Annotated in this window: 794 protein-coding genes, 16 tRNA genes, 3 rRNA genes, 1 other RNA gene, 8 pseudogenes and 2 riboswitches (2 of these 824 cut by a window edge); of the genes and pseudogenes, 475 read left to right on the forward strand and 347 right to left on the reverse strand. The window is 60.9% G+C overall.

Features of this window, described 5'->3' with window-relative positions:
* From petA to AB4N80_RS10865, 5 genes are all read left to right on the forward strand, one after another.
* Positions 1–309 carry the 3' portion of a ubiquinol-cytochrome c reductase iron-sulfur subunit gene (gene petA / locus AB4N80_RS10845; protein WP_008060255.1) on the forward strand. Its footprint begins 285 nt before the window's first position, so 309 of the gene's 594 nt are visible here — the last part of the coding sequence; its start codon lies beyond the left edge, outside the window; its stop codon occupies positions 307–309.
* Entirely contained in the window at positions 309–1,520 is a 1,212-nt protein-coding gene (locus AB4N80_RS10850; RefSeq protein ID WP_030138561.1) for a cytochrome b, read from the forward strand. The genes petA and AB4N80_RS10850 overlap by 1 nt, the downstream gene beginning before the upstream one ends.
* Positions 1,520–2,302 carry a cytochrome c1 gene (locus tag AB4N80_RS10855; RefSeq protein WP_122567017.1) on the forward strand — a complete coding sequence of 261 codons (783 nt, stop codon included), beginning with the start codon at positions 1,520–1,522 and terminating at the stop codon, positions 2,300–2,302. Before AB4N80_RS10850 ends, AB4N80_RS10855 begins: the two co-directional genes overlap by 1 nt.
* Before the next feature lie 151 nt (positions 2,303–2,453).
* Positions 2,454–3,071, forward strand: coding sequence for a glutathione S-transferase N-terminal domain-containing protein (locus tag AB4N80_RS10860; RefSeq protein WP_003178195.1), 618 nt, complete (start codon positions 2,454–2,456; stop codon positions 3,069–3,071).
* Positions 3,072–3,087: 16 nt separating this feature from the next.
* On the forward strand, positions 3,088–3,501 hold the full coding sequence (locus AB4N80_RS10865; RefSeq protein ID WP_122567016.1) for a ClpXP protease specificity-enhancing factor: 414 nt from the start codon (positions 3,088–3,090) through the stop codon (positions 3,499–3,501).
* A 1,491-nt stretch (positions 3,502–4,992) separates the two neighbouring features.
* Here AB4N80_RS10865 and AB4N80_RS10870 read toward each other — a convergent pair.
* The 4 genes from AB4N80_RS10870 to AB4N80_RS10885 all read right to left on the reverse strand — a co-directional run bounded on the left by AB4N80_RS10870 (position 4,993) and on the right by AB4N80_RS10885 (position 8,437).
* On the reverse strand, positions 4,993–5,571 hold the full coding sequence (locus tag AB4N80_RS10870; RefSeq protein ID WP_003178201.1) for a BON domain-containing protein: 579 nt from the start codon (positions 5,569–5,571) through the stop codon (positions 4,993–4,995).
* Positions 5,568–6,161 carry a phosphoheptose isomerase gene (locus tag AB4N80_RS10875; protein WP_007928463.1) on the reverse strand — a complete coding sequence of 198 codons (594 nt, stop codon included), beginning with the start codon at positions 6,159–6,161 and terminating at the stop codon, positions 5,568–5,570. Before AB4N80_RS10875 ends, AB4N80_RS10870 begins: the two co-directional genes overlap by 4 nt.
* A gap of 102 nt (positions 6,162–6,263) precedes the next feature.
* Positions 6,264–6,626 carry a YraN family protein gene (locus AB4N80_RS10880; protein WP_122567014.1) on the reverse strand — a complete coding sequence of 121 codons (363 nt, stop codon included), beginning with the start codon at positions 6,624–6,626 and terminating at the stop codon, positions 6,264–6,266.
* Positions 6,626–8,437: a penicillin-binding protein activator gene (locus AB4N80_RS10885; protein ID WP_460081940.1), complete on the reverse strand. Its 1,812-nt coding sequence runs from the start codon at positions 8,435–8,437 to the stop codon at positions 6,626–6,628. Before AB4N80_RS10885 ends, AB4N80_RS10880 begins: the two co-directional genes overlap by 1 nt.
* 286 nt (positions 8,438–8,723) lie before the next feature.
* Here AB4N80_RS10885 and rsmI point away from each other — a divergent pair, with 286 nt between their 5' ends.
* The 18 genes from rsmI (at position 8,724) to lpxC (ending at position 28,167) form a co-directional block, all read left to right on the forward strand.
* Positions 8,724–9,596, forward strand: a complete 873-nt coding sequence (gene rsmI, locus AB4N80_RS10890) for a 16S rRNA (cytidine(1402)-2'-O)-methyltransferase (protein ID WP_460081943.1) — start codon at positions 8,724–8,726, stop codon at positions 9,594–9,596.
* Between the two features lie 74 nt (positions 9,597–9,670).
* Positions 9,671–10,023, forward strand: an RNA gene (gene rnpB / locus AB4N80_RS10895) — RNase P RNA component class A.
* Between the two features lie 308 nt (positions 10,024–10,331).
* Complete coding sequence (gene mraZ / locus AB4N80_RS10900; protein WP_003205355.1) at positions 10,332–10,787, forward strand: division/cell wall cluster transcriptional repressor MraZ; 456 nt, start codon at positions 10,332–10,334, stop codon at positions 10,785–10,787.
* Entirely contained in the window at positions 10,784–11,731 is a 948-nt protein-coding gene (gene rsmH, locus AB4N80_RS10905; protein WP_163006791.1) for a 16S rRNA (cytosine(1402)-N(4))-methyltransferase RsmH, read from the forward strand. The genes mraZ and rsmH overlap by 4 nt, the downstream gene beginning before the upstream one ends.
* Positions 11,728–12,021, forward strand: coding sequence for a cell division protein FtsL (ftsL, locus tag AB4N80_RS10910; RefSeq protein WP_122567011.1), 294 nt, complete (start codon positions 11,728–11,730; stop codon positions 12,019–12,021). The genes rsmH and ftsL overlap by 4 nt, the downstream gene beginning before the upstream one ends.
* Entirely contained in the window at positions 12,021–13,760 is a 1,740-nt protein-coding gene (locus AB4N80_RS10915) for a peptidoglycan D,D-transpeptidase FtsI family protein (protein ID WP_163006792.1), read from the forward strand. The genes ftsL and AB4N80_RS10915 overlap by 1 nt, the downstream gene beginning before the upstream one ends.
* The gene (locus tag AB4N80_RS10920; protein ID WP_122567009.1) at positions 13,760–15,223 is read left to right on the forward strand and encodes a UDP-N-acetylmuramoyl-L-alanyl-D-glutamate--2,6-diaminopimelate ligase; all 1,464 of its coding nucleotides are present in this window, start codon (positions 13,760–13,762) and stop codon (positions 15,221–15,223) included. Before AB4N80_RS10915 ends, AB4N80_RS10920 begins: the two co-directional genes overlap by 1 nt.
* Positions 15,216–16,583 carry a UDP-N-acetylmuramoyl-tripeptide--D-alanyl-D-alanine ligase gene (locus tag AB4N80_RS10925; protein ID WP_460081949.1) on the forward strand — a complete coding sequence of 456 codons (1,368 nt, stop codon included), beginning with the start codon at positions 15,216–15,218 and terminating at the stop codon, positions 16,581–16,583. Before AB4N80_RS10920 ends, AB4N80_RS10925 begins: the two co-directional genes overlap by 8 nt.
* Positions 16,583–17,665 (forward strand): phospho-N-acetylmuramoyl-pentapeptide-transferase, encoded by a 1,083-nt coding sequence (mraY, locus tag AB4N80_RS10930; protein WP_053124966.1) that lies wholly within the window; start codon positions 16,583–16,585, stop codon positions 17,663–17,665. The genes AB4N80_RS10925 and mraY overlap by 1 nt, the downstream gene beginning before the upstream one ends.
* A 5-nt stretch (positions 17,666–17,670) precedes the next feature.
* Positions 17,671–19,017 (forward strand): UDP-N-acetylmuramoyl-L-alanine--D-glutamate ligase, encoded by a 1,347-nt coding sequence (gene murD, locus AB4N80_RS10935; RefSeq protein ID WP_460081954.1) that lies wholly within the window; start codon positions 17,671–17,673, stop codon positions 19,015–19,017.
* Positions 19,014–20,231: a putative lipid II flippase FtsW gene (gene ftsW / locus AB4N80_RS10940; protein WP_122567006.1), complete on the forward strand. Its 1,218-nt coding sequence runs from the start codon at positions 19,014–19,016 to the stop codon at positions 20,229–20,231. The genes murD and ftsW overlap by 4 nt, the downstream gene beginning before the upstream one ends.
* Positions 20,221–21,291 carry an undecaprenyldiphospho-muramoylpentapeptide beta-N-acetylglucosaminyltransferase gene (gene murG / locus AB4N80_RS10945; protein ID WP_122567005.1) on the forward strand — a complete coding sequence of 357 codons (1,071 nt, stop codon included), beginning with the start codon at positions 20,221–20,223 and terminating at the stop codon, positions 21,289–21,291. Before ftsW ends, murG begins: the two co-directional genes overlap by 11 nt.
* Positions 21,284–22,744 carry a UDP-N-acetylmuramate--L-alanine ligase gene (gene murC, locus AB4N80_RS10950; RefSeq protein ID WP_460081959.1) on the forward strand — a complete coding sequence of 487 codons (1,461 nt, stop codon included), beginning with the start codon at positions 21,284–21,286 and terminating at the stop codon, positions 22,742–22,744. Before murG ends, murC begins: the two co-directional genes overlap by 8 nt.
* Positions 22,741–23,706 (forward strand): D-alanine--D-alanine ligase, encoded by a 966-nt coding sequence (locus AB4N80_RS10955; RefSeq protein ID WP_122567003.1) that lies wholly within the window; start codon positions 22,741–22,743, stop codon positions 23,704–23,706. Before murC ends, AB4N80_RS10955 begins: the two co-directional genes overlap by 4 nt.
* Before the next feature lie 3 nt (positions 23,707–23,709).
* Positions 23,710–24,576, forward strand: coding sequence for a cell division protein FtsQ/DivIB (locus tag AB4N80_RS10960; RefSeq protein WP_030139675.1), 867 nt, complete (start codon positions 23,710–23,712; stop codon positions 24,574–24,576).
* 15 nt (positions 24,577–24,591) lie between these two features.
* A complete protein-coding gene (gene ftsA / locus AB4N80_RS10965; protein ID WP_003205342.1) occupies positions 24,592–25,851 on the forward strand; it encodes a cell division protein FtsA in 1,260 nt (419 codons plus the stop codon).
* 98 nt (positions 25,852–25,949) lie between these two features.
* On the forward strand, positions 25,950–27,143 hold the full coding sequence (ftsZ, locus tag AB4N80_RS10970; RefSeq protein ID WP_003205341.1) for a cell division protein FtsZ: 1,194 nt from the start codon (positions 25,950–25,952) through the stop codon (positions 27,141–27,143).
* 112 nt (positions 27,144–27,255) lie between these two features.
* On the forward strand, positions 27,256–28,167 hold the full coding sequence (gene lpxC, locus AB4N80_RS10975; RefSeq protein ID WP_003178240.1) for a UDP-3-O-acyl-N-acetylglucosamine deacetylase: 912 nt from the start codon (positions 27,256–27,258) through the stop codon (positions 28,165–28,167).
* A gap of 954 nt (positions 28,168–29,121) precedes the next feature.
* Here lpxC and AB4N80_RS10980 read toward each other — a convergent pair.
* From AB4N80_RS10980 to AB4N80_RS11000, 5 genes are all read right to left on the reverse strand, one after another.
* The gene (locus AB4N80_RS10980; protein ID WP_122566553.1) at positions 29,122–30,618 is read right to left on the reverse strand and encodes a sensor domain-containing diguanylate cyclase; all 1,497 of its coding nucleotides are present in this window, start codon (positions 30,616–30,618) and stop codon (positions 29,122–29,124) included.
* Between the two features lie 259 nt (positions 30,619–30,877).
* The gene (locus AB4N80_RS10985; protein WP_122566552.1) at positions 30,878–32,245 is read right to left on the reverse strand and encodes a heavy metal sensor histidine kinase; all 1,368 of its coding nucleotides are present in this window, start codon (positions 32,243–32,245) and stop codon (positions 30,878–30,880) included.
* Positions 32,232–32,915: a heavy metal response regulator transcription factor gene (locus AB4N80_RS10990; RefSeq protein ID WP_025215389.1), complete on the reverse strand. Its 684-nt coding sequence runs from the start codon at positions 32,913–32,915 to the stop codon at positions 32,232–32,234. The genes AB4N80_RS10985 and AB4N80_RS10990 overlap by 14 nt, the downstream gene beginning before the upstream one ends.
* Before the next feature lie 9 nt (positions 32,916–32,924).
* Positions 32,925–36,041 carry a multidrug efflux RND transporter permease subunit gene (locus AB4N80_RS10995; RefSeq protein ID WP_305491058.1) on the reverse strand — a complete coding sequence of 1,039 codons (3,117 nt, stop codon included), beginning with the start codon at positions 36,039–36,041 and terminating at the stop codon, positions 32,925–32,927.
* Positions 36,038–37,195 (reverse strand): efflux RND transporter periplasmic adaptor subunit, encoded by a 1,158-nt coding sequence (locus AB4N80_RS11000; RefSeq protein ID WP_122566550.1) that lies wholly within the window; start codon positions 37,193–37,195, stop codon positions 36,038–36,040. Before AB4N80_RS11000 ends, AB4N80_RS10995 begins: the two co-directional genes overlap by 4 nt.
* A gap of 341 nt (positions 37,196–37,536) precedes the next feature.
* Between AB4N80_RS11000 and AB4N80_RS11005 the strand changes: the two genes are divergently transcribed.
* A complete protein-coding gene (locus tag AB4N80_RS11005; RefSeq protein ID WP_122566549.1) occupies positions 37,537–37,794 on the forward strand; it encodes a hypothetical protein in 258 nt (85 codons plus the stop codon).
* 27 nt (positions 37,795–37,821) lie between these two features.
* Here the strand turns inward: AB4N80_RS11005 and AB4N80_RS11010 are convergent, their stop codons facing one another.
* Positions 37,822–38,790 (reverse strand): LysR family transcriptional regulator, encoded by a 969-nt coding sequence (locus tag AB4N80_RS11010; RefSeq protein WP_060740766.1) that lies wholly within the window; start codon positions 38,788–38,790, stop codon positions 37,822–37,824.
* Between the two features lie 324 nt (positions 38,791–39,114).
* On the opposite strand from AB4N80_RS11010, the pseudogene AB4N80_RS11015 reads away from it, so the two are divergent.
* The 4 genes and pseudogenes from AB4N80_RS11015 to AB4N80_RS11030 form a co-directional block, all read left to right on the forward strand.
* Positions 39,115–40,566: pseudogene (locus AB4N80_RS11015) on the forward strand (efflux transporter outer membrane subunit); the annotation flags it as partial.
* Between the two features lie 158 nt (positions 40,567–40,724).
* Positions 40,725–42,929, forward strand: coding sequence for an FUSC family protein (locus tag AB4N80_RS11020; protein WP_354336293.1), 2,205 nt, complete (start codon positions 40,725–40,727; stop codon positions 42,927–42,929).
* Positions 42,919–43,119, forward strand: a complete 201-nt coding sequence (locus AB4N80_RS11025; RefSeq protein ID WP_003205331.1) for a DUF1656 domain-containing protein — start codon at positions 42,919–42,921, stop codon at positions 43,117–43,119. The genes AB4N80_RS11020 and AB4N80_RS11025 overlap by 11 nt, the downstream gene beginning before the upstream one ends.
* 10 nt (positions 43,120–43,129) lie before the next feature.
* Positions 43,130–43,993 (forward strand): efflux RND transporter periplasmic adaptor subunit, encoded by an 864-nt coding sequence (locus AB4N80_RS11030; protein WP_460081973.1) that lies wholly within the window; start codon positions 43,130–43,132, stop codon positions 43,991–43,993.
* 326 nt (positions 43,994–44,319) lie between these two features.
* On the opposite strand, the gene AB4N80_RS11035 is transcribed toward AB4N80_RS11030, so the two are convergent.
* From AB4N80_RS11035 to AB4N80_RS11100, 14 genes are all read right to left on the reverse strand, one after another.
* A complete protein-coding gene (locus AB4N80_RS11035; RefSeq protein WP_305468355.1) occupies positions 44,320–45,144 on the reverse strand; it encodes an SDR family oxidoreductase in 825 nt (274 codons plus the stop codon).
* 38 nt (positions 45,145–45,182) lie between these two features.
* Positions 45,183–45,647 (reverse strand): multidrug transporter, encoded by a 465-nt coding sequence (locus AB4N80_RS11040; protein WP_122566546.1) that lies wholly within the window; start codon positions 45,645–45,647, stop codon positions 45,183–45,185.
* A 182-nt stretch (positions 45,648–45,829) separates the two neighbouring features.
* A complete protein-coding gene (locus AB4N80_RS11045; RefSeq protein ID WP_122566545.1) occupies positions 45,830–47,281 on the reverse strand; it encodes a mannose-1-phosphate guanylyltransferase/mannose-6-phosphate isomerase in 1,452 nt (483 codons plus the stop codon).
* Positions 47,282–47,498: 217 nt separating this feature from the next.
* Positions 47,499–48,164: an alginate O-acetyltransferase AlgF gene (locus AB4N80_RS11050; protein ID WP_122566544.1), complete on the reverse strand. Its 666-nt coding sequence runs from the start codon at positions 48,162–48,164 to the stop codon at positions 47,499–47,501.
* Positions 48,165–48,178: 14 nt separating this feature from the next.
* Positions 48,179–49,354 (reverse strand): alginate O-acetyltransferase, encoded by a 1,176-nt coding sequence (locus AB4N80_RS11055; protein ID WP_305468352.1) that lies wholly within the window; start codon positions 49,352–49,354, stop codon positions 48,179–48,181.
* Between the two features lie 11 nt (positions 49,355–49,365).
* Positions 49,366–50,931, reverse strand: a complete 1,566-nt coding sequence (locus tag AB4N80_RS11060; RefSeq protein WP_122566542.1) for an MBOAT family O-acyltransferase — start codon at positions 50,929–50,931, stop codon at positions 49,366–49,368.
* Between the two features lie 219 nt (positions 50,932–51,150).
* The gene (locus tag AB4N80_RS11065) at positions 51,151–52,287 is read right to left on the reverse strand and encodes a mannuronate-specific alginate lyase (protein ID WP_122566541.1); all 1,137 of its coding nucleotides are present in this window, start codon (positions 52,285–52,287) and stop codon (positions 51,151–51,153) included.
* A gap of 11 nt (positions 52,288–52,298) precedes the next feature.
* Entirely contained in the window at positions 52,299–53,750 is a 1,452-nt protein-coding gene (locus AB4N80_RS11070; protein ID WP_122566540.1) for an alginate O-acetyltransferase, read from the reverse strand.
* An 11-nt stretch (positions 53,751–53,761) separates the two neighbouring features.
* A complete protein-coding gene (algG, locus tag AB4N80_RS11075; protein ID WP_305468349.1) occupies positions 53,762–55,351 on the reverse strand; it encodes a mannuronan 5-epimerase AlgG in 1,590 nt (529 codons plus the stop codon).
* A gap of 26 nt (positions 55,352–55,377) precedes the next feature.
* The gene (locus AB4N80_RS11080) at positions 55,378–56,868 is read right to left on the reverse strand and encodes an alginate export family protein (protein WP_122566554.1); all 1,491 of its coding nucleotides are present in this window, start codon (positions 56,866–56,868) and stop codon (positions 55,378–55,380) included.
* Positions 56,869–56,873: 5 nt separating this feature from the next.
* Positions 56,874–58,385 carry an alginate biosynthesis TPR repeat lipoprotein AlgK gene (algK, locus tag AB4N80_RS11085; RefSeq protein ID WP_122566538.1) on the reverse strand — a complete coding sequence of 504 codons (1,512 nt, stop codon included), beginning with the start codon at positions 58,383–58,385 and terminating at the stop codon, positions 56,874–56,876.
* 9 nt (positions 58,386–58,394) lie between these two features.
* Positions 58,395–59,564 carry an alginate biosynthesis protein Alg44 gene (locus AB4N80_RS11090; protein WP_122566537.1) on the reverse strand — a complete coding sequence of 390 codons (1,170 nt, stop codon included), beginning with the start codon at positions 59,562–59,564 and terminating at the stop codon, positions 58,395–58,397.
* Between the two features lie 35 nt (positions 59,565–59,599).
* Positions 59,600–61,081, reverse strand: a complete 1,482-nt coding sequence (alg8, locus tag AB4N80_RS11095; protein ID WP_436278738.1) for a mannuronan synthase — start codon at positions 61,079–61,081, stop codon at positions 59,600–59,602.
* A 100-nt stretch (positions 61,082–61,181) separates the two neighbouring features.
* Positions 61,182–62,498, reverse strand: a complete 1,317-nt coding sequence (locus AB4N80_RS11100) for a nucleotide sugar dehydrogenase (protein ID WP_122566535.1) — start codon at positions 62,496–62,498, stop codon at positions 61,182–61,184.
* 472 nt (positions 62,499–62,970) lie between these two features.
* Between AB4N80_RS11100 and AB4N80_RS11105 the strand changes: the two genes are divergently transcribed.
* Positions 62,971–63,225: a hypothetical protein gene (locus AB4N80_RS11105; RefSeq protein ID WP_163006757.1), complete on the forward strand. Its 255-nt coding sequence runs from the start codon at positions 62,971–62,973 to the stop codon at positions 63,223–63,225.
* An 84-nt stretch (positions 63,226–63,309) separates the two neighbouring features.
* Here the strand turns inward: AB4N80_RS11105 and yaaA are convergent, their stop codons facing one another.
* On the reverse strand, positions 63,310–64,089 hold the full coding sequence (gene yaaA, locus AB4N80_RS11110) for a peroxide stress protein YaaA (RefSeq protein ID WP_122566534.1): 780 nt from the start codon (positions 64,087–64,089) through the stop codon (positions 63,310–63,312).
* 308 nt (positions 64,090–64,397) lie between these two features.
* On the opposite strand from yaaA, the gene AB4N80_RS11115 reads away from it, so the two are divergent.
* The 6 genes from AB4N80_RS11115 (at position 64,398) to AB4N80_RS11140 (ending at position 69,709) form a co-directional block, all read left to right on the forward strand.
* Positions 64,398–65,522 carry a polysaccharide deacetylase family protein gene (locus AB4N80_RS11115; RefSeq protein ID WP_122566533.1) on the forward strand — a complete coding sequence of 375 codons (1,125 nt, stop codon included), beginning with the start codon at positions 64,398–64,400 and terminating at the stop codon, positions 65,520–65,522.
* Between the two features lie 336 nt (positions 65,523–65,858).
* Positions 65,859–67,253, forward strand: a complete 1,395-nt coding sequence (locus tag AB4N80_RS11120; RefSeq protein ID WP_122566532.1) for a PhoH family protein — start codon at positions 65,859–65,861, stop codon at positions 67,251–67,253.
* A 261-nt stretch (positions 67,254–67,514) separates the two neighbouring features.
* Positions 67,515–67,988, forward strand: coding sequence for a cyclic pyranopterin monophosphate synthase MoaC (moaC, locus tag AB4N80_RS11125; RefSeq protein WP_058542774.1), 474 nt, complete (start codon positions 67,515–67,517; stop codon positions 67,986–67,988).
* Positions 67,985–68,227, forward strand: a complete 243-nt coding sequence (gene moaD / locus AB4N80_RS11130; protein WP_122566531.1) for a molybdopterin converting factor subunit 1 — start codon at positions 67,985–67,987, stop codon at positions 68,225–68,227. Before moaC ends, moaD begins: the two co-directional genes overlap by 4 nt.
* A gap of 3 nt (positions 68,228–68,230) precedes the next feature.
* Positions 68,231–68,683: a molybdopterin synthase catalytic subunit MoaE gene (gene moaE, locus AB4N80_RS11135; RefSeq protein WP_122566530.1), complete on the forward strand. Its 453-nt coding sequence runs from the start codon at positions 68,231–68,233 to the stop codon at positions 68,681–68,683.
* 249 nt (positions 68,684–68,932) lie between these two features.
* Entirely contained in the window at positions 68,933–69,709 is a 777-nt protein-coding gene (locus AB4N80_RS11140; RefSeq protein WP_305468340.1) for an ABC transporter substrate-binding protein, read from the forward strand.
* Positions 69,710–69,831: 122 nt separating this feature from the next.
* Here the strand turns inward: AB4N80_RS11140 and AB4N80_RS11145 are convergent, their stop codons facing one another.
* From AB4N80_RS11145 to AB4N80_RS11165, 5 genes are all read right to left on the reverse strand, one after another.
* Positions 69,832–70,458 carry a helix-turn-helix transcriptional regulator gene (locus AB4N80_RS11145; protein WP_122566528.1) on the reverse strand — a complete coding sequence of 209 codons (627 nt, stop codon included), beginning with the start codon at positions 70,456–70,458 and terminating at the stop codon, positions 69,832–69,834.
* An 87-nt stretch (positions 70,459–70,545) separates the two neighbouring features.
* Positions 70,546–71,673: an NAD(P)/FAD-dependent oxidoreductase gene (locus AB4N80_RS11150; RefSeq protein WP_122566527.1), complete on the reverse strand. Its 1,128-nt coding sequence runs from the start codon at positions 71,671–71,673 to the stop codon at positions 70,546–70,548.
* Positions 71,674–71,821: 148 nt separating this feature from the next.
* Positions 71,822–72,769, reverse strand: a complete 948-nt coding sequence (locus tag AB4N80_RS11155) for an ornithine cyclodeaminase family protein (protein WP_122567185.1) — start codon at positions 72,767–72,769, stop codon at positions 71,822–71,824.
* A 123-nt stretch (positions 72,770–72,892) separates the two neighbouring features.
* A complete protein-coding gene (gene rhlB / locus AB4N80_RS11160; RefSeq protein ID WP_122567184.1) occupies positions 72,893–74,356 on the reverse strand; it encodes an ATP-dependent RNA helicase RhlB in 1,464 nt (487 codons plus the stop codon).
* 98 nt (positions 74,357–74,454) lie between these two features.
* A complete protein-coding gene (locus AB4N80_RS11165; RefSeq protein WP_122567183.1) occupies positions 74,455–75,111 on the reverse strand; it encodes an alpha/beta hydrolase in 657 nt (218 codons plus the stop codon).
* 472 nt (positions 75,112–75,583) lie between these two features.
* On the opposite strand from AB4N80_RS11165, the gene AB4N80_RS11170 reads away from it, so the two are divergent.
* The 4 genes from AB4N80_RS11170 (at position 75,584) to AB4N80_RS11185 (ending at position 79,746) form a co-directional block, all read left to right on the forward strand.
* The gene (locus tag AB4N80_RS11170) at positions 75,584–76,615 is read left to right on the forward strand and encodes an amino acid ABC transporter substrate-binding protein (protein WP_122567182.1); all 1,032 of its coding nucleotides are present in this window, start codon (positions 75,584–75,586) and stop codon (positions 76,613–76,615) included.
* 65 nt (positions 76,616–76,680) lie between these two features.
* On the forward strand, positions 76,681–77,862 hold the full coding sequence (locus AB4N80_RS11175; RefSeq protein WP_122567181.1) for an amino acid ABC transporter permease: 1,182 nt from the start codon (positions 76,681–76,683) through the stop codon (positions 77,860–77,862).
* Positions 77,863–77,872: 10 nt separating this feature from the next.
* Positions 77,873–78,970 (forward strand): amino acid ABC transporter permease, encoded by a 1,098-nt coding sequence (locus AB4N80_RS11180; protein WP_122567180.1) that lies wholly within the window; start codon positions 77,873–77,875, stop codon positions 78,968–78,970.
* Positions 78,971–78,981: 11 nt separating this feature from the next.
* Entirely contained in the window at positions 78,982–79,746 is a 765-nt protein-coding gene (locus AB4N80_RS11185; RefSeq protein WP_003178331.1) for an amino acid ABC transporter ATP-binding protein, read from the forward strand.
* Between the two features lie 61 nt (positions 79,747–79,807).
* Here AB4N80_RS11185 and AB4N80_RS11190 read toward each other — a convergent pair whose 3' ends face one another.
* On the reverse strand, positions 79,808–80,290 hold the full coding sequence (locus AB4N80_RS11190; RefSeq protein ID WP_122567179.1) for a type II TA system antitoxin MqsA family protein: 483 nt from the start codon (positions 80,288–80,290) through the stop codon (positions 79,808–79,810).
* A complete protein-coding gene (locus AB4N80_RS11195) occupies positions 80,287–80,598 on the reverse strand; it encodes a type II toxin-antitoxin system MqsR family toxin (protein WP_122567178.1) in 312 nt (103 codons plus the stop codon). Before AB4N80_RS11195 ends, AB4N80_RS11190 begins: the two co-directional genes overlap by 4 nt.
* A gap of 156 nt (positions 80,599–80,754) precedes the next feature.
* On the opposite strand from AB4N80_RS11195, the gene AB4N80_RS11200 reads away from it, so the two are divergent.
* The 5 genes from AB4N80_RS11200 (at position 80,755) to AB4N80_RS11220 (ending at position 84,669) form a co-directional block, all read left to right on the forward strand.
* On the forward strand, positions 80,755–81,414 hold the full coding sequence (locus AB4N80_RS11200) for a FadR/GntR family transcriptional regulator (RefSeq protein ID WP_122567177.1): 660 nt from the start codon (positions 80,755–80,757) through the stop codon (positions 81,412–81,414).
* Entirely contained in the window at positions 81,404–82,732 is a 1,329-nt protein-coding gene (locus AB4N80_RS11205; protein WP_460082002.1) for a CynX/NimT family MFS transporter, read from the forward strand. The genes AB4N80_RS11200 and AB4N80_RS11205 overlap by 11 nt, the downstream gene beginning before the upstream one ends.
* A gap of 87 nt (positions 82,733–82,819) precedes the next feature.
* Positions 82,820–83,290: a nuclear transport factor 2 family protein gene (locus AB4N80_RS11210; protein ID WP_122567175.1), complete on the forward strand. Its 471-nt coding sequence runs from the start codon at positions 82,820–82,822 to the stop codon at positions 83,288–83,290.
* 40 nt (positions 83,291–83,330) lie between these two features.
* Complete coding sequence (locus tag AB4N80_RS11215) at positions 83,331–83,654, forward strand: GIY-YIG nuclease family protein (RefSeq protein ID WP_305491050.1); 324 nt, start codon at positions 83,331–83,333, stop codon at positions 83,652–83,654.
* Between the two features lie 79 nt (positions 83,655–83,733).
* Positions 83,734–84,669, forward strand: a complete 936-nt coding sequence (locus AB4N80_RS11220) for a glutathione S-transferase family protein (protein ID WP_122567173.1) — start codon at positions 83,734–83,736, stop codon at positions 84,667–84,669.
* A gap of 212 nt (positions 84,670–84,881) precedes the next feature.
* Here the strand turns inward: AB4N80_RS11220 and yejK are convergent, their stop codons facing one another.
* Complete coding sequence (gene yejK / locus AB4N80_RS11225) at positions 84,882–85,886, reverse strand: nucleoid-associated protein YejK (RefSeq protein ID WP_024777637.1); 1,005 nt, start codon at positions 85,884–85,886, stop codon at positions 84,882–84,884.
* A 396-nt stretch (positions 85,887–86,282) separates the two neighbouring features.
* Between yejK and AB4N80_RS11230 the strand changes: the two genes are divergently transcribed.
* Positions 86,283–86,564, forward strand: coding sequence for an HU family DNA-binding protein (locus AB4N80_RS11230; protein WP_122567171.1), 282 nt, complete (start codon positions 86,283–86,285; stop codon positions 86,562–86,564).
* Between the two features lie 188 nt (positions 86,565–86,752).
* Here the strand turns inward: AB4N80_RS11230 and rlmF are convergent, their stop codons facing one another.
* The 5 genes from rlmF to AB4N80_RS11255 all read right to left on the reverse strand — a co-directional run bounded on the left by rlmF (position 86,753) and on the right by AB4N80_RS11255 (position 93,467).
* Positions 86,753–87,775: a 23S rRNA (adenine(1618)-N(6))-methyltransferase RlmF gene (gene rlmF, locus AB4N80_RS11235; protein ID WP_122567170.1), complete on the reverse strand. Its 1,023-nt coding sequence runs from the start codon at positions 87,773–87,775 to the stop codon at positions 86,753–86,755.
* Positions 87,776–88,030: 255 nt separating this feature from the next.
* Positions 88,031–90,877 carry a valine--tRNA ligase gene (locus tag AB4N80_RS11240; RefSeq protein ID WP_460082008.1) on the reverse strand — a complete coding sequence of 949 codons (2,847 nt, stop codon included), beginning with the start codon at positions 90,875–90,877 and terminating at the stop codon, positions 88,031–88,033.
* 236 nt (positions 90,878–91,113) lie between these two features.
* Entirely contained in the window at positions 91,114–91,479 is a 366-nt protein-coding gene (locus AB4N80_RS11245) for a DNA polymerase III subunit chi (RefSeq protein ID WP_122567168.1), read from the reverse strand.
* An 8-nt stretch (positions 91,480–91,487) separates the two neighbouring features.
* Positions 91,488–91,916, reverse strand: a complete 429-nt coding sequence (locus AB4N80_RS11250) for a DNA polymerase III subunit chi (protein WP_354336299.1) — start codon at positions 91,914–91,916, stop codon at positions 91,488–91,490.
* Between the two features lie 60 nt (positions 91,917–91,976).
* Positions 91,977–93,467, reverse strand: a complete 1,491-nt coding sequence (locus tag AB4N80_RS11255) for a leucyl aminopeptidase (protein ID WP_305482220.1) — start codon at positions 93,465–93,467, stop codon at positions 91,977–91,979.
* A 312-nt stretch (positions 93,468–93,779) separates the two neighbouring features.
* Between AB4N80_RS11255 and lptF the strand changes: the two genes are divergently transcribed.
* From lptF to pdxJ, 8 genes are all read left to right on the forward strand, one after another.
* Entirely contained in the window at positions 93,780–94,901 is a 1,122-nt protein-coding gene (lptF, locus tag AB4N80_RS11260; protein WP_122567165.1) for an LPS export ABC transporter permease LptF, read from the forward strand.
* Positions 94,894–95,955 carry an LPS export ABC transporter permease LptG gene (lptG, locus tag AB4N80_RS11265; protein WP_460082013.1) on the forward strand — a complete coding sequence of 354 codons (1,062 nt, stop codon included), beginning with the start codon at positions 94,894–94,896 and terminating at the stop codon, positions 95,953–95,955. The genes lptF and lptG overlap by 8 nt, the downstream gene beginning before the upstream one ends.
* 249 nt (positions 95,956–96,204) lie before the next feature.
* Complete coding sequence (gene lepA / locus AB4N80_RS11270; protein WP_122567163.1) at positions 96,205–98,004, forward strand: translation elongation factor 4; 1,800 nt, start codon at positions 96,205–96,207, stop codon at positions 98,002–98,004.
* A 5-nt stretch (positions 98,005–98,009) separates the two neighbouring features.
* Positions 98,010–98,864, forward strand: coding sequence for a signal peptidase I (lepB, locus tag AB4N80_RS11275; protein WP_122567162.1), 855 nt, complete (start codon positions 98,010–98,012; stop codon positions 98,862–98,864).
* Positions 98,865–99,047: 183 nt separating this feature from the next.
* Positions 99,048–99,737 carry a ribonuclease III gene (rnc, locus tag AB4N80_RS11280; protein ID WP_122567161.1) on the forward strand — a complete coding sequence of 230 codons (690 nt, stop codon included), beginning with the start codon at positions 99,048–99,050 and terminating at the stop codon, positions 99,735–99,737.
* Positions 99,730–100,632 carry a GTPase Era gene (gene era / locus AB4N80_RS11285; RefSeq protein WP_072345611.1) on the forward strand — a complete coding sequence of 301 codons (903 nt, stop codon included), beginning with the start codon at positions 99,730–99,732 and terminating at the stop codon, positions 100,630–100,632. Before rnc ends, era begins: the two co-directional genes overlap by 8 nt.
* A 167-nt stretch (positions 100,633–100,799) precedes the next feature.
* The gene (recO, locus tag AB4N80_RS11290) at positions 100,800–101,489 is read left to right on the forward strand and encodes a DNA repair protein RecO (protein ID WP_122567160.1); all 690 of its coding nucleotides are present in this window, start codon (positions 100,800–100,802) and stop codon (positions 101,487–101,489) included.
* A gap of 49 nt (positions 101,490–101,538) precedes the next feature.
* On the forward strand, positions 101,539–102,282 hold the full coding sequence (gene pdxJ / locus AB4N80_RS11295) for a pyridoxine 5'-phosphate synthase (protein ID WP_122567159.1): 744 nt from the start codon (positions 101,539–101,541) through the stop codon (positions 102,280–102,282).
* A 164-nt stretch (positions 102,283–102,446) separates the two neighbouring features.
* Here pdxJ and mltF read toward each other — a convergent pair whose 3' ends face one another.
* Positions 102,447–103,907: a membrane-bound lytic murein transglycosylase MltF gene (gene mltF, locus AB4N80_RS11300; RefSeq protein ID WP_305468317.1), complete on the reverse strand. Its 1,461-nt coding sequence runs from the start codon at positions 103,905–103,907 to the stop codon at positions 102,447–102,449.
* 288 nt (positions 103,908–104,195) lie between these two features.
* Here mltF and purL point away from each other — a divergent pair, with 288 nt between their 5' ends.
* Positions 104,196–108,092, forward strand: a complete 3,897-nt coding sequence (gene purL / locus AB4N80_RS11305; protein ID WP_122567157.1) for a phosphoribosylformylglycinamidine synthase — start codon at positions 104,196–104,198, stop codon at positions 108,090–108,092.
* Between the two features lie 4 nt (positions 108,093–108,096).
* Complete coding sequence (locus AB4N80_RS11310; protein ID WP_122567156.1) at positions 108,097–108,408, forward strand: YqfO family protein; 312 nt, start codon at positions 108,097–108,099, stop codon at positions 108,406–108,408.
* 344 nt (positions 108,409–108,752) lie between these two features.
* Here AB4N80_RS11310 and nagE read toward each other — a convergent pair whose 3' ends face one another.
* From nagE to AB4N80_RS11335, 5 genes are read right to left on the reverse strand one after another with little or no spacing between them, the layout of a single operon-like run.
* Positions 108,753–110,468, reverse strand: coding sequence for an N-acetylglucosamine-specific PTS transporter subunit IIBC (gene nagE / locus AB4N80_RS11315; RefSeq protein ID WP_122567155.1), 1,716 nt, complete (start codon positions 110,466–110,468; stop codon positions 108,753–108,755).
* Between the two features lie 33 nt (positions 110,469–110,501).
* On the reverse strand, positions 110,502–113,015 hold the full coding sequence (gene ptsP / locus AB4N80_RS11320; protein ID WP_305482226.1) for a phosphoenolpyruvate--protein phosphotransferase: 2,514 nt from the start codon (positions 113,013–113,015) through the stop codon (positions 110,502–110,504).
* A 54-nt stretch (positions 113,016–113,069) separates the two neighbouring features.
* Positions 113,070–114,092, reverse strand: coding sequence for an SIS domain-containing protein (locus AB4N80_RS11325; RefSeq protein WP_460082025.1), 1,023 nt, complete (start codon positions 114,090–114,092; stop codon positions 113,070–113,072).
* Positions 114,073–115,179 carry an N-acetylglucosamine-6-phosphate deacetylase gene (gene nagA, locus AB4N80_RS11330; protein ID WP_122567152.1) on the reverse strand — a complete coding sequence of 369 codons (1,107 nt, stop codon included), beginning with the start codon at positions 115,177–115,179 and terminating at the stop codon, positions 114,073–114,075. The genes AB4N80_RS11325 and nagA overlap by 20 nt, the downstream gene beginning before the upstream one ends.
* A gap of 17 nt (positions 115,180–115,196) precedes the next feature.
* Positions 115,197–115,928, reverse strand: coding sequence for a GntR family transcriptional regulator (locus tag AB4N80_RS11335; RefSeq protein ID WP_053124812.1), 732 nt, complete (start codon positions 115,926–115,928; stop codon positions 115,197–115,199).
* Between the two features lie 1,708 nt (positions 115,929–117,636).
* Here AB4N80_RS11335 and AB4N80_RS11340 point away from each other — a divergent pair.
* Together AB4N80_RS11340 and AB4N80_RS11345 are read left to right on the forward strand one after the other, a co-directional pair.
* Positions 117,637–118,119: a hypothetical protein gene (locus tag AB4N80_RS11340; RefSeq protein WP_354336306.1), complete on the forward strand. Its 483-nt coding sequence runs from the start codon at positions 117,637–117,639 to the stop codon at positions 118,117–118,119.
* A 242-nt stretch (positions 118,120–118,361) separates the two neighbouring features.
* The gene (locus AB4N80_RS11345; protein ID WP_122567149.1) at positions 118,362–118,718 is read left to right on the forward strand and encodes a DUF6124 family protein; all 357 of its coding nucleotides are present in this window, start codon (positions 118,362–118,364) and stop codon (positions 118,716–118,718) included.
* 248 nt (positions 118,719–118,966) lie between these two features.
* Here the strand turns inward: AB4N80_RS11345 and AB4N80_RS11350 are convergent, their stop codons facing one another.
* From AB4N80_RS11350 to AB4N80_RS11360, 3 genes are all read right to left on the reverse strand, one after another.
* Positions 118,967–119,758 carry a scabin-related ADP-ribosyltransferase gene (locus tag AB4N80_RS11350; RefSeq protein ID WP_436278739.1) on the reverse strand — a complete coding sequence of 264 codons (792 nt, stop codon included), beginning with the start codon at positions 119,756–119,758 and terminating at the stop codon, positions 118,967–118,969.
* Between the two features lie 641 nt (positions 119,759–120,399).
* Positions 120,400–120,906, reverse strand: a complete 507-nt coding sequence (locus AB4N80_RS11355) for a L,D-transpeptidase family protein (RefSeq protein ID WP_053124801.1) — start codon at positions 120,904–120,906, stop codon at positions 120,400–120,402.
* Between the two features lie 41 nt (positions 120,907–120,947).
* Positions 120,948–121,499 (reverse strand): NUDIX hydrolase, encoded by a 552-nt coding sequence (locus AB4N80_RS11360; RefSeq protein ID WP_122567147.1) that lies wholly within the window; start codon positions 121,497–121,499, stop codon positions 120,948–120,950.
* Between the two features lie 146 nt (positions 121,500–121,645).
* Between AB4N80_RS11360 and AB4N80_RS11365 the strand changes: the two genes are divergently transcribed.
* The 3 genes from AB4N80_RS11365 to AB4N80_RS11375 are packed head-to-tail and all read left to right on the forward strand — an operon-like array spanning position 121,646 to position 122,991.
* On the forward strand, positions 121,646–122,245 hold the full coding sequence (locus AB4N80_RS11365) for a CoA pyrophosphatase (RefSeq protein WP_122567146.1): 600 nt from the start codon (positions 121,646–121,648) through the stop codon (positions 122,243–122,245).
* A gap of 15 nt (positions 122,246–122,260) precedes the next feature.
* The gene (locus AB4N80_RS11370) at positions 122,261–122,785 is read left to right on the forward strand and encodes a gamma carbonic anhydrase family protein (protein WP_060740825.1); all 525 of its coding nucleotides are present in this window, start codon (positions 122,261–122,263) and stop codon (positions 122,783–122,785) included.
* Positions 122,782–122,991 (forward strand): DUF1289 domain-containing protein, encoded by a 210-nt coding sequence (locus tag AB4N80_RS11375; RefSeq protein ID WP_018603343.1) that lies wholly within the window; start codon positions 122,782–122,784, stop codon positions 122,989–122,991. The genes AB4N80_RS11370 and AB4N80_RS11375 overlap by 4 nt, the downstream gene beginning before the upstream one ends.
* A 209-nt stretch (positions 122,992–123,200) precedes the next feature.
* Here the strand turns inward: AB4N80_RS11375 and AB4N80_RS11380 are convergent, their stop codons facing one another.
* Together AB4N80_RS11380 and AB4N80_RS11385 are read right to left on the reverse strand one after the other, a co-directional pair.
* The gene (locus AB4N80_RS11380; protein ID WP_122567145.1) at positions 123,201–123,854 is read right to left on the reverse strand and encodes a Pr6Pr family membrane protein; all 654 of its coding nucleotides are present in this window, start codon (positions 123,852–123,854) and stop codon (positions 123,201–123,203) included.
* A 6-nt stretch (positions 123,855–123,860) separates the two neighbouring features.
* Positions 123,861–124,091, reverse strand: a complete 231-nt coding sequence (locus AB4N80_RS11385) for a VF530 family protein (RefSeq protein ID WP_003205228.1) — start codon at positions 124,089–124,091, stop codon at positions 123,861–123,863.
* A gap of 498 nt (positions 124,092–124,589) precedes the next feature.
* Here AB4N80_RS11385 and AB4N80_RS11390 point away from each other — a divergent pair, with 498 nt between their 5' ends.
* Positions 124,590–127,004, forward strand: coding sequence for a glucose/quinate/shikimate family membrane-bound PQQ-dependent dehydrogenase (locus AB4N80_RS11390; protein ID WP_305468307.1), 2,415 nt, complete (start codon positions 124,590–124,592; stop codon positions 127,002–127,004).
* Between the two features lie 195 nt (positions 127,005–127,199).
* On the opposite strand, the gene purT is transcribed toward AB4N80_RS11390, so the two are convergent.
* From purT to AB4N80_RS11410, 4 genes are all read right to left on the reverse strand, one after another.
* On the reverse strand, positions 127,200–128,381 hold the full coding sequence (gene purT / locus AB4N80_RS11395) for a formate-dependent phosphoribosylglycinamide formyltransferase (protein ID WP_460082037.1): 1,182 nt from the start codon (positions 128,379–128,381) through the stop codon (positions 127,200–127,202).
* A 90-nt stretch (positions 128,382–128,471) separates the two neighbouring features.
* Complete coding sequence (locus tag AB4N80_RS11400; RefSeq protein WP_305468304.1) at positions 128,472–128,939, reverse strand: preQ0 transporter; 468 nt, start codon at positions 128,937–128,939, stop codon at positions 128,472–128,474.
* A 240-nt stretch (positions 128,940–129,179) separates the two neighbouring features.
* Positions 129,180–129,965: a siderophore-interacting protein gene (locus AB4N80_RS11405; protein WP_460082040.1), complete on the reverse strand. Its 786-nt coding sequence runs from the start codon at positions 129,963–129,965 to the stop codon at positions 129,180–129,182.
* Positions 129,962–130,540 (reverse strand): helix-turn-helix transcriptional regulator, encoded by a 579-nt coding sequence (locus AB4N80_RS11410; RefSeq protein ID WP_305468302.1) that lies wholly within the window; start codon positions 130,538–130,540, stop codon positions 129,962–129,964. Before AB4N80_RS11410 ends, AB4N80_RS11405 begins: the two co-directional genes overlap by 4 nt.
* Before the next feature lie 427 nt (positions 130,541–130,967).
* Between AB4N80_RS11410 and AB4N80_RS11415 the strand changes: the two genes are divergently transcribed.
* The 7 genes from AB4N80_RS11415 to AB4N80_RS11445 all read left to right on the forward strand — a co-directional run bounded on the left by AB4N80_RS11415 (position 130,968) and on the right by AB4N80_RS11445 (position 139,399).
* Positions 130,968–131,453, forward strand: coding sequence for a CS1 type fimbrial major subunit (locus tag AB4N80_RS11415; RefSeq protein WP_305482232.1), 486 nt, complete (start codon positions 130,968–130,970; stop codon positions 131,451–131,453).
* Between the two features lie 125 nt (positions 131,454–131,578).
* The gene (locus AB4N80_RS11420; protein ID WP_460082045.1) at positions 131,579–134,110 is read left to right on the forward strand and encodes a CS1-pili formation C-terminal domain-containing protein; all 2,532 of its coding nucleotides are present in this window, start codon (positions 131,579–131,581) and stop codon (positions 134,108–134,110) included.
* Positions 134,111–134,220: 110 nt separating this feature from the next.
* Positions 134,221–135,459 carry a hypothetical protein gene (locus tag AB4N80_RS11425; RefSeq protein WP_460082048.1) on the forward strand — a complete coding sequence of 413 codons (1,239 nt, stop codon included), beginning with the start codon at positions 134,221–134,223 and terminating at the stop codon, positions 135,457–135,459.
* Between the two features lie 60 nt (positions 135,460–135,519).
* Positions 135,520–136,752: a hypothetical protein gene (locus AB4N80_RS11430; RefSeq protein ID WP_460083058.1), complete on the forward strand. Its 1,233-nt coding sequence runs from the start codon at positions 135,520–135,522 to the stop codon at positions 136,750–136,752.
* A 47-nt stretch (positions 136,753–136,799) separates the two neighbouring features.
* Entirely contained in the window at positions 136,800–138,053 is a 1,254-nt protein-coding gene (locus AB4N80_RS11435) for a hypothetical protein (protein ID WP_305468296.1), read from the forward strand.
* Positions 138,054–138,113: 60 nt separating this feature from the next.
* Positions 138,114–138,857 (forward strand): molecular chaperone, encoded by a 744-nt coding sequence (locus AB4N80_RS11440; RefSeq protein WP_122567135.1) that lies wholly within the window; start codon positions 138,114–138,116, stop codon positions 138,855–138,857.
* Between the two features lie 59 nt (positions 138,858–138,916).
* On the forward strand, positions 138,917–139,399 hold the full coding sequence (locus tag AB4N80_RS11445) for a CS1 type fimbrial major subunit (protein WP_122567191.1): 483 nt from the start codon (positions 138,917–138,919) through the stop codon (positions 139,397–139,399).
* A gap of 225 nt (positions 139,400–139,624) precedes the next feature.
* Here the strand turns inward: AB4N80_RS11445 and AB4N80_RS11450 are convergent, their stop codons facing one another.
* Complete coding sequence (locus AB4N80_RS11450) at positions 139,625–142,732, reverse strand: transglycosylase domain-containing protein (RefSeq protein WP_305468294.1); 3,108 nt, start codon at positions 142,730–142,732, stop codon at positions 139,625–139,627.
* Positions 142,733–143,189: 457 nt separating this feature from the next.
* On the opposite strand from AB4N80_RS11450, the gene AB4N80_RS11455 reads away from it, so the two are divergent.
* The 5 genes from AB4N80_RS11455 to AB4N80_RS11475 all read left to right on the forward strand — a co-directional run bounded on the left by AB4N80_RS11455 (position 143,190) and on the right by AB4N80_RS11475 (position 148,800).
* Positions 143,190–143,648, forward strand: a complete 459-nt coding sequence (locus AB4N80_RS11455) for an REP-associated tyrosine transposase (RefSeq protein WP_354336317.1) — start codon at positions 143,190–143,192, stop codon at positions 143,646–143,648.
* A gap of 612 nt (positions 143,649–144,260) precedes the next feature.
* Positions 144,261–145,682, forward strand: coding sequence for an amino acid permease (locus AB4N80_RS11460; protein WP_305482236.1), 1,422 nt, complete (start codon positions 144,261–144,263; stop codon positions 145,680–145,682).
* Positions 145,683–145,848: 166 nt separating this feature from the next.
* On the forward strand, positions 145,849–146,223 hold the full coding sequence (locus AB4N80_RS11465; RefSeq protein WP_122567130.1) for a GtrA family protein: 375 nt from the start codon (positions 145,849–145,851) through the stop codon (positions 146,221–146,223).
* A complete protein-coding gene (locus AB4N80_RS11470) occupies positions 146,220–147,170 on the forward strand; it encodes a glycosyltransferase family 2 protein (RefSeq protein WP_122567129.1) in 951 nt (316 codons plus the stop codon). Before AB4N80_RS11465 ends, AB4N80_RS11470 begins: the two co-directional genes overlap by 4 nt.
* Before the next feature lie 103 nt (positions 147,171–147,273).
* Positions 147,274–148,800 (forward strand): glucosyltransferase domain-containing protein, encoded by a 1,527-nt coding sequence (locus AB4N80_RS11475; RefSeq protein WP_122567128.1) that lies wholly within the window; start codon positions 147,274–147,276, stop codon positions 148,798–148,800.
* A 70-nt stretch (positions 148,801–148,870) separates the two neighbouring features.
* On the opposite strand, the gene AB4N80_RS11480 is transcribed toward AB4N80_RS11475, so the two are convergent.
* From AB4N80_RS11480 to AB4N80_RS11505, 6 genes are all read right to left on the reverse strand, one after another.
* Positions 148,871–150,490: an FMN-binding glutamate synthase family protein gene (locus AB4N80_RS11480; RefSeq protein ID WP_122567127.1), complete on the reverse strand. Its 1,620-nt coding sequence runs from the start codon at positions 150,488–150,490 to the stop codon at positions 148,871–148,873.
* 223 nt (positions 150,491–150,713) lie between these two features.
* Entirely contained in the window at positions 150,714–152,120 is a 1,407-nt protein-coding gene (locus AB4N80_RS11485; protein WP_122567126.1) for an ATP-binding protein, read from the reverse strand.
* Complete coding sequence (locus tag AB4N80_RS11490) at positions 152,117–153,919, reverse strand: DAHL domain-containing protein (RefSeq protein WP_305468291.1); 1,803 nt, start codon at positions 153,917–153,919, stop codon at positions 152,117–152,119. Before AB4N80_RS11490 ends, AB4N80_RS11485 begins: the two co-directional genes overlap by 4 nt.
* On the reverse strand, positions 153,916–154,875 hold the full coding sequence (locus AB4N80_RS11495; protein ID WP_460082057.1) for a cytochrome-c peroxidase: 960 nt from the start codon (positions 154,873–154,875) through the stop codon (positions 153,916–153,918). The genes AB4N80_RS11490 and AB4N80_RS11495 overlap by 4 nt, the downstream gene beginning before the upstream one ends.
* A 42-nt stretch (positions 154,876–154,917) precedes the next feature.
* On the reverse strand, positions 154,918–156,792 hold the full coding sequence (locus tag AB4N80_RS11500) for a two-component system response regulator (protein WP_305482240.1): 1,875 nt from the start codon (positions 156,790–156,792) through the stop codon (positions 154,918–154,920).
* Positions 156,789–159,080, reverse strand: a complete 2,292-nt coding sequence (locus AB4N80_RS11505; RefSeq protein WP_460082062.1) for a GGDEF/EAL domain-containing response regulator — start codon at positions 159,078–159,080, stop codon at positions 156,789–156,791. Before AB4N80_RS11505 ends, AB4N80_RS11500 begins: the two co-directional genes overlap by 4 nt.
* A 228-nt stretch (positions 159,081–159,308) precedes the next feature.
* Between AB4N80_RS11505 and AB4N80_RS11510 the strand changes: the two genes are divergently transcribed.
* The 4 genes from AB4N80_RS11510 to AB4N80_RS11525 all read left to right on the forward strand — a co-directional run bounded on the left by AB4N80_RS11510 (position 159,309) and on the right by AB4N80_RS11525 (position 162,465).
* Positions 159,309–160,676 (forward strand): response regulator c-di-GMP phosphodiesterase, NosR family, encoded by a 1,368-nt coding sequence (locus AB4N80_RS11510; RefSeq protein WP_122567121.1) that lies wholly within the window; start codon positions 159,309–159,311, stop codon positions 160,674–160,676.
* 215 nt (positions 160,677–160,891) lie between these two features.
* Positions 160,892–161,308 (forward strand): NUDIX hydrolase, encoded by a 417-nt coding sequence (locus AB4N80_RS11515; protein WP_122567119.1) that lies wholly within the window; start codon positions 160,892–160,894, stop codon positions 161,306–161,308.
* Positions 161,309–161,332: 24 nt separating this feature from the next.
* Positions 161,333–161,971, forward strand: coding sequence for a LysE family translocator (locus AB4N80_RS11520; RefSeq protein WP_053124734.1), 639 nt, complete (start codon positions 161,333–161,335; stop codon positions 161,969–161,971).
* Positions 161,968–162,465 (forward strand): GNAT family N-acetyltransferase, encoded by a 498-nt coding sequence (locus AB4N80_RS11525; protein WP_122567118.1) that lies wholly within the window; start codon positions 161,968–161,970, stop codon positions 162,463–162,465. The genes AB4N80_RS11520 and AB4N80_RS11525 overlap by 4 nt, the downstream gene beginning before the upstream one ends.
* A 105-nt stretch (positions 162,466–162,570) precedes the next feature.
* On the opposite strand, the gene metR is transcribed toward AB4N80_RS11525, so the two are convergent.
* The gene (gene metR / locus AB4N80_RS11530; RefSeq protein ID WP_122567117.1) at positions 162,571–163,488 is read right to left on the reverse strand and encodes a transcriptional regulator MetR; all 918 of its coding nucleotides are present in this window, start codon (positions 163,486–163,488) and stop codon (positions 162,571–162,573) included.
* A 109-nt stretch (positions 163,489–163,597) separates the two neighbouring features.
* Between metR and metE the strand changes: the two genes are divergently transcribed.
* Positions 163,598–165,910 (forward strand): 5-methyltetrahydropteroyltriglutamate--homocysteine S-methyltransferase, encoded by a 2,313-nt coding sequence (gene metE, locus AB4N80_RS11535; protein ID WP_122567116.1) that lies wholly within the window; start codon positions 163,598–163,600, stop codon positions 165,908–165,910.
* Positions 165,911–166,165: 255 nt separating this feature from the next.
* On the forward strand, positions 166,166–167,185 hold the full coding sequence (locus tag AB4N80_RS11540; RefSeq protein ID WP_122567115.1) for an alpha/beta fold hydrolase: 1,020 nt from the start codon (positions 166,166–166,168) through the stop codon (positions 167,183–167,185).
* A 153-nt stretch (positions 167,186–167,338) separates the two neighbouring features.
* Here the strand turns inward: AB4N80_RS11540 and AB4N80_RS11545 are convergent, their stop codons facing one another.
* Positions 167,339–168,220 carry a LysR substrate-binding domain-containing protein gene (locus AB4N80_RS11545; protein WP_122567190.1) on the reverse strand — a complete coding sequence of 294 codons (882 nt, stop codon included), beginning with the start codon at positions 168,218–168,220 and terminating at the stop codon, positions 167,339–167,341.
* Between the two features lie 146 nt (positions 168,221–168,366).
* Between AB4N80_RS11545 and AB4N80_RS11550 the strand changes: the two genes are divergently transcribed.
* Positions 168,367–169,998 carry a 5-guanidino-2-oxopentanoate decarboxylase gene (locus tag AB4N80_RS11550; RefSeq protein ID WP_460083062.1) on the forward strand — a complete coding sequence of 544 codons (1,632 nt, stop codon included), beginning with the start codon at positions 168,367–168,369 and terminating at the stop codon, positions 169,996–169,998.
* A 141-nt stretch (positions 169,999–170,139) separates the two neighbouring features.
* Here the strand turns inward: AB4N80_RS11550 and AB4N80_RS11555 are convergent, their stop codons facing one another.
* Positions 170,140–171,069 (reverse strand): AraC family transcriptional regulator, encoded by a 930-nt coding sequence (locus AB4N80_RS11555; protein WP_305468277.1) that lies wholly within the window; start codon positions 171,067–171,069, stop codon positions 170,140–170,142.
* A gap of 327 nt (positions 171,070–171,396) precedes the next feature.
* On the opposite strand from AB4N80_RS11555, the gene AB4N80_RS11560 reads away from it, so the two are divergent.
* Both AB4N80_RS11560 and AB4N80_RS11565 read left to right on the forward strand, forming a co-directional pair.
* The gene (locus tag AB4N80_RS11560; RefSeq protein WP_122567112.1) at positions 171,397–171,750 is read left to right on the forward strand and encodes a putative quinol monooxygenase; all 354 of its coding nucleotides are present in this window, start codon (positions 171,397–171,399) and stop codon (positions 171,748–171,750) included.
* A gap of 43 nt (positions 171,751–171,793) precedes the next feature.
* Positions 171,794–172,024: a hypothetical protein gene (locus AB4N80_RS11565; protein WP_305471269.1), complete on the forward strand. Its 231-nt coding sequence runs from the start codon at positions 171,794–171,796 to the stop codon at positions 172,022–172,024.
* Between the two features lie 172 nt (positions 172,025–172,196).
* Here the strand turns inward: AB4N80_RS11565 and AB4N80_RS11570 are convergent, their stop codons facing one another.
* From AB4N80_RS11570 to AB4N80_RS11595, 6 genes are all read right to left on the reverse strand, one after another.
* A complete protein-coding gene (locus AB4N80_RS11570; protein WP_122567111.1) occupies positions 172,197–172,817 on the reverse strand; it encodes a flavin reductase family protein in 621 nt (206 codons plus the stop codon).
* A 290-nt stretch (positions 172,818–173,107) separates the two neighbouring features.
* Positions 173,108–173,611: a heme utilization protein gene (locus AB4N80_RS11575; RefSeq protein ID WP_122567110.1), complete on the reverse strand. Its 504-nt coding sequence runs from the start codon at positions 173,609–173,611 to the stop codon at positions 173,108–173,110.
* 300 nt (positions 173,612–173,911) lie between these two features.
* On the reverse strand, positions 173,912–175,231 hold the full coding sequence (locus tag AB4N80_RS11580; RefSeq protein ID WP_122567109.1) for an MFS transporter: 1,320 nt from the start codon (positions 175,229–175,231) through the stop codon (positions 173,912–173,914).
* 419 nt (positions 175,232–175,650) lie between these two features.
* Positions 175,651–176,976: a sigma-54-dependent transcriptional regulator gene (locus tag AB4N80_RS11585; RefSeq protein ID WP_305482246.1), complete on the reverse strand. Its 1,326-nt coding sequence runs from the start codon at positions 176,974–176,976 to the stop codon at positions 175,651–175,653.
* Positions 176,969–178,735 (reverse strand): sensor histidine kinase, encoded by a 1,767-nt coding sequence (locus tag AB4N80_RS11590; RefSeq protein ID WP_305468272.1) that lies wholly within the window; start codon positions 178,733–178,735, stop codon positions 176,969–176,971. Before AB4N80_RS11590 ends, AB4N80_RS11585 begins: the two co-directional genes overlap by 8 nt.
* A 502-nt stretch (positions 178,736–179,237) precedes the next feature.
* Positions 179,238–180,761, reverse strand: coding sequence for a fumarate hydratase (locus AB4N80_RS11595; protein ID WP_003178511.1), 1,524 nt, complete (start codon positions 180,759–180,761; stop codon positions 179,238–179,240).
* A 469-nt stretch (positions 180,762–181,230) separates the two neighbouring features.
* Between AB4N80_RS11595 and AB4N80_RS11600 the strand changes: the two genes are divergently transcribed.
* The 3 genes and pseudogenes from AB4N80_RS11600 to AB4N80_RS11610 form a co-directional block, all read left to right on the forward strand.
* A complete protein-coding gene (locus AB4N80_RS11600) occupies positions 181,231–182,337 on the forward strand; it encodes a GGDEF domain-containing protein (RefSeq protein ID WP_122567187.1) in 1,107 nt (368 codons plus the stop codon).
* Positions 182,330–183,265, forward strand: a complete 936-nt coding sequence (locus AB4N80_RS11605) for an iron-sulfur-binding ferredoxin reductase (RefSeq protein ID WP_122567106.1) — start codon at positions 182,330–182,332, stop codon at positions 183,263–183,265. The genes AB4N80_RS11600 and AB4N80_RS11605 overlap by 8 nt, the downstream gene beginning before the upstream one ends.
* 86 nt (positions 183,266–183,351) lie before the next feature.
* Positions 183,352–183,552: pseudogene (locus AB4N80_RS11610) on the forward strand (enoyl-CoA hydratase); the annotation flags it as partial.
* Positions 183,553–183,993: 441 nt separating this feature from the next.
* Here AB4N80_RS11610 and pyk (AB4N80_RS11615) read toward each other — a convergent pair.
* On the reverse strand, positions 183,994–185,445 hold the full coding sequence (gene pyk / locus AB4N80_RS11615) for a pyruvate kinase (RefSeq protein WP_122567104.1): 1,452 nt from the start codon (positions 185,443–185,445) through the stop codon (positions 183,994–183,996).
* Positions 185,446–185,790: 345 nt separating this feature from the next.
* Between pyk (AB4N80_RS11615) and AB4N80_RS11620 the strand changes: the two genes are divergently transcribed.
* Both AB4N80_RS11620 and AB4N80_RS11625 read left to right on the forward strand, forming a co-directional pair.
* Entirely contained in the window at positions 185,791–186,162 is a 372-nt protein-coding gene (locus AB4N80_RS11620; protein WP_122567103.1) for a tetratricopeptide repeat protein, read from the forward strand.
* A 280-nt stretch (positions 186,163–186,442) separates the two neighbouring features.
* Positions 186,443–186,802 (forward strand): PilZ domain-containing protein, encoded by a 360-nt coding sequence (locus AB4N80_RS11625; protein WP_122567102.1) that lies wholly within the window; start codon positions 186,443–186,445, stop codon positions 186,800–186,802.
* Positions 186,803–186,952: 150 nt separating this feature from the next.
* Here AB4N80_RS11625 and AB4N80_RS11630 read toward each other — a convergent pair whose 3' ends face one another.
* From AB4N80_RS11630 to AB4N80_RS11660, 7 genes are all read right to left on the reverse strand, one after another.
* Positions 186,953–187,300, reverse strand: a complete 348-nt coding sequence (locus AB4N80_RS11630) for a DUF6124 family protein (protein WP_305468267.1) — start codon at positions 187,298–187,300, stop codon at positions 186,953–186,955.
* A gap of 343 nt (positions 187,301–187,643) precedes the next feature.
* Positions 187,644–188,975, reverse strand: a complete 1,332-nt coding sequence (locus tag AB4N80_RS11635) for a DUF58 domain-containing protein (protein WP_122567099.1) — start codon at positions 188,973–188,975, stop codon at positions 187,644–187,646.
* 169 nt (positions 188,976–189,144) lie between these two features.
* Positions 189,145–190,149 (reverse strand): AAA family ATPase, encoded by a 1,005-nt coding sequence (locus tag AB4N80_RS11640; protein ID WP_092332372.1) that lies wholly within the window; start codon positions 190,147–190,149, stop codon positions 189,145–189,147.
* Positions 190,146–191,309, reverse strand: a complete 1,164-nt coding sequence (locus AB4N80_RS11645; RefSeq protein WP_460082083.1) for a DUF4350 domain-containing protein — start codon at positions 191,307–191,309, stop codon at positions 190,146–190,148. The genes AB4N80_RS11640 and AB4N80_RS11645 overlap by 4 nt, the downstream gene beginning before the upstream one ends.
* On the reverse strand, positions 191,306–192,847 hold the full coding sequence (locus tag AB4N80_RS11650; protein ID WP_460082086.1) for a DUF4129 domain-containing protein: 1,542 nt from the start codon (positions 192,845–192,847) through the stop codon (positions 191,306–191,308). The genes AB4N80_RS11645 and AB4N80_RS11650 overlap by 4 nt, the downstream gene beginning before the upstream one ends.
* Positions 192,834–193,808 carry a stage II sporulation protein M gene (locus AB4N80_RS11655; protein ID WP_305491015.1) on the reverse strand — a complete coding sequence of 325 codons (975 nt, stop codon included), beginning with the start codon at positions 193,806–193,808 and terminating at the stop codon, positions 192,834–192,836. The genes AB4N80_RS11650 and AB4N80_RS11655 overlap by 14 nt, the downstream gene beginning before the upstream one ends.
* Entirely contained in the window at positions 193,805–194,530 is a 726-nt protein-coding gene (locus tag AB4N80_RS11660) for an RDD family protein (RefSeq protein WP_122567096.1), read from the reverse strand. Before AB4N80_RS11660 ends, AB4N80_RS11655 begins: the two co-directional genes overlap by 4 nt.
* Before the next feature lie 785 nt (positions 194,531–195,315).
* Between AB4N80_RS11660 and sbcB the strand changes: the two genes are divergently transcribed.
* Positions 195,316–196,752: an exodeoxyribonuclease I gene (sbcB, locus tag AB4N80_RS11665; RefSeq protein WP_122569404.1), complete on the forward strand. Its 1,437-nt coding sequence runs from the start codon at positions 195,316–195,318 to the stop codon at positions 196,750–196,752.
* An 81-nt stretch (positions 196,753–196,833) separates the two neighbouring features.
* Here sbcB and mvaT read toward each other — a convergent pair whose 3' ends face one another.
* Positions 196,834–197,211 (reverse strand): histone-like nucleoid-structuring protein MvaT, encoded by a 378-nt coding sequence (gene mvaT, locus AB4N80_RS11670; RefSeq protein WP_003205091.1) that lies wholly within the window; start codon positions 197,209–197,211, stop codon positions 196,834–196,836.
* Positions 197,212–197,516: 305 nt separating this feature from the next.
* Between mvaT and purU the strand changes: the two genes are divergently transcribed.
* Positions 197,517–198,365 (forward strand): formyltetrahydrofolate deformylase, encoded by an 849-nt coding sequence (gene purU, locus AB4N80_RS11675; protein ID WP_122569403.1) that lies wholly within the window; start codon positions 197,517–197,519, stop codon positions 198,363–198,365.
* A 231-nt stretch (positions 198,366–198,596) separates the two neighbouring features.
* A complete protein-coding gene (locus tag AB4N80_RS11680; protein ID WP_163006898.1) occupies positions 198,597–198,770 on the forward strand; it encodes a hypothetical protein in 174 nt (57 codons plus the stop codon).
* Between the two features lie 4 nt (positions 198,771–198,774).
* Here AB4N80_RS11680 and AB4N80_RS11685 read toward each other — a convergent pair whose 3' ends face one another.
* The 3 genes from AB4N80_RS11685 to AB4N80_RS11695 form a co-directional block, all read right to left on the reverse strand.
* Positions 198,775–199,770 carry a lysylphosphatidylglycerol synthase transmembrane domain-containing protein gene (locus AB4N80_RS11685; protein WP_122569402.1) on the reverse strand — a complete coding sequence of 332 codons (996 nt, stop codon included), beginning with the start codon at positions 199,768–199,770 and terminating at the stop codon, positions 198,775–198,777.
* A complete protein-coding gene (locus tag AB4N80_RS11690; protein WP_122569407.1) occupies positions 199,767–200,531 on the reverse strand; it encodes a DUF2334 domain-containing protein in 765 nt (254 codons plus the stop codon). Before AB4N80_RS11690 ends, AB4N80_RS11685 begins: the two co-directional genes overlap by 4 nt.
* Before the next feature lie 179 nt (positions 200,532–200,710).
* Complete coding sequence (locus tag AB4N80_RS11695) at positions 200,711–201,802, reverse strand: glycosyltransferase family 4 protein (RefSeq protein WP_122569401.1); 1,092 nt, start codon at positions 201,800–201,802, stop codon at positions 200,711–200,713.
* Between the two features lie 328 nt (positions 201,803–202,130).
* On the opposite strand from AB4N80_RS11695, the gene AB4N80_RS11700 reads away from it, so the two are divergent.
* On the forward strand, positions 202,131–203,621 hold the full coding sequence (locus AB4N80_RS11700; protein WP_122569400.1) for a helicase HerA-like domain-containing protein: 1,491 nt from the start codon (positions 202,131–202,133) through the stop codon (positions 203,619–203,621).
* 272 nt (positions 203,622–203,893) lie between these two features.
* Here AB4N80_RS11700 and AB4N80_RS11705 read toward each other — a convergent pair whose 3' ends face one another.
* Entirely contained in the window at positions 203,894–204,349 is a 456-nt protein-coding gene (locus AB4N80_RS11705; RefSeq protein ID WP_064107032.1) for a DUF721 domain-containing protein, read from the reverse strand.
* Between the two features lie 307 nt (positions 204,350–204,656).
* On the opposite strand from AB4N80_RS11705, the gene secA reads away from it, so the two are divergent.
* The 4 genes from secA to AB4N80_RS11725 all read left to right on the forward strand — a co-directional run bounded on the left by secA (position 204,657) and on the right by AB4N80_RS11725 (position 210,467).
* On the forward strand, positions 204,657–207,392 hold the full coding sequence (gene secA / locus AB4N80_RS11710) for a preprotein translocase subunit SecA (RefSeq protein ID WP_122569399.1): 2,736 nt from the start codon (positions 204,657–204,659) through the stop codon (positions 207,390–207,392).
* Between the two features lie 123 nt (positions 207,393–207,515).
* Positions 207,516–208,733 (forward strand): bifunctional glutamate N-acetyltransferase/amino-acid acetyltransferase ArgJ, encoded by a 1,218-nt coding sequence (gene argJ, locus AB4N80_RS11715; protein ID WP_122569398.1) that lies wholly within the window; start codon positions 207,516–207,518, stop codon positions 208,731–208,733.
* A gap of 160 nt (positions 208,734–208,893) precedes the next feature.
* A complete protein-coding gene (locus tag AB4N80_RS11720) occupies positions 208,894–209,526 on the forward strand; it encodes a glutathione S-transferase family protein (RefSeq protein ID WP_122569397.1) in 633 nt (210 codons plus the stop codon).
* Complete coding sequence (locus AB4N80_RS11725; RefSeq protein ID WP_122569396.1) at positions 209,523–210,467, forward strand: Nudix family hydrolase; 945 nt, start codon at positions 209,523–209,525, stop codon at positions 210,465–210,467. Before AB4N80_RS11720 ends, AB4N80_RS11725 begins: the two co-directional genes overlap by 4 nt.
* 123 nt (positions 210,468–210,590) lie before the next feature.
* Here AB4N80_RS11725 and AB4N80_RS11730 read toward each other — a convergent pair whose 3' ends face one another.
* The 3 genes from AB4N80_RS11730 to AB4N80_RS11740 are packed head-to-tail and all read right to left on the reverse strand — an operon-like array spanning position 210,591 to position 214,176.
* Positions 210,591–211,172, reverse strand: coding sequence for a cob(I)yrinic acid a,c-diamide adenosyltransferase (locus tag AB4N80_RS11730; protein ID WP_122569395.1), 582 nt, complete (start codon positions 211,170–211,172; stop codon positions 210,591–210,593).
* Between the two features lie 2 nt (positions 211,173–211,174).
* Entirely contained in the window at positions 211,175–213,211 is a 2,037-nt protein-coding gene (locus AB4N80_RS11735) for an ATP-binding protein (RefSeq protein ID WP_354336340.1), read from the reverse strand.
* Positions 213,212–213,258: 47 nt separating this feature from the next.
* Complete coding sequence (locus tag AB4N80_RS11740; RefSeq protein WP_460082101.1) at positions 213,259–214,176, reverse strand: putative 2-dehydropantoate 2-reductase; 918 nt, start codon at positions 214,174–214,176, stop codon at positions 213,259–213,261.
* A 142-nt stretch (positions 214,177–214,318) separates the two neighbouring features.
* On the opposite strand from AB4N80_RS11740, the gene AB4N80_RS11745 reads away from it, so the two are divergent.
* Together AB4N80_RS11745 and AB4N80_RS11750 are read left to right on the forward strand one after the other, a co-directional pair.
* On the forward strand, positions 214,319–214,804 hold the full coding sequence (locus AB4N80_RS11745; RefSeq protein ID WP_003205057.1) for a YajQ family cyclic di-GMP-binding protein: 486 nt from the start codon (positions 214,319–214,321) through the stop codon (positions 214,802–214,804).
* Between the two features lie 145 nt (positions 214,805–214,949).
* Complete coding sequence (locus AB4N80_RS11750) at positions 214,950–215,792, forward strand: mechanosensitive ion channel family protein (RefSeq protein ID WP_305491011.1); 843 nt, start codon at positions 214,950–214,952, stop codon at positions 215,790–215,792.
* A 165-nt stretch (positions 215,793–215,957) separates the two neighbouring features.
* On the opposite strand, the gene AB4N80_RS11755 is transcribed toward AB4N80_RS11750, so the two are convergent.
* A complete protein-coding gene (locus AB4N80_RS11755) occupies positions 215,958–217,211 on the reverse strand; it encodes an OprD family porin (protein ID WP_460082105.1) in 1,254 nt (417 codons plus the stop codon).
* Positions 217,212–218,095: 884 nt separating this feature from the next.
* Here AB4N80_RS11755 and AB4N80_RS11760 point away from each other — a divergent pair.
* Both AB4N80_RS11760 and AB4N80_RS11765 read left to right on the forward strand, forming a co-directional pair.
* Positions 218,096–218,521 (forward strand): HIT domain-containing protein, encoded by a 426-nt coding sequence (locus tag AB4N80_RS11760; protein ID WP_186706359.1) that lies wholly within the window; start codon positions 218,096–218,098, stop codon positions 218,519–218,521.
* 3 nt (positions 218,522–218,524) lie between these two features.
* Positions 218,525–218,731, forward strand: coding sequence for a SlyX family protein (locus AB4N80_RS11765; RefSeq protein WP_025215235.1), 207 nt, complete (start codon positions 218,525–218,527; stop codon positions 218,729–218,731).
* A gap of 77 nt (positions 218,732–218,808) precedes the next feature.
* Here the strand turns inward: AB4N80_RS11765 and AB4N80_RS11770 are convergent, their stop codons facing one another.
* A complete protein-coding gene (locus AB4N80_RS11770; RefSeq protein WP_122569389.1) occupies positions 218,809–219,414 on the reverse strand; it encodes a cold-shock protein in 606 nt (201 codons plus the stop codon).
* A gap of 395 nt (positions 219,415–219,809) precedes the next feature.
* On the opposite strand from AB4N80_RS11770, the gene AB4N80_RS11775 reads away from it, so the two are divergent.
* The 18 genes from AB4N80_RS11775 (at position 219,810) to AB4N80_RS11860 (ending at position 233,672) form a co-directional block, all read left to right on the forward strand.
* Positions 219,810–220,280 carry a Dps family protein gene (locus tag AB4N80_RS11775; RefSeq protein ID WP_122569388.1) on the forward strand — a complete coding sequence of 157 codons (471 nt, stop codon included), beginning with the start codon at positions 219,810–219,812 and terminating at the stop codon, positions 220,278–220,280.
* Between the two features lie 206 nt (positions 220,281–220,486).
* Complete coding sequence (locus AB4N80_RS11780) at positions 220,487–220,828, forward strand: ribbon-helix-helix domain-containing protein (protein ID WP_122569387.1); 342 nt, start codon at positions 220,487–220,489, stop codon at positions 220,826–220,828.
* A gap of 259 nt (positions 220,829–221,087) precedes the next feature.
* Complete coding sequence (locus AB4N80_RS11785) at positions 221,088–221,309, forward strand: FmdB family zinc ribbon protein (RefSeq protein WP_003178589.1); 222 nt, start codon at positions 221,088–221,090, stop codon at positions 221,307–221,309.
* A 75-nt stretch (positions 221,310–221,384) separates the two neighbouring features.
* Positions 221,385–223,160, forward strand: coding sequence for an aspartate--tRNA ligase (gene aspS, locus AB4N80_RS11790; protein WP_122569386.1), 1,776 nt, complete (start codon positions 221,385–221,387; stop codon positions 223,158–223,160).
* A 120-nt stretch (positions 223,161–223,280) separates the two neighbouring features.
* On the forward strand, positions 223,281–224,027 hold the full coding sequence (locus AB4N80_RS11795; protein ID WP_018614256.1) for a YebC/PmpR family DNA-binding transcriptional regulator: 747 nt from the start codon (positions 223,281–223,283) through the stop codon (positions 224,025–224,027).
* Between the two features lie 162 nt (positions 224,028–224,189).
* Positions 224,190–224,714, forward strand: a complete 525-nt coding sequence (gene ruvC / locus AB4N80_RS11800; protein ID WP_014339919.1) for a crossover junction endodeoxyribonuclease RuvC — start codon at positions 224,190–224,192, stop codon at positions 224,712–224,714.
* Between the two features lie 114 nt (positions 224,715–224,828).
* Positions 224,829–225,437, forward strand: a complete 609-nt coding sequence (ruvA, locus tag AB4N80_RS11805; RefSeq protein ID WP_053124616.1) for a Holliday junction branch migration protein RuvA — start codon at positions 224,829–224,831, stop codon at positions 225,435–225,437.
* Positions 225,438–226,499: a Holliday junction branch migration DNA helicase RuvB gene (gene ruvB, locus AB4N80_RS11810; RefSeq protein ID WP_003178599.1), complete on the forward strand. Its 1,062-nt coding sequence runs from the start codon at positions 225,438–225,440 to the stop codon at positions 226,497–226,499.
* 127 nt (positions 226,500–226,626) lie between these two features.
* Entirely contained in the window at positions 226,627–227,094 is a 468-nt protein-coding gene (ybgC, locus tag AB4N80_RS11815; RefSeq protein WP_003205037.1) for a tol-pal system-associated acyl-CoA thioesterase, read from the forward strand.
* Positions 227,084–227,779: a protein TolQ gene (gene tolQ, locus AB4N80_RS11820; protein WP_014339916.1), complete on the forward strand. Its 696-nt coding sequence runs from the start codon at positions 227,084–227,086 to the stop codon at positions 227,777–227,779. The genes ybgC and tolQ overlap by 11 nt, the downstream gene beginning before the upstream one ends.
* A gap of 23 nt (positions 227,780–227,802) precedes the next feature.
* On the forward strand, positions 227,803–228,255 hold the full coding sequence (gene tolR / locus AB4N80_RS11825) for a protein TolR (RefSeq protein WP_161798348.1): 453 nt from the start codon (positions 227,803–227,805) through the stop codon (positions 228,253–228,255).
* Positions 228,255–229,334, forward strand: a complete 1,080-nt coding sequence (gene tolA / locus AB4N80_RS11830; RefSeq protein WP_122569385.1) for a cell envelope integrity protein TolA — start codon at positions 228,255–228,257, stop codon at positions 229,332–229,334. The genes tolR and tolA overlap by 1 nt, the downstream gene beginning before the upstream one ends.
* The gene (tolB, locus tag AB4N80_RS11835) at positions 229,331–230,632 is read left to right on the forward strand and encodes a Tol-Pal system beta propeller repeat protein TolB (protein ID WP_063324614.1); all 1,302 of its coding nucleotides are present in this window, start codon (positions 229,331–229,333) and stop codon (positions 230,630–230,632) included. Before tolA ends, tolB begins: the two co-directional genes overlap by 4 nt.
* Before the next feature lie 52 nt (positions 230,633–230,684).
* Complete coding sequence (gene pal / locus AB4N80_RS11840; RefSeq protein ID WP_003205029.1) at positions 230,685–231,182, forward strand: peptidoglycan-associated lipoprotein Pal; 498 nt, start codon at positions 230,685–230,687, stop codon at positions 231,180–231,182.
* 6 nt (positions 231,183–231,188) lie between these two features.
* A complete protein-coding gene (gene ybgF / locus AB4N80_RS11845; protein ID WP_122569384.1) occupies positions 231,189–232,025 on the forward strand; it encodes a tol-pal system protein YbgF in 837 nt (278 codons plus the stop codon).
* Positions 232,026–232,191: 166 nt separating this feature from the next.
* Positions 232,192–232,839 (forward strand): 7-carboxy-7-deazaguanine synthase QueE, encoded by a 648-nt coding sequence (gene queE / locus AB4N80_RS11850; RefSeq protein WP_122569383.1) that lies wholly within the window; start codon positions 232,192–232,194, stop codon positions 232,837–232,839.
* A gap of 19 nt (positions 232,840–232,858) precedes the next feature.
* Positions 232,859–233,533, forward strand: a complete 675-nt coding sequence (queC, locus tag AB4N80_RS11855) for a 7-cyano-7-deazaguanine synthase QueC (protein ID WP_163006903.1) — start codon at positions 232,859–232,861, stop codon at positions 233,531–233,533.
* Between the two features lie 63 nt (positions 233,534–233,596).
* Positions 233,597–233,672, forward strand: a tRNA-Lys gene (locus AB4N80_RS11860).
* A 94-nt stretch (positions 233,673–233,766) separates the two neighbouring features.
* Here AB4N80_RS11860 and AB4N80_RS11865 read toward each other — a convergent pair.
* From AB4N80_RS11865 to AB4N80_RS11890, 6 genes are all read right to left on the reverse strand, one after another.
* The gene (locus AB4N80_RS11865; protein ID WP_305468230.1) at positions 233,767–234,702 is read right to left on the reverse strand and encodes a LysR family transcriptional regulator; all 936 of its coding nucleotides are present in this window, start codon (positions 234,700–234,702) and stop codon (positions 233,767–233,769) included.
* Positions 234,703–234,819: 117 nt separating this feature from the next.
* Positions 234,820–236,007 carry a cyanate transporter gene (locus AB4N80_RS11870; protein WP_460082119.1) on the reverse strand — a complete coding sequence of 396 codons (1,188 nt, stop codon included), beginning with the start codon at positions 236,005–236,007 and terminating at the stop codon, positions 234,820–234,822.
* A gap of 249 nt (positions 236,008–236,256) precedes the next feature.
* Positions 236,257–237,171 carry a copper homeostasis membrane protein CopD gene (gene copD, locus AB4N80_RS11875; protein ID WP_305491007.1) on the reverse strand — a complete coding sequence of 305 codons (915 nt, stop codon included), beginning with the start codon at positions 237,169–237,171 and terminating at the stop codon, positions 236,257–236,259.
* A gap of 4 nt (positions 237,172–237,175) precedes the next feature.
* Positions 237,176–237,553, reverse strand: a complete 378-nt coding sequence (gene copC, locus AB4N80_RS11880; protein WP_122569378.1) for a copper homeostasis periplasmic binding protein CopC — start codon at positions 237,551–237,553, stop codon at positions 237,176–237,178.
* A gap of 42 nt (positions 237,554–237,595) precedes the next feature.
* Positions 237,596–238,489: a copper resistance protein B gene (locus AB4N80_RS11885; RefSeq protein WP_460082124.1), complete on the reverse strand. Its 894-nt coding sequence runs from the start codon at positions 238,487–238,489 to the stop codon at positions 237,596–237,598.
* 10 nt (positions 238,490–238,499) lie between these two features.
* Entirely contained in the window at positions 238,500–240,275 is a 1,776-nt protein-coding gene (locus AB4N80_RS11890) for a copper resistance system multicopper oxidase (protein WP_460082127.1), read from the reverse strand.
* A 437-nt stretch (positions 240,276–240,712) separates the two neighbouring features.
* On the opposite strand from AB4N80_RS11890, the gene nadA reads away from it, so the two are divergent.
* Positions 240,713–241,771: a quinolinate synthase NadA gene (nadA, locus tag AB4N80_RS11895; protein WP_122569375.1), complete on the forward strand. Its 1,059-nt coding sequence runs from the start codon at positions 240,713–240,715 to the stop codon at positions 241,769–241,771.
* Positions 241,772–241,957: 186 nt separating this feature from the next.
* Here nadA and AB4N80_RS11900 read toward each other — a convergent pair whose 3' ends face one another.
* The 8 genes from AB4N80_RS11900 to AB4N80_RS11935 form a co-directional block, all read right to left on the reverse strand.
* The gene (locus AB4N80_RS11900; protein WP_053124591.1) at positions 241,958–242,446 is read right to left on the reverse strand and encodes an RDD family protein; all 489 of its coding nucleotides are present in this window, start codon (positions 242,444–242,446) and stop codon (positions 241,958–241,960) included.
* 94 nt (positions 242,447–242,540) lie between these two features.
* Positions 242,541–242,753 (reverse strand): cold-shock protein, encoded by a 213-nt coding sequence (locus tag AB4N80_RS11905; protein WP_003175786.1) that lies wholly within the window; start codon positions 242,751–242,753, stop codon positions 242,541–242,543.
* 395 nt (positions 242,754–243,148) lie between these two features.
* A complete protein-coding gene (gene gcvT / locus AB4N80_RS11910; RefSeq protein ID WP_460082131.1) occupies positions 243,149–244,273 on the reverse strand; it encodes a glycine cleavage system aminomethyltransferase GcvT in 1,125 nt (374 codons plus the stop codon).
* Between the two features lie 31 nt (positions 244,274–244,304).
* On the reverse strand, positions 244,305–245,681 hold the full coding sequence (locus tag AB4N80_RS11915; protein WP_122569373.1) for an L-serine ammonia-lyase: 1,377 nt from the start codon (positions 245,679–245,681) through the stop codon (positions 244,305–244,307).
* A 236-nt stretch (positions 245,682–245,917) separates the two neighbouring features.
* Positions 245,918–248,767, reverse strand: a complete 2,850-nt coding sequence (gene gcvP / locus AB4N80_RS11920) for an aminomethyl-transferring glycine dehydrogenase (protein ID WP_460082135.1) — start codon at positions 248,765–248,767, stop codon at positions 245,918–245,920.
* A gap of 10 nt (positions 248,768–248,777) precedes the next feature.
* A complete protein-coding gene (gene gcvH / locus AB4N80_RS11925) occupies positions 248,778–249,161 on the reverse strand; it encodes a glycine cleavage system protein GcvH (protein ID WP_122569371.1) in 384 nt (127 codons plus the stop codon).
* Positions 249,162–249,585: 424 nt separating this feature from the next.
* A complete protein-coding gene (locus AB4N80_RS11930; RefSeq protein WP_122569370.1) occupies positions 249,586–251,094 on the reverse strand; it encodes a sigma-54-dependent transcriptional regulator in 1,509 nt (502 codons plus the stop codon).
* Between the two features lie 211 nt (positions 251,095–251,305).
* The gene (locus AB4N80_RS11935) at positions 251,306–252,211 is read right to left on the reverse strand and encodes a LysR family transcriptional regulator (protein ID WP_305468223.1); all 906 of its coding nucleotides are present in this window, start codon (positions 252,209–252,211) and stop codon (positions 251,306–251,308) included.
* A 114-nt stretch (positions 252,212–252,325) separates the two neighbouring features.
* Between AB4N80_RS11935 and AB4N80_RS11940 the strand changes: the two genes are divergently transcribed.
* Together AB4N80_RS11940 and AB4N80_RS11945 are read left to right on the forward strand one after the other, a co-directional pair.
* Positions 252,326–253,204 (forward strand): MBL fold metallo-hydrolase, encoded by an 879-nt coding sequence (locus tag AB4N80_RS11940; protein WP_122569367.1) that lies wholly within the window; start codon positions 252,326–252,328, stop codon positions 253,202–253,204.
* Positions 253,205–253,397: 193 nt separating this feature from the next.
* A complete protein-coding gene (locus AB4N80_RS11945) occupies positions 253,398–254,012 on the forward strand; it encodes an NAD(P)-dependent oxidoreductase (RefSeq protein ID WP_122569366.1) in 615 nt (204 codons plus the stop codon).
* Between the two features lie 132 nt (positions 254,013–254,144).
* Here AB4N80_RS11945 and AB4N80_RS11950 read toward each other — a convergent pair whose 3' ends face one another.
* From AB4N80_RS11950 to AB4N80_RS12000, 11 genes are all read right to left on the reverse strand, one after another.
* Positions 254,145–254,474 (reverse strand): GlpM family protein, encoded by a 330-nt coding sequence (locus AB4N80_RS11950; protein WP_354336446.1) that lies wholly within the window; start codon positions 254,472–254,474, stop codon positions 254,145–254,147.
* A gap of 24 nt (positions 254,475–254,498) precedes the next feature.
* Entirely contained in the window at positions 254,499–255,779 is a 1,281-nt protein-coding gene (gene aauR / locus AB4N80_RS11955; RefSeq protein ID WP_240998552.1) for a two-component response regulator AauR, read from the reverse strand.
* 44 nt (positions 255,780–255,823) lie between these two features.
* Complete coding sequence (gene aauS, locus AB4N80_RS11960) at positions 255,824–257,725, reverse strand: two-component sensor histidine kinase AauS (RefSeq protein ID WP_122569363.1); 1,902 nt, start codon at positions 257,723–257,725, stop codon at positions 255,824–255,826.
* Positions 257,726–257,884: 159 nt separating this feature from the next.
* Positions 257,885–258,619 carry an amino acid ABC transporter ATP-binding protein gene (locus tag AB4N80_RS11965; protein ID WP_003204983.1) on the reverse strand — a complete coding sequence of 245 codons (735 nt, stop codon included), beginning with the start codon at positions 258,617–258,619 and terminating at the stop codon, positions 257,885–257,887.
* Positions 258,616–259,287: an amino acid ABC transporter permease gene (locus AB4N80_RS11970; protein ID WP_122569362.1), complete on the reverse strand. Its 672-nt coding sequence runs from the start codon at positions 259,285–259,287 to the stop codon at positions 258,616–258,618. Before AB4N80_RS11970 ends, AB4N80_RS11965 begins: the two co-directional genes overlap by 4 nt.
* On the reverse strand, positions 259,287–260,033 hold the full coding sequence (locus tag AB4N80_RS11975) for an amino acid ABC transporter permease (RefSeq protein WP_122569361.1): 747 nt from the start codon (positions 260,031–260,033) through the stop codon (positions 259,287–259,289). The genes AB4N80_RS11970 and AB4N80_RS11975 overlap by 1 nt, the downstream gene beginning before the upstream one ends.
* A gap of 190 nt (positions 260,034–260,223) precedes the next feature.
* Positions 260,224–261,138: a glutamate/aspartate ABC transporter substrate-binding protein gene (locus tag AB4N80_RS11980; protein ID WP_122569360.1), complete on the reverse strand. Its 915-nt coding sequence runs from the start codon at positions 261,136–261,138 to the stop codon at positions 260,224–260,226.
* A 444-nt stretch (positions 261,139–261,582) separates the two neighbouring features.
* Positions 261,583–263,121 carry a glycerol-3-phosphate dehydrogenase gene (glpD, locus tag AB4N80_RS11985; RefSeq protein ID WP_354336349.1) on the reverse strand — a complete coding sequence of 513 codons (1,539 nt, stop codon included), beginning with the start codon at positions 263,119–263,121 and terminating at the stop codon, positions 261,583–261,585.
* Between the two features lie 312 nt (positions 263,122–263,433).
* Positions 263,434–264,189, reverse strand: a complete 756-nt coding sequence (locus tag AB4N80_RS11990; RefSeq protein ID WP_003204973.1) for a DeoR/GlpR family transcriptional regulator — start codon at positions 264,187–264,189, stop codon at positions 263,434–263,436.
* A gap of 85 nt (positions 264,190–264,274) precedes the next feature.
* The gene (glpK, locus tag AB4N80_RS11995; RefSeq protein WP_122569358.1) at positions 264,275–265,780 is read right to left on the reverse strand and encodes a glycerol kinase GlpK; all 1,506 of its coding nucleotides are present in this window, start codon (positions 265,778–265,780) and stop codon (positions 264,275–264,277) included.
* A 92-nt stretch (positions 265,781–265,872) separates the two neighbouring features.
* Complete coding sequence (locus AB4N80_RS12000; protein WP_122569357.1) at positions 265,873–266,724, reverse strand: MIP/aquaporin family protein; 852 nt, start codon at positions 266,722–266,724, stop codon at positions 265,873–265,875.
* 321 nt (positions 266,725–267,045) lie between these two features.
* Here AB4N80_RS12000 and ybaK point away from each other — a divergent pair, with 321 nt between their 5' ends.
* Both ybaK and AB4N80_RS12010 read left to right on the forward strand, forming a co-directional pair.
* On the forward strand, positions 267,046–267,516 hold the full coding sequence (ybaK, locus tag AB4N80_RS12005) for a Cys-tRNA(Pro) deacylase (RefSeq protein WP_122569356.1): 471 nt from the start codon (positions 267,046–267,048) through the stop codon (positions 267,514–267,516).
* A gap of 171 nt (positions 267,517–267,687) precedes the next feature.
* Complete coding sequence (locus tag AB4N80_RS12010; RefSeq protein ID WP_122569355.1) at positions 267,688–268,476, forward strand: PhzF family phenazine biosynthesis protein; 789 nt, start codon at positions 267,688–267,690, stop codon at positions 268,474–268,476.
* A 106-nt stretch (positions 268,477–268,582) separates the two neighbouring features.
* On the opposite strand, the gene AB4N80_RS12015 is transcribed toward AB4N80_RS12010, so the two are convergent.
* On the reverse strand, positions 268,583–269,692 hold the full coding sequence (locus AB4N80_RS12015) for an ABC transporter ATP-binding protein (RefSeq protein ID WP_122569354.1): 1,110 nt from the start codon (positions 269,690–269,692) through the stop codon (positions 268,583–268,585).
* Complete coding sequence (gene argF, locus AB4N80_RS12020; protein ID WP_122569353.1) at positions 269,689–270,609, reverse strand: ornithine carbamoyltransferase; 921 nt, start codon at positions 270,607–270,609, stop codon at positions 269,689–269,691. The genes AB4N80_RS12015 and argF overlap by 4 nt, the downstream gene beginning before the upstream one ends.
* A 402-nt stretch (positions 270,610–271,011) precedes the next feature.
* On the opposite strand from argF, the gene AB4N80_RS12025 reads away from it, so the two are divergent.
* From AB4N80_RS12025 to grxD, 3 genes are all read left to right on the forward strand, one after another.
* Entirely contained in the window at positions 271,012–271,299 is a 288-nt protein-coding gene (locus tag AB4N80_RS12025) for a hypothetical protein (RefSeq protein ID WP_122569352.1), read from the forward strand.
* Positions 271,300–271,430: 131 nt separating this feature from the next.
* On the forward strand, positions 271,431–273,539 hold the full coding sequence (locus tag AB4N80_RS12030) for a molybdopterin oxidoreductase family protein (protein ID WP_460082148.1): 2,109 nt from the start codon (positions 271,431–271,433) through the stop codon (positions 273,537–273,539).
* 89 nt (positions 273,540–273,628) lie between these two features.
* Entirely contained in the window at positions 273,629–273,970 is a 342-nt protein-coding gene (grxD, locus tag AB4N80_RS12035; RefSeq protein ID WP_003204956.1) for a Grx4 family monothiol glutaredoxin, read from the forward strand.
* Positions 273,971–274,200: 230 nt separating this feature from the next.
* On the opposite strand, the gene bfr is transcribed toward grxD, so the two are convergent.
* Both bfr and AB4N80_RS12045 read right to left on the reverse strand, forming a co-directional pair.
* Complete coding sequence (gene bfr, locus AB4N80_RS12040; RefSeq protein ID WP_122569350.1) at positions 274,201–274,674, reverse strand: bacterioferritin; 474 nt, start codon at positions 274,672–274,674, stop codon at positions 274,201–274,203.
* Positions 274,675–274,872: 198 nt separating this feature from the next.
* Positions 274,873–275,091, reverse strand: a complete 219-nt coding sequence (locus AB4N80_RS12045; RefSeq protein ID WP_003178704.1) for a bacterioferritin-associated ferredoxin — start codon at positions 275,089–275,091, stop codon at positions 274,873–274,875.
* Between the two features lie 314 nt (positions 275,092–275,405).
* Here AB4N80_RS12045 and AB4N80_RS12050 point away from each other — a divergent pair, with 314 nt between their 5' ends.
* Positions 275,406–276,008, forward strand: coding sequence for a peroxiredoxin (locus tag AB4N80_RS12050; RefSeq protein ID WP_122569349.1), 603 nt, complete (start codon positions 275,406–275,408; stop codon positions 276,006–276,008).
* A gap of 224 nt (positions 276,009–276,232) precedes the next feature.
* Here AB4N80_RS12050 and rnt read toward each other — a convergent pair whose 3' ends face one another.
* Together rnt and pyrC are read right to left on the reverse strand one after the other, a co-directional pair.
* Positions 276,233–276,910: a ribonuclease T gene (gene rnt, locus AB4N80_RS12055; protein ID WP_003204947.1), complete on the reverse strand. Its 678-nt coding sequence runs from the start codon at positions 276,908–276,910 to the stop codon at positions 276,233–276,235.
* Positions 276,907–277,953 (reverse strand): dihydroorotase, encoded by a 1,047-nt coding sequence (gene pyrC, locus AB4N80_RS12060; RefSeq protein WP_122569347.1) that lies wholly within the window; start codon positions 277,951–277,953, stop codon positions 276,907–276,909. Before pyrC ends, rnt begins: the two co-directional genes overlap by 4 nt.
* Before the next feature lie 192 nt (positions 277,954–278,145).
* Here pyrC and AB4N80_RS12065 point away from each other — a divergent pair, with 192 nt between their 5' ends.
* Both AB4N80_RS12065 and AB4N80_RS12070 read left to right on the forward strand, forming a co-directional pair.
* Entirely contained in the window at positions 278,146–279,126 is a 981-nt protein-coding gene (locus tag AB4N80_RS12065; RefSeq protein ID WP_122569346.1) for a flagellar protein MotY, read from the forward strand.
* 127 nt (positions 279,127–279,253) lie between these two features.
* Positions 279,254–280,471 (forward strand): argininosuccinate synthase, encoded by a 1,218-nt coding sequence (locus tag AB4N80_RS12070; RefSeq protein WP_003204943.1) that lies wholly within the window; start codon positions 279,254–279,256, stop codon positions 280,469–280,471.
* Positions 280,472–280,751: 280 nt separating this feature from the next.
* Here the strand turns inward: AB4N80_RS12070 and AB4N80_RS12075 are convergent.
* Positions 280,752–281,042, reverse strand: a pseudogene (locus AB4N80_RS12075) (hypothetical protein); the annotation flags it as partial.
* Between the two features lie 467 nt (positions 281,043–281,509).
* On the opposite strand from AB4N80_RS12075, the gene AB4N80_RS12080 reads away from it, so the two are divergent.
* Positions 281,510–282,136, forward strand: coding sequence for a response regulator transcription factor (locus tag AB4N80_RS12080; protein WP_053124532.1), 627 nt, complete (start codon positions 281,510–281,512; stop codon positions 282,134–282,136).
* A gap of 54 nt (positions 282,137–282,190) precedes the next feature.
* Here the strand turns inward: AB4N80_RS12080 and AB4N80_RS12085 are convergent, their stop codons facing one another.
* The 8 genes from AB4N80_RS12085 to metG form a co-directional block, all read right to left on the reverse strand.
* Positions 282,191–282,373 carry a PA3496 family putative envelope integrity protein gene (locus AB4N80_RS12085; RefSeq protein ID WP_003204937.1) on the reverse strand — a complete coding sequence of 61 codons (183 nt, stop codon included), beginning with the start codon at positions 282,371–282,373 and terminating at the stop codon, positions 282,191–282,193.
* Positions 282,374–282,480: 107 nt separating this feature from the next.
* A complete protein-coding gene (gene nth, locus AB4N80_RS12090; protein WP_460082156.1) occupies positions 282,481–283,119 on the reverse strand; it encodes an endonuclease III in 639 nt (212 codons plus the stop codon).
* Positions 283,116–283,649 (reverse strand): Rnf-Nqr domain containing protein, encoded by a 534-nt coding sequence (locus AB4N80_RS12095; RefSeq protein WP_354336356.1) that lies wholly within the window; start codon positions 283,647–283,649, stop codon positions 283,116–283,118. The genes nth and AB4N80_RS12095 overlap by 4 nt, the downstream gene beginning before the upstream one ends.
* Positions 283,642–284,253, reverse strand: a complete 612-nt coding sequence (locus AB4N80_RS12100) for an RnfABCDGE type electron transport complex subunit G (protein WP_305490995.1) — start codon at positions 284,251–284,253, stop codon at positions 283,642–283,644. Before AB4N80_RS12100 ends, AB4N80_RS12095 begins: the two co-directional genes overlap by 8 nt.
* On the reverse strand, positions 284,250–285,230 hold the full coding sequence (locus tag AB4N80_RS12105) for an RnfABCDGE type electron transport complex subunit D (RefSeq protein ID WP_122569342.1): 981 nt from the start codon (positions 285,228–285,230) through the stop codon (positions 284,250–284,252). Before AB4N80_RS12105 ends, AB4N80_RS12100 begins: the two co-directional genes overlap by 4 nt.
* Positions 285,217–286,236, reverse strand: coding sequence for an electron transport complex subunit RsxB (rsxB, locus tag AB4N80_RS12110; RefSeq protein ID WP_354336357.1), 1,020 nt, complete (start codon positions 286,234–286,236; stop codon positions 285,217–285,219). Before rsxB ends, AB4N80_RS12105 begins: the two co-directional genes overlap by 14 nt.
* Positions 286,233–286,805 carry an Rnf-Nqr domain containing protein gene (locus tag AB4N80_RS12115; protein WP_122569340.1) on the reverse strand — a complete coding sequence of 191 codons (573 nt, stop codon included), beginning with the start codon at positions 286,803–286,805 and terminating at the stop codon, positions 286,233–286,235. The genes rsxB and AB4N80_RS12115 overlap by 4 nt, the downstream gene beginning before the upstream one ends.
* A gap of 130 nt (positions 286,806–286,935) precedes the next feature.
* Positions 286,936–288,981: a methionine--tRNA ligase gene (metG, locus tag AB4N80_RS12120; protein WP_354336359.1), complete on the reverse strand. Its 2,046-nt coding sequence runs from the start codon at positions 288,979–288,981 to the stop codon at positions 286,936–286,938.
* A 330-nt stretch (positions 288,982–289,311) separates the two neighbouring features.
* On the opposite strand from metG, the gene apbC reads away from it, so the two are divergent.
* Positions 289,312–290,406 carry an iron-sulfur cluster carrier protein ApbC gene (gene apbC, locus AB4N80_RS12125; RefSeq protein ID WP_122569337.1) on the forward strand — a complete coding sequence of 365 codons (1,095 nt, stop codon included), beginning with the start codon at positions 289,312–289,314 and terminating at the stop codon, positions 290,404–290,406.
* A 155-nt stretch (positions 290,407–290,561) separates the two neighbouring features.
* On the opposite strand, the gene AB4N80_RS12130 is transcribed toward apbC, so the two are convergent.
* Positions 290,562–291,320: an SDR family oxidoreductase gene (locus AB4N80_RS12130; protein WP_122569336.1), complete on the reverse strand. Its 759-nt coding sequence runs from the start codon at positions 291,318–291,320 to the stop codon at positions 290,562–290,564.
* A gap of 164 nt (positions 291,321–291,484) precedes the next feature.
* Between AB4N80_RS12130 and AB4N80_RS12135 the strand changes: the two genes are divergently transcribed.
* The 4 genes from AB4N80_RS12135 to groL all read left to right on the forward strand — a co-directional run bounded on the left by AB4N80_RS12135 (position 291,485) and on the right by groL (position 294,990).
* The gene (locus AB4N80_RS12135) at positions 291,485–292,216 is read left to right on the forward strand and encodes a HugZ family pyridoxamine 5'-phosphate oxidase (RefSeq protein ID WP_122569335.1); all 732 of its coding nucleotides are present in this window, start codon (positions 291,485–291,487) and stop codon (positions 292,214–292,216) included.
* 66 nt (positions 292,217–292,282) lie between these two features.
* Positions 292,283–292,759: an FxsA family protein gene (locus AB4N80_RS12140; RefSeq protein WP_305468200.1), complete on the forward strand. Its 477-nt coding sequence runs from the start codon at positions 292,283–292,285 to the stop codon at positions 292,757–292,759.
* Between the two features lie 244 nt (positions 292,760–293,003).
* The gene (locus AB4N80_RS12145; RefSeq protein ID WP_024619193.1) at positions 293,004–293,297 is read left to right on the forward strand and encodes a co-chaperone GroES; all 294 of its coding nucleotides are present in this window, start codon (positions 293,004–293,006) and stop codon (positions 293,295–293,297) included.
* Positions 293,298–293,346: 49 nt separating this feature from the next.
* The gene (gene groL / locus AB4N80_RS12150; protein ID WP_053124505.1) at positions 293,347–294,990 is read left to right on the forward strand and encodes a chaperonin GroEL; all 1,644 of its coding nucleotides are present in this window, start codon (positions 293,347–293,349) and stop codon (positions 294,988–294,990) included.
* Positions 294,991–295,201: 211 nt separating this feature from the next.
* Here the strand turns inward: groL and AB4N80_RS12155 are convergent, their stop codons facing one another.
* Positions 295,202–295,945 (reverse strand): phosphatase PAP2 family protein, encoded by a 744-nt coding sequence (locus AB4N80_RS12155; RefSeq protein ID WP_460082165.1) that lies wholly within the window; start codon positions 295,943–295,945, stop codon positions 295,202–295,204.
* A gap of 329 nt (positions 295,946–296,274) precedes the next feature.
* Between AB4N80_RS12155 and colR the strand changes: the two genes are divergently transcribed.
* The 5 genes from colR (at position 296,275) to AB4N80_RS12180 (ending at position 299,953) form a co-directional block, all read left to right on the forward strand.
* The gene (gene colR, locus AB4N80_RS12160) at positions 296,275–296,958 is read left to right on the forward strand and encodes a two-component system response regulator ColR (RefSeq protein ID WP_024779529.1); all 684 of its coding nucleotides are present in this window, start codon (positions 296,275–296,277) and stop codon (positions 296,956–296,958) included.
* Positions 296,948–298,225, forward strand: a complete 1,278-nt coding sequence (locus AB4N80_RS12165; RefSeq protein ID WP_122569332.1) for a sensor histidine kinase — start codon at positions 296,948–296,950, stop codon at positions 298,223–298,225. The genes colR and AB4N80_RS12165 overlap by 11 nt, the downstream gene beginning before the upstream one ends.
* 114 nt (positions 298,226–298,339) lie before the next feature.
* A complete protein-coding gene (locus AB4N80_RS12170; RefSeq protein WP_122569331.1) occupies positions 298,340–299,008 on the forward strand; it encodes a class I SAM-dependent methyltransferase in 669 nt (222 codons plus the stop codon).
* 4 nt (positions 299,009–299,012) lie between these two features.
* Positions 299,013–299,723 (forward strand): lipopolysaccharide kinase InaA family protein, encoded by a 711-nt coding sequence (locus AB4N80_RS12175; RefSeq protein WP_122569330.1) that lies wholly within the window; start codon positions 299,013–299,015, stop codon positions 299,721–299,723.
* A gap of 2 nt (positions 299,724–299,725) precedes the next feature.
* Entirely contained in the window at positions 299,726–299,953 is a 228-nt protein-coding gene (locus AB4N80_RS12180) for a hypothetical protein (protein WP_122569329.1), read from the forward strand.
* Positions 299,954–300,162: 209 nt separating this feature from the next.
* On the opposite strand, the gene AB4N80_RS12185 is transcribed toward AB4N80_RS12180, so the two are convergent.
* From AB4N80_RS12185 to AB4N80_RS12235, 11 genes are all read right to left on the reverse strand, one after another.
* On the reverse strand, positions 300,163–303,189 hold the full coding sequence (locus tag AB4N80_RS12185; protein WP_122569328.1) for a multidrug efflux RND transporter permease subunit: 3,027 nt from the start codon (positions 303,187–303,189) through the stop codon (positions 300,163–300,165).
* Positions 303,190–303,202: 13 nt separating this feature from the next.
* On the reverse strand, positions 303,203–304,351 hold the full coding sequence (locus tag AB4N80_RS12190; protein WP_122569327.1) for an efflux RND transporter periplasmic adaptor subunit: 1,149 nt from the start codon (positions 304,349–304,351) through the stop codon (positions 303,203–303,205).
* 155 nt (positions 304,352–304,506) lie between these two features.
* A complete protein-coding gene (locus AB4N80_RS12195; protein WP_122569326.1) occupies positions 304,507–305,604 on the reverse strand; it encodes a DUF1513 domain-containing protein in 1,098 nt (365 codons plus the stop codon).
* A gap of 2 nt (positions 305,605–305,606) precedes the next feature.
* Complete coding sequence (locus AB4N80_RS12200; protein WP_122569325.1) at positions 305,607–306,671, reverse strand: imelysin family protein; 1,065 nt, start codon at positions 306,669–306,671, stop codon at positions 305,607–305,609.
* A 28-nt stretch (positions 306,672–306,699) separates the two neighbouring features.
* Positions 306,700–308,127 carry a di-heme oxidoreductase family protein gene (locus AB4N80_RS12205; protein WP_460082174.1) on the reverse strand — a complete coding sequence of 476 codons (1,428 nt, stop codon included), beginning with the start codon at positions 308,125–308,127 and terminating at the stop codon, positions 306,700–306,702.
* A 270-nt stretch (positions 308,128–308,397) separates the two neighbouring features.
* Positions 308,398–309,726 carry a sensor histidine kinase gene (locus AB4N80_RS12210; RefSeq protein ID WP_122569323.1) on the reverse strand — a complete coding sequence of 443 codons (1,329 nt, stop codon included), beginning with the start codon at positions 309,724–309,726 and terminating at the stop codon, positions 308,398–308,400.
* Between the two features lie 66 nt (positions 309,727–309,792).
* The gene (locus AB4N80_RS12215; RefSeq protein ID WP_122569322.1) at positions 309,793–310,230 is read right to left on the reverse strand and encodes a Spy/CpxP family protein refolding chaperone; all 438 of its coding nucleotides are present in this window, start codon (positions 310,228–310,230) and stop codon (positions 309,793–309,795) included.
* A gap of 252 nt (positions 310,231–310,482) precedes the next feature.
* Complete coding sequence (locus tag AB4N80_RS12220) at positions 310,483–311,160, reverse strand: response regulator transcription factor (protein WP_122569321.1); 678 nt, start codon at positions 311,158–311,160, stop codon at positions 310,483–310,485.
* A 7-nt stretch (positions 311,161–311,167) separates the two neighbouring features.
* On the reverse strand, positions 311,168–311,578 hold the full coding sequence (locus AB4N80_RS12225; RefSeq protein ID WP_460082180.1) for a translation initiation factor 2: 411 nt from the start codon (positions 311,576–311,578) through the stop codon (positions 311,168–311,170).
* A gap of 107 nt (positions 311,579–311,685) precedes the next feature.
* On the reverse strand, positions 311,686–311,985 hold the full coding sequence (locus AB4N80_RS12230) for a YciI family protein (RefSeq protein ID WP_122569319.1): 300 nt from the start codon (positions 311,983–311,985) through the stop codon (positions 311,686–311,688).
* A 1-nt stretch (position 311,986) separates the two neighbouring features.
* The gene (locus AB4N80_RS12235) at positions 311,987–312,583 is read right to left on the reverse strand and encodes a septation protein A (protein ID WP_003204874.1); all 597 of its coding nucleotides are present in this window, start codon (positions 312,581–312,583) and stop codon (positions 311,987–311,989) included.
* An 87-nt stretch (positions 312,584–312,670) separates the two neighbouring features.
* Here AB4N80_RS12235 and AB4N80_RS12240 point away from each other — a divergent pair, with 87 nt between their 5' ends.
* The 5 genes from AB4N80_RS12240 (at position 312,671) to rluB (ending at position 317,604) form a co-directional block, all read left to right on the forward strand.
* Positions 312,671–313,534 (forward strand): PHP domain-containing protein, encoded by an 864-nt coding sequence (locus tag AB4N80_RS12240; RefSeq protein ID WP_122569318.1) that lies wholly within the window; start codon positions 312,671–312,673, stop codon positions 313,532–313,534.
* Between the two features lie 13 nt (positions 313,535–313,547).
* Complete coding sequence (locus tag AB4N80_RS12245) at positions 313,548–314,177, forward strand: L-threonylcarbamoyladenylate synthase (protein ID WP_053124883.1); 630 nt, start codon at positions 313,548–313,550, stop codon at positions 314,175–314,177.
* A gap of 132 nt (positions 314,178–314,309) precedes the next feature.
* The gene (locus AB4N80_RS12250) at positions 314,310–315,008 is read left to right on the forward strand and encodes a segregation and condensation protein A (protein WP_163006901.1); all 699 of its coding nucleotides are present in this window, start codon (positions 314,310–314,312) and stop codon (positions 315,006–315,008) included.
* An 11-nt stretch (positions 315,009–315,019) separates the two neighbouring features.
* Entirely contained in the window at positions 315,020–316,033 is a 1,014-nt protein-coding gene (gene scpB, locus AB4N80_RS12255; RefSeq protein ID WP_460082185.1) for an SMC-Scp complex subunit ScpB, read from the forward strand.
* A 335-nt stretch (positions 316,034–316,368) separates the two neighbouring features.
* Positions 316,369–317,604, forward strand: a complete 1,236-nt coding sequence (rluB, locus tag AB4N80_RS12260) for a 23S rRNA pseudouridine(2605) synthase RluB (RefSeq protein ID WP_305468188.1) — start codon at positions 316,369–316,371, stop codon at positions 317,602–317,604.
* Positions 317,605–317,837: 233 nt separating this feature from the next.
* Here rluB and AB4N80_RS12265 read toward each other — a convergent pair whose 3' ends face one another.
* Entirely contained in the window at positions 317,838–318,803 is a 966-nt protein-coding gene (locus AB4N80_RS12265) for a M29 family metallopeptidase (protein WP_305482265.1), read from the reverse strand.
* A gap of 90 nt (positions 318,804–318,893) precedes the next feature.
* Positions 318,894–319,031 (reverse strand): hypothetical protein, encoded by a 138-nt coding sequence (locus AB4N80_RS12270; protein ID WP_003178782.1) that lies wholly within the window; start codon positions 319,029–319,031, stop codon positions 318,894–318,896.
* Positions 319,032–319,678: 647 nt separating this feature from the next.
* Here AB4N80_RS12270 and AB4N80_RS12275 point away from each other — a divergent pair.
* A complete protein-coding gene (locus AB4N80_RS12275) occupies positions 319,679–321,100 on the forward strand; it encodes an amino acid permease (RefSeq protein ID WP_122569313.1) in 1,422 nt (473 codons plus the stop codon).
* Between the two features lie 209 nt (positions 321,101–321,309).
* On the forward strand, positions 321,310–321,723 hold the full coding sequence (arfB, locus tag AB4N80_RS12280; protein ID WP_045156713.1) for an alternative ribosome rescue aminoacyl-tRNA hydrolase ArfB: 414 nt from the start codon (positions 321,310–321,312) through the stop codon (positions 321,721–321,723).
* On the opposite strand, the gene AB4N80_RS12285 is transcribed toward arfB, so the two are convergent.
* The 3 genes from AB4N80_RS12285 to AB4N80_RS12295 all read right to left on the reverse strand — a co-directional run bounded on the left by AB4N80_RS12285 (position 321,720) and on the right by AB4N80_RS12295 (position 323,433).
* Positions 321,720–322,919 (reverse strand): MFS transporter, encoded by a 1,200-nt coding sequence (locus tag AB4N80_RS12285; RefSeq protein WP_354336370.1) that lies wholly within the window; start codon positions 322,917–322,919, stop codon positions 321,720–321,722. The genes arfB and AB4N80_RS12285 overlap by 4 nt on opposite strands.
* 102 nt (positions 322,920–323,021) lie before the next feature.
* Positions 323,022–323,252 (reverse strand): hypothetical protein, encoded by a 231-nt coding sequence (locus AB4N80_RS12290; RefSeq protein ID WP_354336372.1) that lies wholly within the window; start codon positions 323,250–323,252, stop codon positions 323,022–323,024.
* 37 nt (positions 323,253–323,289) lie between these two features.
* On the reverse strand, positions 323,290–323,433 hold the full coding sequence (locus AB4N80_RS12295) for a hypothetical protein (RefSeq protein WP_305468182.1): 144 nt from the start codon (positions 323,431–323,433) through the stop codon (positions 323,290–323,292).
* 288 nt (positions 323,434–323,721) lie between these two features.
* On the opposite strand from AB4N80_RS12295, the pseudogene AB4N80_RS12300 reads away from it, so the two are divergent.
* A pseudogene (locus AB4N80_RS12300) lies at positions 323,722–325,346 on the forward strand (methyl-accepting chemotaxis protein).
* Between the two features lie 203 nt (positions 325,347–325,549).
* Here AB4N80_RS12300 and AB4N80_RS12305 read toward each other — a convergent pair.
* The 3 genes from AB4N80_RS12305 to AB4N80_RS12315 form a co-directional block, all read right to left on the reverse strand.
* The gene (locus AB4N80_RS12305) at positions 325,550–326,572 is read right to left on the reverse strand and encodes a transporter (protein WP_122569310.1); all 1,023 of its coding nucleotides are present in this window, start codon (positions 326,570–326,572) and stop codon (positions 325,550–325,552) included.
* A 183-nt stretch (positions 326,573–326,755) separates the two neighbouring features.
* Complete coding sequence (locus AB4N80_RS12310; protein WP_122569309.1) at positions 326,756–327,061, reverse strand: PepSY domain-containing protein; 306 nt, start codon at positions 327,059–327,061, stop codon at positions 326,756–326,758.
* A gap of 122 nt (positions 327,062–327,183) precedes the next feature.
* Positions 327,184–328,311, reverse strand: coding sequence for a glycerophosphodiester phosphodiesterase (locus AB4N80_RS12315; protein ID WP_122569308.1), 1,128 nt, complete (start codon positions 328,309–328,311; stop codon positions 327,184–327,186).
* A 236-nt stretch (positions 328,312–328,547) separates the two neighbouring features.
* On the opposite strand from AB4N80_RS12315, the gene AB4N80_RS12320 reads away from it, so the two are divergent.
* A complete protein-coding gene (locus tag AB4N80_RS12320) occupies positions 328,548–328,874 on the forward strand; it encodes a DUF2025 family protein (RefSeq protein ID WP_122569307.1) in 327 nt (108 codons plus the stop codon).
* A gap of 407 nt (positions 328,875–329,281) precedes the next feature.
* On the opposite strand, the gene AB4N80_RS12325 is transcribed toward AB4N80_RS12320, so the two are convergent.
* A complete protein-coding gene (locus AB4N80_RS12325) occupies positions 329,282–329,596 on the reverse strand; it encodes an antibiotic biosynthesis monooxygenase family protein (RefSeq protein WP_354336374.1) in 315 nt (104 codons plus the stop codon).
* Positions 329,593–330,303 carry a CTP synthase C-terminal region-related (seleno)protein gene (locus AB4N80_RS12330; protein WP_122569305.1) on the reverse strand — a complete coding sequence of 237 codons (711 nt, stop codon included), beginning with the start codon at positions 330,301–330,303 and terminating at the stop codon, positions 329,593–329,595. The genes AB4N80_RS12325 and AB4N80_RS12330 overlap by 4 nt, the downstream gene beginning before the upstream one ends.
* A gap of 14 nt (positions 330,304–330,317) precedes the next feature.
* Between AB4N80_RS12330 and AB4N80_RS12335 the strand changes: the two genes are divergently transcribed.
* Entirely contained in the window at positions 330,318–331,265 is a 948-nt protein-coding gene (locus AB4N80_RS12335) for a LysR family transcriptional regulator (RefSeq protein ID WP_122569304.1), read from the forward strand.
* A gap of 3 nt (positions 331,266–331,268) precedes the next feature.
* Here the strand turns inward: AB4N80_RS12335 and AB4N80_RS12340 are convergent, their stop codons facing one another.
* On the reverse strand, positions 331,269–331,877 hold the full coding sequence (locus tag AB4N80_RS12340) for a TetR/AcrR family transcriptional regulator (protein WP_122569303.1): 609 nt from the start codon (positions 331,875–331,877) through the stop codon (positions 331,269–331,271).
* A 189-nt stretch (positions 331,878–332,066) separates the two neighbouring features.
* Between AB4N80_RS12340 and AB4N80_RS12345 the strand changes: the two genes are divergently transcribed.
* A complete protein-coding gene (locus AB4N80_RS12345; protein WP_122569302.1) occupies positions 332,067–333,125 on the forward strand; it encodes an MBL fold metallo-hydrolase in 1,059 nt (352 codons plus the stop codon).
* A 15-nt stretch (positions 333,126–333,140) separates the two neighbouring features.
* On the opposite strand, the gene AB4N80_RS12350 is transcribed toward AB4N80_RS12345, so the two are convergent.
* Both AB4N80_RS12350 and AB4N80_RS12355 read right to left on the reverse strand, forming a co-directional pair.
* A complete protein-coding gene (locus AB4N80_RS12350) occupies positions 333,141–333,458 on the reverse strand; it encodes a helix-turn-helix domain-containing protein (RefSeq protein ID WP_003204826.1) in 318 nt (105 codons plus the stop codon).
* Positions 333,459–333,541: 83 nt separating this feature from the next.
* Positions 333,542–334,318 carry an AraC family transcriptional regulator gene (locus AB4N80_RS12355; RefSeq protein ID WP_305468173.1) on the reverse strand — a complete coding sequence of 259 codons (777 nt, stop codon included), beginning with the start codon at positions 334,316–334,318 and terminating at the stop codon, positions 333,542–333,544.
* A gap of 112 nt (positions 334,319–334,430) precedes the next feature.
* Between AB4N80_RS12355 and AB4N80_RS12360 the strand changes: the two genes are divergently transcribed.
* A complete protein-coding gene (locus AB4N80_RS12360; protein WP_460082199.1) occupies positions 334,431–335,246 on the forward strand; it encodes a sulfite exporter TauE/SafE family protein in 816 nt (271 codons plus the stop codon).
* Between the two features lie 6 nt (positions 335,247–335,252).
* Here the strand turns inward: AB4N80_RS12360 and AB4N80_RS12365 are convergent, their stop codons facing one another.
* On the reverse strand, positions 335,253–336,242 hold the full coding sequence (locus tag AB4N80_RS12365) for a hypothetical protein (RefSeq protein WP_122569299.1): 990 nt from the start codon (positions 336,240–336,242) through the stop codon (positions 335,253–335,255).
* A gap of 317 nt (positions 336,243–336,559) precedes the next feature.
* On the opposite strand from AB4N80_RS12365, the gene AB4N80_RS12370 reads away from it, so the two are divergent.
* Positions 336,560–336,991, forward strand: coding sequence for a helix-turn-helix domain-containing protein (locus AB4N80_RS12370; RefSeq protein WP_460082203.1), 432 nt, complete (start codon positions 336,560–336,562; stop codon positions 336,989–336,991).
* Positions 336,984–337,229 (forward strand): type II toxin-antitoxin system Phd/YefM family antitoxin, encoded by a 246-nt coding sequence (locus AB4N80_RS12375; RefSeq protein ID WP_122569297.1) that lies wholly within the window; start codon positions 336,984–336,986, stop codon positions 337,227–337,229. The genes AB4N80_RS12370 and AB4N80_RS12375 overlap by 8 nt, the downstream gene beginning before the upstream one ends.
* Here AB4N80_RS12375 and AB4N80_RS12380 read toward each other — a convergent pair.
* The 5 genes and pseudogenes from AB4N80_RS12380 to AB4N80_RS12400 form a co-directional block, all read right to left on the reverse strand.
* A complete protein-coding gene (locus tag AB4N80_RS12380) occupies positions 337,201–337,443 on the reverse strand; it encodes a DNA-binding protein (protein ID WP_240998551.1) in 243 nt (80 codons plus the stop codon). The genes AB4N80_RS12375 and AB4N80_RS12380 overlap by 29 nt on opposite strands.
* Positions 337,440–337,973, reverse strand: coding sequence for an HNH endonuclease (locus tag AB4N80_RS12385; protein ID WP_122569295.1), 534 nt, complete (start codon positions 337,971–337,973; stop codon positions 337,440–337,442). The genes AB4N80_RS12380 and AB4N80_RS12385 overlap by 4 nt, the downstream gene beginning before the upstream one ends.
* A 109-nt stretch (positions 337,974–338,082) precedes the next feature.
* A pseudogene (locus tag AB4N80_RS12390) lies at positions 338,083–338,616 on the reverse strand (BRO-N domain-containing protein).
* 392 nt (positions 338,617–339,008) lie between these two features.
* The gene (locus AB4N80_RS12395) at positions 339,009–340,259 is read right to left on the reverse strand and encodes a ribonucleotide-diphosphate reductase subunit beta (RefSeq protein ID WP_122569294.1); all 1,251 of its coding nucleotides are present in this window, start codon (positions 340,257–340,259) and stop codon (positions 339,009–339,011) included.
* 489 nt (positions 340,260–340,748) lie between these two features.
* Entirely contained in the window at positions 340,749–341,012 is a 264-nt protein-coding gene (locus AB4N80_RS12400) for a DUF2790 domain-containing protein (RefSeq protein ID WP_122569293.1), read from the reverse strand.
* 582 nt (positions 341,013–341,594) lie between these two features.
* Between AB4N80_RS12400 and acs the strand changes: the two genes are divergently transcribed.
* From acs to astE, 13 genes are all read left to right on the forward strand, one after another.
* A complete protein-coding gene (gene acs, locus AB4N80_RS12405; protein ID WP_122569292.1) occupies positions 341,595–343,550 on the forward strand; it encodes an acetate--CoA ligase in 1,956 nt (651 codons plus the stop codon).
* A gap of 685 nt (positions 343,551–344,235) precedes the next feature.
* Entirely contained in the window at positions 344,236–345,009 is a 774-nt protein-coding gene (locus tag AB4N80_RS12410; protein WP_122569291.1) for an ABC transporter substrate-binding protein, read from the forward strand.
* A 90-nt stretch (positions 345,010–345,099) separates the two neighbouring features.
* On the forward strand, positions 345,100–345,789 hold the full coding sequence (locus AB4N80_RS12415) for an ABC transporter permease (protein WP_014339811.1): 690 nt from the start codon (positions 345,100–345,102) through the stop codon (positions 345,787–345,789).
* Positions 345,786–346,484 carry an ABC transporter permease gene (locus tag AB4N80_RS12420; RefSeq protein WP_122569290.1) on the forward strand — a complete coding sequence of 233 codons (699 nt, stop codon included), beginning with the start codon at positions 345,786–345,788 and terminating at the stop codon, positions 346,482–346,484. Before AB4N80_RS12415 ends, AB4N80_RS12420 begins: the two co-directional genes overlap by 4 nt.
* A 56-nt stretch (positions 346,485–346,540) precedes the next feature.
* Positions 346,541–347,305 (forward strand): ABC transporter ATP-binding protein, encoded by a 765-nt coding sequence (locus AB4N80_RS12425; protein ID WP_053124413.1) that lies wholly within the window; start codon positions 346,541–346,543, stop codon positions 347,303–347,305.
* A 113-nt stretch (positions 347,306–347,418) separates the two neighbouring features.
* Positions 347,419–348,399, forward strand: coding sequence for a GlxA family transcriptional regulator (locus AB4N80_RS12430; protein WP_122569289.1), 981 nt, complete (start codon positions 347,419–347,421; stop codon positions 348,397–348,399).
* Positions 348,400–348,798: 399 nt separating this feature from the next.
* The gene (locus tag AB4N80_RS12435) at positions 348,799–350,019 is read left to right on the forward strand and encodes an aspartate aminotransferase family protein (protein WP_305468160.1); all 1,221 of its coding nucleotides are present in this window, start codon (positions 348,799–348,801) and stop codon (positions 350,017–350,019) included.
* 233 nt (positions 350,020–350,252) lie between these two features.
* Positions 350,253–351,272 (forward strand): arginine/ornithine succinyltransferase subunit alpha, encoded by a 1,020-nt coding sequence (aruF, locus tag AB4N80_RS12440; RefSeq protein WP_003178851.1) that lies wholly within the window; start codon positions 350,253–350,255, stop codon positions 351,270–351,272.
* A 54-nt stretch (positions 351,273–351,326) separates the two neighbouring features.
* Complete coding sequence (gene astA / locus AB4N80_RS12445; RefSeq protein ID WP_122569287.1) at positions 351,327–352,352, forward strand: arginine N-succinyltransferase; 1,026 nt, start codon at positions 351,327–351,329, stop codon at positions 352,350–352,352.
* On the forward strand, positions 352,349–353,818 hold the full coding sequence (astD, locus tag AB4N80_RS12450; protein ID WP_163006897.1) for a succinylglutamate-semialdehyde dehydrogenase: 1,470 nt from the start codon (positions 352,349–352,351) through the stop codon (positions 353,816–353,818). Before astA ends, astD begins: the two co-directional genes overlap by 4 nt.
* Positions 353,819–354,002: 184 nt before the next feature.
* Entirely contained in the window at positions 354,003–355,349 is a 1,347-nt protein-coding gene (gene astB / locus AB4N80_RS12455; RefSeq protein ID WP_122569285.1) for an N-succinylarginine dihydrolase, read from the forward strand.
* A gap of 69 nt (positions 355,350–355,418) precedes the next feature.
* Complete coding sequence (locus AB4N80_RS12460) at positions 355,419–355,706, forward strand: hypothetical protein (protein WP_003178862.1); 288 nt, start codon at positions 355,419–355,421, stop codon at positions 355,704–355,706.
* A gap of 12 nt (positions 355,707–355,718) precedes the next feature.
* A complete protein-coding gene (gene astE, locus AB4N80_RS12465) occupies positions 355,719–356,726 on the forward strand; it encodes a succinylglutamate desuccinylase (RefSeq protein WP_122569284.1) in 1,008 nt (335 codons plus the stop codon).
* A 123-nt stretch (positions 356,727–356,849) separates the two neighbouring features.
* Here the strand turns inward: astE and AB4N80_RS12470 are convergent, their stop codons facing one another.
* Entirely contained in the window at positions 356,850–357,359 is a 510-nt protein-coding gene (locus AB4N80_RS12470; RefSeq protein WP_122569283.1) for a 6,7-dimethyl-8-ribityllumazine synthase, read from the reverse strand.
* A 100-nt stretch (positions 357,360–357,459) separates the two neighbouring features.
* A riboswitch (FMN riboswitch) is annotated at positions 357,460–357,627 on the reverse strand.
* 267 nt (positions 357,628–357,894) lie between these two features.
* On the opposite strand from AB4N80_RS12470, the gene ltaE reads away from it, so the two are divergent.
* From ltaE to AB4N80_RS12505, 7 genes are all read left to right on the forward strand, one after another.
* Positions 357,895–358,899 carry a low-specificity L-threonine aldolase gene (ltaE, locus tag AB4N80_RS12475; protein ID WP_122569282.1) on the forward strand — a complete coding sequence of 335 codons (1,005 nt, stop codon included), beginning with the start codon at positions 357,895–357,897 and terminating at the stop codon, positions 358,897–358,899.
* Positions 358,900–359,045: 146 nt separating this feature from the next.
* Positions 359,046–361,667 carry an alanine--tRNA ligase gene (gene alaS, locus AB4N80_RS12480; RefSeq protein WP_460082217.1) on the forward strand — a complete coding sequence of 874 codons (2,622 nt, stop codon included), beginning with the start codon at positions 359,046–359,048 and terminating at the stop codon, positions 361,665–361,667.
* Between the two features lie 90 nt (positions 361,668–361,757).
* Positions 361,758–362,999, forward strand: a complete 1,242-nt coding sequence (locus AB4N80_RS12485; RefSeq protein WP_122569280.1) for an aspartate kinase — start codon at positions 361,758–361,760, stop codon at positions 362,997–362,999.
* 184 nt (positions 363,000–363,183) lie between these two features.
* Positions 363,184–363,372, forward strand: a complete 189-nt coding sequence (csrA, locus tag AB4N80_RS12490; RefSeq protein WP_003178872.1) for a carbon storage regulator CsrA — start codon at positions 363,184–363,186, stop codon at positions 363,370–363,372.
* Between the two features lie 62 nt (positions 363,373–363,434).
* Positions 363,435–363,525, forward strand: a tRNA-Ser gene (locus AB4N80_RS12495).
* A gap of 108 nt (positions 363,526–363,633) precedes the next feature.
* Positions 363,634–363,710 (forward strand) — tRNA-Arg (locus tag AB4N80_RS12500).
* Between the two features lie 72 nt (positions 363,711–363,782).
* Positions 363,783–363,859, forward strand: a tRNA-Arg gene (locus tag AB4N80_RS12505).
* Between the two features lie 40 nt (positions 363,860–363,899).
* On the opposite strand, the gene AB4N80_RS12510 is transcribed toward AB4N80_RS12505, so the two are convergent.
* Complete coding sequence (locus tag AB4N80_RS12510; protein WP_354336386.1) at positions 363,900–364,403, reverse strand: cell envelope protein SmpA; 504 nt, start codon at positions 364,401–364,403, stop codon at positions 363,900–363,902.
* Positions 364,404–364,725: 322 nt separating this feature from the next.
* Between AB4N80_RS12510 and mgtE the strand changes: the two genes are divergently transcribed.
* Complete coding sequence (gene mgtE / locus AB4N80_RS12515; protein ID WP_092441895.1) at positions 364,726–366,168, forward strand: magnesium transporter; 1,443 nt, start codon at positions 364,726–364,728, stop codon at positions 366,166–366,168.
* A 588-nt stretch (positions 366,169–366,756) separates the two neighbouring features.
* Here mgtE and AB4N80_RS12520 read toward each other — a convergent pair.
* The 3 genes from AB4N80_RS12520 to AB4N80_RS12530 all read right to left on the reverse strand — a co-directional run bounded on the left by AB4N80_RS12520 (position 366,757) and on the right by AB4N80_RS12530 (position 368,734).
* Positions 366,757–367,365 (reverse strand): LysE family translocator, encoded by a 609-nt coding sequence (locus AB4N80_RS12520; protein WP_354336387.1) that lies wholly within the window; start codon positions 367,363–367,365, stop codon positions 366,757–366,759.
* A 77-nt stretch (positions 367,366–367,442) separates the two neighbouring features.
* Entirely contained in the window at positions 367,443–368,252 is an 810-nt protein-coding gene (locus AB4N80_RS12525; RefSeq protein WP_354336388.1) for an AraC family transcriptional regulator, read from the reverse strand.
* A 155-nt stretch (positions 368,253–368,407) separates the two neighbouring features.
* The gene (locus tag AB4N80_RS12530; protein ID WP_122569275.1) at positions 368,408–368,734 is read right to left on the reverse strand and encodes an Arc family DNA-binding protein; all 327 of its coding nucleotides are present in this window, start codon (positions 368,732–368,734) and stop codon (positions 368,408–368,410) included.
* A gap of 527 nt (positions 368,735–369,261) precedes the next feature.
* Here AB4N80_RS12530 and AB4N80_RS12535 point away from each other — a divergent pair.
* From AB4N80_RS12535 to AB4N80_RS12625, 19 genes are all read left to right on the forward strand, one after another.
* Positions 369,262–369,338 (forward strand) — tRNA-Arg (locus AB4N80_RS12535).
* A 457-nt stretch (positions 369,339–369,795) separates the two neighbouring features.
* On the forward strand, positions 369,796–371,457 hold the full coding sequence (locus AB4N80_RS12540; RefSeq protein WP_305468146.1) for a ShlB/FhaC/HecB family hemolysin secretion/activation protein: 1,662 nt from the start codon (positions 369,796–369,798) through the stop codon (positions 371,455–371,457).
* A 9-nt stretch (positions 371,458–371,466) separates the two neighbouring features.
* A complete protein-coding gene (locus AB4N80_RS12545; protein WP_460082225.1) occupies positions 371,467–371,985 on the forward strand; it encodes a toxin-activating lysine-acyltransferase in 519 nt (172 codons plus the stop codon).
* Between the two features lie 45 nt (positions 371,986–372,030).
* The gene (locus AB4N80_RS12550; protein ID WP_460082229.1) at positions 372,031–381,273 is read left to right on the forward strand and encodes a two-partner secretion domain-containing protein; all 9,243 of its coding nucleotides are present in this window, start codon (positions 372,031–372,033) and stop codon (positions 381,271–381,273) included.
* A gap of 308 nt (positions 381,274–381,581) precedes the next feature.
* On the forward strand, positions 381,582–382,256 hold the full coding sequence (locus AB4N80_RS12555; protein WP_122569406.1) for a hypothetical protein: 675 nt from the start codon (positions 381,582–381,584) through the stop codon (positions 382,254–382,256).
* Between the two features lie 57 nt (positions 382,257–382,313).
* Positions 382,314–382,676 carry a cytidine deaminase-like fold-containing protein gene (locus tag AB4N80_RS12560; protein WP_205929680.1) on the forward strand — a complete coding sequence of 121 codons (363 nt, stop codon included), beginning with the start codon at positions 382,314–382,316 and terminating at the stop codon, positions 382,674–382,676.
* Positions 382,676–383,074, forward strand: coding sequence for a DUF6911 family protein (locus AB4N80_RS12565; protein WP_163006896.1), 399 nt, complete (start codon positions 382,676–382,678; stop codon positions 383,072–383,074). Before AB4N80_RS12560 ends, AB4N80_RS12565 begins: the two co-directional genes overlap by 1 nt.
* A gap of 155 nt (positions 383,075–383,229) precedes the next feature.
* A complete protein-coding gene (locus AB4N80_RS12570; RefSeq protein WP_122569271.1) occupies positions 383,230–383,562 on the forward strand; it encodes a hypothetical protein in 333 nt (110 codons plus the stop codon).
* Between the two features lie 163 nt (positions 383,563–383,725).
* Positions 383,726–384,277 carry a DUF6990 domain-containing protein gene (locus tag AB4N80_RS12575; RefSeq protein WP_122569270.1) on the forward strand — a complete coding sequence of 184 codons (552 nt, stop codon included), beginning with the start codon at positions 383,726–383,728 and terminating at the stop codon, positions 384,275–384,277.
* 10 nt (positions 384,278–384,287) lie between these two features.
* Complete coding sequence (locus AB4N80_RS12580; RefSeq protein WP_460082233.1) at positions 384,288–385,001, forward strand: hypothetical protein; 714 nt, start codon at positions 384,288–384,290, stop codon at positions 384,999–385,001.
* A 90-nt stretch (positions 385,002–385,091) separates the two neighbouring features.
* Positions 385,092–385,538, forward strand: a complete 447-nt coding sequence (locus tag AB4N80_RS12585) for a hypothetical protein (RefSeq protein ID WP_460082235.1) — start codon at positions 385,092–385,094, stop codon at positions 385,536–385,538.
* Between the two features lie 69 nt (positions 385,539–385,607).
* Positions 385,608–385,964: a hypothetical protein gene (locus AB4N80_RS12590; protein ID WP_460082237.1), complete on the forward strand. Its 357-nt coding sequence runs from the start codon at positions 385,608–385,610 to the stop codon at positions 385,962–385,964.
* A gap of 69 nt (positions 385,965–386,033) precedes the next feature.
* Positions 386,034–386,669 (forward strand): hypothetical protein, encoded by a 636-nt coding sequence (locus tag AB4N80_RS12595; protein WP_460082240.1) that lies wholly within the window; start codon positions 386,034–386,036, stop codon positions 386,667–386,669.
* A 29-nt stretch (positions 386,670–386,698) separates the two neighbouring features.
* Positions 386,699–387,313 carry a GAD-like domain-containing protein gene (locus tag AB4N80_RS12600; protein ID WP_460082244.1) on the forward strand — a complete coding sequence of 205 codons (615 nt, stop codon included), beginning with the start codon at positions 386,699–386,701 and terminating at the stop codon, positions 387,311–387,313.
* A gap of 52 nt (positions 387,314–387,365) precedes the next feature.
* On the forward strand, positions 387,366–388,235 hold the full coding sequence (locus tag AB4N80_RS12605; RefSeq protein WP_305490968.1) for a hypothetical protein: 870 nt from the start codon (positions 387,366–387,368) through the stop codon (positions 388,233–388,235).
* Positions 388,236–388,738: 503 nt separating this feature from the next.
* The gene (locus AB4N80_RS12610) at positions 388,739–390,346 is read left to right on the forward strand and encodes a response regulator (protein ID WP_122569266.1); all 1,608 of its coding nucleotides are present in this window, start codon (positions 388,739–388,741) and stop codon (positions 390,344–390,346) included.
* Positions 390,339–391,031, forward strand: coding sequence for a sensor histidine kinase (locus AB4N80_RS12615; protein ID WP_092205395.1), 693 nt, complete (start codon positions 390,339–390,341; stop codon positions 391,029–391,031). Before AB4N80_RS12610 ends, AB4N80_RS12615 begins: the two co-directional genes overlap by 8 nt.
* A 339-nt stretch (positions 391,032–391,370) precedes the next feature.
* A complete protein-coding gene (locus tag AB4N80_RS12620; protein ID WP_354336447.1) occupies positions 391,371–392,612 on the forward strand; it encodes a glutamine synthetase family protein in 1,242 nt (413 codons plus the stop codon).
* Positions 392,613–392,682: 70 nt separating this feature from the next.
* On the forward strand, positions 392,683–394,044 hold the full coding sequence (locus AB4N80_RS12625) for an MFS transporter (protein WP_122569264.1): 1,362 nt from the start codon (positions 392,683–392,685) through the stop codon (positions 394,042–394,044).
* A gap of 62 nt (positions 394,045–394,106) precedes the next feature.
* On the opposite strand, the gene AB4N80_RS12630 is transcribed toward AB4N80_RS12625, so the two are convergent.
* The 4 genes from AB4N80_RS12630 to flgA form a co-directional block, all read right to left on the reverse strand.
* Positions 394,107–394,853 carry a flagellar brake protein gene (locus tag AB4N80_RS12630; protein WP_122569263.1) on the reverse strand — a complete coding sequence of 249 codons (747 nt, stop codon included), beginning with the start codon at positions 394,851–394,853 and terminating at the stop codon, positions 394,107–394,109.
* A 92-nt stretch (positions 394,854–394,945) separates the two neighbouring features.
* Positions 394,946–395,413: a flagella synthesis protein FlgN gene (locus AB4N80_RS12635; RefSeq protein ID WP_305490967.1), complete on the reverse strand. Its 468-nt coding sequence runs from the start codon at positions 395,411–395,413 to the stop codon at positions 394,946–394,948.
* Between the two features lie 47 nt (positions 395,414–395,460).
* Entirely contained in the window at positions 395,461–395,778 is a 318-nt protein-coding gene (flgM, locus tag AB4N80_RS12640) for a flagellar biosynthesis anti-sigma factor FlgM (protein WP_122569261.1), read from the reverse strand.
* Positions 395,779–395,950: 172 nt separating this feature from the next.
* Positions 395,951–396,715, reverse strand: a complete 765-nt coding sequence (gene flgA, locus AB4N80_RS12645) for a flagellar basal body P-ring formation chaperone FlgA (RefSeq protein ID WP_122569260.1) — start codon at positions 396,713–396,715, stop codon at positions 395,951–395,953.
* Between the two features lie 78 nt (positions 396,716–396,793).
* Here flgA and AB4N80_RS12650 point away from each other — a divergent pair, with 78 nt between their 5' ends.
* The 6 genes from AB4N80_RS12650 (at position 396,794) to flgE (ending at position 401,910) form a co-directional block, all read left to right on the forward strand.
* The gene (locus AB4N80_RS12650) at positions 396,794–397,720 is read left to right on the forward strand and encodes a chemotaxis protein CheV (RefSeq protein ID WP_003204737.1); all 927 of its coding nucleotides are present in this window, start codon (positions 396,794–396,796) and stop codon (positions 397,718–397,720) included.
* Between the two features lie 59 nt (positions 397,721–397,779).
* A complete protein-coding gene (gene cheR / locus AB4N80_RS12655; RefSeq protein ID WP_063324730.1) occupies positions 397,780–398,607 on the forward strand; it encodes a protein-glutamate O-methyltransferase CheR in 828 nt (275 codons plus the stop codon).
* Positions 398,608–398,963: 356 nt separating this feature from the next.
* On the forward strand, positions 398,964–399,371 hold the full coding sequence (gene flgB / locus AB4N80_RS12660) for a flagellar basal body rod protein FlgB (protein WP_122569259.1): 408 nt from the start codon (positions 398,964–398,966) through the stop codon (positions 399,369–399,371).
* Between the two features lie 3 nt (positions 399,372–399,374).
* Positions 399,375–399,818: a flagellar basal body rod protein FlgC gene (flgC, locus tag AB4N80_RS12665; RefSeq protein ID WP_060741038.1), complete on the forward strand. Its 444-nt coding sequence runs from the start codon at positions 399,375–399,377 to the stop codon at positions 399,816–399,818.
* Positions 399,819–399,833: 15 nt separating this feature from the next.
* Positions 399,834–400,556 (forward strand): flagellar hook assembly protein FlgD, encoded by a 723-nt coding sequence (gene flgD, locus AB4N80_RS12670; protein ID WP_460082253.1) that lies wholly within the window; start codon positions 399,834–399,836, stop codon positions 400,554–400,556.
* A gap of 28 nt (positions 400,557–400,584) precedes the next feature.
* Entirely contained in the window at positions 400,585–401,910 is a 1,326-nt protein-coding gene (gene flgE / locus AB4N80_RS12675) for a flagellar hook protein FlgE (protein WP_122569257.1), read from the forward strand.
* Positions 401,911–402,176: 266 nt separating this feature from the next.
* Here the strand turns inward: flgE and AB4N80_RS12680 are convergent, their stop codons facing one another.
* Positions 402,177–405,068, reverse strand: coding sequence for a ribonucleoside-diphosphate reductase subunit alpha (locus tag AB4N80_RS12680; protein ID WP_460082257.1), 2,892 nt, complete (start codon positions 405,066–405,068; stop codon positions 402,177–402,179).
* Positions 405,069–405,932: 864 nt separating this feature from the next.
* On the opposite strand from AB4N80_RS12680, the gene AB4N80_RS12685 reads away from it, so the two are divergent.
* On the forward strand, positions 405,933–406,655 hold the full coding sequence (locus AB4N80_RS12685; protein ID WP_460082260.1) for a response regulator: 723 nt from the start codon (positions 405,933–405,935) through the stop codon (positions 406,653–406,655).
* A complete protein-coding gene (locus AB4N80_RS12690; protein ID WP_460082263.1) occupies positions 406,652–408,262 on the forward strand; it encodes an ATP-binding protein in 1,611 nt (536 codons plus the stop codon). Before AB4N80_RS12685 ends, AB4N80_RS12690 begins: the two co-directional genes overlap by 4 nt.
* A 132-nt stretch (positions 408,263–408,394) precedes the next feature.
* On the opposite strand, the gene AB4N80_RS12695 is transcribed toward AB4N80_RS12690, so the two are convergent.
* Both AB4N80_RS12695 and AB4N80_RS12700 read right to left on the reverse strand, forming a co-directional pair.
* Positions 408,395–409,120 (reverse strand): 4'-phosphopantetheinyl transferase family protein, encoded by a 726-nt coding sequence (locus AB4N80_RS12695; protein WP_460082266.1) that lies wholly within the window; start codon positions 409,118–409,120, stop codon positions 408,395–408,397.
* 199 nt (positions 409,121–409,319) lie between these two features.
* On the reverse strand, positions 409,320–410,108 hold the full coding sequence (locus AB4N80_RS12700) for a dienelactone hydrolase family protein (protein ID WP_305468117.1): 789 nt from the start codon (positions 410,106–410,108) through the stop codon (positions 409,320–409,322).
* A 144-nt stretch (positions 410,109–410,252) separates the two neighbouring features.
* Here AB4N80_RS12700 and AB4N80_RS12705 point away from each other — a divergent pair, with 144 nt between their 5' ends.
* From AB4N80_RS12705 to AB4N80_RS12715, 3 genes are all read left to right on the forward strand, one after another.
* Positions 410,253–410,852, forward strand: coding sequence for an outer membrane beta-barrel protein (locus AB4N80_RS12705; protein ID WP_122569250.1), 600 nt, complete (start codon positions 410,253–410,255; stop codon positions 410,850–410,852).
* A 104-nt stretch (positions 410,853–410,956) separates the two neighbouring features.
* The gene (locus tag AB4N80_RS12710) at positions 410,957–411,634 is read left to right on the forward strand and encodes a response regulator (RefSeq protein ID WP_014339772.1); all 678 of its coding nucleotides are present in this window, start codon (positions 410,957–410,959) and stop codon (positions 411,632–411,634) included.
* On the forward strand, positions 411,631–412,977 hold the full coding sequence (locus AB4N80_RS12715; RefSeq protein ID WP_122569249.1) for an ATP-binding protein: 1,347 nt from the start codon (positions 411,631–411,633) through the stop codon (positions 412,975–412,977). The genes AB4N80_RS12710 and AB4N80_RS12715 overlap by 4 nt, the downstream gene beginning before the upstream one ends.
* A 131-nt stretch (positions 412,978–413,108) precedes the next feature.
* Here AB4N80_RS12715 and AB4N80_RS12720 read toward each other — a convergent pair whose 3' ends face one another.
* The gene (locus AB4N80_RS12720) at positions 413,109–414,107 is read right to left on the reverse strand and encodes an AraC family transcriptional regulator (protein WP_460082271.1); all 999 of its coding nucleotides are present in this window, start codon (positions 414,105–414,107) and stop codon (positions 413,109–413,111) included.
* Between the two features lie 332 nt (positions 414,108–414,439).
* Between AB4N80_RS12720 and AB4N80_RS12725 the strand changes: the two genes are divergently transcribed.
* Both AB4N80_RS12725 and AB4N80_RS12730 read left to right on the forward strand, forming a co-directional pair.
* On the forward strand, positions 414,440–415,792 hold the full coding sequence (locus tag AB4N80_RS12725; RefSeq protein ID WP_122569247.1) for a dicarboxylate/amino acid:cation symporter: 1,353 nt from the start codon (positions 414,440–414,442) through the stop codon (positions 415,790–415,792).
* A gap of 327 nt (positions 415,793–416,119) precedes the next feature.
* Positions 416,120–417,301 (forward strand): CaiB/BaiF CoA transferase family protein, encoded by a 1,182-nt coding sequence (locus AB4N80_RS12730; protein ID WP_122569246.1) that lies wholly within the window; start codon positions 416,120–416,122, stop codon positions 417,299–417,301.
* 121 nt (positions 417,302–417,422) lie between these two features.
* On the opposite strand, the gene AB4N80_RS12735 is transcribed toward AB4N80_RS12730, so the two are convergent.
* Positions 417,423–417,917 (reverse strand): SprT family zinc-dependent metalloprotease, encoded by a 495-nt coding sequence (locus AB4N80_RS12735; protein ID WP_460082276.1) that lies wholly within the window; start codon positions 417,915–417,917, stop codon positions 417,423–417,425.
* 148 nt (positions 417,918–418,065) lie between these two features.
* Positions 418,066–418,668 (reverse strand): Yip1 family protein, encoded by a 603-nt coding sequence (locus AB4N80_RS12740; protein ID WP_039591896.1) that lies wholly within the window; start codon positions 418,666–418,668, stop codon positions 418,066–418,068.
* A 415-nt stretch (positions 418,669–419,083) separates the two neighbouring features.
* On the opposite strand from AB4N80_RS12740, the gene ttcA reads away from it, so the two are divergent.
* Both ttcA and AB4N80_RS12750 read left to right on the forward strand, forming a co-directional pair.
* The gene (gene ttcA, locus AB4N80_RS12745) at positions 419,084–419,908 is read left to right on the forward strand and encodes a tRNA 2-thiocytidine(32) synthetase TtcA (protein WP_003204698.1); all 825 of its coding nucleotides are present in this window, start codon (positions 419,084–419,086) and stop codon (positions 419,906–419,908) included.
* 64 nt (positions 419,909–419,972) lie between these two features.
* Positions 419,973–420,647, forward strand: a complete 675-nt coding sequence (locus AB4N80_RS12750; protein ID WP_460082279.1) for a DNA-3-methyladenine glycosylase I — start codon at positions 419,973–419,975, stop codon at positions 420,645–420,647.
* Positions 420,648–420,745: 98 nt separating this feature from the next.
* Here AB4N80_RS12750 and AB4N80_RS12755 read toward each other — a convergent pair whose 3' ends face one another.
* From AB4N80_RS12755 to arsC, 3 genes are read right to left on the reverse strand one after another with little or no spacing between them, the layout of a single operon-like run.
* On the reverse strand, positions 420,746–421,171 hold the full coding sequence (locus tag AB4N80_RS12755) for a DUF2069 domain-containing protein (RefSeq protein WP_460082282.1): 426 nt from the start codon (positions 421,169–421,171) through the stop codon (positions 420,746–420,748).
* Positions 421,164–421,769, reverse strand: coding sequence for an NAD(P)H:quinone oxidoreductase (gene wrbA, locus AB4N80_RS12760; RefSeq protein WP_014339762.1), 606 nt, complete (start codon positions 421,767–421,769; stop codon positions 421,164–421,166). The genes AB4N80_RS12755 and wrbA overlap by 8 nt, the downstream gene beginning before the upstream one ends.
* Positions 421,766–422,119: an arsenate reductase (glutaredoxin) gene (gene arsC / locus AB4N80_RS12765; RefSeq protein WP_460082285.1), complete on the reverse strand. Its 354-nt coding sequence runs from the start codon at positions 422,117–422,119 to the stop codon at positions 421,766–421,768. Before arsC ends, wrbA begins: the two co-directional genes overlap by 4 nt.
* Positions 422,120–422,233: 114 nt before the next feature.
* Between arsC and AB4N80_RS12770 the strand changes: the two genes are divergently transcribed.
* On the forward strand, positions 422,234–422,701 hold the full coding sequence (locus AB4N80_RS12770) for a TlpA disulfide reductase family protein (RefSeq protein ID WP_460082288.1): 468 nt from the start codon (positions 422,234–422,236) through the stop codon (positions 422,699–422,701).
* A 201-nt stretch (positions 422,702–422,902) separates the two neighbouring features.
* On the opposite strand, the gene AB4N80_RS12775 is transcribed toward AB4N80_RS12770, so the two are convergent.
* The 4 genes from AB4N80_RS12775 to AB4N80_RS12790 all read right to left on the reverse strand — a co-directional run bounded on the left by AB4N80_RS12775 (position 422,903) and on the right by AB4N80_RS12790 (position 427,872).
* Positions 422,903–423,307 carry an META domain-containing protein gene (locus tag AB4N80_RS12775; protein WP_060741057.1) on the reverse strand — a complete coding sequence of 135 codons (405 nt, stop codon included), beginning with the start codon at positions 423,305–423,307 and terminating at the stop codon, positions 422,903–422,905.
* Positions 423,307–423,741, reverse strand: a complete 435-nt coding sequence (locus tag AB4N80_RS12780) for a hypothetical protein (RefSeq protein ID WP_122569240.1) — start codon at positions 423,739–423,741, stop codon at positions 423,307–423,309. The genes AB4N80_RS12775 and AB4N80_RS12780 overlap by 1 nt, the downstream gene beginning before the upstream one ends.
* A gap of 209 nt (positions 423,742–423,950) precedes the next feature.
* Complete coding sequence (locus AB4N80_RS12785) at positions 423,951–424,940, reverse strand: 2-hydroxyacid dehydrogenase (RefSeq protein ID WP_122569239.1); 990 nt, start codon at positions 424,938–424,940, stop codon at positions 423,951–423,953.
* 181 nt (positions 424,941–425,121) lie between these two features.
* On the reverse strand, positions 425,122–427,872 hold the full coding sequence (locus AB4N80_RS12790) for a response regulator (protein ID WP_122569238.1): 2,751 nt from the start codon (positions 427,870–427,872) through the stop codon (positions 425,122–425,124).
* 1,701 nt (positions 427,873–429,573) lie between these two features.
* On the opposite strand from AB4N80_RS12790, the gene cysM reads away from it, so the two are divergent.
* From cysM to AB4N80_RS12815, 5 genes are all read left to right on the forward strand, one after another.
* Positions 429,574–430,476, forward strand: a complete 903-nt coding sequence (cysM, locus tag AB4N80_RS12795) for a cysteine synthase CysM (RefSeq protein ID WP_460082294.1) — start codon at positions 429,574–429,576, stop codon at positions 430,474–430,476.
* Complete coding sequence (rlmD, locus tag AB4N80_RS12800) at positions 430,476–431,846, forward strand: 23S rRNA (uracil(1939)-C(5))-methyltransferase RlmD (protein ID WP_122569235.1); 1,371 nt, start codon at positions 430,476–430,478, stop codon at positions 431,844–431,846. Before cysM ends, rlmD begins: the two co-directional genes overlap by 1 nt.
* Positions 431,847–431,946: 100 nt before the next feature.
* Positions 431,947–434,193 carry a GTP diphosphokinase gene (gene relA, locus AB4N80_RS12805; RefSeq protein WP_122569234.1) on the forward strand — a complete coding sequence of 749 codons (2,247 nt, stop codon included), beginning with the start codon at positions 431,947–431,949 and terminating at the stop codon, positions 434,191–434,193.
* Positions 434,194–434,411: 218 nt separating this feature from the next.
* A complete protein-coding gene (gene mazG, locus AB4N80_RS12810) occupies positions 434,412–435,245 on the forward strand; it encodes a nucleoside triphosphate pyrophosphohydrolase (protein WP_122569233.1) in 834 nt (277 codons plus the stop codon).
* 26 nt (positions 435,246–435,271) lie between these two features.
* A complete protein-coding gene (locus AB4N80_RS12815) occupies positions 435,272–435,811 on the forward strand; it encodes a DUF2058 domain-containing protein (RefSeq protein WP_053124301.1) in 540 nt (179 codons plus the stop codon).
* A gap of 148 nt (positions 435,812–435,959) precedes the next feature.
* Here the strand turns inward: AB4N80_RS12815 and AB4N80_RS12820 are convergent, their stop codons facing one another.
* The 4 genes from AB4N80_RS12820 to purM all read right to left on the reverse strand — a co-directional run bounded on the left by AB4N80_RS12820 (position 435,960) and on the right by purM (position 438,970).
* Positions 435,960–436,154, reverse strand: coding sequence for a hypothetical protein (locus tag AB4N80_RS12820; protein ID WP_025215049.1), 195 nt, complete (start codon positions 436,152–436,154; stop codon positions 435,960–435,962).
* A 385-nt stretch (positions 436,155–436,539) separates the two neighbouring features.
* Positions 436,540–437,253, reverse strand: a complete 714-nt coding sequence (locus AB4N80_RS12825; RefSeq protein ID WP_122569231.1) for a DUF3108 domain-containing protein — start codon at positions 437,251–437,253, stop codon at positions 436,540–436,542.
* A gap of 8 nt (positions 437,254–437,261) precedes the next feature.
* Positions 437,262–437,912, reverse strand: coding sequence for a phosphoribosylglycinamide formyltransferase (gene purN, locus AB4N80_RS12830; protein ID WP_122569230.1), 651 nt, complete (start codon positions 437,910–437,912; stop codon positions 437,262–437,264).
* Positions 437,912–438,970: a phosphoribosylformylglycinamidine cyclo-ligase gene (gene purM / locus AB4N80_RS12835; protein WP_003204658.1), complete on the reverse strand. Its 1,059-nt coding sequence runs from the start codon at positions 438,968–438,970 to the stop codon at positions 437,912–437,914. The genes purN and purM overlap by 1 nt, the downstream gene beginning before the upstream one ends.
* 365 nt (positions 438,971–439,335) lie before the next feature.
* On the opposite strand from purM, the gene AB4N80_RS12840 reads away from it, so the two are divergent.
* From AB4N80_RS12840 to AB4N80_RS12860, 5 genes are all read left to right on the forward strand, one after another.
* Positions 439,336–440,394, forward strand: a complete 1,059-nt coding sequence (locus AB4N80_RS12840) for a DUF2066 domain-containing protein (protein WP_305468101.1) — start codon at positions 439,336–439,338, stop codon at positions 440,392–440,394.
* A 32-nt stretch (positions 440,395–440,426) separates the two neighbouring features.
* Positions 440,427–441,500: an AI-2E family transporter gene (locus tag AB4N80_RS12845; protein WP_122569227.1), complete on the forward strand. Its 1,074-nt coding sequence runs from the start codon at positions 440,427–440,429 to the stop codon at positions 441,498–441,500.
* A gap of 169 nt (positions 441,501–441,669) precedes the next feature.
* A complete protein-coding gene (gene hda, locus AB4N80_RS12850) occupies positions 441,670–442,374 on the forward strand; it encodes a DnaA regulatory inactivator Hda (RefSeq protein ID WP_003178999.1) in 705 nt (234 codons plus the stop codon).
* Between the two features lie 214 nt (positions 442,375–442,588).
* A complete protein-coding gene (locus tag AB4N80_RS12855; protein WP_072411813.1) occupies positions 442,589–443,215 on the forward strand; it encodes a C40 family peptidase in 627 nt (208 codons plus the stop codon).
* A 165-nt stretch (positions 443,216–443,380) separates the two neighbouring features.
* The gene (locus AB4N80_RS12860) at positions 443,381–443,917 is read left to right on the forward strand and encodes a C40 family peptidase (RefSeq protein ID WP_460082304.1); all 537 of its coding nucleotides are present in this window, start codon (positions 443,381–443,383) and stop codon (positions 443,915–443,917) included.
* Positions 443,918–444,053: 136 nt separating this feature from the next.
* Here the strand turns inward: AB4N80_RS12860 and AB4N80_RS12865 are convergent, their stop codons facing one another.
* Positions 444,054–445,364 carry a PQQ-dependent sugar dehydrogenase gene (locus tag AB4N80_RS12865; protein ID WP_460082307.1) on the reverse strand — a complete coding sequence of 437 codons (1,311 nt, stop codon included), beginning with the start codon at positions 445,362–445,364 and terminating at the stop codon, positions 444,054–444,056.
* Between the two features lie 194 nt (positions 445,365–445,558).
* Positions 445,559–446,143: a hypothetical protein gene (locus AB4N80_RS12870; protein ID WP_122569224.1), complete on the reverse strand. Its 585-nt coding sequence runs from the start codon at positions 446,141–446,143 to the stop codon at positions 445,559–445,561.
* A gap of 158 nt (positions 446,144–446,301) precedes the next feature.
* Positions 446,302–446,510: riboswitch (cobalamin riboswitch) on the forward strand.
* 78 nt (positions 446,511–446,588) lie between these two features.
* On the opposite strand from AB4N80_RS12870, the gene cobO reads away from it, so the two are divergent.
* From cobO to AB4N80_RS12935, 13 genes are all read left to right on the forward strand, one after another.
* Positions 446,589–447,215 carry a cob(I)yrinic acid a,c-diamide adenosyltransferase gene (gene cobO, locus AB4N80_RS12875; protein ID WP_122569223.1) on the forward strand — a complete coding sequence of 209 codons (627 nt, stop codon included), beginning with the start codon at positions 446,589–446,591 and terminating at the stop codon, positions 447,213–447,215.
* Entirely contained in the window at positions 447,212–448,612 is a 1,401-nt protein-coding gene (locus tag AB4N80_RS12880) for a cobyrinate a,c-diamide synthase (protein WP_122569222.1), read from the forward strand. The genes cobO and AB4N80_RS12880 overlap by 4 nt, the downstream gene beginning before the upstream one ends.
* Complete coding sequence (gene bluB, locus AB4N80_RS12885) at positions 448,609–449,259, forward strand: 5,6-dimethylbenzimidazole synthase (RefSeq protein WP_122569221.1); 651 nt, start codon at positions 448,609–448,611, stop codon at positions 449,257–449,259. The genes AB4N80_RS12880 and bluB overlap by 4 nt, the downstream gene beginning before the upstream one ends.
* Positions 449,256–450,164 carry an adenosylcobinamide-phosphate synthase CbiB gene (cbiB, locus tag AB4N80_RS12890; RefSeq protein ID WP_460082312.1) on the forward strand — a complete coding sequence of 303 codons (909 nt, stop codon included), beginning with the start codon at positions 449,256–449,258 and terminating at the stop codon, positions 450,162–450,164. Before bluB ends, cbiB begins: the two co-directional genes overlap by 4 nt.
* Positions 450,157–451,149, forward strand: a complete 993-nt coding sequence (gene cobD, locus AB4N80_RS12895) for a threonine-phosphate decarboxylase CobD (protein ID WP_122569219.1) — start codon at positions 450,157–450,159, stop codon at positions 451,147–451,149. The genes cbiB and cobD overlap by 8 nt, the downstream gene beginning before the upstream one ends.
* Complete coding sequence (locus AB4N80_RS12900) at positions 451,146–452,597, forward strand: cobyric acid synthase (RefSeq protein ID WP_460082315.1); 1,452 nt, start codon at positions 451,146–451,148, stop codon at positions 452,595–452,597. The genes cobD and AB4N80_RS12900 overlap by 4 nt, the downstream gene beginning before the upstream one ends.
* Positions 452,598–453,325: 728 nt before the next feature.
* Positions 453,326–453,847, forward strand: coding sequence for a bifunctional adenosylcobinamide kinase/adenosylcobinamide-phosphate guanylyltransferase (gene cobU, locus AB4N80_RS12905; protein WP_122569217.1), 522 nt, complete (start codon positions 453,326–453,328; stop codon positions 453,845–453,847).
* Positions 453,844–454,899: a nicotinate-nucleotide--dimethylbenzimidazole phosphoribosyltransferase gene (gene cobT, locus AB4N80_RS12910; protein WP_122569216.1), complete on the forward strand. Its 1,056-nt coding sequence runs from the start codon at positions 453,844–453,846 to the stop codon at positions 454,897–454,899. Before cobU ends, cobT begins: the two co-directional genes overlap by 4 nt.
* The gene (gene cobC, locus AB4N80_RS12915) at positions 454,896–455,471 is read left to right on the forward strand and encodes an alpha-ribazole phosphatase family protein (protein ID WP_122569215.1); all 576 of its coding nucleotides are present in this window, start codon (positions 454,896–454,898) and stop codon (positions 455,469–455,471) included. The genes cobT and cobC overlap by 4 nt, the downstream gene beginning before the upstream one ends.
* 2 nt (positions 455,472–455,473) lie before the next feature.
* Positions 455,474–456,211 carry an adenosylcobinamide-GDP ribazoletransferase gene (locus AB4N80_RS12920; protein ID WP_460082319.1) on the forward strand — a complete coding sequence of 246 codons (738 nt, stop codon included), beginning with the start codon at positions 455,474–455,476 and terminating at the stop codon, positions 456,209–456,211.
* A 184-nt stretch (positions 456,212–456,395) separates the two neighbouring features.
* A complete protein-coding gene (locus AB4N80_RS12925) occupies positions 456,396–458,408 on the forward strand; it encodes a hypothetical protein (protein ID WP_460082322.1) in 2,013 nt (670 codons plus the stop codon).
* A 229-nt stretch (positions 458,409–458,637) separates the two neighbouring features.
* The gene (locus AB4N80_RS12930; RefSeq protein WP_460082325.1) at positions 458,638–460,848 is read left to right on the forward strand and encodes an autotransporter outer membrane beta-barrel domain-containing protein; all 2,211 of its coding nucleotides are present in this window, start codon (positions 458,638–458,640) and stop codon (positions 460,846–460,848) included.
* Between the two features lie 105 nt (positions 460,849–460,953).
* A protein-coding gene (locus tag AB4N80_RS12935) for an IS3 family transposase (protein ID WP_460090493.1) occupies positions 460,954–462,176 on the forward strand; the annotation gives its coding sequence in 2 pieces (ribosomal slippage) (positions 460,954–461,305 and positions 461,305–462,176; 1,224 coding nt in all).
* A 138-nt stretch (positions 462,177–462,314) separates the two neighbouring features.
* Here the strand turns inward: AB4N80_RS12935 and AB4N80_RS12940 are convergent.
* The 4 genes from AB4N80_RS12940 to AB4N80_RS12955 form a co-directional block, all read right to left on the reverse strand.
* Positions 462,315–463,391, reverse strand: coding sequence for a fimbrial protein (locus tag AB4N80_RS12940; RefSeq protein WP_354336429.1), 1,077 nt, complete (start codon positions 463,389–463,391; stop codon positions 462,315–462,317).
* 56 nt (positions 463,392–463,447) lie between these two features.
* Positions 463,448–465,949 carry a fimbria/pilus outer membrane usher protein gene (locus tag AB4N80_RS12945; RefSeq protein WP_460082337.1) on the reverse strand — a complete coding sequence of 834 codons (2,502 nt, stop codon included), beginning with the start codon at positions 465,947–465,949 and terminating at the stop codon, positions 463,448–463,450.
* 31 nt (positions 465,950–465,980) lie between these two features.
* Complete coding sequence (locus AB4N80_RS12950; RefSeq protein WP_460082340.1) at positions 465,981–466,733, reverse strand: fimbrial biogenesis chaperone; 753 nt, start codon at positions 466,731–466,733, stop codon at positions 465,981–465,983.
* Positions 466,734–466,815: 82 nt separating this feature from the next.
* The gene (locus AB4N80_RS12955) at positions 466,816–467,367 is read right to left on the reverse strand and encodes a fimbrial protein (RefSeq protein WP_460082343.1); all 552 of its coding nucleotides are present in this window, start codon (positions 467,365–467,367) and stop codon (positions 466,816–466,818) included.
* A gap of 396 nt (positions 467,368–467,763) precedes the next feature.
* Here AB4N80_RS12955 and AB4N80_RS12960 point away from each other — a divergent pair, with 396 nt between their 5' ends.
* Entirely contained in the window at positions 467,764–469,230 is a 1,467-nt protein-coding gene (locus tag AB4N80_RS12960) for a hypothetical protein (protein ID WP_460082346.1), read from the forward strand.
* Between the two features lie 233 nt (positions 469,231–469,463).
* Here the strand turns inward: AB4N80_RS12960 and AB4N80_RS12965 are convergent, their stop codons facing one another.
* Both AB4N80_RS12965 and AB4N80_RS12970 read right to left on the reverse strand, forming a co-directional pair.
* A complete protein-coding gene (locus tag AB4N80_RS12965; RefSeq protein WP_460096106.1) occupies positions 469,464–474,401 on the reverse strand; it encodes an RHS repeat domain-containing protein in 4,938 nt (1,645 codons plus the stop codon).
* A 57-nt stretch (positions 474,402–474,458) separates the two neighbouring features.
* Positions 474,459–475,028 (reverse strand): hypothetical protein, encoded by a 570-nt coding sequence (locus AB4N80_RS12970; protein WP_122569205.1) that lies wholly within the window; start codon positions 475,026–475,028, stop codon positions 474,459–474,461.
* Positions 475,029–475,189: 161 nt separating this feature from the next.
* Here AB4N80_RS12970 and AB4N80_RS12975 point away from each other — a divergent pair, with 161 nt between their 5' ends.
* The 5 genes from AB4N80_RS12975 to AB4N80_RS12995 all read left to right on the forward strand — a co-directional run bounded on the left by AB4N80_RS12975 (position 475,190) and on the right by AB4N80_RS12995 (position 490,246).
* On the forward strand, positions 475,190–476,704 hold the full coding sequence (locus AB4N80_RS12975) for a hypothetical protein (protein ID WP_122569204.1): 1,515 nt from the start codon (positions 475,190–475,192) through the stop codon (positions 476,702–476,704).
* A gap of 40 nt (positions 476,705–476,744) precedes the next feature.
* Complete coding sequence (locus AB4N80_RS12980) at positions 476,745–479,429, forward strand: hypothetical protein (protein WP_460082351.1); 2,685 nt, start codon at positions 476,745–476,747, stop codon at positions 479,427–479,429.
* A 167-nt stretch (positions 479,430–479,596) separates the two neighbouring features.
* Positions 479,597–482,002, forward strand: a complete 2,406-nt coding sequence (locus AB4N80_RS12985; RefSeq protein WP_460082354.1) for a hypothetical protein — start codon at positions 479,597–479,599, stop codon at positions 482,000–482,002.
* Positions 482,003–482,083: 81 nt separating this feature from the next.
* Complete coding sequence (locus AB4N80_RS12990; RefSeq protein ID WP_460082356.1) at positions 482,084–485,473, forward strand: hypothetical protein; 3,390 nt, start codon at positions 482,084–482,086, stop codon at positions 485,471–485,473.
* 75 nt (positions 485,474–485,548) lie between these two features.
* Positions 485,549–490,246 carry an RHS repeat domain-containing protein gene (locus AB4N80_RS12995; RefSeq protein WP_460082359.1) on the forward strand — a complete coding sequence of 1,566 codons (4,698 nt, stop codon included), beginning with the start codon at positions 485,549–485,551 and terminating at the stop codon, positions 490,244–490,246.
* Positions 490,247–490,320: 74 nt separating this feature from the next.
* Here the strand turns inward: AB4N80_RS12995 and AB4N80_RS13000 are convergent, their stop codons facing one another.
* The 3 genes from AB4N80_RS13000 to AB4N80_RS13010 all read right to left on the reverse strand — a co-directional run bounded on the left by AB4N80_RS13000 (position 490,321) and on the right by AB4N80_RS13010 (position 492,578).
* Positions 490,321–490,446: a hypothetical protein gene (locus AB4N80_RS13000; RefSeq protein ID WP_277343045.1), complete on the reverse strand. Its 126-nt coding sequence runs from the start codon at positions 490,444–490,446 to the stop codon at positions 490,321–490,323.
* 871 nt (positions 490,447–491,317) lie between these two features.
* A complete protein-coding gene (locus AB4N80_RS13005; protein ID WP_240998548.1) occupies positions 491,318–492,229 on the reverse strand; it encodes an RHS repeat-associated core domain-containing protein in 912 nt (303 codons plus the stop codon).
* Between the two features lie 40 nt (positions 492,230–492,269).
* The gene (locus AB4N80_RS13010; protein ID WP_122569198.1) at positions 492,270–492,578 is read right to left on the reverse strand and encodes a LuxR family transcriptional regulator; all 309 of its coding nucleotides are present in this window, start codon (positions 492,576–492,578) and stop codon (positions 492,270–492,272) included.
* 492 nt (positions 492,579–493,070) lie between these two features.
* Here AB4N80_RS13010 and AB4N80_RS13015 point away from each other — a divergent pair, with 492 nt between their 5' ends.
* From AB4N80_RS13015 to AB4N80_RS13025, 3 genes are all read left to right on the forward strand, one after another.
* Positions 493,071–493,475, forward strand: coding sequence for a MarR family winged helix-turn-helix transcriptional regulator (locus AB4N80_RS13015; RefSeq protein WP_072348667.1), 405 nt, complete (start codon positions 493,071–493,073; stop codon positions 493,473–493,475).
* A 52-nt stretch (positions 493,476–493,527) separates the two neighbouring features.
* Positions 493,528–494,736 carry an MFS transporter gene (locus AB4N80_RS13020; RefSeq protein WP_460082363.1) on the forward strand — a complete coding sequence of 403 codons (1,209 nt, stop codon included), beginning with the start codon at positions 493,528–493,530 and terminating at the stop codon, positions 494,734–494,736.
* A 182-nt stretch (positions 494,737–494,918) separates the two neighbouring features.
* Entirely contained in the window at positions 494,919–495,470 is a 552-nt protein-coding gene (locus AB4N80_RS13025; protein WP_122569196.1) for a glutathione peroxidase, read from the forward strand.
* 89 nt (positions 495,471–495,559) lie between these two features.
* On the opposite strand, the gene AB4N80_RS13030 is transcribed toward AB4N80_RS13025, so the two are convergent.
* The 3 genes from AB4N80_RS13030 to AB4N80_RS13040 form a co-directional block, all read right to left on the reverse strand.
* Positions 495,560–496,834, reverse strand: coding sequence for an OmpP1/FadL family transporter (locus tag AB4N80_RS13030; protein ID WP_122569195.1), 1,275 nt, complete (start codon positions 496,832–496,834; stop codon positions 495,560–495,562).
* A gap of 144 nt (positions 496,835–496,978) precedes the next feature.
* Positions 496,979–497,461, reverse strand: a complete 483-nt coding sequence (locus AB4N80_RS13035) for a hypothetical protein (protein ID WP_122569194.1) — start codon at positions 497,459–497,461, stop codon at positions 496,979–496,981.
* 275 nt (positions 497,462–497,736) lie between these two features.
* Positions 497,737–497,961 (reverse strand): hypothetical protein, encoded by a 225-nt coding sequence (locus AB4N80_RS13040; protein ID WP_003204606.1) that lies wholly within the window; start codon positions 497,959–497,961, stop codon positions 497,737–497,739.
* A 1,092-nt stretch (positions 497,962–499,053) separates the two neighbouring features.
* Here AB4N80_RS13040 and AB4N80_RS13045 point away from each other — a divergent pair.
* Together AB4N80_RS13045 and AB4N80_RS13050 are read left to right on the forward strand one after the other, a co-directional pair.
* Positions 499,054–499,377 (forward strand): SEL1-like repeat protein, encoded by a 324-nt coding sequence (locus tag AB4N80_RS13045; RefSeq protein ID WP_122569193.1) that lies wholly within the window; start codon positions 499,054–499,056, stop codon positions 499,375–499,377.
* A gap of 188 nt (positions 499,378–499,565) precedes the next feature.
* Positions 499,566–500,954 (forward strand): DNA recombination protein RmuC, encoded by a 1,389-nt coding sequence (locus tag AB4N80_RS13050; protein WP_163006899.1) that lies wholly within the window; start codon positions 499,566–499,568, stop codon positions 500,952–500,954.
* Positions 500,955–501,100: 146 nt separating this feature from the next.
* On the opposite strand, the gene AB4N80_RS13055 is transcribed toward AB4N80_RS13050, so the two are convergent.
* Complete coding sequence (locus tag AB4N80_RS13055; protein ID WP_122569191.1) at positions 501,101–504,571, reverse strand: hybrid sensor histidine kinase/response regulator; 3,471 nt, start codon at positions 504,569–504,571, stop codon at positions 501,101–501,103.
* Positions 504,572–504,904: 333 nt separating this feature from the next.
* Entirely contained in the window at positions 504,905–505,444 is a 540-nt protein-coding gene (locus AB4N80_RS13060) for a TetR/AcrR family transcriptional regulator (protein ID WP_122569190.1), read from the reverse strand.
* Between the two features lie 103 nt (positions 505,445–505,547).
* On the opposite strand from AB4N80_RS13060, the gene AB4N80_RS13065 reads away from it, so the two are divergent.
* The 4 genes from AB4N80_RS13065 to AB4N80_RS13080 all read left to right on the forward strand — a co-directional run bounded on the left by AB4N80_RS13065 (position 505,548) and on the right by AB4N80_RS13080 (position 510,326).
* Positions 505,548–506,738: an MFS transporter gene (locus AB4N80_RS13065; protein WP_122569189.1), complete on the forward strand. Its 1,191-nt coding sequence runs from the start codon at positions 505,548–505,550 to the stop codon at positions 506,736–506,738.
* 69 nt (positions 506,739–506,807) lie between these two features.
* Complete coding sequence (locus AB4N80_RS13070) at positions 506,808–507,119, forward strand: cupin domain-containing protein (RefSeq protein ID WP_122569188.1); 312 nt, start codon at positions 506,808–506,810, stop codon at positions 507,117–507,119.
* A gap of 103 nt (positions 507,120–507,222) precedes the next feature.
* Entirely contained in the window at positions 507,223–508,371 is a 1,149-nt protein-coding gene (locus AB4N80_RS13075) for a TDT family transporter (protein ID WP_122569187.1), read from the forward strand.
* 80 nt (positions 508,372–508,451) lie between these two features.
* A complete protein-coding gene (locus tag AB4N80_RS13080) occupies positions 508,452–510,326 on the forward strand; it encodes an MFS transporter (RefSeq protein WP_122569186.1) in 1,875 nt (624 codons plus the stop codon).
* A gap of 148 nt (positions 510,327–510,474) precedes the next feature.
* Here the strand turns inward: AB4N80_RS13080 and sugE are convergent, their stop codons facing one another.
* The 3 genes from sugE to rdgC all read right to left on the reverse strand — a co-directional run bounded on the left by sugE (position 510,475) and on the right by rdgC (position 512,938).
* A complete protein-coding gene (sugE, locus tag AB4N80_RS13085) occupies positions 510,475–510,789 on the reverse strand; it encodes a quaternary ammonium compound efflux SMR transporter SugE (RefSeq protein ID WP_123346156.1) in 315 nt (104 codons plus the stop codon).
* A gap of 118 nt (positions 510,790–510,907) precedes the next feature.
* Positions 510,908–511,873, reverse strand: a complete 966-nt coding sequence (locus AB4N80_RS13090; protein ID WP_305468053.1) for a bile acid:sodium symporter family protein — start codon at positions 511,871–511,873, stop codon at positions 510,908–510,910.
* A 144-nt stretch (positions 511,874–512,017) separates the two neighbouring features.
* Positions 512,018–512,938 carry a recombination-associated protein RdgC gene (gene rdgC / locus AB4N80_RS13095; protein WP_014339706.1) on the reverse strand — a complete coding sequence of 307 codons (921 nt, stop codon included), beginning with the start codon at positions 512,936–512,938 and terminating at the stop codon, positions 512,018–512,020.
* Between the two features lie 160 nt (positions 512,939–513,098).
* On the opposite strand from rdgC, the gene AB4N80_RS13100 reads away from it, so the two are divergent.
* The 4 genes from AB4N80_RS13100 to AB4N80_RS13115 all read left to right on the forward strand — a co-directional run bounded on the left by AB4N80_RS13100 (position 513,099) and on the right by AB4N80_RS13115 (position 513,614).
* Positions 513,099–513,174: transfer RNA gene (locus tag AB4N80_RS13100), tRNA-Val, on the forward strand.
* Between the two features lie 19 nt (positions 513,175–513,193).
* Positions 513,194–513,270: transfer RNA gene (locus AB4N80_RS13105), tRNA-Asp, on the forward strand.
* A gap of 174 nt (positions 513,271–513,444) precedes the next feature.
* Positions 513,445–513,520 (forward strand) — tRNA-Val (locus tag AB4N80_RS13110).
* 17 nt (positions 513,521–513,537) lie between these two features.
* Positions 513,538–513,614: transfer RNA gene (locus tag AB4N80_RS13115), tRNA-Asp, on the forward strand.
* Positions 513,615–513,867: 253 nt separating this feature from the next.
* On the opposite strand, the gene AB4N80_RS13120 is transcribed toward AB4N80_RS13115, so the two are convergent.
* Positions 513,868–515,004: a catalase family protein gene (locus tag AB4N80_RS13120; RefSeq protein WP_460082374.1), complete on the reverse strand. Its 1,137-nt coding sequence runs from the start codon at positions 515,002–515,004 to the stop codon at positions 513,868–513,870.
* A 31-nt stretch (positions 515,005–515,035) separates the two neighbouring features.
* Positions 515,036–516,841: a di-heme-cytochrome C peroxidase gene (locus AB4N80_RS13125; protein WP_460082377.1), complete on the reverse strand. Its 1,806-nt coding sequence runs from the start codon at positions 516,839–516,841 to the stop codon at positions 515,036–515,038.
* A 269-nt stretch (positions 516,842–517,110) separates the two neighbouring features.
* Here AB4N80_RS13125 and AB4N80_RS13130 point away from each other — a divergent pair, with 269 nt between their 5' ends.
* The 7 genes from AB4N80_RS13130 to AB4N80_RS13160 all read left to right on the forward strand — a co-directional run bounded on the left by AB4N80_RS13130 (position 517,111) and on the right by AB4N80_RS13160 (position 525,186).
* Positions 517,111–517,824 (forward strand): FKBP-type peptidyl-prolyl cis-trans isomerase, encoded by a 714-nt coding sequence (locus AB4N80_RS13130; RefSeq protein WP_030142016.1) that lies wholly within the window; start codon positions 517,111–517,113, stop codon positions 517,822–517,824.
* Between the two features lie 293 nt (positions 517,825–518,117).
* Positions 518,118–518,573: a YkvA family protein gene (locus AB4N80_RS13135; protein WP_122569181.1), complete on the forward strand. Its 456-nt coding sequence runs from the start codon at positions 518,118–518,120 to the stop codon at positions 518,571–518,573.
* Positions 518,574–518,675: 102 nt separating this feature from the next.
* On the forward strand, positions 518,676–519,017 hold the full coding sequence (locus tag AB4N80_RS13140) for a helix-turn-helix domain-containing protein (protein WP_460082381.1): 342 nt from the start codon (positions 518,676–518,678) through the stop codon (positions 519,015–519,017).
* A complete protein-coding gene (locus tag AB4N80_RS13145) occupies positions 519,014–519,385 on the forward strand; it encodes a hypothetical protein (RefSeq protein ID WP_003179080.1) in 372 nt (123 codons plus the stop codon). The genes AB4N80_RS13140 and AB4N80_RS13145 overlap by 4 nt, the downstream gene beginning before the upstream one ends.
* Positions 519,386–519,787, forward strand: a complete 402-nt coding sequence (locus AB4N80_RS13150) for an SEL1-like repeat protein (protein ID WP_122569180.1) — start codon at positions 519,386–519,388, stop codon at positions 519,785–519,787.
* Between the two features lie 186 nt (positions 519,788–519,973).
* Positions 519,974–524,770, forward strand: coding sequence for an RHS repeat-associated core domain-containing protein (locus tag AB4N80_RS13155; protein WP_460090488.1), 4,797 nt, complete (start codon positions 519,974–519,976; stop codon positions 524,768–524,770).
* Positions 524,770–525,186, forward strand: coding sequence for a hypothetical protein (locus AB4N80_RS13160; protein ID WP_240998477.1), 417 nt, complete (start codon positions 524,770–524,772; stop codon positions 525,184–525,186). Before AB4N80_RS13155 ends, AB4N80_RS13160 begins: the two co-directional genes overlap by 1 nt.
* Positions 525,187–525,391: 205 nt before the next feature.
* On the opposite strand, the gene AB4N80_RS13165 is transcribed toward AB4N80_RS13160, so the two are convergent.
* Both AB4N80_RS13165 and AB4N80_RS13170 read right to left on the reverse strand, forming a co-directional pair.
* Complete coding sequence (locus tag AB4N80_RS13165) at positions 525,392–527,179, reverse strand: bifunctional diguanylate cyclase/phosphodiesterase (protein WP_122566958.1); 1,788 nt, start codon at positions 527,177–527,179, stop codon at positions 525,392–525,394.
* Positions 527,180–527,297: 118 nt separating this feature from the next.
* Positions 527,298–529,376 carry a carboxy terminal-processing peptidase gene (locus tag AB4N80_RS13170; protein ID WP_163006778.1) on the reverse strand — a complete coding sequence of 693 codons (2,079 nt, stop codon included), beginning with the start codon at positions 529,374–529,376 and terminating at the stop codon, positions 527,298–527,300.
* A gap of 139 nt (positions 529,377–529,515) precedes the next feature.
* On the opposite strand from AB4N80_RS13170, the gene AB4N80_RS13175 reads away from it, so the two are divergent.
* From AB4N80_RS13175 to AB4N80_RS13185, 3 genes are all read left to right on the forward strand, one after another.
* Positions 529,516–530,478, forward strand: a complete 963-nt coding sequence (locus AB4N80_RS13175; protein ID WP_122566960.1) for a zinc-binding dehydrogenase — start codon at positions 529,516–529,518, stop codon at positions 530,476–530,478.
* A 431-nt stretch (positions 530,479–530,909) separates the two neighbouring features.
* Positions 530,910–531,545 carry a DUF1326 domain-containing protein gene (locus AB4N80_RS13180; protein WP_122566961.1) on the forward strand — a complete coding sequence of 212 codons (636 nt, stop codon included), beginning with the start codon at positions 530,910–530,912 and terminating at the stop codon, positions 531,543–531,545.
* 2 nt (positions 531,546–531,547) lie between these two features.
* Positions 531,548–532,336: a DUF2182 domain-containing protein gene (locus tag AB4N80_RS13185; RefSeq protein WP_122566962.1), complete on the forward strand. Its 789-nt coding sequence runs from the start codon at positions 531,548–531,550 to the stop codon at positions 532,334–532,336.
* Positions 532,337–532,487: 151 nt separating this feature from the next.
* On the opposite strand, the gene AB4N80_RS13190 is transcribed toward AB4N80_RS13185, so the two are convergent.
* From AB4N80_RS13190 to AB4N80_RS13215, 6 genes are all read right to left on the reverse strand, one after another.
* Positions 532,488–533,141, reverse strand: a complete 654-nt coding sequence (locus tag AB4N80_RS13190) for an HAD family hydrolase (RefSeq protein WP_122566963.1) — start codon at positions 533,139–533,141, stop codon at positions 532,488–532,490.
* 46 nt (positions 533,142–533,187) lie between these two features.
* Positions 533,188–534,177: an ABC transporter ATP-binding protein gene (locus AB4N80_RS13195; RefSeq protein WP_122566964.1), complete on the reverse strand. Its 990-nt coding sequence runs from the start codon at positions 534,175–534,177 to the stop codon at positions 533,188–533,190.
* Positions 534,174–534,974, reverse strand: a complete 801-nt coding sequence (locus AB4N80_RS13200; RefSeq protein WP_060741108.1) for an ABC transporter permease — start codon at positions 534,972–534,974, stop codon at positions 534,174–534,176. Before AB4N80_RS13200 ends, AB4N80_RS13195 begins: the two co-directional genes overlap by 4 nt.
* A complete protein-coding gene (locus tag AB4N80_RS13205) occupies positions 534,961–535,797 on the reverse strand; it encodes an ABC transporter permease (RefSeq protein ID WP_163006779.1) in 837 nt (278 codons plus the stop codon). Before AB4N80_RS13205 ends, AB4N80_RS13200 begins: the two co-directional genes overlap by 14 nt.
* 5 nt (positions 535,798–535,802) lie before the next feature.
* Positions 535,803–536,609, reverse strand: a complete 807-nt coding sequence (locus tag AB4N80_RS13210; RefSeq protein WP_305468040.1) for an alkaline phosphatase family protein — start codon at positions 536,607–536,609, stop codon at positions 535,803–535,805.
* 214 nt (positions 536,610–536,823) lie between these two features.
* Positions 536,824–537,891 carry an ABC transporter substrate-binding protein gene (locus AB4N80_RS13215; RefSeq protein ID WP_122566968.1) on the reverse strand — a complete coding sequence of 356 codons (1,068 nt, stop codon included), beginning with the start codon at positions 537,889–537,891 and terminating at the stop codon, positions 536,824–536,826.
* A gap of 349 nt (positions 537,892–538,240) precedes the next feature.
* Between AB4N80_RS13215 and AB4N80_RS13220 the strand changes: the two genes are divergently transcribed.
* Positions 538,241–538,969 (forward strand): UTRA domain-containing protein, encoded by a 729-nt coding sequence (locus AB4N80_RS13220; RefSeq protein ID WP_122566969.1) that lies wholly within the window; start codon positions 538,241–538,243, stop codon positions 538,967–538,969.
* Between the two features lie 7 nt (positions 538,970–538,976).
* Here AB4N80_RS13220 and AB4N80_RS13225 read toward each other — a convergent pair whose 3' ends face one another.
* The 6 genes from AB4N80_RS13225 to minC all read right to left on the reverse strand — a co-directional run bounded on the left by AB4N80_RS13225 (position 538,977) and on the right by minC (position 543,631).
* Positions 538,977–539,159, reverse strand: a complete 183-nt coding sequence (locus AB4N80_RS13225; protein WP_122566970.1) for a hypothetical protein — start codon at positions 539,157–539,159, stop codon at positions 538,977–538,979.
* Between the two features lie 150 nt (positions 539,160–539,309).
* Positions 539,310–540,599, reverse strand: a complete 1,290-nt coding sequence (locus tag AB4N80_RS13230) for a M18 family aminopeptidase (protein ID WP_460082393.1) — start codon at positions 540,597–540,599, stop codon at positions 539,310–539,312.
* Between the two features lie 286 nt (positions 540,600–540,885).
* Complete coding sequence (locus AB4N80_RS13235; RefSeq protein ID WP_018612476.1) at positions 540,886–541,521, reverse strand: RluA family pseudouridine synthase; 636 nt, start codon at positions 541,519–541,521, stop codon at positions 540,886–540,888.
* A gap of 105 nt (positions 541,522–541,626) precedes the next feature.
* Positions 541,627–541,881 carry a cell division topological specificity factor MinE gene (gene minE, locus AB4N80_RS13240; RefSeq protein ID WP_003179111.1) on the reverse strand — a complete coding sequence of 85 codons (255 nt, stop codon included), beginning with the start codon at positions 541,879–541,881 and terminating at the stop codon, positions 541,627–541,629.
* Positions 541,881–542,693 (reverse strand): septum site-determining protein MinD, encoded by an 813-nt coding sequence (gene minD, locus AB4N80_RS13245; protein WP_003179114.1) that lies wholly within the window; start codon positions 542,691–542,693, stop codon positions 541,881–541,883. Before minD ends, minE begins: the two co-directional genes overlap by 1 nt.
* A gap of 200 nt (positions 542,694–542,893) precedes the next feature.
* Complete coding sequence (gene minC / locus AB4N80_RS13250) at positions 542,894–543,631, reverse strand: septum site-determining protein MinC (RefSeq protein ID WP_122566972.1); 738 nt, start codon at positions 543,629–543,631, stop codon at positions 542,894–542,896.
* Positions 543,632–543,749: 118 nt separating this feature from the next.
* Here minC and AB4N80_RS13255 point away from each other — a divergent pair, with 118 nt between their 5' ends.
* Both AB4N80_RS13255 and AB4N80_RS13260 read left to right on the forward strand, forming a co-directional pair.
* A complete protein-coding gene (locus tag AB4N80_RS13255) occupies positions 543,750–544,682 on the forward strand; it encodes a lipid A biosynthesis lauroyl acyltransferase (protein ID WP_122566973.1) in 933 nt (310 codons plus the stop codon).
* 36 nt (positions 544,683–544,718) lie between these two features.
* Entirely contained in the window at positions 544,719–545,873 is a 1,155-nt protein-coding gene (locus AB4N80_RS13260; protein WP_460082398.1) for a patatin-like phospholipase family protein, read from the forward strand.
* A 352-nt stretch (positions 545,874–546,225) separates the two neighbouring features.
* Here AB4N80_RS13260 and AB4N80_RS13265 read toward each other — a convergent pair whose 3' ends face one another.
* The 6 genes from AB4N80_RS13265 to puuE form a co-directional block, all read right to left on the reverse strand.
* A complete protein-coding gene (locus tag AB4N80_RS13265; protein WP_122566975.1) occupies positions 546,226–547,011 on the reverse strand; it encodes an outer membrane protein OmpK in 786 nt (261 codons plus the stop codon).
* A 499-nt stretch (positions 547,012–547,510) separates the two neighbouring features.
* Positions 547,511–548,812, reverse strand: coding sequence for a urate hydroxylase PuuD (locus AB4N80_RS13270; protein ID WP_122566976.1), 1,302 nt, complete (start codon positions 548,810–548,812; stop codon positions 547,511–547,513).
* Between the two features lie 51 nt (positions 548,813–548,863).
* Positions 548,864–549,367 carry an ureidoglycolate lyase gene (locus AB4N80_RS13275; RefSeq protein WP_122566977.1) on the reverse strand — a complete coding sequence of 168 codons (504 nt, stop codon included), beginning with the start codon at positions 549,365–549,367 and terminating at the stop codon, positions 548,864–548,866.
* 121 nt (positions 549,368–549,488) lie between these two features.
* Entirely contained in the window at positions 549,489–550,484 is a 996-nt protein-coding gene (gene alc / locus AB4N80_RS13280) for an allantoicase (RefSeq protein WP_122566978.1), read from the reverse strand.
* A gap of 67 nt (positions 550,485–550,551) precedes the next feature.
* A complete protein-coding gene (gene uraD / locus AB4N80_RS13285) occupies positions 550,552–551,067 on the reverse strand; it encodes a 2-oxo-4-hydroxy-4-carboxy-5-ureidoimidazoline decarboxylase (protein WP_122566979.1) in 516 nt (171 codons plus the stop codon).
* Positions 551,064–552,005 carry an allantoinase PuuE gene (gene puuE / locus AB4N80_RS13290; RefSeq protein ID WP_460082403.1) on the reverse strand — a complete coding sequence of 314 codons (942 nt, stop codon included), beginning with the start codon at positions 552,003–552,005 and terminating at the stop codon, positions 551,064–551,066. Before puuE ends, uraD begins: the two co-directional genes overlap by 4 nt.
* A 413-nt stretch (positions 552,006–552,418) precedes the next feature.
* On the opposite strand from puuE, the gene uraH reads away from it, so the two are divergent.
* Positions 552,419–552,772, forward strand: coding sequence for a hydroxyisourate hydrolase (uraH, locus tag AB4N80_RS13295; RefSeq protein WP_122566981.1), 354 nt, complete (start codon positions 552,419–552,421; stop codon positions 552,770–552,772).
* Positions 552,773–552,866: 94 nt separating this feature from the next.
* On the opposite strand, the gene AB4N80_RS13300 is transcribed toward uraH, so the two are convergent.
* The 5 genes from AB4N80_RS13300 to AB4N80_RS13320 form a co-directional block, all read right to left on the reverse strand.
* The gene (locus AB4N80_RS13300; RefSeq protein WP_354339699.1) at positions 552,867–554,225 is read right to left on the reverse strand and encodes a hypothetical protein; all 1,359 of its coding nucleotides are present in this window, start codon (positions 554,223–554,225) and stop codon (positions 552,867–552,869) included.
* 385 nt (positions 554,226–554,610) lie between these two features.
* Positions 554,611–558,336 carry a calcium-binding protein gene (locus AB4N80_RS13305; RefSeq protein WP_460090484.1) on the reverse strand — a complete coding sequence of 1,242 codons (3,726 nt, stop codon included), beginning with the start codon at positions 558,334–558,336 and terminating at the stop codon, positions 554,611–554,613.
* Between the two features lie 124 nt (positions 558,337–558,460).
* Positions 558,461–559,090 (reverse strand): LysE family translocator, encoded by a 630-nt coding sequence (locus AB4N80_RS13310; protein WP_122566983.1) that lies wholly within the window; start codon positions 559,088–559,090, stop codon positions 558,461–558,463.
* A 62-nt stretch (positions 559,091–559,152) separates the two neighbouring features.
* Positions 559,153–560,502, reverse strand: a complete 1,350-nt coding sequence (locus AB4N80_RS13315) for an NCS2 family permease (protein WP_122566984.1) — start codon at positions 560,500–560,502, stop codon at positions 559,153–559,155.
* A 333-nt stretch (positions 560,503–560,835) separates the two neighbouring features.
* Positions 560,836–561,273 (reverse strand): MarR family winged helix-turn-helix transcriptional regulator, encoded by a 438-nt coding sequence (locus AB4N80_RS13320; protein WP_354339701.1) that lies wholly within the window; start codon positions 561,271–561,273, stop codon positions 560,836–560,838.
* Between the two features lie 81 nt (positions 561,274–561,354).
* On the opposite strand from AB4N80_RS13320, the gene AB4N80_RS13325 reads away from it, so the two are divergent.
* Positions 561,355–562,521, forward strand: a complete 1,167-nt coding sequence (locus AB4N80_RS13325; RefSeq protein WP_122566986.1) for an aminotransferase-like domain-containing protein — start codon at positions 561,355–561,357, stop codon at positions 562,519–562,521.
* Positions 562,522–562,674: 153 nt separating this feature from the next.
* On the opposite strand, the gene AB4N80_RS13330 is transcribed toward AB4N80_RS13325, so the two are convergent.
* From AB4N80_RS13330 to AB4N80_RS13350, 5 genes are all read right to left on the reverse strand, one after another.
* Positions 562,675–563,046: a glutathione S-transferase N-terminal domain-containing protein gene (locus tag AB4N80_RS13330; RefSeq protein ID WP_305471260.1), complete on the reverse strand. Its 372-nt coding sequence runs from the start codon at positions 563,044–563,046 to the stop codon at positions 562,675–562,677.
* Between the two features lie 104 nt (positions 563,047–563,150).
* Positions 563,151–563,696: a GTP cyclohydrolase I FolE gene (gene folE, locus AB4N80_RS13335; protein WP_003204506.1), complete on the reverse strand. Its 546-nt coding sequence runs from the start codon at positions 563,694–563,696 to the stop codon at positions 563,151–563,153.
* A gap of 82 nt (positions 563,697–563,778) precedes the next feature.
* Positions 563,779–564,336 carry a Smr/MutS family protein gene (locus AB4N80_RS13340; protein ID WP_003204497.1) on the reverse strand — a complete coding sequence of 186 codons (558 nt, stop codon included), beginning with the start codon at positions 564,334–564,336 and terminating at the stop codon, positions 563,779–563,781.
* Positions 564,337–564,409: 73 nt separating this feature from the next.
* Complete coding sequence (locus AB4N80_RS13345) at positions 564,410–564,730, reverse strand: hypothetical protein (protein ID WP_460082413.1); 321 nt, start codon at positions 564,728–564,730, stop codon at positions 564,410–564,412.
* Between the two features lie 130 nt (positions 564,731–564,860).
* Positions 564,861–565,451: a cysteine hydrolase family protein gene (locus AB4N80_RS13350; protein WP_122566987.1), complete on the reverse strand. Its 591-nt coding sequence runs from the start codon at positions 565,449–565,451 to the stop codon at positions 564,861–564,863.
* 254 nt (positions 565,452–565,705) lie between these two features.
* On the opposite strand from AB4N80_RS13350, the gene prmB reads away from it, so the two are divergent.
* Positions 565,706–566,614: a 50S ribosomal protein L3 N(5)-glutamine methyltransferase gene (prmB, locus tag AB4N80_RS13355; protein ID WP_122566988.1), complete on the forward strand. Its 909-nt coding sequence runs from the start codon at positions 565,706–565,708 to the stop codon at positions 566,612–566,614.
* Positions 566,615–566,855: 241 nt separating this feature from the next.
* Here prmB and AB4N80_RS13360 read toward each other — a convergent pair whose 3' ends face one another.
* Both AB4N80_RS13360 and AB4N80_RS13365 read right to left on the reverse strand, forming a co-directional pair.
* Complete coding sequence (locus tag AB4N80_RS13360) at positions 566,856–567,644, reverse strand: hypothetical protein (protein ID WP_122566989.1); 789 nt, start codon at positions 567,642–567,644, stop codon at positions 566,856–566,858.
* Between the two features lie 109 nt (positions 567,645–567,753).
* Entirely contained in the window at positions 567,754–568,719 is a 966-nt protein-coding gene (locus AB4N80_RS13365) for an alpha/beta hydrolase (RefSeq protein WP_122566990.1), read from the reverse strand.
* A 143-nt stretch (positions 568,720–568,862) separates the two neighbouring features.
* Here AB4N80_RS13365 and aroC point away from each other — a divergent pair, with 143 nt between their 5' ends.
* The 5 genes from aroC (at position 568,863) to AB4N80_RS13390 (ending at position 573,606) form a co-directional block, all read left to right on the forward strand.
* Positions 568,863–569,954, forward strand: a complete 1,092-nt coding sequence (gene aroC / locus AB4N80_RS13370; protein WP_354339703.1) for a chorismate synthase — start codon at positions 568,863–568,865, stop codon at positions 569,952–569,954.
* Positions 569,955–569,988: 34 nt separating this feature from the next.
* Entirely contained in the window at positions 569,989–571,134 is a 1,146-nt protein-coding gene (locus AB4N80_RS13375; protein WP_122566992.1) for an MFS transporter, read from the forward strand.
* A gap of 34 nt (positions 571,135–571,168) precedes the next feature.
* Positions 571,169–571,702, forward strand: a complete 534-nt coding sequence (locus AB4N80_RS13380; RefSeq protein WP_305482325.1) for a 1,2-dihydroxy-3-keto-5-methylthiopentene dioxygenase — start codon at positions 571,169–571,171, stop codon at positions 571,700–571,702.
* Between the two features lie 206 nt (positions 571,703–571,908).
* Positions 571,909–573,084 carry an integrase core domain-containing protein gene (locus tag AB4N80_RS13385; RefSeq protein WP_122567194.1) on the forward strand — a complete coding sequence of 392 codons (1,176 nt, stop codon included), beginning with the start codon at positions 571,909–571,911 and terminating at the stop codon, positions 573,082–573,084.
* Between the two features lie 285 nt (positions 573,085–573,369).
* Positions 573,370–573,606: a hypothetical protein gene (locus AB4N80_RS13390; RefSeq protein ID WP_460083225.1), complete on the forward strand. Its 237-nt coding sequence runs from the start codon at positions 573,370–573,372 to the stop codon at positions 573,604–573,606.
* A 142-nt stretch (positions 573,607–573,748) separates the two neighbouring features.
* Here the strand turns inward: AB4N80_RS13390 and AB4N80_RS13395 are convergent, their stop codons facing one another.
* Positions 573,749–574,027, reverse strand: coding sequence for a DUF3509 domain-containing protein (locus AB4N80_RS13395; RefSeq protein WP_003204481.1), 279 nt, complete (start codon positions 574,025–574,027; stop codon positions 573,749–573,751).
* Positions 574,028–574,383: 356 nt separating this feature from the next.
* Here AB4N80_RS13395 and AB4N80_RS13400 point away from each other — a divergent pair, with 356 nt between their 5' ends.
* From AB4N80_RS13400 to AB4N80_RS13415, 4 genes are all read left to right on the forward strand, one after another.
* Positions 574,384–576,210 (forward strand): long-chain-acyl-CoA synthetase, encoded by a 1,827-nt coding sequence (locus AB4N80_RS13400; protein ID WP_460082420.1) that lies wholly within the window; start codon positions 574,384–574,386, stop codon positions 576,208–576,210.
* 94 nt (positions 576,211–576,304) lie between these two features.
* Positions 576,305–576,823 (forward strand): ankyrin repeat domain-containing protein, encoded by a 519-nt coding sequence (locus AB4N80_RS13405; RefSeq protein ID WP_122565981.1) that lies wholly within the window; start codon positions 576,305–576,307, stop codon positions 576,821–576,823.
* A 192-nt stretch (positions 576,824–577,015) separates the two neighbouring features.
* On the forward strand, positions 577,016–577,546 hold the full coding sequence (locus AB4N80_RS13410; RefSeq protein WP_122565979.1) for a hypothetical protein: 531 nt from the start codon (positions 577,016–577,018) through the stop codon (positions 577,544–577,546).
* A gap of 71 nt (positions 577,547–577,617) precedes the next feature.
* The gene (locus AB4N80_RS13415; RefSeq protein ID WP_003204476.1) at positions 577,618–577,809 is read left to right on the forward strand and encodes a PLDc N-terminal domain-containing protein; all 192 of its coding nucleotides are present in this window, start codon (positions 577,618–577,620) and stop codon (positions 577,807–577,809) included.
* Positions 577,810–577,870: 61 nt separating this feature from the next.
* Here the strand turns inward: AB4N80_RS13415 and AB4N80_RS13420 are convergent, their stop codons facing one another.
* The 9 genes from AB4N80_RS13420 to gcl form a co-directional block, all read right to left on the reverse strand.
* Positions 577,871–579,058, reverse strand: a complete 1,188-nt coding sequence (locus AB4N80_RS13420; protein ID WP_122565978.1) for an MFS transporter — start codon at positions 579,056–579,058, stop codon at positions 577,871–577,873.
* A 251-nt stretch (positions 579,059–579,309) separates the two neighbouring features.
* Positions 579,310–580,308, reverse strand: coding sequence for a sulfate ABC transporter substrate-binding protein (locus AB4N80_RS13425; protein ID WP_122565977.1), 999 nt, complete (start codon positions 580,306–580,308; stop codon positions 579,310–579,312).
* Between the two features lie 93 nt (positions 580,309–580,401).
* Complete coding sequence (locus tag AB4N80_RS13430; RefSeq protein WP_122565976.1) at positions 580,402–581,223, reverse strand: ion transporter; 822 nt, start codon at positions 581,221–581,223, stop codon at positions 580,402–580,404.
* Positions 581,224–581,243: 20 nt separating this feature from the next.
* Positions 581,244–582,143 (reverse strand): urea transporter, encoded by a 900-nt coding sequence (locus AB4N80_RS13435; protein WP_354339173.1) that lies wholly within the window; start codon positions 582,141–582,143, stop codon positions 581,244–581,246.
* Positions 582,144–582,265: 122 nt separating this feature from the next.
* Positions 582,266–583,681: a pyruvate kinase gene (gene pyk / locus AB4N80_RS13440; protein WP_460082425.1), complete on the reverse strand. Its 1,416-nt coding sequence runs from the start codon at positions 583,679–583,681 to the stop codon at positions 582,266–582,268.
* The gene (locus AB4N80_RS13445; RefSeq protein WP_305467933.1) at positions 583,671–584,951 is read right to left on the reverse strand and encodes a glycerate kinase type-2 family protein; all 1,281 of its coding nucleotides are present in this window, start codon (positions 584,949–584,951) and stop codon (positions 583,671–583,673) included. Before AB4N80_RS13445 ends, pyk (AB4N80_RS13440) begins: the two co-directional genes overlap by 11 nt.
* A 148-nt stretch (positions 584,952–585,099) precedes the next feature.
* Positions 585,100–585,990 carry a 2-hydroxy-3-oxopropionate reductase gene (locus AB4N80_RS13450; RefSeq protein WP_354339175.1) on the reverse strand — a complete coding sequence of 297 codons (891 nt, stop codon included), beginning with the start codon at positions 585,988–585,990 and terminating at the stop codon, positions 585,100–585,102.
* A 159-nt stretch (positions 585,991–586,149) separates the two neighbouring features.
* Positions 586,150–586,932, reverse strand: coding sequence for a hydroxypyruvate isomerase (gene hyi / locus AB4N80_RS13455; protein ID WP_060741148.1), 783 nt, complete (start codon positions 586,930–586,932; stop codon positions 586,150–586,152).
* A gap of 136 nt (positions 586,933–587,068) precedes the next feature.
* A complete protein-coding gene (gcl, locus tag AB4N80_RS13460) occupies positions 587,069–588,844 on the reverse strand; it encodes a glyoxylate carboligase (RefSeq protein WP_460082430.1) in 1,776 nt (591 codons plus the stop codon).
* A 268-nt stretch (positions 588,845–589,112) separates the two neighbouring features.
* On the opposite strand from gcl, the gene AB4N80_RS13465 reads away from it, so the two are divergent.
* Positions 589,113–589,553: a GlcG/HbpS family heme-binding protein gene (locus AB4N80_RS13465; protein ID WP_305490919.1), complete on the forward strand. Its 441-nt coding sequence runs from the start codon at positions 589,113–589,115 to the stop codon at positions 589,551–589,553.
* Positions 589,554–589,765: 212 nt separating this feature from the next.
* Positions 589,766–590,224 carry an REP-associated tyrosine transposase gene (locus AB4N80_RS13470; RefSeq protein WP_460082432.1) on the forward strand — a complete coding sequence of 153 codons (459 nt, stop codon included), beginning with the start codon at positions 589,766–589,768 and terminating at the stop codon, positions 590,222–590,224.
* 126 nt (positions 590,225–590,350) lie between these two features.
* Here the strand turns inward: AB4N80_RS13470 and AB4N80_RS13475 are convergent, their stop codons facing one another.
* Positions 590,351–590,956, reverse strand: coding sequence for a TetR/AcrR family transcriptional regulator (locus tag AB4N80_RS13475; protein ID WP_014339596.1), 606 nt, complete (start codon positions 590,954–590,956; stop codon positions 590,351–590,353).
* 290 nt (positions 590,957–591,246) lie between these two features.
* On the opposite strand from AB4N80_RS13475, the gene AB4N80_RS13480 reads away from it, so the two are divergent.
* The 3 genes from AB4N80_RS13480 (at position 591,247) to AB4N80_RS13490 (ending at position 594,401) form a co-directional block, all read left to right on the forward strand.
* Positions 591,247–592,161, forward strand: coding sequence for a DUF808 domain-containing protein (locus AB4N80_RS13480; RefSeq protein WP_122565967.1), 915 nt, complete (start codon positions 591,247–591,249; stop codon positions 592,159–592,161).
* 67 nt (positions 592,162–592,228) lie between these two features.
* Positions 592,229–593,371 carry an acyltransferase family protein gene (locus AB4N80_RS13485; protein WP_122565966.1) on the forward strand — a complete coding sequence of 381 codons (1,143 nt, stop codon included), beginning with the start codon at positions 592,229–592,231 and terminating at the stop codon, positions 593,369–593,371.
* Positions 593,372–593,435: 64 nt separating this feature from the next.
* Complete coding sequence (locus AB4N80_RS13490; protein WP_122565965.1) at positions 593,436–594,401, forward strand: hypothetical protein; 966 nt, start codon at positions 593,436–593,438, stop codon at positions 594,399–594,401.
* Between the two features lie 175 nt (positions 594,402–594,576).
* Here AB4N80_RS13490 and AB4N80_RS13495 read toward each other — a convergent pair whose 3' ends face one another.
* Positions 594,577–595,365: an MlaA family lipoprotein gene (locus tag AB4N80_RS13495; RefSeq protein ID WP_460082438.1), complete on the reverse strand. Its 789-nt coding sequence runs from the start codon at positions 595,363–595,365 to the stop codon at positions 594,577–594,579.
* Entirely contained in the window at positions 595,358–596,656 is a 1,299-nt protein-coding gene (locus tag AB4N80_RS13500) for a serine/threonine protein kinase (RefSeq protein WP_122565964.1), read from the reverse strand. Before AB4N80_RS13500 ends, AB4N80_RS13495 begins: the two co-directional genes overlap by 8 nt.
* A 425-nt stretch (positions 596,657–597,081) precedes the next feature.
* Between AB4N80_RS13500 and AB4N80_RS13505 the strand changes: the two genes are divergently transcribed.
* The 3 genes from AB4N80_RS13505 to AB4N80_RS13515 all read left to right on the forward strand — a co-directional run bounded on the left by AB4N80_RS13505 (position 597,082) and on the right by AB4N80_RS13515 (position 600,222).
* The gene (locus AB4N80_RS13505; protein ID WP_122565963.1) at positions 597,082–597,936 is read left to right on the forward strand and encodes a glycine betaine ABC transporter substrate-binding protein; all 855 of its coding nucleotides are present in this window, start codon (positions 597,082–597,084) and stop codon (positions 597,934–597,936) included.
* A 319-nt stretch (positions 597,937–598,255) separates the two neighbouring features.
* On the forward strand, positions 598,256–598,567 hold the full coding sequence (locus AB4N80_RS13510; RefSeq protein ID WP_122565961.1) for a DUF485 domain-containing protein: 312 nt from the start codon (positions 598,256–598,258) through the stop codon (positions 598,565–598,567).
* A complete protein-coding gene (locus AB4N80_RS13515; protein WP_122565960.1) occupies positions 598,564–600,222 on the forward strand; it encodes a cation acetate symporter in 1,659 nt (552 codons plus the stop codon). The genes AB4N80_RS13510 and AB4N80_RS13515 overlap by 4 nt, the downstream gene beginning before the upstream one ends.
* Before the next feature lie 331 nt (positions 600,223–600,553).
* Here the strand turns inward: AB4N80_RS13515 and gltA are convergent, their stop codons facing one another.
* Positions 600,554–601,843 carry a citrate synthase gene (gltA, locus tag AB4N80_RS13520; RefSeq protein ID WP_003204440.1) on the reverse strand — a complete coding sequence of 430 codons (1,290 nt, stop codon included), beginning with the start codon at positions 601,841–601,843 and terminating at the stop codon, positions 600,554–600,556.
* Positions 601,844–602,208: 365 nt separating this feature from the next.
* Here gltA and sdhC point away from each other — a divergent pair, with 365 nt between their 5' ends.
* The 11 genes from sdhC (at position 602,209) to AB4N80_RS13575 (ending at position 616,394) form a co-directional block, all read left to right on the forward strand.
* Positions 602,209–602,583 carry a succinate dehydrogenase, cytochrome b556 subunit gene (sdhC, locus tag AB4N80_RS13525; RefSeq protein ID WP_003179220.1) on the forward strand — a complete coding sequence of 125 codons (375 nt, stop codon included), beginning with the start codon at positions 602,209–602,211 and terminating at the stop codon, positions 602,581–602,583.
* Positions 602,577–602,945 carry a succinate dehydrogenase, hydrophobic membrane anchor protein gene (gene sdhD / locus AB4N80_RS13530; RefSeq protein ID WP_030138327.1) on the forward strand — a complete coding sequence of 123 codons (369 nt, stop codon included), beginning with the start codon at positions 602,577–602,579 and terminating at the stop codon, positions 602,943–602,945. The genes sdhC and sdhD overlap by 7 nt, the downstream gene beginning before the upstream one ends.
* A 3-nt stretch (positions 602,946–602,948) precedes the next feature.
* Positions 602,949–604,721 (forward strand): succinate dehydrogenase flavoprotein subunit, encoded by a 1,773-nt coding sequence (gene sdhA, locus AB4N80_RS13535; RefSeq protein ID WP_053123969.1) that lies wholly within the window; start codon positions 602,949–602,951, stop codon positions 604,719–604,721.
* Positions 604,722–604,732: 11 nt separating this feature from the next.
* Entirely contained in the window at positions 604,733–605,437 is a 705-nt protein-coding gene (locus AB4N80_RS13540; protein WP_122565958.1) for a succinate dehydrogenase iron-sulfur subunit, read from the forward strand.
* Positions 605,438–605,698: 261 nt separating this feature from the next.
* A complete protein-coding gene (locus AB4N80_RS13545) occupies positions 605,699–608,530 on the forward strand; it encodes a 2-oxoglutarate dehydrogenase E1 component (protein WP_122565957.1) in 2,832 nt (943 codons plus the stop codon).
* Positions 608,531–608,574: 44 nt separating this feature from the next.
* A complete protein-coding gene (gene odhB, locus AB4N80_RS13550) occupies positions 608,575–609,798 on the forward strand; it encodes a 2-oxoglutarate dehydrogenase complex dihydrolipoyllysine-residue succinyltransferase (protein WP_122565956.1) in 1,224 nt (407 codons plus the stop codon).
* 111 nt (positions 609,799–609,909) lie between these two features.
* Positions 609,910–611,346 carry a dihydrolipoyl dehydrogenase gene (gene lpdA / locus AB4N80_RS13555; RefSeq protein WP_122565955.1) on the forward strand — a complete coding sequence of 479 codons (1,437 nt, stop codon included), beginning with the start codon at positions 609,910–609,912 and terminating at the stop codon, positions 611,344–611,346.
* A gap of 196 nt (positions 611,347–611,542) precedes the next feature.
* Positions 611,543–612,709, forward strand: a complete 1,167-nt coding sequence (gene sucC / locus AB4N80_RS13560) for an ADP-forming succinate--CoA ligase subunit beta (protein WP_003179235.1) — start codon at positions 611,543–611,545, stop codon at positions 612,707–612,709.
* Positions 612,709–613,593 (forward strand): succinate--CoA ligase subunit alpha, encoded by an 885-nt coding sequence (gene sucD / locus AB4N80_RS13565; RefSeq protein ID WP_014339581.1) that lies wholly within the window; start codon positions 612,709–612,711, stop codon positions 613,591–613,593. The genes sucC and sucD overlap by 1 nt, the downstream gene beginning before the upstream one ends.
* A 480-nt stretch (positions 613,594–614,073) precedes the next feature.
* Entirely contained in the window at positions 614,074–615,387 is a 1,314-nt protein-coding gene (gene brnQ, locus AB4N80_RS13570) for a branched-chain amino acid transport system II carrier protein (protein ID WP_122565954.1), read from the forward strand.
* A gap of 269 nt (positions 615,388–615,656) precedes the next feature.
* Positions 615,657–616,394: a DUF599 domain-containing protein gene (locus AB4N80_RS13575; protein WP_305467923.1), complete on the forward strand. Its 738-nt coding sequence runs from the start codon at positions 615,657–615,659 to the stop codon at positions 616,392–616,394.
* Positions 616,395–616,463: 69 nt separating this feature from the next.
* Here the strand turns inward: AB4N80_RS13575 and AB4N80_RS13580 are convergent, their stop codons facing one another.
* Entirely contained in the window at positions 616,464–616,715 is a 252-nt protein-coding gene (locus AB4N80_RS13580) for a hypothetical protein (RefSeq protein WP_122565952.1), read from the reverse strand.
* Positions 616,716–616,872: 157 nt separating this feature from the next.
* Between AB4N80_RS13580 and AB4N80_RS13585 the strand changes: the two genes are divergently transcribed.
* The 4 genes from AB4N80_RS13585 (at position 616,873) to AB4N80_RS13600 (ending at position 620,671) form a co-directional block, all read left to right on the forward strand.
* Positions 616,873–617,349, forward strand: coding sequence for a PaaI family thioesterase (locus tag AB4N80_RS13585; protein WP_122565987.1), 477 nt, complete (start codon positions 616,873–616,875; stop codon positions 617,347–617,349).
* Complete coding sequence (locus tag AB4N80_RS13590; protein WP_122565951.1) at positions 617,346–617,807, forward strand: PaaI family thioesterase; 462 nt, start codon at positions 617,346–617,348, stop codon at positions 617,805–617,807. The genes AB4N80_RS13585 and AB4N80_RS13590 overlap by 4 nt, the downstream gene beginning before the upstream one ends.
* Positions 617,808–617,894: 87 nt before the next feature.
* On the forward strand, positions 617,895–619,799 hold the full coding sequence (gene htpG / locus AB4N80_RS13595; RefSeq protein WP_060743152.1) for a molecular chaperone HtpG: 1,905 nt from the start codon (positions 617,895–617,897) through the stop codon (positions 619,797–619,799).
* A 143-nt stretch (positions 619,800–619,942) separates the two neighbouring features.
* Complete coding sequence (locus AB4N80_RS13600; RefSeq protein ID WP_122565950.1) at positions 619,943–620,671, forward strand: dienelactone hydrolase family protein; 729 nt, start codon at positions 619,943–619,945, stop codon at positions 620,669–620,671.
* Positions 620,672–620,825: 154 nt separating this feature from the next.
* Here AB4N80_RS13600 and AB4N80_RS13605 read toward each other — a convergent pair whose 3' ends face one another.
* Positions 620,826–621,686: a pirin family protein gene (locus AB4N80_RS13605; RefSeq protein ID WP_122565949.1), complete on the reverse strand. Its 861-nt coding sequence runs from the start codon at positions 621,684–621,686 to the stop codon at positions 620,826–620,828.
* Between the two features lie 126 nt (positions 621,687–621,812).
* Here AB4N80_RS13605 and AB4N80_RS13610 point away from each other — a divergent pair, with 126 nt between their 5' ends.
* Together AB4N80_RS13610 and AB4N80_RS13615 are read left to right on the forward strand one after the other, a co-directional pair.
* Positions 621,813–622,829 (forward strand): amidohydrolase family protein, encoded by a 1,017-nt coding sequence (locus AB4N80_RS13610; protein WP_122565948.1) that lies wholly within the window; start codon positions 621,813–621,815, stop codon positions 622,827–622,829.
* A gap of 133 nt (positions 622,830–622,962) precedes the next feature.
* Positions 622,963–623,427: a DUF3859 domain-containing protein gene (locus tag AB4N80_RS13615; protein WP_018610122.1), complete on the forward strand. Its 465-nt coding sequence runs from the start codon at positions 622,963–622,965 to the stop codon at positions 623,425–623,427.
* A gap of 194 nt (positions 623,428–623,621) precedes the next feature.
* Here AB4N80_RS13615 and fabB read toward each other — a convergent pair whose 3' ends face one another.
* The 5 genes from fabB to AB4N80_RS13640 form a co-directional block, all read right to left on the reverse strand.
* Entirely contained in the window at positions 623,622–624,842 is a 1,221-nt protein-coding gene (fabB, locus tag AB4N80_RS13620) for a beta-ketoacyl-ACP synthase I (RefSeq protein ID WP_122565947.1), read from the reverse strand.
* A gap of 11 nt (positions 624,843–624,853) precedes the next feature.
* The gene (gene fabA, locus AB4N80_RS13625) at positions 624,854–625,369 is read right to left on the reverse strand and encodes a 3-hydroxyacyl-[acyl-carrier-protein] dehydratase FabA (RefSeq protein ID WP_003204400.1); all 516 of its coding nucleotides are present in this window, start codon (positions 625,367–625,369) and stop codon (positions 624,854–624,856) included.
* 248 nt (positions 625,370–625,617) lie between these two features.
* The gene (locus tag AB4N80_RS13630) at positions 625,618–627,531 is read right to left on the reverse strand and encodes an ATP-binding protein (protein WP_305467917.1); all 1,914 of its coding nucleotides are present in this window, start codon (positions 627,529–627,531) and stop codon (positions 625,618–625,620) included.
* A complete protein-coding gene (locus tag AB4N80_RS13635) occupies positions 627,528–628,460 on the reverse strand; it encodes an ABC transporter substrate-binding protein (RefSeq protein WP_122565945.1) in 933 nt (310 codons plus the stop codon). Before AB4N80_RS13635 ends, AB4N80_RS13630 begins: the two co-directional genes overlap by 4 nt.
* Positions 628,461–630,584 carry a TonB-dependent receptor plug domain-containing protein gene (locus AB4N80_RS13640; protein WP_460082459.1) on the reverse strand — a complete coding sequence of 708 codons (2,124 nt, stop codon included), beginning with the start codon at positions 630,582–630,584 and terminating at the stop codon, positions 628,461–628,463. It abuts the gene before it with no gap.
* A 199-nt stretch (positions 630,585–630,783) separates the two neighbouring features.
* Between AB4N80_RS13640 and AB4N80_RS13645 the strand changes: the two genes are divergently transcribed.
* The 9 genes from AB4N80_RS13645 (at position 630,784) to pyrF (ending at position 638,082) form a co-directional block, all read left to right on the forward strand.
* Positions 630,784–631,809 carry an NAD(P)H-dependent glycerol-3-phosphate dehydrogenase gene (locus tag AB4N80_RS13645; protein WP_122565943.1) on the forward strand — a complete coding sequence of 342 codons (1,026 nt, stop codon included), beginning with the start codon at positions 630,784–630,786 and terminating at the stop codon, positions 631,807–631,809.
* 30 nt (positions 631,810–631,839) lie between these two features.
* Positions 631,840–632,187: a DUF4389 domain-containing protein gene (locus AB4N80_RS13650; RefSeq protein ID WP_053123936.1), complete on the forward strand. Its 348-nt coding sequence runs from the start codon at positions 631,840–631,842 to the stop codon at positions 632,185–632,187.
* Positions 632,184–632,636 (forward strand): phosphohistidine phosphatase SixA, encoded by a 453-nt coding sequence (gene sixA / locus AB4N80_RS13655; protein ID WP_460082463.1) that lies wholly within the window; start codon positions 632,184–632,186, stop codon positions 632,634–632,636. The genes AB4N80_RS13650 and sixA overlap by 4 nt, the downstream gene beginning before the upstream one ends.
* Positions 632,637–632,690: 54 nt before the next feature.
* On the forward strand, positions 632,691–633,134 hold the full coding sequence (locus AB4N80_RS13660) for a hotdog fold thioesterase (protein WP_122565941.1): 444 nt from the start codon (positions 632,691–632,693) through the stop codon (positions 633,132–633,134).
* 272 nt (positions 633,135–633,406) lie between these two features.
* On the forward strand, positions 633,407–634,201 hold the full coding sequence (locus AB4N80_RS13665; protein WP_122565940.1) for an alpha/beta fold hydrolase: 795 nt from the start codon (positions 633,407–633,409) through the stop codon (positions 634,199–634,201).
* On the forward strand, positions 634,198–635,049 hold the full coding sequence (locus tag AB4N80_RS13670; RefSeq protein WP_460082468.1) for an alpha/beta hydrolase: 852 nt from the start codon (positions 634,198–634,200) through the stop codon (positions 635,047–635,049). Before AB4N80_RS13665 ends, AB4N80_RS13670 begins: the two co-directional genes overlap by 4 nt.
* 129 nt (positions 635,050–635,178) lie before the next feature.
* Positions 635,179–635,997 (forward strand): DUF4892 domain-containing protein, encoded by an 819-nt coding sequence (locus AB4N80_RS13675; RefSeq protein WP_122565938.1) that lies wholly within the window; start codon positions 635,179–635,181, stop codon positions 635,995–635,997.
* Between the two features lie 63 nt (positions 635,998–636,060).
* Entirely contained in the window at positions 636,061–637,098 is a 1,038-nt protein-coding gene (locus AB4N80_RS13680) for an AI-2E family transporter (protein WP_122565937.1), read from the forward strand.
* 285 nt (positions 637,099–637,383) lie between these two features.
* A complete protein-coding gene (gene pyrF / locus AB4N80_RS13685) occupies positions 637,384–638,082 on the forward strand; it encodes an orotidine-5'-phosphate decarboxylase (RefSeq protein ID WP_163006712.1) in 699 nt (232 codons plus the stop codon).
* 172 nt (positions 638,083–638,254) lie between these two features.
* Here the strand turns inward: pyrF and AB4N80_RS13690 are convergent, their stop codons facing one another.
* Positions 638,255–639,259, reverse strand: coding sequence for an NADP-dependent oxidoreductase (locus tag AB4N80_RS13690; RefSeq protein ID WP_122565935.1), 1,005 nt, complete (start codon positions 639,257–639,259; stop codon positions 638,255–638,257).
* 224 nt (positions 639,260–639,483) lie between these two features.
* Here AB4N80_RS13690 and AB4N80_RS13695 point away from each other — a divergent pair, with 224 nt between their 5' ends.
* From AB4N80_RS13695 to AB4N80_RS13710, 4 genes and pseudogenes are all read left to right on the forward strand, one after another.
* On the forward strand, positions 639,484–640,245 hold the full coding sequence (locus AB4N80_RS13695; protein ID WP_122565934.1) for an SDR family oxidoreductase: 762 nt from the start codon (positions 639,484–639,486) through the stop codon (positions 640,243–640,245).
* A 206-nt stretch (positions 640,246–640,451) separates the two neighbouring features.
* On the forward strand, positions 640,452–641,840 hold the full coding sequence (locus tag AB4N80_RS13700; RefSeq protein ID WP_122565933.1) for an aminotransferase-like domain-containing protein: 1,389 nt from the start codon (positions 640,452–640,454) through the stop codon (positions 641,838–641,840).
* Positions 641,841–642,832: 992 nt separating this feature from the next.
* Positions 642,833–643,009, forward strand: a pseudogene (locus tag AB4N80_RS13705) (HAMP domain-containing protein); the annotation flags it as partial.
* Between the two features lie 204 nt (positions 643,010–643,213).
* The gene (locus tag AB4N80_RS13710; RefSeq protein WP_420480621.1) at positions 643,214–643,918 is read left to right on the forward strand and encodes a methyl-accepting chemotaxis protein; all 705 of its coding nucleotides are present in this window, start codon (positions 643,214–643,216) and stop codon (positions 643,916–643,918) included.
* Between the two features lie 193 nt (positions 643,919–644,111).
* Here AB4N80_RS13710 and AB4N80_RS13715 read toward each other — a convergent pair whose 3' ends face one another.
* On the reverse strand, positions 644,112–644,870 hold the full coding sequence (locus tag AB4N80_RS13715) for a hypothetical protein (protein ID WP_122565931.1): 759 nt from the start codon (positions 644,868–644,870) through the stop codon (positions 644,112–644,114).
* 373 nt (positions 644,871–645,243) lie between these two features.
* Between AB4N80_RS13715 and AB4N80_RS13720 the strand changes: the two genes are divergently transcribed.
* The 5 genes from AB4N80_RS13720 to AB4N80_RS13740 all read left to right on the forward strand — a co-directional run bounded on the left by AB4N80_RS13720 (position 645,244) and on the right by AB4N80_RS13740 (position 646,527).
* Positions 645,244–645,319, forward strand: a tRNA-Glu gene (locus tag AB4N80_RS13720).
* Positions 645,320–645,321: 2 nt separating this feature from the next.
* A tRNA-Gly gene (locus AB4N80_RS13725) sits at positions 645,322–645,397 on the forward strand.
* 105 nt (positions 645,398–645,502) lie between these two features.
* A tRNA-Glu gene (locus AB4N80_RS13730) sits at positions 645,503–645,578 on the forward strand.
* A 3-nt stretch (positions 645,579–645,581) separates the two neighbouring features.
* Positions 645,582–645,657 (forward strand) — tRNA-Gly (locus tag AB4N80_RS13735).
* A gap of 237 nt (positions 645,658–645,894) precedes the next feature.
* Positions 645,895–646,527, forward strand: coding sequence for a LysE family translocator (locus AB4N80_RS13740; RefSeq protein ID WP_072406398.1), 633 nt, complete (start codon positions 645,895–645,897; stop codon positions 646,525–646,527).
* Between the two features lie 21 nt (positions 646,528–646,548).
* Here AB4N80_RS13740 and AB4N80_RS13745 read toward each other — a convergent pair whose 3' ends face one another.
* The 4 genes from AB4N80_RS13745 to AB4N80_RS13760 all read right to left on the reverse strand — a co-directional run bounded on the left by AB4N80_RS13745 (position 646,549) and on the right by AB4N80_RS13760 (position 651,306).
* Positions 646,549–647,805: an aminotransferase-like domain-containing protein gene (locus tag AB4N80_RS13745; protein WP_460082477.1), complete on the reverse strand. Its 1,257-nt coding sequence runs from the start codon at positions 647,803–647,805 to the stop codon at positions 646,549–646,551.
* A gap of 58 nt (positions 647,806–647,863) precedes the next feature.
* Positions 647,864–649,009, reverse strand: a complete 1,146-nt coding sequence (locus AB4N80_RS13750) for a trans-sulfuration enzyme family protein (RefSeq protein ID WP_305467903.1) — start codon at positions 649,007–649,009, stop codon at positions 647,864–647,866.
* Positions 649,006–650,490: an AmmeMemoRadiSam system radical SAM enzyme gene (gene amrS, locus AB4N80_RS13755; protein WP_460082481.1), complete on the reverse strand. Its 1,485-nt coding sequence runs from the start codon at positions 650,488–650,490 to the stop codon at positions 649,006–649,008. The genes AB4N80_RS13750 and amrS overlap by 4 nt, the downstream gene beginning before the upstream one ends.
* Positions 650,491–650,592: 102 nt before the next feature.
* On the reverse strand, positions 650,593–651,306 hold the full coding sequence (locus tag AB4N80_RS13760; RefSeq protein ID WP_122565928.1) for a YczE/YyaS/YitT family protein: 714 nt from the start codon (positions 651,304–651,306) through the stop codon (positions 650,593–650,595).
* Positions 651,307–651,504: 198 nt separating this feature from the next.
* Between AB4N80_RS13760 and AB4N80_RS13765 the strand changes: the two genes are divergently transcribed.
* A complete protein-coding gene (locus AB4N80_RS13765) occupies positions 651,505–651,936 on the forward strand; it encodes an Lrp/AsnC family transcriptional regulator (RefSeq protein ID WP_122565927.1) in 432 nt (143 codons plus the stop codon).
* A gap of 19 nt (positions 651,937–651,955) precedes the next feature.
* Here the strand turns inward: AB4N80_RS13765 and AB4N80_RS13770 are convergent, their stop codons facing one another.
* Positions 651,956–652,825: a helix-turn-helix domain-containing protein gene (locus AB4N80_RS13770; RefSeq protein WP_122565926.1), complete on the reverse strand. Its 870-nt coding sequence runs from the start codon at positions 652,823–652,825 to the stop codon at positions 651,956–651,958.
* Between the two features lie 300 nt (positions 652,826–653,125).
* On the opposite strand from AB4N80_RS13770, the gene AB4N80_RS13775 reads away from it, so the two are divergent.
* From AB4N80_RS13775 to AB4N80_RS13830, 12 genes are all read left to right on the forward strand, one after another.
* Positions 653,126–653,320, forward strand: a complete 195-nt coding sequence (locus tag AB4N80_RS13775; protein ID WP_008070254.1) for a Flp family type IVb pilin — start codon at positions 653,126–653,128, stop codon at positions 653,318–653,320.
* Positions 653,321–653,473: 153 nt separating this feature from the next.
* Positions 653,474–653,668 (forward strand): Flp family type IVb pilin, encoded by a 195-nt coding sequence (locus AB4N80_RS13780; RefSeq protein ID WP_122565925.1) that lies wholly within the window; start codon positions 653,474–653,476, stop codon positions 653,666–653,668.
* 28 nt (positions 653,669–653,696) lie between these two features.
* The gene (locus tag AB4N80_RS13785) at positions 653,697–654,227 is read left to right on the forward strand and encodes an A24 family peptidase (RefSeq protein WP_460082488.1); all 531 of its coding nucleotides are present in this window, start codon (positions 653,697–653,699) and stop codon (positions 654,225–654,227) included.
* A 2-nt stretch (positions 654,228–654,229) separates the two neighbouring features.
* The gene (locus AB4N80_RS13790) at positions 654,230–655,558 is read left to right on the forward strand and encodes a P-loop NTPase family protein (protein WP_122565923.1); all 1,329 of its coding nucleotides are present in this window, start codon (positions 654,230–654,232) and stop codon (positions 655,556–655,558) included.
* A 15-nt stretch (positions 655,559–655,573) separates the two neighbouring features.
* Positions 655,574–656,389 (forward strand): Flp pilus assembly protein CpaB, encoded by an 816-nt coding sequence (gene cpaB / locus AB4N80_RS13795; RefSeq protein WP_354339196.1) that lies wholly within the window; start codon positions 655,574–655,576, stop codon positions 656,387–656,389.
* 71 nt (positions 656,390–656,460) lie between these two features.
* Positions 656,461–657,777 (forward strand): TadE/TadG family type IV pilus assembly protein, encoded by a 1,317-nt coding sequence (locus AB4N80_RS13800; protein ID WP_354339198.1) that lies wholly within the window; start codon positions 656,461–656,463, stop codon positions 657,775–657,777.
* An 8-nt stretch (positions 657,778–657,785) separates the two neighbouring features.
* Entirely contained in the window at positions 657,786–658,265 is a 480-nt protein-coding gene (locus AB4N80_RS13805) for a TadE/TadG family type IV pilus assembly protein (RefSeq protein WP_305482340.1), read from the forward strand.
* Positions 658,265–658,759 (forward strand): TadE family protein, encoded by a 495-nt coding sequence (locus AB4N80_RS13810; RefSeq protein WP_122565919.1) that lies wholly within the window; start codon positions 658,265–658,267, stop codon positions 658,757–658,759. The genes AB4N80_RS13805 and AB4N80_RS13810 overlap by 1 nt, the downstream gene beginning before the upstream one ends.
* Entirely contained in the window at positions 658,753–659,973 is a 1,221-nt protein-coding gene (locus tag AB4N80_RS13815) for an AAA family ATPase (protein ID WP_122565918.1), read from the forward strand. The genes AB4N80_RS13810 and AB4N80_RS13815 overlap by 7 nt, the downstream gene beginning before the upstream one ends.
* A 3-nt stretch (positions 659,974–659,976) precedes the next feature.
* Positions 659,977–661,419, forward strand: coding sequence for a CpaF family protein (locus AB4N80_RS13820; protein WP_122565917.1), 1,443 nt, complete (start codon positions 659,977–659,979; stop codon positions 661,417–661,419).
* Complete coding sequence (locus tag AB4N80_RS13825) at positions 661,416–662,402, forward strand: type II secretion system F family protein (protein ID WP_122565916.1); 987 nt, start codon at positions 661,416–661,418, stop codon at positions 662,400–662,402. Before AB4N80_RS13820 ends, AB4N80_RS13825 begins: the two co-directional genes overlap by 4 nt.
* A gap of 27 nt (positions 662,403–662,429) precedes the next feature.
* Positions 662,430–663,395, forward strand: coding sequence for a type II secretion system F family protein (locus AB4N80_RS13830; protein ID WP_460082499.1), 966 nt, complete (start codon positions 662,430–662,432; stop codon positions 663,393–663,395).
* 634 nt (positions 663,396–664,029) lie between these two features.
* Here the strand turns inward: AB4N80_RS13830 and AB4N80_RS13835 are convergent.
* From AB4N80_RS13835 to AB4N80_RS13850, 4 genes are all read right to left on the reverse strand, one after another.
* Positions 664,030–664,299 (reverse strand): DUF3613 domain-containing protein, encoded by a 270-nt coding sequence (locus tag AB4N80_RS13835; RefSeq protein WP_122565911.1) that lies wholly within the window; start codon positions 664,297–664,299, stop codon positions 664,030–664,032.
* A 22-nt stretch (positions 664,300–664,321) separates the two neighbouring features.
* The gene (locus tag AB4N80_RS13840) at positions 664,322–665,035 is read right to left on the reverse strand and encodes a tetratricopeptide repeat protein (RefSeq protein ID WP_122565984.1); all 714 of its coding nucleotides are present in this window, start codon (positions 665,033–665,035) and stop codon (positions 664,322–664,324) included.
* Between the two features lie 56 nt (positions 665,036–665,091).
* Positions 665,092–666,315 carry a type II and III secretion system protein family protein gene (locus tag AB4N80_RS13845; protein ID WP_305467895.1) on the reverse strand — a complete coding sequence of 408 codons (1,224 nt, stop codon included), beginning with the start codon at positions 666,313–666,315 and terminating at the stop codon, positions 665,092–665,094.
* A 546-nt stretch (positions 666,316–666,861) separates the two neighbouring features.
* Positions 666,862–667,488 (reverse strand): alanyl-tRNA editing protein, encoded by a 627-nt coding sequence (locus AB4N80_RS13850; protein ID WP_122565909.1) that lies wholly within the window; start codon positions 667,486–667,488, stop codon positions 666,862–666,864.
* 90 nt (positions 667,489–667,578) lie between these two features.
* Here AB4N80_RS13850 and AB4N80_RS13855 point away from each other — a divergent pair, with 90 nt between their 5' ends.
* A complete protein-coding gene (locus AB4N80_RS13855) occupies positions 667,579–668,577 on the forward strand; it encodes a LysR family transcriptional regulator (protein WP_460082505.1) in 999 nt (332 codons plus the stop codon).
* Between the two features lie 187 nt (positions 668,578–668,764).
* Here AB4N80_RS13855 and AB4N80_RS13860 read toward each other — a convergent pair whose 3' ends face one another.
* Both AB4N80_RS13860 and AB4N80_RS13865 read right to left on the reverse strand, forming a co-directional pair.
* The gene (locus AB4N80_RS13860) at positions 668,765–669,172 is read right to left on the reverse strand and encodes a PA2817 family protein (protein ID WP_003179340.1); all 408 of its coding nucleotides are present in this window, start codon (positions 669,170–669,172) and stop codon (positions 668,765–668,767) included.
* 89 nt (positions 669,173–669,261) lie between these two features.
* Positions 669,262–671,709 (reverse strand): acyl-CoA dehydrogenase, encoded by a 2,448-nt coding sequence (locus AB4N80_RS13865; RefSeq protein WP_460082509.1) that lies wholly within the window; start codon positions 671,707–671,709, stop codon positions 669,262–669,264.
* Positions 671,710–672,145: 436 nt separating this feature from the next.
* Here AB4N80_RS13865 and AB4N80_RS13870 point away from each other — a divergent pair, with 436 nt between their 5' ends.
* The 4 genes from AB4N80_RS13870 (at position 672,146) to AB4N80_RS13885 (ending at position 675,323) form a co-directional block, all read left to right on the forward strand.
* Positions 672,146–672,805, forward strand: coding sequence for a transglutaminase-like domain-containing protein (locus AB4N80_RS13870; protein ID WP_122565906.1), 660 nt, complete (start codon positions 672,146–672,148; stop codon positions 672,803–672,805).
* Between the two features lie 44 nt (positions 672,806–672,849).
* Positions 672,850–673,473, forward strand: a complete 624-nt coding sequence (locus tag AB4N80_RS13875) for a glutathione S-transferase family protein (protein ID WP_305482344.1) — start codon at positions 672,850–672,852, stop codon at positions 673,471–673,473.
* Between the two features lie 135 nt (positions 673,474–673,608).
* Complete coding sequence (locus AB4N80_RS13880) at positions 673,609–674,541, forward strand: ABC transporter ATP-binding protein (RefSeq protein ID WP_122565905.1); 933 nt, start codon at positions 673,609–673,611, stop codon at positions 674,539–674,541.
* A 2-nt stretch (positions 674,542–674,543) separates the two neighbouring features.
* On the forward strand, positions 674,544–675,323 hold the full coding sequence (locus AB4N80_RS13885) for an ABC transporter permease (protein ID WP_041476072.1): 780 nt from the start codon (positions 674,544–674,546) through the stop codon (positions 675,321–675,323).
* A gap of 178 nt (positions 675,324–675,501) precedes the next feature.
* On the opposite strand, the gene AB4N80_RS13890 is transcribed toward AB4N80_RS13885, so the two are convergent.
* On the reverse strand, positions 675,502–676,017 hold the full coding sequence (locus AB4N80_RS13890; protein WP_122565904.1) for a DUF2062 domain-containing protein: 516 nt from the start codon (positions 676,015–676,017) through the stop codon (positions 675,502–675,504).
* Positions 676,018–676,161: 144 nt separating this feature from the next.
* Here AB4N80_RS13890 and AB4N80_RS13895 point away from each other — a divergent pair, with 144 nt between their 5' ends.
* From AB4N80_RS13895 to AB4N80_RS13950, 12 genes are all read left to right on the forward strand, one after another.
* Positions 676,162–678,408, forward strand: a complete 2,247-nt coding sequence (locus AB4N80_RS13895; RefSeq protein WP_460082518.1) for a DNA internalization-related competence protein ComEC/Rec2 — start codon at positions 676,162–676,164, stop codon at positions 678,406–678,408.
* Positions 678,409–678,503: 95 nt separating this feature from the next.
* Positions 678,504–679,139, forward strand: a complete 636-nt coding sequence (locus tag AB4N80_RS13900; RefSeq protein ID WP_025214875.1) for a MotA/TolQ/ExbB proton channel family protein — start codon at positions 678,504–678,506, stop codon at positions 679,137–679,139.
* Positions 679,136–679,564: an ExbD/TolR family protein gene (locus tag AB4N80_RS13905; protein WP_053123850.1), complete on the forward strand. Its 429-nt coding sequence runs from the start codon at positions 679,136–679,138 to the stop codon at positions 679,562–679,564. The genes AB4N80_RS13900 and AB4N80_RS13905 overlap by 4 nt, the downstream gene beginning before the upstream one ends.
* Positions 679,564–680,574, forward strand: a complete 1,011-nt coding sequence (gene lpxK, locus AB4N80_RS13910) for a tetraacyldisaccharide 4'-kinase (RefSeq protein WP_122565902.1) — start codon at positions 679,564–679,566, stop codon at positions 680,572–680,574. The genes AB4N80_RS13905 and lpxK overlap by 1 nt, the downstream gene beginning before the upstream one ends.
* 23 nt (positions 680,575–680,597) lie before the next feature.
* Positions 680,598–680,783, forward strand: a complete 186-nt coding sequence (locus tag AB4N80_RS13915) for a Trm112 family protein (RefSeq protein WP_003179363.1) — start codon at positions 680,598–680,600, stop codon at positions 680,781–680,783.
* Positions 680,780–681,544 carry a 3-deoxy-manno-octulosonate cytidylyltransferase gene (gene kdsB / locus AB4N80_RS13920; RefSeq protein WP_122565901.1) on the forward strand — a complete coding sequence of 255 codons (765 nt, stop codon included), beginning with the start codon at positions 680,780–680,782 and terminating at the stop codon, positions 681,542–681,544. The genes AB4N80_RS13915 and kdsB overlap by 4 nt, the downstream gene beginning before the upstream one ends.
* On the forward strand, positions 681,544–682,008 hold the full coding sequence (locus AB4N80_RS13925; protein ID WP_460082525.1) for a low molecular weight protein-tyrosine-phosphatase: 465 nt from the start codon (positions 681,544–681,546) through the stop codon (positions 682,006–682,008). The genes kdsB and AB4N80_RS13925 overlap by 1 nt, the downstream gene beginning before the upstream one ends.
* Positions 682,005–683,024 carry a UDP-N-acetylmuramate dehydrogenase gene (gene murB / locus AB4N80_RS13930; RefSeq protein WP_460082529.1) on the forward strand — a complete coding sequence of 340 codons (1,020 nt, stop codon included), beginning with the start codon at positions 682,005–682,007 and terminating at the stop codon, positions 683,022–683,024. The genes AB4N80_RS13925 and murB overlap by 4 nt, the downstream gene beginning before the upstream one ends.
* A gap of 265 nt (positions 683,025–683,289) precedes the next feature.
* Entirely contained in the window at positions 683,290–683,760 is a 471-nt protein-coding gene (locus AB4N80_RS13935; RefSeq protein ID WP_122565898.1) for a (2Fe-2S)-binding protein, read from the forward strand.
* On the forward strand, positions 683,757–686,072 hold the full coding sequence (locus AB4N80_RS13940; RefSeq protein ID WP_305490894.1) for a xanthine dehydrogenase family protein molybdopterin-binding subunit: 2,316 nt from the start codon (positions 683,757–683,759) through the stop codon (positions 686,070–686,072). Before AB4N80_RS13935 ends, AB4N80_RS13940 begins: the two co-directional genes overlap by 4 nt.
* Positions 686,072–687,043 carry an XdhC family protein gene (locus AB4N80_RS13945; protein WP_122565896.1) on the forward strand — a complete coding sequence of 324 codons (972 nt, stop codon included), beginning with the start codon at positions 686,072–686,074 and terminating at the stop codon, positions 687,041–687,043. Before AB4N80_RS13940 ends, AB4N80_RS13945 begins: the two co-directional genes overlap by 1 nt.
* Before the next feature lie 20 nt (positions 687,044–687,063).
* A complete protein-coding gene (locus AB4N80_RS13950) occupies positions 687,064–687,654 on the forward strand; it encodes a nucleotidyltransferase family protein (protein ID WP_460082535.1) in 591 nt (196 codons plus the stop codon).
* A gap of 226 nt (positions 687,655–687,880) precedes the next feature.
* Here AB4N80_RS13950 and rne read toward each other — a convergent pair whose 3' ends face one another.
* Positions 687,881–691,075, reverse strand: coding sequence for a ribonuclease E (gene rne, locus AB4N80_RS13955; RefSeq protein ID WP_436278776.1), 3,195 nt, complete (start codon positions 691,073–691,075; stop codon positions 687,881–687,883).
* A 699-nt stretch (positions 691,076–691,774) separates the two neighbouring features.
* On the opposite strand from rne, the gene rluC reads away from it, so the two are divergent.
* Genes rluC through AB4N80_RS13970 form a run of 3 tightly spaced genes read left to right on the forward strand, consistent with a single transcriptional unit; the run spans position 691,775 to position 694,393 of the window.
* Entirely contained in the window at positions 691,775–692,731 is a 957-nt protein-coding gene (gene rluC / locus AB4N80_RS13960; RefSeq protein ID WP_060743156.1) for a 23S rRNA pseudouridine(955/2504/2580) synthase RluC, read from the forward strand.
* Complete coding sequence (locus tag AB4N80_RS13965) at positions 692,721–693,383, forward strand: HAD-IIIA family hydrolase (protein WP_122565893.1); 663 nt, start codon at positions 692,721–692,723, stop codon at positions 693,381–693,383. Before rluC ends, AB4N80_RS13965 begins: the two co-directional genes overlap by 11 nt.
* Positions 693,384–693,403: 20 nt before the next feature.
* Positions 693,404–694,393, forward strand: coding sequence for a S49 family peptidase (locus tag AB4N80_RS13970; RefSeq protein ID WP_460082540.1), 990 nt, complete (start codon positions 693,404–693,406; stop codon positions 694,391–694,393).
* A gap of 182 nt (positions 694,394–694,575) precedes the next feature.
* Here AB4N80_RS13970 and AB4N80_RS13975 read toward each other — a convergent pair whose 3' ends face one another.
* Positions 694,576–695,154 (reverse strand): Maf family protein, encoded by a 579-nt coding sequence (locus tag AB4N80_RS13975; protein WP_122565891.1) that lies wholly within the window; start codon positions 695,152–695,154, stop codon positions 694,576–694,578.
* A 105-nt stretch (positions 695,155–695,259) separates the two neighbouring features.
* Here AB4N80_RS13975 and AB4N80_RS13980 point away from each other — a divergent pair, with 105 nt between their 5' ends.
* From AB4N80_RS13980 to araH, 23 genes are all read left to right on the forward strand, one after another.
* Positions 695,260–695,787: a YceD family protein gene (locus AB4N80_RS13980; protein ID WP_003204262.1), complete on the forward strand. Its 528-nt coding sequence runs from the start codon at positions 695,260–695,262 to the stop codon at positions 695,785–695,787.
* A gap of 13 nt (positions 695,788–695,800) precedes the next feature.
* Positions 695,801–695,983, forward strand: coding sequence for a 50S ribosomal protein L32 (gene rpmF / locus AB4N80_RS13985; RefSeq protein ID WP_003179396.1), 183 nt, complete (start codon positions 695,801–695,803; stop codon positions 695,981–695,983).
* Positions 695,984–695,987: 4 nt separating this feature from the next.
* Positions 695,988–696,998 carry a phosphate acyltransferase PlsX gene (plsX, locus tag AB4N80_RS13990; protein WP_460082545.1) on the forward strand — a complete coding sequence of 337 codons (1,011 nt, stop codon included), beginning with the start codon at positions 695,988–695,990 and terminating at the stop codon, positions 696,996–696,998.
* Between the two features lie 123 nt (positions 696,999–697,121).
* Positions 697,122–698,060 carry an ACP S-malonyltransferase gene (fabD, locus tag AB4N80_RS13995; protein ID WP_354339220.1) on the forward strand — a complete coding sequence of 313 codons (939 nt, stop codon included), beginning with the start codon at positions 697,122–697,124 and terminating at the stop codon, positions 698,058–698,060.
* Between the two features lie 15 nt (positions 698,061–698,075).
* The gene (fabG, locus tag AB4N80_RS14000) at positions 698,076–698,819 is read left to right on the forward strand and encodes a 3-oxoacyl-ACP reductase FabG (RefSeq protein WP_092168510.1); all 744 of its coding nucleotides are present in this window, start codon (positions 698,076–698,078) and stop codon (positions 698,817–698,819) included.
* A gap of 191 nt (positions 698,820–699,010) precedes the next feature.
* Positions 699,011–699,247, forward strand: coding sequence for an acyl carrier protein (acpP, locus tag AB4N80_RS14005; protein WP_003175607.1), 237 nt, complete (start codon positions 699,011–699,013; stop codon positions 699,245–699,247).
* 108 nt (positions 699,248–699,355) lie between these two features.
* Positions 699,356–700,600 (forward strand): beta-ketoacyl-ACP synthase II, encoded by a 1,245-nt coding sequence (gene fabF / locus AB4N80_RS14010; RefSeq protein WP_122565888.1) that lies wholly within the window; start codon positions 699,356–699,358, stop codon positions 700,598–700,600.
* Positions 700,600–701,415, forward strand: coding sequence for an aminodeoxychorismate lyase (gene pabC / locus AB4N80_RS14015; RefSeq protein WP_305467875.1), 816 nt, complete (start codon positions 700,600–700,602; stop codon positions 701,413–701,415). Before fabF ends, pabC begins: the two co-directional genes overlap by 1 nt.
* Positions 701,416–701,418: 3 nt before the next feature.
* Positions 701,419–702,540, forward strand: coding sequence for an endolytic transglycosylase MltG (gene mltG / locus AB4N80_RS14020; protein ID WP_122565886.1), 1,122 nt, complete (start codon positions 701,419–701,421; stop codon positions 702,538–702,540).
* A 20-nt stretch (positions 702,541–702,560) separates the two neighbouring features.
* Complete coding sequence (gene tmk, locus AB4N80_RS14025) at positions 702,561–703,193, forward strand: dTMP kinase (protein WP_060743157.1); 633 nt, start codon at positions 702,561–702,563, stop codon at positions 703,191–703,193.
* Positions 703,186–704,172 (forward strand): DNA polymerase III subunit delta', encoded by a 987-nt coding sequence (locus AB4N80_RS14030; protein ID WP_122565885.1) that lies wholly within the window; start codon positions 703,186–703,188, stop codon positions 704,170–704,172. The genes tmk and AB4N80_RS14030 overlap by 8 nt, the downstream gene beginning before the upstream one ends.
* A 42-nt stretch (positions 704,173–704,214) precedes the next feature.
* Positions 704,215–704,571, forward strand: a complete 357-nt coding sequence (locus tag AB4N80_RS14035; RefSeq protein WP_122565884.1) for a PilZ domain-containing protein — start codon at positions 704,215–704,217, stop codon at positions 704,569–704,571.
* Positions 704,572–704,582: 11 nt separating this feature from the next.
* The gene (locus AB4N80_RS14040; protein WP_122565883.1) at positions 704,583–705,377 is read left to right on the forward strand and encodes a TatD family hydrolase; all 795 of its coding nucleotides are present in this window, start codon (positions 704,583–704,585) and stop codon (positions 705,375–705,377) included.
* A 384-nt stretch (positions 705,378–705,761) separates the two neighbouring features.
* Positions 705,762–706,400, forward strand: coding sequence for a TetR/AcrR family transcriptional regulator (locus tag AB4N80_RS14045; protein ID WP_122565882.1), 639 nt, complete (start codon positions 705,762–705,764; stop codon positions 706,398–706,400).
* 157 nt (positions 706,401–706,557) lie between these two features.
* On the forward strand, positions 706,558–707,526 hold the full coding sequence (locus tag AB4N80_RS14050; protein WP_122565881.1) for a GTP 3',8-cyclase MoaA: 969 nt from the start codon (positions 706,558–706,560) through the stop codon (positions 707,524–707,526).
* 187 nt (positions 707,527–707,713) lie between these two features.
* A complete protein-coding gene (locus AB4N80_RS14055; RefSeq protein WP_122565880.1) occupies positions 707,714–708,319 on the forward strand; it encodes a DUF4823 domain-containing protein in 606 nt (201 codons plus the stop codon).
* Between the two features lie 15 nt (positions 708,320–708,334).
* Positions 708,335–708,895 carry a DUF1285 domain-containing protein gene (locus AB4N80_RS14060; RefSeq protein ID WP_122565879.1) on the forward strand — a complete coding sequence of 187 codons (561 nt, stop codon included), beginning with the start codon at positions 708,335–708,337 and terminating at the stop codon, positions 708,893–708,895.
* Positions 708,896–709,183: 288 nt separating this feature from the next.
* Entirely contained in the window at positions 709,184–709,930 is a 747-nt protein-coding gene (locus AB4N80_RS14065) for a FadR/GntR family transcriptional regulator (protein WP_003204233.1), read from the forward strand.
* On the forward strand, positions 709,927–710,802 hold the full coding sequence (locus tag AB4N80_RS14070; protein WP_305467868.1) for an SMP-30/gluconolactonase/LRE family protein: 876 nt from the start codon (positions 709,927–709,929) through the stop codon (positions 710,800–710,802). The genes AB4N80_RS14065 and AB4N80_RS14070 overlap by 4 nt, the downstream gene beginning before the upstream one ends.
* A gap of 236 nt (positions 710,803–711,038) precedes the next feature.
* Positions 711,039–711,857, forward strand: coding sequence for an SDR family oxidoreductase (locus AB4N80_RS14075; protein ID WP_053186253.1), 819 nt, complete (start codon positions 711,039–711,041; stop codon positions 711,855–711,857).
* 174 nt (positions 711,858–712,031) lie between these two features.
* Entirely contained in the window at positions 712,032–713,036 is a 1,005-nt protein-coding gene (locus AB4N80_RS14080) for a substrate-binding domain-containing protein (RefSeq protein WP_122565877.1), read from the forward strand.
* A gap of 75 nt (positions 713,037–713,111) precedes the next feature.
* Positions 713,112–714,656: an L-arabinose ABC transporter ATP-binding protein AraG gene (gene araG, locus AB4N80_RS14085; RefSeq protein WP_122565876.1), complete on the forward strand. Its 1,545-nt coding sequence runs from the start codon at positions 713,112–713,114 to the stop codon at positions 714,654–714,656.
* A 10-nt stretch (positions 714,657–714,666) separates the two neighbouring features.
* Positions 714,667–715,635 carry an L-arabinose ABC transporter permease AraH gene (araH, locus tag AB4N80_RS14090; protein ID WP_025214842.1) on the forward strand — a complete coding sequence of 323 codons (969 nt, stop codon included), beginning with the start codon at positions 714,667–714,669 and terminating at the stop codon, positions 715,633–715,635.
* Positions 715,636–715,784: 149 nt separating this feature from the next.
* Here araH and AB4N80_RS14095 read toward each other — a convergent pair whose 3' ends face one another.
* Together AB4N80_RS14095 and AB4N80_RS14100 are read right to left on the reverse strand one after the other, a co-directional pair.
* The gene (locus AB4N80_RS14095; RefSeq protein ID WP_122566327.1) at positions 715,785–716,165 is read right to left on the reverse strand and encodes a Rho termination factor N-terminal domain-containing protein; all 381 of its coding nucleotides are present in this window, start codon (positions 716,163–716,165) and stop codon (positions 715,785–715,787) included.
* 32 nt (positions 716,166–716,197) lie between these two features.
* Positions 716,198–716,548: a hypothetical protein gene (locus AB4N80_RS14100; RefSeq protein WP_122566326.1), complete on the reverse strand. Its 351-nt coding sequence runs from the start codon at positions 716,546–716,548 to the stop codon at positions 716,198–716,200.
* A gap of 189 nt (positions 716,549–716,737) precedes the next feature.
* Here AB4N80_RS14100 and AB4N80_RS14105 point away from each other — a divergent pair, with 189 nt between their 5' ends.
* Positions 716,738–717,220, forward strand: a complete 483-nt coding sequence (locus AB4N80_RS14105; RefSeq protein WP_014339485.1) for a GNAT family N-acetyltransferase — start codon at positions 716,738–716,740, stop codon at positions 717,218–717,220.
* 3 nt (positions 717,221–717,223) lie between these two features.
* Here the strand turns inward: AB4N80_RS14105 and AB4N80_RS14110 are convergent, their stop codons facing one another.
* Positions 717,224–717,856 (reverse strand): glutathione S-transferase family protein, encoded by a 633-nt coding sequence (locus tag AB4N80_RS14110; protein ID WP_122566325.1) that lies wholly within the window; start codon positions 717,854–717,856, stop codon positions 717,224–717,226.
* A 188-nt stretch (positions 717,857–718,044) separates the two neighbouring features.
* Between AB4N80_RS14110 and AB4N80_RS14115 the strand changes: the two genes are divergently transcribed.
* The 5 genes from AB4N80_RS14115 to AB4N80_RS14135 all read left to right on the forward strand — a co-directional run bounded on the left by AB4N80_RS14115 (position 718,045) and on the right by AB4N80_RS14135 (position 723,273).
* On the forward strand, positions 718,045–719,025 hold the full coding sequence (locus tag AB4N80_RS14115; protein ID WP_122566324.1) for a 2-dehydro-3-deoxygalactonokinase: 981 nt from the start codon (positions 718,045–718,047) through the stop codon (positions 719,023–719,025).
* A gap of 19 nt (positions 719,026–719,044) precedes the next feature.
* A complete protein-coding gene (locus AB4N80_RS14120) occupies positions 719,045–719,665 on the forward strand; it encodes a 2-dehydro-3-deoxy-6-phosphogalactonate aldolase (RefSeq protein ID WP_122566323.1) in 621 nt (206 codons plus the stop codon).
* A gap of 49 nt (positions 719,666–719,714) precedes the next feature.
* Positions 719,715–720,863 (forward strand): galactonate dehydratase, encoded by a 1,149-nt coding sequence (gene dgoD / locus AB4N80_RS14125; RefSeq protein WP_003179439.1) that lies wholly within the window; start codon positions 719,715–719,717, stop codon positions 720,861–720,863.
* Between the two features lie 236 nt (positions 720,864–721,099).
* Positions 721,100–722,410: an MFS transporter gene (locus tag AB4N80_RS14130; protein ID WP_305467861.1), complete on the forward strand. Its 1,311-nt coding sequence runs from the start codon at positions 721,100–721,102 to the stop codon at positions 722,408–722,410.
* Positions 722,411–722,469: 59 nt separating this feature from the next.
* Entirely contained in the window at positions 722,470–723,273 is an 804-nt protein-coding gene (locus AB4N80_RS14135) for an IclR family transcriptional regulator (RefSeq protein ID WP_058544290.1), read from the forward strand.
* 6 nt (positions 723,274–723,279) lie between these two features.
* On the opposite strand, the gene AB4N80_RS14140 is transcribed toward AB4N80_RS14135, so the two are convergent.
* Entirely contained in the window at positions 723,280–724,332 is a 1,053-nt protein-coding gene (locus tag AB4N80_RS14140; RefSeq protein ID WP_122566321.1) for an NAD(P)-dependent alcohol dehydrogenase, read from the reverse strand.
* A gap of 179 nt (positions 724,333–724,511) precedes the next feature.
* Between AB4N80_RS14140 and AB4N80_RS14145 the strand changes: the two genes are divergently transcribed.
* Positions 724,512–725,402, forward strand: coding sequence for an AraC family transcriptional regulator (locus AB4N80_RS14145; protein ID WP_122566320.1), 891 nt, complete (start codon positions 724,512–724,514; stop codon positions 725,400–725,402).
* Positions 725,403–725,584: 182 nt separating this feature from the next.
* Here AB4N80_RS14145 and AB4N80_RS14150 read toward each other — a convergent pair whose 3' ends face one another.
* On the reverse strand, positions 725,585–727,249 hold the full coding sequence (locus AB4N80_RS14150; protein ID WP_122566319.1) for an electron transfer flavoprotein-ubiquinone oxidoreductase: 1,665 nt from the start codon (positions 727,247–727,249) through the stop codon (positions 725,585–725,587).
* 543 nt (positions 727,250–727,792) lie between these two features.
* Between AB4N80_RS14150 and AB4N80_RS14155 the strand changes: the two genes are divergently transcribed.
* From AB4N80_RS14155 to AB4N80_RS14220, 14 genes and pseudogenes are all read left to right on the forward strand, one after another.
* Complete coding sequence (locus tag AB4N80_RS14155) at positions 727,793–728,542, forward strand: electron transfer flavoprotein subunit beta/FixA family protein (RefSeq protein WP_028620627.1); 750 nt, start codon at positions 727,793–727,795, stop codon at positions 728,540–728,542.
* Between the two features lie 2 nt (positions 728,543–728,544).
* Complete coding sequence (locus AB4N80_RS14160; protein ID WP_460082569.1) at positions 728,545–729,474, forward strand: electron transfer flavoprotein subunit alpha/FixB family protein; 930 nt, start codon at positions 728,545–728,547, stop codon at positions 729,472–729,474.
* Between the two features lie 91 nt (positions 729,475–729,565).
* Entirely contained in the window at positions 729,566–730,390 is an 825-nt protein-coding gene (locus AB4N80_RS14165) for a type 2 periplasmic-binding domain-containing protein (protein ID WP_122568633.1), read from the forward strand.
* A 9-nt stretch (positions 730,391–730,399) separates the two neighbouring features.
* Positions 730,400–730,759, forward strand: a complete 360-nt coding sequence (locus AB4N80_RS14170) for a DUF4398 domain-containing protein (protein WP_003204190.1) — start codon at positions 730,400–730,402, stop codon at positions 730,757–730,759.
* The gene (locus tag AB4N80_RS14175; protein WP_122568634.1) at positions 730,756–731,565 is read left to right on the forward strand and encodes an OmpA family protein; all 810 of its coding nucleotides are present in this window, start codon (positions 730,756–730,758) and stop codon (positions 731,563–731,565) included. Before AB4N80_RS14170 ends, AB4N80_RS14175 begins: the two co-directional genes overlap by 4 nt.
* 200 nt (positions 731,566–731,765) lie before the next feature.
* Positions 731,766–733,208 (forward strand): aminotransferase-like domain-containing protein, encoded by a 1,443-nt coding sequence (locus AB4N80_RS14180; RefSeq protein ID WP_122568635.1) that lies wholly within the window; start codon positions 731,766–731,768, stop codon positions 733,206–733,208.
* An 85-nt stretch (positions 733,209–733,293) separates the two neighbouring features.
* Positions 733,294–733,772 (forward strand): annotated as a pseudogene (locus AB4N80_RS14185) (translation initiation factor 2).
* Between the two features lie 148 nt (positions 733,773–733,920).
* Entirely contained in the window at positions 733,921–734,175 is a 255-nt protein-coding gene (locus tag AB4N80_RS14190) for a YkgJ family cysteine cluster protein (RefSeq protein ID WP_122568637.1), read from the forward strand.
* 45 nt (positions 734,176–734,220) lie between these two features.
* Positions 734,221–734,829: an START domain-containing protein gene (locus tag AB4N80_RS14195; protein WP_305490885.1), complete on the forward strand. Its 609-nt coding sequence runs from the start codon at positions 734,221–734,223 to the stop codon at positions 734,827–734,829.
* A gap of 139 nt (positions 734,830–734,968) precedes the next feature.
* Complete coding sequence (locus AB4N80_RS14200; protein ID WP_122568639.1) at positions 734,969–735,205, forward strand: hypothetical protein; 237 nt, start codon at positions 734,969–734,971, stop codon at positions 735,203–735,205.
* 202 nt (positions 735,206–735,407) lie between these two features.
* Positions 735,408–735,749 (forward strand): ribonuclease E inhibitor RraB, encoded by a 342-nt coding sequence (locus tag AB4N80_RS14205; RefSeq protein ID WP_003179463.1) that lies wholly within the window; start codon positions 735,408–735,410, stop codon positions 735,747–735,749.
* A gap of 450 nt (positions 735,750–736,199) precedes the next feature.
* Positions 736,200–737,609: a circularly permuted type 2 ATP-grasp protein gene (locus AB4N80_RS14210; protein ID WP_122568640.1), complete on the forward strand. Its 1,410-nt coding sequence runs from the start codon at positions 736,200–736,202 to the stop codon at positions 737,607–737,609.
* Positions 737,610–737,618: 9 nt separating this feature from the next.
* The gene (locus AB4N80_RS14215) at positions 737,619–738,569 is read left to right on the forward strand and encodes an alpha-E domain-containing protein (RefSeq protein WP_122568641.1); all 951 of its coding nucleotides are present in this window, start codon (positions 737,619–737,621) and stop codon (positions 738,567–738,569) included.
* A complete protein-coding gene (locus AB4N80_RS14220; RefSeq protein ID WP_122568642.1) occupies positions 738,566–739,369 on the forward strand; it encodes a transglutaminase-like domain-containing protein in 804 nt (267 codons plus the stop codon). Before AB4N80_RS14215 ends, AB4N80_RS14220 begins: the two co-directional genes overlap by 4 nt.
* A 164-nt stretch (positions 739,370–739,533) precedes the next feature.
* On the opposite strand, the gene AB4N80_RS14225 is transcribed toward AB4N80_RS14220, so the two are convergent.
* Positions 739,534–740,346: a c-type cytochrome gene (locus AB4N80_RS14225; protein WP_460082578.1), complete on the reverse strand. Its 813-nt coding sequence runs from the start codon at positions 740,344–740,346 to the stop codon at positions 739,534–739,536.
* Positions 740,347–740,956: 610 nt separating this feature from the next.
* Between AB4N80_RS14225 and AB4N80_RS14230 the strand changes: the two genes are divergently transcribed.
* The 3 genes from AB4N80_RS14230 to AB4N80_RS14240 all read left to right on the forward strand — a co-directional run bounded on the left by AB4N80_RS14230 (position 740,957) and on the right by AB4N80_RS14240 (position 745,156).
* Entirely contained in the window at positions 740,957–742,162 is a 1,206-nt protein-coding gene (locus AB4N80_RS14230) for an acetyl-CoA C-acetyltransferase (protein ID WP_460082581.1), read from the forward strand.
* A 26-nt stretch (positions 742,163–742,188) separates the two neighbouring features.
* Positions 742,189–744,333, forward strand: coding sequence for a 3-hydroxyacyl-CoA dehydrogenase NAD-binding domain-containing protein (locus AB4N80_RS14235; RefSeq protein WP_460082583.1), 2,145 nt, complete (start codon positions 742,189–742,191; stop codon positions 744,331–744,333).
* Between the two features lie 88 nt (positions 744,334–744,421).
* Entirely contained in the window at positions 744,422–745,156 is a 735-nt protein-coding gene (locus AB4N80_RS14240; protein ID WP_122568646.1) for an amidotransferase, read from the forward strand.
* A gap of 193 nt (positions 745,157–745,349) precedes the next feature.
* Here AB4N80_RS14240 and AB4N80_RS14245 read toward each other — a convergent pair whose 3' ends face one another.
* From AB4N80_RS14245 to AB4N80_RS14255, 3 genes are all read right to left on the reverse strand, one after another.
* Complete coding sequence (locus tag AB4N80_RS14245) at positions 745,350–746,321, reverse strand: magnesium and cobalt transport protein CorA (protein ID WP_122568648.1); 972 nt, start codon at positions 746,319–746,321, stop codon at positions 745,350–745,352.
* 135 nt (positions 746,322–746,456) lie between these two features.
* Positions 746,457–747,179, reverse strand: coding sequence for a 1-acylglycerol-3-phosphate O-acyltransferase (locus tag AB4N80_RS14250; RefSeq protein ID WP_122568649.1), 723 nt, complete (start codon positions 747,177–747,179; stop codon positions 746,457–746,459).
* A gap of 366 nt (positions 747,180–747,545) precedes the next feature.
* Positions 747,546–748,235 (reverse strand): crotonase/enoyl-CoA hydratase family protein, encoded by a 690-nt coding sequence (locus tag AB4N80_RS14255; RefSeq protein ID WP_122568650.1) that lies wholly within the window; start codon positions 748,233–748,235, stop codon positions 747,546–747,548.
* A gap of 308 nt (positions 748,236–748,543) precedes the next feature.
* Here AB4N80_RS14255 and AB4N80_RS14260 point away from each other — a divergent pair.
* Both AB4N80_RS14260 and AB4N80_RS14265 read left to right on the forward strand, forming a co-directional pair.
* Positions 748,544–748,633 (forward strand) — tRNA-Ser (locus AB4N80_RS14260).
* A gap of 338 nt (positions 748,634–748,971) precedes the next feature.
* Entirely contained in the window at positions 748,972–749,460 is a 489-nt protein-coding gene (locus tag AB4N80_RS14265; RefSeq protein WP_122568651.1) for a nuclear transport factor 2 family protein, read from the forward strand.
* A gap of 6 nt (positions 749,461–749,466) precedes the next feature.
* On the opposite strand, the gene AB4N80_RS14270 is transcribed toward AB4N80_RS14265, so the two are convergent.
* A complete protein-coding gene (locus AB4N80_RS14270; RefSeq protein ID WP_460090479.1) occupies positions 749,467–750,282 on the reverse strand; it encodes a DUF1206 domain-containing protein in 816 nt (271 codons plus the stop codon).
* A gap of 209 nt (positions 750,283–750,491) precedes the next feature.
* Here AB4N80_RS14270 and AB4N80_RS14275 point away from each other — a divergent pair, with 209 nt between their 5' ends.
* On the forward strand, positions 750,492–750,719 hold the full coding sequence (locus AB4N80_RS14275; RefSeq protein WP_122568653.1) for a zinc ribbon domain-containing protein: 228 nt from the start codon (positions 750,492–750,494) through the stop codon (positions 750,717–750,719).
* Between the two features lie 18 nt (positions 750,720–750,737).
* Here the strand turns inward: AB4N80_RS14275 and AB4N80_RS14280 are convergent, their stop codons facing one another.
* Positions 750,738–751,211, reverse strand: a complete 474-nt coding sequence (locus tag AB4N80_RS14280; RefSeq protein WP_354339633.1) for a GNAT family N-acetyltransferase — start codon at positions 751,209–751,211, stop codon at positions 750,738–750,740.
* A gap of 74 nt (positions 751,212–751,285) precedes the next feature.
* The gene (locus AB4N80_RS14285; RefSeq protein ID WP_122568654.1) at positions 751,286–752,221 is read right to left on the reverse strand and encodes a helix-turn-helix transcriptional regulator; all 936 of its coding nucleotides are present in this window, start codon (positions 752,219–752,221) and stop codon (positions 751,286–751,288) included.
* Between the two features lie 564 nt (positions 752,222–752,785).
* On the opposite strand from AB4N80_RS14285, the gene AB4N80_RS14290 reads away from it, so the two are divergent.
* The 4 genes from AB4N80_RS14290 to AB4N80_RS14305 all read left to right on the forward strand — a co-directional run bounded on the left by AB4N80_RS14290 (position 752,786) and on the right by AB4N80_RS14305 (position 756,756).
* Complete coding sequence (locus tag AB4N80_RS14290; protein WP_460082592.1) at positions 752,786–754,117, forward strand: MFS transporter; 1,332 nt, start codon at positions 752,786–752,788, stop codon at positions 754,115–754,117.
* Positions 754,118–754,219: 102 nt separating this feature from the next.
* Positions 754,220–754,918, forward strand: coding sequence for a fumarylacetoacetate hydrolase family protein (locus AB4N80_RS14295; RefSeq protein WP_460082596.1), 699 nt, complete (start codon positions 754,220–754,222; stop codon positions 754,916–754,918).
* Positions 754,919–754,939: 21 nt separating this feature from the next.
* A complete protein-coding gene (locus AB4N80_RS14300) occupies positions 754,940–755,698 on the forward strand; it encodes an SDR family oxidoreductase (RefSeq protein ID WP_122568657.1) in 759 nt (252 codons plus the stop codon).
* Between the two features lie 101 nt (positions 755,699–755,799).
* Complete coding sequence (locus AB4N80_RS14305; protein WP_460082600.1) at positions 755,800–756,756, forward strand: 2-hydroxyacid dehydrogenase; 957 nt, start codon at positions 755,800–755,802, stop codon at positions 756,754–756,756.
* A gap of 44 nt (positions 756,757–756,800) precedes the next feature.
* Here AB4N80_RS14305 and AB4N80_RS14310 read toward each other — a convergent pair whose 3' ends face one another.
* Positions 756,801–757,151, reverse strand: a complete 351-nt coding sequence (locus AB4N80_RS14310) for a DUF7079 family protein (RefSeq protein WP_305467827.1) — start codon at positions 757,149–757,151, stop codon at positions 756,801–756,803.
* A gap of 156 nt (positions 757,152–757,307) precedes the next feature.
* Between AB4N80_RS14310 and AB4N80_RS14315 the strand changes: the two genes are divergently transcribed.
* Together AB4N80_RS14315 and AB4N80_RS14320 are read left to right on the forward strand one after the other, a co-directional pair.
* Positions 757,308–757,640: a type II toxin-antitoxin system HigB family toxin gene (locus tag AB4N80_RS14315; RefSeq protein WP_122568660.1), complete on the forward strand. Its 333-nt coding sequence runs from the start codon at positions 757,308–757,310 to the stop codon at positions 757,638–757,640.
* A complete protein-coding gene (locus AB4N80_RS14320) occupies positions 757,637–758,278 on the forward strand; it encodes a helix-turn-helix domain-containing protein (protein ID WP_122568661.1) in 642 nt (213 codons plus the stop codon). Before AB4N80_RS14315 ends, AB4N80_RS14320 begins: the two co-directional genes overlap by 4 nt.
* Before the next feature lie 16 nt (positions 758,279–758,294).
* On the opposite strand, the gene AB4N80_RS14325 is transcribed toward AB4N80_RS14320, so the two are convergent.
* Positions 758,295–759,260, reverse strand: a complete 966-nt coding sequence (locus tag AB4N80_RS14325) for a DMT family transporter (RefSeq protein WP_122568685.1) — start codon at positions 759,258–759,260, stop codon at positions 758,295–758,297.
* A 253-nt stretch (positions 759,261–759,513) separates the two neighbouring features.
* Here AB4N80_RS14325 and AB4N80_RS14330 point away from each other — a divergent pair, with 253 nt between their 5' ends.
* Positions 759,514–760,056 carry a GNAT family N-acetyltransferase gene (locus AB4N80_RS14330; protein ID WP_122568662.1) on the forward strand — a complete coding sequence of 181 codons (543 nt, stop codon included), beginning with the start codon at positions 759,514–759,516 and terminating at the stop codon, positions 760,054–760,056.
* Between the two features lie 3 nt (positions 760,057–760,059).
* On the opposite strand, the gene AB4N80_RS14335 is transcribed toward AB4N80_RS14330, so the two are convergent.
* Complete coding sequence (locus AB4N80_RS14335) at positions 760,060–761,109, reverse strand: PDZ domain-containing protein (protein ID WP_163006856.1); 1,050 nt, start codon at positions 761,107–761,109, stop codon at positions 760,060–760,062.
* Positions 761,110–761,354: 245 nt separating this feature from the next.
* On the opposite strand from AB4N80_RS14335, the gene AB4N80_RS14340 reads away from it, so the two are divergent.
* Positions 761,355–762,518: a PDZ domain-containing protein gene (locus AB4N80_RS14340; RefSeq protein WP_305467819.1), complete on the forward strand. Its 1,164-nt coding sequence runs from the start codon at positions 761,355–761,357 to the stop codon at positions 762,516–762,518.
* Between the two features lie 23 nt (positions 762,519–762,541).
* Here the strand turns inward: AB4N80_RS14340 and AB4N80_RS14345 are convergent, their stop codons facing one another.
* Positions 762,542–762,883 (reverse strand): DUF2834 domain-containing protein, encoded by a 342-nt coding sequence (locus tag AB4N80_RS14345; protein WP_460082608.1) that lies wholly within the window; start codon positions 762,881–762,883, stop codon positions 762,542–762,544.
* A gap of 117 nt (positions 762,884–763,000) precedes the next feature.
* Here AB4N80_RS14345 and AB4N80_RS14350 point away from each other — a divergent pair, with 117 nt between their 5' ends.
* The 3 genes from AB4N80_RS14350 (at position 763,001) to AB4N80_RS14360 (ending at position 765,249) form a co-directional block, all read left to right on the forward strand.
* Positions 763,001–763,813 carry a helix-turn-helix domain-containing protein gene (locus tag AB4N80_RS14350; protein WP_305490872.1) on the forward strand — a complete coding sequence of 271 codons (813 nt, stop codon included), beginning with the start codon at positions 763,001–763,003 and terminating at the stop codon, positions 763,811–763,813.
* 112 nt (positions 763,814–763,925) lie between these two features.
* Complete coding sequence (gene dapF, locus AB4N80_RS14355) at positions 763,926–764,729, forward strand: diaminopimelate epimerase (RefSeq protein WP_460082611.1); 804 nt, start codon at positions 763,926–763,928, stop codon at positions 764,727–764,729.
* Positions 764,730–764,802: 73 nt separating this feature from the next.
* Complete coding sequence (locus AB4N80_RS14360) at positions 764,803–765,249, forward strand: NUDIX hydrolase (protein WP_122568667.1); 447 nt, start codon at positions 764,803–764,805, stop codon at positions 765,247–765,249.
* A 16-nt stretch (positions 765,250–765,265) separates the two neighbouring features.
* Here AB4N80_RS14360 and AB4N80_RS14365 read toward each other — a convergent pair whose 3' ends face one another.
* On the reverse strand, positions 765,266–765,823 hold the full coding sequence (locus AB4N80_RS14365) for a nucleotidyltransferase family protein (RefSeq protein ID WP_122568668.1): 558 nt from the start codon (positions 765,821–765,823) through the stop codon (positions 765,266–765,268).
* Positions 765,824–765,940: 117 nt separating this feature from the next.
* On the opposite strand from AB4N80_RS14365, the gene AB4N80_RS14370 reads away from it, so the two are divergent.
* From AB4N80_RS14370 to AB4N80_RS14385, 4 genes are all read left to right on the forward strand, one after another.
* A complete protein-coding gene (locus AB4N80_RS14370) occupies positions 765,941–767,038 on the forward strand; it encodes a sterol desaturase family protein (protein ID WP_122568669.1) in 1,098 nt (365 codons plus the stop codon).
* A complete protein-coding gene (locus AB4N80_RS14375) occupies positions 767,035–767,850 on the forward strand; it encodes a suppressor of fused domain protein (RefSeq protein WP_122568670.1) in 816 nt (271 codons plus the stop codon). The genes AB4N80_RS14370 and AB4N80_RS14375 overlap by 4 nt, the downstream gene beginning before the upstream one ends.
* Before the next feature lie 98 nt (positions 767,851–767,948).
* Positions 767,949–768,386 (forward strand): T6SS immunity protein Tdi1 domain-containing protein, encoded by a 438-nt coding sequence (locus AB4N80_RS14380; protein ID WP_122568671.1) that lies wholly within the window; start codon positions 767,949–767,951, stop codon positions 768,384–768,386.
* A gap of 573 nt (positions 768,387–768,959) precedes the next feature.
* Positions 768,960–769,367, forward strand: a complete 408-nt coding sequence (locus tag AB4N80_RS14385; RefSeq protein ID WP_460082618.1) for an SMI1/KNR4 family protein — start codon at positions 768,960–768,962, stop codon at positions 769,365–769,367.
* A gap of 143 nt (positions 769,368–769,510) precedes the next feature.
* On the opposite strand, the gene AB4N80_RS14390 is transcribed toward AB4N80_RS14385, so the two are convergent.
* Positions 769,511–769,966, reverse strand: coding sequence for an N-acetyltransferase family protein (locus tag AB4N80_RS14390; protein WP_460082621.1), 456 nt, complete (start codon positions 769,964–769,966; stop codon positions 769,511–769,513).
* Positions 769,967–770,178: 212 nt separating this feature from the next.
* Here AB4N80_RS14390 and AB4N80_RS14395 point away from each other — a divergent pair, with 212 nt between their 5' ends.
* The 4 genes from AB4N80_RS14395 (at position 770,179) to AB4N80_RS14410 (ending at position 772,455) form a co-directional block, all read left to right on the forward strand.
* Positions 770,179–770,793 (forward strand): alpha/beta fold hydrolase, encoded by a 615-nt coding sequence (locus AB4N80_RS14395; protein WP_460082624.1) that lies wholly within the window; start codon positions 770,179–770,181, stop codon positions 770,791–770,793.
* A 90-nt stretch (positions 770,794–770,883) separates the two neighbouring features.
* Positions 770,884–771,507 carry an SMI1/KNR4 family protein gene (locus AB4N80_RS14400; RefSeq protein WP_460082627.1) on the forward strand — a complete coding sequence of 208 codons (624 nt, stop codon included), beginning with the start codon at positions 770,884–770,886 and terminating at the stop codon, positions 771,505–771,507.
* Positions 771,508–771,636: 129 nt separating this feature from the next.
* Complete coding sequence (locus tag AB4N80_RS14405) at positions 771,637–772,068, forward strand: hypothetical protein (protein ID WP_122568676.1); 432 nt, start codon at positions 771,637–771,639, stop codon at positions 772,066–772,068.
* A gap of 117 nt (positions 772,069–772,185) precedes the next feature.
* Positions 772,186–772,455: a hypothetical protein gene (locus AB4N80_RS14410; protein ID WP_163006858.1), complete on the forward strand. Its 270-nt coding sequence runs from the start codon at positions 772,186–772,188 to the stop codon at positions 772,453–772,455.
* 29 nt (positions 772,456–772,484) lie between these two features.
* Here the strand turns inward: AB4N80_RS14410 and AB4N80_RS14415 are convergent, their stop codons facing one another.
* From AB4N80_RS14415 to AB4N80_RS14430, 4 genes are all read right to left on the reverse strand, one after another.
* The gene (locus tag AB4N80_RS14415; RefSeq protein ID WP_305490865.1) at positions 772,485–773,111 is read right to left on the reverse strand and encodes an HD domain-containing protein; all 627 of its coding nucleotides are present in this window, start codon (positions 773,109–773,111) and stop codon (positions 772,485–772,487) included.
* Positions 773,104–773,685 (reverse strand): P-loop NTPase family protein, encoded by a 582-nt coding sequence (locus tag AB4N80_RS14420; protein WP_122568678.1) that lies wholly within the window; start codon positions 773,683–773,685, stop codon positions 773,104–773,106. The genes AB4N80_RS14415 and AB4N80_RS14420 overlap by 8 nt, the downstream gene beginning before the upstream one ends.
* 49 nt (positions 773,686–773,734) lie before the next feature.
* Complete coding sequence (locus AB4N80_RS14425; protein ID WP_460082632.1) at positions 773,735–774,793, reverse strand: alpha/beta hydrolase family protein; 1,059 nt, start codon at positions 774,791–774,793, stop codon at positions 773,735–773,737.
* Positions 774,794–774,892: 99 nt separating this feature from the next.
* Positions 774,893–775,570 carry a phytanoyl-CoA dioxygenase family protein gene (locus AB4N80_RS14430; protein ID WP_460082635.1) on the reverse strand — a complete coding sequence of 226 codons (678 nt, stop codon included), beginning with the start codon at positions 775,568–775,570 and terminating at the stop codon, positions 774,893–774,895.
* 151 nt (positions 775,571–775,721) lie between these two features.
* On the opposite strand from AB4N80_RS14430, the gene AB4N80_RS14435 reads away from it, so the two are divergent.
* Positions 775,722–776,345, forward strand: a complete 624-nt coding sequence (locus AB4N80_RS14435; protein WP_122568681.1) for a hypothetical protein — start codon at positions 775,722–775,724, stop codon at positions 776,343–776,345.
* A gap of 292 nt (positions 776,346–776,637) precedes the next feature.
* On the opposite strand, the gene AB4N80_RS14440 is transcribed toward AB4N80_RS14435, so the two are convergent.
* From AB4N80_RS14440 to AB4N80_RS14450, 3 genes are all read right to left on the reverse strand, one after another.
* Positions 776,638–777,378, reverse strand: a complete 741-nt coding sequence (locus tag AB4N80_RS14440; RefSeq protein ID WP_460082640.1) for a Fic family protein — start codon at positions 777,376–777,378, stop codon at positions 776,638–776,640.
* Positions 777,375–777,635, reverse strand: coding sequence for a hypothetical protein (locus AB4N80_RS14445; RefSeq protein WP_122568683.1), 261 nt, complete (start codon positions 777,633–777,635; stop codon positions 777,375–777,377). The genes AB4N80_RS14440 and AB4N80_RS14445 overlap by 4 nt, the downstream gene beginning before the upstream one ends.
* Before the next feature lie 271 nt (positions 777,636–777,906).
* Positions 777,907–778,185, reverse strand: a complete 279-nt coding sequence (locus AB4N80_RS14450) for a short-chain dehydrogenase (RefSeq protein WP_212801254.1) — start codon at positions 778,183–778,185, stop codon at positions 777,907–777,909.
* 553 nt (positions 778,186–778,738) lie between these two features.
* On the opposite strand from AB4N80_RS14450, the gene AB4N80_RS14455 reads away from it, so the two are divergent.
* The 7 genes from AB4N80_RS14455 to AB4N80_RS14485 all read left to right on the forward strand — a co-directional run bounded on the left by AB4N80_RS14455 (position 778,739) and on the right by AB4N80_RS14485 (position 784,778).
* Positions 778,739–780,928, forward strand: a complete 2,190-nt coding sequence (locus AB4N80_RS14455) for a GAF domain-containing hybrid sensor histidine kinase/response regulator (protein ID WP_460082645.1) — start codon at positions 778,739–778,741, stop codon at positions 780,926–780,928.
* 90 nt (positions 780,929–781,018) lie between these two features.
* Positions 781,019–781,270 carry a hypothetical protein gene (locus tag AB4N80_RS14460; RefSeq protein ID WP_240998530.1) on the forward strand — a complete coding sequence of 84 codons (252 nt, stop codon included), beginning with the start codon at positions 781,019–781,021 and terminating at the stop codon, positions 781,268–781,270.
* A 381-nt stretch (positions 781,271–781,651) separates the two neighbouring features.
* Positions 781,652–782,068 carry a glycine zipper domain-containing protein gene (locus AB4N80_RS14465; RefSeq protein WP_072406201.1) on the forward strand — a complete coding sequence of 139 codons (417 nt, stop codon included), beginning with the start codon at positions 781,652–781,654 and terminating at the stop codon, positions 782,066–782,068.
* Positions 782,069–782,918: 850 nt separating this feature from the next.
* The gene (locus AB4N80_RS14470) at positions 782,919–783,092 is read left to right on the forward strand and encodes a hypothetical protein (RefSeq protein ID WP_163006860.1); all 174 of its coding nucleotides are present in this window, start codon (positions 782,919–782,921) and stop codon (positions 783,090–783,092) included.
* A gap of 69 nt (positions 783,093–783,161) precedes the next feature.
* Entirely contained in the window at positions 783,162–783,365 is a 204-nt protein-coding gene (locus AB4N80_RS14475; protein ID WP_060741340.1) for a hypothetical protein, read from the forward strand.
* An 88-nt stretch (positions 783,366–783,453) separates the two neighbouring features.
* Positions 783,454–783,828, forward strand: a complete 375-nt coding sequence (locus AB4N80_RS14480) for a hypothetical protein (RefSeq protein ID WP_122568717.1) — start codon at positions 783,454–783,456, stop codon at positions 783,826–783,828.
* A gap of 254 nt (positions 783,829–784,082) precedes the next feature.
* On the forward strand, positions 784,083–784,778 hold the full coding sequence (locus AB4N80_RS14485) for an HAD-IA family hydrolase (RefSeq protein ID WP_060741342.1): 696 nt from the start codon (positions 784,083–784,085) through the stop codon (positions 784,776–784,778).
* A 62-nt stretch (positions 784,779–784,840) separates the two neighbouring features.
* Here AB4N80_RS14485 and AB4N80_RS14490 read toward each other — a convergent pair whose 3' ends face one another.
* Positions 784,841–785,587, reverse strand: a complete 747-nt coding sequence (locus AB4N80_RS14490) for a 3-oxoacyl-ACP reductase family protein (protein WP_305482369.1) — start codon at positions 785,585–785,587, stop codon at positions 784,841–784,843.
* A 125-nt stretch (positions 785,588–785,712) separates the two neighbouring features.
* Here AB4N80_RS14490 and AB4N80_RS14495 point away from each other — a divergent pair, with 125 nt between their 5' ends.
* Positions 785,713–786,636, forward strand: coding sequence for a LysR family transcriptional regulator (locus tag AB4N80_RS14495; RefSeq protein ID WP_460082652.1), 924 nt, complete (start codon positions 785,713–785,715; stop codon positions 786,634–786,636).
* A 146-nt stretch (positions 786,637–786,782) separates the two neighbouring features.
* On the opposite strand, the gene AB4N80_RS14500 is transcribed toward AB4N80_RS14495, so the two are convergent.
* The 3 genes from AB4N80_RS14500 to AB4N80_RS14510 form a co-directional block, all read right to left on the reverse strand.
* Positions 786,783–787,511: an aspartate/glutamate racemase family protein gene (locus AB4N80_RS14500; protein ID WP_122568714.1), complete on the reverse strand. Its 729-nt coding sequence runs from the start codon at positions 787,509–787,511 to the stop codon at positions 786,783–786,785.
* 60 nt (positions 787,512–787,571) lie between these two features.
* On the reverse strand, positions 787,572–789,101 hold the full coding sequence (locus tag AB4N80_RS14505; protein WP_460082655.1) for an NCS1 family nucleobase:cation symporter-1: 1,530 nt from the start codon (positions 789,099–789,101) through the stop codon (positions 787,572–787,574).
* A 452-nt stretch (positions 789,102–789,553) separates the two neighbouring features.
* A complete protein-coding gene (locus AB4N80_RS14510) occupies positions 789,554–790,297 on the reverse strand; it encodes a phosphoadenylyl-sulfate reductase (RefSeq protein ID WP_013693959.1) in 744 nt (247 codons plus the stop codon).
* 173 nt (positions 790,298–790,470) lie between these two features.
* On the opposite strand from AB4N80_RS14510, the gene thrH reads away from it, so the two are divergent.
* Positions 790,471–791,088: a bifunctional phosphoserine phosphatase/homoserine phosphotransferase ThrH gene (gene thrH, locus AB4N80_RS14515; RefSeq protein ID WP_046065797.1), complete on the forward strand. Its 618-nt coding sequence runs from the start codon at positions 790,471–790,473 to the stop codon at positions 791,086–791,088.
* A gap of 167 nt (positions 791,089–791,255) precedes the next feature.
* Here thrH and pabB read toward each other — a convergent pair whose 3' ends face one another.
* The 4 genes from pabB to rloA form a co-directional block, all read right to left on the reverse strand.
* Positions 791,256–792,599 carry an aminodeoxychorismate synthase component I gene (gene pabB, locus AB4N80_RS14520; RefSeq protein ID WP_354339708.1) on the reverse strand — a complete coding sequence of 448 codons (1,344 nt, stop codon included), beginning with the start codon at positions 792,597–792,599 and terminating at the stop codon, positions 791,256–791,258.
* Between the two features lie 286 nt (positions 792,600–792,885).
* Positions 792,886–793,872: an alpha-L-glutamate ligase-like protein gene (locus AB4N80_RS14525; protein WP_122568711.1), complete on the reverse strand. Its 987-nt coding sequence runs from the start codon at positions 793,870–793,872 to the stop codon at positions 792,886–792,888.
* On the reverse strand, positions 793,872–795,404 hold the full coding sequence (rloB, locus tag AB4N80_RS14530; RefSeq protein ID WP_060741350.1) for an osmotic stress tolerance membrane protein RloB: 1,533 nt from the start codon (positions 795,402–795,404) through the stop codon (positions 793,872–793,874). The genes AB4N80_RS14525 and rloB overlap by 1 nt, the downstream gene beginning before the upstream one ends.
* Positions 795,405–795,409: 5 nt before the next feature.
* Positions 795,410–795,946: a retropepsin-like aspartic peptidase RloA gene (gene rloA, locus AB4N80_RS14535; RefSeq protein WP_305467789.1), complete on the reverse strand. Its 537-nt coding sequence runs from the start codon at positions 795,944–795,946 to the stop codon at positions 795,410–795,412.
* Positions 795,947–796,229: 283 nt separating this feature from the next.
* Here rloA and AB4N80_RS14540 point away from each other — a divergent pair, with 283 nt between their 5' ends.
* The 5 genes from AB4N80_RS14540 (at position 796,230) to prpF (ending at position 803,134) form a co-directional block, all read left to right on the forward strand.
* Positions 796,230–796,943 (forward strand): GntR family transcriptional regulator, encoded by a 714-nt coding sequence (locus tag AB4N80_RS14540; protein ID WP_003204063.1) that lies wholly within the window; start codon positions 796,230–796,232, stop codon positions 796,941–796,943.
* Complete coding sequence (prpB, locus tag AB4N80_RS14545) at positions 796,940–797,830, forward strand: methylisocitrate lyase (RefSeq protein ID WP_122568709.1); 891 nt, start codon at positions 796,940–796,942, stop codon at positions 797,828–797,830. The genes AB4N80_RS14540 and prpB overlap by 4 nt, the downstream gene beginning before the upstream one ends.
* 136 nt (positions 797,831–797,966) lie before the next feature.
* The gene (prpC, locus tag AB4N80_RS14550) at positions 797,967–799,094 is read left to right on the forward strand and encodes a bifunctional 2-methylcitrate synthase/citrate synthase (RefSeq protein ID WP_122568708.1); all 1,128 of its coding nucleotides are present in this window, start codon (positions 797,967–797,969) and stop codon (positions 799,092–799,094) included.
* A gap of 201 nt (positions 799,095–799,295) precedes the next feature.
* Positions 799,296–801,887 carry a Fe/S-dependent 2-methylisocitrate dehydratase AcnD gene (gene acnD, locus AB4N80_RS14555; RefSeq protein WP_305490859.1) on the forward strand — a complete coding sequence of 864 codons (2,592 nt, stop codon included), beginning with the start codon at positions 799,296–799,298 and terminating at the stop codon, positions 801,885–801,887.
* Between the two features lie 53 nt (positions 801,888–801,940).
* Entirely contained in the window at positions 801,941–803,134 is a 1,194-nt protein-coding gene (gene prpF / locus AB4N80_RS14560) for a 2-methylaconitate cis-trans isomerase PrpF (RefSeq protein WP_122568706.1), read from the forward strand.
* A 246-nt stretch (positions 803,135–803,380) separates the two neighbouring features.
* On the opposite strand, the gene AB4N80_RS14565 is transcribed toward prpF, so the two are convergent.
* The 10 genes from AB4N80_RS14565 to soxR form a co-directional block, all read right to left on the reverse strand.
* Positions 803,381–804,274, reverse strand: a complete 894-nt coding sequence (locus AB4N80_RS14565) for a metal ABC transporter solute-binding protein, Zn/Mn family (protein ID WP_460082665.1) — start codon at positions 804,272–804,274, stop codon at positions 803,381–803,383.
* Positions 804,275–805,174 carry a metal ABC transporter permease gene (locus AB4N80_RS14570; RefSeq protein WP_122568704.1) on the reverse strand — a complete coding sequence of 300 codons (900 nt, stop codon included), beginning with the start codon at positions 805,172–805,174 and terminating at the stop codon, positions 804,275–804,277.
* Complete coding sequence (locus tag AB4N80_RS14575; RefSeq protein ID WP_305467785.1) at positions 805,174–805,926, reverse strand: metal ABC transporter ATP-binding protein; 753 nt, start codon at positions 805,924–805,926, stop codon at positions 805,174–805,176. The genes AB4N80_RS14570 and AB4N80_RS14575 overlap by 1 nt, the downstream gene beginning before the upstream one ends.
* Entirely contained in the window at positions 805,923–806,852 is a 930-nt protein-coding gene (locus AB4N80_RS14580; protein WP_122568702.1) for a metal ABC transporter substrate-binding protein, read from the reverse strand. The genes AB4N80_RS14575 and AB4N80_RS14580 overlap by 4 nt, the downstream gene beginning before the upstream one ends.
* Before the next feature lie 35 nt (positions 806,853–806,887).
* Positions 806,888–807,463 (reverse strand): DUF6162 family protein, encoded by a 576-nt coding sequence (locus tag AB4N80_RS14585; protein ID WP_122568701.1) that lies wholly within the window; start codon positions 807,461–807,463, stop codon positions 806,888–806,890.
* Positions 807,460–807,786, reverse strand: a complete 327-nt coding sequence (locus AB4N80_RS14590) for a hypothetical protein (protein WP_060741359.1) — start codon at positions 807,784–807,786, stop codon at positions 807,460–807,462. Before AB4N80_RS14590 ends, AB4N80_RS14585 begins: the two co-directional genes overlap by 4 nt.
* Entirely contained in the window at positions 807,783–808,325 is a 543-nt protein-coding gene (locus AB4N80_RS14595; protein ID WP_122568700.1) for a thiamine pyrophosphate-binding protein, read from the reverse strand. The genes AB4N80_RS14590 and AB4N80_RS14595 overlap by 4 nt, the downstream gene beginning before the upstream one ends.
* A complete protein-coding gene (locus AB4N80_RS14600; RefSeq protein WP_122568699.1) occupies positions 808,322–809,536 on the reverse strand; it encodes a PepSY-associated TM helix domain-containing protein in 1,215 nt (404 codons plus the stop codon). Before AB4N80_RS14600 ends, AB4N80_RS14595 begins: the two co-directional genes overlap by 4 nt.
* A 219-nt stretch (positions 809,537–809,755) precedes the next feature.
* Positions 809,756–810,214: a VOC family protein gene (locus AB4N80_RS14605; protein WP_109756506.1), complete on the reverse strand. Its 459-nt coding sequence runs from the start codon at positions 810,212–810,214 to the stop codon at positions 809,756–809,758.
* Positions 810,215–810,317: 103 nt separating this feature from the next.
* Positions 810,318–810,770 carry a redox-sensitive transcriptional activator SoxR gene (soxR, locus tag AB4N80_RS14610; RefSeq protein WP_122568698.1) on the reverse strand — a complete coding sequence of 151 codons (453 nt, stop codon included), beginning with the start codon at positions 810,768–810,770 and terminating at the stop codon, positions 810,318–810,320.
* Positions 810,771–810,866: 96 nt separating this feature from the next.
* On the opposite strand from soxR, the gene AB4N80_RS14615 reads away from it, so the two are divergent.
* The 5 genes from AB4N80_RS14615 (at position 810,867) to AB4N80_RS14635 (ending at position 815,513) form a co-directional block, all read left to right on the forward strand.
* Complete coding sequence (locus tag AB4N80_RS14615) at positions 810,867–811,232, forward strand: antibiotic biosynthesis monooxygenase (protein WP_122568697.1); 366 nt, start codon at positions 810,867–810,869, stop codon at positions 811,230–811,232.
* Positions 811,233–811,348: 116 nt separating this feature from the next.
* The gene (locus AB4N80_RS14620; protein WP_122568696.1) at positions 811,349–811,615 is read left to right on the forward strand and encodes a hypothetical protein; all 267 of its coding nucleotides are present in this window, start codon (positions 811,349–811,351) and stop codon (positions 811,613–811,615) included.
* A 103-nt stretch (positions 811,616–811,718) separates the two neighbouring features.
* Positions 811,719–812,333, forward strand: a complete 615-nt coding sequence (locus AB4N80_RS14625) for a LysE family translocator (protein ID WP_122568695.1) — start codon at positions 811,719–811,721, stop codon at positions 812,331–812,333.
* A gap of 159 nt (positions 812,334–812,492) precedes the next feature.
* Positions 812,493–813,659, forward strand: a complete 1,167-nt coding sequence (locus AB4N80_RS14630) for a cysteine desulfurase family protein (RefSeq protein ID WP_460082675.1) — start codon at positions 812,493–812,495, stop codon at positions 813,657–813,659.
* Positions 813,660–813,704: 45 nt separating this feature from the next.
* Positions 813,705–815,513, forward strand: a complete 1,809-nt coding sequence (locus AB4N80_RS14635) for an aminopeptidase P family protein (protein ID WP_460082677.1) — start codon at positions 813,705–813,707, stop codon at positions 815,511–815,513.
* 9 nt (positions 815,514–815,522) lie between these two features.
* On the opposite strand, the gene AB4N80_RS14640 is transcribed toward AB4N80_RS14635, so the two are convergent.
* Together AB4N80_RS14640 and AB4N80_RS14645 are read right to left on the reverse strand one after the other, a co-directional pair.
* Positions 815,523–816,113, reverse strand: coding sequence for a 2-hydroxychromene-2-carboxylate isomerase (locus AB4N80_RS14640; protein ID WP_122568692.1), 591 nt, complete (start codon positions 816,111–816,113; stop codon positions 815,523–815,525).
* 34 nt (positions 816,114–816,147) lie between these two features.
* On the reverse strand, positions 816,148–816,876 hold the full coding sequence (locus AB4N80_RS14645) for an SDR family oxidoreductase (RefSeq protein WP_122568691.1): 729 nt from the start codon (positions 816,874–816,876) through the stop codon (positions 816,148–816,150).
* A gap of 89 nt (positions 816,877–816,965) precedes the next feature.
* Here AB4N80_RS14645 and AB4N80_RS14650 point away from each other — a divergent pair, with 89 nt between their 5' ends.
* Positions 816,966–817,535, forward strand: a complete 570-nt coding sequence (locus AB4N80_RS14650; RefSeq protein ID WP_122568690.1) for a TetR/AcrR family transcriptional regulator — start codon at positions 816,966–816,968, stop codon at positions 817,533–817,535.
* Between the two features lie 6 nt (positions 817,536–817,541).
* Here AB4N80_RS14650 and AB4N80_RS14655 read toward each other — a convergent pair whose 3' ends face one another.
* Both AB4N80_RS14655 and rhtA read right to left on the reverse strand, forming a co-directional pair.
* A complete protein-coding gene (locus AB4N80_RS14655) occupies positions 817,542–817,823 on the reverse strand; it encodes a hypothetical protein (RefSeq protein WP_122568689.1) in 282 nt (93 codons plus the stop codon).
* A 168-nt stretch (positions 817,824–817,991) separates the two neighbouring features.
* Positions 817,992–818,882 carry a threonine/homoserine exporter RhtA gene (gene rhtA, locus AB4N80_RS14660; protein WP_122568688.1) on the reverse strand — a complete coding sequence of 297 codons (891 nt, stop codon included), beginning with the start codon at positions 818,880–818,882 and terminating at the stop codon, positions 817,992–817,994.
* Positions 818,883–819,552: 670 nt separating this feature from the next.
* On the opposite strand from rhtA, the gene AB4N80_RS14665 reads away from it, so the two are divergent.
* The 5 genes from AB4N80_RS14665 to rrf all read left to right on the forward strand — a co-directional run bounded on the left by AB4N80_RS14665 (position 819,553) and on the right by rrf (position 824,778).
* A 16S ribosomal RNA gene (locus tag AB4N80_RS14665) occupies positions 819,553–821,089 on the forward strand.
* Between the two features lie 122 nt (positions 821,090–821,211).
* Positions 821,212–821,288: transfer RNA gene (locus tag AB4N80_RS14670), tRNA-Ile, on the forward strand.
* Between the two features lie 10 nt (positions 821,289–821,298).
* Positions 821,299–821,374: transfer RNA gene (locus AB4N80_RS14675), tRNA-Ala, on the forward strand.
* A 241-nt stretch (positions 821,375–821,615) separates the two neighbouring features.
* Positions 821,616–824,507, forward strand: a 23S ribosomal RNA gene (locus AB4N80_RS14680).
* A gap of 155 nt (positions 824,508–824,662) precedes the next feature.
* A 5S ribosomal RNA gene (rrf, locus tag AB4N80_RS14685) occupies positions 824,663–824,778 on the forward strand.
* Together the 16S, 23S and 5S rRNA genes with 2 tRNA genes alongside form the textbook arrangement of a ribosomal RNA operon.
* 115 nt (positions 824,779–824,893) lie before the next feature.
* Here the strand turns inward: rrf and AB4N80_RS14690 are convergent.
* The gene (locus AB4N80_RS14690) at positions 824,894–825,295 is read right to left on the reverse strand and encodes a lysozyme inhibitor LprI family protein (protein ID WP_122569483.1); all 402 of its coding nucleotides are present in this window, start codon (positions 825,293–825,295) and stop codon (positions 824,894–824,896) included.
* Positions 825,296–825,448: 153 nt separating this feature from the next.
* On the opposite strand from AB4N80_RS14690, the gene AB4N80_RS14695 reads away from it, so the two are divergent.
* Entirely contained in the window at positions 825,449–825,907 is a 459-nt protein-coding gene (locus AB4N80_RS14695; RefSeq protein WP_092174088.1) for an SRPBCC family protein, read from the forward strand.
* Between the two features lie 482 nt (positions 825,908–826,389).
* Here the strand turns inward: AB4N80_RS14695 and AB4N80_RS14700 are convergent, their stop codons facing one another.
* Complete coding sequence (locus AB4N80_RS14700; RefSeq protein WP_122569484.1) at positions 826,390–827,337, reverse strand: AraC family transcriptional regulator; 948 nt, start codon at positions 827,335–827,337, stop codon at positions 826,390–826,392.
* 202 nt (positions 827,338–827,539) lie between these two features.
* Here AB4N80_RS14700 and AB4N80_RS14705 point away from each other — a divergent pair, with 202 nt between their 5' ends.
* Positions 827,540–828,277 (forward strand): SDR family oxidoreductase, encoded by a 738-nt coding sequence (locus AB4N80_RS14705; RefSeq protein WP_122569485.1) that lies wholly within the window; start codon positions 827,540–827,542, stop codon positions 828,275–828,277.
* Positions 828,278–828,502: 225 nt separating this feature from the next.
* Here the strand turns inward: AB4N80_RS14705 and inhA are convergent, their stop codons facing one another.
* The gene (gene inhA / locus AB4N80_RS14710) at positions 828,503–829,189 is read right to left on the reverse strand and encodes an isonitrile hydratase (RefSeq protein WP_305481913.1); all 687 of its coding nucleotides are present in this window, start codon (positions 829,187–829,189) and stop codon (positions 828,503–828,505) included.
* A gap of 104 nt (positions 829,190–829,293) precedes the next feature.
* Here inhA and AB4N80_RS14715 point away from each other — a divergent pair, with 104 nt between their 5' ends.
* The gene (locus AB4N80_RS14715; protein ID WP_354338560.1) at positions 829,294–830,286 is read left to right on the forward strand and encodes a GlxA family transcriptional regulator; all 993 of its coding nucleotides are present in this window, start codon (positions 829,294–829,296) and stop codon (positions 830,284–830,286) included.
* Here AB4N80_RS14715 and AB4N80_RS14720 read toward each other — a convergent pair.
* Together AB4N80_RS14720 and AB4N80_RS14725 are read right to left on the reverse strand one after the other, a co-directional pair.
* On the reverse strand, positions 830,255–831,157 hold the full coding sequence (locus AB4N80_RS14720; protein ID WP_122569488.1) for an alpha/beta fold hydrolase: 903 nt from the start codon (positions 831,155–831,157) through the stop codon (positions 830,255–830,257). The genes AB4N80_RS14715 and AB4N80_RS14720 overlap by 32 nt on opposite strands.
* Positions 831,158–831,185: 28 nt before the next feature.
* Positions 831,186–831,563, reverse strand: coding sequence for a hypothetical protein (locus AB4N80_RS14725; protein ID WP_122569489.1), 378 nt, complete (start codon positions 831,561–831,563; stop codon positions 831,186–831,188).
* Between the two features lie 602 nt (positions 831,564–832,165).
* Between AB4N80_RS14725 and AB4N80_RS14730 the strand changes: the two genes are divergently transcribed.
* A complete protein-coding gene (locus AB4N80_RS14730) occupies positions 832,166–832,531 on the forward strand; it encodes a DUF6124 family protein (protein WP_122569490.1) in 366 nt (121 codons plus the stop codon).
* 176 nt (positions 832,532–832,707) lie between these two features.
* Here the strand turns inward: AB4N80_RS14730 and AB4N80_RS14735 are convergent, their stop codons facing one another.
* The 4 genes from AB4N80_RS14735 to tam all read right to left on the reverse strand — a co-directional run bounded on the left by AB4N80_RS14735 (position 832,708) and on the right by tam (position 837,564).
* A complete protein-coding gene (locus AB4N80_RS14735; RefSeq protein WP_122569491.1) occupies positions 832,708–834,531 on the reverse strand; it encodes a glycoside hydrolase family 15 protein in 1,824 nt (607 codons plus the stop codon).
* A complete protein-coding gene (locus AB4N80_RS14740; RefSeq protein WP_122569492.1) occupies positions 834,524–835,324 on the reverse strand; it encodes a glucose 1-dehydrogenase in 801 nt (266 codons plus the stop codon). The genes AB4N80_RS14735 and AB4N80_RS14740 overlap by 8 nt, the downstream gene beginning before the upstream one ends.
* 242 nt (positions 835,325–835,566) lie before the next feature.
* On the reverse strand, positions 835,567–836,700 hold the full coding sequence (locus tag AB4N80_RS14745; protein ID WP_305467769.1) for a cupin-like domain-containing protein: 1,134 nt from the start codon (positions 836,698–836,700) through the stop codon (positions 835,567–835,569).
* 93 nt (positions 836,701–836,793) lie between these two features.
* Positions 836,794–837,564 (reverse strand): trans-aconitate 2-methyltransferase, encoded by a 771-nt coding sequence (gene tam / locus AB4N80_RS14750; RefSeq protein WP_305467768.1) that lies wholly within the window; start codon positions 837,562–837,564, stop codon positions 836,794–836,796.
* Between the two features lie 202 nt (positions 837,565–837,766).
* Here tam and AB4N80_RS14755 point away from each other — a divergent pair, with 202 nt between their 5' ends.
* The 5 genes and pseudogenes from AB4N80_RS14755 to AB4N80_RS14775 all read left to right on the forward strand — a co-directional run bounded on the left by AB4N80_RS14755 (position 837,767) and on the right by AB4N80_RS14775 (position 876,209).
* Positions 837,767–838,549, forward strand: a complete 783-nt coding sequence (locus AB4N80_RS14755) for a thioesterase II family protein (protein ID WP_460082694.1) — start codon at positions 837,767–837,769, stop codon at positions 838,547–838,549.
* A gap of 197 nt (positions 838,550–838,746) precedes the next feature.
* On the forward strand, positions 838,747–851,334 hold the full coding sequence (locus AB4N80_RS14760; RefSeq protein ID WP_460090474.1) for a non-ribosomal peptide synthase/polyketide synthase: 12,588 nt from the start codon (positions 838,747–838,749) through the stop codon (positions 851,332–851,334).
* Positions 851,335–862,421 (forward strand): annotated as a pseudogene (locus AB4N80_RS14765) (amino acid adenylation domain-containing protein).
* Positions 862,421–874,942: a non-ribosomal peptide synthase/polyketide synthase gene (locus AB4N80_RS14770; protein WP_460090472.1), complete on the forward strand. Its 12,522-nt coding sequence runs from the start codon at positions 862,421–862,423 to the stop codon at positions 874,940–874,942. The pseudogene AB4N80_RS14765 and the gene AB4N80_RS14770 overlap by 1 nt, the downstream one beginning before the upstream one ends.
* A gap of 304 nt (positions 874,943–875,246) precedes the next feature.
* A complete protein-coding gene (locus tag AB4N80_RS14775) occupies positions 875,247–876,209 on the forward strand; it encodes an alpha/beta hydrolase (protein ID WP_122569499.1) in 963 nt (320 codons plus the stop codon).
* 224 nt (positions 876,210–876,433) lie between these two features.
* Here AB4N80_RS14775 and AB4N80_RS14780 read toward each other — a convergent pair whose 3' ends face one another.
* From AB4N80_RS14780 to pvdM, 5 genes are all read right to left on the reverse strand, one after another.
* Entirely contained in the window at positions 876,434–878,869 is a 2,436-nt protein-coding gene (locus tag AB4N80_RS14780) for a TonB-dependent siderophore receptor (protein ID WP_460082705.1), read from the reverse strand.
* A 104-nt stretch (positions 878,870–878,973) separates the two neighbouring features.
* Positions 878,974–880,623 (reverse strand): cyclic peptide export ABC transporter, encoded by a 1,650-nt coding sequence (locus AB4N80_RS14785; RefSeq protein ID WP_460082708.1) that lies wholly within the window; start codon positions 880,621–880,623, stop codon positions 878,974–878,976.
* Positions 880,624–880,898: 275 nt separating this feature from the next.
* Positions 880,899–881,774 carry a dihydropyoverdine dehydrogenase gene (gene pvdO / locus AB4N80_RS14790; protein WP_122569502.1) on the reverse strand — a complete coding sequence of 292 codons (876 nt, stop codon included), beginning with the start codon at positions 881,772–881,774 and terminating at the stop codon, positions 880,899–880,901.
* A 24-nt stretch (positions 881,775–881,798) separates the two neighbouring features.
* Positions 881,799–883,079 carry a pyoverdine-tailoring periplasmic protein PvdN gene (pvdN, locus tag AB4N80_RS14795; protein ID WP_354338574.1) on the reverse strand — a complete coding sequence of 427 codons (1,281 nt, stop codon included), beginning with the start codon at positions 883,077–883,079 and terminating at the stop codon, positions 881,799–881,801.
* The gene (gene pvdM, locus AB4N80_RS14800) at positions 883,076–884,446 is read right to left on the reverse strand and encodes a pyoverdine-tailoring dipeptidase-like protein PvdM (RefSeq protein ID WP_460082713.1); all 1,371 of its coding nucleotides are present in this window, start codon (positions 884,444–884,446) and stop codon (positions 883,076–883,078) included. Before pvdM ends, pvdN begins: the two co-directional genes overlap by 4 nt.
* 336 nt (positions 884,447–884,782) lie before the next feature.
* On the opposite strand from pvdM, the gene pvdP reads away from it, so the two are divergent.
* Positions 884,783–886,399 (forward strand): pyoverdine maturation tyrosinase PvdP, encoded by a 1,617-nt coding sequence (gene pvdP, locus AB4N80_RS14805; protein WP_460082716.1) that lies wholly within the window; start codon positions 884,783–884,785, stop codon positions 886,397–886,399.
* A gap of 207 nt (positions 886,400–886,606) precedes the next feature.
* Here pvdP and AB4N80_RS14810 read toward each other — a convergent pair whose 3' ends face one another.
* From AB4N80_RS14810 to AB4N80_RS14825, 4 genes are all read right to left on the reverse strand, one after another.
* Entirely contained in the window at positions 886,607–886,933 is a 327-nt protein-coding gene (locus tag AB4N80_RS14810; protein WP_305481898.1) for a DUF6124 family protein, read from the reverse strand.
* Positions 886,934–887,451: 518 nt separating this feature from the next.
* Positions 887,452–888,846 carry an efflux transporter outer membrane subunit gene (locus AB4N80_RS14815; RefSeq protein WP_460090469.1) on the reverse strand — a complete coding sequence of 465 codons (1,395 nt, stop codon included), beginning with the start codon at positions 888,844–888,846 and terminating at the stop codon, positions 887,452–887,454.
* Between the two features lie 10 nt (positions 888,847–888,856).
* Positions 888,857–890,827, reverse strand: a complete 1,971-nt coding sequence (locus tag AB4N80_RS14820; protein WP_460082722.1) for a MacB family efflux pump subunit — start codon at positions 890,825–890,827, stop codon at positions 888,857–888,859.
* Positions 890,828–891,979: an efflux RND transporter periplasmic adaptor subunit gene (locus AB4N80_RS14825; RefSeq protein ID WP_122569509.1), complete on the reverse strand. Its 1,152-nt coding sequence runs from the start codon at positions 891,977–891,979 to the stop codon at positions 890,828–890,830.
* 501 nt (positions 891,980–892,480) lie between these two features.
* On the opposite strand from AB4N80_RS14825, the gene AB4N80_RS14830 reads away from it, so the two are divergent.
* The 11 genes from AB4N80_RS14830 (at position 892,481) to AB4N80_RS14880 (ending at position 907,172) form a co-directional block, all read left to right on the forward strand.
* Positions 892,481–892,963 (forward strand): sigma-70 family RNA polymerase sigma factor, encoded by a 483-nt coding sequence (locus AB4N80_RS14830; protein WP_122569510.1) that lies wholly within the window; start codon positions 892,481–892,483, stop codon positions 892,961–892,963.
* 146 nt (positions 892,964–893,109) lie between these two features.
* On the forward strand, positions 893,110–894,444 hold the full coding sequence (locus tag AB4N80_RS14835) for a SidA/IucD/PvdA family monooxygenase (protein ID WP_122569511.1): 1,335 nt from the start codon (positions 893,110–893,112) through the stop codon (positions 894,442–894,444).
* A 342-nt stretch (positions 894,445–894,786) separates the two neighbouring features.
* A complete protein-coding gene (locus AB4N80_RS14840) occupies positions 894,787–898,005 on the forward strand; it encodes a transporter substrate-binding domain-containing protein (protein ID WP_460083077.1) in 3,219 nt (1,072 codons plus the stop codon).
* 252 nt (positions 898,006–898,257) lie between these two features.
* Positions 898,258–898,692, forward strand: a complete 435-nt coding sequence (locus tag AB4N80_RS14845) for a PleD family two-component system response regulator (protein ID WP_122569512.1) — start codon at positions 898,258–898,260, stop codon at positions 898,690–898,692.
* A 114-nt stretch (positions 898,693–898,806) separates the two neighbouring features.
* Positions 898,807–899,421: a response regulator transcription factor gene (locus AB4N80_RS14850; protein ID WP_122569529.1), complete on the forward strand. Its 615-nt coding sequence runs from the start codon at positions 898,807–898,809 to the stop codon at positions 899,419–899,421.
* A gap of 228 nt (positions 899,422–899,649) precedes the next feature.
* Positions 899,650–900,516 (forward strand): pirin family protein, encoded by an 867-nt coding sequence (locus AB4N80_RS14855; protein ID WP_122569513.1) that lies wholly within the window; start codon positions 899,650–899,652, stop codon positions 900,514–900,516.
* A 206-nt stretch (positions 900,517–900,722) separates the two neighbouring features.
* On the forward strand, positions 900,723–902,165 hold the full coding sequence (locus AB4N80_RS14860) for a mechanosensitive ion channel family protein (protein WP_122569514.1): 1,443 nt from the start codon (positions 900,723–900,725) through the stop codon (positions 902,163–902,165).
* A 269-nt stretch (positions 902,166–902,434) separates the two neighbouring features.
* Positions 902,435–902,875, forward strand: coding sequence for a carboxymuconolactone decarboxylase family protein (locus AB4N80_RS14865; protein ID WP_053123536.1), 441 nt, complete (start codon positions 902,435–902,437; stop codon positions 902,873–902,875).
* A gap of 227 nt (positions 902,876–903,102) precedes the next feature.
* Positions 903,103–903,603, forward strand: coding sequence for a sigma-70 family RNA polymerase sigma factor (locus AB4N80_RS14870; RefSeq protein WP_060741413.1), 501 nt, complete (start codon positions 903,103–903,105; stop codon positions 903,601–903,603).
* A gap of 37 nt (positions 903,604–903,640) precedes the next feature.
* On the forward strand, positions 903,641–904,624 hold the full coding sequence (locus AB4N80_RS14875; protein WP_122569515.1) for a FecR family protein: 984 nt from the start codon (positions 903,641–903,643) through the stop codon (positions 904,622–904,624).
* 97 nt (positions 904,625–904,721) lie between these two features.
* Complete coding sequence (locus AB4N80_RS14880; protein WP_460082730.1) at positions 904,722–907,172, forward strand: TonB-dependent siderophore receptor; 2,451 nt, start codon at positions 904,722–904,724, stop codon at positions 907,170–907,172.
* A gap of 214 nt (positions 907,173–907,386) precedes the next feature.
* Here AB4N80_RS14880 and AB4N80_RS14885 read toward each other — a convergent pair whose 3' ends face one another.
* Positions 907,387–908,538, reverse strand: coding sequence for an MFS transporter (locus AB4N80_RS14885; protein ID WP_122569517.1), 1,152 nt, complete (start codon positions 908,536–908,538; stop codon positions 907,387–907,389).
* A gap of 169 nt (positions 908,539–908,707) precedes the next feature.
* Between AB4N80_RS14885 and AB4N80_RS14890 the strand changes: the two genes are divergently transcribed.
* Complete coding sequence (locus tag AB4N80_RS14890; RefSeq protein ID WP_460082734.1) at positions 908,708–909,700, forward strand: diaminopimelate epimerase; 993 nt, start codon at positions 908,708–908,710, stop codon at positions 909,698–909,700.
* Positions 909,701–909,907: 207 nt separating this feature from the next.
* On the opposite strand, the gene codA is transcribed toward AB4N80_RS14890, so the two are convergent.
* The 5 genes from codA to AB4N80_RS14915 form a co-directional block, all read right to left on the reverse strand.
* Positions 909,908–911,155, reverse strand: a complete 1,248-nt coding sequence (codA, locus tag AB4N80_RS14895) for a cytosine deaminase (protein WP_122569519.1) — start codon at positions 911,153–911,155, stop codon at positions 909,908–909,910.
* 12 nt (positions 911,156–911,167) lie between these two features.
* Positions 911,168–912,439, reverse strand: a complete 1,272-nt coding sequence (gene codB, locus AB4N80_RS14900; protein WP_122569520.1) for a cytosine permease — start codon at positions 912,437–912,439, stop codon at positions 911,168–911,170.
* A 188-nt stretch (positions 912,440–912,627) separates the two neighbouring features.
* Positions 912,628–913,458: an alpha/beta fold hydrolase gene (locus AB4N80_RS14905; protein ID WP_122569521.1), complete on the reverse strand. Its 831-nt coding sequence runs from the start codon at positions 913,456–913,458 to the stop codon at positions 912,628–912,630.
* Positions 913,459–913,663: 205 nt separating this feature from the next.
* Positions 913,664–914,020 (reverse strand): 6-carboxytetrahydropterin synthase QueD, encoded by a 357-nt coding sequence (gene queD / locus AB4N80_RS14910; RefSeq protein WP_003203918.1) that lies wholly within the window; start codon positions 914,018–914,020, stop codon positions 913,664–913,666.
* Between the two features lie 83 nt (positions 914,021–914,103).
* Positions 914,104–915,183, reverse strand: coding sequence for a patatin-like phospholipase family protein (locus tag AB4N80_RS14915; RefSeq protein ID WP_122569522.1), 1,080 nt, complete (start codon positions 915,181–915,183; stop codon positions 914,104–914,106).
* A gap of 228 nt (positions 915,184–915,411) precedes the next feature.
* On the opposite strand from AB4N80_RS14915, the gene AB4N80_RS14920 reads away from it, so the two are divergent.
* From AB4N80_RS14920 to AB4N80_RS14945, 6 genes are all read left to right on the forward strand, one after another.
* Positions 915,412–915,720, forward strand: a complete 309-nt coding sequence (locus AB4N80_RS14920) for a PepSY domain-containing protein (RefSeq protein ID WP_205929687.1) — start codon at positions 915,412–915,414, stop codon at positions 915,718–915,720.
* A complete protein-coding gene (locus AB4N80_RS14925) occupies positions 915,720–916,031 on the forward strand; it encodes a PepSY domain-containing protein (protein ID WP_122569523.1) in 312 nt (103 codons plus the stop codon). The genes AB4N80_RS14920 and AB4N80_RS14925 overlap by 1 nt, the downstream gene beginning before the upstream one ends.
* Positions 916,031–916,699 (forward strand): response regulator transcription factor, encoded by a 669-nt coding sequence (locus AB4N80_RS14930; protein ID WP_053123507.1) that lies wholly within the window; start codon positions 916,031–916,033, stop codon positions 916,697–916,699. The genes AB4N80_RS14925 and AB4N80_RS14930 overlap by 1 nt, the downstream gene beginning before the upstream one ends.
* Positions 916,696–918,009 (forward strand): sensor histidine kinase, encoded by a 1,314-nt coding sequence (locus tag AB4N80_RS14935; RefSeq protein WP_122569524.1) that lies wholly within the window; start codon positions 916,696–916,698, stop codon positions 918,007–918,009. The genes AB4N80_RS14930 and AB4N80_RS14935 overlap by 4 nt, the downstream gene beginning before the upstream one ends.
* A gap of 260 nt (positions 918,010–918,269) precedes the next feature.
* Entirely contained in the window at positions 918,270–919,586 is a 1,317-nt protein-coding gene (locus tag AB4N80_RS14940) for a Na+/H+ antiporter family protein (protein WP_163006918.1), read from the forward strand.
* Between the two features lie 226 nt (positions 919,587–919,812).
* Positions 919,813–921,492 (forward strand): methyl-accepting chemotaxis protein, encoded by a 1,680-nt coding sequence (locus tag AB4N80_RS14945; RefSeq protein ID WP_122569526.1) that lies wholly within the window; start codon positions 919,813–919,815, stop codon positions 921,490–921,492.
* Between the two features lie 278 nt (positions 921,493–921,770).
* Here the strand turns inward: AB4N80_RS14945 and trhP are convergent, their stop codons facing one another.
* A protein-coding gene (gene trhP, locus AB4N80_RS14950; protein ID WP_305471239.1) for a prephenate-dependent tRNA uridine(34) hydroxylase TrhP crosses the window boundary here: on the reverse strand, positions 921,771–922,746 show its 3' portion. The gene runs 350 nt beyond the window's last position; only the last 976 of its 1,326 coding nucleotides appear in the window; its start codon lies off the right edge, out of view; its stop codon occupies positions 921,771–921,773.

A 922,746-nucleotide genomic window follows, 5' to 3' on the forward strand; every position in this document is an offset into this window, starting at 1 on the left:
ACCTCCAAGAACTCGACGCAACCGACCTATGTCGATCCGGAAACCCGTTCGATCAAGCCTGAGGTCCTGCTGCTGATCGGTATTTGCACGCACCTGGGTTGCTCGCCAACGTTCCGCCCTGAAGTGGCCCCTGCCGATCTGGGCAAGGATTGGGTCGGTGGTTATTTCTGCCCTTGCCACGGCTCCCACTACGACCTGGCCGGTCGCGTCTACAAGTCGCAACCTGCACCTCTGAACCTGCCAGTTCCCCCGCATTCCTATGAGACCGATGACATCATTGTCGTTGGCGTCGATACGGAGAAAGCGTGATGAGCAAACTAATGGATTGGGTTGATGCGCGCTTTCCCGCGACCAAAATGTGGGAAGACCATCTCAGCAAGTACTACGCTCCGAAAAACTTCAACTTCTTCTACTTTTTTGGTTCCCTGGCACTGCTCGTTCTGGTCAACCAGATCGTCACCGGTGTCTGGCTGACCATGAGCTACACCCCGTCGGCGGAAGAAGCGTTTGCCTCCGTCGAATACATCATGCGCGACGTCGAGTACGGCTCGATCCTGCGTCTGCTGCACTCCACCGGCGCTTCGGCGTTCTTCATCGTGGTCTACCTGCACATGTTCCGTGGCTTGCTCTACGGTTCGTACCAGAAGCCGCGTGAGCTGGTGTGGGTCTTCGGCATGCTGATCTACCTGGCGCTGATGGCAGAGGCCTTCATGGGTTACTTGCTGCCGTGGGGCCAGATGTCCTACTGGGGCGCCCAGGTGATCATCTCGCTGTTCGGTGCGATCCCGGTCATCGGTGACGACCTGACCCAGTGGATCCGTGGTGACTACCTGATCTCGGGCATCACCCTGAACCGCTTCTTCGCCCTGCACGTGGTCGCCCTGCCGATCGTGATCCTTGGTCTGGTGGTGCTGCACATCCTCGCGCTGCACGAAGTCGGCTCGAACAACCCGGATGGCGTGGACATCAAGAAACACAAGGACGAGAACGGCGTACCGCTGGATGGCATCGCCTTCCACCCGTACTACACCGTGAAAGACATCGTCGGCGTGGTGGTCTTCCTGTTCATCTTCTGCTCCATCGTGTTCTTCTTCCCGGAAATGGGCGGTTATTTCCTCGAGAAGCCGAACTTCGAACAGGCGAACGCGTTCAAGACCCCTGAGCACATTGCCCCGGTCTGGTACTTCACGCCGTTCTACGCGATTCTGCGAGCGATTCCGGACAAGCTATTGGGCGTTATTGCCATGGGCGCGGCCATCGCCGTGCTGTTCGTCCTGCCGTGGCTGGACCGCAGCCCCGTCAAGTCGATGCGCTACAAAGGCTGGCTGAGCAAGATCTGGCTCGTGGTGTTCTGCATCTCGTTCGTGATCCTGGGCGTGCTGGGCGTACTGGCACCGACACCGGGGCGTACGCTGCTGTCGCAGGTTTGCACCTTCCTGTACTTCGCCTACTTCATTCTGATGCCGTTCTACACCAGGCTCGAGAAGACCAAACCGGTTCCGGAAAGGGTGACTGGCTGATGAAAAAGCTATTTTCTGTACTGATTCTTGCTGCTTTGCCCGTACTGTCCTTTGCGTCCACGTCGAGTGGGCCGGAACTGGAAAAGGTCGACATCGACGTTTCCGACAAAGCGGCCATGCAGGACGGCGCACGTACGTTCGCCAACTACTGCATGGGTTGCCACAGTGCCAAGTTCCAGCGCTACGAGCGCGTTGCCGATGACCTGGGCATCCCCCACGAGCTGATGCTCGAGAAGCTGGTGTTCACCGGTGCCAAACTGGGCGATCACATGACCATCGGCATGCAGCCTGCGGACGCCAAGACCTGGTTCGGCGCCGCGCCGCCGGACCTGACCCTGGTGGCCCGTGTGCGTGGCACCGACTGGCTTTACGGTTACCTGCGTTCGTTCTACGAAGACCCTGCACGTCCTTGGGGTGTGAACAACAAGGTCTTCCCGAACGTCGGCATGCCTAACGTTCTGGTCGGCCTCCAGGGGCGTCAGGTGGTAGGCTGCAAACAGGTTCAGATCGTTGAAGACGGCAAAAAGCAATTCGACCCGCTGACAGGCTCCGCTTTGACCCATGAAGCCTGCGACCAGCTGACCGTATTGCCGAACACCGGCAGCCTGACCCCGGAGCAGTTCGATGAGAAGGTCAAGAACCTGGTGACCTTCCTGGCCTATTCGGCCAACCCGGTGAAGCTGGAGCATCAGCGCATCGGTACCTATGTATTGCTGTACCTGGCGTTCTTCTTCGTATTCGCTTACCTGCTCAAGCGTGAATACTGGAAAGACGTGCATTGATAAAGCTGTAAGCCATTGCTGTTAATCGTGCGCGCCCAAGGGCGTCTCTAGATATGTAACGAACCTGGCCCGCCAGGTGTTACGGGAGACGCCCTCTGGGCGCGCTCGTTTTTCCGTTTTTCGATAATTTCAACAAGCGAGGAGGATCGCCATGGGCGTGACCAATCGGTTGGCCTGTTACTCCGACCCCGCCGACCACTATTCCCACCGGGTACGTATCGTACTGGCAGAGAAGGGTGTCAGCGCCGAGATCATTTACGTCGAAGCGGGTCGTCAGCCGCCGAAGCTGATCGAAGTGAACCCTTACGGTAGCCTGCCCACACTGGTCGATCGTGACCTGGCGTTGTGGGAGTCGACCGTGGTGATGGAATACCTGGATGAGCGTTATCCGCATCCACCTTTACTGCCGGTTTATCCTGTCGCGCGTGCCAACAGCCGTTTGCTGATCCATCGCATCCAGCGTGACTGGTGCGGGTTGGTGGATCTGATCCTGGATTCCCGGACCAAGGAGCCGGCGCGGGTCGTGGCGCGCAAGGAGTTGCGTGAAAGCCTGACGGGCGTATCGCCGCTGTTCGTCGACAAACCGTTTTTCCTCAGTGAGGAACAAAGTCTGGTGGATTGCTGCCTATTGCCCATACTCTGGCGTTTGCCGATTCTGGGTATCGAACTGCCGCGGCCTGCCAAGCCGCTGCTTGATTATATGGAGCGCCAATTTGCGCGTGAGGCATTCCAGGCGAGTCTGTCTGGCGTCGAACGCGACATGCGCTAAGGCTTAGGGAGCCGCTATGAACTCCAGTCGACCTTATCTGGTCCGCGCGCTCTATGAGTGGATTGTGGACAATGATTGCACCCCGCACATGCTGGTCAACGCCGAGTTTCCGTCGGTGCAGGTGCCGCAGGGTTTTGCCAATGATGGGCAGATTGTTTTGAACGTGTCGCCAGCCGCTGTGCGTCACCTGCATATGGATAATGACGCCGTCAGCTTTGAAGGGCGTTTCGGTGGTGTGCCACACACCCTGTACGTGCCTGTTGCTGCGATTCTGGGGATTTATGCCCGGGAGAATGGCCAGGGTATGGTGTTTGAGCTGGAAACGCCGTTGGACGGTGAAGAAGAGTTCGAGCCGGATGATGACCTGCCGCCACCGGATGACGAGCCGCCGCGTCCTAGCGGGCGGCCGAGTTTGAAAGTGGTGAAGTAGCGGGTTGTGCTAAAGGCCATCCGGTCATGGGCTGGGTGAAAGCCTGGCAGCTTGGTTAGGAAAATGCCTGTGTCGTGAGATACGGGCATTTTTTTTTGTGGTGTCATGGTTTGTGTGTATATCCGTTGCTGCGGTAACGGCGGCTTAGGGTTCCGCCCTTACGGCGGGTCACTTTTGAAGAGCGCAAAAGTAACCAAAACGCTACATGCCCCACCACTTGGTGCCTCGCTTAGGCTCGGCATGCCCTCACTCCGGCATTGCTCCGTGGGCCCGCCGCGAAGGGCCATCCATGGCCCAGCGCGGCTATCCCGGCATCCATGCCGGGATGCCCACTCCACAATGCCTGCGTTCGGCCATCGTGGTTAACGGGGCGTCCGAGATCAACGTCCACCGCGAGGCGGCCTTATAGCCGACCTGGCTCTTGATGGGGACCGCGTTTCCCCTGTGGGAGCGGGCTTGCTCGCGATGAGGCCAGCAAGCCCAGCATCCATGTGACTGAACCACCGCCATCGCGAGCCAGCTCGCTCCCACATTCGATCTTCAGTGAGCACAAAATTCATGTCCAAACACAGACCCCCTGTGGGAGCGAGCTTGCTCGCGATGAGGCCAGCAAGCCCAGCATCCATGTGACTGACCCACCGCCATCGCGAGCAAGCTCGCTCCCACATTCGATCTTCAGTGGGCACAAAATTCATATCCAAACACAGCCCCCCTGTGGGAGCGAGCTTGCTCGCGATGAGGCCGGCAAGCCCAGCATCCATGTGACTGAACCACCGCCATCGCGAGCCAGCTCGCTCCCACATTCGATCTTCAGTGGGCACAAAATTCATATCCAAACACAGCCCCCCTGTGGGAGCGAGCTTGCTCGCGATGAGGCCTGCAGCTCAACATCCATGTGATCGAACCACCGCCATCGCGAGCAAGCTCGCTCCCACATTCGATCTTCAGTGGGCACAAAATTCATGTCCAAACACAGACCCCCTGTGGGAGCGAGCTTGCTCGCGATGAGGCCGGCAAGCCCAACATCCTTGTGACTGAACCACCACCGTCGCGAGTAGGCTCGCTCCCACACTCATTCCTGCGGCAGAAACGCGATCCGACCAAGAACCAGGTCGGCTATCAGGCCGCCTCGCGGTGGACGTTGATCTCGGGCGCCCCGTTAACCACGATGGCCGAACGCAGGCATTGTGGAGTGGGCATCCCGGCATGGATGCCGGGATAGCCGCGCTGGGCCATGGATGGCCCTTCGCGGCGGGCCCACGGAGCAATGCCGGAGTGAGGGCACACTGAGCCTAGGCGAGGTGCCAAGTGGTGGGGCAGAAGCGTTTTGGTTACTTTTGCGCTTCTCAAAAGTGACCCGCCGTAAGGGCGGAACCCTAAGCCGCCGTTACCGCAGCAACGGATATACACGCCGACACCAAAAAACGAAGCCAAAAAAAACGGCGCTTTCCATCTCTGAAGAAGCGCCGTTTTTCTTGGATAACTGAAGTATCAGTCAATGTACTCAAACAACTTGACGATTTTCTGCACCCCGGACACACCCTGCACCAAATTAGTCGCCTGCGCGGCCTCTTTCTTGGTCAACAACCCCAGCAAATAGACAATGCCATTCTCGGTCACAACCTTGATGCGCGAACCAGGAATGCTGGCGTCGGTGAGCATCTGGGTCTTGATCTTGGTGGTCAGCCAGGCGTCATTCTGGCGCGCCAGCAGCGAGGAAGGTTGCAGGACCTGCAGTTCGTTGTGCACGGTCTTGACCCGTTGCACGGCGCTGGCTTCCTGCTCGGCCTTGGCCTTGAGGTCGGCACGCGGGGTCTGGCCGGCCAACAGCACGACACCGTTGAAGCTGGTAACGACGATGTGCGAGTTGTTGTCCAGGTCCGGGTCGGCCTTGGCGATGTTCACGCCGACCTTGGTTTCAATCAGGGAGTCGTCGATCTTGCTGCCGAAGGTGCGGGTGCCGCGGTCGTCTTCAATCGGCTTTTCCCGGCTGGCGTTAACCACCGATGTGCAGCCGCTGATGCCGAGGCATAGGGTCAGGGCCAGAAGGCCTAGGCGATTAGGGGTCATTCTTCACTCCCGAACAGTTGGCTGTCGATCAAGTCGCAAAGGCAGTGGATCGCCAGCAGGTGGACTTCCTGGATACGTGCGGTGACATTGGCCGGTACGCGGATCTCGACGTCTTCGGGCAATAGCAGTGATGCCATGCCACCGCCGTCACGACCGGTCAATGCTACGACAATCATTTCGCGATCATGTGCGGCCTGGATCGCTTGAATAATATTGGCCGAGTTGCCGCTGGTGGAAATCGCCAGCAGCACATCGCCGGGTTGGCCCAGGGCGCGGATCTGTTTGGAGAAGACTTCGTTGTAGCTGTAGTCGTTGGCAATCGAGGTGATCGTCGAGCTGTCGGTGGTCAGGGCGATCGCCGGCAGGCTCGGGCGTTCACGCTCGAAGCGGTTGAGCAGTTCCGAGGAGAAGTGCTGGGCGTCGCCGGCCGAGCCACCATTGCCGCACGAAAGCATCTTGCCCTCGTTGAGCAAGGCGTTGACCATCACTTGGCTGGCTTGCTCGATGTGCGGTGCAAGTACGTCCATCGCCTGTTGCTTGGTGTCGATACTGGCCTGAAAAAGCTGGCGAATTCGCGATTGCATGTCCATCTGTGTGACCTTAAGTAGCGCGGCTTATGGGCACAAACATGTGCGGCGCGCAAAGCAAAGAGCAAAAGAGTTAGGTGAAGGTGTCCGGCTCGGCATGGGCGCTCAACTGTCGAAGGCGTTCTGCAGCCAGTTCAACTGGGCGGCGTCGCTGTCGATGGCAACCACGTCGAAGCGGCAGGGATAATCGGCCCAGCGAGATTCGCGTTGCAGGAAATACTGCGCGGCGAACACCAGCTTCCGGCGCTTGCGCTCGTCAATGCTGTCGAGCGCGCCACCCCATTGGGTATTTTTTCTGTAGCGGACTTCGACGAATACTACTGTATCGCCGTCAAGCATGACCAGATCAAGCTCGCCGCGTTTGCACAACCAGTTCTGCGCCACCAGCCGCAGGCCGTGTTGCTGGAGATGCGCGAGGGCCTGGCCCTCGGCATCCCGTCCGCTTTGCTGGCGTGATCGGTCAGGCATCAGCGCTGGGTGTCCGGCAGGCGCTGCACTTGGCCGTTGACGAACTCGGCCCATGGCAGTTGACGCTGTACTCGCTGGGTGGGAGACACGGCCAGGCTGCCCGACAGGCCTTCGATGCGACTGTCCGGCAACGTCTTGAGCTGGCCCAGGCGTGGTGCCAAGCGATAGGCGTCCGCGCCCATCGCGTACAACCGACCCAGGCTCCCAGCCGCCTGGGGCCACTGCGCGGTGACCTGCTTGCGCAACGGGTCATTGGCGTCGAGCAGCCACGGGGTCTCGCAGAAGCGGATACCGCTCATGTCGTTGTACTGGTTCTGGTCGCCGCTGGCGCTGAACACCGAAGACGTCGCGTAGACCGGCACGTCGCCGGCGTATTGGAAGTTCAGGGTCGGCTTGATCTGCTGGGCCTGCTGCGGTGTCGAGGCCAGGAAGATGAACTCGATGTCCTGGCGACGGGACGGCTGTGCCGCGACTGTGGTGCCAACGGTGCTTTGCAGACTCTTGGCGCGACCTTCGCTCTGGCGCAACTGGAACATGTCGGCGATCTGCTGGGCCAGTTGGACCGGCTGGTCGACCCGTTCGATGGCGACGATGGTGCCGCCGTTGGCCTGCCAGTCCTGGCTGAAGGCCTTCAGTACACGATCGCCCCATTCGCCCTTCGGCACCATGGCAGCTGCGCGGTGCAGGCCATCGGCGCGGGCGCGACGGGACACTTCACGGGCTTCATCCTCAGGTGCCAGGCCGAACTGGAACAGTTGCGGTGGCCCTTGTTCGCCTTCGCTGTAATTCAGCGCCAGGGTGGTGATCGGCAATTGCGGGCGGGTGCTGATCTGCTTGACCAGGGGTTTTTCCAGCGGGCCGATGACCAGTTGCACGCCGTCGGCCTGGGCCTTGCGATAGAGCTCGTCCATGGAGGTCAGGCTGGCGCTGTCGTAAAACTGGATGCTTGGCGGCGTCTGCCCGGCCTGCTGGGCCTGGTAGTGCGCGGCCATGAAACCCTCACGCAAGGCCTTGGCAACCGCGGCCAACTGGCCACTCTGTGGCAGCAGCAGGGCGATCTTGCTCAGTGGCTGGCTGGCCAGCTCCTTGAGTTTGACCAGGGGCGTCGGCAGTTGCAGGGCGGCGGGGTGTTTCGGGTTCTGTTCGCGCCAGTGGTCGATGGCTGCCTGCTGCTGTTCCAGGGTGCCGGCGGTCTTGACGGCCTGGGCCAGGCTCAGCCAGCCCCCGAGGTCATCGTTGGAGGCTGGCTGCAACTGATCGGTGGGCAGGGAGGCGATCAGCGACCAGATGGCTTCGTGGTTTTTCGCCGCGGCGTCGTTCTCCAGCAGAGGCGCGATGAAGATGCGCTCCTTGGCGGCGGCCAGGGTCTGGCCATCGGCCTCGAGGGCGCGGGCGCGAACGGTGCCGGTGCGGACCTGCTGCTCCACCGGCATTTCGCTCAGGTGTTGCAGGCTTGGGTGGCTCAGGGCGGTCAGGGCGGCCTTGGGCTGGTTGCGGGTCATTGCCAGTTCAGCCGACAGCGTGCTGGCGAAAATCTGCTGGCCAGGCTTGAGTTGTTCCATCGGCACTTGTTGCAGGATTTGTGCGGACTGGCCGGCATTGCCCTGGCGGTAGGCCAGATCTGCGGCGCTCAGGCGCAGCAGGGCGGCTTTTTCCGGGGTTTTGCTTTGGGTGGCCTGTTCGAGCAGCTGCTCGATACTGGCATCTGGGGTTCGTGGAAGTTCGCCAAGGCTGGACGAGGGCGAGCTGGCGCAGGCCGCCAGGAGGGCAGCGAGGCAGAGGGCGGAGAGCAGCCGCAGGCAAGCGATCATGTAAGTGTTCCTGATACGAGATCAAATTAGCGTCGAATTGTACCCAAGCACTGGCCGGGGCGCGATGTTAGTGGCGTGAATCGATCAATTTAGGTATTTCAAAGAGTGCGGCGCAGCACAAAAGGCGAGGTATTGACCCTTTGTGGCGAGGGAGCAAGCTCCCTCGCCACAAGGGCTTGTGCACCTTCCAGCGAGCAACATTGCCTCGGGTTGCCCGCTACCGCGAACAGCCGAGACCGCCGCTACACGCTACAATGGCGGTTTTTACGATCATGAGGTGCGCGTTTTGACTGCTCCAGGTGCTTTGAATTCCGCTGCCGGCTCGCTTTATGTGGTGGCGACGCCCATCGGCAACCTGGACGATATCAGTGCTCGGGCGCTGAAAATCCTGCAGGAGGTGGCGCTGATCGCGGCTGAAGACACCCGCCACTCCCAGCGCCTGCTGCAACATTTCGGCATCTCCACGCCGTTGGCGGCCTGTCATGAACACAATGAGCGAGACGAAGGCAGTCGTTTCATTACCCGGTTGTTGGCAGGCGATAACGTCGCGCTGATTTCCGATGCGGGTACGCCGTTGATTTCCGACCCTGGCTACCACCTGGTGCGCCAGGCCCGGGCGGCTGGTATCAACGTGGTGCCGGTGCCGGGGGCTTGCGCGTTGATCGCGGCGCTGTCGGCGGCAGGCCTGCCGTCGGACCGTTTCATCTTCGAAGGCTTTCTGCCGGCCAAGGCGGTGGGGCGGCGGGCACGCTTGGAAGCTATAAAGGAAGAGCCGCGCACGTTGATCTTCTATGAGGCACCGCACCGCATCCTGGAATGCCTGCAAGACATGGAGCTGGTGTTCGGCCCCGAGCGTCAGGCGCTGCTGGCCCGGGAGTTGACCAAGACCTTTGAAACCCTCAAGGGCCTGCCGTTGGCAGAGTTGCGCGGCTTCGTCGAAAGCGACAGCAACCAGCAGCGCGGCGAGTGCGTCGTGCTGGTGGCGGGTTGGACACCGCCGCAAAGCGAGGATGCCGTCAGCAGCGAGGCGATGCGCGTCCTGAACCTGTTGCTCGAGGAGATGCCCCTCAAGCGCGCCGCGGCCCTTGCGGCGCAGATCACTGGCGAGCGCAAGAATGTGCTGTATCAGGTCGCACTGGAAAAACAGAAAGACCAGTGAAACCGGGACACGGTACTGGCCCGGGGCTTTTAGCGCTTGTTCTTCAAGCGCTCTACCGTTAACCTTCGCGGCGGAGAGTCGATCGGACAGTCGCTGCCCTCTATGAGAATTAGGGGGGGAGGAAAGTCCGGGCTCCATAGGGCGAAGTGCCAGGTAATGCCTGGGAGGCGTGAGCCTACGGAAAGTGCCACAGAAAATAACCGCCTAAGCGTTTCGGCGCCGGTAAGGGTGAAAAGGTGCGGTAAGAGCGCACCGCACGGCTGGCAACAGTTCGTGGCTAGGTAAACCCCACTTGGAGCAAGACCAAATAGGGTCCCAAGGCGTGGCCCGCGCTGGGACCGGGTAGGTTGCTAAAGATGTCCAGTGATGGCCATCGTAGACGAATGACTGTTCAAGACAGAACCCGGCTTACAGATCGACTCTCCACCTTTTCCCTTCCTGCCGGAATCACTGGCAGACGCAGTTCCTAATACCAAAAAAATCTTACTCTTAACAAATCACTTTAACTTGTGCGCGCAGTCCCCTGTGCTGCTTCAGGTTGAGGCGACTTTTCCTACGTCAGATTCTTGTTACCCCTCCTGAAACGCTCCTAAATCTCCGATCTATAAGGCTTTTCCTTCATTACGCGCCTTGACGGTGCGGTGGGCGCATTCCTATAGTGTGCGCAAGTGGCGGAAAGTGGCATGAAGTGGGTTTTTTTGAAGGTAAAACGCCAAAAAGTGGAGAAACGCTGACGTGTTTCGCGGAGCTAACGCTATCAGTCTCGATGCAAAAGGCCGGCTCGCCATGCCCAGCCGGTATCGTGACGAGCTCGTTTCGCGAAGTTCGGGGCAGTTAATCGTCACGATCGACGCCGTTGACCCATGTTTGTGTGTTTACCCTCTGGATGAGTGGGAAATCATCGAAACCAAACTGCGCGCACTGCCTTCGCTGCGTGAAGAAAACCGCCGTCTGCAACGCTTGCTGATTGGTAATGCCGTCGACCTCGAACTCGATGGCAGTGGTCGTTTCCTGGTGCCACCGCGCCTGCGCGAGTACGCCAAGCTGGACAAGCGCGCGATGCTGGTGGGCCAACTGAACAAGTTCCAACTGTGGGACGAAGATGCCTGGAATGCGGTTTCTGCCGCTGACCTCGCTGCTATTCAACAACCGGGCGCCATGCCTGATGAACTGCGTGATTTGATCCTGTGACTATTGATAGCGGCTTCAACCACATCACCGTACTGCTTGACGAGGCCGTCGAGGCTCTCGCCGTACGTCCTGATGGCTGCTATCTGGACGGCACGTTCGGGCGTGGCGGGCACAGCCGGTTGATCCTCAGCCAGCTCGGTCCGGGCGGCCGCTTGCTGGGGTTCGACAAGGATCCTCAAGCGATTGCCACCGGGCAAGCGCTGGCGGCCGAAGACGGCCGCTTTGTCGTTGTGCAGCGCAGCTTTGCCGAGCTGGGTGCGGAAGTCGCCGAGCGTGGCCTGGCCGGCAAGGTCAGTGGCGTGCTGCTCGACCTGGGCGTGTCTTCGCCGCAACTGGACGACCCGGAGCGCGGCTTCAGTTTTCTCAATGACGGCCCGCTGGACATGCGCATGGATCCGTCCCGTGGGATCAGCGCCGCCGAATTCGTCAACACCGCCCCGGTGGAAGAAATCGCCCGTGTCTTCAAGGAATACGGTGAAGAGCGTTTCTCCGGCCGCATGGCCCGCGCCGTGGTCGAGCGCCGCGACATCAAGCCTTTCGAGCGCACCGGCGACCTGGCCGAGGTGCTGAAGGTTGCCAATCCGGCCTGGGAAAAGGGCAAGAACCCGGCGACCCGGGCTTTCCAGGGCTTGCGCATCCACGTCAATAACGAACTGGGCGATCTGGAAGTGGGTCTCGAGGCGGCGCTGGAAGCGCTGGAGATCGGCGGTCGCCTGGTGGTGATCAGCTTCCATTCCCTGGAAGACCGCATCGTCAAACTGTTCATGCGCAAGCTCACCAAGGGTGAAGCCGATAACCTGCCGCGCAACCTGCCGGTGCGTTTCGAAGCCTTCGTGCCGAAAATCAAGATCCATGGCAAAGCGCAGTTCGCGTCCGACGCCGAACTCAAGGCTAACCCTCGCGCCCGTAGCGCCGTCATGCGTGTCGCGGAGAAGTTGCGGTGAGCAAGCTCTTCGCCAAGCCCCTGCCCGGCGGCAGCTTTTTCATGCTGTTGCTGTTTATCGGCGTGCTCGTGTCGGCCATCGCCGTTTCCTATAGCGCGCACTGGAACCGGCAGTTGCTCAATAATCTTTACAGCGAGCTGAGCGTGCGTGACAAGGCGCAGGCCGAGTGGGGCCGGTTGATCCTGGAGCAAAGCACCTGGACCGCCCATAGCCGTATCGAAGTCTTGGCCACCGAACAGTTGAAAATGCGCATTCCCGGCGCCGCCGAAGTGCAGATGGTGACGCCATGATGAAACTCGAAGGGGCGCTGTTCCCGTGGCGGTTTCGTCTAGTCCTGGGCTTGCTCGGGCTCATGGTGGCGGCGATTTCTTGGCGCATCATCGACCTGCAGGTCGTCGACCGTGACTTCCTCAAGGAACAGGGCGATGCCCGCAGTGTGCGTCATATTCCGATCCCGGCTCACCGTGGCCTGATCACCGACCGCAATGGCGAACCCCTGGCCGTGAGCACCCCGGTGACCACCTTGTGGGCCAACGCCAAGGAAATGCAGCAGGCCAAGGAAAAGTGGCCGGCGCTGGCCGCCGCCCTCGGGCAGGATCCCAAGGCCCTGGCCGAACGCCTCGAAGCCCAGGCCAACAAGGAGTTCATTTATCTGGTGCGCGGCTTGACGCCCGAGCAGGGCCAGAGCGTGCTCGACTTGAAAGTGCCCGGTGTCTACGGCATCGAAGAGTTCCGGCGTTTCTACCCGGCCGGTGAAGTCACCGCCCACATGGTCGGGTTCACCGACATCGATGATCGAGGGCGCGAGGGTGTCGAACTGGCCTATGACGAATGGCTCGCCGGGGTCGCCGGCAAGCGACAGGTCATCAAGGACCGGCGCGGCCGGCTGATCAAGGATGTCCAAGTCACCAAAAACGCCAAGGCCGGCAAGCCCTTGGCGTTGTCCATTGACCTGCGCCTGCAATACCTGGCCAACCGCGAGCTGCGCAATGCCATCGTCGAGAACGGTGCCAAGGCCGGCAGCCTGGTGATCATGGACGTGAAGACCGGCGAGATCCTGGCGATGGTCAATCAGCCGACCTACAACCCGAACAACCGTCGCAACCTGCAACCGGCGATGATGCGCAACCGCGCGATGATCGACGTGTTCGAGCCGGGTTCGACCATGAAGGCCGTGTCCATGGCCGCCGCCCTGGAAACCGGGCGCTGGAAGCCGAGCGACACCGTCGAGGTGTACCCAGGCACCCTGCAGATCGGCAAGTACACCATCCGCGACGTGTCCAAGACCGAAGGCCCGGTGCTCGACCTGACCGGCATCCTGATCAACTCCAGTAACGTCGGCATGAGCAAGATCGCCTTCGATATCGGCGGGGAAACGATCTATCGGCTGGCCCAGAAAATCGGCCTCGGTCAGGACACAGGCCTGGGCTTCCCGGGCGAGCGTGTTGGCAACCTGCCGAACTACCGTGACTGGCGCAAGGCTGAAACCGCCACGTTGTCCTACGGCTACGGTGTTTCCGTGACCGCGATCCAGTTGGTCCACGCGTTTTCCGCGTTGGCGAACAACGGGCGCATGGCGCCGCTGACCCTGATCAAGACCGACAAGGCGCCGCAGACCACCCAGGTGATCCCGGAAAACGTCGCCAAGACCATGCAGGGCATGCTGCAACAGGTGATCGAGGCGCCGCGCGGTGTCTATCGCGCCCAGGTGCCGGCCTACCACGTGGCAGGAAAATCGGGTACAGCCCGTAAAACCTCCGTGGGCACCAAAGGCTACGCCGAGAACTCCTACCGCTCGCTGTTTGCCGGCTTCGGCCCGATGAGCGACCCGCGCTACGCCATCGTCGTGGTCATCGACGAACCGAGCAAGGCGGGCTACTTCGGTGGCCTGGTCTCGGCGCCGGTGTTCAGCAAAGTGATGTCCGGCACCCTGCGCCTGATGAACATTACCCCGGATAACCTGCCGCCGACCCAGCAGGCCAATACCGCACCGGTCATTCCCTTGAAAGCCGAAGGAGGGCGTGGCTGATGTCCCTGAGCCTGAACAAGATTTTTGCCCACGCCGGTCACGATCTGCTGATTCGCGAATTGGCCCTGGACAGCCGTAATGTACGTGCTGGGGACTTGTTCCTGGCGGTGCCGGGCGCCCGTGTCGATGGTCGCGACCATATCGCCGACGCCCTGAAGCGTGGCGCGGCCGCCGTGGCTTATGAAGTGCAAGGCGCCACCGTGCTGCCAATCACTGACGTGCCATTGATTCCGGTCAAGGGCTTGGCGGCGCAGCTGTCGGACATCGCCGGGCGTTTTTATGGCGACCCGAGCCGCCACCTGAACCTGGTGGGCGTGACGGGCACCAACGGCAAGACCAGCGTGACCCAACTAGTGGCCCAGGCCTTGGACCTGCTCGGCCAGCATTGCGGCATTGTCGGCACCTTGGGCAACGGTTTTCATGGTGCGCTGGAAAGCGGCCTGCACACCACGCCGAACCCGATTGCCGTGCAAGCGACCCTGGCGGACCTGAAAAAGGCCGGTGCCAAGGCCGTTGCGATGGAAGTTTCGTCCCATGGCCTGGACCAGGGCCGAGTGACGGCGCTGGCATTCGATGTGGCGGTGTTGACCAACCTGTCCCGGGACCACCTGGATTACCACGGCACCATGCAGGCCTACGGCGAAGCCAAGGCCAAGCTGTTTGCCTGGAATGACTTGAAGTGCCGGGTCATCAACCTCGATGACGAATTCGGTCGGCAGCTGGCCGCCGACAAGCGCGAGTCCCGGTTGATCACCTATAGCCTGGAAGATGCCAGCGCCTACCTTTATATACGTCAGGCGCAGTTCGACGACGAAGGTGTGCGCGCCACGCTGGTCACGCCCCAGGGCGAGCACCATGTGCGCAGTACCTTGCTGGGTCGCTTCAACCTGAGCAACGTATTGGCGGCCATCGGCGCCTTGCTCGGCCTGGACTATGCGCTGGACGAAATTCTCAAGGTGTTGCCAAAACTGGAAGGGCCAGCCGGGCGCATGCAGCGCCTGGGCGGTGGTGCCCAACCGTTGGTGGTGGTCGATTACGCCCATACCCCCGACGCGTTGGAAAAAGTCCTCACGGCCCTGCGTCCTCATGCCAAGGGCAAGTTGCTGTGCCTGTTCGGCTGCGGTGGCGATCGCGACCGCGGCAAGCGCCCGCTGATGGCCGAAGTGGTCGAGCGCTTGGCAGACGGCGTGCTGGTCACCGACGACAACCCGCGCAGCGAAGACCCGCTGCGGATTTTCGACGACATCCGCGCCGGTTTTACCGCTGTGGATAACGTCACCTTCGTCGCCGGACGCGGCGAGGCCATTGCCCAGTTGATCGCCAGCGCTTCGGCGGACGATGTCATCGTCCTGGCCGGCAAGGGCCATGAGGATTATCAGGAAATCAACGGCGAACGCCATGCGTTTTCCGACCTGGTGGAAGCCGATCACGCCCTGACCGCGTGGGAGGTGGCCCATGCTTAAGGCCCTGAAACTCAGCGAACTGACCAACGCCCTGAATGCACGCCTCATCGGTACGGACGCCAGCTTCGACGGTGTCAGCATCGACAGCCGGGCGATCGCGCCGGGGCAATTGTTCGTCGCCCTGACCGGGCCGCGTTTCGATGGTCACGATTACTTGAACGAGGTCGCGGGCAAAGGTGCGGTCGCGGCCCTGGTCGAGCGGGAAGTGGGCAACAGTACGTTGCCGCAATTGCTTGTCAACGACACTCGGCAGGCCCTGGGCCAGCTCGGTGCGTTGAACCGTGCGGCGTATGGCAACCCGGTCGCGGCCATCACCGGCTCCAGCGGCAAGACCACGGTCAAGGAAATGCTTGCCAGCATCCTGCGCACCCGTGGTCCGGTGCTGGCGACCCGTGGCAACCTGAACAATGACCTTGGCGTACCGCTGACCTTGCTGGAACTGGCGCCGGAACACAGCGCCGCCGTTATTGAATTGGGGGCTTCGCGCCTCGGCGAGATCGCCTACACCGTGGCCATGACCAAGCCTCATGTGGCGGTGCTCAATAACGCCGGGACCGCCCATGTCGGCGAGTTCGGTGGCCCGGAAAAAATCGTCGAGGCCAAGGGCGAGATCATCGAGGGGCTGGATGCCAATGGCGTCGCCGTGTTGAATCTCGACGACAAGGCTTTCGAAATCTGGAAGACCCGGGCGGGGGGGCGCAAGGTGCTGACCTTTGCCCTGAGCAACCTCGCCGCGAATTTCTACGCCAGCGACCTGGACCGTGATGCCCGTGGTTGCCCGGCCTTCAACCTGCACAGCCCCGACGGCGCCGAGCGGGTCCAATTGAACCTGCTGGGCACCCATAACGTTGCCAACGCCCTGGCCGCCGCGGCTGCCGCCCATGCCCTGGGCGTGTCGCTGCCGGGCATCGTCGCCGGGTTGAACGCCGTGCAGCCGGTCAAGGGTCGCTCCGTCGCGCAACTGGCCAGCAACGGCATGCGCGTGATCGACGACACCTACAACGCCAACCCGTCGTCCATGTGCGCGGCCGTGGACATCCTCGCCGGTTTCTCCGGCCGTACCGTGCTGGTGCTGGGGGATATCGGTGAACTGGGCGAATGGGCGCAACAGGGCCATCACGACGTCGGAGCCTATGCACGCGGCAAGGTCGATGCACTGTATGCGGTTGGTCCAATGATGGCCCATGCGGTCGCCGCGTTTGGCGACCACGCACGGCATTTCACCACCCAGGCCGAACTGATCCAGGCCCTGGGCGCCGAGCAGGACCCGAACACCACCTTATTGATCAAGGGTTCACGCAGCGCAGCGATGGAAAACATCGTCGCGGCCCTGTGCGGCACCGCCATGGAGAAACATTAATGCTGCTGCTGCTAGCGGAGTACCTGCAACAGTTCCACAAAGGCTTCGCGGTCTTCCAGTACCTGACCCTGCGCGGGATCCTGGGTGTGCTGACCGCGTTGTCGTTGTCGCTGTTCCTGGGCCCGTGGATGATCCGCACTTTGCAGAACCTGCAAATCGGCCAGTCGGTCCGTAACGACGGCCCGCAATCGCACCTGTCCAAATCCGGTACGCCGACCATGGGCGGCGCGCTGATCCTGTCGTCCATCGGCATCAGCACCTTGCTCTGGGCTGACCTGGCGAACCGCTACGTCTGGGTCGTGCTGTTGGTGACCCTGTTCTTCGGCGCCATCGGCTGGGTCGACGACTACCGTAAGGTCATCGAGAAGAACTCCCGTGGGCTGCCAAGCCGCTGGAAGTATTTCTGGCAGTCGGTGTTCGGCCTCGGCGCGGCGATCTTCCTTTATATGACCGCTGCCTCGCCGGTGGAGACCACCCTGATCCTGCCGATGCTCAAGGACTACAGCATCCCGCTGGGCGCAGGTTTCATCGTGCTGACCTACCTAGTGATCGTCGGTTCGAGCAACGCGGTCAACCTCACCGACGGCCTCGACGGCCTAGCGATCATGCCGACGGTCATGGTCGGCGGCGCGCTGGGGATCTTCTGCTACCTGTCGGGTAACGTGAAATTTGCCGAATACCTGCTGATCCCGTATGTGCCGGGGGCGGGCGAGTTGATCGTGTTCTGCGGTGCGCTGATCGGTGCCGGCCTGGGCTTCCTGTGGTTCAACACCTACCCGGCGCAAGTCTTCATGGGCGACGTCGGCGCGCTGGCGCTGGGCGCGGCCCTGGGCACCATCGCCGTCATCGTTCGCCAGGAAATCGTCCTGTTCATCATGGGCGGTGTGTTCGTGATGGAGACCCTGTCAGTCGTCATTCAGGTTGCTTCCTTTAAATTGACCGGCCGCCGCGTATTCCGCATGGCGCCGATCCACCACCACTTTGAACTCAAGGGCTGGCCCGAGCCGCGTGTGATCGTCCGTTTCTGGATCATCACCGTGATTCTGGTGCTGATCGGCCTTGCCACCCTGAAGCTGAGGTAGAACGAGTGTCCCTGATCGCTTCTGACCACTTCCGCATCGTTGTCGGCCTCGGCAAGAGCGGCATGTCCCTGGTTCGCTTCCTGGCGAACCGGGGCGTGTCGTTTGCCGTGGCCGATACGCGGGAAAATCCGCCTGAGCTGGCCACGCTGCGCCGTGACTATCCCCAGGTGGACGTGCGTTGTGGCGAGCTGGACGTCGAGTTCCTGTGCCGCGCCGATGAGCTCTACGTGAGCCCCGGCCTGGCCCTGGCGACTCCGGCCCTGCAGGCTGCCGCGGCCCGTGGCGTGAAACTGTCCGGTGACATCGAGCTGTTCGCGCGTAACGCCAAGGCGCCGATCATTGCCATCAGCGGCTCCAACGCCAAGAGCACTGTCACCACCCTGGTGGGCGAGATGGCCGCGGCGGCCGGCAAGCGCGTCGCCGTGGGGGGCAACCTCGGCACCCCGGCGCTGGACCTGCTCAGCGACGACGTCGAGCTGTACGTGATGGAACTGTCGAGCTTCCAGCTGGAAACCACCGACCACCTGGGCGCCGAAGTGGCCACCGTGCTCAACATCAGCGAAGACCACATGGACCGCTACAGCGGCCTGCCGGCGTATCACCTGGCCAAGCACCGGATCTTCCGTGGCGCGCGGCAAGTGGTGTTCAACCGCCAGGATGCGTTGACCCGTCCGTTGCTGGGCGAGGGCATGCCGTGCTGGTCCTTCGGCCTGGGCGTGCCGGATTTCAAAGGCTTCGGCTTGCGCGAAGAGAATGGCGAGAAATACCTGGCCTTCGAATTCCAGAACCTGATGCCGGTGCGTGAACTGAAGGTTCGTGGCGCCCATAACCAGGCCAATGCCCTGGCCGCGTTGGCCCTGGGCCATGCGGTCGGCCTGCCGTTCGACGCCATGCTGTCGGCCCTGCGCACGTTTGCCGGTCTTGAGCACCGCTGCCAGTGGGTGCGCGACCTCGATGGCGTGGCCTGGTACAACGACTCCAAGGCCACCAACGTCGGTGCCGCGCTGGCGGCCATCGAAGGGCTGGGGGCGGATATCGAAGGCAAGCTTGTGCTGATCGCCGGCGGCGACGGCAAGGGCGCCGACTTCAAAGATCTGCGCGACCCCGTGGCGGCCAACTGCCGTGCCGTGGTGCTGATGGGCCGCGACCGCGAATTGATTGCCCAGGCCCTCGGCGATGCCGTGCCGCTGGTTCGCGTCGGTTCGCTGGACGAGGCGGTGCAGCAGTGCCGCGCCCTCGCGCAACCGGGCGATGCGGTGCTGTTGTCACCGGCCTGCGCCAGTTTCGACATGTTCAAGAACTATGAAGAGCGAGGGCAGTTGTTCGCCCGGGCCGCGGAGGACTTGGCATGAGCCTGATGAATATCATCAAGCCGTACCCGTCGCCGCTGATCACCGGCCGCGGCATCGACCTGGATTTCCCGATGCTCGCCGGTTGCCTGGCCTTGCTGGGCCTGGGCCTGGTGATGATTACCTCCGCGTCGTCGGAAGTGGCCGCCGTGCAGTCGGGCAACACGCTTTACCACATGATCCGCCACCTCATTTACCTGGTGATCGGCCTGGGCGCGTGCATCGTCACCATGATGGTGCCGATCGCCACCTGGCAACGCCTGGGCTGGCTGATGCTGCTCGGTGCCTTTGGCCTGTTGGTGATGGTGCTGGTGCCGGGAATCGGCCGCGAGGTCAACGGTTCCATGCGCTGGATCGGCTTCAGTTTCTTCAACGTCCAGCCTTCGGAGATCGCCAAGGTCTTCGTGGTGATCTACCTCGCCGGTTACCTGGTGCGTCGCCAGAAGGAAGTGCGTGAGAGCTGGATGGGTTTCTTCAAGCCGTTCATCGTGTTGCTGCCGATGGCGGGCCTGCTGCTGATGGAGCCGGACTTCGGCGCCACGGTGGTGATGATGGGCGCGGCGGCGGCGATGCTGTTCCTGGGCGGCGTCGGGCTTTTCCGGTTCACCCTGATGGTGGCGCTGGCGGTCGGCGCGGTGACGGTGCTGGTACAGGCGCAACCGTATCGGATGGCGCGCCTGATCACCTTTACCGACCCGTGGGCCGACCAGTTCGGTTCCGGCTATCAGTTGACCCAGGCCCTGATCGCCTTCGGCCGCGGCGAATGGCTGGGCGTCGGCCTGGGCAACAGCGTGCAGAAACAGTTCTACCTGCCGGAAGCCCATACCGACTTCGTGTTCTCGGTCTTGGCCGAAGAACTGGGCGTGGTGGGTTCCCTGTGCACCGTTGCCCTGTTCGTGTTCGTCTGCGTGCGCGGCATGTACATCGGCTTGTGGGCCGAAAAGGCCAAGCAGTTTTTCGCCGCCTACGTGGCGTATGGCTTGTCGTTCCTGTGGATCGGCCAGTTCCTGATCAACATCGGCGTGAACGTCGGCCTGTTGCCGACCAAGGGTCTGACGCTGCCGTTCCTCAGTTATGGCGGCAGCTCCCTGGTGATCTGCTGCGCCTGTCTCGGCCTGTTGCTGCGCATCGAATGGGAGAGTCGAACCCACCTGGGCAGCGAAGAGATGGAATTCCAGGAGAGCGACTTCGCCGAGGAGCCGACTCATGGGCGCTAACGTGCTGATCATGGCCGGCGGTACCGGCGGGCACGTGTTCCCGGCGCTGGCTTGTGCCCGGGAATTCCAGGCGCGCGGCTACACCGTGCACTGGCTGGGGACGCCGCGGGGCATCGAGAACGAACTGGTGCCGGGTGCGGGCCTGGAGCTGCACCGGATCGACGCCAGCGGCCTGCGGGGCAAGGGCAAGTTGTCGTTGCTCAAGGCGCCGTTGATGCTGCTCAAATCGGTCTGGCAGGCGCGGGCGATCATCCGTCGGTTGCGCCCGGTGTGCGTGGTCGGGTTCGGTGGTTATGTGACCGGCCCTGGCGGTATTGCGGCGAAATTGGCCGGTGTGCCGGTGATCGTCCACGAGCAGAACGCCGTGGCCGGTACCGCCAATCGGTTACTGGTGCCGTTGGCCGCCCGGGTCTGTGAAGCTTTTCCCGACACCTTTACCCTGTCGGGCAGCCGCCGCACCACCGGTAACCCGGTGCGTACCGAGCTGTTCCTCGAAACACCGCGCCCGGCCCTGGCCGGACGCAAAGCGCGTTTGCTGGTCCTGGGCGGAAGCCTGGGAGCAGAACCGTTGAATAAATTGCTGCCCGAAGCCCTGTCGCAGGTCGCCCCCGAACTGCGCCCGGAAGTGTTTCACCAGGCCGGCAAGCACCACGATGAAGTGACCGCCGAGCGCTACCGCGCCGCCGGCGTCGAGGCGCAAGTGCAGCCTTTCATCAAAGACATGGCCCAAGCCTATGGCTGGGCCGACCTGGTGGTCTGCCGCGCAGGCGCGCTGACCATCAGTGAACTGGCTGCCGCCGGTCTGCCCTCGATGCTGGTGCCTTTGCCCCACGCCATCGACGATCACCAGACCCGTAACGCCGATTATTTGGCCCGTGAAGGCGCTGCCTTCCTGATGCCGCAAAGAACGACTGGCGCCGCGGATCTTGCCGCCCGCCTGACAGAGGTTTTGATGCAGCCGCAACGACTTGAAGACATGGCCCGCGCCGCACGCCGCCTGGCCAAACCCGATGCCACGGCCCAAGTGGTCGATACCTGCCTGGAGGTGGCTCATGGTTGAGAATCGCAAAGCCATGCCGCAACCGGAAATGCGCCGTATCCGCCGCATCCACTTCGTCGGTATCGGCGGCGTGGGTATGTGCGGGATCGCCGAGGTGTTGCTGAACCTGGGTTACCAGGTCTCGGGTTCCGACCTGAAGGCTTCCCCGGTCACCGAGCGCCTGGAGTCCTTCGGTGCGCAGATATTTATCGGCCACCGTGCCGAAAACGCTGCCGATGCCGACGTGCTGGTGGTTTCCAGCGCCGTTAACACCTCCAACCCGGAAGTCGCCACCGCCCTGGAGCGCCGTATTCCCGTGGTGCCACGGGCCGAGATGCTCGCCGAGCTGATGCGCTATCGCCACGGCATCGCCGTTGCCGGTACCCACGGCAAGACCACCACCACCAGCCTGATCGCTTCGGTGTTCGCTGCCGGTGGCCTGGACCCGACCTTCGTGATCGGCGGTCGTCTGAATGCCGCGGGCACCAATGCCCAGCTGGGCACCAGCCGCTACCTGATCGCCGAAGCCGACGAGAGCGATGCGAGCTTCCTGCACCTGCAACCGCTGGTGGCCGTGGTGACCAACATCGACGCCGACCACATGGCGACCTACGACGGTGACTTCAACAAACTGAAGAAAACCTTCGTCGAGTTCCTGCACAACCTGCCGTTCTACGGTCTGGCGGTGGTGTGCCTGGACGACCCGGTGGTGCGTGAAATCCTGCCGCTGATCAAGCGTCCGACCGTGACCTACGGCTTTGGCGAAGACGCCGACGTGCGCGCCATCAACGTGCGCCAGCAGGGCATGCAGACGTTCTTCACTGTGTTGCGCCCTGATCGCGAGCCGTTGGACGTGTCGGTGAACATGCCCGGCAACCACAACGTGCTCAATGCCTTGGCCACCATCTGCATCGCCACCGACGAAGGTGTCAGCGATGAAGCCATCGTCCAGGGCCTGTCTGGGTTCCAGGGTGTGGGCCGACGCTTCCAGGTCTACGGCGAACTGCCGGTGGACGGCGGCAACGTGATGCTGGTGGACGACTACGGCCATCACCCGACCGAAGTCGCGGCGGTGATCAAGGCCGTGCGCGGTGGCTGGCCGGAGCGGCGCCTGGTGATGGTCTACCAGCCGCACCGCTATAGCCGCACCCGCGACCTGTATGACGATTTCGTCCAAGTGTTGGCCGACGCCAACGTGCTGCTGCTGATGGAAGTCTACCCGGCCGGTGAAGAACCGATCCCGGGGGCCGACAGCCGCCAGCTGTGCCACAGCATTCGTCAACGCGGCCAGTTGGACCCGATCTACATCGAACGCGGCGTGGACCTCGCGCCGTTGGTCAAGCCGCTGCTGCGCGCCGGCGACATCCTGCTGTGCCAGGGTGCCGGTGACATCGGTGGCCTGGCCCCGAAACTGTTGAATAGTCCGTTATTCGCCGGAGCAATCGTGGCCTCCAGCGAGGGGAAACTGAAATGACTGCTGCCTACGCCAACCTGGTTTCGACCCTCGATCCGAAAGCCTTCGGCCGCGTGGCCGTGCTGTTCGGTGGCAAGAGCGCCGAGCGCGAGGTGTCCCTCAAGTCCGGCAATGCCGTGCTGCAAGCCTTGCAAAGCGCCGGCGTCGACGCCTTCGGCATCGACGTGGGCGACGATTTCCTGCAGCGCCTGCTGAGCGAAAAGATCGACCGCGCGTTCATCATCCTCCACGGCCGTGGCGGTGAAGACGGCAGCATGCAAGGCCTGCTCGAATGCCTGGGGATTCCCTACACCGGCAGCGGCATCCTGGCATCCGCCCTGGCGATGGACAAGCTGCGCACCAAGCAGGTCTGGCACAGCCTTGGCATTCCGACGCCGCGTCACGCCGTGCTGGCGTCCGAGGCCGATTGTATTTCGGCGGCCACGGAACTGGGCTTCCCTTTGATCGTCAAACCGGCCCATGAAGGTTCAAGTATCGGCATGGCGAAAGTGACTTCGCTGCCTGAGTTGACCGCGGCATGGAAAGACGCCAGTTCCTACGATTCGCAAGTGTTGGTCGAACAATGGATCACCGGTCCCGAGTTCACCATCGCCACCCTGCGTGACCAGGTGTTGCCCCCGATTGCGCTGGGCACGCCCCACACGTTCTACGACTACGACGCCAAGTACATCGCCAACGATACCCAGTACCGCATTCCCTGCGGGCTGGACGCTGCCAAGGAAAAAGAACTGATGGACCTCACGGCCAAGGCCTGTGAGGCGCTGGGTATCGCCGGTTGGGGCCGGGCAGACGTGATGCAGGACGCCGATGGGCAGTTCTGGTTCCTGGAAGTCAATACCGCCCCTGGCATGACCGATCACAGCCTGGTGCCCATGGCGGCCCGTGCCGCCGGTCTGGATTTCCAGCAACTGGTGCTGTCGATCCTGGCCGCCAGTGTCGGCCATCAAGAGCCAAGAGGTTAAGCCATGCAAGGCGCATCGCTTCGTCATCAGCCATCCGCACCCGGTCGCAAGCCGGTGCCGCGGGGTGCCAGCCGAATGGTGGCCAAAGAGCCGATGTCGGCGCGCTTGCCGAAAGCCAATTTTGGTTTTCTCAAGAGCCTGTTCTGGCCGGTGCTGCTGGTGGCGTTGGGGTTCGGCACTTATGAAGGCGCGCAGCGGTTGCTGCCTTATGCCGACCGGCCGATCGCCCGGATCAACGTCCAGGGCGACCTGAGCTACATCAGCCAGCAGGCGGTGCAGCAACGGATCGCCCCGTTCGTCGCGTCGAGCTTTTTCACCATCGACCTGGCGGGCATGCGCACGGAGCTGGAGCAGATGCCCTGGATCGCTCACGCCGAAGTCCGGCGGGTGTGGCCCGACCAGGTGTCGATACGCCTGGAAGAACAACTGCCGGTGGCCCGTTGGGGCGACGAGTCGCTGTTGAACAACCAGGGCCAGGCGTTTACGCCGCGAGAACTGGCCAACTATGAACATTTGCCACAACTGTTCGGTCCACAGCGGGCCCAGCAGCAAGTGATGCAGCAGTACCAGGTGTTGAGCCAGATGTTGCGGCCGTTGGGCTTCTCCATCGCGCGCCTGGAATTGCGTGAGCGCGGCAGTTGGTTCCTGACCACTGGCGCGGGCAGCTCGGGGCCGGGCATCGAGCTGTTGCTCGGGCGCGGCAACCTGGTGGAAAAGATGCGCCGCTTCATCGCCATCTATGACAAGACGCTCAAAGAACAGATTACGAACATTGCGCGCATCGATCTGCGCTACGCCAACGGCCTGGCTGTTGGCTGGCGGGAACCTGTAGCGCCGACGACGGCCGTACCCGCCGTCGCGAAGAATTAAGAAGAGGCAGGACCCATGGCAAACGTGCAAAGCGGGAAAATGATCGTCGGTCTCGATATCGGCACTTCCAAGGTGGTGGCGCTGGTAGGCGAAGTCGCGGACGACGGCACGCTGGTCATCGTCGGGATCGGTACACACCCGTCCCGCGGCTTGAAAAAAGGCGTGGTGGTGAACATCGAGTCCACGGTGCAATCGATCCAGCGCGCCATCGAAGAGGCGCAGCTGATGGCCGGTTGCCGGATTCACTCGGCGTTCGTCGGCGTGGCGGGCAATCACATCCGCAGTTTGAACTCCCACGGCATCGTGGCGATCCGTGATCGCGAAGTCAGCTCCGCCGACCTGGAGCGCGTCCTCGACGCGGCCCAGGCCGTGGCGATCCCGGCCGACCAGCGTGTGCTGCACACCCTGCCACAGGATTACGTGATCGATAACCAGGAAGGCGTGCGTGAGCCCCTGGGCATGTCCGGCGTGCGCCTGGAAGCCAAGGTCCACGTGGTGACCTGTGCGGTGAACGCCGCGCAGAACATCGAGAAGTGCGTGCGCCGCTGCGGTCTGGAAATCGACGACATCATCCTCGAGCAACTGGCCTCGGCCTACTCGGTGCTGACCGACGACGAGAAAGAACTGGGCGTGTGCCTGGTAGACATCGGCGGCGGTACCACCGACATCGCGATCTTCACTGAAGGCGCGATCCGCCACACGGCGGTGATCCCGATTGCCGGTGACCAGGTGACCAACGACATCGCCATGGCGTTGCGCACCCCGACCCAGTACGCCGAGGAAATCAAGATCCGTTACGCCTGTGCCCTGGCGAAGCTGGCCGGTGCCGGTGAAACCATCAAGGTGCCGAGCGTCGGCGACCGTCCACCGCGCGAACTGTCGCGCCAGGCCCTGGCCGAAGTGGTCGAGCCGCGCTACGACGAACTGTTCACGCTGATCCAGGCCGAGCTGCGTCGCAGTGGCTACGAAGACCTGATCCCGGCCGGCATCGTGCTGACGGGCGGTACGTCGAAGATGGAAGGCGCGGTCGAGCTGGCCGAAGAGATTTTCCACATGCCGGTGCGCCTGGGCGTGCCCCATGGCGTCAAGGGCCTGGATGACGTGGTCCGCAACCCGATCTATTCCACCGGCGTAGGCCTGTTGATGTACGGCCTGCAGAAACAGTCCGACGGGATCTCGTTTTCGGGGATTGGCAGCCGCGACAGCTACAGCAGCGACGAGCCGAAGGCACCGCTGTTCGAGCGGCTCCAGGCTTGGGTCAAAGGCAACTTCTAAACAGTTTCAAAGCTTCACGCGGCAGGTTTCAGGCTTGGCGCTGGAAGACGCAGCAAACGCAGTAGGCGAAAAAACTAGAGAATGAAAGGAGAGGGAAAATGTTCGAACTCGTAGACAACATCCCCGCTAGCCCGGTTATCAAAGTAATCGGTGTCGGCGGTGGCGGCGGCAACGCTGTCAACCACATGGTCAAGAGCAACATTGAAGGCGTTGAATTCATCTGCGCCAACACTGATGCCCAGGCGCTGAAATCCATCGGCGCGCGGACCATCCTGCAATTGGGCACTGGCGTAACCAAAGGCCTGGGCGCCGGCGCCAACCCGGAAGTCGGTCGTCAGGCCGCTCTCGAAGACCGTGAGCGCATTGCTGAAGTCCTGCAAGGCACCAACATGGTGTTCATCACCACGGGCATGGGCGGCGGTACCGGTACCGGTGCGGCGCCAATCATTGCCGAAGTGGCCAAGGAAATGGGGATCCTCACCGTTGCGGTGGTGACTCGTCCGTTCCCGTTCGAAGGCCGCAAGCGTATGCAGATCGCCGACGAAGGTATCCGTCTGCTGTCTGAAAGCGTTGACTCGTTGATCACCATTCCTAACGAGAAGCTGCTGACCATCCTGGGTAAAGACGCAAGCCTGCTGTCGGCTTTCGCCAAGGCTGACGATGTACTGGCCGGTGCCGTTCGCGGTATCTCCGACATCATCAAGCGTCCGGGCATGATCAACGTCGACTTTGCCGACGTACGGACTGTCATGAGCGAAATGGGCATGGCGATGATGGGCACTGGCTGCGCCAGCGGTCCGAACCGTGCACGCGAGGCCACCGAAGCGGCCATCCGCAACCCGTTGCTCGAAGACGTGAACCTGCAAGGTGCACGCGGCATCCTGGTGAACATCACCGCCGGTCCTGACCTGTCCCTGGGTGAGTACTCCGACGTGGGTAGCATCATCGAAGCCTTCGCTTCCGAGCACGCGATGGTCAAGGTCGGTACCGTTATCGATCCGGACATGCGCGACGAGTTGCACGTGACCGTGGTTGCCACGGGCCTGGGCGCGAAAATCGAGAAGCCTGTGAAGGTCATCGACAACACCGTTCACACTTCCATGGCTTCGCAACCGCAACAACAAGTGGCTTCGCGTCAGGAAGCGCCTGCGGTGAACTACCGTGACCTGGACCGTCCGACCGTCATGCGCAACCAGGCCCAGGCCGGTACTGCGACTGCCGCGAAGATGAATCCGCAAGACGATCTGGATTACTTGGACATCCCGGCTTTCCTGCGTCGTCAGGCCGATTGATGAAATGTATCAGGGGGATACGGGTGATTGGTGTTCAGCAAAGGTCTGGTCTGCTATCATCGCCAGCCTTTGTTGATACCAGTTCGCAATTTGCGCTGAAGCGGCCCATGCCATGATTAAACAACGCACCCTGAAGAATATTATCCGTGCCACAGGTGTCGGCTTGCACTCCGGCGAGAAGGTCTACCTGACCCTCAAGCCCGCGCCTATCGATACCGGCATTGTGTTTTGTCGTGCCGACCTCGACCCTGTGGTGCAGATTCCTGCTCGCGCGGAAAACGTTGGTGAAACCACTATGTCGACCACACTGGTCAACGGTGACACCAAAGTGGATACGGTGGAGCATTTGCTCTCGGCCATGGCTGGCCTGGGCATCGATAACGCCTACGTCGAGCTCTCCGCGTCCGAAGTCCCGATCATGGATGGCAGTGCCGGACCCTTCGTATTCCTGATTCAATCGGCTGGCCTGGAAGAGCAGGACGCAGCCAAGAAGTTCATCCGCATCCTGCGGGAAGTGACAGTGGAAGACGGCGACAAGCGCGCCACTTTCGTCCCTTTCGAAGGTTTCAAGGTGAGCTTCGAGATCGATTTCGATCACCCGGTTTTCCGTGACCGCACCCAGAGTGCAAGCGTGGATTTTTCCAGCACTTCGTTCGTAAAAGAAGTCAGCCGCGCCCGTACCTTTGGTTTCATGAGTGATATCGAGTACCTGCGCAAGCACAACCTCGCACTCGGCGGCAGTGTTGAAAATGCGATCGTGGTCGATTCCGATGGTGTATTGAACGAAGACGGTCTTCGTTATGAAGACGAATTCGTCAAGCACAAGATCCTCGATGCAATCGGCGACCTCTACCTGCTGGGCAATAGCCTGATTGGTGAGTTCAAGGGCTTCAAGTCCGGCCACGCACTGAACAACCAGCTGCTGCGCAAGTTGATTGAGCAGAAAGATGCTTGGGAAGTCGTGACGTTCGAAGACGCCAGCACCGCACCAATCTCTTACATGCGCCCTGTTGCGGCTGTGTAAGCAAAAAACCTCTCTAGTTTTTTAAGGGCTGCCTTTGGGTGGCCTTTTTTTATGGGTGCTTGGTTGGTGTGTATATCCGTTTTTTGCGTAACGGCGGCTTATGGTTCCGCTCTTACAGCGGGTCACTTTCGAAAAGCCCGGAAGCCGGCCCAGTCAAAAGTAACCAAAGCGCTTTTGCCCCACCACTCGGCACCTCGCCTAGGCTCGGTGTGCCCTCACTCCGGCATTGCTCCGTGGGCCCGCCGCGAAGGGCCATCCATGGCCCAGCGCGGCTATCCCGGCATCCATGCCGGGATGCCCACTCCACAATGCCTGCGTTCGGCCATCGTGGTTAACGGGGCGTCCGAGATCAACGTCCACCGCGAGGCGGCCTTATAGCCGACCTGATTCTTGATGAGGACCGCGTTTCTCCTGTGGGAGCGAGCTTGCTCGCGATGAGGCCGGCAAGCCCAACATCCCTGTGACTGAACCACCGCCATCGCGAGCAAGCTCGCTCCCACATTTCGATATTCAACAGCCACGAAATTTAAGTCCAACACAAAACCACTGTGGGAGCGAGCTTGCTCGCGATGAGGCCAGCAAGCCCAACACCCTGTGACTAAACCACCGCCATCGCGAGCAAGCTCGCTCCCACATTTCGATATTCAACAGCCACGAAATTTAAGTCCAACACAAAACCACTGTGGGAGCGAGCTTGCTCGCGAAAAGGCCGCCACATCCAACATCACCGCAAACTGACACTCCGCCTTCGCGGCGGCCCACGGAGCAATGCCTTCGTTCAGGCATGCCGAGCCTAGGCGAGGCACCAAGTGGTGGGGCAGAAGTGTTTTGGTTACTTTTGACTGGGCCGGCTTCCGGGCTCTTCAAAAGTGACCCGCCGTAAGGGCGGACCCTAAGTGGCCGTTACCGCAGAAACGGATATACACAGAGCGCCCTACAGCAACAAGACGGGCATCACATCGCACAAACCACCCGATTGCGCCCGCTGGCCTTGGCCTGGTACAGCGCCTTGTCCGCAGCGAACAAGAGTTGTTTGAGTTCGCTGTACGGTCCCTGAGTCCAAGTAGCGATGCCAATACTCACCGTCATGGGCGCTCCCCCCTCCGACATCGGTGGCAGTTGTTCAACCGCGTCGCGAATATGCTGGGCCATGGTGAAGGCGCCAGCGGTGGTGGTCTCCGGCAGCACCACCGAGAACTCTTCACCGCCATAGCGCGCCGCCAGGTCGGCGGGACGGCGGACATGTTGGCCGATCAATTGCGCCAAGGTGCGCAGGGCCTCGTCACCCTGTTGATGACCATGACGATCGTTGAACGCCTTGAAGTGATCGGCATCGATCATCAGCACAGACAACGGTTGGCCCGAACGTTGGGCACGTAGCCATTCCTGTTGCAATGTCTCGTCCAGTGTTCGTCGGTTGGCCAGGCCTGTGAGAGCGTCGACGGACGCCAGTTGGGCCAATTCCCGTTCAGCTCTGTAGCGGCGGCGCAATTCGCGGCGCAGCAGCCAGGTGAGCCAGAGCAAACCGATGCACAGCGCACCGGTGGCGCCGCTGACCAACAATGCCGTGCGTTGCCAGGAGGCAAAAACCTCCCGGGTCGAGAGGGCTACCACGACAATCAGCGGTAAGTCGCCTACCTGGGAAAAGGTGTACAGGCGCGTTTTTTGATCTTGGCCAGATACGCTGGTGAAGCTGCCGTTGCCTTCGCGCAGGATTCGTACGAAGTTCGGTCGGTTGCTGAAGTCCCTGCCTATCATATCGTCAGCCAAGGGCGGCTCTTGGGCCAATAGAATGCCTTTGCTGCTGACCAGATTAACCGTCCCGCCATGTCCGATGTTCAGGCTTTTGAATAATTGGTTGAAGTAGTTCAACCGCATCGCTGCCTCGGCGACGCCCATGAACTCGCCCCGTTCGTCGCTCAGTCGATAGCTGAAGCTGATGCGCCAATCGTGGGTGGCACTCCTGGAACGGAACGGACGACTGATCATCATGCCCGGGCTCGGGTCCTGGACATGAGACTGGAAATATTCCCGGTCGGCGTAATTGCCTTTGCGCGGTTCGACCGAGGCGGAGTCGGCGATCACATCGCCGTGCTTGTCCAGAAGCAGGATGTCGCCTTTGTAGGGAACGGCGGTGGCGCGGTCGAACAGCGCCAGATGGCGAATCGCCGGCGAAACGTCTTTCAGGTCGTCGCGTTTAGCGGCGGCGGCCAAACCTTGTAGCGACAGATCGTAGAGCTCCACGTTACGCAGCACATCGGCGTCAATCAGTTGCACGATATTGGTCGCCGCACGTGTCGCTGCCTGTTGTGCGGCGGCATGTTCGCGGATCAACAGGAACGTCACGATGCTTAGGATGGCAATGACAACCAGCGAGCTGGCCAGTACGAGTACCCGTTCCGAACGTATCGAAGGCGGGGTGTTGCCGGGTGTCGCACTGCGCGCGCTCATGGTTCCGATGTCTGCATTGTCATGTGGCTGGGATCCGTCCCCAAGGATTGCAAACCGGCAATGCACCAGATGCTGGCCTTTTGCTGATTGTGCTTGGATCAATGAGTGCGGGCAATCAGTGTTTGCGCAATAACCCGGTAATTGATGAAAGCCCGGGTCGCGTTCGGACGGTCTTCCGATTTTGCTACAGCTGCCTTTCGCCCAGCATTCATTGGCCAGGAAAGACCTGATGACTCGTACAAACTTAGGGGGAGGGGCGTCAGGCGGGCAAGCGGATCCCGAACGTGTTGGCGCCCTGGTCGCTGTGTACAAACACATCGCCACCATGCATCAGTGCGATGGCCTTGACGATGGCCAGCCCCAGTCCGTGGTTGGCGCCACTGTTGCTGCGCGAGGCATCGACGCGATAGAAGCGTTCGAACAGGCGTGGCAGGTGCTCGCCGGCAATCGGTTCGCCGGGGTTGGTGACGGCGAGGCTGATCTGCTCGCCAAGGGTTTCGATGCGCACGTCGATGACTTGCCCGGGCGCGGTGTGTTGTACGGCATTGCTCAACAGGTTGATCAGTGCCCGCCGCAGGTGGGCGATCTCGATGTTGGCCTGGGCGTCGCCGCAGACTCGGACCTGGACCTGGGCATCTTCCAGGATGAAGTCCAGGTAATCGAGGGTGGTCGCCACTTCGCCGGCCAGGGAGGTGCTGGTCAACTTGGTGGCCTTGCTGCCCTGGTCGGCGCTGGCCAGGAACAGCATGTCGTTGATGATCGAGCGCAGCCGCTCCAACTCCTCGAGATTCGATTGCAACACCTCGAAGTAGTGTTCGGCCGAGCGTCCACGGGTCAGCGCCACCTGGGTCTGGCCGATCAGGTTGGTCAGGGGCGAGCGTAATTCATGGGCGACGTCGGCGTTGAACGACTCCAGCCGCGAGTAAGCCTGTTCGACCCGGTCCAGGGTGGCGTTGAAGGAACTGACGAACTGGCTCAGCTCCGGCGGCAAGGGCGACAGTTGCAAGCGCCCGGACAGGCGGGGCGGGGCCAGGCGCCGGGCTTCATCGGACAGCTTGATCAGCGGCTTGAGACCGATGCGCGCGACCCAGTAGCCCAGCAACGAAGCCAGAAACACGCCGACAATCGCCAGGCTCACCAGCGCCACCAACAGGCGATGCTGGGTCTGGTAGAAGGTCTCGGTGTCGATGCCGATCATGAAGCGTAGTGGCGGGCGTTGGTCCTTGGCCGGGAACTGGCTCACCAGCACCTTCATCGGGTAGTGCCGATGGGGCAACGTCAGGTCGCGTTTACCCAGCGGGCCTTGGGCAAAAGCGCGGATCTGTGCATCGGGATTGCCATATTCAAAGCGCGGGTCGTCGCTGACGATCCAGAAATGGATGCGCTTGTCTTCCTCGCCGAGCAGACGCAGCTTGTTGTTGATCTTCACCCAGTGTTCAGGCGTGCCGTAGCGGCCGACGGTGGACTCCAGGACACTGTAGCGGGCATCGAGCTCGGCTTCGGGCAACAGGCCCAGGCCCTTGGCGACCTGTTGGTACAAAGCGCCCCCGATCAACAGGAACACCAGCGCCGCCACCAGTGTGAACATGCCGCTCAGGCGCAAGGCGATGCTGTCAGGGAAGGTCATCACTGCGACTCTCCAGCACATATCCCATGCCACGAATGGTGTGCAGCAACTTCTGTTCGAATGGCCCGTCGAGCTTGGCCCGCAAGCGTTTGATCGCCACTTCCACCACGTTGGCGTCACTGTCGAAGTTGATGTCCCAGACCATTTCGGCAATGGCGGTTTTCGAGAGGATTTCACCCTGGCGGCGGGCCAGGACGCTGAGCAGGGAGAACTCCTTGGCGGTCAGGTCCAGGCGCTGGCCGGCGCGGGTGGCTTTGCGGCTGATCAGGTCGATCCACAGGTCAGCGATGCTCACCTGCACCGGTTCATGGCCGCCGCTGCGACGAGTCAGGGCTTGCAGGCGGGCCACCAGTTCGAGGAAGGAGAAGGGCTTGCCCAGGTAGTCATCGGCGCCGTCGCGCAAGCCCTTGATGCGGTCCTCGACCCGTTCCCGGGCGGTGAGCATGATCACCGGGGTCTGCTTGCGGGCGCGCAGGGCGCGGAGCACGCCGAAGCCGTCCAGGCCCGGCAGCATCACGTCGAGCACGATCACCGCATAGTCGGTTTCCAGGGCCAGGTGCAGCCCCTCGATGCCGTCCGGCGCCACGTCCACGGTGTAGCCTTGTTCGGTCAAGCCGCGGTGCAGGTAGTCCGCGGTTTTTTCTTCGTCTTCGATGATCAGAACGCGCATGGCCCCGCCTCAGTGGTCTGTGCTCGCCAGCGCCGTCGTTGGCGCCGATCCTGGCTGATGGGCGGGTCGATGGAACACTCGCTCGAGCCACAAGTATATGACCGGTGTGGTGAACAGCGTCAGCGCCTGGCTCACCAACAGGCCGCCCACCACCGCGATGCCCAGGGGCTGGCGCAGTTCCGCGCCGGGGCCATAGCCGAGCATCAGCGGCAGGGCACCGAGCAGCGCCGCCAGGGTGGTCATCATGATCGGACGGAAACGTGTCAGGCACGCCTGGAAAATCGCCTCCTGGGGGGCCAGCCCTTGGTTGCGCTGGGCATCGAGGGCGAAGTCGATCATCAGGATGCCGTTCTTCTTGACGATCCCGATCAGCAGCACCAGCCCGATCAGCGCCATGATCGAAAAATCCTGACCCAGCAGCCAGAGCATGATCAGCGCGCCGAGGCCGGCCGAGGGCAGGGTGGAGATGATCGTCAACGGGTGCACGAAACTCTCGTAGAGCACGCCGAGGATGATGTACACGGCCACCAGCGCGGCGAGGATCAGCCACGGCTGGCTCGCCAGCGAGCTTTGAAAGGCCTGGGCCGCGCCCTGGAAATTACCGGTGATGGCGGCCGGCATGCCGATTTCGTTCTTCGCCTGGTCGAGCAGGCGCACCGCGTCCCCCAGGGCCACGCCGGGCGCGAGGTTGAACGACAGGTTGGCGGCCGGGAACATGCCGTCGTGGGCAATCGACAGCGGGCCGTTGCTGGGCGCATCGAAGCGGGCCAGGGCCGAGAGCGGCACCATTTCCCCACTCAGGGGCGAACGCAGGTAAAAATATGCCAGGCTCTCGGCTTTGCCCCGTTGCGCGGTGTCGAGTTCCAGGATCACGTTGTACTGGTTGGTCTCGGTCTGGAACTCATTGATCTGCCGCTGGCCGAAGGCATCGTACAGGGCCTGGTCGACATCGGTGGCGGTGAGGCCGAAGCGCGCCGCCGCGCTGCGGTCGATGTTGATGTGGGTGATGCTGCCACCCAGTTGCAGGTCGTTGGAGATGTCACGGAATGCCGGGTTGCCGCGCAGCTTGTCGGTGAGTTTTTGTGTCCAGGCGTTGAGGCTCGGCCCGTCGTTGCTCTTGAGCACGTATTGATACTGGGCGCGGCTGGGGCCGGAGCTGAGGTTGATGTCCTGCCCAGCCCTGAGGTACAGCACCACGCCAGGGATTTTCAGCAGCTTGGGGCGGATTCGGTCGATGAACCCGCTGGCCGAGACATCCCGCTCGCCCCGAGGCTTGAGGGCGATCCAGAAGCGGCCGTTGGCGATGGTCTGGTTGTTGCCCGAGACACCGACGGAATGGGAGAAGGTCTGCACCGCAGGGTCGGCAGCGACGATGTCGGCCAGGGCCTTGTGCTTGGCCACCATGTCCGGGAACGACACATCGGCGGCGGCTTCGCTGGTGCCCAGCACCAGGCCGGTGTCCTGTACCGGGAAGAAGCCCTTGGGAATGAACACATAGCCCACCACCGCCAGTGCCAGGGTCAGGCCGAACACGCCGATCATCAGCTTTTGATGGGCCAGGGCCCGACGCAGACCGCGTTCATACCCACCCAGCAGGCGTTCGCCGAACCCTGGCGCGCCGTGGGCAGGGTGCACCGGGGCGCGCATGAACAGCGCGGCCAGGGTCGGTGCCAACGTGAGGGACACCACCACCGAGATCAGGATGGTCGACGTGGCGGTCAGGGCAAACTCCTTGAACAGGCGCCCGACCACGCCGCCCATGAACAGCAGCGGAATGAACGCGGCGATCAGCGAGAAGCTGATGGAAACGACGGTAAAGCCGATTTCGCCGGCCCCCTTGATCGCCGCCTCGCGCATGCCGTCGCCGGCCTCCAGGTGCCGGTGGATGTTCTCCACCACCACAATCGCATCGTCCACCACGAACCCCACCGAGATGACGATGGCCACCAGGGTCAGGTTGTTCAGGCTGAACCCCATCACGTACATCAGGGCGAAACTGGCGGTCAGCGACACCCCCAGCACCGCCGAGACGATCAGGGTCGCCGAGAGCTGGCGCAGGAACAGCGCCATCACCGCCACCACCAACAGCACCGCGATCAGCAAGGTGATTTCCACTTCGTGCAGCGAGGCGCGGATGGTCTGGGTGCGGTCGATCAACACCTTGACCTGCACCGCGGCGGGCAACATGGCTTGCAGGGTGGGCAGGGCCGCCTGGATGCGGTCGACGGTCTCGACGATATTGGCCCCCGGTTGCCGGAAGATCACCAGGTTGACCCCGGGCTCGTTGTCGGACCAGGCCTGGACGTAGGCGTTTTCCGAGCCGTTGACCACCTTGGCGATGTCCTTGAGATGAACCGGTGCCCCGTCCTTATAGGACACGATCAGCTCGCCGTACTCTGCGGGTTTGAACAACTGGTCGTTGGTGGACAGGGTGGAAATGCTCGACTCACCGTACAAGGCGCCCTTGGCCAGGTTCAGGCTGGCCTGTTGGAGCGTCAGGCGAATGTCCGCCAGGGTCAGGCCGATGGCAGCGAGCCGGTCGGCCGAGGCCTGGACCCGGATCGCCGGACGTTGCTGGCCGGTGATGTAGATTTGCCCTACGCCATCGATCTGGCTGATCTGACGGGAGAGCAGGGTTTCGACGTAGTCGCTCAGTTCGGTGCTGGGCATCAGGCTGGAGCTGATGCTGAGGATCAGCACCGGGCTGTCGGCGGGGTTGACCTTGCGCCAGGTGGGCAGGTTCGGCATGTCGTTGGGCAGTTTGCCGGCGGCGGTGTTGATCGCCGCCTGCACTTCCTGGGCGGCGGTGTCGATGCTTTTATCGAGGCTGAATTGCAGGATCAGGTTGGTCGAGCCCAGGGCGCTGCTGGAGGTCATCTGGGTGATGCCGGGAATGGCACTGAATTGCACTTCCAGCGGCGTCGCCACCGACGACGCCATGGTTTCGGGGCTGGCCCCGGGCAACTGGGCGTTGACCTGGATGGTCGGGAATTCCGCCTCCGGCAACGGCGCGACGGGCAGGCGGGGAAACGCGATCACTCCCAGCAGTACCAGGGCAAACGTCAGCAGTACCGTGGCGATGGGGTGGTCGATGCACCATGCCGAAACCGAGCCGCGGCCCTTCATGGCTGGGGCTCCGCGGTCTTGGCCAGGGCGGGCGGATCACTGAGCACCTGGATATGGCTGCCCGGCTTGAGCCGTGACTGGCCGTCGCTCACCAACTGATCGCCGGCGTTCACTCCCTTGATGATGTGCAGGTCGCTGTCCTGGTAAACCATCACCACCGGCACGCTCTCGACCTTGTCGTCCTTGATCCGGTACACGAAGTGTTGCTCCAGGCCGCGCTGGACCACGGTGGGCGGTACCACCAGGGCGTCCTTGTCGACGGCGGTCTGGATCTTCAGCGTCACCAGTTGCCCCGGCCACAACCGTTGCGCGGCGTTGTTGAATTCGGCCTTGGCCCGCAGGGTGCCGGTGTTGGCGTTGATCTGGTTGTCGATGAGGCTCAGGCGCCCCTCGCCGAGCAGCTCCCCGGGGGCGCCATCGGCGCCGATATAGGCCTTGACCAAGGCTTGCTCGGGGGCGGCGATCAACCGTTGCAAGGTGGGTAGCATTTGCTGGGGTAGGGAGAACTCCACGGCGATCGGATCAATCTGGGTCACCGTGAACAGGCCTTCGGCGTCGCTGGTACGCAGGAAGTTGCCTTCGTCCACGTTGCGAATGCCGACGCGACCGCTCACTGGGGAACGGATCTGGGTGTAGGACAGTTGCACCTGGGCCGAGTCGATGGCCGCCTGGTTGCCCTGGGCGGTCGCCTTGAGCTGGTTGACCAGCGCCTGTTGCTGGTCGTAGGTCTGCTTCGAAACGCCGTCATCGACGCTCAGCAATTTGTAGCGCTTGAGATTGACCTGGGCCACCGCCAGTTGCGCCTGGCTCTCGCCAAGCTGGGCCCGGGCCTGGTCGAGGCTGGCGCGGATCGAGCGGTCGTCGATGGTCGCCAACAGGTCACCCTTCTTCACCAGTTGCCCTTCCTTGACCAGCAGGCGGGTAAGGATGCCGTCGATCTGCGGCCGGATCACCACGCTGTGCAGCGAGAGCACCGTGCCGATGCCGCTGGCGAAGCGCGGTACATCCTTTTGCATCACGCTGATGGCCCGTACCGGAACGGCGGCGGGAGCGCCGGGCTTGGCGGTGACGGGCTTGAGCACAAACCAGAGGGCGAGGGCCGCCAGGGCGATCAACAGCACGACAAGCAGGACAGTTTTCTTCTGGATGCGCATGGATATGAAGGGCCGGTTCGGGACGCAGGAGTTGGAGCTTTCTTATATAGCGTTGCGAGCCGGTCAGGAAGGTGACGGCTAACTGACAGGCTTGTCAGTTTTGTCCCGGTTTGCTGTCGGATGAATGCAGATGCCGGATGAAACGGCCAGCGCGCGGTGATATCGGGCAGGTATACTGCCGCCTTTCGCGGCTCGCCTACGGAGCCCGACATACTGAATTGTGGCGAGGGAGCTTGCTCCCGCTTGAGTGCGAAGCGCTCACAGGGATGGGCTGCTTCGCAGCCCAGCGGGAGCAAGCTCCCTCGCCACGGGTTGTTGTCCTACTCAGGTGAATAATTCAAATGACTTCCTCAATACCATCGCCTGCGGACGAACGTTCGCAAGGCGAATCGTCTGGCCAAACGGACAGCGATGTTTCCAGCAGTGAGGACGTCAAGGCGGCGATCCCTGCTTTCAAATTCCCGTTCAAACCCGGTGAACTGGCTGCGGCCAAGGGCGCCGGGCAACAGCCGTGGTACAAGAATGGCGCGAAGAATGGCCATACCAAGACCCCGGGCGCGGCGCCTCCCGGCACGCGGCGTTCCATGGGCAAGCGCTGAATTCATTCTTCAAGCACGGGGACGACTTCAGCTCGTGACCCGTGCGCCTGCCAGGCTGCCACTCAATTCGTAAGCCGTCAGTTCAGCCTGGTGCGCCGCGAGGATTTCCGGCAACGAGCCGCGCAGGTATTCGACCCAGGTCTTGATCTTCGCATCCAGGTATTGGCGCGATGGATAGATGGCGTAGAGGTTCAGTTCCTGGGAGCGGTAGTTGGGCATGACCCGCACCAGCGTGCCGTTGCGCAAGCCTTCGATGGCGGCGTACACCGGCAATACCCCCACGCCCATGCCGCTGGTGATCGCGGTTTTCATCGCATCGGCGGAGTTCACCAGGAACGGTGAGCTGTTGATGGTGACCATCTCTTGGCCTTCCGGGCCGTCGAACACCCATTTTTCCAGCGGGATGACCGGGCTGACCAGGCGCAGGCAGGCGTGGTTGAGCAGGTCGCTGGGTTTTTGCGGGCAGCCGCTGGCTTTCACGTAGGCGGGCGACGCACAGACGATGCTGTAGGTGATCCCCAGACGCTGGGAGACGAAGCCCGAATCCGGCAGCTCGCTGGCGAGCACGATGGAGACGTCGTAGCCCTCGTCCAGGATGTCCGGCACCCGGTTGGCCAGGGTCAGGTCGAAGGTTACATCCGGATGCGTCTTGCGGTAGCGGGCGATGGCGTCGATCACGAAATGCTGGCCGATGCCGGTCATGGTGTGGACCTTCAACTGCCCGGCCGGGCGCGCATGGGCGTCGCTGGCCTCGGCTTCCGCTTCTTCGACGTAAGCCAGGATCTGCTCGCAACGCAGCAAGTAGCGTTTACCCGCCTCGGTCAGGGCAATACGGCGGGTGGTGCGATTGAGCAGGCGGGTTTGCAGATGGGCTTCCAGGTTGGAAACCGCACGCGAGACATTGGCTGTGGTGGTATCCAGTTGTACGGCGGCGGCGGTGAAACTGCCGGCTTCGGCCACACAGCTGAACGCGCGCATGTTTTGCAAGGTGTCCATGGAGGGCTCTCTTGGGAGGTGGCAAATTGTGACATGAAGTTACAGAGATGCGGGACCCGACTAATGGATTATCGCGTTAACGGTAACAAAGATTCGCAGAAAGGTCGGCTTATCGCGGTCGGGGGCGATGCCTAGTATTGCCGCCAAAGCAGGAGCGGGCCTTGGCGGACACTTGTGGGAGCGAGCTTGCTCGCGATGAGGCCGTCACATTCAACATTTGAGGTGAGTGTCCGGACGCCATCGCGAGCAAGCTCGCTCCCACAGGTTTGCGTTAACAGGCAGCCATCCTCGTCGTCATGCCCCCCTCTCAGGAATTTTGCGCAAGTGCCGCGTTGCATCAGCAGAGAGCTGAAGACTCTCAGTGTTTGGGTTCTGACATTAACCATCAGTGGTTGCATCGGCACAGGAGGGATTGGGCCGCAAAGCCAGGTATTACCGGACAACCAATTGGCTACCGATGCGGCCATCCGCGAGGCCGCCCGCGACGCCCACTGGCCCACCCGCCAGTGGTGGCAAGCCTATGGCGATCGGCAACTGGATCGCTGGATCGACCTGGCCGTGCACGACAGCCCGAGCCTGACCATGGCCGCTGCCCGGGTGCGCCAGGCCAAGGCCATGGCCGGCATCGCCGAGGCCGCCGAGTCGTTGCAGATCAATGGTCAGGCGTCACTCAAGCGCCATAACTGGCCCTCCGATCAGTTCTACGGGCCGGGCGAGCTGGCCGACACCACGACTTGGGACAACAATGCTTCCCTGGGTTTGAGTTATGCCCTGGACCTGTGGGGCCGTGAGCGCAATGCCAGTGAACGGGCGGTTGACCTGGCCCACGTCAGCGTCGCTGAAGCGCGACAGGCGCAGCTAGAACTGCAGAACAACATCGTGCGCGCCTACATTCAGTTTTCGCTGCACTACGCCCAGCGCGATATCGTCGCCGCGACCCTGCGCCAACAAACGCAGATTCTCGACCTGGCGCAAAAGCGCCTGGACGGTGGCATCGGCACTCATTTCGAAGTCAGCCAGGCCCAGGCGCCACTGCCCGAAACCCATCGCCAACTCGACGTCCTGGACGAAGCCATCGCCTTGAGCCGCAATCAGTTGGCGGCCCTGGCCGGCAAGGGACCAGGAGCGGGCGCGCAGTTGCAACGACCCACCCTGGCCCTCGGCGCGTCCTTGAAGTTGCCGTCGGCCTTGCCTGCCGAGCTGCTTGGCCAGCGTCCGGATGTGGTGGCCGGGCGTTGGCAAGTGGCGGCCCAGGCCCGGGGCATCGATGTGGCCCGGGCCGGTTTTTATCCCAACGTCGATCTGGTGGGGAGCCTCGGCTACATGGCCACCGGTGGCGGGACGCTGGAGTTTCTGACCGGCAAGAAGCTCACCTACAACGTCGGGCCGGCGATCACGTTGCCGATCTTCGACGGCGGGCGCCTGCGTGCGCAGTTGGGCGAGGCGGCCGCCGGGTATGACATCGCCGTGGCGCACTACAACCAGACACTGGTGAATGCCCTCAAGGGTATTTCCGACCAGTTGATCCGTCGCCAGTCCATGGACAAACAGCAGGCCTTCGCCGCCGAATCGGTGGCCGCCGCCCAGCGTACCTACGACATCGCGATGGTGGCGTTCCAGCGTGGGCTCACCGACTACCTCAACGTGCTCAATGCCCAAAGCCTGCTGTTCAAGCAGCAACAGGTGCAGCAGCAGGTGCAAGCCGCCCGGCTGAGTGCCCATGCTGACCTGGTGACGGCGTTGGGTGGTGGGTTGGAGGCTGGGAGCGATACCCCTGACGTGAGCTATGCCCCGTGGCGAGGGGAGCTTGCTGTGGGAGCAAAGCTTGCTCGCGACCGGGGCGACTCGATTTCTGGAAGACCACATTGCCCTCGTCGCGGGCAAGCCTTGCTCCCACAGCAAGCTCCCTCGCCACGATGCTGAGTCGTTCTATTGTGATGTCTTTGTTCGCCTCCGCACGCTGGCTCCATCGCCTCGAATGGCGCCGAGGTTTCTTCGACTGGGCCCGCAGCGACGGGGTGACCTGGGTCTACATCTTCAAGGTGCTGTTCGCCGCGTTCCTGACCTTGTGGCTGGCGATGCGCTTGGAATTGCCACAGCCGCGCACGGCCATGATCACCGTGTTCATCGTCATGCAGCCCCAGAGCGGGCAGGTGTTCGCCAAGAGTTTCTATCGTTTGCTCGGCACCTTGGCCGGCTCGGCGGTGATGGTGGCGTTGATCGCCTTGTTTGCCCAGAACACCGAGCCGTTTCTCGCTTGCCTGGCGATCTGGGTTGGTCTCTGTTCGGCGGGGGCGGCGCGTTATCGCAACTTCCGCGCTTATGGTTTCGTGCTGGCCGGCTACACCGCGGCGATGATCGGCCTGCCGGCCCTGGCCCATCCGGAAGGCGCATTCATGGCGGCGGTCTGGCGGGTGCTGGAGATTTCCCTGGGGATTCTCTGCGCCACCCTGATCAGCGCCGCGATCCTGCCGCAAACCGCCAGTGCCGCCATGCGAAACGCCTTGTACCAGCGCTTTGGGGTATTTGCCCTGTTCGTCACCGATGGCCTGCGTGGGCGCAGCCAGCGGGAGGCCTTCGAAGCGCGCAACGTGGGTTTCATTGCCGAGGCGGTGGGCCTGGAAAGCCTGCGCAGCGTGACCGTGTTCGAAGACCCACACATGCGTCGGCGCAACGGCCGGCTCAGTCGCTTGAACAGCGAGTTCATGGGCATCACCACCCGTTTCAACGCCTTGCACCAGTTGCTCGAGCGCTTGCGCGGCAGCGCGGCGGATCATGTGGTCAACGCCATCAAGCCTGGTTTGCAAACCCTGGCCGAACTGCTCGACGGGTTCAGTGGCCGCGCCCTGACCGACGCCGATGCGGCCCGTCTGGCGGCGGTGCTGGCCGAGTACAAAGCCGACTTGCCAGCCCAGGTGCGCCGGCTGCGGGCGTCGTTCCAGGAAACGGCGCCCACTGACGGACAGCAGTTGGATTTCCATACCGCCTACGAGTTGCTTTATCGCTTCGTCGAAGACCTGCACGGCTACGCCCAGACCCACGCTTCCCTGGCCGAGCATCGCCACGAACGCGAGCGCTGGGATGAACCGTTCGTACCACAGACCAACTGGCTGGCCGCCACGGCATCGGGGGTTCGCGCCGCCTTCATCCTGTTGGTGCTGGGCAGCTACTGGGTCGCCACGGCCTGGCCGAGCGGCGCGACCATGACGATGATCGCCGCCGCCACCGTGGGCTTGTCGGCCGCGACGCCGAACCCTAAGCGCATGGCCTTCCAGATGGCCTGCGGCACGTTGTTCGGGGCGTTGATCGGCTTCGTCGAGATGTTCTTCATTTTCCCGTTGATCGACGGTTTCGCGCTGCTGTGTGTGATGCTCGCGCCGGTGATCATGCTGGGTTCATTCCTCAGCTCGCGACCCCAATACGCCGGGGTTGGGCTGGGGCTGCTGATCTTTTTCTGCACCGGCTCGGTGCCGGACAACCTGACGCTCTACAACCCCTACGCCTTCATCAACGACTACATCGCGATGATCCTCGGCATGCTGGTGTGCGCCGCGGCCGGGGCGATCATCCTGCCGCCCAACAGCCGCTGGTTGTGGCGCCGGCTGGAACAGGACCTGCGCGAGCAAGTGGTGTTCGCCATCAGTGGCAAGCTCAAGGGCTTGGCCTCGGGTTTCGAAAGCCGTACCCGCGACTTGCTGCATCAGGCCTACGGGTTGGCGGCGGGGCAGCCGCGGGTGCAACGGGACTTGCTGCGCTGGATGTTCGTGGTGCTGGAAGTCGGTCACGCGATTATCGAATTGCGCAAGGAACAGGCAATCTTGCCGGTGCATCCTGCGTATGCCGAAAGCCAGTCATGGCGCCAGGCGATTCGGGTGATGGGGCGGGCGCTGGTGCGGCTGTTCCGCCAACCGAGCCCGAGCAATCTTGAGCGTGCGCTGGTGGCGGTGGACCACGCCATCGGCCGCGTGCAGGCCACCGACGAACCCTTCGCCCCGCATTTCGACACCTCGGCCCTGCGTCGGGTGAAAAGCTACCTGCATTTCATCCGCACCTCGCTACTGGACCCGCAATCGCCCTTGGCCGGCTATGCCATGCCCCATGCCACACCGCTTTCCCAGGAACCTGAACATGCCCCGTGAGATCGCCTTCCATGGCGTGTACATGCCCACCATGACCCTGATGTTTTTCATCGCCGCCGGCCTGGCCTGGGCCTTGGACCGCTTCCTGTCGGGGTTGGACCTGTACCGCTTCTTCTGGCACCCGGCGTTGTTGCGCCTGAGTCTGTTTACCTGTCTGTTCGGCGCGCTGGCGCTGACGGTCTACCGTTGAGATCGATGCGATGAAAAAGTTTTTCAGCCTGCTGGCGACGCTGTTGGTACTGGCCCTGGCGTTGTGGATCGGCCGTACGCTGTGGGTCCACTACATGAACACGCCGTGGACCCGCGATGGCCGGGTGCGGGCCGACATCATCAATGTGGCCGCCGATGTCAGCGGCGAGGTGGTCGAGGTGCCGGTGCGCGACAACCAATCGGTGAAAAAAGGCGACCTGCTGATGCGCATCGATCCTGAGCATTACCGCATCGCGGTCAAACAGGCTCGCTCCCTGGTGGCGTCGCGCAAGGCCACTTGGGAAATGCGCAAGGTCAACGCCCATCGCCGCGCCGACCTGGCCAGCCTGGTGATCTCCCGGGAGAACCGCGACGACGCCAGCAACATCGCCGACTCGGCCCTGGCCGACTACCAGCAGGCCCAGGCACAACTGGAAGCCGCCGAGCTGAACCTGTCGCGCACCGAGGTTCGCGCGGCGGTGGATGGCTACGTCACCAACCTCAATGTGCATCGTGGCGACTATGCGCGCATCGGCGAGGCGAAGATGGCGGTGGTGGATATGAATTCGTTCTGGGTCTATGGCTTCTTCGAAGAGACCAAACTGCCCAAGGTGCGGGTCGGTGATTCGGCGCAGTTGCAGTTGATGAGCGGTGAGACGCTCAAGGGCCATGTGGAAAGCATTTCCCGAGGCATCTACGACCGCGACAACCCCGAAAGCCGCGAACTGATCGCCGACGTGAACCCGACCTTCAACTGGGTTCGCCTGGCCCAGCGGGTGCCGGTGCGGATTCATCTCGATGAAGTGCCGGAGGGTGTGCTGCTGGCGGCGGGGATGACCTGTACAGTGGTGCTAGAACCCCACGACCAACGCTGAGATCACTGGCTACTGATGGGGGATGGAGATTTGATGCACACCACAAATCCCCTGTGGGAGCGGGCTTGCTCGCGAAAGCGGTGGTTCAGCTTGCACTGAGGTTGGCTGTGCCGGCGCCTTCGCGAGCGAGCCCGCTCCCACACTGGATCTTCGCTGGGCATGAATGCTGTGTTCACCCCAAGTCCCCGTGGGAGCGAGCTTGCTCGCGATAGCGGTGGTTCAGCCGAATCGAGGGTGGCTGACGCGCCGTCATCGCGAGCAAGCTCGCTCCCACAGGAATTGAAGTTCAGCCACTCCACAACAGCACAAAGCCAAATTCGCGACGACTACAGCGATTTCCCCAAGCCAAACCGCTTCATCAACCCCTTCTCCAGCAACCCTTTGGGCAGCCAGCCGGCCATCAAGGGCAGTGACCGGCTGCCATTGCCCAGGCGCAGCAGGCGGGGTGGCTTGGGTTGTTGAACCGCCTTGAGCAGCGCGGCGGCGAATTCGTGGGTGGGGGTCGGGTTGTCCTGGGAGGCCTTGGCCCGGGCGCGGATACCATCGCGCAGGGGCCACCAGGGCGATTGCTCGCTGATCAATTGCTCGGCTTCATGGCCGGCATTCTTGGCGAAGCTGGAGGCAATCGCGCCGGGCTGGACCTCCATCACGCGGATGCCGAACGGCGCCAGTTCCATGCGCAAGGCATCGCTCAGGGCATGCACCGCGGCCTTCGAGGCGCAATAAGCGCCGGCAAATGGCGTGACCAGCACCCCGGACACGCTGCCGATGTTCACCACCAATCCCCTGGCCCGACGCAACACCGGGAACAGCGCCCGGGTGACACCGACGATGGCGAACACGTTGGTTTCGAACTGCCGCTGCATGGCCGGCACGCCGCCGTCCAGCAGCGGGCCCATGGCGCCGTAGCCGGCATTGTTGACTAGCACATCCAGGCCGCCGTGCTGCTGGTTGATCCGCTCACCCAGTTGTTCCAGGGCCTGGCCATCGTTGACGTCCAGTTGCACGGCGGTGAACCCGGCCGCGCCGAGTGTCGCCACGTCCTCAGCCTTGCGCGCCGTGGCCCAGACCTGATAACCCGCAGCCTTGAAGGCGTCGGCGAGGGCGCGGCCAATGCCGCTGGAACATCCGGTAATCAACGCAACAGGCATGACGCGTTCCTTGGGTAAAAAAATTGGGGGGAGGGCAATCAGTTGGAAAAACTCCCGTGCAATCGCTCGGCGCGAAACTCCAGGGTCTGCGGGCGATAACCCGGGCGCAGGGGCGGCAGCGGCAGGCAGTCTTGCCAGTCGGCGCCGGCCTGCAATTCGCCGGGACCACGGTAGCGCGGTGCGTCGTAGGGGGTGTCGGCCAGGTTGATGGTATCGCCGGGCGCATAGGCCGCGACCCGCCACTGCAGTTCGATCAGCGGCACGTCATTGGTGTTTTTTATGGTCAGCGACAGCGGCCGGTCGGCGGGGCATTGTCCGGGGGCATAGCTGATGCGCAATTCCAGGCGCTCCAACTGCCGGGTCTCGCGGTTTTCCTGCCAGAGCACCCACGCGGCGACCAGTCCCAGCCCGATGAACGCAGCCAGGGAGACCGGCAAGGCCTTGGCCGGGTAGCGCAACAGCAGGATGAGCCAGGTGATGACCAGCAAGACGCCGATAAGCATGGTGGAAACCTCCGTTACCGTAGGCACATCCTACCGAAGGCAGCGGGCAATGTTGAAGCAATGATGCCTGCCCAGCGTCCACTTGAAAAAAAAGCCCCCACCCAACCCACTGCGGATAGGGGACGCAGTGGGTTGGATGGGGGCTTCTTGTACGGCTGATCCTTACTGATCGTAGCCGATCATCATTGGGCGATGGTTTTCACCGAGACGCCGCGTTCGATCGGGGTGGAGCGACCGTAGATGTCTTCGAAACGCTCGATGTCATCTTCGCCCAGGTAGCTGCCGGACTGCACTTCGATGATTTCCAGCGGGATCTTGCCCGGGTTGCGCAGACGGTGGACCGACGCGATCGGGATGTAGGTCGACTGGTTTTCGCAGAGCAGGAACACGTTTTCGTCGCAGGTCACTTCGGCAGTGCCACTGACCACGATCCAGTGTTCGGCGCGGTGGTGGTGCATCTGCAGCGACAGGCACGCGCCTGGCTTGACCGAGATGTGCTTGACCTGGAAACGACCGCCCATGTCCACCGAGTCATAGGAACCCCACGGACGATAGACCTCGCAGTGGTTCTGGGTCTCGGTGCGGCCCTGTGCGTTGAGGGTGTTGACCATCTGCTTGACGCCTTGGACCTTGTCCTTGTGGGCGATCATCATGGCGTCCTTGGTTTCGACCACCACGATGTTGTCCAGGCCGATCACCGACACCAGCTTGCCGTTGCCGTGGATCATGCAGTTGCGGCTGTCCTGGACGACTACGTCGCCCTTGGTGACGTTGCCGTTGGCGTCCTTGGCATTGACTTCCCACAGCGACGACCAGCAGCCGACATCGCTCCAACCGGCCGACAGTGGGACCACACAGGCGCGCTGGGTCTTTTCCATCACCGCGTAGTCGATGGAGTTGTCCGGGCAGCAGGCGAAGGTGGCTTCGTCGAAGGTAATGGTGTCGGCCGTCTGCTCACTGCGCTCCAGGGTCAGCAGGCAGGTGTCGTAGATGTCCGGATCGTGCTTTTTCAGCTCTTCGAGGAAACGGCTGGCGCGGAACAGGAACATGCCGCTGTTCCAGAAGTAGCCGCCGGCCTCGACGAACTCGGTGGCACGCTTGACGTCGGGTTTTTCGACGAAGTGCGAGACGCGGCTCACGCCTTCGGGCAGCAATGCATCGTTGGTCGACTTGATGTAGCCATAGCCGGTTTCCGGTTTGGTGGCCGGTACGCCGAACAGCACCATCTCGCCACGCTCGGCGGCCACGGTGGCCAGGGCCAGGGCGCGTTGCAGGGCTTTCTGGTCTTCCAGCACGTGGTCGGCCGGCAGCACCAGCATCAGCTCGTCGCGGCCTTCGTTGACCAGCATCATCGCGGTCAGCGCCACGGCCGGCGCGGTGTTGCGCCCGAACGGTTCCATCAGGATGCGCTGGGCTTCGAGCTTACGGTTGGTCAACTGCTCGTTGACGATGAAGCGGTGGTCTTTGTTGCAGACCACGATCGGCGTGTCCATGCCTTCGAACACCAGGCGCTCGAGGGTCTGCTGGAACAGGGTGTGTTCACCGGTCAGGGCCAGGAACTGTTTAGGGAATTGCTTGCGCGAAAGCGGCCAAAGACGTGAGCCACTACCACCTGACAAGATCACCGGAATCATGTTTGTTACTCCTTGAAGCGAAATGGTTGTTAGAGCTACTGCGTTCTGTCGTTTCACTCTCTTGTTGTTGTTCCGTACCCGAATGACACCCCGATTCAGGGTGGGAGCGGGCTTGCTCGCGAAAGTGGTGCTTCAGCCAACATCAATGTTGAATGTGAGACCGTATTCGCGAGCAAGCCCGCTCCCACAGGGGTACAGCGTCAATCAGGTGAATTCATCAGCGGGTCGACACAGGGCGTTTCACCCACACTGGCGACAGGCTGCTGCCAGAACCGGTGACGTACAGCACGGCCGCTTCGCCGCGCTCCAGGGCCACGGGCTTGAGGTCGCCGACTTTCTTGTCGCCTTCGAACAGGGCCAGGGACACTTTCACCGGGTTGATCTCACGTTCGCCACGGCCCTTGGCGGCCACGTTAGGCACCACTTCGGTCTTGCCGTCGGCGGTCTTGAGGGTCAGTGCCTTGTCGCTGAGGTTCTGGACGCGGACCAGGGACTTCTGCTTGTTCTTGAACGGCGGTTCTTCGATCAGTTGAGGCTGGCCGGCGGCGTTGTTGACCAGGGTGTAATAGTGATCGGAGGCCAGTTTCACCGGCACGGTCTGGCTGCCGACCTTGGCGCTGTAGTCGCCACCGGGCATGAAGCTGAAGTCGCTGCTGGCCAGGGGGGCTACGTCGCTGATGTTGGTGCTGCCGACGGTGGCGCTGACTTCGGCGTTGGCGGCGTTATAGACCCGCACGAAGCTCGAGCCTTTTGGCGCGACCGGGCCGTACAGGGCCGAGTCACCGGCAAAGGCGGACAGGGAAAGGGCGCTCATGCTGGCGACGAGGGCAACGGCCTTGAAGGAGCGAGCAGCGAGACGGCGAGGAGTAGTGTTGAAAGTCATGGTGGACCTCTCTTTCAGTTTTGCGCCCGGTCGGGCGTCTCGGATGGGGTGTTGGCGGCGACATTCTGTTGGCGAGCGCCGGCTTGCTTGAGCTCTGCGACCCACTGTGGGTCGGCGTCGCCGATTTCGTTGTTCACGGGCAGATAGCGTTCAGGGAACTCCCAGATCAGCACCTGTGGCGGGCTGTTCTTGAAGGCATCGCTCTTGAGGTAGCTGAGCATTGGCAGAATCGGGCCGTGGCCGTCTTCGGCGTAGTTCACGACGTCGCTGTGCAGGGCTTGCTTGAGTGCACCGACGAAGTTCCAGTTAGGGTTGGCGCTGTAGCTGGTGCCGATCAGGGCCACGGGCACCTGGGCATCGGCGAACAGCGCGTCGTCGCCGGCCGGCTGGTCGTCGGCTTCGCGAGTGTTGCGCTTGACCAGCGGTTCCTGGGCTGGCATCAGGTTTTCGAACAGCGGATCCAGCGGCAGAAACTGGCGCAGGTCGCCCTTGTGGGTGATTTTTTCCGCAGGTTCGGTGACGAAGCGCTGCGGCTCACCGTTGAGCGGCGTGCGTTCGGCAATGGCCTTGGCCAGGTTCTCGGCAGCGACCTGGGCACCTTCCGGGGTCCAGTGGGTGTCGGTGCGCAGGAACACTTGCTGGCCGCTTTGCTTGGCCTGTTGCATCGGGCCGAGCAGGTCGGGCGCGAGGATCTTGTCGGCCGCCACGCGAGCATGGAAATCCTGGTAGAGGTTGGTGTGAATGCTCGATGGCTTCACTTCGCCCAGGTGCTCGGGGTACAGCCGCGCCTTGGCCGGCACGATCGCCATGACCAGGGTGATGCCTTGTTCCTTGAGCTTCTGGCGCACGCCTTCGACCAGGGCGTAGTTACCTTGCAGGTTCAGCTCTTCGTTGACGATCGGGTTGAACTCTTCGTCGCTGTACAGCCACTGGTCGCGGCCCAGGACCACGCCTTTGCGGCCCTCGTTGAACAGCTTGTAGTCCAGCGCGGCCCAGATGTTGGTGCCCAGGCGCTTGATCGGGAACTCTTCATCGTAGTGCGTTTCCACGGCCTTGGCCCAGCGCCCGTTGAGCACGGTCGCGTCGGGGTTGGTGCTGAAGCCTAGGAAGCTGCGCATCGACCAGATACCCAGCGCTGTCAGGATCAGCATGAACAGTGCGATGTAAAAGATGCGTAATGAGCGGGTCATGTTCAGATCCCTCAGAACTGGAAGTAAAGGAACGGCGAGAAGCTTTGCGCCGAGAGTTTGAGAATCGAGGCGATGAACAGCAGCAGCACCAGGGTGCGCATCACGTAGCGTGACCAGTCCACGGTCCAGTAGGCCGGTTGCACCTGGGCTTCGACGCCAACGGTGTAGCCAGGTTCATGAATGTTCGTCGGATTTTCGCCCGGCGCGGCTTTGATCAGACCCGGTTGTGCAGTGGCCGGACCATCGGCCTCGGTAGTCACTTCAGGCTTGGTCTTGACTGGCGGACGGTTGGTGTAGAAGTCCCGCAGGCCGAAGAAGGCGAGGGTGGCGTAGGCTACCGCCAGCGTGGCGATCTGCAGGCCGGTGAGGTTGGCGCGGGTCAGTTCCGACAGCGACCAGTCGCCGAAGCTGAACATGGCGCTGTACATGCGACCGGCCACGTGCAGGTTCTCGGCGCGGAAAATCACCCAGCCCATCACCACCAGCAGGAAGGTCAGTGCCCAGCGGATCGGGTTGATGCTGCGTGGGTTGGTGTCGATACCCACCGCTTTTTCGATGGCCAGCCACATGCCGTGCCAGGCACCCCAGATCACGTAGGTGATGTTCGCGCCGTGCCACAGACCACCGAGCAGCATGGTCAGGAACAGATTGCGATAGGTCATCAGCGTGCCTTTGCGGTTACCGCCCAGGGTGATGTAGAGGTAGTCACGCAGCCAGGTCGACAAGCTGATGTGCCAGCGGCGCCAGAACTCGGTGATCGACTGGCTGATGTAGGGCTGCTTGAAGTTTTCCATGAAACGGAAACCCATCATCAGGCCCAGGCCGATGGCCATGTCGCTGTAGCCGGAGAAGTCGAAGTACAGCTGCGCGGTGTAGGCCAGGGCGCCGAGCCAGGCATCGCCCGTGGTCGGGTTCTGCAAGGCGAAGCAATGGTCGGCTACCACCGCCAGGGTGTCGGCGATGAACACTTTCTTGATGAAACCCTGCATGAAGCGGGTGCAGCCTTCGGAGAATTTGTCCAGCGTGTGGGTGCGGTTGTTGAACTGGTCGGCCAGGTCGCGGAAACGCAACACGGGGCCTGCGATCAGGTGCGGGAAAATGGCCACGAACGCTGCGAAGTCGATCAGGTTGCGGGTCGCCGGGGTGTCACCGCGATAGACGTCGATGATGTAGCTGATGGACTCGAAGATGTAGAACGAAATCCCGATCGGCAACAGCACGTGGGTCAGGATGAACGGGTTGAGACCGAAGCCGGTGATGATGGCGTTGAGGCTGTCCACGCCGAAGTTGGCGTACTTGAAATAGCCCAGGATGGCCAAGTCCACGCCCACGCCGAGCAACAGCCAGCGCTGGGCCGGTTTGGTGCGCACACCGGCGGCCCCGACTTTCAGGCCGATCCAGTAGTTCCACAGGGTCACGCCGGCGAACAGCGCGAGGAAGTCCACCCGCCACCAGGCATAGAACACGTAGCTGGCGATGAGCAGCAGCAGGTTGCGATAGCGTTGCCCGCTCAAGTAGTACAAGCCGAGAAAGATCGGCAGGAACAGGAACAGGAACACGTTGGATGAAAATACCATCCCGATCTCTCCATGTTGAATCAACAGTCAAGGGCCAGAGCCCCCCCAAACCCCCCCGTGAAAACCGGGGGGCTATTGCATTCGAAACAGACCACATTCCCTGTGGGAGCGAGCTTGCTCGCGATGACGGAGTGTCAGTCGACATCCATGGTGAATGTCAGACCGCAATCGCGAGCAAGCTCGCTCCCACAGGTTTCCTGCCAGGCAGGAGATGTGGTGTCAGCTTCCTTTTTCGCCTTTCTCCCGCGACGGGTCATACACCCGGGTCAAGTCCCCGCCGAGGCGGAAGGTCTTGAAGGGTTGCATTTCATGCTTGCGCTCCAGCACATCCTCGGAGCAGGTGTAGAGGCTGCAGAACGGTTCGAGCCAGGCGAATTTCGAATCGACCTTGAGGTCCTTCATGTCCTGCTCGTCGCCATTTTTCTCTTCGAAGATCTCCGGGTCTTTCACCCCGGCCAGCACCCGGTCACCCAGTCGCTTGAGGGCACCGTTGTTTTCCTGGCGCAGGTCCACACCGTTGACCTGGGCGAAACTGGCGATCATCGCCAGTGGCGGCAGGGCGTAGTTGTGGTAGGACAGGGCGCGTTGCTTGCGCTTGAGTTCGTTGGGCAGGAAACCGTCGGCATCGACCTGGTTGACGCCGACCTTGTATTCCTTGACGGCCCAGTCGAACAGGTCGCGGCGGTTGGTTGCCACGGAGGTGGCCATTACCGACCAGGCGGCCCAGTAGGAATGGTTGTTGGTCTTGTCCAGCGGCAGGTTGTCCCAGTCGCTGACCACTTGATCGGCCATCCGGCTGAACCAGCCTTCGATCAGTTGCGCCTGTTCCGGGTGATTGGCCAATGGACGGGATTCGGAGAACTTCAAGCGCACATAGGCCGAAGCCATGCTGCCCAGCGCCCATTTGCGCATGGATTTGCCGGTGTGGTTGAAGTCCTTGGACATCAGCGCATCGGCCTGGGCCCAGGCGGTCAGCCAGTTCAGCGTGCATTCCAGTTGCTCGGGGCGGCCGTCACGCATGAACTGCATGACTTGCTTGCTGACGCCACGTTCGATCTTGGTGATGTCGGCGGTGCTGTCGCGGAACGCCTTTTCCGATTGTACGTTCAATGTCGCGCGGGCCTTGTCGGAGCCCTCGTACTTACTGCGAAATTGCAGGGAACCGGTGTAGGGCGTCGGCGTGGCGTCGCAACCTTTGGCGGCGTCGCCGGTCTTGACCTTTTCGATCGGTGCGAAGTAGCCCTGGGGCGGGCGCAGCGGGGCCGCCGCCTGCGTGGCCCCGGCGAACAGCGCCAGGGTCAGCAGGGAGGGCGCCAGCAGCGTTTTCAACGTTCGGGTGCGCGTGGTACTGGTCATGAGACGAGACCTCATTGTCCGATTTGAGCCGTTTGTTGCCCGGCTTGCGGAGATGCGTTGCGTTTGCAGACTTTCGCTTCGATTTGCAGCGGCTCTTTACCGGCTTCAGGACCCTGGACTTCAACGGCTAGCAGGTTTTGCGAAGCCCAGTCCTCGTCGGTGCGCAATTGGAAGGCGAAACGTCCGTCGGTGTCGGAGGTATCCGGTTTTTCGATCTTGATATCCTCGTGGCGCCCATTCATGTACCAGAGGGTGGCTTGCAAGGTTTTCACCGACGTGTCGGTGAAGCGGATGTCGACCTGGTGACTGCCATTACGCAGATCCATGTTCTTGGTATTGACCATCAATTCGTTCTTGCCCGGCTTGAGCGCGGTCTTGCTGCTCATGAGTGCCGGCTTGCCTTCGCAACCGTTGTTGTCCAGCAGCGCCATCATCTGGCGGTAGATGGTTTCCTGGTCCAGGCGATACAGCGGGGAGAATTCCCAGATGAGAATTTTCGGCGGGTTCTTTTGGAACTCTTCGCTGCCCAGGTACTGGATCATCGCGCCTTCCAGGCCACCGCCAGGGAAGGCGACGTTGAGGATGTCGGCGCCGATGGCTTCCTGCAGGAAACCGGCAAAGTTGTAGTTCTTGCCGCTGTGACTGGTGCCCACGAGGGTGATCTGCGGGTTGCCGGAATCGCTGAACAGGTCGCCGTCGCCGGCCTCGCCCTTGGGTTCGGTGGTGAACTGGTCCATGTACTGGATCGCATAGCTGGTGCCGCACAGTTGCCCGGCCATGTTGTGCAGGGTGCCGGTCTTGCCCATGCGGCCGGACTTCTTGGTCTCGAATTCACGCTTGGGAATGTCGGCGAAAGCCGGAATCTGCTTGACCTTCTCGGCGACGATCTTGGCCGTGCGCTGGGCGCCGTATGGGGTCCAGTGCTGGTCGCCACGGAAATAGAAATCGTGGGCCGGCAGGGTCTCGGGCAGGTTTTCGTTGGTCAGCGGCGACAGGTCCGGCACCACATAACCCATCTGGGCGAAACGGCCGAGCATGGATTTGTAGTTGGTCAGGGCCTTGTCAAAATTGAAGCTGGCCTTCTCCTGCGGATTGAGCTTGTTGCGGTTCACCAGGCCCCGGGTCGGCTGGTAGACAAGCACCAGCTCGACGCCTTTTGCCTTGAACGCATCGTGCAACTGCTGCATGCGCTTGTAGCCGGCCGGGGTGGTGTTGAATTCGGTGCGCAGGTCTTCCTGGGTCCGGAACAGCCAGTCGCCCTGAGCCTGCACCAGCGTAGTGAAGTTCTGCTGGTAGCGCGTGGTGTAGTTCTTCGCGTCATGGGCCGCCGGGCACAGGTTGCAGCACGGTTCGGCGGTGAAGCTCGGCGCCTTGATTTCATCGGCGCGTGCGCCGCTTGCAGCGGCGAGAATGCCGGCAGTCAGCGCGGACAGGCCCAGGAGTTTGATCATCTGTGGGTTCATAAAGGTCATCCTCAGTCCCGCAATTCGGTCTGGCGTTCGACAGGGTCGATCAGCACGGCTTTCTGCTGGCGCACCAGCAGGTCGAGAATTTCATCCTGGCGCTCGCCGAGGATTCCCGAGAAGCTGATGCCGCTGGATTTGGTCGGCGCGAGCATGGACACGCGGTACAGCTCAACGCTCAATGGTGAGTCGATGGACAACGGGCCACTGCCATTGGCGGCCAGTTCGCCACCGACCACGATCAGCGAGACCTGGGCGTCGAACGGGTCGAGCTTGATGTCCCGGTCGGTGTCGGACAGGTCCTTGATGTGACCGTAGAGACCGGTCAGGCCGTTGGCCATGGACACGTTTTCGTAGAGGCGGATGTTCACGCTGTTACGAATCCGGATGCCGTGGCGGCGGTTGCTGATCACTTTGTTGCCCCACAGCAGGTTGTCACCACTCTCGTAAAGCGTGATGCCGTCGGTGTGGTTCTTGTAGATCTCGTTGTAGGCGATCAGGTTGTTTACGCTGTTACGGTCGATCACCAGGCCCGAGAGTTTGTTGTCGTAGCTGCGGTTGTTGAAAATGAAGCTGTCGTTGACCTCACGGGAAATAATGATCCCGTGCTTCTTCTTGGTCCCGTAGACGGTGTTGTCGGCAATGATCAGCCGATGGGAACGGTCGTGGGGGTCGATGCCGTAGACGATGTTGTCTTTGTAGGTATTGCCCTTGACCACGAAATCGTTGGTTTCGTAGCAGTAGAAGCCGTACCACATGTCCGAGAACTCGGAACCGATGATCCAGCCGGTCGGTTCCGGGCGCTTGAGGACCTTGGCCATGTTCGGCGTGTACTGGGAAATACTCACCCCGTACGACTTACTGTTGGCGTAGCCGAAACTCGCCATCTTGGTATTGACGATGTAAGTCTCGGTGCCGCCCCAGGACAGCAGGAACGGACGGAACTCCTTGGGCGAACGGAACGTGGCGGGGCCGTTGTCCTTTTCACGCCAGCCGGTGACCTTGGTGTCGCGGATGAACATCCGGCCATCGTTGACCAGGAATGAGCCGCCCTCCTGGGACAGGCGCAATTCCTGGGTCTGCTTGTCGATTTCCAGGATGCCCTTCTGGCCGACCACGATCGGAATCTTCGCCAGGTACACACCTGGCGAAGTTTCGATGACGTACTTAGGGACTTTCTTGGCCAGGTCCTTGAGGTTCATGTAACCGTCGTCAAGGAAGACGGCCTGAGGGATGCCACGCTGGCGCACCACCCACTCGGCCATCTTGTTGTCGCCGCCGATGAAGTCCTTCAAGGCATTTTCCTGCATCATCCGGCGCACGCTGATCTTGCCGGGCTTGCTGCGCACGATCTTGGCCGCGACGGCTTCGGCGGTATAGCCTTTGAGGTCGGGCAGGGTCGGCGCGGCCAGCTCCAGCGGTGCGGTCGGCGCGCTGCTGACGGTGTAGGTCCTGGCTTGTTGCAGTTCCTTGACCACGTTGCCCGGCTTGACCACCGGTTCAACGTTGGCGAACGCCGGCGAGCCGGTCAGCAGCATCGCTGCGACCAACAGGCTGATCGAACCTTTCATCGCCTGGCTGTTCCTGAGGTAGCGGTTCATATCGGGCACTCCCATGGCCATTCGCATCAGAAGCGCCAGATCACGTCGACAAAGGCGCGATGCATGTACGAATCGACCTCTTTGCCGTAGGCGTCGCCTGGCTTGAACACGCCGCCACGAAAGCGCACCAGCGCCGACGGCTCATCTATGGACTGACTCAGCGCGGCCGGCAGCAGGCCTTGCTTGAAGTACTTGGTGACGACCAAGTCGACTTCCTGGCCAAGGTCCTTGTTACCGTCGCGCAGTGGCAGGGACGAGGTGGACAGGATTGCGCCGGTCACGTCGTCGGTGTTGTTTTCCACGGCGTTGATGCCGTTGCTGCCCACCGGCTTGTTGCCGTCCACGCGCCAAAACTTGTGGTACACAAGGCTGGCGTCGTATTCGTCACGCAGCTGCCAGGAACCGAACAGGCTGGCGCTCTGGGTGTTGGCCATTTCGCCACGGAACGCTTCGCCGAAGCGGTGCACGCGCGAGCGGGTACCCGTGAAGTTCGAGCGGTTGCTTTGCAGGCCGTTCTGTTCGTAGTCCTCGCTGGCGCGGGCATAGGCCGCACCGACTTGCCATTGCGGGTCCAGACGCAGGCGGATACCCAGGTCAGTGGCCCAGCCGTCCACGTCATCGCTGTGCTTGGCTTCTGTTGGGCGCGTGCCGTCGGCGTTGAGCGGATTGACGGTGTCACGGTCGCCGGTCATGCCGGTGAGGCTGGCCCAGTAGTTGACTGTGTTGGTGTTGCGCCAGTTGTAGGCGTCGCTGTTGGCTTCCAGGCCCAGCCAGGTCAAGTCACCGTTCTCGGTCTTGTCCAGGGTATCGGTGGCTTCGCCCGGGGTCGGGTAATCGAGGCTGCCATTGTCATGGGAATGGTGGGCGCGGATACCGGCCCACTGGCCTGGCATCCACTGGTAGCCCACGTCGCCATAGACGTGCAGGCGGTCCTTGTCCTTGGGGGACAATTCCTTGAGGTCGGTGCGGTATTCGCTGAAGCGTTCGGCCACGCCGAGGTTGGCTCGCAGCAAGGTGGTGTCGAAGGTCCAGTTCAGGGCTTCGATGTTGGTGTCGCGCCATTGGCCGTCGTCATTGCGCAGGCGCTGGCGACCGAACTTCAACTGCTCGCCCGGGTAGGGGGTCAGGCCGCGGTAGCCGATCCAGAACTCGCGCATGGCCAGGTAGCTTTTCTTGGCTTCGCGATCGCCGCTGTCGGTTTCTTGGGTGGCGCCGTCGGATTGTTGCAGGGTGTCGGTTTCGATGATGTCGCTGGACGTCACGGCCTGGGCCATGGCGTAGGCGCTCCAGGCGCCGCTTTCGCTTTCACCGTAGACCCACGGACGCAGGTCCAGGCCGACACCGTTAACGTCGCCACCGCTCTGGGTGCCGAGGTCGCGGTCGTCTTCGGACTGGCCGGTGATCTTCACTTCCAGGCCGAAGTTCTTGGTGTCAGTCAGGGCCGCCAGGCTCGGGCTGGACCACAACAGGGCAAACGACAGGCCAATACCAGCCTGTACAAAAGGATTGAGCTTCAAAAGCTTCATAGAGGTTCCTCGCCGTCATCTTCTTTTAGGGCTTGCAGTTCCAGCGTATCGGGGCTCATTGCGCCGCGAATGGCCTGCTCTTGTTGTAGCAGGCGTTGCGCTTGTGCAAGTTGCTGCGGCGGTAATTGTGCTTCGAGGGTTTGGGCAAGCTCGATGGCTTGCGGGGTGTTCTGCGCCTTGGCCAACTGGCTGAACACATAAGCATTGACCGGGTTGGGCTTGGTGCCCTTGCCCTGGGAGAACAGCTGGGCAATGGCGAAGTCGGCGCTGTTCTGGCCGTTGCGGGCGGCCTTGAGCAGGTGGTCCAGGGCTTTTTGCGAGTACACCTGGCCCAGGTAACCGCGGCGATAGATCTGGCCGAGGTAGTAATCGGCGGCTACTTCGCGGCCAACGGCTTTCTGGAAATGCGCCTCGGCGGCCTTGGCATCGGCCGGGACCCACTTGCCTTCGTAGTAAAGCTTGCCCAGCAACAGCTCGGCGCGCGACTGGTCGGCGGCGCGGCCGTTTTCCAGGTATTGCATCATCTTGTCGACGTCACCCAGTTCCGGGAAGTCGTAGAGCAGTTGCGCCAGGCTGACCCAGGCAGCGGGGTAGCCGGGGGCGATGCCTTCGAGCAACGACTGGGCGGTCTTTTCGTCGGTCTTGCCCAGGCTGGCATCGGCCAGGACACGGGCGACGCTGTCCACGCGCTGGGCGGACACGACGCCACGGGCGTGACCGTCCTGCATCTGCTTGAGCAATTGGGCCTGTTGTTCCGGCTGGCCGCGTTTCTGATAGACCGTGGCCAGTTCGACGTAGCAGATGTCCGTGGTCGCCAGCGCGGCCTTGCAGACCTTCTCGACTTCATCCAGGTGCTGGTCGTAGGTGCCCTGGGTGCGGTAGAGCAGAATCTGCGCCAGGCCCGCTTCCGGGTAGCCGGCGCTGCGCCATTGGCTGATCTGCTGCTGGGCGTTGACGTTCGGGAAGCTGTGGGGATATTGCAGGTACAGCATTGCCAGCGGGATCAGGGTGTTGCCTTCGCCATTGGCGAAGGCTTTCTTCAACAGGCCTTCGGCTTCGTGTTTTTCCGCTTCGGTGGAACCGGGCTTGGCCACCAGCAGGCGACCCAGGCGCGCCTGGGCCCGTGGCGAGATATCGGCCGCAGCGCGGTAAGTCGCCTCGGCTTTTTTCATCTGCTCGGGGTCGCGGCTGTCCACCTGGATGTCGGCCAGGCCGACCTGGGCCTCGCTGTAGCCCAGGTCGGCCAGTTGCTGGTAGTTCTGCTGCGCCAACGCCGTGTCGCCGCGCTTGAGGGCTTCGTTGGCCAGGCGCTGGTCGGGCAGGCCTGCGCAACCGCTGAGGCCGATCGCCAGCGCCAGTGCACACAATGCATACCCCGTGTGGGAGCGAGCTTGCTCGCGAAGCAGGCCGCTCGGTGTACCAGACAGACCGCGTCGATCCCATCGCGAGCAAGCTCGCTCCCACAGGGAATGCGGTGCATTGTTGTTTTGTGGAGTGATCACGGGCATATCCTCGACTTAAATACCGACGGCCATGGCTTTGTCGATCAGCCAGTTCAGGTTCGGGCCACGGTCGCTGGTGACTTCTACCGGACGGCCGGCGAGCGAGCTGTCCAGGGGTTCGTCAGGCTGGATCAGCACACGGATATCGGAGGACAGGTCGGCACTTTTCAGGCTGGTGCTGCTGACGATCTTGCCGGTACGGGTGGTGTCTTCGCCGGCGACCTGGAAGCTGACCGGCGTGCCTGGGCGCACGTCGCCGAACTGGCGATAGGAGAAGCGCGCTTCGACGTTGGCTTCGGTGCCCCGTGGAACCAGTTGGAAGATCACGTCACCCTTGCTGGCGTATTGTCCGTTGGCGACCAGTTGCTGGGACACGATGCAGTCGCATGGGGAGGTCAGGGTGCCGGTCATCTGCTTGCCGAACAGCTCCTCGACCTTGGCCGGCTGCAACTGGTTGTCGTCCAGGTGACCCTTGAGCACATCGAGCATGCTGGTGCTGAAGGTCGCCAGCGGAGCGCCCTTGGCGGCAACGCCATCGGCTTTGACCAGGCTCTGCACGGTGCCGTCGCGCGGCATGGTGATGGCCATGCCCGGTACGTTCACCAGGCCTGCCTGGGCGTGGCTGACGAAGTACATGCCGTACACCGACTTGAAGATGAAACCGAACGCCGCCAGGCCAACGATGAAGATCCCCAGGCTGAAGGTCACGGCGCGCAGGCGACCGAAGGCACTCATGCCACCGTTTTCGTCTTTCTGCTTGCGAGCCTTGGTGAAGTTGTCGCGTTGCAGGGTCGCCAGCACGTCGCCGACACCGACGATGTCGCCGGCCAGGTGCGAGGTGATGATGTGACGCAGGGTCGAGATGTCACGTGGCTCCAGGTTCTGGAACTGGCAACCGGTGCGGCCGGTCTGGCGGTCGTAGGAACGGATCTGCAATTCCACGTCCATGGCCAGGCCAAGGTTGTCGATCACGAACTGCAGGCGAGCCTTGTAGGTCTCGCCAACCTTGAGCGGCAGTTGGCCGGCGTTGAAGCACAGCCCACCGGCGGACAGGTCCAGGACCTTGACTTCCATGGGCGTGCGGTCGGGACCGAAGAAGCGCAGCTTGGCCGGGATTTTGACCCGGGCGTGTTGGCGCTGGGCTTCGGATTCATGCACTACGTTGACATTCACGGCGGTGTTCATAGGGGCGATTTCCTGGTTAATTCATTCAAGTCCGGTCAGACCATCGTCAGCAGCACGGCGACAAAAATGCTGCCGGCGGAGAAGGTCATGGTCCGAGACGACCAAGTGTTGAACCAACGTTGAAAGCTGGCGAGATCACGGGTCAGGTGGGTGGGCTGGCGAGTCCAGGACTGTTGGTCGAGGCGGAAGAACACGTAGATCTTCACCAGGGCACCGACGATCTGGTTGTAATAGAGGATCGCCGGGTAGGCAGGGCCGATCCGGTGTCCGGAGCACGACAGCAGCAGGGTCAGCAGGAACCGGGTGATGCCGATCCACAGCAGGTACACCAAGATGAACGCGGTGCCGTACTTGAAGCTGGCGATCAGTGCCACGGTCAGGCCAAGCAGCGAGGTCCACATCGACACCCGCTGGTCGAACAGCACCACCGAGGTGAACAGGCCCAGACGGCGCATGCCCAGGCCCAGTGCCCGGGAGTTCTGCCGCAGGTTGTTGCCGTACCAGCGAAACATCAGCTTGCGGCTGGCCTTGATGAAGCTCTTCTCCGGCGGATGCTCGACGGTGTTGATCGCCGCATCGGGCACGTAGAACGTGTCGTAGCCCAGGCGCATCAGGCTGAACCAGCTCGACTTGTCATCGCCGGTCAGGAACTTGAAGCGACCCAGGCGCCAGTGTTGCAGCGAGTCGCTTTCCACGTCGGCGATGAAGTCCGGGTTGGTGACCACGGTGGCGCGGAACACCGACATCCGCCCGGTCATGGTCAGCACGCGCTTGGACAAGGCCATGGAGCACATGTTGATGTGACGCTGGGCGAAGCGCAGCTTGTGCCACTCGCTCATGATGTAGCCGCCGCGCACTTCGCAGAACTCGTTGGTGGTCAGGCCGCCGACATTGCCGAACAGCTGGAACCACGGCACGGTCTTGCGCACGACGCCTTCGGCGAGCACGGTGTCGCCATCGATCACGGCGACCACGGCGCGATCGTCCGGCAGGTGGCGGGAGATGGCGCGGAAGCCGTAGGCCAAGCCGTCACGCTTGCCGGTGCCTGGGATACGCACGAAGTCCAGCTTGACCCGTTCTGGCGGGTTCATGCGGGCCCAGAGGCTCTTGACCAACAGTTCGTCGGACATTTCCACGATGGAGCAGACCACGGTGGTGGGCAGCTCGCAGTCGATGGCCTCGCGGATCACCGAGCCATACACTTGTGCAGTGGTCAGCGCGTCGATCCGAAAGCTGGTGACCATCAGGTACACGTGGGACGGATCCGCCGCCTTGCCCAGCTTGCGGACCTTGCGGCGCAGGTGTGGGTAGACGATGTACAGGAAGATCATGCCGCGCACGAAATGCGTTGCTCCCATGGAGTAACGCCAGATGCCCACGGCGCCGATCAGGAAAATGAAGTCCTTGGATTCGGAGTCGAACGTGGACGTGGGCAGCGCCATGGCGATGCCCATCAATAAACTCAAGTAAAACAGCCAACCGGCGGCCTGAAGCAGGCCGTGCTTTAGCCTGTGCATAATCTGCATCCGTCTCTATCTCGGGCGGGCCTTGTGGGCGGCCCGATGGGTTAAGGCAGGCGAAAGGCCGGCCGAGGCATGCCCCGGCCGGCAAACAGACTTACCAGCAGATGCCTTCGGTCCGGCCACTCGGGTTGGAGGCCTTGGACATGAAGCCGACCAGGTCGATGACCTGCTTGCCTTCCGGTACGTTTTCGGTCAGCGCGCGGAACTTCTCGTCGCGGTTACCCAGGATGATGATGTCGGAGCTGTCGATCACCGAGTCGAAGTCGGCGTTGAGCAAGGACGAGACGTGAGGAATCTTCGACTCGATGTAATCCTTGTTCGCACCGTGGACGCGGGCGTATTCGACGTTGCTGTCGTAGATCTTCAGGTCGAAACCCTTGCCGATCAGCATTTCCGCCAGTTCCACCAGCGGGCTTTCACGCAGGTCGTCGGTGCCGGCCTTGAAGCTCAGACCCAGCAGGGCGACTTTGCGCTTGTCGTGGCTGGAAACGATGTCGAAGGCGTTCTGCACCTGGGACTCGTTGCTGCGCATCAGCGAGTTGAGCAGCGGCGCTTGCACGTCCAGGGCGCCGGCGCGGTAGGTCAGGGCGCGAACGTCCTTGGGCAGGCAGGAACCGCCGAAAGCGAAGCCTGGGCGCATGTAGTACTGGGACAGGTTCAGGGTCTTGTCCTGGCAGACCACGTCCATCACTTCACGACCATCGACACCGACGGCCTTGGCGATGTTGCCGATCTCGTTGGCGAAGGTCACCTTGGTGGCGTGCCACACGTTGCAGGTGTACTTGATCATCTCGGCGACGGCGATGTCCTTGCGGATGATCGGCGCGTCGAGCTCTTCGTACAGCGACTGCAGAACGTCACCGGAGGCGGTGTCGAACTCACCGATAACGGTCATTGGCGGCTGGTCGTAGTCTTTGATCGCGGTGCTTTCGCGCAGGAACTCAGGGTTCACCGCGACACCGAAATCGACGCCGGCTTTCTTGCCGGAGCAGTCTTCCAGGATCGGGATGACAACGTTTGCCACGGTACCCGGCAACACGGTGCTGCGTACGACGATGGTGTGGCGGGTGGTCTTGTCACGCAGGACAAAACCGATCTCGCGGCACACGGCCTCGATGTAGTTCAGTTCCAGGTCGCCGTTCTTTTTGCTCGGTGTACCGACGCAAATCATCGACAAGTCAGTATCGCGAATGGCTTCGGCGAAGTTGGTAGTACCGCGCAGTCGACCTGTTTGAATGCCTTGCGCCAATAGCTCGCCAAGACCCGGTTCAACGATGGGCGATTTGCCGGCGTTGATCATGTCGATTTTGTCTTTGGCGACATCTACGCCAACTACGTCATGGCCCCGTGCAGACAGGCAACCGGCACATACTGCACCGACGTAACCCAAACCAAATATGCTAATGCGCATCGCATTTCCCTCTGTTTTTCACGCCATTAAATGGCCGGAGTTAATAGTGTTCAGCGGTCATAGTGCACTCGGAAGTGTGGAATGCAGGCGCCACAATGCCGTGTGCAGGCATACTAAGTTCCGAGTGTCTAAATAAATGCACTCAAGTTGTGCGCAATGTGGCCTAGTTGTTATGACCTGCCCTGTTATGCAGCCAGTCCTCGTTATCGGGAACGCTCGTGCAAAGGTCCTTCACTTCCGACTCCTGGCAAAAAGCCCACAAAATCAGAAGCTTGTGTGCTCGGGTGAGCACGTTATAGGGGCGCAGCCTTGGCCTTGTAGGGGATAGTAATGGTGCGTTATCTCCTGTCCTTTATAAGATGGATCCAAATAGGCGACCGTTTCGCTAAATTGCCATGACAACTTGGTTACTTGGATCGACGGCCTATGTAAGTCTTCTCTTACACGCTCCGTGAGAATCGTTACGGGTGGTATGAGCCGTGCAATTTCACATAGTTCCGATCCGCTCATCGCGATTTTCGAAATTTTTCGAAATATTATCGAAGATGGCACTGCCCTCAATATGATGGCACTTGCCGTTTCATCCTTTATTAATGGGGAGTTAGGAGGGGGGGATAGTTTTGTGCCACTACCGATAAAAATTTTTGGTGCCACTACGCAAAAAACTGACGAGTGTCGAGTGAAAGAAAAGTTAGCGGGGGAGTGGGCCGATTTATTGGCGTCATGAAACTGGCGAAACAGGTGGGGAACTAAGATGACAGATCGGGGCTTGATCGAAGCCCCTGATCAGAGAGCGATATAAGGTTATGCCTTATTCGGGAGCGTGATCGCGCAAGAACACCAGTTTGTCCTGGCTCGACTGTTGTGCGTTGAAGCAGTAGCCCTGCACATCGAATTGGCGGAGTGCCGCAGGGTCGTTGATGCGTTCTTCAATGACGAAGCGACTCATCAGGCCCCGGGCTTTTTTGGCGTAGAAGCTGATGATCTTGTACTGGCCATTTTTCAAGTCGCGGAATTCGGTATCGATGACGCGCGCTTTCAATGCGCTGCGCTTGACCGCCGAAAAGTACTCATTGGACGCCAGGTTCAGCAGTACGTCGTCGCCTTGTTCGGCCAGGGCTTCGTTCAGCCATTCGCTGATGCGTGTGCCCCAGAAGGCATACAGGTCCTTGCCCCGGGCATTGGCCAGCTTCGTGCCCATCTCCAGGCGATAGGGCTGCATCAGGTCCAATGGCCGCAGCAGGCCGTAAAGACCGGAGAGCATGCGCAAGTGTTGCTGGGCATAGTCGAAATCGGCTTCGCCAAAGCTTTGCGCATCCAGGCCCGTGTACACATCGCCCTTGAAGGCCAGCAGCGCCTGCTTGGCGTTGGCCGGGGTGAACGCCGGCGTCCAGCTGCCGAATCGCGCGGCATTGAGGCCGCCGATCTTGTCGGAGACGTGCATCAACTCGCTGATCTGTGCCGGCGAGAGTTCGCGCAGCTGTTCGATCAGTTCCTGGGAATGATCCAGGTACTGCGGCTGGGTAAAACGCGCGGTAGCCGGCGGTGTTTCGTAGTCGAGGGTCTTGGCGGGGGAAATCACCATCAGCATGCAATCGTCTCCTTGAAGGTGCGGCGATTCTAGGGGGTTGTCCGGGTGGACTCCAGCTATTGGGGTGATAGGTGATGGATGGGCGAGTATTGACGGGCATTTTTGGTAAGGGAGGTGTGGGAGCAAAGTCTGTGGGAGCAAAGCTTGCTCGCGATGAACGATGGCGCAGTCTTGCAGATGGACCGTGTCGCCTGCATCGCGAGCAAGCTTTGCTCCCACAGGACTGCTCCCCAAGTCCGCTGATCACAAGGGGATTACACCAGGATCGGCTATGATGCCGCGCGGGTTTCGTTATGGAGACATCCCTTTTGCGTATCGCCCTTCTGTTATTGGCCTGGTTGTTGAGCCTGGGCGCCAGTGCCGCGCCCAACGACGTCGCCACCCTGGACCGCAGCACCTGGCCGGAACAACTCACCAGCCCGACGCTGTTCGATGTGGCCTCGCGGGCCGAGATCCTGATGTTCGCCCGGGGGTTGCTGGACGTCGATGCCATGGACGAAATCGCGCTCAAGCAGTACCTGGGGCTGCGCACGGTCAATATGGCCGCGATTGATGCCCTACGCGCACGGCTGTGGCAGCGGCTGTTGACCAACTACAACTTTGCCCAGCGCAGTTGCGATCAGGATGCGTCCTTCTGTTATCTGGTCGAGGACATGGCGACCCTGCGCGAAGAGGCCCGCAGGTTCCATCTGGATGACAATTCCTACTACATCAAGTGGGCGGCACCGAGCCAGATCTTTCATACCCAATACCGCGATGAACTACTGCGTAAAGCCGCGCTTTTTCCGCAAACCAGCAGTGAAATCGCCCGTTTCGGTGATTACGAGCGCAACGGCGAGGACATGAACGACCGGCTGTTCCTGCTGACCTTCGACAGCGCTGCCAACGTTGTGCCGGACAACACCTCGTGGCTGACCGACTACCTGCGCAAGGCGAACATGAACGGCACCTTCTTCGTGCTGGGCAAGGACATCCAGGCGCGACTGGAAGAGCGCTCGGCCAACAGTCTTCAGATGTTGTATGCCGGACAGTGCGTGGGTGTGCAGGGCTGGGAGTTTCGTTCCCACAGCCATTGGCAGGACTGGCAAGACTCGGTCCGGCGCAGTGTCGAGCTGGTCAAGGGCAAGCTGCCCGAGAATTATGTGCCGCTGTTCCGCCCGCCCCAAGGCCAGCGTCGTGGCGATGCCGAAGGGTTTTTCCGGCAGCAGGGCTTGCAGGTGGCGTTGTGGGATATCGACCCCCAGGACAGCGGCAATCGGCTCAAGCCTGAGCAAAGCGCCCAGCGTGTGCTGACCCTGATGCTGTTGTGGCGCCACGGGGTGATCAATTTCAACGCCAAGCAGGATGGGGTGAAAACGGCGGTGCCCTGGCTCATGGCGCAGACGGCGCAGAGCGGGATCGGTTGGGCTGACTGTCAGGAGGCGTTTCGCTGAAACCGGCAAAGGCCCGGAAACATTGGGGAAGGAGGAAAAACCGGGACACATTCATGACAACCGGACTTCCGACTTTAACGGTGCAATGGCGGTACGCCAAGGGTTATTCGTCACTCTGAAAAATAAACTTCAAAAAAGCGTCAAAGTGCTTTTTCCTGTCATGGTTTTTGGAGTATCAAGAAGTCAGACCGCCGAAACCTGCAACACAGGTGGCGTCTTCCAAGACCCAGATTGTGTGCAGTTCACCTGAATCCTCGCGGGTGAATTCGGTGGCTACCTCGAGGCGCAGCACTGTCAAGGTATTGCGTCGAATGGCCCCCACATAGGTGACCGAGTATGGATGACCACGGACGTAGCCTTTCCTCCAACCAGCCAATCCTCTATGTACTCGATACCAACGTATTGATCCACGATCCAAACGCGCTCCTGAACTTCGAAGAACACCACGTTGCCATCCCGATGACCGTGCTTGAGGAGCTGGACAAGCTCAAGAGCGGACACCACAGCGTTGCGGCCGAATGCCGGCAGGCGATCCGTCTGATCGACAAGACCTTGGGTGATGCCTCCCCGGAAGACGTTGAACTCGGCGTGCCGATCCAGCGCGGCAAGAGTGGTCCCAAGGGCCTGCTTTCGATCCTGATGAGCAAGCGCACCGAACCCAATCTGGTGCTGCCTGAACACCTGAACGACAACATCATCATCAACCAGTTGATCGACCTGCACGCGCGCAACAAGGACCAGGCCGTGGTGTTGGTGACCAAAGACATCAACATGCGCCTCAAGGCCCGCGCCTGCGGGATCGCGGCGGAGGACTACAGCACCGACCAACTGGTCGACGACGTTTCGCTGTTGCCCAACGGCTACCACACCATGACCGGCTCATTCTGGGACCGTGTGAGCAAGGTCGAGACCCGCCAGGACCATGGTCGCACCTGGCACCAGGTGCAACTGATCGACAACCTGCCGGCCGTGCACATCAACGAGTTCATCATCGACGAACAAGGCTTCGTCGGCTGGATCAAGGAAATCCATGTCGACAAACTGCTGATCCTCGACCTGCACCAGGAACCGCTGCTGCACCAGGAAGCCTGGGGCCTCAAGCCTCGTGACATCTACCAGAGCCTGGCCCTGTTCGCCTTGCTCGACCCCGATATCCACCTGGTCAACCTGTCCGGGGCCGCCGGTTCCGGTAAGACCATCCTGGCCCTGGCCGCCGCCATCGAGCAGACCATGGTCAGCAAACGCTACCGGCGTATCATCGCCACCCGCAGCGTGCAGGGCCTGGACCAGGAAATCGGTTTCCTGCCCGGCACCGAGGCGGAAAAAATGGAGCCGTGGCTGGGGGCGATCACCGATAACCTCGAAGCCTTGCACATGGATGACGAAAGCACCCATGGCAGCGTCGACTACATCCTGAGCAAAGTGCCGTTGCAGTTCAAATCCCTTAACTACATTCGCGGGCGCAGCTTCCAGCAGAGCCTGATCCTGATCGACGAATGCCAGAACCTGACCCCGCACCAGATGAAAACCATCATCACCCGTGCCGGTGCCGGTTCCAAAGTGGTGTGCCTGGGTAACCTGGCGCAGATCGACACCCCTTACCTGTCCGCGACCAGCTCCGGGCTGACCTACCTGACCGAACGTTTCAAGGACTTCCCCAACGGGGTCCACATCACCCTGCAGGGCGTACCGCGCTCGATCCTGGCCGAATACGCCGAATCGCATCTGTAACTGACCATCACAACCGGGCGACCTCAAGGTCGCCCGGTTTTTGGTGCCCGATAAATAACCCCCTGTGGGAGCGAGCTTGCTCGCGATAGCGGTGTGTCAGCCAAATATTTTTATCTGATACACCGCGATCGCGAGCAAGCTCGCTCCCACAGGGTTTTTGCGGTGACTTCCGAATCCAGGGCGCAAGTGGGTGCGACAATCAGCCCTGCCGGAATCTGACCCACAGGTTTACAATCGACACTCCCGATCAGGAGTAACCCTGTGCTGACTCATCTCGATTCCCAAGGTCGCGCCAATATGGTCGACGTGACCGACAAGGCCGTGACCTTCCGTGAAGCCACGGCCGAGGCCTTTGTGCGCATGCTGCCCGACACGCTGCAGATGATCGTCAGCGGCGGTCATCCCAAGGGCGATGTGTTCGCCGTCGCGCGCATTGCCGGCATCCAGGCTGCCAAGAAAACCAGTGACCTGATTCCGCTCTGCCACCCGCTGCTGCTCACCGGCGTCAAGGTCGAGCTCAACGCCGAAGGCGAGGATCGGGTGCGCATCGTCGCCCGCTGCAAACTGTCGGGGCAGACCGGCGTGGAAATGGAAGCTCTCACCGCCGCCAGCGTCGCCGCGCTGACCATTTATGACATGTGCAAGGCCGTCGACCGTGGCATGACCATCGAAGGCGTGCGAGTGCTGGAGAAACTCGGCGGCAAGAGCGGCCATTTCCAGGCGGATGCGTCATGAAGATTACCGTGAAGTTCTTTGCCCGTTACCGTGAAGCGCTTGGCGTGGATTCGCTCAAGGTAGAAGGTGATTTCGCCACAGTCGACGATGTGCGCGCACTGCTCGCCCAGCGGGACGGTGCCGAAGTGCTGAAGGAGCAAAACCTGATGTGCGCGCGCAACGAAGACCTGTGCCAGCTCGACGAACCGTTGGCGGACGGTGATGAAGTCGCGTTCTTCCCCACCGTGACCGGAGGCTGAACCATGGCGATTCGTGTGCAGGTCGAACCGTTCGACGCAGGGGGCGAAGTCAATGCGATGCACGCGGCCAATGTCGGCGTGGGGGCGGTGGTGAGCTTTGTCGGCTACGTGCGTGATTTCAATGACGGCCTCGATGTGTCCGGGATGTTCCTGGAACATTACCCGGGCATGACCGAAAAAGCCCTGGGCAAGATCGCCACCGAGGCCGAGCAGCGCTGGCCGCTGCTCAAGCTGGAGGTGCTGCACCGTATCGGCGCGCTGGAACCGGGCGAGCCGATTGTCTTCGTCGCGGCCGCCAGTGCCCATCGCCAGGCGGCGTTCGACGCCTGCGCCTTTGTCATGGACTACCTCAAGACCCGTGCGCCGTTCTGGAAAAAGGAAAACACCGTCGACGGCCCGCGCTGGGTTGAAGGGCGGGACAGTGATCATGCGGCGGCGGATCGCTGGAAGCAGTAGGCAGCCTCTTTGTTATTGGCGGCTGTCAGTCCGCCATCGCGAGCAAGCTCGCTCCCACACTGGATCTTTGTTGTACCCGGATCCCCTGTGGGAGCGAGCTTGCTCGCGATAAGGCCATCAACCTCCCATCACATTCCCCTGCCTACCGATTGACGATATGTACATTAAAGTCCAGTATGGATTTATAAGTACAAATCAGCTGCGCCCACCTTTCTCTGCCAAACCAACAACAACCCGCGAGAGAACATCATGAGCAAATTCCCCCTCATCACCGGCCTGGCCTTGAGTCTGTTGGCCTCCAGCAGCCTGTTCGCCGCAGAGAAAATCCTGCGCATCGGCATCGAAGCGGCTTATCCGCCGTTTGCTTCCAAGACTTCGGAAGGGAAGATCGAAGGGTTCGACTACGACATCGGCAATGCCCTGTGCGCGCAGATGCAGGTCAAGTGCGAATGGATCGAGAGTGAGTTCGACGGGCTGATCCCCTCGCTGAAGGTGAAGAAGATCGACCTGGCGTTGTCGTCCATGACCATCACCGAAGAACGCAAGAAGTCGGTGGATTTCACCCACAAGTACTACTTCACCTCATCGCGCCTAGTCATGAAGGAAGGAGCGGTGGTCGATGACCAGTACGCCAGCCTCAAGGGCAAGACCGTGGGCGTGCAGCGAGCCACCACCACTGACCGCTACGCCACTGAAGTGCTCGAACCCAAGGGTGTGATCGTCAAGCGCTACAGCAACAACGAAGAAATCTACATGGACCTGGCGTCCGGTCGCCTGGACGCGATTTTCGCCGACACCATCCCGCTGGAAGACTTCCTGTCGATGCCTCGCGGTAAGGGCTATGCGTTTGTCGGCCCCGAGCTTAAGGACCCGAAATATGTGGGTGAGGGCGCTGGTATTGCGGTGCGCAAAGGCAATACCCAATTGGTGGCGGACTTGAACAAGGCCATCGATGGGATTCGGGCCAATGGGGAGTATCAGAAGATCCAGGCCAAGTATTTCAAGTCAGATATCTACGGCGACTGATACATCGCCTTCGCGAGCAAGCTCGCTCCCACATTGGATCTCATAGAACACAAATAGTGTGTTCTACACGGATCCCCTGTGGGAGCGAGCTTGCTCGCGATGAGGCCAGGCAACCCAAAACCTCAGCCCTTCAGTTCCTTCAAATGCTTGTACACCGTCGCCCGCCCCATGTTCAGCACATTGGCCACATAGTTGGACGCGCTCTTGCCCTTGAACGCGCCTTCGGCATGCAGCGCCAGCACCAACTCGCGTTTGTGGTCGCGGGTCAACAGGTTCAGGCTCAGCTGGCGTTCGCGCATCCAGGCGTGCAGGAAGGTGTTGATTCGCTCCTGCCAGTCATCGCGAAACAGTGAATCCGGCTGGGGAATCAATTTGCCCGGCGACAGGAACAGATCCAACGCGGCCTTGGCATTTTCGAACAACGAAATATTCAAGTTGATGCACAGCACCGCCAGCGGATGACCGTTGGCGTCGCGCAGCACGCTGCTGAGGCTGCGAATCTTCTGTCCGTCCCAGTTCAGTTTTTCGTACGGCCCGATGTTCCGTTCGCTGACGTCCTCACTGAGCATGTCTTCCAGGGACGAGTCATCGCCAATCTCGCGCTTGGACAGGTTATTGGCGATGTAGTCGACTTTCTGGCTGCGCAGGTCGTGCAGCACCACTTCGGCGTGGGGGTAGAACAGCGTGGCGATAGCGTCGGCGATGGTGCGGAAGTTTTCCAGCGCAGGATCGGGTGGCGAAGCGGTCATGACAGGGCTCCAGGCAGCGTCAGCGCCCCGTGGAACAGGGGCGCGGGGAGTGTGCCGCAATCGTGGCGATGCGTCACCTCGGTTGGCTCACCCCAGGCGCTTGGGGGAGAGCATGGCGCTGCTCAGGCCGAAACGGGCCAGGGCCTCGGGCAGCGGTTCGCCACGCACCAGCGCCGCGCTGGCCTGGCCCATGGCCGGTGACGTCTGGATGCCGTAGCCGCCCTGGGCCGCGACCCAGAACAGCCCGGCCACCTGTGGATCGAAACCGGACAGCAGATCACCGTCGTGGACGAAACTGCGCAATCCGGCCCAAGTGCGGGTCGGGCGGCGGATAGTCAGGGTGGTGGCTTCTTCGATCTGGTAGATGCCCATGGCGATGTCCAGTTCTTCCGGCTGCACGTCGTGGGGTTCCACCGGGTCGGCGTTGGCCGGCGAGCCGAGGAACATGCCGGCGTCGGGCTTCATGTAGAAGGATTCGTCCAGGCTCACCAGCATTGGCCAGTCATGGATATCCACGCCCTCGGGGCCAGCAAAAATGAACGCCGCACGCCGTTTGGGTTGCAGGCCCAGTTTCCGGGCACCGGCCATTTCGGCAATGTGATCGGCCCAGGCACCGGCCGCATTGATCACGATGGGGGCGGTGAAGGTCTGGTTGGCAGTCTTCACCTGCCAAAGTCCCTGGTCGTCGCGGCTCAGGCCTAGCACTTCGCTGTCGGTGTGCACATCGCCGCCGCTGCGACGGATGCCGCGCAAGTAGCCCTGGTGCAGCGCATCGGTGTCGATGTCGCAGGCCGTCGGGTCATAGATCGCCCCGTGGACCTTGTCCCGCCGCAGGATCGGCAGCCGCACACAGGCTTCGTCGGCGCTGAGCAGTTGCATCTGCGGCACCGTGGCCTTGGCGCTCAGGTACTGATTGTTCAGCTCGGCCGGGTCGCCGGTGAAGTCCACGGTCATTTCGCCCCGTGGACTCAACAACGGGTGCTCGCAGAAACCGGCTGGCGGGGCGTCGAAAAAATCCCGGCTGGCCTGGGTCAGCGCCCGCACCTGCGGGGTGCCGTAGGCGGCACTGTACAGCGCCGCCGAGCGTCCGGTGGAGTGGTAGGCCGGATGGGATTCGCGCTCGAGCACAATCACCCGGCCGTGGGGTGACAGCCAGTAACCGGTGGAAGCACCGGCAATGCCGCCGCCGATGATGATGAAGTCTGCTTGTGTCATGAATTCTCCTGCGGAGCATGTGCTCGGGAACTCGAAGCCCCCTGTGGGAGCGAGCTTGCTCGCGATGGCGGTGGATCAGTCACTCTCAATATCGACTGTCAGGCCACCATCGCGAGCAAGCTCGCTCCCACAAGAGAATCGGGGGATGTCAGTTGTGAAGTCGATACAGGGCATTCGCCAGCGCAACATCCTCCAGCCCCAGGCCGATGGAGCGGAAGAACACATGGCGTTGGTAGTCGGGACGCGCCACGTGTTCGCTGAGCAATTCAGGCAAGTCACCGACGATGCGCGACGCCTCCCAGCCGTGCTGTTCGCTGGCGATGAGCATTTCACCGGCCGAGCCCGAGGTGGTCTGACGATAGTCGCAGAACACGTCCATGTCGTTGAGGCGCTGGGGCGGTATTTCGTGGGCACGTGGGGCGTTGGTGCTGATGGAAGTGATCAGTGCCGGTTTGCCCAGGGTCTGCGGGTCAAAGACGGCGTTGGCGGACGAGGTGCAGAGCATCACCACGTCGGCATCGTGCAGCGCCGCTTCAAGGCTGTCGGCGATTTGCAGGCGAGGGTCCAGGTCGGTGATGGAGGCAAGTTCTTGTGCCGACTTGGCCTTCAGGCCTGGCGAATAGAGGCTGATAGCTTGCCAGTCCCGCAGGTCCTTGACGTAGTGCACGTGCGCCCGGGCCACCGCGCCGCTGCCGATGACCGCCAGGCGCCTGGCGTTGTCCGGTGCAAGGGCATCGACGGCGACGGCGGTGGTCGCGGCGGTACGGGCAGTGGTCAGCTCGGCGGCATCGCACAGCAGCAGCGGCTGGCCGGTCTGCATCGACATCAGCAAGGTCCAGGCGGTCACTAATGGGCCTTGCTCGCGCACGATATAGGGCGAGGTCTTGACCCCGTAGACCTGGTCTTCGGCCAGCACGCCCAAGTAGTTGATGAAGTCCCCGGCGCCTTGGGGAAACGCCACCCATTGCTGGGGCGGCTGCACCGCTTGCCCGGCTGCGAGATCACGGAACAGCTTGCGCAGGATGTGCGGCACGTCGATTTGTCCAAGCAGTTCGCGGGCCTGGGCTTGGGTCATCACAAAGGGCGTGTTGGGCATGGAGGCTCCGGGTGCTTAATAAACTAATTTGTCCATTATGGACTTTTAGTTTTGTTGAGCAATATCCCGGGGCAAAAAAGAGCGCAGCCGGTCCTGGCTGCGCTTTTTGCTCTGTGGCGACGGTTAAGGGCGCTTGCGCTCGACCGGTCGCAACAGGTGGGTCGGAGGCATTTCACAACTGATCTTGCGACCCAGCAACGCCTCGATCGACGGCAGCTGGTAGGAGTCATCTTCACCGGCGAAGCTGATCGAAACCCCAGCGGCCCCGGCACGACCCGTACGGCCGATACGGTGCACGTAGTCGTCCGGGACTTCCGGCAGGGTGAAGTTGATCACGTGGCTGATGCCGTCGATGTGGATACCACGACCGGCCACGTCGGTGGCAACCAGCACGCGGATCTTGCCCTCGCGGAAACCTTCGAGGGTCTTGATGCGCTTGTGCTGGGGCACGTCGCCCGAAAGCTGGGCGGCGTTGACGCCATCGCGTACCAGGCGTTCTTCGATGCGCCGCACTTCGTCCTTGCGGTTGGCGAACACCATCACGCGCTCCCAACCGTTGTCGTTGACCAGGTTGTAGAGCAGCTTGTATTTGTCGGCACCGGCGACTGCGTAGATGTGTTGCTCGACGTTTTCGCTGGCGACGTTCTCGGCTTCGATCTCGACGATGGCCGGGTCGGTGGTCCACTGCTTCGCCAGGTTCATCACGTCTTCGGTGAAGGTGGCGGAGAACAGCAGGGTCTGGCGTTCGCTTTTCGGTGGGGTCTGGCGAATGATCTGGCGCACTTGCGGAATGAAGCCCATGTCGAGCATGCGGTCGGCTTCGTCCAGCACCATCACTTCGACCATATCCAAGTGCACGTCGCCGCGCTGGTTGAAATCCAGCAGGCGGCCCGGCGTGGCGACCAGGATATCGCAATGGCGGGCTTCGAGGTGCTTGAGCTGCTTGTCGAAATCCATGCCACCCACGAACGTCATGACGTTCAGGCCGGTGTACTTGGTCAGGTCGGCGGCGTCCTTGGCGATCTGCACCACCAGCTCGCGGGTCGGCGCGATGATCAGCGCCCGCGGTTCGCCCATGTAGCGTTCCTTGGGCGGTGGTGTCTGCAGCAATTGGGTGATGATGGAGATCAGGAACGCGGCGGTCTTGCCGGTGCCGGTCTGGGCGCGACCGATGGCGTCTTTGCCGGCGAGGGTGTAGCCCAGCACCTGCGCCTGGATCGGCGTGCAATATGGGAAACCCAGGTCCTGGATGGCATGCATCAGTTCCGGGGCGAGCTTGAAGTCGTGGAAGCGCGTCTTGCCTTCCTGGGGTTCTACGGCGAAGTCCTCGAGTTTCCAGGCGACGACCGGCGGTTTCGGTGCGCGTTCGCGGCGCGGCCGGGGGGCTTCGTTGCGTGGTGTCTCGGGCTCGGGGGGCGTAACAGGCTGGGCGACGGGTTCTTGTTTCGCCTGTGCAACGGGGGCCGCCCGGCGCGGTTGTTGCGCATCGGTACGGCTCGGGCCGTGGGTCGGCGCAGGGGAGCCAGGCGCGAGTTGCTCGGCCTCGCTTTTACCGAACATCTTCTTGAGTGCTTTGAGCACGGTCATCTCATCGATTGGTTAAGGAATGTACGCCGGCCAGTGTAATGCAAGAAACGGGCGCGGCGTAGTGGGATCGTCAAAGGACCGGCGTGGCGATTGGCCGCTTAGCGCAACCGTTCGGCCAGCCAGGTGCCGATGTCGTGAATCTCCTCGGGTAACACTTCGTGGCCCATTGGGTATTCCTGCCATGTCACGGTGACACCATGCTGCTTTAAATACTCTTTTGCGGTCCGGCCCATGGGATTGAGTACCACTTCGTCGTATTGGCCGTGCAGCGCCAGCACCGGAATGCGTTGCTGGCTGGCCGACAGTTGCAGTTCATCGCTGAACGTCGGTGCATAAGTAGACAGCGCGATCACGCCGCCCAGTGGCCCCTGCCATTTCACGAAGGCAGTGTGATAAACCACCGCGCCACCTTGGGAGAAACCGGCGAGGAAAATCCGCGAGGCGTCTATTCCGCTGGCTCGCTGGGTTTCGATCAGGCCAATGACCCGTTGCGCCGAGGCTTCGAGTTGCTGCTCGTCAATGGCCCGCGCCGGGCTCAAGGCACGGATGTCGTACCAACTGGGCATCTCATAGCCGCCGTTGATCGTTACTGGCTGGGTGGGGGCCTGGGGTAGAACGAAACGGGTCTGGGTCAACGTTCGCTGCAATATTTCGGCGACCGGCATGAAATCATAACGATCTGCACCCAGGCCGTGGAGCCAGATAACGCACGCATCAACAGTGCCGCTGGGCTCGAGAATCAAGGGGTCGGTCATGGTTGTGCTCCAAATCTGTGCGGGTGCGCTCAATCAGTGCGTGATTACAGTGCGCTCCCGGTGCCTCAGTTAATTAGATGTCGCAAAGTTGAAAGTTTTTGTCTTGACGTGTTTTACATGGCCCAAGCGCAGCGGTCTGGTACGGGCTTTGCTATGGGGTAGCTGAGTGATGATTCTTGCGCTGCGCGGTAACACTATCAGTTAGACGCGCCGCATGGGATATCAGAAATCCGGTGATGAATGTTCGCCAATAGCCGCTACGGGCTTCGCGAACGTGAAGGGCTACAGCCCGTTCGGCCGTTTGGTGAGAGATGGGCATGACCACTGTTTACGGACATCCTCATTATTAGACTCATAGCGAAGGTCCAGACGTCGGTTGACCCTAAAAAAAGCCAACAAGGGTCGGCAATGCCCCATAAGGGTGCGACAGGGCTCGAGCTCCGACACAACAAGAGCAAAACTGGAGGTTTGAATGAAGTTACTGAAATCCACCCTGGCAGTCGTGACTGCAGCAGCAGTACTCGGCGTCAGTGGGTTCGCTCAGGCGGGTGCAACCCTGGATGCCGTACAGAAGAAAGGTTTTGTGCAGTGTGGTGTGAGTGATGGCCTGCCGGGTTTCTCGGTGCCTGATTCCACCGGCAAGATTCAGGGTATCGACGCCGACTTCTGTCGCGCCGTGGCCGCTGCCGTATTCGGCGATGCGACCAAGGTCAAATTCAGCCAATTGAATGCCAAGGAGCGTTTCACCGCGCTGCAGTCCGGCGAAATCGACATCCTGTCACGCAACACCACCATGACCAGCTCCCGTGATGCCGGCATGGGCTTGGTGTTCCCAGGCTTCATTACCTACTACGACGGCATCGGCTTCCTGGTCAACAACAAGTTGGGCGTCAAAAGCGCCAAGGAACTGGACGGCGCAACCATCTGCATCCAGGCCGGTACCACCACCGAACTGAACGTCTCCGACTACTTCCGCGGCAATGGCCTGAAGTACACCCCCATCACTTTCGACACTTCCGATGAAAGCGCCAAGTCGCTGGAATCCGGTCGCTGCGATGTGCTGACCTCCGACAAGTCCCAGCTGTTCGCCCAGCGCAGCAAGCTGGCTTCGCCGAAGGACTACGTGGTTCTGCCAGAAACCATTTCCAAGGAGCCACTGGGCCCGGTCGTGCGTAATGGCGACGAAGAGTGGTCGAAAATAGTGCGCTGGACTGGCAATGCCATGCTCAACGCTGAAGAAGCCGGCATCACTTCGAAAAACGTCGAAGCCGAAGCCAAGTCCACCAAGAACCCGGACGTCGCCCGTATGCTCGGCGCTGACGGTGAATACGGCAAGGACCTGAAGCTGCCGAAAGACTGGGTCGTGCAGATCGTCAAGCAAGTTGGCAACTACGGTGAAGTGTTCGAGCGCAACCTCGGCAAGGGTACTCCGCTGGAAATCGATCGCGGCCTGAACGCTCTGTGGAACGCTGGCGGCATTCAATACGCACCACCAGTGCGCTGATGGTTCTATCACCCGGTGGGCCAACCACCGGGTGATGTTCTGTTCCATTCCTTGCGGGGCACTTCATGCAAAATTCAATCGGCGCACCTAAGCAGAGGCTCAGCCTCAGCGATCCACGAGTGCGTGCGTGGGTATTTCAGATCGTCACCATCGTGGCGGTTATTTCGTTGGGCTGGTTTCTGTTCGATAACACGCAGACCAACCTCGAGCACCGGGGCATCACTTCCGGTTTCAGCTTCCTGGAGCGCAGTGCCGGTTTTGGCATCGCTCAAACCCTGATCGACTACACCGAAGCGGACAGCTATGCCCGCGTCTTTGTCATCGGGTTGCTCAACACACTGCTGGTGACGTTCATCGGCGTGATCCTGGCAACGATCCTCGGTTTCATCGTCGGCGTGGCCCGACTGTCGAAAAACTGGATCATCGCCAAAGTAGCGACGGTGTATGTGGAAGTTTTCCGCAACATCCCGCCGCTGCTACAGATCCTGTTCTGGTATTTCGCGGTGTTCCTGACCATGCCGGGGCCGCGCAACAGCCATAACTTCGGCGACACCTTCTTTGTCAGCAGCCGCGGCCTCAACATGCCGGCGGCGCTGGTGGCGGAAGGGTTCTGGCCGTTCGTGGCCAGTGTCGTGCTGGCGATTGTCGCCATCGTGCTGATGACCCGCTGGGCCAACAAGCGCTTCGAAGCGACCGGCGAGCCGTTCCATAAGTTCTGGGTGGGCCTGGCGCTATTCCTGGTAATCCCAGCGTTGTGCACGCTGATCTTCGGTGCTCCCGTGCATTGGGAAATGCCGGAGCTCAAGGGTTTCAACTTTGTCGGTGGCTGGGTACTGATTCCGGAATTGCTGGCCTTGACCCTGGCGCTGACGGTGTATACCGCGGCGTTCATCGCCGAGATCGTGCGTTCGGGCATCAAGTCGGTCAGCCATGGCCAGACCGAGGCGGCTCACTCGCTGGGTCTGCGCAACGGTCCGACCCTGCGCAAGGTGATCATCCCGCAAGCCCTGCGCGTGATCATCCCGCCGTTGACCAGCCAATACCTGAACCTGGCGAAGAACTCCTCCCTGGCAGCCGGTATCGGTTACCCGGAAATGGTTTCGCTGTTTGCCGGCACGGTGTTGAACCAGACCGGCCAGGCCATCGAGGTGATCGCGATCACCATGAGTGTGTACCTGGCGATCAGTATCAGCATTTCCTTGCTGATGAACTGGTACAACAAGCGCATTGCGCTGATCGAGCGGTGAGGAAAAGCGCATGACATCCCATACTTTCAAACCTGATATGCCGCCGCCGAGCAAAGTGTTCGGGCCGATGGCATGGATGCGCGCGAACATGTTCTCCAGCTGGCTCAATACGCTGCTGACGCTGTTCGCGTTCTACCTGATTTACCTCGTGGTCCCGCCGATCCTCAGTTGGGCTATCCTCGATGCCAATTGGGTCGGCACCACCCAGGCCGACTGCACCAAGGAAGGCGCCTGCTGGGTGTTCATCCAGCAGCGTTTCGGCCAGTTCATGTACGGCTATTACCCGACGGATCTGCGCTGGCGCGTAGATCTGACCGTGTGGCTGGCCGTGCTCGGTGTCGCGCCGCTGTTCATCTCGCGCTTCCCGCGCAAGGCGATCTACGGCCTGAGCTTCCTGGTGCTGTACCCGATCATTGCCTGGTGCCTGTTGCACGGTGGGGTGTTCGGTCTGGCCACGGTGGCAACCAGCCAATGGGGCGGCCTGATGCTGACCCTGGTGATCGCCACTGTCGGTATCGCCGGCGCGTTGCCACTGGGCATCGTCCTGGCCCTGGGCCGGCGCTCGAACATGCCGGCGATTCGCGTGGTCTGCGTGACCTTCATCGAGTTCTGGCGCGGTGTGCCGTTGATCACGGTGCTGTTCATGTCGTCGGTGATGCTGCCGCTGTTCCTGCCCGAAGGCATGAATTTCGACAAGCTGCTGCGGGCATTGATCGGGGTGATCCTGTTCCAGTCGGCCTACGTGGCCGAAGTGGTGCGCGGCGGCCTGCAAGCCATTCCCAAGGGCCAGTACGAAGCGGCCGCGGCGATGGGCCTGGGGTACTGGCGCAGCATGGGCCTGGTGATTCTGCCGCAAGCCTTGAAGATGGTCATCCCGGGTATCGTCAACACCTTCATTGCGTTGTTCAAGGACACGAGCCTGGTGATCATCATCGGCTTGTTCGACCTGCTCAACAGTGTGAAACAAGCTGCCGCCGACCCGAAATGGCTGGGCATGGCCACTGAAGGCTATGTGTTCGCCGCCCTGGTGTTCTGGATTTTCTGTTTTGGTATGTCCCGCTATTCCATGCATTTGGAACGCAAGCTGGACACTGGCCACAAGCGTTAGGAGCGTAGTTTATGAGTGAAGCGATCAAACAGCCTGTGAGCCCTGAAGGCATTATTCAGATGCAGGGCGTCAACAAGTGGTACGGCCAGTTCCACGTGTTGAAAGACATCAACCTGAACGTCAAGCAGGGCGAGCGTATCGTGCTGTGCGGCCCTTCGGGCTCCGGCAAGTCCACCACCATCCGCTGCCTCAACCGTCTGGAAGAGCACCAGCAGGGTCGCATCGTGGTCGACGGCGTGGAACTGACCAACGACCTCAAGCAGATCGAAGCGATCCGCCGTGAAGTTGGCATGGTGTTCCAGCATTTCAACCTGTTCCCGCACCTGACCATCCTGCAGAACTGCACCCTGGCGCCGATGTGGGTACGCAAGATGCCCAAGCGCAAGGCCGAGGAAATCGCCATGCACTACCTGGAGCGCGTACGCATTCCAGAGCAGGCGCACAAATACCCGGGCCAGCTCTCCGGCGGTCAGCAACAGCGTGTGGCCATCGCCCGTGCCCTGTGCATGAAACCGAAAATCATGCTGTTCGACGAGCCGACTTCGGCCCTCGACCCGGAAATGGTGAAAGAGGTACTGGACACCATGATCGGCCTGGCCGAAGACGGCATGACCATGCTCTGCGTGACCCACGAAATGGGCTTCGCCCGCACTGTGGCCAACCGCGTGATCTTCATGGACAAGGGGGAAATCGTCGAACAGGCCGCGCCGAACGACTTCTTCGACAACCCGCAGAACGACCGCACCAAGCTGTTCCTGAGCCAGATCCTGCATTGATCCCTTAGGCAATGAAATAAGCCCGGACTTGTCCGGGTTTATTTTTTGCTGCTTCGGCTGCTCAGGAAGCCGTGAGGGTTTCGTGCTCCTTGTGCACCGTCGTCTTGAATCCTCTCAAGTCCGCGCCTTCAGCCAGGGCTTGCGCATCTGCAAGCAAATGCGGGTAGCGATCAAGCAGGCGCATCAGCAGCATCAACGCTTTTGGTGGCAATACCTCACCGCGCTCATAGCGGGAAAACGCGTTGTGCCCGCCACCTGACAACAGCGCCACCGCTTCTTTTTGGGAGAGATGCAGTTTGCGACGGATGCGTTTCATTTCTTCGCCAATCATCTTCCTGGCGGCGATGACCAGTTCATCCCCTGCGTTCGTGTGACGATCCGAACAACCGGGGTCGAGTTCGACCTCGCCGCACATTTGGCATTCCCAGCCAGACAAGTCATCGATCCGACGTTCCAGTCCCTTGACGCGCAGGGTTTCTGCGCGGCCTTCGAAATGCGACATGCCCTGCGGAGCGCCACAGCTGAAGCACTGTTGAGCTTTCATGGGGTTTTCTCCTTGAATGAGATCACCGGTGGGCCTCCGCTTGGGCGGTAGGTCACCTTGATGTAAATTTCCAGACCCTGTGAGTGGGTGTGGTAGACGTCGTGCCAGACCCGATGGTCGTCGTAGGTCGTTACGGACTTGTAGAACTGCTGGCGCTGAAGTCCACACGCAACCTCCAACATGTCCGAAACTGTCAAGCCCAGCGTCCCGGCGGTTTTTGTCGCGGTGGTGGTGAATGCCTTTCCTCCCAGCCGCTTGATATCCGCCTTGATCACGCCCAGGTCGTAATGGGGTGTGCTCTTGTTCATAAGGCCCTGTTCCAAAATTACCCTCAAAGGGTAATTTTGACCAATCAATAATTTAGTTTCTTTTCCCTCCCATTGACCTAGGCGGTTGCCGTCCTACGCGAAGCTGACTAACATGTCAGAAAATTCATCCTATGATTGGATGAAAAGGCGAGTCCCATGTCAGCTATTTCCCCATTAATAAAACGCTCCCTGGTCGATCAAGCTCTGGAGCAATTGCGCCAGCGCATCAGCGATGGTGTGTGGTCCGTCGGCCAGCGCCTGCCCACCGAGCCGGAGTTGGTGGCGGAGTTGGGGATCAGCCGCAACACGGTGCGCGAAGCGATGCGCGTGCTGGCCTTTTCCGGGCTGATCGAGATCCGCCAGGGCGACGGCAGCTACGTGCGGGCGGTGGTCGATCCGCTGGATACCCTCAAGGTGCTGTCGCGCTGTTCGCTGGAACAGGCCCGGGAAACCCGGCACATCCTGGAAGTCGAGGCCATTGGCCTGGCGGCGCTGCGGCGAACCGATGAGGATTTGCTTGCCTTGCGCCGGGCGCTGCAAGCCAGTAGCGAGCATTACCACGGCGACCTGGAGCACTACATCGCCTGCGACCTGGTGTTCCACCGCCTGCTGGTAGACGCCGCGCACAACCCTGCGCTGAGCGAGCTCTATCGCTACTTTTCCAGCGTCATCGGCGCACAATTGCGCCAGAGCCTCAGCATCATTCCCCGCCATCAACATGTGTTCGACCTGCACGTCGAAATTCTCGAAGCCGTCGAACGCCAAGACCCGGAGCAGGCCAAGACCCTCTGCCGGCAGTTGATCAATGAACCCTGAATCCGAGCTTTCCATGTCCCGCGATCTGCTTGACCCTGCTACCTCGACGGCGTCCAAACGCGCCGCCGAACTCGAAGAACTGTTGATCGACGCCGAGGCCGACGATGAACAGGCCCAGCAGCGCCATCCCTTGGTGCGCCGGCCTTGGTTGTTGCTGCTCGGGCTGATCCTGGTGGCGTTGAACCTGCGTCCGGCGTTGTCGAGCATGGCGCCGTTGCTCAGCGAAGTGTCAAAAAGCCTTGGCCTGTCGGCTGCCCAGGCCGGTTTGCTGACCACGTTGCCTGTGCTTTGCCTGGGCCTGTTCGCACCGCTGGCGCCGGTGCTGGCGCGGCGCTTCGGGGCCGAGCGCGTGGTGCTGGGGATCTTGCTGACACTGGCGGGGGGGATTGTCCTGCGCAGTGCGTTCGGTCAGGTCGGGCTGTTCGCCGGCAGTATCCTGGCCGGTGCGAGCATCGGCGTGATCGGCGTGCTGCTGCCGGGCATCGTCAAGCGCGACTTCGCCAAACAGGCCGGCGCCATGACCGGTGTCTACACCATGGCGCTGTGCCTGGGCGCGGCGATGGCGGCCGGGGCAACGGTGCCGTTGAGCGAGCACTTTGGCCACGACTGGGCCTTGGGCCTGGGGTTCTGGGTGGTTCCGGCGCTGCTGGCTGCGGTGTTCTGGTTGCCGCAAGTGGGCGAGAAACACGGCGCCCATCAGGTGGCGTACCGGGTCCGTGGCTTGCTGCGTGATCCCCTGGCCTGGCAAGTGACCTTGTACATGGGGTTGCAATCGTCCCTGGCCTACATCGTGTTCGGTTGGCTGCCCTCGATCCTGATTGGGCGTGGCCTGACCCCGACCCAGGCCGGGCTCGTGCTGTCCGGCTCGGTCATCGTGCAGTTGATCAGCTCCCTCGCCGCGCCCTGGCTGGCAACGCGTGGCAAGGACCAGCGCCTGGCTATCGTGATCGTCATGGTCATGACCCTGGGCGGGTTGTTCGGTTGCCTCTACGCACCCATCGACGGCTTGTGGGGCTGGGCGATCCTGCTGGGCTTGGGGCAGGGCGCGACCTTCAGCCTGGCGCTCACGCTGATCGTGTTGCGTTCGCGGGATGCCCATGTGGCCGCCAACCTGTCCAGCATGGCCCAGGGTTTTGGTTATACGCTGGCGTCGCTGGGGCCCTTCGCGGTGGGCGTGGTCCACGACTTGACCGGCGGCTGGAATGCCTTGGGCTGGATCTTCGGCCTGATTGGCCTGGGAGCGATCATCGCAGGCATCGGCGCAGGCCGGGCGTTATATGTCGGAGTCAGCAGCGAAAGAGTCACTGACCGTAGTTGATATCATTTTCATGGCGAATGACGATAGTCTTCCCGGCGGCGGCAGATTATCGTGCAGGCCTACTGAAACGTTTTTCGGAGCCGGTCCATGAGTGATGCCCACAACGCCTTGATCACCCGTTTTTATCAGGCTTTCCAGCGCCTGGACGCCGAGGCCATGAGCGCCTGCTACACCGACGACGTGGTGTTCAGCGATCCGGCGTTTGGCGAGTTGCGCGGGCGCGATGCCGGCGACATGTGGCGCATGTTGACGACCCGGGCCAAGGACTTTTCCCTGACCTTCGATAACGTGCGCAGCGACGAGCGTACCGGCGAGGCGCATTGGGTAGCGACCTACCTGTTCAGCCAGACCGGCAACATCGTGATCAACGACATCCAGGCGCGCTTCGTTTTTCGCGATGGCAAGATCTGCGAGCACCGTGACAGCTTTGATCTGTGGCGCTGGTCCCGCCAGGCGTTGGGCACCAAGGGCCTGCTGTTGGGGTGGACGCCGCTGGTGCGCAACGCCGTCAGGGCCCAGGCGCTCAAGGGGCTGCGGGCGTTCCAGGCCAGTCGCTGATAAGATCGCGGCTTGTCTTTGTCCACCTGTTGAACCTCTTGTGACGACCGCCGACCTCTCTCCCGATCTGCCTGTACAAGGCCCCGCCGAAGCGGACAAACCCTGGTTCGTCTACCTGGTGCGGGCTGCCAATGGCTCGCTGTACTGCGGCATCAGTGATGACCCGGTACGACGCTTCGCCAAGCACCAAAGCGGCAAGGGCGCGCGCTTCTTCCTGTCCAGCCCGGCCGTGGCCCTGGTGTATACCGAGGCTTGTCGCGACAAAGGCGAGGCCCTGCGTCAGGAGCGGCTGATCAAAAAGCTCAAGAAAAGCGCCAAGGAATGCCTGGTGGCCAGTGGGCTGTCGCTTTATCAGCCTGGCTGATAGGCCTTTATCAGGCCGGTAGGCTGGCCCGGTCAGGCGCGCTAAGCTGCAAAGCTTCATTCCTGCAGTGGCGAATCTCATGTCAGAGCTGATTCTTCATCATTACCCAACGTCTCCTTTCGCGGAAAAAGCCCGACTGTTGCTGGGCTTCAAAGGCCTGTCCTGGCGTTCGGTGAGCATTCCGCCAATGATGCCCAAGCCTGACCTGACGGCACTGACGGGCGGCTATCGCAAGACCCCGGTATTGCAGATTGGCGCGGACATCTATTGCGATACGTCGTTGATGGCCCGCCGGCTGGAGCAGGAAAAAGCCTCGCCGGCACTGTTCCCCGAAGGCCGGGAAATGCTGGCCGCGTCCTTTGCCGCCTGGGCCGATTCGGTGGTGTTCCAGCATGCCGTGAGCCTGGTGTTCCAGCCGGAGTCGGTGGCGGTGCGGTTCGCCAAGCTATCGCCTGAAGCCATCAAGGCGTTCGTCAGCGACCGCGCCGGGTTGTTCAGTGGCGGCACGACTACGCGTTTGGCCGCAGAGCAGGCCAAGCACCAGTGGCCGACGATCATGGCGCGTCTCGAGCAACAGCTGCAGCGCGAGGAGGGCGATTTCCTGTTGGGTGATCCATCGATTGCCGACTTCGCCATGGCCCATCCGCTTTGGTTCCTCAAGGCCACGCCGGTGACTTCGCCGCTGGTGGACACGTATCCGGCGGTATCGGCATGGCTGGCGCGGGTGCTGGGCTTTGGCCATGGTGCATCGAGCCAGATGAGTTCCGAAGAGGCCTTGGAGGTTGCCCGCAACGCGACACCGGCAGCGCTGCCGAATGAGGCATTCGATGAACCGAATGGGTTCACGGCAGGGCAGTCGGTGACCATCGCCGCGACGGACTATGGCGTTGATCCGGTGGCTGGGGAGTTGGTGTTTGCGGGTAGCGAGGAGTTGATTCTGCGTCGTGAAGACGAACGTGGCGGGGTGGTGCATGTGCACTTTCCGCGGTTTGGCTTCCGGATCGAGGCCCGATGAACAACGGATGATCCTGGGGGAGCAAGCTTGCTCGCGATGGCGCCAGATCAGTCGATATTGATGTTGAATGTTAGTCCGCTATCGCGAGCAAGCTCGCTCCCACAGGAGGGTATGTCGTTCAGCGGATCTGCGTTTGCCGCCAATTACTGTGGGAGCGAGCTTGCTCGCGATGAGGCGCCCTCGAACCTATATCTTCAGCACCCCGCCGAGCATCAGTTGCGGCGCTTGAGCTGATCAGTCAGCGACGTCGGCAAGCCCTTGATGATCAACGTACCGGCTTCCTCGTCATACTCGATCTTGGAGCCCAGCAAGTGCGCTTCGAAGCTGATGGACAAGCCTTCGGCGCGGCCGGTGAAGCGACGGAATTGGTTGAGGGTACGTTTATCCGCCGGGATTTCCGGGGACAACCCGTAGTCCTTGTTGCGGATGTGGTCGTAGAAGGCTTTCGGGCGATCTTCGTCGATCAGCTCGGACAGTTCTTCCAGGCCCATGGGCTCGCCGAGCTTGGCCTGGCTGCTGGCGTAGTCCACCAGGGTCTTGGTCTTTTCCCGGGCATCGTCTTCCGGCAGGTCTTCGCTTTCGACGAAGTCACTGAAGGCCTTGAGCAGGGTGCGGGTCTCACCGGGGCCGTCGACGCCTTCCTGGCAGCCGATGAAGTCGCGGAAGTACTCCGAGACCTTCTTGCCGTTCTTGCCCTTGATGAACGAGATGTACTGCCTGGACTGCTTGTTGTTCTGCCATTCCGACACGTTGATCCGAGCCGCCAGGTGCAATTGGCCCAGGTCCAGGTGGCGGGACGGTGTCACGTCCAGTTCATCGGTCACCGCCACACCTTCGCTGTGGTGCAGCAGGGCGATGGCCAGGTAGTCGGTCATGCCCTGCTGGTAATGCGCGAACAACACGTGGCCGCCCACCGACAGGTTGGACTCTTCCATCAGCTTTTGCAGGTGTTCCACCGCCACGCGACTGAACGCGGTGAAATCCTTGCCGCCGTCCAGGTACTCCTTCAGCCAGCCGCTGAACGGATGCGCCCCGGACTCGGCATGGAAAAAGCCCCAGGCCTTGCCTTGCTTGGCGTTATAGCTTTCGTTGAGGTCGGCGAGCATGTTCTCGATGGCCGTGGACTCTGCCAGTTCGGAGTCGCGGGCATGGAGCACAGCAGGGGTGCCGTCGGGTTTTTTGTCGATCAGGTGGACGATGCAATGACGGATCGGCATGGATTTCTCGGCTGATGAAAGAGAGGAGGGCGCGCTCCCCGAAAAAGGGCCCAGTGTACCGCAATCACTGGTTTTGGAACCCCGCAAAGGCCCTTTCAGACCCGTCCGACCGCCTATATGCATTTTTTTAACGTTTTAGCGCAAGAAAGCTGACCAAATGGGTAGCTAGAGGCGGATATTTCAGAGGCGTTGTGCTAGTTTTGCCCGGTCTTACGCGAAGTCACTGCGTTAAGCGTGCATTCAGCATCTGTCAGGTCGAACCAAACCCGGTTTTCGGCATCTATTACCCCGATCCGTCGTGGTGATTGCCGAGGGTGTCTGATCCACAGGGATCGGGCTCGATGGCTGACACTGCACTCTGCAATCCATATGAATTTGATAGGGAAGGAACACTACATGGCTCTTACTAAAGACCAACTGATCGGCGATTTGGCTGAAGCTGTAGACGCACCAAAAGCTACCGTGCGTGCGCTGCTGGACCAACTGGGCCAAATCGTGGCTGATCAGCTGGAAAATGGCGGCGAAATCACTCTGCCAGGTGTTGGCAAGCTGAAAGTCACCGAGCGTCCTGCCCGTACCGGCCGTAACCCTTCGACTGGCGCTGCCATCGAAATCGCTGCCAAGAAAGTGATCAAGCTGGTTGTGGCCAAAGGCCTGACCGACGCGGTCAACAAGTAAGACCGCTGTAAAAAAACCGTGCCTCGGAGCGATCCGGGCACGGTTTTTTATTGCCTTGGAAAAAGTGGCCCTGTGGCGAGGGGATTTTGTGGGAGCAAGGCTTGCCCGCGACACAGGCGATGCGATCTTTCTGAAACCGAGTCGCTTTCATCGCGGGCAAGCCTTGCTCCCACTGGCCGTGCTCCCACTCAGCCCTTGCGAACCCAACGCGACTGGCGCCACGCCTGCTGCTGTGCCTCGGACTGAAAGGTCCAGGCCACGAATCGACTCTGCTTCTGGCCCTGGGACATCTCTACCACCTGGCTGTGCAGCGCCCCGGCCTTTTTCAGTGCGGCCTGAATCGCCGGCAGATTCGATGCCTTCGACACCAGGGTGCTGAACCACAGCACTTGCCCGGCCACCTGCGCGCTTTCGCCGATCAGTTGCGTCACGAACCGGGCTTCCCCACCCTCGCACCACAACTCTGCGGCCTGACCGCCAAAATTCAGCACCGGCAGCTTGCGCTTCGGGTCGGCCTTGCCCAGCGCCCGCCACTTGCGCTGGCTGCCCTTGGTGGCTTCCTCCAGGGAGGCGTGGAACGGTGGATTGCACATCGTCAGGTCGAACCGTTCGCCGTCTTCCAGCAGACCCAACAGGATCTGTTTGCGGTTGGCTTGCTGGCGCAACTGAATGGCTTTGTTCAGGCCATTGGCTTGGACGATGGCCTTGGCCGAGGCGATGGCGGTCGGGTCGATCTCGGAGCCGAGGAAGTGCCAGCGGTAGTCGCTGTAGCCGATCAGCGGATAGACGCAGTTGGCACCCGTGCCGATGTCCAGCACCTTGACGGCCGCCCCGCGGGGGATTTCACCGTCGTTGTGGCGGGCGAGCAAATCGGCGAGGAAGTGCACATAGTCCGCACGACCTGGCACCGGCGGGCACAGATAATCGGCCGGGATATCCCAGTGGGCGATGCCGTAAAAGGATTTGAGCAGCGCCCGATTGAACACCCGCACGGCTTCGGGGCTGGCAAAGTCGATGCTTTCCTTGCCGTAGGGGTTGATGATCACGAACTTGGCCAATTCAGGCGTGGACTTGATCAACGCGGGGAAGTCATAGCGGCCCTGGTGACGGTTACGCGGGTGCAGGCTGGCCTTCTCCCGCGGCGCCACGGGTTTGGCCTCGGCGGGCTTGGGCTTCTGGCGGGCAGGTTTTGGGGAGCGAGGGGCAGTCATGGGCGGGTCGATTCGGGGAGGGTTCAAAAAGTGGCGGGTATTGTCCCACATCCAGCCCGGTCTTGATGACTGCGCGGTTTAAATGTGGGAGCGGGCTTGCTCGCGAAAGCGGTGTGTCAGTTAACGAATAAGCTATCTGAAACACCGCTTTCGCGAGCAAGCCCGCTCCCACAAGGGACCTTCATTGTTTGGAAAAAAGTGTCAGGCATAAAAAAGGAGGTCCATCAGGACCTCCCTTTCCATTGCGAACCGCCGTTACAGGCTGGAGATCCGCCCATGCTGCTCGGCCAGCTTACCCAGGGCCTGTTCGGCCTCGGCCAGTTTGGCCCGTTCCTTCTCGATGACTTCGGCCGGCGCCTTGTCGACGAAGCCGGCGTTGGACAGCTTGCCGCCGACCCGCTGCACTTCACCCTTCAGACGCAGGATTTCCTTGTCCAGGCGCGCCAGTTCGGCGGCCTTGTCGATCAGGCCGGCCATCGGCACCAGCACTTCCATCTCGCCGACCAGGGCGGTGGCCGACAGGGGGGCTTCTTCGCCGGCGGCCAGCACCGTCACCGATTCGAGCTTCGCCAGCTTCTTGAGCAGCGCTTCGTTTTCGTTGAGGCGGCGCAGGTCTTCGGCGCTGGCATTCTTCAGGAACAGGGTCAGCGGCTTGCCCGGGCCGATGTTCATTTCGGCGCGGATGTTGCGCAGGCCCAGCATGAAGGTCTTGAGCCATTCGATGTCGTCCTCGGCCGCCGGATCGATGCGGGTCTCGTTGGCCACCGGCCACGGTTGCAGCATGATCGTCTTGCCTTGGATGCCCGCCAGCGGTGCGATGCGCTGCCAGATTTCCTCGGTGATGAACGGCATGAACGGATGCGCCAGGCGCAGGGCCACTTCCAGCACGCGTACCAGAGTGCGACGGGTGCCGCGCTGGCGCTCGACCGGTGCGTTTTCGTCCCACAGCACAGGCTTGGACAGTTCCAGGTACCAGTCGCAGTACTGGTTCCAGATGAACTCGTACAAGGCTTGTGCCGCCAGGTCGAAACGGAACTGATCGAGCTGGCGGGTCACTTCGGCTTCGGTGCGCTGCAACTGGGAAATGATCCAGCGATCGGCCAGGGTCAGCTCATAGGCCTCGCCGTTCTGGCCGCAGTCTTCGCCTTTATCCAGCACGTAGCGCGCGGCGTTCCAGATCTTGTTGCAGAAGTTGCGGTAGCCTTCGACGCGGCCCATGTCGAACTTGATGTCGCGACCGGTAGACGCCAGCGAGCAGAAGGTGAAACGCAGGGCATCGGTGCCGTAGCTGGCGATGCCCTCGGCGAATTCTTCGCGGGTGGCCTTCTCGATCTTCTTCGCCAGTTTCGGCTGCATCAGGCCGGAGGTGCGTTTCTGTACCAGGGTTTCCAGGTCGATGCCGTCGATGATGTCCAGCGGGTCGAGGACGTTGCCCTTGGACTTGGACATCTTCTGGCCCTGGCCGTCGCGCACCAGACCGTGGACGTAGACCGTCTTGAATGGTACTTGCGGCGTACCGTCTTCGTTTTTCATCAAGTGCATGGTCATCATGATCATCCGGGCGACCCAGAAGAAAATGATGTCGAAGCCGGTGACCAGCACGTCGGTGGAGTGGAATTTCTTCAGGAACTCGGTCTGCTGCGGCCAGCCCAGGGTCGAGAAGGTCCACAGGCCCGAGCTGAACCAGGTGTCGAGGACGTCGTTGTCCTGAGCCAGGGCCACGTCCGGATCGAGGTTGTGCTTGGCGCGGACTTCGGCTTCATCGCGGCCGACATAGACCTTGCCCGACTCGTCGTACCAGGCCGGAATGCGATGACCCCACCACAGCTGACGGCTGATGCACCAATCCTGGATGTCGCGCATCCACGAGAAATACATGTTCTCGTATTGCTTGGGCACGAACTGGATGCGGCCGTCTTCCACGGCGGCAATCGCCGGCTCGGCCAGCGGTTTGGTGGACACGTACCACTGGTCGGTCAGCCACGGCTCGATGATGGTGCCGGAGCGGTCGCCTTTCGGGACTTTCAGGGCGTGATCGTCGACGCTGACCAGCAGGCCGGCGGCTTCGAACGCCGCGACGATCTGCTTGCGCGCTTCGAAGCGGTCCAGGCCGGCGTATTCGGCCGGGATCTGGCCGTCGACGCTTTCGTTCAGCGTGCCATCGAGGTTGAACGCCTGGGCGGCCGGCAAGACATTGGCGTTCTTGTCGAAGATGTTCAGCAGCGGCAGGTTGTGGCGCTTGCCAACTTCGTAGTCGTTGAAATCGTGGGCCGGGGTGATTTTCACACAGCCGGTGCCGAATTCCGGGTCGCAGTAGTCATCGCCGATGATCGGGATGCGCCGGCCAACCAGAGGCAGTTCGACGAACTTGCCGATCAGCGCCTGGTAGCGCTCATCGTTCGGGTTCACCGCGACGGCGGAGTCACCCAGCATGGTTTCCGGACGCGTGGTGGCAACGATCAGGTAATCCTTGCCTTCGGCGGTCTTGGCACCGTCGGCCAGGGGGTACTTCAAGTTCCACAGAAAACCTTTCTCGTCGTGGTTCTCCACTTCGAGGTCGGAAATGGCCGTGTGCAACTTGGTGTCCCAGTTGACCAGGCGCTTGCCGCGATAGATCAGGCCGTCTTCATGCAGGCGCACGAAGGCTTCCTTCACCGCTTCCGAAAGCCCGTCATCCATGGTGAAGCGCTCGCGGCTCCAGTCCACGGACGAGCCGAGGCGACGGATCTGGCGGCTGATGTTGCCACCGGATTCGTCTTTCCATTCCCAGACTTTCTCGAGGAATTTCTCGCGACCCAGGTCATGGCGATTCTGGCCTTGGGCTTCGAGGCGGCGTTCCACCAGCATCTGCGTGGCGATACCGGCGTGGTCGGTGCCCGGCTGCCACAAGGTGTTGCGACCTTGCATGCGACGGAAACGGATCAAGGCGTCCATGATCGCGTTGTTGAAACCGTGGCCCATGTGCAGGCTGCCGGTGACGTTCGGCGGCGGGATCATGATGGTGTAGGAATCGCCCGCGCCTTGCGGAGCGAAATAATTCTCGGACTCCCAGGTGTTGTACCAGGAAGTTTCAATGGCGTGCGGCTGGTAGGTCTTATCCATGCGCGGCGGGACCCTATTGGCATTTATTCAGGAAAAGCCGGGAAGTATAGCGGGCGGGGCTGGTGCAAGCCACAAGCTGCGAGCGGCTAGTCGGGCATATGTGTGGGTACTGTGAACCTGTGGGAGCGAGCTTGCTCGCGATAGCGGTGGTTCAGCCTGCACCGATATTGGATGTGCCGGCCCCATCGCGAGCAAGCTCGCTCCCACAGGAAGTGCATTCAGTCAGGCGTCCAGTGTTATTCGTACTGGCTCAACAACCGCTCCATCCGCGCATCCAGCCGGCGCTTGATCTCGGTTTCGATGTGTGGGGCGAAGTCGTCGATGACGTCTTGCAGGATCAACTGCGCCGCAGCACGCAATTCACTGTCCAGGTGCAGCAGGGCGTCGGGGCCTTTGGCTTCGGCCTTGGCGGCAGGTTCGGGTTCCGGCTGGCCGTTGATCGGATCGAACAGCAGGGGAATCTGCTCGTCATGCACCGGCTCGTGCACGACCGTGTCGGTCAGCAGCGGCGGTTGCAGGTTGTCGTCGCCGAGCAGTTGGCGGATCGACTCGAGGTCATCCAGCAGGTGCGTGGGCTTTTGTGGCGATTTTGGAGTGTCCATCGTAGGGCTCAGAGTCGCTGTAAACGGTGGTCTTGCAGAGGATAGCCCTGTTCGCGGTAGAAACGGAAACTCTCCCGCGCGGCTTGTCGGATGGCCGGGTCTTCCACCACCACTTCCGCCACGCGGGCGAAGCGCTGGGCAAAGGCAGGTACTTTCAGGTCGAGGTTGACCAGCAGGTCCTGGTGCTGACCGCAGTCATCCCCCAGCCCCAGCACGATCAGCCCCTCGGGTTCGCTTTCGGCCGGGCCGTGGGGCACGAAGCTCTCGCCCTTGAACGCCCACAGGCGTGCGTCCAGGTCATCGCGCTGGGCGGCATCGCTGCAATGCAGGTAGATGCGGTGCCCCATGCGCCAGGCCTTATCGGTGAGCTTGCAGGCGAAATCCAGCCGCGCCGACGGATCGGCGCTGGGCAGGATATAGAAATCGACTTTGGTCATTGCGGTTCCTGAGCCGTCGATGACGCCACCCGAGGGCGACGCCAACGACGGTCATTGGTATCAGGCCTTGGCGCGGTCCAGCAGGTACTGGGTCAGCAGGGGGACCGGACGACCGGTGGCGCCCTTGTCCTTGCCGCCGCTGGTCCAGGCCGTGCCGGCGATGTCCAGGTGCGCCCAGTTCAGGTTCTTGGTGAAGCGCGACAGGAAGCACGCCGCGGTGATGGTCCCGGCTTTCGGGCCGCCGATGTTGGCGATGTCGGCGAACGGGCTGTCCAGTTGTTCCTGGTACTCGTCGAACAGTGGCAACTGCCAGGCGCGGTCGTCGGCTTGCTGACCGGCGCTGAGCAGCTGGTCGATCAGTTCGTCGTTGTTGCCCAAAAGGCCCGAGGTGTGGGCACCGAGGGCGACGACGCAGGCGCCGGTCAGGGTCGCGATGTCGATCACCGCTTGCGGCTTGAAGCGCTCGGAGTAGGTGAGGGCGTCACACAGCACCAGGCGGCCTTCGGCGTCGGTGTTGAGGATTTCCACGGTCTGGCCGCTCATGGTGGTGACGATGTCGCCCGGACGCGAGGCCGTGCCGCTGGGCATGTTCTCGGCGCAGGCCAGGATGCACACCAGGTTGATCGGCAGTTGCAGTTCGAGCACTGCGCGCAGGGTGCCGAACACGCTCGCGGCGCCGCCCATGTCGTACTTCATTTCATCCATGCCGGCGCCTGGCTTGAGGCTGATGCCGCCAGTGTCGAAGGTAATGCCCTTGCCGACCAGTGCGTAGGGCTTCTCGGACTTCTTGCCGCCGTTGTACTGCATGACGATCAGGCGTGGCGGCTGGGCGCTGCCCTGGCCGACGGAGTAGAACGAGCCCATGCCCAGGTCCTTGATCTTCTTCTCGTCGAAGACTTCGACCTTCAGGCCCTTGAATTCTTTGCCTAACGCCTTGGCCTGTTCGCCGAGGAAAGTCGGGTGGCAGATGTTCGGTGGCAGGTTGCCCAGGTCGCGAGTGAAAGCCATGCCATTGGCGATTGCGGTGGCGTGGGTCACGGCGCGTTGGACTTCAGCCTGGGCGGCCTTGATGGTCAGCAGGGTGACTTTTTTCAGGGCGCGGGGTTCGGCTTTCTGGCTCTTGAACTGGTCGAACTGGTATTCGCCGTCCACCAGGGTTTCGGCCAGCAGGCGGTTCTTGCCGTAGCTGTCGCGGCCCTTGACCACCAACTCGTCCAACGCCAGGACGGCATCAGTGCCGCCCAGGCTCTTGAGAGTACCCAGCACGCCGGCAATGATTTTACGGAACGGACGGTCACCCAGTTCGGCGTCCTTGCCTACGCCTACCAGCAGCACGCGATCGGCCTTGAGGTTGGGCAAGCTGTGCAGCAACAGGCTCTGGCCGACCTTGCCGGCCAGGTCGCCGCGCTTGAGCACGGCGCTGATGGCACCGCCGCTCAGGCTGTCGAGCTGGGTGGCGACGACGCCGAGCTTGCGGTTTTCACCGACGGCAACCACCAGCGTGGCGGTTTTCAACGTTTCTGGGCTGACGCTTTTTACAACCAGTTCCATGTCCGGATCCCTGAGTGAATGGTCAAGAGGCCAGGCGCCGAAGAAACAGTGGCGCGCTGAACAGCTGTCTTCTATATAGAGAACGCCGGTACGTGCCGGCGACAAAGGCCGCAGTTTGAACCCCGGTGACCGAGCCTGACAACCCTCGACGGCGCTAACTTTTGGCTTTAAGCACCGGTTTAAAGCGTGCGAAGTGACAGGCGCCTCCAATCACAGGATAATGCGGCTCTTTTTTTGGCGGCTCGCTGCGTGAGCTGGCTCGATACGTTTCTTGTTTGGCCGCCTTAGCCTGACAATCCTGGAGTGTCTGGTTTGATCGTCTTTCGTTATCTATCCCGCGAAGTCCTGTTGACCCTGAGCGCAGTGAGCGCTGTGCTGCTGGTCATCATCATGAGCGGACGCTTCATCAAATACCTTGCCCAGGCGGCCTCCGGCGCCCTGGATCCGGGCTCCCTGTTCCTGATCATGGGGTTCCGCCTGCCGGGCTTCTTGCAGTTGATCTTGCCGCTGGGGTTGTTCCTCGGCATTTTGCTGGCTTATGGGCGCTTGTACCTGGACAGCGAAATGACCGTGCTGTCGGCCACCGGCATGAGCCAGCAACGCCTGTTTCGCATGACCCTGTTCCCGGCCACACTGGTGGCGCTGGTGGTGGCCTGGCTGAGCCTGAGCCTGTCGCCCCAGGGCGCCAACCAGTTCCAACTGCTGATCAACCAGCAGGACGCCATGACCGAATTCGACACCCTGGTGCCAGGGCGTTTCCAGGCCCTGCGCGACGGCACGCGGGTGACCTACACCGAACAGCTCTCGGATGACCGGATCGACCTGGGTGGCGTCTTCATTACGCAAAAGAACTTGTCTTCGGACACCAAGAAGGACCGTGGCATTTCCGTGCTGGTGGCCGAGAAGGGGCGGCAGGAAATCAGCCCCGAAGGCAACCGCTACCTGATCCTGGAAAACGGCTATCGCTACGACGGCAAGCCGGGGCAGGCCGATTACCGGGCCATCAAGTACGACACCTATGGCGTGCTGCTGCCCAAGCCCGAAGTCAGCGAGGAAGTTACCGACCGCGACGCCATGTCTACCGCCAGCCTGCTGGGCAACAAAGACATTCGTGCCCGCACCGAGCTGCAATGGCGCCTGTCGTTGCCGCTGCTGGTGTTCATCGTGACCCTCATGGCGGTGCCGCTGTCGCGGGTCAACCCGCGCCAGGGCCGCTTCCTCAAGCTGCTGCCGGCGATTCTCCTGTATATGGCTTACCTGACCATCCTGATTTCCGCTCGCGGCGCCTTGGAGAAGGGCAAGATTCCGCCAACACTGGGCTTGTGGTGGGTGCATGGCATCTTCCTGGCCATCGGCCTGGGGCTGCTCTATTGGGAGCCACTGCGCCTGAAGCTGGCCAGCCGTCGCGGCGCGTTGGAGGTGGCCCGTGGTTAAACTCGACCGCTACATCGGCAGCAGCGTGTTCATGGCGATCCTCGCGGTGTTGGGGATCATCCTTGGCCTGGCGACCCTGTTTGCCTTCATCGATGAAATGAGCGACGTCAGCGACACCTACACGCTGGCGGACGTGGCGAGCTACGTGCTGCTGACCGCGCCTCGGCGCCTGTACGACATGCTGCCGATGGCGGCGCTGATCGGCTGCTTGATCGGCCTGGGTAGCCTGGCCAGCAACAGCGAGCTGACCATCATGCGCGCCGCCGGCGTGTCCATTGGTCGGATCGTCTGGGCGGTGATGAAGCCGATGCTGGTGTTGATGCTGGTGGGTGTGTTGATCGGCGAATACATTGCCCCGGCCACCGAAAACACCGCCCAGGCCAACCGTTCTCTGGCCCAGGGCGGCGGTGATGCGCAAAGCGCCAAGCACGGCCTGTGGCATCGCCAGGGCGACGAGTTCATCCACATCAACTCGGTCCAGCCCAATGGCATTCTCTATGGCGTGACCCGCTATCGTTTCGACGAGCAGCGGCACATGCTGTCGTCGAGCTTCGCCAAGCGTGCCAAATTCGACGAGGATCACTGGCAGTTGAGTGATGTCACCACCACCCTGTTCCATGACAAGCGCACCGAAGTGGTCGCCGCCCCGCAAGAGCGTTGGGATGTGTCGATCAGCCCGCAGCTGCTCAGCACCGTGGTGATGGCGCCGGAGTCGCTGTCGATTACCGGTTTGTGGGGCTATATCCACTACCTGGCGGACCAGGGCCTGAACAATGGCCGCTACTGGCTGGCTTTTTGGGTCAAGGTGTTGCAACCGCTGGTCACCGCCGCCCTGGTGTTGATGGCGATTTCCTTCATTTTCGGCCCGCTGCGTTCGGTAACCCTCGGCCAGCGGGTGTTTACCGGCGTGCTGGTGGGCTTCACCTTCCGTATCGCCCAGGATCTGCTGGGGCCGTCGAGCCTGGTGTTCGGTTTCTCACCGCTGTTCGCGGTGCTGGTGCCGGCCGGTATCTGCGCGTTGGCCGGGCTCTGGCTGTTGCGCCGGGCGGGTTGATCGACCCTGTAGGAGCTGGCGAAGCCTGCGATCTTTTGATCTTGATCTTTCGCTCCCGATTCAATTGGCAGTGGAAAGATCGCAGCCTCGCTTCGCTCGACAGCTCCTACAATCGCAGTCCAGCGGGGATAAATCCCCTCGCCACAAGTGCCCATCGACAGGCGAACGTGACGCTTGCGCGGTGTATCAGGTACAATTCCCGGCTATTTTTCGGCGGGCCATGCCTGCAGCCTTTTTGAGTGTTGATCCGTGAGTGATTTGAGTCATATCCGCAATTTCTCCATCATCGCCCACATTGACCATGGCAAGTCGACGCTGGCTGATCGCTTCATCCAGATGTGCGGCGGCCTGGCCGAGCGTGAAATGGAAGCCCAGGTCCTGGACTCCATGGACCTCGAGCGTGAGCGCGGGATCACCATCAAGGCCCACAGCGTTACCCTCTACTACAAGGCCCGCGACGGCGTTACCTATCAGCTGAACTTCATCGATACCCCGGGCCACGTCGACTTCACCTATGAAGTCAGCCGGTCGCTGGCGGCCTGTGAAGGTGCGTTGCTGGTGGTCGATGCCGGCCAGGGCGTCGAGGCCCAGTCGGTTGCCAACTGCTACACGGCCATCGAGCAGGGCCTGGAAGTCATGCCGGTGCTGAACAAGATCGACCTGCCCCAGGCCGATCCGGACCGCGTGAAGGAAGAAATCGAGAAAATCATCGGCATCGACGCCACCGACGCGGTCACCTGCAGCGCCAAGACCGGCCTGGGCGTGGATGAAGTGCTCGAACGCCTGGTGCATACCATTCCCGCGCCAACCGGCAACATCGAAGATCCGCTGCAAGCGTTGATCATCGACTCCTGGTTCGACAACTACCTGGGCGTGGTCTCCCTGGTTCGCGTGCGCCACGGCCGCGTGAAGAAGGGCGACAAGATCCTGGTCAAGTCCACCGGCAAGATCCACCTGGTGGACAGTGTCGGTGTCTTCAACCCGAAACACACCGCCACCGTCGACCTGAAGGCCGGTGAAGTGGGCTTCATCATCGCCGGCATCAAGGACATCCACGGGGCGCCGGTCGGTGACACCCTGACCTTGAGCTCCACCCCCGACGTCGATGTGCTGCCTGGTTTCAAACGCATTCAGCCGCAGGTCTATGCCGGTCTGTTCCCAGTCAGCTCCGACGACTTCGAGGATTTCCGCGAAGCCCTGCAAAAGCTGACCCTGAACGACTCATCCCTGCAATACACCCCGGAAAGCTCCGACGCCCTGGGCTTCGGCTTTCGTTGCGGGTTCCTGGGCATGTTGCACATGGAGATCATCCAGGAGCGCCTGGAGCGCGAGTATGACCTGGACCTGATCACCACGGCGCCGACGGTTATTTTCGAGCTGCTGCTCAAGAACGGCGAAACCATCTACGTCGACAACCCGTCCAAGCTACCGGACCTGTCGGCCATCGAAGACATGCGCGAGCCGATCGTGCGGGCCAACATCCTTGTGCCTCAAGAGCACCTGGGTAACGTCATTACCCTGTGCATCGAGAAGCGCGGCGTGCAGCACGACATGCTGTTCCTCGGCACGCAGGTCCAGGTGACCTACGACCTGCCGATGAACGAAGTGGTGCTGGACTTCTTCGACCGTCTCAAATCCACCAGTCGCGGCTATGCTTCGCTGGACTATCATTTCGATCGTTACCAATCGGCTAATCTGGTGAAGCTGGATGTGCTGATCAACGGTGAGAAAGTCGATGCCCTGGCATTGATCGTGCACCGTGACAACGCGCACTACAAAGGTCGTGCATTGACCGAGAAGATGAAGGAACTGATTCCGCGGCAGATGTTCGATGTGGCAATCCAGGCCGCCATTGGCGGGCAGATTGTGGCGCGTACAACCGTCAAGGCGCTCAGAAAGAACGTATTGGCCAAATGCTACGGCGGCGACGTCAGCCGTAAGCGCAAGCTGTTGGAAAAGCAGAAGGCCGGTAAAAAACGCATGAAGCAGGTCGGTAACGTGGAAATTCCACAGGAAGCCTTCCTTGCGGTGCTCAGGTTGGATAGTTAGGTCCTATGTCGCTAAATTTCCCGCTGTTGCTGGTTATCGCCGTGTTTGTCTGCGGTCTGTTGGCGTTGCTTGATCTGTTGTTCCTGGCGCCTCGGCGCCGGGCGGCCATCGCCTCTTATCAGGGCAGCGTCAGCCAGCCTGATGGTGTGGTGATCGAAAAGCTCAACAAGGAACCGCTGCTGGTCGAATACGGCAAGTCGTTCTTCCCGGTGCTGTTCATCGTGCTGGTGCTGCGTTCGTTCCTGGTGGAACCGTTCCAGATCCCGTCCGGTTCGATGAAGCCGACCCTGGACGTGGGCGATTTCATCCTGGTGAACAAGTTCTCCTACGGGATCCGCCTGCCGGTGATCGACAAGAAAGTCATCGAGGTGGGTGACCCGCAACGCGGCGATGTCATGGTGTTCCGCTTCCCGAGCGATCCGAACGTCAACTACATCAAGCGCGTGGTCGGCCTGCCGGGCGACACGATCCGCTACACCGCCGACAAGCGTCTGTTCGTCAATGGCGAATCAGTCGCTGAGCAGTTGCTCGGCTCCGAGCCGGGTACGCTGGGCAGTGCCGAACTCTACCGGGAAAAACTCGGCGAGGCCGAACACCTGATCCGCAAGGAAATGAGCCGCTACCGCGCCACGCCGGACCGTTCCTGGACCGTGCCGGCGGGGCACTATTTCATGATGGGCGACAACCGCGACAACTCCAACGACAGCCGTTACTGGGATGATCCGAACATTCCCAAGGACATGCTGGGCATGGTCCCGGACCGGAACATCGTCGGCAAGGCCTTTGCAGTCTGGATGAGCTGGCCGGAACCCAAACTCAGTCACCTGCCGAATTTCTCGCGGGTTGGCCTGATCAAGTAATCACACACGGCGCTGTTGAACACAGCGCCGAATGCTTTTCTGGAGCCTTACAAGGTTGCCCGGGGGCATGAAGCCAACGATAGTCAGGACGTCATTTTTGAACACAGCGTTAATTGTCCCAAGCCAATGGTGCCTTGCCACCATGGCGGTGGAATCCAGCCACGAACTCAGCGTGGGTAAACCGTGAGCGTTTCTCTAAGCCGTCTCGAGCGTCAGCTCGGCTACACCTTCAAGGACCCGGACCTGATGCTCCTGGCCCTCACTCACCGCAGTTTTGCCGGGCGCAACAACGAACGCCTGGAATTCCTCGGTGATGCCATCCTTAACTTCGTGGCCGGTGAGGCGCTGTTCGAGCGCTTCCCGCTGGCCCGCGAAGGCCAGTTGTCGCGTTTGCGCGCGCGATTGGTAAAAGGTGAGACCCTGGCCGTACTGGCCCGTGGTTTCGACCTGGGCGAATACCTGCGACTGGGCTCCGGAGAACTGAAAAGCGGCGGTTTCCGTCGTGAGTCGATCCTGGCCGATGCCCTGGAAGCGTTGATTGGCGCGATCTATCTGGATTCAGGCATGGAAATGGCGCGCGAACGCGTGCTGGCCTGGCTGACTTCCGAGATCGACAGCCTGACGTTGGTGGACACCAACAAGGACCCGAAGACCCGTTTGCAGGAATTCCTGCAATCGCGCAGTTGCGATCTGCCGCGCTACGAAGTCGTGGATATCCAGGGTGAGCCGCATTGCCGTACCTTCTTCGTCGAATGCGAAGTCGTCCTATTGAATGAAAAAAGCCGGGGCCAAGGTGTGAGTCGTCGTATTGCCGAACAGGTAGCGGCCGCCGCAGCACTGATTGCCCTGGGCGTGGAGAATGGCAATGACTGATACAACCGTCACCCGCTGCGGCTATGTCGCCATTGTCGGTCGGCCGAACGTGGGCAAGTCCACGCTGCTGAACCACATCTTGGGCCAGAAGCTGGCGATCACCTCGCGCAAGCCCCAGACCACCCGTCACAACATGCTCGGCATCAAGACCGAAGGCGCCGTGCAGGCGATCTACGTCGACACCCCGGGCATGCACAAGGGCGGCGAAAAGGCCCTGAACCGCTACATGAACAAGACTGCCTCGGCGGCGTTGAAAGACGTCGACGTGGTGATCTTCGTGGTCGACCGCACCAAATGGACCGAAGAAGACCAGATGGTCCTCGAACGCGTCCAGTACGTGACCGGCCCCTTGATCGTGGCGCTGAACAAGACCGATCGCATTGAAGACAAGGCCGAGCTGATGCCGCACCTGTCCTGGTTGCAGGAACAGTTGCCCAATGCCCAGATCATCCCGATCTCTGCCCAGCACGGCCATAACCTCGACGCGCTGGAGCGGGTGATTGCCGAACATCTGCCGGAAAACGATCATTTCTTCCCTGAAGACCAGATCACCGACCGCAGCAGCCGTTTCCTTGCCGCCGAGCTGGTGCGCGAGAAAATCATGCGCCAGATGGGCGCCGAGCTGCCGTACCAGATCACCGTCGAGATCGAAGAGTTCAAGCAACAGGGCAAGACCCTGCATATTCATGCGCTGATCCTCGTCGAACGTGACGGCCAGAAGAAAATCATCATTGGCGACAAGGGTGAGCGCATCAAGCGCATCGGCACCGAGGCGCGCAAGGACATGGAGTTGCTGTTCGATTCCAAGATCATGCTCAACCTGTGGGTCAAGGTGAAGGGCGGCTGGTCCGATGATGAGCGGGCGTTGCGTTCGTTGGGTTACGGCGACCTGTAACTCGTCCAGCGGCACACCACCGACCTTGTGGGAGCGGGCTTGCTCGCGAAGGCGATGTGTCAGTTAACGATTATGTTGACTGATACACCGCCTTCGCGAGCAAGCCCGCTCCCACATTGGTTTTATGTTGTTTATAAATTGTGCTCGGCCCGTGAGACTTCGTTTCCATGTCCCCCACCCAACCCATCGCCCAACCCGCCTACGTCCTCCACAGCCGCGCCTACCGCGAAAGCAGCGCCCTGGTGGACTTCCTCACGCCCCAAGGGCGGTTGCGGGCGGTGTTGCGGGGCGCGCGGGGCAAGGCGGGGACACTGGCGCGACCGTTCGTGCCGCTGGAAGTCGAGTTCCGCGGCCGGGGCGAGTTGAAGAACGTCGGGCGCATGGAAAGCAACGGCGTTGCCGCCTGGCTCAACGGCGAGGCGTTGTTCAGCGGCTTGTACCTCAATGAACTGCTGATCCGCCTGCTGCCCGCCGAAGACCCTCATCCGGCCGTCTTCGACCACTACGCCGCCACGCTGCTGGCCCTGGCCGAAGGCCGTCCCCTGGAGCCGCTGCTGCGTTCGTTCGAATGGCGGCTGCTGGATGACCTGGGCTATGGCTTCGCCCTGAACACCGACCTGCACGGTGAACCCATCGCCGCCGACGGCCTCTACCGCTTGCAAGTGGATGCCGGCCTGGAGCGGGTCTACCTGCTGCAACCGGGGTTGTTCAACGGCGCCGAGCTGCTGGCCATGGCCGAGGCCGACTGGAGCGCTCCGGGCGCCTTGTCGGCAGCCAAGCGCCTGATGCGCCAGGCCCTGGCCGTACATCTGGGCGGTCGGCCCCTGGTCAGTCGCGAGCTGTTTCGCAAGCCCTGATCAACCCGTATGCTGTGGGCCGACTATTCGTCCCTTCAGGAGCCTTTTCGTGAGCACCAGCAATCGCATTCTTCTCGGCGTGAACATCGACCATGTCGCCACCCTGCGCCAGGCCCGCGGTACGCGTTACCCGGATCCAGTCAAGGCCGCACTGGACGCGGAAGAAGCGGGGGCCGACGGCATCACCGTGCACCTGCGTGAAGACCGTCGCCACATCCAGGAGCGCGACGTGCTGCTGCTCAAGGACGTGCTGCAAACCCGCATGAACTTCGAAATGGGCGTGACCGAAGAAATGATGGCGTTCGCCGAGCTCATCCGCCCGGCGCACATCTGCCTGGTGCCGGAAACGCGCCAGGAACTGACCACCGAAGGCGGCCTCGACGTGGCAGGGCAGGAGTCGCGGATCAGCCTGGCGGTGGAACGCTTGTCGAAGATCGGCGCTGAAGTGTCGCTGTTCATCGATGCCGACGAACGGCAGATCGAAGCGTCCAAGCGGGTCGGTGCCCCGGCCATCGAACTGCACACCGGTCGTTACGCCGATGCTCAAACCCCTACGGACGTGGCCGATGAGTTGCAGCGGGTCGCCGATAGCGTCGCCTTTGGCCTGGCCCAGGGCTTGATCGTCAATGCCGGCCACGGCCTGCACTATCACAACGTCCAAGCCATCGCGGCCATCAAGGGCATCAACGAGCTGAACATCGGCCACGCGCTGGTGGCCCATGCGTTGTTCGTCGGGTTCAAGTCGGCGGTGGCGGAAATGAAAGCGCTGATCCTGACTGCCGCCAAGTCCTGAGTCCATCACCTCATCCTGTAGGAGCAGCCTGTGGGAGCAAAGCTTGCTCGCGATAACGGTTTGACTGTCAGTCCGCTATCGCGAGGAAGCTTTGCTCCCACAGGCACCACATTAAGGAGTGTTTGTTCCCACAGGTCACCCCCAGATTAAGGGGGGCATGGCCATCAGAGCTGCGGGGTTTCCTGGCTCGGCTTGCTCTTGTCGACACCCGGCACATGCAGGTTGCCCTCGGCCACTTGGTCGCCTTCGAGTTGCGGCTGCGTCACCCAGGTCAGGATGTCGTAGTAGCGACGGATGTTCGCCACGAAATGCACCGGCTCGCCGCCCCGGGCGTAGCCGTAGCGGGTCTTGCTGTACCACTGTTTCTGGGACAGGCGCGGCAGGATTTTCTTCACATCCAGCCACTTGTTCGGGTTGAGCCCTTCCTTGGCCGCCAGTTTGCGGGCGTCGTCCAAGTGGCCGCTGCCGACGTTATAGGCGGCGAGGGCGAACCAGGTGCGGTCGGGCTCCTCGATGCTCTCGTCCAACTGCTCCTTCATGTAGGCCAGGTACTTGGCGCCGCCCATGATGCTTTGCTTCGGATCCAGGCGGTTGGACACGCCCATGGCCTGGGCGGTGTTCTGGGTCAGCATCATCAGGCCACGCACGCCGGTCTTGGACGTGACCGTCGGTTGCCACAGCGATTCCTGGTAGCCGATCGCCGCCAGCAGGCGCCAGTCAACTTTCTCTTTCTTGGCGTAGGCCTTGAAATGTTGTTCGTATTTGGGCAGGCGTTGCTGCAAGTGTTGGGCGAACGTGGTGGCGCCCATGTAGCCGAGGACGTCAACGTGCCCGTAATAACGGTCTTTTAACCGCTGCAGGGTGCCGTTTTTCTGCACCTTCTCCAGGTAGCTGTTGATCTCGTTGAGCAGGCTGTTGTCCTCGCCGGGGGCCACCGCCCAGCTCTGGCTGCGGGCATCGCCCAGGTCAAAGGCCACGCGCACGTTGGGGAAGTACACCTGGTTCATCGCCACTTCGTTGGAATCCACCAGGGTCAGGTCGATCTGGCCCTCGTCGACCATGCGCAGCAGGTCGACCACTTCAACCGCGTCGGACTCTTCGTATTCGATGCCAGGGTATTGCTGCTTCAACTGCGCCAGTTGTTCGGCGTGGGTGCTGCCCTTGAGCACCATGATCTTCTTGCCCGCCAGGGCGGCCGCGTCGGTGGGGCGTGACTGGCCGTTGCGGTAGATGATCTGCGGGGTGACTTCCAGGTAGGAGCGGGAAAAGCGCACCTGCTTCTTGCGCGGTTCGCTGCTGACCAGGCCTGCGGCCGCCAATACCGGACCGTTGGGCTTGCCGATCTGGCTGAACAGGTCATCGAGGTTGTCGGCGGTCTCGATCTTGAGCTCCACACCCAAATCGTCGGCGAAGCGCTTCACCAGCTCGTATTCGAAGCCGGTCTCACCATTGCGATCCTGGAAGTAGGTGGCGGGGCTGTTTCGGGTAACCACCCGCAGCACGCCATCCTCCTTTACGCGCTCCAGTGTGTTGGGTTTCTCAACACAACCACTGAGCACCAGGAAGAGTCCGGTTGCGATCAGCCATTTGGCATATCGCGGACGCAAAGCCGTTGGGGAAAACATCTGCGCAGTATACGCAAACGGCCCCTACCGCCATATCTCGACAGCAAAAGGCCAGTCTGCTAGCGGTTGCAAAACATGTCCGCAACACCGGCCGGCCGGCGTGCGGCGGGCTTTGCGTCGCTGAAAAATATCTCTGCGCGAACCTTGGCACGGGTGTCCAGTATCGCTGAATGCGCAAAGACCGACATTCGGCCAGCACCGTGCGTGCCGTTTCGGGTGCCGTTGCCGGCGGTTTAGGCTAGAATGCACGGCCTCAAAGCACACCCCCTTCCCGAGGCTGTCCCGAAGATGTTGATCCTGCGCGGCGCTCCTGCCCTTTCTGCCTTTCGCCACAGCAAACTCCTTGAGCAACTGAGCCAGAAGGTTCCGGCTGTCAGCGGCTTGTATGCTGAATTCGCTCACTTCGCCGAAGTCACCGGCGGTTTGACCGGCGACGAACAGCAGGTGCTCGCGCGCCTTCTGAAGTACGGCCCCAGTGTTCCTGTCCAGGAGCCGGCCGGTCGCCTGTTCCTGGTATTACCGCGTTTCGGCACCATTTCGCCATGGTCGAGCAAGGCCAGTGACATCGCCCGCAACTGCGGCCTGGCGAAAATCCAGCGCCTGGAGCGCGGCATTGCCTTTTATGTGGCCGGTGAGTTCAGCGAGGCCGAGGCCCAGTTGATCGCCGAAGGCCTGCATGACCGCATGACCCAAGTCGTGCTGGGCAATCTGGAGCAGGCCGCCGGTCTGTTCAGCCACGCCGAACCCAAGCCGTTGACTGCCATCGACGTACTGGGCGGCGGTCGTGCCGCGCTGGAAAAAGCCAACGCCGAATTGGGCCTGGCCCTGGCCGAAGACGAGATCGATTACCTGGTCAACGCCTTCCAGGGCTTGAAGCGCAACCCCCACGACATCGAACTGATGATGTTCGCCCAGGCCAACTCCGAGCACTGCCGGCACAAGATCTTCAACGCCAGTTGGGACATTGACGGCCAGAGCCAGGAAAAAAGCCTGTTCGGCATGATCAAGAACACCTATCAGATGCACAACGAAGGTGTGCTGTCGGCCTACAAGGACAACGCCGCGGTGATCGTCGGCAACGTTGCCGGGCGTTTCTACCCGAACCCTGAGACCCGCCAGTACGGTGCGGTCCAGGAGCCGGTGCACATCCTGATGAAGGTCGAGACCCACAACCACCCGACCGCCATTGCGCCGTTCCCGGGCGCGTCCACCGGTTCCGGTGGCGAGATCCGCGACGAAGGCGCCACCGGGCGTGGTGCCAAGCCCAAGGCCGGCCTGACTGGCTTTACCGTGTCGAACCTGCAGATCCCGGGCTTCGAACAGCCGTGGGAAAAGCCCTACGGCAAGCCTGAGCGCATCGTCAACGCCCTCGACATCATGATCGAAGGTCCCCTGGGCGGTGCGGCGTTCAACAACGAATTCGGTCGTCCGGCCCTGACCGGCTACTTCCGTACCTTCGAACAGTCCATCACCACCCCCCGTGGTGAAGAAGTTCGTGGTTACCACAAGCCGATCATGCTCGCGGGCGGCATGGGCAACATCCGCGCCGAACACGTGCAGAAAGGCGAGATCCTGGTCGGCTCCAAGCTGATCGTCCTCGGCGGCCCGGCCATGTTGATCGGCCTGGGTGGCGGCGCCGCTTCTTCCATGGCCACCGGCACCAGCTCGGCGGATCTGGATTTCGCCTCGGTCCAGCGGGAAAACCCGGAAATGGAACGCCGTTGCCAGGAAGTCATCGACCGTTGCTGGCAGTTGGGTGAACACAACCCTATCAGCTTCATCCACGACGTCGGCGCGGGTGGCCTGTCCAACGCCTTCCCGGAACTGGTCAACGACGGTGGCCGTGGTGGTCGCTTCGAACTGCGCAACATTCCGAACGACGAGCCGGGCATGGCCCCGCACGAAATCTGGAGCAACGAATCCCAGGAGCGTTACGTCCTGGCGGTCGGCCCGGCTGACTTCGAGCGCTTCCAGGCCATTTGCGAACGTGAACGCTGCCCGTTCGCCGTGGTCGGTGAAGCCACCGCCGAGCCGCAACTGACCGTGACCGACAGCCACTTCGGCAACAGCCCGGTGGACATGCCGCTGGAAGTGCTGCTGGGCAAGGCCCCGCGCATGCACCGTTCGGCGGTTCGCGAAGCCGAGCTGGGCGATGATTTCGACCCGTCGACGCTCGACGTCGCTGATTCTATCGAACGCGTACTGCACCACCCGGCCGTGGCGAGCAAAAGTTTCCTGATCACCATTGGCGACCGCACCATCACCGGCCTTGTGGCCCGTGACCAGATGGTCGGCCCATGGCAGGTGCCGGTGGCCGACGTGGCCGTGACCGCCACCAGCTTCGACGTCTACACCGGCGAAGCCATGGCGATGGGCGAGCGCACGCCGCTGGCACTGCTGGACGCTCCGGCGTCGGGCCGCATGGCGATCGGCGAGACCCTGACCAATATCGCAGCCTCGCGCATCGGCAAGATCTCCGACATCAAGCTGTCGGCCAACTGGATGTCCGCCGCCGGCCACCCGGGTGAAGATGCCCGCCTGTACGACACCGTCAAGGCTGTCGGCATGGAGCTGTGCCCTGAGCTGGGCATCACCATTCCGGTGGGCAAGGACTCCATGTCCATGGCCACGCGCTGGAACGACGAAGGCGTGGACAAGAGCGTGACCTCGCCGCTGTCGCTGATCGTGACCGGTTTCGCCCCGGTCACCGACATCCGCCAGACCCTGACCCCGCAACTGCGCATGGACAAGGGCACTACCGATCTGATCCTGATCGACCTGGGCCGTGGCCAGAACCGCATGGGCGCCTCGATCCTGGCCCAGGTGCATGGCAAGCTCGGCTCGCAAGCACCGGACGTCGATGATGCTGAAGACCTGAAAGCGTTCTTCGCCGTGATCCAGGGCCTCAATGCCGACGGTCACCTGCTGGCTTACCACGACCGTTCCGACGGCGGTTTGCTGACCACCGTGGTGGAAATGGCCTTTGCCGGCCACTGCGGCCTGAGCCTGACCCTCGACAGCGTCGCCGAGTCCAAAGCCGAGATCCCGGCCATCCTGTTCAACGAAGAACTGGGTGCAGTGATCCAGGTTCGCCAGGACGCCACCCCGGACATCCTCGCCCAGTTCAGCGCCGCCGGCCTGGCCGATTGCGTCTCGGTGATCGGCCAGCCGATCAACAACGCCCACATCAACATCACCTTCAATGGTGACACCGTCTTCGAAGGCCAGCGCCGCCTGTTGCAGCGCCAGTGGGCGGAAACCAGCTACCAGATCCAGCGCCTGCGCGACAACGCCGAGTGCGCCGAGCAGGAATTCGACGCGCTGCTGGAAGAAGACAACCCGGGCCTGAGCGCCAAGCTCAGCTACGACGTCAACGAAAACGTGGCCGCGCCCTACATCAAGAAAGGCATTCGCCCACAAGTGGCGGTCCTGCGCGAGCAGGGCGTCAACGGTCAGGTGGAAATGGCGGCGGCGTTCGACCGCGCCGGTTTCAACGCGATCGACGTGCACATGAGCGACATCCTCGCCGGTCGTGTCGACCTGAACGACTTCAAGGGCATGGTTGCCTGCGGCGGTTTCTCCTACGGCGACGTGCTGGGTGCCGGTGAAGGCTGGGCCAAGTCGGCGCTGTTCAACAGCCGCGCCCGCGATGCGTTCCAAGGGTTCTTCGAGCGTAACGACAGCTTCACCCTCGGCGTGTGCAACGGTTGCCAGATGATGTCCAACCTGCACGAGCTGATTCCGGGTAGCGAGTTCTGGCCGCACTTCGTGCGTAACCGTTCCGAGCAGTTCGAAGCCCGCGTGGCGATGGTCCAGGTGCAGGAGTCGAACTCGATCTTCCTGCAGGGCATGGCCGGTTCGCGCATGCCGATCGCCATCGCCCACGGTGAAGGCCACGCGGAATTCGAAAGTGAAGAAGCCTTGCTCGAAGCCGACCTGTCCGGTTGTGTGTCGCTGCGTTTCGTCGACAACCACGGCAAGGTCACCGAAACCTACCCGGCCAACCCGAACGGCTCGCCACGCGGGATCACCGGCCTGACCAGCCGCGACGGCCGCGTCACGATCATGATGCCGCACCCGGAACGTGTGTTCCGCGCGGTGCAGAACTCGTGGCGTTCGGACGACTGGAACGAAGACGCGCCATGGATGCGCATGTTCCGCAACGCCCGCGTCTGGGTGAACTAAGGCGGTGTACAAGCTCTGCTTTTTCGTCCCGGCCAGCCATGTGGACGAGGTCAAGAGCGCTGTGTTCGCCGCCGGTGGCGGGCGAATTGGCGACTATGACCACTGCGCCTGGCAAGTGTTGGGCCTGGGCCAGTTTCGCCCGTTGGACGGCAGCCAGCCGTTCATTGGCGAGGCGGGGCAGGTCGAGCAGGTCGAGGAATGGAAAGTGGAGCTTGTCGTGGCCGACGAGTTGATCCGCCCCGTGGTGGAGGCGCTGAAACAGAGCCATCCCTACGAGACACCGGCGTATGAAGTGTGGCGGTTGGAGGATTTCTGATCCCCTGGCGCCTGAATGAAAAACCCGCTGATTGATTCAGCGGGTTTTTTATTGTTGTGGCGAGGGGATTTATCCCCGCTGGGCTGCGAAGCAGCCCCAAAACAACCAAACGCAATTTGCCTGACATACCGAGGTGCTTGGTTTAGGGCAGCTGCGCAGCCCAGCGGGGATAAATCCCCTCGCCACAGGGGGTGGGCTGTCAGAAGTGTTGGGTGTGTGCCGGCCTCATCGCGAGCAAGCTCGCTCCCACAGTGGGTTTGTGTTGTTCACAAAACAAGTGATCGACACCGAACCCTGTGGGAGCGAGCTTGCTCGCGATGGCGGACTATCAAGTAGCGGAAGATCTAGGCTTTGACATCTGCCTTACGACTCAGCACCGCCGCCTCCAACGCCCGCCACAACCCCGGCGCTTTCTCCCCCAACAACAAGTGCCACACACCATCTTCCAGCGAGCTGACACCCTGGCAACCCAGCGCCTTGAGCTGGCTTTCCGACAATCCCTTGCCATCGGCCAACTGCACCCGCAAACGGCTCATCGCCACGCAATCGAGCTGCACCACATTCGCGCCACCGCCCAGGGCCGCGAGCCATTGCTGCGCTTCGGCTTCAGAGACGACGGTCGGTAGGGCAGGCTCAGCCACGGCGGCCACGGGCGCGTTGGTTGGCCGTTCGGAAGAGGGCAACGCCAAGCGGATTTCGTCGGCGATGCTGTCGGCCATCGGCCCCACCACCACCTGCAGGCTGCCGCCATTGCCGGGGCGGACCACGGCCATGGCGCCGAGGGCCTTGAGCTGGGCGTCGGACGCTTTGTTGCGATCCACCAGGTCCAGTCGCAGGCGCGTGGTGCAGGCGCCGAGGGTGATCAGGTTGTCAGCGCCGCCCAAGGCCTGGATGTAGGCAGCGGCGCGCTGGTTTTCGGCGATGGCCGGTTTGTCGCCCGCCGGCACCTCTTCACGCCCCGGCGTCTTCAGGTCGAAGCGACGGATGCAGAAGTCGAACACCAGGTAATAGATCGCTGCGTAGGCCAGGCCCACCGGGACGACCAACCAGCCGTTGGTGGATTTTCCCCAGCCCAGGACCATGTCGATAAAGCCCCCGGAGAAGGTAAAACCCAGGTGAATGCCCAGCAGATTGGTCACTGCCATCGACAGGCCGGTGAGCAGCGCGTGGACCAGGTACAACAGCGGCGCAAGGAACATGAAGGCGAATTCGATCGGTTCGGTGACACCGGTCAGAAACGAGGTCAGCGCCATGGACAGCAGAATCCCGCCCATGACTTTGCGGCGCTGGGGCAGGGCGTTGCGGTACATCGCCAGGCACGCGGCGGGCAGGCCGAAGAGCATCACCGGGAACATGCCGGTCATGAACTGGCCGCCCTTGGGGTCGCCGGCGAAATAACGGGTCAGGTCACCGGTGACCACCGCGCCGGTGGTCGGGTCGGTAAAGCTGCCGAAGATGAACCAGGCCATGTTGTTGAGGATGTGGTGCAAGCCGGTGACGATCAGCAATCGATTGAATACGCCGAAGACGAACGCGCCGAAACTGCCGCTGGCCATCAGCAGCTCGCCGAAGCTGTTGATGCCGTGCTGGATCGGCGGCCAGACCAGGCCGAACACCAGGCCAAGGCCCACGGCGCTGAAACCGGTGACAATCGGCACGAAGCGCCGGCCGCCAAAGAACGCCAGGTACTCCGGTAGCTTGATGTCCTTGAAGCGGTTGTACAGCGCACCGGCCAACAGGCCGCTGATGATCCCGGCGAGCATGCCCATGTTGATGGTCGCGTCGAGCACCTTCAGCGTCGCGATCATGACCAGGTAGCCGATGGCCCCGGCCAGCCCCGCCGTGCCGTTGTTGTCCCGGGCGAAACCCACGGCGATGCCAATGGCGAAGATCATCGGCAGGTTGGCGAAAATCGCTCCGCCGGCGTCGTGGATGATCGCGATATTCAACAGGTCCGTGTCACCCAGGCGCAGCAGCAGGCCGGCGATCGGCAGGATCGCGATAGGCAACATCAGCGCCCGGCCAAGGCGTTGCAGACCTTCAATGAAATGCTGGTACATGGCGTCTCTCCTTTTATTGTTGTTCGACGGGGCTCAGCCCAGGGGCCAGTGTTGATGACAGGCCTGGCGCACGGCGGCGGCACTGGCCAGGTTCAGCAATTCGGCGCTCAGGCACGCGCACTTGACGGTGTCGAGCTGGCGCACGCGCGCCTTGATCTCGCCAATCTGGGGCGGGCTGACCGACAGCTCGCGCACCCCCAGGCCCACCAGCACTGGCGTCGCCAAGGGATCGGAGGCCAGGGCTCCACATACCCCGACCCAGCGCCCGTGCTTCGCCGCGCCGGCGCAGGTCTGGGCGATCAGCCGCAACAGCGCCGGGTGCAGGGCATCGACCCGGGCGGCGAGACCTGCATGGTCGCGGTCCATGGCGAGGGTGTACTGGGACAGGTCGTTGGTGCCGATGGACAGGAAGTCCGCGTGCTCGGCCAGTTGTTCGGCCAGCAGGGCGGCGGCGGGTACTTCGATCATCACCCCCAATTGCGGGCGTTCGCTGAGGCCGAGTTCGGCGCCCAAGGCATCGAGCCGCTGGCGGATGTGCAGCAGTTCGTCGACCTCGGTGACCATTGGCAACAAGATCCGGCAGCGCTGCAGCGGGCGGATTTGCAACAGGGCCCGCAGTTGTTGATCCAGCAGTTCCGGGCGCACCTGGGCCAGGCGAATGCCTCGCAGGCCGAGCACCGGGTTGGCTTCAGCCGGCAGCGGCAGGTAGTCCAGTTGTTTGTCGCCGCCGACGTCGATGGTGCGGATGATCACCGGCCTGTCGCCCATGGCATCGAGCACGGCCTGATAGGCCTGGCGTTGCTCTTCTTCGTCGGGGGCGGTGTGGCGGTCGACGAAGAGGAATTCGGTTCGCAACAAGCCAACGCCATCGGCGCCGTTGGCGAAGGCCAGATTGGCTTCGGCGCTGGAGGCTACGTTGGCGGCGACTTCAACCTCCACCCCATCGACGGTTCGCGCCGGCGTGTGGGCGAGGGTCTGTTGCTGGGTGCGCAGGGCTGCGCGTCGGGTCTGTGCTTGCTGCACCTGCGCCAGGCGCTCGGCGGTTGGCTTGAGTTCGAGGCGGCCACCGTCAGCGTCCAGCACCACCGATTGCCCCGGCGCCAGTGCAAGCAGTGCCTCGCCCAACGCCACCAGGCAGGGCAGGCCTTTGCCACGGGCGAGGATCGCCACGTGGGACGTCGCGCCGCCCTCGGCCATGCACACACCGGCCACGCCCTGGGCACTGAGTTGCAACAGGTCCGACGGGGTCAGCTCCTGCGCGACAACAATGGCGCCCGTCGGTACGTCGAATTGCCAGGCTTCCCCCAACAGCACCCGCAGGACCCGCTGGCGCAAGTCGTGCAGATCATTGGCGCGCTCGGCCAGCAGCGTGCTTTGCAGTTGCCGCAGCACTTGGCACTGCACGTCGATGGAGCGACTCCAGGCGTGGGGCGCGGCGCAACCTTGCTCGATCGACAGGTCAGCGGCGTCCAGCAGGACCGGGTCTTCCAGCAACGCCAGGTGGGCACTGAAGATCGCTTGCTCATCGACGTGACGTCGGGCCTTGGCGTTTTCCAGGGTCAACTGGATCTCGCGACTGACGTGCGCCAAGGCATCGCGCAGCCGTTGCCGTTGTTCGGTGACGTCGTGACCCCCGCCATCCTCGGGCAACTGAATGCCTTGCAAGCGAACCAGCGGTCCGCTCACCAGGCCGGGCGCGGCGCATACGCCGAGCAGCACACCGTCTTCGGCGCTACGGCTGGGTGCCTTGGCCGGCGGCGCTTCGGCGTGGGCCTCTTCGGCCAGGGCGGTGGACAGGGTGGTCAGCAGCGCTTGCAACGCCGCTTCGGCATCGCTGCCACGGCAACTGACGTGCACTTCGGCCTGTTCGGTGATCGCCAGGCCCATCATGCCCATCACACTGTCGCAGGACGCCGATCGACCGCTGAAGTGCAGGTGCGAGCGACTCTTGAAGCCTTGGGCGGTCTGGCGAACCAAGGCCGCCGGCCGCGCGTGCAGGCCGCCTCGATGGGCGATACGGACCTGGCCGAACACTTCAATGCCGATGTCCGGCTCATCGTCGCGTGTTTCACCCGGTGTCTTGGCGACGATGTGCAGCAATGGCTCGCCGACCTTGACCCCTTTGAGGGTAATGGGCCGAGCCAGGAAGTGCTCGCCATTGGTGATGATCAGCAGGCTGACCAGGCTTTTGCAGCGCTGCGCCACGCTGTCCAGGTCATAACGCAGCAGCGCCTGGCCGTTGCTGACCCGCGTGCCTTCCTTGACCAGCATGGAAAACCCGTCGCCCTGCAACTCGACGGTGTCCAGCCCCAGGTGCAGGAGCAGTTCGGCGCCGTTGTCGGCCCGCAAGGTCACGGCGTGGCCGGTGCGAGCGACGTGGATCACTTCGCCGTCACAGGGGGCGTAGAGGGTGTCGTTCAGCGGATCGATGGCGATCCCGTCGCCCATGGCGCCGCTGGCGAACACCGCGTCCGGGACGTTGGCGAGGGTGAGCACCGGCCCGCTGAGCGGGGCGCTGAGGGTCAGCTCTTTATTGTTGTTGGACATGGGCTCGCTCTCTTCGAAATCTCATTGGCCTTCTATTAAAAGAAAGCCGTCGGTTCAGTGGGTCCGGGTGACCTTGCTCAAGTGCCGTGGCTGGTCCGGGTCCAGGCCTCGGGCCTCGGCCAGGCTGGCGGCCATCCGGTAAAAACTCTGGATCGCCAGGATCGGGTCCAGGGCCGGGTGTTCGGCGCGGACCAGCGTCAGGTCACGCTCGGCGATGTCATCGGGCGCGGCCAGCAGCACCCGAGCGCCGCGCTGGCGCATGTCGGCGGCCAGGCTCAACACGCCGGCCTGCTCGGCACCGCGGGGGGCGAACACCAGCAGCGGGTAATGCTCGTCGATCAACGCCATCGGTCCGTGGCGGACCTCGGCGCTGCTGAAGGCTTCGGCCTGGATCGCCGAGGTCTCCTTGAATTTGAGCGCCGCTTCCTGAGCGATGGCGAACCCGGCGCCACGGCCGATGACCATCAAGCGCTGACAGTCGCGCAGGGCTTCGACCGCGGCGCTCCAATCCTGGCTCGCGGCATCGCGCAGGCCTGCGGGCAGCGCGGTGCCGGCTTCAAGCAACTCGGCATCGTCTTTCCAATGGGCTACCAGGCGCGCGCTGGCGCTGAGGGTGGCGATGAAGCTCTTGGTGGCGGCGACACTGCTTTCGATGCCGGCGCACAAGGGCACGCTGAATTCACAGGCTGCCTCCAGCGGAGAATCCTCTGCGTTGACCATCGCCACACTCAACGCGCCACGCTTGCGCAACAGACGCAGGCTGTTCACCAGGTCCGGGCTTTGCCCCGATTGGGAGAACGCGAACGCCACCTGGCCGCTGACCTTCAGCGGCGCCTGTTGCATGGTCACGACCGACATCGGCAATGAGGCCACCGGCAAACCCAGTTGTTGCATGGTCAGGTAGGCGAAGTAGCTGGCGGCGTGGTCGGAGCTGCCACGGGCCACGGTCATCGCCACTTGCGGCGGCTGACGGCGCAGGCGCCCGGCAATTTCCTGCAGGGCCGGGTCCAATCGCTGCAATTGGCGCTCGACGGCGTCGCACGAGCTCAGGGCCTCTTCAAGCATTTTGGAAGTCAATGGCTTCTCCTTCGACCATCACGTCGGTCAGGTTCAGGGCTCGGTCAAGGCGCACACAGTCGGCCCAGGCGCCGGGTTGCAGGCGTCCGCGCTCGGGCAGGCCGAGGTAGTCGGCGGGGAATTGCGACAGGCGTTGCGAGGCTTCGTCGAGGGGCAGGCCGATTTTCACCAGGTTGCGCAGGGCTTGGTCCATGGTCAGGGTGCTGCCGGCCAGCGTTCCGTCGGCCAGGCGCACCCCGCCCAGGCATTTGGTGACGGTGTGGCTGCCCAGCTTGTATTCGCCGTCGGGCATGCCGGCGGCGGCGGTGGAGTCGGTGACGCAATACAGGCACGGGATCGAACGCAAGGCCACGCGCATGGCCCCGGGGTGCACGTGCAGCAGATCCGGGATCAGCTCGGCATATTGCGCATGGGCCAGCGCCGCGCCGACGATGCCCGGTTCGCGGTGATGCAGCGGGCTCATGGCGTTATACAAATGGGTGAAACTGCTGGCTCCGGCGGCGAGTGCCGCGACGCCTTCTTCATAACTGCCCAGGGTATGGCCGATCTGCATGCGCACGCCCCGGGCGCTGAGGGTGCGAATCAAAGCGTCGTGGCCGGCGATCTCCGGCGCGATGGTGATTACCCGGATCGGTGCCAGGCCCAGGTAGGTCTCCACTTCGGCCATCAACGCGGTGTGGGCGAAGTTCGGTTGGGCGCCGAGTTTGCCGGGGTTGATATAGGGACCTTCCAAATGCACCCCCAACACGCGTGCGCTGCCGCTGGGCCGCTGTTCGCAAAACTCACCGAGGGCCTTGAGCACGCTGGCGATTTCTTCGCTCGGCGCGGTCATGGTGGTGGCGAGCAGCGCCGTGGTGCCGAAGCGCACATGGGTGCGGGCAATGGTTTCGAACGCCGGCGCGCCTTCCATGATGTCCTTGCCGCCACCGCCGTGCACATGCAGGTCGATGAAGCCGGGCAGCAGGTAGGGCAGGTCGTTGCTCGTCGGGTCGCAGGGTTGGCCGTCGATGGACACGACCTTGCCGTGTTCATGGACCAGGCGGCCGCGTATCCAGCCGTTGGCGGTGAGGATGTTGTCTTCGGACATTGGGATTCTCTGATCGTCTAGCGCCGCAACTCTGCGACAAAGTCGTAGTAGTCGTTGCGGCAATAGGTATCGGTGACTTCGATGGGCGTGTTGTCTTCCAGGTAGCCGACCCGGGTCATCAGCAGCATCGCGGTGCCGGGGGCGATGCCCACCAGGGCGGCGAACTCGTCCGAGGCGTTGATGGCCTGGATGTGTTGCAGGGCGCGTACCACCGGTTTGCCGATGCCGTCGAGGAATTCATACAGCGAATCGCCTACCGCCTGTGGCTTGGGAATGATCGAGGCGGGCAGGGTGCTCATCTCGATGGCCATGACCGTGTCGTCGGCCTTGCGCAGCCGTTTGAGCCGGGCGACTTTGTCCGTGGGCGACAGGCCCAGGCGAATCAGTTCTTCGTGGGTTGGCGGGGTGATTTCTCTCTCCAGCCATTGGGAGCCGGGCACGAAGCCTTTGAGGCGGAGCATTTCGCTGAAGCCGCTGAGGCGCGAGAGCGGTTGTTCGAGGCGCGGGGTGATGAACGTTCCCGAGCCTTGGTTGCGGCGGATCAGGCCTTGTTCGAACAGCACTTCCAGCGCTTTGCGGGCGGTGACCCGGGAAATGCCCAGTTGCTCGCTCAGGCTGCGTTCGGACGGCATCGCTTGCTCGGCTTTCCACTGGCCGGCGTGGATGGCGGCTTCCAGGTTGCGGGCCAGTTGCAGGTAGAGCGGGGTGGGTTGGGTGTCGTCGGGGCGCAGGGTCAGGATGTTGTTCATTTGTTTGTCCGATGCGGTTTTTGTGGGCGTTGTCGCTCGGTGATTGGGGTGGAAGCTAATACCACTTGAATACCATGTCAACGGTGCTTTTTTGGGGTTGGCTAGTGTTTTATGGGGGTTTCTAAGGGTTGTTTTTTAAGTGGTATTAGGGTGGTGGAGGTGGGGTGTTGAATTACAGCGTTTTTAGAGGTCAGTGGTATGCATGGGGCGGGGGTTTGAAATTTGATATTTATTTTTAGTAGTTTGTTTTTTGGGCGGTGTGTATATCCGTTTCTTCGGTAATGGCCACTTAGGGTTCCGCCCTGACGGCGGGTCACTTTCGAAAAGCCCGGAAGCCGGCCCAGTCGAAAGTAACCAAAGCGCTTCTGCCCCACCACTTGGCACCTCGCTTAGGCTCGGTGTGCCCTCACTCCGGCATTGCTCCGTGGGCCCGCCGCGAAGGGCCATCCATGGCCCAGCGCGGCTAACCCGGCATCCATGCCGGGATGCCCACTGCGCAATGCCTGCGTTCGGCCAGCGTGGTTAACGGGGCGCTGAGATCAACGTCCACCCCACCACGAGGCGGCCTGATAGCCGACCTGGCTCACCCAGTCGTACACCCGTCAGATCTGTGGGAGCAAAGCTTGCTCGCGAGGCGGCCTGACAGCCGACCTGGCTCTCCCAGTCGTACTCCGATTCCCCTGTGGGAGCGGGCTTGCTCGCGAAGGCGGCATAACAGCCAACGAGGATGTTGAATGTACTGGCCTCTTCGCGAGCAAGCCCGCTCCCACAAGGTGTTTGCGGCGTATATGAGTGTTGTGGCGGCTGAAAATCCAATGTGGGAGCGAGCTTGCTCGCGATGGCGGTGGTTCAGTCACATGGATATTGGGTTTGCTGGCCTCATCGCGAGCAAGCTCGCTCCCACAAAGGGTCTGTGTTGGACATAGAGGCTGTGTCCGCTGAGGACTGAATGTGGGAGCGAGCCTGCTCGCGAAAAATCGGAAGACGAATAAAAATACCAATGAACACAGTGAGCCCCCTGTGGCGAGGGGATTTATCCCCGCTGGGGCGCGAAGCGGCCCCAAACCGGACAACCCGGTTGCATCAGGCAAATTGAGTGACCTGCCCAGGGGGCTGCTGCGCAGCCCAACGGGGATAAATCCCCTCGCCACAGGACCGTGGATAGCTTGATGCAATAAGTGCCGGCCTCATCGCGAGCAGGCTCGCTCCCACAGGAGAAACGCGGATCCACCCAGAACCAGGTCGGCTATCAGGCCGCCTCGTGGTGGGGTGGACGTTGATCTCAGCGCCCCGTTAACCACGCTGGCCGAACGCAGGCATTGCGGAGTGGGCATCCCGGCATGGATGCCGGGATAGCCGCGCTGGGCCATGGATGGCCCTTCGCGGCGGGCCCACGGAGCAATGCCGGAGTGAGGGCACACCGAGCCTAAGCGAGGTGCCGAGTGGTGGGGCAGAAGCGCTTTGGTTACTTTCGACTGGGCCGGCTTCCGGGCTTTTCGAAAGTGACCCGCCGTCAGGGCGGAACCTTAAGTAGCCGTTACCGCAGCAATGGATATGTACTCAATCCCATCCAAAAAAGCCTATCTGAAATTTGTGCGAAACATCCCTGATCAGATGGATGGTCTGTCAGACGCACCGAAGTTTCCGACAAGTTTCCCAGGTTGTCTCTCGGAAGCGGCGGCTTCAACCTTTGGATAGTGTTGTCGATATGCCTGCTTTCAATTATCAGGGAATACAAATGGAGATAGCTGTGAACAGCCGGGGCCTTCTGTTTGCTCTCGAGACCTTGGTCAAAAGCCCACTGAACCAAGCAGATGATGCTGCACTTGTGAGCGCAGCGAGCGCTGTCTGGTACTCCAACTCGGACTTGATAAGTACAACCCAGGCTTTTCTGAGCCAGAGCACTGATGAAATCGAGGTTCGTCGTGCAGGTTATTTACTCGAACGATTCACCTGTTTTCCATGCGTAACGGATAGCCGTGTGTCGGAAGTCTTTAAGGCTCTTGAGCTGTTCTTGCGTTCGGCGCCCAAGCAAGAAATTACTCCTCAGGCTGCTGTTGCGCTTCGCAAACGCCGTGATGAACTTGCTCTCTCTTGGGGACTGAATGAAGGTCTTGGCTTGAAGGTGCAAACCCTCTTGCCTTTTCAAACTCGGCATTATGAGGCTGAGCAGCGCGCAGCGTTTGTGTAAACCCAAATGTCATCCTCGAAAACCGGCTTAGGCCGGTTTTTTGTTGTGTGAATCATCATCTCTTGGTCTGTCAGACGCCTCGAAGTTTCCGACATGTTTTTAAGGTTGTCCCTAGGAAGTGAGGGCTCTAGCCTTTGGGTGTCGCTGCCAATTCAGCGACCGGGTTTGACCGTCCGAAAAAATCAAGGGGCAACAGGCCCGGACGTTTTGTCCTGGGCTCCATTAGATGAAAGGAGCTTCCATTGAAAAATGATTCTGATACTCCCAAACCCGCTTCCACCTTCCCCTACGGCGACTACGCCCCCGACAAGCTGAAAGAAGCCGCCGACCGCGCGATGGACCATTACCTCAAACCCGACGACAGCGAACCAGAACCCAAACCCTCTGTGCAGTTGTTCACCGTATCGGACAGCGTTGACACCGAAGCCCTGCTAGCCAACCTCAGCGAAACCCTGGCCTCGGCCAATGCGATGCTCAACGACCTGGCATTTGGCCTGGAAGGTTCGCGACGGCATGTGGCTTTAGGCGTGTCACAGATGATCGAGCTGGGGACATTGTTGGCGAACAAGGCCTTGGACCGGGTTGAGCTTCGGACTTGATGCCATAAGTGCCGCCCCCATCGCGAGCAAGCTCGCTCCCACAAGGGACTGGTGTCGACCACAAATCCTGTGGTCCACACACCCCCCTGTGGGAGCGAGCTTGCTCGCGATAAATCGAAAGACGAACACAAAAAAACCGGCAGAACACCGATCCTGTGGCGAAGGAGCAAGCTCCCTCGCCACAATGGTTCACACGAGCCTTGAGTAAACAGCATCAACCAACCTGACTGCACCGCGAGGCTGGAAAACTATTGGTGGATGTTTTCGCGCCGGCAAACTTCTTTCTCTATGCCAATGCACTCGACCGGTTCACTCACGCCTTTCTCGAAACGCCGGGCGTTCATCAACAAGCCTCCCTTGATACCGCCGATGAACGCGAAGGCGCCTTCACGGGAACCCGCGTTACGTACCGACAAATCCACCGCCACGCTGTTGGGCCTGACTTCATAGACCCAGCCGCCGTTCGAGGCTTCCTGGGTGGCCCAGAGCTTGGCTTCGCTATAGTCGCGAAATGCCACAACGATCGATTGCGCCAGATGATCCTCCTGATACATCGCGAATCTCAAGTTCGGTGGCAAAGAGTTCAAGCCCCGTAACCCGTTGGTAAGCGCATCCGCGCCCTGCACGGGGTTGACCTTCGTAGAGCCGACGGCCCAAAGGGATTCCTGGGACTTTACCCATGCCAAACCCTCTCGAGGCGTCAGCCGGTTCCAGTCGATGGCCATCACCGCGACCTCCCGCATCGTCTCGTGGCCGGTGGGCTCCCGGTAGTTTGGGTTCGTCCTGCAATCGGCAAGATTGTGTGCCTTGCAGGCCTGCTTGATAAAGTGCGCCTTTACCCCGCCCGGGTAGCTGATTTCCTCCTCACCGGGAAAGGGCCCCCCCGATTGCACCTGATCGATTCCGTGGGGGGCCCTGAACTCGTACACCCACTCGCTGGCGTAGTGCTGGGCGATCAGTTGATTGCGGGTTGCGCTGCTGAACACCGTCCCTGCGCTTCCGCTCGCGTGGGTGATCCAGTCGTACCCCCATTGCTCCACGGGAGTGCCATCGGCTTTGGGCAACAGCCCCTGGGTGAAGGCACTGAGGCCCTGACCCGTCGTATCGCCCCGGTAGAGCGTGTCCATGTCGGTACGCCAGCGCAACCAGGGCGTGGTCTTGCGGATATCCACGCTCGAATCCGCCGCGACCTGAAGCCAGGCGGTATACCACGGCTCCTCTTTTCCATCGGCTCCCCACGCGTCTGCGCCCGGTTGCCACATACCTGCGAACACCACTGCCGCGACAGCAGTTACCCGTATGAAGTTGTTATGGGTTGTCATGATTTGATGCCTTATCTGAACGGTGAAACCCGTCGAATCACATACGTCATGACTGCCTATGCATCGACGTGACACATCTCACTTTGGATTCTGCGGGGCGTCGAGCCACCGCATCAGTTCTAAGGGTAAATCAAGGCGGGGGGAGGGGCTTGCGTTGCGGTGCCTGGACTTGTAACAAAAGCTGATCGACACCGTTCCCTGTGGCGAGGGAGCTTGCTCCCGCTGGGCTGCGAAGCGGCCCTGAGATCTGACAAATGCGGTGTGTCAGGCAGATTGAGTGGCCTGCCTTGGGGTTGCTGCGCAACCCAGCGGGAGCAAGCTCCCTCGCCACAGAAGCGCCTCGCCGCAAGACAATAGCGTTACGGCCGAATCTCGATCATCGTCCCATCGGGCACCAGGTTCCAGACTTCGCGCATGTCCACGTTGCGCATGGCGATGCAGCCGTCGGTCCAGTCCAGCGTATGGAACAACTGCTCAGGGTTCTCTTCCGAATCCGGCGTGCCATGGATCATGATCATGCCCCCTGGCTCCACACCTTCGCGGCGGGCGCGGGCGGCGTCGCTGATGTTGGGGTAGGAAATGTGCATCGACAGGTAGAAGCGGTCGCTGGTCTTGCGCCAGTCCAGCCAATAAAAACCTTCGGGGGTACGCTTGTCGCCTTCTATCAGCTTGGGGCCTTTTTTGGCGCCCTTGCCCAGGGAGATGCGATAGGTCTTGAGCGGCTTGCCGTCGTTGATCAATTGCAATTGATGGGCGGACTTGAGCACCAGCACTTTTTCGATGACCTTGCCGTTGTAGGTACCCACGGCGGCGGCCTGGGACACAGCGGTGAACGACAAGCAGAACAGGACAAGCAACCAGCGCATTGAAACGGTATCCCTAGAGGTGTCGCGGCTATATTGATTTTTTATGTATTGGCAGGCTGAGCCAGTGGCGGGATCGATTCGCAACGCACAGGGTAGTCCTCGCTGCGTCGGTCCGCGTAGAAATATTCCAGGGTGCGGCCCACCGTACGGAAAGCCAGCTCGTCCCAGGGAATGTCCGCTTCTTCGAACAACTTCACTTCCAGGCTCTCGGGCCCGGCGGCGAAATCCTCGTCCACCAGTTCGGCGCGGAAGAATACATGTACCTGGCTGATGTGCGGTACGTCAATCAGCGTATAGATGCTCAAGTTTCGCACCCGGGCGCAGGCCTCTTCGGCGGTTTCGCGCACGGCGGCCTGTTCGATGGTCTCGCCGTTCTCCATGAAGCCCGCCGGCAGGGTCCAGTAACCGCGCCGCGGCTCGATGGCGCGCCGGCACAGCAGGACTTTGCTGCCCCAGGTCGGTACGCAACCGGCCACGATGTTGGGGTTCTGGTAATGGATGGCGTGGCACGTGTCGCAGACAAAGCGCAGGCGCGAGTCGCCTTCGGGTATGCGCTGGGTCACCGGGTTACCGCACTGGCTGCAGAATTTCATGCTTGGGTTCCTGAATGCTGCGCCTATCTTGGCGTGCGCGGGCCGGTGTCGGCAAGTTGTCGTTTCGCGACACGACGCGGTGCGGGGGTTGGGCCGCTTGAACGATTGGTGCATGATGCAAGGTAGCGAATAAATCGAGAAGTCTCATGCTGGACGAGCTACTGCATCGAGTAAGCAACCATACCCCGCACGATCTGCAGACCGACCAACGTTTCCCTGAAGCCGCGGTGCTGGTGCCGATCACCCGCAGCGATGAACCGGAGCTGGTACTGACCCTGCGCGCCAGTGGGCTCTCGACCCATGGCGGCGAAGTGGCGTTTCCCGGCGGGCGTCGCGACCCGGAAGATCCGGACCTGATCTTCACCGCCCTGCGCGAAGCCGAGGAAGAAATCGGCCTGCCGCCCGGCCTGGTGGAAGTGATCGGCCCCCTCAGCCCGTTGATCTCGCTCCATGGCATCAAGGTCACGCCGTATGTCGGGGTGATTCCGGACTACGTCGAATACCAGGCCAACGATGCCGAGATCGCGGCGGTGTTCAGCGTGCCGCTGGAGTTTTTCCGCAAGGATCCGCGCGAACACACCCACCGGATCGATTACCAGGGCCGCAGTTGGTACGTGCCCAGCTATCGTTTCGAGGGGTACAAGATCTGGGGGCTGACGGCGATCATGATCGTCGAGTTGGTCAACCTGCTGTACGACGCCGGCATCGACTTGCACACGCCGCCCAAAAGCTACATCAATACCTGATACCCGAGGATCCTAATGAAATATCGCCTGGGCGATGCCCGTGTCGAAACCCACCCACAGAGCTGGGTCGCGCCCAACGCCACGCTGGTGGGCAAGGTCCGCCTCGAAGAGGGTGCCAATGTCTGGTTCAACGCCGTGCTGCGCGGCGACAACGAACTGATCCTGATCGGCAAGGACAGCAATGTGCAGGACGGCACGGTGATGCACACCGACATGGGGTATCCACTGACCATCGGCACTGGCGTGACCATCGGCCACAACGCCATGCTCCATGGCTGTACGGTGGGCGATTACAGCCTCATCGGCATCAACGCGGTGATCCTCAACGGCGCGAAGATCGGCAAGCACTGCATCATCGGCGCCAACGCGCTGATCGGTGAAAACAAGGAGATTCCCGACGGCTCGCTGGTGATGGGCTCCCCCGGCAAGGTGGTGCGTGAATTGACCGAAGCCCAGAAGAACATGCTCGTGGCCAGCGCGGCGCACTATGTGCACAATTCCCAGCGCTATGCCCGCGACCTGGCCGAGCAGGAACCATGAGCGCCCCTGAACGGCCGGTGCCTTCGCCCTGCGTGAACATCTGCGCGCTGGATGATGACGACATCTGCACCGGCTGCCAGCGCACCGTGGCGGAAATCACCCGGTGGAGTCGGATGGACAACGAGGAGCGGCGCGGGGTTTTGGCGCTGTGTCATGAACGGGCCAAGGCCAGTGGGCTGGTGTGGATGTTGCCGGCTAGGCGGTGATGTCCACTTGTGAACACAAACCCTGTGTCCCACATATCTGTGGGACACCTATCTGTGGGAGCAAAGCTTGCTCGCGATGCAGGCCACTCGATTTCTGAGAGACCGCATCGTCCTTATCGCGGGCAAGCCTTGCTCCCACAGAAGCCTTGCTCCCACAGGTTCGGCTCACACAGGTTCGGCTCACACAGCTATATGCTCTGCATAGGCCTCTATTTCAAAGATGCCCACCGATCCACCCCCACCACCCCCAACGCAATCCCGACAAACCCCACCAATATCCCCCCAGCATTGATGAAAACCTGTGGATAACCCAGGCTCGCCACATCAATAAAAGGGTAGGGGTAGGCCGCCAGTAAATCTCCCCGCAGCAAAACATAGGCGAAATAGGCCAAGGGATAAACCATCCACAGCCCGATGTGGCCCAGGCGCAAACTGCCTTTGGGCACCCACCGCCACCAATAGGCGATGTACAGCAAGGGCACCACGTCATGCAGTAATTCGTCGGCCACGAACTGCCAGCCTTCGGGTTGCCAGAGGTGGCGCAGCAGCAGGTTGTAGGCCAGGCTGACCAGGGCGATGCTCACTGCGACGCCGCTGCGTACGCTGGGCTGCAGGAACCAGCGGCGGGCCGGGGATGGGCGAGGGGTCAGTTCCCAGGTCAGGACCACCGCCACCCACAGGTTGGTCAGCACCGTGAAGAAACTGAAGAAACTCACCAACCCGCCCAGCAGGCTCGCGCCCAGCTCCCAACGACCCAGCAGGATCAGATACAACTGGATGCTCAACCCCGCCCAAGCCAGCAGCGCCGTCACCGACACGAAGCGCTGGCGCAGGGTGAGGCGAGGACCTCTATCAATTCCCACGGCGGCTCAGACCGGCCGTTTGGTGCGCATCAACTTGATGTACAGGCGCTCGACCTTCTCCCGCGCCCAAGGCGTCTTGCGCAAGAAGGTCAGGCTCGACTTGATGCTCGGGTCGCTTTTGAAGCAGCGGATATCGATGCGTTCAGCCAGGCCCGACCATTCATAGTGCTGCACGAGGGCGTTGAGGATCTGTTCCAGCGTCACGCCGTGCAGCGGGTTGTTGTTGGGTTCGGTCATGGGAGGCCTTCGCGCGAAAAAGGGTAAAGCCGCGCACCTTAGCCGAGGTGCTCTTGTGGTGGAAGCATAGCCTTCATCGTGGGGCTCTAGAGCCAGGCGCACTGTTACCGAATCCGAGATGATCCATGTCAACAAAAGCCCTTTCTCTATTGAGATCAGGACATTATCCTTGCGCCGCCTGCTGAAACGCTTCTTCTGTTGTGCTGAAGCCTCTGCGTCCAGCTCATTCCTGTTGAAAAGATCTGATGAATGCTCAATGTCCTGCCCTGAAAGACAGCGCTGTCTCGGTGACCACCTGTGGGAGCGAGCTTGCTCGCGATAGCCATCGCACATTCAACATTGAAGCCGACTGACACGCCGCCATCGCGAGCAAGCTCGCTCCCACAAGGGATCGCGGCAGCCAATTTGCCTTTTTCAACTGAACCATGCCCCCTCAAGATCGTCATCTACAGTGACTACTTGCGCGGGACTCCTTAAAACGTCACGGAGAATCACACTATGAGCACTGAGGGTGCTTTGAGTCGAAGCCGTCTGCTACCGAGCCTGCTCGGCATTCTGCTTCTATTGATGGGCCTGGCCCTGCTGGCCGGGGGAGTCAAGCTGAGCACGCTTGGCGGCTCGCTGTATTACCTGCTGGCCGGTATCGGCCTGGCGCTGACCGGCGTGCTGCTGATCATGGCCCGTCGCGCGGCGCTGGGCCTGTACGCACTGGTGCTGTTCGCCAGCACCGTATGGGCACTGTGGGAAGTGGGCCTGGACTGGTGGCAACTGGTGCCGCGCCTGGCGATGCTGTTTGCCCTGGGCATCGTCATGTTGCTGCCGTGGTTCCGCCGCCCACTGTTGACCGCCGATGCCTCGACCATGGGTACCCGCGCATTGGGCGCCGCCGTGGTCATCGCCGGTATCGCCGCGCTCGCCAGCCAGTTCACCAACCCGGGTGAGATCAAGGGTCAACTGGACCGCGACAGCGTGCCGGGCATGACCAACACCGCACCGGCCATGCCGGATGGCGACTGGAACTCCTACGGGCGCAGCGCCCACGGCGACCGCTATTCGCCGCTGGCGCAGATCACCCCCGAGAACGTCAGCAAGCTGAAGCAAGCCTGGACCTATCGCACCGGCGACCTGCCAGGGCCGAACGACCCGGGTGAAACCACTGCGGAAAACACCCCGCTGAAGGTCAACGGCATGCTTTACGTGTGCACGCCTCACAGCCAGGTGATTGCCCTGGAGCCTGAAACTGGCAAGGAAATCTGGCGTTTCGATCCGAAGCTTTCCACGCAAAAAGCGGAAAACTTCAAGGGTTGGGCCCACATGACCTGCCGTGGCGTGACCTACCACGATGACGCCGTGTACGCCTCCGCCGAGCAGAGCCCCACCGGCACCGCCAGCACCACGCCGGCCAGCACCGTGTGCCCACGACGGATCTTCCTGCCGACCGCCGACACCCGTCTGATCGCCCTCAACGCCGACACCGGCAAGATGTGCGAAGACTTTGGCGACAAGGGCCAGGTCGACCTGACCGCCAACATCGGCGGCTTCACGGCCGGCGGCTACTACTCCACCTCGCCACCGGCGGTCACCCAGAACCTGGTGGTGATCGGCGGCCACGTCACCGATAACGTTTCCACCGACGAACCCAGCGGTGTGATCCGCGCCTACGACGTGCACACCGGCAAGCTGGTGTGGAACTGGGACAGCGGCAACCCGGACGACACCACGCCGATTGCCGAAGGCCAGACCTACACCCGCAACTCGCCGAATATGTGGTCCATGTTCAGCGTCGATGAAAAACTCGGCATGCTCTACCTGCCGATGGGCAACCAGACCCCTGACCAGTTCGGTGGCTTTCGGACCCCGGAATCGGAAAAGTACGCCGCCGGCCTGACCGCCCTGGACATTGCCACCGGCAAGGTGCGCTGGTACTTCCAGTTCACCCACCACGACCTGTGGGACATGGACGTTGGTGGTCAACCGACCCTGATGGACCTGAAGACCGCTGACGGCGTGAAACCGGCGGTACTGGCGTCGACCAAGCAGGGCAGCATCTACGTGCTGGACCGTAGCAATGGTCAGCCGATCGTGCCGATCAAGGAAATCCCGGTGCCGCAAGGCGCGGTGGAAGGCGATCACACCTCGCCGACCCAACCGATGTCCGACCTGAACTTCGTGCCGCCGGTCCTCGAGGAACGCGACATGTGGGGCGTGACCCCGTTCGACCAGATGCTGTGCCGGATCGACTTCAAGTCGTTGCGCTATGACGGCATGTTCACCCCGCCGTCGCTGCAAGGCTCGATCGTCTACCCGGGCAACTTCGGCGTATTCGACTGGGGCGGCATTTCGGTGGACCCGGTGCGCCAGATCGCCTTCGTCAACCCGAGCTACATGGCGTTCAAGTCAAAACTGGTGCCAGCGGCGGAAGTGGCCGGCGGCCCGGGTCGCAAGAGCGAAACCGAAGGCGTGCAGCCAAACAAAGGCGCGCCGTATGGCGTAATCCTCGAAGCGCTGCTTTCGCCCATGGGCCTGCCTTGCCAGGCACCTGCGTGGGGTTATGTCGCGGCCGTGGACTTGACCAACAACAAGACCCTGTGGAAGCACAAGAACGGCACCGTGCGTGACAGCTCGCCGGTACCGATCCCGCTGAGCATGGGTGTTCCGAGCTTGGGTGGCCCCTTCACCACCGCCAGTGGCCTGGCGTTCCTCAGCGGCACGCTGGACCAGTACCTGCGCGCCTACGACGTGAAAAACGGCAAGCAACTGTGGGAAGGCCGCCTGCCCGCCGGCGCCCAAACCACGCCGATGACCTACACCGGCAAGGACGGCAAGCAATACGTGCTGGTCGTTGCGGGCGGTCATGGTTCCCTGGGGACCCAGCAGGGTGATTATGTGATTGCCTACAAACTGCCGGATTAAGCAAAACCGGCGCTCATGAAAAAGGCGACACCCTTGCGGGTGTCGCCTTTTTCTTTAGCCCGATGTCACCCCAAGTTGACTGTGGGAGCAAAGCTTGCTCGCGATGCTGGCGCCCTGGTCTTCAGGTGGACCGTGTTATCGTTCATCGCGGGCAAGCCTTGCTCCCACAGATCACCATGAGGCAAGCGATACTGCTTACAACTCGATCTTCACCGCCTGGGAAGCCCGGGTCGCCTTGGCGCGGGCCGTTTCGATGGACTCATCGCGAGCCAGGGCCACGCCCAGGCGGCGCTGGCCGTTGACTTCCGGTTTGCCGAACAGGCGCAGGGCGGTGTCTGGTTCGCTCAGGGCCGCGCCCAGGTTGGCGAACGCGGTCTGGATCGACTGGCCTTCCACCAGGATCACCGCCGACGCCGACGGGCCGAACTGGCGGATCAGTGGGATCGGCAGGCCGAGAATGGCGCGGGCGTGCAAGGCGAACTGCGACAGGTCCTGGGAAATCAGCGTCACCAGGCCAGTGTCATGGGGGCGCGGCGAGACTTCGCTGAACCACACCTGGTCACCCTTGATGAACAGCTCGACGCCAAACAGGCCGCGACCACCCAAGGCCTCGGTCACCGCCTTGGCCACGCGCTCGGATTCGGCCAGGGCTTTCGGGCTCATGGCCTGGGGCTGCCAGGATTCCTGATAGTCGCCTTTTTCCTGACGGTGGCCGACCGGAGCGCAGAAGGTGGTGCCGCCCACGTGACGCACGGTGAGCAAGGTGATTTCGTAGTCGAAATCGATGAATCCTTCGATGATCACCCGGCCCTTGCCGGCGCGGCCACCTTCCTGGGCGTAGTCCCAGGCTTTCTGCACGTCATCGGCACTGCGCAGCAGGCTCTGGCCCTTGCCCGAGGAACTCATCACCGGCTTGACCACGCACGGGAAGCCCAGGGTCTCGACGGCCTTGCGGTAGTCGTCCACGGTGTCGGCGAAGAAGTACGGCGATGTGGGCAGGCCCAGTTCTTCGGCGGCCAGGCGCCGGATGCCTTCGCGGTTCATGGTCAATTGCGCGGCGCGGGCGGTAGGGATCACGGTGAAGCCTTCGGCTTCCAGTTCCACCAGGGTGGCGGTGGCGATGGCTTCGATTTCCGGCACGATGAAGTGCGGCTTCTCGGCTTCGATCACCGCACGCAGGGCGGCGCCGTCGAGCATGTTGATCACATGGCTGCGGTGGGCCACTTGCATGGCCGGCGCGTTGGCGTAGCGATCCACGGCAATCACTTCGACGCCCAGGCGCTGCAGTTCGATTACCACTTCCTTGCCCAGCTCGCCGCTGCCACACAACAAAACGCGGGTCGCGGTGGGCGACAATGGGGTTCCGATACGGGTCATCTGAAGGTCCTCAAACAGGAGCGGATCATCGGGGCGCGCGCCGGGCGAGCTTCCCATGGGGAGAAAGCGCGGCATTTTACATGAACCGCGTCAGCCGGCGACGGCCTGTTTGCGTAGACGCCAGGCCATGATCAGCCAGACGGCGGTCACCCCGGCGAATTTCGAGAGCAGGGCGGTGATCACCACGGCGGGCGTCAGGGCATCGATCAGACCGAAGAAGATGAACGTGTCCAGGGGAATGCTCAAGGCCGAACTGATCCACAACCGGTCATGGAGCGGACGCTTGGTGATCGTGAACACCAGCCAGTCGACGCACTCGGACACCGCGAACGCCGTGGCGCTGGCCAGGGCGATGGTCGGGTCCGAGGTGACATAGGACAACACCAGCGCCACCAGCATCGCCACGATGGCGCCATGGCCGAAACGGGTCTGCACCATGTCCCGCAGGATAAACACCAGCCCGCCCCAGGCCGACCAGATGATGTCCAGGTGCGGCGCGGCGGAAAACGCGAAGTTGATCAGCACGACGCTGCTGATGTAGGCGAGCAGGAAAAGCATGGGAAGGAGTACCTGGTGGAAGGTTGATCAAGACATTAAAGGACAGCGATGGCCCTGTGGGAGCAAAGCTTGCTCGCGAAACAGGCGACTCGATTTCTGAGAGACCGCATCGTCCTCATCGCGGGCAAGCCTTGCTCCCACAGAAGCCTTGCCCCCAGAAACCATGCTCCCAGAAGCCTTGCTCTCAAGAGGGTTGTGTTCAGTCAGTGGGTGAAGGGTACTTCAGCCACCGCCCGTCCCTCAATCTTCCTCGCTGCCCTCCAGCTTCCAATACCCCACCGCCTTCACAAAGTCCTGGTCCAACCCTTTCTCCTCCAGCAACACTTTGCGAATCTGCCGCGACACTTTGCTCTCGGTCGCGACCCAGGTGTACAGCTTGCCGCCGGGCATTTCCAGCTGTTGCACGGTTCGCAGCAGGTTGTCCTGGCGGCCTTCGCGCAACACCCAGATCACCTGCACCTGTGCCGGGCTTTGGAGCACTTGCTGCTCGGCGCCGTTTTCCACTTCCACCACCACCAGGGCCCGGCGGTTGGGCGCCAGGCCTTCGAGGCGGCGGGCGATGGCGGGCAGGGCGGTTTCGTCGCCGATCAACAGGTAGCTGTCGAAGATATCCGGCACGATCATCGAGCCCCGGGGCCCGGCGATGTTGAGGTATTGCCCTGGTGCCGCCTGGGCCGCCCAGGTCGCGGCCGGGCCGTCGCCGTGGAGCACGAAATCGATGTCCATCTCCAGGGTGTCCAGGTCATAGCGGCGCGGGGTGTAGTCGCGCATCTCGGGCATCGGGCCCTGGGCCTTACCGGCGCTAGGGCTGAAGTTTTCCAGGGCGGCCTGTTCCTCGGCGTTCTGCGGGAACAGCAATTTCACGTGGTCGTCGGTGCCCAGGCTGACGAACCCGGCCAGCTCCGGCCCGCCGACGGTGATGCGGCGCATGCGCGGGGTCAGGTCCTCGACCCGCAGCACTTGCAGGCGACGGCGTTTGATCTCGTGGCTGACACGGTGAATGGTGTTTGGATCGACTTCGGTCATTGGCTTGACTCCGAGACAGAGGGACGGTCGGGGCCGTCGACGATGGCTTTGGCGGTGGCGTCGAGCAGGTCGCGCACCCGCCGGATTTCTTCCGGGCTCCAGTGGCCATGGTGCTTTTGCAGGGCATGGCGCAGGTTATACACCGCTTCATGGATTTCCGGGGGACGATCATGGCCGCGCAACGTGCGCTTGCTGATTTCAATGCGCGTACGCACCTCATCCAGCGCCACGGCCTGGTCCTCAAGAGATAGACGTCCGGCATCGGTCACGCTGTAGCACTTTTTTCCGTCTTCGACGCCGCAACTGATCATGGCGTTCATTTCCAGGAAGGTCAGTGTCGGGTAGATCACACCGGGGCTGGGGCTGTAGGCGCCCTCGAACATGTGCTCGATCCGACGGATCAGGTCATAGCCATGGCACGGCTGTTCGGCAATCAGCGCCAGCAACAACACTTTCAAATCACCGGCGGCGAAGACCCGCGGCGCCCGGCTGCCACGCGAGCCTGTCGGGCGTCGTTCGAAACCGTCGTGTTCGCGTTTGGAGGAAGAATCGGAATGAGAATAAAGGGCGTTCATATGCTGTCTCCGTTCTGCATATAGATAGCAATCAGATATACCTTGAATAAAAGATATATCTTTTGATTTAATGATTTTTCGCAAACTAAGATATATCTTGTTTTTTGCGGCGGGTTACTTGGTTTCAGGAAGTGACCTTACATGAATGCCCAATGTATGCGGGGTGCGGCCGCATACATTTGTAATGATAAAAATGTTGTAGGCTTAAAATGTGGGCTGTTTCTTACAGCCAAACTTATGTTTTATCAAAAATTGCGTATTTTTCGCTCTTTCGTATGCCCGATTTACTACAAGCCTATAGGAAATTGCCTGCTTTTTTTTAGTTAAAGAGCGCCGATCATGCACGGCGTTGGAGGGACGGGCCAAGTTGCGCTTGGTCTGCCATTTCAACCTTTTCTCTTTATTGCTAAGAACAGGTGTTAACAACATGCTCAAACAACTCGTATCCGGTACTGCCCTGGTCGCCGCTGCCCTGGGTTCTTCGCTGGCATTCGCTGACGATGATGCACGCTCCTCCATCCACATCACCGCGAACATCCCGACCCAGCAGTTCCATGTGCAGCCGCGCAACCCGGACTTCGGTAAAGATGAAACCATGAGCTACAACACGGTCAGCGGCACCTTGACTTCGTTGCGCCAGACCTATGACGTGAAGAACACCGAAGGCTCGGTAAACGCTTACATCGAAGGCGGCCCGGCCGCGCTGTACAACGGCAGCAACTCCATCGCCCTGACCACTGCCTTCAACGGCGTCGTCCTGACCGCCACGCCGCAGGAAGTGGTGGACGATGCCACCTCCACCCCAGGCACCCAGGCTGACATGACCATCGTCGCGGCCACGCCCCTGGCTACCCAGAACGGCCTGTACACCGCCGACATGACCGTCGTCTTCGACGCCGTGCCGCGCCCGTAAGGCCATTCGCTGCCCGGTGAGTTTCACCTCGCCCACGGGCATCGCCGCAGGCCGGCCGGTTCTCCCCAGCCGGTCGGCCTGTACCTGAAACGCCCCGATAGCTCGCTGAATATGAGAGTCCGTTGATGTTTCCGATGACACCCATCGCAGGTGCGCTCGCGCTATTTTTGTGCGCGACAGCATTGGCCGCGCCAACCGCCCCCGGTACCACGCCAAGAAGCCTGTTGTCCCAGGCCAAGGGTCTGCCGGCGGAGTTTGAAGCCCACTTCTTCGATGTGCCACTCGCGGTTCGTATTGAACTCAATCAACAGTATCTCGGTGAGGCCATGGTGGTCTTGACGCGGGATGATCGTATTACCTTGTTGGAATTCACCGACACGCAAGACAGCACGATAAAAGCCGTCGATCGCGAACAATGGGAACAACGCCTCAAGCAGGGACAAGCATTGGGCGCGTGTGAAACCAACTGCACGGGCGGGTTGCTGGCCGTGCACTACAGCCTCGAGAATTCATTAGTGTCGATCCTGACCCAGGATGTCGAGCGCGCAACTGAAATCAAGCGTTTCTACGATCAACCGGAAGGCGGCAGCCTCGGTCTGATCTTCAATAACCAACTCAATATCAACGGTGGCCAGAAACAGGACACCGGTGGGCGGTATGGCCTCAATGCCAGTTCCAGCGTGGGCAACTGGAGCCAGTCCCTGGACCTTCAGCTCTCGCGTCTCGGCGGGCCGGACGACAAGCTCTACCACGCCGTCCATGAGCTCTACACCCAACGGGAAATGGAAGGCAATTTCTTGCGCCTGGGTTACTTCACGCCCAGTTCCGATGGCTTGAATCGCCAGATCCGTTCGTTCGGCGCCAACCCGGACACCGCGCTGGGGGTAATGTACGGCAGCTCCGACAGCCTGCTGGTCGACAATCCCAAACCCAGCGTCTACCCCATTTATGTCACCGCCAGCCGCCAGGCCTCGGTGGAGATTTACCGCAGCGGCCTGCTGATCAACACCCAGGCCGTCAGCGCCGGCTTGCAGAGCCTGGACACCCGCCCGTTGCCCGGCGGTATCTATGAAGTGGAAGTACGGCTGATCGAAGACGGGCAAACCACCGCCACCAGCCAGGAGCTGGTCTACAAGCCGAACAATTGGAACAGTACCGAGGACCGCTGGCGCTACAACCTGTTCGCCGGTCGCGAAACCCGGCTGTGGAGCAACTGGGACGACCAGCCCTCGGGTTTCAACACCGCGGGGCTCGGCGTCAACTACCTGCTGCACCCACGGGTGATCCTCGGAGCGTCCACGCGCCAGGTGCAAGACAAACTGCAAGTGGGCACCTCGATCGATTGGACGCTCGCCAGCAGCACCAGCCTGTACGCCAACGTCTACCAGACCCAGCAGTACGGCACCGGCATGGACTTGCAAGGCCTGTACAGCTACGGCCATGGCAGCATCGTCGCCAGTCACAACCGCAGTTGGCTCGACACCCGCAACACCTACGAGACCTTGCCGGATGGCACCCGTATCCGCCAGCGCAACGTCTACGTCGGCCAGACCAGCAATTCATCGCTGTCGGTCAATCATCGCTTGAGCAACAAGAACTCCATCAACGGCCGGTTGGCCTACAGCGAAGGCAATGTCCAGGGCACCGGCCTGGACCTGGGTTGGACCCAGCGCACCACGCTGGGTGGCAGCGATGCCAACTGGCGCCTCTCGGTGTTCGACCGCCCTGGCACCTCGAGTACCAACGACCGGCGCAATCGCGGCGTAGACCTGAGCCTCAGCGTCGCCCTGGGCGGGCCCGGCGAGTACTGGTCGGGCAGCATCGGCACCCGCACTTCTCGCGAAGGCACGCGGGACAACAATGCCTCGCTGTCCTATCGCCGCGACCTGCAGGACCACGTATTGCAAAGCGTCTCCGCCACGGCCCTGGCCGACACCTATGGCGTGGGCCTGTCCGGCATCGCCAGTTTCATGACCGAGTCGATGTACGGCGATGGCTTCATCCAGCGTTCGTCCTACAACGACAACCTCACCGGCGGCTTGAACCTGAGCAGCACGGTGGCGGTGGGCGGGCAGAAAGCCGCCTTCACCGGCGTGCCCCAGGGGCGCGGCGCCGGCATGATCGTCGACGTGGAAACCGACCTGGACGACATCATCCTGCGCGCCGACGACTTGACCGGCGGCAGCACCACCTTGCACCCGGGCCGCAACTTCGTGCCGATCACCGCCTACAAGAACAGCATGGTGACCTTCGACTTCGATGGCGTGCACCCACCGGCGGCGAGCATCGAGCCATCTCGCAGCCGTTACCACCTGAACAAGGGCGGCGTGGATTACCGCAAGGTCAGCGTGATGAAAACCGTGACCGTGCTCGGCCGCTTGCTGGACGAACAGGGGGAGCCGCTCAAGGGCCATCACGTGATCAACCACGCCAGCCGCGGCATCAGCGAGGTGGACGGGTTCTTCTCCATGGAGATGAATGCCGGCTCCCCAACCTTGGAAGTGCGCTACGGCAACGAGTTGTTCTGCCGCTTTCGCCTCGACCCGGACAGCTCGGCCCGCGAAGGCGATGTGTTGATGATCGGTGACTTGCGCTGCACGCCGGACACCCTGGCCGATACGACGCTGGCCGAGGCCGGGACGAAGCAGCGGTCATGACCGTGGGAGCAACGCTTGTTCCTGAGACTGTGGAAGCAAGCCTTGCTCCCACAGGTGAATGCCTCACCACCTATTTGCTGTGATTTGTCTTGATGTATGAGGTTGTATAAATGAAACCCTTATCGGTTGCAGTGCGCAGCGTGGTCTCGGTGTTGCTGTTTGCGTGTGTGCCTGTGGCCAATGCCGTGAGCCAGAACATCACCGCTGTCTTCAGGCCAGACCCATCAAAACCCAACGAGAATATCTTTACCAACACCACTCCACAAAGTGGTTACTGCTCGACGCATCCAACGCACTGCGGAACGATGTTCAGCATCCGGCTGCCTTTATCCTTCAATTCGACCAGTCCTATCCAGCCATATCATGAAGAACCTCGGCACGGTGCGATGTTTAAAGTGCCCGCCGATTGGCGAACGGTATGGGTCACCCATGCCAGTACGGGCGAGACGGAAAGCGTTGAAGTTCGTTGGTCCGGTATCGGCTCGCAATATCGACTCTCTGATAGCGCTGTCAACCTAGTCGGTGGGGGGATGAGCGATGTAGTGGCTCATTCATTGTTATGGCGCACTAGCTGGTCTTTTGCCCCTCGGCCTTGTACGAGCACGGGTTATGGGGATCTTACCGCCAGCACCTATAATTTTTTTTGGAGAACTCCGGAAGAAAATTCATGCGCCAAGATGGCCTATTATCTTGTTCCTGGAATGAGTTATGCCTATCTGGATTTTGGCTACGAGCTGCGCACACCTAATCCCTTGAAAATGTCGTCTGGACGATACACGGGTTCGTTAACGTATAGCGTCGGACCGGGACAGGACATTGACATGGGCGATGTCATGCTTCCCAACGATTCGGCCCTAACCCTCGACTTCGAGCTCACTGTCGAACACACCCTCAAAGTCGAAGTCCCCCCCGGCGGCAACCGCGTCGAACTGGTGCCCAACGAAGGCTGGCAAGCCTGGCTCAACAGCGGCCGCAAACCCACACGACTGTTCCGCGACCAGCGCTTCCATATCTCCGCTTCTTCGCGTTTCAAGATGGCCCTCGAATGCCAGCACGTCAGCGGCAACACCTGTGCGATCTCTGAAACCGGTACCGGCCATACCGTGCCGGTGGACGTCAGCGTGACCCTGCCCGACGGCCTGACGGACGCCGCCGGGCAACCGGTCAACCGCCGCCGGTTGCTGCGCGATGGCAGTGGCACCGAGCTGTTCCAGCCGGGTCTGTACGTCGATCGGCGCTCGGGAGCGCTGCATTTCGAGGTCGGCCAGGGCAGCGTCGAAGCGATGCTCGACAACGGCGCCACCACCTACTCCGGCGATGTGACGGTGATCTGGGATTCACAAGTTTAAAAAGGATGGCTCGGTCGGTCCGAGCCAAAGGTGAGGGAAGGGTAGATGAAGCAGTTACCAATGGCAGTGCAAGGCATGGTATCGGTGATGGTGTTGGCCTGTGTATCGACGGCTCATGCCGTAAACAAGGATGTCAGCGCCATATTCAGGCCCGATCCCTCGAAGCCCAATGAAAACACCTTTCTCAATACCACCCCGGTTTCGGGTTATTGCGCGTTGTATCCGGCGGTCTGCGACAGGGAAAAAATGTTCAGTCTCCAAGTGCCCATTGTCTTCGAATCGACCGGGCCCATTCAGGCCAATCATGGGGATTCGCGGCAAGGGGCGATGTTCGATGTGCCTGCCACATGGCGTCTGGCGCAGGTGACCCACACCGATACGGGCGAAACCGAGATCGTTCAAGTCCGCATATCCGGCGTCGGTTCGCGCTACCAACTGCCTGTCAGCGTCATCGACCTGGTCGGTGGCGGCGTGGATCTCACAACTGCTCATAACCGGTTATGGAGCGGCTCCAGTTTCAGGTACGCGCCTTCGCCCTGTCAGTCCACCAATTTTGGGACGATGAACCACCTGATCTATAACTTCTTCTGGAAGACCCCCGTCGAAGGCGTGTGCGCGAAGAGGGCCAGCTACTTGATCCCCAGCATGTCCTACCGCTTCTTGGACTTCGCCTACGAACTGCGCACACCCAACCCCTTGAAGATGTCGTCCGGTCAATACCGGGGCTCGGTGAGCTATGGCGTTGGGCCGGGGCAGGACTTCGACATGGGTGACGTCATGCTCCCCAATGATTCGGTGATCACCCTCAATTTCAAACTCGACGTCGAGCACACCCTCAAGGTGGAAGTGCCCCCTGGCGGTAACCGCGTCGAACTGGTGCCCCCGGAAGGCTGGCAAGCCTGGCTCAACAGCGGGCGCAAACCGACGCGGCTGTTCCGCGACCAGCGCTTCCATATCTCGGCCTCGTCACGTTTCAAGATGGGCCTTGAGTGCCAACACATCAGCGGCAACACCTGCGCGATCGCCGAAACCGGCACCGGCCACGCCGTGCCGGTGGACGTCAGCGTGACCCTGCCCGAGGGCTTGACGGACGGCGCCGGGCAACCGGTCAACCGCCGTCGCCTGCTACGCGATGGCAGTGGCACCGAGTTGTTCCAGCCGGGTTTTTATGTGGATCGCAGGTTAGGGGCGCTGCATTTCGAAGTGGGCCAGGGCAGCGTCGAGCAGATGCTGGACACCGGCGCCAAGGCCTACAGCGGCAATGTCACGGTGATATGGGATTCGGAAGTTTAGACAGGCTGGCTCGGCCTGTTCCGAGCCGATTTGATGGTGGGAGATAGATGAAATATTTACCGGTGAACATGCGCAGCGTGGTTGGGGCATTGTTGATTGCGTGCGTTCCTGCGGCCAATGCCTTGAACCAGGACATCAGCGCGCTGTTCAGGCCCGATGCGTCCAAGCCTCAGGAGAACACATTCCTTAATACCACACCGGTCAGTGGCTACTGTGCACAGTATCCGGAGCAGTGCGCTAACAAGAAAATGTTCAGCATTCGATTGCCGATCACCTTCAATTCGATCAGTCCTATTCAGGCGGGTCATGAAGACGTTCGGAAGGGGGCGATGTTTAAGGTACCTGCCAATTGGCGTACGGCACATATTGTCCATGCCAGCACGGGCGAAACGGAAGTCGTGGAAGTGCGCATGACGGGTATAGGTTCGCACTATCGACTCCCTGTCAATGTGGTCGACCTGGTAGAGGGAGATGTGACGGTCGTACTTGCTCATCACCGGCTATGGGGCAGTTATGGCGACGGTTGGGTGGTTGCTCCCCGGCCCTGTGAAAACGGCGGTAATCAGCCCTATGGCAACAATTGGTACGGTTTTTTTTGGAAGACGCCAGTGGAAAGCGTGTGCTCCAAAAGAGCCCGCTATTACATCCCCAGCATGGCTTATTCCCACTTGGACTTTGCCTACGAACTGCGCACCCCCAATCCACTGAAAATGTCATCTGGCCAATATACGGGGTCGCTGACCTATAGCATCGGACCGGGGCAGGACATCGACATGGGCGACATCATGCTTCCCAACGATTCCGCGCTCACCCTCAATTTCAAACTCGACGTCGAGCACACCCTCAAAGTCGAAGTGCCTCCCGGTGGCAACCGCGTCGAACTGGTGCCCCAGGAAGGCTGGCAAGTCTGGTTGAACAGCGGTCGCAAACCCACGCGGCTGTTCCGCGACCAGCGCTTTCATATCTCCGCTTCCTCGCGTTTCAAGATGGCCCTCGAGTGCCAGCAAATCAGCGGCAACACCTGCGCGATCTCTGAAACCGCCACCGGCCACGCCGTGCCGGTGGACGTCAGCGTGACCCTGCCCGACGGCTTGACGGATGGCGCCGGGCAACCGGTCAACCGCCGTCGGCTGCTGCGCGACGGCAGTGGCACCGAGCTGTTCCGGCCGGGTTTATACGTCGATCGGCGCTTGGGAATGCTGCATTTCGAGGTGGGCCAGAGCAGTGTCGAGCAGATGCTGGACAGTGGCGCCAAAGCCTATAGCGGCAACGTCACGGTGATCTGGGATTCGGAAGTCTGAGTGGCCGGCTGGCCGGCAACATTCAATGAGTTGTGTTTACTGCATGAGGTTGGAAAAGCGATGAAACATCTATTGGCATGGGTTGGGTTCTGTCTGTTTTGCGGTGTGGCCCAGGCTGGGCCGCAGATTGGTGTAGGGGTGGTGTACGACTACCTCGACGGCGACAAAAGCACCTATATGAAACGGGTGTTCAACGGCGGCACGTCCACGGCGTTCGTCAAGGTCAACATCCTGGAAATCATCTACAACGAGGACGGCAGCTACCAGGAAGTGCCGCTGCAGAACCAGGCCAGCGCCCAGGCCAAGGACGGGTTGATGGCCAGCCCGGCGCGGCTGATCGTGCCGGCCAACGGGGTGCAGGGTACGCGCTTGCTGTTCATGGGCAACCGCGACAAGGAGCGCTACTTCCGGGTGCGTTTCGTGCCGGTGGTGCCCGAAGCCGAAGACGAGTTCGCCATCAGCGCCGAAGAGCGCGAGCAATATAAAAAGGACCGCGTGGCGGCGGGGGTCAAGGTGTTGGCGGGCTACGGCACGGTGTTTTTCGTGCGGCCAAAGAACACCCGTTACGAGACCGTGATCGACGACAGCGCCAGCCGCTACCAGTTGCGCAATAACGGCAACACGGTGGTGGTGATCGATGAGTTCAAGGACTGCGTGGCGCTGAAAGAGAACGACTGCAAGCCGACCACCAAGCATCACGTCAAGAGCGGTCAGAGCTTTTCGTTCGACAAGGAAGCGGGGCGGCAATACCGCTTCACCCTTGTCGAAGGCAATCAGAAAAAAAACGTCGAGATCAAAGGTTGATGGCCGCCGTCGCCGAACCGTCGTTGACGCCAGAGGTAATCAAAATGTTCAAGACCAAAATATTCAAGACATTGATACGCCCCCTCGCATTGAGCGCCCTGACGTTGCCCTGGGCCACCGCCTGGGGCGCGGTGGAGCGGGAAACGTTCGAAGTCTACGTGACCATCCCGACGGTCGACTTCTACGTGTTGCCCCTCGACCCGCAATTGGTCCAGCGCGAACAGCGCTTGCCCTTCAGCACCATCACCAACGAACTCAGCCCACTGCGGGCGACCTACGAGGTGAAGAACAGCAACGGTTCTATCGGCGCACGCCTGGGGGAAGAGGCGTACTTGTCCAATGGCCGTGAGCGTATTGACTTGCGGGTGACGTTCAACAACGTCGTATTGACCCTGGATTCGGCCCAGGTGGTCTCGGCCACCGAAGCCCGGCCCGGGCGCCAGGTGCCGCTCGTCATCGCTGCCATCAAGCCCGATGACGAGTACAAGCCTGGCGACTACTACGGCACGGTGCACATGGTGTTCGACGCGACTGCGCCGTAGGGCTGCCGACCGCCCCATGCAGGTTCGATCGAGGCGCGTTCGACACTGAATTACCTGTGGGAGCGAGCTTGCTCGCGATAGCGGTAGACCAGCCACCATTGATGTTGCCTGACCTGACCCTATCGCGAGCAAGCTCGCTCCCACAATGGGCTGTGCCCGGCCAGCCGAACGAGCCAAACTCAAGTGTCTGGGACAAGATCGCAGCCTCGCTTCGCTCGACAGCTCCTACTGCTCCGCCACCAACGGCTTGCACTGGGTATGAGTCCCCGGCTGCAAGTAGGGCGAGAGAAACGGTGCCATGCCCTTGAGCACCTGCACCGGCAAGGCCGAGGTGAATTTGAAGTTCTGCGCCGATGCCCCCGGAACGTAGGCGGTGAGGGTGCCGAAATGGCTGTCGCCGATGTAGAACACGAAAGTGGCGGTACGGTTGATCGATTTGGAACTGATCACTCGCCCACCGGAGCCGACCGCTTCGATGCGGTTGTCGCCGGTGCCGGTCTTGCCGCCCATGGCCAGCGGCGTCCCGTCGGCCAACTTGAAACTGCCGGCCACGCGTTTCGCGGTGCCGGCATCCACTACCTGGGACAGTGCACCGCGCAGAGCCTGGGCGACTTCCACCGGCATCACGCGCTTGCCGCTTTCCGGGTCGTTGACCAGGCGTGTTTCGTAGGGCGTATTGACGGCAAAATCCAAACTGTCGACGCGCAAGGCCGGTTGCCGGATGCCGTCGTTGAGAATGGTACCCACCAGGACCGCCAACGCGGCGGGGCGGTCGCCGGAGCTGCCGATGGCGGTGGCCAGCGACGGCACCAGGTGGTCGAATGGATAGCCGACCTGCTGCCAGCGCTGGTGAATATCCAGGAAGGCTTCGATCTCCAGCATCGTGCGGATGCGACTGTCGCGGGCGCTCTTGTGCCGGCTCTTGAACAGCCAGCTGTAGACTTCCTGGCGCTCGAACTGACTGGCCTTGACGATCTGGCTGAACTTGGCGTCGGGGTGGTTCAGCAAGTAACCCATCAACCACAAGTCCAGTGGGTGGACCTTGGCGATGAAACCCTGGTCCGGCAGGTCATAGGCGCCGGGGCCATAGCTTTGATAGAGCCGTTCGAGACGTTCGTCGGTGAGTTTTTCGGCGCTCTTGGCCGACTTCAAATGCGCACGCACGAAGCGGTTGAAATTTTCCTGGCTGTCGTTGGGAAAGAAATAGCGGTGCACGGCGGCCAGGCGGATCGCCGTGGGGCGCATGCTGTCGAGAAAGGTTTCGAGGCGCTGGCTGGTGTCCTTTTTCTGGTACTTCTTCCAGAACCTGAGCAGGAACGAAGTGCCTTCGCGGTCGGCGAACTGGGCCAGGTATTCCTGGCGGCGCGGGTCCTTGTCGTCCTTGAGCAGTTCGGAACTGTTGTTGGGGCCGGCGTAGGTGGCGTAGCGCACCAGGTCGCGCATCAGGCGGATGAATGGCAGGTTGATGGATTCTCGCAAAGAGTCGCGCAGGGTGGGCATGCGACCGTCGTCTTCCTTGCGGAAGTTGTGGAAGGTGTGCAGCCCGCCGCCAGTAAAGAACGCCTCGCCGGGGCTGGCTGAATACGTCCGGTCCAGCGCGGCCTCGAGCATCTTCGGCAGACTGCGGTCGGTGTTCTGGATCAGGTAGTCGACGGCCCAGCGGGACAGGCGGTCCTGCTCGGCGACTTCGGTTTTCTTCAGCGCCGCCGGGGACTGCTGGGCATAACGCTCGTGCAGTTCGGCAATGATCTGCAGGTAGGTGGTGAGCACGCGCAACTTGGCGGTGGAGCCCAGTTCCAGCTTGCTGCCTTCGTTGATGTCGAAGGGCTGGTCGGTGCTGTCGGTCTGCACGCGCACGCGGGAGCCATCGGGGGTCAGTTCCATCAGGGTGAAGCTGTAGCGCACCTGGGTGGTGCTGGTGGGGGTCAGCAGGCGTTCTCCCATCAGGCCGATCTCGGTCGCGAAGGCCGGGTCGGCCAGGCGCTTGAGGTAGTCGGTGGCCTGGGCCTGCAAGTCGCTTTGCAAGGTGCTGGTGGCGGAGAGGTCGAGGCGATCGAGGTCGTACAGCGGGCGGTTGAGCAGGGCGGCGAGGCGACTGCGGGCGGCGCTGATGCCTTTGTTGGTTTCGTTGGGCTGGACGGTCGGGTCCTGGACCCAGTCGCGATAGCTGACCTTGCTCGCCAGGGCCGCCTCGGCCAACGCCGCGTCGATCACGCCGTTTTGCCTCAGCAACCGGATGTGGCTGTCGGTCAGGTTCGCCAGTTCATCGCGACCCTTGGTCAGGTAATGAGAGGGGCGGCGTTGAGCGATCATCAACGACAGCATTTCCCGCAGGGCCAGGCCTTTTTCCGCCAGGCTCTTAGGGTCGGTGGCGGTGCTGGCCAAGCGTTCATTGGCCCGATTGAAGTCGGCGCCATACCAGACCCGCAAGCCTTCGGCCATGCCGTGGACTTCACCATGCCCCGGCACGGCGGAGAGCGGCACGCTGTTGAGGTAGTCGCGCACCACCCGCTGCCGTGCCTCGAGGGTTTGCGGGCCGGCCTGATAGGCGCGCACGCTGGCGGAAATCATCTGGCGGATTTTCTCCGCGCCGGACACGGTCAGGCCCTCAGGCGAGTGACGGTACTTCTCCAGTTGCGTCGCCAAGGTGCTGCCCCCGGCGGATTGCCCCGGCAGGCTCAGCAGCTTGGCGACTTGCGACCAGGCCGCCATGCCGAAGCGCGGCCAGTCCACGGCCGGGTTGGCCAAGGGTTGCTTGGGGTCGAGCAGAAAACGGTTCTCGATGAACAACAGGCTCTGCACCACCAAGGGCGGGATCGCTTCGAAGTTCGCATACAGCTGCTGCGGGTACTTGAACTGATAGACCGGCGCGGCGCGGCAGTCGGTGATGGTCAGCCCGGCCTGGATCTTTTCCGCGTAGGGCACGAACAGGCCTTTTTCGACGTAGCCCATCAACGCCGGCGAAAACCGCGCCTGGGCCTGGATCACGTAGTCGCGCTTGAGCAGGCGCGGCAGGAACTCCCCCAGCGCGCTGTAGCCCAGGCGCCGGTCGAACGGGCCGGCGCCAGGGTAGACGATGGCATCGCTGGGCCCCGGCTGCACCGAATAGCTCAGGGACGCGGCGTACTTGCTGAGCTCCCGGGCCTGAAACCGAGACGTGCGCATTTCCTTGGCCACCGCCAAGCCGACCACCACGACGATAATCAGCAGCAACAACCAGAATGCCCGCCAGCCATGCCGTGCGCGGCGTTTTTTTTGAGGTAAAGGCGCTTCTTCCATACGTTCAGTCGGGACCATAGGTTCATTCGAATCGGTTTGCCACAAAGCGCCCATAGTCGACTGATCCATTAAGCAGATTGATCGGACTTGCTTGAAGCTTAGACGGTGGTTGGCGTGGGGGGAGGGGAAATTATGGGCACCGGTCTGTCATGACCAGAGGCATTGCTTTGTGTCTCCCTGTCTGGACAAGGAAACAGGGTTTCCCTGTGGTCAGGGGATCTATCTGTGGAGAAGGAGTTATTTGTGGTGGTGGGATTACCTGTGGCGAGGGGATTTATCCCCGTTGGGCTGCGCAGCAGCCCCAATGCAGGCAACTCAATTGTCCAGACATATCGGTTTGCAGTATGGGGGGCTGCTGCGCAGCCCAGCGGGGATAAATCCCCTCGCCACAGATAAATTCCTCTCATCATAGGGATTACTCAAGTTTCGGAAATTTCGCTCAGCCTTCGCAGCGTCGATAAAACAGCGGTGTGGCTAAGCTGCATTCAAACCCCTTCATAGGAAGCAAGGAATGCATCCACACCCCAATTCCCATCGCTTGCGTCGAGGCCGTTATTCAGAGCCAGGACGAGCCTATCTGGTAACTGCTGTTGTTCATCAGCGGCGAACGGTTTTTTCCGACTGGAAAATTGGACGGCTACTGGTCGCTGAATTCAAACGTGCTCATGATTCCGGTCAGGTGAACTCTTTGGCCTGGGTGGTGATGCCGGATCACTTCCATTGGTTGCTGCAAATCCTCGATGGTCATTTGAGTCGTGTCATCGGCGCCACCAAAGCTCGCTGCACCCATCAGGTCAATAGCATGATCGGAGCCTCTGGTCCGCTTTGGCAAAGCGGCTTTCATGACCGCGCGATTCGTGACAATGAAGAGCTGCGGCCCAGCGCCGACTACATCATTGCCAATCCGATTCGGGCGGGGTTGGCGGAATGTATTGGCGACTACCCTCTCTGGGACGCCGCATGGCTTTGAAGCGCCTCATGCTCCCTGTTTGGACAAGGAAACTTGGTTCTCCTGTGGCCAGGGGATCTATCTGTGGGGAGGGGAGTTATTTGTGCTGATGGGATTTACCTGTGGTGGTGGGATTTATCCCCGCTGGGCTGCGTAGCAGCCCCCAAACTGCGCCCGATATGTCTGGACAATTGAGTTGTCTGCATTGGGGCTGCTGCGCAGCCCAACGAGGATAAATCCCCTCGCCACAGATAAATCACTCCCCCAAATTAACTCCTCGCCACAGGGTTTTAGTGTCTGAAAACCTTGCCCTAGAGCCCTCGCTCCATGCCAAAACATGACGCTGCACCATCGTTGTGCAATACTCGGCGGCGTTTTCCGAATGACCTGGTTCCCAGACAACACCTCTCAAAAACCCGATCATGGCTGAGGTTTATCCCTGAATTTTCCAGGTTTACAGTGAAACTCTCTATTCCTGGCTTTTTATACTGCACGACCCGCTGATCCTGAGGTTGTCGTTCCACAGGACGGTCTGTCCACAAGACAGACCCGGTTTCGGCAAGGCGGCAGGCTTACCGGCCTGTGGCTTTGGACACTCGGTGGCTAATCCAATAACAAGACGAGGTTATCCCTATGCCTGTCGGCAATCATCTGCCCCATGGCGAGACCGCCCAGAGTGGTCCGCTCAAACGTGAACTCGGTGAGCGGCATATCCGCCTGATGGCGCTCGGCGCCTGCATCGGTGTCGGGCTGTTCCTCGGTTCGGCCAAGGCCATCGAAATGGCCGGTCCGGCGATCATGCTGTCCTACATCATTGGCGGCCTGGCGATCCTGGTGATCATGCGCGCCCTCGGTGAAATGGCCGTGCACAACCCGGTGGCTGGTTCGTTCAGCCGCTATGCCCAGGACTATCTCGGCCCACTGGCAGGCTTCCTGACCGGTTGGAACTACTGGTTCCTATGGCTGGTGACCTGCGTGGCGGAAATCACCGCCGTTGCCGTGTACATGGGCATCTGGTTCCCCGACGTGCCCCGCTGGATCTGGGCCCTGGCCGCGCTGGTCAGCATGGGCTCGATCAACCTGATCGCGGTGAAGGCCTTCGGCGAATTCGAATTCTGGTTCGCCCTGATCAAGATCGTCACCATCATCGCCATGGTCATCGGCGGCGTCGGCATCATCGCCTTTGGCTTCGGCAACGACGGTGTAGCCCTGGGCATTTCCAACCTCTGGGCCCATGGCGGCTTCATGCCCAACGGCGTGTCCGGCGTGTTGATGTCCCTGCAAATGGTCATGTTCGCCTACCTGGGCGTGGAGATGATCGGCCTGACCGCCGGAGAGGCGAAGAACCCGCAGAAAACCATCCCCAACGCCATCGGCTCGGTGTTCTGGCGGATCCTGCTGTTCTACGTCGGCGCGCTCTTCGTGATCCTGTCGATCTACCCATGGAACGAGATCGGCACCCAGGGCAGCCCGTTCGTGATGACCTTCGAGCGCCTGGGCATCAAGACCGCCGCCGGCATCATCAACTTCGTGGTGATCACCGCCGCGTTGTCGTCCTGCAACGGCGGGATCTTCAGCACCGGGCGGATGCTCTATAGCCTGGCGCAGAACGGCCAGGCCCCGTCCGGTTTCGCCAAGACCTCCAACAACGGCGTACCACGCCGCGCGCTGCTGCTGTCCATCGCCGCGTTGCTGCTGGGCGTGCTGCTCAATTACCTGGTGCCGGAGAAAGTCTTCGTCTGGGTGACGTCCATCGCCACCTTCGGCGCGATCTGGACTTGGGTGATGATCCTGTTGGCCCAGCTCAAATTCCGTAAAAGCCTCAGTGCTTCAGAGCGTGCGGCGTTGAAATACCGCATGTGGCTGTACCCGGTCAGCTCGTACCTGGCGTTGGCATTCCTGGTGCTGGTGGTGGGGTTGATGGCGTACTTCCCCGATACGCGTGTGGCGTTGTATGTGGGCCCTGCGTTCCTGGTGTTGCTGACGGTGTTGTTCTACACCTTCAAGTTGCAACCGACGGGTGATGTGCAGGGTTCGGTACGTTCAGCTTCGTAAGTGGACGGCGATGAAAACAGAGCCCCGGTCGGATGATCGGGGCTCTTTTTTTGTTGAGTCTCTGGCAACGAACTACGGCGCACCTGTTAGTTCTTACAGTAGACCGGGTACAGACAGAACCCTAGAGTAAGTACCGCCTGAAGCACCGACCTGCTCGGGAGTATGTATGAAAGCGATATGGAAAAGTTTTCTCAGCTACTCACTGGTGGGACTGGCCAATACGCTGATCCATTGGCAGATATTTTTTGTGCTACGAGTGGCTGTCGGTCTCAATCAGGCAACGAGTAATTTCACGGCCTTTTGCGTGGCTGCCTCGTTCTCCTTTTATGTCAACGCGCTTTACACCTTCGAGGCTAAACTCTCGGTAACGAGCTATGTGTTTTTCCTCTGTGTCATGGGCGTGCTCAGTTTTATCGTCGGTCACGTTGGGGACCGCTGGCACCTTCAGGGTCTGCTGACCGTAGCGGCATTCTCGCTGTTGAGTCTGGTGTTCGGCTTTCTGTTTTCCTGGTCTGTAGTGTTTCGCGGACGTCGTCCATGAATATTTCGCTGATTGTTCCTGTGTACAACGAAGAGCAGGCCATCGGCTTGTTTTACAAAAGTGTCCGCCAGCATCCGCAGCTCAGGGATCATTGCGTCGAGATCGTATTCATCAACGATGGCAGCCTCGACCAGACCGCCACCCTGGCCCGTGATATTGCGTTGGCTGACAACCTGGTCCTGTTGATCAGCTTTTCCCGAAATTTTGGCAAGGAACCAGCGTTGTTTGCCGGAGTCGAGTATGCCAGCGGCGATGTGGTTATTCCTATGGATGTGGACCTGCAAGATCCCATTGAGGTTATTCCGAGACTTATCGCCGAATGGGAAAAGGGCGCCGAGGTGGTGCTGGCAAAGCGTCGCGATCGTTCATCCGACAGTTATCTCAAGCGGGGGTGCGCTGCACTGTTCTATCGCCTGCTCGATCAGATTGCCTACCCTCATATCGAACGCAACGTGGGCGATTTTCGCCTGATGGATCGCAAGGTCGTGGAAGTCATCAAGACCCTCCCCGAGTATCAGCTATTCATGAAAGGCGTGTTGTCGTGGGCCGGTTTCAACACCGTCATCATCGAATACGACCGCGCGAGTCGCGCCGCTGGCAACAGTAAGTTCAACGTTTGGAAGTTGTGGAACCTGGCGCTCGAAGGCATCACGTCGTTCAGTACCGTGCCGTTGCGGTTGTGGACTTATGTGGGGAGTTGCATCTCGCTGATTTCGCTGGCGTATGCCGTCTACATGGTCCTGGACAAGTTGTTCTTCGGAAATGATGTACCCGGCTATCCTTCGTTGATAACCGCGATTCTATTTCTGGGCGGTGTGCAACTGATCGGCATAGGGGTATTGGGTGAATACATCGGGCGGATTTATCTGGAAACCAAGCACCGGCCGCGGTATGTCATCAAGGAGATGATCCGGGGAGGTCGGCTCAAGCCCCGGGATGAATCATGACGCAGTTGCTCCGTGTGGACAAAGCCAGCTGTTGACCTGTAATTCTTGATCGTAGGGGGGCAGCGAGTGATCAATCGACCGCAACGATCATGGGAGCGATGAAATGAGAATCAGCGATCTTGTCTATCGCGAACTCAATCGCCAACAGATCGCGCTATTTTTTTTATCAGCAAGCTTGCTGTACGTCCTGCCGTTGATCCTCGCTGATTTTCGCTATATCGACGATAACTGGCGGACGCTGGAAGCGGGTACTGCTTGGACTGACCAAGGACGTTGGTTCAGTGAATTGTTGTATCAAACGTTGTCCTTCACCAGCGCCGCGCCGGACATTTTTCCGCTGCCTTTGTTGCTCGCCGTGTTGGCTATGTCCCTGGCTTTGACTCGCCTGACCTTTTATTACTTTCCTCAGCCGACACTGGCGTGCTGCCTGGTTACGTTGCCCCTCTGGTACAACCCCTTCCTGTTGCAGAACCTGTCGTATCAATACGATGGTCCGGGTATGGCGCTGAGTCTGGTCGCTGTTATTTACGCAATTACCTTTCAGGGTGCATCGCGAATTCGTCAGTGGTGGGTGCCAACGGCGTTGTTGGTGCTGGCATTCGGGCTCTATCAGATCAGCTTCAATGTGTTTCTGGGCCTGTGTTGCCTAGAACTGCTCAGGGCGGCATACAAACGGGAGCCATGCCTACAGTGGCTGCAAATGTTGGGTTGGAAGCTGACTCAGCTTGGCTTGGCGATGCTGATTTACTTCGCCGCCGCCGTCATGCTCATGAGAACGGAGCGGACTGCATTATTGAATTGGAAAGCCGATCCGCTTCTGCAGATCAGCATCAATATTGGACGGGTGGTGGAGAAGGTGGCGCTGTTGTTTCACGGCGGATACACCTGGATATTCTCCGTTCTGGTCCTGTGTGCGCTGATCGGTTTCGTACGATTGACCTGCAGGGTGTGCGTGCGTGAACGGCAACGTTGGAAAAGTGTGGTGATGCTGCTGGGTTGTTTGCTGACGCTGCCCTTATTGGTCCTGTTGGTACCTGGCATCACGCTGTTTTTCCGCGACTTCAATGAAGGTGCTCGCACCCTGATGGGTTTCGGGGTGCTGTTGATGCTGCTGTTTTATCTTGCTTATCTGGCCCTTGCGCCGATTCATCGTCGACTGCCGCTGCTGCTGGTCATTCCGCTTTTGGCAACGCTTTCGCTGTCCTTCGCTTATGGCCGAGTGCTGACCTTACAAAAATCCTTCGCCAATGGAGCGCTTTACAGTCTGGGGTATGACATCACTTCGCACCGGGCACTGTACGAAGCCAAGCGGATTTACATATCCGTCACTTATTCTGACTCTTGGTTGGCAAGCGCTTGCGGCTCGTTCAAACAGCTGCCGGTTCTGCATTATCTGCTCAACATCGACTACTTTATGCTTTCGAAAAACTTGCCGTTAATGGGCATCACCAACGTGGCGGTCGAACGTGAGCGGCGTAATGCGACCCACGTCGGCTATCTAGGATATGTGCCCGTCGTGGACAATCAGTATTACCGGATTTATCTACTGGGCGACTATGGTTTCATCGTTATGAAAGAGCCCGCGCGGATCAATCGCAGCACTGTTAACTGCCGCGATTTGGCTCATTAATATTGGGAAAGTTTCTCTACCGTTGGCGTTGAAATTCCATAGCGTCGAAAACGGTTTGCTGCGGGATTATTCATGCCGCCACCACCTCCCGCGGCTCAAAACTGTCCGCCCGCGCCATCTGCCACATCCGCGAATAAAACGCCCCGTTGACCTCACCCGTCAGCAATTCCCCCGGCTTCAAAAACACATGCAACTGAGAGAACAACTTGACCTCGGTGGCCGACATACGCCGTACCAGATGCTTGGGCTGCAATTGCGAAGGGTGTTCAAGCCCGGCGGCGGCGAGCATTTCGGCCAGGGCCTTGAGGGTGTTGCGGTGGAAGTTGTAGACCCGCTGGGCCTTGTCCGGGACGACCAGGGCGCGCTGGCGCAGGGTGTCCTGGGTGGCGACGCCGGTGGGGCATTTGTTGGTGTGGCAGCTTTGGGATTGGATGCAGCCGATGGCGAACATGAAGCCACGCGCGGCGTTGGCCCAGTCGGCGCCGATGGCCAGGACGCTGGCGATGTCGAAGGCGCTGACGATCTTGCCACTGGCGCCGAGCTTGATCTTGTCCCGCAAGTTCAGGCCCACCAGGGTGTTATGCACGAACAGCAGGCCCTCGCGCAGCGGCACGCCGATGTGATCGGTGAACTCCACTGGCGCGGCGCCCGTGCCGCCTTCCTTGCCGTCGACCACGATGAAGTCGGGCAGGATCCCGGTTTCCAGCATGGCCTTGGCAATGCCCATGAATTCCCACGGATGACCCAAGCAGAACTTGAAGCCCACCGGTTTGCCGCCGGACAGCTCACGCAGTTGCTGGACGAACCGCATCAGTTCGATCGGCGTGGAAAACGCGCTGTGGCGTGACGGCGAAACACAATCCTCGCCCATGAGGATGCCACGGGTTTCGGCGATTTCCCGGGTGACCTTGTGCTTGGGCAGGATGCCGCCGTGGCCGGGTTTGGCGCCCTGGCTCATCTTGATTTCGATCATCCGCACCTGCGGGTTCTGGGCCTGGGCGGCGAAACGTTCGGGGTCGAAGCGCCCGTCGCTTGTACGACAGCCAAAATAGCCGCTGCCCAGCTCCCAGGTCAGGTCACCACCGTGTTCGCGATGGTAGGGGCTGATGCTGCCTTCACCGGTGTCGTGGGCGAAGTTGCCCAGCTTGGCCCCCTGGTTCAACGCCCGGATGGCGTTGGCGCTCAGGGAGCCGAAGCTCATGGCCGAGATGTTGAACACCGACGCGGAGTACGGCTGTGTGCACTGCGGGCCGCCGACCGTCACCCGAAAACCGCTGGGGTCGCTCAGTGGGGCCGGGCGCATGGAATGGCCGATGAATTCGAAGCCGGTCTGGTAGACGTCGATCAAGGTGCCGAACGGTTTGTCGGCGCTTTCGTTCTTGGCCCGGGAATACACCAGCGAGCGTTGGGCCCGGGAGAAGGGCAGGGCATCGCTGTCGGATTCGAGCAGGTACTGGCGGATCTCCGGGCGGATGCCTTCGACCAGGTAGCGGATATTGCCCAGTATCGGGTAGTTGCGCCGTACGGCGTGGCGGCTTTGCAGCAAGTCGAACAACCCCAGCAGGCTCAACAGCCCGGTCACCAGCGCAATCGGCCAGAGCCAGTCGTGTTGCAGAAACGGCAGGCTGGCGAGGGTGAAAATGACACAGCCGGCGAAGAAGGCGTAGCGGCTCAGCAGAGACAGGCTCATACGGTTTCCTTGGGGGGAGCGATTGGCGAGGCGACGTAGGCATTCTGCGCTGGCAGCGAAACGGCGGGCAACCCTATGGCGAGGGGATTGTTATGGGAGCAAGGCTGTGGGAGCAAAGCTTGCTCGCGATACAGGCGCCTCGGTTTCTGAAGTACCGAGTCGTCCCCATCGCGGGCAAGCCTTGCTCCCACAGCTTCTACAGTGTTCTCACCCCAGGTGTGGCTCAGCTCGCCTGCTTCATCTGCCGCACCGGTAATTCCACGCGGAAGGTGGTGCCGACGCCGACTTCGCTGCGTACGGTGATCTCGCCGTTGTGTTTTTTCACGATGCCGTAGGACAACGACAGCCCGAGCCCCGTGCCCTGGCCGATGGGTTTGGTGGTGAAGAACGGGTCGAAGATTTTCTGCAGGGTTTCGGGGGGGATGCCCGAGCCGTTGTCCGCTACTTCGATCCAGACGGTTTCATCACCGACCCCGTTGCGCAGGGTGATGGTGCCGCGTTCGGGGCCGATGGCCTGGGCGGCGTTGACGATCAGGTTCATGATCACCTGGTTGATCTGCGACGGCAGGCATTCCACCTCCGGCAACGGTGTGTATTCCTTGACCACGTCGGCCTTGTATTTGATTTCATTGGCGACGATGTTCAACGTCGAATCCATGCCCTGCTGCAAATTGGCCATCTGCCATTCCTGGCTGGAGTCAACGCGGGAGAAGTCCTTCAGGTCCTTGACGATCTGCCCGACACGGCCGATGCCATCCTTGGATTCCTTGATCAGCAAGGGGATGTCCTCGACCAGGAAATCCAGCTCCACCTGTTCGCGCAGTTTTCTCAAGTTCACCACCAGCTCCGGTGAGGCGATGGCCTCTTCGGCGCTGCCGTAGGCGCTGAGCATTTCCTGGAGCTTGCCGAAGTAGCCATCCAACGCCCCCAGGTTGGAAGAAATGAAACCGATCGGGTTGTTGATTTCGTGGGCCACCCCGGCCGCCAGCTGGCCCAGCGAGGCGAGCTTTTCCGATTGCACCAACTGGGTTTCCAGCATCTTGCGTTCGTCGATCTCCATTTGCAGCAGCTCGCTGGCCTGTCTGAACGCCTGGGTGCGTTGTTCCACCAGGTCTTCGAGCTTGTTCATTTTCAACTGCGCCCGAGAAGTCATTTCCCATTTGGTGGTCAGGGTGTTGGCCATCTGCTGGACTTCGATGTTGTCGAACGGCTTCTTCAGGATCAGCAGGCGATCGTGGCCGTTCAGGCGGTCGAGCAGTTCATCCCAGGAATAATCCGAGTAGGCGGTACAAACCACCACTTGTAACTGCGGGTCGCGCTTCCAGAGTTCTTCGATGGTCTTGGCGCCGTCCCAGCCTTCGGGCATGCGCATGTCGACAAAGGCCAGGGCATAGGGACGCTCCTTCGCCGCGGCCTCCAGCAATTTGTTCAAGCCTTCTTGCCCACCGTAGGCCGAGTCGAGCTCGAACACGGTGGCGGCAGGTTTCGGCGCTTCGCCGAACAAGGCGCTTTCCATGTCCTGCAAGTCCGTGTTGCTCTCATCCTCCGGGGTGAGGATCTTGCGGAAATCTTCATGAATGGCGGGTGTATCGTCGATCAACAGGATGCGGCGGTTACTCATGCTGTTCATGGTTCACCTTCTGCAAGTTTCAGGGGCACCTGCAATTGGAATGTCGCCCCTTTGCCTGGCCCCTCACTGTGGGCGGTGAGGTGGCCGTTCATTTCGATGGCCGCCAGTGCGCAGCTGTGCAGGCCAAAGCCGTGGCCTTCCTTACGCGTGGTAAACCCATGGGCGAAGATGCGCGTCATGTTTTCCTCCGCGATGCCTTCGCCTTCGTCCTTGACGCTGATTTGCAGGGTCTCGCCATCGACGACGGCGGCCTTGAGGGTCATGTTCCGCGCATGGTTGGACACCCCGGCCATGGCGTATTTGGCATTGCTGATCAGGTTGATCAGGATCAACAGCAAGCGGTGCTTGTCGCCCATGATCCGCGGCACGTCGCCGTATTCCTTGATCACCGTAACATGATGGCGGGTCAGGGCGCCGGAGTTCATGCGCAGCGCGTCTTCGAGCAGCTCGCTGACCACCAGGGGTTCCAGCAGGCTGTTGGCCCCGGCATAGGACTGTTGGGTGGAGACGATGTCCTTGATGTGGTCCACGCTCTTGCTCAACTGGGCCAATTCATCTGTCAGGCCCTGCTGCTCCGAGGCGATGGCCTCGACCAGTTGGTTGAGGTAGCCGGGCAGCAGCTTGCCTTTGGGGTCCTCGGTGAGGAAGTGCCCGAGGTCATCGGTGTGTTCGTTGATCAATTGCATCGCCTTGCCCAGCCCCAGGGCCTTGCTGCTGCGCAGTTTTCGGCTGACCAGGTCGGCGGAGATGTTCACGCTGTTGAGCACGTTGCCGACGTTGTGCAACACGTTGGTGGCGATTTCCGCCATGCCAGCCTGGCGGGCGGTGTCCATCAACTCGCTCTGGGTGTCCTTGAGTTGACGGGTACGTTCCTCGACCCGTTGTTCCAGCTCATCGTTGGCGGTTTGCAGGGCGTTGTTGACCCGCTTGATCTCGGCGAAGCTGCGTATCAGCCGGATCGCCAGCCAGATCAGGATCAGCACCAGGAACGTGGCGAACACCAGCAGGTAAACGTGGTTGCGCTCGTACTGGGCGGCGGCTTTTGCCTGGTCTTTCTCGAGCAACTGGGTGATGGTGTCCAGGCGATCGGCCAAGGGAATCGCTTCGATCCCCAGTAATAATTCATTGACCCGTGGCTGTTCGCGCAAGATCACCCCGATGTGTCTGCGCAACACTTCGACGGAGTTGAGCAGCCCCTCGGGCAGGCGTTCCTTGTTGACCTCCAACTGGTTCAGACCCAGCAGCACTTCAGCTGCTCTTTCAGGGGAGCTGAGCTGAGCGAACTCCATGCTGCTGAGCAACAGGTCGTAGGTGTCGATGGCAACGTTCTGCAACTCCAGTTTGTACGTATCAGGCAGCCGGGCGAACTGGGCCTGGATGTCGTCCTCGCCGGTGGGCAGGAAGGCCAGGGAATTGCGCAACACGGCGTTATGGGATTTGAACTGTTCTATCAGACGGGTTTTTTCCTTGACCAATTTGAGGTATTCGGCGCGCTGGGCTTCCCAGAGTGATGGCCCGTGGCGCTCCGGTTCCGATTCGATGGCGTCCAGGCGCTGCCACAAACGTGCCATCTCGTGCAGGGGCGAGACCAGCGGGTCGTAGTTGTGGGTCAGGGCGATTCGCGACTTGAGGACTTCGTTGTCCCAGATAGCGTCCTGTTGCTTGAGCAGGCGGATCAGGTCCCGGGACTCGATGTACGAAGCGGCCTGCCGGGCGCCCGAATTGACGTACATGAACAACAGGATGCCCGCCAGCAAGAGGCCGATGAAGGCCAGGCCGAGGCGACGGAGGACTGTCATAGGGGTTTGCCCTCCCACTCACCGGTCAGGGTCTTGAGGAATTCGACGATCAGCTCGGTATCGTTCTTCAGGGGCTCACGGCCCAACTGGTACTTGAACATCACCTCCACCGCGCGTTCCAGGGTTGGCGCCGACCCGTCATGGAAATACGGGGCGGTAATGGCTACGTTGCGCAGGCTCGGCACCTTGAAAACCTGGCGATCGTTTTCATCGCCGGTGATGTTGAAGCGTCCTTCGTCGGCCCGGTTGGGGTTGCCCCGGTCGCCGATGTAGTCGCCCATGACGCCGAATTTCTGGAACATGTTGCCGCCCATGTTCACGCCCTGGTGGCAAGCGATACAGCCGTACTCCTTGAAGCGCTGGTAACCGAACTTCTCCCGAGGCGTGAGGATGTCGGTATTGCCCAGCAGGTATTGGTCGAAACGCGAGTTGGGCGTCTGCAAGGTGCGCTCGTAGTCGGCCAGTGCGCCCTGGATATTGGGCTTGGTCACGCCATCGGGGTAGGCGTCCTTGAAGTCCTTGGCGTAGCCGGGGTCATCGGCGATGCGCTTGACCACCGCCTCCCAGGTGCTGCCCATTTCCACCGGGCTGGTCACGACCTCGTGGACCTGTTCTTCCAGCGTATCGACGCGGCCATCCCAGAACTGGTGGAAGTTCAGGCTGGCGTTGAACACCGTCGGCGTATTGACTTCCACCGGTTTGCCGTCGAAGCCTAAGGAAAACGGCTTGTCGTCGGCGCCGCCCTTGTCCAGGCGATGGCAACTGGCACAGGACAGGGTGTTGTTGACCGACAGCCGCGGGTCATTGAACAGCCGCAGTCCCAACTGAACGCGCTTGGGGTCCAGGGCCGGCACCGGTGGCAGGGGCTTGAGGGGTTCGTCCAGGGGTTCGGCGTGAGCGGTCACGCTTGCTCCCACGAGCAGGCCGAGAGCCAGAATCAGTCCATGTAACGCCATGGGATGTTTTCCTTGAAGCTTTGGTTGAGGACACTCAGGTGTTCACGAAAACGGGTTCTGGCGTTTTTCCCACTCGGTCATCCAATCGGCAAAGGCCTGCGGTTCGACGGCCTTGCTGAAGTAATAACCCTGGACCTCCTCGCATTGGTGCTTCTTGAGAAACTCAAGCTGCTCAAGGGTTTCCACCCCTTCGGCGATGATGTGCAGGTTCAGGCTCTTGCCCAGGCTGATGATGGTGCTCACCAGCTTGGCGTCATTGCTGTCGATGCTCAGGTCACCGACGAACGACTGATCGATCTTCAGCACATCCACCGGAAATTTCTGCAAGTAGCTCAGGCTCGAATAACCCGTGCCGAAATCGTCGATGGCCAGGCGTATCCCCTGTTGCTTGATGGCCTTGAGGATGGCGACCGTGGTATCGATGTTCTGCATCAGTACGCTTTCGGTGATCTCCAGTTCTAACTGTGTCGGGTCCAGACCGGTTTCCTTGAGGGTGCGGGCGATGCCTTCGACGAAGCCGCGCTGGCGAAAATCGATGGCCGAGATGTTCACCGACAGGTACAGCGGCCGCATGCCCTGGGCTTGCCAGCGGCAGGCCTGCTGGCAGGCTTCCTGAAGCACCCATTGGCTCAGTGGAACGATCAGGCCACTGTCCTCGGCCACCGGGATGAAGTCCGATGGGTAGACCAGGCCATGTTCGGGCCTGTTCCAGCGCACCAACGCCTCGACACCGACCACCTTGCCGCTCTTGAGGTCGAGCTTGGGTTGGTAATGCAGCACGAATTCCTTGCGCTGCAGGGCCAGGCGCAGGCCCGATTCGATGGTCTGTTGCTGCCGTGCCCGGCGGTTCATGTCCTCGGTGAAGAAACGGTAGTCGTTGGGACCGGTCTCCTTGACGTTGCGCATCGCCGTCTCGGCTTTCTTGATCAGGGCCACGGCGTCGAAACCGTCGGTTGGGTACACGCTGATGCCCAGGCTCGCGGTGACGCTCAGGTCATGGCCGTCGATGGGCTGGGGGGTGCTGATGGCCGCCAGCAGTTTTTCGGCCACGCCTTTGGTTTGCTGTGCCTCGACGATGTCCCCCGCGATCACCACGAATTCATCGGAACCGTAGCGAAACACCGAATCGGATTCACGCACCACGGTCGCCAACGCTCGGGCCACGCGCTTGAGCATTTCGTCGCCGACCGGATGGCCCAGTGCGTTATTGACGCGCTTGAAGCGGTCCAGGCCGATGAACATCACCGCCAGTTGCCGGTCATGCCGACGGCACTGGGCCATGGCCTGGGTCAGGCGATCGCCGAGCAACATGCTGTTGGGCAGCTCGGTGAGTACGTCGTATTGCAGCAGGTGGGACACTTTGAGCAATTCCTGGACGCGCTCTTCGATCGTGCGTTCCAGGCTACGCATTTTTCTCGCCGCGTCCTGGGCCAGTTGCCATTTCCAGGTCATGGCGCTGGCCATCTGGCGGATTTCCAGGGTGTCGAAGGGCTTCTTGAGGATCAGCAGTTGATCGTCGAACTCGATCCGTTCGGACATGGTTTCCCAGGAATAATCCGAGAAGGCCGTGCACAGGGCGATTTGCAGGCGCGGATCGGCTTTCCACAGTTGCTCGATGGTTTGCAGGCCATCCCAGCCCGGTGGCATGCGCATGTCGGCGAACACCAGCGCATAGGGCTGGCCTTCGGCCTGGGCGCGCTTGACCAGTTCCAGCGCCTCCTCGCCCTGGTAGGCCGAGTCGATCTGGAATTGCAGCCGGTTGACCTGTGGAGTGCCGAACAGCAGGCTTTCGGTGTCGTCCAGCGAGTCATCGCCGCCGCCGCTGGGGCTGAGGATCTTGCGAAAGTCCTGGTGAATCGCCGGCGTGTCGTCTACCACCAGGATCCGCCGGTTGGCAGGTACCGACATGGGGTTCATGGATTGCTCTCCGATAGCTGGCTCGCCGGCCGGGTCCAATGGTCTGTCGCGGGAATGATGGCGCCGGCCTTGAGCAGTTCGGCGGCCTGGCCACTGTCGACCACGGTGCTGAAGTAATGCCCCTGGGCCTGCATCGCCCCGCCGCTGGACATCAGCGTGGTGCGTTGTTCCTGGGTCTCGACGCCCTCGGCAATGATCCCGATGCCCACGTCCCGGGCGAAGTTGATGATCGCCCGCAACGTCGTGGCGTTCTCGGGGTCGTCGTTGGCGCTGTCGAGAAAGCGCTGAGCGAGCTTGAGGTGGTTGACCCGGTAGGTCTTGAGGTAATCGAACGAGGAGTACTCGGTGCCGAAGTCATCGATGGCGATCTGCACGCCCAATTCGCAGAGGCGCGGCAGCACGTCGTTGTGGGTCCACTTGGTCTGGGCCAGGGTCGCTTCGGTGACGTCGAAACGCAGGTCCCAGGGCGCCAGTTCCCAGCGCGCGGTGGTGCGCAGCACGTCGTAGATCAGTTCCGGGCCGGTCTTGAGTTGGGTCAGGGACAGGTCGATGGCGATCACCGGCGGCGCCATGCCCTGGTCGCGCCACTGGCGCATTTGTTGGCAGGCCTGGTCCAGCACCCAATGCCCCAGGCCAATGATGATCCCGGTCTTCTCGGCCGCCGGCATGAAGGCCTCCGGTTCCAGCCAGCCCCGTTCGGGGTGGTTCCAGCGCACTTGCACGCCCATGCCGAGGATCTTGCCGGAGCCGAGGTCGACTTCCGGCAGGTAGTGCAGGTGCAGTTCGTGGTTTTCGATGGCTTGGCGCAGGTCGTTGGCCAGGGCGACCCGGTCGGTGACTTCCTGGTTAATTTCCTCGTTATGGAAGTGATACTGGTTGCGACCCTTTTCCTTGGAGCGGTACAGGGCCATGTCGGATTGCGCCATCAGGCTGTCGGCACTCAGGCTTTGCGGGGTGTACAGGGCGATGCCGATGCTCACCGAGATCCGCACGTCGTTGCCGTCCAGGGAATACGGCGCCACCAGCGCATCACGGATCTTGCCCGCCAGCGCGGCGCAGTGGGTCGCTTCATGGACGTCCAGTTGCAGCAGGGCGAATTCGTCGCCGCCCAGGCGCGCCACCACGTCGTTTTCCCGGGTACAGGCCTTGATGCGGGTGGCGACTTCCTGCAACAGCAGGTCGCCGATGGGATGGCCCAAGGTGTCGTTGATGCGTTTGAAGTGGTCCAGGTCCAGGTAGAACATGGCAAACGGTGCTGCCCCCCGACGAGCGGCGGCGAAAGCCTGGTGGAGGCGCTCGATCATGGTGGCGCGGTTGGCCAGCCCGGTCAGGCCATCAGTGCGGGCCAGCAGGGCGATCTTCTCTTCGGCCAGCTTGCGCTCGGTGATGTCGAGGATGATGCCTTCTACCTCCAACAACAGGCCCTGTTCGTTGCGCACCGGGATGTAGCGGTTCTCTACCCAGCGGAACGTGTCGTCGCCGGTGCGCATGCGGAACTCGATGGACGCCCCCGCAGTGTCGCGGTCGAGGACGCGGACCATGGCCTCGTGGACCTTATCTTGGTCGTCGGGGTGAATCAGGGTTTGCGCCCAGTCCGGCGAGTCGATCAGGTGCGCCGCGACATGGCCGAACTTGGTGATGTTGTGGGAGATGTACATCAGTGGGAACGGCGGCTCGCCCCGCAGGCGATAGAGGATGGTCGGGCTGTTCTGCACGATGATGTTGGCGTCGGCCAACTCGCGGGTGCGTTCCTCGACCGCCCGTTCGAGCATGTCCATTTTCAGCGCCGCGTCCTCGGTCATCTGCCATTTGACGGTCAAGGCGCTGGCCATCTGGCGGATCTCGATGGCATCGAAGGGTTTTTTCAGGATGAGCAGGCGGTCGCCCAGTTCCAGGCGCTCGGAAATATCCTCCCAGGAATAATCCGAATAAGCGGTGCACAGGGCCACCTGCAGCTTGGGGTCGGCGCGCCACAGCCGTTCGATGGTTTCCAAGCCGTCCCAGCCGGGCGGCATACGCATGTCGATGAACGCCATGGCGAAGGGCTGCCCCTGGGCCAGCGCCGTTTCGACCTTGTTCAGGGCTTCCATGCCCTGGAACGCCGAATCGAGCACGAAACTCATGCTCGAGACGGCCACCGGCGCGCCGAACAGGGCCTCTTCGGCGCTGCTCAGGTTATCTGCGGCGTTCATCTGGGGGCTGAGGATCTTGCGAAAATCCTCATGGATGGTCGGGGTGTCGTCGACGATCAGGATCCGCCGATTGGTTTTATCCAAAGGCAGGCTCATGGCCGTGCACCACTTTGATGCTGACTATAGAACCCTGGAAACATCTGATATCCCTTTCTCTGGCATGAGTATTCGGCCTGTACATGGCCCTTCATGGGGTAGAGCATAGTCGTCTCATCGCGATGCGCTCGGTCACTGATGGCAAATGTGTCTAAATTTTCGCAATCTACTAGCCTGTATTTTGGGGCTAAGGTAGAACGGTTGTCGTGAATCAGGAGGGGGTTTCAAATGGAAGATCAAACGCCGGACGTTCCGGTAAAGAAGCCGACGGTGCTGCTGGTCGATGACGAAGAGTCGATTCTCAATAGCCTGCGTCGGCTGTTGCGCAGCCAGCCGTATGAAATCCTGCTGGCCGACAGTGGCGCCAAGGCCCTGGAAATCCTCAAGGAGCGGCCGGTCGACCTGGTGATGACCGATGCGCGCATGCCGAACATGGACGGTGCCACGTTGCTGGCCGAGATCCGCAAGTTGTATCCATCGACCTTGCGCATCCTGCTCACCGGTTATGCCGATGTGGACATGATGACCAAGGCCATCAACGAGGGGCAGCTCTATCGCTACCTCAGCAAGCCCTGGAACGATGAAGAACTGGTGCAGGCCTTGCGCCAGGCCCTGGCCCACCAGCATTCCGAAAGCGAGCGCCAGCGCCTCGAAGCGCTGAACCGCGAGCAGAACCAACAACTCAAGACCCTGAACGCCACCCTGGAAAAACGCGTGGCGTCGCGCACCTCCGAGCTGCAGCAGACCGCCGACATGCTCGACCTGGCCTATGACGAGCTCAAGCGCAGTTATGTGACCAGCACCGAGGTATTTTCGCTGATCGCCAACCTGCGCCTGCCCAAGGCCAAGCAGACCAACCGGCAGATCATCGAGTTGATCAGGGTCTACAGCCGGCTGCATTTCCTTGATGAGTCCACCGACCGCGACCTGACCATGGCCGCGGCGCTCTACAACATCGGCAAGCTGAGTTGGACCGACAACATGATGGTCACGCCCGCCGACATGCTGCACCACACTGAGCTCGAACTGTACCGAGCCTATCCGAAGCAGAGCGAATCGCTGCTGATGACCCTGGACCCGATGAAGGATGCGGCGCGGATCATCCGCCATCACCAGGAACGTTGGGACGGCAGCGGTTTCCCCGAGCACCTCAAGGGCGAGGCCATTCCGTTTGGCTCGCGGCTGTTGAAACTGGCGGTGGACTTCATCGAGCTGCAGCGCGGGTTGATTCTGGAGCGGCAGATGAACAGCGACGAAGCGCTGGTCTACATCCGCAAGTACGCCGGCAAGTTGTACGACCCGAATATGATCGAGGATTTCATCAAGGCCTGCGGTGAATACCTGGAAGACGTGACCTTGTCGGATCCGACGGTGAAGGTCATGAACACCCGGGAACTGGCGGCCGGCATGATCCTGGCGCGCAACCTCAACGCCGACAACGGCATGTTGCTGCTCAACGCCGGCAAGATCCTGAGCGGTCCGCTGGTGGAAAAGCTCATCGCCTTCGAGTCGATGGAAGGGGCGCGGTACAGCGTGTTCGTCAAGATCCCCGAAGAGGAGGCCGACCCTTCGGCGCCGAAGCCGATGTTGGGGTGACCGGGCTCTGACAAACAACGCAAATTCCCTGTGGGAGCGAGCTTGCTCGCGATAGCGGAGTATCAGTCAATGATGTTTTGACTGACATACCGCTATCGCGAGCAAGCTCGCTCCCACAGGGGGCTGTGTTGGTTTTGAGGTCGCGCCAGGCTTTGCTGTCGCCGCTGCGGTCTGTAATCTCCCCGCCATTTCCCCGGCCAAGGCTTTTATCCCTCATGACCACTTCCCTCATCCGCATCGCCGCCGCCCTGTTGCTCGGGCCGGACGGGCAAACCCTGCTGGTGCGCAAGCGCGGCACCCGAGCCTTCATGCAACCGGGCGGCAAGATCGAGGCCCATGAACAACCGGTGCAGGCGCTGGCCCGCGAGCTGGAAGAAGAGCTTGGGTTGCGGATCGACCCGACCCAGGCCCGCCACCTGGGCGTGTTCAGCGCGCCGGCGGCCAACGAACCGGGGTTTACCGTGCAGGCCGAGGTGTTCTTGCTGAGCATCGACGCCCCGGTTTCGCCGGCGGCCGAAATCGAAGAGGTGCGTTGGATCGACCCGGCCGGCGACAGCGATCTGGTGCTGGCACCGTTGACAGGCGAGGTCATCCTGCCGTTTTATCGAGCGACACTGCTCGCTACCTGCTGATTCACGCCTCAAGGACTGACGCCCATGATTCCATTGCCGGACCTGTTGATTTTCGCCGCCGCCGCGTTGTTGATGGTCCTGACGCCCGGCCCGAACATGATCTACCTGATCTCCCGTTCGATCTGCCAGGGCCGCAAGGCCGGCGTCACGTCGCTGTTGGGCGTGGTGGCGGGGTTCTTCGTGCACATGTTTGCCGCCGCTGCGGGGCTGACGGCGGTGTTCCTGGCGGTGCCCATGGCCTATGAGGTGTTGAAGTGGGCCGGCGCGCTGTACCTGTTGTGGCTGGCCTGGCAGGCCGTGAAACCGGGCGCGCGTTCGCCCTTCGAGGCCCAGCAATTGCCGGCGGATTCGACGCGCAAGCTGATCACCATGGGCTTTCTCACCAGTGCGCTGAATCCCAAGATCGCGGTGTTCTATCTGTCGGTGTTCCCGCAATTCATCAGCCCGGAGCACGGTTCGCTGTTCACCCAGAGCATCATCCTCGGGCTGACCCAGATCAGCGTCAGTTTCAGCGTCAACCTGCTGATCGCCCTGTTCGCCGCCGGCATTGCCTCGTGGTTTGTCCACAACCCGAGCTGGCTGGCGGTGCAGCGCTACTTCATGGGGTTTGTCCTCGGTGCCCTGGCGCTGCGCCTGATGCTTGAGCAACGGCGTTCGGCGTGAACATTCGACGCCTGCGGGCCAGCGATGCCCAGGTGTATCGCGAGCTGATGCTCCAGGCGTACGCCTTGCATCCCCAGGCCTTCACCTCCAGCGTCAGCGAGCGGGAGAAATTGCCCATCAACTGGTGGGAGGCACGTCTGGGCAGCCGACTCGATGTGCTGCTGGGGGCGTTTGTCGAGCAAGAACTGGTCGGCATCGTCGGCCTGGCCCTGGAACCCCGGGAAAAAGCCCGGCACAAGGCGCTGCTGTTCGGCATGTACGTCGCCGACGCACATCGTCATCGGGGCCTCGGCCACCAACTGGTACAGGCCGCCCTCGACGAAGCCCGGCGCCACACCTTCCTGCGCTTGGTGCAACTGACCGTCACCGCCGGCAACGATCCGGCGCTCAAGCTCTACCAGCGCTGCGGCTTCGTCCTCTACGGCCTCGAACCGATGGCGATCCGCATGGACGACGAATACCTCGACAAGATCCATATGTGGCTAGAACTCTAATCCCACCACCATCCCCTGTGTGTGGTTCTTTGTGGGAGCAAGGCTTGACCGCGATGGCGTTTTCGCAATCGCCATCGCGGGCAAGCCTTGCTCCCACAGAAGCTATCAGCGCACGGCACTCACCCCATCGAGGGTAGAAAACGACGTGTCCTTGGCCGTCAGCAAAAAGTCGCGCATGTACGGTGCGTCGAGCATGTCGGTGCGCACCGCCGCGTACAGCGTGGCGAACAAACCTTTCTCCCCCAGCCGCTTGGCCTTCACGTAGCCCCGCGAGCTGTATTCGTGCAGCGCCCAGTGCGGCATGCCGCAGACGCCACGGCCGCTGGCCACCAGTTGCATCATCATCACTGTCAGCTCAGACGTGCGCACCTGGGCCGGTTCGATGTCGGCCGGTTCCAGGAAGCGCGTGAAGATGTCCAGCCGATCGCGCTCCACCGGGTAGGTGATCAGGGTTTCGCTGATCAGGTCTTCGGGGACGATGTACGCCTTGCCCGCCAACCGATGCTGGTTGGCGACGGCGAGCATCGCTTCGTAGGTGAACAGCGGCACGTAGGTGATGCCGGCCAATTCCAGCGGGTCGGAGGTCACCACCAGGTCGAGGTCGCCCCGGGCCAAGGCCGGCAGGGGGGCGAAGGCGAAGCCCGAGGCCAGGTCCAGTTCGACTTCCGGCCAGGCATCGCGGAACTGGTCGATGGTCGGCATCAACCACTGGAAGCAACTGTGGCACTCGATGGCCATGTGCAGCCGTCCGGCGGTGCCGCCCGCCAAGCGGGCGATGTCCCGTTCAGCACTGCGCAGTAACGGCAGGGCGGCATCGGCCAGTTGCAACAGGCGCAGGCCGGCGCTGGTGAAGCGTACCGGCTTGGTCTTGCGCACGAACAACTGCATGCCCAGGCGCTCTTCCAGTTCCTTGAACTGGTGGGAGAGGGCGGATTGAGTCAGGTGCAGGCGTTCGGCGGCTTCGACCAGGCTGTCGGCTTCACGCAGGGCGTGCAGGGTCTTGAGGTGACGGAGTTCAAGCACCGGAGTTGCTCCATGAGTAAAACTTGTGATCAACACGAAAAGGTTGAGTTTGTCTCATGTGGGTCGAGCTGTCGACAATGGCGCCATCTTTTACAGGAGGACGCACACCATGGCCCTGGCCCACACCCTCGGTTTTCCCCGCATCGGCGCCGACCGCGAACTGAAAAAAGCCCTCGAAGCCTACTGGAAGGGCGACCTGGCCCCGGCCGCGTTGCAAGCCGTGGGGCGTGAACTGCGGGCCCGGCATTGGCAACTGCAAAAAGACGCCGGCATCGACCTGCTGCCCGTCGGCGATTTTGCCTGGTACGACCAGGTGCTCAGCCATAGCTTGACCCTGGGCGCCGTTCCATCGCGTTTCCACAGCACTCTGAATACCCAGGGCCGACCGACCCTCGACACCCTGTTCGCCATGGCCCGTGGCGCCACGGCCAGTTGCTGCGGTGCCGACCACGGCCAGGCACAATACGCCCAGGAGTTGACCAAGTGGTTCGACACCAATTACCACTACCTGGTCCCGGAGTTTTCCGCTGACCAGGCCTTCGCCCTGAGTTGGGAACAGTTGTTCGACGAAGTGGACGAGGCCCATGCCTTGGGTCATCAGGTCAAACCGGTGATCATCGGCCCGTTGACCTACTTGTGGCTGGGCAAGGCCAAGGGCGAGGCGTTCGACAAGCTCGACCTGCTGGAGCGCCTGCTGCCGGTCTACGGTGAAATCCTCAACCGCCTCAAAGCCCAGGGCGTGGAATGGGTGCAGATCGACGAACCGATCCTCACCCTCGACCTGCCCTTGGCCTGGAGGAGCGCCTTCGAGCGGGCCTACCACATTCTTCAGTACTCGCCGTTGAAAAAACTCGTGGCCACCTATTTCAGTGGCCTGCAAGACAACCTTGGCCTGGCGGTGAGCCTGCCGGTGGACGGTTTGCACATCGACGCGGTACGTGACCCGGAACAACTGGGCCAGGTGCTGGACCGCCTGCCGACCTACAAGATTCTCTCGGTGGGCCTGGTCAACGGGCGCAACGTCTGGCGCTGCGAGCTGGAACAGGCACTGGCGCAATTGCAACCGGCCCAGGAGCGCTTTGGCGACAACCTTTGGGTCAGCACCTCGTGTTCGCTGCTGCACAGCCCGGTGGACCTGGAACGTGAAGACCGGCTCGATCCCGAACTCAAGAGCTGGCTCGCCTTTGCCGTGCAGAAGTGTGGTGAAGTCGCGGTGCTGCGCGATGCACTGAACGATCCACAGGCCCCCGCCGTGCAGCAGGCCTTGAGCGACAGCCGCGCGGTGCAGGCCCGTCGCGCCGGCTCGACGCGCATTCACAAAGCCGAGGTCCAGGCGCGCCTGGCGGCGATCGGGCCACAGGATAGCCAGCGGCATTCACCGTTTGCCCAGCGCATCGAACGCCAGCGCGCACGCCTGGCGCTGCCGACGTTTCCTACCACCACCATCGGCTCCTTCCCGCAGACCCCGGCCATTCGCCTGGCCCGTCAGGCCTACAAGCAGGGCAAGTTGTCGGCCAACGACTATCAGGACGCCATGCACACCGAGATCCGCCATGCCGTGCAGATCCAGGAACGCCTGGGACTGGACGTGTTGGTGCACGGTGAAGCCGAGCGCAACGACATGGTGGAATATTTCGCCGAGCAGCTGGACGGCTACGCCTTCACCCGTTTCGGCTGGGTGCAGAGTTATGGCTCGCGTTGCGTGAAACCGGCGATCATCTACGGCGACATCAGCCGCCCGAAAGCCATGACTGTCGACTGGATCCGCTACGCGCAAAGCCTGACCGACAGGGTCATGAAAGGCATGCTCACCGGTCCCGTGACCATGCTGATGTGGTCGTTCCCCCGCGAAGATGTGTCGCGCCAGGTCCAGGCCCGACAATTGGCCCTGGCCCTGCGGGACGAAGTGCTGGACCTGGAAAAAGCCGGGATCAAGATTGTGCAGATCGACGAGGCGGCGTTCCGTGAAGGGTTGCCGTTGCGTCGCGGACAATGGCAGGAGTACCTGGACTGGGCGGTTGACGCGTTCCGTTTGTGTGCGTCGGGGGTGGGCGACGAAACCCAGATCCATACCCACATGTGCTACAGCGAGTTCAATGACGTGATCAAGGCTATCGCCGACATGGACGCCGACGTCATCACCATCGAGACCTCCCGTTCGGACATGGAGTTGCTGGAAGCATTCGAGGCCTTCGACTACCCGAACGACATCGGCCCGGGCGTCTACGACATCCACTCGCCACGGGTGCCGGACACGGCCGAGATGGTGGCGCTGATGAGCAAGGCGGTAAAGCGGATCGCCGCCGAGCGGCTGTGGATCAACCCCGACTGCGGGCTGAAAACCCGGGCCTGGCCGGAGACGGAAGCGGCACTGGTGAACATGGTGGCGGCGGCGCGGCAGTTGCGTAGCCAACTGGCCTGAAACCGGCGCCTTGAGCGGGTACCTGTGGGAGCAAAGCTTGCTCGCGATGAAGCCAACGCGATTTCTCTGGAATCGAGGTGCTTGTATCGCGAGCAAGCTTTGCTCCCACAGGTACATCCTTTCCCACAGGTACATCCTTCGCGCAGGCAACCGCTCGGCAATCTTCATCAAACTGTCACGCAACTGTGGCAGCGCGCTTGAACAAACTTCATCAGACTCGCGCTCTACTGGGGTTCTGCGTTTCGGTGTTTCTTCATGCGTGTACTTATTTTCCTGGCCGCGTTGTGTTTCGGCCTGCCGTCGATGGCGGCGTCTCGTTGTGATGTCAATGTTGCAACCCACCATGTCGATCTGGATCAGGTCAGCCTGGCCTACCAGAGCGTTGGTCGTGCCTCGGATCCGGCATTGCTGTTGGTGATGGGCCTGGGTGGACAATTGATCCATTGGCCGGACGAAGTGGTGGTCGCCCTGTGCGAGCAGGGTTTCCGGGTGATTCGCTACGACAACCGCGACGTCGGTCTGTCCACGTGGCGCCAGGCGCCCGGCAGCGCCAACCTGACCTTTGAAGCCCTGCGCTACAAGCTCGGTTTGCCCGTGGCCGCGCCGTATACCCTGACGGACATGGCCGACGACGGGCTGGGGCTGATGGACGCGTTGCAGGTGCAAAGCTTCCACGTGTTGGGTGTGAGCATGGGCGGGATGATCGCCCAGCACATGGCCGCCATGGCGCCGCAGCGGGTCGAAAGCCTGACCCTGATAATGACCAGTTCCGGTGCCGAAGGCTTGCCCGCACCCAGCGCCGCGCTGGTGCAGTTGCTGTCGCGGCGCAGCGCGCCGGATCGCGAAGCGGCACTGCAGCAGCAGGCCGATCTGTTGGCCGCGTTGGGCAGCCCGATGGTGGTGGACGATCGCCAGGCCTTGCTGCATCAGGCCGCCGTGGCCTATGACCGAGCCTTCAACCCCGAAGGCGTGAAGCGCCAGATCATGGCGATCATGGCCGAGCCCAGCCGAGTGGCACTGCTCAATCAACTGCGGGTGCCGACCCTGGTCGTCCACGGCACCGCCGACCCGTTGCTGCCGGTGATGCATGGCGTGCACTTGGCGGCGCACATCCAAGGCAGCCAGTTGAAACTGATCCCGGGCCTGGCCCATCGTTTCCAGGATGCGTTCAAGGCGCCGTTGCTGGGGGCGGTGTTGCCGTACCTGCAGCAGCACCGTGAAGACACCTCGCATTGGGCACAGATCGAACCGGCGCAGGCGCCGAATCTGCTCTGATAATCCTGATGGCTTGAGGCCTGCCCGGCTTATGTGGCGAGCGGATTTGTGGGAGCAAAGCTTGCTCGCGAAACAGCCACCTCGATCTCTGAGAGACCGCGTCGCCTTCATCGCGGGCAAGCCTTGCTCCCACAGGGGCTTGCTGTGACGTTGCTACCGCGCCCGTGCCTGCTCCACCAACCACCCCATCAACTCCTGCAACGGCCCCGACGCCTCGGGTTTACGTGGGTGCACCAGGTGATAGCCCAGCCCGGTCTTGACCTTCAACTCGAACGGCATCACCAGCCGGCCGGCGCTCAGGTCGTCGCCGATCAGCGCCCAGTCGCCAATCGCCACGCCGGTGCCCTGGGAGGCCATCGACATTGCCAGGTCCAGGGTTTCGAAGTGCTGGCCCTTGTTGACCTGGTTCAAGTGCACATCGGCCGCCGCCAGCCAGGCGTTCCAGTCGCGCTCGTCAAGGGCCGGATGCAACAGCAGGTGGTGTTGCAAGTCGGCGGGTTCATGCAGCGGCACCGGACCTTCCAGGACCGGGCGGGAGCAGACGGGCGTCAGTTGTTCATCGAACAGGTGCAGGCATGCCAGCGCGGAGTCCGGTGGTGGGCCATAGACCACCGCGGCGTCGAACGCTTCGCGCTGGAAATCCACCCCGTGCCTGACGGTGGTGGTCAGTTCCACCGGCACGTCCGGCCGTTCCTTTTGCCATTGCAAAAGGCGCGGCAGCAACCAGCGCATCACACAGGTCGGGGCCTTGAGCTGTAGGGTCTGGCGCTTCTCGCCGATCTGCTCGACCGCTTCGCCGATCAGGCTGAACACTTGCTGCACCCGTGGCAGCCACGCCTGGCCCTCGGCGGTCAGGCTCAAGCCGCGGGCCTGGCGCTGGAACAAGGCATAACCCAAATGATCTTCCAGCCCGGCGATCTGCCGGCTCACCGCACCCTGGGTGATGTGCAGTTGTTCGGCGGCCCGGGTGAAGTTGCAGCATTGGGCCGTGATCAGAAACGTGTGCAGCGCTGGCAACGGGGGGAGTCGTTTCATTTCGATCAAGCCATGACGTGAGGACATGGCTAGTATGACTTTTTATCCATTGTTGTCGCCACGCCTCGCCCGTTCCAATAACGCCATTCCAAGGACAAAAAGGGCCCCGCAGGGCTCTGTCCAAGACAAGAAAAAAGGCGATGGCAATGGCGACGTGCGGCGAAGTATTGGTCAAGTTACTCGAAGGTTATGGTGTGGAGCAGGTGTTCGGCATTCCCGGCGTGCATACCGTCGAGCTGTACCGTGGACTGGCCCGTTCCAGCATCCGCCATGTGACGCCGCGTCATGAGCAGGGCGCAGGCTTCATGGCCGACGGCTACGCCCGGGTCAGCGGCAAACCCGGCGTGTGTTTCATCATCACCGGCCCCGGCATGACCAACATCGCCACCGCCATGGGCCAGGCCTACGCCGATTCGATCCCGATGCTGGTGATCTCCAGCGTACAGTCGCGCAGCCAGTTGGGCGGTGGGCGCGGCAAGCTGCATGAACTGCCGAACCAGAGCGCGCTGGTGGGCGGTGTCGCGGCGTTTTCCCACACGCTGATGTCCGCCGCCGAGTTGCCCGGCGTGCTGGCCCGGGCGTTCGCGGTGTTCCAGGCCGGGCGCCCGCGACCGGTGCACATTGAAATCCCGTTGGATGTTTTGGTCGAAGACGCCGATGCCTTGCTCGCCAGCGTGCCGGTGCACATCAGCCGCGCCGGTGCCGCACCAGGTGCGGTCAAACAAATGGTCGACCTGCTGGCGACGGCTCGACGGCCTTTGATCCTGGCCGGTGGCGGGGCCCTCGACGCAGCGGCTGAATTAACCGAACTGGCCGAACGCCTCGGCGCGCCCGTGGCGTTGACCATCAATGCCAAAGGCCTGCTGCCTGCGCGCCATCCGTTGCTGATCGGCTCCACCCAGAGCCTGGTCGCCACCCGTGCGTTGGTGGCCGAGGCGGATGTGGTGCTGGCCATCGGCACCGAACTGGCCGAGACCGATTACGACATTACCTTTGCCGGTGGCTTCGAGATTCCCGGTGCGCTGCTGCGTATCGACATCGACCCGGACCAGACCGTGCGCAATTACCCGCCGCACTTGGCCCTGGTGGCCGACGCCCGTGTCGCCGCCCGGGCTTTGCTCGATGAATTGGACCGGCACCCCTTGGCCGAGCGTCACGCCGATTGGGGGCCGGCGCGTGCCGCTCGGTTGCGCGCGGAGCTTCAAGGCAGTTGGGACGCCGCGACCCGGGCCCAGACCTTGTTTCTCGACACGGTCTTGCAGGCGTTACCGGAGGCGGTGTTTGTTGGTGATTCCACGCAACCGGTGTACACCGGCAACCTGACCTTCAACCCGGATCAGCCGCGCCGCTGGTTCAATGCCTCCACCGGCTACGGCACCCTCGGCTACGCGTTGCCGGCGGCCATCGGCGCCTGGCTCGGCGGCAAGGACCTGGGTCACTGCCGCCCCGCGGTGGTGTGCCTGATCGGCGACGGCGGGTTGCAGTTCACCTTGCCGGAACTGGCCAGCGCCGTGGAAGCGCGCACGCCAGTGATCGTGCTGCTGTGGAATAACCAGGGCTACGAAGAGATCAAGAAATACATGCTCAACCGCGCCATCGAACCGGTAGGCGTGGACATCTACACCCCGGATTTCATCGGTGTCGCCAAGGCCTTGGGCTGCTTTGCCCAAGCCATCGAGGATGTGCCTTCACTGCGAGCTGCGTTGCTGGCGGCCCGTGAGCGGCAGGGGCCGACATTGATTGAGATTGACCAGGGTGTTTGGACAGCGAAGTGTTGAGGTGTTTTTATTGGCCCCATCGCGAGCAAGCTCGCTCCCACAGGGGATCTTCAGTGAACACAGATTCTTTGTTCACAACAGACCCAATGTGGGAGCGAGCTTGCTCGCGATGAGGCCGGCCCAGCCAACACAAAACCCAGCTCAAACGGTCATCCGCAACCGCGCCAGATCCCGCAACGGCGGCGCACCGAACAACCGGCTGTACTCGCGGCTGAACTGCGAAGGGCTTTCATAACCCACCCGATACCCCGCCGCCGAGGCTTCCAGCCCCTCGGCCAACATCAGCCGGCGGGCTTCCTGCAGGCGCAGTTGCTTCTGGTATTGCAACGGGCTCATGGCGGTCATGGCCTTGAAGCGGTGATGCAGGGTCGAGACGCTGAGGTTCACCTCCCGGGCCAGGTCATCGATACGCAGCGGCTGTTCGAAATGGCCGTTGAGCCATTTGATCGCCTGGCTGATGCGATGGCTCTGACTGTTGGCGATGGCGATTTCATACAGCCGATAGCCTTGCGGACTGCGCAGCAGGCGATAGAGGATTTCCCGGCGCACCAGAGGCGCGAGCATGGCGATGTCTTTCGGCGTGTCCAGCAGCCGTGCCAGACGCAGTACCGCGTCGAGCATCGGCGTGTCCAGGCGCTCGATATACAGCCCGCGCCCGGCGGGGCGGGTCGGCACGCCCAAGGGGCCGGCATCGGCGATCAACGCGGTGATTTCCGTCGGGTCGATGTCCAGGCGCAGGGCCAGGACCGGCTGGCCGGCCGAAACGTCGGTGATGCAGCCACTGAGCGGCATCGAGACCGAGACCACCAGGTAATGGAGCGGGTCGTATTGGAACGACTCGTCCGCCAGGCACACCTGCTTGCTGCCCTGGGCCATGATGCACAGCGCCGGTTGCGCCAGCACCGGGGCGAATCTGTGCGGCTGGCTGTGCCGCGACAGGTGCAGCGAGCCGATGGCCGTGGCGTAGCTGCCGTCTTCGCTGGTGTTGCGGTCGATGATCGACGCGAGTTCGGCGCGCTGTTGTTCCAGGTACGTGTCCAGCGGGACGTGGGCGTGATCGAGTGGCGACATGCCGGGATCCTCAGGCGATAGGGAGCGATGAGCAAAGCTTATGTTTGTGCAAGGCGCAGCGGTAGCAACATCCTGTTGAAAGCTTGCCTGATCCTGCACGGCGCAATGGGCCATGACGGTGCAACGCTGGCGAAACTTGCTTGAAACCTTTTGTTTCAACTTCTCGAGTTGCAACGGGATCGGTGGCGGATTCTGTGCGGCGGGTGCGCAGGATTGTGCAATGGGTCGGCAGGAATCGACTAACGAAGCTGGCGGCGTGGCGCTTAACCTTTGATCCTGTCGCAGCCTGTCCCCGGCTGCACAACGGATTACCTGGGAGGGTTGAACATGACTACACAGATCCCCGTCAGCCACATGGCTTTCGTCCGGGCCCGCGGCGGGTGCTCCAAGCAACTGGGGGCACGCCTGAGCACGCTGATCGCGCCTTCGCGCCAGGCACCCGGTTGCCTGCACTTTGCCTTGCAGCAATCGCAATGCGACGCTGATTTGTGGCTGGTGTCCGGGCTCTGGGTCAACCAGCCGTCGATGGACGCCTACTTCAATTCACCGGCCATGGCGATTTTCGCCGAGCTGGTGCAGGACCTGGTGGTGAGCAGCCTGGATTTCCACACCTTCCGGGAAGTCTCCGCCGCCCAGGCGACCGAAGGGTGCCGGGCGCAGGTACACAAACTGGCCGGTTGAAGGTTTAATGACCGTCATTTTCCACCGCCGGGATGCACAAGACATGGCACGTAAAGCCTTTGAAACCTTTGAAGCTGTTTCTGCTGTTGTTCCCACGGAAGGCGGCTACCATGCCGCCATTGCCACCAAGGCCATCGGCGGCTCAGGTGCGCCGCGCTTCAACAAGGTGCTTGAAAAGCAGACCTTCAAGACTGCTGCCGAGGCCGACGCTGCGGCTGCCATGCGGTTGACCCGTCTAAAGGGGGTCGACGACGAGGGCAGGTTGGTCTGGTAAACCAGCATAGAAGGGATTGCTTTTGTGGCGAGGGGATTTATCCCCGCTGGGCTGCGAAGCAGCCCTAAAACCTGCCAACTCGGTAGCTCAGATAGATTGAGGTGACTGTTTGGGGGGCCGCTTCGCAGCCCAACGGGGATAAATCCCCTCGCCACAGGGGATCGCGTTGCTCCTACTTTGGACGATGCATCTTGAACAACGCCTCAGGCCCCAGCTGGAAATAATCCGCCGGCCCACCCCCGCGTAAGATCGGCTCGGCGGCGGCGGTGTCGTACACCCCATCCTTCAACAGCCACTGGGCGATATGCACGGCGACCACTTCGCCGAGGATCAGCCAGCTCGGCACCAGCCCTTTGTCCGCCCGCTGCAATTGAATGATCTGCGTGACCTTGCATTCGAAGGACACCGGGCTTTCGGCCACACGCGGCACCTGGATCACCCGTGACGGGGCGGTCGTCAAACCCGCCAGTTCGAACTCGTTGACCTCTGGCGCGACCATCGCGCAGCTCTGGTTCATCTGTTCGGCGAGCGGGCGGGTGGCCAGGTTCCAGGCGAATTCACCGGTCTGTTCGATGTTGTTCAGGCTGTCTTTGCGCCCGACGCTGGAGAATCCAATGATCGGTGGAATGTAATTGAAGGCGTTGAAGAAGCTATAGGGCGCCAGGTTCAAGCGGCCTTCGCCATCCTGGGACGAAATCCAGCCGATGGGGCGCGGGCCGACGATGGCGTTGAATGGATCGTGGGGCAGGCCGTGGCCATTGGCGGGTTCGTAGAAGTGGATATCTTCGGGCATGGCTGGAGAGGATCCTGCGAGGGAGTTTAAAGGGATTTGAAGATAGTGCAGGGCCCCACTGTTTTTGTCAGCACCCTTGGAACCCTGTGGGAGCGAGCTTGCTCGCGATAGCGGTGGGTCAGTCAGCATCGTTGTCGACTGAAACACCGCTATCGCGAGCAAGCTCGCTCCCACATTGGATCTCTGAAACCAGACAAGTCGTGCTCCGCTGTTATAGCCATGGGGGTTTCACTTACCCCAAAAACAACTAAGCCCGGCCGAAGCCGGGCTGTGAGGGTGTGGTGATCGGATTAGCTGATGGCAGCAGTGTTGGTGCGGTCGAAGCCATCTTCAGCAAGGGCACCGTTAGTGCGGTCGAAACCGTCGGCAGCGAGGGCACCGTTGGTGCGGTCGAAACCGTCGGCAGCGAGGGCGCCGTTGGTTCGGTCGAAACCGTCGGCAGCGAGGGCACCGTTGGTGCGGTCGAAACCGTCGGCAGCGAGGGCGCCGTTGGTGCGGTCGAAACCGTCGGCAGCGAGGGCACCGTTAGTGCGGTCGAAACCGTCGGCAGCGAGGGCACCGTTGGTGCGGTCGAAACCATCTTCAGCGACGGTAGCGCCGTTGGTGCGGTCGAAGCCATCTTCAGCGATTGCGCCGTTAGTGCGATCGAAGCCATCGGCGGCGAGGGTGGCAGCGCCAGTACGGTCGTAACCATCAGCGGCGATGGCCGAGCTGGTGCGGTCGAAACCATCGGCAGCAAAAGTATTGGCGGCCAGTACGGACAGGGTCAGGGCGATGATCAGTTTGGTTTTCATGGTCGTGCTCCAGAATGTTTTGGCGTTAGCGCCTTGGGTGTGGAGTTCATATTACGCTCGTTAATTTGATTAAAAAGCGCAAAAAATGGCTAAAACAAATCTATTTAATCGATATGTTGTCAGTTGCCGTAGAACGGTCAATGAGATCCCTTACCGGCATATCGAATGGCGTTCTGTTGAGGATGAGGATGGAGGGGAGGCATTAACCAGAGATTAATGTCGGATAAATCTTTAGACATGGAACGAAAAAAAGGGGCGAACCTGTCAGGTTCGCCCCTTTTGTTTGTACGACCTTGGAGGTCAGTCGGTCAGGATCCGCGAATGCTTGCGGGTGTCTTTCATGGTGATGTACACCAGCAGCGACACGGCGATGCAGGCCGTCACGTACCAGTAGTAGCCAGTTTCCATGCCAATGCTCTTGAACCACAGGGCGATGTATTCAGCGGTGCCGCCGAAGATCGACACAGTCAGTGCGTACGGCAGGCCGACGCCCAGGGCGCGGATTTCGGTAGGGAACAACTCGGCTTTCACCACGGCGTTGATCGAGGTGTAGCCGCTGACGATGATCAGTGCCGCCATGATCAGGAAGAACGCGCCCCACCAGGTCTGGATGGTGTGCAAGGTGGTGAGGATCGGCACGGTGAACAGGGTGCCGAGGATGCCGAAGGCGATCAGGATCGGCCGGCGACCGATCTTGTCCGACAGCCCACCGATCACCGGCTGCAGGCACATGAACAGGAACAGCGTGGCGGCGGAAATGGTGGTGGAGTCGGAAATGCTCATGCCGACGGTGTTCACCAGGTATTTCTGCATGTAGGTGGTGTAGGTGTAGAAGGCCAGGGTGCCGCCCATGGTCAGGCCGACCACAGTCATCAGCTCTTTTGGATGGCGCATCAAGGTGCGCATCGCGCTTTCCTTGGCTTTTTCCTTCTTGGTGAACGACTCGGTTTCCTCCATGCCGCGACGCAGGTACAACGCCACGACCGCACACAGCGCGCCGATGGCGAACGGGATGCGCCAGCCCCAGGCATACAGCTGTTCGGTGGTGAGGAATTGTTGCAGCACGATCAGCACGCCCAGGGCGATGAGCTGGCCGGAGATCAGGGTCACGTACTGGAAGCTGGAGAAGAAGCCGCGACGTTCCTTGGTCGCCATCTCGCTCAGGTAGGTCGCCGAGGTGCCGTACTCGCCACCCACCGACAGACCTTGGAGCAGGCGGGCAAACACCAGCAGGATCGGCGCGCCGACGCCGATGGTTTCGTAGCTCGGGCTCAAGGCGATGATCAGCGAGCCGAAGCACATCAGGTACACCGAGGCCATCAACGCACGTTTGCGACCGGCGCGGTCAGCGTACAGGCCCATCAACCAGCCGCCGATCGGGCGCATCAGGAAGCCCACGGCGAAGATCGCTGCAGTGTTGAGCAATTGGGCGGTGGTGTCGCCCTTGGGGAAGAAGACTTTGGCGAAGTACAACGAGAATGCGGCGTAGACGTACCAGTCATACCACTCGACCATGTTGCCGACCGAGCCGCTGAAGATCGATTTGATCCGGCTGGCGGTGGTTCTTTCACGGGCGGGCACGGCAGCCGACCCAATGGGCAGGGCGTTGGAGTTGTCCATTGAAGGATCCTTCGTTTAATTGTTTTTGTGGAGCGCGTGGGAACGCAGCCTGACAGGGCTATAGCAGGAGCTGTGCCAGGTGGCGGAGGGCCGGTTTAGAGGGGGGCGGGGCGTTGCGTGAGCGGAAATCCGCTCATTGTGGCTGGGTGTGTGGGCGGTAATCCGCTTATGCGGGGAGAGATTCTTCGTCTGTGGCGGCCCTATCGCGAGCAAGCTCGCTCCCACATTTGTCCGGCGTACACATCACCCTGTGGGAGCGGGCTTGCTCGCGAAAGCGGTGTGTCAGCCCATTCAATACTGACTGACTCGACGCCTTCGCGAGCAAGCCCGCTCCCACATTCGTCCGGCGTACACATCACCCTGTGGGAGCGAGCTTGCTCGCGATGAGGCCGGTACAGACACAGCAAATTCAGCGGGCCCTACAAAAACATCTCCCGATTCAAGCCATGTCGCTGCATCTTTTCATTGAAGGTGCGGCGTGGCAGTTGCAGTTCTTCTAGCACGGCTTTCACATCGCCTTTGTGCCGAGTCAGGGCGGCGCGCAGGCACTGGGCTTCGAAGGCTTCCTGCTGGGCCGCGAGGGACTGGCCCGGCTCCGTCTCCAGGACGGGCAGTTGATCCAGCCCCAACACCTGGCGCTCGGCGACGTTGGCCAGTTCCCGCACGTTCCCCGGCCAGTCGTGGCTGAGCAGATGGCTCAACTGCGGACCGCTCAGGGGCGCAGCGGGGCGGCCCAGGCGTTCGGCGGCGTGATGGGTGAAGTGTTCGAACAGCAGGGGAATGTCCTCGCGCCGTTCGCGCAGCGGCGGCAGGCGGAGCTCGGCGATGTTCAAGCGATAGGCCAGGTCTTCGCGAAAGCGTCCGGCCCGGGCTTCGTCCAGCAGGTCGGGCTTGGTGGCGGCGATGATGCGCAGGTCCACCTGGATGCTCTGGTTGGAACCCAGGCGTTCGAGTTTCTTCTCCTGCAACACCCGTAGCAACTTGACCTGCTGGGCCAGGGGCATACTTTCGATTTCGTCGAGAAACAGCGTACCGCCGTCGGCGTATTCGAGTTTGCCGATGCGCTTGCCTTGGGCACCGGTGAAGGCGCCGCTTTCGTGGCCGAACAGCTCCGCCTCGAACAGCGGTTCGGGAATGGCTGCGCAGTTCAACGCGACGAAAGGTTTGCTCGCCCGCGGGCCGAAGTCGTGCAGGCAGCGGGCGACGAGTTCCTTGCCGCTGCCGGTCTCGCCGCGGATCAAGACGTTGACCGGCAGTGCCGCCAGGTCCAGCACCTGGCGCCGCAGGTTTTGCAGGGCACGGGACACCCCCAGCAGCGTGCCATCGAGCCGAGCCCGGGCGTCGGCCTGTTCATGCAGGCGGCGGTTTTCCAGGACCAGGGTGCGCTTGTCCAGGGCCCGACGCAGGCTGCCGAGCAGGGCTTCGGGGCTGAAGGGTTTTTCCAGGAAGTCGTAGGCGCCGTCGCGCATGGCCTCCACGGCCATGGGCACGTCACCGTGGCCGGTCAACAGGATCACCGGCAGGTCCGGATCGCGGCGGCGCACTTCGGCCAGCAGCTCCAGGCCGCTGAGGCCGGGCATGCGCACGTCGCTGAGGATTACTCCGGGGAAATGCTCCGGCAACCGGGCCAGGCATTCGTCGGCGCGGCTGAACAGTTGCACCTGGAACCCCGACAGGCTCAACCATTGCTCGACGGCACTGCGAATGCTGCCTTCGTCATCCACGACCATGACTGAATCAAGCATGCAGTTGCGCCTCCTGATCGATGGGCAAGGTCACGCAGAATACCGCGCCGTGCTCGTGGTTGTCCGCGCTCAGGCGCCCGCCGGACTCATGGATGATTGCAAACGAAACCGCCAGCCCCAGGCCCAGGCCATCGCCCACGGCCTTGGTGGTGAAAAACGGATCGAACACCTGGGCCAGGTGTTCCTCGGCGATCCCGGTGCCGCTGTCGCTGACGCTCAGGCGCCACAATTGCTCATCGGCTTCCAGGCGTACTTCCAGGCGCTTGATGGGTTGGTCGGCCATGGCGTCGAGGGCGTTGCGCAACAGGTTGATCAACACTTGTTCGAGGCGGATCGCATCGCCGCGCACCCACGCCGGACGGGTCAGGTGCAACACGGTGCTGACCTGTTCGTCGCGCAGGCGCGTGTCCAGCAGTTGCAGGGCCTGGTCCACCACCGCCGCCAGGTCCAGGCGTTCGCGCAGGCCGCTGGGGCTTTTGCGGGCGAACGTCTTCAAGTGGCCGGTGAGGGCGGCCATGCGGGTCAGCATGTCGTCCACCGGCTTGAGGGCCTTGTAGGCGTCATCGACCCGACCGTGATCCAGCAGCAAGCGCAGGGTTGCCAATTGCATGCGCTGGGCGGTCAAGGGTTGGTTGATTTCATGGGCCAGGGCCGCCGACATCTGCCCCAACGCCGCCAGCTTGGCCGATTGCACCAGGCCGTCCTGGGCGGTGCGCAGATCCCGGGTGCGCTCCTCCACCAGCCGTTCCAGCTCTTCGCGGCTGCGCTGGCGCAACCTTGCCAGGCGCCAGCGTTGGTTGAGAAACAGCAACAGGAACACCAGCGTCAGCCACAACCCGGCGGCGGCAAGCCCGGCGTTGCGCAGGTCCTCGAAGGCGATCTGTGGGCGACGCAGCAAGTGCAGGGTCCAGCCTTCGGCGCTCAACGGCAAGGATTCCCACAGGTAGTCCGCCGAGCCATCGGGGGCCTCGACCCGGGCCAAATGGCTATTGTCATCGAAGCGTCGCAGCGGTTCATAGGCCAGGGGTTGCAACGGTTGTTTGTCGTATTGGCGGGTGGCCTTGAGTTCGGCACGGTCGCTGTCGGTCAGCGGCTGCAAGTGGCGATAACGCCAGCCTGGGCGATTGGCGATGAAGATGATGCCCCGGGCATCGCTGACCAGCAGGGTGTCGCTGCCCTGGCGCCATTCGCGTTCCAGCTCCGGAAACTCCAGCTTCACCACCATCGCGCCAAGGAACTCGCCGTTGTCGCCGGTCACGGCGCTGGAGAGGAAATACCCCGGGATGCCGCTGGTCACGCCCACCGCATAAAACCGCCCGGTGCCCTGGGTGCGGGTCTGGAGGAAATAGGGACGGAAACCATAGTTGTGCCCGACATAGCTGCTGGGCAGGCGCCAGTTGCTAGCCGCGACGGCCAGGCCTGTGTGGTCGAGCAATTCCAGGGTGGATGACTGGGCGGCGCCATTGATCTGTTCGAGCTTGCGGTTCAACGCGTCCTGCTGCGTCGCACTGACCGACCCCTTGAGGGCCGAGCGCAACTCCGGATCCAGCGCCAGCACAGCGGGCAGGGCACGGTAGCGTTCGATCAGGGTGTGCAACGAGTTGGCGTACAGCGCCAACTGTTGGCTGGCCCGGCTGGCGTCCTCTTCCAAGGCCACGCGTTCGGCGTGGCGCACGGCGAGGGTGGCGGCAACCGCCGCGCCGGTGAGGATCAGCAAGGTGTACAACGACAGACGCAAGGTACGGGTGGTCGGCAGCATGCTGGCGTAAACCAGTGGAAAGTCGGGCGGGCACGATAGCATGGCGGTTGCTTTGAGCGATCATGTACTTGAGCCTGCCCATGACCAGTGTGGGAGCGGGCTTGCTCGCGAAGACGTCGGCACATCCAACATCGATGTCGGTTGACCCACCGCCATCGCGAGCAAGCTCGCTTCCACACTGGGACCCAGGTGACCACAGCACCTCAATTCACCGCTTATCCCCTGTGGGAGCGGCTTGCTCGCGAAGACGCCGGCACATTCAACATTGATGTCGGCTGACCCACCGCCATCGCGAGCAAGCTCGCTCCCACACTGGGACCCAGGTGACCACAGCACCTCAATTCACCGCTTATCCCCTGTGGGAGCGAGCTTGCTCGCGATAGCGGCGGGTCAGTTTTACTTGAATGCTGGATACAAACCGTTGTGGCTGGTTTCTGTGCGCACAAAAAAGGCCGGTGGACTTGTCGCCCCACCGGCCTTTTTCACTGCGCCAAAATGCCTGTTACTGCACTTCGACCGCCAGGCTGTCGCTGATCTTCTTCTGCCAGATGGCAGGACCCGTGATGTGCACCGACTCGCCCTTGCTGTCCACGGCGACAGTCACCGGCATGTCCTTGACCTCGAACTCGTAGATCGCTTCCATCCCTAGTTCGGCGAACGCCAGGACTTTGGATTTCTTGATCGCCTGAGCCACCAGGTAAGCAGCACCGCCGACGGCCATCAGATAGACAGCCTTGTTGTCCTTGATCGCTTCGATGGCGGTCGGGCCGCGCTCGGATTTGCCGATCATGCCCAACAGGCCGGTCTGCTCGAGGATCTGGCGGGTGAACTTGTCCATCCGCGTGGCGGTGGTGGGACCAGCAGGGCCGACGACTTCGTCGCCTACCGGATCGACCGGGCCGACGTAATAGATGAAGCGGCCCTTGAGGTCCACTGGCAAGGTTTCACCCTTGTTCAGCATCTCGACCATGCGCTTGTGCGCCGCGTCGCGGCCGGTGAGCATCTTGCCGTTGAGCAACACGGTTTCGCCCGGCTTCCAGCTCTGCACGTCTTCCGGCGTCAGAGTGTCGAGGTTGACGCGACGGGCCGACGGGCCGGCTTCCCAGACGATTTCCGGGTAGGCGTCCAACGGTGGCGCTTCCAGCGACGCCGGGCCCGTGCCGTCCAGCACGAAGTGGGCGTGACGGGTGGCGGCGCAGTTGGGGATCATGCACACCGGCAGGGAGGCGGCGTGGGTCGGGTAGTCCATGATCTTCACGTCGAGCACGGTGGTCAGGCCACCCAGGCCCTGGGCGCCGATGCCCAGTTGGTTGACCTTCTCGAACAGCTCCAGGCGCATCTCTTCGATACGGTTCTGCGGGCCGCGGGCCTTGAGTTCGTGGATGTCGATGGACTCCATCAAGACTTCCTTGGCCATCACCGCGGCTTTCTCGGCGGTGCCGCCGATGCCGATGCCGAGCATGCCCGGTGGGCACCAGCCGGCGCCCATGGTCGGAACGGTTTTCAGCACCCAGTCGACGATGGAATCGGACGGGTTGAGCATGGCCATCTTCGACTTGTTCTCGGAGCCGCCGCCCTTGGCCGCCACGTCCACTTCCACGGTGTTGCCCGGGACGATGGAGTAGTGGATGACCGCCGGGGTGTTGTCCTTGGTGTTTTTACGTGCGCCTGCCGGGTCGGCGAGGATGGAGGCACGCAGGACGTTTTCCGGCAGGTTGTAGGCGCGACGCACGCCCTCGTTGATCATGTCGTCCAGGCCCATGGTCGCGCCATCCCAACGCACGTCCATGCCCACGCGCACGAACACGGTCACGATGCCGGTGTCCTGGCAGATCGGCCGATGGCCGGTGGCGCACATGCGCGAGTTGATCAGGATCTGCGCCATGGAGTCACGGGCCGCCGGCGATTCTTCGCGCAGGTAGGCTTCGTGCATCGCCTGGATGAAATCCACGGGGTGGTAGTAGGAAATGAACTGCAGGGCGTCGGCAACGCTCTGTATCAGGTCATCTTGCTTGATCACGGTCATGAGTCGCGCTCCTCTCTAAAGACGGGAACATTCAATAAGGTGCCGGCCGCTTGGGTGCATCGGTCGACGGGCGGCACCTCTATAAGGCACGCCGGGCATGCTGGCGCGACGCTAAAAAGGCGCGGCAGTATATCGCAGGCTAGCCCCCTGTGGGAGCGAGCTGCCTTTGTGGCGAGGGGATTTATCCCCGCTGGGCTGCGAAGCAGCCCCAAAATGACTGAAGGCGAACACCCTGACACACCGAGTTGACTGACTTTCAGGGCTGCTTCGCAGCCCAGCGGGGATAAATCCCCTCGCCACAGGGTCACCTGCCAGCATCAAACAACTGCGTCAATCTGGGCCATTGCTTTGACGCCATTTTTCTGCTCCAGAATTGAATGGTCATTTGTCCTACACGCCACTAAAGTGGCGTCTGGCCTGTAGCGTAGGACGCCTCCTGTCAGTTTCCTTTCCCATGGTGAGTCAACGATTGACCCATAACGCCATTCAACGTCTTTTGCTGAAACGCTTCGCTTTGGCGGCCGCGACGTACGCGCTGGCACTGGTTTTGTTGTGGCTGGCATTTTTCAGTGGGCATTACCTGGATTCGTTGCGCGGTGCCATCATCGGCAGCGTGTTGGTCGTGCTGTGCCAGGCCGGGTTGTTCGCGCTGTTTATCACCGACCGCAACCTGCGTTTCGCCGACCCCAGCCTCACCGAAGTCCAGGTGTTGATCGGCCTGGGCTGGCAGACCTGGATGATGGCGCACCTGGACCAGGCCCGGGGCGTGTTCCTGGTGTTCTATGTGCTGATCCTGCTGTTCGGGCTGTTCCACCTGTCACGCCGGGCCTTTGTGCGCTGCGCGTCACTGGTGTTCATCAGCTTCACCGCGATTACCCTCTGGGACGGTTACTTCTTCAGGCTTCCCGATCCCACCCTGGCCGGGTTGCAGGTGGCCGTGCTGTTTCTCGTGCTGGTGTGGCTGGTGTTTTACGCCCGCTACGTCCAGACCTCACGCCAGCGCATGCGTCAGCGGCGATTTGCCTTGCAGGCGCACCAGGACACCTTGCGCGGCATGATGCGCCAGCTCGAAGACTTGGTGGCCACTGATGAATTGACCGGGCTGTTCAATCGCCGGCACTTCCTGCGCCTGGCTTCGCGCGAACTCAACACCCTCAGGCCCGGCGTCGCCCATGGCCTGGCCTTGATCGACCTCGACCATTTCAAACGCATCAACGACCTGCACGGCCACGCCGCCGGCGACCAGGTGCTGCAGGCGTTTGCCGCAGTCGCCACGGCGTGCCTGCGCGAGGGCGATGTACTGGCCCGCTATGGCGGCGAGGAATTCGTCATGTTGTTGCCCGCTTGCGATCCCCAGCGTCTGACGGCCTGTTGCGAGCGGCTGCGGCTGGCATTCACCGAAGTCGAGTTGATCGGCCTGCAGGTCGGCGCCCTCAGCCTGTCGGCGGGCATGACGATGCTGGACATGGGCGATGACCTGGACAACGCGTTGCAGCGTGCCGACCAGGCCCTGTACCGTGCCAAGCGAGACGGCCGCAATCGTTGCGCCGCCGCCTGGGAGAACGTCGATGCCTGAACTGACAGTCGCTGGCCGGCGATGGACGGTGGCGGCCGGCAGCAACCTGCTGGACGCCTTGAACGGCGCTGGCGTGGCGGTGCCCTACAGTTGCCGCGCCGGGAGCTGCCACGCCTGCCTGGTGCAATGCGTGGGGGGCGATGTGCGTGACAGCCGGCCCGACGCCTTGAGCCCGACACAGCGCGACCAGGGGTGGCGGCTGGCCTGCCAATGCCAGGTGGTCGAGGATGTGCAGATCCACACCTTCGACCCGCAACGCGATGGCCAGGGCGCCCAGGTGGCGGCTGTGGATTGGCTGGGCGGTGAGGTGCTGCGCTTGCGCGTCACCCCCGAGCGGCCGCTGCGGTATCGGGCCGGGCAGCATCTGGTGCTGTGGGCCGGAGACGTGGCCCGGCCGTATTCCCTGGCGAGCTTGCCCGAAGAAGACCGTTTTCTGGAGTTCCACCTCGATTGTCGCGAGCCCGGCCAGTTCATCGAGGCGGCCCGGCAGATGAAGGCCGGCGACCCGATCCGCCTGGGCGAACTGCGTGGCGGCGCTTTGCACTATGACCCCGACTGGCACGCCAGGCCGCTGTGGCTGCTCGCCGCCGGCACGGGTCTGGCGCCGCTGTTCGGCTTGTTGCGCGAAGCTTTGCGCCAGCATCACCAAGGCGCGATTCGCCTTATTCACGTGGCCCATGACGCGGCCGGGCATTACCTGGCCAAACCCCTGGCGGCGCTAGCGGCCAAGCATGAAAACCTCTCGGTGGAGCTGCTGACCGCGGCCGAGGCGCCGCCCGCCTTGGCGCAACTGCGGCTTGTTTCCCGGCAAACCCAAGCCTTACTCTGCGGCCATCCCGACCGGGTCGAGGCCTTTGCCAAGCGTTTGTACCTGGCTGGCTTGCCGCGCAATCAACTGCTGGCCGACGTCTTCCTGCCCCGTGGTTGAGCGCTGATTTCCAGACGCGAGACCGATCATGACCGAAACCCTGTTGCTCGACCGTGAACGCGGCGTGCTGACCGTGCGCTTGAACCGCATTGGCCAAGGCGCGGGAGGTGGCGTTGCGCTTCGAATCGCTGCCGTCTGATGCGGTGCGCATCAGCAAGCAACTGATGAAAGCGCCGGACCGGGAACTGTTGCGCAAGGTGATTGAAGAAGAGGGCAAGCTGTTCACCCAACGCCTGCGCTCGCCCGAGGCGCTAGAGGCGTTGTCGGGATTTATCAACAGGCATTGAGTTTTGTGGTGCCTGGCCCGGCTCTATCGCGAGCAAGCTCGCTCCCACAGTAGATCTGTGGTGTTCATGAATAATGTGTTCAACACAAGACCCCTGTGGGAGCGGGCTTGCTCGCGAAAGCGGTGGGTCAGCTTGCATCCATTTTGAATGGGCTGACGCCTTCGCGAGCAAGCCCGCTCCCACAGGTGAGATGTGTACGCAGTCCAAAATGTGGGAGCAAAGCTTGCTCGCGAAATCGGTGGGTCAGCTTGCTCCATTTTGAATGGGCTGACGCCTTCGCGAGCAAGCCCGCTCCCACAGGTGAGATGTGTACGCAGTCCAAAATGTGGGAGCGAGCTTGCTCGCGATGGGGCCAGTCCAAGCGCCACATTTTTTGCAGGCAAAAACCAAAAAGCCCCACCATTCACATGGCAGGGCTTTTGTTTTTCAGCGCTTGGTCACTCAGACCATCGGGTCGCCAACGTGCAGGATCTTCATCCCGTTGGTGCCGCCGATGGTGTGGTAGCTGTCGCCCTTGGTCAGGATGACCCAGTCGCCAGTCTGCACCACGCCGCGCTTGACCAGCTCATCCACCGCCGCCTGGCTGACTTCGCCCGGTTGCAGGGCGGCCGGGTCGAACGGCACGGTGTAGACGCCACGGAACATGGACGCACGAGCCTGGGTTTCACGGTGCGGGGAGAACGCGTAGATCGGCACCGAGGAACGGATGCGCGACATGATCAGCGGCGTGTAGCCACTTTCGGTCAGGGCGATGATCGCCTTCACGCCCGGGAAGTGGTTGGCGGTGTACATCGTTGCCAGGGCGATGCTCTCGTCGCAGCGCTCGAAGGTCTTGCCGATGCGGTGGCTGGAGGTCTTGCTGGTCGGGTGCTTTTCAGCACCGATGCAGATACGCGCCATGGCCTGCACCGCTTCGAGCGGGTAGAGGCCGGCGGCGCTCTCGGCCGAGAGCATCACGGCGTCGGTGTAGTCGAGCACGGCGTTGGCTACGTCGGACACTTCGGCGCGGGTCGGCATCGGGTTCTGGATCATCGACTCCATCATCTGGGTCGCGACGATCACCGCTTTGTTGTGACGGCGTGCGTGCAGAATGATTTTCTTCTGGATGCCCACCAGCTCGGCGTCGCCGATTTCCACGCCGAGGTCGCCACGGGCCACCATCACCGCGTCGGACGCCTTGATCAGGCCATCGAGGGTTTCGTCGTCGGCCACGGCTTCGGCGCGTTCGATCTTGGCCACCAGCCAGGCGGTGCCGCCGGCTTCGTCGCGCAGTTGACGGGCGTATTCCATGTCGGCGGCGTCACGGGGGAAGGACACGGCGAGGTAGTCGACTTCCATTTCCGCGGCCAGCTTGATGTCGGCCTTGTCTTTCTCGGTCAGGGCCGGAGCGGTCAGGCCACCACCGCGACGGTTGATGCCCTTGTGGTCCGACAGCGGGCCGCCGATGGTCACGATGCAGTTCAGTTCGGTGGCGGTGGCGGTCTCGACACGCATCACCACGCGACCGTCGTCGAGCAGCAGTTCGTCGCCCACGCCGCAGTCCTTGACCAGGTCCGGGTAGTCGATGCCGACCACTTGCTGGTTGCCTTCGGTCAACGGATGGCTGGTGGAGAAGGTGAATTTGTCACCGATCTTCAGCTCGATGCGCTTGTTGGCGAATTTGGCGATGCGGATCTTCGGGCCTTGCAGGTCACCCAGCAGGGCAACGAAGCGGCCGTGCTTGGCGGCGAGGTCGCGTACCAGCTTGGCACGAGCCTTGTGCTCTTCGGGAGTGCCGTGGGAGAAATTCAGACGGGCAACGTCCAGGCCAGCCAGAATCAGCTGTTCGAGAACTTCCGGCGAATTACTGGCCGGGCCAAGGGTAGCGACGATTTTGGTGCGACGGACGGACATGCAAGACTCCTCAAGTTCAAGCGCCAGCGAAGGCTACTATGCTCTTTGGGTGTAGTCATTGTTCATATGCACTACTTTTTCGTTTGTTTTTCGAAATGAACATTCCTGAAAATTTTTGCGCCTTGGAAGAACTGCGATGGAATGACCTGTGGGAGCACAGCTTGCTCGCGATGACGATCTTGAGTGCGCCATCGCGGGCAAGCCTTGCTCCCACAGGGCCTTCATTCACATCCCTGTTCCCACCGTTCATCATTCCCCTTGCCAGAGGGGCGGCGCCCGGCCCATTTTCGGGCTGAAGATTTTCTGGCCCAGGTCGATACAGAGCTCAAGACAGGAGAACCTCCCATGCGATTCGTGCTTTTTGTTGCCCTGGCCCTGAGCGTCACGGGCTGCACCCGTTGGTCGATGAACCACCACATGAACCTGGCCTACAAAGCCTATGACCGTGGCAATTGCGAGCAGGTCATGCTCGAACTGTCCAAGGTCGACCGGGCCAGTCGCGCCCGCCGCTACATGCAGCCGGAAGTCTCGATGCTGCGCGGCCAGTGCCTGGAACGGCAGAAGCTGTTTATCGATGCGGCGCAGACCTACCAGTTCATCATCACCCAATACCCTAACAGCGAATACGCGTTCCGCGCCCGCGCTCGGCTCGAAACTTTGCAGAGCCTGGGTCATTACCCGACCCGCAGTGCGTCGGCGATCCGCCCATCGTCTTGACCCGCTCTACGGTGGCCAGGTGCAATCCTGGCCACCTCTGCCTCTCATGTTTATGAAAATCAATACATGAGACTGGTTGTCATCCCACCTTGGGCTATATTTGTACAAGTCGTAGTTAGAGCAAGATCTCTACTTTATAGAAGCACCTGAGACCGGCAGAAGTAGGCTCAAGACGGTTGATAGCGTCTGGCACCGGGATTGGGGAGAGCGGGCTCGCTTGGGTTCGTTCCGAAGTGATCGGTAGGCCCTGTACGTGGCCGCTAGAAAAGCGATACAAGACATGTACAAAGAGCGTCGGATCGAACGGCATCAGTTGCCGTATTTCCTCAAAGTGTTCAACGGAATCAACGACAGGCCTATCGGCTTTTTGGGCAATGTTTCTGACAATGGGCTGATGCTGATCAGCCCTCTGCCGTTGATGGTCGGTGCGGAATTTGACCTGCACCTGAAAATTCCCGCCGACGAAGGGCCGCAGCAAAACATCAAGCTGAAAGCCAGGTGCCTGTGGTGTCATGAAGACGTGACCCCTCAGCATTTCGACGCCGGGTTCAGCTTGTTGTGGGCGCCACCGGACTATGGGGAGTTGGTGAGCGCGTTGCGGCAGTATTTCTGTTTTTATCCGTTGCCCGCGTCGGCTTGAGCATGGCGGGGCACTGACTTTGTGGGAGCGAGCTTGCTCGCGATGGCGGCGGTAGATTCAGCATTGCTGCAAGCTGACCCACCGCTATCGCGAGCAAGCTCGCTCCCACAGGGTTGTCATTTATCCCATTTCTTACAGATCATTCGGCCTTCAGCGCTGAACCCTCGTTTCGTTATCCAGCATCTTCTCCAGCAACAACACCCCCATCTCGCCCATCTGGTGAATCGCCAGGGCCAGGTTGCGTGGGGCGCCTTCGAGGTCTTCCGATAAATCCAGGATCAGCGTGCTCACCGAGCAGAAGGTTTCGTAAGTGTGCGCGAGCATGCCTTCGGGGTCGGCGTCGGGGGCGACGATGAAGTAGTCCGGTTGTTTGTATGGTTTTTTATCGGGTTGGCCGTGGTTGGGCTTGAGGTAGTAGTCGAGGGCTCTTTGAGCGGCTTCGTCGAGCTTTTCGGGGTCGAGGGTTTCGTGGGGTGGATTTGGGGTCGGCTTGATCATTTACTGCTCCTTTAGAAATGGAGCCGTCACTTTTTCGCGACTAAACGAAGGGGGTGGCGGCTGTACGCAGGTTAGTCGACCGGGAGGAGTAGCAAAACCGGCGCGCCCGAGAGCGCCCTGCGTACAGTCACCATCAAGTGCAGGGATAGGGAGGCCTGACTGGATGACGCTTGTGCACACGCTACTACTGCCCGGGCGACTAAACCCGATCGCTGGATATCAGCGACGCGAATCAAGTTACGGGGCGACGTCAAAGCGCACAAGCCGGCGGATTCTGGCGGATCTGTAGTCCGTTGCGCAAGGCGCTGTAGTCAGCCGGACTTTTGCTGGCTCGCTGTAGGACCTAGGCCGTCCCGGCCTTTTTCCAGGCCAGGTATTGGGTCACCAGGTCCGCGCCCAACTCACTGGGGCGTGAATCCAGGGCCGGGACGCCGTGGGCCGCCAGCTGCTTGTGCAGCTCGGCCCGGGCATTCAAATAGTCCACCGTCCCGCAATAGGCCAAGGCCTGCGGCAGGGTTTGCACCGGTGCCTGGCGCAACCGATCAAGGGCTTCTTCCCGCAGGCTGGCCACCAGCACCCGATGTTGTTGCCCCAGCCGTTTCACGGCCGCGAGCAGGTCCGCGTCGTCCTCATCCCGCAGGTTGGTCACCAGCACTACCAGGGCCCGGCGCTTTTGCCGGGCCAATAGCTCGGTGACGGCCGCCTGGTAGTCGGCGGGGCGTTGGCTGCTGTCGAGGTCGTACACGGTGTTGAGCAGCACGTTGAGCTGGCCGGTGCCTTTGACTGGGGCGAGGTAGCGCGACTGTTCGCTGGCGAAGGTGCTCAGGCCCACGGCATCGCCCTGGCGCAGGGCTGTGTAGCTGAGCAGCAGGCACGCGTTGAGGGCGTGGTCGAAATGCGCCAGCTCGCCGTCCTGGCTGCGCATGCGCCGGCCGCAGTCGAGCATGAAAATGATCTGCTGGTCGCGCTCGTCTTCGTATTCCCGGGCAATCGGCGTGCGATGGCGGGCCGTGGCCTTCCAGTCGATCTGGCGCAGACTGTCGCCCTCGCGAAATTCGCGCAGTTGATGGAATTCCTGTCCCTGGCCGCGGCGTTGACGCTGGCGAATGCCGAGCTGGCTGAGCCAATTGTCTACCGCCAGCAGTTGACCGTCGTAGAGCCGGGCGAAATCCGGGTAGACGCGGGTGTGGTCGACGGCGTCCAGCAGGCGCTTGTCGGTCCACAGGCCCAGTGGGCTTGGCAGGTTGGTTTCGCACAGGGTGAAAGTGAAGTGACCGCGCTTGAGCGGGCGCAGGCGGTAGCCGACCTGGCTGCGCTGGCCGGGTTGCAGCTCGACCGACAGCGGCAGGTTTTCGAAGTCCAGGCCATCGGGTACATGATCGAAAAGCTGCACGTGCAACGGTTGGGCAACGTCATGGCTGATGTCCAACCGCACGTCACTCCAGCGGCCCAGGGCCAGGCTCCCGGGCATCTGCCGTTGCACCCGGGGCGAGGGCAGGCGCCTGACGCGCACCGCGTCGAGCAGTGCCAGGGCCAGCAAGGCCAGCAGTAACCCCCAGTTGATCGACAGCAGCGTCGATGGCACCGCGATACCCAATGCCCGCAGTGCACCGAGCACGATACTCACGGCCAGCAACAGGGCGAGCCAGGTCAGCAGCAGGCGGGAGGGTTTCATCGGTGCATGCCCTTTGGAAGAAATGCAGAGCGAGCTTTTGTGCAGAGGGGACTCATGTGGGAGCAAAGCTTGCTCGCGAAACAGGCACCTCGATTTCTGCGAGACCGCGTCGCTTCCATCGCGGGCAAGCCTTGCTCCCACATAAATCCCCTTATCATGCTGGTGTTATTCACAACCGCGGCGCCGGCACTTGATCGAGCAGTTGCCCCAGCACCTGGTCCACCGACAGCCCTTCGATGTCCAGTTCCGGCGCCAGGCGTACGCGATGGCGCAGCACGGCCAGGGCGCAGCCCTTGATGTCGTCCGGCACCACGAACTCGCCGCCGCGCAACAACGCCCGCGCCCGGGCGCAACGGACCAGTGCAATCGACGCGCGAGGCCCGGCGCCGAGGGTCAAGCCCGGCCAACTGCGGGTGGTGCGAGCCAGGCGCACGGCGTAGTCGAGCACCTGGTCGTCCATCGGCAGGTCGCTGGCGATGCGTTGCAACGCTTGCACGTCCTTGGCCTGCAGCACCATGCGCAGCGGTTGCACGTCGAGCATGTCGGCGCGGGTCGAGCGGCTGACCTGGCGCACCATGTCCAGCTCCTGGTCGGCGTCCGGGTAGTCCATGCGCACCTTGAGCATGAAGCGGTCGAGCTCGGCTTCCGGCAGCGGGTAGGTGCCTTCCTGTTCGATGGGGTTCTGGGTGGCGAGCACCATGAACGGCTGGCTGATGGGCAGGGCACGGCCTTCGAGGGTGACCTGGCGCTCCTGCATGGCTTCGAGCAGTGCGGCCTGGGTCTTGGCCGGTGCGCGGTTGATCTCGTCGGCCAGCAGCAGGTTGGTGAACACCGGCCCCTTGCGCAACTTGAACTGCTCGGTCTGCAAGTCATACACCGCGTGCCCGGTGACGTCGCTGGGCATCAGGTCGGGGGTGAACTGGATGCGTGCGAACTCGCCGTTGAAACAGCGGGCCAGGGCCCGCACCAGCAAAGTCTTGCCCAGCCCGGGAACGCCTTCGAGCAGCACGTGGCCGCCGGCGATCAGCGCCGTGAGCACATCGTCGATCACGCTGGCCTGGCCGACCACCGCCTTGCGCAGCTCGGTGCGGATGGCCTGGGCCAACTGACTGGCGCGCTGGCGCTGTTGGGCGGCGTGAGCCTGGCCGTCGGTAGGTTCGTTCTGTTCAGTCATAAGGCATTCCTGAGGGTTTGCAAATGGGCGACCTGGCGGCAGAACTCGGCGCTGGACATCCGCTGTTTCGGCCGTGGGCTCAAGGCCTGGCTGATGGCCCGTGTGGGTTGCCGGGTCAGGCGGGCGAGTACCTGCCATTGTTCGGCGACGGCCAGTTGTTCGAAGCCTGGGTGAAGATGGCGTGCCCGGCGCAGCACGTCTTGTTGCAAGGCGTGCAACAGGTGCTGCTGGCCGTTGTGGCGCAGGTGGAAACCGGCGCTGGCCTGCACGTGTTCTTCCAACTGACGCCGCGCCTGGGAGGCCGGGGGTTGCAGCGGGCCGTGGCGCACCGCCGAACGCCAGAACCACAGGGCAACCAAGGCCAGCAGTGCCACCAGCGCCTGGGGGAAATAGCGCAGCAACAGGGTCAGCAGGGTGTCGTGGTCGGTGTTGAACAGCAGGGTGACGTCCGTGTCGGCGCTCAAATACCAGAGCAGCCAGGCGTTGTCGTACTGGTCGATGGCGTCGTTCTTCCACAGCTCGGCGTCGGTGATCACGGTGATCGAGCCCAGGCCAAGGTTCAATTGCATCATGTGGGTCGAGGCCGCGCTGTTGGCCCAGGCCTGGGCCAGGTTGTGCGGGTCTTCTAGGTGGAAGTCGGTGTCGAAGCCGGCATACGCTGGCGCCTCTTCGTCTTCCAGGTAGAGCTTGGTCAGTTCCGGGTAACGGTCCTTGATCAGTTCGGGCGCGGGCTCCTTGAGGTCTTCGCTCAGGAGTTGGCGCAGGCGCACGCGGTCGAGCAGCAGGTCGCCGCTGCTGCCGGTGCTCTTGTCCCACAAGGCTTCGGCCACAAAGACCAGGCGTCCGCCGGCCCGGGTCCAGTTCATCAACTGTTCGACTTCCCGTGGCGTCATGTGGGTGCGCTCGCCCAGCAACAGCAGGCTGTGCTGGCGTGGCTCCAGTGTGGGCAGCACTTCCAGGCTGTTGGCGTGCTCGACGTTGATCCCCCGCTGGCGCAGGAACAGTTCGGCGGCCAGGTAAGGGTTGGCCTGGGCTTGCGGGGAGGGGCCGTGTTCGACGACCTCCTCATAAGGCACGGCCTTGCTGTAGAGATAAAAACCGAATACGCACACCACGGCGGCCAGCACGGCGCCGATCAGCCACCCCGCGTGCCGGCTCATCGAGATGCTCCCGGCCCGAACAGCCCGCGCCAGCCGTCACACAGTTCCTGTTGCAGGTGGGTCGGCGGTGGGCGATGCCCATAGGCAATGTTCTGCCAATGCACGGTCAGGCTTTGGCTGAAGCCCAGCAGGTTGTCCTGTTTGAGCTGTTCGACGCGTTGCAGCACCTGGCCTTCGGTGTCGGACGGTTTCAAGGGGATCTTGAAGTCATGGTGCAACCGGCTGAGCAGTGCCCGGTACAGCAGGCCCAAGGCTTCACGGGGTTGCGTGGCCCACAGCTGTTCGACGCTGGCGGCGACGTCGGTCGGCAGGCTTTCTTCACGAATATCCAGGCCGAACATGTGGGCCGGCGCTGCGCGTTCCACGGGCAGGCGTTGCGTCGGTCGGCGATTGACCAGGGCTTTGAGCCGTTCCCGGTAGTGCCAGGCCAGCCAGACGATCGCACCCACCAGGCAGGCCCACAGCGCGACCTGGATCAGCGCGGCGGCGATGTCGAAGCGTTGGCCGCCGAGCCATTTGAACAGCGCTTTGAGCCAGCTCGGTTTGGCCTCGGTTTCGTCGGCGGATTCGGCGGTTTCTTCACCGAAACGATAACGGGTGACGGTCTCGGGGTTCTTGAATGGCGGGGCGTCGAGGATCGCCTTGATGCTGTCCCGGGAAGCTTCGCTGGTAAGGGGCTGGTTGAGCAGCCGCGGGCTGTCGGGGCCGCTGTTGTCCTCAGCGGCAAACGCCGGGGGCGCCAATGGCAACATTACCAAGGCCAGCAGCAACAATGCCGGGGCCACGCCGCTCAGGCGTTGGCGCAGGCGCCGGAACACCAGCTCGATGTCCCACGCCTCGAGGATCGTGCGCCGGTTCAGGTAGAGGCTAAAGCCGCAGGCGACGTACACCGGCTCCCACAAGATCAGCAGCAGCGGGTAGAGGAAGTTGACCAGGTGCTCGAACCACAACCAGTCCTGCTCGGCCGCTGACACCAGCATTTCCCAGTCCCATTGCAGTTCGACTTGTTGCGGCACGAACAGGTAGAACAGGGCCATCAGGCCGAACCACAGGGCGGTTTCCAGGTGCATACCGATAATGGTCAACCATTGCGCCGCGCCGCGGTTGCGTTGCAGCAACACCTGTATGCGTTGCGCCCGCGCCTCACCGGCGAGCCCTTCGAGTTGCACCACCGGCAGCAGGAAGCTGCGGCTCAGGCTCAGCCGGCGCCAGGTCAGGCTGGCCAGCAACTGGGGCTTGAGCAGCGCCGGCCATTGGCGCAGGGCCTGCCTCAAGGTGGGGGTTTCGCCAAACAGCGCCTTGGACAGAATGTAGAGGGGCAAACGGTCAAAGGCCGGTTTCAACCACCAGAACAGCATCACCACCAGGGACGGTGAATCCCACAGCAGCAGGGTCAGCAACAGGTACACCGGCAGCGTGATGATCGCCCAACTGGTCATTAGCAGGCGTCGATGCTGCTGGCTCATCAATATGCCAAGGTCCATGGCTTCCCAGGTGGTGCGTGGACGGATGACGACGGTGGCATCACTCAGGCGCATGGCGGACCCGTCCGGCAAGCGACAGATAGCTGATGACCAACAGCCACAGCAAGGCGCCCACCGTGTATTTGGTGGCGGGTGTCACCGCGCTGGAGGACCAGTAGGCCTCGATGAACGCGGCAATGAGCAGGAACAGCATCACCCCGCCGATCATCAGCACGCTTTTACCCGCCGCAAGCCGCAAGGCCTCGCCCCGGGTCAGGCGCCCCGGGGCGATCAAGGCCCAGCCCAGTTGCAGGCCCGCGGCACCGGCCAGGACGATGGCGGTGAGTTCAAAGGCACCGTGGCCGATCACGAACGACCAGAACGTTCCCCCGGAGCCGATCTGGGTCAGGTGCCCGGCCACCGCGCCAATGGTCAGGCCATTGAAAAACAGGAAGAACGCGCTGCCCAGCCCAAACATCAAGCCACTGGCGAACGTCTGAAAGGCAATGCCGATGTTGTGCATGATGTAGTAGCCGAACATGACCCAGTCCTCGCTGGCGGCCCGTTCGACCGAACGCCCCAAGTGCCCGGAGGCCGGGTCATACATGCTGCGGATCTGGCTGATTTCGTCGGCGCCCAGCACGCTGTAGACCAGTTCCGGGAACAGGTAGACCAGCAGCCCGATGCCCACCAGGCTGCCCAGGAACATCAGGCTGGCGGCCAGCACGAAGCGCCATTGTTCACGTACCAGGCGAGGGAAACCGACCAGGATAAAGGTCGAAAGGCTGGCCGAGGGGCGGCTGCGATCCCGGTAGAGTTGCTGGTGGCCGCGCAGCGCCAGTTGTTGCAGGGTGTCGACCAGCAAGCTGCTGTAGCCCCGGGCCTGGGCCAGCGCCAGGTGATGGCAAAGGCGTCGGTAGGCGGCGGGGAAGTCACCGCTCTGGGGCACGTTGCGGCTGCGTTCCAATTGATCGAGTTGCCGGGACAGGTGCTCCCATTCTCCTTGGTGGCGACTTTCGAACAGGCTTTGCTTCATGTCGGCCCCAGCAGGCCGCGGGCGATGCCATTGAGTTCGGCGGTGGCGTTCGGCCCCTGGACGTTCAGTGGTGCGGCCAGGATCGCCGCCAGTTCGTTGACCCGCGCCAGGGACAATTCTGCCTGGCGTTCGGCGAAGCCCAGCACGGCGCGTTGCTCATGCAGGTTCAGGGGGAAAGGCGTGCGTATTGGCGAGGCCATGGGCAATGCGGGGCGTTTGACCGGTTGTTCGCGATACACCACCAGCGTGCCGGCAGCGAGGTCGCCTAGGCGCTTGAACGCCGGATGCTGCAGGCAGCAGATGGCGCCGAAGGTGTAGCCGAAGGGCAGCATGTCGACGAAACGCAGCAGGTTGCGGATCAACGATGCCGACCAGCCGATGGGCCGGCCATCGTCCTGCACCACGCGCAGCCCCATGATCTGCTTGCCGGGAGAGCGCCCCTGGTTGAGTACCTCGAACAACACCATGTACCACCAGCTGACGACAAACAGCAGGATGGAGCCCAGGCCGAGCCCCAGCTCGCCGAAAAACGCCAGGACCAGGAAAAAAACACCCAGGACCAACCCGCGTATGCCCAAATCGATGGCGAAGGCGATTGCACGCGGCATCAACCCCGCCGGACGCAGCGGCAGGTCGATGCCCTCCGGCGTTTCCACCTGATAACGCGTGTCCAGGGGCGCGGGCAGCGTCGCGTTCCTTTGCAGTGCTGGTGTCTCGAGCATGGGCAACCTGTGATGGGCCAGACCGAATGTTCAATCTCGGCCCAGATGCTAGCAGTCTTCGCGCGGGCAAACGATAGAACAGTGTGGGGCATTTCATGGTTTGCAACAGGATTGAGAGGGCGAACACTGTCTGCATCATCTTGTGGGATTGAACATCGCAGCCGTGAGCACCGGCGTTCAACTGTGGGAGCGGGCTTGCCCGCGAAGGCGTCGGAACATCCAGCATTGATGCAAGCTGAGTCACCGCTTTCGCGAGCAAGCTCGCTCCCACAGGGGATTTAGGGTGAATACAAATCCTGCAATCGCCCGAAAAACCATTGTGGGAGCGGGCTTGCCCGCGAAGGCGTCGGAACATCCAGCATTGATGCAAGCTGAGTCACCGCTTTCGCGAGCAAGCTCGCTCCCACAGGGGATTTAGGGTGAATACAAATCCTGCAATCGCCCGAAAAACCATTGTGGGAGCGGGCTTGCCCGCGAAGGCGTCGGAACATCCAGCATTGATGCAAACTGAGTCACCGCTTTCGCGAGCAAGCCCGCTCCCACAGGGGATTTAGGGTGAATACAAATCCTGCAATCGCCCGAAAAACCATTGTGGGAGCGGGCTTGCCCGCGAAGGCGTCGGAACATTCAGCATTGATGCAAGCTGAGTCACCGCTATCGCGAGCAAGCTCGCTCCCACTGGATGGGGGGTGGCGCCCGTGCTGGCATTCAAAAGTTACAGCACTGCTGGTCGCAGGCAGGTTCAAGCGCCTAGACTTCGCCAGTCTTCAGTTCAGGAACAACCCGTGACTTCCATCTTCTGGTACGACTACGAAACCACCGGCATCAACCCGCGTTGCGACCGGCCATTGCAGGTGGCGGGTATCCGTACCGATTTCGAGCTCAATGAAATCGACGAACCGGTGAACCTGTATTGCCGCCCCAGCGATGACATCCTGCCGCATCCGGCAGCCTGTGCGATTACCGGCATCACCCCGACGTGCCTGGCCGAAAAAGGCTTGAGCGAAGCCGATTTCATGACCCGCGTCCACGCGCAGTTGGCCGCGACCGGTACCTGTGGCGCCGGCTACAACACGCTGCGCTTCGACGATGAAATGACTCGCTACAGCCTCTATCGGAATTTCTTCGACCCGTACGCGCGGGAATGGCAGGGCGGCAACAGTCGCTGGGACTTGATCGACCTGGTGCGCGCGGCCTATGCGCTGCGCCCGCAAGGCATTGTCTGGCCGCAAGAGGATGGACGCGTCACCCTCAAGCTCGAACGCCTGACCGCCGCCAATGGCATCGATCATGGCCAGGCCCACGATGCGTTGTCGGACGTGCGCGCAACCATCGCCCTGGCCCGTCTGATCCGTCAGCGGCAACCCCGGCTCTACGACTGGTTGTTCCAGCTACGCAGCAAACAGAAGGTGATGGACCAGATCCGCCTGTTGCAGCCGATGGTGCATATTTCCGGTCGCTTCTCGGCGGCGCGCAACTACATCGGCGTGGTATTGCCGCTGGCCTGGCACCCGAAAAACCGCAACGCCCTGATTGTCTGCGATCTGCACCTGGACCCCCAGGGCTTGTTGGATCACGATGCCGAAACCCTGCGCCAGCGTTTATATACTCGCCGTGAAGAACTGCTCGAAGGTGAGTTGCCGGTGCCGCTCAAGCTTATCCACATCAACAAATGCCCGGTGGTCGCGCCGTTGTCGGTACTGCGCGTCGAGGACCAGCAGCGGCTGGCACTGGACATGGAAAGCTATCAACAGCGTGCATTGCGGCTAACTGACGCACAGAAAGTTTGGCAGGATAAACTTCAGGCTATTTATGGCCGTGAGGATTTCACCGCCAGCGAGGATCCCGAGCAACAGTTATACGCGGGCTTCTTGGGCGATCGTGATCGGCGTTTATGTGAACAAGTGCGCCTGGCGGATCCGGCGCAGTTGGCTCAAGAGCACTGGCCTTTCGATGATGAGCGTCTGCCGGAACTATTGTTCCGATATCGTGCACGCAACTTTCCAGAGACCTTGAATCCCGAAGAGCAGGGGCGTTGGAGAATTTTCTGTCAACAACGTCTGGCCGCCCCGGAATGGGGAGCGCCTAATACCCTGCAAAGTTTTGACGAGGCGATGGGAGAGTGGATGGCCCTGTCTACGCCAATGCAGCAAGAAGTACTCGCGCAGTGGCAGGGCTACAGCCAGCAATTGCGCAAACGTTTAAGCCTGGAATCGCAATGAGATGAAAAGATAACAGGCATAAAAAAACGCCAGTCATCACTGGCGTTTTTTGTTCGCAAAGAAGCTTGCGCCGCGGCGGGCTTAGCCCAGCAGGGTTGCCCAACCTTCTACCACGTCACCGCCCCACTTGGCTTTCCACTCTTTCAGAGTCTTGTGGTTGCCACCTTTGGTTTCGATGACTTCGCCGTTGTGCGGGTTCTTGTATTGCTTAACTTTGCGAGCGCGCTTGGTGCCAGTAGTTTTGACAGCGCCACGTGGCGCTTTGCTCGACTTGGCTTCTGGATCCAGCAGGGCAATGATGTCACGCAGCGACTTGGAGTATTCGCCCATCAGCGTGCGCAGTTTGCCTTCGAATTCCAGCTCGGTTTGCAGTTTGTCGTCTTGCGACAGGTTTTTCAGGCGAGCTTGCAGTTCTTTGATGGCTTCTTCTGTGGCGCGGTATTCATTGATCAAGGACATGTGGACTACCTTATGTAGGACGCGGGTGACAAGGAGACAGTGCGGCAATAGTAATCAGACAGTTTCATCAAGTAAACATTTAACCGATGTTTTATTTAATTAATTAGTGCTGCACCACAAAAATGCCTCTTGCAGTTAAATACCGCGACAGATGTTTTCACATCTGTCCCTCATATAACCCGCCTTCCCGGGCTTCGCAGGCCATGGCCTGGGCTGTCCCCCGTGATTCGGCGTGTCATCGATACTGCAGTTTTGCCGCGCAATGGCTAGAATGGCCGCCTTTGCGAAGTTCTGGAGTTTCCCTAATGCGCACTTTTCGTCTGGTGATTGCTTGCCCGGACCGCGTCGGCATCGTTGCTAAAGTCAGTAACTTTCTGGCGTCCCATAACGGCTGGATCACCGAAGCGAGCCATCACTCGGACAATCAAAGCGGTTGGTTTTTCATGCGTCACGAGATTCGTGCCGACTCGCTGCCCTTCGGCATTGAAGCCTTTCGTGAAGCGTTCGCACCCATTGCCGAAGAGTTCTCGATGGACTGGCGCATCACCGACACCGCGCAGAAAAAACGCGTGGTGCTGATGGCCAGCCGCGAGTCTCATTGCCTGGCTGACCTGTTGCACCGCTGGCACAGCGATGAGCTCGATTGCGACATCGCCTGTGTGATTTCCAACCATGATGATTTGCGCAGCATGGTGGAATGGCACGGCATCCCGTATTACCACGTACCGGTCAACCCGCAGGACAAGCACCCGGCGTTCGCCGAAGTCTCGCGGCTGGTCAAGCACCACGACGCCGAGGTGGTGGTGCTGGCCCGCTACATGCAGATCCTGCCACCGGCCTTGTGCAGCGAATACGCCCATAAGGTCATCAACATCCACCACAGTTTCCTGCCATCGTTCGTCGGGGCCAAGCCGTACCACCAGGCGTCGATGCGCGGTGTGAAGCTGATTGGCGCCACCTGTCACTACGTGACCGAAGAGCTGGATGCCGGCCCGATCATCGAGCAGGACGTGGTGCGTGTCAGCCACAGCGACAGCATCGAAGACATGGTGCGTTTCGGCCGTGACGTAGAGAAGATGGTGTTGGCCCGAGGCCTGCGTTATCACCTGGAAGACCGGGTGCTGGTGCATGGCAACAAGACCGTGGTTTTCTGACTACACTTCAAAAGGCCTGGACGAGCGATCGCCAGGCCTTTTTGTTTACAAAGAACAACGATGTCCCTGTGGCGAGGGAGCTTGCTCCCGCTGGGCTGCGAAGCAGCCCCAAAACCATTCCACACTGTGTATCGGGAGAATGGAGTAGGCAGGCTTTACGACTGCTGCGCAGCCGAGCGGGAGCAAGCTCCCTCGCCACGGTACATGCAACCTCAAAGGGAGGAACGCGCCATGACCGATCCATTGGACAAAGCCACCTCCAAGGCGCCAGCCACCCTGGGCGAGGGCTGTCTGAGCCGCTATGACCCCGACGCGTTGAGCCCGGAGGACGGCACCGAGTTTCCCGATGCCGCACAATTGTGGGAGCAACTGCATCCCCAGGACGAGCCCGAACAGGCGCCGTGACCGGTCAGGCCTGCCTGAGCCGGACCAGCTTCTTGATCAATGGCCGCCCGACCATCAGAAAGAACACCGGCCCGCCGGCCACCAGGTAAAAGTAATAGGTCACCGCCCGCCAGATCAGGATCGCCGCCGCTGCGGTGGACTTGCCCACCATGGGGGCCAACAGCGCCGCCGAGGTCAATTCGGCCGCCCCGGCACCGCCCGGCAGCAGGCTGAACTGTCCCGCGCTCAAGGACAGCATCTGGATCAGGAAACTCCAGGCCCACTGCAAATCCGCCCCCAGCCCCTTCAAGGCCAGGTACAACACGCTGTAGCGTAGCGCCCAATGCAGGCAGGTCAGGCCGAAGACTTGGAACAGCGTCTGTCGCGGCAGTTTCAACGTGTCGGTGAACGCCGCGAGGAAGTTCAGGATCTTGCGGCCCCAGCGTTGGCGAGTGGCGGTCTTTACCCGTAAGTGCCGCAGCACACGAGCGCCCAGCAGGATCAGCCGGCGGTGATAACGGGCCACCAGCACGCAGCCGCACAGCCCGCTAAACAATGAAATCGCGCTCAACGCCAGCATCCATTCCAGGCGCTGGCTGAGGTTCTGGAACAGCGCGTAGAACAGAATGCCCACCAAGGCGCAGAGGAAGAACAGCAAGTCGCTCAGTTGATCCATGGCAAACACCGCGCTGCCATGGGCTGGGCGTACGCCGTTGCGCGCCAGCAGGGCCATCAGCGTCAGCGGGCCACCACTGCCACCGGGTGTCGCACACATGGCGAACTCGGTGGACATCACCACGCCCATGCTTTTCCATCGGCCGATGCGCCCACGGTATTCACCCAGTAACAGGCGCAAGCGCACGGAATTCAAACCCCAGCACAGCACGATCATGCCTAGCATGGTCAGCAGCAGTGGCAGGGGAAAGCGCTGCACCCGCGACCACATTTCCCCGCCACCGACCAGCAACGGCACCAACAGCGCCGTGAGCAAGGCGACGCCCAGCCAGATCAGCCGTTTCATGCGGCGCTGCGGGCCCGCAGCCCCTGGGTCGCCAGCCAGCCGACCTTGGTCATCGGCACGCGACCGTCGTTGAGCAAGCGTTCGAGGGTACGCAGCCAATAGTTGCGGGAAAACCCGTGGCGCATGTCCACCGGGTGCAGGCCCAGGCGAATCACCGGGGCTTGGCGCCAGCGCTGTTCACGCTGGTCGCTGATGACTTTAGACAGGCCACGGCGCCAGGCACTGCGGGCACTCCAGACCAGCCCTGGCGCGTCGATGGCGGTGAAGTCGGGCAGGCGATAGAGGTGTTGGGTATCGCTGGTGTAGCTCAGCGGCAACTGGCGCAAGGCCCGGCGCGTGCCTTCGCTCATCAGCCAGGCCGGAGCGACGAAACCTTCCAACGGCCAGCGGTAACGCTCAAAGGTTTCGATCCCGGCGCGCAGGCGGGCGAGGGCGGCGGCCTCGGACAGGTGGTAGAACTCGCCCTCATGGGTATAGACCCGGCGCATGAACCAATCCTTGGGGTGGCGGGCGGCAGGGCCGTCGTCGCAATGGTAGTAACCATGCAACACCAGTTCGTCGCCGCGCTCGACCCGGCTGTCGAGCAGGCGGCGAAAGCCGGGATGAGCCTCCAGCGCATTGGTGCGGTGAAAGTCCGGTACCACCAGCCAGGTCATCGGCACCTGGCCGAGGGCATCCACGGCTTCGACGAAGGGCTGGTAGTCGGGCCAGGTTTGCGGTGCCACGTCATGCAGCACCAAGAGCACGCTAGTGTCCTGTATCACAAATACTGTTCCTTTTTGACGGTGTCTGTTGTCGTCATGCTGCGTTGCCGCTCCTCGCTATAGCGGGCTATGACTCGTCGCGGCGCCTTGCCTGACGACAACAGCCACTCGCCAAGAAAGAAACGTATTTGCGAAACAGGACACTGGGCGAATGATTCATCGACACGGACCTCGCCTCACCCATTGGCCAGCAACGGCATTTGTTCGCCGAGCACGGCGTAGTAATGCCCCAGCAAGCTGTTGACCACGGTGTCCCAGGCGTAATGACGCTCCACATGCCGGCGCGCCAGCAGGCCCCGGCGCTGGCAGCCTTCGGCAAACAGTTGCCGCACGGCATTGGCCATGGCCTGGGGATTGTTGGGTGTGCACAGCAGGCCACAGTCCTCATGGACGATTTCGGTGAAAGCCCCGGCCGCCACCGCCACCACGGGAATACCGCTGGCCATGGCTTCGAGGATCACCAGGCCGAAGGTTTCCTGGTCGCCGGCGTGCAGCAGGGCATCGGCGCTGGCCATGAGCCGGGCAACTTGCGGCGCCGGGCAGAATTCGTCGACCACCGTGACGTTGTCCGGGACTACGGCGGGCATCGACGAGCCCACCAACAACAGGTGATAGCGTTCGCCCAGGCGTTTCATGCACTTGAGCAACACCGGCAGGTTTTTTTCCTTGGAACCACGACCGGCGAAAATCAGCAGGCGCGTGTCTTCGGCGATACCCAGTTCGGCCCGCAGTTCCGGGTCGCGGGCGGCGGGGGTGAAGGTTTGCAGGTCGACGCCCAACGGTTGCACGAAGACGTTCTTGACTCCCAGCCCGGTCAGTTTGTCGGCCATGACCTGGCTTGGCGCCAGGACCCGGTCGAAATTGCCGTACAACTTGCTGACATAGGCTTCGATGTTGGGAGTGAACCAGTTGCCCATGCGGTTGCTCACCAGCAGCGGCAGGTCGGAGTGATAGAAACCGATGACGGGCACGTCGAGCTGACGGCGGGCATCCAATGCGGCCCAGGCGGTGAGGTACGGATCACCGACCTCGATCAGATCCGGTTGCAGATCGCGCAGGACGTTGCGCCACGGCGCCAGGCGAAGGGGGAAACGATAGCCCTTGCCGAACGGCAGCGCCGGGGCTGGAACCTTGTAGATGCCGTCGTGCTCGCTCAAATGCGCGCCCGGGATCAACAGGCTGTGGCGAATGCCGGGCCGATCGCCCAGGCGCCGGTGCTTGGCATCCAGATAAGTGCGCACGCCTCCGCTGGCGGGGGCGTAGAACATGGTTATGTCCGCTATATGCACGATGAACGTCCCTCCGGTCTGTGTTCTCCTGTGTTGACCTTTAGTAAGAATAGATGTTCGGTTGGGGTTGTGGGGCGGGAGCGTTGCCAGTGGGTATTGCTGGGTTTGACGGGGCCTTATCGCGAGCAAGCTCGCCCCCACAGGGATTTGGGTCGGGCACAGATCCAATGTGGGAGCGAGCTTGCTCGCGATAGGGCCAGCCCAGGCGCAGACTATTATTTCCTGACGCCAGGGCCTTAACGCGCCAGGCATGCTTTTATATAAGCGTGCAAAATGGCGTCATATCGCAAACACCACGGGTGACCACATGCCTGACTCATCGCAACTCGTTATCGGCGCGGACCTCAGCGGCCAGCCCATCGCCCAGGCCATGCGCCTGGCGAACCGTCATGGTCTGGTGGCGGGCGCCACCGGTACCGGTAAGACCGTCACCTTGCAGCGCCTGGCGGAAATGTTCAGCGATGCCGGCGTGGCGGTGTTCGCGGCGGACATCAAGGGTGACCTGTGCGGCCTGGGCGCGGCCGGCAACCCCCAGGGCAAGATCGCCGAGCGCATCGCTGGCATGCCCTGGCTCAACCACAAGCCCCAGGCTTATCCGGTGACCTTGTGGGATATCCACGGTCAGTCCGGTCATCCGCTGCGCACCACTTTGAGTGAAATGGGCCCGTTGTTGATCGGCAGTCTGCTGGAGCTAACGGACAGCCAGCAGTCGGCGCTCTACGCCGCGTTCAAGGTGGCCGACCGCGAGGGCCTGTTGCTGCTGGACCTCAAGGACCTGAAAGCGCTGCTCAATCATCTCAAGGACAACCCCGAGTTGCTGGGGGACGACGCGGCGCTGATGACCACCGGCTCCAGCCAGGCGCTGCTGCGGCGCCTGTCCACCCTGGAACAGCAGGGCGCGGACGCGTTGTTCGGGGAACCAGCCTTGCAACTCGAAGACATCCTGCAACCGGCCAGCGATGGCCGTGGCCGCATCCACTTGCTCGACGCCAGCCGCCTGGTCCACGAAGCGCCGAAGGTCTATGCGACGTTCCTGCTGTGGCTGCTGGCCGAGCTGTTCGAGCAATTGCCCGAGCGCGGCGATGCGGACAAACCGCTGCTGGCGCTGTTCTTCGATGAGGCACACTTGCTCTTTGCCGGTACGCCCAAGGCCTTGCAGGAACGCTTGGAGCAAGTGGTGCGGCTGATCCGCTCCAAGGGCGTGGGGGTGTATTTCGTGACCCAGTCGCCGGGCGACTTGCCGGACGATGTGCTGGCGCAGTTGGGGTTGCGCATCCAGCACGGGTTGCGGGCCTTTACGGCCAAGGAACAGAAATCCCTGCGGGCGGTGGCCGACGGTTTCCGGCCCAACCCGCAGTTCGATGCTTTGGCGGTGCTCACTGAACTGGGCATTGGTGAGGCCTTGGTGGGCACCTTGCAGGAAAAAGGCACGCCGGAAATGGTCCAGCGGGTGTTGGTGGCTCCGCCACAATCGCGCATCGGGCCGCTGACCGAGACCGAGCGCGCCGGCTTGATCAACAGTTCGTCGCTGCAAGGGCGCTACGACAAACCCATTGATCGTGAATCGGCCTATGAAGTGCTGATGGGGCGCAAGGGGTTGGAGCCCCAGGCCGAAGCGGTACCGGGCAAGCCCACGGCCGAAGAACCGAGTTTCACCGAAAAGGCCGGCGAGTTCCTCGGCACGGCAGCCGGCCAGGCGCTTAAATCGGCGATGCGCCAGGCGGCGAATCAATTGGGCCGGCAATTGGTGCGCGGGTTGATGGGGTCGTTGCTGGGGGGCAGTAAGCGGCGCCGATAGCCAGGACCGAGTCGCCCCTTTCGCGAGCAAGCCCGCTCCCACAATGGATCTGCGGCAGGCACACATGTTGCGCCCGGCAGAAATCTACTGTGGGAGCGGGCTTGCTCGCGAAGGCGGTTTAGCAGGCGAAGCATGTGCCGGTTGATCTGCCGCTATCGCGAGCAAGCTCGCTCCCACAAGGGATTGGCGTTGTGCACAAAATAAGTGTCCGCCGCAGATCCCCTGTGGGAGCGAGCTTGCTCGCGATAACTATCTAACAGGCGCCGAAAATCTCAACCCTTGGGCCGCGCATGTGCCGCCAACCGCTCCAGCGCCGCCCGCAGGTTGGGATCGGTGATGCCGTCCGCCGTGGCCTGGATGGTCGCCGCGGCGTCGGTGGACAAATCCAGCGTATGTCCTTTGGCGCCGACCTGGACGGTGGGCGGTTGTACCTTGAACAGGATCCGCGTCAGGTTGGCGAACTCTTCGAACGCCTGCAATTGACGCAGCAGGCGCTTTTGCTGGTAACGCAAACGCGTGGCCCAGTGGCCGTCGGTGACGATCAGCAACAAACTGCCTTCGCGCCAGGACGCCACGTGACAATGCTCGCGCGCGGCCGGTTGCAGCTGGCTGTCCAGCAGGCGTTGCAGGTGACCCAGGCGTCTGGCGTGGCCAAAGATGGCTTTCAGCGGCTTGGCTTCGCGCAGCAGAACGGCGGGTGCCTTGGCTGGAAGAGGGCGGAAGGCCATGAATGAATACCGCAAGTGACAGAGGCGCCATGGTAGCAGAAAGCGCCGGATGCGCTTCGACCCTCTCGCCCAGCGGCTTTTGGCTACACAATCAGTGAGTAACTTCTGCGCTTTGTGGGTTGAAGTTCGCGCAAAAGCCCTTATTTTAGGGTGGCCCCGTCACAGCGCTGTGCCAGCATCGTGGAATAACGCCACTTTCCTCTCCATCGTTTCCGGGTAGAATGCTCGTTCGCATGCGGCCATGAGGGCTGCACGGGCGACTCATGGGGCCGCCCTCCATCCCTTTAGTGTGGAAGATCCTGCCGATATGTTTGCGCCTTTGTTAAAGAAACTTTTTGGAAGCAAGAACGAGCGTGAAGTCAAGCGCATGCTCAAGACGGTACAGACTGTCAATGCCTTCGAAGAGCAAATGGTGGCCCTTTCGGACGATCAGTTACGCGCCAAGACTGCCGAATTCAAGGACCGCATCGCCAAGGGGGAAACCCTTGACCAGCTCCTGCCCGAAGCCTTTGCGGTTGCCCGTGAAGCCGGCAAGCGGATCATGGGCATGCGCCACTTCGACGTTCAGTTGATCGGCGGCATGACCTTGCACGAAGGCAAGATCGCCGAAATGCGTACCGGCGAGGGCAAGACCCTCGTGGCGACCCTGGGCGTGTACCTCAACGCACTGTCCGGCAAGGGCGTGCACGTGGTGACGGTCAACGACTACCTGGCCCGCCGCGACGCCAACTGGATGCGCCCGCTCTACGAATTCCTCGGCCTGACCGTCGGCGTCGTCACGCCGTTCCAGCCGCCGGAAGAGAAGCGCGCCGCCTACGCTGCCGACATCACCTACGGCACCAACAACGAATTCGGGTTCGACTACCTGCGCGACAACATGGCGTTCAGCATGGAAGAAAAATTCCAGCGTGAACTCAACTTTGCCGTGATCGACGAAGTCGACTCCATCCTCATCGACGAAGCCCGTACCCCGCTGATCATCTCCGGTCAGGCCGAGGACAGCTCCAAGCTGTACATCGAGATCAACAAACTGATCCCGCAGCTCAAGTTGCACGTCGAGGAAGTCGAAGGCGAAGTGACCCAGGCCGGGCACTACTCGGTCGACGAGAAGACCCGCCAGGTCGAACTCAACGAGGCCGGTCACCAGTTCGTCGAGGAAATGCTCACCCGCGTTGGTTTGCTGGCCGAAGGCGAGAGCCTGTACTCGGCCCACAACCTGGGCTTGCTGACCCACGTCTATGCCGGCTTGCGTGCCCACAAGCTGTTCAATCGCAATGTCGAATACATCGTGCAGGACGGCCAGGTCGTGCTGGTGGACGAACACACCGGCCGTACCATGCCGGGTCGTCGCCTGTCCGAAGGCCTGCACCAGGCCATCGAAGCCAAGGAAGGCCTGAACATCCAGGCCGAGAGCCAGACCCTGGCCTCGACCACCTTCCAGAACTATTTCCGCCTGTACAACAAGCTGTCCGGCATGACCGGTACCGCGGACACCGAAGCGTTCGAATTCCACCAGATCTACGGCCTGCAAGTGGTGGTGATTCCGCCGAACAAGCCGCTGGCTCGCAAGGACTACAACGACCTGGTGTTCCTGACCGCCGAAGAGAAGTACGCGGCGATCATCAACGACATCAAGGAAGGCATGGCCCAGGGCCGTCCGATCCTGGTGGGGACCGCCACCATCGAGACCTCCGAGCACATGTCCGCCCTGCTCGAAAAGGAAGGCATCGAGCACAAGGTCCTCAACGCCAAGTTCCACGAGAAGGAAGCCGAGATCATCGCCCAGGCCGGTCGCCCGGGTGCGCTGACCATCGCCACCAACATGGCGGGCCGTGGTACCGACATCCTGCTGGGCGGCAACTGGGAAGTGGAAGTCGCCAGCCTGGAAAACCCGACCCCCGAGCAGATCGCGCAGATCAAGGCCGACTGGCAGAAGCGTCACCAGCAGGTGCTCGAGTCCGGCGGTTTGCAGGTGATCGCGTCCGAGCGTCACGAATCGCGTCGTATCGACAACCAACTGCGTGGCCGTGCCGGTCGCCAGGGTGACGCCGGTTCCAGCCGTTTCTACCTGTCCCTGGAAGACAGCCTGATGCGCATCTTCGCCTCTGACCGGGTGAAGAACTTCATGAAGGCCCTGGGCATGCAGCCCGGCGAGGCGATCGAGCACCGCATGGTGACCAACGCCATCGAGAAGGCCCAGCGCAAGGTCGAAGGACGCAACTTCGATATCCGCAAGCAATTGCTCGAGTTCGACGACGTCAACAACGAACAGCGTAAAGTGATCTATCACATGCGTAACAGTTTGTTGGCCGCCGACAACATTGGCGAAACCATCGCCGATTTCCGCCAGGACGTGCTCAACGCAACCGTCAGCGCTCACATCCCGCCGCAGTCGCTGCCGGAACAGTGGGATGTCGCTGGCCTGGAAGCCGCCTTGCAGAGCGACTTCGGCGTGGCCTTGCCGATCCAGCAATGGCTCGACGAAGACGATCACCTGTACGAAGAAACCCTGCGCGAAAAACTGCTGGCCGAGCTGATCGCTGCCTACAACGAGAAGGAAGACCAGGCGGGCGCCGAAGCACTGCGCTCCTTCGAGAAGCAGATTGTGCTGCGGGTACTGGACGATTTGTGGAAAGACCACCTGTCGACCATGGATCACCTGCGCCACGGTATCCATTTGCGTGGCTACGCCCAGAAGAACCCGAAGCAGGAGTACAAGCGCGAGTCCTACACGCTGTTCTCCGAGTTGCTCGACTCGATCAAGCGCGACTCGATCCGTGTGTTGTCCCACGTTCAGGTTCGCCGCGAAGACCCGGCCGAAGAAGAAGCACGCCTGCGCCAGGAAGCCGAAGCCCTGGCCGCGCGCATGCAGTTCGAACACGCCGAAGCCCCTGGCCTGGAAGTGGTCGCCGAAGAGGGCGTCGATGTGGATGTCGCCCTGGCGACCGCACCGGTGCGCAACGAGCAGAAGCTGGGCCGTAACGAACTGTGCTATTGCGGTTCGGGCAAGAAATACAAGCATTGCCACGGGCAGATCCAATAAACCCGTTTCAACGCTGAACGACCCACGCCGCGACCGGATTTTATCCGTCGCGGCGTTTTGCCATTTTGATTCGCCGTCTCGATAAGGACGGCGTCGATAGACATCTAATTTAGGAGCGCATTCATGGCTGTTGGTCTTGGTCCGTTGCCAACGTTGCACCCGGTTGCCGGTTTTGAACTCGGTATTGCCTCGGCGGGCATCAAGCGCCCCGGGCGCAAGGACGTCGTGGTCATGCGTTGCGCCGAAGGTTCGACGGTGGCGGGTGTGTTCACCCTCAACGCCTTCTGTGCCGCGCCGGTCATCCTGGCCAAGCAACGCGTGCAGGGGCCGGTACGTTACCTGCTGACCAACACCGGTAACGCCAACGCCGGCACCGGCGCGCCTGGTTTGGCCGCCGCCGAGCGCACCTGCGCCAAGCTGGCGGAATTGACCGGCATCGACGCCAGCCAAGTGCTGCCGTATTCCACCGGTGTGATCGGCGAACCGCTGCCGGTCGAGAAGATCGAAGGCGCACTGCAAGCCGCCCTCGATGATCTCTCGGAAAACAACTGGGCCGCGGCCGCCACCGGCATCATGACCACCGACACCTTGCCCAAGGGCGCGAGCCGCCAGTTCGAGCATGATGGCGTGACCATCACTGTCACCGGCATCAGCAAAGGCGCCGGCATGATCCGCCCAAACATGGCGACCATGCTCGGCTACATCGCCACCGACGCCAAAGTCTCGCGCCAGGTGCTGCAAGACCTGATGCTCGACGGCGCCAACAAGTCGTTCAACCGCATCACCATCGATGGCGACACCTCCACCAACGACTGCTGCATGCTGATCGCCACCGGCCAGGCCAACCTGCCGGAGATCACCGAGGCCAGCGGCCCGGTGTTCGCCGCCTTGAAGCAGGCGGTATTCGAAGTGTGCATGGAAGTGGCCCAGGCCATCGTCCGTGATGGTGAAGGCGCGACCAAGTTCGTGACCGTGCAGGTTAACGGTGGTGGCAACCATCAGGAATGCCTGGATGTCGGCTACACCGTGGCCCACTCGCCGCTGATCAAGACCGCGCTGTTCGCCTCCGATCCGAACTGGGGCCGTATCCTTGCCGCCGTCGGCCGGGCTGGCGTACCGGAGCTGGACGTGAGCAAGATCGACGTGTTCCTCGGTGAAGTCTGTATCGCCAGCCAAGGTGCCCGTGCTTCGACCTACACCGAAGCCCAAGGGGCAGCGGTGATGCAGCAGGAAGAGATCACCATTCGTATCGAGTTGGGACGGGGTGATTGCAGCGAAACCATCTGGACCACTGATCTGTCCCACGAGTACGTCAAGATCAACGCTGAGTACCGGACTTAAACCGTTCGGGACCGAGTTGTTGCCATCGCGAGCAAGCTCGCTCCCACAGGGATTTGCGGGGTGACTGAGAAAGTGTTCACACCACCGATACCCTGTGGGAGCGAGCTTGCTCGCGATGGCGCCAGTACAGCCACCTCAGAACCATAAGAAAGGAATCCACATGAGCCTGCACCTGATCATCGGCGATAAAGATCTATCCTCCTGGTCCCTGCGCGGCGCGTTGGCCCTGGCGCTGACCGGCGCGAAGTACACCGAAGAGCTGGTCAGGCTCGACCAGCCCGACACCCGCGAAAAGCTGCTCAAGTATTCGGCCACGGCCAAGGTCCCGTTGCTCAAGACCGACTTCGGCGTGATCGCCGATTCCCTGGCGATTGCCGAATATCTGGCCGAACAGTTTCCCGAGGCCAATCTCTGGCCCAAGGATGTGGCTGCCCGGGCCCAGGCGCGCTCGGCCTGTGCGCAAATGCACAGCGGTTTTTTCGCCCTCCGTAACCACATGCCCATGGATCTGCTGCACGATGCGCCGCTGTCGCCGATGCCATCTGACGTGCAGGCGGAAATCCAGCGGATGCTGGCGCTATGGGCGGAGTGCCGTGCGGCGGCCTCCGAAACCGGTCCTTATCTGTTCGGTACCCTGAGCCTGGCCGATGCTTTTTTTGCTCCTGTTGCCGTGCGCTTGCGTACCTATCAAATAGAGCTGCCGGAAGTCGATGCGGCCTACGTCGAAACCCTATATCAATGGCCAGCGTTCAAGGCGTGGCAACAGGCTGGCCTGGAGGATACTGCGCGGTGAAACGAGTCCATGTGGCGGCAGCGGTCATTCGCGATGCCGCCGGTAAAATCCTGATCGCCCGACGGGCCGATACCCAGCACCAGGGCGGCTTGTGGGAATTTCCTGGCGGCAAGGTCGAGGCCGACGAATCCGTCGAAACCGCCCTGGCCCGCGAACTTCATGAAGAGCTGGGCATTGTCGTCGATGCCGCCCGGCCGTTGATCAAGGTGCGTCACGATTACCCGGACAAACAGGTGTTGCTGGATGTCTGGGAAGTCTCGGCGTTCACCGGCGAGCCCCACGGCGCCGAAGGGCAGCCGTTGGCCTGGGTGACGGCCCGCGACCTGACGAACCATGAGTTTCCGGCGGCCAATCAGCCGATCGTCGCCGCGGCCCGTTTGCCGGGTGAATACCTGATTACCCCTGAAGGCCTTGAGACGCCGGCCTTGCTGCGCGGCATGCAGAAGGCGATTGCTGGCGGGATCAAGTTGGTCCAGCTCCGTGCCCCCAACGGCTACGACCCGCAATACCGCGACCTGGCGGTGGATGCGGCGGGGTTGTGTGCCGGCAAGGCCCAACTGATGCTCAAGGGGCCGTTCGAATGGCTGGGGGATTTTCCTTCCGCTGGTTGGCACATTACCGCCGCGCAACTGCGCAAGCATGCTGCGGCCGGTCGACCGTTCGGCAAGGACCGCTGGCTGGCGGCCTCCTGCCATAACGCCGAGGAACTGTCCCTGGCGCAGCAGATGGACGTGGATTTCGTGACGCTTTCGCCGGTGCAGCCGACCCAGACCCATCCCGATGCGCAGCCGTTGGGCTGGGAAGAGGCGACGCGGTTGATCGAGGGCTTCAACCGGCCGGTCTATCTGTTGGGTGGGGTAGGGCCCGGCGAACGGCAAAAAGCTTGGGAAGCCGGGGCGCAGGGTGTGGCGGGGATTCGGGCGTTTTGGCCTGAATCTTGAGCTTGAGAATGTGGTGCAGCAACTGACGCTATCGCGAGCAAGCTCGCTCCCACACTGGATCTGCGGTGTTCACAGAACCCCTGTGGGAGCGAGCTTGCTCGCGATGGCGGCCTCAAAAACCACTCAAATTCCAGGCTTGGCCGCCGCCTCCCACAGCACTTCTGCCACGCCTTGCCGCCGGGCAATGACCCGCGCCGCGACGAACAACAAGTCCGACAACCGATTGATATAGGCCAGCCCCGGCCCGGCCAACGGCTCCACCGCGTTCAATTGCTGGCAACGACGCTCGGCGCTGCGGGCCAGGCTGCGGCAGACGTGGGCTTGGGCGATCAGCGTCGAGCCACCGGGCAGGATGAAGTTTTCCAGCGGTCCCAGTTCCTCGTTCCACACATCAATCGCCGCTTCCAGGCGCTCGACTTCCGCCATGTTCAGCGCCTGATAGGCCGGCATCGCCAGTTCACCGCCGAGGTCGAACAACCGATGCTGACAGGGCGTCAGCACGTCGATGACCTCCTTCAGTGCCGGGTATTGACCTATTTCAGCGGCAAGACCGGCCAACAACAAGCCCAACTGGCTGTTCAGCGTGTCCACTTCGCCGATGGCCTCGACCCGTGGGTGATCCTTTGCCACGCGGCGACCATCGCCCAACCCGGTTTCACCTTTGTCGCCGGTGCGGGTGTAAATCTTCGACAGGCGAAAGCCCATGCTCAGCGCTCCAGTTGTGTGTTTTCCTGCGGCACCATCGACGTGCCCGCCAGCGGCAGGCGCAAGGTGAAGCAGGTGCCTTGGCCCGGCGCCGACTGCACTTCCATCTGGCCCTTGTGGTTGTTGGTGATGATGAAATACGAGACCGACAGCCCAAGGCCGGTGCCCTGGCCGATCTCCTTGGTGGTGAAGAAGGGCTCGAAGGTGCGCTTGCGCACGTTCTCGCTCATGCCGATGCCGTTGTCCTCGACCTGGATTTCCGCCCACGGCGGATTCAATCGCGTGCGCAGGATGATGCGCCCGGGTTCGCTGTCGTCCTGGCGTTGGTGGATCGCCTGGGCGGCATTTTTCAGCAGGTTGAGCAGCACCTGTTCCAGTTCGTTGGCAGTGCCCGGTACCGGGCCCAGGTTCGGGTCGAACTGACGGATGATCGCCTGGCCCTTGAAGTCGAACCCGATCGCCAGGTCGAAGTCGTTCCCGGCGATTTCCACCGCCTGGTCGATCAGCGCTGGCAGGTCGCACGGCGCCATCTGCCGGGTGCTGCGCCGGCTGAAACTGAGCATGTGGGTGACGATTTTCGCCGCCCGGGCACCGGCTTGCTGGATGCCGTCGAGCAACTGCGGGATTTCCCGGCCCTGGAGGTAACGATTGACCTCCTGTAACTCGATACCCAATTGCTCGGCCTGTTCGAGGTTCTTCGGCAGTTCCGGTGACAGGCGTCGGCGGATGTTCTGCACGTTGTGCAGGATCGCCCCAAGCGGGTTGTTGATCTCATGGGCCATGCCTGCCGCGAGGCCGCCGACCGAGAGCATTTTTTCCGATTGCACCATCATTTCCTCCAGCGACAGGCGCTGGGTGATGTCGTCGATGCGGATCACCACGCCCCGCCCGGCGCCGCCCATCAGTGGATAGAACGTCAGGGCGTAATGCCGGGCTTCGTCGTCCTTGGTCCAGGTGACGCGTTCGATCTTGGCCACCGTATGTTGCTCGACGGTCTGCTTGAGCTGGGGCAGGTACGGCTTGAGCGGTTCGAAAGCGAGGAAGATCGGTTGGTTCAGGGCTTCGTCCAGCCGCGTGCCGGAGAGGGCGCTGGCTTCCTGGTTCCATTGGGTGACGTAGAGTTGTTCGTCGAGGGCGATCAGCGCCGACGGCATGGAGTCGATGATGCTGTTGAGGTAATTCTGGAAACCGGTGAGTTTTTTCTCGATCTTGCTGCGCACCTGGACTTCCAGCTCCAGCTTGCGATTGGTATGGCGGGTTTCTTCCGCCAGGCCTTGGGCCTGGTCATAGGCGGCCTGGGAGTCGTCCCGCGCGCGCTTGAGTTGCTGCTCCCGGGCTTCGATGCGCGAGAGCATGGTATTGAACGCCTCGGCCAGGCTGCCGATCTCATCGTGGTTGCCCCGTGCGGCGCGCAGGGCATAGTTCTCTTCGCGGGTGACCTGGCGGGACAGCTCTTCGAGTTGATGAATCGGCTGGGTGATCAGGCGTTTGATCTGCTGGGCGATGATCAGCCACAGCAGCACGCTGAAAATCAGGATGCCGAGGCTGGCGGTCAGCGTGCCGGTGTAGAACGCCGTTGGCAGTTCGCTGCTGGCCACCAGTAGCAGGTGACCTGGCTCCGTGCCGGGGCGGGGCAGGGTGATGACCTGGTTGCTGCGGAATTCACTGGCTTGCCAAGCCTGCATATTGCGGTAATGGTCCGGCAGCTTGAGTTTTTCGGCATGTTGCAGTTGCGCCAGGCGTTCGCCCTTGCCGTCGTACAGCGCGGCTGCCCGTAGCGGTGCATAGCTGTTGAGCTCATCGAGCAGGCGTTTGGCGCTTTGTGGCGATTGCAGGGCATCGGAAATCAGGCTTGGGTTGGCCACCAGCCGGCCGATGGTCTGCAGGGCCTGGGGCGCCATGCTTTCCTGGGAAATGTAATAGGCGGCGCTGATAAAGGTCAGGTTGGCCACCAACAGGACAGTGGTCAACAACACCAACAGGGCGGCCAGCAGTTTTTGGCCGACCGGGAGGTTTTCAAGGCGCTGGCGCAATGGCATCAGACTCGTCGTTAAGAAAGGAACACGAGGGCCAGCGTAGCCGCTGCTCAGTCGCTGGGCAATCCGAGGTTGTCCAAGTGGGCAATCAGTCGCTGGCGCAGTTGTTCCAGGTGCGGCACGCTCAGCTCATGGCGCTGGGCGACCTTGCAGGCGTAATCGAGCAAGTAGCTGATTTCGGTGCGACGCTGATTGGCGACGTCCTGGTACATCGAGGAGTAATTGGCGGCCGTGGCCTGGATCACCCGTTCGACTTCCGGCTGCAAATCCTCGGCCGCCGCGGGCTGGCCGCACCGTTCGAGCAAATCCGTGAGTTCCGCGCACAGGGTCGCCACTTCGCAGTGGTGTTCCAGCAGGCCGCCGTTCTTGCAGTGATGCAGCACCGTCAACGGATTGATTGCGCAATTGAGCGCCAGCTTGCGCCAGAGGCGGGTGAGGATGTCGGCGCTCCATTCGTGGGGAATGCCGGCGGCGGCCAGGTCGTCCAGCCAGAACGGCGCTACCGGGTGAGCCGGGTCGCCCAACCAGGTGTAGCCATGGCCGGCGAATACCACGCGCCAGTCACCGTCGCGGAACGCGCCTTCGGTGCTGGAGGCGCTGATGCAACGGGCCTGGGGCACACAATTGGCCACAGCGTCCTGGCTGCCGAGGCCGTTCTGCAACAGGATCAGTTCCGACTCCGCGTCCAGGCGATGGGCCACCGACGCCACTGCCGCTTCCGCATCGTAGGCCTTGCAGGCCAGCAGCAGGCGCTTGATCGGTTCCGAGCTGTCCGCCGTTTCGCCCGGCACCGGGTAACACTGCACCTGGCCCTGTTCCACCAGTGTCAGGCCACCAACGCTGCGGTAGGCCTGCAAACGCGCTTCGTTGCGCAGCACCAGCCGCACCGGCAACCCGGCCCGGGCCAGGCGCGTGGCCCACAACGTGCCGAGACTGCCGGCCCCGAGGACATGCCAGGTGGTCGACATCAGTTTTTTACTCGGATTGGCGCAGGCATCGGAGGGCTCGCAGTGTCGGCAGGAAAAGAGCCGTTATAATGAGCCCGATTTTAACCACAAGCCAAGCGCGCGCCGTTGATACTGGCGCGCCTTTTTATTTGGAGAACACTACATGCCGTCATTCGACGTGGTATCCGAACTGGACAAGCACGAAGTCACCAACGCGGTTGAAAACGCCGTCAAGGAACTCGACCGTCGTTATGACCTCAAGGGCAAGGGCAGTTTCGAGTTCAAGGAAAAAGACCTGACCGTGAACCTGACCGCCGAGGCCGACTTCCAGCTCGAGGCGATGATCGAGATCCTCAAGCTGGCGCTGGTCAAGCGCAAGATCGACGTGCAGTGCCTTGAGGTCAAGGACGCCTATGCCTCGGGCAAGCTGATGAAACAGGAAGCCGTGCTCAAGGAAGGCATCGACAAGGAGCTGGCGAAGAAGATCGTCGCCCATATCAAGGACGCCAAGCTCAAGGTACAAGCCGCCATCCAGGGCGAGCAGGTGCGGGTCACCGGCAAGAAACGTGACGACTTGCAGGAAGCCATTGCGGCGTTGCGCGGCAAGGAATTCGGCATGCCCCTGCAGTTCAATAACTTCCGCGACTGATCCCTTCAGTTATAGGGAAACACTGTGGCGAGGGAGCTTGCTCCCGCTTGGGGGCGCAGCCCCCATCAAAGGGCCGCTACGCAGCCCAGCGGGAGCAAGCTCCCTCGCCACAAGATGCCGCGTGCAACAGGAATAGGAGAGAACGATGGATTTGAACGCTGAAGTGGACAACCTGGTCAAGGTTTCCCAGACCTGGGTCCCCATGATCATGGAATACGGCAGCCGCGTGCTGCTGGCCGTTATCACCCTGGCCGTCGGCTGGTGGTTGATCAACAAAGTGACGCGCAAGCTGGGTGCTTTGCTGGCCTTGCGTAATGCCGACCTGGCCCTGCAAGGGTTTATCAGTACCCTGGCCAACATCATTCTGAAGATATTGCTGATCGTCAGCGTCGCTTCGATGATCGGTGTGGAAACCACTTCCTTCGTCGCCGCCATCGGTGCTGCCGGCCTGGCGATTGGCCTGGCCTTGCAAGGCAGCCTGGCGAACTTCGCCGGTGGCGTGCTGATCCTGCTGTTCCGTCCGTTCCGCATTGGTGACTGGATCGAAGCCCAGGGTGTGGCCGGTACGGTCGACAGCATCCAGATCTTCCACACGGTGTTGCGCACCGGTGACAACAAGACCGTCATCGTGCCCAACGGCAATCTGTCGAACGGGATCATCACCAACACCAACCGCCAGCCGACCCGCAAAGTCGTGTTCGATGTCGGCGTGGATTACCAAGCCGATCTGCAAAAGGCCCGGGAAGTGTTGCTGGAGCTGGCCAAGGACGAACGCGTGCTGGCGGATCCGGCGCCTGAAGCGGTGATTTCCACCTTGGGCGACAGTTCCATCACAGTGTCGCTGCGTATTTGGGTCAAGACCGCGGATTATTGGAGTGTGATGTTCATGCTCAATGAACTGGCGCGGGATCGTTTGAAGGACGCGGGCATTGATATTCCGTTTCCACAGCGAGTGATTCGGGTTGTTCAGGAAGGGCCGGTGCAATAACGACTTGAATATAACTTGGCACTGAAGTCAGGTTATATTTAGCTAGCTTGCTATTTAATAAGTTGTGTTAAAGCTGATATTGCAATGGGCATAAAAAAACCGCTCACCTGATCCAGGTGAGCGGTTTTTGTTTGTTGCGGGTGTCGCTATCGAACTAGCACTGAATTACAAGATGCTCAGTGGGTATTCGACGATTACGCGGAAGTCATTGTTGTCGTTGCCGTTGATGCCGTTATAGGCAGTGTTGGCACGGTAGAACGCGCTACGCACACGGAAAGACAGGTCCTTGGCTGGACCGCTTTGCAGAACATACTTGGTTTCGAAGTCCCACTCGTGTTCTTTGCCTTCTGCGCCGCCAGTCTCGATATTGTCACCGGTAACGTAACGAGTCATGAAGCTCAGGCCAGGAACGCCGTAGGTCTTCATGTTCAGGTCGTAGCGAGCCTGCCAGGAGCGCTCGTCCTGACCGTTGAAGTCGGAGTACTGAATGGAGTTGGCGAGGAAGATAGTGCCGTTGCCGTCAGCGCCGTACACATAGCCGGTATCACCGGTGGAGCGCTGGTGAGCCAGGGTGAACTTGTGGGCACCGATGGCATAGGCCGCGGCGAGGGACCAGATGCGGTTGTCAACGTCGCCGCTGAGTTTCTGGCCCTGATCTTGGCTGTCATAACCGTTGAAGTCGAAGTTCAGGGACTGATCTTCGTTGATCGGCAGGGTGTAGTTCAGGTTGATGTATTTCTTTTTGTAGTGATCTTCAACGTCGGAAGCCGCTACGCCAGCTACGAAATTGTCGGTGAACTGGTAGGTTGCGCCAACAATGTCAGCAGAGGTCAGGCCGAGGCTGTCACGCCCCATGCCAGTCTGCGAGCTCAGGGAGGTGAAGCGACCGGCGCTCAACTCCAGACCCTTGATTTCCTTGCTGGTGATCAAGGTACCGGTGGCAACTTCTGGCAGCAGGCGGCTGTCGTCAGTGGAGAAAACCGGGCTGGCAACGAACTGATTACCGTATTTCAGGACGGTGTCGGACAGACGGAATTTAACCGCGCCACCAGCTCGCGATTGAGTGTCTTCCAGGTTGCCGTCGCTGTCACGAGCGAACAGACCGTTACCGGCACGACCGCTGCCGCCGTCAATGCGAACGGTGCCAAGTGCAAAGGCATCAGCGCCTACGCCAACGGTACCTTGGGTAAAGCCCGACTCATAAATGGCACGTGCGGCAATACCAGACTCTTCACGATAACTTTGTGTAGAGCTTGGATTGTTTTTGAAATCACGGTTCATGTACAGCGCACGGGTCAGAACATTCAAGCTCTGATCTTCAAAAAAGCCCTTGGATTCTTCCTGGGAAGAGGCCATTGCGAACTGCGAGGTACTGGCCGATACAGCCAGTGCGATCATGCTCCACTTCATCACGCGCATCGTGATTTGCTCCTTTGGTTTTTAGAAGAGTACTGCCGTCCCACCTGTTTTTTTATCTGGGCGGCTCTTTCTTTTTGTGTCGGCGCAAACTTATATCACGTCGACATTCTTTGGCGATACTTGCCCATTCAACCTTTCAGCTTCTTTACGACCCTGTCGCCAATGGCTCGATCCATGTCGTATTTCTGCTGCTCCGACGCAACCGTATTCACAACTTTGATGTTGTTTTCTTTTTCCGGCATCGGTGTAAAGAGTCCGTCATTACCGCGTTTGAAGCTCCTGAGGGCAGCCTTGCCACTTTAATTTTGTATGTCGGCAGGTTCCCGCTTCCGGCGAGACCTTTGGACAGTGCGGGTATGAATGCAACAAGCATGCTCAAACCCGGATTTCGTTTACATTTTTTTCACATTTCAGCGGTTGACGCGGTGAAACCTCATGAAACCGGGCTCCAAAGGCCTTGTTTTAAATAGGGTTGACTCGTGTGCGGCTCTCGTGTTGGACATCGAAAAACGTGGCAAGACAACCAAAAACGTTACCGGTTCACCCTACCAGTGAGTAAATCGCGGATGCTCTGTGCACTGAGGGTAGACGCACTGTGCTGTTTTGGTGCAAAAAATTTTCAAGCTGTACGAAAATCTTACAGCGTTCGCGCTCTTGCTTGAGCCCTGGCACGGTCCTCTCAGGACGTTGCCGTACCGCTTGCGCCGTGTTGGTGCGTCAGCTGGCACAGGTTGATGCCGTGTGTTGAAAAAAATTGAAGAAACACGGTGTCGGGGCGCTACGCAGTGATCGATCCGGCGTTCGCGGGTATGCTGCACATCTGTGTCCGACGCAGGCCTGCGGGTTGCTGAGCCGGGCAGAATCGATAACGAGGAGTACGCGCGGTGTTTGCCTTAGATCCACGACTGCAACAAGACACATTGCCCATCGGCGATTTCCCGTTGTGCCGGTTGCTCTTGTCCAACGACGCCAACTACCCGTGGTTCATCCTCGTGCCGCGGCGAGAAAATATCAGCGAATTGTTTCAGTTGGATGACATTGATCAATTGCAGCTGTGGAAAGAAACCACGGCGCTGGCCGAAACCCTCAAAGATTCGTTCGATGCCGACAAGATGAACGTTGCAACCTTGGGTAACGTCGTCAGTCAACTGCACATGCATGTCATCGTGCGCAAGCGTGATGATGCGGCCTGGCCGGCACCGGTCTGGGGAAAGCACCCGGCCCAGCCTTATAATGCAGGGCAGGTCGCGGCCATTCGCGAACGGTTGCGAGTGGCCCTGGCCGATGATTTCAAGTTTCTGGAGGGCTGAACCATGAACCTTGAAGAACGCGTAACCGATCTGGAAAGCCGCCTGGCGTTTCAGGATGACACCATCCAGGCATTGAATGATGTGCTGGTGGCGCAGCAGCGGGTTGTCGAGCGCTTGCAGCTGCAGATGGCGGCGTTGCTCAAGCGCCAGGAAGAAATGGCCGGGCAATTCGAAACATTTGAAGAAGAGGCGCCGCCCCCTCACTACTGACGTGCCCCGATTCCCGTTTGCCGGGCAATAAAAAACCGCGAGCAGCCAGGCTGCATCGCGGTTTTTTTACGCTTGGATCAGCGGCGCGGCAGCGCGGCGATCACATCTTCGGCCTGCAGGCCCTTGTCGCGGTTCATCACGGAGAATTCCACGCGCTGGCCTTCCACCAGGACGCGATGGCCTTCGCCACGAATGGCCCGGAAATGCACGAAAATGTCATCGCCGGAGTCGCGGGAGATGAAGCCGAACCCTTTGGACGTGTTGAACCACTTCACCGTGCCGGTATCGCGGTTGGACATGTCGTAGTTCTGCGCAGCGGCGGCCGGCGACGACTTCTTGTAGAAGCTGACGGCCAGGTGCAGTGCCACGGCGAGCAGTGCCGCGCCGAGGCTGAACAGAATGGCCGGTTGACCGCCGATTTCCGGCATGGGCGCCAGCAGGGCCAGGGTTTGCAAGGCAACGGCCAGCACCAGCATGACGCTGACAAGGTTTTGCAATTGATGACGTGGACCTTTGTTCCAGTAAGGGATGACGGGGGCAAGGGTCAGGTTGAGCAGGCCGAAAAAGGCCAGGTACAGTGCATCGGGGTGTTGCAGGTAAGGTGTGGCTTCGGAACCCAGGCTAGGGATGAAGGACAGCAGCAGGGCAGCTGCGCCCATTAGCAAGTGGACGATTTTCAACATTTTGATTGGCTCACGGTTAAGACAGATCACAAGGAAGAGCGGGTCGGGCACGGTTCGCTTCGAAACAATGAGAGGCGTTGGACACGTATCCGAATCAGCCTATGCGTTACGCCCGGGAAAATAAGCGTAGCGACACACTGCCTATTTAACAGCAAAGCTCGGGCCTTCTCAAACCCGTTACGGGCGCGCACCGCGCTGTTCGTCGGCCAGAAAAGCCCCGCGGCTGCTTGAACGCGCCAGGCAAGCGGCGTTGAATTTCCCTGGGCGTCGGAACCGTCGGCTGTCCTGGCTTGTCGGTTCTGGAGGGCTGGCGATCTGTCGCAGGCCGCAGGCGGCCAGAACCACTAGAGTGGGTAGGGCCGTTGTCGAATTCATCACCTCAGGAGATCAACCCCATGGCAATTGATATCGGTATCAGTGAGGAAGACCGCAAGTCCATCGTCGACGGGCTCTCGCGCCTGCTGTCGGACACCTACGTGCTGTATCTCAAGACCCACAATTTCCACTGGAATGTCACAGGGCCGATGTTTCGGACCCTGCACCTGATGTTCGAGGAGCAATACAACGAGCTGGCCCTGGCGGTGGACCTGATTGCCGAACGAATCCGCGCCCTTGGCTTCCCGGCCCCGGGTGCCTACTCGGTGTATGCGCGCCTGTCTTCTATTAAAGAAGAGGAAGGCGTGCCTGCTGCCGAGGACATGATCCGGCAACTGGTCGAGGGCCAGGAAGCGGTGACGCGTACGGCCCGTGGCATCTTTCCTTTATTGGACAAGGTCAGCGACGAGCCCACGGCCGACCTGCTGACCCAGCGCATGCAGGTTCACGAAAAGACCGCGTGGATGCTGCGCGCGCTGCTCGAAGGCTAATAATCGAGTAGGTGATGACGTGGCGTGGGGCGCATTGCCTGCACGGGCCGTGTAGGACGGCGTAATTCGTCGCCGGCCTGCTGTTGGCTTGTCCTACGTCCATGGTCATAAAGTCGTCTGGAACTGGCGATGCCGTTGAGCTTCCATAGAGCCACAGATGGGTTGTTCCAACCCAGAGGCTCGTATGGCAAAGGAGTGTCAACGGTATGATTCAAGGAAAAGAACCCGGGGAAGGGGGGCGGGGGCGTTTTCAGCCCATCAGCGTCGACCCGTTCATCCGGGGGTTCGATATGCAACTGGCTCGGCCCCTGGCCCGTTCCATTCGTCTGAACGGGTTCGCCACCTGTTTGCGGCTGGAGCAGGTCTATTGGGAGATCCTCGGTGACATGGCTGAGCTCAACCGCTGCTCCATCAGCGCGTTGCTGTCCCATGTGGACAGGGAAGTGCACCTGCGCCATGGCGGGGTGCGCAATTTCAGCGGGTTGGTGCGCGTGGTCTGCGTGGTGCACAGTTTGAAGGACGCCGGGATGGATCATTGTGGCGTCTAGCCCATCAATGACTGCAAATTCCGTGGCGAGGGAGCTTGCTCCCGCTGGGCTGCGTAGCAGCCCTCTTTGTGAGCGCTTCGCACTCAAGCGGGAGCAAGCTCCCTCGCCACAATGAGTCACACAAGCCTTGAATGAACAACATAGTCGGCAATGACTGTGCGGTCTTACGGCTGCACAGGCTGCATTTAATGGATATAATCCCGCTCTTTGCCGCAAAGCCCCGCCTTTGCGCGAGTAACCTGATCGCCGAGACAACCCCATGCCGATGTACGACTATCAATGTGCTTCCTGTGGTCATCAGATGGAAGCCATTCAAAAGATCAGCGCGGCACCGCTGGTCGACTGCCCTGCCTGCCAGGCGCCGGAACTGAAAAAGATGCTGTCCATGCCTGGTTTCCGCCTCGGCGGCACGGGCTGGTATGAAACCGACTTCAAGACCGGCGCCAAGAAAAACCTGGCCGGTGGCGACAAAGCTGATTGAGTTGAATACGCGCGAGTTCTTGCACGGGCAGGGCCTCCAACCGAATGACGAATTACGAGAAGTGAAACCACTACCATGATGCGCAGCCATTATTGCGGCCAACTGAACGAAAGCCTGGAAGGTCAGGAAGTTACTCTTTGCGGATGGGTCCATCGTCGCCGTGACCATGGCGGGGTGATTTTCCTCGACATCCGTGATCGTGAAGGCCTGGCCCAGGTGGTGTTCGATCCGGACCGCGCTGAAACCTTCGCCACCGCCGACCGCGTGCGCAGCGAATACGTCGTCAAGATCACCGGCAAGGTGCGCCTGCGCCCGGCCGGCGCCGGCAACGCCAACATGGCGTCGGGCATGATCGAAGTGCTGGGCTACGAGCTGGAAGTGCTCAACGAGTCGGAAACCCCGCCGTTCCCACTCAATGAATACTCCGACGTGGGCGAGGAAACCCGCCTGCGCTACCGCTTCATCGACCTGCGTCGCCCGGAAATGGCCGAGAAGCTGCGCCTGCGTTCGCGCATGACCACCAGCATCCGTCGCTACCTGGACGAGAACGGCTTCCTCGACGTCGAGACGCCGATCCTGACCCGCGCCACGCCGGAAGGCGCCCGCGACTACCTGGTGCCGAGCCGTACCCACCCCGGCAGCTTCTTCGCCCTGCCGCAATCGCCACAGCTGTTCAAGCAACTGCTGATGGTGGCCGGGTTCGATCGCTACTACCAGATCGCCAAGTGCTTCCGCGACGAAGACCTGCGTGCCGACCGTCAGCCTGAGTTCACTCAGATCGACATCGAGACCAGTTTCCTCGACGAAAAAGACATCATGGGCCTGACCGAAGGCATGATCCGCAACCTGTTCAAGGAAGTGCTGGGCCTGGAATTCGGCGAGTTCCCGCACATGACCTTCGAAGAGGCCATGCGCCGCTACGGTTCCGACAAGCCGGACCTGCGTAACCCGTTGGAACTGGTTGACGTGGCCGACCAGCTCAAGGAAGTCGATTTCAAAGTGTTCAGCGGCCCGGCCAACGATCCGAAATGCCGTATCGCGGCCCTGCGTGTTCCAGGCGGCGCCAGCATGCCGCGCAAGCAGATCGACGACTACACCAAGTTCGTCGGCATCTACGGTGCCAAGGGCCTGGCGTACATCAAGGTCAACGAGCGCGCCGCCGGTGTCGACGGCCTGCAATCGCCGATCGTGAAAAACATCCCTGAAGCCAATCTCAACGTGATCCTCGATCGCGTGGGTGCGGTTGACGGCGACATCGTGTTCTTCGGCGCCGACAAGGCCAAGATCGTCAGCGAAGCCCTGGGCGCGCTGCGCATCAAGCTGGGCCACGACCTGAAGCTGCTGACCTGCGAGTGGGCGCCGATGTGGGTCGTCGACTTCCCGATGTTCGAAGAAAACGACGACGGCAGCTTCTCTGCGCTGCACCACCCGTTCACCGCGCCGAAGTGCTCGCCTGAAGAATTGGAGGCCAACCCGGCCACCGCCCTGTCGCGCGCCTACGACATGGTCCTGAACGGCACCGAGCTGGGTGGCGGTTCGATCCGTATCCATCGCAAGGAAATGCAACAGGCGGTGTTCCGTCTGCTGGGCATCAACGAAGCGGAGCAGGAAGAGAAATTCGGCTTCCTGCTCGATGCGCTGAAGTACGGTGCACCGCCCCACGGTGGCCTGGCCTTCGGCCTGGACCGCCTGGTGATGCTGATGACCGGCGCCCAGTCGATCCGTGAAGTGATCGCGTTCCCGAAAACCCAGAGCGCGGCCGATGTCATGACCCAGGCGCCGGGCGTAGTGGACGCCAAGGCGCTGCGCGAGTTGCACATCCGTCTGCGTGAACAGCCAAAGGCTGAGTAAGGCTGGCACCTGAGAGGGCGCATCTTCGGATGCGCCTTTTCATTGGGGTCGATATTTCTGATTGCCGGCCACTGCGCACGCGCGGGGCGGGCAATGTTCCAAAGAGAAACGGAGCGAGTTATGGCAGGTCATTCCAAGTGGGCGAACATCAAGCACCGCAAAGAACGTCAGGATGCCAAGAGAGGCAAGATCTTCACCAAGTGGATCCGTGAGCTGACGGTCGCGGCCCGCCAGGGCGGCGGCGATCCGGGTTCCAACCCGCGCTTGCGCCTGGCCCTGGACAAGGCCTTGGGTGCCAACATGAGCCGCGACATCATCGACCGGGCCATCGCCCGTGGCGCGGGTGCGACCGAGGCCGACAACGTTGAAGAGCTGACCTACGAGGGTTATGGCCCGGGCGGCGTGGCGGTGATGGTCGAATGCATGACCGACAACCGCAACCGTACCGCTGCCGCCGTGCGTCACGCGTTCAGCAAATGCGGTGGCAACCTCGGCACCGACGGCTCGGTGGCCTATCTGTTCGAGCGCAAGGGGCAAATCAGCTTCGCCCCGGGCCTCGATGAAGATGCCCTGACGGAAGCGGCCCTGGAGGCCGACGCCGATGACGTGGTCAGCCATGAAGACGGGTCGTTCGACGTGTTCACCTCGTTCGCCAGCTTCTATGCCGTGCGCAACGCCCTGGAGGCGGCCGGTTTCAAGCCCGCCGACGCGGAAATCGTCATGCAGCCGACCACCAGCGCAGAACTGGATCTGGAAGGCGCCGAGAAGGTGCTCAAGCTGATCGACATGCTGGAAGACCTGGATGACGTGCAGAACGTTTATTCCAACGCCGATATTCCGGAGTCGGTGGCTGAACAGCTTGGCTGAGAAGGCTTGTTCAAATATTGACGATTGCGAATGACCAAAATGTGGTAGCGAGCTTGCTCGCGATAGCGGTACTTCAGTCAATGCTTTGCTTGCTGATCCGACGCCATCGCGAGCAAGCTCGCTCCCACGGGTCTGAATAACTCCCCTTAAACCGCAGGCGTTATGACTTTAATCCTTGGTATCGACCCTGGTTCGCGCATCACCGGCTACGGCGTGGTTCGCGATACCGGGCGCGGCTGTGTGTACGTCGCCTCTGGTTGCATCCGCACCGGTGCCGGTGAGCTGCATGAGCGCTTGCAGATCGTTTATCGCGGCGTGCGCGAAGTCATCCAGACCTACGGCCCGGTGACCATGGGCATTGAACGGGTCTTCATGGCGCGCAACGCCGATTCGGCCCTGAAGCTGGGGCAGGCCCGGGGCGCGGCCATTGTGGCGGGCGCCGAGGAAAACCTGGAGATCGCCGAGTACACCGCGACCCAGGTCAAGCAGGCAGTCGTCGGCACCGGGGCGGCGAACAAGGAGCAGGTGCAAATGATGGTGATGCACCTGTTGAAACTGGTCAGCAAGCCGCAAATCGACGCCTCCGACGCCCTGGCCATCGCTATTTGCCATGCCCATACCCGTTCCAGCCTGTTGCCTCATGGTCTGGGGACTGCACGCAGTCGTGGCGGGCGCCTGCGTCTCTGATAGCATCAGCGCTTCATTCATGAACCCGAGTAAGTTGCGCCTGTGTCGTCGGCCTTCATGCCCGGGCTGTTATTCGCCAGCCCGCGGGCTGGCCAACACCCAAGGATCTGAAACGTGATTGGACGCTTGCGCGGCACCCTGGCTGAAAAACAGCCGCCGCACCTGATTCTGGATGTAAATGGCCTGGGCTATGAGCTGGAAGTGCCCATGACCACGCTGTATCGCTTGCCGTCGGTCGGCGAGCCGCTGACCCTGCACACCCATTTGGTCGTGCGCGAGGATGCGCAGTTACTCTATGGTTTCGTCGGCAAGCGCGAGCGGGATTTCTTCCGCGAGTTGATCCGTCTCAATGGCGTCGGCCCGAAACTGGCCCTGGCCTTGATGTCGAGCCTGGAAGTCGACGAATTGGTGCGTTGCGTGCAGTCCCAGGACACCTCGGCCCTGACCAAGGTGCCGGGGGTGGGCAAGAAAACCGCCGAGCGCCTGCTGGTCGAACTCAAGGACCGCTTCAAGGCCTGGGAGGCGGTGCCGGCGATGTTCGCCCTGGTGCCGAACCAGCCGGACGCGCCGGTGCCTGCGGTCAGCGCCGAAAACGATGCGGTCACTGCGCTGATCTCCCTGGGCTACAAGCCGCAGGAGGCCAGCAAGGCGATTTCCGCCATCAAGGAAAAAGGCCTGAGCACCGAAGACATGATTCGCCGTGCCCTGAAGGGAATGATTTAAGTGATTGAAGCTGACCGTCTGATCGCTGCCACGGGCGCGCCCCGTGACCGCGAGGAAATCCAGGACCGCGCGATTCGTCCTGTCAGCCTGGCCGACTACATCGGCCAACCGACCGTGCGCGAGCAGATGGAGCTGTTCATCCAGGCGGCCCGTGGGCGCAGCGAGTCCCTGGACCACACCTTGATCTTCGGCCCGCCGGGCCTGGGCAAGACTACCCTGGCCAACATCATCGCCCAGGAAATGGGTGTTTCGATCAAAAGCACGTCGGGGCCGGTGCTTGAACGGCCGGGCGACCTGGCGGCGCTGCTGACCAACCTTGAGCCCCATGACGTGCTCTTCATCGACGAAATCCATCGTTTGTCGCCGATCGTCGAGGAAGTGCTTTACCCAGCCATGGAAGATTTTCAGCTCGACATCATGATTGGCGAAGGGCCGGCGGCGCGCTCCATCAAGCTCGACCTGCCGCCGTTCACCCTGGTGGGCGCCACCACCCGCGCCGGCATGCTGACCAACCCGTTGCGGGACCGTTTCGGTATCGTCCAGCGCCTGGAGTTCTACAACAACGCCGACCTGGCGACGATTGTCAGCCGCTCGGCGGGCATCCTCGGGTTGCCGCTGGACCCGGACGGTGCGTATGAGATCGCCCGGCGTGCCCGGGGTACGCCGCGGATCGCCAACCGTCTGCTGCGCCGGGTCCGGGATTTTGCCGAAGTTCGGGCCAAAGGCCACATCACCAAACCGATTGCCGACCTGGCGTTGAACCTGCTGGACATCGACGAGCGTGGTTTCGATCACCAGGACCGGCGTCTGCTGCTGACCATGATCGAGAAGTTCGACGGTGGCCCGGTGGGCGTGGACAGCCTGGCGGCGGCCATCAGCGAAGAGCGTCACACCATTGAAGATGTGCTGGAACCGTATCTGATCCAACAGGGCTACATCATGCGCACCCCCCGTGGACGAGTGGTGACCCGCCATGCTTATCTGCACTTTGGCTTAAACATCCCGACACGAATGGGCGAGATGCCGGTGGTAGACGAATTCCTCGATGCCGTGGACGATTGAACGAGCTCTGTTCGCCGACTTTTTTCCGGTTCGTGCTGTCCCAGACGACGTCTGGAGCGTCAATGCGTTCGAGAATGAAAAAACAGTTGCCAGGCCGATTGGCAACCTGAGGAGTAAGCACTAGAGTATGCGCGCGCAAAACGGGCTGGAGTCGTTCGCACATCGCTGTCGCGTTTATTACGAGGACACCGATGCTGGCGGCATCGTCTACTACGTCAATTACCTCAAGTTTATGGAACGGGCTCGAACCGAACGGCTGCGGGAACTGGGTTTTGCCCAATCCGCACTCGCAGGGGAGGACCTGTTATTCGTCGTGCATTCCAGCGAAGCGCGTTACCACGCGCCGGCGCGACTGGACGACGAACTGGTGGTAAGTGCCGATGTCATCGAATTGAACCGTGTCAGCCTGCGTTTCAAGCAGCAGGTCAGGCGGGCTACGGATAATGTGCTGCTCTGCGAAGGGCAGTTTTTGGTGGCCTGTGTGCGCACCCATAGTTTGAAACCCCGGGCCATTCCCGAAGCTCTACGCGCGGCCTTTGCCGGCGTGAGCGGCGCGGGTACACACTCAGAGCAGGAGATAAAGCGTGGAAGCTAACGTCGTCGACCATTCCTCCATGTGGAGCCTGGTCAGCAATGCCAGCGTCGTGGTGCAACTGGTAATGCTGACCCTGGTAGCCGCATCGGTGACCTCATGGATCATGATCTTTCAGCGCAGCAACATGCTGCGCGCCGGTCGCCGTGCCCTGGAGAGCTTCGAGGAGCGCTTCTGGTCCGGTATCGACCTGTCCAAGCTCTATCGCCAGGCTGGCAGCAACCCGGACCCGGATTCGGGCGTCGAGCAGATCTTCCGTGCCGGCTTCAAGGAATTCTCCCGCTTGCGCCAGCAGCCGGGCGTCGACCCTGAGGCGGTGATGGAAGGTGTGGCTCGCGCCATGCGCGTCGCCATTTCCCGCGAGGAAGAAAAGCTCGAGCAGGGCCTGTCGTTCCTGGCCACCGTTGGTTCGGTAAGCCCGTACATCGGTCTGTTCGGTACCGTGTGGGGGATCATGAACTCCTTCCGCGGCCTGGCTTCCGCCCAGCAAGCGACCCTGGCCACCGTGGCCCCGGGCATCGCCGAGGCACTGATCGCCACCGCCATCGGTCTGTTCGCGGCCATCCCGGCCGTTATCGCCTACAACCGCTTCGCTGCCCGCAGCGAAATGCTGACCGGCCGTTACTACACCTTCGCCGATGAATTCCAGGCGATCCTGCACCGTAAAGTGCACACCAGCGAAGAATAAGCAGGTATTTCCCAATGGCTTTAATCGCTCGAGCCCGAAAAAAGCGCAAGCCGGTTGCCGAGATGAACGTGGTGCCCTACATCGACGTGATGTTGGTGCTGCTGGTCATCTTCATGGTGACCGCGCCCATGCTCAATCAGGGCGTGAAGGTCGATCTGCCCAAGGTTTCCAGCGAAGCCTTGCCGCAGGACAACAACACCCAGGTACTGACCATTTCGATCAAGGCTGACAAGACCTACTACTGGAACCTTGGCAGTGAAGTGGACACCGAGAAGCAGCAGGACCGGGCCATGACCTTGCCGCAGATGACCGATGCGGTGACCAAGATCATTCGTGTCGGCAACGACGCCGGCAAGCGCACCCAGGTGTTCATTCGTGGCGACAAGACTGTCGACTACGGTGCCGTGATGGGCGCCATGGGCGGCCTGCAGAAAGCCGGGGTCGGTAATGTTGGCTTGATCACCGAGGCCCCCTGATGCAGCAACAGCGAGAGCCGTCCGCCTCGGAAAGCTATTTCTGGCCCAGTGTCCTGGCCATCGGCCTGCATGTGCTGGTGTTCGGCATGCTGTTCGTCAGTTTTGCCATGACCCCGGAGCTGCCACCGGCCAAGCCGATCGTGCAGGCGACGTTGTACCAGCTCAAATCGAAAAGCCAGGCCACCACCCAGACCAACCAGAAGCTTGCCGGTGAGGCGAAGAAATCCGCCGCGCGCCAGACCGAAGTCGAGCAGATGGAGCAGAAGAAGGTCGAGCAGGAAGCGATAAAGGCTGCGGAACAAAAGAAAGAGGAAGCGGCTCAAAAAGCCGAGGAAGCCAAGAAGGCCGATGAGGCGAAGAAAGCGGACGAGGCGAAAAAGGCTGACGAAGCCAAGAAAGCCGACGAAGCGAAGAAAACCGCCGAGGCCAAAAAGGCAGAAGAGAAACAATTGGCTGATATAGCCAAGAAGAAAGCCGAAGAAGAAGCCAAGAAAGCCGCTGAAGAAGAGGCCAAGAAAGCGGCCGCTGAAGAAGCGAAGAAAAAGATCGTCGAGGACGCGAAGAAAAAAGCGGCCGAAGACGCCAAGAAGAAAGCTGAAGCTGACGAGGCGAAAAAGAAAGTCGCCGAAGACGCGAAGAAGAAAGCCGCCGCCGACGCCGCCAAGAAAAAGGCCCAGGACGCAGCGCGTAAATCCGCCGAAGACAAAAAGGCCCAGGCCTTGGCAGATTTGCTTTCCGACACGCCGGAGCGCCAGCAGGCCTTGGCCGATGAGCAGGGCGATGAAGTCGCCGGCAGCTACGATGATCTGATTCGCGCCCGAGCGGCAGAAGGCTGGGCTCGTCCACCTTCGGCGCGCAAAGGCATGACGGTAGTATTGCAAATCGGCATGTTGCCCGATGGTACGGTTACCTCGGTCAGCGTCGCCAAGTCCAGTGGTGACGGTCCGTTCGACGCTTCGGCGGTCGCTGCGGTCAAGAACATTGGGCGTTTGACGGAAATGCAAGGAATGAAACCGAGCGACTTTGCTCCCTATCGTTCATTCAAGATGACATTCACACCTGAGGATCTAGCCTTGTGAGAAACCTTCTTCGATCAATGCTGGTCGTTATCTGCTGCCTGGCAGGGATAGCGGTAGCAGAGGAAAAGAACATCCTGGTCACCAGCGGCAGCGACCGGGCCACCCCGATCGCCGTCGTACCGTTCGGCTGGCAGGGCGGTAACGTCCTGCCGGACGACATGGCGGAAATCATCGGCAACGACCTGCGCAACTCGGGTTACTACGCGCCGATTCCGAAGCAGAACATGATCAGCCTGCCAACCCAGGCCAGCGAAGTCATCTACCGTGACTGGAAGGCCCTGGGCGCCCAGTACATCATGGTCGGCAGCATCGTTCCGGCCGGCGGTCGCCTGCAGGTGCAGTACGCCCTGTTCAACGTCGCCACCGAGCAGCAAGTGCTGACCGGCAGCGTGTCGGGTAGCGTCGATCAGTTGCGCGACATGGCGCACTACATCGCCGACCAGTCGTTCGAGAAACTCACCGGCATCAAGGGCGCGTTCTCCACCCGCATGCTCTACGTGACGGCCGAGCGTTTCTCCGAAAACAATACCCGCTACACCCTGCAGCGTTCCGACTATGACGGCGCGCGGGCGGTGACCTTGCTGCAATCGCGCGAGCCGATCCTGTCGCCGCGCTTCGCCCCCGATGGCAAGCGCATCGCCTATGTCTCGTTCGAGCAGAAGCGTCCGCGTATTTTCGTGCAGCACATCGACACCGGTCGTCGTGAGCAAATCACCAACTTCGAAGGCCTGAACGGCGCGCCAGCCTGGTCACCGGATGGTTCGCGCCTGGCGTTCGTGCTGTCCAAGGACGGCAACCCGGACATCTACGTGATGAACCTGGCCTCGCGTTCGATCTCCCGTGTGACCAACGGTCCGGGCATCAACACCGAGCCGTTCTGGGGCAAGGATGGCTCGACCATCTACTTCACCTCCGACCGCGGCGGCAAGCCACAGATCTACAAGACCAGTGCCGGTGGTGGCGGTGCCGAACGCGTGACCTTCGTCGGTAACTACAACGCCAACCCTAAATTGTCGGCGGACGAAAAGACTCTGGTGATGATCCATCGCCAGGACGGTTTCACCAATTTCAAGGTGGCGGCCCAGGATTTGCAGCGCGGTAGCGTAAAAATCCTCACTGATAGCACTCTGGACGAGTCACCCACTGTTGCGCCCAACGGCACCATGGTAATCTACGCCACCCGCCAGCAGGGCCGGGGAGTCTTGATGCTCGTGTCCATTAATGGACGCGTGAGGCTCCCGCTTCCTACCGCACAAGGCGAAGTCAGAGAACCGTCCTGGTCCCCTTACCTGAACTGACGCGGCGCAATACGTTTTACTTAACACACTGGGGTTCATTAGGAGTTTCACGATGGAAATGCTGAAGTTTGGTAAATTTGCTGCGCTGGCTCTGGCCATGGCTGTAGCTGTAGGTTGCTCGTCCAAAGGCGGCGACAATGCCGGTGAAGGCGCTGTTGATCCAAACGCTGGTTACGGCGCTAACACTGGTGCAGTTGACGGCTCCCTGAGCGAAGAAGCTGCTCTGCGCGCAATCACCACCTTCTACTTCGAATACGACAGCTCGGACCTGAAGCCAGAAGCCATGCGCGCTCTGGACGTTCACGCCAAAGACCTGAAGTCGAACGGCGCTCGCGTTGTTCTGGAAGGCAACACCGACGAACGTGGTACTCGTGAGTACAACATGGCACTGGGCGAGCGTCGTGCGAAAGCCGTTCAACGCTACCTGGTACTGCAAGGTGTTTCCCCAGCTCAGCTGGAACTGGTTTCCTACGGCGAAGAGCGTCCAGTTGCTACCGGCAACGACGAGCAGTCCTGGGCTCAAAACCGTCGCGTCGAACTGCGTAAGTAATTCGTCATGCGAACGTGCCGTCGTGCTGTAACTGTTCTGGCTCTCAGCCTTGCGCCGCTTGCGGCGTGGGCTGCGGTTCCTGTGGTCGATAACGATGCCGGCTATAACAATAGCGGGAGTAGTTATCCGCCTGCAGGTTACGGTACGAACGGCGCCTATGCCGGGGGAGGGGTTTCGGCCCCTGTCTCGGCACAGGGCGAGCTGTTCAACCAGCTCCAACAAATGCAGGATCAGCTGTCGCGCCAGCAAGGCGTGATTGAAGTTCTGCAAAATGATATTTCGCGCATGAAGCAGGAAAACCTGGAGCGATACCAGGATCTTGATCGGCGCATAGGAACCGGTGTTGCACCTGCCGCGACTCCTGAGAATTCTCCTGCCGGTGGCGACTTGAATGCCCCCGGTGCAGCCGCAGCCGCAGGCGCTGGGGCTACTGCTCCAGCACCGGCCGCCGGTGGCGAGCCGGCTGATCCGGCGAAGGAAAAGCTCTATTACGATGCTGCCTTCGATCTGATCAAGGCCAAGGATTTCGACAAGGCCAGCCAGGCCTTCGCCGCTTTCCTGCGCAAATACCCAAACAGCCAGTACGCAGGTAATGCCCAATACTGGCTGGGCGAAGTGAACCTGGCCAAGGGCGACCTGCAAGGCGCCGGCCAGGCGTTCGCCAAGGTGTCGCAACTGTATCCCAAGCACGCCAAAGTGCCGGATTCGCTGTACAAGCTGGCTGACGTAGAGCGCCGCCTCGGTCATACCGACAAGGTCAAAGGCATTTTGCAGCAGGTGGTGGCCCAATACCCGGGCACATCCGCCGCCCAACTGGCCCAGCGTGATCTGCAACGCATGTAAGCCGGCTTGAGCTGTTTTGAAGAAACCCGCGCCTGTCGCGGGTTTTTTCGTTAGAATTCACGCCCTTTTTATGAAACACGCTTTTTGGGATCTGCGCGTTGGCGGGGTTCCTCGAAGTGCCTGACGGAGGCGGACAGCCTGTTTAGCTGTTACGCCCGTGGCGACTATGCAAGACACATTGAGAATCACCGAAGTTTTTTACTCGTTGCAGGGTGAAACGCGAACGGCTGGGCTGCCCACGGTATTCGTGCGCCTCACCGGTTGTCCGTTGCGTTGCCAGTACTGCGACAGCGCCTACGCCTTCAGCGGCGGCACCGTGCGTACCCTCGACGATATCCTGGAGCAAGTGGCCAGTTATCGTCCGCGTTATGTCTGTGTCACGGGCGGCGAGCCCTTGGCGCAACCCAACGCGATCCCTTTGCTCAAGCAGTTGTGTGATGCCGGTTACGAGGTGTCGCTGGAAACCAGCGGCGCCCTGGATATCTCGGCCGTCGACCCGCGTGTCAGCCGCGTCGTGGACCTGAAAACCCCAGGCTCCAAGGAAGCGCACCGCAACCGCTATGAGAATATCGAACTGCTGACGCTCAACGATCAGGTCAAGTTCGTGATCTGTTCGCGAGAGGATTACGACTGGGCTGTGTCCAAGTTGATCCAGTACGGGCTCGACCAGCGGGCTGGCGAAGTGTTGTTGTCGCCGAGTCATCACGATTTGAGCGCCCGGGAACTGGCGGATTGGGTGGTGGCGGATAACTTGCCGGTGCGCCTGCAATTGCAGCTGCATAAATATCTTTGGAACGACGAGCCGGGGCGCTGAGATGACTGAACATTCGAACATGGCTGAAAAACGTGCGGTCATCCTGTTGTCAGGTGGCCTGGATTCGGCCACGGTCGTGGCCATGGCCCGTGCCGAAGGCTACCGCTGCTACACCATGAGTTTCGACTATGGCCAGCGCCACCGCGCAGAGCTGCACGCCGCTGAGCGGGTTGCCCGGGACCTGGGCGCGGTGGAGCACAAAGTGATCGGCCTGAACCTCAACGGTATCGGCGGCTCGGCCCTGACCGACAGTTCCATCGACGTGCCCGAGGCGCCTAGCGAGGGTATCCCGGTGACTTATGTGCCGGCGCGTAACACGGTGTTCCTGTCCCTGGCATTGGGCTGGGCCGAAGTGCTGGGCGCCCGTGACATTTTCATTGGCGTCAATGCCGTGGATTATTCCGGCTACCCGGACTGCCGCCCGGAGTTCGTCGAAGCGTTCGAGCGCATGGCCAACCTGGCGACCAAGGCCGGCGTCGAAGGGCAGGGTTTCCGCATCCAGGCGCCGTTGCAGAATCTCAGCAAGGCCGACATCGTCAAGGCGGGCGTGAAGCTTGGCGTGGACTACGGGCTCACCGTTTCCTGCTATCAGGCCGACGATCAGGGCCGCGCTTGCGGCAAATGTGACAGCTGCCGCCTGCGTGCAGAAGGCTTCGCGGCGGCGGGTGTGAGCGATCCAACCCGTTATTTTTGATTTATTTCAAATTAAGTGTTGAATAGTCCTTAGAAATCAGTATTATACGCGCCACCACACAGCGGGTCGTTAGCTCAGTTGGTAGAGCAGTTGGCTTTTAACCAATTGGTCGTAGGTTCGAATCCCACACGACCCACCATTTTTAGCTGTTTTAAAAGTCTGGAAGGCCCACGAAAGTGAGGATTTCCGGATTTTTTTTTGTCCGTGAAAAAGTCCACCAACCGAAGTGACCCTCAGAGCAGGCCCTCCTCGGCGCATACTTTCATGATCTGCTCGCGAAGCCAGATGTTTGCGCTGTCCTGGCTCGCTTTCTCGCTCCACATCATGTCCAGGGTAAAGTTCGGTAAACCCGTTGGTGGCTGGCGTTCGCCGAATCGTTCTTGATCGCAAATCAATGCCTGGATGCGCCGGGGCAATGTCAGGATAAAGTCGGTTCCAGCGATCAGGTTCAACGCTGCTACGTAGCTGTTGGCTCTTGCGACTATCTTGCGGCTATAACCTTGTCGAGCGAGCCAGCCATCGATCATGTTGGTGTCAGACGTCCACGGTGTTGGAAATACGTGCTGGCGGGCGGCAAACGCTTCCACGCTGAAGTCTCCTTGCGGCGCTGGGAAACTTTTATCGAGGACGCACACCAACTCGTCTTCGAGCAACACCTGTGATCGCAGACCTTTGACATCGCCATGGAAGTGCGGCCCGAAACAGACGACAAGATCGAAGCGATCATCCCGCAGTGCATCAGCTGGAATATCCCGATTAAATTTCGTCGTGTTGATGACCACCGCAAAGCGCTTGCCGATGAAGCGTTTGAGCAATTTGGGCAGGATCAGCAGTTCGAAGTATTCTGGCGCACAGAGGTTGAACGTGATTTCTTCCTGATTCGGATCGAATGTCTGGAAACCGGAATGGCATTTATTGATTGCCTCGAGGGCCCCCAGTATCTGGCCGTACATGGCGGTGGCTTTATGAGTGGGGCTCATGCCGGAGCGGGTATTGATAAACAGATCGTCTTCGAAACTGGTGCGCAGTTTCTTCAGGCAGTAGCTCACGGTTGACTGGCTGACGCATAAGGCCTCGGAGACCTGGGTGACGCTGCCCTGTTCGTACACTGCCACAAATACCATCAGGTCCTGCATGTCCAGCTTTCTGAGCAGGTTACTGACCAGCATCGGCTATTCTCGGCGTCATCCCTGCGTCTCTCTTTGTCCTGACGAAAGTCTCCATTTATACATGAGCCTGGGGTTTTTATCCTTCAAACAGGGTGCTGGGCTCGCGACAAGCGCTGCCTAGTCAATATGCCGCGTGTATTGCTTGGGATCGAAACGCAGGACCATCAGGATCATCAGCGCCATGACGGCGGTGAGCGACCACCACGCCCATTCGAAGCTGCCCAACTGATCGCGAATCATCCCGGCAATCAAGGGCGAGAGCCCTGCGATCAGGTAGCCGATGCCTTGCACGAAGGCCGTCAGGCCACCGGCCCGTCGCGGGTTGTCCAAGTGGTCGAGGGAGACGATCAAACTCATCGGGAACAGGCCGCCGATGCCCAGTCCCAACAGGCAGGGCCACAACAGGCTGAAGCGTTCCGGGCTGAGGATCAGGCCGCAGAAGCCAGCCATGATCAATGCCAGTAACACCGCGAGGACCAGGCGTTTATCCTGGCTGCGGTTGGCAATCGCCGGGGTGACGAGGCCGGACAGCACTTCCATGGCCGTGAGGAACCCCAGCAGCAGGCCCGCGTGTTGTTCGCTCCAGCCTTTTTCCACGTAGTACGGGGCCAGCCAGGCCAGTACACAGGTGTAGGAGGCGGTGCCCAGGCCGAAGAAAGTCGCCAGCAGCCAAGCCCGGGAATTGCTGAAGAATGACGCTTGCTGCCGGATCTGGGCTTCGGGCAGTGGCGTCACGGCTGCGCGCTGGGCGTACCAGCAACCCAGGGCGACCAACGCCAACAGTGCCCAGATCGCCAGACCGATGCGCCAACTGCCGGTTTGCGCCAGGACAAAAGGCGAAAACGATGCGGCAAGCGCCGCCCCGCCCATGATCGACGTGACATACAGCCCCATGAACAGCGAGACGTTGTCGGCATAGCGCGACTTGATCAGCGCCGGCATCACTGCCTGGATCAGCGCGATGCCGAGCCCGGCCAACACCGCGCTGATGATCAACTCGGCGGCGCTGTCCAGGTACAAGCGTGAGGCCGTGGCGATACCGATGATCAACAACGACAGAACGATGGTGCGGTGCTCACCGATGCGCAGGGCGATGCGCATGCCCAGGAACATCGCCAGGCCCATGGCCATGACCGGCAACATGGTCAGCAGTGAGGCGGTGCTGAAGCTTAGGGGGACCTCGCCGCGAATGGCCGACAGCAACGGACCGACTGCGGCCATCGAGGGCCGCAGGTTCAGCGCCACCAACACGATGCTGACCATCAGCCAGACGGCGTGAGTGCTTGATGTTCGAACGTTTTCCATAACAGAGCCTTGGCTAAAACAATGCATCATTTAGGCTGGGGAGCTGCGATGGGGCAAACTGAAAACTGGCGTTGTATATTGAAAAACTAAATAGCACACAGATTATGGTCACAACGCAGACCCTGTGGGAGCGAGCTTGCTCGCGATGGCGGCATAACAGGCAATATTAATGTTGGAAGTCATGACCTCATCGCGAGCAAGCTCGCTCCCACAGGTTTTTTGTGTGGTTGGAGTTCCTCTGGCCGCCTCCTAAGCGCCCATCCCCGGGCTCAACGTCCCCAGCCAAGCCACCAACCCCAGGATGACCACAGCCACAGAGAATTCCAGCACCATGCTGCGCCGTAGGGCTTTCACCGCGACCTTGTGCTCGCCGGTCTGTCGGGCCTGAGCCAGAAGTGGCGTCAGATGAAAACGGTTCAGCGCGGCGAACACCAGCATGGCCGCGAACAAGATGAGTTTGAGCGCCAGCAACTGACCGTAGGTGCTGTCCAGCAGCCCTGTGACACTGGGGCCGACGATGAACAGATAATTGACCACCCCTGTCACGCTGATGACCACCACGATCAGCGCCCCGGCGGTTTCGAACCCGGTCAATGTCCGGGCCAGCACCGCCAACGCAGGTTCGGCCTGGCGAAGCAGCAGGGCAAACGCGGCCAAGGCACCGACCCAGCCACCCGCCGCCCACAGGTGCAGGAAGTCAGTGAAGAAGTGCCAGTTACGGCGGGCGCCTTCGTCCATCGCGCCGTGGCCTGCCCAGGCCAGGGTTGCCAAAGCCACCGCCCCGCCTAGCGCGACCAGGACGAGGCTGGCGGTCGGCCAACGCTGATTGAGCGTCACGGCGACACCGGCCAGCAGCAGCGCCGCCATGCGCAGCGTCCAACTCACGCCGACTTCGGTCTCCATCACCATCATTTCAATGTGCGGCCACAGTTCGGCCCACGCCGAAACACCGCTCATGGCCCAGGCCATGCACGCCATGGCGGCCAGGGAGAGCAAGCCGCCCAGCACTGCCGTGGTCAGCAGCAGCGGCGCGAAAGGCAACTGCGCTCCCGACACCCGCTCCTGGCCTCGCAGGCCATAAAGGCCAAACGCAGCCAGGCCGAACAGCAACATCAAATCCAGGTACAGGGTGAAGCGTAGTGCGATGTTGATCGAGTCGCTCATCAACTCACTTCACCTTGAACGTGACGTTGCCGGTGATCGGGTGAGTGTCGGACGACACTGCGCGCCATTGGACCTGGTAAGTGCCGGCGGTAAGCGGTGCATTCGGCGTGATGAGCATGGTTTTCGGATCGTCGCTGCCGGATACCTTGGCTGGCATGGGCATTGGCGAATGCGCCGCCATGCCCGGCATCGCGGTCATCATCAGCTTGGCGCCGGAAAACTGGGTCATCAGGTTTTCGGAAAAATGCAGCTCGATCTTGGCCGGCGCCGCCCCTTCGGTGCCATCGGCGGGGGTGGAGGTCAGCAGTTTCGGATGGGCCTGGGCCAGGCCACTGAGCAACAGGCCGGCGGACAAGGCGACGGCGGTTTTGATGAATGACATGCAAGGACTCCTACAGCTCGGTTTTTAGTTTTAGTGAACAGGTCAGAACCACATGCGTACGCCCAGCACCAGGCGCGCTTCGCTGCGGTCTTCGTCTTCTTCCCGGGCGTAGTCGGCGGTGTTGCCGTAGACCCGATTCCAGGTGACGCCAATGTAGGGTGCGAATTCGCGGCGTATTTCATAGCGCAGCCGCACGCCGAGCTCGGTGTCCGACAACCCCGAGCCGACGCCACGGGCGGGATCGTTCTTGCCATAGAAGTTGGCTTCGGCGGTGGGCTGCAGGATCAGGCGGTTGGTCAGCAAGATGTCGTAGTCGCCCTCCAGGCGCGCCGCGCTCTGGCCACCCTCGCCGATGAACGCGGTGGCCTCGGCTTCGAAGTTGTACAGCGCCATGCCTTGTACGCCGAAGGCGGCCCAGGTTTGCGGATCGCCTGGCTTGAAGTCCTGGCGCACGCCGACCACCACATCCCACCAGGGGCTGACGGCGTGGCCCCACAGGGCCTGCAATTCGGCTTCTTCGGTCTTGCCGTTGAGGCGTTCACCTTCGGAGCGCAGCCACAACCGGTCGATGTCGCCACCGATCCAGCCGGAGGCATCCCAGCTCAGGGCGCTGCCATCATCGGCGTCTTGCCATTCCAACTGGTCGATGAGGAAAAACGAGTGGATGGCACTGTCATGCACCGCGTGTCCGCCGTGATCCTCGTAGACGGCGGCGCGGTCGGCGGCGGTCAGTTCCGGGATCGGCGTGCGGCTGGTGGCAGGGGGCGTCTGCATGGGCTCCATGCCTTGCATCGAGTCCATGCCTTGCATCTGGCTGTGGTCCATTCCCGGCATCTGGCTGTGATCCATGCCGGGCATGTCATTGCTCGCGGCCCAGGCCGAGAGGCTGCTGCCAAAGGCAAGAATGGCCAAGGGGTATTTCACGATACGGGTCATGGTCGCTTCCTCATTCCTGCACCCGAACTTCACGGAACATGCCCATCTCCATGTGATACAGCAGATGGCAGTGATACGCCCAGCGCCCGAGGGCATCGGCGGTGACTCGGTAGCTGCGCTTGGCGCCCGGTGGCACATTGATCGTGTGCTTGCGCACCATGAACTGGCCGTTCTCATCCTCCAGGTCGCTCCACATGCCGTGCAGGTGGATGGGGTGGGTCATCATGGTGTCGTTGATCAGCACGATGCGCAGTCGCTCGCCGTACTTGAGCAGCAGCGGTGCGGCGTCGGAAAATTTCACGCCGTTGAACGACCAGACGAATTTCTCCATGTGCCCGGTCAGGTGCAGTTCGATCGTGCGGCCCGGCTCGCGGCCGTCCGGATCGGGGAAGGTGCTGCGCAGGTCCGAATAGGTCAGGACCTTGCGACCGTTGTTGCGCAGGCCAATGCCGGGGTCGTCGAGCTTGGGCTTGACGCTCATGGCCTGCATGTCCACCAGGGGGTTGTCTTTCTCGGTGTCGGGGTGCGTGAGCATGCTGTCCATGCCCTGCATGGCCCCGTGATCCATCCCGGCCATGTCGCCCATGCCCTGCATCTGGCTGTGATTCATGCCTTGCATCGAGCTGTCGTCCATTCCCGTCATGCCCTGCATCGAACCGTGGTCCATGCCACCCATGCCCATGTCGTCCATGGTCACCAAGGGCCGTGGGTCCAGGGGCGGTACCGGTGCCGACAACCCGGCCCTGGTCGCGAGAGTGCCGCGGGCGTACCCGGTGCGGTCCATGGACTGGGCGAACAGGGTGTAGGCCTCTTGGGTCGGTTCGACGATGACGTCATAGGTTTCGGCCACGGCGATCCGCAGCTCATCGACGCTCACTGGCTTGACGTATTGGCCGTCGGACGCCACCACCGTCATCTTCAAGCCGGGAATGCGCACGTCGAAATAGCTCATGGACGAGCCATTGATAAAGCGCAGACGAAGGCGTTCGCCAGGCTTGAACAGGCCCGTCCAGTTCATGTCCGGCGCCTGGCCGTTCATGAGGTAGGTGTAGGTGGCACCACTGACGTCGGCCAGGTCGGTGGGGTTCATCTTCATCTCGGCCCACATCTTGCGATCGGCCACGGTGCTGGCCCAGCCGTTCTTGCCCACGTCGTCGATGAAGTCGCCGACGGTGCGTTTGTTGTCGTTGTAGTAGTCCGACTGTTTCTTGAGCTTGCGCAGGACGGCGCCGGGATCTTCATCTGTCCAGTCGGTGAGCATCACCACGTAGTCCCGTTCGTACTGGAAGGGCTCGGGTTCCTTGGCGTCAATCACCAGCGGGCCGTAGACCCCGGATTGTTCCTGGAAACCGGAATGGCTGTGGTACCAGTAGGTGCCGTTTTGCCGGACCTTGAACTGATACACGTACAGGCCGCCGGGCTCGATGCCCTTGAAGCTCAGCCCTGGAACGCCGTCCATGTTGGCCGGCAGCAGGATGCCGTGCCAGTGGATGGAGGTGCTGTCCTGCAAGCGATTGCGCACCCGCAGGGTCACGGTGTCGCCTTCACGCCAGCGCAGCAACGGGCCAGGGATACCGCCGTTGATGGTCTGGGCGGTGCGGAGGCTGCCGGTGAAATTGACCGGGCTTTCGCCGATGAACAGGTCGAACTCGGTGCCGCTCAGTACGTTGGGCTGGCCCGGGCCGGTGACAGCCCAGACGGGCGCGCGCCACAAGCCCAGGCCACCGAGGATGCCGCCGGCAGTCAGGCCCTTTACGAAGGTTCGCCGGGAAGTTTTTGTTTGCATGGGGTGAAAGTCCGTCCGTCGATTCGCAGCGAACACCGGTTCCCCGGTGTCGCGTTGAAAAGAAGATGACATAAGCCGGCGGGGCGGGTGATTACATTTCAGTCAGCTTGTGGCGAGTGGATTACCTGTGGGAGCAAAGCTTGCTCGCGAAACAGGCGCCTCGATTTCTGAGAAATCCCATCGCCTTCATCGCGGGCAAGCCTTGCTCCCACAGATAATCGGTCACCACAGGTTTTGTGTTCGGCTCGACTGCCTGTAACAGGCAAGTCGGGCACAGGTCAGAATGATCTTTTGCATCGGCGGGATATTCTGTAGCCTTGCCGGCTTCACGCTGTCCCGTGCCTGATTGATACCCACTTTCCCGGCGGTACCCGAGTGGTCCGGAGCCGGGTGTATACTCGACTTTCGCGCTAAACGCGCTTGCAGGTCTTGCGAACATGACGCAAATTTCCGAACGCCTTCTGGTCCAAGCCCACCTCGACGCCAAGCAGCCCAAGCCGCTGACCGCCGAGCAAGAGGCCTGGTACCGCGCCGCCATCGCCGCCGAGCTCAAGGCTCAGGACGCGGTGCTGGTCGCGCACTTCTACTGCGACCCGATCATTCAGGCCCTGGCCGAAGAGACCGGTGGTTGCGTGTCCGACTCCCTGGAAATGGCCCGCTTCGGCAATGCCCACCCAGCCAAGACTGTGGTGGTGGCTGGGGTCAAGTTCATGGGCGAGACCGCCAAGATCCTCAACCCCGAAAAACGCGTGTTGATGCCCACCCTGGAAGCCACCTGCTCCCTGGACCTGGGCTGCCCGGTGGACGAGTTCTCGGCATTCTGCGACCAGCATCCGGAGCGCACCGTGGTGGTCTATGCCAACACCTCGGCCGCGGTCAAGGCCCGGGCTGACTGGGTGGTGACGTCCAGTTGCGCGCTGGAAATCGTCGAGAGCCTGATGGACAACGGCGAGACGATCATCTGGGGGCCGGACAAGCACCTGGGCACGTACATCCAGCGCAAGACCGGCGCTGACATGCTGCTCTGGGACGGAGCCTGCATCGTCCACGAAGAGTTCAAGTCCAAGCAGTTGGAAGACATGAAGGCGCTGTACCCGGACGCCGCGATCCTGGTGCACCCGGAGTCGCCGACGTCGGTGATTGAACTGGCCGACGCGGTGGGCTCCACCAGCCAGTTGATCGCCGCGGCCCAGAGCCTGCCGAACAAGACGCTGATCGTCGCCACCGACCGGGGCATTTTCTACAAGATGCAGCAGCTGTGCCCGGACAAGGTCTTCATCGAAGCCCCTACCGCCGGTAACGGCGCGGCGTGCCGCAGTTGCGCGCACTGCCCATGGATGGCCATGAACACCCTGGAACGTACCCTCAAGAGCTTGCAGGAAGGCGCCAACGAGATCTTCGTCGACCCGGCACTGATCCCCCAGGCGATTCGCCCGCTCAAGCGCATGTTGGACTTCACCCAGGCGGCGCGGATGAAATTGGCGGGGAATGCCTGAGGCTGAAGAGGATTTCGAGACTTGCGAGGCTTTCTTGTGGCGAGGGGATTTATCCCCGTTGGGCTGCGAAGCGGCCCCATTTGTTCATTCTGACACTCCGTGGTGTCAGGTTTTAGGGCTGCTGCGCAGCCCAGCGGGGATAAATCCCCTCGCCACAAATGTATTCACCTTTCTGATTAGGTGGTGTCACTTGGTCTTCTTGGGAATCCGCACCAACTGCGTATCCGAGTAGATGTCATGCCAGCTGCGCTGGCGCTTGTCGAACAGCGCCCAGATGAAGCCCAGCCCCACCAGCAGCAGTGACGCAATCGACACCACGAACCGCAACAGCGCCTGCCACAGGCTGATGGCCGTGCCATCGGCGTTCTGTACGCGGATGCACCACACCTGCATGCCCAGGGTCTGGCCGTTGTGGGTCCAGAACTTGGCGAAGAAGCCGAACAGTACGAACAGCAGCACGGTGGACAGCAGCGGATCGCCGTCCAGCGCACCGGCTTCGGTCAGGGCGCGCATTTTTTCTTCGCCGATGATCGCCATCTGGATCATCTTGTAGGCTCCGCTGGTGACGATCAGCAGCGCCGTGCACAGCAAGAAGTCATAAAACATCGCTGCCAGGCGACGGCCCAGGCCGGCGGGAGGAAAGTCGCCTTGGGGAGTGAGCAGGTGTTTCGGCATGACGGCCTCGGCTGAAAAAAGAAGCCATTTTACGGATTTACGCCCATAAAAAAGCCCCTGATATCAATCAGGGGCTTTTTAGTGTGCGAAAGCCTTAGGCTTCGGCTTGAACCTCGTCAGCCTGCATGCCTTTCTGGCCTTGCACAGCAACGAAAGTGACTTTCTGGCCTTCTTTCAGGCTCTTGAAGCCGTTGCCCTGGATGGCGCGGAAATGCACGAACAGGTCCGGACCGCTTTCAGGCGTGATAAAACCAAAACCCTTTTCGTCGTTGAACCACTTGACGGTACCGCTCTGACGTTGAGACATTTTCTTATTTCCTTTGACGCTAAAATTGATGACAGCCTCTTTCGCATGAAAGAGTACTGGGGCTGGGTTGCAGGAAAGTAAGAGACGTCGAACGGGATGTAGCGAACTTCATAAGCTACTGCCCAGGTCACGATTCCAAGCGACCCATGCAAACACAGTGAGCAAACTCTACGCCAACTTCGAATAAAAAAACAACCCCCCGGCAGGCCCCGTATTTGCTCAGCTTGCCAGCATTTACGCAAGTTGCGGAGCGGCGCTTATTCGATAGGCTAGTTCAATTGTTTACGATCGTTATAAGGTCGGTTGAATGCATAAAAATATGCACCTTTTTATGGCGGTTGCGTGACACATTAGTGCACGTATAACGCAACCGCGTTACTTATAGAAACAGTCAATCAACCACGGTAGTAGCGCTGTGGAACGAATGGCATTTTGCTTACAAGCAAAGGCACCTTTTTCCCACGCACAATGGCCCAGACTGGCGTATCCAGTGCCACATAGGCGCTGTCCAGGTAACCCATCGCCAGGGGAGCGCCCAAGGTCGGGCCGAAACCGCCGCTGCACACAGAGCCGATCATCTCGCCCGCTTCGTTGACGATCTCCGCGCCTTCACGCACCGGTGTGCGCTCCTGGGGCAGCAGGCCGACACGTTTGCGCTTCACGCCGCCCTGTTGTTGGGCGAACACGGTTTCAGCCCCGGGGAAACCACCGGCGCGAGCGCCATCGCCACGGCGCACTTTGGAAATGGCCCACAACAGGCTGGCTTCGATCGGTGTCGTCTCGGTGTTCATGTCGTGGCCATACAGGCACAGGCCGGCTTCCAGGCGCAGGGAGTCACGGGCGCCAAGGCCGATGGCCGCGACTTCCGGCTCGGCCAGCAAGGCGCGGGCGAGTTTTTCCGCGTCGGCGGCGGGTACGGAGATTTCGAAACCGTCTTCACCGGTGTAGCCCGAACGGCTGACAAAGCAGTCCACGCCCAACAGCGTGACGCGCTGGAACTGCATGAAGGTCATCTTCGCCACGTCCGGCGCCAGGCGGGCGAGCACGGTGACGGCGGCCGGGCCTTGCAGGGCGAGCAGGGCACGGGCTTCGAACAGCGGCTCGATGCTGCACTGCGCGCCAATGTGGGCCCGCAGGTGAGCCAAGTCCTGATCCTTGCAGGCGGCGTTGACCACCAGGAACAGTTCGTCATTGCCCAGGTTGGCGACCATCAGGTCATCAAGGATGCCGCCGTTGTCGTTGGTGAACATGGCGTAGCGCTGCATGCCCACCGGCAGGTCGATGATGTCCACCGGCACCAGGGTTTCCAGCGCCTTGGCAGCGCCTGCGCCGGTCAGGCGGATCTGGCCCATGTGGGACACGTCGAACAACCCGGCCTGATCGCGGGTGTGCTGGTGTTCCTTCATCACGCCCAATGGGTACTGCACCGGCATGTCGTAGCCGGCGAATGGCACCATGCGGGCGCCGAGTTCGAGGTGCAGGGCGTGCAGCGGGGTTTTCAACAGTTGTTCGGTGGACATATCAACTCCTGGAAAATGAAAATGACGCGCGTCAGCATTCGATGATGTTGACCGCCAGACCGCCGCGGGCGGTCTCTTTGTATTTGCTTTTCATGTCGGCGCCGGTCTGGCGCATGGTGCGGATGACTTTGTCGAGGGAGACGAAGTGATGCCCATCGCCGCGCATGGCCATGCGCACCGCGTTGATGGCTTTCACTGAGCCCATGGCGTTGCGTTCGATGCACGGCACTTGCACCAGGCCGCCAATCGGGTCGCAGGTCAGGCCGAGGTTGTGTTCCATGCCGATTTCGGCGGCGTTTTCCACTTGCTGCACGCTGCCGCCGAGCACTTCGCACAAGGCACCGGCGGCCATGGAGCAGGCCACGCCCACTTCACCCTGGCAACCGACTTCGGCACCGGAGATGGAGGCGTTTTCCTTGTACAGGATGCCGATGGCGGCGGCGGTCAGCAGAAAGCGCACCACGCCATCCTCGCTGGCGCCGGGGATAAAGCGCATGTAGTAATGCAGCACGGCCGGGACGATGCCCGCGGCCCCGTTGGTAGGGGCGGTGACAACGCGCCCGCCATAGGCGTTTTCTTCGTTGACGGCCAAGGCATACAGGTTGACCCAGTCCAGCACCGACAGCGGGTCGCGCAGTGCGGCTTCCGGGTTCTTGCACAACTGGCGGTGCAATGCCGCGGCCCGGCGCTTGACCTTTAGCCCGCCCGGCAGAATCCCTTCGTTACGGCAGCCGGCCGCCACGCAATCCTGCATCACTTGCCAGATTTTCAGCAGCCCGGCGCGGGTCTCGGCTTCGGGGCGCCAGGCGCTTTCGTTGGTCAGCATCACCTGGCTGATGGACAGGCCATAGGTGCTGCAATGGCCCAGCAGGTCCTTGGCGCTTTTGAACGGGAAGGTCAGGGGCGTGGCGTCTTCGACGATGCGATCGGCGCCGGCGGCGTCTTCGTCCACGACAAAGCCGCCACCGACCGAGTAGTACTCGCGGCTGCGCACTTGCAGCCCGGCGGCATCGAAGGCGCGGAAGATCATGCCGTTGGGGTGAAAGGCCAGCGGCTTGCGGATCATGGCCAAGTGCAGCTTTTCATTGAATTCGATGGCGTGTTCGCCGAGCAAGTTGAGGCGACCGCTGCTGCGGATCGCTTGCAGGCGAGTGTCGACGGTTTCGGTGTCCACGGTGTCGGGGTGCTCGCCTTCCAGGCCCAGCAGAACGGCCTTGTCACTGCCGTGGCCCTTGCCGGTGGCGCCGAGCGAGCCGTAGAGCTCGACTTTGACGCTGGCAGTGTTTTCAAGCAGATCGTCACGGCGCAGCCCCTCGGCGAAACGGGCAGCGGCACGCATCGGGCCGACGGTATGGGAGCTGGAAGGACCGATACCGATCTTGAACAGGTCGAACACGCTTAACGACATGGTGTTTCTCCGGTTTCTTTTTATGAGGATCGACGGTTGAAAGGCTTGGCACATTCCCCTTGTGGGAGCGAGCTTGCTCGCGATAGCGGAGTGTCAGTCAACATCTCTGTCAGCTGTCACACCGCTATCGCGAGCAAGCTCGCTCCCACAGGGGGAGGTGGTTTCCTTGAGGCAGTGATCTTCCACAAGGTTTGCGGTGTTGTTGAGAGGGCGGGCAAACCCGCCCCCTCCACAGGTCAAGCGTAGCTTTCGATCGACGGGCAGGCGCAGACCAGGTTGCGGTCGCCGAACACGTTGTCGACCCGGCCCACCGGCGGCCAGTACTTGCCATCGATTAACGATGCCAGTGGGTACACCGCCTGTTCGCGGCTGTACGGGTGAGTCCACTCGCCGACCAGCTCCGCCGCAGTGTGCGGGGCGTTTTTCAGCGGGTTGTCGTCTTTGTCCAAGCTGCCGTTTTCCACCGCGCGGATTTCTTCGCGGATGCAGATCATGGCGTCGCAGAAGCGGTCCAGCTCTTCCTTGGATTCGCTTTCCGTCGGCTCGATCATCAACGTGCCGGCCACCGGGAACGACATGGTCGGGGCGTGGAAACCGAAGTCGATCAGGCGCTTGGCCACGTCATCGACGCTGATGCCACTGCTGTCCTTGAGCGGACGCAGGTCGAGGATGCATTCGTGGGCCACCAGGCCGTTGCTGCCGGAGTAGAGCACTGGGTAGTGTTCTTCCAGGCGACGGGCGATGTAGTTGGCGTTGAGGATCGCCAACTGCGAGGCGCGCTTGAGGCCGGCGCCGCCCATCATGCGGATGTACATCCAGGTGATCGGCAGGATGCTCGCGCTGCCGAACGGCGCCGCGCACACCGCGCCTTCCTTGCGTTCCATGTTGGCATGGCCCGGCAGGAACGGTGCCAGGTGCGACTTGACACCAATCGGGCCGACGCCCGGGCCGCCACCGCCGTGAGGGATGCAGAAAGTCTTGTGCAGGTTCAGGTGCGACACGTCGCCGCCGAACTTGCCCGGGGCGCAGAGGCCGACCATGGCGTTCATGTTGGCGCCGTCGATGTACACCTGGCCGCCGTTGTCATGAATGATGCCGCAGATTTCGCGGATGCCTTCTTCGAACACGCCGTGGGTGGACGGGTAGGTGATCATCAATGCGGCGAGGTGTTCGCGGTGCTCGATGGCCTTGGCCCGCAGGTCTTCGATGTCGACGTTGCCACGGGCATCGCAGGCGGTCACGACCACGCGCATGCCGGCCATGTTGGCGGTGGCCGGGTTGGTGCCGTGGGCCGAGGACGGGATCAGGCAGATGTCGCGACGGTCTTCGCCACGGCTCTGGTGATACGCACGGATCGCCAGCAGGCCGGCGTATTCGCCCTGGGAGCCGGCGTTGGGTTGCAGCGACACCGCGTCATAGCCGGTGGCGGCGCAGAGCATGGCTTCCAGCTCGTCGGTCAGTTGCTGGTAGCCGGCGCTTTGCTCGGCGGGGGCGAACGGGTGCAGGGCACCGAACTCGGCCCAGGTCACCGGGATCATCTCGCTGGCGGCGTTGAGTTTCATGGTGCAGGAACCCAGCGGGATCATGGTGCGATCCAGAGCCAGGTCCTTGTCGGCGAGCTTGCGCAGGTAACGCATCAGCTCGGTTTCGGAATGATAGCGGTTGAACACCGGGTGGCTGAGGATCGCCGATTGGCGCACCAGTTCGGCCGGGATGCGGCTTTGCACGCTGGCGGCCAGCGTCGCGAAGTCTGGCAGGGCCTTGCCGTCGGCCAACAAGCTCCACAGCGCTTCGATGTCAGCTTGGCTGGTGGTTTCGTCCAGGGACAGGCCCAGGCGTTCAGCGTCCACCACCCGCAGGTTGATGCGTTGGGCGCGAGCCATGTCGTGCAGGGCGGCGGTTTGCGCGCCGGTGTGCAGGGTCAGGGTGTCGAAGAAACTGTCTTGCTCGATGCTCAGGCCCAGCGCGCCGAGGCCCTTGGCGAGGATCGCGGTCAGGTGATGGATGCGATTGGCAATTTGCACCAGGCCCTTGGGACCGTGGTACACGGCGTACATGCTGGCGATGTTGGCCAGCAGCACCTGGGCGGTGCAGATGTTGCTCGTGGCTTTCTCGCGGCGGATGTGTTGCTCGCGGGTCTGCATCGCCAGGCGCAGGGCCGGCTTGCCGAAACGGTCTACGGAAACGCCGACCAGACGGCCTGGCATGTCGCGCTTGAAGGCGTCCTTGGTGGAGAAATAGGCCGCGTGCGGGCCACCGAAGCCCAGTGGCACGCCGAAGCGCTGGGCGCTGCCGATGGCGACGTCGGCGCCGAACTCACCCGGCGGGGTCAGCAAGGTCAGGGCCAGCAGGTCCGCGGCAACGGCCACCAGGGCGTTGGCGGTGTGGAAGCGTTCGGTCAGTTCGCGGTAGTCGAACAGGTCGCCGTTACTGGCCGGGTATTGCAGCAGTGCGCCGAAGAAACCGCTAACGTCGCTCAGTTCGCGCTCATCGCCCACCACCACGTCGATGCCCAGGGGCTCGGCACGGGTGCGCAATACGTCGAGGGTTTGCGGGTGGCTGTGCACGGAGGCGAAGAAGGCGTTGCTGCCCTTGTTCTTGCTCAGGCGCTTGCAGAAGGTCATGGCTTCGGCGGCGGCGGTGGCTTCGTCGAGCAAAGAGGCGTTGGCGATCGGCAGGCCGGTGAGGTCGCTGATCAGGGTCTGGAAGTTCAACAGCGCTTCGAGACGGCCCTGGGAAATTTCTGGCTGATACGGCGTGTAGGCGGTGTACCAGGCCGGGTTTTCCAGCAGGTTGCGCAGGATCGGTGCCGGTGTATGGCAGTTGTAGTAGCCCTGGCCGATGTAGGTCTTGAACAGCTGGTTTTTGCCGGCGATGGCTTTGATCGAGGCCAGTGCGTCGGCTTCGCTCTGGCCGTCGCCCATATCCAGCACGCTGGTGCCCTTGATGCTTTCCGGAATGACGCTGGCGCTCAGGGCTTGCAGGGAGTCGAAGCCCAGGCGCTCGAGCATGGCTTGCTCGTCGCTTGCACGCGGGCCAATGTGGCGAGCGATGAATTCGTTGGCGGTGCCGAGATTAACGGTCATGGTGCGCTCCTCAGGCTTCGGCGTTGGCTTTGATCAGGCGATCGTAGGCGTCTTGATCCAACAGCTTAGCCACTGCGTCGGCGTCGGTCGGTTTAAAGCGGAAGAACCAGCCTTCGCCCATCGGATCTTCGTTGACCAGTTCTGGACTTGCGTCGAGTTTTTCGTTCACTTCGAGCACTTCACCGTCCAGGGGCATGTACACACCGCTGGCGGCCTTGACCGACTCCACGGTGGAGGCTTCGGCGCCTTTGTCATAGGCCTGCAATTCAGGCAGTTGCACAAAAACCACGTCGCCCAACGCGTTCTGCGCGAAAGCGGTAATGCCTACGGTGACGCTGCCGTCGGCTTCGGTGCGCAGCCATTCGTGATCTTCAGTGAAACGCAACTCGCTCATGGAAACTCCTGGGGCCAGATTCGTCTGGTGGACGCGAAGAAAGGCGCGGGGCTTGGCCCGGCCGAATGGCTATACCCATAGCAAGAATGCGGCCAATGTTATTAATGGCTTATATATCAATGATTTGAGTGGTTTGGCCTAGGTTTGGATAGGCTTGGCTGTAGCGAAATCGCTACAGCTGGACGCCTGGAAAAAATTGTTGTGGGATCAAAGCCTTGCACAGTGCAGGTTAGCGCAGACTGTAGCGATATCGTTCCACTGTAGCGCTTTCAGTACAGGTGGAGGTCGGTTTTGGATGCGCTGCATAGCCTTTGTGGGAGCGAGCTTGCTCGCGATAGCGGTGGGTCGTCAACGCAGAGGCTGGCTGGGAGATCGCCATCGCGAGCAAGCTCGCTCCCAAAGGGGAATGTGGAGGAGCGAAGAACTATGGCTTCCCGGAAATCCCGTACTTGCGCAACCGATGGGCAATCGCGGTGTGGGAGGTTTGCAGGCGGCTGGCCAACTGGCGGGTGGACGGGTAGTTGGCGTAAAGGCTTTCGAGCAGGTGCTTCTCAAAGCTTTCCACGGCCTGTTCCAGGCTTTCGACTTCCACATCGCCCTGGCGCGCCACGGAGGTGCCGGCGATGTCCAGGTCGCCGATGTCCACCAGGCTGCTTTCGCAGATGGCGGCGGCGCGGAAGATCACGTTCTGCAATTGCCGCACGTTGCCCGGCCAGCGGTTGCCCAGCAGCGCTGGATAAGTACCAGGGGCCAGGCGACAGACCGGGCGCTGGATTTGCGCGCAGGCTTGCTGCATGAAGTAACGCGCCAGCAGCAGGATGTCCTGGCCGCGTTCACGCAGTGGCGGGACTTCGACATTGAGCACGTTCAGGCGATAGAACAGGTCTTCGCGGAACGAGCCCTCGCTGACCATTTTCTCCAGGTTGCGGTGGGTGGCGCTGAGGATCCGCACGTTGACCTTGATTTCCCGGTCGCCGCCCACCCGGCGGAAGCTGCCATCGTTCAAGAAACGCAGCAGCTTGGCTTGCAGATACGGCGACATCTCGCCGATTTCATCGAGAAAGACCGTGCCCTGGTTCGCCAACTCCATCAGCCCAGGCTTGCCGCCCCGTTGCGCCCCGGTGAAGGCGCCGGGGGCGTAGCCGAACAGCTCGCTTTCCGCCAGGTTCTCCGGCAGCGCGGCGCAGTTCAGGGCCAGGAACGGCGCGCTGTGACGGGCGCTGATGGCGTGGCAGGCCCGGGCCACCAGTTCCTTGCCGGTGCCGGTTTCGCCTTGGATCAGCAGCGGTGCATCCAGGGCCGCGACCCGCTGGGCCCGGGCCTTGAGGGTGCGGATCGCCGGGGATTCACCCAGCAGCGCGTCAAAACCTTCGGCGTGGTCATGGTGCAGAGCCGACAGTCGTTCACCGATGCGATTGGGCTGATAGAGCGTCAGCAGCGCGCCGGCGTCGGTGATGGGCGTGGCGTCCAGCAGCAAGGTCTGGCCATTGAGGGTGACCTCCCGCAGCGGCAGGCGGAAGCCGTTCTCCAGCAGGGCGCCGAGCAATGCCTCGTCACTGAACAGCTCGGCCACGCTTTCCCCGGCCGGTTCACGACCGTACAGGGCGATCAGCGCCGGGTTGGCCAGCAACACCTTGCCCACGCTGTCCAGGGCCAGCACCGGGTCGGTCATGGCGGCGAGCAAGGCATCGAGCTGCAAGTGCCGACGCTGGCCCGGCAGGATGTCCACCACGGTGACCGCCTGCACCCCTTGCACGCTGAACAGTGCTTCGCGCAGCTCGTCAAGCACTTGCGGGCTGAGGGTCGGGGCATCGATGTAGACGTTGGGTGGCACCATCTCCACCGCATCCAGGTTGAGATTGCGCCCACCGAGCAAGGCCAGGACTTCCTGGGTGATGCCGACGCGGTCGATGAAACTGACGTGGATACGCATGGGGCGGTTTTGGGTTCTGGGATGCGGAGGGTGGCCAGTATGCCTTGGGGCGGGCTGTTGGTGAAATCCTGGCGCAGTACTTGAGAACGACGGTGATCCCCCTGTGGGAGCGAGCTTGCTCGCGATAGCGGTGTATCAGTCATTAAAAGGGTGGCTGACACTCTGCTATCGCGAGCAAGCTCGCTCCCACAAAGGCGTTCACAAGTGGCAGCTACAATCCAACATCCCACTCTGGTATCTCGGGAAACTTCAGAACCAGAAAATCCAGCAGGCTGCGCAACGCCGAGGGCATGTGCTTGCGTGAGGCATATACCGCGTACATGTTCATTCGGCGCGGTTCGGCATGGGGCAGCAGGCGGATCAGTTCGCCGTTCTTGATGTGGGCGCCGGCCTGGTAGCTGGGCAGCATCGCCACGCCTGCGCCGGCTATCGTGGCCTGAAGCAAGGTGCTGGCTTCGTTGGCGCTGATATTGCCTTGTACCGGCACCGAGACCTGCTCGCCGTCCTGCTCGAAATGCCACAGGCTCTTGCCGACGTAAGAGTGGGTCAGGCAGTTGTGCCGGCTCAGGTCTTCCACGCGCAGCGGTGTCGAGTGTTCATGCAGATACCGCGGCGAGGCGCAGATCACCGAGCGGCAGACCGTGAGGCGGCGGGCGATCAGGTTCGGGTCCAGATCGTTGCTCATGCGGATCGCCAGGTCGATGCGTTCGTCCACCAGGTTCACGGTGCGGTCGAGCATCTGCAGGTCGACGCTCACCCCGGGGTAGCGCTTGACGTAGTCGGCCATGGCGTTCGCCAGTTGGGCCTGGCCGAACGAGGTGCTGGCACTGATGCGCAGCATGCCCCGTGGTGCGTCGTCCGGGGTGCTGACGGCGGCTTGCATATCGCCGGACAGCTCCAGCATCTGCCGGCAGCGCGGCAGGATCTCGGAGCCTGCGGCCGTCAGGCTCAGTTTGCGGGTGGTGCGGTGCATCAGCCGGGCCCCGACCCAATCTTCCAGCTCCGCCAGATAGCGCGACACCACCGGCCGCGACAGGTCCAGATGCTCGGCCGCCGCCGACTGGCTGCCCAGGTCGACCACTGTGACGAAGACCCGCATTGCTTGTAGACGATCCATGATTTGCCCGCTTTCAGAAACAAACTATGTCCCAGCATCGCATTTTTTGTAACGAGTCAGGCAACTAAGCTCAGTCTCATTCCCCTGACGGGTTTTTGGACAACGGAGCACACCATGACCGGCTTTATCCCACTCAAGCGCCTACTGCTGGCAACCGCCGCCCTGGCCTTCACTGCCCAGAGCTGGGCCGCTGACTTGACGCTCGACGTCTACAACCCTGGCGCGGCGGCGGTTTTCCCGGTGACGTCGGTGTTGGTCAGCGGTGAAAAAGAGGCGATTTTGGTGGACGCCCAGTTCGGCAAATCCCAGGCCGCCCAGGTGGTGGAGAAAATCCGCGCCAGTGGCAAGCGATTGATCACGATCTACATCAGCCATGGCGATCCTGACTACTATTTTGGTCTGGAGACCCTCACCGCCGCGTTCCCTGAGGCCAAGGTGCTGGCGTCCGCGCCGACTGTCGAACACATCAAGCACACCATGGACGGCAAGCTGAAATATTGGGGGCCGATCCTGAAGACCGACGCACCGACCAAAGCCATCGTGCCCCAAGTGCTCAAGGGCGACAGCCTGACCCTGGAAGGCCAGCGCTTGCAGGTCGTGGGCCTCGATGGCCCGCAACCGGACCGCAGTTTCGTGTGGATTCCATCGATCAAGGCGGTGGTTGGCGGTGTGGTGGTGGCTGAGAACATTCATGTGTGGATGGCCGATACCCAGACGCCGCAGTCCCACAAGGATTGGCTGGCGACTCTCGCCAACATTGAAAAACTGCAACCGAGCACGGTGATCCCGGGTCACTACCTGGGTGACAGCGCCCGTTCCCTGGCCCCGGTGCGCTTCACCGCCGGTTACATCAAGGCTTTCGACGAAGAAACCGCCAAGGCCAAGGATTCCGCCGCGCTGATCCGCGCCATGAAACTACGCTATCCGGACCTGGGTGAAGACAGCTCCCTGGAGCTCAGTGCCAAGGTGGCGAAGGGCGAGATGAAGTGGTGAAAGATGATCTGTGATCGGAGCACCGTTGTGGTGAGGGGATTTATCCCCGCTGGGTTGCGCAGCAACCCCCTGCGTCCTGTCTGACACATCGCAGCGGTTGATGATTCATGGGACAGCTTCGCAGTCCAGCGGGGATAAATCCCCTCGCCACAAGAGCATGCATTTCAAACATTGCTAATCACTGGAGAACACCATGAGCAAAATCGCAATCATCGGCGCCACCGGGCGTGCGGGTAGCCAACTGTTGGAAGAGGCCCTGCGCCGTGGTCACAGCGTGACGGCCATTGCCCGCAATACCGCGAAAATCGGCGAAAGGGCCGGGGTGGTCAGCAAGCAACTGGACGTATTGGACAGCGAGGCGTTGATCGCCGCCATCGACGGGCATGACGTCGTGATCAGTGCCGCGCACTTTGCCAGCGTGCCGGCCGACAAGGTCATCGCACCGGTGAAAGCCGCCGGGGTCAAGCGCTTGCTGGTGGTCGGCGGGGCCGGTTCGTTGCTGCTGCCGGATAACAGCCGGGTGATCGACAGCGACGGCTTTCCGGAGGAGTACTTGGCCGAAGCCAGTGCCGGTGCATTGTTCCTGGATGTGCTGCGCAAGGAACAGGACCTGGACTGGACCTTCCTCTCGCCTTCGGCGGAGTTCGTCGAAACCGAGCGCACCGGGCAATTCCGTGTTGGCAAGGACCACCTGCTGTTCGATGACACCGGGCGCAGCTGGATCAGCTTCGCCGACTACGCCATTGCGATGATCGATGAAGTGGAAACGCCGCAGTTTTCGCGGGCGCGGTTTACCGTCGGCTATTGAGCCACAGGTGTGTAGACGCTGTGTAGGAGCTGTCGAGCAGCGCGAAGCTGCGATCTTTCCCAGGACACTTGAGTCTCCCTAGTGAAAGATCAAAAGATCGCAGCCTCGCTTCGCTCGACAGCTCCTACAAGGTCAGGCGTGAAGCCGTACCCAAACGCTGACCAGCACCGTCGCCGCCATCAGCCAGGCGACGGCTGCCACGGCCAATGAGGCTTCGAGGCGCATCCGGTCGACCATCACGTACAGCGTTGCGAGATAGACGAAGTACGGAATGATCGACCACATGCCAAAGACGATGGTGGTCTTCAGGTCGTCCACCGAGCGGCCCTTGCCGACGATGTAGTGGGCAATCAGGGCAAAGGTCGGGAACAGCGGCACCAGCCCGGCGATGTAGTAATTCTTGGTCTTGGCCAGCATCGCCAGGATAACCACCACGGCCGCACCCAGCGTCGCCTTGAAAATCAGGTCCACACGTTCACCATTCGGTTAATGGCTCAGGCCATATTTTTTGACTTTGTCGAACAGCGTGGTCTTGGCCATGCCCAGTTCCTGGCTGGCCTGGGTCAGGTTGCCACCGCTGCGTTGCAGGGCGTCCACCAGCAGGTTGCGCTCGAAGGCTTCCACCGCTTCGGCGAAGGCCAGGCCCTGGTTGCCGCCGCTGGCGCCGGAGCGCTTGAATGCCGGCAGGCCCAGGGCGTAGCGCTCGGCGACGTTGCGCAGTTCGCGCACGTTGCCCGGCCAGTCGTGGCTCATCAGGTTCGACAGGGTCTGGTTGTCCAGCTCCGGCACCGTGCGGTCGAAGCGCAGGGACGACTGCTGAAGAAAATGCTCGAACAGTTGCAGGATGTCTTCGCGCCGCTCGCGCAGGGGCGGCAGCTCCAAGGTCACCACGTTGAGGCGGTAATACAGGTCACTGCGGAATTGCCCGGACCGGCCCATTTCGTCCAGGTCGGACTTGGTGGCGGCGATCACCCGGCAATCCACCGCCACGCTCTGGTTCGAGCCCAGGCGTTCGAGGGTGCGTTCCTGCAGCACGCGCAGCAACTTGATCTGCAAGGGCAGGGGCATGCTTTCCACTTCATCGAGAAACAGCGTGCCGCCATCGGCGTGCTCGATCTTGCCGATCCGACGTTTGCCGGCACCGGTGAAGGCATTGGCCTCGTGGCCGAAAATTTCGCTTTCGAACAGGTTCTCCGGCAGGCCGCCGCAGTTCAGCGCGACGAACTGCTTGTCGTGGCGCCGACTGAAATCATGCAGGCAGCGGGCGACCAGTTCCTTGCCGGTGCCAGTTTCGCCCTCGATCAGCACGTTGGCCGAGGTGTCGGCGACGTTGGCGATCAGCGCACGCAGGTGCTGCATGGCCGGCGAGCGACCGATGATCCGGCCTTCCAGGGAATCGCGCTCGGCCAGTTGCCGACGCAGCGATGACACTTCCCGGGCCAGGCTGCGCTGTTCCAGGGCGCGGCGGGCGACATCCACCAGGCGCTCAGGGGAGAAGGGTTTCTCCATGAAGTCATAGGCGCCTTTTTGCATGGCGCCCACGGCCATGGAAATGTCGCCGTGGCCGGTGATCAACACCACCGGCAGGCTGCGGTCCCGCGCCTTGAGGCGGGTCAGCAGTTCCAGGCCGTCGATGCCCGGCAGGCGAATGTCGCTGATGACGATGCCGGCAAAGTTATCGTCGACCCGCTCCAGGGCCTCTTCGGCGCTACCCACGCCGATGCAGGGAATGTCTTCCAGGCTCAGGGCCTGCTGGCAACCCAGCAGGACGTGGGGGTCGTCTTCGACGATCAGTACGCTCAGGTCGTGGTTCATAGCGGCTCGGCAGGTGAAAGGCTGACCAACGGTAGATTGAGGACAAACGTAGTGCCACGCTCAAGCGGGTACTCGACACCCAAATGCCCACCCGCGGCGGCGGCCAGGCTCGCCGAGAGCGTCAGGCCCAGGCCCAGCCCCTGTTCGCCAGGTTTGGTGGTGAAGAACGGTTCGAACAAATGCTTGCGGGCTTCAGGATCGATGCCGTGACCATTGTCCCGCACCCGCAGGCGATATTTGCCGTCGGCGGCCTGGCCGTCGAGCCACAGTTTCGGCTCGGGTTGCGTCTGCATCGCGTCCAGGGCATTGCCGATCAGGTTCACCAGGATCTGTTCCAGGCGGGTCTGGTCAATTTGCAATTGGACGTCATCGAAACTGCTGTGGATCTGGATGTCCAGGTTTTCCAGGCGCCCACCCAGCAGTTGCAACGCAGCCTCGACGGCCTTGCCCAGGCTTGCCCGGCCCTGGTCATCGCCGCGCCGGGCGAAGGCGCGCAGGCTGGCGGTGATCCGGCCCATGCGGTCGATCAATTCGTTGATGGTCTTGAGGTTGGTGCTGGCGATGTCCAACTGGCCGCGCTCCAGGAAGCGCACGGTATTGCCGGACAAGGTGCGCAGCGCCGCCAGCGGCTGGTTGAGTTCATGGGCGATGCTGGTGGACATCTGGCCGATGGCCGCCAGTTTTCCGGCCTGGACCAGTTCGTCCTGGGCCCGGCGCAAGGTCTCTTCGGCCTGGCGCCGCTCGCGGATCTGGCCCTTGAGTCGTTCGTTGCTGGCGCGCAGGTCGGTGGTGCGTTCGGTAATCCGACGCTCGAGCTGGTTGTTGGCTTCCTGCAAGGCTTCCCGGGCCGCAAGGCGGGTGGCGATGACCTTGCGCCGTTCGTTCCAGGCGATCAGCAGGAACGCCACCAGGGCGAAGGCCACGGCCACCAGGATGCCTTGGTTGATCGCCTGGCGACGCAGGTCTTCAAGGGGCGTCAGCAGGGTGAAGTTCCACGGGGTATCGCTCAAGGGCCGGGTTTGCGACAAGTAGCTGATGGCGCGCTCGTCGGACACCAGCTCGCTGTTCGCCGGGAAGGTCAGCTTCTCCATGCCTTCGGCCAGGCGTTCCCGGGCCAGGGGCACCAGTTCATTGAGCGGGAACCAATAATATTGCAGGCTGCGGGCCAGGCGTTCCTTGGTCTCATCGCTCAGCGGGCGCACCGACTTGAGCCGTCGCGCTGGATCGCTGGACAGGATGATGATGCCGTTCTCATCACTGACGAACGCCTCCAGCCGCGCTCGCTGCCAGCGCTCCTCCATGGCTTCGAGGCGCACCTTGACCACGGCCACGCCGATGATCTTGCCTTGTTGCTCCAAGCCATGGGCCAGGTAGTAGCCGGGTTCGCCATTGGTGCTGCCGATGCCGTAGAAGCGTCCCGGCTGGCCGCGTACGGCGTTCTGGAAATAGGCGCGAAAGGACAGGTCTTCGCCCAGATAACTGTCGACATCGCGCCAGTTGCTGGTGGCCATGACCCGGCCAGTGGTGTCCATGACGTAGATGGCCCGGCTGCGACTGCGGCGGTTCAGGCCTTCAAGGTATTCGTTGACGGTCTTGCGATGCTCGGGCGTCGGGTCGTCGAGCAGTTGCGAGACGCTTGATTCAAGCTCCAGCAGGCTGGGCAGGTAGGTGTACTTGCTGATCTCGCTCTCGACCGCACGGGCGTGCAGTTCCAACTGGCGTTCGCCATTCTCGGCGAGGCCACGTACGCCATAGTGCTCGCTGATCCAGAAGCCGAGGTAACCCAGACCGATCATCAGCGCAATGACCAGTGGCGGCAGGAACAGATGGCGGATCAGGCGGGGTTTCACGGCGAGTGATGGCGGCGCTGCGCGATAGAGGGTGGGGTCGCATTTCATCACAGAAGCCTTGGGTCAACCACAACACAAATCGACAAGCCAACACATCTCCCTTGTGGGAGCGGGTTTGCTCGCGATGACTGCTGATCAGTCGACAATAAGGTGACTGGCAGTCCGCTATCGCGAGCAAGCTCGCTCCCACAGTGGGGAGCTGTGTTTTTAGTGCTGCAGGATTTTCTCAAGGAAATGCTGCGCACGTTCGGAGCGGGCGCTGATGTCGCCGAAGAACTCTTCTTTCTTGCAGTCTTCGATGATCTGGCCCTGGTCCATGAAGATCACCCGGTTCGCCACTTTGCGGGCGAAGCCCATTTCGTGGGTCACGCACATCATGGTCATGCCTTCGTGGGCCAGTTGCACCATCACATCGAGCACTTCGTTGACCATTTCCGGGTCAAGGGCCGAGGTCGGTTCGTCGAACAACATCACCACCGGGTCCATCGCCAGGGCACGGGCAATCGCCACGCGTTGCTGCTGGCCGCCGGAGAGCTGGCCCGGGTGCTTGTGGGCGTGGGCAGAAAGGCCAACGCGCTCAAGCAGTTGCAGGCCCTTCTTGGTGGCTTCTTCCTTGCTGCGGCCCAGCACCTTGATCTGCGCGATAGTCAGGTTCTCGGTGATGGTCAGGTGCGGAAACAGTTCGAAATGCTGGAACACCATGCCCACGCGCGAACGCAGTTTCGGCAGGTTGGTCTTCGGGTCGGCGATGGAGGTGCCATCGACCACGATGTCGCCTTTCTGGAACGGCTCCAGGGCGTTCACGCACTTGATCAGCGTGGATTTGCCCGAGCCCGATGGCCCGCACACCACCACAACTTCACCCTTGCTGACCTCGGTGCTGCAATTGGTCAGTACCTGGAAGTCCCCATACCACTTGTTGATGTTCTTGATAGAGATCATACGGCGAACCTTTTTTGCAGACGCTTGACCAGCAGCGAGGCGGCAAAGCTGATTGTGAAGTACACGAGACCTGCGATGATCAGGAACTCATTGGAGCGGCCGATGATGTCGCCACTGGCCCGCGAAGCATTGAGGAAGTCCACCAGGCCAACCGTGTAGACCAGCGAGGTGTCCTGAAACAGGATGATGCTCTGTTGCAGCAGCAGCGGGGTCATCTTGCGAAACGCCTGGGGCAGGATGATCAGGCGCATGGTCTGGCCATAGTTCATGCCCAGCGCCTGTGCCGCGCCCATCTGGCCTTTGGAGATAGACTGCACGCCGGCCCGCACGATTTCGCAGAAATACGCCGCCTCGAACATCATGAACGCCACGACGCAGGAACCGAACGCACCGATCGGCGTGTCCTCGCCGGTGATCCAGCGCAGCACGAACGGCACCGCCAGGTAGAACCAGGTGATGACCAGCAGCAGCGGGATCGAGCGAAAATAGTTGACGTAGGCGCCAGCGATGTTGGAGACCAGCTTGTTGTGGGACAGGCGCATCAGCGCCAGGATGGTCCCCAGGATGATCCCGCCGACGACGCCCAGGGCCATCAGCTTGAGGGTCATCACCATGCCGTTCCACAAGCCGGGAATGGCGGGGACGATGCCAGTGAAGTCGAATTCCATTATTTACCCCCCACGGAGATCAGGCCGGGCACCGCGACTTTCTTCTCGACCATGCGCATGAGCAGCATCAGGCTCATGTTCAGGGTGAAGTAGATCAGCGTCGCCAGGGTGAAGGCTTCGAACAGGTTGGCGGAGAACTCCGCGGTCTGTTTGGTCTGCGCGAGCAGTTCCATCAGGCCGATCAGCGAGGCCACGGAGGAGTTCTTGAAGACGTTGAGGAATTCCGAGGTAAGCGGCGGAATGATGATCCGGTAGGCCTGGGGCAGCAGCACGTTCCAGTAGATCTGCGGCAGCTTGAAGCCCATGGCACGGGCGGCGGACTCCTGGCCGCGCGGTAGCGCCTGGATGCCGGTGCGCACTTGTTCGCAGACCCGGGCGGCGGTGAACAGGCCCAGGCACACCACGACGCTCAGGTAGGCCGAGGTGGTCGGGTTCAGGTCCTGCTTGTACCAGTCCTGCAGATCGGCGGGCAGCAGGTCCGGCACCAGGAAGTACCAGATGAACAGCTGAACCAGCAGCGGCACGTTACGGAAAAGCTCCACATAGCAGGTGGCGATACCCGACACCAGCCGGTTCGGCACGGTGCGCATCACGCCAAGCACCGAGCCCAGCAGCAGGGCGATGATCCAGGCCACGACGGCGATAGCAATGGTCCAGCCCAGGCCGGCCACGTACCAGTCGAGATAGGTCTCGCTGCCCACGCCGGTGGACTTGAAGAACACGCCCCAGTCCCAGTTGTAATTCATTAGGGTCTCCCCTCAGATCGTTCGATATACAAATGCCCGCCTGGGGAAACTCCGTTCCCGCCCGGCTTGGAGGCCAGGCACACGCGTTCGGCTCGACAGCCACCGGTTCGAGTGTTTCCAGATTTGCCAGCAGGGAGTGACCATCCCCTGAAAGGGCCGGGCCCCTTCAGGAGATAAGGTTAGTCAGAAATCAGGATTTCTTGTCGTCAGCCGCTTTATCGGTCGGCTTGGCGATCAGTGCCTTGAGTTCTTCGCTCATCGGGAAGTTCAGGTTCAGGCCTTTTGGCGGGATTGGCTGCATGAACCATTTTTCGTAGATCTTGTTGATCTCGCCCGAAGCGTAGGTGGCCTTGATGGCGTCATCCACAGCCTTTTTGAACGGCTCGTCGCCCTTGCGCATCATGCAGCCGTAGATTTCGTAGGACTGTGGCGTACCGGTGACGGCCCAGTCGTCGGCTTTCTTGGCCTTGGCGGCTTCGCCGGCCAGCAGGGCGTCGTCCATCATGAACGCGACGGCACGGCCGCCTTCGAGCATCTGGAAGGATTCGCCATGGTCCTTGGCGGAGATAACGTTCATGCCCATTTGCTTGTCGGCGTTCATGGACTTGAGCAGGCGCTCGGACGTGGTGCCGGCGGTGGTCACGACGTTCTTGCCCTTGAGGTCGTCGAAATCCTTGTACTTGGAGTCTTTCTTGGACAGCAGGCGGGTGCCGATCTCGAAGATGCCCACGGAGAAGTCAACTTGCTGCTGACGCTCGACGTTGTTGGTGGTGGAGCCGCACTCCAGGTCCACGGTACCGTTCTGCACCAGCGGGATACGGGTTTGCGAGGTGACCAGGTTGTACTTGACCTGCAGGTTCGGCAGGTCCAGGTCCTTCTTGATCGCTTCGACGACTTTCAGTTGGATGTCGTGGGAGTAGCCGACCGGCTTGCCGGAAGCGTCCGCGATGTAGGAGAACGGAATGGAAGCGTCGCGATGCCCAAGCGTAATGACGCCGGACTCTTTGATCTTTTTCAGTGTGCCGGTCAGTTCGGCTGCGAAAACCGGAGTGCTGATCAGAGCGGCAGCAATGGCTGCGCCCAGGAGATGGGGAACGATACGCATCGATGTTTCCTCGACATTGTTTTTTTTATTTCGGCCGGTTCGTCGGCCCTGAGTACTTCGAAATGCCTGGCAGCTCCTGGTGTGTTGGCGTGCAGGCATTCGTCTCGAGGAGTGTAGAGCATGACTCGTGCCAGGCCAGGGCATCTTGGTTAACTTGTTGTTTTAACTGGTAATTAATGTTTTGTTTCAGGTTTTATGCGGAGGGCTTTATCCGGTTAGCCGAATTGACTGGCGGGTCGTGTTCGGAAAACCGAATGGCTTGAGCCCCACTCATTCCTGTGGGAGCGGGCTTGCTCGCGAAAGCGGTCTACCTGAGCCGACGATGTTGAATGTGCCGCCGCCTTCGCGAGCAAGCCCGCTCCCACAGGGCCTGTGGCGGATTCCAGATAGCAAAAAGCCCCTGAATCGCGGGATTCAGGGGCTTTGGGTTTTGCGGGATATCAGTCAGGCCGCTTCGATCTTGCGACGGTTGTGCTCGACCTTATCCAGGTACTGTTGCAGCTTCTCCTGTTCGGCCGCGGTGGTGAACAAACCCAGCTTGCTGCGGCGCCAGAGGATGTCCTGGGCGTCGACGGCCCATTCGTCGCTGCACAGATAATCGACTTCGCGGGTGTAGAGGCCGGCGCCGAGGTGTTCGCCCAGGTCGCCCAGGTCATGCACGCCTTCGAGCATGCGCCAGGTCCGGCTGCCATAGGTGGTGGCCCAGCGCCGGGCGATGTCGGTCGGCAGCCAGTCGAACTTGTCACGTAACGCCGAGCACAGCGCTTGCGGGGTGGTCATGTTTTCGCCGCCGGGGAGGGCTTCTATGGCGGTCCAGCTTCCGCGCATCTGCGTGAAGTAGGGAGCCAGTTGCGCCATGGCCGATTCTGCCAGTTTGCGATAAGTGGTCAGCTTGCCGCCGAACACCGACAGCAACGGGGCTTCTTCGCCGCCGCCCGACAGCGCCAGGGTGTAGTCCCGGGTCACGGCCGATGGGTTGTCGGATTCGTCGTTGCACAGCGGACGGACACCGGAATAGCTGTGCAGGATATCGTCGCGGCTGATCTGCTTCTTGAAGTGGGCGTTGACCACCTTCAGCAGATAATCGGTTTCACCTTCGGTAATCGCTACCTTGGCCGGATCGCCGGTGTATTCGCGATCCGTCGTACCGATCAGGGTGAACTGGTTCAGGTACGGAATGGTGAACACGATGCGCTGATCTTCGTTTTGCAGAATGTGCGCATGCTCGCCTTCGTAGAGTTTCGGCACGATCAGGTGGCTGCCCTGGATCAGGCGGATGCCGTAGGGCGACTCCAGCTTCAGGTCATCGCGAATGAACTTGGCGACCCACGGGCCGGCGGCGTTGACCAGCGCCTTGGCGCGGATCGAAAACAGGCTGCCGTCGGCACGTTCCAGGTGCAAGTGCCACAGGCCTTTGCTGCGACGAGCATTCACGCAACGGGTGCGAGTGTGGACATGCGCGCCTTTTTCCCGGGCAGCCATGGCGTTGAGCACCACCAGCCGCGCGTCGTCGACCCAGCAGTCGGAATATTCGAAACCTTTGGTGATCTCGCTTTTCAATGCGCTGTCGGCACCGAACTTCAAGCTTTTCGAGCCGGCGAGCTGTTCACGTTTGCCCAGGTGATCGTAGAGGAACAGGCCAGCGCGAATCATCCAGGCCGGGCGCAGGTGCGGGCGGTGGGGCAACACGAAGCGCATTTGCTTGACGATGTGCGGGGCCTTGGTCAGCAGCACCTCGCGTTCGGCCAGGGCTTCACGCACCAGGCGGAATTCATAATGTTCAAGGTAACGCAGGCCGCCATGGATCAGCTTGCTGCTGGCCGACGAGGTATGGCTGGCCAGGTCGTCCTTTTCGCAAAGGAACACCGAAAGACCGCGACCGGCAGCGTCCGCGGCAATCCCCACGCCATTGATACCGCCACCAATGACGGCGACGTCATAGATCTCGGCGAGAGGGGGCGTAGGCAAGGTAGAAGTGGGCATCGGCTGGCCTCGGGCTTTTTTCGTATATTTGAATTCGAACATAAATGTTCATTTGCGAAAATACTAGCCCATAAACAACGCAACAGCCAGTCGGCTTCGATTGAAAATACTGATCAAAGGAAGCAAAAAGGAAAATTTTCGAACACGAAGAGAGGTTGAAGTCGACGGGGGAGCAGTTGTGGCGAGGGAATTTGTGGGAGCAAAGCTTGCTCGCGAAACAGGTGCTTCGTACTTTGTAGAAACCGCGTCGTCTTCATCGCGGGCAAGCCTTGCTCCCACAGCCAGTCTTGCCACAGGGTATTGGAGGAGGCGTTAAACCACCTCCAGCCGAATCTTGTGCTGGCTCAGCAATTGCGCCAAGGCCGGCACCGGTTGCTGATCGGTCACCAGGCAGTCGATCAGGCTGATAGGCCCCAGGCGGACCATGGCGTTGCGCCCGAATTTACTGGAGTCCGCCGCCAACAGCACTTGTCGGGCGTTGGCGATGATCGCCTGGGAAACCCGCACTTCCTGGTAGTCGAAGTCCAGCAGACTACCGTCTTCATCGATCCCGCTGATGCCCACCAGGGCGAAGTCGACCTTGAACTGGTTGATGAAGTCGACGCTGGCCTGACCCACTACGCCGCCGTCACGTCGTACGTTGCCGCCGGCGATCAGGACTTCGAAGTCGTCCTTGGCACTGAGGATCGACGCCACATGCAGGTTGTTGGTGATGACCTTCAGATGGTTGTGATTGAGCAGCGCCCGGGCGATGGATTCGGTGGTGGTGCCGATGTTGATGAACAGCGAGGCGTGATCGGGGATCTGGGCGGCGATGGCTTCGGCGATGCGTTGCTTCTCGTCGCGCATCTGGTCGGCGCGCATGGCGTAGGCGGTGTTTTCCACGCTTGAATCGTAGGCGGCGCCGCCGTGATAGCGGCGCAGCAGGTTCACTTCCGCCAGTTGATTGATGTCGCGGCGGATGGTTTGCGGGGTGACGACGAATAACTGCGCCATTTCCTCGATGCTGACATAGCCGCGTTCGCGGACCAGTTCGAGGATTTGCTGCTGGCGGGGAGGCAGATTCATGGGGCTTCCTTTGGGCTGCCATACAAAATTTGCCCATGATGCCGCAGGAATCCACTCCCGACCAGTTACAGAACCTTATCCGGCTTTATTCAGCGTCTTCGTGGGGCTCCCAATCGCGGGTGCGGCTGACCGCTTTCTGCCAGCCGGCATAGAGTTTTTCTTTCGCTGCCTCGTCCAGTTGCGGTTCGAATTCGCGCTCGATCACCGCTTTGCCGCGCAGTTCCTCCAGGCTGCCCCAGAAGCCGCACGCCAGGCCGGCCAGGTACGCCGCACCCAGGGCCGTGGTTTCACGCATTTTCGGTCGCTCGACCTGGGTGCCGAGAATGTCGGCCTGGAACTGCATCAGGAAGTTGTTTGCCACCGCGCCACCGTCGACGCGCAGGGCCCTGAGGCGTTCACCCGAATCCTGTTGCATGGCGTCGAGGACGTCGCGGGTCTGGTAGGCAATCGACTCCAGGGCTGCGCGAATAATGTGATCGACCCGTACGCCACGGGTCAGGCCGAACAGCGCGCCGCGGGCATAGGGGTCCCAATACGGCGCGCCCAGGCCGGTGAAGGCGGGCACCAGGTACACGCCGTTGCTGTCCTTGACCTTGTTGGCAAAGTATTCGGTATCCAGGGCGTCGTTGATGATCTTCAGTTCATCGCGTAGCCATTGGACCGTGGAGCCGCCATTGAAGACGGCGCCTTCCAGGGCATAGGCCACTTCGCCACGGGGGCCGCAGGCGATGGTGGTGAGCATGCCGTGATTGGATTTGACGGCCTTTTTACCGGTGTTCATCAACAGGAAGCAGCCGGTGCCGTAGGTGTTTTTCGCCTGGCCCGGCTCCACGCACATCTGGCCGAACAGGGCGGCCTGCTGGTCGCCGGCGATGCCACCGATGGCGATGCCGCTCTTGGTGCGGCCATAGATTTGCGAGGACGATTTCACTTCGGGGAGCATTTCGCGGGGGATGTCGAGGATCTCGAGCATCTTGGCGTCCCATTCCAGGGAGTGGATGTTGAAGAGCATGGTGCGCGAGGCGTTGGTGTAGTCGGTGACGTGGACCTTGCCGCCGGTGAATTTCCAGATCAGCCAGCTATCGACCGTGCCGAACAGCAACTCACCGTTGCGCGCACGCTCGCGGCTGCCTTCGACGTTGTCCAGGATCCACTTGAGCTTGGTGCCGGAGAAGTACGGGTCGGTGACCAGGCCGGTGGTCTGGCTGATGTAGTGCTCGTGGCCGTCGCGCTTGAGCTGTTGGCAGATCTCGGTACTGCGCCGGCACTGCCAAACGATGGCGTTGTAGATCGGCCGGCCGGTGGTCTTGTCCCAGACCACGGTGGTTTCCCGCTGGTTGGTGATGCCGATGGCGGCGACCTGGTCGTGGTGCAGGCCGGCCTGGGCCAGGGCTTCGACCATGACCGCGCTCTGGGTGGCGAAGATTTCCATCGGGTCGTGTTCGACCCAGCCGGCCTGCGGGTAATGCTGGGCGAATTCGCGTTGGGCGGTGCAGACCACGTTGGCATCACGGTCGAAGATGATTGCCCGCGAGCTGGTCGTACCCTGGTCGAGGGCAATGATGTAGTTCTTGTTCTGGATATCGGTCATGTCGATTGCCTCGGGTCTTTCATAAAGGGAGACGTAAATAAGGAAAGAAGCCACGGCGCAGGCCGCAATGGCAGGAGCCTGCGCCGACTGTTTCAGGACGTTCTGGGCTTGCCATCAATGGCCGGTTTTGCATCCTTTGTAGCAGTTATGGCGCTGGGCAGGTGGCGGGCAATCAACCCACGATAAGCCGCAGCACCGAGGCATGCACCCACGATAGGGGCAAAAATCGGAACCAGGAAGTACGGGATGTCGCGTCCACCCGTGAGGGAAATTTCACCCCAGCCTGCGAAGAAAGTCATCAGTTTAGGACCGAAGTCCCGCGCCGGGTTCATCGCAAAGCCCGTCAGCGGCCCCATGGAGCTGCCGATCACGGCAATCAGCAGGCCGATCAGCAAAGGCGCCAGTGGGCCACGGGGCAAGCCATTGTTGTCATCGGTCAGGGACATGATCACGCCCATCAGGATGGCGGTGATGATCGCTTCCACGAGGAAGGCCTGGCCAGTGGACAGTGCCGCGTGCGGGTAGGTGGAGAACACCGAGGCCAATTCGAGGCTCGCTTCGGTGCCGCGAATCATGTGCCGGGACTGTTCGAAATCGAAGAATAGATTGCTGTACAGCGTATAGACCAGGAGAGCGCCGCAGAAGGCGCCGGTCACTTGGGAAATGATGTAGAAAGGCAGTTTGCGCTTTTCGAAGTCAGTGAACAGGCACAGGGCGATGCTGACGGCGGGGTTGAGGTGGGCTCCGGAAACGCCTGCGCTCAGGTAGATTGCCATGCTGACGCCGACGCCCCAGATGAGGCTGATTTCCCACAAGCCGAAACTCGCACCCGCGACCTTGAGCGCCGCAACGCAGCCGGTGCCGAAAAAGATCAGCAGGCCCGTTCCCAGGAACTCGGCCAGGCATTGGCTGGACAGGGACGGCTGTTGTAAAGCAATTGTCATTCAAACCTCGGTTTTTGTTTTTTTGCAGCGCGCTCGATACAGCTCGATTGCGCGACCTCCACCGAGGCAGGATCCCCATCCTGATCTCGGGTTGCAGCTTGAGACATGCAATGTGACTTTCAGTTTCGAAAAAATATAGACAAGAAACGCTGGTGTCAAAGGTCGAAAGTGAACCACTGGTCACATTTCAACTATTCGCAGTGTGAATGACTCTCCCGTTGCCGGCGCGTCACCGGTGCTGGCAGCGCAGTCCCGAAGCCTTTTCACAGGCGATGGCTTAGAATCCGCTCACTCTTTTTGATTTCCTTGTCAGGAGCGGTCATGACACCCGCGTTGGATCTGCTTAAGAAAGTGCGCGCCGAACATCGCATCCACAGTTATGAACACGATCCCAAGGCTGCGTCCTATGGCTTGGAGGCGGCGGAAAAGCTCGGGCTGGATCCGGCGCAGGTGTTCAAGACACTGTTGGCGGCCAGTGAAAAAGGTGAGTTGTTGGTGGCGGTAGTGCCTGTGGCCGGGAGCCTGGATTTGAAAGGCCTGGCCCATGCCGCCGGTGTGAAGAAAGTCGAGATGGCCGACCCGGCCGCCGCGCAGCGTTCGACCGGTTATTTGCTCGGCGGTATCAGCCCGCTGGGGCAGAAGAAGCGCCTGCGCACTTTTATCGACAGCTCCGCACAGCCACTCGCCACCCTGTTCGTCAGTGCAGGAAGGCGCGGGTTGGAAGTCGAGTTGGCGCCTTCGGTATTGAAGGAGCACACCGGAGCGGTGTTTGCTGATATCGGGCGGGCTTGATAGCAGGGTGGCTGCGCGCAGCCAAGCGGGAGCAAGCTCCCTCGCCACAGGGGCATAAGGCCTGGTCAGTGTTTTTATCCGGCGCTGTAGGGTGAAAATTCTGCTGATCTGTCACTGGATAAGCCGTGCCGCTGCACTGCATGCTGGCGCATCAAAAAAAGGAGAAGTGCCATGCAGCTTGCGTTTCATCAGGTCGATGCGTTCAGTGACCGGCCGTTCGGCGGTAACCCGGCGATGGTCTATCGGCTCGACGGCTGGCTGGCCGACGACTTGATGCAGAAGATCGCCGCCGAACATAACCTGGCTGAAACCGCGTTCCTGGTACGTGAAGGCCAGCATTGGCATATCCGCTGGTTCACCCCCACCACCGAAGTGCCGCTGTGTGGACACGCCACACTGGCCAGCGCTTATGTGCTGTTCGAGGTCTATCACGAAACCGTCGAGCGCCTGGATTTCATCTGCCGGTCCGGTTCGTTGAGCGTGACACGTGAAGGTGATCGGCTGTGGCTGGATTTTCCGGCCGTCGTGCCGGCCGAGTTGGGCGCCTCCCTGGCAGTGCAGAGTGCCTTGGGCGTCGAAGCGGTGGATGTGCTGAGTTCCAACGAACTGTTCGTGGTGCTGGAGTCGGAGCAGGCAGTGCTCGATTGCAAGCCGGACATGGCGGCCTTGGCGAAACTGCCCTGGCCCGGCGCTATCGTCACCGCGCCGGGGAGCAAGCATGATTTTGTCTCGCGCTATTTTGCCCCGGCGATCGGCATCAACGAAGACCCGGTGACCGGCTCGACCCATTGCAGCCTGATTCCCTATTGGTCCAAGCGCCTGGGCAAGCACGGACTGACGGCTTATCAATGCTCGGCCAGGGGCGGGGCGTTGTTTTGCCGGTTGGAGGGGGAGCGGGTGAAGATTGGCGGGAATGCGACGTTGGTGGCCAGTGGGACGTTGATGCTGGGGGCACACTGACCTTTTGTGGGAGCGGGCTTGCTCGCGAAGGCGGTGTGTCAGCCACATTGAGTTGAATGTGCTGCCCTCTTCGCGAGCAAGCCCGCTCCCACAGTGGATCGTGTTATCAGCTGGCGGTGCTGTAACGCCGCACGCCGCTGTCCACCGGCGGGAGGTGCGCCGCGGTGCTGCCTGAGGCCTGGAACAACACCAGGTGTTCAGCTGCCACGCGGATGCCGACACTGTCCCCGACCTGATGGTCGGCATGGCTGGGGAAGATCGATTCCAGTTGCGCGCCGGTGGGCAGTTGCAGGCGATACAAGGTTGAAGCACCCAGGAAAGTCTTGCCAACGATGCTGGCGGTGAGCGGGCTGTCCGGTGCGTAGACGATATCGTCTGGTCGCAGCAGCACGTCCACCGCACCGCCGATGGGCCAGGTGTAGGCCCGGTTGCCACGCAGGATGCCCAGCTCGGTCTGTACCGATTCCGGGCTATCGAGCTGGCCGCGAATGAAGTAACCCTGACCAACGAAACTGGCGACGAATGGCGTCAGCGGTTCGTGATACAGGTTGTAGGGCGTGTCCCACTGTTCCAGGCGACCTTCCCTGAATACGCCGACATGGTCACTCACGGCGAAGGCTTCTTCCTGATCGTGGGTGACCAGGATCGCGCTGGTGCCGCGGGCCTTGAGGATGTCCCGCACTTCATGGCTGAGCTTGCGGCGCAGCTCTCCATCGAGGTTGGAAAATGGCTCATCGAGCAACAGCAACTGCGGCTCCGGCGCCAATGCACGGGCCAGGGCCACGCGCTGCTGTTGGCCGCCGGACAGTTCATGGGGAAAACGCTTGCCCAGGTGTTTCAGGTTGACCAGTTCCAGCAATTCTTCGACGACGCGGTCCTTGTTCGGATGTTTGCGAATGCCAAAGGCAATGTTCTGGGCCACGCTCAGGTGGGGGAACAGGGCGTAGTCCTGGAACACCATGCCGATGCGGCGTTTTTCCGGGGCGAGGGTGAAACCGGCGCGGGAGATGGTTTCCCCGGCCAGTTGGATCTCACCCTCGTGCACCGGTTCGAAGCCGGCAATGGCGCGCAAGGTCGTGGTCTTGCCGCACCCGGACGAACCGAGCAGGCAACCGATATCACCGGCATTGAGGTGCAGGTTCAGGTTCTGCACGACCCGTTGATCCTGATAACCGCAGGCCAGGTTGTGCAAGTTCAGCAGCAGGGCGTGGCTCATGCGTGGTGATACGCCGGCTCGACCAGGAATTCGAGCAAGGCCTTTTGCGCATGCAGGCGATTCTCGGCCTGGTCCCAGGCTACCGAACGCGGGTCATCCAGCAGGTCCATGCTGATCTCCTCGCCACGGTGGGCCGGCAGGCAGTGCATGAACAGCACCTCGGCATCCGCCAGGTCGAGCAGGGCCCGGTTGACCTGCAGTGGCGCGAACAACTTGAGGCGCCTGGCGGTTTCTTCTTCCTGGCCCATGGAGGTCCAGACGTCGGTGCTCACCAGGTGCGCACCGGCCACGGCCTGTTTCGGGTCACGGACGATGGACACCCGGTCTCCGGCCTTGGCCAGCAACTCGGCATTGGGGTCAAAACCTTCGGGGCAGGCAATGCGCAACTGGAAGTCGAACTGCATCGCCGCTTCTATATAGCTGTTGCACATGTTGTTGCCATCGCCGATCCAGGCCACGGTCTTGCCTTGGATCGAGCCACGGTGCTCGAGGAAGGTCTGCATGTCGGCCAGCAACTGGCAGGGGTGCAGGTCGTCGGACAGGCCGTTGATCACCGGTACGCGGGAATGAGCCGCGAACTCGGTCAGGGTGCTGTGGGCAAAGGTACGGATCATCATCGCGTCCAGCATGCTCGACATAACGATGGCGCAATCGCTGATGGGTTCGCCACGGCCCAGTTGGGTGTCGCGGGGCGACAGGAAGATCGCCTGGCCGCCCAGCTGGATCATGCCGGCTTCGAAAGAGATGCGCGTGCGGGTCGATGACTTCTCGAAGATCATCCCCAACACGCGGTTTTTCAAGGGCTCGAACAGTACGCCGCGGTTACGCAGGTCCTTGAGCTCCACGCCTCGACGGATCACGCCGAGCAACTCATCGGGCGTGAAATCCATCAGGGAGAGAAAGTGCCTTGCGCTCATGATTGACTACCTTTTGTAACTGACCGCAGATGCTCAAAGCCTTGTTTAATGAAAAAACGGGCGAGACCTGCGGCAAAAGCCGCACGGGGCGACGAAATAGGGGAAGGCGCGATCTTATAATTAAATGTCGCGTCTTACCAATAGGGCTACGGTTTTTGGGGATTTCAGCGAAGCCATCACGCGAATGCGATGGCGCATTTGAGGCCGGTTTCCTGACAGCAGCAGCCCATTTGTACACTGGCGTTGCTCAGCTTGGCAATCAAGCGCAGCGGGCGCGCAGTGGCGGAGGGTCGGTTTATCCCGTGTCAGCCGATCTTTGCGCCTGTCTGCTGGCGACTGTGAAACATTTCCTAATGCAAAGGCCTGGGTTATAAATGAGCCTCAGCGGCACAGGAGCCCGAAATGGATTCGAAAGAGCAACAATTGATGGAATTGCTGGGGCTGACCGCACGCTCGCTGACGCATCTGACAGCTTCGGTGACGTCCATGTCATTCGAATTGCTGCGCAGCGATGACGAAGTGACCAAGGCCGCCGGCCGCCGGATGATCGATCGCATGGCCACGATCAGCAGCGGCCTGGACGAGCATTGGCGATTGATTGGCGAGCTGACCGGTGTCCCCATTACCCAGGAGCAGGTGGAAACCGTCGAGGAAATCCAACTGCTGGCACCGCCTATCGACCAGCCTTGACGGCATGTCATCGGTGGGCCTGATGCCCGGCGATTCACAGGACGAACGTCGCTGGCGCTGCCGGGAATCACGCGCCATAGTTTTGTTCCCGCGGCCGAAAGTGCCCGCCACGAATAAAACAGAGACTGGCCATGACCAAGACTCTCCACCACCGTGCGTGCCATCTGTGTGAAGCCATCTGTGGCTTGACCCTCGAAACCACCGAAACCGACGGCCAGGGCCTGGCGATCACCTCGATCAAGGGCGATGCGCTGGACACCTTCAGTCGCGGTCACATCTGCCCCAAAGCGGTGGCCCTGCAAGATATCCAGAACGATCCAGATCGCCTGCGCCACCCCATGCAGCGCATTGGCAACGAATGGCACCCCATCGCCTGGGACGATGCCTTTGCGTTGGTGGCCGAGCGCCTGGCGGATATCCAGGCGCGCCACGGCCAGAACGCGGTGGCGGTCTACCAGGGCAACCCCAGCGTGCATAACTATGGGCTGATGACCCACAGCAATTATTTCCTGGGCCTGTTGAAGACCCGCAGCCGTTTCTCGGCGACCTCGGTGGACCAACTGCCCCATCACCTGACCAGCCACCTGATGTACGGCCACGGTTTGCTCCTGCCGATTCCGGATATCGACCACACCGACTTCATGCTGATCCTGGGTGGCAACCCATTGGTCTCCAACGGCAGCATCATGACCGTGCCAGATGTGGAGAAGCGCCTCAAGGCGATCCAGGCCCGGGGCGGCAAAGTGGTGGTGGTCGATCCGCGCCGCAGCGAAACGGCGGCCATTGCCGACCAGCATGTCTTTGTACGCCCGGGTGGCGATGCCGCGCTGCTGTTTGGCTTGCTCAACACCCTGTTCAGCGAGGGCCTGACCCGTGACAGCCATCTGCCGGTGGACGGCCTGGACGAGGTGCGCGCGGCCGTAGCTTCTTTCACGGCGCAAGCGATGAGCCCGCTCTGTGCGGTGCCGGCAGCGCAGATCCGGCAATTGGCCCGAGACTTCGCCGCCGCGCCGTCAGCGGTGTGCTACGGGCGCATGGGGGTGTCGACCCAGGCGTTCGGCACGCTCTGCCACTGGCTGATCCAGGTGATCAACCTGGTGACCGGCAATCTTGATCGAGTGGGCGGTGCTTTGTGCACCGAGCCGGCGGTGGATCTGGTAGCCACCACCTCGGGCGGGCATTTCAATCGCTGGCAGAGCCGGGTGTCCGGGCGTCCCGAGTACGCAGGGGAGCTGCCGGTGTCGGCCCTGGCCGAGGAGATGCTGACCGAGGGCGAAGGCCAGATTCGTGCGCTGGTCACCGTGGCCGGCAACCCGGTGCTGTCGACACCCAACGGGCGGCAGTTGGAGCAAGCCCTGGATGGGTTGGAGTTCATGGTCAGTGTCGATTTGTACATCAACGAAACCACCCGTTACGCCGACCTGATCCTGCCCTCGACCTCGGCCCTGGAAAACGATCACTACGACACCACGTTCAACCTGTTCGCGGTGCGCAACGTGACCCGCTTCAACCGGGCGATCCTGCCCAAGCCTGAGGGGGCGCTGCACGATTGGGAAATTTTCGTCGGCCTGGCCAAGGCCTTTGCTGCCCGGACCGGTAAGGAACTCAAGCCGACCATGCCGCCGGCGCAGATGATCGACTTTGGTCTGCGCAACGGGGCGTATGGCGACGCCTCGCCGCACAAGCTGTCCCTGGCGACCTTGTTCGACCATCCCCATGGCGTCGACCTCGGCGCACTCAAGCCCAACCTGGCTCCGCGCCTGAAAACCGAAAACCAGCGGGTACAGGCCGCGCCGGCGGTGATTCTCGCCGACCTGGCGCGTTTTGCCGCGTTGCAGGCGCCAGAACCGGATGAGCTGCTGATGATTGGCCGCCGCCATGTGCGCAGCAATAACTCCTGGATGCATAACTTCCATCGGCTGGTGAAGGGCAAGCCGCGTCATCAATTGCTGATGCACCCGGACGACCTCGCCTCTCGCGGTCTTGCCGACGGGCAGCGGGTGACGGTCAGTTCGCGAGTGGGGGCCATCGAAGTCGAGGTGCTGGGCAGCCTGGACATGATGAAAGGCGTGGTCAGCTTGCCCCACGGCTGGGGTCATGCCCGGCCGGGCGTGCAGATGACCATTGCCAGCGGACAGCCAGGCTCCAGCGCCAATGACCTGACCGATGATCGCCAGCTCGACGAGTTGTCCGGCAACGCGGCGCTCAACGGTGTACCGGTGAAGGTGGCGGCTGCGTAAAATTGTCTCTGAGCAGCACGTTCTGCTTTCCGTTACAATGCGCCACCGTGTCGACAACTGACGTCGCAAAGTTTAAGCCGAGGTGCTCCGTGGATATCATCGAAACGATTAAAGACCAGATTGCCAACAACACCATCCTGCTTTACATGAAAGGCTCGCCGAACGCACCACAGTGCGGCTTCTCGGCCAAGGCCGCTCAGGCTGTGATGGCGTGTGGCGAGAAGTTTGCCTACGTGGACATCCTGCAGAACCCGGAAATCCGCGCCAACCTGCCCAAGTACGCCAACTGGCCAACCTTCCCGCAACTGTGGGTGGGCGGCGAGCTGATCGGCGGTAGCGACATCATGACCGAGATGGCCGCTGACGGCTCTCTGCAGGCCACGATCAAGGAAGCGGTAGAAAAAGCTGCGGCGAACAAGACTGAAGCCTGATTCATGGAAGTCTGTTCACCCCATAGGTTGTGGTGAACACGAAACCTTGTGGGAGCGAGCTTGCTCGCGATCGCGGTGTGTCAGTCAGCAGTTTTTTACCTGAACCACCGCTATCGCGAGCAAGCTCGCTCCCACAGTGGTTTTGGGTAGGGCCTGGGGAAAACAGGTAATAAAAAGCCCCGCCTCTCGAAAGAGGGCGGGGCTTTTTAGTGGCTTGCTTACGGGGAAGGTTACTCTTCACCCATCTGCGATTGCAGGTAGTTCTCAAGACCAACTTTGTCGATCAGGCCCAGTTGGGTTTCCAGCCAGTCGATGTGCTCTTCCTCGGATTCGAGGATGTCTTCCAGCAGTTCACGGCTGCCGAAGTCGCCAACGCTTTCGCAATGGGCGATGGCGGCCTTCAGGTCGGCGTGGCCGGTGCGCTCGATGCGCAGGTCGCACTCAAGCATTTCCTTGGTGTGTTCGCCGATGTGCAGCTTGCCCAGGTCCTGGACGTTCGGCAGGCCTTCGAGAAACAGGATGCGCTTGATCAGCTTGTCCGCGTGTTTCATCTCGTCGATGGACTCGTGGTACTCGTGCTTGCCCAGCTTGTTCAGGCCCCAATCCTCGTACATGCGCGCATGCAGGAAGTATTGGTTGATCGCGACCAGCTCATTGGCAAGGATCTTGTTGAGATGCTGGATGACTGTAATGTCGCCTTTCATGATGAGGCCTGCCCTGTAATAGCTGTGTATAGGGCGGAGTTTGAGCCGCGTATTTATCGGTGTCAAACCTAAGTTATTGAATAATAAATGAAAATTAATCGGAATAAGAATGTTTGTGTTCCGCGTCTGTAAGCTAAGCATTTGATTTACAGGCATAAAAAAACCGGACATTGAGTCCGGTTCCTTGAAAAGCTGTCTTTACGCGGCCGTAAATTCTACCGGGTAGGGGATCGAGGCCTGTGCCGTTTGCACTTTGGCGAGGGTTTCACGCACCACTTCCTTGGCCAGGCAGGCACATTTGCCGCATTGGCTGGCTACGCCGGTGGCCTGGCGGACTTCGCGATAGCTGCAGCAACCTTCATAGATCGCTTCGCGGATTTGTCCGTCGGTGACGCCAGTGCAGAGGCATACATACATAAGTGAGAACCGTCGCTGGTTGTGACTCAATTGAGACGGATCTTAATGTTAACGAGAATGATTGTCAAAGTGGTTTCTCAACGTCTTGCGCCAGAGCGATGCCAGGCTGACGAACGGTTTCTTTCCAGATAACGAAGGTGGAACGTAGCGGGGCGGGGAATTTTCGATACCACCGAAAAACGGTTGAAGACAGCCCAAATCCGCGGTGTATGATGGTCGGCCCTTGCAAGCGGGTTCGTGTCACAGGGCTGTCGCCTGAGGGTGGCAGGCTGGCCCGGACCTTGTTTTCACGCTATTACATCAGGAGATATCCAATGAGCGTACTCGTAGGCAAACAAGCCCCAGACTTTACCGTTCCAGCCGTCCTCGGCAACGGCGAAATCGTCGACAGCTTCACCCTGTCCTCGGCCATCAAAGGCAAATACGGCCTGGTGTTCTTCTATCCGCTGGACTTCACCTTCGTCTGCCCGTCCGAGCTGATCGCACTGGATCACCGCATGGATGATTTCAAGGCGCGCAACGTTGAAGTGGTTGCTGTTTCGATCGACTCGCACTTCACTCACAACGCCTGGCGCAACACCCCGATCAACAATGGCGGTATCGGTCAGGTGAAATACACCATGGCTGCCGACATGAAGCACGAAATCGCCAAGGCCTATGACGTTGAGTCCGAAGGCGGCGTGGCCTTCCGTGGCGCGTTCCTGATCGACGACAAGGGCGTTGTCCGTTCGCAGATCATCAACGACCTGCCGCTGGGCCGTAACATGGAAGAGCTGATCCGTCTGGTCGACGCGCTGCAATTCCACGAAGAGCACGGCGAAGTCTGCCCGGCCAACTGGAAAAAAGGCGACAAGGGCATGAACGCATCGCCTGAAGGCGTGGCTGCTTACCTGAGCGAGAACGGCGACAAGCTGTAAGCGCACCCAGGCATAAAAAAAACCGGCCCTCGATGGGCCGGTTTTTTTATGGGTGTTTCAAGCAGATCATCTGCTGAAACACAGCACCCTGTGGCGAGGGGATTTATCTGTGGGAGCAAGGCTTGCCCGCGATGGCGGCGATGCGGTCTTCCAAAAAAACAGTCGCCTGTGTCGCGAGCAAGCTTTGCTCCCACAGAGTGGCGCCGCCACAATGGCTCTGCTCTTTAGTCGTCGAAATCCTGCCAGCCGCCCATCTCTTTCCACCGGTTGACGATGCCGCAGAACAGCTCGGCGGTCTTCTCGGTGTCGTAGCGGGCCGAGTGGGCTTCACGGCCATCGAAATCGATGTCGGCCGCCTGGCACGCCTTGGCCAGGACGGTCTGGCCATACGCCAGGCCAGCCAGGGTCGCGGTGTCGAAGCTGGAGAACGGGTGGAACGGGTTGCGCTTCATGTCCAGGCGCGCGACGGCGGCGTTGAGGAAGCCCAGGTCGAAGCTGCTGTTGTGTCCAACCAGGATCGCCCGCTTGCAACCGTTGGCCTTGAGCGCCTTGCGCACGCCACGGAAGATGTCGGTCAGGGCCGTTTCTTCGCTGACCGCCATGCGCAACGGGTGATCGAGCTTGATCCCGGTGAATTCCAGGGCTGCGGCTTCGACGTTGGCGCCTTCGAACGGTTCGACCCGGAAGAAATAGGTGTGGTCAGGGAACACAAAGCCTTTTTCGTCCATGCCGATGGTGGTCGCGGCGATTTCCAGCAAGGCGTCGGTGGCGGAATTGAAACCACCGGTTTCTACATCGACGACCACCGGCAGGTAGCCACGGAACCGCGCGGCCATGGGGTGACGGGCACCGCCCGAACCACCGTTGCCGTCCAGTTCGTCGTCGAAATGATCTTCACTCACGCGTTTTCCTCCAGCAGGCGCCAGCGCAGTTTTTCACCGGCGCGCAGCGGGATGACGGTCTGCTCGCCGAAGGGCAGGCTGACGGGGGCGGTCCATTCGTCACGGACCAGGGTAATACGATCGGTGTTCACCGGCAGGCCATAGAAACTCGGGCCGTGCAGGCTGGCGAAGCCTTCGAGCTTGTCCAGCGCGTCGCGCTGCTCGAACGCCTCGGCGTACATCTCGATGGCGGCATAGGCGGTGTAGCAGCCGGCGCAACCGCAGGCCGCTTCCTTGGCGTGCTGGGCGTGGGGCGCCGAGTCGGTGCCGAGGAAAAACTTGGCGCTACCGCTGGTTGCGGCGTCCAGCAAGGCTTCCTGATGGGTATTGCGCTTGAGGATCGGCAGGCAATAGAAGTGCGGCCGGATCCCGCCCACCAGCATGTGGTTGCGGTTGTACAGCAGGTGATGGGCGGTGATGGTCGCGCCGACGTTGGCCGGGGCCTCGTTGACGAACTGCACGGCATCGCCGGTGGTGATGTGTTCGAACACCACCTTGAGGGTCGGGAAACGTTCCACGACGCGGCGCATGTGCTCGTCGATGAAGATCTTCTCGCGGTCGAACACGTCGACGTCGCCCCGGGTGACTTCACCATGGATCAACAACGGCATGCCGACTTCGGCCATGGCCTCCAGCGCCGGGAAAATCTTGTCGATGCTGGTGACACCGGAATCGGAGTTGGTGGTCGCGCCGGCGGGGTACAGCTTGGCAGCATGGACAAAACCGCTGGCCTTGGCGTCGCGAATCTCTTCGGGCTGGGTGCGGTCGGTGAGGTAAAGCACCATCAGCGGTTCGAAGCGGCTGCCAGCCGGGCGCGCGGCGAGGATCCGCTGGCGATAGCCATCGGCTTCGGCGGCGTTGCGCACGGGCGGAACCAGGTTAGGCATGATGATTGCGCGCCCGAAGGTGCGCGCGACATCGGCGACGGTATGGGTCAACACAGCACCATCGCGAAGATGAATATGCCAGTCGTCGGGACGCAGCAGGGTCAGGCGGTCGGACATTGGGGGGCTTCCAGGCGGGTCAAACTCTGGGGAATGCTACCGGAAAAGACCGATTCAGGCACCCGCTATCAAGTTCTGCCACAACTTACCGATAGCTCCTACAGGTGTGCCACGAATCCGTGCAGTGCCCCGGACAGGCGTCATGCCCTCAAGCATGCGTCGATCTTTGTATAAAAGTCAGTGGAGCCTCCCGTGCGCCAGCGTTATCTAGCCTTGCTCAGTGTGTTTGCCAGCCTTCCCGCCATGGCGCTCACTTTCCAGACCCGTCTGGAGAGCATTGAGTGGACGGTCGAAGGCGACAAGTTCGAGTGCCGGCTGAGCCAGCCGATCACCGATTTCGGCAGCGGCGAATTCGTGCGCCGGGCGGGCGAACAGGCCACTTTCCGCCTCAAGAGCCATAACCCGATGCTGGGCGGCGGTTCTGCCACGTTGTTGGCGGCCGCCGCACCGTGGCAACCGGGGCGCGGCGACATTAACCTGGGGTCGGTCAGGATCGGCAGTGGCGACGTGTTGTTCAACAGCTCCCAGGTTCAGGCCGGGCGCTTGATCAGTGGGCTGATGGAGGGTCGCAGCCCTGTGGTGCGGCGTAACACCGAGGATGGACGGGTTTCGGAAGTCCGATTGTTGCCGGTGCGCTTCAATAAGGCCTTTAGTGACTATCAAGGCTGCGTGGCGAAACTGTTACCAAAGAATTTCGAGCAGATTAAGCAAACTCAAATCGGTTTCCCCGGCGAAGGGGTCGAGCTCGATGCTCAGGCCAAGGCCCAGTTGCAGGTGATGCTCGACTTCATCAAGGCCGACCCGAGCGTCAATCGTGTCGAGCTCGACGGTCACTCTGACAATAGCGGCAACCGCCTGACCAACCGTGAGCTGTCGCGCCGCCGGGCCCTGGCGGTCCAGGACTTCTTCAAGGCCAATGGTTTTCAGGAGTCACAGATCACACTGCGGTTCCATGGCGAGCGTTATCCCCTGGTGTCCAATACCAACGCCGCCAACCGGGCCAAGAACCGTCGCGTGGTCGTGCGCCTGGAGCGTGGGGCGCCGGGTGAAGCTCCGGCACCAGCACCGCAGCCAGCGCCCGCTGCGGCTCCAGCCAAGGTCCCGGCGCCGACTGCCGCGCCGGCCAAGGCACCGATCTCCACACCCGCTTCCACCGCTGCGCGGACGTCCTGAGCCGGATTGGTCGTCGCGCGCTCGACATAATCTGTCGCTTCGTCGTCATAAGCTGTCGCGCCCCTGTAAATTATCCGCGCTGGACGTTAGACTTCCCGGCTTTCCGTACAACCCGTGGAGTGATGGCATGGCGGACGTAAACAAGGTCGTTCTGGCGTATTCCGGCGGCCTGGACACTTCGGTGATCCTCAAGTGGCTGCAGGACACTTATAACTGCGAAGTGGTGACCTTCACCGCAGACCTGGGGCAGGGCGAAGAAGTCGAACCTGCACGCGCCAAGGCTCAGGCCATGGGCGTCAAAGAGATCTACATCGATGACCTGCGCGAAGAGTTCGTCCGCGACTTCGTGTTCCCGATGTTCCGCGCCAACACCGTTTATGAAGGCGAGTACCTGCTGGGTACGTCCATCGCCCGTCCGTTGATCGCCAAGCGCCTGATCGAAATCGCCAACGAAACCGGCGCTGACGCCATTTCCCACGGCGCCACCGGCAAAGGCAACGACCAGGTGCGTTTCGAGCTGGGCGCCTACGCCCTCAAGCCGGGCGTGAAAGTCATTGCACCGTGGCGTGAATGGGACCTGTTGTCCCGTGAAAAACTGATGGACTACGCCGAGAAGCACGCGATCCCGATCGAGCGCCACGGCAAGAAGAAATCCCCGTACTCGATGGATGCCAACCTGCTGCACATCTCCTATGAAGGTGGCGTGCTGGAAGACACCTGGACCGAGCACGAAGAAGACATGTGGCGTTGGACCGTCTCCCCGGAGAAGGCCCCAGACACCCCGCAATACCTGGAGCTGACCTATCGCAATGGCGATATCGTCGCGCTGGACGGCGTGGAAATGAGCCCGGCCACCGTGCTGGCGACCCTGAACCGCATCGGCGGCGAACACGGCATCGGTCGCCTGGACATCGTCGAGAACCGTTATGTCGGCATGAAGTCCCGCGGCTGCTATGAAACCCCGGGGGGCACCATCATGCTGCGCGCCCACCGGGCGATCGAATCGATCACCCTGGACCGCGAAGTGGCCCACCTCAAGGACGAGTTGATGCCCAAGTACGCCAGCCTGATCTACACCGGCTACTGGTGGAGCCCTGAGCGTCTGATGCTGCAGCAAATGATCGACGCCTCCCAGGCTCATGTGAATGGCGTGGTACGCCTGAAGCTGTACAAGGGCAACGTGATCGTCACCGGGCGTAAGTCCGACGAGTCGCTGTTCGATGCCAACATCGCGACCTTCGAAGAAGACGGCGGTGCCTACAACCAGGCCGACGCGGCCGGCTTCATCAAGCTCAACGCCCTGCGCATGCGCATCGCGGCGAACAAGGGTCGCAAGCTGTTCTGATCCTGGCTATAAAAAAAACGGCCTGCCTTGAGCAGGCCGTTTTTTTTTACCCCCTTTTTACGCGTGCCGCAGCGTTGTACCTGATGGCTCATTCATCCTGCCCGTGGGCTGCAAGGTCTGCCTGGTTGTAGATGACGTACACGACGATGCCGACGTGCTTCAAATGCTCCGATCGACAAGTCTCGATCAAACGCTGGGATTGGCTGCATAAGATACAAAGGGCGTCCGGCGATTCACGCCTGTGTCGATGAAGGCATATCAGCAGCCGTGGGTCCTTGCCTGTCCGGCGCAGCATTCGTTTACGCCGGCCGGTCGCGTCATCCATGGTCTTTATGAAGTGCTTGCTCTTGCGAAAATCAGAAGGTGAATACAAGGAACGATAATTGAAGTTGAGCGTGATGAAAAAAAGCAGCAATAGATAAAACGGAAAGCTGATCAGGAACCAAAGGTAATACTCACGATCCTGGTCATCCAGGAAAGGCAGGGAAATCGCCGCGGAAGTTTCGGATAAAGTTGCGAATATGGCGATAAGGGTCATAGGGTTGGTGATGGTTTTCAAAGGTTTGTTCATGGTTAATGCTCATGGAATATTCATGCTCGGTGAGTAGGTTGAAAAAGAGTGTCGGTGGTTAATAAGGGGCCGATGCAGCTGTCAGGAGCGCTAATATTTAATATCAGCTATCCGAGTGTCTTTTATATATGAATTCCTATTGCTGAAGTGAAGTACGGCCGTTTTAACAGTAAATAATTCGGTTACTCTTTATGAGTAAAGAGCATTTCGATGGCCGGTCCGCAGACAGGTGGCGCGGTGAAAGGGTGCATTATTCATAGAGGTAGCGGATTGTTAAAGGTGGTCAGTCCATCTCTGTGAAAAATTCAGGACACATTTTTCCCCGCGGAATTTGTAGGAATTTTCTGTATAGCTTGTAGGTTCTGTCTCTCGGTGCGAGCGGTCAGGGGGGAGCGGCATGCCAAGGTAGAAATGACTAGGCTATTGTGCGTGCTCTAAAAATTCGAACAGCGAAGTTGGATTTGCCCATGAATAAAGTGCTGATCGTGGATGATCATCCCGTCATTCGTCTTGCTGTACGTTTGCTGATGGAGCGTCATGGTTATGAGGTCGTTGCCGAAACCGACAACGGCGTCGATGCGTTACAACTTGCTCGTGAACTTATGCCCGATATCGTCATTCTCGATATCGGTATTCCGAAACTGGACGGGTTGGAGGTCATTGCCCGTTTGACGGCCATCCCTTCGTCAATGAAGGTGTTGGTGCTGACTTCTCAGGCGCCTGGACATTTTTCGATGCGCTGCATGCAGACAGGGGCGGCCGGGTATGTCTGCAAGCAACAGGACCTTACCGAGTTATTGAGTGCTATCAAGGCTGTTCTGTCCGGTTACAGTTACTTTCCGAACCAGGCACTGCATACGGTGCGATCAAGTCTGGGTAACGCCAGTGAGTCCGATATGGTCGATCGGTTATCGGGGCGGGAGATGATGGTCTTGCAGCAACTGGCGCGCGGCAAGACCAACAAGGAAATCGCCGATGGAATGTTCTTGAGCAACAAGACCGTCAGTACTTACAAGACTCGTCTGTTATTGAAGCTCAATGCCCGTTCGCTGGTCGACCTGATCGAGCTGGCGCAGCGCAATGGGTTGGTGTGAGGCTTCTGTCACGCGTACTCAGTAAAAAGCCTCCATCAGGGAGGCTTTTACGTGTCAGAGGTCAAAGTCGTAATCGGCCAGTTGCTTCTGTAAACGACGCTCTTCCAGCAGGTTATCGATGGTGCGGCGCTTGCTCAGGTTGGTTTTCGCCACTTCCACGACCACAGGTTCGACGTCGTCGGCCTCAGCGGCGATGAATTCGTCTTCTACATCCAGTTGTTCTTTGCCAGCACTCATGGGTTCGACTCCAGGCTAAGACTGCCATTGGCGCTCCTTATATCGATAAACCACGGGCGGGTAAAAAAGATTTTTTCAATCGAAGGATCGATAAAAGCAATAGCGCCTCAATCGTCCGAGGTCTTGTGCTTGTATTCGCATAAATCTTCGATTCGGCAGCTGCCGCAGCGGGGCTTGCGCGCCAGGCAGACGTAGCGTCCATGGAGGATGAGCCAGTGATGGGAGTCCAGCAGGTATTCCTTGGGGACAAATTTCATCAGCTTCTTCTCCACTTCCCCCACGTTTTTGCCGGGGGCCAACCCGGTACGGTTGCTGACGCGGAAAATGTGGGTGTCGACCGCCATGGTCAACTGCCGGAATGCGGTGTTGAGCACGACGTTGGCGGTTTTGCGGCCAACACCCGGAAGGGCCTCCAGCGCTTCACGGGTCTGCGGGATTTCACTGCCGTGGCGCTCGATCAGCAGGCGGCAGGTTTCGATCACGTTCTTGGCCTTGCTGTTGAACAGGCCGATGGTCTTGATGTACTCGGACAACCCTTCAACGCCCAGGGCGTAGATTGCTTCCGGAGTGTTGGCAACCGGGAACAATTTAGCCGTGGCCTTGTTGACGCCAACGTCGGTGGACTGGGCCGACAGGATGACCGCGATCAGCAACTCGAACGGCGAGGAATAGGCCAGTTCGGTTTTCGGTTCCGGGTTGTCCTCGTGAAAGCGACGGAATATTTCCAGGCGTTTTGCGGCGTTCATGGGCGCGGCGTTTCCTCGGTGGTTGAAGGGGATTTGGCTGCCGTCCAGGCCTGTCGGGCCGCCAACAGCAGCCCGAGCAGAATGAACTCACCCGGGGCGAGCGAGGCCAGGGGGAGACCGCTGTCGATCAGCTCGCGCAGGGTGCCCAGGCTGATCATCAAGAGACCGAACACCCCAGCCAGCCTGAGGCGTCCAGGCCAGCGCGCTTCAACGAAGAAACCCGCATGCTCCAGCGCCACGCAGCTCAGGGCGATCCAGCCCAGGTACAGGCTCAGCGATCGATACAGTTCCAGCGTCCAGGCCTGGATGATCAAGCCTGTGCAAGTGGTCAGGGTGGCGGCCAGCACAATGGCGGCGAGCAGCCGTTGCCCGGCTGTCAGGCGCTGCCGGACAAGCCCCATCGCCAAGCCTTGGCAGAAGAGAATCAAGGCCCAGGCCAGCCATAGCACCAGTGCACCCATCAGCGAATCGCTGGCGCCAACCAGCGGGACGAGCAGCAGGCCATGTGTCAGGCCCCATGGTTTATTCATTGGCAGGCACTCCCATCAACTGAGCGTTGTGCTCGTCGAAGTAACGCAACGCGTCGTGAACCGCCTGGAGCACCGCCCGGGACGTTACCGTTGCGCCGGCCAGTTGATCGAACTGACCCTGGTCCTTTTTCAAAGCCCAGCCGCTGTCGTCAGGCGCCTGGCGTGATTTGCCGGTGAAGGTCTGCAACCAGGCGTTCGGCCAGCCGGCAATCGCCGCGCCCAACCCGGGTGTCTCGGCCTGGCGCAGCGTCTTGACGCCCAGCAGCCGGCCCTGTGGGTCGATGGCGACCAGCAATTCGATGCTGCCTTCATAGCCCAGCGCCTGGCTACGCAGCAGCACGGCGCTGGGCTGGCCGTTGCGGGTCGCCAGGTAACCGTCCAGCAGCGTGCTATGGGCCAAGGGTACCGAGGCGGTGAAAACCGGGTTCGCCAACGGCTGATTGTCATAGCGGTCAGTGGGCAGTACCTCAAGCAAGGTCCTGTTCGCCAACGCTTGCCGCTGGGCCTCGATACGCTCGGCGGTGCCGAGGTGTGTGAGGTAAGTGGCACCGCTACCGAGGCCGATCAACAGGATCAGGGTTGCCACGCCGCCGGGATTCTTCATGTCAGTGGTCGCCGTTGTCGCGCCTCGGCAAACCGGTCCAGTGCCGGCACGCCGAGGTTCATCAGCAACACCGCGAACGCCACGCCATCCGGGTAGCCGCCCCAGGTGCGGATCAGGTAGACCAGCAGCCCCATGCCCGCGCCAAACAGCAAGCGGGCGAGCGGGGCCTTGGCACCTGAGACCGGTTCGGTGGCGATAAAAAACGCGCCGAGCATGGTCGCGCCGCTGAACAGATGAAACAGCGGTGAGCCGTGGGAGTCGGAGCCCGAGCCGTTCCAGCACAACAGGCTGACGATGAACAGGCTCGCCAGCAGGCCCACCGGCGCATGCCAACTGAACACCCGTTGCTGCAACAGAAACAGGCCGCCTGCCAGGAAAGCCAGATTGACCCATTCGGCACCGCGGCCACCGAAACGCCCGAACGCCGGATTGCTGGCGAACAGTTCATCGATGGTCAGGCTCGTGTTGGTCCGTAGGCTGTCCAGAGCGGTGGCCCCGGCCCAGGCATCGGGCGCCGGATGGGTGCCGAACACCTGTTGCAGGCCTTCAAGCAGGCCCATGCCGTGGGGCGCCGGACTCATATGGGCGGGAAACGCCACCAGCACCAAGGCGTACCCGAGCATCGCCGGGTTGAACGGGTTGCTGCCGACGCCGCCCCACAGGTGTTTGCCGAACAGCAAGGCGCAGGCGGCCGCCGTGACGGTCAGCCACCAGGGACAATACGCCGGCAAGGCCAGGGCCAGCAGCGTGGCACTGACCAGCGCGCTGCCATCGTTGAGCTCGGGTTTGAGCGGCCGGCGGCGCAAACGCAGAATCCACGCTTCGACCGCCAGCGCGGTAAAGCCGGACAACAGCAGGTTGAGCGCCACGCCCCAGCCCTGGAACCACAGCAACGCCAGCACGCCGGGCAGTGTCGCCAGCAACACCCGCATCATCGCGGGCCGCAGCCGTTCGTCCACAGGCTCAGGAAGCGGCATGGACGTCCACCTGGCGTTCGGCATCCTTCACCGCTTGCTCCAACGCCTGCAGCTGTTCGTCCGAAGCCGCTGCCGTGCGGGCTTTGCTGAGTTCGGCGCGGCGCATCGCCAGTTGGATCTTGGCCCGCTTCAGTTCGGCGCTTTGTGCCGGCGGCGGTGCTGGTGCTGGAGTGGCCGCTGGCGCGGCGTTCTCCAGTTGGCTCAGGGCCTGCTCGGCTGCTTCGAACTGGCGTTGCAGCACAATCAGTTGCGACTGCTGTTCGAAGGTCGGCGGATGGCCGAACGCTTTCAAGGATTTGTTCAACTGCGCCCGGCTCATGGCCAGGTCAACCTTGGCTTTTTTCAAGGCAGCATCGGCGGTGGCGGCTTTTTGCGCGCGCACGCGTTCCAGTGCGGCTTGTACGGGATTGAGCGGCTGCTCCTGTTCCTTGGCCTGTGCTGCGCGTTGGGTTCGAGCCAGGCGTTCGGCCTGGCGTTGTTCTTCTTCGCGGCGCAGGCGCGCATTGCGCTGTTCGAAGCGACGCCGGGCGTGATTGCGCTTGGCGGTTCGCGCCTGTTGCTCGGCGGCGCTGAAGGCCAAGCCGCCGACAATCGGCAACACGCTTGCCGTCGGCAGCGGCCGCATCTCGATGCAGTCGACCGGACAGGGCGCCACGCACAGGTCGCAACCGGTGCATTCATCGATAAGGACGGTGTGCATCAGCTTGGCCGCACCGACAATCGCGTCCACCGGACAGGCCTGGATGCACTTGGTGCACCCGATGCATTCGGCTTCGCGGATAAAGGCGATTTGCGCCGGGGCCGCGCCGCGGCTGGTGTCCAGTTCCAGCACCGGTATCTTCATCAGCTCGGCCAGGGCCGCGATGGTTTCGCGTCCACCGGGCGGGCATTTGTTGATCGGCTCGCCCTGGGCGATGCCTTCGGCGTAGGGCTTGCACCCGGGGTGGCCGCATTTGCCGCATTGGGTCTGCGGCAGCAGGGCGTCGATACGTTGAATCAGGCTCATGTTTTGACCAGCCCGCGCAATCCGAGAAAGGCCACCGCCATCAGTCCGGCGCTGATCAACTGAATCGGCAGGCCCCGAAAGGGCAAGGCAATAGCGTTATTGAAGGTGCGCTGGCGCAGATCCTCGAACAGGCTCAGCACCAGCCAGAAGCCCAGCCCGGCACCCAGCCCCAGCGCCACGGCGTGGCCCAGGCCTCGGTCTTCCTGACCGTTGAGCAACGTGACGCCCAGGATGCCGGCATTGCCGAGCAGCAGCGGCCACAACCCATCGAACGGCATTGCTGGCAGCCAGCGTGTCAGCAGGCGCAGCAAGGGCTCGATCAGCAAGATGCTCAAGGACAGCCAGACCAACAGGCGCAGGGATGTCAGGTTTGTCGGCACGAGTAGCCCATGATCGACCAGATAGCCCAGGGTGCCGACGATCAACATCAGGCACGTCGTTGCCACGCCCAGGGCGTGCACCTGTTTTCTGCCGTTGGCCGCCAGCAGCGGATCGACGCCCAGCGGCCAATGCAACACCAGGTTGTTGATCAGGGCAGCGCTGAACAGCGTGAGGACGATTTCGGTCATGGGTGCGTGGGCGACAAAGGGCCTGTTACAAGATTAGGCATTATCCGGCACGCCGGGCGCGTGGGCCAGATATGAAAATCCCACAGTCACCTGCAAGGCGACTGTGGGATCGGTGCAGCACGCGGTCGCGTTACTTGATCCGCTGGCCCGGCTTGGCGCCACTGTCAGGGCTCAACAGGTAGATCTCCTCGCCGCCGGGGCCCGCCGCCATCACCATGCCTTCGGAGATACCGAAGCGCATTTTGCGCGGCTTGAGGTTGGCGATCATCATCGTCAATCGACCTTCGAGCTTGGCCGGGTCCGGGTAGGCACTCTTGATGCCGGAGAACACGTTGCGTTGCTCGTCGCCGATGTCCAAGGTCAGGCGCAGCAGCTTGTCGGCCCCTTCGACAGCTTCGGCCTTGACGATCAGCGCCACGCGCAGGTCAACGGCGGCGAAGGCGTCGAAGTCGATTTCCGGCGACAGCGGGTCCTTGGCCAGCTCGCCGTTGCCGGCAGGGGCGCCGGCGTCGGTCTGGCTGGCGGCCAGGTCTTCCTTGGAGGCGTCGACCATGGCTTGGACCTTGGCGGGGTCGATACGGGTCATCAACGGCTTGAACGCGTTCAACTGATGGTTGCTCAGCAGGGTCTGGTGGTCGTTCCAGGTCAGCGGTGCAACGTTCAGGAATGCTTCGGCATCGGCGGCCAGCAACGGCAGCACCGGCTTGAGGAAGATCACCAACTGGCGGAACAGGTTGATGCCCAGGGCGCAGATAGCCTGGACTTCGTCCTGCTTGCCTTCCTGCTTGGCCAGTGACCACGGGGCCTTGTCGGCGATCCAGGCGTTGGCGCGGTCGGCCAGGGCCATGATTTCGCGCATGGCGCGGGCAAAGTCGCGGCTCTCGTAGGCTTCGGCGATGCTTGGCGCGGCCGCCAGGAAGGCGTCGGTCAGTTCCGGCGCGGCGTTACCGGCGACCAGGACCCCAGCGTTGCCCTTGTGGATGAACCCGGCGCAACGGCTGGCAATGTTGACGACCTTGCCCACCAGGTCGGAGTTGACCTTCTGCACGAAGTCTTCGAGGTTCAGGTCCAGGTCGTCGACACCGCGGCCAAGCTTGGCAGCGTAGTAGTAGCGCAGGTATTCCGGGGACAGGTGGTCCAGGTAAGTCCGGGCCTTGATGAAGGTGCCGCGGGACTTGGACATTTTCTGGCCATTGACGGTCAGGTAGCCGTGGACGTTGATGCCGGTCGGCTTGCGGAAACCGGCGCCTTCGAGCATGGCGGGCCAGAACAGCGCGTGGAAGTTGACGATGTCCTTGCCGATGAAGTGATACACCTCGGCCGTGGAGTCCTTGCCCCAGAACGCGTCGAAGTCCAGCTCCGGCGTGCGGTCGCAAAGGTTCTTGAAACTCGCCATGTAGCCGATGGGCGCGTCCAGCCACACGTAGAAATACTTGCCGGGCTCGCCGGGGATTTCGAAGCCGAAGTACGGTGCGTCGCGGGAAATGTCCCACTCTTGCAGGCCGGAGTCGAGCCATTCGGCGAGCTTGTTGGCCACCGCATCGTGCAACGTGCCGCTGCGGGTCCAGGTTTGCAGCATCGCCTGGAAATCCGGCAGCTTGAAGAAAAAGTGCTGGGAGTCCCTGAGCACCGGGGTGGCGCCGGAAATCGCCGATTTCGGGTCTTTCAGATCGGTCGGTGCGTAGGTGGCGCCGCATTTTTCGCAGTTGTCGCCGTACTGGTCTTCGGTGCCGCATTTCGGGCAGGTGCCCTTGATGAAGCGGTCGGCCAGGAACATGTTCTTTTCCGGGTCGAAATACTGGGTGACCGAACGGGTGGCGATGTGTCCGGCGTCACGCAGCTTCAGATAGATCTGGCTCGACAGCTCACGGTTTTCTTCGGCGTGAGTGGAGTGGAAGTTGTCGAAGTCCACCAGGAACTCGGCAAAGTCGGCGCTGTGTTCGGCCTGGACGTTGGCGATCAGTTGTTCCGGGGTGATGCCTTCCTTTTCCGCGCGCAGCATGATGGCCGAACCGTGGGCGTCGTCGGCGCAGACATAGATGCACTGGTTGCCGCGATGTTTCTGGAAGCGCGTCCACATATCGGTCTGGATGTATTCCAGCATATGGCCGAGGTGAATCGAACCATTGGCATAGGGCAGGGCGCTGGTGACGAGGATCTTGCGTGGCTCGGACATGGGGCTCGGCTACTTGATGAAACGGAGGTCGGCCACTATAAAGCGCCGGGAAATATATTTCACCCCACAGGCCTGTTTCCGGATGCATTGCTGATAGCCGCACAGGCACAACCGGTGGCGAGGGGATTGTGGGAGCAAAGCTTGCTCGCGAAACAGGCACCTCGATTTGTGAAAAATCCCATCGCCTGCATCGCGGCAAGCCTTGCTCCCACACAGCGGGAGCAAGCTCCCTCGCCACGAGAGCGTTCGCGGCCCTTAATCGGGTCGCCACGCGGGAGCGCGGGGCGTAGGATAGCGGCCTGTTTTCAAGTCTTGCTATCGGAGTTGCCCATGAGCGCCGTCAACCGCGCAGCGGTGGAAACCGTCCTTCGCCAGTACACCGACCCCTACCTGAACCAGGATCCGGTCAGCGCCGGATGCGTGCGCGCCATCGATATCCAGGGCGATCGCGTCAATGTTCAGTTGGAGATCGGCTACGCCGCCGACCTGTTCAAGAGCGGCTGGGCGCAGATGCTGCAAATGGCGATCGAAGGCCTGGACGGCGTGACAGCCGCGACGGTCCAAGTCACCAGCGTGATCGCCGCGCATAAGGCCCAGGCGCAGGTGCCGGGGCTGGCCAATGTCAAGAATGTGATCGCCGTGGCCTCGGGCAAGGGCGGCGTGGGCAAGTCCACCACCGCCGCCAACCTGGCCCTGGCCCTGGCCCGTGAAGGGGCGAAGGTCGGGATTCTCGACGCGGACATCTACGGTCCGAGCCAGGGCATCATGTTCGGGATCGCCGAGGGCACCCGGCCGCAGATCAAGGACCAGAAGTGGTTCGTGCCGCTGCAATCCCATGGCGTGGAAGTCATGTCCATGGCCTTCCTGACCGACGACAACACGCCGATGGTCTGGCGCGGGCCGATGGTTTCCGGGGCCTTGCTGCAACTGGTCACGCAAACCGCGTGGGGCGACCTGGATTACCTGGTGATCGACATGCCGCCGGGCACTGGCGACATCCAGCTGACCCTGGCGCAGAAAGTCCCGGTGGCCGGCGCGGTGATCGTCACCACCCCTCAGGACCTGGCCCTGTTGGACGCGCGCAAGGGCGTGGAGATGTTCCGCAAGGTGAACATCCCGGTGCTGGGCGTGGTGGAGAACATGGCCGTGCACATCTGCTCCAATTGCGGACATGCCGAGCACCTGTTCGGCGAAGGTGGCGGGGAAAAACTGGCGACCCAGTACGGCGTCGAATTGCTGGCTTCGCTACCGCTGTCGATGGTGATCCGCGAACAGGCCGACGGCGGCAAGCCAACCGTCATCGCCGAGCCGGACAGCCAAATCGCCATGGTCTATCAGGAACTTGCCCGCCACGTGGGCGCGCGGATCGTGTTGCAGGAGGCCGCATCGCCGGCGATGCCGAACATCACTGTCAGCGATGATTGATGCTTGAAACACAATCCCATGGGGAGCAAGCCTGTGGGAGCACAGCTTGCTCGCGATGACGGCGTCACCTACAACACGTCTGTTGGTTTAACACCGCTATCGCGAGCAAGCTGTGCTCCCACAGGCTCCCTCCCACAGGGAGGGATGCGGTGGGCTTAGATCCGCAACCCACCATCCATCTCCAGAATCCGACCGGTGTAGTAGTCGTTCTCGAAGATATACGCCGCCGAATGAGCAATCTCCTCCGGCTTGCCCATGCGCTTGAGCGGAATCCCCGAGGTCATTTTCTCCAGGGCCTCGGGTTTCATGCTCAGGGTCATCTCGGTTTCGATGAAGCCCGGGGCGATGCCGGCGACACGGATGCCGTAGCGCGCCAGCTCCTTGGCCCAGGTCACAGTGGCAGCGGCCACGCCAGCCTTGGCGGCCGAGTAGTTGGTTTGGCCGACATTGCCGGCTCGGGAAATCGACGAGATATTGATGATGGCGCCGCTGTTCTTCAGTTCGACCATTTTCGCCGCCACTTCACGGGTGCACAGGAACACACCGGTGAGGTTGACGTCGATCACCGCCTGCCACTGGGCCAGGCTCATCTTGGTCATTTCGCCGTCCTTGACCTTGAGCAGCAGGCCGTCGCGCAGGATCCCGGCGTTGTTGATCAACCCGTGGATCGCGCCGAAGTCCTCGGCCACCCGGGCAACCATGTCGGTCACTTGTTCTTCATTGGCGACATTGCACAGGTAGGCACGCGCCTCGACGCCCTTGGCTGCGCAGGCGGCAACCGCCTGGTCGAGTTTTTCCTGATTGAGGTCCACCAGCGCGAGCTTGGCGCCTTTGTCCGCGAAATACTCGGCCATGGAGCGGCCCAGGCCCTGGCAACCGCCGGTGATAATGATTACTTTGTCAGTGAGTTGCATTCTCATGTCCAGATGGCGCAGCGGTGGAGGGGACCTGTTGGGAGGCCTCTCGATTTGCGACGGTGTAGCCCGACTGCACACGAGAACTGTCCCCTAGGTATATCGGAACATTACTCCAGTCGCCTGACCGTTTTCTAGACGAGTTTAATAAAAGGAGTCATAAATTGAGCGTTGAAGCTGCCAAGCATGCCCGGGAACTGCTGCTCAAGGAATACCGTGGAATGCTTTCCACTCATTCCAAGTCCATGCCAGGTTTTCCGTTCGGCTCCGTGGTGCCGTATTGCCTGGACGCACAAGGCCAGCCGCTGATCCTGATCAGCCGTATCGCCCAGCACACTCACAATCTGCAAAAAGACCCCAAGTGTTCGATGCTGGTGGGCGAGCGCGGTGCCGAGGACGTGCAGGCCGTGGGGCGCCTGACCTACCTGGCCGAAGCCCGGAAACTCGAAGACAACGCCGCCATCGAGGCGGCCGCCGAGCGTTATTACCGCTATTTCCCTGACTCGCAGAACTATCACAAGGCCCATGATTTCGATTTCTGGGTGCTCGAGCCGGTGCGCCATCGCTACATCGGCGGCTTTGGCGCCATTCACTGGATCGACCAGCTCACCCTGGCCAACCCCTTCGCCGGCAAAGCCGAAGCCAGCATGATCGAGCACATGAATGCCGATCACGCCAAAGCCATCGCTCATTACGTGGAGCTGGCCGGCCTGTCGAAAAGCGAACCGGCGCAACTGGTGGGCATCGACAGCGAGGGCATGCACCTGCGCATTGGCCAGGGCCTGCACTGGCTGGCGTTTGCGACGCCCTGCAACACCCCGACACAAGTGCGCGAAGCCTTGGTTTATCTGGCTCACGCCGAGCAATGGCCGAAAAATACCGTGGCTGATGCTTGAATTCACGAAAGGGCGACGTCATTTAAGGTTTCATAGCAAGGCATTCTTGCGTTGAGGAACCATTTGATGCGCCCTTTTTTGTTGCTCTTTCTGCTGTTCCCGGTGTTGGAGCTGTTCGTATTCGTCAAAGTCAGCGGTGCGATCGGGTTTTTCCCGGCGCTGTTGCTGGTCATTCTCGGCTCGATGCTCGGCGTGTTCGTGCTGCGCATCGCCGGCCTCGCCACGGCACTGCGTGCCCGTGAAAGCCTGAACCGTGGCGAGCTGCCCGCCCAGACCATGCTCGAAGGCCTGATGCTGGCCCTGGGTGGCGGCCTGTTGATCCTGCCCGGCTTTATCAGCGACGTGCTGGGCCTGGTCATGCTGTTGCCGTTCACCCGTCGGTTGCTGGCCAATAAAATGCGTCAGCGCGCCGAAGAGCAGGCGATGCGTCAGCGCGCCTTCGCCGATGACCTGCAATCCCGTGGCGGTCCGACTCCGCGTGAACCTGTGGGCCGCGAGCCCAACGTGATCGAAGGCGAGTTCGAACACCGCGACCCTCGGTAAAAACCAGCGACACGGCACCTTCCGGTGCCGTGTTCGTTTCTGGCTGCGTGAAGTAAAAAATTTCATACCCGGCCCTTGTAATCGGCTTGTGCGCCCTTATGTATGGGTCACCGCAAGGTTTCCGGTGGCAACACTGGACAGACTTCCGCGGTTCGCTTGACGAACCGCACCCGGCACCGCCGGATTCGTTAAACCCGCCGGGACTACACCGGCCGATGAAAACCACAATTAGGAGAGATCGACAATGAAGCTTCGTCCTCTGCATGACCGCGTCGTCGTCCGTCGCAGCGAAGAAGAAAAGAAAACCGCTGGCGGTATCGTCCTGCCAGGTTCGGCTGCTGAAAAGCCAAACCAGGGTGAAGTCCTCGCTGTAGGCCCAGGTAAAGCACTGGAAAACGGTGAAGTACGTGCGCTGTCCGTGAAAGTGGGTGACAAGGTTGTTTTCGGCCCTTACTCCGGTAGCAACACTGTGAAAGTTGATGGCGAAGACCTGCTGGTTATCGGCGAGAGCGAAATCCTCGCTGTTGTCGAAGGCTGATTCCCCGCTCATTTTTCCGCGACTACAAAGTATTTAAGGAATATCGATCATGGCTGCTAAAGAAGTTAAATTCGGCGATTCCGCCCGCAAGAAAATGCTCGCCGGTGTCAACGTCCTGGCTGACGCAGTAAAAGCGACCCTGGGCCCGAAAGGCCGTAACGTGATCATCGAGAAGAGCTTCGGCGCTCCGACCATCACCAAGGACGGCGTTTCCGTAGCCAAAGAAATCGAGCTCAAGGATCGCTTCGAAAACATGGGCGCGCAACTGGTCAAAGACGTTGCCTCCCGTGCCAACGATGACGCCGGTGACGGCACCACCACCGCGACCGTACTGGCTCAGTCTATCGTCAACGAAGGCCTGAAAGCCGTCGCTGCCGGCATGAACCCGATGGACCTCAAGCGCGGTATCGACAAGGCGACCATCGCCATCGTCAAAGAGTTGAAAGCCCTGTCCAAGCCATGCGCTGACACCAAGGCAATCGCTCAGGTCGGTACCATCTCGGCCAACTCCGACAACTCCATCGGCGACATCATTGCCGAAGCCATGGAAAAAGTCGGCAAAGAAGGCGTGATCACCGTTGAAGAAGGCTCGGGCCTGGAAAACGAACTGTCGGTTGTTGAAGGCATGCAGTTCGACCGTGGCTACCTGTCCCCGTACTTCGTCAACAAGCCGGACACCATGACCGCCGAGCTCGACGGCCCGCTGATCCTGCTGGTTGACAAGAAGATCTCGAACATCCGCGAAATGCTGCCCGTGCTGGAAGCCGTTGCCAAAGCCGGCCGCCCACTGCTGATCGTGGCTGAAGACGTTGAAGGCGAAGCCCTGGCGACCCTGGTTGTGAACAACATGCGTGGCATCGTTAAAGTCGCAGCCGTCAAGGCTCCAGGCTTCGGCGACCGTCGCAAGGCCATGCTGCAGGACATCGCCGTACTGACCGGCGGTACCGTTATCTCCGAAGAGATCGGCCTGAGCCTGGAAAGCACCACCCTGGAGCACCTGGGTAACGCCAAGCGCGTGATCCTGTCCAAGGAAAACACCACCGTGATCGACGGTGCCGGCGTCGAGGCTGACATCCAGGCTCGCGTGACCCAGATCCGCGCACAAGTGGCCGAGACTTCGTCCGACTACGACCGTGAAAAACTGCAAGAGCGCCTGGCCAAGCTGTCCGGCGGCGTTGCTGTGATCAAGGTTGGCGCTGGTTCCGAAGTTGAAATGAAAGAGAAGAAAGCCCGCGTTGAAGACGCCCTGCACGCGACCCGCGCAGCCGTTGAAGAAGGCGTGGTACCTGGCGGCGGCGTGGCACTGGTACGTGCCCTGCAAGCCATCAGCGAACTCAAAGGCGACAACGATGACCAGAACGTGGGCATCCAGTTGCTGCGTCGCGCTGTAGAAGCTCCGCTGCGCCAGATCGTTGCCAACTCCGGTGACGAGCCAAGCGTTGTGGTCGACAAGGTCAAGCAGGGTTCGGGTAACTACGGTTACAACGCTGCAACCGGCGAATACGGCGACATGATCGAAATGGGTATCCTGGACCCGGCCAAAGTGACTCGTTCGGCTCTGCAAGCGGCTTCGTCGATTGCCAGCCTGATGATCACCACCGAGGCGATGATCGCTGAAATCAAGGAAGACGCTCCAGCTGGCGGCGGTATGCCAGACATGGGCGGCATGGGTGGCATGGGCGGCATGATGTAAGCCAGCCTTACCCCTGTAGCGAAAACCCCGCCTGCGAAAGCAAGCGGGGTTTTTTATTGCCTTGGATTTATCTCAGGCTTGAAGCTGCACCCATCTGTCTCTGTGGGAGCAAAGCTTGCTCGCGATCGCAGTGGGTCAGCTTGCCCGGATGCTGACGCTGCCCTCGCAATCGCGAGCAAGCTTTGCTCCCACAGGGTTTGTACGGGGGCTTTCAGGCATTGGCGGGATGGGTGATGGCCACACGCTCAGATGTAGAAGCTGGTCGGTACAGGATGTAGTAGTAACACCCCAGGCAAATCAGCCAACAGAACACCGCCGTCCACACGTTATGGGAAAAGAAGTGCGCCCCTTGCATCATCCGCCCCAGGGAAAACACCGTGCCCAGCGTGAAGGCGAGTATCAAGGCCCGGCGGGCCAGGCGCGGGCGGCGATCGCGCAGGACGAAGAACAGCGCAAACAGCGTGAACCCGGTGGCCGCGTGGCCGCCGGGCCAGCATCGACCGGGTTTGTCTGTGGCCGGGCGTGGGCTGAGCAGCTCACTGTAGGTTTCCTGGCCGCCGAATTCCTTCAGGCTCCAGGGGCATTGGACCGCCGTCACGGCTTTCATCGGCGTGACGAAGGACGTCGCCAGTGCCAGGGACAACACCAGGCAGCCCAGTTCCCGCTTGAGCGGTTTGAGCCGGGCGATGAAAAACGTACCGATGAAGCCGAGGATCGCCAGCACGGAGAACACGATCACCACCTCTTTGGCTCGATCGTGGAGGATGTCCTCCAGAAAAAAACTGTGCCGACCGATAAAGCCACCCGCCATCGGGTCGTAAAACAGCTTGGCCAGGTCCATGTCCAGGGTGGTCAGTTCCAGCAGTACCAGAATGACCGCGACAACGGCAGGCAGGCCCAAGGCAATCCATAAGTTCAGCGGTCTGGAAGCGGGGCGGATGGCGGTGGAGACCATGGCAATACCTTTGATGGAAGTTTTCGTAATCAGCGCGTTGCGCAGTCTGGTCTGCGTTGCGTTCGGGCGGTGTGAATGTTGGGTGAAAAACTCGTCAATACCCGCGCAGTCCAGTTCCTGGGTGCACTTGCCTTTTGTGGGAGCGAGCTTGCTCGCGAAAGCGTCGGCACATCCAATATTGATGGGACTGACCCACCGCTATCGCGAGCAAGCTCGCTCCCACAAGGGACCACGCGCTGCCACAGCTGATACAACCCTAGCCGTGAGCCACGCTTGGCCGTAAGCTGCGCGGGCCAAGCCAGCCGTTAACTGTGTACGCAGAGGTGCCCATGCGAATTCTATTGGTCGAAGACAACCGCGATATCCTGGCCAACCTGGCCGATTACCTGGGGCTCAAGGGCTACACCGTTGATTGTGCCCAGGACGGTTTGTCGGGGTTGCATCTGGCGGCGACCGAACACTACGACCTGATCGTGCTCGATATCATGCTGCCGGGCATCGACGGCTACACCTTGTGCAAGCGTCTGCGCGAAGACGCGCGGCGCGATACGCCGGTGATCATGCTCACCGCCCGGGATCAGTTGGACGATCGCCTGCAGGGCTTCAAGTCCGGGGCTGATGACTACCTGATCAAACCGTTTGCCCTGTCGGAACTGGCGGCGCGGATCGAAGCCGTCATGCGTCGGGCCCAGGGCGGTGGCCGCCGTGCCTTGCAAGTCGGCGACCTGAGCTACGACCTCGATACCCTGGAAGTGACCCGTGAAGGCAAGCTGCTCAAGCTCAACCCCGTGGGCCTGAAGCTGCTGGCGGTACTGATGCAGAAAAGTCCCCACGTGTTGCGCCGCGAAATCCTTGAAGAAGCGTTGTGGGGTGACGATTGCCCGGACAGCGACAGCTTGCGCAGCCACGTCCATCAACTGCGCCAGGTGATCGACAAACCGTTCGAAAAACCGTTGTTGCACACCGTGCATGGCGTCGGCTATCGCCTGGCCGAGGGCCGCGATGGAGTTTAAGCAGAGCCTTGCCCAACGGATCATCATCGCGTTTGCGCTGATGAGCGCATTGGTGGCTGGCGCGTTCGCCATGGGTATCGTGGCGACGGTCCATTTGGTTGAAGAGAAATTGATTTCCGCCGGGCTTGGCGGCGATCTGCAACGCCTGTTGTTGATGGACAGCGTCTCGGACTGGAACCACCGGCCGGAACCTGACCAATTGTTTTATTTCAGTGGTGGTCCGGGAGACTTCGAGTTGCCCAAGGATTTACGCCATCTGGAGCGCGGTTTCCACGAGGTGTTTCGCGAGCAATTGTCCTATCACGCCATGGTCGAGATCGTTGACGGCCGGCACTACGTATTGCTGCAAGACCAGAGCGACTTCGAAGAGCGCGAACGGGTGCTGTTTGCCGTGGTGCTGGTTGGTTTCGTGCTCAGCCTGGCGCTGGCGGTATTTTTGGGCTGGGTCCTGGCACGCCGGGTGATGGCGCCGGTGGTTCGCCTGGCCCGGCAAGTGCGCCATCGCGACCAGCTCCTCGGCCTCGCGCCGCCGTTGGCCCCGGATTATGCCGCCGATGAGGTGGGTGAGCTGGCCGTGGCGTTCGATGCCACACTGGGGCGCTTGCGCCAGGCCCTGACCCGCGAGCGGTTGTTTACCAGCGACGTGAGCCACGAGTTGCGCACACCGTTGATGGTCCTGGCGACCTCTTGCGAGTTGCTGCTGGAAAACCCGGCGCTGGACCCGCGCGGTCGTACCCAGGTCGAACGCATCAATCGGGCCAGTGAAGAGATGCGTGAGCTGGTGCAGACTTTCCTGATGCTCGCCAGGTCCGAACGTGAAGACAACGGCATGTCGCCGCGGCTGACCCTGGGGCAGGTGGCCGAGAACCTCCTCGGTGTGTGGCGCGGGCCCATCGAATCCAAAGGCCTGACGTTGATCTTCGAGCCCGGGCAAACTGTCGACACCCTGTATAACGCCACGTTCCTGACGGCGGTGATGGGCAATCTGTTGCGCAACGCCCTGCACTACACCGATCAGGGCTTCATCCGCCTTTCACTGACCACCACCGGATTTGTAGTCGAGGACAGCGGCGTGGGTATTCCTGAGGAAAAACGCGAGGCGATGTTCGAGCCGTTTGTGCGTGGTAATGAAAAACGCGGTGAGGGTCTGGGACTGGGCTTGTCCCTGGTACAGCGCATTTGCGAGAACCAGGCTTGGACCGTCAGCCTCAGTACGATGGAGCCCAACGGTTGCCACTTCGAGGTGGAATTGAATCCAAGGGGCTAGGCCTCCGGACCGAAAAGTCTTGTAAACATTGGAGCGTTTACCTGACTTAATTTTCACAAAGGCATGACATTCCGATTCATAAGGTGGGGCCGATCAGTCATTGAGGCCCCGCTAATGTCCAAACCCATCAAGCTGGATTTTTCCGAAAAATACGACGAGCAGCACGCCAGGGAATATTTTCACAAGCATCGCCGCGGCTTGAGTCGCCGTCTTTCCAACCAGCGAGACCAACAATTGGCCCGACGTGCATTGACACTCGTCGGAGACCCCGGTCTGGTTCTGGACCTGCCCTGCGGTGCCGGGCGCTTCTGGTCCTTGTTGGCCGAAAAACCGAACCGGGTCATCATCGGCGCGGACAATTCCGAAGCCATGCTCAATACCGCGTTGGAGGCTCAACCGACGGATGTCGTAAAACGGGTACGGCCCTTGCACACTTCTGCGTTCGACATCGCCTTACCTGATAACGCCGTCGACAGCATTTTTTGTATGCGCCTGTTGCATCACATCGGTGAACCCGCGCATCGACTGGCGATTCTGAAGGAGTTCGAGCGTGTCAGTCGTGACAGCGTGATCGTTTCATTGTGGGTCGATGGCAATTTCAAGGCCTGGAAACGCAAGCGCCTGGAGCGCACCCGTGGGCAGAAAGACTACCAGAATCGATTTGTGTTACCGACTGATACAGTTGAAGGGGAGTTTCGGCAGGCCGGGTTTCGCATTCAGGAACGACTGGATTTCCTACCGCTCTATGCCATGTGGCGAGTTTATGTATTACGCAAGAGGTAAAGGCATGGGTGTGCAGGCAATAGAAGCATCAATGATTCCCCCCGGTGACTTCGAACATTTCTGGAGTCAACAGGGTGAGTGGGTGGAAGAGCCTAATGTGCGTCGCGGCGGTGAAAGCGGTGTGCAACGGATCAAGGACAAGGACGGCAAGCTGCTTTATGCCAAGCGTCAGACCGGACATATTTATCGCAGCTGGCTGCACCCGTTCGGTCGACCGACCGTGCTTCGTGAGCAAGATGCACTGCTGGCATTGACCCGGCTGGATGTCCGCGTCCCCCAGCTTATTTTCTGTGGCGCCCAGCGGGACCCGGTCCACAAGTGGCGTGCGCTGCTGGTGACCCAGGCGCTGGAAGGTTTTGAAGAGATCGAGCACTGGTATGCCGCAGGTGGCCGCGAGCGCCATGGCGAAGCGGTGCATGATCAAATTCTCCTGACACTGGCTGAAACACTGGCGCGGATGCACAAGGGCCGTTGGCAACATGGCTGTATCTACATCAAGCACGTCTTTGTGCGTGTGACCGGAGAGGGAGAGGCGGCCAAGGCTGAAGTGGCTTTGCTCGATTTTGAAAAGTGTCGCCAGCGCCTGACTGCCCGGCGTGCGGCTTCCCATGACCTGAAACAGCTGCGGCGCCATTCGTCGTTCAGCGATGCCGATTGGAAAAAACTCGTCTACTTTTATGAGGCGGCGTTTGGCAGCGCTATCAAAGGTTTATAGTCATGAAACTAGAAATTGCTAGAGGTTTGTTTTTAGTCGGAGCCCTGGCAGTTACATCGATGGCGGTGGCTGTATGGGAACAGCCACGCTCGCAGATCCTCAGTGCTTCCAATGCGGGTGCGCATTGTCCGCTGCCGCGTGTGGCAAAGGCCAGCGAGGCGATCCGACCGGACGATGATCTGCTGCTGTTCATGTTCAGCCTGTCCCAAGGGATGAGGCCGCAGAGTTGAAAGCCCTGAAATCAAAATAAAGGCCTCCCTTGTGAGGTCTTTATTTTTTGGACTGTCAGATCAACCCTTGTGGCGAGGGGACTTATCCCCTTTGGATTGTGGGGGCAAAGCTTGCTCGCGAAACAGTCGCCTCGATTCCTGGAAGACCGCATCGCCTTCATCGCGGGCAAGCCTTGCTCCCACAGTACCCCTCGCCACAGGTATCCACTTCAGGCCTTGTCCGGCTTGGCCAGCAGCGTGTAGACGCAAGGCAACACAAACAGTGTGAACAAGGTGCCAATCGACATGCCCGTGGCGATCACCATGCCGATGTCGAAGCGGCTCACTGCCCCGGCGCCAGTGGCGAGGATGAGCGGCACCATGCCGAACACCATCGCCGCGGTGGTCATCAGCACCGGTCGCAGACGAATCGACGCGGCTTGTTCCACGGCTTCGCGCGGCGACAGATTCTGTTCCCTGCGCAACTGGTTGGCGAACTCGACAATCAGGATCCCGTGCTTGCTGATCAAGCCGATCAACGTTACCAGGCCCACCTGGGTATAGATGTTCATGCTCGACCAGCCGAGGAACAGCGGAATCAGGGCACCGCAGATGGACAGCGGCACGGTCACCAGGATCACCAGCGGGTCCCGGAAACTTTCGAACTGCGCGGCCAGCACCAGGAAGATAATCGCCAGGGCCAGGGCAAAGGTCACCCACAACGCGCTGCCTTCCTGAACGAATTGGCGCGAAGCCCCGGCGTAATCGAAGGCGAACCCCACCGGTGCTTCCTCTCGGGCGATCTGGCGGACGGTCTCGATGGCCTCGCCCATGCTCACGATGGGAAAGCCTGAAATCGTCACCGCATTGAGCTGCTGGAACTGGTTCAGCTGTCGCGGTCGCGCCCGGTCGCTGACCGTGATCAGCGTCGACAGCGGTAACGATTCACCCTTGGCATTTTTCACGTAGTAGTTGTTCAACCAGTCGGGGTTGTCCCGGAACGGCCGTTCGACCTGGGCAATGACCTTGTAGCTGCGGCCCTCGAGGGTGAAGCGGTTGATCTCCGATTCGCCCAGCAGCGTCGCCAGGGTACCGCCCAGGTCTTGCATGGAAACACCCATCTGGGCGGCCTTGGCGCGATCGATATCCACCACGACTTCCGGCTTGTCGAACGCCAGGTCAATGTCCATGAAGGCGAACTTGCCGGATTCCAATGCGCGCTTTTTGACCCGGTCGGCAACCTCCAGCAGCGTCGCATACTCCTTCGGTGAGTTGATGACGAACGCGAACGGCAAGCCTTCGCCGGTGCCCGGCAACGAGGGCAGGTTGAAACCGAATATCTGCAGGCCAGGCACGCTTTCCAGCTTGGCCTGGACCTCGGGCAGGATTTCCATCTGGGTACGGTCGCGTTCGTTCCAGGGCTTGAGCAGGAAGCCGCCGATGCCCGATTGCACGCCGTTATAGCCATTGATCTGGAACGAGGAGTAGTACTCCGGGAACTCCTTGAAAATGGTGATGAAGTGATCGGTATAGGTGTTCAGGTAGTCGAGGTTGGTGGGCTGCGGGGCGTTGGCCATCATGAAGATGATGCCCTGGTCCTCGTCGGGGGCCAGTTCGGACTTGCTGAACATGACCAGCACCGGGATCAGCAGCAGTACGATCACCGCGAACACCAGCACCACCGGCCGTGTATTGAGCGTGCCGTGGAGCATGCGCTGGTAACGGCTCTTCAAGCGTTCGAAGAGCATGTCCAGCCGATGGGCCAGCCCCGAGGGGTTCTCGTCGTGGCGCAGGAGCAGGGCGCACATCATGGGCGACAGGGTCAGGGCGACGATCCCGGAGATCACCACCGCACCGGCCAGGGTCAAGGCGAACTCCTTGAACAAGGCGCCCGTCAGGCCTTCGAGCAGGCCGATCGGTGCATACACCGCCGCCAGGGTGATGGTCATCGAGACCACCGGCATGGCGATTTCCCGGGCACCTTCTATTGCGGCGTCGAACGGGGTCTTGCCTTCCTCGATGTGCCGGTGAATGTTCTCCACCACCACGATGGCGTCGTCCACCACCAGGCCGATGGCGAGCACCATGGCCAGCAGCGTCAGGAGGTTCATCGAGTAGCCCATCAACTGCATGAAGAACATCACGCCGATCATCGACAGCGGGATAGTCACCACCGGGATGACCACCGAACGCAGGGCGCCGAGGAACAGGAACACCACGACGATGACGATCAGCACCGCCTCGAACAGGGTTTTCACCACTTCGTCGATGGACGCCTGGATGAACAGGGTGGCGTCGTAGGCGATCTCGGCCTTGAGGTTGGTCGGGAGCTGGGCCTCCATCTCCGGCATGATCTTGCGCACTTCCTTGATCACATCGAGCGGGTTCGCGCCTGGCGTGGCCTTGATCCCGATGTACACCGAGGGCGTGCCACCGAAGGAACTGATGGTGTCGTAGTTCTCGGCACCCATTTCCACGCGAGCCACGTCCCGCAGCAACACGCGGCTGTCGCCGTCGGTCTTGAGCGGGATTGCGGCGAAGGCTTCGGCGGACTTGAGTTCGGTGTTGGCGTTGATGCTGGTGACCACATACTCGCCTTTCACTTCACCGGCGGCGGAAAGGAAGTTGTGCTGGCGCACGGCATTGGTCACGTCGGCGGCGGTCAGTCCGAAGCCGGCGAGCTTGACTGGGTCCAGCCACAAGCGCATGGCGAAGACCTGGTTGCCGAGGATCTCCGCCTCGGCCATGCCGGGCAGTGTCGCCAGCTTGGGCTGGATCACCCGTGACAGGTAGTCGGTGATCTGCGGGTTGTTCAGTTCCTTGCTGAAGAAGCTGATGTACATCAGGGCCGAGGCATCGGCGGCCTCACGGCTGAGGACCGGGTCCTCGGCGTCCTGGGGCAGCTGGTTCTTGACCTCGTTGGCCTTGGCCAGCAGTTCGGTAAAGAGCCGGTCGCTGTTGGAGCCGATGCGGGCATAGACCGAAATCACCGAGAAATTCTGGCGACTGACCGAGGTCATGTAGTCGATGCCCTCGGCACTGGCCAGGCTCTGCTGCATCGGTTGGGTGATGTAGCCCTGGATGGTTTCGGCGTTGGCCCCGGGGTAGGCGGTGGTCACCGTGATCAGGGCGTTTTCCATTTGTGGATACTGACGCAGGGGCAGCTTGCTCCAGGCCTGGAAGCCCAGCAGCACGATCAACAGGCTGACCACGGTGGCGAGCACCGGGCGGCGGATGAACGGATCGGTAAAAGCCATGGGGGTTCCTTGATCAGTCCGCGCGCGGCGGGCTGTTCTGTTCGGTCAGGGTCTTGTCGTCGCTGATGGCGATCGGCGTACCGTTATCGAGCTTGATCTGGCCGGCGATCACGACTTGTTCGCCGCTCTGCACGCCTTTGGCAACCAGCACCTGCCCGTCGCGTCGCTCGCCGGTTTCAACGAAGCGCCGTTCGGCGATCAGGACCGGCTGGCCCTTGTCGTCCTTCTCGACCGTGCCGTCGGCGGCTTTCTTTTGCGTCACCACGTACATGGAGTTGCCGTAGAGGGTGTAGGTCACGGCGCTTTCCGGCACGACGATTCCGGCGGCCACGTCCGGCAGGATCACCTGCAGGTTGGCGAACATGCCGGGCAGCAGCTTGCCGTCGGGGTTGGCCAGGGTGGCGCGCACCAGGACGTTGCGGGTGCTGTCCTCGACCTTGGGGTTGATCGCGCTGATGGTGCCGACGAAGGTCTGCCCGGGATAGGCCGAGACGCTGACGTTGACTGGCAGGGCAATGGCGAGCCGGGGCACGGTTTGTTCAGGCACGTAGAAGTCCACGTACAGGCTGCTGAGGTCCTGCAGGGTGGCGATCACCGTGCCGCTGGCCAGGTAGTCGCCGACATCCACCTGGCGAATGCCGATGGTGCCGCTGAACGGCGCCAGGATGTGTTTCTTGGCCAGCGACGCCTTGAGCTGATTGACCGTGGCCTGGTTCTTCTTCAATTGCGCCGAGAGCCGGTCGAATTCGCCTTTGGAGATCGCCTGGCTGCCCACCAGTTGTCGGCCGCGACCGAAATCCAGTTGTGACAGGCCCAGGTCGGCCTCGGCGGTTTCCAGCAGGGCGCTTTCGACTTCGCTGTCCAGTTGCAGGAGCGGCTGGCCGGCCTTGACCTTTTGGCCGGACTGGAACTGCACTTTCTGCACGGTCCCGGCGATTTCCAGGCTCAGGTCCACGCCTTGCAGCGCCTTGAGGCTGCCAACGGTGGGCAGGCGAGCTTGCCAGGGTTGCTGGGCGGCCGTGGCCACGGCGACGCTGACCGGCGGTTTTGGCGCAGAGAACGACTGGATCTGCTGGTAAACGGAGAAGGCCTTGTAGCCGGCGAGCAACAGCACCACCAGCAGGACAACACCCAACATGATCAGCATGCGGCGTCGCAGCATGTTCCACTTCCTTGGAAAAGAGCTGAGAGAAAATACAGATAGGCGGGCACATTACTCCGAGTGTGCGGGCTATTCCAGATGCTGGCGGGCCGGTGGTGCGTGGGAATTTTCCGAAAAATCAGGGAGCTTGGCGCCGATGGGCGTCGCTCCCTGGCTCAGGCCAGATGCAAATGGTTATCCCAGAGCCCTGCCGGCAGATCCAGAGGTTTTGCAACCAATTGTGTCTGCCGGCAATCATAATAGCGGCAACGCCCTTGGCCCGAGGTCACGACAAAACCGTCGGCCACCGCACCCACGCCGGCACAGTCTGGCAGGGGCGCATCCAGGCGGACTTCGCCACTGTCCAGGTCCCAGATGAAGAAGCGGTTGCCGCGCGGGGCGGTCAGGGCCACCAGGCGCAGGTCGCTGTGCACGGCGACGCTGGCGGTGTAGTGCCCCATGGCCTGCAATTGCTCTTCGGGCACCGGGAATGCCTGGAAAGGCTGCCCCGGTCGCTTGATCGCCAGCAGTTCCGACGATTCGTGGGCCGCGCCCATGAACTGCTGGCCGGAGACGATGGTGCCGTCACTGGCGATGCCCAGGTGGCGCACGCTGTTCATCGATTGGGCGAGGGTTTCCTTGCTCAGCAGGGTGCCATCGCGTTGCATCAGCACCAGGCTCGGCTCCATGGCGTCGAGGTTCATTTCAACCCGGCTTTCGGCTTCGGTGCGAATGCCGCCGTTGGCCACCACCAGCGTCTCGCCATCGGGCATCCAGGACACCTGGTGAGGACCGATGCCGTGGGTGGATAGCTCGCCGCTATGCACCAACCGCTCGCCGTCGAAACGGTACACGCCCAACAGGCCGCGTCCCGGGTCGGTGGTATCGTTCTCGGTGGCGTATAGCCATTCGCCGCTTTTATGGATGACCGCGTGGCCGTAGAAATGCCGGTTCGGCAACGAGGTGATGGTTTGCAGCAGCGTCCCGTCGCGCAGGTCGATCAAGTAGCTTTCGGTGCCTGGACGACGGGCGACGAACAGCGCAATCGGCTGCGTCGGGTGATTGATAATGTCATGGCAACGCTGGCCGACCTGGGTGGCGAACACCCGCGTGCCGTCCAGTCGATAGCCGACGGCGTAGTGCTTGCCGTCGCCATCGTCCCGTGCCGAAAGCAAGAGTGGGTGCTTGTCCTTTTGCTTGAACAGCGTCCAGCCGCCCAGGGTGACGGCGCCGAGCAACAAGCTACCCAGTGCCAGGACCTGACGTCGAAACATGATCAGTCACCGTCGTTGGCATTGAAGCCCAGTTGAATGCCCAGCGCCTTGGCCAGTTCGCCTTCGTGCAGGCGATGGACGACGTTAAGGCTGTCGTACAGATCGTTGAGTTGCTGGCGCCCGGCATCGTCGTTGAGCATTTCGGTCAACGAGCGCTGGCTGCTGGCGAACAGTTTCAAGGAGGCATCGTAGGCGGCGTCGATCTTGTCGGCCAACGGCTTCTGGTCGCTTGGCAACAGGCCGCGCAGGCCCTTGTTGTCCACGCCGGCCCAGACGGTCCTGGCCGCGCTCAGGCTGGCTTCCAGCCCTTGCAGCGACGACTGGCTGCGCCAGGCATCGGCCTGGAATGGCTGAGGTACGCCCTTGCTCTGGCGGCCCATCGGTGTGCCGAGTTTTTTCTTCAGCGTGTCCAGGGCCGTGACCTGCACGCGCAGCAGATCGGCGATGGCTTCGTGGGAGTCGGCGTAGCGCTGGTTGGGGAATTTGCTCATCTGGGCGAGCATGCCGTCGTTGGTGTTCCAGCCCGACAGGATCTCTTCGGCCAGTTGCTTCTGGCGTTCACCGATGGCGATGAGCAGCGGGCAGTACTTGGCTTTCTGGGCGGCGTCGGCCATGTCGATTTTGGCGTCGAACAGCAGGTATTCGTAGGCCGAGAGCCCTTGCACGACAACGCTGGACTTGGCCAGGCCGGCGGCGTCGATCTGCGGCTGGCTGTTGACCAACTGCTCGACCTGACGGCCCACCAGGTTTTTCTTGTCCGGCCAGAACTGCACCTGCCAGGCGCGGTTGCCCTCGGCCAGTGGACCAATCAGCAGCGGTTGCAGCTCGGCCCAGGCTTTTTGCGCCTTGAGGAAGTCGGCGCGAGCGGTGTCCAGGTTTTCCTTGCCTTGGCAGAACGCCAGGGCGCTGGTCGCCAGTTGCCGGTCGGCCTCGACCCAGCGGCTGTAGGTCGGCAGGATCACTTGTTTGGCGATGGCGGCCGAGGTGACGGCTTGTGGGTCTTGGGGCGAGCAGGCGCCGAGGGCGATGGCGGCGAGGCTGGTGAACAACAGCTTGGGACGGAACATGTCAGGCTCCCATTTCTGGAAAAGGCATTTAAAGGGAATTCAGAAAGGCCAGCAACGCAGCGCGCTGCTCGGCATTGAACGCTAAAACCTGGCGTTGTGCCGCTTGTGCTTCGCCGCCATGCCACAGCACGGCTTCGAGCAGGTTGCGGGCACGACCGTCGTGCAGGAACTGGGTGTGGCCGTTGACGGTTTCGGTCAGGCCGATGCCCCACAGTGGCGGGGTTCGCCAGTCACGGCCGCTGGCCTTGAATTCGCTGCGGTTGTCAGCCAGGCCTTCGCCCATGTCGTGCAGCAGCAGGTCGGTGTAGGGGCGGATGACCTGGTTGGCCAACTCCGGTTCGGCGGCGTTGGCGGCGGTGGTGTATTTCGGTGTGTGGCAAGACTGGCAGCCGGCCTGGAAAAACAGGTTCTTGCCCGCCAGCACTTGGGGCGAGTTCACGTCGCGACGGGCCGGCACCGCGAGGTTGCGGCTGTAGAACAGCACCAGGCGCAGGATGTTGTCGCTGACTTCCGGCTCGCCGTCCGGACCGTTACCGCTGGGCGCGCGCTGGCAGTCGACCTGGGCCTGGGTGCAGTCGTCGAAAGGGCGCAGGCTCGTGGTCAGGCCCATGTCACCGGAGAACGCGTGGACGTTCTGTTGGTTGAGGGTGGGCTGCCCGGCTTTCCAACCGAAACGCCCCAGCACGGTTTTCTGTTGCACATCGTCCCAGACCTGGTTGGGACGACCGGCGACGCCTTTGTTCTCTCGCGCCTGGGCTTTGGCGTTCGCCAGGAGCGCCTCGTCGGGGATGGCCTCCAGCAGACCCAGGCCGATCATTGGCGGTGCCACGCGGGCCGAATAGCGCGTATCGGGGTGCAGGGGGCCATACCCCAGTTGGGTGATCTGCAGGTTCGGCTTGCGCAGTTCGACGACGCTGCCGTCCTTGAAACGCACCGGGACCGGCGTGTAATCGACCCGCACCTTGCCTTCGGGAACGACGCCGGGCACCGACATGTCCTGCAATTGCCCACCGTAGACCGGCTCCGGCACCACCCCCAGTTGCTCGATGACCTTGGCGTAGGCCGGTGCGTCGGGAATCGACAGGCGCACCAGCATCGACACCGCGCTGGTCGCGTCCGGCGCCGGCGGATGGCCGCGACCGTCCTTGACGTGGCAGTTCTGGCAGGCGTTGGTGTTGAACAAGGGCCCGAGGCCGTCCCGGGCGGTGGTGGTCGAAGGAGCGATCACCCAGGGGCTGCGGAAGAAACTGTTGCCGACGCTGAAATCCACGCGCCGCGAGGGCGGCAGGTTGGCCGAGGGCTGGGAAAAGGCGTTCTGATCGCTCTTGCGCACCGTCGCGGCGCCACCGGACCGGGCTTCACCCGGTTCGGCCTGGGTAAAACGCGGGGCATCATCGCAGGCACTCAGGCCGAGGGCCATGAACAGTGCACATAAACGAAGAGGCAACGACGGCATCGGGCGACCTGGGCGATAGGTGAAAAGAGGGCGCAAAGTCTAACAGGGCGGGGCAGATTGAATAAGAGGAATTATCGTTTGGTTTAATGAGATCGTGCTTGCCGTTGGGTACGGCCACGTCGCTCACCTTGCCTTGTTTGATTTCCAGTGGCGAGGGAGCTTTTGTGGCGAGGGAACTTGCTCCCACTCGGTTGCGCAGCAACCGTAATCTTGGGGCTACTTCGTAGCCCAGCGGGAGCAAGCTCCCTCGCCACAGGTTCATTTTTGAACTTAAGGTAGTACCACGGCCCCCGGCACCAACGGCAGTTCCAATGTCGCAATGAAGCCGCCTTCGGGATGGTTACCTAATACCAGCGCACCACCATGGCGTTCGGCGGCACGGCGTGCGATGGCCAGGCCCAGGCCATGGCCGGCGGCAGTCTGGCCGGGGGCGCGGTAGAACGGTTCGCCCAATTGCCCCAGGTGTTCGGCCTCCACGCCGGGCCCGTGGTCGCGCACGCTGATCAGGATCCGTTCGCCCTGGCGCACCGCGCGCATCTCGATCGATGGCCCGCTCGGATTGAAGCGCTGGGCGTTGCGCAGCAGGTTGTCCACCGCCCGCTCGATCATGGTCGGCCAGCCCTTGAGGGTCAGGTCCGCCTCGGTTTCAAGCTGCACGGTTTGCTCCGGTGAAGCCAACTGCGCATCTTTTTGCAGGGTGACCAGCAAACCGTTGAGGTCCACCTCTTCGGCGCCGGCGTTGTCGGCATCGACCCGGGCCAGGACCAGGATTTCGCTGATCAGCGCCTCCAGGCGATCGCATTCGCGGGTCAGGCGCGGCCAGAGTTTTTCACGTTCCTCGGGGCTGGCCCGTTCAGCCAATGCCAGGGCAATGCGCAGTCGGGCCAGGGGCGAGCGCAGTTCGTGGGACACGTCGCGCAGCAGTTGGCGCTGGCTGGCAATCAAGCTTTGCAGGCGTGCGCCCATGCGGTTGAAGTCAGTGGCCAATACGCCGAATTCATCCCGACGATTGGCCAGTTTGGCGAGGCTGTTCTGTTGGTAGGTGGCTTGCCCCAGGTCATGCACGGCGCCGCGCAGGCGACTCAGTGGACGGGTGATGGAGAAGGTCACCAACAAGCTGAACAGTGTCAGCACCACCAACGCGATCCCCAGTGCACTGAGGGGCAAGAGCAGGCTCTCGCGGTGCCAGGCGTCCAGTTCAGGATGGGGAATGCGGTAGATGAACAGGTAAGTGTCGCCGGTTTTGGCGCTGGTGAACTCGTCGGTCAGCCGCCGCCAGGGCAGGCGCTTTTGCCGTGCCTCGAAGGCGGCGGCGCGAGGCGGGAAGGTGCCGCGTACCACCGGGTCACCGCTTTCGTTGAGCACCTGGACGTCGATGCGATACTGGCGCTTGCGTTGTTGCAGGATGTCCTGGGCGGCGTCCTCGCCCTGACTTTCATAGGTTTGCGTCCATTCTTCGGCCAGGGTGTTGAGGCCCGGGTGGCGGCTGAGGATCCAGGCGTCCTGGTTCAGCATGTGGCCCATCAGGATCGAAAGCCCTGCAACCAGGGTGATGGCCAGCCAGAAACTGGCCAGGATGCGCCAGAACAATGAACGCACGATAAATCCTCGAAAACAAAGAAAGCCCAACGGCGATGGGCCGTTGGGCTGGGGAGCTTCAGTGCATTATTGCGCTTTTTGCGGTTGTTGCGCTTTCCAGGCCTTGAACTCAGCCCACTCGGCGCGACGTTCGGCCTGTTTCTTCTGGATCGCGTCGAATTCTTTTTGCTGCTCAGGCTTCAGCAGTCCACGGATCTGGGCATCGACCTTCTGATGCCGGGCTTGCATTTCGTCCTGCATGGCTTTCTGGTCGGCTGGCGACAGCTTGGCCAGGTACTTGTCGACCAGTTCCCGTTGTTCGTGGCGCTGTTCGCCCATGATATGGCGAATCTGCTGGCGTTGTTCGCGGCTCAGGTCCAGTTGGCTGTAGGGACCTTTGTCATGCATTTGGCCGCCGTGGCGTGGGCCGTCCATCGGCCCCATCGGGCCGGGGCCTTCGGGCATGGCCATGGCGACGGTCGGCAGGGCGGCAGCGAACATCAGAGCGATAAGGGTCTTGCGCATGGTGTGTCTCCTTGTCTCATTCCCGGTCAGTTCCGGATGTGTGCAGATTACGGAGATCAAGGTCAGCGGCGGTCAGGGGGGCGTAAAGCTTGGGTAAAGACGGTTTGGTGCGGAGCTGACAAATCTGCAGGGCCAAACACTAAACCCTGTGGGAGCAAGGCTTGCCCGCGATGAAGATAACACGGTCTCTGAGGGAGCCGAGGTGTCTGCATCGCGGGCAAGCCTTGCTCCCACAGCTCAGCGGCGTAGTGCTTAGAGGCTGTAGTAGTAACCACGGCTACGCAGCGCCACGATGCGCGGGCGGCCGTCGGGGTGGGGGCCGATTTTCTTGCGCAGGTTGCTCACGTGCATGTCGAGGCTGCGATCGTACAGGGTCAGTTTGCGGCCCAGGGCGATCTGCGCCAGTTCCTGCTTGTCCAGCGGCTCGCCCGGCTGCTTGAGCAGTGCTTCGAGCAGGCGGCTTTCGGAAACGGTGAGGGTCTGTTCCTGTTCGTCGATGCTGACCACGCCACGCACCGGGCTGAAGGTCAGGTCACCCAGTTCGATCTGGCTGGACACGGCCGTCGGGTGGCTGCGGCGCAGCACGGCGCGCAGGCGGGCGGTCAGTTCCCGTGGGTCGCAGGGCTTGGCCAGGTAGTCATCGGCGCCCAGTTCCAGGCCAAGGATACGGTCCAGCGGTTCACCCCGGGCCGACAGCATCAGCACCGGCAATTCCGGGTGATCGGTGCGCAATTGCTTGAGCAGTTCCAGGCCACTGCCGTCGGGCAGCATCACGTCCAGGACCACGGCAGCCGGGGCGGTTTCGGCCAGGGCCTTGCGGGCACTCTGGCCATCGTGACAGGCGCGGGCCTGAAACCCTTCCTGGCTCAGCCAACTCACGAGGAGCTCACACAGCTCCTGGTCATCATCTATCAGTAACAGCTCGCTCATGACTCACTCAATTTAGCCATTGCCGACGTCGTCTACGTCCACCGCTGGCAAAGATACCGCAGAGCAAGGCCAATAGCGCTACCCCGGCACCAATGACGAACCATTGCTGTTGATCGGTCAGCAGGCGCGGCAGCGGGCTGGCCTGGGCTTCCTTGAGTTGCAGCTTCAGGCGCTGGTTTTCCTGGCGCAGTCGGGCCAGCACCGCGCTTTCGCGTTCGCTGTCGGCATTTTGCAGTTGTTTGCTCAGCTCTTCACGCTGGCGCTCGCTGTCTTTCAAGCGTTGCTGCAATTCAGCGATCTGGCCGCCGGCGCTCAGGGACAAGGGCGCCGAATGACTGCCCTCGGTGCTTTCCTCGCCATGGGCGGGCGCTCCGATCGCCAACGAGACCAACAACAGGCACAACGGACCTTTGCGCATTGCAACTCCTGAATTCCAATCGAGATTAGACAGGTTGTCGGCAGGCAAATGAGAAAGATGAGCAACTGAGCGCAATGAGCCGCGCAGGCTCATCGCGCCAGGGGGGGTTACGGCAGGACTTGCTTGAACGGCTTGACCACGACATCGGCGTAGACGCCGGCCGCCACGAACGGATCGGCCTTGGCCCAGGCTTGTGCGTCGGTCAGGGAGGCGAATTCGGCTACGATCAGGCTGCCGGTGAAACCCGCGGCGCCCGGGTCATTACTGTCCACCGCCGGGTGCGGGCCGGCCAGCACGATACGACCTTCGGCCTTGAGCTGTTGCAGGCGCTCCAGGTGTGCCGGACGCACGGCCAGGCGTTTTTCCAGGGAATCGGCGACGTCGGTGGCAATGATTGCGTAGAGCATGTCAGTCCTCGGTTTTAGGCGTGGTGGGGTCGGCATCGTGCAGGTGACGGGACAGGTAGATGCCCTGGCCAATCAGGAACAGCAGCGTCATGCCCAGGCTGCCGAAGACCTTGAAGTCGACCCAGTACTCCTGGAACGTGAACGCAACGAACAGGTTGGCGGCGCCGCAGAACAGGAAAAACGCGATCCAGGCGATGTTCAACCGGGTCCAGATCAGTTCCGGCAGGTTGATGGCGTGGCCCATGATGCGCTTGATCAGCAGGCGATCACCGATGAAGTGGCTGCCGATGAAGGCGAGGGCGAACAGCCAGTTGACCACCGGGGCCTTCCATTTGAGGAAGGTTTCGCTGTGGAACGCCAGGGTCAGGCTGCCGAACACAAGGCAGGCGATCAGGGTCAGCCACTGGCTCTTCTCCAGCTTGCGCTGGGACACGAACAGCGCGCCGTAGACCACCAGGGAGCTGATGATCAGCACCGCGGTGGCGCTGTAAATACCGCCTACAGTCAAGGAGTGACCGGCGAAATCGACGGCCCGGGGATCAAGTTTGTAGACGATGAAAAACAGCAGGAGCGGGATGAAGTCGATGAATTGTTTCACAGTGGCAGCCAGAAGCAGGATGTGGCGGCATAATAACAAACATCCTTGGCCGCGATAGGGCCAGCTGATTTGAGGTAACAAACTCTCGTGAATGTTGATTTGCACTGCCATAGCACGGCCTCCGATGGCGCCCTGGCGCCTGCGGTTCTGGTGGCGCGGGCGTTCGAGCACGGCGTGCGAGTCCTGGCCCTGACCGATCACGATACCCTCGAAGGCCTCGACGAGGCCCGCAGCGCCGCCACGGCGTTGGGCATGCAGCTGGTCAATGGGGTCGAGCTGTCATGCACTTGGGGCGGGGCGACCATCCATGTGCTGGGCTACGGGTTCGATGTGAATGCGCCAGCGTTGGTCCAGGCCATCGCACAACTGCGCGACGGCCGCTGGCTGCGTTCCGAAGAGATCAGCCGCAAGCTGGCCCTCAAGGGCATGCCCGGTGCGCTGGACGGCGCCCGGCAGATGCAGCAGGAGCTGGGCGACAGTGGCAACGCACCGGCCCGGCCACACTTTGCCGACTGGATGGTGCGCGAAGGGTTCGTCAAGGATCGCGCCGAAGCGTTCCGCAAATGGCTGGGGGCCGGCAAGCTGGGCGACGTCAAGCAACATTGGCCGACCCTGGAAGATACCGTCGCGACCCTGCGAGCCGCTGGCGCCTGGGTCAGCCTGGCGCATCCATGGCACTATGATTTCACCCGCAGCAAGCGCCGCCGTCTGGTCGCCGACTATATTCAAGCAGGGGGCCATGCCATCGAGGTGGTCAACGGCCATCAGCCTGCCGAGCAGGTGGGCAGTTTGGCGATCCTGGCCCGTGAGTTCGGCCTGCTGGTCACCGCCGGCAGTGATTTCCATGGCCCTGGGGGCTGGTCCGAGATAGGCGAATACCGCCCGTTGCCGGAAGATCTGCCACCACTTTGGTGTAGATTCAAACATGATCCCGTTACCGCCGCCGTCTGAACAGGTAGAACACGTGAGTCAATTTTTCCAGATTCATCCGGAAAACCCGCAAGCGCGCCTGATCAAACAGGCTGTGGAAATCATTCGTGGCGGTGGCGTGGTGGTCTATCCCACCGACTCGTCCTACGCCATCGGTTGCCAGATCGGCGACAAGAATGCCGTGGAGCGTGTCAGACGCCTGCGTCAACTGGACGACAAGCACAATTTCGCGCTCATCTGCAGCGACCTCTCGCAGTTGGGCCTGTTCGCCAAGATCGACACCGGCACCTTCCGCTTGCTCAAGGCGCATTTGCCGGGGCCGTACACGTTCATTCTCAATGCCACGCGGGAAGTCCCGCGGCTGTTGCTGCACCCGAAAAAACGCACCATCGGCCTGCGGGTGCCGAGCCATCCCATCGCCCTGGCACTGTTGGCGGAGCTGGGTGAGCCGCTGATGAGCGTGACGCTGATCATGCCTGGCGAGACCGAGCCGTTGACCGATCCCTATGAGATGCGCCAGATACTCGAGCATCAGGTGGATCTGATCATCGATGGCGGTTTTGGCGGCATGTCGGCGTCCACGGTGATCAACCTGGCCGATGGCGAACCCCAGGTGGTGCGCGTCGGTTGCGGCGATCCGACGCCGTTCATGGTCGAGGCCTGAATGTCCGCCGTGGAAACCGCCGTGGACAATGCCGACAGCCAGGCTGGCGCGCAGCAGGAGTTGCCGTTCGCCATGGTCTATGGCCAGGCGGTCATGGAAATGCCCCTGGACCTGTACATTCCGCCGGATGCGCTGGAAGTGTTCCTCGAAGCTTTCGAGGGCCCCCTTGACCTGCTGCTGTACCTGATCCGCAAACAGAACATCAACATCCTTGACATCCCCGTGGCGGAAATCACCCGCCAATACATGGGCTACGTCGAGTTGATGCAGTCGGTGCGCCTGGAACTGGCGGCCGAGTATCTGGTGATGGCGGCCATGCTTGCCGAGATCAAGTCGCGAATGCTGCTGCCGCGCTCGGCGGAAGTCGAAGAGGAAGAGGACGACCCGCGGGCCGAGTTGATTCGGCGCTTGCAGGAGTACGAACGCTTCAAGGTCGCCGCCGAAGGCCTCGATGGCTTGAACCGGGTGGGGCGCGATGTGGTGGTGCCCAAGCTCGATGCGCCGCAAGCACGGGCGCGCAAGTTGCTGCCGGATGTGAGCCTGGAAGAGCTGCTGATGTCCATGGCCGAGGTCCTGCGCCGGGGCGATATGTTTGAAAGTCACCAGGTCAGCCGCGAAGCGCTGTCCACCCGCGAGCGCATGAGCGATGTGCTGGAACGGCTCAAGGGCGGCGGTTTCGTGCCGTTCGTCGAGCTGTTCACCGCCGAGGAAGGACGGTTGGGGGTGGTGGTGACGTTTATGGCGGTCCTGGAATTGGTCAAGGAATCCTTGGTCGAGCTGGTGCAGAATGAGCCGTTCGCAGCGATCCACGTGCGGGCACGAGCCGAATAACGAGCAAATCAATGAATCTGACTGAACCCCGCGAGCTGGCCCCCTTGCTTGAAGCTTTCCTGTTGGCCTCGGGAAAGCCGCAATCGATGGAGCGCCTGTTCGAACTCTTTGAAGAAGGCGAGCGGCCCGAGCCAGCCGTGTTCAAGAAAGCCCTGACGCTGTTGGGCAAGTCCTGCGAGGGGCGGGCTTTCGAACTCAAGGAAGTGGCGTCCGGTTATCGCCTGCAGATCCGCGAGAAGTTCGCGCCCTGGGTCGGGCGCCTGTGGGAGGAGCGGCCGCAGCGCTACTCCCGCGCCATGCTCGAAACCATGGCGTTGATTGCCTATCGCCAACCGATCACCCGCGGCGAGATCGAGGATGTACGGGGCGTGGCGGTCAACAGCCATATCGTCAAGACGTTGCTGGAGCGCGAGTGGATCCGCGTCGTTGGCTATCGCGACGTGCCGGGCAAACCGGCGATGTTCGCCACCACCAAGGCCTTTCTCGATCACTTCAACCTGAAGAACCTGGATGACCTGCCGCCCCTGGCCGAACTGCGGGAGCTGGAACCCGAACCGATGCTGGAGTTCGACGACGCCCCGGTACCCCAAGGCCTGGAGGAACTGGCCGACGCCAGCGCCGAGCCTGAGGAGCCGAAGGAAGAGACCAGTTTCCACTCGTTGTTGCTGGAGCTGGACACCATGGAGGAGGGTTTGAAGACCGATTTCGACGACCTGCTGCGTGAAGGGCCTGGCCTTGAGGGCGAGTCGGATGAGTTGGCGGAGCCCAATAGCCCGGTGGAACCTGCACCAGAGCCAGAGCCAGAGCCAGAGCCAGAGCCAGAGCCAGAGCCAGAGCCAGAGCCGGAAGCGGAAGCGGAGTCGGAACCGGAAGAAGACATCCTCGGCGTTGCCCAAGCCCGGGAAAAACTGCTGGCCGCCGTCGCCGCCCTCCAGCCGCCGGAACCCGAACTGAGCGATGAAGAAGCCGAAGCCCGTGCCCTGGCCGAAGCGATCGAGAACGAACGGCGCCAGTTCGACGACTGATTCAACTGGTTTGGAAACGCTGGCTGATCCACCGCCGTCCCCTGTGGGAGCCGAGCTTGCTCGCGATGACGGAGTAACATTCAGCATAAATGCAGGCTGACCCGCCGCCATCGCGAGCAAGCTCGGCTCCCACAGGGGGCTTCATTAAGTCCCCACCAAACGGGAAGCCACCGGTCGGCGGAAAATACGCCGGGCGCTCGTCGATCAGCTAGTCTCTGATGCGCAATCGCCTTAACAGGCGTATGATTCGCGACCCTTTGGCGATCCCTTCGTCGAAGACCCGTTTTCAAAGCGTCAGGCCACGCCTGACCCGACCACACCGGGAGGTGCCCAGAATGAAAGACCTAGACCAGAACGACAGCCAGGAAATCGGCCCAGCAGGCGAGAAGCTGCAAAAAGTCCTCGCCCGTATCGGCGTCGGTTCGCGCCGTGACGTGGAAGCCTGGATTACCCAGGGCCGGATCAAGGTCAACGGCAAAGATGCCACCTTGGGCCTGCGTGTCGACATGCACGACGCCATCACCATCGATGGCAAGGTGATCAAGCGCGAAGAGGCCGCCGAAACGGTGCGCCGCGTGATCATGTACAACAAACCCGACGGCGAAATCTGCACCCGTGACGACCCGGAAGGTCGCCCGACGGTGTTCGACAAGATGCCGCGTCCGAAAGAAGGCCGCTGGATCAACATCGGTCGCCTGGACATCAACACCACCGGTTTGCTGATGTTCACCACCGACGGTGAGCTGGCCAACCGTTTGATGCACCCGTCCTACGAGATGGACCGCGAATACGCCGTGCGTGTGCGTGGCGAAGTCGACGACGAAATGATCGAGCGCCTCAAGGCCGGTGTTGTGCTGGAAGACGGCCCGGCGCGTTTCACCGACATCAAGCAGGCGCCCGGCGGTGAAGGCTTCAACCACTGGTATCACTGCGTGGTGATGGAAGGCCGTAACCGTGAAGTGCGGCGTTTGTGGGAATCCCAGGGGCTGGTGGTCAGCCGCCTGAAGCGCGTGCGTTTCGGCCCGGTGTTCCTCAACTCCGACCTGCCGATGGGCCGCTGGCGCGAAATGAGCCAGTACGAAGTCGACATCCTCGCCGCCGAAGTGGGTCTCAAGCCGGTGGCAATGCCGCAGATGACCGCCAAGAGCAAGGACAAGCTGGAGCGGATGCAGCGTAAATCCTCGCGCCCGATGGGCAAGACCGAGCGCGTGCGTACGCTGCGTCCGGCTGCTGAAGGTGCGCCGATTGGCCCGCGTCCTTCCCGCGAGCCGCAGATCGAAGGCGAGCGCCCGGCTCGCAAGCCTGCGCCCCGTCAGGACGGTGAGCGTGGTCCTCGCACGCCGCGTCCGGCCAATGGTCGGACCGAGCGAGGTGAAGGTCGCGGTGCCCCGGCGGGTCGCGGTACGCCAGTCGCCGATCGCCCGGCCGACACGAAGCGTCCGGCCAAGCCGGCACCGAAAAAACGCCCGGGTATCGTCCTGGCCGACCGCGACACGCCATCGGGCAAACGCCGTGGTGCCCCGGCAGGTTCGGGACAGCGTCCGGGGTTTGGGCGTCGTAAGCCGGAGTGAGATCGCGGTGAGTTTCTAGCTGCAAGCTGCAAGAAAAAACGCCAACCGTTGGGTTGGCGTTTTTTTTGTCTGGCTTTAGTGATGCAGTGCCTTTGAATCCGTCTTCGCGAGCAAGCCCGCTCCCACATTTGATCTTCAGTGGACATAGCATTTGTGATCGCCGGCGATCCAGTGTGGGAGCGGGCTTGCTCGCGAAGAGGTCAGCAGGCCCACCACTCCCCCCAAGGTTGCCCCTAAAGCACAAACCGCCCATCAAACATCGGCTCATTATCCAGCGCCAGCATGCCTTTCTCGAAAATCAGATCCAGGTGATGGCTGCCCTTGGCCCCGCCACCCAGTCCCAGGTGCAGGCCGCAATGGCGCTCCTCGAAACCGGCATTGCGGGCGTACAGGCTCTTGACCCCTTCGTTGGTGCCGATCCCCAGTTCCTCGATGCGGCGGTTGGACGGGTTGGCGTCCAGGTATTTATTGAAGTCGTGCTCCAGGCCCGGCACGTCGGTGGCGATTTTCTGGATGGTGGAGTCTTCGATCCACAGCTCCAGCGGCGATTGCAGTACGCCGTATTTGCGTGCGAACGGGATGGTGCTCAGGAACGTGCCGACGAAATTCACCCGGCCATTGATGGTGTCGCTGTGGGTGGCGATTTCGCCGGGGGCCAGGTCGTAGTTGCCGAGGCCGTTGATGTCGGTCCATTTCTTCACGCTGCCCAGGGCTGTGTCGAAATACGAACCGTGGTCATCCTGGAAACTCAGGGTCGTCGCCTGGGACATGCGCCGGATCAGGTGACTGTTGAGCCCGGCGATGCGCTGGGGAATCACGCTGAAGGTGTCGTAGAAATAATCGCCGTAGTCCTTGAACAGCAGCGATTTCTTCCAGTTGTCAGCCATCACGCCCTGCAGCGCGCGGACAAAGTCCGGGCCGTCGGGACGCGGGTTGGGCAGGGTGGAAGAGTCGTAGAAAAAAATATACAGATCGCTGTCTGCAATGGCCTTGGACAGGCGCTCCGTGGACTCGAGGTCCAGGCGCATGGCACTGAACCGAAAAGGCGAGCCGCTGCCCGCCTGTTCGGCAATGGCGCCGGTCAGCGCTTCGTAGTCAGCGGTATGACCGAGCAACACCTTGGCGGGTTGAATGCCGGCCAGGGCGGGATGGTGTTCGAGGTAGTAAAGGAAATGTGAGATGGCTCGTTGTGTGTCCATGCTTATTCTTCCCTGACAAGTTCATTTAACTTCCCTGACAACCGGCAAGTGGCGGAGTCGACCGGCCGGATCGCCTCCGCCGGGCAGTGCCTACAGAGGCCACATCGCCGTGCCGAACGGAACGACGGCGTCGGCTTGCATCATTTCAACGGCGGCTTCATGGGTAGGGGCTTCAAACCATTCGTCCAGTTGCAGTTCGGTTTCCAAGTCTTTGTCCAGTGCTTGCATAGTGAATCTCCTAGATGACTTTTACGGAAATCAACGGCCCGATTCGGCGAGTGTAAACAGGCCGGCAACGGCACCGCAGAACTTGTCGGCACGATGCCTTGGCAAGTCGCTGAAAACCTAGTCGAGGGGTTTTTGGATTGCAAAAAAATAATTTTATTTTTTTCGTTTGAACTTTTTGTTCCATTTTCGCCGAAGAAATTACTCATTCAAAAACAGTTGGCTGTGTAGTTTTTTACTTAGGTAGCTAGCTACCGTCAATTTGCAGTCGGCTTACAGAAAATTCCTACATGGCAATTTTGCGTTACGGCTTGTAAAGAAATGCTGACGATTTTTGCCTATCAAGCCGGTTTGTTCCGGTGTTTGGCTGCGCTGTAAGAAAAAGCTGCCGAAGAGGTCGGTTTGACGGGTTTTCCGACACTTCGCAGCGCTTGTTTCAAACCGGCGGGACGGGTCAGATGCGCGGCAGACCTGAAGTACGGGGTGCGCGGATGTCTGGTCGCGGTGGGGCAGCGGTGTACAATGCGCCGCGTTTTACTGTGACCCTTCGCGTACCCACGCATTTTCAAGGTTATCCGCCTTGTTCACTCCGCCATGCCACGAGCGTGTCGGGTTCGATTTCGTCACAGATAAAAACAAATAGGTGACGCATGACCGTTGTAGAAAATACGCATTCAGGCGAGCTGAAACGCGGCCTGAAAAATCGACACATCCAACTGATCGCCCTCGGTGGCGCGATCGGCACCGGCCTGTTCCTCGGCTCGGCGGGGGTGCTGAAATCAGCCGGCCCGTCGATGATCCTCGGCTACGCCATCTGCGGCTTCATCGCCTTCATGATCATGCGCCAGTTGGGCGAAATGATCGTCGAAGAGCCGGTCGCCGGGTCCTTCAGCCACTTCGCCCACAAGTACTGGGGCGGTTTCGCCGGGTTCCTGTCGGGTTGGAACTGCTGGATTCTCTACATCCTGGTGGGTATGTCCGAGCTGACCGCGGTCGGCAAGTACATCCACTATTGGGCCCCGGACATTCCGACCTGGGTGTCGGCGGCGGCGTTTTTCATCCTGATCAATGTGATCAACCTGGCCAACGTCAAAGTCTTCGGCGAGGCCGAGTTCTGGTTCGCGATCATCAAGGTCGTGGCGATTGTCGGCATGATTGCCTTGGGCAGCTATTTGCTGGTCAGCGGCCATGGTGGCCCGCAGGCGTCGGTGACCAACCTGTGGTCCCACGGTGGGTTCTTCCCCAATGGCGTGAGCGGCCTGGTGATGGCCATGGCGATCATCATGTTCTCCTTCGGTGGCCTGGAAATGCTCGGTTTCACCGCCGCCGAGGCCGACAAACCGAAAACCGTGATCCCTAAGGCCATCAACCAGGTGATCTACCGGATTCTGATTTTCTACATCGGCGCCCTCGTGGTGCTGTTGTCCCTGACCCCTTGGGACAGCCTGCTGACCACACTTAACGCTTCCGGCGATGCCTACAGCGGCAGCCCGTTCGTGCAGGTGTTCTCGATGCTGGGCAGCAACACTGCTGCGCATATCCTCAACTTTGTGGTGCTGACCGCCGCGCTGTCGGTGTACAACAGCGGCACCTACTGCAATAGCCGTATGTTGCTGGGCATGGCCGAGCAGGGCGATGCGCCCAAGGCCTTGTCCAAGATCGACAAGCGCGGCGTACCGGTGCGTTCGATCCTCGCGTCGGCAGCGGTCACGCTGGTGGCGGTGCTGTTGAACTATCTGGTCCCGCAGCATGCGCTGGAGTTGCTGATGTCCCTGGTGGTCGCGACCCTGGTGATCAACTGGGCGATGATCAGCTATTCGCACTTCAAGTTCCGCCAGCACATGAACCAGACCCGCCAGACGCCGCTGTTCAAGGCGCTGTGGTATCCGTACGGCAACTACATCTGCCTGGCGTTCGTGGTGTTCATCCTGGGTGTGATGTTGCTGATCCCTGGCATCCAGATCTCGGTCTATGCGATTCCGGTGTGGGTGGTGTTCATGGCCGGGTGCTATTGGATCAAGAACAAGCGCAGTGCCCGGCATGAGCTGGCGGTGGCAGCGGCTGCCAAGTAAGCACGAAACCCTGTGGGAGCGAGCTTGCTCGCGATGGCGTTGGGTCAGCAGTATCAATGGTGACTGACACACTGCAATCGCGAGCAAGCTCGCTCCCACATTGGATCTTCAGTGTTCACAGTGTGTGTGGTCGCCACCGCTGCCACAGGGGGCAGGTGTTGTCTGGGGGATTCGCGGTATCCTGTGGGGCCTGATACCGGACACTTTCCATGCTGGTCATTTCCAACACCGTGCACATCCCGGACGCCGAGATCGAGCTGACGGCCATCCGCGCCCAGGGGGCCGGGGGGCAGAACGTCAACAAGGTCTCCAGCGCCGTGCACTTGCGCTTCGACATTCCGGCCTCGTCGCTGCCCGAGTTCTACAAGGAGCGATTGCTGGCCCTGCGCGACAGTCGCATTACCAGCGACGGTGTGCTGATCATCAAGGCCCAGCAATACCGCACGCAGGAACAGAACCGGGCCGACGCGCTGGAGCGCCTGGTCGAACTGATCCTCAGCGCCACCAAGGTTGAAAAGAAGCGTCGCCCGACCAAGCCGACCCTGGGTTCGAAAAAGCGTCGCCTGGAATCCAAGACCAAGCGCGGCTCGATCAAGGCCGGCCGCGGCAAGGTGGATTTCTAGTTTTTCTCCCGCGCTTCACGGTACCGAGGCGCCTGCCGGTACAGGTAGACACTCAGTGCCAGCCCGCCCAGAGCCGCCAAGGCGGCGAACAGAAAGATCGAGGCAAAGCCGAAACCCGCCGCAATCGCACCGGCCAGCGGACCGGTGATCCCCAATGACAAATCAATGAACAGTGAATAAGCGCCCACCGCCGCCCCACGGCTGGAAGCTGGCACCAAGTTGACCGCTTCCACCCCCAGCGCCGGAAACACCAGGGAAAAGCCGAAACCGCTCAACGCCGCGCCCGCCAGGGCCCATTGGGCATCCGGTGCGAGCCAGAGCAGTAACAAGCCGAGGGTTTCCACCGACAGGCAGGCAATCGCCACGCGAAAGCCGCCCAGACGGTTGATCAGGTTGCCGAACAGCAGGCGCGCGCCGATGAAGCTGGCGCCGAACAGGCTCAGGCACAGCACGGCGTTGTCCCAGTGCTGCGTGGCGTAGTACAGGGTGATGAACGTCGCGATGGTGCCAAACCCGATGGAGCCCAGGGCCAGGCCGCAGCCGTGGGGCAGTACACGCCCCAATACATGCATGAACGGCAGGCGCTCGCCAGCGACGATGGGTGCCGCAGTCTTACGCCAGGCCAATGCCAGCCCCAGCAAACCCAGCAAGATGATGCTGACGCCCATGCTCCACAGCCCCAACGCATTGACCAGCCACACTCCCAGCGGCGCACCGATCGCCAGCGCGCCGTAACTGGCGATACCGTTCCAGGAAATCACCTTGGCGGTATTCGCCGCACCGACCCGACCGATGCCCCAGCCAATCGAACCCGAACCCACCAGGCTTTCCGCGCTGCCCAGCACCAGGCGGCCGATCAACAGGCTGATCAGGCTGAACGTTGGCAGGTGGGGTGTCCAAGCCGACACCAGCATGAACACACCGCTCAGCCCGCAGCCGGTGAGGCCGAACATCACCGCGCGCTTGCTCCCCAGGTTGTCGATGATTCGCCCTGCGTAAGGGCGACTGAGCAGGGTGGCCAGGTATTGCACGCTGATCACCAGCCCGGCGATCACCGCGCCGAAACCCAGTTCGCCGTGGACGAAGCCGGGCAGCACGGCCAGGGGAATGCCGATATTCAGGTAGCCGATGAAGGTGAACAGGACGATGGAAACGACTTGCAGCGTGACCGCCAGGGGGCGCTGGGAATCTGACATGGGGAAAAGGTCCACGGAGCAGCAGGATAGATAGGCTGCTTATGATAACGGCGGCCGTGGCGTCCGAGCGCAGAAAAGCAAAACTATTTGCCCAATGGTGATTCAGCTGTCGTGCTGTCCGCTGATCAGGCGCGTGGTGACCAGCGCGGCGATGGCGTTTTCTTCGCTGCCGAAACGCGCCAGCAGGGCCGCTTGTTTCTCGGCGGGAAGGCGGGTCCAGATCTCGACCATTTTCTCGGCGGTGCCGATCAGGACGCTGGCCTGGGCTTCGCTGAAGGGTAGGGTGTCATCGCTCATGGGGGGCTCGGGATTCAGGCAGTGTGGAAAGCGCATCTTAGCGCTTTCCACACGGTCTGGTGGTGCGGGTCAATCAGTCTTCGCTGTCGGCCTGGCGGCGTTCAGTGGGTTCCTTGGGCTCGGGTTGCTGGGCATCAGGTTGCCCCCCGGCTTGTAGCGTGGTCGTCTGCTCAGTGTCGTGCAGGCTTGGGAAGGGGAGATTAGGGATCTCGTGCATATCGCGCTCCTCGCAAAGTCTGTGGATAGATCTGGTAGATCCGCGCTTTTACAAAGCCTGGGCAGGATACAGCAGGAGAAATGACAAAAAGACTTTTAAATCCCGTCGGGCCGACAAAAGGGATTGTCTGGACAGGTCATGTCCAATCAGCGAAAACGCCGTCGCTACCGGTGGTCGCCAAGGCTCAAGAACACGGCTTATGGGCCGATGTCATGCACATATCCTCCACATTCGGTTGCAACAGTGGGGCCTGGACATGGAGGTTCTTTATTCGAAGAGATTGACTCCATGTTTCTACAAAAATCCCTGAAAGCCCAGATTCTCGCCTTGCTGAGCGGCAGCCTGCTGACCATGTTGCTGATCGCCTTGGCGTCCTTTCACTTTCTTTCCGATGGCATCCAGAATTATCGCCACCTGATCGATGGCCCGTTGCATGCCTCGCAATTGATTGATGAGGCCAACGTGCAATTCAAGGTCCAGGTCCGGAGTGGAAGAATGTGTTGCTGCGCGGCAAGCAGCCGGCAGACCTGGAGAAATACTGGAAGCAGTTCGAGGCGCGTCAGCACGATGTCCAGGACATTCTTGGCCGGTTGACCACCCACGACGGTGTCCCGGCGCAGATCAAGACACGCATCGAACGGCTGCGGAGCGAGCATGTGCAGTTGGGCGCGGCTTACCAGAAGGGCCGTGATGCGTTTGTGGCGGCGGGCGGCGATGCTGCGGCGGGTGACGCAGCGGTCAAGGGCGTGGACCGCGCGGCCAGTGAGCAGATGAGTGAGTTGGTGGTCGAGTTGCATAAACTGGGCGATGAGCAATCGGCGCTGATCAGTTCCGGTGCCGATCGCACGATCATGTTGGGTACAGTGATCATGCTCGTCTCGGGGCTGCTGGTCGGGTTGTTGAGTGTATGGCTGGTCAACCGCAACCTGGTGCAGCCCATCCGTAACCTGATCGAGTACGTGACTCAACTGAGTCGCGGGCGTTTCGCCGAGCGTGTCACGAGTACGCGCCAGGATGAACTGGGCGACCTGGCCCTGGCGGCCAATACCTTGCGCGATTTCCTTGCCGAAACCTTCACGCGCCTGCAACGCAGTGCCACGGAGCCGGACAGTGCCAGCGGTGAGCTCAATGCCATCGCCAGCTTGATGAGTCAAGGCACCAGCGAACAATTCGAACGCACCGATCAGGTGGCAACGGCCATGAACGAGATGTCCGCCACCGCCCAGGAGGTTGCTCGCCATGCCGCCGATGCGGCGCGGGCTGCCGATGATGCCGATCATTCGGCGCAGCAGGGCGAAAAAGTGATGCAGGGCACTATCCACACCATCACCCAGATGCGTGGCGAAATTGCCAACACGGCCACGGTGATCCGTCGTCTGGAAACCGACAGCGGGCGCATCGGTAAAGTGCTTGAAGTGATTCGCGCGATTGCCGAGCAGACTAACCTGCTGGCGCTCAACGCTGCCATCGAAGCGGCACGGGCGGGTGAGGCCGGACGCGGTTTCGCGGTGGTCGCCGATGAGGTTCGCAACTTGGCGCAGCGCACGGCGTCATCGATCATCGAGATCAATCAGATCATCCAGACCGTGCAGACTGGCGCAGTGGACGCGGCCCAGGCCATCGAAAGCGGGCAGTCGCGCAGTGAAGAAAGTGTCGAGCAAGTGACCCAGGCCGGCGCCATGCTGGAACGCATCACCCAGGCGGTGGAAGCGATTCGCGACATGAACCGCCAGATCGCTACCGCCGCGGAAGAGCAGACTTCCGTGGCCGAAGACATTTCGCGCAACCTCACCGAAATCACCTGCATCGCCAGCACCAACCTCGACAATGTGCAGCGCACCGAAGCGGCCAGTCGGGATTTGCATGGGTTGTCCGGGCAGTTGAATGAAGTGACGGCGCGGTTGAGTGCCTGATGGTATTGACCTGTTTGCAATAGGGCCTGATTAACACCTGTGGCGAGGGAGCTTGCTCCCGCTGGGCTGCGCAGCAGCCCCAAGGCCATTCAACGCGGTGGGTCAGGAATAAAACGGTTGGCAGCTTTTACGGCTGCTGCGCAGCCGAGCGGGAGCAAGCTCCCTCGCCACAAAAGCTTATGCGAACACGAGGTGGATCAATTTCAATAATCGCGCCGCTTGCGAAACGCCCATCGGCCTGCAATCACGGTGAAAGTTGCCACCAGCGCCACCAGGATCCAGAAACCCTCGGGATCACTGGCCAGCGGTACGCCGCCGACGTTCATGCCGAAGAAACCGGCAATGATGTTGATGGGCAACGCCAGCACCGTGACCACCGTCAGGGTGAACAGCGTGCGGTTGCTTTGTTCGTTGAGGTTGGCGGCGATCTCTTCCTGCAGCAGCTTGATCCGCTCGCCCAGGGCGGTGAGGTCGTTGATGATCAGGGCGAACTCCTCGGTAGACTTGCGCAGTTCCTTGACGTCTTCCTTCTGCAACCATTGCGGTGGGCGGTTTAGCAGGCGCAGCAACGAGCCTGGCTCCAGGGCCAGCAGGCGTTGCAGGCGCACCAGCACGCGGCGTTGGGCACCCAGCTCGGCGCGGTTGTTGGACACGCGCGAAGACAGCAACTGGTCTTCGATCTGGTCGACGCTGAGGCTGGTCTTGCGCACGATCTGGGTCAGCACTTCGCCTTGGTCGCGCAGCAGATGCACCAGCAGTTCCAGTGGCGAGCGAAAGCACTCGCCGGCCTTGACCGATGAGCGCAGCTTGTCGACCGAGTGCAACGGTTGCAGGCGCGCGCTGATGATCAACCGACTGTGCACGCACACCCACAATGTCGATACATCCGAGGACACCAGGTTACTGAGGTTGAACACCACATCGTTCACTACTGCCAGCAATGCCGAGTCCACATGTTCGATGCGAGTCGAGCGCGAGCCTTCGTGCAGGGCTTCGAAGAACTCCTGGGGCAAGGCCAGGTGACTCTTCATCCAGCGCTCGCAGGCCGCGTGAGCCAGGTTCAGGTGTAGCCAGAGGAATTCGTCGGCGTCTTGCGGTTGTTGCAGGCTTAGCAGGGCTTGGGCCGAATCGATCTCCCGACCACGCTCGCCGGGGCGGAAACGAAACCCATAAAGCAGGCCGAACAGGTCCGGATCGCGATGGCTTTGGTCGATGCTGTGGTTCATGAGGGCTCGCTGGCGGGGAGTGCCTGTCGCAGCGGCTACAGGTTCACTTGAGCGGCATCATTGCAGGGTTTTTTGAAGGTTTTGTGACGGTTGAGCCGCGGCGCTCAGACCCTGCAACGGTTTACAGGCGCACACGAAAAAGCCGCGCAACTTGAAAGTTGCGCGGCTTCTTAAATCCATGGATCAAGTGTCTTGCTTGTTCGACAGGACTTTGCCGGTGGTTGCATCGAAATCAACGTCGAACTCTTTGCCGTCGGCAGTTTTCAGTTCCACTTCATATTCGTAACCGTTGAAGTGATTGTCCAGATCGGTGTCGGTGATGGTGGCGCCTGGGTGCAACTTCAGGGCTTCCTCATTCATCGATTCAAGGGACTTGATCTTGCCGTCCTTGACCAATTGGGGAATCTGGTCGATTCGTACATCCGCCTGGGCCAGGCCAGCGGTGAGGGTCAGGGCGGCAGCGGTGAACAGGGCAGTCAAAGTTTTCATATGTCTTTCCTTGTGTCGTTAAAGGGTGAGTCGTTTAAGTGGGTTCAGATTATCTGTGGCAACTTAATTCACCCTTAATTCGAAAAAACTTGAAGCAAGTCTCCTGACGACCGTCTTCCGACTCAGTAACCGTTCTTCTCCAATAGTTGCGTCACACTGCCTGTTTCGGGACGTTTGAAGTATTTGAGCAGTTCACTGGATCGATTGGTGAAGATGCCGTCGACGCCGGCCTCCATCACTTTCTTGAAGTCCACCGGCTCATCCACGGTGTAGACATGCACCAGCAGACCCTGGTCATGGGTGTACTGGTTCATCCACGGCTGCACCAGGTCCGAGTAACTCTGGCTGCCGCCATGGGTCAACGCCGCCGAAGGACCAGTGCCGATGGCGCCATGGGCCTTGGCATATTGGACCCACTGCTCGAACTCGGCCTTGTCCTTGGGTTCCTGCTTGGCGTAATAAACGGCCTTGTCCGTTTCGCCGGACTCAGCAAACGTCACCTTGGACTTGGGTTCGATGTTGCCTTCGCCCACCCACAGCAGCAGGATCTTCGGCACCTTCGGCATCTCTTTGTGCAGCAGTTCGAGACTGCTTTTTTCAAAGGTCTGCAAGACCACTTTGCCCTTGCCCTGGCCGACACCGATGGCGCGCTTGGCCAGTTTGGACCCGGCGGGGCTCAGCCAACCGCGGTCCTGCAGTTTGTCCTTCAGGTCGCGCTCTATGCCGGGGAACAGCTTCGGCTCCTTGGTCTCGATGTACAGCCCCGGTTTTTGCTGCGGATTGCCCTCGGCGATGTTGATTACTTCATCGAGGGTCAGGATTTTCAGGCCGACGAACGAAGGGCGAGCGCGGTCCGGGTAGGCAGTGTTGAACCAGCTGCCGGCATCGAGGGTTTTGAGTTCCGCCATGGTGAATTCGTTGGCGGTGCTGTCCTTGCGTTCGGGAAACTTGCTCGCGACATCCGTGGTGCGCAGCAGGCTGTCATCATGCAGGACGAACAACACCCCGTCCTTGCTGCGTTGCAGGTCCAGTTCCAGGTAGTCGGCGCCCAGATCGCGGGCCAGCTTGTAGGCGGCGGCGGTGGATTCTGGCGCGTCGAACGAGGCGCCGCGGTGGGCGATGACCGCCGGGTGTGGAATGCCTTGAAGGGTTGCCAGGGCCTTGGGGCTCGGGGCTTCGGAGGCTTGTGTCTGACCGAAGCCGAGCAACAGGCTCAGCACCAAGGCGCTGCGGGTGAAGGTGACAGGCATGCTCGAGATCCTTTCGTCGGGGGCAAAAACCTATCTTTTAACAACTGAACGCTGTTGGCGCTATCGCTACGCCGACATAAACCTATGCAAAGCGGATTTTTCCCACGCATTTCCAGGCCGCTTTGCAGTACCCTTGGCCGCACCAGTTCCCCGGCAGAGGGAAACCTTAAAGTTCGTTTGCCCTGCGTGTAAACCATCGATCAGGCGTCCCGAGGGACGCATCCATGAGGTTTACCATGCGCACCACTTCGACATTCATCTGCCAGGCCGCCGACCAGCTCAAGGGATTTGTCGGCCTGAACCGCAAGACCGGCCAATACATCGTGCGGTTCAGCGAAGACGCCTTCGGCATGGACGTGGCCGACGACGGCATCATCCCCACCTGCGAATTTGTCTGGCTCCCTGTGGCAGACGGCACCATGGCCCTCAAGCGCGAGCGAATCCAGCTGCTGTTGGACCAGAACATCGACGACCGGATCAACCTCACCGAACCGTTGCGGGTGTACATGGCCCGCAGCGACCTGCCGGAAATCGTGGCGGTGCGGCAATTGGTGGAAAGCTGAAGCCACGACCGTGAGTTGAGCAAGATCCCCTGTGGGAGCAAGGCTTGCCCGCGATGGCGGCGGCACATTCAATATCGCTGCAAGCTGACCCACCGCTATCGCGAGCAAGCTCAGCTCCCACAGGGGATTTGTGGTGAAGGCAGGATCTGTGAGTCCCCGAGATTCAGTGTGGGAGCGGGCTTGCTCGCGAAGACGTCGGCACATTCAGCATCGTTGCGCTGACCCACCGCTATCGCGAGCAAGCTCAGCTCCCACAGGGGATTTGTGGTGAAGGCAGGATCTGTGAGTCCCCGAGATTCAGTGTGGGAGCGGGCTTGCTCGCGAAGACGTCGGCACATTCAGCATCGTTGCGCTGACCCACCGCTTTCGCGAGCAAGCTCGCTCCCACAGGGATTTTTGTTTTGGCATTAGATTGGGCGTTGGAAGGCATAGTCCCGTTCGACTTTGCACACCCTCGTATGGCAATGGGTATACCAGGTGGATCGGCCTTGCTCACGAATCGCGCTGTGTTCGGGATGCTGCTTCCAAGCCAGGATCGCTGCTTTATCGCTCCAATAGGACACGGTGATTCCCACACCATCGTCGCCACGGGCCGATTCGACGCCTAAAAATCCGCGCTGCTCCCGGGCAAGGGCGAGCATGCGCTCGGCGGCTTCGGCGTAGCCCTGGTCCCCCTCGGTACGCTGGGAGGTGAAAATCACTGCGTAATAATGGTCGCTCATGACACTTGCCTCGCGCAGGCTTCGACAAACCCGCGGACCAGCGGTGGCACGCGGCCTTCCAGTGCGGCACGTTCAGGCTGGAACAGCGTGGCGACAAAGAACGGATGGTCCTGCAGTTCCACCGCTCGTAAGTCGCCGGCCGAATCCCGGGCGACGGCGTGCAGGCGCTGGCTCAGCAAGTCTTTTTCAAAATCCGGATTGACCCCGAAGCGGCAATGGTAGCCCTCGAACGCTGTCTGTCGGCCATAGGCCTTGGCGATCAGCGAGCCCGCCTCGAACTGAAGGCTGTCGATGGTTTCCACCAAGGCACAGCTCAGCGGCGTCAGCAGCGCCCGTTCAGCCTCTGGAGAGGTTTCACCATGGACGGCGTCGGCCCACCCCATCACGTTGCGGGCATATTCCAGCACGGCGTGCTGAAAACCACCGCAGGTGCCCAGGAAAGGGCGACGCTGTTCGCGGGCAAAACGAATGGCTTGCAAGGCGCCGGCTTCGTTTTGGTAGGGGCTGCCGGGCACGCACCAGACACCGTCGAAATCCTCCAGCACGGCGTTGTCGGTAATGAGCGACGTTGCCAGCCATTGCAAGCGAATGGCGTGGCCGGTGTGTGTGCCCGCCAGCTCAAGTGCGAGGGGGATCGCCCGGTGGGCGGTGATGTGTGGATCGTGGTCGCCGACCAGGGCGATGTTTAACGGATGTTGTTTTTCCATGGGAGGCTCGCCGCTTGTTGATTCCTGGTGGCCACTATAGATTGGCGTTCACGCAATCAATATTGGCGTTTACCCAAGTGATCAATGCAGTGACGCACTATCGTCTGGACTATCCCGATCTGTCCCTGATCCTGGCGCTGGTCCGTGGCGGCTCGTTGGCCCGGGCCGCTCGGCTGCTGCAAGTGGACGTGTCGACAGTGTTTCGTTCGGTACGTCGGCTGGAGGCAGCCCTGGGCCAGCCCTTGTTCGAGAAAAGCCGTTCCGGGTACTTGCCCACGAGCCTGGCCCAGGCATTGGCCGAACAAGCCGAGCGCGCCGAGCAGGCGTTGGAGGCGGCGCGGGTGGGGGTGGAGCAGGGCGGCGAGGTCATCAGCGGGACGGTGCGCCTGACGTGCAGTGATTCAGTCCTGCAAGCGTTGTTGCTGCCGGCGCTGGCGCGTTTCATGCCCGCTTATCCGGCGTTGAGCCTTGAGTTGAGCACCTCGAACGACTTCGCCAACCTGAGCCGCCGCGATGCCGACATTGCGCTGCGACTAACCCGTGCGCCGCCGGAACACCTGGTCGGTCGCAACCTCGGCAACGTGACGTTCCGGATATGTGCCGGCGCCACATACCTGCGCTCGGCGAATGCGGATGACCTGGCCGCCATGACCTGGATCGCGCCGGACGATTTCCTCCCGGATCACCCCACCGTGGCCTGGCGCCGCCAGCATTTGCCCGGCGTAGTGCCTGCCTATCGCTGCAACAGCATGCTCTCGGTCACCGAACTGGTGCGGGCCGGTTTGGGCGTTGCGGCGCTGCCGGACTTTCTGATCGACGAAAACCAGGGCTTGATGCCCCTTGGCGAACCACTGGTGGGCTACGACACGGCGCTGTGGCTCCTGACCCGCCCGGACTGCCGAGCCTTGCGTTCGGTCGTGACCTTGTTTGATGAGCTGGGGCGCAATCTGCGTTGGGGTTGACCCTCAGGCCTGGTAACGACTCAGGAACATGTCGAGGGCCGATTCGATCACTTGGGTCTGCTCCTCCTGGGGCAGGCTCGGTTGGCCCATCGAAACCTGTGGCCAGAAGGCGAATGTCTTGAGCAGCCCATGCATTTGCTGGGCGGCGAATGCCGGCTCCACGGGTTTCAACCGGCCATCGGCCTGGGCCTGGCGAATCCAGGCCGTCAGCCCTTCCTCACGCTGGCCCATGCGCGACACCATGTCCTGGGCTCGCTCCGGAGAATGAATCGTCGCAGCGATGGCGATGCGCGCCAGGTCGAGGAAATTCTCGTCCGCCAGCATATGCAGTTTGGCTTGCAGCAACGTTTGAAGCTGCTCTCGGAGCGGCTTTTGCGGGCTGTAGGCCATGTCCTGTTCTGCGGTAATGCTGTTCCATAACCGATTCAGAATTTCGGCAAACAGCGCTTCCTTGCTCGGGAAATGGTTATACACCGTGCGCTTCGATACGCCGGCAGTCGCCGCGATCTTGTCCATGCTGGTGATCTCGAAACCGCTGCTACGGAATTCAGCAATCGCTGCCTGGAGGATGGCTTCGCGTTTTCGCTCGGTAAGGCGCTGCGGCACGGTCATGGGCAATTCGTCGGTTGAGGTGAGAGAACTTACACTCGGCAGTTTACTTGCTCCCGGGATTCATGCAATCTGGAAACTACACCGAGTGGTGTAGATTTTCCTCAGGCGGCTAAGCGTGCATGCAACGGCCATCCAGCGTCCCACAACGGCGAAGCGCAATGGCGACGACGTCCTTGGAGTTATCGCACCATGACCATTCCCTCTCTTTCGACCGACAGCCCATCTGCCCAACATTTATCCCGGCACGAACAGGGCAAGTATCGCAATCATGCTCTTACTCCGCGGCAAGGGTTCGGTACGACCCTGCGCATCATCTGGAACATGACCTTCCACAAGCCGCGCGCTACCCGGCCTGCGGGCGCCATCGAGGTTCAACCGCTGACGCGCGCCGCGTTGCTGGCCGCGCCGAATCACAGCGTCTTCCGTCTCGGCCACTCCACCGTGCTGCTCAAGCTGCGGGATAAATTCTGGCTGACAGACCCGGTGTTCTCCGAACGTGCCTCACCCGTGCAATGGGTCGGCCCCAAGCGTTTCCATCAGCCGCCCATCAGCCTGGAAGAGTTGCCGCCGATTGAAGCGGTGATCCTTTCCCACGATCATTACGACCACCTCGATCATCAGGCGATTCTCAAGCTGGCGGCCAAGACCCGCTATTTCCTGGCGCCCCTGGGTGTAGGCGACACCTTGATCAAATGGGGCGTCGACGCCAGCAAGGTGCGTCAGTTGGACTGGTGGCAAGGCACCGAGGTGGACGGTATCGAGTTCATCGCCACGCCCTCCCAGCATTTTTCCGGGCGCGGCCTGTTCGACAGCAACAGCACCTTGTGGGCCTCGTGGGTGATGATCGACGGCGCCACGCGTATTTTCTTCAGCGGCGACACCGGCTACTTCGAGGGTTTCAAACGCATCGGCGAACAATACGGCCCCTTCGACCTGACGCTGATGGAAACCGGCGCCTACAACGTTGATTGGCCCCATGTCCACATGCAGCCGGAGCAGACGCTGCAGGCTCACATCGACCTGAAGGGCCGCTGGCTACTGCCGATCCACAACGGCACGTTCGACCTGGCGATGCATGCCTGGTATGAACCCTTCGATCGCATCCTGGCCCTGGCCTGGGAGCGCAACGTTTGCATCACCACGCCGCAAATGGGCGAAGCATTCACCCTGGCGCAACCGCAACGTGGCCGCGCCTGGTGGCTGGACGTGGAGCCCTCGGCGTATCAGGACCAGGCCGGTGTTGCCTAGCACCTGCGGTCAGTGTTATTCGATCATCGCGTAATCGGACCGCCCCATCGGGTCCGGGGTTGCGCCCTTGATGTTCATGCCGCGCCCCGGTGCGAAGCCGGGGAAGAACACCAGCCCCTCGGCCTCCAGGCGAAACGCCAGGGCCAGGCGAGTCACATCGAGCAACTCGCCACCGGCCTCGAAGCGGCGGATGGCTTGGACCGATACGCCGGATTGTCGAGACAGCTCCTCGACACTCCAGCCCAGCATGGCTCGGGCCTGTGCACTGTGAGCAGGGGTGAATTGATAGACAGCAATACGTTCCAGGGTGGTTTTGATTGCGAGAGAGGCCATGGGGTGCTCCAAAGCGATGGGATTCAAAAAATACTGTGTTTTTGTACAGTTGTTTTGAGTCCGGATCAATCCCATTTTTTTGATCAATGACCGGCGGTCTTCTCCAGCCAGGCGCTCGGTGCGTGGCCCAGTACCCGACGGAACATGGTGGAAAACGCAGCGGGGCTGTCGTAGCCCTGATCCAGGGCGATGCGCGTCACCGAATCCCCTTCGGCCAGATGGGCCAACGCCGCCATGACACACGCCTGCTGCCGCCACTGGCTGAAACTTAGCGTGGTCTGCCGGCTGAACAACCGATTGAACGAGCGCAAGCTGATATGCAATTGCGCCGCCCATTGCACGGGCGAGGCATGGGCGTCTGGGCGTTTCAGAAATGCCTGGCACAGGCCGAGCAGGCGCGGGTCTTGGGGCAGTGGAAGGTGCAGTGGTAGATGGGCGCTGCGCTGCAGTTCGTGCAGCAGCAGATCGATCAGCACGCCATCGCGCCCAGCCTCGTCGTAGTCCGGCACAAGCTCCACGGCTTCCATCAGCAACTGGCGCATCAGGGGCGACACGCTGATGACCTGGCACCGCGTGTCCATGGCCGTTATCGCGGCCGGTTCGATGTACAGGCTGCGGGTGCTCACGCCCAGCATCAGCACTTCATGATCGACCCCCGCCGGAATCCACACCGCCCGTTGCGGCGGCACTACCCAATTGCCCTCCGTCGTGCTGACCTGCATCACCCCGGTGGCGCCATAGAGCAACTGCGCGCGGCGATGGCGATGCATCGGCAGCACTTGTCCATGAGCGTAATCGGTGCCGATCGCAACGACGGCCCTGGGTGTCGCATCCAATAAATCGATCGAACTGTTGCGCATCGATGGGCCACTCGGGATTGGCGTAAACGCGAATATTATTGGCCTGTTTGCTATAGCGGGCCAAGCGTCTCTTACCTATCGTGGGCGCCTCCCATTTCACGGATTCGTCTCGATGTTCTATGTATTGCTTGCCTGTTTCGGCTGCCTGAGTGGCGTGACGGCCGTGTTGTTCGGTTTCGGCGGCGGCTTCGTCGTGGTGCCCTTGCTGTACCGCATGCTCACCGCCAGCCACGGTGCCGACGATCCTATCGGTCAATCGGCGATGCACATTGCCGTGGCCACCTCGACCTGCGTGATGATCGTCAACGCGCTGATCGCCACCGTGAAGCATCACCGTGCCGGCAACCTCATTCGTCACTACGTGTGGCCGTTGGACGGTTTCATCGGCGTGGGCGCTATCATCGGCGCCGTTGCCGCGATGTGGGCGAGCAGCGAAGTCATTCGCTATGCCTTCATCGTTTATCTGGGCGTGACCATTCTGGACTGCTTGTTCAGACGCGGTTTCCTGACCCAGTCTGATGCTGTAATCCCACGGCGATTGGGTAGGGCAGAGGTCTCGGCAGGCGGGATCAGCGTTGGCGCCATCGCCACTTTTCTGGGCGTGGGTGGCAGTGTCATGACGGTCCCGTTGTTGCGCCGTTGCGGGCTGAGCATGTCCCGCGCGACGTCCATGGCTAACCCGCTGAGTTTGCCGGTTGCAGTGGCCGGGACGCTGACTTACATGGCCATGGCCGGGTTTACCGAGTTTGATTTGGGGCCGTGGTTTGTCGGTTACGTCGACTTGATGGCCTTCGCTGTGCTCACACTTGGCGCGCTCCTGGGTATCCGTCTGGCAACGCCTTGGATCGGACGGATACCAGACCGGTTGCATGCGCGGGTGTATGTGGGGTTGTTGATAGGGGTGATGATTGGGATGTGCCTGGGATAGGGGGCGTTATTGGCCCGCTAATCCCGGTGCCTCCCGAATAATGAAGTGATCCAGGTTCTCGATATTGGCACTGAACACCCCGAACGTTTCTTCGGGGTTCTTCTTGCTCGGCACCTGCTTCAACTGCGGCGTGACGCCATAAAAGAAGCAATGCAACGGCGCGTCACTGTCGATGGCGTGCTTGATCTCTTCCAGGAACGCCTTGCGCTTGCGGTAGTTATCGATCAGTTTCTTGCTCAGGTAAACGTTGACCGAGTAAGGCTTCTTCTTCGCCTCGTCCGGCTGCTTAAACCAGACCTTCGCTTCGAAGTCGATGCGAAAGCTCAACGTGTAATCCTTGATTTCCTTGATCTTGCCCCAGTAAATCAAGCCCTTGTTGTCCTGTAAGTACTCGATCTTCTTGAAGAACGAGCCATAGGGCGCCGTGTGCTCGCCAATCTTCAGCGGCATGCGCTTGAGCAGATCCTTGTTATCGAAGTTCGAGACGAAACATTCCACCGGATGGGCGAAGACGCTGGTCTTGTCCGGTGTCGAGTCCTGGGCGGAATGAGCGTTATCACCGTGGGACGATACGGAGGGGGGCGTAGGGCGAGTCGCTTCAATATCCTTCGGCAGATCGGACGGTTTACCCACGTACTGACGCCGAGTCAGCAACAGCTCCGACGGAAAATGCTCCTCGCGGTCGTCATCCGTTTCCGCCTCGCCACTCTCTACACCCAACCCCGGCGTTTTCGGACTGACATAAGGACAACCCTCGATATGCTGGGTCGTTGGCTGGTTCTTGAAGTGTGGCGTGCGAATGTAATTGACGTTCTTGGCGTTGAACGTCGTCAGCCGATTGTCCTCGTCAAACGCCGCCCGACAGGCATCGTTGGGGCACTGAAAGCGCTCCTTGGCCGAATCGAAGGCCATGGTCTCATCGAAATTCAGATCCCGAACGTCATAGATCGAAAGCTTGGCATCGAGGCTGAGGCAGTAGGCGGTGTCGAATTTCATCGGGGCTCGGGTCCGTGAGAGGAAGTGTATTAATACCGAAGGACGCGGCGGGCTGCACCCAAAGTTTCAACCCACCACAAACCCCCTGTGGGAGCGAGCTTGCTCGCGATTCCAAAACCCAACGCGGCCATCAAACCTGCCACCCACCTGCGCCCTGACACCAACCGGTGGCGAGGGGATTTATCCCCGCTGGGCTGCGAAGCAGCCCCGGTTTTACGGCCCCAAACTTGTATGAATCGGTATCATAATGCCGGTTATAGCCCGACCTTTCAGATAACCGGCAGTATATTGCCGGAAACCGCGAATAAGAAACTTCGATGAAAGAGAACACCGGTGAACGACGCAGGGAAATCATTGACGACATCGTCATGCAGCATGTGACGGGTATCGAAACCCTGGGAACCGCTATCCGCCGGCTACGGCTTGAGGTGACCGGCCTGGATCAAGAAACCTTTGCCGCCATGTGCAACATGTCGACCAAGGCCCTGTACCAGATCGAGAAGGACAAGGGTAACCCGACCATTAACACCCTCGAAGCCATCCTGAGAAAGTTCGGGCTGCGACTAGGGCTGACGAAGGTTGCCATAAACCTTTACGCACCACCTCCAGAGCAGAGAAAAACGGACTCTAAAATGCCCGTTCGCGGCGCCAATCCTAAACGCAAGTCCGTAGGACAGCTCAGTAGAGTTGCTACTCTGCCAAGCACTGCAAAGGCCATGGACGATGACAAGGGGGGACCGTATGAGTGAACAGCTACACGTAACCTTGCAAGAAGCAAAGGCTCAGCTCTTTCAACTGGGCGCGCGTGCATGGCAGGGCGACAGAGTAGTGATCACCAAGGCCGGCAAGCCTTATCTGGATCTGCTGCCCCATATCGATACGCCGCAGACACGCAAGCCTGGGCGGTTGAAGGGGAGGATTCGGATGCCGGCGGATTTTGACCGCACACCCGAGGACATCATCGAGGGTTTTGAGGGCTGGTTCTGAGTGCAGACGAATCTTCTTGAACTGAGACTTCAGCAGATACCTCAGCCATGCAGACCTCATCAAACTCTCGCATGGCGGCCTTGTCGATAGCACCGATTTTCAGCAGCGCTTCGGCCGAGCTGTGAATCGATTCGAAGGCCTCACTTCTTATTTTTTTCGTCATTACATATCCCCATGTGTTCTTTTTCGTCCAACAAAACTGGATGTTTTTCACTCAACGATCAGTCGACCAACCTTCTGATACAGCGACAAAGTGAAGGCCTCTCTGTCACCGGCAAGATGACAACGTCGATGACAATTCGGGCACAGCGCAACCGCGTTAGTAACGCTATCCGATCCTTTCTGAGCCAGATGCTTCACATGATGCACTTCAAGAAACGGCAACCCGTCCACCTGGAACGGTGCGTTCTGACCGCAACCTTCGCAAACACCTTTAGCCAACTCCGCAACCCACGCCCGGACTTTAGGATCTCGAACGTAAGACGTCGTGGTCGTACTGACTTGCTGCGGATTCAGGTTCCCTGATGGCTCGATCTTGAGGCCTCTCTTTTGCAGCTTGGTGGCCCGGCTGATCAACGTCATGTGGTCAGAGGTTGGAGCAGACTCTCCCGTCCCAGGTGTCACTTTATTAACAAGCACCTTGCGAATTCGCTGAGCCACACCTGCACCAATGTTCTTGGCAGGCATGTAGCCGCTGATTCGCTGCAACCCCATCTGTTCCAACACCGCCGAGATATTCTGCATGCGGCATTCAACAATCGCCGAGGGTTTAAACCTTCGGACGATACTGACAGGCCATTACGGCTGTCTATGAAAATTCCTACAGAAGAGGCAGAGCTTTCGTTCGGGCGTCCTACGACACTGAATGCCCAGAAACGTGAAATACCTCAAGCAACCTACGCCACCAAGGCTTAGCCGCCACCGACCGACCCCGAGTCCGGTTGAGCAACAGATACGGCATGTCCCGAAGTCGAATCCAGCCGTCATTTTGCCAATGCAACAGGCTTCAGGAGATCTCCGGCCAATCTAAAACACTCAGCATGGGACGCTCGGTATCGCTTGATACCTGTGCGTCCCTCAAGGCTGATACGACCTGATGCGTCAGCCATTCACGCAGCAAGCGATTCCCTGGGGAGTAGTGATAAACCAACAGGGCATACACACCAGACTCGCTAAGCATCGGCCGCTTTTCAGGCTGGCCGTGGTAACGAATCAGCAGAATGTGTCGCTGGTCCTCATCCAGTTTGCTGACCATGCGTTCGTTCAGATGTACGCCCATTAACCGTCCGAGGTCGCGGGCGCAAAACCAAGGTTGGTTTTCCAGAAGCAGGGCGTGAAGGTGGAGGTTGTGACGGGTGAAAACCGCCGGAATGTAAGCATCAGGCATGATGGGTCTCCGAGGTATACGGAGAGCGGGGTGAAATTTTTGTGGGCATCACCACCTCTACGTTCAAAGGTTAGCGGCGCGAGCCCGACGTAGAGGATGTAAGAGAAATCCCAACTAGCTATTTTCTCCACACAGAGTTGCAAATGTCCTTAGACAGTACGCGGTTCTATGTTTGGCGATTAGCTACTACGTTGGGCGTTTCTTAGGCACCTGCGACTAAGATAGGTAACGCGACGATACGGCGTCAATGCGGAAAGATTCTGAGTTTTTCGTAGGGTAAAGGTAGTGTGCCGGTCCCAGAGTTAAACGCAGTTTTGGTCCTGTAGAAATACAAAAACCCCGTTTTCACGGGGTTTTTAGTTACGCGTGGAGCCTAGGATTTTTCTTTCAAATCAATCCCAGCTCAAAGCCCCACCGGTCTGATACTCAATCACGCGCGTCTCAAAGAAGTTCTTCTCTTTCTTCAAGTCCATGATCTCGCTCATCCAAGGGAACGGGTTCGTCGTCCCTGGATACTCTTCCTTCAACCCAATCTGCGACAAACGACGGTTAGCGATGAACTTGAGGTAATCCTCCATCATCGCCGCATTCATCCCCAGCACCCCACGAGGCATGGTGTCGCGCGCGTATTCGATCTCCAGTTGAGTCCCTTGCAGGATCATCTGGGTCGCTTCTTCCTTCATCTCGGCATCCCACAAGTGCGGGTTTTCGATTTTGATCTGGTTGATCACGTCGATGCCGAAGTTCAGGTGCATGGATTCGTCGCGCAGGATGTATTGGAACTGCTCGGCGACGCCGGTCATTTTGTTGCGGCGGCCCATGGAGAGGATCTGGGTGAAGCCGCAGTAGAAGAAGATGCCTTCCAGAACGCAGTAGTAGGCGATCAGGTTGCGCAGCAACTCTTTGTCGGTGTCCGGGGTGCCGGTTTCGAACTTCGGATCGGAGATCGAACGGGTGTATTTCAGGCCCCAGGCGGCTTTTTTCGCGACCGATGGGATCTCGTGGTACATGTTGAAGATCTCGCCTTCATCCATGGCCAGCGATTCGATGCAGTACTGGTAGGCGTGGGTGTGGATCGCCTCTTCGAAGGCCTGGCGCAGGATGTACTGGCGGCATTCCGGGTTGGTGATCAGGCGGTACACGGCCAGGACCAGGTTGTTGGCAACCAGGGAGTCGGCGGTGGAGAAGAAGCCCAGGTTGCGCATCACGATGCGGCGCTCGTCGTCGGTCAGGCCTTCCGGGGTTTTCCAGAGGGCGATGTCGGCGGTCATGTTGACTTCTTGCGGCATCCAGTGGTTTGCGCAGCCGTCCAGGTACTTCTGCCAGGCCCAGTCGTATTTGAAGGGCACGAGCTGGTTGAGGTCGGCGCGGCAGTTGATCATGCGCTTTTCGTCGACGGCGACACGGGCGGAGGCGCCTTCGAGTTCGGCGAGGCCTTCGGCGACGTCGAGTTTGTCGAGGGCGGCCTTGGCGCGAATGATCGCGGCCGAGTCGCTGGCCGTCACGGCCCGGGCTTCGAGGGCGGCGGCACCGCCGGCGCTGTCGAGGCGGTCCATGTTGGCTTCGGAAGCGTGGCCGGCGTTAGCGCCTTTTACCGCGACTTCGCCGCTGTCTTCTTTGTCGAATTCGTCCCAGCTCAGCATGACGTGTCGTCTCCTGCGTGAGGGCCAGATGCCCGATGAAGGCCTACTGGCCGCGGTGGATCTTGAAAAATCGTTTGTTGCAGCAGCTGACGCAGGCAATAAACAGAAAAATGTACGGGTCATTCCGGAGCGGCGGTGAACGCGAGGAGGCAATGGGCCTCTGCGTGGGCTCCAGGCTGGCGTGATCCCCTGTAAGGGAATATTGCAGGCCCGTTTGAGGCGGCATTATAAGGACTTTTTTGCCTACGTGCTGCGGCGAAATGGCTCACAGAAGGGGCGGCGAGTGACAGATCCGCGTGGGAGCGAGGGTTTACAAGGCTTTGGCCGCTTAAGATTTTTTTTGCATGAAGCGGATCGCGGATTTTTTTGATCAAAAAACCAGCGTTTTTTGCGGTTTTGCACTACATGTTGTGTTTCTTGACCGTTTTTGGTGGCTCCAGACACAACCAGGCCCGAGCGGAATCGGGCCGTGGAAATTGCCAGTTGTGATCAGCCGTTGGAGCAGCCGCTGCCCATGACGCTGTAGCGCAGGATGTGGCGCTGGCCTTTGGAGTCGTCGTATTCCATCTTCGCCGGGACCACTTCGCAGACATTCGGGATGTCGCTCATGGAGATGACTTTGGCGATGTCCAGGTGGGTGGAGTAGGTGTACTCCTCGATGGCCGGTTTTTGCTGTGCTGCGTCGGTCGGGGCCTCGTCTGCCATGGCGGTGGCGCAGAGGCTGCCGAGGACCAGAACCCATAAAGCTTTCATCTGTATTTCACCTTTTTTGAGGTCGAGTGGGGTCACGCAACCTTTTTGGGGCTGCGTGTGGAGCAAGTATTGGAAGTTGGATTAACGGCCTTCGTGGGGGCTGTGTTGCGTTAATCGTGTTTGCCGGTTGGCGAGGTGGATTTTAGGGGGTGGTGGGTGTCGTAAAAAGCCGTGGTTTTGATAAACACTGTTGGTTGATCTGGTAACAATCGCTGCAGGTGGCGGGTGTTGTCTGTTGCATCTATGTTGGATTTGCCGCCGTCATCGCGAGCAAGCTCGGCTCCCACAGGGGGAGCGGCGTTGGACGTAAAGTGAGCGTTCAATGGAGATCAACTGTGGGAGCGAGCTTGCTCGCGATAGCAGTGGACCAGTTTGCATGGATATTGGCTGACCCACCGCCATCGCGAGCAAGCTCGGCTCCCACAGGCTCACTCCCACAGGAAAATGCCGGCAGGCAGGGCCTTGCACGTTAGTACCGACATTTTGTAGGGACTTGTTACTACCATCGTCGAATGGTTCTATAGGCCCGCCCCGGGCTACAACGGGATCATACAAAAACAACTATTCACCGAGGTAAGAAAGATGAGTGCGGCTTCTGTGTATCCCGTTCGTCCCGAGGTTGCGGCCAATACGCTGACTGACGAGGCGACCTACAAGGCCATGTACCAGCAGTCGGTCGTCAACCCGGACGGCTTCTGGCGCGAGCAGGCCAAGCGCCTCGATTGGATCAAGCCTTTCACCACGGTGAAGCAGACTTCCTTCGACGATCACCATGTCGACATCAAGTGGTTCGCCGACGGCACCTTGAACGTTTCCTACAACTGCCTCGACCGTCACCTGGCTGAGCGCGGCGATCAAATTGCGATTATCTGGGAAGGCGATGACCCGTCCGAGAGCCGCAACATCACCTATCGCGAGCTGCACGAAGAAGTCTGCAAGTTCGCCAACGCCCTGCGCGGCCAGGACGTTCATCGCGGCGACGTGGTGACCATCTACATGCCGATGATCCCTGAAGCCGTGGTCGCGATGCTGGCCTGTACCCGGATCGGTGCGATTCACTCGGTGGTGTTCGGTGGTTTCTCCCCTGAAGCACTGGCCGGCCGGATCATCGACTGCAAATCCAAAGTGGTGATCACTGCCGACGAAGGCGTTCGCGCCGGCAAGAAGATTCCGCTCAAGGCCAACGTCGATGACGCGCTGACCAACCCGGAAACCAGCAGCATCCAGAAAGTCATCGTGTGCAAGCGCACGGCCGGCAACATCAAGTGGAACCAGCACCGTGACATCTGGTACGAAGACCTGATGAAGGTGGCCGGCACCGTTTGCGCGCCGAAGGAAATGGGCGCCGAGGAAGCGCTGTTCATCCTCTACACCTCCGGTTCCACCGGCAAGCCCAAGGGCGTGCAGCACACCACGGCCGGCTACTTGCTGTATGCGGCGCTGACCCATGAGCGGGTGTTCGACTACAAGCCTGGCGAAGTCTACTGGTGCACCGCCGACGTGGGTTGGGTCACCGGTCACAGCTATATCGTCTACGGCCCGCTGGCCAATGGCGCGACCACGCTGCTGTTCGAAGGCGTGCCGAACTATCCGGACATCACCCGGGTGGCCAAGGTCATCGACAAGCACAAGGTCAGCATCCTCTACACCGCGCCAACCGCCATCCGCGCGATGATGGCTTCGGGCACCGCCGCGGTCGAAGGCGCCGATGGCAGCAGCCTGCGCCTGTTGGGTTCGGTGGGCGAGCCGATCAACCCGGAAGCCTGGGACTGGTACTACAAAAATGTCGGCAAGGAGCGTTGCCCGATCGTCGACACCTGGTGGCAGACCGAAACCGGTGGTGTGCTGATCAGCCCGCTGCCAGGCGCCACGGCGTTGAAGCCGGGTTCCGCGACTCGTCCGTTCTTTGGGGTGGTGCCAGCGTTGGTGGACAACCTCGGCAACCTGATCGAAGGCGCGGCCGAAGGCAACCTGGTGATCCTCGATTCGTGGCCAGGCCAGGCACGTACGCTGTACGGCGACCATGATCGTTTTGTCGACACCTACTTCAAGACCTTCAGCGGCATGTACTTCACCGGTGACGGCGCCCGTCGTGACGAGGATGGCTACTACTGGATCACCGGTCGGGTGGATGACGTGCTCAACGTGTCCGGTCACCGCATGGGCACGGCCGAGATCGAGAGCGCCATGGTCGCCCACCCGAAAGTCGCCGAGGCGGCGGTGGTGGGGGTGCCGCACGACATCAAGGGGCAGGGCATCTATGTCTACGTCACCCTCAATGCCGGCGAAGAAACCAGCGAGGCCCTGCGCCTGGAGCTGAAGAACTGGGTGCGCAAGGAGATCGGTCCGATTGCTTCGCCAGATGTGATCCAGTGGGCGCCCGGGCTGCCGAAGACCCGTTCCGGCAAGATCATGCGCCGCATCCTGCGCAAGATCGCCACGGCGGAATACGACGGGTTGGGTGATATCTCCACCCTGGCCGACCCGGGTGTGGTGGCGCATTTGATCGAGACGCACAAGACCATGAACGTGGCCTGACGGTCGCATGTAGCGCCAAAAGCCCCGCCCGGTATTTGCCGGGTGGGGCTTTTTTATGCGTCCGGCGTGGATCCTTGTGGAGAGAGGCTTTATCCCCGATTTGTGGGAGCAAGGCTTGCCCGCGATGCAGGCGATGCGGTCCTTCAGAAACCGAGGCGCTTGCATCGCGAGCAAGCTTTGCTCCCACAAATCAGCGCGCCTGGAGCAGTCGGCGAATAAATATCGACCTTCAAAGCAGGACGCTTCCGAACGTTACCGGTGTTTCGAAATGTGTAACCAAAGGCGCCACAACGGGGCGATGTGAAACGTGAAGCCCCGTCATAGGGCGGATCCAGGCGTTTCAGAAAATAAGCCGACACGCTGTGCTTGCCGGATTAGAAGGGTTTGCGAATAATGGGCCCGCTATTTGCAGCATAGATCGGTTTCCCTTCTTTTGCTCTTGCATGAATTTGCGGAGCTGTCAATGTGCTCGAACAGCTTTCTCGGTGCTTCTGTAATTTGTTGTCGCATTGAAGAAATATCGGCTTCGGGCCTGTCGTTAGAATGCCGATCACTCGCTCGTCGTGGCTCGCGTTGGTTAAACCGTGAGCTTCCTAGGACGCAGCGCCAACGTTCGTTTCACCCATTCGCATATTGGGCTGTCGCTCACTCTGCCGTTTTTGCCCTTTACCGATGGAGTCCCAAGATGAAGAAACTTGTGCTGCTTGGCGCCCTGGCACTGTCCGTGCTGTCCCTGCCGACTTTCGCTGATGAGAAGCCCCTGAAGATTGGTATCGAAGCGGCTTACCCTCCGTTCGCCTCCAAAGCCCCGGATGGCAGCATCGTCGGTTTCGACTACGACATCGGCAACGCGCTGTGCGAAGAGATGAAGGTCAAGTGCGTGTGGGTCGAGCAAGAGTTCGACGGCCTGATCCCAGCGTTGAAGGTGCGCAAGATCGACGCGATCCTGTCGTCCATGTCCATCACCGAAGATCGCAAGAAGTCGGTTGATTTCACCAACAAGTACTACAACACCCCGGCCCGTCTGGTGATGAAGGCCGGTACCCAGGTCGGCGACAACCTGGCTGAGCTCAAGGGCAAGAACATCGGCGTGCAGCGCGGTTCGATCCACGAGCGTTTCGCCCGTGAAGTGCTGGCTCCGCTGGGTGCCGAGATCAAGCCATACGGTTCGCAGAACGAGATCTACCTGGATGTGTCCGCTGGTCGTCTCGACGGCACCGTGGCAGACGCTACGCTGTTGGATGACGGCTTCCTCAAGACCGATGCCGGCAAGGGCTTCGCGTTCGTCGGCCCGGCCTTTACCGACGAGAAATACTTCGGCGACGGTATCGGTATCGCGGTTCGCAAGGGCGATGCCCTGAAAGACAAGATTAATGGCGCGATCACCGCCATTCGCGAGAACGGCAAGTACAAGCAAATCCAGGACAAATACTTCGCTTTCGATATCTACGGCAAGTAACGACGTCCCGCCACTCGTGCGAAATGGCGCAAGCAACAGGATCTCTGCGGTTTGCGCCATTTTTTCATCCCACTTTCGAGGACCTGAATCATGTTGAAAGGCTACGGGGCTGTCATCCTCGATGGCGCATGGTTGACGCTTGAGCTCGCCTTGTCGTCCATGGCCCTGGCCATCGTCCTGGGGTTGATCGGCGTTGCGTTGCGCCTCTCTCCGGTGCGCTGGCTGGCGTGGCTGGGCGACCTGTATTCCACGGTCATTCGCGGCATTCCCGACCTGGTGTTGATCCTGCTGATTTTCTACGGCGGCCAGGACCTGCTCAATCGCGTGGCGCCGATGCTCGGCTATGACGACTACATCGACCTGAACCCGCTGGCGGCCGGTATCGGCACCCTGGGCTTCATCTTCGGTGCGTACCTGTCGGAAACCTTTCGTGGTGCATTCATGGCGATCCCCAAGGGGCAGGCCGAGGCGGGCATGGCGTACGGCATGAACGGCTTCCAGGTGTTCTTCCGAGTGCTGGTGCCACAGATGATTCGCCTGGCGATTCCGGGCTTCACCAACAACTGGCTGGTATTGACCAAGGCCACCGCGCTGATTTCCGTGGTGGGCCTGCAAGACATGATGTTCAAGGCCAAGCAGGCGGCGGATGCCACTCGCGAGCCTTTCACCTTCTTCCTCGCAGTGGCGGCGATGTACCTGGTGATCACCAGTGTCTCGTTGCTGGCATTGCGTCACCTTGAGAAGCGCTACTCGGTAGGCGTAAGGGCGGCTGATCTATGATCTTCGACTACAACGTCATCTATGAAGCCTTGCCGCTGTATTTCAGTGGCTTGCTGACCACCCTCAAATTGTTGGCCCTGTCGCTGTTCTTTGGTCTGCTGGCGGCGTTGCCCCTGGGGCTGATGCGCGTCTCGAAGCAGCCGATCGTCAACATGACGGCCTGGCTCTACACCTACGTGATCCGCGGCACGCCGATGCTGGTGCAGTTGTTCCTGATCTACTACGGGCTGGCGCAGTTCGCGGTCGTGCGCGAAAGCTTCCTCTGGCCGTGGCTGTCCAGCGCGACGTTCTGTGCGTGCCTGGCGTTCGCCATCAACACCAGCGCCTACACCGCCGAAATCATCGCCGGCAGCCTGCGGGCCACGCCCAACGGTGAGATCGAGGCGGCCAAGGCCATGGGCATGTCGCGCTACAAGCTGTATCGCCGGATCCTGCTGCCGTCGGCCTTGCGTCGGGCGCTGCCGCAATACAGCAACGAAGTGATCATGATGCTGCAGACCACCAGCCTGGCCTCAATCGTGACCCTGATCGACATCACCGGCGCCGCGCGTACGGTGAATGCGCAGTATTACTTGCCGTTCGAGGCCTACATCACGGCCGGCGCGTTCTACCTGTGCCTGACCTTCATCCTGGTGCGCCTGTTCAAACTGGCCGAGCGCCGCTGGCTGGGTTACCTGGCCCCGCGCAAGCACTGATAACGCATCGATCCGATCGACTGCTCAATGACTGACGTTTTGTGAGAACCGACCGCATGTACAAGCTTGAAGTCCAAGACCTGCATAAACGCTATGGCAGTCACGAAGTGCTCAAGGGCGTGTCCCTGAAAGCCGCCGCTGGCGATGTAATCAGCATCATCGGCTCCAGTGGCTCTGGCAAGAGTACTTTCCTGCGTTGCATCAACCTGCTTGAGCAACCCCATGCCGGCAAGATTCTGCTCAACAACGAAGAGCTGAAGCTGGTCGCCGGCAAGGATGGCGCCATGAAGGCCGCGGACCCCAAGCAACTGCAACGCATGCGTTCGCGGCTGTCGATGGTGTTCCAGCATTTCAACCTGTGGTCCCATATGACCGCGCTGGAAAACATCATGGAAGCGCCCGTGCATGTACTGGGCGTGGCCAAGGCTGAAGCGCGGGAGAAGGCCGAGCACTACCTGAACAAGGTCGGCGTGGCCCATCGCAAGGATGCCTACCCGGGCCACATGTCTGGCGGCGAGCAGCAGCGCGTGGCGATTGCCCGTGCGCTGGCGATGGAGCCTGAGGTGATGCTGTTCGACGAACCGACCTCGGCGCTGGACCCGGAGCTGGTGGGCGACGTGCTCAAGGTGATGCAGGCCCTGGCCCTGGAAGGCCGGACCATGGTGGTGGTGACCCACGAAATGGGCTTTGCCCGTGAAGTGTCGAACCAGTTGGTGTTCCTGCACAAAGGCATCGTCGAAGAAAGCGGCAACCCACGCGAAGTGCTGGTCAATCCGCAATCGGAGCGCCTGCAACAATTTCTTTCGGGCAGCCTCAAGTAATCGCTCCCGTTACGCACCTGATTTGGGTCATGCTGCGCACCGTGCGCCAGATGGTCTAATTTGGTTGCAGCCGCTTTTGGCTTTAACACTGTTTTCGCTTCGGATCGCCCGCCATGACTGCCCATCGAATAGGTTTCCTGATTTGGCCCAGCACTAAAGCCTTGACGCTGGCGCTGGCCGAGGACGCCTTGCGTGTCGCTCAGCGGGTGCATCCGGATGTGGTCTACGAGCTGTCGTTCTTGCAGGCCGAACCCCCGGCCGACGGCGCCTGGCAACTGCCGGGTGAGCCTTGGGCCGGCAAGCTCGAGGGGTTCCAGAAGCTGTTCCTGCTGGCCGATGAGCCACCAACCGCCCTAGCCTCGCCCCTGAGTAGCGCCCTCAAGCAACTGGTACGCGCCGGTTGTGTGATCGGCGGTTTGTCGGCCGGTGTCTATCCCTTGGCCCAACTGGGTTTGCTCGACGGTTACCGTGCCGCCGTGCATTGGCGCTGGCAGGACGATTTCTCCGAGCGCTTCCCCAAGGTCATCGCCACCAGTCATCTGTTCGACTGGGACCGCGATCGCCTGAGCGCTTGCGGTGGCATGTCGGTGCTGGATCTGTTGCTGGCGGTGCTGGCCCGGGATCACGGCGCGGAACTGGCCGGCGCGGTGTCGGAAGAGTTGGTGGTCGAGCGCATTCGCGAAGGCGGCGAGCGCCAGCGCATCCCGCTGCAGAACCGCCTCGGTTCCAGCCACCCGAAGCTCACCCAGGCGGTGCTGCTGATGGAAGCCAATATCGAAGAGCCACTGACCACCGACGAAATCGCCCAGCATGTGTGCGTGTCTCGCAGGCAACTGGAGCGGATCTTCAAGCAATACCTTAACCGCGTGCCCAGCCAGTACTACCTGGAGCTGCGCCTGAACAAGGCCCGGCAGATGTTGATGCAGACCAGCAAATCCATCATCCAGATCGGCCTGTCCTGCGGTTTCTCCTCGGGGCCACACTTCTCCAGTGCCTACCGCAACTTCTTCGGCGCCACGCCGCGGGAAGACCGCAACCAGCGACGCAGCAGCAGCCCGTTCGAATTGTCCTCGGTGCCGTCCGAGCGCGGCTAGGGTTGGCACAGCCGCCTTGTGGTGAGTGGGTCTGTGGGGGCAAGGCTTGTGGGAGCAAGGCTTGCCCGCGATGCAGGCACCACGTTTGTGCAGGCTGACCGAGTTATCGTTCATCGCGAGCAAGCTTTGCTCCCACAGATAAATCCCCTCGCCACAAGTGTTGTGGCTGGCAAGGGGAGGCGTCTGAATCAAATCTCGAGGCGGGCGCCTCAAATCCCTTGCCAACGTTTAAACTGCGCCTTTGCGACGCTATTTGTCGCATTGCCGTAAACCCGCGAAAAACGTGGGTTGGCGCTATAAGAAGTTGTCGCTTGGCGGCAAGGCCGGGCTGAAAACTGTCCTTACAATCCTTACCAAGCCCGCCAGTTCCAGGCGGGTGTTCCTCATCAGGAGACTCCGATGTCCGTTGAGCAAGCTGCGGTACAACGCGCCGATTTCGACCAGGTTATGGTTCCCAACTATGCGCCTGCTGCCTTCATACCTGTGCGTGGCGCCGGTTCCCGCGTATGGGACCAATCCGGTCGCGAGCTGATCGACTTTGCTGGCGGTATCGCAGTCAACGTACTGGGCCATGCCCACCCGGCGCTGGTCGGCGCACTGACCGAGCAGGCCAACAAGCTGTGGCACGTGTCCAACGTCTTCACCAATGAGCCCGCCCTGCGCCTGGCCCATAAGCTGATTGACGCAACCTTTGCCGAGCGCGCGTTCTTCTGCAACTCCGGCGCCGAAGCCAACGAGGCCGCCTTCAAGCTGGCCCGTCGCGTTGCGTTCGATCGTTTCGGCAGCGAGAAATACGAAATCATTGCCGCGCTCAATAGCTTCCACGGTCGCACCCTGTTCACCGTCAACGTCGGCGGGCAGTCGAAGTACTCCGACGGTTTCGGGCCTAAAATTACCGGCATCACCCACGTTCCTTACAACGACCTGGCGGCTTTGAAAGCGGCTGTCTCGGACAAGACCTGCGCCGTGGTGCTGGAACCGATCCAGGGCGAGGGCGGTGTGCTGCCGGCCGAGCTGGCTTATCTGCAAGGCGCCCGCGAGCTGTGCGATGCCCACGATGCGCTGCTGGTGTTCGACGAAGTGCAGACCGGCATGGGCCGCAGCGGTCATCTGTTCGCCTACATGCACTATGGCGTGGTCCCGGACATCCTCACCAGCGCCAAGAGCCTGGGCGGTGGTTTCCCGATTGCGGCGATGCTCACCACCGAAGCGCTGGCCAAGCACCTGGTCGTCGGTACCCACGGCACCACTTACGGCGGCAACCCGCTGGCCTGCGCGGTGGCTGAAGCGGTGATCGATGTGGTCAATACGCCCGAGGTGCTCGGTGGTGTCAAAACCAAGCACGCCAAGTTCAAGGCGCGCCTGGAGCAGATCGGCGAGAAGTACGGCCTGTTCACCCAAGTGCGTGGCCTGGGCCTGCTGATCGGTTGCGTGCTGAACGACGCCTGGAAAGGCAAGGCCAAGGACATCTTCAACGCCGCCGAACAGGAAGGCCTGATGATCCTGCAAGCCGGCCCGGACGTGATTCGCTTCGCCCCGAGCCTGGTGGTCGAAGACGCCGACATCGACGCCGGCCTGGACCGCTTCGAGCGGGCCGCGGCGAAGCTGACGCAAGCCTGATTGTTTACAGACTGTACCGGCTCCAATGTGGAGCCGGGCTTTTGTGGGAGCAAAGCTTGCTCGCGACGGATCGCCTCGACCTTGCAGGTAGAACTCATTGCCTGTATCGCGAGCAAGCTTTGCTCCCACAAACCTGCTCCCACATTTGAGTCAATAGGGAGGCAGGTCCGGTATTTTTTTCTCTGTGTCGACCCAACGGTCGAACCCTTTATTTCAAGTTAAGGAGTGACACCATGCTGGTGATGCGCCCCGCGCAAATGGCGGATCTGGGCGAGGTACAGCGTCTGGCTGCGGACAGTCCGATCGGTGTCACTTCCTTGCCGGATGACGTGGAACGCCTGAGCGACAAGATCGCCGCAAGCGAAGCCTCGTTTGCCGCCGAAGTCAGCTTCAACGGCGAGGAAAGCTATTTCTTCGTCCTTGAAGACACCGCGACCGGCAAACTGGCCGGCTGCTCGGCCATCGTCGCGTCGGCCGGTTATTCCGAACCGTTCTACAGCTTTCGCAACGAGACCTTCGTTCACGCTTCCCGTGAGCTGAAGATCCACAACAAGATCCACGTGCTTTCCCAATGCCACGACCTGACCGGTAACAGCTTGCTGACCAGTTTCTACGTGGTGCCGGAGCTGGTGGGCTCGCCATGGTCGGAACTCAACTCGCGCGGGCGGCTGTTGTTCGTCGCCAGCCATCCGGAGCGGTTCGCCGATTCGGTGGTGACCGAGATCGTCGGCTACAGCGATGAGAATGGCGACTCGCCGTTCTGGGACGCCATCGGTCGCAACTTCTTCGACCTCAACTACGCCGCCGCCGAGCGCTTGTGCGGGCTGAAAAGCCGTACCTTCCTCGCCGAGCTGATGCCCCATTACCCGATCTACGTGCCGTTGTTGCCGGACGCCGCCCAGGAAGCCATGGGCCAGGTCCACCCGCGGGCGCAGATCACCTTCGACATCCTGATGCGCGAGGGTTTCGAGACCGATCACTACATCGACATCTTCGACGGTGGCCCGACCCTGCATGCCCGCGTCTCGGGGATCCGCTCGATCGCCCAGAGCCGCGTGGTGCCGGTCAAGATCGGCGAACCGGTCAAGGGCGCCGGTCGCCAATACCTGGTGGCCAATGCCCAATTGCAGGATTACCGCGCCGTGCTGCTCGAACTCGACTACGCGCCGGGCAAGCCTGTGACCCTGGACATGGAAGCGGCCGAAGCCTTGGGCGTTGGCGAAGGCGCCAGCGTGCGTCTGGTAGCTGTTTAACGCCTTACCGCTGAGTTTCGCGGGTGGCGCAAGCGACCCGTTTGAGGAGATAGCATGATCGTTCGTCCCGTACGCAGCAGCGATTTACCCGCTCTGATCGCCCTGGCCCGCAGCACCGGCACCGGCCTGACCACCTTGCCGGCCAATGAAGAGCGTCTGGCCCATCGGGTCGGCTGGGCCGAGAAGACCTTTCGCGGCGAAGCCGGGCGCGGTGACGCGGACTACCTGTTCGTGCTCGAAGACGATGACGGTCGCGTGGTGGGCATTTCCGCCATCGCCGGTGCCGTGGGGTTGCGTGAGCCCTGGTACAACTTCCGGGTCGGCCTGACGGTCAGCGCTTCCCAGGAATTGAACATCTATCGGGAAATCCCGACGCTGTTCCTGGCCAACGACCTGACCGGCAATTCCGAACTGTGCTCGTTGTTCCTCCATGCCGACTTCCGCAGTGGCCTCAATGGCCGGATGTTGGCCAAGGCGCGTCTGCTGTTCATCGCCGAATTCCCGAACCTGTTCGGCAATAAAATCATCGCCGAGATGCGCGGCATGTCCGACGACAGCGGGCGTTCGCCGTTTTGGGAAAGCCTGGGCCGGCATTTCTTCAAGATGGAATTCAGCCAGGCCGATTACCTCACCGGCGTGGGCAACAAGGCGTTCATCGCCGAGCTGATGCCCAAGTTTCCGCTGTACACCTGTTTCTTGTCCGAAGATGCCCGGGCCGTGATTGGCCAGGTTCATCCGGATACGGAACCGGCATTGTCGATGCTCAAGAGCGAAGGTTTCAGCTACCAGGGTTACGTCGACATCTTCGACGCTGGCCCAGCGGTGGAATGCGAAACCGGCAAGATCCGCGCGATTCGCGACAGCCAGGCGCTGGTGCTGGCCATCGGCACGCCGGGCGATGACGCCACGCCGTTCCTCATCCATAACCGCAAGCGCGAAGACTGCCGCATCACCGCTGCACCGGCGCGCTTCGCCGCAGGCACACTGGTGGTCGATCCGTTGACCGCCAAACGTCTTCAACTCAACGCCGGCGATCAGGTGCGTGCCGTCGCGTTGTCCGCTGCCCGGGAGTCGAAATGATGAACTCGTTGTACATCGCCGGTAGCTGGCTGGAAGGCCAGGGCGACCTCTTTGAATCGTTGAACCCGGTGACCCAGCAGGTGTTGTGGTCGGGCAACGGCACCACGGCGGCGCAAGTGGAGTCGGCGGTGCAGGCCGCGCGCCAGGCGTTCCCGGACTGGGCACGGCGCTCGCTGGATGAGCGCATCCAGGTGCTGGAAGCCTTTGCCGCGTCCCTGAAAAGCCACGCGGACGAACTGGCCCAGTGCATTGGTGAAGAAACCGGCAAGCCGTTGTGGGAAGCGGCGACCGAAGTCACCAGCATGGTCAACAAAGTCGCCATTTCGGTGCAGAGCTACCGCGAGCGGACCGGCGAGAAGAGCGGCCCCCTGGGCGACGCCACCGCCGTGCTGCGCCACAAGCCCCACGGTGTGGTGGCGGTGTTCGGCCCCTACAACTTCCCCGGCCACTTGCCCAACGGCCACATCGTGCCTGCGCTGCTGGCCGGCAACAGCGTGTTGTTCAAGCCGAGCGAGCTGACGCCGAAAGTCGCCGAGCTGACGGTCAAGTGCTGGGTCGAAGCCGGCCTACCGGCGGGTGTGCTGAACCTGCTGCAAGGTGCCCGGGAAACCGGTATCGCCCTGGCGGCTAACCCGGGTATCGACGGGCTGTTCTTCACCGGCTCCAGCCGCACCGGCAATCTGTTGCACCAACAATTTTCGGGGCGCCCGGACAAGATCCTCGCGCTGGAAATGGGCGGTAACAACCCACTGGTGGTGGATGAGGTGGCGGACGTCGATGCGGCGGTCTACACCATTATCCAGTCCGCCTTCATTTCCGCCGGGCAGCGCTGCACCTGTGCGCGCCGCCTGCTGGTGCCGGAAGGCGCCTGGGGCGATGCCTTGCTGGCGCGCCTGGTGGCGGTCAGCTCGACTCTTGATGTCGGTGCCTTTGATCAGCAACCGGCGCCATTCATGGGCTCGGTGATTTCCCTGGGCGCGGCGAAGGCGCTGATGGATGCGCAAAACCACTTGCTGGGCAAGGGCGCCGTACCGCTGTTGGCCATGACCCAACCCCAGGCCCAGGCGGCATTGCTGACGCCGGGTATCCTGGACGTGACGGCCGTGGCCGAGCGTCCTGATGAAGAGCTGTTCGGGCCGTTGCTGCAAGTGATCCGCTACAAAGATTTCGCAGCGGCAATCACCGAGGCCAACAACACGCAATATGGCTTGGCCGCCGGGTTGCTGTCCGATTCCCAGGAGCGTTACCAGCAGTTCTGGCTGCAGAGCCGCGCCGGTATCGTCAATTGGAACAAACAGCTGACCGGCGCCGCCAGCAGCGCACCGTTCGGCGGTGTCGGTGCCTCGGGCAACCACCGCGCCAGTGCTTATTACGCGGCTGATTACTGCGCGTACCCGGTGGCTTCCCTGGAGACCCCAAGCCTTGTCATGCCGGCTGCCCTGACCCCCGGCGTGCGCATGTCTTGAGACCGCCATCGCGGGCAAGCCTTGCTCCCACAGGAGTTATGCAAAACCTGTGGGAGCAAGTCTTGTCCCCACAGGCGTTATGAAAACCTGTGGGAGCAAGGCTTGCCCGCGATAGCCGCGCCGCGGTGTTCGATGAACCGTTACTTGATGCCTATAAAAAACAGATTCTCGTGGAGCCTCGCTGATGAAATCCTATGAAGTCAACTTTGACGGTCTAGTGGGGCCGACCCATAACTACGGCGGGCTCTCGTACGGCAACGTCGCGTCCCAGAGCAACAGTCAGCAGTCCTCCAACCCCAAGGAAGCGGCGCTGCAGGGCCTGGCGAAAATGAAAGCGCTGATGGACATGGGTTTCCAGCAAGGCGTGCTGGCGCCGCAGGAGCGCCCGGACGTGGCGGCCCTGCGCCGCTTGGGCTTTGCCGGCAGCGATGCCCAGGTCATCCAACAAGCCGCGAAAGAAGCGATGCCGCTGCTGGTTGCCAGTTGCTCGGCCTCCAGCATGTGGGTGGCCAACGCCGCCACGGTCAGCCCGAGCGCCGATACCGCCGATGGCCGCGTGCATTTCACCGCCGCCAACCTGAACTGCAAGTACCACCGCAGCATCGAGCATCCGACCACCAGTCGCGTGCTGGGGGCGATGTTCGCCAACCAGCAGCACTTCGCCCATCACGCGGCGTTGCCGGCGGTGGCGCAGTTCGGCGACGAAGGCGCGGCCAACCACACCCGTTTCTGCCGCGCCTACGGTGAGGCCGGCGTCGAATTCTTCGTCTTCGGTCGCAGTGCCTTCGACACCCGTTATCCGGCACCGCAGAAATACCCGGCGCGCCAGACCCTGGAAGCCTCCCAGGCCGTTGCCCGCCTGCATGGCCTGAGGGAGGAGGGCGTGGTGTACGCCCAACAGAACCCGTCGGTGATCGACCAGGGTGTGTTCCACAACGACGTGATCGCGGTGGGCAATGGCGAAGTGTTGTTCTATCACGAGGATGCATTCCTCGAGACCGACAAGATGCTGGCCGAACTGAGCAGCAAACTCGCCAAGGTCGGTGGGAAGTTTCAATCGGTGTGCGTGCCGCGTTCGGCGGTCACCGTCGATGATGCGGTACGTTCCTACCTGTTCAATAGCCAGTTGCTGTCGCGTCCCGACGGCTCGATGCTGTTGATCGTGCCGGAAGAATGCCGCAGCAACGAACGCGTCTGGCACTACCTGCAAGGCCTGACGGGCGCTGGCGGGGTCATCCGCGAAGTGAAGGTCTTCGACCTCAAGCAAAGCATGCAGAACGGTGGCGGCCCGGCTTGCCTGAGGTTGCGCGTGGCCCTCAATGAAACCGAGCTGGCGGCCGTCAACCCAGGGGTTATCATGACCGCGCCGCTGTACGATTCGCTGACCCAATGGGTCGAGCGCCACTACCGCGACCGCATGACCGAAAATGACCTGGCAGACCCGCAGTTGCTGCTCGAATGCCGTGCGGCACTGGATGAACTGACACAAATCCTTAAACTTGGCGCGGTTTATCCTTTCCAGATCAATTGAAAGCGCGCGCGACCTGACTACAGTCAAAGCAGGGCGCGTTGCCTTATCCCCAGACGAGAACGTAAAGACATGAGCGATACCCTGCAACTGATCCTTGAAGACACCGACGGCACCCAACTGGAAACCTCCTGCACCCGTGTCGCGGTGATGTGGCAAGGCAAGGAGTTGTGGATCCAGCAGGACGGCCGCGGTCAGCTGCTGATCGGCGTCGATGTCGAAGAAGGGGATGAGGAATACGCCAACCTGTTGTTGCGTCCATTGGCGACCAACCTGGTCAGCCTGCAACTGGAAATGGAACCGGCGGACGTCGGCGACGATGACCATGTCCATGGCCCGGATTGCGGCCACGACCACTAAGGAAACCGCGCTATGCTCGCCCTCGGCAAACTGCTTGAACTGACCCTCGCCGGCCGTGAACCGGCGGAGAAGACTCAACTGACTGTCGAAGGCGTACGGATGCGCTGGTTGAGCGAGGGCGCGCTGGAGGTCAAGCCGCCCGAAGCCCGGGATAACGGCCTGGACCTGCTGCTGTCGGCCGGTATTCACGGCAACGAAACCGCGCCGATCGAATTGCTCGACCGTCTGTTGCACGACATTGCCCGTGGCGACCTGAAACCGCGGGCACGCATTCTGTTCCTGTTCGGCAACCCCGAGGCCATCCGGCGCGGTGAGCGTTTCGTCGAACAGGACGTCAACCGGCTGTTCAATGGCCGCCATGAACTGAGCGGCGGTCCTGAAGCGTTGCGAGCCTGTGAACTGGAGCGGCTGGCTGCCAGTTTCTTCAGTCGGCCGGAACGCAGCCGCTTGCACTACGACCTGCACACCGCGATTCGAGGCTCGAAGATCGAGCAGTTCGCCCTCTACCCATGGAAAGAAGGTCGCCAGCATTCACGCCGTGAACTGGCGCGCCTGCGTGCCGCGGGCATGGAGGCGGTGTTGCTGCAGAACAAACCGTCCATCGTCTTCAGTGCCTACACCTACGATCAGCTCGGCGCCGAGTCCTTCACCCTGGAACTGGGCAAGGCCCGGCCATTCGGACAGAACGACGGGGTCAACGTCAGCCTGCTGGAAACCCGGCTGCAACAGATCATCGAAGGCAACGAGCCGGAACTGGATGAAGGGCTCGACGGCCTTCAACTGTTCAGCGTGGCGCGGGAAGTCATCAAGCACAGCGACAGCTTCCGCCTGAACCTGCCGGCGGATATCGAGAACTTCTCCGAGCTTGAAAAAGGTTATGTGCTGGCTGAGGACATCGCCCAGACCCGCTGGGTGATCGAAGAGGAGGGCGCGCGGATCATCTTCCCGAACCCCAGGGTGAAGAATGGCTTGCGGGCCGGGATTTTGATCGTGCCGGCGACGGACGAAAACCTGATTTAAAGCCCCCACAAAACCAATGTGGGAGCGGGCTTGCTCGCGATAGCGGTGGATCAGTCAATGCTGAAGGTGACTGACACTCCGCCATCGCGAGCAAGCTCGCTCCCACAGGTTTTTTTGCAGCTTTTAGACCGCTACCGCCCGCTGTTCACTACGCCGCAACGCCCGGGTCTTGTGCAAGGTATCGGCGCAGGTCTTCGCCGCTTCCTGGCCCTTGTGCACGAAATGCTCGAAGAAAAACTTCTGATGTTCTTCCCCTGCATGAAAGTGATGCGGCGTGAGCACGACCGAGAACACCGGCACTTCGGTTTCCAGCTGTACCTGCATCAGGCCGCTGATCACCGATTGGGCGACGAACTCGTGACGATAGATACCCCCGTCCACCACCAGGCCGGCGGCGACGATGCCGGCGTAGCGGCCTGACTTGGCCAGCAGCTTGGCGTGCAGCGGAATCTCGAAGGCGCCGCCGACTTCGAAGAAGTCGATGTCGCTTTCCTGATAACCCTGGTTGATCATTTCGGCGACGAAGCCTTTACGGCTTTGGTCGACGATTTCCTTGTGCCAGCAGGCCTGGATGAACGCGACGCGCTCGCCCGGGTGACTTTTGCTTTTGCTGTCGATTGCAGTGGGTTGCATGTTCTGGTTCCTGTTTGTGTGAAAAACAGGGCGTCATGAATCGAAGGGGATTTGAGGGTACGCCGCGCACGGACAGTCGCAGTCGGCCCTTGGGTGCCAATCCCGTTCTCTCTTCATCCGGACTATGACCGTCGGCCCCGGGATCACACCGGGTCTGCTGACCTTGTCGCTACACCGCCAAAGCCGTGTATCGCCAAGCGCTCGCGGGCTATGCACGTTGCGTGCAATTACCGCCGGTGGGGAGTTACACCCCGCCCTGAGAACGTTTTTGCCGCCATGGTTTGTGGCAGCGGAGGATTTTTAACACATAACCCCCTGTGGGAGCGAGCCGTGGGAGCAAAGCTTGCTCGCGAAAGCGGTGGGTCAGTCAACATCAATACTGTCTGACCCGACGCCATCGCGAGCAAGCTTTGCTCCCACGGCACACAAGGGGAGTGTTGCCCTTTCCGTCGATCAGACTTGATTATTCCGCGCCATGCCCGCAGTAATTGCCCTTCGAAAGGGAATTCCCCCACCAGAACCCGAGGCCAGATTCATGAGCGTTATCGATCTTCGCAGCGACACCGTCACCCAACCTACCGCCGGCATGCTCGACGCCATGGCCAGCGCGCCGACCGGCGACGATGTGTACGGCGAAGATCCGACTGTCAATCGCCTCGAAGCCGAACTGGCCGCGCGCCTGGGCTTTGCCGCAGCGCTGTTCGTGCCCACGGGCACCATGAGCAACCTGTTGGGGTTGATGGCCCACTGCGAGCGCGGCGACGAATACATCGTCGGCCAGCAGGCTCACACCTACAAATATGAAGGTGGCGGGGCGGCGGTGCTCGGTTCGATCCAGCCCCAGCCCCTCGAGGTGCAGGCGGACGGTTCCCTGGACCTGGCGCACGTCGCCGCGGCGATCAAGCCCGATGACTTTCACTTTGCCCGCACTCGCCTGCTGGCCCTGGAAAACACCATGCAGGGCAAGGTGCTGCCTCTGGAATACCTGGCCCGGGCCCGGCGCTTCACCCAGGAACATGGCCTGGCCCTGCACCTGGACGGGGCGCGGTTGTACAACGCTGCGGTCAAGTTGAATGTCGATGCCCGGCAAATCACGCAACATTTCGACTCGGTGTCGGTGTGCCTGTCCAAGGGCCTTGGCGCTCCGGTGGGCTCGGTCCTGTGCGGCAGCGTCGAGCTGATCGGCAAGGCCCGCCGGCTGCGCAAGATGGTCGGGGGTGGAATGCGCCAGGCCGGCATTCTCGCGGCCGCGGGGCTGTATGCCCTGGAGCATCAGGTCCAGCGCCTGGCCGACGACCACGCCAATGCCCAACGGCTTGCCGAGGGCTTGCGTGCGGCGGGCTACGAGGTCGAGCCGGTGCAAACCAACATGGTCTACGTCCAAATGGGCGAGCGGGCCGAGGCGATCAAGGCGTTTGCCGATGAACGGGGCATCAAGCTCAGCGCGGCGCCACGCCTGCGAATGGTGACGCACATGGACGTAAGCTCGGCGCAAATCGACCAGGTGGTCGCCACTTTCGTCGAATTTTCCTGCCAATGACCTGGCAACCGGGCCAATTGACAGTTTCTATCGCATAAACACGCTGTACCCCACGCGCAGGGCCGATATAATGCGGCCCTTTGCCGTTGCTTCGTCTGTTGACGTTTTGCACAGGCCTTTGGCCGCAGCCTCCGTGGAAGAACCTAATGAAAAGCGCAGAAATCCGTGAAGCCTTCCTTCGCTTCTTCGAAGAACAAGGCCACACCCGAGTAGCCTCCAGCTCTTTGATTCCGGGCAACGACCCGACCCTGCTGTTCACCAACGCGGGGATGAACCAGTTCAAGGACTGCTTCCTGGGTCAGGAAAAACGTGCCTACACCCGTGCGGTGAGCAGCCAGAAATGCGTGCGCGCCGGCGGCAAGCACAACGACCTGGAAAACGTCGGTTATACCGCTCGTCACCACACCTTCTTCGAAATGCTGGGTAACTTCAGCTTCGGCGACTATTTCAAGCGCGACGCCATCACCTTCGCCTGGACCTTCCTGACGTCCGACAAGTGGCTGAACCTGCCCAAGGAAAAGCTTTGGGTAACGGTCTACGCCACCGATGACGAAGCCTATGACATCTGGACCAAAGAGGTCGGCGTCCCGGCAGAGCGCATGGTGCGTATTGGTGACAATAAAGGTGCGCCTTACGCCTCCGACAACTTCTGGACCATGGGCGACACCGGCCCATGCGGCCCATGCACCGAGATCTTCTACGATCACGGCGCCGACATCTGGGGCGGCCCACCCGGCTCGCCGGAAGAAGACGGCGACCGCTACATCGAGATCTGGAACAACGTGTTCATGCAGTTCAACCGCACCGCCGATGGCGTGTTGCATCCGCTGCCAGCGCCGTCGGTGGACACCGGCATGGGCCTGGAGCGGATCAGTGCGGTGCTGCAGCACGTTCATTCCAACTACGAAATCGACCTGTTCCAGAGCCTGCTGAGCGCGTCGGCCAAGGCCATCGGTTGCACCAACGACAACCAGGCTTCGCTGAAAGTCGTCGCCGACCACATCCGTTCCTGCGGCTTCCTGATTGCCGACGGTGTGCTGCCTTCCAACGAAGGTCGCGGCTATGTGCTGCGTCGGATCATCCGTCGCGCCTGCCGTCACGGTAACAAACTGGGCGCCAAGGGCAGCTTCTTCTATCAGATCGTCGCGGCATTGGCGGCCGAGATGGGCGACGCCTTCCCGGAGCTCAAGTCCCAGCAGGCGCACATCGAACGCGTGCTCAAGGCTGAAGAAGAGCAATTCGCCAAGACCCTGGAGCAAGGCTTGAAGATCCTTGAGCAGGATCTGGCCGAACTCAAGGGCAACGTGGTCCCGGGCGACGTGGTGTTCAAGTTGTACGACACCTACGGCTTCCCGATGGACCTGACTGGCGACATCGCCCGCGAACGCAACCTGACCCTCGACGAGGAAGGTTTCGAGCGCGAGATGGAAGCCCAAAGGGTGCGTGCGCGTTCCGCCAGCTCCTTTGGCATGGACTACAACAGCCTGGTCAAGGTTGACGTGGCCACCGAATTCACCGGTTATGCCGGCACCACCGGCTCGGCCAAGATCGTTGCCATTTATAAGGACGGACAGTCGGTCGACATCCTGAGTGAAGGCCAGGAAGGCGTGATCGTGCTGGACAGGACCCCGTTCTACGCCGAGTCCGGCGGCCAGATCGGCGACAGCGGATACCTGCAAGCGGGCAGCTCGCGCTTCGACGTGCGTGACACTACCAAGACCGGCGGTGCTTTCCTGCATCACGGCGTGCTGGCGTCGGGCAGCCTGATGATCGCCGCCCCGGTGGCCGCTCATGTCGATGCCAAGGTTCGTCACGCGACATCGCTGAACCACTCCGCCACGCACTTGCTGCACGCAGCGTTGCGCCAGGTGCTGGGCGAACATGTCCAGCAGAAGGGCTCGTTGGTGGACAGTCAGCGCCTGCGCTTTGACTTCAGCCATTTCGAAGCCATCAAGCCTGAGCAACTCAAGGCGCTGGAAGACATCGTCAACACCGAGATTCGCAAGAACTCCCCGGTGGAAACCGAAGAAACCGACATCGAGACTGCAAAGCGCAAAGGCGCGATGGCGTTGTTCGGCGAGAAATACGGCGACAGCGTGCGTGTGCTGAGCATGGGCGACTTCTCCGTTGAGCTGTGCGGTGGCATCCACGCCAACCGGACTGGCGATATCGGTTTGATGAAAATCATCAGTGAAGGTGGCGTGGCCTCCGGCGTGCGTCGGATCGAAGCGGTCACCGGTGCTGCGGCCCTGGCGTACCTCAACGCGGCCGAAGAACAACTCAAGGAAGCGGCAACCCTGATCAGGGGCAGCCGCGACAACCTGATCGACAAGCTGTCGGCAGTGCTGGAGCGCAACCGCCTGCTGGAAAAGCAACTCGAGCAGTTGCAGGCCAAGGCTGCCAGCGCCGCGGGCGACGATCTGTCGGCCCAGGCCGTGGATGTAAAGGGCGTGAACGTGTTGGCCGTGCGTGTGGACGGTCAGGATGGCAAGGCGCTGCTGGCGCTGGTCGATCAATTGAAAAACAAACTCGGCCGCGCAGTGATCCTGCTCGGCAGTGTCCATGAGGAAAAGGTCGTTCTCGTCGCAGGCGTGACCAAAGACCTGACTGGCCAACTCAAAGCCGGTGATTTGATGAAGCAGGCCGCTGCGGCAGTGGGCGGCAAGGGCGGTGGTCGTCCGGACATGGCGCAAGGCGGCGGTACCGACGTCGGCGCACTGGACGCGGCACTGGCCCAGACCGTTGCATTCGTAGAGCAGGGTATTTAAGGCAGCGTCGCGGGCTCGTGGTCTAGTGACGAGCCCAGCCGCTGTTTGAGTGATTATTGGGCGCCCTTCATGGGCAGAGGCGGCTTTGAAATGGCTTTGATCGTACAGAAATTTGGAGGCACCTCGGTCGGCACTGTCGAGAGAATCGAACAAGTCGCCGACAAGGTTAAGAAATTCCGTGAAGCGGGCGATGACCTGGTGGTTGTGCTGTCGGCAATGAGCGGCGAGACCAACCGTCTGATCGATCTGGCCAAGCAAATCAGCGGCGACCAGCAACCGGTTCCCCGTGAGCTGGACGTGATCGTTTCCACCGGCGAGCAGGTGACCATCGCCTTGTTGGCCATGGCGCTGATCAAGCGTGGTGTGCCGGCGGTGTCCTACACCGGCAACCAGGTGCGTATTCTGACGGACAGCGCGCACAACAAAGCGCGTATCCTGCAGATCGACGACCAGAAGATTCGCGGCGACCTGAAGGCTGGCCGTGTCGTGGTCGTCGCCGGTTTCCAGGGTGTGGACGAGCAGGGCAACATCACCACCCTCGGCCGTGGTGGTTCCGACACCACGGGCGTAGCGCTGGCAGCGGCTCTCAAGGCTGACGAATGCCAGATCTACACCGACGTGGACGGTGTCTACACCACCGACCCGCGGGTCGTGCCCGTGGCTCAGCGCCTGGACAAGATCACGTTCGAAGAAATGCTCGAAATGGCCAGTCTCGGCTCGAAGGTGTTGCAGATCCGGGCGGTTGAATTCGCCGGCAAGTACAACGTTCCGCTGCGCGTTCTGCACAGCTTCAAAGAGGGTCCGGGCACCCTCATTACTATCGATGAAGAGGAATCCATGGAACAGCCGATCATTTCCGGCATCGCTTTCAACCGCGATGAAGCCAAGCTGACCATCCGTGGCGTGCCAGACACCCCCGGCGTGGCGTTCAAGATTCTCGGTCCGATCAGTGCCGCGAACATCGAAGTCGACATGATCGTGCAGAACGTCTCGCACGATAACACCACCGACTTTACCTTCACCGTGCACCGCAACGACTACCAGTCTGCCGAAGCGATCCTGAAAAAGACCGCTGGCGAGATCGGTGCCCGGGAAGTGGTGGGTGATACCAAGATCGCCAAGGTCTCGATCGTCGGTGTCGGCATGCGTTCCCACGCAGGTGTAGCCAGCCGCATGTTCGAATCCCTGGCCAAGGAAAGTATCAACATCCAGATGATCTCTACCTCGGAAATCAAGGTTTCCGTGGTCATCGAAGAGAAGTACCTGGAACTGGCCGTGCGCGCCCTGCACACGGCTTTCGAACTCGACGCTGCTGTCCAACCGGGCGAGTAAAGCGTTGTCTTGAGGGCGCGGCTGGACCGCGCCCTTTGTTTTTCTGAATGGCGCGTCCCAAAACTGTTCTTTTGCCCGCGCTGGTCAATACTAGGCCTGTAGGCTTCGACCGTTTCGGTTGTAGGTCCAATGCCTTTTTTTTGCAGACTGTTGTCCCTTAAGTGAATTGCGTGAGGAGAAAGGTATGCTGATTCTGACCCGTCGGTGTGCAGAAAGCCTGATTATTGGCGATGGCGAAATCACCGTGACCGTGCTCGGCGTCAAAGGAAACCAAGTGCGTATCGGCGTCAACGCCCCGAAAGAGGTTGCTGTACACCGGGAGGAAATTTACCTGCGTATCAAGAAAGAGAAGGACGACGAACCAAGCCATTAATTTTTATCGATTTTTATGTTTGCAAACGGGGATGAAGGTGGTTAATATACGCCCCGTGTTGCGGAGAGCTGGCCGAGTGGCCGAAGGCGCTCCCCTGCTAAGGGAGTACACCTCAAAAGGGTGTCGGGGGTTCGAATCCCCCGTTCTCCGCCATTATTCGTTTAGTGCGTCAAAACCTGGCTTGTTCAGTAAGTGATTGAAATTACTGAAAAAAAGCGCTTTACAAAAGGATTTGACGACCTATAATGCGCGGCAACAAATGCACTCGTAGCTCAGCTGGATAGAGTACTCGGCTACGAACCGAGCGGTCACAGGTTCGAATCCTGTCGAGTGCACCATTTAAGAGTCATTTGCAGCAATGCAAATAACTTGGCTTCAACCAGTTGTGATCTGGTATAAAACCACAGCATGCACTCGTAGCTCAGCTGGATAGAGTACTCGGCTACGAACCGAGCGGTCACAGGTTCGAATCCTGTCGAGTGCACCAAACACCAAAAAGCCCGCGTTTAACGCGGGCTTTTTGCTGTCTACGATTTGCCTTTCACGCACCCCCTTTCATCGAACACGACCTCTGCGCTGCGACCTTTCTTCGCCTTGTAGGTATATCGTGTACTCAAATTCCGAATCTTGATTGAGTCTGGCTTGCCCAGGGCGCTCTCGACGTCCTGTTGGCTCATGCCGGCGACGATTCGTCGTTCCAGGATGGCATCGCGGCGTTGCCTGGCATCGATAAGGTTCCCGCAGCGGTCTTGGAATTCGCCAACCACGGTCGGTGCCTTGCGTGTGGTTGTGTTGCCGGATGTTTGCCAACGCTCCGCTTCGGGCAGCATCGCCTCGGTCGCCGGCTCACTCGAACCTGGGCTGTACGGGTGGATCTGCTGGAGTGACAGGGCTTCTCCCGGGCCGCAGCTCAAGGTGGTGAATGTTACGTGCCCCGCGCTACTTTCGCAGCGATGCACGGTCTGCCCGGCGGCCCACACGGGCAGGCAGGGCAGGCTGGCGAGTAGGAACAAGTAGTGGCTGATGGGCATCCGATCGTCCTCCTTGGCGGTGCAGGAGAAGAGGGTAGTCGCTGCATTTCTGCCGGGGCGTGTGTTTTCTTTTCCGAATAAGTCGTCGTAAAGGGGAAGGTTCAGCCTGCGTTCAGGTTTGTCTCGCAAGCGCTTGTTCTTGCCATGATTTTTTAGCGTTTTAAAGCGTCAAGCGGTGTATGATTGCGCCCGTCAGCCCCGCCGGGGCTTTGGAATATCTCCATGGACTTACCCAGTAGTTACTCAATATCTAGTTTTGCCAATCATGAATTAACTGATTGATCCTTCCGGCGTGCTCCACTGCTGGGAGTGGAGTTCGCCTATGACCCAAGTAGAAGTAAAAAAAACGCAGGAAAGCCTTCAGGATCGTCTCGCTCAAGTCGTTGAGCTGCTGCAGCGCCAGCGGGTCGTCGAAGACCTGACGCATCGCCAGGAAGGTCCGAATCATGATCGGGTCGAGAGCCTGGTCCACCGGCAGAATCTCGTCGAGCTGCAACGCAAGCTCGATGACCTGCACTCCGCCGACGTCGCCTACATTCTTGAAGCCTTGCCCCTGGAAGAGCGTCTGACGGTCTGGCAGTTGGTCAAGGCTGATCGCGACGGTGACATCCTGCTCGAAGTGTCGGACTCGGTTCGCGAAACCCTGATCGCCGACATGGATGATCACGAGTTGCTGGCGGCGGCCAAGGAAATGGACGCCGACGAACTCGCCGACCTTGCACCCGAACTGCCACGGGACGTTGTCCACGAACTGATGGAAGCCCTCGACGGCCAGCAGCGTGAGCGTGTGCGCTCGGCGTTGTCCTATGACGAGGAGCAGGTCGGTGCGTTGATGGACTTCGAGATGGTGACAATCCGCGAGGATGTCAGTCTTGAAGTGGTCTTGCGTTACCTGCGTCGCCTCAAGGAACTGCCCGGCCATACCGACAAGCTGTTCGTGGTCGACTACGACGGCGTGCTCAAGGGCGTGCTGCCCATCAAGCGTTTGCTCGTCAACGACCCGGAAAAGCAAGTGGCCGAGGTCATGGCCAGCGACCCGGTGAGTTTTCACCCAGACGAAGACGCCTACGATGCGGCCCAGGCATTCGAGCGTTATGACTTGATTTCTGCACCGGTGGTCGACAAGAACGGCAAGCTGATCGGCCGTCTGACCATCGATGAAATGGTCGATTTGATTCGTGAGGAAAGCGAAAGCGAAGTCCTCAACATGGCCGGTCTGCGCGAAGAAGAAGACATCTTCGCTTCGGTCTGGAAGTCCTTGCGTAACCGCTGGGCCTGGCTGGCGATCAACCTGATCACGGCGTTTGTCGCTTCCCGGGTCATCGGCCTGTTCGAAGGCTCCATTGAGAAGCTGGTGGCGCTCGCGGCGCTGATGCCCATCGTCGCCGGCATCGGTGGCAACTCCGGTAACCAGACCATCACCATGATCGTCCGTGCCATGGCACTGGACCAGGTCAGCACCGGCAATACATCGCGATTGATGCGCAAGGAACTGGCTGTCTCCTTGATCAACGGCGTGATTTGGGGAGGGGTGATTGGCGTGGTGGCTTACCTGCTTTATGGCAGCTGGTCACTGGGGGTGGTCATGACGGCCGCCATGACGCTCAACCTGTTGCTGGCGGCATTGATGGGGGTCCTGATCCCCATGACCCTGGCCCGCATGGGGCGTGATCCTGCCATGGGTGCCAGTGTCATGATTACCGCCGTGACTGACAGCGGCGGGTTCTTCATTTTCCTGGGATTGGCGACGATTTTCCTGCTCTGATCGTCCACAAGAAACCCGCCTGTTTGGCGTAATACTTCCACTTAAAAAACGGTGCTTCCTTCAGAAATGGGAAGCGCCGTTTTTTTTGGGTTTCTTTTGATTGCCGGGGCGTCGAAATCAAGAGCCACCGGCAGATCCAGCCGCTATGCAACTGCACAACCGCTATCGCGAGCAAGCTCGCTCCCACAGGGGGCAGCAGTTGTTCACAACATGTGCGCACAACACAAAAATCTGTGGGAGCGAGCTTGCTCGCGATGAGGCCCGTCAGCCCGACATCCATGTGACTGAACCACCGCTATCGCGGCGGGCCCACGGAGCAGTGACTTCGTTCAGGCATGCCGAGCCTAAGCGAGGCACCGAGTGGTGGGGCAAAAGCGCTTTGGTTACTTTCGACTGGGCCGGCTTCCGGGCTTTTCGAAAGTGACCCGCCGTCAGGGCGGAACCATAAGCAGTCGTTACCGAAGAAACGGATATGCACACCAACCAGCCCCCCCGAACGCTAGATCCAAATTCCCAAGCATGAGCCTGTTGGCCGTTTTTTTATCACGCCAAACCCTCTGTGCATCACTGCATCACTGCATCACTGCATCACTGCATCACCGCCAGTCGCGCTGCCAGCAACACAAAGGCTGCCGAAAATAGGCGGCGTATCCACTGCAACACGGATGGACGCTCCAGAACATGCCGGCGCATCGATGCACAGAACACACCATAAAGGGCGAAGATAGCAAAGGTGATCGCCATAAAAACGAAGCTCAACAGCAGCATGCGCCCCATGGCATTCGTTTCTCCTGGCGCAAGAAATTGCGGCAGAAAAGCCAGGAAAAAAATCGACAGTTTTGGATTCAGCAGGTTGAGCAAAATGCCCGAAACAATCACCGCGCCATTGGAGCGTGGCGTCTTGTCCGGATCAATGTGCAATGCTCCATGACGCTGGAGCGAGCTCCATGCCATCCAGAGCAGGTAAGCGACGCCAAGATACTTGACGACTTCAAAGGCCAGCGGGCTGGCGTGCAACAGCGCCGCGAGACCTGTGATGGCTGCCAGCATGTGTGGCACGACCCCCAGGGTGCAACCGAGTGCGGCTACCACGCTTGCGCGCCAGCCCTGGGCCAGGCCGGCTGCTACCGTATAGACCACACCGGTGCCAGGCGAGGCCACCACGATCAGGGATGTGAGAAGAAATTCGAGGTTCATGCAGCGCGTCCTTGGAGTGATGAAGGCTCCAGCCTGCCTGTCATGAGAAGGGGCATCTTGAATGAAATTGCAGGACGCTAGCGTCCTTGTCGTGCGTACATGCCGGGTGAGAACCCAAAGCTGCGCACGAAGCATCGGGTCATATGGCTCTGGTCTGCAAAACCACTGGCAAGGGATGCATCGGCCAGCGGCATGCCCGCAGCGATCAGGTGCCGGGCTCGCTGAATGCGTCGTTGTAGCAGATAGGCGTGGGGCGTCAATCCGGTCAGGCGGGTGAAGGCGCGTACGAGCTGAAAGCGGCTTAAATCGGCCTCCCTGGCGAGCAAGGCAAGCGACATCGGCGACTGCGGATCGTCGTCGATCATGGCTTTCGCACGGTTTGCCGCTGATTCCGGCAAAGACGATACCGGCATGGGGCGGTCCAGCAAGTGTTCGAGCAAAAGCGCCAGCGTCTCTTCGATTTTCAGGTGATCGCCAACCACCTCGGCTTGAGCAATTGTTCGATACAGGATGCTGAACAGTTCGGCCGCAGGCGGGCTTTGCAGCACCGGATAAGCGAACTCACTGGCGCAGACGCCCCCTTCCTTGGTCATATCCTCGAATGTCTGCCCGATCAGCGGTGGGTCGAAATACAGCATCTGCCAGCGACGCGTTCCGTCTCCGATGGGCGCGCCGTCATGCACTTCGGCCGGATTGACCGATATAAGATCACCTGCAGTCGCCTCTACCGGGCCTCGGCCGCTGGCTGAGCGTTGCGCCCCACGCACAAGCAAGCCAATGCCAAAGTGTTCGTGCATATGCCGGGCAAACGTTCGATCCGAATCGGCCTCGACGATTTCCACGCCCAGCCCTGCGATTCTTCGAACCTTGAATGCATGACCTGTCATGCCGGCCTCCAGGCCTCTGTTGTTGACTGATCAATTTAGCACCCCTGCCATTGAGCAGTGGGCTGTTGGCTTCGATGACGTTCCAAATGCAGGTCTGGGCCAAACGCCAGGCAGAAAAAAGCCAGCACAAGGCTGGCTTGAAGGGATTGGCAGGATCAGGACGCTTCTGCTGCTATTTCCGAGCTATGGTCAATCAGCGAAACGAGGGCGTTCTGCTGGCGGTGGGAGAGTTGTCGGAAGCGTTGAAGCAACTCGCGCTCATGCAAAGACAGCTCCGGGCTGTCCAGGCGCATGCTTAGCTCTTCACCCAGTGCACCTTCCTGAATCAGGCTTTGCTCCAGGCGCGCAATGATTTCGGAGTTCATGCTGCGATGATGATTACGAGCCACCTCGGCAATGCGTTCCCGCATTCCGTCTGGCAGACGTACGACGAACTTGTCAGCCGTACGGCTGGAATAAATTGCCTTTGTCATTGGGCGCATATTTATTTAACCGGTTAGTTCAGGGGAGCGGTTCTCGGGATTGGCCGCAGGATGTCGATAGGACAAGCTCCACTGCCAAATGTTCAACCTGAATTGTTAAGAGGCCCGCATCATGCCTCAAAATTGCCAGATCATTGGCGCCAATTCTGTGACAAATTCTGATCCGGGTAAAGGCGTTATGCCAGCACCTTTCATCAAAAAATGCGGACTGGTTGGAAAAAAAACAACAGGTTCGCATTCTGTGACCGTCGGATCGTGTCGATGTGCCATACCGTCTGGCGGATAACGCAAATGGACCAAAACGCTAGTCGTCCCTGTCTTGTACAGGATAGTGGCAAATGGCCGATTTACTAGGATGAACAGACCAGGGTCAGATGAATGGCCGCCGGGACCAGCCGCTTGGCCTTGTCAGGCTTCCAGGCAGTACCATTTGCCTACACTTAAAAACAGGGACGACATGACAAACGCAGGGTAGGTCGTTAACATGCACGCCGTTCCGCGCACCACGTTTCTCGTGGTCGACTCGTGTCTCAGTAGCTCAATTGGATAGAGCATCCCCCTCCTAAGGGGAAGGTTGGCAGTTCGAACCTGCCCTGGGACACCATTATAAACAGTGGGTTAGCGCAATTGCCGCTAACTTTTCCTGCTTGCACCCCATCCCCCGAACGACCTGGCTCGGCTTGAGCGTGCCGTTCACTGCCTTGTTCAGCGCCTCATTGCCTCAGGCTGTGATCGACCGCCCATTTTTACCCATTGGTATCGAACCTGTTTCGATACCGCGAAACTTTCTCCTCCCTCTGCTATCAGACCGTCTCGGTAAGTTGTAGGACTTTTCCTTCGTTATCGGTGGAATAAGTACCTCTTTTTATCTATGTCAGTGCCAATCCGCGTTCAGCGGAACTGACCCACCGTGTCTTCGATTCAAGCCACAAGGATGTGACATGCAGCCAGCCGCAACCTGCCGAACGTGTAAACCGAGCAGCCCTCGCCGTTGTGCTGACGGAACCCGCTCATCTGCACAAAACGCCAAGCGTCTCGCGCTGCTGCTGATGGTGGCCTGGATGACGGGGGCGTGGAGCACTGCGCAGGCGGCTGGACCTGAAGAAGAACTGCTGCGTCAGCAAGAGCGCGAACGGGTTTTGCGCGATCAGTTGGAGTCCCGGCCGGACGTGCGCCTGCAGGCAGCCCCCGTGGATGAAGGTGCCGAGCGCTTGCCCACCAAGGAAAGTCCCTGCTTTGCCATCAATGACATCCGCCTGATCGGCGAGGCGTCGGAAGAATTCCAGTGGGCGTTGCGCGCCGCCAATCCCAAGGATGATCCCGCCATTGGTCGTTGCCTCGGTGGCGGCGGGATCAACCTGACGATGAAGCGCATGCAGAATGCGATCATCGAGGCCGGCTACGTCACCACTCGCGTACTCGCCGAAGCCCAGGACTTGAACAGTGGGGTGCTGGTATTGACCCTGGTGCCAGGGCGCATTCGCGAGATTCGTTTCGAGGAGGGCACCCGTTCCCGCGCCAATGCCTGGAATGCGATGCCGGCCAATCCTGGCGATCTGCTCAACTTGCGCGACATCGAACAGGCGCTGGAGAACTTCAAGCGCGTGCCGACCGCTGAGGCCGATATCAAGATCGCGCCAGCCCGTGCCGCCGACGCCAGGCCCGGTGAGAGCGACGTGGTGATCGCCTGGAGCCAGCGCTTCCCCGCCCGTGTAAGCCTGTCGGTGGACAATTCGGGCAGCAAGACCACCGGCAAATACCAGGGCAACGTATCGCTGTCCTTGGACAACCTGCTGTCGCTCAACGATCTGTTCTACGCCAGCGTCAACCATGACCTGGGCGGCGGTGAGTCCGGGCACCGCGGCTCCGATGGCCGCACCGTGCATTATTCGCTGCCGTTTGGCTACTGGCAGTTGGGGTTCACCAACAGTGAATACAACTACGAACAGTCTGTCGCCGGCGCCAATCAGACCTATCAGTATCGCGGCGAGAGTCGTAACAACGAGTTGCGCCTGTCACGCCTGCTGTACCGCGACGCCGTTCGCAAGACCACCGCCTGGGGCAGCCTGTGGACGCGCTCGTCGGAGAATTTTATCGACGACACCGAAGTCGGCAACCAGAAACGCCGCATGGCCGGCTGGCAATTGGGGTTGGACCATCGGGAGTTCATTGGCGCTTCGATTCTTGATTTGGGCGTCGCCTATCGTCGCGGCACCGGTGCCCATGATGCGCTCAGGGCGCCCGAAGAAGATTTTGACGCCGGTACGTCACGCTCGCAGATCATCACCGCCGATGCCCAATTGCAGGTGCCGTTCCAGGTCGGCGATCAGCGCCTGCGCTACATCGGCGGCTGGCGTGCGCAATGGAACCGTACGCCGCTGGTGCCCCAGGATCGCTTCTCCATCGGCGGACGCTACAGCGTGCGGGGCTTCGATGGTGAAAACATTCTTTCCGCCGACCGTGGCTGGACCCTGCGCAACGAAATCGGCCTGTCCCTGGGGCAGACCGGCCAGGAACTCTATACCGGTATCGACTATGGCGAGGTCAGCGGCCAATCCAGTGAGTTCCTGATCGGCCAGCGCCTGGCGGGGGCCGTGGTGGGTATACGCGGCGGTTACAAGGGCCTGTCCTATGACTGGTCGGTGGGTACGCCGTTGAAGAAGCCCGATGGTTTCGAGACGGCCAACGTGACCAGCGCGTTCACCGTCATCTGGTCATTCTGAGGTGATCCCATGCAGTTCGAGACGCTAGACATTATCGCTCCTGGCCTGACCGACGAACCTTGGAGCGAAGCCGCGGTGTTCGGCTCCGCCACCTGGTTGTGGATGCACTCCAAGGCCCATCGCGATGCGCCGTTGCACACCTTGCCGACGTTGCTGTTGCCGGCGCTCAAGCATCGCCAGTTCGTGCTCGGCTCCGAGCACGGCAAGCCGGTGTTCTACCTGTCCTGGCTCAATCTCGACGAGGCGGCAGAGCAACGTTACTTGCGCCAGTCGCCGTTGGAACTGACCCAGGAGGACTGGAACAGCGGCGAGCGGCTCTGGCTCAACGACTGGGTCGCTCCCTTTGGCCACACGGCGGTATTGAGCCGCTTGTTGCAACGTCACCTTTTCATCGATCGCTGCGCCCGTGCCCTCTATCACCGAGGTGACGAGCGTGGCCTGCGGGTCAAGACATTCCAAGGCATAGGGGTCATCCCCGAACAGGCCCAGGCCTGGTTTGCCGCCCACCCGCTGGCAGTCGAAGCGTAACTCCAACCACTGGTCGTGCGGGCTGGCTCCGCAAATGGAATTGCTATGAACAAGCATCTATACCGAATCGTTTTCAACAAGGCCCGCGGACTGTTGATGGTCGTGGCCGAGAACGTCACCAGCCAGGTCAAGGCGCCGGGGACCCGCTCCGGTCCGACGGCGGGCGCAACGGCTTGCACGGCGACGCTCGGGGCGTTGCGCTTTGCCTTGATGACAGCGATTGGCCTGGTGTCCTTGAGCGTGGCGCCGACTTGGGCCGGCACCATCGTCGCCGACCCTGGCGCTCCGGCCGGGCAGCGACCCATGGTGATACAAAGCGCCAATGGCACGCCGCAGGTGAATATCCGTGCGCCTAGCGCCGGCGGTGTCTCGCGTAACACCTACAACCAGTTCGACGTCGATAGCCGGGGGGTGATCCTCAACAACGGCGCGGGCAATAGCCAGACGAAACTGGGCGGTTGGATCGAAGGCAACCCGATGTTGGGCAATGGCAGCGCGCGGGTCATCCTCAACGAAGTCAATTCCAGTAATCCCAGCCAATTGCGCGGTTACGTCGAAGTCGCCGGCCAGCGCGCCGAAGTGGTGATCGCCAACCCGTCCGGTATCACCTGCAACGGTTGCGGCTTCATCAACGCCGACCGGGCGACCCTCAGCACCGGTCGGGCGCAGTTGGAGAACGGTCGCATCACGGGCTACACCGTGCAGGGCGGGGCGATCAACATCGAAGGCAAAGGCCTGGATGCCCGCGAGGCCGACTACACCGACCTGATTGCCCGTTCGGTGCAGGTCAACGCCGGGGTGTGGGCCAACGACTTGAAAGTCACCGCCGGACGCAATCAGGTCAATGCCGACAACACCCAGGCCACGCCGCTACCAGGCACTGAGGGTGAGAAGCCTACCGTTGCCATCGACGTTGCCAAGCTCGGCGGCATGTATGCCGGGAAGATCATGCTGGTGGGCACGGAGTCCGGCGTGGGTGTGCGCAACGCCGGCCAGATCGGTGCCATGGCTGGCGAGGTAATCGTCAGCGCCGACGGAAAGTTGCAAAACCTGGGCGCTATCAGCAGCACAACGGCGACGCGGATCACTGCCACCAGCGTTGAAAACAGCGGCACGCTCTACGCCAAGGGCGACCTGAAGCTCGACAGCACCGGCGACATCGACAACAGTGGCACTGTTGCCAGCCAGAACCACACGACACTGACCGCCAAGACTATTCGCAGCACCACCGCCTCGAACCTGGCGGCGGGCGTTGGTGTGGACGGCAAGCTGGGCAATAGTGGCAACCTCGCGCTACGGGCCGCCACGGTCAAGGCGCAGGGCCAGAATCTTGCCGGCGGCGATGTCAGCGTCGAGGCGGATGACCTGGACTTGAGCAGCAGCCAGACCCTGGGCCGCAACGTTACCCTGACGGCCAGCACTGGCGATGCCAGTCTCAGTGGCAGTCAAGTCGATGCGACCCAGGTGCTGAATGTCAAAGCGACCAAGACCCTGCGCACCGATGCGGCCAAGGTCAGCGCTGGCAACCTGCAATTGAGCGCGCGAGATGTTTCCAATGTCGGCGGCGAGCTGGTGCAGACCGGCACCGCCGACACATCGATCACCGCCGTCGCCACGCTCGATAACAGCGGTGGCCGTATTGCCTCCAACGCCACCAACCTGAAGCTTGGCGCCAATCGCCTCGACAACAGCAAGGGCAAGGTCGAGCACGCTGGCAAAGGCACCCTGGACATCCAGGTCACCCAGTTGGCCGGCAGCAAAGGCACCCTGGCGAGCAATGGCACGTTGAGCGTCAAGGCCAACGAGGTGGTGGTCGATGATGGCCTGACCCAAGGCCAACAGATCACGCTCGACACCACGACCCTGTCCAACCAGCGTGGACGCATTCTGCAGACCGGCGCACAACCCTTGCAGGTCACCGCCCGTGAACGCTTCGACAATCAGGCCGGGCAAGTCAGCAGTCCCGGCGCGGTGAACTTGAGGGTCGGTACGTTGAACAACCAGGGCGGCAAAGTCCTCGCCACCGATAGCGGTGCGTTGACTGTCACAGCCGACAAAGAGGTCAATAACGGCGGCGGGACGCTGGCCGCCAGCGGTACGACAAAGGTCAGCGGCAAGGCGTTGGATAACACCCAAGGCACGGTGAGTGCAGGCGGTGAGCTGTACGCGACGTTCGACCGCTTGAACAATATCGGCGGCACGCTGGCCGCGACCCAGCGCATGGAGATCATTGCCGGGCAGTTGGATAACACCAACGGCGTGCTGGGTTCGGTGAAGTCCGGTTTGCGGGTCAGCGTTTCGGCCGAACAATTGAACAACAGTGGCGGACGCCTTGAAGCGCTGGGTGATATCGAGCTGTCGGCCCAAGGCCTGAATAACCAGGGTGGGGTGATCAGTGGCCAGGCCTTGGACCTGAACAGCCACGGCCTGCTGATGGACAACAGCCAGGGCACGTTGAATGCCGGCGCGACCCTCGACCTGCGCAGCGGTGAATTGCGCAACGCGGCGGGCCTGATCCAGGCCAAGGGCAAGCTGTTCATCGACACCGGCAGCCAGGCACTGAACAACCTTCAGTCCGGCACCACCCAAGGCATCAGCGGCCAGGACGCGGTGGAAATCCACAGCGCCCATTTCAACAATAGCGCCGGCTTCCTCGGCGCCAAGGGCGCGCTGGTGCTCAAGGCCACCGACCTTACCAACGGCAGCGGCGGCCAGATCATTGGCCAGAAGAGCGTTCAGGTCGAAGGCACCCGGATCGATAACCGCGGTGGTCAGTTGCAGGGCCTCGGCGATGTCCAGTTGGTGCTGGGGGAGACGCTCAACAATCAGGGCGGGCTGGTGCGCAGCGCGGGCGCACTGAGCGTGACCGCTGACGTGCTCGACAACAGCGCCACCCAGGGGACCAATCAGGGGCTCGAAGGCCGCGCCATGAGCCTGGCGCTCAACACCTTCGGCAACCAGGCCGGCGCCGTGCGCGCCGACCAAGGGCTGTCCATCGGCGTCAGCCAAGCGCTGGATAACCAGGGCGGCCTGATTTCCGCGGGGGCCGGCCTGACCATCACCGACCGCGATCCGATGCAACGTCGCCAGTCGGTGCACAACCTCGACGGGACCTTGCTCGCCGGTAGCCTGTTGTCCCTCAACGCCGCCTATTACGCGGGCACTGGCCGGGCGCTGAGCCTGGGCGATCTGACGTTCAGCCTGCAAAGCAGCCTGGACCTGAGTGGGCAGATCCAGGCCAATAACAAGGTTGACCTGAGCACCGACGGGGCTTTCAACAACAGCGGAAAACTGCTGGCAGGCAATCTCCTGCTGGTGCGCTCGCAGACCCTGGACAACGCCGCCAGCGGCGAGATCAGCGCCGGCCAGGTTCGCCTGACCGTCAACGACAGCTTGACCAACCGTGGTCTGATCGACGGCCAGCAGGTGCGTGTGCAAGCGCTGTCGCTCAACAACCTGGGCACGGGACGTCTGTACGGCGATCAACTGGCGATCGCCACCTCGGCACTGAGCAACCGCGATGAAAACGAAGTCGCCGCGACCATCGCCGCCCGCCAGTCGCTGGACATTGGCACCGGCACCCTGGACAACCGCGAACAGGCGATGATCTTCAGTGCCGGGGACCTCGCCATCGGCGGTGCGCTAAGCGCCACCGACAAGGCCCAGGACCGGGCCCAACTGCTGACCAACGCCAGCGCGACCATCGAGGCCCTCGGCAACCTGTCGCTCGATGTGCAAAGCGTGCGCAACACCAACGAACACTTCAGCACCCAACAGGTGGAAGTCAGCCGTACAGCCTTGCAGGAGTTCCAGCTCAGCGGTTCGCCGAACCGCTACCAGGGCGACCAGATCTCCGTGAACAACGACGAGGTCCTTCACCTGACCACCCCCGAGGGGCGCAAAGACAACTGGAACCGCTACGACTACACCCGCGTGGTCCAGGAAACCCAGATCGCCACCTCCGCACCGGCGCAGATCCTCTCCGGTGGGACGATGCAGATCAACGCAGGTGATGTGCTCAACGACAAGAGTCGCATCATCGCCGGTGGGTTGTTGCAGGCCAACATTACCAGCCTGACCAACACCGAACTGACCGGCCAGCGCACCACCAGCGACAGTGGCACGGTCAGCAATTTCTATCGCATCCAACGCAAAGGCCGGGATCGTCAAGAAACGGCCGTCACGGCCTACACGCCGGCCCCCTTGATCCAGGACATCACGCTGCAACCGACCGTGTTCGCCCAGAATGCCGCCGGCAACGGTACCGGCACCCAGATCGGTGCCCGCGCCACCCAGGGCGTCGGCGAGCAGATAGCCGCCGCGGGCACGGTCAGCGCCCCGGTTGACAGGACCTATCAAGTGGCGCCCATCGTTCAGGTCGCGGCCCAGACCACCCTGAACAACAAGGGCGTGGCCGAGCAGATCCGCAGCGGCGGGCCATCCCTGGCATTGCCGAACAACAGCCTGTTCAGCACCAACCCCCAGAGCACCAGCAGCTACCTGATCGAAACCGACCCACGTTTTGCCAGCTACCGCACCTGGCTGTCGTCGGATTACATGTTGCAGCGCCTGCAGGTCGATCCGGCACTGACGCAACAACGTTTGGGTGACGGCTTCTACGAACAGAAATTGATTCGTGAACAGATCGCGCAACTCACCGGCCGACGTTTCCTCGACGGCTACGCCAATGACGAGGTGCAGTACCGTGCCCTGATCGACAACGCCGTGACCGTCGCCAGCCAATGGCAACTGGTGCCCGGCGTGGCCCTGACCTCCGCGCAGATGGCCCAGTTGACCAGCGACATTGTGTGGCTGGTGCACAAGCAGGTCACCCTGGCCAACGGTGACACCCGCAACGTGCTGGTGCCGCAAGTGTACGTACGGGTCCAGGAGGGCGACCTCAACGGCTCCGGCGCGCTGATTGCCGGGCAGCGGTTGAACCTGAACATCGCCGGCGACCTGGTCAACAGTGGCAGCCTGGCCGGGCGCAGTGTCATGGCGATTACCGCGCAGAACATCGAGAACCTCGGTGGGCGCATCCAGGCCGACAAGGTATCGCTCGCCGCGCGGGAGAACCTCAACAATCTCGGTGGCCTGATCGGTGCCGTGGACAGCCTGTCGGTCAAGGCCGGGCAGGACATCAACGTCATCTCCAGCAGCCGGGACAGCAGCAGCGCCCAAGGCACCCGCACCAACCTGTCGCGGGTGGCCGGGCTGTTCGTCAGCGGCGCCCAGGGCACGATGGGGGTGAGCGCCGGCAACGACCTCAACCTCACCGGGGCCCAGGTGGTCAATGCCGGCAAAGGTGGCAGCACCTTGCTGGAGGCGGGCAAGAACATCAACCTGGCCACCGTCGGCGAAGCCCACGAGCAAGCGCTGAGCTGGAACAGCAGCAACTGGCGCAAGGACGCCAGCCAGACCGAAGTCGGCTCCCTGATCCAAGGACAGGGCGACGTTCGCTTGAGCGCGGGCCAGGACCTCAACGCCCGCTCCGCCCATGTCACCAGCGAGCAAGGCGCGGTGTTTGCCGAGGCCAAGCGCGACGTCAACCTGACCGCTGGCCAGAACTACCAGTTCGCCGATGAAGCGCACAAGGTCAAGGGCAGCAACGGGATGTTCTCCAGCAAGACCACCACCACCCGCGACACCATCAGCCAGACCTCGGCCGAAGGCTCCACCCTGAGCGGCGAGCAGACCTATGTGCAGGCCGGTCGCGACATCAACCTCAAGGGCAGCAACGTGGTGTCCACGACCCAGACGGTGCTGGTGGCGGACAACAACGTCAACATCGAAGCGGTCACCGCCAGCAGCAGCGAGCGCCACGACAAGTCGGTGAAGAAAAGCGGTCTGTTCAGCGGCGGTGGTATCGCCGTCACCCTGGGCAGCCAGCAACAAAGCGTCAAGGACCTCACCACCGAGCACACGGCTGTGGCCAGCACGGTCGGTTCGACTGCTGGTGATGTGCTGATCGAGGCGGGCAAGGGCTATCGTCAGGTGGGCAGTCAGGTGTCGGCGCCACAAGGCAACATCGACGTCACGGCGCAGACCATCGACGTCGTCGAGGCGCGCAACACCCGCGAGCGCGAGCGTGAAACCCTGTTCAAGCAGACCGGGTTCACCCTCACCGTGACCAACCCGGTGATCAGCGCGATTCAGACCTCCCAGCAAATGAAACGGGCGTCGGAGAAAACCGACGACGGGCGCATGAAGGCCCTGGCCGCCGCCACCGCCGTCATGGCCGCCAACAATGCCGCCACCGCCGTGGCGATGGATCCGGGCGCGGTGGGCGGGATCAACATCAGCCTGTCGCTGGGCACCAAGAAGAACGAAAGCACCACCACCTACACCAGCGACAGCGCGGCCGGCTCGACCATGACCGCCGGCAACGACGTTCGCCTGCGTGCCACGGGCGCTGGAGCCGCCAGCAACATCACTGTACAAGGCAGCGATATCAAGGCCGGACGCAACGCCAGCCTACTGGCGGACGGTGACATCAACCTGCTTGCCGCCCGCAATATCGACAAGCAGGAGACCGACAGCAAAGGCAGCAGCGCGAGCATCGGCATCGGCTTCTCCCTCGGTGCTCGTAACGGCTTCACCCTGGATCTGGGGGCATCCGGCAGTCGCGGCCAGGCGGATGGCGATGGACTTACCCATACCAACACCCACGTCCAGGCGGGCAATCAATTGCTGCTGTCCTCGGGCGGTGACACCAACCTCAGAGGTGCGGTGGCCAGCGGTAAACAGGTCTTGGCCGACATCGGCGGCGACCTGAACATCGAAAGCCTGCAAGACACCAACACCTACGTGGTCGATGAGAAGAGCCTGGGCGTGGGCATCAGCCTGTGCATTCCGCCGTTCTGTTTCGGCATGAGTACGATCAGTGGTGCCAGCGGCAGCTTCGGTGCCACGGATATCGATTCCAACTACGCCAGCGTGATCGAGCAATCGGGCATCAAGGCCGGGGACGGCGGGTTCGACATTCGCGTGGGTGGCAACACCGACCTGGTCGGCGCTGTCATCGCCAGCAGCGACAAGGCTGTGCAGGACGGCAAGAATCGCTTGGTCACCGCCAGCCTCACCAGTCGCGACATCAAGAACAAGGCCGAGTACGACGCCAGCACCGTCAGCGTCGGTGGCGGCTATCGCGAAGTCGGCAAGGACCAGCAGGGCAACGCCACCAGCGGCGGCACGCAGACCCCGGGCACCGACCTGCCGAAGAACGACAACGACCTCAGCGCCACCATGCCGATCGCCATCAGTGCCAGCGACGATGCCAGCAGCGTCACCCGCAGCGGCATCAGTGGCGGCACCATCGTCATCAGCAACGACGCCGAGCAACAGAGGCGCACTGGCAAGAATGGCGAGCAAACCGTCGCCAGCCTCAACCGTGACGTGTCCAGCGACCGCGACACCAGCAACACGCTCAAGCCGATCTTCGACGAAGACGAAATCCGTGCCGGTTTCGAGATCGTCGGGGCGTTCTCCAACGAAGCCAGCACCTTGCTTGCCAACAAGGCCAAGGAAGTCGACCTCAAGCGCAAACAGGCCGAGGCGGCCCAGAAAGCGGCCCTGGACCCCAACGCCCAACTCACCGACAGTGAGCGCCTGGCCCTGCTCGGCAACGCGCAACGACTCAATGCCGAAGCCAGCGGCATCGCCGACAAGTGGGGCGCGGGCGGCACCTACCGGCAGATCACCACCGCCCTGGTGGGCGCGGCCAGTGGCAACATCAGCGGCGGCAACAGTGCGTTCGTCCAAGGGCTGGTAGTCAACTACCTGCAGCAACAGGGTGCCGGCTACATCGGCGACCTAGTGGCGGACGGCAAACTCACCGAAGGCTCGCCACTGCACGCCGCCCTGCACGGCGTCGTTGCCTGCGCGGGCGCCGCCGCCAGCAGCCAGAGCTGTGGCAGCGGCGCGGCAGGCGCGGCAGCGTCGAGCCTGCTCACCGGCCTGTTCTCCGAAGCCAGCCCCGATGAAAGCGAAGCCCAGCGCGAAGCCAAGCGCAACCTGATTGTCAGCATCGTCACCGGGCTGGCCGCCACCAGCTCCTCGCTGGACCCGGCCACCGCCAACAGCGCGGCGGGCGCTGCGGTGGACAACAATTGGCTGGCGACTCAGCAGTTGGTGCAGGCGGAGAAGGAGTACAGCGCGGCCGACGGTCTCGGAGCCAAGGCGAAAGTGATCGCCAAATGGGCGTACATCAACCAGAAACAAGATGTACTGACCCGCTTCGGCCTGGGCAAAGGCCTGGTGCAGGCGGGTTGGGGCGATGTCGAAGGACTGGCGCAATTTCTCCTCCATCCGGTGGATGGGATCAACGGCCTGAAAGCACTGATCAACGATCCCGAGGCCCGCCAGCAATTCGGCGACGGTGTGGTCAACGAACTCAACGCCAAACTCGACCGTGTTAAAGATGCCCTGGAAAACGGCGGGGATGATCGCGCCGTGCAATTGGGGCAGGACATTGGCGAGCTGGTTTGGCAGGTTGGCAGCATCGCCACGGGCGTCGGCACGGCGGCCAAGGGCGGCGTGGCGTTGGCGAAAGCCGGGATCAAGGTGGGGACGGAAGGGCTTGAAAAAATGGCCGGTATGGCCAAAATTGCGAAAGCTGAAGTGTCGGCTGGTAAGCCGCTGCAGTGGAGCAGCGTGGAGGGGGCGTATAGCGGAAAACTTGAGGGGGGGTATGGCCCTGGTACGACGACTGTTAATGGGAAGGTTGTCGAGAATCCGGGGGAGTATAGTGTTGGGGCAAAAGGGCCGGTGCAGGTTATCCCTGATGCAATCAACCCTCCCAAGGTCAGCCCGGTTGAAGACCTGTTTGGGCAGACGTTTGAAAGTATCCCGTTGTCGCACCTTCCCAATTGGAAGACCGGCTCTCTGGTAAATGATGGCAAACTCGGCGAGCAACTGGCCCTGCAAACCCTTAACGAGAAAACCGGCCTCAATTTCAAACCATTGCAGAACGGTAGCAACCACGGCTGTGATGGCTGCGCGGTGGCGATCAATGGCGATACGATTACCGTGGTGGTGATGGATGCGAAGTCTTCGGTGAATGGCGTGAGTAAGGCCGGTACGCCACATGGGGACCCGAGGACGCGGTTGGAGGGGTGGCTAAGTAATAAATCAATTGCCGACACTGATCCTGCTTTACGCGATGCTTTGCAAGCGGCGTTGGATTCAGGAAAAGCCAAGGTTCAAGGTGTAACAGTCAAAGTCGGTGTTCCCGCCCCCAGTAAAACAGGTGTAGCAGAATTTAAGGTGGAACCATGGACCAAGAAGTAATTCAGTGCGAGCGCTCGGGCGTAAACCCGAAATGGCCCTCCTACAAAAGTGTGCTGGGGCGCATAGCCAAGGGGCCACTCGTCTCAGATGAATACGAGTTGAATGGCATCCGTGAATATGTTGAGCGCGGCGATGCATTTGCGAAGCCATCAATGCCTGTACCGAATAGTGACAACGTTACGCGTAGTAGCTCCGAATGGATGGCCGTCACACGAGCCCACAAGGTATTGGCAACCGCACCAGATAATCCGCAATGGCTTCTGGAATTGGCCCATTGGCTGCGCTATTACCAAGTAGGAATTTGGCAGTTGTTCTTCTGGGCGGGCCAGTTCGACATTATTGCCAAAGCGGCAGGCAATGATCGACGCCGCCAAAACTACAGCATCCAAACCGCCACCAATATGATGGCCGCCATGGCGATTCTAGGCTGGAAGGATGCCGTCATCCATCAGGGCTATCTCACCCATGCGGCTCTCAACCGTGGGCATCAATTAGTGATTGAGTACGAAGAGCAACACCGCCGCGCCCAAGCCTTTATGCTGCGTGTGTTTGCCGATTGGGTGGGCGATGTCTCGCATCAATGGCCTGCTTATGCTTACGACGAACCTATCTACGAAGCCTTGTTGGCCAAGTGGCGCACTCCCAGCCCCGACGACCTGATGCCCTGCCTGTTGGCCGCGTGTGACCGCCACACTTGGCAAACCGGCAAAGAGAGCCAGAAGAATTCCTACGACTTCAATCAGGACTGGCACTTGGAGCGCGTGCCGGTAGAAATTCTCTATATCCTGCGCCTGCGCCAGTGGGAAGGTTTAGCCAATCCGCAGAAGATTGATCATCCGCTGCTGGCCGCGCCCTTTGACAAAATGCCGCCCGAGCAACCAGTGCCTGAGTTGGACGAGTTAATGCAAGGTGTGCTCAAACGCGCGAGGGAAGACTGGCCACAGTACGATGAAGTGCTGTCTTTGCCAGCATTGAAGAGTTGAATAGGGGCAAAAGCAACTAATCCGAAGGTAAAAGCGGAGGGTGAGGTCAATGGCCAAGTGTTCACCGATGTTAACCAGACGGCCAGACCTGACTCTCAAGCAAAGCCTGATCAGCCGACATTGATAGCTGATCGTGTAAATACAAAAATAGAATCATCTGGTAAACCTTTGCCTAACGCAAATATGGCAACTGCACATGCGGAAATTGGGGTCATACAGCAAGCCTACGATGCCGGGAAAACCCAAGGGGCCGCTATGACTCTAAAAGTTGAGGGGCAAGCTGTGTGTGGTTATTGCCGAGGAGATATTGCAGCGGCCGCGGAGAAGGCCGGCTTAAAGTCTCTTGAGATTAATGAGATTGCTACGGGTAAAACGTTATATTGGAGACCCGGTATGCGTTCTGTTAAGGAGCTAAATTAATGAAGAACTATACTTTGTCGTGGGTGGTTGGTGTCGGTGATCAAGCGAAGGGGGGGAATAAAAAACTGCCTGCTTGGCAAGATGTTGAATTTCATTTAGATGAAATTGAGAAGGAGGGCGGTTCTCTTACCTTGAATGTTGTCGACGGCCCGGATGTGGGGCCACAGTTGTTGCAAGTTTTTTCGGATAATGGTAGGTATGTTTTGTCTTTGGGGGAAGATGATGGTGAGGATTATATTGTGCGTTCTTATTTTAATTCAGGGCTTAAAGGCAGTGAATATGAAATTCTAGGTAATAATTGGAGTGGTGAACTGGTCTGCTTGAATTTTTCCGTCGTAAAAGATGCGTTTGAAGAGTTTTTTCTGACCGGGAATGTTAGTCGAAGTTTGTTGAGTTGAGCGTTTGAGGAAGTGGTTGTCGTTTTTAGGGGGAAGTAAGGGGGAAGAGGACTGGTTTATTAAATTTTTAGGTTTTCAGGTTTCCAAATAAATCTGTTTTCGTTTCTTTTGTCCTATTTTCTTGCTTTTCTTGGTCCCCTTTTCTTGGGTAATTGATGCGTAACGATAGTGAAATTTATAATGGTATTGGCGCAATTTTATTCGATGTCGCTCCAAAAGGGGCGTGTAAGGTTGTGATGCGCGCGCAGTTGGCCCAGGAGGCGGATAGCTGCGAGTACGAATATGATTTCGTAGATGGGCAAGGTAACGTGTCTTGGTTTACCGCTGGAGGGCGTGCAAATACGGATATGCTGAAGCTGTTGGTGGAGCTCCGACATTGGTATTTTGAGAATAAGCTAACGGCAGGTATGTCTGTTTGGAGTGGTTGCGAAGTAACGATTGACTTGGGTGAAGGAAAAATTGGGATTGAATTTATATATTCGCAATGAGTAGGGGGAGTTGTGAGTTTTAAGTCTCTTGGGGAAAGAGGCGGGGCAGGTCGCAATAGAAAAAAGGAGATTTATTGTTTGGACGAAGAGGAGTGGGTGTGTTTGATTATTTGGTTGCTAAATAAATTTTCCTCTGCCTTATAAGCTTTCCTGGGGCAAAGTAATGGAAAGGGAAGATGTTATCTTAATTTTGAGCGAGCAGGGCTGGGCTTGTAGTAAGGATGAAATTGGAGATTATTTTTGTGTCACTGATGTCGGAGGAGTCCAACTTCAGATTATCCCATCTGTAGGTAAGCGCTCGGACCATTTTCGTGTTTCGTTTATGTCTTCCATTTCGTCCAAAAAGTTCTCGGAGGCTGTTTCTTACATATTGGGTGGTGGCGGTGGTAATGTTCCGATTATAGTTAGAAATGAAGCTCCAGAGAAATTGTCTAGTTTTTCTAGTGATGATGTTATTAGATTGTCTGAGAAAGCTATATCTTGGGCTCGCTCTCAGAGTATTGACGAGGGGTTGACGGTTTATAGGGAACTGCCAACTGAAGCTAAAGGTGCGATGCCTATCCGACATTTGGCGGCTCTAGCAATAGCAGGGGATGCTGGGCGTTTAGACGAATATAAAAGGAGTTTTGAGAAAGGCGACAGGCTCGGATTTGTGCCTTACATTACTTCCGATATGATTGATCGAGCCCTCATGATAGCTAAAGAAAGCAAATAATCAGAGCCCCATGAGTGCAGCAGATATAGAACTTTGGTTTTATGCGTGTCCTGATAGAATTTTATCTATAGATCAGCGGCATGCTGAAATCATGGATAGGATGTCTCGGATTGGTGCTCCTTTAGGGTTCGCAGGTCTTGAGCTTCCGGCCGCCCCGAGTTGCGGCGACGGGTTGATTGCTACCTATACTGTTAAGCTTCCCATCAGAGGGCTTCGGTTTGTGGGGGACTATGCGTATCGTGGTGATCGATACATATATGAGGATAGGGCCTCCAATGACGAGCACTTGCGTTTTGGATTTAAAATATCAAACAAGACTATTGATTATAAGCTTGTTGTGAATGAGCATTTGCCAAAAGTGATTGAGGCGTTTAAGGGGTATAAGGCTCATGTGACCTATGATTTGTATGGTCTGTATTATCAAGGAGGGTTGAATGATGATAGCTTGGCTTACAATCGGTTGCGTGAGGATAAAACTATAGATGTTGATGGGCGCAACAATATTTATACGCTATTTCCTGCCCAGTTCTGGGATGCAGTCCTTTGTCAGCGTGCTCTAGGCTATGGCCCTGATGAAGTCATTGCACGACTGCAAGGCAAGTGTCGTATGGCGGTTCGGCTGATGGATGGGGTTTATTTGGTTCTCAATGATGACCCGGGCATGTCCTATGAAACCTTTGTGGAAATGAATGAACAGATCAAGCCGATCTTGGGGTTGGTCTAGCGGGCAGATATTGAAGAAAAGTAGAGAGATTATTTGGGGCAGCCGGGGGCAATGTACCGGCATCATTAAGCCATTGTCCAGGGTTAAGCAATGATCATGCGTTTAGAGGAGGTGGAGAAAGGCCTTGTAGAAAAGCTGAAAGTAGCCAGTGAAAAACAGCGACGAAGTGCGGTAAAGGTAGCCTGTGAGCTTGCTTTTCAGGCCTGCCCAGTAGACGGGCCTATTGTTGCCGAGTCCCTTAAACAACTATGTCTTGGTAGTAAGCTCACGGCCGAGCAGGTTTCTGGGCTAGATAATTTGGCTGCGCAGTTAGATGAGCAGTATTTTGACTTGCAAGACAGCCAGAATGAGGGGCAGAACTTAGATGCAGAAGTCCTTCGGTTGTTTAGCCAGGCGCGTGTTGTATCGGCACTGTCGTTAGCCGGCGGAGAGGATTCGCTTATGACAGCAGCCGAAGCAATATATGAGGCATCATCAGCTGTTGATGATAGAGTTTATATTTTTAAATCCGTACTCTTGGTTTTGCCAGAGTCTTGATGGGGAAAGGGGGTGTTTAACTATTCGGTGTTTAAATAAAGCTGTCTTCTTTTTATGGAGGGTTTTGTAATGATGTTGAAAATTGATTTCCCCCAAAATTTGATTACGGATGAGCTGCTCCGACAGGAGCGGATTCCTTGTGTATGCAAGATAGCCAAAGAGTTTGAGGTTTTTTTTGCGGAAACTATTCCTGAATCGTCTGGAGTGGTGTTGGAGTGGGATCGGAAAGAGTTGGAGTTGAGAGCTGTCGCTGGGGCGGGCGGTCAGTACACACATCATGCTTCTGGTTTGATTACCCTGAAAGGCGCTGGGAATGGAGTTTATGAAATAATTGATCTTGAGATGTTTTATAGGAGTTTTGGTTGGTGTGCGATCTTGAAAAATAGTGAATATGCACCGCCAGGGGACTTTTGGGATGAAGAGTGAAAGCTATGGCTGCGCAGACTTATTGCTGTCTCTGTCAAAGGATGGAAAAAATTAGGCATCAACTCTTTATTGTCGGAATGGTGTGCCTACTGTGAAGGCAAGGCATTTTTTGATAAGGCTCATTTTCTAGGTTTGTTGAAGGTACACAGTAGCGCGGAGGAGCTTAAGCGTATATTTAGCTACTTTCCTTTTTCGGAAGAGTTGGTCGATAGAGCTGGGCGCGTTCTGGCCGCTGGAGAGATGGAAAGCTCTCTTTATCTCTTGCCCAAATGTAGGGTGGAGAAAAGCCAGCTGATTCGGTTGGGTGGGGAGTGGTTAAAGGAGCAAGAAAGGGCATGTGGTGTGCTTGGTAATTTGGAAATTTTCGAGCTTTGCCATAATGCTCAAATATTTTTTGTTGATGCGCAATATATGGAGAGTGTGCTTCAGCAAGATATTCCTCATTACTGGTTGTTTGATGAGGTCGGTGATGCAATCAGGGGAAGTAGGATTGCTGAGAGCGAGCAGGTTTATGCGTTGTTTGAGGCGCTCTATGGGGTGGCTGCGGACTATTATCTTGCTTGGTATATTGGGCGGCCTTTGTTTAAGTTTGATATTGATTTAGAACCCTATTTTAAATTCTGGCGGGCTGGCGGAAGGTGTGCTCTTACTGAGAGTGGATTCTTAGTGGCTAACCAGGAGCAAGGTGGTCAGGTCAGTAGATAAAACTTGGTGTTGAGCTACGGGGGCACAGGGTGCGCGACGAAGATTTTGAGTGTTTCATTGGTGTAATGGGTGAAGCAACATCACATCGGCAGGTGCCTGGCTCCCATATTGTGAAATATCGGGGGATACTACCGGACGCGTTGCTCACCTATTGGCAGAAAGAAGGTTGGTGTGGGTATGCCAATGGACTTTTCTGGACGGTGGACCCAGACGATTACAAACACCTGCTCGATATGTGGTTAGCCGGTACTGAATTTTCGCAGATAGATAATTACCACGTTATTGCCCGGAGTGCTTTTGGAACGCTGTATGCTTGGGGCGAGAAATACAATCAGAAAATTGTGGTTTCATGTCCGACGGGGTCTATCGTCGCGTTGATGAATAAACTGAAAGTGCCTAATAAAGATCCGGATCTAGCCATTCAGACGTTTTTCGCTATGTCTGATAAGGAACGTTATGATCTGGAGGATAATCAAGGTGAGTTTTTATTTGATCGAGCGCTAAAAAAATTGGTTGCACTTGACGAGAGTGAGGTCTACGGTTTTGAGCCGGCATTGTTTGTTGGAGGGACGGCTTCGCTGGATCAGTTGGTTAAGTGCAATTTGAAGGTTCACTTAACGATCCTTCGACAGATGCGTTCATGAGTGAGCACGGTAAGCGGAAGGTCGTTTATTGGCGTAAAAGGAGCACATCGAAATGGATGCAATCAACGTCCGGCTTCATCAGCACCGGCACTGGCTGTCACAGTCGGAAGGCATGACGGCTCAAGAGCTTGATTTTATCGATGAGGACCTTGCCAGCGACTCATTAAACGGATTGGACAATGTGGCTGATTCGCTGGGGATGTTGGCGACCTATCACGGCATTCGGGGCGAAGTCGCGATCAGTGATGGAGAGGCTTCTGGCTGGGAGCAGGTCTCTCGCTCGATGATGTACCGTTATTGGACGCTGATGCTCAAGGCGAAGACTTTCTCCAAAACGAGTTTTCTTCAAGGCCTCCGAACCGTCCCGAACCTGACTAACCAGTTGAGTATTGCTGGGTGCTTGCTGGCCGGGTTGATAGCGGTTGATCGTCGTGATCTGGCTGCATCCGTGGCCGATGTGCTTGCCGGAATGTTGTCTGTCAAAGGCGCCGTCGATTCGAGCTATCTTGAACGGCGTCGATTTGAACCTTTCATGCTCTGGCTTTATTCAGTCTATTCGCAAGGTGCTGCGCTTCCAGAGATCAAGTCGATGGATCTGGGGATTTATCAAAACGTGATAGACGAATGGAAAAATGAGCAGGGGCTTGCTGATGCCCTGGAAGCGCTTTGTCGATATCACTTATCCCACGCTGAGGACGACGGTGGGGCGTGGGACCCTGAGTTCAAATACGCGCCTTTCGATTTGTTGCCCTTGGAGGTCCACGCCATTTTTCAGGTTCGGCAGCAACTTGGTTTGGCTGTTCCAGCTGTTTCGAGTCCTTTGTTGTCCACAGAGACGGCCGCAGTAGAAAACCTGGTCATCATTTCTGATCAGCTTGCTATTCGGGTGGAGACGGCCTACGAGCGTTTCTTCGGGCTTTAGACGCAGGCGCGACCCTTTTTTCAGTTAAGCAATGACATGCGGTGAGCTGAAATGAAGTATTACTTGTTGCGGGAAGATGTGCAGTTTCCCGAACGCTGGTATTTGGGCGATATAAAACACTGCAACAACTGGCTCTTCCCTTCGTGGCGAGGGAGCTTGCTCCCGCTCGGTTGCGTAGCCGCCGCCAAAAAACAGGTCCGCTGCGCGGCCCAGCGGGAGCAAGCTCCCTCGCCACAGGGTCTGTGGTTAGCTGATCCTTCGCACGCGGCTTCTCCCACACCTTCCCCTTAACGGAACGCCATCTCCTGCCGATAACCCGATGAGCCCGGTTGTCTTCTGCGTTTTGGCTCGCAATGTGCGTCACGACACAGCCAGGCCAAGCGGTTGCTGAAATCCCTTGAACGTTGCTGGCTGGTGGCTATCATCTGCGCGCCTCGGGGCTGTGACACGGCATTTCGTTGTTATGCCATTGGGTTATTTTCTTACTTGCCTGGACATCCTCGATGCTGGCGTACCACCAAAAAAGTTTTTTGATCGTCGATGATTTCTCGGATTTCCGCAGTTCGATCCGCTCCATGCTGCGTGAGCTGGGCGTCAAGGACGTGGACACCGCCGACACCGGTGAAGTGGCGCTGCGCATGTGCTCGCAGAAGCGCTATGACTTCATCCTGCAGGACTATCACCTGGGCGACGGGCGCAAGAATGGCCAGCAGGTGCTCGAGGACCTGATGGTCGAGAAGTTGATCAGCCATGAAAGTGTCTTCCTCATGGTGACCGCCGAGACCAGCCAGGCGATGGTGCTCAGTGCCCTGGAGCATGAGCCGGATGCGTACCTGACCAAACCGTTCAACCGCTCCGGCCTGGCCCAGCGGCTGGAACGGCTCGAGCAGCGCAAGACCCTGCTCAAGCCGATCCTGCAGGCCCTCGATCGTGGCAAGCCGATGGAAGTGCTCAATGCCTGCATCGCCCTGTGCAAGCAGGACCCGCGCTACGGGCCGTTGTGCCTGCGTTATCGCGCCGATGCGTTGCGTGACCTGAATCAGAACGAGGCCCTGGAGCGACTGTACAACTCCATCATCGCGGATCGCCCGTTGCCGTGGGCCTACGCGGGGCTGGGCAAGTTGATGTTCAAGCGCGGCCAGGTGGGGCAGGCCAAGACCGTTTATGAAAAGGCCCTGAAAGTCTTTCCGATGATGCCGGCGTTGTACGACGGCATGGCCGAAGTGTTGATGGCCGAAGGTGACACCAAGCAGGCGCAGCACGTGCTGGAAGAGGCGGTGCGCCTGTCGCCGCTGGCCGTGCGTCGCCAATCGTTGCTGGGCAAGCTGGCGATGACCAACGAAGACTACGACACGGCTTCCCGGGCCTATCGCCAGGCGGTCGGGCAGGGCGCGCAGTCGCGCTTCAAGGACCCGGAAAGCAACCTCGGCCTGGCCCATGCGCTGATCAGCAAGGGCAGCGAAAAAGGCCTCGACACGCGGACCCGGCTGGAGATCAACACCACTCTCAGCGCCGTGGCGAAGGAAAACCTCAACGATCCGGGGTTGCAGGTGCGGGCGCGGCTGATGAAGGCCACCAGCCTGTTGCTCAACGATGCCGAAACCGCCGAGAAGCTCACTGAACAAGCCTTGCAACGCCTCGATGGCATGGAGCAGTTCATGAGCGCCGAGGCCGCATTACTGGTGGCCAAGCAGTTGCAAATGCTTGGCCAGACCAGCGCCGGCGAGTCGATGCTCAAGAACTGCGCGGAAATCTACGGTGATGACCCGACGGTGATGCAAGGCATCGCCAAGCTGACCGACGACCCGAACATCCTCAACCAAGGCAATGCCGCCGCCGAGCTGAACCGCGAAGGCGTGCGGGTCTACAAGACCGGCGCATTGCCGGAGGCGCGGGAGCTGTTCCGCCGCGCGCTGAAGATGCAACCGAAGAACATCAGTATTGCCCTGAACATGGCGCAATCGCTGCTGCATGGCACCGACACCAGCGTGGAGTCGGAACTGCTGCAGGAGTGCCGCGCCTGCCTGAAACTGGTGGGCATGATGCCCGACACCGATGCGCGTTTTGCGCGTTATCAAAAACTGCGAAGCAAGGCATTTGGCGATGAATGACAGCGAACAGGCCCTCGATTTTTCCACGGTGATCGCGTCGACCGTGCACGACATGAAAAACTCCCTGACCTTGCTCATGCAGGCGCATGGGCAATGGCTCGAGCGCTTGCCCGAATCCGAGCGGCAGACCTCGGAGCAAGGTGTCATTGAGTTCGAGTTCGCCCATCTCAATGGCCTCATGGTGCAGTTGCTGGGGCTGTACAAGCTCGGCGTCAACCAGTTGCCGTTGCACCCGGCCTACCATGAGCTGGACGATTTCATCGAGGCGCAACTGGCCGGTCATCAGGATGTGTTCCGCAGCCGCGGGATCATGGCCACCTACGACGTCGATCCGCTCAGCCCCTTGGGCTTTTTCGACCGTGAGCTGGTGGCCTCGGTGCTCGACAACTGCATCAACAACGCCATTCGCCATGCGCGCCAGGCGCTGTTGATCAGTGTGAGCGACGAAGCCGGGCAACTGGTGCTGACCATCAACGACGACGGCGACGGTTACCCGCCAGAAATGATCGAGCGTCAGGCCGAGTATGTGCAGGGCATCAACCACAGCAGCGGCAGCACTGGGCTGGGCCTGTACTTCGCCGCGCGGATCGCCGGCCTGCACCAGCGCGGCGGCGTGAGCGGGCGGACCGAGATTGCCAATGGCGGTGTGTTGGGCGGTGGGGTGTTCCGGCTTTATCTGCCCTGAACATGCCCTCCATAAATACCCCTGTCACCACAAATCCCCTTGTGGGAGCGGGCTTACTCGCGAAAGCGGTGCATCAGTCACACATTTGCTGACTGATATACCGCTTTCGCGAGCAAGCCCGCTCCCACATTTTCCGCACTCGGTGTTTATTGCCTCCGGGCGCTTGATATTCCGAACAGCCGGAGCCTATTTTGTACGGGTTGCCGTTCGCGGCTCGCACATAACAAGGATTGCGCCATGACGACCGATGGCCAGCGTTCACTCGCGCAGCGACTGACGGGCATTGATGAGATTGAATGTGTCACGCCGGATTTGAATGGCGTGCCGCGGGGCAAGGTGATGACTGCCGAGGGTTTCCTCGAAGGCCGGCGGTTGCAGCTGGCGCGAGGCGTGCTGCTGCAATGCATCATGGGCGGTTATCCGCCGTCGCGTTTCTACGGCAGCGACGACGGCGACCTGGCGCTGGTGGCCGACCCGAAACAGATCCACCGCCTGCCCTGGAGCCAGCAGCCCCGTGCCCTGGCAATCTGCGACGCCGACGAACTGACCGGAGAAAGCTCCCGGCTCTCGACGCGCGGCCAGCTCAAGGCCGTTGTCGCACGTTATGCCGCCCTTGGCCTGGCGCCGGTGGTGGCGACCGAGCTGGAATTCTTCGTGTTCGCCCCCAACCCCGACCCGACCCAGCCGTTCCAGCCGCCAATGGGCCTGGATGGACGTCGCGAAGACGGCCACTCGGCATTCAGCATCAGTTCCAACAATGGCCTGCGCCCGTTCTTCAGTGAAGTCTATGCCTGCATGGCGACGCTGGGCTTGCCTCGCGACACCTTCATGCATGAAATGGGCGTGAGCCAGTTCGAGATCAATCTGCTCCACGGCGATCCTTTACTGCTGGCCGACCAGACGTTCCTGTTCAAGCACCTGCTCAAGGAAGTGGCCCTCAAGCACGGCCTGACCGTGGTCTGCATGGCCAAGCCCCTGGCCCACACGCCGGGCAGTTCGATGCATATCCACCAGAGCGTCGTCGAGGCGGACAGCGGTCGCAACGTCTTCAGCGACGAAGCGGGTGAACCGACGGCCGCGTTCCGGCATTTTATCGGGGGGCAACAGGCGTGCCTGGCGGACTTCACCGCGTTGTTCGCGCCGAACGTGAATTCTTACCAGCGCCTGTGCCACCCGTTCGCCTCACCGAACAATGCCTGTTGGTCCCATGACAATCGTTCGGCCGGCCTGCGGATCCCTGCCAGCTCGCCGGTGGCCCGGCGGGTCGAGAATCGCTTGCCCGGGGCCGATGCCAACCCCTACCTGGCGATTGCCGCCAGCCTGGCCGCCGGGCTGTATGGGATCGAACATCACCTGGAGCCGAGCGCGGCGATCCAGGGCGAATTCGAAGTGCCGGATAATCTGTCGCTGCCATGTACCTTGCATGCCGCCCTGGAGCGTCTGAAGCGTAGTCATCTGGCGAAGGAACTGTTCGGCACGGAGTTCATCGAAGGCTACATCGCTTCCAAGACCCTGGAGCTGACCAGCTTCTTCGATGAAATCACCCCCTGGGAGCGACGTGTCCTGGCGGCCCAGGCATAAAGAACCGCCGCATTCGGGCTATCTTCAACAGATAGCCCTTACTCACCGCAAGGAGCCGCTCGGAACGCCGATGCGCCAAATCTGGAAACCTTTTCGAGCGCTTTATTTCGCCTCGCTGATGATGTTGATCGGCTCGGGCCTCTTGAGTACTTACCTGGCCTTGCGCCTGGCCGCCGACCATGTGGACAGCCTCTGGGTCGGTGCGCTGATGGCCGCCAACTATTTCGGCCTGGTGCTGGGTGGCAAGATCGGCCATCGGCTGATCGCCCGCGTCGGGCACATCCGCGCCTATTCGGCCTGCGCCGGGATCGTCGGGGCGGCGGTGCTGGGCCATGGCCTGGTGGACTGGCTGCCGGCCTGGATCGTGCTGCGGATGATCGTCGGCCTGGGCATGATGTGCCAGTACATGGTCATCGAGAGCTGGCTCAACGAACAGGCCGACGCCAAGCAACGTGGCGTGGTGTTCAGTGGCTACATGATCGCCTCCTACTTGGGCCTGGTGCTGGGCCAGTTGATCCTGGTCATGCACCCGTCCCTGGGGCTTGAGCTGCTGATGCTGGTGGCGCTGTGTTTTGCCTTGTGCCTGGTGCCGGTGACACTGACCCGGCGAATTCACCCGGCGGCGCTGCATCCGGCGCCCATGGAGCCGCGCTTCTTCATCAAGCGGGTGCCGCAGTCATTGAGTACGGTGCTGGGCTCCGGGCTGATCGTCGGCTCGTTCTATGGCCTGGCGCCCCTGTATGCCTCTCAGCAGGGCCTGTCGACCGAGCAGGTCGGTCTGTTCATGGGGAGCTGCATCTTTGCCGGGTTGCTGGTTCAGTGGCCTCTGGGCTGGCTGTCTGACCGTTACGACCGGGCGCTGCTGATTCGCTGCTTTGCGCTGGTCCTGACGATCTGTGCACTGCCGTTGGCGATTCTTCCGACGGTGCCGTTGGAGGTGCTGTTCGTCGCCGGGTTCTTCTGTTCGCTGGTGCAGTTCTGCCTGTATCCGCTGGCGGTAGCCTTTTCCAACGACCACGTCGAAGCTGATCGAAGGGTGTCCCTGACTGCGATGCTGTTGGTGACCTATGGCGTTGGCGCCAGTATCGGGCCGCTGGTGGCCGGCGTGCTGATGAAGATGTTCGGCAGCCAGATGCTCTACGGCTTTTTCGCCTTCTTCGCCTTGGTGCTGGTGTGGCGGATCCGGCCGAAAGCAGTGACCAACCTGCATCAGGTCGATGACGCGCCGCTGCATCACGTGGCAATGCCGGACAGTATGTCGAGTTCGCCTTTGGTGGCGTGCCTCGATCCGCGGGTGGACGAGCAAGTGGTCCAGGAGCAGATGCAGACGCCGATCAATCCGGAGGTGGAGCCCGAGCCCGCCACTGAGACCGCGGCGGAAGCTGAAGTGCAGGACCCTGAGCCCCCCAGCTTTACCCAGGCCAGGCCTTGAAACAGACATAAAAAAACGGGCAGTCACCGCAAGGGACTGCCCGTTTTTTTATGGCTCGACGATTAGAGGTCGTCTTTATCGAAGCGCCGCGCTTCGCGCTGGAGCTGGTAGACGAACCGCTCGACCTGCCGTTGCACCAGGCCACTGATGTTGTGGAAGCGTACGCCGGCGAACGTGGTGTTGATCCTTTCTTCGAAATGCAGGTAACGCAGCTCCACCGGGGCGATCATGTTGCCAAACGGCAGGGCCGCGATGAAGCGCTCGTACACCTGGCCCAGTTGCAAACGTTCGGTGATATCGCCGTCGAAACGCAGCTTGCAACCGGTGGCGGAAATGTCCAGCAGCTTGCCGTCCACGGGGGACTTGAGCTTGTCGCCGCCCAGTTCAACGCTCACCAGTTGCGCCAGTTTCAGGGCGGCACGGAAGGCGTTGCGACGTTGGTGGTAGACCACTTCGTCGGGCAGGGCGCCGCGATAGCAACGACCGTCGCTGGACTCATCAATGGTCAGCGGACCCTTGCCATCCCAGGCGATGCGCACGCCGTCATGGAACCCCTCGACGCGAAACGGCTCGCCGGCCAGCAGGAAACGCTCGCCGTCCCGGGGAATCATTTCATCCAGGGCGATGGAATTGGTCTCGCGATCGACGTTGACCAGATAGCTCTGGAAGCGCTGGGTACGTTCATGGAAGGTGATGATCAGCGGGTCGTGGCTATCTTGCAGCATCCGCAGGTTGCCGGAGATTTCCAGGGGCGTGGTGAGGACCTTGGGGGGCTGCGGAGCATCATCCGCGTTTGAGGCATTGAACACGGTGGGTCAATCTCCAGGCAAAATACGACTACGAATAGCCAGCATTTTGCCAGCATGTATCGCGCGTTGATAGAGCGAAGGCATTGTTCGTTTCATGCCTGGCTGAGCGGGCGGTGCTTGACCATTCGGGCCGTCGAACCGCTAGCGTCATACAGCGTCGGGATCTCGCCACCGTTGAGAATACGCAACTGGTTGGCGGTGGCGGCCTGCTGCATCAGGATCGACTGGCCGTTGCGGGCGTTGGTCGCCTGGCATTGGGCGAGCAGGTCGTTGAGTACTTTGCTCTGGGACCGCAACTGGTCGCCGAGGGTCGACTGGGCAGCCAACTGCTCAAGGCCGTCATGACTGGCGGGCAGGTTGAGGCTGGCGAGGATCTCGCTGCGCTTGCGGCCATGCTGGTCGAGCAAGATGATCAGTGCCTGTTTTTGCGCCAGGATATTTTCCAGCAAAGGCATGTCACGACCGTGCAGGGCCACGGATTCGGCCTGCAATAGCTCCAGCAATTGTTGCGCTGGAACGAAGTCGTCGATGATCAGTTGCAATAAATGAGTGTCGTGCATGGCTGGCCTTGGGTCTTAGCGTCCAAAAGCCTCGCGCAGGCGGCGGCCTAGCGCTGGGCTTCGAAGTTGAGCAGTTTGCTGGCTACGCGGTTGCTGTCGACTTTGTAGCTGCCATCGGCGATGGCTGCTTTCAACTCGGCCACGCGGGCGTTGTCGACGACAGGTTGATCGCGCAGCTTGTCAGTGACCTTCTGCAACTGCTGAGCCTCATTGCTGAGGTGTACCGACTCCCCGTTGCTGACCTTTTCGGCAGGCGTGGACAGCGGCGCGGATTTGTCGGTTTCGACGGTTTCCTTGGTGGCGCTGGTACGCGTAGTGCCTGTCAGCGGTGAAGAGCTGTTTAAACGATTGAAATCGATGACCATGGTAAAAAACCTCAGGGTATTTGGACGCTTGCCATGTTTTCGGCCATCCCCAAAAAAACTTTAGGCTCATTTGTTCAATGAACGTGCGCACGTCTGCGCTTGCCTTTGCGTAAGGCACAGTCTAGGGAACACCGGGATCAAGCGCCAGCTTTCTACCTCCTCTATCGGGTCATTACATCGCCACTTCCACTTGGCCTGGAGCCATCACTTGCGCCTTGATGACGCGCTGGGAATTAAGGTTTTTTACCCGTATCTGCTCACGCATGCCGCCGTTGGACAGGGCCTCGCCGGGCATCCGCACGGCAAGAGAGCCGCTACGGGCGGTGATGACCACCTGGTCACCCTTGCGGACCACCTCGGCCTGTTCCAGGTGCACCAGCGTCACGACCTGATCGGCGACCATTGGTCGGACAAGTTTCTGCCCGATGGCTTGATCGACAGAGGTCAGGAAACCCTGGGTGATCTGGCTGATGTCCCGTTCGCGCAACATCACGTCCTGGGGCTCGACGATCCCGGCCCGCTTGAGTGGACGGGTGGTGGTGACGATTTCCCGGAACAGGCGCACTTGAGCGGGCACGAACACCGTCCAGGGCGCGGCACTGTCACAACGAACCTTCACCGTGACGCGGCCCAGGGGGCGGGCCGGGCTCTCCAGCGACGCAGTCAATTCCTTGTCACACATGGGCATGCGCAAGCGCGGGTCGAGCTGGTTGACTTCGATTTCGTAACGACCTTCGGTTTGACTGCTTGCCAGATAGTCTTCTACGGTGAATTCAAGAAAGCCCTGAGTGACGCCGATAAGGAGATCAGGCAAGGTAACCGGAGCCGCCGCAAGGGCAGGACTGCCCGAAGTGAACAGGCAGGCAGCCAGCAGTGCACCGAGCCAGTGGCGGCAGTGAGTGGTCAGGCGTCGAGAAAATGTCGTTTGTGCGTTCATGCCGGTTCAATAGCAAGCCCCGTGCCGTTTAGTGATGAATGCGCGTCGGACACATTAGCGTTAGGTAGGAGTCAGGGCATGGCGGGAGTAATGGATTCGGTAAACCAGCGCACTCAGCTGGTCGGTCAGAATCGCCTGGAGCTGTTGTTGTTCCGTCTCGACGGCCAACAAATGTACGGGATCAACGTATTCAAGGTTCGCGAGGTGCTGCAATGCCCCAAGCTGACCCTGATGCCCAAGTCCAGCCCCGTCGTGTGCGGTGTGGCCAATATCCGCGGTGCGACCATTCCGATTCTCGACCTGGCGATGGCGACCGGCTCCGGTCGGTTGCTGGACCAGAGCAATCCGTTTGTGATCATCACCGAGTACAACACCAAGACCCAGGGGTTCCTGGTGCGCTCGGTGGAGCGCATCGTCAACATGAACTGGGAAGAGATCCATCCACCGCCCAAGGGCACCGGCCGCGATCACTACCTGACGGCGGTGACCCGGGTCGATAACCAGTTGGTGGAAATCATCGACGTGGAGAAAATCCTCGCCGAAGTGGCGCCCACGCCGGAAGCGATTTCCGTGGGGGTGGTGGATGCCGAGACCCAGCACAAGGCGATTTCGCTGCGAGTGTTGACCGTCGATGATTCTTCGGTGGCCCGCAAGCAGGTGACCCGTTGCCTGCAAACGGTCGGCGTCGAGGTGGTGGCGTTGAACGACGGGCGACAGGCGCTGGATTACCTGCGCAAGCTGGTCGACGAGGGCAAGAAGCCTGAGGAAGAATTCCTGATGATGATCTCCGACATTGAGATGCCGGAAATGGACGGCTACACCCTGACCTCGGAAATCCGCAGCGATCCGCGCATGCAAAAGCTGCACATCATCTTGCATACTTCGTTGTCTGGTGTTTTCAACCAGGCGATGGTCAAGAAGGTCGGTGCCGACGATTTTCTGGCAAAATTCCGCCCCGATGACCTGGCGTCCCGGGTCGTCGAACGGATCAAAGCAGCAGAATAAAGTAGAAGGTCGGGCGCGTTGTGCGCCCGGCAAGTCAACACGATGAAAGAGGCGGTATCTTGTCTACGGGTAATTTGGATTTCGAACAGTTCCGGGTCTTCCTGGAAAAAGCCTGTGGCATCTTGCTTGGTGAAAACAAGCAATACCTGGTGTCGAGCCGTCTCAATAAGTTGATGGAGCAACAGGGCCTCAAGTCATTGGGCGAGCTGGTGCAGCGTATCCAGACCCAGCCGCGCAGTGGCTTGCGCGAGATGGTGGTGGATGCCATGACTACCAACGAAACCCTATGGTTTCGTGACACCTATCCGTTCGAGGTGCTGAAGAACAAAGTGCTGCCGGCCGCCATCAAGGCCAGCCCGGGCCAGCGCCTACGGATCTGGTCGGCGGCCTGTTCGTCGGGGCAGGAACCCTATTCGCTGTCGATGTCCATCGATGAGTTCGAACGCTCCAACCTCGGCCAGTTGAAAGGCGGCGTGCAGATCGTCGCCACCGACCTGTCCGGGACCATGCTCAATAACTGCAAGACCGGCGAGTACGACAGCCTGGCCATCGGCCGTGGCTTGTCGCCGGACCGCCTGCAACGCTACTTCGACCCCAAAGGGCCGGGCAAATGGGTGGTCAAGGCGCCGATCAAGAGCCGGGTGGAGTTCCGCTCGTTCAACCTGCTGGACAGCTACGCCAGCCTGGGCAAGTTCGACATCGTGTTTTGCCGTAACGTGCTGATCTACTTCTCCGCCGAAGTGAAGAAGGACATCCTGCTGCGCATCCACGGCACGCTCAAGCCGGGCGGCTACCTGTTCCTCGGCGCCTCCGAGGCGTTGAACGGTTTGCCGGATCATTACCAGATGGTCCAGTGCAGCCCGGGGATCATCTACCAGGCGAAGTGATTGGCTTGGGTTGTCAAAAAAAGCGGGAGTCCCACGGGGCTCCCGTTTTTTATGCCCGCTAATTTCCTCCCCTCCACTATCCCTGTGGGAGCGGGCTTGCTCGCGAAGGCGGTGTGTCAGTCGAAATAAATGTCACTGTCACACTGCATTCGCGAGCAAGCCCGCTCCCACAGTTTGAGTGTCATTGCCCTTGAGAAGCGGCAGAAAAGCGGCAGCCGGCGGAAACCGATTGCCGCTTTTCTGGCATTGCCGCCTTGCCGGTGCCCGCAAAGCCCCGGTTTATGGGGTTTTTGAAAGTGGCACGACGCTTGCTTTAGCCGTCGTACGTACATTCTGGTCACCCAAAGGTTTCCGACATGAGCATCAGCTTCGATAAAGCGCTCGGTATCCACGAAAAGGCCCTGGGCTTCCGCGCCCAACGTGCCGAAGTCCTGGCCAACAACATCGCCAACGCCGATACCCCGAACTACAAGGCTCGGGATCTGGACTTCTCCAAAGTGCTCGCCGAGCAGAACGAGAAAGCCAAGAACGGCCATTTCGCCTTGAACATGACCAACAGTCGTCATATCGAAGCCGAAGGCTTGGGCAATGGCGATGAGTCGCTGATGTATCGCACGCCGATGCAGCCTTCGATCGACCAGAACACCGTGGACGCTCAACTGGAACAGTCCAACTACGCGGAAAACTCCGTGAACTTCCAGGCCAGCTTCACCCTGCTCAACAGCAAATTCAAAGGGCTGGTATCGGCCCTGCGCGGAGAGTAAGCCATGTCGATTGCGAGCGTATTCAACATCGCCGGCAGTGCCATGAGTGCCCAGACCACTCGCCTGAACACCGTCGCCAGTAACATCGCCAACGCCGAGACCGTTTCGTCGAGCATCGACCAGACCTACCGCGCCCGCCACCCGGTATTCGCCACCATGTTCCAGGGCGGCCAGTCCGGCGGCAGCGACTCGCTGTTCCAGGACCAGGAAGCGGCCGGGCAGGGCGTACAGGTGCTTGGCGTGGTCGAAGACCAGAGCAACCTTGAAGCACGTTATGAGCCAAACCATCCGGCCGCGGACGCCAAGGGTTATGTCTACTACCCGAACGTCAACGTCGTCGAAGAAATGGCCGACATGATTTCCGCCAGTCGTTCGTTCCAGACCAACGCCGAAATGATGAACACCGCCAAAGCCATGATGCAGAAGGTCCTGACCCTCGGTCAGTGATAAGGGGCGAGTCACATGAGCGTTACCAACACTACCAGCGGTTTGAGTCTCAACGAGATTCTGGCCAACTCCTCGGTCAAGACCAACACCACCACCGATACCCTGGGTACGGTGACGGGCATGGCGACCGGCAAGAAGGAGTTGGGCAAGGATGCGTTCCTGCAGTTGCTCGTGACCCAGCTGAAAAACCAGAACCCGCTGGAGCCACAGGATAACGGCGAGTTCGTTGCCCAGTTGGCGCAGTTCAGCAGCCTGGAAGGCATCACCACCCTCAACCAGACGGTGAGCGGCATTGCCGGCAACTACAACTCGTCCCAGGCCTTGCAGGCCTCGTCACTGGTGGGTCGCTCGGTCATTGCCCCAGGTGACAAGGCTGTGGTCGATACCTCCAAGAGCCTCAACGGCACGGTGGTGGTGCCGACATCGGTGTCCTCTGTTGCCGTCAAGATCGTGGACAAGGACGGCAAGACCGTTCGCACCATCGACCTGGGCAGCCAGAAGGCCGGCAACTCCGCCTTCATCTGGGATGGCAAGAGCGACGCGGGCGCGGTCGTTGAATCGGGCACCTACACCTTCGCCGCTTCGACCACCATCGACGGCAAGGCCACGTCGCTGATCACTAACCTGCCGGCCACGGTCAGCAGCGTGACGATCAGCCAGACGGGCGGTGAGCTGATGCTCAACCTGGCCGGGCTGGGCAGCATTGCCCTGTCCAAAGTACAAACTATTGGTATGTAGAGCCGACTAACCGGCAAAAGGAGTCAACATGTCTTTTAACATCGGCCTTAGCGGTCTCTATGCAGCCAACAAACAGCTGGACGTGACCGGCAACAACATCGCCAACGTGGCGACCACCGGTTTCAAATCGTCCCGCGCGGAATTCGAAGACGTCTATTCGGCTACCAAGCTGGGCTCGGGCAGCAAGACCGTCGGCAACGGCGTGCGCCTGGCCAACGTTTCCCAGCAGTTCGGCCAGGGTGACGTGAACAACACCGGCAACGTGCTGGACATGGGCATCCAGGGCCAGGGCTTCTTTGTCCTGAGCAACGACGGCTCCCTGAGCTACACCCGTGCCGGTACCTTCAAGACCGACAAGGAAGGCTTCATCACCAACAGTGATGGCACGGCCCGCCTGCAAGGCTATGGCGTGGATGCCAACGGCAAGATCCAGAACGGTATCCTGACCGACCTGCGCATCGACACCTCGAACCTGCCGCCGCAAGCCACCAGTCTGGTTTCGTCGACCATCAACCTGAACTCGACGGCGACGCCGATCACTGTGGCGTTCAATCCGGCCGACACGGCCACGTTCACCAAGCAGTTCACTACTCCGGTCTATGACACCCAGGGCAACCAGCACTCCATGGACCAGTACATGGTCAAGACTGCCGGCAATACTTGGAACGTCTATACCTTGATTGATGGTCGTAACCTCAATGGCAGCGCGCCGGTTGCTCCGAACGCTCCAGTTCCTTCGACGATGACATTCGACTCGAACGGCAGGCTAACCCAAGTCAGCACCCCGGTTCCGCCGACCGTTCCACCGACTGTTCCGACACCCCCGCCAACCATCAGCAATGATCTGAACCTGGTTGGCTGGGTCCCAGGCACTGTGACCAATGGTACATGGACCGCTAATGGCGCGGGCTCGTCGACTATTACGATTTCCATGGCCAACACGACCCAATTCAACGCCGACACCGCCCGCTCGATTCCGGCCCAGAACGGCTACGCCACTGGCCAGATCACCAACCTGACCATCGACGGCAGCGGCGTCTTGCTGGCCAACTTCAGCAACAACCAGACCAAGCCGATCGGCCAGCTCGCCCTCGCCAGCTTTACCAACGAGCAAGGCCTGCAGCCAGTAGGCGGCACCAGCTGGAAGGAAACCTTCGCCTCGGGTATCCCAGGCTACGATGCTCCACAAACCGGCACCCTCGGTTCGATCGTCTCCAACTCCCTGGAAGAGTCAAACGTCAACCTGACCAACGAACTGGTCGAGCTGATCAAGGCCCAGAGCAACTACCAGGCGAACGCCAAGACCATCTCCACCCAGAGCACCATCATGCAGACCATTATTCAGATGGCTTGATATCGATGGTTGCTTAAAGGCTGCACAAGGAGCCCCTCGCAAGAGGGGCTTTTTTGTAGGCGGCTATTTTTGTGGTGCCTGGACTGGCCTCATCGCGAGCAAGCTCGCTCCCACATTGGAATGCGTCCAATTGTGGGAGCGAGCTTGCTCGCGACGAGGCCGTCATAGGCGCCGACTGTTCTCCAGGCAAAAGAAAACCCCCGATAAACCAGCGGTCTATCGGGGGTTTCTTTTAGCAGGCGCCTTGCAACGCCCACTCGCTCAGCTTATTGGCAAGCTTCGCAATCCGGCTCGTCGATCGCGCAGGCCTTTGGCACTGGCGCGGGACCGGCTGGAGCTGCCAGGACCGAGTCGTCACCGTGGTTGCCGCCGCTGGAAACCGCGTTCAGCTTGCCGGTGTTGATGGTCGACTTCTCGGTGCTGGTGGCGGCCAGGGCACGGAGGTAGTAAGTGGTTTTCAGGCCACGGTACCAGGCCATGCGGTAGGTCACGTCCAGCTTCTTGCCCGAAGCGCCGGCGATGTACAGGTTCAGCGACTGAGCCTGGTCGATCCACTTCTGGCGACGGCTGGCGGCGTCGACGATCCACTTGGTGTCCACTTCGAAGGCCGTTGCGTAGAGTTCTTTGAGCTCTTGCGGGATGCGTTCGATCTGCTGCACCGAACCGTCGTAGTACTTCAGGTCGTTGATCATGACCGAGTCCCACAGGCCGCGGGCCTTGAGGTCGCGAACCAGGTACGGGTTGATCACGGTGAATTCGCCCGACAGGTTCGATTTCACATACAGGTTCTGGTAGGTCGGTTCGATCGACTGCGATACGCCAGTGATGTTGGCGATGGTGGCGGTCGGTGCGATGGCCATGATGTTGGAGTTACGGATGCCTTTCTGTACACGGGCGCGAACCGGTGCCCAGTCCAGGGATTCGTTCAGGTCGACGTCGATGTACTTCTGGCCACGCTGGGCGATCAGGATCTGTTGCGAGTCCAGCGGCAGGATGCCCTGGGACCACAGCGAACCCTGGAACGTCTCGTAGGCGCCACGCTCGTCGGCCAGGTCGCAGGAAGCCTGGATCGCGTAGTAGCTGACCGCTTCCATGGACTTGTCGGCGAACTCGACCGCGGCATCGGAACCGTACGGGATGTGCTGCAGGTACAGCGCGTCCTGGAAGCCCATGATGCCCAGGCCGACCGGACGGTGCTTGAAGTTGGAGTTCTTCGCTTGCGGCACCGAGTAGTAGTTGATGTCGATCACGTTGTCGAGCATGCGCACGGCGGTGTTCACGGTGCGTTGCAGCTTGGCGGAGTCCAGCTTGCCGTCGACGATGTGGTTCGGCAGGTTGATCGAGCCCAGGTTGCAGACCGCGATCTCGTCCTTGTTGGTGTTCAGGGTGATCTCGGTGCACAGGTTCGAGCTGTGGACCACGCCCACGTGCTGTTGCGGGCTGCGCAGGTTGCACGGGTCCTTGAAGGTCAGCCATGGGTGGCCGGTTTCGAACAGCATCGAGAGCATCTTGCGCCACAGGTCTTTGGCCTGGACGACTTTGAACAGCTTGATCTTGTTGTACTCGGTCAGGGCTTCGTAGTACTCGTAGCGCTCTTCGAAAGCCTTGCCGGTCAGGTCGTGCAGGTCCGGCACTTCGGATGGCGAGAACAGGGTCCACTTGCCGTCATCGAAGACACGCTTCATGAACAGGTCGGGGATCCAGTTGGCGGTGTTCATGTCGTGGGTACGACGACGGTCATCACCGGTGTTCTTGCGCAGCTCGATGAACTCTTCGATGTCCATGTGCCAGGTTTCCAGGTAGGCACAGACCGCGCCCTTGCGCTTGCCGCCCTGGTTGACCGCGACCGCGGTGTCGTTGACCACTTTGAGGAACGGCACGACGCCCTGGGATTTGCCGTTGGTGCCCTTGATGTACGAGCCCAATGCGCGAACCGGGGTCCAGTCGTTGCCCAGGCCACCGGCAAATTTCGACAGCATGGCGTTGTCGTGGATGGCGCCGTAGATGCCCGACAGGTCATCCGGAACGGTGGTCAGGTAGCAGCTCGACAACTGCGGACGCAGGGTGCCGGCGTTGAACAGGGTCGGGGTCGACGCCATGTAGTCGAAGGACGACAACAGGTTGTAGAACTCGATCGCACGGTCTTCGCGCTGCTTCTCTTCGATTGCCAGGCCCATGGCCACGCGCATGAAGAAGATCTGCGGCAGTTCGAAACGGATACCGTCCTTGTGGATGAAGTAACGGTCGTACAGGGTTTGCAGGCCCAGGTAGGTGAACTGCTGGTCGCGCTCGTGATTGATCGCCTTGCCGAGTTTTTCCAGGTCGAATTCGGCCAGGACCGGGTTCAGCAATTCGAACTCGATACCCTTGGCGACATAAGCGGGCAACGCCTTGGCGTACAGGTCGACCATTTCGTGGTGGGTCGCGCTCTCGGCGACTTCCAGGAAGCTCAGGCCTTCGGCACGCAGGGTATCCATCAGCAGGCGGGCGGTCACGAAGGAGTAGTTGGGCTCGCGTTCCACCAGGGTCCGGGCGGTCATCACCAGAGCGGTGTTGACGTCCTTGAGGGCGACGCCGTCGTAGAGGTTCTTCAGGGTTTCGCGCTGGATCAGGTCGCCATCGACTTCTTCCAGGCCTTCGCAGGCTTCGGTGACGATGGTGTTCAGGCGGCCCATGTCCAGCGGCGCCAGGCTGCCGTCGGCGCGTGCGATGCGGATCGAAGGGTGGGCCTGGACAGGTGCGTCGGCCGGGGAGCGGGTGGCACGTTCCTTGGCGCGGGAGTCACGGTAGATCACGTAGTCGCGGGCCACTTTCTGCTCGCCGGCACGCATCAGGGCCAGTTCGACCTGGTCCTGGATTTCTTCGATGTGGATGGTGCCGCCCGAAGGCATGCGACGCTTGAAGGTCGCGGTGACCTGTTCGGTCAGGCGGGCCACGGTGTCGTGGATTCGCGACGAAGCGGCAGCGGTGCCGCCTTCAACTGCGAGAAACGCTTTGGTGATGGCGACGGTGATCTTGTCATCGGTGTAAGGAACGACAGTGCCGTTACGCTTGATCACACGCAGTTGGCCCGGCGCGGTGGCGGACAGATCCGGGCTCGAATCGGCGGCCATCGGCGCGGTGCCCTGCGGGTTCTCGCGAGTTGTGTCGGTGTGCATGGGTGTCTCCACGTTCTCTATGTTTGTTTGGGCACCATCACGGTGCCCACCGTTCCGTCCTGAAGCACTACAACCGACTGGCGCCGGGCATAACAACTTCGGGACAGTAGGAAGCAGGCGTTTAATGCCGCTTCCATCCGAAGTTCTCAGGTTGCGAGCGAGGCTCGAAACCGGGTTGCCAGGGTGGCAGCAATTGACTGCAACACCCGTACCGTTTCGGTCGTTTTCGACCTTGAAACAGCTGCCATCCGCAGGGGCGGTCTGGGCTTGGGGAAATGCGATGTTTCAGTTGGACAGAAGCAAGAAAAGCGCTTGAATTCTCTGCCCGACTTGTGTTTGGTTTTTGGCCTAAAACCCTACATGTAGGGTTTTTTACGCGGCGGGCTACAAGATAATGCGTTTTCGGGGGGTATGCAACGTACTACCTGTGGATAAGCCTGTGCGTAATTTGTGTGCGAAACGTGGAACTGCTCTGTAGGCCGCGACCTAGCTGGAGTGGACCTTTTTTCAGCGATTTCGACGATCCGAAAACAGCCTGAAGGTTTTTTGCGGGCGCGGACATTACCACATAAAACCCACCCGGCCGAAACGCATTTGTCCGCTTGTTTTCTGTGCAGGTGACGTTTATACAATCGGCCCATGCATGGGTGTGTTTATCCTCCTTTAACATGACAAAAAGACGGGAGTTGCGCAGGACTCAACCTGTGGGAGCGAGCTTGCTCGCGATAGCGTCGGGTCAGCCGTACAAAGGATGCCTGACACACCGCCATCGCGAGCAAGCTCGCTCCCACAGGGTTCGCGCCTTGTCAGTGATATTGGCGACACGCCTTTCCTTATTTAGCTAATCAGCCAAAAGGTCCCTCAGTGGAACAAGAAGCCTGGCAGGTATTGATCGTCGAGGATGACCAGCGTCTGGCCGAGCTGACCCGGGAATACCTCGAAAGCAACGGGTTGCGGGTCGCCATCGAAGGCGACGGTGCGGTGGCGGCGGCGCGGATCATTGCCGAGCAGCCGGACCTGGTGGTGCTCGACCTGATGCTGCCCGGCGAAGACGGCCTGAGCATCTGCCGCAAGGTGCGCGCGCACTATGACGGGCCGATCCTGATGCTCACCGCCCGTACCGACGACACCGATCAGATCCAGGGGCTGGACCTGGGCGCCGACGATTACGTCTGCAAGCCGGTTCGCCCGCGCTTGCTATTGGCGCGGATCCAGGCCCTGCTGCGACGCAGCGAACCGGAACCGAGTACGGCGCAAAAGCAGCGGCGCCTGCAATTCGGCCCGCTGGTGGTCGACGACGCCCTGCGTGAAGCCTGGTTGCAGGGCAATGGTATCGAGCTGACCAGCGCCGAATTCGACCTGCTGTGGCTGCTGGTGTCCAATGCCGGGCGCATCCTGTCCCGGGAAGAAATCTTCACCGCCCTGCGCGGCATTGGTTATGACGGCCAGGATCGCTCCATCGACGTGCGCATTTCGCGCATCCGTCCCAAGATCGGCGACGACCCGGATCATCCACGGCTGATCAAGACCATCCGCAGCAAAGGCTACCTGTTCGTTCCCGAAGCTTGCGTAGACCTGGCGCCGTGAATTCGATCTTCCTGCGTATTTATGGCGGCATGTGCGCGGCGCTGGTGCTGGTGGCGGTCCTCGGCGTGCTGGCCCTGCACCTGCTCAACCAGACCCGCGGCGAGCAATACCGCGAGCGCCTGGCCCACGGCACGTTTTCGTTGATGGCCGACAACCTGCGGCCAATGAACGACACCGAACGCCGTCGGGCGCTGTTGGTGTGGGAGCGTTTGCTGGGCATTCCCCTGGCGTTGCAGACCTTCGCCCAGACCGACCTCGACCTCGGCCAGCGCACCCGCGTGCTGCGCGGCCAGGCGTTGGTGGAGCAGACCGGGCCGCACGCGGCAAAAGTCTATCGGCTGGTCAATGATGCCGAGCAATTGATGTTGGTGGGGGAAGTCCAGCAGATCAGCGAGCAACTGGCCCGTGCGACCATTTACCTGTTGGCCGATGAATTGGTGCGTTACCCGATAGCCGAGCAGCCCAAGCGGCTGGCGCAGCTGGCGCAGGAAAAAGGCTTTGGTTTCGACCTGCGACTCATGACCGCCGAGCAGGCCGACATGGACGAAGACCAGCGCCGTCGCGTGTCCGAGGGCGATACGGTGATGGCCTTGGGCAAGGGCGGCGATTCCATCCGGGTCTTCGCCGGCATGGTCGGTACGCCGTGGGTGCTGGAGATCGGCCCGCTGTACCAGATGAACCCTTATCCGCCGCAATGGCTGGTGCTGATCGCGGCGCTGGGGTTGAGCCTGATCGGGTTGATCGTCTACCTGTTGGTGCGTCAGTTGGAGCGGCGCTTGCGAGGCCTGGAGTCGGCCGCCACCCAGATCGCCCAGGGCAGCCTGGAAACCCGGGTGCCGGCCCGAGGCGCCGACTCGGTCGGGCGGCTGGCCGCGGCGTTCAACGGCATGGCCGAGCACCTGCAGCAACTGTTGGCGATCCAGCGCGAGCTGGTGCGCGCGGTGTCCCACGAATTGCGCACCCCGGTGGCGCGCCTGCGTTTTGGCCTGGAAATGCTCGGCAGCGCCACCACGCCCCAGGCCCGGGACAAATACCTGGCAGGCATGGACCACGACATCGAAGACCTGGATCGGCTGGTGGACGAAATGCTCACCTACGCGCGCCTGGAACAGGGTTCACCGGCCTTGAATTTCCAACGGGTGGATCTGGATGCGCTGGTCAATCAAGTGATCAATGAGCTGGGGCCGTTGCGGGCCGGGATCACGGTCGAGCGCGGTTTATGCCTGTCGGCCGCCGATTGCGATGGCGCCTGGGTCGAGGCCGAGCCACGCTTTCTGCATCGAGCCTTGCAGAACCTGGTGGGCAACGCCATGCGTCACGCCCATTCCAAGGTCACGGTCAGCTACCAGGTGGGCCAGTTGCGCTGTCGGGTGGACGTGGAAGATGACGGGCCGGGCGTGCCGGAAGCGGCGTGGGAGCGGATTTTCAAACCCTTCCTGCGCCTGGACGACAGCCGTGCCCGCGCTTCGGGCGGTCATGGGCTGGGGCTGTCGATCGTGCGGCGGATCATCCACTGGCATGATGGTCGGGCGCTGATCGGCAAGAGCAAAAGTTTGGGTGGGGCGTGTTTCAGCTTGAGTTGGCCGAGGCATCAGGACAGGTCTTGATAGGTGGGGTGCCTGATCGACCGCCATCGCGGGCAAGCCTTGCTCCCACAGCAAACCACACTTAAATGAGGGAGCGCTGACTTGTGGGAGCAAGGCTTGCCCGCGATGAGGCCCTGAAAAGCAGCACAGCTCTCAGGCCTTGATTCCTACCAAACTCAACAACTGCCCATCCTTCACCCCAAACTGCGCCTGCAGCTCACTGCCATGGCGCCACTCGGCCGACAGGTCCGTCAGCAGGCGCAGCCGCACCTGCCCGTCGTGTGTCCAGTCCAGCACCTCGGCATGCTCGAAATAAAAACGCTGCCTGACGATGGGATACAGCGCCTTGAACAAGCTTTCCTTCACTGAAAAGGTCAGGGTCACCAGTAAGGCCTGGTCATCGCGCGTTAGCCGGGTCATGCGCTGCAACTCTGGCGAGGTGAGGATTTCACCGGCCAGGCGCTCGGCGCGTTCGGGATCGAGCAGGTTTTCCACGTCCATGCCCAAGCCTTGCCAGTGGTCTTTTTTCGCCACGATGGCTGCTGCCCGGCCCGTGCTGTGGGTGATTGAGCCGCTGATATGAGCCGGCCACACCGGGGCGCGGTCTTCGCCGATGGCCGGCACGCAGGCCAGGCCATCGAGGCGCTGCAACGCCGCCCGGGCGCAGATTCGCCCGGCCAGGAATTCTGCCTGACGCTTGGCCACCGAACGCTGGATGCTCGCCGGTGGCTCGATGGCGCTGTTGGGAAAGTCTGTGCCCACCAGCAACAACGGGTCGAAGCGGGTGCTCAGCAGCACCGTATCGGGCAGCGCGTCGGGCAATAGCCAGTGCTCATCCAGGGACGAGCAACAGGCGGGCAGGGTGGGGAGTGTCTTCATGCCGGGCATTTTGCCGGGTTGGTGGGAGGCTGGGTAGTGGCGTGGCGTTTATGTGGGTATGGCTGGCTTTTGTGGCGAGGGAGCTTGCTGTGGGAGCAAGGCTTGCCCGCGATGAAGGCGATGCGGTCTTCCAGAAAACGAGTCGCCTGGGTCGCGAGCAAGCTTTGCTCCCACAATCCCCTCGCCACAGGGGGATGTATTAGAAAATATTTTTGAAGAACTTCTGCATATCCGCCCACGACTTCTCATCGGCTTCCTTGTTGTAGCCGATGTCCGGCCCGCCATGTTCGCCGTGGCTCAAACGGTCGGCGTCGGGGTTGCTGAAGCCGTGCTTGGCACCTTCCAGGCTGACGAATTTATAGTCGGCCCCGGCCTTGTCCATCTCGCTCTTGAACGCGGTGACGTTGTCCGGGGTAACCATGCTGTCCAGGGCGCCATGCTCGACCAGCACCTTGGCCTTGACGCTGCCCGGCGTGGCCGGGGTGTTGGTTACCAGCGCACCGTGGAAGCTCACCACGCCGGCCAGCGGCACCCCCTGGCGCGCGGCATCGAGCACCACCTTGCCGCCGAAGCAGTAGCCGATGGCGGCGAGTTTGTCCGGATCGGTCTGGGGCTGTTTCTTCAGCAGGTCGAGGCCGGCCTGGAAGCGGGCACTGGCCGCCTTGCCGTCCTTGAGCGCTGCCTGCATGAAGGCCATAGCGTCCTTGGGGTGCTCGGTGTTCTTGCCGTCGCCGTACATGTCGATGGCCAGGGCGCTGTAGCCCAGGCCCGCCAGGTCACGGGCGCGGCGCTTGGCGTAATCGTTCAGCCCCCACCATTCGTGAACCACCACCACGCCCGGACGCGGGCCTTTGACGGCGTCGTCATAAGCGTAATAGCCGATCAGCTGGGTGCCGTCGGCACTGGTGTAGGGAATCTCCTGGGTCTGGACGGCGGCGTGGCTCACACCGCTCATGGCCAGAAGTACAACAGCAAGCAGCCTGCGCATGACCGATCTCCTTATAAAAGTGGTCCGCACAGATTAGCCGATTCATTCAGCGCAGGTTCAGAGAACGTTCAAGGGGTGTTCAGGGACCGCTGGTTAAGGTGACGGCGACTTCACGAAACATCCACGCAGCAAAGGAACTTGACCATGACTGCTATGAAAAAACTGCTGTTGGCTTTCACCGTGCTGGGCGCCAGTGCCATGGCTCACGCCGATGACAACTTCGCCAGCCTGACCCTCGGCCAGACCAGCGACAAGGTGAAGAAATCCAACGCCTTGGACAGCGCCCTGAGCAACCCGAACGCCGACGGCATCATCGGCAAGGACACCACCTATGGCCTGCGCCTGGGCAAGCAGAACGACCAGGGCCGCTACTACGCCACCTACGACAACGTCTCGGGCAGCCACAACGGCATCAAGTTGCGCCAGGAAAACCTGCTGGGCAGCTACGATGTGTTCTATCCGGTCACCAGCAGCACCAAACTGTTCGGTGGCGGCACGGTGGGCCTGACCAAGCTGACCCAGGATTCGCCCGGCTTCAGTCGCGACAGCGACATTGGTTACGCAGTGGGCTTGCAAGGCGGCGTGCTGCAACAAATTTCGCAAAACACCTCGGTTGAACTGGGTTACCGTTACCTGCGCAGCAACGCCAGCACCGAGATGAGCCCGCACGGTGGCGACAAGGTCGGCTCGCTGGACCTGACCAGCAGCGCCCAGACCTATCTGTCCGCCAACTACACGTTCTAAGCGGGCGAGGGTGAGGAGATCAGCCGGATCGGTCGAAGACGATCCGGCGCCTTTCGTTGAGGTGCGCCGCGCGCGATTGTTTGATTTGCCTGGGGAGAGGCTCCATGAAATTACTGGTCGTCGAAGACGAAGCGCTGTTGCGTCACCACCTGCAAACCCGTCTCACCGACAGCGGCCATGTGGTGCAGGCCGTGGCCAATGCCGAAGAGGCCTTGTACCAGGTCCGGGAATTCAACCACGACCTGGCGGTGATCGACCTGGGCCTGCCGGGTATCAGCGGGCTGGAGCTGATCCGCCGGCTGCGTTCCCAGGACAAGACGTTTCCGATCCTGATCCTGACCGCCCGCGGCAACTGGCAGGACAAGGTCGAAGGCCTGGCCGCCGGTGCCGACGACTACGTGGTCAAGCCGTTTCAGTTCGAAGAGTTGGAGGCCCGCTTGAACGCCTTGTTGCGCCGCTCCAGCGGCTTCACCCAATCGACCATCGTCGCCGGGCCGTTGCTGCTGGACCTCAACCGCAAGCAGGCGTCCCTTGACGAGGAGCCGTTGGCGTTGACGGCCTACGAATACCGCATCCTCGAATACCTGATGCGCCATCACCAGCAGGTGGTGGCCAAGGACCGCTTGATGGAGCAGCTTTACCCCGATGACGACGAGCGTGATCCCAATGTCATCGAAGTGCTGGTAGGGCGCCTGCGCCGTAAATTGGAGGCCCCGGCCGGCTTCAAGCCGATCGACACCGTGCGCGGCCTGGGTTACCTGTTCAACGAGCGCTGCCAGTGATTCGTTCGCTTCGGTTGCGGCTGATGCTGGCCGCGATGACCTTGGCGGTGCTGTTCATGTTGGCCTTGTTGCCGGCCATGCAAGGCGCGTTCAGCCTGGCGTTGCAGGAATCCATCGAGCAACGTCTGGCCTCGGACGTGACCACGCTGATTTCCGCCGCCCGGGTGGAAAACAACCGCTTGAAGATGCCGGCGCAGTTGCCCGATGAGCGCTTCAACCTCGCCGATGCCCGCTTGCTGGGCTACATCTATGATCGTGAGGGGCGGTTGGTCTGGCGGTCGAAGGCTACCCAGGAAGAAAACATCAACTACACGCCGCGCTATGACGGCCAGGGCAACCAGTTCGCCCGCATTCGCGAGAACAATGGCCAGGAGTTTTTTGTCTACGACGTCGAGATCAAGCTGCTCGGCGGCCAGAGTGCGGCGTTCAGCATCGTCACCCTGCAACCGGTGCGCGACTACGAAGTGACCTTGCAGGGACTGCGGGACAATCTCTACCTGGGCTTTGGCGCGGCCCTGGCGGTGTTGCTGGCGCTGTTGTGGATCGGCCTGACCTGGGGCCTGCGGGCGTTGCGGCGCCTGAGCCAGGAGCTGGACGAAATCGAAAGTGGGACCCGGGAAAGCCTCAGTACCGAGCACCCTCGGGAACTGTTGCGCCTGACCGGTTCCCTCAACCGCTTGCTCCACAGCGAACGGGAGCAGCGCAGCCGTTATCGCGACTCCCTCGATGACCTGGCCCACAGCTTGAAAACCCCGCTGGCGGTGTTGCAGGGCGTCAGCGAAGACATGGCCCGGCGCCCCGAGGACCGTGGCCAGGCCTGGGTGCTGCAAACCCAGATCGAGCGCATGAGCCAGCAGATCGGCTACCAGTTGCAGCGCGCCAGCCTGCGCAAGAGCGGGCTGGTGCGCCATCAGGTGCGCTTGCGCCCGGTGCTGCAAAGCCTGTGCGACACCTTGGACAAGGTCTATCGCGACAAACGGGTCAATGTGAGTTTCGATCTGCCGGAGCACTGCCAGGTGCCGATCGAGCAGGGCGCCTTGCTGGAAATGCTCGGCAACCTGCTGGAGAACGCCTATCGGCTGTGCCTGGGCGAGGTGCGCGTCAGCGTGCACCAGACCCTCGGCGGTACGGAGTTGAATGTCGAGGACGACGGGCCGGGTGTGCCGCCGGATCAACGTGCGCGGATCCTCCAACGGGGCGAACGGCTGGACCGCCAGCATCCGGGGCAGGGCATTGGCCTGGCGGTGGTCAAGGACATCATCGAAAGCTACGGCGCCCGCTTGACCCTGGGGGATTCAGAGCTGGGCGGGGCGGCGTTCCGGATTCATTTTCCGGTGGTTTGACTGGATTGCTGGGGTCGCCGCTGGCCTCATCGCGAGCAAGCTCGCTCCCACACTGGATTTTCGGCGCTCACAAATCCCCTGTGGGAGCGAGCTTGCTCGCGATGAGGCCAGTCAGCACACCACAAAAACAGTCAGTTCTCCATCGCCCGATAAGCCCCCGGCGTCAGCCCCGTCCACTTCTTGAACGCCCGGTGAAACGCCGACGGTTCGGAGAACCCCAACTGCTCGGCGATCTGCTGCAACGACAGCTCCGCACGCCCCAGATGGTAGATGGCGATATCCCGCCGCAGTTGATCCTTGAGTTCCTGGAAGCTGGTACCTTCTTCCCGCAGATGCCGGCGCAAGGTCTGCGGGCTGATGTGCAAATGAGCGGCGACGGTGTCCAGGTCGGGCCAGCGCGCCGTGTCACGGCTGAGCAGGCGGCGCAGTTGGCTGCTCAGGCTGTGGCCATCGTCCGGGCGTGACAAGAGGTCGGCGGGGGAGTGTTCGAGGAAATGCTTGAGGGTGCGTTCGTCCTGCAACAGCGGCATGTCCAGGTAGCGGCTGTGGAACAACAGGCTGCTGCCGGGCGTGTCGAACACCAGCGGGTAGGGGAACAATAAGTCGTATTCGGCCCCGTGGGCGGGCTTGGCGTAGCCGAAAGTCACCTGTTCCAGGCCGATCCGCTGGCCGATCAGCCAACTGGCGAGGCGATGCCAGACCACCAGCAGGCTTTCAGTCAGGAAGTGATCGGGGTCCCACAGCGTCGAGTCGTCCAGCACCAGCCGCACCCGTTCGCCTTCGGTTTCCAGCGTCAGGCGCGGGGCGTCGGGGAACAGGCTGTAGAACAGCAAGCCGCGCTGAAGGGCCTTGCCCAGGGTCCGACAGTGGATCAACGCGTGACACATCATGGCAAACGTCCCGGGTTTACTCGCCGCCCGGCCGAATCCCAGGTATTCGTCCTCCATTCCCAACCACAGGGCTTGCAACAGGCGGGCGAACTGCTCCGGCGCAATTCGCGCACGCGGCTCATCCAAAAGCTCGGGGCTGATGCCCAGCTGTTGCAGCAAGGGAAAGTAGTCGAAGTCTTGCCGACGCGCACCGCCCAAGGCGGCACGGGCGAAGTGGCTGGCAATCGTGCGTTGGCGCATGGCAGAAATCCGTCCGTTAAGCGGGCGATGGTAGCAGGGGGACGAGGTGGAACAAGGCGGAAATCCGCCAAATCCCGGAGCGGTAAACAACCTGCGGGCGGAAATCCGCCACTCTTCACCTTCCTGTTTAATCCCTGATGAATCCGCGAACCCTTCTGTAATCACGGCTGTAGGGCTTTTCAAAAAAATGGCACGGGCCTTGCGATACAGCTTGCAGGTCTGCCGCGTGCAGCCGAAAAAAACAAATCCCTCCAGTGCAGGAGGGTTCGCAATTGAGGTGCCGTGGACGACAGGTGGAAGTCGTCATGCGGGACTCTTGAGGAAGGTTTGCCATGACGACTCGTCAGCCACTGTACAAATCCCTGTATTTCCAGGTGATCGTAGCCATTGCCATCGGTATTTTGCTCGGCCACTTCTACCCGCAGACCGGTGTTGCCCTCAAGCCATTCGGCGACGGGTTCATCAAGTTGATCAAAATGGTCATCGCCCCCATCATCTTCTGTACCGTCGTCAGTGGTATCGGCGGCATGCAGAACATGAAATCGGTGGGCAAGACTGGCGGCTACGCGCTGCTGTACTTCGAAATCGTTTCCACCATTGCCCTGCTGATCGGCCTGGTCGTGGTCAACGTCGTGCAACCGGGCGCCGGCATGCACATCGACGTGTCGACCCTGGACACCAGCAAGATCGCCGGTTTCATCTCGGCCAGTAAAGACCAGAGCATCATCGCCTTCGTTCTCAACGTGATCCCGAACACCATCGTGGGGGCGTTCGCCAACGGCGACATCCTGCAAGTGCTGATGTTCTCGGTGCTCTTCGGTTTCGCCCTGCATCGCCTGGGTGCCTACGGCAAGCCGGTGCTGGACTTCATCGATCGCTTCGCCCACGTGATGTTCATCATCATCAACATGATCATGAAGCTGGCGCCTATCGGTGCGTTCGGTGCCATGGCCTTCACCATCGGCGCCTACGGTGTTGGTTCGCTGGTGCAACTGGGCCAGTTGATGATCTGCTTCTACATCACTTGCGTGGTGTTCGTGCTGGTGGTCCTGGGCGCCATCTGCCGCGCCCACGGCTTCAGCGTCGTCAAGCTGATCCGCTACATCCGTGAAGAACTGCTGATCGTGCTGGGTACTTCCTCTTCGGAATCGGCCCTGCCTCGCATGCTGATCAAGATGGAACGCCTGGGTGCCAAGAAGTCGGTCGTAGGCCTGGTCATCCCGACTGGCTACTCGTTCAACCTCGACGGTACTTCGATCTACCTGACCATGGCTGCGGTGTTCATTGCCCAGGCCACCGACACCCCAATGGACCTGACTCACCAGATCACCCTGCTGCTGGTGCTGCTGCTGTCGTCCAAAGGTGCGGCTGGCGTGACCGGTAGCGGCTTCATCGTACTGGCGGCCACCCTGTCGGCCGTGGGCACCTTGCCGGTGGCCGGCCTGGCACTGATCCTGGGTATCGACCGCTTCATGTCCGAAGCTCGCGCCCTGACCAACCTGGTGGGCAACGCCGTCGCCACGATCGTGGTTGCCAAGTGGGTCAAGGAGCTGGACGAAGACCAGTTGCAGACTGAGTTGGCTTCCGGTGGTCGTGGTATCTCCGATGTCCGTGAAGACGACGAGCAGATCGCGGCGGCGCAGATTGCAGCGGCTGAAACCTCTGCTCCAGGCGCTGTGAGGTAATCTTCAGGCTGCAATAAAAAACCCGCTTCGGCGGGTTTTTTATTGCGCCTCGTTTTTCAGGCGAGAGTGTTTTTGTGGTGAGAGCGCTTTTGTGGCTAGGGGATTTATCCCCGCAGGGCTACGCAGTAGCCCCCTGCGTCTGATCCGACACACTAGGTGGCAGATGAATCCTGGGGCCGCTTCGCAGCCCAGCGGGGATAAATCCCCTCGCCACAAAGAAATCCGTACCTGCCTTGAGCGCAATGGTCATCCCTTGTGACACCTGTGGTAATTGCCCCACCGCCAACCCCTGCCTAGTCTTTCACCATCACCCCTCGGAGATCGCCCATGCAAGGCCCACTGGCATCGCTCAAGGTTCTGGACTTCTCGACCCTGCTGCCTGGTCCGTTCGCCTCGCTGTTGCTGGCGGACATGGGGGCCGAGGTGTTGCGCATCGAGTCGCCGACTCGCCAGGACTTGCTGCGGGTGCTGCCGCCCCATGACCAGGGTGTATCGGCCAGCCATGCCTATCTCAACCGCAACAAGCGCAGCCTGGCCCTGGACCTCAAGCAGCCGGAAGCGTTGGAGGTGATCACGCAATTGCTGGGGGACTACGACATCCTGCTGGAACAGTTCCGCCCCGGCGTGATGGAGCGGCTCGGCCTGGGATACGAAGCCTTGAAAGCCATCAATCCGCGGCTGATCTACGTGTCGATCACCGGCTACGGCCAGACCGGGCCCTATAAGGACCGCGCCGGTCACGACATCAACTACCTGGCCCTGGCGGGGCTGGCCAGCCACACCGGTCGTGCCGGCAGCGGGCCGTTGCCGCTGGGCATCCAGGCGGCGGACATCGCCGGTGGTTCGTTGCACGGGGTGATCGGGCTGTTGGCAGCGGTCATCGCCCGTCAGCAGACCGGCCAGGGGCAGCACCTGGACGTGAGCATGACTGACTGCGTATTCAGCCTCAACGCTATGGCCGGTGCCGGTTATCTGGCCTGTGGTGTGGAACCGGGGTGGGAAAACCAGATGCTCAACGGCGGCAGCTTCTACGACTATTACCGCACCCGCGATGGTCGCTGGATGTCGGTGGGCAGCCTGGAACCTTCCTTCATGCAGGCGCTGTGCGAGGCCTTGGGGCGGCCGGAACTGGCGGCACAAGGGTTGTCGCCCAAGCCTGAGCAACAACAGGCCCTGAAGCAGGCGTTGCAAACCGAGTTCGAGAAGCATGATTTTGCCGAGCTGTGCAGCTTGTTTGCGGGGATCGATGCCTGCGTCGAGCCGGTGCTGAGCCTCGAGGAAGCTGTGCAGCATCCGCAGTTGCAGGCTCGGGAGCTGGTGACACGGGTGCCCCGAGGGGATGGTTCGAACCAGGCGCAGATGGCCTGTCCATTGAAGTTTTCCGAAGGATTGCCCGAGCCTCGGCATATTGGTGCGGGGCTGGGGGCACATACGGATCAGGTGTTGGGGGAATTGGGGATCAGCGTGGAGCGGATCGAAGCGTTGCGTAAGCGTGGGGTGGTTTTGTAGCGCCTGTCAGGCCGTCATCGCGAGCAAGCTCGCTCCCCCAGGGGGGGGTGTGAACACCGCAGACCCAATGTGGGAGCGAGCTTGCTCGCGATGAGGCCAGTCCAAACACTACAAAGAATGGCTACTCGACCCTGGTCTCCCCACTGAACACCAAGGTATTGCGACAGCTACGGCACAAATACCGTCGCCCCTGGCGCACCAGGCTGTGGCGCTGGGCCGAGAACGGGAAGTCGCTGCCGTCGCAAGGGCACTTGTAGATGTAGCGGGTCACGCTGCGGCGTTTGATTTCGTAGGTGTGGCAACGGTTGGGCGGCAGTTCGTACACCCCACGCATGATCAGTTGCCATTCTTCGCCATGGGGCTGGATATGTTCGCCAAACAGTTGGTGGGCGATCAGGTGCGCGACTTCGTGGGCGACGGTCTGCTTGAGGAAGTCTTCGGCGTTTTCCCGGTACAACTGTGGGTTGAAGCGCAGCAGATTTTCATGCAGGTGCGCGACACCGGCCTTCTGGCCGCGCAATTTGAAGCTGACCACAGGGCGTTTGAAAGGACGTTTGAAAAAGGATTCAGCTTGTTGGTAACACTCTTCGACGCGGGTATTGAGTTGCTCGAGCATGCTTTACGGGTCTCCAGAAGCCCGAGTATGCCGCAAGCGTCGGCCGTTGCGAATCGTCCAGGCGCCCAGTGGTCGTTTCAAACACAGGAAGGCCGCCTTGCGGCGGCCTGTGTCGGCAGATCCTGTTTTTTTATTGGCGGGCACTACTTCAATTGGTATAGACCGGGCCGACGCCCAGCCCCCAGACGATCACCGTGAACGCCATGATGGCCACCAGCACCACCAGGCCGACGGCGAGCACCGAACTGGAAAACAGAAAGCCTTCGTCCTGGGGAATGTTCATGAACGTTGGCAGCCCTACATACAGCAGGTAGACGGTGTAGCAGATTGCCGCCGTGCCGACGATCATCCCCAGCCACATGTGCGGGTAGAGCGCCGCCAGGCCGCCGATGAACAAAGGTGTCGCGGTGTAGGTGGCGAACGCGACGCAACGGGCCAGGCTCGGGTTGGCGTCGTAGGTGCGAGCCATCCAGTGGATGAAGGCGCCCATGACCGCCACGCCGCCCAACATGGCCAGGTACGACATGATGGTCATCCACAGCGCGCTTTCCTGCGTGAGCATGACCGGTGGACGATTGCCGATGACCCATCCCACCTGCGTGGTGCCGATGAACGCCGAAACCGCGGGAATGGCCGCCAGGATCAGCGTGTGGGTGAGGTACATGTGGCTGATGCTTTCCTCCTGATCGCCACGGATTTCTTTCCATTCTTGATCAGGGTGGGTAAAGAGCCCCACGACATGATGGATCATAGTCAGTCACTCCTTTGTTATTGCCATCGCCCCCCAACGGAGCGCCTACGGGCCAAACGGCCAAGTAAGTGAAGGTCTGGATAATGTGTGCGACCTTATGTCGCAGTATAGAAAGGAGTTACCCCGAGGGGGATGGGGGGCTTAGAGCAAATCGCGCTGTAGGCAAGGGTGTTAATCGCCGATGGGTCTGTACATAACTGTTGGCAACGAAATTCACTTTGTGGCGAGGCGATTGTGGGAGCAAGGCTTGCCCGCGATGGCAGCGATGCGGTCTTTCAGAAACCGAGGCATCTGCTTCGCGAGCAAGCTTTGCTCCCACAATCTTGACCACAACAGTGGTGCATCAACCCTTCGCCGACGGCGGGTTTTTTGCGTAAAATGCCGGCCTTTCGTCACACCTCACGGATTTCGCGTCATGGGCACTCTTACGGTCAACCAGAACAAACTGCAAAAGCGCCTGCGCCGCCAGGCCGGTGAGGCGGTCGCCGATTTCAACATGATCGAGGACGGCGACAAGGTCATGGTCTGCCTGTCCGGCGGCAAGGACAGCTACACCTTGCTCGATGTGCTGATGCATTTGCAGAAGGTTGCGCCGATCAAGTTCGACATCGTCGCGGTGAACATGGACCAGAAGCAACCCGGGTTTCCCGAGCATGTGCTGCCGGCCTACCTCGAGTCGCTGGGCGTGGAATATCACATCGTCGAGAAAGACACCTATTCGGTGGTCAAGGAACTGATTCCCGAAGGCAAGACCACCTGTTCGCTGTGCTCACGCCTGCGGCGCGGCACGCTCTACACCTTCGCCGACGAGATCGGTGCGACCAAGATGGCCCTGGGTCACCACCGCGACGACATCGTCGAGACCTTCTTCCTGAACATGTTCTACAACGGCTCGCTCAAGGCCATGCCGCCCAAGCTGCGGGCCGATGACGGGCGCAACGTGGTGATCCGCCCGCTGGCTTATTGCAGCGAGAAAGACATCCAGGCCTACTCGGATTTCAAGCAGTTCCCGATCATCCCCTGCAACCTGTGCGGCTCCCAGGAAAACCTGCAACGCCAGGTGGTCAAGGAGATGCTCCAGGAGTGGGAACGCAAGACCCCGGGCCGTACCGAGAGCATTTTCCGCGGCTTGCAGAACGTCATTCCGTCGCAATTGGCGGACCGCAACCTGTTCGACTTCACGAACCTGCGCATCGACGAGAACGCCACGCCGCGGTTCGTCAATGTGGTGAATCTCTGACTCTACCGATAGTTATTACGGCGCTTTCAAGCGCCGTTTTCATTTTTAACCCCCAGGAGAGGGCATGCGCGATTACAAGTGGCTGCACGAGTATTGTCTGAACCGCTTCGGTTCGGCGGCTGAACTGGAAGCCCGTCTGCCGGTGCCCAAGACCCCGGCGCAACTGCGCAAGATCAGCGACGACCGCTACCTCTCCACCATGGCGCTGCGGATCTTCCGCGCCGGGCTCAAGCACAGCCTGGTGGACGCCAAATGGCCGGCCTTCGAAGAGGTGTTCTTCAAGTTCGACCCGGAGAAAGTCGTGCTGATGGGCGCCGAGCACCTGGAGCGATTGATGCAGGATACGCGGATCATCCGCCACCTGGGCAAGCTCAAGAGCGTGCCGCGCAACGCGCAAATGATCCTGGACGTGGCCCATGAAAAGGGCAGCTTCGGCGCGCTGGTCGCCGACTGGCCGGTGACTGACATCGTCGGCCTGTGGACCTACCTGAAAAAACACGGCCATCAGTTGGGCGGCCAGTCGGCACCGCGCTACCTGCGAATGATGGGCAAGGACACCTTCTCGCCCAGTTATGACGTGGTGGCGGCGCTCAATGCCCAGGACATCATCGACAAAGTCCCCACCAGCCAGCGGGACCTGGCGACGGTGCAGGGTGCCTTCAACCAATGGCATGAAGAGAGTGGTGGGCGGCCGATGTCGCAGATTTCGATGATGCTGGCTTATACAGTGAATCATTGAGACTGCGTCGCGGCCATCGCGAGCAAGCTCGCTCCCACAGGGGATTTCGGCGTTTACAAATCCAGTGTGGGAGCGAGCTTGCTCGCGATAGCGGTGTATCAGGCGACGGAGATCTCTCCCTCGCCCGCCAACCGCCGGTTCAACTGAAACCGCCAACGCACATACAGCAGGGCCGAGCAGAACACCGCCACGCTCGCCGCCATTTCCAGCACGCCGAACAGTTGCCGGTTCGGGTCATAGGCCGCCAGCGCGCCCTTGATGAAATACAAATTCACCACGAAGCACATCCACGAGTGTCCACGGGCGCTGCCGCTGAGCATGCCGGGCGCGAGTATCAGCAGCGGCACCAGTTCGATCAGCAGAATCACCCAAGGCCGTGCGCCGTGCAGATCGGCGATCAGCAGGTAGTAGGCGCTGAGCAACCCCACCAGGCCGAAAAAGCACAGCAGGCTGAGGACGCGGGCGATGCGTACGCGCGGTTCCAGCCATTGGATCGAAGGCAGGATCTTCGGCTTCTTAGCCACGGCCGTTCTCCAGCAGCAGGGCGGTTTTCGCCAGGCGCGAACCCAAGGCGCGGCACAGGGCGACTTCATGTTCGTTCAAGCCGCTTTTACCGTCAGCCCCGGCATGATGGCTCGGGCCGTAGGGCGTACCGCCGCCCTGGGTGTCGATCAGGGCCGATTCGCTGTAGGGCAGGCCGGTGATCAGCATGCCGTGGTGCAACAGCGGCAGCATCATCGACAGCAGGGTGGTTTCCTGGCCGCCGTGCAGGCTCGCGGTGGAGGTGAATACCCCGGCCGGTTTACCCACCAGCGCGCCGGTCAGCCACAGGTTGCTGGTGCCGTCGAGAAAGTACTTGAGCGGCGCCGCCATGTTGCCGAACCGGGTCGGGCTGCCCAGGGCCAGGCCGGCGCAGTTTTTCAGGTCGTCGAGGCTGGCGTAGAGCGGGCCTTGCTCAGGAATGTCCGGGGACACCGCTTCGCACTCGGCGGAAATCGCCGGCACCGTACGCAGCCTGGCTTCCAGCCCAGCCTGTTCGACACCCCGGGCGATTTGCCGGGCCATTTCGTTGGTGGAGCCGCTGCGGCTGTAATACAGCACCAGGATGTACGGCGTGGTCACGGCAGGATCTCCAGGATCTTTTCCGGCGGACGGCCGATCACGGCCTTTTCACCGGCTTCCAGAATCGGCCGCTCCATGAGTTTCGGGTGGGCGGCGATGGCCGCGATCAACTGGGCCTGGCTCAGGCTTTCGTCGGCCAGGTTCAGGTCTTTGTATTCATCTTCGCCGGTGCGCAGCAATTGCCGGGCGCTGATGCCGAGCTTGCCCAGCAGGCGTTCCAGTTGCGCGGCGTCGAGCGGGGTTTCCAGGTAGCGGACCACGGTGGGCGTCAGGCCACGGGCCTCCAACAGTTCCAGCGCACCGCGGGATTTCGAGCAGCGCGGGTTGTGATAAAGCGTCAGATCGGTCATGAGCGGGTCGCATCTTGCGTAAGGTGGAGGCTATTCTACTGTGCCGCGAAGTCCCTAGCACCTTAGAGAGGCGACGGGTCGCGGCAGCGCTCACATTCAGACAAGGATTGGTACATGACAAGGCGATTGATGGCGGCACTGACATTCATCGGCATTTTGTTGCTCGCTGGCTGCGGGAACGACTACGGGGTGGATCAGAACGGTCAGGCCATCGCTTCGCAGCGGCTGGACAAGCAATGGCTGGTGCTCAACTACTGGGCGGAATGGTGCGCGCCGTGCCGCACCGAAATCCCGGAATTCAATGCCCTGGCCGAACAGCTCAAGGGGCGCAACGTCGGCGTGTTCGGGGTCAACTTCGACCAGGTGCAGGGCGAAGAGCTCAAGAGCGCCAGCGACAAGATGGGGATTCGCTTCACGGTATTGGCGAGGGATCCGGCCGAGATCTTCGACCTGCCGCGCAGCGAAGGGCTGCCGGTGACTTACATCATCGACAACCAGGGCAAGGTGCGCGAACAGTTGCTGGGGGAGCAGACGGCGGCGGGAGTGATGGCCAGGCTTGAGGCGTTGCAAGCGCTTAAATAGCAGATGGTGGCGAGGGAGCAGGCCTCCCCTATTGGAGCGGACACTTTGTGGCGAGGGGATTTATCCCCGCTGGGGCGCGAAGCGGCCCCAAGATCTATTTGCCACTGCGGTGTGTCAGACGGAGCGCAGGGGGGCTGCTACGCAGCCCAGCGGGGATAAATCCCCTCGCCACAGGGGGCTTTGGCACACTCGGGAATAGCCTCAGCCCTCTTCCAGCCACCACCGCAGCGGCTTGCCCTGGGCCGGCCAGAAGCGCATCTGTTCGATGGGCGAGATGTCCCAGCGTTCGACCTTTTCCAGTGCCTGCAAGAAGCGCGTCTCCTGCTCCATCAACGCCGGGGCGCAGAGCTTGCGGGTGCTGCCGATCTTGCCGAAGCTCAAGCGATGGCCTTCCAAGGTGTAGGGCGCGAACCAGTGGTTGCAGCCGCCGTTGCCATAGGCCCGGCCGTCATCCCCAAGGGTGATGGTCAGGTGGCTGTAGTCCATCAATGGCCGCTCACCGATCCACTCCAGGATGTAGCTGCGGTTATGTTGCAGTTGCACAGGTTCAGCGGCACACCCCATCAGGCTCATGCCGATCGACGCGGACAGGGCCAAACGTTTCATCAGGCGGCTTCCTGGCAGGTCGGGCACAGGTGTTTTTCACCCACGGTGGTCCAGCCCAGTTCGGCGATTCGTGCGGTGGCGGCCGTTTTCTCGGCCTTGACGCCGAGCTTGGCATCGACGGCGAATTCGAAGCTCAGCGTCTTGGCGCAGCCGTCGCAGTTGACCTGCCAAGTGTGGATCGCCAGTTCGCCGAACACCGGACCGGTGGTCATGGCCGTCCATTGGCCCATGGGCTTGAGCAGGTGCCGCACGGTGTCCACGGTCAGGCGCATGGACAAGTCCTTGCTGCCCTTGAGCGTGACGAGCAATACATCGTTGGCCTGGATCGAACCGCCATTGCCGGTGACCTGGTAGCGGCCCGGCGCCAGGGCACGGACTTCGGTCAAGGTGTGCTGCGGGTTCATCAGGGTGTAGCGGAAATCGTGTTCGGCCATGGGTCCTCCAAATAGGCGCGACATGCTAGCACGGGGCATGGCTGGGGATGGTCTCGATGGTGGGGATCTGGAGATCAGGCCGACGAAACTCCATCCCCTGTGGGAGCGAGCTTGCTCGCGATGGCAGTGTGTCAGTCAACATTGAGGCCGGCTAATGCACCGCTATCGCGAGCAAGCTCGCTCCCACAGGGGGTGTGCTAGCTCAAGGTTTAGCCATCTACCAGGTTCTGTGGCGTGCCAGCCGCCCAGGCGGCGATGTTGTCCAGGGTGGTCATGGCAATGGCGGCCAACGCTTCATGGGTCAGGAACGCCTGGTGGGCGGTGACGATCACGTTGGGAAAGGTCAGCAGCCGTGCCAACACGTCATCCTGTAGGGGCAGGTCGGAGCGGTCCTTGAAAAACAACTGGGCTTCTTCCTCATACACATCCAGGCCCAGGTAGCCCAACTGGCCGCTTTTCAAGGCTTCGATCAGGGCCGGTGTGTCCACCAGGCCGCCACGCCCGGTATTGATCAGCATGGCGCCGCGTTGCATCGCGGCCAGGGTTTGGGCGTTGATCAGATGGCGGCTCTGTTCGTTCAGCGGGCAATGCAGGCTGATGATTTGCGCCTGCGCGAGCAGATCGACCAAGGGCAAGTAGCGGGCGCCCAAAGCTTCGACCTCTGGGTTGGGGTAGGGGTCGTAGGCCAGCAGCTGACAGCCGAAGCCGGCCATGATCCGCGCGAACGTGGCGCCGATCTGCCCGGTGCCGATCACGCCGACGGTCTTGCCCACCAGGTCGAACCCGGTCAACCCATGGAGGCTGAAATTGCCGTCCCGGGTGCGGTTGTAGGCACGGTGCAGGCAGCGATTGAGGGCCATGATCAACGCCACGGCATGTTCGGCCACGGCATGGGGCGAGTAGGCCGGGACTCGGACGATGCTCAAGCCAAGGCGCTTGGCGGCGAGCAGGTCGACATGGTTGTAGCCGGCCGAGCGCAGGGCGATCAGCCGCGTACCGCCTGCGGCCAACCGCTCCAGCACCGGGGCGCTGAGGTCGTCGTTGATGAAGGCGCACACCCCTTCATGCCGTTCGGCCAGGGCCACGGTGTCCAGGTTCAGGCGGGCGGGCTGGAAGTGCAATTGAAGGCCCGCGGGCGTCGGGGCCTGGGTGAAACTGTCGCGGTCGTAGGTCTGGCTGCTGAAAAAAATCACGCGCATGGCGGCCTCCTGGCAAAAAACAAACCCGTAGGAGCTGTCGAGCGAAGCGAGGCTGCGATCTTTCGCTTGCGATTCAATCGCCAGGGGTAAGATCGCAGCCTCGTTGCACTCGTCAGCTCCTACAGTCCGGGGTAGGAGCATGGATTTTCAGCGATTCCGGGTCCAGGGGTATTGCCCTGGATCAGGCACTGATACGCGCCTCGCTGGCCAGGCGGTTGATGGCACGCTCCAATTCTTCCAGGGCGACGGCAGCCTTGGGGTCCTGCTGCTTGAGCAGGGTTTCGCTGCGCTGGCAGGCCGCCCGCAATTGCGGCACGCCGCAGTAGCGAGTGGCACCGTGCAGGCGGTGGACCCGTTCGATCAGGGCGTTGTGATCGTTGGCCTCGCAGGCCTGGCGGATCGCCTCACGGTCGGCTTCCAGGGACGCCAGCAGCATCGCCAGCATGTCCGCTGCCAGGTCAGCCTTGCCAGCGGCCAAGCGCAAGCCTTCTTCGTGATCGAGCACCAACAGTTCGCTGCCACCCTGGGCATCGCTGCTGCGCTCCGGCGACTGGTTGCGCAGGGCCAGGCCAGTCCATTTGAGCACCACCTGGGCCAGTTGCCGTTCGCTGATGGGTTTGGTCAGGTAGTCGTCCATGCCGCTTTGCAGCAGGGCGCGTTTTTCGTTGGCCATGGCGTGGGCGGTGAGGGCGACGATGGGCAGCGGCGTGCAGTGCCGCTCGCTTTCCCACTGGCGGATCGCCTCGGTGCTCTGGCGACCGTCCATGCCGGGCATCTGCACGTCCATCAACACCAGGTCGAAGGTTTCCTTCTGCACGGCCTTGACCGCCGCGTAGCCGCTTTCCACCGCCAGCACCTTGGCGCCCATGTCTTCGAGCAGGGTCTGCACCAGCAGCAGGTTGGCCGGGTTGTCGTCCACGCACAGCACTTTCGGGGCACGGCTGGCAACCGGCTCGCTGGGTTCGCTGCGGGTCGGGCGCGGGTTGACCAGGTCGGACAGCGAGCGGCGCAACTTGCGGGTGCAGGCCGGCTTGGCCTGCAACTGACTGTGCGGGTTGGGCACCGAGAGGTGGTACAGCGTCTGCTCGGTGGTGGGGCACAGCACGAGCACTTTGCAGCCCAGGTGCTCAAGGTCCCAGATGTGCTGGTTGAGGCGCTCCGGCGGCATGTCGTTGCTGGTGATGCCCAGCACGGCCAGATCGATCGCCTGGTCGGTCTGGTGGGCGACGGTGATGCCGTTGGTCAGGCTCTCCAGGGTGTTGAACGGCGTCACTTGCAGGCCGCAGTCTTCGAGCTGGTGCTGCAAGGCCTGGCGGGCCAGTTCATGGTTCTCCAGTACCGCCACGCGCCGGCCCAGCAACGGCGGGCCGGGCAGGTCTTCGGCATCGTCACGGGTCTTGGGCAGGCGCAGGCTGATCCAGAACTCCGAGCCTTCCCCCGGTGTGCTATCGACGCCGATCTCGCCACCCATCTGTTCCACCAGGCGCTTGGAAATCACCAGGCCCAAGCCGGTGCCACCCGGTTGCCGCGATAGTGAGTTGTCAGCCTGGCTGAACGCTTGGAACAACGCCCGCACGTCCTGGCTGGACAGGCCGATGCCGGTGTCCTGGATGCTGATGCGCAACTGCACGCTGTCTTCGTGCTCGTCCTCGAGCATGGCCCGGGCGACGATGGTGCCCTCGCGGGTAAACTTGATGGCGTTGCTCACCAGGTTGGTGAGGATCTGCTTGAGGCGCAGTGGATCGCCCACCAGCGACAGCGGCGTGTCCCGATAGACCAAACTCACCAGTTCCAACTGCTTGGCGTGGGCGGCGGGGGCAAGGATGGTCAGGGTGTCCTGCAACAGGTCCCGCAGATTGAACGGAATACTGTCGAGCACCAGCTTGCCGGCCTCGATCTTCGAAAAGTCGAGGATTTCATTGATGATCCCCAGCAGGCTGTCGGCGGATTTCTCGATGGTGCCCAAGTAGTCGAGCTGGCGCGGGGTCAGTTCGCTTTTCTGCAACAGGTGGGTAAAACCGAGAATGCCGTTGAGCGGTGTGCGAATTTCATGGCTCATGTTTGCCAGGAACTCGGATTTGATCCGGCTCGCTTCCAGGGCTTCCTTGCGGGCAAGGTCCAGCTCGATGTTCTGGATCTCGATGGTTTCCAGGTTCTGGCGCACGTCTTCAGTGGCTTGGTCGATGCTGTGCTGCAATTCTTCCTGGGCGTTCTGCAAAGTGCTGGCCATGCGATTGATGCCCGAGGCCAGCTCGTCCAGCTCCTGGCTGCCCAGCGGTGGCAGGCGGGTTTCCAGGTGACCGTCCTTGAGTTGCGCCACGGCGTGCTTGATCTGGCTCAGCGGACGGTTGATCGTGCGCCCCATGCGCAGGGCCAGCAGCGCGGTCAGGCCCAGGCAGGCGGCGATCAACAGCAGGCTGGCGAACATACTGCGATAACCGCTTAGCAACATGCCGCTGTGGGACAACTCCAACTCGACCCAGCCCAGCAGGCGGTCGGTTTCTTCGGGAATCAGTTCGCCCGCCAGGTTGCGGTGCTTGCCGAATACCGGCAATAGATAACGCGTAGCGTCGTTGCCGGTGCGTTGCAGCAACTGCGCACTGTTGCCCTCCGGTGCCCGGTTGAGCATGGTCGGGCCGGCGTGGGCCAGCGGCGCGCGGTCGGGGGCGAGGAAGGTCACGGCGCGCACGTCCGTCTGTTCGAGAGACTGGGTGGCGATGCGCTCCAACAGATCGGTGTCCTGGCGGCTCATGGCCGGGGCGACCAGCGGGGCCAGTTGCTCGGCGATCATCTCGCCCCGTTGCAGCAATTGGGCGTGCAGGTCCGCTTGCTGCATCCAGGTGAAATAGCCGCCCAGGACCAGCGCCATCAGGCTGGTCGGCAACAGCGTGAGCAACAGCACACGGCCTTTGATTCCCAGTTTCTTGAGCACACTTGTCTCCTGCATCCAGCGGTCTGATTGAACTGTGCGCGCATCCGGCACGCACCACCTGCGCAGTGTAGCGATTTGCGGGCGGGGGATCTTTGTAAAATTTATGTCCGCTGTGCATCGGTAGTGCTGGGCAATGCCCACAGTGAAAGGCGGCGGTGACGTCTGAAGTCAATCTCGTAGTTGACCGTAGGCAACATCCGAGCATGTGTCGGCTCAGGCTCGCCCATTGACCATCGGTCGGGACTGTCAACCTTGACAGGTGTTGTTTTTTTCTGTTGCTTAAGCTCGGTGTCGTTGAGTTATATAACGACATCGGGAGAAAAACATGAACACCCGGAGCGACAAAGAAAAGATAAAAGTGAAAAAGGCTGCTCCTATAGCCTAATGCGAGCGGCTTAATGACGGCGACAATTAATGGGCAGGTCACTATTACGGCCGAGAATATGTATATTCTGAGTAAGCCTGAAGGCTTCGTGGCGTATATAAAGAAGGGTCAAGGTGCAATTATAATGCAGTTCCACTTCGTGGTAGAACCTGGTACCTATGACATTGAGCAACATAACATTCGGATAGAACTGGATTTTAACGGGTTTGAGGATATCGCGAAAACGGAGTTTTAATTCTTGAGATATTCTGGATGCAAAAAAAATACAAAGGTAGTTTTAATGTCATAACTATCGACGACCAGAAAATTGAGGGGGTATTTTACGTTCGGGTTATATAGATTTGAGTGGCAGATAGGGGCCGGTTCCAGGTATGCGGTCCCCGGCCAGACTCACCTCGCTGCCCGCATTTGCGCCTGCCGGGTCTAGCACTGCGATCTGCAGTGATAGCCTCCCATGAGGCGATCTTGAATATTCGCTCAACTGGCTGTCTGCTGATGAGATCCGGTCACCCAATAGCCATTGATCACGACCAGGATGCCGACAGCCAATTCATGTTTTCCAAACAGGCGACGCAAGTGGAGGAGGGTGTCTTCGTCGGAAATGCACTCCAGTCACCCCCCCGAACCAGTTTGATCCTGTTCTACCTGCCGATGTAGGTCACGTGCCCGCTCACCCTCCCCAGTCACCAGCCACACTTCACTGACACTCAGCAAACGCGCCAATTGCTCCACCCGCAGCCGAGGTATACCCCGCGCGCTCCAGTTAGTCAGGCATTGAGGGCTGATACCGAGCACCTCGGCAAATCCTGAGGGAGAGATGTCGTACTCTTCCAATAGGTTACGCAAGCGTTGCCCGCAAGCGCGCCGAGCGCTGGGGTGTGGATCTTTTTGTTTCGCGTCGACCATCGTTATTGCTCAACACCTACTAATAATACGTTTAGCGGTACGACTGTAAAGAACGCGGTGCAAAGCCAGATAGCTTTAAATGCCTGGTCGTCGATATAAAAGGAACGAGCCCACAAACAGACAGGAAGAGTGCCTACGGACGGTACTTACAACAGAGATACATGCATGATTTGAGCGCTCAGGCCTGTAGGAAAAAGGTTGTGTGGAGTACGGAATCGACCACATAGGCCTGAGCATCACGTGCGCGAGCGCGGATTTGGTGGCGGGGGACAAGCTCCTCCATCCAGCAGCGCCCCCGGCTTCCGCCTCGCTTATTCCCATAAGCCATAACCCCCTTACTTTGCGTGATATGGCCTCGCCGGGTTTGCCGGTATGATAGGCGCCCCCGCAGCCCGGATTGCGAATACGCCATGACTTTGCAGTACCCCACCATCGCCGATTGCGTCGGCAACACTCCGCTGGTCCGCTTGCAGCGCTTGCCCGGCGTGACCACCAATACGCTTTTGCTCAAGCTCGAAGGGAATAACCCGGCGGGTTCGGTCAAGGACCGGCCGGCGTTGTCGATGATCACCCGTGGTGAATTACGCGGGCAGATCCGGCCCGGCGATACGCTGATCGAGGCGACCTCCGGCAACACCGGTATTGCCTTGGCGATGGCGGCGGCGATCAAGGACTACAAGATGATCCTGATCATGCCCGACAACTCCAGTGCCGAGCGCAAGGCGGCGATGACGGCCTACGGCGCCGAGTTGATCCTGGTGACTCAGGAGCAGGGCATGGAAGGCGCCCGGGACCTGGCTGAGCGCATGCAGGCCGAGGGGCGTGGCAAAGTGCTGGATCAATTCGCCAACGGCGACAATCCCGAGGCCCACTACACCACCACCGGCCCTGAGATCTGGCGCCAGACCGACGGCACGATCACTCATTTCGTCAGCTCGATGGGCACCACCGGTACCATCATGGGCACCTCGCGCTACCTGAAAGAACAGAACCCGAACGTGCAGATCATTGGTCTGCAACCGATGGAAGGCTCGGCCATCCCCGGCATCCGCCGCTGGCCCGAAGAGTATCTGCCAAAGATCTACCAGGCCGACCGCGTGGACCGCATCATCGACATGGCCCAGAGCGAAGCCGAGGACGTGACCCGTCGCCTGGCGCGCGAAGAAGGCATCTTTTGTGGCGTGTCTTCGGGCGGTGCCGTGGCGGGGATGCTGCGCTTGTCCAAGGAAGTGGAGAATGCGGTGATCGTCGCGATCATCTGTGACCGTGGCGACCGTTATCTGTCGACCGGCATTTTCGACGCGCCCAACTGATGGCCAAGCAAGAAAGAGGCTTGCGCTTCCAGCCCAGCGGCGGAAGCCGGGCCCCGCAGGTGCCCACCGGTAAGAAGCAGCGCTTGACCATTGAACGCCTGGCCAACGATGGCCGAGGCATTGCGTTCGTCGATGGCCGGACCTGGTTCGTCATCGGCGCCCTGGCCGGTGAAGAGGTCGAGGCGCGGGTGCTCGGTGCCCACGGCAAAGTGGTTGAGGCCCGCACCGAGCGGGTGTTCGTGTCCAGTGAACTGCGTCGCCCGGCGCCGTGCATCCATGCCGGTCGTTGCGGCGGTTGCAGCGTCCAACATTTGCCCCATGACGAACAACTCGCCCTGAAACAGCGCATGCTCGCCGAGCAGTTGTCGCGGGTGGCCGGGGTCGAGCCGGATGAATGGGCCGCGCCGTTGAGCGGGCCGGAGTTTGGTTATCGACGTCGCGCCCGGGTGGCAGTGCGTTGGGACCAGAAGGCGAAAAAGCTCGAAGTGGGTTTCCGCGCCGCTGGCACCCAGGACATCGTCGCCATTGGTGATTGCCCGGTGCTGGTACAGCCCTTGCAGCCGATCATGAGTCGCCTGCCGGAGATGCTTCGACGTTTGAGCAAACCCCAGGCGTTGGGGCATGTGGAATTGTTCGCCGGCTCGGCTATCGCGGTATTGCTGCGCCACATGGCGCCGCTGTCGGAGGCCGACCTGACGATCCTCAAGGATTTCTGCGCGTTTCATGAAGCCCAGTTGTGGTTGCACGGTGAAGGTGGACCGCAACCGGTCGAGCCCGGGCAGGCCCTGGGGTTTCGCTTGGACGCCTGGGACCTTGAGCTGGCGTACCGGCCTGGGGATTTCATCCAGGTGAACGCCGGGGTCAACGAGGCGATGATCGCCCAGGCCCTGCAATGGCTGGCGCCGCGAGCCGAGGAACGGGTGCTGGATCTGTTCTGCGGCCTGGGCAACTTTGCCTTGCCGCTGGCCAAAAGCGTGCGCCAAGTGGTGGCCGTCGAAGGCGTGCAAACCATGGTGGAGCGTGCGGCGGCCAATGCCGTCAGCAACAATTTGAATAACACTGCCTTTTTTCAGGCCGATTTATCCCAGCCTCTGGCGGATGCCGAATGGATCGGCGAAGGCTTTTCTGCGGTACTCTTGGACCCACCCCGTGACGGTGCTTTCGAGGTGGTGCGCAAGCTGTCGTCCCTGGGTGCCAAGCGGTTGGTTTATGTTTCGTGCAACCCGGCAACTTTGGCCCGGGATACGGTCGAACTGATCAAGCAGGGCTACCGGTTAAAACGTGCCGGGATTCTCGATATGTTTCCTCAAACGGCGCATGTCGAGGCCATGGCGTTATTTGAAGCGAGCCAGGATGGCTTGTCCGACTGACCCGCTCGTGCCAATCCGCCACAGTCCTGGGCGCAAACACGGGCATAAAGGTCAGCGAAGTTGACGCATTGAATCTGCGTCGTAGGGAAGGTAAGTAAAGATGGTACAGGTGAGAGCACACCAGCCGATCAACACCGACGGCAGTATCAATCTCGAGGCTTGGCTCGATCATGCGGTCAGCGTCGACATGGCACTGGATCGCGAGGCCTTGAAGGCCGCCTGCGAGTTCGCTCGCGAGGCGGAGCAGCAACACAACGCGGCGAAAAACCTGTGGTCCGAAGGCACCTCGAGTTTCCAGACGGGCCTGGAAATCGCCGAAATTCTTGCTGACCTCAAGCTCGACCAGGATTCCCTGGTGGCGGCGGTGCTGTACCGCGGCGTGCGCGAAGGGCAGATCCAGCTACCGGTGGTCAGCCAGCGCTTTGGCACCGTGGTGGCCAAGCTGATCGACGGCGTGCTGCGCATGGCCGCCATCAGCGCCAGCCTCAGCCCGCGCCAGTCCATGGTGCTGGGCACCCAGGGCCAGGTGGAAAACCTGCGCAAGATGCTGGTAGCGATGGTCGACGACGTGCGCGTCGCGCTGATCAAGCTGGCCGAGCGCACCTGTGCGATCCGCGCCGTGAAGTCCGCCGATGACGAAAAGCGCAATCGCGTCGCCCGGGAGGTGTTCGACATCTATGCGCCCCTGGCCCATCGTCTCGGCATCGGTCACATCAAGTGGGAGCTGGAGGATTTGTCCTTCCGCTACCTGGAACCCGATCAATACAAGCAGATCGCCAAGCTGTTGCATGAACGGCGCCTGGATCGCGAGCGCTTCATCACCGATGTGATGACCCAGTTGCGCGAAGAATTGCAGGCCACGGGCGTGGAAGCCGACATCAGTGGCCGGGCCAAGCACATCTACTCGATCTGGCGAAAAATGCAGCGCAAGGGCCTGGAGTTCAGCCAGATCTACGACGTTCGCGCCGTTCGTGTACTGGTCCCGGAAATGCGCGACTGCTACACCGCCCTGGGGATCGTCCACACCTTGTGGCGACACATTCCCAAGGAGTTCGACGACTACATCGCCAACCCTAAGGAAAACGGCTATCGCTCGTTGCACACCGCGGTGATCGGCCCCGAGGGCAAGGTGCTGGAAGTGCAGATCCGCACCCACTCCATGCACGAGGAAGCCGAGTTGGGCGTCTGCGCCCACTGGAAATACAAGGGCACCGACGTCAAGTCCGGGTCCAACCACTACGAAGAGAAAATCTCCTGGCTGCGTCAGGTGCTCGAGTGGCATGAGGAACTGGGTGACATCGGCGGCCTGGCCGAACAGCTGCGCGTCGACATCGAACCGGACCGGGTCTACATCTTCACCCCCGACGGCCACGCGATCGACCTGCCCAAGGGCGCGACACCGCTGGACTTCGCCTACCGGGTCCACACCGAGATCGGCCACAACTGCCGCGGTGCCAAGATCAACGGGCGGATCGTGCCACTCAACTACAGCCTGCAGACCGGTGAACAGGTCGAGATCATCACCAGCAAGCACGGCACGCCGAGCCGTGACTGGCTAAACCCGAACCTGGGCTACATCACCACCTCCCGGGCGCGGGCGAAAATCGTTCACTGGTTCAAGTTGCAGGCCCGCGACCAGAACGTCGCCGCCGGCAAGACCTTGCTCGAGCGTGAACTCGGTCGCCTGGGCTTGCCGCAGGTTGACTTCGACAAGCTGGCCGAAAAAGCCAACATGAAAACCGCCGAGGACATGTTTGCCGCCCTCGGTGCCGGCGATCTGCGCCTGGCGCAGTTGGTCAACCTGGCCCAGCAACTGGTGGAGCCGGAGCGGGGCAACGAGCAACTGGAGTTGATCCCGCGCAAGGCCACCGGCTACAAGCCGGGCAAGCGCGGCGATATCCAGATCCAGGGCGTGGGCAACCTGATGACCCAGATGGCCGGCTGCTGCCAGCCGTTGCCAGGGGATGCGATCGTCGGCTACATCACCCAGGGCCGCGGCGTGAGCATCCACCGCCAGGACTGTGCCTCGGTGCTGCAACTGGCCGGTCGCGAGCCGGAGCGGATCATCCAGGTCAGCTGGGGCCCGGTGCCGGTGCTCACCTATCCGGTGGACATCGTCATCCGCGCCTACGACCGATCCGGTCTGCTGCGTGACGTCTCTCAGGTGTTGCTGAACGAGCGGATCAACGTGCTGGCGGTCAACACCCGTTCGAACAAGGAAGACAACACCGCGCTGATGTCCCTGACCATCGAGATTCCGGGGTTGGATGCGCTGGGGCGGTTGCTGGGGCGGATTTCCCAGTTGCCGAACATCATCGAGACCCGGCGTAACCGGACGCCGGGTTAAGCGCAGTCCAAAAATGTGGGAAAAAGTTTGTGGGAGCAAAGTCTGTGGGAGCAAAGCTTGCTCGCGATTGTGGTAGTGGTCCCAGCCTATCTGGAGACTGACTCACCGTTATCGCGAGCAAGCTTTGCTCCCACAGGGCTGCTCCCACAGACGTGCTCCCACAGGCGTGCGCTCATTGAATTATTTCCCACAGGGCTTTTTTGTAATGGGATGGATTGATGTACAGCCTCGAAGACCTGCTCCACCTGATGAACCGCCTGCGGGACCCGCAGTACGGCTGCCCGTGGGACATCAAGCAAACCTACGCCACCATCGTTCCCCATACGCTTGAAGAAGCCTACGAGGTGGCCGATGCGATCGAGCGCGGCGATTTCGATCACTTGCAGGGCGAGTTGGGCGATCTGTTGTTCCAGGTGGTGTATTACAGCCAGTTGGCCCGGGAAGAAAACCGCTTCGAATTCGCTGGCGTGGTCGACAGCATTACCCGCAAGCTGATCCGCCGCCATCCTCATGTATTTCCTACCGGTGACCTGTATGCGCCCGTGGATATCCCGCGCCTGAGCGAAGAACAGGTCAAGCAGCGCTGGGAAGAAATCAAGGCTGAGGAACGGGCCGAGAAAGCCTCGGCGCCCGAGCAATTGTCGCTACTCGACGATGTACCGGGGGCGCTGCCGGCGTTGTCCCGCTCGGCGAAGCTGCAGAAGCGTGCCGGCCAGGTCGGTTTCGACTGGCCAGGGCCTTTGCCGGTGCTCGATAAAGTCCGCGAGGAACTGGACGAAGTGCTCGAAGCCATGGCCGACAACGATCCGGTGGCCATCAGCGACGAGATCGGCGATCTGCTGTTCAGCGTGGTGAACCTGGCGCGCCACCTCAAGGTCGATCCGGAAACCGCGCTGCGCGACGCCAACGGGAAATTCGAGCGGCGGTTCCGATTTATCGAACAGGCATTGCGCGACACCCACCGTCCCATGGAAGATTGCACCCTCGAAGAGTTGGACGCCTTGTGGGGCGAAGCCAAACGTCAGGAAAAGAATTTGCCCAGCTGTGGCTGAGGCCGTTGCCTAAGTGAGTAAGCACCATGAGCCTTTCCCTTCGCGACCAGTTGCTCAAAGCAGGGCTGGTCAACCAAAAGCAGGCCAAGCAGGTCGGCAAAGAGAAACAGAAGCAGCAACGCCTGGCCCATAAAGGCCAGATAGAACTGGATGATTCCCAGCAGCGTGCCGCCCAGGAAGCGATGGCCGAAAAGGTCAAGCGCGACCAGGAACTCAACCGGCAGCAGCAGGAAAAGGTCGAGCAGAAGGCCCGGGCCGCGCAGATCAAGCAATTGATCGAAGTCTCGCGCCTGCCGAAGCTGACCACCGAGGACTATTACAACTTCGTTGACGACAAGAAGGTCAAGCGCATCTCGGTCAATACCCTGATGCGTAACAAGTTGAGCAGTGGCTCCCTGGCGATCGTCCACCACGCCGGCGGCTACGAAGTGATCCCGCGCGAGGCAGCCCTGAAGATCCAGGAACGCGACCCCAAGCGCATCGTCCAGCTCAATACCCAGACCGAAGAAGTGGATGCCGATGATCCGTACGCGGCGTATCAGATTCCTGATGATTTGATGTGGTAAGGGTGATCTGACCACAAAACCTGTGGGAGCGAGCTTGCTCGCGATGGCGTCATATCAGTCCATGTCTCTGTCACTGATATACCGCTATCGCGAGCAAGCTCGCTCCCACAGGTGTTTCTGTAATTCAGGAATTCAGGAATTCAGGAATTCAGGATTCTGCCATTTCACGCGAGCGCAGTCGTTCTTCACGCTCCAGCTCAGCCTTGTAGCTGTGGGCGTCCGTTTCGGAGTGGAACATCCCCACCAGTAGATCCTGTTGATGCACGTCCCAAATCCGAATGCCGGCGGCAATGCCTTCGTGGGACATATGGGCGTCGTCGCGTTCAGTTACTTTCACAGTCATCTTGCAAGCTCCAATCTCTGTTATCTGCAGCAAGGCGTGTGCAGGACTTTGTTATAGGTTTGGATAGCGTGCTAAGTAAATGCCTCGGTTCGTTAAGAAGTTTTCATGCAAAGCGCAACAATCCTGCAGGCCAGGCAGTGCGCGGCATTCGGTCGCAGGTGGCGTGCATGAAGAAGTTTTCATGTTGCAGCGCAGTCCTTGATTGAAAGCAAACCCCCCCTGTGGGAGCGAGCTTGCTCGCGATAGCGGTGTATCAGTTGGTGGTGATGTTGACTGTGAAGCCGTCATCGCGAGCAAGCTCGCTCCCACAGGGGGTAGGTGGTGGGTTTGAAACTCGGGCAACAAAAAGCCCCGCATGTGCGGGGCTTCTTGTTATCGGCTTGGATCAGCTGCCTTTCACAGCCTTGCCGTTGACCGTGCCGTCCTGGAGCATGATGTTGTACTCCTTGCCGTCGGTCTCGACCTGTTGCAGGCGCACCAGCAGGTAATCCCAGTCCTTGGCGAACCAGAGCACGGTGATGCGCTTGCTTTGTGTCGGGTCGCGCACGCGCTCGACCTTGATCGCATCGATCTGGCCGGCCTTGGTGTCGACCTTCTCCGAGCCCAGGACACGGAAGTCATAGGTATCGATTTCGCCATCGTCCACGACCTGATAGCTCATGCTTTTCTTGCCAGCCGCCACGTCATGTTGCAGGGCCAACTGGTAAGTGGATTTATCGACCATGCCCCGGTTGAGCGGCAGCTTGACCGCGTCACCGCGATCGGTGCCGGTGACCATCTTGGTATTCCAGTCGAAGTCCAGGTCGGCCTTCTTGGCCTTGCCCAGGCCACCCCGTTCGAAGTGGTAGGACTGCGGCAGCAGAGTGTCCTTGTCCAGGGTCAGGGTGCTTTCTTCGGTCAGGCTGGCGATCATCATCGAAGCCTTGAAGCTCAGCTTCCAGGTGCCGTTGGCTTCCTTGGTCAGGTTGCGCTCGGCGGTGCCGCTCATGGGCAACTGTTTCCAGTCGGCGGTGTAGCTGGCGGAGAACGGTTGAAGTTCTGCGGCCTGTGCCAGGGGCAAGGCAAGCAGAGCGCAAGCGAAGAGCAGGGCGCGACGCATAAAATCTCCTAGTATCGAATCAAATGGCCGCTGGCGGCGAGTAACTGGCCGTCCAGTGAGGCACCGCGATCGTCGAGGGTCAACCGTCCTTCGGCAAACCAACGCACGGCCATCGGGTAGATCTGGTGCTCGCGGGCGTGAACCCGTTGCGCCAGGCTTTGCGGCGTGTCGTGCAACTCTACCGGTATTACTGCCTGTACGACCAGTGGTCCGCCATCGAGTTCCTCGGTGACAAAGTGCACGGAGCAGCCATGCTCGGTGTCTCCGGCCTCCAGCGCGCGCTGGTGAGTGTGTAACCCTTTGTATTTGGGCAGCAGCGAGGGATGGATATTGAACAGGCGGCCCTGGTAGTGACGCACGAAGCCAGCGCTGAGGATGCGCATGAAGCCAGCGAGTACGACCAGTTGCGGATTGAAGGTGTCGATCTGTTCCATCAGCGCGGCGTCAAAGGCTTCGCGGCCCTCGAACGCCTTGTGATCGAGGACGCGGGTGTCAATCCCTGCGTCCCTGGCGCGTTGCAGGCCGTAGGCATCGGCGCGGTTGGAAATCACCGCGCGGATACGGACCGGGCTGTCGCCGGTCCGCGTGCTGTCGATCAAGGCCTGCAAGTTGCTGCCGGTGCCGGACAGCAGCACCACCACGTCACAGGTTGCGGACATCAGTGCGCCTTAAGGTTTTTCAGCTCGACCTGTGCAGCGCCTTCGGCCGCGGTGGCGATCTGGCCGATGACCCAAGGCTGCTCGCCGGCTTCACGCAGGACGTTCAGGGCGGTCTCGACGTGCTCCTGGGCTACGCAGATGACCATGCCCACGCCGCAGTTCAGCACGCGGTGCATTTCGGTTTCATCGACATTGCCTTTCTCTTGCAGCCAGTCGAACACCGCCGGGCGGGTCCAGCTCGCCACGTCGACCACGGCCTGGGCGCCTTTTGGCAGCACGCGCGGGATGTTGTCCAGCAGGCCACCACCGGTGATGTGGGCCATGGCCTTGACGGCGCCGGTGTCCTTGATCAGCTTGAGCAGCGGCTTGACGTAGATGCGGGTCGGGGCCATCAGCAGGTCGGCCAGTGGCTTGCCGTCGAGCTGGGTGTTTTCAATGTCGGCACCCGAGACTTCGATGATCTTGCGGATCAGCGAGTAGCCGTTGGAGTGCGGGCCGGAGGACGGCAGGGCGAGCAGGGCGTCGCCGGCAGCGACTTTCGAACCGTCGATGATCTCGGCTTTTTCCACGACGCCGACGCAGAAGCCGGCCAGGTCGTAGTCTTCGCCTTCGTACATGCCGGGCATTTCAGCGGTTTCGCCGCCGACCAGGGAGCAGCCGGACAATTCGCAGCCAGCGCCGATGCCGGTCACCACTTGGGCGGCGGTGTCGACGTTCAGTTTGCCGGTGGCGTAGTAGTCAAGGAAGAACAGTGGCTCGGCGCCGCAGACCACCAGGTCGTTCACGCACATGGCCACCAGGTCGATGCCGATGCTGTCGTGCTTGTTCAGGTTCAGGGCCAGGCGCAGCTTGGTGCCGACGCCGTCGGTGCCCGAGACCAGGACCGGTTGCTTGTAGCCGGCCGGGATCTCGCAGAGGGCGCCGAAACCGCCCAGGCCGCCCATGACTTCCGGACGCGCAGTGCGCTTGGCGACGCTCTTGATGCGTTCGACCAATGCTTCACCGGCGTCGATGTCTACACCGGCGTCCTTGTAGCTCAGGGAGGGTTGCTTGCTCATGATCCAGGCCTTTAGGGGGGATTTCTGGGTAACGACCGACGCCGGGGCCATTGAATAACCGTTGTACGAATTATTCCGGGAGCCCAGCCATTGCCGGTCTGCGAAGGCGCGCGATTTTATCAGGCTTGAGGGGCAGCGGCCATCCTCGCGCCGACGGGCAGGGACATAATCCACGGAAAAAAACCGATATTTCTTATATTGGTACTGCGCAACGCCTCTGTATAAGGTGTAGCGGTAACCGGTTATGGTGATGACCGTGCGAAACTTCCACCGGGGGTGTGAATGTTTTGCCGGGTGCTGTGGTCACAGCCATGCTCAATCTTCTTCACACGGCCTGTTCCAGCCGTTATGTCCGGGAATCTTCCATGCGTTTGTTGAAATTCTTGTCCGTGGCCTGCTTGTCGTTGATCAGCCTGGCGAGCCATGCCGAAACCGTCAATGGCCTCTATCAAGTGCTCGAACCGGTCACCAGCCAGACGCCGGAGGAGCGCAACCAGGCGACGCTGCGCGCCCTGGACACGCTGGTGCTGCGCCTGACCGGCGACGCCAAGGCGGCCCAGAACCCCGGGTTGGCGGCCATTCGCCAGGACCCGCAACAGATCATTCTTCAATATGGCTACGACGCCGGCCCGCCGGAAAGCCTCAAGGTGGACTTCGACCCGGCGAGCACCGATCGGGCATTGCGCTCGGCAGGCTTGTCGTTGTGGAGCGCGAACCGGCCATCGATCCTGGGCTGGTGGCTGAACGATTCGGCCGAGGGCTCCAGCCTGGTGGGCGACGGCCAGGCCAGCGCCATGCCGCTGCGGCGTGCCGCGCAGCATCGGGGCCTGGCACTGCACCTGCCGCTGGCGGATTTGAGCGAGCAGATCGTCGCCACCGCGCCGAACCTGGAAGGCAGCGACCCGGCGCCGTTGCGCGATGCCTCGGAGCGCTACGCGACGGATGCCTTGCTGGCGGTGCATGCCAAGGAAGAGGGCGGCCAGTGGCATGGCACCTGGCGCCTGTGGCTGGGGGATCAGCGCGAGCAGGGCACGGCCCAGGGCGCCGATCCTGCGGCCTTGGCCGATGCGGTCATGCTTGCGGTGAGTCAGCGGCTGGCGCCGCGTTTCGTTGCCAAGCCGGGCGTGGCCACCGAGCAACTGTTGGAGGTGCAGGGCATGAACCTGGAGCGTTATGCGGCGCTAGGGCGTCTACTCGAACCGTTCGCTGGGCAGTTGCAGCGGGTTGAAGGGGACCGGATCGTCTATCGGGTCAACGGCAGCGCCGAACAATTGAAGGCGCAGTTGGCCCTGGCAAAACTGCAGGAAGTTCCAGCCGGTGAGGCCCTCGCGCCGGTGCCGGTGGCGCCGCCCGCCACCGATGGCTCGACCCCGGTTGCGGCACCAGCGCCAGCACCGGCCGCCAACTTGCGGTTCCGCTGGTAGGTTGTCTTTCTTTATATAGCTAGGAGTGGTTCATGGGCGATACGCGGCGTTGGTTCTGGTTGGGCGGGGTTGCCCTGCTGTTCGCGCTTATCTATTTGTTGCACCCGATCCTCACGCCGTTCCTGGTTGCCTTGTTGTTGGCCTATCTGTTCGATCCGGTGGTGGATCGCCTGGAAAAACTCGGCCTGTCGCGGACCTGGGGCGTGGTGGCGGTGTTTGCGCTGTTCACACTGATTGTGAGCGCTCTGTTACTGGTGCTGATACCGATGCTCGCCAAGCAACTGGTGCGCCTGTACGAATTGGCGCCGCAGATGCTCGACTGGTTGCAGCACAGCGCGGTGCCGTGGGTGCAGTCGAAATTGGGCTTGGCCGACGGTTTCTGGAAGTTCGACAAGGTCAAGGCCGCCATCAGCGAGCACATGGGCCAGACTACCGACATTGTCGGCGTGGTGTTGAGCCAGGCCACGGCCTCGGGTTTGGCGTTGATGGGTTGGCTGGCGAACCTGGTGCTGATTCCGGTGGTGGCCTTCTATCTGCTGCGGGACTGGGACCTGATGATGGCCAAGATCCGCAGCCTGCTGCCGCGTCATCGCGAAGAACGCATCATGACCCTGACCGGTGAATGCCATGAAGTGTTGGGGGCGTTCGTGCGCGGGCAGTTGCTGGTGATGGTGGCCCTGGGTTTCATCTATGCGGCCGGGCTGATGCTGGTGGGGCTGGAGCTGGGGCTGTTGATCGGCTTGATCGCCGGGCTGGCGGCCATCGTGCCCTACATGGGGTTCGTGATCGGGATTGGCGCGGCGCTGGTTGCCGGGCTGTTCCAGTTCGGCGGCGACTTGTACCCGATGGTCGGCATCGTGGCGGTGTTCATGGTCGGGCAGGCCTTGGAGGGCATGGTGCTGACGCCGCTGTTGGTGGGTGATCGGATTGGCCTGCATCCGGTGGCGGTGATCTTCGCGATCCTGGCCGGTGGCGAGTTGTTCGGTTTCACCGGGATCCTGCTGGCGCTGCCGGTGGCGGCGGTGATCATGGTGCTGGTGCGCCATATGCACGATCTGTACAAGGATTCGGACATCTACAGCGGCGCCGAAGACCCTGATCTGTAGGGCAAATGGCCGGCGGGGTGTCAGGGAAACTGACGCTCCACGGCCTTGCCGCTGCAAACCTTTGATTTTGCTCGTGGTCCGGCGCATTGTGCGGTCCGCGCCACGGGTATAAACTTTGCGCACTTTACACAGAGGCCACTAACGGTTCCTTGGGAACTGTTCAGTCAGCATGAAACCGATTCAGCTGCCCCTAGGTGTGCGTCTGCGTGATGACGCCACCTTTATCAATTACTACCCAGGCGCCAATGCCGCTGCACTCGGCTATGTCGAGCGGCTTTGCGAAGCCGACGCCGGCTGGACCGAGAGCCTGATTTATCTGTGGGGCAAGGACGGGGTAGGGCGCACGCACTTGTTGCAGGCCGCGTGCCTGCGGTTCGAGCAACTGGGCGAACCGGCGGTGTACTTGCCGTTGGCTGAGTTGCTGGATCGCGGCGTTGAAATCCTCGACAACCTGGAACAGTACGAACTGGTCTGCCTGGACGATCTCCAAGCCGTGGCCGGCAAGGCTGATTGGGAAGAGGCACTGTTTCATCTGTTCAATCGGTTGCGCGACAGTGGCCGGCGCTTGCTGATCGCCGCCTCGACATCGCCGCGAGAGCTGCCGGTGAAACTGGCGGACCTCAAGTCTCGTCTCACCTTGGCGCTGATTTTCCAGATGCGACCGCTGTCCGACGAAGACAAACTCCGTGCATTGCAGTTGCGCGCTTCTCGCCGTGGCCTGCACCTGACCGATGAAGTCGGGCATTTCATCCTCACCCGTGGCACCCGCAGCATGAGCGCCTTGTTCGAATTGCTCGAACGTCTCGACCAGGCCTCTCTCCAGGCCCAGCGCAAGCTGACCATTCCCTTCTTGAAAGAAACTTTAGGCTGGTAAAACTGTCGCCAGATGATGGCTCATAGCCTGTTCTTGGTGCGGCGAAGCCCGCGGTTTTACTGGGTCGCAGGCCTGCAACCCACTCAAACCGGGCTTAAGCGCTTAGATGTAAACGAGAAATCAAGAAGTCACATTTGCATCGATTGAATTTGCAAATGAGGTTGATAGAGGGCATAGTCTCGCCATCTTTACTACTTCAGCCACGGTCGTGCCCATGCTAAATCGCTTCGCACCCCTCGTGCCTCTCGCACTCGTTACCCTGTTGTTCGGTTGCGCTGCCCACTCTCCAGTGTCCCAGCAAGCGCCACAACCACAGGTCCAGAATTCCGTTACTGCCCAGTCTTCCTCCGTTGCGTTCCAGGAAGAAATGGCCTCCGACAAAGAGCTCGCAGCCTTCGCCGGCAGCAAGCCTTACCAGCTTCCAGTACTGGCTGACAGCATCCTGGAACGTGGTATGTCGTTGATCGGCACCCGCTACCGTTTTGGCGGTACTTCTGAAGCCGGCTTCGATTGCAGCGGTTTCATCGGTTATCTGTTCCGCGAAGAGGCCGGCATGAACCTGCCGCGTTCCACTCGCGAAATGATCAACGTGAATGCCCCACTGGTCGCGCGCAATCAGTTGGAGCCCGGTGACCTGCTGTTCTTCAGCACCAACGGTCGTCGCGGTCGCGTCAGCCATGCCGGTATCTACCTGGGCGACAACCAGTTCATCCATTCCAGCAGCCGCCGCAGCGGTGGTGTGCGGATCGACAGCCTGGGCGACAGCTACTGGAGCAAGACCTTCATCGAAGCCAAGCGAGCCCTCGCCATGGCACCGACTGTCGTCACTGCTCGTAAGTAAGCACACAGTTTGTAAGGCAAACTTAAAGTCTTACTTGAAGTTTGCTGCATAGCCGCTAGAATCCTTGATCATTGATTGATGGCAATCCGCCTGCGTATTACGCAGGCGGATTTGTTTTCATGCCCACGGCAGAAAAGCCGCATCCAGATCAGGATTGTTCTGCATATGTTGACGTCGGCCCGCCTCGCGCTCATCTTCTGCGCCGCACTGCTCAGTGCGTGCGCCAGCCGTACCCCGCCGCCAGCACCTGTTGTGCGGGCCCCGGTGGTCTTTGCTCCCACGCAATCCTTTTCCCCGGCCGCCGAAGATGTGCTGTTCCGGGCGCTGGGCCTGGTGGGGACGCCTTATCGTTGGGGCGGCAACACGCCGGATTCAGGCTTCGATTGCAGTGGCTTGATCGGCTATGTGTACCGCGACGCCGCCGGTATTGCCTTGCCACGTTCCACGCGGGAAATGATCAGCATGCGGGCGCCTGAAGTGGGTAAGGACGCGTTGCAGAGCGGTGACCTGGTTTTCTTCGCCACCAACGGCGGTTCCCAGGTCAGCCATGCCGGGATCTATGTCGGTGAGGGGCGCTTCGTCCACGCGCCGGCCACGGGTGGCACGGTCAAGCTCGACAGCCTGTCCAAGGCTTATTGGCAGAAGGCCTATCTGGGCGCCAAGCGTGTGCTGCAACCGGAGCACCTGGCGCGCAATCCCTGAGTTGTTGTTGCCCTGATCTGTGGAGCAAAGCTTGTTCGCGAAACAGGCGCCTCGATCTCTGACAGACCGCATCGCTTCCATCGCGGGCAAGCCTTGCTCCCACAGATCAGGCGGCGCTCACAAAGGCGTGTCGGCCTTATTTACCTGACACCCGCCAAATCTTGTTCCCCACATCATCAGCCACCAGCAACCCACCCTGCTTGTCGATCACCACGCCCACTGGCCGGCCCTGGGCTTTTTCGTCGGCGTTCAGGAAGCCGGTCAGCACATCCACCGGTTGCCCCACCGGTTTGCCGCCGTTGAACGGTACGAAAATCACTTTATAACCACTGTGGGGCTTACGGTTCCAGGAGCCGTGCTGACCGATGAAAGCCCCTTCGGTAAACGGTGCAGGCAAGGCGCTGCCTTCGGCGAAGGTCAGGCCCAGTGAGGCGGTGTGGGGGCCGACGGCGTAGTCCGGGGCGATGGCCTTGGCTACCAGGGCCGGGTTTTGTGGTTCGACCCGAGTATCAACGTGCTGCCCATAATAGCTGTAGGGCCAGCCGTAGAAGGCACCGTCCTTGACCGATGTGATGTAGTCCGGTACCAGGTCGCTACCGATCTCATCCCGTTCGTTCACCGCTGTCCAGAGCGCGCCGCTGCGCGGTTCCCAGGCCAGGCCGTTGGGGTTGCGCAGGCCTGAGGCGAAGATCCGGTGATTGCCGCTGGTACGGTCCACTTCCCAGATGGCGGCGCGACCTTCTTCGGCCTCCATGCCATTTTCCGCGACGTTGCTGTTCGAGCCGGTGGTGACGTACAGCTTGGTGCCGTCACGGCTGGCAATCACGTTCTTGGTCCAGTGATGGTTGAGCGTGCCCCCGGGCAGGTCGACGACCTTGATCGGTTCGGCCTTGATTTGCGTATCCCCGTCCTTGTAGGGAAAGCGGATCAGCCGGTCGGTATCGGCCACGTACAGGTCATTGCCGACCAGGGTCATGCCGAACGGCGAGTTGAGGTTTTCCAGGAACACCGTGCGGGTTTCGGCGATGCCGTCGTGATTGGCGTCGCGCAACAACGTGATGCGATTGGGGCTGGGCACCCCGGCACCGGCGCGGCCCATGACTTTTTTCATCACCCAGCCACGGATGCCCTTGGCATCATCCGGCTTGGACGGGGCATTGGTTTCGGCTACCAGCACATCGCCATTGGGCAGCACGTAGAGCCAGCGCGGATGGTCCAGTCCTTCGGCGAACGCGCCCACTTGCAGACCCTGGGCCGGGGTTGGCTTGGCGCCTTGCGGCCAGCCGATGGCTTCGGCGATGTTGACGGTCGGGACCAGGGTCTTGTTTGGTTCAGGCAGTTTCGGCGCAGGGCCGGTGCCATCGGACACTTGCAGGGTGGAAGACTCGCCACAAGCGACAAGCCCGGCGGCAAGGGCGACGATCAGAAGGTGCGGTGGCTTGAGCATGCTGGCTTCCCTATGAATGCATGTAGTTATTCATAGAGAAGCGTAGGCACGCGATGGTTCAACTGCAGGACGAGTGTCAGCAGATAAGCCCACCGGTGGGAGCGAGCTTGCTCGCGATAGCGGTCTGACTGGCCCGCCGCTATCGCGAGCAAGCTCGCTCCCACAGTTTCCCCACAGTTTTGGCGTGGATTGAGTCAGCCGTGGGCCTGTTTGAACAACACGGCGATACCCGGGTGATAATGCCCGGCTTCGTTGCGCAACTTGCGATAGGCGTAAGGGAAGTACCAGGCCACGGCGCAGGTGTTTTCCTTCTGCAGGTCGTCGATCATGTCCTGCAGTTCTTCGGGGGTCGCGCTTTGCTGGGCTTTTTGCGGCGAGACGAACAGGCAGCCCAGCTTCAGGTCGCTGGCGTAGCTGATGCGCTTGGCATCGCTGGTGGCTTCCGACAGCGGTTGGGTCAGGTTCAAGTTGTTGACCTTGGGCCAGCGTTGGGTGGCCTGGATGAAGGCCCGCTCCTCGGTGCTGGCGATGAACAGGTCGGCGCTGACGTTGCGTTCGCCTTCTTCATTCTGCTTGCGGGTCGGCGCGTTCTGCAGCGTGACCATCTCGGCCATCCAGGCGGCGGCCGACAACAAGCTGAGGTTGGCCCGTTCATCGAACCAATAGGGCGTGTCGTTATCGCCGCGTACGGCGTTGTAGCGGTCGATACAATCAAACCAGCGTTCCAGCACCGGGCGCAGGAATTCCAGTTTTGGATTGCTGATGAGCATGCCTTGCATGTTTTGCCCTCTTGTTCTTGTGATATCGGGTCGTGATGCCTATTTGATATCACTTGCCGTAGCGTGGCACAAGATTGGCGTCATTTTATTGATCGAGGCCAATGCTCGGTGCATGACCCGTGGCGGCTTTAATTGACGCTCCACCCCCAACCCTCTAACCTTCGCCGCTTGTTTCAGGTGCTCTGTGACGGTGTTCGACAGAGTGAAACAGGGAAGCCGGTGAGTGCACACGAACCCGGCGCTGCCCCCGCAACGGTAAATGAGTCAACGCTGTGCTTAAGCCACTGTGTCGCCGACATGGGAAGGCGCACAGACCGGCATTACGCCGCTCATGAGCCCGGAGACCGGCCTGATTCATCCAACGGCATCACGGTGGGCGATGCCAGGCTTGTTGCCGTCTTTTTTCTGCCCGCCCGCCGTTATCCAATCCCAACGGAGAGCTCCCATGACTGACTCCCTCAGCACCGATACGTCTGATCGCGACGAACGCCACCTGGCGCGCATGCTGCGCAAGAAAGCCGTGATCGACGAGCGCATCGCCAACTCGCCGAATGAATGCGGCTTGCTGCTGGTGCTGACCGGTAACGGCAAGGGCAAGAGCAGCTCGGCGTTCGGCATGCTGGCCCGGTCCATGGGCCATGGCATGCAATGCGGTGTGGTGCAGTTCATCAAGGGGCGCAACAGCACCGGTGAAGAGCTGTTTTTCCGCCGCTTCCCGGAGCAGGTGCGTTTTCATGTCATGGGTGAAGGTTTTACCTGGGAAACCCAGGACCGTCAGCGCGACATCGCCGCCGCCGAAGCCGCCTGGGCCGTATCGCGTCAGTTGCTCAGCGATCCGTCCATTGGCCTGGTGGTGCTCGACGAACTGAACATCGCCCTCAAGCACGGCTACCTCGACCTCGACCAGGTGCTGAGCGATCTGCAGGCCCGTCCACCGATGCAGCATGTGGTGGTGACCGGGCGTGGCGCCAAGCCGGAGATGATCGAGCTGGCCGATACCGTGACGGAAATGGGCATGATCAAGCACGCGTTCCAGGCCGGCATCAAGGCGCAGAAAGGCGTCGAGCTGTGAGTGATGCTCGCCACTGCCCGGCGGTGCTGATCGCCGCTCCGGCCTCGGGCCAAGGCAAGACCACCGTCACCGCCGCCCTGGCTCGTTTGCATCGCAACCAGGGACGCAAGGTGCGCGTCTTCAAGTGCGGCCCGGACTTCCTCGATCCGATGATCCTGGAGCGGGCCAGTGGCGCGCCGGTCTATCAATTGGACATGTGGATGGTCGGCGAGCAGGAAAGCCGGCGGCTGTTGTGGGAAGCCGCCGCCGAAGCGGACCTGATCCTGATCGAAGGGGTGATGGGGCTGTTCGATGGCACGCCGTCCAGCGCCGATCTGGCGCGACATTTCGGCGTGCCGGTGTTGGCGGTGATCGACGGCACGGCCATGGCCCAGACTTTCGGCGCCCTGGCCCTGGGCCTGGCCCGTTATCAACCGGACCTGCCGTTCGCCGGGGTCTTGGCCAACCGGGTCGGCACCTTGCGTCATGCACAATTGCTCGAAGGCAGCCTGACCGAAGGCCTGCGTTGGTACGGCGCGCTGTCCCGGGAAACCGGCATCGAATTGCCCAGCCGTCATCTCGGGTTGGTCCAGGCCAGTGAATTGAACGATCTCGACCTGCGCCTCGACGCGGCGGCCGATGCTTTGGCCGGGAGTTGCGAAGTGGCGTTGCCGCCCGCCGTGGCGTTCGCCGCGCCCGAGGTGATCGCCGTGGAGCCGTGGCTCGCTGGGGTGCGCATCGCCGTGGCCCGTGACGAAGCGTTCGCCTTCACCTATGGCGCCAGCCTTGATCTGCTGCGGGCCATGGGCGCGCAGTTGAGCTTCTTTTCGCCGATCCATGACAGCGAACTGCCCGAGGCGGACAGCCTTTATCTGCCTGGCGGTTATCCGGAGCTGCACCACGTTGCGCTGGCCCGCAATACCCCGATGCTGGCCGCGATCCGTGCCCACCACGCAGCCGATAAACCGTTGCTCGCCGAATGCGGCGGCATGTTGTATCTGCTCGATTCATTGACCGATGTCGACGGCGTGCGCGCCGAACTGCTGGGATTGCTGGCCGGCGATGCGCAGATGCAAAAGCGCCTGGCGGCCCTGGCGCTGCAATCGGTGGATTTGCCGGAAGGCAACCTGCGTGGGCATACCTATCATCACTCCCTGACCAGCACCGAGGTTGAACCGATTGCCCGTGGTCATAGCCCGAATGGCGGGCGAGGGGCGGAGGCGGTTTTCCGGCAGGGGCGGATGACGGCTTCCTATGTGCACTTTTATTTTCCGTCCAATCCCAGGGCGATTGCCGCGTTGTTTGCGCCCGGGCTTGAGGCCGCTATCGCGAGCAAGCTCGCTCCCACAGGGGATTGTGTGATCTCAAGTACAACGCCTGCCAGTGTGGGAGCGAGCTTGCTCGCGAAGCGGCCATGACAGACACCGCTTTCTCCCAGGCCGAACGCGAAGCGGTCTACCGCGCCATTGCCGAGCGCCGCGACATGCGCCATTTCAGCGGCGGCACGGTGGAGCCGGCCTTGCTGCGTCGTCTGCTGGAAGCCGCGCACCAGGCGCCCAGCGTTGGCTTGATGCAACCGTGGCGATTCATCCGTATCAGCGACCGCGCCTTGCGTGGGCAGATCCGCGAACTGGTGGAGCAGGAGCGCATTCGCACCGCCGAGGCCCTGGGCGAGCGCAGCGATGAGTTCATGACACTCAAGGTCGAAGGCATCGACGACTGCGCCGAGGTGCTGGTGGCGGCGTTGATGGAGGATCGCGAGCGACACATCTTCGGCCGCCGGACCTTGCCGGAAATGGACCTGGCCTCGCTGTCCTGCGCGATCCAGAATCTGTGGCTGGCCTCCCGCGTCGAAGGGTTGGGGATGGGCTGGGTGTCGTTGTTCGAACCCCAGGCCCTGGCCGATCTGCTGGGCCTGCCCGCCGGGGCCAAGCCGCTGGCGATCCTCTGCCTGGGCCCGGTCGAGGGCTTTTACCCGGCACCGATGCTCGCCCTGGAAGGTTGGGCGCAACCGCGTCCGCTCCATGAACTGCTGTATGAAAACCGTTGGGGAGTGAGCCCATGAGTGTGGCGTTGCTCAGTGCCGCCGCGGTGGCACTGGATGCGCTGTTGGGCGAGCCCCGGCGCTGGCATCCGCTGGTGGCGTTCGGTCGTTTCGCCGATCGCATCGAACAGCGCTTCAACGCCGGTGGGCGTGGCTGGCGCAGTCACGGGGTGACGGCGTGGGTGATCGCGGTGGTGCCGTTGACCCTGCTGGCCACGGCCCTGTCCTGGGCGCCGATGGTGGGCTGGTTGGTGGAGATCCTGGCGTTGTACTGTGCCCTCGGCCTGCGCAGCCTCGGCGAGCATGTCGAGCCGGTGGCGCGGGCGCTGCGCAGCGGTGACCTGGAGCAGGCGCGCCAACGTGTCGGCTACCTGGTCAGTCGCGAGACGGCTGAACTGGATGAAACCGCCGTGGCCCGCGCCGCCACCGAGTCGGTGCTGGAAAACGGCAGCGACGCGGTGTTCGCCGCGTTGTTCTGGTTCGCCGTGGCCGGCGCGCCCGGTGTGGTGCTGTACCGCCTGAGCAATACCCTCGACGCCATGTGGGGCTACCGCAACGAGCGCTTCGAGCGCTTTGGCTGGGCGGCTGCGAAGATCGACGACGTGCTCAACTACATTCCGGCACGCCTGGTGGCGTTGACCTACGCGCTGCTCGGCAAAACCCGTCTGGCGCTCAAGTGCTGGCGCACCCAGGGCCCGACCTGGGACAGCCCCAACGCCGGGCCGGTGATGGCCGCCGGGGCCGGAGCGCTGGGTGTGGAGCTGGGCGGGGCGGCGGTTTACCACGGCGAACTGCACCAACGTCCGCCCTTGGGCGAAGGCGTGCCGGCGAGTGCCGATTCCATTGATCGCGGCTGGCAATTGGTCCAGCGCGGGGTATGGTTGTGGTTGCTGATTCTCTGCCTGGGAGCTGAGTTCTATGCTTGAGCACGGCGGACGCTTGCGCAATGCGGCCCGGCAATACGGCGTTGCCGAGGCCGATTGGCTCGATTTGTCCAGCGGCCTCGCGCCTTGGCCGTTCGACGTTCCGGCCATTCCCCTGCGGGCCTGGGCGCGCCTGCCGGAAACCGATGATGGATTGGAGCAGGCCGCCTGCGACTACTACGGTGCATTAGATGTGCTGCCGGTGGCCGGTTCGCAGATGGCCATCCAGCTGTTGCCGCGCCTGCGTCGCAGCGGCAAGGTCGGCGTCTTGTCGCCCTGTTATGCCGAGCACGCCGAAGCCTGGCGCCGCAGTGGCTATATCGTGCGCGAAGTACTGGAAGCGGAAGTGGATTTCTTTCTCGACAGCCTCGACGTGTTGGTGGTGGTCAATCCGAACAACCCCACGGGCTTGAGCCTGGCGCCCGAGCGCTTGTTGGACTGGCATGCCCGCCTGGCCCAGCGCGGTGGCTGGCTGGTGGTGGATGAAGCCTTCATGGACGTCACGCCGGCGCTGAGCCTGGCGGCGCACACCCATCTGGTCGGGCTGATCGTGCTGCGTTCGTTCGGCAAGTTCTTTGGCCTCGCCGGGGTTCGCCTGGGCTTTGTCTTGGCCGAGCGCCGCTTGCTCAAGTTGCTCGCCGAACAAGTCGGGCCGTGGGTCGTCAGCGGGCCGACCCGGGTACTGGGCCAGGCCTGCCTGCTGGACAGCGCCGCCCACGCAGACCAGCGCCAACGCTGCCAAGCCACGAGCCAACGCCTGGCGCTGTTGCTTGAACGCCACGGTTTCAAGCCGCAGGGCGGCTGCGGATTGTTCCAATGGCTGGTCACCGAGCACGCCCAGGGGCTGCACGATTTCATGGCCCAGCGCGGCATTCTCCTGCGCCTGTTCGTGAACACCAGCAGCCTGCGTTTCGGGCTGCCGGCCGACGACAGCGAATTCCTGCGCCTCGAACAGGCCTTCGAGGCCTACGCCAAGGACACCCAATGACCACAGTGATGGTGCAGGGCACCACGTCCGATGCCGGCAAAAGTACCCTGGTCACGGCTTTGTGCCGCTGGGTCCGGCGCCAGGGTGTGGGCGTGGTACCGTTCAAGCCACAGAACATGGCCCTCAACAGTGCCGTGACGGCCGACGGCGGCGAAATCGGTCGCGCCCAGGCGGTGCAGGCCCAGGCCGCCGGGCTCGAGCCGCACACAGACATGAACCCGGTGCTGCTCAAGCCCAACAGCGACACCGGCGCCCAGGTGATCATCCATGGCCGCGCCGTCACCACCATGAACGCCGTGGCTTATCACGATTACAAAGCCATCGCCATGCAAGCGGTGCTGGCCTCCCACGCGCGCTTGAGCGCGGCCTATCCGGTGGTCATGGTGGAAGGCGCTGGCTCGCCGGCCGAGATCAACCTGCGCGCCGGTGACATCGCCAACATGGGCTTTGCCGAGGCGGTGGACTGCCCGGTGTTGCTGATCGCCGATATCAATCGCGGCGGGGTGTTCGCCCATCTGGTCGGCACGCTGGAGTTGCTTTCCCCCAGCGAACAGGCGCGGGTCAAAGGCTTCATCATCAACCGTTTTCGTGGCGACATCGCTTTGCTGCAACCGGGCCTGGACTGGTTGGAGGCGCGCACCGGCAAACCGGTGATCGGCGTATTGCCCTACGTGATGGACCTGCACCTGGAAGCCGAGGATGGCCTCGATCAACGCCAGATCGACAAGGCCGAGCAAGTGCTGAAAGTGGTGGTGCCGGTCTTGCCGCGCATCAGCAACCACACCGATTTCGATCCGCTGCGCCTGCACCCGCAAGTCGACCTGCAATTCGTCGGCCCCGGCCAGCCCATCCCGCCGGCCGACCTGATTATCCTGCCCGGCTCGAAAAGCGTGCGCAGCGACCTGGCCTACCTGCGCGCCAACGGTTGGGAGACGGCGATCCATCGTCACCTGCGCTACGGCGGCAAATTGCTGGGCATCTGCGGCGGTTTGCAGATGCTCGGCCAGCACGTCCATGACCCGTTGGGCCTGGAAGGCGCGGCCGGTTCCAGTGCCGGGCTGGGCCTGCTGGATTTTGAAACGACCCTGGAGCACGAGAAGCAATTGCGTAATGTGCGCGGGCGATTGGCCTTGGAAGTGGCCGAGGTCAGCGGTTACGAGATCCACGCGGGAGTGACCAGCGGCCCGGCCCTGGAAAACGCCGCGGTGCACTTGGAAGACGGCCGTTGCGACGGTGCCCAGAGCCTCGACGGACAGGTGTTCGGCACCTACCTGCATGGGCTGTTCGAATCACCGGCGGCCAGTTGCGCGTTGTTGCGTTGGGCGGGGTTGCAGGAGGTGCAGGCGGTGGACTACCACGGCTTGCGCGAGCGGGACATCGAGCGGTTGGCGGATCTGGTGGAGCGGCATCTGGATACTGGATTGTTGCGTGAGCTCTGTGGGATCTAGGGTGGCTGGGCCGGCCCCTTCGCGAGCAAGCTCGCTCCCACAGGGGATTTGTGTGCACAGCAGGCACGGTGTGGGCTCTGTGGGGGGTAGGGTAGCAGGGCCGGCCCCTTCGCGAGCAAGCTCGCTCCCACAGGGGATTTGTGTGCACAGCAGGCACGGTGTGGGCTCTGTGGGGGGTAGGGTAGCAGGGGCGGCCCCTTCGCGAGCAAGCCCGCTCCCACAGGGGATTTGTGTGCACAGCAGGCACGGTGTGGGCTCTGTGGGGGGTAGGGTAGCTGGGCTGGCCTTATCGCGAGCGGGCTCGCTCCCACATTGGATCTCTGATGACCACAGCATTCATGTACACCGTGGATCAACTGTGGGAGCGAGCCTGCTCGCGATGAGACCGGCAGCAACACCGCTAATACAACGTAGCCAATGTCCCAGCATTGGATTTGCGGGGGCACATAAATCCCCTGTGGAAGCGCAATGCGGTTCATTTAAGAAAAATGATGGACCTTTGGCGAGGGAGCTTGCTCCCGCTCGGCTGCGAAGCAGTCGTAAACCGGCGGGAGCGGTGGTTTGATGCTCCGCATTTGGCAGGTTATGGGGCCGCTTCGCGGCCCAGCGGGAGCAAGCTCCCTCGCCACGGGTTTGTCGATGGCCTTAAGTGAACAGCATTACCTGTGGGAGCGAGCTTGCTCGCGATGGCGCCAGTTACCACACCGCCAAATAAAAGGTAATGATCCATGCTGCAACTGATCCTCGGCGGCGCCCGCTCCGGCAAGAGTCGCTTGGCTGAAAAACTCGCGGCGGACACCGGCTTGCCAGTGACCTACATCGCCACCAGCCAACCCCTGGACGGCGAGATGAACCAGCGCATCGCCCAGCACCGCGCCCGACGGCCGGCCGAATGGACGCTGGTGGAGGAGCCCTTGGCCCTGGCCCGGGTGCTGCGGGAAAACGCCGCCCACGGGCAATGCCTGCTGGTGGATTGCCTGACCCTGTGGCTGACCAACCTGCTGATGCTCGACGATACCGAGCAACTGAACGCCGAACGCGAAGCGCTGCTGGACAGCCTGGCCGTGCTGCCCGGGGAGATCATTTTTGTCAGCAACGAGACCGGCATGGGTGTCGTGCCGCTGGGCGAGCTGACTCGCCGTTACGTCGATGAAGCCGGTTGGCTGCATCAAGCCTTGGCCGAACGTTGTCAGCGCGTCGTGCTGACCGTCGCGGGCCTGCCCCTGACTCTCAAAGGTACTGCGTTATGAATCATCGCTGGTGGCTGGACCCGTGCAAGCCCGTCGATACCCACGCGCTGGAAATGGCTGCGGCCCGTCAACAACAGCTGACCAAACCCGCCGGTTCGTTGGGCCGACTGGAATCGGTGGCGGTGCAACTGGCGGGCCTGCAAGGGCTGGTCAAACCGAGCCTGGAACGGCTGTGGATCGCGATTTTCGCCGGTGACCATGGCGTGGTCGCCGAAGGCGTATCGGCCTATCCCCAAGCGGTCACCGGGCAGATGCTGCTCAACTTCGTCAGTGGCGGTGCAGCCATCAGCGTCCTGGCGCGGCAACTGGGCGCGTCCCTGGAAGTGGTCGACCTGGGCACCGTCACGCCATCGTTGGACCTGCCCGGTGTGCGGCATCTGAACCTCGGGCCGGGCACGGCGAATTTCGCCCAGGGCCCGGCCATGACGGTGAGCCAGGGCGAGCAGGCCTTGCACGCCGGGCGCGACAGTGTGCTGCGCGCGGTCGCGGCTGGGACGCAATTGTTCATCGGCGGCGAGATGGGCATCGGCAACACCACCGCCGCCAGCGCCTTGGCCTGCGCCTTGCTCGAATGCCCGGTGGTGCATCTGGTGGGGCCGGGCACGGGGTTGGACGCCGCGGGTGTCAGCCACAAGACCCAGGTGATCCAACGGGCCCTGGCGTTGCACGCTGCCCAAGGCAACGACCCGTTGCAGACCCTGTTCAACCTCGGCGGTTTTGAAATCGCCGCGTTGGTCGGTGCGTACCTGGCCTGTGCCCAGCAGGGCGTCGCCGTGCTGGTGGATGGCTTCATCTGCAGCGTCGCGGCCCTGGTGGCCGTACGGCTCAATCCCGCGTGCCAGCCGTGGTTGCTGTTCGCCCATCGCGGCGCCGAACCGGGCCATCGCCATGTGCTGGAAACCCTCGGCGCCGAACCGCTGCTGGAGCTCGGCCTGCGCCTGGGTGAGGGCAGTGGCGCGGCGTTGGCGGTGCCACTGTTGCGCCTGGCCTGTGACCTTCACGGACAGATGGCGACGTTTGCCGAAGCGGCCGTGGCGGATCGCCCGGCATGATCTTGCGCCTGGACCTGCTGCGTCACGGCGAAACCGAACTGGGCGGCGGCCTGCGCGGCAGCCTCGACGACGCCTTGACGACCAAGGGCTGGGAGCAGATGCACACGGCTGTCGCTCAAGGCGGGCCCTGGGATCGCCTGGTCAGTTCACCGCTGCAGCGCTGCGCCCGTTTCGCCGAGCAACTCGGCGCCCGTCTCAACCTGCCAGTGCATTTGGACAAAGACCTGCAAGAGTTGCATTTTGGCGCCTGGGAAGGTCGCAGCGCGGCGGCACTGATGGATACCGACGCCGAGGCACTGGGCCGGTTCTGGGCTGACCCCTATGCCTTCACGCCCCCCGAAGGCGAGCCGGTGCTGGCGTTTTCCAGCCGCGTCCTGACGGCAATCGAACGCCTGCACGCGGCCTATGCCGGTCAGCGGGTCTTGCTGGTCAGCCATGGCGGCGTGATGCGCCTGCTGCTGGCCCAGGCCCGCGGTCTGCCTCGGGAGCAACTGCTCAATGTCGAAGTCGCTCATGGCGCGCTGTTTTCCCTGACAGTGTCGGCAGGTTCAGTGCTCGAAGAGGCGGTTTGACGATGTTGCCTTTCTGGATCGCCCTGCAATTTCTCAGCAGCCTGCCGGTGCGCCTGCCCGGCATGCCCGAGCCCGAGCAACTGGGTCGTTCATTGTTGTTCTACCCATTGGTGGGGCTGTTGTTCGGCGGCGTGCTGTGGTTGCTCAATGCACTGCTGTTGGGGGCGCCGCCGTTGTTGCACGCCGCCCTGTTGCTGACAGCGTGGGTGTTGCTCAGCGGCGGCCTGCACCTCGACGGCCTGGCCGACAGCGCCGACGCCTGGCTGGGCGGTTTTGGCGACCGCGACCGCACGCTGCTGATCATGAAGGATCCGCGCAGTGGGCCCATCGCGGTGATCACTCTGGTGTTGGTGCTGCTGCTCAAATTCACCGCGTTGCTGGCGTTGATCGAACAGGGGCAAATGTTGGCCTTGATCATCGTGCCGGTGCTGGGGCGTGCGGCGTTGCTGGGCTTGTTCCTGACCACGCCTTACGTGCGGGCCGGCGGGTTGGGCCAGGCCCTTGCCGATCATCTGCCCCGGCGTGCAGCGTGGTGGGTGTTGTTGGTGTGCGCGCTGGGGGGCGTGCTGGTGGCGGGTTGGGCGGGTGTCTGTGCGTTGGCCGTGACCTTGGCGGTGTTCGTTGGCTTGCGGCGGATGATGCTGCGCCGGCTCGGGGGCTGCACCGGGGATACGGCCGGGGCATTGCTGGAGTTGCTGGAGATGGCGGTGTTGGTGGGGGTGGGGGTGGTATTGAGCTGAATTTGCCCTGCCTACCTGTCAACTCTGACAGTATCGCCTCGTTAAAATCTGGCGCTTAATTTGTTCAAGGTCCCGACTATCGAAGTGTCTGCGAGCTGTTGTCTCGATCAAGTGGCTGAATCTATTCCCGACCATGGCTCTGCCCATGGCTGAACCTGATTTGACTCAAGAGTGAGAACAGGCGATGACCCAGGTATATAGAAAACGTCAAGGTGAAGAGGCTCGGCATGCTTATGGCCGGGTATTGGCAGAGCGGCAGCGTGTCGGGGACATGACCCCGCCCACCATTACCGATGCGATCCCCGGCGATCCGGATGGGCTGCTTCCGAGAGCCAGGCTCGATGCGCCGATACGCGTGCAAATTCCAGAGTTTCCATTGGGGCCCATACCAAACCCGTCAAACACAGAGTTTTTCTCGGAGTTGACGTTGCAATGGCGACGTGAAAGTGAGGCGGAGTTCCACGACATCAGCGACATGGAACTGCTCTCGAATTTGACCGGTGTTACATTTCCGCTAAATCGAGAAATTGCCTTGGATAAATTTGAGGGGCAAGAAGGGAAGTTCTTTTTTCGTTATTACGTCAGGATGTATTACACCAATCATGACTGGTCAATAGAAGTCCCCATTCGTTTGGATAAAACCGCACCCTACAGGCAATATAATCATCCGGATGACGTTCCGCCGCCTATAAGGTTCACTTCGAGCCCCATTACTGACGCGACCCTGGCTGCTGAAAACGGTGTTGAATGTGAAATCGATGATTTCAGTGATCCTGATAAAGCACGGATCATCGTTGCGGTGGGTTGGAGCGACGCGCCGCCGGACCCTGGTGAAACTATTGTCCCCGCCTTCTCTGGACAGTTGCCTCCCGACCGAAAAGTAACCGTTACCAGGGACAAAATCGAGCCTTTCGGATCGGGGACTCATTATGTGACCTACGTCCTGATGGATCCTGCCGGCAATGTCAGCAATTTATCGCGGGTACAGAATGTGCCTGTAGCCTTGGGGGCGCTGCCAACCAATCTGCAACCCCATACGGTACCTTTGCATGCTGATTCGCTGATCAATCGCGCGGATGCCTGGGCCGGGGTCAGGGTAGAGATTCCCCTCTACGACAATCCTATGCCCGAGGACGAGATCTTCGTCGAGTGGGGCAGCGCGAAGCTGCAGGGTTATCCCGTGGGGGAGCATCTGCCGCCGGTCATTTCGATTCCCGTGAACTGGGCACGTTTAAAAGCCGAGTACAATTCTACCGCCGGGGGGGTGCAGGTCGTCCCGGTCAGTTACCGGGTCGAACGTGCGCCACAGGTTGACTACTGGCCGAATCCTCGGACGATCAATATCAATGTCGATTTTTCCATGACCGGCCCGATCGACCCTGACGATCCAGATCCCAATCCGGTCACTCCGCTCCTGGATCAGGTGACAGTCTATAGCGCTACAGGCACCGAAGATAATGTACTGCCCGAGCAGGACTTCAATGCGCCAGCAACGGCCAAGTTCAAGGCGCCGGATCCGGTTGTCGATGGCGATACCTTTACCTTGTACTGGAAGGGGGTCGCAGTAGCTCATACGTATACGTCAGATGGCTCGATCAACCCTGGCGATGACATCACCATCAATATCACCTGGGACGAAATTCTTGCCGGCGGAGCCCATCCGCAGTTGCCTGTTTACTATGTGATGAGTCACGCCAACTTTCCGAACAATGATCGGGAGTCCCTGATTACCCCCGTCAAGGTCGAGGCTATTCGGGTTATTCCCTCTGCGCCGTTTTTCACCGACTTGGGCGCAGGTACCTTTCTCAATTGCAGTATGTTGCGCACCGTCAATGGAGTGATCGGTTATCGCGTAACCGTTCCACCCTCGACCTATCTTGAGCCGGGTGAAACGATCCAGTTGCGCTGGAGAGTTTATCAGGCGGATGGTACGACCCTGATTCCTTCTGTGAGCAAGGACACACCCCTACCCATTCCGGCTGATGCGCAGACGGCCGGCATCCAATGGTTCATTGACTATGATCGGCATGTCCTGCCCGCCGACGCAGTATCGAGCCCGTATAGTTATGCGGAAATCGACTACACCACGCCGGTCGAGGGTGTGCCAAAGCCCTCTGCGAAAACTAATCAAATCATGTCCATTGCCCTGGGCACAATTGGGGCCACGTGCGATCTGACGAATATCCCAACACCTTGACAGAGCCATTGCCCCGGGACAGAAAAATAGTCCTGGGGCAATGGAAGGGCAGTGGGCAGGTGAATGAAAGAAGGTTTAAGGAATAATCCCAATGGCAATAGGATTTTTCCTACATAGATTGTCGGGTTCGATCTGTAGTCTGCGGCACCTATTCAACCGTGTCGTACGTAGTTGTTGGAAGTTGCCTACGACGCTGGTGTTAAACCGAAATGTCTCAACGGTGCTTGCCATGACTTGTGTAAAACCCTTTGTGTTGCGACCGCTGTCGCAGGCCTTGAAGCTTCTCTCCATCACGCCCTTGCTGGTGTTCAGTCAACACACTTTTGGATTGATCATTGACGGTGGCAGCCCGGTAGTGATCGACGGCACAAACCCGCCGGAAAGCTACACCTTGCGCAACAATGCCCAACTCACGGCCAATGGCGCCACGACCAATCAGATCCTGGTCCAGAGTGGCTCCCAGCTTGCACTCAATGGCTCAGCAGTCACCGCCACGGGTTCCAATGATGGTGTACAGCTATTGGCGAGCAGCGCAACCATCAACGGCAGCAATATCACCAGCGGAAATACTGGTCTGGCGGTGGGTTACGTCGCGGGTTCAGGCGCAGGCTCCCGGGCCGTGGTTGCCGACAGTGCAATCACCGGTGGCAATATGGGCGTCAGCGTCAGCAGCCTGGGTGTGCTCGAGTTGTCGCGAACCGCTGTCACCGCCGTCAATGCCAGTGGCGTCGGCTTGAATATGAGCGAAGCCTCCGTCGTGGCACGCGACAGCAATATCACTGGCGGCGTTAACGGTATCCGGATCATTGCCAGCGGCGCCGAAGTTGCGCCGCGTACTTTGGAACTGGATGGCACCCGAGTAGAGGGTTTGAGCGGCGCGGCGATCGAAATCAATGACTTTGGCCAGACTGCAGAAGCGGCGAATATCCTCATCGGGAACGGTTCGACCCTGGTCGGAGGCAATGGCGTATTACTCAATGTGGCGGGCGGTGCTACCGCCAATGCAACCGTGGACAACAGCGATCTGGTTGGCGATGTGATCGTCGAAGCCGGGAGCACCGGCAATGTCACCCTGCAGAACTTCGCGACCCTGACCGGACGTTTGCAGAATGTCGAGACCCTGGCTCTCAATAGCCAAGGCAAGTGGATCATGGTCGAGGACGGTCAGCTACAGAACCTGAGCATGGCCGGCGGCTCGGTGCAGTTTGGCCAACCCGGCGAGTACCTGCGCCTGTCGGTAGACAACCTCAGCGGCAATGGCAATTTCATCATGCATACCGATTTCGCCACCGGCCAGACCGACTTTCTTGACGTAACCGGAGCGGCCACCGGCAGCCACACCCTGGATGTCTCCAGCAGCGGCAACGACCCCCTGTCGGATAAGCAGATCCATGTGGTGCATACCGCCAGCGGCGATGCCTCGTTTTCGCTGCTCAATGGTCGGGTTGACCTGGGTACCTATTCCTATGACCTGCTTCAGGTCGGCGGCAATGACTGGTACCTGGACGCCGCCAGCAAAGTGATCAGCCCGGGCACCGCTTCGGTGCTGGCATTGTTCGATGCTTCGCGTTCGGCCTGGTATGGCGAACTGAGCACCCTGCGCAGTCGCATGGGCGAAGTGCGCATGAACAGTGGCCAGACTGGCGGCTGGATGCGCGCCTATGGCAATCGCTTTGATGTTTCCGCCGATTCCGGCATGGCTTACAAACAGACCCAGCAGGGTTTGTCCCTGGGCGTGGATACCCCAGTGCCGGCATTGGGCGATGGCCAGTGGGTGATCGGACTTCTGGCCGGCTACAGCCGTTCGGATCTGCAAATGAAGCACGGTACCTCGGGTGAGGTCGACAGCTTTTATGTCGGTACCTACGCCACCTGGCTGGATGCCGATACCGGTTACTACTTCGACGGAGTGCTCAAGCTCAACCGCTTCCAGAACCAGTCCGATGTCGCCCTCAGCGATGGCGCCAAGGCCAAGGGCCGCTATGACACCCATGGCCTGGGTACCACGCTGGAATTTGGTCGGCATATCAAGCTCGACGACGGTTATTTTGTCGAACCCTTCGTCCAGGCCGCTGCGCTGGTGGTACAAGGTAAGGACTACTCGCTGGACAATGGCATGAGCGCCGATGGCAGCCGCAGCCATTCGTTGCTGGGCACTGCGGGTGCCACCGTAGGTCGCGACATCGACCTGGGCGGTGGGCAAATCCTCCAGCCGTACCTGAAAGCAGCCGTGGTGCATGAGTTTGCCAAGAGCAATGACGTCAAGGTCAACAACACTACCTTCGATAATGACCTGTCCGGTTCGCGCCTGGCATTGGGTGGCGGGGTGGCGATGAAAGTCTCGGACAAAGTCCAGCTGCATGCCGATCTTGACTATAGCCATGGCGATAAGATCAAGCAGCCCTGGGGCGTCAACTTCGGCGCTACGTATGCTTGGTAATAGGGCTGAGTAATAAAAAAGGGCTGGATTTTCCAGCCCTTTTTTATGTGCGTGTCTCGTCCTGAATAAGGTTTACACTTTCTGACCCATTTTCAGGAGGGAGTAATGAGCACGGGGAAAAGGCGCAGTCAGCGCGACTATTCGCTGACCTTTAAATTGTCCGTTGTCGATCAGGTCGAAAAAGGCGAGTTGAGTTATAAAGAGGCTCAAGAACGCTACGGCATTCAGGGCAAATCGACCGTCTTAAATTGGTTACGCAGGCATGGTCGACAGAACTGGAGTCAAGGCGCGTCAATTCGCACCAAGAGATCCCGTTCCATGGATGAGCCCGATAAGCCGCTGACGCCCGAGCAGCGAATCAAAGAGCTTGAAGAAGCACTCGCCCAGGCAAATCAAAAAGCTCAGTTTTTTGAAGCCGTTGTCGATGTTCTAAAGAACGATTTCGGTGTTTCTGTCGTAAAAAAGCGATCCGGCAAGTCCTCTCCCAAGGGAAAGTCAAAGACCTGAGTATCAGTCGGACTTGCCAATTCATGGGGATTTCCCGCCAGGCTTATTACAAGCGCAATCGAGCATGTGATGCCCGGGCCCGCCAGGCCCAGGACGTCATGGTTTTTGTGCGGGAAAAGCGCCTGAGGCAACCTCGGCTCGGTACCCGAAAACTCCATAACCTCATGCATAGCGAGCCCGAAGTCTCGGTAAAAGTGGGACGAGACTGTCTTTTTGATATTTTGCGTGACCGGCGCGAGTTGGTTCCTCGTAAGCGGGCTTATCACAAAACGACAGACAGCCATCATCGCTTTCGCAGGCACTCCAACCTGCTCAAAGAAGGGCCTACGCAGGTGGTTGCTACGGCGCCAGAGCAGGTATGGGTAGCCGATATCACCTACTTACCCACTCAAACGGGCGTGGCCTATCTGAGCCTGGTGACTGATGCTTTTTCTAGGAAAATCGTGGGGCACCATGTTCACGAAAGCTTGCATACAGAGTCTGTGATTCAGGCATTCAGTAAGGCCCTAAAGCAGCGAATAACCGAACAAACTCTTGTTCATCATTCGGACCGCGGCATCCAATACTGCTCTGAGCTTTATCAGCGGCTGCATGCCAAGCACGACATCAGGTGCTCAATGACCGATGGTTACGACTGTTACCAAAATGCTTTGGCGGAACGTGTGAACGGGATTTTGAAAACCGAGTTTCTGTTGCATCGGCCCAGAGACGCAGCAGAAGCCACGCGAATGGTGGATCAGTCGGTGCAAATCTATAACAACGAACGGCCGCATCTATCGCTGAAATACAAAACGCCCGATGCGGTGCATCGGGCGTTTTGATGCTGAAACAGGTGTAAACCTATTTCAGGACTAGACAGCGTTCGATTAGTTTTTATTCAATCCAGTGACTCTATCGATACGCTACAACACCTCACCGACAGCGGCCGATCAAGCCGCTTGCCGGCGCAGCGTATGTGCTCAATGAAAGCTGACGGTAAAGTTCAGCGACCCTTTCACCGCCCCCGCATCCACCTTGGGAGCGGTCTGATACAGCCGTGCACTCAGGTCCAGTACCGTCGTTCCGGGTGAAATGGCCGCCAAGGGCACTTCACGTTGCAAGGGCACCGGTGTCACGCCGTCAGCCTTGAGGATCTGGATCCCAACGCCAGTAGCCCCCGAACCAGCGCCCAGGGTAAAGCCGCCCTCCACCCCAGGGATCGGCACCGAGCCGTTGGTGGGCTCCAGACGAATATTGGCCCAGGCGATGTTGATGTCGCCGGGGTCGGCGTCGCAATTACCCAGTGTGATATTGAACGGCACCGCCGGGGTGCCCGGGCCCACTGCGCCGAAGTCCGAGGTGCGCCAGTCACCCAGAGGCACCGGGTTGGCACTGACGCTGGAAATGCCGCACTGTGCCTGGAGCACGGTACCGCTCAACTGGAAATCGAAACCGTTGCCGATGTTGGAAAAGCGCGTACCGAACAGAGCCTTGTCGAAAGTATGCGGACCAGGGGCGATGGGCCCGGTCTTGATCAGCGTGAGTTTGCCTTGGAGCCGGTCGATACGCAGTGGTGCGCTAGCGGGAACGGCGGCGTGGAGCAAGGCGTTGAACGGAACGGTGGGCTCGGTACTCGGCACAAAGGCATCGGCGGCGATGCCATCGAAGGGATGCTGCAGCTTGATGCGCGCACCGATCCCATCGATCCCGGTCATGAAGACCTTGCCGTTGACGTCCTCACCATTGACCGGCGGCAAGGTGCCGGGAAAGAGGGGGGCGCTGGCGACGGCGTTGAAGGTCAAGGTCGAGCCCAGGTCGTTCTCGCAGTGAATGATCTGGCCTTCGGTACTGGGCATCGAAAAGCTGCGGTCGAACTCCCCGATCACATGCCCCGGCGCTGCGTCCCGGGGTACATAGACGCTGCCCGCGTCGAGGCGGAAGGTCATGCTGGTGGCTGAAGTCACCCAGCGGCAGAAACTGGCGCCCGCGGCCACCTCAATCTGGCAGGCGGCGACCAAGGCAAAGGTCCCGGCCAAACGTCGTGATGCTGATTTCATCTGTCGAATCCTGAAGAGTCAGGGCGCGCGCAGCGTCGCGGCGCCCGACAAGGGAATTAATGCGTCATGGGCTCGGTGCAGGTGAGTGTCTGCAGCCGATAGCCTTGCGCCTGTTCCATGCTTTGCGGCGCGATCTGCAACTGGCAGTGCTGTCCGGCTTCCTTGCCCCAGCGCACATCCAGGGTTTGCGGTTCGGCCGTGGTGGTCAGCAGGACTTGTCCGGCCTGGCCAACCACGCCGAGCCGTTCTCCCTGGGCATCGCTGACCTGGGCGCCGAACGGCACGGGCTGGCCTGCTGGCGTGTGGCTCGTCAGCACCAGTCGGTTGACCTTGCGCGCGGTAAAGGCCGCCTTGACCACGGCCCCGCGCCGGGGCACCACATGGGTGACGCCATTGTCGATCTCCACCTCCGGGTCCAACTGGTCGGTTTGCAGCACCACCTGATTCTGCCGGTAAGGACGCAGATGCGGAGCCAAGGCGTAGCCCTGGGCGTTGGTGCGCACGCCGGTGGCATTGAGTACGCCAACGCCTGGGGTATCGGGCACCACCACCAGGCCCATGGTTTCGCCCAGGTAGGGACCCCACTCAAGGCCATCGCCGTGTAGCAGGAGTGCACCGCTGGCGTTCAATGAAAGGCTGCGATAGCCATTGCCCTGGGTGTAGCCACCGCCCACGCTGCCGAAGGGCGCTTGATAACCGAGGGCCAAGGTCGCCGAGCGCTGGTCGTCATCGCTGTTGCTCAGCGCGGTGCTGTAGCTGAGTCGGTTCTGATCGGCGCTGCCGGTCAGGCGTGCGGTCTGGCTATAGCGCCCGGCATTGTCCTGGAAACCCAGGGTCGCGGTGTTCGAATGGCCAAAGTCCAAGGGAAAAGAAATGCTCAAGCCGGCCTGCCGACGGCTGCCATTGCGCTCATCGCTCAGGGACTGCGAGGCGAACAGGTTGTAGCTGATCTTGCGGTGTTGGGTATTGAAGTTGAACTGGAATTGGCGTTGTTGCGGGTTGGCGCCCCAGTAGTCGTCTTGCGATAACGTCAGGTTAACCGAGCTGGCCAGCCCCAGGTCCTGGAACAGCGCCGCTTCAAGACGGCTGCGGCGGCTACCGGCGAACTTGCCATCGCGGCTACGCTCACGCACGCTTTCGTCGAAATCCCGGTAGCCCTGCGTGGAGTAGCGATAACCGGCGAAACGCAGGCTGGTGCTGGTCTGGAAAGCCTTGCTGTATTTCAGCGCATAGCTCATGCCCTGCACACTTTCCCCGTGCCCCGACTCGGCGCTGGAATGGGTGAGGTCGAAGGCCAGGGCCCCGAGGCTGCCCCAATCCCGGGCGAGGCCCAGGTTGCCGGCCCGATAGAAATCACTGCCCATTGCCCCGCCATACCACGTCGTGCTCCAGGCGCTGCCCATTGCCAGGGTGCCCTGCCAGAGCAAGGGGGCGTCCAGGCCGCTAGCGGCCGAATAGCGCCCCAGGGTCGCGCTGTAGCGCCAGACCCCTTCGCGCAGCAGGTTGCCAAGGCTTGCATAAGGTTGAATAAAACGTTGGACCTGGCCATCGTCCGTCGTCAGCACCACCTCCAATTCACCGCTACCCCCGGCGGTACTCAGGTCGTCGATCTCATAGGGACCGGCGCTGACATAGGTGGAATAGATCGGGTAGCCGTTCTGCTTGATCTCCAATTTGGAACGTGCCTGGGCCACACCGCGAACGATCGGCGCATAGCTTTGCTGCAAGTCGGGCAGCATGCCCATGTCCGAGGCGATGACCAGTCCCTGGATCGGCAGGCTGCGAAACACTTCGCCACCGGTAAAAGTCTTGCCCAGGGTCAGGTTGGCGCGGGTGCCGGGCAAATCGCGCTGGGCATAGGTGTAGGCTTGGGTCCATTCGCGTTGACCGTCGGTGTTCTGGTGCAGCGCATGGTTACTGCGCAAGCGCCAGGCACCCAAGTTGAGACCGCTGTTGAGGTACAGGTCGTCACTGTTGGTGGAACCCCGATAACGGCTGGTGCCTTGTTGGGCCGATACTTGGTAATTGACGAAGGCGGCGTTGATGCCGGCATCCCATTGCTCGGGATCGACTTGTCCAACTCTGTCACGGCGCATGGCGATCTGTGGCACCGAGAGCGACAGCAGCAGCGTGCTGGCATCGAACTCGACTTTAGAATCGGCGATCAATGCAGGCAGATCGACGCAGGCCGCGTCCCGGGACGCGGCAAAGCTCTCGAGCTTGATCCCCAGTTGCTCCAGCAGCTCGGTGTCCAGGCAGGGCGAAAGGTTTTGCCGGTCGGGATCGACATGGAAGTCCAATTCACGTTCACCGAAGTAATGGCGATTGATCTGTATGGCAACCCGATAAGGTCCCGGGACGAGCGCCTGCCCTTGGCTGAGGACTTCCAGCGCCAGCGTGCCGGCAGCGCCACTCTGGTGCATGAAGCCGGTCTGGAATTCGAGGGCTTGGCTGGCAAGCGTTGGTCGCGCTTCGAATAAGCCAACTGCGCTACCAATGACAAATAGAGGAGCGAGCCGCTGGCGCAAAGGCCGGCGGCGTGCAGGTGCATGGATCATGGTGGTCTTCCAGCGATAAAGGCGCGGGGTGTCAGGGGTGCAGTTCAATGGCCATGGGCGCCGGACTGATACGCGCGCCATAATCGTCTACCGCCGAGAAACTCACCTGCAGGTCGGTGGCCGGCTTGATCCCCTCCAACTTATAGGTCTGGCTCGACATCGGGTAAGCCATGACCGGGCTGTTGAAGACTTGCCGCTGGCCCTTGCCGCTGACTTCAATACGCAGGAAGGACACATGAAACGGGCTCGGGTTGGCGACGGCCAGATAGGCTTGGCCGTCGACCTGACTGAGCGACCATCGCAAATCCTTCAGGCGCAGGCTGGGGTTTTCCTTGAGTTGCACGGGGCGATGGAACACTTTGATACGCGTGCGCAGGGCGATATTCAGCACGTTGGTTTCGGTGCTGTCGGCTTGGGGGATTTCCTGGACATTAAAGAAGAACAGCGATTCGCGATCCGTGGGCAGGTCATTCGGAAGGCGATTGATTTGCACCTGTTGCTCCTTGCCCGGATCCAGGCGAAACAGAGGCGGCGAAGCCATAAAAGGTACGGCGGTGGTGGTGTCGTCGCTTTCGGTATTGACCCAGGTTTGCACGGCATAGGTTTGCTGGCTGGGATTGCTGACGATCAGCGCGGCGCTGCGTTGGTCGCTGGTCACGACTACCCGCGTGCCATTGATGCTCAAGGCCGCCTGGCTGCTGGGGATCTGGGCGAACAGCCCGAGAACCAGCAGGCCAGCGGTGCGTGCTTTGGCGTAAATAGAGGAAGTTTTCGGGCTTTGCATAAAACGGATACCTTGGGCCTAGCCACCCGAGTGGGGAGCTGACGCGTGCCGAGGTCCCCGGCTTGCGCCGGGGGATTGCGGGTTAGGTGATGTTGACGATAAACGCCACTTCAACCTGGGCCGCACCGGTGCCCACCGCTGTAGCGGTGGATTTATAGGCGGCGGTAAAGCGCATGTCGGTCGGATCGGTGTCATCCAGCGCATAGTCGGCGGATTCCATGCCATAGCCGATCAGCACACCCTTGTTGTCCTTGATCGCCAGACCCAGCCCGCTGGCATAGCCGCCGCCTGAACGCAGGGCGTGAAGGGTGTTGCCGGTACCCGTCGCGCCGTGTACGCCAGTGAATTTGACGGTGGCGCTGGTGGGCGAGGTGCAGCCCGCACCCGGGGTTACGCGCATGGCGAAATCGCGATGCCCGCCTTCGTCACCGATGGTCGCGAACTGACTGCTGGCAACGCGCCCCAGACGCACCAGATTGCCGGGGGCGCCGGTTTCCGGGTTGATGATTTCAATCGGACAGGTGATGTCGGTGATCATCCCCTCGAAGTTGATGGTGCCGGTGGTGGCAGAGGCAGAAGTGGCGGCCATGGCCAGCAGCATGCCTAATGGAAGTGCGTAAAAGGATTGCTTCATAAAGAGGTTCGACCTGTAAGAAAAGTAGGATTTTGCTGTGAGCCAGCCGCTGCTGACTGCACTGTCCGCAAGTGTTTGCAAAACCGCCTGAATGCTTGGTGCACCTGGAGCAGGCTTTAACCAGCAAGCCCAGAGCTTCAGGTTTCGCCTAAAGTTGCGATGAGTTTGCGGGGCGGAACTCTATGGAATTCTCTTACAGGTCGATATCGGAATATAAGACTTCTTCTGTAGGATGTTTCGTCTTTGTTGAGTGGGCAAAAACTTGTTTGTCAACCTAGTAGTTCTGTTAGTACACATTTGCAGGGGGAAGTGTTAAACGTGTCTCGTTGTGTGACGGCTAATGGATAAAATGGTCTCTTCATCGACCTGATCTTTCCTGCTCGAAGGAGAACGGCAATGGCTGATAACCATCCTCGCGCTCGGCTCTTGAACAAACCGATCGTGTCTGTATTGTTGCCTGATAGTTCTGACTGGGATGAAACGGGTTTGTTGCCTGCTAACTTGGCGAATAAACCATTGAATGTTGAGATTCCTGCCTGGGTCTCTATTCCGAAAGATGAAAAAGATCGTTGCTATTTGCGCGTCTATTGGAATAACGGCAGCAGGCCGGTTTATGAAAAGGTATGGACACCGAGCGAATTTGGGAGTGATGACAAACCGCCTCCCGCTGATTTGTTTTTTGATCTGGAGGCGCAGCACGTCATACATGGTGTGCATGAATTGCGTTATGAGGTGACGTTGTTCAATGCAAACTGGGATCCCTCTGAGGTACTCACGGTTACCATTGACGAAATACCCCCCGACCTGGGCAGTGACCCCCGGCTGATTTTCGACACCACCCAAGTGACCAACCAGTATCTGGAGGCCAACGAAGACAAGTTAATGGGGGATGTGCCAGTGTATGGGGGTGGAGCGCCTGGTGATGTCATCACCTGGTACTGGAGCAAGGTTTCGTTTCCGATAATGCCCGCCGATAAAGTCGCTTCGCGGACACTGTATCGCGGCGAAAGCGGCCAGCCGGCGCCGGTTGAATTTCCTGGCTGGGTCATCCTTGATCGTGGCAATGGTGAGCTGTACGCGATATATGAAGTCAGCGATCGGGCAGGCAATGTCTCCATTTCTCGCGAGAAGAGTCTGGATGTCAACATTCGCCCACCGACCCCGCGCAAATTCCCCACCGTCAAGGAAGCGACGAATTCGCTCACTGGCACCGGCATATTGAACCCATTCAATGGCGGCGCAGGGGTGACCGTGGTGGTGCAGGCCTCGGAGGTCGATCCCGGCGACGAGGTGACCGTGGACTTCATCGGCCTGGGCGGCGAGGACGGTATCGGCTCCATCAAAGGGGTACGGCCGATCAGCGCCGGTGGGTTGGAATTTGCCATTCCCGCGGCGGTGGTCGCGGCGAATATCCGCGTGGATGCCGCCGACCGGCGCACGGTGGAAGCCTATTACTGGGTCGGCAATGCCCCCCAGCATTCGGCGATCTACACCCTGACCATCAACCCCTTCGCCGTCGACGCACTGGGGCAGGTGCAATGCCGCCAGGCGCAGGTGGGTGCGCCGGCGACGATCTCCAAACAGCAGGTACCCACAGGGGGCGCGGACCTGGACATCGAAAAATGGATCTACCAGGCCCGAGGCCAGCGGATGAATGTGTGGGCCATGGCGGGGGGCGTACGGACGGATTTCCTGCGAGGAGAGCCCCATGGGGTCGACGGGACTTTCAACACCAAGATTGCCAAGGACTATGTGGAAGGGCTGGCGCTTAATTCCACGTTTACGCTTTATGCCAGTGTGAGTTTTGATGGGGGGCAGAGTTATATTGCTTTCAAGAGTTTGGCGTTGAAGGTAGTTGCTTAGCTCAGGCCTAAATACCCGGGTAGAGATAATCTCCCGGGTGATTGATTGAAGGGCTTCTGAAGGTGTTTCCTAACGAGGGCTGAGCTTGACTAAGCTCAGCCCCTATTTGTTAAAACCAAAATCGTCCATTCGGGCTTGTTATAGTGCCAAAATGTCCTGCTGGTCCAACGCCGTAGACTTTCTTTTGCCGAATTTCTTCGACTGCCCCGACCACGCCGCCACCCCCACCGCCGCTACCACCGCCTCCACCCCCGCTCCCTTTGCCTCCCAGGTCCTCCACCGAGGTCACAGAGCCGGACCTTGACTGTTGGGGGGGGGGTGGACCCAGAGAGTGGTTTTTCGATTTCAAATAGCGAGTAGTCAATGTTTTCTTTAGGGTTTGTGAATATCTTAGTGTTCTGCCCACCAATAAAGGTGTCTGTCTGGGTGAACCTATCTATGCCCGGCTCGGCGGTACTACCACGTAGTTTGGAAAGTCTCTCCCTCATACTTGGCGTAATAGAGTAAGTGGAACTTATACTACTACTTCGTGATCCTGCAGCGGCTGCATTATCAGCTGCCCCAGCGGCGGCGGCCCCAGCCCCGCCGCCAGGGTTCGTCTTGTTTACACCTCCCATCATAATATTTATGTTTGTGAAGCTTATTTTCGTCTCGGCATTCAAACTCGCTTGGGCGGCAGCTCTGGCCGCGGCCTTCGCCGCTGCGCTTGCGGCTCGCCAGAGCCCCCACAGACTAAGCGCCGTATCCGCCCCGCCACTAATCACCGAACTCAACGCGCGCTTTTCCCGATCCTTCAGCCGGGTGGCATGGGTGGCCGCGATGCCTTCATAGACGCCGTAGGCACCGAACCCGACCCCCACCAAGGTGAAGGTGCTCGTGACCCCGATGGCAAGCGCGCCAACCGGCGGGGCAACCACCACCGCCGCGACCGAAAGGGCGATGCCTATCGCTGAAAGCGTCGCCCCCAAAAAGCCCAACCAATTCATCTTACGATTGGCATGCCCGGTGGGGTCGACAAAATTGATCGGGTCGCCCGCCGTGTACACGTAGGGATTGATCCCCCCGGCATCGAATGGGCTGAGCGAGTCCGGGCTGTGAAAGCACATCAGCGCAGGGTTGTAGACACGGTAGCCGCGGCCCAGCAGGTACCAGCCACTGAGTTCATCGCGCACTTCGCCGTTGAAGCCCAACAGGCATTGCAAGTCGTCTTCGGGACGGCGTTCGCCATAGGCGCCATACACGGCCTTGCGCAGTTCACCCTGGCCGCTCTCGGCCAGCACGCTGTTTTTCGCATCGGTCAGCAGCAGCAACGTCTGCTCGGGATCATCCTGTAGCTGTTGGCCCAGCGCTTGGTTGGCGGCGCTGAGCACGTGAATTTTCCGATCGCCTTGTTCCGTCCGGGTCAGGCTGTCGTCATCGTAGAACCGCAAGGTTTCCGCTTGGGATTGGCGCGTGACGCCCAGCAAGTGGTTGTGCGCGTCGTAACGGTACTGGCTGACGGTGTTACCGCCGCTGTCAGTGACACGCAGCAAGCGCCCCTGGCTGTCGTAGTTCAGGACCTGGCCATTTTCATCGTGCTTCAGGCGACCGTCCTCGTCGTATTCCAGCTCGATGCTGCGCGGATAGTCCTGATGGGTATGGGTGATCCTGACCAGTTGGCAGGGATCGTCGTCGCCGGCAAAAAAGCGCTCGACCTCGTCACGGCTACCGTCTTCAAAGTGGGTGTAGACCTCGGTGATATTGTCCAAGGCATCGAAGGCGAACATCTGTTCAAGAATGGCATTGCCATAACGGTCCTTCGGCAATTCGGTGCCTTCGCAGTTGTATTGCACCAGGCGTCCGCGTGGGTCGTAGTCGAAGGTTTCCAGCAATTCGGTTTCATCGCCTGCTTGCAGGTGGCGGCTTTGCAGCTTGCTATCGGCCCGGTAGGTTTGGCTGAGGGTGCGGTCCGGGTGGCCACCGCTCAAGCTCATCTGGCGCATGGTTTCCCGGCCTTGGTCGTCGAAGGTCAGCCGCGTCTGCAACTCCTGCCGGGTATGGGCATTGCGTGTGGTGATCAGGCTGATCTGGCCCAGGCTGTCGTATTCGAAGGTGGCGCTGATCTGGCCCTGTGTCACGGTCAGGGGCCGGGCCTTTTCATCGTAGCTGTAGGTGCAAGGCAAGCCGTCGTTATTCGCCCGGGACAGCAGACGGCCTTCCAGGGTATGGGTGTAATGGGTTTCCCATGACTTGCCCGAGCGTTTTTCCGTCCAGCTCTCGCGGCGCAATTGGCCACTGGAGCTGTAGTCGAAGTGGTGCTGGCCCTGGGTATTTTCCGAAAGCGTCAGTTGCGCGTTTCTGGCGTCGTAGTTGAAGCTCGATTGCTCGTCCGGGGCGATGCTGGACACGGGGCTGCCGGTCAGGCCCAACTGGTATTCGTAGCTGATGGATTGTTGGCTGGCGGTGATCCGGGTGTCGACCTGGAGTTGTCCGCCCTTGTAGTGGAATTGCTGCACGCGCGGGCCGACTATCAGGGTGGTCCGGCGATCCAGCCCATCGAACGTCTGCAGGCCCATGCAGGTGGTGGTGCCATGGGCGATCACGTCCAGGCCCACGGGCAGTTCGTCGCCGCTGTGCCGGGCATAGGTGCGCTTGAGCTCGGTGTAGTCGGGCAGGGTGGTGCTCTGGACCCGACCAAACAGGTCGTAGGTAAAGCGGGTGGATTCGCCCATCGGGTCGATTTGTTCGACGCAGTTGCCCAGGCCGTCGTAAAGCAATTGCACCTCGCTGACCAGCCTGTCCCCAGCGTCCAGGGCCTCGATTCTATCTTCCTTGCCAAACCGGTTGAGGGTCGTGCGGGTCTTGCCGGCGATCTTCGGCGGCGTTTCGCTACTTTGGCTCCAACTGCACAGGGTTTGCGTGGGTGGGTCGTTTTCGGTGACCTGCGCCACGCCATCGGCACCGATCACCTTGTATTGCTCGCCCCAGGTGTCGTACTCGAAAAGGGTGGTCAGGGCAACGTCCTTGGCGCCTTCCCAGTCCGTAAGGGTCTCGCTGGTCAGTTGCCCCAAGTTGTTGTACGTCGCTCGATAGGTTTCGCGAAACGCCGTTGGATCGCCCCCCCAGCCATCGGCGTCCTGGCGTTCGACTTTCAATACGCGGTTCAACCCATCCAGCCAGGTCACGGTCTCGACGCCGTTTACATCCAGCAGTCGTTGGTGCGCCTGCTGCTCCGGCCCGTTGGCCAGTGTATAGCCATAGGTACGGCTGGCCTGGTAGGGGGTATTCGGCGCTGCGGTTTCTTCGATCACCCGACCCAGGTGATCGTATCGGTAGAGCACTTCGGCGCCGACGTCATCGGTGCTGAGGGATTTGCTGCCGTTGGGCAAGGCGTATTCTTCATGGATCACTTTGCGAATCGGCGCATTGGGTTGGTCGTCATAGCCGATCAGGGTGGTTTCCGTGTGCATGACCATCCCCCCGGTCCGGGTGCCCGGGGCGATGCTGTAGGCATATTCGGTGGTGGTCAGGGTATCGGCCTGGCCATGCAGGGTTTGCAGCATTTTGCTGAGCAGGCCATGCCACTGCTCTGCCGGGGTGTTGATGTACTCATGGGTGATACACCGCAACTCGGTTTGCGGCTGCTCATCCACTACCTGGAACAGGGTTTCGTCGTTCAAGGCCAGCCAGCGCCCGACGTTGTCGACGCCGGGGTATTCGACGTAGCGATACTGGGTTTGCAGGGTCGGCGCGGCGCCGTAGTCGGAGGGCGCCGGAGTGATGGTCTTGCTCTTGATATGACGCACGAAGCCTTGCGGATCCGCCGGGCAACCGTCCTCCTCTTCGGAGCCGTACCAAGTGCTGGTTTCAGTCACGCCATTGGCATTGACCTGTACCAGCAGGTTGCCGAAATCATCGTAGGTACGCGTCACCACCTCGCTATACCGGGGAAGCGTCGTGCTTGCGTTGCGCCAGGTCTGGGTGATGCTTTTCGGCAGTTGGTAATACGCCGGTTGATCGCTGAAGTCATCCCGCGGGTTGGCGTAGTATTCGGTCTCGGTGACCAGCAGGGTGTCGTCCTTGTCCGGGACGTTGGCTTTCTGCAAAATTTCTTCGAGCACCAGGAGGTGGTAGCGATTGAATACTCGACGGGTGGTACGCGCCGGTTTGTCGCTGACGGCGTCCCAGAGAATCTCTTTGGTTTCATACTGGTAGCTCCTGATCACGCCATCGCGGAAAAGGTTGTCCAGGCCGTTGTCGCTCCAGGTAACCCCACTGCCATGGCCGAGGAAGTTATTGCCGGTGCGGTCGTACTCGTAGCGGGTTTCGATGACGGGTAGCTCAAAACCCGGGTCGAGCGTGTGCGACCGTACCCGCGGCAGGGTGAGGTCGCTCATGCCGGGAAAGGCATGGTGGGTGCCTGAATAGATGACGGTTTCATGGCCGCCGGAGGGGGTATGGACTTTCTTGAGCAGGGTCAGGCCGCTCAGGGGGATGTATTCAAAACGCCAGGAACCCTTGTTCTCGGTAGGCAGGCCCTCGTCTTCGATGGGCAAGTCGATGCTCCTGGTTTCACCGCCGAGGATGTTCAATACGAACACGGCTTCCTGCGGGCTTCCGGGGTACAGCTTGATCTCCAGGTTGCCGTTGCGCGTCAGACTCAGCAGTTCCGTGTCGTCGCTGTTAAGGATCTTGCTCAGTAACGGGGTCGTGCCGAACGCGGCGTATTCCAGCGTCACGCTATACCCCTGGGGCGAGCGCATTTCCACCGGCATGGCGAACTGGCCCTGGCCGACCTCAAGAATCTCCACCAGCCCGGACTTATGCTCGACCCGGTAGCGCTTATTGCCCAAGTCATGGAAATGAAAGGAGTCGAGTTTCTTCTCCGGAATCTCCATCCCATCCGGTCCCGAGTTGACCTTGAAGGTTTCACCGGTATACAGCGAGATGATCCGGCGGTTGGGATCATAGTGCGAAAGTTGCAGGCTCCAACCCTTGCCGAAACCGCTGTCGGTACGGTTGAGCGGATTGAAGTTCAAAGGCAATGGCACCGTCGGGCCACAGAGATTATTCGCCTTGAGTTCGGGCAAGGAGATGGCGCAGGTGTATTGTCCGGTCCGAGGGTCGACCTGGCTGAGGATAAAGTTCAGGAAGTTGAAAGCATTGGAAGGTACGGAGGTCGGAGTGGTCATGAACTTGTCCTCGTTGAAAACAGAGCAATGGCGGTGCCGGTCAATCCACGGTGGTGATCAGTTAGCGGGTTGCGAGCGTTCGATATAAACGCAGCTAAGCCGTTCGTTGAGATTTTGGTTGGAGAGATTAGAACCCACGAAAGTGCTTGAGGGGGGCTCTAGTTCGACGCGCAGATTTTTCCCCGCAATCAGCTCGCCTGGACGCAGGTGTCGCAAGGCGTCGATGGAAAGCACCACGCTACCGTGGGGAGTCCAGTCAGTGGGTTGCTTGACGGTTTTCAGCTTGAAGAAAAAATTGTTCGCGTCCTTTCCATCCGAGCAGAATTCGTTTTCATAGAATTGAATCAGGGTTGCCGAGGGCACATTCTCCAACCAAAAAGTTGAAACCATATTGTTTTCGCAATATTGACTGCTTTCGGCGAAATTAAACATCTTGCTGGTTTCGGGTATGGGCAAAGTGCACTTTTCGTCGCCCTTGTCATTATTGAAATGGATGGTCCCGAAGGAGGCTTTTGTAGATGTAGAGTTGCCCCGTTCGGGCGCAACGCACGCAACAGTGGCGAGACCACTGACACTAATAAGCGTGATCCAGGCACACGCTCTCAACACTGATTTACGCGGGTTCATAGTCGGATACCTCTATTGACCGGGGCGGCTTGAAGGGCGGTTGTACAGTTGCCTTCTAGCCGAATCTAGCACCGGTCGGCACCTTTGGAACCTAGTAGTTCTGCTAGTACCTGAGCGGATAGTGCAGGCGTATAAATAAAAAAACTCAGGTGGTTGCGTGAATGAATCGTTCACGTATCGGCATGGCTTCGAAGGGTGACGATATGACCAATAGCAATGAGCAAACAGCGAACAATACGCCGGCCGACCCTGGCCGGGATGGCCTGTTACCCGCCCCGCAGATCAAGGAGTCCCATGACCTGCAACTGGATCCCGACACGATCGATGGCAGCATGACCATCGCCGTCGTGCCCTATGGTGGGATGGTCAATGGGGATGTGGTCCGCTTGCTGTGGGTGGGCACCCGGGCCGATGGTAATCCCGGCCCCACGGTCAATTTGCCGATCAAGACCTTGAGCGACAGCGATACCGACCCCAGCAACAACCCCGGCTCGGTGTTGAACTGGCCTGTACTGAAAAGCAACGCCGTAGCGGTGCGTGGCGGCTCGATCAGCCTGCACTACGAGATCACCCATGCAGCCCCAGGCACCCAGGTCGATAGCGAGTCGGCGCAACGCATCATCCAGGTTATCCCGCCCAGTGCCCCTGAGCTTGCCGCGCCCACCATCAAGGATCTGACCGGTAGCGTCATCAACCCCGGTCAGTTCCCTGAAGGCATCCGGGTGGTGGTGACGCCTTATCCGGGGATTCGCGCGGGGGACGATTTGCTGGTGTATGGCACGCGCACCGGTTTGGGCAGTGGGCCGAACAAGAACACCATCCAGTACCTGGAGATCGACCAGGCGATAATCGACAGCGGCCGGATCGAGGTGCCGATACCCCTCCAGTGGTTGCTCGACAATCAGGGTGGTTCCGTGAGCGTGCGCTACCAGTATGGCCGCGACGATGCCGCCGGCTCTGGCGTGCCCCTGGCGCTGACGATCCGTGAGCCTCTGGTCTTGCCGACGCCGACCGTCGATAACAGCGTGGTCACCGAGGGCCGGGACGAGCTGAACCCGGTCGTGGCCATCAACGGCGCCTATATCACCATCCCCCAGACCGCCACCATTGGCGACGACGACTCGGTCATCGCCCATTGGAAAGGCTTTGGCGCCAGTGGCTCGTATGACGCGCAGGAGGCCGAGCCGTCGAACCGGTTGAAGTTCAAGGTCCCGTCGACGGTATTGCCACCCAACTTCGGCAAGACGGTCGAGGTGACCTATAGCGTGTCCGGCCAGGAGGCCCAGCCGCCCTTGCAGCTGTATATCCGCGAACTGGCCAGCCACCCGGATATCACCTGTGAAGGCGCGCAGGTGGGGTCGCCGGCGACCTTGAAGTTGTCCGATATTCCGCCGGGCGGGGCCCTGTTGAGTCTCAGTCGCTGGTCATTCATTTCCACCGAACAGACGATACGGCTATGGCTGACGGCCAGCGGCATTGCCGAGCGCGACGTCATTCCCTTGCGCCCGGTCTTGTCCGCCGAGACGAGCACCGGTGTCACGGCTCGGCTGATGACCACGCACTTGACGGGTATCGCGGCGAATTCGGTGTTCACCTTGCGCGCCAGTGTCAGTTTCGATGGTGGGCACTCCACCGTCGTGTTCAAGAATCCGCTGCAACTGAAACTGTTGGATTGACTGCGCACATTGCCTTTCACGGGCATGGGAGGACTGAATCATGAGCAAGATGTCATTGACGCAGTTGGTCGCCGAGATGCAAGGCAAGTCCATGACCTATGGTTGGGACGCCTTGGTGCTCTACGACCAACGCAAGACCAATGAATTACTCATGCAGCTGTATATCGAGCGGATCAACAGCGAAAACGGTTATATCGAACCGATGTCCATGATTATTGGCTGGGGGGAGGGGGCACCGTACAAGGAATATATCTATGACTTGAGGCTCAGTGCGCCGCGCCTGTCGTTTGAAAATGCCGACCCCAGGGGGCCGGCCAAGGCGCGGCTGACCCTGGACATGATCGGCGGCATGATTGTCAGCGCCAAGAGGGAACCTGGCGGTCCTTTTTTCATATCGAGGCTGCTCAAGGTACTCCCCGTGGGCGGTCCGCAGCTATGGATGGACCAGCCGGTGACCAAAGCCACGGTCGGCGGGCTGGGAGACGTGCTGATCGACCTGAAGAATGCCGAGAACTTCATGGCGAACTTCGTGCTCGGTCCGTTGGCGATGAAAGATGTCGGCAGCCGATTCAAGCAATACTTCGATGACAATATTCCCGCTGAGCTGAAGGTCTTTCCATTGGGGCGCCTGGAGGGACATTCGAACGGGATATTGACCCCGCAAAACTTCGAGGTCAGGGCGATGAAGGCCGACCCTCTCGCCCTGTTCGGTGACGAGCACTATGGCGAGGGGGCGCTGATGCTTTTCATTACCTTGCAGGGCGGGCACGACGGTGATCGTTATCCTGGTTCCGAAGAGCCATACCTGATTCCGGCCGACCAAAGCGGCAGTGAGTACACCGGGACACTGTTGTTATCCAGCAAGGTATTGGCGGAAAAGATCCTCAAGCCGGCGCTGGAAAGTTCCATTGGCAAGGGGCTGGCCTTGCGGGTCGTTTATCAGAGCCACGACATTGCCACGACGCTGGAAGCAACCGCCGGTGGCAGCAATATTGGTTTTAATACGGCGACTTATCAGTATTGGGAAGCAGCCTTTCAACGCTTTGGTTTTGTAAACAGCAAGCTGGACCCATTCGCCTATGAGTTCAATTGGGTGGCCAGTGCCAGCAAAGGCTTGAGGGTCATGTATGGACCCGGCGCAAGCCTGGCGATTTATTGGAAGGGCCAAGTCGCCGGGCAATGTAAAGTGCCGGCGACCAATGACCGGTACAACTTTGGCTATCACTGCAATTTCGATATGGGGATGAAGCTTGAGGCCTCGCTGGATCAGGCGCGCCAACACGTAGAACTGAACAAACCAGAGATTTTTTTATTTGGGGTCGATACCAGCCTTAGCGGGAGTGCTGGTCATTATTGGAACATGGATGGGGAGTCCGTTACCCGAAACCATATTCAAGACCGGGTCAAGTCGGTACTTCATGGTGTGGTCAACAAAATTGACATTCCATCGATCGAGACTTTCCTGCTGGGCAATCTGCTGTTTCCCAGCCATCACGCCTTGCACTTGAGCGAGGCGTTCGTTCCCGGTGATCTGGCGGTATTCGGCCAGATCGAACCCTTGCGCACCAACACGCAACTCACCCCGGTCAACTCGACGGTCGCGGCCGGTAGCGGCTTTCAATTCCGCTTGACGCCGACGCCGACCAATATTACTTGGTCGGCACGGGATATCGATAGCCGGGTATCCCTGCCGCATGTCATCAGTTCCAGTGGCTACTTTACCGCGCCGCCCCAGGACCAGTTGCCCGAGGGTTTCCTTGCCATTGTGGTGACCGCGCGGGGCACCTTGGACGGCAAACCCGTGCAAAGTTCGGCACTGGTGTCGGTGCTCGACAGCATGATCCTGACCAATCCCCTATACGACAGTTGTAACCCTGGCGAAAGCAGGACATTGTCTGCCGAAGCCCTGGACGGCGGCACACTGACGTGGGATATCCTGACCAAGCATTGGGGCTCGGTATTGACCCCGGTAGAGGGTGAGCCGACCAAAAGAACGTATACCGCTGGCGGTAGCTCGGACGATGACGTGCCGTTTTCCCTGGACAAGATCGAGGTCAAGCAAACGTCCACTGGCCAGGTGAGCCACATCCATATCCTGATCCACAACCAGGCCGTCACCACCCCTTTATGGATTTCCGAGGCGAGTGAACCGGCCAGTGGCACGGTGCAGTTTGAGCTACGGCCCAGGGGGGAGCCGACCGATCCTTCCCGGGTGATCTGGAAACTGCTGGGCGGGCCAGGCACTTTCGACGAGCGCACCGGGGTTTATCAGGAGCCGGCGTCCGTGGCGCCGAGCAGTTTTATCGTGGTGTCGGGCACGATCCCCGGTGAATTCCAGGATGTACAGGCCCTCGCCGCGATTCCATTGCCGCTGAGCAAGTATGCAGAGCTGATGGACATACTGCAGGAGGAGGCGCCTCCCCTTGATCCGGGGCTCGAGAAACCGGCGATGCCAACCGGTTTTCGACTGACGGACAATTATCATTACCCCATCCAGTTTCAATGGAATGCTTCCAACCACGTCGCGAAGTACAGGCTTTATCGATGGTGGGTGCCAATCGCCGATATTACCGGAACAGAATATGTAGCAGCCAGCGTACAGGGTTATAACCGTTTTCACCTACGGGCAGTCAGTGCAAATGGACTGTTGTCCGAACGAACGCCCTATGTCTACTTCTATCCGCCCGGTTATTTATCGAGCGAGCAGGAGGAAAGTAGCAGTTAGAGCGCACTAGCTCGGCAAGTAGTTGAATGCGTTCTGCTACTGCTGGATTCATTGGTTGTGATGTTTGTATCGCGGTCTGTCGTATGACACGCCTGGCATCGTGCGCCCTGCGTTTGGCATCACTCGACAGTCAGACGTAACTTTATTGGTGATGGGAGTGAACAGTCATGAGTAAATTGACGTTGACGCAATTGGTCAACCAGATGCAAGGCAAGTCCCTGACTTATGGCTGGGACGCCATAACGCTTTACGATCAACGCAAGACCAATGAGTTGCTGTTTCAATTGTATGTCGAGCGTTTCAATAGCGAAGATGGTTATATCGAACCGGTTACCATGGAGGGCAGATGGGGGGACGGCTCTTATACCGAGCATATGTTTGATCTTAAGCTGGGAGCTCCACGGCTGTCCTTCGAAATCTCCGATCCCAGCTTGCCGGCAAAGACGCGCCTGACCATGGACATGATCGGCGGAATGATAGTCAGCACAAAAAAACTCACGGGAAACAGACTTTTCGTTTCCCGGATATTAAAGGTAATGCCGGTAGGCGGTCCGCAACTGTGGATGGATCAGCCAGTGACCAAGGCGAGGGTCACTGGATTGGGCGACGTCTTCATCGACTTGCGCGATGCCGATAACTTCAAGGCCAACTTTGTGGTCGGTGAACTGGCAATGGCCGACGTCGGGAAACGCTTTGAAGAATTCATCAAGTCATTGGGGACTAAATTGTCATGGTTTCCTTTGGGACGGCTTGAGGGCGATATGAACGGTATTCTGACCCCGAATAACTTTGAAGTCCGAACCATGAAGTCCGACCCCAATGCATTGTTCGGGGACGAACAATACGGCGATGGTGCTGTCATCCTGTTCATTACTTTGAGGGACGGCCAGGACGGCAACGAATATCTTAGTGCCCGAGATCCCTACATGATTCCTGCTGATGGCAATGGTCAGAAATTTACAGGGGCCATGTTGCTGTCCAGCCGAATCCTTGCAAGCAAGGTTCTCAAGCCAGCATTGGAAGCCTCTATCGGTAAAGAGTTGGTACTGAGAGCGGTGGATACTGGCCTGGATAGGGCGACGACGTTGGAAGCCACAGCTGGCGGGGCAGATATCGGTTATGACACGGCATTCTATAAGTATTGGTACGCCCCCACCCAGACCGAGGGTTTTACTAATAGTAAGTTGAACCCGTTCTCTTATGTTTTTAGAAAAATCGACAGCTCTGCAACGGGTTTGACAGTGGATTATGGTTCCGCTGGCAGCGTGGTCATTGACTGGAAAGGTATTGTGTCTGGTCGATGCAAAGTACCGGCAACTAATCCGAAACATGATTTTGACTATAGCTCTAATTATAATATGGGGATGAAGCTTGATGCCGCGCTGGATAGGGAGTCTGGTCATGTAGAACTAATCAATTCAGGTGTTTTACATATGGATGCCGTTACCACCTTTCATGGATCTGCTGATTATTTTTGGAACATGGACGGTGAGGCTGAAACGAAAAACTTCATTAAAGACAGGATCAGCTCAACGATTTCCGATGTGGTTGAAAAAATTGAAATACCGTCAATTGACACCTTCCTGATCAGGAATCTTTTATTCCCAGGTCACAATGCCTTGCACCTGAGCGAAGCATTCGTCCCCGGTGACTTGGCGGTATTCGGCGAGATCGACCCGTTGCGCACAACGATCGTCCTGTCACCGGCAAACTCGACAATCGAGGCGAACAGGGGACGTATTCAATTCAACGTGAGCCCAACGCCCACCAATCTCACCTGGACGGTCCAAGATATTGACAGGCAAGTCAGCATGCCGGAACTGATCAGTTCAACCGGTTATTTTACCGCCCCGGACGCGGACCAATTGCCCGATGGCTTTCTTGCGGTCGTGGTAACTGCCGAAGGGACCTTGAACGGAGTAACAGCAAAAAGCTCGGCACTGGTCACCGTTCTCAGTAGCGCGATCGTTGCCAACCCCCTGTATGACGCCGGCGACCCTGGCGAGGACAGAAAATTTACCGCTGAATCGGTGAATGGTGGAACTCTGGAGTGGAACCTTCTCACGCCGCAATGGGGCTCGACGCTGGCACCGGTGCCAGGTGAACCCAACCAGCGTAAATACGTCGCGGGGCCGGGTGGCACGGATCCCCTGATAGCGTTTTACATGGACAGAATTGAGATAAAACAAGTGGTCGAGGGCGTGACGACGACCTCCTATATCCATTTCCTGATCACCAAACTCGGTGTCAACGGGATCATGTACATTTCCGAGGAGAGCGATCCTGCCAGCGGCAATGTGCGGTTTGAAATGCGGGGCAAGAACGGCCCGATAGACCCTTCAAGGGTGATCTGGAAATTCCACGGTGGGGTGGGAACCTTTGACGATCAGACCGGCGATTACCAGCAACCGGCGTTTGTCCCGCCGGGCAGCCTGGCGGTGATTTCGGGCACGGTCCAGGACTTAGACCTGGACACTCATGCCCTCGCCGCCATTCCACTGCCGCTCGATAAATATATCGACCTCGTCGGCAATAAGAGCAAGGCCCCCGAGTCCGATCAGGACCTTGACTGACCTCCGCGAAGAATACCGCCCCCCGGCAAGTTCTTTTCGCTAACGCTCACCGTTGGTTTTTATTCATTGAAGGTGAAGGCCATGACAACTTATTCATTAGATGCACTGACGAACAGGATGAAAGGCAAATCGGTCACGCTCGGATGGGACGCCGTGGTCTTCATGAATCGAGCCAAGGTCAACAGCCTGTTGGAGCAGCAATATATTACCCGCTTCAATAAGGAGAGCTTTCTCAAGCGCATCTTCGGTGCGCCATTCATGACGCCGGATGAGAGTGAATACCTGGAGATGAGCGGGTTGATCCTCAGCCATCCGCGCTTGAGCTTTGAAAAAGCCTCGCTGCGTAACTCACGGGCGACCGCGACCATGGACATTGTCTCGGGCACGGTCTCCTATGTACGCAAGGGGTCCGGCCAACTGCCCGGGGCGGTTCTCTACAGTTATGTGGTCGGCGCCAACCAGGGTTACACCATGACGATGGATATTGACCTGGCCGCCAGTCGCGGCACGGTCAATGAGCAGGGCAGGGTGATTATCGATATCGGCGATGGCTACAACTGCCGTTGCAACCTGGTTAACGAGAGCCGGGCCCAGGAAATCCTGGGCGATTTCTTCAAGGCTTTGTTTCTCGAACAAAAACCTGAAGACCGGGTGTATGAGCTGGGCATGCTCGACCTGCGCGATGTCGATCTGCTCGCACCGCGCTCATTTTGGATTCGTACCATGGCCACGGACGAAGGCAAGAACCGTGCGTCCGACGACTACGGTGAGGGCGCCGTGGTGCTGTTGGTCAGGACCAAGGGCAATCCGCAGGAGGGCGGTGATCCGGGTGAAGGCGCCTTGGATTATCTGATTCCCGATGATCGGCATCCTACTACCGGCAAGGCGCTGTACTCGGGTTCGTTGGTGTTGGCCAGCCGCGTGGTATTTGACTGGTACGTGCAGTACTCAGTCGGAAGCATGATTGGTAATGGTATTACTTTTGAGCGGATTTTTGAGTCGAATTATACTGCTCGATCGCTCCAAGCCGTTACCGGGGCATTACCATTGCCCGGATATTTGCATCGTTGGCATGACTCGCCAGGGCGAAAAGAAAGTGTGGCTAGTGTAGGGGAACACAAACTTACGTTTTACTCCGCAGATAGCGCATACGCTTTGCGTATTGTTGCAACGCAAGATGCGGCGCTACAAATGAGTTGGTCAGGACTGCAGCTTCAGCCCTTTGTAGTGCATATTTGGGATTTTACCTGGCTGGATGAGTACTATTATCCCGATGTGGAGGTTACCCCGAATGTGAATATTACATTTGATCCTCAGGTGGACTCCTCCAATAATACGCTGACCTTCAAGGTGCGACCTTTGGTGGCCAATTTTTCTTTTAATAGCCGGCCTCTGATAGATAGCTATACGAATCTGGAGTTCTGGCAGGGGGTTTATAAAAATTACGACCCTTCGATGCAGTCCAAACTGGATGAGTACTCGGCACTTTTTCGTGATACAGCTCGATTCAAAAGCTTTGGTATTCCCGAAATCAACGTTCTAGCCATCAGCAACCTGTTGTTTCCTGAACGCAACGCCTTGCAATTAACCGAAGCCCGACTGCCAGGCGACCTACTGATGGTCGGCCATATCGATCCAAAGGAAACCACGTTCACCCTCGATCCCTTGCTGCCCGTGGTCAAGGCGGGCGACACACAAAAATTCACCATTCGGCAACTGGGCTATCGGAGCTCGGATGTCACATGGAGCGTGCGCAGTGTCGATGGCAGTCGTGCGGTGGGCACCATCACCAATGGCGAGTATCTGGCGCCGGACGTTCACTTGCTCGACGGCAGTGCCATACGCAATGTGGTCACGGCCACCTACACCGATTCGACGACGGGCAAGGAGGTCACCGCCTCGGCCCTGGTCGTGGTGGTCCTGACCGGCGTGGTGGTCACGCCCTCGATGTTATTGATCGAGATGGACGATCGCCGCCAGGTACGGCTCAAGGCCACCTCCGTGGGCACCGGGCCGTTCCGCTGGACCCCGCGCAGCAATGTCGGTTCGTTGCACGTTGAGGGCGACGAAGCCGTTTATACCCCACCGTCGTCTGACCTGCCGGATCACACGCTCGAGGCGGTGCTGTTCGATGTCGAGGACACCAGTACTGGCGAGAAAGCCGTTGCCACGGTACTGCTGCGCCAAGGCCATTTCTCCTTGAATGTCACGCCAGCCCTGCACCCAGGGGTGCGCCCCAACGGTACTGCACTGTTGACGCCGCCGAACCCCTACCGCCCGGAACAGTTCACCTGGGAAGTGGTCGCCGGGGAGGGCACCATCGATCCGCAAACCGGCAGATTCACCGCGCCTGAGACAATCACGCTGCCCTACAGCGTGGTGAAGATCAGCAATATCGGTGAGTTTTTCGACCACTTTGGCTACAGCATCATCCACTTGTCCGAGCACGCCCGGCAATCGGAGTGGACCGACTACGATGTCTTCGATTTTGAAGTCAGCACCAAGCCCCCCACGGTGTATGCCAATGGCCTGCAACAGGCCAAGGTGACGGTGCGTTTCAAGCCCGTAGGGGACGCAATGGTGTCGGAGAGCGAGTTCGAGAGTATCAAGCTGGTCACGGCGGAACAGAAAGTCTCATTGCCGGAAGTGGGTGAGGACGGGGTGCCGGAAGGTGGCAAATGGCATTACACAGAAGCCGAGAATGTTTACGACCCCTACCCAACGCCTGCGTTCAACCAGGAGGCGCAACAGAACAGGCCCAAAGGGATGGTGCTCAAGGAGTTTTTTGTCCAGACCCACAGTATTGAAGATTTGCGGGTGTCGGCGAGGATACGCAGTGACAGTTTCGAAACCCTCTATTCCAATCCGACGCCGGAAGATTCAACGGGCACTAAAGTTATCGATCTGTTCGCGATGGAGCCACCAGAGGGAGGAAGTGGGGGAGTAACGGCCTTTACCTTTGGCGATCCTGGTACTTGGCCGATCCGTGTCGACGACGGTAATCCGGAGGATGAAAATGACCTGACTACGCTGGACTATTACTACCTGAAGTTGATGATCAGAAACACCCAGGTTGCCATAAAAAAAGTCCAGTTCGTCGGCAACTGCAGCATGGTGAAATGGGAAAGCGACACTACGCTCGAAGATGTTCACAGTATTACCGGGTATGCCATTTCCGGTGATGAGAACGAGAATAAAGAAACGATCCTGCACATCGATGAAATTCTCCACAGGCGTTTGCTCGGTCAACTTAACGTGCCGGAGCAAACAGTTCATCCGGGAAACCCTGTCCCCCCTGGCGTAGTTTTGTTCAGCCTGCAACGTCGTGAGTTCTGGCGCTATGAGCGTTACACCAAGTCCGATTTCGACCGGGCCCTGGATGTGATCGTGTTTGACCGCTATGGCAACCGGCACAATGTAAAAATCGGTTTCGACGGGAATAATCGAAACAAACTCAGGATTATTGGTTAGTCATACCGATGGCTCAAGGCGCGATCTGTTGCAGGTCGCGCTGTTTAAATATTCCATGCGTTCAGGAGATGAGTCATGTCGACAGAAACTTCGATACATTCCAATGCCTTCAACTTCTTGAGTTTCATCCTCAATCAAGTCGACCCACGGACCGGACAATACACATGCGCCATCTCCTTGCCCGAACTCAAGGCCAATGACTTGTGCGGTCCGGTTGTGCCGCTGCAATTGAACTTCAACCCGCTCAACAATACCGACAGCGGTTTCGGCAAGGGTTGGAACTTGCAGCTTTCGCAATATGATCCCAACCGCCGGATCATCTCGCTGTATACCGGAGAAACGTTCAAGGCCAATACGGGGGCCGACGGGGACAACGGTATGGAGATTCCGGAGAAGAAACTCGACTCCTTTCATTTCCATGACCTGGGCAATCAGCGCTACCGAGTCGATCATAAGTCCGGGCTGGTGGAGATTCTTGAGGTCGGCCAGGGCCAGTTCGCCATGCCGGTGGAAATGCGCTCGCCCCAGGGGCATAGCGTGACGCTGGAATACGTTGCCTTCGGCACGACCCCGCTACTGAGCAAGATCTGCAACGCCGATGGCACGGAACTGATGAGCCTGACGCGCAGCGGCAATACCCTGAAGGTCACGCTGCATCCGGGCACCCGGTATGAAGCGCTGTTCGTGTTCAACATCCTTGGCGGTGAAACCAGGAGCATCGTCCTGCCCATCGAAGACGAGGGCCTGCCGACCGAGAACAAGGGGTCCTGGCGTTTTGAATACATCCCCCTGAGTGGCCTGACCCTGCTCAAGGAGGTCCGTACCCCCACTGGCGGCCATGAAACGGTCATTTACTCAGGCACGCCCCATGCCCTCCCCGGCATAAGCCGCACCCTGCCGCGAGTACAGTCGCACAAACGCGACCCTGGCTTTGAGCAGGCCGTCATCGAAACCCATTACGAGTACGACCGCACCGGCAATAACTTCCTTGGCCATGGCAGTGGCGTCACCTGGATCAATGATGACCTGGACCACCTCTTCCGCGATGGCGTGGTGCGCAGCTACCAGTATGAAACCAAAGAGATACTCTGGGACGCCGTCAGCGAAAAACCGGTGCGTACCACCCGTCGAGTGTTCAATCGCTACCACCTCCTGGTACTCGAAGAAATTTTGCAGAAAGCCAAGGTCCCGGACAATGACGACACCCTGCTGGTCACCGAGACCGAATACTACGCCAACCCGCTGGATGACTTCAGCGAGCAACCGGCGTATTACCAACTGCCGAAAAGCATCACTCAGACCTGGCGCAATGCAAGCGCCACGGTGCCCCGGCATACCGAAGTCGTCACCAGCACTTACGATGATTTCGGCAACCTGCTGGTACAGGTCAATGCCAATGGCGTGACCGAAACCAGCACCTGGTACGACTCCGAAGGGGAGGACGGTTGCCCGAAGGATCCGCAAGATTTCGTGCGCAACATCAAGAGCAAGACCATCACCCCGGCACCTTCCGGCTACGGCGCCGCGCCGACCCTGCAAACCCGCTATCGCTATGACGAATATCCCGGGCTCGGCAGCGTCGGGCGCTGGCTGGCCTTGAGTGACGAACGTTTGATGGAAGGCGAACAGCTACTGCAACAGAGCACCTACAGTTATATCAATGCCCCGGGCAATGCCTTTGAACATGGGCGCAAGTTGCAGGACGCCGTCACCCTCAACAACCTGACCACCACCACCGACTATGCCTACAGCAAGACCCGCAATGCCCGCGCCGGCGAAACCGTCTTGCACACGGTCAATACCCTGCGTGGCTTTGATGGCGAGGAAAAAGTCCTCAACGTGGAGCATTCGCTGCTCAATGGCGAGCCATTGCTCAGCCATGATGACAACGACGTGGCGATTGCCACCGAGTACGACCTGCTCGGTCGGGTGATCAAGGAAACCGTGGCCCCGGACACCCTCTACGAGGCCAGTCGCAGCTATAGCTACAGGCTGGTCGACACGGCGGACCAGCAGGCCACGCAAAGCGCCATCGACGTCAAGGGCGTCGAGACGATCTCTTGGCTTGACGGGCATAACCGGGTGATCAAGGAAATCCGGCGCGATGCCGATGGCCTCGGTGGTGATACGACGGCGTTCCGCGAGATCTACCGGGCGAGCTACAACCAGCTCGACCAGATGACCAGCGAAACCGTGACTGATTGGGAACGGGACAGGGACATCGAGCTGACCAGTGTCTTCAATTATGACGACTGGGGCGAGCAGCGCAGTGTGATCCGCCCCGACGGTGTCGAGGAGCACGAGATCACCGACCCGATTACCCGCACCACCACGCAATGGCTCGAAGGCCAGGGCAAGACCGTTACCGTCAACAACCTGTTCGACAAGCCCGACAGCGTCAAGCGCATCGACTGCGGCGAGCAGATGATCAGCGAGCACCTCTACCATTACGATGGGCTCGGGCGGACCGCCGAGGAATACGATGCCGCCGGTAACTGGACCCGTTATGAATACGATGCGTTCGATCGCATGACCAAGACCCTGTTGCCGGACAGCACCGAGGTCGAGCGCAAGTATGCGCTCCACAGCAGCGATGAAGAGCTGGCGGTCGAGATCAGTGTCAATGGTGCGGTGCTGGGTGAGCAGGTCTTCGATGGCCTGGATCGGATGACGGTGTCGATCACCGGTGGGCGGGAAAGTACCTACACCTTCGATCCGGGGCAAACCCAGCCAAAAAGTGTCAAGCACCCCAGCGGCCAGGAGACCGGTTATGTCTACCGGCCGGAACTCGGCGAAGATCCGGAGCAGCGCATCGCCGTGGAAAGTACCGCGGTCTACAGCTACGACTCGCAGAACGCACGGCTGTTGCAAACCGAGGAGCAAGACCAGCAGGGCATCACTCATCGTCTGCTGCGCGAGTACTTCAGCACTGGCGAAGTGAAAAGCGAAAGCCGCGAACAAACCGGAGAAACCACCCGGACCATGCATTACGAGTACAGCCGGCAAGCGCGTTTGCTCAGCTATACCGATGTGCTCGAACAGACCCAGTCCTTTGAATACGACCGCTATGCCCGCTTGATCACCACCGAGTTGGGCACGACCCGCTCGAGCTTTACCTACGATGATTGGGGACAACTCCAGGATATCGAGACCGTTGACGGCAGCCAGCAGTTGAAGACCCATCTGGAGTATGACGATTTTGGTCGCGAGGTACTGCGCCGCTTCGATCTGGGTGGCGGGGTGATCCAGACCCTGACCCAGGTCTATGACGAAGTCGACCGGTTGACCCAACGCACCCTGGTGCAGGGCAGCGAGACGCTGCGCGACGAAACCTATGCTTATGATTCGCGCGGACGCCTGGTCGACTACACCTGCAGCGGCAGCCAGGCCCCCGAGGACCCTTACGGCAAGATCATCCAGGGCCAGATGTTCGGTTTCGATGCCCAGGACAACCTGGACTTTGTCGAGACCACTTTTGAGGGCGGGCGCAACTCGAGTTACTACGAATATGGCAATCCGGATGATCCCTGCCAATTGACCGCCATCACCAATACCTTCCAGCCGGATTACCCGCAACGGTTGGAGTTCAGCTATGACGCCAATGGCAATTTGTTGCAGGACGAAGCTGGACGGATCCTGGAGTATGACAGTTTGGGGCGCTTGATCAGTGTCAGTTCGTTGACGGGGGAGCCGGCTAACAGTTATCGCTATGATGCGTTGGATACGTTGAGTGCGAGCAGTACGGCTGCGGCCAGCGAGTCACGATTCTACCAGAAGGGTGAGTTGGCCAATCGGCTTCAGGGCGCCCAAGGCAGTAGCACCTTTGTACGGGCCGATGGCATGGTGCTTGCCGAGCAGCTCGGTACGCAGGGAGAGTCGTTGCTATTGGCGGTCGATGACAAGAACAGCGTTTTGCGGGAGTCTGGCGAGACGGTCGCGAACGACCTTGCCTATAGCGCCTATGGTCAAGGCAGAGCCGATCAGTCGCCAGCCAGTCATCTTGGCTACAACGGAGAATTCAGGGAGCCGGAGGTCGATTGGTATTTATTGGGCAACGGCTATCGTGTCTACAATCCCGTATTAATGCAGTTCCATAGTCCAGACAACCGCAGTCCATTTGGCGAAGGCGGTTTGAACAGTTACAGCTATTGTGAGGGGGACCCCATTAACTTTACGGATCCAACAGGGCATGCCCTCGTTGGAGGGCTTGTCAAAAGATTTCAAGCATTGGGTCGGGGCTTGAAACGTATGCTCGGTATTCCCACGGCTCCTAAGGCTTCGGCCTCTGTCGCTACCGATGTGGCGGGTACGTTCGCGCCGCGCGGTTCTGCTGAGGGATTGAATAACGTTGGTGTGAGCACGGGGGCACGTTTATCGACTTCAAGCAAGGATACATGGGAAGGGGTGGAGGCTTTGTTTGAGCCAAGCACTCCGCCACCAGCGAGGTCTGATATACAGCCCTTGAGGGCTGAGGTACCGACGGCGAAGACTAAAAAACGGGCCAAGGTTAGAAAAGATCTGATTCCGCATTCTCAGATAGATTTTTCTAAAAAAAATCTGATCGTTGTAAATAAAAACGGTGAGCAAATATATCCAAAAATCAAACCACACCCGCAATATGAAACAAGAAAAAAAATCGTCGATAAAAAACAACATGAGAAGTTGGGGAGAGAAATGGCGGCCTTGCCCAGGAAAGACCATGAAATTGAATACAGTATTCTACAAGAACGGCAGCAGGCACTGGAGCGGTATATAAAAGTTAGGAGAAGTTGATTGGGAAGTGCCAGCACTTTGTGTTGGCACTTATTTTCGATAACAATGCCGAACGGGCCCTGCGCATGTCTGATTCACGCCACATTTCGTTGGTTCGCTACCGCTACGATCCGCTGGATCGTCTGGTCGACCGCGCCCCGGGCGATCAGCCGGGCCAGCAGAGTTTCTACCAGAAGAATGCCTTGGCGTGCGAGATTCATGGGCAGATGTGCCGACCCGACTGGTCATTTTTCGATGTCTGTATTTCAGGTAGCAGTCGCCGCCGCCGTGGGTGTCGCTTTGCTCTGGGCGGGAGCTGCTAGCAAGGATAAAAGTGCTTCAATTGGATTGTTTATAGCGAGTGGTATCGTTACAGCGGGCAGTTTTGGAATCGCCGGGATGCGGGCACGTCGGACTTGGAGGGGGCGATTGGCCGGGGCGCGGGGTACTGGGGGGCTTGCGCCAGAAGGCGCTATTTCTATGGATGAGTTACGAATGAGGCTCCGGACCCAACACTCGGCAGCTATGGGAGAACGTGCGAGGGTCGCTGAGCTGGCGCCTCCGTACTCTCCACCTAGGAGCCCGGCAGGCTCGATTGGATCAGGAACGGCGATATTTGATCCGCCGCCTCCTTACCTCTCACGTACGCCAAGTTGGTCTGGTTCGATTGGTCAATCGGGGGCGGTGCTATCTGATCTTCCATCATCTGTTTCGCGATCGCACGGGATGTTCGATTCTACTGATGGGATGAGAGGAAGTTTGTCTCGGACTATCTCGTCAGATTCAGGTGGTTTGCCTTCATATGATGACGTCACGTATTCAGCGAGCCAGCAACAAGTCAAACTACTGCGTCGCCTAAGCAACTGAAGAACAGCGTTCGTTCACCATAGCCAGCTCAAGCAGGCTATGGTGCTGGAGTCGCTCGAAATGGCACAAACCCCTGTGGCGAGGGGATTTATCCCCGTTGGGTTGCGAAGCAGCCCCAGCGTTGTTGATTCATCTGCCGGCCACTCCGGGGAGGAAATTTCAGGATTGCTGCGCAGCCCAGCAGGGATAAATCCCCTTGCTACACAATGCGTATGGCTGGTGTTGTCATGTTCGCACATTGGCATTCTGGAGTTGTAGCGTTCGCGTTGTACCTCTTTCTATAAGCGCCGCGTCTTCGGCGTTTAATCGGGCATGTGCGGCTTGAAGTTGCGCGATTTCCTGCTCCTGCAATATTTGCCGGCGACGCATTTCTTGCTCTGCTGCATCGGGCCAATACTCTTTGCGTTCCGGGGCCGTGGTGGTTTGCCGTTGGGCTTGCGTCCTGTGCCGGGAAGCCCTTGGTACTTCTTTAGCGGTAATGGCCGAGTCAGGATAAGGTTTTGGCAACCGCGTGCCAGAGGACAGTCGTTTGTATTGTTGAGCAGAGCCTGACCTGCCGCTGAAAGCGGTTTTCCCGCTTGCACCCGTCAGGTTGCTGGCGGGGCGCCCAGCCCATGCAAGGTACCCCGCGCCCAGGCCTGAGGCAGCGCTGATAACCAGCAGTGCCGTACCGACAGCATTGTCCTTGTTCATCACCGCGACAGCGGCAACCCCGCTGACAACGGCCGTTGCGGTCAATGCCCCTGCGGGCGTTGCCAGGCGACTCAGGAGTGATGCACCTAAACCGAAGATCCCGAGATGTCCGGTGGGATCACGGTAGTTGATCGGGTCTCCCAAACAATAAGCGTAGGCGTTCAAGCCACCACGATCAAACGGACTTGAATCGTCTGGACTGTGAAATCGCCTCAACACCGGGTTATAGGCTCTGTAACCATTGCCCAGGATGTACCAGCCCGTGTGCTGCTCTCGATATTCTCCATTGAAACCCAGGCAGGTTGGGGCGAGTTGAGCGGCCAACCGGTGACCGTAGGGGGAATAGGCCATCTGCCTGAAATCGGTAGGGCTGATTTGCACCAGTATCGATTGGCTCTGGTCGGTCGCCAGAAGGACCGTTTGTGTTTCGTTTTCAACTGACATGGGCTGGATTTCCTGGAACTGCATGACGGCAATTGCTTTGCTAGATCAGCCAATCGGCGTTTCCCTTGACGTACGGTTTATCGATCAACCCCAGCTCCAGCGCCTTGAGCGCCGCCGTCCAGCGAGAGTTCACCCCGAATTTTCGACGAATGTTGCAGAAGTGATAGTTCACCCCGGCCTCGCTGCAATTGATGATCTGGCTGATCTCCCAGGAGGACTTGCCGGCGGCGCTCCACTGCAGGACCTCCGTTTCCTTGCGCGTGAGTTTTACCGCCACTGATTGCGAATCCTCGTGTTGGAAGTTGCCTCGGGCGGAGGAGGAGCGGGTGATGGGGTCGGTGCGATACATGACAAACACTCCCATTTAACGATCAGAAATGGCATGGGGGCGGCGAAATATTCCTACTGCTTGGTGGCACGCTTCGCACGACCCTTCTTCAGACCCTGGGTGGGGCTGGAGGTACGGGGTCGTTATATCTCGATTCAAAGCACCTGAAACCTGTCAGACATTACAGGTCCTGAATCTCAATGAACTGCTATTGGAAAGCCTTCAAGGCAAAAACCTTTGAAAATTATGGTTTTTTTGTGCACGTGAGACAGCGATCAAAAGCGCAAGAACGGATGAAGGGAAGGGCGCAACACTGCCCACATGGGCAGATTCAATCCGTGGCGAGGGAGCTTGCTCCCGCAGGGCTGCGCAGCAGACCCTTTTTTGTGAGCGCTGCGCACTCAGCGGGAGCAAGCTCCCTCGCCACGGACTCAATTAATTTTTCAGTACCAACAGGCGCGGATTTTTCACTTAGAATTTGCATTCAGCCAACCCCGGGTATATACACGCACCATGCTTCCTTCCCAATGTTTGTGCATCAACCTGCGTCGTGCCGCCCGTGGCGTCAGCAGGTATTACGACGGCGCCCTCGACGGCTTCGGGATCAACGTTGCCCAGTATTCTCTACTGAACAACCTGGCGCGCCTGGACCAACCGAGTATTTCCTCCCTGGCCGAGGCCATGGGCCTGGATCGCAGTACCCTGGGGCGTAACCTGCGGGTACTGGAAGGCGAGGGGCTGGTGGCATTGGCCGAGGGCGACGACTTGCGTAACCGTATCGTCGTGCTTACTGACGCCGGGCACGCCCGGTTGGCGGCAGCGCTGCCGGCCTGGGAAGCGGCGCAGCAGAAACTGATCGATAAGTTGGGCGCGGAAAAGCGTGCGACCTTGCTGGCTTTGCTGGATGAACTGGCGTGAAGCCGGTTCGTTCGAGGATAAGTGGGTATATACCCGCGACTGGAGAACAAAAATGACATCGATGTGGCGTACCTGTGGTTGGGTCCTGGTGGGCAGCGCGCTGATCCTGGCGTTGTCCCTGGGCGTGCGGCATGGCTTCGGCCTGTTCCTGGCGCCCATGAGTGCCGAGTTCGGCTGGGGCCGTGAGGTATTCGCCTTCGCCATCGCCTTGCAGAACCTGATCTGGGGCCTGGCGCAGCCTTTCACCGGCGCGCTGGCCGACCGCTTCGGTGCGGCGAAAGTGGTGCTGATTGGCGGTGTGCTGTACGCACTGGGCCTGGTGTTCATGGGCATGGCCGACTCGCCATGGTCGTTGTCGTTGAGCGCGGGCCTGTTGATTGGTATCGGTCTGTCGGGCACGTCGTTCTCGGTGATTCTGGGCGTGGTCGGGCGGGCCGTACCGGCGGAAAAACGCAGTATGGGCATGGGCATCGCCAGTGCCGCCGGTTCTTTCGGCCAGTTCGCCATGCTGCCCGGTACGCTGGGACTGATCGGCTGGCTCGGTTGGTCGGCGGCGTTGTTGGCGCTGGGGCTGCTGGTGGCGTTGATCGTGCCGTTGGTGAACATGCTCAAGGATGCGCCGGCGCCACTGAGCGGCAAAGAGCAAACCCTGTCCGAAGCGTTGCGCGAGGCGTGCGGTCATTCAGGTTTCTGGCTGTTGGCCGTGGGCTTTTTTGTCTGTGGTTTCCAAGTGGTTTTCATCGGGATACACCTGCCGGCCTACCTGGTGGACCAACACCTGCCCGCCAGCGTCGGCACCACCGTGCTGGCGCTGGTCGGGTTGTTCAATATCTTCGGCACCTACACCGCTGGTTGGCTGGGCGGGCGCATGTCCAAGCCTCGCCTGTTGACCGGGTTGTACTTGCTGCGTGCGGTGGTGATCGGCTTGTTCCTGTGGCTGCCGGTGACGACCACCACGGCTTACCTGTTTGGCATGGCGATGGGCTTGCTGTGGCTGTCGACGGTGCCGTTGACCAACGGCACGGTAGCGACCCTGTTTGGTGTACGAAATCTGTCGATGTTGGGTGGGATCGTGTTCCTGTTCCACCAGTTGGGCTCGTTCCTCGGTGGTTGGTTGGGCGGGGTGGTGTATGACCGCACCGGCAGCTACGACTTGATCTGGCAAGTGTCGATCCTGCTCAGCCTGTTGGCGGCGGCGTTGAACTGGCCGGTGCGTGAACGGCCGGTGGCGCGGCTGCAAGTCCAGGTGGGTGCGGCATGAGTCGCATCGGCCCGTGGTTGATCGCCGCCGGTGCTGGCCTGCTGCTGGCGTTCGCCTGGTGGGGTTGGCACCAAGGCGGGTTGGCCCTGATGCAACTGGGTATGGGCACATGCTGAACAAATGGACGGCATCGGACGCTGCGAGTAACGTCGTGGTCTGACATGCTTTTAAGGAAAGCCGACATGTTGATGCGCTGGTTTGCTGTTCCCGCCCTGTTGCTGGCTGTGACCGGGCAAGTCTGGGCCGCCGATTGCCCGCCGTTGCTGGAGGGTTCGTTACCCAAGCTGCGGGCCAAGGAAACCGTCGATTTGTGCCAGCGCTTTGCGGGCAAGCCACTGGTGGTGGTCAACACCGCCAGTTTCTGCGGGTTCGCCCCGCAATTCAAAAGCCTTGAGGCGCTCAACCAGCGCTACAAGGACCAAGGCTTGCAAGTGCTGGGTGTACCGTCCAATGACTTCAAGCAGGAAGCCAAGGACGGGGCTGAAACTGCCAAGGTCTGCTACGTCAATTACGGCGTGACCTTCACCATGACCGAACCGCAGCCGGTGCGTGGCGCGGATGCGATACCGCTGTTCAAGCACTTGGCTGAACAATCCGGCGCGCCGAAATGGAATTTCTACAAGTACGTGGTGGACCGCCAGGGCAAGGTCGTTGGCAGTTTTTCCAGTCGGATCAAGCCTGACGATCCCGATTTCATCAAGGCGGTAGAAGCGGCCATCGCCTCCAAACCCTGACGCCGGCCACGAAAAAGCCCCGCCTCTTTGCAGAGTGCGGGGCTTTTTTTCGCTTCAGGTGGCGAGGGGTTCAGGTTCGCCGTGAAACATCAGAAGCGGTAGGTTGCACCGACACCGAAACCGTTGGCGCTGTTTTCGTATTCAGCGTTGTAGGCTTGGCCCAGCGCGTTGCGCCGGTTGACGTTGACTTTTTCTTCCTTGAGGTAGGAGTACGCCACGTCGATAGTCAGGTCTTCGGTCGGACTCCAGCCGGCGCCCAGGCTGAAGATAGTGCGGTCGCCGGTTGGGATGCGTGGCGAACGGTCAGTGTTGTTGGTAGGCGACTGGTCAAAGGACAGGCCGGTACGCAGTACCCATTGTTTGTTCAACTGGTAGGACGTACCGATGGCGTACGCCCAGGTGTCGTGCCAATTCTGTTCTTCGGTGATGGTGCCGAAGAGGGTTGGGTTCAGGGCGCCGCCGCTCGTTACGTCGTTGTTTACGGTAATTTCTTTCAGGCGGCTCCAGCGGGTCCAGGTGCTGCCGGCGTAGACGGTCCAGGCATCATTGATTTGCTGGGTAACCGAAAAGTCCACCGACTCAGGCGTGGTGATGTCCAGCGAAGCGTCGTAACGCCCGTCACTCAGCAAGAACCCAGGCGTACCTGCAGCCGCGTCCACGTCGGTGTGACCTTCAAGCTTGTACTTGACCTTGGAGTGGTAGGTCAGGCCGACACGAGTGGTATCCGTCGCCTGGACCAAAAGACCGATATTATAGCCGTAGCCAATGTCGTCGCCCTTGATCTTCACATTGCCGTCGTTCGGCGAAAACGGAGTGGTCAGTGATGACTCCAAGGCACCCGAAATCCGGTTGATCGTCGGACCAAAACCAATCGACACCTGGTCATTGAAGGCATAGCTGACGGTGGGCTGGAAGGTCACGACCTTCACTTCGCTCTTGCTGCCGAAGTTACGGCCCTGGAATCTGTTTTCGTAGTCGGTGATCAGGCCGAACGGTGCGTAGACACCCAGGCCGAAAGCCCATTGGTCATCGATGGGCTTGACGTAATAACCCATCGGGACGCCAGTGAGCGGGACCATGTCGCCCTTGTTGGTACCGGAACGGGTGCCGCTGGCATCGTTGATGTCGGTGGAGGCGTCAATGGCGGCGAAACCACCGGTCACTTGCTGGCGCTTGAGGCGCGACATGCCGGCAGGGTTGCCAAAGACAGTGCTGGCGTCGTCGGCGGCAGAAGAACGACCTGCGAAACCAGTGCCCATGCCACTGATGCTTTGTTCGTTCAAGGCAAAGCCACTGGCGAAAAGTTGGGTGGATGCCAAGGTCACGGCAAGGCCAAGGGTGGTTTTGAGCATCATTTTTTTCATTGTTAGAACTCCTGGTGATCACCGGGGCGAAAATTACCAACATTTTCGTTCAGGCGCTATAGCCTGTATCGCTTGATTTAGAGGCATTTTGTAGGACAATCCGACCAGATTCGCGACCGTTGTAGGAACTTTCCAAATTTCCCATCAGCAAGCGACCTGATTCAATGGTGAAACACAGCTTCGCCAGGCACAGGTGAAATCTCGCAGGCGCCCTTGGGGATGAAAGGTCTGACGCCAGATGCGGGCCATGCCCAGCAGGTCGTCGGCGTCGGGAAGCGGGGTGTTCTGTTCCTCCACCAGCAACCAAGCGATGGCGGTGGCGTAGCGCAGGTTGACGGTCAACTCCAGGTGCGGGCCGCTGAGAAAGGCGTGCTGGCTGGCCAGGCCGCGGACCAGGCTGGCCCGTTCCGGGTCTCGTGCCAGGTAATGGTCCCAGAGTGCCTGGTGTCGGAGCTCGGTGATGCGATACAGGCCATGTCCGCGGCGATCATGCAGGGCTGACCCCAGGGCCGACTGGCTGGCGGCAATGCCCAGCAACAAGGATTCCGCAGTTGCGCTGTGACGCTCAAGGTAGAGCAGCGTCGGGCGGATCACATATCGACACAGTTCGCTGGCAGCGATACCCATAAAACCCTCGAAGTGTGAAAGGGGCGGAGCCTGAGTGTGTGGGCTTGGCAGCGGTGGATCGGTCCAGGCCCCGCCGGAAGCGGATCATGCCGCTTGACTTGAAGTGTAGTGTCATATTCCCGCTGTAAAGGTCTGTTTTTAAAACATCTTCGGCGAACGGTTATAACCCTTATATCCCTTGGTGCTTACGCCGTTTCGCTTAATCGAGAAATTTCGGGCAATAAAAAGCCCCGCTTTCTGGGCGGGGCCTTTGGGGTTTCAGCGTTTCTGGCGTCTCAGGCAACCAGTGCCTGGCGAGTACGCTCGATCACGGCCTGCAGCGGTTCGGCGCTGGAGTACTGATCGGGGTACAGGCGTTCGCTGTGACGGGCGATGCCGTGTTCGTTGACCAGCGTGAAGCTGAAGCAGCCTTTGCGAGCGGCCATGATCAGGCAGTTCATCGGGGCAAAAGCGTTGGTGAGGGTGCGGATAGCATCCTGTGCGTGGATTTGAGTAGACATGTTATGGGTGTTCCTACAAATGACACGGTTAAGAACCGTGCAACGTTAAAACGTTCCAGTAACGTCGACCACCATTGGTCGAACGAAGAACCCGACTGGAACAAAGCAGCCAGTTTGAGCGCTATATAAGTGCGCGCTTGGGCTGGCAGGTAGGTACTTAGGAGGGCAGGCAACACATCGAGGGCAAAGGTTCTGGGCCCGGGGTGAAGATCCTGATCAATTTTGCAGGTTGGTTCGGTCAGAGTAATGAGCCTGGCAACACCCTTTGCATTCGATCAAAGGCTGTGTTGACGCAAGGTTTACCTGGAAACCATCGAGGGGGCCGGTCTCCTTTTTTCGGTGAGGCGTCCTTTGGAGGATGGCTGACCGCGGAGATGTGTTCGACCCGGAATTGACTTTCAGCTTGGTACTAACGCTGCGGATACTAACGGATCGAACCCATGAAGGGAAGGGCGTTGGTTAAAAAATATTCAAGTGAGCCATGGCAGGAAAGCCGAGCCATGTTCTGTGGCGAGGGAGCTTGCTCCCGCTGGGCTGCGCAGCAGCCCAGAACAGCGCCGCTGCGCGCTGGAGCGTCAGCCCGGCCCAGCGGGAGCAAGCTCCCTCGCCACGGGTTGGTTTTCAATCCGATTCAAGAGGAACGGGTTAGCACAGGATCCCAACGGTTGCTGGTGCGGTTACGTCACCCACGCTTCACGCATGGCCGCAGGTTATCCCCAGCTTTTACCGCCAGATGCGCCAAAAAATCGCAGCGTTATAACCGGTTCGGCTGTTACTTGTGCACACTCGCTGTACCACCTGTCACCGAACTGTCATGTCGAAACAATCCGGGATGGGTGCCTGTATCCAAAATTTAAGTCAATGAAAAACATCGCTTTTTTTTACTGGTGAAAAAATCGTCAGTTTGAGCGCAGGCCCCGTTCCACAGGGCTTTGCGCGAGTTCAGGGGGGGTTGTCCACTGAGTTATCCACAGCTTCTGTGGATTGTCCCAAGCGCTTGCTCTAGCACGGGCGTGCCGGTTTTTTTTCGGCTTTACCCGTACGAAAAAAGGAGTAGAGTGGCGCGCCTTCCGATCTGTCCCACAGTGTTTTATGAAGTTTCGCTCAGTATCAAATCCTGTTACCTCCACACCCTCTGGTGTTACCCCACCCAAACGTATGTCGATGCGGGTGGCTGAGTGGCTGCTCGATAGCCCACGGCTAGGGGACAGCCCCAGCGTCAAGCACCTGGCCGGTCGTTTGCTCAAGCAACCGGCCCGTGAAGGCGTGGTGGCCGCGCAAAGTCGCCTTGGGCAGTTGATGTGCCGTGAATGCGGTAACGCCCGGGACCGACGCATTGGCCAAGACCTGCTGCGCCAGGCCGCCCGGGCCGGCGATGATCGTGCCCGCCGGGCCCTCGGTGAAATCGAAGACTGAAATCGCAGACTGCGCTGGGCAACCCCCAGCCGCTTGGTTAACCTTCGGGCTTTATTTGATCGGCAGGAATTGTCATGGCTATGGATTTGACCAGCCTGTTGTTTGGCCTGGCAGGCGCTGCGGTGCCGTTGCTGGCACTGGCCTGGCACCTGCAGCGCCAAGCCGCCGCCGCGCAGACCGAACAGGCCTTGCTGGAAGAGCGCCTGGCCACGGCCCACATGGCCCACGATGGCCTCAACGCCCAGCTCGATGCCTGCCGCGACGAAATCAGCGACCTGAGCCAAGCCAACGCCGCCAAGCAAGCCGAGCTTGCCGCAGCCTGCCGGGAAGTCGAGTTGCTGCAGATCGAGCGCGACAATGCCCGGGATGCGGCCCATGCCTGGAATCTCGAGCGCGCCAACAAGGAAGCCGAACTGCGGCGGCTCGATGCCCAGGCGGCGTCGTTGCAGGCCGAACTGCGTGAGCAGCAGGAAAGCCATCAACAACGCCTGGATGACCTGCAAGGTTCGCGAGATGAGCTGAGGGCACAGTTCGCCGAGCTTGCCGGGAAGATCTTCGACGAACGTGAGCAGCGCTTCGCCGAAACCAGCCAGCAACGCCTGGGCCAGTTGCTCGATCCGCTGAAGGAGCGCATTCAGTCCTTCGAAAAACGTGTTGAAGAAAGTTATCAGGCTGAGGCCCGGGAGCGCTTCTCCCTGGGCAAGGAACTGGAGCGCCTGCAACAACTGAACCTGCGCCTGAGCGACGAAGCCACCAACCTCACCCGGGCGCTCAAGGGTCAGAAGACCCAGGGCAACTGGGGCGAACTGATCCTGGAGCGGGTGCTTGAACATGCCGGCCTGGAGAAGGGCCGCGAGTATCAGACCCAGGTCAGCCTCAAGGGCCCGGACGGCGAGCGGTTCCAGCCGGACGTGTTGATTTATCTGCCGGGCGACAAGCAAGTGGTGGTCGATTCCAAGGTCAGCCTCACGGCCTATCAGCAGTACGTGGCGGCTGAAGATGACGCCATCGGGCAACTGGCCCTCAAGCAACATGTGCTGTCGTTGCGAACTCACGTCAAAGGCTTGGCCGGCAAGGATTACAAGCGCCTGGACGGTTTGCACAGCCTGGATTTCGTGTTGCTGTTCGTGCCAATCGAAGCGGCGTTTTCCGCCGCCCTGCAAGCCGAGCCGAACCTGTTCCAGGAAGCCTTTGACCGCAACATCGTGATCGTCAGCCCGACCACGTTGCTGGCGACGCTACGGGTGATCGACAGCTTGTGGAAGCAGGAGCGCCAGAGCCAGAACGCCCGGGAAATCGCCGAGCGGGCCGGATGGCTGTATGACAAGTTCGTCTTGTTTATCCAGGACCTGGACGAGATCGGCAGTCGCGTGCAGCAGTTGGACAAAGCCTACAGTGCGGCGCGCAACAAACTGACGGAAGGGCGCGGCAACCTGATCAGCCGTAGCGAACAGCTCAAGCTGCTCGGCGCCCGGGCCAGCAAGAGCTTGCCGGCGGAGTTGCTCGAGCGAGCGATGACCGATGCGGATGGCTTGCCTGAGTTGCCGGAAGAAGCCGGCGAGAAAACCCAAGGCTGAAACACAAACCCAGGGCTGAAGCAGAAACTTGTGGCGAGTCATCTTGTGGGAGCAAAGCTTGCTCGCGATGATATCCTTGAGACCGACATCGCGGGCAAGCCTTGCTCCCACAAGATGCCCTTGCACAGGGGCATTATTTGCCCGAATTACAACGGCAAATGCCGACTCAACAACGCCCGCAACGCCGCCGGCTTCACCGGCTTGGCCAAGTAATCCAGGCCCGCCGCGTGCACCAGGGCCACCGTCTCGGGCCGGCCATCGGCGCTGATCACCACCCCCGGTATCGGTTCCCCCATGCGCGTGCGCAACCAGGCCATCAGCTCGGTACCGGTTTCGCCGTCGTCCAGATGAAAATCCACCAGGGCCAGTTGCGGTCGGCCGCCCTGGGCCAGCCAACGCTCGCATTCCTCGCGATTGCGCGCCGTCCACACCTGGCAACCCCAGCGTGTCAGCAGGCTGTTCATGCCGATCAGGATGCTGTCTTCGTTATCGACGCACAGCACTTGGGCGCCGCTTGGCAAGTGACCGTTGGGTTCGGCCACGGGGCTCGGTACGACGGCCTGTGTAGAGGCCACGGGCACGCTGACGCTGAACACGCTGCCGCGCCCCGGCCAGGAACGCACACGCAAGGTATGGCCGAGCACGCGACAGAGCCCGTCGGCGATGGCCAGGCCCAGTCCGAGGCCTTTTTCGGCGCGGGTCTGGTGGCTGTCCAGGCGCTTGAATTCTTCGAAAATGACTTGCAGCTTGTCCTCGGCGATGCCCGGCCCGCGGTCCCAGACTTCCAGGCACAACTCGCCGTTGCGCCGGCGCACGCCCAGCAGCACTGGCCCCCTGGCGTAGCGGAACGCGTTGGTGAGGAAGTTCTGCAAAATGCGCCGCAGCAGCTTGATGTCACTGTCCACCCGCAGCTTCGAGCCGCGCACCCGGAACTTCAAGCCTTGTTCCTGGGCCAGCGCCGTGAACTCTGCGCCGAGGGTATTGAACAGCTCGTTGAGGGCGAAGGGTTTGCGGTCGGGGTTGATCTTGCCGTTTTCCAGGCGGGAGATGTCCAGCAAGTCGGTGATCAGGTCTTCAGCCGAGCGCAGTGAACTGTCCAGGTGGTGCACCAGTTGCCGGGCCTCGCTCGGCAAACCATCGTGCTGGTGGGACAGCGCGGCGGAGAACAGGCGCGCGGCGTTGAGCGGTTGCATCAGGTCGTGGCTGACCGCCGCCAGGAACCGGGTCTTGGATTGATAGGCCGCTTCGGCGGTGCTCTTGGCTTCGGTCAGGGCCAGGTTCAATTGGGACAATTCCCGGGTGCGTTCGGCCACCCGTTGCTCCAGCCCTTCGTTGGCTTCGGTCAGCGCCTGTGCGGCCTCACGGAAGGCGGTGATGTCGGTGAAACTCATGACGAAACCGCCACCGGGCATCGGGTTGCCGATCAGTTCGATGACCCGGCCGTTGGGGAACAGCCGTTCAGAGGTATGGGCACGGCCCTGGCGCATCCAGTGCAGGCGCCTGGCGACGTGGACTTCCGCCTCGCCCGGCCCGCAGAGGCCACGTTCGGCGTTGTAGCGGATGATGTCGGCAATGGGCCGGCCGACACTGATCAAGCCGTCCGGGTACTTGAACAGCTCCAGGTAGCGGCGGTTCCACGCCACGAGCCTGAGGGACTGGTCGACCACGCTGATACCCTGGCTGATGTTCTCGATGGCGCCTTGCAACAGGGCACGGTTGAACTGCAGCACTTCCGACGCTTCGTCCGCGATCCGGACCACGTCTTCGAGCTGCATCTCTCGACCTTCGATGGCGGCTTTTACGACCGCCCGTGTCGAAGAGGCGCCGAGTACACCGGCCAGCAGGCGTTCGGTGTGGGCGATCCATTCGCTGTCGGCGTTCTGGTTCGGGTTGAAGCCTTTGCCCTGGCGGTAGGCGAAGCGAATAAAACTCTGCCGCGCCCGCTCTTCGCCGACGAAACGCGCGGCCAGTTGCAACAGGTCTTCGATGTGCACCGCCAGCATTGAGCGGGGGTTGGGGCGGGCGCTGATTTCCTGGCCAATGAAGCGCCCGGCCTGCCAGTGTTCCGAGACGCGTGTGCGCGACAGCACGGACACCCAGGCAAACAGTGTGAAGTTGCCAGCCAGGGACAGGACCACCCCTTGGGTCAGCGGCGTAATCGGCAGGTTCAAGGGATTGCCATGCAGCCAGGCCAGGCCTGGGAAACTACTGAGCGACCAGCCCAGGCTGTGGGCGGCAATCGGCAGCACCAGGGTGTAAAACCACAAAAAGATCCCCGTGGCGAGGCCGGCGAACACGCCGCGGCGGTTGGCCTGTTTCCAGTACAGCGCGCCGAGCATGGCCGGGGCCAGTTGGGTCACGGCGGCGAAGGCGATCTGGCCGATGGTCGCCAGGCTCGCCGTCGAGCCCAACAGCCGATAGCTGACATAGGCCAGCAACAGGATCACCACGATGCTGACCCGCCGCACCGACAGCATCCACTGGCGGAACACCTCGAACGGGCGTTCGGCGGCGTTGCGCCGCAACAGCCAGGGCAGCAACATGTCGTTGGAGACCATGGTCGACAGCGCCACGCTGGCCACGATCACCATGCCAGTAGCCGCCGACGCGCCGCCGATGAACGCCAGCACGGCCAGGGCCGGATGAGCCTGGGCCAGCGGCAGACTGATGACGAACGAGTCCGGCAGCACCGAGCTGGGCAGCATCATCTGCCCGGCGAGGGCGATGGGCACCACGAACAGCGCAGCCAAGGCCAGGTAGGCGGGAAATACCCACTTGGCCAGACGCAGGTCCTGGGGCTCGATGTTTTCCACCACGGTCACGTGGAACTGCCGCGGCAAGCAGATGATCGCCATCATCGCCACCCCGGTCTGCACCACCATGGACGGCCAGTTGATGGTTTCTTTCCAGTACTGCTCCAGGCGCGGCGCGAGCATCGCCTGGTTGAACAGGTCCTCGAAACCGTCGTACAGGCCGTACGTCACGAACGCGCCGACCGCCAGGAAGGCAAGCAGCTTGACCAGGGATTCGAAGGCGATCGCCAACACCATGCCGCGGTGGTGTTCGGTGGCGTCCAGGTTGCGGGTGCCGAACACGATGGTGAACAGCGCCAGGATCAGCGAGACGATCAGCGCGGTGTCCTGGGCGCGGGTACCCATGGCATCGGCACCGGCGCCGATCAGCAGGTTCACCCCGAGCACGATGCCCTTGAGCTGCAAGGCAATGTACGGCAGTACGCCCACCAGGCAGATCAGTGCGACCACCACTGCCAGGGATTGGGACTTGCCGTAGCGGGCGGCGATGAAGTCGGCGATGGAGGTGATGTTCTCCTGTTTGCTGATCATCACCATTTTCTGCAGGACCCACGGCGCCAGCACCAGCAGCAGTATCGGCCCGAGGTAGATCGGCAGGAACGACCAGAGCTGTTCGGCGGCCTGGCCCACGGCGCCAAAGAACGTCCAGCTGGTGCAATACACCGCCAGCGACAGGCTGTAGACCCAGGCCCGCACCCGTGGCGGCAGCGGCGTGCTGCGCCGGTCGCCGTAGAAGGCGATGGCGAACATGATGGCCATATAGGCCAGGGCGACAACGGCGATCAGCCCGCTGGACAACGACATGGAAACTCCCGGACAAAGACACCGGGACTTGCGCCCGGCAGGACAGTCTCGCATGCCCGCTCGGGTTCGTCAGTGTCGACCAAGGTCGAGGCGTGGTGGGGTGTCGCAGGTTGCGATCAGCATTGGGTTAGATGTGTGAACACAAAATTTATGTTCGCCTAAGACTCAGTGTGGGAGCGGGCTTGCTCGCGAAGGCGATGGCACATTCAACATTGATGCAAGCTGACCCAGCGCTTTCGCGAGCAAGCCCGCTCCCACAAGGGACCTGAGGTGAATACAAATCCATGGTTCACCCAGATCACTGTGGGAGCGAGCTTGCTCGCGATAGCGGCCTTACTGACCCAACGCAATATCCACCAACCGATACAACTCCCCCACCTCCAACGGCGCGCTGGCAAAGAGAATGCGGAACACCGTCGGCGCCACCACCACATTGATCAGCCGCTCGACGCCTGGATTGGGTTCATCGGGGTAGCGGTCCAGGATGATCTGCAACTGACGGCTGAGGATCCCCACGCAATACCCCGGCGTGGCGCAGGCCTGGATGTCGCGCATCATGTTGCGACCGGGCTCGGAGCTCATTTCGTCCAGGTACTGCTCGGCCCAGGCGCGCAGGTCGCCGCGCAAGCTGCCGGTGTCGATCGGCTCGCCGTCGGGGCGCATGCGGGCGATGGCGACGTCGGCCAGCAGCGCCGGCAGATCGCCCCAGCGCCGGTAGATGGTGGACGGCGTCACCCCGGCGCGCGCAGCGATTTGCGGCACGGTCAGTGTGGCGCGCTCCTGCTCTTGCAGCAGGGCGCGGACCGCCGAGTGAATCGATTCCTGGACCCGGGCGCTTCGACCGCCGGGGCGTAAACCTTCTTTAATAGCCATGCGTCAGACCTTAACACAAAGAATTTGCTTTAAGCGCGCGCCGGTAGCACACTCCGCAAAAGCAAAAAATTAGCTTTTGCGAATGTTCTTGTGGAGCGTGCCCATGTCCCATCCAGCTTCGACCCGCGCCAGCCTGATCTTCCTGGCGCTCACTTTGCTCGGTTTTCTCGCCGCGTCCAGCGCGCCGACGCCGTTGTATCACCTCTATCAGGAACAGTTGCAATTTTCCCCGGCCGTTCTAACGCTGATTTTCGGTGTGTACGCTTTCAGTTTGCTGGCGGCCTTGCTGACCGTAGGGTCGCTGTCGGATTACCTCGGCCGCAAACCGGTGATCTTCGTGGCGCTGTTGCTCAACATGTTGGCGATGCTGCTGTTTATCTGCGCCGACAGCGTCGCCTGGTTGATCGGTGCTCGGTTGATCCAGGGGTTCGCCACCGGCATGGCCACCAGTGTGCTGGGTGCGGCCTTGCTGGACTTCGACCGTCGCCAAGGCCCGTTGATCACCAGCGTTGCGCCGCTGTTGGGCATGGCGTGCGGGGCGCTGGGCTGTGGCCTGCTGGCCGAGTTCGCGCCGTTGCCGTTGCAACTGACGTATTGGCTGCTGCTGGGGGTGTTCCTGACCCAGGCCGTTTACCTGTGGCGCCTGAAAGAAAGCGTCAGCCCGCAAACCGGTGCCTGGCAGTCCTTGCGCCCGACTTTGCATGTGGCGCCCCAGGCGCGGCAAGCCTTGTGGCGAGTCCTGCCACTGGACCTGGCGGCCTGGGCGGTGGGCGGTTTCTACCTGTCATTGGCGCCGTCCCTGGTGCGGGCGGCCACCGGATCGACCTCCAACCTGATCGGTGGCGCGCTGGTGGCGGTGTTGACCCTCAGCGGCGCGTTAGCCATCTACCTGTTGCGCAACCAGGAGGCCGACAAAATGTTGCGCCCGTCCGCCGGCCTGTTGGTGATCGGCCTGGCATTGGTGCTGGTGGCGGTGCATGGCGCCAGCTTGCCGTTGTTCTTCGTCGGCACGCTGATCACCGGTGGCGGTTTTGGCGCAGGGTTCCTGGGGGCGCTGCGCAGCATCATGCCGCTGGCCTTGCCCCACGAACGAGCCGGCTTGATGTCGGCGTTCTATGTCCTCAGTTACCTGGCCTTCAGCTTGCCGTCGCTGCTGGCGGGGAACCTGACGCGGGTGTTCGGCTTGATCCCGACGACCGATGGGTATGGCGCTGTGTTGATTGTGTTGTGTGTCTCGGCGCTGCTGGGGTTACGCCAGTCGATAAAACCGCTTACCGATGGCGTTCGCCCTTGAAGCCGAGCATGCAGGTGTCCCTGGCAGTGGGTTAGTCTTGGCGCCTCAGACTTCTTCCGGACGGATCCCTTGAAAATCATTCGCAGCAAATCCTTCACCGGTGACCGCGCCTGGGCGGCGCTGGATATCGCCAACATGAACGGCATCACCACACGCTTGCACTGGACCGATCAGCCGTACAAATGGCACATCAACGACGGCCAGGAAGTCTTCGTGGTGCTCGATGGGCAAGTGCAGATGTGCTATCGGGAAGAGGGCGTCGAAAAGGCGGCTTTGCTGGAAGCCGGGGACATTTTCTACGCCTCGGTGGGCACCGAGCATGTCGCCAAGCCTTTGGGCGAAGCGAGGATCCTGGTGATCGAGAGCGAGGGCAGCGTCTGACCATTATCTGTAAAGTAGATAACAGATAGAGAAATTACCCGTTATATAGATATTCAATCCGGCTCTAGCATGGCTTCACCTCATCCGAGGAGAGGAGTTCGCCATGACATGCTGTGCTGCAAAAAACCACCTGCGCCCCTTGAGCCATTTGCCCAGGCCGTTGGAGGCCATTCGCCAATTCACGCCTAACTGGTTTGCCGTGGTCATGGGCACTGGTGTGCTGGCGCTGGCCTTGGCGCAATGGCCGACGACGATGCCTGGCCTGCACGCCTTGGGCGAAGGGTTGTGGTTGTTCAACACGCTGTTGTTCGTGGTGTTCGCCTTGATGTACACAGCCCGTTGGGTGCTGTTCTTCGACGAAGCGCGACGGATTTTCGGCCATTCAACGGTCTCGATGTTTTTCGGCACCATTCCCATGGGGCTGGCGACCCTCATCAATGGCTTGTTGGTCTTTGGGCTGCCGCGTTGGGGGGAGGGCGTGGTGGCGGTGGCCGAGGCGTTATGGTGGATCGACGTGGCCATGTCCCTGGCTTGCGGTGTGCTGATTCCATTCTTGATGTTCACCCGCCAGGAACACCGCATCGACCAGATGACCGCCGTGTGGTTGTTGCCGGTGGTGGCCGCCGAAGTCGCGGCGGCCAGCGGCGGGTTGTTGGCGCCGCATCTGGCCGACACTCATGCACAACTGGTCATGCTGGTGACCAGCTACGTGCTCTGGGCCTTTTCCCTGCCGGTGGCGTTCAGCATCCTGACGATTCTGTTGTTGCGCATGGCCTTGCACAAATTGCCTCACGAAAACATGGCCGCCTCGAGCTGGCTGGCCCTCGGCCCGATTGGCACCGGTGCCCTGGGCATGTTGCTGCTGGGCAGTGATGCCCCACTGATTTTTGCTGCCAATGGCCTGCCCGGGGTGGGCGACATCGCCGCCGGGTTAGGCCTGGTGGCCGGCATCACGCTGTGGGGCCTGGGGTTGTGGTGGATGCTGATGGCGCTGCTGATCACCGCGCGCTACCTGCGCGCCGGCATCCCCTTCAACCTCGGCTGGTGGGGCTTTACCTTTCCCCTGGGCGTGTACGCGCTGACCACGCTGAAGCTTGCGGGCCTGCTGGGCCTGGGTTTTTTCAGCGTGTTCGGTGGTGTGTTGGTGACGATGCTGGTGGTGCTGTGGCTGATCGTCGGGCGGCGTACGGTGCTGGGTGCCTGGCACGGTGAGTTGTTTGTGTCGCCCTGTATTGCAGGGCTGGCGAAATAATCGCTAAAGACAGGTAATGTGTGGCCTGGATCGAAAAACGTTCATTCAATAAGCGTCCACGCCACTCAGGAACATGGAAGATGAGTCACCCTTCGCAGTTCACCTTGCTTCGCACGCGGCGTTTCCTGCCGTTCTTCATCACGCAGTCCTTGGGCGCGTTCAACGACAACATTTTCAAGCAGTCGCTGATCCTCGCTATTCTCTACAAACTGACCATCGAGGGTGACCGCTCGATTTGGGTCAACCTCTGCGCGCTGCTGTTCATTCTGCCGTTCTTTCTGTTCTCGGCACTGGCGGGGCAGTTCGGGGAAAAATTCGCCAAGGACGCGTTGATTCGTCTGATCAAGCTCGGTGAAATCGCCATCATGGCGGTCGGCGCAGTAGGGTTTCTGTTCGATCATTTGCCGCTGATGCTGGTGGCGCTGTTCGCCATGGGCACGCATTCGGCGCTGTTCGGTCCGGTGAAGTATTCGATCCTGCCCCAGGCCTTGCACGAGGAAGAACTGGTCGGCGGCAATGGCCTGGTGGAGATGGGCACCTTCCTGGCGATCCTGGCCGGCACCATTGGCGCCGGGATCATGATGTCCTCGACGCATTACGCCCCGGTGGTGTCCGCCGCGATCATTGGTGTTGCGGTGCTCGGTTACCTGGCCAGCCGCGGCATTCCGCGCGCGGCGGCGGCCTCGCCGCAAATGCGCCTGAACTGGAACATTTTCAGTCAATCCTGGGCCACCCTGAAACTGGGGCTGGGGCAAACCCCGGCGGTGTCCCGGTCGATTGTCGGCAACTCCTGGTTCTGGTTCGTCGGGGCGATTTACCTGACGCAGATCCCGGCCTATGCCAAGGAGTGGATGCACGGCGACGAAACCGTGGTGACCTTGATCCTGACGGTGTTCTCGGTGGGGATCGCCTTGGGTTCGATGCTCTGTGAAAAGCTGTCCGGACGCAAAGTCGAGATCGGCCTGGTGCCGTTCGGCTCGTTCGGGCTCACCGTATTCGGTCTGTTGCTGTGGTGGCATTCCGGTGGAATCCCCGACAGCGTCGAGGGCCACGGTTGGCTTGAAGTGCTCGGTTTCGGTCACGCCTGGCTGGTGTTGATCGACATCCTGGGCCTGGGTGTCTTCGGTGGGTTCTACATCGTGCCGCTGTACGCGTTGATCCAGTCGCGCACCGTCGAGAACGAGCGGGCGCGGGTGATTGCCGCCAACAATATTCTCAACGCGTTGTTCATGGTGGTCTCAGCCATCGTCTCCATCGTGTTGCTGAGCCTGGCCAAACTGTCGATCCCGCAGTTGTTCCTGGTGGTGTCGTTGCTCAACATCGGCGTCAACGCCTACATCTTCAAGATCGTCCCCGAGTTCAGCATGCGTTTCATGATCTGGCTGCTGAGCCATTCCATGTACCGCGTGGAGCATCGCAACCTGGAGGCGATTCCCGATGAGGGGGCTGCGCTGTTGGTCTGCAACCACGTTTCCTTCGTCGATGCCTTGCTGATTGGCGGCGCGGTGCGTCGGCCGATTCGCTTCGTGATGTACTACAAGATCTACAACCTGCCGGTGCTGAATTTCATCTTCCGCACCGCTGGGACCATCCCGATTGCCGGGCGCCAGGAAGACATTCAGATCTACGAAAAAGCCTTCAAGCGAATTGCCCAATACCTGAAGGACGGTGAGCTGGTGTGCATTTTCCCTGAAGGAAAATTGACCGCTGACGGTGAGATCAATGAGTTCAAGAGCGGACTGACACGCATCCTCCAGGAAACCCCGGTGCCGGTGATTCCCTTGGCGCTGCAGGGCTTGTGGGGCAGTTTCTTCAGTCGCGACCCGGCCAAAGGGCTGTTTCGCCGATTCTGGTCGCGGGTGACGTTGGTGGCGGGTTCGGCGGTGGCGGTGGAAGTGGCTGAGCCCGCGAAGTTGCAGGCGTTGGTGGGGCAATTGCGTGGGACTGTCAGGTAAGAAGAACCTGTGGGAACAAGGAGCTGTGGGAGCAAGGCTTGCCCGCGATGACGGTCTCAAGGACGCCATCGCGAGCAAGCTTTGCTCCCACAGGTTTTGCTCCTACAAGCTCCACTGTTCCTAGAAGGTCTTGCTCCCACAGGTCAATTCAGGCGCTGACCTTGAGCCCGATCAACCCTGTAACGATCAACGCCACGCTGGCCAGGCGAACCAGCGCCATCGACTCTCCAAACAAAATGATCCCGGCGATCACCGTGCCCACGGCACCGACCCCGGTCCAGATCGCATAGGCGGTCCCCAGCGGCAGTTCCTTCATCGCCAGGCCGAGCAGGCCGAGGCTGATCGCCATGGCGGCGATGGTCAGTGCGGTGGGGAGGGGGCGGCTGAAGCCGTCGGTGTACTTCAGGCCGACAGCCCAGCCGACTTCGAACAGGCCGGCAAAAAACAGAATGATCCAGGACATCACACACCTCATCGATGGGTGGGGTCGTCCCCGGAGAATGAACGCGATGGCGTTGCGGGGTCGTCCCCGCATTGGGCGCAAGAATGCCCAATGCTGACTGTTCGGTCAAGTCGCTCGGTCAGTCCGCCGCTCGGCCCGCAAGCAGTTCCCGGTCGTGTTTTTCGCTCATGCGCCGGAAGTACGTCGAGAGCAGGGCCCCGGAAATGTTGTGCCAGACGCTGAACAGCGCACTGGGTACTGCCGCCAGCGGCGAAAAGTGCGCGCTCGCCAACGCCGCGCCGAGGCCGGAGTTCTGCATGCCTACTTCCAACGACAAGGTTTTGCGCTGAGCCAACGGCAGGCCGAACAAACGCCCGGTGAAGTACCCCAGCAGATAACCGAAGCTGTTGTGCAGCATCACGATGGCCATGATCAGCAGGCCGGACTCGGCGATCTTCGCCTGACTGGCTGCGACCACCGCTGCCACAATGATCACGATGCTCACCACCGAAATCAGCGGCAACACGTCTATGGCATGACGCACCCGGGCACCCAACAGACGTTGAGCGACGATGCCCAGCGCGATCGGCACCAGGACGATTTGCAGGATCGACCAGAACAGCGCCGAGAACGACACCGGCAACCAGGCCGAGGCCAGCAGCCAGATCAGCGCAGGGGTCAGCAGAGGGGCCAGCAGGGTGGTGATGGCGGAAATCGCCACGGCCAGGGCCAGGTCACCGCGAGCCAGCCAGGTCATGACATTGGACGACGTGCCGCTCGGGCAGCAACCCACCAGGATCACGCCGACGGCGATCTCCGGCGGCAGGCTGAACACTTGGCAAAGCAGCCACGCCGTGCCGGGCATGATCACGAATTGGGCAACCACCCCCAGGGCTACGCGCCCCGGATGACGGGCGACTTCGGCAAAGTCTTCCAGCTTGAGTGCCAGGCCCATGCCGAACATCACCAGGCCCAGAAGCGGCACGATGGCGATTTTCAGGCCGACGAACCACTGCGGTTGCAGGAATGCCAGTACCGCGAAAAACAGTACCCAGTAAGCGAAGGTATTGCCGACAAAGCGACTCAATGCAGCCAATGCGCGCATGACCTGATCCTTATTATTAAGAACACCGAATACTAATGTGGGAGCGAGCTTGCTCGCGATAGCGCAGTGTCAGTCAACATCTAGGTGGCTGTCATACCGCTATCGCGAGCAAGCTCGCTCCCACAAGGGTAACCAATCTGGGGTTTAGATCCCCTGCGGAATCTCTTCCCCGCCCAACGCTTCAACCAGCGCCGGCAGGAACTCGCCGAACGTCAGCATCATCAGCGTAAAACTGGCATCCAGTTGGCCGAGGGCTTCGTCGCCACCGTCCTGCTCCGCCTGGTCCTGCAGCAGGTCTTCGAATTTCAGGCGCTTGACCACCATCTTGTCGTCGAGCACGAAGGACAGCTTGTCCTGCCAGGCCAGCGACAGTTGCGTGACGACCTTGCCGGTGTTCAGGTGCAGCTGGATTTCGTCGCTGGTCAGGTCCTGGCGCTTGCAGCGCACGATGCCGCCGTCTTCGTGGGTGTCGCGCAGTTCGCATTCATCCAGTACGAAGAAATCGTCCGCGGCTTTCTGGGTCTTGACCCAGTCGGTCATGGTGGCGGTCGGGGCCATCTTCACCGTCAGCGGGCGTACCGGCAGCGAGCCGATGACTTCGCGCAGGGTGGACAGCAGGTCTTCGGCACGTTTCGGGCTGGCCGAGTTCACCAGGATCAGGCCCTGTTTCGGCGCGATGGCAGCGAAGGTGGACGAGCGACGGATGAACGCACGGGGCAGGAACGCCTGGATGATTTCATCCTTGAGCTGGTCCCGTTCCTTTTTATAGACCTTGCGCATTTGCTCGGCTTCGATCTCTTCGACCTTTTCCTTCAGGGCATCGCGCACGACGCTGCCCGGCAAGATGCGTTCTTCCTTGCGCGCGGCGATCAGCAGGAAGTCCTGGCTGACGTGCACCAGCGGTGCGTCTTCGCCTTTGCCAAACGGCGCGACGAAACCGTAAGTGGTCAACTCCTGGCTTGCACATGGACGCGCCAGTTTGCTGGCCAGTGCAGTTTCCAACGCCTCGGCATCAAAAGGCAGATCTTGGGTCAGGCGATAGATAAGCAGGTTTTTGAACCACATGGGGTGAGTCTCTCCTTTATACAAAGGGGGGCATTATTCTCTTCGCGGCGCCATAGGCCAACCCTTCGCTAAGCCTTTGGAAGGCCTGAAAAAATTAATTTAAAAAGTGCTTGCCAGCTTAAAGACTGCTCCGTAGAATGCGCGCCACACCGAAAGCGAAGGGTGATTAGCTCAGCTGGGAGAGCGTCTGCCTTACAAGCAGAATGTCGGCGGTTCGATCCCGTCATCACCCACCATTCGTTCAACGTGTTACGCGCAGCGGTAGTTCAGTCGGTTAGAATACCGGCCTGTCACGCCGGGGGTCGCGGGTTCGAGTCCCGTCCGCTGCGCCATATTCGGTTACCTGGAACGCTGAACGCCAGGTCACCACGGAAAGCCCGCTCACGCGGGCTTTTTGCTGTTTGCAGTTCCTGTGGTGTGCGTCGCTCCTTTTTTTGCTGAATTTGCTAATTAAATCAGCACGTTACGAAAAACTGTGAGAGAATGCGCCCCGCATCGAAAGTGAAGGGTGATTAGCTCAGCTGGGAGAGCGTCTGCCTTACAAGCAGAATGTCGGCGGTTCGATCCCGTCATCACCCACCAAACTTTCAATGTTACGCGCAGCGGTAGTTCAGTCGGTTAGAATACCGGCCTGTCACGCCGGGGGTCGCGGGTTCGAGTCCCGTCCGCTGCGCCATATTCGGTTATCTGGAATGCTGAACGCCAGGTGGCTACTAGAAACGACGCTTTTCCTTTTCGAGGGAAGAGCGTCGTTTTTTTTGTTCTTTTTTTGTGTGTATATCCGTTGCTGCGGTTATGGCCACTTAGGGTTCCGCCCTGACGGCGGGTCACTTTTGAAGAGCCCGGAAGCCGGCCCAGTCAAAAGTGACCCGCTTTAAGAGCGGAACCGTCAGCAGCCGTTACCGAAATAACGGATATACGCCCCCCATCTACTGCTCAGCATTACGCCGATGACGATAATCGCTGACCGCCTCATACACCGCTTTACGCAACCGATTGATCCCACCAATAGGCCGATGCGCCTCAATCCCAAACCAAGGATTGAACGACTGATTATCACAAGCCAGATTCAGCTTGGGCGTATCAAAATCCTGAGCCGGCACCTTAATGCGCGCCACGGTCTCGAACGGCGCATCACTTTCCCGCCATTCAATGCTGGTGTCTTCAATCGGCATGTACTTGCTCGGATCCTGACGCTGGATCTGCAAGACAAAACACGCCGGCACCCGGTCTGTGGATAACTGCTGATTCAATGCGCTACGCAAAAAGTTCGGCAGGTCCTGGTTCTGGGGCGGCAGGATGTAGCTAGGGCAACTGTCCGGATCCGGCGCGACGCGAAACTTGGCGTTGGCCTCGCCAAACTTATAAGGCGATACCGAGAAATAAGTGGTCTGGGTCGGGCTGGCCGGAGCCGGCGAGAGTGTCGCCAGAGCGATGAACAAATGACGGATCTGCCAACTGCGCGGGTCCAGGCTCGGAAAAAAAGCCATCGCCTTCTTCCCGTCAGCCTGAGCGGCCACATTCTGACGGTACTCGGCGACATCACTGACAAAGAAGTTCGGATGATTGAACATCACGAAATCCTGCTCGCCAAATGATTGCCGGTCCGCCAGCAATTGCTTGCCGGGTACATTCATCAGCTTGATCGCCATCCCTCGAGCATCGCGCAGGCTGTCGAATTGCGGATAAGCATTGCCATTTGACAGGCGGATCGTTGCCTGCCAAGTCTTGCCCGGTTCGGCAAACACGCCTTGGCGCAACGGTACCGGCAGGTCGCTCGGCACCTGGACTTCGGCCATGACGCAACCATGGGCCTTGGCATGGGCGTCGCGCAGGTAACGCGTGCCTTCGCGGTGCTGATCGACGATGCGGATCGCGGTCTGGATGATGTCCTGGGTCATGGCGGCTTCGCCGGGTGCAACCTGTTCCTTGTCCGGGACCGGTCCCCTGTGCTGCCAGGCAAACCAGGCCGTGGACAGGGCCCAGCCGAGCAACCCGATACCCAGCAGCCACAGGAGCGTCTTGCCTAAAAAGGCGCCGAGGCGCAGCCAGAGGGTGATCAACATGCCAACATCCTTTTACCGGTGAGGTTCATCATTACAGTTGCGACTCCAATGGCCCGCCCAGCACTTTCAAATACTCCAGCAAAGCCCAGCGCTCCTGCGGTTGCAGCAAGCGGCCAATGACGCCGTTACCACGCTCGCCTGCGCGGAATTCATGGCCGCCGTTGTGATTGCCGGTAATCCGGGTGTCGAAGAGAAAGCCGTTGGTGAAGGCTTCGGTGCGATAGCCCAGGTGGCGTGGGTCGTATTCGAAGTTGCCTTTATAGAACGTGGCCGCCCGCTCAGCCTGAGGGGACAGCAGTTGGTAGATCGTCGGCACCGAGCCGTTGTGCAGGAACGGTGGCGTGGCCCAGACACCCGCCAGCGGCCGGGCCTTGTAGGCACGCAGTTCACGCACGCCAATGGGCAGGCCGAAACCGTCCAGGGCCGGGCGCTCGGCGGGGGTGACGCCGGCATCGCGGTAAGCGCGGTTTTCGACGAAGGCGGTGACGTAGGCCAGGCCTTTGGCGACCGAAAGCCGGCTCAGGTCCAGCGGCTCCGTCGGGGTCGGGTGCAGTTGCACGTCCAGCTTCGCCAGCTCGGCCGGGTCCCACTGCAGGCTGGTCAGGTCGAAGCGGTGGTCGGCGATGTTATTGGCGGTGCCCGGGTCGGTGCCGATCACCTGCACGGGCAGCATGTGCAATTGCTGCATCGGCCTGTCAGGCCCCTGGACCACTTTGGGCACATGGCAGCCGGCGCAGTTTTCGGCGAACAGGGCCCGGCCCTTGGCGGCCAGCGGTTTATCGATCGTTCCCAGCAACGCTTCCGGCCACACGGGTGGTTTGAGCAGTTGCAGGGTCTCTTCGATCTTGTTCAAGTCACGCACGCGCACGCTGGAAGGGTATCGCGCGTCGCCCTGCAGCGGTTTGCCCTGGGCGTCGAAGAAATTCAGCGTCGCGCCGACCCCCAGCGCTTCACCAACGTTGCGGGCCATCGGTTGTTGGGCCGATCCGTTCCACTGCACCCAGTCGAAGGTCCACATTTCCCACAACTGCGGGTAATCCACCGGAGCGTTGGCGACCCGGTAGTTTTCCGCCGAGATGGCGTCGCCGAAGCTGGCATTGGCGATGCGGCCGAAGGCGTCGGTACGCCCGGGGCCTTCTTCGGTGGGGTAGAGGCCGCGGTGGGTGTCGTTCCAGGCCGCCTTGAGGAACGTGTCCAGGGAGACCTTGAACGCCTTGCGCAATTCTTCGTGGCGGGCGTCGTAGTCCTTGCCCAGTACCTGGCGGGCGAAGCGTTCGAATTTCCAAGGGTTGTAGTAGGTAGACGCCAGACTGGCGACCAGTGCCTGTCCGAAACTGCCACCGCGTAGCGTAGGAACACTGGAAGGCAGAACGTGTTGGGCCGAGCCGCCATCGATCCGTATCGCCTGGCCCTTGAAGCGCAATTCGCCGGTATGACACGCCGCGCAGGTGATATCCAGGAATTGGTCGGTGCTGCCCGGGTTCTGGTGTCGGGCAAACCCTACCGGCAAGTTGCCGGGATTGTTGGGCGAGGCTTTCTTTGCCGGGTCGATCAGGAAGCCAAAGCGCGCCAGATACTCCGGCGAGGCGAAGCGTTGTTGCGAAAACGGCAATTCGAGGGCGGTGAACCAGTCGTAGCGCAGGCCTTTGACCTGGGTGCCCTGGGGCGTGAAGTAATACGTCTGGCGCTCGGCGGCGCTCCATTGGTCCAGGTAGTGCACCTGTTCGACGGGCGTATAGAACGGCAAGCGAGGATTGGCGACGTAATACAGCACCACGGCCACGGCGACGATCAGCAGTGTGAGAAGCAGCAAGAGAATGCGAGAGAGAAGGCGCACGGTAACGTCCTTGTTTTTTTGATAAGCCCTTATGCCTCAGTGCTGCGCGCCGGGCAAGTGGCCATTACCCTTGGCCTGTGAGGGAGGGGCAATGTGTCCCTGTACGTAACAGATGACAGATGCTTCATTTGTCCAGGATTAAAAAGCGTTTGCTGACCTGAACTTATCATCACTTTGTGGCTCACATGCCGGTAGCCATTGGTCGTGGCCGCCTGATAAGCTCGCGGCTTTATTCGATTGCCCTTTAGGCGCATGAACAAGGAAATAGCATGAAACAGCATCGGTTGGCGGCGGCGGTGGCCCTGGTTGGCCTGGTACTCGCGGGTTGCGACTCGCAGACCAGCGTAGAGCTGAAAACCCCGGCGCAGAAAGCTTCCTACGGTATCGGCCTGAACATGGGCAAAAGCCTGGCTCAGGAAGGTATGGATGACCTGGACTCCAAAGCAGTTGCCCAGGGCATCGAAGATGCCGTCGGCAAGAAAGAACAGAAGCTGAAAGACGAAGAACTGGTCGAAGCCTTTGCCGCGCTGCAAAAGCGTGCCGAAGAGCGCATGGCCAAGATGAGCGAAGAGTCGGCAGCTGCCGGCAAGAAATTCCTCGAGGAAAACGGCAAGAAAGCCGGTGTCACCACCACCGCTTCCGGCCTGCAATACGAAGTGGTCAAGAAAGCCGATGGCGCACAGCCTAAGCCGACTGACGTGGTGACCGTTCACTACACCGGCAAGCTGACCAACGGCACCGTGTTCGACAGCTCCGTTGAGCGTGGCAGCCCGATTGACCTGCCGGTCAGCGGCGTGATCCCGGGTTGGGTCGAAGGTCTGCAACTGATGCACGTCGGCGAGAAGTACAAGTTGTACATCCCGAGCGACCTGGCCTACGGCGCCCAGAGCCCGAGCCCGGCCATTCCGGCCAACTCGGTTCTGGTGTTCGACCTGGAACTGCTGGCGATCAAGGATCCGGCAAAAGAAGACGCAGCCAAGTAATCGCGTCTGCTGTAACGACAACGCCTCGCTTATGCGGGGCGTTGTCGCATCTGGGCGGCGGCAAATGGCAAAAAAACCGAACGCATAAGGCAGGCTACAGTCATAGGCAGTACAGGCGCTGCTCTAGACGCAGTCAGCCGGTCAAGTCAATGAAATATTGGGTTTTTTTATGTGAGTAAAAAACGCCCGATCTAAGCCGGGCCCTTATGAAACGGGGGCTTCAGCGGTGAAATGCAGCTCTGTTCACAAGGTTATCCACAATTTGTGTGGATAACATTTCAGTGGGAGAAAAAATGAAGGCCCCGTGGAATTTTGCGCGATTTCTGCCCTTGGCAGGCCGCCTGCTGGCCCGCGGTCGATTGCCGACGTTGCTCTTCGCCGTCGCCAGCAAAGGTGCCCGGGAGGGCGGGCGGCTGGGCAAGCTCAAGGAGGACCTGCGCCTGTTGCAGGCCCTGTGCCTGGCCTATTGGCGCGGCGAATACCGTGCGGTCAGCGCCAAGTCGATGTTGTCGGTAGTGGCCGGCCTCATGTACTTCCTCAGCCCCCTGGATGCGATTCCCGACCTTTTGCCGATGTTTGGCATGTTCGACGACATCGCCGTGCTGGCGTGGGTCATGAAAACCCTCGACGTTGAACTCGAGGCATTCCGCGCCTGGCGTTATCGGCAATCCCCCGAGAAACTGGCCCAGGTCGAAAGGCTTCCCGATACCCCGGAACAACTCCAGCTCCAAGGCCAGAAAAAGCCCTGATCCCCTGAGAATTCATCACCCCGCGACCTTAGCCAGCATTTAGGATTACACTTCCAAGGAAAAAGGCTGACTCGCTAAGTGTTGTTGTCCTACGGGGTAGACATGGATATTCAAATCATCACACGTGACGGAGAGCCCGAGTACGCGGTTTTGCCGTGGGATCAGTACCAAACGTTGTTGAAGGCAGCAGGCATCGATCAAGCTCCGCCGCGCGAAGCGACAGTCCGTCACGCGGCGGCACCCGGCCAGGTTCTCCCTGGCCTGGATCAATTACGCAGTTTGCGCGAAGGGAAGGGCATCGCCATTGAGGCGTTGGCCCGCACGGTAGGTATCAGCCCGTCTTATCTGGCCTTGATCGAGAGCGGCGAGCGACAGCCCGATGCCGCGATTCGGCGCAGTCTGGCCTGGGAGTTGACGGTGCCGGGTTGGAGGGAAGAATCGTGAGCGTACGCATCAGTCGGCAGCATTGGGATGGGTTGTTGGGTGAGTTGGACCAGGCGCGTCGCCAGCGCCATTTATTGACTTACCGCGCCTTGCTGGAGCGCTTGCAGCTGCCCAGCCCGGCCATGCAGACCTTGACCGCGGCCCTTGAACACCTGGCGGCGCTGGACGCCCGGGCAGAACAGCCGTTGCGCAGTTCCCTGGTGATCAGCCAGGGCGCGAGCCGGTTGCCGCGCACGGGGTTCTTCGAATGCGTTGAACGCCTGGGCCGCTTTTCCGGGCCTTCCGATGGGGTGGCCGCCGCCTCTTGGCACGCTTCGGAAGTGGTCCGGGTGTTTGAATACGAATACCCCGAGTCGGCGGAGGCCTGAGTGCTCTGGCGACTCAAGGCGCGGCTCGGTTACTGGCTGGCGCGTCGGTTGTTTCACTGGTCCTGGTTTGTCCGCCAGCCGCGTGGCTGGGCCTGGCTCGAGGGCCAGTTCTCCCGCATGGCGAACCTGGGTGATGTCGGTGCGCAAAGCTTTTATGGGCACATCCTCACGTTTCGCGGCCAAGGGCTGGGCGCCCGTGAAGAAGGGGTGCGGCTGCTGCGATTGGCGGCATTGGCCGGTGATGGCAAGGCCGCCTACCAGATCGGCGTGATCAGCCTGGCCGGTACCACCAGCAAAGCGCCGGACCCGGTCGAGGCGGCACGCTGGTGGACCTTGGCGGCGAAAGCCGGGCACCCGTTGGCCGAGATCAAGCTCAAGGCCCTCGAAGCGCGCGATCTCTAGCGTTATCCACAGGCTATTCGTTGTGCAGTTGGGTGAATTTAGCGAATCGCCCTACATCCTTTGTCCCGTTCCCCTGACTTAATTCCCCCGTCATCCCCGGCACAGTCTCGCGCTCCCTGAGTGCTGCGAGACGCTGCCCATGTTCGAACGTTTTTTCCTGCCGGCCCTTGCGCGAGCCCTGTCCTGATGGAGCAGGTGAACCGTATCGAGCAGGAACTCGACAGCTTCAAAGACACCCTGTCGGTCTACCGCGAGCAACTCGAACGCTGGTACAGCCGGGCGGCGGACCGGGCCAGCCATGCGGTCGACTTGCCCTCGTTGATGGGCATGGAGCGGTTGATCCGCTTCGGCGACAGCACCACCGCCGTCAGCACGGGTGACGATGATTTCCTCTCCACGGTCGTCCAGTGCCCCCTGGGCGGGGTGATGACGATCGAGAGCAAGTTCGAGTCGGTGTACGACATCCCGCTGGGCGGCATCGTGGTGGATGTGGTGGCGGTGGACAGCGGCGAGGTGACGCCGGTCACCTTGGACGCCCAGGGTCTCGGGACCTTCAAGGGGGAGGCGGGCAAGTCCTATCGGGTGCATGTCCAGGGCGAGGTGTCTCCCCGGCACATCGAGAGCCTGTTTTCTTCCTACGATGGCTTGACCCGCGATCTGACGGACTGGCTACGGGGCGAGTGGCAAGGCTTCAAGCCGCGATGGGCCCAGCAGTCCTTGACGACATCGGCAGCTGCGGTGGGGAACGGGTTGCTCGCTGGCAGTTGGGCGGCGATCGAGGGGGTGTGGGACAGCATCAGCCTGCTGTCGGACATCCTCAAGGATCCCGGTCAGTTTGTAGAGCGGTTGGGCGAAAGCGCCAAGCAGCTGGAGGACCTGGCGGAAAAAGCACCGCAACTGATGGCCAGGCTGCAACTGCTGGCCAGCGATGAAGCGGCGTTGTGCCTGTTGGTGCGCACCGCCAGTCTCTGGTTGGACATGTTGCCGCCCAGTGAGGTTGCCGGCGAAACGGCCGAAGCACTCTCGACCGTGGTGGTGCAGTTGGTGATCGACTTGCTGATCGGCGTGGTCTTGACCTTTGCCGGGGCGGGCGCTGGGATCGCCTATCTATCGATGCGGTTGGCCAGGCACGGCGCTAGCCTGCTGAACGCCGTGCAGCGTTTCGTCAAGGCGATCTTCGCGGTGGTCAACGGCTTCATGACCTACGTGGACCGCTACAAAACCGTGGCGGTACGCGGCATCGCGGCGGGAATAAAAAAAGGTCGGATGCAACTGCGCTGGGATGCACAGCGCAACACCACGCTGAAAAAACACGAACCCCACGACAACGCCCCCGCCCAATCGAAAAATCCCAACGGCGACAGTGCCGACACCTCCGCCCAGACCCAGACCAGCGGCTGCCCGGTGTCGATGGTCACCGGCGAAGAACTGCTGACCCTCGACGACGGCACCCTCGATGGCCGCTTGCCGTTCGTCTTCACCCGGTTGTACCGCACCAGCGCCGCCGACCTGGACGTCGGCCTCGGCCGCGGCTGGAGCCATGCCCTGGCCCATCGCCTTTTGATCGAAGGCGAGCAGGTCATCTGGATCGACCAGGAAAACCGCCGCACCACCTTCCCCCGGCCCACCACCCAGCGTCCGGCGATCCACAACAGCCTGGCCCGCTCGGCAATCTACCTGGGCACCGAGGCGGACGAACTGATCGTCGCCCAGCCCGGGGAAAACGCCCCGTTCCTACACTTTCGCGACGGCCATCTGATCGCCCTCAGCGACCGCTACGACAATCGCCTGACCCTCCAGCGCAACATCCACGGCGACATCAGCCGCCTGGACAACGGCGCCGGGCGTTCCCTGCGCCTGCGTTACGAACAGCGCCACCTGATCGCCGTCGACTACCAGAGCTACCACCCGGCTATCACCCTCGACGAAGCCTGGCGGACCGAACAGACGTTGGTGTCCTACCGCTACGACGGACGTTTCCGACTGATCGAAGCGACCAATGCCGCCGGTGAAAGCGAACGCTACGACTACGACGACCAGCACGTCATCCTCCAGCGGCAACTGGCCGGCGGGGCGAGTTTTTATTGGGAGTGGCAAGGCGTCGGGGCGGCGTCCCGCTGCGTCCGGCATTGGGCCTCGTTTGCGCAGATGGACAGCCGCTACACCTGGGGCGAGGACGGCAGCGTCACAGTCCGGCACCTGGATGGCAGCCAGGAAGTGTATGTCCACGACGATCGGGCGCGGCTGGTGCGCAAGGTCGAGCCCGACGGCGGCGAGCACCTCAAGGCCTATGACGAACAGGGCCGGTTGATCGCCGAACAGGACCCGCTGGGGGCGGTCAGCGAATACCGCTACGACGAAGTCGGACGGCTAGTGGCGCTGATTCCTCCAGACGAGGCGCCAACGTCCTACGAATACCGCAACGGTTTCCTGCATACCCGTTCCCGTGGCAAAGCCGTGTGGACCTACCGGCGCAATGCCCGGGGCGATGTGATCGTGAGCATCGACCCGCACGGCCAGCGTACGGAATATGCCTACGACGCCCATGGGCAACTGCTGGCGCGGTACGACCCGGACGGTGGCGAACATCGCTTCACCTGGAGTCGCCTGGGCCAACTGACCGAAGAGACCCTGCCCGACGGCGGTCGCCGGTGTTTTGCCTACGACGCCCTGGGACGTTTGCTCAGCCGTCGGGACGAACACGGCGCCCTCACGCACTACCTATGGGACGCCGTCGGCCGCCTGCTGCAAGTGACCCTGCCCACCGGCGCCACCCGGGCCTGGAGCTACAACGCCTACGGCAAGGTCATCGCCGAGCGTGACGAGCAGGGCCGGACCACCCGCTACGAATACGCCGACGACCTGCACCTGGTCAGCCGCCGCCTGAACCCCGACGGCAGCGAGGTGAAGTATCGCTACGACTCGGCGCGGCTGTTGCTGACGGAAATTGAAAACGAATCCGGCGAAAAATATCTGCTGGACTACACGCCCAACGGCTTGATCCGACAGCAGATCGGCTTCGACGGCCAACGCACCGCCTACGCCTACGACCTCAACGGCCACCTGCTGGAAAAAACCGAGCACGGCGAGGGCGGCTTGCAATGGGTCACCCGGTACCAGCGTGATGCGGCCGGGCGCCTGCGGGTCAAGACCTTGCCCGACGGCCAGGTCATCGAGTATCGCTACGACGACCTGGGCCGGCTGGTTTACGTCGACGACGGCAGCGACCATCCGCTGGCCTTCGAATACGACGCCCAGGACCGTCTGATCGCTGAGCACCAGGGCTGGGGCACCCTGCGCTATCGCTACGATGCCTGCGGGCGCCTCAACCACCTGCGCCTGCCGGACGACAGCCAGCTCGACTACCACCACGGCCCAGGCGGCGCGCTGACCGCCATCGACCTCAACGGCGCGCGCCTGACCGAACACCGCTTTGACGGCGGCCGCGAACGGCAACGCCAGCAGGGCCGGTTGCTCAGTGACTATGCGTACGACGAGCAAGGCCGCCTCAAAGCCCAGACCGTCTGGCAGAGCTCACAGCAGCAACTGTTCTGGCGCGACTATGCCTACAGCCCCGGGGGCAACCTCCAGACCCTTTCCGACAAGCGAAACCGCCGCAGCTACCAATACGACCCGCTGGATCGCCTGACCCGCATCGACTTTTCCCACAGCGAGCCACCGGAACACTTCAGCCACGACCCGGCCGGCAACCTGCTGATGCAGGACCGTCCCGGGCCGACCACCGTCAAGGGCAACCGCCTGCTGAGGGAGGGCGACCGCCACTACGACTACGACGCCTTCGGCAACCTGATCCGCGAACGCCGCGGCCAAGCCCTGGTCAGCGTCTACCGCTACGACAGCCAACACCGCCTGATCGGCATCACCACCGCCGATGGCCGCGAAACGTCCTACCGCTACGACGCCTTCGGCCGACGCATCAGCAAGACCGTGGACGGCCTGACCACGGAATTTTTCTGGCAGGGCGACCAGCTCGTCGCCGAAAACAGCCCGCACCACCACCGCAGTTATGTCTACGAACCGGGCACCTTCTGTCCACTGGCCCTACTTGAGGGCGAAGGCCCCAACGCCTGCCCGCTCTACTACCACCTCGACCACCTGGGCACGCCCCAGGAACTGACCAACCCCGCCGGCCAGATCGTCTGGTCGGCGCGCTACAACGGCTACGGCCAAGTCACCGAGCTCCAGCACGGTGACGGTGAGCCACTGGAACAGCCCCTGCGTTTCCCGGGCCAATACTTCGACCCCGAAAGCGGCCTGCACTACAACCGGCACCGCTACTACAATCCTGAGACTGGTCGTTATTTGACGCCGGACCCGAGCAAACTGGCGGGAGGGCTCAATGGGTACCGGTACACCCTGAACCCGACGGGGTGGGTGGATCCGTTGGGGTTGGTGGACTGTCCGGGGACGGGCGGGTGTAGGTCGGCGGTTGGGGAGCAGGATCCGGCGGTTAAGGTTGGGGTGGATGAGGGGGAGCCTGCTCTGCCGATGACGGCGGAGCAGCGGCGGGCGCGGATTGATGAGTTGGCGGAAGCGAATGCCAAGAGACGGGTTATTGTTATGGAAGAAAAATATCGCATGCACACTGTTGAAAAACACAGTTCGGAAATATCAGACGTAGCGCTCAAACAGCGTGCCATTAACGGTGCGAATCCGCATACGGGTGAAATTCCCAAGGGATCCAATGGAAGTCTAAGTTCCCAATTCAGCAACTGGCGAATTCATTTGAGTGCGCTAAATAAAGCGATGACAAGAGAGAGGCTTGGACTGGATCCGTTTACTGGTGTGGACCACAAAAACGATAGAGTTGTCAGGCAGGAATTGCCGGGAGCAGGGCGGGGCTACAAACCAAATAAAAAGGATAAGCAGAATCCTAAGTTGAACGAGGATTTAAATTGGTTTGAAGTTAAGTTTAGTAAAGATGGCGTGCCTTACACCGCATTTCCTATGGAGAGAAAATAATGCTAAAGCATCCTTTTCTAAATGAGGAGTTTGTTCCTAATTTGATGTGGTTCATTGGTCAGTTTGATGTGTATGACCGTGAAGAAACACTTGGGGCAATGCTAGCCGTCTACGATCCTAACAGTGAGAGCGACAGATTGGAGCTGATTGTTAGATATGGTCTGGGTTTGGAGTGTCTATCCTATAGACATAAGTATGTGTTGGTGACTTTCTTGGGCGAGAAGCTTAATGAACCGGATTATGACTTTAAAAATTTGTTTGAAATAGACGAAGAGTGCGCAGGTAGTTGGCCTCGCGGAGAATGGTATAGCTTAAAAAATCCTAGAGAGTTTCTTCAGGATGTTTATATGTTGGCAAAAGAAACTTGGAAGGAGGATCTAAGAAAGGCAGCCCTTGAGGATCCATCTACTTGGTAGGCCAGAAGTAGATAATGAGGTTCCTATTGCTAAACACACCACCAAACAGCTTTTCGTGGCGAGGGAGCTTGCTCCCGCTGGGCTGCGCAGCAGCCCCCTTCTGAACAGCACCTCGGTGTGCCTGGTTGATCGAGTAGGTTGTTTTAGGGCCGCTTCGCAGCCCAGCGGGAGCAAGCTCCCTCGCCACGGGTTCGGCGTCAAATGCTTACACCGACACACCCAACTCCACCACAGCCTCCCGCTCAGCCAACCCCTCCACCAGATACACACTCCCCCCCAAAATCTCCTTGGCATGGTGCTTGGCCTGCGAGGCCAGTTCCGCCAACTGACTGGCGTCCAGTGCTTCACAGGCCTCGGCGCGCAGGTGCACCACGCCAATCGACAGCGACAACAACGCGAACTCCTGCCGAATGCCCTGTCGATTCAATGCCGTAAAGCACCCCGCTTCCAAATGTTCGGGCCGGTAGAAGCGGCGGCAGTGGGTCTGGAAGTCGCCGAGCAACTGGTCCAGGCGCCTGCGCCAGTCTTCCGGGCCGAGGACCAGCAGGAAGTCGTCGCCGCCGATGTGGCCGACGAAGTCGCGACTGGGGTCGATGCGTTCGTTCAGGCATTGGGCCAGGCACAGCAGGACTTCATCGCCGCGGCCGTAGCCATAGATGTCGTTGAAGGGCTTGAAGCTGTCGATGTCCACGTAGCAGATCACCGATTCCTGCCGTTGTTGCAGCAGGCGCGTGAGGCATTGCTGGATCGGGACGTTGCCCGGCAGCAGGGTCAGTGGGTTGGCGTAGCGGGCCTGTTGAATTTTCAGCTCGGTGATGAGCTTGAGTACGTCGATCACCCGGCCCAGGCCGAGGTAGCCGCCGTTGAGGGTGATGATGAAGTCTTCTTCGATACGTTGTCGGGCGCGGCTGGTGATCAGGCGGCTGACTTGTTGCAGCGACTGGTTCAACTCCACCGCCAGGAAGTCATCGCTCATCAGCCGACTGATGGGCTTGCGAGCGAACAGGTCAGTGGCGAAGGGCTTGAGCAACGCGTCCGAGAGTGAATGGCGATGGACGATGCCGCAGGGCTGGTTCTGATTGTCCAGCACCGCCAGGGAGTTGAGGTTGGCCTGGCGCCGGAACGCCTCCAGTACGGTGGCGGTTGGCGTGTTGTGGGCCACCGCCGGCTGTTCATTGAGCAGCGCACCGAGGTCGTTGACCTCATCATTCAGCGCTGCCACGCCGCTGTCCTGCCTGGGCATCAGCGCCCTGGCATCGCGTGACGGTTGTTCCTGGGGGCGGGCCAGCAGATAACCCTGGACCAGGTCGACGCCCATTTCGATCAGCACCGCCAGTTCTTCCGGCAGTTCGATGCCCTCGGCAATCACCTGGGCACGGGAGGCCCGGGCGATCTTCAGGATCGAGCCCACGAACTCGCGCTTGAGGGCGTCCTGATGGATGCCGTCGATGAAATGTCGGTCGATCTTCACATAGTCGGGTCGCAATTCGGACCACAACCGCAAGCTCGAATAACCCGCGCCAAGGTCGTCCAGGGCAATCGAGAAACCCATGGCCCGGTAGTGGTGCAGGGCGGTTTGCAGGAGCTGGAAGTCATCGATGGGGGTCTGTTCGGTCAGTTCGATCACGACCTGGCTGGGTGAGATGCCGAAGTCTTGCAGCAGTTGCAGCGTGCGCCCCGTCTGGTGCGCGGACTCCAGCAAGGACTCGGGCGAGACGTTGAGAAACAGCTTGCCCGGCAGTTTTTGCTCGTTGAAGCGTTGGCAGGCGCTGCGGCGGCAGGCCAGTTCCAGCTCGCTGAGGCGTCCGGCCTGGCGCGCTACGGAGAGCAGTGCGATGGGCGAGTGCAACGGGCTGTTGGAAGGGCCGCGGGTCAGGGCTTCATAGCCCACGATGCGCCGTTCGGAAAGGCAGATGATCGGTTGGAACAGACTGTACAAACTGCTTTGAGCCAGGATCGAACTCAAGGCACCCAGCTGTTCTGTCGTGGTCATGGCAATCTCTGGCGATAAAAAAAGGACCGGGTGCGGGGCACCCAGTCCTGTATTTCACGACAGACTGATGTCAGTTTGATGACACTCCGACGAGCATCACCATTAAATGGCCATCATCTTAGTGCTTGGCGATCGCCGTGTTGAGTTTCAGGTAATCCAGCAGGATTCGCCCGGTCTCGCTCAGGTAGGCATCGTCTTCCGGCTTGGTTTTCTCCGGCTCGGTGATCAGGTCTTCGTCCTCTTTCTTCAGCTCTTTGAGCGGTTCTTCGCCCTTGGCTTTGCGACGCAGGTTTTCCATAGTCAGTTGCTTGGCCTCGATGTCGGCATGCTGCGCGCGACGGTCGGCCTCGTTGAGGGTGACGGTCTTTTCCATCATCAATTTCTGCGCCAGAGCCAGCTTGTCGCGGATGAACACGAACTCCGCATCCTGGGACGAGCGCGCGTCGTGGTCGGACTTGAGTTGGGCCAGGAACGGCTTGAACGGGTCCACGGCCGGTTTGATCGCCGGCCGGATGGTGTCCCACGGCATGGCTTCGGGCAGGGCGCTTTCACCGATTTCCTTGGTGTCGATGATCGACGGGTAATCGATGTCAGGCAGTACGCCCTGGTGCTGGGTGCTCTGGCCGGACACCCGGTAGAACTTCGCCAGGGTCAGCTTCAGCTCGCCGTGGTTGAGCGGCTGGATGGTCTGCACGGTGCCTTTGCCGAAGGTCTGGCCGCCGATGATCAGCGCACGGTGATAGTCCTGCATGGCGCCGGCGAAAATCTCCGAGGCCGACGCCGACAGGCGGTTGACCAGCAAGGCCATCGGTCCCTTGTAGAACGCGCCCGGGTTTTCGTCTTCCAGCACATCCACCCGGCCATCGGCGTTGCGCACGAGCACGGTCGGGCCCTTGTCGATGAACAGGCTGGTCAGCTCGGTGGCTTCCTGCAGGGAGCCGCCGCCGTTGTTGCGCAAGTCGATGACCACGCCGTCGACCTTTTCCTTCTGCAGTTCGGTCAGCAGCTTCTTGACGTCACGGGTGGTGCTCTTGTAGTCCGGGTCCCCGGCGCGGAAGGCCTTGAAGTCCAGGTAGAAGGCCGGGATCTCAATGATGCCGAGCTTGTAGTCCTTGCCGTCCTGCTTGAGGTTGAGGATCGATTTTTTCGCGGCTTGTTCTTCCAGCTTCACCGCTTCACGGGTGATGGCCACGATTTTGCTGGTCTGGTCGTTCGGTGCATTGCTGGCCGGGATGACTTCCAGGCGCACCACCGAGCCTTTCGGACCACGGATCAGCTTGACCACTTCGTCCAGGCGCCAGCCGACCACGTCGACCATTTCCTTGTTGCCTTGGGCGACACCGATGATCTTGTCCGCCGGGCTGACCTGTTTGGTCTTGTCCGCAGGGCCCGCCGGGACCAGGCGCACGATCTTCACCTGGTCGTTGTCGCTCTGCAGCACGGCACCGATGCCTTCCAGGGAAAGACTCATGTTGATGTCGAAGTTTTCCGCGTTATCCGGCGACAGATAATTGGTGTGCGGGTCGTAGGACATGGCGAAGGTGTTGATGTACGCCTGGAAAATGTCCTCGGCGCGCGTCTGGTCCAGGCGCGCCAATTGGTTCTTGTAGCGCTTGGTCAGGGTTTCCTGGATCTGCTTGGGATCCTTGCCGGCGATCTTCATGCGCAGCACTTCGTCCTTGACGCGTTTGCGCCACAGGTCGTCGAGTTCGGCTGTGCTTTTGAGCCAAGGGGCGTCCTTGCGGTCGACCTGCAAGGTTTCCTTGGCATTGAAGTCGATTTTGTCGACGCCTTTGTTCAGCTCGGCAAGGGCGTAGTCCAGGCGCGCCTTCACGCGGTCCAGGTAGCGCTTGTAGATGGTGAACCCGGCATTCAGGTCGCCACTCTTGAGGAAATCGTCGAACTGGGTTTTCCACTTGTCGAATTCGGCGATGTCGCTGGCCAGGAAATAGCTGCGCGATGGATCGAGCAGCTTCAAATAGCTGTCGTAGATGATGACCGAGCGCGCGTCATCGAGCGGCGGCTTGCTGTAGTGATGGCGCTTGAGCAATTCGACGACGTTCAGGCTGGCAATCACTTCGTCGCGATCGGGCTGGAGCTTGTCCCAGCTGTTGGCTGCGAACGTATCGTTCGACAACGGTAACAGGCCGAGGCCAATGACGAGCGCGAGGGCGGTGCTGGGGAACAGGTGCTTCATGCTGATTCGACGCAGGGACAATTGATAACGCATATTAGGCCGTCTTTGAAGTCGCCGGTTCCATGTGGCCCGGGCGCATAATGCAAGAAAGCCCGGCGTTGAAGCAGCGGGCCCAGTCGAGACTCACTATGGAGGCACCGTGAAAGCATTGCAAGGCGTTGAAGGCCAAGTGGTATGGGCTGATGAGCCAAGTCCGGCGTGTGATGTCGGGCAAGTTCGCATCCGTGTGGCGGCTGCCGGCCTGAATCGGGCCGATTTGTTGCAAAAAGCCGGGCTTTACCCGCCGCCACCCGGCGCCAGCCAGGTGCTGGGGCTGGAATGTTCCGGGGTGATCAGCGAGGTCGGGCCGGGCTCGTCCTGGCAGGTGGGCGACCGCGTTTGCGCGTTGCTGGCCGGCGGTGGGATGGCCGAGGAGGTGGTGGTCGATGGCCGCCATGTGCTACCGGTGCCCGAGGGCTTGTCATTGGCTGAAGCGGCCGCGCTGCCTGAGGTCTACAGCACCGCGTGGCTGAATCTGTTCCAGCTGGCCGGGCTCAAGCCGGGCGAGAAAGTGCTGCTGCATGCCGGGGCCAGCGGCGTCGGCTCGGCCGCGATCCAGCTGTGCAAGGCGTTCGGGAACCCGTGCTGGGTCAGTGTCGGTTCGACCGAGCGGCTGGCCTATTGCGAGGCCCTGGGCGCCCAGGGGGGCGTGGTGCGCACCGATGGCCTGGAGAGTTTGAACGACCTCGGTCCCTTCGACGTGATCCTCGATCCAGTGGGCGCCAACTACGCCAAACTCAACGTGAAACTTTTGTCAGTTGACGGCCGCTGGGTGTTGATCGGCCTGATGGGCGGGCGCTCGACCGAGCTCGACCTGGCCCAGGTGCTGGGCAAGCGTATCCAACTGCTCGGCTCGACCCTGCGCAGTCGCGACGAGCAATTCAAGGCCGACCTGATCAGTGAGCTGGGGCAACAGGTGTGGCCGCTGTTTGCCGACAAACGCCTCAGCCCGCAACTGGCCCGGACCTTCGCGATCAAGGACGCCGAAGCGGCGTTCGCGGAACTGGCAACCAACCAGGTGTCCGGCAAGTTGGTGTTGCTGATCGATGAGAGCTTGAGCTGACTCCCGGAGCTGGGTGCGGAGCTGTGGGAGCAAAGCTTGCTCGCGATAGCGGTGGATCAGCTTGCAGTGATGTTGAATGTGCGGCCGCCATCGCGGGCAAGCCTTGCTCCCACATGGATCTTCGGGTGCTCACAGAACCGGTATTCACCCCAAATCCCCTGTGGGAGCGGGCTTGCTCGCGATAGCGGTGGGTCAGTTTGCATTGAGGTTGGATGTGCTGGCGCCTTCGCGAGCAAGCCCGCTCCCACATGGTGCTTCGGACGTTCGCAGAGTCGGTGTTCCCCCCAATTTTCACCTTTGACCTGCGACCACGGGCAGGCCGACCTTTGGTCGGCAGCCGGTATCCGATGCGCGCGTCCTGCTAGCGTTAATTAATGGAGGGATGGGGTAACCGCAGCTTTCATTTCACCCGCCAGGTGAAGAGGTTGATCATGGCCATCACCGAATGGCGCATGCAGGGCGTCGAATTCATTGCCTGCAACTGCAATTGGGGCTGCCCCTGTCAATTCGACGCACCACCGACCCATGGCCACTGCCAGGCGGTGGCGTCGATGCGAGTGGAACACGGGTATTTCAATCAGGTGACGCTGGAAGGCTTGTGCTGGGCCGCCACCTTCGCTTGGCCGGGTGCCATTCATGAGGGCAACGGCAGTTGTCAGGTGTTCATCGATGAACGCGCCGACGAGGCGCAACGTCAGGCTCTGCTGACCATCCTCTCTGGTCTGGAGAGCGACCCCGGGGCCAACGTGTTCCAGGTGTTCAGCAGTACCATGAGTGAAGTGTTCGAACCGCAGTTCGTGCCCATTACTCTGTCCATCGATGTCGATCAACGCTTGGCGCACCTGGACATTCCAGGCGTGCTGCAGGCCAGCGGCGAGCCGATCCGCAGCCCGATCGACGGTTCACCTCATCGAGTCCGGCTATCCCTGCCCAACGGCTTCGAATTCCTTGAGGCTGAGGTCGCCAGCGGCAGTTACCAGACGCATTCGGCCCTCAAGCTACAATCCCAAGACAGTCATAGCCACCTCGCCCATGTGCACTTCACTGGCCATGGCATAGAGCCGTAAAGATGGCAGCACCTCAGGTGGCGGCCCAGAGCAGGCGACTGACAGGCGAGCAGTTGCTGTTCCTGGCCTGCCTGCTTGCGCTGACCGCCCTGGCCTGGCTGGTGCTGCTGCACATGGCCCGTGACATGAGCGCGCCGGGCGGCATGGCTGATGCGGCAATGGCTGGCATGGTCATGCCCTGGAGCCTGGCCGATGCGCTGCTGATGTTTGCCATGTGGGTGGTGATGATGATCGGCATGATGCTGCCCAGTGCCCTGCCGATGCTGCTGATCTACCAGCAGATGCTGTGCAAGCGCATGCCGGCACCGCAGCGACACCTGGCCCTGCTGCTGTTCTGCAGCGCCTATGGCCTGGTCTGGGCTGGCTTCGCCCTGGGCGCCACGGCGTTGCAATGGGCGCTCGAGCAGCTCACTTTGCTCAGTCCAGGGATGCGCGTCAGTAGTACCGCGTTGGGCGCCGGCCTGCTGTTGGTCGCAGGCGTCTATCAGTGGCTGCCAAGCAAGGCGGTCTGCCTTGAACATTGTCGCGGGCCGCTGCATTTTCTTCTCAGCTACTGGCGCTCCGACGTGCTCGGCGGCTGGCGCATGGGGCTGGCCCATGGCGCTTACTGCCTGGGCTGCTGTTGGGCCTTGATGGGACTGTTGTTCGTGGTCGGCGTGATGAACCTGCTCTGGGTGGCAGTGATCGGTGCCTTCATTCTGCTGGAGAAAAACCTGCCGCAGGGACTCTGGCTTAGTCGTATCTGCGGTGTGTTGTTGCTTGGCTGGAGCCTGTGGCTGTTGCTGGGCTAGGGGCTGAACCTGTGGGAGCTGAGCTTGCTCGCGATTGCGGTGTGTCAGCCAAATCAATGCCGGCCGATCCACTGCTATCGCGAGCAAGCTCGCTCCCACAGAGGGCACCTGGCCACACAATCCGAGTGTTCTTCCTGGGGCTGTGCAGTGCTTATTTCCAGGTATGAATCGGCCACCCGGCCGATTCGGCATGGGCCTTCAATACCGGGTCCGGGTTCACCACGTGCGGGTGATCGACCTTGAGCAACAACGGCAGGTCATTGCGCGAGTCGGAATAGAAGCTAGCGCCTTCCAGGTTCTCTTCCTCGGCATCCAGCCAGTCCAGCAGCCGGGTGATCTTGCCTTCGCGATAGGTCAGGGTGCCGACGGTCTGGCCGCTGTACACCCCATGAAGCACTTCCAGTTCGATCGCCAGGATCTCGTCGATGCCCAGGCGTTCGGCAATCGGCTTGACCAGGTGCGTGCCAGAGGCCGAGATCACCAGGATCCGGTCACCGGCCTTGCGGTGTTCGGCGATGGCCTTGGTGGCGTCGCTGAAGATGATCGGCTCGATGAAGTCTTCCACCCACGGCGCCACCAGATGCTCGATCTCTTCGGGCGTGCGGCCAATCATCGGTTCCAGGCTGAAGTCCATGTACTCTTCCATGCTCAGCTTGCCGTGGCTGTAGGCGTCCATCAGCTCGTTGTTGCGCCGCATGAACGACTCGGGATCGACCCAGCCCAGGCGACCCATCTGTTCACTCCAGAGGGTGGCGCAGTCGCCATGGATCAGGGTTTCGTCCAGATCAAAAATTGCCAAGGCCATCAGCGTGTTTCCCTTTTCAAGATCAGCTTCAAAATCAACAAAGCCGTCAGGCTACCTCACACAGCGCCGACGGATCGATGGAAAGTGCCAACCGTGCGCCATCGGGGTGCAGGTCGGCGGCCGAACGGTTGAGTACATCCACCACCAACTCCACGCCACGAGCCTCGACCCGGTAGCGAATCACGTTGCCCAACAGGCTGTGGCTGCGGATCAGCGCATCGGCCTGGCCGCTGCGGCTCAGCTCGATGGCCTCCGGGCGAATGGCGATGCGACCGCTCACCGGCCGTTGCAGCAGTTTGCTCGCGCTGTCGGCGTCCAGCAGGTTGTAGTTGCCGATGAAGCCGGCGGCAAAGACATCGACGGGCGCAGTGTAAAGGGTTTCGGCATCGCCGCTTTGTACGATCTTTCCCTGGTTCATCAGGAAAATCCGGTCAGACATGGTCAGGGCTTCTTCCTGATCGTGTGTGACGAAGATCGTGGTCAGGCCCAACTCACGCTGGATCTGTCGGATCTGTTCGCGCAAGTGCTTGCGAATCCGCGCATCCAGGGCTGACAGTGGCTCGTCCAGCAGCAACAGGCGCGGCCGCGTGACCAGGGAGCGGGCCAGGGCGACGCGCTGGCATTGGCCGCCGGAGAGTTGATGGGGATAGCGGGCAGCAAAATCGTGCAGCTCCACCAGGCGCAGGATCTCCAGCACGCGCTGTCGACTGTCCGAGGCGTCTACCTTTTGCATGCGCAGGCCGAAGGCGACGTTTTGCTCCACGGTCATGTTCGGGAACAAGGCGTAGCTCTGGAAGACCATGCCGATGCCGCGTTTCTGCGGGCTCAGCGGGACGATGTCCTGCCCGTCGAGGATGATCTGGCCGGCATCCACCGCGGTCAGGCCGGCGATGCAGCGCAGCAGCGTGGATTTGCCGCAACCGGAAGGGCCGAGCAGGGTGACGAACTCGCCCTTGCCGATCTCGCAGTTGATGTCGCTGAACACCGGTGTGCCGGCATAGCTTTTTTGCAGGTGTTGGACGCTGACGTAGCTCATTGGCTTTTGTCCTTGTTCAAGATGTTGGCCGCCCAGGTCAGGACCAGTACGAAGAAAAAGTAGGAAATCACCAGGGCACTGGTGAAATGGCCGCTGCTGTTGCGCATGTTGTTCAGGTAGACCTGCAGGGTTTCATAGCGGGTGCCGACGAGGATGTTGGCGAACACGAATTCGCCGAACAGGAACGAGAAGGACAGCAGCAGCGCCACCATCAGGCCCTTGCGCAGGTTCGGCAGCACCACCAGGAACGCCGCCTGGAAGGTGCTGGCGCCGAGCAGTTGGGCGGCGTCCATCAGGTCGCGCAGGTTGATGGCTTGCAGGTTGTTGGTGATCGCCCGGTACATGAACGGCAGGGCGACGGTGAAGTAGCAACCGATCAGGATCCACGGCGTACCGACCATCGCCAGCGGCCCGGAACCATAGAGCTGCAACAGCCCCACCGACGACACCACCGGCGGCACCGCGAAGGGCAGCAGGATGAGGATGTTCATCAGTGCGTCGAGCTTGGGGAAGTGGTAATGCACCACGAACAGCAGCGGCAGGATCAACACCACCGAGAGCACCAGCGCACCGACGCAGACCAGCAGCGATTGACCGAAGGCGTGAAGAAAACGCGGATCGCTCCACAACTGCACATACCATTTGAAGGTGAAGCCGCTGGGCAGCACGGTGGCCGACCAACTGCTGGCGATGGAGTAGACGAGTGTGCCGGCCAGGGGCAGCAGCAGGATGGCGAACAGCAGGTACACCACCGCCCGATGATAGAGCCCGACGGAGCCCGGTTCAGCGCGAGACATGGTAGCTCCTCTTGAGCAGCAACTGATGGACGATGGTCACCACGGTCATCAACGCCACCAGCACCACGGCCAGGGCACTGGCCAGGTTCGGGTCGAGTGAAATATCACCGGAAACCATGGCGGCGATGCGGATCGGCAGCACGTTGAAGTTACCGGTGGTCAACGCGTAGACCGTGGCGTAGGCGCCCAGGGCGTTGGCCAGCAGGATCACGAAGGTGCCCAGCAGCGCCGGGGTCAGCACCGGTAAGCCGATGTGCCGCCAGAATTGCCAGCCGTTGGCGCCGAGCAACTCGGCGGATTCGCGCCAATCTTCGCGCAGGGCGTCGAAAGCCGGATAAAGCAGCAGCACGCCCAAGGGAATCTGGAAGTAGGTGTAGAGGATGATCAGCCCGGTTTTCGAATACAGGTTGAAATCCTCGATGATCCCCGCCTGCTTGAGCATGATTGTGATGCTGCCGTTGAACCCCAGCAAAATGATGAAGGCGAAGGCCAGGGGCACGCCGGCGAAGTTGCTGGTCATGTTGGCGAAGGCATTGACGAAGTTGCGCAGCCGCGAATCCACACGGCGCAGTGAATAGCTGCCGAGCACGGCGATGACGATGCCGAACACACTGGACCAGAAGCTGATCTCCAGGCTGTGCTGGATCGCTTGCAGGTAGAACTTGGAACTGAAGATCTTGCTGAAGTTGGCCAGGCCCCAGCCGAACTCTTCCGATTCCAGGCTGTTGACCAGCACCCAGAGCAGCGGGGCGATCTGGAACACGATGAAGAAAATCGCGAAGGGCACCAGGCACAACGCTGCCAGCCATTTGCCGCGCGTCATGGCGTTCACTTGAGTAACTCCTGGCAATAGGGTTTGTCGTGGTCGACGCCGAGCAATTGGCAAATGGTGCCGCACAGTTCGGTCTGCCTCGGCGCGGCAGCGGGATCGAGACTGAAGCCGTCACCCAGGACGAACAACGGCACTTCCCGTTCTTCGGCCAGCAGGCCGTTGTGGGAACGGTCGTTGTTCATGCCGTGGTCGGAGGTCACTAGCACCTGGTAACCGGCATCGAGCCAGGCTTGCAGGTAGACCGCCAGGTTGATATCGGCCGAGCGCGCACTGTTGCGGTATTGCGGGGTGTCGAGGCCGTGCTTGTGGCCGGCGTCGTCGATGTTCATTGGATGCACCAGCAAAAAGTTCGGCAAGTAGCGCTGGCGCAGGTGTTCGGCATCGGCGAACAGGTGGGAATCGGGGTAGTGGTCATTCCAATAGAAATGCCCGTACTGGATCGGCAGGTCGGGGTTGTCGGTGTGACGATCGCGACCGGCGACGAAGGGTGATGCGTTGTAGAGCTCGCTGACCCAGTGGTACGCCGCAGCCGCCGTGCTCAGGCCGGCCTGGGTGGCATAGTGGAAAATGCTGCGCTGGTTCGACAGGCGCGTGACGTTGTTGTGCACGATCCCGCTGTCGATGGGCACGACGCCAGTGAGGATGCATTCGTAGAGCGGGCGGGACAGGGCGGGCAACTCACATTCCAGTTTGTAGAGGGCCGCGCGTCCTGCGCCGACGTAAGCCTGCAAATGCCCCATGGCATGCCGTGCGACCTCATGGTTGAGACCGTCGAGCACCACCAGGATGACGTTGTGCTTCATGGGTAGCGGGACTCCGGACAGATACCAGGAAACTCGGATCCTTCAGGAACCTGATGTGGGCGCGAGCTTCTGTGGGAGCGAGCTTGCTCGCGATAGCGGTGTATCAGTCAACCTCAATGCTGACTGATCCGCTGCCATCGCGAGCAAGCTCGCTCCCACAGGGCCTGCTCCCACAGTTGGATTGCCAGTGGATAGCCGAGCGGGCGCTAGCGCCTCACTTCATCTCGACGATGACTTGTTCATTCCACTGCTGCGGCAGTGCCTTGGAAGTCTTCTCCCACGCATCCGCATCCTTGATCGGGGTCACGCCTTTGTACTGCTCGTTCGGCAGCAGCTTGGCCTGGACCTCTGCCGGCAGTTTCAGGTGCTCGGCGCGGATCGGACGGGCGTTGCCCTTGGCCAGGTTGATCTGGCCGGCGTCGCTGAAGATGTACTCACGGGCCAGCTTGGCGGCGTTCGGGTGCTTGGCGTATTTGTTGATGATGGTGGTGTAGCCGGAAATGACCGAGCCGTCGGACGGAATCAGCACGACGTAATCATCCGGATTGGCCATCTTGGCCTTGTAGCTCAGGCCGTTGAAATCCCAGACCACGCCGACTTCGACTTCACCTTTTTCCATCGTGGCGATGGTCGGGTTGGCCATGGACAGGCGCCCTTGCTTGGCGATTTCGGCGAACATCAACAGCGCCGGCTGAACGTTTTTCTCGTCGCCACCGTTGGCCAGGGCCGCGGCCAGCACGCCGTTGGCAGCTTGGGCGGCGGTGCTCACGTCACCGATGGAGACTTTGTATTTGCCGGTCTTCAGGTCAGCCCATTTGGTCGGCACTTCGGAACCGTGCAGCAGCTTCTTGTTGACGATGAAGGCGATGGTGCCGGTGTAGGCCAATGCCCAGTTGCCGTCCTTGTCCTTGGCCCAGGCGGGGACCTGTTCCCAGGTGCTTGGCTTGTACGGCTGGACCACGCCCTGTTTGACCGCGATCGGGCCGAACGCCGCGCCGACGTCACCGATGTCGGCGCTGGCGTTGTCTTTTTCGGCGGCGAACTTGGCGATTTCCTGGGCCGAGCTCATGTCGGTGTCGATGTGTTTCAAGCCATAGATCTTGGCCAGGTCGTCCCAGGTGCCTTTCCAGTTTGCCCAGTCATCGGGCATGCCGACGCTGTTCACGGCGCCTTCCGCTTTCGCAGCGGCTTCCAACGTTTTCAGATCGGTGTCAGCGGCCATGGCGGCGGTGCACATGGCAATGGTCGAGCCTAACAGTGATGCCAGGAAAAGCTGTTTCATCCGAAGCTCCTATGGGCGTTTTCAACGCTGCGATTGCGGTTGTGTTGGTCTAGGTCAGCAATACCTGAGCCAATGTAGGCGAGCCCTGTGACATTTTGATGTCGGTGTCGCAGGGGGCGGGAAATGCCTGGCTCGTGGAGATTGGCTGCGAATTAAGCGTAGACCATGGTTAAACAGCTGATCTGCAAGGACTTGGCCGTTAATTTGCACGCTCGAAAAACGACCGTTCGGCGGCTCTGTCATCTGCCAGTCATGTGCAGTGCCTAGGCTTGTTGGACCCAGAAGCGGATCGACGGACCGTCGATCCTGCCCCGAAACAGTGCTGGTCTAGTCCAGATAGGTAACGTTGATGCGCATCGATGCAACCAAAGCGGTGACAGCCATCGGACAGGTCCTGCAAGAGCAACTCGATCACGGGTTGCTGGCGCCCGGCAGCAAGTTGCCAGCCGAGCGCAAGCTCAGTGAATTGTTCGGGACCACGCGGATTACCGTGCGCGAGGCGTTGTTGCAGCTCGAAGCCCAGGGGCAGATCTATCGGGAAGAGCGCCGGGGCTGGTTCGTCTCGCCGCCGCGCCTGGCCTACAACCTGATGCAGCGCAGCCATTTTCACGCCATGGTCGCGGCCCAGGGGCGTGTGCCTTCTACCCAAGTGATCTCGGCGCGCTTGCAACCGGCTTCGGCGGCAGTGTGTGCCTGGTTGCAACTGCCGGCGTTGTCCAGCGTGATCCAGATCTGCCGCGTACGACGCATCGATGAGCGGCTGGTGCTGTATGTCGAGCACTACCTGAACCCACAGTATTTTCCGGACATCCTCGAATTCGACCTCAACCAGTCCATCACTGAGCTGTACGCCCGCCATTACGACCTGCACTACGGCCGGGTGAAGTTCGAGATCGTGCCCACCTCTTTACAGCCGGAAGCGGCAGCGGCGTTGAGAGTTTCGGTGGGCAGCCCCGGGCTGCGCATCGCACGGGTCAACTATGACCAGCACCAGCGGCTGATCGACTGCGACCTGGAGTTCTGGCGACACGACGCGATTCATGTCGGGGTGGATGTGCCGGAGCAACCGCCGGTTTGAGGCAGGTTCAGAGCGACTCGTTGAGTTTGCCCAGGATCTTGATCACTACCGTGGCGAGGATCAGCAGCATGCCGATCCACATGGCAAAGACCCCGACGTTCTTGTCACGGAAGTTGAAGCCGATGGCCAGCAGGATCATGCCGGCGATGATGGGCACCAGCATGGCGTTGAACGAAGACATCGAGATCATGACGACGGCCTTGTCGGGGAGGGATAAGGACAGTCTAGTTGGGGTTTGGCTGGGGGGGCTGATGTATGTCAGCACACCCCTCAATCCCGAGGCGAGCGCTGTGTGGGAGCAAGCCTTGCTCCCACAGGGTTCATCATGCCTTCTGAGTGGTTACGGCAACTCGCGAGACGCGTAGAACGCGCTCAGCACCTTCACCAAATGCGCCAGGTCATGGCTGCCGCACAGTTCACGGATCGAATGCATGGCGAAGGTCGGCAGGCCGATGTCCACGGTGCGCACGCCCAACTGGCTGGCGGTGATCGGGCCGATGGTCGAACCGCAGCCCATGTCGCTGCGCACCACGAAGCTCTGCACCGGCACTTCTTCGGCCATGCACAGGTGACGGAAGAACCCAGCGGTTTCGCTGTTGGTGGCGTAGCGCTGGTTGCTGTTGACCTTGATCACCGGCCCGGCGTTGAGCTTGGGGCCGTGGTTGGCGTCGTGCTTGTCGGCATAGTTGGGGTGCACGCCGTGGGCGTTGTCCGCCGACACCAGCAGGGATTTCTGAATGGTCCGCACGAACTCTTCACCTTCGGGCAGCAGGCGACGCAGGGTCTGTTCCAGCATCGGGCCGTCGGCGCCACAGGCCGAGCACGAACCCACTTCCTCGTGATCGTTGCACACCAGTACGCAGGTTTCTTCGGTGTCGGCGGTCAGCAAGGCTTGCAGGCCGGCGTAGCACGACAGCAGGTTGTCCAGGCGCGCGCCGGCAATGAAATCGCCGTGCAGGCCAATGATCGCGGCGCTTTGGGTGTCGTAGAAACTCAACTCGTAATCGAGCACTACGTCGGCATTCAGGCCGTGCTCGCGGGCCAGTTGATCAGTGAGCACGGCCCGGAAATCGACGCGCTCGTCACCGGCGAACTGGGCGAGGATCGGTGGCAGTTCGTTCTGCGGGTTGATGGCCCAGCCCTGGTTGGCTTCGCGATTGAGGTGGATGGCCAGGTTCGGAATCGTGGCGATCGGCGCCTTGAAGTCGATCAACTGGCTTTCGACCTTGCCATCGCGGCGGAAGGTCACGCGCCCGGCCAGGGACAGGTCGCGGTCGAACCACGGCGCCAGCAGCGCGCCGCCGTAGACTTCCACACCCAGTTGCCAGAACCCGTGGCGTTGCAGTTCCGGCTGCGGCTTGACCCGCAGGCAGGGGCTGTCGGTGTGGGCGCCGACCAGGCGGATGCCGTCGTTCAGCGCTGAGTGGCGGCCGAGCTTGAAGGCGATGATCGAGGAGTCGTTGCGCGTGACGTAATAGCGACCGTTGGCCTCGGTGGTCCAGGTCTCGCGCTCGTCAAGACGCTGATAGCCGGCCGCCTCCAGGCGCTTGGACAGGCTGGCGGTGGCATGGAACGGGGTAGGGGAGGCCTTGAGGAAGTCGATCAGGCCTTGGTTCAACTCTGCGCGCATAAGAAACTCCAGACAGCAATGGGCGGGAGTTTACCGTATTGGTGGTCGATGGGGAGGGTGGGAAGTGGGTGATATCCGTGTTGAATGTGCGGGCCTCATCGCGAGCAAGCTCGCTCCCACATTGGAGCGCAGGCGTGTACAGAGCTTGTGTTCACCACAAATCCCTTGTGGGAGCGAGCTTGCTCGCGATGAGGTCGGCACATTCAACATCAATGCAAACTGACCCACCGCTATCGCGAGCAAGCTCGCTCCCACAGGTTTTGTGGTCTGCTTGCGGATACATCCCTCAGAACGGTGCCGGGCACTCGAAGCGCAGGCGCTCGCCGCTTTGCGGATGGGTGAAGCTGAGCATGCTGGCGTGCAGGCACAGGCGTGGCCAGGCCGCGAGCGCTTGCGGATGGGCATAGAGACCGTCGCCCAGCAGCGGGTGACCGATGGACAGCATGTGCACGCGTAATTGGTGTGAGCGCCCGGTGATCGGCGTCAATTCGACCCGGCACCAATCGCCGCAACGTTCCAGTACGCGCCAGAAGGTCAGGGCGTGTTTGCCCTGTTCATGGTCCACCACGTGCCGAGGTTTGGTCGGCGGGTCGTAGCGCAAGGGCAGGTCGATGCTGCCACTGTCCAGTTCCGGCTGACCCCAGCACAGCGCGGTGTAGGCTTTTTCGGTTTCGCGATCATGAAATTGTCGGGACAGTTCACGATGGGTGTCCGGGTCACGGGCCAAGAGGATGATGCCGGAGGTTTCCCAGTCCAGTCGGTGCACGATTCGCGCTTCCGGGTAGCCGTTTTCCTGCAGGCGGGTGATCAGGCAGTCTTTGTTGTCGTCGGCCCGGCCGGGCACGGAAAGCAACAGGGTCGGCTTGTCGACCACCAGGACAGCGGCGTCCTGATGAATGATGCGGATGTTGGACAGGGGCATTGAAAACAGTCTCGTTACAAACGCCAACGGCGGCTCGGGCCCTTTTTCCTGACCCTGTGGGAGAAGGACTTTGGGCCCGAGCCGCCGTGGCTCCCGCCGGCGCGATCAGCGATCCGGCAGGGTGATATTGAGTTCCAGGATCGAGCAGCTGCCCTGGCTTTCCAGCGCCACATGCACGTCATCGCTGCCGATGTTGACGTATTTGCGGATCACTTCCACCAGTTCCTTCTGCAAGGCTGGCAGGTAGTCAGGGGTACTGCGTTGGCCGCGTTCGTGCGCCACGATGATCTGTAGACGCTCTTTCGCGACCGAGGCGGTACTGGGCTTTTTGTTGGCACGAAAGAAGTCAAAAAGGTTCATTACCTACCTCCAAACAGGCGCTCGAAGAAACCTTTCTTCGTTACATCGAGGAAACGATGCTCCACGGTCTTGCCCAACAGACGATCGACGGCATCGCTGTATGCCTGGCCGGCATCGCTCTGGTCGTCGAGAATCACCGGCACGCCGGAGTTGGAAGCCTTGAGTACCGCTTGGGATTCCGGAATGACACCCAGCAGGGTGACAGCGAGGATTTCCTTGACGTCTTCGACGCCCAGCATCTCGCCATCGCTGACCCGTTGCGGGTTGTAGCGGGTCAGCAGCAAGTGTTCCTTGATCGGCTCTTCGCCCTTCTCGGCGCGCCGGGATTTGCTCGCCAGCAGGCCCAGCATACGGTCGGAGTCACGGACCGACGACACTTCCGGGTTGGTCACGACAATCGCTTCGTCCGCGAAGTACATGGCCAGGTGGGCACCTTTCTCGATACCGGCCGGGGAGTCGCAGACCACGAACTCAAAGTCTTCCTTGAGCTGCATCAGGACTTTTTCCACGCCTTCCTGGGTCAGCGCGTCTTTGTCGCGGGTTTGGCTGGCGGCCAGCACGTAGAGGTTCTCAAGGCGCTTGTCCTTGATCAGGGCTTGTTGCAGGTTGGCTTCGCCGTTGACCACGTTGACGAAGTCATAGACCACGCGACGCTCGCAACCCATGATCAGGTCCAGGTTACGCAGGCCGACGTCGAAGTCGACGATGACTGTCTTGTGGCCGCGCAGAGCGAGGCCGGTACCGATAGCGGCGCTGGTGGTGGTCTTACCCACACCACCCTTGCCGGATGTAACCACGAGAATCTTGGCCAAGGTGTTTCACCCCTAAGGAAAAAGGACTTTGTCAGCCCCTGAAAAACATCTCTGGAAAACCGCTGCAATTGGACAGGCTTGGCTGGAATCGGCTGTCGGGCGGGGTCTACCTCCGGTAAACACTGCCTGATCCTTTTTCCTACGTCGTTTAAGCCGTTTTCGCTCGTTTTAGAGATGCTTGGAAAATGCGGCAGTATCCGTTAAAGCCGAATGATGTTCAACACGTCGCCCGACAGGCTGATCTGGACGCCGGCCCCCCACAACGGGTCGCGGCGCAAATCCTCGGAGACCTTGTACTGCCCGGCGATGGAAACCAGCTCAGCGCTCAATTGCTGACAGAAGATCCTGGCTTTGGTATCACCCTTGACGCCGGCCAGTGCTCGACCGCGCATCGGGCCGTATACATGGATGTTGCCATCGGCCAGAAGTTCCGCTCCCGGGCTGACCGAGGACACGATGACCAGATCGCCACCCTGGGCATAAATCTGCTGCCCGCCGCGAACGGGCGAGGTGATGACCCGCGTTGGCTTGATGGTGGGCTCCGGTGGTTTTTCCGGGGTTTTCTTCGCTTCGGCCGGGCTCAGTTCCAGCACGCGCTCCCGGGCGCCGGACGGCGGCAGCACCGGAATGTCCACGGCGATGGCAGCGGCGATGTCTTCGATGCGGCTGGCGCGGATCGCCAGGGTGCGCAGACCGTGCTGGCGGCAGATGCGCATCAGGCCTGGCAGATCCACTGAGCCTTCGCCGGCCGGCAGCTTGTCCAGGGCCAGCACCAGGGGGGCATTGCTGAAGAAGTTCGGGGCCTGGGCGACTTTCGCCGCCAATTGCCGGTCAAGGCTCTCCAGGTCGTTGCGGGCCAGTTCCAGCACCGTAATGGCGAGCATGCTGCCCTTCAGCTGGAACACGGGATCTTGGTCTAGCGGTTCGGTTTGGCTCATGGTCGGCGTACAACGGCTTGTCACTAAAAGTGCCGAGACTTATAACGAGATCGTCCGCCAGCCGCAACCCGGGTCGAACAATGTAGAATGCGCGGCCCATGTCTTAATGGAAGCTGTAATGGATCGCCCGCGTTTTCGAGCTGCATTTTTTCATCCGCGTTTCTGGCTGCTGTGGTGCGGCCTGGGGCTGTTGTGGCTGATCGTGCAATTGCCTTATCCGTTATTGCTGCGGGTCGGTCGTGCATTGGGGGCGCTGATGTACCGGGTGGCCGGCGACCGACGGCGCATCGCTCGTCGCAACCTGGAACTGTGTTTCCCGCAAAAGTCCGCTGCCGAGCGCAAGCGTCTGCTCAAGGAAAATTTCGCCTCCACCGGCATCGCCTTTTTCGAGATGGCCATGAGCTGGTGGTGGTCGCGCTCGCGTTTGGCGAAACTGGCCCACGTCGAAGGGCTGGAGCATCTGAAACAGGCCCAGCGCGAGGGCAAGGGCGTGATCCTGATGGCTCTGCATTTCACCACGCTGGAAATCGGTGCGGCCTTGCTCGGCCAGCAGCACACCATCGATGGCATGTACCGCGAGCACAAGAACCCGCTGTTCGACTACATCCAGCGCCGCGGTCGTGAGCGGCACAACCTCGATTCCCTGGCGGTGGAGCGTGACGACGTGCGCGGCATGCTCAAGCTGCTGCGGGCCGGGCGGGCGATCTGGTATGCGCCGGACCAGGACTATGGTGCCAAGCAAAGCGTGTTCGTGCCGTTGTTCGGCATCCAGGCGGCGACGGTCACCGCCACCACCAAGTTCGCCCGCCTGGGCAAGGCGCTGGTGGTACCTTTCATCCAGGAACGCCTGGCCGACGGCAGTGGCTATCGCTTGGTGATTCAGGCCCCGCTCACCGATTTCCCGGGCGAGACCGAGGAAGCCGATTGCATCCGCATCAATCAATGGGTCGAGCAGTCGGTGCGCGATTGTCCCGAGCAGTATCTCTGGGCCCACCGGCGCTTCAAGAGTCGTCCACCGGGTGAGCCCAAGCTGTACGACAAACGCGGCTGAGTTTTTTTGATATCACCTTGAGCACGGAGCATTGCGATGACCCCAGCTGAACCGGTTACAGGTTTGATTCTTTCCGGCGGCGGGGCTCGGGCGGCATATCAAGTGGGGGTATTGGCGGCGATTGCCGAATTGCTGCCGGACGGGGCGGATAACCCGTTTCCGGTGATCGTCGGCACCTCTGCCGGGGCGATCAATGCGGTCAGCCTGGCGAGCGGGGCGATGGACTTCAAGACTGCCATCGAGCGGCTGACGGCGTTCTGGCAAGCGGTGCGCAGCCATCAGGTCATGCGCAGCGACTGGCGGGGCGTGATCGCCCAGTCAATGCGTTTCATCACCCACAGCCTGCTGGGCCTGGGAGCCAAGTTGCCGGTGGCGCTGATCGACAGTTCGCCGCTGCGCGAACTGCTCGAGGCCCAATTCCACGCCTCGGGTATCGAGCAGGCCATCGCCGAGCAGCAACTACGGGCGGTGGCGGTGACGGCATTCGGTTATGAATCCGGCCAGGCCGTCACCTTCTATCAGGGCCGCGGCACCATCGATGCCTGGCTGCGCCACCGGCGTATCGGTGTGCCGACGCAGTTGTCGGTGGAACACTTGCTGGCCAGTTCGGCGATTCCGCTGTTGTTCGCGCCGGTCAAGATCGGTCCGCAATACTTCGGCGACGGCGCGGTGCGGCAATCGGCGCCCATCAGCCCGGCTTTGCACCTGGGGGCCAATCGCGTGCTGGTGATCGGCGTCAGTGGCAACCCCCGTGGTGGTGGCGGGCAGGATCTTTCCGAACGCAGCTACACCGGCCTGCAACCGACCCTGGCGCAGATTGGCGGCCATATGCTCAACAGCACGTTCATCGACAGCCTGGAAAGTGACATCGAGTTGCTGGAGCGCCTGAACGGGTTCAGCCACTTGCTGCCCGATGACGTCCCGGCCCATGCCCTCGGCGCGGCACCGGTGGACGTGCTGGTGATTTCGCCAAGCCAGCCGATCGACGAAATCGCCGCCCGCCATCGCCAGGAATTGCCCCGTGCGCTTCGGGTATTTCTGCGCGGGCCGGGCGCGACCAAGACCAGTGGCGCGGGGGTGCTGAGCTACCTGCTGTTCGAGGCGGGGTATTGCAGCGAACTGATCGAGCTCGGGCGCCAGGATGCGTTGGCGCAGCGTGAGGCGTTGAGTCGGTTTCTGGGGTTGTCCTGAGGCGTGATGCACGCAGGTCCACCGCCATCGCGAGCGAGCTCGCTCCCACAGGGGGATTTGTGGTGGATGCTAAACCTGCGGTTGGCATGCAACCCGTGTGGGAGCGGGCTTGCTCGCGAAGACGGCGGTACATTCAACATCAATGCAAGCCGACCCACCGCTATCGCGAGCAAGCTCGCTCCCACAGGGGGATTTGTGGTGGATGCTAAACCTGTGGTTGGCATGCAACCCGTGTGGGAGCGGGCTTGCTCGCGAAGACGGCGGTACATTCAACATCAATGCAAGCCGACCCACCGCTATCGCGAGCAAGCTCGCTCCCACAAGGGGATTGTCTGCGATATTGATTCCGGGATCAGAAGTGATACTTCAGCAAAAAGCTGGTCGTGCTCTGGTTGGTCTTGAACCCGTCGCTGTCTTCAATGGCGTACTTGTTCTTCCAGTAGTCGTATTCCACCCCGACATACAACTGCTTGGCGCCGAGCTTCAACGCTTTGCCCAAGTCATATTTGATCTGCGGGACGATGTGCAGGTTGGCGTGGTAGGTGCCCTTCGAGTTGCTGTCGTTGTCCACCACCCAGTCGATGAAACCATCGATCAGGATGTCGGATGAGCCCACCGGCACGGTATAGGCCCAGACCGGGGTGATCTGCCAAACGTTGTCGCCGGCGCGCGGGCCTTCGGTCTGGCGGTTGTAGACGTTCAGTTGGAAGTAGTCGAAGCCGGGAATCGCCAGGTCGAAACCCGGGCCGATCAGGTAAGACTCGTTGTCGCCTTCCCCGAATTCATACGTCATGGCCAGCAGCACATCCTTGATCGGACCCAGTTCCAGCTTCTGGTCGAAGATCTTGCCGAACGACAGACGCGGGCTGAACTCACCGTAGTAGGTGTTCGGGCCGGACTGGCCGTCATCCTGGCCGTTATAGAAGATCCGATCGAGGAAGAAGAAGTTGTCCCCGTATTTCCAGGCGTCGGCGTGTTCGAAGGTCACGGTCTGCTGGATACGCGGGTTGATCTGGAAATCCTTGCCGTACAGGTAGGTCAGGCTGTTGTTCTGCCACTGGAACAGATCGTCGGCCATCGCCTGGCCTGCGGCCAGCAAGGATCCTGCGAGTATCAGGCTGGTGCACGTACGTTTCATTCGGTTTGCTCCCAAAGGTAAGTGGTACCGCTTTTTTTCAGGTCAGCGCTCTGGTGTGGCGCCTTTTTCCATGGATTAAAAACATCCGTTCGGTCAGCTTTTTGAGCGTGGCGAATGCTGATAGCAAGCGCTGAGCCAAGTCCGGAAAAAACCGGAAAAGGCTTGCCCTGCGGTTTTTTGATCAGTCGGAAAGCTGTTTTCAGGGGCGCGTTTATGTCCGCCAACACCGCAACAAGTTGGCGATCCGGTCAGGATCGGAAGGGATTTTGTGGTCGGCCTGCTTCAAACGGCCGCGCAGGATACGGGCTTGCCTTGGAAGGCTCAAGTGCCCTGCAACAGCGCATGCGCGGCGAATTTGGGGCGTGATGGCGGGGCGTGGTCATCGGGTGCTTTGCTCTTGTTTTTATTGTTGAGGCGCAGGCAGTCGCTGACGGGGGACCGGTGGTGTGCCGGTCGACCTGTCAGCGGTATGACGTTTAACGGTGTTGGAGCGCGTGGCTCAGTTAGTGTGGGCGCCCTGGTTGATCCACGCGCCGATCAGATCGCGTTCCTGTTGGGTCATCTGGGTGATGTTGCCCAACGGCATGATCTGGCTGGTCACGGCTTGGGCCTGGATGCGCGCGGCCTGTTGCTGGATCTGCTGCGGCGTATCGAACATCACCCCGCCTGGGGCGGCGCTGAACAGCGGGCTGGTGGGCTTGGCCGAGTGGCAGACCGAGCAGCGTTCCTGGATCACGCTGTGGACCTTCTCGAACGAAGGGCCCTGGGCGTTGGCGGCCTGAGTGGGTGCAGCTGCCGGTGCGGCGGGGGCCGTCGCCGGTTTCGCGCCACCGCCTACTGCCGTTTCCGGCAACGGTTGGTACTCGATCACGCCGGGCGCCTTGGCCACCTCCGGTGTGCTGGGCATGGGCTTGGGGCCGGTGACATAAGCCAGGCAGATCATCGCCAGGGCGCCGACCGGCAGCGTCCAGGCAAACCGGTTGCTGTCATGGCGCGTGTTGAAGTAATGCCGCACCAACACCGCCGCCACGGCGATCCCGGCCAGGATCAGCCAGTTGTACTGGCTACCGTAGGTGCTCGGGAAATGGTTGCTGATCATGATGAACAGCACCGGCAGGGTGAAGTAGTTGTTGTGGCGCGAACGCAACAGCCCCTTGGCTGGCAGCGCTGGATCCGGCGTGCGGTTCTCGGCGATGGCCGCGACCAGGGCACGTTGTGCCGGCATGATGATGCGGAACACGTTGCCGACCATGATCGTGCCGATGACCGCCCCGACATGCAGGTAGGCACCGCGACCGCTGAACACCTTGCTGAAGCCGTAGGCCGCGGCGATCAACAGCACGAACAGGATCAAGCCGAGCAAGGCAGGGCGCTTGCCCAGGGCCGAGTCGCAGAGGAAGGAGTAGACGAACCAGCCGACGAGCAACGAACCGAGGCCCAGGGCCACGCCTTCGGGGCCGCTCAAGCCGCTGCCGGGGGCCAGCAGGTAGACGGTCGGGTTCCAATAGAACACCACGCACAGCAGGGCGATGCCCGACATCCAGGTGAAGTAGGCTTCCCACTTGAACCAGTGCAGGTTGTCCGGCATGGACGGCGGCGCGAGTTTGTATTTTTCCAGGTGGTAGATACCGCCACCGTGGATGGCCCACAGGTCGCCGGCCAGGCCGCTCCTGGGGTTGACGCGATTGAGGTTGTTTTCCAGCCAGACGAAGTAGAACGACGCGCCGATCCAGGCCACGCCAGTGATCATGTGAACCCAGCGAACGCTCAGGTTCAGCCATTCCAGCATATGTGCTTCCACAGTCTTTACCTCTCGCCCGTCACGCTTGTTTTCGCGTGATCGGACCTTCTCTTATTGGTGGGGGGCGAGGATCAAGTACTCATCCTCTTTGAAAAAATGCTCATCGCAGTTATTGCCTGTGCCACTGCGATCAACCACCAGGAAGTCATCCCGCTTTTCGATCGTCAGCACCGGGTGGTGCCAGACGCCGCGATGGTAATTAATGCCCTGCCTGCCGTTGGTGACGAAGGCGCGGACCAAGCCTGATACAGGTTCATCGCCAAGTGGCGCGACCACGATCAGAAAGGGGTTGCCGAGCAGCGGAATGAAGGCCTGGCTGCCCAGCGGATGGCGCTCCAGCATGCGTACGGTCAGCGGCATGTCCAGCGCGTCGGCGCGGAAGATGCTGATGATCGCCTGATCGTCCGGCGTGGCGGTTTCTACCGTCGCCAGGCGATGGAAGCGCATGGTCGAACCGTTGTTGATCATGAAGTGATCGCTGCCGTCGGTTTCGATCACGTCACCGAACGGGGCGAAGGCTTCTTTGGTCAACGGTTCGATCTTGAGTGTGCGCATGCTGGTCTTCTTACCTTGAATTCTGTGTTGTTTGTTGTGCCGCCATCGCGAGCAAGCTCGCTCCCACAGGGGAATGCATTTCAAATGTGGGAGCGAGCTTGCTCGCGATTTGGGTTCACCCTTATTTTGCGACCTTGCCCAGCACCCGCAGGCGACTCACACCACCGTCCGGGAACACGTTCAGGCGGATATGGGTGATCGGTCCCAGGGCCTTGATCTGCTCGGCGAAGGTGTGTTCGGCGTGCATTTCCAGTTTCTGGCTCGGCAGCAGTTCGCGCCAGAACAGCGACTGGGTTTCGATCTGGCTGTCGGTGCCGCCCTTGACGAACGCGGCCTGGATCGAGCAGCTGTCGGGATAGTTGCCCTTGAAGTGCAGGGTGTCGACGATGACTTTCTCGACCTCGCCGGCATGGCCCAGGGCGACGATGACCCAGTCATTGCCCGGGGTACGGCGACGGGCGGTTTCCCAGCCGTCGCCCATGTTCACGCCACGACCCGGGTTGAGGATGTTGCTCATGCGGCCGAAGTGCTCGTCGGAGCAGGCCAGGGCGCGGCCACCATTGAGGGCGGCGGCCAGGTCGATCTGTTCGTTGTCGCCCACCGCCGACCAGTCGCGGTACGGAATGCCGTAGACCCGCAACCGGGCCACGCCGCCATCGGGGTAGATGTTGAAGCGCAGGTGGCTGAAGGCCTGGTCGTTGCTGATTTCGTGGTAGTGGTGGCTGTTGCCTTGCAGCTCGACGGCCGACAGCACTTCAGTCCACTGGGTGTTTTCGTCCGGTTCGCCTTCCGTCAGGAAGCAGGCTTCCAGGGAGGCCGACGGTGGGTAGTTGCCGGTGAAGAATGAGGTGTCGATGTCCACGCCTTTGATCGAGCCCGCCACACCCAGGCGGATCACCGCGCTGTCGTAGCCTTCGAAGCGCTTGCGCCGCGACTCCCAGCCGTCCATCCACTTGCCGTTATCATCGAACACGCCCTCCTTCCACACGGCCGGGGTCGGCTGGAACAGGCGGTTGGCGTCGGCGAACCAGTCATCGGTGACCGAAATGATCTTGGTGCCCAGGCGGGCGTCGGCCAGGTTGACGAACTTCTCGAAAGGTACGGCGTAAGCTTTCATTCTTCTTGTCTGCCTTTAAATAAGTTGGCTGGGGATGCTTGCAGGTTCCTGGGTTCAGGACTGCTCGCTAAAGGGTCAGTAATCGGAACAACGCGATTTTGTTGATCTCTGCCAGGGCGCATTTGAATTCGGCGTCTGCCGAGTGATGGATGCGCGTTTCGAACGCCGCGAGGATCTGGTGCCGGTTGCTGCCTTTTACCGCCATGATGAAGGGAAACTTGAACTTGGCCTTGTAGGCGTCGTTCAGCTCGGTGAAGCGTTGAAACTCTTCGGCCGTGCATTGGTGAATACCGGCGCCGGCCTGTTCGTTCGTGCTGGCTTCGGTCAGTTGGCCCTGGACGGCGGCTTTGCCGGCCAGGTCCGGGTGAGCGTTGATCAGCGCCAGTTGGCTGGCGTGATCGGCACTCAACAGGATGTCGCTCATGCGTTGGTGCAGGGTCTCGATCTCGTCGATCGAGGGATCCTGGCCCAGGTCAAACGCCTTTTCGGCGACCCATGGCGAATGTTCGTAGATATCGGCGAAAGCCCGGATGAAGGCTTCACGGCTCAAGGTGGAGGGCTTGAGGGTCTGGAAGGCGGTCATTTCGACGCTCCTGGTTTCGAAGCCCCTTGATGCGGGTGGACGTGCTGCCAGTGGCGGGCGATGTCGACACGACGGCTGAACCAGACGTGTTCGTGGCCTTTGACGTATTCGAGAAACCGCTTGAGGGAGGCCAGGCGCGCAGGGCGGCCGATCAGCCGGCAATGCAACCCGATGGAAAGCATCTTCGGGGCTTCGGCGCCTTCGGCGTACAACACGTCGAAAGCGTCCTTGAGGTATTGGAAGAAATCGTCACCCTTGTTGAAACCCTGCACCTGGGTGAAGCGCATGTCGTTGGTGTCGAGGGTGTAGGGGATCACCAAGTGCGGCTTGCCGTTGCGGGTATTCGGTTCCCAGTAGGGCAGGTCGTCGTCGTAGGTGTCGCTGTCATAGAGGAAACCGCCTTCCTCCATCACCAGCCGGCGGGTGTTCGGGCCGGTGCGGCCGGTGTACCAGCCCAGCGGACGCTCGCCAGTGATTTCGGTGAGGATGCGGATCGCTTCGAGCATGTGCTCACGCTCCTGGGCCTCATCCATGTATTGGTAGTCGATCCAGCGATAGCCGTGGCTGCAGATTTCGTGACCGGCGGCGACCATGGCGCGAATCACCTCCGGATGGCGCTGGGCGGCCATGGCGACGGCGAAAATGGTCAGAGGAATATCGAATTCCTTGAACAGTTTGAGGACACGCCAGACACCGGCACGGCTGCCATACTCATACAGCGATTCCATGCTCATGTTGCGCTCGCCCTGCAGCGGTTGCGCCGCGACCATCTCCGAAAGGAACGCTTCGGATTCCTTGTCGCCATGCAGGACGTTGCGCTCGCCGCCTTCTTCGTAGTTGAGCACGAAGGACAACGCGATGCGGGCATTGCCCGGCCATTGGGGGTGGGGAGGGTTACTGCCGTAACCGATCAGGTCGCGTGGGTAGTCAGCGCTCACTGCAGTTTTCCTTCTTGTTCGAACCATGTAGGTGGCGCCCTGGCGATGTGTTTCAGGCTGGCGTCACGACGATGGAATGATTGTATACAACTTTATGCGCGATTTGTAAGCCTGATTTTCTGCATTTTTCACTGTGTCCCTGGTGTTGTCTACACTGCAAGAAACCTGCCCACTTGGTCAGTGAATCGTCAGGAGGATCTTGTATTCATTTGGTTTGCTTGAGCCTGGGGCTGACGCGCCGTCGCGCAGTCCATGGGCGAAGTGTTTATTTTTTATTGTGTACAATTTTCTTTTAAAGTGTCTTAATTCGCACATCGCCGTGGCGTTTCGTGCTCCGAAACGGTGCGGCCTGTCTTTCAACTGATTCAGGAGGCGTCGGGCCGGACTGCAGTGCAGCGAGGCGCGCATAAGCAATGGGACGTTTGACTACTCACGTTTTGGATGCCGCACACGGCTGCCCGGGCAGCTCGATCAAGATCGAGCTGTACCGCGTGGAAGGTTCGCAACTGCACTGTGTCGCCAGTGCGCTGACCAACAGCGACGGGCGCTGCGACGCGCCGCTGCTGCAAGGGGATGACTACCGTTCGGGGGTCTATCAACTGCAATTCCACGCCGGCGATTACTACCGCGCCCGTGGCGTCCAACTGCCCGATCCGGCGTTCCTGGATGTGGTGGTGCTGCGCTTCGGTATTTCGGCCGAGCAGGAGCATTACCACGTGCCCCTGCTGATTTCGCCCTACGCCTATTCCACCTATCGAGGCAGCTGATCCCCCAAGCAGCTGCCTCTCCTGGAAGCGACTGCGCATGGCGCTTCTTTGGTTTTCGCCCGCTCACACTGCGGGCTTTTTTTTGCCTGCGGACTTACAGCCTGGCGTCGTCATCCCGAACGATGAAAACGGTGTCCGGATGGTTTGGCCGGATTTGCGAACCGCCCTTGAGCCAGATGAGTTTGTTGTTCTGGTGGGCCTCCCTGACAACGTTCGCGGCGTGTTCGCCGACCTGGGTTTCCAGGCTGATGCCGGTTGTGTTTGGGCTGGTGTGTGCCGGCAGGGAAATCTTCGGGATCCGGGTGCGATGCAGGCTCATGAAAAATACATAGTCATGCCCTGTGCGCCGGAATACCAACGCCGGAAAGCTATTGAAAGAATTGGGTTCAAAGACTGCATAACCGTTACGGGTCATGAGGTTGGCCATGAAGCGCTTGAGGTCCAACGGGGAGTAAGTCATGACGAAATAATCCCACTGCTGGGTGAATCGCTGAGGGTCGAAATCCAGCCGATCCAACGACATTCTTGACGTTGGATTCGGCAGATCGAGCGAGCGTGCAGTGCTGCTGACGCTGCCTGAAGCGGCGCGAAGCACGGGTAGCATCAATAACGGATCGCTCCATTCCGGGTGCGGGGACGGGGTGCCGTCTTTCCAACTGCTGAAAATCTGCCGGAGCGCGGTCAAGCCTGCCGCGTCGGCAAAAGACGAGCTGTTGGCGAGGGTAAATTGCTTTCTGGCGATATTTTCCAGGGTGACGGTGGTGACTTCTGGAAACGCCTCCCTGACGTATTCCGTCAGTGGTTTGTCAAAGGGCAGCCTCGCATCGATTTGCCAGCGATTGTCAGGAGGCACGCGTATCGCGCTTCGGGGTTGCTCGTCGGGCGTATGCCTGATGGTCGCCTCCAGTACGTCAAAATCATACGGTGAATGGGTGGGTTGCTGGACGTAGGCGATCGGATACTCGCGGGCGTCGGCGCGCGTCACTACCTTGTAGTGAACACCGTCTATGGTCAGGAAGTCGGGTACCGTGAGCCTTGGCTCGATTCCCCAGTTTTTAGCGAAGGCGGGGGCGCTCTCCAAGGTGGCTTCGCTTGGTGAAGGGGACGTGTGCTGACGCTTGGGTTCAATGACGTCCGAGGGCTCATCTTCCGCCGGTCTGCGGCGGGTAATCGTCAGTATGGAGTCAGCGGCATCCGGCTCGGCGCGGTGCGCAAGACGCCACAGCAGGCTGCCTTCCACTTGTTCGAGGCGTGGCCCGGAGGCGATGAGTTCGGTGCCTAGTCGGGCCCGGTAATTCTGCTCGGCATCGCGCCCCAACAGCACTGTGCCGCCTTCCGTTAGATCCACATAGGTACGTGTCCTGAATGTGCGGATGCCCGAGGTTGCGTCGGGCTCCGATAGCATGGGGACCAGTTCGGGTGAAAGAAGATAGTGCTCCAGCGGCACCGCCATGGTTGACTCATGGCCGGGTGTCTGTGAGGTGATTTCGGCTATCTGGATGGTGGGGGACTGGGGTTCTGCGGCGTCAGGTTGTCGTCCGGGCGGCGTGACGGGGGCCAGGTCGCCTCCCTCGCTTCGGGCGGGGCTTCTGGGCAGTGTTTCCGGTGACGTATCGCGACTTGAATGGGGCGTGTCGGGGGGCGAGGTTGGAAGCTTGGGGCGGGTGTTTAGTTTTGGGCTCATTGGGATTCCTGTTCCTTCAGGTTTGGAAAGTGATGAATGAGTCATTCATTCGTCGTGGAGCATGCCCTGCCTTGCGATTGACGCACCGACAGGTCACTGGCTTGAGATGTTCCTGGAAACGGCTCAAGCCTGTGCAGTACATATGTATATGGGGCTATAAATAGGCGGGTAAGAACCCATGCAATGCAAGAAGCCCGCTTAATTGAGCCGCGCTCATTCCAAAGGCCAGGCTGAGCGTCAGGGTTTGCACCAGGAACTTCGAATTGCCCGGCGTGAGGCTTTCCACCAGGGCCACGCACTTTTCCCGTAGCAAGCGAAGTGCGCCATCGTTTGCGGGCGGCGTCTGGCTGAGGCCTTCGCGCGCCAAGTCCTGATAGAGGCTGAGATGGTGATCGCAAAGATTGGTTTTTCTCAGGTCCTGGGCAACGATGGGGCGAGCCTTATCGGTCTCAAGGGTCCATTGGCGGGTTTTCAGGTTGTAGGTCAGACCGCCGCGAGTGCCGTCCCTGACGGCAATGTTCAGCACCCTCAATTCCCTGGCAGCGAAGGCGGCCAGTTCGCTGGGCCATGCCGCTGAGGGGGCGAGCGCAAAAGTGAAATACCGAGCGTCGAGCGCCTCGACATACACCCGTTCAAACAGGGTATCGACTGCATGAACGACGCCTTGGGCGGTGATGACCCGTATCTTGTCGACAAGGTCTTCAGCCTCATACGTGGGGAGATGAATAATCGTTGTGCCCAGCTGCAACCGGTTGGAAGCAAGATTGATCTCGACGTGCCCCAGGCGCGTAGCGTCAAGTTCCCAGGTCGAGGCCTGGGGCAACCGGGGATTGGCCCCCGCGAGGGCGCCGGGTGTGGATAACCGTAGCGTCATGTCCGGGCTCAGGTGCACCAGGTAGGTGGCGCCTTCGCCGATCAGGACTTCAATGCCGGTTTGCTCCGAGGGGGAGGTGAGCTGGGCGCAGGTGGCTCGGTTGCGCATGTAATAGGGGGGCTTGTCCGAAGGAGGAAGATAGACATATTGCTTTCGGGTCGCCGTGAGCGGCAATGCCAGGTCGGTTTTCCAGTTTACCGACGATTGGCCAATGAATTTTTCGTCCAGTAGCAGGCCATAGTCGGGTGTCGGTTGGACGAGGCGGTAGGACACGCCGTCCTTCATGATGAGGGTAACGAGATGGTTCGAGCCCAGGGCGGAAAATGCACGTCGCTTCGTGCGGGTATCTTGCGCGCTGTAACGCTCATCGGAGCTGGCCAGGTTCTTCAAGACCACGTGGCGTGAGCCGAAATAAATCGTCAGGCCACATTCCCCATACTTTACGGTGTCCCAACCATCATCGTCGTGAGTGACCAGGACGTTGTAATGGGCCTCGATCCGCGTCAGCTCGGTGCTGGCATAATCCAGATGCACCGTGGTGGTGAAGTCGCTGCGTTGTGTTACCTGCAGCGTCGTCGCCACGGTAAGGCGTGACAGGTAATAGCTCGTGTCCTTGTCGTGTGCGACCCGGTGCGTTTTCTGGTTATTGAGGATAATCGGGTTGCGAGGTGTTCCCTGCTGGGTGATGACCGCTTCAATGGCGAGGGACTGGCTCTGCTCCAGGGTGTCGGGCAGGTCGGGCACCAAGTGATAGCCATCCTTTGTGATGAAGGTCAGTTTGTTGTTCTGGAGGTATCGTATGTCGTCGTCGGGCTGGTAGACCTTTTTGATGATGACTTCACGCAGTTGCCAGTCATCTGCGTCAAAGCCCGAGGTCACCACCAGGTTGTCCCCTTCGATCTTCCAGCCTTCGATCAGGTCGGCTCTCCAGTCCACGGCAATGACGCTATTGCCGATGCCGTCCTCGCTGATGGATACGCGGCCCGGCTTATGGGCGATGGCGTAGACATCGTTGCCCGGCCCACCGTCTGCGTCGCGGTTGTTGGCGCCCAGGAGGAAAATCTGGTCATCGCCTGCACCGGCCTCGATGGCATCGTCGCCGCGGGATTTAATGATGTTGGGGCCGGCGGTGCCCTTGATGATGTTGCGACCCCCCTCCAGTATTTCTACGTGTTCAATGCTCTCCAGGACCGCATGGCGATAGTCCTCGGTGTCTTTTTCCTGGCTGGCTTGGGTGATGAGGATGATCTGCCCGGCCTCCAGGTCGACGCGATAACCAAGCTGTTGTGCCTCGGTATCCCGAGAGCGACCGGATAAAATGACGGTGTCACTGCCTGCGCCACCGACTAATCGATTGGGTGAAGGAGGGTTTTCCGTGAGGCTCTGCGTTGAACCCTCGAAAATGAAAACATCGTCTTTCTCACCCCCGGTCAGCTGTTTAACACCTGCGCCGTAATGGAAAACGTTCGGTTTGCTTTTCGGACCGATGATGGTGTCGTTGCCACCACCGATATACCAGTGGATGCCTTTGTGTTCCGCCGAAGTACCCAGCACGGCCCCGGGGGTATCGGCAGTGACCCCGTCGCGGGCATCGATGAAGTCGTCGCTGTCCGTGATCCTGGGGCGCACTCGGGTCGCCTGGTAGCGTTCTCCCGTCCACCAATTCCAAGTGTTGTAAGTCACCTGTTCGAGTTCTACGCTGAACTTTCCGTTTACGATGGCTTCGGTGCTGTTTTTCAAGGTGCCTTGCAATAACTTCATGGCATTGGCCCGAAGTTGTTTCGTGTGTTCAGCGGTCGCCTTGGCGATGGTATAGCGCTCCTGGATGGCTTCATCGGGGCTGATGGTCCAGAAGGCGAACCAACCTGTGCGCAGGCGCTCATGCACGGTGAGTTCTATGTAGTTGTCGATTTCATCGACTTCACGAATCGCCCCCCAGACTTGTGATCCAACCGCGAGGATCAATCCCGCGGCAAGGCCCACGGGGCCGGCGGAAGTAAAACCCGCCAATGCCGCTGCGCCGATCATCACGGACATGGCGGCGCTGGTGATGCTCAAGGCGGCGTTGACGTAATGATCCGTGGCTTCATTGCCGGTGGCGTTGGCGGCAGCCTTGAAAGCGTCGATGGCCGCGACGATATCGAATGGCAGTGTCAGCACGCTGGCAATCAAGCCGCTGCCACGCCCCAGCCGTAAGGCAAACGAGGTTTTGGCGAAACTCCCGAGGGAACTTTGGCCGGCCTTGAGCATGTGCGTGGCTTGCCGGGTCAGCGCGGCCTCGACACCGATCGAGGCGACCTCGGCACTCACGCTGGCCCCATTGAAGACGGCCTGGTAACCGTTCTTGTTGCGGATGGCATCTTGCAAACCACGCAGGCCGCTGTAGATGCCAAAGGCCTGGAGTCCGAACCCTGTGGGAATCAGGATGTTGCTCTTGGATCTGTTTACCCACTTAAATGTTTTTTCTGCAAGCGAAGCGGTATTGAGTTTTTGGGCAGAATTTAAAAGCTTTTCGAGCGTGGTTCGATAATGGGCTGATTCAGGTTGTGTTTCAGGAGGGTCATTGAGCAACGGCGGGGCGATAGAGGAGCGCTCACTGGCAATTTCGAACAGCAGTGTTGGCAAGCGGTAGTCGTTGGCGTTGTCGATCAGCTTTATACGGGTTTCGATATCAACCGGGTTGAACCGCAACGTATTCAGGAAAAAACGATTGGGGGTGCGGAAAAACGTATTGTCGCCGTTCAGGGGCTGGCCATTGGTCGTTACGCCCAGCGCATCCAGGGCTAAACGAGTCACCGTCACGGAGCCGATACGCAGCGGGCCATACAGTTTATCGACCACTTCGAGTTGGGCTTGTCTTCGCTTATGTTCCGGGCCGATCAGGGTTTCATTGCCTGCTTTGAAATCGAGTGTCTCGACAGAATGATCATTGGCATCAAAGCCTAGATCCGTCACGACGACGGCGTGCTCGTGAGAAACGGAACCGGGGTAAAAAACCTTGGCCATTGTGAACTTCCTTGTTCAACGATAATGAATGGCCTTCTATGTAAGGTGTTTTTCTGACGGGTGTATATCAATGGGTTGTTGCGCCGTTTTACCAGCGCCGCGGCTCAAAAAAGGTCACCGGTACTCAGTGGCTGGACAGTAAGGACGCTGCGCCCGCGCCGCCAAACAGCCCGGCACTGATGCGGTTGAACCAACTCTGGCCTCTGCCCGTGCGCAAATACCGCGCCGCGCCATGGGCGCCGAGGCCGTAGGCAAGCTTGCACAGCAGGTCGAGTACGGTCCAGGTGGCGATCATGATCAGCAGTTGTGGCAGGAACGCGTGTTCGGCGCTCAAAAATTGCGGCAGGAAAGCGGCGAAGAACAGGATGTCTTTCGGGTTGCTCGCACCCAACACGAACGCCCGCCCGAAGAGGGCGCGAAAGCGCGGGACGGCAGCGGCCTGGGGCACTTCGGCGCCTTGGGAGGGTTGGCGCGATTGCTGCCAGCTCTGCCAGGCCAGGTAAAACAGGTACAGGGCACCGACGATCTTCAGGGCGCTGAACAACTGCTCCGAGGCCATCAACAATGCGCCGAGCCCCAGCGCCGAAGCGCTCAGCAGGCAGATCGATGCGATCACCCCGCCGAGGAATGCCGGGTACGAGCGGCGCAGACCGTAGTTCAGGCTATTGCCGATCATCAACAACGACAACGGGCCGGGGATGAGGATCACCACCAAGGCGGCGCCACTGAACAACAGCCAGGTTTCCAGATTCATTGCTTTGCTCCTGATGTACAAAAGCCTCACCCGAGGGGTGAGGCAGGTGGATACGGTATCGCTTACAAGAAGATGAACTTGGCGATGAAGATCGCGCAGAGCACCCACAGGCTGACGGAGATTTCCTTGTGTTTTCCGGTGCCGGCCTTGAGCACCACATAGGTGATGAACCCCAGGGCGATACCGTCGGCGACCGAGAACGTCAGGGGCATCATGATGGCCGTGACGATGGCTGGAATGCTGTCGGTTGGTTCGTCCCATTCGATGTGGGCCATGCCGCCCATCATCAGCATGGCGACGTAGATCAAGGCCCCGGCCGTGGCATAGGCCGGGATCATCCCGGCCAGCGGTGCGAAGAACATGGCGGCAATAAATAGCACACCGACGGTCACGGCGGTAAGCCCCGTGCGGCCACCGGCGGCCACACCGGCGGCGCTTTCCACGTAACTGGTCACCGGCGGCACACCGACCATGGCGCCGAATACGCTGGAGGCGCTGTCGGCTTTCAAGGCGCGGGACAGGTTCTCGATCTTGCCATCGGCCTTCACCAGGCCGGCGCGCTGGGCAACGCCCATCAAGGTGCCGGCGGTGTCGAACATGTGCACGAACAGGAAGGCCAGCACCACGCTGATCATGCTGATGTTGAACACCCCGGCCACGTCCATCGCCATCCAGGTCGGGGCCAGGCTCGGCGGTGTCGACATGACGCCGTTGTACTGCACCAGTCCCAGGCCCCAACCGGCCAGTGTCACGGCAATGATGCTGATCAGGATCGCGCCGAACACGCGGTGATAACTGAGTACGGCGATCATCAGGAAGCACACCGCGGCCAGCAACGGACCGGGTTCACGCAACGAGCCAAGCTTGATCAGGGTGGCGGGGCTGTCGACGATGATCCCGGCGGTTTTCAGGCCGATCAGCCCGAGGAACAACCCGACCCCCGCGCCCATGGCGAAGCGCAGGCTCACCGGAATGCTGTTGAGCAGCCACTCGCGCACCCGTGACAGGGTCAAGAACATGAACAGCACACCGGAAATGAACACCGCGCCCAACGCGGTTTCCCAGTTGTAGCCCATGGTGCCGACCACGGTGTAGGTGAAGAAGGCGTTCAGGCCCATGCCCGGTGCCAGGCCCACCGGCCAGTTGGCGTACAGGCCCATCAACAGGCAGCCCAGGGCGGCGGCGATGCAGGTGGCGACGAACGCGGCACCGTGATCGATGCCGGCGTCGGCCATGATGTTGGGGTTGACGAAGATGATGTAGGCCATGGTGATGAAGGTTGTCAGGCCGGCAATCAACTCGGTCTTCACCGTGGTGCCATGCAAGCTGAGTTTGAAGAGGCGTTCCAGCCAGCCACTGCGTAGTGGCGGCGAGAGGTCCAGCGTCCGGGCGTCGGGTTTGCGGCTTTCCACAGCGAGTACTCCTCAAGAGTCTTATTGTTATTTCCAGCACCGCAAACGCCCTGGGGGTGGCCGCGATGCGTTGAGGCAGGTAAGGCTGGCGAAGTATGTTGACCTGTTGGTCAGGAACTCGCACGAAACGAATTATGCTTTTGTATACAAATAATGCAAATAATGTTTTCTGTGTTGTCGACGAAATGTCTGGCGATAGGGATATATCACCCATGCGGACGCTATCGCGAGCAAGCTCGCTCCCACAGTGGGGTGGGGTGAATGCAAGAATTGGGTTCAACCATGAACCCTGTGGGAGCGAGCTTGCTCGCGATAGCGTCGGATCAGGTGCCTTCAGTCACTGGATTTGCCCAGTGCCAGGTTCACCGCCAACCACCCATTCACCGCCGCCTCCCCAGCCTCGGCAAACACCCGCTCCAGCAATTTCACCTGCTCGCGCCGCAACGCCTGCTCGAACCGCTCGCCCTCGGCCGTCAGTTCCAGCAGCCGCTTACGCTTGTCAGTCTCGGACGCAACGCTGTTCACCAGGTGCATTTCCATCAACTGGCGCAACGGCATGTTCAGCGCCTGCTTGCTCACTCCGAGCAGGGTCAGCAATTCCTTCACGCTCAAGGACGGATAGCGGGCGATGAAAAAGACGATGCGCTGGTGGACCCGGCTCAACCCACGACGCTCGAGCATTTCATCGGCCTTGGCGGTGAACGCCTGATAACCGAAGAAAAACGCTTCCATGGCCATTTGTTGGGAGGTTGGGTTTTTAAGGTCAAGCATATTGACGTATCCAGAGGGGGCGGAGTAGTTTCGGTCAATCAGTTTGACTCATTCTTCCAGCGACCCGCTACAGGTGACCCCATGGCTTTTTCCGAACGTGTCTCGCGCCTCAAAAGTTCTTTGATTCGAGAAATCCTCGCGGCGGCGCAGCGCCCTGAAGTGATGTCGTTCGCCGGCGGCCTGCCAGCCGAAGCCATGCTGCCGAAAGTGGAATGGGCGGCCATGCCGTTGTCCATGGGGCAGTACGGCATGAGCGAAGGCGAACCGGCCCTGCGCGAAGCCCTGGCGGCTCAGGCGCGGGCATTGGGCGTGGTCTGTGAGGCGAGTCAGGTGTTGGTGGTCAGCGGCTCCCAGCAAACCCTCGACCTGGCGGCCAAGTTGCACATTGACGTGGGCACCGAAGTGATGCTCGAAGCGCCGACGTATCTGGCGGCGCTGCAGATTTTCCAGTTGTTCGGCGCCGACTGCATCACCGTGCCCCTGGAGGCCGATGGCCCGGATCTGCATCAGTTACGGGCCCGGCTGGAGCGGCATCGGCCTGCGTTCATCTACCTGATTCCGACGTTCCAGAACCCCTCGGCGGTGCGCTACAGCGAGGCCAAGCGCGACGCGGTGGCAGCTTTGCTGGATGAGTTCGGCGTCACCCTGATCGAGGACGAACCCTACCGCGAGCTGACGTTCGATGGCGGCAGTGCCACGCCGATCGTCAGTCGCTTGAAGAAGGCCAGCTGGATCTACACCGGCACCGTGTCGAAAACCCTGTTGCCGGGGCTGCGGGTGGGCTATCTGATCGCCAGCCCGGATTTGTTCCCGCACCTGCTGCGGCTCAAGCAATCGGCGGACCTGCACACCAATCGCATCGGTCAGTGGCAGGCGCTGCAATGGATCGGCACCGAACAGTACCGCAGCCATTTGAGCGAATTGAGGGATTTCTACCGGGACCGTCGCGATCGGTTCCAGGCGGCGTTGCAAACGCATTTCTCTGATATCGCGGACTGGAACGTGCCCCAGGGTGGGTTGTTTTTCTGGCTGACCCTCAGGCAACCGCTGGACACCCGCACCTTGCTCGCCGCCGCACTGGCGGCCGACGTTGCGTTCATGCCGGGGGAGCCGTTCTTTCCTGAACCGGACCAGCATCCAGGGCACCTGCGCTTGAACTTCAGCCACATTGATCCGGCGCGGCTGGATGAAGGGCTCAAGCGGTTGGCGGGGGTGGTGCGGGAGGCGTTGGCGGTAAAAGCGGCTTGATATCAGGGGCTTTGTGGTGGCTGTCCGGGCCCCATCGCGAGCAAGCTCGGCTCCCACAGGGGACGGTGGTGAATACAAATCTAGCGTTCACCAAGGCCTACTGTGGGAGCCGAGCTTGCTCGCGATGGGGGCCTCCCAGCCACCACAAAACCATCAGGCTGCAGAGAACCGCTTATCCAGATACTCAATAATCACCTTGGACTCATACATCCAGGTGGTCTTGCCATCTTCTTCAATACGCAGGCACGGCACTTTGATCCTGCCGCCTTGCTCCAGCAGCGTCTGGCGATCCTGTTCGTTGTTTTTCGCATCGCGCAGGGCCACCGGCACGTTGAGACGGCGCAAGGTGCGGCGGGTCTTCACGCAGAACGGGCAGGCGTGGAATTGATACAGCGTCAGGCTGCGGGCGGCCTGGTCGACCTGGGCCTGGGCCGCGGCGGGGCGCTGTTTCTTGCCGGGGCGGGTGATGAAGTCGATGAAGATAATGAGCTGGCCCAAGCCAACTCGAAGCGCTTTGACAATCACGGTATTCAGCCTCGCGGCAGGGAAGAAGAGGGCGCGCAGCTTACCTGATTTTTCACCGGCGAAAAAAAACCGGCGATCAACGCCGGTTTTCTTCAAGCGACGGGTTACTTGATGAGGCTGAGGAATTCGCTGCGAGTGGCGGCGTTTTCCCGGAACTCGCCGAGCATCACCGAAGTGATCATCGAGGAATTCTGCTTTTCCACACCGCGCATCATCATGCACATGTGCTTGGCCTCGATCACCACCGCCACGCCCAAGGCGCCGGTCACTTGCTGGACCGCGTCGGCGATCTGGCGGCTGAGGTTTTCCTGGATCTGCAGGCGACGGGCATACATGTCGACGATGCGCGCGACTTTCGACAGCCCCAGCACCTTGCCACTCGGGATATAGGCCACGTGGGCCTTGCCGATGAAAGGCAGCAGGTGGTGTTCGCACAACGAGTACAACTCGATGTCCTTGACCAGCACCATCTCGCTGTTGTCGGAGCTGAACAAGGCACCGTTGGTGACTTCTTCCAGGGTCTGTTCATAACCGCGGCAGAGGTACTGCATGGCCTTGGCAGCGCGCTTGGGCGTGTCGAGCAGGCCCTCGCGGGAAACGTCCTCGCCCAGTTGGCCGAGAATCGCGGTGTAATTCTGTTCCAGAGACATGAAACTACCTGTGGGATGGGATTTTACGCAAAGGGCAAGGGTACGGTGGCGGACACGGCGCTGCAAGCTCGGCAAGCGAGGGCTACTCGTCGCGACCTTCCATCATGGTGCGCTTGAGCATCACGTAGACCGCCCCGGCGCCGCCGTGTTTCGCTTGGCAGGAGGTGAAGCCCAGCACTTGCGGGTGCTGGCGCAGCCAGGTGTTGACGTGGCTCTTGATCATCGGTCGCTTGCCGTCCAGGCGCACGGCTTTGCCATGGGTGACGCGTACGCAACGGATTTCGAACTTGGTGGCTTCGGCCAGGAACGCCCAAAGGGTTTCCCGGGCCTTTTCGACGCTCATGCCGTGCAGGTCTAGGCTGCCTTCGAAGGGGATCTGGCCGACCTTCAGCTTGCGCATCTGGCTTTCCTGGACGCCGTCGCGCGCCCACATCAACTCGTCTTCCGGGCCGACGTCGATCACGAACTGATCGGACAAACCGTCCACGGTCGTGGCGTCGGTGCGCACGGTGGCGGCTTGGCGCAGCTTGGCGATTTGCGCGCGATCGGCCTTGGGCTTGCCGGTCTCGGCACGGTCGTGTTTGATCGGTTTTACGCCCTGGATCGCACTTTTGAACAGGGAAAAGTCGTCGTCTTGCATGTCAGCCTCCGCGAAGCCGGCCAGTTTACCCAACTCTGGCGGGATCAGGCGCGACAAAACGTCGAGTGGCGGATCAGTCGTGCTTTTTCATCAGGTGCGGAGCCATGGCCAGCTCCAGGGATTGGCGGGCGCGACGGCGGCAGCGGCGCCAGAGCCAGACGCCCAACAGCAACACGAAAAGACCGACTGCCAGGAAGATCGCCGAACCCAGCGGGGTGGCATTCAACTCGCCCAATGCGGGTGGACGGCCCAGCAAGCTGGCCGCACCGGCCATGGCCAGCAGCACACCGAGTGTTGCCAGCAGCGCAGCGATCGCCGCGCCAAAACGAAACCGCCAGTTGCTCGGGCCCTTGGGCCGCAAGCGACGTGCGTCAAAACCATCGGATAACTTCATTCCGACCTTCCTCAATGGGTATCGGCCCTTCGACCGGAAGATATTCGGGTTGTTCCTGAGGCTAGGGTAATTGCAGCAAATGAGAGGCTTTTGCGGATGAGCGGCAGGGAGGGCCGCTCATCAAGGCGCATCAGATGAAGTCGCGGGTCAGGGCCAGGGTGGCGAAGTTGTCGGCCATGATCGCCATTTCGGTCTGCTGAACGTGCTCGGCACTGAGGACACCGCCCTTGTACGGCAGGTCGCGCGTGGCGCAGGCGTCCTCCACCAGGGTGCAGCGAAAGCCCAGGTTCTTGGCGGCGCGCACGGTGGTGCTGACGCTGGAATGGCTCATGAACCCGCACACGATCAGGTCCAGGGGGCCGAAGTCTTCCAGGCGCTTTTTCAGCTCGGTGCCGTGGAAGGCGCTGGGCAGCAACTTTTCGACCACGGTTTCGTCGCTCAGGGGTTCGAGGCCGGCAATGAACTCCCCGCGTTCGCCTTGTGGATCGAACAGCCCGCCATGGGTGCCCAGGTGGCGCACATGCACGATCGGGCGACCGGCTGCACGGGCCGCGCCGAGCAGTTGCTTGATGTTCGCGACGGCTGCATCCATGCCGCTCAGGGCCAGGGGCCCGGCGAGATATTCCTTCTGGGCATCGATGATGATCAAGGTCGCTTGACTCAGATTGGCCGCTGCATAACCACGGCCGCTGAGTTGAAACATCGTTTTTGGAACGGACATTCTGGGGCTCCTTCGAGTGGGGCTTTTGCGACATTGTCCTCTGGCTGAGCGGTTCTGTGAATCGCTTCCATCGCAAGGGCCGCCGTTGCTGGCCTACAGCCTTGTCAAGATGCTCGTCTCGTTCAATAGGCGGTGCAAAAAACGGATAAATCCTACGATTGGTCCAGCGCTTTTCGTTCGCCATCGAGGCGTGTTTGGGTGGGGCCGCGTTTGGCTGGTAGACTCGCCCGTCGATTTTTCTGGAGTTTGCCGCCGTGATCACTTCCCGTCTCCGTACCCTGCGCGACCATATCCGTTGGGCCGTCAGCCGTTTCCATGGGGAGGATCTGTTTTTCGGCCATGGCACCGACAATGCGTGGGATGAAGCTCGGCAACTGGTGTTGGGTGCGTTGCACCTGCCGTGGGAAATCGCCGACAGCTACCTGGACTGCCGTCTTGAAGACGAAGAACTGGTGCATGTGCAGCGTCTGCTGCGTCGGCGCATTGCCGAGCGCATCCCGACGGCCTACCTGTTGGGTGAGGCCTGGTTCTGCGGAATGTCGTTTATCGTCGATGAGCGCGTGCTCATTCCGCGCTCGCCCATCGGTGAGCTGATCGAAAACCGTTTCGAGCCTTGGTTGGGCCAGGCACCGGCCCGGATTCTCGACCTGTGCACCGGTTCCGGCTGCATCGGCATTGCCTGTGCCTATGAATTCCCGGAGGCCGAGGTGGTGCTGGCCGACCTGTCGTTCGAAGCACTGGAAGTGGCCAACCAGAACATTGAGCGCCACGGCGTCGACGAGCGCGTGTTCACCGTTCAGGGGGATGGTTTCGAAGGTCTGCCGGGGCAACGTTTCGACCTGATCGTGTCGAACCCGCCCTACGTTGATGCGGAAGATTTCGCCGACATGCCGCAGGAGTACCAGCACGAACCGGAGCTGGGTCTGGCCTGTGGCGACGACGGCTTGAACCTGGTTCGCCGGATGCTGGCCGAGGCGGCCGATCATCTGACCGAGAAAGGGCTCTTGATTGTCGAGGTGGGCAACAGCCAGGTGCACGTCGAGGCGCTGTACCCGGAAGTCGATTTCGCCTGGCTCGACTTCGAGCGTGGTGGCCATGGCGTGTTCATGCTCAGTGCCGAGCAGTGCCGCCAGTATCAGGCGGTGTTTGCTTCGCGGGTTTGATTGCTGCGACCGCTTTTGTGGCTTCAAAGGCTCAAAATAGTACTTGCCAGATTTACGACTGCTGCGCAGCCGAGCGGGAGCAAGCTCCCTCGTCACGGGATTGTCCGCATTTTTCCGCCGCAACCCTACTGTGGGAGCGAGCTTGCTCGCGATGGCGTCGGATCAGCAGCATGGAAGTTGACTGATTCACCGCTATCGCGAGCAAGCTCGCTCCCGCAGGGTTACTCACGCGCTGTTGGGTTCAATGCCGCGTCGCAATCCAGATCAGCAACCCCGCCTGGAACATGGCGAAAGCCACCAGGCAGGTGATGGTGAAGCGCAGGCCGGTGTCTTCGCGCTTGAACTTGGTGACCTTTTCTTCCTGCTGCTTGAGTTTGACTTCCTGTTCCGCCAGGTTCTGCTCGGCTTGTTGCAGCATCTGCGCAGCTTCGAGGATGGTCACGAACTGCAGCTTCTCGGTGTTCCAGTCGCCGATCAAATCGCCGACCTGGGCCGGCTTGATGCTGCCCTTGAGGTGTTGGGCATCGGCGTAGGCCACCTCGAAACCCTGGGCCTTGAGAAAGCGGTCGCGGCGCAGGCGAGTGTCTTCGTTCAGGGCGTCCTTGTTATCCAGGTCGGAGCCTTCAACCTGGTAGGCAGACCAGCGTTTCTTGGCCCAGGTAATACCTTGGGCCGCCAGGAAACGGCCGATGCCACGGTTCAACGGCTCGACTTGCAGGTTGTCCGGGGAAAAAGTCAGGCGTTTTTCGACGTGGTCGGCCCAGACGTCCAGGTGATTCTGTTCCTTGCGCACCCGCTGGTTCGGCAACTGGATGGTCATGCGCAGCAGGCTGCGTTCCTTGCTGTGGCGCTCGACGTAGCTGAACTCGACAAACCGCAGCGGCCGCACACCGGTGGCGCGGTCGGTCTTGAGCGGTGCCAGCCGGAGCATCTTGTGATGCTCGGTGTGCACGTCGGCCCACGGCAGCTCCACCGCAGTCGAGGCGGGGGCTTCGGCAGCGGTGTCGGGGGAAGTTTGAGTTTCAGTCATAACGGCAAAGTCCTGTCCAGGCCGGCGGGTCGGTAGCCATTGCGCTATCCGACACAGTGCTATCGGCCGTTTTTGCCAGGACTGGAGGGCTAGTTGCGACTAAAACCGCTTAACGGGCGGCTAACGAGTCAATAAAACGCAGAATCCGCGTACCGAGCTCGGCCGCCAGGGGCAGGTCGGGGTCCTTGTAGGAGGCCAGTTGCCGTTTCACGTCGTTGGGCACGATGCGCATCACGTGGTTCATGCCCTCGATCAGCGCCAGCTCGGCGTCGGGCTTGGCGGCTTTCAACTGCCGGGCATCATCGACGCTGACCTGGATGTCGTTGCTGCCCTGGATGATCAAGGCAGGCATCTTCAACGCGGCGAAGGCCCGGGCCGGGTCCTGGCGGAACAACGAGATCAGGTAGGGCTGAACGCTGGGGCGGAAAATGACCTGCAATTGCGCCGGCACGTTGTTGTCGAGCTGCCCGGCCTTGAGGCTGTCGAGCAGCTCATTGCTGCGTAACATCAGCGGTGGTGGCAGGCGGTTGCTCAGTTGTTGGCGCAGAACCTGGTCGATCGGCCGGGCACTGCCGGACAGCGAAATCACCGCCGCCGCGTTGGCCTGGGGCGCCGCGAGGCTGGCGATCAACGCGCCTTCGCTGTGGCCCAGCAGGATCAACGGGCCCAGGCGTGGATCGGCGGCGAGCTTGTGGCTCCAGGCCACGGCATCGGCCACATAGGCCTCGACGCTCAGGTTGCGCTCGTCCGGTGTCGCCGCGAGGCTGGCGGCCACACCGCGTTTGTCATATCGCACGCTGGCAATGTTGTGCCTGGCCAGGACCCAGGCCAGGCGCTTGAGGCTGTCGTTGCGCCCGCCCTCGGGGTTGTTGCCGTCGCGATCCGTAGGACCGGACCCGGAAATGATCAGGACAACCGGCACGGGCGTGTCGGACTTGGGCAGCAACAACGAGCCGAAAAGCTCACCACTGCCGGTGTCGAGACTGATCGGGCGTTGCAGCACCGTGGCTTGGGCCAGGCAGGAAAACAGGCCGGTGAACACGGCAAGGCTTAAGGCAAGCAGCTTTAACATCATCACGCCATTAGTTGCGAAGGTGCCGGTTGGACTGGTGGTCGCCGATAAGGTTCGAGGATGAACTACGCGGGGAGCCTGCGTATACTGGCGCCCACTACGAATCCAAGGTTGAGTCTCTCAGCGTTTTTCACGGAGCACCCTGCATGTCCGGCAATACCTACGGCAAGCTGTTCACTGTCACCACCGCGGGCGAAAGCCATGGCCCGGCGTTGGTCGCCATTGTCGACGGCTGCCCGCCGGGCCTGGAGATTTCCCTGGACGACCTGCAGCGTGACCTCGACCGCCGCAAGCCCGGCACCAGCCGCCACACCACCCAGCGCCAGGAAGCCGATGAAGTCGAAATCCTGTCCGGCGTGTTCGAAGGGCGCACCACCGGCTGCGCCATTGGCCTGCTGATCCGCAACACCGACCAGAAGTCCAAGGACTACTCGGCCATCAAGGACCTGTTCCGCCCGGCCCACGCCGACTACACCTACCACCACAAATACGGTGAGCGCGACTACCGTGGCGGCGGCCGCAGCTCGGCCCGGGAAACCGCCATGCGCGTGGCGGCCGGAGCAATCGCCAAGAAATACCTGGCCAGCCAGGGCATCGTCATCCGTGGCTACATGAGCCAGTTGGGCCCCATCGAAATCCCGTTCAAGACTTGGGACTCGGTGGAGCAGAACGCCTTCTTCTGCCCCGACCCGGACAAGGTGCCGGAGCTCGAAACCTACATGGACCAACTGCGCCGGGACCAGGACTCGGTCGGTGCGAAGATCACCGTAGTCGCCGAAGGCGTGATGCCCGGCCTGGGCGAGCCGATCTTCGACCGCCTCGACGCCGAGCTGGCCCACGCGCTGATGAGCATCAACGCGGTGAAGGGCGTGGAGATCGGCGCCGGTTTCGCCTGCGTCGCCCAGCGCGGCACTGAGCACCGTGACGAACTGACCCCGGACGGTTTCCTCAGCAACAATGCCGGCGGCATCCTCGGCGGCATTTCCTCGGGCCAGCCGATCGTGGCGCACCTGGCCTTGAAGCCGACGTCCAGCATCACCACGCCGGGCCGCTCCATCGACATCCATGGCAACCCGGTCGAGGTGATCACCAAGGGCCGTCACGACCCGTGCGTCGGCATTCGTGCCACGCCCATCGCCGAAGCGATGATGGCCATCGTGCTGATGGATCACCTGCTGCGTCATCGCGGCCAGAACGCCGACGTCCGCGTCAGCACCCCGGTGCTGGGACAACTTTGATGGCCGGCCTGCCAGCCGCCGTGGCCTGACGACCATGGCGGCACTGCCGTACTGGCGGCTCTCCAGCTTCTATCTGTTCTATTTCGCGCTGCTCGGTTCGACGGCGCCGTTCCTGGCGCTGTATTTCGATCACCTGGGCTTCAACGCGGCGCGCATCGGCGAGCTGGTGGCGATCCCGATGCTGATGCGCTGCGTGGCGCCGAACATCTGGGGCTGGCTGGGGGATTACACCGGCCGACGCCTGGCGATCGTTCGCTTTGGCGCGATCTGCACGCTGCTGACCTTCTCGCTGATCTTCATCGACAAAAGCTACGCCTGGCTGGCGATGGTCATGGCGCTGCACGCGTTCTTCTGGCACGCGGTGCTGCCGCAATTCGAAGTCATCACCCTGGCCCACTTGAGCGGGCAGGCCTCGCGCTACAGCCAGATCCGCCTGTGGGGTTCCATCGGCTTCATCATCACCGTGGTCGTGCTCGGTCGTTTGTTCGAATGGCTGAGCCTGAACATCTATCCGCTGGCACTGGTGTTGATCATGGCCGGCATCGTCCTTGCCAGCTTCTGTGTGCCCAACGCCCAGCCATTGCAGGGACCGCGAGTCGCGGGGGAGGGCTTCCTGCGGCAACTGCGCAACCCTGGCGTGCTGGCGTTCTACATCTGCGTGGGCCTGATGCAGGTGAGCCACGGGCCGTATTACACCTTCCTGACGTTGCACCTCGAACGCCTGGGCTACAGCCGCGGCTTGATCGGCATGCTTTGGGCGGTCGGTGTGGTGGCGGAAGTGTTGGTCTTCCTGCTGATGAGCCGGATCCTGGCGCGGTTTTCCGTGCGCCGGGTACTGCTGGCGAGTTTCCTGTTGGCGGCGTTGCGCTGGCTGTTGTTGGGCTCGCTGGCCGAGTTTCTCTGGGTGTTGTTGTTTGCCCAGGTGCTGCATGCGGCGACCTTCGGCAGCTTTCACGCCGCCGCCATCCATTTCGTGCAACGTAGCTTCGGCCCTCGCCAGCAAGGCCAGGGGCAGGCGCTGTATGCAGCGTTGGCCGGCACGGGCGGGGCCTTGGGCGCGTTGTACTCCGGGTACAGCTGGAACGCCCTGGGCGCCAGTTGGACGTTCAGTCTTGCCAGCCTCGCGGCCTTCGCGGCAGCCGTTATCATTGCGACACGTATGCAAGAGGACCGGCCATGAGCCTTCGAACCGTTAATTTGCTGGAGCCATTGTCATGAGTAGCCTGTCCGTCTATCACGTTTCGAGCCCTGAGATTCCGAACAAGGTGTTGACTCATTTTGAGGACATTGCCGCGACCTTGGCTGAGCAAGGTGTTCGCTTTGATCGCTGGGAAGCGGCGGCGAACATTCAGCCTGGGGCCAGTGAGGAGGAGATTATTGCGGCTTACCAGGCTCGGATCGATGGGGTGATGACTGAGCGCGGTTATGTTGCGGTCGATGTGGTCAGTGTCAGCTGCGATCATCCGGAACAAGCAGGGGTGCTTGATGAGTACCGCCATAGCCAGGACGAAGTACGATTTTTCGTTGCTGGTCGGGGGTTGTTTAACCTGCACATTGGCGATTATGTCTATGCGGTGCTGTGTGAGAGGAATGACTTGATCACGGTGCCTGCCGGTACGGCGCATTGGTTTGACGGGGGAGAGCGGCCGTATTTTGTTTCGATTCGTTTGTCTGGTGGTTCGCAGGGGTTGGTTGCTGAGCTTACTGGGGATGATATTGCTCGCCGGTTTCCTCGTCTGGAGGATTGACCGCGTTCTTAGGGTTGGTGTGTATATCCGTTATTTCGGTAACGGCGGCTTAGGGTTCCGCCCTTACGGCGGGTCACTTTTGGAAGAGCGCCAAAAGTAACCAAAAACGCTTTGCCGGTATGACTCACCCACATGGGTTACAAATCAGTTCACGCACATAGGTAACAGTTTTTAACTGGCATGGTCGATTTCGCGAGGATTTGACCATGCCTTGGAGAGAGCTGAAACCTATGGACCTCAAAGTGATGTTCATCGCTGAATATCTGTCTGAAAAGCACAGCTTTAGCCGGCTGTGCCAGGACTATCAGATCAGCCGAAAGACCGGCTACAAGTGGGTTGAGCGCTATGAACTGGAGGGCCCCAGTGGGCTCGACGAGCGCAGTCGCCGACGGCACAACCAAACCTATGTGGTGCCGCTGGTTGTGAGACAAGCAATCATTGAGCTTCGCTCTACTGGCGAGACGGTTCCGGGGCCTAAAAAGATCCAGAGCGACCTGATAAAGCGTTTTCCGGGGCAGGATCCGCCGTCGAAAACGACCATCTACAACATCCTTAAGGCAGCGGACTTGATCGCGCCTCGGCCGTTGCGCCGGCGTGTCGCTGTCTACCCCAAACCTTTGCGTAAGGCCGAAACGCCTAACCAGCTCTTCAGTGCAGATTACAAAGGCCAATTTCTCACCGGCGCGGGTGTCTGGTGCTATCCGCTGACGATCATGGACCATGCCAGTCGCTTCTTACTTGCCTGCGAGAGCATGGCTAACACCAATCTCAAGGAGACCCAGCAAACCTTCGAGCGCGTTTTTCGGGAATATGGGATGCCTGAGCGCATCCGCACCGATAACGGCGTGCCGTTTGCCAGTACGGGTCGTGCGGGGCTGTCGCAGTTGTCGATCTGGTGGCTACGCCTTGGGATTATCCCCGAGCGAATTGAGCCCGGTCGGCCAGATCAAAATGGGCGTCATGAGCGTATGCACCGGACGTTGAAAAGTACGCTTCCCAAACCACCAGCCGTTGCCTGGGAGGCCCAGCAAAAACACTTTGATCGATTTATGCAGCACTACAATCACGAGCGGGGACACGAGGCGCTCGGCCAGCAAACCCCGGCCTCCTGCTATACACCCTCAACCCGAGCTTACCCGGAAAAATTACCGGAAATGGGGTATGCGAGCCATGTTGAGTGTTACCTGGCTGATAGTTGCGGAATCATTAGTCGAGATGGTCTGCGGATATACGTGGGGAACCTGCTCAGGCATCAAACTATTGGAATGGAGATGATCAAAGACGGAGTATGGAATGTGATCTTCGGCCCGGTGATCCTAGGTCACGTCAATGCCAGGGACGCAAAGAACGGCTACGTTTCAATCAAAGTGTCACCTATGTGAATGCACTTTTTTGTAACCCATGTGGTTGTCCCGTACATGCCCCACCACTCGGCACCTCGCTTAGGCTCGGTGTGCCCTCACTCCGGCATTGCTCCGTGGGCCGCCGCGAAGGGCCATCCATGGCCCAGCGCGGCTAACCCGGCATCCATGCCGGGTTGCCCACTGCGCAATGCCTGCGTTCGGCCAGCGTGGTTTAACGGGGCGTCCAAATCAAGAGCAAGAGCAAGAGCAAGAGCAAGAGCAAGAGCAAGAGCAAGAGCAAGAGCAAGAGCAAGAGCGGGGCACATGCTGGCATCTATGTGGCTGACCCACCGCTATCGCGCGCAAGCCCGCTCCCACAGGAGAAACGCGATCACCAAGAGCCAGGTCGGCTATCAGGCCGCCTCGTGGTGGACGTTGATCTCGGGCGCCCCGTTAACCACGATGCCTTCGTTCAGGCATGCCGAGCCTAAGCGAGGCACCGAGTGGTGGGGCAAAAGCGTTTTGCTTACTTTTGCGCTCTTCAAAAGTGAGCCGCTGTAAAAGCGGAACCGTCAGTAGCCGTTACCGCAGAAATGGATATACACACCAAAGCAGCCTCTCCCAACGCACAAAAAAACGGCGCTTCCCATCTCTGAAAAAGCGCCGTTTCCAAGTGAACAGCAAAGCGGATTTTCCAGCAGACTCAAGCGCTATGGTAAGTCGGCAGCGCAAACCGATGCTGGCTCTGCAACAACGTGATCTGTGGCAACTCGCTAGCCTGTTCAGCCAAGTCACGACGAATCGCGCTGATCGCCCAAGACAACTGATCCCCAGCATGCAATTGAGCATAGGAAATCGTGCGTTTGAACAGCTTGCCGTCACTATTACGCAAGGTCAGCAAAATGCCGCCATCCGGGCGGGGCTGAGTGGTCACTTCGTAGTTGGAAAACAGGGATGCAAACTTTTCTTGAATCATGTTCATAGTTGACTGCTCCATGGTGTGGCAAACCGTGGAGAGGTGGTTGCACTGTCTGTGCCAGCATTTGCTCTTATAAAAAATACTTTAAAAACAATACGTTATGTTTTTTCTCTATTTTCGCTTTCGTGCATCTTGCATGAATGGTCATCGTGCATCCTGCATTTTGCGGGGTCGAGCAACGATTTTTGGAACCAAATCGTTTTCCGGCGCTCACGCACCTCCTGCCTCCGGCAGCGGATACAAAACATTGCAAAAACCGCATGTACAGCGCCGCAATCGCCAGCGTACTTTCGAGCCAAAATCACCGCCAGCCCGATAACAAGAACCGAGACCCACGAGGTCGAACGGGGAAGAACACCATGAGTCGTACACCCAGCGACGCCATTACCTGGGGCATGATGCTGCGCAAGCTGCCCGCCATCGCCAGAGTCGTACCCCGGATTGTCAAGGGCATGAAGCTGGCCAATGTCCAGGACCCGACCCAGCCATGTGGCCTGGGCTGGTGTTTCGAGCAGGCCACCCAACGCAATCCCCAGGGGCCGGCACTGCTGTGTGGCGATACGGTGTTGAGTTATGCACAGGTCAACGCGCAGGCCAATCGCATCGCCCATTACCTGTTGGCCCAAGGCATCGGCAAGGGCGATTGCGTGGCGATCTTCATCGAGAACCGGCCACAGCTGTTGATCAGCGTGCTGGCGATGGCCAAGATTGGCGCGGTCAGCGCCATGCTCAACACCTCGCAAACCGGTGATGCGCTGGTGCACAGCCTGGCCCTGGTCAACCCGGTCGCGGTGGTGGTCGGGGATGAGCGGGTCGCGGCTTTCAACGATGTGCGAGCGCGCACCGCACTGTCGAGCAGCAGGGCCTGGTGGCTGGCGGATCAGGACAGTACCGATGCCCCGTCCGGTTTCATCGACCTGTTGGCCGGTTGCGAGGATTACCCGGACGATAACCCGGCGTGCAGCCGGGAGGTTTTCTGCAACGATCCGTGTTTTTACCTCTACACCTCGGGCACCACCGGGCTGCCCAAGGCCGGGGTGTTTCGCCACGGTCGCTGGATGCGCACGTCCACCAGCTTCGGTCTGATCGCCCTGGACATGCAGCCCGACGATGTCGTCTATTGCACCTTGCCGCTGTACCACGCCACGGGCCTGTGCGTGTGTTGGGGGGCGGCGATCTGTGGGGCATCGGGGTTCGCGATTCGACGCAAGTTCCGCGCCAGCCAGTTCTGGAGTGACGTACGCCGCTACCGGGCGACCACGCTGGGTTACGTCGGTGAGTTGTGCCGCTACCTGATCGACCAGCCTGTCGCTGCCAATGACCGCCACCACGGCGTAAAGAAAATGATCGGCAACGGCCTGCGGCCCGGGGCCTGGTCGGCCTTCAAGACGCGTTTCGGTATCGATCATATCTGCGAGCTATATGCAGCCAGCGACGGCAATATCGGTTTCACCAACATCCTGAATTTCGACAACACCGTCGGGTTCTCCCTGATGGGCTGGGAGCTGGTGCAGTACGACCATGCCAGTGGCCTGCCGTTGCGCAACCTGCAAGGGCACATGCAAAAAGTACCCAGGGGCCAACCGGGACTGCTGCTGGCGCGGATCGACGAGAAGGCGCCACTGGACGGCTATACCGATCAGGCCTTGACCGAAAAGACTATCTGCCGGGATGCCTTTGCGCCGGGCGACCGTTATTTCAACACCGGGGACCTGCTGCGCAACATCGGCTTCGGGCATGGGCGGTTTGTTGACCGCCTTGGCGACACCTATCGCTGGAAAGGCGAAAACGTCTCCACCACGGAAGTCGAAAACGTTTTGCTGCAACACCCGCAGGTGGCCGAGGCGGTGGCTTATGGCGTGGAGATCAATGGCACCAATGGCCGTGCCGGCATGGCGGCGATCACCCCGTCCGAATCCCTGGCGACCCTGGACTTCAGCGAGTTGCTGCAATTCCTGCAATGTAAATTGCCCGCTTATGCCGTGCCGCTGTTCCTGCGCATCAAGGTGAAGATGGATACCACCGGCACCTTCAAGTACCAGAAAACGCGCCTCAAGGCTGAAGGGTTCGACCCGTGCATCATGGGGGATGAGCCGGTCTATGCCTGGCTGCCGGGCACTGATACGTACGTGCGGGTCGACCGACAATTGGCGACCCGGATTCAGGACGGACAATTGCGTTATTGATTCTGGCTATGGCGGGCACAGTGAAAAAAGGGATGACAGCGCCCAGGTCCCTCGGGAAACTAGCCGCTTTGCGAAGAGCCGAGTGGAGTTTCCCATGTCCGATACAAGCCGCCAGATGACCCCGGAAGAGGCTGCCGAGTTTGCCGAGCAGGTGTTCAACGTCGCACGCCAGGGCGACGCGGCCATGATGGCCGCGCTGCTGAGCAAGGGCCTGCCGCCCAACCTGCGCAACCACAAGGGCGACACCCTGTTGATGCTGGCCGCTTACCACGGGCATGTGGAAACGGTGAAAGTGTTGCTGGAGCACAAAGCCGATCCGGAAATCCGCAACGACAACGGCCAGAGCCCGATTGCCGGCGCGGCGTTCAAGGGCGACCTGGCCGTGGTCGCGGCGCTGGTGGACGGCGGCGCGCAAGTGGAAGGCGCCTCCTTCGATGGCCGTACCGCCTTGATGATGGCGGCGATGTTCAACCGGGTGGAAATCGTCGACTACCTGATCGGCAAAGGCGCCGACCCGAAAGCCAAGGATGCCAACGGCGTCTCGGCCCTTGATGCCGCCCGGACCATGGGCGCGGTGGACACCACGGCGCAGTTGGAAAAGATGTTGGGCTGATAGGCTGTGGGAGCAAAGCTTGCTCGCGATACAGGCACCTCGTTTCCAGAGAAACCGCGTTGTTTTCATCGCGGGCAAGCCTTGCTCCCACAAAATGCTCGTTCACCACAGGTCCTTCTCCAATCCTAATCCGCATGCGAATGCGCTATCCTGCCCGCCCTCAAAACACCCTTCGCCACAGGATTCATCCCCATGAAAGCCGCCCTCATCGAACTCATCGGCAAAATCAGCTCCGGCTGCCTTGGCGAGGCTGACATTGAACGAATCGCTGACGAAGCGGCCCAGGCCTACGCCGATCCGGCGGCTTTCCTTACGGCCAACCCCGATATCAACTACGACGACACCTTCCCGATCCCGTTGGGGGAATGGGTGGTGGCGGGCAGCCTGCCAGACACCGTGCTGTTCCAGGCGGACACCTACGTGGACCTGTTCGAGCAGATCGTTGCCTCGTTCGGCCCTGGCGTGGCGTTCAACCTCAAGCCCAAGCAATTGGCGAAAACCGAAGCCCTGACCGCGCTCAACCGTATCCAGATCCAGATGAGCAGCTTGAACAAGGAAAACGGTGGCTATGTGTTGATGAACTTCAGCCAGTTGCTCGACGATGAGTTGCAAATGGTGCTGGTGTACGGCAACGACGTGCCGCGAGTGCTGGAATTGTGTGCCGAAGTCGGCATCGCCGCCGCGCCGGCCCTGGAAGCCCTCAAGGTCGCGGTTCACGTCTGAAGCAATAAAACGGAACCCATGCCGGGGGCCCGCTATCCTAAGGGGGCACATCACCATTTGGGAGCGACACCATGGGTTCCACCTTCAACGGCCTGGTCGGCCTGATTATCCTGGCGCTCGATATCTGGGCGATCATCAATGTCCTCAAGAGTGGCGCGGAAACCGGGATGAAAATCCTCTGGGTGCTGCTGATCCTGCTGTTGCCGGTCCTGGGCCTGATCATCTGGGCGATTGCCGGGCCGCGGGGCAACGTGCGGATCTGACCGCTCCAATGAAAATGCCCGATCGCTTCAAGCGAACGGGCATTTTTTTATGCGTGGGGTTTCAGGCCGTGGCCAGGGCTGGCTTGCGCGAGGCACTCAAGAAGCGCAGCAAGGCCAACAGCGGGAAGGCGCTGCCGACGATCACCACCCACAACCAGCCGCCGTGCTCGTACACCGCACTGGCAATCGATGAACCGAAGGCGCCGCCGACGAAGATGCTGGTCATGTACAACGCATTCAGCCGGCTGCGGCTCTTGGCATCGAGGGCGTAGATGGTGCGCTGGCCCAGGACCATGTTCATTTGCACGCAGAAATCCAGGACCACGCCGGTCACCGCCAGGCCGATCACGCTGTAGAGCGGATGGATGAACGCCGGCAGGAAACTCAGGCTGGCGAACAGCATCGCCAGCAGCGAGGCGTTGCGGGTATGGCCGGCATCCGCCAGGCGACCGGCGATGGGCGCGGCGATGGCACCGATGGCGCCGACCAGGGCAAACAGGGCGATTTCAGTCTGGGACAGGCCATGGTTGCGTGACAGTTCCAGCGGCACGGCAGTCCAGAACAGGCTGAACGTGGCGAACATGCAGGCTTGGTAGAACGCCCGTTGCCGCAACAGCGGTTGTTGGCGCAGCAGGGTGCCGAGTGAACCCAGCAGTTGGCCATAGGAAGCGCTATGGTCGGGCTGGCGCTTGGGCACGGTCAGCGCCAGGACGATGCTGATCGCGGCCATCAACGCGGCGGCGATGATGAACATGGCCCGCCAGCCGAAGTGATCGGCCACGACGCTGGAGATCGGCCGCGCCAGCAGGATCCCCAGCAGCAGGCCGCCCATGATCCCCCCGACGACCCGCCCCCGGGATTCCTCCGGCGCCAGGTGCGCGGCCAGCGGAATCAGGACTTGTACCGACACCGAACTGAACCCCACCAGCAGCGAGACCAGCAGGAACACATTCGGCTGGTCAGTGAACGCCGCCCCCAACAGGCTGGCAATCGCCACCAGCGTGGTGATGATCATCAGCCGCCGGTTCTCCAGCAAGTCCCCCAGCGGCACCAGGAAAAACAGGCCCAGGGCATAACCGATCTGGGTCAGCGAAACGATCAGGCTGGCCATGGTGCTGCTCAGGCCGACATCGGGGGCGATCAGTTCGATGATGGGTTGGGCGTAGTAGATGTTGGCGACGATGGCGCCGCAGCAAAAAGCGAACAGCAGGACCATGCCTCGGGTCAGGGTGGCGGGGTGGGCACTCATGGCAATCTCGTCAGTGAACAGGAAAGATGGCGTGAGGCTAAAGAGTTGTGCTGCTCTGGAACAGGCTTTGTGGCTGATACCAGACATGCTTGTGGTTGATGATGGTTGCTGTGATGAGCGCTTTATGTGGCGAGGGAGCTTGCTCCCACTTGAGTGCGAAGCGCTCATCGTTTTCAGGGTGGCTTCGCCACCCAGCGGGAGCAAGCTCCCTCGCCACAAAAGCTCTCTGGCAACCCTATGCGATCAGTGCCTCACTGCCCGCTATAGATCTGGTCGAAAACCCCACCGTCATTGAAGTGAGTCTTCTGCACCGTGCGCCAGTCGCCGAAGGTTTTTTCCACGGACAAAAAGTCCACTTTCGGGAAGCGGTCGGTGTATTTGGCCAGCACCGCCGGGTCCCGTGGGCGCAGGTAGTTGGCGGCGGCGATTTCCTGGCCTTCAGGCGACCACAGGTATTTGAGGTACGCCTCGGCGGCTTCGCGGGAGCCTTTTTTCTCGACGACTTTGTCGACCACGCTGACCGGTGGCTCGGCCTCGGCGGAAACGCTTGGGTAGATCACTTCGAACTGGTCGCGGCCAAACTCGCGGGCGATCATTTCCGCCTCGTTTTCAAAGGTCACCAGCACGTCGCCGATCTGGTTGGTCATGAAGGTGGTCGTCGCGGCGCGACCGCCGGTGTCCAGTACTGGCGCCTGCTTGAACAGTTTGCCGACGAAGGCCTTGGCCTTGTTCTCGTCACCGCCATTTTTCAGCACGTAACCCCAGGCCGACAGGTAGGTGTAGCGACCGTTGCCGGAGGTCTTCGGGTTGGGCACGATCACTTGCACGCCGTCCTTGAGCAGGTCGGGCCAGTCTTTCAGTGCTTTCGGGTTGCCTTTGCGCACGATGAATACCGTGGCCGAGGTGAACGGCGCGCTGTTGTTCGGCAGGCGGGTGACCCAGTTCTCGGGCACCAGTTTGCCGTTGTCCGCCAGGGCGTTGATGTCGGTGGCCATGTTCATGGTGATGATATCCGCCGGCAGCCCATCGATCACCGAGCGTGCCTGCTTGCTGGAGCCGCCGAACGACATCTGCACGGTGATGTTTTCGTTGTGCTCGGCCTGCCAGTGCTTCTGGAAGGCGGCGTTGTAGTCCTTGTAGAAATCACGCATCACGTCGTAGGAAACGTTGAGCAGGGTCGGGGCGGCGTGGGCCAGGCTGCCGAAGGTCAGGCCAGCGGCGAGAAGGGAGGCGCCAAAGAAGTTCTTCACTGCGAATTCCTTTTTATTAACGGGGGTTCCGGGCAATTAGCCAGCACACTAGCTGCAAGCCTATAGACCTTCAAGCATCAAAAAGTGCTTTGCTTATTCCAATTTTTTAAACAGCGCATTGCCACAACGGGAGCAGAAGGCGGCGCCATGTTCATGGTTGTTTTTGCTGCACACCGGGCAATCGTGCTTGAGCTGGTCACCGCGCATGGCCGTGGCCAGTTCAGCCGTGAAAATACCCGTTGGCACGGCGATGATCGAGTAACCGGTGATCATCACCAGAGACGACACCACTTGGCCCAGGGGCGTCTTGGGCACGATGTCGCCGAAGCCTACGGTGGTCAGTGTCACGATAGCCCAATAGATGCCCTTGGGAATGCTGGTGAAACCGTGCTCGGGCCCTTCGATGACATACATCAGCGTGCCGAAGACGGTCACCAGGGTCGAGACGCTGACCAGGAACACGATGATTTTCTGCTTGCTCCCGCGCAGCGCCGCCATCAAGTAGTTGGCCTGCTTGAGGTAAGGGCTGAGCTTGAGCACACGGAAAATCCGCAGCATGCGGATGATCCGAATGATCAGCAGGTATTGGGCATCGCTGTAGTACAGCGCCAGGATCCCCGGCACGATCGCCAGCAGATCCACCAGCCCGTAGAAACTGAAGGCATAGCGCAGCGGCTTGGGCGAGCAATACAGGCGCAGGCCGTACTCGACGATGAAGATGAAGGTAAAGCCCCACTCGATAGCGGCCAGCAGGGTCGCGTAGTTTTTGTGCACGCTGTCGATGCTGTCGAGCATCACGATCACCAGGCTGGCGAGGATGATCAACAGCAGGGTGCTGTCGAAGCGCCGGCCGGCCACGGTGTCGGTCTGGAAAATGATCACGTAGAGGCGTTCACGCCAGTTGCTGCTGTCCATACTCGTCGCCTGAACCGGAATCAGCGAAGCCTAGGGTGATTGCCCCGTAGAGCGCAAGGCGCGCTGTCGAGGCTGGCCTGGTGCCACGCCCGGCTGGTGGCCTGGATCAGCCAGCAGGCCAGGATGAACGGTGCCGTCAGGGGCGGCAGGCCAAGGGCGATAAAACCTGGCGTGAGCACGACCGCCAGGCAGATGCCCGTCAGCGGTAGCCATGGGCGGCGGCGTTGGCTGAGGGCCAGCGCTACCAACACCGGGTTATAGCCGCCCAGCCCGGAAAGGGCGGTTGCGTTTTCATGTTGCGACAAGGTGAAGGCCAGGCCGACGGCGGAAGCGAACAATGCCCACGCGACGGCGCGCCGGTTGGCCAGCAGCAGGCCGGCGGCGATCAGCGCACCGGCCGCCGGGTGGCCGAGAAACATGACCTGGCCCAGTCCGCTCAGAAGCGCGGCCAGCAGGTTGGGTATCGTCATTTCAATCGCGGTGGCGGGGGATGACGGCAGGGTGAACCCCGTCAGTAGCCAAGCCAATCCGACAAAGGGCGCGGTGTAGGCGGGCAGGCAGCGAGGGCCTCGGGTGCGTTTGAGCCACTGCTGGGTCAGCATCGCGCTGAGGCCGCCTGCGGCGAGGATCAACGGCGGCAACAGCACGGACCAGGGCAACGCGAGGCTCAGCAGCAAGCCCAGCAGGATGCCGTTGTAGCTGAACAGCCCGGCTTGCCGGTCGGCCTTGGCGTAACCGCGTCGCTGGGCCGTCAGCAACCCGGCCACCCCGCCGAGCAACGCGCCGCCGAACAGGGCGGGCGCCGTGAGCAGGATCGCCAGCAGGCACAGCAGGCCGCACAGCGGATGGCGCTGGAGGAAGATTTGGCTGAAGCCGTTGAGCAGGGCGGTGGCCCAGTCGGGGCAGTGGGTGTTAGGCATGATGGGTATGTCTGATGGACCGAGTTGCCCTTATCGCGAGCAATCTCGCTCCCACACTGGATTTGCGGCGATCACAAACCCCTGTGGGAGCGAGCTTGCTCGCGATGAGGCCAGTACAAACGCTAGAGCAACGTCTCAATGCGCAGCGAATTGGTCGACCCCGGCTGCCCGAACGGCACGCCCGCGGTGATCAGCAAGGTATCGCCGCGCTGGGCCATGCCTTGGGCCTGGGCGATTTCCAGGGCGGTGGAGCAGACTTCATCCACCTGCTTCAACCGGTCATTGACCACCGAGTGCACGCCCCAGGCTACCGTCAGGCGGCGGGCGGCCTGCAGGTTCGGCGTGAGGTTGAGGATCGGCACCGTCGGCCGTTCCCGCGCTGCTCGCAGGCTGGAGCTGCCCGATTCGCTGTAGTTCACCAGCACCGCCACCGGCAGGATGCTGCTGATGCGCCGGATCGCGCAGCTGATGGCATCCGACACCGTGGCCTCGGCTTTCGGCCGGCTGACGTCCAGCTGCGCCTGGTAGTCGGGGCCATTTTCCACCTGGCGGATAATCTTGCTCATCATCTGCACGGCTTCGAGGGGGTAATCACCGGAGGCGGTTTCCGCCGACAGCATCACTGCATCAGCGCCCTCGGCCACGGCGTTGGCCACATCGGTGACTTCGGCACGGGTGGGCGCCGGGGAAAAGCGCATCGACTCAAGCATCTGGGTCGCCACCACCACCGGTTTGCCCAGGGCGCGGCAGGTGCCAATGATATTTTTCTGAATCTGCGGCACGCTTTCGGCCGGGACTTCGACCCCCAGGTCGCCACGGGCGACCATGATCGCGTCGCTCAATTCGGCGATTTCCCGCAGTTGGCTCACCGCCGACGGTTTCTCGATCTTCGCCATCAGGAACGCCTTGTTGCCGATCAGCTCACGAGCCTCGCGGATGTCTTCGGGGCGTTGGACGAACGACAACGCCACCCAGTCCACGCCCAGTTCCAGGCCGAAACTCAAGTCGCGTCGGTCCTTGGCGGTCAACGGGCTCAGGTCGAGCACGGCCTGGGGCACGTTCACGCCTTTGCGGTCCGACAGCTCGCCGCCGTTGAGCACTTCGGTGTCGATGGCGTCGCGGTGCCTGGCGGTCACGCGCAGGCGCAACTTGCCGTCGTCCAGCAGCAGGTCCATGCCGGGCTCCAGGGCCGCGATGATTTCCGGGTGGGGCAGGTTGACCCGGCGTTGATCACCCGGTGTCGGGTCCAGGTCCAGGCGCAGGGCCTGGCCCCGTTGTAGCAGGACCTTGCCGTCGGCGAATTGGCCAACCCGCAGCTTCGGGCCTTGCAGGTCCATCAGGATGCCCAGGGGGTAATTGAGCTGCTGCTCGACGTCACGAATCCACTGGTAGCGCTGGGCGTGGTCGGCATGCTCGCCGTGGCTGAAGTTCAGGCGGAAGATGTTCACGCCGGCCTGCACCAGCGCGCGGATGTCATCGATGCCACGGGTGGCGGGGCCGAGGGTTGCGAGGATCTTGACCTTTTTATCAGGCGTCATGGTTGGGGTTCTCGAGGATCAGGATGGCGCGAAAGTCGTTGACGTTGGTGCGGGTCGGTTCAGTGACGATCAGCGCATCCAAGGCGGCGAAGTAGCCGTAGCCGTTGTTGTTATCCAACTCGTCGCTGGCGTTCAGGCCTAGCTCGGCGGCGCGACGATAGCTGTCCGGGGTCATGAGGGCGCCAGCGTTGTCTTCGGAACCGTCGATACCGTCCGTATCACCGGCCAGCGCGTAGATGCCGGGATGGCCCTTGAGGCTGTCGGTCAGGCTCAGCAGGAATTCGGCATTGCGCCCGCCACGGCCATTGCCGCGCACGGTGACGGTGGTTTCGCCGCCAGAGAGAATCACGCACGGTGCCGCCAGTGGCTGGCCGTGCAGGGCGATTTGCCGGGCGATGCCGGCGTGGACTTTTGCCACCTCCCGGGATTCGCCTTCCAGGTCGCCGAGGATCAACGGGCTGAAACCGGCTTGGCGAGCCTTCACCGCTGCGGCTTCCAGGGATTGCTGGGGGCGGGCGATCAGTTGGAAATGACTGCGGGCCAGGCTCGGGTCGCCGGGCTTGACGGTTTCCGATGCCGGGCTTTGCAGCCAGTTGCGCACCGACGCCGGCACCTCGATGTGGTAGCGCTGGAGAATCGCCAGGGCTTCGGCCGATGTGCTGGGGTCGGCCACGGTGGGGCCGGAAGCGATGACCGTGGCGAGGTCCCCGGGCACATCGGAAATCGCGTAGGTGTACACCGTCGCCGGCCAGCAGGCCTTGCCCAGGCGCCCGCCCTTGATCGCCGAGAGGTGCTTGCGCACGCAATTCATCTCGCCGATGGTCGCGCCGGATTTGAGCAGGGCTTTGTTGATCGATTGCTTGTCAGCCAGGGTGATGCCGTCGGCCGGCAAGGCGAGCAGGGCGGAACCGCCGCCAGACAAGAGGAAGATCACCCGGTCGTCTTCGCTGAGGTTGCTCACCAGCCCCAGCACTCGCTGGGCCACGGCCAGGCCAGCGGCGTCAGGCACCGGGTGGGCGGCTTCCACCACTTCGATTTTCTGACAGGGCGCGCCGTGACCGTAGCGGGTCACCACCAGGCCGGACACTTCGCCCTGCCAGCAGCGCTCAACCACCTGTGCCATGGCCGCCGCGGCCTTGCCGGCGCCGATGACGATCACCCGGCCGCTGCGGTCGCGGGGCAGGTAGGGTTCAAGGACGTGCTGCGGATGGGCCGCGTCGATGGCTGTGGCAAACAGCTCGCGCAGCAGTTGTTGCGGATCGACCGACATGGCGGGCTCCCTGGATTCTTGTTATTTGAAGGGCACGCAGCCTCCTGTGGGAGCGGGCTTGCTCGCGAAGGGGATCTATCTGTCAATGAAGTGTTGACTGACACACCGCCTTCGCGAGCAAGCCCGCTCCCACAAGGGGGGCGGTGTGTCAGTTGTCGCGGATGGAGAAATTGGCCATATGCTCCAACCCCTTGATCAGCGCCGAGTGATCCCAGTTGCTGCCACCAATGGCCGCGCAGGTGCTGAACACTTGCTGCGCGTTGGCGGTGTTGGGCAGGTTGATGTTCAGTTCCCTGGCGCCTTGCAGGGCCAGGTTCAGGTCCTTCTGGTGCAGGCTGATGCGGAAGCCTGGGTCGAAGGTGCCCTTGATCATGCGTTCGCCATGCACTTCGAGGATCTTCGACGATGCGAAACCGCCCATCAGCGCTTCACGGACCTTGGCCGGGTCGGCACCGTTTTTCGCGGCGAACAACAACGCTTCGGCCACCGCCTGGATATTCAGGGCGACGATGATCTGGTTCGCCACTTTGGCAGTCTGGCCATCGCCGTTGCCGCCCACCAGGGTGATGTTCTTGCCCATGGCCTGGAACAGCGGCAGGGTACGCTCGAAGGCGGCGCTGTCGCCACCGACCATGATGCTCAGGGTCGCGGCCTTGGCGCCGACTTCACCGCCGGACACCGGGGCATCGAGGTACTGCGCGCCTTCCTCATTGATCTTCGCTGCGAACGCCTTGGTGGCGGTGGGGGAGATCGAGCTCATGTCGATCACCACCTTGCCCGGGCCCACGCCCGCCGCCACGCCGTCGGCGCGGAACAGCACGTCGTCGACCTGGGGCGTGTCCGGGACCATGACGATGATGAACTCGGCTTCCTGGGCCACTTCCCTCGGGTTGGCCAACGCCACCGCGCCACCGGCCAGCAGGTCGGTTGGAGCTGCGTCGTGGTGCTGGGACAGAAACAGGCTGTGACCGGCCTTTTGCAGGTTCAGTGCCATGGGGTGGCCCATGATGCCGGTGCCGATAAATCCGATTTTAGCCATGTGGAAATCCTCTTGTTGTTATCGCTGCTTCAGGCAAATGAGGGACTGCTTTCCTGTGGGAGCGAGCTTGCTCGCGATAGCGGTGGGTCAGTGCCGGTGATGTTGGCTTTACTGACGTCATCGCGAGCAAGCTCGCTCCCCCAGGGGGAAAGAGTTGGGTCAGATCGCGTTGTGGGTTTTCAGCCAGCCCAGGCCCGCTTCGGTGGTGGTCAGTGGTTTGTATTCGCAGCCGACCCACCCCTGGTAGCCGATGCGGTCCAGGTGTTCGAACAGGAAGCGGTAGTTGATTTCCCCTGTACCCGGCTCGTTGCGGCCCGGGTTGTCCGCCAGTTGTACGTGGTTGATCTCGCCCAGGTGCGCCGACAGGGTCCGGGCTAGGTCACCTTCCATGATCTGCATGTGGTAGATGTCGTATTGCAGGAACAGGTTGGCGCTGCCCACCTGCTCGCGGATCGACAGGGCCTGGGCGGTGTTGTTCAGGTAGAAGCCGGGAATGTCGCGGGTGTTGATGGCTTCCATCACCAGCTTGATGCCTTTGGCCTGCAGCTTCTCGGCCGCGTATTTCAGGTTGGCGACGAAGGTTTTTTCCACCAGGGTTTCACTGCAGTTCTGTGGGCGAATCCCCGACAGGCAGTTGACCTGCGTGTTGCCCAGTACCTGGGCGTAGGCGATGGCCAGGTCGACACCGGCGCGGAATTCCTCGACGCGGTCCGGCAGGCAGGCAATGCCGCGCTCGCCCTTGGCCCAGTCGCCGGCCGGCAGGTTGAACAGCACTTGGGTTAGACCGTTGGCGTCGAGCAGGGCCTTGAGTTCGGCGGAGCTGTAGTCATAGGGGAACAGGTATTCGACACCACTGAAACCGGCCTTGGCGGCGGCTTCGAAACGGGCGAGGAAATCCTGCTCGGTGAACAGCATGGACAGGTTGGCGGCGAAACGCGGCATGGTGGTCTCCTGTAGAAAGTTGGCAGGCCCCCTGTGGGAGCGAGCTTGCTCGCGATAGCGGTGTGTCTGCTTGCATCCGGGTTGAATGTAGCGCCGTCATCGCGAGCAAGCTCGCTCCCACAGGGATGCCGATCGGTCAATCGAGCAACGAAATGGCTGTCGGTGCATCGTTGCCCACAAGCGCCAGGTCTTCAAACTCATTGACGGCGTTGATCTCGGTGCCCATGGAGATGTTGGTCACCCGCTCCAGGATGATCTCGACGATCACCGGCACCTTGAACTCCTCGATCATCGCCTGGGCCTGGCGCAGGGCCGGTTGGATACCGGCCGGTTCGAACACCCGCAGTGCCTTGCACCCCAGGCCTTCGGCCACGGCGATGTGGTCCACGCCATAGCCGTTGAGTTCCGGGGCGTTGAGGTTGTCGAAGGACAGTTGCACGCAGTAGTCCATGTCGAATCCGCGCTGGGCCTGGCGAATCAAGCCCAGGTAGGAGTTGTTTACCACGACATGGATGTAGGGCAGCTTGAACTGCGCACCCACCGCCAGCTCTTCAATCATGAACTGGAAATCATAGTCGCCCGACAGCGCCACGACCTTGCGACTCGGGTCGGCCTTGACCACCCCCAGCGCTGCCGGAATCGTCCAGCCCAAGGGACCGGCCTGGCCGCAGTTGATCCAGTGGCGTGGCTTGTAGACGTGGAGGAACTGCGCCCCGGCGATCTGCGACAGGCCGATGGTGCTGACGTAGCAGGTGTCCTTGCCGAACACTTGATTCATTTCTTCGTACACCCGCTGTGGCTTGACCGGCACGTTATCGAAGTGGGTCTTGCGTTGCAGGCTGGCCTTGCGTTGTTGGCAGTCTTGCAGCCAGGCGCTGCGGTTTTTCAGCTTGCCGGCGGCTTGCCACTCGCGGGCCACTTCGATGAACACCGTCAGGGCCGAAGCAGCGTCGGAAACGATGCCCAGGTCTGGGGTGAAGACGCGGCCGATCTGGGTCGGCTCGATGTCCACGTGAATGAACGTGCGGCCTTCGGTGTAGACGTCCACCGACCCGGTGTGACGGTTGGCCCAGCGGTTGCCGATGCCCAGCACCACGTCCGATTTGAGCAAGGTGGCATTGCCATAGCGGTGGGACGTTTGCAGGCCGACCATGCCGACCATCTGCGGATGATCGTCGGGAATGGTGCCCCAGCCCATCAAGGTGGGGATGACCGGGATGCCGGTCAGCTCGGCGAACTCCACCAGAAGGTCGCTGGCGTCGGCGTTGATGATGCCGCCGCCGGCCACTAGCAATGGACGCTCAGCCTGATTGAGCATCGTCAGGGCTTTCTCTATCTGCACGCGGTTGGCCGCGGGTTTGGCCAGCGGAAGTGGTTGATAGGCGTCGATGTCGAATTCGATCTCGGCCATCTGCACGTCGAACGGCAGGTCGATCAGCACCGGGCCCGGGCGGCCGGAGCGCATCTCGAAGAAGGCTTTTTGGAAGGCATATGGCACCTGGCCCGGTTCCAGCACGGTGGTGGCCCACTTGGTCACGGGTTTGACGATGCTGGTGATATCCACAGCCTGGAAGTCTTCCTTGTGCATACGGGCGCGGGGGGCTTGCCCCGTGATGCACAGAATCGGGATCGAATCGGCCGAAGCGCTGTAGAGCCCGGTCACCATGTCGGTGCCGGCCGGGCCCGAGGTGCCGATGCACACGCCGATGTTGCCGGCCTTGGTCCGGGTGTAGCCCTCGGCCATGTGCGAGGCGCCTTCAACGTGGCGAGCGAGGACGTGATCGATGCCACCCACCTTCTGCAGGGCGGAGTACAGCGGGTTGATCGCGGCACCCGGGATGCCGAAGGCCGTGTCCACGCCTTCACGGCGCATCACCAGAACGGCGGCTTCGATTGCTCTCATTTTGCTCATTATTTTGTGCCTCTTACGTTTTGTAATTGTATACAAGTGGCTTTGTGCAGAGTGTATTCACGGCTAACGACACAGGTCAATCCCTTTCCTCAAGCACCTGTTTCATTCGTCGGAATGCCAGGTTTTGCTGAGGTCTTTTGTCGGTAAAGGTGCTTTGTGAGAATTATTGTATACAAAAATATAGAGTGTTGTGTTCTATTTGTGGTGTTCGGTTTTTCTGAAAGTGAAGCCCGCAAGGCTCTCCCATAACAAAAGAAGGACAGCACCCATGAGCGTTTTAACCTTGAAAATCGCCGTCAACCTGGCCGGGCAAGCCCTTGCCGCGGGTCGTGAAATCAGCGCAGCGCCCTTGACCGTCGCGGTCCTGGACAGTGGCGGACACCTGGTTGCCTTGCAGCGCGAAGATGGCGCCAGCCTGCTTCGCCCGCAAATCGCCATCGGCAAGGCCTGGGGCGCCATCGCCCTGGGCAAAGGCTCGCGCCTGCTCGCCCAGGACGCCCAGCAACGCCCGGCATTCTTTGCCGCGTTGAATGGATTGGGGCAGGGCAGCGTCGTACCGGCCCCGGGTGGGGTGTTGATCAGGGATCAGGACGGGAGGGTGCTGGGGGCGATTGGTGTCAGCGGTGATGTTTCGGATGTGGATGAGCAGGTGGCGGTCAGGGCCGTGGAGGCGGTGCAGTTGAGGGCGGATGTGGGGGTTGCTGTTTGATTTTTCTGGTGAATTGACTGGCGTCATCGCGAGCAAGCTCGCTCCCACAGGGTTCGATGTTGGACACATAATGTCTGAACACCGCAAACCCCGTGTGGGAGCGAGCTTGCTCGCGATGGCGACCTCCCAGACACATCCAGCCAAGAGTCTGCCCGGCATTCAAAATCCACTGACCTAGCCTTTGATCACCTGATCATTGGAGAGGCGAAGGAATGCCTGATCTACCTGCTTCACATCGCTTGCGCACTGGCCGTTACGGTGAGTTGAATCGAATCTATTTATTGACCACTAATACGGTCGAGCGAAAGCCGATTTTCCAGGATTTCGCTTTAGGCAGATTGGTCGTTGAACAATTTCGGCATGCCCAGGATGAAAGATGGGCGAAGTCATTGGCTTGGGTGGTCATGCCTGACCATTTCCATTGGTTGATTGAATTGCAGCAAGGCTCGTTGAATGAGTTGATGCAAAAAACCAAATCCTTGAGTGCTCGGGCGGTGAACATATCCACAGGGTACAGAGGCAGGCTATGGCAGCCGGGCTTCCATGACCGGGCTTTGCGGCGGGAAGAAGAGTTAATATTAATGGCGCGCTATGTCGTCGCTAACCCGCTACGGGCAGGCCTGGTGAAGCGGCTTGGCGATTATCCGCTGTGGGATGCCATTTGGCTTTGACTCGAAATCGAGTTGCCGCTTTCGCGAGCAAGCCCGCTCCCACAGAGCCTGTGGTGAGCATAAAGTATGTGAGCACCGCGAAACTGTGGGAGCGGGCTTGCTCGCGAATGGGGGCACTGCGGTATTTCAGTCTGGCTCACACCCCTTCAACACCAACCGAATAATCGTCTGCGCCGCCGCTTCGTAATCCGCCTCATCCAGCTTCGCCTTGCCAGTCACGGCGCTGATCTGCCAGTCGAAATCGGCATAGGTCTGGGTGGCGGCCCAGATGCTGAACATCAGGTGGTTGGGGTCGATGGGGGCGATCTGGCCGCGGTCGATCCAGGTCTGGATGCAGTCGATGTTGTGCCGGGCCTGGGCGTTGAGTTGTTCCACCAGGTCGGGGCTCAGGTGGGGGGCGCCGTGCATGATTTCGCTGGCGAAGACTTTCGAAGCGAAGGGCAGGTCGCGGGAGATGCGGATCTTGGAACGGATGTAGTGACTCAACACCTCACCGGGTACGCCGTCGGCATTGAACGGTGTCGAGGCCTGGAGAATCGGTTCGATGATGCTCTCCAGCACTTCGCGGTAGAGGTTTTCCTTGGATTTGAAGTAGTAGTAGACGTTGGGTTTGGGCAGGCCAGCCTTGGCCGCGATGTCGCTGGTCTTGGTCGCGGCGAAGCCCTTGTCGGCAAATTCTTCGCTGGCGGCACGCAGGATCAGTTCTTTGTTGCGCTCGCGGATTGTGCTCATAAACCCAGGGGTTCCTTGCCTGTTCTGGCGGTGGCGCATGGTAGCACCGGCTTCGCGCGGCGCTCAAGAATGCCCCTAGTGGCCTGTGTGGCTAATTCGTGCACTCAACTTCGGCGCCAGTGCTTGCCAAGCTGCGTTACCATTCCTCGCCGTAGCGGGCTACGACTCGTCATGGCGCCTTGCCTGGCAATCACTGGCACTCGAACTTGAGTACTCGAATTAACCGTACAGGCCACCAGGCACCGCGGCTCGCGGTATGCTGCGCAACATTATTATTCAAGGAGCCCCCCATGGCTGGAAGCAGTTTGCTGGTACTGATCGACGACATCGCCACCGTGCTCGACGATGTTGCGTTGATGACCAAGATGGCCGCCAAGAAAACCGCCGGCGTGCTCGGCGATGACCTTGCGCTCAATGCCCAGCAAGTGTCGGGTGTGCGTGCCGAGCGGGAGCTGCCAGTGGTGTGGGCAGTGGCCAAGGGGTCGTTCATCAACAAATTGATCCTGGTGCCGTCGGCGCTGGCGATCAGCGCCTTCGTCCCTTGGCTGGTGACGCCGTTGTTGATGGTGGGCGGCGCCTACCTGTGTTTTGAAGGGTTTGAAAAACTCGCCCATAAGTTCCTTCACAGCAAGGCCGAGGACCAGGCCGAACATGCGCAATTGGTCGAGGCGGTGGCGGATCCGGCGGTCGATCTGGTGGCCTTTGAAAAGGACAAGATCAAGGGCGCGGTACGCACCGACTTCATCCTCTCGGCGGAAATCATCGCCATCACCCTCGGCACCGTCGCGGATGCGGCGCTGACCCAGCAGGTGATCGTGCTGTCGGGCATCGCCATCATCATGACCGTCGGTGTCTATGGCCTGGTGGCGGGCATCGTCAAGCTCGATGACCTGGGCTTGTGGTTGACCCAGAAGCCAGGACAGGCCGCCAAAAGCATCGGCGGCGCCATCCTGAGCGCGGCACCCTACATGATGAAAGGCCTGTCGGTGATCGGCACCGCAGCGATGTTCCTGGTGGGTGGTGGCATCCTCACCCATGGCGTGCCGGCGGTGCACCATTGGATCGAAGGCGTGACGGCCAGCGCCGGTGGTGCCGGGTTTATCGTGCCGACGTTGCTCAATGCGGTGGCGGGGATTGTGGCGGGGGCGGTGGTGTTAGCGGGCGTGCTGGTTGTCGGCAAGGTCTGGAAAACGTTGAAAGGCTAAAGCTGGCAACAGGTAAAAGCTCCCGACCCACGAGTCGGGAGTCAGTTAATTACATCTGGAACAATCAATGATCGAAACCTTTCAATTGCTGGCGCTATACGTGCTTTCCGTCGGCGTATTCTGCTTGATTGCCGGGCGTTTTCCTTTGCTCGCCCCTGAAGCACAACACCGAGTATCGTCGTTGGACGGCCTGCGAGGAATCCTCGCGACAGCGGTGATGGTTCATCACTTCGCCATCACTTTTGTATGGCACAACACCGGAACCTGGCAAGTCACTGAAAGTCGCGTGATCAACAATATGGGGGCCGTACCGGTGTCCTTGTTCTTCATGATCACGGGCTACCTTTTTACGCAAAAAGTGATCAGGGGGCAGCCCAAGTGGGGCTCGCTGCTTTCCTCTCGATTGCGTCGCATTTTTCCAATGTACATCGTGTCTGTTCTCTTGGTTGCCGCTATCAGTTTCTACCAGACAAAGGGGGAGCTCATCCCGCTGCTTGATAACTTCGCCGCGCTTGGTAGTTGGTTAATCTTCATGGGAGGACCGATCAATGGATTTCCAGACAGCAAGCTGATCAACGCTTCTGTGCAGTGGACTCTGATGTACGAGGCGCTTTTCTATCTCTCGCTCCCGCTCATGTATTGCCTGTTCCGTCGCCAGTTGCCGATTTTCGCCTTGGTGATTTCCATCGGCACGATCGCGATGTTATGGCCGGAGTATCACCACGTATTCCACAAGCGGTTCGTTAAGCTATTTCTGGTAGGTATGGCTGTTGCCTTTTTTGAACCCCGACTGCGCAAGATGTCGATCGACTTTTCCAATCTCTGCTGCAGCCTCATCGCTGCCGGGGTCCTGCTCGCGAGTCTGAAGATGCGCTCATACTCAACGGGGCAAATGTTGATCCTCGGTATTCCATTTGGGCTCTTCGTTCTAGGCAACAGCCTGCACGGGCTCCTGGAACACAAGGGGCTAAAAGTCCTCGGGGAAGCGAGTTTCAGCATCTATCTGCTGCACGGTATCGTGATTTACAGCGTGTTCAGCCTGCTGAAGATATACAACTTCACAGACGGCACATCTGGGGACTATGCATGGTATCTGCCGCTTATCATTCTGGCGGTGAGCGCGTTGAGCGTTTTGACCTACTGGTCAATCGAGCGGCCCTTCATCATTTCGCCCCTCAAGCGGCTTGATAAGCCAGCCCAAGAAATATGATTCCAGATGATTGCCAAAACGCTGAAAGGCGCCGCGATCTTTAACACTTTTTTACGAGAACGACATGGCCTATCAGCCTCCAGGCATCACATCGAAAAAGCTCCTGATCGTTTGTCGGGACGTCGGCGGTTATGTAAAACGGCTTAGCGATTACTTAGCCAACAATAATGAGGTCACTTTCGTTGATCTTTCTGCACCGCGCGACCAGGTCTCGTTCCTACCCGGAAAGCTGCGGCGATGGTTGAAGAAATTCCTGACAGTTCGTGCGGCACACCGCCAGATTCAAAAGGCCGGGAAAGTCGATTCTGTACTCATCATCAATCCCGCACAAATCGACAGCGCGCTTGTCGATCAGGCAATGGTTGCAGCACAACAGACCATCGCGTTCCTGTCTGACGGCGTTAGAAGACTTGCCATGCCGGTTGCTCAGTTGGCCCGTTTCGACAAGGTCTATACCTTCGACGATGCAGACGCCCGGGAATACGGATTTCGCAAGCTCAGCAACTATATTTACGAGCTCGACGCAGAGCTTGAAACGACGCGTGAGTACAAGGCTTTTGTAGTGATGGCGGGCAAGCACCGCATTGACGTGCTGGGCAGGATAGCCGCTGAATTCGATCGTCTTGGCCACACCAATTACAAGTTCCTGGTGCAAAGCAAGGTGGTCGAAAACTCCAGTCCGGGCATCACTTTTTTCAGGGAAAGGATGTCGCTCGATGAAGTGGGCGACCTGATTAGACGCTCTGAAATCCTGATCGATATCGTCCGGCCGGGCCATGCAGGTCTGAGCTTTCGCTTCTTCGACGCTTTGTTCTACCGGAAGAAAATCATCACCAATAATCCGTCGGTCATGAATTACGATTTTTATGATGCGCGAAACATTCTGGTCATTGACAGCGAGCACCCTGTTATCCCACCGTCATTTCTCGTTGAGGCATACATTGATCCACCTGCGGACGTGGTCCAGAATTACAGCATGAGCAGTTGGGCCCGTGAAGTGTTTGCTCCACTGGCCGATGATCAGCGATAGGGCCGGCTTCATCACAGTGCAACCCATCAAGCTCAGCGGATGATGCTTATCCCCATACGTTAAAAAACCCTCCGTCATCGAGCATGCCGGAGGGCTTTTTGTTTGTGGGTGCCAGGCGGATGGAGTCAGTTATTAAATACATCCGCACAAGGCACAACCTGCTCGCTTTGCAGGGTTATTCGGCAATCTGCAACTTGCGCGACTCGGTGTACACGTAACGCACCTTTTCATACTCGAACGGCGTGTTCAGTTGCCCATAGCGGAAACTGGTCTGGTAGCGCTTGTCGACGCCGCGCAGAAGCAGCAACTCCGGGTGGTTGGAGCTGACTTCAGAGACGTTCAGGAAGTTGATCGCCGATTCGGCTGTGTAGTCCACCAGCAGGCCGGAGGTGTCGCGCAGGTTAGACGGGCCGAAGATCGGCAGCACGAAATACGCGCCGCCCGGCACGCCGTAGAAGCCCAGGGTCTGGCCGAAATCTTCGCTCTGGCGCGGCAGGCCCATGGAGGTGGCTGGGTCCCACAGGCCGGCGATGCCGACGGTGGTGTTGAGCAGCAGTCGCGCCGTGGTTTCCATTGAACGCTTACCCTTGAATTGCAGCAGGCTGTTCATCAGGTTCGGCACGTCCCCCAGGTTGTTGAAAAAGTTGCTGACGCCGGTGCGCACGAAGCCGGGGGTAATGTAGCGATAGCCATCGACGACGGGCAGGAAGACCCATTGGTCGAAGCGATAGTTGAAGTGATAGACCCGGCGGTTCCAGGATTCCAGCGGGTCATAGACGTTCAACGCGTTGAGGGTCGAGCGCTCGAACTCGCGCTGGTCCAGCCCTGGGTTGAACTTGAGCTTGGTCAGCGGTTCCTTGAAACCGTCCGAATCCACCACCACAGGCGCATTGGCTTTGCTGTTGTCGGCGTGGACCATGCCCGCACTCATTAACGCAGCGATAAGCAGCAGATATTTAGCCACGGAAAAACTCCAGCATGGCGTCGCTGTTGACGCGGTAGTTAAGGTTGCCGCAGTGACCGCCCAGTGGATAAACCGTCAGGCGATCGCCAAAAGTCTTGCGTAGGAAGCCCAGGTCGCCCGGTCCGAGAATGACGTCGTCGGCATTGTGCATGACGGCAATCTTCGAGCTGTCGTGCAGGTAATCCTTGAGCGCGTACAGGCTGACCTGGTCGACCAGTTGCAGCAGGCTGCCGCCGTCGGTGCGCGCGCGCCACATCGGGATCACCTGCTCGGTGAGGTAGCAGTCGAAGTCGCATTGCAGCGCACGCTTGAGGAACGGCGTCAGGCTGGTGCTTTCGGTAATCGGGAACTTGGGTGGGATGATCAGGCCGCGCCGGTTGATCAGGTCCGAGGTGAACGCGATGTCGGCCGCCGAAAAGCGGAACGAGGTGCCGATCAACATCGCCATCTGCTCGTTGCTCAGGTGCTGCTTGGACTGTTGGAAGTCATAGAGCAGGGCATCGTTGAGGTCGATGTAGCCTTTTTGCTGGAAGTAGCGGGTCAGCTTGTTCAGCACCAGTTCATAGAAGGTCGTGGTGCTGTTGATGCCCTTGACCTCGGTCTGCACCAGTTTGTCCAGGTTGGTGATCGAGGTGTAGAGGTTCACCGGCGGATTCAGCAACAGCACCTTCTTGAAGTTGAAGCTGCGCCGGGTTTCGTCCAGGTGGGCGACGAAGGCCGCGTCCAGGGCGCCGAGGCTGTAGCCGGTCAGGTAGTACTCGGTGACGGGCACTTTCGGGTTTTGCGCGCGTACCGCCTGCATTACCCGGTACATGTCTTCGGCGTCTTCCTTGCTGATGCCCGGGGTGGCAAAGCGTGAGGCGGCGCTCATGAAGTCGAAGCTGGTGGGCGAGGACAACTGCACAACGTGGTAGCCAGCCTTGTAATAGAGCCGCTTGAGGTATTCATTGATGCTACTGTCAAAGCGCGCACCGGTGCCGGCGATCAGGAAGATCAGCGGCGCGGGCTTGTCCTGGGTGGCCATGCGGTAGGTGAGGCTTTTCACCGGCCAGAAGTTGTCCGGCAGGATGAACTCGCGTTCCGGGCGCAGGGTCAGGCTGTGGTCCGCCTGATTGATGTCTTCGATCAGTGGCAACTCCGGACGCAGGTCCGGCGGGGTGGTGGCGATGGTTGCCTCGAACGGGTTGGTCAAGGGGTAGCCATAGCTGGCGGCGTCAATATCTGCCGCCAGCGCGGACGCACTCAGGATAAGGCCGCCGAGGAGGGCAGCGAAGCGCAAGGAACGGAGCATGACTGGATCCCTTAGAGGAAGGTGCCGAATGAAGTTCGCAGGCTATGACCACCGAAGCGGAGCCAAGTGCCATGACGGGCACAAAACAGGCACGGACGGGGTGCGATAGTAGCGGGACGATACACGGTCATGAGCAGTGGCGGCTAGTTATCTGGCATTTGCCGGATTTGGCCTGCGAATCTCACGCGTGAGAGGGGCGCCAGTTGCCCGTAATCATTAGCTGGCGTTCTGATGTCGTTTCTCGTTGCTTCGACGTCGCAGGCAGAGCAGGTTCCGGAACGGCACAGGTTGATGATCGATCCTGTCAGTACTCCACTGGCGTTCAGACCGGTTTGAGGGCGAGCGTGATGGGGGCGCTGAGCATCATAACAATACGTTGACGCCGTCCGGCATCCGTCGGGCGCAGCACTTTCGGGGAAGTAACGATGAAGATGCGACGACTCTTGGGCGCAGGTGCCGCACTGGTACTGGCCATCAGTTCCACCTTGGCCAGCGCCGAAACCAAAACCCTGAGCATCGGTTACGTTGACGGCTGGTCCGACAGCGTCGCGACCACCCACGTGGCCGCCGAAGTGATCAAGCAAAAACTCGGTTATGACGTGAAGCTGCAAGCGGTCGCGACCGGGATCATGTGGCAAGGCGTGGCCACCGGCAAACTCGACGCGATGCTCTCGGCCTGGCTGCCGGTGACTCACGGCGACTATTGGACCAAGAACAAAGACAACGTGGTCGACTACGGCCCCAACTTCAAGGATGCAAAAATCGGCCTGATCGTGCCGGAATACGTCAAGGCCAAGTCGCTCGAGGATCTCAAGACCGACGACTCCTTCAAGAAGCGCATCGTCGGCATCGACGCCGGTTCAGGCGTGATGCTCAAGACCGAACAGGCGATCAAGGATTACGACCTGACCGGTTATCAACTCAAGGCCAGTTCCGGCGCCGGCATGATCGCCGAGCTGACTCGTGCCGAGAAGAAAAACGAATCCATCGCCGTCACCGGTTGGGTGCCGCACTGGATGTTCGCCAAGTGGAAACTGCGCTTCCTGGAAGACCCGAAAGGCGTCTACGGCGCGGCTGAGACTGTAAACAGCATCGGCAGCAAGGAGCTGGGCACCAAGGCCCCGGAAGTGGCCGAGTTCCTGAAGAAATTCCAGTGGGCGTCGAAAGACGAGATCGGCGAAGTCATGCTGGCGATCCAAGAGGGTGCCAAGCCAGACGCCGCTGCCAAGGACTGGGTCGCCAAGCACCCGGACCGCGTGAAGGAGTGGACCGGCAAGTAATCGGCCTGGTTTAGCTGTTCCGAAAGCCGCATGACCGTGTGTCATGCGGTTTTTTTTTGTGCCCGCAATTCCTGGTTTCTCCACAATCCCCTTGTGGGAGCGAGCTGGCTCGCGGTAGCGGCGTATCTGCTTGCAGTCATGTTGAATGTAGCGCCGCCATCGCGAGCTGGCTCGCTCCCACAGGAGGGCAACTGCGAAAATGTGCGGGAAACCGGCAGCACCGTCATGTCGTTCTAATACTAAGGTCGTCTGGAACCTAGCCTTGAGCCGCATAGAGTAGGGCTGTTCCAATTAAATCTGTGCTGCGAGGATAAAAACAATGAACGACAGCATTTACCTCTCGATTCAAAACAGCCCGCGCTTCAAGGAGCTGGTGAGAAAAAGGGAAAAGTTCGCCTGGATTCTCTCGGCGATCATGCTTGGGCTGTATTCCGGCTTCATTCTTCTGATCGCCTACGGGCCACACATTCTCGGGGCCAAGATCACGCCTGAGTCCACCATCACCTGGGGTATCCCCATCGGCGTCGGCCTGATTGTCTCGGCCTTCGTCCTGACCGGCATTTACGTGCGACGCGCCAACGGCGAATTCGACGACCTGAACAATGCGATTCTCAAGGAGGCTCAGCAATGATCCGGCGTCTACTGGCTCTTTTGAGCGTCGCAGCGTTTGCACCGGGTGCCTGGGCGGCTGACGCCCTGACGGGTGCCGTGCAGAAACAACCCCTCAACGTCGCGGCTATCCTGATGTTCGTGGCCTTCGTCGGCGCGACTTTATATATCACCTACTGGGCGTCCAAGAAAAACAACTCGGCGGCCGACTACTATGCGGCCGGCGGCAAGATCACCGGCTTCCAGAACGGCCTGGCAATCGCTGGCGACTACATGTCGGCGGCGTCCTTCCTGGGGATTTCCGCGCTGGTGTTCACCTCCGGCTACGATGGCTTGATCTACTCCATCGGCTTCCTGGTGGGCTGGCCGATCATCCTGTTCCTGATCGCCGAGCGCCTGCGTAACCTGGGTAAATACACCTTTGCCGACGTGGCGTCCTATCGCCTCGGGCAAACCCAGATCCGCAGTCTGTCCGCCTGCGGCTCGCTGGTGGTGGTGGCGTTCTATCTGATTGCGCAAATGGTCGGTGCCGGCAAGCTGATCCAACTGCTGTTTGGCCTGGACTACCACGTTGCGGTGATCCTGGTGGGTATCCTGATGTGCCTCTACGTGTTGTTCGGCGGCATGCTGGCCACCACCTGGGTGCAGATCATCAAGGCGGTGTTGCTGCTGTCGGGTGCGTCGTTCATGGCCCTGATGGTTATGAAGCACGTCAACTTCGACTTCAATATGTTGTTCGCCGAAGCGGTGAAGGTTCACCCTAAAGGCGAGGCGATCATGAGCCCCGGCGGCCTGGTCAAGGATCCGATCTCGGCCTTCTCCCTGGGCCTGGCGCTGATGTTCGGTACCGCTGGCTTGCCACACATCCTGATGCGCTTCTTCACCGTGAGCGACGCCAAGGAAGCGCGCAAGAGCGTGCTGTATGCCACTGGCTTCATCGGCTACTTCTACATCCTGACCTTCATCATTGGCTTCGGCGCGATTCTGCTGGTCAGCACCAACCCGGCCTTCAAGGACGCGGCAGGTGCCTTGCTGGGTGGCAACAACATGGCGGCGGTGCATCTGTCCAACGCAGTTGGCGGCAGCATCTTCCTGGGCTTCATCTCGGCGGTGGCGTTCGCGACCATCCTGGCGGTGGTAGCGGGCCTGACCCTGGCCGGTGCCTCGGCGGTGTCCCATGACCTGTATGCCAGCGTGATCAAGAAAGGCAAGGCCAACGAGAAGGATGAGATTCGCGTCTCGAAAATCACCACCATCTGTCTGGCGGTGCTGGCGATCGGCCTGGGTATCCTGTTCGAGAAGCAGAACATCGCGTTCATGGTGGGCCTGGCGTTCTCCATCGCGGCGAGCTGCAACTTCCCGGTCCTGCTGCTCTCGATGTACTGGAAGAAGCTGACCACCCGTGGCGCCATGATTGGCGGCTGGTTGGGTCTGGTCAGTGCTGTGGGCCTGATGGTGCTCGGTCCGACCATCTGGGTGCAGATCATGGGGCACGAGAAGGCTATCTTCCCGTACGAATACCCAGCGCTGTTCTCCATGGCCATTGCGTTTGTCGGCATCTGGTTCTTCTCCGTCACCGACAAGTCGGCTGAAGGCGCGAACGAGCGGGCGCTGTTCTTCCCGCAGTTCGTGCGTTCGCAAACTGGTTTGGGGGCGAGTGGGGCGGTTAATCACTAAGCAGCGACAAGCTGAAAGCTTCAAGTTAAAGCGGTGCGTTTGAAGAAATACCCCGGTCCAGAGGCTGGGGTATTTTTTTGTGCTGGGTTTAAGGGTTGGCAGGGCTGCCGTCATCGCGAGCAAGCTCGCTCCCACAGGGGATCTCAAGTGAGTACAGGTTCTGTGTTCACAACCGGTCAACGGTGGGAGCGAGCTTGCTCGCGATGGCGCCGGGTCTGCCAATGCAGCTTCTGGATCAGATGAAAAGAGACCCAAACAAAACAGCCCCTGCTCTTATATAAGAAGCAGGGGCTGTTTCGGTGCAGCTCAAGACCTCATTGCAAGGCAGGTCTTACTTGCGGTCTTCCAGCTGGGTGATGTCACGCGACTCGTAGCCGGTGTACAACTGGCGCGGGCGGCCGATCTTGTACGGGCTGGAGAGCATTTCCTTCCAGTGGGAGATCCAGCCCACGGTCCGCGCCAGGGCGAAGATCACGGTGAACATGCTGGTTGGAATGCCGATCGCCTTGAGGATGATCCCCGAGTAGAAGTCGACGTTCGGGTACAGCGAGCGCTCGATGAAGTACGGGTCGGTCAGGGCGATCTCTTCCAGGCGCATGGCCAGTTCGAGTTGCGGATCGTTCTTGATCCCCAGTTCCTTGAGTACTTCGTCGCAGGTCTGCTTCATGACGGTGGCGCGCGGGTCGCGGTTCTTGTAGACCCGGTGACCGAAGCCCATCAGCTTGAACGGATCGTTCTTGTCCTTGGCCTTGGCGATGAACTTGTCGATGTTCGAGACATCGCCGATTTCATCGAGCATGGTCAGTACCGCTTCGTTGGCACCGCCGTGGGCAGGGCCCCAGAGTGCGGCGATACCGGCGGCGATACAGGCGAACGGGTTGGCACCCGAGGAGCCTGCCAGGCGCACGGTGGACGTAGAGGCGTTCTGCTCGTGGTCGGCATGGAGGATGAAGATCCGGTCCATGGCCTTGGCGAGCACCGGGCTGATCGGTTTGATCTCGCACGGGGTGTTGAACATCATATGCAGGAAGTTCTCTGCATAGGTCAGGTCGTTGCGCGGGTACATCATGGGCTGGCCCATGGAGTACTTGTAGACCATGGCTGCCAGGGTCGGCATCTTCGCCACCAGGCGGATCGCGGAGATTTCGCGATGCTGGGGGTTATTGATGTCCAGGGAGTCGTGGTAGAAGGCCGAGAGGGCACCGACAACGCCGCACATGACGGCCATCGGGTGGGCATCGCGACGGAAACCGTTGAAGAAAGTCTTCAACTGCTCGTGAACCATGGTGTGGTTCTTCACGGTGCTGACGAACTGGGCCTTTTGCTCTGCGGTTGGCAGCTCGCCGTTGAGCAGCAGGTAGCAGGTTTCCAGGTAGTCCGATTTTTCAGCCAGTTGCTCGATCGGGTAGCCGCGGTGCAGCAGGATGCCGTTGTCGCCGTCGATGTAGGTGATTTTCGACTCGCACGAGGCGGTCGACATGAAACCTGGGTCAAAGGTGAAACGGCCCGTGGCCGTCAGGCCCCGTACGTCGATTACATCGGGACCAACGGTGCCGGTTAAAATGGGCAGCTCGACGGGGGCTGCGCCCTCGATGATCAACTGCGCTTTTTTGTCAGCCATGTGGCCTCCTATTAATGCTTGAAATCATCAGACAGACCCCCCACGCAGGGCCCGCACCACTATAGTGAGATAAATCCGAAAGTCAATTTGCCTAAAGTCTTGCTCCAGAAGGCTTTAACCGCACTTTTTCCGCGAAATTGCCTGCCGTTTACGCCTTTTGCGCCATATGTGCAATGCGCTATTAGGGGAAGGTGAACGCGTTGTCATTAGTAGCCTAACTGTCTATACTCGGCCACCGACCGCCAGGGGCTTTTGGGCCTGCTTTCTTGGGGGTCGTCACTCCCTGGGTGGTGAGTACCTGACCAGTGCGCGCCCCAACAACTTTGCCCTGATTGTTAGGGGCTCTTCAGTGTGAAAAAAAAGCCGTGAAAAGCCAACGACCTGTAAACCTAGACCTAAGGACCATCAAACTCCCAGTCACTGCTTACACGTCCATTCTTCACCGTATTTCCGGTGTCATCCTCTTCGTCAGCCTGGCCATCATGCTTTATGCATTGGACAAGTCGCTCGATTCGGAAGAAGGCTTCGGTCAGGTGAAAGCGTGTCTGACCAGTCCGCTAGCCAAGCTAGTGATTTGGGGCATCCTGTCCGCCTTGCTGTATCACTTGGTTGCCGGTGTGCGCCACTTGATCATGGACATGGGCATCGGTGAGACGCTGGAAGGCGGCAAGCTGGGCTCGAAAATCATTATCGCCGTGTCTGCGGTGCTGATCGTTCTGGCAGGAGTCTGGATATGGTAACCAACGTCACGAACCTTTCGCGTTCGGGCCTGTATGACTGGATGGCCCAGCGTGTGTCTGCGGTCGTTCTCGCGGCTTACTTCATTTTCCTGATTGGATATGTCGTGGCAAACCCTGGCATTGGCTACGCCCAATGGCATGAACTGTTCGCAAACAACTGGATGCGCATCTTCAGTCTGCTGGCACTCGTCGCACTGGGCGCTCACGCCTGGGTCGGCATGTGGACCATCGCGACCGACTACCTGACGCAAATGGCGTTCGGCAAGTCGGCGACTGCCGTACGTTTCCTTTTCCAGGCGGTATGCGGCGTTGCGATGTTCGCTTACTTCGTCTGGGGTGTGCAGATTCTCTGGGGTATCTGATCCATGGCTAACATTCCAACGATTTCTTTCGACGCCATCATCATTGGTGGTGGCGGTGCCGGCATGCGCGCAGCGCTGCAACTGGCACAGGGCGGTCACAAGACTGCCGTGATCACCAAGGTTTTCCCAACGCGTTCGCACACCGTTTCCGCCCAGGGTGGCATCACCTGTGCCATCGCTTCGGCCGACCCGAACGATGACTGGCGCTGGCACATGTACGATACCGTCAAGGGTTCCGACTACATCGGTGACCAGGACGCGATCGAATACATGTGTCAGGAAGGCCCGGCCGCTGTGTTCGAGCTGGACCACATGGGCATGCCGTTCTCGCGTACCGAGCAAGGTCGTATCTACCAGCGTCCGTTCGGTGGCCAGTCCAAGGACTACGGCAAGGGCGGCCAGGCTGCGCGTACTTGCGCGGCGTCCGACCGTACCGGTCACGCACTGCTGCACACCCTGTACCAGGGCAACCTGAAAGCCGGTACTACGTTCCTGAACGAGTACTATGCCGTTGACCTGGTGAAGAACCAGGACGGCGCCTTCGTCGGTGTGATCGCGATCTGCATCGAAACCGGCGAAACCACCTACATCCGCGCCAAGGCCACCGTACTGGCGACCGGCGGTGCAGGCCGTATCTATGCTTCCACCACCAATGCCCTGATCAACACCGGTGACGGCGTTGGCATGGCCCTGCGTGCTGGCGTGCCGGTACAAGACATCGAAATGTGGCAGTTCCACCCGACCGGCATCGCCGGCGCCGGTGTACTGGTCACCGAAGGTTGCCGCGGTGAAGGCGGTTACCTGATCAACAAGCACGGCGAGCGTTTCATGGAGCGTTATGCGCCGAACGCCAAGGACCTTGCCGGTCGCGACGTAGTTGCCCGTTCGATGGTGAAAGAAATCATCGCCGGCAACGGTTGCGGTCCGAATGGCGACCACGTGATGCTCAAGCTCGATCACCTGGGCGAGGAAGTGCTGCACAGCCGCCTGCCAGGTATCTGCGAACTGTCCAAGACCTTCGCCCACGTCGACCCGGTCGTCGCGCCGGTTCCAGTAGTTCCAACCTGCCACTATATGATGGGCGGCGTTGCCACCAACATTCACGGCCAGGCGATCACCCAGAACGGCGAAGGCGTGGACGAAATCATCCCTGGCCTGTTCGCAGTGGGTGAAGTGGCGTGCGTATCGGTCCACGGTGCCAACCGCCTGGGCGGCAACTCGCTGCTCGACCTGGTGGTCTTCGGTCGTGCTGCCGGCCTGCACCTGGAGAAAGCGCTGTCCGACGGTATCGAATATGACGATGCCACCGACGCCAACATCGAAGCCGCCCTGGCGCGTCTGTCCGCTCTGAACGAGCGTACCGAAGGCGAGGACGTGGCAACCCTGCGTCGCGAGCTGCAAAACTGCATGCAGAACTACTTCGGTGTGTTCCGTACCGGCGAATACATGCAGAAGGGTATTGCCCAGCTGGCGCAATTGCGTGAACGAATCGCCAACGTGAAGATCAACGATAAGTCGCAGGCGTTCAACACTGCTCGTATCGAAGCGCTGGAATTGCAGAACCTGCTGGAAGTGGCCGAAGCCACCGCCATCGCCGCAGAAGTGCGTAAAGAGTCCCGTGGTGCCCACGCCCGCGAAGACTTCGAAGACCGTGACGACGAAAACTGGCTGTGCCACACCTTGTACTTCCCGGGTGAAAAACGCGTCGCCAAGCGTGCCGTGAACTTCTCGCCGAAGACTGTTCCGACTTTCGAACCAAAAGTCCGGACTTATTAAGGGTGACCGCTATGTTGCAAGTCAGTGTTTATCGCTACAACCCTGATCAGGACGCTGCGCCGTTCATGCAGGAATTCAAGGTCGATACCGGTGGTAAAGACCTGATGGTGCTGGACGTGCTGGCCCTGATCAAGGAGCAGGACGAAGGTTTTTCCTATCGTCGCTCTTGCCGTGAGGGCGTTTGCGGCTCCGACGGCATGAACATCAACGGCAAGAACGGCCTGGCCTGCATCACGCCGCTGTCGGCCGTGGTCAAGGGCAACAAGCTGGTGGTTCGTCCGTTGCCAGGTTTGCCGGTTATCCGTGACCTGGTCGTCGATATGAGCATCTTCTACAAGCAATACGAGAAGGTGAAGCCATTCCTGCAGAACGACACGCCGGCTCCGGCCATCGAGCGTCTGCAGTCCCCGGAAGAGCGTGAGAAGCTCGACGGTCTGTACGAGTGCATCCTGTGCGCTTGCTGCTCGACCTCGTGCCCATCCTTCTGGTGGAACCCGGACAAGTTCCTGGGCCCGGCCGCCCTGCTGCAAGCGTACCGCTTCCTGGCAGACAGCCGTGACACCAAGACGTCCGAGCGTCTGGCCGCACTGGATGACCCGTTCAGCGTATTCCGCTGCCGCGGGATCATGAACTGCGTCAACGTCTGCCCGAAAGGCCTGAACCCGACTAAGGCCATCGGTCACGTACGTAACATGCTGCTGCAAAACGGCGTGTGATTCAGCTGCTGTACCCGTAGAACCGCTGTACCCGTAAAGGCCAGGCGCGGGCTTCAACCCGCGTCTTGGCTATAACCAGAACAGCCGCTCACAAAGCGGCGGTTCTTATTTTGAAGAAATGAGACAAGCAGGGGCATCCGGGCTGGTACCCGGACTATCAGCGTGATCCTAAGTGGCTTGTTTTAGTCGCTGCACTCGGACTTCTGCAAGTTTGCTCGGTGTTTTCGCCGGTGGTGTTCCCCTAATCGAGGGTGACCAAGCATGCAAGAAAGCGTGATGCAGCGCATGTGGAACAGTGCCCACCTCTCCGGTGGTAACGCTGCCTATGTGGAAGAGCTCTACGAGCTCTACCTGCACGACCCTAACGCTGTGCCAGAAGAATGGCGCACCTACTTTCAGAAGTTGCCGGCTGACGGTAACTCTGCCACTGATGTTTCGCACTCGACGATTCGCGATCATTTCGTGCTGCTGGCAAAGAACCAGCGCCGCGCTCAACCGGTGTCTGCCGGCAGCGTGAGCTCCGAGCACGAGAAGAAGCAAGTTGAAGTATTGCGACTGATCCAGGCCTACCGGATGCGTGGCCACCAGGCAGCCCAGCTTGACCCGCTGGGGCTGTGGCAGCGTCCTGCACCTGCAGACCTGTCGATCACTCACTACGGCTTGACCAATGCCGACCTTGATACGACCTTCCGTGCCGGCGACCTGTTCATCGGCAAAGAGGAAGCGAGCCTACGCGAAATTCACGAAGCGTTGCAGCAGACATATTGCCGCACCATCGGCGCTGAATTCACGCACATCACCGATTCCGAGCAGCGCCAGTGGTTCCAGCAGCGTCTGGAAAGCGTTCGTGGCCGTCCGACGTACTCCGCCGACATCAAGAGCCACTTGCTCGAGCGCGTCACCGCCGGTGAAGGCCTGGAAAAATACCTGGGTACCAAATATCCGGGCACCAAGCGTTTCGGCCTGGAAGGCGGCGAAAGCCTGATTCCAATGCTGGATGAGCTGATCCAGCGTTCCGGTTCCTACGGCACCAAGGAAGTGGTCATCGGCATGGCCCACCGTGGCCGCCTGAACGTGCTGGTCAACACCTTCGGCAAGAACCCGCGCGAGCTGTTCGACGAGTTCGAAGGCAAGAAGAAGGTCGAGCTGGGCTCCGGTGACGTGAAGTACCACCAGGGCTTCTCGTCCAACGTGATGACCACCGGTGGCGAAGTCCACTTGGCCATGGCTTTCAACCCGTCCCACCTGGAAATCGTTTCCCCGGTGGTCGAGGGTTCGGTCCGTGCCCGCCAGGATCGTCGCAACGACCCGACCGGCGAGAAGGTGCTGCCGATCTCCATCCACGGTGACGCGGCATTCGCCGGTCAAGGCGTGGTCATGGAAACCTTCCAGATGTCGCAGACCCGCGGTTTCAAGACCGGCGGCACCGTGCACATCGTGATCAACAACCAGGTCGGTTTCACCATCAGCAACCCGCTGGACTCGCGTTCCACCGAGTACGCAACCGACGTCGCGAAGATGATCCAGGCGCCGATTCTCCATGTGAATGGCGATGACCCGGAAGCCGTGCTGTTCGTGACCCAGTTGGCCATCGACTACCGCATGCAGTACAAGCGCGACGTGGTGATCGACCTGGTCTGCTACCGTCGTCGCGGCCACAACGAGGCCGACGAGCCTAGCGGTACCCAGCCTCTGATGTACCAGCAGATCGCCAAGCAGCGCACCACCCGTGAGCTGTATGCCGAGCGCCTGACCCAAGGCGGCGTGCTGGATGCAGAGCGCGTCCAGGAAAAAGTCGATGAATATCGCAATGCCCTGGATAACGGCCTGCACGTTGTAAAAAGCCTGGTCAAGGAACCGAACAAAGAGTTGTTCGTGGACTGGCGTCCGTACCTGGGCCACGCCTGGACCGCGCGTCACGACACGCGTTTCGACCTCAAGACCCTGCAGGAACTGTCCGCCAAGCTGCTGGAAATCCCGGAAGGCTTCGTGGTCCAGCGCCAGGTTGCGAAGATCTACGAAGACCGGCAGAAGATGCAAGCCGGCGGCCTGCCGATCAACTGGGGTTACGCCGAAACCATGGCGTACGCGACCCTGGCGTTCGAAGGTCACCCGATTCGCATCACCGGCCAGGACGTAGGCCGCGGTACTTTCTCGCACCGCCACGCGGCGCTGCACAACCAGAAAGACGCCAGCACCTACATCCCGCTGCAACACCTGTACAAAGGCCAGCCACGTTTCGACTTGTACGATTCGCTGCTGTCCGAAGAAGCCGTCCTGGCGTTCGAATATGGCTATTCCACCACCGAGCCAAATGCCCTGGTGATCTGGGAAGCCCAATTCGGCGACTTCGCCAACGGTGCCCAGGTGGTTGTCGACCAGTTCATCACCAGCGGCGAGCACAAGTGGGGCCGTCTCTGCGGTCTGACCATGCTGTTGCCACACGGTTATGAAGGGCAGGGGCCGGAGCACTCGTCGGCACGTCTGGAGCGTTACCTGCAACTGTGCGCCGAGCACAACGTCCAGGTTTGCGTACCAACGACCCCGGCACAGATCTACCACCTGCTGCGTCGCCAGGTCATCCGTCCGCTGCGCAAGCCGCTGATCGTGCTGACACCGAAGTCGCTGCTGCGTCACAAGCTGGCGATCTCAACGCTCGAGGACCTGGCCGAAGGCTCGTTCCAGACCGTCATTTCGGAAATCGATACCCTGGACGCGGCGAAGGTGACTCGCCTGATCCTGTGCAGCGGCAAGGTCTACTACGACTTGCTGGAAAAACGTCGTGCCGAAGGCCGCGAAGACATCGCCATCGTGCGTATCGAGCAGCTTTACCCGTTCCCGGAAGAGGACCTGATGGAGGCCATCGCGCCTTACACCAACCTCACCCATGTGGTGTGGTGTCAGGAAGAACCGATGAACCAAGGCGCGTGGTACAGCAGCCAGCATCACCTGCGTCGCAGCATCGGCAACCATAACAAGGCCCTGGGCCTGGAATATGCCGGCCGTGATGCTTCCGCTGCACCTGCGTGTGGTTATGCGTCGATGCACGCCGAGCAGCAGGAAAAACTGCTGCAAGATGCCTTCACTGTTTAACGCCTTCGCGCTGACTGAAACCGAATTTTAAGGACCCACAGATAATGGCTATCGAAATCAAAGCCCCGTCATTCCCGGAATCGGTTGCCGATGGCACCGTTGCCACCTGGCACAAGAAACCAGGCGAGGCCGTCAAGCGTGACGACCTGATCGTCGACATCGAGACCGACAAGGTCGTGCTGGAAGTGTTGGCCGAAGCTGACGGCGTGCTGGGCGCAATCATTGCCGAGGAGGGCGCTACCGTTCTGTCGAACCAGGTCCTGGGCTCGATCGAAGAGGGCGGCGCCGCCGCCGCCGCTCCAGCCGCCGCTGCTGCGCCTGCCGCTGCCCAAGCTGCTGCTCCAGCCGCCGATGGCGAAGACGATCCAGTCGCTGCGCCTGCTGCTCGCAAGATTGCCGAAGAGAATGGCATCAACATCGCTTCCGTTGCCGGCACCGGCAAGGGCGGTCGTGTGACCAAGGAAGACGTGGTGGCCGCCGTTGCCGCCAAGAAAGCCGCGCCAGCCGCTGCCCCGTCCAAGCCTGCCGCGCCGGCCGCCGCCGCTCCGGTGTTCGCTGCCGGTGACCGCGTTGAAAAGCGCGTTCCAATGACCCGCCTGCGTGCCAAGGTTGCCGAGCGTCTGGTTGAAGCTCAGTCGAACATGGCGATGCTGACCACCTTCAACGAAGTCGACATGACCGAAGTCATGGCCCTGCGTTCGAAGTACAAAGACCTGTTCGAGAAGTCCCACAACGGCGTACGCCTGGGCTTCATGTCGTTCTTCGTCAAGGCTGCCACCGAAGCGCTGAAACGCTTCCCGGCCGTCAACGCGTCGATCGACGGTTCCGACATCGTCTACCACGGCTACGCCGACATCGGTGTCGCGGTTTCCAGCGACCGTGGCCTGGTGGTTCCGGTACTGCGCAACGCCGAACTGATGAGCCTGGCCGAAATCGAAGGCGGCATCGCCACCTTCGGCAAGAAGGCCCGTGACGGCAAGCTGTCCATCGAAGAGATGACCGGCGGTACGTTCACCATCACCAACGGTGGTACATTCGGTTCGATGATGTCGACCCCGATCGTCAACCCGCCGCAAGCGGCTATCCTGGGCATGCACAACATCCTGCAGCGTCCGATGGCGATCAATGGTCAGGTCGTGATTCGTCCGATGATGTACCTGGCTCTGTCTTACGATCACCGCCTGATCGACGGCAAAGAAGCCGTGACGTTCCTGGTCACCATCAAGAACCTGCTTGAAGATCCGGCTCGTCTGCTGCTGGATATCTGATTTTCGCCGCGAGGGCCGGTCTGTCGACCGGCCTCTTGCTGAAACAACCGGTTTCGTCCCTCGACGGTCATCACAAGTGATCGTCCGGTTTGATTCGAAAAGGAATGACTCATGACTCAGAAATTCGACGTGGTAGTGATTGGTGCGGGCCCTGGCGGCTACGTAGCGGCCATCAAGGCTGCGCAACTGGGCCTTACCACTGCCTGCATCGAGAAATACACCGACAAGGAAGGCAAACAGGCCTTGGGCGGTACTTGCCTGAACGTCGGTTGCATTCCTTCCAAGGCGCTGCTGGACAGCTCCTGGAAATACAAGGAAGCGAAAGAAAGCTTCAACGTTCACGGTATCTCTACCGGTGAAGTGAAAATGGACGTGGCCGCGATGGTTGGCCGCAAGGCTGGCATCGTCAAGAACCTGACCAGCGGTGTCGCCACCCTGTTCAAGGCCAACGGCGTGACCTCCATCGAAGGCCACGGCAAGCTGCTGATGGGCAAGAAAGTCGAAGTGACCAAGCCAGACGGTTCGGTTGAAGTGATCGAAGCCGAAAACGTCATCCTGGCGCCAGGCTCGCGTCCGATCGACATCCCACCGGCTCCGGTCGACCAGAACGTGATCGTCGACTCCACCGGCGCCCTGGAATTCCAGACCGTGCCAAAACGCCTGGGCGTGATCGGCGCTGGCGTGATCGGCCTCGAGCTGGGTTCGGTATGGTCGCGCCTGGGCGCTGAAGTGACCGTGCTCGAAGCCCTCGACACCTTCCTGATGGCCGCTGACACCGCGGTGTCCAAGGAAGCGCTGAAAACCCTGACCAAACAGGGCCTGGACATCAAGCTGGGCGCTCGCGTGACCGGTTCGAAGGTCAACGGCGAAGAAGTTGTGGTGAACTACACCGACGCCAAGGGCGAACAGACCATCACCTTCGACAAGCTGATCGTAGCGGTCGGCCGTCGCCCGGTGACCACCGACTTGCTGGCTGCCGACAGCGGCGTGGAAATCGATGAGCGCGGCTTCATCCACGTTGACGATCATTGCGCAACCGCCGTACCGGGCGTCTTCGCCATCGGTGACGTGGTCCGCGGCATGATGCTGGCGCACAAGGCTTCCGAGGAAGGCATCATGGTTGTCGAGCGCATCAAGGGCCACAAAGCCCAGATGAACTACGACCTGATCCCTTCGGTTATCTACACCCACCCGGAAATCGCATGGGTTGGCAAGACCGAGCAGGCCTTGAAAGCCGAAGGCGTTGAAGTTAACGTCGGCACCTTCCCGTTCGCCGCCAGTGGCCGTGCCATGGCAGCCAACGATACCGGTGGTTTCGTGAAAGTCATCGCCGATGCCAAGACGGACCGCGTATTGGGCGTTCACGTTATTGGCCCAAGCGCTGCCGAGCTGGTACAGCAAGGCGCGATCGGTATGGAATTCGGCACCAGCGCTGAAGACCTGGGCATGATGGTCTTCTCCCATCCGACCCTGTCCGAAGCCTTGCACGAAGCGGCCCTGGCCGTAAATGGCGGCGCCATCCACGTGGCCAACCGCAAGAAGCGTTAATAGACAATAAGAAACCACGGCGGTATGGCCCGTCGTGAGCCTTGCGAGCAAGACTCACCGCGGAATATCCGCTGGACGCAGCCTTGCGTAGCGGCACCGGTTCACCGGAACGCTGCGCAAGCAGCAGTCACAGGTGGTGCGGCACCAGAACGGTGCAGCACCGAATGCGCAGTACCTAACGAAGACGGTAATAAGCATGAATCTTCACGAGTATCAGGGTAAGCAGCTGTTCGCTGAGTACGGCCTGCCAGTATCCACCGGTTACGCGGTAGACACCCCGGAAGCGGCAGCAGAAGCTTGCGACAAAATCGGCGGCAGCGAATGGGTTGTCAAAGCCCAGGTTCACGCCGGTGGTCGCGGTAAAGCGGGCGGCGTCAAGCTGGTTCGCAGCAAAGAAGACGCCAAAGCCTTCGCACAGCAGTGGCTGGGCAAGCGTCTGGTGACTTACCAGACTGACGCCAACGGTCAGCCAGTCACCAAGATCCTGGTTGAATCGTGCACTGATATCGCTAAAGAGCTGTACCTGGGCGCTGTCGTTGATCGTTCGAGCCGTCGCATCGTGTTCATGGCTTCCACCGAAGGTGGCGTGGACATCGAGAAAATCGCTCACGATACCCCTGAGAAAATCCTCAAGGCCACCATCGATCCACTGGTTGGCGCACAGCCATTCCAGGGTCGCGAGCTGGCTTTCCAGCTGGGTCTGGAAGGCAAGCAGGTCACTCAATTCGCCAAGATCTTCGTAGGTCTGGCCAAGCTGTTCCAGGACCACGACCTGGCACTGCTGGAAGTGAACCCGCTGGTGATCAAGGCCGACGGCGATCTGCACTGCCTCGATGCCAAGATCAACATCGACGCCAACGCCATGTACCGTCAGCCTAAGCTGAAGACTTTCCACGATCCGTCGCAAGACGATCCGCGCGAAGCGCACGCTGCCAAGTTCGAACTGAACTACGTAGCCCTGGAAGGCAACATCGGCTGCATGGTCAACGGTGCCGGCCTGGCCATGGGTACCATGGACATCGTCAACCTGCATGGCGGCAAGCCAGCCAACTTCCTCGACGTGGGCGGCGGAGCTACCAAGGAACGTGTAACCGAAGCGTTCAAGATCATCCTGTCCGACACCAACGTCGCCGCAGTACTGGTCAACATCTTCGGCGGCATCGTTCGCTGCGACATGATTGCCGAAGGCATCATCGGCGCCGTGAAAGAAGTCGGCGTGAAAATCCCGGTTGTTGTTCGCCTCGAAGGCAACAACGCTGAGCTGGGCGCTAAAGTACTGGCAGAAAGCGGTTTGAACATCATCGCTGCTACCAGCCTGACCGACGCTGCTCAACAAGTCGTTAAAGCTGCGGAGGGCAAATAATGAGCGTCCTGATCAATAAAGACACCAAGGTTATCTGCCAGGGTATTACCGGTTCGCAAGGTAGTTTCCACACCCAGCAAGCCCTGGAATACGGCACCAAGATGGTTGGCGGCGTAACACCGGGCAAAGGCGGCACCGAGCACCTGGGCCTGCCGGTCTTCAACACCGTGAAAGACGCTGTAGCTGCCACTGGCGCCACCGCCAGCGTGATCTACGTTCCAGCTCCTTTCTGCAAGGATTCCATCCTTGAAGCAGCGTTCGGCGGCATCAAGCTGATCGTCTGCATCACCGAAGGCATCCCGACCATCGACATGCTGGAAGCCAAGGTCAAGTGCGACGAGCTGGGTATCACCCTGATCGGCCCTAACTGCCCAGGCGTGATCACCCCAGGCGAATGCAAGATCGGCATCATGCCAGGTCACATTCACTTGCCAGGCAAGGTCGGTATCGTTTCCCGTTCCGGCACCCTGACCTACGAAGCTGTGAAGCAGACCACTGACGCCGGTTTCGGTCAGTCGACTTGCGTCGGCATCGGCGGTGACCCGATCCCAGGCTCGAACTTCATCGACATCCTGAAGCTGTTCCAGGAAGACCCGAAGACCGAAGCGATCGTCATGATCGGTGAGATCGGCGGTTCGGCTGAAGAAGAAGCCGCTGCCTACATCAAGGCCAACGTGACCAAGCCGGTTGTTTCCTACATCGCTGGTGTGACTGCTCCTCCGGGCAAGCGCATGGGTCATGCTGGTGCAATCATCTCTGGCGGCAAAGGCACTGCAGACGAGAAATTCGCTGCGCTGCAAGACGCAGGCGTGAAAACCGTGCGTTCGCTGGCAGACATCGGCAAGGCCCTGGCCGAGCTGACTGGCTGGGAAATGAAGAAGTAAGCTTCGGCTGACTTTTTTGTTCCAGCAACAAAGGCCACCTTCGGGTGGCCTTTGTCGTTTCTGGCACGGTGGGAGCAAGGATATGTGGGAACAAGACTGTGTAGGAGCAAGGCTTTGTGAAAACAACTCTCTGTGGGAGCAAGGCTTGCCCGCGATACAGGCGACTCGGTTCTATCTGTCAGATCACGTTGATGCCATCGCGGGCAAGCCTTGCTCCCACAGATAAATCCCCTCGCCACAGGGTTTTGTGAGGAAAAATAGATACGTAAACGCGACACAGGACCGTCGCGCATCGGATAGTTTGCCCCTTTACAGTGCGTTTTATCGCCAGATTCGTTAGGCTAGCAGCCATTTTTGCGACCGCTGCCCACAAGGAAGCGCCGCGCTAAACGGGTCGATCCCATACGGATCGGCAGCATTTCCCTCTACCCATAAGGGAAATCCCTCTCTAAATTCCGATTCAGTAGTGTGGTTTCCTTAATGAAAGTGTTGAAAGGCCAGGATATCCTGGCGCTTGGTTTCATGACATTTGCCCTGTTCGTCGGGGCTGGCAACATCATCTTCCCGCCTATCGTCGGTTTGCAGTCCGGGCCTCATGTCTGGATGGCTGCGCTGGGCTTCTTGATCACGGCGGTCGGGCTGCCGGTCATCACGGTCGTGGCACTGGCCAAGGTGGGTGGTGCGATGGACGCCTTGAGCAGCCCCATCGGCAAGATCGCCGGCGGCTTGCTGGCGGCGGTGTGCTACTTGGCCGTCGGCCCGTTGTTCGCCACGCCGCGTACCGCCACCGTTTCGTTCGAAGTTGGTCTGGCGCCGTTGACTGGCGAAAGCCCGCTGGCACTGTTCCTCTATAGCGCCGTGTATTTCCTGCTGGTGTTTTTCATCTCGCTCTACCCGGGTCGCCTGCTGGACACCGTCGGACGTTTCCTTGCCCCCCTGAAGATCATCGCCCTGGCCGTGCTCGGCATCGCCGCGTTTGCCTTGCCGGCCGGCGATATCGGCGTGGCGACCCCCGAATACGTGGCGGCACCGTTCTCCCAAGGTTTCATCAATGGCTACCTGACCATGGATACCCTGGGCGCCTTGGTGTTCGGCATCGTCATCGTCAACGCGATCCGTTCCCGGGGCGTCGAATCGCCGGCCTTGATCACCCGCTACGCGATCATCGCCGGGCTGATTGCCGGGGTGGGCCTGGCGCTGGTCTACGTCAGCTTGTTCCGCCTGGGTTCGGGCAGCCACGAAGTGGCCACGGGCGCGACCAACGGCGCCGCGGTGTTGCATGCCTACGTGCAACACACCTTCGGCAGCCTGGGCAGCGGTTTCCTGGCGGTACTGATCTCCCTCGCATGCCTGGTGACCGCGGTCGGCCTGACCTGCGCCTGCGCCGAGTACTTCAGTCGCGTCCTGCCGCTGTCCTACAAGACTCTGGTCGTGATCCTGGCAGCCTTTTCGCTGCTGGTGTCCAACCTGGGCCTGACCAAGCTGATCGCGTTCTCGATTCCGGTCCTCACCGCGATCTACCCGCCGTGCATCGCCCTGGTGGCCCTGAGCTTTTGCAAGGACTTCTGGCACGAGCAGGGTCGCATCGTTGGTCCGGTGATGCTGGTGTCGTTCCTGTTTGGCCTGATCGATGCGCTCAAGGGCGCCGGGCTGGCGGACTGGATGCCGACGCAACTGGCCCACTTGCCGCTGAGCGAACAAGGCCTGGCCTGGTTGGTGCCTTCGGTGATGACCTTGGCCGTCGCGGTGGTGTGTGATCGCCTGCTGGGCAAGCGCAGCGAAGCGTTGGCCTGATCGGCTTCAAGCAGCTTCACCGATAAAACCGAAATGCCCCGTATCAATCGATACGGGGCATTTTTCTTGAGTGCGGTGTCTTTTTTCGTGGGCTAACGTCGAAGCAGTGTCTTGAAAGGCTTGCACAAAACCTTGTGGGAGCGGGCTTGCTCGCGAATGCGGTGTTTCAGCTACAAATGTGCGGTCTGATACACCGCATTCGCGAGCAAGCCCGCTCCCACAGGGTCCATTGCAAGTTGCCACAGATTAGTTTCGTCACAGGAAATCGAATGTCATTCATCCAAGCCAACCTGATCCATCTGCTTGCCGCCGCCTGGTTCATCATCTGCTGGGCGGGCTACACCCGTTACGCCACCTGGAAGGCCCGCGATACCGCCTGCCTGGCCAGTGTCATGCACCTGTACCGCGAAGATTGGATGCGGCGCATGCTGTTGCGCGAGAACCGCATCGCCGATGCCAGCGTGATCGGCAACCTGGAGCGCAACGCTTCATTCTTCGCCTCCAGCACGCTGATTATTCTGGCCGGCATCCTGACGGTACTTGGGGCGTCTGATCGGGCCGTATCGTTGCTGGCGGACATCCCCATGGTGCAGCAGGCTTCCCAGGGCATGGCGGAGGTCAAGTTGCTGTGCCTGGCGCTGGTGTTTGTCTACGCGTTTTTCACCTTCAGTTGGTGCATGCGCCAATACAACTTCGCGGCGGTGCTGATTGGCTCGGCGCCGATGATCGGTGAGCGGCATGTCTCGGAACAGGAGCGCAAGGCCTTTGCACTCAGGGCGGCGCGGGTGATCTCCATGGCGGCCAACCAGTTCAACTTCGGCCTGCGTGCCTATTATTTCGGCATGACCATGTTGGCGTGGTTCGTCAGCCCCTGGTTATTCATGCTGATGAGTGCGGGTGTGGTGTTTGTCTTGTATCAGCGCGAGTTTCACTCCGACGTGCTGGACGTCATGGTCTATACCCCGACGGAAGCGCCAGCGCCTGAAGTGGGTAAAGAGGCCGCCTGATCGATCAGCTAAATCCCAGGCAAAAGAAAACCCGCACCAGGCGGGTTTCTTTTTGTCACTAAAACCGTATCAGTTGGTTTTAGGCGCGGTAGCAGGTGCTTCTTCCTTCGCAGCGGCTGCGTTCGATTCGGCCTGAGCTTTGGCAGCTTCGGCGTTTTCTTTCGCCGCGTCGTTCACTTTATCCTGTGCTTTGTTCATGTCTTGCTGAGCTTGCTCAGCGTGTTGGTTGGCATCTTGAGCTTTGTCCTCGGATTTTTTATCGCAGGCAGCGAGACCGAGGGAGGCGGCCAACATCAAGGCAATAGCAAAAGTCTTACGCATGGGGTGTTTCTCCTTATGGAAATAACTACTGGCCTTTTGAGCTACCCCCCTCAGGTTAAGTTCCTCTTTTGCTACAGATATATAACTTTGCACGGTCGCGGAACTTTAGCGAACGTGCTGTTGCCAGGCCTCTAAACGAACAAGGGCATTGATGGACATGGCTGAAGATCCCATTTTTGAGCGTGCCACGCGCTTTTTATCCGCCTTGCGGCATTGCCAGGTGCTGGGCTTGAAGTTGCACAGCGCCAGTCGTGACGGGCTAACGCTCATCCTGCCGTTCAGCCCGCAAATCGTCGGCAACCCCCTGACGGGCATCATCCACGGTGGCGCGTTGACCTCGTTGATGGACAGCGCGTGCGGCATGTCGACCTTGTGTGTGCTGCCGCAATTCGAGGTCTGTCCGACCCTCGACCTGCGCATCGACTACATGCACGCCGCCGAGCCCCACAAGGACGTCTACGGCTTTGCTCAATGCTATCGGGTGACCCCGGACGTGATCTTCACCCGGGGTTTCGCCTATCAGGACGACCCCGAGCAACCCATTGCCCATGTGGTGGGCACGTTCATGCGCCTGGGCCAGCATGCCAAGGGGATGGGCAAGGCCAGCCCGATGACCGCCGTGGGCCAACCATGACCGATACCACCCAGGAACAACTGCGTCGCGCCTGCGAGCAGGGCGACTACGCGCTGCTGCTCGCCTCGATCCCCTATGCCCAACTCATCGGCGTCGAATGCGCGCGCCAGGGCGATGACTTGGTGTTTCGCCTGCCAGCCAACAAGGACAATATTGGTAACCCTTTACTGCCGGCCATCCATGGCGGGGTCATTGCCGGCTTCATGGAGCTGTCGGCCGCCGTTCACCTGTTGATCGCCACCGGCACGCCGGGGGTGCCAAAGATCATCGACTTTTCCCTGGATTACCTGCGCACCGGGCAGTTTCGCGACACCTATGCCAAATGCCAGGTCTGGCGCCAGGGGAGGCGGGTGGCCAACGTTGCGATCACCGCCTGGCAAGACGTCGAGGCCGAACCCATCGCCACCGCCCGGGCGCATTTCAAGATCCAGGAGCCATCAAAACCGGATCGCCCTTGAAATCATCAGCGTTGCCCCCACCTTGAGGACATCCCGCCGCCAATCTCAGCGAGGCGGACACCACCATCCACTTGGAGTTTGATGACCATGAGCGTGGAAACTCAAAAGGAAACCCTGGGCTTCCAGACCGAGGTGAAGCAACTGCTGCACCTGATGATTCACTCGCTGTATTCGAATAAGGAAATTTTCCTTCGCGAGCTGATTTCGAACGCCTCTGACGCTGTCGACAAATTACGTTTCGAAGCCCTTTCCAAGCCTGAACTGCTGGAAGGCGGCGCTGAGCTGAAAATCCGTGTGAGCTTCGACAAAGACGCGAAAACCGTCACCCTCGAAGACAACGGCATCGGCATGAGCCGCGAAGAGGTGATCACGCACCTGGGCACCATCGCCAAGTCTGGCACAGCCGACTTCATGAAGAATCTGTCGGGCGATCAGAAGAAAGATTCCCACCTGATCGGTCAGTTCGGCGTCGGTTTCTATTCGGCGTTCATCGTGGCCGACCAGGTCGAAGTGTTCAGCCGCCGTGCCGGCCTCGCTGCGAGCGAAGGCGTGCACTGGTCGTCCAAGGGCGAGGGCGAATTCGAAGTCGCCACCGTCGACAAGGCTGATCGCGGTACCCGCATCGTGCTGCACCTCAAGTCCGGCGAAGACGAGTTCGCCGATGGCTGGCGTCTGCGCAACATCATCAAGAAGTACTCCGACCATATCGCGCTGCCCATCGAGCTGCCGAAGGAAGTCACCGCTGCTGAAGGCGAAGAGAAGCCTGAAGTGGAATGGGAAACCGTCAACCGCGCCAGTGCCCTGTGGACCCGTCCGCGCACCGAAGTGAAAGACGAGGAATACCAGGAGTTCTACAAGCACATCGCCCACGACTACGAGAACCCGCTGAGCTGGAGCCATAACAAGGTCGAAGGCAAGCTGGAATACAACTCGCTGTTGTACGTGCCGGCCCGTGCGCCGTTCGACCTGTACCAGCGCGAAGCGCCACGTGGCCTGAAGCTGTACGTGCAGCGTGTGTTCGTGATGGACCAGGCCGAATCGTTCCTGCCGCTGTACCTGCGCTTTATCAAGGGTGTAGTGGATTCCAACGATTTGTCGCTGAACGTTTCGCGGGAAATCCTGCAGAAAGATCCGATCATCGACTCCATGAAGTCGGCGCTGACCAAGCGTGTATTGGACATGCTGGAAAAACTGGCGAAGAACGAGCCCGAACAGTACAAGAGCTTCTGGAAGAACTTCGGCCAGGTGATGAAAGAAGGCCCGGCCGAGGACTTCGCCAACAAAGAGAAAATCGCCGGCCTGCTGCGCTTTGCGTCGACCCAGGGTGACGATGGCGAGCAGATCGTTGGCCTGGCCGATTACCTGGCCCGCGCCAAGGAAGGCCAGGACAAGATCTACTACCTGACCGGTGAAACTTATGCACAGGTCAAGAACAGCCCGCACCTGGAAGTCTTCCGCAAGAAAGGCATCGAAGTGCTGCTGCTGACCGATCGCATCGACGAGTGGCTGATGAGCTACCTCAACGAGTTCGATGGCAAGAGCTTTGTCGATGTGGCCCGTGGCGACCTGGATCTCGGCAACCTGGATTCGGAAGAAGACAAGAAAGCCGCCGAAGAGGTCGCCAAGAGCAAGGAAGGCTTGGTCGAGCGGATCAAGACAGCCCTGGGCGACGCCGTCAGTGAAGTGCGTGTCTCGCACCGCCTGACCGACTCCCCGGCGATCCTGGCTATCGGTGAGCAGGACCTGGGTCTGCAGATGCGCCAGATCCTCGAAGCCAGCGGCCAGAAAGTCCCGGACTCCAAGCCGATCTTCGAATTCAACCCGGCCCACCCGCTGGTGGAAAAACTCGACAACGAGCAGAGCGAAGAGCGTTTCGGCGATCTGTCGCACATCCTGTTCGACCAGGCGGCCCTGGCGGCCGGCGACAGCTTGAAGGATCCGGCGGCGTATGTGCGTCGCCTGAACAAGCTGTTGGTTGAACTGTCAGCTTAATCTGACGCAGGAAAGTCCCTTGTGGGAGCGAGCTTGCTCGCGATGACGGTCGATCAGTCAACTCATCGTTGAGGGTTGGACCGAATCGCGAGCAAGCTCGCTCCCACGGTTGCATTTCAGGCATTTACCAAGAGGAGTCCGTCATGAGTCAGGTTACGGTTCGTTCGCTGGTCTATCAGATCGATGGTCAAAGTTATGAAGGCCGCCTGGCCTACGACATCAACCAACAGGGCCCGCGCCCGGGTTTGTTGATGGCGCCGAACTGGATGGGCGTAGGGGCGGGTGCCGAGGAGATCGCCAAGTCGGTGGCGGCCAACGGTTATGTGGTGTTGATTGCTGACCTGTATGGGCAGGCGGTGCGCCCGAGCAACGCCGATGAAGCGGGGGCGGCGATGATGCCTCTCAAGAACGATCGGGCCTTGTTGCGCAAGCGCATGCAGGCCGCGTTCGAACAACTGCAGAGCCAGGGCGAAGCAAAGGTCGATGCGTCGAACCTCGCCACGTTCGGTTTCTGCTTCGGTGGCTGCTGCGCCCTGGAATTGGCCCGTACCGGCGCACCGCTGAAGGCTGCGATCTCATTCCATGGCACCCTGGATACACCGAACCCGGCCGATGCGCAGAACATCAAGGGCGCGGTGTTGGTGATGCACGGTGCCTCCGACCCGCTGGTGCCGAAAGAGCAGCTACCGGCCTTCGAGGATGAAATGAACGCCGCCGGGGTGGATTGGCAACTGCTGAGCTATGGCGGTGCGGTGCACTCGTTTACCGATCCGCAGGCCAATGTGCCGGGCAAGATGATGTACGACGCCAAGGTCGCCGGTCGGGCGTTCCGGTCGATGCATAACTTGTTGGGTGAGGTGTTCAAGGACTGAGATAGGGGCTGGATCTCTGTTGTTTGATACACAGCCATCGCGAGCAAGCTCGCTCCCACATTTGACCGAGGTGTTCACAGCATTTGTGAATGACATCGATCCAGTGTGGGAGCGAGCTTGCTCGCGATGACTGCCCTGACAGACAACCCTGAATCTAGGGCAACTCGATCCGCTCGCTTTCTCCTGGCACGGTCGGCCAGTCCCCTGCCGCCCAGCGCCGGCGGGCTTCATCGATCCGGGCCGGGTCGCTGGCGACGAAATTCCAGTTGATCCGTCGCGGTCCATCCAGCGGCGCACCGCCGAACAGCACGGCGTGGCAGTCACTGTCGGCACACAGCGTCATCTCTTGCCCTGTCGGCAATATCACCAGGGAATGGGCTTCTACCGGCTCGCCATCCAATAGTGCCTCGCCGCTCAGCACGTACAGGGCCCGTTCTTCATGCTCAGTGGGAATCAGCAACGTCGTCGCGGTCTGCAGATGCAGTTCGGCATACAGCGTAGGCGAGAGCACCGGCACTGGCGATTCCAGGCAAAAGCCTGACCCGGCGATCATGCGGATGCTGACCCCCAGGTTCTCGCTGACCGGCAGGCTGTGTGCCGGGTGATGACTGTAGTGCCCCGGGCCTTGTTCGTGGGACTTGGGCGAGGCCAGCCAGACTTGCAACCCGTGCATGACGAAAGCGTTGCCCAGCAATGATTCTGGAGTGCGCTCGACGTGGGCGATGGCGCTGCCGGCGGTCATCCAACTGACCTCCCCGGCGTCCACTACCTGATCGGAACCCAGGCTGTCCTTGTGTTGGAGTTTGCCTTCGAACAGATAGGTGAGGGTGGACAGGCCGATATGCGGGTGTTGGCGGATGTTCATGCCTTTGCCGGCCGGATAGGTGGTTTGCAGCATGTGATCGAAAAACACGAAAGGCCCGACGCTGCGGCATTTGGCGGACGGCAGCGGGCGAAGAATCGGCTGGCCTTCTACGTCTTCGGCGCGGGGGCGAACGGTCAGGGGAGTGGTCATGTTGTCTTCCAGGTTGAACAACGGTCGCACGAAGCATAACCCGCCGCCGGCAGAGGCGGCAGATGCGCCTTGAACCCGAGCGGGACGGCGGGGGTCTATGTTGCTTATAGCTTCTGGAGACTGCCCGTGCCTTTGACCCGTTTGATCTTCGCCTGGCTGCTGGTTGTTTCGAGTAGCAGCGCCGTGGCCCGCGAATATGCCTACAGCGATGCGCACCTGCATTACGTCGATTTCTTTCAGGAAACCGCCGGCATGCCCAAGCTGCTCCAGGCGATGGCGGACAATCGCATCGAACATGTGATGATTTCCGGTGTGCCGGTGGCCAAGAAATGGCATGAGGACGAGCCCAAGCGTCCACGTTATTACGCCGGTGACGACGCGGATGCCTACTGGTACAGCGCCACCGATGTGATTGTTGCGGCGGCAGTGAGCAAGCTGACCGAGGAGCAACGCCAGCACTTTCATCCGTTCCTGTCGGGCTTCAATCCCAACGACAAGAACTCCGCCGCCCACATCCAGCGCATGCTCGATCTCTACCCGGGCTTGTGGCAAGGCATCGGCGAGGTCTTCACCCGCCATGACGACCTGACAGCGCTGACCTCGGGCGATACCCCGCGGGCCAACAACGAAGCCATGACCCGGATCTATCACTTGGCGGCCGAGAACGACCTGCCGGTGATGCTGCATTCCAACATCACCTCCAAGCGTGAGAGAAATCCGCTGTACCTGGCTGAAATCGAGGAGCCGCTGCGCAATCACCCGCACACGCGCTTCATCTGGGCTCATGCCGGCACCAGTATGGAAATCCATCGCCACCAGACCCGTTTGGATTTTCTGCTGCCGACCCTGAGCCGCATGCTCGAGGCCTACCCCAATCTGTACATAGACCTGTCCTGGAGCGTGCTCACGCCGTACTTGCTGGACAAGGCGGGCAAGCCCCGGGACGAGTGGGTAAAGCTGGTGGAACGCTTTCCTGAGCGTTTCATGGTGGGGTCGGATGTCGTCGGGCGTTTCAATCAGTTGGGCAAGGAACTGCGCAGTTTCGATCCGTTCCTCGATGCCTTGCCAGAAGACGTGGCGAGGAAAGTGGCGCGGGATAACTTCCTTTCGGTGTTGTGTGGGAGCAAGGCTTGCCCGCGATGAAGGTCATGCGGTCTTGAAGTCTGAAGTGCCGGCATCGCGAGCAAGCTTTGCTCCCACAGACCAACATCGCTTTGTCATCAGCCTGTCACGCCCGCGTCATACCCTCGCGCTCATCTCAATCAAGGAGCGCACTATGCACCTCACCCGTTCAAGCGCACTGGTCGCGCTGTTGTTGACCTGCGGCCTGGCACAGGCCGAAGTCCGCGTCGAAGGCCCGGTGGAATATGGCGTCTTCGAAGGGCCGCAAGCGGAGCTGCAATCGGGAGAGCGGGTCCTGCGGCGCAGCAACGAGCAGATTCGCCAGACCGAGAGCGTGCCGGCGAAGCTGGGCACCAAGTTCGGCATGCGCTATCAGTTGGCCGGCAAGGTCGCAGACGACCAGCCGTTGACCCTGTTGTACTTCACCCCTGGTATCCGCACCCCCGATGGCGTGCGCCACGACAAGTTCGAGGTCATCCAGAAACTGGTGCCCGGCGCGCCTCAGGATGTCATGGCCTACGAATTCACCGAAAGCCACGAAGTGGTGCCGGGGGAGTGGCGGTTCATGGTGTTCCAGGGTGATCGGTTGCTGACGCAGCAGCGGTTTGTCGTGCGCTGAATTCCACCTACTGTAAACCTCATGTGGGAGCGGGCTTGCTCGCGAATGCGGTGTGTCAGCTAGCAAATGTGCCGTCTGACACACCGCATTCGCGAGCAAGCCCGCTCCCACAATGAACTCAGGTATATTTGCCAGGCAAAAAAAACGCCCCGAACCAGTCGGGGCGTTTTTGTGTGTGGCGTTAGCGGCGGGGCTTACTTGCCCTGCCAGCGCTTCAATACCAAGGTGGCGTTGGTGCCACCGAAGCCGAAGCTGTTGCTCATCACGGTATTGATGGTGGCGTCTTCGCGAGTCTTGGTCAGGATGGGCAGGTCGGCCACTTCCGGATCCAGTTCGTCGATGTTGGCCGAACCGGCCATGAAGTTGCCTTCCATCATCAGCATGCAGTAGATCGCTTCGTGAACGCCGGCGGCGCCCAGGGAGTGACCCGACAGGCTCTTGGTGGAGCTGATGGCCGGGGCCTTGTCGCCGAACACTTCGCGCACACCCTTCATTTCCGCGACGTCGCCGACCGGGGTCGAGGTGCCGTGGGTGTTCAGGTAGTCGATCGGTGCGTCGACGGTGGACATGGCCATCTGCATGCAACGTACGGCGCCTTCACCGCTTGGTGCGACCATGTCGTAGCCGTCGGAAGTGGCGCCGTAGCCGACGATTTCCGCGTAGATCTTCGCACCACGGGCCAAGGCGTGTTCCAGCTCCTCGACCACGACCATGCCGCCGCCGCCGGCGATGACGAAGCCGTCACGGTCGGCATCGTAGGCACGGGAAGCTTTTTCCGGGGTGTCGTTGCGCTTGCTGGACAGGGCGCCCATGGCGTCGAACAGGAACGACTGGCTCCAATGTTCTTCTTCACCGCCACCGGCGAACACGATGTCCTGCTTGCCCATCTGGATCTGTTCCATGGCGGTACCGATGCAATGGGCACTGGTGGCGCAAGCGGAAGCGATGGAGTAGTTCAGGCCCTTGATCTTGAACGGCGTGGCCAGGCAGGCGGAAACGGTGCTGCTCATGGTCCGCGTGACGCGGTATGGGCCAACGCGCTTGACGCCTTTTTCGCGCAGGATGTCCAGCGCTTCCATCTGATTCAAGGTGGAGGCGCCGCCCGAGCCGGCGATCAGGCCGGTGCGCGGGTTGGACACTTGCTCTTCGGTCAGGCCGGAGTCAGTGATGGCGTCCTTCATGGCCAGGTAGGCGTAGGCCGCCGCATGGCCGACGAAACGGTAGATCTTGCGATCGATCAGCTCTTCGAGGGGAAGGTCAATGGAGCCGGAAACCTGGCTACGCAGACCCATTTCGGCATATTCCGGGTTGAACCGGATGCCAGGGCGACTTGCACGCAGGTTAGCGGAGACGGTCTCTTTGTCATTGCCCAGGCACGAAACGATGCCCAGACCAGTGATAACGACGCGGCGCATGCGGATAACCCTTAGAAGTTGTCAGTGGAGGTGAAAACGCCGACCCGGAGGCCTTCGGCGGTGTAGATCTCGCGACCATCCACGGCTACCGAACCATCGGCAATGGCCATGTTCAGCTTGCCCTTGAGGACGCGTTTGATATGAATGTTATAGGTGATTTTCTTGGCGGTCGGGAGGACCTGACCAAAGAACTTCACTTCGCCCGAACCCAGGGCGCGACCGCGACCCGGCAGGCCTTGCCAGCCGAGGAAGAAACCGACCAGTTGCCACATGGCGTCCAGGCCCAGGCAGCCCGGCATCACCGGGTCACCTTCGAAGTGGCAGGCGAAGAACCACAGGTCCGGAGTGATATCCAGCTCGGCGACCAATTCACCTTTGCCGTACTTGCCACCCTCTTCGCTGATATGGGTGATGCGATCCACCATCAGCATGTTCGGGGCGGGCAGTTGCGCGTTACCTGGGCCGAACAGCTCACCGCGACTGCAGCGCAGCAGATCTTCCCGGGTAAAGGCGTTTTGTTTGGTCATGCGAGCTCCTCAATAGTCCCATGCGGCAGGGTGGGGCAAATCTTCCCGGCCGATCGAAGCGTTCATGCCTCGAATCGACAGCCTACTCATAGACTATTGCGTTGTAGTGAAAGTCACAGCACACGGGAAATGAATGTACACCTGTGCACTGAAATTTTTATTCAAGCCCCAATCGAGGCTTGTTCGGGTGCCTAAGACTGCCGCACTTTCGCCTTTCACGCCAGTCACAGATGGTCCGGCGTCCTGTTCTAATTCACCCAGCGCTGCAGAATCTGCTGCAGGTCGTTCCTTTTGAACGGCTTGGCCAGGTAATCGTTCATGCCTGCCGCGAGGCAGGCTTCGCGGTCGCCCTGCAAGGCGTTGGCCGTCAGGGCGATGATCGGCACCTCGTCGCAGCCTGGCAATTGGCGGATCTGCCGCGTGGCTTCGTAGCCATCGATGATGGGCAATCGGCAATCCATGAGGATCGCTTCGAAAATCAGGCTTTCGGCGCTGCGTACGGCCTGGGCGCCATCGGTGGCGACGCTGACGGTGAAGCCCAGGCTGCGCAGCATGGCTTCGATCACCGTCTGGTTGACCGGATTGTCTTCCACCAGCAACACGTTGCGACCTTCGCCATTGCCATTGCCATTGCCATTGCCGGTGGGCAGGCGCGGCGCCAGGGTCGGTGGCGTCTGGCGCGACAGGGCCAGCGGGATCTCGAGGGTGAACACCGAGCCTTGGCCTTCTTCGCTCTGGGCCCGCAGTGTCCCGCCCATGCGTTCAGCCAGGGTGCGGGCGATCGGCAGGCCCAGGCCGGTGCCGCCGTAGCGCCGGGAAATCGAATTGTCGGCCTGCTGGAAGGCGTCGAACATGCGCTCCAGGCTCTCGGCGGGGATACCGATGCCACTGTCGCGCACCGTGCAGGTGAACCACAGCAGTTCGTGATCCAGGGCCTGCCACTGGCATTGCACGGTGACGCGGCCTTGCTCGGTGAATTTCAGCGCGTTGCCGATCAGGTTCACCAGGATCTGCCGTATCCGCGTCGGATCGCCCTGCACCTGCAAGGCCTGCATGTCGTCCGGGACCAGCAGGTCCAGGCCGAGCTTGCGTTGCGCGGCGCTGTGCTGGAACGACTGCGCGCAACTGCCCACCAGTTCGGCCAGGTTGAACGGGATGTGCTCCAGTTCCAGGGCCGAGCGTTCGATGCGCGAGAAATCGAGGATGTCGTTGATCACCTTCAGCAGGTGTTCGGTGGATTCCGAGGCCAGTGCCGTGTACTCGTGCTGCTCGTCGGTCATGCGGGTGGTTTCCAACAACTGCAGCATACCCAGTACGCCGTTCATGGGCGTGCGCAGTTCATGGCTCATCATCGCCAGGAACTCGGACTTGGCGCTGTTGGCTTTTTCCGCTTCTTCGCGGGTCTTGATCAACTGCGCCATGGCCTGGTGCTGTTCGCGGCTGGCTTGCTCCAGGCCGTCGGCCAGGTTGTTGATGTGCCGGGACAAGGCGCCCAGTTCGGCGTCATCGACGATCGGCAGCGGGGTACTGTAGTCGCCTTGCTGGATGGCCTTGACCGCGTTGCCGATGTCGCGGATCGGCCGGGACAGGTTGGTCGCCAGCCGGCGCGCCACCAGGAAGGTAAACAGCAGGGCGAACAGCGCGAGGATCGCGGCCTTGAACAGGATCTCCTGTTGCCGCTGGCTGAAGGCGTCACTGGACATGCCGACGATCACGCGGCCCAGGTAGTCTTCGCCGGACGCTTCGACGGCGGTGCTGTTGCCTTGCAGGAAATCATTGTTCAGGGCAATGCGTTGCAGGCGCACCGGGGCCTGGAAGACTTCGATCTGCTGGGCACGGCTGTGGACCTGCTCGGGTTGTTCGACGTACACCAGGACCTTGTCGGTGCTGTCCTGCACCTCCAGGAAACGCACGTGCGGGGTGGCCAGGGTCGCGGTGAGCAGGCTTTCCAGCACTTCGTTGTTGCCGGAAATCACCCCGTACTCCGTGGCGGGGGCCAGTTGGTTGGCGATCAGTTGACCGGTGTGATTGAGCTCCTGGCGCAAGTCCTGGATCCGCACGAAGGTAAAGAAGCTGATCAGCAGCAAGGTCAGCAGCAACGCCGGGCCGAGGGCGATGAGCTGGGTACGGGTGTTGATGTCCCAACGGCGACGCAAGGTCATGGGCGGTGTTCTCCTTCGGCCAGCGTTGCCGCGACGGATTCGGCGTCAATCGGTTCGATTCCCAGCGAGCGGGAGACCTGCCGGTTGCCCAGGACCTTGAAACGGTCCGGATACAACGTGCGCGGCCAGGTCGTGGCGGGGCGGTCGAGCAGGTCGTCGAGAATCGCCAGCCAGTCGTGTTGGTCGCTGTAGGTGCTGGCCAGGCTGCCGGCCTTGACGAATGCGGCGCTCGGCCCGATCAGGGCGCGTTGCCGGGCGTAGCTGCTGAGCAACAGGTTCTTCACGGTCTTGGGGTTGTACAAGTCAGGGTCATCGAGGCCCAGCAGCACGTCGCTCTGGCCCAGCAGGTTTTGCAGGGGACGGCTGTCGCTGGTGTCGTCCCAGCGTTCGCTGACGATCACCAGGCCCAGCGGTGCCGCGGCCTGTCGGATGTCCTTGAGCAGGAATTCACTGTGGGTGTCGTATAGCACGCCGACCCGTCGCACTTGCGGCAGGATGGTGCGGATCAGCCGCAATTGCCGCGCCATCGGTGGGTCACTCCACAGCAGGCTCAGGTGCGCGGGCGTAGCGTCGCCCAGGCGGTCGCGGGCTTGCTGGCGGCTGATGCGCAGGACCAGGGTGGCCGGCCCCTGGGCATCCTGCAGGCGCCACTCCAGGCTGGGCAGGTCAAGCAGGACCAGGCGGACATTGTCCGGCAACTTATCCGGCGTCGGCAGGTTGGCCAGCGACGTAAACCGCACGCTGTCTTCGGGGCGCAGGGTTTTCAGGGCCTGGGTGAAAGACTGCACGCCGGGGCTGTCCTCGGCGCCGGTCAACAGAATTTCGGCGGCCCGGGCTTGGAAGGTTGCCAGCCACCCGGCAAACACCAGGCACAGGGTCAGCCTCAGGCGGCCATGAAATGGCGTCTTGCAGGGTGAGTGCCGGGACATCTAGAACGACAACTCCGCGCTGAAGTACACGACATGGCGGGCGTCGTAGCGGTTGTCGACGAAGGTCATGGGTTGGTTGTCCAGGCGCTGCTGCAGGACGCCCGCCAGCTCCAGGCTGGCCTTGCCCAGGGGAATGCGCCGGGCGACGCGGGTGTCCACCCGTTCGAAGCGATAGCCGTTGAGGTCGTCGGCGGCGTAATAGAACAGTGCGCTGTTCCAGCCCTGGCCCCAATCCCGTAGCCAACCGGCCGAACCGCTGTTGCGGGCGGTCAGTTGTTCATCGTGAGGGTTGCTGGCTTGGGCGTCGACATAGGCGTAGGTCAGGCGCAAGCGATCGGTGCTGGTCATGCGCCAGTCGAGCTGGGTCTCGACCCCGGAGAACTGTGATTCATTGGCGTTGCTGGCAATGTACTGATTGTTGCGCAGCGGCTCGCTGATCATGCCGGTGATTTCGTCATGGAACAGCTTCACGTCGACGGCCAGGCCCAAGTCCACGAAGTAACCGTTGTAGCCCAGTTCCCGGGAGCGCATGTGTTCTTGCTCCAGATTGCCCGGGCCGCGGGTCCGGACGAAGTAACGGGCACTGTTCTGGCCGAAGGCGGCGGGTTGCAGGTTGGTGACCTGATAGCTCCAGTTGACGTTGTTCTCGAACATGTCCGGCGAGCGCACGGCTTCGGAGTACACCGCCCGCAGGCCGTGGCGCGGGGTGATCAGGTAGTTGACCGCGACCCGCGGAGTCAGCGAACTGCCGGTCAAACGGGTGTCTTCGAACATCGCGCCACCCTGCAACAGCCAATGCTCGGTGGCCCGCCATTCGAGCTGGCCGAACAGGCGCCAGGTGGTGTCGTCCAGGGTGCCGTTGAAGTACGTCTCCGAGTCGGCCCGGTCGTAGCGATAGTTGGCGCCGGTGACCAGTCGCAGGCTGTCGGACAGGCTCAGGGTGTCCTGGATCTCCAGGTCGTAGCGCGATTCCCGGGCGCTCTGGTCGATATCGCCGCATAGGGTTTGCGAGGCACCGTTGCGCCACTGGTCGAGCACCTGATTGGCCAGCGCCTGTTCCTGTGGCGTGCCGGTTGGCGCGCCGTTGTTGATGTAGCTGGGGATATTGCGCGCCAGCTTCTCGGCATAGTTGGGGTTGAGCTGCCACAGGTCGGTCAGTTGTGGGCTGAAGGACACCTCGGCGTCACAGGCGCGCCAGGTCTGCTGGCGATCCCAGTGCTGGATCGAGCCTTGTACATAAAGGCTGTGGTCGGGGTCCAGGTCCAGGTTCCAGCGCAGTGAGCCGGCGTAGTCCTTGGCGATGACGTCGGAGTTATCCCCGGCGGCGGTAATCCCGGCGAACACGGGGCGGTAGGTATAAGGCCGCTGGTTGGTCCCATCCTTGGCGTTCAATTGCCAGTCGATGCTCTGCCGTTCGTCCAGGGTCTGGCTGACGGACAGGTTGAAGCGGTTCAGGCGGCGGCTGTCGCGGTAGTCGGCGCCGTTGCGGTCGCTGTCAAAACCATCATCTTCTTGGCCTGACAGCGACAGCCGCAGGTCGCCGCCTTCCCAGCCGCTGCCCTGACTGGCGTACCAGTCGCTGATGCCACGCTGGCCCCGGGTGATTTTCAGCCGGGTGCCGTGGCTGTCGGCCGGGGCGCGGGTGATGATGTTGACCACTGCCATCAGCGCGTTGGCGCCATAACTGACGGTGTTGGGGCCGCGAAAGACTTCGATCCGCTCGATGTCTTCCATGGCCACCGGAATATCGCTCCAGTCCACCGTGGCCAGGCCGGCGCGGTACACCGAGCGGCCGTCGATCAGCACTTGCATGCGGCGCGCTTCGCTGGCGTTGGTGCCATGGTAGTTCACGGCGGCCTGGTTGCCGGTGATGTTGCCGACCATCATGCCCGGTACCAGGCGCAGCAGCTCGCTGATGTCCCGGGCGCCGCTGGCCTTGATCAGCTCGCTGTCGAGCACGGTCATGCTGCCCGGCACCGCCGCCGGCGATTGCTTGAGGCGCGTGGCCGTCAGCACCTGGGGCAGGGGCTGGCTGTCCACGAACAAGTCGTCGGCCAGCACTGGCGGGCTGATGATCAGTGCCAAAAGCAGGGACGAACCTGAACGGGAAGGGCCAACGGACACGGCACAGCCTATGAGAATGGGTGGGTGACGGGCATGTTAACTGAGCTGAACGACTTTTCCATTCACGTTGACAGCATTTTCCTAGGAATTGGTGGTCAGCTTCCTACAGCTGGCGGTAATTGTTGCCGGGGCTGGTCGCCATCCGGCCGCTCCGTATAATGCCCCGCATTGCCACTTGGTATGGATGAACGGATTGCATATGACTGAACAGCGCCCGATTGCGGTCCTGGGGGGTGGGAGTTTCGGTACCGCCGTGGCTAACCTGCTGGCCGAGAATGGTCACCCGGTGCGCCAGTGGATGCGTGACCCGGAACAGGCCGAGGCCATCCGGGTCAATCGCGAGAACCCGCGTTACCTCAAGGGCATCAAGATTCGCCCGGAAGTGGTGCCGGTGACTGATTTGCAGGCCACCCTGGAGGGCAGCGACCTGTTCTTCGTCGCCTTGCCGTCCAGTGCCTTGCGTTCGGTATTGGCGCCCCATGCCGAACGCTTGAGCGGCAAGCTGTTGGTGAGCTTGACGAAGGGCATCGAAGCCCAGACCTTCAAGCTGATGAGCGAGATTCTCGAAGAAATCGCCCCCAAGGCGCGGATCGGTGTGATTTCCGGTCCGAACCTGGCGCGGGAAATCGCCGAGCACGCGCTGACCGCCACGGTGGTCGCCAGTGAGGATGAGGAGCTCTGCCAACGGGTCCAGGCCGCACTCCATGGCCGCACCTTTCGGGTCTACGCCAGCGCCGACCGTTTCGGGGTGGAGCTGGGCGGGGCGCTGAAAAACGTCTATGCCATCATCGCCGGCATGGCGGTGGCGCTGGGCATGGGCGAGAACACCAAGAGCATGCTGATCACCCGCGCGCTGGCGGAAATGACCCGCTTCGCCGTCAGCCAGGGCGCCAATCCGATGACCTTCCTGGGATTGGCCGGGGTGGGCGACCTGATCGTCACCTGTTCCTCGCCCAAGAGCCGCAACTACCAGGTCGGCTTTGCCCTCGGCCAGGGCTTGAGCCTTGACGAGGCCGTGTCGCGCCTGGGTGAAGTGGCCGAAGGGGTCAACACCCTCAAGGTGCTCAAGGCCAAATCCCAGGAGGCGGGGGTGTACATGCCGCTGGTCGCCGGGCTGCACGCGATTCTGTTCGAAGGGCGCACGCTGGAACAGGTGATCGAGCTGTTGATGCGTGGCGAACCGAAGACCGACGTCGATTTCATTTCCACCAGCGGTTTCAATTGAACCGCTATTGACCGCAAGCAGGAGCGAGCCATGAACGATCCGCAAGGGCAACCCCAATACGAATCCATCCTGCTGCGTGTGCTGTGGATGGTGGTCTATCTGCTGGTCTGGCAGGTGGCGCAATTCATCCTCGGCGCCGTGGTGCTGGTGCAATTGATCTATCGACTGATCTACGGCGCGCCTAGTGCAAGCCTGATGAACTTCGGCGATAGCCTGAGCCAGTTCCTGGCCCAGATCGGCCGCTTCGGCACCTTCCACAGCGACCAGAAGCCGTGGCCGTTCGCCGACTGGCCGACCCCGCGCACGCCGGAAGGTGAAGCGCCACACGCCGTGGCACCGGCCCCGCACCCCGTCCGTGACGAGGAGCCGAAGCTATGAAACTGTGGATATTGCGGCACGGTGAGGCCGAGCCCCATGGTGTCCGCCCCGATCCGGAACGGGTCTTGACGGCGCATGGCCGCGAGGAGGTGTTGCTCAGCGCCGGCCGGTTGATGGGCGAGCCATTGCGGGCCATCTATGCCAGCCCTTATGTGCGTGCCCAGCAGACCGCGCAACTGGTGCGCGAAGCACTGGGTTTCGAACCTGAACTGATCACCGTCGATTGGCTCACGCCGGAGACCCGGCCGACGGAGGTGCTAAGGCATCTGGAGGACCAGGACGATGTGCTGCTGGTCAGCCATAACCCGTTGGTGGGCAGCTTGCTGGGCTTACTGCAGCACGGCCATCTGCAACAACCCGAGCAAGTGCAGACGGCTGGCCTGGCCGAGCTGGAAGGCGATATGCCGCTGGCCGGGGCGATGACGCTCAAGGGCATCAGGCACCCCTGAATAGAACGGTTGCAGCACTTTGGGCAAAACGACAATCACACAGGAAGGGCAACGATGAGTCTGTGGCGCACCACCCCCGACATCGAGAAACTGAACGCCGCCGGTAAAAACACCATCAGCGAAGTGCTGGACATCCGGTTCGAGTCCTTCGACGACGAATCCCTGACCGCCAGCATGGTGGTCGATCAGCGCACCCACCAGCCGTTCGGCCTGTTGCACGGCGGTGCTTCGGTGGTGCTGGCCGAAACGGTCGGGTCCATGGCTGCCTACCTCTGTGTGGACCCCACCAAATTCTATTGCGTGGGCCTGGAAATCAACGCCAACCACCTGCGCGGCGTGCGCAGCGGGCGGGTGACCGCCACGGCCCGGATGGTTCACCTGGGCCGTACCACCCAGGTCTGGGACATCCGCCTGGTCAATGACGAGGGCAAGGTCAACTGCGTGTCGCGCCTGACCATGGCGGTGGTGCCGTTGGGCGAGCAGCCGCCGGCGCGTTGAAACGAGGTTAATCCGCCCCCTGTGGCGAGGGGATTCTCTGTGGGAGCAAGGCTTGCCCGCGATGGCGGCGATGCGGTCTTTCAGAAATCGAGTCGCCTGTGTCGCGGGCAAGCCTTGCTCCCACAAGTCTCCTCGCCACATGGGGCAGTGCTTACAGCTTGATAGCCCCATAGCCCAAGCCCGACTGTCATCATTCCTGTCAGTTACGGTCATTGCCGCGCCGTCGGGTTCTGCGGACAATCTGCCGCAGTTCCCCCAATGGATCGGCTGTCATGTCGCAACAGATTTTTTTCGCCCACGCCAATGGTTTTCCCTCGGCCACCTACGGCAAGCTGTTCGCCGCATTGGCGCCGCAGTACCAGGTCGCGCACCTGGAACTGCACGGCCATGACCCGCGTTTTCCGGTGGACGATAACTGGCACAACCTGGTGGACGAACTGATCCATCACCTGGAACAGCAACCGGCGCCGGTGTGGGGCGTTGGTCACTCCCTGGGTGGTGTGTTGCATCTGCACGCGGCGTTGCGCTGCCCTCAGTTATATCGCGGCGTGGTCATGCTCGATTCGCCGGTGCTGACCCGTACCGACCAGTGGGTGATCCTGGCTGCCAAGCGCCTGGGGTTCATCGATCGCCTGACCCCGGCCGGCCGGACCCTGGGACGGCGTGAGGAGTTCGCTGACCTGGAATCCGCCCGGCAGTATTTTGCCGGCAAGACACTGTTCCGCAGCTTTGATCCGGATTGTTTCGACGCCTACCTGCAACACGGCCTGCAGCAAGTCGGCGACCGACTGCGGCTGCGCTTCGACCCGGCCACGGAAATCAGCATCTACCGCGGCGTGCCGCACACCAGCCCAGGTCGGCCTCGTAAGCTCAAGGTGCCGCTGGCCGTGGTGCGCGGCCGGCAGAGTCGCGTGGTGATGCGGCATCACACCCGTTCGGTCGGGCGCATGCTCCATGGCGAATCCCTGAGCATGCCCGGCGGCCATATGTTTCCCCTCGAACGTCCACAGGACACAGCCAACCTGCTCAAGAATCTGTTCCAGCGTTGGGAAGGGCGCAGCGCATGAGTGTGGTCGAGGAGGTCCGCCTGAGCCTGCCTCACATCGAACTGGCGGCGCACTTGTTCGGCCCGGAAGACGGTTTGCCGGTGATTGCCCTGCACGGTTGGTTGGACAACGCCAACAGCTTCGCCCGCTTGGCGCCCAAGCTTGAGGGGCTGCGGGTGATTGCCCTGGACATGGCCGGTCACGGTCATTCCGAACATCGGCCGCCGGGCGCCGGCTATGCCTTGTGGGACTACGCCCATGATGTGCTGCAAGTGGCCGAGCAACTGGGCTTGAAGCGCTTCGCCCTGTTGGGGCATTCCATGGGCGCCATTGTGTCGCTGGTACTGGCCGGCTCTCTGCCGGAACGGGTGACGCACCTGGGGTTGATCGACGGGGTGATTCCTCCTACAGCCAAAGGTGATAACGCGGCCGAACGCATGGGCATGGCCCTGCAAGCCCAGTTGGATTTGCAGCAAAAACGCAAGCCGGTCTACAAGACCCTCGAGCGGGCCATCGAAGTGCGCATGAAGGGGCTGGTGGCGGTCAGCCGTGAGGCTGCCGAGTTGCTGGCCCAGCGTGGCCTGATGCCGGTGCCGGGGGGCTACACCTGGCGCACCGACAACCGCCTGACCCTGCCATCGCCCCTGCGCCTGACCGAGGACCAGGCCATGGCGTTCGTCGCCCGGGTCGGTTGTCCGGCGCATCTGGTGGTGGCGGCCGAAGGCATGCTTGCCCAGCACCCGGAATTGCTGGAGCGTCTACCCTTCAGTCATGAGCAGTTGCCGGGCGGCCATCATTTGCACCTGAACGACGAGGTCGGTGCCGCGCTTGTAGCAGACTGTTTCAATCGGTTCTTCACCGCTCCTTGACTTGCGCCGGGCAACTGTCGAGGCTGGGCGGGTTGAAAGGGAGACAACCATGACAGACCTCTGTTTGCCAGCCTCGCGGCACATCGACGACGCCCGTTGCGTTCAAGCGTCCCAGGCAAAGCCGATCCGATGAAATTATCCGCTCACTCACTCGTCCTGCTGGCGCTGGCCTGCCTCAGCCCGGCGTCGTTCGCCGTCGATGTGCCGGGCAGTCGCGACCTGGATCGCGTGCCGCGCATGCCCGATGCCCAGATTGTCGATTACCGGCAGACCAGCGACCTGGAACGTGTCTACCCCATGGGCTCGATCCGCAAGATCAGTGGCCAGTTGCGCTTTGACGGCCAGGTCGATGCCCGTGGGAATGTCACGTCGGTTACCTATGAACTGCCGCCGGAACATTCCGCCACCCAGGCCTTCACCGCGGCTCGCGAAGCGTTGCAGAAACAGGGTGCCGAGCTGTTGTTCTGGTGCCAGGCCCGCGATTGCGGCGAAAGCAGCCTGTGGGCCAACGACGTCTTCGGCAATGCCAAGCTCTATGGCGCCGACAACGGCCAGGCCTTCCTGCTGCTGCGCCTGGCGCCGCCCGCGGACAACACTCTGATTGCGCTGTATGCCATCACCCGCGGCAATCGCAAGGCCTACCTGCATGTCGAGCAGTTCGAGGCGAATGCTGCGCTGGGGGACTTGCTGCCGACCTCGGCCACCCTGCTGCGCCAACTCAAGGACACCGGTGTCCTGGACTTGCCGCGTCTTGCCGGTGAGCCGGACGACACCTGGTTGCGCCTGTTGTCCCGGGCGCTGAACCTGGACACGGGCCTGCGGGTCAGTATCGCCGGTCCCCGGGCCGAGGACTGGCTTGAGGCGCTGGCGGGCCAGGGTGTCCGGGCGGCGCGCATGGAGGCCGCCAGCGGCGAGGCGGCGGGATTGCACCTGGAATTGCTGCGCTAAGCTGTTTCGGGGCAGCGGGTTCACACCGTTGCCCCGGTCCTGTTCATTTTTTCGAGACCCTACATGCTCAATAACGATCGGCTGTTGGTGCAGATCCTGCTCCTGGTGTTGTTCGGCGCAAGCCTCTGGGTCATGGCGCCGTTCTGGTCGGCGCTGTTCTGGGGTGCGGTGCTGGCGTTCGCCAGTTGGCCGTTGATGCGCCTGCTGACCCGTTGGGTCAATGGCCGCGAATCCCTGGCGGCGGCGTTGCTGACGGTGGGCTGGATGCTGTTGGTGGCGGTGCCGCTGGTGTGGCTGGGGTTCAACCTGGCCGACCATGTGCGCGATGCCACGGCGTTCATCAGGGACGTGCAGGTCGACGGCTTGCCGGAAGCGCCCGTCTGGCTGGCCGGCGTGCCGCTGGTGGGCGGGCGACTGGTCGGCATCTGGAACAGCATCGATCAGCAGGGCGCGGCCATGATGGTGTCCATCAAACCGTACCTGGGGCAGGTGGGCAACTGGCTGTTGGCGCGCAGTGCGCAGATCGGCGGTGGCATCCTCGAACTGACCCTGAGCATCGTATTCGTGTTCTTTTTCTATCGCGACGGCCCGCGCCTGGCGGTGTTCGTCCACGGGTTGCTGGAGCGTCTGATCGGCGACCGTGCCGGTTACTACATCGAGCTGGTGGCCGGTACGGTGCAACGGGTGGTCAACGGCGTGATCGGCACCGCGGCGGCCCAGGCCGTGCTGGCGCTGATCGGTTTCCTGATCGCCGGGGTGCCGGGGGCGCTGGTGCTGGGGATCGTCACGTTCCTGCTGAGCCTGATCCCCATGGGGCCTCCCCTGGTCTGGATCCCCGCCACGGCGTGGCTGGCATGGAAGGGTGAATACGGAATGGCGGTGTTCCTCGGCATCTGGGGCACGTTCATCATCAGTGGTGTGGACAACGTGCTCAAACCCTACCTGATCAGCCGAGGCGGAAACCTGCCCCTGGTCATCGTGTTGCTGGGGGTGTTCGGCGGATTGATCGCCTTCGGGTTCATCGGCCTGTTCATAGGCCCGACCCTGTTGGCGGTGGCGTACAGCCTGTTGACGGACTGGAGCAAAAGCCAGGCTCGATAGTTTGAATGCCGAGCATTTGTGGTCCGAGCACCAGTGGCGAGGGAGCTTGCTCCCGCTGGGTTGCGAAGCGACCCCAAACCAATCACCTTGATCTACCTGACACACCGCGTTATCTGGCTTTAGGGCCGCTGCGCAGCCCAGCGGGAGCAAGCTCCCTCGCCACGGGGTTGCGGCATAGCGCAGTGCCATGTCGGGGGGCGATGAGATTTACCGATCATCGGGTCCCGCACGGGCGCTCGTTCCGCTACAATGCGCGCCGATTTCGACTTGCCTGAGAGCCCGCTCATGTCCGCCTGCCAGACGCCCATTATCGTCGCCCTGGATTTCCCCGCCCGTGACGCCGCCCTGAAGCTGGCCGACCAGTTGGACCCCAAGCTTTGCCGGGTCAAAGTCGGCAAGGAACTGTTCACCAGTTGCGCTTCGGAAATTGTCGGGACCCTGCGTGACAAGGGTTTCGAAGTGTTCCTGGACCTGAAATTCCACGACATTCCCAATACCACCGCCATGGCGGTCAAGGCAGCTGCGGAGATGGGCGTGTGGATGGTCAACGTGCATTGCTCCGGTGGCCTGCGCATGATGGCGGCCTGCCGTGAAGTGCTGGATCAGCGCAGCGGCCCGAAACCGTTGCTGATCGGCGTGACCGTGCTGACCAGCATGGAGCGCGAGGACCTGGCCGGGATCGGTCTGGACATCGAGCCCCAGGAGCAGGTGCTGCGGTTGGCGGCGCTGGCGCAGAAGGCCGGCCTGGACGGTCTGGTCTGCTCGGCCCTGGAGGCCAGCGCCCTGAAAGCGGCCCACCCGTCGTTGCAACTGGTGACCCCGGGGATTCGTCCGGCGGGCAGCGCCCAGGACGACCAGCGTCGCATCCTGACCCCGCGCCAGGCGCTGGATGCGGGGTCCGATTACCTGGTGATCGGTCGCCCGATCAGCCAGGCCGCCGATCCGGCCAAGGCGCTGGCGGCGGTCGTGGCCGAACTGGCCTGATCAAACACTGAGAACCCCTTGATGTGGGAGTGAACCTGTGGGAGCGAGCTTGCTCGCGATAGCGGTGCATCGGTCAATATCAATGTTGACTGACGCGGCGCCATCGCGAGCAAGCTCGCTCCCACAGTTGTTTTGTGTAGACTTGAGAGCCAGCTCCCCCAGTTGATGTGTATCAGACCTTGAGTACGAGTTTCCCGAAGTTCTCCCCACTGAACAACTTGGTCAGCGTCTCGGGGAAGGTCTCCAACCCTTCGACGATGTCTTCCTTGCTCTTGAGCTGCCCCTTGGCCATCCAGCCGGCCATTTCCTGTCCGGCGGCGGCGAACTGGGAGGCGTAGTCCATGACCACGAAGCCCTCCATGCGTGCCCGGTTGACCAGTAGGGACAGGTAGTTGGCGGGGCCCTTCACCGCTTCCTTGTTGTTGTACTGGCTGATGGCGCCGCAAATCACCACGCGGGCCTTGAGGTTCAGGCGGCTGAGCACGGCATCGAGGATGTCGCCCCCGACGTTGTCGAAATACACATCCACGCCTTTGGGGCATTCGCGCTTGAGACCGGCGTGGACGTCTTCGTTCTTGTAGTCGATAGCCCCGTCGAAGCCCAATTCATCGACCAGGAATTTGCATTTGTCGGCGCCGCCGGCGATGCCCACCACACGACAGCCTTTGAGCTTGGCGATCTGCCCGGCGATGCTCCCCACCGCACCGGCGGCGCCCGACAGCACCACGGTCTCGCCGGCCTTGGGCGCGCCGACGTCCAGCAGGGCGAAATAGGCGGTCATGCCGGTCATGCCCAGGGCGGACAAATAACGGGGTAGCGGTGCCAGTTTCGGATCGACTTTGTAGAAACCCCTTGGCTCGCCGAGGAAATAATCCTGCACGCCCAGGGCACCGTTGACGTAGTCCCCGACCGCGAACCCGGGGTTGTTCGAGGCGATCACCTGGCCGACACCCAGCGCTCGCATCACTTCACCGAGACCGACCGGCGGGATATAGGACTTGCCCTCGTTCATCCAGCCGCGCATGGCCGGGTCCAGGGACAGATATTCGTTCTTCACCAGGATCTGGCCGGCTGCCGGCTCGCCCACCGGTACTTGCTGATAGGTAAAAGTCTCGCGGGTCGCGGCGCCTACCGGGCGTTTGGCGAGCAGGAACTGGCGATTGGTCTGGGCAGTCATGGTTGGCACTCAAGATGAATGAAGACTTGTTGATAGACCTTCGAAGCATTTGCCGCAAGGTTCGCAGCCTCAGCGAATGCACTTCGATCCAACCCAGTGATAGTGCCTCCAGGGCCGTTATCACTGGCGCCCATGAACGTTCAACCGGCATCTGGATAGTGCTGCCGTGCCACGGGAGGCTGTGGCTACACTGGCGCGACCCCGCATTCTTCGAGGAATTGACAATGAGCATGACGTTTTCCGGACAGGTCGCCGTGGTAACCGGCGCCGCCGCAGGCATTGGTCGCGCCACGGCCCAGGCGTTCGCGGCAGAGGGCCTGAAAGTGGTTGTGGCCGACCTGGACGTAGCGGGCGGCGAGGGCACGGTGCAGTCGATTCGTGATGCGGGCGGCGAAGCGGTGTTCGTGCGCTGCAACGTGACGTTGGAAAGCGATGTGCAGCAGCTGATGGACGAGGTGATCAAGACTTACGGACGCCTTGACTATGCCTTCAACAACGCCGGGATCGAGATCGAGAAGGGCAAGTTGGCCGACGGTACGCTCGACGAGTTCGACGCGATCATGGGCGTCAATGTGAAGGGCGTCTGGTTGTGCATGAAGTACCAGTTGCCCTTGCTGCTGGCGCAGGGCGGCGGTGCTATCGTCAACACGGCCTCGGTGGCCGGCCTGGGCGCTGCGCCGAAGATGAGCATCTATGCCGCTTCCAAGCACGCCGTGATTGGCCTGACCAAATCGGCCGCCATCGAATACGCCAAGAAAAAGATTCGCGTGAATGCGGTCTGTCCGGCGGTGATCGACACTGACATGTTCCGTCGCGCCTATGAGGCGGACCCGAAAAAAGGCGAGTTCGCCAATGCCATGCACCCGGTGGGGCGTATCGGCAAGGTCGAGGAAATCGCCAGCGCCGTGCTCTATTTGTGCAGCGATGGCGCGGCGTTCACCACTGGCCATTCCTTGGCGGTGGACGGCGGGGTCACGGCGTTCTGAGGACGGTTCCCTGAGCTTGTAGGACGAAGCCCGCACTGGTTGCGGGCTTTTTCTTTGGGCGGTGAAAAAAAGCTCGGAGCGGCCTATCAATGTGTTTCAAAGGGTGAGAATCGGCGGTTTTGGCGACGTTGTCGTACATCGTTGGCGGGTGGCCTGTGCTTAACTGTTTCCGGAAATAAAACAAACGCTTAGGAGCTTGGTTACTCATGGAGTTGAGAATCGACCGGCAGGCCTTGGTGCCTGTCGTGCAGCAAATCGTCGACGCGCTGACCGGCTGGATCCGACAGGATGCGGTGCAACCGGGGACTCGCCTGCCGTCCGTGCGCCAACTGGCGCGGCAGAACCTGCTCAGCCAGTCCAGCGTCAATGAAGCGTGTGAGCGCCTGGTTGCCCAAGGCCTGCTGGCGTCCCGGCATGGCTCCAGCTTTTTTGTCGCACCACCTCCTGCATCCGGGCACACGTGCACTGACCCGGATCGGTGGCAAGACACGCTCGCCGAGGGCGGTGATTCCTCGCAATGGGCGTTGAAGCTGGGATGTGGCGGGTTGCCCGAGAGCTGGCGTGAAAGCGATGACCTGGGTTATGCGATCCGGCAGGTCACCCGCACCGATATGGCGGGGCTGTTCAACTACAGCACGTCGCTGGGGCTGCCCGCCCTGCGTGAACAGCTGTCCAGGCGCCTGAAGCAGCTCAATATCGAGGCCGATAAAGACCTGATCCTGACCACCACCGGGGCCTCCCATGGGCTGGACTTGATCGTGCGGACACTGTTGCAGCCAGGCGCCTGCGTGGTGGTGGAGAGCCCCGGTTATCCAAGCCTGTTCGACCTGCTCAAGTTGCACAAGATCGACATGATCGAACTGCCCAGGACCCCGCGGGGCCCGGACGTTGATGTGTTGCAAGAGTTGTTGGCGACACATCGGCCCAGTGCGCTGTTCGTCAACAGTGCCTGCCACAACCCGACCGGCAGCAACCTGGCACCGGCCGTGGCCCAACGGTTGCTGCAACTGACGAAGCAACACGCCGTGCTGGTGATCGAAGACGATGCCTATGGCGATTTCCAGAACTCGGCGCGGACCCGGCTGGCGGCGCTGGATGCCGACGTGGTCTACGTGGGCAGTTTCTCGAAGACCCTGAGCAGTTCGTTGCGCGTCGGTTTCGTAGTAGCCGGGCCGTCCATCATCGCGCGCCTGAGCGAGGTCAAGGGCATTACCAGCATGGGCGGGTCGCGGTTCTGTGAGTCGGTGCTTGCCAATCTCTTGGCCAACGGGGCCTATCGCAAACTGGTCCAGCGCCAGCGGCAGCGTTTGGGCGTCGATACGGCGGCACTGCTGCAGGTATTGGAGGATGCTGACTGGGAGGTCTTTGGCAAACCCGCTGGCGGGCTTTTCATCTGGGCAAGATCGCCAATGAGTGACTACGCTGGATTACAACGTCTGGCCAAGCGCTTCGGCGTGTTGCTGTCTTCGCCCACGGCCTTCAGCCCCTCGGGCGCCGACAGCGACTGGCTACGGATCAACGTGGCCTATGCCCGTGATCCCCGGGCGCTGGGTTTTTTCCGGGCCGCGGCTCTGGATCGACCTCAAGTGTCCTGAAAACGACGCGGCTGTAGCTTTTTGCCATTATTCCGACGCCAGCACCTTGTGTTGCAGGGCGTCTCGTTGCGAATCTGCAATCAACACACACTGGCAGAGGACTGAGCGCAATGATTTCGGCCGTGCAAGGACGTTTTGCCAACCTGGGTATGGCAAAAAAACTGGGTATCGGATTTGTCCTGGTGCTGCTGTTGACCGCTGTGGTCGCGGCCATCGGCGTCTGGTCCCTGCAGACCATCAGCTATCGCTTCGATGGCCTGAAACAGATGTCGTCCCTCAACAGCGGGTTGCTCAAGGTCCGGCTGCTGGAGCAGGAATACGCCTCGCGTTCCGACCCCAAGACGGCCGATGCCCTGCGCCAAGGGGTCGACGGGCTGCTGGCCCTGGCGAACGAACTCAAGGCGCAGTCGCCTGCCAACGTGCCGGTGATGAACGACGTCGAGCAGGCGCTGGGGGCCTATCGCAAGGCATTCGACGAGTTTGTCGGGTTGAGCCAGAGCAAGGACCTGGCGCTGGAAATGGCCAGTTGGTCGGTGTCCAGCGTGGCCAACAACCTCGATGTGCTGCAGGCCGGGCTGGCGGATGACGGCACCTATACCTTGAAAGACTCCGAAGGCAAGGAAGGAGCCGAGTTCATCGAACAGGCCAACCAGATCAGCGAAGTGTCGCGGCTGATGCTGCAAGCCATGAATGAAGCGCGGGTTCGCTTGGACCAGAGCCGCAAAGGCAATGTTGAGGGCGCCGGTGAAGGCAGCATCGAACAGGCCGAGCAGGCCATGAAACAGGCCGAAGCGCTCAAGACTACGGTCAAGGACCCGGGTTACCAGACCGTGCTGAACGAAGTGGCCGGGCATATCGCCGGGTTCAATGAACAATTGGCCGAATACACCGGCCTGCTGGCGAAGGAAAAAATCGTCTACCAGCAACTGCACGAGCGTGCCGCCCAGGTGGTGGAGCGGGTTGACCAGGCCTTCAGTGCCGAAGACCATGCCATGCAGAGCGAACTGAAGAAGAATTCGCTGCTGATCATCGGTTCGTCGGCCTTGGCATTGCTGGTGGGGTTGATCGCAGCGTGGGTCATCACCCGACTGATCGTGACGCCGCTGCGCAGTGTCATTCGTGTTGCCCAGCGGATCGCGGCGGGCGACTTGAGCGCCACGGTGGAAGTGACGCGCCGGGACGAGATTGGCCAGTTGATGCAAGCGATGCAACAGATGGGCGCCGGGCTGAGCAGTATCGTCAGCGGCTTGCAGGCCGGGATCGAGCAATTGGCCAACTCGGCTCAATCGTTGTCGACGGTGACCGAACAGACCAACCTGGAAGTCAGCAGTCAGAAAGAGGAAACCGAGCAGGTTGCCACGGCCATGAACCAGATGACGGCCACGGTGCACGATGTCGCACGCAATGCCGAAGAAGCGGCACAAGCGGCCCAGACCGCCGACGACAAGGTCGAAAGCGGCCAGCAGGTGGTGCGCCAGAGCATGGTGCGCATCGAGCAACTGGCCGATTCGGCCACGTCGGCCAGTTCCAGCATCGAAAGCCTCAGCGCCGAGATCCAGAACATCGGCACGGTGCTGAGTGTGATCAAGAGCGTGGCCGAGCAAACCAACCTGTTGGCCCTCAATGCCGCTATCGAAGCGGCCCGCGCCGGGGAGCAGGGCAGGGGGTTTGCGGTCGTGGCCGATGAGGTGCGGGCCCTGGCCAGGCGCACGCAACAGTCCACTGAGGAAATCGAGCGGCTGGTGAGTGCCTTGCGCTCAGCGGCCCAGGCTTCCGTGCAGCAGATCCAGAGCAGTGGCGAGTTGGTGAAGATGGCCGTCAGCGACGCACTGCAGACCGAGAGCGCCTTGGGCAGCATTGCGGCGGCGGTGTCGTTGATTCAGCAGATGAACCAACAGATCGCCGCGGCGGCCGAGCAGCAGAGCTCGGTGGCCGAAGAGATCAATCGCAGTGTCACCAGCATTCGCGCCAGCGCCGATCAATCGTCCCTGGCGATGCGCGGCAATGCCGCTTCCAGCATCGAGCTGGCGCAGTTGGGGATTGAGCTGAAAGGGATGGTGGGGCATTTCAAGTTGTGACAAAGACGATGCAGCTTTTGTGGCAGCTCTTGTGGCGAGGGGATTTATCCCCGCTGGGGTGCGTAGCACCCCCAACAAGTTGTCTTGGTCCGTCTGAGCAGATCGAGCTATCTGATTTCAGGGCTGCTGCGCAGCCCAGCGGGGATAAATCCCCTCGCCACAAAGGGGAAGGCTTGATAGCCCGGCCCTAGTATCAGTCGTAGACCTTCTTCTTCTTCCACTCGTCGTTTATTTCGTCGTCCTTCAAGCCCTCGGTCAACTGGTTGACCTCGCCCTCGACCGGCTGGGTGCTGGCCAGGACCTGGGCATTGGCGCGGGCCAGGAGTTTCTCCAGGTAGGCCAGTTGTTCGGCGTAGACCTGTGGTTCCTGTTGCTTGCGCAGGTACTGCACGCCGCGTTCGAAGGCCAGGCGGGCCTGCCCGGGTTGTTCTTGTTGCAAAGCCTGCTGGCCGAGGTTGTTGAAGAACTCGATGTGCAGCAGCACCAGGATGTGCCGCACTTCACGGATCCAGCGCTTGGCTTCGTTGGGTGGCAGGAAACCGTCCTGGGCGGCGCGGGTGATCTGGCCGTGCAAGGCTTCGAGTAGGAAACGAACGTCCTTGGCCTTGGCTTCGGTCTGGATCGGTGCCGGCGGATTGCTCACCGGGATCGACTCCCCCTGGGCAGCCAGTGCGCTCAGTTCGTCCAGGCGTGCCTTGACCGCGGAATTGGTTTTATCCAGGTTCAGCAGGCGCTGGCAGACATTCATCTCAAGGCGGGTCATCAACAACTTCAAGGCTGGCGTCATCAACTGCCCGGGGAAGGTTTCGGTGAGCTCGCCACAGCGACGCATGCGGTCGTTGAGTTCTACCTTGGTGCGGGCCTTTTCCAGCTTGTTGTTTTCCACCACGTGGTTCATGTAGCCAATGGCGATCAACAGGGCGATCCCGGCTACGACGAGCAGGGTGATCATGAGTGGTGTCACCGGTAAGACCTCTTTATTAGGGTACGCATGTCATGAGTGTAGTGGCTTGGCTTTTAAGCGCATAGGCCCGAGCGACGTGATTAGACGGGCGTCGTGCTGTTTATAGGAAGCATGACCGGGTGGGAGCACATTGCCATCATTTGCCGGGCGCGACTATAGCGCCTCGGCGGACGACAGAATATAGGCGTCAGAGACCGGACGAGCAAAATGTGTGGATCGCCCCCTCAAACCGGGCGAAGTCGTTGATTTAAATAAATTTATATCTGGGGGTTGACGACCCTCCAATCCATCCATAGAATGCGCGCCACTTACAGCGTAAAGCACTCAGCCAAACGCTCTAAGTAGTGAATGTTGTACGTGTGTCCCCTTCGTCTAGTGGCCTAGGACACCGCCCTTTCACGGCGGTAACAGGGGTTCGAGTCCCCTAGGGGACGCCAATGCGGGAATAGCTCAGTTGGTAGAGCACGACCTTGCCAAGGTCGGGGTCGCGAGTTCGAGTCTCGTTTCCCGCTCCAATTTTAAGCAGCGTTGCTTTCGGGCAGGGCTGAGTGAAGCCAGAGCCGACATCTTCGGATGCGGGTTTGGGCACTGAAATACACACCATGTGTTTCAGTTAGCGTGTCCCCTTCGTCTAGTGGCCTAGGACACCGCCCTTTCACGGCGGTAACAGGGGTTCGAGTCCCCTAGGGGACGCCATTTGCGGGAATAGCTCAGTTGGTAGAGCACGACCTTGCCAAGGTCGGGGTCGCGAGTTCGAGTCTCGTTTCCCGCTCCAAATTAAAAAAAACGCCGCTCATACGAGCGGCGTTTTTTTATGCGCGTGAAAAGGCCATGGTTTTTAACGAACGATTTTGTTGTCTGAGGGCGCTTTCCGCGCTTTACCTTAATAATGAAGGTGACGCGAACGTACTTCATGCAAAACTTAAGGGAAAACGCTCAAGAAGATTAATAGTTCATTCCTAAAGAAAAGCACTTCTCCTAACCTTCCAGTACCCGTTCTGGAGGTGCACTTATGCTGATTTTTGTTAAATCGATGGTCATTGGGCTGTGCATTGCCGCCCCTGTGGGACCTATTGGGCTGCTGTGCATACAGAGAAGCCTCATGCTGGGATGGCGAGCCGGTTTCGCGACGGGATTAGGGGCCGCCACCGCCGATTCGATCTATGGATTCATCGGGGCCCTGGGGGTCACGGCCATCATCGCGACGCTCATCAGCTTTAAACCTTGGTTGTGTATCTTTGGCGGGCTGTTCCTCGCCTACATTGGCTATCAGACAATACGATCGAAGGGCGGCGCGACCGCCATGGCGGGTGAGCGGGCCAACATGTTCAAAGCCTACTCGACCACGCTGTTCCTGACCCTGTCGAACCCCATGACCATCTTGTCGTTCATCGCGATATTTGCCGCGTTGAGTGATGGCATGGCCAGTGATCAAGGCGGCCAGCACGCCTTGCTGCCAATGGTGACCGGTATATTCCTGGGTTCGGCTGCCTGGTGGCTGGGGTTGAGCGGGTTTTCCTCCATTTTCAAGGCGCGGATTGCCGAATCGAAGCTGAGGCTGATCAACTACTTTTCAGGGGCGACCATCACCATTCTGGGGGCCTACCAGGTCGCCACTGGCGTCATGCTGGCTACGGCAACCTGATCTGATCCGCGTAACGAGGTCTTACTGCAGTCTGGACTCAACATACGCCCTGAAACGGCCTATTGCCTGGGTGACGTCCGGGGCGGTGGCATTGCTGAATGAAAGCCTGACCTGGTTAGCCGCTTCATTCGTCAGCGAAAATAAAGTGGTGGGGAATACGATCACCTTGAACTGCTGGGCGCATTCGCGCATTTCGCAATACCCAAAAGCGAAAGGCAGCTGCAGATTGATGAAGAAGCCCCCTGCCGGATGGTTCCAGCTGACCGTTCTTTGGCCGCCGACCTTGGGTGGGAATTCACGCTCCAGGCATTCAAGCATGTGGTTTCTTTTGTTCGTATAGGACAACACCCTGGGTTGGTTCAGCCCTTTCAACGAGTAGTCGTTCTCGATCAGCAAGCCGGCGACGACCGCTTGGCACAGGGCAGGGGTGTTGACGGTGAGCAAGCTCTTGGCCTTGCACAACTTTGTGCTGAACGACATGACGCCGGGGCCCTGCGGCGGGACCACATACCCCATGCGCACGCCCGGAAAAATCGATTTGGCAAAGGAGCCCAGCAAGAACACCCGACTGCTGTCGATGGACTTCATGGACGCAATGGCATCGCCTTCATACCTGAAGTAACGGTAGGCCGTGTCTTCCAGAATGAAAAAATTCTTTTCACTGGCCAAGGAAAGCATGGCTGTCCTGGCGTGATAGGAAAGGCTGTCGGCGGTCGGATTGCTGAAGTCCGGAATGGCATAGAGTGCTTTGGTTTTTTCCCCTCTGGATTCAAGTTCTTCAATGATCTTGCGCAGGGCGATCGGGTCGAGAAAGGCCGCCATGGGGACGGGGACTATTTTTATGCCCAGCAGTTTTGCGATGCCCGTGACCCCGGAAAACACCGGGTCAGGCACCAATAAAACCCCGCCGCCTTCAAAGATGGACAGGAGCGTCAAGGTACAGGCTTCCTGAAACCCCAGGCACACCACGATGCTTTCAGGGTTGGAGACGGTTATCCCTTCATCCATCTGCAAATGAGTGGCGATTATTTCATTGATGATTCCCGAGGTTTTTCCATATTGGCAAAGCAGCGTCGCCAGTGATTGCTCGGTGCCGGCAACGTGATGTTTGTATCGGGCCAGTCCCCTGTCGATGAGAGAAAGGTCGCACTGCTGATCGTCGGGTCGACCGGAGGCCAGTGAAATGGCCTTCGGGTTTTCCTGGGCGATGGAATTCAGAAGGTGGATGACGTTCAGGATGGGGTCATCGAATATCGTGTTTTCGAATGCGCTGGACACTTTTTTCTCCATAAAAAAAGCAACGAGCCAGTGAAGGCTCGTTGCTTGTGCTGACACGTTATGCAGGATCGAGTGAGTGTTTCTGATCGACCTTGCTTTCCATGGTTTCGAATGCCTGTAGCAGGTCCTCCTTGAGGTCTTCAAGATCCTCCAGGCCAAAGCACAATCGAACCAGGCCTTTCTCGATGCCCATGTCCGCTTTTTCCTGATCCGTCATCGAGGCGTGGCTGCCACTGAAGGGTTGAGCGACCATCGAGGTCACGCAGGCCATACCGGTGCCTGTGCCAAACCATTTGAGTGCGCCGGTGAATGTTTTATAAAAGGGCACCAGGTCGGGCCGTATATCAACAAACACGATGCCGCCATAACCGGTCAACTGCTGGCCATCGATGCGTGGGTAATAGACATGCTCGATAAAAGGCAGCTCGCGCAGATAGTTGAGCATGCTTGCTGTCGTCTGGCTGTGTTTTTCCATGCGCAGGTTGAACGTCTGCATGCTCCTGCGCAGCAACCAGGCGCTATTGGGGGTGAGTATCGTGCCTGAGTAGAAGCGGCCCTCAAGAAGACGGTTGTAAATCGTCTCATTGTTGACCAGCACCAGCCCTCCCATGACATCACTGTGTCCAGAGAAGTATTTGGTGGCGCTGTACAGGGAAATGTCGGCGCCAAAATTCAACGGCTTCTGAAAGATTGGTGTGGCCCAGGTATTGTCGACGACCACCAGCGCCTGCGGGTTGTGTTGCTTGACGGCCCGGCTGACCGCGTGGATATCAATGTCTTTCAGGAACGGGTTGGTCGGTGTTTCGAAAATGACCATGTCGACGTTCGCCGGCAAGTCCTTCAACCCCTCTGCCGTGGTGAGATCCAGAATCGCCAGGTGCGCGCCGATACGTGCCGCATAGCGCTGGAACAATTTATAAGAACAGCCATAGATGTATTTGTTGATGACCAGCGAAGCTCCCGGTTTCAACAGTTCCAACACCATATAAATCGCGCTCATCCCGGTGCTGTAGGCCAGGGCATATTCGCTGCCTTCCAGGGACGCGACGACCTGTTCCAGTTCACTCACATTGGGATTGGCTTTCCTTGAATAGAAGAAGGCCGAGTCAGCGTTGAAAGCGCTGCACTGATAAATAGGTGTTACCGAAGGGTGGGCGTCCCGGTCATCCACCTTGATATGAAGTATTTCAGTAGACGTTTTCATGCTTGGCTGACCAGTTTGATGACCTGTTCATACATGTTTTGCTTGCCCTCGTAACCCACGGTCGGGGTGATGTCATTTTGCGAAATGCCAATCTCTTCAATCGACTCCGTCGGGAAGTGAGCCCTGTCGAAGACTTCATGAAGGTTGGAGTTCACGCCGTTGGGGAGCCAGACCTCAGGGCCTGTTTCATCGATGCGAGCCTTGGCAATGATGAATCGATAGCTTTCATGCGGGCGCAGGGTCAGTGATTTCCACTCGCTGTTATGTCCGTCCGTGTAGTTGCGTCGCAGGTAGACGGTCTGTTCGAAGTCTTCGGTATTCAGCACTTGGGCGTGCAGTGACACGATGTCCCCGTGCCATTCGAACTTGCGTTTCTCGTAAGTGCTCAACGCATCCTCGCGCAGCTCGACGGGGGCGTTCGCCTGGTGTTCGCCGAGTAATTTGAAATGCGCATCATGCCCGCATTGAGAGCAGCACCCTTTACTGTCCAGTCCGATGATTTCAGCGTTCAAGCCATAACGAGTGACGAGCAGGGCGTTACAGTGGTTGCAACTGGTGTTGGTCCCCTCGACGTCATTCACGTTCCCCAGGTACACGTGCTCGACTCCCATGCTGCGAGCTATGTCCCGAGCCTTCAGGAGTCTGTCCACAGGTGTACGGATGCTGTTGCTCATCTTGTAATCGGGGTGAAACCTGACGAAGTGCAGCGGTACGTTCGGGCCCAGTTCATCCAGGACCCACTGGCTGATTTTCCGGGCCGTTTCTTCGTCGTCGCTGATGTCGGTCACCATCAAGGTGCTGACCTCGACATATTTGCCGGCGTCATAGACTTTCTTGATACCAGCCAGGACGGGTTCTACCCAGCCGGTGGTGACCTTGCGGTAGTATTCCGGGGAAATGGATTTCAGCGAAATCGAGAAAATATCGATGACTGGCAATAACTCATCAATGGCTTCTTCACTGATGAAGAATGCCGATTTATAGAGATTGATCAGGCCTGCTTCCTTGGCCAGCTTTGCCGTGTCGAGGATGAATTCGTGCCAGACGACGGGATCGTTATAGGTCCAGGAAATGACGCGTATGCCGTGCTTGAGAGCGGTTTCCACTACCTGCTCAGGGGTGTAGTAGTAAACGTCCTTGTCGGTGACGTATTTGGCCTGCGATGTCTTCCAGTTATGACAGTAACCGCAGTTGAGCATGCAGCCGATATTGCCCAGGGACAGAATCCGCTCCCCAGGGGCAAAGTGGAAAACGGCTTCGGTTTCGATGGTCTCTTCGGTGCTGTGAACGCCTTTGCCGTAGTTCAATGTAACGAGCCTGCCCCCACGGTTTCCGCGCACTTTGCAAAAACCTACCTTGCCTTCCTGGATGACACAGTTGCGTGGGGAAAGATGACACTTCACAGCGCCCCCGGGGAGTATTTCTTCGAGTTTTGCCGGGCTGCTTTCCAAGGTCCAGTTTTTATTTTTTGTAGTGTCCATCTTTCACTCCTCATCACGGAAGTTGCCATCAATAGCATCGGTTTGAAAAAGTCGAGGCGAAACAATTCTGCCGCCCTACAGGGCAGTCATAGTTATGGGTTATTAGTAAGCGGATGAAGCGCTCATCAATCCATAGTTTTTAAGCGCAAAGCGCTTGGCATTCATATTCATGAACGGTTGAATAAGCGGGCCGATCACCAGCAGAAATGCAATCGTGCCTATACCGAAGGGCCCGCCTAAAAGCCAACCGCTGGAAAAGATGCCGATTTCAATGAGCATTTTGGCTTTGGTGAACGACCAGTTCCATTTGGAGACCATGGTCAGCACCACCAGGTCCATGATCCTGATGCCGATACCGCTCATGATGATCAATGCGGAGGAATAGGCACACAGCACCAGCCCCGAGGCCAATAACGCGTACTCATTCAGCCTGACGATCAAGTACTCGCCGAGTCCCAGCCACGACCAGAGATCAATCAACAGCCCGGTCAGCGTGGTGGTAATGAAGGGACTTATCGGCGGGTATTTTTTGTTCCAGAGCATCCACCATGTCAGGAAAAACAGCGACACGATCGCCGAGCAAACACCCATGCCCAGCGTGAGTATTTTATCGATGGAGATGATCAAGACGTCTAAAGGATCAGTACCCAGTTGACTGATGATGAAGCACTTGGCGCCCAGCGAAAAGAAACTGACACCCATCAGGTACATCAGTAACTGATCTTTCTTGAAATACCGAAGACTTAGGACTTGCGTGCCAATGTGTTGAACGAGCGGGTGAGGTTTTTTTTCACACTTTTTCTTTTCATCTTCCATGCGAGCGCCATCCCTGGAGAGAATATTTTATTATGAGTGCGTCACGCAAAAGAGCAGGGCTGTTGATTGCCCGGATTCTTTTCTGGTCTTTCAGGCTGGAAATAGACTAGCGCCATGCTTTATTTTGGTGCATGCTTTTTTTAATGAAAAACGCGGGCTTTTCATTAAAATTTATACTTTTAACCGGGGAAAACGCACATGGATCGTATAGACGTCAAAATCCTGGGTAAGGTACAGGACTGTGGTCGCATTTCCATCACAGAGCTTTCCAAGCACGCGGGGCTTTCTATTCCTGCCACTAACGACAGGTTGCGCAAACTTGAAGACTCCGGGGTCATCAAGGGCTATTGCGCTCAGTTGGATCCGACCAAGCTGGGCTACGGCATATCGGCTGTCGTTGGCATCACCACCCTCAAGCCGGCGAAAGCCAAATTGATCGCGACACTCACCGACATACCCGAAGTCGTCGAGTGCCTGCACATCACGGGAAACGACTCCTATCTGATCCGGATCTACGCCAGATCCATGGCAGAGATCGAGGACATCATTGCGAAAATCAACGCGTACGGTGAGACGCGTACCAGCATTGTCCTGTCCATTCCTATCGAGAGAAGAAAGCTCGTCCCGTGAGCCAGGGCGTCGGCCACCATCAACCCTCAAGGCTGTGTACCAGGTTTTCAATCGCTTCCAGGGCCGCCTCATCCGGAGGCGGCGGAGTAGGATTTGCACTGCGCATCTGGTACGCGAGCCGGTACTCACTGGGCGTGCAACTGGCGTATTGCTTGAAGGCGCGGGCGAAGTAGGACGGGTCCTTGAAGCCGGCCTCGTAGCCGATGCTGGTGATGGGCATCTGGCTGTTATCGAGCAGTTCCTTGGCGAAGCTCATGCGTTTGTTCAGCACGTAGTCGGTGAAACCGAGCCCATTGGCTTCCTTGAACACCCGGCTGAAGCGAAACGTCGTCATGCCGCAGCGCTTGGCCAGGTCGCGCTGATCGATGCTGTCGCGAAAATGCTGGTCGATGTACAGCATGATGTGACTGAGGGCCTGGTGCTTCTGGTGCCCTGAGGTCAGGCGAATGCTGTCCGGCAGGGTCGGGGAGTGGTCGATCTGCGAGGTCTTTCCCCGGCCGTTGGCATGGCGGCGCAGCTCACACAGTTGTGACACGGCCGTGAGGTAGCGCTTTCGTTCGGCGACAGACAGGGGCAGCACCATGTATTCCCAGACACTGGAGCGCATGGCCCACACCGCCAGCTCTTCGGAGTGCTGCACGGTGAACATGGTGATGGGCGTGCCCGGCACGATCCGCTTGATCTCCAACAGGCGTCGCAGGCCCGCCGTGTCCGGGCGGTCGAAATGGATGCAGATCATGTCGGCCTGTTCCGCGCTGGACAGCATGGCGTTTTTTGCCAGCGTGCAGTCGCACGTGTCCTGGAACAGGGAGACGAGTTCCTGGGTTGAACGATCATGAGTCAGATCGACCCATAACAGCTTTGGCTTTGCAGTCGGATTTGACGCCATAGGACGACTACCCACAAGTGCTTGCTGCCCTTTAGCTAGCAGTATTGTCACAGTGCCATTACTTCGCCGAATAAATTTTTATAAAAGTCCGATCGTTTAGCGCCATCCGTCGGCATGGGACGCCCGTTCGCGCTGTCCAGGGCGGGATTTCCCGCCCCCGGGGCCTTTCCCATCCGGCGCAAAAAAATCCTAGCGATGTGCAAAATCCTCCTAACGGCGATGACCACCTGCTGACTAGGGTTGCATCAGGCAGTTCGAAATGGATTGCCCCTGATAAACAACCCCGATGAGGTGTGCGAAATGACTCTTCAAACAATCAAGGCTTCGGTGCTGAAGTTCGCCAAAGATGAAGATGGCCTGACCATTGTGGAATACGCCGTGGCCGGTGGGTTGATCACCGTATTGGTGGCCGCGGCGTTTGTGCTTCTGGGCGGTGCCGTGAATACCAAGATCCGCGCACTGTGCCAGGCGGTCAACGGCAACGTTGCCTGCTGACAGTAACTTGCGCTGAAGGGGACACGGTCACTTTCAAGGAATACCGCTTGCGACTCTTTTGCAGTGAGTACAACGAATCAATCAAATGGACTTCGCGCTGTCCCCTCAAACAAGTTTCCTAGCAGTAACTCTGATTAGCGTGAGGTTCATGAAATGACTTTCCAGACAATAAAAACTTCGATCAGTACGTTCGCCAAAGATGAAGACGGCCTGACCATCGTGGAATACGCGGTGGCGGGGGGCTTGATCACGGTGTTGGTGGCGGCGGCGTTCGTCCTTCTAGGCGGTGTCGTGGATACCAAGATCCGGGCGCTGTGCCAAGCCGCCAATGGCAACGTCGCCTGCTAACGATAACCACCCCCTAGGGAGACGCATCATGTCCATGGAACTGCTGGTGTCGACGGTACTGCTACTGGGACTGCTGGGCGTGGCGGTGGTGAGCGATCTGCGTCGCCACCGCATCCCCAACACGCTGGTCCTGTTGGGCCTGGCCCTGGGATTGGCCGGCCAGGTGTATACCGGCGGGATCGGCGGCCTGGGCGACAGCCTGCTGGGCATGCTGATCTGTTTCGGGTTGTTCCTGCCCATGTACGCGGTCGGTGGCATGGCCGCCGGTGACGTCAAGCTGATGACCATGGTCGGCAGCTTCCTGCCTTTTCATTACGCACTGTGGGCGGCGCTGTTCAGCCTGATCGCCGGCGGTGTATGCGGTGTCCTGATCGTCCTGGCCCGCGGCCAACTGCTCCAGACCCTGGGACGCTACTGGTTGATGGTGCGAGCCCAGGCTTATCTGGCGCCGACTTCGGACGAAGTGGCCGGTAAACCCTTTCCTTATTCGATTGCGATCCTGATCGGTACTTTGAACAGCGTTTACTGGCAACTGGTTGCCGGCGGCTGGGGAGTCTAGTCATGCACGTCATCAACGATAGCGATGCCTACCCCAGCGAACGGGAAGCGGTACAACGCCTGGCGCCACAGCCATGCACCATTCGCGACACCGGCTTGAGCGACAGCTTCCTGGGTGAGTTGGTGTGCAAGCACCTGCACGATGGCGGCGTGCTGGATATGTCGCGACTGGTCGAGCGCCTGGCCCTGACCGGCGCGGTGTTGGAGGAAGTCCTGGCGTTCCTGCGCAAGGACGGTCGTGTCGAAGTGCTGGGCCAGTTGGGGCAAACCGGTGGGCAGACGCTGCGCTATGGCCTGACAGAACGCGGCCGCAGTTCCGCCCGCGATGCCTTGGCCCGCAGTGGCTACATTGGCGCGGCACCGTTCCCGGTGAGCACCTATCGCTCGCTGATCAAGATCCAGACCATCCACCACGGCCGCATTACCGCCAAGGACATGAACCAGGCGTTGGCGGGGATGGTGCTGAGCCAAGGCATGCTCGACCAGTTGGGCGTTGCCCTGAATTCAGGGCGGGCGATCATGATCTACGGCCCGGCGGGCACGGGCAAAACCTACGTCAGCAGCCGGCTGATCCGGTTGTTTGCCGAAGCCATCTGGGTGCCCCATGCCATCGTTATCAACGAGTCGGTGATCGAAATCTACGACCCGCAGGTGCACCAGCGCCTGGACGACAACGGCCAAACGAACAACCTGATGCTCAACGAAGGCATCGACCGCCGGCTGCTGTGCTGCAAACGCCCGATCGTCATCACCGGCGGCGAGCTGAGCATGGAGCAGTTGGACGTGCGCTACGACCCGTTCACCCGGCAATACCAGGCGGCGTTGCAACTCAAGGCCAGCAACGGCCTGTTCATCATCGATGACATGGGCCGCCAGCGCATGGCGCCCGCCGAGTTACTCAATCGCTGGATCGTGCCCATGGAGGAGAAGCGCGACTTCATCAACTTGGGCGGCGGTCGGCATTGCGAACTGCCGTTCGACCTGGTGCTGGTGTTTTCCACCAACCTCAACCCCCTCGAATTGGCCGATGAGGCCTTCCTGCGGCGCATTGGCTACAAAGTGCAGTTCGGCTACCTCAAGCCCGAGGAGTACGAACGCATCTGGCGCCAGGAGTGCGAACGCCTGGGCATCCCGTTTGACCCGCTGTTGGTGCGTTATGTGCTGCAGCAGTTGTATGCAGGCGAAGGCATGCCGCTGGTGCCTTGCCATCCCCGTGACCTGTTGAACATGGCGCTCGACCGCCAACGTTACCTGGGCGGTTCCGGCCCCCTGTCGCCGCAAGAACTGGAATGGGCCTGGCACAACTACTTCGTTCAGCTCGACTTCCTTTGATCTGGAGATACCGACATGAGCTCTCGTACGCTTCCCCTGATAGGCGTTTCCCTGGTAATGGGCCTTGGTGCCGCATGGATGGCTGACGCTTGGCTAAGCGCACGACTCAACGCGTCCCCCGATGATCATCTGCGAAGCGTGGTGGTCGCGACGGTGGAAATTCCCTTCGGGCAAATGGTCGAGGCCCAGCAAGTCACCACCGTGCGCATGCCCATGGACACGATCCCGGACGATGCCTTCGATGCCAGCGAACAGGCCGTGGGCAAGATCGCCACCTTCGACATCCTGCGCGGCGACATCGTGCGGGGCGCGCGTCTGAGTGAGCACTTGGGCGGCAGCACCCTGGCTTCGCTGATCGCACCGGACAAACGCGCCATTTCGGTCCGCGTGGATGATGTGGTCGGCGTGGGTGGCTTCCTCTTGCCGGGCAACCGGGTCGATGTACTGGCGACCAAGACCACCAGCGCCGGCAGCAACAGCGCTACGTCCCGGACCATCCTGGAAAACCTGCGGGTGTTGGCGGTGGACCAGACCGCGGGCACCGACAAGACCCAGCCGGTGGTGGTGCGGGCCGTGACCTTGGAAATGTCGGTCACCGAAGCGGAAGCGCTGGTCACTGCGCAGACCGAAGGCAAGCTGCAATTGGCCTTGCGCAACCCGTTGAACCTGGAGAAAAAGCCCGTGGTCGTTGCGCCGCCAGCCCCTGCGCCGGTCATGGCCATGGCGGTCGCCCCGGTACCAAAACCTGTGGTGTTGCGCAGTGCCAAGCCGCAAGGCGGGGCGATCACGCTGATCCGCGGAGTTGAAAGCAGCGTGATCAATGTCCGCTGAATAGCCCCCCCATGCCAGGCCCTTGCGAGCCGTGGCGATACCGATCCTCAAACGTTGTAGATGAGGGCTCGATGATGAATGCCAATATCCGGCGCCAGGGAGGGGCGGTGAGTGTACTGATGGTGATCGCGCTGGTGGCGATTTCCATGATGGCGGCCTTGGCCCTGGATGGCGGGCACATGCTGCTGAACAAGACGCGCCTGCAGAATGCGGTGGACGCCGCGGCCTTGGGCGGCGCCAAGACCCTGAGCCAGGTGAGCGGTGGCATCAACATGGCCAGCACGACCCGCGCGGCGGCCCTGGACACGCTCAACAGAAATGCCAACGCCTTGGGCAATACCGAGCTGGCCACCGCGGTCGCCGGCAACCCGGGCGCGTTTGCCGTGGTGGAGCTGTCCAGCAGCGTCTACGGCCCGTTCTCCTATCCCGGGCCTACTGATGCCAAATACGTGCGGGTGTCGGTTGCCAACTATCAACTCAACGGTTTTTTCTGGAGTTTCGTGCAAACCATGGCCAGCGCCGGCTTGGGTAACAAGAGTGTGGCGGCGATTGCCACGGCGGGCCCCAGCCCCACCTCGCCTTGTGACTTGGCGCCGTTGATGGTTTGTGGCGACCCCACTCAATACAACCCGGCCGCCGGCAACTTCTGGGGGTATCAGTTTGGTGACCTGGAAGTCTTGAAAACGGCGGCGGGGAACACATCGCCCATCGGCCCGGGCAACTTCCAACTGCTGGACTTCGGCTCAGGCGGCAGTGCGGTCCGGGAGGACCTGGCCGGCGGTGGCTCGGTCTGCCGCAGTGTCGGCGACAACGTCCAGACGGCGCCAGGTAACAAAGCCGGCCCGACCTCCCAAGGCTTGAACACGCGCTTTGGTATCTACAACGGCCCGGTCAGTTCTTCGGACTATCCACCGGACCTGGTCACGGCTTCGGGCACCCCGGCGATCACCTACAACGATGCGCTTTCCCAGGCGCAATACAAAGGCCAACCCGTGACGTCGAGCAACGGCGATCTCTCGGCGGGCGGCGAGGCGATACAGGACTACAACGACTGGCGGGCCAGCGTCGCCGCCTGTGTGGCGGGAGGCGCCAGTGGCTGTGAAAGCAACGGGGTTTTCGAACGCCGGATGCTGAAGATCGTGATTGGCGATTGCGCCGGGAAACTGAGCGGTTCGACGTCGATTCCGGTCTTGGGGTTCGGCTGTTATTTCGTCCTGCAGCCGGTGAACGGTGGTGGTTCGGAGTCCATCATCTTTGGTCAGTTCGTCCAGGAGTGCGAGGGCGATAACGTCCCCGGCCCCACGCCGTCCACCGATTCCGGCCCGCAGATCATCCAGCTCTACAAAACCTATCTCAACGGCAGCGGCACTCCGAGCACCGACTCGTAGGAGGCGTCATGGGACTTTCTCATTTCAAACCCGCGCAAGCCCAGCAAGGCGTGGCGCTGGTGGAATTCACCCTGGTGCTGCCATTGCTGCTGTTGTTGCTGCTGGCCTTCGGCGAGTTCGGTCGCATGCTCTACCAGTACAACGTGCTGCTGCAGGCCAGTCGCGATGCTGGGCGCTTCGTTGCCAGCCAGGCGTGGAACACCACCCTTGGCTCCGTCGCCTTGGGCAGCACGCTCATGACCCAGACAAAAAACGTTGCGGTGTATGGCGTGCCCAGCGCGACGGGAGCCGCCGTGGTGTCAGGCTTGACCACGGCGAATGTGCAGGTCGCCGCCGAGGGCATCGATCATGTGCGCGTCACCATTACCTACACCTTCTGCCCGGTGATTGGCGCGGGTAACTGCGCGGGTTCGATCCCTGGGTTTTTCGGCAGTGCCATTCCACTGGGCATCCCGTTGGTCGCGACCACTGTCATGAGGGCGCTGTGATGAATAACAAACACATGCGCGGCACCTACATCGTGGAGTTCTCGTTCGTGGGCTTGCTGGTATTTATCCTGCTGTTCGGCGTGGTGGAAATGGGCCGACTGTACTTTACGGTCAACGCGCTGGATGAAGCCGCGCGGCGCGGTGCGCGCCTGGCGGCGGTGTGCAATGTCAGCGACCCGGTGGTGTTGCGTCGGGCCATCTTCAACGCCGCGACGGACACCGGCACCAGTCAACTGATCAGCAACCTGGCGACGTCTAACCTGGCGCTGACCTACCTGGACATCAATGGCGCCGTGGTGGCGAACCCTACCGACACGTCCGGTGCCTCCGGGTTTCGTGCTATCCGCTATGTCCGGCTAAGCGTGCAGAACTTCGTCTTCAACCTGTTCATTCCCGGCTTGGGCGTGCCCATTACCTTGCCCACGTTCAGGGCAACCTTGCCACGCGAAAGCCTTGGGCGTCATTCCGATTCCGGGGAGATCACACCATGCTGAATACCAGGGAACACCCGCTTTCGACCACCACTGGCAGAGCCGGGCTGCGGATACTGATCAGCAGCCGCGATGCCACGTCCCTGCGTGACCTGCAATGCGTCTGCCAACGCATGCCTGGCCTTGAGGTCAGCACGCGCCTGGTCAGCAACGGCCATGTCGATCCGCTCTACGGCCTGGACCGCATGCCCGACCTATTGCTGTTGCGCGTCAGCCATCTGTGGCGCGAAGAGCTGTCGGCGTTGTTGCAACGTCCGGCCCATGAACGTCCGCCGATGCTGGTGTGCGGTCCCTTGGGCGAGCAGGAGGGCATGCGCCTGGCGATGCAGGCCGGTGCCCGGGATGTGTTGCCCGAACCCATCGCCGATACGGAATTGGTGGCGGCGCTCAATCGCCTGGTGACGGAAGTCCGCCTCGGCAACGGCAACGAAGGGAAGCTGATCGCGGTGATCAGCGCCAAGGGTGGCTCCGGCGCAACCCTGGTGGCGTGCAACCTGGCCCAGCAACTCAGCGCCCGGGCAGGCAATACGCTGTTGCTGGACATGGACCTGCAATTTGGCAGCGTGACCCACTACCTGGACGTGGCGCAGTCCCACAGTCATCTGGAAGTGCTGCAGCAGATCGATGAGATGGACAGTGTCGCGTTGCGGGGTTTTTGCAGCCACTTCAGCCCGACCCTGCACGTCCTCGGAGGCCGGGCTGGCGAGTTGTGCCTGCCCCAGGACGCCCAGCCCGAACAGCTCGACGCCCTGTTGCAACTGGCCCGCGCCAGTTATGACTGGGTGGTGGTGGACCTGCCGCGGCAGATCGATCACCTCACCGGCTCCGTGCTGGAACAGGTGGATCGGGTGTATGTGGTGGTGCAGCAGAGCGTCAGCCACCTGCGCGATGCCAGCGCCCTGGTGCGGATCCTTCGCGAAGACCTGGGCGTGCGTGGGGAGCAGTTGCAGATCCTGATCAACCGCTATGACAAAAACGCCGCCGTCAGCCTCAAGGACATCGGTGAGGCCCTGCGTTGCGCGAACCTGTCGAAATTGCCCAATGACTTCAACCTGGTCAGCCAGAGTCAGAACACTGGCGTGCCGTTGGGGCTGCATGCGCCGAAGGCGGCCATTACCACCGCCCTGCGCGATTTGACCGAAGACCTGGTCGGTCACCAGATGGCCACGGACAAGGGCTTGCTTAAACGTGCCTTCAACCGTTTTTTCGGGGGATGACCCATGATCAGCGACTTTCGTAACCGCTTGCGCAAACAGCCCGCCAAACCTGGCGCCGCAGCGGGCGCCCAGCCCGGCGACGGTTTGCCGGACCCCACGGACGCATTGATGGCCTGGGAGCAGGCCATCCCCGACGTGCTGTATGAAACCCGCAGCCAGGTCACCCCGGTGGAGGCCGAATGGCGGGAAAAGATCTACCAGCAACTGCTCAAGGTCATGGACCTGTCATTGCTCGATGCCCTTGAACCGGTCGAGGCCGCGCGGCAGATACGCGATATCTGCCAGCGCCTGCTCGAGGAACATTCGGCGCCAGTGAGTACCGTCAGCCGGCAGTTGATCATCAAGCAGATCACCGACGAAGTGCTCGGCCTCGGGCCGCTGGAACCGCTGTTGGCCGACCACAGCGTGTCCGACATCCTGGTCAACGGATTTGCCTCGGTCTACGTCGAGCGCTTCGGCAAGCTGCAACGCACCGACGTGCGTTTTCGTGACGACCAGCATTTGCTGAACATCATCGACCGCATCGTCTCCAGCCTGGGACGCCGTATCGACGAGTCTTCGCCGCTGGTGGATGCCCGGCTCAAGGACGGTTCGCGGGTCAACGCGATCATTCCCCCGCTGGCCATCGACGGTCCGAGCATGTCGATCCGGCGTTTCGCCGTGGACCTGCTCAACACCGACAGCCTGATCCAGGTCGGCACCATGACCCCGGCCATTGCCTTGTTGCTCAAGGCCATTGTTCGCGGGCGCCTGAACGTACTGATCTCCGGCGGGACCGGCAGCGGCAAGACCACCATGCTCAACGTGCTGTCCAGTTTCATCCCCCACAACGAGCGCATCGTCACCATCGAGGATTCGGCCGAGCTGCAACTGCAACAGCCCCACGTGGTGCGCCTGGAAACCCGGCCGTCGAACATCGAGGGGCGCGGCGAGGTGAGCCAGCGGGAACTGGTGCGCAACAGCCTGCGCATGCGCCCGGACCGCATTGTCATCGGTGAGGTGCGCGGTGCCGAGGCGATGGACATGCTCACCGCGATGAACACCGGCCACGACGGTTCGCTGACCACCATTCACGCCAACACCGCACGGGATGCGCTGGGGCGAATCGAGAATATGGTGTCGATGACCGGGGCGACGTTTCCGATCAAGGCCATGCGTCAACAAATTGCCTCGGCCATCGATGTGGTGATCCAACTGGAGCGTCAAGAAGACGGCAAGCGACGCGTGGTGAGCATGCAAGAGATCAACGGGATGGAAGGGGAGGTCATCACCATGACCGAAATTTTCTCCTTCGTGCGCCAGGGCATCGGCGAGCACGGCGAGGTGCTTGGCGAATATCGGCCCAGTGGCATGATCCCGGCTTTCCGCGATGTGCTGGCCAAGCGCGGCATCGAGTTGCCGCTGACCTTGTTTCGCCCTGAGTGGATGGAGGGCCGCACGTCATGAACAATATCCCCAGTGAGTTCATCCTGGTTTTCCTTGGCATGGTGTTCATCGCCGTGTTCCTGCTGTCCCAGGGCGTGGTGGTGCCGGTGTTCGGTGAAGCCGGCAAGATGCGCAAGCGTATTCGCGGACGCCTGCATGTGCTGGAGAAGGCCAACCACCTGCCCAACATGCAGACCGTGTTGCGACAGAAGTACCTGACGCGCCTGTCCCCCTTGGAAGCCCGTCTGGAACAACTGCCGTTCATGGCCAACCTGACGCAACTGATCGAGCAGGCCGGGCATGAATACCGGGCTTATCGGGTGATGCTGCTTGGCCTGATCCTGGGGGCGGCGGCGGGTGTCTTGGTGCTGATGGTCTCGCCGCTCTGGTGGATGGCGCTGCTGGCGGCCTTTGCAGTGACCTGGTTGCCGGTACTGAAAATCCTGCGTGACCGCAACAAGCGTTTCGCCGCGTTCGAGGAAGGTTTGCCGGATGCGCTGGACGCCATGTGCCGAGCCTTGCGCGCCGGGCACCCGTTCAATGAAACCTTGCGGCTGGTCGCCGAGGAGCACAAGGGACCGGTCGCCCAGGAGTTCGGCATGACCTTTTCCGACATCAACTACGGCAACGACGTGCGCCGGGCCATGCTCGGGCTGCTGGAGCGGATGCCGAGCATGACGGTGATGATGCTGGTGACGTCGATCCTCATCCATCGCGAGACTGGCGGCAATTTGACTGAAGTGCTGGAGCGTCTGAGCCGCTTGATTCGCGGGCGTTTCCGGTTCCAGCGCAAGATCAAGACGCTGTCGGCGGAAGGGCGGATGTCGGCGTGGGTGCTGGTGGCGATCCCGTTCGTGCTGGCGATCGCCATCGTGCTCACCAGCCCCAGCTACATGCCGGTGCTGATCAATGACCCCATAGGGCACAAGCTGATCATCGGCGCGTTCTGCGCCATGTTGATCGGGATTTTCTGGATAAGAAAGATCATCCGGATCCAGGTTTAAGCGCTGTTGCGCCGCGAGGTTTCAGTCATGGACTTTTTACTCGGATTGTTGAGTCGGTTGACCGGCAACGAAGAGTTGGCACGCCTGTTGTTCATCGGCGCGATTGGCCTCAGTACAGTGCTGGCGGCCGTCGCGCTCCTGCTATTGATGCTGGGCCTGCAGGATCCGGTGCAGCGGCGCCTGGCGCTGATCAAGCGCGGTTATGGCGGCAACACCGCAGGGCAGGAGGCGCCCGGTAACCTGCAGCTCTTGTTGGAACGGGTCGGCCAGCGCTTTGCTTCCACCGACCAGGCCCACACGTCGGCCACCCAGACCTTGCTGACCCACGCCGGTTACCGTTCAGCCTCGGCGGTGCAGATGTATTGGGCCGTGCGCCTGATGCTGCCGCTGTTGCTGCTTGGCGTTGCGTTGTTGCTGCTGCCGATGGTCAAGGTTTCATTGGCTATCGGCTTGCTGGTGGTGGCCCTTATCGCGGGCATCGGCTGGCTGCTGCCGGCGATCTACGTCGGCAAACGCAAGCAGGCCCGCCAAGGCCGGCTGCGCGCCGCGTTCCCGGATGCGCTGGATCTGATGGTGGTCTGCGTCGAGTCGGGCCTGGCCCTGCCCACGACGATTGAACGGGTGGCTGAAGAGATGTCGGTCAGTCAGGTGGAATTGGCCGAGGAGCTGGCGTTGGTCAATGCGCAGATCCGGGCGGGCATCACCAGTACCGAGGCGCTCAAGCAACTGGCCGTGCGCACCGGGCTGGAGGATATCCAGGGCCTGGTCAGCCTGCTGGCGCAAAGTATCCGTTTCGGCACCAGCGTGGCCGATACCTTGCGGATCTATGCCGATGAGTTTCGCGACCGACGGACCCAGGCGGCGGAAGAAATGGGGGCCAAGATTGGCACCAAGTTGATCTTTCCGCTGATTTTCTGCCTGTGGCCGAGCTTCTTTCTTGTCGCCATTGGCCCGGCCATGATTGGTGTGTTCAGGGCTTTCGGGAATATGTAGGACACACGGTATCTATTGTGGGAGCGAGCTTGCTCGCGATAGCGGTTCGACAGTCAATGAAGGTGCTGACTGGGAGACCGCCATCGCGAGCAAGCTCGCTCCCACAGGTTTTCCGGCGCCCACCTACTGATCACTCCAGCCAACACACCGCTCTGTGGCGAGGGAGCTTGCTCCCGCTGGGCTGCGCAGCAGCCCTGCTTTTGCGGCGGCTCTGCACCACTGTGGGAGCGAGCTTGCTCGCGATGGCGGTTCGACAGTCAATGAAGGTGCTGACTGGGAGACCGCCATCGCGAGCAAGCTCGCTCCCACAGGTTTTCCGGCGCCCACCTACTGATCACTCCAGCCAACACACCGCTCTGTGGCGAGGGAGCTTGCTCCCGCTGGGCTGCGCAGCAGCCCCGGCTTTTTGCGGCGGCTCTGCACCACTGTGGGAGCGAGCTTGCTCGCGATAGCGGTTCGACAGTCAATGAAGGTGTTGACTGGGAGATCGCCATCGCGAGCAAGCTCGCTCCCACAGGTTCACGCCTGTGATCTGCCGATCGTTCAAGCCAAAAGACCGCAGCCTCCGGGAGCATCTACATCGGATCGAATGTAGGCACTGCCGAAGGCTGCGATCTTTCCTTTCCCACGTATTTCATTTGCTGCTGGTGATCTCTCCTGCCGAGTCCTGGTCAAAGAACTCCGGGATCGGATAGTTGAAGCTGTTGAGCCAACGCTGCATCGCCATCTCGCGCTCGGCGGCCGAGGCGGTTTGCAGGTTGGTGGAGGCCACCACGCCACGAATCTGCAGTTGCATCCAACCCTCGGTGCCTTGCTGTGCGGCTGAGGAGGGTCCTGGTTCAATGGCCCAGGCGGCGGTGGACAGGCTCACCATGCACACGATCATCAAATGTTTGCTCATCATTTCTTGAACTCCTCGTAACGCTCTACTGGACCGCGCCGGTTGAAGCATCGACGACCTCGGTCAGGCGGTTGGCGGGTGATGTCACTGCCTGAGGTGCCGCGCCCCTGATTCTTTCCGCACGGGCCTGGGCATCTGCCACTTGCTGGGGGCTGAGCTTGGCCATGTTCGCGAGCTCGGCGGCCTGCTTCCAGTTGTCCTGGTAAATCAGCAAGGTCACCATGTTGAACGCGGCCAGCGTGTCGGACTGCTGGAGCTCCATGGCGGTCATGAACTCGAAGCGGGCCTCTGAAATGCGCCGTTGATTGAGGTAGACAACCCCCAGGTCATTGCGGATCTTGCCTTCGGTCGGGGCCATTTTCGCGGCGTGTTCGAGGTATTGCGTCGCCGCCGCATTGTCATTCCTGGCGGCCGCCAACTGACCCAGGCCATGTTCACCATCAGCGGCCAGACAAGTCCCCTGCAGGCTTTTGTACAACGGTTCGGCCTCGTTTCGGCCCATCAGGCGCATCACCCGAGCCTTGCGCAGGCGGACCTGGACCAAGTCCTCGGGCAGGCGTTCGAGGTTCGCCAGGCTGGCATATAAACGACCCTCGTTGGCCATGTCTTCCGCCATGTTCAAGGCCAGTTCCTGGTCGGCTCCGGGCTTGGCGCAATCGGCCGTACGTGAAGCCACCACGCCGCTGCTGGCACAACCGGCAAGCATCAAGGTCGCCGTTAATGCGATCACTGTTTTCATGGAATACCCCTTGGCGAACCGTTGGACGTCGCACGCCTTGCACACCAGGCGCCGGCTCATTGGGAAAGCCCGCTGCGGTTGTCAAACTCGCCATGTTCGAGGAAGTACATGCGGTAGAAATTCGGGTCGTAGTTGCGCAATTGCTCACCCGGCAAGCTCGGCAGTTGCGCGTCGGCCGCCAACGGTTGGACCAGGTGCGGCGTGACGATCATCAGCAGCTCGCGCTCTTCGCGGTTGATGGCGTTGTCCCGAAAGAACGCGCCGAGAATCGGCACGTCGCCCAGCCCTGGAAACTTGTTCACCTGGGAGCTGTTGCGGGTGCTGATCAGGCCGCTGATGACAAAACTTTCGCCATCGGCCAGGGCGATGCTGGTATCGGTACGGCGCACGGTGAGTGCCGGCACCAGGGTCCCGGCGATATTCACCGCGTTGGTGAAATCCAGCTCACTGACTTCCGGCGCTACCTTCAAGGCGATGCGATTTTTGCCGATGACGGTGGGGGTCAGGGTCAGGCGGATGCCGAATTCCTTGTACTCGATGGACACGTTGTCGCTGCCGGCACTGGGCACCGGGATCGGAACTTCGCCACCGGCCAGGAAGCTCGCGCTCTGCCCGCTGAGGGCCACCAGGCTCGGCCGTGCCAGGGTATAGGCAAAACCGCTGCCCTCCAGGGCGTTGATCATCAACAGGGTCTTACCGGTAGCGAAAGACAAGTTGAACATGTCGTTATTGACCGGCAATGAAGGCCGGACAACACCGCCGATGGTGGGCATGGTCCTCGGCGAGCCGAACAGGAAATTGCCACGGCTGCCGAAAATCGAGGTCGAGGCTTCCTTGAGCTTGGTCCGGCTGACTTCAACGAAACGGATGTCGGTCTGTACCTGGGCGAGCAGCATCGGGTCTTCGGAAGGTATGTTCGCAGCGCCCGTCAGCGCCTCAGTGGCCCGGCCTTTGACAAAGACCATGCTCTGGCGCGGTATTTTCGAACAATCGGTCCAGACCATCAGGCTGGTGGCGCCGGGCGCCAGGCCCGTGAGGATGAAGGCATCGCTGCCACTGGGTTGCACATCGGCAATTTTCGGGTCGCCGACGGCCAACTTCGTCACGGGGGCGAGGATGCGCAGTTCGCTCTGGAGCCCTTGGCCGACCTCGAAGGTCGCCGGCAAATTGTCCAGTTGCGAACAGTTTGCCGCTGCGGCCTGAGCCGCATCCAGGCCAAGGCCCATCCAGAACAGGCCATGAATGAAATGTTTTAAAACGGGTGCGGTGCGCTGGGTCATGAAGTGATCCTCAATAGAGAGGCCTTCCCTAGGCTTGCCAGATGCCTCGGATCACTTAAGAGGCCCGGGCTGCCCCTTTCCATCTCGCCAGATCATTTGATCAATGCCGGCTTCAGGCCTCGTCGCTACCAGCAAACGGGCGCATTACACCGACCCGACTGAACGACAGGCAGCTTGCGAACAACCTTTCTGGGCCCCGGGATCTCCGGGAATTGTCGAGGGCCGTGACGGTATCGATCAGGTCGCTTGAGGCACCTTTTACCGGCTCCGTCCTCGCTTCTGTTTCACGTTAGTCCATACATGGCAAAGCGCCACGCCTCAGGACAAAAAAATGACTAAAAGCTGACGGGTGGGAAAAATCGATCAGGATCGCGTCAATAATCCGTCTTTTCTTGCGATTGTTCGCTGACGAATTACATGGAAAGACACGGAACATTTTGATTTATGGGACGCGGAACACCGCCAATCGAGGTTTTCGACGGCAAGGATCTTGGGCCGATCCATTTGAGTCGGCCTGCGAACCGCGATCCAGGCAGCAGGCGGGTGTCAGTCCACATGGTAGTGAACCGACAATGTTCCTTTCTTCTGTGAAAGCGAGGCGATGGTGACGGCACCCAGATCCTGCAGCCGACGTACATGGGTGCCGCCGCAGCCATAGGCCGTCAGCTCACCGAAGCCGACTTCCCGGCTGCCTTGGCTAAGTGTAACCAGGCGAGGCAGGTCCTCGGCGATCCAGGCATCGATGCCCTGCTGGATGATCGATGTGTCCAGCTCCTCGGGATGTTCCCCAGGCTGGAACTGCACGCGGCTTTCGCCGGGCCAGTGGTGGGCCTTGATCGGTTTCCAGCCACGGCTTTCGGCAAAATGGCCGATCAGGTGCCCCGCCGAGTGCAGGCGTGAGTTCAGCAACCGCCGCTGCTCATCCACGCGGATCGTGGCCATGCCCGGGGCTACGGGGCGGTCGACGTAATGAATGATCTGTTGCCCGTCCTGAACGACGCGCAGTACTTGGCTGTCGTCTATCCATCCAGTGTCGCAGGGCTGACCGCCGCCCTGGGGATGGAACAGGGTAGCGCCCAGCACCACCGCAAATTCATTTTCTCGGGGGCCGCAATCCAGGACTTCCACGCTGCCCTTGAGGTCATCGCTATGGAAAAAGAGGCGAAGCGTCATGGTCCATACCCACATCAGAAATTGTGACGGGATTATAGGTAGCGCGTAAAAGGGTGATAATCCGTTCAAATCTCAAAGGACTGTTGCGTCATGAGCACAAATCTTCCGTTGCCGTTGCTCGCCGAAATGGCCGTCTTCGTCAAGGTCGTGGAGACCGGTAGCTTTTCCGAGGCGGCTCGCCAGTCAGGCTCATCGCCGTCGGCCATCAGCCGCAGCATTTCTCGCCTGGAGAAAGCCCTGGCGACCCGATTGTTGCAGCGCACCACCCGCAAGTTGCGTTTGAGCGATGGCGGCGAAGAGGTGTTCAAACGCTGCCAGGAGATGGTCGCCGCCGCGCGGTCGGTGATGGAAATCAGCGGCCAGTTCACCCAGGAAGCGCAAGGGCGCATCCGCGTCAGCGTGCCCAAGGCGGTGGGGCGTTTCGTGATTCATCCGCACATGCCTGAATTTTTGCGTCGTTATCCGAAGGTCGATGTGGAGTTGTTCCTGGAGGATCGGCAGGTCGACCTGATCGATGATCACGTCGACCTGGCCATCCGGATTACCGATCAACCATCAGCCGGGCTGGTGGGGCGTCAGTTGTTGACCATTGACCACCTGCTCTGCGCCACGCCGCAATACCTGGCAGAGCATGGCGTTCCCACGCATCCCCACGACTTGCTGGAGCACAGTTGCATTTACCTGGGAGAAACGCCCAATGACGCACGTTGGAAATTCAAGAAAGGCAGCAAGACGGTCACCGTAGGTGTGCGCGGACGTTATGCGGCGAATCACACAGGTGTGCGGTTGGGGGCGGTGTTGCAGCACATCGGCATCGGCAGCCTGCCGTATTTCACCGCCCGTCATGCCTTGGAGCAGGGGTTGATCGTGCAGGTGTTGGCCGACTGGACGTTCCAGGCTTCCTACCACGGTGGCTTGTGGTTGCTGCATTCACCGACCCGCTACCTGCCGCCCAAGCTGCGGGTGTTCATCGATTATCTGGTGGAATGCCTGGCGAAGGAGCCGACCTTGTACAAGGTGGGGGGAGGGGGGCGGTCCAGCAAGGACGCGGTGCACTATGAGTTGCCGGAGAGTGATGGGTTGTTCTGACGGGCGCCATCGCGAGCAAGCTCGCTCCCACACTGGGCCGATGGTGAGTACACATTCTGTATTCACTGCAGGTCCCCTGTGGGAGCGAGCTTGCTCGCGATGAGGCCCGCCCAGGCAACACACTTCGGCAAGACCAAAAAAAGGCCCGCCGGGTTAGCCGTGCGGGCCTTTGCATGACGGATCGCAATCAGTGCTTGCTGTCCTGGTCCGACATCGCCAGCAGTTGCTTTTCCTGGTTCCAGTCGAAAGGCTCGTCGTTCTGCTCGGCTTCGAAACGACGTTCTTCCAGGGCCTGGTAAAGGGCGATTTCTTCGTCAGGCATGTAGTGCAGGCAGTCACCGGCGAAGTACCAGAGCAGGTCGCGAGGCACCAGGTGGGCGATTTGTGGATAACGGACGATCACTTGGCACAGGAGGTCCTGGCCCAGGTATTGGCTTTCGATCGGGTCGACGGGCAATTGTGCGCGCAACTCGTCGAAGCGCTCCAGGAATAACGCGTGGCTTTCTTCGGGCACCTGTTCGGCTTCACCCACGGCGACCAGGATGCTGCGCAAGTGGTCAAGCAAGACAAGGTGATCGGCAACGATGTTGGACACGAGATAAGTCCTCAAGAGCAAAACGGGCGCAGGAGTATAAAGCCCTTGCGCCCGCTTTTATAGTTGACGAGCGTAGCTGGCCGTCAGGATCAACGGACCTTGTCCTGCGCCAGCGTCAATTCGGCCTTATCGAAATCATCCACGTCGATGACTTTGCGCCGCGCCGCCTCGGCCGCGCGCAAGGTCTGCGCTTCACCGGCTTGCAGCACGCCGGCCTCCAGGGCCGCATCGATGAGGGGTTCGCCAGGTGCCGGATTGAGCTGACCCTGCTTGAGTGCACCGTGCAGTTTCTTGTGCAGCGGATGGGCGGCCGCCAGCAGGTCGGCGGCGTGTTGCAGGGCGCCCACCGGATCATCGGTCGATTGCGGGCGATAGCAGCCCTGCAACAACTCTTCGAGGGTCGGGTCACCTTTGGGCCGGCCGATGACTGCGGCCACCTCGGCGTCGAGTCTGTCGCTCGGACCCTTGTGACGACGGCCGAAGGGGAACACCACCAGGCGCAACAGGCAACCCAGTACCCGGTTCGGGAAGTTGCTCAGCAACTCATCCAGCGCACGTTCCGACTGGCCGAGGCTTTCCTCCATGGCCCAGGTGAACAGCGGCGTCATGTGGTCCGGCGAATCCAGGTCGTGATAACGCTTGAGCGCGGCGGACGCCAGGTACAGGTTGCTCAAGACGTCGCCCAGGCGGGCCGACAGGCGTTCGCGACGTTTGAGTTCCCCTCCCAGCAGCATCATGCTCAAGTCCGCCAGCAGGGCGAATGCCGCCGCCTGCCGGTTGAGGGCGCGGAAATAACCCTGGCTCAAGGCATTGCCGGGGGCCCTCTCGAAATGCCCCAGGCCCAGGTTCAGCACCAGGGTGCTGGCGGCATTGCTGATCGCGAAACCGATGTGCTTGAGCAACAAGGCGTCGAACTCGACCAGCGCCTGGTCCTTGTCTTCACGGGTGGCCAGGGCCATTTCCTTGAGGACGAACGGATGACAGCGAATGGCGCCCTGGCCGAAGATCATCAGGTTGCGCGACAGAATGTTCGCGCCTTCGACCGTGATGAAGATTGGTGCACCTTGCCAACTGCGACCCAGGTAATTGTTCGGGCCCATGATGATGCCTTTGCCGCCATGCACATCCATGGCGTGGCTGATGCACTCGCGACCGCGTTCGGTCAGGTGGTACTTGAGGATGGCCGACAGCACCGAGGGTTTTTCCCCCAGGTCCACCGCGTTGGCGGTCAGCATGCGTGCCGCATCCATCATCCAGGCGTTGCCACCGATACGCGCCATGGCTTCCTGGATGCCTTCGAACGCCGACAACGGTACGTTGAATTGCTCGCGTACCTGGGCGTACTGGCCCGTCACCAGGCTGGTGAACTTCGCCGCACCGGTGCCCACCGCCGGCAGGGAAATCGAGCGCCCGACCGACAGGCAGTTCATCAACATCATCCAGCCCTTGCCGAGCATGGCCTGGCCGCCGATGAGAAAGTCCAGTGGAATGAACACGTCCTTGCCCCAGTTCGGACCGTTCATGAACGCGGCGCCGAGGGGCAGGTGACGGCGGCCGATCTGCACGCCAGGGGTGTCAGTGGGAATCAGGGCGAGGCTGATGCCCAGGTCTTCTTCGTCACCCAGCAGGTGGTCGGGGTCATACGCCTTGAAGGCCAGGCCCAGGAGGGTGGCCACCGGGCCGAGGGTGATGTAGCGCTTTTCCCAGTTCAGGCGCAGGCCGAGGGTTTCCTGGCCCTCCCATTCACCCTTGCAGATGATGCCGGTGTCGGGCATCGCCCCGGCGTCCGAGCCGGCTAGCGGTCCGGTCAGGGCGAAGCAGGGGATATCGTCGCCTCGGGCCAGTCGCGGCAGGTAATGGTCGCGTTGCTCGTCTGTGCCGTAGTGCAGCAACAGTTCCGCCGGGCCGAGGGAGTTGGGGACCATCACGGTGGAGGCCAGGTCGCCACTGCGGGTGGCCAGTTTCATCGCCACCTGGGAGTGGGCATAGGCGGAAAAACCCTTGCCGCCGTATTCCTTGGGAATGATCAGCGCGAAGAAGCCGTGCTCCTTGATATGGGCCCAGGCTTCAGGTGGCAGGTCCATGGCCTGGCCGATCTGCCAGTCGCTGACCATCGCGCAGAGGGCTTCGGTAGGGCCGTCAAGGAACGCCTGCTCTTCCTCGGTCAGTTGCACCTTGGGGTAGGCCAGCAGCAAGTCCCAGTCCGGGCGGCCGCTGAACAGTTCGCCGTCCCACCACACCGTGCCGGCATCGATGGCGTCACGCTCGGTCTCGGACATGGGCGGCAGGGTTTTCTGGAACCAATCGAACATCGGCGCACTGAAATACTGGCGGCGCAGGTCCGGCAGCAGCAACGGGGCCGCGATGACCGCGAGCACCACCCAGAGGATCAGCATCAGCCAGCCGGGCGCATGGCTGAAAATGCCCATGGCCAACAGATAGACCGCGACGATACCCAGCGCGGGCAGCGGGGCGGTGCGCCGATGCGCCAGCCAGGCGATCCCGACGATCAGGACCAGTATCCACAACAACAGCATATGTAATCCTCCGTGAACCAAGGCAAAACCGACCTTCAGAGCTTAGACGGCATCTGCAAAACCGGCGGTCAGCGCGATGTGATTGATTTCGTGGGAAACCCTGGATGTATTGCGCCAGTCTGGTTGGCAACAGCCGTGGGAAATCGTTCGTTAACAAGGTGAGAAAACGCCATTGTTTGGCCGGAATGCCGTTATCGCTGGGCCGAGGGCTGGGGATAAACTCGGACACCGTCAGCCCCAGTCGAACACAGTACTTGTGGCGAGGGGATTTATCCCCGCTGGGCTGCGAAGCCGCCCCAAGGCAGGCCCACTCAATCTGCCTGGCACACCGAGGTGTCAGGTTTAGGGCCGCTTCGCGTCCAGCGGGGATAAATCCCCTCGCCACAAAGACCGAGTTCGACCCTGAGGGGGATGTTTCTCCAGAGGCCTTCCTTATATGCAGCAATACCTGACCCCTAGCCGCTTCATCGACAGCGATCACCCCGCGGTCATCGACTTCGCCGAAACTCACCGCGGCGCCGACCACGACCCGCTGGCCCAGGCGGTCAGCCTGTATTACGCCGTGCGCGAGGCGGTGCGCTACAACCCCTACACCTTCAGCCGCGACCCGGCGACCCTGCGCGGCAGTTACGCGTTGGTTGCCGGTGAAAGCTATTGTGTGCCCAAGGCCACTTTGCTGGCCGGCTGCGCCCGGCATTGCGGCATCCCGGCGCGCATCGGCCTGGCGGATGTGCGCAACCACCTGTCCACTCCGCGTCTGCTGGAATTGCTCAGGAGCGACGTGTTCGCCATGCACGGTTATACCGAGCTGTACCTGAACGACCGCTGGGTCAAGGCCACGCCGGCTTTCAACCAGGGCTTGTGCGCGTTGTTCGACGTGGCCCCGCTGGAGTTCGACGGTCGCCACGACAGCGTCTTCCACCCGTTCAATCGGCAAGGGGCGAAGCTGATGGAGTACATCACCGACCATGGCCAGTTCGCCGACGTGCCCGAGGCATTCTTCTTCGAACACCTGGAGAAGTGCTACCCGCACCTGTTCGGCGAGCAGGTACCGCTCTTGCTCGGCGACATGCAGGGCGATTTGAGTCACGCTTGATCCGGCGTATGCTGCTGCGGCATTTATCCATCGAGGACGCCGTGATGCTGAAGATATGGGGCCGGAAAAATTCATCGAATGTGCGCAAGGCGTTGTGGTGCGCAGAAGAGTTGGGGCTGGCCTACGAGGCCATCGATGCGGGCGGGGCGTTCGGTGTGGTGGACACGCCCGAGTACCGCGCGAAAAACCCCAATGGCCGCGTGCCGATGATCGAGGACGACGGCTTCGTGCTGTGGGAATCCAACACCATCGTGCGTTACCTGGCAGCTCGCCATGCGTCGGGTTCGGCCTGGTATCCCGCTGACGTACAGGCTCGGGCCCTGGCTGAAAAATGGATGGACTGGACCACGTCCAGCTTCGCCGCACCGTTTCGCACGGTGTTCTGGGGCGTCTTGCGCACCCCGGCCGAACAACAGGACTGGGCGGCCATCAATGCGGCGATCAAGGAGTGCGACGATTTGCTGGCTATGGTCGAACAGACCTTGAGTGAACAACCTTACCTGTCGGGTGATGAAATCGGCATGGGCGACATTCCCCTGGGCAGTTTCATTTATGCCTGGTTCGAGATGCCCATCCAGCGCGCCGAGCGGCCTGGCGTACAGGCCTGGTACGCGCGGTTGCAGCAGCGTCCGGCCTACCGCAAAGCCGTCATGACCGCGTTGACTTAATACTTACTATCGACACACTTGACTGTACTTGTGCGGCGACGCCAAGCACCATGGCCTTCGTGCGCTGTGTTGCATTGCTCGCCGCCCGCCCTTATCTATTCTTTTCTTCCTTCCCTTCTTGGTGCGTAATCCGATATGAGTTCCGCTCTGTCCATCCGGCAGCTAACCAAAACCTACGGCAACGGTTTCCAGGCCTTGAGTGGTATCGATCTGGACGTCGCCGAAGGTGATTTCTTCGCCTTGCTCGGCCCTAACGGTGCCGGCAAATCCACCACCATTGGCATTCTTTCCACGCTGGTGAACAAGACCAGCGGCACGGTGAACGTCTTTGGTCATGACCTGGACCGCGAGCCCGCCGCCCTCAAGCGCTGCATCGGCGTGGTGCCCCAGGAATTCAACTTCAACCAGTTCGAAAAGACCTTCGACATCGTTGTGACCCAGGCCGGTTACTACGGCATCCCGCCGAAGGTCGCCAACGAGCGCGCCGAGCAGTACCTGACCCAATTGGGCCTGTGGGACAAGCGTGACGTGCCGTCCCGTTCACTGTCCGGCGGCATGAAGCGACGCCTGATGATCGCCCGCGCGCTGGTGCATGAACCGCGCCTGCTGATCCTCGACGAACCGACCGCCGGCGTGGACATCGAGCTGCGTCGCTCGATGTGGAGCTTCCTGACCGAGCTGAACCAGAAAGGCATCACCATCATCCTCACCACCCATTACCTGGAAGAGGCTGAGCAGTTGTGCCGCAACATCGGCATCATCGACCACGGCACCATTGTCGAGAACACCAGCATGCGCCAGTTGCTCAGCCAACTGCATGTGGAAACTTTCCTGCTGGACCTGAAACACGACCTGAAGACCGCGCCCCAGCTCATCGGTTATCCGGCTCGCCTGGTGGACAGCCATACCCTGGAAGTGCAGGTGGACAAAGCCGTGGGCATCACCGGGCTGTTCACCCAACTGGCCCTGCAAAACATTGAAGTGCTGAGCCTGCGCAACAAAACCAATCGCCTCGAGGAGTTGTTCGTGTCCCTGGTGGAGAAAAATCTGGCGAAGGTGGCGGTATGAGCATGAGTTCCGAACTGCGCCCCAACCTCATCGCCCTCAATACCATCGTTTACCGTGAAGTCCGGCGTTTCATGCGGATCTGGCCGCAGACCCTGCTGCCGCCGGCCATCACCATGGTCCTGTACTTCGTGATCTTCGGTAACCTGATCGGGCGGCAGATCGGCGACATGGGTGGCTTCACGTACATGGACTACATCGTGCCGGGGCTGATCATGATGTCGGTGATCACCAACTCCTATGGCAACGTGGTGTCGAGTTTTTTCGGCAGCAAGTTCCAGCGTTCGATCGAGGAGCTGATGGTCTCGCCGGTGTCGCCCCATACGATCCTCATCGGCTACACCTTGGGCGGCGTGCTGCGCGGCCTGGCGGTGGGCCTTATCGTGACCCTGCTGTCGTTGTTCTTCACCGATTTGCAGGTGCATCACCTGGGGGTGACGGTCTTGGTGGTGGTGCTCACGGCCACGATCTTTTCGCTGCTGGGTTTCATCAATGCCGTGTTTGCACGCAACTTCGATGACATCTCCATCATCCCGACGTTCGTGCTCACGCCGCTGACCTACCTGGGCGGGGTGTTCTACTCCATCTCCCTGTTGCCGCCGTTCTGGCAGACCGTGTCCCTGGCCAACCCGGTGCTGCACATGGTCAACGCGTTCCGCTACGGCATCCTCGGGGTATCGGACATCAAGATCAGCATCGCCATCACCTTCATGCTGGTGGCAACCGTGGTGCTTTACCTCGGTTGCGCGCGGTTGCTGGTCAGCGGGCGGGGGATGCGTACCTAAGCTTTAACCCCTGACCCCTTGTGGGAGCGAGCTTGCTCGCGATGGCGTCAGATCATTCAATAACCTGTTGACTGACATACCGCTATCGCGAGCAAGCTCGCTCCCACATTGATCTTCATGAGGTCGCAGATTTGTGGCCACAAAAAAGGCCTCCATCCCAGGAGGCCTTTTTTGCATCTCACATCCGGCTTTTCTTGCGCCGCTTCCACTGTCGGGTCACCCACCAGCGCCAGTAACTCATGGTGACGAAGTAGGCCAGGGCGCCGAGCACCAGGCCGGTCACCACCGAGCCGAGCAGGAACGGCTGCCACAAGGTGGACAACTGGCCGCTGATCCATTCCCAGGTCAGCTCTTCGGGCAGTGTCCGGGCAGGCACGTCCATCAGCCAGGCACCGGTCTGGTAGGTGCAGAAAAACACCGCCGGCATGGTGATCGGATTGGTCAGCCACACCAGGCTCACCGCAATCGGCATATTGCCGCGCACCGTGACGGCCAACGCGGCGGCCAGCAACATCTGCAATGGGATCGGCAAGAACGCGGCAAACAGGCCAACCGCCATCGCCCGGGCCACGGAGTGCCGATTGAGGTGCCAAAGGTTGGGATCGTGCAGCAGGGTGCCGAGAAAACGTAAGGATTTATGTTCCCGAATGCTCTCTGGGTCTGGCATGTAACGTTTGAATAGGCGCCGGGGCATAAGGCTTCTCGGTCGGTTCAACGCAGTAAAGCCGCAAGTATGTCTGGATTCTACGGCTGGCAGATTCAGACTTTGTGACAATTGATAACGCCAGCGGTGCCGCGAACCGTCTATGCCTGAAGAGGGCACTCTCAAGGACGGGTTATGCGCACAGGGTTAGTCGCGCTTGCACTGGGGCTGGTGGCCCCGATTTTTTTACCGGCACTGCCGCCGTTGTGGCTGATTGCAGCCATGCCGGTGCTGGCATTGATGGCGTTGCCATTTCGAACCTACGCGACGGGTTTTTTCCTGTTCGGGCTGGCCTGGGCCTGCCTGTCGGCGCAGTGGGCGCTGGACAATCGATTACCCGCCGCCCTGGACGGAGAAACCCGTTGGGTTGAAGGGCGCGTCGTCGGTTTGCCGCAACAGGGCGACGGCGTGGTGCGCTTCGAACTGGCCGATGCCCATTCACGTCGTACCCGATTACCGACAACGATGCGCCTCGCCTGGTTCGGTGGCCCGCCCGTCAACAGCGGCGAACGCTGGCGATTGGCAGTGAAGCTCAAGCGGCCTGCCGGGCTGCTGAACCCGCACGGCTTCGACTATGCCGCCTGGTTGTTGAGCCGTGGCATTGGCGCGACCGGTACCGTCAAGGAGGGGCGTCTGCTGCAAGCAGCCCGGGGCGCCTGGCGTGACGAGGTGCGCCAGGCGCTGGCACAGGTCGACACCCACGGCCGCTCCGGTGCGCTGGCGGCATTGGTCCTGGGCGACGGGGGTGGGCTGAGCCGCGAGGACTGGCAGGTTTTGCAAGACACCGGCACGGTCCATTTGCTGGTGATCTCCGGGCAACACATCGGCCTGCTCGCCGGCCTGGTGTACCTGTTGGTGGCCGGTGCGGCGCGTTATGGCCTGTGGCCGACGGGGCTGGCGTGGTTGCCTTGGGCGTGCGCGCTGGCCTTTTGCGCCGCCCTGGGCTACGGCCTGCTCGCCGGTTTCGAGGTGCCGGTGCGACGGGCCTGCGCGATGATCGGCCTGGTGTTGCTGTGGCGCTTGCGCTTCAAACAGCCGGATCCGTGGTGGGCATGGCTGCTGGCCTTCGTCGGGGTGCTGGTGTTCGACCCGCTCGCCAGCCTGCGGCCGGGGTTCTGGTTGTCGTTTGCGGCCGTCGCCATATTGATGTTCACCTTTGGCGCTCGCCTTGGGCCCTGGCGCTGGTGGCAAACCTGGACCCGTGCCCAGTGGCTGGTTGCGGTCGGCCTGTGTCCGTTGCTGTTGATCGTGGGCTTGCCGGTCAGCCTCAGCGGGCCACTGGTGAACTTGCTCGCGGTGCCCTGGATCAGCCTGCTGGTCTTGCCGCCAGCGCTGCTCGGCACGGCGTTGTTACCGGTGCCGCTCATCGGTGAAGGCCTGCTGTGGATCGCCGGCGGGTTGCTCGATCTGTTGTTCAAAGGGCTGGGGCTGATGGCCGGACGAATGCCTGCCTGGGTCCCTGTTGCGGTCCCGCCCTGGGCCCTGGGCATCGCCGCGCTGGGGGCTTTCTTGCTGCTGTTGCCCAAAGGCGTGCCGCTGCGTGTGCTGGGGTGGCCGATGATGTTGCTGATGGTGTTTCCACCGCGAGAACACCTGCCGCAAGGGCACGCCGAGGTCTGGCAACTGGACGTGGGCCAAGGCTTGGCGGTGCTGGTACGCACCCGGCATCACAGCCTGCTTTACGACGCCGGGCCGCGCTTTGGCGAGGCCGATGTGGGCGAGCGCGTCGTACTGCCGACCTTGCGCAAACTGGGTGTGCGCGGCTTGGACCTGATGCTCCTCAGCCATGCCGACGCCGATCATGCCGGCGGTGCCCTGGCCGTGCGCAAGGGACTGCCGACGATGGAAGTCATCAGCGGCGATCCCGACGCGCTGCCCGACGAATTGCAGGCCGGGCCTTGCGACAGCGGCAGGCGCTGGGAATGGGATGGGGTCGGGTTCGAGTTGTGGCGCTGGGCCTCTGCCGTTGAAAGCAACCAGAAGTCCTGCGTCCTGCTGGTGGAGGCTGGCGGAGAACGCCTGCTGTTGACCGGCGACATCGACACCCCTGCCGAGCGCGCCTTGCTTGACGAGGCCCTGGCGCTACCGATCCAGTGGCTGGCCGCACCTCATCACGGCAGCCGCAGTTCGTCATCGATGGCGTTGTTGTCGCGCCTCAAGCCGCATTCGGTGTTGATCTCCCGCGGGCAGGGCAATGCGTTCGGCCATCCCCATCCCCAGGTGATGGCCCGCTACCGTCGCTTGGGCCTGGCGACCTACGACAGCGCCGAGCAGGGCGCCATTCGTCTGCAACTGGGCGCGTTCGAATTACCACGCACCGAGGCCGGGCACCGACGCTACTGGCGCGATCCGCCCGCTGTCGGGACACCGAGGCAACATTGATCCAGCGCAGTTGGCTGATGCGCTTATCGGCGGGGCGGGTCTGCAAGGCGAGTCTGTGTGATAAAGTGGCGCACTTTTTCGAGGGGGCAGTCACTGTGTGGGAATTGGTCAAATCCGGCGGCTGGATGATGTTGCCGATCATTCTGAGTTCCATCGCGGCACTGGGTATCGTTGCCGAACGCCTGTGGACCCTGCGTGCCAGCCGCGTGACCCCGGAGCATCTGCTCGGGCAGGTCTGGGTCTGGATCAAGGACAAGCAGCTGAACAAGGACAAGCTCAAGGAGCTGCGAGCCAGCTCGCCGCTCGGGGAGGTCCTCGCCGCTGGCCTGGCGAACTCCAAGCATGGTCGCGAGATCATGAAGGAGTGCATCGAGGAAGCCGCCGCCCGGGTCATCCATGAACTGGAACGCTACATCAGTACCCTGGGCACCATCGCCGCCATGTCCCCGCTGCTGGGCCTGCTGGGAACGGTGCTGGGCATGATCGACATCTTCAGCGCGTTTACCGGCTCCGGCATGACCACGAATGCCGCGGTACTGGCGGGCGGGATTTCCAAGGCCCTGATCACCACCGCCGCCGGCCTGATGGTCGGTATCCCTGCCGTGTTCTTCCATCGGTTCCTGCAACGCCGCGTCGACGAGCTGGTGGTCGGCATGGAGCAGGAAGCCATCAAGCTGGTCGAGGTGGTGCAGGGTGATCGTGACGTGGACCTGGCTGGGGGCAAGCAGTGAAATTCCGCCGCAAGCCACGGGAAAACATCGAGATCAACCTCGCGTCGCTGATCGACGTGGTGTTCATCCTGTTGCTGTTTTTCGTCGTGACCACCACGTTCACCCGGGAAACCCAGCTCAAGGTTGAATTGCCGCAAGCCGTCAGCGGCTCGCCGGCCGAAGACCAGCAACTGAAGAACCTCGAAGTCACCATCAGCGCCGAAGGGGCGTTCTCGGTGAATAACCAGTTGCTGCCCAAGAGCGACCTGGCGAGCCTGATCGAGGCCCTGCAGAAAGAGTCCGGCGGCGATACCAACCTGCCGCTGTCCATCAGCGCCGACGGCAAGACCCCTCATCAATCGGTGATCACCGCCATGGACGCGGCCGGCAAGCTCGGTTTCAGCCATCTGCGCATGACCACGGTCGAGGCGGCGCCCGCACCCTGATGGCCATGTCCGATCGATTGCTTGCCGCGTGGTATGAAGGCCACCCGGCCCTGACCCTGCTGCGGCCGCTGGAGTGGTTGTACCGGCGGGTGGTGGTGGGCAAGCGCGAGCGTTTCCTGGCGGGTGAAGGCCAGATCTACCAGCCCCCCGTGCCGTTGGTGGTGGTGGGCAACATCACGGTGGGTGGCACTGGCAAGACGCCGTTGATCCTGTGGATGATCCAGCACTGCCAGCGCAGTGGCTTGCGGGTCGGGGTGGTCAGCCGGGGCTATGGTGCCAAGCCGCCGCAACTGCCGTGGCGGGTCAGGGCCGAGCAGGGTGCCGACGTCGCGGGGGACGAGCCGCTGCTGATCGTCCAGCGCACGGGCGTGCCGTTGATGATCGATCCCGATCGCAGCCGCGCGGTCCAGGCGCTGGTGGAGAGCGAACCGCTGGACCTGATCCTGTCCGACGACGGCATGCAGCATTATCGGCTGGCCCGGGACCTTGAACTGGTGCTGATCGACAGCGCTCGCGGCCTGGGCAACCGCCGTTGCCTGCCCGCCGGGCCGCTGCGCGAACCGGTCGAGCGCCTGCAATCGGTCGACGCCGTGCTGTACAACGGCGCCAGTACCGACCGCGAAGACGGCTTCGCCTTCCAATTGCTTCCCACCGAACTGGTGAACCTGGCCAGTGGCGAGCGCCGTCCTCTCGACCATTTTCCACCCGGCCAGGCCCTGCACGCCGTGGCCGGCATCGGCAACCCCCAGCGTTTCTTCAAGACCCTCGAAACGCTACACTGGCGGCCAATACCGCACGGGTTTGCCGACCATGCCGAATACAGCGCCCAAGCCTTGAACTTCACGCCATCCCTGCCGGTGGTCATGACGGAAAAAGACGCGGTCAAATGCCGTGCTTTCGCCGCGCCTGACTGGTGGTACCTGGCGGTGGACGCCGCGCCGTCGCCGGCCTTTGTGGCCTGGTTCGATACGCAATTGATGCGCCTGTTACCGGATCGGCTCGTGCCTTAACACCTTTTACCAAGGGGAATTCCATGGACACCAAACTGCTCGATATTCTGGCCTGCCCGGTCTGCAAAGGCCCGCTCAAGCTCAGCGCTGACAAGACCGAACTGATTAGCAAGGGCGCCGGCCTGGCCTACCCGATTCGCGACGGCATCCCGGTGATGCTCGAAAGCGAAGCCCGCACCCTGACCACCGACGAGCGCCTGGATAAATGACCACCGCCTTTACCGTTGTCATTCCGTCGCGCTTTGCCTCGACGCGCCTGCCCGGCAAACCGTTGCTGTCGATCGCCGGCAAGCCGATGATCCAGCACGTCTGGGAACAGGCCTGTAAAAGCAGCGCCCAGCGCGTGGTGGTGGCGACTGACGATGCGCGGATCGTCGAGGCCTGCAAAGGCTTTGGCGCCGAGGTCGTGCTGACTCGCGAAGACCATAATTCCGGCACTGATCGCCTGGCGGAGGTCGCGGCGAAGCTCGGTCTTGCCGCCGACGCGATCATCGTCAATGTGCAAGGTGACGAGCCGTTGATCCCGCCGAGCGTGATCGATCAGGTCGCCGCCAACCTTGCGGCCCACACCGAAGCGCGCATGGCCACCCTGGCCGAGCCGATCGAGGATGTGCAAACCCTGTTCAACCCTAACGTGGTCAAGGTGGTCAGCGACCTCAATGGCCTGGCGTTGTCCTTCAGCCGTTCGACGTTGCCCTGGGCGCGGGACGCATTCGCCCAAGACCGCGACGTGCTGCCGGAGGGCGTGCCGTACCGCCGTCATATCGGCATCTACGCCTACCGCGCCGGCTTTCTCCAGGACTTCGTCGCCTGGGGCCCGTGCTGGCTGGAAAACACTGAAGCCCTGGAACAGTTGCGAGCCCTGTGGCATGGCGTGCGGATCCATGTCGCCGATGCGCTGATCGCCCCGCCGACCGGTGTCGACACGGCCGAAGACCTCGAGCGCGTTCGTCGCCTGCTGGAGGCCTGATGCGGGTCCTGTTCGTCTGCCTCGGCAATATTTGCCGCTCGCCCACCGCCGAAGGCATCTTGCGCCACAAGTTACGCGTGGCCGGGCTGGCCGGGCAGGTGGAAGTCGCTTCCGCCGGTACCGGTGACTGGCACGTCGGCAAGGCGCCGGACAAGCGCAGCCAGGCCGCCGCCCTGAGGCGTGGCTACGACTTGTCGGCCCAGCGCGCGCAACAGGTGACGCGCGCCGACTTCGCCGCCTATGACCTGATCCTGGCGATGGACAGCAGCAACCTGCGCAATCTCCAGGCCCTGCAACCGGCAAATGGCAAGGCCGAGTTGGATCTGTTCCTGCGGCGATACGAAGCCGAAATCGACGATGTGCCGGACCCGTACTACGACGGCGAGCAGGGCTTCGAGCAGGTGCTGGACCTGATCGAGCGCGCCACGGATCGCCTGGTGATCGAATTGAAGGGGCGGTTATGACCTTGCAGGTACGGGCGGGCGTCAGCCTCAAGCCCTTCAACAGCTTTGGCGTGGACGTCAGCGCCCGGTTATTCGCCGAAGCCCACGACGATGGCGATGTTCGCCAGGCCTTGGCCTATGCCAGCGAGCATGCCGTGCCGTTGCTGGTGATCGGCGGTGGCAGCAACCTGTTGCTGACCGGCGACATCGACGCCTTGGTGGTGCGCATGGCCAGCCAGGGGATCCGCCTGCTCAGCGATAACGGTGAGCAGGTGGTGGTCGAGGCCGAAGCCGGGGAACCCTGGCATCCCTTCGTCCAGCACACGCTGGCGCAAGGCTGGTCGGGCCTGGAAAACCTCAGCCTGATTCCCGGTACCGTCGGTGCGGCACCGATGCAAAACATTGGCGCCTATGGCGTGGAGATCAAGGATGTCTTCGCTGGCCTCACCGCGCTGGATCGCCTGACCGGTGAACTGCGTGAGTTCACCTTGGAAGAGTGCTGTTTTGCCTACCGCGACAGCGTGTTCAAGCAGCAGGCGGGACGCTGGTTGATCCTGCGGGTGCGTTTCGCCCTCAGTCGCGCCGGGCACTTGCACCTGGAGTACGGCCCAGTCCGCCAGCGATTGACCGAACAAGGCATCGATCAGCCGACGCCCACGGATGTGAGCCGGGCCATCTGCGGCATCCGCAGCGAAAAACTCCCCGACCCGGTCGTGCTGGGCAATGCCGGCAGCTTCTTCAAGAATCCGCTGGTGCCGGCCACGCACGTGGCACACCTCAAGCAGCAGTACCCCGATCTGGTGGCTTATCCACAGCCTGGGGGGCAGATGAAAATCGCCGCCGGCTGGCTGATCGAACGGGCCGGCTGGAAGGGCTTTCGTGAGGGTGATGCCGGTGTGCATAAGTTGCAGGCGTTGGTGCTGGTCAACTATGGCAACGCCACGGGCCCGCAACTGTTGGACCTGGCCCTGCGCATCCAGAAAGACATTGCCGAACGTTTCCAGGTCGAGTTGGAAATGGAACCCAATCGGTACTGAGCCGTCTCCACGCAGCACCTGAAAAAGCGCCCTGTACACCCTGCACACGAGTATTTGTGCAGGATTGTGCAGGGCGTTTTGCTTGATCCTGGGTTAATTTAGTTCGCTAACGATGCGACCATCGCATCCCAAAGGCCCGATGCAGACGCCTGCGTGCGTTTGCATAAGAGAGCCCGATCAGCCTGAGCCAGTCTGCGACAACCGAACCGTTACCTAAGCGGCAGATTGCTCGACCCCATAACTCGATAACTATGCGGGCGTGCCCATGATTACCCTGAAACTCAATGGAAAAGACCATCAACTGGATGTGACCGAGGACATGCCGCTGCTGTGGGCTATCCGGGATGTGGCCGGTTACAACGGCACCAAATTCGGCTGCGGCATGGGCCTGTGTGGCGCCTGCACCATCCACATCGACGGCGCCCCGGCGCGCAGTTGCATCACGCCAATCGGCTCGGTGAAAGGGCAGGACGTCAGCACCATCGACGGGCTTCACGCCGACCCGGTCGGGCAAGTCGTCCAGAAGGCCTGGCTCGACACTGCGGTGGCTCAGTGCGGTTACTGCCAGGGCGGACAGATCATGTCTGCTACCGCCTTGCTCAAGACCAACCCCAACCCGAGCGATGAGCAAATCGAAGAAGCCATGGTCGGCAACCTCTGCCGCTGCGGCACCTACAACCGGATCAAGACCGCGATCCGCCAGGCTTCCACTCACCTGAAGGAGGCCAAGGCATGAGCCGCTTGCCCGATGATTTCGTGCTGAGCAATCTCAGCCGCCGTGGTTTCCTCAAGGGCGCGAGCGCCACCGGCGTGCTGGTGCTGGCGGCCACGTGGGGCCTGCCGGATGCCTTTGCCGAGGAAAAGAAATTCGGCGCCGAGGGCATGCCCCATGGTGCGGTCGACGACCCGAAGGTTTACGTCAGCATTGCCACCGATGGCAGCGTGACCGTGATCTGCAACCGTTCGGAAATGGGCCAGGGCGTGCGCACCAGCCTGAGTATGGTGGTCGCCGACGAACTGGATGCTGACTGGGCGCTTGTCAAGGTCAAGCAAGCGCCGGCCGATGAGGCGCGTTTCGGCAACCAGGACACCGACGGTTCGCGCAGCATGCGTCACTGGTACGAACCGATGCGCCGTTGCGGGGCCGCCGCCCGGACCATGCTGGAACTGGCCGCCGCTGCGCAGTGGAAGGTGCCGGTGAGTGAATGCCGTGCGCAACTGCACAAAGTGCTGCACCAGCCTTCGGGGCGTGAACTGGGTTACGGCGAATTGGCCGCCGCCGCCAGTGCCTTGCCAGTGCCGGCCCGTGACAGCTTGCGTCTCAAGCAGCCGTCCGAGTTCCGCTACATCGGCAAGGAAGCGAGCCGGGCCATCGATGGCGCGGACATCGTCAACGGTCGTGCCGTGTTTGGTGCCGATGTGCATTTCGACGGCATGCTCTATGCGGTCATCGCGCGCCCGCCGGTCTATGGCGGCAAGGTCAAGAGCGTGGACAGCAGCGCGGCGCTGAAGGTACCGGGCGTGGTCAAGGTGGTGCAGATCGAAGGGCGCCCGCTGCCTTCGGAGTTCCAGCCGTTGGGCGGCGTGGCGGTGGTGGCGAAGAACACCTGGGCGGCGATCAAGGGCCGCGAGGCGCTGAAAATCCAGTGGGACGACGGCCCGAATGCCGGTTATGACTCCATTGCCTATCGCAAGGAGCTGGAAGCGGCGGCCCTCAAACCCGGAAAAGTCGTGCGCAGCAGCGGTGATCTCGACGACGCGTTGGCCACGGCTGATTCGACGTTGGAAGCGTCGTATTACTTGCCGCATTTGTCCCAGTCCCCCATGGAGCCGATGGTTGCTGTTGCCCGGTTCAAGGACGGCCAATGCGAGGCCTGGGCACCGAGCCAGGCGCCGCAGGTGACCCGTGAGCGTGTCGCCGAACGCCTGGGCATTCCTTTCGAGAAGGTCACGGTGAACATCACGTTGCTGGGCGGCGGTTTCGGACGCAAGTCCAAACCCGACTTTGTCGTCGAAGCGGCGGTGCTGGCCAAGGAATTTCCAGGCCAGCCAATACGGGTGCAATGGACCCGCGAGGACGATATTCACCACTCGTATTTCCATACCGTATCGGCTGAATACCTCAAGGCTGGCCTGAACAAGGACGGCATGCCCTCCGGTTGGCTGCACCGCACCGTAGCCCCGAGCATCACCGCACTGTTTGCACCGGGCATGACTCACGAGGCGCCGTTCGAAATAGGTATGGGCGTGACCAACATGGCCTACGCCATCCCCAACCTGCGCCTGGAAAACCCCGAAGCGGTGGCCCATGCCCGGGTGGGCTGGTACCGCTCGGTGTCGAACATTCCCCATGGTTTTGCGATCCAGAGTTTCATCGACGAACTGGCCCACAAGGCCGGCCAGGATCCGCTGAAGTACCAGGTCAAATTGCTCGGGCCGGATCGTAAGATCGATCCGCGCACCTTGAGCGAAGAATGGAACTACGGCGAATCCCCTGAGCGTTACCCGATTGATACGGCGCGGATTCGCACGGTGCTGGAAACCGCCGCGAAGGCCGCCGGTTGGGGGCGGGAGCTGCCCAAGGGCCGTGGCCTGGGGCTGGCGGTGCACTACAGCTTTGTCACTTACGTGGCGGCGGTGCTCGAGGTGGAGGTCAAGGACGATGGCACGGTGATCGTGCACAAGGCGGACATTGCCGTAGACTGCGGTCCGCAGATCAACCCCGAGCGCATCCGCTCCCAGTTCGAGGGCGCCTGCGTCATGGGCCTGGGCAATGCGATGGTGGGTGAAATCAGCTTCAAGGACGGCAAGGTGCAGCAGGACAACTTCCACATGTATGAGGTGGCGCGCATGTCCCTGGCGCCCAAGGAAGTGGCCGTGCACCTGGTCACGCCGCCGGGGGAGGTGCCGTTGGGCGGTGTCGGCGAGCCGGGCGTGCCGCCGATTGCGCCGGCCCTGTGCAACGCCATTTTCGCCGCCACCGGTCAGCGTATCCGTAATCTGCCTGTGCGCTATCAGCTGCAAGGCTGGCAACAGGCCAAGGCCTGATGGACAGCGTCGATCTGAACGTCCTGCGCAGCGTGCTGGAGTGGCGCCGCGCCGGGCAGCGGGTGGTGTTGTTCACCGTGGTCCAGACCTGGGGCACCGCGCCCAGGCCGCCGGGGGCGATGCTGGCCCTGCGCGAAGATGGCGTGGTGATCGGTTCGGTGTCGGGCGGTTGTGTCGAAGATGACCTGATCGCCCGGTTGCACGACGGCCGCATTCCTGCGGACGGTCCGCCGGTGCAACTGATCACCTATGGCGTCACCCGCGAAGAAGCGGCGCGCTTCGGCCTGCCGTGCGGCGGTACGTTGCGCCTGACCGAAGAGCGGGTGGGCGATCCGCACTGGGTCGCAGAGCTGCTGGAGCGCTGCGAGGCCCATGAGATCGTCGCCCGTGAGCTGACGATCACCACCGGCAATGTGGTCCTGGTCTCGGCCAGCAAGACCGACGCCCTGGTGTTCGATGGGCAGGTGCTGCGGGCCATTTACGGCCCACGTTGGCGGCTATTGCTGATCGGCGCCGGACAATTGTCGCGCTACGTGGCGGAAATGGCCCGACTGCTGGACTTCGAAGTGCTGATTTGCGATCCGCGCAAGGAGTTTGTCTATGGTTGGGAAGAGCAGCATGGGCGCTTCGTCTCGGGGATGCCCGACGAAGCCGTGTTGAGCATCCAGACCGACGAGCGCACGGCCATTGTGGCCTTGACCCATGATCCACGCCTGGACGACATGGCGCTGCTCACGGCCCTGGACTCCAAGGCTTTTTATGTCGGTGCCCTGGGTTCGCGGGTCAACAGCCAGAAACGTCGGGACAACCTGGCTCAGCTAGGCTTGTCTGCAGAGGCGATTGGCCGCTTGCATGGACCGATCGGCTTGCACATCGGCAGCCACACCCCGGCGGAAATCGCCTTGTCGCTGCTGGCCGAAATCGTGGCGATCAAAAATGGCGTGGCACCGCGGCAGAAAAAAACGCTGTAAGCCGTGGGTAAGGAGGGCGTATGAGCGAGTCGATTGGCGTGATCATCCTGGCGGCTGGAACGGGCAGCCGTTTTCGCCAGATTGCAGGCCCCGACAAGGATAAATTGCTCGCCGATTGCACCGGGCGCGACGGTGCCGTGCGCTCGGTGATTGAACAGGTGCTGGTGAATCTGCCAGCCTCCCTGGAAAAGCGCGTGTTGGTGACGAGCAAGAATCGGCCGCAAGCCATTCGCATGGCCCAGGCCTATGGATGTTGTTTCGTGGAATTGGACTCCCCCGGCCTGGGCGACAGCATTGCCGCCGGTGTCCAGGCCTGCCCGGACCTTGATGGCTGGCTGATTTTGCTGGGCGACATGCCGTTCATCCTGCCGTCGAGCATTGAGCAGGTGGCGGCGGGGATTCGCGCGGATGGCATCAGCGTGCCGGTCCTCGCAGGTGCGTATGGGCATCCGGTAGGATTTGGTCGTGGATTTGGGCCGAAACTGATGGCGCTGACCGGGGATCGCGGCGCAAAGGTATTGTTTGCCGGGGCGCAGGTGGTCGAAGTGCCGGTGGACGATCCTGGCGTTGTTTGGGATGTCGATGTGCCAGAAGCACTGACCTTCAAATAACAGACGACGCAAAACCCTGTGGGAGCGGGCTTGCTCGCGAAAGCGGTCTGACATTCACCATTGAGGCAAGCTGGCCCGCCGCCTTCGCGAGCAAGCCCGCTCCCACATTGGATTTTCAGTGGATGTAAGTCTTGTGCCCAACCCACCCCCTTCTGTGGATAAGTCTGAAGGCATAAAAAAGCCCCGCCTGGCATGACCAGGCGGGGCTTTTTACTGGGCGGTGGAATCAGGCGTGAGGTTTAGGCTCGTGCTCTTTTTCCAAGGCTTCAGTGTGACGCGGCGCGATTTCTTCAGCGGTGTGCTGAGGTTCGTCGAACGTCGGAGCCGATTCAACCGGGGTTTCAGCGACCGGGGCAGGGGCTGCCTCGGCGACTTCTTCCACGACTGGCGCAGGCTCGGCAGCAGGCGCTTGAGCGGCGGCAGCGGCAGCTTGTTCGGCTTCCTTCTGCAGACGCTCGGCTTCACGCTTGCGACGACGCACTTCACGCGGATCGTTCGGCGCGCGGCCATTCGCGGTCAGGGCGCTGGCAGGTGCAGGCTCTTCCACCACTGCGGTGGCTTCGGCAACCACCGGCGCTTCGACCACTGGAGCAGGCTCGACCACTTCTGGCTCGACCGCTTTCACGGGCTCTGGTGCCGGTTCTGGCTCGGCAACGGGGGCCGGTGCGGCTGGCTCGGCGGTCCAGTTGAACGCAGTCTGCTCTTCGCGGACAGGCTCGGGTGCCTTTTCCTCGGCCGGTGCTTCGACGACCGGTTCGGCAGCGACCACTGGAGCCTCGACGACCGGTGCGGGCTCGGCGGCGACTTCAGTTTCAGGCTGGGCTTCAGGGGCCGGTGCGAGTTCCACTTCTGGCGAGGCGGTGGCTTCTACCGGGGTAGTGGCTTCGACCACTGGCGCTTCAACCGGCGCGCTTTCCACTGCAGCGGTGGCGCGTTCGGCTTGTTCGTGAGCCTGGGCTTCGGCCGGGGCGCTGATCGCGCTGCTGGCAACGGCCGCAGTTACGGCCAGGCCGGCGGCCAGGTCCGCAGCGCTTGGCGCTTCGGCATTCTCGGTGGATTCGGACTCTTCCGAACCTTCGATCACGTTGCCGTTGGCGTCGCGTTGACGCTCACGACGGTTGCTGCGACGACGCTGGCCACGGGAGCGGCGGCGTGGACGATCGCCTTCGGCGGTGTCCTGGCCATCTTCCTGCAGTTGCTCTTCGGCGTTCAGCACTTCTTCTTCGCTGGCTACGGCGGCCGCCTGCTCGGCGCGTGGCTGGCGTTCTTCACGTGGAGGACGCGGTGCGCGTTCTTCACGAGGCTGGCGGGCCGGACGCTCTTCAGCGGTGGCAGCCGCAACGGCCGGGGCGGCATCCAGGGGCTCGCGCAGTTCGCGAACGCGTTCTTCACGCTCGCCACGTGGCTTGCGATCTTCACGCGGTGCGCGTGGTTGACGCTCTTCACGCGGCGGACGCGGTGCGCGTTCTTCGCGGGCTACGGCTGGCGCTTCCTCACGGGCTTCGCGCGGCTGGCGCTCTTCACGCGGCTCACGTGGCGCGCGTTCTTCACGCGGTGCACGTTCTTCGCGAGGCTTGCGCTCTTCGTCGCGACGACCGTTGCGGTTGCGGGTCTGCTGGCGACCGTTGCGGCGTTCTTCGTTGCGGGCAGGGCGCTCGGTAGCGGCAGGCTTGGCGACGACGGCCGGGGCAGCGGGTTCTTCCTTGGTGGCGAACAGGCTTACCAGCGATTTCACCAGGCCTTTGAACAGGCTCGGTTCCGGGGCTGCTGCGGCCGGGGCGGCAACCGGAGCGGCCACTTCGGTCGGAACCGGAGCGTTGGCGCGGGCCGGAGCAGTCTTGACCGCGGCTTCCTGGCGAACCAGGGTGCGAGTGGCGGCGGCCGGCTGGACTTCTTCCACTTCGGCAGCGGCAGCAGCGATTTCGTAGCTGGACTGGTTGGTGTGGGCTTCCGGGCTGTCATCGCGCAGGCGCTGCACTTCGAAGTGCGGCGTCTCGAGGTGATCGTTCGGCAGGATGACGATACGAGCGCGGGTGCGCAGTTCGATCTTGGTGATCGAGTTGCGTTTTTCGTTGAGCAGGAACGCGGCCACCGGGATCGGCACCTGGGCGCGAACTTCGGCGGTGCGGTCTTTCAGGGCTTCTTCTTCGATCAGGCGCAGGATTGCCAGGGACAGCGACTCGACGTCACGGATGATGCCGGTGCCGTTGCAACGCGGGCAAACGATGCCGCTGCTTTCGCCCAGGGATGGACGCAGGCGCTGACGGGACATTTCCAGCAGGCCGAAGCGCGAGATGCGGCCGACCTGTACGCGAGCGCGGTCAGCTTCCAGGCATTCGCGGACTTTTTCTTCCACGGCGCGCTGGTTCTTGGCCGGGGTCATGTCGATGAAGTCGATGACGATCAGGCCGCCGATGTCGCGCAGGCGCAACTGACGGGCGATCTCTTCGGCGGCTTCAAGGTTGGTCTGCAGGGCGGTTTCTTCGATGTCGCTGCCTTTGGTGGCGCGCGCCGAGTTGATGTCGATGGACACCAGGGCTTCGGTCGGATCGATGACGATGGAGCCGCCGGACGGCAGTTCGACGACGCGCTGGAAAGCGGTCTCGATCTGGCTTTCGATCTGGAAACGGTTGAACAGCGGAACGCTGTCTTCGTAGAGCTTGATCTTGCTGGCGTACTGCGGCATCACCTGGCGAATGAAGGTCAGGGCTTCGTCCTGGGCTTCAACGCTGTCGATCAGCACTTCACCGATGTCCTGGCGCAGGTAATCGCGGATGGCGCGGATGATCACGTTGCTTTCCTGGTAGATCAGGAACGGCGCGGAACGATCCAGCGAGGCTTCTTTGATGGCGGTCCACAGTTGCAGCAGGTAGTCGAGGTCCCACTGCATTTCTTCGCTGCTGCGGCCCAGGCCGGCAGTGCGCACGATCAGGCCCATGTCAGCCGGGGCAACCAGGCCGTTCAGGGCTTCACGCAGTTCGTTGCGCTCTTCGCCTTCGATACGGCGGGAGATGCCGCCGGCACGCGGGTTGTTCGGCATCAGGACCAGGTAACGGCCGGCCAGGCTGATGAAGGTGGTCAGGGCGGCGCCCTTGTTGCCACGTTCTTCTTTTTCGACTTGGACGATGACTTCCTGGCCTTCGCTCAGGACGTCCTTGATGTTGACGCGGCCTTCAGGAGCCTTCTTGAAGTATTCGCGGGAGATTTCTTTGAGGGGCAGGAAGCCGTGGCGCTCGGAGCCGAAATCGACAAAGGCAGCCTCAAGGCTTGGTTCGATGCGAGTAATCCGGCCTTTATAGATGTTGGCCTTCTTCTGCTCGCGTGCACCGGATTCGATATCCAGGTCGTAGAGGCGCTGGCCGTCTACCAGTGCAACACGCAACTCTTCGGGTTGAGTTGCGTTAATCAGCATTCTTTTCATGTAGTACCGTCGGTTTCCGGGCTGCCGGAAACGGCGTTCGGCACACACGACTTCTCACGGTCGGTGTCAGGTGCGTCCTGGAGATGGCGAGGCCATTCCAGTGTCCAGCGAGTTCGACCCAATGATGGCGAAGTCGCGACGGACGCGTCCTGCTTGCTGGTACTCAAGCACTCAGTCAGGAGGAGGAATCAACCGGCGTCTGTGGACGAGATGAAGCGTCTAAATATAAGCCTAGTGCTACACAGTCCGACGGTTGTACGTCTCCACCCTACACGTATCCCTGATAATTCGGGTGCTGCCGCGCGCAGAATCCGCAGCGGGTTGGCATTTACCGTGAGCTCCGGAAGGGGAGGTCACGCATCATGGCTAATTTAGGCGTTGTTTCCGAAGCTCTCGCTCGGGGTCGTTCGCAGCTGACTGCACTTTGTGAACTGGCCGTGAATGTGGCGCGCAAGGCGAGTCAAAACTCTGCTTTGCGGCGTATTTCAGGCCTCATGTCACCTGCGCTCGTTACACCTGAAAACTCTACCGTTACGTAGCGAAAGCCCCGTAGGACGGCCTCTCGTCCTCGTGAATTGCGTTGGTCAGGGCCGGTTTTTGACCGCTGGTCCACTGTCCAGCCACTTTTGGCGGCGTTCGCGACTATAGCAGCAATGATTAAGTGCTTCAATTCCATAAAAAATTGTTATGATCGCCGCCATGACAACTACTGCCCCTTCGACCCCTGGCGTTCAACTGCTCGAGGTCTCGCCGGAATATGCCGGCCAACGAATCGATAATTTCCTGCTGGCCCGGCTCAAAGGCGTGCCCAAGACCTTGATCTACCGCATTTTGCGCAAAGGCGAAGTGCGGGTGAACAAAGGTCGGATCAAGCCCGAATACAAGCTCCAGGCCGGTGATATCGTGCGCGTGCCGCCGGTTCGCGTGCCCGAGCGCGATGAGCCGGTGCCCTTGGCCCAAGGCTTGTTGCAACGCCTTGAAGCCTCGATCGTCTACGAAGACAAGGCCCTGATCGTGATCAACAAGCCCGCGGGCATTGCGGTTCACGGCGGTAGCGGCCTGAATTTCGGTGTGATCGAAGCCTTTCGTCAGTTGCGTCCGGACGCCAAGGAGCTGGAGCTGGTCCATCGCCTCGACCGCGATACCTCCGGCCTGCTGATGATCGCCAAGAAACGCAGCATGTTGCGCCATCTGCACGAGCAATTGCGCGGCGACGGCGTCGACAAGCGCTACATGGCGCTGGTGCGTGGCCGCTGGGAAACCTCCATCAAGCAGGTTCGTGCGCCGCTGCTCAAGAGCAACCTGCGTTCCGGCGAGCGCATGGTCGAAGTCAACGAGGAGGGCAAGGAGGCGCTGACGGTGTTCAAGGTCTTGCGCCGTTTCGACGACTTCGCCACCTTGGTCGAGGCCAAGCCGGTGACCGGGCGCACGCACCAGATCCGCGTCCATACCCTGCACGCCGGCCACTGCATTGCCGGTGACAGCAAATACGGCGATGACGATTTCACCAAGGAAATCCGCGATCTGGGCGGCAAGCGCCTGTTTCTCCATGCCTATATGCTTACCGTGCCGTTGCCTGATGGTGGCGAGCTGAAATTGCAGGCCCCGGTGGATGACATGTGGGCCAAGACCGTGGAGCGGTTGAGTGCATCCTGACTACAAATTGCTGATCTTCGATTGGGACGGCACTCTTGCCAATTCCATTGGTCGGATCGTGGAATCGATGCATGTCGCGTCGGATCGCTCGGGGTTTGCCCGGTGCGACGATTTTGCGGTGAAGGGCATCATCGGCTTGGGATTGCCGGAAGCGATTCGCAGTTTGTACCCGGAGATCGACGACGATGAGCTGGTGGTTTTTCGCCAGCACTATGCCGATCACTACATTGCGCTGGAGGCCGAGCCTTCGCCGTTGTTCGAGGGTGTGGTGGAGACGCTCCGGGCCTTGCGGGCCGAGGGTTACCACTTGGCGGTTGCTACCGGGAAAGCTCGTCGGGGCTTGGATCGGGTATTGAAGTCCCACGGCTGGGAAGATTATTTCGACATCACCCGTGCCGCGGATGAAACCGCCAGCAAGCCGCATCCGCTGATGCTCGAGCAGATCCTGGCGCACTGCAACGTGCGGCCGGAGCAGGCGCTGATGGTGGGGGATTCGTCGTTCGACCTGCAGATGGCGCGCAATGCCGGCATGGGCTCGGTGGCTGTCAGCTATGGGGCTCAGACGATCGAGGCGCTACGGGCGTTCGAGCCGCGACTGGCCATTGATCATTTTCCTGAGTTGCACGCCTGGCTGAGCCAGCGGGCCCTTTAAGTTTTGCTGGGGATTCACGCATGACCGATGAATGGAAAGCACCTGTCAAGGCGAGCGCCGAGAGCGGTGATGACAAAAGCTGGAAGCTGTTGGAAAAAACCTTGCTCGCCAGCGTGCAGGAGCAGCGTCGCTCCCGTCGCTGGGGCATCTTCTTCAAGTTGCTGACTTTTACTTATCTCTTTGCTGCGCTGGCGCTGTTCACGCCGCTGATGGACATGGAGAAAAGCGCCGTCGGCGGTTCGGCGTACACCGCCTTGATCAATATCGAAGGCATGATCGCCGACAAGGAGCCTGCCAGTGCGGACAACATTGTCGGTAGCCTGAGGGCGGCCTTCGAGGATCCGAAGGTCAAGGGCGTGGTGCTGCGTATCAACAGCCCGGGCGGTAGTCCGGTGCAGTCGGGGTATGTTTACGACGAGATCGTTCGGTTGCGCGCATTGCACCCGGATACCAAGGTGTATGCGGTCATTTCCGATCTCGGTGCTTCCGGTGCCTATTACATTGCCAGTGCGGCGGACCAGATCTATGCCGACAAGGCCAGTCTAGTGGGCTCCATTGGCGTGACGGCAGCCGGCTATGGCTTTGTCGGGACCATGGAGAAGCTGGGTGTGGAGCGTCGGGTGTATACCTCCGGCGAGCATAAATCCTTCCTGGATCCGTTTCAGCCACAGAAGCCTGAAGAAACCGCTTTTTGGCAGGGCGTGCTCGACACGACTCACAAACAATTCATTGCCAGCGTCAAGAAAGGTCGAGGTGAGCGCCTGAAGGATAAGGAGCATCCGGAACTGTTCTCCGGGTTGGTCTGGTCGGGGGAGCAGGCATTGCCGCTTGGCCTGATCGACGGCTTGGGCAGTGCCAGTTCGGTGGCGCGGGATGTGATCGGTCAGAAGGACCTGGTGGACTTCACGATCGAAGAGTCACCGTTCGATCGCTTCTCGAAAAAGCTGGGAGCGAGCATCGCCGAGCATCTGGCGATGTGGATGGGGTTCCAGGGGCCGGCGTTGCGCTAGCTCGTTGCCGCGCATGGTCTCTCTGTGGCGAGGGGATTTATCCCCGCTGGGCTGCGAAGCAGCCCCCTCAATCGGCCTGATACGCCGAGGCTTCAGTCTTCAGGGTCGCTCCGCGCCCCAGCGGGGATAAATCCCCTCGCCACAAGTTGGTGTCTGGTCCAGTTGCGCCTGGGTGTGGGTTTTCAGGGAACCTGCACACCCTCGGCCAGCAACATATCCACAAGACGAATCAGCGGCAGCCCGATCAGGCTGGTGGCGTCCGGCCCTTCGGTGCTCTGGAACAGGCTTACGCCCAGCCCCTCGGCTTTGAAGCTGCCGGCGCAGTCGTAGGGTTGCTCGGCGCGCAGGTAGCGTTCGACGCGCTCTGGGTCCAGGGTGCGCATATTGACGGTAAACGGAACGCAATCGACCTGGCAGGCGCCGGTCTGGCTGTTGAGTAGCGCCAGGCCGGTCAGGAACGTGACCCTGGCGCCGCTGGCGGCCAGCAGTTGTTCGCGTGCATTCTCGAAGGTGTGGGGCTTGCCCAGGATGCGCTCGCCAAGCACGGCGACCTGATCTGAGCCGATGATCAGATGCCCCGGATGGCTGCCGGCCAGTGCCAGGGCTTTTTCCCGGGCCAGGCGTTTGACCAGTTCGAGGGCGTGCTCGCCGGGGTGCTGGCTTTCGTCGATATCAGGTGAGCTGCAGACGAACGGCAGTCCCAGGCGGGCGAGCAATTCCCGACGATAGACCGAGCTTGAGGCAAGTAATAAAGGCAGCATGGACATCTCCAGAAGGCAGGCACGAATTCTAGCGAGGCATGCAAGTGACGGACAGGGCTGAATTTCCTTTGACATGGCCGGGGGCATCCCTATAATGCTGCGCCTATGTTGAATGACCCGATTCCACCTCACGTTGACCCGCGCAAATTGGCTGACCGTGGCACCACCCTTCAAGGTGAGCTGCTGCTGGCCGATTTGAAGAGACTTTGCGACCCGCTTTCCGACGATGTCGGTACGGTCCAGGCCAAATTCGTTTTTGAACGAGATGAACGTAAATCTGTGGTTATCCACAGCTTTATCGACACTGAAGTCAAAATGGTTTGCCAGCGTTGTCTTGAGCTGGTCACCCTGCCGATCCACAGCGAATGCAGTTACGCCGTGGTGAAGGAGGGTGCGAATACCCAGTCGTTGCCGAAAGGTTATGACGTGCTGGAACTGGGCGAAGATCCATTGGATCTGCAGTCACTGATCGAGGAGGAGCTTCTGCTCGCCTTGCCCATTGTGCCTGCTCATCATCCGGAAGAATGCCAGCAGCCGGCGGGAGCAGATGAGCCCGAACCGAGCGAGGACGAGGTAACGCGGTCCAACCCGTTCAGTGTATTGGCGCAGTTAAAGCGTGACCCAAACGTTTAGGAGTTAATCAATTATGGCTGTTCAGCAGAACAAAAAATCCCGCTCTGCCCGTGACATGCGCCGTTCGCACGACGCTCTCGAGGCTAGCACCCTGTCCGTAGAAAAGACCACCGGTGAAGTTCACCTGCGTCACCACGTATCGCCAGAAGGCGTATACCGTGGTCGTAAAGTGATCGACAAGGGCGCCGACGAGTAATCACTTGTCCGCTCAAGTCATCGCGATTGACGCAATGGGCGGGGACTTCGGTCCCCGCAGCATTGTTCAGGCCAGCCTTGCTTGTCTGAATGCTACACCCTCGCTGCACCTGACCCTCGTCGGTCAATCCCCCCTCCTGGAAGACATGCTCAGCGGCCAATCGGCTGTGGATCGCGCGCGCCTGACGATTGTGCCGGCGTCCGAAATCATCACCATGGACGAAAAGCCGGCCCAGGCCCTGCGCGGCAAGCCTGACGCCTCGATGCGGGTGGCCCTTGAGCTGCTGCGCGATGGTAAGGTCCAAGCCTGCGTCAGCGCCGGCAATACCGGTGCGCTGATGGCGCTGTCGCGCTACGTACTCAAGACCTTGCCGGGGATCGACCGGCCCGCGATGGTGGCGGCGATCCCGACCCAGCGTGGTTTCTGTCAGTTGCTCGACCTGGGGGCCAACGTCGATTGCAGTGCCGAACATTTGCTGCAATTTGCGGTGATGGGCTCGGTCGCGGCTGAAACCCTGGGCATCGTGCGTCCTCGCGTGGCGTTGCTGAACATCGGCACTGAAGACATCAAGGGCAACCAGCAGGTCAAGCTGGCGGCCACGTTGTTGCAGGCTGCGCGGGGTATCAACTACATCGGTTTCGTCGAAGGTGATGGCTTGTACCGTGGCGAGGCCGATGTGGTGGTCTGTGATGGCTTCGTGGGCAATATCCTGCTCAAGTCCAGCGAGGGGCTGGTCACCATGATCGGCCAGCGCATCGAGACCTTGTTCAAGCAAAGCCTCGCCTCGCGGGTGGTCGGCGCCCTGGCGCTGCCGTTGATGCGCCGGTTGCAGGCGGACCTGGCGCCGGCACGACACAACGGTGCGAGTTTTCTCGGGCTGCAAGGGATCGTGATCAAGAGTCACGGGTCGGCGGGCGTGCAGGGTTTTCAAAGTGCGATCAACCGAGCGGTGATCGAGATCCAGGAGAACCTGCCGGAGCGCTTGCACGGTCGCCTCGAGGATTTGTTAACTTAGGCGTTTTCGTCCGACAATGCTTAAATGTGACCGGTCGGTTCAACCCGCCATCCAACTTGCAGTTTGCTAGCGCCCCCAGGGGCGTCAATTTTTGACGACAAGATCATTAGGGGCTTTGTTTTCATGTCTGCTTCCCTCGCATTCGTCTTTCCAGGGCAGGGCTCGCAGTCCCTCGGCATGCTGGCCGAGCTGGGCGCGCAATACCCGCTGGTCCTCGAAACATTCAAAGAAGCTTCCGATGCGCTCGGCTATGACTTGTGGGCACTGACCCAACAAGGGCCGGAAGAGCAGCTCAATCAAACCGATAAAACCCAACCGGCCATCCTCACCGCCTCGATCGCCTTGTGGCGCCTGTGGCTGGCTGAAGGCGGCGCGCGCCCGGCGTTCGTTGCCGGTCACAGCCTGGGCGAATACAGCGCCCTGGTGGCCGCCGGCAGCCTGAGCCTGGGTGCCGCGGTGAAACTGGTGGAGCGTCGTGGCCAGTTGATGCAAGAAGCCGTTCCGGCCGGGCAGGGCGGCATGGCCGCGATCCTCGGCCTGGAAGACGCCGATGTACTGGCCGCCTGTGCCGAAGCGGCGCAAGGCGAAGTGGTCAGCGCGGTGAACTTCAACTCCCCGGGCCAGGTGGTCATCGCCGGTGCCAAGGCGGCGGTCGAGCGCGCCATCGAGGGCTGCAAGGCCCGTGGTGCCAAGCGCGCCATGCCACTGCCGGTCAGCGTACCGTCGCATTGTGAACTGATGCGTCCGGCCGCCGAACGCTTTGCCGAATCCATCGCTGCCATCGATTGGCAGGCTCCGCAGATTCCCGTGGTGCAGAATGTCAGCGCCAGCGTGGCGCCGGATCTCGAGACCCTCAAGCGCGATCTGCTGGAGCAACTCTACAAGCCGGTTCGCTGGGTCGAATCGGTACAGACCCTGGCAGCCAAGGGCGCGACCGACCTGGTCGAATGCGGTCCTGGCAAAGTGCTGGCAGGCCTGAACAAACGCTGCGCCGAAGGCGTGTCGACTTCCAACCTCAATACCCCAGACGCTTTCGCTGCCGCCCGTGCAGCGCAGGCCTGAACAGGAGAAGCTTGCATGAGTCTGCAAGGTAAAGTTGCACTGGTGACCGGTGCAAGCCGTGGCATCGGCCAGGCCATTGCCCTGGAACTGGGTCGTCAAGGCGCCATCGTTATCGGCACCGCGACTTCCGCTTCGGGCGCCGAGCGTATCGCCGCGACCCTGAAGGAAAACGACATTCAGGGCACCGGCCTTGAGCTGAACGTCACCAGCGACGAATCCGTTGCGGCGGTGTTGGCAAGCATTCAGGAGCAGTTCGGCGCGCCGGCGATCCTGGTCAATAATGCCGGTATCACCCGTGATAACCTGATGATGCGCATGAAAGATGACGAATGGTTCGACGTCATCGACACCAACCTGAACAGTCTGTACCGGCTGTCCAAGGGCGTTCTGCGTGGCATGACCAAGGCTCGTTGGGGTCGAATTATCAGTATCGGCTCGGTTGTGGGTGCCATGGGCAACGCAGGCCAAGTAAACTATGCTGCGGCGAAGGCCGGTCTGGAAGGTTTCAGCCGTGCGCTGGCGCGTGAAGTGGGTTCGCGCTCGATTACGGTAAACTCGGTTGCACCGGGGTTCATCGACACCGACATGACCCGTGAACTGCCGGAAGCACAGCGCGAAGCCTTGTTGACACAGATTCCGCTGGGTCGTCTGGGGCAAGCTCAAGAAATCGCGTCCGTGGTCGCTTTTCTTGCGTCGGACGGTGCGGCATACGTGACCGGGGCTACAATCCCGGTGAACGGCGGGATGTACATGAGTTAAATGTGACGGATTGCTTCAAAAAAATGTCATACGAGCTGTCTAAAATCCGTTATAAAGCTGCAATCAATTTATAGACGGCGGGCCGCTGGGTTTGAGGAGTGAAGCTTTCGGTTGAAAAACCGAAAAGTTCTTCTATACACTTACCCACCGGCCAGCTGCCTGAATTTGTCCATTAGGAGTGAAAACAAGGTATGAGCACCATCGAAGAGCGCGTCAAGAAAATCGTTGCCGAGCAACTGGGCGTTAAAGAAGAAGAAGTTGTGAACACCGCTTCCTTCGTAGAAGACCTGGGTGCCGACTCCCTTGACACCGTTGAGCTGGTGATGGCTCTGGAAGAGGAATTCGAGACCGAGATTCCTGACGAAGAAGCTGAGAAGATCACTACTGTACAAGCTGCTATCGACTACGTTACCAGCCACCAGGCGTAATCGTTTTTAGTCGTCGCTAGCTGTCATGGAAAAACCGCACTGCCGTCACGGCGTGCGGTTTTTTCTTTAGGCCTGATGCAAAGTCGTCATTAGAAAAAGGAGAGTGCTGTGTCGCGTAGACGCGTCGTAGTCACCGGTATGGGTATGTTGTCGCCACTGGGCACGGATGTGCCGAGCAGTTGGCAGGGCATTCTGGCTGGCCGCAGTGGCATTGGTCTGATCGAGCACACTGACCTTTCTGCCTATTCCACCCGTTTTGGCGGCTCGGTAAAGGGCTTCAATGTCGAGGAATACCTGTCGGTCAAGGAAGCCCGCAAGCTCGACCTGTTCATTCAATACGGCCTGGCAGCCGGTTTCCAGGCAGTGCGTAACGCCGGCCTGGAAGTCACCGACGCCAACCGTGAACGCATCGGCGTGGCCATGGGCTCGGGTATTGGCGGCTTGACCAATATCGAAGAAACCAGCCGCACGCTGCACGATTCGGGGCCGCGACGGATTTCTCCGTTCTTCGTGCCGGGCTCGATCATCAACATGATTTCCGGTTTCCTGTCCATCCATCTGGGGGCGCAGGGACCCAACTACGCCATCGCCACGGCGTGTACCACCGGTACCCACTGCATCGGCATGGCCGCGCGCAACATCATGTACGACGAAGCCGACGTGATGATTGCCGGTGGCGCTGAGATGGCCGCTTGCGGTCTCGGCATGGGCGGTTTCGGCGCGTCCCGTGCGCTGTCGACCCGCAATGATGAGCCCGCCCGCGCGAGCCGCCCGTGGGACAGGGGCCGCGATGGCTTCGTACTGTCCGACGGTGCCGGTGCGCTGGTGCTCGAGGAACTGGAGCACGCCAAGGCGCGTGGGGCGACCATCTATGCCGAGCTGATCGGTTTTGGCACCAGTGGCGATGCGTTCCACATGACCTCGCCACCGGCCGATGGCGCCGGTGCGGCCCGTTGCATCGTCAATGCCTTGCGTGACGCGAAAATCAATGGCGAGCAGGTGCAGTACATCAACGCCCACGGCACTTCGACCCCGGCCGGCGACCTGGCCGAAGCCCAGGCGATCAAGACCGTGTTTGGCGAGCACGCCTACAAGCTGGCGGTCAGCTCGACCAAGTCCATGACCGGTCACCTGCTGGGTGCGGCTGGGGCGGTGGAAGCGATCTTCAGCGTACTGGCGATCAACAGCCAGACGGCGCCGCCGACCATCAACCTCGATGAGCCGGACGACGGCTGCGACCTGGACTTCGTGCCGCACACCGCCCGCAACATGGCGATCGATGTGGTGCTGTCCAACTCCTTCGGCTTTGGCGGGACCAACGGTTCGCTGGTGTTCCGCCGGTTCGCCGGTTGATGGAAAGCTGGGTCGACGGTCAGCCGGCCGACGTCCTGTCGCTGAAAGATCGCGGCCTGGCTTACGGCGATGGGTTGTTCGAAACCATTGCCGTGCATGATGGCAACCTGCTGTTGCTGGAGCGTCACCTGCAGCGCCTGGATGCAGGTTGCCAGCGGCTGGCGCTCAACGTAGACATGAGCGCGTTGAGCGCCGAGCTGGACGCCTACGCCCGCTGCCTGGGCGACGGTGTGCTGAAGCTGATCGTGACCCGTGGCGACAGCCTGCGCGGTTATGCCGCTGATCCATCGGCTCCGGCCAGGCGCATCCTGCAAGGCAGTCCTCCGGCCGCTTATCCCGCCGGCCATGCCGAACAAGGCGTCTACCTGTTTCCCTGCACCGTGCGTTTGGCCGAGCAGCCCTTGCTCGCCGGGCTCAAGCACCTCAATCGCCTGGAACAAGTGCTGGCCCGGGCCGAATGGCGCGATGCGCAGTACGCCGAAGGTCTGATGCTGGACGCGTCCGGGCGGGTGATCGAAGGTGTGTTCAGCAACCTGTTCCTGGTGCGCGATGGCGTCTTGTTCACGGCGGACCTGAGCCGTTGCGGTGTGGCCGGCGTGATGCGCGCCGAATTATTGTTTCAAGCCAAGTCCCAAGGCATCGCCACCCAAATCACCGACATCCGCCTCGAACAACTGCACCAGGCCGATGAAGTCTTCGTCTGCAACAGCGTTTATGGCGTGTGGCCGGTACGCGGATGCGGTTCGGCGCGCTGGTCGGTTGGCCCGCTCACCCGTAAACTGCAGACCCTTGCCCGTGCGCTATTGGATGTTTGATTCGTGAGACGTAAATTCTTGCTGCTGCTGGAGACCGGACTGGTCCTGGCAGGGCTGTTGTTGGGTGCTTCGGCCTGGAAGATTCATTCGGCGCTGCAACAGCCGCTGAACATCACCCAGGAAGAATTGCTGGACGTGCCCAACGGGACCACCCCGACCGGAACCCTCAAGCGCCTCGAAGCCGATGGCCTGATCAAGGACGCCTTCTGGCTGCGGATCTATTGGCGCTTCAATCTCGCTGGCCAGCCGTTGCATTCCGGGGAATACCGGATGGTACCGGGCATGACCATGGAAGGCCTGATCGCTGTCTGGAAACGCGGCGAAGTGGTTCAGTACAGCGTGACGCTGGTGGAAGGCTGGAATTTCCGCCAGGTGCGCGCCGCACTGGCCAAGGATGAAAAACTCCAGCAGACCCTCACCGACCTGAGCGACAGCCAGGTCATGGACCGTCTGGGTCATTCGGGGGTATTTCCCGAAGGCCGGTTCTTCCCGGACACCTATCGCTTCGTGCGCGGTACCTCGGATGTCGACCTGCTGAAGAAAGCCTACGACCGCTTGGAGGACGTACTCGCCAAGGAGTGGGCCCAGCGTTCCGCCGATGTGCCTTATACCTTGCCGTACCAGGCGCTGATCATGGCATCCCTGGTGGAGAAGGAAACCGGCGTGCCCCAGGAGCGCGGGCAAATTGCCGGCGTTTTCGTGCGGCGCATGCGCCTGGGCATGCTGTTGCAAACCGACCCCACGGTGATCTACGGCCTGGGCGAGCGCTACACCGGTAAGCTCACCCGCGCCCATTTGAAAGAAGAAAACCCCTATAACACCTACCTGATTCCGGGCTTGCCGCCGACGCCGATTGCGATGGTGGGGCGTGAAGCAATTCATGCCGCGTTGAACCCGGCGCCGGGCAACAGCCTTTACTTTGTCGCGCGTGGCGATGGCAGCCATGTGTTTTCCGATGACCTGGAGTCGCACAACAGCGCCGTGCGCGAGTTCCAGCTCAAGCGCCGTGCCGACTATCGCTCCAGCCCGGCCCCGGCAACGCCGGACGAGCAGATGCCGATCCCGGCGGCATCACCCGACACGGCCCCTGAACCGGACGCCAGCGAGCCACCGAGCCCGCAATGACTTTGATTAAGGATCGCCCCGTGACTGGCTTGTTTATAACGCTGGAAGGCCCGGAAGGCGCCGGCAAGAGCACCAACCGCGAATACCTGGCCGAACGCCTGCGGGCCGCCGGCATCGAGGTGGTATTGACCCGCGAGCCGGGCGGTACGCCGCTGGCCGAGCGCATTCGCGAGGTACTGCTGGCACCCCTCGAAGAAGTCATGAACCCTGACACTGAGCTGCTGCTGGTGTTCGCTGCCCGGGCGCAGCACCTGGCCGAGGTGATTCGCCCGGCGCTGGCCCGTGGCGCCGTGGTGCTCTGCGATCGTTTTACCGATTCGACCTACGCCTACCAGGGCGGCGGCCGGGGCTTGTCCGTGGAGCGCATCGCCGCGCTGGAAACCTTCGTCCAAGGTGACCTGCGACCAGACCTGACCCTGGTGTTCGACCTGCCGGTGGAAATCGGCCTGGCCCGCGCCAGCGCCCGTGGCCGGCTGGATCGTTTCGAGCTGGAGGGCCAGGATTTCTTCAACGCCGTGCGCAATGCCTTCCTGGGGCGCGCCAAGGCCGATCCGGCGCGTTACCTGCTGATCGATGCCGCGCAGCCGCTGACCCAGGTCCAGCAGTCTCTGGATGGCTTGCTGCCGCGTTTGTTGGAGCGTGTCCGTGGCTGAAGCCTATCCCTGGCAAGACGGTCTCTGGCAGCAACTGGCCGGTCGTGCCCAGCATGCCCATGCTTACCTGCTGCACGGCCCGGTCGGCATCGGCAAGCGGGCACTGGCCGAACGCCTGATGGCCAGCCTGCTGTGCCAGCGCCCGGGTGTCTCGAACGCCTGTGGTGAATGCAAGTCCTGCCTGCTGCTCAAGGCCGGCAGCCATCCCGACAATTACGTGCTGGAGCCGGAAGAGGCGGACAAGGCGATCAAGGTCGACCAGGTCCGGGACCTGGTCAGCTTCGTGGTCCAGACCGCGCAGATGGGCGGGCGCAAAGTGGTGCTGATCGAGCCGGTCGAGTCGATGAACATCAACGCCGCCAACGCCTTGCTCAAGAGCCTCGAAGAACCTTCCGGCGATACCGTGCTGCTGCTGGTCAGCCACCAACCGAGTCGCTTGCTGCCGACCATCAAGAGCCGCTGCGTGCAACAGGCCTGTCCGCTGCCGAGCGAGGCGATGAGCTTGCAGTGGCTGGCCCGGGCCTTGCCTGACAACACCGATGAAGAGCGTGTCGAGCTGTTGACCCTCGCGGCCGGTTCGCCCCTGGCGGCTGTCAGCCTTCAGGCCCAAGGTGTGCGCGAACAGCGGGCCTTGGTGGTGGATGGGGTGAAGAAACTGCTCAAGCAGCAACAATCCCCCACGCAGTTGGCCGAGGGCTGGAACGCCATCCCGCTACTCCTGCTGTTTGACTGGTTCTGCGACTGGTCGAGCCTGATCCTGCGTTACCAGTTGACCGAGGATGAGGTCGGCCTTGGGTTGGCGGACATGCGCAAGGTGATCCAGTACCTGGCGCAAAAAAGCAGCCAGGATAAAATCTTGAACATCCAGGACTGGATTCTTGCCCAACGTCAGAAGGTGCTGAGCAAGGCGAACCTCAATCGGGTGCTGTTGCTCGAGGCGCTGTTGGTGCAGTGGGCGAGTTTGCCTGGTCGAAACTGACAGACACGGCCTAGACTGAGCTCAACCGTAGCGGAGATCAGCATGAACGAACCTGTCAGCCCCGGACCACGCAACGGCATCCTGTCCCTGACCATCAAGGACAAGTCGGTGCTTTACGCCGCCTACATGCCCTTCATCAAGAACGGCGGCCTGTTCATTCCGACCAACAAGAATTATCGCTTGGGCGACGAAGTGTTCATGCTGTTGAGCCTGATGGATGAGTCGGAGAAAATCCCGGTCGCCGGCAAGGTGATCTGGCTGACCCCCAAGGGCGCCCAGGGCAATCGGGCCGCCGGCGTGGGCGTGCAGTTCAACGACGGCGACAATTCGGCCCGCAATCAGATCGAAACCCACTTGGCCGGCTCCCTGAAGTCCGACCGTCCCACCCATACGATGTAGCCTGGCCTTTTATGCTTGTAGATTCCCATTGTCACCTTGACCGTCTCGACCTCGCTGCCCATGGCGGTTCCCTGGATGCTGCGCTGGACGCGGCCCGTGAGCGGGGTGTGGGGCACTTCCTGTGCATCGGCGTCAGCGCCGACAACGCCGCCGACGTCAAGGCCTTGGCCGAACGTTATGCCGATGTCGATTGTTCGGTCGGTGTCCACCCGCTGGACGTCCAACCAGACGCCGCGCCGGCGCTCGATTGGCTGTTGCGTGAGCTCGATCATCCACGGGTGGTCGCCATTGGCGAAACCGGCCTGGACTATCACTACGAGCCGGAAGCTGCCGACGTGCAGCAAGCCTCGTTCCGGCTGCACTTGGAGGCCGCCCGGCAGACCGGCAAGCCGGTGATCATCCACACCCGCGGCGCCCGTGCCGACACCTTGGCCTTGCTGCGTGATGCCGCGTTGCCCCAGGCCGGTGTGCTGCATTGCTTCACCGAAGACTGGGACATGGCCAAGGCCGCCCTGGACATGGGCTATTACATTTCCTTGTCCGGGATTGTCACGTTCCGCAATGCCGATGCCCTGCGGGACGTTGCCAGCAAAGTACCGGCTGATCGGTTGCTGGTGGAGACCGACTCGCCTTACCTGGCGCCGATCCCGTATCGCGGCAAGCCGAACCTTCCGCAATACGTACGGGAAGTGGCAGAGTTTCTGGCGATGTTGCGCGGTGAGTCCTACGAGCAGTTTGCCGAGCAGACGACGGAAAACTTTAAGCAATTGTTTCCGCTGGCTCACGTCCGTCCGGTGAATGCCTGAATTTCATGCAAAAAAAACCCGGGTTCTGGGGGGTGAATCCGGGTTAAGACCATTAGGAGTAAAACAAAGGCACGCGGTCCGTTGGTACCTTTATCAGCGCGTCACTTGGGGGAGATGTCGCGCCGACAGTTCAAGTATTGATCAGTATGCCAACCCGTCCAGTCTGGCCGGGGTGGTTTTTAAACAAATTTGGAATACGCTCGCTTCGGATAAGTTCTCACTGTCGCCAAAGCTCGCCAGCGCGGCGCATTGGCGCGGGAAAAGGCGAGCCGGGTGTGTACGGTTTTGTGAAGAACAGTGGCCGAGAACGGATGATCCGTGCATTTTTGCGTAAGTTAGGCATAATACCCGGCTTCGAATTTTGACCCTTCAGACCTTTTTCTTATGCACAAAGAACCCCGTAAGGTCCGTGAGTTTCGCCGCCGCGAGCAGGAAATTCTCGACACCGCGCTCAAGTTGTTCCTCGACCAGGGTGAAGACAGTGTCACCGTCGAGATGATTGCGGATGCCGTGGGTATCGGCAAAGGCACGATTTATAAACATTTCAAATCCAAGGCGGAGATCTACCTGCGCCTGATGCTCGACTACGAGCGCGATTTGAACGAGCTGCTGCATTCGGCCGATGTGGACAAGGACAAGGAGGCCCTGTCCCGGGCGTACTTCGAGTTCCGCATGCGCGACCCGCAGCGCTACCGCTTGTTCGACCGTTTGGAAGAGAAGGTGGTCAAGGGCAACCAGGTGCCGGAGATGGTCGAGGAGCTGCACAAGATCCGCGCCTCCAACTTCGAACGCCTGACCCTGCTGATCAAGGGCAGGATCAGTGAAGGCAAGCTCGAGGACGTTCCGCCTTATTTCCACTACTGCGCTGCCTGGGCGTTGGTGCACGGCGCGGTGGCGCTGTATCACTCGCCGTTCTGGAGCAACGTGCTGGAAGACCAGGAAGGTTTCTTCCAGTTCCTGATGGACATTGGCGTGCGTATGGGTAACAAGCGCAAGCGCGATACCGACCACCCGAGCAGTTGACTGGCCGCACAGGCAACAAGACATTCAGCTGCCTTATTGCGCCATGTCCGCTTACATGGCGCAGTGCCCCAGTAATATACTCAGGCTTGGGTCTTGCGAAATCTTGATTTCTAGGTCAATTTTCGTGAGTCCGTTTTTTCTCATGCCGGAGTGATCCATGATCGTTGACCGTCAAGGCAGGCGTTTCCGTAATCTACGGATCAGCCTGACTTCAGCCTGCAATTATGCCTGTACCTACTGCGTGCCTGATGGCAAGCGGTTGGTGGCTGCGCAGGATGAACTGTCGGCCGACGCCATGGCGCGCGGCGTGGCCTATTTGATCGAGGCGGCCGGTATCGAGCGGCTGCGCATCACGGGCGGCGAGCCGCTGGTCAGCCCCAAGCTCGAGCGTTTCATGACGGCGGTGGGGCAGATGGGCCTGGAAGACATCAGCCTGACCACCAACGGCCAGTTGCTGGCGAAAAAACTGCCTTTGCTGGTAGACGCCGGTATCCGTCGCATCAATGTTTCCCTCGACACCCTGGACCCCGCTGCGTTTCGCAGTATCGCCCGTGGCGGTGACCTGGCGACCGTGCTCGACGGCATGGAACAGGCCCGGGCCGCCGGGCTGAAGATCAAGGTCAACATGGTGCCGTTGCGCGGGCAGAACCTGGACCAGGTGATGCCTTTGCTCGAATACTGCCTGGAACGTGGCTATGAGTTGCGTTTCATCGAGTTGATGCGCATGGGCCACCTGGCCAGCGACTCCAATGCCTTCCTGCAGCAGTTCGTCAGCCTCCAGCAATTGCTCAGCCTGATCGGCGATCAATACGAATACCTGCAAGCCAACGCGCCGGTGGATGCCACGGCGGTGCGCTATGAGATACCGGGGCTGGGGCACTTTGGCGTGATCGCCAACGAAAGCGTGCCTTTTTGCCGTACCTGTTCGCGACTGCGGTTGTCTTCCACGGGCTGGCTGCACGGCTGCCTGTCGTCGAGTAACCGTCACTTCGTCGGCGACCTCCTGGACAAGCCTCGCCACCAGGCCCTGCCGGCGCTTCAGCGCTTGCTGGTCAAGGCCTTGGGGGACAAGCAGGAAGTGGCGTTCTCCGGTGGCGCGACCATCATGAAGATCATCGGCGGCTGATCTATTGCTATCGCGGGCAAGCCTTGCTCCCACAAGTACGACGCTTACCATGTGGGAGCAAGGCTTGCCCGCGATAGCAATTTCCCATTCACTTGGGTTCGTCTGCCCCCCATCTTGATGAGCTGGCGCAAAAGCTGCATCCCACGACCATTCGCCGGTTTTCCGACACCGGTTTTTGGAGGGTAGGATGCGTAGCCTGGTTTTACTGCTGGCCGTTTTGGCGCTTGGCGGTTGCATGAATGTCAGCGACATGGGAGAGGGCGTTCGTTATCACATGAGCGACGCCGGCCTGCTGGACCATAGCGACAGCCGTCGGGTGAACAACCTGCGTATCCAGCCCGACTCGTTCATCTACATCGCCCAGGGCGCCTTCGCTCCGCCGGGCAGTGCCTATCCGCGTCCCAACGTCGTGGCCGAAGAAGCCTTCAATGGCTTCATCGAATATTTCCCCATGGTCCGTCGCGCCCGTGTTCCCGAAGGCCTCGACCAAGCCATGGGCGAAGCCCGTGCCGCCGGTGCCCATTACTTGCTGTACACCCGCTTCGCCAAGGCTGACAACCGCATCGGCAACACTGACGAATGGCAGGATGAAGAAGCCGTGGATCGCCTGGGGGTCGATACCAGCGTGATTCAAATCATGTTGATCGAGACCAGCACCCAGTATTTGATTGATACTGCACGAATCAAGAGTCGTGGCGGTTTACTGACGTTGCACGACAAACAGCCCCAAGACCTCATCGCCCCGCCGTTGCGTGAATATGCCCGTAGCCTGTTGGGGATGAGTGACGAGTAATTACAAGGAGTCACCATGAGCGGACCGCAAAAAGCCAATGACTTGCTGGGGCAGATCCCCAAGACCAAAGGCCTGCCGCCGGTCCACTTGTGGAACCCTGACTTCTGCGGTGACATCGACATGCGCATCGCCCGGGACGGTACTTGGTATTACCTGGGCACGCCCATCGGGCGAAAGCCGATGGTCAAGCTGTTCTCCACCATCATCCGCCGCGACGGCGATGATTACTTCCTGATTACCCCTGTGGAAAAAGTCGGCATCAAGGTCGACGACGCGCCGTTTGTGGCCGTGACCCTTGAGGTCGAAGGGCAGGGGGAAGGGCAGTTGTTGCGTTTCACCACCAATGTCGAGGAAATCACTGAGGCCGGCGCCGAGCACCCGTTGCGGGTGGTGATCGATCCCCAGACCCAGGAACCGGCGCCCTACGTGCATGTGCGCAGCAATCTCGAAGCGCTGGTCCATCGCAATGTGTTCTACCAACTGGTGGAGCTGGCGGTCAGCCGCGAGATCGACGGGCAGCGTTGGTTGGGCGTGTGGAGCGGCGGCGAGTTTTTCCCCATCGGCCTGGAGCCCTGATCCTCTGTAGGAGCGGTGGTTGATCCAACACCTGTGTTGGCTGGATGATCGCTATCGCGAGCAAGCTCGCTCCCACAGTGAATTTGGGGTGCCTGCAATATCTGTGGGCGCCACCAAACCCTGTGGGAGCGAGCTTGCTCGCGATGACGGCAGCATTATCAACATCTCCTGAGCTGACCCACCGCTATCGGCTCGCTCCCCCAGGTGGGCTGCGTAAAAATTAAAATTGACACCCAATCGTATGATGATTAGCGTGGGCCTCCAATAAGAGTGGCCCGCGGGGTTTTCATGTCCAGCAGTTTTCATGCGTCGACCGTCGATTGGCTGGGGGGCTGGATAGCCGCTGGCCAGGTCAAGCCTGGGCAAACCATCAAGGTCGAGGCGGACTTGGGCGAGCAACTGGGCGTCAGTCGCACGGTGATTCGCGAGGCGATCAAGACCCTGGTCGCCAAAGGCATGCTGGAAGTCGGGCCGAAAGTCGGCACGCGGGTGTTGCCGGTGCGCCGTTGGAACCTGTTCGATCCCCAAGTGGTGGGCTGGCTGTCACGCAGCGGCCTGCCGGAAAACTTCGTCGATGACTTGCTGGACCTGCGCCGTACCATCGAGCCCATGGCGGTGCGCTGGGCCTGCGAGCGGGCCACCGCCGATCAGGTGCAGGCGATCCGCCTGGCCTACCATGCGCTGGAGCGGGCGGTGGACAGCGGCGCCGATTACAACCGCGCCGACCAGTTTTTCCATGAGTGCATCCTGGCCGCCAGCCATAATCAATTCATCGAACAAATGGTCCCGGCCCTGGGGGCGCTGCTGGCGGTGTCGTTCGAGGTGTCGGCGGCCGACCCCGATGAACTGCGCCGCACCTTGCCCATCCACAAGGACATCGCCGACGCCATCGCCGCCCGTGACGCGGCGCGTGGCGTCTGGGCCTGCATGACCCTGATCGATAACGCTGACCTGGCGATCAAACGCTTTTACCCCAATGTCATGGCCGGTCGAACAGACGCCGCCGGGCAAGCCGGGAACGGGAGGTTTCAATGAAGTGGACGGCTGTGACGGAACACCGGGCGAGGTTGGGCGAAGGACCCTTCTGGGATGCGCCGACCCAAGCGTTGTATTGGGTCGATATTGCCGGCAAGCAGGCCCTGCGGCTGATCGGCGCCAATGTGGAGATCTGGCAGATGCCCGAGCATGTCTCCGCCTTCATACCGACCCAGAATGGCGACGCCTTGGTGACCCTGAGTAGCGGTGTCTACCGCCTCGATCTTGATTCGCCGGGCCTGGAACCGCGCCTGACGCTGCTGCGCATGGCTGACCCCCAGCCCGGCAATCGCGCCAACGAGGCCCGTTGCGACCCCCTGGGTCAACTCTGGCTTGGCACCATGCAGAACAACATTGGTGCCGAAGGCGAGGACTTGCCGATCGAGCACCGCTCCGGCGGCCTGTTTCGCATCGGGAGTGATGGCCGGGTCCAGCCCCTGTTGCGCGGGCTGGGCATTCCGAACACCTTGCTCTGGAGCCCTGATGGCACCACGGTGTATTTCGGCGACAGCCTGGATGGCACGTTGTATCGGCACTTTATTTACCCGGAAGGCAACCTGGCGCCTGCCGAGGTCTGGTTCGGCCCGCATCCGCGTGGCGGTCCGGATGGCTCGGCGATGGATGCCCGAGGCTATATCTGGAACGCCCGCTGGGACGGCAGTTGCCTGCTGCGGCTGACCCCGAATGGCCAGGTCGATCGGGTGATCGAACTGCCTGTCAGCCGCCCGACCAGTTGTGTGTTCGGCGGTGAAGACCTCAAGACGTTGTACATCACCAGCGCGGCGAGCCCGGTGGGTCATCCGCTGGACGGTGCCGTGCTGTCGATGCGTGTTGACGTGCCGGGCGTGGCGTGTACGAGGTTTGCTGGATGAATCCCAAAATATGGGATGTAAATATATATATTGAGATTGTTTGGCGGCCGGGTTTATAGTCGGCTCCATCGGCAATACGCACTCACACTAAAAAAACAAAACAGGTGAAGTGATGCAACGATCTTTCCCCGTACGCCCCGGTGGCGTACGCCGGCCACTGTTCTTTCAAGCGCCTTCGCGCCGGTCATCCGTGGATGCCCGGTTTTTGTCGTGCCCGCACGCAGGAGCCTTTAGCCATGGCTGAGCCCTTGGTCTTGCCACCCGTGCCGGAGCCACCCAAGGGCGAACGCCTGAAGGACAAGGTCGTGCTGTTGACCGGTGCCGCCCAAGGCATTGGCGAAGCCATCGTCGCGGCGTTCGCTTCGCAACAAGCCCGGCTGGTGATCAGTGATATCCAGGCGCAGAAAGTCGAGGCGGTAGCCGCCCATTGGCGTGAACGCGGCGCCGATGTGCAAGCATTGCAGGCCGATGTGTCGAAGCAGCAGGACTTGCAGGCCATGGCCCGTCGCGCCGTCGAGCTGCACGGTCGCATCGATGTGTTGGTCAACTGCGCCGGCGTCAATGTCTTCCGTGACCCGCTGGAAATGACCGAAGAGGACTGGCGTCGCTGTTTCGCCATCGACCTGGATGGCGCCTGGTACGGCTGCAAGGCGGTGCTGCCACAGATGATCGAGCAGGGCGTGGGCAGCATCATCAACATTGCCTCCGTGCATTCGTCCCACATCATTCCCGGCTGTTTCCCTTACCCGGTGGCCAAGCACGGCCTGCTCGGCCTGACCCGCGCCCTGGGCATCGAATACGCACCCAAAGGGGTACGCGTCAACGCCATCGCCCCGGGTTACATCGAAACCCAACTGAACGTCGACTACTGGAACGGCTTTGCCGATCCCCATGCCGAACGCCAGCGTGCGCTGGATCTGCACCCGCCACGGCGTGTCGGGCAACCGATCGAAGTGGCAATGACGGCCGTGTTCCTGGCCAGTGACGAAGCACCGTTTATCAATGCCTCATGCATCACCATTGATGGAGGACGTTCGGTCATGTACCACGACTGAATATTCCTGGGTTGCAGTGGGAAACTTCGCCTGTAATCCAATCATCATACGATATGACTATTTAGGCCTATGCTGTGTAGCAACTTGATGTAACCGCCCAGCCTGCGTATTTCCACCGTCGGTGGAGCAGACCCTGGACGTTTGGCTTTCAATAAAAAAAACAAGGAGTCAACTATGAAACATCGTCGTGGGATCCGTTCCCTGTGTCGCGCCGCCCTGGCGGTTACCGCAGTCAGCCTCAGCAGCAGCTTGCTGGCGGCCGATCCCGTAAAAATCGGTTTCCTGGTCAAACAGGCTGAAGAGCCTTGGTTCCAGACCGAATGGGCGTTCGCCGAGAAGGCGAGCAAGGACAAAGGCTTTGAGTTGATCAAGATCGCCGTGCCTGATGGCGAGAAGACCCTCTCGGCCATCGACAGCTTGGCCGCCAACGGGGCCAAGGGCTTTGTGATCTGCCCGCCGGACGTATCCCTCGGCCCGGCCATCATGGCCAAGGCCAAGCTCAACGATCTCAAGGTGATTGCCGTGGACGACCGCTTTGTCGACGCCAGCGGCAAGTTCATGGAAGACGTGCCGTACCTGGGCATGGCCGCGTTCGAAGTGGGTCAGAAGCAAGGTCAGGCCATGGCCGCTGAAGCGAAAAAGCGCAACTGGGACTGGAAAAACACCTACGCCGTGATCAGCACCTTCAACGAGCTGGACACCGGCAAGAAGCGCACCGACGGTTCGGTCGATGCCCTGAAGAAGGCCGGGATGCCGGAAGACCACATCCTTTATTCGCCGCTCAAGACCCTCGACGTACCCGGCAGCATGGACTCCGTCAACTCGGCGTTGGTGAAGCTGCCAAGCGGCGCGACCAACCTGATCATCGGCGGCATGAACGACAACACCGTGCTGGGCGGCGTACGCGCCACCGAAGCGGCCGGGTTCAAGGCGGCCAATGTGATCGGTATCGGTATCAATGGCACCGATGCCATCGGTGAATTGAAAAAGCCTAACAGCGGCTTCTTCGGTTCGATGCTGCCAAGCCCGCACATCGAAGGCTACAAGACCGCCGAAATGATGTACGAGTGGATCACCACCGGCAAGGAGCCGCCGAAGTACACCGCCATGGACGAGGTGACGCTGATCACCCGGGAGAACTTCAAGCAGGAGCTGGAAAAGATCGGCCTGTGGAACTGACGGCCGGTTGATTCAAAAGCGGCCCTGGTCACATGAGTGGCGGGGTCGCTTGATCTCTGTAAGTTCGAGGTGGTTATGCAAGCGCAAACAGCGACACGGCAACACAACATCGGCGGCAGCTTGCGGTTCAACGGGATCGGCAAATCCTTTCCCGGCGTGCAGGCGCTGGCCAATATCAGTTTCGTCGCACATCCGGGGCAGGTGCATGCCTTGATGGGCGAGAACGGCGCGGGCAAGTCCACGTTGCTGAAGATCCTCGGTGGTGCCTACATCCCGAGCAGCGGTGACCTGCAGATCGGCGAACAGACGATGGCCTTCAAAGGCACCGCCGACAGCATCGCCAGCGGGGTGGCGGTGATTCACCAGGAACTGCACCTGGTGCCGGAAATGACCGTTGCTGAAAACCTGTTTCTCGGCCATTTGCCGGCGCGTTTCGGCTTGGTCAATCGTGGCGTGCTGCGCCAGCAGGCGTTGACGCTGCTCAAAGGCCTGGCCGACGAGATCGATCCGCAGGAAAAAGTCGGTCGCCTGTCCCTCGGCCAGCGCCAATTGGTGGAAATCGCCAAGGCCTTGTCCCGTGGCGCCCACGTCATTGCCTTCGACGAACCCACCAGTAGCCTGTCGGCCCGGGAAATCGACCGTTTGATGGCGATCATCGCCCGCTTGCGAGACGAGGGCAAAGTGGTGCTGTACGTCAGCCACCGCATGGAAGAAGTGTTCCGCATCTGTAATGCGGTGACGGTGTTCAAGGACGGTCGTTATGTCCGGACCTTCGAGGACATGAGCGAGCTGACCCACGATCAGTTGGTCACGTGCATGGTCGGTCGCGACATCCAGGACATCTATGATTACCGCCCTCGGGAGCGCGGTGATGTGGCGCTGCAGGTGAAGGGCCTGCTGGGGCCGGGCTTGCGCGAACCAGTGAGCTTCCAGGTGCACAAGGGCGAGATCCTCGGCTTGTTCGGGCTGGTCGGTGCCGGTCGTACCGAGCTGTTTCGCTTGCTCAGTGGCCTGGAGCGCCAGAGCGAGGGAAGCCTCGTGCTGCACGGCAAGGAATTGAAATTGCGTTCGCCCCGGGATGCCATCGCCGCTGGCGTGCTGCTCTGCCCGGAAGATCGCAAGAAGGAAGGCATCATCCCGTTGGGCAGCGTGGGCGAGAACATCAACATCAGTGCGCGCCCGGCTCATTCCACCCTTGGCTGCCTGCTGCGCGGTGATTGGGAGCGGGGCAATGCCGACAAGCAGATCAAGTCGCTGAAGGTGAAGACCCCGGCGGCCAGCCAGAAAATCATGTACCTGTCCGGCGGCAATCAGCAGAAGGCGATTCTCGGTCGCTGGCTGTCGATGCCGATGAAAGTCCTGCTGCTGGATGAACCGACCCGTGGCATCGACATCGGCGCCAAGGCGGAGATCTACCAGATTATCCACGACCTGGCGGCCGACGGCATCGCGGTGATTGTGGTGTCCAGCGACCTGATGGAAGTGATGGGCATTTCCGACCGAATCCTGGTGCTCTGCGAAGGGGCCATGCGCGGCGAGCTGCCGCGTGATCAGGCCAATGAATCCAACCTGCTGCAACTGGCGCTGCCGCGCCAACGCGTTGCCGACGCGGCGAACTGAGAGGTAAATCATGACCATTCAAAACAATGCACTGCCAACGGCACGCAAACCCCTGGACCTGCGCCGTTTCCTGGATGACTGGGTCATGCTGCTGGCGGCCATCGGTATTTTCGTGCTCTGCACCTTGATGATCGATAACTTCCTGTCGCCGCTGAACATGCGCGGCCTGGGCCTGGCGATTTCCACCACCGGCATCGCCGCGTGCACCATGTTGTATTGCCTGGCGTCCGGGCACTTCGACTTGTCGGTCGGTTCGGTGATCGCCTGTGCGGGCGTGGTCGCGGCGGTGGTGATGCGCGACACCAACAGCGTATTCCTGGGTGTCAGCGCGGCGCTGGCGATGGGGCTGATCGTCGGCCTGATCAACGGCATCGTCATCGCCAAGCTGCGGGTCAACGCCTTGATCACCACCCTGGCGACGATGCAGATTGTCCGGGGCCTGGCCTACATCTTTGCCAACGGCAAGGCGGTGGGTGTGTCGCAGGAATCGTTCTTCGTGTTCGGCAACGGCCAATTATTCGGTGTGCCGGTGCCGATCCTGATCACCATCGTCTGCTTCCTGTTTTTCGGTTGGCTGCTGAACTACACCACCTACGGGCGCAACACCATGGCCATCGGTGGCAATCAGGAAGCGGCGTTGTTGGCAGGGGTGAACGTCGATCGTACCAAGATCATCATCTTCGCCGTGCATGGCTTGATCGGCGCCTTGGCCGGGGTGATCCTGGCGTCGCGCATGACCTCAGGCCAACCGATGATCGGCCAGGGCTTCGAGCTGACCGTGATCTCGGCCTGCGTACTGGGCGGGGTGTCGTTGAGCGGCGGCATCGGCATGATTCGTCACGTCATCGCCGGCGTGCTGATTTTGGCGATCATAGAAAACGCGATGAACCTGAAGAACATCGACACCTTCTACCAATACGTCATCCGCGGCTCGATCCTGTTGCTGGCGGTGGTGATTGACCGCTTGAAGCAACGCTGAAGCCAGAAATCGCTGGCGACTGATCTACTGCTATCGCGAGCAAGCTCGCTCCCACAGGTTTTTTGTGTCAGGGCCCTGAACCTCGGCACAGCACAGACCCCCTGTGGGAGCGAGCTTGCTCGCGATAGCGTCCTCCCTGATGCCAACCATCACCCCGCCTTGCGCAACGCTTCGACCAACTCCTGTTTGCGCATCTTCGAACGCCCGGGAATATTTTTCGCCCGGGCCTCCTTCATCAGGCTGTCCACGGTCTGGGTTCCATGGGAGGCTTTGCTGGTGCGCGGGTGACCTTCGCGGGTCTTGGCGGCGCGGCGGGCTGATTCCTTGCGGTCGGTTTTCTTGGCCGTCGCCGGTTTTTCCTTACCTGAGCTACCGGAGCGCTCGCCGCCACCGGACTGCTTGTTCACCGTCGCCCAGGCCCGTGCCTCGGCTTCGTTCTCGGACACACCTTTTTTCTCGTAACTCTTTTCAATGTGTTCGGCCTTGCGCTTTTGCTCAGCGGTGTATTTGTCTTTGCTTCCACGAGGCATGGGATGTTCCTCCTCAACTGTCCGGGCAGAGGCTACTGGCTGGCGGCGCCACCTTCAGAGCCCGAACCACCGGTCGTGGTTTTCGAGCCCACCCCGGTCTCGGCGTTATCAGGCGCGGTCGAGTCCGGCGTATTCATGCCACCCTGGCGCCCCGTGTCATTCCCCTGCACGCGCGGATCGGTGCCGGTGCTGGCCGGTGGCTGGCCATTGTTCAGGCCTCCGCCGCCGTTGCCGTCGGTGTTCAACTTGGGCAGGCCTTGCGTGGCGGGGGAGTTGGACTGCTCCACGGGGTCGGTCGGCCCGGTGCCCGAGGTAGAAGCCGCGAAAGCCACCGAGGACAGCAGCGCGGCGAAGGTGAATGCAGTCAGCCTTGAAGTGATCATGGTGTCGCCTCCATTTTTTAGAATGCTTACCTGGTCTTGGGCCGTGGCGGTTTGGGGTTGGTGCCTGGGGCGCGACGAATGGCATTTTGGAAAGAGGCTGGCGTCTGCGATCAAATAGTTGGATCGGGATGTGACGAGCGGCACCTGGCGGCTTAGTATGGCGCTTTCAATTGGCTACAAGGCCTGTTCATGTCGATCGAGATCCGTCCCGCGCAACCCAGCGATGCGCCTCAAATCCTTGCCTTCATCACCGAGTTGGCCGATTACGAAAAGGCCCGCCACGAAGTCATCGCCAGTGTGGCCGACATCGAGCGCAGCCTGTTCAGTGAAGGCGCGACTGCCCACGGGCTGATCTGCCTGCGTGATGGCGTGCCGATCGGTTTCGCGGTGTTCTTCTTCAGCTATTCCACCTGGCTGGGCAGTAACTGCCTGTACCTGGAAGACCTGTACATCACACCCGAACAGCGCGGCGGCGGGGCAGGGAAGACGCTGTTGCGGCATCTGGCGAAGATCGCCTGTGACAACGATTGCGGTCGCTTCGAATGGAGCGTGTTGGACTGGAACACGCCGGCCATCGAGTTCTACAAATCCCTCGGCGCGCAACCACAGGAAGAGTGGGTGCGCTACCGAATGGACGGCAAGGTGCTACGGGATTTCGCGAACGGCAATTGAGATTCACGAGTAGGCGTTGGATGCGTACTCGGCAAATCCGGGGCGCTGTTCGAGCCGCTTGCAATAAGCGGTCACCGCTGGATAGTCCGGGCGTTCCATGGGCGTCTGGCGCCAGCGGTGGGCGGACAAGCCAATGAGCACGTCCGCGAGGGAAAATGCCGTACCGGCCACGTAGGCGCCGGTGCGGTTCAACTGCTGCTCCAGCAAACCCATCTTCTCGTTCCAGCCTTTGACGCCGGCAGCGATGAGTTGTGGGTCCTGGAAATCCGGGTGTTTGCGCACAAGTCCGTAGAATGCATCACCCCATGACGGGTTGAGTTCTGTGGCTTGCCAGTCCATCCACTGCTCGACACGCGCCCGGGCGGCAGGTTCGACGGGCAGCAGATCGCTGCGCCCATGCTTGCCCACCAAATAGCGGCAAATGGTGTTCGACTCCCAGAGCACGCCATTCTCATCAATGATCACTGGCACCTGGGCATTGGGATTCAAGGCCAGGAATGCCGGGTCATGGGTCGAGGCAAAGCCGATGCCCCAGTCTTCGCGCTCGTAGGCGATGTCCAATTCCTGGCAGGTCCACAACACTTTTCTGACGTTGATCGAGGAAGTGCGACCGAGGATTTTCAGCAGTTGTCCCATCACTTTTTCCCTAGTTGTTTGGCGTCCGGTCAGAAAACGTAGCAGGGTCTTGGGCGGATGGCGATTGGCTTTGTCGTTCGCGGATTTTATCCCAATATATGGGAGTGATATTTATATATTGAGATTATGTCGCGCCCGGGTTTATAGTCCGTTTCACTCACTGCCAAAAAACAGAACAGGTGAAGCGGATGCAGGCGCAATTGATCGCGCTCGATTGGGGGACCACCTCATTACGGGCTTACAAACTCGCAGCCGGTGGCGAGGTGCTCGAGCAGCGTTCGCTGTCATCGGGGATCATGCAGTTGCCCTCCGGGCCGCGAAGCGTGGCCGGTCGGGTGTGCATCGACGGTTTCGAACTGGCCTTCGACGAGGCCTGCGGCGACTGGCTCGACGCACAGCCGGGCTTGCCTGTGATTGCCTGCGGCATGGTCGGCAGTGCCCAGGGCTGGCGTGAAGCGCCGTACTGCGACACACCCGCCAACGTCGCCAATCTCGGACATTCCCTACAAACCGTTCGCAGCCTTCGCGGTGTCGATGTGCACATCGTACCGGGGGTGATTCAGCGCTCACGCTTGCCCAATGTCATGCGCGGCGAAGAAACCCAAGTGCTCGGTGCCTTGCACAGCCTGCCGGACGAAGCGGTGCTGATCGGCCTGCCCGGCAGTCATTCGAAATGGGTAGAAGTGGCCGATGGCTGCATCGTGCATTTCGATACCTTCATGACCGGCGAGATCTTCGCCGTGCTCAGCGACCACAGCATTCTCGGCCGTACCCAGCAACGGAATGTGACGTTCGATGGCGCGGCGTTTGATCGCGGCGTGCAGGTGGCGTTATCGGTAGACGGCCAGATCGGTCCGTTGTCCACCGTGTTCAGCGCCCGCAGCCTGGGCTTGACCGGCGAGCTGGCGGCCAGCGCCCAGGCGGACTACCTCTCGGGCCTGTTGATCGGCCATGAACTGACGGCGTTGGCCGAGGTACAGCGCCGGCGCCGCGACAGCCTGCACCTGCCGACGGTGGTGCTGATCGGCAACTCCCAACTCTGTGTCCGTTATCAACGGGCCCTCGACGCCTGCGGCTTCGCCCGGGTGGTCCTGGCCGAACAGGCCACCGAACGCGGTTTGTGGCAACTGGCCGTGGCGGCCGGGTTGCTCGATTCCACCGCCCCCTGAACCTGACTGGAGGTCTGACATGCTCACACAAGCACTGGCGCACAACGGGCTGATCGCGATCCTGCGGGGTCTGCGTCCCGAAGAGGCGGCGGCCATCGGCGAAGTCCTGTACAGCGCAGGATTTCGCGTCATCGAAGTACCGCTCAATTCCCCCGAGCCGTACGAAAGTATCCGCATCCTGCGCAATACCTTGCCCGCTGATTGCCTGATCGGTGCCGGCACCGTGCTCACGCCGGAACAGGTCGAGCAGGTGAGAGCCGCCGGTGGTCAAGTGATCGTCATGCCCCACAGCGATCCGAAGGTGCTGCGCGCGGCGAAAGCGGCGGGCTTGTACCTGTCGCCAGGCGTCGCCACGCCCACCGAAGCCTTTGCCGCATTGGCCGAAGGCGCCCATGTGCTGAAGATGTTTCCCGCCGAGCAAATGGGCCCGGCGGTGGTCAAGGCCTGGCTCGCGGTGCTGCCGGCCGGGACCGTGCTGGTGCCGGTGGGCGGGATCACACCGGACAACATGGCGGTGTTCGTCGAGGCTGGCGTCAAGGGTTTCGGCCTCGGCTCCGGGCTGTTCAAGCCGGGCCTGACAGCGGATGAAGTGGCGGTACGCGCCAAGGCCTACGTGGCCGCATGGAATGCCTTGAACTGAAGACTTTTCCAGCGCTCCGTGCGCTGCATCTGACAAGAGAGACAACAAGATGAAAATCACCAAGCTGACCACGTTTATCGTTCCGCCGCGCTGGTGCTTCCTCAAGGTCGAAACCGACGAGGGCGTGACCGGTTGGGGCGAGCCCGTGGTCGAAGGCCGTGCCCACACGGTGGCGGCTGCCGTTGAGGAATTGTCCGACTACCTGATCGGCAAAGACCCACGCAACATCGAAGACATCTGGACCGTGCTCTATCGCGGCGGCTTCTACCGCGGTGGTGCTATTCACATGAGCGCCCTGGCCGGCATCGACCAGGCGCTGTGGGACATCAAGGGCAAGGCCCTGGGCGTGTCGGTCAGTGACCTGCTGGGTGGCCAGGTGCGGGACAAGATCCGTGTGTATTCGTGGATTGGCGGCGACCGGCCGGCAGATACCGCCCGGGCGGCGAAAGAGGCGGTGGCGCGGGGCTTCACGGCGGTGAAGATGAACGGCACCGAAGAGCTGCAGTTTCTCGACACCTTTGAAAAAGTCGACCTGGCCCTGGCCAACGTGGCGGCGGTGCGCGATGCCGTCGGGCCGAACGTCGGCATTGGCGTGGACTTCCACGGTCGTGTGCACAAACCGATGGCCAAGGTGCTGATGAAGGAGCTCGACCCGTACAAACTGATGTTCATCGAAGAGCCGGTGCTCAGCGAAAACTACGAAGCCCTCAAGGAGTTGGCGCCGCTGACCAGCACCCCGATTGCCCTGGGCGAGCGGTTGTTCTCGCGCTGGGACTTCAAACGGGTGCTCAGCGAAGGCTACGTGGACATCATCCAACCGGATGCGTCCCACGCCGGCGGCATCACCGAAACCCGCAAGATCGCCAACATGGCCGAAGCCTACGATGTAGCGCTGGCGCTGCACTGCCCGCTGGGCCCGATCGCCCTGGCGGCGTGCCTGCAACTGGATGCGGTCTGCTACAACGCGTTTATCCAGGAGCAAAGCCTGGGCATCCACTACAACGAGAGCAACGACCTGCTGGATTACATCAAGGACCCGCAGGTGTTCGACTACGACAAGGGTTTCGTGAAGATCCCCAATGGTCCGGGCCTGGGTATCGAGATCAACGAGGAATACGTCATCGAACGCGCCGCCATCGGCCACCGCTGGCGCAACCCGATCTGGCGCCATGCCGATGGTAGTTTTGCCGAGTGGTGAGTCACGCCTGATCCACCCAAAGTCCCTGTGGTCCTGTGGTGAATGCAAAGCTCATGCGCACCCCAGGTCCCCTGTGGGAGCGAGCTTGCTCGCGATGGCAATGTATCAGTCACACATGCACCAACTGACACACCGTCATCGCGAGCAAGCTCGCTCCCACAGTTTGATCTTCGCAAGCAGGGAGATCTTCTTCGATGCGCCCGTTTCCTCAATAAACATAAAAAGAGGCACCTCACATGCAAGCGCACACCCTGAGCGCGCAAGCGTCGTTGGTGACGCCCAGCCGCAAGCGTTTTTTCATCATGGTCCTGCTGTTCATCACCGTGGTGATCAATTACCTGGACCGCAGCAACCTCTCGATTGCCGCCCCTGCGCTGACCAGCGACCTGGGCATCGACCCGATCCACGTCGGGCTGATTTTCTCGGCGTTCGGCTGGACCTACGCCGCCATGCAGATCCCCGGTGGCTGGCTGGTGGACCGGGTGCCACCGCGTATTCTCTACAGCGTGGCATTGCTGTTGTGGTCGGTGGCCACGGTGATGCTGGGGTTCGCCGCCAGTTTCATCGCGCTGTTCGTGCTGCGCATGGCGGTGGGTGCCCTGGAAGCGCCGGCTTATCCGATCAACAGCCGCGTGGTGACCACCTGGTTTCCCGAGCGCGAGCGGGCCACGGCCATCGGTTTCTACACCTCCGGACAGTTTGTCGGCCTGGCCTTCCTGACGCCGGTATTAGCCTGGCTGCAACACGCCTTTGGTTGGCACATGGTGTTTGTCGCCACGGGCGCGGTGGGCATTCTCTGGGCGCTGATCTGGTACGCGGTGTATCGCGAGCCCCGGGATTTCAAAGGTGCCAACGCTGCCGAAATCGAATTGATCCGCGAAGGCGGCGGGCTGGTGGATATCCAGGCCGATACCGCCAAGGCCAAGGCGAAATTCAGCTGGGCGGACCTGGGGATCGTCCTGACCCAGCGCAAACTGTGGGGCATTTACCTCGGTCAGTTCTGCCTCAACTCCACGCTGTGGTTTTTCCTGACATGGTTCCCGACCTACCTGGTGAAATATCGCGGCATGGACTTCATCAAGTCCGGCCTGCTGGCGTCGTTGCCATTTCTCGCGGCGTTCGTCGGCGTGTTGTGTTCCGGGTTCTTCTCCGACTGGTTGATCCGTCGTGGTGCCACGGTGGGGTTCGCGCGCAAGCTGCCGATCATCGGCGGGTTGCTGATCTCGACCTCGATCATCGGCGCCAACTTTGTCGAGTCGACGCCGCTGGTGATCGCTTTCCTGGCCCTGGCGTTCTTCGGCAATGGCCTGGCGTCGATCACCTGGTCGCTGGTCTCGACCTTGGCGCCGGCACGACTGCTCGGGCTGACCGGCGGGGTGTTCAACTTCATCGGCAACCTGGCGGCCATCGCCACGCCGATCGTGATTGGCTTCCTCGCCAGCGGCGATTCATTCGCCCCGGCCATTACCTATATCTCTGTCCTGGCATTGGCTGGCGCGCTGTCCTACATCCTGCTGGTCGGGAAGGTCGAGCGCATCGAGTTGTAGTCCTACGGGGCGGGCGACCATAATGCCGCCCGTTTCCCGCTCACTGTTGAAGGCCGGCTATGCAGCAAGACGATCCAAAAATCACCAAGGACGCCGCGCCCACAGGCACGCAAACATTGCTGCGTGGCCTGGGCGTGGTCCAGGCGGTCGCCAGCGGTGCTCGTGACTTGAAGGAAATCGCCCGGCTGATCGGCACCACCCGCAGCACCACCCATCGCCTGGCCAGTTGCCTGGTGGACGAACGTTACCTGCGCGTGGTGCCGCAAGTGGGTTACCTGTTGGGGCCAAAGTTGATCGAGCTGGGCTTCCAGGCCCGGGAAGAGTTGCCGCTGGTGAGCCTGGCGGGGCCGTACCTGGACGAGCTGTCGGCGCTGACCGGAGACACTGTTCACCTGGCGATTCGCGAGGGCGACGAAGTCTTGTACCTGCTGAAGAATCCGGGGCGTAACGGCCCGGAAATGCGCTCGCGCGTAGGCCATCGCATGCCGTTGGCGCGCACCGGGATCGGCAAGGCGCTGATGCTCGATGACACTCAGGAACAATGGAAGCGGCTGTATGAAATCAGCCTCCCGGCGGGTGGGAAGAATCAGTTCTGGCCCCAGCATCAGGAGCAATCCTGGGAACAGTTCCAGCAACGGATGGTGGAGTACGTGGCGGGGGGCTATGCCTTCGACCTGGAAGACAACGAACCGTCGATTCGCTGTGTGGCGGCGCCGATCCGTGACGCCGGCAAGCGTATTGTCGCCGGTATCAGCATCGCCAGCACCGTGCCGTACATGCCGCTGGAAAAGATGGCCGAGCTGATTCCCCTGGTCAAAGGGGTCACAGCCCGGCTGTCGGCGGAACTGGGTGCCAAGGTCTGACGAACGTCAGGCCTTGAGCGTCGCCATGTCGATGACGAAGCGGTACTTCACGTCGCCTGCGATCATGCGGCTGTAGGCCTCGTTGATCTGGCGAATGTCGAGCATTTCAATGTCGCAGCTGATGTTGTGTTCGGCGCAGAAATCCAGCACTTCCTGGGTTTCTGCGATACCGCCGATCAACGAGCCGGCCAGGACACGGCGACCCATGATCAGTTTTGCCGCGTGTACCGGCGGATCGATCGGCTCGACCAGACCCACGATGATGTGCACGCCGTTGAAACGCAGCGTGTCGAGGTAGGGGTTGAGGTCGTGCTGCACCGGAATGGTGTCCAACAGGAAGTTGAAACGTCCGGCTGCGGCAGCCATCTGTTCGGCGTCGGTGGACACGATCACGTGGTCCGCGCCTTGGCGACGAGCCTCGTCAGCTTTGCTGGCTGAGCGGGTGAAGAGCGTCACTTCTGCGCCCATGGCCTTGGCGAACTTGATGCCCATGTGGCCGAGACCGCCCATGCCTAGCACGCCGACCTTGTCACCGGCCTTCACGCCATAGTGCTTGAGGGGTGAGTAGGTGGTGATGCCGGCGCAGAGAAGCGGCGCGGCGCTGGCCGGGTCGAGTGCGGCCGGGATGCGCAGCACAAAGTGCTCGTTAACCACGATGCTGTTGGAGTAACCGCCCATTGTGTGGCCGCCGCTCACGCGGTCCGGGCTGGCGTAGGTCTGGGTCATGCCTTCGAAACAGTATTGCTCCAAGTCAGCGTGACACGCTTCGCACTCGCGGCAGGAGTCGACCATGCAGCCTACGCCCACCAGGTCGCCAACCTTGTAGCGGGTGACGTCCGCGCCGACGGCGGTGACTTTGCCGATGATCTCATGGCCGGGCATCAGCGGATAAACGGCGATGCCCCATTCATTGCGGGCCTGATGGATGTCGGAGTGACAGACACCGCAGTAGAGAATATCGATCGCCACATCGTCGGCTCGCGGGCTGCGACGCTCGAATTTCATGGGGGCGAGGGGAGTGGTGGCCGACTGGGCGGCATATCCGATGGCTGTGTACATGATGGACCTCGCTAAACAATGAACGGTGAGGCGTCCATTCTGGGAGTCCTGGCGACAGGCGGCGATGGCGATTCCTCCGCCTGTCATGCCTAATCCTCCGGTCTTGGCCAGGATTTGATCCTCTGTGGCGCGAGACCTGCGATGATGGTTTCATCCCCTTTTTCGTGAAGTTTTCACCCATGTTGTTGACCCGCCATCTCGATGCCAACGCCACGTTGGTTTCATTGATAGAACCCTTGGCGACCCGCGACGGTTTCGTCCCGACGCCACTGCCCGGCGTGCATACGCTTCGGGCCAGCCAGGACGTCGCCCGTGGCCCGCAGCTCTACGAGCCGAGCCTGGTGATCATTGCCCAGGGCAGCAAACTGGCGTACCTGGGGCCTCGCACGCTGGAATATGGCGCCGGGCATTATCTGATCCAGGCCTTGCCGGTGCCGTTCGAATGCGAAACCTACGCCATGCCCAATGCTCCACTGCTTGGGGTTTCCGTTGCGATCGATCGGGCGATGCTGGGGGAACTGGTGCTGGCCATGGGGCTGGTACCGGGTCGGAACCTGGCGCCGCAGACGCCGGAATCAATGACCTGCGCAGTGCTCGACGACGCCATGCGTGGGTGTGTTGAACGCTTGCTGCGCTGCTTGCACGATCCGTTGGAATGCCAGGTCATGGGCCAGGCACGGCTGCGGGAGTTGCTGTTCGTCGCGTTGCGCGGGCCCCAGGCCGATGTGCTGCGGGCACTGGTGGAGCAGCAAGGCCAGTTCGCCCGGATCGCCGTGGCCTTGAGTCATTTGCATGCGCACTTCACCGAGCCGCTGAACGTCGAGACCCTGGCCAGTTGCGCGAACATGAGTGCTTCGACCTTCCATGAGCATTTCAAGCGCAGCACCTTGCTGTCGCCGGTGCAGTACCTCAAGCGGCTGCGACTGCTCAAGGCTCAGCGGTTGCTGCTGATCGAGGGCATGGGCGTGGCCCAGGTTGCACATCAGGTGGGGTATCAGAGCCCGTCGCAGTTCAGTCGCGAGTACAAGCGCTATTTCGAGCGCAACCCCGGGGAAGAGCGCGTGGCGTGATCCACGCAAATCCCTTGTGGGAGCGAGCTTGCTCGCGATGGCGGTGTGTCAGCCGACATCTGTGTTGAATGATAAACCGCCATCGCGAGCGAGCTCGCTCCCACATTTGGACTGTGGTGTGCCTTGAAATGTAGGCAACAAAAAGGCCCCCATTGCGGGAGCCTCGATGTTCAGCGTGTGGCTTACATGTTCGGGTAAGTCGGCCCGCCAGCGCCTTCCGGCGATACCCAGGTGATGTTCTGTGCAGGGTCCTTGATGTCGCAGGTCTTGCAGTGAACGCAGTTCTGGGCGTTGATCTGGAAGCGCTTCTCGCCGTCTTCCTTGGTCACCACTTCGTACACGCCAGCCGGGCAGTAGCGCTGGGCCGGTTCGTCGTACAGCGGCAGGTTCTTGCTGATCGGGATGCTCGGGTCGGTCAGCTTCAGGTGGCAGGGTTGTTCTTCTTCATGGTTGGTACCGGAGATGAACACCGAGCTGAGTTTGTCGAAGCTGAGCTTGCCGTCCGGTTTCGGGTAGTCGATTTTCTTGCAATCGGCCGCCAGTTTCAGGCAAGCGTAGTCAGGCTTGTTGTCGTGCAGGGTGAACGGTATTTTGCCGCCGAAGATGTTCTGGTCGAGCCAGTTGAAGCCGCCACCGATGATCGCGCCGTATTTGTGGATCGCGGCACCGAAGTTGCGGCTGGCGAACAGTTCTTCGTACAGCCAGCTGTTCTTGAAGTTGTCGACGTAGGCGGTCAGTTCATCACCGCCTTCGGACTCGGCGAACAAGCGATCGGCCACGGCTTCGGCGGCGAGCATGCCGGATTTCATGGCGGTGTGGCTGCCTTTGATCTTGGCGAAGTTCAGGGTGCCGAGGTCGCAACCGATCAGCGCGCCGCCCTTGAAGACCATTTTCGGCAACGAGTTCAGGCCGCCCTTGCAGATGGCACGGGCGCCGTAGCTGACGCGCTTGCCGCCTTCCAGGTACTGCTTGAGCACCGGGTGATGCTTGAGGCGCTGGAACTCGTCGAACGGCGACAGGAAGGTGTTGCTGTAGGACAGGTCGATAATCAGGCCGACCACCACCTGGTTGTTTTCCAGGTGATAGAGGAAGGAGCCGCCGGTGTTCTCGGTGCCCATGATGTCCAGCGGCCAGCCAGCGGTGTGCACCACCAGGCCGGGTTGATGCTTGGCCGGATCGATTTCCCAGATTTCCTTCAGGCCGATGCCGTAGTGCTGGGCGTCGGCCTCGCTGTCGAGGTTGAAACGCTTGATCAACTGTTTGCCGATGTGACCACGGCAGCCTTCGGCGAACAGCGTGTATTTGCCACGCAATTCCATGCCGGGGGTGTAGAGGCCGTCCTTCGGGTGGCCTTCGCGGTCGACACCCAGATCGCCGGTGATGATCCCGCGAACCACGCCGTTTTCGTCGAACAGCGCTTCCTGGGCGGCGAAGCCCGGGTAGATTTCCACGCCCAGGTTCTCGGCCTGCTGGGCCAGCCAGCGGCACAGGTTGCCCAGGGAAATAATATAGTTGCCTTCGTTGTGCATGGTCTTGGGCACAAAGAAGTCAGGGATTTTGCTCGCGGCCTCGGCGTTTCTCAGGACATAAATGTCATCGCGAACGACGGGCGTGTTCAACGGCGCGCCGAGCTCTTTCCAGTCGGGGAACAGTTCGTTCAGGGCGCGGGGCTCGAACACCGCGCCGGAGAGAATATGCGCACCGACTTCGGAACCTTTTTCGACCACGCAGACGCTGATTTCCTTACCGGCTTCGGCGGCCTTCTGTTTCAGTCGGCAAGCGGCAGACAGGCCAGCGGGGCCGGCACCGACGATGACCACGTCGAATTCCATGTATTCGCGTTCCACAGGCTATCTCCTACTCAAGGCTCACAGTTTTTCTAATTGGAGGTTTGGCGTTGCATCCTTGTTTGCTTCGCAAAAAGCGACGAAATCGACAATGGATGAACCGCGGGTCTCTCTTAAGCGGCGCATTATATCTACACCACTCTCAGGGTCCAATACAAACGTTTGTTTGAAATTGCCGCAGCCCAGATAAATCACTGACGTACGGCTTATGACTGACCATTTTGCCGTATTGACCGGAATAGGCGTTCCGGTCAAGATACGGGCGGTTTTGCGCTCGCCGTAGGCTGACTGTTGGTTTCAAGAGCACCTCTAAAGACAGGGCGAAGGCAGCATAAAGTGACGTATTGCGCGGTTCCGAGGCGCAGTTTACACGCCGCGATAATGAATGACTCATCGGTCATCACTGACCAATGGTCTTCACTCCCGTGAGCAAGGTCATGTGTGGTTCATGCCGGCGTTTTTAGAGGTGCCCTTGCGCCCATGAGCATCAACCGCCAGGTTCGCCTAGGCGACTTTTTTTCACCGGAGAGTAACGAGGAATCCATGAAGGTTCTTGTAGCTGTCAAACGAGTGGTCGACTATAACGTCAAGGTTCGCGTCAAGGCGGACAACTCCGGCGTCGACCTCGCCAACGTCAAGATGTCGATGAACCCCTTCTGCGAAATCGCCGTGGAAGAAGCCGTACGCCTGAAAGAGAAAGGCGTGGCAACGGAAATCGTCGTCGTCTCCATCGGCCCGACCACCGCCCAGGAACAACTGCGCACCGCGCTGGCACTGGGTGCCGATCGCGCCATCCTCGTCGAATCCGCCGAAGACCTGACTTCCCTGGCCGTGGCCAAGCTGCTCAAGGCCGTAGTCGACAAGGAACAGCCACAGCTGGTGATCCTCGGCAAGCAGGCCATCGACAGCGACAACAACCAGACCGGCCAGATGCTCGCGGCATTGAGCGGCTACGGTCAGGGCACCTTCGCATCGAAAGTCGAAGTGTCCGGCGACAGCGTTGCCGTGACCCGTGAGATCGACGGCGGCGCGCAGACCGTTTCCCTGAAACTGCCGGCCATCGTCACCACCGACCTGCGTTTGAACGAGCCGCGCTACGCGTCCCTGCCAAACATCATGAAAGCCAAGAAGAAGCCGCTTGAAGTGCTGACTCCGGACGCTTTGGGCGTTTCCACCGCCTCCACCAACAAGACCGTCAAAGTCGAAGCGCCGGCTGCACGCAGCGCGGGCATCAAGGTCAAGTCGGTGGCTGAACTGGTCGAGAAACTGAAAAACGAAGCGAAGGTAATCTGACTATGACTATCTTGGTAATCGCCGAACACGATAACAAAGCGCTGGCTCCGGCCACGCTGAACACCGTTGCAGCCGCCGCCAAAATCGGTGGTGATGTCCACGTCCTGGTAGCCGGGCAGGGCGCTGGCGCCGTTGCCGAAGCCGCTGCGAAAATCGCTGGCGTGGCAAAAGTGCTGTCGGCCGACAACGCCGCCTACGCGCATCAGTTGCCGGAAAACGTTGCTCCGCTGGTCGCCGAGCTGGGCAAGGGTTACAGCCACATCCTGGCTGCCGCCACCTCCAACGGCAAGAACATCCTGCCGCGCGTGGCCGCCGCACTGGACGTCGACCAGATCTCCGAAATCATCTCGGTTGAAAGCGCCGACACCTTCAAGCGCCCGATCTACGCCGGCAATGCCATTGCCACCGTGCAATCGAACGCTGCGGTCAAGGTCATCACCGTGCGTGCCACCGGTTTCGACCCGGTTGCCGCCGAAGGTGGTTCGGCTGCCGTTGAAGCAGTCGCTGCTGCTCATGACGCCGGCATCTCCAGCTTCCTCAACGAAGAATTGGCCAAGTCCGACCGTCCTGAACTGACCGCGGCCAAGATCGTCGTTTCCGGCGGTCGTGGCATGCAGAACGGTGACAACTTCAAGCACCTCTATGCCCTGGCCGACAAGCTGGGCGCCGCCGTCGGTGCTTCCCGCGCCGCGGTCGACGCCGGTTTCGTGCCCAACGACATGCAGGTCGGCCAGACCGGCAAGATCGTTGCGCCACAGCTGTACATCGCCGTCGGTATCTCCGGCGCGATCCAGCACTTGGCTGGCATGAAAGACTCCAAGGTGATCGTGGCGATCAACAAGGATGAAGAGGCGCCGATCTTCCAGGTGGCTGACTACGGCCTGGTAGCGGACTTGTTCGAAGCCATCCCTGAGCTGGAGAAGCTGGTCTAATCCGGCGTCTTCACTTATAAAGAGCCCGGCCCTTTGGCCGGGCTTTTTATTTTCTGCACTGTTTTTTTCGCTGCAAGGGGAGCATATCGCCATGGATCTGCGTCGTTTGACCGGCTGGTCGTTGCTGTGGACGTTGGCGCTCGTGCCGAGCCTGTCTGTCGCCGCCGGCAAATGTGAACGCCTGATCGCCACCGGCAGTCCGGATGCGCCACCTTACCTATGGCAAGACCCCCAGGACCCCAAGCACCTGATTGGCGCTGGCGCCGATCTGCTGGGGCACGTCGCGGCGGAGTTGGGGATCAAGATCGAATTGTTGTATGCCGGCAAGCGCGCCCAGGCGCTGGACGAAGTGCGCAGTGGACGCATGGACCTGCTCACCGACGCTCCGCTGACCGTCACCGGGCTGGAGGCGCTGGATTACGTCCATCCGCCCTTGCTGGAAAACGATTACCTTGTCTGGACCCGCCAGGACTCGACTTTGGTCATCAACCAGCCCGAGGATCTTCACGGTCATCCCGGCGCCTTGTCGGAAAAGTCTCGCATGACCCAAGGATTCGGCGTTTTTGCCGAGCAGAAATTGTCCTTGGTGCGCACGCCCAACCTGACCCAGGCCTTTCAGAAATTGCTGTTGGGAGAGGTGGAATATGTCCTGGCGGGGCGCTATTCAGGCCTGGCGATGGCGCAGACACTGGGGATGGCCAGCGACCTGCAAGCCGCGGCACAACCGGTGGACAAACCCGGGTTGTTCCTCGCGGTTTCCCATAACTCCGCCTGCAATGACCCATGGTTACGCGGACAGCTGGCGCAAAAGATGACAGAATTGGCCGCGTCCGGTCTGACGGAGGCTGTGTTGCAGCGCAATCTAGAGCGTTGGAACACACAGTTGCAGCCACCTGTCAGTGCCCCAAAACAGTAGGGAACATTAGTGACTATTCGACCTCTTTTCGCTGCCCTGGCCGTTCTGGCTCTGGCGGGCTGCGCAGCCGATCCGGCGCCGAATGAACAGATCCGCCTGACCGAACAGGCACTGGAGCAAGCCCGGGCCGTTGGCGCCACTGCCGACGAAGTGCCCGAATTGAAACTGGCTGAAGAAAAATTCGCCCGCGCCAAATCCAACATGGCCGACGAATCCTACAAGAAGGCGCGCATGCGGGCCGAACAGGCTGAACTCGACGCCCGCCTGGCCGAAGCGAAGGTGCTGACCCTCAAGAGCCAGGAGCAATTGAACGTGCTCGACACCCGCATCAAGCGCTTGCGCAAACAGTTGAGGGAGGACGCCCAATGAAGCACTCCCACGTATTGGGCGGTTTGGTCCTCGCCGGCCTGGCCAGCTTGTATGGCTGCGCCGGCCAACGCAGCGAAGCGGCACTCGAGCAGGCCAGCACCGATTTCCAGAAGGTCAAGGAAGACGCCAACGTGTTGCGTGCCGCACCCCGGGACTTGATCCGCGCCGGTGAATCCCTGGCTCGTGCCGATCGCTTGTCCAGCTACTGGGGCAGCGGCGAGGACGTGCAGCATTACGCCTACCTGAGCCAACGCTACAGTGCGATCGCCCGGGAACACAGTAACCAGGTGCTCAACGAAGAACGTGCGGCGAAGCTCGAACTGGAGCGCCAGCGCCTGCAGTTGGCCTTGCGTGAATCCAAGTTGCTGAGTGTGCAGCAGCAGGGCAAATGGCTCGAAGAGCAGATCATGGCGATGGCGACCACCCAGACCGATCGCGGCCTGGTGATGACCCTGGGCGACGTGCTGTTCGACACCGGTGAAGCGGAACTGAAGAACTCGGCCAACCGGGTCGTGCTCAAGATCGTGCAGTTCTTGCAGCTCAACCCCAAGCGCGTGGTGCGTATCGAGGGGTATACCGACAGTACCGGCGGCAAGCAGGAAAACCTCAAGCTGTCCCGCGACCGTGCACAGTCGGTAGCGGATGTACTGGTGGACCTGGGGATTGATGAAAAGCGCATTCAGGTCGAAGGCTATGGGGATGAGTACCCGGTGGACGTCAATGCTTCCGAGCGGGGCCGGGCACAGAACCGTCGCGTTGAAATTGTGTTCTCCGACGAAAAAGGCCAGCTCGGCGCCGCCCGCTAAGGGTTGCGTCACTGGAAAACCCGGCCCCTGTAACAGGCGCCGGGTTTTTTTGGCCCTGCAGTCGACGCAGGATGAGTACAGTTAGAGCTGTCACTCCACTGTACTGTCGAGTAATCTGGCAACTGTCCCAGTACACTTCTAAACTGTTCCGGTATCGTTTCCAACAAGAATAAAATGCCCGTGAAATCGAGTGCTGCGTCATGACCAACCTCCTGCTCTATCAACGTATTGCTCAACAGCTGGCTGAAGACATCCGGCGTGGTGTGTATCAGCCCGGTGAACGCGTGCCTTCGGTGCGCAAAATGAGCTCGCAGCTCAACGTCAGCCATGCCACGGTGCTGCAGGCCTACGCCAACCTTGAAGACCAGGGGCTGATTCGCGCGCGGCCGCAATCAGGCTACTACGTGCACCAGACGCCGGCCCTGACGGCACCGACGCCGGACATTGCCCGGGTAGAGCGTCCGGGGTTGGTGACGCGCAGCAGCATCATCCAGCAGGTATTGGTCGAGTCGCGACGCGAAGGGGTGTTCCCCCTGGGCGCGGCGGTGCCGAGCGTCGACTATCTGCCTGTTCGAGCCTTGCATCAGCAACTGGCCAAGGTCACGCGTTTCCACAGCCCACGGGCGTTCAGCTACATGTTCAGCCCGGGTTTCGAGCCGTTGCGCCGCCAAGTGGCGATTCGCATGCGCGATGCCGGTGTCGTGGTGGACCCTTCCGAGGTGGTGATCACCCACGGATGCGTCGATGCGCTGCAGATGTCCTTGCGGGTGCTCACGCGGCCGGGGGATTTGATTGCCGCCGAGTCGCCGACCTATTACGGCTTGCTGCAACTGGCGGATCTATTGGGCCTCAAGGTCATCGAGATCCCCAGCGATCCGGTCACTGGTATGAGCCTGGAAGCCTTGCAGTTGGCGGCCAACCAGTGGTCGATCAAGGCGCTGGTGCTGACCACGCGCCTGAGCAATCCGCTTGGTGGCACCATGCCGGAAGAACGACAAAAGCAACTGCTGCGCCTGGCGTCGGACTTCGACATCCAGATCGTCGAGGACGATATTTATGGCGAGTTGATGTTCGAGCAGGGGCGTACCAAGGCCCTCAAGGCCTATGACCGACTGGACCGGGTTATCTACTGTTCGAGTTTTTCCAAGACCTTGTCGCCAGGAGTGCGCATCGGGTGGATGATCGCGGGGAAATTCCAGCAGGAAATCCAGCGGCTCCAGACCTTCAGCACTCACTCGGCGTGCAGCGTTACGCAGATGGGCATTGCCGCCTACCTGGAAAACGGCGGCTATGACCGGCACCTGCGCTATATCCGCCAGGAGTACCGCAAGAACCTCAGTGCCTTCCAACTGGCGGTGCAACAATACTTCCCCGAAGGCACGCAAATGAGCCGTCCCAACGGCGGTTTCATCCTGTGGGTCAGCCTGCCGGGGCGGGTCAATACCCAGGAGTTGCATGTGCGGGCGTTGCAACAAGGCATCAGTATCGCGCCTGGACTGATTTTCAGTAACACCGAGCAGTTCAACCACTGCATTCGCTTGAATTGCGGTACACCCTGGAACCGCGAGGCAGAGCGGGCCTTGATGACGCTGGGGTTGTTGGCGACGCAATTGTGTCAAGAGACCGCCAACGGGTTTCTATAGGAATCAGCGGCTTAGCTTGATGTGCTTGTCAGCGCCTCATTATCAGGCGAGCATGGGGATATCTGCCGTCAGTGCCGTTGTGTCTATGAAAGCCATTGTTCCTGTTGCCTGGGTTTTGATCGGCCTGTTCAGTGCCTTCCAAATGGAAGGCGTCGCCGTGGCGGCTCCGGCGCAGGAAAAACCGGCCGTTAGTGCCACGAAGAATGCGTCGAAAAAAACCGCGGTGGCCAAGAAGCCGTCCGCTAAAAAGGCGGTTGCGGCGAAGAAAAAAAGCGTGCCCCCATTGCTTCCAAGAGCAAATCCGCCCACCAGATCGCCAAGACTCCATTGCCACCGGCCAAGCTGGACCTGAGCCTGCCCCATGACATGGTCGAGGAACTGCAGCCTCCGGGTAAGGTACCGCTGCCCAAGCGGGAACCGCTCTTGCCGTCAATGTTCGGAGAGAAACCCGGACCGTTCCAGCTCAATGGCCGGTTGTTGAGCAATGAAATGCAACTGCCGTTGCGCAATCAGGAGCGCAACGAGGTGGAAGGTGCGGCACTGGATTTCGAGTTCAAGCAGTAAACCTTCCACAGGTATGCAGCTCGTCGCTGACCGTTCGGTCATCTCGCCAAGGGCAAAAAAACACGCAGACGGTAATTTAAAACGAGTGTTTTAGCCGTTACTCTGTGTGCTGTTATTCATCATTACCTGTCGTGAGGATGTTCTCGTCATGAAGTGCCGTGAAGGCTGTGGCGCCTGTTGCATCGCCCCTTCCATCAGCTCACCGATCCCTGGCATGCCCCAAGGCAAACCGGCGGGAGAACGTTGCGTGCAATTGTCAGTCGATAACCTGTGCCGGATCTTCGGCCAGCCGGGGCGTCCGGCGGTGTGCTCGGCATTTGAAGCCGACGTCGAGGTGTGCGGCAGCAGCAGTGAAGAGGCCATCCGGTTGATCGGTTGGTGGGAGCAAGTCACGGCAGCGTAGTGAACGGATCCGAAATGAACGAACTTGGACAATAAGGAAAAGACTATGGGTTCGCTGCATCGTATGGCTGTGTTGTGTGGGTTGACCGTGTTGCTGGCAACGGCCACCGCTCAGGCAGAGGACTGGCAGGTTGCCAAGGAGAAGGACGGCATCAAGGTTTCCCTCAGTGAAGTGACGGGCTCCAAGTACAAGGCCTATCGCGGCGTGACGGTGATGAAAACCACCATGGCCAAGTTGCGGAGCCTGCAGGAGGACGTTGCTGGCGCCTGCGCCTGGATCCATGAGTGCAAGAGCCAGAAACTGCTCAAGCACGAAGGCGACAAGAGCTGGACTTATACCCAATTCAACACGCCATGGCCGGTCACGCCTCGGGACTCGGTGCTGGAAGTCACCACCGAGGAGGGCGCGGACGGCAGCCTGACCCGCAAGCTCAAGGGCTTACCTGAGTATTTGCCTGAGGAGAAGGGCTTTGTGCGTGTGACAAAGGTCGACGGTTTCTGGAAGTTCACTCCCAAGGGCGCGGACCAGGTCGAAGTGATCTATCAAGTCCACACCGAGCCGGGTGGTAGCGTACCGTCCATGGTGGCTAACAAGTTTGTAGTGGATGCGCCGTTCAACACCCTCAAGGCCCTGAAGGAACGCGCCGAAAAGTGATTGGCCAGGTTGCACAAAAGAGACCGCCCTTGAGGCGGTCTTTTCATGTGTGCCGTCCAGGCATCCAGCGGAACGATTATCCGGCCCTCAATGTCGAGATAAAGGTAAGCCAGGCCCTGAATTGATCAAGGAGACACCGATGCAGAAGTGGGAAATCACTTTCGTGGATGATCACAGCGAAACCAACGTCCAGGAGTTCGACTATGACCAGGAGCCCACCATGGAGCAGGCTGCACAGCTGATTCGCGAAAGGCTGCTTCCAGTGGCCAACGAACTGGATCTCAATGATCTGGAGGGTCGCACCGAAGACCCGACGGTCAAGAACCTCAAGTCTCAATACAGCATCGAAATCATCAGCATTAAACCGATTTCATGAAATCGTTGTCTGGCCCCGCTTGGCAGTGGCCATCACTTGCGGCTACTCTGCAATTGAGATCAGCGAAAGGATCGCCAAGGTCCGGTCTTGTCAGCTACATGCTTGTGTCCCGACGGCCATTTGATGCCGTATCGCTTGCAGCCTGAGGGCTTCATGCACGGGAAGACGGAAAGTCTATCCATCGGTTTTAGGAGGACGTTTCATGAGCACAGCCTATCAAGAAGACATCAGCACCAGCGTATTGCGCCGCATGAAAGAAGGCGGTTTCGATTTTTCCCGATTCCATCCCATTGAGTTCTACGCCATTTTCCCGGACGAGGAGCGGGCGCGCAGGGCGGCAGGTCATTTTCGGGGCGAATCGTTGAACGCGCAGATCAGTGCACGGGACGACGGGGCTTGGTCATTGGAACTGAGCCGGGTGATGTATGCCACTTACGATGACATAGGAGACTTCGAGCAAGACTTTGAGGCAGTCGTCGAACCCTTGGGTGGCGTTATCGAGGGCTGGGGTGTCAAGCAAGAGATCCGGCGGCTGCAGGCCTGACAGTCTCTCACCGCAACCACAGCAACGGCTGACCTTTGTGTCGGCCGTTTTCATGTCTGCGGATTACCCGAAAATCCTTGTGGGAGCCCGAGCTTGCTCGCGATGACAGTGGGTCAGCTTGCATCAATGTTGAATGCACCGACGCCATCGCGAGCAAGCTCGGCTCCCACAGGGATTTGTGGCAGATGTCGAATATGTGAGTAACACCACAGCCGCCCGGTTTGTACCTAACTGTATCCAGACCGCGCCGCTTCGTTTTTCCATGGCTATGCTCAGGAGAGCGACGCCCCTGCGTCGCAATGAAGCGGGGGGCGGCGGGTTGGGGGCATCTGCTGCACTGTAAAAGTGCGCGGCCTCTCAATGGAGATTCCAACCCGTTGATCATAAAGCGTTTATGCCGATGGCACGGGGCTTGCGAAGCCTTGCTGCCAGGGTGACAAGGAGTACGGCATGATCCGCAGCGGTTTTGATGAAATGTACGATGCCAACGGCCAGGTCCGCCCGCATTACCAGGCGTTTGCCCGCTGGCTGGCCGAAACGCCCGACGAGTTGCTGGCGCAACGCAGGCGTGAAGCCGACCTGTTGTTTCATCGTGCCGGCATTACGTTCACGCTCTACGGCGACGAGCAAGGGACCGAGCGCCTGATCCCGTTCGATACGATCCCGCGCAGCATCCCGGCCAGCGAATGGCGGGTGGTCGAGCGCGGCTGCATCCAGCGGGTCAAGGCACTGAACATGTTCCTGGCCGACCTCTACCACGAACAACGGATCATCCGGGCCGGTATCATTCCCGCCGAGCAGGTGCTGGCCAACGAACAGTACCAACTGGCGATGCAAGGGCTGGACCTGCACCGTGACATCTATGCGCACATTTGCGGTGTCGACCTGGTACGCGACGGTGACGGCACCTACTACGTGCTCGAAGATAATCTGCGTACGCCCAGCGGCGTCAGCTACATGCTCGAAGACCGCAAGATGATGATGCGCCTGTTCCCCGAACTGTTCGCCGCCCAGCGCATCGCCCCCATCGACCACTATCCGAACCTGCTGCTCGACACCCTGAAAAGCTCCAGTCCGCTGGATGACCCCAGCGTCGTGGTGCTGACGCCGGGGCGTTTCAACAGCGCATTCTTCGAGCACGCGTTCCTGGCCCGGGAGATGGGCGTGGAGTTGGTGGAAGGCGCCGACCTGTTCGTACGGGATGACAGAGTGTTCATGCGCACCACCGACGGGCCGAAGGCGGTGGATGTGATCTACCGTCGCCTCGACGACGCGTTCCTCGATCCACTGGCCTTCAATCCGGATTCGATGCTCGGCGTACCGGGCCTGTTGTCCTCCTACCGTTCCGGCAACGTGGTGCTGGCCAATGCCATCGGCACGGGGGTGGCGGACGACAAGTCGGTGTACCCGTTCGTCACCGACATGATCCGCTTTTACCTGGACGAAGAGCCGATCCTGAAGAACGTTCCTACATGGCAGTGTCGTAATCCTGCTGAGCTTTCCCACGTACTGGCCAATCTTCCCGACCTGGTGGTCAAGGAAACCCAGGGTTCCGGCGGTTATGGAATGCTGGTGGGGCCGGCCGCGACGACGGCGCAAATCGATGCCTTTCGCGAGCGGATCAAGGCCAAGCCGCATGCCTACATCGCCCAGCCGACGCTGTCGCTCTCGACGTGCCCGACCTTTGTCGAAAACGGCATCGCCCCGCGCCACATCGACTTGCGGCCGTTTGTGCTGGCTGGCCGCGAGACCCGCGTGGTCCCTGGCGGGCTGACGCGGGTGGCGTTGCGCGAAGGCTCCCTGGTGGTGAATTCATCCCAGGGCGGCGGCACCAAGGACACTTGGGTGGTCGAGGATTGAGGAGCTGCCATGCTGAGTAGAACCGCCTCGGACCTGTACTGGATGTCGCGCTACCTGGAGCGGGCCGAAAACCTCGCTCGGATGCTCGACGTCAGTTATTCGTTGTCATTGATGCCCCAGGACGGGCGTGGCGACGGCCTGCACGAGCTGGCCATGCCGCTGCTGATTACTGGCACGCTGGACGATTACCGGGAGCGACACGGTGACTTGCACGCCGAGCGCCTGCTGCATTTCTTTGCCCTGGAAGCGGCCAACCCGGCCAGCATCTACAGCTGTCTCGGTTCCGCGCGCGTCAGTGCCCATGCGGTACGTGGTCGAATCACCGCCGACATGTGGGAAAACATCAACGCCACCTGGCTGGAAATTCGCGGTATCGGCGAGCAAGGCTTGAATCGCTACGGCATGAGCCGTTTCTGCGAGTGGATCAAGGAGCGCTCGCACCTGTTTCGTGGCGCGACCTACGGCACCATCATGCGTAACGACGCGTTCCGGTTCATTCGCCTGGGAACCTTTATCGAAAGGGCCGACAACACTCTGCGCTTGCTCGACGCCCGCTACGAAATGGCCGGCGACCAGGCCGACGCGGTCAGCGACGGTACGGCCCACGCCTACTACCAATGGAGCGCGTTGTTGCGGGCCTTGTCGTCCTTCGAGGCCTACACCGAGATCTACCGTGAGGCCCCGGGCGCTCGCCATGTGGCTGAGTTGCTGCTGTTGCGCGCCGACGTGCCGCGTTCGCTGCGCGCCTGTACCGAAGAAATCAACCAGATCCTCGCGAGCCTGCCGGGCACCAACGGCCGGCAGGCACAACGGCTGGCGGCGGAAATGGACGCACGCCTGCGCTACACCGGCATCAACGAAATCCTCGACGGGGGCCTGCATGCCTGGCTCACCGAATTCATCCCACTGGTCCGTGAACTGGGCAATGCCATTCACAGTTCCTACCTGGAGGTCATATGAGACTCTCGATCAGCCACGAAACGGCCTACCACTATGAAGACCAGGTTCGCGCCAGCATCCAGTACCTGCGCCTGACGCCCCACGACAGCGAACGCCAGCATGTGCTGAGTTGGCAACTGGATTTGCCCCGGCCGGTGCGGGCGCAACTGGATCCGTTCGGCAACATCCTCCATGTGCTGACCCTGGATGAGCCCCACGAAACGGTCATCATCGGTGCTCGCGGACAAGTGGATATCGATCCGTTGCGCGAAGCCGAACACGAGAGCCAATCGGCGCTGCCGTTCCTGCGCTTCACCCGGCTGACCGAAGCGGACGAGGCCCTTCGAACTTTCGCCGCGCAGCAATGCCAGCAGCGTCGCGATCGCACGGCGCTGATCGACCTGATGCACGGGTTGAACCAGCACATGATCTACATCCCCGGCACCACGGCAGTCGAGACCAGTGCGGCCCAGGCTTTTGCCGGTCGTAGTGGGGTGTGCCAGGACCATACCCACGCCTTCCTGGCCTGCGCGCGCAGCCTGGGCGTGCCGGCGCGCTATGTGTCGGGGTATTTGTTCAGTGAAGAGAGCGAGCACCTGGCGAGCCATGCCTGGGCAGAGGCCTGGCTGGACGACGCCTGGTACAGCTTCGACGTGACCAACCAGTTGGCACGCCCGGAGCGTCACCTGAAACTGGCCGTGGGCCTGGATTACCTGGACGCCTGCCCGGTGCGTGGCATGCGCCGTGGCGGTGGTTGCGAGCAGATGCACGCCAAGCTGGTCGTGACATCGGCGCCAGTGATCACGGTGCAACAACAATAACCGCTTGGTGAGCGAGCTTTTGTGGCGAGGGGATTTATCCCCGCTGGGCTGCGCAGCAGCCCTAAAGCAGTGAACTCAATCTTGCTGGCACACCGAGTTGCCTGGTTTGGGGGCCGCTTCGCGGCCCAACGGGGATAAATCCCCTCGCCACAAAAAAAGCAATCTTACGGGGCCAATGGCTGCTTGCGCCCCGCCATATGCTTCAAATAACCCACCAGCAAATCCAGCTCCGAGTCCGGTAGCACCGCTGCCGAGAACCCGGGCATCTTGCCCTGGGGCCAATGCCGCATGCCTTGCGGGTCGCGAATGTAGCGTTTGAGGAAATCCCCGGAGAAGTATTCGGTGGGATTGAAAGGAATGTTCAGGTCAGGGCCGAACTGTGCATCGCCAGCGCCATTGAGCCGATGACACGCCAGGCAGTTCTTCTGGAACAGCGCGAAACCTTTATTGATCGGGTCGTCCTTGGCCAGGTTGGGCGCTGGTAGCAGGGCCGGGAAGCGTTCGGCCACCGCCGACAGGCGCTTGATGGTCGCTACCGCGTAGGGCCATTGTTCCGGGCTGATATGACCCGCCTGCGGGTCGGTCCAGACCAAATAGAAAGGCCCGGCACTGGATTTGCCTTCCCCCAGCGACGGCCAGGGCTTGGTCGGGTCCTCGATCGCCAGCCAGGCCCGGGCCCCGCTCTTGTTGAGTAATGGCGCCGCGGGCATCTCGGCGGCGAAGCCGTCCAGGGCAACGGCCTGCAGGTGGTCGTCCGGTTGGATGCCCGTCAACAGTGACGTCAGCGGCACGGCTCGATAACTCATGGGTTTCTTGTAGGAAACGTCCTCAGCAATCTGGACCGTTCGAGCGTCCGGGTGCTTGAGCAGTTCCTCGGTTTGCCAGGTACGCGTGCTCGCGCCCAACTCCAGCACCAGTTGCGCGGCATAAATGGGCGTGCTGAGCAGCAACGCCCCGAACACAATGAGAGCTTTCAAATCGATCGCCTTCCATGTCGAGGGGGGGCCGCAAAGGTTGGCACAGCCATCGCAGCTCGAACAGTGAACCCATCACATTTTTTGGCGACACAACGTATTGGATGATGCAGAGGCCCCCGCGCGGGATTTCAGCCAATCACTTTGGTGATATTCGGCAAAATCAACAGCAGCGTCGTGGCAAAGAGAATGAGTCCGGCTTGACGAACTTTCGAATGTTTGAACATGGCTGATCCGCCTTTTTTGTTATGTCCTGAAAACCAGCCTGCATATCCATGACGGCTGGCGGTGCACTTCCTGTTCCGACAAGCGCCTCGGCAAAACCCGACGACTGACTTGTACAAGGATTACATTAGGGGCCGCGGCCGCCTTGGCTTAGATCCAATTCGTATCAGCTTGGTACGTGTCGCTATTAAAACGGCATGAGGCCTATTGCCACCTTCCTGCCGGCCCTTTTGCTAGACAGCTTGCCCACCTGAATCGGTTAACCCGATAGCTCGCTACCGTTCGTCTGAGCGTGGCCGTCAACGCCATTGAGCGCTGTGGTCATTGAATCCGGCGCCGCTGGGCTTATGGTTGGAGGCATCGTATTACCCCGTGGTTCGAGGACGTCATGACCCAAGCTTTGATTTTCGACGCATTACGCACGCCTCGTGGCAAGGGCAAGGCCGATGGCGCCCTGCACAGCGTCAAGCCGGTGAACCTGATGGGGGGGCTGCTCAGCGCCTTGCAGCAGCGCATGGATCTGGACACCAGCCAGGTCGACGACATCGTGCTCGGTTGCGTGACGCCAGTGGGCGAGCAGGGGGCCGATATCGCCAAGACCGCTGCGTTGGTAGCCAATTGGGATGTCAGCGTGGCGGGCGTGCAGCTCAATCGGTTTTGCGCCTCGGGCCTGGAAGCGGTGAACCTGGCGGCCATGAAAGTGCGTTCGGGGTTCGAAGACCTGGTGGTGGCCGGCGGCGTCGAATCCATGTCCCGGGTGCCCATGGGCAGCGATGGCGGTGCGTGGGCGCTGGACCCGCAGTCCAACCTGCACGGTCACTTCATTCCCCAGGGCATCGGCGCCGACCTGATCGCCACCCTGGAAGGCTTCAGTCGCGAGGACGTCGACCGCTACGCGCTGCACTCCCAGCAAAAAGCCGCACGCGCCCGGGCCGACGGTTCGTTCGATAAATCCCTGGTGGCCGTGCGGGACCAAAATGGCATCGTGCTGTTGGACCACGACGAATTCATCCGCGCCGACTCCACCCTCGAAGGCCTGGGCAAGCTCAAGCCGAGTTTCGAAGCCATGGGCCAGATGGGCTTCGACGGCACGGCGCTGCGGGTCTACAGCCATGTCGAGCGAATCCATCATGTGCACACGCCGGGCAACAGTTCCGGCATCGTCGACGGTGCGGCGTTGATGTTGATCGGTTCCGAAGCCAAGGGGCGCGCCATGGGCCTGCAACCCCGGGCACGAATCGTCGCCACGGCCGTCACCAGTACCGACCCGACCATCATGCTCACCGGCCCGGCGCCGGCCACGCGCAAGGCACTGGCCAAGGCCGGGCTACGGGTGGAGGACATCGACCTGTTCGAAGTCAACGAAGCCTTCGCCTCGGTGGTGCTCAAGTTCATCCGGGACATGGCCATCGAGCCTGCCAAGGTCAACGTCAACGGTGGCTCCATCGCGCTGGGGCACCCTTTGGGGGCCACCGGCTGCGCCATCCTTGGCACACTGCTCGACGAGTTGGAGGCGCGTCGCCTGCGCTATGGCCTGGCGACCCTCTGTGTCGGCGGTGGCATGGGCATTGCCACCGTCATCGAACGCCTCTGAGTCCCGATTTCAAGGAACACTTATTCATGACCGCTGCCATCCGTTACGAAATCGCCCAGGACCGGATCGTCGTCCTGACCCTGGACATGCCAGGCCAGAGCGCCAACACCATGAATGCGGTGTACCGTGAGGCCATGGCCGCCTGCGTCGCCCGTTTGCAGGCAGAAAAGGACTCGATTGCCGGTGTGATCATCACCTCGGCCAAGCACACCTTCTTCGCGGGCGGTGACCTCAACGAACTGGTCAAGGTCGGCAAGCCTGAAGCCAAGGCTTTCTACGAGATGGTCTTGCTGCTCAAGGCGCAACTGCGTGCCTTGGAAACCTTGGGAAAGCCCGTGGTGGCGGCCATCAATGGCGCGGCCCTCGGCGGTGGCTGGGAGATCTGCCTGGCCTGCCATCATCGTGTGGCGCTGGACCTGCCATCGGTGCAACTCGGTCTGCCCGAGGTCACCCTCGGCCTGCTGCCGGGAGGCGGTGGGGTGGTGCGGATGGTGCGTCTGCTCGGTTTGGAAAAGGCCCTGCCGTATCTGCTCGAAGGCAAGAAGGTCAGTGCACAACAAGCGCTGCAGGCCGGTTTGATCCATGAACTGGCGAAGGATCGTGACGAACTGCTGGCCAAGTCCCGGGCCTGGATTCTTGCCAACCCCAGCGTCGTGCAGCCCTGGGATGCCAAGGGCTATCAGCTTCCGGGCGGCACGCCGTCCGACCCGAAAGTCGGGCAAATGTTGGCGATCGCCCCCTCGATCCTGCGCAACAAGACCCAGGGCTGCCTGCCGGCACCGGAGAAAATCCTCTGCGCAGCGGTGGAGGGCGCCCAGGTGGATTTCGACACTGCCCATCTGATCGAAACCCGCTACTTCACCGAGCTGACCACCGGCCAGGTGGCGAAGAACCTGATCGGTACCTTCTGGTTCCAGCTCAACGAGATCAAGGCTGGCGGCTCTCGCCCACAAGGTTTGGCGCCTTATCTGACGAAAAAAGTCGGCGTGCTCGGCGCCGGTATGATGGGGGCGGGAATCGCCTATGTCAGCGCCGTGGCCGGCATTGCAGTGGTACTCAAGGATGTCGACCTGGCGGCGGCCGAGAAGGGCAAGGCCCGCTCGGCGGCGTTGCTGGATAAAAAGGTCGCCCGCGGCCAACTCTCTGCCGAGCAGCGCGAAGCCACGCTGGCACGGATTCACCCCACCGACAGCAACGCAGACCTGGCCGGTTGCGACCTGATCATCGAAGCGGTGTTTGAAGATCGCGCCCTGAAAGCCTGCGTGTCGGCTGCGGCCCAGGCGGTGGTGGGCGATGATGCGGTGATCGCGTCCAATACCTCGACCTTGCCCATCACCGGCCTGGCCACGGCCGTGCCGGACCCGATGAAGTTCATCGGCCTGCACTTCTTCAGCCCGGTGGAAAAGATGCCGCTGGTGGAGATCATCAAGGGTGCACGCACCAGTGACGCGACCTTGGCCCGGTGTTTCGATTTTGTCCTGCAGATCAACAAGACGCCGATTGTGGTCAACGACAGTCGCGGTTTCTTCACGTCGCGGGTGTTCGGCACCTTTACCAACGAGGGCATCGCCATGCTCGGCGAGGGCGTGAGTGCGCCGATGATCGAGACCGAAGCCCGTAAGGCCGGGATGCCGGTCGGGCCTCTGGCGATCTCTGACGAAGTTTCCCTCAGCCTGATGAGCCATATCCGCGCGCAAACCGCCAAGGACCTGCACGCAGAAGGGAAAACGCCGATTGAGCATCCGGCGTTCGCCGTGATTGACTTGCTGCTCAACGAATACCAGCGGTCGGGCAAGTCCGCCGGTGCCGGTTTCTATGAGTACCCGGCCAATGGGCAAAAGTACCTGTGGCCGCAGCTCAAAAGCCGCTTCGAGCAAGCCGACGGGCAGATTTCACCCCAGGATATCCGTGATCGCCTGCTGTTCATCCAGGCCTTGGAAACCGTGCGCTGCGTGGAGGAGGGGGTGCTGACTTCGACCGCCGACGCCAACATCGGCTCGATCTTCGGCATCGGTTTCGCCGCCTGGACCGGCGGTGCGTTGCAGTTCATCAACCAATACGGCCTGCAAGACTTTGTCGGTCGCGCCCAGTATCTGGCCGAGCAATACGGTGAGCGCTTCTCACCGCCGGCCTTGTTGTTGGAGAAAGCCGCCCGGCACGAACTGTTCTGACAGACTTGGGAAGGGGCTTGCCTTGGAACCGTGTTTCAGGGCAGGCTCTGGGGTGTGCAATATTCCCATCACGTGTCAGGTATTTTTTATGTCGCTACGCATCTGCATTCTGGAAACCGATATCCTGCGTCCGGAACTGGTCGACCAATATCAGGGTTACGGGCAGATGTTCCAGCGCCTGTTTTCACAGCAGCCCATCGCGGCCGAATTCATCGTGTACAACGTGATGGAGGGGCATTACCCCAGCGATGACGAGGTGTTCGACGCTTATCTGGTGACCGGCAGCAAGGCTGACTCCTTCGGCACCGACCCTTGGATTCAAACCCTCAAGACCTACCTGATGGAGCGCTACCAGCGCGGCGATAAACTGCTCGGTGTGTGCTTTGGTCATCAACTGCTGGCGCTGTTGCTGGGCGGCAAGACCGAACGCGCCACCCAGGGCTGGGGCGTCGGCACCCATCGCTACAAACTTGCGGCCAAGGCGCCGTGGATGAACCCGGTGATGGAAGAGCTGACCCTGCTGATCAGCCATCAGGACCAGGTCACCGAACTGCCCGAAAGCGCGACCGTCATCGCCTCCAGCGATTTCTGCCCGTTCGCCGCCTACCACATCAACGATCAGGTGCTGTGCTTCCAGGGCCATCCGGAGTTCATCCATGATTATTCCCGGGCCTTGCTGGAGATTCGCCAGCAACACCTCGGCGAGCAGATCTACAGCCAAGGCGTGGCGAGCCTGGCCCACGAGCACCACGGCACGACGGTGGCGGAGTGGATGATGCGTTTCGTTGCGCACAAGCCGCAGGCCGAGACCAGCCAAGGCTAAAGATCATCACATCTCTAATGTGGGAGCGAGCTTGCTCGCGATAGCGGTGGATCAGTAGACCTTGGTGTTGGATGTGCCGCCCTCATCGCGAGCAAGCTCGCTCCCACAGTGGATTTGCGTCGTACACCGATCCAGTGTGGGAGCGAGCTTGCTCGCGATGAATGCCACATAAACCTCACCGAAGAGCGCCCGCCTACAGCCACCCCGACCGCTTGAAACTCGCCCACAACCCCGTACACCCCACCCCGATAAATCCAAGCACCAGAAAATACCCATAGTGCCAGGTCAACTCCGGCATATTTTCGAAGTTCATCCCGTAGATCCCGGCCACTGCCGTGGGAAATGCCAGGATCGCCGCCCACGCCGCGAACTTGCGCTGCACCACGCTCTGGCGCGACGCTTCGAGCAGTACGCCGACTTCGATGGTCTGGCTGGCGATGTCGGCCAGGGTCGCCAGGTCTTCCATTTGCCGCGTGACATGAATCTGCACGTCGCGGAAATACGGGCTCATGTTCTTGTCGATGAAGGGGAAGTCGAGTCGCTGCAACTCTTCGCTGATTTCCACCATCGGCGCTGCATAGCGACGCAGGCGCAACACGTCGCGGCGCAAGCTGTGCAGGTTCTGGATATCCCGCTCATTCAGCGAGCTGCACAACACATTGCGTTCAAGCTCATCGATTTCGGCGTGAATGGCTTCACCCACCGGCTGGTAGTTTTCAATCACGAAATCAAGGATGGCGTAGAGGACGAAATCTTCCCCATGTTTCAGCAAGAGCGGACGTGCCTCACAACGCTGTCGGACATGGGCGTAGGACGCTGAGTGACCGTTGCGCGCCGTGATGATGTAGCCCTTGCCGGCAAAGATATGGGTTTCAATGAATTCCAGCTTGCCGTCCTCGCGTATCGGCGAATACGTGACGATAAACAGCGCATCGCCAAAGGTCTCCAGCTTGGGCCGGCTGTGTTTCTCCATGGCGTCTTCGATGGCCAATTCGTGCAGGTTGAATTGACGCTGCAGGTTGGTCAGCTCCAAGGCACTGGGCTCTTCGAGGCCGATCCACACAAAATGACCAGGTTTGGCAGCCCAGGCACTGCCTTCGTCGAGGGTGATATTGGTGACTTTCTTACCGGCGCTGTAGACCGCAGCGGCAACGACTCTACCCATAATGGTGGTTCACTTCTTATTGGAAAATGGCAGTGGCAGGCGACGTCCAGCTTAGCGCGCCCTGTTGCTTGTGAGTCAGCAAAATCTGCAGAGTTCGGCGGTAAAAGAAAACCCGCCGAGGGGGCGGGTTTTCCATTACGCGGCTTGTAACTGCCGGTCCATTGTCGCGATGCATTCGCGCATTTGTTCACGGCATTGGGCGATGAGCCGGGGCATGTCCTCCATGCTCAATCCGGCCGTAGGAATCGTCGGCAATGAGCGTATGAGGATGTCACCGCTGCGCCAGCGATTGAGGCGCATGTGCGTGATGTAGCTGCTGACACACACCGGAATAATCGGGACCCCGGCGGCGATTGCCATCTGGAATGCGCCTTTCTTGAACGGCAGCAGGTCCTCGCCCAGGTTGCGCGTGCCTTCCGGAAAAACCCAGATCGAGGTGTCCTCGTGTTGCAACGTATGTGTGGTGGTCAGCATCGACTGCCGCGCCTTGATCGCGTTGCCACGGTCGATCAACACATTGCCGGCCAGCCAGAACAATTGCCCGAACAGCGGCACCCATTTCAGGCTCTTCTTGCCGATGCACACGGTACGGCGCGGCACCACGTTACCGAACATGAACAGGTCATAGTTGGATTGGTGGTTGGCGATGATCACGCAGCCGTTGGGCTTATCCATCAGCGTGTCGACCTGTGTCCGGACCCGCAGGCCCAAAATGAACATGGCCGGCAATGCGTACAGCCTTGCGCATAAACGGCTGTTGTCCGGATTGAACGGTCGGCACAGACCCAGCATCACCCCGAGCACACCCGCCAGGACAAAGTGCAGGCCCATCAACAACATACGCAGTACAAACAGCATCTACAGGGCCCCATCGGGACAAAAGGTGGCGCAGTGTACGGATGTGCACTGTTTTCGGCAATTGCCCCTATAGAGGTAGGAAATGGACGATGTTTAAGCGCATGTTTCCACATGGCGCGACAGAAGCGGCCTAGAGCGGTTGCGGACTTTTAAACTCTGTACGTATGAAAAATCCCAACTCTAGGGAAGGGCTGGACCCGTGGTGAGGGAGCTTGCTCCCGCTGGGCTGCGCAGCAGCCCCAAAACCATACGCCGCAGTGCATCAGGAACAAACGGCTGGCAAGTTTTTACGACTGCTGCGCAGCCGAGCGGGAGCAAGCTCCCTCGCCACGGTGATCCGTGTAAGCCTTGAGTGACCAGAGAGCGTCAGCCCATATGCTCCTGATCCAGCAAGATCGCGCTGTCCAGGGTATCCAGCAACGCCTTGCGAACTTTCAGCTTGGTGTTCTTGTGGGCGGACATGTTGATTTTCTTCAACTGACGCGCTGCTTCCAGGGCCGCGCCTTGCAGTTCCTCGGCCGACACCACCTTGTCGAGGAAGCCCGCATCCACAGCGCCCTGAGGATTGAACATCTCGGCATTGATCACCGAGCGGTGAAACGCCGACTTGCGCAGACGATCACGAGCCAGTTCGATACCGGCGTGGTGCATGGTCATGCCGATCTGCACTTCGTTCAGGCCAATGCTGAACGGCCCTTCCACACCAATGCGGTAGTCCGCCGACAGCAGCAGGAACGCACCTTTGGCCACCGCATGCCCGGGGCAAGCAACAACGACAGGGAAGGGGTGCGACAGCAGGCGACGGGCCAACGTCGAGCCGGCCGTGACCAGGCTCACCGCTTCCTTGGGACCGGCGGTCATCACCTTCAGATCGTAGCCGCCCGACAAAATCCCCGGCTGCCCGGTAATGATCACCACCGCCTGATCCTTCGTCGCCTGGTCCAGCGCAGCGTTGAACGCGGCAATCACATCCGGCGAAATGGCATTGACCTTGCCGTTGTTCAAGGTCAGGGTCGCAATACCGTCTTCGAGATGGTAGGCAATCAAGTCGCTCATGACGCTATTCCTTGTAAGAGAAGTGACGCAGACGTTACCCACCGCCGCAGGCCAGGTAAAGCGCCGTGACTGACTCACCGGTCAGCTCCAAGCCCCGCAAATAGCCTGGCCCGCCCATCCCGCTTCGCCTTCATCTATAGAGCAGCGCCTGCATAGCCCCGAAGATTGGCCGGTTTGCCCTGCCCAGGCGCGTTGGAAATGTCCGACCAAGCTTAACCGCATGAAAATTCTGAAAAAAACCTTTGCCATCGGAAAAGCTTTCGACTACATTAGCGCGCCTCGACAGACTGAACAGTTTTTCGAGATACGGTGAAGTGTCCGAGTGGCTTAAGGAGCACGCCTGGAAAGTGTGTATACAGGAAACTGTATCGAGAGTTCGAATCTCTCCTTCACCGCCACATTCGATACACAAAACCCCTGGTTTTCCAAGAAAACCAGGGGTTTTGTGGTTTCTGGCGTCTGGAAAATACACAAGGTACGTGGAAGATCCAGGAATAAGCATGCTACCCCTGTGGGAGCGAGCTTGCTCGCGATGACGGCCATGCATCCAACATCAAAGTGACTGACCCACCGCTATCGCGAGCAAGCTCGCTCCCACAGTGGCCTGATTACCAAACAGCATCAGGCAACCTCACAGCAGCATCGGGCAAAAGCTTCTGGGCACGTGCCGTTAAGGTTCTCTTGGAAGAGCGTCTTATCCACTGCACTGCCGTGAGAGAACATCATGACCACATGGATGAATTTGGCTTGGCGCGTCCAGGCTCTTGCACTGTCTTTAGTGTTTCTAACCAACAACGTCTGGGCTTCGGAAAACGCTGAACATGCCAATACGGATCTGGTCCGCCAAGCGTTCACGAACTGGCAACAAGGCAAAGGCACCGTGTTCGATCTGCTGGCGCCTGACGCCATATGGACCGTTGCCGGATCAAGCCCGGTGTCTACTGTATATAACAGCAAGACAGATTTAATGGAGCGGGCCGTAAGGCCGATCAGCGCTCGGCTGGCCACCCCTATCTCTCCCACTGTCCGAAGCATCATTGCCGAGGACGATGTCGTGGTCGTTCTATGGAACGGAAAGGCCACAGCCCTTGATCAAAGGCCTTACAACAACACCTACCTATGGCACATGACCTTCAAGGACGGCCGGGTCACTGAAGTAACAGCTTTTCTGGATACCTACGTACTGGACGATCTTTTGCGTCGTGTAAAACCTGTGCAGCAATAAGCAACGCTATGTTCCCGACATTCCAGGCACATCCATGTTGATCTTGCGCCAGGCCGCTTCGGAAAAGCTGTAGACCGAAAACGCGATCAGCCCCAACGCCATTACCATTAAAACCACACCGCCGGCTGGCAGGTTTTGCAGTGCATCGAGGGCGTCTTTCATGCCGGGTGGGTCCATGGCTTTATAAGTCGAACCACTGATGATGAGCAGCAGGGCGATTTCAATGAATACGACCCCGCGGGCGATAAGGCCAAAGCGCGACACCGGGCGCACATAGCGCATAACGTCTTCGTCAGCTTCGAAATACTTCTCGAACGACGCCTTCCAGCCCTTGATGATGTGAGCGATGCCGACGCCAAGCGGTATCAGTGCGATGAGGTATATCAGCACATTCGAATGATCCCAGGACAATAGGCGCGCGAGTAAATCCTGAGTCTCTCCCCCTCCGGAATTGCCTGAGCTTTTAAGACCGCTTATGAGCAACCCCAACGCAAAAAACGCCAGGGCGCCGTTGATCAAGCCTCCAGCCAACAAGCCTGCCCGAATCACCAAGCCTTTGAGCTCTTTACCGTGATGATCAACATCACGGGTTGCCTGCAACAGGCGCCATCCGGCGAAAGCAAGTAAACCCATCACCACCAGGCCAACTAAAGCATGGCCGAACGGCTGACTTAACAACGCCTCCAGACTGCTGTGGCTATCCTTCGATTTGCTCGAGTCTTGAGCCGCCAGCAAAGCGAAGATACCAATGATCAGATAGATAACGCCCCGAGCGGCATAGCCACCTCGTGCCAGTAAAACGAGGCTTTGGTGTGGGGACATAGGAGCAGATTCCGAAGCGGTCATACAGGAGCAGACCCATGGTATTGCGAGGGGTTCGATTGGTGTTCGAGCGTCCACGGCTGTGTTTTTTGTGAAGCCGTTCGTTTTTTCGCATAGCGCTAATCAAAAGCTAAGCTTGATCCCGAACAAAAACTGCATATAAGCAGTCTTTTGAAGAGCCGAAATTCCACTCATCCTGAGGTTGCACAATGAGTCTGATCGATTGCCCTGAATGCGCTTCGCGAATTTCCGATAAGGCCTACGCCTGTCCACATTGCGGCAACCCTTTCCGCGAACCGAGCTTCCGTCTGACGGAGAAAAACGTGGGGCAGATTGCCGGGGTGACTGGCGTCTGGCTCACCGCGCCCTGGATCGCACGCATGGTTTTTGGCGTGGTGGCCGTGATCGCAGTGGCCACGGTATTGATCCTGCGCTGATTGCATTTGGGTGGTCAGCTAGCGAGCCGCACAAACGTTCCGCCGAACATAATAATTGTCGAACTCACTGCTTTCGACGAATCGGAAACCATGGCGAATGTAAAAGCGATTCGAGGCGCTTTCTTTAAGGGCGCCAACCCTTATCGGGAGCGCGGCTGCATCCGCTTCCTTGAAAATATGATCGAGGACAGCAGAGCCTATTCCTGACCCTTGCGCATCTGGTATCACATACAAGTGGTCAAGTAAGAGCTCATTGTTGTGATGCTTGACCACAACGAATCCAACCCTCTTTCCCGACACATCAATGTGGTGCGTGTTACGAGGTTCGAAACTACTAATAAACCGCTCGCGTGCGCGTATTGGATCAAATCGCCCCACACGCTCCAGACTTTCGCGCATAGCCTCGATTCGAATACTCACCAGGGAATCCGAGTCGCTTTGTTGAGCGGGGACCAAAATGACTGGATGATTTTGATTGGGCTTGAGGGCCATTCTTCATGCTCTGGTTTGCGTCCGGAAAGCCAGTATAGATAACCTGACGATGCCGGCTCATGGCGTCGAAATACCTAGCCATTGTTCAACGGCAACTGCGGACTGTCCGGATTCAACTGTTGTCGCCTGAACTGCCCCGGCGGCTGGCCATGTATCTGGCGAAAGCGCCTGGAAAAATAAGCCTCGTCGGCAAACCCGCACAACCTCGCCACTTCGCCCACTGGCCGTGTGCCATTGAGCAAGTAATTGCGCGCCGCATGCATTCGACGTTCGAGTACCAGTTCGGTGAAGGTCTTGCCGATTTCCTTGCGCAACCAGTGAGTCAGGTACGTGGGGGACAGGTACGTCGCGGCAGCCACCTTGATCAAGTTGAGATCGGGGTCGGCGATGTTCTTGCGCAAGTACTCGGACATTCTGGCCAGCGCATCGCGTCGGCTGACTTCAGCGGCATTTTCTTCGGCCAAGCGCTTGAGCGGCTCGGCATACAAGGCGCAGACGCTGCCGATCAGTTGCAGCAGCAGGCCCTTGAGCATCTCGCGGGTGCCGAATTGTCGATTCTCGTCCAGTGCGCGCATCTGCGTGATCAACGCGCATACCTTGGCGAAATCGTCGTCGCCGAGAATGAAGTCCAGATGTTCTTGAAAGCGGAACGGTGACAGCTCGGGCGCCAACAGGATCGAAACCTCTTCCAGATCCATGGGATCGCACTGCAAGTGCGGCAGCAGGAACGTCTGGGAGAAGTTGATCACGATGAAATTGCTGTCCGCCGGGTGCGGAATCACGTGCACGCGGTGGGGCAGGATGAAGGCCAGGGTATTGTGTGGAAACGGACGTTCGACGTTGCCAATGTGTTGCACGGTGTCGCCGCCGAGGTTGATCTGGATCTGGAAGTACTCATGGCGGTGTGGGCTGGTTTCCGCGCGCCGGCCCTTTTTGTCGCGGATGTAGAAGTCGGTCAATTCGCTGCGTTGCTGCATGACATAGGTGGGGACTCGGCTCGGTGATGACATCTCCTGGGAATCCTCTGCGGGGCATGGCGGTGACAGCGATTGTGGCGGTGCATATGGCCTATTTTCAAGATGTTATACGATGACTTGGCGCCTGGACTGAATTTTCTGTAGCCCGAGGATGGAGGGCGGTTGTCCAAAACGAAAAATTCGTATTTAGAGTATTTATCCTTTAAAAACATATAGTTATTTACAATGTAAAAACAGTTTTAAAAAACTCAGTGAGCTTGTTTTTTTGGACAGGTTTCTTGGACCCGGTTTAGACCGGGAAAAATGATCTAACACCTCAGTTGATTTTGAATGGTCGTACGACCACTGTTGGGGCCACGCAACCCGACTCTCCCTCCAAAAACAATCAAAGGTGCGCACATCATGAACCTGTTCCTGCTTCACGTTGACCTTCCCGATTGCGCCTGCGACGGATCCTGTTGCAAGGCCTCTTTGAACACCTGACACCGGCTGTTCGCGCCTCTCATTCCTGTAGCGATTGTTCTGCCCCGGCATCGAGGGCATTGATTTCGGCTGCTCGTAAACATTTCGACGCTTCTAACAATAACGAGGTCCACCATGTCGAACTCCCACACTTCCCAAATTGCCAGCGCTCGGGACGCCGCGGTGCCTAAGCGCCTGCCGTCGCGGCGGCGTTGGTTCATGCTGTCGTTGCTGCTGATCGCGACGATCATCAACTACATCGATCGGGTGAATATTTCGATTGCCGCACCGTTCCTCGCCAAGGACCTGGGCCTGGACAAGATCGAGATGGGCCTGATTTTTTCTGCGTTTGCCTGGACCTACGCCATTGCACTGGTGCCCGCCGGGTTCATCGCCGATCGCTTCGGTTCCAGGTTCACCTATGGGGTGTCGCTGATCAGTTGGTCGACCGTCACCGTGTGCCAGGGTTTTGCCACGGGTTTCGCTTCGCTGTTTGGCCTGCGCCTGGCGGTCGGCGCAATGGAAGCGCCGGCGTTTCCGGCCAACAGCCGGGCGGTCACGGTGTGGTTCCCGGCGCGTGAACGGGGCCTGGCCAGCAGCATTTACGTCTGCGGCCAGTACCTGGGCACGGCGCTGTTTACCGGTGCGTTGCTGTGGCTGGCGACCACTTATGACTGGCGTCATGTGTTCTACAGCACCGGGGCGCTCGGCATCGTCTTCGGGGTGGCCTGGCTGTTTCTGTATCGCGACCCGATGAACTGCAAGAAAGTCAGCCAGGAAGAACTCAAGTACATCGAGGCCGGGGGCGGGCTGGTCAAAAGCAGCCAAGAGCGCACCCGGTTCAACTGGCGGCAGATCGCCGAGCTGTTCAGCTATCGGCAGGTCTGGGCGATTTGCATCGGTAAGTTCGCCAGCACCTCGGCGCTGTACTTCTTTCTCACCTGGTTCCCCACGTACCTGATCGAAGAGCGTCAGCTGACCATGATCAAGGCCGGAATCTTCGCCGTGTTGCCGTTCGTGGGCGCGACGGTAGGCATCCTGCTCGCCGGGATCGTCTCCGACCTGCTGATCCGTCGCGGCTATTCGCTGTCCTTTGCCCGCAAGCTACCGCTGGTGGTCGGCTCGATGCTGGGCATGTCCATCGTGCTGGTGAATTTCACCGATTCGAACGTGATCTGCATCGCCGTGCTGACGATTGCCTTCTTCGCCCAGGGCATCGCTTCGTCCTCGTGGGCGGCGGTGTCGGAAGTGGCGCCCAAGGAACTGATCGGACTGACCGGCGGGATCACCAGCCTGGCGGCCAACATCGGCGGGATTGTCACCCCCATCGTGATTGGCGCGATCGTTCACAAGACTGGCTCATTTGCCTTGGCCTTCTGGTTCATCGGCGGTGTGGCGCTGATTGGCACCTTGTCCTATTCGTTGCTGCTTGGCCGTTTGTATCGCATTGAACTCAAGGCGCGCTGAGCCCGGAAAAAAGCTGTTTTTCTCCAACACGAGGCGGCATTCCTCCAACTTAGCCAGGGATTGCCGCCGTACGCTGACACTTCTATCAGGACTTTTACCAGGATGAACATGCCCGAGTATGTCTTTACCCCGGACCTGCCAGTAACCCTACCGGTTGTCGGCACCCCGCAGCGTTTTCCCGTCGGCCGGGTCTTTTGCGTCGGTCGCAACTACCCTTGGCCCGATACCCAGGGTGAATCCCGCGTGCCACCGATGTTTTTCATGAAGCCTGCCAGTTGCGTAGTGGACGCGGTCGGTGACGTGACGTTTCCACCAGTGACCGAGGAGTTCGCTCATGAAATCGAATTGGTCGTGGCCATCGGCGAGGGTGGCGCCAATATCCCTGAGGGCCAGGCGCTGGCCTATGTGTGGGGCTACGCGGCGGGTCTGGACCTGACCCGGCGTGATGTCCAGCGCCAGGCCAAGCGCAACGGGTTACCGTGGGAGGGCGCCAAGGTGTTTGACGGCGCCGCGCCGATGACGGCCATCGTGCCGGTGTCGCGGGCAGGGCACCCCGAGGGCGAGTTGTGGCTGAGCGTGAACGGTGAAGAACGCCAGCGTGACAGCCTCGACAGCCAGATCTGGTCGGTCAGCGAAGTGATCGCCCGCATCTCCCAATCAGTGGCGCTGCGGGCCGGCGACCTGATCATGACCGGCAGCCCGGCAGGCGTCGATGTGCTGCAGCCGGGTGATGTCATCACGGCCGGCATCGATGGCATCGGCGAACTGGAAATGCGCGTCGGTCCGCGTTTGTCTGACTGAATTCGAGAAGGGAGAATCCACATGTCCAACACATTGAAAGTGGCTTTGGTGACGGGCGCCGGCAGCGGGATTGGCCGAGCGGTGGCCCTGGGCCTGATGGCAGACGGCTACACGCTGGTGCTGGCCGGGCGCCGCCCCGAGCCCTTGCAGACATTGGTCGAGTTGGCGGCTTGCGAGGGGCGCGAAGCCCTGGCGGTACCCACCGATGTGCGCGATCCGGCCAGTGTCGATGCGCTGTTTGCCGCCATCGCCGAGGCCTTCGGACGCCTGGACGTGGTGTTCAACAACGCCGGCGTCAATGCGCCCGCCGTGCCACTGGATGAGCTGACGTTCGAGCAGTGGCGAAACGTGATCGACACCAACCTCAACGGCGTTTTCCTGTGCGCCCGTGGTGCCTTCGGCCTGATGCGCCGGCAACAGCCCCAGGGTGGACGGATCATCAACAACGGATCGATCTCGGCCCACACCCCACGGCCGTTCAGCAGCGCCTACACCGCCAGTAAACACGCGGTGCTGGGGCTGACCAAATCCCTGGCCCTGGACGGACGCGAATACAACATCGCCTGCAGCCAGATCGACATCGGCAACGCCCTCACCGAAATGTCCGTGCGCATGACCAAGGGCGTGCGCCAGGCCAACGGCAGCATCGCGGTGGAGCCGATGGTGGACGTCAAACACGTGGCCGACGCGGTGCGCTACATCGCTGGCCTGCCGTTGTCGGCCAACGTCTTGAACATGACCGTCATGGCCACGGCCATGCCATTTGCCGGTCGCGGTTGAGCCTGCGCGGTTCATTTTGAGGACATGCACTCGCCACACTGATTCGAGCACGTCTTGGTTGCGCTTGAATCCGTTTTTTCCTATTTCGTTACGAGGTCTACATGAAGCCAGAAGTCTTGCAGCTCAGCCCAATCCTGATCCCCGAAATCAATGTCCGGCTCAACGAACTGTTCACGGTGCGGCGCTATTTCGAACAGGCTGACAAACAAGCCTATCTACAAGAACACGGCGTCAACATTCGCGGTGTGATCACCGGTGGGCATACCGGCATCAGCCAGGCGCTCATGGCACAACTGCCCCAACTGGAAGTGGTCGCGGTCAACGGCGTGGGCACCGATGCGGTGGACCTGGCCTACGCCAGGGATCGCGGAATCCGCGTCACGGCCACCGTCGGCGCGCTGACCGAAGATGTCGCCGACCTGGCAATCGGCCTATTGATTGCCGTGTGCCGGGGGCTGTGCACCGGTGATCGCTACGTGCGCTCCGGCCAATGGCCCCAGAGCCCGACGCCACTGTCTCCGCTGCCATTGGCCCGGCAGGTGTCCGGCATGCGCATCGGCATCGTCGGCATGGGTCGGGTCGGTCGCGCCGTGGCGACGCGCACCGCCGCGTTCGGGTGTCCGATCAGCTACACCGACCTGCAGCCCATGAGCGACGTGAACCACACCTTTGTCGCCGATCTCAAACAACTGGCCCGCGACAGCGACGCCTTGATCCTCGCGGCGGCCGCCGACAAGGCTGAGGCCATCATCGATGCCGAGGTACTGCGTGCCTTGGGCCAGGGCGGATATCTGATCAACGTGGCTCGCGGCAAATTGGTCAACGAGGCTGATCTGGTGGCGGCGCTGACTTCTGGTGACATTGCCGGCGCGGCGCTGGATGTGTTTGTCGATGAGCCGCGTGTGCCTGAGGCCTTGTTCGGCAATGAGCAGGTGGTGCTGCAACCGCACCGGGCGAGTGCGACGTTGCAGACCCGCACGCGGATGGGGGAGATGGTGGTGGCGAGTCTGGTGGATAGTTTTGCTGGGAAGGTGCCGCAGGGGGGTGTGACGGGTTGAACGGGAGCCACTTCAGGGAAGCTTGAAGTGGCGATGCAATCGCGTCAGTCATATCCGGGTGGGAGCCGCGTCGCGACCTGGTTCCAACACCTGTCGACCTCCTTGGCAATGCTGCCGCTGCCTTTCCTGGGCTCGAGCCCATCGCTTGCGATGAGGTGCTCCAGCAACCACTCATCTGTCCATCCCACCCATTCGCCCGCGACGGATCTGAGGTTGGCTTCGAGCACCGGGAATACTTCATTCCACAGGATGCTGCGTATTTCACTGGGCGAATAGCCGCTTTCAAGGACGACGCGGGCGATGTAATCGTAGGTCAGGTCGTCCATCTCAGTGTCGAGAAAGAGCGATGAAAGGGCTTGCCAGATTTTCAGGCGGGTCGGGTCGGCAGGGTTCATGTTTTTGTCTCGGGATGTGTAGGTGATAAACCCATTTGGCCCAATGGTGCCGGCCAAATCGCCTGCTTGCCACAGTGTGAGTCCCGTTGCCGCCAATAAATTCGAGTTGTGAAAAAACACAACCAGAGTACCATCGGCTCAAAGACAAGGAAGCCCATGGATATACTCACGCCATCACGTTTTGACGACGCTGCGATTTTGTACCCGAACGACAAGGCCGGGCTTGAGCGTTGCCTGCGCATTTTGAGGATGGCTCGCCCCAAGGCGTTCGCGGACCTGCAAAAGCTTTTCGGTACGCAGGGTGTCGACTTGTTCAAGCCCAGGGCCGCAATGAATTGGGTAGTGATCGACGTAGGCGGCAATAATCTCAGGGTGATAGGTGGCGTCAACTACACCCGGCAGAAGTTCTACGTCAAACACATCTACACGCATGCCGATTACGACGTTGCCAACGTCTGGTATGCAAGAAACAAAGGGGTAAGACGATGAGCGCAGCCCGGAACGACTTTCAAACCGTGATCGCAACGCTTGGCGAGCTATACGCGGTATTGGATCGCCTGCGCGGTGAGTTTGTGCATGGCATCAAGACCTCTGCCGACTATGAGCGTGCGACGGACTTGCTCGATGAACTCACCGACGGGCGCGAGCTGAGCAAGACCGAGGAGAGAATTCTCGTTGAACTCGAGGATGAAATCCTGGCCTACCAGCGCGACTCCGATCAGTTTCGCGAATCGAATGCCGCTTTTGAGGCGACCTGCACGCCTGTGCAATTGATCAAGGACCTGATGGAGACACTCGGGCTGACCGGTTCAGACCTTCCTGAAATCGGTGATAAAACGGCGGTGTCCAAGGTGCTCAATGGCGATCGGCCTATCAGTCACAAGATGGCGTACGCGCTGGCAGAGCGATTTGCGATGGAGCCGAGTGCTTTCTTGTCAGCGTCCTCGGCAAAGATGGCGGCTCATATCGAAACTGTTCCTCTTTCCGGCAGTAAAACTTCAGCTCTCTACCGTTTGCACGAGGGCTCTCTGACCGCATATTCAGTGAAAGAGGTCGGCATCGGTGAGTACAAAACGGTGACTTCGAAGGGCCGCAAAAAGACAACCAAAGAGCCAGACAAGGAGTAGGGCAATCGTCTGTTGATCAAGGGGCAGAGGCGCTTGTCGATCCGCTGGAGTTGAGGATGATCCGCACCCCCATGATCACCCCAACAAGCACCGCCGCAAGACCTGACGTCTCCAGAAGTGTCGGTAGCCGACCATGAAACCACAAGCCAAGTAGCGTCGCGAACAGCGACTCCAAGGCGATCAATTGTCCGGAAAGCACCATGGGCAAACGCCGTGACGCGGCGTTCCAGGCCCAGGCTCCGACAACGGATGACATCAGCGCAATCACCAAACCCCAGAGATATAAATCCCCCGCAACGGAAACGCTAAAACCCAGGCTCGGCAGTTTGAGCAGGTCGAGTGCTTGTACCGCCGGTAACAAGCACAAGGTACCGACTCCTGCGCCCGCCATCATCAGGCCGGTCCATGCGCCTGACGCTTTGGGTGGCAGCGTTAGCAGGGCGCGCTGGTTCAACCAACTGAAGGCGAGCCACAAGACCACGGCACCGATTGAAAACAACAAACCCATCAGCCAAGAGCCCTCGCTTGCAACGGGTTGATGGACAGCGCCGAGATTCGACAGCAGAAGACCCACCGTCAAGAAAACCAGGGGGATTGCCAGTTTGCGCCACTGGAGGGTTTTGGTTGTGGCGTTGCCCAGCAGTGCCAGCAAGACTGGCACCATCCCAATAAACGCCGGGGTCAGCACCGGCCCGCCGAAAATGATGCCGGCGGCGATGCAGGCGCTATAGCCGAGGTAGCCGACAACGCCCAGGCTTGCGGCCAGAAGCACCTGATTGCGGCGCAGCAGCCGCAGCTGGCTCCGATAGAGCAGCACGACACCCAGGCCCAGGGCACCGGCGATCAAGAACCTTACGATCATCAAGTCATAGATCGTGTAGGCGCCGGTGACGTAGGGCGCAATGAAGTTCAACGCCCAGCTCAGCGTCGCGACCACCGCGAGGGCCAATCCGGTGATGAGGTTTGAGTGGGGCTTCACTATCACGCAGGTTCCCCGATGCACCACCCATGAACGTCGATTTCATGGGGGAAACCTCGGAGTTTGTTGTCGCTGAGGGTAAGTTGTCGCAAGGTGATGTCCTTATGCGGTTCAATGGGATTGAGCGCATCCAGTGTAGGCAGTGATGTGATTGAGTGTGCAACTTGGTTTTTCCGACATTCGCTCCGCAAGGCGACGGATAATTTCTAATAGGGAAGTTTCCCTGGACGCCATAACGTTAGAAAAGGAATTCACTTTGGAACCTATCCCCACCTTCCAAACCAGCCGCCTCATCCTCACACCCCTGGAACTGACGGATGCACCAGCGATTCAACGATTATTCCCACACTGGGAAGTGGTTCGCTACCTCGACAGCCGCGTGCCCTGGCCCTACCCGGATGATGGCGCGCTGACGTACGTTCGTGACCATGCGCTCCCCGCTGTCGCCGCCGGACGCGAGTGGCACTGGATGATCCGTCTTGCCGAGGAGCCGACACAGCGCATCGGCAGCATCAGCCTCTACGATCAGCCTGGCAACAACCGGGGTTTCTGGTTGTCGCCGCCATGGCAGGGGAAAGGCTACATGCGTGAAGCGTGCGAGGCGATCAACGCCTATTGGTTTGAAACCCTGGGGCGCCCCGTCATGCAGGTGCCCAAGGCAGTGGGCAACCTGGCTTCACGTAAAGTTTCGGAACATGAAGGCATGCGCATGATTGCGACGCAGCAGGGGGACTTCGTTTGTGGGGCGTTGCTTAAGGAAGTCTGGGAAATGACGCGGGAAGATTGGCTTGAGAGATAGCCATTAGTTACCCGCCAAAGGACGCCACGCGGTGGTCTGTAAATAAGGCCACTGTTTGAGCAGTAGACCGCGCGTTGTTTCTACGCCCTGTAAGGTTTCAGTGCAATTGACCATCGTGGTAAAGCTGCGAGTGGTCAGCATGAAGCTTTCCGAGCCCAGCGCCTGGCACTGCTCGCTGGCGCCGATGGGTTGGCAGAACATCGGTTGCATTTTCACGTCGTAGCCTTGGGCCCGAGTGAATGCCTGGAACTCAGGCATGGCAAGACGAGCTGGTGTGCCGCTCAGTGCCGGGCCTTGCCAGACGGGGGTGATAAGCCCCCTTGATGGATAGTCGCTCAGCCCCTGGACTTGCCTGGCCTCGAACAGGGCAAAACAGAACGAAGTATTGGTCGCGCTATTGCTCGCTGGGGATGTAACGGGGGCGGCCAAGGGAAGGCCCGGCGTCGGCGTGACGGCTGCCGCAGGCGCTACCGAGGGTGCCAAGCCCGAGGAGTCGCCTATTTCCACCAGTACATCGATGGCCGCCCGGTAACGCCATACCTTCAGCGGCGCCGTGAAACCAGGTCGAATACGGCTGGCGACAGCGGTCAGCTCGGCCGGGCTATTGACCGAGGTCCCGGCAATTTGCAAAACGATATCGCCGGCCAACATGCCTGCTTTTTCAGCGCCACTTCCTGGCACGGGCCCCAAGACCAATACGCCGCTGACAGCGGCTAAGCCGAATTGCCGAGCCACCGTTGGTGTAACAGGGGTGATGTGCAGGCCCAACACACCCGACTGATTAGACACCGGTACGGGCATTGCCGCTGACGCTACGGGAGTCGGTTGCACTGTGGCCGCACTGGGCGCAGGAACGCTGTCGGCTGAACAATCGCGCTGTGTGGCGACCTGTTGGATCACGAGGTTGACAGGGTCGGTCGCCATGTTGGGGTATTTTTCCCAGCCCCGTTTGGTCGCCAGGAACGTTTCACAATCCATGGCGTAGTAGGTCGCCGGGTCTCTGACCTTGCGCAGGTATTCCGCTGTTTCGGCTCGCTCGGCGGCGCTGTACATGGGGTTGACGCAAGACGCCAGGAGAGGGGAGAGCACCAATGTTGCGGCAAGGCACTTTGTTGACATGGGCTTCTCTGAGGTCGTGGCGTTTAGGCAGGTCCAGGCAAGGTACTATTTGGCCATCATCCTGTCCAACCTGTGATTGAGACGAGCGGCATTCGGGCAAACGTGCATTCGATATACAACTTAAAGGCACTTCGCCATTATGTGGCACGATCCTTTCGAACCAATCACTGAGACGCGAAATGTTTGCTCCTGCCTTCAAATCAAGCACCAGGCTCGCCGTTGCACTTTCGCTCACTGCCTTGGCTGGCTGTGCCTCTGATGGCGGTCTCGGTGAGGCGGCGGTAGTTGGTGCGATGCTGCTTCCCATGCCGGGTGGCGTCGACACCAGCGTAATGACCAGTGCCGTAGGCCTGGCGGCCGGCGCCTACGTGGTCTCCTCGGTTGCGACTGCGGACTCTGCCAGCGTCTCTCCTGCGACCTCCACCGTCGCCGCGCCCCAAGGCCTGCCGCCCATTGACCTGCAGAAACTGGTGACCCGGGAAACGCCTGACCGGTATCGCTCCAAGTCCTGTGAGTACATCGAAATGTCCCTCAGCGAGGTGCCGATGTACCAGGCGAGCGCTGAGCCGATCATGAAGCAGGTCGCCACGGCTCGAAAAGAAGCGGCCAGTCAGGTATGGCTTGAAAAGGGTTGCCAGCCGGCCAACTTACCTCGCGGTCGGATCGGCGCCAGCATCGACACCATCGATCCGAAGCGGGCCATGGCCCTGTCACTTCCCCCCGCTGGGGTCGTGGTGCTGGCGACCGTTCCGGGGAGCGGTGCGCAGCAGGCCGGGATCTTGCCTCAAGACGTGATCGTGGCAGTGGACAATGGGCTTATCGCCGACTCAATCGATTTCAGGGTGGCCGTTGCAAAAGCGCCAATTGGTTCGCGGGTGAACCTGAAGATATGGCGAAACAACGCGTTTAGCATCGTTCCGGTTCTGGTGGGGCCTGGCGGCACTCAAGTCTCGGTGACCCCGACGGTGATGGCGAACGGTGTAGCGGCTGCGATCCCGGCAGATGCAATGTATTGCACCGCCGTGCTGTCCACCCAGCATACTTACGGTGCTAGCGTCAGCCCGGTCAAATTGATCGCCGGGGCCGCGAGCGACATGCAACCCTCGCTCAAAAACTACATCGCCAAGGTGAAGCGGGAACAACCTGGCGTTTGGGGGGATTTCAAACTTAACAGCGCCATTTGTGCACCAGGTGCGGTGGTGTGCATGGCCGAGGCCAAGGGGCCGACCGGCAAGACCCAGAACGCCTTCGAGTTCTGCCACGCGACGCAAGCCAAGGCGGATGCTGAGTTGGCCCAGATGCGCCAGGGCGATCCGAAAGCGGTGCTTGTTGATTGGCCTTGATGGGGACGCTGTTGGTGCATTGCTTAAGGAGGTGGGTAATCAGGAGTACCAGTCACCGGCGATTGGCGTCCAAATCCGTTAACGACGATGTACAACAGCGGACCGATTGATACGAAGATGGCCGTGATCAGGAGGTAAGGCAGCAGCGATGTGAACGACCTGCCTTTCGAACGTGCGTCCCGGTACATCCAGATGCACGCCATGCAAGCGAGCAGATAAAGGTCGATGACGACCTGCGCGGTGTCTGGGCGGGACATGAGCCCGAGACCGAATGCCAGGAGCGATTGTTCGGCGAAAAACAAAGTGCCCGCCGTGTACACGGAAAAAAGCAGCAACGTGACAAGTGCGATGTAAGGTTTTTTCACTGTGCTTCCTCGGACAAGTGCATTGATCAGTGGAAATAGGCTAGTGATTTAATCGTCATGGTTTCAATGACCTCTGAGGTCATCGACGCCGCTCACCCGCAATGCCAGAGTCAACGGATGACCAGTCGACCTTTCTCTCGAACAACGCCACCCACCTCAGCTGGAGCGCAACTGCGTCACTTGCGTCAACAGGCCGGACTGAGTCAGCTGGACTGTGCACTGATCACAGGGCTATCTCAGCGTCACCTTAGTTGCATTGAGACGGGACGCGCCAAGCCAAGCCCCGGCACTCTGCATAACTTGTTGACTGCCCTGGATGTGCCCTTGGAGCGATGCAACGACATCTTCCTAGCCAGTGGTTATGCCCCGCGCTACGAAACGACGCCGCTCACGTCGTCGTCAATGGAAGTGGTACGTGATGCCATTGATCATGTACTTCACGCCAACAACCCCGCTCCTGCGATTGTTCTGGGTGCCCAATGGGACATCCTTGCCGCCAACACCAGCGCGGGTGTTCTGTTCGATCTGGTTGGGCTTGCCAGAGAGGCGGCAGAGGGACTCAACCTCTTGGTGACATTGCTGCAACCCGGTGGCTTGGGTGACCATTTGAGCAACGCCGAGGAAATAAGATTAGTGGCCTGGCAACGAGCATCCCGGGAAGCCTTGAACAATCCCGCGTTGGCTGAGATTCTGAAGTGCCTGCCGGCCCCGTACAGCGCTGCGGCGCTGGTTAACGAGCTGCCTCCGCTATTGCTGACGCGAGTCGAGTCTCCCCAGGGTGAGCTGACGTTCATGTCAACGTTCACAACCTTCGGCATGCCGCTCGACATCACGATGAGCTCATTGCGTATCGAGCATCTGATTCCTGCCGATGCCAAGACCTGGGAGGTCATGACCAAGGCATATGAGCAAGCGCAACACTCACAATGATCAAGGAAGAACACATGCAACCGTCACCCAATCGAATCATCCTGTATGTCCGAGACGTCCAAGCAATCAGCAATTTTTATTACGGTAATTCCGTCTCCAGCAGAGCGTTTGCATGCAACTGACCTTTCATAAAATGCATGCCAATGGCGATGACTTCGTTATTGTCGATTCGCGAAACTCGGCCAACCCGGTGACAAGCGCCATCGTCCAGCGCATGGGGGATCGGTACCGAGGCGTGGGCTTCAACCAACTCGCGGTGTTGCTCGATTGCGATGATGCCGATGCGCGGGTGATGTTCTGGAACGCAGATGGCTCTGCGCTGGACGTTTGTGGCAGCGCGACGCGGGGGGCGGCGGACTTGCTCATGCGCGAAGCCAATGTGACTTCGGTAGCCCTGCGCACCAACCGTGGTCTGCTTACTTGCGAACGTACCCCGACCGGCGACATTTGCGTCGACATGGGCGTGCCGCTTTTCGGCTGGTCGGACATTCCCTTGGCGCAAGAACTGGACACCGCTGTCTTGCCACTGGCCGGCAGTCCAACTGCGTGCAGCATGGGTAATCCCCACTGCACCTACTTTGTCGATGACCTGGCTGGCGTTGATATCGCGACGATCGGACCGGCCATCGAAACCAACGCGCTATTTCCACTCAAGACCAACGTCCATTTTGTCCAGATCATTGATCGCACGCATATTCGTTTGCGTATCTGGGAGCGCGGGGCGGGTATTGCGCTGGGGTCGGGGTCCTGTTCGTGCGGTGCGGTTGTTAACGGGATTCGTCGTGGTTTGTTGGACAGTACCGTCGAGGTTGAATGTGATGGCGGCAGCGTGACGGTGCAATGGGATGGTGTAGGCGCGGTCGTTCTTATCGGGCCGGTGGAGGCGAGTTTTTCGGGGACGATGAGTCAAGGCTGAGTCGGGCGTTTTAACCCTGATACTGGGATTTGCAGGACGTTGTTGATCATTAAATCAGAAGGAAGTTTTATTCATGTCGGAGCAACGCATTCGCCCCCTCGCTCTTTGTATCTTTCATCATCATGGAAAAATACTGGTCAACCAGTTTTACGATGCCATCAAACAGCAGATGTTTTTTCGTCCGGTTGGTGGTGGCATTGAATTCGGCGAGAGGAGCCACGATGCCATCGTCCGAGAAGTGCAAGAGGAACTGGGCGCCTCGATCAGTGACCTTCGGCTGGTTGGCACTTTGGAAAGCATTTTTACCTACGACGGCAAGCCTGGGCACGAGATCGTCCAGGTTTACGATGCGAGGTTTGACGACACTGATCTCTACGAAAAACCCTGGCTGGAAGGCTTTGAAAGCAACGGAGCATCATTCAGAGCAACGTGGTGCTCCAGTGCCAGTTTCACTGCTCTATCACCGCTGGTGCCTGAAGGACTTTACGATTTGCTCAAGTCGGCTTCGCTCCTGGAGTGAGTCGGATCAGTGAAGGTCATCCATAAATTCTGAGCCACTGCCAGCGAGCTTGATAACTCTTGGCTTTCTCATCGAACAAATCCGGCTGGGGATTTTTTGGATTCATGCGAAGAACGCCTTGCTCTATGTCGTCCAGGCCATAGGGCGCATAGACCTCACCTGTTTCAACATCCAGCCCAATACACGTCCCCGCAATCAAGTAACGATCAATGCCATCCTTGGCCGACTGAAGCTGAGGATAAGGCTTGCCAAACCGCTGACCGTACCAAAGGTGGACGCGGGCCTGGTTCTTGACCTCGATGTTGACGTCCAGGTCCTGAAAGAGCAGTTGGGCGGCGTTGATCACTTCATTCTCGGCTTCCCAAGACAGGTCAGGGTCGAAGTAAAAAACATCGTAGTCCTTCACGCCCCATGCGGGTGGCTGCTGCGTCTGATGATTCCAGACGGCTTGGAACAGGCAGCCGGCCGTAAGCATGCATTGATTCAAACCGAGTGAAGGCAAGCGCGAAGTGATTTGGGCGTTGATTGGGTTGGTCATTGCAGTGCTGACCAAGGTTTCGACTGTCAATGTCATGTTCATCCTTTTTGTAATCAATCCGGTCCTGGCGACTGATATACATACCTGAAAACCCAAGCCCAGCCCAACCCCACTGATCTACAATAGCGCTCCTTCGACAGAGGCCGGCATTTCGTGGATGCGTTTTCCCTTGTCTATCAACACCTGAGCGCATGGGTAATCGCACCGATCACCCAGCAGTTCCTCGGCATCTTCAACCTGAACGGCCGCCTCGGAATCCTGTTTCTCTGCGCCTCCTACGGTGTCGCCTATGGCCTGTTCCGTTTCAGAAAACACCGCGGCCTGACCGACGCCCATTCATTCTGGCAATTCATCGGCGGCAGCCATGTGTATCTGCATCGTTCGGCATTGCTGGATTATCGCTACTACTTCGTCCGGGCCATTCTCAAGATTGCCTTGGTGCTGCCCATTGTCCATCTGGTCGATCCGTACATCCTGCGTTCCGGGGATTACCTGGCTTTTTTCAGCAACCTCTGGGGCGCGCGTCCGCGTCTGGGGGAGAACCTTACGCTCGCTTTGCTCTATGGGCTGGGGGTGTTCCTGGTGAAGGATTTCGTCCACTACTGGGCGCACCGGGCGTTTCACTCGCGCTGGCTCTGGGCGTTTCACAAGGTGCATCATTCGGCGCCCGTGCTGGTGCCGGCCACGGCGAGTCGGGTGCATTTTGTGGAGAAGATCGTCGAGAAGCTTGGCGTCACTGCCTGCCTGGGCCTCTTCGCGGGTGGTTTCTGGTACGCCTGTGGTGGTGAGATCAGCCGCTACACGTTGTTCGGTGTGACGTACCTGGTGTTCATCTTCAATAGCCTGGCAGCCAATTTGCGTCACACCCATGTCTGGCTGTCCTTTGGCCCGGTGCTTGAACATGTGCTGAACAGTCCGGCCCAGCACCAGATCCACCACAGCGATGCACCGCGTCATTTCAACCGCAATTTCGGCGTCAACCTGTCACTGTGGGACTGGATGTTCGGCACGCTCTATGTCACCAGCTCGCAGCCTGAACACCTGCGTTTCGGCACCGGAGAACAGGACCACCAGCGTTACCTGACGGTGTATAGCCTGATTGTCACGCCTTTCGTCGACACTGCGCACAAGGCGCAGTCTTGGTTTTCATCTCAACGCCAACACACCACAATGCCCCCGACGCCTGCCATCGGATCAGCGAGTGCTGACACCGGTGAAGCCGAGCGAAAATCCAGCAAGGAACGCCCATGAATTTCTTCAAGAAGCTCTTCGGTTCATCGAAAGCCCCTGAAACCCAAGATGACCAGCCCGCGCCACAATCCCCCGAGCTAGGCGACCTGACCGAGGCTGAAGCAGCCAACCTGGCCGTCCGGGAAGCTGGCGCAGCGTGCCTGGATCGTCATTGGAGCGCCGTCGGCACGGTCGAGCGGGATGTCCTTGCCTACCTGATCAGCCCGACCTTTTCCGGCGGCCCGTACTGGCCTTCGACCCGTCAGGCCTACCGCGTGGTTCGCCGTGGCGACACGATCATTCTCGCCACTGAAGGCCTGTCCGATCCGTTCGATGATACGGAAGGCATGGGCAACGGCTTCGAGATGGAATTGTTCGTCGAAACCGCGGATATCCCCGAGCACGCCCGTGGTCCTGTGGGAGAGGTCGATCCTTTCAAGCGCAGTTGGGCATTCGAATTGTTGGAACACGTCGCCAAAACAGTGGCCGACGCTGGCGGTATCACCCACCAACTCGACCAGCACGGAGCGCTATCCCTTGAGCTTCCAGGGCTCAGCCAATCGCACCACATGAGCGATCAACTGCCCAAGCTGTTCGTGACCGATGACGACTCCACCGGCGTTCTAATCGGCGCCCCGGCGCCGGATTTCCCAACCCAACTGGATGACATGCCCTTGTCCCCGGTCAGATTGGTGCCGGTGGTATTGATTACGGCGGCGGAGCTGGAGTACGTGCGTTCGGGAGGGCGAGCGGCGCGGGAGGATCTGGTGAGCCGTTTGAAGGCGGCGGGTGTTGGGCATATGAGCAGTCTGCATCGGGCGAGTGTGGTGTGATACATAGCAGCTATTGTTCAGATACGGATGCGCAAGCGTGTCATTGCTCGCTCTAGTAGTAATCGTCGCATTGGGCATTCAAGGAGAGTGAAGCGCCCATGGAATTGATGAAAGAAATTGAAAGAGCTTGGGGCTGGGTCGGGCTCAAACCTGCAGTAGTTATTGGGGATAACGATTTTGGCAACCTCATCGTCAAAGATGCATCAGGTAGTTACTGGCGCCTATGTCCCGAAGATCTTTGCTGCAATCGTGTCGCCAATGATCGCGCGGAGTTTGACGCTCTCACTCAGACTCAGGAGTTCTTGCATGATTGGTACATGGAGGCATTGGTCAACCAGGCAAGGGATAGACTCGGCCTGCTTCGTCCTGGGTATAAGTATTGTCTGAAAGTCCCTGCCGTGTTGGGTGGAAAGTACGAGGGGAGCAATCTGGCGATCATCTCACTTCACGAACTAGTGGCAGTTTCAGGCTACCTTGCTGAGGAAATCGACGGTTTACCCGATGGCGCACAAATCCGCCTTAGTGTTACGGAATAGCGTTTCGGGTCGAGCTTCATCGCTGTTTGGGTCATTGGAAAATCCCCTACCTATAGCCCTGTAATGCGCACTTAAGAAAACGATGAACCTGTGGCGAGGGAGCTTGCTCCCGCTTGAGTGCGCAGCACTCACAAAAGGGGCCGCTGCGCAGCCCAGCGGGAGCAAGCTCCCTCGCCACAGGTTGTCGGCGTGCAGGCTTATTTGGCGGGCAGGCCCATGTATTGGTTCATGACAATTCCCTGTGTTGTTGGAAAATTGTGTCAATCGAGTCGCCAAACCCGGTCGCCATCTGGGCGACGCCAAGACTATAGTCGCCACCGTAAAAAATACGTAAGGGATTGATAGAGAAGGGGATTCCCAATCATATGTAGGATGTTTCCATAGTCGTAAGCATCCGAACTGTACGTCTTACAAATCAGCAGGGCCACCACCTACATCTTCCGCGGGCAAGAACATCATCCCGTGCTGTGCGAATACTGGGGGCGAATGGCAGCGTTCACAGCGTTTAAGGAATGACGAGAGACGTAAAATTGATTGATACCGCGTTCCACCCAATACCCTTCCGAGACATCAGTGATTGATTACCGTGGACTGATCCTTGAAAACACCCGTGAAGGCGCCACCGACCGTGCCATCGCGCAACTGGAAGCCAGCCTGGGTGCCCGGCTGCAGGACGACTATTGCCAGTTCCTCAAGACCAGCAACGGCACCCACGTGGAATACGATGTGCTGGCCAAGCTCGCCAATGGCGATGAGGAGTTGCTCAGTTTTTCGCTGTACGGGCTGGATCCGGACAAAGAGTATGAATCCAACCCCTTCGAACCGGAGCAACTGCGGGCTCAGCCCGGCTTTTCCGCAACGGGGTTACTGCCGTCGGTCGCGACGGCAGCGCGAGTATTTTGCTCTGCGGGAAGGGCGCCAGGATGTGGCTGCGATGGTGGCGGGAGCGGTATCGGGGGTTGTGGAATGCGAGGGTTGTAGCTCGGACGATTTGAAGTCTTGCCGGTGAAAATGAGTCCCTGCTTCATGGATGTATACAGGTTCCTTTGGGTATCGGGCGAGTGTGGTGTGATGCCGGACGGGGATAGGCCAAAGGCTAACCATGGCGAATGGACGCTGCAGTGCTACAGCCCCAAGGTTTTCGTCATGATGATCGTGCGCTCCGATTTGTGAAACTCATCCCGGACTTTTTTAAAGCCAAGCGAAGCATAAAAGCCTTCTGCGGTGATTGAAGAGGGAACCCGTAGCAGGTTCAGACCTGCGTTTGTGGCGATCGATTGAATCCTCTCCATCAGGTGTTTCCCGAGCCCCTTCCCTTGGTGGCTCGGGTCGACAAACACGCTTCGGACCACGTCCTGATCAAGACTCGCTGTTGCAACAATATGATTGTCGACTATTGCTACGAGCATCTGACGTTGAGCCAACAATTGAAGAATTGCCATGGGGGAAAAATTTTGCGCCACTTGATCGATAATTTCGGATGAGTAGTCTTGAACATTGGACTGGCGCAGAGCATTGATGATCGTTTGACTGATGGCCGGGGCATCGGCAGCCATAGCGTTTCGAATCAGGTAATCCATCAAGGTAATTCCTTGCGCATAATGGCTGAGCATAGAAGGATTCGGCCTCACTGACCAAAACGAAAGGCTCAATGGCTGCTGTCGTCCACGATCTCTCTTTCACGAAGGGTAGCTATGGATGACAGCTCTCGTTCCGAAGCGATCATCGAACCTAGCGGTATCTCTTTTGCATTCTTGCTGACCCTTTCAACTCCACCCTCAAGGACGAACCCGTGACCGCATCCCCCGCCAAACTCATCTTCCTGCCCGGCGCCTCAGGCAACACCCAGTTCTGGCGTCCGGTTGCTAAGCGCTTGGCCCACCCGGCGCAGCAAGTACATATCGGCTGGCCCGGATTTGGAGACACGCCGCCCGTGGCTGGCGTTATCGGCATGAGTGACCTGGTGGCACGTGTGCTGGCCGAGATCGACCGACCCACAGCGCTGGTGGCGCAATCCATGGGCGGTATCGTCGCTGTGCTCGCAGCGCTTGAACGCCCTGAGCTGATCACCCACCTGGTGCTGACCGTCACCTCGGGCGGGGTGGACATGTCGGCGCTGGGCGCGCAGGACTGGCGCCCGGATTTTGCGGCGGCCAACTCGACGCTACCGAGTTGGTTTCTCGACGACCGCACCGACCTCACATCCCGCTTGGTCGAGTTGCGCATGCCGGTCTTGCTGCTCTGGGGCGACGCTGATCCGATCAGCCCCGTTCGCGTCGGCCAGTACCTTGCCCAACTATTGCCCCGCGCTCAATTGCACGTTTTCCCCGGCGCCGATCACAACCTGGGCTTTACTCACGCAGATGAGGCGGCGAGGCTGATCGAGAGACATCTGGCCAGCGAGTGAGTGGAACACTTGTTACCGATGTGTCGGACTGATTGTGCGGCGCGGTGTGTTTCAAGACCTCTAGGACCCCAATACCTTTTCGAGACAACAATGACTGACTACCGTGGACTCATCCTCGAAGACACCCGGGAAGGCGCCATCGACGGTGCCATTGCGCAACTGGAAGCCAGTCTTGGTGCCCGACTGCCGGACGACTATCGCGAGTTTCTCAAGACCTGCAACGGCGCCTACTTGGAATACGATGTGCTGGCTACGCTCGCCAATGGCGATGAGGAATTGCTTAGCTTTTCACTGTACGGGCTGGACCCGGACAAAGCGTATGAATCCAACCCCTTTGAACTGGAGCAACTGCGGGCGCAGCCCGGCTTCCCCGAGACGGGATTGTTGCCGATTGGGCGCGATGGCGGTGCGAGTATCTTGCTGCTGGATTTGCGGGAAGGGCGCCAGGACGTGGCGGCGATGGTGGCGGGCTTACCTGCCTGGACCGGGCGCCGTCAGCAGGGTGATGAGTATGTGGTGCTGGCGGATTCTTTCAATGGTTATTTGGACTCGCTGCATCTATCGGAAGAGCGAATTGAGGAGCATATCAATCACTTCATCATTAGCCCTGAGAGTATTGAGGCGACGTTGGAGTGGTTGGATAAGGGGAGTCCGGGGTGGCGGGAAAGATACCGGGAGCAGTGGAATGCGAGGGTTGTGGATCGGTTGATTTGAAGTCTTGCCGGTGAATGAGTTCCGGCTTCATGGATGTATACCGGCTCCTTTTGGGAGATTCTTGCCTGTCCTGAAGGGCTGCAATCGACCCAAAGTGGAAATTGGCCACTCTGTTGCCTGGAAAGCCTTATGAGTGATGCAAGCGCTACCTTTGCATCTAACTGGAAGAAGCTCATGATCAAGGTATTACCGAAGAATGAACTTGAGAAGCTTTCGATGAAAGCTGAAGCAGACGGTTTAACGCTGAGTGATCTTGCCGTCACTTGTGAGAAGTTTGATGTTACGCCGCAAGATGTGCTGAACGAGCTGTCCGTTGCGGTTGCGGAAGGCTATTTAGAGGGATCTTTGATCTACGATTTTTGCGACGGTGTCATGAACGGAATCATAAATGCGGTGGTTGAAGTGGGCATGACTAACGAAATGCCTCAGCCCGCCTTCTCGCTTTACCAAGCGTTCGATCAAGGTGAGTGGTTCCGCAGTAACGACCCACCCGGGACTGATCCCAGTGAGAAATACACGAAGCCGGTGGTCCGCGAAATAATGCAGGCACTTAGAGGCTAGCTCTCAAAAATTGAGAGTTTTTCGTTCTTGGGTTGGAAGCAGACTTGGATCGGGCTTGCGCTTTGGCTGGGTCTCGCCATTCGCCGCAGACCTTCGATTTCTTTTAGAGGTCGGTTAATGAGTTCGAATCTTACAGTCTCAAATCTTTTAGGTCCGTGGTGTGGGGATTCACCTACAGGTCTGATGCAGCGTTGCAGGGAGGTCTGGGACACCCCTTTAGAAAATTTGAACGACCTGATGGTTGCTACTTTTTTGAATCAGAACATCGCTGTCACGCAGATGCTTATCGAAGCAAAGCGCCGCATAAAAGAGCAGGAACGAGATGGGAGCGAGTACTTTGAGGGCCAGCTTCTCGAAGCGATGAAGCGAGTGCAGTCAGGGGAGTAAGTTATCCCTTTTCCGCTTGAATCCAGTCCTCAGTCGAGGCGGTCGATGGCGCGTGCAAGGTTTGCGCGTGCCTGCTGCTCGAATGCGTCGAAGTACGGTGCGGTCGTATAAATGCGTCCGCGTGCCAGGAAGCCTTCAAGGACCTGGCGCCGCTTTTGGCGGTACACAGGTAAAGGCACAAACTGATACTCGCGGCGAATTTGTTGGTCGTATTCCTCGAACCGCTCGAACGATGCCCCAAGGATTGCCAGATCCGTGTCCACCAGCACCGCTTGGTCTGTCGACGCTGGGGCGCCGTCGTGTCGCGTCACCATGATCAGATCGTAAAGCCTGCGTCGCGTTTCATCGCCCAGCCCACTGTCGCGTGCCACGTCATCCAACCATTGCGCACTGCGCAGCTCGTTGTCGCTGCGAAGGGGGTCGTAGATCGCATCATGGAACCATAGCGCGAGGTCGACTTCGGCGGGGGCCTGGCAGGTAGCGTTGACGAATCGGCGCACTTGAAGGCACTCCTTCAGATGCTGGAGGTTGTGGTAGGCACGGTGCGGCTCGCAGTAGTGTCGAACGAGTTCTTCGTACGTCTCTGGTGGCGCGCATACAACGCCAAGCTCTGCCCAGACGCGAGCCCAGGCTGCGAAATCCACGCCATCAGCCACGTCGAGGCTCCCGCGTGCCTTGGGGAAAGGGGGCTTTTCGCGGCGGCTCTACGCGAGGCGTCTTCCCGACACTCGACAGAAACAGTTTGGCCTGGCGGTTGGACCGCAGACAGATAACGCGACATGTCGGTGGGGCCGTTGCTACAAGCTGCTTCATCTTCGTACGCGCCGATTTACGAGTCGTCCACATGAATCTGAAAAACTCCGGGAGGTTTCCAAGCTGCTCTGGGCAATTCTCTGGAAGGTCGGGGCGCGGGCGGCCTCGCTGGGTCAACGTCCTGAGAAATACACGCCAGAACCGAAGCACCGATGAGCGATCAATCCATACCAAAAGATCGGCTCGGGCAATACGGTTGTCCCAGGTAGCAGAATGACCACCTTCAAAAATCCATTGATCGCGAGCTTCGACCTCGTAACACAGTCGAGTCTTCTCGTCTGCGTTTCGCTCGATCCACCCAGGTTGCCAATGGATAGTGTCGATATGGATAACCGGCAGTCCGGTCTGTTTGCCCATTTCCCGAGCCAGCGTGCTTTTTCCTGACCCGGGCTGGCCGATAATCATGACACGCTGCATTAGTCGCCTCGACTCATTGAATATCCTGGTAATACTGGGCGTTTGATCGTCATCTAGCCTCCTTATCAATCGCTCCAGGTGATTGCGCAAGAAACTCTGCGATCAATGATGCAACCTGCTGCTGAATCACCCTCCGAGCACGCCCGCCATCGCCATCCCGGCAAATGATCCCATCCCCCGGCACGTCCTCTTCAAGCATTTCCTCCGCACCGGGCTTACACATCGACATGAAGCTGAAATGGCTCGCGTCCTTGATCTCAACGTAACGGCTTGACGCCGGGGGCAGTCGCTTGGCCAGGTTGGCAGACTCCAACTCAGCCGGAAGTTCTTGCGACGGTACACCGGCAGCGATCACCAGAGCGGGGACAGGCAGCGCGGCCAAGCTTTCATCCGTCAGGCCCCGGGAAAGGCCCAGGTCCAATGTCACCACCGCAGTCACGCGTTTGTCGCGCCAGTCGGCGGCCAGCTCGGCTTTTGCTTCAGCGGTGCTGGCGGGGTTCATCTGCTGGTAAACGGTGCAACTGGCTAACTGCGAATGGGCTTTGCAGTCTTGGGCGAAGCGTTCTGGGTCGAAGCGAGCGCCGGCGATTTCCAGGGCGGTCCAGCCGCCGAGTGAATGGCCCACGGCTGCAATTCGATCATTGGCGACTTGGCCAAATTTTTCCGGTTGAGTCGTGACCGCATCGATGGCTCGACGCAGGTCAACGGGACGCTGCCATAACTGCGCCGCTGCTTGCGGGCTGCGGTCATGGGTGGTGCTGCCGGGGTGGTTGAGGGCGGCGACGATGTAACCCTTCTGGGCCAAGGAGCTGGCCAGCCAGATCTGGTTGCTCCAGTTGCCCCTGTAGCCGTGGGAGAGCACCACCAATGGATGTTCACCGGCAGTGGGGGGCGCATTGCGCACGGCAGCGGCGCCGACAAACACCGCGTTATCGGCGATCAGTTGCGGGGTTTCGGTGGTTGCGCTGGGGTACCAAACGACCATCTCCAGTGCGCGGCCATTGTGCGGATCCGGCAGGGTGGAGGATTGGAAACCGATGGGGTTTTCGTCAGCAAATGCAGTGGTCGTCAGGCAAGCCAACAACAGGGCGCCGAAAGCTGTTTTCAATGTCGTTTCTTCCTTGATTAGACGAATGGGGTTGTCGACAAGCTCGGGCATTAAAGCTCAAATTCGAACCGCTGCGCATAACTTTTATCGACTAAAAACCTAGCCTCCGAAAGCAAACTCCGAGGGGGCGAAGCGGTCGCTGGTGTCCATACGAATATTGCGCAGCGCCACGGTCTCCAGGTGTGACGGGTAGAGCGACTCCGAGAAATAGCTGATCAGGATGGAGCGACGGCGTGCGCCGATCACGTTCAGGCTGCCCGCGTGCACCAGATCGACATCGAACACCAGGATGTCGCCGGCGCCGCCTGACAGCTGTACAGCGCGGGACTCGTCATTGAAGTCGAAGGGTGGGGCGCCCAGCTCGGAGCGATGGCTGCCGGGGACGATCCGTGTCGCACCGTTTTCGGGGCCGTAATCGTCGAAGAAAGCCAGGGCGATGGCGATGTCGCCTGGCCGTTGAGCTGACAAGTCACGGTGCAGTTGTTGCTGGCCGCTACCGGCAAGGGGTTCGCGACCTTCGACTTGGGAGAGAAAGAACCGGTCGCCGATCAACTCACCTGCCACCGCCAGTAGCTGGGGGAGACGACATACCGCCTGAATCTTCGAATCATCGTCCAGCATCGAATAGCGCCAGTCCATGCCGCGAGGCACTGGCCATTGATCCGACGGTCGCACACCTGAATCGAACACGGCACGAAGGTCAGCCAGCCACTCGGTCGGGATCGCTTGACGGAGCAAGGTGTAGCCATCTCGATGGAGTTGTTCGCGGTCAGCCATGGTGGCCTCGACTTCCTTGTGGGGACGTTTGCAAGGCTAGTATTCAAACCAACGTAGAACCACCCGAGACTGGAAATTGGCGGCGACCAGAGACAAACCCGGAAGGTTTGCAGTTATCATCCAGCCACCATCCAAGAAAAGGACTTCACCGATGAAGCATTTGTTTGCCTGCGCTCTTCTGACATTGGCCGTTGTTGGCTACGCCAAGGCCGATCAAAGCACCTTTGAAGAAACGAACCAGTGTTCGGAAGACATCGATTGCCAAGGGGATTTCATCTGCAAAAACGGCCTATGCGATAGTCCTCAACTCCAGCGAAGCCCTGTTGCAAAACCCGCCGCCACGATTCAAGCCGCGCCTCCCGCGCCCCCGGGTGTTGCCTATCAACCGTTGCCCGTCAACACCGAGCGTGCAGGGCCTTTCACGACCCAGACCGAGGCGATGGGGACCGCGCTGAATTATCAGTCGCGGGCGGGCGTGATGAACGTCATGGAATCCATTGTTGAGCAGGCCGAGTACACCGGTTATGTGACGATTGAAAAGGCTTATACGTTTGGCCCGAGCAAGTATGTGCTGGTTGTTTCCACCGGAGAGGGGGGAAATGCGTGCCCTGCTTCGACCTATGTATTCAGTTTCGACACCCAGGCCGAGCGCGTTGATGGGAAGCGTGAGGTGCAGGGATGTTCTGAATTGGTCGAGGCCATGGCGCAGGGGAATAAGCTCGTGGTCAAGAAGGAGGGGAGTGCGATGGTTGTTTATAACGGGGTTGTTGAGTAGTTCAGGTAGACGATGCACTCGTGGCGAGGGAGCTTGCTCCCGCTTGAGTGCTCTACGAATTCACGCGGCTCGCGTAAAACTTGCTCCAAAATTGTGGATCTCGAGCCGCTTTTCTGGCGTAGAAAGGGACCGATGAGTAAGCCTCTTTTAAACCTTGCGAGCCTTGCGCCCGCCTTTCGGCTTCTTGGATACTCAAGGCTCCACTTTGCCAGATTGCCATCCAGAAGCTGTCCGCTTGCAATGTTGTGGAAGGTTTTACCTCAAGCATTTTGTACTTCCGGCACGTAGAAGGTTAAGGGTCGAGGGGCTTTACCCTGTGTGTCTTATAAATTTGCTGGACTTCTGGGTTGTCCAGGCTCTCGTACGTGATGTCTTCTTTGTCCAGGCCATCTAGGCCTCGGATGCCACTGATGGTTTCCGGCCACTCGTCGCGGCTGGATATGGCTACTCTGAATGGTTTCAGGTAGTTGTCGAGATGCCCTTGGCCAGGCTCGCGGATCTCATCGCTGAGTGCTCGTAGGTAATCGTCTTTGTTCGTTTTTGACCAATCGATAGCAAATTTGGCTCGATAGCAGAGCTCCATGAAGACTAATAGAATCGTACGTCCATTGCCGTCAAGAAAGGGGGGCGCGAAAGCCAGTTGACCCATCACCTCGCCAGGATGCTCTTTGAAGTGTTTCTTATCGGCTGCCAGTTTAAGTGCATAGTCGACAGACCTCTTAATGAGTTCCGGGCGCTCGAAAGCCGTACTGCGGGGATCGTTATGGGAACCTTTGAAGACGGCTAGGTGAGGTACGAGCTCGTTTCGATCTTTCCCTGCCCAAGGATAAAAGCCCGAAAATAAAATTTTGTGAACTTCGAGCACTGTCTGGAAGGTAATGGGTCTCCTTTTCGCCAGACAAGCAAGAGCATCTTCGATACTTGCCTCGAAGGAAAGATGCTCAGATTCTTTTACTTCTATAGGATCTTTAAGTCGCAATGAGTTTTGAAGATACCCGGCGGTTCCGAAATCACCGAACGGATCAAAACTCATGCGCTACGTTTCTTGGCGCGTCTTTTCTCCTGAAGGTACTCGCCTTGCAGCGTCAGGATCTGCGACTTACTCAGAACACCTTTTCTCTTGAGATTGACAAGCAACTGTTCGATGCCATCCAGCTCGACGACATCCCCAGCCAGACGAGTGATGGTCGCAGCCATGCGACTCATACCGTCAAGTTCAGCAGTGACATTGTGGGCTTTAGCAAGCTTTCGGACCTGAGTCGCGACGCTAGCAGTAGCTGTTTGGGTCATTGGAAAGTCCTCTACTCACGGCCAAACCATAGCATGGGGCTGTTTTTCTGTCTCCACGGGCTATGGGTAAAGCATCTCCGTGGTGTGCTGTATAGATCAATGGCTTGTTTCAAAAATGTCGTGGTGCGGTCGTAATTCTGTGTGCTTAAGAAAACGATGAGTCAGTGGCGAGGGAGCTTGCTCCCGTTTGAGTGCGCAGCGCTCACAAAAGGGGCCGCTGCGCAGCCCAGCGGGAGCAAGCTCCCTCGCCACGGGTTGTCGGTTGGCAGGCTTATAGAGTGGAACCTGCCGGTGCCGCATCCAATCGTCGTGCAATCACATCCATCACGTCGCACCCGTCACGCAGCGGGATGCAGCAAAGTTGTGCCAAATCTTGCAAAGTCGCGGGGTCGATGGTCAGTTCATCGCGCATTGCCAAGTTTTCCAGGAACTGGGTGGCGGCACGGATTCGGTAGGCGGCTGAGTCGAGCAGGATGTGTAGCGGGGCGGCGGTATCGACGTAGAGGGGTTGGTCGTCGGCGTTGCTGGTAAGGCCCATGTATTGATTCATAAGTAAGCTCCACTGGAAAAGTTTCACCACCTAATCGTCGCCAAACGAAGGTGGCAACTGTACGCAGGTTGGCGAACCGGAGTGGAAGCCGGCAGACCCGAAGGTCTCCCGCGTACAGCTGCCATAACGACAACTCTACAGATGCAAGAACGCCTGCAACAACGCAAGCGCTTTGCATCCCACTGCGGGTCGCCAAACCCGGCCGCCATCTGGGCGACCGCAAGACTATAGACGTCACGGCAAAAAATACGCAAGGGATTGATAGGGAAGGGGATTCCCAATCATATGTAGGACGTTGCCATAGTGGTAAGCATCCGAGCTGTACGTCTTACAACTTTGAAGATCCCTCACCTACATCAGGCCCATTGCCAACGATATGTAGGATATTTCTGTAGCCCAACCTCCCATTTCCGCCCTTAACCCCCCATTTGTCCCCCGACGCATCCCACAATCCAATCGCGCATTCCCACCCCGGCACGGGATAATACGGCCCTGCTTGGGGTCACAAGCTTTTCCCCTCGTTGGTATTGGCGTCTCAGAAGGATCGAACGCGATGACAGATTGGCTCCAGAGCTATGGAGAAATGGCCGAACGGCTTCGCCGTCATCCGTGGGAGGACACGCCGCTCGGGCCGCCTGCGCAGTGGCCCGATATGTTGAAGACCACCGTGGCGCTGAGCCTGGCCTCGCATTTTCCCCAGGCCATCATATGGGGCCCGGACCTGATCACCTTGTACAACGATGCGTTCCTGCCGATCCTCGGCAATAAGCCCGAGGCGCTGGGGCGGCGGTTCGATGAGGTGTGGCAAGAAGCCTGGAGCGATATCGGGCCGATCGTGCAGGGCGCCTTCGACGGGCAAGCCACTTATATAGAAAACTTTCCCCTGGTCATCGAGCGCGGTGGCGGTCCTGAGCAGGCTTATTTCACGTTCTGCTACAGCCCCATCCGCGACCAGTTCGGCACGGTGGTGGGCATGTTGGATACGGTCACCGAGACCACTTCGACGGTGTTCATGACCCAGCGCCTGGCCGTGCTGGATGCCATCGGCAATGCCGTGGCGAACGCCACCGACCCGCAGACCATCATGGCGACTACTACGCGGATCTTGGCGGCGCACCTGAACCTGTCCAATTGTGCCTACGCGGACATGGATGAGGACGAGGACGGTTTCACCATTCGCGGCGATTGGGCCAGGGCCGGTTCGCCCCTTATTCTCGGGCATTATCGGCTGGCTGATTTCGGTCGTCTGGCCGTCACCAATCTGCGAGCCGGCAAACCGCTGGTGATCAACGATAACCTCAAGGAGCTGGCGCCGGAGGAAGCGGCGACGTTCCAGGCCATTGGCATCGCGGCCACCATCTGCGTGCCGTTGATCAAGGGCGGGCGATTGACCGCGCTGATGGCGATCCACGATAAAACACCGCGGGTCTGGTCATCCAACGACCTGGCGCTGCTGATGGAAGTCACGGAGCGGTCCTGGGCTCACATCGAGCGCGCCCGTGCCGATGTTGCCGTGCGCGAAGGCCTGGCGGCCCTGGCCGAATTGAATGCGACGCTGGAAGAGCGGGTCGAGGAACGCACTACGCGCTTGAAACAGACCGAAGCGGCACTGCGCCAGTCGCAAAAACTCGAAGCCATCGGCCAGCTCACCGGTGGCGTGGCTCATGACTTCAATAACCTGCTGACGATTATCCGTTCTTCGGTGGACTTCCTGCGCATGCCCAACTTGTCCGAAGAGCGCCGGCAACGCTACATGACGGCGGTGTCCGAAACCGTGGATCGCGCCTCCAAGTTGACCAGCCAGTTGCTCGCGTTTGCCCGGCGCCAGCCGTTGAAGCCCGAGGTTATCGATGTGGGCAAACAAGTGCAGAGCCTGGGGGACATGCTGCAAACCGTTACCGGGGCACGGATCCAGGTCAACGTCGAGTTGTGCGATCGACCCTGTTACATCCGCGCGGATCTGAGCCAGTTCGAGACAGCGCTGATCAACATGGCCCTCAACGCCCGGGATGCGATGAATGGCCAGGGCACGCTGTGGCTTCGGGTCAGTTGCGGCGGTGGCATGCCGCCGATCCGTGGTCATGCCGGGGCCGGGCAATCCTTTGCCGCCATAGCCTTGGCTGACACCGGTACCGGTATTGACCCGCAAGTGCTTGAGCACATCTTCGAACCCTTCTTCACCACCAAGGAAGTGGGCAAGGGCACGGGGCTGGGCTTGTCCCAGGTGTTCGGCTTTGCCAAGCAGTCCGGCGGCAACGTCGATGTTTCGACCGTGGTGGGCGAGGGAACGGTGTTCACGTTGTACCTTCCGGAAGTGGCGCCCGAGAACAACCACGAGCCGGTCAGGGAAGAGGTCACGCACCTGGTGCTGAAAAAGGGCAAGCGTCGGGTGTTGATCGTGGAAGACAACCTGGAGGTGGGGCGTTTTGCCAACCAGATCCTCCAGGACCTGGGCTACGAAACGGCCTGGGCGACCAACGCCGAAGAAGCGCTGGAAATGGTCGGGCCGGAGGCGATGGCCTTCGACGCGGTATTTTCTGACGTGGTGATGCCAGGCATCAGCGGTATCGCCCTGGCCCGGGAACTGCACCAGCGTCGCCCGGATCTACCGGTGGTGCTCACTTCCGGCTACAGCGAAGAGCTGGCCCACAGGGGGCATGAGGGCTTTGAGTTCTTGTCCAAACCCTATTCAGCCGATCAGGTTTCCCGGGTTTTGAACCGGACGATGCTGGGCACTGAATGAGTGTTTCCTTTTTGAAACAGTGAGTTCCATTCGTCGGCGAAGGGTGTTGTGGAATCAACGGTCTGTTGATGACCGACTAGTCTCATTGTCGTGAAGGTCGATATTGTCAGGCAACCGTTTGTTGCCGGTATGGACCTCAATGAAAGGGGAAAGGCAATGGGAACACCGTACAGCGAGGAGCATGGAGCCGCGTATCCGATCAATGAAGGGTTGCAATGTGGCCAGTCGACCTACCATGCAGACTTTGGCGACGAGCCGATCAAGTCCATCAGGACGAAGGTGGCCAAAGTGCAGCGAGGGGAGAAGGCCAAGTTTTTACCCAGGGTTCCGGTCAAGAAGTGACAGGAATTGTGGTAGGGGAGCTTGCTCCCACCGGGCTGCATGGCAGCCCTTTTTTATGGGCGCTTGGCGTTGGTGCGCCAGCCCGGTCAAGCGGGAGCAAGCTCCCTCGCCACGGGGAATATTTCGGTTTCTAGATAAATATTTTTCATCTTTTCTCAACTGGCGATTTCTTTCACGTTTCTTTCACAAGCAGGTACGTACTCTCAGCTCATCCGTTAGAAAGCAGTACCTGCCCGTTTCCCCAGCGGGCTTTTTTTTGCCTGTCATAAAATAATCCGCCGTTTCGTTGTCCAACCGTCATGGCTGACGCTGTTTGGCGTACACTCGCGCCCGCGCGCACTGGCCATTTTCCCCCGATGCGGCATTCTTGAGGTTTCTATCATGCGTTTGACTTTGTCCACCTTGGTACTGGGGCTGGTGGTTGCCCAGGGCGCGATGGCTGCCGGCGACGGTACCGCTGCCGTCGGCGGCGGTCTGGGCGGTGTGTTGGGCAACGTGGTCGGCCAGCAAATGGGCGGCAGCACAGGCGCCGCGATCGGCGCGGGCGTCGGCGGCGCAGCCGGCAGCGCCGTGGGCGCGCGCAAGGGCAGCCGCACCGAAGCCGCCATCGGCGGTGGCCTGGGTTCGGCCGGTGGCTCGATCGTCGGTAACCGTCTGGGCGGCTCCACCGGCTCCACCATCGGTGCTGGCGTCGGCGGCGCAGCGGGCGGCGCGTTGGGCAGCAACCTGTCCAATGACAACGACGGTCACTCCGGTGGTAAGAAGCACAAGCATAAGCACAAGAGAAATCATCGTTAAGCGGATGCTTGGATGAATGGACTCGGCCTTGTGCCGTAATGCTGTTCACTTAGAAAAAACGGCGCTTCTTTCAGAAATGGGAAGCGCCGTTTTTTTGCTTTTTTTATTGACGGAGCGTCGAGCTCAAGAGCCCAAAGCAAGAGCAGCAGACAGCTCCAGCCGCTGTGCAACAGCACCACCGCCATCGCGAGCAAGCTCGCTCCCACACAGTTTTTTGATCGTTTATAAGATCAGTGTCCACCGACGATCCCTGTGGGAGCCGAGCTTGCTCGCGATGGCGGTGGGTCAGCTTGCATCAGTATTGGATGTGCCGCCGTCTTCGCGAGCAAGCCCGCTCCCACAATCGGATCGGGGGTATAACCGGAGAGCCAGGTCGGCTGTCAGGCCGCCTCGCGAGCAAGCTTTGCTCCCACAGGTCCAGCTCAAACAAGTCTGATGGGTGTACACCCCCCCGCAAGAACCAGGTCGGCTATCAGGCCGCCTCGCGGTGGACGTTGATCTCGGCGCCCCGTTAACCACGATGGCCGAACGCAGGCATTGTGGAGTGGGCATCCCGGCATGGATGCCGGGATAGCCGCGCTGGGCCATGGATGGCCCTTCGCGGCGGGCCCACGGAGCAATGCCTGCGTTCGGGCACACCGAGCCTAGGCGAGGTGCCAAGTGGTGGGGCAGAAGCGTTTTGGTTACTTTTGCCTGGGCCGGCATTCCGGCTTCTCAAAAGTGACCCGCAGTCAGGGCGGAACCATAAGCAGCCGTTACCCAAAAAACGGATATACACACCAATCCTCAGGAACGATTGCCACCCCCCCACCTCAAATTCATACATCCATCAGCAATCGCGAGGTGCGCCATGACACCGGAAACCGAAGGCAAGGAAGAAAAAGGCCCAACGGGCGTTCCCTTCATCAATGATCCGGGCCTCAACGACCCAGGCAATGAAGACCCCGGTTCCCTGATGGACGACGCCCAGGTGCCTTTGCTCGACGACGAAGACGCTGAACTTGAGGACGAATCCTACAAGTGAAGTCGCTCAAACGGATCGTCCGCGTTCTTTAAGCTGCAGGACAGGTGCATGCACCTGCCAGGAGATTGTATGACTGCCGATTCCCCCGTTCCCAATGACGAAGAAACCCCGGAATACCCGCTGCCATCGCCCACCAACCCGCTGAGCCGCGACCAGCTCCCACCCGATGACGAAGCGGGCGTCGAGCAGGTGCCCAGCGACGACGAGGATGTCGAAGCGACCCCGGATGATCCGGACATCGCCGGTGACGACGCCTCCGGCACGCCGAGCTGATCGGCAGGCCCGCCTGTCGATCCAGTGGCACCATCGGCCCGCCACGCCTGCCAGACATCAGGTAAGTACCTTGAAAAGGAGACTCACCATGATGAAGTCCAACATGACAGCGCTGACACTCGCCGGGATTCTTTCCGTCAGTTCGTTGGCCGCTTTCGCACAGTCTTCGAGCAGCACGCCGCCTGTGGACAAGGGCGGGATGCCGCCTTCCTCGGAAATGGAAGCCGGCTCCAAGTCCGGTGCCAGCGGTAACGCCTTGCCTCCGGGCTCCGTGGGGGGCGGCAATGGTGGCGATGCCAGCGGCAGCAGCACCAGCCCCGGCACGGGCAGCGGTTCGATGAGTGGCGGCAGCACGATGGGCGGCGCCGACGCAGGCGGTGGGACCAACGGCGGAACCGGTACCAGCGACAGTGGTGGCAGTTCGGGCGGCAGTGGCTCGGGGTCGGGCGGCTCCGGTCAGTAACCTTTCATCCGACACGATCCGCTTTTGTGGCGAGAGAGCTTGCTCCCGCTGGGTTGCGCAGCGACCCCAAGATCCAACGGCCGCTACGCAGCCGAGCGGGAGCAAGCTCCCTCGCCACGGACCCCATTCACCGATTTCCCATTGCCGGTTCCAAGCCCCCTTCGTTATCCTGCTGAATCCTTTAAGGCGAACACGCCGCCCTGGCCGCACCTGAGCCATCCCTGGAATGTTGTGTTGATAACGGATCAGATGCGATGAATGCACCGCTGAAAGAGTTTGGCCCGATCAAGGCTGTGATTTTCGACATGGATGGGCTGTTGCTGGACACCGAGGGGATCTACACCGAGGTCACCTCCATCATCGCCGAGCGCTACGGGCGCACGTTCGACTGGAGCGTCAAGCAGAACATCATCGGGCGCGGGGCCACGGACCTGGCCAATTACGTCGTCCAGGCACTGGAGTTGCCGATCACCCCCCAGGAATTCCTGGTCATCCGCGAGCCCTTGATGCGCGAGCGTTTTCCTCACGCCCTGGGCATGCCCGGCGCCGAGGAACTGGTGCGGCATCTCAAGGCCCATAACATTCCGATTGCCGTGGGGACCAGTTCGTCGAGCCCCACGTTCGCGCTGAAAACCACGTTGCACCGGGACTGGTTCGCGCTGTTCGATTGCATCGTGACGGCGGACGACCCAGAGGTCGGTGCGGCAAAACCGGCGCCGGATATCTTCCTCACCGCCGCCCGGCGCCTGGGTGTCGAGCCGCGCGACTGCCTGGTGTTCGAGGACTCTCCGTTCGGTGTGACGGCCGCGAAAGCCGCCGGCATGACCGCCATTGCCATTCCGGACTCGGCCATGGCGGACGAAAAATATGCCCATGCCGATGGGATCATTCGCTCCTTGAAGATGTTTCAGCCAAGCCTTTGCGGTTTGCCGGAACTGGAGTGGGCCTGATAGGAAAGGGCTGCTGCGCAGCCCAGCGGGAGCAAGCTCCCTCGCCACATGGTTAGCCCGGATCAGGCGCCAAAACCACCGTCGATGGTCAGGCTGGCACCGGTGATGTAGCCGGCTTCCGGTCCTGCCAGGTAAGCCACGAAACTAGCGATTTCATCGACGTTGCCGTAGCGCCCGATGGCCATCAGCGACATCAGGCTGGAGGCGAAGTCGCTGTCGGCCGGGTTCATGTCGGTGTCCACCGGGCCGGGCTGCACATTGTTGACGGTGATGCCGCGCGGGCCGAGGTCACGGGCCAGGCCTTTGGTCAGGCCCACCAGCGCGGATTTGCTCATGGCGTACGTGGCACCTCCGACGAAGGGCATGCGGTCGGCGTTGGTGCTGCCGATATTGATGACGCGTCCGCCTTCGGTCATGTGCCGCGCGGCCGCCTGGGTGGCGACGAACACGCTGCGCACGTTGACGGCCAGGGTCTGGTCGAAATCTTCGAGTTTGAATTCATCCAGCGGCCCCATGGCCAGCACGCCGGCGTTATTGACCAGAATGTCCAACCGGCCAAAAGCCTCGACGGTGGCGGCGACGGCGTTACGGACGGCCTCGGCGTCGGCGCTGTCGGCCTTGATTGCCAGGGCCTTGCCGCCGGCGGCGATGATGCTGTTCTGCAATTCTTCGGATTTTGCGCCAGAGCTGACGTAGGTGAAGGCCACGGCGGTGCCTTCTGCGGCAAGGCGTTTGACGATGGCGGCGCCGATGCCGCGAGAACCGCCCTGGATCAAGGCGACTTTGCCGTTCAGTGCTTGGGTACTCATGATGTTCTCCAAAAAGTGCCGGGGCGAGGTGCCGCGGTGATGGAGCGAGTATCAAGAAGACGTCATGGGCTGTGTAGACCGCCATTGCTATAGTCTGTCTAAACCAAAAGTTTAGAGTGAGGCCCATGGAGACCTTTAACAGTATCGAATGCTTTGTGCGCAGCGCCGAAGTCGGCAGCTTTGCCGAGGCGGCGCGCCGTTTGAGCGTGACCCCGGCGGCGGTGGGTAAAAGCGTCGCCAAGCTGGAGGCGCGCATGGGGGTACGCCTGTTCCAGCGCAGCACCCGCAGCTTGAGGCTGACCGAAGCCGGCCAGTTGTTCTTGAGGGAGGTCGGCAGCAGCTTCAACACCATCCAGAACGCCGTCGCCAACCTGGCCAGCGTCGGCGGGCAACCGGCGGGGACCCTGAAGGTGAGCATGGGCACGGCGTTCGGCCGATTGTATGTCGTGCCGTTACTGGGGGAGTTCTTGCGGCGCTACCCGGCGATCAACCCGGACTGGCACTTCGATAACCGCCAGGTGGACCTGATCGACCAGGGCTTCGATGCCGCCATCGGCGGCGGCTTCGAGTTGCCCCAGGGCGTGGTGGCGCGCAAGTTGGCGGTGGCCCATCGGGTGCTGGTTGCCTCAACGGACTATCTGCAAACCCATGCTGCGTTGGTGGCGCCGGAGGATCTGGCGCAGCACCAGGGCATCCTGATTCGTTCGCCACAAACCGGGCGGGTGCGTTCCTGGCAATTGACCAGCCGTACCCAGCAACACAGCCCGCTCATGCTCAAGACCCGCATGACCATGAGCGACTCGGAAGCCGACTGCGCGGCCGCGGCCCAGGGGCTAGGCATCGGCCTGGTGAGCATGCCGGTGGCCGTGCCCTACCTGGAGTCCGGCGCGTTGCAACGGGTGCTGCCGGACTGGTACGTCGACGATGGCAACATCTCCATCTACTACGCCGAACACAAATTGCTGCCGGGCAAGACCCGGGCGTTCGTGGATTTCATCATCGAGCAGTTTGCCGAGCAGGGGCTGGCGCGGCGGTTCAGTGCGGTTTGAGTTGGGCTCTGGACCGAGTGGCCTCAATCGCGAGCAAGCTCGCTCCCACAGGGTTGGTGGTGTTCACAAAACGGCTGATCACCACCCATCAACTGTGGGAGCGAGCTTGCTCGCGATTGAGGGCACCTCGGTCTAAACCTGTGAACTCACCGCCCAAACCGCCCCGGCCAGCCAATGATGGTCTTGGGCCGAGGCGTGGCGTAGGTGCGCACTTTCGACGTCGACAACCCCAGCCGCACCAGCGACTCGGCAATGGTCACCGCCGCCGTCACGCCATCCACCACCGGCACCCCGGTGCGCTGGCGGATCTGCTCATCGAGCCCGGCCATGCCGCCGCAGCCCAGGCAGATCACTTCGGCCTTGTCCTGGCTGACCGCCAACTCGGCCTGCTGCACGATGGCTTCAATTGCCCGTTGCGGGTCTTGCTCCAGTTCCAGCACCGCCAGGCCACTGGCCCGTACCGAGGCGCAGCGGTCGAACAGGCCGGACAGCTTGAGCCGGTCTTCGATCAGCGGCACGGTACGGTCCAGGGTGGTGACCACTGAATAAGCGTGACCAAGGAACATCGCGGTGCTGGCGCCGGCATCGGTAATGTCCACCACCGGCACGTTCAACAGTTCTTGCAGACCTTCGCGGCCATGTTCTCCGTAGCCGGCCTGGATCACCGCGTCGAACGGCTGGTCGTAGGACATCACCCGGTCCATCACCGCTATGGCCGCCAGGTAGCTTTCAAAATTGCCCTCGATGGAATCGGCACCGAAATGCGGCGTGAGCCCGACGATCTCGGTGCCCGGCGCGGCGACGGCCTGAGCTTGTCGGGCGATGGCCTGAGTGATGGATTCGGTGGTGTTGACGTTGACCACGAGAATGCGCATGAGCTGTCCTCCTTTACACATAAAAGTAAGCGGCCCGAACCTGGCGGGCCGTTTGAGCAATCAATGATGGACGTTATCCACAGCGATGGATTCGCCGCTGACGTCCTCGTAATACGGCTGGCGCTTGGCGATGATCAGGTACAGCAACCCTGCAATCGAAGCGCCAATCAGCCAGGAAAACGGTGAAACGGCCTCAAAACCGGGCGCCAGGGCCAGGATGATCGCGATCAGCGCCGCCGGAATGAACGCCGCCACCGCACGCAGGTTGACCCCGTTGTTGTAGAAATACGCACCGTTTGGGTCCTCGCTGTACAGTTGCGGCACGTTGATGCGGCCTTTTCGCAGCAGCCAATAGTCGACCATGATCACCCCGTACAGCGGCCCGAGCAGGGCGCCGAGGCCGGACAGGAAATACACGATCACCAGTGGGCTGTTGTAGAGGTTCCACGGCAGGATCAGCACGGCAATGGCGGCGCTGATCAGCCCTGCGCGGCGGAACGTCAGGTACTTGGGCGCCAGATTACTGAGCACGAACGCCGGGGCGACGAAGTTGGCCATGATGTTCACCGCCACCGTGACGATCAGGAAGGCCAGGCAGCCGAGCACGAGGAAGAAAGTGTTGGGGATCGAGGCAATGACCTGGGTCGGGCTTTCGATGATTTGCCCATTGATCTGGAACTGTGCACCGCAGAGCAGGATGGTGATCCCGGCAAACATCAGGATGTTCACCGGCAGGCCCCAGAAATTGCCGACGATGATGGTCCGGCGGCACGGTGAGGAGCGGGCGAAGTCGCAGAAATTGAGGATCAAGGTGCCGTAGATCGACAGCCACAGCGCGCCGCCGGCAAAGATATTGCGCCACATTTCGCCACCGGTCAGCGGCTCGCGAATCGACCAGGCAATGGTGGCGCCGGCCTGGGTGTACATCCAACCGGCCAGGGCCGCAACGGTCACCAGGATCACCGGGCCGGCAAAGCCTTCATAACGGCGCACCATCTCCATGCCGTAGGCCAGGATCACCAGTTGCACGAACCAGATCGCCACGAAGCACACCCAGCCCAGGCTCGACAGGCCGAGGATCGAGTCGCGGTCGTAGTCGGCGAAACCCGGGTGGATCGCCACCAGCAAGACGCGGAACACCACCGAGGCCAGGTAGGTCTGGATCCCGAACCAGGCAATGGCGATGACCGCCCTGATCAAGGCCGGAATCTGCGCGCCGTGGATCCCGAAGCTGATCCGGCTGATCACCGGGAACGGCACCCCGGTTTTCTGGCCCATGTAGCCAGACAGGTTCATGAAGCCGTACACCAGTGCCGCGCCTATGCCTAAGGACAGCAGGATCTGCCAGCCACCCAAGCCCAGGGCATAGAGGCCAATGGCGAAGGAATAGTTGGCGATGTTGTGCACGTCATTGGTCCACAGGGCAAAGATGCTGTAGCGACCCCAGCGGCGACCTTCGGCCTTGGTCGGCGCCAGATCCTTGTTGTGCAGTCTCGGGCTCAAGGCCAGGGACGCTGCGCTGTTGTCATCGAGGGCAGGGGTGGTGGAGGGCAGATCCAGCGCGATGTTGTTGGAGAGACTTGTACGCATTCCGGCAGGCTCCTGATTCTCGGCGCAGCGATGACTGTGCATGAGCGCGGGGCTCGACAAATCTTCGTCGCGGCGGGCGAGCATCATTGGTTACGGGGCATCTGCAGCCTGTACGGGATAGGGCGCTTCAGGCTTGCGGATCTAAAGTGTGTGTATGTTTTATAAATGTTGTATACAAAACACTTGTCGACTCAAGCCAGATTTATGCCACTTACGGATCTATCCGTTACGGAAATAATTTCGTTTTGTTATGTTGGATTAATAACTAACTGAAATACGGCGATTTAAAACTGACCGTTTAAACAGGTATTTATTTTTCGGCGAACGCCAGGGGATGTAGAAGGACAGGCGAAGCGGGAAGGTCGGTGTAACCTTTCGGGGCAGCGACAAGATAAGTGCACACAAAAATGCCACTTGTGGTGACATTTTTGTGTACAGGGTAGGGCGGACGCTTAGACGGTCTTGGATTTGGCGATGATGTTCCCGGCGTGCAGCCCGCATTCTTTCTGCGTGGCTTCTTCCCACCACCAGCGGCCTTCGCGCTCGTGCTGGTTCGGCAGCACCGGGCGGGTGCAGGGCTCGCAGCCGATGCTGATGAAGCCGCGCTCATGCAGGCTGTTGTAAGGCAGCTCGAGCATGCGGATATAACCCCAGACTTCCTCACTGGTCATCTGTGACAGCGGGTTGAACTTGTACAGGGTGCGTTCGGGGGTGGAGAACGCCGTGTCGATTTCCAGCACCGCCACCTGGCTGCGGGTGCCGGGGCTCTGGTCGCGGCGCTGGCCGGTGGCCCAGGCGCGGACATCGGTCAGTTTGCGCCGCAGCGGCTCGATCTTGCGGATGCCGCAGCACTCGCCGTGACCGTCCTTGTAGAAGCTGAACAGGCCTTTTTCTTTCACGAAAGGTTCAAGTTTCGTGTAGTCCGGCGACACCAGTTCGATGTCGATCTTGTAGTGCTCGCGCACTTGATCGATGAAGCGATAGGTCTCCGGGTGCAGGCGACCGGTGTCGAGGCTGAACACCTTGACGTTTTTGTTCAGTTTCCAGGCCATGTCCACCAGCACCACGTCTTCGGCGCCGCTGAAAGATATCCACAGCTCGTCGCCGAATTCGGCGAAGGCCAGCTTGAGGATGTCCTGCGGGGACTTGTTGGCATAGGTCGTGGCGAGTTCCACGACGTCAAACGATGGGCTCATCAGGGCGGTTTCCTACAGGTCGGTGGCGCTGGGCGCTCTATATGGGGCTGATGGTAACAAAAGCTGTCGGGGCTGGCGCGTTCCTGTGCGTTGCGCGGGCTTCGACGAATGGCTAGAGTCGGCAAGCCTTTATTCGCTCAACCGATAAACATCAGAAAAAATGGGAGTGTCTTGTGGAAATTGCCTGTCTCGACCTGGAAGGTGTGCTGGTCCCGGAGATCTGGATCGCCTTCGCTGAAAAAACCGGGATTGACTCCCTCAGGGCAACCACTCGGGACATTCCCGACTACGACGTGCTGATGAAGCAACGGTTGCGCATTCTCGACGAGCATGGCCTCAAGCTCTCCGACATCCAGGAAGTCATCGCCACCCTCAAGCCGCTGGACGGCGCCATCGAATTCGTCGACTGGCTGCGCGAGCGCTTCCAGGTGGTGATTCTTTCCGACACGTTCTACGAATTTTCCCAACCGTTGATGCGCCAGCTGGGTTTTCCGACTTTGCTCTGCCATCGCTTGATTACCGATGACAGCGGGCGGGTGACCGGCTACCAGTTGCGTCAGAAAGATCCCAAGCGCCAGTCGGTTTTGGCTTTCAAGAGCCTGTATTACCGGGTGATTGCGGCGGGGGACTCCTACAACGACACGACGATGCTGGGCGAGGCCGACGCCGGGATTCTGTTCCATGCGCCGGAGAACGTGATCCGCGAGTTCCCGCAATTCCCGGCGGTGCACACGTTTGCCGAGTTGAAGCAGGAATTCCTCAAGGCTTCGAACCGCAGCCTCAGTCTGTAAACCCAATCCCCTGTGGGAGCGGGCTTGCTCGCGAAGGCGGTGGTCCAGCCGGCATTGATGTCGACTGACACACTGTCATCGCGGGCAAGCCTTGCTCCCACAGGAGCTCTATCAGGCACCTTTTTGTGAACAGGTAACCTGTGGGAGCAAGGCTTGCCCGCGATGTTTTAGAGGTTCTGCAAGGTCTCGAGCAACACCCGAACCTTGGTAATCGATTCCTGATACTCGGCTTCCCAGTCCGAGTCCGCGACAATCCCGCCGCCGCCCCAGCAGCACACCTGCCTATCCTTGACCAGCAAACTGCGGATGGCGATGGAGCTGTCCATTTCCCCGCGCACGTCCAGGTACAGCAGCGAGCCGCAATACAGCCCGCGCCGGGTCGGTTCGAGTTCGTCGATGATCTGCATGGCGCGGATTTTCGGCGCGCCGGTGATCGAGCCGCCGGGGAAGCTGCCGGCGATCAGGTCCAAGGCGTCCTTGTCGTCGGCCAGTTCGCCGGTCACGCTGCTGACCAGGTGATGCACATTCGGGTAGCTTTCCAGGCTGAACAACTCCGGCACCCGCACCGAGCCGATGCGGCAGGTGCGGCCCAGGTCGTTGCGCAGCAGGTCGACGATCATCAGGTTTTCCGCCCGGTCCTTGGGGCTGGCCAGCAGCTCGGCGGCATGGGCCGCGTCTTCTTCGGGCGTTGTGCCGCGGGGGCGGGTGCCCTTGATCGGTCGGGTTTCCACCTGGCCTTCGCTGACTTTGACGAAGCGCTCGGGGGACAGGCTCAGCACCGCGCCACCCTCCGGCAGGCTCTGGAAGCCGGAAAATGGCGTCGGGCAGGCCGCCCGCAACGCCTGGTAAGCGGCCCAGGCATCACCCTGGCAAGGCGCGCGGAAGCGTTGGGCAAAGTTGACCTGATAGCAGTCACCGGCCTGTATGTACGCCTGGATACGTTCGAACGCCTGTTGATAGGCCTTCGCGCTTAGGTCCGGCGTCATCGGCCCTTCAAGGCTGAACGGCGAAACGGGCGCGGTGGTCGGCTGGCTGAACAGCGCGATCAGGCGCTGGCGTTCGCCTTCGGCACAATGGGGGTGGAACACCAGTTGGCTGGTGCCCGCCTGGTGATCACTGACCAAAGCCCAGTCGTACACGCCAAAACGCGCGTCGGGCAGTTGCAGGTCGTCCTTGGCGTGGGACGGCAAGGTTTCGAGGTGTCGGCCGAAGTCGTAGCTCAAGTAGCCGATCAGGCCGCCGGCGAAGGGCAATTGCACCGTGGCCGGCATTACTGCTTCGCCCAGTTGTGTCAGCTGAGTGCGCAGGCGTTGCAGGAAATCGCTGCCGCTCTCGTCCGGCAACACCGCCAATTGTGCCAGCGGCCAGGCGCTGAGCAGGTCGTAACGCCCGCGCTTGGCACTCGGCCGGCCGCTGTCGAGCAGCACGCTGCCCGGGGCATGACGGATCGCCGCGAAATACTCGGCGGGGTTGGTGCGGTAGGGCAGCGGGTGTACGGAGCAGGTTGGCATGGGCGGGGCGGGTCAGCCGTTCAGGCGGGGGGGCGATTGTAATCCCCTGTGGGATTTGCTCCTAGAGGGGTGTCGGAGATGAGTAAGTACGGGGCCATCTAAAGTAATTTGGCTGTGAACACCTTGTGTGGCGAGGGGATTTATCCCCGCTGGGTTGCGAAGCAACCCTAAAGCCTACCACCTCGGCGTATCAGGCTGACTGCATGAGGCCTGTTTGGGGTTGCTGCGCAACCCAGCGGGGATAAATCCCCTCGCCACAGGTGTTGTGGTAGGCAGGTTTAGACCCTCAACCCTCAACCGGCGGAATATGCCCAAACAACTCCTGGGCAAACGCCACGCGTTCTTCTGCGGTTTCGATAACGCCCCGGGCCTGGAGTTCTTCCAGGCGGGCTTCCACCGCGTGGGTGCGCAGGGTCAGGCCGCAGTCGTTGGCGATCTGGATGTTCAGGCCCGGCCGGGCATTCAGTTCCAGGATCAACGGCCCTTTTTCCTGGTCCAGCACCATGTCGACGCCGATGTAGCCCAGCCCGCACAGTTCATAGCAACCGGCGGCCAGTTTCATGAAACCGTCCCAGTAGGGCAGTTGCACGCCATCCACCGCGTTGGTGGTGTCGGGGTGTTTGGTGATGATGTTGTTCAGCCAGGTGCCGCGCAGGGTCAGGCCCGTGGCGAGGTCGACGCCCACGCCGATGGCGCCCTGGTGCAGGTTGGCCTTGCCGCCGGACTGGCGGGTCGGCAAGCGCAGCATGGCCATCACCGGATAGCCCATCAGCACGATGATGCGGATGTCCGGCACGCCTTCGTAGCTGATGCTCTTGAAGATCTGGTCCGGCGTCACGCGGTACTCGATCAGCGCCCGGTCACGGTGCCCACCCAGGGAATACAGGCCAGTGAGGATGCTGGAGACATGGTGCTCGATCTCCTCATGGCTGATGATTTTGCCGGACACCGTGCGATAGCGGCCTTCGAAGCGGTCGGCGATGACGATGATGCCGTCGCCGCCGGCGCCCTGGGCCGGCTTGATCACGAAGTCGGTGCGCCCGCCGATGATCTCGTCGAGCTTGTCGATTTCCTTCTCGGTGGAGATCACCCCGTACAGCTCCGGCACATGAATGCCGGCGGTGATGGCCCGTTCCTTGGTGATGATCTTGTCATCGACAATGGGATACAGGCTGCGCTTGTTGTACTTGAGCACGTAGTCGGCATTACGCCGGTTGATGCCCATGATGCCCCGGGCTTCCAGGGCCTTCCAGGTCTTCCAGAAGCCGAACATCAGGAGTCTGCCTTGAGGAAGGCCTTGAACCGGACCAGCTCGGTCAGGCGGTAGCCGCGATAACGCCCCATGGCCAGCATGAAGCCCACCAGGATCAGCAGGATCGCCGGGAAGGTGAACACGAAGTACACCAGCTCCGGCACGCTCATGATCAGGTGCGCCAGGGACGCGGCGAACAGGGTGCCGATGGCGACTTTCATCGCGTGGCCGGCGCCGCGTTCTTCCCAGGTGATGGACAGGCGTTCGATGGTCATGGTCAGGATCACCATCGGGAACAGCGCCACCGACAGGCCGCGTTCCAGGCCCAGCTTATGGCTGAACAGGCTGATGGCGGCGATCAGCACCACCACGAATGTCAGCACCACCGAGAGCCTTGGCAGCATCTGCAGCTTGAGGTGCTCCAGGTACGAACGCAGCGATAGACCCAGCGTGGTGATCACTGTGAACAGAATGATGCCGAAGCCCAACTGGGTTTCACGGAAGGCCAAAGCGATCAGCACCGGGGTGAAGGTCCCGAGGGTTTGCAAGCCGATCAGGTTGCGCAGTATCAGGATCACCAGCACGCCGATCGGGATCATCACCATGATCATGAACGTCTGTTGGGTCTGCAGCGGCAGGCCATAGAGCGAGTATTCGAGGAAGTTGGCGTCGGTGTTCTCGTCCGTCAGCTTGGCCAGGCGAATGGCGTTCATTTCGCTGTTGTTCATGCTGAAGGTGACGGTGGCTTTTTTGCCGCCATCGACGGTGATCAGGTTTTCATCGCCGGTCCACCACAGCAGACGGTCGGTGGGCAGGCCCTGTTCGCCGGAGTCCGGGTTGAAATACAGCCAGTCGGTGCCGTTGAAACTGCGCAGCCACAGCTCAGGTGTCTGCGGCTGGTCGGCCACCAGGCGAATGGTGTGGACCTTCTCTACCGGCACATGGGCGATGGACAGCACCAATTCGACGATGCGCGCCTTGTTGGCCGAAGAAGGATCGCCAGCCAGCAACAGCTTGACGTTGTCGTCGTTGAGGTTGTTGACCCGTTTGATCGCTTCGCTGATGAACGTCTCGACGTCGGCCGAGTGCTGACGGATCGGCGCGAGCAGGGCTTCGGCGGCCAGTTTCTCCGGGCCTTCGACGGCGATGCTGTCGCGGAAGGTCGGGCCCTTGACCTTGGTTTTCTCGGCGCTGTAGCGCTTGGTCAGCACCAGGCGGTAATAAAGGGTCTGGTTACCCTTGGCGCGACGGGCCGACCACGTCACCTTGCGGTTACCGTCGACCCGGTTCACCGCCACGCCGTAATTATTGGAAATGAAGCTCTCGTTGAGGCTCACGTAGTCGCGGCTCAGGGGCGGCACGAACATCTGGATCTTGACCGGATCCTTGGCGTTGGGCACGAATTCGACCTTGGCGTCGATGTTCCACAGGTCGTCGGTGGCGTCTTCGGTGACCGGGATGCCGAGCACGAAAATCTGATAGGCCGTTACCGACAGGCCCAGCACCACCAGGATGGCGATCAGCATTTTCAGATGGAGGGTAAGGGAGCGCATTGGAATTACTCTGCGGTTTGAGCGGCATTGGCGCAGGCGGGTTTGCCGGCAGCGTATTTAAGACTGGGGTCGACCAGCGCGTCGAAGCGCTTGAGCGCCTCGGAACCGATCAGCAACGGGTATTGGAAGGCGCTGCGGTCGGTCAGGTTCACTTCGATGCTGCGCAGGGCCGAGCCCATGCAGATATCCAGTTCGATGACCGGCCGGGCCGTGTATTTCTTGCCTTCTTCCGGGTCGTAGTCACCGGCGCGGCGCTTGATCTTGCTGACCCTGGCCAGCGGACGTTCGATGGGGTGCGAGTGGGCCGCGTCGATGGCCAGGTAAAAACGCACCCAGGATTCGCCATCGCGCTTGAAGCGCTTGATGTCCCGGGCGCTGAGGGACGCGGTCTTGGCGCCGGTGTCGAGCTTGGCGGCGACCTCCAGGTCGATGCCCTGCAGGGCGGCGTACTCGTTGAGGCCGTACACGGTTTTTTCACCCGCCACGGCAAGCCCCGGCAGGCACATGAAATAGAAAGCAGCAGATAAGGGCTTGAGTGTCATAGATCCTGGTGCGCAGCGTTCCGTTTATCGGTTCAGGCCCTGGCATTACTGCACAAGCTCCCTAGGCAGCCTTTCTCTATAAAAGGAGAGCGGCGAATAACCGCGGCATTCTAGCACGGTGGTTTTCTGACGCCACCGCTGGCCCGAGGCTACGATCTCTTCATGCAACGGGGTTATCGACAAGGCGTTTATTAGACGATTGTCGACAATGTTGATTTTTGTTTTGACGTTAAGGGTGCTATTGGTTAGTTTTTGCCATATTGATTTTCAAGGTGTCGACAATATGCTCGATCAGCTCGAAACCCCGGTGATGGCCCAAGACGACTCGGAGACCCTGTCCGAGAACGTCTTCCGGCGTATCCAGGCCGCCATCGTCAAGGGTGAGATCGCCCCCGGCAGCAAGATCTCCGAGCCCGAGCTGGCGCGCACCTACGGCATCAGCCGCGGGCCGCTGCGCGAGGCCATTCACCGCCTGGAAGGCCAGCGCCTGCTGGTACGCGTGCCCCACGTGGGTGCCCGGGTGGTGTCGCTGAGCCACGCCGAGCTGCTGGAACTCTACGAAATCCGTGAATCCCTCGAAGGCATGGCCTGCCGCCTGGCGGCCGAACGCATGACCCTGGAAGAAATCGACGAACTGCGCCGGGTGCTGGAAACCCACGAGCGCGATGCGGCGTTCCAGGCCGGTGTCGGTTATTACCAGCAGGAAGGCGATTTCGACTTTCACTACCGGATCATCCAGGGCAGCGGTAACCGCACCCTGACGCAAATGCTGTGCGGCGAGCTGTATCAACTGGTGCGCATGTACCGCATCCAGTTTTCCACCACGCCCAACCGTCCGCGCCAGGCCTTTGCCGAGCACCACCGGATTCTAGACGCCATCGCCGACCGTGACGGTGAGTTGGCTGAATTATTGATGCGCCGGCACATCGGCGCCTCCAAACGCAACATCGCGCGTCATTTCCAGGACAGCGCCGCCACTGAACGAGGTGAGTCATGAGTTCCAGCAACAGCACGCCAGGCCAGCGTTTCCGCGATGCGGTCGCCAGCGAACATCCGCTGCAAGTGGTGGGCACGATCAATGCCAACCACGCGCTGCTGGCCAAGCGCGCCGGTTTCAAGGCGATCTATCTGTCGGGTGGCGGCGTGGCGGCCGGTTCCCTCGGCGTGCCGGACCTGGGCATCACCGGCCTGGATGACGTGCTGACCGACGTGCGCCGCATCACCGATGTCTGTGATCTGCCGCTGCTGGTGGACGTGGACACCGGTTTCGGTTCCTCGGCATTCAACGTCGCGCGCACGGTCAAGTCGATGATCAAGTTCGGCGCCGCGGCGATTCATATCGAAGACCAGGTCGGCGCCAAGCGTTGCGGCCATCGTCCGAACAAGGAAATCGTTTCCCAGCAAGAGATGGTCGACCGCATCAAGGCCGCCGTCGATGCCCGTACCGATGACAGTTTCGTGATCATGGCGCGTACCGATGCCCTGGCGGTGGAAGGCTTGGAATCGGCCCTGGACCGCGCCGCTGCGTGCATTGAGGCCGGTGCCGACATGATTTTTCCCGAAGCCATCACCGAGCTTGAAATGTACAAGCTGTTCGCCAGCCGCGTGAAAGCGCCGATCCTGGCCAACATCACCGAATTCGGCGCGACTCCGCTGTACACCACCGAACAGTTGGCCGGTGCCGACGTGTCCCTGGTGCTGTACCCGCTGTCGGCCTTCCGGGCCATGAACAAAGCGGCCGAGAACGTCTACACCGCGATCCGCCGCGACGGCACGCAACAGAATGTCATCGACACCATGCAGACCCGCATGGAGCTTTACGATCGCATCGACTACCACACCTTCGAGCAGAAGCTCGATGCATTGTTCGCGGCGAAAAAATGAACAGATCGCAGCCTCGCTTCGCTCGACAGCTCCTACAGAGTTGGGCCGCGTAGGAGCTGTGTAGGCGCTGTCGAGTGCAACGAGGCTGCGATCTTTTTCCTCCATTCTCTACAAATCTAAAAACTGGAGACAGCAAATGGCCGAAGCAAAAGTACTCAGTGGCGCCGGGCTCCGTGGCCAGGTGGCCGGGCAAACCGCATTGTCCACCGTGGGCCAATCGGGCGCCGGCCTGACCTATCGCGGCTACGACGTCCGCGACCTGGCGGCAGATGCGCAATTTGAAGAAGTAGCCTACCTGCTGCTGTACGGCGAACTGCCGACCCAGGCACAGCTGGACGCCTACACCGGTAAACTGCGCCAACTGCGCGACTTGCCCCAAGCCTTGAAAGAAGTGCTGGAGCGCATTCCCGCCGACGCCCACCCGATGGACGTGATGCGCACCGGCTGCTCGTTCCTGGGCAACCTGGAACCCGAGCAGGATTTCTCCCAGCAACACGACAAGACCGATCGTCTGCTGGCGGCGTTCCCGGCGATCATGTGTTACTGGTATCGCTTCAGCCACCAAGGCCAGCGCATCGAATGCGTGACCGACGAAGTGTCCATCGGCGGTCACTTCCTGCACCTGTTGCACGGCAAGACGCCGAGCGAGCTGCACGTGAAGGTGATGAATGTCTCGCTGATCCTTTACGCCGAGCACGAATTCAACGCCTCGACCTTCACTGCCCGGGTCTGCGCCTCCACGCTGTCGGACCTGTTCTCCTGCATCACCGCCGCCATCGGCTCGTTGCGCGGCCCGTTGCACGGCGGCGCCAACGAAGCGGCGATGGAAATGATCGAGCGCTTCAGCTCACCCCAGGAGGCCATCGAAGGCACCCTCGGCATGCTGGCGCGCAAGGACAAGATCATGGGCTTCGGTCACGCGATCTATAAGGACAACGACCCGCGCAACGAGGTGATCAAGGGCTGGTCGAAAAAACTCGCCGACGAAGTGGGCGACACGGTGCTGTTCCCGGTCTCCGAGGCCATCGACAAGACCATGTGGGAGCAAAAGAAACTGTTCCCCAACGCCGATTTCTACCATGCCTCGGCGTACCACTTCATGGGCATCCCGACCAAGCTGTTCACACCGATCTTCGTCTGCTCGCGCCTGACCGGCTGGGCCGCCCACGTGTTCGAACAACGCGCCAACAACCGCATCATCCGACCGAGCGCCGAATACACCGGCGTCGAACAGCGCAAGTTCGTGCCAATCGAACAGCGCTGAGCTGGAGGGCGCTGACGCTGCAACTGAAGGAATCTAAAACCCCTTGTGGGAGCGGGCTTGCTCGCGAATGCGAACTGACATCCAACATTGATGCCGACTGATACACCGCCTTCGCGAGCAAGCCCGCTCCCACAGTGGACCGAGTTTACTTCAGTAGCTGCGCCAGCCCCTTCTGAAACCACCGTGACCCGAGTCCTGACGATGAACACAGAATTTCGCAAACCGCTACCTGGCACTTCGCTGGATTATTTCGACGTTCGCGGGGCAGTGGAGGCCATCCGCCCTGGCGCTTATGACGGCCTGCCATACACCTCCCGCGTGTTGGCGGAAAACCTGGTGCGGCGCTGCGACCCGGCCACGCTGCGCGAGTCGCTGCTGCAACTGATCGAGCGCAAGCGTGACCTGGACTTCCCATGGTTCCCGGCGCGCGTGGTGTGCCATGACATCCTCGGCCAAACCGCCCTGGTGGACCTGGCCGGCTTGCGCGATGCCATTGCCTTGCAGGGCGGTGACCCGGCGCAGGTCAACCCGGTGGTGCCAACCCAATTGATCGTCGACCATTCCCTGGCGGTGGAAAGCGGTGGTTCCGACCCGCAAGCCTTCGCCAAGAACCGCGCCATCGAAGACCGCCGCAACGAAGACCGCTTTCACTTCATCAACTGGACCAAGAAAGCCTTCAAGAACGTCGACGTGATTCCGCCGGGCAACGGGATCATGCACCAAATCAACCTGGAAAAAATGTCGCCGGTGATCCAGCAGCGTGACGGCGTGGCGTTTCCCGACACCTGCGTTGGCACTGACAGCCACACGCCCCACGTCGATGCCTTGGGCGTGATCGCCATCGGTGTCGGTGGTTTGGAAGCCGAAAGCGTCATGCTCGGTCGCGCCTCGTGGATGCGCCTGCCGGAAATCGTCGGCGTCGAGCTGACCGGCAAGCTGCAACCGGGCATCACCGCCACGGACATGGTCCTGGCGCTGACCGAGTTCCTGCGCAAGCAAAAAGTGGTGGGGGCGTGGCTGGAGTTCTTCGGCGAAGGCGCCAGTGCCCTGACCTTGGGCGACCGTGCGACCATCTCCAACATGGCCCCGGAATACGGCGCCACGGCGGCGATGTTCCATATCGATCAGCAGACGATCGATTACCTGAAGCTCACCGGCCGCGAAGACACCCAGGTGCAGTTGGTGGAAACCTATGCCAAGCACGTGGGCCTGTGGGCCGATAGCCTCAAAAGCGCGCAGTACGAGCGTGGCCTGACCTTCGACCTGTCCTCGGTGGTGCGCAACATGGCCGGCCCGAGCAACCCCCACGCCCGCGTCGCGGTGTCGGATCTGGCCGCCAAAGGCATCTCCGGTCAGTGGGACGATGTGCCCGGGCAAATGCCCGACGGCGCGGTAATCATCGCCGCGATCACCAGTTGCACCAACACCAGCAACCCGCGCAACGTGATCGCCGCTGGCCTGCTGGCGCGCAACGCCAACCGCTTGGGTCTGGCCCGCAAGCCGTGGGTCAAGTCGTCCCTGGCGCCGGGCTCGAAAACCGTGGCGCTGTACCTGGATGAAGCCGGTCTGACGTCCGAACTCGAGAAGCTGGGCTTCGGCGTGGTGGCGTTCGCCTGCACCACCTGCAACGGCATGTCGGGCGCGCTGGACCCGGTGATCCAGCAGGAAATCATCGACCGCGACCTGTACGCCACGGCCGTGCTGTCGGGCAATCGCAACTTCGACGGGCGTATCCATCCGTACGCCAAGCAGGCGTTCCTTGCCTCGCCGCCATTGGTGGTCGCTTATGCCATCGCCGGGACCATCCGCTTCGACATCGAGAAAGATGTGCTGGGCGTGGTGGACGGCCGCGAGATTCGCCTCAAGGACATCTGGCCAAGCGACGAAGAAATCGACGCGGTGGTCAAGGCTTCGGTGAAACCGGAGCAGTTCCGCCAGGTGTACATTCCGATGTTCGCCATCCAGGAAGACACCGGGCCGAAAGTGACGCCGCTGTACGACTGGCGCCCACAAAGCACCTACATCCGTCGTCCGCCGTATTGGGAAGGCGCGCTGGCCGGTGCGCGGCCGCTCAAGGGGATGCGCCCGCTGGCGGTGCTGCCGGACAACATCACCACCGACCACTTGTCGCCGTCCAACGCCATCATGCTGGACAGCGCCGCGGGTGAATACCTGGCGAAAATGGGCCTGCCGGAAGAGGACTTCAACTCCTACGCGACCCACCGCGGCGACCACCTGACCGCGCAACGCGCCACGTTCGCCAACCCGAAACTGTTCAATGAAATGGTCCAGGAAAACGGCAAGGTCAAGCAGGGTTCCCTGGCCCGGGTCGAGCCGGAAGGCCAGGTCATGCGCATGTGGGAAGCCATCGAAACCTACATGGAGCGCAAGCAGCCGCTGATCATCATTGCCGGCGCCGACTACGGCCAGGGTTCGTCCCGGGACTGGGCGGCCAAGGGCGTGCGCCTGGCCGGGGTCGAGGCGATCGCCGCCGAAGGTTTCGAACGCATCCACCGCACCAACCTGGTGGGCATGGGCGTGTTGCCGCTGGAGTTCAAGCCCGGGACTGATCGCAAGACCCTGGGCATCGACGGGAGCGAGATTTACGACGTGATCGGCGAACGCACCCCGCGGGCGACGCTGACCCTGGTCATCACTCGCAAGAATGGCGAGCGCGTCGAAGTGCCGGTGACCTGCCGTCTCGATACCGCCGAAGAAGTGTCGATCTACGAAGCCGGGGGCGTGCTGCAACGCTTTGCCCAGGACTTCCTCGAATCGGCGGTGGCCGTTTAAATCGCTTGGGTGGTCCGTTCTCTGGCCGCCCGTTTTTTCAGGAGTTGGAGCACATGGCTCACTCGCCTCAAATCAAGATCCCCGCGACCTACATGCGTGGCGGCACCAGCAAAGGCGTGTTCTTCAGCCTGCAAGACCTCCCCGAAGCGGCCCGTGTTCCCGGGCCGGCCCGGGATGCCCTGTTGCTGCGGGTGATCGGCAGCCCCGACCCGTACGAGAAGCAGATCGATGGCATGGGCGGCGCCACGTCCAGCACCAGCAAGACCGTGATCCTGTCCAAGAGCACCCGGGCCGATCACGATGTCGATTACCTGTTTGGCCAGGTGTCCATCGACAAGCCGTTTGTGGACTGGAGCGGCAACTGCGGCAACCTGTCGGCGGCGGTGGGATCGTTTGCCATCAGCAGCGGCTTGGTGGAAGCCAGTCGTATTCCGCAGAACGGTGTGGCCGTGGTGCGGATCTGGCAGGCCAACATCGGCAAGACCATCATCGCCCATGTGCCGATCACCGAGGGCGCGGTGCAGGAAACCGGTGACTTCGAACTCGACGGCGTGACTTTTCCAGCGGCCGAAGTGCAATTGGAATTCATGGACCCGGCGGCCGAGGAGGAGGGCGGTGGCGGCTCGATGTTTCCAACCGGCAACCTGGTGGACGACTTGGAAGTGCCCGGTGTTGGCACGCTCAAGGCGACGCTGATCAACGCGGGGATCCCGACGATTTTCATCAATGCTCGCGATGTCGGCTACACCGGCACCGAATTGCAGGGCGCTATCAATGGCGATCCCAAGGCGTTGGCGATGTTCGAAAGCATTCGCGCCCACGGTGCCTTGCGGATGGGCTTGATCAAGCACCTGGACGAAGCCGCCCAGCGCCAGCACACGCCGAAAGTGGCGTTTGTCGCACCACCGGCGGATTACCTTTCCTCAAGCGGAAAAACCGTGGCGGCGGGGGATGTCGACTTGCTGGTGCGGGCGTTGTCCATGGGCAAGCTGCACCACGCCATGATGGGCACCGCAGCGGTGGCTATCGGCACGGCCGCGGCGATTTCCGGCACCTTGGTGAACCTCGCGGCTGGCGGCATCGAGCGCAACGCCGTACGTTTCGGCCACCCGTCCGGCACCCTGCGCGTCGGCGCCGAGGCCAGTGTGGTCAACGGCGAATGGACCGTAAAAAAAGCCATCATGAGCCGCAGTGCGCGGGTGTTGATGGAAGGGTTCGTGCGGGTGCCGGGGGATGTCTTGAATTGACATAAAACCTGTGGGAGCGGGCTTGCTCGCGAAAGCGGTCAGACATTCCACATTGATGCAAGCTGATCCACCGCAATCGCGAGCAAGCTCGGCTCCCACAAATCTGTGATGGATTTGAATTCTGGGTCCGCTGCAATCCCCTGTGGGAGCGAGCTTGCTCGCGATGAGGCCGGTAAATCCAGCATTGATGTCGACTGACACACCGCTATCGCGAGCAATCTCCCGCAATGGATCGCATTCCAGCAGTCAGCCCCCTGCCAGTGCCGCGACGACCAGTCCCACATTATTTTCCAGCTCTACCACGGGGTCAGCGGCGTCGGTGCTCAGCACCAGTAGCCGGCTGCCGCCCTCGTTGATGGCCGCCTTCACCGCATCCGAAGGTTGCCGATGGTGCAGCACCAGCGCCACGTCGTTATCTTTCAAGGTGGCGGTCAATTGCTTGAGGGCTTCGGCTGTCCAGTCGGCGTCCGGGCGGGCATCGGTGCTGATGCTGTCCAGGTTGAGCCCGCTGATCAGGTAGCCGAAATGCTCACTCAGGCTGACCACGCTCAGGTTATCGGCGCTGGCGAGGCGCTTTTCGCTGTCGGCGCTGAGTTTGAGCAAACGTTGCTTGAGGGCCGCGAGGTTGGCATCGATTTTCGCTTTGTCCGCCGGGGCCAGGCGCACCAGGTCGGCGGCGATCACGTCGGCCATGCGCCCCAGGTTATGGCTGGCCATCCATGGCTGGCTTGCCAGGCCGTCGGCCATGCCCGGTTGTACGGCGATGCCGGGCAGGGCGCCGTCCACCGGGCGCGCGGCATCGACTTCGACGATGCGGATATTGCTGCGGCGGGCCATGGGGTACAGCGGATCGTCCGGCCACAGCGAACGCAGGCCGATCACCCCGTCGGCAGTGCTGGCCAGTTTGCTCAAGGCCGGCGCGCCACGGCCGCTGAAGTAGGCACTCTGGCGGCTGCCGGGCAGGTTGGCGGGCGCGGCCCGTTCCAGGCTGACCTCGGTGCCCTTGAGCAAAGCCTCGCTCAATCCATAGGTGACCGGCAGCGCTGCCAGCAAACGAACCTTTTCGCTGGCGAATGACGAGGTGACGGCCACGCCACATAACGCGACGGCCAGGGTCAGTTGTCGCAATGAAAAAACCATTTATCCAAGATTCCCTTTGAGGCTGGGGACGACACCGCGGGCGATGGCGCTCAGGGCGAAAGCGATGCCGGCCACCAGGATGATCGCGGCGCCGGACGGGATCGGCAGGTCGAACACAATCGGCGCGAGGATCCCGCACAAGGTGCTGACGGTGGCGATCAGCACCGAACACCAGAAAAAGCCTTTCAATGATTGGCTGAGCAAGCGCGCCGCCGCCGCTGGAATCACCAGCAACGCACCCACCAGAATGGCACCGATGACTTTCACCGCCGCCACGGTGATCAGCGTCACCAGCACCACGAACAGGTAATCCAGGGTCTTGACCGCCACCCCGCGCACCGCCGCCAGTTGCGGGTTGAAGCTGGCGAGCATGATGCGGTTGTACAACGGCAAGGCCAGGGCCATCACCAATGAACCGACCACCGCCAGCACGACCAGGTCGTTGCCATTGACCGTCAGCACCGAGCCGAACAGTACGTTTTCCAGGATGTGCACGTTGATCTTGCCCGCCAGGATCAACAGCAGGCTGGCGCCCAGGGCCAGCGACACCGAGAGGAAGACGCCGATCAGCGTGTCCGGCGCCAGGCCGGTGCGGTTGCGCAGGTAATTGAGCAGGATGCCGAACAGCAGGCAGTAGCCGAACAGGCTGCCGTAGGGGCCAGTGTAGGGTTCGCCGAGGAGGATGCCGATGGCCACGCCGGTCAGCGCCGCATGGCCCACCGCCTCGGAGAAAAACGCGAAGCGCTTGACCACCACCAGCGTGCCGAGGCCGCCCAGCACGGGGCCGATCAACAACCCGGCCAGCAATGCATTGACTACGAACCCATAGGCCAGCGCCTCAGGCAGGTAACCGGCCGAGGCCCAGCCCTGGACCATCAAACGAAAGGCTTCATAACTCATCAGGTCGCGCTCCCGTTCGTGCGTGGATGGGTGGAAAACAGCGTCAGCAGCCGGTCCGGGGTCAGGGTCTGGCGTGGCGGGCCGTCGAACAGCACGCGACGATTCAGGCCGGTGACACGGTCGGCCAGACGCCCGACGGCTTCCAGATCATGTTCGATCCACAGCACGGTGATCCCGGCTTGGCGCCAGTCCTGCAGCAAGCGTTCGAACACCTGGATGCCGGCCTCGTCCAGCGCCGACATCGGTTCATCCAGCACCAGCAACTGCGGCGAGGGAATCAACCCCTGGGCCAGCAACACCCGCTGGCGCTCGCCGCCGGACAGCGCGCCCATGCGCCGCTTGCGCTTGTCCTGCATGCCGACCCTCTCCAGGGCCTGGCCAATGGCGCCAGCGTAATGTTTGCTCAAGCCGAGAAAGGCCGGCCGGCGCTGACACATCGCTGCCATGAAGTCATCCACGGTCATGGGTAGGCCCCGGTCGAATTCCAGCGCCTGGGGCACGTAGCCGATCACACCAGGTTCGCCCGGCCATTGCAGGCTCAAGCGGCCCTGGTGCGGCATCTGTCCCAGCAAGGTCTTGATCAGCGAACTCTTGCCGCCGCCATTGGGGCCGACCAAGGCATGGATGCTGCCGGGCTCCACCTGAAAGGCCACGTTGTCGAGAATGGGGGTGCGGCCCAGGTTCAGGCTGACCTCGGCGAACTCGATCCGGGGGCCGACGCGTGGCAGGGTGAGGGGTTCCTGGACGGTCATGCGCCGGACTCCTGGATTGCCCGGACCACGGTGTCGAGGTTGCCGGCCATTTCCTTTTCGTACTTCTCGGCGCTGTAGTCGCCGTAGGAAATGTGCGAGAGCGGGTACAGCTTCACCCCCGACTCACGCTGGATGGTGTCGACGTAGGTGGACGGGAAATCCATCTCCGAGAAGATCACCTTCACGTCCAGCTCCCGCAGTTGGTCGATGGTTTTCTTCAATTGGCTGGGGCTCGGTTCGATGCCATGGGCCGGCTCGACCACGGCGGTCACTTCCAGGCCGAACTCACGCAGCAGGTAGTCGTAGGCGGCGTGCACCGTGGCGACCCGCAATTGCGCATTGGGGGCTTGGGTCAGCTTCGCCAGGGCAGCGGCGCGCATCTGCCGCAGGCGCTTGCCATAGGCGCGGGCGTTCTGGGTGTAGGCCTTGGCATTGTCCGGGTCGAGCTTGCCCAACTCCCGCGCGATGTTATTGACCTGGGCGATGGAGGCGCTGATGGACAGGAAGGTGTGCGGGTTCACGACCTTGCCCGCGCCTCGGGCCGCCGTGCCGGTGGCGGCCAGCAGGGGCACGTTTTCGTTTGCCTCGATCACCTTCACGTTCGGGGTTTCGCTGGCGGCGATCATACGGTCGGCGAAGTCGTCATGGCCCACGCCGTTGAGCACGATCACGTCGAGGTCGCCGATACGCTTGATGTCTTCGGCCCGTGGTTCATAGGCGTGGGGGTTGAAACCGGCCGGGATCAGCGGCACGACTTCGGCCTTGTCGCCGACGATGTTGGCCACGTAGCTGTAATACGGGTGCAAGGTGATGCCAATGCGCAGGCGCTTGGCTGTTTCGGCGTTCACCGGCGAGGTGAACAGGCAGGCCAGCAGGCCGATCAACAGCAGGCGCAGCAAGGGTCGGCGTTGGGATGCAATAGGCATGGGCAAACGGTCTTCTCTCGAATGAGGGCGTGGGGTCAGTGCCGGTGCTGGCGGGTTACGCCGGCATCGAATTGCGCGACGATCCGTTGCCAGCCGGCGGCGGACAACGCCGCGTCGTCCAGCGCGGTGGGCGTCGCGAGGCCAGTGCCGCGGTTGAGCCAGATGTCCGGGGCAGCGTCGGACGTTTCGCCGATGCGCATCAGAAACGAACCGGCCACGGACGGATTGGCACTGGCGCCGACGTAGGCCTGGTCCTGCAGTTGTTGCCAGGCGTGGCCACCGCGGCTGATGGAACTGGCGTCCTGGGCGAACGGCGCAAAGCCTTCTTCGGCCAGGGTTTGCGGGGCGGGCAGGGTGTGTTGGTCTTCGCGCAGCAAACGGATTTCATCCAGGGTCACCCGCAGGTCGGCATAGATGCCTTGCTCGGCGGCGCTGAGGTCGCGGCGGGCGTCGAGTTGGTTTGAGGCCACGTGAGGGGTGTCTTCGGTTTTGCCATGCCAGGCCACCACAGACCCGGCCACCAGCACGATGACCAGGCACAACAGCAGCACGTACAGGGTTTCATGGCCCGCGCCGGCGGGGCGGATGATTTGAGTCGTGGCGTTGCTCATGGGGCCTCGATGTCGGCTTGGTCGATTTCCACCACGTGGCCGGGGCCGGCGTCGAAGAGCACGTAGAATTCAGCGTTGGGTTTTTTGAACGTCAGTTTCGAGTCGGCACCGAGCTTGCCCGGGACGAGGATGGTTTCGTCATAACCGATCACGTCCAGGGTCACCCCAGGCGCACCGCTGCCGTCGGAAAAGCCACCGGTGCATTGGATCTGCTCGGCGTCGATGGCCTTGCACTCGCACATCGGGTTGTGGGCCAGGACGCTGGTGCTTGCGCCTGCGCAGAACAGCAGCGCCAAGCCCTTGGATAAAGCGCGGAAGGTCATTGTTTGGGTCCTTGGTTCTTCAGCCAGGCGACGGTGGCCGGGGAGGCCTGGTTCAGGGGAATGGAGGCTTGATGCATCGAACCGTCCCAGCCCTCGAGGGTTATCCACAGTTCGGCATCGGGCTGGGTCTTTGGCGGGACCGGCAACAAGGCGCCCATGCGATAGGGCGAGCCAAAGAAAATCACCCCGGCGGCCCGCAGGCTCCGGGGCTTGCCAATGCGCAGGTAGGTGGCCTTGACCTGGCCGATACAGCTTTGGCACAGGGCCGCGTTGAAGTGCTTCATCGGCCCGGCAGGCCCTTGGACCCGTGGGGCTTCGTTGCGAAATTCCGCCAGGCGCAGGCTCCAGGGACCGACCTGGACTTCGCCGACATCCCGTTCGCCAAGCCCGGCATCACCGCGGAACAGTGCGGCTTCGGAAAGGTATTTGGGCATGAACCCCAGGGGGATCAGCAGCAGTAACACGTTGAGGTGGAAGCGCCATTTATGCCAGAACAGGCTCAGGCGCGACGGTGATGACGCAGTATTGGACGGGTTCACAGGCTGCCCCCCGACGATTCACGGTGGACGGATGGTTGCAGTGCCTGGGCGATTCGAGTGCCACGGGTGGGTTTCTGGTTACGCTTGAAGGCATTGGCGGTGGCCAGGGCCGTGCGTTTGGTCCAGATCAGCAGCCCGCTGAGGACCATCATGCTCAGGACCAAGCCGAAGAAGAACCAGATAAGCTTGATCCAGAGGCCGCCGAAATCCCCGGTGTGCAAGGGCCGCATGGATTCGGTGACGAACTCCAGGGTCGTGCGGTCCGACAGCAGCCGTGAGGCGGCCACGTCGCCGTTGTAGGGGTTGATGGTGGCGGTCTGGAACATTAGCGGATACCAGCCGCGGCCGCCGATTTCCAGATGGCTATAGGCGTTGCTGGGAAGGTTGATGAAGCTCGCTTCCAGTCCGGGGATGCGCTGCTGGGCGATTTCGATGGCCCGGTCCAGGTTCAACTGCGGTGGCGCCTGGCCGTCAACGGCCAACGGAACGTTTTCACGGGCCACCACCGGGATGACCGGTTCGCTGGAAATGGAGATCTGGTTGTCGCCTAGCAAGGCCTGGATCAGGAACCAGGTGCCGGTGACGGAGATGACCGCGATGAACCAGATCGACCAGATACCGCTGAGCCGGTGGAAATCACCCCAGAAAATCCGCGCGCCATGGCGAATCCGCAGGGTCGGACGGAAGAAGCCTTTCCAGAAACGCTTGTAGACCACCAGCCCGGTCACCAGGGACGCGAGCAAGGGCAGGCCCAGGAACGACACCAGGTACCAGCCCCAACTGTAGCCGTTGGTGAACGGCACCAGCCACCAGCCATGCAGGGCGCGGGTGAAGGCTTGGAAGTTGAACGTCGGCGCCGAGCCCTGGATGACGCCGCTGTACGGGTTGACGTAGACCGTGTCGGGGCGCCCGTCGGGGTAGGTCACGCCGACTTCCAAAGCAAAATGCGACTCGTCCGGGCGAATGATGCTTTGCACCTGGGTTTGCGGTTGGGCTTGCTTGATCGCGGCGATCACCTGGTCATAGCTGAGCAGCGGGGCATCGTCCGATGGCTTGCTGGCCCGCATGTCGGGGTTGGCCAGCCAGACGATCTCCTGGCTGACCACCGCCAGGGTGCCGGTGACGCAGACGATGAGCACGAAGAACCAGATGGGCAAGGCCAGCCAGCTATGGACCAGGAACCAGAGTTTGGAGCGGGATTTCTTCGACATGATTGAACGTCTTGATTCGATGAAAGGTTCCGTATTACGGGCTTCGCAACACCGTGAACCGAAAAAAGCAGACCGTGGCTTTTGCCGACGCGGCCTGCTGCATCTAATTAAGACGAACGAGCGATCGCAATCCTGAAGGGGAAGATGAAAGAAAATGTTTCGCGTTTAGTTTCGGCGTCTTTTGTGGCCAGGGAGCAAACCCCCTAGCCACAGGAACGGTCAGCCTTGTTGAAACATCTCCCTGGCCCGTTGCTCGATCTGTTCCTGGCTCAGGTCCTCCTTGTGTGTCGCGAGGAACCACAGGTGCCCATAGGGATCCTTCAAAGTGCCGGTGCGATCTCCGTAGAACTGGTCCTTGACCTCGGAAATCACCGTGCCACCGGCGGCAATGGCCTGGGCAAATGCGCTGTCCACGTCCTCGACATATAGATGTAAGCCGACCGATGGCGATTGGTCCGGGTTACTCAGGGGGCCTTGATCGCAAGGGGTGCCGAGCATGATCGGATAACCGTTGATCCGCAGTTCGGCATGCCCGATGCCCCCGTCCGGCATGGCCAGGCGCATGACCTCGGTGGCATTGAAGGCTTTTTTGTAGAAGTCGATGGCTTCGGCAGCTTTTTGAATGCCCAGGTAGGGGGTGATGTTATGGAAACCTTCGGGAATGGCATTGACGCCCATGACGTTTCTCCTTTTGTTATGGAGGCGAAGAGAGTCTTCGTCGATTTGCGCCTTTCCACTATAGGCCAGCGACTCTGGCTGGGCGCGGGGGCCGACGAACGCTTCACGGTTGTTCCAGCAGATGTGCCCCCGGCCCGTGTTGGCCCAATACGTCGCCCTGATTGCGCAGCGGACACGCTTCCATCGACAGGCATCCGCAGCCGATGCAGCCGTTGAGTCGATCACGCAGCGCCACCAATTGGTTAATGCGCTCGTCCAGGTCCCGGCTCCATTGCGCCGACAAGGTCTGCCAGTCGGCGGCCGTCGGGGCGCGGTTGTCTGGCAGGTTGTTTAACGCTTCGCCGATTTCCGCCAGGGGAATGCCCAGGCGCTGGGCGACCTTGATCAGCGCCACGCGACGCAATACCGCCCGTGGGTAACGACGCTGATTACCCGGGTTACGCGTGCTTTTGATCAGCCCCTTGGATTCGTAGAAGTGCAGGGCCGTGACCGTCACGCCGCTGCGGGCGGCCACTTGGCCGACGGTGAGCTCCTTGTGGATATCGATCTGCGTCATCGTTTCAATTCACTGCTTGACCTCAAGTTAACTAGAGGTTTTACCCTGCATGCTTTCGGATCGCAAGATCCGACTTACCTGCATAGGGGACCTTTCATGCAATCGCCAAGGAACAATCGCAGTTTCACCCAACTGATGGAGTTCGACATCGAACCTCAATGGCAGCACGCGCTGGTCACCGCCTTGTCGGAGCAGACCGAGCGCCTGGCCCGGGACCACCAGGGGTTCCTGAGTGCCAGTATCCAGGCCAGCGACGACGGTCGGCGTGTGCTCAATTATTTGCAGTGGCAAACCCGCGAGGCCGGCGAGGCGGCGCTTCGAAGTTTCGAAAGTGGCGAGCAGGATTTCTGGCAACTGATCCAGGCTCACCGAGCCAGAGCCGTGACGTTCGGTTCGTTCCAGGTGTTGCGCAACATCGAGCGCAGCCTGGACAACGCGCTGCAGTGCCAGTTGGTCGATTAAGCGAAACGGCTGATCCAGGCAGGCAATACCCACTATCGAGAGGGTTGATTTCTGCCGCGCAGGGCCGGCGGGTAGCCTTTGTTCATCGCCCAACTCCAGAACACCGGACACTCGCCATGAACCGTACCCTTGCCGTTTTGTTGCTCTTGACCGCCACCCTCCTGGGCGGCTGCGCCAGCTCTTCCCCGGAGCTGCGCCCCTACACCGCCGATGAGACCCGCGAGTTGGCCCTTGAAGCCTTGAATCGCCGTGGCCTGTCGTTCGAGGAATACCACGCGAAAAAAGCCGAGCTGCTTGGCTCGTCGCAGAAAAACGTGGGGTTCGACGATCAGGGCCAGATGAGTGCCGAGCAGGTCGTGCAACAGCCTGGCCGGTCCAGCTGAGGGACTGTACCGCTCAAAGTTTTGCCCAACTGTCCGTGGGTTTGGGTCAGGACGTGGGGTAGGGTCATGACTTGACTGACTGCCCCTGATGGACTGACCTGACATGACCCTTTCGCTTGACCTGCTGCTGGGCTTCGCCCTGTTTGCCCTGGTGACTTCGATCACGCCAGGCCCTAACAACACCATGTTGTTGGCCTCGGGTGTCAATTTCGGTTTCAACCGCACCATTCCGCACATGCTGGGTATTACCTGCGGCTTCTTTTCCCTGGTGCTGGCGGTGGGCCTTGGCCTGGGCGCGGTGTTCCAGACTTATCCACTGCTCTATACCGCGTTGCGCTACATCGGCGCGGCGTACCTGTTATACCTGGCGTGGAAAATAGCCCACTCCGGTCCGGTTTCGGAAGGTCAGCCGGGGAACAATACGCCGATCAGCTATTGGGGCGCGGCGGCGTTCCAATGGGTCAATCCCAAGGCCTGGATCATGGCCATTGGCGCCATTAGTACCTACACGCCACTCCAGGGTTATTTCTTCAATGTGCTGGTGATTGCGGCGGTGTTTGCCTTGATCAACCTGCCAAGCGTGAGCCTGTGGGTGGTGTGCGGCAGCCTGTTGCGCAATTTGTTGCGTGATCGTCGCTGGCTGCGTCTGTTCAACTGGGGCATGGCGCTGCTGTTGGTCGCTTCGATGTATCCGTTGTTGCTCGAAAGCATCAGTTGAGGGCTGAGCTTCGACGCGATGCCTGCTAAGCTCGCTGTTCAGGAGCGTTCCTACGCACTTTTAAACGAAGTCCGACTTCTTTAAGGTCTTCGATCAGGTATTGCTAGTCTCGAACCCAACGAGGGCGCCTGATCCCGGAGCAGGCTCTGCGAGTTTCCTATGAATAAACGTCCTTTGTATTTCGATTACGCCGCCACCACGCCGGTGGATGAGCGAGTCATCCGGGTCATGGTCGAGTGTCTGGGCTTTGACGGCAACTTTGGCAACCCGGCTTCCAGTTCCCATGCCTTTGGCCAGGAGGCCCGGCGCTCGGTGGAGCGTGCCCGCCAACAGGTGGCGCAATTGGTGGGAGCCCAGCCCGAACAGATCGTCTGGACATCCGGCGCCACCGAATCCAATAACCTGGCCCTCAAGGGCGTGGCCCAGGCACGCAGTGGTTGCGCCGGCCATGTCATCACCAGCCTGATCGAGCACAAGGCGATTCTCGATACGGCGCGCCAGCTCGAGGAAAGTGGCGTCGCGGTTACCTGGCTGGCGCCGGACGCCGAGGGGCTGATCAGTCCGCAAGCGGTTCGCGAGGCGTTGCGCGAAGACACGTTCCTGGTCTCGCTGATGTTGGTGAACAACGAGCTGGGCACCGTCAACGACGTCATCGCCATTGGCGAGATCGTTCGCGAGCACGGGGCGCTGTTCCATGTGGACGCGGCCCAGGGCGCCGGCAAGGTGCAGATCGATCTGTCTCGCTGGCCGGTGGACCTGATGTCTTTTTCCGCGCATAAAATCTACGGCCCCAAGGGCATCGGTGCGCTTTACGTCGGCGACCGTGCCCGGCCACGGCTGTCGGCGCAGATTCATGGCGGCGGGCATGAAGGCGGTTTGCGTTCCGGGACCCTGGCGACCCATCAGATTGCAGCCATGGGTGCTGCATTCGAATTGGCCGCCACGGCATTCGACGAAGAACTCGCTAAAATCGCCCGGTTGCGCAATCGTTTGCTCGAGCCGCTGCTGGCGATGCCCGGTGTGCGGATGAACGGCAGTGCGAGCCGCCGGATCCCCCATACGCTGAGCCTGACGTTCAACGAAGGCGAGTTCAACCCGGCGACCTTGGGCGCATCGATTGCATTTTCCGCGACCTCGGCCTGCAATTCAGCGCAGAACACTCCGTCCCACGTGCTGCTGGCCCTGGGGCACGATGCCCGTGCCGCCGGTCGAACCATTCGCTTGAGCCTGGGACGCTTTACCACCGAGCAGGAGATCGACGAGGCGGTGCGGCTGATCAAGGCGGCGTGCGCGACTGCGCCGGCGTTCTGGGCCACGACCCCCTAAGCCGAATTCGGCATCGAACAACAATATCAACGAGCAGGAGAAACAATGAGCACCGAGCCTTTGCCCCACGGACTGGTTCCCCAGCGCCTGGCCCGAATCCGCCAACTGATGAGCCGAGAGGGTATTCACGCGCTGCTGGTGCCATCGGCCGACCCGCACCTGTCCGAATACCTGCCGGGCTATTGGCAGGGGCGGCAGTGGTTGTCGGGCTTCCATGGTTCGGTGGGTACCTTGATCGTGACCGGCAGTTTCGCCGGTGTCTGGGCCGACAGTCGTTATTGGGAACAGGCCACCAAGGAGCTGGAGGGCAGCGGTATCGAGCTGGTCAAGCTGATTCCAGGCCAGCCCGGCCCCTTGGACTGGCTGGCCGAACAAACGCCTGAAGGCGGGGTGGTTGCGGTCGACGGTGCGGTCATGGCCGTGGCATCGGCCCGCACCCTGGGCGGCAAGCTCGCGGAGCGCGGCGCGCGGTTGCGCACCGACATCGACCTGCTCAAGGAAGTCTGGACTGATCGCCCAAGCTTGCCGGATCAACCGGTCTACGCCCATTTGCCACCCCAGGCGACCGTCAGCCGCGTCGAAAAACTCGCCAAGTTGCGCGAGTCCCTCCAGGAGCGAGGTGCCGATTGGCATTTCATCGCCACGCTGGATGACATCGCCTGGTTGTTCAACCTGCGCGGTGCGGATGTGTCATTCAACCCCGTGTTCGTTTCCTTTGCCTTGATCAGCCAGCAACAAGCAACGCTGTTCGTGGCCCTGGACAAGGTTGACGCAGCGCTGCGTGCCGTTCTGGAGCAGGACGGCGTGACCCTGCGCGATTACAGCGAAGCCGCCGCCGCGTTGCGTGAAGTGCCGGACGGCGCGAGCCTGCAGATCGATCCGGCGCGGGTGACGGTCGGCTTGCTGGATAACCTGGGCAGCGGCGTGAAATGGGTCGAAGGGCTCAATCCAACGACGCTGGCCAAGTCCCGCAAAAGCCTGGCCGACGCCGAGCACATTCGTCGGGCCATGGAGCAGGACGGCGCGGCGCTCTGTGAATTCTTCGCCTGGCTGGAAGGGGCTTGGGGGCGTGAGCGCATCACCGAGCTGACCATCGACGAGCACCTGACTGCCGCTCGCACGCGTCGGCCGGACTTTGTCTCCCTGAGTTTCAACACCATCGCTGCCTTTAACGCCAACGGCGCGATGCCCCATTACCACGCCACGGAAGAGGCCCATGCGGTCATTGAAGGTGATGGCCTGTTGCTGATCGACTCCGGGGGCCAGTACCTGGGGGGCACCACTGACATCACCCGCATGGTGCCAGTCGGAACACCCACCGCCGAGCAAAAACGTGACTGCACCCGCGTGCTCAAGGGGGTGATTGCCCTGTCCCGGGCCAAATTTCCGCGGGGCATTCTTTCGCCCTTGCTCGATGCCATCGCCCGTGCGCCGATCTGGGCGGAGCACGTCGATTACGGCCACGGCACCGGTCATGGCGTCGGCTATTTCCTCAATGTCCACGAAGGCCCGCAGGTGATTGCCTATCAAGCCGCTGCCGCGCCGCAAACGGCGATGCAGGCCGGCATGATCACCTCGATCGAACCGGGCACTTATCGTCCCGGCCGCTGGGGTGTGCGCATCGAGAACCTGGTGTTGAACCGTGAAGCCGGAAGCAGCGAGTTCGGCGAGTTCCTTGAGTTCGAAACCCTGACCCTGTGCCCGATCGACACCCGCTGCCTGGAGCCTTCGCTGCTGACCCAGGATGAAAAAGACTGGGTCAACGCCTACCACGCCGAGGTTCAGCGTCGGTTGAGTCCGTTGCTGGACGGTGACGCGTTGCAGTGGCTCAACACTCGAACGATGGCGATTTGAGGTAGAGGATCAGGCGAGGGCTTCACGGACGAAGTCCAGCCGATCCTGGCCGAAGAACAGCTCGTCGCCGACAAACATGCTCGGGGCGCCGAACACGCCTCGTCCGATGGCTGCTTCGGTGGCGCTCTTGAGGGCTTGCTTGACCTGCTCGTCGTTCGTCAGGGCCAGCACAGAGTCGGCGTCGAAACCGCCTTCGTTCAGGACCGCTGCGACAGTCGCCGGGTCATTGAGGTTGCGGGCGTCCACCCAAAAGGCGCGGAACAGGCAATCGACGAAGGCCTCGAAGCGTTCGGGATGGCGCAGTTGCATGCCGGTCACCGCGCGCATCAGCAGCAGTGTATTGATGGGGAAGTGTGGATTGAACTGGAAGGCGACGCCGTAGCGTTTGGCGAAGCGATTCAGGTCCTTGAACAGGTAAGGGTTCTTGGCCGGCACGGTCGCCGGCGATGCGTTGCCGGTTGCCTTGAAGACGCCGCCCAGTAACATTGGGCGATAGATCAACTGGGCGTTTGTCTGTGTACACAGCGTCGGCAACTGGGTATAGGCCAGGTACGTGGTCGGGCTGCCGAGGTCGAAGTAAAACTCCACCGATTTGCTCATGGTATCTGCTCTCTTGTTGTTGTGAGGGGAGGGGTTACCAGCGTTCGTTCCAGGGGCGCAGGTCCAGCTCGAAGGTCCAGGCGTCGCGAGGTTGGCTGTGCAGATACCAATAGCTGTCGGCGATGTGTTCAGGGTTCAGGATGCCGTCCTGATCCTTGGTGGCATATTTTTCCGGGAAATTCTCGCGGATGAAGTCAGTGTCGATAGCGCCATCTACCACCACATGGGCCACATGGATATTCAGCGGTCCCAGCTCCCGGGCCATGCTTTGGGCCAGTGCGCGGATGCCATGTTTGGCGCCTGCGAATGCAGCGAACCCCGAAGCGCCACGCAATCCCGCCGTTGCCCCGGTAAACAGGATGGTTCCGCGCTGGCGCTTGACCATGCGCTTGGCCACTTCCCGTGCATTGAGAAAACCTGAGAAACAGGCCATCTCCCAAATCTTGAAATACTTGCGTGCGGTTTCTTCGAGGATGCTGCAGGGGACGTTGGCGCCGATGTTGAACACAAAGGCTTCGATGGGGCCGATCTGGTTCTCGATTTGCTCGATGAGTGCGATCACATCGTCTTCTTTGCGTGCATCACAGGCAAACCCATGGGCTTCGCCGCCTTCGGCGCGAATACCATTGACCAGCGGCTCGAGTTTGTCGGCGCTGCGACGGGTCACACAGGCCACAAAACCTTCCTGTGCAAAGCGTTTGGCAATCGCTCCGCCGGTGGCATCGCCCGCGCCAACAACCAGTACGACCTTCTTGTTATTCATGGTCAGCCTCATTGGTAAACGATCGTTAACTAAACGGACGTTATGCTAAGATCCGGCAAGCGTCAAGGTGAGGAATCAGGGGCAGGACCATGCGTTATTCAGCCAATCACAAAATGGAAACCCGCGAGAAACTACTCGCCAGCAGTGCCGTGTCCGCCAAGAAATCAGGTTTCTCTACGGTCGGTGTCGACGGCCTGATGAAAGCGATCGGGTTGAGCGGCGGTGCGTTCTATAGCCACTTCTCGTCCAAGGATGAGCTGTTCAAGGCCATTGTCGAGCGGGAGTTGGCTCAAAGTCTGGATCGCTTGAGCGGCGACGGTGCCATGGACTCCGTGAAGCTGGAGCGCTGCCTGAAGCAGTACTTGAGCATGAGTCATGTCGAGCAGCCCGAGGCGGGATGTGCCTTGCCGGTGCTGGGCGCCGAGATTGCGCGGTCGGATATGGCGGTGAGGGAGGCGGCCCAAACGTGGATCTGTCGTTTGCACGAAAGTTGGGCGCGGATATTGGGAAGCGACAGCCTGGCCTGGGCCATCCTGTCTCAATGCGTGGGAGCCTTGGTTGTTGCGCGGATGCTGGTCACGCCGCAGGTCCAGCGTGAGGTCCTGAAGTCCAGCCATGAGGAAATCAGTCGGCGAATCGCCGAGCAAGGGCTCGACTAAGATCGCTTATTTGCAGATGACGATCATGCTGCGGCTGGTATAGCCGGCGGGATTGAGCCCGAAGGGATAATCCCCGGGCTCTTCGACGGCGTCCCCAGACTTGGCAATGACCTTGTAACCCTTGGGGGCACATGAGTTGGCGGCGCTGGCGGCGCACTGCTCCCAGGATGAGGACAGGCCGGAGCAGTTGATGTGCAGACCTTTTTTGCCGCGCTTGACTTCAGTTTTCGATGTCGCCGCACAGCCCGCTACTGCAAGTACGGCGATCAGTATCAAAATTCGTTTCATTCCCGTCCTTATAATCGCCGTGGATCTTGTGTCCGCGTACGATCGTGTTCGCTCTTGCGTGAAGCGTTCATGACGTCCTGTATGAAAAAATCCATGTCTGACATTGGGTTACTGGTCTAAACATGGCCTAAATGCGCGGCAAATGCCAGACCTTCGTTAAATCCTGCTTCAATCTGCCGCGACAGCAGGCTTTGCGGTGTTGGCCATGGTCAGCGTCGCGCCCACCGACGCGAGGATGATGCAGGTAATGGCCATCCATTGGGCCAGGGACAAGTACTCCTGAAGAAAGACGAGCCCCGACAAGGCCGCGATTGCCGGTTCGACGCTCATCAATGTGCCGAAGGTGCGGGCAGGCATTCGAGTCAGGGAGATCATTTCCAACGTATAGGGCAGGGCTGTGGACAGGATGGCGACACCAATGGCGATTGGAATCAGACTCGGTGTGAGCAATGCGGCGCCCGCGTGAACAATGCCGATCGGAGCGACAAACAGGGCTGCGATCATGACCCCCAATGCGGCTGTCTGCACGCCATTGTCCGCACCGGCTTTCTGGCCAAACAAGATGTACAACGCCCAGCAGAAACCGGCACCCAGCGCGTAGCCGGCGCCCACCAGGTCAATACCGGTACTGGTCGCGCCGGTCGGTATGAGCAGCAGCAGGCCAACCACTGCCAGGGCAATCCAGAGAAAGTCGATTGCCCGGCGCGAGGCGTAAATGGCGACTGCCAGAGGCCCGGTAAATTCCAACGCAACGGCAATGCCCAGTGGAACGGTGCGAACCGACATATAGAAGAGGAAGTTCATACCGCCCAGTGCCATCCCGTAGACGATCACCGTGCGCAGGGACTGGGCGGTGAGCTTGGCGCGCCAGGGGCGTAGCATTAACAGCATGATCAGGCTGGCGAAAATGAGTCGCAGCGTCGTAGTGCCTTGTGCACCCACTACCGGGAACATGCTTTTGGCGAGGGAGGCTCCTCCTTGAATGGAAGCCATGGCTATTAATAGCAAGGCAACCGGATATAGGGTGGAGGCCAGGCTGCGATGTGGAGGGGGTGTCATTACGAAGTGTCGTCCAGAATAAAGGCGGGGGAGGCTGCGTTGAGCAGTATATTGCGCATATGCAGCGATTCCGTCTATATACCGGGCATATTTAAGTGTCATTCTGGGCTATAGGTAGAAAGATCAAATTAAGGGTTGACGGCAGATTCTGGACGTCTATAATTCGCCCCACTTCCGGCGCAGCCGAAACGGAAAACTCCTTGAGATTCAATGAGTTAAGTAAGTTTCGAAGGGGTTTGGCTTCAGTTCATCGAGGCCTGGAAGGAGCAAATAGAGCAGTGTTGTTTGGCTCTATCAGCGGTTCGATCTTCTCGGTCGAAAGCGGTGAAAAAGAGGTGTTGACAGCAGCGAGTAACGCTGTAGAATTCGCCTCCCGCTAACGAGAGATCGGAAGCGCAAGTGGTTGAAGTTGATAAGGAAACTTTGAAAACTTCTAAAAATAACCGCTTGACAGATACACGGGGCGCTGTAGAATGCGCGCCTCGGTTGAGACGAAAGACTCAGCCAACCGCTCTTTAACAACTGAATCAAGCAATTCGTGTGGGTGCTTGTGGAGTCAGACTGCTAGTCAACAGATTATCAGCATCACAAGTTACTCCGCGAGAAATCAAAGATGTAACCAACGATTGCTGAGCCAAGTTTAGGGTTTTCTCAAAACCCAAAGATGTTTGAACTGAAGAGTTTGATCATGGCTCAGATTGAACGCTGGCGGCAGGCCTAACACATGCAAGTCGAGCGGTAGAGAGGTGCTTGCACCTCTTGAGAGCGGCGGACGGGTGAGTAATGCCTAGGAATCTGCCTGGTAGTGGGGGATAACGCTCGGAAACGGACGCTAATACCGCATACGTCCTACGGGAGAAAGCAGGGGACCTTCGGGCCTTGCGCTATCAGATGAGCCTAGGTCGGATTAGCTAGTTGGTGGGGTAATGGCTCACCAAGGCGACGATCCGTAACTGGTCTGAGAGGATGATCAGTCACACTGGAACTGAGACACGGTCCAGACTCCTACGGGAGGCAGCAGTGGGGAATATTGGACAATGGGCGAAAGCCTGATCCAGCCATGCCGCGTGTGTGAAGAAGGTCTTCGGATTGTAAAGCACTTTAAGTTGGGAGGAAGGGCATTAACCTAATACGTTAGTGTTTTGACGTTACCGACAGAATAAGCACCGGCTAACTCTGTGCCAGCAGCCGCGGTAATACAGAGGGTGCAAGCGTTAATCGGAATTACTGGGCGTAAAGCGCGCGTAGGTGGTTCGTTAAGTTGGATGTGAAAGCCCCGGGCTCAACCTGGGAACTGCATTCAAAACTGTCGAGCTAGAGTATGGTAGAGGGTGGTGGAATTTCCTGTGTAGCGGTGAAATGCGTAGATATAGGAAGGAACACCAGTGGCGAAGGCGACCACCTGGACTGATACTGACACTGAGGTGCGAAAGCGTGGGGAGCAAACAGGATTAGATACCCTGGTAGTCCACGCCGTAAACGATGTCAACTAGCCGTTGGGAGCCTTGAGCTCTTAGTGGCGCAGCTAACGCATTAAGTTGACCGCCTGGGGAGTACGGCCGCAAGGTTAAAACTCAAATGAATTGACGGGGGCCCGCACAAGCGGTGGAGCATGTGGTTTAATTCGAAGCAACGCGAAGAACCTTACCAGGCCTTGACATCCAATGAACTTTCCAGAGATGGATTGGTGCCTTCGGGAGCATTGAGACAGGTGCTGCATGGCTGTCGTCAGCTCGTGTCGTGAGATGTTGGGTTAAGTCCCGTAACGAGCGCAACCCTTGTCCTTAGTTACCAGCACGTAATGGTGGGCACTCTAAGGAGACTGCCGGTGACAAACCGGAGGAAGGTGGGGATGACGTCAAGTCATCATGGCCCTTACGGCCTGGGCTACACACGTGCTACAATGGTCGGTACAGAGGGTTGCCAAGCCGCGAGGTGGAGCTAATCCCACAAAACCGATCGTAGTCCGGATCGCAGTCTGCAACTCGACTGCGTGAAGTCGGAATCGCTAGTAATCGCGAATCAGAATGTCGCGGTGAATACGTTCCCGGGCCTTGTACACACCGCCCGTCACACCATGGGAGTGGGTTGCACCAGAAGTAGCTAGTCTAACCTTCGGGGGGACGGTTACCACGGTGTGATTCATGACTGGGGTGAAGTCGTAACAAGGTAGCCGTAGGGGAACCTGCGGCTGGATCACCTCCTTAATCGACGACCGCAGCTGCTCCATGAGCTCCCACACGAATTGCTTGATTCATTGAAGAAGACGATAGAAGCAGCTTTAAGCTCCAAGCTGATAGCTCACGCTAACAGTTACAAGCTCGAAATTGGGTCTGTAGCTCAGTTGGTTAGAGCGCACCCCTGATAAGGGTGAGGTCGGCAGTTCGAATCTGCCCAGACCCACCAATTTTGTAATGGGGCCATAGCTCAGCTGGGAGAGCGCCTGCCTTGCACGCAGGAGGTCAGCGGTTCGATCCCGCTTGGCTCCACCATAAACTGCTTCTGAAAGCTTAGAAATGAGCATTCCATCAACGTGATGGTGAATGTTGATTTCTAGTCTTTTGATTAGATCGTTCTTTAAAAATTTGGGTATGTGATAGAAAGATAGACTGAACGTTACTTTCACTGGTAACGGATCAGGCTAAGGTAAAATTTGTGAGTTGCTCTTTGAGCAAGATCGAATTTTCGGCGAATGTCGTCTTCACAGTATAACCAGATTGCTTGGGGTTATATGGTCAAGTGAAGAAGCGCATACGGTGGATGCCTTGGCAGTCAGAGGCGATGAAAGACGTGGTAGCCTGCGAAAAGCTTCGGGGAGTCGGCAAACAGACTTTGATCCGGAGATGTCTGAATGGGGGAACCCAGCCATCATAAGATGGTTATCTTGTACTGAATACATAGGTGCAAGAGGCGAACCAGGGGAACTGAAACATCTAAGTACCCTGAGGAAAAGAAATCAACCGAGATTCCCTTAGTAGTGGCGAGCGAACGGGGACTAGCCCTTAAGCTTCTTTGATTTTAGCGGAACGCTCTGGAAAGTGCGGCCATAGTGGGTGATAGCCCTGTACGCGAAAGGATCTTAGAAGTGAAATCGAGTAGGACGGAGCACGAGAAACTTTGTCTGAATATGGGGGGACCATCCTCCAAGGCTAAATACTACTGACTGACCGATAGTGAACTAGTACCGTGAGGGAAAGGCGAAAAGAACCCCGGAGAGGGGAGTGAAATAGATCCTGAAACCGTATGCGTACAAGCAGTGGGAGCCCACTTTGTTGGGTGACTGCGTACCTTTTGTATAATGGGTCAGCGACTTATTTTCAGTGGCGAGCTTAACCGAATAGGGGAGGCGTAGCGAAAGCGAGTCTTAATAGGGCGTCTAGTCGCTGGGAATAGACCCGAAACCGGGCGATCTATCCATGGGCAGGTTGAAGGTTGGGTAACACTAACTGGAGGACCGAACCGACTACCGTTGAAAAGTTAGCGGATGACCTGTGGATCGGAGTGAAAGGCTAATCAAGCTCGGAGATAGCTGGTTCTCCTCGAAAGCTATTTAGGTAGCGCCTCATGTATCACTGTAGGGGGTAGAGCACTGTTTCGGCTAGGGGGTCATCCCGACTTACCAAACCGATGCAAACTCCGAATACCTACAAGTGCCGAGCATGGGAGACACACGGCGGGTGCTAACGTCCGTCGTGAAAAGGGAAACAACCCAGACCGTCAGCTAAGGTCCCAAAGTTATGGTTAAGTGGGAAACGATGTGGGAAGGCTTAGACAGCTAGGAGGTTGGCTTAGAAGCAGCCACCCTTTAAAGAAAGCGTAATAGCTCACTAGTCGAGTCGGCCTGCGCGGAAGATGTAACGGGGCTCAAACCATACACCGAAGCTACGGGTATCACGCAAGTGATGCGGTAGAGGAGCGTTCTGTAAGCCTGTGAAGGTGAGTTGAGAAGCTTGCTGGAGGTATCAGAAGTGCGAATGCTGACATGAGTAACGACAATGGGTGTGAAAAACACCCACGCCGAAAGACCAAGGTTTCCTGCGCAACGTTAATCGACGCAGGGTTAGTCGGTCCCTAAGGCGAGGCTGAAAAGCGTAGTCGATGGAAAACAGGTTAATATTCCTGTACTTCTGGTTATTGCGATGGAGGGACGGAGAAGGCTAGGCCAGCTTGGCGTTGGTTGTCCAAGTTTAAGGTGGTAGGCTGGAATCTTAGGTAAATCCGGGATTCTAAGGCCGAGAGCTGATGACGAGTTGCCCTTTGGGCGACGAAGTGGTTGATGCCATGCTTCCAAGAAAAGCTTCTAAGCTTCAGGTAACCAGGAACCGTACCCCAAACCGACACAGGTGGTTGGGTAGAGAATACCAAGGCGCTTGAGAGAACTCGGGTGAAGGAACTAGGCAAAATGGCACCGTAACTTCGGGAGAAGGTGCGCCGGTGAGGGTGAAGCACTTGCTGCGTAAGCCCACGCCGGTCGAAGATACCAGGCCGCTGCGACTGTTTATTAAAAACACAGCACTCTGCAAACACGAAAGTGGACGTATAGGGTGTGACGCCTGCCCGGTGCCGGAAGGTTAATTGATGGGGTTAGCTAACGCGAAGCTCTTGATCGAAGCCCCGGTAAACGGCGGCCGTAACTATAACGGTCCTAAGGTAGCGAAATTCCTTGTCGGGTAAGTTCCGACCTGCACGAATGGCGTAACGATGGCGGCGCTGTCTCCACCCGAGACTCAGTGAAATTGAAATCGCTGTGAAGATGCAGTGTATCCGCGGCTAGACGGAAAGACCCCGTGAACCTTTACTATAGCTTTGCACTGGACTTTGAATTTGCTTGTGTAGGATAGGTGGGAGGCTTTGAAGCGTGGACGCCAGTTCGCGTGGAGCCATCCTTGAAATACCACCCTGGCAACTTTGAGGTTCTAACTCAGGTCCGTTATCCGGATCGAGGACAGTGTATGGTGGGTAGTTTGACTGGGGCGGTCTCCTCCTAAAGAGTAACGGAGGAGTACGAAGGTGCGCTCAGACCGGTCGGAAATCGGTCGTAGAGTATAAAGGCAAAAGCGCGCTTGACTGCGAGACAGACACGTCGAGCAGGTACGAAAGTAGGTCTTAGTGATCCGGTGGTTCTGTATGGAAGGGCCATCGCTCAACGGATAAAAGGTACTCCGGGGATAACAGGCTGATACCGCCCAAGAGTTCATATCGACGGCGGTGTTTGGCACCTCGATGTCGGCTCATCACATCCTGGGGCTGAAGCCGGTCCCAAGGGTATGGCTGTTCGCCATTTAAAGTGGTACGCGAGCTGGGTTTAGAACGTCGTGAGACAGTTCGGTCCCTATCTGCCGTGGACGTTTGAGATTTGAGAGGGGCTGCTCCTAGTACGAGAGGACCGGAGTGGACGAACCTCTGGTGTTCCGGTTGTCACGCCAGTGGCATTGCCGGGTAGCTATGTTCGGGAAAGATAACCGCTGAAAGCATCTAAGCGGGAAACTTGCCTCAAGATGAGATCTCACTGGGACCTTGAGTCCCCTGAAGGGCCGTCGAAGACTACGACGTTGATAGGCAGGGTGTGTAAGCGCTGTGAGGCGTTGAGCTAACCTGTACTAATTGCCCGTGAGGCTTGACCATATAACACCCAAGCAATTTGTGAACTCGGAAGAGACCAGATTGCGGTGTGTGAAGACGAAACGAACCGAAAGTTCGAATCTCACAAAACACCGACGCTATCACATACCCAATTTGCTGAAGCGAGGCCAACGGGCCACGACTCAGTACCCGAATTTCTTGACGACCATAGAGCATTGGAACCACCTGATCCCATCCCGAACTCAGCAGTGAAACGATGCATCGCCGATGGTAGTGTGGGGTTTCCCCATGTGAGAGTAGGTCATCGTCAAGATTAAATTCCGAAACCCCTATCTGCTGACGCAGGTAGGGGTTTTGTTTTTCCGCAATAAAAGCTTTGGACAAAAAAGGATGACCTGTAGAGGTCATCCTTTTTCACATCCTGGCTGTTAAGCCTCGGGTACGGGGCAGCTCAGATCCCCTTCCTTGCACTTGAGATAGGTCTTGAATGCCTCGACCCGGGCTTTGGTCTGGGCAGTGATGCAATTGCTGTAGATCAGCGGATAGACGCTGCCGCCCTTGACCCCGGAGGCGGAAAAATCGCATTCGGCGTCACGGAAGGCTATCCAGGCGCGCTGAGTCTTGACCAGCATTTTCTTGGCCTCGGGATTGTCCTTCAGGCGTGCGGTGATCTGCTTGTACAAGCTGTTCAGCTCGTTGTCTGCAGCTTTGTTTTCTTTGGCTGCGCATTGGTTCATTTCGCCTTGAGTGATGGCGTCGGCACAGTCATCGGCCTGAGCAACGGCGACAAAAAGCAGCGGCGTCAGGGCCAGAAGCAAGCGTGGGAACATGTTTGGTCTCTCCTTGAGGGGTTGAAAGCGCCGGGGAGTGTACATCGCGCCATGCTCTTTTAAAGTCAACGAGCGCTAAACAACGGTCAGATACAACTTTCCGGTTGGCCTTGTGGTCTTACAAGCCTACTGTTGAAACACAGGAGGTGACTCATGCATTCATCCGATCGCATTGAAAGAAAGATCCTGCTCAAGGCCCCGCGCTCCCAAGTCTGGCGCGCCCTGGCCAATGCCGAAGCCTTCGGCCAATGGTTCGGTGTCGCCCTTGAGGGGAAACGGTTTGTGGCAGGTGAGCGGACCCAGGGGCAAATTACTTATCCAGGTTACGAACACCTTATCTGGGACGTAGCGGTGGAGCGGGTGGAGCCCGAGCGGGTCTTCTCGTTTCGCTGGCATCCTTACGCTGTCGAGCCGCAGGTGGATTATTCCCAGGAGTCCGAAACCCGGGTGCAATTCGAACTCGAAGACATGGATGGCGGTACCTTGCTCAAAGTCGTGGAGTCGGGTTTCAACAACATTCCTGAAGCTCGCCGGCTCAAGGCTTTTCGCATGGACAGCCGTGGCTGGGACGAGCAGATGGCCAATATTGAAGCATTCCTGCACAAGCCTTGAGTTGACAGGCTGACGGAGCTAAGGGTTTTCGGAGGGGCAGGTATAGCGAATGTCTTACACGCGATGGTAGCTATGTCGTCTATTTCATTTTGGATCCGAGGCGTAATCTGGACTTATCCACTGAAGCACAGGAAGTGCTCAGGATCAGGGACGATCGACCATGCAAGGATTAGCTATCGACAGGGAGTCGTAATGGTCTTGGAAAAACCCGCTTCGGCGGGTTTTTTTTCGCCCACTGAAAAGTCAACAAAGAGTCCTATAGCGAAACGCTTACACGCCGTTACTGCTTTCTCGTCTTTTTCCAAATCACCGGTGGGCCTAATCTATGTTCATCCACTGAGTACAGGGAGTGCTTAGGGTCATGGATGATTGGACCAGGCATGGAATGCCGGACAGGGAGTCAAATTGGTCCTCAAAAAACCCGCCTAGGCGGGTTTTTTTTCGTCTGTGGAAAAGTGGCCTGATCCTGTTTGTGTGCAGGATCAAGCGCTACTAGCTTGCAACGCCTGGGCACGCAAGCGAGCGATGTCCTTGCTCGGCGAGGCGCCAAATAGGCGGCTGTATTCGCGGCTGAACTGCGATGGGCTTTCATACCCCATCTTGTAGCCAATTGACGAGACGTCGCAGTTCTCCGCCAACAACAACCGTCGGGCTTCCTGCAGGCGCAGCTGTTTCTGGTATTGCAGCGGGCTCATGGCGGTCACAGCTTTGAAGCGGTGATGCAGGGCCGAAGGGCTGAGATTGATCATTTGTGCCAGGCGGTCGATGCTCAGTGGCTCGGCGTAATGGGTATTGAGCCACTCGATGGCGCGGCTGATGCGATGGGTCTGGGTGTCGGGAATGGCGATTTCGTGCAAGCGCTGGCCTTGGGCGCCACGCAGCAGCCGGTAGAAAATCTCCTGTTGGGCCAACGGCGCGAGGGTGGCGATATCATCCGGGCTGTCCAACAGCCGCAGCAAGCGCAACACCGCGTCGAGTAATGGCGCATCGATGCGATCCAGGAACAACCCGCGTCCGCTTCTTTCAGCCGGCACGCCGATAGGGCTGGCGTCGGCAATCAGGTGGCAGATCTGTGCCGGATCGATGTCGAGACGAATGCACAGGTAGGGACGCTCGGGACTGGCTTCAATCACCTGGCCGGCCAATGGCAGGGTCACCGAGACGACGAGGTAATTGAGCGGGTCATACACGTAGCATTCGTCCCCCAGGCGCACTTCCTTGCGCCCCTCGATGATCACGCATAAACCAGGCTTGTGCACGGTGTGCAGCGCTTCGGTTGGCTGATCGCTACGGATCAGGTGCAAGGCTTCGATGGCCGTGGGGTGGACGCCAAATTCCGGTGCGAAGCGCATCATCAGGCTCGCCAGTTCGGCGCGACGAAGATTAACGCCGTCGTCTGGCGCAATGTGGATGGACGTGGATACCGACATGCCGATCAACCTCCCTGGCCAAATGAGTGGACCGCGCTAGTAAAACCGATTGCGCGGCTGTCGGCCAGAGTCGGTTTTATCGCTACAGGATCGTGCAAGTGCGCAGGAGGATCCGGCTAACCCTGGCCTCGGTCGGTTCCCTAATCTGGACCTGTCAAAACGCTCCTACCGGGGGCCAACACATCCAGACGAGGGAACCATCATGTCCGATATTCAAAATAAAGTAGTGGTCATCACCGGCGCCAGCAGCGGGATTGGTGAAGCCGCGGCGCGGTTGCTCGCGGCTCGCGGTGCTCGTGTCGTGCTTGGCGCCCGGCGCATCGATCGTTTGCAAACACTGGTGCAGGCACTCGAAGCCGCCGGCCAGCAAGCGGTCTGCAAGGCTGTGGACGTGACCCGTCGCGATGATGTCCAGGACCTGATCGACTTTGCTGTCGAGCGGTTCGGTAAGGTCGACGTGATCATCAACAATGCCGGGGTCATGCCGCTCTCCAAACTCGAGGCGCTGAAAGTCGAGGAGTGGGACCGTATGATCGACGTCAACATCCGTGGCGTACTTCACGGCATCGCTGCCGGCTTGCCGCTGATGCAGCGCCAGCGTAGCGGCCAGTTCATCAACATTGCGTCCATCGGTGCCTATGCTGTCAGCCCGACGGCCGCCGTGTATTGCGCCACCAAGTACGCCGTGCGGGCGATTTCCGAGGGTTTGCGCCAGGAAGTAGGGGGTGATGTGCGGGTGACGGTGATTTCCCCCGGCGTGACCGAATCGGAACTGGCCGAGAGCATTTCCGATGAAGGTGGACGTGCCGAGATGCGTGAGTTCCGCAGGATCGCCATTCCGGCCGACGCCATCGCCCGGGCGATCGCCTACGCCATCGAGCAACCGGCGGACGTCGACGTCAGCGAACTGATCGTGCGGCCCACCGCCAGCCCGTTCTGAATCGAGTTGATCCGACAGGGAAAACCTCATGAGCGAGCGGTATCGCCAGGAGGGGAAACCTGACCCTTGTGGCGAGCCTAGCTCTGTGGGAGCAAGGCTTGCCCGCGATAGAGGCGATGCGGTCTTTCAGAAATCGAGGCGCCTGTTTCGCGAGCAAGCTTTGCTCCCACAGCACGGCACAGCACAGCACAGCACAGCACAGCAGTGCCTGGCTAGGGCTTATCGTTACGCCCGTTCCAACCGCGCCGCAGCACGTTGGGTGATTTGCGAGCGCACCCGGAACGACTCGGCCGAACGCCGGTTTGCTTCTTCCAGCACGTGCGCCGGCGCGGTGTCGGGGCTGCCGGCGTTGAATGGCGGGGCAGGGGCGTATTCGAGTTGCAGTTGGACCAGTTCGGCGGTGTCCTGGTCGAACAGTTCGGCCGCCAGGGTCAAGGCAAAGTCGATCCCGGCCGTGATGCCGCCACCGGTGAGCAGGTTGCCGTCGCGAACCACGCGATCCTTGACCGGTGTCGCGCCCAGGGTTTGCAGCAGGCTGTGATAGGCCCAGTGGGTGGTGGCGCGCTTGCCTTGCAACAGGCCCGCCGCGCCGAGCACCAGCGCACCGGTACACACTGAGGTGATGTATTTCGCTCCGGCGGCTTGTCGCTTGATGAAGGCCAGCGTCTGCTCGTCTTCCATCAAGGGGCCGACGCCAGTCCCGCCGGGGACGCAGATCACGTCGAGTTTCGGGCAGTCCTCGAACGTGGTGGTGGGCAGCAACACCAGCCCGGTGCTGGCGGTGACCGGGGCCAAGTCCTTCCAGATCAGATGGACCTTCACGTCTGGCAACGAAGCCAGTACGTCATAAGGGCCGGTCAGGTCCAACTGCTGGACTTGGGGGAATAACAGCAAACCGATCTGCAGCGTCATGTCGCGTGCTCCTTTGGATGATGTGATGGCCGAGGGGTGGACGGTTTTACTTTAGATCCGTAGGCTCTGGCGTATACGCCAATAAGCCCACGAATCACGCCAATATGCCCCACTCACCGAAAACCGTTCATGTCCTGGCCTTCGCCAACGTGCAAGTGCTGGATGTCACCGGGCCTTTGCAGGTGTTTGCCTCGGCCAATGACCTGGCCCGCCAACAAGGCCTGCCGTTGCCGTACACGCCGACGGTTATCGCCGTGGGTGGCGGGGCGGTGATGTCTTCGGCGGGGTTGGCGCTGATGGCCGAGCCGCTGCCGAGCGAAGGCAGCGACACGCTGTTGATCGCCGGTGGCTGGGGCGTGTACGAGGCGGCGAAGGACCCGGCGCTGGTGGCCTGGGTCAAGGATCACGGCCTGCGTTCGCGGCGGGTGGCGTCGGTGTGCACCGGGGCGTTCCTGCTGGCCGCCAGCGGTTGGCTGGACGGACGGCGTGTGGTGACGCACTGGACCCGTTGCGAACAATTGGCCGAGCAACATCCGCAGTTGCGGGTCGAACCCAACCCGATTTTCATCAACGACGGTCCTGTGTGGACCTCGGCGGGGGTCACGGCTGGCATCGACCTGGCCTTGGCACTGGTGGAGGAAGATCTGGGCCGCGCGGTAGCGCTGGAGGTCGCCCGGCACCTGGTGGTGTTCCTCAAGCGTCCTGGCGGGCAATCGCAGTTCAGCGTGACGTTGTCGCTGCAAAAACAGGGCAGTCGGTTCGATGACCTGCATGCCTGGATCGCCGAAAACCTCACCCGTGACCTGGGCCTGTCGAGCTTGGCTGCCGAGGTGGGCATGAGCGAGCGCAGTTTTGTGCGGCACTACCGCGCCGACACCGGCCAGACCCCGGCGCGGGCGGTGGAGTTGATTCGCGTGGAAACCGCTCGCCGTCTGTTGTCCGACACCGCCGTGTCGATCAAACGGGTGGCGGTGCAATGCGGCTTCGGCAGCGAAGAAACCCTGCGCCGCAGTTTCCTACGGGCCATGGGCGTGACGCCTCAGGCCTATCGCGAGCGGTTCGCCATCAGCCCTCAAGCAGATCAAGCAATGCCTTGAGCGTGGCCTCGGGGGCTTCCTGGGGAATATTGTGGCCGACACCGGCCAGCACTCGCCGCTCATAGAAACCGGTGAAATGCTCGACGTCTTCATCGTGTGCCGGCGCGGGCCCCACGCCGTCGTCGGCGCCGCACAGGGAAATGCTCGGCACGCTGATGGCCGGTTGTGCTGCCAGCCGTTCCTCCATCCACTCCAGCGTCGGGTCGCCCGGTGCGTACATGAAACGATGACGGTAGGAGTGGATCACCACGTCGACGAAGTCCGGGTTGTCGAACGACGCGGCGCTGAGGGGGTACAGTTCAGCGCCGCGCTTCCAGGTCGGGGACCACAGGCGCCAAAGTAATTCACACAGTTCACGTCGATTTTGCGTCAGGCCTTCGACACCCCGTGCGGTATGGAAATAGTACTGGTACCACAACCGATGTTCGGTTTCCGGGTCCAGCGGCTGCGTGGAGCGGGGAATGTCCTGCAGGTTGTAGCCGTCGCCGGTCACCAGGCAGCGCACGCGCTCGGGACACAGGGCCGCGACGATACACGCCGCCCGACCGCCCCAGTCGTAGCCGCACAGTGCCGCTTGGGGAACGGAGAGCGCGTGCATCAGGTCCAGCAGGTCCTGGGCCAACGCCGCTTGCTGGCCGGAGCGCAGGATGGTCGGGTTGTTGAAGCGGGTCGGGCCGTAGCCGCGCAGATAGGGCACGATGACCCGGTAGCCACGCTGGGCCAAGGCCGGCGCGACTTCATCGAACGCCCTGGGGTCGTACGGAAAACCGTGCAGCAGGATGACGGGGGCACCGCTGGCGGGGCCGTGTTCTTCGTAGGCGATGCGCAGCAACGGCGTGACGGCGAAGTTGATCCTGGGCTCAAGGTTCATGTCGGCCTCCGGCAGTGTGCGGTTGCGTTCAGGCAGGTTCCTGGTTGACGTATTTGGCCCGATCCGGGGTAAACGTCACGATCATGTTCGTGCTGGAACAGGTCAAGGTGCGCTCCTGGGTCAGGTCGATGTCCAGGTCTTCACCGCGCAGGCCCTGCCATTGGGCGAGGTACTTGAGGCAACCGAATTTTTCGTTTTTCTTCAGGCTGCGGCTGACGCCACCTTTCCAGCCCAGCACTGGCAATTCACCGGCCAGACAGCGTTGCGCCAGTTCGGGAAATTTCATCGCCCGGTCGCGGCCGATTTCCCAGCACTTGATCAGGCCCCGGTCCTGGCCTTCCCAGAGGTCTTCGCGGGTCAGGCCTGTTCGGGGTGGGGTGGTGATGGGGCGTTTGATATGAGTCATGTCAGATCCTTGAGTCGGGTTTTTATCGGGCAGCTCCGCTGCACCCGTGAGAGCATCGATCTTAGGAGCGGTTGGCGGGGCTGGCAACTTGAAAGGGGGCGTAACGATAAATGGGTGAATTGCGGTGGTTGCTTCTGTGGCGAGGGGATTTATCCCCGCTGGGCTGCGCAGCAGCCCCCTAAACAGCCAACTCAATCTGCCTGATGCACCGAGGCGCTGGTTACAGGGGCTGCTTCGCAGCCCAACGGGGATAAATCCCCTCGCCACAGTGGTGCGGTGTTCCTACAAAAAAATAGGTGAACCGGAATTTTCTGACGAGTCGCGTCGGTTGCCGGTTCGGAAAGGGTGGGGATAGGCTTTGCCCGTCGCTGCAAAATCAGCGACCGGGTTTGGTCACCCGTCCAATGTCAGGCGCACACGCGCCAACCTCAGCATGTCGGCGCTTTTTTGTGCGCTTGTCGGTATGCTTTGCGGTGGGCTGTGCGCGGGGCACTTTCGAGTGCGCCGGGTGCCTGACTTCCCGGTTGACCAACCTGCGTATAGCCCACCACCTCGTTTGGTCACGAGGCGAGTGAGCTCAACTTCAAGTCAGGAGTTTCACAATGGTCAAGATCACCCCCAACCCTCCACGCGCCGAAGACCTCTCTGCCTACACCACCCTCGATACAAAAAAACTCCGCGAAGCCGCCGACCGCGCGCTGAACATCCACTTGTCGCCCACCCCGCCCAAACCCGACACCCAGGAGGGCCAGGTTTTCACCGTGGTCCCGGGCCTCAACACCGAATCGGTGCTGACCACCCTGAGCGAAACCCTGGCCTCGGCCGATGCGCTGGTCAGTGACCTGGGGTTCGAGTTGGAAGGTTCCCGGCGGCATGTTGCGCTGGGGATTCAGCAGTTGATCGAGCTGGCCAGATTGTTGGCCAACCGAGCGTTGGATGATATCGAGCTGGCCGACTCGACACGCTAGCTGGCGCAGTGCTTTTGTGGCGAGGGGATTTATCCCCGCTGGGCTGCGTAGCAGCCCCTCAAGAGTCCCCAATCAATCTGATACACCGGGGTGCAGCTTTTGGGGCTGCTGCGCAGCCCAGCGGGGATAAATCCCCTCGCCACAGTGTGTTCACTCGAAAGTGGTGCCGATCTCGCTCATGGCTGCCAATGATTCTTCTCCCCGCTCAACTTACGATCCAGGAAGCTCGCCGCGCTGATCAACGCCAGGTGAGTCAGGGCCTGCGGAGTGTTGCCCAGGTGATAGCCGTGGCTGTCGAACTCTTCGGCGTACAACCCCAGCGGGTTGGCGTAGCGCAGCAACTGTTCGAATTCCAACTGGGCTTTTTCCACGCGACCGGCGCGGGCCAGGCATTCGACGTACCAGAACGAGCAGGCCGCGAATGAGCCTTCGATGCCGCTGAGGCCGTCGATGGGGCTGTCGTCGTTGCGGTAGCGATAGACCATGCCGTCGCGCACCAGGCTTTTTTCAATGGCATCGAGCGTCGAGAGCCAGCGAGGGTCGCGGGCGCTGACGAAGCGCACCAGAGGCATCAACAGCATCGAACCATCCAGGGCGGTGCTGCCCAGGCGCTGGATGAAGTGTTGATGTTCGTCGTTCCAGAAGTTGGTCCAGATGTCTTGGTAGATGGCCTGGCGTGTCTCGTCCCAGCGGGCGAATGGGGCGGGCAGGGAGCGTTTTTCGGCCAGGCGGATGGCGCGGTCGACGGCGACCCAGCACATCAGCCGCGAATGCAGGAAATGCTGTTTTTCGCCGCGCATTTCCCAGATGCCCACGTCTTTGTCCTGCCAGACCTTGCACACCTGGTCGACCACCTCGACGGTGTGTTTCCAGCCTTGATGGGAGATGGCTTCGCCGTATTTGTTGACCAGGTACACCGCGTCCATCAGCTCGCCGAAAATATCCAATTGCACCTGTTTGTAAGCCAGATTACCGATGCGCACCGGCTGCGCATTGCCGAACCCGCTCAAGTGCGACAGTTCGGTTTCCGGCAGCTCCAGCCTGCCGTCCAGGCCGTAGAGGATGTTGAGTTTGGTCGGCTGTTCACAACAGTCGCTGACCCGCCCGCGCAGCCAGCGCATATAGGCGTTGGCTTCTTCGACGAAGCCCAGGCGCATGAACGCGTAGACCGTGAACGAGGCGTCGCGGATCCAAGTGTAGCGATAATCCCAGTTGCGCTCGCCACCGCGGGTTTCCGGCAGGCCGAAGGTGGCGGCGGCGAGGATGGCGCCGTGTTTGCGCGAGGTCAGTAGCTTCAGCGCCAGGGCCGAGCGGTTGACCATTTCCCGCCAGCGTCCGCGATAGTTGGATTGGCCGATCCAGCCGCGCCAGAACGCCAGGGTCCGTTCCAGGCATATCGTGCTGACGTCATCCTGAAGCCGTGGGTCGTCGATGCCGCCCAGCAGGAACTCGGCGCTCTGGCCCTGTTCCAGGGTGAATTCGGCCACCGCCGCGTTGCCGTCCAGCGTCATGGACTGATCGGAGCACAAGCGCAGGCTCGGTTGCCCCTGCGCCTCGAAACAGATGTGGGCACCGTCCTGGCGCGCCGTGGTGGCGGCTCGGGCATAGTCGTGACGCACCGCGCAACGCAGGCGAAACGTTGCGCTGCCGATGGTCATGCCCACACGGCGGATCAACACCGGCAGATCATCCTCGCTATCGCCGATGGGCAGCAGGTCGGTGATCTCCACCACGGCGCCGTCGCTCAGCCAGCGGGTTTGCAGGACGTTGGTGTCAGGCAGGTAGATTTGTTGGCGACGGGCATCCGGCAGGTCTGGCGCGAGCTGGAAGATGCCCGCCTCCGGGGTGTCGAGCAGAGAGCAGAAAATCGACGGGCTGTCGAATTCCGGCCAGCAGAAAAAGTCGACACTGCCTCGGTCATTGACCAGCGCAGCGGTGCGCATGTCGCCGATGATGCCGTGGTTCTCGATGGGGCTTTGCGGTTCGTCATGATCAGCCATTGCCGCGAAACCCCGGATAAAGGCTCATCCCGCCATCGATGAACAGCGTGGTGCCCACCACATAATCGGACAAGTCCGAGGCCAGCCAGACCACCGCGTTGGCGACATCCTCCACATCGCCGACGCGACCGTAAGGAATCAGCTCCAGCAGCTTCTGCTCCTGCTCGCCCTCGGTGGCTTCACGGTTGATGGCGGTGCGGATGGCTCCGGGGGCGATGCTGTTGATGCGGATGCGCTGGTGGCTGGTTTCCTGGGCCAGGCTCTGCATCAGCAGATCGACACCGCCCTTGGACGCGGCGTAATTGACGTGGCCGGCCCAGGGAATGCGCTGGTGCACCGAACTCATGTGGATGATCTTGCCAGCGGCCCGGGACACGCCCTGGCGAATGCCCTGGCGGTTGAAGATCCGCAGGGCGGCGCGGGCGCAGAGGAACTGGCCGGTGAGGTTGGTGCCGATCACGGTGTTCCAGTCTTCCAGGCTCATGTCGACGGCGGGCGCGTCTTTTTGCAGGCCGGAATTGGCCACCAGGATGTCCAGCGTGCCAAAGGCTTCAAGGGTCTGGGCGAACAACTGTTCGACCTCTTGTTCCTTCGACACATCGGCACCCACGGCGATGGCACGGCCGCCATTGGCATTGATTTCACGGGCCAGGTCTTGCGCCGGGCCGGCGCTGGAGTGGTAGTTGAGTACCACCGCGGCACCGGCGTCAGCCAACGCCCTGGCCGCGCCTGCGCCAATGCCGGAACTGGCGCCGGTGACCAGGGCAACCTGGCGGGCGAGGGATATCTGCATGGTTTAGCACCTTGAATGGAGGGCCTTACCTGCTGACTGGTGGGAGGTGGGTGGAGTTCACTTGGGTGAAGCAGTCTTCATATTTCAGGTCCAAACACAAACCTGTGGCAAGGGGACTGTGGGAGCAAAGCTTGCTCGCGAAACAGGCGACTCGATTTCCGAAAGACCGCATTGCCTTCATCGCGGGCAAGCCTTGCTCCCACAATCTGCCTGCTACAAAGAATGTTTCTTCAGACCGGCTGTTACCAACCCCGCCCCGAATTCACCCAGAAATTCACCGACAACGACGTCGACACCGACTCCACTTGGTGGAACCAGCCTTCCGGCAAAAACAGCAAATCCCCAGCCTCCAGCGTCACGCGCATGAAGGTCACGTCGCGGGCGTGGGGGAAGCGTTGGTAGTCCGGCGCGTCCGGGTTGAAGTCACAGCCGTCCAGTCCGCCTTGGGGCGCCGTGGACCAGGTGCCGAGGGCTTCGCGGTGGTGAGGCGCGGCGAGGGTGAAGGTTTTCCTGCCCCAGACTTGGGCGAACAGGTTGTCGGTGTCGTCGCGGTGCAGCGGCGTCAGGGTGCCCTTGGGGCCGATCCAGATGCGCGGTGGGATGAACAGCGACGGGTCGAAGTAGGGCGGGTACTTGATCTGCTTCATCAGTTGCGCCGGCAGGATGTTATTGCCCATGTAGGCCGGCGGTTCGCCGTCGGCGCCCTTGGCCGCCGGGTTGTCGAGGGAGGCGATGAAGTCGGCCATGGAGGTGGAGCGAAAATCCCGCTCGGTGGAGAAGGTCTTCTTCACGTAGTCGCCGTGGCGGGTGATGCCTTGCAGCTCGGCGAAATGCACCAGGGATTCTTCGCGGCTGAGCTTGAACAACGGCCAGTCCTGCAAGGCATCGCCGATGACCAGCGGAGTGCCGTGGGGCAAATACCGTGCCTGGAACTCCTGCACCGAGAGCCCGCTACGAGGCCGCCGTTCCACGCTGCGTTGGGTCGGCAGACTGGCGGTGAGTTTTTCGCTGAAGCGCGGCGGGGTGGGGTAGCGCTTGTTCATGTCGACCTTATCCACCACGCCACCGCCATGCCGGGCATGGTCGATGATCTGCGGCAGCAACGTCGCCAGGCCCATGTTGCCGCCGATCTTCAGGCGACCGCTGGCGAACAGTTCCTCGACATTGGCCATGCCGGCCATGATCCCGAGGAAGTCCTTCTCCGCCACCTCGATGGTGACGTCGGGGCTGGTATGGCGGCCAGCTTCGGTGCGGCTGCTGGCCTTGACCTCGGACCAGTACGCCTGGTGCGGGCCGAACACGAATTGGAAGACGCCTTCGATACCAACGGCGCCGGCATTGGCGAACAGCTTGCCCAGGATGGTTTGCAGGTCCACGGCGGTCACTCTTGCGGGTTTTTGGTCTTAGCAGGTAACGAGGGCCCGGATCAGAAATTTAGGCCCCTCGTCGCTGCGTCATCGACCCTCGCCCTAGCGCGTCGCGACCATGAACACCCGGGGAAATGGCAGCAGCACCGTCCCATCGTCCAGGGCCGGATAAGCCTGTTCGATCGCCTGGAGATAGCGCGTCAGGTACTGCTCGCGTTGCGTCTCATCCAGCGGCTCGAGAAAAGGCCGCAAGGCGCTGCCCTTGAACCATTCCACCACGCCCGCGGCGCCGCCGGCCAAGGGGTGGTGGTAGGTGGTGCGCCACACATCGACACGGCTGCAGTGGGGCTTGAGGATCGAGTAATACGTGCTGGGGTCCGCCATCTCGGTCCGCGATTCAGCCGCCGCGGCCAGTTGGCTGGCCCAAGGCCCGTTGGCTGCGATTTCCCGCATCAAGCGGTGGGAGGGCTGGTGCAGGTTGTCGGGCATCTGGATCGCCAGGCTGCCGCCGGGGGCGAGTTTGCCGATCAGCGCGGGCAGCAAGGTGGCGTGGTCGGGCAGCCATTGCAGCACTGCGTTGGCGAAGATCACGTCGAACGGCCCGGGTTCATCCCATTGGCCGATGTCCGCAGTGTCGAACGCCACGGCGGGCAAGCGTTTGCGTGCGGCGTCGACCATGTCGCTGGAACTGTCCAGGCCGCGCACCGTGGCGCCGCTGAAATGCTCCACCAACAGTTCGGTGGAATTGCCCGGGCCGCAACCCAGGTCGATCACCGAACGGGCCTGCGTGGGAGGGATGGCGGCGAGCAGGTCCCGGGACGGACGGGTGCGTTCCTGTTCGAAGGTGACGTATTGCTTGGCGGACCAGCCCATGGCGTTCTCCTGTGCGGTGTGCAGTGATCGAGGTTTCGCCAGTATAAGGTCGGGTGGGAAGATGAACCGAGTTATCGTTCATCGCGGGCAAGCCTTGCTCCCACAAGGTGCCGTCATCTCGTAGCGAACGTAACGGTTTTGACTAATTTTGTGGGTTACGATTTCGTTATCTTCCTTACACGACCGATCGGAGAAAACCGCAGTGACCCAACTGACCCTGCTGTGCCTGCCTTATTCCGGCGCCAGCGCGATGGTGTACAGCCGCTGGCGGCGCACGTTGCCGCAATGGCTGCACGTGCAACCGGTGGAGTTGCCGGGGCGCGGAGCGCGCTTCGATGAACCGCTGCACACCGACATGGGCCCGTTGGCGATGCAACTGGCGCGGGAGTTGTACCCGACGCTCCAGGCCCCGTACGCCTTGTTCGGTCACAGCCTGGGCGCGCTGCTGGCTTGTGAAATCGCCCATGCCCTGCGTGAGCTTGGCAGCCCGGAACCGGTGGCGCTGTTTGCCTCCGGCACCGCGGCGCCGACGATGCGGGCTGACTACGACCGCGGTTTCGCCGAGGCGAAAACCGACGCGGAGTTGATCGAACAACTGCGCACCCTCAACGGTACGAGCGAGGAGATCCTGGCCAACGAAGAACTGATGGACCTGACCCTGCCGATCCTGCGGGCCGACTTTTTGCTGTGCGGACGTTTCCAGCCACGCCAGCGGCCTTTGCTCAACTGCCCGGTGCATGTGTTCGGCGGCACGGCCGACAAGGCCACCACGGAGCAACTGATGGGCTGGCGCCAGGAAACCACGGGCAGCTTCTCGGTGGACATGCTGGCGGGCGGGCACTTCTTCATTCATGAGCACGAGGCCAAGGTGCTGCGGCTGATCAAGGATCAGTTGAGCGTGCATCATCGGCGGCATGGGTTGGCCACTGTGGCGAGGGGATTTATCCCCGTTGGGGCGCGAAGCGGCCCCATTCAAACTACCTGACGCAATACCGCCTCGGTTTTTGGGGCTGCTTCGCAGCCCAACGGGGATAAATCCCCTCGCCACAATGTGACTGTCCTGCCTGTCGGGAAGCTCTTCCTGACACTTGTTCTCAAACGCTAATTTTTCCGGTTTGCATTCGTTTCATAGGGACGACTTGCCTTTGTGCCTTGTGCCCACTGATTCCGGATACCTCAGAAATGAATGCTGAAGACGCCTTGAAACTTGCTCGCCGGTTTATCGGGTTGCCCCTGGAAAAGCGCCGGATGTTCCTGGCCGCGTTGGCCAAGGAGGGCGTGGAGTTCAGCGGTTTTCCCATTCCCCGGGGCGTCGAGGCCGAGGATCGCCAGGCGTTGTCTTATGCCCAGCAGCGCATGTGGTTTCTCTGGCAACTGGAGCCGGACAGCAGTGCCTACAACCTGCCGGGAGCGGTGCGGCTCAAAGGCGCGTTGAGCCTGCCGGCGCTGGAGCAAGCTTTCGCCAGCCTGGTGGCCCGTCATGAAACCCTGCGCACGGTGTTCCAGCGCCAGGCCGACGACAGCCTGCTGCAAGTGCCCTCCAGCACCGCGCTGGTGATCGGAAGCAAGGACTTCAGCGCCTTGCCGGCGGCCGAACGCGAGCAGGCAGTGCGCCAGGCCGCCGAAGCCCAATCGCTGCAACCCTTCGACCTGTCCAGCGGCCCTTTGCTGCGGGTCGAACTGCTCACGCTCGATGAGCGGGAACATGTCCTGCTGCTGACCTTGCACCACATCGTCTCCGACGGCTGGTCGATGAACGTGCTGATCGACGAGTTCATCCGTTTCTACGACGCCCATGAAGCGGGCGTTGCCCCGCAACTGGCCGACTTGCCGATCCAGTACAGCGACTACGCCCTGTGGCAGCGGCGCTGGCTGGAGGCCGGCGAGCTGCAGCGTCAACTCGATTACTGGCAAACGCAGTTGGGCGACGAGCACCCGGTGCTGGAGCTGCCAATCGACTATCCACGTCCGGTGCTGCCGAGCTATCGCGGTCGTCGCCTGGAGCACGTGGTGGACGCCGCGTTGGTCGAGCAACTGCGCGGCGTTGCCCGCCAGCATGGGGTCACGTTGTTCATGCTGCTGCTGGGGACTTTCAATATCCTGCTGCATCGCTACACCGGACAAGACGACTTGCGGGTCGGCGTCCCGATCGCCAACCGCAACCGCCGGGAAATCGAAGGGCTGATTGGTTTCTTCGTCAACACTCAGGTATTGCGGGTGCAACTGGACGGCCAGACCCGCCTCGACGACCTGTTGCGCGACATCAAGGAAACCGCCCTCGGTGCCCAGGCCCACCAGGATCTGCCCTTCGAACGGCTGGTCGAGGCGCTGAAGCTCGAGCGCAGCCTGAGCTACAACCCGTTGTTCCAGGTGATGTACAACCACCAGCCGGAAGTGGCCGACGTCACCACGCTGAAAGTCGGCAGCGGCCTGGAGTTGGGCGTCATCGAGTGGGAATCCCGCAGCACCCAGTTCGACCTGAGCCTGGATACCTACGAAAAGGGCGGGCACTTGCACGCGGCGTTCACCTACGCCAGTGACTTGTTCAACCCCGACACCATCGAGCGCATGGCCCGGCACTGGACGCTGCTGTTGCGCAACATCGTCAACGACCCACAGCAGCGTGTCGGTGAACTGGCGTTGTTGGCGCCGGCCGACTATCGGCAGTTGGTGACGGAGTGGGGGCGCCACGACACGACCTGGCCGAGTGAGCGCCCGGTGCATGAGCTGTTCGAGTTGCTAGCTGAACGCAGCCCGGACGCCATCGCCTTGATCTGCGATGGACAACGATTGAGCTATGGCCAGCTCAACGCTCGATCCAATCGCCTGGCGCGCACGTTGGTGGCGGCGGGTGTCGGTCCTGACGTGTTGGTGGGCATCGCCGTCGACCGGAGCCTGGACCTGGTGGTGGCCATTCTTGCCGTGCTCAAGGCCGGCGGTGCCTACGTGCCGTTGGACCCCCAATACCCGGTCGATCGCCTGCGATTCATGATCGAAGACAGCGCCAGCCGTTTGCTCTTGAGCCAAAGCCATCTGCTTGAACGACTGCCTGTGCCCGACGGCGTGCGTTGCCTATGCCTGGATCAGGCCGAGTCCTGGGAGAGCGCTGAGCCAGGCAATCTGCAACGCAAGGTGTGGGCCGAAAGCCTGGCCTACGTGATGTTCACCTCCGGCTCGACCGGACGGCCGAAAGGTGTCGGTATCAGCCACGGTGCGCTGAGCAAGCACGCGTTCGCCTCGCAGTACTATTACGGCTTGAGCCGCGCCGACTGTGTGCTGCAATTCGCGACGTTCAACTTCGATGCCTTTGGCGAGCAACTGTTCGGCCCGCTGACCTGTGGCGCCTCGGTGGTGCTGCGGGGCAACGAGGTATGGGACAGCGAAACCCTGTATCGCCAGATCGTCGAGCAGGGCATCACGGTCATGGACTTGACCACCGCTTACTGGAACATGATCGCCAAGGAATTCGCCGCTGTCGGTCCGCGTGACTATGCGGCGCTGCGCCAAGTGCACAGCGGTGGTGAAGCCATGCCGCCCGAAGGCGTGCAGGCCTGGCGCCGGGCCGGGCTGGAGCAGGTCAAGCTGCTCAACACCTACGGCCCGACTGAAGCCACGGTCACGGCCACCACCCTCGATTGCAGCGATTATGTCTTCAATCGCCGGCCACTGCCGCTGACCTTGCCCATAGGTCAGCCGCTTCCAGGCCGGCATGCCTATCTGCTCGATGCGCACCTCGCACCTACGCCGGTGGGGGTGACCGGCGAGCTGCTGATTGGCGGCGAGTTGCTGGCGCGCGGTTACTTCCAGCGCCCGGCGTTGACCGCCGAACGTTTTATCCCCGATCCGTTTTCCACCAGCGGTGCGCGCTTGTATCGCACCGGCGACTTGGCGCGTTTCAATGCCTTGGGCGAAATCGAATACGTGGGCCGCGTTGACCATCAAGTGAAGATCCGCGGCTTGCGCATCGAGTTGGGCGAGGTCGAAGCACGTTTGCTGGAACTGGCGGCGGTCAGTGAAGCCGTCGTACTGGCGGTGCAGGGCGGCAGCAGCCTGCAACTGGTGGGTTATGTGGTGCCCCAGGACACATCGCTGGTGTCGGCCTCGGCGGATGAACAGGGCGCGGCGCGGGAAACCCTCAAGGCGCAACTCAAGGACCGCCTGCCGGACTATATGGTGCCGACCCAGCTGTTGTTCCTTGGGCAAATGCCGCTGAGTCCCAACGGCAAGCTCGACCGCAAGGCCTTGCCTTCAGCGGATGCCAGCCAACTGCAACAGGCCTTTATCGCCCCTAGCAGTGAACTGGAGCGAGGCATCGCCGCCATCTGGCAGGACGTGCTCAAGCTTGAACAGGTCGGCTTGACCGACAACTTTTTCGAGCTGGGTGGCGACTCGATCATCTCGATCCAGGTGGTCAGCCGCTCGCGTCAGGCCGGGATCCATTTCACCCCCCGTGACCTGTTCCAGCATCAAACCGTGCAAGGCCTGGCGAGCGTCGCGCAGCAGGGCGGCAGTGGGCTGGTCATCGATCAGGGACCGGTCATTGGCGAGCAGCCGTTGCTGCCCATCCAGCAAGTGTTTTTCGAGGACGCCATTGCCCAGCGTCACCACTGGAACCAGGCGGTCTTGTTGCGCAGCCATCTAACGTTGCAGGCACCGGCGCTGCTACAGGCCCTCAACGCACTGCTGGCGCATCACGATGCCTTGCGTTCGCGCTTCATCGAAACCCCTGACGGCTGGCGTGCAGAGGTGGCACCGATCGCGGTCGATCCTGAGTTGCTGTGGACGGCGGACAACCTGAACACCGCCGAGCTGGAAGCTCTCTGTGTCAAGGCCCAGCGCAGCCTCGACCTGCAAAATGGCCCGCTGCTACGGGCGGTGCTGGCGAGCATGGCCGATGGCAGCCAACGTTTGTTGTTGGCCGTGCACCACCTGGCGGTGGACGGCGTGTCGTGGCGCATCCTGCTGGAAGATCTGCAACGGGCTTATCAACAGGCCAGCGCTGGCGCCGTCATCAAGTTGCCGGCCAAGACCAGCGCCTACAAGGCCTGGGGCGAACATTTGCGGGCCTACGCCAGCACTGAGAGCGTGCAGGCCGAACTGACGTTCTGGCAGCAGCAACTGCAAGGCGCTGTGGTCGATCTGCCGTGGGATAACCCCCAAGGCAGCCGGCAAAGCCGTTACGCCAAAGTGCTGCACAGCCGTCTCGACAAAACCCTCACCCAGCAATTGCTGCAACAGGCTCCCGCAGCGTATCGCACCCAGGTCAACGACCTGCTGCTGACCGCCCTGGCACGGGTGATCTGTCGCTGGACCGGGCATGCCGACACCTTGATCCAACTGGAAGGCCATGGCCGCGAAGAGTTGTTCAGCAACGTCGATCTGACCCGCACGGTCGGCTGGTTTACCAGTCTGTTCCCAGTGCGGCTGACCCCGGCCGATAGCGTGGGTGCCGCGATCAAGCAGATCAAGGAACAGCTGCGGGCGATCCCGAACAAGGGCATTGGTTTCGGTGTGCTGCGCTACCTCGGCGACGACACTTCACGGGCCCGTCTCAAGGCCTTGCCATTGCCGTGCATCACCTTCAATTACCTCGGCCAGTTCGATGGCAGTTTCGATGCCCGGGAAGGGGCGCTGTTCAGCCCCGCGGGCGAAAGCGCTGGGCTGGAGCAGAGCCTTGATACGCCCTTGGACAACTGGCTGGGTGTCGAAGGCCAGGTCTACGATGGCGAGCTCGACTTGCGTTGGACGTTCAGCCATGAGCAATTCAACGAGGCGACTGTCGCCCGTCTGGCCGATGACTATGCCCGTGAACTGGAAGCGCTGATCGACCATTGCTGCCAGGCCGATTCCATGGGCACCACGCCGTCGGACTTCCCGCTGGCGCGCATCACCCAGGTGCAGTTGGACGCGATCCCCGTGCCGGCTGCCGCCATTGAAGACATTTATCCCCTGTCGCCGATGCAGCAAGGCATGCTGTTTCACACCCTGTACGAGCAGGGCACCGGTACCTACATCAACCAATTGTGCGTGGATGTCGATGGCCTGGACCCCGAGCGCTTCCGTGCGGCGTGGCAGGCGACCATGGATGCCCATGAGATCCTGCGCAGCGGCTTCATCTGGCAGGGCGAGTTGCAGCAACAGTTGCAGATCATCCACCGCCGTCTGGCGCTGCCCTACACCGTGCTCGATTGGCGCGAACGCCATGACGCCGCCCAGGCCCTCAAGGATTTCATTGCCGCTGACCTGGCCCGGGGCTTCGACCTGACCCAGGCCGGGCTGCTGCGGGTCACGCTGATTCAACTGAGCGATGAGCGTCATCACCTGATCTTCACCAACCACCATATTTTGATGGATGGCTGGAGCAGCGCGCAGATGCTCGGTGAAGTCCTGCAACGTTATGCCGGTCAACAACCGCCGCGCCCGGTCAGCCGCTACGCCGATTACATCCAGTGGTTGCAGCGCCAGGACGCCGCCCTTAGCGAAGCGTTCTGGCTGGAGCAACTGGCCGATCTGCAGGAGCCGACCGTGCTCGCGAACGCTGCGGCGGCGAGTGCTGAAGTGCGCAGCGAAAGCGGCCACGCGCTCAAGCATTACACGCTGGCCGCGCCGCGCACGGAACGGCTCAACGCGTTCGCCCGCCAGCAGAAAGTCACCGTCAACACCCTGGTGCAAGCGGCGTGGCTGTTGCTGTTGCAGCGTTACACCGGCAGCGCCTGTGTGGCGTTCGGCACCACCGTGGCCGGGCGGCCGGCGGAGCTGGTGGGCATCGAGCAACAGGTCGGTCTGTTCATCAATACCTTGCCGGTGATCGCAGGCTCCCGCCCGGACCAGACGGTCGCGGCCTGGCTGGCCGCCGTGCAGGCACAGAACCTGAGCTTGCGCGAGTTCGAGCACACGCCGCTGGCGAGCATCCAGCGCTGGGCCGGGCAGGGCGGTGGTGCGCTGTTCGACAGCCTGCTGGTGTTCGAGAACTTCCCGATTTCCGCGGCGTTGCAACGTGGCACCGCCCAAGGTTTGGTATTCGGCGAAGTTGCCAACCAGGATCAGACTCACTACCCGCTGACCCTGGGCGTGACCTTGGGCGAGACGCTGGCGCTGCACATGAGTTTCGACCAGGCGCATTTCAGCGTCGCGACCATTGAGCGCCTGAGTGCACAACTGCTGCACCTGCTGGAGCGCTTTGCTGACTCCGGCGAGCGTCGCCTCGGCGAGATCGCCCTGGCCGATGACGAGGAACACAGGGCGCAACAGGCTGCCAACCACCCGCAGCCATACCCGACCGACATCGCCGTACACCAGCGCATCGCCCATCTGGCGGCGCTCAAGCCCGACGCGACGGCGGTGATCTTCGACGGCCAGCGGTTCAGCTATGGTGACATCGACCGGCGCGCCAACCAGTTGGCCCACGCCTTGATTGCCCGTGGCGTGGCCCCGGAAACGCGGATCGGCGTGGCCCTGCCGCGCAGCGAAGGGGTGATTGTCGCACTGCTGGCGGTGCTCAAGGCCGGTGCGGCCTATGTGCCGCTGGACACCAGTTACCCACGGGAACGCTTGGCCTACCTGATCGAGGATTCGGGGCTGGCGCTGTTGCTCACCGATTCCCGAGTGTCGGCGCAATTGCCGCTGGAGGGCGCCGATCAAGTGCTGGAACTCGATCGCCTGGACTTGAGCCAGCAATCGGCAGATGCACCGTCGGCCAGCGTCGATCCGCAGAACCTCGCTTATGTGATCTACACCTCTGGTTCCACTGGCAATCCCAAAGGTGTGAGCGTGGCCCATGGTCCTCTGGCGATGCATTGCCAGGCCATCGGTGAGCGCTACGAGATGCGCGACAGCGATTGCGAATTCCATTTCATGTCCTTCGCCTTCGACGGTGCCCATGAGCGCTGGCTCACCAGCCTGACCCACGGTGCCTCGCTGCTGATTCGCGATGACAGCCTATGGACCCCGGAGCAGACCTACAACGCGATGCGCGAGCACGGTGTGACGGTGGTGGCGTTCCCACCGGTGTACCTGCAGCAACTGGCCGAACACGCCGAGCGCGAGGGTAACCCGCCGAAGGTGCGCATCTACTGCTTCGGCGGCGACGCGGTGCCTAACGCCAGCTTCGAACGGGTCAAGCGGGCCCTGGATCCGGACTTCATCATCAACGGCTACGGCCCGACCGAAACCGTGGTCACCCCGTTGATCTGGAAGGCCGGTCGCGAGGTGGCGTGTGGTGCTGCCTATGCGCCCATCGGCAGCCGCATTGGCGACCGCAGTGCCTATGTGTTGGACGCCGACCTGAACCTGCTGCCCCAAGGCATGGCCGGTGAACTGTACCTTGGCGGCAGTGGGCTGGCCCGGGGTTACCTGAACCGTCCGGGCCTGACCGCCGAGCGTTTTGTCGCCGATCCGTTCAGCACTGAAGGCGGCTTGCTGTACCGCACTGGCGACCTGGTGCGCCAGCGCGCCGACGGCACCTTCGATTACCTGGACCGCATCGACAACCAGGTGAAGATCCGTGGCTTCCGCATCGAACTGGGTGAAGTCGAAGCCAGCCTGCAAGCCCTCGACGGCGTGCGCGAAGCGGTGGTCGTGGCTCAGGAAGGGGCAGCTGGCAGTGGCAAGCGCCTGGTCGCCTACGTGGTGGCCGATGAGTCCGTGGGTGATGCTTTCGCCGAGCTCCTGCGCGAACAACTCAAGGCGACCTTGCCGGCGCACATGGTCCCGGCCTATCTGCTGCTGCTCGACCGCCTGCCGCTGACCCCCAACGGCAAGCTCGACCGCAAGAGCCTGCCCAAGCCCGATGTCAGTCAACTGCAGCAAACCTACGTGGCACCGCGCAGCGCTCTGGAACAGCAACTGGTATCGATCTGGCAAGACGTGCTCAAGCTCGAGCAAGTGGGCCTGCGGGACAACTTCTTCGAACTGGGTGGCGATTCCATCGTCTCGATCCAGGTGGTCAGTCGCGCACGGCTGGTCGGTATCCATTTCACGCCGAAGGATTTGTTCCAGCACCAGACCATCGAGGCCCTGGCCGCCGTGGTACAGACGGGCGCGCCTGTGCAATTGATCGACCAGCAACCCGTGACCGGCGAAACCGCACTGTTGCCGATTCATCAATGGTTCTTCACCCAGCCGATCCCCGACCGCCATCACTGGAACCAGTCGGTGATGCTCAAGCCGACCCAGGCGTTGGATGCCCAGGCGCTGGAACGGGCCTTGGATGCGCTGGTCGTGCACCACGACAGCCTGCGCCTGGACTTTATCGAACAGGGCGAAGGTTGGATCGCGCGTTATCGTGATGTCGAGGCGCCGGCCGCCGGCACGCTGCTCTGGCAAGCCGACGTCACCGATCTCGCTGCACTGGAAGTGCTGGGCAACCAGGCCCAGCGCAGCCTGCGACTGGAGGGCGGGCCGCTGATCCGTGCGCTGCTGGCGAACCTTGCCGATGGCACGCAGCGGCTGTTGCTGATTGTCCATCACCTGGTGGTGGACGGTGTGTCCTGGCGGATTCTGTTCGAAGACCTGCAAAGCGCTTATCGCCAGACCCTCGCCGGCGCGGCGGTGCAACTGCCGGCCAAGACCAGCGCGGTCAACGCCTGGACTGCAACATTGCAGGGCTACGCCGCCAGCGCGCCCTTGCAGGCTGAGTTGGGCTTTTGGCAGCAACAGTTGCAAGGCGCCTCGGCGGGGTTACCGTGGGACAATCCCCAGGGCGGCCAGCAACACTGCCAAGCCGTGACGATCCGCACGGCACTGGATAAAACCCTCACCCGGCAACTGCTGCAGCAAGCCCCGGCGGCCTATCGCACCCAGGTCAACGACCTGCTGCTGACGGCGCTGGCGCGGGTGATCGTGCGCTGGACCGGTGATGACAGCGTGTGGGTGCAGCTCGAAGGCCACGGTCGTGAAGATCTGTTCACCCACGTCGACCTGAGCCGTACCGTTGGCTGGTTCACCAGCCTGTTCCCCGCGAAACTGACCCCGGCTGCCGATCTCGGCGCCTCGCTCAAGCAGATCAAGGAACAACTGCGCACCATCCCCAACAAGGGCATTGGCTTCGGGGCCTTGGCGCACCTGGGCGATGAACATGCGCGTCAAACCCTGCAAGGCTTGGCGAAACCGCAACTGACTTTCAACTACCTCGGTCAGTTCGACGGCAGTTTCGATAGCGCCGACGATGCCTTGTTCGTGCCCACCACCGAGCGCGGCGGTGAAGAAGTGAACCTGCAAGGCCCGCTGGGCAGCCCGCTGGCCCTCGACGGCCAAGTGTTCGGCGGTGAGCTGGACTTGAGCTGGACCTTCAGCGGCGACCTGTTCAATACCGCGACCATCCAGCGCCTGGCCGATGACTACGTGCAAGAACTCACGGCGCTCATTGCCCATTGCTGCGACAGCCACAGCGGTGGCGTGACGCCGTCGGATTTCCCGCTGGCGCGGCTGACCCAGGCGCAACTGGACACCCTGGTCCGACATCCCCAAGCCATCGACGACCTCTATCCGCTGTCGCCGATGCAGCAGGGCATGCTGTTTCACTCCCTGCTAGGGCAAGGCAGCGGCGACTACATCAACCAGATGCGCCTCGATATCGAGGGCGTCGATCCGCAACGCTTCCGCGCGGCCTGGCAAGCGGTGGTCGATGCCCATGACATCCTGCGTACCGGGTTCTTCTGGCAGGGCGACCTGGCGCAGCCGGTGCAAATCGTCCAGCGTCAAGTCGAGGTGCCGTTCCGTGTGCTCGACTGGAGTGAGCGGACTGATATCGAGGACGCCCTGCAAACGGTTGCCGACGAAGAGCGTGCCCAGGGTGTGGAGCTGACCCTGGCGCCGTTGATGCGCCTGGTGCTGGTGCGCACGGCGACTGATCGGCATCACCTGATCTACACCAACCATCACATCCTGATGGACGGCTGGAGCAGTGCGCAGTTGCTCGGCGAAGTGTTGCAGCACTACCGCGGTGACAGCGTGGCCCGTCCGGCTGGCCGTTATCGCGATTACATTGCCTGGCTGCAACGCCAGGACGCGAGCCTCGGCGAAGGGTTCTGGACGCAACAGTTGCGCACGCTGGACGAGCCGGTGCGCCTGGCCCAGGTGTTTGCGCGCCCGGCGCAGGACGCCTCGGCGAAGCTGTACGGCCATCACCGCGTACAGCTGGATGTGCAGCAGACCCAACGCCTGGCCGAGTTCGCCCGGGAATCCAAAGTCACCGTCAACACCTTGGTGCAAGCGGCCTGGCTGTTGCTGTTGCAGCGCTACACCGGCAAGTCCAGCGTGGCGTTCGGCGCGACGGTGGCGGGGCGGCCGGCGGACCTGGTGGGCGTCGAGGGCCAGATCGGTCTGTTCATCAACACCTTGCCGGTCATCGCCAGCCCGCGTCCGGAACAGAGCCTGGGCGACTGGCTGCACAGCGTCCAGGCGCAGAACCTGGCCTTGCGCGAGTTCGAGCACACGGCGCTGTTCGATATCCAGCGCTGGGCTGGCCTGGGCGGCGAAGCCTTGTTCGACAACATCCTGGTGTTCGAGAACTATCCGATTTCCGAAGCCTTGGAGCAGGGTGCGCCTGAAGGCTTGCGTTTCGGTGCCGTGGATAACCTGGAACAGACCAATTATCCGCTGACCCTGCTGGTCAGCCTCGGTGCCGAGTTGGCGGTGCAGTTCAGCTACCAGTGCGCCAGTTTCACCGAGGCCTCTGTCGAGCAGATCGGCCTGCACCTGCAACGCTTGCTGCTGCAAATGACCGACGCCGGGCAACGTTCCTTGGGCGAGCTGAGCTTGCTCGACGAGCGCGAAACCCGCCAGCACGTGCAAGGCTGGAACGCCACCGCAGCCAGTTATCCACAGGCGCGTTGCGTCCATCGGCTGTTCGAGGCCCAGGCCCGCCAAACGCCGGATGCCACGGCGCTGGTGTTCGCCGAGCAGGCGCTGAGCTACGCCGAACTCAATGTCCGGGCCAACCGCCTGGCCCATCGCTTGATCGAACAGGGCGTGGTGCCCGATCAATTGGTCGGTGTCGCGCTGGAGCGCGGCGTGGAGATGGTTGTCGCCTTGCTGGCGATCCTCAAGGCCGGTGGCGCCTACCTGCCACTGGACCCGGCGTTCCCCCAGGACCGCCTGGCGCACATGATCGAAGACAGCGGCATCGAACTGCTGCTGACCCAACGTTCGCTGCTCAACCAGCTACTGCTGTCCGGTGGGAGCGAGCCTGTGGGAGCAAAGCTTGCTCGCGATGGCGGTGGTTCAGTCAATGGTGATGGTGGGTGTACCGACGCTATCGCGAGCAAGCTTGGCTCCCACAGGCTATCCCCCACAGGGGCCGGGGTTGGGGTCGAGACATTGGTGTTGGATCAGGAGGGTGACTGGCTCGACGGTTATGCCTGCGAGGCGCCGACGACGCGTCTGGACGCGGAGCACTTGGCCTACGCGATCTACACCTCCGGCTCCACTGGCAAGCCCAAGGGCGTGATGGTGCGACATGGGGCGCTGGTGAATTTCGTCGCCAGCATGGCCCGCGAACCGGGCATCACGGCCGGTGATCGAGTGCTGTCGCTGACCACGTTTTCGTTCGATATCTTCGGCCTGGAACTGTACGGCGCGCTGCTGAGCGGTGCCTGCGTGGTGCTGGTGGACAAGCAGAGCGCTCACGACCCCGAGGCGCTGCTCAAGACCATCGACTGGCAACAGGTCAGCGTGGTCCAGGCCACGCCGTCGACCTGGCGCATGTTGCTCGACCACCCGGCGTCCGTCTTGCTGGCCGGGCGCAAATGCCTGTGCGGTGGCGAGGCGTTGGCCGAGGACCTGGCCGAGCGGCTGCTGGATGTCGCCGGCGAGGTCTGGAACCTGTATGGCCCGACTGAAACCACCATCTGGTCAGCGGCGTACCGCTTGACTGAAGAGCAACGCGTGCCGTACCTCGGCCGGCCGATTGCCAACACGTCGCTGTACATCGTCGGCGATCATTTCGCGCCGAACCCGGTCGGGCTGATCGGCGAACTGCTGATTGGCGGCGACGGCCTGGCCAGGGGTTACCACGACCGGGCGGCGCTCACCGCCGAGCGCTTCCTGCCGGACCCGTTCGGCAACGGTGCGCGGGTGTACCGCACCGGTGACCTGGCGCGCCAGCGTGGCGACGGCGTGATCGAGTACAACGGTCGGGTCGACCATCAAGTGAAGATCCGCGGTTTCCGCATCGAACTGGGGGAAATCGAAGCCTGCCTGCTGGCCCAGGACGCGATCCGCGAAGCCGTGGTGGTGCCCCAGCAAGGGCCGGGTGGCCTGCAGTTGGCGGCCTACCTGATTGCCGCCCATCCAGAGACTGCGGAACCTGCGACCCTGCGCGAAACCCTCAAGGCGCAGCTCGCGCCGTTGCTGCCCGACTACATGATGCCGGCGCATTGGCTGTTGCTCGAACGCTTCCCGCTGACCCCCAACGGCAAGCTCGACCGCAAGGCCCTGCCGCTGCCGGACGCCCGGCAACTGCTGCGTGCCTACGTGGCGCCACAAGGCGCGCTCGAACAGGGCATCGCCGACATCTGGCAAGACGTGCTCAAGCTCGAACGGGTAGGGCGCGACGACAACTTCTTTGAACTGGGTGGGCATTCCCTGCTGGCGACGCAAGCGACCGCGCGCCTGCAAATGCAGCAAGGCGCCGCGGTGCCCCTGGACTTGCTGTTCAGCACCACGTCCCTGGCCGACTACGCCGCACAACTGGCAGCCCACCTGACCCCTCACTCCAGCGCCGACCTGAGTGAGATGCATGATTTCCTGGCAGACCTGGAGACCCTTTGAATGACTCAGCTCGATAACCTGTCTCTGGTTCAGCGATTCATCCGTTTACCGCTTGCCCAACGGCAAGCGTTCCTGCACAAGCTGCACAGCAAGAACATGAGCCTGGCGGCGTTGCCGATCCCGGCGATGCGCGACGAATTCGAGACCCTGGACCTGTCCTACGCCCAGGAGCGCCAGTGGTTTCTCTGGCAACTGGACCGTCACAGCGCCGCCTACCACGTGCCCACGGCGCTGCGCCTGCGCGGTGCCCTCGACCTGCCCGCGCTGCAACGCAGTTTCGACGCCTTGCTGGCCCGTCACGACGTGCTGCGCACGGTGTTCGTCGACAGCCCGCAAGGACCCCAACAAGTGGTGCAGGCGCGTTTGAGCCTGGCGATCGAGCCGGAAGCAGCGGATGAGGCCGCGCTCAAAGCGCTGATCGACGACGAAATCTGCGGGTTGTTCGACCTGCAGCAAGGACCGTTGCTGCGGGTCAAGCTGCTGCAATTGGCTGCCGACGACCATGTGCTGGTGCTGACCCAGCACCACATCATTTGCGATGGCGCCTCCGCACGGATCATGGTCAACGACCTGGTCCAACTTTACGCCGCCCACCGCAGCGGTCACGCACCGACCCTGGCACCCTTGCCGATCCAGTACGCCGACTATGCGATCTGGCAGCGCAAATGGATGGAGGCCGGCGAGCTGGAGCGACAGCTGGCCTACTGGACCGAACGGTTGGGCGATGGCGGCGAAGTCCTGCCGTTGCCAACGGACCGCCCGCGCCCGGCACGGCAAAGCCATCACGGCGCACGCCTGGACCTGCGCTTCGACGCCGGGCTGACCCAGGGCCTGAAACACCTGGCCCAGCGCGAAGCCTCGACGTTGTTCATGGTCTTGCTGGCGTCGTTCCAGGCCTTGTTGCACCGTTACAGCGGCCAGTCGGACATCCGTGTCGGCGTCCCGGTCGCCAACCGCAATCGCCCGGAAACCGAAGGCCTGATCGGCTTTTTCGTCAACACCCAAGTGCTCAATGCCCAGGTGCGGGGCGATCTGCCTTTCGCGCAATTGCTGGCGCAGGTCAAGCAAGCCTCGCTGGGGGCGCAAGCCCATCAGGACCTGCCGTTCGAGCAGTTGGTGCAGGCCCTGGCACCGCAGCGACAGGCGAGCCACAGCCCGCTGTTCCAGGTGATGTTCAACCACCAGAGCGGCGGCACAGCCCAGGCTCTGCAACTGCCGGGGTTGCAGGTCGAGAGCCTCGACTGGAGCTCCCACACTGCCCAGTTCGACTTGACCCTCGACACCCACGAGACCGACGGTGAGCTGGCCGCGTCCCTGAGCTACGCCACTGACCTGTTCGACGCCAGTACTGTGCAACGCATGGCCGAGCATTGGCAGAACCTGCTGCACGGCATTGTCGCCACCCCCCGGCAACGCATCGGTGAGCTGCCACTGCTAACGGCCGCCGAGCAAAAGCAACACATCGCCCAATGGAACCCGGCACCGCGCAGCTTCCCAGGTGAGGCCTGCCTGCATCAGCGCATCGCCGAACAGGCGCGCTTGCGTCCTGGTGCCGTCGCTTTGCGTTTCAACGCCCAAACCCTGACCTACGGCGAGCTCAACGCCCAGGCCAACCGTCGCGCCCATCAGTTGATCGCCCACGGCGTCGGCCCGGATGTACTGGTGGGGCTGGCGGCCGAGCGTGGTTTCGACATGCTGGTGGGCCTGTTGGCGATCCTCAAGGCCGGCGGTGCTTATGTGCCGCTGGACCCGACGTATCCCCAGGATCGTTTGGCCTACATGATGCAGGACAGCGGCATCCGCTTGCTGCTGACCCAAGCGGCCCTGGTCGATCTATTGCCGGTGCCGGATGGCGTGCAGACGCTGCTGCTGGATGCTGATGTCAGTGCGTTTGCCGACAGCGATCCGCACGTAGCAATGGACGCTACGAATCTCGCTTATGTGATCTACACCTCCGGTTCCACCGGCAACCCGAAAGGCACCTTGCTGCCGCACCACAACGTGCTGCGCCTGTTCGAGGCCACCGCGCCATGGTTCAACTTCGGCGCGGCGGATGTCTGGAGCCTGTTCCATTCCTACGCGTTCGACTTCTCGGTCTGGGAAATCTTCGGCGCGCTGCTCCACGGTGGCGAGCTGTTGATCGTGCCATACGACATCAGCCGTTCCCCACAGCAGTTCCACGAGTTGCTGTGCGACGCCGGGGTGACGGTGCTCAACCAGACGCCCTCGGCGTTCAAGCAATTGATGCACGAAGCCTGCGCTGATGACCGGGCCAATGCCTTGCGTTACGTGGTGTTCGGTGGCGAGGCGCTGGACGTCAAATCCCTGCGACCATGGTTCGAGCGTTTCGGCGACGCGGCGCCGCAACTGATCAACATGTATGGCATCACCGAAACCACCGTGCATGTGACCTACCGTCCGCTGTCGCTGGCGGACCTGGAGCAGGAGGCCAGCAGCCCGATTGGCGAACCGATTGCCGACCTGTCGTGGTACTTGCTGGACGGTGATTTGAATCCGGTGCCGAAAGGCTGCATCGGAGAGCTGTACGTCGGTCGCGCCGGCCTGGCCCGGGGCTACCTGAATCGCGGCGACCTCACAGCGTTGCGGTTCATCCCCGACCCGTTCGGCGACAGCGGCGCACGCTTGTACCGCACCGGCGACCTGGCGCAGTACCGCAGCGATGGCGTGATCGAGTACGTCGGTCGCATCGACCATCAAGTGAAAATCCGTGGATTCCGCATCGAACTGGGCGAGATCGAAGCGCGCCTGAATGCCCTGGCAGCGGTGCGCGAAGCGTTGGTGCTGGCCCAGGATGGGCCGAGCGGGCAGCAACTGGTGGGTTACGTGATTCCGGCGCAAGTCGGCGAGGACGAAGCCGGCCTGCGCGAGCAGATCAAGACCCAGCTCAAGGCCGAGCTGCCGGACTACATGGTGCCAACGCACTTGCTGTTCCTCGAGCAATGGCCGCTGACCGCCAACGGTAAGCTCGACCGCAAGGCCTTGCCAACCGCCGACGCCAGCCAGGTCCAGCAGGCCTACGTGGCGCCGCGAAGTGAACTGGAGCAACAGATCGCAGCGATCTGGCAGGACGTGCTCAAAGTGGAGCGGGTCGGCTTGAGCGACAACTTCTTCGAGCTGGGCGGCCATTCGCTGCTGGCGACGCAGATGGTCTCGCGCATTCGCCAGGCCCTCGGCCTGAACCTGCAACTGCGCCAGTTGTTCGAGAACGCCAGCCTGGAGGCCTGTGTGGCCGCGCTGGTGGACGGCGACGAGGCACGGCCGGCGAGCATCCCGCGGCTTGCCCGGGACGAGGCGCGGCTGCCGCTGTCCTACGCCCAGCAACGCCAGTGGTTCCTCTGGCAGATGGAGCCCGACAGCGCGGCGTACCACATTCCGGCGGCGCTGCGGATTCAGGGCGATCTGGACCTGGAGGCCTTGCAACAGAGTTTCGCCACCCTGGTGCAGCGCCACGAGAGCCTGCGTACCACCTTCGTCCAGGTCGATGAGCAAGCGTTCCAAGTCATTCACGAGCAGATGAACCCGATGGTGATCCCGCGGATTCTCGACGGTGGTCACGAACAGATCCAGGCCTTCGTCCGCCAGCAGATCGCCGAGCCATTCGACCTGCAAAACGGCCCGCTGCTGCGGGTCGGCCTGTTGCGGGTGGCGGCCGACGAGCATGTGCTGGTGCTGACCCAGCACCACATTGTCTCCGATGGCTGGTCGATGCAATTGCTGGTGCAGGAACTGATCCAGGGGTATGCCGCGTGCAGCCAGGGCGAGCCCTTGGCACTGGCCGAGCTGCCGATCCAGTATGCCGATTACGCGGTGTGGCAACGTCAGTGGATGGACGCCGGCGAACGGGAACGGCAACTGGCGTACTGGACCGATGTGCTAGGGGGGAGCAGCCGTTGCTGACGCTGCCCACCGACCGGCCGCGCCCGACCCGGCAGAGCTTTGCCGGCGCCCGCCTGGCTATCGACTTACCGCAGGTTCTGGGCCAACAACTGCGACAGCTGGCCCAGCGCGAAGGCAGCACGTTGTTCATGGTCTTGCTGGCGTCGTTCCAGGCCTTGCTGCATCGCTACAGCGGCCAGTCGGACATCCGTGTCGGCGTGCCCATCGCCAACCGCAACCGGGTGGAGACCGAAGGCCTGATCGGCTTCTTCGTCAACACCCAGGTGCTCAAGGCCGAGGTCGATCCGCAGCAGCGTTTCAGTGCGTTGCTGGCGCAGGTCAAACAGGAGGCCATCGGCGCCGAGGCCCATCAGGACCTGCCGTTCGAGCAATTGGTCGAGGCCCTGCGGCCTGAGCGCAACCTGAGCCACAGCCCGTTGTTCCAAGTGTTGTACAACCACCAGAGCGTCGCGCGCCAGGCACTCCCGGCGCTGCCCGGACTGGTGATCAAGACCCAGGACTGGGAAAGCCAGACCGCCCAGTTCGACTTGACCCTCGACACCCTGGAAGCCGAGGGTGAACTCAGTGCGGCGCTGACCTATGCCACTGACTTGTTCGACGCCAGCACCGTGCAACGCCTGGCCGAGCACTGGCTGAACCTGCTGCACGGCATTGTCGCCGATCCTCGCCAACGCGTTGGTGAATTGCCGTTGCTGACGGCCGCCGAGCAACAGCAACACATCGCCCAATGGAACCCGGCACCGCGCAGCTTCCCAGGCGAGGCCTGCCTGCATCAGCGCATCGCCGAACAGGCGCGCTTGCGTCCTGGTGCCGTCGCTTTGCGTTTCAACGCCCAAACCCTGACCTACGGCGAGCTCAACGCCCAGGCCAACCGTCGCGCCCATCAGTTGATCGCCCACGGCGTTGGCCCGGATGTATTGGTGGGGCTGGCGGTCGAGCGTGGTTTCGACATGCTGGTCGGCCTGCTGGCGATCCTCAAGGCCGGCGGTGCCTACGTACCGCTGGACCCGACTTATCCCCAGGACCGTTTGGCCTACATGATGCAGGACAGTGGCATCCGCTTGCTGCTGACCCAAGCGGCCCTGGTCGATCAACTGCCGGTGCCGGACGGTGTGCAAACGCTACTGCTGGACGCCGACGTCAGTGCATTCGCCGGCAGCGATCCGCAGGTGGCGATGGACGCCGAAAACCTCGCTTATGTGATCTACACCTCCGGTTCCACCGGCAACCCGAAGGGCACTTTGCTGCCGCATCACAACGTGCTGCGCCTGTTCGAGGCCACCGCGCCATGGTTCAACTTCGGCGCGGCGGATGTCTGGAGCCTGTTCCATTCCTACGCGTTCGACTTCTCGGTCTGGGAAATCTTCGGCGCGCTGCTGCACGGTGGCGAGCTGTTGATCGTGCCATACGACATCAGCCGCTCCCCGCAGCAGTTCCACGAGTTGCTGTGCGACGCCGGGGTGACGGTGCTCAACCAGACGCCCTCGGCGTTCAAGCAATTGATGCACGAAGCCTGCGCTGATGACCGGGCCAATGCCTTGCGCTACGTGGTGTTCGGCGGCGAGGCGCTGGACGTCAAGTCCCTGCGTCCGTGGTTCGAGCGCTTCGGCGATGCGGCGCCGCAACTGATCAACATGTATGGCATCACCGAAACCACCGTGCATGTGACCTACCGTCCGCTGTCGCTGGCGGACCTGGAGCAGGACGCCAGCAGCCCGATTGGCGAACCGATTGCAGACCTGTCGTGGTACCTGCTGGACGGCGATTTGAATCCGGTGCCGAAAGGCTGCATCGGAGAGCTGTACGTCGGTCGCGCCGGCCTGGCCCGGGGCTACCTGAATCGCGGCGACCTCACGGCGTTGCGGTTCATCCCCGACCCGTTCGGCGACAGTGGCGCACGCTTGTACCGCACCGGCGACCTGGCGCAGTACCGCAGCGATGGCGTGATCGAGTACGTCGGTCGCATCGACCATCAAGTGAAAATCCGTGGATTCCGCATCGAACTGGGCGAGATCGAAGCGCGCCTGAATGCCCTGGCATCGGTACGCGAAGCGTTGGTGTTGGCCCAGGAAGGGCCGAGCGGGCAGCAACTGGTGGCTTACGTAATCCCGGTCCACACCACCGAAGACCCAGCCAGTCTGCGCGAGCAGATCAAGACCCAGCTCAAGGCCGAGCTGCCCGACTACATGGTGCCGACGCACCTGCTGTTCCTCGAACAATGGCCACTGACCGCCAACGGCAAGCTCGACCGCAAGGCCTTGCCAACCGCCGACGCCAGCCAGGTCCAGCAGGCCTACGTGGCGCCACAAAGTGAGCTGGAACAACAGATCGCGGCAATCTGGCAGGACGTGCTCAAAGTGGAGCGGGTCGGCTTGAGCGACAACTTCTTCGAGCTGGGCGGCGACTCGATTGTCTCCATCCAGGTCGTCAGCCGCGCCCGTCAGGCGGGCATCCGCTTTACCCCCAAGGACTTGTTCCAGCACCAGACCGTGCAGGCGCTGGCGAGCGTTGCCCAGACCGGTGGACAGGCGCCGGCCATCGATCAGGCGCCGACCGAAGGGGCGACACCGTTGTTGCCGATCCAGCAGGCATTTTTCGCCGAGGCGATTCCCGAGCGTCACCACTACAACCAGTCGGTGCTGCTGACACCGGCCAGTCCGTTGCAAGCGTCGGTGGTGGAGCAGGCCCTGCAGGCGTTGGTGCTGCACCACGACGCCTTGCGATTGTCTTTCCGTGAAACCGCCGAAGGTTGGCGCGCCGAGCATCGTGAGGTGGCGGCGCAACAACAGGCTTGGGCGGGCAACGGTTTGCTGTGGCAACGTGACGTGGCCGATGCCAGCGCGCTGGAAACCCTCGCCAATCAGGCCCAGCGCAGCCTCGACCTGGACACCGGGCCGCTGTTGCGCGGGGTGCTGGCGACCTTGGCCGATGGCAGCCAGCGCCTGTTGCTGGTGGTTCATCACCTGGCGGTGGACGGTGTGTCGTGGCGAATTCTGTTCGACGACCTGCAAACCGCCTACCAGCAGTTGCTCGCCGGCCAAGCGCTGCAATTGCTGGCCAAGACCAGCTCGGTCAAGGCGTTTGCCGAGCAGCTGCAAGCCCATGCTCGCAGCGCGCAACTGCAGCAGCAATTGGCCTACTGGCAAGGGCTACTGCACGACGCACCGACCGACCTGCCGTGCCTCGACCCGGAGGCGATCGGGCAAAACCGTGAGGCCATCACCGTTCATACACGGCTGGACGCGCACTTGACCCGGCAATTGCTGCAAGAAGCGCCAGCGGCCTATCGCACCCAGGTCAACGACCTGTTGCTCACGGCCCTGGCTCGGGTGATCTGCCGCTGGACCGGCCACGACAGCCTGTTGCTCCAGCTCGAAGGCCACGGTCGCGAGGAGCTATTCGCCAACGTCGACCTGACCCGCACGGTCGGATGGTTCACCAGCCTGTTCCCGGTGCGGTTGTCGCCGGCCGTCGAACTGGCGGACTCGATCAAGTCGATCAAGCAAGGGCTGCGGACGATTCCCGACAAAGGCGTGGGCTTCGGTGCGCTGCGCTACCTGGGCGACGATGCCTGTCGGGCGGCCCTGGAAGCCTTGCCGGTGCCGCGCATCACCTTCAACTACCTCGGTCAATTCGACGGCAGTTTCGATCAGGACCAAGGCGCGCTGTTCAGCCCGGCCAGCGAAAGCGCCGGTGACGAGCAGAGCCCGCTGACCAACCTGGGCAACTGGCTGACGCTCAACGGCCAGGTGTTCGATGGCGCGCTGCGGTTGGGCTGGACGTTCAGTGCGCAACAGTTCGAGCCGGCGACCATCCAGCGCTTGGCCGATGACTACGCCCGTGAGCTGGCGCTGTTGATCGCCCATTGCTGCGACCCGACGAGCCAGGGCATGACGCCGGCGGATTTCCCTTTGGCCGGCCTGACCCAGGCGCAACTCGATGGCCTTGCGGTGTCGGCGCGCGGGGTGGAAGACCTTTACCCGCTGGCGCCGATGCAGCAAGGCATGTTGTTCCACAGCCTGTACGAAGCGGGCAGTGGCCAGTACATCAACCAGATGCGCCTGGACATCGACGGCCTCGACCCGCGGCGTTTCGAGGCGGCCTGGCAAGCGGCGGTCGATGCCCATGACAGTCTGCGCAGCAGTTTTATCTGGCAGGGCAGCGAGCGCCCGGTGCAAGTGGTGCACAAGCAGGTGCGCGTGCCGTTCATTTCCTTGGACTGGAGCGCCCGCGCCGATGTCACCCAGGCCCTGGCCGAACGGGCGGACGCCGAGCGCGAGCAGGGCTTCGACCTGGCCTGCGCACCGTTGCTGCGCCTGGTGCTGGTGCGCACCGCTGAGCGGCGTTACCACCTGATCTACACCCATCACCACATCCTGATGGACGGCTGGAGCAACTCACAGTTGCTCGGCGAAGTGCTGCAACGCTATGACAGCCAGGCCCTGCCGCGCCCGGCCGGGCGGTATCGGGACTACATCGCCTGGCTGCAAGGCCGCGACGCCCAGGCCAGCGAAACCTTCTGGCTGGGGCAGCTGCAAAGCCTGGAGGCGCCGACCCGCCTGGCCGAGACCGGTTTCGCGCCGCTGCAATCGACGTTGGAAAGCAGCCATGCCAGCCACTATCACGACCTGACGCCCCAGCAGACCCAACGCCTGAGCGAGTTCGCCCGTCAGCAGAAAGTCACCCTCAACACCGTCGTCCAGGCGACCTGGCTGTTGCTGCTGCAGCACTACACCGGGCATGCCACCGTGGCCTTCGGCGCCACCGTGTCGGGACGCCCGAGCGAGCTCAAGGGGGTTGAGCAGCAGATCGGCCTGTTCATCAACACCTTGCCGGTGATCGCCAGCCCGCGTCCGGAGCAACCGCTGAGCGCACTGCTGCAACAGATCCAGGGCCTGAACGTGGCCTTGCGCGAGCACGAGCACACGCCGTTGTTCGAGATCCAGCGCTGGGCCGGGCAGGGCGGTGACGGTTTGTTCGACACCTTGCTGGTGTTCGAAAACTACCCCGTGTCCCAGGCCCTGCAAGCGCAGGCGCCCTCGGGCTTGAGCTTCGGCAGTGTGGCCAGCCAGGAACAGACTAATTTCCCGCTGACCCTGGCCGTCAATCTAACTGACATCCTGAGCCTGCACTTCACCTATGCCCATGCTGCTTTCCCTACACACACCGTCGAGCGCCTGGCTGAGCAGGTGGCCCACGTGCTCGCACAAATGGTGAGCCTGCCGGCCGACCGTTGCGTGGGCGACATCCAGCTGTTGGATGAGGTGACCCGCGACAGGCTGCTGCACGACTGGAACGCCACCTCGGTGGTGGAACCGCCTCGGCGCCCGGTCCATCAATGGATCGAGGCCCAGGCCCGCAGTACCCCCGACGCGTTCGCCCTGGTCAGCGAGCAGGAGACGCTCACCTACGCCCAGCTCAACGCCCGGGCCAATCGCCTGGCCCATGGCTTGATCGAACGCGGCGTCGGCCCCGACGTGCTGGTGGGGTTGGCGCTGTCGCGCAGCGTGCAGATGGTCGTCGGCTTGCTGGCGGTGCTCAAGGCCGGTGGTGCCTATGTGCCGCTGGACCCGGCTTATCCACAGGATCGCCTGGCGTACATGGTCGAGGACAGCGGCATCGCCTTGCTGCTCACTGAAACCGATGTGCTGCCGCTGTTCGGCGACGCTGCCGTGGCCGCGCTGCTGTTGGATCAGCCCGACCAATGGCTGGCCGGCTACAGCGAACGCGACCCGGGCGTAATCATCGACGGCGAGAATCTCGCCTACGTGATCTACACCTCCGGCTCCACCGGCAAGCCCAAGGGCGTAACCCTTCGCCATGCCGCCCTGAGCAATCACATGGCGTGGATGCAAGGTTGCCTGAAACTGACCGCCGATGACCGCGTCCTGCAAAAAACCGCGATCAGTTTCGATGCCTCGGTCTGGGAGTTCTGGCTGCCGTTGATGAGCGGCGCGCAACTGGTGCTCGCCAGCCCGCAGCTGAACCTCGACCTGACCACCCTCTGGGCCGACGTGGCGCGCTGGCGCATCAGCGTGCTGCAAATGGCGCCTTCGCTGTTGCAAGCGTTGCTGCCCCTGGCGACTCGCGAGCAACTGGCCTCCCTGCGCCTGCTGCTGTGCGGTGGCGAAGCCCTCAGCGCGCACTTGTCGCGCCAGGTCATGGCGCTGTTCGATGGCGAGTTGCGCAACCTCTATGGCCCGACCGAAGCGACCATCGACACCAGCAGCCATGCCGTGGTGCGCGGCAGCGAAGACGACGCCGAGCGGATCATCGCCATTGGCCGTCCCATCGATAACGTGCGCACCTTCGTGCTGGACGCGGCGTTGCAGCCTTGCGCCGTGGGCGCCGTCGGCGAGTTGCACATCGCCGGTGATTCCCTGGCCCGTGGTTACCACCAACGACCGGCACTGAGCGCCGAGCGCTTCATCCCCGACCCGTTCGCGCCAGCCCCGGGTAGTCGCCTGTATCGCACCGGCGACCTGGCCCGTTATGGCGCGGAAGGGGTGATCGAGTACCTCGGCCGGATCGACCATCAAGTGAAGATCCGTGGCCTGCGCATCGAGTTGGGGGAAATCGAAGCGCGCCTGCAGGCCGATGCCGATGTGCGCGATGCGGTGGTGCTGGCGCGGGACGACGTGAGCGGGCCGAACCTGGTGGCCTACCTGGTCGGCCAGGACAGCACGCTCGACAGCCCTCTTGAGCAGGCCAGCCTGAGCGACCGGCTCAAGGCGCGACTGGCGGCCCAGGTGCCGGACTTCATGGTGCCGACCCATTGGGTCTTTCTCGACCACTTGCCGCTGACCCCCAACGGCAAGCTCGACCGCAAGGCCTTGCCGGCACCGGACACCCGTGCTCTGCAGTCGGCTTACCTCGCACCGCAGAGCGACCTGGAATGCCGGGTCGCGGCCATCTGGCAAGACGTGCTCAAGGTCGAGCAGGTCGGGCTGGGCGACGACTTCTTCGAGCTGGGCGGGCATTCGCTGCTGGTGGTGAGCGTGGTCTCGCGCCTGCAACTGGAACTGGGCCTGACCTTGACCCCGCAACTGATTTTCCAATTCCCGGTACTCGGCGCGTTCGTGGCGCAACTCGAGCCTGCCGGCGAACCCATGAGTACGTCGAAATTGAGCAAGCTTGAAGCGCTGCTCGATGAATTTGAGGAGGTTTGATGGACACCGCTGTCGCACAACGTATTGCCAGGCGCTTCATAACGCTGCCGCTGGAAAAACGTCGCTTGTACTTGCAGAAGATGCTCGAAGAGAACGTTTCCCCGGCGAACCTGCCCATTGCGCCCGTCAGTGCCGAGTTCGACACGTTGTCGCTGTCGTTTGCCCAGGAACGCCAATGGTTCCTGTGGCAGTTGGACCCCGAGAGCGCGGCTTATCACATGCCCACGGCCCTGCGCTTGCGTGGGCCGCTGGACATCGCTGCGCTGGAGCAGAGTTTCACGGCGTTGGTGGCGCGTCACGAGAGCCTGCGCACCACCTTCCAGACCCAGGGCGAGCAGGTCGTGCAGCAAGTGCATGCGGCGGCGCCGGTGCGTTTGCAGGCAGACACTTTGGAACAACGGCCGGACGAGACGCAACTGCGCCAGTTGATCGAAGCTGAAACCCGCCAGCTCTTTGACCTGCAACAAGGGCCGTTGCTGCGCACACGCCTGCTGCGGTTGGCGGCGGATGACCATGTGCTGATCGTGACCTTGCACCACATCGTTGCCGATGGCTGGTCGATGCAGGTGATGGTCGAGGAACTGGTCAACGGCTACGCCGCCTTCAGCCAGGGCCACGCGCCGGAACTGCCGCCGCTGCCGATCCAGTACGCCGACTACGCCATCTGGCAGCGGCACTGGATGGAAGCGGGTGAGCGTGAACGCCAGTTGGAGTACTGGACCGCACGCTTGGGTGGCCAGCAACCGGTGCTGGAATTGCCCACTGACTTCCCGCGTCCGGCGGTGATGAGCTATCGCGGCGCGCGGCTCGAACTTGCCATCGATGCGGTACTGGCCGGCGACCTCAAGCACATGGCCCAGCGCGAAGGCGTCAGCCTGTTCATGCTTCTGTTGGCCTCGTTCCAGGCGCTGTTGCATCGCTACAGCGGCCAGAACGATATCCGCGTCGGCGTGCCGACGGCCAACCGCAACCGGGTCGAGACCGAGCGCCTGATCGGCTTTTTCGTCAATACCCAAGTGCAGGGCAGCGATATCCAGAGCCAGGATTCGTTTGGTGCCCTGCTGCAACAAGTGAAGCAAACAGCCCTGGGCGCCCAGGCTCACCAGGAGTTACCGTTCGAACAACTGGTCGAGGCGTTGCAGCCTGAGCGCAACCTGAGCCACAGCCCGCTGTTCCAAGTGATGTTCAACCACCGGACCGAAGGCCCGGCGGGCGAGGGGCCGGTCGGTGCGTTGAAAGTCGAGGGGCTGCATTGGGACTCGCACACGGCGCAATTCGACCTGACCCTGGAAACGCTGGAGCACGGCGAAGGGCTCTCGGCAGGGCTGATCTATGCCACCGATCTGTTTGGTGCCGAGACGATTGCGCGCATGGCCGGGCATTGGCAGAACCTGTTGCGGGCGATCGTCGCCGACCCGGCGCAGCGCATCGGTGAGTTGCCGTTGCTCGACGCGGCCGAACGCCAGGCCCAGCTCGACGACGGCCAGCGCACCCCGTCGCCGGCACCCGAGGCGGGTTTTGTCCATCAGCTATTCGAGCTACAAGCGGCGCGCACCCCGGACGCCCCGGCGCTGGTGATCGACGGCGAACGCTGGAGTTACGGCCAACTCAATGCCCGGGCCAATCAGTTGGCGGGGAAGCTGCAGAGCCTCGGCGTGGGCCCCGATGTCCTGGTCGGCATTGCCGTGGAACGCAGCGCTCACATGCTGGTGGGCTTGCTGGCGATCCTCAAGGCCGGCGGCGCCTACCTGCCGCTGGACCCGGCGTTCCCCCAGGACCGCCTGGCGTACATGATCGAAGACAGTGGCATCGAGCTGCTGCTGACCCAAAGCTCGCTGCTCAACCAGTTGCCCCTGTCCTGTGGGAGCGAGCTTGCTCGCGATAGCGGTGGTTCAGTCAATGATGATGCCGGGTGTGCCGACGCTATCGCGAGCAAGCTCGCTCCCACAGGGGCCGGTGTTGGCGTTAAGACATTGGTGTTGGACCAGGAGGGTGACTGGCTCGACGGCTATGCCTGCGAGGCGCCGGCGACGCGCCTGGATGCGGAGCACCTGGCCTACGCGATCTACACCTCCGGCTCCACCGGCAAGCCCAAGGGCGTGATGGTGCGCCACGGCGCGCTGACCAATTTTGTCGCGAGCATGGCCAAGGCGCCGGGCATGACGGCCCAGGACCGGGCGTTGTCGCTGACCACGTTCTCGTTCGATATTTTCGGCCTGGAAATCTACGTGCCGCTGATGGTCGGCGCGTGCATCGTGCTGACCGGCCAGCACGTCGCCCAGGACCCGTACGCGGTGTTGGCGCTGATCGCGGCGGAGCAGGTCAACGTGGTGCAAGCCACCCCGTCGACCTGGCGCATGTTGCTGGACAACGAGCACGCCGAGGGTTTGCGCGGCTGCAAGTGCCTGTGCGGTGGCGAAGCGCTGCCCCGGGAACTGGCCGTGCGCATGCTCGCCCTCGGCGGTGAAGTGTGGAACCTCTACGGCCCGACGGAAACCACCATCTGGTCGGCCCTGCACCCGTTGCAAACCCAGGCTGCGCAACCGTGGCTGGGCGGACCCATCGACAACACCGCGCTGTACATCGTCGGCGCCGATCTGATGCCGGTGCCCTATGGCGTGGCCGGTGAATTGCTGATCGGCGGCCAGGGCCTGGCCCGGGGTTATTTCCAGCGCCCGGCGCTGACTGCCGAACGTTTCGTGCCCCATCCGTTTGTCGCCGGCGAGCGTCTGTATCGCACCGGTGACCTGGCGCGCCAGCGTGCCGACGGCATCCTCGAATACCTCGGGCGCATCGACCATCAGGTGAAGATCCGCGGGTTCCGTATCGAACTGGGAGAAATCGAAGCGCGCCTGCTGGAACAGGGCAGCGTGCGCGAAGCGGCGGTGTTGGCCCAAGAGGCACCGGGCGGTCAGGCGTTGGTGGCGTACATCGTTCCAAGCGCCGAGCTGAATGACCTGGACGCCACCGCCCAGAGCGACCTGCGTGACAGCCTCAGCGCAGGGCTCAAGGTCAACCTGCCCGACTACATGGTGCCGGCGCACATTGTGCTGGTGTCGCGCTTCCCGCTGACGCCCAACGGCAAGCTGGATCGCAAGCAGTTGCCCAAGCCCGATGCCAGCCAGTGGCAGAAAACCTATGTCGCGCCGCAGACACCCGTGCAGCAGGCGGTGGCGACGATCTGGGCCGATATCCTCAAGGTCGAGCGGGTGGGTCTGGACGACAACTTCTTCGAACTGGGCGGCCATTCCTTGCTGGCCACCCAGGTGATGTCGCGGATTCACCAGCAACTCAATATCCAGGTGCCGTTGCGCCTGCTGTTCGCCCATCGCAGCCTGCGGGGGTTTGTCGAGGCCCTGGGCACGGCATCGGCGAATGATGAACCGAGCATTCCACGCATTGCTCGCGACCAGCCGCTGGCGCTCTCGTTCGCCCAGCAACGGCAGTGGTTCCTCTGGCAACTGGAACCCGCCAGCAGCGCCTATCACATTCCCGCCGCGCTGCATTTGCGCGGGCCCCTTGACCGTGCCGCGCTGCAACAGAGTTTCGATGCACTGGTGGCGCGTCACGAGAGCCTGCGGACCCGCTTCGTGCTCGACAATGAGCGTCCCCTGCAAGTGATCGATGCACCGGCGGCGCTGACCCTGGCGGTCGAATCGGTGCAAGCCGGTATCGATGAACCGGCCTTGCGCGGCTTGATCGAAGCCGAAACCCGACGACTGTTCGATTTGCAGCGCGGTCCGTTGCTGCGGGTCAAGTTGTTGCAACTGGGGGCTGATGATCATGTGCTGATCCTGACCCAGCACCACATCGTGTCCGATGCCTGGTCGATGCAGATCATGGTCGACGACCTGCTGCAGTTGTACACAGGTTTCAGCCAGGGCCGGCCCGTGGCGTTGGCGCCGCTGCCGATCCAATACGCTGACTATGGCCACTGGCAGCGGCAATGGCTGGCGGCGGGGGAGCAGCAGCGTCAACTCGATTACTGGATCGAGCAGTTGGGCGGCGAGCAACCGATTCTCGAACTGCCGACCGACCATCCGCGCCCGGCCCAGCAAAGCTATCGCGGCGCACGGCTGCCCATCGTCATCGAGCCGGCTTTGGCCGAAGGCCTCAAACGCCTGGCCCAACAGCACAACAGCACGCTGTTCATGCTCTTGCTCGCCGGCTTCCAGACCTTGCTGCACCGCTACAGCGGCCAGGACGACATCCGTGTCGGCGTGCCGATTGCCAACCGTAACCGGGTGGAAACCGAGCGCCTGCTGGGCTTCTTCGTCAACACCCAGGTGCTCAAGGCCGACATCGACGGCAACCTGCGGTTCGACCAGTTGCTCGATCAGGTCAAGCAACGCGCACTGGGCGCCCAGGCCCATCAGGATCTGCCGTTCGAACAGCTGGTGGAACGGCTGGAACCGGCGCGCAACCTGAGCCACACGCCGCTGTTCCAGGTGATGTTCAACCATGCCAGTGAGGCCCGCCGGGATCTGTCGGTGTTGCCGGGCCTGAGCCTGGAGCAACTGACCTGGGACTCAGGCACCGCGCAGTTCGACCTGACCCTGGACACCTTCGAATACGCCGATGGCCTCAGTGCCGCGTTGACCTATGCCAGCGACCTGTTCGAACCGGGCACCATCGCCCGCCTGGGCGAGCACTGGCTGAACCTGTTGCGTGCCATCGTCGCCAACCCGACTCAGCGCATCGCTGAACTGCCGATGCTGGACGGCGTGCAGCGGCGCCTGATCGTTGAGGAGTGGAACCGCACCTACGCCGACTACCCGAACCATCTTCCGGTGCATCAGTTGATCGAAGCCCAGGTCGAGCGCGACCCGCACGCCGAGGCATTGGTGTTCGAAGGGCAGTCGCTGAGCTATGCCCAGCTCAACGCTCGCGCCAACCAGTTGGCCCACGCCTTGATCGCCCGCGGCATTGGCCCGGATGTGCTGGTGGGCATCTCGGTGCAGCGCAGCGTGGAGATGGTCGTCGGCCTGCTGGCGATCCTCAAGGCCGGCGGCGCCTACGTGCCGCTGGACCCGGAATACCCGCCGGAGCGCCTGGCCTACATGATCGAGGACAGCGGCATCGAGCTGCTGCTGACCCAAAGCTCATTGCTCAACCAACTACCGCTGTCCTGTGGGAGCGAGCTTGCTCGCGATGGCGGTGGTTCAGTCAATATTGATGTTGGAGGTGAGGGCCTCATCGCGAGCAAGCTCGCTCCCACAGGAGGGAGTGGTGTCACCACGTTGGTGCTGGATGGGGACGACGACTGGCTGCGGGGCAATCCCACCGACAATCCGCCATCCCGGGCCAGCGCCCAGAACCTGGCCTATGTGATCTACACCTCCGGCTCCACCGGCAAGCCCAAGGGCGCCGGCAACAGCCATGGCGCGCTGACCAACCGCTTGTGCTGGATGCAACAGGCCTATGGCTTGGAGGCCGGTGACAGTGTCTTGCAGAAGACCCCGTTCAGTTTCGACGTGTCGGTATGGGAGTTCTTCTGGCCGTTGATGACCGGCGTGCGCCTGGTCGTCGCGGCACCGGGCGATCATCGTGATCCGCAGAAACTGGTCAGTCTGATCCAACGGGAAAGCATCACCACCCTGCATTTTGTGCCGTCGATGCTGCAAGCGTTCGTGCTCGACGCCAACGTCAGTCGTTGCACCCGCCTGACCCGCATCGTCTGCAGCGGCGAAGCCCTGCCGGTGGATGCCCAGCAGCAGGTGTTCGCCAAGTTGCCCAATGCCCGGCTGTATAATCTGTACGGTCCGACCGAAGCGGCCATCGACGTGACCCATTGGACCTGCTGCGACGAAGGGCGCGATGCGGTGCCGATTGGCGAGCCGATTGCCAACCTGATGACCTACATCCTCGACGATGAACTGAACCCGGTGCCAAGCGGCGTCAACGGCGAGCTGTACCTCAGCGGCCAGGGCCTGGCCCGCGGTTATCACCGCCGTCCCGCACTGACCGCCGAGCGTTTCGTCGCCAGCCCGTTCGTGGCCGGCGAGCGGCTGTACCGCACTGGCGACCTGGCGCGCTATCGCCCTGACGGGGTAATCGACTACATCGGCCGGATCGACCATCAGGTGAAGGTCCGCGGGTTCCGTATCGAATTGGGTGAGATCGAAGCGCGCCTGCTTGAACATGAGACGGTGCGCGAAGCGGTGGTGGTGGCCCAGGACAGCCGCAGCGGCAAGGTGTTGAGCGGCTACGTGGTCGCTCACGCCGATGCAGCCGGCGACTGGTCGCTGCTGCGCGAGACGCTCCTGGCCCATTTGCGCCTGAGCCTGCCGGAGCACATGGTGCCGACGCACCTGACCCGCCTGGAACACATGCCGCTGAGCCCGAACGGCAAACTCGACCGCAAGGCGCTGCCGGCGCCGGACCTGGCCGAACGCCAAGAAGCATTCACCGCACCGGTCAACGCCATCGAGCGGGCGCTGGTGGACATCTGGCAAGGGGTGCTCGGCGTCGAGCGGGTGGGTACCGCCGACAACTTCTTCGCCCTGGGTGGCGACTCGATCAATTCGATCCAGGTGGTCAGCCGGGCACGTGCCCAAGGCATCGGCCTGACCCCCAAGGACCTGTTCCTACACCAGACCATCCAGGCCCTGGCACGGATCGCCACGGCGGCCGATGAAGGTGTGAGCGACCAAGGACCGGTCACCGGTGACAGCTCGCTGGTGCCGATGCAGCACTGGTTTTTCGCCAGCGATATCCCGCACCGCGATCACTGGAACCAATCGGTCCTGCTGACCCCGCGCGAACCTTTGGAGATCGCCCCTCTGCAACAGGCCCTCCAGCACGTGGTGGCCCATCACGATGCCCTGCGCCTGCGGTTCACCCAGGCCGACGATGGCCGCTGGCATGCCAGCCATCAGGCCGTGGATGAGCAATCGCTGGAGATCTGGCAACGCACCGCCCAGGACGCCGTCGAGATCGTCGCCATCGCCGACCAGGCGCAACGTAGCCTCGACCTGCAACACGGCCCGTTGCTGCGCTGCAGCCTGATCGCCGTGCAGGACGGCAGTTCGCGTCTGCACCTGGCGATTCATCACCTGGTGATGGACGGCGTGTCGTGGCGGGTACTGCTGGAAGACCTGCAAAACGTCTATCGCCAACTGCGGGCGAACCAGGCGCCGGCCTTGCCGGGCAAGTCCACGGCGTTCAAGGCCTGGGCCGCTCAGTTGCAGGACTACGCCCACAGCGAAACCCTGAACAAGGAACTGGATTACTGGGTCGGGCAATTGGATCAGCCTCTGCCACCGTTGCCGCGGGCTCGTCCCGAGGGCAGCCAGGCCGCGGCCCATGGCCGTTCGGTGAGCACACGCCTGGGCGCCACCCAGACCCAGCGTTTGCTCAAGCAAGCGCCGACGGCCTATCGCACCCAGGTCAACGATTTGCTGCTCAGCGCCCTGGCGCAAGTGGTCTGCCAATGGACCGGGCAACCGGCCTGCCTGGTGCAGCTCGAAGGCCATGGCCGCGAAGAGCTGTTCGATGGCATCGACCTGAGCCGCACCGTCGGTTGGTTCACCAGCCTGTTCCCGGTGTTGCTGACACCGGCCAGCGACCCCGCCGAGTCGATCAAGCGGATCAAGGAACAACTGCGGGCGGTGCCGAACAAGGGCCTGGGCTACGGCGTCCTGCGTTACCTCGGCGCCGAAGCGGTCCAACAGCGGCTGGCAAAACTGCCGCCAGCGCGCATCACCTTCAACTACCTGGGGCAATTCGACCAGAGCTTCGATGAGCAAGCGCTGTTCGTGCCGAGTGAGGAGGGCAGTGGCGCAGGGCACGGCGATGACGTGGCGCTGGGCAACTGGCTGACTATCGACGGCCGGATCTTCAACGGCCAGTTGTCCCTCGACTGGACCTTCAGTGGCGATGTCTTCGACGAGGCCACACTCCAGCAATTGGCCGATGCCTACGCCGTGGCGTTACAACAACTGATCGATCACTGCTGCACCGACGGGCACCAGGGCCTGACACCTTCCGACTTCCCGCTGGCGCGCTTGAGTCAGTCGCAACTCAACGGCTTGCCGGTGCCGGTGGCGCAGGTGGAGGACATCTACCCGCTGTCGCCAATGCAGGACGGCATGTTGTTCCACACCCTGGCCGACGACAGCTCCGGCTTGTACATCAACCAGATCAGCCTGCCGGTGCACGGCCTGGACACCGAACGTTTTGCCCGGGCCTGGACTTCGGTGATCGAACGCGAGGACATCCTGCGTACCAGTTTCCACTGGCAGGATGGCTTGAGCGTGCCGGTACAAATCGTCCATCGCCACGTCGAGTTGCCATTGCAGATCGAAGACTGGCGTGGACAGGACATCAGCGAGCAGGCCATCAGCGCCCGGGCGACCGCCGATTACCTGGCCGGTTTCGACTTGAGCCGCGCGCCCTTGCAACGGGTGCTGTTGCTGCGCCTGGAAGACGATCGCTACCAAATGATCTGGACCTGCCATCACATCCTCATGGACGGCTGGAGCAGTTCGCGCTTGTTCGGTGAAGTGCTGCAGTTCTACGCCCACGGACAGGTGCCAAGCCGCAATGGTCGCTACCGCGAGTTCATCGAATGGCTGCAACGCCAGGATCAGGGCGCGCTGGAACGCTTCTGGCGCAGCCGCCTCGACCCATTGGAGCAGGCGACCTCCCTCAACCAGGCGATGTACCCACGGCATGTCGCGGCATTGCCGGGGCACGAGGCGCTGTATTCGCGCTGGGACGTGGCGCAGACCGCGCGTCTGCAACAGGCCTGCCGCGCCTTGCAGATCACACCGAATACCTTGATCCAAGGGGCGTGGTTGCTGTTGTTGCAACGCTTCACCGGGCAGAACACCGTGGTCTTCGGCGCCACCGTCGCCGGGCGTCCGGCGGGGCTGGTCAACGCCGACAACATCCTTGGTCTGTTCATCAACACCTTGCCGGTGATCCAGACCCTGGACGCCGAGCAGCCGCTGGATCAATGGCTGCAGCAGTTGCAGGCCTACAACCTGGATCTGCGCGAGCATTCCCATGCGCCACTGGCGGACATCCAGCGCTGGTCGGGCCTGGGCGGGCAGGGCTTGTTCGACAGCATCATCGTGTTCGAGAACTACCCCATCGACGAACGCCTGGGCGAGCAGCAGGACACTGGCCTGAGTTTCGGCGACTCACGCAATCATGACGTGACCAACTTCCCGATGGACCTGGCGGTCAACCTGGGCGACACGCTGTCCATCGAGTACCTGTTCCTGCGCAACGCCTTCAGCGTCGAAGCGGTGGAGCGAATCCGCCGGACGATGGAAGACACCCTGGAAGCGATGATCCATGCGCCCCACGCGTGCCTGGGCAACCTGCAGCGCTTGTCGCTGGAACAGTGGCAGGCCTTCGAGCAATGGAGCGCGGCGCCGAACGGCTGCTATCAGCCACAGTTGTTGCCGGAATTGATTGGCCGGCATGCCCAGTCGCGTCCGCAGGCCACGGCGCTGGTGTGTGGCGACGACGCGCTGGACTATGGCGAACTGGAGCGTCGGGCCAACCGCCTGGCCCACCGTTTGATCGAACTCGGTGCCGGCCCGGAAGTGGTAGTCGGCGTGGCCCTGGAGCGTTCGGTGGACATGGTCGTGGCGCTGCTGGCCGTGATGAAAAGCGGTTCGGCCTATGTGCCGCTGGACATCGATTACCCGCCCGAGCGCCTGGCGTTCATGATCGAAGATTCGGCCATGGCGCTGTTGCTGACCCACAGTCGGGTGCAGGGGCGTTTGCCTGATCTCGACGGTTTGGCGCGCCTGGCCATCGACGGTTTCGACAGCCGTGGCTACAGCGACTTGCCGCCGCGCAGCGGTTTGCTCGGCGGCAATCTGGCCTACCTGATCTACACCTCGGGTTCCACCGGTCGACCCAAAGGCGTCGCCGTGGCGCACGGGCCGATGAGCATGCATTGCCAGGCCATCGCCGGGCTGTATGACATGGACGAACACACCCGCGAACTGCATTTCATGTCGTTCGCCTTCGACGGCGCCCATGAACGCTGGCTGAGCACGTTGTTCAGCGGTGGCACCCTGGTGATTCGCGACGGCGCGCTGTGGACGCCGGAGCAGACCTTCGACGCCTTGCACCGCCACGGCATTACCATCGCCTGCTTCCCGCCGGCCTACCTCAAGCAACTGGCCGAATACGCCGCCCACAGCCAACTGGCGCCACCGCCGGTGCGGGTGTACTGCTTCGGTGGCGATGCGGTGCCGGACCAGACCTTCGAGCAAGTGAAGGCGGCGCTGTGTCCGCAATTCTTCACCAACGGCTACGGCCCGACGGAAACCGTGGTCACGCCGATGCTGTGGAAGGTGCCAGCCAGCGAACGTTGCGAAGCCGCCTACGCGCCGATCGGGCGGGCGGTGGGCGAGCGCGCCTTGTATGTGCTGGACGACAACCTCAACCCGTTGCCGCCGGGCATTGCCGGTGAGTTGTACATCGGTGGCGAGGGCATCGCCCGTGGTTATCACCGTCGTCCGGACCTGAGTGCCGAGCGCTTCGTGCCAGACCCGTTCGGCCAGCCGGGCGATCGCCTGTACCGCAGCGGCGACCTGGTGCGCCAGCGCGCCGACGGGGTGCTCGATTACGTCGGGCGTATCGACCACCAGATCAAGGTGCGGGGTTTCCGCATCGAACTGGGGGAAGTCGAGGCCAGCCTGCGGCAACTGGACGACGTCAGCGATGCGTTGGTGATCGCCCGCGACAGTGCCTCGGGCAAGCAACTTATCGGCTATGTGGTCACCCCCGATGGGGTGGCCATCGGTGATCGGCTCAAGGCGGAACTGCGGGTGCAATTGCCGGATTACATGGTGCCGGCCCAGGTCATCTGCCTGGAGGCGTTGCCAGTCACGCCGAACGGCAAGCTCGACCGCCAGGCCCTGCCAGAGCCGGAATTCAAGGGCGCCGAGTATGTGCCGGGGCGCAACCGCGATGAGCAGCTGTTGGCCGAGATTTGGGCCGAGGTGTTGCAAGTCGAGCGGGTGGGCATCACCGATAATTTCTTCGAGTTGGGCGGTGACTCGATCCTCAGCCTGCAAGTGGTCTCGCGGGTACGCAACCATGGGGAGCTGAAGATGGAACTCAAGCTGCGGGACCTGATGCGCGGCCAGACCATCGAGGCGATTTTCGACCAGCGTTCGAACACGCTCGCCGTGACAGTCGAGGACGTGACCCAGGTGGCCGCCGAAGGGCAATTCAACCTGATTCCGATCCAGCAATGGTGGTTCGACCAGCGCATGAGCGAACCCCATCACTACAACCAGGCGTTGATGTTGCGGGCGCGCCAGGCGCTGAACCTGACGGCGCTGGAACTGGCGTTGCGTGGCATGCTGCAGCAGCACGACGCCTTGCGCCTGCGCTTCAGTGAGGTCGGCGGGCGTCAGTTGCAACATTACCAGGCGTTGGAAGAGATGCAGGCGCAGTGGGCCAGCGAACCCTTGCTGTGGCAGCACACCGTGGCCGATGAAGCCGAGCTGGAGTTGTATGCCGAACAGGTGCAACGCAGCCTCGATGTGCACAACGGGCCGGTGTGGCGCACGGCGCACGTGACCTTGGGCAGTGGTGAAATCCGCGTGCTGATGGTCATTCATCACCTGGTCATCGACACGGTGTCGTGGCGTTTGCTGCTGCAGGATTTGCAGACGGCTTATACGGCCTACTGCGACGGCCAGACACCGAACCTGCCGATTCGCACCAGCAGCTACCGGGCCTGGGCCGAGGGCTTGCAAGCCTATGCACGGGATTATCCGGCGCAGGAAAAAGCCTGGTGGCTGGAGCAGATCGACCAGCCGGGCAGCGAGTTGCCGTGTGACAACCTGCGGGGCAAGAACCAGGTGCAGTACCAGTCGGTCGCGCATTTGAGCCTGTCGGAGCAGCACACCCAGCAATTGCTCAAACAGGTGCCGGCGGTCTACCAGACGCAGATCAACGACGTGTTGCTGGCGGCGTTGAGTCGGGTGTTGTGCCGCTGGAGCCAGCAGCCTTCGGTGCTGATCCAGCTGGAGGGGCATGGTCGCGAGGACCTGGTCAAGGACATCGACCTGAGCCGCAGCCTCGGCTGGTTCACCAGCATGTTCCCGGTGCGCCTGGCCCCGAGCCCTGAAGCCGATATCGGCACGTCGGTGCGGGCGGTGCAACGGCAGTTGGCCGCCGTGCCGAACAAGGGATTGGGCTATGGCGTGTTGCGCTACATGAGCGGCGAGCCGATGGCCGCGACCTTGGGCCGCGCGCCCCAGGCGCGGGTGACGTTCAACTACCTGGGGCAGTTCGACCAGAGCTTTGACGACAAGGCGCTGCTGGTGCCGGCGGCGGAAAGCTACGGCAGCTGCTACAGCCCCCACGCCGCGCTGGGCAACTGGCTGGAAGTGGTGGGGCAGGTGTACGACGGGCGACTGGCGCTGCGCTGCATCTTCAGCGCCCGCCGCTACCGTGCCGAGACCGTCGAGGGATTGATGCGCGCGTACCAGGAGGAACTGGAAGCGTTGATCGAGCACTGCGTGGCGCAGGCGGCTTAAGTCTTGGGGGGGGCTGTGGGAGCGAGCCTGCTCGCGATGGCAGCGCATCAGTCAACCTCGATGTTGGCTGGACCAAAGCTATCGCGAGCAAGCTCGCTCCCACAGTGGATCGTTGGTGCTCATGCATGCGATGCCCCACCACCATTCCCTTGTGGGAGCGAGCTTGCTCGCGATGGCGGTGTATGAGTCAACCTCGATGTTGACTGAACCAAAGCTATCGCGAGCAGGCTCACCCCCACAGGGTTCTGTAACCGGTCTCATGGATTTTTCTGTCTTCTATAGTTTTTCACAAGGAACCCCTGCGATGTCCCTGCATCCGGAACTCAACGCCTTTCTCGACCTGGCCGAAGAAAGCCAGGCCGACGGTCCCGGGCCGTTTCACCTGTCGACGCCGGCCCAGGCCCGTGAGGCGTTCGAGCGCACCACCGGGCAATTGCGCTGGAACGCTCCGGCGGATGTGCAGTGCGCCGCTCACGCATTCACCGCCCGTGACGGCGCGCCGCTGACGCTGCGTCTGTACCGTCCGGCGACGGCTGCGGCACAGGCACTGCCAGTGCTGGTGTACTTTCACGGCGGCGGCTATGTGGTCGGCAGCCTGGACTCCCACGATGGTGTCTGCCGCGAATTCTGCGCCCGGACACCGTGCGCGGTGTTGTCGGTGGGCTATCGCCTGGCCCCGGAGCACACCTTCCCGACCCCGCTGAACGACGGCGCCGACGCCCTCGACTGGCTGGCCCGGCAGGCCCGTGCCGAAGGCCTGGACCTCAGCCGCGTGGCGTTCGGCGGCGACAGCGTCGGCGCGACACTGGCGACGGTGCTTGCGCTGCAAGCGGCCCTGGAACCCGCTTCCCTGGCGATCCAGCCATGCTTTCAATTGCTCTGCTACCCGGTGACTGATGCGTCCACCAGCAGCCCATCCACCGAGCTGTTCGGCGAAGGTTATCTGCTGGAGAGCGAAACCCTCGAGTGGTTCTACCGGCACTACGCCAATGAGCCCACCGATCGCCTGGACTGGCGTTTCTCACCGTTGCTGGCACCCGGTTACCCAGGCCTTGCACCGGCCCTGATCGCCCTGGCCGGCCATGACCCGCTGCTCGACGAAGGCCGCGCCTACGCCCAGCGTTTGCGAGAGCAGGGGGTGAGCGTGGAGCTGATCGAATACACCGGCCTGATCCACGACTACCTGCGCTTGCAGAGCGTGGTGCCGGAGATTGACGAAGTGTACGCGCAATTGAGCCAAGCCTTGCGGACTGCACTCACTGCCTGAAACACCACAAATCCCTTGATGGGAGTGGTCTCAGGATTTGCATATGCCACAGATCCGCTGTGGGAGCGAGCTTGCTCGCGATAGCGGCAGGTCAGCCAGCACTTAAGTGCCTGATACACCGCCATCGCGAGCAAGCTCGCTCCCACAGTGGTTATGTGATGGTTCCAGGATTTGCAGGCACAAAAAAACCGGGCCTGGCCCGGTTTTTTTGTGTGTGGTGTTGCTTAGAAGTCGTAGGTCACGTCCAGCGAGGCCACGCGTTCCTGGCCGTAGTAGCAGCCGAACGAGTAGTTGCAGTTGGACACGTACTCGCGGTCGAAGACGTTCTGCACGTTCAGGCTGGTGGTGACGCCACGCAGGCTTGAGGTGGCCTTGCCCATGTCGTAGCTGATGGTGGTGTCGAACACCGTGTAGGCCGGGACGTCGAACGAGTTGGCCGCGTCGCCCGGCTTGCGGCCGGTGTGGCGGGCGCCTGCGCCGAAGGTCAGGCCGTTGAGGACGGCCTGGGTGAAGTGGTAGTCGACCCACAGCGTGGCGGAGAACGGCGCCTGTTGCTCGCTGCGGTTGTCCTCGTTGCCGTAGTTGTCCTTGGTGTAGAACGAGTCGAGGTAGGTGGCGGCGGCCATGACTTCGATGTTGTCGATGGAGGATTTGACTTCCAGTTCAACACCCCGTGAACGCACCTGGCCCGACTGGATCGAGTTCTGGGGATCAGCAGGGTCGCCGGTGACCAGGTTCTTCTGTTTGATCTGGAACACCGAGGCGGTAATCATCGTTTTGTCGAACGGCTGATACTTCACACCCACTTCGTATTGCTCGCCTTCGGTCGGTTTGAAGGCGTTGCCGCTAGCGTCCGTGCCCGTGGTCGGCAGGAAGGATTCCGAATAGCTGATGTAGGGCGCCAGGCCGAAATCGGTGACATAGGTCAGGCCGATCCGGCCGGTGAACTTGTTGTCACGCAGTGAGGAAACAGTGCGTGCCAGCAGATCCTTGTTATCCACTTCGGCCCAGTCCTGGCGGCCACCTACGGTCAGGATCCACTTGTCCAGCTTGATCTGGTCTTGCAGGTAGACGCCAGTCTGGCGAACGGTGTTGTCCCACTGGGTGTCCAGCGTCGGGGTCACGCCGCTGGTGTCGTAGTTGTTGTTATTGCCGTACAGGTCGATTGGCGCCCCTGTGATGTTGTAACCCTTGTATTTTCGGTTGAAATGGCGATAGTCCACGCCCGCCAGGGTGGTGTGCTCGAGGGCGCCGGTGTTGAATTTGTATTCCAGGTTGTTATCGACGGTGTAGGCGGTGTTGTGCTGTTGCCAGTCGAGTTTGTTGCGAGTGGCCTGGGTCTGATCATTCCCAACGAAACCACGCAGATAGAAGCCCCGATACTGGTCACGCACATCGGTGTAACGGGCCGTGGAGCGGAACGTCAGGTCATCGGTGAGGTTGTGGCTGAAGTCGTAGCCAAGGATGAACTGGTCACGCTTGTAGTCGTTCCACCGCGTGTCGCCGGAGAAAAAGTCCCGGTCGATCCGCTGGCCGTTGGGGCCGCGCTTCAGGGAGCCGATCATCGGCAGCGCCTGATAGTCTTCCAGGCCGTCATCGCGCTGGATCTGCGCCAGCACCGTCAGCGAGGTGTCTTCGTTGGGCGCCCAGGTCAGGCTTGGCGCCAGCAGCATGCGTTCGCTGTGGGTGTGATCGACCTGTTGGTTGCCTTTTTTCCCCACGCCGATGACGCGGTAGCTGAATTCCTTCTGGTCGTCGATCGGGCCGCTGGTGTCGAACGCGCCGTTGATCCGGTCATAGCTGCCCGCGCCCAGTTTGATCTGGCTGCGCTGTTCAGTGGTCGGGCGCTTGGAGACCATGTTGATCAGGCCGCCGGGCTGGTTCTGCCCATAAAGCACCGACGACGGGCCCTTGAGCACTTCGATGCGCTCCAGGGTATACGTATCGATTTGCGGCGCGCCGCCCAGGCTGCCGGCATAAGGCAGGTAGGCGCCATCGAGGTACAGCTGTGTGGGGGCGAACCCGCGGCTGGTGATTTCGTCGGCGATGGCGTTGCGGTCGGTGAAGCCGCTGGTGTCCAGGCCCGGCGTGTAGCGCAAGGCCTGGGTCAGGTTGCGCGCGCCCTGGGTGGCGATCTGGTCGGCGGTGACCACGTTGATGGTCTGCGGGATCTCCAGGATCGGCGTGTCGGTCTTGGTGCCGGTGGCGCTGCGAGTGGCGACGTAGCCGTCCACCGGGCCGTAGGCCGATTCCGCGGATCTACCAGTGATGGTCGTGGCGCCCAGTTCCAGGGAATCGCCCGCCGTCCTGGCGCGCACGCTGGCCGTGTTGCCTTGGATAGTGAACATGACGCCGGTCCCCACCAGCATCTGCGACAGCGCTTGCGCCGGCGACAATCGGCCGCTCACCGGCTGACTGCGCAGGCCCTGGACATCATCGGCGCTGTAGAGCACTTGCATGTTCGATTGATTGCTCAACGCCTGCAGGGCACTCGCCAGCGACTGCGCTGGAATGTTGAGGTCGACTTCCTGTGCCTGGACCTGTGCGCTGAATGGCATGGCCAGCGCCAGGCTGAACGCAGTGGCGCTGAAGCCTGGTTGCAACAGGCGGCGCATGATCAGTGCCTTGGTAAAACGTGGAATCCCCGGAGTTGCTGGCATGTGTTTCACTCTTGCAGGTTTTAGTTTTAATAGGGGTGTAGTTGTTATCAATTCTTAATTAGGACGCACGACCCCGGAAAAACCAGAATGAGAATCGTGATTATTTACGCAGATTGCAGTTCGGTGATGACGCGGCCGGCTTCCATGCGCACCAATTGGTCGGCCACGTCGAAGTAACGGTCGTCGTGGGAAATCACGATGATGGTCTTGCCCAGGCGCTTGAGGTCCGGCAGCAGCTCGGTATAGAAAATCCGCCGGAAGGTCGGGTCCTGGTCGGCGGCCCATTCGTCGAAGACCAGCACCGGGCGTTCTTCCAGCCACGCATTGACCAGCGCCAGGCGCTTGCGCTGGCCGGTGGACAGGTCGGTGGTGGTGAAGGCGCCGTCGCGCACACTGACCTTGTGAGCGATCTCCAGGCGTTGCAGGTATTGGTTGGCATCGTCCGGGATATGGGTGTCGCCCTGGACGATGTCATCGAACAGGTAGTAGTCGGCGAAAATCGTCGTGAACAACTGGCGATAGTCGTCGCGGGTCACGGCCGTCACCACGTGGTCGTTGAGGCGGATTTCCCCTTGTTGCGGCGCATACAGGCCCAACAGCAGCTTGATCAGCGTGGTTTTACCGCAACCGTTTTCACCCACGATAAACACGATGTCGCCCTGGTCGATCCTCAGGTTCACCGGCCCCAGGCGGAACGGCGCGGCGCCTTCCACCGCCGGGAAGCTGTAGGCCACATTGCTCAGTTCCAGCGTCTGCACTGGCGTTTTCGGCTGGCCCTGGTCGTTGATCAACAGGTGCGGTTCAGGGGAGGAAAACTGCTCCGACAGCTCGGCGATGCGGCGGAAGGCGATCTGCGCGCGGCTGACGATCGGCAGGGTGCCGATCAGGTGCTCCAGCGGACCTTTCATGTACAGCAACACCAGCACGAAACCGCTCATCACCGCTTTGTCGGCGCTCGGCCACAGCGATTGCAGGGCCAGGGCCAGGCCGATCACCACGAAGAACAGCATCGAGCCGAAGGTCTTGGCGATCACGAAGATGTTCACCGAACGGATCTGCGTGTCGCAGATCTTGTCGGCGGTGTGCTCGATGCCCGAGACGAACATGCGTTGTCGACGAGGACGATGGATGCGCAGTTCCTTGGCGCCTTCGGCGATGGCGTTGTAGTGCTTCTGCAATTCGTCCTCGGAGTCGCGAGCCTCCATGAAGCCCTTGATCCCACGACCGCGGGCGATGTACTGCACCACGGTGCCGATGACAATCGCCACGACCATCATCAGAAACATCGGCCACGACAGCACTGCCAGGTAACCCATGCACCCGAGGGTGACGGTCAGGGAAATGGCCAGGGGGGCGAAGGCGAAGGCGAAATCGCTGATGGTGTCGACGTCGTGGGTCAGCACCGGGATCAGGCGATGGCTGCGGTAGCGTTCGATCTGCTGGATGGGTGCCGACAGGACTTTTTCCCCCAGCTCCTTGCGCAGCTTGGCGATGATCTTCTGGCCGACGTAGTTGGTGCCGATGTCGGAACAGATGGAACTGACCAGGGCCAGCAGGCACAACCCGGCGAACACGCCCACCACGGTGTGGCTCAGCCCACCGTCGGCGTGCAGCACCTGGTTGATGGTCGCCAGCAGCACGGTCACGCTCAGGCCACCGACCATGCCCAGCAGGATGGCGCCGATGACAATCAGCCGGAAGGGTTTGAGCAGGGTGAACAATTCATTGATCACCCCGCGTTTTGGTTGGCTCATGGAGGTTTCCCTGCTAGATGAAAAGGGCGAAGGCCATCGCGGGGCATTCACCACATGGCTGGAGGACGGCGGCACGCCGGGTTGGGGCGCGCCCACCTGTAGAACGATTGGGAGGGGAGGGGATTTAACGAGGAGCCGCCTGACACACATTATTGTGGCGAGGGAGCTTGCTCCCGCTCGGTTGCGCAGCGACCGCAAAATCTTGGGGCCGCTGCGCAGCCCAGCGGGAGCAAGCTCCCTCGCCACAAAAGCCTGTCTGTGTCCGGCAGGTTGATTTACATATCCCGTGCCACCCGAAAACCGATCCAGTCGCCGCGATCACCCGGCACCAGCGCATTGCGGTTGCCGGAGCGGGAGAACACCGGTGCTTCACCCCAGTCGTTGCCGCGAATGCGCTTGAACTCGCACTTGCCGGTCAGCCAGGCGCTGCCGTCGCTCGGCGCACCCACGTAGTTTTCGTTGTAGCAATCGGCGGTCCATTCGTAGACGTTGCCGTGCATGTCGTACACACCAAAGGCGTTGGGCGCGAAGCTGCCGGCCGGGGCGGTGAAGTTGTAGCCGTCGGCCGCGCCGTAGGTGTTGGCGTGCTGGGCGATGCTGTATTCCTTGCCTTCATCGAACGGGAAGGGGAACGGCCCGGTGCTGCCGCCGCGTGCCGCGTACTCGCGCAGGGATTCGCTGACCAGCCGGTAGTGCTTGCCGGTCTTTTTCGACAACCACGCCACGTAGGCATTGGCCTCGGCGAAATCCATGCACACCGCCGGGTGCCGGTCGGTGTATTGCTTGCGTGGGTCGCTGCCCTGGTAGTCCGGAATGCCAGCCTTGCACGCCCGACCGGGTCGTTCATCGCCGTCGGGCATGGTGTAGCCGGTGTCGCGCAGGTAGGCGGACCATTCGCCCTTGAGCACCTGGAAGCGACTGATTGCCAGCGGCTTGGCAAACGTCACCGGGTGCAGCGGACCTTCGTCGGGCTCGCGGCCCACTTCGTCGTCCGGGGTGCCCATCTGGAAGGTGCCGGTGGGCAGCACAACCATTTCCGGGCAGTCCTTGCAGTCGCGAAAGACCTGGCCCGGTTGCGAGGCCTGGGCGCCGGAGGGCAGCAGGGCGGCGAGGGCCAGTGCCGGGAGTAGCGTCAAGGAAAAACTGTTCATCCATTTCTCTCGATAAAGTCAGGTTCAGAGTGTCTTGGCCAGCAAGCCCATGAAGCGATCGATCTCGGCTTCGGTATTGAGCAACCCCGGCGCGGTGCGGATTACCGGCCCCGCATCACGATGCACGGCGTCGGCGATCACACGGTTCTTCATCAGGTAACCGGCGATCTCATCGCTGTCGCGACCCTTGACCCGGAAGAAGCTGAAACCGGCCGACAGCTCCGGGCTCAGGGGCGTGACCAGCTCGATCTGCGGCTGTGCCACCAGCTGTTTTTTCAGGTAGCTGTTGAGGGCGTGGATGCGCGCCTGCACTTCGGCCTTGCCCAGTTGCAGGTGCAACTTGAACGCTTCATCCGCCGCCCAGCGATGTTCAAAGGCGTGGTAGCCGCCGGGCGTCATGGTGGTGGAAAACGCCGTGGCTTCGGAGAAGGTCGGAATGATCGGTGTGACGTACTTGACCTCTTCGCTACGGCTGCACACCAGGCCGGTGCCTCGCGGGCCGAACATCCATTTGTGAGTGCCGGCGATGAAGAAGTCGCAGTTCATCGCCGGGAAGTTCAGGTCCTCGACGCCGAACCCGTGCACGCCGTCCACCACGTAGATGATCCGTTGCTCATCGCTGCGGCCCAGGTTGTGCTTGTCCACCAGGGCACCGATTTTGTCGATGGGCAGCTTCACGCCGCTGCCCGAATGCACCCAGGTCATGCCCAGCACCCGTGTCTCCGGGCGGATGTTGCGCTCGATGGCCGTGAGGATTTCCTCGTGGCTGGCGTTGTGGGCGTTCTCGAACAGCTTGATTTTGCGTACCCGGGTGCCGTCCCGTTGGGTGCGCAGGTCGAGAATGGTGTGGGTGGCGTAATGTTCGTGGGTGGTGGTGAGGATTTCCTGATCGGCTGCCACATGGACGCCGCCGTAGATGATCGACAGGCCTTCGGTGGTGCTGCCGGTGAGGGCAATCTGCTTCGGGGTCGCTTGCAGGTAGCGACCGGCCCAGGTGCGGACGTTTTCCTCGCGTTCTTCGGTGACGCCCAGGTCCCAGTCCATCAACAGCCCGGGGTTTTTATCCAGGGCGGCGCGGTGCCGCTCGATGGCCTCGCGCACCGGGCGCGGGTGGGTGGTGACCAGGAAATTGGAGAAGTGCAGGTAGTCGGGGTCTTGGTCGAACAGTGAGCGCAGCTGTGCCCATTTATCCTTGGGCAGCGGTGGCAGGGGATCGGCGCTGGCCGTGTTGGGCAGGCTGGCAGCCAGGGGCAGGCCGGCAGCGAGGATTGCGGCCTGCTTCAGGAAGGTGCGACGCTCATTCATGGCTGGGCCGCCTTCTGGGTCGAGGCGATGGCGGGGCGGGCGGCTTTCTGGACCTGATCCCAGACCCGCAGGAAATTGCCGCCCCACAGTTTGGCGATGTCGGCTTCGGAGTAGCCGCGGGTCAGCAGTTCGGCGGTGACGTTGCGGATGTCGCCGACGTTCTCCCAGCCTTCCACACCGCCGCCTTCGTTGAAGTCCGAGCTGATGCCGACGTGGTCGATGCCGATCTTGCGTACGGTGTAGTCGATGGCGTCCCCCAGGTCCTTGAGGCTGGCCTTGGGTTCCTCTTCGAGGATGCCGTAGAGCTGGCCGGCGTATTCGCCGAACTTCTGTTCCGGCCAGGCAGCGATGATCGGGTCGCCGGGCATCAGTGCCATCGCCAGGTTGGGCAGCGGCGGCAGGTCGAAGCGTTCGCGCAGGGCGTTGAGTTTATCCTGGGTCTTTTGCGTCAGCGGGCGCAGGTATTGGGAGAAACCGACGATCTGCACCACGCCGCCACTGGCCTTGATCAGTTGCATTTCCTTGTCGCTGAGGTTGCGCGGGATGTCGACCATCGCCCGTGGCGCCGAATGGGAGGCCACCAGCGGCGTGCGGCTCAGTTGCGCGACTTGCTCCAGGGCCTGGGTCGACATCTGCGACACGTCGATGATCACGCCCAGGTCGTTCAGGCGTGTCACCGCCTGCTTGCCAATCTCCGAGAGGCCGCCGAGGGCGTCGGGCGAGTCGTTGAAGAACGGCAGCGGTCGTGAGGAGTCGGCCCAGTCGTTATTGCCGATGTAGCTGAAGCCGAACATGCGCATGCCGCGCGCCGTCCACAGGTCCAGCAGGTTCAGGTCGTGGCCCAGGGGGTAGGCGTTGAGCATGCTGATGAAAATCGCGAACTTGCCTTCGCCGTGCAGGCGGCGGAAATCATCCGGGGTGTAGGCGATGGCGACCTGGTTGGGAAAGTCCCGGACCAGGCCGGTGATGATCTTGTAGCGCACTTCCTGCTGGTTGCGCGCCTCCTCGACGAAACCGGCGGTGGGCTTGTGCGGGGCGTTGGGGCCGTTCCAGATCTCGGGCCAGCCGAACACCGTCAGTGCCGCGCCGGACAGCTGCCCGCGGTTGGCTTTCACCAGGTCGAACTGGCCGCTGCCGTCCTTGTCGGCTTCATTGCCGGCGGTGCCGAAATCCAGCGGCACGGTGATGTGGCTGTCGAAGGACAGCAGGCGTTCGTGCAGTTCCCTTGCCTCTTTCATCACGTTGACCGGGTAGCCGGGATTGTCCCGCCACCAGTGGTCCCAGGCCGCGACGCCTGCACCGACGGCCAACGCCAGGGCCAGGGGCAGGCCGATGAAAAGAGCCTTTTTCGAACGAGGTGTTGTCATTGCCGATCTCAGTCAGGTTCGCCTTGGAAGGACAGGCGCAGGGGCCTTTGCTATCTGGGGAGAACGAGTGGTCGGGCGGGAAATTTAGGTGCCCTTGGGGCCGCCATCGCGAGCAAGCTTTGCTCCCACAGGTGGGCGTGTTGCAAATTCCCTGTGGGAGCAAAGCTTGCTCGCGAGGCGACCTTACAGTTGCCCGGTTTCTTGCGAATGCACTCAAACCCATTGTGGGAGCGAGCTTGCTCGCGATGAGGCCTTCACAGCCCCTATAAATTTGTCAGCCCCCTCATCGTTCTAGCTTGGATAAAGCCCGCTCCAGGGCCGAACACAGGTAAGGCAATGACGATTTCTCGACGATGGTTCATGGCAGGCCTGGCGCTGACCGGTGCCGCCGTGCCTGCGGTGTATTACGGGCATCGCGAACTGACCCGGCCGGACCCGACCATCACCCCCGGCGAGGCCTCGTTCGACGTGGCCGACGTGGCGGGTCAGCGCCGGGCCGATACGTTGCGGGGCATCTGGACGATCCGTTTCACCGGCCGCGACGCCGGTCTCGAAGGCTTGCCCCAGGACGATCTACAGATCTTCCTCGATATCGGCCAAAGGGGCCGTGGCCTGGTGGGGTACTTCGACAGCGCCGAACGCTTGCGCGGTGCCGATGAGTCGCGTTACCGGGTGTTGGGCGACTTGGCCGGCACCGACCCGAAGCAACTGAGCTGGCGGTTGGTGAGTACTCGACAGGACGCGCCGGACTATGAATTCATCATGACCCTGGACGAAGTCTGGGCCGGCTTCGGCAATGCCGGCAGCGCCACCCTCAGCGGCCGGGCGTTGCGCCTGGACCGTCCCTTGGCGTTGCCTGAACAGGACAATCAGTTCGTCGCCGTCAAGCAGCGCTTCCCCGAGGCCCGCGAGCGCACGCCGCTGAGCCCGGCGCTGCTGGCCTGGCTGGTGTCGCCCGAGCACCGGTTGTTCCACCAGCTCTGGCACGCCTCGCGGGACAAATGGCACACCCTGGACGAAGACAAGCGCAATGCCCTGCGCGGCATCGGCTGGCAGCCCGGCCCAAGGGATCAGGAGCGCGACGCCCGCGGCCCGCACAAGGATCGCAACGGCTCGGGGGTGGACTTCTTTTTCATGCACCGGCACATGCTCGGCACCGCCCGTTCGTTCCAGCCGCTGCCGTCGTGGCCGCGCTTTCCTTTGCCGCAACCGGAGCTGGAGCGTGATCGCCAGGGGTTCGCCCGCTATTTCGACAACCACGACGGCACGGCCTTGCCGCCTACCTGGCTGGCCGATGGCGATGAGCAATACGCCCAGTGGGTCAGCGACATCAAGACCGCCGAGACCTACCACAGCAATTTCCAGGTCTGGGAATCGCGCTATCGCGACCCGCGCTACCTGTCGAAACTGACCCTGGGCCAGTTCGGTTCAGAAGTGGAACTGGGCCTGCATGACTGGCTGCACATGCGCTGGGCCTCGGTGCCGCGCGACCCGTCCAACGGCCATCCAGTGCCGTTCGCCCGCGACCCGGACGACTTCGCCGCGCGCTGGTATGCCCCGGAAAACGACTTCCTCGGCGATCCGTTTTCCTCCCACGTGAGCCCAGTGTTCTGGGCGTTCCACGGCTGGATCGACGACCGCCTCGAAGACTGGTTTCGCGCCCACGAGCGTTTCCACCCGGGGGAAGTGAGCCGGCTAAAGGTCAGCGGTGTGCCCTGGTTCGCCCCGGGCCGCTGGGTGGAAATCGCCGACCCTTGGCTGGGCCCGGACACCCACGGTTGCAGCACCACGCCGGGGCTGCAGCTCGGACGCTCGGTGGAAATGGACCCGGAAACCATGAAACTTGCCCTGCGCATTACGTTCGGCAGCGATGACAAAAAGCTCTCCGAACTGTTTCGCCGTGTGCCGCAACGACCGTGGTATGCGCGCAATCTCAAGTCCAAACCGGTTTAACTCCCTCTGCACGCTGTCCACAGAACTTAAGGCAAACACTGTTGTGGCGAGGGGATTTATCCCCGTTGGGCTGCGCAGCAGCCCCAATCATCAACACCTCGGTGTGTCAGATATTTTTGAGGGAGCTGGTTTGGGGCTGCTGCGCAGCCCAACGGGGATAAATCCCCTCGCCACAAATGTCGCTTGGTTTGAGGTTAGTGTGAGGTGTTAACGCGGCGCGGCAATGTCCAAGGCACGGTTTGCCAGCAGCTCACTCAGCTCGACCATCTGCTGGATCCCCAAGGCGAAACTCCGCCGTGCGCCTTCCAGATCAAAGGCCAGTTCGTTGGCCATGACATTGACCGAGGCAAGGGTTTCGCTGAGGTTGGCCAGCAGGCATTCCAAGTCCGCACTCTCTGCAACGGTGAACAGCTGGCCCGGCGGTGGAGTGGGTTTTTCAGGTTTGGGGTCGAGGTAGTAGGAGAGGGCGCGGTCGGCGGCTTCGTCGAGTTTTTTGGAATCGCCTTCGGGAGGATTGGGGGTGATCTTGAACATGGTGCAGCTCCTGATTATTCAAAGGGCGCTGCCAGACATCACTTGCAGATGATGGGTGGCAGCTATGCGCGGGTCTGCAAGACCGGGAAACCAGGAACCCGGCAGACCCGGAGGTCTCCCGCACACAGCCGCCATTGAGCGACACGGACGTGTCGATTGGCTTGTGGCTATGCGCCTGGTATTTCGTCGGGCTTGCAGACCCGATCACTGATGGGCAGTGACGGGAAACAAGTTATCGACAGGAGGTTAGGCGCACAAGCCGGCGGATTCTGGCGTAGTTGTAGGCAGTGACGCAAGGCAACGTAGCCTCACTCGGGAGTCCTACATGGTCGGATAAACAGAACCAAAGCCGAACACTATTTGTGGCTAGGAGATTTATCTGTGGGAGCAAGGCTTGCCCGCGATGCAGGCACCTCGGCCCTCGGAAACCGTGTCGTCTGCATCGCGGGCAAGCCTTGCTCCCACAGGAGATCACCCTAGCCACAATGTATTATTTGGCTTGAAGGTGGGTTCGCGGCCTACATCACCCGCCAGCCCCCGCCCAACGCCTTGTACAACGCCACACTCGCCTGCACCCGCGCCAATCTCAGCTGCACGTTCATGTCCTGGGCGGCGTACAGCGTACGTTGGGTTTCCAGTACGGTGAGCAGGTCTTCGGCGCCGGCCTGGTAGCGGCGCTGGGCGATGTCGAAGGCGGTCTGGGCCTGGTGCAGTTCTTCGCTTTGCCATTGCCGTTGGCGGTCGAGGCCGTTGATGCCGTTCAGGGCTTTTTCGACGTCGGCGAAGCCGTTGATGATGGCGGCGCGGTAGAGCTCCAGCAGTTCCTCCTGACGGGCGCTGGCTTTGTTTCGTTCGGCTTTCAGGCGACCATTGTTGAAGATCGGCGCGGCGATTCCGGCGGTGAGGTTGTAGACGTTGTTGCGCAGCAACTGGTCGGCGATGTCGGCGCCAGTGCCCAGGCTCAGGCCCAGGGTGACAGAGGGCAACATGGCGGCGCGAGCCACGGTGACGTCGGCCTGGGCGGCGGTGAGGCGCGCTTCGGCGGCGGCGATGTCCGGGCGACGGCGCAGCAGTTCGCTGGGCACGCCGACATCGATGGCCGGCCAGTGCAGGCGGTCGAAACTGTCGTCATCGAGCCTGACCGACTGCACCGGTTGCCCCAGCAGCGTCGCCAGGGTGATCACGGCTTCCCGGGCCTGTTGCTGCACTTGGGGCACGCGGCGTTGCTGGGCCGCCACCAGGCTTTTTTGCTGGGACAGTTCCAGGGCCGTGGCGCTGCCGGCGTCGTAGCGGGTCTGCACCAGGTCGAGCACGCGCTGGGCGTTGTCCAGGTTCTGTTCGGCGATGCGCTGTTGCTCGCGCAGGGACAACGCCTGAGTGTAGCTGTTGGCGACGCCGCTGAGCAGAGTCAACTCCACCGTCGCCCGGTCGAACTGGCTGGCCGCCAGCGTGCTCAGCGCACTGTCCCGAGCTGCCCGTTTACCACCCCAGAAGTCCAGCTCATAGGTGGCACTGAGGTTGGCGTCGTAGTAATCGATGGTGCGGTTGTTCCGATCCACGTCCAGCTGGCTGTAGCCCTTGCCCCGCAGCAACTCCTGGCGATTACCGTTGAGCCCGGCCGTGACCGCTGGCAGCAACGGCGCCCCGGCAATCACCGCGCTGGCCTGGGCCTGGCGCACCCGGGCCATGGCGGCGGCCAGGTCGTGGCTGTCCCGTCGCGCCTGTTCGATCAGCCGGTTCAATGGCGGGCTGCCGAAATGTGTCCACCACTGCTGGTTGTCCGCGCGGGCGCTGGGTGTATCGAGGTGCTGCCAGGCCGGTGGCGGCTGGATGCCGCTGTCCGGTGCCGACACCGGGGTGGCGCAGGCCGCCAGCAACAGGCTGGCGGCCAGGAGGGTCAGGTGCGCTTTCATAGGGTGGGGTTCATTCACTGGTGAGGGCCGCGACCGGGTCGAGGCGGGCGGCCTTGCGGGCGGGCATGAAGCCGAAGACGACGCCGGTGACCAAGGCGCAGCCGAAGGCACCGAACACCGCCAGCCATTCAAAGGCCACGGCGATCTTGCCCAGCAGCAACGCGCCGCCCACCAGCAGGGCCAGGCCGATACCGGTGACCCCACCGACCACCGAGAGCATCACTGCTTCGGTGAGGAATTGGCGCAGGATGTCGCGCTGGCGGGCGCCGGTGGCCATGCGGATACCAATCTCGCGAGTGCGTTCGCGCACGGTCATGAGCATGATGTTCATCACGCCGATGCCGCCCACCAACAGCGAAATCGCGGCAATGGCACCGAGCATCAGCGACAGCGTGCCCTGGGTGCGCGCTTCGGCCTGGATCATCGCGGCGTTGTTGGTCAGCTCGAAATCCTGCTTGCCGTCGTGCAGGCGCAACAGGGTGCGGGAGATCGCCTGTTCGGCCTCCTTGACCTTGCCGGCGTCCCGGGCGGCGATCACCACGTATTCGGGATGACGCGTGCCGAACAACCGCACGCTGGCGGCGGAGTAGGGCACGGCGATGCGATTGTCGGCGTCCGAATCCCCGGAGCTGGAGCCTTTTTCCGCCAGCACGCCGACCACCTGGAACGGCATGTTCTCGATCAGGATGTAACGGCCGATGGGGTCGGCGACGTCCTTGAGCAGTTTCTGCCGGACCTTGTGGCCGATCACCGCCACCGCCGCGGCGCCGCGTTCATCGGCGTCGGTAAAGTAACTGCCCTCGGCCACCGGCCAATTGAAGATGGTCGGGAAGTTCGTATCGTTGCCGCCCACATAGCTGGTGTGGTCGAGGTTGCCGAAGCGCACGCTGGCTTCGGCGCCGTTGACCGGCATGATCCGTTGCACTTCGGGCAGGGCGGCGAGGGCGGCCAGGTCATCGTCGCGGATGATGCCCTTGGCGGCACGCGGGCTGGGGGCGCTGCCGTTAAGGTAGATGATGTTGGAGCCGAAGGCGCCCATCTGGGCCATGACCTGGCGCTTGCTGCCTTCGCCCACGGCCAGCATCACCACCACCGAGGCCACGCCGATGACAATGCCGAGCAGGGTCAGGGCGGTGCGAAAGCGATTGATCCACATCACCCTCCATGCTGCCTGTATGGCGTCCAGCAGCTCGCCTTTCCAGGCACCGTTGTGTTCGCTGCCGGCACTCAGGCGCTGGCGCAGGTCCACGGCTTGCAACGCCTTTGGATTGGCTTGCGCGTCGTGGGGCAAAGCGGTGGCGCTGTCGCTGATGATCAGCCCATCACGGATCTCGATGATGCGCTTGGCCCGGGCCGCCACTTCACGGTCGTGGGTGATCAGGATCACCACATGGCCCTGGCTCGCCAGTTCGTCGAGCAAGGCCATGACCTCGATGCCGCTCTGGCTGTCGAGGGCGCCGGTGGGTTCGTCGGCGAGGATGATGTGGCCGCCGTTCATCAAGGCCCGGGCAATCGACACCCGTTGCTGCTGCCCGCCGGAGAGCTGATGGGGACGGTTGCCGGTGCGGCTGGCCAGGCCCAGGCGCTCGAGCAGGGCGCTGGCCCGGACGTGGCGCTCGGCGGCGGAGATGCCGGCGTAGATGGCCGGCATCTCGACGTTCTCCTGGGCGGTGCCGGAAGGAATCAGGTGATAGCCCTGGAACACGAAGCCGAACGCTTCGCGTCGCAGCCAGGCCAGTTCATCGCTGCCCAGATGGGCGACGTCTTCGCCGGCGAAACGGTACTCGCCGCTGGTGGGGCGGTCGAGGCAGCCGAGGATGTTCATCAGGGTCGATTTACCGGAACCGGAGGCGCCGACAATCGCCAGGAATTCCCCGGCGTGGATGGATAAATCGATGCCGCGCAGCACCTCCACCCGGGGGCTGTCGCCACCGCCGTAGGCCTTGCGAATGTCCCGTAGTTCGATCAGGGGCGTGTTCATTCAGCCCCCGCTGCCGACAGCCGAGCCGATCAGCACCCGCTCGCCCTCATTCAGGCCGTCGACGATCTGGGTGCGCAGTCGATCACTGACGCCGGTACGCACGGTCCGCGGCTGAACCTCGCCGTTTTCGGCCAGCACTTGCACTTGGCCGGCATTGTCTTGCAATGCGGCGCTGGGCACGGTCAGTACGTCTTGGGCCTGGGCGGCGACGAAAAACACCTGGGCAGTCATGTCGGTCATCAGCGCGCGGTCGGCGTTGTCGACGTCGAGCAACACGGTGTAGAGCACCACCCGTTCGCTGCCACTGCGCCCACCGGTGGGGCTGCCACCCTGGCTGGCTTCCAGCGGGCGCGGTGGCACCGGCAAGATCTGCCGAACGGTACTGCTCCAGCGCCGGCTGCCGCCGGCCAGGGTGGTGAAGTAGGCGGTCATGCCTGGCTTGACGTGGCCGATGTCGGCTTCCGAGACTTCGGCCCAGACGGTCATGGGCGATAACCGGGCGATGCGCAGGATCAACGGGGTTTGCTGCTGGGCGTTGAGGGTCTGGCCCTCCCGGGCTCCGACGGCGACCACGGTGCCGCTCATCGGCGCATAGATGCGCGTGTAACCCAACTCGGCCTCGTCGCTGCGCAGGCTGGCCTGGGCCTGGCGGATCTGCGCCTGGAACATGTCGATGCGCGCCTGGGTCGCCCGCACTTCGGCCTGGGCGGTCTGCACGTCTTCCTCGCGGGTGGCGCCGCCGGCCTTGAGTTGCTGCTGGCGGCGGAATTTCTGCTGCGCCAGGTCGTGCTGGGCGCGCTGCTCCTGGAGCTGGGCCTTGAGGTTTTCAATCGAAAAACGCCCGGCGTCGAGCTTGGCTTTTTGCGTGGACGGGTCGATTTCCACCAGCAGTTGGCCTTCACGCACCTCGTCGCCGGCTTCCACGTGAATCTTCTGGATCTGCCCGGACGCCTGGGCGCCTACATCCACGTAACGTCGGGGTTGCAGGGTGCCGAGGGCGGTGACGCTGTTTTCGATATCGCCACGGGTAACGGGCGCGGTGACCAGGGGCGCACGGCTGGGCACGACTGCTTGCCACGCGGCGAAGGCCACGGCCGGAAGCAGGGCGAAGGTGAGAAGCCAGGCGCGTCGGGTAGGGCGGGGACGTTTCATGCAGGGTTCCGGCCGGTGATATCGGGCCCATCCCAGGAAGGGCGGGGACGGGGGGCTGTTCTGGTAAACGAGCGTTCCGGGCGGGAATTTAGCGAGGAAGCACTTGGTAGTAGGCGGAAGGGCAGCGCAACAACCAAGCCAGGTGATGTTGTGGCGAGGGAATTTATCTGTAGCGAGGGGACTTATCTGTGGCGAGGGGATTTATCCCCGTTGGGCTGCGAAGCAGCCCCCCCCCTGGCCAACAACTCGGTGTGCCAGATGTTTCGAGTAGCAGGTTTTGGGGCTGCTTCGCAGCCCAGCGGGGATAAATCCCCTCGCCACAACAGCGGTGCTTGGCGCCAATAGAAAGGAACGAATCTGCCTTGATACAAACCAACGCTTTAAATCTATATGAGAATTACTATAAATTACGCGATTGAATCTGCCACTATCGTGCCATGCCCTTTTCCGGCATGCCGGGTGGCACAGGGATAGCTGTCGCAGTCATTGCGCACGGGAGTCATGTTGGAAAACTACTATCGCGAGCTGGTGTGTTTCCTGAACGCCAAGCTAGGCAACCGCCAGGCGGCCGAGGATGTGGTGCATGACGCCTACGTGCGGGTGCTGGAGCGTGCCAGCGACACGCCCATCGAACAACCGCGAGCGTTCCTCTACCGCACGGCGCTGAACCTGGTGATCGACGGGCATCGGCGCAATACCCTGCGCCAGGTCGAATCCCTGGATGTGCTGGACAGTGAAGAACGCTTCTTCACGCCGTCGCCCCACACCAGCCTCGATCATGGCCAGCGCCTGGACATGCTGCAGCGCGCCCTGGCCGAGCTACCGCCGCTGTGCCGCGAGAGTTTCCTGCTGCGCAAGCTCGAAGGCCTGTCCCACCCGCAAATCGCCGAGCGCCTGGGCATTTCCCGGGCATTGGTGGAAAAGCACATCGTCAACGCCATGAAGCACTGTCGCGTTCGCGTGCGTCAGTGGGACGCGCCCTGATTCGATCGTCGCCGGTCACCCGGCGGTAAATTTTTTTTCATTGTCCTCGTTCCTCTCAACAGACGACTTGCCGGCGCCGCGAATGCCGGTCAGGTTCCCCAGGCTTTTCGTGCCCTGTTGAGGGGCTTTTCCAGAGGACACTGGACATGACACAGGCAATTGCATCGCCCATCGTTCACGACTTGATCGGCATTGGCTTCGGCCCTTCGAACCTGGCGCTGGCCATCGCGCTGCAGGAGCGGGGGCCGGTCCAGGGTGAACTGGACGTGCTGTTCCTCGACAAGCAGGCCGACTACCGCTGGCACGGCAACACCCTGGTGACCCAGAGCGAGTTGCAGATTTCCTTCCTCAAGGACCTGGTGACCCTGCGCAACCCCACCAGCCCGTATTCGTTCGTCAATTACCTCAAGCACCATGGTCGCCTGGTGGACTTCATCAACCTGGGCACCTTCTACCCGTGCCGCATGGAGTTCAATGACTACCTGCGCTGGGTGGCCGGGCACTTCACCGAACAGAGCCGTTATGGCGAAGAAGTGCTGCGCATCGAACCGGTGCTGCACAACCAGCAGGTCGAAGCGCTGCGGGTGATTTCCCGGGATGCCCAGGGCGAAGAGTTGGTGCGTACCACCCGTTCGCTGGTGGTCAGTGCCGGTGGTACGGCGCGCATCCCCGAGGCGTTCAAGGCCTTCAAGGATGACGCGCGGGTATTCCACCATTCCCAGTACCTGGAACGCATGGCGAGCCAGCCATGCGTGAAGGGCCAGCCGATGAACATCGCCATCATCGGCGGTGGGCAGAGCGCGGCGGAGGCCTTCATCGACCTCAACGACAGCTTCCCTTCGGCACAGGTCGACATGATCCTGCGCGGCTCGGCCTTGAAGCCGGCGGACGACAGCCCGTTCGTCAACGAAGTGTTCTCGCCGGAGTTCACCGACCTGGTGTTCCAGCAACCCCACAGCGAGCGCGAGCGCCTGGTCAACGAGTACCACAACACCAACTATTCGGTGGTGGACATCGACCTGATCGAACGCATCTACGGGATTTTCTATCGTCAGAAAGTCTCTGGCATTGCCCGTCATGCGTTCCGCACCCTCACCACGATCGAGAAAGCCACGGCCACTGACGCCGGCGTGGAACTGGCGATGCGCAACAATGCCACCGGCGAGCTGACGGTGCGCCGTTATGACGCCGTGGTGCTGGCCACCGGTTACGAGCGGCAGATGCACCGCACCCTGCTGGAGCCGCTGGCGCAGTACCTGGGGGATTTCGAGGTGGATCGCAACTACAAGCTGATCACCGACGAACGCTGCAAGGCGGCGATCTACATGCAGGGCTTCTGCCAGGCCAGCCATGGCCTGAGCGACACCTTGCTGTCGATCCTGCCGGTGCGTGCCGATGAGATCGCCGGTTCGCTGTATGAGCATGGGAACAATCGCGGGCAGGCGCGTCCGGTGCGTGATCGGTTGCTCGCCGCCGTATAGGCCCTGTGGGAGCGAGTCACTCGCAAGAAATCTATCAGTCAACGCACCCCCCTGTGGGAGCGAGCTTGCTCGCGATGGCGTCGTGTCAGTCACTTCAATATTGGCTGAGCTGACGCCTTCGCGAGCAAGCTCGCTCCCACAGGTTCGGGTCCTGGCCTCCAGTCACTCACAGGAAATTCTTCAGAAACTTCCTACACTCATGTCATGCGTCTGTTCGACAGGCGCATCGACGGTTCGCTGTTCCCTCGTATTGGCAGTCTGAACCCGCAGCCGGTCACCCTGACTGAATGTGCAGTCGACGGTGTTCCGGGCCGACTACGCCAAGCGAAACACCCTGACCAGATGATGCTGCTTCTACGCACAGGCCTGGTGGCGCTGTTGCTGGGCTCTTTGAGTGTGGCGCCACCGGTGGACGCGGCGCCTGAGTCGTTGCAGGTGCTCGGGCGCTCCCACGTGGATGATTATTCGGTGTCCCTCGACGCCGCCGACTGGGCCTGGCTGCGCCAAAAGGGCACGTTGCTGCTGGGTGCCTCGGCGCCGGACTATGCGCCTTTCAGCATCACCGGCAATGGTCGCGACTACGAAGGCCTGACCGCCGACTATGCGCAATTGCTGGGGCAACTGTTGCACGTCAAGGTGCAGGTCCAGCGCTATCCGTCCCACGCCGAATTGCTCCAGGCCTTGCGCGGCGGTGAGATCGACCTGCTCGGCACCGCCAACGGCTTCGAAGCCGCCGATCCGGACCTGACGATGTCCCAGCCCTATGCCGATGACTTGCCGACCCTCGTGGCCCGCATCGACGACAGCCAGGACTTGCCCACGGACCTGGCGGGCAAGCGGGTGGCGATGCTTTATCACTACTTGCCGCCGGAAACGGTCGAGGCGTTTTATCCCGAGGCTTCCTTGCAGTTGTTCCCCTCGACCTTGAGCGCCATCGGAGCCGTGGCGTTTGGTCAGGCCGACGTCTACCTGGGGGATTCGATCAGTTCCAACTACCTGATCAGCAAAAATTACCTGAACAACGTCCAACTGGCTGATTTCTCGCGCCTGGAAGTGCAACCGTTCGCCTTTGCGGTCAATCGCGACAATGGGCGCGTGTTGCGCATCGTCAACGCCGCGTTGCAAGCCATTCCCGCCAGCGAACGCATGATCATCCTGCGGCGTTGGAGCGCTGGCGGGGCGAGCATGCCCGGTCAGCAGGCGCTGCATTTCAGCGTCAACGAGCAGCGTTGGCTGGATGCCCATCCGCGGATCAGGGTGGCGGTCAACGAAAACTTCCTGCCACTGACGTTCTTCGACGAGCAAGGCCATTTGCGCGGCATCGGCGCCGATGTGCTGGCCCGCGTCAGCTTGCGCACTGGTTTGAAATTCGATGTGCAGCGGGGTGATTCGGTTGATGATTTGATCGGGCAGATCAAGAGCGGTAAGGCCGACGTCCTGGCGACCGCCATCCCCAGTGCCGAACTCGAGGACGAGTTGCGCTTTACCCGACCGTACCTGGCGAACCCGTTCGTGCTGGTGGTGCCGGTCAGGGCCAAGGCGCTGACCTTGGACCAGATGGCGGGCAAGCGCGTGGCCCTGGTGCGTGGCAATGTGCTGCGCGAGTTCCTGCTGGAGCAGTTCCCCCGCGTGCAGCTGGTGGCGGCGCAGAATGCGGCCGACGCCATGGCCATGGTCGCCGCCGGCACGGCGGACGCTGCGATCAATCCGCTGATCAGCGCCCGCTACATGATCTCCCGCCAGTACCGCGACACGCTGCAAGTCACCAGCACCGTGGGTACCTTGCCCGCGCACGTTGCCCTGGCGACGAACCGGGGCGCCTTGGAGCTTTACTCGATCCTGGACAAGGCGTTGTTGAGCATCACGCCGGAAGAGATGGACGAGCTGACCAACCGCTGGCGCAGTGAGGTGGTGATCGACGACAGTTATTGGCTGCGCAACCGCACCACGATCCTCCAGGGATTCGCCGTTGCTGCGCTGCTGTTGCTGGTGGCCTTGGGCTGGGGTGTTTATCTGCGGCGCCTGCTGGAACAATTGCGCGTGGCCAAGGAAAGCGCCGACGAGGCCAATCGGGCCAAGACCACCTTCGTGGCGACCATGAGCCATGAGATCCGCACACCCATGAATGCGGTGATCGGCCTGTTGGAGCTGGCGCTGAAGAAAGCCGACCAGGGCGTCGTGGACCGATTCGCCATCGAAGTCGCATCGGGTGCTGCCCACGGCATGCTGGACTTGATCGGCGACATCCTCGACATCGCCCGCATCGAGTCGGGCAAGCTGTCGCTGGCGCCGCAACGGGCCAATCTGCACACGTTGATCGAGTCGGTGGCGCGGATCTTCGAGGGCCTGGCCTGGCAGAAGCACCTGCGTTTGCACTGGGTGCTGGACGTCGGGGTCAACCGCGACGTGTTGATTGATCCATTGCGCTTCAAGCAGATCGTCTCGAACCTGTTGAGCAACGCCATCAAGTTCACCGACCAGGGCGAAGTGCGCCTGAGTGTGCGCGGCGAGCTGGACGCTGAACACGGGCGTCTTGGCATTTGCCTGCGAGTCGAGGACACCGGTTGCGGCATTTCCCCCGAGGATCAGCGCCGCTTGTTCAGCCCCTTTACCCAGGCCGGCCATCACCCTCAATCGGTCCGTAGCGGTTCCGGGTTGGGGTTGGTCATCAGCCGCACGTTATGCGAGATGATGGGCGGCACCCTGACGTTGCGCAGCGTGCCGGGGGAGGGCACGCAGGTCGAGGTTCTGCTGGACCTGCCCTTGCTCGATGCGCTGCCGGCGGCGCCTGCCGAGGTCGAGGCGCTGCTGCCGGTCCCGGCGCTGAGTATTCTGGTGGTCGACGACTACCCGGCCAACCGCTTGCTGTTGTCCCAGCAACTGGGCTACCTGGGTCATCGCGTCCGCGAGGCACAGAACGGTGTCGAAGGTCTGCAGGCCTGGCGCGGCGAACACTTCGATGTGGTCATCACCGACTGCAACATGCCCTTGATGAGCGGCTACGAACTGGCCCGGGCCATTCGCGACGAAGAGCGCGACCGCAACCTGTCGCCGGTGCTGATCCTGGGGTTCACGGCCAACGCCCAGCCCGAGGAAAAGGAGCGTTGCGCCGAGGCCGGGATGGATGATTGCCTGTTCAAGCCCATCGGCCTCAGGGCACTCAATGCGTGCCTGGCCTCGGTCATGCCGGATGCGCGGGCGCCCCAGTCCAGCGATGGCCTCGACTTGACCGGCCTGGAGCAATTGACCGGTGGTGACACGCGTGCCATCAGGGCGCTGTTGGAGGAGCTGGTCAACAGCAATGCCGAAGATCAAGCGCGACTGCTGCAGTTGGCCACCCGACAGGACTTGCCAGGCCTGGCGGACCTGGCACACCGGATCAAGGGCGGGGCGCGGATCATCCAGGCGCAACGTCTGATCGCCGCCTGCGAGGCACTGGAAAGCGCTTGTCGAGAAGGCGACAGGTCGCTGCTTGCTGAAGCCGTGGAAGACCTTCGCCAAGCCATCGAGCACCTGGCGGAACGACTCAAGACCTACATGGAAGGCGTCGTAGCCGAGTAGGAACTGTAGGAGCTGACGAGTGCAACGAGGCTGCGATCTTTCCCCAGACACTTGAATCCCAAGCAAAAGATCGCAGGCTTCGCCAGCGCCTACAAAGCGTCGTGCAGGATAAATTCCATCGTCATAGGGGCTGTGTCTGGCTTCATTTTAGGAATAGTCCTACATCGCCCTTCAAACGCTTCCTCTAGCCTGAGCGCCCTTAATGTTCTTGAGCCGGTGCCTACCTGGCGCATTGCTATTGGAAAGCTTGCCATGCCGAACAAAGCACTCCGTATCCTGATTGCCGATACCCAACATACCCATCGAATCGTGCTGGAGCGTCTGTTCAACCAACAGGGCTATTTCCGGATTGTCCCCGTGAGCCATTTGCAGGAGTTGCTGACGCTGGTGGAATACGGCAGCGAGCCGTTCGACCTGATTGTCGTCAACGCCCAACTGGCCGGTGGTGCACTGGATCTGCACGATTTTGTTGTCTATAACCCACAGGTTCGCCACGGGATGATTTACAACACGCAACCGGCCAGTCAGTCGCCGGTGCCTGTCGCGCGTCGATCGAGCCTGCACTTGAGCCAGGCGCCACTGCCTGACCTGGCTTCACTGCGGCGCTTGATGGAGCGGGTTGATCCTCAGGTCCATGAGCCGCTGCCAGCATGGGGGCGTCCCCTCAGGCAGGGGCATGGACACTGAACCTGACCGTTGGTCTGCCCTGTCAGGCCTGACAGGTGGCAAGGCCCGGCGCTTGTGCAAGAGTCCGGTGTGGTCATGGTGCCGGTGCCGTTTGTATTGTTTTGGGGAACTGCCTTGAAAGACGTGTTGATCGTGGATGACCACCCTGTCATACGAGGGGCGCTGCGGCTTATTTGCCAGAATGAGGCGTTCACCCAAATCAGGGACGCCAGCGGCGCGGCCGATGCCAGGGCCCTCATCAAGGAGGGCGCGCCAGACCTGGTGATCCTGGACCTGGTGATGAACGGTTTCGACGGCCTGGACCTGCTGGTCTGGATCATCGCCCAGTTTCCTGAATGCAGCGTGTTGGTGTTCACCTCCCAGGATGCGCAGCACTTCTGCAACCGCTGCATCTCGGCCGGAGCCCGAGGCTTTGTGACCAAGAAAAGCGACCTGAAGGAACTGACCAAGGCCATCCAGGCATTGAAGTCCGGTTATGCCTATTTTCCCCAGATGTCCGTCCGGCTGGACTTCCAGCAACGCAGTGAGCAACAGGCGCTGGAAAGCCTCTCCACCCGCGAGCTGTCCATCTTGCGCATGCTGGCCATGGGCATGCGCGGCAAGGACATCGCTGAAAGCCTGTTCCTGAGTCCGAAAACCGTCAGCACCTACAAGACTCGGCTGTTGGAAAAACTCGGGTTGCAATCCTTGGTGGGGCTGTCGGAGTTTGCCAAGCGCAATCATCTTTGAATGAGCTACCCCCAAACCTGTGGGAGCGAGCTTGCTCGCGATAGCGTTCTGTCAGTCGATGCATCTTCGGCTGAGACACCGCTATCGCGAGCAAGCTCGCTCCCACAGGTTTTTATTCGTCGTTCTCTGGATAGAACGCTAAGGCCGGTTTTTACCGTCTAGTGCATAAAGGGTGTCGGTTTTAAGCTGTGTCCATCAAATCGCAGTACCTGATTTTGGAGACACAGCATGAAAAACATCATCGGCCTCTACACCAGCCCGCGGCCCCATTGGGTCGGCGACGGTTTCCAGGTGCGCACGCTGTTTTCCTACGACAACCTGGGCAAGCACATCAGCCCATTCCTGCTGCTGGACCACGCCGCCCCCACCGAATTCACGCCGACCAGCGAACGTCGTGGCGTCGGCCAGCACCCCCATCGTGGATTCGAAACCGTGACCATCGTCTACCAGGGCGAACTGGAGCACCGTGACTCCACCGGCAGCGGCGGCAAGATCGGCCCCGGCGACGTGCAATGGATGACCGCCGCGTCCGGCATCATCCACGAAGAGTTCCACTCCGAAGCCTTTGCCCGGCAGGGCGGGTTCATGGAGATGGTCCAACTGTGGGTCAACCTGCCCGCCAAGGACAAGATGGCCCCGGCCGGCTATCAGACAATCCTCAAGGGCGATATTCCGAACATCGCCTTGAAGGACAACGCCGGCAGCCTGCGCCTGATCGCCGGGCGCTTCGAGGGGCACCAAGGCCCGGCGCGGACCTTCACCCCCATCGACGTCTGGGACATCCGCTTGAATGCCGATAAAAACCTCACCCTTGACCTGCACGAAGGCCACAACACCGCCCTGGTGGTGCTGCGGGGCTCGGTCCAGGCCAATGGCCGCGAACGGGTCGAGGCCGGGCAGATGGCCCTGTTCGACCGGGCCGGCGACCAACTGAACCTGCAAGCCAATAACGACGCGGTGGTGCTGTTGCTCAGTGGCGAGCCGATCGACGAACCCATCGTTGGCCATGGGCCGTTCGTGATGAACAGCGAACAGGAAATCCACCAGGCCTTCAATGATTTCCACTCCGGGCGCTTTGGCCGGATGGATGACTGAACGCGAAAACAACAGCCACTTAGTACCCACTGTGGGAGCGAGCTTGCTCGCGATAGCGATCTAACTGTCCATGCATCATTGACTGACACACCGCAATCGCGAGCAAGCTCGCTCCCACATGGGTATCTGCATGGGGATCTGCGGGATCTCTACAGCGTCGTCAATCTGTGCCAATCTTCGCCAATCGCCCTCCTGGAGCTGTCCCGATGCTGTTTCTGATCTCCGAGCACCCGCTGCTCTGTGCCCTGGCGCTGCTGGTCTTCGACCTACTGATGTGGCACCTGGTCAGTGCGGATCGGATCTATTGGAAAGTCGGCGCAAGGCTGGTGATTTTTTCGTTGTTCAGCGTGCTGCTGTTCAATGAAGGCCTCAACCCCATGGTGCCGGCGCAGTGGGTCGACGACGTGCCTCGGCACCTGGCCGCTACCGGTTTGCAGATTACCTGGTGGCTGTTCGCCGCGCGAACCCTGACGGTGCTGATCGTGGTGGCGTTGATGCAGCGGGTCGGCCACACCGGACGCTTGTTGCAGGATTTGCTCGGCGCGGTGATTTTCCTGATCGCCGTCATCGCGGCCCTGGCCTATGTGCTGGATTTGCCGGTCAAGGGCGTGCTGGCCACGTCCGGTGCGATGGCGATCATCGTCGGCCTGGCCTTGCAGAGCACCCTCAGCGACGTGTTCTCCGGGATCGTGCTCAACACCACCAAGCCCTACCAGCTCGATGACTGGATTTCCATCGACGGCACCGAAGGCCGGGTCACTGACATCGATTGGCGGGCCACGCGCTTGCAGACCGCCCAGGGCAGCATGGCGGTGATCCCCAACTCGTTGGCGGCCAAGGCCAAGGTCATCAACTTCAGCCGACCCAGCGATGTCCATGGCTTGTCCATCAGCATCCAGGTCAGCCCTCACGCGCGGCCACAAACCGTGATCGACGCGTTGGAGCGGGCCATGATCGGCTGTCGTTCCCTACTCGCCATCCCGGCCCCCAGCGTCGCCCTCAAAAGCAGCGGCAGCGGCGGGGCGGAGTATGAAATCAGCGGGTTCGTCGCCTCCATGGCCCTGAAACGCACGGTGCGCAATCAGTTGTTCGACCTGGCGTTCCGGCATTTGCAAGCATCGGGCGTGAGCCTGCTGTCCACCAGTGAAAGCGCCACGCCCCAGGTGGCGTCGCGGCCTCGGGCCTTACTGGAAAGCTCGAACATTTTCTCCACCCTGCGCCAGGATGAGAAAGACACCTTCAGCCAGAACATGACCCTGCAAACCTTCCGCGCCGGCGACGTGATCCTGGCAGCGGGGGAGGTCAGTGATCATCTGTTCATCATCGAGTCGGGGGTGGTCAGCGTGACCCTCATGCGCAACGGCCAGCCACTCGAGGGCGGCCGCATGGGGCCGGGGGAAGTGATCGGCGAAGCCGGGATCGTCGCCGAGCAGGCGGCCCTGGCGAATTTTTCCGCCAAGACTTTCTGCACCCTGTACCGCATCGAAAACAGCTACCTCAAGCCGTGCCTGGAGGCCCGTCGCGACATCAACGACGCGATGAAAAACCTCCTGGACGTGCGCATGCACCTGGCCCAGAACCTGACCCGCGAAGTCCCCAAGCCAATCGCCAAGAAGCGCTTTCTGCAATGGTTGCGCAGCCGGGCCTGAAGCCTATCTGAACGACAAGCACCGCTCCCTCGCTGTGTGGGAGCAAAGCTTGCTCGCGAAACAGGCGCCTCGATCTCTGAAGGACTGCATCGCACCCATCGCGGGCAAGCCTTGCTCCCACAATCCCGTCGCCACGATAGATTCGTGTTCTTCCCAAAGGAATAGCATCGGTCTGCCATTGGCCACCCGAACTTCCCAACAATTGGCTATTTGTACCGCGCCACTGCACGGCTAACGTAGCGCTACACCCAATTGTCCTGGAGTTCACCATGCAACCGCGTATCGATTTCTACACCGCTTCCCCCGACGCTTTCAAAGCCATGCTGGCCCTGGAAAACGCCGCCTCGAACCTGGGCCTGGAGAAGTCCCTGCTGGAACTGGTCAAGCTGCGCTCCTCGCAAATCAACGGCTGCGCGTTCTGCATCGACATGCACACCGCCGACGCCCGCAAGGACGGCGAGACCGAACGTCGCCTGTACGCCGTGACCGCCTGGCGCGAAGCGCCGTTCTTCACCGGCCGCGAGCGCGCCGCACTGGCCTGGACCGAAGCCCTGACCCGCCTGAGCGACACTCACGCACCGGACGCCGACTATGCCTTGCTGAGCGAGCATTTCAGCCCCAAGGAAATGGTCGACCTGACCGTGGCGATCAACGCCATCAATGGCTGGAACCGCTTGGCGGTGGGCTTTCGCAAGATGCCTGAGGCGTAATCAGAGAAAAAATACCTGTGTGGGTAGCCTGTGGGAGCAAAGCTTGCTCGCGATAGCGGTCCAACAGTCCATGCACCATTGACTGACACACCGCCATCGCGAGCAAGCTTTGCTCCCACATAGATTTAATCCTCATTTTAAGCTTCGGACGACAGGCGCCGTAATAGGTTTGCTTCTCATTAATAGTAACCATTACTATTCACGCCCCGTTCCCACAGCGCGCCGTGATGACCCCCAAGCTGCCCCGCAGACCCGGCTTTTTCGAGCACTACGAAGAGTTGATCGGCACCTGGACCCGTCGCCTGCGTAATCGCCAGCAGGCCGAGGACCTGGCCCATGACACCTTCGTGCGGGTGCTCGAGTCCGATTCGAGTGGGGTCGAGCAGCCACGGGCGTATCTGCATCAGACGGCGCGCAACATTGCAGTGGATGGCTATCGGCGCGAAGATCGACGGGGGGCCATGGAAGAGGCTGTCATCGACCCTGGTCAGTCGTTTTCGGGCGACCCGGAGCACTTCATGCATGCGATCCAACTGGCGGACTCCATCGAACGGGCGCTTGCCGAGCTGCCGGCCAACTGCCGCACGGTGTTCGTCTGGCAGAAGATCGAAGGCCTGACCCAGGCAGAAATCGCCGAGCGCCTGGGCCTGTCAAAAAACATGGTGGAAAAGTATATGATCCGCACCCTGCGGCATCTGCGCGATCGCCTGGACGGTCCAGGCCAATGATCCGTCGCCCTCTTTCACCTGAGCCACAGGACCTTCCATGATGGATAGCCGTGAATGCCCGTGCGGGCAGGACAGGGTTCGCGACGCGGCGGCGCAATGGTTCGTGCGTTTGCAAGCGCCTGCCATGAGTGTCGAGGAGCGTCAGGGTTTCGAAGCCTGGCTGGACGAGCATCCCAATCACCGTGACGAGATTCAATTGCTCCAGGGCATTTGGAGCGCCACGGACCTGCTGCCCAAGGAACGCCTGCGAGCGCTGTGCGAGCCACCTGCCGAACGTCCCAAGCGCCGGCCGCTGTTACGCTACGCCGTCGCCGCCGGGTTGCTGGCGGTGGCGGTCGGCCTGGGTCTGTTCAGTGGCTTGAGTTCTTCTACCGATTACAGCGGTGAGTTTGCCACCGCCCTCGGCGAGCGTCGGCATATTGCCTTGCCGGACGGTTCGGTGATCGACCTCAACAGCCGTAGCCGGGTGCGGATTCAGTTCGCACACCGTCAACGTCGGGTGGAACTGGCCGAAGGCGAGGCGTTGTTCACGGTCGAGCATGATGCCGGCCGGCCTTTCACCGTCGATGCGGGCAACGGCCAGGTGACGGTCACCGGGACGCGCTTCGATGTGCGCCGCGATGCCGACAAGACCCGGGTGGCGGTGGCGCAGGGCAGCGTCAAGGTCCGGGGACGCGGCGCGCCCAAGGCACCGTTCGTCAGCCTCACGCCGGGCCTCGGCACCCAGATCGATGCCCAGGGCAACGTCGCCGCACCGTACGCGATCAACGCCGATGCACTCACGGCCTGGCGCAACGGCAAGCTGGTGTTCAATGACGCGCCCTTGAGTGAAGTGGCTGAAGAAGTCTCCCGTTATCGCCTCCAGCCCCTGCGGGTCGGCAGTGCGGCGGTGGGTAAGCTGCGCCTGACCAGCGTGTTCCGCGCCGACGATCCCGAGGCATTGCTCAAGGCGCTGCCGAACATCCTGCCGGTGGCCGTGCGCAGTCTGGATGACGGCAGCCAGGAAATAATCGCACGATAAATTCAGGTTTTTTCCGAGTTCTTCGTCTTCTTGTCCAACTGCAACTGGTTTGCATTAACAGACGCGTATTCTTGCGATCAACAGGACAAGGTTCGACGTGAAAACAACCGCCAAAAACAACAACCGTACCTCCGTACGCTGGCTGCCCCTGCCCCTGCCCCTGGCCCTGACCCTGGCGGTCAGCGCCGCCGTGTCCCAGGCGTTCGCCGATCAGGCCGCCACCGCCATCCACATTCAGGCGCAGCCGTTGGGGCAAGCCTTGAGCCAGCTCGGCCAGCAGACCGCGTTGCAAGTGTTCTTCAGCCCCGAGCTGGTGGCGGGCAAGCAGGCGCCGGCGGTGGATGGCAACTTGTCCCCGGAAGCGGCCTTGCGCCTATTGCTGCAAGGCAGCGGCCTGCAATACCAGATCAATGACGGTTCTGCGACCGTGTTGCCGACACCCTCGGCATCCGGTGCCGGCCCGTTGGAGCTGGGCGCGACTGAAATCCAGGTGGTCGGTGACTGGCTCGGCGATGCCAACGCCGAAGTGGTGCAGAACCACCCTGGTGCGCGTACGGTGATCCGCCGCGAAGCGATGGTGGAGCAGGGCGCCATGAACGTCGGCGACGTGCTGCGGCGGGTGCCGGGTGTGCAGGTGCAAGAGGCCAACGGCACCGGTGGCAGCGACATTTCCCTGAACGTCGGCGTGCGTGGCCTGACCTCGCGCTTGTCGCCACGCTCCACGGTATTGATCGACGGCGTACCGGCAGCGTTCGCGCCTTATGGCCAACCGCAACTGTCCATGGCGCCGATTTCCTCGGGCAACCTGGACAGCATCGACGTGGTGCGCGGCGCCGGGTCTGTGCGCTACGGGCCGCAGAACGTCGGCGGGGTGATCAACTTCGTGACCCGTGCCATTCCGGAAAAAGCCACCGGTGAAATCGGCACCACCCTGGAAACCTCCCAACGCGGCGGCTGGAAACACATCGACACGGCTTTCCTCGGCGGCACCGCCGACAACGGCTTGGGCGTGGCACTGTTGTATTCCGGCGTCAACGGCAACGGGTATCGCCAGAGCAACAACGGCAATGACATCGACGATGTCATCCTCAAGACCCACTGGGCGCCAACCGATGTCGACGACTTCTCGCTGAATTTTCACTACTACGACGCCAAGGCCGACATGCCCGGCGGCCTGACCCAGAAGCAATACGACGCGAACCCGTACCAATCCGACCGCGACTGGGACAACTTCAGCGGCCGGCGCAAGGATGTGTCGTTCAAGTGGATTCGCGAGATCAACGAGCGCACCCAGGCCGAAGTGCTGACCTACTATTCCGACAGCTATCGGGGCAGTACCATCGCTTCCCGGGACCAGCGCAACCTGGTGTCCTACCCGCGCACCTATTACACCTTCGGCATCGAGCCCCGGGTGTCCCATGTGTTCGATCTCGGCCCTACCACCCAGGAAGCCAGCGTCGGTTATCGCTACCTCAAGGAAGGCATGCACGAAGAGGCCAGCCGCCTGGCGTTGCGCAATAACGAACCGGTTGTGCGCCCGGGGGCCGACGGCCACGTCTACCAGGACCGTACTGGTGGCACCGAAGCCCACGCGGTGTACATCGATGACAAGATCGACGTCGGCAAATGGACCATCACCCCGGGCATCCGCTTCGAAAGCATCAGCACCGAATGGCATGACCGCCCGGTGCTCGACACCGCCGGCCGCCCCGTGCAGGAAAAACGCCGCAGCATTGACAGCAACGAACCGTTGCCGGCCCTGAGTGTGATGTATCACCTGTCCGATGCCTGGAAGCTGTTCGCCAATTACGAGACCTCGTTCGGCAGCCTGCAATACTTCCAGCTCGGCCAGGGCGGCGATGGCAACAACACCGCCAATGGCCTGAGCCCGGAAAAGGCCAAGACCTACGAAATCGGCACGCGTTACAACGATGACGTCTGGGGCGGCGAAGTGACGCTGTTCTACATCGACTTTGACGATGAGCTGCAGTACATCAGCAACGACGTGGGCTGGACCAACATGGGCGCGACCAAACACCAGGGCCTGGAGGCTTCGGTGCACTACGACATGGCCGCCCTCGACCCACGCCTCGAAGGCCTCACCGCCAACGCCGGTTTCACCTACACCCGCGCGACTTACGAAGGCCAGATCCCGAGCTTCAAGGGCCGTGACCTGCCGTTCTACTCCCGCCAGGTGGCCAACGTGGGCCTGCGCTACGACGTCAACCGCTGGACCTATAACCTCGACGCTTTCGCCCAGTCCAAGCAGCGAGCACCGGGCAACAGTGTGAACGCCGATGGCAGTTTCAGCGGTGACTACATCACCGATGGCACCGCCGATGGGCAGTACGGCGACATGCCGGGCTACGTGCTCTGGAACGTGCGCGCTGGTTATGACTTCGGTGCACAGCTGTCGAACCTGAAAGTCGGCGCCGGGGTGAAAAACCTGTTCGATCACCAGTACTACACCCGTTCCAGCGACAACAACTCGGGCATCTATGTCGGCGCACCGCGTACGTTCTTTGTGCAGGCCAGTGTGGGTTTTTGATGAAAATCCAGGGTTGATGCGTACTTTTGTGGCGAGGGGTTGATCTGTGGCGAGGGGATTTATCCCCGTTGGGCTGCGCAGCAGCCCCAATCTTCAACACCTCGGTGTGTCAGATATGTTTGAGGGAGCTGGTTTGGGGCCGCTTCGCAGCCCAGCGGGGATAAATCCCCTCGCCACAGATAAATCTCCTGTCCACTGAGGATGGTGAGAGGCCTCAGACCTTCAACACTTTCCCACTGGCCGCCACCGCCACCAGCGATATCGCAATCAGCCCGAAGGCAATGCTCAAGCTGCTGCCATGGGCCACGAAACCAATCAGCGCCGGCCCCGCAAGGATGCCGGCATAGCCGATGGTGGTGATGGCCGGTACGGCGATCGCTTCGGGCATCAGGGTCTGTTTGCCGACGGCGGTGTACAGCACCGGCACGATGTTCGAACACCCGGCCCCGACCAACGCATACCCCAGCAGCGCCGCTTGCCACATCGGTGCGAGGGTCGCCAGCAGGAACCCCGCGGCTGCGATTGACCCGCCATAGATGATCACGCGCTTGGCACCCAGGCGATGCACCACCGAGTCGCCGGTCAGGCGGCCGACGGTCATGGTCAGCGCGAAGGCGGCATAACCCAGCCCGGCATAGGCGGTATCCACACCCCGCTCGGTGGTCAGGAACACGGCGCTCCAGTCCAGCACCGCACCTTCGGCCAGGAACACGATGAAGCAGAGGATGCCGATGAACAACACCACGCCATGGGGAATGGCAAACGCCGGTCCCGAGCTTTCACTGCCGTAGGGCAACAGGTGCGGCGCGGCCTTGAACAGCGCCACCAGCAGCACGCCATTGACCACCAACGTCGCCCCCAGCGGCGAAAGCCCCAGGCCGAGCAAGGCGCTGACGCCAGCCGCGCCAATGATCCCGCCGAGGCTGAACATGCCGTGGAAACCCGACATCATGGTCTTGCCACTGGCCCGCTCGACGATCACCGCTTGCAGGTTCACGGTCGAGTCCACGGTGCCGAGCCCGGCGCCAAACAGGAACAACGCGGCCACCAGCCAAGGCAGGGAGGTCATTGTCGCCAACAACGGCAACGCCAGGCAGATCAGAATCGTGCCGCCGCTGAGCACTCGACGGCAGCCGAACCGCCCCGCCAGTGCGCCGGAAATCGGCATCGCCAGGATCGACCCGACCCCCAGGCATAACAGCAGCAACCCGAGGGTGCCTTCATCCAGGTTCGCCCGCACTTTGGCGTAAGGCACCAGCGGCGCCCAGGCGGCGATGCCGATGCCGGCGATGAGGTAAGCGATGCGGGTGGACATCTGTTCCAGGCGTCCTGGAATAAAGGTGGGCGGGGGCGTGATGGCAGTCATGAAACGTCCTTGGCTTTCGTGCGGTGCGGTGGTGCAGGCAGGGGCCTATGCTTGCATATCCACTGACCGCACCGCGACCCCAAGGTGCCGATCAACGCGCAGGCTTTGCTCCCGCAGCCTATGCCAGCATAAAGTACCGGCCCTTGCTGGCTGATTTTGGGTCTGGTCCATGACGCAGTTTTATGATGCACGCGGCAATATGTATGGTGTCGTCTCCCCGCGACAGGTGCGTGACCACGGTATTGATCTGCCGCCGTCAGCCGCCCTCGCGGCACAGCGGCGCGAGTCCTGGGCCATGGCCGCCGTGCATGCCTTCTGCGGTTGGGCGCCGGGCGAAGCACCGCCGGATGCCAAGGCCCATCGCAGCGACGGCCTGTTGGTCGGCCCGTTCCAGGATGAACCGCCCTTTGACGTTTTGATCGTCAACACCGACGGCACCCTGGCCGAACGCAGCGGCAACGGCTTGACGATTTTCTCCCAGGCGCTGAAAGAGCAAGGCTTGATGCCGAGCGAGGGTGATTGCTTGTTGCAGGTGCACCACGACAAACACCAGGGCTTGTCGCCGCTGCAGACATCGGTGCGAGCCGCCGAATTCGAGGGTGTGCAGGGCTTCTGGCTGGACTTGGGGAACCCGCTTTTTGGGCCTCAAGCCGTCGCTGCCCAACGCGTGGAGAGCGTGGTGTTCAATCAGCGCGATGTCAGTCGGGTGGCGGCACTCCACGCATTGAGTCCGGCGTGGGGCAACAGTCAGTTCGTGAACATCGGCAATCCGCATTGCGTGACCCTGACGGAGGCTGCCGAGGCGCTGCCGAGCAACACGCAAATGCGCGCCCCGGCGTTGTCGCAAAACCTGACCCGCATCGCTTATGCGGTGCCCGCTGGGGCCGGCGTTCCGTGCCCGGCGGGTGTGAATCTGCAATGGGCTTGGCGCGAGGCCGAAGGGCGGATCGTTGCTCGAGTGTTTGAGCGCGGCGAGGGGCCCACCGCGTCCTCGGGCACCAGCGCCAGTGCGGTGGCCAGTGCTGCGTGGCGGGTGGGCTGGGTGAAGGCGGGGGCGGTGAGGGTGGTGATGCCCGGCGGCACTGCGCCGATTTTGCTGGAAGAGCAGAGTGGGGAGTTGGTACGGGTGAGTTTGTTTGGCACGGCTAAGTTCGTGCCTTAGCTTTCTATATTCCAGATGGTCCTGTAGTGCGACTGATGACGCCTTCGCGAGCAAGCCCGCTCCCACAATGATTTTGTGTCGTGCGCTGAGTTTGTGTCCACTAAAGATCAACTGTGGGAGCGGGCTTGCTCGCGAAGACGGCGGTACATTCAACATCAATGCAACTGACTTACCGCTATCGCAAGCAAGCTGCTCCCACAGGGGACATCAGCCCAGCTGCGGTCCGAACTCCACCACCGGCATCTGCCGCTTCATCAGCACTTCACCATTGCGAATCGAGTACAGCGGCAAGCCCTGGCTGCGGATCACTTCGTAGTCGCTGTCCGCCGACAGGATCAGCAGGTTCGCCGGGCGGCCGGGCTCCAGCCCGTAGCGCTCGCCCAGGTTCATGGCCTTGGCGCTGTTGTCGGTGACCAGGTCCAGGGCGCTTTGCAGGTTGCGGTAGCCGAGCATGTGGCAGATATGCAGCCCGGCTTCCAGCACCCGCAGGATGTTGCCGTTGCCCAGCGGGTACCACGGGTCGACGATGGAGTCCTGGCCGAAACACACGTTCATCCCGGCTTCGAGCAGTTCATTGACTCGGGTGACGCCGCGGCGTTTGGGGAAGGTGTCGAAGCGGCCTTGCAGATGAATGCTTTCGGTCGGGCAAGAGACAAAGCTGATGCCCGAATGCCCGAGCAGGCGGAACAGCTTGGCGCAGTAGGCGTTGTCGTAGGAGCCCATGGCCGTGGTGTGGCTGGCGGTGACGCGGGCGCCCATGTCGCGGCTGCGGGCTTCTTCGGCGAGCACTTCGAGAAAGCGCGAATGCGGGTCGTCGGTTTCGTCGCAATGCACATCCACCAGACACCCGGTGCGTTCGGCCAGGTCCATGAGGAATTTCACCGAACTGACGCCCTGGTCGCGGGTGTACTCGAAGTGAGGAATACCGCCCACCACGTCGGCGCCCATGCGGATCGCTTCTTCCATCAGCTCGCGGCCATTGCGGTAGGACTCGATGCCTTCCTGGGGAAACGCGACGATCTGCATGTCGATCAGGTGGCGACTTTCCTCGCGCACTTGCAGCATCGCCTTGAGGGCCGTGAGTTCGGGGTCGGTTACGTCGACGTGGGTGCGCACATGCTGGATGCCATGGGCGGCGAGGGCCTGGATGGTTTTCTTGGCGCGGGTGCTGGTGTCTTCCTGGGTGATGGTGGCCTTGCGTTCGCCCCAGCACTCGATGCCTTCGAACAGCGTGCCGCTCATGTTCCAGCGCGGTTCGCCGGCGGTGAGGGTCGCGTCCAGGTGGATGTGCGGTTCGACGAAGGGCGGGACCACCAGGTTGCCGCCGGCATCGAGGTCTTCCGGGCCGAGGCTGGGGGCTTCGGTCTGACGGGCGATGTTGGCGATCAGGCCGTTTTCCAGGTGCAGTTCATGCAAGCCTTCGCGGTTGCGCAGGCGGGCGTTGATGATGTGCATCGGGCGAATCCTTTAGAGGTCTTGTAGGGGCGCGTCAGCGGTGCGAATACCCATTACGCCGATCAATAGCACATACGTTAGCGCGCCTGCAGCGATTCCTACCAGTGGCGCGACCCACGGCGAATTGAACGCGGCGACCGTGCCGAGCCCATAGGCCAGCAGCCCGGGCCAGTTGAATGCCGGCAACCGGGCTTCGGCCAGGCGTGGATAGCGGCCGCGCCAGCGGAAGAAGAAATCGGCCATGATCACCCCGCCAATGGGGGGGATCACGGTGCCCAGCAGGATCAGGTATGGCACCAGCATGTCGTACATGCCCAGCAGCGCCAGCAACGTGCCGATCACCGCGCCGCAGAGGGTCACGGTCTTGCGTCGGCGGGTGCGCAGCAGGTTGCAACCGGCCACGGCGAAGTTGTAGATGGTGTTGTCCTGGGTACTCCAGATGTTGAGCAGCAGCATCGCCATCGCCGCCATGGCGAAGCCCTGCAGCAGCAACACTTCGACCACGTCCGGTTGTTGATAGACGATGGCCCCGTAGGCGCCGATCAGCACCATCAGGCCGTTGCCCAGGAAGAATCCAATCAGGCTCGCCAGCACCGCGACCTTCGCCGAGCGGGAGAACCGCGTCCAGTTGGTCGCCTGGGTCGCGCCGCTGACGAAGGTGCCGAACACCAGCGTGATGGCGGTGGACCAATCGAGGCTGCCCGTGGGCACCACCGCCAGCAAGCCGTCGAAGCCGCCGACCTTCACCGTCGCCACCCACATCGACAGCATCAGCAGCAACATCATGGCCGGCACGGCGAGGTACGAGAGGATTTCCAGCCCGCGATAACCGACATAGGCCGTGGCGCAGAACCCCAGGCCGAACAACACCATCAGCCACAGCACCGTGCCCTGGCCCAATTCGAAGTACTTGCCCAGCACCACCGCGGCGGTCGCCGTGCCCCAGGCGTACCAGCCGATCTGGGTGAACCCCAGGATCAAGTCACTGAGCTTGCTGCCCACCTCGCCGAAACAGAAACGCCCCATCAACACCGAATTGAGCCCGCTCTTGAAGGCGATGTAACCCAGGCCGGCGGCATACAGGCCCAGCAGCAGGTTGCCGATGACGATGACCGTGAGCATCTCGGCAAAACCGAACGCCACGCCCAGCTTGCCACCGGCAAACATCGTCGCGGTGAAGAAGGTGAAACCCAGCAGCACCATGGCCGTGGAGGCCAGGCCCTTGCGAGCGTGCAGCGGGACTTCGCTCAGGGGGTAGTCATTGCCTGGATCGTTCTGAGTCATGGGGCGGTCCTTGCGGGTGAGGGATGTCGCAAGCGTGCAGCGGCCGTGCCAAACGGGTGATCGCGAGATTATTTATAGACAATCCTGGGGATGGGGTGGGCGAAAGGGGCGAAAGCGGTGCGGCGGTGATTCAAGTTGGAACACAGTTCTCACTGTCCTATGCGGTTTCCTTGTGGGAGCGGGTTTTTTCAGGAGGAAGGGGGTAATGGCAAGAAGCGCAACACCGCCGCGACGACGGCCTCCGGCGCATCCTCCTGAACCAGGTGTCCGGCGTTCGGCACAGGGTGCAGTTGCGCGCCTGGAATCAGCTGGTGCAAGGCCTGGCCGCGCTCGATGGGGATCCATTGGTCGTCCTCGCCCCACAGTATCTGGGTCGGGCAGCGTACGTTCGGGTACAGGCCTTCGACCTCGCGGGTGTAACGCTCGTCCATCTGCGCGATCTGCCGGTAGAACGCCGCCTGCCCCGGCTCGCCAAGCCACGGCTGCACGTAGGGCGCCAGTTCCGCGTCGGGGATGTCCCGTTTGATCGCGCCGCGAATGTAGGTCGGCACGATCGCCCGCTGAATGTAGTCGGGCAGGCCGCTGAAGGCCGCTTCATGCTGGCGGACATGCTGCACAAAGGGCGAACCCCAGGGCGACAGCGCCACGGGGTCAATCAGGGTCAAGCTGCGGTAGTCCTTGCCGTTGAGCAGGTGCGTGCGCAGGGCCGTGGCGCCACCGAAGTCATGGGCCACCACGTCCGGGCAATCCAGACGCCAATGCGCCAGCAATTGTGCGAGCAGCAGGTTTTGTACGCCGAGGGACACGTCGGCATCGGGTTGCGCGGATTGGCCATACCCCAGCAGGTCGAAGTAGTGCACCCGGTGGGTGGTGAAGAACAGCGGAGCGATCCGGTGCCACACATAGGATGAGAAGGGTGTGCCGTGGACAAACACCAGCGGCGGGCCATCGCCGTGGATGGCGTAGCGGATGGGGTGTCCGTTGAAGTCGTATGTTTGATCCAGCGGCCAGTGGGTCATGCTCGATACTCCCCTGAGAATGGCTCAGGGGACCAAGCATAGGCCAATGCTGGCGGGACAGGAAAACCCAATGGCGGCGCTAGATTTTGTGGGAGCAAGGCTTGCCCGCGATGCAGGCGCCTCGGTTCCGAAGAGACCGTGTAATCCTTGTCGCGAGCAAGCTTTGCTCCCACAGGTGGGACCCTACAAGCGGGCCCCAAAGGTTTTACTCGCCGTGATAGATGCAACCGCTGGTGCAAGTCTCGTGGATGCGAATGGCACTGAGCTCTGGCAGCAACGGCTTCAACTCATTCCAGATCCACTTGGCCAACACTTCGCTGGTGGGGTTTTCCAGGCCAGGAATGTCGTTGAGGTAGTTGTGGTCCAGGCGCTCGTAGAGGGGCTTGAAGATCGCCTTGATCTCCGAGAAATCGCGAATCCAGCCGGTGTGCGGATCGATATCGCCGCTCAGGTGGATCGCCACCTTGAACGAGTGGCCGTGAAGGCGGCCGCACTTGTGGCCGTCCGGCACGTGGGGCAGGCGGTGGGCGGATTCGAAGGTAAACTCTTTGAAAATTTCCACAGGTTCGGGCTCTTTAAGGTAGCGGTCGCGAGGCAGGCGGCGGAGTTTATCAGTTTGATAACCGCGTTGCGCGACCGTGCTGACTAAAGGGTCAGCAAACGCTCGCCCAAGCCACCGTTGGCCGTCAGCTCCAGGAACTCGTCACCGAGCCGGCGGCTCTCGTCCATCGCCGTGCGCCAATATTTGCGGCGGCTCGGGTCATCGCCCATGAAGCGCTTGAAGTCGTTACGGTCTGGCAGTTTGCCGTAGGGCAGGCGCGCCAGGTATTCCCGCGACGGTGCCAGTAGCAACACGTCCTGCAGGCGGTCGACATTGCCCCGGCGCCACGGCAGGCCCTTGTCGAACCAGCCGGGAATGACCCGGTCGGTGAAGTGCGGATAGAGCACGATGTCCTCGCCGCTGTACGGCAGGTCGAGGTGGTAGTCCAGCAGACCGCCGTCGCGGAAGGTGCCGGCACCGGCGCCCGGCAGGTCGCGCACGCCTTCCATGACCATCGGGATCGAGCCCGAGGCCAGCAGAGCCTGGCGCAGGTTGCCGGCCGCCAAGGGCACGAAGCGCGACGGAAAGTCATTTAGCGGATGCAGGGGCGGGGCCAGGCGCGGGTCGTGGATGATCAACCGTTCGAAATGCCGTGACAGCCGCGCACGACCCCGCAGGTTGTCGGCGATCACCGACGACAGCCCCAGCCCCAGCCGGCCGCGATGATCCTGGGCGAGCAGGCCGTGGCTCTTGACGACCATGATGTTGAGCCGGTACCGCGGGTTATCGAGGATCGAAGTGTCGCGGCCGTCGAGCAAGTCATCGAGCATGCGTTGCGAGCTCTGGCTGACGCCGGCCATGGTCACGCCTTTGGCGAAGCTTTGTTCGTTGTACAAGGTGCCCAGGCGCCGGATCCCCTCGGCGGCATCCGGCAGGCAGGCGCTGGCGAAGCGCCAGGCCCCCACCGAAGCCCCGATCAGCGAGCGCTCCCGGGGCGCGGCGGGCAGCCATTCACCGAACAGCGCCAGGTCCAGCCCCTGGATGCCCAGGGCCTTGGGGCCACCGGCGGCACCGGGCAGGATGCCAACATCGGCGGCGTTCAGGCCGGCCTGGCGAATGCGCCCGAACGCACGGGGGCCGGCCTTGAGGGTGAGGGCGGGGAACTTGATGTGGATGGCGGTCATACCAGTCTCGAATGCAAACAAGCGGACAATTATAGCGACACAAAACCTTGTGGGAGCGAGCTTGCTCGCGATGGTGGTCTGTCAGTTGATATTGATGTGACTGAGCTGGCGCTATCGCGAGCAAGCTCGCTCCCACATTGATGTGGGTTCAATGATGGCGATTCAGTTTCAGTTAAGTTCATCCCGATACAGTCCCCCCTGTGAAAGATTATAAAAAGGAGACAACCCGTGAACCGCCTGACTGCCTTTTTCATCGCGACCCTCATGGCCCTCGGTACGAGCCTGGCTCACGCACGAGACCTGAGCGCGGACGAAGCCCGCAAACTGCAAGACGCTGGTACCATCCTGTCCTTTGAAAGACTCAATGCCGCTGCCCTGGCCAAACACCCTGGCGCCACCTTGACCGAGACGGAGTTGGAGGAAGAGTACGGCAAGTACATTTATCAGGTGGGCTTGCACGATAAGAAGGGCATTGAGTGGGACGTGGAATTGGACGCCACCAACGGCAAGGTACTCAAGAATCATCAGGATCTGTAATGAAGCTTAATTTATGCGCCCGCAGCCGATGGGCGCTGGCGCTGCTGGTGTTTTGTTCACTGGCCGTGGCCCGGGACCTGGATCAGGACGAGGCCTTGCAACTGCGTCAGCAGGGCGTGATCCTGCCGCTCGAACAGCTTCTGCAACAGGCGCTGGACCGCCACCCCGGCGCCAAGCTGCTGGAAGCCGAGTTGGAGGAGAAACACGGCGTCTATATTTATGAGGTCGAGCTGCTGGACACCGACGGCGTCGTGCGCGAACTGGACCTGGAGGCCAAAACCGGCCGCTTACTCAAAGATAAGGAAGACTGATGCGCCTGCTTCTGGTGGAAGATCACGTGCCCCTGGCCGATGAACTGATGGCCGGGCTTGCTCGCCAGGGCTACGCCGTCGATTGGCTGGCCGATGGTCGCGACGCGGTGTACCAGGGCAGCAGCGAGCCCTACGACCTGATCATTCTCGACCTCGGTCTGCCGGGCGTGCCGGGGCTCGACGTGCTGGCCCAATGGCGCGCCGGCGGCCTGGCCACGCCGGTGCTGATCCTCACCGCCCGCGGGTCCTGGGCCGAGCGCATCGAGGGCCTCAAGGCCGGGGCCGACGACTACCTGACCAAACCCTTTCATCCTGAAGAGCTGCACTTGCGGATCCAGGCGCTGCTGCGCCGCTCCCATGGCCAGGTCAACCAGCCGACGCTCAAGGCCGCCGGGTTGCACTTGGATGAGAGTCGCCAATGCGTGGTCCGCGACGGCACCGACATCCAGCTCACGGCTGCCGAGTTCCGCCTGTTGCGCTATTTCATGCTGCATCCCGAGCAGATCCTTTCCAAAAGCCATCTCGCCGAACACCTGTACGACGGTGAGACCGAGCGCGATTCCAACGTGCTGGAAGTCCACGTCAATCACCTGCGGCGCAAGCTGGGACGCAGCGTGATCGAAACCCGTCGCGGCCAGGGTTACCTGTTCGGCGGGCAGGCGCAGTGAGATCCATCCAGCGGCGCCTGAGCCTGGGCCTGATCGGTGTGATGGTGGTGGTCGGCCTGGTCCTGGCGCAGACCAGTCTGTGGTTGTTCGAGCTGGGCCTGCAGCGTTACCTGGAAGCCGGGCTGCGTAACGACAGCGAGAACCTGCTGGTGGCCCTGGTGCGTGGCCCGCAGGGCTTGCAATTGGATGAGCGCCGCCTGTCGCCGGCCTATCAGCGGCCGTTTTCCGGGCACTATTTCCGCATCGATTTTGCCGACGTGCACTGGCGCTCCCGCTCCCTGTGGGACCAGGAATTGCCCCGGCTCGACCACCCGGGCCTGCACAGCAACCTGCAACTGGGGCCCGAGGGCCAGAAGCTGCTGGTGCTGCGCACCGACTATCGGCGGCTGGGCCAGGCGATTTCCATCAGCGTGGCCCAAGACTACACACCGGTGCGTGACAGCTTCCGCCGGATGCAACAGATCGGCCTCGGGCTCGGGTTAGCGGGGCTGTTGCTGATTCTGTTGCTGCAACGCATCACCGTGCGCCGTGCCTTGCGTCCGCTGGACCGGGCCCGGGAGCAGATCGCTCAGTTGCAGCGCGGACAGCGTTCGCAACTCGACGAACAGGTGCCACGGGAGCTGGAACCGCTGGTGACGCAGATCAACCATCTGCTGGCCCACACCGAAGACAGCCTCAAGCGCTCGCGCAATGCCTTGGGCAACCTCGGCCATGCCTTGAAAACCCCGCTGGCGGTGCTGCAAAGCCTGGCGTCGAACGAGAAGCTCGACCCGAACCCCGAGCTGCGCAAACTGTTGCTCGACCAACTGGAGCAGGTCCGCCAGCGCCTGAACCGTGAACTCAACCGCGCCCGCCTGTCCGGTGATGCCTTGCCCGGTGCGCACCTGGACTGCGACGCCGAACTGCCAGGGTTGCTGGCCACGCTGAACATGATCCACGGCGAACACCTGCACCTGAGCTACGTCGCGCCACCAGGCCTGCACCTGCCCTGGGACCGTGAAGACTTGCTGGAGCTGTTGGGCAACCTGCTGGACAACGCCTGCAAATGGGCCGATGCCGAGGTGCGCCTGACCATGACCGAGACAGCCGAGGGTTTCAGCCTGGCCGTGGAGGACGACGGCCCGGGCATCCCCGCGGACCGCCGCGAGCAGGTGTTCAGTCGGGGTACGCGACTGGATGAACAGACCGATGGACACGGCCTGGGCCTGGGCATCGTGCGGGATATCGTCGACACCTGGGGCGGCCTGCTGGCGTTGGACGACAGTGAGTGGGGTGGGTTGAAGGTCGTGATCGAGTTGCCCAAGCGCTGACAGCCATTCCATGGCACAGCCTCCCTGTGGGCGAGCCTGTGGGAGCAAAGCTTGCTCGCGATAGCATTTTTTTTGGCCAACACAGATGTTGTAGGTGACGACGTCATCGCGAGCAAGCTTTGCTCCCACAAATCCCTCCATACAGGGGGGGCAGGACTTGAAAACCCGCTCCACGGCCCTTGCAGCTTGCCGCCGCTTGCTGCAAAGTCGCGACCTTTTTGTCCGGTGGCTTTCCATCGCTGTGCTCTGAGGTAACGATGATAAATGCAGTAATTGCCGCGGTTGGCGTCATGCTGGTGCTCAGCCTGTCCCGCGTGCATGTGGTGATCGCGCTGATTATCGGCGCGCTGGTGGGTGGCCTGACGGGCGGCCTGGGGATCGAGGCGACGCTCAAGGCGTTCAATGCCGGCCTGGGGGGCGGTGCGACGGTGGCGTTGTCCTATGCTTTGCTCGGTGCCTTCGCCGTGGCGATTGCCAAGTCCGGCATGGCCCACGCCCTGGCGGACAAAGCCCTGGCCCTGGTGGATCGCCAGGATGCCGCTGGCGGTACGGGCGTCAAGTGGGTGCTGATCGGCCTGCTGGGGACGGTCGCGGTCGCTTCCCAAAACATCCTGCCGATCCACATCGCCTTCATCCCGCTGCTGGTGCCGCCGTTGCTCTACGTGCTGACCAAGCTGCAACTGGACCGTCGCTTGATCGCCTGCGTCATGACCTTCGGCCTGATCACCCCCTACATGTTCCTGCCGGTGGGTTTCGGCAACATCTTCCTCAATGAAATCCTGCTGGCCAATGTCGCTCGCAGCGGCGTCGACATCAGTGGCATCAATATCACGCATGCCATGGGCATCCCGGCGTTGGGCATGGTGTTTGGCTTGGCGCTGTCGTTTTTTACCTATCGCAAGAAACGCGTTTATGACTTGAAAAAAATTGCCCGGGCCGAGCAAGTGACCGTGCGCTACAACCCCCTGAGCCTGCTGGTGGCCGGGCTGGCGATTGCGGCGGCGTTCGCTGTTCAGTTGTTACTCGATTCAATGATCATCGGTGCCCTGGCCGGTTTCCTGATTTTCTCGCTGTCGGGGGTAGTGCGCTGGCGCGAGACCGACGATCTGTTCACCGAAGGCATGAAGATGATGGCGATGATCGGCTTCATCATGATCGCCGCCTCAGGTTTTGCCGAAGTGATGAAGGCTACCGGTGAAGTCCAGAGCCTGGTGGAAACCTCGGCGGCGTGGATCGGCCACAACAAGGGCATCGGCGCGCTCCTGATGTTGCTGGTGGGGCTGTTGGTGACCATGGGCATTGGCTCGTCGTTTTCCACGGTGCCGATCCTGGCGACGATTTTCGTGCCGCTGTGCCTGCAACTGGGTTTCAGCCCGCTGGCGATCGTCTGCATCGTCGGCACCGCCGGCGCCCTGGGCGACGCCGGCTCGCCCGCCTCGGACTCGACCCTGGGCCCGACCTCCGGCCTGAACATCGACGGCCAGCACCATCACATCTGGGACACCGTGGTCCCGACCTTCATCCACTACAACCTGCCGCTGCTGGCGTTTGGGTGGGTGGCGGCGATGGTGTTGTAATTCGAGACCGAGTCGCCTCAATCGCGAGCAAGCTCGCTCCCACAGGGGATCGGTGTGGACACAAGTGTTGTGGACGCCACCGGGCCCTGTGGGAGCGAGCTTGCTCGCGATGAGGCCCTTGAATTCAGCGACTCTGCCAACTGACCGTTCACCTTGTCCTACAGTTTTGCCGCGCGGTGCCGTTAATACAGCTAACCACGCCATAAAACCAACAAGAGTGAACAGCATGCGCCTGAGCTTGAAGGCTAAAGTCCTGTCCCTTGCGATACTGCCGGTATTGCTGTCCGCCGTGATCATCAGCCTGACCACGGCCTTCATCTTGAAGGAGCAAGCGAGTAAAGAAGTCCAGGAGACCCGCGAGCGCCTGCTCAGCGAGGCCAAGGCCACGCTGCAGAACTACGTGGCGGTGGGCCTTACCGCCATCAAGCCGCTCTACGATGCCGCCGCGCCTGGCGATAACGAGGCGCGCGCCCAGGCGATCAAGCTGCTGTCGAATATCAGCTATGGCAAGGACGGTTATTTCTTCGGCTACGATTCCGAGACCATTCGTCTGTTCAAGGCCAACAGCCCCGATGGCGTGGGCAAGAGTTTCAAGGACAACCGCGACCCGAACGGTGTCTACGTCAACCGTGACCTGGTGAAAGTCGCCAAGGACGGGACGCATTACCTGGAATACAGTTCGCCGTTGCCCGGCAGCAAGGACTTGGTGCCCAAGCTCGGCTACACCGACTACTTGCCCAAGTGGGATCTGGCGGTCGGTAGCTCGGTCAACCTGGACGGCATCGAAGCCCAAGTGGCGCTGGTGGAAGCCAAGGTCCACGATCGCCTGCAAGGCGTGATCTTGAGCATCGTCGGGATCGCTGCGGTGGTGTTGCTGGTGATCGCGGTGGTAGGCCTGGTGCTCGCCAACACGATCCTGCGTCCCCTGCACCTGATGAAGGACAACCTCGACGACATCGCCGCGGGTGAGGGTGACCTGACCCGTCGGCTGACCATCACCAGCCAGGACGAGCTCGGCCAACTGGCCGGTTCGTTCAACCGCTTCGTCGACAAGATCCACGGCCTGGTGCGGCAGATCACCGACATGACGTCGCAACTGACCGGCCTGGTGACCCAAGTTTCCGAGCAGGCCCAGCGCTCCGAGCAGGCCATGGAGCGTCAGCGCCACGAAACCGATCAGGTCGCCACGGCGATTAACGAAATGTCCTCGGCCGCCCAGGAAGTCGCCCGCAGTGCACAGGGCGCCGCCGTCGCGGCCCAGCAGACCGACGAAGAAGGCCAGTCGGCCAAGCGCGTGGTGGCCGGCAGCATCCAGCAGATTCATGCGCTGGTGAACGATATCCGCAGCAGTGGCGTGTCCCTGGACAGCCTGCAGCAGGACGTGGCTTCGATTGTCAGTGTGCTCGGGGTGATTCGTTCGATCGCCGAGCAGACCAACCTGCTGGCCCTCAACGCCGCCATCGAGGCCGCGCGTGCCGGCGAGGCGGGGCGTGGGTTCGCGGTGGTGGCCGATGAAGTGCGGGCCCTGGCCAGTCGGACCCAGCAGAGCACCCAGGAAATCCAGGGCATGATCGACCGCCTGCAATCCGGCACCCATGCGGCGGTGGAAGCGATGCGCCGTTCCAGCGAGGCCGGTGATGGCACCTCGGAACGGGCCAACGAGGCGGGTGCCTCCCTCGACACCATGGCGCAGTTGATCGGCACCATCAACTCGATGAACGCCCAGATCGCCAGCGCCGCCGAAGAACAGACCGCGGTGGCCGAGGAAATCAACCGCAGCGTGCATCAGATTGCCGTGGCCGTGGACAGCGTCGCCGACGAAACCCAACTCGGCGCCCAGACCTCCCGCAGCCTGGCCGACCTGGGCCAGCGCCTGGGTCAACTGGTGGGGCAGTTCCGGATCTGATTCCGGCGCAGCAGGAGCTGCCGAAGGCTGCGATCTTTCGCTCTCGATCCAGATGTTTTCGCCTGGGCTACCAGGCCCTATCGGAAGCGGAGGATCGCAGCCTTCGGCAGTTTCTGCCGGGCTCAACAGGCACAAACACAACCAAACCCTGTGGGAGCGAGCTTGCTCGCGATGGCGGTGTGTCAGTCAAATGAGTATTAGCTGATCCGGCGCCATCGCGAGCAAGCTCGCTCCCACAGTTGTTTGGCGGTGCCTGCATGATCGGATCAGTGTCAGAGCTAAGGTTCGCGCACATCCCGCATCAACAACCCAAACCGCAAATCCACCGCATCCGGGATCGGCACGTAGACCACATGCCCATCCCCCGGTGCCACATCGATGCCCTGGCCTTTGATGTCCTGCAACTGGTGCAGGTCGAAGTGGAAGTTGCCCTTGGGGGTCATCAGTTCCATGTGATCGCCCAGGCCGAAGCGGTTCTTCACCCGCACTTCGGCCAGGCGTTCGCGCCGTTCGCCGGTCAGTTCGCCGACGAACTGCTGGCGCTCCGAGACCGAGCTGCCGGTCTGGTAGTTCTGATATTCATCATGCACATGGCGCCTTAGAAAACCTTCGGTGTAGCCGCGCTGGGCCAGGGACTCCAGGTCGGTCATCAGGCTGCGATCGAATGCCCGACCGGCCACCGCGTCATCGATGGCCCGGCGATACACCTGGGTGGTGCGTGCGCAATAAAAGTGCGACTTGGTCCGGCCTTCGATCTTCAGCGAATGCACACCCATGCGCGCCAGGCGCTCGACGTGTTGCACGGCCCGCAGGTCCTTGGCATTCATGATGTAGGTGCCGTGCTCGTCCTCGAAGGCCGGCATGGACGCTTCCGGGCGGTTGGCTTCCTGGAGTAGAAACACCTGGTCGGTGGGCGCGCCGAGGCCCAGCGTCGGCTCCGGCTGATAGGTCTGCACAATGTCGCCCACGACGTTTTCCACCGCCGGTTGCGCCGAATACTTCCAGCGGCAGGCATTGGTGCAACTGCCCTGGTTGGCATCACGCTTGTTCATATAACCCGAGAGCAAGCAGCGCCCGGAGTACGCCATGCACAGCGCCCCGTGGACGAACACTTCCAGCTCCATGGCCGGCACCTGCTCGCGGATCTCGGCGATTTCCTCCAGGGACAGTTCCCGGGACAGGATGATCCGGCTCAAACCCTGCTGCTGCCAGAACTCGACGCTCGCCCAGTTCACCGTATTGGCCTGCACCGAC

This window comes from Pseudomonas sp. H3_A02 (assembly GCF_054671965.1).

Bases quoted from the DNA above. Each gene is read 5' to 3' on its own strand.
- AB4N80_RS10850 (WP_030138561.1), top strand. From the start codon at position 309: ATGAGCAAACTAATGGATTGGGTTGATGCGCGCTTTCCCGCGACCAAA.
- AB4N80_RS10855 (WP_122567017.1), top strand. From the start codon at position 1,520: ATGAAAAAGCTATTTTCTGTACTGATTCTTGCTGCTTTGCCCGTACTG.
- AB4N80_RS10860 (WP_003178195.1), top strand. From the start codon at position 2,454: ATGGGCGTGACCAATCGGTTGGCCTGTTACTCCGACCCCGCCGACCAC.
- AB4N80_RS10865 (WP_122567016.1), top strand. From the start codon at position 3,088: ATGAACTCCAGTCGACCTTATCTGGTCCGCGCGCTCTATGAGTGGATT.
- AB4N80_RS10870 (WP_003178201.1), bottom strand. From the start codon at position 5,571: ATGACCCCTAATCGCCTAGGCCTTCTGGCCCTGACCCTATGCCTCGGC.
- AB4N80_RS10875 (WP_007928463.1), bottom strand. From the start codon at position 6,161: ATGGACATGCAATCGCGAATTCGCCAGCTTTTTCAGGCCAGTATCGAC.
- AB4N80_RS10880 (WP_122567014.1), bottom strand. From the start codon at position 6,626: ATGCCTGACCGATCACGCCAGCAAAGCGGACGGGATGCCGAGGGCCAG.
- AB4N80_RS10885 (WP_460081940.1), bottom strand. From the start codon at position 8,437: ATGATCGCTTGCCTGCGGCTGCTCTCCGCCCTCTGCCTCGCTGCCCTC.
- AB4N80_RS10915 (WP_163006792.1), top strand. From the start codon at position 12,021: ATGAAACTCGAAGGGGCGCTGTTCCCGTGGCGGTTTCGTCTAGTCCTG.
- AB4N80_RS10920 (WP_122567009.1), top strand. From the start codon at position 13,760: ATGTCCCTGAGCCTGAACAAGATTTTTGCCCACGCCGGTCACGATCTG.
- AB4N80_RS10925 (WP_460081949.1), top strand. From the start codon at position 15,216: ATGCTTAAGGCCCTGAAACTCAGCGAACTGACCAACGCCCTGAATGCA.
- mraY (WP_053124966.1), top strand. From the start codon at position 16,583: ATGCTGCTGCTGCTAGCGGAGTACCTGCAACAGTTCCACAAAGGCTTC.
- ftsW (WP_122567006.1), top strand. From the start codon at position 19,014: ATGAGCCTGATGAATATCATCAAGCCGTACCCGTCGCCGCTGATCACC.
- murG (WP_122567005.1), top strand. From the start codon at position 20,221: ATGGGCGCTAACGTGCTGATCATGGCCGGCGGTACCGGCGGGCACGTG.
- murC (WP_460081959.1), top strand. From the start codon at position 21,284: ATGGTTGAGAATCGCAAAGCCATGCCGCAACCGGAAATGCGCCGTATC.
- AB4N80_RS10955 (WP_122567003.1), top strand. From the start codon at position 22,741: ATGACTGCTGCCTACGCCAACCTGGTTTCGACCCTCGATCCGAAAGCC.
- AB4N80_RS10960 (WP_030139675.1), top strand. From the start codon at position 23,710: ATGCAAGGCGCATCGCTTCGTCATCAGCCATCCGCACCCGGTCGCAAG.
- ftsA (WP_003205342.1), top strand. From the start codon at position 24,592: ATGGCAAACGTGCAAAGCGGGAAAATGATCGTCGGTCTCGATATCGGC.
- ftsZ (WP_003205341.1), top strand. From the start codon at position 25,950: ATGTTCGAACTCGTAGACAACATCCCCGCTAGCCCGGTTATCAAAGTA.
- lpxC (WP_003178240.1), top strand. From the start codon at position 27,256: ATGATTAAACAACGCACCCTGAAGAATATTATCCGTGCCACAGGTGTC.
- AB4N80_RS10980 (WP_122566553.1), bottom strand. From the start codon at position 30,618: ATGAGCGCGCGCAGTGCGACACCCGGCAACACCCCGCCTTCGATACGT.
- AB4N80_RS10985 (WP_122566552.1), bottom strand. From the start codon at position 32,245: ATGACCTTCCCTGACAGCATCGCCTTGCGCCTGAGCGGCATGTTCACA.
- AB4N80_RS10990 (WP_025215389.1), bottom strand. From the start codon at position 32,915: ATGCGCGTTCTGATCATCGAAGACGAAGAAAAAACCGCGGACTACCTG.
- AB4N80_RS10995 (WP_305491058.1), bottom strand. From the start codon at position 36,041: ATGAAGGGCCGCGGCTCGGTTTCGGCATGGTGCATCGACCACCCCATC.
- AB4N80_RS11000 (WP_122566550.1), bottom strand. From the start codon at position 37,195: ATGCGCATCCAGAAGAAAACTGTCCTGCTTGTCGTGCTGTTGATCGCC.
- AB4N80_RS11005 (WP_122566549.1), top strand. From the start codon at position 37,537: ATGACTTCCTCAATACCATCGCCTGCGGACGAACGTTCGCAAGGCGAA.
- AB4N80_RS11010 (WP_060740766.1), bottom strand. From the start codon at position 38,790: ATGGACACCTTGCAAAACATGCGCGCGTTCAGCTGTGTGGCCGAAGCC.
- AB4N80_RS11025 (WP_003205331.1), top strand. From the start codon at position 42,919: ATGCCCCGTGAGATCGCCTTCCATGGCGTGTACATGCCCACCATGACC.
- AB4N80_RS11030 (WP_460081973.1), top strand. From the start codon at position 43,130: ATGAAAAAGTTTTTCAGCCTGCTGGCGACGCTGTTGGTACTGGCCCTG.
- AB4N80_RS11035 (WP_305468355.1), bottom strand. From the start codon at position 45,144: ATGCCTGTTGCGTTGATTACCGGATGTTCCAGCGGCATTGGCCGCGCC.
- AB4N80_RS11040 (WP_122566546.1), bottom strand. From the start codon at position 45,647: ATGCTTATCGGCGTCTTGCTGGTCATCACCTGGCTCATCCTGCTGTTG.
- AB4N80_RS11045 (WP_122566545.1), bottom strand. From the start codon at position 47,281: ATGATTCCGGTGATCTTGTCAGGTGGTAGTGGCTCACGTCTTTGGCCG.
- AB4N80_RS11050 (WP_122566544.1), bottom strand. From the start codon at position 48,164: ATGACTTTCAACACTACTCCTCGCCGTCTCGCTGCTCGCTCCTTCAAG.
- AB4N80_RS11055 (WP_305468352.1), bottom strand. From the start codon at position 49,354: ATGACCCGCTCATTACGCATCTTTTACATCGCACTGTTCATGCTGATC.
- AB4N80_RS11060 (WP_122566542.1), bottom strand. From the start codon at position 50,931: ATGGTATTTTCATCCAACGTGTTCCTGTTCCTGTTCCTGCCGATCTTT.
- AB4N80_RS11065 (WP_122566541.1), bottom strand. From the start codon at position 52,287: ATGACCAGTACCACGCGCACCCGAACGTTGAAAACGCTGCTGGCGCCC.
- AB4N80_RS11070 (WP_122566540.1), bottom strand. From the start codon at position 53,750: ATGAACCCACAGATGATCAAACTCCTGGGCCTGTCCGCGCTGACTGCC.
- algG (WP_305468349.1), bottom strand. From the start codon at position 55,351: ATGAACCGCTACCTCAGGAACAGCCAGGCGATGAAAGGTTCGATCAGC.
- algK (WP_122566538.1), bottom strand. From the start codon at position 58,385: ATGCCCGTGATCACTCCACAAAACAACAATGCACCGCATTCCCTGTGG.
- AB4N80_RS11090 (WP_122566537.1), bottom strand. From the start codon at position 59,564: ATGAACACCGCCGTGAATGTCAACGTAGTGCATGAATCCGAAGCCCAG.
- alg8 (WP_436278738.1), bottom strand. From the start codon at position 61,081: ATGCACAGGCTAAAGCACGGCCTGCTTCAGGCCGCCGGTTGGCTGTTT.
- AB4N80_RS11100 (WP_122566535.1), bottom strand. From the start codon at position 62,498: ATGCGCATTAGCATATTTGGTTTGGGTTACGTCGGTGCAGTATGTGCC.
- AB4N80_RS11105 (WP_163006757.1), top strand. From the start codon at position 62,971: ATGAGCCGTGCAATTTCACATAGTTCCGATCCGCTCATCGCGATTTTC.
- yaaA (WP_122566534.1), bottom strand. From the start codon at position 64,089: ATGCTGATGGTGATTTCCCCCGCCAAGACCCTCGACTACGAAACACCG.
- AB4N80_RS11120 (WP_122566532.1), top strand. From the start codon at position 65,859: ATGGATGACCACGGACGTAGCCTTTCCTCCAACCAGCCAATCCTCTAT.
- moaD (WP_122566531.1), top strand. From the start codon at position 67,985: ATGAAGATTACCGTGAAGTTCTTTGCCCGTTACCGTGAAGCGCTTGGC.
- moaE (WP_122566530.1), top strand. From the start codon at position 68,231: ATGGCGATTCGTGTGCAGGTCGAACCGTTCGACGCAGGGGGCGAAGTC.
- AB4N80_RS11140 (WP_305468340.1), top strand. From the start codon at position 68,933: ATGAGCAAATTCCCCCTCATCACCGGCCTGGCCTTGAGTCTGTTGGCC.
- AB4N80_RS11145 (WP_122566528.1), bottom strand. From the start codon at position 70,458: ATGACCGCTTCGCCACCCGATCCTGCGCTGGAAAACTTCCGCACCATC.
- AB4N80_RS11150 (WP_122566527.1), bottom strand. From the start codon at position 71,673: ATGACACAAGCAGACTTCATCATCATCGGCGGCGGCATTGCCGGTGCT.
- AB4N80_RS11155 (WP_122567185.1), bottom strand. From the start codon at position 72,769: ATGCCCAACACGCCCTTTGTGATGACCCAAGCCCAGGCCCGCGAACTG.
- rhlB (WP_122567184.1), bottom strand. From the start codon at position 74,356: ATGACCGTGCTCAAAGCACTCAAGAAGATGTTCGGTAAAAGCGAGGCC.
- AB4N80_RS11165 (WP_122567183.1), bottom strand. From the start codon at position 75,111: ATGACCGACCCCTTGATTCTCGAGCCCAGCGGCACTGTTGATGCGTGC.
- AB4N80_RS11170 (WP_122567182.1), top strand. From the start codon at position 75,584: ATGAAGTTACTGAAATCCACCCTGGCAGTCGTGACTGCAGCAGCAGTA.
- AB4N80_RS11175 (WP_122567181.1), top strand. From the start codon at position 76,681: ATGCAAAATTCAATCGGCGCACCTAAGCAGAGGCTCAGCCTCAGCGAT.
- AB4N80_RS11180 (WP_122567180.1), top strand. From the start codon at position 77,873: ATGACATCCCATACTTTCAAACCTGATATGCCGCCGCCGAGCAAAGTG.
- AB4N80_RS11185 (WP_003178331.1), top strand. From the start codon at position 78,982: ATGAGTGAAGCGATCAAACAGCCTGTGAGCCCTGAAGGCATTATTCAG.
- AB4N80_RS11190 (WP_122567179.1), bottom strand. From the start codon at position 80,290: ATGAAAGCTCAACAGTGCTTCAGCTGTGGCGCTCCGCAGGGCATGTCG.
- AB4N80_RS11195 (WP_122567178.1), bottom strand. From the start codon at position 80,598: ATGAACAAGAGCACACCCCATTACGACCTGGGCGTGATCAAGGCGGAT.
- AB4N80_RS11200 (WP_122567177.1), top strand. From the start codon at position 80,755: ATGTCAGCTATTTCCCCATTAATAAAACGCTCCCTGGTCGATCAAGCT.
- AB4N80_RS11205 (WP_460082002.1), top strand. From the start codon at position 81,404: ATGAACCCTGAATCCGAGCTTTCCATGTCCCGCGATCTGCTTGACCCT.
- AB4N80_RS11210 (WP_122567175.1), top strand. From the start codon at position 82,820: ATGAGTGATGCCCACAACGCCTTGATCACCCGTTTTTATCAGGCTTTC.
- AB4N80_RS11220 (WP_122567173.1), top strand. From the start codon at position 83,734: ATGTCAGAGCTGATTCTTCATCATTACCCAACGTCTCCTTTCGCGGAA.
- yejK (WP_024777637.1), bottom strand. From the start codon at position 85,886: ATGCCGATCCGTCATTGCATCGTCCACCTGATCGACAAAAAACCCGAC.
- AB4N80_RS11230 (WP_122567171.1), top strand. From the start codon at position 86,283: ATGGCTCTTACTAAAGACCAACTGATCGGCGATTTGGCTGAAGCTGTA.
- rlmF (WP_122567170.1), bottom strand. From the start codon at position 87,775: ATGACTGCCCCTCGCTCCCCAAAACCTGCCCGCCAGAAGCCCAAGCCC.
- AB4N80_RS11240 (WP_460082008.1), bottom strand. From the start codon at position 90,877: ATGGATAAGACCTACCAGCCGCACGCCATTGAAACTTCCTGGTACAAC.
- AB4N80_RS11245 (WP_122567168.1), bottom strand. From the start codon at position 91,479: ATGGACACTCCAAAATCGCCACAAAAGCCCACGCACCTGCTGGATGAC.
- AB4N80_RS11250 (WP_354336299.1), bottom strand. From the start codon at position 91,916: ATGACCAAAGTCGATTTCTATATCCTGCCCAGCGCCGATCCGTCGGCG.
- AB4N80_RS11255 (WP_305482220.1), bottom strand. From the start codon at position 93,467: ATGGAACTGGTTGTAAAAAGCGTCAGCCCAGAAACGTTGAAAACCGCC.
- lepB (WP_122567162.1), top strand. From the start codon at position 98,010: ATGTCGCTAAATTTCCCGCTGTTGCTGGTTATCGCCGTGTTTGTCTGC.
- era (WP_072345611.1), top strand. From the start codon at position 99,730: ATGACTGATACAACCGTCACCCGCTGCGGCTATGTCGCCATTGTCGGT.
- recO (WP_122567160.1), top strand. From the start codon at position 100,800: ATGTCCCCCACCCAACCCATCGCCCAACCCGCCTACGTCCTCCACAGC.
- mltF (WP_305468317.1), bottom strand. From the start codon at position 103,907: ATGTTTTCCCCAACGGCTTTGCGTCCGCGATATGCCAAATGGCTGATC.
- purL (WP_122567157.1), top strand. From the start codon at position 104,196: ATGTTGATCCTGCGCGGCGCTCCTGCCCTTTCTGCCTTTCGCCACAGC.
- nagE (WP_122567155.1), bottom strand. From the start codon at position 110,468: ATGTACCAGCATTTCATTGAAGGTCTGCAACGCCTTGGCCGGGCGCTG.
- ptsP (WP_305482226.1), bottom strand. From the start codon at position 113,015: ATGTCCAACAACAATAAAGAGCTGACCCTCAGCGCCCCGCTCAGCGGG.
- nagA (WP_122567152.1), bottom strand. From the start codon at position 115,179: ATGTCCGAAGACAACATCCTCACCGCCAACGGCTGGATACGCGGCCGC.
- AB4N80_RS11335 (WP_053124812.1), bottom strand. From the start codon at position 115,928: ATGAACAACATCCTGACCCTGCGCCCCGACGACACCCAACCCACCCCG.
- AB4N80_RS11340 (WP_354336306.1), top strand. From the start codon at position 117,637: ATGCCTGCTTTCAATTATCAGGGAATACAAATGGAGATAGCTGTGAAC.
- AB4N80_RS11355 (WP_053124801.1), bottom strand. From the start codon at position 120,906: ATGCGCTGGTTGCTTGTCCTGTTCTGCTTGTCGTTCACCGCTGTGTCC.
- AB4N80_RS11360 (WP_122567147.1), bottom strand. From the start codon at position 121,499: ATGAAATTCTGCAGCCAGTGCGGTAACCCGGTGACCCAGCGCATACCC.
- AB4N80_RS11365 (WP_122567146.1), top strand. From the start codon at position 121,646: ATGCTGGACGAGCTACTGCATCGAGTAAGCAACCATACCCCGCACGAT.
- AB4N80_RS11370 (WP_060740825.1), top strand. From the start codon at position 122,261: ATGAAATATCGCCTGGGCGATGCCCGTGTCGAAACCCACCCACAGAGC.
- AB4N80_RS11375 (WP_018603343.1), top strand. From the start codon at position 122,782: ATGAGCGCCCCTGAACGGCCGGTGCCTTCGCCCTGCGTGAACATCTGC.
- AB4N80_RS11385 (WP_003205228.1), bottom strand. From the start codon at position 124,091: ATGACCGAACCCAACAACAACCCGCTGCACGGCGTGACGCTGGAACAG.
- AB4N80_RS11390 (WP_305468307.1), top strand. From the start codon at position 124,590: ATGAGCACTGAGGGTGCTTTGAGTCGAAGCCGTCTGCTACCGAGCCTG.
- purT (WP_460082037.1), bottom strand. From the start codon at position 128,381: ATGACCCGTATCGGAACCCCATTGTCGCCCACCGCGACCCGCGTTTTG.
- AB4N80_RS11400 (WP_305468304.1), bottom strand. From the start codon at position 128,939: ATGCTTTTCCTGCTCGCCTACATCAGCAGCGTCGTGCTGATCAACTTC.
- AB4N80_RS11405 (WP_460082040.1), bottom strand. From the start codon at position 129,965: ATGACCGAAGTCGATCCAAACACCATTCACCGTGTCAGCCACGAGATC.
- AB4N80_RS11410 (WP_305468302.1), bottom strand. From the start codon at position 130,540: ATGAACGCCCTTTATTCTCATTCCGATTCTTCCTCCAAACGCGAACAC.
- AB4N80_RS11415 (WP_305482232.1), top strand. From the start codon at position 130,968: ATGCTCAAACAACTCGTATCCGGTACTGCCCTGGTCGCCGCTGCCCTG.
- AB4N80_RS11420 (WP_460082045.1), top strand. From the start codon at position 131,579: ATGTTTCCGATGACACCCATCGCAGGTGCGCTCGCGCTATTTTTGTGC.
- AB4N80_RS11425 (WP_460082048.1), top strand. From the start codon at position 134,221: ATGAAACCCTTATCGGTTGCAGTGCGCAGCGTGGTCTCGGTGTTGCTG.
- AB4N80_RS11430 (WP_460083058.1), top strand. From the start codon at position 135,520: ATGGCAGTGCAAGGCATGGTATCGGTGATGGTGTTGGCCTGTGTATCG.
- AB4N80_RS11435 (WP_305468296.1), top strand. From the start codon at position 136,800: ATGAAATATTTACCGGTGAACATGCGCAGCGTGGTTGGGGCATTGTTG.
- AB4N80_RS11440 (WP_122567135.1), top strand. From the start codon at position 138,114: ATGAAACATCTATTGGCATGGGTTGGGTTCTGTCTGTTTTGCGGTGTG.
- AB4N80_RS11450 (WP_305468294.1), bottom strand. From the start codon at position 142,732: ATGGGCGCTTTGTGGCAAACCGATTCGAATGAACCTATGGTCCCGACT.
- AB4N80_RS11455 (WP_354336317.1), top strand. From the start codon at position 143,190: ATGCATCCACACCCCAATTCCCATCGCTTGCGTCGAGGCCGTTATTCA.
- AB4N80_RS11460 (WP_305482236.1), top strand. From the start codon at position 144,261: ATGCCTGTCGGCAATCATCTGCCCCATGGCGAGACCGCCCAGAGTGGT.
- AB4N80_RS11465 (WP_122567130.1), top strand. From the start codon at position 145,849: ATGAAAGCGATATGGAAAAGTTTTCTCAGCTACTCACTGGTGGGACTG.
- AB4N80_RS11470 (WP_122567129.1), top strand. From the start codon at position 146,220: ATGAATATTTCGCTGATTGTTCCTGTGTACAACGAAGAGCAGGCCATC.
- AB4N80_RS11475 (WP_122567128.1), top strand. From the start codon at position 147,274: ATGAGAATCAGCGATCTTGTCTATCGCGAACTCAATCGCCAACAGATC.
- AB4N80_RS11480 (WP_122567127.1), bottom strand. From the start codon at position 150,490: ATGAGCCTGTCTCTGCTGAGCCGCTACGCCTTCTTCGCCGGCTGTGTC.
- AB4N80_RS11485 (WP_122567126.1), bottom strand. From the start codon at position 152,120: ATGAACAGCATGAGTAACCGCCGCATCCTGTTGATCGACGATACACCC.
- AB4N80_RS11490 (WP_305468291.1), bottom strand. From the start codon at position 153,919: ATGACAGTCCTCCGTCGCCTCGGCCTGGCCTTCATCGGCCTCTTGCTG.
- AB4N80_RS11495 (WP_460082057.1), bottom strand. From the start codon at position 154,875: ATGGCGTTACATGGACTGATTCTGGCTCTCGGCCTGCTCGTGGGAGCA.
- AB4N80_RS11500 (WP_305482240.1), bottom strand. From the start codon at position 156,792: ATGAACCCCATGTCGGTACCTGCCAACCGGCGGATCCTGGTGGTAGAC.
- AB4N80_RS11505 (WP_460082062.1), bottom strand. From the start codon at position 159,080: ATGAGCCTGCCTTTGGATAAAACCAATCGGCGGATCCTGATCGTCGAC.
- AB4N80_RS11510 (WP_122567121.1), top strand. From the start codon at position 159,309: ATGGAAGATCAAACGCCGGACGTTCCGGTAAAGAAGCCGACGGTGCTG.
- AB4N80_RS11515 (WP_122567119.1), top strand. From the start codon at position 160,892: ATGACCACTTCCCTCATCCGCATCGCCGCCGCCCTGTTGCTCGGGCCG.
- AB4N80_RS11520 (WP_053124734.1), top strand. From the start codon at position 161,333: ATGATTCCATTGCCGGACCTGTTGATTTTCGCCGCCGCCGCGTTGTTG.
- metE (WP_122567116.1), top strand. From the start codon at position 163,598: ATGGCCCTGGCCCACACCCTCGGTTTTCCCCGCATCGGCGCCGACCGC.
- AB4N80_RS11540 (WP_122567115.1), top strand. From the start codon at position 166,166: ATGCGTGTACTTATTTTCCTGGCCGCGTTGTGTTTCGGCCTGCCGTCG.
- AB4N80_RS11545 (WP_122567190.1), bottom strand. From the start codon at position 168,220: ATGAAACGACTCCCCCCGTTGCCAGCGCTGCACACGTTTCTGATCACG.
- AB4N80_RS11550 (WP_460083062.1), top strand. From the start codon at position 168,367: ATGGCGACGTGCGGCGAAGTATTGGTCAAGTTACTCGAAGGTTATGGT.
- AB4N80_RS11555 (WP_305468277.1), bottom strand. From the start codon at position 171,069: ATGTCGCCACTCGATCACGCCCACGTCCCGCTGGACACGTACCTGGAA.
- AB4N80_RS11560 (WP_122567112.1), top strand. From the start codon at position 171,397: ATGACTACACAGATCCCCGTCAGCCACATGGCTTTCGTCCGGGCCCGC.
- AB4N80_RS11565 (WP_305471269.1), top strand. From the start codon at position 171,794: ATGGCACGTAAAGCCTTTGAAACCTTTGAAGCTGTTTCTGCTGTTGTT.
- AB4N80_RS11570 (WP_122567111.1), bottom strand. From the start codon at position 172,817: ATGCCCGAAGATATCCACTTCTACGAACCCGCCAATGGCCACGGCCTG.
- AB4N80_RS11575 (WP_122567110.1), bottom strand. From the start codon at position 173,611: ATGAAAACCAAACTGATCATCGCCCTGACCCTGTCCGTACTGGCCGCC.
- AB4N80_RS11580 (WP_122567109.1), bottom strand. From the start codon at position 175,231: ATGGACAACTCCAACGCCCTGCCCATTGGGTCGGCTGCCGTGCCCGCC.
- AB4N80_RS11585 (WP_305482246.1), bottom strand. From the start codon at position 176,976: ATGCTTGATTCAGTCATGGTCGTGGATGACGAAGGCAGCATTCGCAGT.
- AB4N80_RS11590 (WP_305468272.1), bottom strand. From the start codon at position 178,735: ATGCTGCCGACCACCCGTACCTTGCGTCTGTCGTTGTACACCTTGCTG.
- AB4N80_RS11595 (WP_003178511.1), bottom strand. From the start codon at position 180,761: ATGACCGTGATCAAGCAAGATGACCTGATACAGAGCGTTGCCGACGCC.
- AB4N80_RS11605 (WP_122567106.1), top strand. From the start codon at position 182,330: ATGCCTGAACTGACAGTCGCTGGCCGGCGATGGACGGTGGCGGCCGGC.
- pyk (WP_122567104.1), bottom strand. From the start codon at position 185,445: ATGTCCGTCCGTCGCACCAAAATCGTCGCTACCCTTGGCCCGGCCAGT.
- AB4N80_RS11620 (WP_122567103.1), top strand. From the start codon at position 185,791: ATGCGATTCGTGCTTTTTGTTGCCCTGGCCCTGAGCGTCACGGGCTGC.
- AB4N80_RS11625 (WP_122567102.1), top strand. From the start codon at position 186,443: ATGTACAAAGAGCGTCGGATCGAACGGCATCAGTTGCCGTATTTCCTC.
- AB4N80_RS11630 (WP_305468267.1), bottom strand. From the start codon at position 187,300: ATGATCAAGCCGACCCCAAATCCACCCCACGAAACCCTCGACCCCGAA.
- AB4N80_RS11635 (WP_122567099.1), bottom strand. From the start codon at position 188,975: ATGAAACCCTCCCGCCTGCTGCTGACCTGGCTCGCCCTGTTGCTGGCC.
- AB4N80_RS11640 (WP_092332372.1), bottom strand. From the start codon at position 190,149: ATGACTGAACAGAACGAACCTACCGACGGCCAGGCTCACGCCGCCCAA.
- AB4N80_RS11645 (WP_460082083.1), bottom strand. From the start codon at position 191,309: ATGAGCCGGCACGCGGGGTGGCTGATCGGCGCCGTGCTGGCCGCCGTG.
- AB4N80_RS11650 (WP_460082086.1), bottom strand. From the start codon at position 192,847: ATGCGCCTGAGTGATGCCACCGTCGTCATCCGTCCACGCACCACCTGG.
- AB4N80_RS11655 (WP_305491015.1), bottom strand. From the start codon at position 193,808: ATGAAGCAAAGCCTGTTCGAAAGTCGCCACCAAGGAGAATGGGAGCAC.
- AB4N80_RS11660 (WP_122567096.1), bottom strand. From the start codon at position 194,530: ATGCTCGAGACACCAGCACTGCAAAGGAACGCGACGCTGCCCGCGCCC.
- mvaT (WP_003205091.1), bottom strand. From the start codon at position 197,211: ATGTCCTTGATCAATGAATACCGCGCCACAGAAGAAGCCATCAAAGAA.
- purU (WP_122569403.1), top strand. From the start codon at position 197,517: ATGCGCACTTTTCGTCTGGTGATTGCTTGCCCGGACCGCGTCGGCATC.
- AB4N80_RS11680 (WP_163006898.1), top strand. From the start codon at position 198,597: ATGACCGATCCATTGGACAAAGCCACCTCCAAGGCGCCAGCCACCCTG.
- AB4N80_RS11685 (WP_122569402.1), bottom strand. From the start codon at position 199,770: ATGAAACGGCTGATCTGGCTGGGCGTCGCCTTGCTCACGGCGCTGTTG.
- AB4N80_RS11695 (WP_122569401.1), bottom strand. From the start codon at position 201,802: ATGTTCTACGCCCCCGCCAGCGGAGGCGTGCGCACTTATCTGGATGCC.
- AB4N80_RS11700 (WP_122569400.1), top strand. From the start codon at position 202,131: ATGCCTGACTCATCGCAACTCGTTATCGGCGCGGACCTCAGCGGCCAG.
- AB4N80_RS11705 (WP_064107032.1), bottom strand. From the start codon at position 204,349: ATGGCCTTCCGCCCTCTTCCAGCCAAGGCACCCGCCGTTCTGCTGCGC.
- secA (WP_122569399.1), top strand. From the start codon at position 204,657: ATGTTTGCGCCTTTGTTAAAGAAACTTTTTGGAAGCAAGAACGAGCGT.
- argJ (WP_122569398.1), top strand. From the start codon at position 207,516: ATGGCTGTTGGTCTTGGTCCGTTGCCAACGTTGCACCCGGTTGCCGGT.
- AB4N80_RS11720 (WP_122569397.1), top strand. From the start codon at position 208,894: ATGAGCCTGCACCTGATCATCGGCGATAAAGATCTATCCTCCTGGTCC.
- AB4N80_RS11730 (WP_122569395.1), bottom strand. From the start codon at position 211,172: ATGGGCTTTCGCCTGTCGAAGATTTACACCCGCACCGGCGACAAAGGT.
- AB4N80_RS11735 (WP_354336340.1), bottom strand. From the start codon at position 213,211: ATGCCATTGCGCCAGCGCCTTGAAAACCTCCCGGTCGGCCAAAAACTG.
- AB4N80_RS11740 (WP_460082101.1), bottom strand. From the start codon at position 214,176: ATGTCGACCACCTGGCATGTCCTCGGGGCCGGCAGTCTCGGCACGTTG.
- AB4N80_RS11745 (WP_003205057.1), top strand. From the start codon at position 214,319: ATGCCGTCATTCGACGTGGTATCCGAACTGGACAAGCACGAAGTCACC.
- AB4N80_RS11750 (WP_305491011.1), top strand. From the start codon at position 214,950: ATGGATTTGAACGCTGAAGTGGACAACCTGGTCAAGGTTTCCCAGACC.
- AB4N80_RS11755 (WP_460082105.1), bottom strand. From the start codon at position 217,211: ATGCGCGTGATGAAGTGGAGCATGATCGCACTGGCTGTATCGGCCAGT.
- AB4N80_RS11765 (WP_025215235.1), top strand. From the start codon at position 218,525: ATGAACCTTGAAGAACGCGTAACCGATCTGGAAAGCCGCCTGGCGTTT.
- AB4N80_RS11770 (WP_122569389.1), bottom strand. From the start codon at position 219,414: ATGTTGAAAATCGTCCACTTGCTAATGGGCGCAGCTGCCCTGCTGCTG.
- AB4N80_RS11775 (WP_122569388.1), top strand. From the start codon at position 219,810: ATGGCAATTGATATCGGTATCAGTGAGGAAGACCGCAAGTCCATCGTC.
- AB4N80_RS11780 (WP_122569387.1), top strand. From the start codon at position 220,487: ATGATTCAAGGAAAAGAACCCGGGGAAGGGGGGCGGGGGCGTTTTCAG.
- AB4N80_RS11785 (WP_003178589.1), top strand. From the start codon at position 221,088: ATGCCGATGTACGACTATCAATGTGCTTCCTGTGGTCATCAGATGGAA.
- aspS (WP_122569386.1), top strand. From the start codon at position 221,385: ATGATGCGCAGCCATTATTGCGGCCAACTGAACGAAAGCCTGGAAGGT.
- AB4N80_RS11795 (WP_018614256.1), top strand. From the start codon at position 223,281: ATGGCAGGTCATTCCAAGTGGGCGAACATCAAGCACCGCAAAGAACGT.
- ruvC (WP_014339919.1), top strand. From the start codon at position 224,190: ATGACTTTAATCCTTGGTATCGACCCTGGTTCGCGCATCACCGGCTAC.
- ybgC (WP_003205037.1), top strand. From the start codon at position 226,627: ATGCGCGCGCAAAACGGGCTGGAGTCGTTCGCACATCGCTGTCGCGTT.
- tolA (WP_122569385.1), top strand. From the start codon at position 228,255: ATGCAGCAACAGCGAGAGCCGTCCGCCTCGGAAAGCTATTTCTGGCCC.
- pal (WP_003205029.1), top strand. From the start codon at position 230,685: ATGGAAATGCTGAAGTTTGGTAAATTTGCTGCGCTGGCTCTGGCCATG.
- ybgF (WP_122569384.1), top strand. From the start codon at position 231,189: ATGCGAACGTGCCGTCGTGCTGTAACTGTTCTGGCTCTCAGCCTTGCG.
- queE (WP_122569383.1), top strand. From the start codon at position 232,192: ATGCAAGACACATTGAGAATCACCGAAGTTTTTTACTCGTTGCAGGGT.
- queC (WP_163006903.1), top strand. From the start codon at position 232,859: ATGGCTGAAAAACGTGCGGTCATCCTGTTGTCAGGTGGCCTGGATTCG.
- AB4N80_RS11865 (WP_305468230.1), bottom strand. From the start codon at position 234,702: ATGCTGGTCAGTAACCTGCTCAGAAAGCTGGACATGCAGGACCTGATG.
- AB4N80_RS11870 (WP_460082119.1), bottom strand. From the start codon at position 236,007: ATGGAAAACGTTCGAACATCAAGCACTCACGCCGTCTGGCTGATGGTC.
- copD (WP_305491007.1), bottom strand. From the start codon at position 237,171: ATGAGCGACTCGATCAACATCGCACTACGCTTCACCCTGTACCTGGAT.
- copC (WP_122569378.1), bottom strand. From the start codon at position 237,553: ATGTCATTCATCAAAACCGCCGTCGCCTTGTCCGCCGGCCTGTTGCTC.
- AB4N80_RS11885 (WP_460082124.1), bottom strand. From the start codon at position 238,489: ATGACCCGTATCGTGAAATACCCCTTGGCCATTCTTGCCTTTGGCAGC.
- AB4N80_RS11890 (WP_460082127.1), bottom strand. From the start codon at position 240,275: ATGCAAACAAAAACTTCCCGGCGAACCTTCGTAAAGGGCCTGACTGCC.
- nadA (WP_122569375.1), top strand. From the start codon at position 240,713: ATGACGCAAATTTCCGAACGCCTTCTGGTCCAAGCCCACCTCGACGCC.
- AB4N80_RS11900 (WP_053124591.1), bottom strand. From the start codon at position 242,446: ATGCCGAAACACCTGCTCACTCCCCAAGGCGACTTTCCTCCCGCCGGC.
- AB4N80_RS11905 (WP_003175786.1), bottom strand. From the start codon at position 242,753: ATGTCTCAACGTCAGAGCGGTACCGTCAAGTGGTTCAACGACGAAAAG.
- gcvT (WP_460082131.1), bottom strand. From the start codon at position 244,273: ATGTCCACCGAACAACTGTTGAAAACCCCGCTGCACGCCCTGCACCTC.
- AB4N80_RS11915 (WP_122569373.1), bottom strand. From the start codon at position 245,681: ATGTCGTTAAGCGTGTTCGACCTGTTCAAGATCGGTATCGGTCCTTCC.
- gcvP (WP_460082135.1), bottom strand. From the start codon at position 248,767: ATGACCGTTAATCTCGGCACCGCCAACGAATTCATCGCTCGCCACATT.
- gcvH (WP_122569371.1), bottom strand. From the start codon at position 249,161: ATGAGCGAGTTGCGTTTCACTGAAGATCACGAATGGCTGCGCACCGAA.
- AB4N80_RS11930 (WP_122569370.1), bottom strand. From the start codon at position 251,094: ATGCGTATCCACGTCAGTTTCATCGACCGCGTCGGCATCACCCAGGAA.
- AB4N80_RS11935 (WP_305468223.1), bottom strand. From the start codon at position 252,211: ATGGATCGTCTACAAGCAATGCGGGTCTTCGTCACAGTGGTCGACCTG.
- AB4N80_RS11940 (WP_122569367.1), top strand. From the start codon at position 252,326: ATGACCGGCTTTATCCCACTCAAGCGCCTACTGCTGGCAACCGCCGCC.
- AB4N80_RS11945 (WP_122569366.1), top strand. From the start codon at position 253,398: ATGAGCAAAATCGCAATCATCGGCGCCACCGGGCGTGCGGGTAGCCAA.
- aauS (WP_122569363.1), bottom strand. From the start codon at position 257,725: ATGAAATGCGACCCCACCCTCTATCGCGCAGCGCCGCCATCACTCGCC.
- AB4N80_RS11965 (WP_003204983.1), bottom strand. From the start codon at position 258,619: ATGATCTCTATCAAGAACATCAACAAGTGGTATGGGGACTTCCAGGTA.
- AB4N80_RS11970 (WP_122569362.1), bottom strand. From the start codon at position 259,287: ATGGAATTCGACTTCACTGGCATCGTCCCCGCCATTCCCGGCTTGTGG.
- AB4N80_RS11975 (WP_122569361.1), bottom strand. From the start codon at position 260,033: ATGAATTACAACTGGGACTGGGGCGTGTTCTTCAAGTCCACCGGCGTG.
- AB4N80_RS11980 (WP_122569360.1), bottom strand. From the start codon at position 261,138: ATGCGTATCGTTCCCCATCTCCTGGGCGCAGCCATTGCTGCCGCTCTG.
- glpD (WP_354336349.1), bottom strand. From the start codon at position 263,121: ATGCCCACTTCTACCTTGCCTACGCCCCCTCTCGCCGAGATCTATGAC.
- AB4N80_RS11990 (WP_003204973.1), bottom strand. From the start codon at position 264,189: ATGAATCTGCCTCCCCGCCAGCAGCAAATCCTCGAACTGGTCCGCGAA.
- glpK (WP_122569358.1), bottom strand. From the start codon at position 265,780: ATGACCGATATCCAGAACAAGAACTACATCATTGCCCTCGACCAGGGT.
- AB4N80_RS12000 (WP_122569357.1), bottom strand. From the start codon at position 266,724: ATGACAATTGCTTTACAACAGCCGTCCCTGTCCAGCCAATGCCTGGCC.
- ybaK (WP_122569356.1), top strand. From the start codon at position 267,046: ATGACACCCGCGTTGGATCTGCTTAAGAAAGTGCGCGCCGAACATCGC.
- AB4N80_RS12010 (WP_122569355.1), top strand. From the start codon at position 267,688: ATGCAGCTTGCGTTTCATCAGGTCGATGCGTTCAGTGACCGGCCGTTC.
- AB4N80_RS12015 (WP_122569354.1), bottom strand. From the start codon at position 269,692: ATGAGCCACGCCCTGCTGCTGAACTTGCACAACCTGGCCTGCGGTTAT.
- argF (WP_122569353.1), bottom strand. From the start codon at position 270,609: ATGAGCGCAAGGCACTTTCTCTCCCTGATGGATTTCACGCCCGATGAG.
- AB4N80_RS12025 (WP_122569352.1), top strand. From the start codon at position 271,012: ATGGATTCGAAAGAGCAACAATTGATGGAATTGCTGGGGCTGACCGCA.
- AB4N80_RS12030 (WP_460082148.1), top strand. From the start codon at position 271,431: ATGACCAAGACTCTCCACCACCGTGCGTGCCATCTGTGTGAAGCCATC.
- bfr (WP_122569350.1), bottom strand. From the start codon at position 274,674: ATGAAAGGCGACATTACAGTCATCCAGCATCTCAACAAGATCCTTGCC.
- AB4N80_RS12045 (WP_003178704.1), bottom strand. From the start codon at position 275,091: ATGTATGTATGCCTCTGCACTGGCGTCACCGACGGACAAATCCGCGAA.
- AB4N80_RS12050 (WP_122569349.1), top strand. From the start codon at position 275,406: ATGAGCGTACTCGTAGGCAAACAAGCCCCAGACTTTACCGTTCCAGCC.
- pyrC (WP_122569347.1), bottom strand. From the start codon at position 277,953: ATGTCCGACCGCCTGACCCTGCTGCGTCCCGACGACTGGCATATTCAT.
- AB4N80_RS12070 (WP_003204943.1), top strand. From the start codon at position 279,254: ATGGCGGACGTAAACAAGGTCGTTCTGGCGTATTCCGGCGGCCTGGAC.
- AB4N80_RS12080 (WP_053124532.1), top strand. From the start codon at position 281,510: ATGAATAAAGTGCTGATCGTGGATGATCATCCCGTCATTCGTCTTGCT.
- AB4N80_RS12085 (WP_003204937.1), bottom strand. From the start codon at position 282,373: ATGAGTGCTGGCAAAGAACAACTGGATGTAGAAGACGAATTCATCGCC.
- nth (WP_460082156.1), bottom strand. From the start codon at position 283,119: ATGAACGCCGCAAAACGCCTGGAAATATTCCGTCGCTTTCACGAGGAC.
- AB4N80_RS12095 (WP_354336356.1), bottom strand. From the start codon at position 283,649: ATGAATAAACCATGGGGCCTGACACATGGCCTGCTGCTCGTCCCGCTG.
- AB4N80_RS12100 (WP_305490995.1), bottom strand. From the start codon at position 284,253: ATGAAGAATCCCGGCGGCGTGGCAACCCTGATCCTGTTGATCGGCCTC.
- AB4N80_RS12105 (WP_122569342.1), bottom strand. From the start codon at position 285,230: ATGCCGCTTCCTGAGCCTGTGGACGAACGGCTGCGGCCCGCGATGATG.
- rsxB (WP_354336357.1), bottom strand. From the start codon at position 286,236: ATGAGCCTGATTCAACGTATCGACGCCCTGCTGCCGCAGACCCAATGC.
- AB4N80_RS12115 (WP_122569340.1), bottom strand. From the start codon at position 286,805: ATGACCGAAATCGTCCTCACGCTGTTCAGCGCTGCCCTGATCAACAAC.
- metG (WP_354336359.1), bottom strand. From the start codon at position 288,981: ATGTCCGAGCCACGCAAGATCCTCGTCACCAGCGCCCTGCCCTATGCC.
- apbC (WP_122569337.1), top strand. From the start codon at position 289,312: ATGAGCGCCGTCAACCGCGCAGCGGTGGAAACCGTCCTTCGCCAGTAC.
- AB4N80_RS12130 (WP_122569336.1), bottom strand. From the start codon at position 291,320: ATGCAACTCACTGACAAAGTAATCATTATCACCGGCGGTTGCCAGGGC.
- AB4N80_RS12140 (WP_305468200.1), top strand. From the start codon at position 292,283: ATGCGCCCTTTTTTGTTGCTCTTTCTGCTGTTCCCGGTGTTGGAGCTG.
- AB4N80_RS12145 (WP_024619193.1), top strand. From the start codon at position 293,004: ATGAAGCTTCGTCCTCTGCATGACCGCGTCGTCGTCCGTCGCAGCGAA.
- groL (WP_053124505.1), top strand. From the start codon at position 293,347: ATGGCTGCTAAAGAAGTTAAATTCGGCGATTCCGCCCGCAAGAAAATG.
- AB4N80_RS12155 (WP_460082165.1), bottom strand. From the start codon at position 295,945: ATGGTCTCCACCGCCATCCGCCCCGCTTCCAGACCGCTGAACTTATGG.
- colR (WP_024779529.1), top strand. From the start codon at position 296,275: ATGCGAATTCTATTGGTCGAAGACAACCGCGATATCCTGGCCAACCTG.
- AB4N80_RS12165 (WP_122569332.1), top strand. From the start codon at position 296,948: ATGGAGTTTAAGCAGAGCCTTGCCCAACGGATCATCATCGCGTTTGCG.
- AB4N80_RS12170 (WP_122569331.1), top strand. From the start codon at position 298,340: ATGTCCAAACCCATCAAGCTGGATTTTTCCGAAAAATACGACGAGCAG.
- AB4N80_RS12175 (WP_122569330.1), top strand. From the start codon at position 299,013: ATGGGTGTGCAGGCAATAGAAGCATCAATGATTCCCCCCGGTGACTTC.
- AB4N80_RS12180 (WP_122569329.1), top strand. From the start codon at position 299,726: ATGAAACTAGAAATTGCTAGAGGTTTGTTTTTAGTCGGAGCCCTGGCA.
- AB4N80_RS12185 (WP_122569328.1), bottom strand. From the start codon at position 303,189: ATGGCTTTTACCGATCCGTTCATCCGCCGCCCGGTGCTCGCCACCGTG.
- AB4N80_RS12190 (WP_122569327.1), bottom strand. From the start codon at position 304,351: ATGCTGCGACGCCGCATGCTGATCATGTTGGGTGTTGTCCTGCTGGTG.
- AB4N80_RS12195 (WP_122569326.1), bottom strand. From the start codon at position 305,604: ATGTTTCGACGTCAGGTCCTGGCACTGGGTAGCTTGTTGCTCGGCGCC.
- AB4N80_RS12200 (WP_122569325.1), bottom strand. From the start codon at position 306,671: ATGTTCCGTCCCAAGCTGTTGTTCACCAGCCTCGCCGCCATCGCCCTC.
- AB4N80_RS12205 (WP_460082174.1), bottom strand. From the start codon at position 308,127: ATGCCGTCGTTGCCTCTTCGTTTATGTGCACTGTTCATGGCCCTCGGC.
- AB4N80_RS12215 (WP_122569322.1), bottom strand. From the start codon at position 310,230: ATGCGCAAGACCCTTATCGCTCTGATGTTCGCTGCCGCCCTGCCGACC.
- AB4N80_RS12220 (WP_122569321.1), bottom strand. From the start codon at position 311,160: ATGAGCGAGCTGTTACTGATAGATGATGACCAGGAGCTGTGTGAGCTC.
- AB4N80_RS12225 (WP_460082180.1), bottom strand. From the start codon at position 311,578: ATGCGCAAAGGTCCGTTGTGCCTGTTGTTGGTCTCGTTGGCGATCGGA.
- AB4N80_RS12230 (WP_122569319.1), bottom strand. From the start codon at position 311,985: ATGCTCTACGCAATCATTGCCACCGACGTCGCCGATTCCCTGGAAAAA.
- scpB (WP_460082185.1), top strand. From the start codon at position 315,020: ATGAATCTGACTGAACCCCGCGAGCTGGCCCCCTTGCTTGAAGCTTTC.
- rluB (WP_305468188.1), top strand. From the start codon at position 316,369: ATGAAAGACCTAGACCAGAACGACAGCCAGGAAATCGGCCCAGCAGGC.
- AB4N80_RS12265 (WP_305482265.1), bottom strand. From the start codon at position 318,803: ATGGACACACAACGAGCCATCTCACATTTCCTTTACTACCTCGAACAC.
- AB4N80_RS12270 (WP_003178782.1), bottom strand. From the start codon at position 319,031: ATGCAAGCACTGGACAAAGACTTGGAAACCGAACTGCAACTGGACGAA.
- AB4N80_RS12275 (WP_122569313.1), top strand. From the start codon at position 319,679: ATGACCGTTGTAGAAAATACGCATTCAGGCGAGCTGAAACGCGGCCTG.
- arfB (WP_045156713.1), top strand. From the start codon at position 321,310: ATGCTGGTCATTTCCAACACCGTGCACATCCCGGACGCCGAGATCGAG.
- AB4N80_RS12285 (WP_354336370.1), bottom strand. From the start codon at position 322,919: ATGTCAGATTCCCAGCGCCCCCTGGCGGTCACGCTGCAAGTCGTTTCC.
- AB4N80_RS12290 (WP_354336372.1), bottom strand. From the start codon at position 323,252: ATGCGCTTTCCACACTGCCTGAATCCCGAGCCCCCCATGAGCGATGAC.
- AB4N80_RS12295 (WP_305468182.1), bottom strand. From the start codon at position 323,433: ATGCACGAGATCCCTAATCTCCCCTTCCCAAGCCTGCACGACACTGAG.
- AB4N80_RS12305 (WP_122569310.1), bottom strand. From the start codon at position 326,572: ATGAACCACAGCATCGACCAAAGCCATCGCGATCCGGACCTGTTCGGC.
- AB4N80_RS12310 (WP_122569309.1), bottom strand. From the start codon at position 327,061: ATGAAAACTTTGACTGCCCTGTTCACCGCTGCCGCCCTGACCCTCACC.
- AB4N80_RS12315 (WP_122569308.1), bottom strand. From the start codon at position 328,311: ATGCCTGTCACCTTCACCCGCAGCGCCTTGGTGCTGAGCCTGTTGCTC.
- AB4N80_RS12320 (WP_122569307.1), top strand. From the start codon at position 328,548: ATGCGCACCACTTCGACATTCATCTGCCAGGCCGCCGACCAGCTCAAG.
- AB4N80_RS12325 (WP_354336374.1), bottom strand. From the start codon at position 329,596: ATGAGCGACCATTATTACGCAGTGATTTTCACCTCCCAGCGTACCGAG.
- AB4N80_RS12330 (WP_122569305.1), bottom strand. From the start codon at position 330,303: ATGGAAAAACAACATCCGTTAAACATCGCCCTGGTCGGCGACCACGAT.
- AB4N80_RS12340 (WP_122569303.1), bottom strand. From the start codon at position 331,877: ATGACCGTGCCGCAGCGCCTTACCGAGCGAAAACGCGAAGCCATCCTC.
- AB4N80_RS12345 (WP_122569302.1), top strand. From the start codon at position 332,067: ATGACCATTCCCTCTCTTTCGACCGACAGCCCATCTGCCCAACATTTA.
- AB4N80_RS12350 (WP_003204826.1), bottom strand. From the start codon at position 333,458: ATGGCCTCTCTCGCAATCAAAACCACCCTGGAACGTATTGCTGTCTAT.
- AB4N80_RS12355 (WP_305468173.1), bottom strand. From the start codon at position 334,318: ATGCGCAACAGTTCGATCGATTTATTGGATGCGACACCCAGGGCCGTC.
- AB4N80_RS12360 (WP_460082199.1), top strand. From the start codon at position 334,431: ATGTTCTATGTATTGCTTGCCTGTTTCGGCTGCCTGAGTGGCGTGACG.
- AB4N80_RS12365 (WP_122569299.1), bottom strand. From the start codon at position 336,242: ATGAAATTCGACACCGCCTACTGCCTCAGCCTCGATGCCAAGCTTTCG.
- AB4N80_RS12370 (WP_460082203.1), top strand. From the start codon at position 336,560: ATGAAAGAGAACACCGGTGAACGACGCAGGGAAATCATTGACGACATC.
- AB4N80_RS12375 (WP_122569297.1), top strand. From the start codon at position 336,984: ATGAGTGAACAGCTACACGTAACCTTGCAAGAAGCAAAGGCTCAGCTC.
- AB4N80_RS12385 (WP_122569295.1), bottom strand. From the start codon at position 337,973: ATGCAGAATATCTCGGCGGTGTTGGAACAGATGGGGTTGCAGCGAATC.
- AB4N80_RS12395 (WP_122569294.1), bottom strand. From the start codon at position 340,259: ATGCTGAGCTGGGACGAATTCGACAAAGAAGACAGCGGCGAAGTCGCG.
- AB4N80_RS12400 (WP_122569293.1), bottom strand. From the start codon at position 341,012: ATGAAAGCTTTATGGGTTCTGGTCCTCGGCAGCCTCTGCGCCACCGCC.
- acs (WP_122569292.1), top strand. From the start codon at position 341,595: ATGAGTGCGGCTTCTGTGTATCCCGTTCGTCCCGAGGTTGCGGCCAAT.
- AB4N80_RS12410 (WP_122569291.1), top strand. From the start codon at position 344,236: ATGAAGAAACTTGTGCTGCTTGGCGCCCTGGCACTGTCCGTGCTGTCC.
- AB4N80_RS12415 (WP_014339811.1), top strand. From the start codon at position 345,100: ATGTTGAAAGGCTACGGGGCTGTCATCCTCGATGGCGCATGGTTGACG.
- AB4N80_RS12420 (WP_122569290.1), top strand. From the start codon at position 345,786: ATGATCTTCGACTACAACGTCATCTATGAAGCCTTGCCGCTGTATTTC.
- AB4N80_RS12425 (WP_053124413.1), top strand. From the start codon at position 346,541: ATGTACAAGCTTGAAGTCCAAGACCTGCATAAACGCTATGGCAGTCAC.
- AB4N80_RS12430 (WP_122569289.1), top strand. From the start codon at position 347,419: ATGACTGCCCATCGAATAGGTTTCCTGATTTGGCCCAGCACTAAAGCC.
- AB4N80_RS12435 (WP_305468160.1), top strand. From the start codon at position 348,799: ATGTCCGTTGAGCAAGCTGCGGTACAACGCGCCGATTTCGACCAGGTT.
- aruF (WP_003178851.1), top strand. From the start codon at position 350,253: ATGCTGGTGATGCGCCCCGCGCAAATGGCGGATCTGGGCGAGGTACAG.
- astA (WP_122569287.1), top strand. From the start codon at position 351,327: ATGATCGTTCGTCCCGTACGCAGCAGCGATTTACCCGCTCTGATCGCC.
- astD (WP_163006897.1), top strand. From the start codon at position 352,349: ATGATGAACTCGTTGTACATCGCCGGTAGCTGGCTGGAAGGCCAGGGC.
- astB (WP_122569285.1), top strand. From the start codon at position 354,003: ATGAAATCCTATGAAGTCAACTTTGACGGTCTAGTGGGGCCGACCCAT.
- AB4N80_RS12460 (WP_003178862.1), top strand. From the start codon at position 355,419: ATGAGCGATACCCTGCAACTGATCCTTGAAGACACCGACGGCACCCAA.
- astE (WP_122569284.1), top strand. From the start codon at position 355,719: ATGCTCGCCCTCGGCAAACTGCTTGAACTGACCCTCGCCGGCCGTGAA.
- AB4N80_RS12470 (WP_122569283.1), bottom strand. From the start codon at position 357,359: ATGCAACCCACTGCAATCGACAGCAAAAGCAAAAGTCACCCGGGCGAG.
- ltaE (WP_122569282.1), top strand. From the start codon at position 357,895: ATGAGCGTTATCGATCTTCGCAGCGACACCGTCACCCAACCTACCGCC.
- alaS (WP_460082217.1), top strand. From the start codon at position 359,046: ATGAAAAGCGCAGAAATCCGTGAAGCCTTCCTTCGCTTCTTCGAAGAA.
- AB4N80_RS12485 (WP_122569280.1), top strand. From the start codon at position 361,758: ATGGCTTTGATCGTACAGAAATTTGGAGGCACCTCGGTCGGCACTGTC.
- csrA (WP_003178872.1), top strand. From the start codon at position 363,184: ATGCTGATTCTGACCCGTCGGTGTGCAGAAAGCCTGATTATTGGCGAT.
- AB4N80_RS12510 (WP_354336386.1), bottom strand. From the start codon at position 364,403: ATGCCCATCAGCCACTACTTGTTCCTACTCGCCAGCCTGCCCTGCCTG.
- mgtE (WP_092441895.1), top strand. From the start codon at position 364,726: ATGACCCAAGTAGAAGTAAAAAAAACGCAGGAAAGCCTTCAGGATCGT.
- AB4N80_RS12520 (WP_354336387.1), bottom strand. From the start codon at position 367,365: ATGAACCTCGAATTTCTTCTCACATCCCTGATCGTGGTGGCCTCGCCT.
- AB4N80_RS12525 (WP_354336388.1), bottom strand. From the start codon at position 368,252: ATGACAGGTCATGCATTCAAGGTTCGAAGAATCGCAGGGCTGGGCGTG.
- AB4N80_RS12530 (WP_122569275.1), bottom strand. From the start codon at position 368,734: ATGCGCCCAATGACAAAGGCAATTTATTCCAGCCGTACGGCTGACAAG.
- AB4N80_RS12540 (WP_305468146.1), top strand. From the start codon at position 369,796: ATGACGGGGGCGTGGAGCACTGCGCAGGCGGCTGGACCTGAAGAAGAA.
- AB4N80_RS12545 (WP_460082225.1), top strand. From the start codon at position 371,467: ATGCAGTTCGAGACGCTAGACATTATCGCTCCTGGCCTGACCGACGAA.
- AB4N80_RS12550 (WP_460082229.1), top strand. From the start codon at position 372,031: ATGAACAAGCATCTATACCGAATCGTTTTCAACAAGGCCCGCGGACTG.
- AB4N80_RS12565 (WP_163006896.1), top strand. From the start codon at position 382,676: ATGAAGAACTATACTTTGTCGTGGGTGGTTGGTGTCGGTGATCAAGCG.
- AB4N80_RS12570 (WP_122569271.1), top strand. From the start codon at position 383,230: ATGCGTAACGATAGTGAAATTTATAATGGTATTGGCGCAATTTTATTC.
- AB4N80_RS12575 (WP_122569270.1), top strand. From the start codon at position 383,726: ATGGAAAGGGAAGATGTTATCTTAATTTTGAGCGAGCAGGGCTGGGCT.
- AB4N80_RS12580 (WP_460082233.1), top strand. From the start codon at position 384,288: ATGAGTGCAGCAGATATAGAACTTTGGTTTTATGCGTGTCCTGATAGA.
- AB4N80_RS12585 (WP_460082235.1), top strand. From the start codon at position 385,092: ATGATCATGCGTTTAGAGGAGGTGGAGAAAGGCCTTGTAGAAAAGCTG.
- AB4N80_RS12590 (WP_460082237.1), top strand. From the start codon at position 385,608: ATGATGTTGAAAATTGATTTCCCCCAAAATTTGATTACGGATGAGCTG.
- AB4N80_RS12605 (WP_305490968.1), top strand. From the start codon at position 387,366: ATGGATGCAATCAACGTCCGGCTTCATCAGCACCGGCACTGGCTGTCA.
- AB4N80_RS12610 (WP_122569266.1), top strand. From the start codon at position 388,739: ATGCTGGCGTACCACCAAAAAAGTTTTTTGATCGTCGATGATTTCTCG.
- AB4N80_RS12615 (WP_092205395.1), top strand. From the start codon at position 390,339: ATGAATGACAGCGAACAGGCCCTCGATTTTTCCACGGTGATCGCGTCG.
- AB4N80_RS12620 (WP_354336447.1), top strand. From the start codon at position 391,371: ATGACTGCCGAGGGTTTCCTCGAAGGCCGGCGGTTGCAGCTGGCGCGA.
- AB4N80_RS12625 (WP_122569264.1), top strand. From the start codon at position 392,683: ATGCGCCAAATCTGGAAACCTTTTCGAGCGCTTTATTTCGCCTCGCTG.
- AB4N80_RS12635 (WP_305490967.1), bottom strand. From the start codon at position 395,413: ATGCACGACACTCATTTATTGCAACTGATCATCGACGACTTCGTTCCA.
- flgM (WP_122569261.1), bottom strand. From the start codon at position 395,778: ATGGTCATCGATTTCAATCGTTTAAACAGCTCTTCACCGCTGACAGGC.
- flgA (WP_122569260.1), bottom strand. From the start codon at position 396,715: ATGAACGCACAAACGACATTTTCTCGACGCCTGACCACTCACTGCCGC.
- AB4N80_RS12650 (WP_003204737.1), top strand. From the start codon at position 396,794: ATGGCGGGAGTAATGGATTCGGTAAACCAGCGCACTCAGCTGGTCGGT.
- flgB (WP_122569259.1), top strand. From the start codon at position 398,964: ATGAGCATCAGCTTCGATAAAGCGCTCGGTATCCACGAAAAGGCCCTG.
- flgC (WP_060741038.1), top strand. From the start codon at position 399,375: ATGTCGATTGCGAGCGTATTCAACATCGCCGGCAGTGCCATGAGTGCC.
- flgD (WP_460082253.1), top strand. From the start codon at position 399,834: ATGAGCGTTACCAACACTACCAGCGGTTTGAGTCTCAACGAGATTCTG.
- flgE (WP_122569257.1), top strand. From the start codon at position 400,585: ATGTCTTTTAACATCGGCCTTAGCGGTCTCTATGCAGCCAACAAACAG.
- AB4N80_RS12680 (WP_460082257.1), bottom strand. From the start codon at position 405,068: ATGCACACCGACACAACTCGCGAGAACCCGCAGGGCACCGCGCCGATG.
- AB4N80_RS12695 (WP_460082266.1), bottom strand. From the start codon at position 409,120: ATGAAGACACTCCCCACCCTGCCCGCCTGTTGCTCGTCCCTGGATGAG.
- AB4N80_RS12700 (WP_305468117.1), bottom strand. From the start codon at position 410,108: ATGCGCAGGCTGCTTGCTGTTGTACTTCTGGCCATGAGCGGTGTGAGC.
- AB4N80_RS12705 (WP_122569250.1), top strand. From the start codon at position 410,253: ATGACTGCTATGAAAAAACTGCTGTTGGCTTTCACCGTGCTGGGCGCC.
- AB4N80_RS12710 (WP_014339772.1), top strand. From the start codon at position 410,957: ATGAAATTACTGGTCGTCGAAGACGAAGCGCTGTTGCGTCACCACCTG.
- AB4N80_RS12720 (WP_460082271.1), bottom strand. From the start codon at position 414,107: ATGCGCCAACGCACGATTGCCAGCCACTTCGCCCGTGCCGCCTTGGGC.
- AB4N80_RS12725 (WP_122569247.1), top strand. From the start codon at position 414,440: ATGACGACTCGTCAGCCACTGTACAAATCCCTGTATTTCCAGGTGATC.
- AB4N80_RS12730 (WP_122569246.1), top strand. From the start codon at position 416,120: ATGCAAGGCCCACTGGCATCGCTCAAGGTTCTGGACTTCTCGACCCTG.
- AB4N80_RS12735 (WP_460082276.1), bottom strand. From the start codon at position 417,917: ATGCTCGAGCAACTCAATACCCGCGTCGAAGAGTGTTACCAACAAGCT.
- AB4N80_RS12740 (WP_039591896.1), bottom strand. From the start codon at position 418,668: ATGATCCATCATGTCGTGGGGCTCTTTACCCACCCTGATCAAGAATGG.
- ttcA (WP_003204698.1), top strand. From the start codon at position 419,084: ATGGGCACTCTTACGGTCAACCAGAACAAACTGCAAAAGCGCCTGCGC.
- AB4N80_RS12750 (WP_460082279.1), top strand. From the start codon at position 419,973: ATGCGCGATTACAAGTGGCTGCACGAGTATTGTCTGAACCGCTTCGGT.
- arsC (WP_460082285.1), bottom strand. From the start codon at position 422,119: ATGACCGATCTGACGCTTTATCACAACCCGCGCTGCTCGAAATCCCGC.
- AB4N80_RS12770 (WP_460082288.1), top strand. From the start codon at position 422,234: ATGACAAGGCGATTGATGGCGGCACTGACATTCATCGGCATTTTGTTG.
- AB4N80_RS12775 (WP_060741057.1), bottom strand. From the start codon at position 423,307: ATGAAACGTTTGGCCCTGTCCGCGTCGATCGGCATGAGCCTGATGGGG.
- AB4N80_RS12780 (WP_122569240.1), bottom strand. From the start codon at position 423,741: ATGGCCGAACACGATTTCCGCTACACCCTGATGAACCCGCAGCACACC.
- AB4N80_RS12785 (WP_122569239.1), bottom strand. From the start codon at position 424,940: ATGCGCGTGATTTTTTTCAGCAGCCAGACCTACGACCGCGACAGTTTC.
- cysM (WP_460082294.1), top strand. From the start codon at position 429,574: ATGACTTTGCAGTACCCCACCATCGCCGATTGCGTCGGCAACACTCCG.
- rlmD (WP_122569235.1), top strand. From the start codon at position 430,476: ATGGCCAAGCAAGAAAGAGGCTTGCGCTTCCAGCCCAGCGGCGGAAGC.
- relA (WP_122569234.1), top strand. From the start codon at position 431,947: ATGGTACAGGTGAGAGCACACCAGCCGATCAACACCGACGGCAGTATC.
- mazG (WP_122569233.1), top strand. From the start codon at position 434,412: ATGTACAGCCTCGAAGACCTGCTCCACCTGATGAACCGCCTGCGGGAC.
- AB4N80_RS12815 (WP_053124301.1), top strand. From the start codon at position 435,272: ATGAGCCTTTCCCTTCGCGACCAGTTGCTCAAAGCAGGGCTGGTCAAC.
- AB4N80_RS12820 (WP_025215049.1), bottom strand. From the start codon at position 436,154: ATGACTGTGAAAGTAACTGAACGCGACGACGCCCATATGTCCCACGAA.
- AB4N80_RS12825 (WP_122569231.1), bottom strand. From the start codon at position 437,253: ATGCGTCGCGCCCTGCTCTTCGCTTGCGCTCTGCTTGCCTTGCCCCTG.
- purN (WP_122569230.1), bottom strand. From the start codon at position 437,912: ATGTCCGCAACCTGTGACGTGGTGGTGCTGCTGTCCGGCACCGGCAGC.
- purM (WP_003204658.1), bottom strand. From the start codon at position 438,970: ATGAGCAAGCAACCCTCCCTGAGCTACAAGGACGCCGGTGTAGACATC.
- AB4N80_RS12840 (WP_305468101.1), top strand. From the start codon at position 439,336: ATGCGTTTGTTGAAATTCTTGTCCGTGGCCTGCTTGTCGTTGATCAGC.
- AB4N80_RS12845 (WP_122569227.1), top strand. From the start codon at position 440,427: ATGGGCGATACGCGGCGTTGGTTCTGGTTGGGCGGGGTTGCCCTGCTG.
- hda (WP_003178999.1), top strand. From the start codon at position 441,670: ATGAAACCGATTCAGCTGCCCCTAGGTGTGCGTCTGCGTGATGACGCC.
- AB4N80_RS12855 (WP_072411813.1), top strand. From the start codon at position 442,589: ATGCTAAATCGCTTCGCACCCCTCGTGCCTCTCGCACTCGTTACCCTG.
- AB4N80_RS12860 (WP_460082304.1), top strand. From the start codon at position 443,381: ATGTTGACGTCGGCCCGCCTCGCGCTCATCTTCTGCGCCGCACTGCTC.
- AB4N80_RS12865 (WP_460082307.1), bottom strand. From the start codon at position 445,364: ATGCTCAAGCCACCGCACCTTCTGATCGTCGCCCTTGCCGCCGGGCTT.
- AB4N80_RS12870 (WP_122569224.1), bottom strand. From the start codon at position 446,143: ATGCAAGGCATGCTCATCAGCAATCCAAAACTGGAATTCCTGCGCCCG.
- cobO (WP_122569223.1), top strand. From the start codon at position 446,589: ATGACTGACTCCCTCAGCACCGATACGTCTGATCGCGACGAACGCCAC.
- bluB (WP_122569221.1), top strand. From the start codon at position 448,609: ATGACAGACACCGCTTTCTCCCAGGCCGAACGCGAAGCGGTCTACCGC.
- cbiB (WP_460082312.1), top strand. From the start codon at position 449,256: ATGAGTGTGGCGTTGCTCAGTGCCGCCGCGGTGGCACTGGATGCGCTG.
- cobD (WP_122569219.1), top strand. From the start codon at position 450,157: ATGCTTGAGCACGGCGGACGCTTGCGCAATGCGGCCCGGCAATACGGC.
- AB4N80_RS12900 (WP_460082315.1), top strand. From the start codon at position 451,146: ATGACCACAGTGATGGTGCAGGGCACCACGTCCGATGCCGGCAAAAGT.
- cobU (WP_122569217.1), top strand. From the start codon at position 453,326: ATGCTGCAACTGATCCTCGGCGGCGCCCGCTCCGGCAAGAGTCGCTTG.
- cobT (WP_122569216.1), top strand. From the start codon at position 453,844: ATGAATCATCGCTGGTGGCTGGACCCGTGCAAGCCCGTCGATACCCAC.
- cobC (WP_122569215.1), top strand. From the start codon at position 454,896: ATGATCTTGCGCCTGGACCTGCTGCGTCACGGCGAAACCGAACTGGGC.
- AB4N80_RS12920 (WP_460082319.1), top strand. From the start codon at position 455,474: ATGTTGCCTTTCTGGATCGCCCTGCAATTTCTCAGCAGCCTGCCGGTG.
- AB4N80_RS12925 (WP_460082322.1), top strand. From the start codon at position 456,396: ATGACCCAGGTATATAGAAAACGTCAAGGTGAAGAGGCTCGGCATGCT.
- AB4N80_RS12930 (WP_460082325.1), top strand. From the start codon at position 458,638: ATGACTTGTGTAAAACCCTTTGTGTTGCGACCGCTGTCGCAGGCCTTG.
- AB4N80_RS12940 (WP_354336429.1), bottom strand. From the start codon at position 463,391: ATGAAATCAGCATCACGACGTTTGGCCGGGACCTTTGCCTTGGTCGCC.
- AB4N80_RS12945 (WP_460082337.1), bottom strand. From the start codon at position 465,949: ATGATCCATGCACCTGCACGCCGCCGGCCTTTGCGCCAGCGGCTCGCT.
- AB4N80_RS12950 (WP_460082340.1), bottom strand. From the start codon at position 466,733: ATGCAAAGCCCGAAAACTTCCTCTATTTACGCCAAAGCACGCACCGCT.
- AB4N80_RS12955 (WP_460082343.1), bottom strand. From the start codon at position 467,367: ATGAAGCAATCCTTTTACGCACTTCCATTAGGCATGCTGCTGGCCATG.
- AB4N80_RS12960 (WP_460082346.1), top strand. From the start codon at position 467,764: ATGGCTGATAACCATCCTCGCGCTCGGCTCTTGAACAAACCGATCGTG.
- AB4N80_RS12965 (WP_460096106.1), bottom strand. From the start codon at position 474,401: ATGACCACTCCGACCTCCGTACCTTCCAATGCTTTCAACTTCCTGAAC.
- AB4N80_RS12970 (WP_122569205.1), bottom strand. From the start codon at position 475,028: ATGAACCCGCGTAAATCAGTGTTGAGAGCGTGTGCCTGGATCACGCTT.
- AB4N80_RS12975 (WP_122569204.1), top strand. From the start codon at position 475,190: ATGAATCGTTCACGTATCGGCATGGCTTCGAAGGGTGACGATATGACC.
- AB4N80_RS12980 (WP_460082351.1), top strand. From the start codon at position 476,745: ATGAGCAAGATGTCATTGACGCAGTTGGTCGCCGAGATGCAAGGCAAG.
- AB4N80_RS12985 (WP_460082354.1), top strand. From the start codon at position 479,597: ATGAGTAAATTGACGTTGACGCAATTGGTCAACCAGATGCAAGGCAAG.
- AB4N80_RS12990 (WP_460082356.1), top strand. From the start codon at position 482,084: ATGACAACTTATTCATTAGATGCACTGACGAACAGGATGAAAGGCAAA.
- AB4N80_RS12995 (WP_460082359.1), top strand. From the start codon at position 485,549: ATGTCGACAGAAACTTCGATACATTCCAATGCCTTCAACTTCTTGAGT.
- AB4N80_RS13000 (WP_277343045.1), bottom strand. From the start codon at position 490,446: ATGAATCTCGCACGCCAAGGCATTCTTCTGGTAGAAACTCTGCTGGCC.
- AB4N80_RS13005 (WP_240998548.1), bottom strand. From the start codon at position 492,229: ATGTCAGTTGAAAACGAAACACAAACGGTCCTTCTGGCGACCGACCAG.
- AB4N80_RS13010 (WP_122569198.1), bottom strand. From the start codon at position 492,578: ATGTATCGCACCGACCCCATCACCCGCTCCTCCTCCGCCCGAGGCAAC.
- AB4N80_RS13015 (WP_072348667.1), top strand. From the start codon at position 493,071: ATGCTTCCTTCCCAATGTTTGTGCATCAACCTGCGTCGTGCCGCCCGT.
- AB4N80_RS13020 (WP_460082363.1), top strand. From the start codon at position 493,528: ATGACATCGATGTGGCGTACCTGTGGTTGGGTCCTGGTGGGCAGCGCG.
- AB4N80_RS13025 (WP_122569196.1), top strand. From the start codon at position 494,919: ATGTTGATGCGCTGGTTTGCTGTTCCCGCCCTGTTGCTGGCTGTGACC.
- AB4N80_RS13030 (WP_122569195.1), bottom strand. From the start codon at position 496,834: ATGAAAAAAATGATGCTCAAAACCACCCTTGGCCTTGCCGTGACCTTG.
- AB4N80_RS13035 (WP_122569194.1), bottom strand. From the start codon at position 497,461: ATGGGTATCGCTGCCAGCGAACTGTGTCGATATGTGATCCGCCCGACG.
- AB4N80_RS13040 (WP_003204606.1), bottom strand. From the start codon at position 497,961: ATGTCTACTCAAATCCACGCACAGGATGCTATCCGCACCCTCACCAAC.
- AB4N80_RS13045 (WP_122569193.1), top strand. From the start codon at position 499,054: ATGAAGTTTCGCTCAGTATCAAATCCTGTTACCTCCACACCCTCTGGT.
- AB4N80_RS13055 (WP_122569191.1), bottom strand. From the start codon at position 504,571: ATGTCGTTGTCCAGCGGGCTGATCGCCGTTGTCGCCCTGGCCTATATG.
- AB4N80_RS13060 (WP_122569190.1), bottom strand. From the start codon at position 505,444: ATGGCTATTAAAGAAGGTTTACGCCCCGGCGGTCGAAGCGCCCGGGTC.
- AB4N80_RS13065 (WP_122569189.1), top strand. From the start codon at position 505,548: ATGTCCCATCCAGCTTCGACCCGCGCCAGCCTGATCTTCCTGGCGCTC.
- AB4N80_RS13075 (WP_122569187.1), top strand. From the start codon at position 507,223: ATGACATGCTGTGCTGCAAAAAACCACCTGCGCCCCTTGAGCCATTTG.
- AB4N80_RS13080 (WP_122569186.1), top strand. From the start codon at position 508,452: ATGAGTCACCCTTCGCAGTTCACCTTGCTTCGCACGCGGCGTTTCCTG.
- sugE (WP_123346156.1), bottom strand. From the start codon at position 510,789: ATGTCCTGGATCATTCTGTTTTTTGCCGGCCTGTTCGAAGTCGGCTGG.
- AB4N80_RS13090 (WP_305468053.1), bottom strand. From the start codon at position 511,873: ATGCGCGCATTGGCTGCATTGAGTCGCTTTGTCGGCAATACCTTCGCT.
- rdgC (WP_014339706.1), bottom strand. From the start codon at position 512,938: ATGTGGTTCAAAAACCTGCTTATCTATCGCCTGACCCAAGATCTGCCT.
- AB4N80_RS13120 (WP_460082374.1), bottom strand. From the start codon at position 515,004: ATGTTGATCACCCTCTGGCTGCGCCTCGGCGCCTTTTTAGGCAAGACG.
- AB4N80_RS13130 (WP_030142016.1), top strand. From the start codon at position 517,111: ATGAAACAGCATCGGTTGGCGGCGGCGGTGGCCCTGGTTGGCCTGGTA.
- AB4N80_RS13135 (WP_122569181.1), top strand. From the start codon at position 518,118: ATGAAGGCCCCGTGGAATTTTGCGCGATTTCTGCCCTTGGCAGGCCGC.
- AB4N80_RS13140 (WP_460082381.1), top strand. From the start codon at position 518,676: ATGGATATTCAAATCATCACACGTGACGGAGAGCCCGAGTACGCGGTT.
- AB4N80_RS13155 (WP_460090488.1), top strand. From the start codon at position 519,974: ATGGAGCAGGTGAACCGTATCGAGCAGGAACTCGACAGCTTCAAAGAC.
- AB4N80_RS13160 (WP_240998477.1), top strand. From the start codon at position 524,770: ATGCTAAAGCATCCTTTTCTAAATGAGGAGTTTGTTCCTAATTTGATG.
- AB4N80_RS13165 (WP_122566958.1), bottom strand. From the start codon at position 527,179: ATGACCACGACAGAACAGCTGGGTGCCTTGAGTTCGATCCTGGCTCAA.
- AB4N80_RS13170 (WP_163006778.1), bottom strand. From the start codon at position 529,376: ATGAAGCACCTGTTCCCCAGCACCGCCCTCGCGCTCGTCATTGGCCTC.
- AB4N80_RS13180 (WP_122566961.1), top strand. From the start codon at position 530,910: ATGGCCATCACCGAATGGCGCATGCAGGGCGTCGAATTCATTGCCTGC.
- AB4N80_RS13185 (WP_122566962.1), top strand. From the start codon at position 531,548: ATGGCAGCACCTCAGGTGGCGGCCCAGAGCAGGCGACTGACAGGCGAG.
- AB4N80_RS13190 (WP_122566963.1), bottom strand. From the start codon at position 533,141: ATGGCCTTGGCAATTTTTGATCTGGACGAAACCCTGATCCATGGCGAC.
- AB4N80_RS13195 (WP_122566964.1), bottom strand. From the start codon at position 534,177: ATGAGCTACGTCAGCGTCCAACACCTGCAAAAAAGCTATGCCGGCACA.
- AB4N80_RS13200 (WP_060741108.1), bottom strand. From the start codon at position 534,974: ATGTCTCGCGCTGAACCGGGCTCCGTCGGGCTCTATCATCGGGCGGTG.
- AB4N80_RS13205 (WP_163006779.1), bottom strand. From the start codon at position 535,797: ATGACGCGCGGCAAATGGCTGGCAGCGTTGTGCCTGGTGCCCTTCGCG.
- AB4N80_RS13210 (WP_305468040.1), bottom strand. From the start codon at position 536,609: ATGAAGCACAACGTCATCCTGGTGGTGCTCGACGGTCTCAACCATGAG.
- AB4N80_RS13215 (WP_122566968.1), bottom strand. From the start codon at position 537,891: ATGAAACAGCTTTTCCTGGCATCACTGTTAGGCTCGACCATTGCCATG.
- AB4N80_RS13220 (WP_122566969.1), top strand. From the start codon at position 538,241: ATGCGCATCGATGCAACCAAAGCGGTGACAGCCATCGGACAGGTCCTG.
- AB4N80_RS13225 (WP_122566970.1), bottom strand. From the start codon at position 539,159: ATGATCTCGATGTCTTCGTTCAACGCCATGCTGGTGCCCATCATCGCC.
- AB4N80_RS13230 (WP_460082393.1), bottom strand. From the start codon at position 540,599: ATGCGCGCAGAGTTGAACCAAGGCCTGATCGACTTCCTCAAGGCCTCC.
- AB4N80_RS13235 (WP_018612476.1), bottom strand. From the start codon at position 541,521: ATGCCCCTGTCCAACATCCGCATCATTCATCAGGACGCCGCTGTCCTG.
- minE (WP_003179111.1), bottom strand. From the start codon at position 541,881: ATGAACCTTTTTGACTTCTTTCGTGCCAACAAAAAGCCCAGTACCGCC.
- minC (WP_122566972.1), bottom strand. From the start codon at position 543,631: ATGAGCCAAACCGAACCGCTAGACCAAGATCCCGTGTTCCAGCTGAAG.
- AB4N80_RS13255 (WP_122566973.1), top strand. From the start codon at position 543,750: ATGGATCGCCCGCGTTTTCGAGCTGCATTTTTTCATCCGCGTTTCTGG.
- AB4N80_RS13260 (WP_460082398.1), top strand. From the start codon at position 544,719: ATGACCCCAGCTGAACCGGTTACAGGTTTGATTCTTTCCGGCGGCGGG.
- AB4N80_RS13265 (WP_122566975.1), bottom strand. From the start codon at position 547,011: ATGAAACGTACGTGCACCAGCCTGATACTCGCAGGATCCTTGCTGGCC.
- AB4N80_RS13275 (WP_122566977.1), bottom strand. From the start codon at position 549,367: ATGCGCACACTCAAGATCGAACCGTTGACCAAAGAAGCCTTCGCCCCG.
- alc (WP_122566978.1), bottom strand. From the start codon at position 550,484: ATGAAAGCTTACGCCGTACCTTTCGAGAAGTTCGTCAACCTGGCCGAC.
- uraD (WP_122566979.1), bottom strand. From the start codon at position 551,067: ATGACCGCCTTCCAGACCCTCAAGCCCTCCACCTTGAGCCGTGAAGCC.
- uraH (WP_122566981.1), top strand. From the start codon at position 552,419: ATGGGACGTTTGACTACTCACGTTTTGGATGCCGCACACGGCTGCCCG.
- AB4N80_RS13300 (WP_354339699.1), bottom strand. From the start codon at position 554,225: ATGGCGGTGCCGCTGGAGCACTATCTTCTTTCACCCGAACTGGTCCCC.
- AB4N80_RS13305 (WP_460090484.1), bottom strand. From the start codon at position 558,336: ATGGCCAAGGTTTTTTACCCCGGTTCCGTTTCTCACGAGCACGCCGTC.
- AB4N80_RS13310 (WP_122566983.1), bottom strand. From the start codon at position 559,090: ATGAATCTGGAAACCTGGCTGTTGTTCAGTGGCGCCGCCTTGGTGGTG.
- AB4N80_RS13320 (WP_354339701.1), bottom strand. From the start codon at position 561,273: ATGCTTGACCTTAAAAACCCAACCTCCCAACAAATGGCCATGGAAGCG.
- AB4N80_RS13325 (WP_122566986.1), top strand. From the start codon at position 561,355: ATGGCTTTTTCCGAACGTGTCTCGCGCCTCAAAAGTTCTTTGATTCGA.
- folE (WP_003204506.1), bottom strand. From the start codon at position 563,696: ATGTCTCTGGAACAGAATTACACCGCGATTCTCGGCCAACTGGGCGAG.
- AB4N80_RS13340 (WP_003204497.1), bottom strand. From the start codon at position 564,336: ATGCAAGACGACGACTTTTCCCTGTTCAAAAGTGCGATCCAGGGCGTA.
- AB4N80_RS13345 (WP_460082413.1), bottom strand. From the start codon at position 564,730: ATGAAGTTATCCGATGGTTTTGACGCACGTCGCTTGCGGCCCAAGGGC.
- AB4N80_RS13350 (WP_122566987.1), bottom strand. From the start codon at position 565,451: ATGTCCGTTCCAAAAACGATGTTTCAACTCAGCGGCCGTGGTTATGCA.
- AB4N80_RS13360 (WP_122566989.1), bottom strand. From the start codon at position 567,644: ATGACTGAAACTCAAACTTCCCCCGACACCGCTGCCGAAGCCCCCGCC.
- AB4N80_RS13365 (WP_122566990.1), bottom strand. From the start codon at position 568,719: ATGATGTTAAAGCTGCTTGCCTTAAGCCTTGCCGTGTTCACCGGCCTG.
- aroC (WP_354339703.1), top strand. From the start codon at position 568,863: ATGTCCGGCAATACCTACGGCAAGCTGTTCACTGTCACCACCGCGGGC.
- AB4N80_RS13375 (WP_122566992.1), top strand. From the start codon at position 569,989: ATGGCGGCACTGCCGTACTGGCGGCTCTCCAGCTTCTATCTGTTCTAT.
- AB4N80_RS13380 (WP_305482325.1), top strand. From the start codon at position 571,169: ATGAGTAGCCTGTCCGTCTATCACGTTTCGAGCCCTGAGATTCCGAAC.
- AB4N80_RS13385 (WP_122567194.1), top strand. From the start codon at position 571,909: ATGCCTTGGAGAGAGCTGAAACCTATGGACCTCAAAGTGATGTTCATC.
- AB4N80_RS13390 (WP_460083225.1), top strand. From the start codon at position 573,370: ATGCTGGCATCTATGTGGCTGACCCACCGCTATCGCGCGCAAGCCCGC.
- AB4N80_RS13395 (WP_003204481.1), bottom strand. From the start codon at position 574,027: ATGAACATGATTCAAGAAAAGTTTGCATCCCTGTTTTCCAACTACGAA.
- AB4N80_RS13400 (WP_460082420.1), top strand. From the start codon at position 574,384: ATGAGTCGTACACCCAGCGACGCCATTACCTGGGGCATGATGCTGCGC.
- AB4N80_RS13405 (WP_122565981.1), top strand. From the start codon at position 576,305: ATGTCCGATACAAGCCGCCAGATGACCCCGGAAGAGGCTGCCGAGTTT.
- AB4N80_RS13410 (WP_122565979.1), top strand. From the start codon at position 577,016: ATGAAAGCCGCCCTCATCGAACTCATCGGCAAAATCAGCTCCGGCTGC.
- AB4N80_RS13415 (WP_003204476.1), top strand. From the start codon at position 577,618: ATGGGTTCCACCTTCAACGGCCTGGTCGGCCTGATTATCCTGGCGCTC.
- AB4N80_RS13420 (WP_122565978.1), bottom strand. From the start codon at position 579,058: ATGAGTGCCCACCCCGCCACCCTGACCCGAGGCATGGTCCTGCTGTTC.
- AB4N80_RS13430 (WP_122565976.1), bottom strand. From the start codon at position 581,223: ATGGACAGCAGCAACTGGCGTGAACGCCTCTACGTGATCATTTTCCAG.
- AB4N80_RS13435 (WP_354339173.1), bottom strand. From the start codon at position 582,143: ATGCCTAACACCCACTGCCCCGACTGGGCCACCGCCCTGCTCAACGGC.
- pyk (WP_460082425.1), bottom strand. From the start codon at position 583,681: ATGACGCCTGATAAAAAGGTCAAGATCCTCGCAACCCTCGGCCCCGCC.
- AB4N80_RS13445 (WP_305467933.1), bottom strand. From the start codon at position 584,951: ATGTCGGTCGATCCGCAACAACTGCTGCGCGAGCTGTTTGCCACAGCC.
- AB4N80_RS13450 (WP_354339175.1), bottom strand. From the start codon at position 585,990: ATGGCTAAAATCGGATTTATCGGCACCGGCATCATGGGCCACCCCATG.
- hyi (WP_060741148.1), bottom strand. From the start codon at position 586,932: ATGCCGCGTTTCGCCGCCAACCTGTCCATGCTGTTCACCGAGCAGGAT.
- gcl (WP_460082430.1), bottom strand. From the start codon at position 588,844: ATGAGCAAAATGAGAGCAATCGAAGCCGCCGTTCTGGTGATGCGCCGT.
- AB4N80_RS13465 (WP_305490919.1), top strand. From the start codon at position 589,113: ATGAGCGTTTTAACCTTGAAAATCGCCGTCAACCTGGCCGGGCAAGCC.
- AB4N80_RS13470 (WP_460082432.1), top strand. From the start codon at position 589,766: ATGCCTGATCTACCTGCTTCACATCGCTTGCGCACTGGCCGTTACGGT.
- AB4N80_RS13475 (WP_014339596.1), bottom strand. From the start codon at position 590,956: ATGAGCACAATCCGCGAGCGCAACAAAGAACTGATCCTGCGTGCCGCC.
- AB4N80_RS13480 (WP_122565967.1), top strand. From the start codon at position 591,247: ATGGCTGGAAGCAGTTTGCTGGTACTGATCGACGACATCGCCACCGTG.
- AB4N80_RS13485 (WP_122565966.1), top strand. From the start codon at position 592,229: ATGATCGAAACCTTTCAATTGCTGGCGCTATACGTGCTTTCCGTCGGC.
- AB4N80_RS13490 (WP_122565965.1), top strand. From the start codon at position 593,436: ATGGCCTATCAGCCTCCAGGCATCACATCGAAAAAGCTCCTGATCGTT.
- AB4N80_RS13500 (WP_122565964.1), bottom strand. From the start codon at position 596,656: ATGCTCCGTTCCTTGCGCTTCGCTGCCCTCCTCGGCGGCCTTATCCTG.
- AB4N80_RS13505 (WP_122565963.1), top strand. From the start codon at position 597,082: ATGAAGATGCGACGACTCTTGGGCGCAGGTGCCGCACTGGTACTGGCC.
- AB4N80_RS13510 (WP_122565961.1), top strand. From the start codon at position 598,256: ATGAACGACAGCATTTACCTCTCGATTCAAAACAGCCCGCGCTTCAAG.
- AB4N80_RS13515 (WP_122565960.1), top strand. From the start codon at position 598,564: ATGATCCGGCGTCTACTGGCTCTTTTGAGCGTCGCAGCGTTTGCACCG.
- gltA (WP_003204440.1), bottom strand. From the start codon at position 601,843: ATGGCTGACAAAAAAGCGCAGTTGATCATCGAGGGCGCAGCCCCCGTC.
- sdhD (WP_030138327.1), top strand. From the start codon at position 602,577: ATGGTAACCAACGTCACGAACCTTTCGCGTTCGGGCCTGTATGACTGG.
- sdhA (WP_053123969.1), top strand. From the start codon at position 602,949: ATGGCTAACATTCCAACGATTTCTTTCGACGCCATCATCATTGGTGGT.
- AB4N80_RS13540 (WP_122565958.1), top strand. From the start codon at position 604,733: ATGTTGCAAGTCAGTGTTTATCGCTACAACCCTGATCAGGACGCTGCG.
- AB4N80_RS13545 (WP_122565957.1), top strand. From the start codon at position 605,699: ATGCAAGAAAGCGTGATGCAGCGCATGTGGAACAGTGCCCACCTCTCC.
- odhB (WP_122565956.1), top strand. From the start codon at position 608,575: ATGGCTATCGAAATCAAAGCCCCGTCATTCCCGGAATCGGTTGCCGAT.
- lpdA (WP_122565955.1), top strand. From the start codon at position 609,910: ATGACTCAGAAATTCGACGTGGTAGTGATTGGTGCGGGCCCTGGCGGC.
- sucC (WP_003179235.1), top strand. From the start codon at position 611,543: ATGAATCTTCACGAGTATCAGGGTAAGCAGCTGTTCGCTGAGTACGGC.
- sucD (WP_014339581.1), top strand. From the start codon at position 612,709: ATGAGCGTCCTGATCAATAAAGACACCAAGGTTATCTGCCAGGGTATT.
- brnQ (WP_122565954.1), top strand. From the start codon at position 614,074: ATGAAAGTGTTGAAAGGCCAGGATATCCTGGCGCTTGGTTTCATGACA.
- AB4N80_RS13575 (WP_305467923.1), top strand. From the start codon at position 615,657: ATGTCATTCATCCAAGCCAACCTGATCCATCTGCTTGCCGCCGCCTGG.
- AB4N80_RS13580 (WP_122565952.1), bottom strand. From the start codon at position 616,715: ATGCGTAAGACTTTTGCTATTGCCTTGATGTTGGCCGCCTCCCTCGGT.
- AB4N80_RS13585 (WP_122565987.1), top strand. From the start codon at position 616,873: ATGGCTGAAGATCCCATTTTTGAGCGTGCCACGCGCTTTTTATCCGCC.
- AB4N80_RS13590 (WP_122565951.1), top strand. From the start codon at position 617,346: ATGACCGATACCACCCAGGAACAACTGCGTCGCGCCTGCGAGCAGGGC.
- htpG (WP_060743152.1), top strand. From the start codon at position 617,895: ATGAGCGTGGAAACTCAAAAGGAAACCCTGGGCTTCCAGACCGAGGTG.
- AB4N80_RS13600 (WP_122565950.1), top strand. From the start codon at position 619,943: ATGAGTCAGGTTACGGTTCGTTCGCTGGTCTATCAGATCGATGGTCAA.
- AB4N80_RS13605 (WP_122565949.1), bottom strand. From the start codon at position 621,686: ATGACCACTCCCCTGACCGTTCGCCCCCGCGCCGAAGACGTAGAAGGC.
- AB4N80_RS13615 (WP_018610122.1), top strand. From the start codon at position 622,963: ATGCACCTCACCCGTTCAAGCGCACTGGTCGCGCTGTTGTTGACCTGC.
- fabB (WP_122565947.1), bottom strand. From the start codon at position 624,842: ATGCGCCGCGTCGTTATCACTGGTCTGGGCATCGTTTCGTGCCTGGGC.
- fabA (WP_003204400.1), bottom strand. From the start codon at position 625,369: ATGACCAAACAAAACGCCTTTACCCGGGAAGATCTGCTGCGCTGCAGT.
- AB4N80_RS13630 (WP_305467917.1), bottom strand. From the start codon at position 627,531: ATGACCTTGCGTCGCCGTTGGGACATCAACACCCGTACCCAGCTCATC.
- AB4N80_RS13635 (WP_122565945.1), bottom strand. From the start codon at position 628,460: ATGTCCCGGCACTCACCCTGCAAGACGCCATTTCATGGCCGCCTGAGG.
- AB4N80_RS13645 (WP_122565943.1), top strand. From the start codon at position 630,784: ATGACTGAACAGCGCCCGATTGCGGTCCTGGGGGGTGGGAGTTTCGGT.
- AB4N80_RS13650 (WP_053123936.1), top strand. From the start codon at position 631,840: ATGAACGATCCGCAAGGGCAACCCCAATACGAATCCATCCTGCTGCGT.
- sixA (WP_460082463.1), top strand. From the start codon at position 632,184: ATGAAACTGTGGATATTGCGGCACGGTGAGGCCGAGCCCCATGGTGTC.
- AB4N80_RS13660 (WP_122565941.1), top strand. From the start codon at position 632,691: ATGAGTCTGTGGCGCACCACCCCCGACATCGAGAAACTGAACGCCGCC.
- AB4N80_RS13665 (WP_122565940.1), top strand. From the start codon at position 633,407: ATGTCGCAACAGATTTTTTTCGCCCACGCCAATGGTTTTCCCTCGGCC.
- AB4N80_RS13670 (WP_460082468.1), top strand. From the start codon at position 634,198: ATGAGTGTGGTCGAGGAGGTCCGCCTGAGCCTGCCTCACATCGAACTG.
- AB4N80_RS13675 (WP_122565938.1), top strand. From the start codon at position 635,179: ATGAAATTATCCGCTCACTCACTCGTCCTGCTGGCGCTGGCCTGCCTC.
- AB4N80_RS13680 (WP_122565937.1), top strand. From the start codon at position 636,061: ATGCTCAATAACGATCGGCTGTTGGTGCAGATCCTGCTCCTGGTGTTG.
- pyrF (WP_163006712.1), top strand. From the start codon at position 637,384: ATGTCCGCCTGCCAGACGCCCATTATCGTCGCCCTGGATTTCCCCGCC.
- AB4N80_RS13690 (WP_122565935.1), bottom strand. From the start codon at position 639,259: ATGACTGCCCAGACCAATCGCCAGTTCCTGCTCGCCAAACGCCCGGTA.
- AB4N80_RS13695 (WP_122565934.1), top strand. From the start codon at position 639,484: ATGAGCATGACGTTTTCCGGACAGGTCGCCGTGGTAACCGGCGCCGCC.
- AB4N80_RS13700 (WP_122565933.1), top strand. From the start codon at position 640,452: ATGGAGTTGAGAATCGACCGGCAGGCCTTGGTGCCTGTCGTGCAGCAA.
- AB4N80_RS13710 (WP_420480621.1), top strand. From the start codon at position 643,214: ATGACGGCCACGGTGCACGATGTCGCACGCAATGCCGAAGAAGCGGCA.
- AB4N80_RS13715 (WP_122565931.1), bottom strand. From the start codon at position 644,870: ATGATCACCCTGCTCGTCGTAGCCGGGATCGCCCTGTTGATCGCCATT.
- AB4N80_RS13740 (WP_072406398.1), top strand. From the start codon at position 645,895: ATGCTGATTTTTGTTAAATCGATGGTCATTGGGCTGTGCATTGCCGCC.
- AB4N80_RS13750 (WP_305467903.1), bottom strand. From the start codon at position 649,009: ATGAAAACGTCTACTGAAATACTTCATATCAAGGTGGATGACCGGGAC.
- amrS (WP_460082481.1), bottom strand. From the start codon at position 650,490: ATGGACACTACAAAAAATAAAAACTGGACCTTGGAAAGCAGCCCGGCA.
- AB4N80_RS13760 (WP_122565928.1), bottom strand. From the start codon at position 651,306: ATGGAAGATGAAAAGAAAAAGTGTGAAAAAAAACCTCACCCGCTCGTT.
- AB4N80_RS13765 (WP_122565927.1), top strand. From the start codon at position 651,505: ATGGATCGTATAGACGTCAAAATCCTGGGTAAGGTACAGGACTGTGGT.
- AB4N80_RS13770 (WP_122565926.1), bottom strand. From the start codon at position 652,825: ATGGCGTCAAATCCGACTGCAAAGCCAAAGCTGTTATGGGTCGATCTG.
- AB4N80_RS13775 (WP_008070254.1), top strand. From the start codon at position 653,126: ATGACTCTTCAAACAATCAAGGCTTCGGTGCTGAAGTTCGCCAAAGAT.
- AB4N80_RS13780 (WP_122565925.1), top strand. From the start codon at position 653,474: ATGACTTTCCAGACAATAAAAACTTCGATCAGTACGTTCGCCAAAGAT.
- AB4N80_RS13785 (WP_460082488.1), top strand. From the start codon at position 653,697: ATGTCCATGGAACTGCTGGTGTCGACGGTACTGCTACTGGGACTGCTG.
- AB4N80_RS13790 (WP_122565923.1), top strand. From the start codon at position 654,230: ATGCACGTCATCAACGATAGCGATGCCTACCCCAGCGAACGGGAAGCG.
- cpaB (WP_354339196.1), top strand. From the start codon at position 655,574: ATGAGCTCTCGTACGCTTCCCCTGATAGGCGTTTCCCTGGTAATGGGC.
- AB4N80_RS13800 (WP_354339198.1), top strand. From the start codon at position 656,461: ATGATGAATGCCAATATCCGGCGCCAGGGAGGGGCGGTGAGTGTACTG.
- AB4N80_RS13805 (WP_305482340.1), top strand. From the start codon at position 657,786: ATGGGACTTTCTCATTTCAAACCCGCGCAAGCCCAGCAAGGCGTGGCG.
- AB4N80_RS13810 (WP_122565919.1), top strand. From the start codon at position 658,265: ATGAATAACAAACACATGCGCGGCACCTACATCGTGGAGTTCTCGTTC.
- AB4N80_RS13815 (WP_122565918.1), top strand. From the start codon at position 658,753: ATGCTGAATACCAGGGAACACCCGCTTTCGACCACCACTGGCAGAGCC.
- AB4N80_RS13820 (WP_122565917.1), top strand. From the start codon at position 659,977: ATGATCAGCGACTTTCGTAACCGCTTGCGCAAACAGCCCGCCAAACCT.
- AB4N80_RS13825 (WP_122565916.1), top strand. From the start codon at position 661,416: ATGAACAATATCCCCAGTGAGTTCATCCTGGTTTTCCTTGGCATGGTG.
- AB4N80_RS13830 (WP_460082499.1), top strand. From the start codon at position 662,430: ATGGACTTTTTACTCGGATTGTTGAGTCGGTTGACCGGCAACGAAGAG.
- AB4N80_RS13835 (WP_122565911.1), bottom strand. From the start codon at position 664,299: ATGATGAGCAAACATTTGATGATCGTGTGCATGGTGAGCCTGTCCACC.
- AB4N80_RS13840 (WP_122565984.1), bottom strand. From the start codon at position 665,035: ATGAAAACAGTGATCGCATTAACGGCGACCTTGATGCTTGCCGGTTGT.
- AB4N80_RS13845 (WP_305467895.1), bottom strand. From the start codon at position 666,315: ATGACCCAGCGCACCGCACCCGTTTTAAAACATTTCATTCATGGCCTG.
- AB4N80_RS13850 (WP_122565909.1), bottom strand. From the start codon at position 667,488: ATGACGCTTCGCCTCTTTTTCCATAGCGATGACCTCAAGGGCAGCGTG.
- AB4N80_RS13855 (WP_460082505.1), top strand. From the start codon at position 667,579: ATGAGCACAAATCTTCCGTTGCCGTTGCTCGCCGAAATGGCCGTCTTC.
- AB4N80_RS13865 (WP_460082509.1), bottom strand. From the start codon at position 671,709: ATGCTGTTGTTGTGGATACTGGTCCTGATCGTCGGGATCGCCTGGCTG.
- AB4N80_RS13870 (WP_122565906.1), top strand. From the start codon at position 672,146: ATGCAGCAATACCTGACCCCTAGCCGCTTCATCGACAGCGATCACCCC.
- AB4N80_RS13875 (WP_305482344.1), top strand. From the start codon at position 672,850: ATGCTGAAGATATGGGGCCGGAAAAATTCATCGAATGTGCGCAAGGCG.
- AB4N80_RS13880 (WP_122565905.1), top strand. From the start codon at position 673,609: ATGAGTTCCGCTCTGTCCATCCGGCAGCTAACCAAAACCTACGGCAAC.
- AB4N80_RS13885 (WP_041476072.1), top strand. From the start codon at position 674,544: ATGAGTTCCGAACTGCGCCCCAACCTCATCGCCCTCAATACCATCGTT.
- AB4N80_RS13890 (WP_122565904.1), bottom strand. From the start codon at position 676,017: ATGCCCCGGCGCCTATTCAAACGTTACATGCCAGACCCAGAGAGCATT.
- AB4N80_RS13895 (WP_460082518.1), top strand. From the start codon at position 676,162: ATGCGCACAGGGTTAGTCGCGCTTGCACTGGGGCTGGTGGCCCCGATT.
- lpxK (WP_122565902.1), top strand. From the start codon at position 679,564: ATGGCCATGTCCGATCGATTGCTTGCCGCGTGGTATGAAGGCCACCCG.
- AB4N80_RS13915 (WP_003179363.1), top strand. From the start codon at position 680,598: ATGGACACCAAACTGCTCGATATTCTGGCCTGCCCGGTCTGCAAAGGC.
- kdsB (WP_122565901.1), top strand. From the start codon at position 680,780: ATGACCACCGCCTTTACCGTTGTCATTCCGTCGCGCTTTGCCTCGACG.
- AB4N80_RS13925 (WP_460082525.1), top strand. From the start codon at position 681,544: ATGCGGGTCCTGTTCGTCTGCCTCGGCAATATTTGCCGCTCGCCCACC.
- murB (WP_460082529.1), top strand. From the start codon at position 682,005: ATGACCTTGCAGGTACGGGCGGGCGTCAGCCTCAAGCCCTTCAACAGC.
- AB4N80_RS13935 (WP_122565898.1), top strand. From the start codon at position 683,290: ATGATTACCCTGAAACTCAATGGAAAAGACCATCAACTGGATGTGACC.
- AB4N80_RS13940 (WP_305490894.1), top strand. From the start codon at position 683,757: ATGAGCCGCTTGCCCGATGATTTCGTGCTGAGCAATCTCAGCCGCCGT.
- AB4N80_RS13945 (WP_122565896.1), top strand. From the start codon at position 686,072: ATGGACAGCGTCGATCTGAACGTCCTGCGCAGCGTGCTGGAGTGGCGC.
- AB4N80_RS13950 (WP_460082535.1), top strand. From the start codon at position 687,064: ATGAGCGAGTCGATTGGCGTGATCATCCTGGCGGCTGGAACGGGCAGC.
- rne (WP_436278776.1), bottom strand. From the start codon at position 691,075: ATGAAAAGAATGCTGATTAACGCAACTCAACCCGAAGAGTTGCGTGTT.
- rluC (WP_060743156.1), top strand. From the start codon at position 691,775: ATGACAACTACTGCCCCTTCGACCCCTGGCGTTCAACTGCTCGAGGTC.
- AB4N80_RS13970 (WP_460082540.1), top strand. From the start codon at position 693,404: ATGACCGATGAATGGAAAGCACCTGTCAAGGCGAGCGCCGAGAGCGGT.
- AB4N80_RS13975 (WP_122565891.1), bottom strand. From the start codon at position 695,154: ATGCTGCCTTTATTACTTGCCTCAAGCTCGGTCTATCGTCGGGAATTG.
- AB4N80_RS13980 (WP_003204262.1), top strand. From the start codon at position 695,260: ATGTTGAATGACCCGATTCCACCTCACGTTGACCCGCGCAAATTGGCT.
- rpmF (WP_003179396.1), top strand. From the start codon at position 695,801: ATGGCTGTTCAGCAGAACAAAAAATCCCGCTCTGCCCGTGACATGCGC.
- fabD (WP_354339220.1), top strand. From the start codon at position 697,122: ATGTCTGCTTCCCTCGCATTCGTCTTTCCAGGGCAGGGCTCGCAGTCC.
- fabG (WP_092168510.1), top strand. From the start codon at position 698,076: ATGAGTCTGCAAGGTAAAGTTGCACTGGTGACCGGTGCAAGCCGTGGC.
- acpP (WP_003175607.1), top strand. From the start codon at position 699,011: ATGAGCACCATCGAAGAGCGCGTCAAGAAAATCGTTGCCGAGCAACTG.
- pabC (WP_305467875.1), top strand. From the start codon at position 700,600: ATGGAAAGCTGGGTCGACGGTCAGCCGGCCGACGTCCTGTCGCTGAAA.
- AB4N80_RS14035 (WP_122565884.1), top strand. From the start codon at position 704,215: ATGAACGAACCTGTCAGCCCCGGACCACGCAACGGCATCCTGTCCCTG.
- AB4N80_RS14040 (WP_122565883.1), top strand. From the start codon at position 704,583: ATGCTTGTAGATTCCCATTGTCACCTTGACCGTCTCGACCTCGCTGCC.
- AB4N80_RS14045 (WP_122565882.1), top strand. From the start codon at position 705,762: ATGCACAAAGAACCCCGTAAGGTCCGTGAGTTTCGCCGCCGCGAGCAG.
- AB4N80_RS14050 (WP_122565881.1), top strand. From the start codon at position 706,558: ATGATCGTTGACCGTCAAGGCAGGCGTTTCCGTAATCTACGGATCAGC.
- AB4N80_RS14055 (WP_122565880.1), top strand. From the start codon at position 707,714: ATGCGTAGCCTGGTTTTACTGCTGGCCGTTTTGGCGCTTGGCGGTTGC.
- AB4N80_RS14060 (WP_122565879.1), top strand. From the start codon at position 708,335: ATGAGCGGACCGCAAAAAGCCAATGACTTGCTGGGGCAGATCCCCAAG.
- AB4N80_RS14065 (WP_003204233.1), top strand. From the start codon at position 709,184: ATGTCCAGCAGTTTTCATGCGTCGACCGTCGATTGGCTGGGGGGCTGG.
- AB4N80_RS14070 (WP_305467868.1), top strand. From the start codon at position 709,927: ATGAAGTGGACGGCTGTGACGGAACACCGGGCGAGGTTGGGCGAAGGA.
- AB4N80_RS14075 (WP_053186253.1), top strand. From the start codon at position 711,039: ATGGCTGAGCCCTTGGTCTTGCCACCCGTGCCGGAGCCACCCAAGGGC.
- AB4N80_RS14080 (WP_122565877.1), top strand. From the start codon at position 712,032: ATGAAACATCGTCGTGGGATCCGTTCCCTGTGTCGCGCCGCCCTGGCG.
- araG (WP_122565876.1), top strand. From the start codon at position 713,112: ATGCAAGCGCAAACAGCGACACGGCAACACAACATCGGCGGCAGCTTG.
- araH (WP_025214842.1), top strand. From the start codon at position 714,667: ATGACCATTCAAAACAATGCACTGCCAACGGCACGCAAACCCCTGGAC.
- AB4N80_RS14095 (WP_122566327.1), bottom strand. From the start codon at position 716,165: ATGCCTCGTGGAAGCAAAGACAAATACACCGCTGAGCAAAAGCGCAAG.
- AB4N80_RS14100 (WP_122566326.1), bottom strand. From the start codon at position 716,548: ATGATCACTTCAAGGCTGACTGCATTCACCTTCGCCGCGCTGCTGTCC.
- AB4N80_RS14105 (WP_014339485.1), top strand. From the start codon at position 716,738: ATGTCGATCGAGATCCGTCCCGCGCAACCCAGCGATGCGCCTCAAATC.
- AB4N80_RS14110 (WP_122566325.1), bottom strand. From the start codon at position 717,856: ATGGGACAACTGCTGAAAATCCTCGGTCGCACTTCCTCGATCAACGTC.
- AB4N80_RS14115 (WP_122566324.1), top strand. From the start codon at position 718,045: ATGCAGGCGCAATTGATCGCGCTCGATTGGGGGACCACCTCATTACGG.
- AB4N80_RS14120 (WP_122566323.1), top strand. From the start codon at position 719,045: ATGCTCACACAAGCACTGGCGCACAACGGGCTGATCGCGATCCTGCGG.
- dgoD (WP_003179439.1), top strand. From the start codon at position 719,715: ATGAAAATCACCAAGCTGACCACGTTTATCGTTCCGCCGCGCTGGTGC.
- AB4N80_RS14130 (WP_305467861.1), top strand. From the start codon at position 721,100: ATGCAAGCGCACACCCTGAGCGCGCAAGCGTCGTTGGTGACGCCCAGC.
- AB4N80_RS14135 (WP_058544290.1), top strand. From the start codon at position 722,470: ATGCAGCAAGACGATCCAAAAATCACCAAGGACGCCGCGCCCACAGGC.
- AB4N80_RS14140 (WP_122566321.1), bottom strand. From the start codon at position 724,332: ATGTACACAGCCATCGGATATGCCGCCCAGTCGGCCACCACTCCCCTC.
- AB4N80_RS14145 (WP_122566320.1), top strand. From the start codon at position 724,512: ATGTTGTTGACCCGCCATCTCGATGCCAACGCCACGTTGGTTTCATTG.
- AB4N80_RS14155 (WP_028620627.1), top strand. From the start codon at position 727,793: ATGAAGGTTCTTGTAGCTGTCAAACGAGTGGTCGACTATAACGTCAAG.
- AB4N80_RS14160 (WP_460082569.1), top strand. From the start codon at position 728,545: ATGACTATCTTGGTAATCGCCGAACACGATAACAAAGCGCTGGCTCCG.
- AB4N80_RS14165 (WP_122568633.1), top strand. From the start codon at position 729,566: ATGGATCTGCGTCGTTTGACCGGCTGGTCGTTGCTGTGGACGTTGGCG.
- AB4N80_RS14175 (WP_122568634.1), top strand. From the start codon at position 730,756: ATGAAGCACTCCCACGTATTGGGCGGTTTGGTCCTCGCCGGCCTGGCC.
- AB4N80_RS14180 (WP_122568635.1), top strand. From the start codon at position 731,766: ATGACCAACCTCCTGCTCTATCAACGTATTGCTCAACAGCTGGCTGAA.
- AB4N80_RS14190 (WP_122568637.1), top strand. From the start codon at position 733,921: ATGAAGTGCCGTGAAGGCTGTGGCGCCTGTTGCATCGCCCCTTCCATC.
- AB4N80_RS14195 (WP_305490885.1), top strand. From the start codon at position 734,221: ATGGGTTCGCTGCATCGTATGGCTGTGTTGTGTGGGTTGACCGTGTTG.
- AB4N80_RS14200 (WP_122568639.1), top strand. From the start codon at position 734,969: ATGCAGAAGTGGGAAATCACTTTCGTGGATGATCACAGCGAAACCAAC.
- AB4N80_RS14205 (WP_003179463.1), top strand. From the start codon at position 735,408: ATGAGCACAGCCTATCAAGAAGACATCAGCACCAGCGTATTGCGCCGC.
- AB4N80_RS14210 (WP_122568640.1), top strand. From the start codon at position 736,200: ATGATCCGCAGCGGTTTTGATGAAATGTACGATGCCAACGGCCAGGTC.
- AB4N80_RS14215 (WP_122568641.1), top strand. From the start codon at position 737,619: ATGCTGAGTAGAACCGCCTCGGACCTGTACTGGATGTCGCGCTACCTG.
- AB4N80_RS14220 (WP_122568642.1), top strand. From the start codon at position 738,566: ATGAGACTCTCGATCAGCCACGAAACGGCCTACCACTATGAAGACCAG.
- AB4N80_RS14230 (WP_460082581.1), top strand. From the start codon at position 740,957: ATGACCCAAGCTTTGATTTTCGACGCATTACGCACGCCTCGTGGCAAG.
- AB4N80_RS14235 (WP_460082583.1), top strand. From the start codon at position 742,189: ATGACCGCTGCCATCCGTTACGAAATCGCCCAGGACCGGATCGTCGTC.
- AB4N80_RS14240 (WP_122568646.1), top strand. From the start codon at position 744,422: ATGTCGCTACGCATCTGCATTCTGGAAACCGATATCCTGCGTCCGGAA.
- AB4N80_RS14245 (WP_122568648.1), bottom strand. From the start codon at position 746,321: ATGGGTAGAGTCGTTGCCGCTGCGGTCTACAGCGCCGGTAAGAAAGTC.
- AB4N80_RS14250 (WP_122568649.1), bottom strand. From the start codon at position 747,179: ATGCTGTTTGTACTGCGTATGTTGTTGATGGGCCTGCACTTTGTCCTG.
- AB4N80_RS14255 (WP_122568650.1), bottom strand. From the start codon at position 748,235: ATGAGCGACTTGATTGCCTACCATCTCGAAGACGGTATTGCGACCCTG.
- AB4N80_RS14265 (WP_122568651.1), top strand. From the start codon at position 748,972: ATGAATTTGGCTTGGCGCGTCCAGGCTCTTGCACTGTCTTTAGTGTTT.
- AB4N80_RS14270 (WP_460090479.1), bottom strand. From the start codon at position 750,282: ATGTCCCCACACCAAAGCCTCGTTTTACTGGCACGAGGTGGCTATGCC.
- AB4N80_RS14275 (WP_122568653.1), top strand. From the start codon at position 750,492: ATGAGTCTGATCGATTGCCCTGAATGCGCTTCGCGAATTTCCGATAAG.
- AB4N80_RS14280 (WP_354339633.1), bottom strand. From the start codon at position 751,211: ATGGCCCTCAAGCCCAATCAAAATCATCCAGTCATTTTGGTCCCCGCT.
- AB4N80_RS14285 (WP_122568654.1), bottom strand. From the start codon at position 752,221: ATGTCATCACCGAGCCGAGTCCCCACCTATGTCATGCAGCAACGCAGC.
- AB4N80_RS14290 (WP_460082592.1), top strand. From the start codon at position 752,786: ATGTCGAACTCCCACACTTCCCAAATTGCCAGCGCTCGGGACGCCGCG.
- AB4N80_RS14295 (WP_460082596.1), top strand. From the start codon at position 754,220: ATGAACATGCCCGAGTATGTCTTTACCCCGGACCTGCCAGTAACCCTA.
- AB4N80_RS14300 (WP_122568657.1), top strand. From the start codon at position 754,940: ATGTCCAACACATTGAAAGTGGCTTTGGTGACGGGCGCCGGCAGCGGG.
- AB4N80_RS14305 (WP_460082600.1), top strand. From the start codon at position 755,800: ATGAAGCCAGAAGTCTTGCAGCTCAGCCCAATCCTGATCCCCGAAATC.
- AB4N80_RS14310 (WP_305467827.1), bottom strand. From the start codon at position 757,151: ATGAACCCTGCCGACCCGACCCGCCTGAAAATCTGGCAAGCCCTTTCA.
- AB4N80_RS14315 (WP_122568660.1), top strand. From the start codon at position 757,308: ATGGATATACTCACGCCATCACGTTTTGACGACGCTGCGATTTTGTAC.
- AB4N80_RS14320 (WP_122568661.1), top strand. From the start codon at position 757,637: ATGAGCGCAGCCCGGAACGACTTTCAAACCGTGATCGCAACGCTTGGC.
- AB4N80_RS14335 (WP_163006856.1), bottom strand. From the start codon at position 761,109: ATGTACAGCGCCGCCGAGCGAGCCGAAACAGCGGAATACCTGCGCAAG.
- AB4N80_RS14340 (WP_305467819.1), top strand. From the start codon at position 761,355: ATGTTTGCTCCTGCCTTCAAATCAAGCACCAGGCTCGCCGTTGCACTT.
- AB4N80_RS14350 (WP_305490872.1), top strand. From the start codon at position 763,001: ATGACCAGTCGACCTTTCTCTCGAACAACGCCACCCACCTCAGCTGGA.
- dapF (WP_460082611.1), top strand. From the start codon at position 763,926: ATGCAACTGACCTTTCATAAAATGCATGCCAATGGCGATGACTTCGTT.
- AB4N80_RS14360 (WP_122568667.1), top strand. From the start codon at position 764,803: ATGTCGGAGCAACGCATTCGCCCCCTCGCTCTTTGTATCTTTCATCAT.
- AB4N80_RS14365 (WP_122568668.1), bottom strand. From the start codon at position 765,823: ATGACATTGACAGTCGAAACCTTGGTCAGCACTGCAATGACCAACCCA.
- AB4N80_RS14375 (WP_122568670.1), top strand. From the start codon at position 767,035: ATGAATTTCTTCAAGAAGCTCTTCGGTTCATCGAAAGCCCCTGAAACC.
- AB4N80_RS14380 (WP_122568671.1), top strand. From the start codon at position 767,949: ATGGAATTGATGAAAGAAATTGAAAGAGCTTGGGGCTGGGTCGGGCTC.
- AB4N80_RS14390 (WP_460082621.1), bottom strand. From the start codon at position 769,966: ATGGATTACCTGATTCGAAACGCTATGGCTGCCGATGCCCCGGCCATC.
- AB4N80_RS14400 (WP_460082627.1), top strand. From the start codon at position 770,884: ATGACTGACTACCGTGGACTCATCCTCGAAGACACCCGGGAAGGCGCC.
- AB4N80_RS14405 (WP_122568676.1), top strand. From the start codon at position 771,637: ATGAGTGATGCAAGCGCTACCTTTGCATCTAACTGGAAGAAGCTCATG.
- AB4N80_RS14410 (WP_163006858.1), top strand. From the start codon at position 772,186: ATGAGTTCGAATCTTACAGTCTCAAATCTTTTAGGTCCGTGGTGTGGG.
- AB4N80_RS14420 (WP_122568678.1), bottom strand. From the start codon at position 773,685: ATGCAGCGTGTCATGATTATCGGCCAGCCCGGGTCAGGAAAAAGCACG.
- AB4N80_RS14430 (WP_460082635.1), bottom strand. From the start codon at position 775,570: ATGGCTGACCGCGAACAACTCCATCGAGATGGCTACACCTTGCTCCGT.
- AB4N80_RS14435 (WP_122568681.1), top strand. From the start codon at position 775,722: ATGAAGCATTTGTTTGCCTGCGCTCTTCTGACATTGGCCGTTGTTGGC.
- AB4N80_RS14440 (WP_460082640.1), bottom strand. From the start codon at position 777,378: ATGAGTTTTGATCCGTTCGGTGATTTCGGAACCGCCGGGTATCTTCAA.
- AB4N80_RS14445 (WP_122568683.1), bottom strand. From the start codon at position 777,635: ATGACCCAAACAGCTACTGCTAGCGTCGCGACTCAGGTCCGAAAGCTT.
- AB4N80_RS14450 (WP_212801254.1), bottom strand. From the start codon at position 778,185: ATGAATCAATACATGGGCCTTACCAGCAACGCCGACGACCAACCCCTC.
- AB4N80_RS14455 (WP_460082645.1), top strand. From the start codon at position 778,739: ATGACAGATTGGCTCCAGAGCTATGGAGAAATGGCCGAACGGCTTCGC.
- AB4N80_RS14465 (WP_072406201.1), top strand. From the start codon at position 781,652: ATGCGTTTGACTTTGTCCACCTTGGTACTGGGGCTGGTGGTTGCCCAG.
- AB4N80_RS14470 (WP_163006860.1), top strand. From the start codon at position 782,919: ATGACACCGGAAACCGAAGGCAAGGAAGAAAAAGGCCCAACGGGCGTT.
- AB4N80_RS14475 (WP_060741340.1), top strand. From the start codon at position 783,162: ATGACTGCCGATTCCCCCGTTCCCAATGACGAAGAAACCCCGGAATAC.
- AB4N80_RS14480 (WP_122568717.1), top strand. From the start codon at position 783,454: ATGATGAAGTCCAACATGACAGCGCTGACACTCGCCGGGATTCTTTCC.
- AB4N80_RS14485 (WP_060741342.1), top strand. From the start codon at position 784,083: ATGAATGCACCGCTGAAAGAGTTTGGCCCGATCAAGGCTGTGATTTTC.
- AB4N80_RS14490 (WP_305482369.1), bottom strand. From the start codon at position 785,587: ATGAGTACCCAAGCACTGAACGGCAAAGTCGCCTTGATCCAGGGCGGT.
- AB4N80_RS14495 (WP_460082652.1), top strand. From the start codon at position 785,713: ATGGAGACCTTTAACAGTATCGAATGCTTTGTGCGCAGCGCCGAAGTC.
- AB4N80_RS14500 (WP_122568714.1), bottom strand. From the start codon at position 787,511: ATGCGCATTCTCGTGGTCAACGTCAACACCACCGAATCCATCACTCAG.
- AB4N80_RS14505 (WP_460082655.1), bottom strand. From the start codon at position 789,101: ATGCGTACAAGTCTCTCCAACAACATCGCGCTGGATCTGCCCTCCACC.
- AB4N80_RS14510 (WP_013693959.1), bottom strand. From the start codon at position 790,297: ATGAGCCCATCGTTTGACGTCGTGGAACTCGCCACGACCTATGCCAAC.
- pabB (WP_354339708.1), bottom strand. From the start codon at position 792,599: ATGCCAACCTGCTCCGTACACCCGCTGCCCTACCGCACCAACCCCGCC.
- AB4N80_RS14525 (WP_122568711.1), bottom strand. From the start codon at position 793,872: ATGTTCGGCTTCTGGAAGACCTGGAAGGCCCTGGAAGCCCGGGGCATC.
- rloB (WP_060741350.1), bottom strand. From the start codon at position 795,404: ATGCGCTCCCTTACCCTCCATCTGAAAATGCTGATCGCCATCCTGGTG.
- rloA (WP_305467789.1), bottom strand. From the start codon at position 795,946: ATGACACTCAAGCCCTTATCTGCTGCTTTCTATTTCATGTGCCTGCCG.
- AB4N80_RS14540 (WP_003204063.1), top strand. From the start codon at position 796,230: ATGCTCGATCAGCTCGAAACCCCGGTGATGGCCCAAGACGACTCGGAG.
- prpB (WP_122568709.1), top strand. From the start codon at position 796,940: ATGAGTTCCAGCAACAGCACGCCAGGCCAGCGTTTCCGCGATGCGGTC.
- prpC (WP_122568708.1), top strand. From the start codon at position 797,967: ATGGCCGAAGCAAAAGTACTCAGTGGCGCCGGGCTCCGTGGCCAGGTG.
- acnD (WP_305490859.1), top strand. From the start codon at position 799,296: ATGAACACAGAATTTCGCAAACCGCTACCTGGCACTTCGCTGGATTAT.
- prpF (WP_122568706.1), top strand. From the start codon at position 801,941: ATGGCTCACTCGCCTCAAATCAAGATCCCCGCGACCTACATGCGTGGC.
- AB4N80_RS14565 (WP_460082665.1), bottom strand. From the start codon at position 804,274: ATGGTTTTTTCATTGCGACAACTGACCCTGGCCGTCGCGTTATGTGGC.
- AB4N80_RS14570 (WP_122568704.1), bottom strand. From the start codon at position 805,174: ATGAGTTATGAAGCCTTTCGTTTGATGGTCCAGGGCTGGGCCTCGGCC.
- AB4N80_RS14575 (WP_305467785.1), bottom strand. From the start codon at position 805,926: ATGACCGTCCAGGAACCCCTCACCCTGCCACGCGTCGGCCCCCGGATC.
- AB4N80_RS14580 (WP_122568702.1), bottom strand. From the start codon at position 806,852: ATGCCTATTGCATCCCAACGCCGACCCTTGCTGCGCCTGCTGTTGATC.
- AB4N80_RS14585 (WP_122568701.1), bottom strand. From the start codon at position 807,463: ATGAGCAACGCCACGACTCAAATCATCCGCCCCGCCGGCGCGGGCCAT.
- AB4N80_RS14590 (WP_060741359.1), bottom strand. From the start codon at position 807,786: ATGACCTTCCGCGCTTTATCCAAGGGCTTGGCGCTGCTGTTCTGCGCA.
- AB4N80_RS14600 (WP_122568699.1), bottom strand. From the start codon at position 809,536: ATGTCGAAGAAATCCCGCTCCAAACTCTGGTTCCTGGTCCATAGCTGG.
- AB4N80_RS14605 (WP_109756506.1), bottom strand. From the start codon at position 810,214: ATGGGCGTCAATGCCATTCCCGAAGGTTTCCATAACATCACCCCCTAC.
- soxR (WP_122568698.1), bottom strand. From the start codon at position 810,770: ATGACGCAGATCGATATCCACAAGGAGCTCACCGTCGGCCAAGTGGCC.
- AB4N80_RS14615 (WP_122568697.1), top strand. From the start codon at position 810,867: ATGCAATCGCCAAGGAACAATCGCAGTTTCACCCAACTGATGGAGTTC.
- AB4N80_RS14620 (WP_122568696.1), top strand. From the start codon at position 811,349: ATGAACCGTACCCTTGCCGTTTTGTTGCTCTTGACCGCCACCCTCCTG.
- AB4N80_RS14625 (WP_122568695.1), top strand. From the start codon at position 811,719: ATGACCCTTTCGCTTGACCTGCTGCTGGGCTTCGCCCTGTTTGCCCTG.
- AB4N80_RS14630 (WP_460082675.1), top strand. From the start codon at position 812,493: ATGAATAAACGTCCTTTGTATTTCGATTACGCCGCCACCACGCCGGTG.
- AB4N80_RS14635 (WP_460082677.1), top strand. From the start codon at position 813,705: ATGAGCACCGAGCCTTTGCCCCACGGACTGGTTCCCCAGCGCCTGGCC.
- AB4N80_RS14640 (WP_122568692.1), bottom strand. From the start codon at position 816,113: ATGAGCAAATCGGTGGAGTTTTACTTCGACCTCGGCAGCCCGACCACG.
- AB4N80_RS14645 (WP_122568691.1), bottom strand. From the start codon at position 816,876: ATGAATAACAAGAAGGTCGTACTGGTTGTTGGCGCGGGCGATGCCACC.
- AB4N80_RS14650 (WP_122568690.1), top strand. From the start codon at position 816,966: ATGCGTTATTCAGCCAATCACAAAATGGAAACCCGCGAGAAACTACTC.
- AB4N80_RS14655 (WP_122568689.1), bottom strand. From the start codon at position 817,823: ATGAAACGAATTTTGATACTGATCGCCGTACTTGCAGTAGCGGGCTGT.
- rhtA (WP_122568688.1), bottom strand. From the start codon at position 818,882: ATGACACCCCCTCCACATCGCAGCCTGGCCTCCACCCTATATCCGGTT.
- AB4N80_RS14690 (WP_122569483.1), bottom strand. From the start codon at position 825,295: ATGTTCCCACGCTTGCTTCTGGCCCTGACGCCGCTGCTTTTTGTCGCC.
- AB4N80_RS14695 (WP_092174088.1), top strand. From the start codon at position 825,449: ATGCATTCATCCGATCGCATTGAAAGAAAGATCCTGCTCAAGGCCCCG.
- AB4N80_RS14700 (WP_122569484.1), bottom strand. From the start codon at position 827,337: ATGTCGGTATCCACGTCCATCCACATTGCGCCAGACGACGGCGTTAAT.
- AB4N80_RS14705 (WP_122569485.1), top strand. From the start codon at position 827,540: ATGTCCGATATTCAAAATAAAGTAGTGGTCATCACCGGCGCCAGCAGC.
- inhA (WP_305481913.1), bottom strand. From the start codon at position 829,189: ATGACGCTGCAGATCGGTTTGCTGTTATTCCCCCAAGTCCAGCAGTTG.
- AB4N80_RS14715 (WP_354338560.1), top strand. From the start codon at position 829,294: ATGCCCCACTCACCGAAAACCGTTCATGTCCTGGCCTTCGCCAACGTG.
- AB4N80_RS14720 (WP_122569488.1), bottom strand. From the start codon at position 831,157: ATGAACCTTGAGCCCAGGATCAACTTCGCCGTCACGCCGTTGCTGCGC.
- AB4N80_RS14725 (WP_122569489.1), bottom strand. From the start codon at position 831,563: ATGACTCATATCAAACGCCCCATCACCACCCCACCCCGAACAGGCCTG.
- AB4N80_RS14730 (WP_122569490.1), top strand. From the start codon at position 832,166: ATGGTCAAGATCACCCCCAACCCTCCACGCGCCGAAGACCTCTCTGCC.
- AB4N80_RS14735 (WP_122569491.1), bottom strand. From the start codon at position 834,531: ATGGCTGATCATGACGAACCGCAAAGCCCCATCGAGAACCACGGCATC.
- AB4N80_RS14740 (WP_122569492.1), bottom strand. From the start codon at position 835,324: ATGCAGATATCCCTCGCCCGCCAGGTTGCCCTGGTCACCGGCGCCAGT.
- tam (WP_305467768.1), bottom strand. From the start codon at position 837,564: ATGGGCTGGTCCGCCAAGCAATACGTCACCTTCGAACAGGAACGCACC.
- AB4N80_RS14760 (WP_460090474.1), top strand. From the start codon at position 838,747: ATGAATGCTGAAGACGCCTTGAAACTTGCTCGCCGGTTTATCGGGTTG.
- AB4N80_RS14770 (WP_460090472.1), top strand. From the start codon at position 862,421: ATGGACACCGCTGTCGCACAACGTATTGCCAGGCGCTTCATAACGCTG.
- AB4N80_RS14775 (WP_122569499.1), top strand. From the start codon at position 875,247: ATGTCCCTGCATCCGGAACTCAACGCCTTTCTCGACCTGGCCGAAGAA.
- AB4N80_RS14780 (WP_460082705.1), bottom strand. From the start codon at position 878,869: ATGCCAGCAACTCCGGGGATTCCACGTTTTACCAAGGCACTGATCATG.
- AB4N80_RS14785 (WP_460082708.1), bottom strand. From the start codon at position 880,623: ATGAGCCAACCAAAACGCGGGGTGATCAATGAATTGTTCACCCTGCTC.
- pvdO (WP_122569502.1), bottom strand. From the start codon at position 881,774: ATGAACAGTTTTTCCTTGACGCTACTCCCGGCACTGGCCCTCGCCGCC.
- pvdN (WP_354338574.1), bottom strand. From the start codon at position 883,079: ATGAATGAGCGTCGCACCTTCCTGAAGCAGGCCGCAATCCTCGCTGCC.
- pvdM (WP_460082713.1), bottom strand. From the start codon at position 884,446: ATGACAACACCTCGTTCGAAAAAGGCTCTTTTCATCGGCCTGCCCCTG.
- pvdP (WP_460082716.1), top strand. From the start codon at position 884,783: ATGACGATTTCTCGACGATGGTTCATGGCAGGCCTGGCGCTGACCGGT.
- AB4N80_RS14810 (WP_305481898.1), bottom strand. From the start codon at position 886,933: ATGTTCAAGATCACCCCCAATCCTCCCGAAGGCGATTCCAAAAAACTC.
- AB4N80_RS14815 (WP_460090469.1), bottom strand. From the start codon at position 888,846: ATGAAAGCGCACCTGACCCTCCTGGCCGCCAGCCTGTTGCTGGCGGCC.
- AB4N80_RS14820 (WP_460082722.1), bottom strand. From the start codon at position 890,827: ATGAACACGCCCCTGATCGAACTACGGGACATTCGCAAGGCCTACGGC.
- AB4N80_RS14825 (WP_122569509.1), bottom strand. From the start codon at position 891,979: ATGAAACGTCCCCGCCCTACCCGACGCGCCTGGCTTCTCACCTTCGCC.
- AB4N80_RS14830 (WP_122569510.1), top strand. From the start codon at position 892,481: ATGTTGGAAAACTACTATCGCGAGCTGGTGTGTTTCCTGAACGCCAAG.
- AB4N80_RS14835 (WP_122569511.1), top strand. From the start codon at position 893,110: ATGACACAGGCAATTGCATCGCCCATCGTTCACGACTTGATCGGCATT.
- AB4N80_RS14840 (WP_460083077.1), top strand. From the start codon at position 894,787: ATGATGCTGCTTCTACGCACAGGCCTGGTGGCGCTGTTGCTGGGCTCT.
- AB4N80_RS14845 (WP_122569512.1), top strand. From the start codon at position 898,258: ATGCCGAACAAAGCACTCCGTATCCTGATTGCCGATACCCAACATACC.
- AB4N80_RS14855 (WP_122569513.1), top strand. From the start codon at position 899,650: ATGAAAAACATCATCGGCCTCTACACCAGCCCGCGGCCCCATTGGGTC.
- AB4N80_RS14860 (WP_122569514.1), top strand. From the start codon at position 900,723: ATGCTGTTTCTGATCTCCGAGCACCCGCTGCTCTGTGCCCTGGCGCTG.
- AB4N80_RS14865 (WP_053123536.1), top strand. From the start codon at position 902,435: ATGCAACCGCGTATCGATTTCTACACCGCTTCCCCCGACGCTTTCAAA.
- AB4N80_RS14870 (WP_060741413.1), top strand. From the start codon at position 903,103: ATGACCCCCAAGCTGCCCCGCAGACCCGGCTTTTTCGAGCACTACGAA.
- AB4N80_RS14875 (WP_122569515.1), top strand. From the start codon at position 903,641: ATGATGGATAGCCGTGAATGCCCGTGCGGGCAGGACAGGGTTCGCGAC.
- AB4N80_RS14885 (WP_122569517.1), bottom strand. From the start codon at position 908,538: ATGACTGCCATCACGCCCCCGCCCACCTTTATTCCAGGACGCCTGGAA.
- AB4N80_RS14890 (WP_460082734.1), top strand. From the start codon at position 908,708: ATGACGCAGTTTTATGATGCACGCGGCAATATGTATGGTGTCGTCTCC.
- codA (WP_122569519.1), bottom strand. From the start codon at position 911,155: ATGCACATCATCAACGCCCGCCTGCGCAACCGCGAAGGCTTGCATGAA.
- codB (WP_122569520.1), bottom strand. From the start codon at position 912,439: ATGACTCAGAACGATCCAGGCAATGACTACCCCCTGAGCGAAGTCCCG.
- AB4N80_RS14905 (WP_122569521.1), bottom strand. From the start codon at position 913,458: ATGACCCACTGGCCGCTGGATCAAACATACGACTTCAACGGACACCCC.
- AB4N80_RS14915 (WP_122569522.1), bottom strand. From the start codon at position 915,183: ATGACCGCCATCCACATCAAGTTCCCCGCCCTCACCCTCAAGGCCGGC.
- AB4N80_RS14925 (WP_122569523.1), top strand. From the start codon at position 915,720: ATGAAGCTTAATTTATGCGCCCGCAGCCGATGGGCGCTGGCGCTGCTG.
- AB4N80_RS14930 (WP_053123507.1), top strand. From the start codon at position 916,031: ATGCGCCTGCTTCTGGTGGAAGATCACGTGCCCCTGGCCGATGAACTG.
- AB4N80_RS14945 (WP_122569526.1), top strand. From the start codon at position 919,813: ATGCGCCTGAGCTTGAAGGCTAAAGTCCTGTCCCTTGCGATACTGCCG.